825 protein-coding genes, 13 pseudogenes, 3 riboswitches and 2 other annotated features (2 of these 843 cut by a window edge) are annotated in these 922,746 nt (G+C 45.5%); of the genes and pseudogenes, 257 read left to right on the forward strand and 581 right to left on the reverse strand.

All coding sequences use genetic code 11. The annotated features are described in order from the left end of the window. The 11 genes from NST47_RS19680 to ppsA all read left to right on the forward strand — a co-directional run. Window positions 1–1,060 carry the 3' portion of a sulfatase family protein gene (locus tag NST47_RS19680; RefSeq protein WP_341156638.1) on the forward strand. It extends 389 nt beyond the left edge of the window, so only the last 1,060 of its 1,449 coding nucleotides appear in the window; its start codon lies off the left edge, out of view; its stop codon occupies window positions 1,058–1,060. After that, window positions 1,005–2,045 (forward strand): ABC transporter permease, encoded by a 1,041-nt coding sequence (locus NST47_RS19685; protein ID WP_341156639.1) that lies wholly within the window; start codon window positions 1,005–1,007, stop codon window positions 2,043–2,045. The genes NST47_RS19680 and NST47_RS19685 overlap by 56 nt, the downstream gene beginning before the upstream one ends. Before the next feature lie 15 nt (window positions 2,046–2,060). After that, a complete protein-coding gene (locus NST47_RS19690; RefSeq protein ID WP_341156640.1) occupies window positions 2,061–2,957 on the forward strand; it encodes a carbohydrate ABC transporter permease in 897 nt (298 codons plus the stop codon). Window positions 2,958–2,980: 23 nt separating this feature from the next. After that, window positions 2,981–4,621, forward strand: a complete 1,641-nt coding sequence (locus tag NST47_RS19695; RefSeq protein WP_341156641.1) for an ABC transporter substrate-binding protein — start codon at window positions 2,981–2,983, stop codon at window positions 4,619–4,621. A 361-nt stretch (window positions 4,622–4,982) separates the two neighbouring features. After that, window positions 4,983–5,942: an ABC transporter permease gene (locus NST47_RS19700; RefSeq protein ID WP_445667389.1), complete on the forward strand. Its 960-nt coding sequence runs from the start codon at window positions 4,983–4,985 to the stop codon at window positions 5,940–5,942. A 1-nt stretch (window position 5,943) separates the two neighbouring features. After that, complete coding sequence (locus NST47_RS19705; protein ID WP_262684120.1) at window positions 5,944–6,816, forward strand: carbohydrate ABC transporter permease; 873 nt, start codon at window positions 5,944–5,946, stop codon at window positions 6,814–6,816. Window positions 6,817–6,841: 25 nt separating this feature from the next. Next, window positions 6,842–8,377 carry an extracellular solute-binding protein gene (locus NST47_RS19710; RefSeq protein WP_341156642.1) on the forward strand — a complete coding sequence of 512 codons (1,536 nt, stop codon included), beginning with the start codon at window positions 6,842–6,844 and terminating at the stop codon, window positions 8,375–8,377. 12 nt (window positions 8,378–8,389) lie between these two features. Then, window positions 8,390–9,685 carry an FAD-dependent oxidoreductase gene (locus NST47_RS19715; protein WP_341156643.1) on the forward strand — a complete coding sequence of 432 codons (1,296 nt, stop codon included), beginning with the start codon at window positions 8,390–8,392 and terminating at the stop codon, window positions 9,683–9,685. 91 nt (window positions 9,686–9,776) lie between these two features. Further along, window positions 9,777–12,116: a helix-turn-helix domain-containing protein gene (locus tag NST47_RS19720; RefSeq protein ID WP_341156644.1), complete on the forward strand. Its 2,340-nt coding sequence runs from the start codon at window positions 9,777–9,779 to the stop codon at window positions 12,114–12,116. A gap of 59 nt (window positions 12,117–12,175) precedes the next feature. Then, window positions 12,176–16,951: an Ig-like domain-containing protein gene (locus tag NST47_RS19725; RefSeq protein WP_341156645.1), complete on the forward strand. Its 4,776-nt coding sequence runs from the start codon at window positions 12,176–12,178 to the stop codon at window positions 16,949–16,951. 202 nt (window positions 16,952–17,153) lie between these two features. Next, the gene (gene ppsA, locus NST47_RS19730) at window positions 17,154–19,769 is read left to right on the forward strand and encodes a phosphoenolpyruvate synthase (RefSeq protein WP_341156646.1); all 2,616 of its coding nucleotides are present in this window, start codon (window positions 17,154–17,156) and stop codon (window positions 19,767–19,769) included. Between the two features lie 138 nt (window positions 19,770–19,907). Here ppsA and NST47_RS19735 read toward each other — a convergent pair. After that, a pseudogene (locus NST47_RS19735) lies at window positions 19,908–20,443 on the reverse strand (MFS transporter); the annotation flags it as partial. Between NST47_RS19735 and NST47_RS19740 the strand changes: the two are divergent. Next, window positions 20,436–21,185, forward strand: a pseudogene (locus tag NST47_RS19740) (NAD(P)-dependent alcohol dehydrogenase); the annotation flags it as partial. The pseudogenes NST47_RS19735 and NST47_RS19740 sit on opposite strands and share 8 nt — an antisense overlap. A 258-nt stretch (window positions 21,186–21,443) precedes the next feature. Then, complete coding sequence (locus NST47_RS19745) at window positions 21,444–22,013, forward strand: SF0329 family protein (RefSeq protein WP_341156647.1); 570 nt, start codon at window positions 21,444–21,446, stop codon at window positions 22,011–22,013. A gap of 5 nt (window positions 22,014–22,018) precedes the next feature. Here NST47_RS19745 and NST47_RS19750 read toward each other — a convergent pair whose 3' ends face one another. From NST47_RS19750 to NST47_RS19780, 7 genes are all read right to left on the reverse strand, one after another. Further along, the gene (locus NST47_RS19750) at window positions 22,019–23,758 is read right to left on the reverse strand and encodes a sensor histidine kinase (RefSeq protein WP_341156648.1); all 1,740 of its coding nucleotides are present in this window, start codon (window positions 23,756–23,758) and stop codon (window positions 22,019–22,021) included. Then, window positions 23,755–24,525 carry a response regulator transcription factor gene (locus NST47_RS19755; RefSeq protein WP_341156649.1) on the reverse strand — a complete coding sequence of 257 codons (771 nt, stop codon included), beginning with the start codon at window positions 24,523–24,525 and terminating at the stop codon, window positions 23,755–23,757. Before NST47_RS19755 ends, NST47_RS19750 begins: the two co-directional genes overlap by 4 nt. Window positions 24,526–24,544: 19 nt before the next feature. Beyond that, complete coding sequence (gene msrB, locus NST47_RS19760) at window positions 24,545–25,666, reverse strand: peptide-methionine (R)-S-oxide reductase MsrB (RefSeq protein ID WP_341156650.1); 1,122 nt, start codon at window positions 25,664–25,666, stop codon at window positions 24,545–24,547. 33 nt (window positions 25,667–25,699) lie between these two features. After that, window positions 25,700–26,254, reverse strand: coding sequence for a TlpA family protein disulfide reductase (locus NST47_RS19765; RefSeq protein WP_341156651.1), 555 nt, complete (start codon window positions 26,252–26,254; stop codon window positions 25,700–25,702). A 34-nt stretch (window positions 26,255–26,288) separates the two neighbouring features. Continuing rightward, complete coding sequence (locus NST47_RS19770) at window positions 26,289–26,999, reverse strand: cytochrome c biogenesis CcdA family protein (RefSeq protein WP_341156652.1); 711 nt, start codon at window positions 26,997–26,999, stop codon at window positions 26,289–26,291. Window positions 27,000–27,166: 167 nt separating this feature from the next. Next, entirely contained in the window at window positions 27,167–27,691 is a 525-nt protein-coding gene (msrA, locus tag NST47_RS19775) for a peptide-methionine (S)-S-oxide reductase MsrA (RefSeq protein ID WP_341156653.1), read from the reverse strand. A gap of 59 nt (window positions 27,692–27,750) precedes the next feature. After that, window positions 27,751–28,077 (reverse strand): hypothetical protein, encoded by a 327-nt coding sequence (locus NST47_RS19780; protein ID WP_341159830.1) that lies wholly within the window; start codon window positions 28,075–28,077, stop codon window positions 27,751–27,753. Window positions 28,078–28,415: 338 nt separating this feature from the next. On the opposite strand from NST47_RS19780, the gene NST47_RS19785 reads away from it, so the two are divergent. Further along, the gene (locus NST47_RS19785) at window positions 28,416–29,201 is read left to right on the forward strand and encodes a Crp/Fnr family transcriptional regulator (protein WP_341156654.1); all 786 of its coding nucleotides are present in this window, start codon (window positions 28,416–28,418) and stop codon (window positions 29,199–29,201) included. A gap of 76 nt (window positions 29,202–29,277) precedes the next feature. Here NST47_RS19785 and NST47_RS19790 read toward each other — a convergent pair whose 3' ends face one another. Genes NST47_RS19790 through NST47_RS19805 form a run of 4 tightly spaced genes read right to left on the reverse strand, consistent with a single transcriptional unit; the run spans window position 29,278 to window position 32,147 of the window. Further along, a complete protein-coding gene (locus tag NST47_RS19790) occupies window positions 29,278–29,607 on the reverse strand; it encodes a hypothetical protein (protein WP_341156655.1) in 330 nt (109 codons plus the stop codon). A 6-nt stretch (window positions 29,608–29,613) separates the two neighbouring features. Then, complete coding sequence (locus NST47_RS19795; protein WP_341156656.1) at window positions 29,614–30,384, reverse strand: ABC transporter permease; 771 nt, start codon at window positions 30,382–30,384, stop codon at window positions 29,614–29,616. Beyond that, complete coding sequence (locus NST47_RS19800) at window positions 30,359–31,435, reverse strand: ABC transporter substrate-binding protein (RefSeq protein WP_341156657.1); 1,077 nt, start codon at window positions 31,433–31,435, stop codon at window positions 30,359–30,361. Before NST47_RS19800 ends, NST47_RS19795 begins: the two co-directional genes overlap by 26 nt. A 1-nt stretch (window position 31,436) precedes the next feature. Then, entirely contained in the window at window positions 31,437–32,147 is a 711-nt protein-coding gene (locus NST47_RS19805) for an ABC transporter ATP-binding protein (protein WP_341159706.1), read from the reverse strand. Between the two features lie 456 nt (window positions 32,148–32,603). Here NST47_RS19805 and NST47_RS19810 point away from each other — a divergent pair, with 456 nt between their 5' ends. From NST47_RS19810 to NST47_RS19865, 12 genes are all read left to right on the forward strand, one after another. Further along, the gene (locus NST47_RS19810) at window positions 32,604–34,082 is read left to right on the forward strand and encodes an Lsa family ABC-F type ribosomal protection protein (RefSeq protein ID WP_341156658.1); all 1,479 of its coding nucleotides are present in this window, start codon (window positions 32,604–32,606) and stop codon (window positions 34,080–34,082) included. A gap of 128 nt (window positions 34,083–34,210) precedes the next feature. Next, the gene (locus NST47_RS19815) at window positions 34,211–35,761 is read left to right on the forward strand and encodes a spore germination protein (protein WP_445667473.1); all 1,551 of its coding nucleotides are present in this window, start codon (window positions 34,211–34,213) and stop codon (window positions 35,759–35,761) included. 54 nt (window positions 35,762–35,815) lie between these two features. Next, window positions 35,816–37,012: a Ger(x)C family spore germination protein gene (locus NST47_RS19820; RefSeq protein ID WP_341156660.1), complete on the forward strand. Its 1,197-nt coding sequence runs from the start codon at window positions 35,816–35,818 to the stop codon at window positions 37,010–37,012. Window positions 37,013–37,016: 4 nt separating this feature from the next. Continuing rightward, window positions 37,017–37,250, forward strand: coding sequence for a hypothetical protein (locus NST47_RS19825; RefSeq protein WP_341156661.1), 234 nt, complete (start codon window positions 37,017–37,019; stop codon window positions 37,248–37,250). Window positions 37,251–37,253: 3 nt separating this feature from the next. Next, entirely contained in the window at window positions 37,254–38,369 is a 1,116-nt protein-coding gene (locus NST47_RS19830) for a GerAB/ArcD/ProY family transporter (RefSeq protein WP_341156662.1), read from the forward strand. A 235-nt stretch (window positions 38,370–38,604) separates the two neighbouring features. After that, window positions 38,605–39,288, forward strand: coding sequence for a response regulator transcription factor (locus tag NST47_RS19835; RefSeq protein ID WP_341156663.1), 684 nt, complete (start codon window positions 38,605–38,607; stop codon window positions 39,286–39,288). Continuing rightward, entirely contained in the window at window positions 39,281–40,633 is a 1,353-nt protein-coding gene (locus NST47_RS19840) for a sensor histidine kinase (protein ID WP_341156664.1), read from the forward strand. Before NST47_RS19835 ends, NST47_RS19840 begins: the two co-directional genes overlap by 8 nt. Window positions 40,634–40,831: 198 nt before the next feature. Beyond that, window positions 40,832–42,322, forward strand: coding sequence for a carboxylesterase/lipase family protein (locus NST47_RS19845; RefSeq protein ID WP_341156665.1), 1,491 nt, complete (start codon window positions 40,832–40,834; stop codon window positions 42,320–42,322). Window positions 42,323–42,430: 108 nt separating this feature from the next. Beyond that, a complete protein-coding gene (locus tag NST47_RS19850) occupies window positions 42,431–44,263 on the forward strand; it encodes an ABC transporter ATP-binding protein (RefSeq protein ID WP_341156666.1) in 1,833 nt (610 codons plus the stop codon). After that, complete coding sequence (locus NST47_RS19855) at window positions 44,232–45,968, forward strand: ABC transporter ATP-binding protein (protein ID WP_341159707.1); 1,737 nt, start codon at window positions 44,232–44,234, stop codon at window positions 45,966–45,968. Before NST47_RS19850 ends, NST47_RS19855 begins: the two co-directional genes overlap by 32 nt. A gap of 62 nt (window positions 45,969–46,030) precedes the next feature. After that, a complete protein-coding gene (locus NST47_RS19860) occupies window positions 46,031–46,414 on the forward strand; it encodes a nuclear transport factor 2 family protein (RefSeq protein WP_341156667.1) in 384 nt (127 codons plus the stop codon). Window positions 46,415–46,442: 28 nt separating this feature from the next. Beyond that, the gene (locus tag NST47_RS19865) at window positions 46,443–46,721 is read left to right on the forward strand and encodes a CBM96 family carbohydrate-binding protein (protein WP_341156668.1); all 279 of its coding nucleotides are present in this window, start codon (window positions 46,443–46,445) and stop codon (window positions 46,719–46,721) included. A gap of 231 nt (window positions 46,722–46,952) precedes the next feature. On the opposite strand, the gene NST47_RS19870 is transcribed toward NST47_RS19865, so the two are convergent. Together NST47_RS19870 and NST47_RS19875 are read right to left on the reverse strand one after the other, a co-directional pair. After that, a complete protein-coding gene (locus NST47_RS19870; RefSeq protein ID WP_341156669.1) occupies window positions 46,953–47,366 on the reverse strand; it encodes a cupin domain-containing protein in 414 nt (137 codons plus the stop codon). A gap of 57 nt (window positions 47,367–47,423) precedes the next feature. Further along, entirely contained in the window at window positions 47,424–47,615 is a 192-nt protein-coding gene (locus NST47_RS19875; RefSeq protein ID WP_341156670.1) for a hypothetical protein, read from the reverse strand. A gap of 304 nt (window positions 47,616–47,919) precedes the next feature. On the opposite strand from NST47_RS19875, the gene NST47_RS19880 reads away from it, so the two are divergent. Continuing rightward, window positions 47,920–48,465 (forward strand): TetR/AcrR family transcriptional regulator, encoded by a 546-nt coding sequence (locus NST47_RS19880; protein ID WP_341156671.1) that lies wholly within the window; start codon window positions 47,920–47,922, stop codon window positions 48,463–48,465. Between the two features lie 187 nt (window positions 48,466–48,652). Here the strand turns inward: NST47_RS19880 and NST47_RS19885 are convergent, their stop codons facing one another. After that, window positions 48,653–50,848 (reverse strand): helix-turn-helix transcriptional regulator, encoded by a 2,196-nt coding sequence (locus NST47_RS19885; protein WP_341156672.1) that lies wholly within the window; start codon window positions 50,846–50,848, stop codon window positions 48,653–48,655. 448 nt (window positions 50,849–51,296) lie between these two features. Between NST47_RS19885 and NST47_RS19890 the strand changes: the two genes are divergently transcribed. The 21 genes and pseudogenes from NST47_RS19890 (at window position 51,297) to NST47_RS19990 (ending at window position 84,966) form a co-directional block, all read left to right on the forward strand. Next, window positions 51,297–52,259 carry an ABC transporter permease gene (locus NST47_RS19890; protein ID WP_341156673.1) on the forward strand — a complete coding sequence of 321 codons (963 nt, stop codon included), beginning with the start codon at window positions 51,297–51,299 and terminating at the stop codon, window positions 52,257–52,259. Window positions 52,260–52,286: 27 nt separating this feature from the next. Next, window positions 52,287–53,156 (forward strand): carbohydrate ABC transporter permease, encoded by an 870-nt coding sequence (locus NST47_RS19895; protein ID WP_341156674.1) that lies wholly within the window; start codon window positions 52,287–52,289, stop codon window positions 53,154–53,156. A gap of 41 nt (window positions 53,157–53,197) precedes the next feature. Then, a complete protein-coding gene (locus tag NST47_RS19900) occupies window positions 53,198–54,805 on the forward strand; it encodes a hypothetical protein (protein ID WP_341156675.1) in 1,608 nt (535 codons plus the stop codon). Window positions 54,806–54,835: 30 nt separating this feature from the next. After that, window positions 54,836–55,837 (forward strand): Gfo/Idh/MocA family protein, encoded by a 1,002-nt coding sequence (locus NST47_RS19905; RefSeq protein WP_341156676.1) that lies wholly within the window; start codon window positions 54,836–54,838, stop codon window positions 55,835–55,837. A gap of 66 nt (window positions 55,838–55,903) precedes the next feature. After that, window positions 55,904–60,499: a heparin/heparin-sulfate lyase HepB gene (hepB, locus tag NST47_RS19910; RefSeq protein ID WP_341156677.1), complete on the forward strand. Its 4,596-nt coding sequence runs from the start codon at window positions 55,904–55,906 to the stop codon at window positions 60,497–60,499. 470 nt (window positions 60,500–60,969) lie between these two features. Continuing rightward, a complete protein-coding gene (locus NST47_RS19915) occupies window positions 60,970–61,821 on the forward strand; it encodes a helix-turn-helix transcriptional regulator (protein WP_341156678.1) in 852 nt (283 codons plus the stop codon). A 71-nt stretch (window positions 61,822–61,892) separates the two neighbouring features. Continuing rightward, window positions 61,893–62,894 carry an ABC transporter substrate-binding protein gene (locus NST47_RS19920; RefSeq protein WP_341156679.1) on the forward strand — a complete coding sequence of 334 codons (1,002 nt, stop codon included), beginning with the start codon at window positions 61,893–61,895 and terminating at the stop codon, window positions 62,892–62,894. A 42-nt stretch (window positions 62,895–62,936) separates the two neighbouring features. Beyond that, window positions 62,937–63,998 carry an NAD(P)/FAD-dependent oxidoreductase gene (locus NST47_RS19925; RefSeq protein ID WP_341159708.1) on the forward strand — a complete coding sequence of 354 codons (1,062 nt, stop codon included), beginning with the start codon at window positions 62,937–62,939 and terminating at the stop codon, window positions 63,996–63,998. A 310-nt stretch (window positions 63,999–64,308) separates the two neighbouring features. Beyond that, window positions 64,309–64,652, forward strand: a pseudogene (locus tag NST47_RS19930) (VOC family protein). Between the two features lie 273 nt (window positions 64,653–64,925). After that, window positions 64,926–67,331, forward strand: coding sequence for a helix-turn-helix domain-containing protein (locus tag NST47_RS19935; RefSeq protein WP_341156680.1), 2,406 nt, complete (start codon window positions 64,926–64,928; stop codon window positions 67,329–67,331). A gap of 235 nt (window positions 67,332–67,566) precedes the next feature. After that, complete coding sequence (locus tag NST47_RS19940; protein ID WP_341159709.1) at window positions 67,567–68,487, forward strand: ABC transporter permease; 921 nt, start codon at window positions 67,567–67,569, stop codon at window positions 68,485–68,487. Between the two features lie 28 nt (window positions 68,488–68,515). Next, a complete protein-coding gene (locus NST47_RS19945; protein ID WP_341156681.1) occupies window positions 68,516–69,397 on the forward strand; it encodes a carbohydrate ABC transporter permease in 882 nt (293 codons plus the stop codon). A gap of 58 nt (window positions 69,398–69,455) precedes the next feature. After that, window positions 69,456–70,997, forward strand: coding sequence for an extracellular solute-binding protein (locus NST47_RS19950; RefSeq protein WP_341159710.1), 1,542 nt, complete (start codon window positions 69,456–69,458; stop codon window positions 70,995–70,997). A 163-nt stretch (window positions 70,998–71,160) separates the two neighbouring features. Then, window positions 71,161–75,018, forward strand: a complete 3,858-nt coding sequence (locus NST47_RS19955) for a carboxypeptidase regulatory-like domain-containing protein (protein ID WP_341156682.1) — start codon at window positions 71,161–71,163, stop codon at window positions 75,016–75,018. A gap of 247 nt (window positions 75,019–75,265) precedes the next feature. After that, window positions 75,266–76,036: a TerC family protein gene (locus NST47_RS19960; protein ID WP_341156683.1), complete on the forward strand. Its 771-nt coding sequence runs from the start codon at window positions 75,266–75,268 to the stop codon at window positions 76,034–76,036. Window positions 76,037–76,296: 260 nt separating this feature from the next. Next, the gene (locus NST47_RS19965) at window positions 76,297–78,621 is read left to right on the forward strand and encodes an AraC family transcriptional regulator (protein WP_341156684.1); all 2,325 of its coding nucleotides are present in this window, start codon (window positions 76,297–76,299) and stop codon (window positions 78,619–78,621) included. Between the two features lie 192 nt (window positions 78,622–78,813). After that, entirely contained in the window at window positions 78,814–79,791 is a 978-nt protein-coding gene (locus NST47_RS19970; protein ID WP_341156685.1) for an ABC transporter permease, read from the forward strand. 10 nt (window positions 79,792–79,801) lie between these two features. Continuing rightward, window positions 79,802–80,683, forward strand: coding sequence for a carbohydrate ABC transporter permease (locus tag NST47_RS19975; protein WP_341156686.1), 882 nt, complete (start codon window positions 79,802–79,804; stop codon window positions 80,681–80,683). A gap of 60 nt (window positions 80,684–80,743) precedes the next feature. Next, window positions 80,744–82,348: an extracellular solute-binding protein gene (locus NST47_RS19980; protein ID WP_341156687.1), complete on the forward strand. Its 1,605-nt coding sequence runs from the start codon at window positions 80,744–80,746 to the stop codon at window positions 82,346–82,348. Between the two features lie 43 nt (window positions 82,349–82,391). After that, the gene (locus tag NST47_RS19985) at window positions 82,392–83,291 is read left to right on the forward strand and encodes a dihydrodipicolinate synthase family protein (RefSeq protein ID WP_341156688.1); all 900 of its coding nucleotides are present in this window, start codon (window positions 82,392–82,394) and stop codon (window positions 83,289–83,291) included. A 4-nt stretch (window positions 83,292–83,295) separates the two neighbouring features. Next, entirely contained in the window at window positions 83,296–84,966 is a 1,671-nt protein-coding gene (locus NST47_RS19990; protein WP_341156689.1) for a sialidase family protein, read from the forward strand. Window positions 84,967–85,321: 355 nt separating this feature from the next. On the opposite strand, the gene NST47_RS19995 is transcribed toward NST47_RS19990, so the two are convergent. Further along, on the reverse strand, window positions 85,322–86,278 hold the full coding sequence (locus tag NST47_RS19995) for an SGNH/GDSL hydrolase family protein (RefSeq protein ID WP_341156690.1): 957 nt from the start codon (window positions 86,276–86,278) through the stop codon (window positions 85,322–85,324). A gap of 246 nt (window positions 86,279–86,524) precedes the next feature. On the opposite strand from NST47_RS19995, the gene NST47_RS20000 reads away from it, so the two are divergent. The 23 genes from NST47_RS20000 to NST47_RS20110 all read left to right on the forward strand — a co-directional run bounded on the left by NST47_RS20000 (window position 86,525) and on the right by NST47_RS20110 (window position 111,780). Further along, window positions 86,525–87,274, forward strand: coding sequence for a hypothetical protein (locus NST47_RS20000; RefSeq protein ID WP_341156691.1), 750 nt, complete (start codon window positions 86,525–86,527; stop codon window positions 87,272–87,274). A 41-nt stretch (window positions 87,275–87,315) separates the two neighbouring features. Beyond that, window positions 87,316–89,631: a helix-turn-helix domain-containing protein gene (locus NST47_RS20005; protein ID WP_341156692.1), complete on the forward strand. Its 2,316-nt coding sequence runs from the start codon at window positions 87,316–87,318 to the stop codon at window positions 89,629–89,631. A gap of 168 nt (window positions 89,632–89,799) precedes the next feature. Continuing rightward, window positions 89,800–90,699: an ABC transporter permease gene (locus tag NST47_RS20010; protein ID WP_341156693.1), complete on the forward strand. Its 900-nt coding sequence runs from the start codon at window positions 89,800–89,802 to the stop codon at window positions 90,697–90,699. 43 nt (window positions 90,700–90,742) lie between these two features. Continuing rightward, entirely contained in the window at window positions 90,743–91,639 is an 897-nt protein-coding gene (locus tag NST47_RS20015; RefSeq protein ID WP_341156694.1) for a carbohydrate ABC transporter permease, read from the forward strand. A gap of 32 nt (window positions 91,640–91,671) precedes the next feature. Next, window positions 91,672–93,336: an ABC transporter substrate-binding protein gene (locus NST47_RS20020; RefSeq protein ID WP_341156695.1), complete on the forward strand. Its 1,665-nt coding sequence runs from the start codon at window positions 91,672–91,674 to the stop codon at window positions 93,334–93,336. Between the two features lie 30 nt (window positions 93,337–93,366). After that, window positions 93,367–94,926, forward strand: a complete 1,560-nt coding sequence (locus NST47_RS20025) for a sulfatase family protein (RefSeq protein WP_341156696.1) — start codon at window positions 93,367–93,369, stop codon at window positions 94,924–94,926. Between the two features lie 5 nt (window positions 94,927–94,931). Then, on the forward strand, window positions 94,932–96,377 hold the full coding sequence (locus tag NST47_RS20030; protein WP_341156697.1) for a sulfatase family protein: 1,446 nt from the start codon (window positions 94,932–94,934) through the stop codon (window positions 96,375–96,377). Window positions 96,378–97,045: 668 nt separating this feature from the next. Continuing rightward, window positions 97,046–97,780 (forward strand): PHP domain-containing protein, encoded by a 735-nt coding sequence (locus NST47_RS20035; RefSeq protein WP_341159711.1) that lies wholly within the window; start codon window positions 97,046–97,048, stop codon window positions 97,778–97,780. A 200-nt stretch (window positions 97,781–97,980) separates the two neighbouring features. Beyond that, the gene (locus tag NST47_RS20040) at window positions 97,981–98,874 is read left to right on the forward strand and encodes a dihydrodipicolinate synthase family protein (RefSeq protein WP_341156698.1); all 894 of its coding nucleotides are present in this window, start codon (window positions 97,981–97,983) and stop codon (window positions 98,872–98,874) included. 151 nt (window positions 98,875–99,025) lie between these two features. Then, a complete protein-coding gene (locus NST47_RS20045; protein ID WP_341156699.1) occupies window positions 99,026–99,754 on the forward strand; it encodes a histidine phosphatase family protein in 729 nt (242 codons plus the stop codon). 41 nt (window positions 99,755–99,795) lie between these two features. Continuing rightward, window positions 99,796–101,358 carry an extracellular solute-binding protein gene (locus NST47_RS20050; protein ID WP_341156700.1) on the forward strand — a complete coding sequence of 521 codons (1,563 nt, stop codon included), beginning with the start codon at window positions 99,796–99,798 and terminating at the stop codon, window positions 101,356–101,358. A 107-nt stretch (window positions 101,359–101,465) separates the two neighbouring features. Next, window positions 101,466–102,371 (forward strand): ABC transporter permease, encoded by a 906-nt coding sequence (locus NST47_RS20055; RefSeq protein ID WP_341156701.1) that lies wholly within the window; start codon window positions 101,466–101,468, stop codon window positions 102,369–102,371. 9 nt (window positions 102,372–102,380) lie between these two features. Beyond that, window positions 102,381–103,247 carry a carbohydrate ABC transporter permease gene (locus tag NST47_RS20060; RefSeq protein ID WP_341156702.1) on the forward strand — a complete coding sequence of 289 codons (867 nt, stop codon included), beginning with the start codon at window positions 102,381–102,383 and terminating at the stop codon, window positions 103,245–103,247. 14 nt (window positions 103,248–103,261) lie between these two features. Beyond that, complete coding sequence (locus NST47_RS20065) at window positions 103,262–104,218, forward strand: ABC transporter ATP-binding protein (RefSeq protein ID WP_341156703.1); 957 nt, start codon at window positions 103,262–103,264, stop codon at window positions 104,216–104,218. After that, window positions 104,202–105,065 (forward strand): hypothetical protein, encoded by an 864-nt coding sequence (locus NST47_RS20070; RefSeq protein ID WP_341156704.1) that lies wholly within the window; start codon window positions 104,202–104,204, stop codon window positions 105,063–105,065. The genes NST47_RS20065 and NST47_RS20070 overlap by 17 nt, the downstream gene beginning before the upstream one ends. A gap of 2 nt (window positions 105,066–105,067) precedes the next feature. Next, window positions 105,068–106,507 (forward strand): GldG family protein, encoded by a 1,440-nt coding sequence (locus tag NST47_RS20075; RefSeq protein WP_341156705.1) that lies wholly within the window; start codon window positions 105,068–105,070, stop codon window positions 106,505–106,507. Further along, window positions 106,508–107,983, forward strand: coding sequence for a DUF4340 domain-containing protein (locus NST47_RS20080; protein WP_341156706.1), 1,476 nt, complete (start codon window positions 106,508–106,510; stop codon window positions 107,981–107,983). A 45-nt stretch (window positions 107,984–108,028) separates the two neighbouring features. After that, on the forward strand, window positions 108,029–108,748 hold the full coding sequence (locus NST47_RS20085) for a metallophosphoesterase family protein (RefSeq protein ID WP_341156707.1): 720 nt from the start codon (window positions 108,029–108,031) through the stop codon (window positions 108,746–108,748). A gap of 219 nt (window positions 108,749–108,967) precedes the next feature. Further along, window positions 108,968–109,396: an SRPBCC family protein gene (locus NST47_RS20090; RefSeq protein WP_341156708.1), complete on the forward strand. Its 429-nt coding sequence runs from the start codon at window positions 108,968–108,970 to the stop codon at window positions 109,394–109,396. 5 nt (window positions 109,397–109,401) lie between these two features. Then, window positions 109,402–109,638 carry a hypothetical protein gene (locus NST47_RS20095; protein ID WP_341156709.1) on the forward strand — a complete coding sequence of 79 codons (237 nt, stop codon included), beginning with the start codon at window positions 109,402–109,404 and terminating at the stop codon, window positions 109,636–109,638. Between the two features lie 271 nt (window positions 109,639–109,909). Beyond that, complete coding sequence (locus NST47_RS20100) at window positions 109,910–110,242, forward strand: winged helix-turn-helix transcriptional regulator (protein ID WP_341156710.1); 333 nt, start codon at window positions 109,910–109,912, stop codon at window positions 110,240–110,242. Window positions 110,243–110,579: 337 nt separating this feature from the next. Next, complete coding sequence (locus tag NST47_RS20105) at window positions 110,580–111,308, forward strand: NAD(P)-dependent oxidoreductase (RefSeq protein ID WP_341156711.1); 729 nt, start codon at window positions 110,580–110,582, stop codon at window positions 111,306–111,308. Between the two features lie 13 nt (window positions 111,309–111,321). After that, complete coding sequence (locus NST47_RS20110) at window positions 111,322–111,780, forward strand: DUF2269 family protein (protein WP_341156712.1); 459 nt, start codon at window positions 111,322–111,324, stop codon at window positions 111,778–111,780. Window positions 111,781–112,145: 365 nt separating this feature from the next. Here NST47_RS20110 and NST47_RS20115 read toward each other — a convergent pair whose 3' ends face one another. Beyond that, window positions 112,146–112,514: a VOC family protein gene (locus tag NST47_RS20115; RefSeq protein WP_341156713.1), complete on the reverse strand. Its 369-nt coding sequence runs from the start codon at window positions 112,512–112,514 to the stop codon at window positions 112,146–112,148. A gap of 305 nt (window positions 112,515–112,819) precedes the next feature. On the opposite strand from NST47_RS20115, the gene NST47_RS20120 reads away from it, so the two are divergent. From NST47_RS20120 to NST47_RS20135, 4 genes are all read left to right on the forward strand, one after another. Further along, entirely contained in the window at window positions 112,820–113,578 is a 759-nt protein-coding gene (locus tag NST47_RS20120; RefSeq protein WP_341156714.1) for a TetR/AcrR family transcriptional regulator, read from the forward strand. Between the two features lie 385 nt (window positions 113,579–113,963). Beyond that, window positions 113,964–115,172 (forward strand): hypothetical protein, encoded by a 1,209-nt coding sequence (locus tag NST47_RS20125; RefSeq protein ID WP_341159712.1) that lies wholly within the window; start codon window positions 113,964–113,966, stop codon window positions 115,170–115,172. 478 nt (window positions 115,173–115,650) lie between these two features. After that, window positions 115,651–116,403 carry a hypothetical protein gene (locus NST47_RS20130; protein ID WP_341156715.1) on the forward strand — a complete coding sequence of 251 codons (753 nt, stop codon included), beginning with the start codon at window positions 115,651–115,653 and terminating at the stop codon, window positions 116,401–116,403. Window positions 116,404–116,665: 262 nt separating this feature from the next. Further along, window positions 116,666–117,004 (forward strand): hypothetical protein, encoded by a 339-nt coding sequence (locus tag NST47_RS20135; protein ID WP_445667474.1) that lies wholly within the window; start codon window positions 116,666–116,668, stop codon window positions 117,002–117,004. 197 nt (window positions 117,005–117,201) lie between these two features. Here NST47_RS20135 and spoVB read toward each other — a convergent pair whose 3' ends face one another. The 4 genes from spoVB to NST47_RS20155 all read right to left on the reverse strand — a co-directional run bounded on the left by spoVB (window position 117,202) and on the right by NST47_RS20155 (window position 124,492). After that, complete coding sequence (gene spoVB, locus NST47_RS20140) at window positions 117,202–118,752, reverse strand: stage V sporulation protein B (RefSeq protein ID WP_341156716.1); 1,551 nt, start codon at window positions 118,750–118,752, stop codon at window positions 117,202–117,204. 506 nt (window positions 118,753–119,258) lie between these two features. Then, on the reverse strand, window positions 119,259–122,501 hold the full coding sequence (locus NST47_RS20145) for an S-layer homology domain-containing protein (protein WP_341156717.1): 3,243 nt from the start codon (window positions 122,499–122,501) through the stop codon (window positions 119,259–119,261). A 652-nt stretch (window positions 122,502–123,153) separates the two neighbouring features. After that, window positions 123,154–123,900 (reverse strand): type I methionyl aminopeptidase, encoded by a 747-nt coding sequence (gene map, locus NST47_RS20150; protein ID WP_341156718.1) that lies wholly within the window; start codon window positions 123,898–123,900, stop codon window positions 123,154–123,156. 7 nt (window positions 123,901–123,907) lie between these two features. Then, window positions 123,908–124,492, reverse strand: a complete 585-nt coding sequence (locus tag NST47_RS20155; protein ID WP_341156719.1) for a TetR/AcrR family transcriptional regulator — start codon at window positions 124,490–124,492, stop codon at window positions 123,908–123,910. Window positions 124,493–125,849: 1,357 nt separating this feature from the next. Between NST47_RS20155 and NST47_RS20160 the strand changes: the two genes are divergently transcribed. Both NST47_RS20160 and NST47_RS20165 read left to right on the forward strand, forming a co-directional pair. Beyond that, window positions 125,850–126,020 carry a GNAT family N-acetyltransferase gene (locus NST47_RS20160; RefSeq protein WP_341156720.1) on the forward strand — a complete coding sequence of 57 codons (171 nt, stop codon included), beginning with the start codon at window positions 125,850–125,852 and terminating at the stop codon, window positions 126,018–126,020. Window position 126,021: 1 nt separating this feature from the next. Then, window positions 126,022–126,267, forward strand: a complete 246-nt coding sequence (locus NST47_RS20165) for a GNAT family N-acetyltransferase (protein ID WP_341159714.1) — start codon at window positions 126,022–126,024, stop codon at window positions 126,265–126,267. A 97-nt stretch (window positions 126,268–126,364) separates the two neighbouring features. Here the strand turns inward: NST47_RS20165 and NST47_RS20170 are convergent, their stop codons facing one another. Next, the gene (locus tag NST47_RS20170; protein ID WP_445667390.1) at window positions 126,365–126,550 is read right to left on the reverse strand and encodes a transposase; all 186 of its coding nucleotides are present in this window, start codon (window positions 126,548–126,550) and stop codon (window positions 126,365–126,367) included. Window positions 126,551–126,670: 120 nt separating this feature from the next. After that, window positions 126,671–127,084, reverse strand: a complete 414-nt coding sequence (locus NST47_RS20175) for a MerR family transcriptional regulator (RefSeq protein ID WP_341156721.1) — start codon at window positions 127,082–127,084, stop codon at window positions 126,671–126,673. A 97-nt stretch (window positions 127,085–127,181) separates the two neighbouring features. Between NST47_RS20175 and NST47_RS20180 the strand changes: the two genes are divergently transcribed. Beyond that, window positions 127,182–128,012, forward strand: a complete 831-nt coding sequence (locus tag NST47_RS20180) for an SDR family oxidoreductase (protein WP_341156722.1) — start codon at window positions 127,182–127,184, stop codon at window positions 128,010–128,012. Between the two features lie 372 nt (window positions 128,013–128,384). Here NST47_RS20180 and NST47_RS20185 read toward each other — a convergent pair whose 3' ends face one another. Together NST47_RS20185 and NST47_RS20190 are read right to left on the reverse strand one after the other, a co-directional pair. Further along, window positions 128,385–128,789 (reverse strand): VOC family protein, encoded by a 405-nt coding sequence (locus NST47_RS20185; RefSeq protein ID WP_341156723.1) that lies wholly within the window; start codon window positions 128,787–128,789, stop codon window positions 128,385–128,387. 404 nt (window positions 128,790–129,193) lie between these two features. Next, entirely contained in the window at window positions 129,194–129,886 is a 693-nt protein-coding gene (locus NST47_RS20190) for an SDR family NAD(P)-dependent oxidoreductase (RefSeq protein ID WP_341156724.1), read from the reverse strand. Between the two features lie 125 nt (window positions 129,887–130,011). On the opposite strand from NST47_RS20190, the gene NST47_RS20195 reads away from it, so the two are divergent. From NST47_RS20195 to NST47_RS20205, 3 genes are all read left to right on the forward strand, one after another. After that, complete coding sequence (locus NST47_RS20195) at window positions 130,012–130,611, forward strand: TetR/AcrR family transcriptional regulator (protein WP_341156725.1); 600 nt, start codon at window positions 130,012–130,014, stop codon at window positions 130,609–130,611. A gap of 1,104 nt (window positions 130,612–131,715) precedes the next feature. Then, window positions 131,716–132,357 carry an HAD family hydrolase gene (locus NST47_RS20200; RefSeq protein WP_341156726.1) on the forward strand — a complete coding sequence of 214 codons (642 nt, stop codon included), beginning with the start codon at window positions 131,716–131,718 and terminating at the stop codon, window positions 132,355–132,357. A gap of 93 nt (window positions 132,358–132,450) precedes the next feature. Further along, complete coding sequence (locus NST47_RS20205; protein WP_341156727.1) at window positions 132,451–133,029, forward strand: histidine phosphatase family protein; 579 nt, start codon at window positions 132,451–132,453, stop codon at window positions 133,027–133,029. Window positions 133,030–133,153: 124 nt separating this feature from the next. On the opposite strand, the gene NST47_RS20210 is transcribed toward NST47_RS20205, so the two are convergent. From NST47_RS20210 to NST47_RS20220, 3 genes and pseudogenes are all read right to left on the reverse strand, one after another. Further along, window positions 133,154–133,813 carry a vWA domain-containing protein gene (locus tag NST47_RS20210; protein ID WP_341159715.1) on the reverse strand — a complete coding sequence of 220 codons (660 nt, stop codon included), beginning with the start codon at window positions 133,811–133,813 and terminating at the stop codon, window positions 133,154–133,156. Between the two features lie 57 nt (window positions 133,814–133,870). Further along, window positions 133,871–134,386: pseudogene (locus NST47_RS20215) on the reverse strand (TerD family protein); the annotation flags it as partial. A 30-nt stretch (window positions 134,387–134,416) separates the two neighbouring features. After that, window positions 134,417–134,524, reverse strand: a pseudogene (locus tag NST47_RS20220) (excalibur calcium-binding domain-containing protein); the annotation flags it as partial. Window positions 134,525–135,383: 859 nt separating this feature from the next. Here NST47_RS20220 and NST47_RS20225 point away from each other — a divergent pair. From NST47_RS20225 to NST47_RS20235, 3 genes are read left to right on the forward strand one after another with little or no spacing between them, the layout of a single operon-like run. Next, window positions 135,384–135,995 (forward strand): DUF2239 family protein, encoded by a 612-nt coding sequence (locus tag NST47_RS20225; protein ID WP_341156728.1) that lies wholly within the window; start codon window positions 135,384–135,386, stop codon window positions 135,993–135,995. A gap of 55 nt (window positions 135,996–136,050) precedes the next feature. Beyond that, window positions 136,051–136,491, forward strand: coding sequence for a DUF1330 domain-containing protein (locus NST47_RS20230; RefSeq protein ID WP_341156729.1), 441 nt, complete (start codon window positions 136,051–136,053; stop codon window positions 136,489–136,491). Window positions 136,492–136,509: 18 nt separating this feature from the next. Beyond that, on the forward strand, window positions 136,510–137,400 hold the full coding sequence (locus NST47_RS20235; RefSeq protein ID WP_341156730.1) for an alpha/beta fold hydrolase: 891 nt from the start codon (window positions 136,510–136,512) through the stop codon (window positions 137,398–137,400). Window positions 137,401–137,639: 239 nt separating this feature from the next. Here the strand turns inward: NST47_RS20235 and NST47_RS20240 are convergent, their stop codons facing one another. Further along, window positions 137,640–138,530 carry a hypothetical protein gene (locus NST47_RS20240; RefSeq protein WP_341156731.1) on the reverse strand — a complete coding sequence of 297 codons (891 nt, stop codon included), beginning with the start codon at window positions 138,528–138,530 and terminating at the stop codon, window positions 137,640–137,642. Window positions 138,531–138,857: 327 nt separating this feature from the next. Next, window positions 138,858–139,409: a TetR/AcrR family transcriptional regulator gene (locus NST47_RS20245; protein ID WP_341156732.1), complete on the reverse strand. Its 552-nt coding sequence runs from the start codon at window positions 139,407–139,409 to the stop codon at window positions 138,858–138,860. A 148-nt stretch (window positions 139,410–139,557) separates the two neighbouring features. Between NST47_RS20245 and NST47_RS20250 the strand changes: the two genes are divergently transcribed. The 4 genes from NST47_RS20250 to NST47_RS20265 all read left to right on the forward strand — a co-directional run bounded on the left by NST47_RS20250 (window position 139,558) and on the right by NST47_RS20265 (window position 142,754). Further along, entirely contained in the window at window positions 139,558–140,460 is a 903-nt protein-coding gene (locus NST47_RS20250; RefSeq protein ID WP_341156733.1) for a ketopantoate reductase family protein, read from the forward strand. 424 nt (window positions 140,461–140,884) lie between these two features. Next, window positions 140,885–141,841: a sigma-70 family RNA polymerase sigma factor gene (locus NST47_RS20255; RefSeq protein WP_341156734.1), complete on the forward strand. Its 957-nt coding sequence runs from the start codon at window positions 140,885–140,887 to the stop codon at window positions 141,839–141,841. Window positions 141,842–141,903: 62 nt separating this feature from the next. Further along, a complete protein-coding gene (locus NST47_RS20260) occupies window positions 141,904–142,332 on the forward strand; it encodes an SRPBCC family protein (RefSeq protein ID WP_341156735.1) in 429 nt (142 codons plus the stop codon). After that, on the forward strand, window positions 142,329–142,754 hold the full coding sequence (locus NST47_RS20265) for a DoxX family protein (protein ID WP_341156736.1): 426 nt from the start codon (window positions 142,329–142,331) through the stop codon (window positions 142,752–142,754). The genes NST47_RS20260 and NST47_RS20265 overlap by 4 nt, the downstream gene beginning before the upstream one ends. Before the next feature lie 284 nt (window positions 142,755–143,038). On the opposite strand, the gene NST47_RS20270 is transcribed toward NST47_RS20265, so the two are convergent. Continuing rightward, window positions 143,039–143,455 (reverse strand): VOC family protein, encoded by a 417-nt coding sequence (locus NST47_RS20270; RefSeq protein ID WP_103110907.1) that lies wholly within the window; start codon window positions 143,453–143,455, stop codon window positions 143,039–143,041. A 334-nt stretch (window positions 143,456–143,789) separates the two neighbouring features. Between NST47_RS20270 and NST47_RS20275 the strand changes: the two genes are divergently transcribed. After that, a complete protein-coding gene (locus NST47_RS20275; RefSeq protein ID WP_341156737.1) occupies window positions 143,790–144,338 on the forward strand; it encodes a hypothetical protein in 549 nt (182 codons plus the stop codon). Window positions 144,339–144,480: 142 nt separating this feature from the next. Here NST47_RS20275 and NST47_RS37200 read toward each other — a convergent pair. Continuing rightward, window positions 144,481–144,627: pseudogene (locus NST47_RS37200) on the reverse strand (phage infection protein); the annotation flags it as partial. Window positions 144,628–144,698: 71 nt separating this feature from the next. Between NST47_RS37200 and NST47_RS20280 the strand changes: the two are divergent. After that, on the forward strand, window positions 144,699–145,229 hold the full coding sequence (locus NST47_RS20280) for a GrpB family protein (protein ID WP_341156738.1): 531 nt from the start codon (window positions 144,699–144,701) through the stop codon (window positions 145,227–145,229). 493 nt (window positions 145,230–145,722) lie between these two features. Here NST47_RS20280 and NST47_RS20285 read toward each other — a convergent pair whose 3' ends face one another. The 7 genes from NST47_RS20285 to zwf form a co-directional block, all read right to left on the reverse strand. After that, window positions 145,723–146,166, reverse strand: a complete 444-nt coding sequence (locus NST47_RS20285; RefSeq protein WP_341156739.1) for a cell wall hydrolase — start codon at window positions 146,164–146,166, stop codon at window positions 145,723–145,725. Window positions 146,167–146,523: 357 nt separating this feature from the next. After that, entirely contained in the window at window positions 146,524–147,072 is a 549-nt protein-coding gene (locus tag NST47_RS20290; protein WP_341156740.1) for an aldose epimerase family protein, read from the reverse strand. Between the two features lie 5 nt (window positions 147,073–147,077). Beyond that, on the reverse strand, window positions 147,078–147,545 hold the full coding sequence (locus NST47_RS20295; protein ID WP_341156741.1) for a hypothetical protein: 468 nt from the start codon (window positions 147,543–147,545) through the stop codon (window positions 147,078–147,080). Between the two features lie 223 nt (window positions 147,546–147,768). Next, the gene (locus NST47_RS20300; protein WP_341156742.1) at window positions 147,769–148,305 is read right to left on the reverse strand and encodes a histidine phosphatase family protein; all 537 of its coding nucleotides are present in this window, start codon (window positions 148,303–148,305) and stop codon (window positions 147,769–147,771) included. Window positions 148,306–148,790: 485 nt separating this feature from the next. Next, entirely contained in the window at window positions 148,791–149,453 is a 663-nt protein-coding gene (gene fsa / locus NST47_RS20305) for a fructose-6-phosphate aldolase (RefSeq protein WP_341156743.1), read from the reverse strand. A 111-nt stretch (window positions 149,454–149,564) separates the two neighbouring features. Next, window positions 149,565–151,550, reverse strand: coding sequence for a transketolase (gene tkt, locus NST47_RS20310; protein WP_341159716.1), 1,986 nt, complete (start codon window positions 151,548–151,550; stop codon window positions 149,565–149,567). Next, on the reverse strand, window positions 151,534–153,057 hold the full coding sequence (gene zwf, locus NST47_RS20315; RefSeq protein WP_341156744.1) for a glucose-6-phosphate dehydrogenase: 1,524 nt from the start codon (window positions 153,055–153,057) through the stop codon (window positions 151,534–151,536). Before zwf ends, tkt begins: the two co-directional genes overlap by 17 nt. A gap of 125 nt (window positions 153,058–153,182) precedes the next feature. Between zwf and NST47_RS20320 the strand changes: the two genes are divergently transcribed. The 6 genes from NST47_RS20320 (at window position 153,183) to NST47_RS20345 (ending at window position 162,146) form a co-directional block, all read left to right on the forward strand. Next, window positions 153,183–154,058: a LysR family transcriptional regulator gene (locus NST47_RS20320; protein WP_341156745.1), complete on the forward strand. Its 876-nt coding sequence runs from the start codon at window positions 153,183–153,185 to the stop codon at window positions 154,056–154,058. A gap of 262 nt (window positions 154,059–154,320) precedes the next feature. Then, complete coding sequence (locus tag NST47_RS20325) at window positions 154,321–157,941, forward strand: AAA family ATPase (protein WP_341156746.1); 3,621 nt, start codon at window positions 154,321–154,323, stop codon at window positions 157,939–157,941. Then, window positions 157,942–158,982 (forward strand): hypothetical protein, encoded by a 1,041-nt coding sequence (locus NST47_RS20330; RefSeq protein ID WP_341156747.1) that lies wholly within the window; start codon window positions 157,942–157,944, stop codon window positions 158,980–158,982. 49 nt (window positions 158,983–159,031) lie between these two features. Beyond that, window positions 159,032–160,078: a hypothetical protein gene (locus NST47_RS20335; RefSeq protein WP_341156748.1), complete on the forward strand. Its 1,047-nt coding sequence runs from the start codon at window positions 159,032–159,034 to the stop codon at window positions 160,076–160,078. Between the two features lie 48 nt (window positions 160,079–160,126). Continuing rightward, on the forward strand, window positions 160,127–160,798 hold the full coding sequence (locus NST47_RS20340; protein ID WP_341156749.1) for a hypothetical protein: 672 nt from the start codon (window positions 160,127–160,129) through the stop codon (window positions 160,796–160,798). Between the two features lie 268 nt (window positions 160,799–161,066). Continuing rightward, window positions 161,067–162,146 (forward strand): glycosyltransferase, encoded by a 1,080-nt coding sequence (locus tag NST47_RS20345; RefSeq protein ID WP_341156750.1) that lies wholly within the window; start codon window positions 161,067–161,069, stop codon window positions 162,144–162,146. A gap of 179 nt (window positions 162,147–162,325) precedes the next feature. Here the strand turns inward: NST47_RS20345 and NST47_RS20350 are convergent, their stop codons facing one another. From NST47_RS20350 to bacA, 17 genes are all read right to left on the reverse strand, one after another. Beyond that, a complete protein-coding gene (locus NST47_RS20350; RefSeq protein ID WP_341156751.1) occupies window positions 162,326–163,660 on the reverse strand; it encodes an amidohydrolase family protein in 1,335 nt (444 codons plus the stop codon). Beyond that, window positions 163,657–165,027 carry an LLM class flavin-dependent oxidoreductase gene (locus NST47_RS20355; RefSeq protein ID WP_341156752.1) on the reverse strand — a complete coding sequence of 457 codons (1,371 nt, stop codon included), beginning with the start codon at window positions 165,025–165,027 and terminating at the stop codon, window positions 163,657–163,659. The genes NST47_RS20350 and NST47_RS20355 overlap by 4 nt, the downstream gene beginning before the upstream one ends. Before the next feature lie 52 nt (window positions 165,028–165,079). Continuing rightward, a complete protein-coding gene (locus NST47_RS20360) occupies window positions 165,080–165,361 on the reverse strand; it encodes a YciI family protein (RefSeq protein ID WP_341156753.1) in 282 nt (93 codons plus the stop codon). A 51-nt stretch (window positions 165,362–165,412) separates the two neighbouring features. Continuing rightward, window positions 165,413–166,783: an LLM class flavin-dependent oxidoreductase gene (locus NST47_RS20365; RefSeq protein ID WP_341156754.1), complete on the reverse strand. Its 1,371-nt coding sequence runs from the start codon at window positions 166,781–166,783 to the stop codon at window positions 165,413–165,415. Window positions 166,784–166,842: 59 nt separating this feature from the next. Continuing rightward, window positions 166,843–167,427, reverse strand: a complete 585-nt coding sequence (locus tag NST47_RS20370) for a rhodanese-like domain-containing protein (protein WP_341156755.1) — start codon at window positions 167,425–167,427, stop codon at window positions 166,843–166,845. 45 nt (window positions 167,428–167,472) lie between these two features. After that, the gene (locus NST47_RS20375; protein WP_341156756.1) at window positions 167,473–168,846 is read right to left on the reverse strand and encodes an LLM class flavin-dependent oxidoreductase; all 1,374 of its coding nucleotides are present in this window, start codon (window positions 168,844–168,846) and stop codon (window positions 167,473–167,475) included. Between the two features lie 20 nt (window positions 168,847–168,866). Next, window positions 168,867–169,943 carry an ABC transporter substrate-binding protein gene (locus tag NST47_RS20380; RefSeq protein ID WP_341156757.1) on the reverse strand — a complete coding sequence of 359 codons (1,077 nt, stop codon included), beginning with the start codon at window positions 169,941–169,943 and terminating at the stop codon, window positions 168,867–168,869. A gap of 26 nt (window positions 169,944–169,969) precedes the next feature. Then, a complete protein-coding gene (locus NST47_RS20385) occupies window positions 169,970–170,758 on the reverse strand; it encodes an ABC transporter permease (RefSeq protein WP_341156758.1) in 789 nt (262 codons plus the stop codon). 24 nt (window positions 170,759–170,782) lie between these two features. Beyond that, window positions 170,783–171,640 (reverse strand): ABC transporter ATP-binding protein, encoded by an 858-nt coding sequence (locus tag NST47_RS20390; protein ID WP_341156759.1) that lies wholly within the window; start codon window positions 171,638–171,640, stop codon window positions 170,783–170,785. A gap of 92 nt (window positions 171,641–171,732) precedes the next feature. After that, the gene (locus NST47_RS20395; protein WP_341156760.1) at window positions 171,733–173,028 is read right to left on the reverse strand and encodes a homocysteine synthase; all 1,296 of its coding nucleotides are present in this window, start codon (window positions 173,026–173,028) and stop codon (window positions 171,733–171,735) included. Between the two features lie 53 nt (window positions 173,029–173,081). Beyond that, entirely contained in the window at window positions 173,082–174,404 is a 1,323-nt protein-coding gene (locus tag NST47_RS20400; protein ID WP_341156761.1) for an LLM class flavin-dependent oxidoreductase, read from the reverse strand. 155 nt (window positions 174,405–174,559) lie between these two features. After that, window positions 174,560–175,936, reverse strand: a complete 1,377-nt coding sequence (locus NST47_RS20405; protein ID WP_341156762.1) for an LLM class flavin-dependent oxidoreductase — start codon at window positions 175,934–175,936, stop codon at window positions 174,560–174,562. 161 nt (window positions 175,937–176,097) lie between these two features. Then, entirely contained in the window at window positions 176,098–176,694 is a 597-nt protein-coding gene (locus NST47_RS20410) for a TetR/AcrR family transcriptional regulator (protein WP_341156763.1), read from the reverse strand. 162 nt (window positions 176,695–176,856) lie between these two features. Continuing rightward, window positions 176,857–178,548, reverse strand: coding sequence for a dihydroxy-acid dehydratase (ilvD, locus tag NST47_RS20415; protein WP_341156764.1), 1,692 nt, complete (start codon window positions 178,546–178,548; stop codon window positions 176,857–176,859). A gap of 20 nt (window positions 178,549–178,568) precedes the next feature. Next, complete coding sequence (locus NST47_RS20420) at window positions 178,569–179,234, reverse strand: GntR family transcriptional regulator (RefSeq protein ID WP_341156765.1); 666 nt, start codon at window positions 179,232–179,234, stop codon at window positions 178,569–178,571. A 154-nt stretch (window positions 179,235–179,388) separates the two neighbouring features. After that, window positions 179,389–180,396 carry an acetylxylan esterase gene (locus tag NST47_RS20425; RefSeq protein ID WP_341156766.1) on the reverse strand — a complete coding sequence of 336 codons (1,008 nt, stop codon included), beginning with the start codon at window positions 180,394–180,396 and terminating at the stop codon, window positions 179,389–179,391. 155 nt (window positions 180,397–180,551) lie between these two features. Next, on the reverse strand, window positions 180,552–181,352 hold the full coding sequence (gene bacA / locus NST47_RS20430) for an undecaprenyl-diphosphate phosphatase (protein ID WP_076234094.1): 801 nt from the start codon (window positions 181,350–181,352) through the stop codon (window positions 180,552–180,554). Between the two features lie 358 nt (window positions 181,353–181,710). Between bacA and NST47_RS20435 the strand changes: the two genes are divergently transcribed. From NST47_RS20435 to NST47_RS20450, 4 genes are all read left to right on the forward strand, one after another. Then, complete coding sequence (locus NST47_RS20435) at window positions 181,711–182,400, forward strand: response regulator transcription factor (protein ID WP_341156767.1); 690 nt, start codon at window positions 181,711–181,713, stop codon at window positions 182,398–182,400. Then, a complete protein-coding gene (locus tag NST47_RS20440) occupies window positions 182,397–183,812 on the forward strand; it encodes a sensor histidine kinase (RefSeq protein WP_341156768.1) in 1,416 nt (471 codons plus the stop codon). Before NST47_RS20435 ends, NST47_RS20440 begins: the two co-directional genes overlap by 4 nt. An 81-nt stretch (window positions 183,813–183,893) precedes the next feature. Beyond that, the gene (locus NST47_RS20445; protein ID WP_341156769.1) at window positions 183,894–184,952 is read left to right on the forward strand and encodes a TolB family protein; all 1,059 of its coding nucleotides are present in this window, start codon (window positions 183,894–183,896) and stop codon (window positions 184,950–184,952) included. Window positions 184,953–185,012: 60 nt separating this feature from the next. Then, a complete protein-coding gene (locus tag NST47_RS20450) occupies window positions 185,013–186,029 on the forward strand; it encodes a hypothetical protein (protein WP_341156770.1) in 1,017 nt (338 codons plus the stop codon). Window positions 186,030–186,123: 94 nt separating this feature from the next. Here the strand turns inward: NST47_RS20450 and NST47_RS20455 are convergent, their stop codons facing one another. From NST47_RS20455 to NST47_RS20470, 4 genes are all read right to left on the reverse strand, one after another. Continuing rightward, window positions 186,124–186,987 carry an aldo/keto reductase gene (locus tag NST47_RS20455; RefSeq protein ID WP_076234095.1) on the reverse strand — a complete coding sequence of 288 codons (864 nt, stop codon included), beginning with the start codon at window positions 186,985–186,987 and terminating at the stop codon, window positions 186,124–186,126. Between the two features lie 161 nt (window positions 186,988–187,148). After that, window positions 187,149–188,981 (reverse strand): UbiD family decarboxylase, encoded by a 1,833-nt coding sequence (locus NST47_RS20460; protein WP_341156771.1) that lies wholly within the window; start codon window positions 188,979–188,981, stop codon window positions 187,149–187,151. 311 nt (window positions 188,982–189,292) lie between these two features. Further along, window positions 189,293–189,508, reverse strand: a complete 216-nt coding sequence (locus NST47_RS20465; RefSeq protein ID WP_341156772.1) for a hypothetical protein — start codon at window positions 189,506–189,508, stop codon at window positions 189,293–189,295. Window positions 189,509–189,611: 103 nt separating this feature from the next. Beyond that, window positions 189,612–190,385, reverse strand: a complete 774-nt coding sequence (locus NST47_RS20470; protein WP_341156773.1) for an alpha/beta hydrolase family protein — start codon at window positions 190,383–190,385, stop codon at window positions 189,612–189,614. Between the two features lie 345 nt (window positions 190,386–190,730). Here NST47_RS20470 and NST47_RS20475 point away from each other — a divergent pair, with 345 nt between their 5' ends. Continuing rightward, window positions 190,731–191,342 carry a nitroreductase family protein gene (locus NST47_RS20475; RefSeq protein ID WP_341156774.1) on the forward strand — a complete coding sequence of 204 codons (612 nt, stop codon included), beginning with the start codon at window positions 190,731–190,733 and terminating at the stop codon, window positions 191,340–191,342. A gap of 164 nt (window positions 191,343–191,506) precedes the next feature. On the opposite strand, the gene NST47_RS20480 is transcribed toward NST47_RS20475, so the two are convergent. Then, on the reverse strand, window positions 191,507–192,886 hold the full coding sequence (locus tag NST47_RS20480) for an MFS transporter (RefSeq protein ID WP_341156775.1): 1,380 nt from the start codon (window positions 192,884–192,886) through the stop codon (window positions 191,507–191,509). 112 nt (window positions 192,887–192,998) lie between these two features. Here NST47_RS20480 and NST47_RS20485 point away from each other — a divergent pair, with 112 nt between their 5' ends. Continuing rightward, window positions 192,999–193,334: an ArsR/SmtB family transcription factor gene (locus tag NST47_RS20485; protein WP_341156776.1), complete on the forward strand. Its 336-nt coding sequence runs from the start codon at window positions 192,999–193,001 to the stop codon at window positions 193,332–193,334. A gap of 200 nt (window positions 193,335–193,534) precedes the next feature. On the opposite strand, the gene NST47_RS20490 is transcribed toward NST47_RS20485, so the two are convergent. Then, a complete protein-coding gene (locus NST47_RS20490) occupies window positions 193,535–194,491 on the reverse strand; it encodes a 3'-5' exoribonuclease YhaM family protein (RefSeq protein WP_341156777.1) in 957 nt (318 codons plus the stop codon). A gap of 60 nt (window positions 194,492–194,551) precedes the next feature. Continuing rightward, window positions 194,552–195,046 carry a CYTH domain-containing protein gene (locus NST47_RS20495; RefSeq protein ID WP_076234102.1) on the reverse strand — a complete coding sequence of 165 codons (495 nt, stop codon included), beginning with the start codon at window positions 195,044–195,046 and terminating at the stop codon, window positions 194,552–194,554. 192 nt (window positions 195,047–195,238) lie between these two features. Here NST47_RS20495 and NST47_RS20500 point away from each other — a divergent pair, with 192 nt between their 5' ends. Beyond that, window positions 195,239–195,718, forward strand: coding sequence for a ferritin-like domain-containing protein (locus tag NST47_RS20500; RefSeq protein WP_341156778.1), 480 nt, complete (start codon window positions 195,239–195,241; stop codon window positions 195,716–195,718). A gap of 107 nt (window positions 195,719–195,825) precedes the next feature. Here the strand turns inward: NST47_RS20500 and NST47_RS20505 are convergent, their stop codons facing one another. The 3 genes from NST47_RS20505 to coaW form a co-directional block, all read right to left on the reverse strand. Continuing rightward, window positions 195,826–196,800 carry a ring-cleaving dioxygenase gene (locus tag NST47_RS20505; protein WP_341156779.1) on the reverse strand — a complete coding sequence of 325 codons (975 nt, stop codon included), beginning with the start codon at window positions 196,798–196,800 and terminating at the stop codon, window positions 195,826–195,828. Window positions 196,801–196,816: 16 nt separating this feature from the next. Further along, window positions 196,817–197,242 carry a MarR family winged helix-turn-helix transcriptional regulator gene (locus NST47_RS20510; protein WP_341159717.1) on the reverse strand — a complete coding sequence of 142 codons (426 nt, stop codon included), beginning with the start codon at window positions 197,240–197,242 and terminating at the stop codon, window positions 196,817–196,819. 136 nt (window positions 197,243–197,378) lie between these two features. Beyond that, window positions 197,379–198,185 carry a type II pantothenate kinase gene (gene coaW, locus NST47_RS20515; RefSeq protein WP_341156780.1) on the reverse strand — a complete coding sequence of 269 codons (807 nt, stop codon included), beginning with the start codon at window positions 198,183–198,185 and terminating at the stop codon, window positions 197,379–197,381. 300 nt (window positions 198,186–198,485) lie between these two features. On the opposite strand from coaW, the gene NST47_RS20520 reads away from it, so the two are divergent. From NST47_RS20520 to NST47_RS20550, 7 genes are all read left to right on the forward strand, one after another. Then, window positions 198,486–200,015, forward strand: coding sequence for an MDR family MFS transporter (locus tag NST47_RS20520; protein ID WP_341156781.1), 1,530 nt, complete (start codon window positions 198,486–198,488; stop codon window positions 200,013–200,015). Window positions 200,016–200,101: 86 nt separating this feature from the next. After that, on the forward strand, window positions 200,102–201,073 hold the full coding sequence (locus tag NST47_RS20525) for a helix-turn-helix transcriptional regulator (protein ID WP_341156782.1): 972 nt from the start codon (window positions 200,102–200,104) through the stop codon (window positions 201,071–201,073). Window positions 201,074–201,157: 84 nt separating this feature from the next. Further along, complete coding sequence (locus NST47_RS20530) at window positions 201,158–202,480, forward strand: spore germination protein (RefSeq protein WP_341156783.1); 1,323 nt, start codon at window positions 201,158–201,160, stop codon at window positions 202,478–202,480. Continuing rightward, window positions 202,477–203,583 (forward strand): GerAB/ArcD/ProY family transporter, encoded by a 1,107-nt coding sequence (locus NST47_RS20535; RefSeq protein WP_341156784.1) that lies wholly within the window; start codon window positions 202,477–202,479, stop codon window positions 203,581–203,583. Before NST47_RS20530 ends, NST47_RS20535 begins: the two co-directional genes overlap by 4 nt. Before the next feature lie 5 nt (window positions 203,584–203,588). Beyond that, entirely contained in the window at window positions 203,589–204,671 is a 1,083-nt protein-coding gene (locus tag NST47_RS20540; RefSeq protein WP_341156785.1) for a Ger(x)C family spore germination protein, read from the forward strand. Between the two features lie 76 nt (window positions 204,672–204,747). Further along, window positions 204,748–204,966, forward strand: coding sequence for a hypothetical protein (locus NST47_RS20545; RefSeq protein WP_341156786.1), 219 nt, complete (start codon window positions 204,748–204,750; stop codon window positions 204,964–204,966). A 241-nt stretch (window positions 204,967–205,207) separates the two neighbouring features. Further along, window positions 205,208–206,392: a ParB/RepB/Spo0J family partition protein gene (locus NST47_RS20550; protein WP_341156787.1), complete on the forward strand. Its 1,185-nt coding sequence runs from the start codon at window positions 205,208–205,210 to the stop codon at window positions 206,390–206,392. Between the two features lie 102 nt (window positions 206,393–206,494). Here NST47_RS20550 and NST47_RS20555 read toward each other — a convergent pair whose 3' ends face one another. Next, the gene (locus NST47_RS20555; RefSeq protein ID WP_341156788.1) at window positions 206,495–207,250 is read right to left on the reverse strand and encodes an RNA polymerase sigma factor; all 756 of its coding nucleotides are present in this window, start codon (window positions 207,248–207,250) and stop codon (window positions 206,495–206,497) included. A 177-nt stretch (window positions 207,251–207,427) separates the two neighbouring features. On the opposite strand from NST47_RS20555, the gene clpP reads away from it, so the two are divergent. Beyond that, window positions 207,428–208,015, forward strand: coding sequence for an ATP-dependent Clp endopeptidase proteolytic subunit ClpP (gene clpP / locus NST47_RS20560; RefSeq protein ID WP_341156789.1), 588 nt, complete (start codon window positions 207,428–207,430; stop codon window positions 208,013–208,015). 140 nt (window positions 208,016–208,155) lie between these two features. Here the strand turns inward: clpP and NST47_RS20565 are convergent, their stop codons facing one another. Genes NST47_RS20565 through NST47_RS20575 form a run of 3 tightly spaced genes read right to left on the reverse strand, consistent with a single transcriptional unit; the run spans window position 208,156 to window position 210,477 of the window. Next, window positions 208,156–208,827 (reverse strand): GNAT family N-acetyltransferase, encoded by a 672-nt coding sequence (locus tag NST47_RS20565; RefSeq protein ID WP_341156790.1) that lies wholly within the window; start codon window positions 208,825–208,827, stop codon window positions 208,156–208,158. 50 nt (window positions 208,828–208,877) lie between these two features. Further along, the gene (locus tag NST47_RS20570) at window positions 208,878–209,594 is read right to left on the reverse strand and encodes a GNAT family N-acetyltransferase (protein ID WP_341156791.1); all 717 of its coding nucleotides are present in this window, start codon (window positions 209,592–209,594) and stop codon (window positions 208,878–208,880) included. A 25-nt stretch (window positions 209,595–209,619) separates the two neighbouring features. Further along, a complete protein-coding gene (locus NST47_RS20575; protein WP_341156792.1) occupies window positions 209,620–210,477 on the reverse strand; it encodes a carbon-nitrogen hydrolase family protein in 858 nt (285 codons plus the stop codon). 211 nt (window positions 210,478–210,688) lie between these two features. Here NST47_RS20575 and NST47_RS20580 point away from each other — a divergent pair, with 211 nt between their 5' ends. Next, a complete protein-coding gene (locus tag NST47_RS20580; RefSeq protein ID WP_076234113.1) occupies window positions 210,689–211,375 on the forward strand; it encodes a FadR/GntR family transcriptional regulator in 687 nt (228 codons plus the stop codon). Next, window positions 211,376–212,590: a CynX/NimT family MFS transporter gene (locus NST47_RS20585; RefSeq protein ID WP_341156793.1), complete on the forward strand. Its 1,215-nt coding sequence runs from the start codon at window positions 211,376–211,378 to the stop codon at window positions 212,588–212,590. It abuts the gene before it with no gap. Between the two features lie 6 nt (window positions 212,591–212,596). Here the strand turns inward: NST47_RS20585 and NST47_RS20590 are convergent, their stop codons facing one another. Both NST47_RS20590 and NST47_RS20595 read right to left on the reverse strand, forming a co-directional pair. Further along, window positions 212,597–213,529: a tyrosine-type recombinase/integrase gene (locus NST47_RS20590; protein WP_341156794.1), complete on the reverse strand. Its 933-nt coding sequence runs from the start codon at window positions 213,527–213,529 to the stop codon at window positions 212,597–212,599. A 152-nt stretch (window positions 213,530–213,681) separates the two neighbouring features. Then, complete coding sequence (locus NST47_RS20595) at window positions 213,682–214,731, reverse strand: MBL fold metallo-hydrolase (protein WP_341156795.1); 1,050 nt, start codon at window positions 214,729–214,731, stop codon at window positions 213,682–213,684. A gap of 308 nt (window positions 214,732–215,039) precedes the next feature. Between NST47_RS20595 and NST47_RS37205 the strand changes: the two are divergent. Next, window positions 215,040–215,508: pseudogene (locus NST47_RS37205) on the forward strand (ChbG/HpnK family deacetylase). Further along, window positions 215,480–215,635: a hypothetical protein gene (locus NST47_RS20605; protein WP_341156797.1), complete on the forward strand. Its 156-nt coding sequence runs from the start codon at window positions 215,480–215,482 to the stop codon at window positions 215,633–215,635. The pseudogene NST47_RS37205 and the gene NST47_RS20605 overlap by 29 nt, the downstream one beginning before the upstream one ends. Window positions 215,636–216,091: 456 nt before the next feature. Here NST47_RS20605 and NST47_RS20610 read toward each other — a convergent pair whose 3' ends face one another. The 3 genes from NST47_RS20610 to NST47_RS20620 form a co-directional block, all read right to left on the reverse strand. Continuing rightward, window positions 216,092–216,958, reverse strand: a complete 867-nt coding sequence (locus NST47_RS20610; RefSeq protein ID WP_341156798.1) for an SDR family oxidoreductase — start codon at window positions 216,956–216,958, stop codon at window positions 216,092–216,094. After that, on the reverse strand, window positions 216,955–217,365 hold the full coding sequence (locus NST47_RS20615; RefSeq protein ID WP_341156799.1) for a hypothetical protein: 411 nt from the start codon (window positions 217,363–217,365) through the stop codon (window positions 216,955–216,957). The genes NST47_RS20610 and NST47_RS20615 overlap by 4 nt, the downstream gene beginning before the upstream one ends. Before the next feature lie 212 nt (window positions 217,366–217,577). Continuing rightward, entirely contained in the window at window positions 217,578–218,141 is a 564-nt protein-coding gene (locus tag NST47_RS20620) for a MarR family winged helix-turn-helix transcriptional regulator (RefSeq protein WP_341156800.1), read from the reverse strand. 185 nt (window positions 218,142–218,326) lie between these two features. On the opposite strand from NST47_RS20620, the gene NST47_RS20625 reads away from it, so the two are divergent. Continuing rightward, window positions 218,327–219,316: an aldo/keto reductase family protein gene (locus tag NST47_RS20625; RefSeq protein ID WP_341156801.1), complete on the forward strand. Its 990-nt coding sequence runs from the start codon at window positions 218,327–218,329 to the stop codon at window positions 219,314–219,316. Window positions 219,317–219,318: 2 nt separating this feature from the next. Here the strand turns inward: NST47_RS20625 and NST47_RS20630 are convergent, their stop codons facing one another. From NST47_RS20630 to queF, 4 genes are all read right to left on the reverse strand, one after another. Then, a complete protein-coding gene (locus NST47_RS20630; RefSeq protein ID WP_341156802.1) occupies window positions 219,319–220,230 on the reverse strand; it encodes a LysR substrate-binding domain-containing protein in 912 nt (303 codons plus the stop codon). Between the two features lie 212 nt (window positions 220,231–220,442). Continuing rightward, window positions 220,443–221,420 carry an aldo/keto reductase gene (locus NST47_RS20635; RefSeq protein ID WP_341156803.1) on the reverse strand — a complete coding sequence of 326 codons (978 nt, stop codon included), beginning with the start codon at window positions 221,418–221,420 and terminating at the stop codon, window positions 220,443–220,445. 369 nt (window positions 221,421–221,789) lie between these two features. After that, window positions 221,790–223,130 (reverse strand): NAD(P)/FAD-dependent oxidoreductase, encoded by a 1,341-nt coding sequence (locus NST47_RS20640; protein WP_341156804.1) that lies wholly within the window; start codon window positions 223,128–223,130, stop codon window positions 221,790–221,792. Window positions 223,131–223,183: 53 nt separating this feature from the next. Continuing rightward, a complete protein-coding gene (gene queF, locus NST47_RS20645; protein WP_076234129.1) occupies window positions 223,184–223,714 on the reverse strand; it encodes a preQ(1) synthase in 531 nt (176 codons plus the stop codon). A 158-nt stretch (window positions 223,715–223,872) separates the two neighbouring features. Beyond that, window positions 223,873–223,916, forward strand: a riboswitch (PreQ1 riboswitch). 99 nt (window positions 223,917–224,015) lie between these two features. On the opposite strand from queF, the gene queC reads away from it, so the two are divergent. Genes queC through queE form a run of 3 tightly spaced genes read left to right on the forward strand, consistent with a single transcriptional unit; the run spans window position 224,016 to window position 225,839 of the window. Then, window positions 224,016–224,678 carry a 7-cyano-7-deazaguanine synthase QueC gene (gene queC / locus NST47_RS20650; RefSeq protein WP_341156805.1) on the forward strand — a complete coding sequence of 221 codons (663 nt, stop codon included), beginning with the start codon at window positions 224,016–224,018 and terminating at the stop codon, window positions 224,676–224,678. After that, on the forward strand, window positions 224,678–225,121 hold the full coding sequence (gene queD / locus NST47_RS20655; protein WP_341156806.1) for a 6-carboxytetrahydropterin synthase QueD: 444 nt from the start codon (window positions 224,678–224,680) through the stop codon (window positions 225,119–225,121). The genes queC and queD overlap by 1 nt, the downstream gene beginning before the upstream one ends. Continuing rightward, window positions 225,111–225,839, forward strand: coding sequence for a 7-carboxy-7-deazaguanine synthase QueE (gene queE / locus NST47_RS20660; RefSeq protein WP_341156807.1), 729 nt, complete (start codon window positions 225,111–225,113; stop codon window positions 225,837–225,839). The genes queD and queE overlap by 11 nt, the downstream gene beginning before the upstream one ends. Before the next feature lie 79 nt (window positions 225,840–225,918). Here queE and NST47_RS20665 read toward each other — a convergent pair whose 3' ends face one another. The 6 genes from NST47_RS20665 to NST47_RS20690 all read right to left on the reverse strand — a co-directional run bounded on the left by NST47_RS20665 (window position 225,919) and on the right by NST47_RS20690 (window position 232,189). Next, a complete protein-coding gene (locus NST47_RS20665) occupies window positions 225,919–226,677 on the reverse strand; it encodes a hypothetical protein (protein ID WP_341156808.1) in 759 nt (252 codons plus the stop codon). Next, complete coding sequence (locus NST47_RS20670; RefSeq protein ID WP_341159718.1) at window positions 226,670–227,245, reverse strand: sigma-70 family RNA polymerase sigma factor; 576 nt, start codon at window positions 227,243–227,245, stop codon at window positions 226,670–226,672. The genes NST47_RS20665 and NST47_RS20670 overlap by 8 nt, the downstream gene beginning before the upstream one ends. Before the next feature lie 389 nt (window positions 227,246–227,634). Next, window positions 227,635–228,270, reverse strand: coding sequence for a metallophosphoesterase (locus NST47_RS20675; protein WP_341156809.1), 636 nt, complete (start codon window positions 228,268–228,270; stop codon window positions 227,635–227,637). Beyond that, the gene (locus tag NST47_RS20680; protein WP_076234134.1) at window positions 228,257–229,345 is read right to left on the reverse strand and encodes an ABC transporter ATP-binding protein; all 1,089 of its coding nucleotides are present in this window, start codon (window positions 229,343–229,345) and stop codon (window positions 228,257–228,259) included. Before NST47_RS20680 ends, NST47_RS20675 begins: the two co-directional genes overlap by 14 nt. A gap of 45 nt (window positions 229,346–229,390) precedes the next feature. After that, window positions 229,391–231,100 (reverse strand): ABC transporter permease, encoded by a 1,710-nt coding sequence (locus NST47_RS20685; protein ID WP_341156810.1) that lies wholly within the window; start codon window positions 231,098–231,100, stop codon window positions 229,391–229,393. A 12-nt stretch (window positions 231,101–231,112) separates the two neighbouring features. Beyond that, the gene (locus NST47_RS20690) at window positions 231,113–232,189 is read right to left on the reverse strand and encodes an ABC transporter substrate-binding protein (RefSeq protein WP_341156811.1); all 1,077 of its coding nucleotides are present in this window, start codon (window positions 232,187–232,189) and stop codon (window positions 231,113–231,115) included. A 171-nt stretch (window positions 232,190–232,360) separates the two neighbouring features. On the opposite strand from NST47_RS20690, the gene NST47_RS20695 reads away from it, so the two are divergent. Beyond that, a complete protein-coding gene (locus tag NST47_RS20695; RefSeq protein ID WP_341156812.1) occupies window positions 232,361–233,269 on the forward strand; it encodes a LysR family transcriptional regulator in 909 nt (302 codons plus the stop codon). 118 nt (window positions 233,270–233,387) lie between these two features. Here the strand turns inward: NST47_RS20695 and NST47_RS20700 are convergent, their stop codons facing one another. The 7 genes from NST47_RS20700 to NST47_RS20730 form a co-directional block, all read right to left on the reverse strand. Continuing rightward, window positions 233,388–233,795, reverse strand: a complete 408-nt coding sequence (locus NST47_RS20700) for a helix-turn-helix transcriptional regulator (protein ID WP_341156813.1) — start codon at window positions 233,793–233,795, stop codon at window positions 233,388–233,390. A 106-nt stretch (window positions 233,796–233,901) separates the two neighbouring features. After that, entirely contained in the window at window positions 233,902–235,692 is a 1,791-nt protein-coding gene (locus NST47_RS20705; protein WP_341156814.1) for a hypothetical protein, read from the reverse strand. Between the two features lie 73 nt (window positions 235,693–235,765). Further along, complete coding sequence (locus tag NST47_RS20710) at window positions 235,766–237,568, reverse strand: hypothetical protein (RefSeq protein ID WP_341156815.1); 1,803 nt, start codon at window positions 237,566–237,568, stop codon at window positions 235,766–235,768. 33 nt (window positions 237,569–237,601) lie between these two features. Continuing rightward, entirely contained in the window at window positions 237,602–238,441 is an 840-nt protein-coding gene (locus NST47_RS20715) for a carbohydrate ABC transporter permease (protein ID WP_341156816.1), read from the reverse strand. Then, window positions 238,441–239,322: a carbohydrate ABC transporter permease gene (locus NST47_RS20720; protein WP_341156817.1), complete on the reverse strand. Its 882-nt coding sequence runs from the start codon at window positions 239,320–239,322 to the stop codon at window positions 238,441–238,443. The genes NST47_RS20715 and NST47_RS20720 overlap by 1 nt, the downstream gene beginning before the upstream one ends. A gap of 24 nt (window positions 239,323–239,346) precedes the next feature. Continuing rightward, the gene (locus tag NST47_RS20725) at window positions 239,347–240,678 is read right to left on the reverse strand and encodes an ABC transporter substrate-binding protein (RefSeq protein WP_341156818.1); all 1,332 of its coding nucleotides are present in this window, start codon (window positions 240,676–240,678) and stop codon (window positions 239,347–239,349) included. Window positions 240,679–240,759: 81 nt separating this feature from the next. Next, window positions 240,760–242,064 (reverse strand): hypothetical protein, encoded by a 1,305-nt coding sequence (locus tag NST47_RS20730; protein ID WP_341156819.1) that lies wholly within the window; start codon window positions 242,062–242,064, stop codon window positions 240,760–240,762. 183 nt (window positions 242,065–242,247) lie between these two features. Here NST47_RS20730 and NST47_RS20735 point away from each other — a divergent pair, with 183 nt between their 5' ends. Further along, window positions 242,248–243,279: a LacI family DNA-binding transcriptional regulator gene (locus NST47_RS20735; RefSeq protein ID WP_341156820.1), complete on the forward strand. Its 1,032-nt coding sequence runs from the start codon at window positions 242,248–242,250 to the stop codon at window positions 243,277–243,279. A gap of 206 nt (window positions 243,280–243,485) precedes the next feature. On the opposite strand, the gene NST47_RS20740 is transcribed toward NST47_RS20735, so the two are convergent. Then, on the reverse strand, window positions 243,486–244,268 hold the full coding sequence (locus tag NST47_RS20740) for a class I SAM-dependent methyltransferase (RefSeq protein WP_341156821.1): 783 nt from the start codon (window positions 244,266–244,268) through the stop codon (window positions 243,486–243,488). 270 nt (window positions 244,269–244,538) lie between these two features. Between NST47_RS20740 and NST47_RS20745 the strand changes: the two genes are divergently transcribed. Continuing rightward, window positions 244,539–245,420 (forward strand): helix-turn-helix domain-containing protein, encoded by an 882-nt coding sequence (locus NST47_RS20745; protein ID WP_341156822.1) that lies wholly within the window; start codon window positions 244,539–244,541, stop codon window positions 245,418–245,420. A gap of 62 nt (window positions 245,421–245,482) precedes the next feature. Beyond that, a complete protein-coding gene (locus NST47_RS20750; protein WP_341156823.1) occupies window positions 245,483–245,905 on the forward strand; it encodes a VOC family protein in 423 nt (140 codons plus the stop codon). 81 nt (window positions 245,906–245,986) lie between these two features. On the opposite strand, the gene NST47_RS20755 is transcribed toward NST47_RS20750, so the two are convergent. The 5 genes from NST47_RS20755 to NST47_RS20775 all read right to left on the reverse strand — a co-directional run bounded on the left by NST47_RS20755 (window position 245,987) and on the right by NST47_RS20775 (window position 249,930). Continuing rightward, window positions 245,987–246,775: a DUF3891 family protein gene (locus NST47_RS20755; RefSeq protein ID WP_341156824.1), complete on the reverse strand. Its 789-nt coding sequence runs from the start codon at window positions 246,773–246,775 to the stop codon at window positions 245,987–245,989. A 21-nt stretch (window positions 246,776–246,796) separates the two neighbouring features. Further along, entirely contained in the window at window positions 246,797–247,153 is a 357-nt protein-coding gene (locus tag NST47_RS20760; protein WP_341156825.1) for a hypothetical protein, read from the reverse strand. 48 nt (window positions 247,154–247,201) lie between these two features. Then, window positions 247,202–247,729, reverse strand: a complete 528-nt coding sequence (locus NST47_RS20765) for a helix-turn-helix domain-containing protein (protein ID WP_341156826.1) — start codon at window positions 247,727–247,729, stop codon at window positions 247,202–247,204. 208 nt (window positions 247,730–247,937) lie between these two features. Next, the gene (locus NST47_RS20770; RefSeq protein ID WP_341156827.1) at window positions 247,938–248,930 is read right to left on the reverse strand and encodes an alcohol dehydrogenase catalytic domain-containing protein; all 993 of its coding nucleotides are present in this window, start codon (window positions 248,928–248,930) and stop codon (window positions 247,938–247,940) included. A gap of 4 nt (window positions 248,931–248,934) precedes the next feature. Then, window positions 248,935–249,930 carry a zinc-dependent alcohol dehydrogenase gene (locus NST47_RS20775; protein WP_341156828.1) on the reverse strand — a complete coding sequence of 332 codons (996 nt, stop codon included), beginning with the start codon at window positions 249,928–249,930 and terminating at the stop codon, window positions 248,935–248,937. Between the two features lie 267 nt (window positions 249,931–250,197). On the opposite strand from NST47_RS20775, the gene NST47_RS20780 reads away from it, so the two are divergent. Then, window positions 250,198–251,067 carry an AraC family transcriptional regulator gene (locus tag NST47_RS20780; protein WP_341156829.1) on the forward strand — a complete coding sequence of 290 codons (870 nt, stop codon included), beginning with the start codon at window positions 250,198–250,200 and terminating at the stop codon, window positions 251,065–251,067. A 99-nt stretch (window positions 251,068–251,166) separates the two neighbouring features. On the opposite strand, the gene NST47_RS20785 is transcribed toward NST47_RS20780, so the two are convergent. From NST47_RS20785 to NST47_RS20820, 8 genes are all read right to left on the reverse strand, one after another. Continuing rightward, entirely contained in the window at window positions 251,167–251,295 is a 129-nt protein-coding gene (locus NST47_RS20785) for a hypothetical protein (protein WP_341156830.1), read from the reverse strand. 47 nt (window positions 251,296–251,342) lie between these two features. After that, window positions 251,343–252,635 (reverse strand): FAD-dependent oxidoreductase, encoded by a 1,293-nt coding sequence (locus NST47_RS20790; protein WP_341156831.1) that lies wholly within the window; start codon window positions 252,633–252,635, stop codon window positions 251,343–251,345. A gap of 18 nt (window positions 252,636–252,653) precedes the next feature. Continuing rightward, on the reverse strand, window positions 252,654–253,499 hold the full coding sequence (locus NST47_RS20795; RefSeq protein WP_341156832.1) for a carbohydrate ABC transporter permease: 846 nt from the start codon (window positions 253,497–253,499) through the stop codon (window positions 252,654–252,656). A 13-nt stretch (window positions 253,500–253,512) separates the two neighbouring features. Further along, window positions 253,513–254,409 carry a carbohydrate ABC transporter permease gene (locus tag NST47_RS20800; protein WP_341156833.1) on the reverse strand — a complete coding sequence of 299 codons (897 nt, stop codon included), beginning with the start codon at window positions 254,407–254,409 and terminating at the stop codon, window positions 253,513–253,515. Between the two features lie 53 nt (window positions 254,410–254,462). Beyond that, window positions 254,463–255,818, reverse strand: coding sequence for an ABC transporter substrate-binding protein (locus tag NST47_RS20805; protein ID WP_341156834.1), 1,356 nt, complete (start codon window positions 255,816–255,818; stop codon window positions 254,463–254,465). Window positions 255,819–255,976: 158 nt separating this feature from the next. Beyond that, window positions 255,977–257,596, reverse strand: a complete 1,620-nt coding sequence (locus NST47_RS20810) for a response regulator (protein WP_341156835.1) — start codon at window positions 257,594–257,596, stop codon at window positions 255,977–255,979. Further along, window positions 257,589–259,220 (reverse strand): sensor histidine kinase, encoded by a 1,632-nt coding sequence (locus NST47_RS20815; RefSeq protein WP_341156836.1) that lies wholly within the window; start codon window positions 259,218–259,220, stop codon window positions 257,589–257,591. Before NST47_RS20815 ends, NST47_RS20810 begins: the two co-directional genes overlap by 8 nt. Next, entirely contained in the window at window positions 259,141–259,521 is a 381-nt protein-coding gene (locus NST47_RS20820) for a hypothetical protein (RefSeq protein WP_341156837.1), read from the reverse strand. The genes NST47_RS20815 and NST47_RS20820 overlap by 80 nt, the downstream gene beginning before the upstream one ends. A gap of 144 nt (window positions 259,522–259,665) precedes the next feature. Between NST47_RS20820 and NST47_RS20825 the strand changes: the two genes are divergently transcribed. After that, window positions 259,666–260,232 carry a 5' nucleotidase, NT5C type gene (locus NST47_RS20825; protein ID WP_341156838.1) on the forward strand — a complete coding sequence of 189 codons (567 nt, stop codon included), beginning with the start codon at window positions 259,666–259,668 and terminating at the stop codon, window positions 260,230–260,232. Window positions 260,233–260,256: 24 nt separating this feature from the next. Continuing rightward, on the forward strand, window positions 260,257–260,841 hold the full coding sequence (locus NST47_RS20830) for a MepB family protein (RefSeq protein ID WP_341156839.1): 585 nt from the start codon (window positions 260,257–260,259) through the stop codon (window positions 260,839–260,841). Between the two features lie 82 nt (window positions 260,842–260,923). On the opposite strand, the gene NST47_RS20835 is transcribed toward NST47_RS20830, so the two are convergent. Together NST47_RS20835 and NST47_RS20840 are read right to left on the reverse strand one after the other, a co-directional pair. Next, entirely contained in the window at window positions 260,924–261,316 is a 393-nt protein-coding gene (locus tag NST47_RS20835; RefSeq protein ID WP_341156840.1) for a hypothetical protein, read from the reverse strand. 135 nt (window positions 261,317–261,451) lie between these two features. Then, a pseudogene (locus NST47_RS20840) lies at window positions 261,452–261,803 on the reverse strand (SDR family oxidoreductase); the annotation flags it as partial. On the opposite strand from NST47_RS20840, the gene NST47_RS20845 reads away from it, so the two are divergent. Continuing rightward, complete coding sequence (locus tag NST47_RS20845) at window positions 261,782–261,937, forward strand: hypothetical protein (RefSeq protein ID WP_341159831.1); 156 nt, start codon at window positions 261,782–261,784, stop codon at window positions 261,935–261,937. The pseudogene NST47_RS20840 and the gene NST47_RS20845 overlap by 22 nt on opposite strands. 119 nt (window positions 261,938–262,056) lie before the next feature. Here NST47_RS20845 and NST47_RS20850 read toward each other — a convergent pair whose 3' ends face one another. The 3 genes from NST47_RS20850 to NST47_RS20860 form a co-directional block, all read right to left on the reverse strand. Beyond that, window positions 262,057–262,806 carry a class I SAM-dependent methyltransferase gene (locus tag NST47_RS20850; RefSeq protein ID WP_341156841.1) on the reverse strand — a complete coding sequence of 250 codons (750 nt, stop codon included), beginning with the start codon at window positions 262,804–262,806 and terminating at the stop codon, window positions 262,057–262,059. Window positions 262,807–262,980: 174 nt separating this feature from the next. Continuing rightward, a complete protein-coding gene (locus NST47_RS20855; RefSeq protein WP_083689548.1) occupies window positions 262,981–263,097 on the reverse strand; it encodes a sporulation protein YjcZ in 117 nt (38 codons plus the stop codon). 95 nt (window positions 263,098–263,192) lie between these two features. Then, complete coding sequence (locus NST47_RS20860) at window positions 263,193–264,638, reverse strand: MDR family MFS transporter (RefSeq protein ID WP_341156842.1); 1,446 nt, start codon at window positions 264,636–264,638, stop codon at window positions 263,193–263,195. Between the two features lie 186 nt (window positions 264,639–264,824). On the opposite strand from NST47_RS20860, the gene NST47_RS20865 reads away from it, so the two are divergent. Together NST47_RS20865 and NST47_RS20870 are read left to right on the forward strand one after the other, a co-directional pair. Then, window positions 264,825–265,241: a MarR family winged helix-turn-helix transcriptional regulator gene (locus tag NST47_RS20865; RefSeq protein WP_341156843.1), complete on the forward strand. Its 417-nt coding sequence runs from the start codon at window positions 264,825–264,827 to the stop codon at window positions 265,239–265,241. Continuing rightward, window positions 265,234–265,917 (forward strand): aminoglycoside 3'-phosphotransferase, encoded by a 684-nt coding sequence (locus tag NST47_RS20870; protein ID WP_341156844.1) that lies wholly within the window; start codon window positions 265,234–265,236, stop codon window positions 265,915–265,917. The genes NST47_RS20865 and NST47_RS20870 overlap by 8 nt, the downstream gene beginning before the upstream one ends. Window positions 265,918–266,024: 107 nt before the next feature. On the opposite strand, the gene NST47_RS20875 is transcribed toward NST47_RS20870, so the two are convergent. Genes NST47_RS20875 through NST47_RS20895 form a run of 5 tightly spaced genes read right to left on the reverse strand, consistent with a single transcriptional unit; the run spans window position 266,025 to window position 271,163 of the window. Then, on the reverse strand, window positions 266,025–266,951 hold the full coding sequence (locus NST47_RS20875) for a metallophosphoesterase family protein (protein ID WP_341156845.1): 927 nt from the start codon (window positions 266,949–266,951) through the stop codon (window positions 266,025–266,027). Window positions 266,952–266,972: 21 nt separating this feature from the next. Further along, window positions 266,973–268,301: an ABC transporter substrate-binding protein gene (locus NST47_RS20880; protein WP_341156846.1), complete on the reverse strand. Its 1,329-nt coding sequence runs from the start codon at window positions 268,299–268,301 to the stop codon at window positions 266,973–266,975. A 29-nt stretch (window positions 268,302–268,330) separates the two neighbouring features. After that, window positions 268,331–269,164 carry a carbohydrate ABC transporter permease gene (locus NST47_RS20885; protein ID WP_341156847.1) on the reverse strand — a complete coding sequence of 278 codons (834 nt, stop codon included), beginning with the start codon at window positions 269,162–269,164 and terminating at the stop codon, window positions 268,331–268,333. A gap of 19 nt (window positions 269,165–269,183) precedes the next feature. Further along, a complete protein-coding gene (locus NST47_RS20890) occupies window positions 269,184–270,062 on the reverse strand; it encodes a carbohydrate ABC transporter permease (RefSeq protein ID WP_341156848.1) in 879 nt (292 codons plus the stop codon). Between the two features lie 42 nt (window positions 270,063–270,104). After that, complete coding sequence (locus NST47_RS20895) at window positions 270,105–271,163, reverse strand: tyrosine-protein phosphatase (RefSeq protein ID WP_341156849.1); 1,059 nt, start codon at window positions 271,161–271,163, stop codon at window positions 270,105–270,107. 175 nt (window positions 271,164–271,338) lie between these two features. Between NST47_RS20895 and NST47_RS20900 the strand changes: the two genes are divergently transcribed. From NST47_RS20900 to nagA, 3 genes are all read left to right on the forward strand, one after another. Then, window positions 271,339–271,995, forward strand: a complete 657-nt coding sequence (locus tag NST47_RS20900; protein WP_341156850.1) for a GntR family transcriptional regulator — start codon at window positions 271,339–271,341, stop codon at window positions 271,993–271,995. A 325-nt stretch (window positions 271,996–272,320) separates the two neighbouring features. Next, window positions 272,321–273,115 (forward strand): DeoR/GlpR family DNA-binding transcription regulator, encoded by a 795-nt coding sequence (locus NST47_RS20905; protein WP_341156851.1) that lies wholly within the window; start codon window positions 272,321–272,323, stop codon window positions 273,113–273,115. Further along, window positions 273,105–274,250, forward strand: coding sequence for an N-acetylglucosamine-6-phosphate deacetylase (nagA, locus tag NST47_RS20910; RefSeq protein WP_341156852.1), 1,146 nt, complete (start codon window positions 273,105–273,107; stop codon window positions 274,248–274,250). Before NST47_RS20905 ends, nagA begins: the two co-directional genes overlap by 11 nt. 148 nt (window positions 274,251–274,398) lie before the next feature. Here the strand turns inward: nagA and NST47_RS20915 are convergent, their stop codons facing one another. The 5 genes from NST47_RS20915 to NST47_RS20935 all read right to left on the reverse strand — a co-directional run bounded on the left by NST47_RS20915 (window position 274,399) and on the right by NST47_RS20935 (window position 278,648). Beyond that, window positions 274,399–274,722, reverse strand: coding sequence for an MmyB family transcriptional regulator (locus NST47_RS20915; protein WP_341156853.1), 324 nt, complete (start codon window positions 274,720–274,722; stop codon window positions 274,399–274,401). Further along, window positions 274,719–275,183: a hypothetical protein gene (locus tag NST47_RS20920; protein WP_341156854.1), complete on the reverse strand. Its 465-nt coding sequence runs from the start codon at window positions 275,181–275,183 to the stop codon at window positions 274,719–274,721. Before NST47_RS20920 ends, NST47_RS20915 begins: the two co-directional genes overlap by 4 nt. A 185-nt stretch (window positions 275,184–275,368) precedes the next feature. Then, window positions 275,369–276,475, reverse strand: coding sequence for a hypothetical protein (locus tag NST47_RS20925; RefSeq protein ID WP_341156855.1), 1,107 nt, complete (start codon window positions 276,473–276,475; stop codon window positions 275,369–275,371). Continuing rightward, the gene (locus NST47_RS20930) at window positions 276,472–277,053 is read right to left on the reverse strand and encodes a 5-bromo-4-chloroindolyl phosphate hydrolysis family protein (protein WP_341156856.1); all 582 of its coding nucleotides are present in this window, start codon (window positions 277,051–277,053) and stop codon (window positions 276,472–276,474) included. The genes NST47_RS20925 and NST47_RS20930 overlap by 4 nt, the downstream gene beginning before the upstream one ends. A gap of 11 nt (window positions 277,054–277,064) precedes the next feature. Next, window positions 277,065–278,648: a vWA domain-containing protein gene (locus tag NST47_RS20935; RefSeq protein ID WP_341156857.1), complete on the reverse strand. Its 1,584-nt coding sequence runs from the start codon at window positions 278,646–278,648 to the stop codon at window positions 277,065–277,067. A gap of 276 nt (window positions 278,649–278,924) precedes the next feature. On the opposite strand from NST47_RS20935, the gene glsA reads away from it, so the two are divergent. The 3 genes from glsA (at window position 278,925) to NST47_RS20950 (ending at window position 282,277) form a co-directional block, all read left to right on the forward strand. Further along, window positions 278,925–279,869, forward strand: coding sequence for a glutaminase A (glsA, locus tag NST47_RS20940; RefSeq protein WP_341156858.1), 945 nt, complete (start codon window positions 278,925–278,927; stop codon window positions 279,867–279,869). 270 nt (window positions 279,870–280,139) lie between these two features. Then, window positions 280,140–281,003 (forward strand): alpha/beta fold hydrolase, encoded by an 864-nt coding sequence (locus tag NST47_RS20945; protein ID WP_341156859.1) that lies wholly within the window; start codon window positions 280,140–280,142, stop codon window positions 281,001–281,003. Between the two features lie 200 nt (window positions 281,004–281,203). Then, window positions 281,204–282,277 (forward strand): DJ-1/PfpI family protein, encoded by a 1,074-nt coding sequence (locus tag NST47_RS20950; RefSeq protein WP_341156860.1) that lies wholly within the window; start codon window positions 281,204–281,206, stop codon window positions 282,275–282,277. Here NST47_RS20950 and NST47_RS20955 read toward each other — a convergent pair. Beyond that, window positions 282,244–282,837, reverse strand: coding sequence for a TetR/AcrR family transcriptional regulator (locus NST47_RS20955; protein WP_341156861.1), 594 nt, complete (start codon window positions 282,835–282,837; stop codon window positions 282,244–282,246). The genes NST47_RS20950 and NST47_RS20955 overlap by 34 nt on opposite strands. 107 nt (window positions 282,838–282,944) lie before the next feature. On the opposite strand from NST47_RS20955, the gene NST47_RS20960 reads away from it, so the two are divergent. Beyond that, window positions 282,945–283,589, forward strand: coding sequence for a DUF2306 domain-containing protein (locus NST47_RS20960; RefSeq protein WP_341156862.1), 645 nt, complete (start codon window positions 282,945–282,947; stop codon window positions 283,587–283,589). A gap of 418 nt (window positions 283,590–284,007) precedes the next feature. Here the strand turns inward: NST47_RS20960 and NST47_RS20965 are convergent, their stop codons facing one another. The 3 genes from NST47_RS20965 to NST47_RS20975 form a co-directional block, all read right to left on the reverse strand. Next, complete coding sequence (locus tag NST47_RS20965) at window positions 284,008–284,886, reverse strand: haloalkane dehalogenase (RefSeq protein WP_341156863.1); 879 nt, start codon at window positions 284,884–284,886, stop codon at window positions 284,008–284,010. Window positions 284,887–284,993: 107 nt separating this feature from the next. Continuing rightward, window positions 284,994–285,581, reverse strand: coding sequence for a TetR/AcrR family transcriptional regulator (locus NST47_RS20970; RefSeq protein ID WP_341156864.1), 588 nt, complete (start codon window positions 285,579–285,581; stop codon window positions 284,994–284,996). Window positions 285,582–285,645: 64 nt separating this feature from the next. Beyond that, window positions 285,646–286,584 (reverse strand): AraC family transcriptional regulator, encoded by a 939-nt coding sequence (locus tag NST47_RS20975; RefSeq protein ID WP_341156865.1) that lies wholly within the window; start codon window positions 286,582–286,584, stop codon window positions 285,646–285,648. 195 nt (window positions 286,585–286,779) lie between these two features. Between NST47_RS20975 and NST47_RS20980 the strand changes: the two genes are divergently transcribed. Together NST47_RS20980 and NST47_RS20985 are read left to right on the forward strand one after the other, a co-directional pair. Continuing rightward, window positions 286,780–287,037 carry an Atu4866 domain-containing protein gene (locus NST47_RS20980; RefSeq protein ID WP_341156866.1) on the forward strand — a complete coding sequence of 86 codons (258 nt, stop codon included), beginning with the start codon at window positions 286,780–286,782 and terminating at the stop codon, window positions 287,035–287,037. A 17-nt stretch (window positions 287,038–287,054) separates the two neighbouring features. After that, window positions 287,055–287,792, forward strand: coding sequence for an SDR family oxidoreductase (locus NST47_RS20985; RefSeq protein ID WP_341156867.1), 738 nt, complete (start codon window positions 287,055–287,057; stop codon window positions 287,790–287,792). Window positions 287,793–287,883: 91 nt separating this feature from the next. Here NST47_RS20985 and NST47_RS20990 read toward each other — a convergent pair whose 3' ends face one another. The 16 genes from NST47_RS20990 to NST47_RS21065 form a co-directional block, all read right to left on the reverse strand. After that, window positions 287,884–288,519: a cysteine hydrolase family protein gene (locus tag NST47_RS20990; protein WP_341156868.1), complete on the reverse strand. Its 636-nt coding sequence runs from the start codon at window positions 288,517–288,519 to the stop codon at window positions 287,884–287,886. 172 nt (window positions 288,520–288,691) lie between these two features. Then, window positions 288,692–289,606 (reverse strand): hypothetical protein, encoded by a 915-nt coding sequence (locus NST47_RS20995; protein ID WP_341156869.1) that lies wholly within the window; start codon window positions 289,604–289,606, stop codon window positions 288,692–288,694. Between the two features lie 222 nt (window positions 289,607–289,828). Further along, entirely contained in the window at window positions 289,829–290,677 is an 849-nt protein-coding gene (locus NST47_RS21000) for a M56 family metallopeptidase (protein WP_341156870.1), read from the reverse strand. Window positions 290,678–290,686: 9 nt separating this feature from the next. Beyond that, window positions 290,687–291,115, reverse strand: coding sequence for a BlaI/MecI/CopY family transcriptional regulator (locus NST47_RS21005; protein WP_076238053.1), 429 nt, complete (start codon window positions 291,113–291,115; stop codon window positions 290,687–290,689). Window positions 291,116–291,273: 158 nt separating this feature from the next. Then, window positions 291,274–293,571 (reverse strand): AraC family transcriptional regulator, encoded by a 2,298-nt coding sequence (locus NST47_RS21010; RefSeq protein WP_341156871.1) that lies wholly within the window; start codon window positions 293,569–293,571, stop codon window positions 291,274–291,276. 32 nt (window positions 293,572–293,603) lie between these two features. Then, entirely contained in the window at window positions 293,604–294,650 is a 1,047-nt protein-coding gene (locus NST47_RS21015; RefSeq protein ID WP_341156872.1) for an oligogalacturonate lyase family protein, read from the reverse strand. A gap of 18 nt (window positions 294,651–294,668) precedes the next feature. Next, the gene (locus tag NST47_RS21020; protein WP_341156873.1) at window positions 294,669–295,643 is read right to left on the reverse strand and encodes a Gfo/Idh/MocA family protein; all 975 of its coding nucleotides are present in this window, start codon (window positions 295,641–295,643) and stop codon (window positions 294,669–294,671) included. Continuing rightward, the gene (locus NST47_RS21025) at window positions 295,640–296,680 is read right to left on the reverse strand and encodes a Gfo/Idh/MocA family protein (RefSeq protein WP_341156874.1); all 1,041 of its coding nucleotides are present in this window, start codon (window positions 296,678–296,680) and stop codon (window positions 295,640–295,642) included. The genes NST47_RS21020 and NST47_RS21025 overlap by 4 nt, the downstream gene beginning before the upstream one ends. Before the next feature lie 9 nt (window positions 296,681–296,689). After that, window positions 296,690–297,772, reverse strand: a complete 1,083-nt coding sequence (locus NST47_RS21030; protein WP_341156875.1) for an oligogalacturonate lyase family protein — start codon at window positions 297,770–297,772, stop codon at window positions 296,690–296,692. Between the two features lie 38 nt (window positions 297,773–297,810). Continuing rightward, window positions 297,811–299,367, reverse strand: a complete 1,557-nt coding sequence (locus NST47_RS21035; RefSeq protein WP_341156876.1) for an extracellular solute-binding protein — start codon at window positions 299,365–299,367, stop codon at window positions 297,811–297,813. Window positions 299,368–299,387: 20 nt separating this feature from the next. After that, window positions 299,388–300,263: a carbohydrate ABC transporter permease gene (locus tag NST47_RS21040; protein ID WP_341156877.1), complete on the reverse strand. Its 876-nt coding sequence runs from the start codon at window positions 300,261–300,263 to the stop codon at window positions 299,388–299,390. Window positions 300,264–300,299: 36 nt separating this feature from the next. Continuing rightward, window positions 300,300–301,157 (reverse strand): ABC transporter permease, encoded by an 858-nt coding sequence (locus NST47_RS21045; protein ID WP_076238070.1) that lies wholly within the window; start codon window positions 301,155–301,157, stop codon window positions 300,300–300,302. A gap of 413 nt (window positions 301,158–301,570) precedes the next feature. Beyond that, window positions 301,571–303,625 carry a helix-turn-helix transcriptional regulator gene (locus tag NST47_RS21050; protein ID WP_341156878.1) on the reverse strand — a complete coding sequence of 685 codons (2,055 nt, stop codon included), beginning with the start codon at window positions 303,623–303,625 and terminating at the stop codon, window positions 301,571–301,573. A gap of 51 nt (window positions 303,626–303,676) precedes the next feature. Further along, a complete protein-coding gene (locus NST47_RS21055) occupies window positions 303,677–304,426 on the reverse strand; it encodes an SDR family NAD(P)-dependent oxidoreductase (protein ID WP_341156879.1) in 750 nt (249 codons plus the stop codon). Window positions 304,427–304,467: 41 nt separating this feature from the next. Beyond that, window positions 304,468–304,923: a DUF2269 family protein gene (locus tag NST47_RS21060; protein WP_341156880.1), complete on the reverse strand. Its 456-nt coding sequence runs from the start codon at window positions 304,921–304,923 to the stop codon at window positions 304,468–304,470. Between the two features lie 297 nt (window positions 304,924–305,220). Next, on the reverse strand, window positions 305,221–305,892 hold the full coding sequence (locus tag NST47_RS21065) for a tetratricopeptide repeat protein (protein WP_341159719.1): 672 nt from the start codon (window positions 305,890–305,892) through the stop codon (window positions 305,221–305,223). A gap of 250 nt (window positions 305,893–306,142) precedes the next feature. Between NST47_RS21065 and NST47_RS21070 the strand changes: the two genes are divergently transcribed. Next, complete coding sequence (locus tag NST47_RS21070) at window positions 306,143–306,943, forward strand: DUF2935 domain-containing protein (protein WP_341156881.1); 801 nt, start codon at window positions 306,143–306,145, stop codon at window positions 306,941–306,943. A 78-nt stretch (window positions 306,944–307,021) separates the two neighbouring features. Here NST47_RS21070 and NST47_RS21075 read toward each other — a convergent pair whose 3' ends face one another. Both NST47_RS21075 and NST47_RS21080 read right to left on the reverse strand, forming a co-directional pair. Continuing rightward, window positions 307,022–307,675 (reverse strand): M48 family metallopeptidase, encoded by a 654-nt coding sequence (locus NST47_RS21075; protein ID WP_341159720.1) that lies wholly within the window; start codon window positions 307,673–307,675, stop codon window positions 307,022–307,024. 214 nt (window positions 307,676–307,889) lie between these two features. Continuing rightward, entirely contained in the window at window positions 307,890–308,672 is a 783-nt protein-coding gene (locus tag NST47_RS21080; protein ID WP_341156882.1) for an arylamine N-acetyltransferase family protein, read from the reverse strand. A gap of 189 nt (window positions 308,673–308,861) precedes the next feature. On the opposite strand from NST47_RS21080, the gene NST47_RS21085 reads away from it, so the two are divergent. Then, entirely contained in the window at window positions 308,862–309,440 is a 579-nt protein-coding gene (locus NST47_RS21085) for a PadR family transcriptional regulator (RefSeq protein WP_341156883.1), read from the forward strand. Beyond that, entirely contained in the window at window positions 309,433–310,287 is an 855-nt protein-coding gene (locus NST47_RS21090; RefSeq protein WP_341156884.1) for an alpha/beta fold hydrolase, read from the forward strand. Before NST47_RS21085 ends, NST47_RS21090 begins: the two co-directional genes overlap by 8 nt. Window positions 310,288–310,387: 100 nt before the next feature. Here NST47_RS21090 and NST47_RS21095 read toward each other — a convergent pair whose 3' ends face one another. Next, window positions 310,388–311,410: a glycoside hydrolase family protein gene (locus tag NST47_RS21095; protein ID WP_341156885.1), complete on the reverse strand. Its 1,023-nt coding sequence runs from the start codon at window positions 311,408–311,410 to the stop codon at window positions 310,388–310,390. A 233-nt stretch (window positions 311,411–311,643) separates the two neighbouring features. Here NST47_RS21095 and NST47_RS21100 point away from each other — a divergent pair, with 233 nt between their 5' ends. Then, a complete protein-coding gene (locus tag NST47_RS21100; RefSeq protein WP_341156886.1) occupies window positions 311,644–312,483 on the forward strand; it encodes a helix-turn-helix transcriptional regulator in 840 nt (279 codons plus the stop codon). A gap of 73 nt (window positions 312,484–312,556) precedes the next feature. Here NST47_RS21100 and NST47_RS21105 read toward each other — a convergent pair whose 3' ends face one another. Continuing rightward, on the reverse strand, window positions 312,557–313,174 hold the full coding sequence (locus tag NST47_RS21105; protein WP_341156887.1) for a phospholipase D-like domain-containing protein: 618 nt from the start codon (window positions 313,172–313,174) through the stop codon (window positions 312,557–312,559). A 157-nt stretch (window positions 313,175–313,331) separates the two neighbouring features. Between NST47_RS21105 and NST47_RS21110 the strand changes: the two genes are divergently transcribed. Next, window positions 313,332–314,027: an MBL fold metallo-hydrolase gene (locus NST47_RS21110; RefSeq protein WP_341156888.1), complete on the forward strand. Its 696-nt coding sequence runs from the start codon at window positions 313,332–313,334 to the stop codon at window positions 314,025–314,027. A 256-nt stretch (window positions 314,028–314,283) separates the two neighbouring features. Here NST47_RS21110 and NST47_RS21115 read toward each other — a convergent pair whose 3' ends face one another. Next, window positions 314,284–315,135 (reverse strand): alpha/beta fold hydrolase, encoded by an 852-nt coding sequence (locus NST47_RS21115; protein ID WP_341156889.1) that lies wholly within the window; start codon window positions 315,133–315,135, stop codon window positions 314,284–314,286. A gap of 336 nt (window positions 315,136–315,471) precedes the next feature. On the opposite strand from NST47_RS21115, the gene NST47_RS21120 reads away from it, so the two are divergent. Continuing rightward, window positions 315,472–315,969, forward strand: coding sequence for a sigma-70 family RNA polymerase sigma factor (locus tag NST47_RS21120; protein WP_341156890.1), 498 nt, complete (start codon window positions 315,472–315,474; stop codon window positions 315,967–315,969). Continuing rightward, the gene (locus NST47_RS21125) at window positions 315,969–317,144 is read left to right on the forward strand and encodes an anti-sigma factor (RefSeq protein ID WP_341156891.1); all 1,176 of its coding nucleotides are present in this window, start codon (window positions 315,969–315,971) and stop codon (window positions 317,142–317,144) included. The genes NST47_RS21120 and NST47_RS21125 overlap by 1 nt, the downstream gene beginning before the upstream one ends. Window positions 317,145–317,154: 10 nt before the next feature. Here the strand turns inward: NST47_RS21125 and NST47_RS21130 are convergent, their stop codons facing one another. The 5 genes from NST47_RS21130 to NST47_RS21150 form a co-directional block, all read right to left on the reverse strand. Then, window positions 317,155–319,434, reverse strand: a complete 2,280-nt coding sequence (locus NST47_RS21130; RefSeq protein WP_341156892.1) for an S-layer homology domain-containing protein — start codon at window positions 319,432–319,434, stop codon at window positions 317,155–317,157. 220 nt (window positions 319,435–319,654) lie between these two features. Then, entirely contained in the window at window positions 319,655–321,271 is a 1,617-nt protein-coding gene (locus tag NST47_RS21135) for an extracellular solute-binding protein (protein ID WP_341156893.1), read from the reverse strand. 59 nt (window positions 321,272–321,330) lie between these two features. Continuing rightward, entirely contained in the window at window positions 321,331–322,200 is an 870-nt protein-coding gene (locus tag NST47_RS21140; protein ID WP_341156894.1) for a carbohydrate ABC transporter permease, read from the reverse strand. An 18-nt stretch (window positions 322,201–322,218) separates the two neighbouring features. After that, window positions 322,219–323,184: an ABC transporter permease gene (locus NST47_RS21145; RefSeq protein ID WP_341156895.1), complete on the reverse strand. Its 966-nt coding sequence runs from the start codon at window positions 323,182–323,184 to the stop codon at window positions 322,219–322,221. Window positions 323,185–323,395: 211 nt separating this feature from the next. Beyond that, window positions 323,396–325,699, reverse strand: a complete 2,304-nt coding sequence (locus tag NST47_RS21150) for a helix-turn-helix domain-containing protein (protein WP_341156896.1) — start codon at window positions 325,697–325,699, stop codon at window positions 323,396–323,398. A gap of 360 nt (window positions 325,700–326,059) precedes the next feature. Here NST47_RS21150 and NST47_RS21155 point away from each other — a divergent pair, with 360 nt between their 5' ends. From NST47_RS21155 to NST47_RS21170, 4 genes are all read left to right on the forward strand, one after another. Continuing rightward, the gene (locus tag NST47_RS21155; RefSeq protein WP_341156897.1) at window positions 326,060–327,013 is read left to right on the forward strand and encodes a peptidyl-alpha-hydroxyglycine alpha-amidating lyase family protein; all 954 of its coding nucleotides are present in this window, start codon (window positions 326,060–326,062) and stop codon (window positions 327,011–327,013) included. Window positions 327,014–327,038: 25 nt separating this feature from the next. Next, on the forward strand, window positions 327,039–327,737 hold the full coding sequence (locus tag NST47_RS21160) for a CoA transferase subunit A (RefSeq protein WP_341156898.1): 699 nt from the start codon (window positions 327,039–327,041) through the stop codon (window positions 327,735–327,737). Continuing rightward, on the forward strand, window positions 327,734–328,417 hold the full coding sequence (locus NST47_RS21165; protein WP_341156899.1) for a 3-oxoacid CoA-transferase subunit B: 684 nt from the start codon (window positions 327,734–327,736) through the stop codon (window positions 328,415–328,417). Before NST47_RS21160 ends, NST47_RS21165 begins: the two co-directional genes overlap by 4 nt. A gap of 65 nt (window positions 328,418–328,482) precedes the next feature. Further along, window positions 328,483–329,691, forward strand: a complete 1,209-nt coding sequence (locus NST47_RS21170) for a thiolase family protein (protein WP_341159721.1) — start codon at window positions 328,483–328,485, stop codon at window positions 329,689–329,691. A 70-nt stretch (window positions 329,692–329,761) separates the two neighbouring features. On the opposite strand, the gene NST47_RS21175 is transcribed toward NST47_RS21170, so the two are convergent. The 6 genes from NST47_RS21175 to NST47_RS21200 all read right to left on the reverse strand — a co-directional run bounded on the left by NST47_RS21175 (window position 329,762) and on the right by NST47_RS21200 (window position 338,775). Further along, window positions 329,762–331,912 carry an alpha-amylase family protein gene (locus NST47_RS21175; protein ID WP_341156900.1) on the reverse strand — a complete coding sequence of 717 codons (2,151 nt, stop codon included), beginning with the start codon at window positions 331,910–331,912 and terminating at the stop codon, window positions 329,762–329,764. Window positions 331,913–331,954: 42 nt separating this feature from the next. Then, complete coding sequence (locus NST47_RS21180; RefSeq protein WP_341156901.1) at window positions 331,955–332,791, reverse strand: carbohydrate ABC transporter permease; 837 nt, start codon at window positions 332,789–332,791, stop codon at window positions 331,955–331,957. A gap of 19 nt (window positions 332,792–332,810) precedes the next feature. Continuing rightward, window positions 332,811–333,743: a carbohydrate ABC transporter permease gene (locus NST47_RS21185; RefSeq protein WP_341156902.1), complete on the reverse strand. Its 933-nt coding sequence runs from the start codon at window positions 333,741–333,743 to the stop codon at window positions 332,811–332,813. A 23-nt stretch (window positions 333,744–333,766) separates the two neighbouring features. After that, complete coding sequence (locus NST47_RS21190; protein WP_341156903.1) at window positions 333,767–335,125, reverse strand: ABC transporter substrate-binding protein; 1,359 nt, start codon at window positions 335,123–335,125, stop codon at window positions 333,767–333,769. A gap of 190 nt (window positions 335,126–335,315) precedes the next feature. Further along, window positions 335,316–336,956, reverse strand: a complete 1,641-nt coding sequence (locus NST47_RS21195) for a response regulator (protein ID WP_341156904.1) — start codon at window positions 336,954–336,956, stop codon at window positions 335,316–335,318. Window positions 336,957–336,960: 4 nt separating this feature from the next. Then, window positions 336,961–338,775 carry a sensor histidine kinase gene (locus tag NST47_RS21200; protein WP_341156905.1) on the reverse strand — a complete coding sequence of 605 codons (1,815 nt, stop codon included), beginning with the start codon at window positions 338,773–338,775 and terminating at the stop codon, window positions 336,961–336,963. Window positions 338,776–339,050: 275 nt separating this feature from the next. Between NST47_RS21200 and NST47_RS21205 the strand changes: the two genes are divergently transcribed. Continuing rightward, on the forward strand, window positions 339,051–339,437 hold the full coding sequence (locus NST47_RS21205) for a MerR family transcriptional regulator (protein WP_341156906.1): 387 nt from the start codon (window positions 339,051–339,053) through the stop codon (window positions 339,435–339,437). A gap of 42 nt (window positions 339,438–339,479) precedes the next feature. Here NST47_RS21205 and NST47_RS21210 read toward each other — a convergent pair whose 3' ends face one another. The 5 genes from NST47_RS21210 to NST47_RS21230 all read right to left on the reverse strand — a co-directional run bounded on the left by NST47_RS21210 (window position 339,480) and on the right by NST47_RS21230 (window position 343,734). Next, window positions 339,480–340,223: an NRDE family protein gene (locus NST47_RS21210; protein WP_341156907.1), complete on the reverse strand. Its 744-nt coding sequence runs from the start codon at window positions 340,221–340,223 to the stop codon at window positions 339,480–339,482. Window positions 340,224–340,313: 90 nt separating this feature from the next. Beyond that, entirely contained in the window at window positions 340,314–341,993 is a 1,680-nt protein-coding gene (locus tag NST47_RS21215; RefSeq protein ID WP_341156908.1) for a glutamine--tRNA ligase/YqeY domain fusion protein, read from the reverse strand. Window positions 341,994–342,067: 74 nt separating this feature from the next. Further along, window positions 342,068–342,321: a binding site (T-box leader), on the reverse strand. 95 nt (window positions 342,322–342,416) lie between these two features. After that, window positions 342,417–342,905 carry an anthrone oxygenase family protein gene (locus tag NST47_RS21220; protein ID WP_341156909.1) on the reverse strand — a complete coding sequence of 163 codons (489 nt, stop codon included), beginning with the start codon at window positions 342,903–342,905 and terminating at the stop codon, window positions 342,417–342,419. Further along, window positions 342,902–343,171 carry a hypothetical protein gene (locus tag NST47_RS21225; RefSeq protein WP_341156910.1) on the reverse strand — a complete coding sequence of 90 codons (270 nt, stop codon included), beginning with the start codon at window positions 343,169–343,171 and terminating at the stop codon, window positions 342,902–342,904. The genes NST47_RS21220 and NST47_RS21225 overlap by 4 nt, the downstream gene beginning before the upstream one ends. A 98-nt stretch (window positions 343,172–343,269) precedes the next feature. After that, window positions 343,270–343,734: a MarR family winged helix-turn-helix transcriptional regulator gene (locus tag NST47_RS21230; protein WP_341156911.1), complete on the reverse strand. Its 465-nt coding sequence runs from the start codon at window positions 343,732–343,734 to the stop codon at window positions 343,270–343,272. 164 nt (window positions 343,735–343,898) lie between these two features. On the opposite strand from NST47_RS21230, the gene NST47_RS21235 reads away from it, so the two are divergent. Together NST47_RS21235 and NST47_RS21240 are read left to right on the forward strand one after the other, a co-directional pair. Further along, window positions 343,899–344,363, forward strand: a complete 465-nt coding sequence (locus NST47_RS21235) for a GlcG/HbpS family heme-binding protein (protein WP_445667391.1) — start codon at window positions 343,899–343,901, stop codon at window positions 344,361–344,363. 244 nt (window positions 344,364–344,607) lie between these two features. Then, window positions 344,608–345,681, forward strand: a complete 1,074-nt coding sequence (locus NST47_RS21240; protein WP_341156913.1) for an LLM class flavin-dependent oxidoreductase — start codon at window positions 344,608–344,610, stop codon at window positions 345,679–345,681. A 68-nt stretch (window positions 345,682–345,749) separates the two neighbouring features. Here NST47_RS21240 and NST47_RS21245 read toward each other — a convergent pair whose 3' ends face one another. Together NST47_RS21245 and NST47_RS37210 are read right to left on the reverse strand one after the other, a co-directional pair. Beyond that, on the reverse strand, window positions 345,750–347,489 hold the full coding sequence (locus tag NST47_RS21245; RefSeq protein WP_341156914.1) for an Ig-like domain repeat protein: 1,740 nt from the start codon (window positions 347,487–347,489) through the stop codon (window positions 345,750–345,752). A 39-nt stretch (window positions 347,490–347,528) separates the two neighbouring features. Then, a complete protein-coding gene (locus NST47_RS37210) occupies window positions 347,529–347,780 on the reverse strand; it encodes a GNAT family N-acetyltransferase (protein ID WP_445667475.1) in 252 nt (83 codons plus the stop codon). 53 nt (window positions 347,781–347,833) lie between these two features. On the opposite strand from NST47_RS37210, the gene NST47_RS21250 reads away from it, so the two are divergent. Both NST47_RS21250 and NST47_RS21255 read left to right on the forward strand, forming a co-directional pair. Further along, window positions 347,834–349,393 (forward strand): SWIM zinc finger family protein, encoded by a 1,560-nt coding sequence (locus NST47_RS21250; protein ID WP_341156915.1) that lies wholly within the window; start codon window positions 347,834–347,836, stop codon window positions 349,391–349,393. After that, a complete protein-coding gene (locus NST47_RS21255) occupies window positions 349,390–352,323 on the forward strand; it encodes a DEAD/DEAH box helicase (RefSeq protein WP_341156916.1) in 2,934 nt (977 codons plus the stop codon). Before NST47_RS21250 ends, NST47_RS21255 begins: the two co-directional genes overlap by 4 nt. Window positions 352,324–352,326: 3 nt before the next feature. On the opposite strand, the gene NST47_RS21260 is transcribed toward NST47_RS21255, so the two are convergent. The 7 genes from NST47_RS21260 to NST47_RS21290 form a co-directional block, all read right to left on the reverse strand. After that, the gene (locus NST47_RS21260; RefSeq protein ID WP_341156917.1) at window positions 352,327–353,424 is read right to left on the reverse strand and encodes a winged helix DNA-binding domain-containing protein; all 1,098 of its coding nucleotides are present in this window, start codon (window positions 353,422–353,424) and stop codon (window positions 352,327–352,329) included. Between the two features lie 201 nt (window positions 353,425–353,625). Next, window positions 353,626–354,225: a hypothetical protein gene (locus NST47_RS21265; RefSeq protein WP_341156918.1), complete on the reverse strand. Its 600-nt coding sequence runs from the start codon at window positions 354,223–354,225 to the stop codon at window positions 353,626–353,628. A 144-nt stretch (window positions 354,226–354,369) separates the two neighbouring features. After that, a complete protein-coding gene (locus NST47_RS21270) occupies window positions 354,370–355,632 on the reverse strand; it encodes an MFS transporter (protein ID WP_341156919.1) in 1,263 nt (420 codons plus the stop codon). Between the two features lie 268 nt (window positions 355,633–355,900). Then, window positions 355,901–356,275 (reverse strand): cytochrome-c oxidase, encoded by a 375-nt coding sequence (locus tag NST47_RS21275; RefSeq protein WP_341156920.1) that lies wholly within the window; start codon window positions 356,273–356,275, stop codon window positions 355,901–355,903. A 2-nt stretch (window positions 356,276–356,277) separates the two neighbouring features. Next, window positions 356,278–356,439, reverse strand: coding sequence for a hypothetical protein (locus NST47_RS21280; RefSeq protein ID WP_341156921.1), 162 nt, complete (start codon window positions 356,437–356,439; stop codon window positions 356,278–356,280). Window positions 356,440–356,573: 134 nt separating this feature from the next. After that, complete coding sequence (locus tag NST47_RS21285) at window positions 356,574–358,658, reverse strand: LuxR C-terminal-related transcriptional regulator (RefSeq protein ID WP_341156922.1); 2,085 nt, start codon at window positions 358,656–358,658, stop codon at window positions 356,574–356,576. 15 nt (window positions 358,659–358,673) lie between these two features. Next, window positions 358,674–359,408, reverse strand: coding sequence for a class I SAM-dependent methyltransferase (locus NST47_RS21290; protein WP_341156923.1), 735 nt, complete (start codon window positions 359,406–359,408; stop codon window positions 358,674–358,676). 202 nt (window positions 359,409–359,610) lie between these two features. Between NST47_RS21290 and rarD the strand changes: the two genes are divergently transcribed. Then, a complete protein-coding gene (gene rarD / locus NST47_RS21295; RefSeq protein WP_341156924.1) occupies window positions 359,611–360,501 on the forward strand; it encodes an EamA family transporter RarD in 891 nt (296 codons plus the stop codon). A 156-nt stretch (window positions 360,502–360,657) separates the two neighbouring features. Here rarD and NST47_RS21300 read toward each other — a convergent pair whose 3' ends face one another. From NST47_RS21300 to NST47_RS21380, 17 genes are all read right to left on the reverse strand, one after another. Continuing rightward, window positions 360,658–362,043, reverse strand: a complete 1,386-nt coding sequence (locus tag NST47_RS21300) for a protoporphyrinogen oxidase (protein WP_341156925.1) — start codon at window positions 362,041–362,043, stop codon at window positions 360,658–360,660. Between the two features lie 176 nt (window positions 362,044–362,219). Continuing rightward, window positions 362,220–363,809, reverse strand: a complete 1,590-nt coding sequence (locus NST47_RS21305; protein WP_341156926.1) for a hypothetical protein — start codon at window positions 363,807–363,809, stop codon at window positions 362,220–362,222. Further along, complete coding sequence (locus NST47_RS21310; RefSeq protein WP_341156927.1) at window positions 363,806–364,519, reverse strand: ABC transporter ATP-binding protein; 714 nt, start codon at window positions 364,517–364,519, stop codon at window positions 363,806–363,808. Before NST47_RS21310 ends, NST47_RS21305 begins: the two co-directional genes overlap by 4 nt. A gap of 4 nt (window positions 364,520–364,523) precedes the next feature. Next, entirely contained in the window at window positions 364,524–364,904 is a 381-nt protein-coding gene (locus tag NST47_RS21315) for a GntR family transcriptional regulator (RefSeq protein WP_341156928.1), read from the reverse strand. 225 nt (window positions 364,905–365,129) lie between these two features. Next, window positions 365,130–366,464: a sulfatase family protein gene (locus NST47_RS21320; protein WP_341156929.1), complete on the reverse strand. Its 1,335-nt coding sequence runs from the start codon at window positions 366,462–366,464 to the stop codon at window positions 365,130–365,132. Between the two features lie 73 nt (window positions 366,465–366,537). Further along, window positions 366,538–368,025 carry a sulfatase-like hydrolase/transferase gene (locus NST47_RS21325; RefSeq protein WP_341156930.1) on the reverse strand — a complete coding sequence of 496 codons (1,488 nt, stop codon included), beginning with the start codon at window positions 368,023–368,025 and terminating at the stop codon, window positions 366,538–366,540. 48 nt (window positions 368,026–368,073) lie between these two features. Further along, the gene (locus NST47_RS21330) at window positions 368,074–369,597 is read right to left on the reverse strand and encodes a sulfatase family protein (RefSeq protein WP_341156931.1); all 1,524 of its coding nucleotides are present in this window, start codon (window positions 369,595–369,597) and stop codon (window positions 368,074–368,076) included. 54 nt (window positions 369,598–369,651) lie between these two features. Then, window positions 369,652–371,913, reverse strand: a complete 2,262-nt coding sequence (locus tag NST47_RS21335) for a beta-glucosidase (RefSeq protein ID WP_341156932.1) — start codon at window positions 371,911–371,913, stop codon at window positions 369,652–369,654. A 7-nt stretch (window positions 371,914–371,920) separates the two neighbouring features. Further along, the gene (locus tag NST47_RS21340; protein WP_341156933.1) at window positions 371,921–373,465 is read right to left on the reverse strand and encodes a sulfatase family protein; all 1,545 of its coding nucleotides are present in this window, start codon (window positions 373,463–373,465) and stop codon (window positions 371,921–371,923) included. A 30-nt stretch (window positions 373,466–373,495) separates the two neighbouring features. Beyond that, the gene (locus NST47_RS21345) at window positions 373,496–374,971 is read right to left on the reverse strand and encodes a sulfatase (protein WP_341156934.1); all 1,476 of its coding nucleotides are present in this window, start codon (window positions 374,969–374,971) and stop codon (window positions 373,496–373,498) included. Between the two features lie 29 nt (window positions 374,972–375,000). After that, a complete protein-coding gene (locus tag NST47_RS21350) occupies window positions 375,001–375,870 on the reverse strand; it encodes a carbohydrate ABC transporter permease (RefSeq protein ID WP_341156935.1) in 870 nt (289 codons plus the stop codon). Window positions 375,871–375,872: 2 nt separating this feature from the next. After that, complete coding sequence (locus tag NST47_RS21355) at window positions 375,873–376,775, reverse strand: ABC transporter permease (RefSeq protein WP_341156936.1); 903 nt, start codon at window positions 376,773–376,775, stop codon at window positions 375,873–375,875. Between the two features lie 62 nt (window positions 376,776–376,837). After that, window positions 376,838–378,334, reverse strand: coding sequence for an extracellular solute-binding protein (locus tag NST47_RS21360; RefSeq protein ID WP_341156937.1), 1,497 nt, complete (start codon window positions 378,332–378,334; stop codon window positions 376,838–376,840). A 92-nt stretch (window positions 378,335–378,426) separates the two neighbouring features. Continuing rightward, window positions 378,427–380,208, reverse strand: coding sequence for a sensor histidine kinase (locus tag NST47_RS21365; RefSeq protein ID WP_341156938.1), 1,782 nt, complete (start codon window positions 380,206–380,208; stop codon window positions 378,427–378,429). After that, a complete protein-coding gene (locus tag NST47_RS21370) occupies window positions 380,205–381,218 on the reverse strand; it encodes a response regulator transcription factor (RefSeq protein ID WP_341156939.1) in 1,014 nt (337 codons plus the stop codon). The genes NST47_RS21365 and NST47_RS21370 overlap by 4 nt, the downstream gene beginning before the upstream one ends. Window positions 381,219–381,251: 33 nt before the next feature. Then, the gene (locus NST47_RS21375) at window positions 381,252–382,607 is read right to left on the reverse strand and encodes a sedoheptulokinase (RefSeq protein WP_341156940.1); all 1,356 of its coding nucleotides are present in this window, start codon (window positions 382,605–382,607) and stop codon (window positions 381,252–381,254) included. A 137-nt stretch (window positions 382,608–382,744) separates the two neighbouring features. Beyond that, window positions 382,745–383,647, reverse strand: a complete 903-nt coding sequence (locus NST47_RS21380; protein ID WP_341156941.1) for a LysR family transcriptional regulator — start codon at window positions 383,645–383,647, stop codon at window positions 382,745–382,747. Window positions 383,648–383,798: 151 nt separating this feature from the next. Between NST47_RS21380 and NST47_RS21385 the strand changes: the two genes are divergently transcribed. After that, window positions 383,799–384,284, forward strand: a complete 486-nt coding sequence (locus tag NST47_RS21385; protein WP_341156942.1) for a PCYCGC motif-containing (lipo)protein — start codon at window positions 383,799–383,801, stop codon at window positions 384,282–384,284. A 100-nt stretch (window positions 384,285–384,384) separates the two neighbouring features. On the opposite strand, the gene dmpG is transcribed toward NST47_RS21385, so the two are convergent. The 21 genes from dmpG to NST47_RS21490 all read right to left on the reverse strand — a co-directional run bounded on the left by dmpG (window position 384,385) and on the right by NST47_RS21490 (window position 408,798). Then, on the reverse strand, window positions 384,385–385,395 hold the full coding sequence (dmpG, locus tag NST47_RS21390; protein WP_341156943.1) for a 4-hydroxy-2-oxovalerate aldolase: 1,011 nt from the start codon (window positions 385,393–385,395) through the stop codon (window positions 384,385–384,387). Next, entirely contained in the window at window positions 385,385–386,290 is a 906-nt protein-coding gene (locus NST47_RS21395; protein ID WP_341156944.1) for an acetaldehyde dehydrogenase (acetylating), read from the reverse strand. The genes dmpG and NST47_RS21395 overlap by 11 nt, the downstream gene beginning before the upstream one ends. A gap of 23 nt (window positions 386,291–386,313) precedes the next feature. Beyond that, window positions 386,314–387,486 (reverse strand): UxaA family hydrolase, encoded by a 1,173-nt coding sequence (locus NST47_RS21400; RefSeq protein WP_076234939.1) that lies wholly within the window; start codon window positions 387,484–387,486, stop codon window positions 386,314–386,316. Then, window positions 387,476–387,787: a UxaA family hydrolase gene (locus NST47_RS21405; RefSeq protein ID WP_341156945.1), complete on the reverse strand. Its 312-nt coding sequence runs from the start codon at window positions 387,785–387,787 to the stop codon at window positions 387,476–387,478. The genes NST47_RS21400 and NST47_RS21405 overlap by 11 nt, the downstream gene beginning before the upstream one ends. 44 nt (window positions 387,788–387,831) lie before the next feature. After that, window positions 387,832–388,797 (reverse strand): sugar phosphate isomerase/epimerase family protein, encoded by a 966-nt coding sequence (locus NST47_RS21410; protein ID WP_341156946.1) that lies wholly within the window; start codon window positions 388,795–388,797, stop codon window positions 387,832–387,834. A 118-nt stretch (window positions 388,798–388,915) separates the two neighbouring features. Continuing rightward, window positions 388,916–390,169: a lactate racemase domain-containing protein gene (locus NST47_RS21415; protein WP_341156947.1), complete on the reverse strand. Its 1,254-nt coding sequence runs from the start codon at window positions 390,167–390,169 to the stop codon at window positions 388,916–388,918. A gap of 17 nt (window positions 390,170–390,186) precedes the next feature. Next, window positions 390,187–391,179: a 4-hydroxythreonine-4-phosphate dehydrogenase PdxA gene (locus NST47_RS21420; protein ID WP_341156948.1), complete on the reverse strand. Its 993-nt coding sequence runs from the start codon at window positions 391,177–391,179 to the stop codon at window positions 390,187–390,189. A gap of 30 nt (window positions 391,180–391,209) precedes the next feature. Next, window positions 391,210–392,232, reverse strand: a complete 1,023-nt coding sequence (locus tag NST47_RS21425; RefSeq protein ID WP_341156949.1) for a Gfo/Idh/MocA family protein — start codon at window positions 392,230–392,232, stop codon at window positions 391,210–391,212. A gap of 39 nt (window positions 392,233–392,271) precedes the next feature. Then, complete coding sequence (locus tag NST47_RS21430; protein WP_262684451.1) at window positions 392,272–393,102, reverse strand: carbohydrate ABC transporter permease; 831 nt, start codon at window positions 393,100–393,102, stop codon at window positions 392,272–392,274. Continuing rightward, window positions 393,102–393,971 (reverse strand): carbohydrate ABC transporter permease, encoded by an 870-nt coding sequence (locus tag NST47_RS21435; RefSeq protein ID WP_341156950.1) that lies wholly within the window; start codon window positions 393,969–393,971, stop codon window positions 393,102–393,104. The genes NST47_RS21430 and NST47_RS21435 overlap by 1 nt, the downstream gene beginning before the upstream one ends. Window positions 393,972–394,076: 105 nt before the next feature. Further along, on the reverse strand, window positions 394,077–395,351 hold the full coding sequence (locus NST47_RS21440) for an ABC transporter substrate-binding protein (RefSeq protein WP_341156951.1): 1,275 nt from the start codon (window positions 395,349–395,351) through the stop codon (window positions 394,077–394,079). 102 nt (window positions 395,352–395,453) lie between these two features. Then, the gene (locus NST47_RS21445; protein ID WP_341156952.1) at window positions 395,454–397,028 is read right to left on the reverse strand and encodes a response regulator transcription factor; all 1,575 of its coding nucleotides are present in this window, start codon (window positions 397,026–397,028) and stop codon (window positions 395,454–395,456) included. Between the two features lies 1 nt (window position 397,029). Beyond that, on the reverse strand, window positions 397,030–398,619 hold the full coding sequence (locus NST47_RS21450) for a sensor histidine kinase (protein ID WP_341156953.1): 1,590 nt from the start codon (window positions 398,617–398,619) through the stop codon (window positions 397,030–397,032). 418 nt (window positions 398,620–399,037) lie between these two features. Continuing rightward, window positions 399,038–399,955, reverse strand: a complete 918-nt coding sequence (locus NST47_RS21455; protein ID WP_341156954.1) for a dihydrodipicolinate synthase family protein — start codon at window positions 399,953–399,955, stop codon at window positions 399,038–399,040. Window positions 399,956–399,972: 17 nt separating this feature from the next. Next, window positions 399,973–400,950 carry an aldo/keto reductase gene (locus NST47_RS21460; protein WP_341156955.1) on the reverse strand — a complete coding sequence of 326 codons (978 nt, stop codon included), beginning with the start codon at window positions 400,948–400,950 and terminating at the stop codon, window positions 399,973–399,975. A gap of 50 nt (window positions 400,951–401,000) precedes the next feature. Further along, entirely contained in the window at window positions 401,001–401,918 is a 918-nt protein-coding gene (locus tag NST47_RS21465; protein ID WP_341156956.1) for a dihydrodipicolinate synthase family protein, read from the reverse strand. A gap of 40 nt (window positions 401,919–401,958) precedes the next feature. Continuing rightward, window positions 401,959–402,801, reverse strand: a complete 843-nt coding sequence (locus tag NST47_RS21470; RefSeq protein ID WP_076234907.1) for a carbohydrate ABC transporter permease — start codon at window positions 402,799–402,801, stop codon at window positions 401,959–401,961. 38 nt (window positions 402,802–402,839) lie between these two features. Beyond that, window positions 402,840–403,781, reverse strand: coding sequence for a carbohydrate ABC transporter permease (locus tag NST47_RS21475; protein ID WP_341156957.1), 942 nt, complete (start codon window positions 403,779–403,781; stop codon window positions 402,840–402,842). Between the two features lie 28 nt (window positions 403,782–403,809). Next, window positions 403,810–405,192: an ABC transporter substrate-binding protein gene (locus NST47_RS21480; protein ID WP_341156958.1), complete on the reverse strand. Its 1,383-nt coding sequence runs from the start codon at window positions 405,190–405,192 to the stop codon at window positions 403,810–403,812. A gap of 167 nt (window positions 405,193–405,359) precedes the next feature. Then, complete coding sequence (locus NST47_RS21485; RefSeq protein ID WP_341156959.1) at window positions 405,360–406,979, reverse strand: response regulator; 1,620 nt, start codon at window positions 406,977–406,979, stop codon at window positions 405,360–405,362. Then, window positions 406,957–408,798 carry a sensor histidine kinase gene (locus NST47_RS21490; protein WP_341156960.1) on the reverse strand — a complete coding sequence of 614 codons (1,842 nt, stop codon included), beginning with the start codon at window positions 408,796–408,798 and terminating at the stop codon, window positions 406,957–406,959. Before NST47_RS21490 ends, NST47_RS21485 begins: the two co-directional genes overlap by 23 nt. A gap of 264 nt (window positions 408,799–409,062) precedes the next feature. Between NST47_RS21490 and NST47_RS21495 the strand changes: the two genes are divergently transcribed. Next, entirely contained in the window at window positions 409,063–410,106 is a 1,044-nt protein-coding gene (locus NST47_RS21495; protein ID WP_341156961.1) for a hypothetical protein, read from the forward strand. A gap of 137 nt (window positions 410,107–410,243) precedes the next feature. Here NST47_RS21495 and NST47_RS21500 read toward each other — a convergent pair whose 3' ends face one another. Continuing rightward, window positions 410,244–410,498, reverse strand: a complete 255-nt coding sequence (locus NST47_RS21500; protein WP_341156962.1) for a hypothetical protein — start codon at window positions 410,496–410,498, stop codon at window positions 410,244–410,246. 143 nt (window positions 410,499–410,641) lie between these two features. Further along, window positions 410,642–414,511 carry a glycoside hydrolase family 44 protein gene (locus tag NST47_RS21505; RefSeq protein ID WP_341156963.1) on the reverse strand — a complete coding sequence of 1,290 codons (3,870 nt, stop codon included), beginning with the start codon at window positions 414,509–414,511 and terminating at the stop codon, window positions 410,642–410,644. Window positions 414,512–414,792: 281 nt separating this feature from the next. On the opposite strand from NST47_RS21505, the gene NST47_RS21510 reads away from it, so the two are divergent. From NST47_RS21510 to NST47_RS21520, 3 genes are all read left to right on the forward strand, one after another. Beyond that, entirely contained in the window at window positions 414,793–415,128 is a 336-nt protein-coding gene (locus tag NST47_RS21510) for an ArsR/SmtB family transcription factor (protein WP_341159722.1), read from the forward strand. Between the two features lie 161 nt (window positions 415,129–415,289). Continuing rightward, window positions 415,290–415,676 carry a DoxX family protein gene (locus NST47_RS21515; protein ID WP_341156964.1) on the forward strand — a complete coding sequence of 129 codons (387 nt, stop codon included), beginning with the start codon at window positions 415,290–415,292 and terminating at the stop codon, window positions 415,674–415,676. A gap of 56 nt (window positions 415,677–415,732) precedes the next feature. Continuing rightward, complete coding sequence (locus tag NST47_RS21520; RefSeq protein WP_341156965.1) at window positions 415,733–416,251, forward strand: SRPBCC family protein; 519 nt, start codon at window positions 415,733–415,735, stop codon at window positions 416,249–416,251. A 171-nt stretch (window positions 416,252–416,422) separates the two neighbouring features. Here NST47_RS21520 and NST47_RS21525 read toward each other — a convergent pair whose 3' ends face one another. From NST47_RS21525 to NST47_RS21620, 20 genes are all read right to left on the reverse strand, one after another. Then, entirely contained in the window at window positions 416,423–417,958 is a 1,536-nt protein-coding gene (locus NST47_RS21525; protein ID WP_341156966.1) for an MDR family MFS transporter, read from the reverse strand. A gap of 272 nt (window positions 417,959–418,230) precedes the next feature. Continuing rightward, window positions 418,231–419,016 carry an ATP-binding cassette domain-containing protein gene (locus NST47_RS21530; RefSeq protein WP_341156967.1) on the reverse strand — a complete coding sequence of 262 codons (786 nt, stop codon included), beginning with the start codon at window positions 419,014–419,016 and terminating at the stop codon, window positions 418,231–418,233. A gap of 43 nt (window positions 419,017–419,059) precedes the next feature. Beyond that, window positions 419,060–419,920 (reverse strand): ABC transporter ATP-binding protein, encoded by an 861-nt coding sequence (locus NST47_RS21535; RefSeq protein ID WP_341156968.1) that lies wholly within the window; start codon window positions 419,918–419,920, stop codon window positions 419,060–419,062. Then, window positions 419,892–420,755: an ABC transporter permease gene (locus NST47_RS21540; protein WP_341156969.1), complete on the reverse strand. Its 864-nt coding sequence runs from the start codon at window positions 420,753–420,755 to the stop codon at window positions 419,892–419,894. The genes NST47_RS21535 and NST47_RS21540 overlap by 29 nt, the downstream gene beginning before the upstream one ends. Then, window positions 420,755–421,687, reverse strand: a complete 933-nt coding sequence (locus NST47_RS21545) for an ABC transporter permease (protein WP_341156970.1) — start codon at window positions 421,685–421,687, stop codon at window positions 420,755–420,757. The genes NST47_RS21540 and NST47_RS21545 overlap by 1 nt, the downstream gene beginning before the upstream one ends. Window positions 421,688–421,700: 13 nt before the next feature. Next, the gene (locus NST47_RS21550) at window positions 421,701–423,278 is read right to left on the reverse strand and encodes an ABC transporter substrate-binding protein (RefSeq protein ID WP_341156971.1); all 1,578 of its coding nucleotides are present in this window, start codon (window positions 423,276–423,278) and stop codon (window positions 421,701–421,703) included. A 64-nt stretch (window positions 423,279–423,342) separates the two neighbouring features. Beyond that, window positions 423,343–424,017, reverse strand: coding sequence for a class I SAM-dependent methyltransferase (locus tag NST47_RS21555; protein ID WP_341156972.1), 675 nt, complete (start codon window positions 424,015–424,017; stop codon window positions 423,343–423,345). Window positions 424,018–424,094: 77 nt separating this feature from the next. Further along, on the reverse strand, window positions 424,095–424,907 hold the full coding sequence (locus tag NST47_RS21560; protein WP_341156973.1) for a TrmB family transcriptional regulator: 813 nt from the start codon (window positions 424,905–424,907) through the stop codon (window positions 424,095–424,097). Between the two features lie 155 nt (window positions 424,908–425,062). Next, window positions 425,063–426,670, reverse strand: coding sequence for a response regulator transcription factor (locus tag NST47_RS21565; RefSeq protein WP_341156974.1), 1,608 nt, complete (start codon window positions 426,668–426,670; stop codon window positions 425,063–425,065). Window positions 426,671–426,930: 260 nt separating this feature from the next. After that, on the reverse strand, window positions 426,931–427,794 hold the full coding sequence (locus NST47_RS21570) for a 2-hydroxy-3-oxopropionate reductase (RefSeq protein WP_341156975.1): 864 nt from the start codon (window positions 427,792–427,794) through the stop codon (window positions 426,931–426,933). A 37-nt stretch (window positions 427,795–427,831) separates the two neighbouring features. Further along, the gene (locus tag NST47_RS21575; RefSeq protein ID WP_341156976.1) at window positions 427,832–430,366 is read right to left on the reverse strand and encodes a beta-mannosidase; all 2,535 of its coding nucleotides are present in this window, start codon (window positions 430,364–430,366) and stop codon (window positions 427,832–427,834) included. Window positions 430,367–430,398: 32 nt separating this feature from the next. Then, on the reverse strand, window positions 430,399–431,412 hold the full coding sequence (locus NST47_RS21580) for a D-2-hydroxyacid dehydrogenase (protein ID WP_341156977.1): 1,014 nt from the start codon (window positions 431,410–431,412) through the stop codon (window positions 430,399–430,401). 42 nt (window positions 431,413–431,454) lie between these two features. Beyond that, window positions 431,455–432,330, reverse strand: a complete 876-nt coding sequence (locus tag NST47_RS21585) for a carbohydrate ABC transporter permease (RefSeq protein WP_341156978.1) — start codon at window positions 432,328–432,330, stop codon at window positions 431,455–431,457. Window positions 432,331–432,365: 35 nt separating this feature from the next. Next, window positions 432,366–433,358, reverse strand: a complete 993-nt coding sequence (locus NST47_RS21590) for an ABC transporter permease (protein WP_445667476.1) — start codon at window positions 433,356–433,358, stop codon at window positions 432,366–432,368. A 94-nt stretch (window positions 433,359–433,452) separates the two neighbouring features. Then, complete coding sequence (locus NST47_RS21595; RefSeq protein WP_341156980.1) at window positions 433,453–435,018, reverse strand: extracellular solute-binding protein; 1,566 nt, start codon at window positions 435,016–435,018, stop codon at window positions 433,453–433,455. 270 nt (window positions 435,019–435,288) lie between these two features. After that, entirely contained in the window at window positions 435,289–436,050 is a 762-nt protein-coding gene (locus NST47_RS21600; RefSeq protein WP_341156981.1) for a fumarylacetoacetate hydrolase family protein, read from the reverse strand. A 60-nt stretch (window positions 436,051–436,110) separates the two neighbouring features. Beyond that, window positions 436,111–438,309 (reverse strand): helix-turn-helix domain-containing protein, encoded by a 2,199-nt coding sequence (locus NST47_RS21605; RefSeq protein WP_341156982.1) that lies wholly within the window; start codon window positions 438,307–438,309, stop codon window positions 436,111–436,113. Between the two features lie 283 nt (window positions 438,310–438,592). Then, window positions 438,593–439,174 (reverse strand): chloramphenicol phosphotransferase CPT family protein, encoded by a 582-nt coding sequence (locus NST47_RS21610; RefSeq protein WP_341156983.1) that lies wholly within the window; start codon window positions 439,172–439,174, stop codon window positions 438,593–438,595. A gap of 81 nt (window positions 439,175–439,255) precedes the next feature. Then, window positions 439,256–440,023: a hypothetical protein gene (locus NST47_RS21615; protein ID WP_341156984.1), complete on the reverse strand. Its 768-nt coding sequence runs from the start codon at window positions 440,021–440,023 to the stop codon at window positions 439,256–439,258. A gap of 269 nt (window positions 440,024–440,292) precedes the next feature. After that, window positions 440,293–442,329, reverse strand: coding sequence for a penicillin-binding transpeptidase domain-containing protein (locus tag NST47_RS21620; protein ID WP_341156985.1), 2,037 nt, complete (start codon window positions 442,327–442,329; stop codon window positions 440,293–440,295). 351 nt (window positions 442,330–442,680) lie between these two features. Between NST47_RS21620 and NST47_RS21625 the strand changes: the two genes are divergently transcribed. Then, a complete protein-coding gene (locus NST47_RS21625) occupies window positions 442,681–442,806 on the forward strand; it encodes a YjcZ family sporulation protein (protein WP_262684419.1) in 126 nt (41 codons plus the stop codon). A gap of 106 nt (window positions 442,807–442,912) precedes the next feature. Here the strand turns inward: NST47_RS21625 and NST47_RS21630 are convergent, their stop codons facing one another. Beyond that, window positions 442,913–443,551 (reverse strand): CAP domain-containing protein, encoded by a 639-nt coding sequence (locus tag NST47_RS21630; RefSeq protein WP_341156986.1) that lies wholly within the window; start codon window positions 443,549–443,551, stop codon window positions 442,913–442,915. A gap of 8 nt (window positions 443,552–443,559) precedes the next feature. Continuing rightward, window positions 443,560–443,693, reverse strand: a riboswitch (cyclic di-AMP (ydaO/yuaA leader). A 224-nt stretch (window positions 443,694–443,917) separates the two neighbouring features. Here NST47_RS21630 and NST47_RS21635 point away from each other — a divergent pair. Beyond that, window positions 443,918–444,634, forward strand: coding sequence for a response regulator transcription factor (locus tag NST47_RS21635; protein ID WP_341156987.1), 717 nt, complete (start codon window positions 443,918–443,920; stop codon window positions 444,632–444,634). 37 nt (window positions 444,635–444,671) lie between these two features. Next, a pseudogene (locus tag NST47_RS21640) lies at window positions 444,672–444,909 on the forward strand (cytochrome ubiquinol oxidase subunit I); the annotation flags it as partial. A gap of 224 nt (window positions 444,910–445,133) precedes the next feature. Here NST47_RS21640 and NST47_RS21645 read toward each other — a convergent pair. Next, on the reverse strand, window positions 445,134–446,198 hold the full coding sequence (locus NST47_RS21645; RefSeq protein WP_341156988.1) for a Gfo/Idh/MocA family protein: 1,065 nt from the start codon (window positions 446,196–446,198) through the stop codon (window positions 445,134–445,136). A 263-nt stretch (window positions 446,199–446,461) separates the two neighbouring features. Between NST47_RS21645 and NST47_RS21650 the strand changes: the two genes are divergently transcribed. Next, on the forward strand, window positions 446,462–447,253 hold the full coding sequence (locus tag NST47_RS21650) for an AraC family transcriptional regulator (protein WP_341156989.1): 792 nt from the start codon (window positions 446,462–446,464) through the stop codon (window positions 447,251–447,253). Between the two features lie 35 nt (window positions 447,254–447,288). Here NST47_RS21650 and NST47_RS21655 read toward each other — a convergent pair whose 3' ends face one another. From NST47_RS21655 to NST47_RS21665, 3 genes are all read right to left on the reverse strand, one after another. Further along, window positions 447,289–447,618: a hypothetical protein gene (locus tag NST47_RS21655; RefSeq protein ID WP_341156990.1), complete on the reverse strand. Its 330-nt coding sequence runs from the start codon at window positions 447,616–447,618 to the stop codon at window positions 447,289–447,291. A gap of 318 nt (window positions 447,619–447,936) precedes the next feature. After that, on the reverse strand, window positions 447,937–448,344 hold the full coding sequence (locus tag NST47_RS21660; protein WP_341156991.1) for an NUDIX hydrolase: 408 nt from the start codon (window positions 448,342–448,344) through the stop codon (window positions 447,937–447,939). Window positions 448,345–448,367: 23 nt separating this feature from the next. Then, complete coding sequence (locus NST47_RS21665) at window positions 448,368–449,096, reverse strand: FHA domain-containing protein (RefSeq protein ID WP_341156992.1); 729 nt, start codon at window positions 449,094–449,096, stop codon at window positions 448,368–448,370. Between the two features lie 316 nt (window positions 449,097–449,412). On the opposite strand from NST47_RS21665, the gene NST47_RS21670 reads away from it, so the two are divergent. After that, window positions 449,413–450,474, forward strand: coding sequence for a copper amine oxidase N-terminal domain-containing protein (locus tag NST47_RS21670; protein ID WP_341156993.1), 1,062 nt, complete (start codon window positions 449,413–449,415; stop codon window positions 450,472–450,474). A 137-nt stretch (window positions 450,475–450,611) separates the two neighbouring features. On the opposite strand, the gene NST47_RS21675 is transcribed toward NST47_RS21670, so the two are convergent. The 10 genes from NST47_RS21675 to NST47_RS21720 all read right to left on the reverse strand — a co-directional run bounded on the left by NST47_RS21675 (window position 450,612) and on the right by NST47_RS21720 (window position 461,294). Beyond that, complete coding sequence (locus NST47_RS21675) at window positions 450,612–451,409, reverse strand: protein-glutamine gamma-glutamyltransferase (protein WP_341156994.1); 798 nt, start codon at window positions 451,407–451,409, stop codon at window positions 450,612–450,614. A 176-nt stretch (window positions 451,410–451,585) separates the two neighbouring features. Further along, window positions 451,586–452,539, reverse strand: a complete 954-nt coding sequence (locus NST47_RS21680; protein WP_341156995.1) for an EamA family transporter — start codon at window positions 452,537–452,539, stop codon at window positions 451,586–451,588. Window positions 452,540–452,613: 74 nt separating this feature from the next. After that, a riboswitch (purine riboswitch) is annotated at window positions 452,614–452,713 on the reverse strand. A gap of 86 nt (window positions 452,714–452,799) precedes the next feature. Then, complete coding sequence (locus tag NST47_RS21685; protein ID WP_341156996.1) at window positions 452,800–453,363, reverse strand: LOG family protein; 564 nt, start codon at window positions 453,361–453,363, stop codon at window positions 452,800–452,802. A 58-nt stretch (window positions 453,364–453,421) separates the two neighbouring features. Next, window positions 453,422–454,078, reverse strand: a complete 657-nt coding sequence (locus tag NST47_RS21690; RefSeq protein ID WP_341156997.1) for a GNAT family N-acetyltransferase — start codon at window positions 454,076–454,078, stop codon at window positions 453,422–453,424. A gap of 43 nt (window positions 454,079–454,121) precedes the next feature. After that, entirely contained in the window at window positions 454,122–455,585 is a 1,464-nt protein-coding gene (locus tag NST47_RS21695) for a hypothetical protein (protein ID WP_341156998.1), read from the reverse strand. A gap of 78 nt (window positions 455,586–455,663) precedes the next feature. Then, window positions 455,664–457,118 (reverse strand): MFS transporter, encoded by a 1,455-nt coding sequence (locus NST47_RS21700; protein WP_341156999.1) that lies wholly within the window; start codon window positions 457,116–457,118, stop codon window positions 455,664–455,666. Window positions 457,119–457,138: 20 nt separating this feature from the next. Next, window positions 457,139–457,903, reverse strand: coding sequence for an ABC transporter ATP-binding protein (locus NST47_RS21705; protein WP_341157000.1), 765 nt, complete (start codon window positions 457,901–457,903; stop codon window positions 457,139–457,141). A 1-nt stretch (window position 457,904) separates the two neighbouring features. Continuing rightward, window positions 457,905–458,930 carry a FecCD family ABC transporter permease gene (locus tag NST47_RS21710; RefSeq protein WP_445667477.1) on the reverse strand — a complete coding sequence of 342 codons (1,026 nt, stop codon included), beginning with the start codon at window positions 458,928–458,930 and terminating at the stop codon, window positions 457,905–457,907. Between the two features lie 95 nt (window positions 458,931–459,025). Then, window positions 459,026–460,063 carry an ABC transporter substrate-binding protein gene (locus tag NST47_RS21715; protein WP_341157002.1) on the reverse strand — a complete coding sequence of 346 codons (1,038 nt, stop codon included), beginning with the start codon at window positions 460,061–460,063 and terminating at the stop codon, window positions 459,026–459,028. Window positions 460,064–460,274: 211 nt separating this feature from the next. Then, entirely contained in the window at window positions 460,275–461,294 is a 1,020-nt protein-coding gene (locus NST47_RS21720) for an AraC family transcriptional regulator (protein WP_341157003.1), read from the reverse strand. A gap of 318 nt (window positions 461,295–461,612) precedes the next feature. On the opposite strand from NST47_RS21720, the gene NST47_RS21725 reads away from it, so the two are divergent. Continuing rightward, on the forward strand, window positions 461,613–462,107 hold the full coding sequence (locus tag NST47_RS21725; RefSeq protein WP_341157004.1) for a C40 family peptidase: 495 nt from the start codon (window positions 461,613–461,615) through the stop codon (window positions 462,105–462,107). Between the two features lie 254 nt (window positions 462,108–462,361). On the opposite strand, the gene NST47_RS21730 is transcribed toward NST47_RS21725, so the two are convergent. Further along, window positions 462,362–467,305 carry a DUF4132 domain-containing protein gene (locus tag NST47_RS21730; protein WP_341157005.1) on the reverse strand — a complete coding sequence of 1,648 codons (4,944 nt, stop codon included), beginning with the start codon at window positions 467,303–467,305 and terminating at the stop codon, window positions 462,362–462,364. An 11-nt stretch (window positions 467,306–467,316) separates the two neighbouring features. Next, the gene (locus tag NST47_RS21735; protein ID WP_341157006.1) at window positions 467,317–467,739 is read right to left on the reverse strand and encodes a hypothetical protein; all 423 of its coding nucleotides are present in this window, start codon (window positions 467,737–467,739) and stop codon (window positions 467,317–467,319) included. A gap of 607 nt (window positions 467,740–468,346) precedes the next feature. Here NST47_RS21735 and NST47_RS21740 point away from each other — a divergent pair. Beyond that, window positions 468,347–470,410 (forward strand): GMC family oxidoreductase, encoded by a 2,064-nt coding sequence (locus tag NST47_RS21740; protein ID WP_341159723.1) that lies wholly within the window; start codon window positions 468,347–468,349, stop codon window positions 470,408–470,410. Between the two features lie 164 nt (window positions 470,411–470,574). Here NST47_RS21740 and thrB read toward each other — a convergent pair whose 3' ends face one another. The 6 genes from thrB to NST47_RS21770 all read right to left on the reverse strand — a co-directional run bounded on the left by thrB (window position 470,575) and on the right by NST47_RS21770 (window position 474,465). Next, complete coding sequence (gene thrB / locus NST47_RS21745) at window positions 470,575–471,075, reverse strand: homoserine kinase (protein ID WP_341157007.1); 501 nt, start codon at window positions 471,073–471,075, stop codon at window positions 470,575–470,577. A 43-nt stretch (window positions 471,076–471,118) separates the two neighbouring features. Then, window positions 471,119–471,916: a class I SAM-dependent methyltransferase gene (locus NST47_RS21750; RefSeq protein WP_341157008.1), complete on the reverse strand. Its 798-nt coding sequence runs from the start codon at window positions 471,914–471,916 to the stop codon at window positions 471,119–471,121. A gap of 38 nt (window positions 471,917–471,954) precedes the next feature. Further along, window positions 471,955–472,497: an NADPH-dependent FMN reductase gene (locus NST47_RS21755; protein WP_341157009.1), complete on the reverse strand. Its 543-nt coding sequence runs from the start codon at window positions 472,495–472,497 to the stop codon at window positions 471,955–471,957. 209 nt (window positions 472,498–472,706) lie between these two features. After that, window positions 472,707–473,204: an SRPBCC domain-containing protein gene (locus NST47_RS21760; RefSeq protein WP_341159724.1), complete on the reverse strand. Its 498-nt coding sequence runs from the start codon at window positions 473,202–473,204 to the stop codon at window positions 472,707–472,709. Window positions 473,205–473,430: 226 nt separating this feature from the next. Beyond that, a complete protein-coding gene (locus tag NST47_RS21765) occupies window positions 473,431–473,784 on the reverse strand; it encodes a rhodanese-like domain-containing protein (RefSeq protein ID WP_341157010.1) in 354 nt (117 codons plus the stop codon). A gap of 279 nt (window positions 473,785–474,063) precedes the next feature. Next, window positions 474,064–474,465: a VOC family protein gene (locus tag NST47_RS21770; protein WP_341157011.1), complete on the reverse strand. Its 402-nt coding sequence runs from the start codon at window positions 474,463–474,465 to the stop codon at window positions 474,064–474,066. 262 nt (window positions 474,466–474,727) lie between these two features. Here NST47_RS21770 and NST47_RS21775 point away from each other — a divergent pair, with 262 nt between their 5' ends. Further along, complete coding sequence (locus NST47_RS21775; RefSeq protein ID WP_341157012.1) at window positions 474,728–475,282, forward strand: DJ-1/PfpI family protein; 555 nt, start codon at window positions 474,728–474,730, stop codon at window positions 475,280–475,282. A 118-nt stretch (window positions 475,283–475,400) separates the two neighbouring features. Here the strand turns inward: NST47_RS21775 and NST47_RS21780 are convergent, their stop codons facing one another. The 3 genes from NST47_RS21780 to adh form a co-directional block, all read right to left on the reverse strand. After that, the gene (locus NST47_RS21780) at window positions 475,401–476,657 is read right to left on the reverse strand and encodes an erythromycin esterase family protein (protein WP_341159725.1); all 1,257 of its coding nucleotides are present in this window, start codon (window positions 476,655–476,657) and stop codon (window positions 475,401–475,403) included. A gap of 166 nt (window positions 476,658–476,823) precedes the next feature. Continuing rightward, window positions 476,824–477,189: a DUF779 domain-containing protein gene (locus NST47_RS21785; RefSeq protein ID WP_341157013.1), complete on the reverse strand. Its 366-nt coding sequence runs from the start codon at window positions 477,187–477,189 to the stop codon at window positions 476,824–476,826. Between the two features lie 12 nt (window positions 477,190–477,201). Then, entirely contained in the window at window positions 477,202–478,722 is a 1,521-nt protein-coding gene (gene adh, locus NST47_RS21790) for an aldehyde dehydrogenase (RefSeq protein WP_341157014.1), read from the reverse strand. Window positions 478,723–478,949: 227 nt separating this feature from the next. Between adh and NST47_RS21795 the strand changes: the two genes are divergently transcribed. After that, on the forward strand, window positions 478,950–480,710 hold the full coding sequence (locus tag NST47_RS21795; RefSeq protein ID WP_341157015.1) for a sigma-54-dependent Fis family transcriptional regulator: 1,761 nt from the start codon (window positions 478,950–478,952) through the stop codon (window positions 480,708–480,710). Window positions 480,711–480,862: 152 nt separating this feature from the next. Beyond that, window positions 480,863–481,415, forward strand: a pseudogene (locus NST47_RS21800) (ZIP family metal transporter). A gap of 31 nt (window positions 481,416–481,446) precedes the next feature. Here NST47_RS21800 and NST47_RS21805 read toward each other — a convergent pair. From NST47_RS21805 to NST47_RS21835, 7 genes are all read right to left on the reverse strand, one after another. After that, window positions 481,447–483,540, reverse strand: coding sequence for a sensor domain-containing protein (locus tag NST47_RS21805; RefSeq protein WP_341157016.1), 2,094 nt, complete (start codon window positions 483,538–483,540; stop codon window positions 481,447–481,449). Between the two features lie 34 nt (window positions 483,541–483,574). Beyond that, complete coding sequence (locus NST47_RS21810; protein ID WP_341157017.1) at window positions 483,575–483,862, reverse strand: STAS domain-containing protein; 288 nt, start codon at window positions 483,860–483,862, stop codon at window positions 483,575–483,577. A gap of 244 nt (window positions 483,863–484,106) precedes the next feature. Beyond that, window positions 484,107–484,973 carry a hypothetical protein gene (locus tag NST47_RS21815; protein WP_341157018.1) on the reverse strand — a complete coding sequence of 289 codons (867 nt, stop codon included), beginning with the start codon at window positions 484,971–484,973 and terminating at the stop codon, window positions 484,107–484,109. Window positions 484,974–485,005: 32 nt separating this feature from the next. After that, window positions 485,006–487,429, reverse strand: coding sequence for a heavy metal translocating P-type ATPase (locus NST47_RS21820; RefSeq protein WP_445667392.1), 2,424 nt, complete (start codon window positions 487,427–487,429; stop codon window positions 485,006–485,008). Window positions 487,430–487,472: 43 nt separating this feature from the next. Further along, window positions 487,473–487,670 carry a copper ion binding protein gene (locus tag NST47_RS21825; protein ID WP_076228816.1) on the reverse strand — a complete coding sequence of 66 codons (198 nt, stop codon included), beginning with the start codon at window positions 487,668–487,670 and terminating at the stop codon, window positions 487,473–487,475. A gap of 214 nt (window positions 487,671–487,884) precedes the next feature. After that, on the reverse strand, window positions 487,885–488,202 hold the full coding sequence (locus tag NST47_RS21830; RefSeq protein ID WP_144026373.1) for a metal-sensitive transcriptional regulator: 318 nt from the start codon (window positions 488,200–488,202) through the stop codon (window positions 487,885–487,887). A 118-nt stretch (window positions 488,203–488,320) separates the two neighbouring features. After that, entirely contained in the window at window positions 488,321–488,932 is a 612-nt protein-coding gene (locus NST47_RS21835) for a TetR/AcrR family transcriptional regulator (protein WP_341157020.1), read from the reverse strand. A 235-nt stretch (window positions 488,933–489,167) separates the two neighbouring features. On the opposite strand from NST47_RS21835, the gene NST47_RS21840 reads away from it, so the two are divergent. Beyond that, on the forward strand, window positions 489,168–492,368 hold the full coding sequence (locus tag NST47_RS21840) for a bifunctional cytochrome P450/NADPH--P450 reductase (RefSeq protein ID WP_341157021.1): 3,201 nt from the start codon (window positions 489,168–489,170) through the stop codon (window positions 492,366–492,368). A gap of 161 nt (window positions 492,369–492,529) precedes the next feature. Here the strand turns inward: NST47_RS21840 and NST47_RS21845 are convergent, their stop codons facing one another. Next, window positions 492,530–492,808 (reverse strand): DUF2277 domain-containing protein, encoded by a 279-nt coding sequence (locus tag NST47_RS21845; RefSeq protein WP_341157022.1) that lies wholly within the window; start codon window positions 492,806–492,808, stop codon window positions 492,530–492,532. A 73-nt stretch (window positions 492,809–492,881) separates the two neighbouring features. Beyond that, complete coding sequence (locus NST47_RS21850) at window positions 492,882–493,928, reverse strand: YeiH family protein (protein ID WP_445667393.1); 1,047 nt, start codon at window positions 493,926–493,928, stop codon at window positions 492,882–492,884. A gap of 175 nt (window positions 493,929–494,103) precedes the next feature. On the opposite strand from NST47_RS21850, the gene NST47_RS21855 reads away from it, so the two are divergent. Together NST47_RS21855 and NST47_RS21860 are read left to right on the forward strand one after the other, a co-directional pair. Then, a complete protein-coding gene (locus NST47_RS21855; RefSeq protein WP_341157023.1) occupies window positions 494,104–494,988 on the forward strand; it encodes a LysR family transcriptional regulator in 885 nt (294 codons plus the stop codon). A 148-nt stretch (window positions 494,989–495,136) separates the two neighbouring features. Beyond that, complete coding sequence (locus NST47_RS21860) at window positions 495,137–496,270, forward strand: GNAT family N-acetyltransferase (RefSeq protein WP_341157024.1); 1,134 nt, start codon at window positions 495,137–495,139, stop codon at window positions 496,268–496,270. 182 nt (window positions 496,271–496,452) lie between these two features. Here the strand turns inward: NST47_RS21860 and NST47_RS21865 are convergent, their stop codons facing one another. The 3 genes from NST47_RS21865 to NST47_RS21875 all read right to left on the reverse strand — a co-directional run bounded on the left by NST47_RS21865 (window position 496,453) and on the right by NST47_RS21875 (window position 499,991). After that, window positions 496,453–498,054: a response regulator gene (locus NST47_RS21865; protein ID WP_341157025.1), complete on the reverse strand. Its 1,602-nt coding sequence runs from the start codon at window positions 498,052–498,054 to the stop codon at window positions 496,453–496,455. A gap of 469 nt (window positions 498,055–498,523) precedes the next feature. Continuing rightward, window positions 498,524–498,994, reverse strand: coding sequence for an SRPBCC family protein (locus NST47_RS21870; RefSeq protein WP_341157026.1), 471 nt, complete (start codon window positions 498,992–498,994; stop codon window positions 498,524–498,526). Window positions 498,995–499,064: 70 nt separating this feature from the next. Then, window positions 499,065–499,991, reverse strand: coding sequence for a MerR family transcriptional regulator (locus NST47_RS21875; protein ID WP_341157027.1), 927 nt, complete (start codon window positions 499,989–499,991; stop codon window positions 499,065–499,067). A gap of 193 nt (window positions 499,992–500,184) precedes the next feature. Between NST47_RS21875 and NST47_RS21880 the strand changes: the two genes are divergently transcribed. Beyond that, window positions 500,185–501,111 (forward strand): methyl-accepting chemotaxis protein, encoded by a 927-nt coding sequence (locus NST47_RS21880; protein ID WP_341157028.1) that lies wholly within the window; start codon window positions 500,185–500,187, stop codon window positions 501,109–501,111. Here NST47_RS21880 and NST47_RS21885 read toward each other — a convergent pair. Next, on the reverse strand, window positions 501,102–502,247 hold the full coding sequence (locus NST47_RS21885; protein ID WP_341157029.1) for a hypothetical protein: 1,146 nt from the start codon (window positions 502,245–502,247) through the stop codon (window positions 501,102–501,104). The genes NST47_RS21880 and NST47_RS21885 overlap by 10 nt on opposite strands. Window positions 502,248–502,437: 190 nt before the next feature. On the opposite strand from NST47_RS21885, the gene NST47_RS21890 reads away from it, so the two are divergent. Further along, a complete protein-coding gene (locus NST47_RS21890) occupies window positions 502,438–502,989 on the forward strand; it encodes a hypothetical protein (RefSeq protein WP_341157030.1) in 552 nt (183 codons plus the stop codon). 171 nt (window positions 502,990–503,160) lie between these two features. On the opposite strand, the gene NST47_RS21895 is transcribed toward NST47_RS21890, so the two are convergent. From NST47_RS21895 to NST47_RS21905, 3 genes are all read right to left on the reverse strand, one after another. Further along, complete coding sequence (locus NST47_RS21895; protein ID WP_341157031.1) at window positions 503,161–503,577, reverse strand: organic hydroperoxide resistance protein; 417 nt, start codon at window positions 503,575–503,577, stop codon at window positions 503,161–503,163. 103 nt (window positions 503,578–503,680) lie between these two features. Beyond that, entirely contained in the window at window positions 503,681–504,475 is a 795-nt protein-coding gene (locus NST47_RS21900) for an AraC family transcriptional regulator (RefSeq protein WP_341157032.1), read from the reverse strand. A 151-nt stretch (window positions 504,476–504,626) separates the two neighbouring features. Continuing rightward, window positions 504,627–505,298 carry a FusB/FusC family EF-G-binding protein gene (locus tag NST47_RS21905; RefSeq protein ID WP_341157033.1) on the reverse strand — a complete coding sequence of 224 codons (672 nt, stop codon included), beginning with the start codon at window positions 505,296–505,298 and terminating at the stop codon, window positions 504,627–504,629. Between the two features lie 333 nt (window positions 505,299–505,631). Between NST47_RS21905 and NST47_RS21910 the strand changes: the two genes are divergently transcribed. Then, complete coding sequence (locus tag NST47_RS21910; RefSeq protein WP_341157034.1) at window positions 505,632–507,188, forward strand: ABC-F family ATP-binding cassette domain-containing protein; 1,557 nt, start codon at window positions 505,632–505,634, stop codon at window positions 507,186–507,188. Window positions 507,189–507,394: 206 nt separating this feature from the next. Here the strand turns inward: NST47_RS21910 and NST47_RS21915 are convergent, their stop codons facing one another. The 5 genes from NST47_RS21915 to NST47_RS21935 all read right to left on the reverse strand — a co-directional run bounded on the left by NST47_RS21915 (window position 507,395) and on the right by NST47_RS21935 (window position 512,720). After that, on the reverse strand, window positions 507,395–508,054 hold the full coding sequence (locus tag NST47_RS21915; RefSeq protein WP_341159727.1) for a phosphatase PAP2 family protein: 660 nt from the start codon (window positions 508,052–508,054) through the stop codon (window positions 507,395–507,397). Between the two features lie 122 nt (window positions 508,055–508,176). After that, a complete protein-coding gene (locus tag NST47_RS21920) occupies window positions 508,177–509,643 on the reverse strand; it encodes an SGNH/GDSL hydrolase family protein (protein WP_341157035.1) in 1,467 nt (488 codons plus the stop codon). A gap of 157 nt (window positions 509,644–509,800) precedes the next feature. Further along, on the reverse strand, window positions 509,801–511,432 hold the full coding sequence (locus NST47_RS21925) for an MDR family MFS transporter (RefSeq protein WP_341157036.1): 1,632 nt from the start codon (window positions 511,430–511,432) through the stop codon (window positions 509,801–509,803). A gap of 93 nt (window positions 511,433–511,525) precedes the next feature. Then, entirely contained in the window at window positions 511,526–511,954 is a 429-nt protein-coding gene (locus tag NST47_RS21930; protein ID WP_341157037.1) for a cell wall hydrolase, read from the reverse strand. 40 nt (window positions 511,955–511,994) lie between these two features. Beyond that, window positions 511,995–512,720 (reverse strand): helix-turn-helix transcriptional regulator, encoded by a 726-nt coding sequence (locus tag NST47_RS21935; RefSeq protein ID WP_341157038.1) that lies wholly within the window; start codon window positions 512,718–512,720, stop codon window positions 511,995–511,997. A 168-nt stretch (window positions 512,721–512,888) separates the two neighbouring features. Between NST47_RS21935 and NST47_RS21940 the strand changes: the two genes are divergently transcribed. Next, window positions 512,889–514,265 (forward strand): MFS transporter, encoded by a 1,377-nt coding sequence (locus NST47_RS21940; protein WP_341157039.1) that lies wholly within the window; start codon window positions 512,889–512,891, stop codon window positions 514,263–514,265. A gap of 66 nt (window positions 514,266–514,331) precedes the next feature. Here NST47_RS21940 and NST47_RS21945 read toward each other — a convergent pair whose 3' ends face one another. The 16 genes from NST47_RS21945 to NST47_RS22020 all read right to left on the reverse strand — a co-directional run bounded on the left by NST47_RS21945 (window position 514,332) and on the right by NST47_RS22020 (window position 529,581). After that, on the reverse strand, window positions 514,332–515,771 hold the full coding sequence (locus tag NST47_RS21945) for a hypothetical protein (protein ID WP_341157040.1): 1,440 nt from the start codon (window positions 515,769–515,771) through the stop codon (window positions 514,332–514,334). Window positions 515,772–515,799: 28 nt separating this feature from the next. Next, window positions 515,800–517,044, reverse strand: a complete 1,245-nt coding sequence (locus tag NST47_RS21950) for an AGE family epimerase/isomerase (protein ID WP_341157041.1) — start codon at window positions 517,042–517,044, stop codon at window positions 515,800–515,802. A gap of 27 nt (window positions 517,045–517,071) precedes the next feature. Next, window positions 517,072–517,899, reverse strand: coding sequence for a carbohydrate ABC transporter permease (locus NST47_RS21955; protein ID WP_076228791.1), 828 nt, complete (start codon window positions 517,897–517,899; stop codon window positions 517,072–517,074). Beyond that, window positions 517,896–518,807: a carbohydrate ABC transporter permease gene (locus NST47_RS21960; protein WP_218638994.1), complete on the reverse strand. Its 912-nt coding sequence runs from the start codon at window positions 518,805–518,807 to the stop codon at window positions 517,896–517,898. The genes NST47_RS21955 and NST47_RS21960 overlap by 4 nt, the downstream gene beginning before the upstream one ends. A gap of 60 nt (window positions 518,808–518,867) precedes the next feature. Then, complete coding sequence (locus NST47_RS21965) at window positions 518,868–519,623, reverse strand: glucosamine-6-phosphate deaminase (RefSeq protein WP_341157042.1); 756 nt, start codon at window positions 519,621–519,623, stop codon at window positions 518,868–518,870. Between the two features lie 16 nt (window positions 519,624–519,639). Further along, entirely contained in the window at window positions 519,640–520,647 is a 1,008-nt protein-coding gene (locus NST47_RS21970; RefSeq protein ID WP_341157043.1) for a LacI family DNA-binding transcriptional regulator, read from the reverse strand. Then, window positions 520,644–521,510, reverse strand: coding sequence for a sugar phosphate isomerase/epimerase family protein (locus NST47_RS21975; protein WP_341157044.1), 867 nt, complete (start codon window positions 521,508–521,510; stop codon window positions 520,644–520,646). The genes NST47_RS21970 and NST47_RS21975 overlap by 4 nt, the downstream gene beginning before the upstream one ends. A gap of 31 nt (window positions 521,511–521,541) precedes the next feature. Then, the gene (locus NST47_RS21980) at window positions 521,542–522,732 is read right to left on the reverse strand and encodes a DegT/DnrJ/EryC1/StrS family aminotransferase (RefSeq protein WP_341157045.1); all 1,191 of its coding nucleotides are present in this window, start codon (window positions 522,730–522,732) and stop codon (window positions 521,542–521,544) included. 56 nt (window positions 522,733–522,788) lie between these two features. Beyond that, window positions 522,789–523,823: a Gfo/Idh/MocA family protein gene (locus tag NST47_RS21985; RefSeq protein WP_341157046.1), complete on the reverse strand. Its 1,035-nt coding sequence runs from the start codon at window positions 523,821–523,823 to the stop codon at window positions 522,789–522,791. A gap of 73 nt (window positions 523,824–523,896) precedes the next feature. Continuing rightward, window positions 523,897–525,228: an extracellular solute-binding protein gene (locus tag NST47_RS21990; protein ID WP_341157047.1), complete on the reverse strand. Its 1,332-nt coding sequence runs from the start codon at window positions 525,226–525,228 to the stop codon at window positions 523,897–523,899. A 521-nt stretch (window positions 525,229–525,749) separates the two neighbouring features. After that, a complete protein-coding gene (locus NST47_RS21995; RefSeq protein ID WP_341157048.1) occupies window positions 525,750–526,958 on the reverse strand; it encodes an N-acetylglucosamine-6-phosphate deacetylase in 1,209 nt (402 codons plus the stop codon). Between the two features lie 126 nt (window positions 526,959–527,084). Continuing rightward, window positions 527,085–527,816: a spermidine synthase gene (locus tag NST47_RS22000; protein WP_341159728.1), complete on the reverse strand. Its 732-nt coding sequence runs from the start codon at window positions 527,814–527,816 to the stop codon at window positions 527,085–527,087. A gap of 172 nt (window positions 527,817–527,988) precedes the next feature. Next, window positions 527,989–528,414 (reverse strand): VOC family protein, encoded by a 426-nt coding sequence (locus NST47_RS22005; protein WP_341157049.1) that lies wholly within the window; start codon window positions 528,412–528,414, stop codon window positions 527,989–527,991. Between the two features lie 65 nt (window positions 528,415–528,479). Next, window positions 528,480–528,617: a hypothetical protein gene (locus NST47_RS22010; RefSeq protein ID WP_341157050.1), complete on the reverse strand. Its 138-nt coding sequence runs from the start codon at window positions 528,615–528,617 to the stop codon at window positions 528,480–528,482. A gap of 178 nt (window positions 528,618–528,795) precedes the next feature. Continuing rightward, window positions 528,796–529,125, reverse strand: a complete 330-nt coding sequence (locus NST47_RS22015) for a DUF3892 domain-containing protein (protein ID WP_341157051.1) — start codon at window positions 529,123–529,125, stop codon at window positions 528,796–528,798. A 159-nt stretch (window positions 529,126–529,284) separates the two neighbouring features. Beyond that, entirely contained in the window at window positions 529,285–529,581 is a 297-nt protein-coding gene (locus NST47_RS22020; RefSeq protein ID WP_240417701.1) for a DUF2325 domain-containing protein, read from the reverse strand. Between the two features lie 269 nt (window positions 529,582–529,850). On the opposite strand from NST47_RS22020, the gene NST47_RS22025 reads away from it, so the two are divergent. Together NST47_RS22025 and NST47_RS22030 are read left to right on the forward strand one after the other, a co-directional pair. Next, entirely contained in the window at window positions 529,851–530,141 is a 291-nt protein-coding gene (locus NST47_RS22025; protein WP_341157052.1) for a hypothetical protein, read from the forward strand. Window positions 530,142–530,335: 194 nt separating this feature from the next. Beyond that, complete coding sequence (locus NST47_RS22030; RefSeq protein ID WP_341157053.1) at window positions 530,336–530,860, forward strand: stalk domain-containing protein; 525 nt, start codon at window positions 530,336–530,338, stop codon at window positions 530,858–530,860. Between the two features lie 126 nt (window positions 530,861–530,986). Here NST47_RS22030 and NST47_RS22035 read toward each other — a convergent pair whose 3' ends face one another. The 13 genes from NST47_RS22035 to NST47_RS22095 all read right to left on the reverse strand — a co-directional run bounded on the left by NST47_RS22035 (window position 530,987) and on the right by NST47_RS22095 (window position 543,609). Further along, window positions 530,987–531,229 carry a hypothetical protein gene (locus tag NST47_RS22035; protein ID WP_341157054.1) on the reverse strand — a complete coding sequence of 81 codons (243 nt, stop codon included), beginning with the start codon at window positions 531,227–531,229 and terminating at the stop codon, window positions 530,987–530,989. 145 nt (window positions 531,230–531,374) lie between these two features. Next, window positions 531,375–532,502: a hypothetical protein gene (locus tag NST47_RS22040; protein WP_341157055.1), complete on the reverse strand. Its 1,128-nt coding sequence runs from the start codon at window positions 532,500–532,502 to the stop codon at window positions 531,375–531,377. Further along, entirely contained in the window at window positions 532,492–533,376 is an 885-nt protein-coding gene (locus NST47_RS22045; protein WP_341157056.1) for an ABC transporter ATP-binding protein, read from the reverse strand. The genes NST47_RS22040 and NST47_RS22045 overlap by 11 nt, the downstream gene beginning before the upstream one ends. Further along, window positions 533,351–533,761: a GntR family transcriptional regulator gene (locus NST47_RS22050; RefSeq protein WP_341157057.1), complete on the reverse strand. Its 411-nt coding sequence runs from the start codon at window positions 533,759–533,761 to the stop codon at window positions 533,351–533,353. The genes NST47_RS22045 and NST47_RS22050 overlap by 26 nt, the downstream gene beginning before the upstream one ends. A 181-nt stretch (window positions 533,762–533,942) precedes the next feature. Beyond that, window positions 533,943–535,136: an oxalate decarboxylase family bicupin gene (locus NST47_RS22055; protein ID WP_341157058.1), complete on the reverse strand. Its 1,194-nt coding sequence runs from the start codon at window positions 535,134–535,136 to the stop codon at window positions 533,943–533,945. A 101-nt stretch (window positions 535,137–535,237) separates the two neighbouring features. Next, window positions 535,238–536,140, reverse strand: coding sequence for a cation diffusion facilitator family transporter (locus tag NST47_RS22060; RefSeq protein WP_341157059.1), 903 nt, complete (start codon window positions 536,138–536,140; stop codon window positions 535,238–535,240). 212 nt (window positions 536,141–536,352) lie between these two features. After that, window positions 536,353–537,471, reverse strand: coding sequence for a GerAB/ArcD/ProY family transporter (locus NST47_RS22065; protein WP_341157060.1), 1,119 nt, complete (start codon window positions 537,469–537,471; stop codon window positions 536,353–536,355). Continuing rightward, complete coding sequence (locus tag NST47_RS22070) at window positions 537,468–537,713, reverse strand: hypothetical protein (RefSeq protein WP_341157061.1); 246 nt, start codon at window positions 537,711–537,713, stop codon at window positions 537,468–537,470. The genes NST47_RS22065 and NST47_RS22070 overlap by 4 nt, the downstream gene beginning before the upstream one ends. A 32-nt stretch (window positions 537,714–537,745) precedes the next feature. Further along, the gene (locus NST47_RS22075; protein WP_341157062.1) at window positions 537,746–538,954 is read right to left on the reverse strand and encodes a Ger(x)C family spore germination protein; all 1,209 of its coding nucleotides are present in this window, start codon (window positions 538,952–538,954) and stop codon (window positions 537,746–537,748) included. Continuing rightward, window positions 538,947–540,548, reverse strand: coding sequence for a spore germination protein (locus NST47_RS22080; RefSeq protein WP_341157063.1), 1,602 nt, complete (start codon window positions 540,546–540,548; stop codon window positions 538,947–538,949). Before NST47_RS22080 ends, NST47_RS22075 begins: the two co-directional genes overlap by 8 nt. A 142-nt stretch (window positions 540,549–540,690) precedes the next feature. After that, window positions 540,691–541,752, reverse strand: a complete 1,062-nt coding sequence (gene rlmN / locus NST47_RS22085; protein ID WP_341157064.1) for a 23S rRNA (adenine(2503)-C(2))-methyltransferase RlmN — start codon at window positions 541,750–541,752, stop codon at window positions 540,691–540,693. A 98-nt stretch (window positions 541,753–541,850) separates the two neighbouring features. Beyond that, window positions 541,851–543,170, reverse strand: a complete 1,320-nt coding sequence (locus NST47_RS22090) for an MFS transporter (protein ID WP_341157065.1) — start codon at window positions 543,168–543,170, stop codon at window positions 541,851–541,853. A gap of 16 nt (window positions 543,171–543,186) precedes the next feature. Then, complete coding sequence (locus tag NST47_RS22095; RefSeq protein WP_341157066.1) at window positions 543,187–543,609, reverse strand: MarR family winged helix-turn-helix transcriptional regulator; 423 nt, start codon at window positions 543,607–543,609, stop codon at window positions 543,187–543,189. A 173-nt stretch (window positions 543,610–543,782) separates the two neighbouring features. Between NST47_RS22095 and NST47_RS22100 the strand changes: the two genes are divergently transcribed. Next, the gene (locus NST47_RS22100; protein WP_341159729.1) at window positions 543,783–544,535 is read left to right on the forward strand and encodes a MerR family transcriptional regulator; all 753 of its coding nucleotides are present in this window, start codon (window positions 543,783–543,785) and stop codon (window positions 544,533–544,535) included. A 164-nt stretch (window positions 544,536–544,699) separates the two neighbouring features. On the opposite strand, the gene NST47_RS22105 is transcribed toward NST47_RS22100, so the two are convergent. From NST47_RS22105 to NST47_RS22155, 11 genes are all read right to left on the reverse strand, one after another. Next, window positions 544,700–545,938, reverse strand: a complete 1,239-nt coding sequence (locus NST47_RS22105; RefSeq protein ID WP_341157067.1) for an MFS transporter — start codon at window positions 545,936–545,938, stop codon at window positions 544,700–544,702. A gap of 56 nt (window positions 545,939–545,994) precedes the next feature. Further along, window positions 545,995–546,702: a FadR/GntR family transcriptional regulator gene (locus NST47_RS22110; protein ID WP_341157068.1), complete on the reverse strand. Its 708-nt coding sequence runs from the start codon at window positions 546,700–546,702 to the stop codon at window positions 545,995–545,997. Window positions 546,703–546,789: 87 nt separating this feature from the next. Continuing rightward, window positions 546,790–547,572, reverse strand: coding sequence for a tryptophan synthase subunit alpha (gene trpA, locus NST47_RS22115; RefSeq protein WP_341157069.1), 783 nt, complete (start codon window positions 547,570–547,572; stop codon window positions 546,790–546,792). After that, window positions 547,544–548,782, reverse strand: coding sequence for a tryptophan synthase subunit beta (trpB, locus tag NST47_RS22120; RefSeq protein WP_341157070.1), 1,239 nt, complete (start codon window positions 548,780–548,782; stop codon window positions 547,544–547,546). The genes trpA and trpB overlap by 29 nt, the downstream gene beginning before the upstream one ends. A gap of 5 nt (window positions 548,783–548,787) precedes the next feature. Continuing rightward, window positions 548,788–549,765, reverse strand: a complete 978-nt coding sequence (locus tag NST47_RS22125; RefSeq protein WP_341157071.1) for a sugar-binding transcriptional regulator — start codon at window positions 549,763–549,765, stop codon at window positions 548,788–548,790. A 160-nt stretch (window positions 549,766–549,925) separates the two neighbouring features. Further along, window positions 549,926–550,222, reverse strand: coding sequence for a hypothetical protein (locus tag NST47_RS22130; protein ID WP_240417674.1), 297 nt, complete (start codon window positions 550,220–550,222; stop codon window positions 549,926–549,928). A 130-nt stretch (window positions 550,223–550,352) separates the two neighbouring features. Beyond that, the gene (locus tag NST47_RS22135; protein ID WP_341157072.1) at window positions 550,353–551,579 is read right to left on the reverse strand and encodes an MFS transporter; all 1,227 of its coding nucleotides are present in this window, start codon (window positions 551,577–551,579) and stop codon (window positions 550,353–550,355) included. Window positions 551,580–551,822: 243 nt separating this feature from the next. Beyond that, complete coding sequence (locus tag NST47_RS22140; RefSeq protein WP_341157073.1) at window positions 551,823–552,191, reverse strand: DUF423 domain-containing protein; 369 nt, start codon at window positions 552,189–552,191, stop codon at window positions 551,823–551,825. A 60-nt stretch (window positions 552,192–552,251) separates the two neighbouring features. Then, window positions 552,252–552,755: a GNAT family N-acetyltransferase gene (locus NST47_RS22145; protein WP_341159730.1), complete on the reverse strand. Its 504-nt coding sequence runs from the start codon at window positions 552,753–552,755 to the stop codon at window positions 552,252–552,254. A gap of 193 nt (window positions 552,756–552,948) precedes the next feature. Then, on the reverse strand, window positions 552,949–553,905 hold the full coding sequence (locus NST47_RS22150; RefSeq protein WP_341157074.1) for an S-layer homology domain-containing protein: 957 nt from the start codon (window positions 553,903–553,905) through the stop codon (window positions 552,949–552,951). Window positions 553,906–554,329: 424 nt separating this feature from the next. Then, on the reverse strand, window positions 554,330–555,181 hold the full coding sequence (locus NST47_RS22155) for an aldo/keto reductase (RefSeq protein WP_341157075.1): 852 nt from the start codon (window positions 555,179–555,181) through the stop codon (window positions 554,330–554,332). Window positions 555,182–555,351: 170 nt separating this feature from the next. Between NST47_RS22155 and NST47_RS22160 the strand changes: the two genes are divergently transcribed. Then, window positions 555,352–555,852, forward strand: a complete 501-nt coding sequence (locus NST47_RS22160) for a MerR family transcriptional regulator (RefSeq protein WP_341157076.1) — start codon at window positions 555,352–555,354, stop codon at window positions 555,850–555,852. Between the two features lie 220 nt (window positions 555,853–556,072). Here the strand turns inward: NST47_RS22160 and NST47_RS22165 are convergent, their stop codons facing one another. The 7 genes from NST47_RS22165 to NST47_RS22195 all read right to left on the reverse strand — a co-directional run bounded on the left by NST47_RS22165 (window position 556,073) and on the right by NST47_RS22195 (window position 564,347). Beyond that, complete coding sequence (locus NST47_RS22165) at window positions 556,073–556,474, reverse strand: helix-turn-helix domain-containing protein (protein WP_341157077.1); 402 nt, start codon at window positions 556,472–556,474, stop codon at window positions 556,073–556,075. Continuing rightward, the gene (locus tag NST47_RS22170; RefSeq protein ID WP_341157078.1) at window positions 556,471–557,352 is read right to left on the reverse strand and encodes a carbohydrate ABC transporter permease; all 882 of its coding nucleotides are present in this window, start codon (window positions 557,350–557,352) and stop codon (window positions 556,471–556,473) included. Before NST47_RS22170 ends, NST47_RS22165 begins: the two co-directional genes overlap by 4 nt. A gap of 13 nt (window positions 557,353–557,365) precedes the next feature. After that, entirely contained in the window at window positions 557,366–558,298 is a 933-nt protein-coding gene (locus NST47_RS22175) for an ABC transporter permease (protein WP_341157079.1), read from the reverse strand. A gap of 84 nt (window positions 558,299–558,382) precedes the next feature. Then, a complete protein-coding gene (locus NST47_RS22180; protein WP_341157080.1) occupies window positions 558,383–560,020 on the reverse strand; it encodes an extracellular solute-binding protein in 1,638 nt (545 codons plus the stop codon). A gap of 105 nt (window positions 560,021–560,125) precedes the next feature. Next, the gene (locus NST47_RS22185; RefSeq protein WP_341157081.1) at window positions 560,126–562,486 is read right to left on the reverse strand and encodes an AraC family transcriptional regulator; all 2,361 of its coding nucleotides are present in this window, start codon (window positions 562,484–562,486) and stop codon (window positions 560,126–560,128) included. A gap of 163 nt (window positions 562,487–562,649) precedes the next feature. Next, the gene (locus tag NST47_RS22190; protein ID WP_341157082.1) at window positions 562,650–563,540 is read right to left on the reverse strand and encodes a DMT family transporter; all 891 of its coding nucleotides are present in this window, start codon (window positions 563,538–563,540) and stop codon (window positions 562,650–562,652) included. A 66-nt stretch (window positions 563,541–563,606) separates the two neighbouring features. Continuing rightward, on the reverse strand, window positions 563,607–564,347 hold the full coding sequence (locus NST47_RS22195; RefSeq protein WP_341157083.1) for an SDR family NAD(P)-dependent oxidoreductase: 741 nt from the start codon (window positions 564,345–564,347) through the stop codon (window positions 563,607–563,609). 155 nt (window positions 564,348–564,502) lie between these two features. Here NST47_RS22195 and NST47_RS22200 point away from each other — a divergent pair, with 155 nt between their 5' ends. Continuing rightward, window positions 564,503–565,381, forward strand: coding sequence for a LysR family transcriptional regulator (locus NST47_RS22200; protein WP_341157084.1), 879 nt, complete (start codon window positions 564,503–564,505; stop codon window positions 565,379–565,381). A 19-nt stretch (window positions 565,382–565,400) separates the two neighbouring features. On the opposite strand, the gene NST47_RS22205 is transcribed toward NST47_RS22200, so the two are convergent. From NST47_RS22205 to NST47_RS22225, 5 genes are all read right to left on the reverse strand, one after another. Next, a complete protein-coding gene (locus tag NST47_RS22205; RefSeq protein WP_341157085.1) occupies window positions 565,401–565,946 on the reverse strand; it encodes a DUF1697 domain-containing protein in 546 nt (181 codons plus the stop codon). Between the two features lie 43 nt (window positions 565,947–565,989). Continuing rightward, on the reverse strand, window positions 565,990–566,949 hold the full coding sequence (locus NST47_RS22210; RefSeq protein ID WP_341157086.1) for a 5-oxoprolinase subunit C family protein: 960 nt from the start codon (window positions 566,947–566,949) through the stop codon (window positions 565,990–565,992). Further along, the gene (gene pxpB / locus NST47_RS22215) at window positions 566,937–567,665 is read right to left on the reverse strand and encodes a 5-oxoprolinase subunit PxpB (protein ID WP_341157087.1); all 729 of its coding nucleotides are present in this window, start codon (window positions 567,663–567,665) and stop codon (window positions 566,937–566,939) included. The genes NST47_RS22210 and pxpB overlap by 13 nt, the downstream gene beginning before the upstream one ends. Window positions 567,666–567,785: 120 nt before the next feature. Continuing rightward, on the reverse strand, window positions 567,786–573,554 hold the full coding sequence (locus NST47_RS22220; protein ID WP_341157088.1) for a HAMP domain-containing protein: 5,769 nt from the start codon (window positions 573,552–573,554) through the stop codon (window positions 567,786–567,788). Between the two features lie 454 nt (window positions 573,555–574,008). Further along, a complete protein-coding gene (locus NST47_RS22225) occupies window positions 574,009–574,251 on the reverse strand; it encodes a hypothetical protein (RefSeq protein WP_341157089.1) in 243 nt (80 codons plus the stop codon). A 320-nt stretch (window positions 574,252–574,571) separates the two neighbouring features. On the opposite strand from NST47_RS22225, the gene NST47_RS22230 reads away from it, so the two are divergent. Continuing rightward, window positions 574,572–575,348, forward strand: a complete 777-nt coding sequence (locus tag NST47_RS22230) for a CPBP family intramembrane glutamic endopeptidase (protein ID WP_341157090.1) — start codon at window positions 574,572–574,574, stop codon at window positions 575,346–575,348. Between the two features lie 254 nt (window positions 575,349–575,602). Then, entirely contained in the window at window positions 575,603–576,436 is an 834-nt protein-coding gene (locus NST47_RS22235) for a MerR family transcriptional regulator (RefSeq protein ID WP_341157091.1), read from the forward strand. A 24-nt stretch (window positions 576,437–576,460) separates the two neighbouring features. Here the strand turns inward: NST47_RS22235 and tnpB are convergent, their stop codons facing one another. From tnpB to NST47_RS22285, 10 genes and pseudogenes are all read right to left on the reverse strand, one after another. Further along, window positions 576,461–576,619: an IS66 family insertion sequence element accessory protein TnpB gene (gene tnpB / locus NST47_RS37215; protein ID WP_445667394.1), complete on the reverse strand. Its 159-nt coding sequence runs from the start codon at window positions 576,617–576,619 to the stop codon at window positions 576,461–576,463. A gap of 39 nt (window positions 576,620–576,658) precedes the next feature. Beyond that, window positions 576,659–576,844 (reverse strand): annotated as a pseudogene (locus NST47_RS22245) (hypothetical protein); the annotation flags it as partial. A 180-nt stretch (window positions 576,845–577,024) separates the two neighbouring features. Beyond that, window positions 577,025–578,479: a nicotinate phosphoribosyltransferase gene (locus NST47_RS22250; protein WP_341157094.1), complete on the reverse strand. Its 1,455-nt coding sequence runs from the start codon at window positions 578,477–578,479 to the stop codon at window positions 577,025–577,027. Further along, entirely contained in the window at window positions 578,480–579,340 is an 861-nt protein-coding gene (gene nadE / locus NST47_RS22255; protein WP_341157095.1) for an ammonia-dependent NAD(+) synthetase, read from the reverse strand. A gap of 18 nt (window positions 579,341–579,358) precedes the next feature. Continuing rightward, the gene (locus tag NST47_RS22260; RefSeq protein ID WP_341157096.1) at window positions 579,359–579,892 is read right to left on the reverse strand and encodes a cysteine hydrolase family protein; all 534 of its coding nucleotides are present in this window, start codon (window positions 579,890–579,892) and stop codon (window positions 579,359–579,361) included. A gap of 188 nt (window positions 579,893–580,080) precedes the next feature. Further along, the gene (locus tag NST47_RS22265; RefSeq protein WP_341157097.1) at window positions 580,081–580,818 is read right to left on the reverse strand and encodes a GTP pyrophosphokinase; all 738 of its coding nucleotides are present in this window, start codon (window positions 580,816–580,818) and stop codon (window positions 580,081–580,083) included. Window positions 580,819–580,921: 103 nt separating this feature from the next. Continuing rightward, window positions 580,922–582,187, reverse strand: a complete 1,266-nt coding sequence (locus NST47_RS22270) for a TerD family protein (RefSeq protein WP_341157098.1) — start codon at window positions 582,185–582,187, stop codon at window positions 580,922–580,924. A gap of 12 nt (window positions 582,188–582,199) precedes the next feature. After that, window positions 582,200–584,272 (reverse strand): class I SAM-dependent methyltransferase, encoded by a 2,073-nt coding sequence (locus NST47_RS22275; RefSeq protein WP_341157099.1) that lies wholly within the window; start codon window positions 584,270–584,272, stop codon window positions 582,200–582,202. Between the two features lie 431 nt (window positions 584,273–584,703). Next, a complete protein-coding gene (locus NST47_RS22280; protein WP_341157100.1) occupies window positions 584,704–585,357 on the reverse strand; it encodes a Bax inhibitor-1/YccA family protein in 654 nt (217 codons plus the stop codon). A 52-nt stretch (window positions 585,358–585,409) separates the two neighbouring features. Next, complete coding sequence (locus NST47_RS22285; protein WP_341157101.1) at window positions 585,410–585,715, reverse strand: Dabb family protein; 306 nt, start codon at window positions 585,713–585,715, stop codon at window positions 585,410–585,412. A 196-nt stretch (window positions 585,716–585,911) separates the two neighbouring features. On the opposite strand from NST47_RS22285, the gene NST47_RS22290 reads away from it, so the two are divergent. Continuing rightward, window positions 585,912–586,121: a hypothetical protein gene (locus tag NST47_RS22290; protein WP_341157102.1), complete on the forward strand. Its 210-nt coding sequence runs from the start codon at window positions 585,912–585,914 to the stop codon at window positions 586,119–586,121. A 121-nt stretch (window positions 586,122–586,242) separates the two neighbouring features. Then, a complete protein-coding gene (locus NST47_RS22295; protein ID WP_076228729.1) occupies window positions 586,243–586,503 on the forward strand; it encodes a DUF2533 family protein in 261 nt (86 codons plus the stop codon). Here the strand turns inward: NST47_RS22295 and NST47_RS22300 are convergent. Next, window positions 586,500–587,141: an NUDIX hydrolase gene (locus tag NST47_RS22300; RefSeq protein ID WP_341157103.1), complete on the reverse strand. Its 642-nt coding sequence runs from the start codon at window positions 587,139–587,141 to the stop codon at window positions 586,500–586,502. The genes NST47_RS22295 and NST47_RS22300 overlap by 4 nt on opposite strands. A gap of 171 nt (window positions 587,142–587,312) precedes the next feature. On the opposite strand from NST47_RS22300, the gene NST47_RS22305 reads away from it, so the two are divergent. Together NST47_RS22305 and NST47_RS22310 are read left to right on the forward strand one after the other, a co-directional pair. Then, on the forward strand, window positions 587,313–588,065 hold the full coding sequence (locus tag NST47_RS22305; protein WP_341157104.1) for a PAS domain S-box protein: 753 nt from the start codon (window positions 587,313–587,315) through the stop codon (window positions 588,063–588,065). A gap of 516 nt (window positions 588,066–588,581) precedes the next feature. Continuing rightward, window positions 588,582–588,890, forward strand: a complete 309-nt coding sequence (locus NST47_RS22310; RefSeq protein WP_341157105.1) for a hypothetical protein — start codon at window positions 588,582–588,584, stop codon at window positions 588,888–588,890. A 146-nt stretch (window positions 588,891–589,036) separates the two neighbouring features. On the opposite strand, the gene NST47_RS22315 is transcribed toward NST47_RS22310, so the two are convergent. From NST47_RS22315 to NST47_RS22370, 12 genes are all read right to left on the reverse strand, one after another. Beyond that, window positions 589,037–589,297: an HPr family phosphocarrier protein gene (locus NST47_RS22315; protein ID WP_341157106.1), complete on the reverse strand. Its 261-nt coding sequence runs from the start codon at window positions 589,295–589,297 to the stop codon at window positions 589,037–589,039. 190 nt (window positions 589,298–589,487) lie between these two features. Then, on the reverse strand, window positions 589,488–589,874 hold the full coding sequence (locus tag NST47_RS22320) for an ArsR/SmtB family transcription factor (protein WP_341157107.1): 387 nt from the start codon (window positions 589,872–589,874) through the stop codon (window positions 589,488–589,490). Beyond that, window positions 589,861–590,283: an SRPBCC family protein gene (locus NST47_RS22325; RefSeq protein ID WP_341157108.1), complete on the reverse strand. Its 423-nt coding sequence runs from the start codon at window positions 590,281–590,283 to the stop codon at window positions 589,861–589,863. Before NST47_RS22325 ends, NST47_RS22320 begins: the two co-directional genes overlap by 14 nt. A gap of 104 nt (window positions 590,284–590,387) precedes the next feature. Further along, a complete protein-coding gene (locus NST47_RS22330; RefSeq protein ID WP_076228722.1) occupies window positions 590,388–590,699 on the reverse strand; it encodes a DMT family transporter in 312 nt (103 codons plus the stop codon). Further along, a complete protein-coding gene (locus NST47_RS22335) occupies window positions 590,699–591,049 on the reverse strand; it encodes a DMT family transporter (protein ID WP_341157109.1) in 351 nt (116 codons plus the stop codon). Before NST47_RS22335 ends, NST47_RS22330 begins: the two co-directional genes overlap by 1 nt. Before the next feature lie 199 nt (window positions 591,050–591,248). After that, on the reverse strand, window positions 591,249–591,491 hold the full coding sequence (locus NST47_RS22340; protein ID WP_341157110.1) for a hypothetical protein: 243 nt from the start codon (window positions 591,489–591,491) through the stop codon (window positions 591,249–591,251). A gap of 83 nt (window positions 591,492–591,574) precedes the next feature. Beyond that, entirely contained in the window at window positions 591,575–592,456 is an 882-nt protein-coding gene (locus NST47_RS22345) for a methyl-accepting chemotaxis protein (RefSeq protein WP_341157111.1), read from the reverse strand. 115 nt (window positions 592,457–592,571) lie between these two features. After that, on the reverse strand, window positions 592,572–593,486 hold the full coding sequence (gene hprK, locus NST47_RS22350) for an HPr(Ser) kinase/phosphatase (RefSeq protein ID WP_076228718.1): 915 nt from the start codon (window positions 593,484–593,486) through the stop codon (window positions 592,572–592,574). A 71-nt stretch (window positions 593,487–593,557) separates the two neighbouring features. Beyond that, window positions 593,558–594,874, reverse strand: coding sequence for a hypothetical protein (locus NST47_RS22355; RefSeq protein WP_341157112.1), 1,317 nt, complete (start codon window positions 594,872–594,874; stop codon window positions 593,558–593,560). Beyond that, the gene (locus NST47_RS22360) at window positions 594,874–595,983 is read right to left on the reverse strand and encodes a DUF58 domain-containing protein (protein ID WP_341157113.1); all 1,110 of its coding nucleotides are present in this window, start codon (window positions 595,981–595,983) and stop codon (window positions 594,874–594,876) included. The genes NST47_RS22355 and NST47_RS22360 overlap by 1 nt, the downstream gene beginning before the upstream one ends. A gap of 11 nt (window positions 595,984–595,994) precedes the next feature. Beyond that, complete coding sequence (locus NST47_RS22365; protein WP_076228715.1) at window positions 595,995–596,957, reverse strand: AAA family ATPase; 963 nt, start codon at window positions 596,955–596,957, stop codon at window positions 595,995–595,997. Between the two features lie 254 nt (window positions 596,958–597,211). Beyond that, window positions 597,212–597,514 (reverse strand): low temperature requirement protein A, encoded by a 303-nt coding sequence (locus NST47_RS22370; RefSeq protein ID WP_341157114.1) that lies wholly within the window; start codon window positions 597,512–597,514, stop codon window positions 597,212–597,214. Between the two features lie 210 nt (window positions 597,515–597,724). On the opposite strand from NST47_RS22370, the gene xerS reads away from it, so the two are divergent. Beyond that, entirely contained in the window at window positions 597,725–598,804 is a 1,080-nt protein-coding gene (gene xerS, locus NST47_RS22375; RefSeq protein ID WP_341157115.1) for a tyrosine recombinase XerS, read from the forward strand. Between the two features lie 17 nt (window positions 598,805–598,821). On the opposite strand, the gene NST47_RS22380 is transcribed toward xerS, so the two are convergent. The 29 genes from NST47_RS22380 to NST47_RS22520 form a co-directional block, all read right to left on the reverse strand. Continuing rightward, window positions 598,822–600,033, reverse strand: coding sequence for a hypothetical protein (locus NST47_RS22380; RefSeq protein ID WP_341157116.1), 1,212 nt, complete (start codon window positions 600,031–600,033; stop codon window positions 598,822–598,824). A gap of 109 nt (window positions 600,034–600,142) precedes the next feature. Further along, on the reverse strand, window positions 600,143–601,705 hold the full coding sequence (locus NST47_RS22385) for a response regulator (protein WP_341157117.1): 1,563 nt from the start codon (window positions 601,703–601,705) through the stop codon (window positions 600,143–600,145). Window positions 601,706–601,732: 27 nt separating this feature from the next. Further along, entirely contained in the window at window positions 601,733–603,472 is a 1,740-nt protein-coding gene (locus NST47_RS22390) for a sensor histidine kinase (RefSeq protein ID WP_341157118.1), read from the reverse strand. Window positions 603,473–603,494: 22 nt separating this feature from the next. Then, window positions 603,495–604,328 carry a carbohydrate ABC transporter permease gene (locus NST47_RS22395; protein WP_341157119.1) on the reverse strand — a complete coding sequence of 278 codons (834 nt, stop codon included), beginning with the start codon at window positions 604,326–604,328 and terminating at the stop codon, window positions 603,495–603,497. Beyond that, window positions 604,318–605,211, reverse strand: coding sequence for a carbohydrate ABC transporter permease (locus NST47_RS22400; protein ID WP_341157120.1), 894 nt, complete (start codon window positions 605,209–605,211; stop codon window positions 604,318–604,320). Before NST47_RS22400 ends, NST47_RS22395 begins: the two co-directional genes overlap by 11 nt. Window positions 605,212–605,248: 37 nt before the next feature. After that, complete coding sequence (locus NST47_RS22405; protein ID WP_341157121.1) at window positions 605,249–606,526, reverse strand: ABC transporter substrate-binding protein; 1,278 nt, start codon at window positions 606,524–606,526, stop codon at window positions 605,249–605,251. Between the two features lie 232 nt (window positions 606,527–606,758). Further along, the gene (locus NST47_RS22410; protein WP_341157122.1) at window positions 606,759–607,742 is read right to left on the reverse strand and encodes a Gfo/Idh/MocA family protein; all 984 of its coding nucleotides are present in this window, start codon (window positions 607,740–607,742) and stop codon (window positions 606,759–606,761) included. A gap of 222 nt (window positions 607,743–607,964) precedes the next feature. Then, window positions 607,965–609,950 carry a non-ribosomal peptide synthetase gene (locus tag NST47_RS22415; protein ID WP_341157123.1) on the reverse strand — a complete coding sequence of 662 codons (1,986 nt, stop codon included), beginning with the start codon at window positions 609,948–609,950 and terminating at the stop codon, window positions 607,965–607,967. Continuing rightward, a complete protein-coding gene (locus NST47_RS22420; protein WP_341157124.1) occupies window positions 609,947–610,843 on the reverse strand; it encodes a hypothetical protein in 897 nt (298 codons plus the stop codon). Before NST47_RS22420 ends, NST47_RS22415 begins: the two co-directional genes overlap by 4 nt. Next, entirely contained in the window at window positions 610,840–611,115 is a 276-nt protein-coding gene (locus NST47_RS22425; protein WP_083689040.1) for an acyl carrier protein, read from the reverse strand. Before NST47_RS22425 ends, NST47_RS22420 begins: the two co-directional genes overlap by 4 nt. A gap of 48 nt (window positions 611,116–611,163) precedes the next feature. After that, window positions 611,164–612,168 (reverse strand): phosphotransferase enzyme family protein, encoded by a 1,005-nt coding sequence (locus NST47_RS22430; protein WP_341157125.1) that lies wholly within the window; start codon window positions 612,166–612,168, stop codon window positions 611,164–611,166. Window position 612,169: 1 nt separating this feature from the next. Next, complete coding sequence (locus NST47_RS22435) at window positions 612,170–613,204, reverse strand: hypothetical protein (protein WP_341157126.1); 1,035 nt, start codon at window positions 613,202–613,204, stop codon at window positions 612,170–612,172. 12 nt (window positions 613,205–613,216) lie between these two features. Further along, the gene (locus NST47_RS22440; protein ID WP_341157127.1) at window positions 613,217–614,209 is read right to left on the reverse strand and encodes a hypothetical protein; all 993 of its coding nucleotides are present in this window, start codon (window positions 614,207–614,209) and stop codon (window positions 613,217–613,219) included. Between the two features lie 48 nt (window positions 614,210–614,257). Further along, a complete protein-coding gene (locus NST47_RS22445; RefSeq protein ID WP_341157128.1) occupies window positions 614,258–615,331 on the reverse strand; it encodes an LLM class flavin-dependent oxidoreductase in 1,074 nt (357 codons plus the stop codon). 26 nt (window positions 615,332–615,357) lie between these two features. Further along, entirely contained in the window at window positions 615,358–615,624 is a 267-nt protein-coding gene (locus NST47_RS22450) for a phosphopantetheine-binding protein (protein WP_341157129.1), read from the reverse strand. Between the two features lie 200 nt (window positions 615,625–615,824). Continuing rightward, window positions 615,825–617,090, reverse strand: a complete 1,266-nt coding sequence (locus NST47_RS22455; RefSeq protein ID WP_341157130.1) for a UDP-glucose dehydrogenase family protein — start codon at window positions 617,088–617,090, stop codon at window positions 615,825–615,827. Then, the gene (locus NST47_RS22460) at window positions 617,087–618,181 is read right to left on the reverse strand and encodes an NAD-dependent epimerase/dehydratase family protein (RefSeq protein ID WP_341157131.1); all 1,095 of its coding nucleotides are present in this window, start codon (window positions 618,179–618,181) and stop codon (window positions 617,087–617,089) included. Before NST47_RS22460 ends, NST47_RS22455 begins: the two co-directional genes overlap by 4 nt. Continuing rightward, a complete protein-coding gene (gene rfbF / locus NST47_RS22465) occupies window positions 618,181–618,990 on the reverse strand; it encodes a glucose-1-phosphate cytidylyltransferase (protein ID WP_341157132.1) in 810 nt (269 codons plus the stop codon). Before rfbF ends, NST47_RS22460 begins: the two co-directional genes overlap by 1 nt. A gap of 39 nt (window positions 618,991–619,029) precedes the next feature. Then, window positions 619,030–619,830, reverse strand: a complete 801-nt coding sequence (locus NST47_RS22470; protein ID WP_341157133.1) for an ABC transporter permease — start codon at window positions 619,828–619,830, stop codon at window positions 619,030–619,032. A 9-nt stretch (window positions 619,831–619,839) separates the two neighbouring features. Further along, window positions 619,840–620,643, reverse strand: coding sequence for an ABC transporter permease (locus tag NST47_RS22475; RefSeq protein WP_341157134.1), 804 nt, complete (start codon window positions 620,641–620,643; stop codon window positions 619,840–619,842). Next, a complete protein-coding gene (locus tag NST47_RS22480) occupies window positions 620,624–621,631 on the reverse strand; it encodes an ABC transporter ATP-binding protein (protein ID WP_341157135.1) in 1,008 nt (335 codons plus the stop codon). The genes NST47_RS22475 and NST47_RS22480 overlap by 20 nt, the downstream gene beginning before the upstream one ends. A 78-nt stretch (window positions 621,632–621,709) precedes the next feature. Next, window positions 621,710–622,903 (reverse strand): radical SAM/SPASM domain-containing protein, encoded by a 1,194-nt coding sequence (locus tag NST47_RS22485; protein ID WP_341157136.1) that lies wholly within the window; start codon window positions 622,901–622,903, stop codon window positions 621,710–621,712. A 23-nt stretch (window positions 622,904–622,926) separates the two neighbouring features. After that, the gene (locus tag NST47_RS22490; RefSeq protein WP_240418572.1) at window positions 622,927–624,033 is read right to left on the reverse strand and encodes a radical SAM protein; all 1,107 of its coding nucleotides are present in this window, start codon (window positions 624,031–624,033) and stop codon (window positions 622,927–622,929) included. Then, the gene (locus NST47_RS22495; RefSeq protein WP_341157137.1) at window positions 624,023–625,183 is read right to left on the reverse strand and encodes a UDP-glucuronosyltransferase; all 1,161 of its coding nucleotides are present in this window, start codon (window positions 625,181–625,183) and stop codon (window positions 624,023–624,025) included. Before NST47_RS22495 ends, NST47_RS22490 begins: the two co-directional genes overlap by 11 nt. A gap of 11 nt (window positions 625,184–625,194) precedes the next feature. Further along, window positions 625,195–626,535 carry a hypothetical protein gene (locus NST47_RS22500; protein WP_341157138.1) on the reverse strand — a complete coding sequence of 447 codons (1,341 nt, stop codon included), beginning with the start codon at window positions 626,533–626,535 and terminating at the stop codon, window positions 625,195–625,197. Further along, window positions 626,532–626,774, reverse strand: coding sequence for an acyl carrier protein (locus NST47_RS22505; protein WP_076228687.1), 243 nt, complete (start codon window positions 626,772–626,774; stop codon window positions 626,532–626,534). Before NST47_RS22505 ends, NST47_RS22500 begins: the two co-directional genes overlap by 4 nt. Window positions 626,775–626,786: 12 nt before the next feature. Beyond that, window positions 626,787–627,656, reverse strand: coding sequence for a class I SAM-dependent methyltransferase (locus tag NST47_RS22510; RefSeq protein WP_341157139.1), 870 nt, complete (start codon window positions 627,654–627,656; stop codon window positions 626,787–626,789). Between the two features lie 348 nt (window positions 627,657–628,004). Next, complete coding sequence (locus NST47_RS22515; protein WP_341157140.1) at window positions 628,005–629,729, reverse strand: SulP family inorganic anion transporter; 1,725 nt, start codon at window positions 629,727–629,729, stop codon at window positions 628,005–628,007. 111 nt (window positions 629,730–629,840) lie between these two features. Beyond that, window positions 629,841–630,173: an ArsR/SmtB family transcription factor gene (locus tag NST47_RS22520; protein WP_076228684.1), complete on the reverse strand. Its 333-nt coding sequence runs from the start codon at window positions 630,171–630,173 to the stop codon at window positions 629,841–629,843. 217 nt (window positions 630,174–630,390) lie between these two features. Here NST47_RS22520 and NST47_RS22525 point away from each other — a divergent pair, with 217 nt between their 5' ends. Beyond that, complete coding sequence (locus NST47_RS22525) at window positions 630,391–630,957, forward strand: hypothetical protein (protein ID WP_341157141.1); 567 nt, start codon at window positions 630,391–630,393, stop codon at window positions 630,955–630,957. A 60-nt stretch (window positions 630,958–631,017) separates the two neighbouring features. Here the strand turns inward: NST47_RS22525 and NST47_RS22530 are convergent, their stop codons facing one another. The 3 genes from NST47_RS22530 to NST47_RS22540 all read right to left on the reverse strand — a co-directional run bounded on the left by NST47_RS22530 (window position 631,018) and on the right by NST47_RS22540 (window position 633,690). Further along, window positions 631,018–631,932 (reverse strand): hypothetical protein, encoded by a 915-nt coding sequence (locus NST47_RS22530; protein WP_341157142.1) that lies wholly within the window; start codon window positions 631,930–631,932, stop codon window positions 631,018–631,020. Window positions 631,933–632,039: 107 nt separating this feature from the next. Next, complete coding sequence (locus tag NST47_RS22535; protein ID WP_341157143.1) at window positions 632,040–632,564, reverse strand: hypothetical protein; 525 nt, start codon at window positions 632,562–632,564, stop codon at window positions 632,040–632,042. A 211-nt stretch (window positions 632,565–632,775) separates the two neighbouring features. Beyond that, complete coding sequence (locus NST47_RS22540; protein ID WP_341157144.1) at window positions 632,776–633,690, reverse strand: LysR family transcriptional regulator; 915 nt, start codon at window positions 633,688–633,690, stop codon at window positions 632,776–632,778. A gap of 159 nt (window positions 633,691–633,849) precedes the next feature. On the opposite strand from NST47_RS22540, the gene NST47_RS22545 reads away from it, so the two are divergent. The 4 genes from NST47_RS22545 to NST47_RS22560 all read left to right on the forward strand — a co-directional run bounded on the left by NST47_RS22545 (window position 633,850) and on the right by NST47_RS22560 (window position 635,572). Then, window positions 633,850–634,185, forward strand: a complete 336-nt coding sequence (locus tag NST47_RS22545) for a hypothetical protein (RefSeq protein ID WP_341157145.1) — start codon at window positions 633,850–633,852, stop codon at window positions 634,183–634,185. Beyond that, entirely contained in the window at window positions 634,172–634,639 is a 468-nt protein-coding gene (locus NST47_RS22550) for a type II toxin-antitoxin system VapC family toxin (protein ID WP_341157146.1), read from the forward strand. Before NST47_RS22545 ends, NST47_RS22550 begins: the two co-directional genes overlap by 14 nt. Window positions 634,640–634,811: 172 nt before the next feature. Beyond that, window positions 634,812–635,276: a hypothetical protein gene (locus tag NST47_RS22555; protein WP_341157147.1), complete on the forward strand. Its 465-nt coding sequence runs from the start codon at window positions 634,812–634,814 to the stop codon at window positions 635,274–635,276. Next, window positions 635,273–635,572, forward strand: a complete 300-nt coding sequence (locus NST47_RS22560; RefSeq protein ID WP_341157148.1) for a DUF2653 family protein — start codon at window positions 635,273–635,275, stop codon at window positions 635,570–635,572. Before NST47_RS22555 ends, NST47_RS22560 begins: the two co-directional genes overlap by 4 nt. A 79-nt stretch (window positions 635,573–635,651) precedes the next feature. Here the strand turns inward: NST47_RS22560 and NST47_RS22565 are convergent, their stop codons facing one another. From NST47_RS22565 to NST47_RS22585, 5 genes are all read right to left on the reverse strand, one after another. Further along, on the reverse strand, window positions 635,652–636,215 hold the full coding sequence (locus NST47_RS22565) for an NAD(P)/FAD-dependent oxidoreductase (protein WP_341157149.1): 564 nt from the start codon (window positions 636,213–636,215) through the stop codon (window positions 635,652–635,654). Window positions 636,216–636,490: 275 nt separating this feature from the next. Further along, window positions 636,491–638,131 carry an ABC transporter substrate-binding protein gene (locus tag NST47_RS22570; RefSeq protein WP_341157150.1) on the reverse strand — a complete coding sequence of 547 codons (1,641 nt, stop codon included), beginning with the start codon at window positions 638,129–638,131 and terminating at the stop codon, window positions 636,491–636,493. A gap of 22 nt (window positions 638,132–638,153) precedes the next feature. Beyond that, the gene (locus NST47_RS22575; protein WP_240418586.1) at window positions 638,154–639,056 is read right to left on the reverse strand and encodes a carbohydrate ABC transporter permease; all 903 of its coding nucleotides are present in this window, start codon (window positions 639,054–639,056) and stop codon (window positions 638,154–638,156) included. Window positions 639,057–639,071: 15 nt separating this feature from the next. Then, window positions 639,072–639,956 (reverse strand): ABC transporter permease, encoded by an 885-nt coding sequence (locus NST47_RS22580; protein WP_341159731.1) that lies wholly within the window; start codon window positions 639,954–639,956, stop codon window positions 639,072–639,074. Window positions 639,957–640,947: 991 nt separating this feature from the next. Continuing rightward, on the reverse strand, window positions 640,948–643,182 hold the full coding sequence (locus tag NST47_RS22585) for a helix-turn-helix domain-containing protein (RefSeq protein WP_341157151.1): 2,235 nt from the start codon (window positions 643,180–643,182) through the stop codon (window positions 640,948–640,950). Between the two features lie 172 nt (window positions 643,183–643,354). Between NST47_RS22585 and NST47_RS22590 the strand changes: the two genes are divergently transcribed. Beyond that, on the forward strand, window positions 643,355–644,260 hold the full coding sequence (locus NST47_RS22590; RefSeq protein ID WP_341157152.1) for a DMT family transporter: 906 nt from the start codon (window positions 643,355–643,357) through the stop codon (window positions 644,258–644,260). Window positions 644,261–644,383: 123 nt separating this feature from the next. After that, window positions 644,384–644,872, forward strand: a complete 489-nt coding sequence (locus NST47_RS22595; RefSeq protein ID WP_341157153.1) for a hypothetical protein — start codon at window positions 644,384–644,386, stop codon at window positions 644,870–644,872. Window positions 644,873–645,054: 182 nt separating this feature from the next. Here the strand turns inward: NST47_RS22595 and NST47_RS22600 are convergent, their stop codons facing one another. The 3 genes from NST47_RS22600 to NST47_RS22610 all read right to left on the reverse strand — a co-directional run bounded on the left by NST47_RS22600 (window position 645,055) and on the right by NST47_RS22610 (window position 648,431). After that, window positions 645,055–646,245 (reverse strand): MFS transporter, encoded by a 1,191-nt coding sequence (locus tag NST47_RS22600; protein ID WP_341157154.1) that lies wholly within the window; start codon window positions 646,243–646,245, stop codon window positions 645,055–645,057. Window positions 646,246–646,265: 20 nt separating this feature from the next. Further along, the gene (locus NST47_RS22605) at window positions 646,266–647,432 is read right to left on the reverse strand and encodes an iron-containing alcohol dehydrogenase (protein ID WP_341157155.1); all 1,167 of its coding nucleotides are present in this window, start codon (window positions 647,430–647,432) and stop codon (window positions 646,266–646,268) included. Between the two features lie 183 nt (window positions 647,433–647,615). Further along, a complete protein-coding gene (locus NST47_RS22610) occupies window positions 647,616–648,431 on the reverse strand; it encodes a metal-dependent hydrolase (protein WP_341157156.1) in 816 nt (271 codons plus the stop codon). Window positions 648,432–648,616: 185 nt separating this feature from the next. On the opposite strand from NST47_RS22610, the gene NST47_RS22615 reads away from it, so the two are divergent. Further along, complete coding sequence (locus tag NST47_RS22615) at window positions 648,617–648,871, forward strand: spore coat protein CotJB (protein ID WP_341157157.1); 255 nt, start codon at window positions 648,617–648,619, stop codon at window positions 648,869–648,871. Window positions 648,872–649,102: 231 nt separating this feature from the next. Here the strand turns inward: NST47_RS22615 and NST47_RS22620 are convergent, their stop codons facing one another. From NST47_RS22620 to NST47_RS22640, 5 genes are all read right to left on the reverse strand, one after another. Next, a complete protein-coding gene (locus tag NST47_RS22620) occupies window positions 649,103–651,391 on the reverse strand; it encodes a hypothetical protein (RefSeq protein ID WP_341157158.1) in 2,289 nt (762 codons plus the stop codon). Window positions 651,392–651,480: 89 nt separating this feature from the next. Further along, window positions 651,481–652,656: an ABC transporter permease gene (locus NST47_RS22625; RefSeq protein WP_341157159.1), complete on the reverse strand. Its 1,176-nt coding sequence runs from the start codon at window positions 652,654–652,656 to the stop codon at window positions 651,481–651,483. Beyond that, window positions 652,653–653,375 (reverse strand): ABC transporter ATP-binding protein, encoded by a 723-nt coding sequence (locus NST47_RS22630; RefSeq protein WP_076228657.1) that lies wholly within the window; start codon window positions 653,373–653,375, stop codon window positions 652,653–652,655. The genes NST47_RS22625 and NST47_RS22630 overlap by 4 nt, the downstream gene beginning before the upstream one ends. A 28-nt stretch (window positions 653,376–653,403) precedes the next feature. Further along, window positions 653,404–655,092, reverse strand: a complete 1,689-nt coding sequence (locus tag NST47_RS22635; protein WP_341157160.1) for an HlyD family efflux transporter periplasmic adaptor subunit — start codon at window positions 655,090–655,092, stop codon at window positions 653,404–653,406. A 19-nt stretch (window positions 655,093–655,111) separates the two neighbouring features. Beyond that, window positions 655,112–655,972 (reverse strand): FAD:protein FMN transferase, encoded by an 861-nt coding sequence (locus tag NST47_RS22640; protein ID WP_341157161.1) that lies wholly within the window; start codon window positions 655,970–655,972, stop codon window positions 655,112–655,114. A gap of 489 nt (window positions 655,973–656,461) precedes the next feature. On the opposite strand from NST47_RS22640, the gene NST47_RS22645 reads away from it, so the two are divergent. Next, the gene (locus NST47_RS22645; RefSeq protein ID WP_076228654.1) at window positions 656,462–657,145 is read left to right on the forward strand and encodes a response regulator transcription factor; all 684 of its coding nucleotides are present in this window, start codon (window positions 656,462–656,464) and stop codon (window positions 657,143–657,145) included. Next, window positions 657,142–658,602: a sensor histidine kinase gene (locus tag NST47_RS22650; protein ID WP_341157162.1), complete on the forward strand. Its 1,461-nt coding sequence runs from the start codon at window positions 657,142–657,144 to the stop codon at window positions 658,600–658,602. Before NST47_RS22645 ends, NST47_RS22650 begins: the two co-directional genes overlap by 4 nt. A gap of 15 nt (window positions 658,603–658,617) precedes the next feature. On the opposite strand, the gene NST47_RS22655 is transcribed toward NST47_RS22650, so the two are convergent. From NST47_RS22655 to NST47_RS22685, 7 genes are all read right to left on the reverse strand, one after another. Then, window positions 658,618–660,249, reverse strand: coding sequence for a response regulator transcription factor (locus tag NST47_RS22655; protein WP_341157163.1), 1,632 nt, complete (start codon window positions 660,247–660,249; stop codon window positions 658,618–658,620). Beyond that, window positions 660,224–662,002 carry a sensor histidine kinase gene (locus NST47_RS22660; protein ID WP_341157164.1) on the reverse strand — a complete coding sequence of 593 codons (1,779 nt, stop codon included), beginning with the start codon at window positions 662,000–662,002 and terminating at the stop codon, window positions 660,224–660,226. Before NST47_RS22660 ends, NST47_RS22655 begins: the two co-directional genes overlap by 26 nt. Window positions 662,003–662,107: 105 nt before the next feature. Next, a complete protein-coding gene (locus NST47_RS22665; protein ID WP_341159732.1) occupies window positions 662,108–662,923 on the reverse strand; it encodes a carbohydrate ABC transporter permease in 816 nt (271 codons plus the stop codon). A gap of 7 nt (window positions 662,924–662,930) precedes the next feature. Next, complete coding sequence (locus NST47_RS22670; RefSeq protein WP_262688813.1) at window positions 662,931–663,806, reverse strand: carbohydrate ABC transporter permease; 876 nt, start codon at window positions 663,804–663,806, stop codon at window positions 662,931–662,933. A 79-nt stretch (window positions 663,807–663,885) separates the two neighbouring features. After that, a complete protein-coding gene (locus NST47_RS22675) occupies window positions 663,886–665,220 on the reverse strand; it encodes an ABC transporter substrate-binding protein (RefSeq protein ID WP_341157165.1) in 1,335 nt (444 codons plus the stop codon). 246 nt (window positions 665,221–665,466) lie between these two features. Next, window positions 665,467–666,750 carry an MFS transporter gene (locus tag NST47_RS22680; protein WP_341159733.1) on the reverse strand — a complete coding sequence of 428 codons (1,284 nt, stop codon included), beginning with the start codon at window positions 666,748–666,750 and terminating at the stop codon, window positions 665,467–665,469. 96 nt (window positions 666,751–666,846) lie between these two features. Continuing rightward, window positions 666,847–667,242, reverse strand: a complete 396-nt coding sequence (locus NST47_RS22685; RefSeq protein ID WP_076228649.1) for a hypothetical protein — start codon at window positions 667,240–667,242, stop codon at window positions 666,847–666,849. Window positions 667,243–667,451: 209 nt separating this feature from the next. On the opposite strand from NST47_RS22685, the gene udk reads away from it, so the two are divergent. Then, on the forward strand, window positions 667,452–668,093 hold the full coding sequence (udk, locus tag NST47_RS22690) for a uridine kinase (RefSeq protein ID WP_341157166.1): 642 nt from the start codon (window positions 667,452–667,454) through the stop codon (window positions 668,091–668,093). Here the strand turns inward: udk and NST47_RS22695 are convergent. The 7 genes from NST47_RS22695 to NST47_RS22725 form a co-directional block, all read right to left on the reverse strand. Beyond that, entirely contained in the window at window positions 668,029–668,346 is a 318-nt protein-coding gene (locus tag NST47_RS22695; protein ID WP_341157167.1) for a hypothetical protein, read from the reverse strand. The genes udk and NST47_RS22695 overlap by 65 nt on opposite strands. A gap of 60 nt (window positions 668,347–668,406) precedes the next feature. Further along, window positions 668,407–670,713: a thiamine pyrophosphate-dependent enzyme gene (locus NST47_RS22700; RefSeq protein WP_341157168.1), complete on the reverse strand. Its 2,307-nt coding sequence runs from the start codon at window positions 670,711–670,713 to the stop codon at window positions 668,407–668,409. A gap of 57 nt (window positions 670,714–670,770) precedes the next feature. Next, complete coding sequence (locus NST47_RS22705; protein ID WP_341157169.1) at window positions 670,771–671,778, reverse strand: 2-oxoacid:acceptor oxidoreductase family protein; 1,008 nt, start codon at window positions 671,776–671,778, stop codon at window positions 670,771–670,773. A 270-nt stretch (window positions 671,779–672,048) separates the two neighbouring features. Then, window positions 672,049–672,612: an NUDIX hydrolase gene (locus NST47_RS22710; protein ID WP_341157170.1), complete on the reverse strand. Its 564-nt coding sequence runs from the start codon at window positions 672,610–672,612 to the stop codon at window positions 672,049–672,051. 153 nt (window positions 672,613–672,765) lie between these two features. After that, window positions 672,766–673,584, reverse strand: a complete 819-nt coding sequence (locus NST47_RS22715) for a hypothetical protein (RefSeq protein ID WP_341157171.1) — start codon at window positions 673,582–673,584, stop codon at window positions 672,766–672,768. Between the two features lie 221 nt (window positions 673,585–673,805). Next, a complete protein-coding gene (locus NST47_RS22720; RefSeq protein WP_341157172.1) occupies window positions 673,806–674,186 on the reverse strand; it encodes a spore coat protein in 381 nt (126 codons plus the stop codon). A gap of 18 nt (window positions 674,187–674,204) precedes the next feature. Then, window positions 674,205–674,429 (reverse strand): hypothetical protein, encoded by a 225-nt coding sequence (locus NST47_RS22725; protein ID WP_341157173.1) that lies wholly within the window; start codon window positions 674,427–674,429, stop codon window positions 674,205–674,207. Window positions 674,430–674,735: 306 nt separating this feature from the next. Here NST47_RS22725 and NST47_RS22730 point away from each other — a divergent pair, with 306 nt between their 5' ends. Together NST47_RS22730 and NST47_RS22735 are read left to right on the forward strand one after the other, a co-directional pair. After that, window positions 674,736–675,332, forward strand: a complete 597-nt coding sequence (locus NST47_RS22730; protein ID WP_341157174.1) for a class I SAM-dependent methyltransferase — start codon at window positions 674,736–674,738, stop codon at window positions 675,330–675,332. 165 nt (window positions 675,333–675,497) lie between these two features. Continuing rightward, window positions 675,498–676,475, forward strand: coding sequence for a YpdA family putative bacillithiol disulfide reductase (locus tag NST47_RS22735; protein ID WP_341157175.1), 978 nt, complete (start codon window positions 675,498–675,500; stop codon window positions 676,473–676,475). A gap of 306 nt (window positions 676,476–676,781) precedes the next feature. Here NST47_RS22735 and NST47_RS22740 read toward each other — a convergent pair whose 3' ends face one another. Continuing rightward, window positions 676,782–677,510 carry a phosphonate ABC transporter ATP-binding protein gene (locus NST47_RS22740; RefSeq protein WP_076228639.1) on the reverse strand — a complete coding sequence of 243 codons (729 nt, stop codon included), beginning with the start codon at window positions 677,508–677,510 and terminating at the stop codon, window positions 676,782–676,784. A 173-nt stretch (window positions 677,511–677,683) separates the two neighbouring features. Between NST47_RS22740 and NST47_RS22745 the strand changes: the two genes are divergently transcribed. Then, entirely contained in the window at window positions 677,684–678,574 is an 891-nt protein-coding gene (locus tag NST47_RS22745; RefSeq protein ID WP_341157176.1) for a polysaccharide deacetylase family protein, read from the forward strand. A 67-nt stretch (window positions 678,575–678,641) separates the two neighbouring features. Here NST47_RS22745 and NST47_RS22750 read toward each other — a convergent pair whose 3' ends face one another. Further along, window positions 678,642–680,435, reverse strand: coding sequence for a copper amine oxidase N-terminal domain-containing protein (locus NST47_RS22750; protein WP_341157177.1), 1,794 nt, complete (start codon window positions 680,433–680,435; stop codon window positions 678,642–678,644). Between the two features lie 26 nt (window positions 680,436–680,461). Then, the gene (locus NST47_RS22755) at window positions 680,462–682,264 is read right to left on the reverse strand and encodes a stalk domain-containing protein (RefSeq protein ID WP_341157178.1); all 1,803 of its coding nucleotides are present in this window, start codon (window positions 682,262–682,264) and stop codon (window positions 680,462–680,464) included. Between the two features lie 392 nt (window positions 682,265–682,656). Here NST47_RS22755 and NST47_RS22760 point away from each other — a divergent pair, with 392 nt between their 5' ends. The 4 genes from NST47_RS22760 (at window position 682,657) to trpS (ending at window position 685,769) form a co-directional block, all read left to right on the forward strand. Further along, complete coding sequence (locus NST47_RS22760; RefSeq protein ID WP_076228635.1) at window positions 682,657–682,848, forward strand: hypothetical protein; 192 nt, start codon at window positions 682,657–682,659, stop codon at window positions 682,846–682,848. Window positions 682,849–682,953: 105 nt separating this feature from the next. Further along, complete coding sequence (locus tag NST47_RS22765; RefSeq protein WP_341157179.1) at window positions 682,954–684,132, forward strand: M20 family metallopeptidase; 1,179 nt, start codon at window positions 682,954–682,956, stop codon at window positions 684,130–684,132. 126 nt (window positions 684,133–684,258) lie between these two features. Beyond that, window positions 684,259–684,522: a binding site (T-box leader), on the forward strand. 54 nt (window positions 684,523–684,576) lie between these two features. After that, a complete protein-coding gene (locus NST47_RS22770) occupies window positions 684,577–684,750 on the forward strand; it encodes a hypothetical protein (RefSeq protein ID WP_341157180.1) in 174 nt (57 codons plus the stop codon). Between the two features lie 11 nt (window positions 684,751–684,761). Then, window positions 684,762–685,769 (forward strand): tryptophan--tRNA ligase, encoded by a 1,008-nt coding sequence (trpS, locus tag NST47_RS22775; protein ID WP_341157181.1) that lies wholly within the window; start codon window positions 684,762–684,764, stop codon window positions 685,767–685,769. Window positions 685,770–685,864: 95 nt separating this feature from the next. On the opposite strand, the gene NST47_RS22780 is transcribed toward trpS, so the two are convergent. The 9 genes from NST47_RS22780 to NST47_RS22820 form a co-directional block, all read right to left on the reverse strand. Then, the gene (locus NST47_RS22780; RefSeq protein WP_083689030.1) at window positions 685,865–686,191 is read right to left on the reverse strand and encodes a hypothetical protein; all 327 of its coding nucleotides are present in this window, start codon (window positions 686,189–686,191) and stop codon (window positions 685,865–685,867) included. Between the two features lie 140 nt (window positions 686,192–686,331). Further along, window positions 686,332–686,919: an NADPH-dependent FMN reductase gene (ssuE, locus tag NST47_RS22785; protein ID WP_341157182.1), complete on the reverse strand. Its 588-nt coding sequence runs from the start codon at window positions 686,917–686,919 to the stop codon at window positions 686,332–686,334. A 42-nt stretch (window positions 686,920–686,961) separates the two neighbouring features. Then, window positions 686,962–687,174 (reverse strand): YezD family protein, encoded by a 213-nt coding sequence (locus NST47_RS22790; RefSeq protein ID WP_341157183.1) that lies wholly within the window; start codon window positions 687,172–687,174, stop codon window positions 686,962–686,964. A 57-nt stretch (window positions 687,175–687,231) separates the two neighbouring features. Next, window positions 687,232–688,041, reverse strand: coding sequence for an alpha/beta hydrolase family protein (locus tag NST47_RS22795; protein WP_341157184.1), 810 nt, complete (start codon window positions 688,039–688,041; stop codon window positions 687,232–687,234). Window positions 688,042–688,157: 116 nt separating this feature from the next. Next, window positions 688,158–689,219: a sulfate/molybdate ABC transporter ATP-binding protein gene (locus tag NST47_RS22800; protein WP_262688596.1), complete on the reverse strand. Its 1,062-nt coding sequence runs from the start codon at window positions 689,217–689,219 to the stop codon at window positions 688,158–688,160. A 6-nt stretch (window positions 689,220–689,225) separates the two neighbouring features. Further along, window positions 689,226–690,110: a sulfate ABC transporter permease subunit CysW gene (gene cysW / locus NST47_RS22805; RefSeq protein ID WP_341157185.1), complete on the reverse strand. Its 885-nt coding sequence runs from the start codon at window positions 690,108–690,110 to the stop codon at window positions 689,226–689,228. 17 nt (window positions 690,111–690,127) lie between these two features. Further along, window positions 690,128–690,961: a sulfate ABC transporter permease subunit CysT gene (gene cysT, locus NST47_RS22810; protein ID WP_341157186.1), complete on the reverse strand. Its 834-nt coding sequence runs from the start codon at window positions 690,959–690,961 to the stop codon at window positions 690,128–690,130. A gap of 115 nt (window positions 690,962–691,076) precedes the next feature. Next, window positions 691,077–692,171: a sulfate ABC transporter substrate-binding protein gene (locus tag NST47_RS22815; RefSeq protein ID WP_341157187.1), complete on the reverse strand. Its 1,095-nt coding sequence runs from the start codon at window positions 692,169–692,171 to the stop codon at window positions 691,077–691,079. A 353-nt stretch (window positions 692,172–692,524) separates the two neighbouring features. Beyond that, a complete protein-coding gene (locus NST47_RS22820; RefSeq protein WP_341157188.1) occupies window positions 692,525–693,607 on the reverse strand; it encodes a CobW family GTP-binding protein in 1,083 nt (360 codons plus the stop codon). A gap of 278 nt (window positions 693,608–693,885) precedes the next feature. Here NST47_RS22820 and NST47_RS22825 point away from each other — a divergent pair, with 278 nt between their 5' ends. From NST47_RS22825 to NST47_RS22835, 3 genes are all read left to right on the forward strand, one after another. Then, complete coding sequence (locus tag NST47_RS22825) at window positions 693,886–694,167, forward strand: ArsR/SmtB family transcription factor (RefSeq protein WP_341157189.1); 282 nt, start codon at window positions 693,886–693,888, stop codon at window positions 694,165–694,167. 72 nt (window positions 694,168–694,239) lie between these two features. Next, the gene (locus tag NST47_RS22830; RefSeq protein WP_341157190.1) at window positions 694,240–695,448 is read left to right on the forward strand and encodes an MFS transporter; all 1,209 of its coding nucleotides are present in this window, start codon (window positions 694,240–694,242) and stop codon (window positions 695,446–695,448) included. Between the two features lie 160 nt (window positions 695,449–695,608). Further along, the gene (locus NST47_RS22835; RefSeq protein WP_341157191.1) at window positions 695,609–696,949 is read left to right on the forward strand and encodes an N-acyl-D-glucosamine 2-epimerase; all 1,341 of its coding nucleotides are present in this window, start codon (window positions 695,609–695,611) and stop codon (window positions 696,947–696,949) included. Between the two features lie 89 nt (window positions 696,950–697,038). On the opposite strand, the gene NST47_RS22840 is transcribed toward NST47_RS22835, so the two are convergent. Both NST47_RS22840 and NST47_RS22845 read right to left on the reverse strand, forming a co-directional pair. Further along, a complete protein-coding gene (locus NST47_RS22840) occupies window positions 697,039–697,446 on the reverse strand; it encodes a DUF4395 domain-containing protein (protein ID WP_240418631.1) in 408 nt (135 codons plus the stop codon). Between the two features lie 10 nt (window positions 697,447–697,456). Then, the gene (locus tag NST47_RS22845) at window positions 697,457–700,246 is read right to left on the reverse strand and encodes a type IA DNA topoisomerase (protein ID WP_341157192.1); all 2,790 of its coding nucleotides are present in this window, start codon (window positions 700,244–700,246) and stop codon (window positions 697,457–697,459) included. 305 nt (window positions 700,247–700,551) lie between these two features. Here NST47_RS22845 and NST47_RS22850 point away from each other — a divergent pair, with 305 nt between their 5' ends. After that, on the forward strand, window positions 700,552–701,361 hold the full coding sequence (locus tag NST47_RS22850; protein ID WP_341157193.1) for a methyltransferase domain-containing protein: 810 nt from the start codon (window positions 700,552–700,554) through the stop codon (window positions 701,359–701,361). A gap of 56 nt (window positions 701,362–701,417) precedes the next feature. After that, window positions 701,418–701,927 (forward strand): TlpA family protein disulfide reductase, encoded by a 510-nt coding sequence (locus tag NST47_RS22855; protein ID WP_341157194.1) that lies wholly within the window; start codon window positions 701,418–701,420, stop codon window positions 701,925–701,927. A 39-nt stretch (window positions 701,928–701,966) separates the two neighbouring features. Here the strand turns inward: NST47_RS22855 and NST47_RS22860 are convergent, their stop codons facing one another. The 5 genes from NST47_RS22860 to NST47_RS22880 form a co-directional block, all read right to left on the reverse strand. Further along, the gene (locus tag NST47_RS22860) at window positions 701,967–703,277 is read right to left on the reverse strand and encodes an ABC transporter permease (protein ID WP_341157195.1); all 1,311 of its coding nucleotides are present in this window, start codon (window positions 703,275–703,277) and stop codon (window positions 701,967–701,969) included. 3 nt (window positions 703,278–703,280) lie between these two features. Further along, a complete protein-coding gene (locus tag NST47_RS22865; RefSeq protein ID WP_341157196.1) occupies window positions 703,281–703,967 on the reverse strand; it encodes an ABC transporter ATP-binding protein in 687 nt (228 codons plus the stop codon). Further along, window positions 703,967–704,995 carry a hypothetical protein gene (locus NST47_RS22870; RefSeq protein WP_341157197.1) on the reverse strand — a complete coding sequence of 343 codons (1,029 nt, stop codon included), beginning with the start codon at window positions 704,993–704,995 and terminating at the stop codon, window positions 703,967–703,969. The genes NST47_RS22865 and NST47_RS22870 overlap by 1 nt, the downstream gene beginning before the upstream one ends. A 37-nt stretch (window positions 704,996–705,032) precedes the next feature. Then, window positions 705,033–707,087: an alkaline phosphatase gene (locus NST47_RS22875; protein WP_341157198.1), complete on the reverse strand. Its 2,055-nt coding sequence runs from the start codon at window positions 707,085–707,087 to the stop codon at window positions 705,033–705,035. A gap of 193 nt (window positions 707,088–707,280) precedes the next feature. After that, a complete protein-coding gene (locus NST47_RS22880) occupies window positions 707,281–707,490 on the reverse strand; it encodes a hypothetical protein (protein ID WP_341157199.1) in 210 nt (69 codons plus the stop codon). Window positions 707,491–707,714: 224 nt separating this feature from the next. Between NST47_RS22880 and NST47_RS22885 the strand changes: the two genes are divergently transcribed. Both NST47_RS22885 and NST47_RS22890 read left to right on the forward strand, forming a co-directional pair. Further along, window positions 707,715–708,902: a cytochrome P450 gene (locus NST47_RS22885; RefSeq protein WP_341157200.1), complete on the forward strand. Its 1,188-nt coding sequence runs from the start codon at window positions 707,715–707,717 to the stop codon at window positions 708,900–708,902. Between the two features lie 191 nt (window positions 708,903–709,093). Further along, on the forward strand, window positions 709,094–711,247 hold the full coding sequence (locus NST47_RS22890; protein ID WP_341157201.1) for a HelD family protein: 2,154 nt from the start codon (window positions 709,094–709,096) through the stop codon (window positions 711,245–711,247). 283 nt (window positions 711,248–711,530) lie between these two features. Here the strand turns inward: NST47_RS22890 and NST47_RS22895 are convergent, their stop codons facing one another. From NST47_RS22895 to NST47_RS22910, 4 genes are all read right to left on the reverse strand, one after another. Next, window positions 711,531–712,523: a 2-hydroxyacid dehydrogenase gene (locus NST47_RS22895; protein ID WP_341157202.1), complete on the reverse strand. Its 993-nt coding sequence runs from the start codon at window positions 712,521–712,523 to the stop codon at window positions 711,531–711,533. 46 nt (window positions 712,524–712,569) lie between these two features. Then, window positions 712,570–713,409, reverse strand: a complete 840-nt coding sequence (gene larE / locus NST47_RS22900) for an ATP-dependent sacrificial sulfur transferase LarE (protein WP_341157203.1) — start codon at window positions 713,407–713,409, stop codon at window positions 712,570–712,572. Window positions 713,410–713,635: 226 nt separating this feature from the next. Then, window positions 713,636–715,348: a putative bifunctional diguanylate cyclase/phosphodiesterase gene (locus tag NST47_RS22905; protein WP_341157204.1), complete on the reverse strand. Its 1,713-nt coding sequence runs from the start codon at window positions 715,346–715,348 to the stop codon at window positions 713,636–713,638. A 245-nt stretch (window positions 715,349–715,593) separates the two neighbouring features. Further along, window positions 715,594–716,070, reverse strand: coding sequence for a glutathione peroxidase (locus NST47_RS22910; protein ID WP_341157205.1), 477 nt, complete (start codon window positions 716,068–716,070; stop codon window positions 715,594–715,596). Window positions 716,071–716,265: 195 nt separating this feature from the next. Here NST47_RS22910 and NST47_RS22915 point away from each other — a divergent pair, with 195 nt between their 5' ends. Next, a complete protein-coding gene (locus NST47_RS22915) occupies window positions 716,266–717,567 on the forward strand; it encodes an AAA family ATPase (protein WP_341157206.1) in 1,302 nt (433 codons plus the stop codon). Between the two features lie 37 nt (window positions 717,568–717,604). Continuing rightward, window positions 717,605–719,314 (forward strand): vWA domain-containing protein, encoded by a 1,710-nt coding sequence (locus NST47_RS22920; protein WP_341157207.1) that lies wholly within the window; start codon window positions 717,605–717,607, stop codon window positions 719,312–719,314. Here the strand turns inward: NST47_RS22920 and NST47_RS22925 are convergent. Continuing rightward, window positions 719,311–720,705 (reverse strand): MATE family efflux transporter, encoded by a 1,395-nt coding sequence (locus tag NST47_RS22925; protein WP_341157208.1) that lies wholly within the window; start codon window positions 720,703–720,705, stop codon window positions 719,311–719,313. The genes NST47_RS22920 and NST47_RS22925 overlap by 4 nt on opposite strands. A 279-nt stretch (window positions 720,706–720,984) precedes the next feature. Between NST47_RS22925 and NST47_RS22930 the strand changes: the two genes are divergently transcribed. Further along, window positions 720,985–722,343 (forward strand): hypothetical protein, encoded by a 1,359-nt coding sequence (locus NST47_RS22930; protein WP_341157209.1) that lies wholly within the window; start codon window positions 720,985–720,987, stop codon window positions 722,341–722,343. A gap of 85 nt (window positions 722,344–722,428) precedes the next feature. On the opposite strand, the gene NST47_RS22935 is transcribed toward NST47_RS22930, so the two are convergent. From NST47_RS22935 to NST47_RS23000, 14 genes are all read right to left on the reverse strand, one after another. Then, window positions 722,429–723,505 (reverse strand): DUF3900 domain-containing protein, encoded by a 1,077-nt coding sequence (locus NST47_RS22935; RefSeq protein WP_341157210.1) that lies wholly within the window; start codon window positions 723,503–723,505, stop codon window positions 722,429–722,431. A 137-nt stretch (window positions 723,506–723,642) separates the two neighbouring features. Further along, on the reverse strand, window positions 723,643–724,260 hold the full coding sequence (locus NST47_RS22940; RefSeq protein WP_341157211.1) for a superoxide dismutase family protein: 618 nt from the start codon (window positions 724,258–724,260) through the stop codon (window positions 723,643–723,645). A gap of 131 nt (window positions 724,261–724,391) precedes the next feature. Beyond that, on the reverse strand, window positions 724,392–725,072 hold the full coding sequence (locus NST47_RS22945) for a class I SAM-dependent methyltransferase (RefSeq protein WP_341157212.1): 681 nt from the start codon (window positions 725,070–725,072) through the stop codon (window positions 724,392–724,394). 48 nt (window positions 725,073–725,120) lie between these two features. Continuing rightward, window positions 725,121–725,312 (reverse strand): YqaE/Pmp3 family membrane protein, encoded by a 192-nt coding sequence (locus NST47_RS22950; protein WP_262688624.1) that lies wholly within the window; start codon window positions 725,310–725,312, stop codon window positions 725,121–725,123. Between the two features lie 53 nt (window positions 725,313–725,365). After that, window positions 725,366–726,577 carry an MFS transporter gene (locus tag NST47_RS22955; protein ID WP_341157213.1) on the reverse strand — a complete coding sequence of 404 codons (1,212 nt, stop codon included), beginning with the start codon at window positions 726,575–726,577 and terminating at the stop codon, window positions 725,366–725,368. Window positions 726,578–726,598: 21 nt separating this feature from the next. Continuing rightward, complete coding sequence (locus NST47_RS22960) at window positions 726,599–727,777, reverse strand: FAD-dependent monooxygenase (protein WP_341157214.1); 1,179 nt, start codon at window positions 727,775–727,777, stop codon at window positions 726,599–726,601. 44 nt (window positions 727,778–727,821) lie between these two features. Beyond that, window positions 727,822–728,847: a LacI family DNA-binding transcriptional regulator gene (locus NST47_RS22965; RefSeq protein WP_341157215.1), complete on the reverse strand. Its 1,026-nt coding sequence runs from the start codon at window positions 728,845–728,847 to the stop codon at window positions 727,822–727,824. 20 nt (window positions 728,848–728,867) lie between these two features. Next, window positions 728,868–729,632: an SDR family NAD(P)-dependent oxidoreductase gene (locus tag NST47_RS22970; protein ID WP_341157216.1), complete on the reverse strand. Its 765-nt coding sequence runs from the start codon at window positions 729,630–729,632 to the stop codon at window positions 728,868–728,870. 17 nt (window positions 729,633–729,649) lie between these two features. Next, window positions 729,650–730,498: a phytanoyl-CoA dioxygenase family protein gene (locus NST47_RS22975; protein WP_341157217.1), complete on the reverse strand. Its 849-nt coding sequence runs from the start codon at window positions 730,496–730,498 to the stop codon at window positions 729,650–729,652. A 112-nt stretch (window positions 730,499–730,610) separates the two neighbouring features. Then, complete coding sequence (locus NST47_RS22980) at window positions 730,611–732,176, reverse strand: extracellular solute-binding protein (protein WP_341157218.1); 1,566 nt, start codon at window positions 732,174–732,176, stop codon at window positions 730,611–730,613. A gap of 109 nt (window positions 732,177–732,285) precedes the next feature. Continuing rightward, a complete protein-coding gene (locus tag NST47_RS22985) occupies window positions 732,286–733,146 on the reverse strand; it encodes a carbohydrate ABC transporter permease (RefSeq protein WP_341157219.1) in 861 nt (286 codons plus the stop codon). Next, a complete protein-coding gene (locus NST47_RS22990; RefSeq protein ID WP_341157220.1) occupies window positions 733,140–734,102 on the reverse strand; it encodes an ABC transporter permease in 963 nt (320 codons plus the stop codon). Before NST47_RS22990 ends, NST47_RS22985 begins: the two co-directional genes overlap by 7 nt. Window positions 734,103–734,249: 147 nt before the next feature. Beyond that, entirely contained in the window at window positions 734,250–736,028 is a 1,779-nt protein-coding gene (locus NST47_RS22995) for a cache domain-containing sensor histidine kinase (protein WP_341157221.1), read from the reverse strand. Window positions 736,029–736,064: 36 nt separating this feature from the next. After that, on the reverse strand, window positions 736,065–737,639 hold the full coding sequence (locus NST47_RS23000) for a response regulator transcription factor (RefSeq protein WP_341157222.1): 1,575 nt from the start codon (window positions 737,637–737,639) through the stop codon (window positions 736,065–736,067). Window positions 737,640–737,875: 236 nt separating this feature from the next. Between NST47_RS23000 and NST47_RS23005 the strand changes: the two genes are divergently transcribed. Then, window positions 737,876–738,376, forward strand: coding sequence for a GyrI-like domain-containing protein (locus tag NST47_RS23005; RefSeq protein WP_341157223.1), 501 nt, complete (start codon window positions 737,876–737,878; stop codon window positions 738,374–738,376). Window positions 738,377–738,388: 12 nt separating this feature from the next. On the opposite strand, the gene NST47_RS23010 is transcribed toward NST47_RS23005, so the two are convergent. From NST47_RS23010 to NST47_RS23020, 3 genes are all read right to left on the reverse strand, one after another. Next, window positions 738,389–739,357, reverse strand: coding sequence for a helix-turn-helix transcriptional regulator (locus NST47_RS23010; RefSeq protein WP_341157224.1), 969 nt, complete (start codon window positions 739,355–739,357; stop codon window positions 738,389–738,391). Window positions 739,358–739,619: 262 nt separating this feature from the next. Further along, on the reverse strand, window positions 739,620–740,546 hold the full coding sequence (locus NST47_RS23015; RefSeq protein ID WP_341157225.1) for an aldo/keto reductase: 927 nt from the start codon (window positions 740,544–740,546) through the stop codon (window positions 739,620–739,622). Window positions 740,547–740,571: 25 nt separating this feature from the next. Further along, window positions 740,572–741,573, reverse strand: coding sequence for a Gfo/Idh/MocA family protein (locus NST47_RS23020; RefSeq protein WP_341157226.1), 1,002 nt, complete (start codon window positions 741,571–741,573; stop codon window positions 740,572–740,574). Window positions 741,574–741,704: 131 nt separating this feature from the next. On the opposite strand from NST47_RS23020, the gene NST47_RS23025 reads away from it, so the two are divergent. Together NST47_RS23025 and NST47_RS23030 are read left to right on the forward strand one after the other, a co-directional pair. Next, window positions 741,705–742,544, forward strand: coding sequence for a helix-turn-helix domain-containing protein (locus NST47_RS23025; RefSeq protein WP_341157227.1), 840 nt, complete (start codon window positions 741,705–741,707; stop codon window positions 742,542–742,544). A gap of 160 nt (window positions 742,545–742,704) precedes the next feature. After that, on the forward strand, window positions 742,705–744,864 hold the full coding sequence (locus NST47_RS23030; protein WP_341157228.1) for a DNA topoisomerase III: 2,160 nt from the start codon (window positions 742,705–742,707) through the stop codon (window positions 744,862–744,864). A gap of 83 nt (window positions 744,865–744,947) precedes the next feature. Here the strand turns inward: NST47_RS23030 and NST47_RS23035 are convergent, their stop codons facing one another. The 13 genes from NST47_RS23035 to purT all read right to left on the reverse strand — a co-directional run bounded on the left by NST47_RS23035 (window position 744,948) and on the right by purT (window position 761,069). Beyond that, on the reverse strand, window positions 744,948–745,553 hold the full coding sequence (locus tag NST47_RS23035; RefSeq protein WP_341157229.1) for an AAA family ATPase: 606 nt from the start codon (window positions 745,551–745,553) through the stop codon (window positions 744,948–744,950). A gap of 22 nt (window positions 745,554–745,575) precedes the next feature. Next, the gene (locus tag NST47_RS23040) at window positions 745,576–745,887 is read right to left on the reverse strand and encodes a hypothetical protein (protein WP_341157230.1); all 312 of its coding nucleotides are present in this window, start codon (window positions 745,885–745,887) and stop codon (window positions 745,576–745,578) included. A 21-nt stretch (window positions 745,888–745,908) separates the two neighbouring features. Continuing rightward, window positions 745,909–746,808, reverse strand: coding sequence for a TIGR01777 family oxidoreductase (locus tag NST47_RS23045; RefSeq protein ID WP_341157231.1), 900 nt, complete (start codon window positions 746,806–746,808; stop codon window positions 745,909–745,911). Between the two features lie 203 nt (window positions 746,809–747,011). Beyond that, entirely contained in the window at window positions 747,012–747,803 is a 792-nt protein-coding gene (locus tag NST47_RS23050; protein ID WP_341157232.1) for an alpha/beta hydrolase, read from the reverse strand. A 23-nt stretch (window positions 747,804–747,826) separates the two neighbouring features. Further along, window positions 747,827–748,168: a bacillithiol system redox-active protein YtxJ gene (gene ytxJ, locus NST47_RS23055; RefSeq protein WP_076228579.1), complete on the reverse strand. Its 342-nt coding sequence runs from the start codon at window positions 748,166–748,168 to the stop codon at window positions 747,827–747,829. 2,177 nt (window positions 748,169–750,345) lie between these two features. Continuing rightward, window positions 750,346–751,362 (reverse strand): ABC transporter ATP-binding protein, encoded by a 1,017-nt coding sequence (locus NST47_RS23060; protein ID WP_341157233.1) that lies wholly within the window; start codon window positions 751,360–751,362, stop codon window positions 750,346–750,348. A gap of 2 nt (window positions 751,363–751,364) precedes the next feature. Next, entirely contained in the window at window positions 751,365–754,277 is a 2,913-nt protein-coding gene (locus tag NST47_RS23065; RefSeq protein ID WP_341157234.1) for an FtsX-like permease family protein, read from the reverse strand. A gap of 11 nt (window positions 754,278–754,288) precedes the next feature. Then, on the reverse strand, window positions 754,289–755,332 hold the full coding sequence (locus tag NST47_RS23070; RefSeq protein WP_341157235.1) for an efflux RND transporter periplasmic adaptor subunit: 1,044 nt from the start codon (window positions 755,330–755,332) through the stop codon (window positions 754,289–754,291). After that, window positions 755,316–756,026 (reverse strand): ABC transporter ATP-binding protein, encoded by a 711-nt coding sequence (locus NST47_RS23075; RefSeq protein ID WP_341157236.1) that lies wholly within the window; start codon window positions 756,024–756,026, stop codon window positions 755,316–755,318. Before NST47_RS23075 ends, NST47_RS23070 begins: the two co-directional genes overlap by 17 nt. 99 nt (window positions 756,027–756,125) lie before the next feature. Continuing rightward, entirely contained in the window at window positions 756,126–757,682 is a 1,557-nt protein-coding gene (locus NST47_RS23080; RefSeq protein ID WP_341157237.1) for a response regulator, read from the reverse strand. Window positions 757,683–757,685: 3 nt separating this feature from the next. Beyond that, window positions 757,686–759,392: a sensor histidine kinase gene (locus NST47_RS23085; protein ID WP_341157238.1), complete on the reverse strand. Its 1,707-nt coding sequence runs from the start codon at window positions 759,390–759,392 to the stop codon at window positions 757,686–757,688. Between the two features lie 80 nt (window positions 759,393–759,472). Then, a complete protein-coding gene (locus NST47_RS23090; RefSeq protein WP_076228572.1) occupies window positions 759,473–759,745 on the reverse strand; it encodes a hypothetical protein in 273 nt (90 codons plus the stop codon). 142 nt (window positions 759,746–759,887) lie between these two features. Beyond that, window positions 759,888–761,069 (reverse strand): formate-dependent phosphoribosylglycinamide formyltransferase, encoded by a 1,182-nt coding sequence (gene purT / locus NST47_RS23095; protein ID WP_341157239.1) that lies wholly within the window; start codon window positions 761,067–761,069, stop codon window positions 759,888–759,890. Between the two features lie 177 nt (window positions 761,070–761,246). On the opposite strand from purT, the gene NST47_RS23100 reads away from it, so the two are divergent. Continuing rightward, window positions 761,247–761,558: a winged helix-turn-helix transcriptional regulator gene (locus tag NST47_RS23100; protein WP_076228570.1), complete on the forward strand. Its 312-nt coding sequence runs from the start codon at window positions 761,247–761,249 to the stop codon at window positions 761,556–761,558. 141 nt (window positions 761,559–761,699) lie between these two features. Here NST47_RS23100 and NST47_RS23105 read toward each other — a convergent pair whose 3' ends face one another. Continuing rightward, on the reverse strand, window positions 761,700–761,888 hold the full coding sequence (locus tag NST47_RS23105) for an aspartyl-phosphate phosphatase Spo0E family protein (RefSeq protein WP_341157240.1): 189 nt from the start codon (window positions 761,886–761,888) through the stop codon (window positions 761,700–761,702). 218 nt (window positions 761,889–762,106) lie between these two features. Between NST47_RS23105 and NST47_RS23110 the strand changes: the two genes are divergently transcribed. Next, entirely contained in the window at window positions 762,107–762,808 is a 702-nt protein-coding gene (locus NST47_RS23110; RefSeq protein WP_076228568.1) for a response regulator transcription factor, read from the forward strand. Between the two features lie 101 nt (window positions 762,809–762,909). Here NST47_RS23110 and NST47_RS23115 read toward each other — a convergent pair whose 3' ends face one another. From NST47_RS23115 to NST47_RS23145, 7 genes are all read right to left on the reverse strand, one after another. Next, on the reverse strand, window positions 762,910–763,413 hold the full coding sequence (locus NST47_RS23115; protein ID WP_341157241.1) for a hypothetical protein: 504 nt from the start codon (window positions 763,411–763,413) through the stop codon (window positions 762,910–762,912). A 129-nt stretch (window positions 763,414–763,542) separates the two neighbouring features. Further along, on the reverse strand, window positions 763,543–764,163 hold the full coding sequence (locus NST47_RS23120; RefSeq protein ID WP_076228566.1) for a trimeric intracellular cation channel family protein: 621 nt from the start codon (window positions 764,161–764,163) through the stop codon (window positions 763,543–763,545). Between the two features lies 1 nt (window position 764,164). Beyond that, window positions 764,165–764,818, reverse strand: coding sequence for a response regulator transcription factor (locus tag NST47_RS23125; RefSeq protein WP_076228565.1), 654 nt, complete (start codon window positions 764,816–764,818; stop codon window positions 764,165–764,167). Beyond that, window positions 764,815–766,185, reverse strand: coding sequence for a sensor histidine kinase (locus NST47_RS23130; RefSeq protein WP_341157242.1), 1,371 nt, complete (start codon window positions 766,183–766,185; stop codon window positions 764,815–764,817). Before NST47_RS23130 ends, NST47_RS23125 begins: the two co-directional genes overlap by 4 nt. A gap of 23 nt (window positions 766,186–766,208) precedes the next feature. Next, window positions 766,209–766,592 carry a sporulation phosphorelay system protein KapB gene (gene kapB, locus NST47_RS23135; protein WP_341157243.1) on the reverse strand — a complete coding sequence of 128 codons (384 nt, stop codon included), beginning with the start codon at window positions 766,590–766,592 and terminating at the stop codon, window positions 766,209–766,211. Window positions 766,593–766,606: 14 nt separating this feature from the next. Continuing rightward, complete coding sequence (locus tag NST47_RS23140) at window positions 766,607–766,978, reverse strand: thioredoxin family protein (RefSeq protein WP_341157244.1); 372 nt, start codon at window positions 766,976–766,978, stop codon at window positions 766,607–766,609. Next, window positions 766,975–767,541 carry a hypothetical protein gene (locus tag NST47_RS23145; protein ID WP_341157245.1) on the reverse strand — a complete coding sequence of 189 codons (567 nt, stop codon included), beginning with the start codon at window positions 767,539–767,541 and terminating at the stop codon, window positions 766,975–766,977. Before NST47_RS23145 ends, NST47_RS23140 begins: the two co-directional genes overlap by 4 nt. 53 nt (window positions 767,542–767,594) lie before the next feature. Here NST47_RS23145 and NST47_RS23150 point away from each other — a divergent pair, with 53 nt between their 5' ends. Then, window positions 767,595–767,804 carry a hypothetical protein gene (locus tag NST47_RS23150; protein ID WP_076228561.1) on the forward strand — a complete coding sequence of 70 codons (210 nt, stop codon included), beginning with the start codon at window positions 767,595–767,597 and terminating at the stop codon, window positions 767,802–767,804. Window positions 767,805–767,854: 50 nt separating this feature from the next. Here NST47_RS23150 and NST47_RS23155 read toward each other — a convergent pair whose 3' ends face one another. From NST47_RS23155 to NST47_RS23165, 3 genes are all read right to left on the reverse strand, one after another. Beyond that, window positions 767,855–769,468: an ABC-F family ATP-binding cassette domain-containing protein gene (locus NST47_RS23155; RefSeq protein WP_341159734.1), complete on the reverse strand. Its 1,614-nt coding sequence runs from the start codon at window positions 769,466–769,468 to the stop codon at window positions 767,855–767,857. An 87-nt stretch (window positions 769,469–769,555) separates the two neighbouring features. Continuing rightward, the gene (locus NST47_RS23160; protein WP_341157246.1) at window positions 769,556–771,490 is read right to left on the reverse strand and encodes an ABC-F family ATP-binding cassette domain-containing protein; all 1,935 of its coding nucleotides are present in this window, start codon (window positions 771,488–771,490) and stop codon (window positions 769,556–769,558) included. 21 nt (window positions 771,491–771,511) lie between these two features. Continuing rightward, complete coding sequence (locus NST47_RS23165) at window positions 771,512–772,561, reverse strand: M42 family metallopeptidase (protein WP_341157247.1); 1,050 nt, start codon at window positions 772,559–772,561, stop codon at window positions 771,512–771,514. 97 nt (window positions 772,562–772,658) lie between these two features. Here NST47_RS23165 and NST47_RS23170 point away from each other — a divergent pair, with 97 nt between their 5' ends. Beyond that, window positions 772,659–772,988, forward strand: a complete 330-nt coding sequence (locus tag NST47_RS23170) for a hypothetical protein (RefSeq protein WP_076228557.1) — start codon at window positions 772,659–772,661, stop codon at window positions 772,986–772,988. 41 nt (window positions 772,989–773,029) lie between these two features. Next, window positions 773,030–773,506, forward strand: a complete 477-nt coding sequence (locus NST47_RS23175; protein WP_341157248.1) for a DUF2269 family protein — start codon at window positions 773,030–773,032, stop codon at window positions 773,504–773,506. A 26-nt stretch (window positions 773,507–773,532) separates the two neighbouring features. Here NST47_RS23175 and NST47_RS23180 read toward each other — a convergent pair whose 3' ends face one another. The 22 genes from NST47_RS23180 to NST47_RS23285 all read right to left on the reverse strand — a co-directional run bounded on the left by NST47_RS23180 (window position 773,533) and on the right by NST47_RS23285 (window position 796,092). Then, the gene (locus NST47_RS23180) at window positions 773,533–773,823 is read right to left on the reverse strand and encodes a Dabb family protein (RefSeq protein WP_341157249.1); all 291 of its coding nucleotides are present in this window, start codon (window positions 773,821–773,823) and stop codon (window positions 773,533–773,535) included. A gap of 339 nt (window positions 773,824–774,162) precedes the next feature. Continuing rightward, complete coding sequence (locus NST47_RS23185; RefSeq protein WP_076228555.1) at window positions 774,163–775,722, reverse strand: ABC-F family ATP-binding cassette domain-containing protein; 1,560 nt, start codon at window positions 775,720–775,722, stop codon at window positions 774,163–774,165. A gap of 52 nt (window positions 775,723–775,774) precedes the next feature. Continuing rightward, window positions 775,775–776,647: a PP2C family protein-serine/threonine phosphatase gene (locus NST47_RS23190; RefSeq protein ID WP_341157250.1), complete on the reverse strand. Its 873-nt coding sequence runs from the start codon at window positions 776,645–776,647 to the stop codon at window positions 775,775–775,777. Between the two features lie 3 nt (window positions 776,648–776,650). Then, window positions 776,651–778,345: a DUF6382 domain-containing protein gene (locus NST47_RS23195; protein ID WP_341157251.1), complete on the reverse strand. Its 1,695-nt coding sequence runs from the start codon at window positions 778,343–778,345 to the stop codon at window positions 776,651–776,653. Window positions 778,346–778,363: 18 nt separating this feature from the next. Beyond that, window positions 778,364–778,876, reverse strand: a complete 513-nt coding sequence (locus tag NST47_RS23200) for an A24 family peptidase (protein ID WP_341157252.1) — start codon at window positions 778,874–778,876, stop codon at window positions 778,364–778,366. Next, window positions 778,876–779,547, reverse strand: a complete 672-nt coding sequence (locus tag NST47_RS23205) for a pilus assembly protein (RefSeq protein ID WP_341157253.1) — start codon at window positions 779,545–779,547, stop codon at window positions 778,876–778,878. The genes NST47_RS23200 and NST47_RS23205 overlap by 1 nt, the downstream gene beginning before the upstream one ends. A gap of 83 nt (window positions 779,548–779,630) precedes the next feature. Next, window positions 779,631–781,913, reverse strand: coding sequence for a hypothetical protein (locus NST47_RS23210; RefSeq protein WP_341157254.1), 2,283 nt, complete (start codon window positions 781,911–781,913; stop codon window positions 779,631–779,633). A gap of 16 nt (window positions 781,914–781,929) precedes the next feature. Further along, complete coding sequence (locus NST47_RS23215; RefSeq protein WP_341157255.1) at window positions 781,930–782,931, reverse strand: hypothetical protein; 1,002 nt, start codon at window positions 782,929–782,931, stop codon at window positions 781,930–781,932. 26 nt (window positions 782,932–782,957) lie between these two features. Then, window positions 782,958–783,194 (reverse strand): Flp1 family type IVb pilin, encoded by a 237-nt coding sequence (locus NST47_RS23220; RefSeq protein WP_341157256.1) that lies wholly within the window; start codon window positions 783,192–783,194, stop codon window positions 782,958–782,960. Window positions 783,195–783,251: 57 nt separating this feature from the next. Beyond that, the gene (locus NST47_RS23225; RefSeq protein ID WP_341157257.1) at window positions 783,252–784,118 is read right to left on the reverse strand and encodes a type II secretion system F family protein; all 867 of its coding nucleotides are present in this window, start codon (window positions 784,116–784,118) and stop codon (window positions 783,252–783,254) included. A 15-nt stretch (window positions 784,119–784,133) separates the two neighbouring features. Then, window positions 784,134–784,979, reverse strand: a complete 846-nt coding sequence (locus tag NST47_RS23230) for a type II secretion system F family protein (protein WP_341157258.1) — start codon at window positions 784,977–784,979, stop codon at window positions 784,134–784,136. 51 nt (window positions 784,980–785,030) lie between these two features. Next, entirely contained in the window at window positions 785,031–786,254 is a 1,224-nt protein-coding gene (locus tag NST47_RS23235; protein WP_341157259.1) for a CpaF family protein, read from the reverse strand. Next, window positions 786,241–787,377 carry an AAA family ATPase gene (locus tag NST47_RS23240; protein ID WP_341157260.1) on the reverse strand — a complete coding sequence of 379 codons (1,137 nt, stop codon included), beginning with the start codon at window positions 787,375–787,377 and terminating at the stop codon, window positions 786,241–786,243. Before NST47_RS23240 ends, NST47_RS23235 begins: the two co-directional genes overlap by 14 nt. 281 nt (window positions 787,378–787,658) lie before the next feature. Further along, a complete protein-coding gene (locus NST47_RS23245; protein WP_341157261.1) occupies window positions 787,659–788,060 on the reverse strand; it encodes a hypothetical protein in 402 nt (133 codons plus the stop codon). A gap of 48 nt (window positions 788,061–788,108) precedes the next feature. Then, entirely contained in the window at window positions 788,109–788,483 is a 375-nt protein-coding gene (locus tag NST47_RS23250; RefSeq protein WP_341159735.1) for a DUF1304 domain-containing protein, read from the reverse strand. Window positions 788,484–788,527: 44 nt separating this feature from the next. Then, the gene (coaD, locus tag NST47_RS23255) at window positions 788,528–789,034 is read right to left on the reverse strand and encodes a pantetheine-phosphate adenylyltransferase (RefSeq protein ID WP_076228546.1); all 507 of its coding nucleotides are present in this window, start codon (window positions 789,032–789,034) and stop codon (window positions 788,528–788,530) included. A 271-nt stretch (window positions 789,035–789,305) separates the two neighbouring features. Further along, window positions 789,306–789,956: a class I SAM-dependent methyltransferase gene (locus NST47_RS23260; protein WP_341157262.1), complete on the reverse strand. Its 651-nt coding sequence runs from the start codon at window positions 789,954–789,956 to the stop codon at window positions 789,306–789,308. Between the two features lie 60 nt (window positions 789,957–790,016). Beyond that, entirely contained in the window at window positions 790,017–791,090 is a 1,074-nt protein-coding gene (locus NST47_RS23265; RefSeq protein ID WP_341157263.1) for an SAM-dependent methyltransferase, read from the reverse strand. Next, complete coding sequence (locus tag NST47_RS23270; protein ID WP_076228543.1) at window positions 791,048–791,827, reverse strand: ABC transporter ATP-binding protein; 780 nt, start codon at window positions 791,825–791,827, stop codon at window positions 791,048–791,050. Before NST47_RS23270 ends, NST47_RS23265 begins: the two co-directional genes overlap by 43 nt. Before the next feature lie 9 nt (window positions 791,828–791,836). Next, window positions 791,837–792,184, reverse strand: a complete 348-nt coding sequence (locus tag NST47_RS23275; protein WP_341159736.1) for a cyclic-phosphate processing receiver domain-containing protein — start codon at window positions 792,182–792,184, stop codon at window positions 791,837–791,839. A gap of 192 nt (window positions 792,185–792,376) precedes the next feature. Further along, window positions 792,377–793,810 (reverse strand): ribonuclease H-like domain-containing protein, encoded by a 1,434-nt coding sequence (locus NST47_RS23280; RefSeq protein WP_341157264.1) that lies wholly within the window; start codon window positions 793,808–793,810, stop codon window positions 792,377–792,379. Continuing rightward, window positions 793,807–796,092 carry a DEAD/DEAH box helicase gene (locus NST47_RS23285; protein ID WP_341157265.1) on the reverse strand — a complete coding sequence of 762 codons (2,286 nt, stop codon included), beginning with the start codon at window positions 796,090–796,092 and terminating at the stop codon, window positions 793,807–793,809. Before NST47_RS23285 ends, NST47_RS23280 begins: the two co-directional genes overlap by 4 nt. 643 nt (window positions 796,093–796,735) lie before the next feature. Between NST47_RS23285 and NST47_RS23290 the strand changes: the two genes are divergently transcribed. Further along, on the forward strand, window positions 796,736–797,641 hold the full coding sequence (locus NST47_RS23290; protein ID WP_341157266.1) for a tyrosine-type recombinase/integrase: 906 nt from the start codon (window positions 796,736–796,738) through the stop codon (window positions 797,639–797,641). 127 nt (window positions 797,642–797,768) lie between these two features. On the opposite strand, the gene NST47_RS23295 is transcribed toward NST47_RS23290, so the two are convergent. The 8 genes from NST47_RS23295 to metH form a co-directional block, all read right to left on the reverse strand. Further along, a complete protein-coding gene (locus NST47_RS23295) occupies window positions 797,769–798,140 on the reverse strand; it encodes a hypothetical protein (protein ID WP_341157267.1) in 372 nt (123 codons plus the stop codon). A 356-nt stretch (window positions 798,141–798,496) separates the two neighbouring features. Continuing rightward, complete coding sequence (locus tag NST47_RS23300) at window positions 798,497–798,709, reverse strand: hypothetical protein (RefSeq protein WP_341157268.1); 213 nt, start codon at window positions 798,707–798,709, stop codon at window positions 798,497–798,499. A 73-nt stretch (window positions 798,710–798,782) separates the two neighbouring features. After that, complete coding sequence (locus NST47_RS23305; protein ID WP_341157269.1) at window positions 798,783–799,739, reverse strand: lysophospholipid acyltransferase family protein; 957 nt, start codon at window positions 799,737–799,739, stop codon at window positions 798,783–798,785. A gap of 26 nt (window positions 799,740–799,765) precedes the next feature. Beyond that, a complete protein-coding gene (locus NST47_RS23310; protein WP_341157270.1) occupies window positions 799,766–800,533 on the reverse strand; it encodes a GNAT family N-acetyltransferase in 768 nt (255 codons plus the stop codon). Window positions 800,534–800,678: 145 nt separating this feature from the next. Further along, on the reverse strand, window positions 800,679–801,371 hold the full coding sequence (locus NST47_RS23315; RefSeq protein WP_341157271.1) for an LrgB family protein: 693 nt from the start codon (window positions 801,369–801,371) through the stop codon (window positions 800,679–800,681). Further along, window positions 801,358–801,711 (reverse strand): CidA/LrgA family protein, encoded by a 354-nt coding sequence (locus NST47_RS23320; protein WP_341157272.1) that lies wholly within the window; start codon window positions 801,709–801,711, stop codon window positions 801,358–801,360. Before NST47_RS23320 ends, NST47_RS23315 begins: the two co-directional genes overlap by 14 nt. A gap of 73 nt (window positions 801,712–801,784) precedes the next feature. Continuing rightward, window positions 801,785–802,732, reverse strand: a complete 948-nt coding sequence (gene rnz / locus NST47_RS23325) for a ribonuclease Z (protein ID WP_341159737.1) — start codon at window positions 802,730–802,732, stop codon at window positions 801,785–801,787. A gap of 93 nt (window positions 802,733–802,825) precedes the next feature. Beyond that, window positions 802,826–806,269 carry a methionine synthase gene (gene metH / locus NST47_RS23330; RefSeq protein ID WP_341157273.1) on the reverse strand — a complete coding sequence of 1,148 codons (3,444 nt, stop codon included), beginning with the start codon at window positions 806,267–806,269 and terminating at the stop codon, window positions 802,826–802,828. A 233-nt stretch (window positions 806,270–806,502) separates the two neighbouring features. Here metH and NST47_RS23335 point away from each other — a divergent pair, with 233 nt between their 5' ends. Continuing rightward, complete coding sequence (locus NST47_RS23335; protein ID WP_341157274.1) at window positions 806,503–807,045, forward strand: 1,2-dihydroxy-3-keto-5-methylthiopentene dioxygenase; 543 nt, start codon at window positions 806,503–806,505, stop codon at window positions 807,043–807,045. A gap of 328 nt (window positions 807,046–807,373) precedes the next feature. Here NST47_RS23335 and NST47_RS23340 read toward each other — a convergent pair whose 3' ends face one another. The 5 genes from NST47_RS23340 to NST47_RS23360 form a co-directional block, all read right to left on the reverse strand. After that, window positions 807,374–808,171: an HAD-IA family hydrolase gene (locus NST47_RS23340; protein WP_341157275.1), complete on the reverse strand. Its 798-nt coding sequence runs from the start codon at window positions 808,169–808,171 to the stop codon at window positions 807,374–807,376. Window positions 808,172–808,186: 15 nt separating this feature from the next. Next, complete coding sequence (locus tag NST47_RS23345; protein WP_083689023.1) at window positions 808,187–808,699, reverse strand: hypothetical protein; 513 nt, start codon at window positions 808,697–808,699, stop codon at window positions 808,187–808,189. Between the two features lie 24 nt (window positions 808,700–808,723). Next, window positions 808,724–809,713, reverse strand: coding sequence for an aldo/keto reductase (locus NST47_RS23350; RefSeq protein WP_341157276.1), 990 nt, complete (start codon window positions 809,711–809,713; stop codon window positions 808,724–808,726). An 18-nt stretch (window positions 809,714–809,731) separates the two neighbouring features. After that, the gene (locus tag NST47_RS23355) at window positions 809,732–809,944 is read right to left on the reverse strand and encodes a DUF896 domain-containing protein (protein ID WP_076228530.1); all 213 of its coding nucleotides are present in this window, start codon (window positions 809,942–809,944) and stop codon (window positions 809,732–809,734) included. A 155-nt stretch (window positions 809,945–810,099) separates the two neighbouring features. Continuing rightward, window positions 810,100–810,540 (reverse strand): LysM peptidoglycan-binding domain-containing protein, encoded by a 441-nt coding sequence (locus tag NST47_RS23360; protein WP_341157277.1) that lies wholly within the window; start codon window positions 810,538–810,540, stop codon window positions 810,100–810,102. Window positions 810,541–810,625: 85 nt separating this feature from the next. On the opposite strand from NST47_RS23360, the gene lexA reads away from it, so the two are divergent. After that, window positions 810,626–811,249 (forward strand): transcriptional repressor LexA, encoded by a 624-nt coding sequence (gene lexA / locus NST47_RS23365; protein ID WP_076228529.1) that lies wholly within the window; start codon window positions 810,626–810,628, stop codon window positions 811,247–811,249. A 184-nt stretch (window positions 811,250–811,433) separates the two neighbouring features. Here lexA and glnA read toward each other — a convergent pair whose 3' ends face one another. The 6 genes from glnA to NST47_RS23395 all read right to left on the reverse strand — a co-directional run bounded on the left by glnA (window position 811,434) and on the right by NST47_RS23395 (window position 817,961). Continuing rightward, window positions 811,434–812,771 (reverse strand): type I glutamate--ammonia ligase, encoded by a 1,338-nt coding sequence (gene glnA / locus NST47_RS23370; protein ID WP_076228528.1) that lies wholly within the window; start codon window positions 812,769–812,771, stop codon window positions 811,434–811,436. A 76-nt stretch (window positions 812,772–812,847) separates the two neighbouring features. Beyond that, complete coding sequence (locus tag NST47_RS23375; protein WP_076228527.1) at window positions 812,848–813,261, reverse strand: MerR family transcriptional regulator; 414 nt, start codon at window positions 813,259–813,261, stop codon at window positions 812,848–812,850. A gap of 95 nt (window positions 813,262–813,356) precedes the next feature. Next, window positions 813,357–814,580 carry a methionine gamma-lyase family protein gene (locus tag NST47_RS23380; RefSeq protein WP_445667478.1) on the reverse strand — a complete coding sequence of 408 codons (1,224 nt, stop codon included), beginning with the start codon at window positions 814,578–814,580 and terminating at the stop codon, window positions 813,357–813,359. A 19-nt stretch (window positions 814,581–814,599) separates the two neighbouring features. Continuing rightward, the gene (hflX, locus tag NST47_RS23385; RefSeq protein WP_341157279.1) at window positions 814,600–815,922 is read right to left on the reverse strand and encodes a GTPase HflX; all 1,323 of its coding nucleotides are present in this window, start codon (window positions 815,920–815,922) and stop codon (window positions 814,600–814,602) included. Then, window positions 815,919–816,914 (reverse strand): AAA family ATPase, encoded by a 996-nt coding sequence (locus NST47_RS23390; protein ID WP_341157280.1) that lies wholly within the window; start codon window positions 816,912–816,914, stop codon window positions 815,919–815,921. The genes hflX and NST47_RS23390 overlap by 4 nt, the downstream gene beginning before the upstream one ends. Before the next feature lie 120 nt (window positions 816,915–817,034). Beyond that, window positions 817,035–817,961: a histidine phosphatase family protein gene (locus tag NST47_RS23395; RefSeq protein ID WP_341157281.1), complete on the reverse strand. Its 927-nt coding sequence runs from the start codon at window positions 817,959–817,961 to the stop codon at window positions 817,035–817,037. Window positions 817,962–818,185: 224 nt separating this feature from the next. Here NST47_RS23395 and NST47_RS23400 point away from each other — a divergent pair, with 224 nt between their 5' ends. Beyond that, a complete protein-coding gene (locus NST47_RS23400) occupies window positions 818,186–818,974 on the forward strand; it encodes a GNAT family N-acetyltransferase (protein ID WP_341157282.1) in 789 nt (262 codons plus the stop codon). A gap of 112 nt (window positions 818,975–819,086) precedes the next feature. On the opposite strand, the gene NST47_RS23405 is transcribed toward NST47_RS23400, so the two are convergent. The 12 genes from NST47_RS23405 to NST47_RS23460 all read right to left on the reverse strand — a co-directional run bounded on the left by NST47_RS23405 (window position 819,087) and on the right by NST47_RS23460 (window position 834,705). Beyond that, a complete protein-coding gene (locus tag NST47_RS23405; RefSeq protein ID WP_341157283.1) occupies window positions 819,087–819,701 on the reverse strand; it encodes a YdcF family protein in 615 nt (204 codons plus the stop codon). Further along, a complete protein-coding gene (locus tag NST47_RS23410) occupies window positions 819,698–820,357 on the reverse strand; it encodes an alpha/beta hydrolase (RefSeq protein WP_341157284.1) in 660 nt (219 codons plus the stop codon). The genes NST47_RS23405 and NST47_RS23410 overlap by 4 nt, the downstream gene beginning before the upstream one ends. A gap of 36 nt (window positions 820,358–820,393) precedes the next feature. Further along, window positions 820,394–821,104, reverse strand: coding sequence for a peptidylprolyl isomerase (locus NST47_RS23415; protein WP_341157285.1), 711 nt, complete (start codon window positions 821,102–821,104; stop codon window positions 820,394–820,396). Window positions 821,105–821,255: 151 nt separating this feature from the next. After that, the gene (locus NST47_RS23420; RefSeq protein WP_341157286.1) at window positions 821,256–824,171 is read right to left on the reverse strand and encodes a transglycosylase domain-containing protein; all 2,916 of its coding nucleotides are present in this window, start codon (window positions 824,169–824,171) and stop codon (window positions 821,256–821,258) included. A 129-nt stretch (window positions 824,172–824,300) separates the two neighbouring features. Then, window positions 824,301–824,546 (reverse strand): RNA chaperone Hfq, encoded by a 246-nt coding sequence (gene hfq, locus NST47_RS23425; RefSeq protein WP_076228519.1) that lies wholly within the window; start codon window positions 824,544–824,546, stop codon window positions 824,301–824,303. Window positions 824,547–824,565: 19 nt separating this feature from the next. Then, the gene (miaA, locus tag NST47_RS23430; protein ID WP_341159738.1) at window positions 824,566–825,528 is read right to left on the reverse strand and encodes a tRNA (adenosine(37)-N6)-dimethylallyltransferase MiaA; all 963 of its coding nucleotides are present in this window, start codon (window positions 825,526–825,528) and stop codon (window positions 824,566–824,568) included. Beyond that, window positions 825,522–826,319: a class I SAM-dependent methyltransferase gene (locus tag NST47_RS23435; RefSeq protein WP_341157287.1), complete on the reverse strand. Its 798-nt coding sequence runs from the start codon at window positions 826,317–826,319 to the stop codon at window positions 825,522–825,524. The genes miaA and NST47_RS23435 overlap by 7 nt, the downstream gene beginning before the upstream one ends. After that, complete coding sequence (mutL, locus tag NST47_RS23440; protein ID WP_341157288.1) at window positions 826,320–828,254, reverse strand: DNA mismatch repair endonuclease MutL; 1,935 nt, start codon at window positions 828,252–828,254, stop codon at window positions 826,320–826,322. Between the two features lie 18 nt (window positions 828,255–828,272). After that, a complete protein-coding gene (locus tag NST47_RS23445; protein WP_341157289.1) occupies window positions 828,273–829,724 on the reverse strand; it encodes a S41 family peptidase in 1,452 nt (483 codons plus the stop codon). 66 nt (window positions 829,725–829,790) lie between these two features. Further along, on the reverse strand, window positions 829,791–832,508 hold the full coding sequence (gene mutS, locus NST47_RS23450) for a DNA mismatch repair protein MutS (protein WP_341157290.1): 2,718 nt from the start codon (window positions 832,506–832,508) through the stop codon (window positions 829,791–829,793). A 69-nt stretch (window positions 832,509–832,577) separates the two neighbouring features. Next, window positions 832,578–834,014, reverse strand: a complete 1,437-nt coding sequence (locus NST47_RS23455; RefSeq protein ID WP_341157291.1) for a putative amidoligase domain-containing protein — start codon at window positions 834,012–834,014, stop codon at window positions 832,578–832,580. Window positions 834,015–834,138: 124 nt separating this feature from the next. Continuing rightward, complete coding sequence (locus NST47_RS23460) at window positions 834,139–834,705, reverse strand: outer spore coat protein CotE (RefSeq protein ID WP_341157292.1); 567 nt, start codon at window positions 834,703–834,705, stop codon at window positions 834,139–834,141. Between the two features lie 463 nt (window positions 834,706–835,168). Between NST47_RS23460 and NST47_RS23465 the strand changes: the two genes are divergently transcribed. After that, window positions 835,169–835,285 carry a YjcZ family sporulation protein gene (locus NST47_RS23465; RefSeq protein ID WP_218638991.1) on the forward strand — a complete coding sequence of 39 codons (117 nt, stop codon included), beginning with the start codon at window positions 835,169–835,171 and terminating at the stop codon, window positions 835,283–835,285. A gap of 170 nt (window positions 835,286–835,455) precedes the next feature. Further along, window positions 835,456–835,602: a lmo0937 family membrane protein gene (locus NST47_RS23470; RefSeq protein WP_144026350.1), complete on the forward strand. Its 147-nt coding sequence runs from the start codon at window positions 835,456–835,458 to the stop codon at window positions 835,600–835,602. A gap of 52 nt (window positions 835,603–835,654) precedes the next feature. On the opposite strand, the gene NST47_RS23475 is transcribed toward NST47_RS23470, so the two are convergent. The 4 genes from NST47_RS23475 to NST47_RS23490 form a co-directional block, all read right to left on the reverse strand. Continuing rightward, window positions 835,655–836,611 carry an aromatic acid exporter family protein gene (locus NST47_RS23475; RefSeq protein WP_341157293.1) on the reverse strand — a complete coding sequence of 319 codons (957 nt, stop codon included), beginning with the start codon at window positions 836,609–836,611 and terminating at the stop codon, window positions 835,655–835,657. 180 nt (window positions 836,612–836,791) lie between these two features. Continuing rightward, window positions 836,792–837,643: an ABC transporter permease gene (locus NST47_RS23480; protein WP_341157294.1), complete on the reverse strand. Its 852-nt coding sequence runs from the start codon at window positions 837,641–837,643 to the stop codon at window positions 836,792–836,794. Beyond that, window positions 837,633–838,424, reverse strand: coding sequence for an ABC transporter ATP-binding protein (locus tag NST47_RS23485; protein ID WP_341157295.1), 792 nt, complete (start codon window positions 838,422–838,424; stop codon window positions 837,633–837,635). Before NST47_RS23485 ends, NST47_RS23480 begins: the two co-directional genes overlap by 11 nt. Before the next feature lie 29 nt (window positions 838,425–838,453). Next, window positions 838,454–839,467 (reverse strand): ABC transporter substrate-binding protein, encoded by a 1,014-nt coding sequence (locus tag NST47_RS23490; RefSeq protein WP_341157296.1) that lies wholly within the window; start codon window positions 839,465–839,467, stop codon window positions 838,454–838,456. Window positions 839,468–839,776: 309 nt separating this feature from the next. Here NST47_RS23490 and NST47_RS23495 point away from each other — a divergent pair, with 309 nt between their 5' ends. From NST47_RS23495 to NST47_RS23510, 4 genes are all read left to right on the forward strand, one after another. Next, entirely contained in the window at window positions 839,777–840,838 is a 1,062-nt protein-coding gene (locus NST47_RS23495; protein ID WP_341157297.1) for an FUSC family protein, read from the forward strand. 80 nt (window positions 840,839–840,918) lie between these two features. After that, the gene (locus tag NST47_RS23500; RefSeq protein ID WP_341157298.1) at window positions 840,919–841,398 is read left to right on the forward strand and encodes a MarR family winged helix-turn-helix transcriptional regulator; all 480 of its coding nucleotides are present in this window, start codon (window positions 840,919–840,921) and stop codon (window positions 841,396–841,398) included. A 66-nt stretch (window positions 841,399–841,464) separates the two neighbouring features. Beyond that, window positions 841,465–843,231: an ABC transporter ATP-binding protein gene (locus NST47_RS23505; RefSeq protein ID WP_341157299.1), complete on the forward strand. Its 1,767-nt coding sequence runs from the start codon at window positions 841,465–841,467 to the stop codon at window positions 843,229–843,231. A gap of 67 nt (window positions 843,232–843,298) precedes the next feature. Beyond that, on the forward strand, window positions 843,299–845,116 hold the full coding sequence (locus NST47_RS23510; RefSeq protein WP_445667479.1) for an ABC transporter ATP-binding protein: 1,818 nt from the start codon (window positions 843,299–843,301) through the stop codon (window positions 845,114–845,116). A gap of 100 nt (window positions 845,117–845,216) precedes the next feature. Here NST47_RS23510 and NST47_RS23515 read toward each other — a convergent pair whose 3' ends face one another. Further along, on the reverse strand, window positions 845,217–846,224 hold the full coding sequence (locus tag NST47_RS23515) for an ABC transporter substrate-binding protein (protein WP_341157300.1): 1,008 nt from the start codon (window positions 846,222–846,224) through the stop codon (window positions 845,217–845,219). Window positions 846,225–846,582: 358 nt separating this feature from the next. On the opposite strand from NST47_RS23515, the gene NST47_RS23520 reads away from it, so the two are divergent. From NST47_RS23520 to NST47_RS23530, 3 genes are all read left to right on the forward strand, one after another. Next, a complete protein-coding gene (locus tag NST47_RS23520) occupies window positions 846,583–847,590 on the forward strand; it encodes a FecCD family ABC transporter permease (RefSeq protein ID WP_076228863.1) in 1,008 nt (335 codons plus the stop codon). A gap of 1 nt (window position 847,591) precedes the next feature. Then, a complete protein-coding gene (locus NST47_RS23525; protein WP_341157301.1) occupies window positions 847,592–848,638 on the forward strand; it encodes a FecCD family ABC transporter permease in 1,047 nt (348 codons plus the stop codon). A 64-nt stretch (window positions 848,639–848,702) separates the two neighbouring features. Then, on the forward strand, window positions 848,703–849,530 hold the full coding sequence (locus NST47_RS23530) for an ABC transporter ATP-binding protein (RefSeq protein WP_341157302.1): 828 nt from the start codon (window positions 848,703–848,705) through the stop codon (window positions 849,528–849,530). A gap of 132 nt (window positions 849,531–849,662) precedes the next feature. Here NST47_RS23530 and NST47_RS23535 read toward each other — a convergent pair whose 3' ends face one another. After that, the gene (locus NST47_RS23535; RefSeq protein WP_341157303.1) at window positions 849,663–851,183 is read right to left on the reverse strand and encodes a carboxypeptidase M32; all 1,521 of its coding nucleotides are present in this window, start codon (window positions 851,181–851,183) and stop codon (window positions 849,663–849,665) included. Window positions 851,184–851,338: 155 nt separating this feature from the next. Here NST47_RS23535 and NST47_RS23540 point away from each other — a divergent pair, with 155 nt between their 5' ends. After that, the gene (locus NST47_RS23540) at window positions 851,339–851,674 is read left to right on the forward strand and encodes an iron-sulfur cluster biosynthesis family protein (RefSeq protein ID WP_341157304.1); all 336 of its coding nucleotides are present in this window, start codon (window positions 851,339–851,341) and stop codon (window positions 851,672–851,674) included. Window positions 851,675–851,732: 58 nt separating this feature from the next. Next, window positions 851,733–852,317, forward strand: coding sequence for a beta-class carbonic anhydrase (locus tag NST47_RS23545; RefSeq protein WP_341157305.1), 585 nt, complete (start codon window positions 851,733–851,735; stop codon window positions 852,315–852,317). Between the two features lie 55 nt (window positions 852,318–852,372). On the opposite strand, the gene NST47_RS23550 is transcribed toward NST47_RS23545, so the two are convergent. Continuing rightward, window positions 852,373–852,984, reverse strand: a complete 612-nt coding sequence (locus tag NST47_RS23550) for a hypothetical protein (protein ID WP_341157306.1) — start codon at window positions 852,982–852,984, stop codon at window positions 852,373–852,375. A gap of 276 nt (window positions 852,985–853,260) precedes the next feature. Between NST47_RS23550 and NST47_RS23555 the strand changes: the two genes are divergently transcribed. Beyond that, the gene (locus NST47_RS23555) at window positions 853,261–854,559 is read left to right on the forward strand and encodes a VWA domain-containing protein (RefSeq protein ID WP_341157307.1); all 1,299 of its coding nucleotides are present in this window, start codon (window positions 853,261–853,263) and stop codon (window positions 854,557–854,559) included. Between the two features lie 74 nt (window positions 854,560–854,633). On the opposite strand, the gene NST47_RS23560 is transcribed toward NST47_RS23555, so the two are convergent. From NST47_RS23560 to NST47_RS23570, 3 genes are read right to left on the reverse strand one after another with little or no spacing between them, the layout of a single operon-like run. Further along, window positions 854,634–856,079, reverse strand: coding sequence for a sensor histidine kinase (locus NST47_RS23560; RefSeq protein WP_341157308.1), 1,446 nt, complete (start codon window positions 856,077–856,079; stop codon window positions 854,634–854,636). Then, complete coding sequence (locus tag NST47_RS23565; protein ID WP_341157309.1) at window positions 856,072–856,812, reverse strand: response regulator transcription factor; 741 nt, start codon at window positions 856,810–856,812, stop codon at window positions 856,072–856,074. Before NST47_RS23565 ends, NST47_RS23560 begins: the two co-directional genes overlap by 8 nt. Further along, window positions 856,809–857,348 carry a DUF309 domain-containing protein gene (locus NST47_RS23570; RefSeq protein ID WP_341157310.1) on the reverse strand — a complete coding sequence of 180 codons (540 nt, stop codon included), beginning with the start codon at window positions 857,346–857,348 and terminating at the stop codon, window positions 856,809–856,811. Before NST47_RS23570 ends, NST47_RS23565 begins: the two co-directional genes overlap by 4 nt. A gap of 218 nt (window positions 857,349–857,566) precedes the next feature. On the opposite strand from NST47_RS23570, the gene NST47_RS23575 reads away from it, so the two are divergent. Continuing rightward, on the forward strand, window positions 857,567–859,480 hold the full coding sequence (locus NST47_RS23575; protein WP_341157311.1) for a glycosyl hydrolase family 18 protein: 1,914 nt from the start codon (window positions 857,567–857,569) through the stop codon (window positions 859,478–859,480). A 145-nt stretch (window positions 859,481–859,625) separates the two neighbouring features. Here the strand turns inward: NST47_RS23575 and NST47_RS23580 are convergent, their stop codons facing one another. The 8 genes and pseudogenes from NST47_RS23580 to NST47_RS23615 form a co-directional block, all read right to left on the reverse strand. Further along, window positions 859,626–859,997 (reverse strand): ArsR/SmtB family transcription factor, encoded by a 372-nt coding sequence (locus tag NST47_RS23580; protein WP_076228463.1) that lies wholly within the window; start codon window positions 859,995–859,997, stop codon window positions 859,626–859,628. 78 nt (window positions 859,998–860,075) lie between these two features. After that, on the reverse strand, window positions 860,076–862,082 hold the full coding sequence (locus NST47_RS23585) for a chemotaxis protein CheA (RefSeq protein WP_341157312.1): 2,007 nt from the start codon (window positions 862,080–862,082) through the stop codon (window positions 860,076–860,078). Window positions 862,083–862,097: 15 nt separating this feature from the next. After that, window positions 862,098–862,526, reverse strand: a complete 429-nt coding sequence (locus NST47_RS23590; protein WP_341157313.1) for a chemotaxis protein CheW — start codon at window positions 862,524–862,526, stop codon at window positions 862,098–862,100. A gap of 19 nt (window positions 862,527–862,545) precedes the next feature. After that, on the reverse strand, window positions 862,546–864,129 hold the full coding sequence (locus tag NST47_RS23595; RefSeq protein ID WP_341157314.1) for a methyl-accepting chemotaxis protein: 1,584 nt from the start codon (window positions 864,127–864,129) through the stop codon (window positions 862,546–862,548). Between the two features lie 337 nt (window positions 864,130–864,466). After that, window positions 864,467–866,356 carry a thioredoxin domain-containing protein gene (locus tag NST47_RS23600; protein WP_341157315.1) on the reverse strand — a complete coding sequence of 630 codons (1,890 nt, stop codon included), beginning with the start codon at window positions 866,354–866,356 and terminating at the stop codon, window positions 864,467–864,469. A gap of 37 nt (window positions 866,357–866,393) precedes the next feature. After that, a complete protein-coding gene (locus NST47_RS23605; RefSeq protein WP_177237940.1) occupies window positions 866,394–866,555 on the reverse strand; it encodes a DUF255 domain-containing protein in 162 nt (53 codons plus the stop codon). 167 nt (window positions 866,556–866,722) lie between these two features. Further along, window positions 866,723–867,520: an HNH endonuclease gene (locus tag NST47_RS23610; RefSeq protein ID WP_341159740.1), complete on the reverse strand. Its 798-nt coding sequence runs from the start codon at window positions 867,518–867,520 to the stop codon at window positions 866,723–866,725. Between the two features lie 37 nt (window positions 867,521–867,557). Beyond that, a pseudogene (locus tag NST47_RS23615) lies at window positions 867,558–867,672 on the reverse strand (DUF255 domain-containing protein); the annotation flags it as partial. Window positions 867,673–867,796: 124 nt separating this feature from the next. On the opposite strand from NST47_RS23615, the pseudogene NST47_RS23620 reads away from it, so the two are divergent. Further along, window positions 867,797–868,568: pseudogene (locus NST47_RS23620) on the forward strand (IS5 family transposase). A 478-nt stretch (window positions 868,569–869,046) separates the two neighbouring features. Here the strand turns inward: NST47_RS23620 and NST47_RS23625 are convergent. The 12 genes from NST47_RS23625 to NST47_RS23680 all read right to left on the reverse strand — a co-directional run bounded on the left by NST47_RS23625 (window position 869,047) and on the right by NST47_RS23680 (window position 882,829). Next, the gene (locus tag NST47_RS23625) at window positions 869,047–870,198 is read right to left on the reverse strand and encodes a DUF3800 domain-containing protein (RefSeq protein ID WP_341157316.1); all 1,152 of its coding nucleotides are present in this window, start codon (window positions 870,196–870,198) and stop codon (window positions 869,047–869,049) included. A gap of 401 nt (window positions 870,199–870,599) precedes the next feature. After that, the gene (locus NST47_RS23630; protein ID WP_341157317.1) at window positions 870,600–871,433 is read right to left on the reverse strand and encodes an HNH endonuclease; all 834 of its coding nucleotides are present in this window, start codon (window positions 871,431–871,433) and stop codon (window positions 870,600–870,602) included. A 173-nt stretch (window positions 871,434–871,606) separates the two neighbouring features. Beyond that, the gene (locus NST47_RS23635; protein ID WP_341157318.1) at window positions 871,607–873,214 is read right to left on the reverse strand and encodes a protein kinase domain-containing protein; all 1,608 of its coding nucleotides are present in this window, start codon (window positions 873,212–873,214) and stop codon (window positions 871,607–871,609) included. Between the two features lie 123 nt (window positions 873,215–873,337). Next, window positions 873,338–876,088 carry an AAA domain-containing protein gene (locus NST47_RS23640; RefSeq protein ID WP_341157319.1) on the reverse strand — a complete coding sequence of 917 codons (2,751 nt, stop codon included), beginning with the start codon at window positions 876,086–876,088 and terminating at the stop codon, window positions 873,338–873,340. Window positions 876,089–876,531: 443 nt separating this feature from the next. Then, window positions 876,532–876,993 (reverse strand): hypothetical protein, encoded by a 462-nt coding sequence (locus NST47_RS23645; RefSeq protein WP_341157320.1) that lies wholly within the window; start codon window positions 876,991–876,993, stop codon window positions 876,532–876,534. A gap of 22 nt (window positions 876,994–877,015) precedes the next feature. Further along, a complete protein-coding gene (locus NST47_RS23650) occupies window positions 877,016–877,513 on the reverse strand; it encodes a recombinase family protein (RefSeq protein WP_341157321.1) in 498 nt (165 codons plus the stop codon). After that, complete coding sequence (locus NST47_RS23655; RefSeq protein WP_341157322.1) at window positions 877,488–877,733, reverse strand: hypothetical protein; 246 nt, start codon at window positions 877,731–877,733, stop codon at window positions 877,488–877,490. Before NST47_RS23655 ends, NST47_RS23650 begins: the two co-directional genes overlap by 26 nt. 606 nt (window positions 877,734–878,339) lie before the next feature. Next, window positions 878,340–879,071, reverse strand: a complete 732-nt coding sequence (locus NST47_RS23660; protein WP_341157323.1) for a YheC/YheD family protein — start codon at window positions 879,069–879,071, stop codon at window positions 878,340–878,342. 221 nt (window positions 879,072–879,292) lie between these two features. Further along, entirely contained in the window at window positions 879,293–880,276 is a 984-nt protein-coding gene (locus tag NST47_RS23665) for an SPFH domain-containing protein (protein ID WP_341157324.1), read from the reverse strand. A gap of 19 nt (window positions 880,277–880,295) precedes the next feature. Then, window positions 880,296–881,096 (reverse strand): TPM domain-containing protein, encoded by an 801-nt coding sequence (locus NST47_RS23670; RefSeq protein WP_341157325.1) that lies wholly within the window; start codon window positions 881,094–881,096, stop codon window positions 880,296–880,298. Continuing rightward, window positions 881,093–882,124 (reverse strand): TFIIB-type zinc ribbon-containing protein, encoded by a 1,032-nt coding sequence (locus NST47_RS23675; protein WP_341157326.1) that lies wholly within the window; start codon window positions 882,122–882,124, stop codon window positions 881,093–881,095. The genes NST47_RS23670 and NST47_RS23675 overlap by 4 nt, the downstream gene beginning before the upstream one ends. 27 nt (window positions 882,125–882,151) lie before the next feature. Beyond that, on the reverse strand, window positions 882,152–882,829 hold the full coding sequence (locus NST47_RS23680; protein ID WP_341157327.1) for a PspA/IM30 family protein: 678 nt from the start codon (window positions 882,827–882,829) through the stop codon (window positions 882,152–882,154). A gap of 204 nt (window positions 882,830–883,033) precedes the next feature. Here NST47_RS23680 and NST47_RS23685 point away from each other — a divergent pair, with 204 nt between their 5' ends. Next, window positions 883,034–883,600, forward strand: a complete 567-nt coding sequence (locus NST47_RS23685; protein ID WP_341157328.1) for a TetR/AcrR family transcriptional regulator — start codon at window positions 883,034–883,036, stop codon at window positions 883,598–883,600. A 482-nt stretch (window positions 883,601–884,082) separates the two neighbouring features. Then, the gene (locus NST47_RS23690; RefSeq protein WP_341157329.1) at window positions 884,083–885,003 is read left to right on the forward strand and encodes an SDR family oxidoreductase; all 921 of its coding nucleotides are present in this window, start codon (window positions 884,083–884,085) and stop codon (window positions 885,001–885,003) included. 421 nt (window positions 885,004–885,424) lie between these two features. On the opposite strand, the gene NST47_RS23695 is transcribed toward NST47_RS23690, so the two are convergent. The 4 genes from NST47_RS23695 to NST47_RS23710 all read right to left on the reverse strand — a co-directional run bounded on the left by NST47_RS23695 (window position 885,425) and on the right by NST47_RS23710 (window position 889,696). After that, the gene (locus NST47_RS23695) at window positions 885,425–886,093 is read right to left on the reverse strand and encodes a carboxylesterase family protein (protein WP_341157330.1); all 669 of its coding nucleotides are present in this window, start codon (window positions 886,091–886,093) and stop codon (window positions 885,425–885,427) included. Window positions 886,094–886,120: 27 nt separating this feature from the next. Beyond that, complete coding sequence (locus NST47_RS23700) at window positions 886,121–887,665, reverse strand: extracellular solute-binding protein (protein WP_341157331.1); 1,545 nt, start codon at window positions 887,663–887,665, stop codon at window positions 886,121–886,123. Between the two features lie 72 nt (window positions 887,666–887,737). Next, on the reverse strand, window positions 887,738–888,619 hold the full coding sequence (locus NST47_RS23705; protein WP_341157332.1) for a carbohydrate ABC transporter permease: 882 nt from the start codon (window positions 888,617–888,619) through the stop codon (window positions 887,738–887,740). Window positions 888,620–888,721: 102 nt separating this feature from the next. Continuing rightward, the gene (locus tag NST47_RS23710; RefSeq protein WP_445667395.1) at window positions 888,722–889,696 is read right to left on the reverse strand and encodes an ABC transporter permease; all 975 of its coding nucleotides are present in this window, start codon (window positions 889,694–889,696) and stop codon (window positions 888,722–888,724) included. Between the two features lie 203 nt (window positions 889,697–889,899). Here NST47_RS23710 and NST47_RS23715 point away from each other — a divergent pair, with 203 nt between their 5' ends. From NST47_RS23715 to NST47_RS23725, 3 genes are all read left to right on the forward strand, one after another. Beyond that, window positions 889,900–891,720 carry a carboxypeptidase-like regulatory domain-containing protein gene (locus NST47_RS23715; RefSeq protein ID WP_341157333.1) on the forward strand — a complete coding sequence of 607 codons (1,821 nt, stop codon included), beginning with the start codon at window positions 889,900–889,902 and terminating at the stop codon, window positions 891,718–891,720. Between the two features lie 10 nt (window positions 891,721–891,730). Beyond that, window positions 891,731–892,552, forward strand: a complete 822-nt coding sequence (locus NST47_RS23720; protein WP_341157334.1) for a GGDEF domain-containing protein — start codon at window positions 891,731–891,733, stop codon at window positions 892,550–892,552. Between the two features lie 177 nt (window positions 892,553–892,729). After that, window positions 892,730–893,332 carry a YdcF family protein gene (locus NST47_RS23725; protein ID WP_341157335.1) on the forward strand — a complete coding sequence of 201 codons (603 nt, stop codon included), beginning with the start codon at window positions 892,730–892,732 and terminating at the stop codon, window positions 893,330–893,332. Window positions 893,333–894,001: 669 nt separating this feature from the next. Here the strand turns inward: NST47_RS23725 and NST47_RS23730 are convergent. The 4 genes from NST47_RS23730 to NST47_RS23745 form a co-directional block, all read right to left on the reverse strand. Continuing rightward, window positions 894,002–894,961, reverse strand: a complete 960-nt coding sequence (locus NST47_RS23730) for a stalk domain-containing protein (protein ID WP_341157336.1) — start codon at window positions 894,959–894,961, stop codon at window positions 894,002–894,004. 45 nt (window positions 894,962–895,006) lie between these two features. Beyond that, entirely contained in the window at window positions 895,007–895,801 is a 795-nt protein-coding gene (locus NST47_RS23735) for a hypothetical protein (protein ID WP_341157337.1), read from the reverse strand. A 150-nt stretch (window positions 895,802–895,951) separates the two neighbouring features. After that, window positions 895,952–899,074: a hybrid sensor histidine kinase/response regulator gene (locus tag NST47_RS23740; RefSeq protein ID WP_341157338.1), complete on the reverse strand. Its 3,123-nt coding sequence runs from the start codon at window positions 899,072–899,074 to the stop codon at window positions 895,952–895,954. A 458-nt stretch (window positions 899,075–899,532) separates the two neighbouring features. Next, window positions 899,533–900,441 carry a helix-turn-helix transcriptional regulator gene (locus NST47_RS23745; protein ID WP_341157339.1) on the reverse strand — a complete coding sequence of 303 codons (909 nt, stop codon included), beginning with the start codon at window positions 900,439–900,441 and terminating at the stop codon, window positions 899,533–899,535. Window positions 900,442–900,586: 145 nt separating this feature from the next. Here NST47_RS23745 and NST47_RS23750 point away from each other — a divergent pair, with 145 nt between their 5' ends. Next, entirely contained in the window at window positions 900,587–900,865 is a 279-nt protein-coding gene (locus NST47_RS23750) for a zinc ribbon domain-containing protein (protein WP_341157340.1), read from the forward strand. A 153-nt stretch (window positions 900,866–901,018) separates the two neighbouring features. On the opposite strand, the gene NST47_RS23755 is transcribed toward NST47_RS23750, so the two are convergent. After that, window positions 901,019–902,032, reverse strand: coding sequence for a zinc-dependent alcohol dehydrogenase family protein (locus NST47_RS23755; RefSeq protein ID WP_341157341.1), 1,014 nt, complete (start codon window positions 902,030–902,032; stop codon window positions 901,019–901,021). Between the two features lie 113 nt (window positions 902,033–902,145). On the opposite strand from NST47_RS23755, the gene NST47_RS23760 reads away from it, so the two are divergent. From NST47_RS23760 to NST47_RS23770, 3 genes are all read left to right on the forward strand, one after another. Continuing rightward, a complete protein-coding gene (locus NST47_RS23760) occupies window positions 902,146–902,538 on the forward strand; it encodes a winged helix-turn-helix transcriptional regulator (RefSeq protein ID WP_341157342.1) in 393 nt (130 codons plus the stop codon). A 289-nt stretch (window positions 902,539–902,827) separates the two neighbouring features. Next, the gene (locus tag NST47_RS23765; RefSeq protein WP_341157343.1) at window positions 902,828–903,409 is read left to right on the forward strand and encodes a LysE family translocator; all 582 of its coding nucleotides are present in this window, start codon (window positions 902,828–902,830) and stop codon (window positions 903,407–903,409) included. Window positions 903,410–903,428: 19 nt separating this feature from the next. Next, the gene (locus NST47_RS23770) at window positions 903,429–904,202 is read left to right on the forward strand and encodes an AraC family transcriptional regulator (protein ID WP_341157344.1); all 774 of its coding nucleotides are present in this window, start codon (window positions 903,429–903,431) and stop codon (window positions 904,200–904,202) included. A 5-nt stretch (window positions 904,203–904,207) separates the two neighbouring features. On the opposite strand, the gene NST47_RS23775 is transcribed toward NST47_RS23770, so the two are convergent. From NST47_RS23775 to NST47_RS23805, 7 genes are all read right to left on the reverse strand, one after another. Beyond that, window positions 904,208–905,017 carry an ABC transporter ATP-binding protein gene (locus NST47_RS23775; RefSeq protein ID WP_341157345.1) on the reverse strand — a complete coding sequence of 270 codons (810 nt, stop codon included), beginning with the start codon at window positions 905,015–905,017 and terminating at the stop codon, window positions 904,208–904,210. Beyond that, window positions 905,010–906,041 (reverse strand): FecCD family ABC transporter permease, encoded by a 1,032-nt coding sequence (locus NST47_RS23780; protein ID WP_341157346.1) that lies wholly within the window; start codon window positions 906,039–906,041, stop codon window positions 905,010–905,012. Before NST47_RS23780 ends, NST47_RS23775 begins: the two co-directional genes overlap by 8 nt. Beyond that, on the reverse strand, window positions 906,016–906,999 hold the full coding sequence (locus NST47_RS23785) for an aldo/keto reductase (RefSeq protein ID WP_341157347.1): 984 nt from the start codon (window positions 906,997–906,999) through the stop codon (window positions 906,016–906,018). Before NST47_RS23785 ends, NST47_RS23780 begins: the two co-directional genes overlap by 26 nt. Continuing rightward, window positions 907,000–909,123: an AraC family transcriptional regulator gene (locus NST47_RS23790; RefSeq protein WP_341157348.1), complete on the reverse strand. Its 2,124-nt coding sequence runs from the start codon at window positions 909,121–909,123 to the stop codon at window positions 907,000–907,002. 225 nt (window positions 909,124–909,348) lie between these two features. After that, window positions 909,349–909,867 (reverse strand): peptide deformylase, encoded by a 519-nt coding sequence (def, locus tag NST47_RS23795; protein WP_341157349.1) that lies wholly within the window; start codon window positions 909,865–909,867, stop codon window positions 909,349–909,351. A gap of 25 nt (window positions 909,868–909,892) precedes the next feature. Beyond that, window positions 909,893–910,132 (reverse strand): helix-turn-helix domain-containing protein, encoded by a 240-nt coding sequence (locus NST47_RS23800; protein WP_341157350.1) that lies wholly within the window; start codon window positions 910,130–910,132, stop codon window positions 909,893–909,895. A 100-nt stretch (window positions 910,133–910,232) separates the two neighbouring features. Beyond that, window positions 910,233–910,928, reverse strand: a complete 696-nt coding sequence (locus tag NST47_RS23805; RefSeq protein WP_341157351.1) for a DUF7002 family protein — start codon at window positions 910,926–910,928, stop codon at window positions 910,233–910,235. A gap of 145 nt (window positions 910,929–911,073) precedes the next feature. Between NST47_RS23805 and NST47_RS23810 the strand changes: the two genes are divergently transcribed. Together NST47_RS23810 and NST47_RS23815 are read left to right on the forward strand one after the other, a co-directional pair. Then, a complete protein-coding gene (locus tag NST47_RS23810) occupies window positions 911,074–911,502 on the forward strand; it encodes a VOC family protein (RefSeq protein ID WP_341157352.1) in 429 nt (142 codons plus the stop codon). Between the two features lie 241 nt (window positions 911,503–911,743). Further along, window positions 911,744–913,231, forward strand: a complete 1,488-nt coding sequence (locus NST47_RS23815) for an S-layer homology domain-containing protein (RefSeq protein WP_341157353.1) — start codon at window positions 911,744–911,746, stop codon at window positions 913,229–913,231. A gap of 86 nt (window positions 913,232–913,317) precedes the next feature. Here the strand turns inward: NST47_RS23815 and NST47_RS23820 are convergent, their stop codons facing one another. Beyond that, window positions 913,318–914,043, reverse strand: a complete 726-nt coding sequence (locus NST47_RS23820; RefSeq protein WP_341157354.1) for a response regulator transcription factor — start codon at window positions 914,041–914,043, stop codon at window positions 913,318–913,320. After that, window positions 914,040–916,676 carry a sensor histidine kinase gene (locus NST47_RS23825; RefSeq protein WP_341157355.1) on the reverse strand — a complete coding sequence of 879 codons (2,637 nt, stop codon included), beginning with the start codon at window positions 916,674–916,676 and terminating at the stop codon, window positions 914,040–914,042. Before NST47_RS23825 ends, NST47_RS23820 begins: the two co-directional genes overlap by 4 nt. Before the next feature lie 204 nt (window positions 916,677–916,880). Between NST47_RS23825 and NST47_RS23830 the strand changes: the two genes are divergently transcribed. Beyond that, the gene (locus NST47_RS23830) at window positions 916,881–917,063 is read left to right on the forward strand and encodes a hypothetical protein (protein WP_179097450.1); all 183 of its coding nucleotides are present in this window, start codon (window positions 916,881–916,883) and stop codon (window positions 917,061–917,063) included. Then, window positions 917,047–917,436, forward strand: coding sequence for a type II toxin-antitoxin system PemK/MazF family toxin (locus tag NST47_RS23835; RefSeq protein ID WP_341157356.1), 390 nt, complete (start codon window positions 917,047–917,049; stop codon window positions 917,434–917,436). The genes NST47_RS23830 and NST47_RS23835 overlap by 17 nt, the downstream gene beginning before the upstream one ends. Window positions 917,437–917,524: 88 nt before the next feature. On the opposite strand, the gene NST47_RS23840 is transcribed toward NST47_RS23835, so the two are convergent. After that, a complete protein-coding gene (locus tag NST47_RS23840; RefSeq protein ID WP_341157357.1) occupies window positions 917,525–918,511 on the reverse strand; it encodes an aldo/keto reductase in 987 nt (328 codons plus the stop codon). A gap of 177 nt (window positions 918,512–918,688) precedes the next feature. Between NST47_RS23840 and NST47_RS23845 the strand changes: the two genes are divergently transcribed. Further along, window positions 918,689–919,438: an alpha/beta fold hydrolase gene (locus tag NST47_RS23845; RefSeq protein WP_341157358.1), complete on the forward strand. Its 750-nt coding sequence runs from the start codon at window positions 918,689–918,691 to the stop codon at window positions 919,436–919,438. Between the two features lie 13 nt (window positions 919,439–919,451). On the opposite strand, the gene NST47_RS23850 is transcribed toward NST47_RS23845, so the two are convergent. Next, window positions 919,452–921,278, reverse strand: coding sequence for an ABC transporter ATP-binding protein (locus tag NST47_RS23850; protein WP_341157359.1), 1,827 nt, complete (start codon window positions 921,276–921,278; stop codon window positions 919,452–919,454). Next, window positions 921,271–922,746 carry the 3' portion of an ABC transporter ATP-binding protein gene (locus tag NST47_RS23855; protein ID WP_341157360.1) on the reverse strand. It continues 255 nt past the right edge of the window, so 1,476 of the gene's 1,731 nt are visible here — the last part of the coding sequence; the start codon falls outside the window, past its right edge — the gene reads right to left on this strand; the stop codon is at window positions 921,271–921,273. Before NST47_RS23855 ends, NST47_RS23850 begins: the two co-directional genes overlap by 8 nt.

Below are 922,746 nucleotides of genomic sequence, written 5' to 3' on the forward strand. Positions count from 1 at the left end.
TCCGGACAATCACTGGCCAACCAATGAATATATCCAATGGCTGCGCGCCAAAGGTAAAACCTACCAACCAGTGCAGACAGAAGGAAGCCGTTATGTCGAGATCGGTCCCGATGCAGAAGACCATCAAACGACCTGGTGCGCGGAAAAGGCGGTTCAGTTTATCGAAGCGAATCAATCCTACGAGCAGCCTTGGTTTTTTTCTGTCAATATGTTTGACCCGCATCACCCGTTTAATCCTCCTCGGGCCTATCTTGAGCGATATATGCAAAAGCTGGATGAAATTCCGCTGCCTAATTATAAAGAAGGTGAGCTGCAGGAAAAGACTTATTTCCAACAGTTTGACCACAACGGGGCTTATGGGAATGAAAGATTGCTGCCCTTCTCCCAGATGAATGAGCAGGACCACCGGATGCTAAAGGCTGCCTATTGGGCGATGATCGATTTGATCGATGAGCAGGTTGGTCGAATGCTGGAGGCGTTGGAACGCACTGGACAGCTGGAGAATACGATAGTCATCTTTATGTCGGACCATGGTGAGCTGCTGGGCGATCATGGTATCTACTTGAAGGGGCCATTTTTCTATGAGCCGTCGATTCATGTACCATTGATCATATCTTGGCCAGGCCATTTTCAATCGGGAGTACGCAGTCCTGAGCTTGTTGAGCTTGTCGATTTGGCTCCTACTCTTTTGGAAGCGGCAGGCTTACGCATTCATCCCGGTATGCAGGGGAAGTCATTTATGCAGCTGCTTACCGTAGAAGCGATAGATTCCAAAGCATCGCATCGCAGTGATATTTACTGTGAGCATTATAACGCTAGTGCGAAGCAGAATGGTATCGGAGGCTTTGCTACTATGGTGCGAACCGACCGGTATAAGCTGGTATCTTATCACCGCCGTCATGAAGAGGAGCTGTATGACCTCCAGGAGGATCCGAATGAAAGACGTAATTTATGGATGGATGAGAACTATTCAGAAGTAAAGCTGGATATGATGAAACGATTGTGTGATCGAATGGCTGAAACTGTTGATCCGCTACCGGAACGATTGGCTGTATGGTAGCAATGGCGCAAGAATTCAGGTCGGTAATAACAATAAACGGATGACATCTGCTCAGGAGGTGGTCACTACGAATAAAAATCGAATTTCACGCCAGCTTCTGAAGGGATGGCAGCTATACTTATTGCTGATACTTCCACTCCTTTATTTGGCTTTGTTTCGCTATGCACCGATGTATGGGGCTCAAATTGCTTTTAAGAACTATTCGATAACGAAGGGTATTATGGAAAGTCCGTGGGTAGGCATTGCTAATTTTTCTCGTTTTTTTCACTCGTATGATTTTTGGCGAATTTTAACCAACACGCTGCTGCTAAGCTTGTATCATTTGCTGGCGACCTTTCCTTTTCCAATTTTACTAGCGTTGGGCCTCAATTATATTCATCATGCCAGGTTTCGTAAAACCTTACAACTCGTCACGTATGCACCGCATTTTATTTCGGTTGTTGTCATGGTGGGACTCATTCTACAGTTTCTTTCTCCACGTATCGGGCCGCTCGCTTCGTTAAGCGAGTGGTTAGGCTTCACAATGCCCAATGTAATGGGTGACCCGGACTGGTTCAAATCGGTCTATGTATGGTCGGATGTTTGGCAGCATACGGGCTTTTCCTGCATTATCTTCCTTGTCGCTTTGGCTGGCATCGACCCGGCTCTGCATGAGGCTGCGCTGATGGATGGGGCGTCCAAGGTAAGAAGGATGTGGCACATCGATCTCCCGGGCATTATGCCGATTGCGATTATTATGCTGATCCTGAATGTGGGCCATATATTTGATCTGGGGTTTGAAAAGGTTTTGCTTATGCAAAATCCGCTGAATACAAGAACCTCGGAAATTATCGACACCTATGTATTTAATGTCGGGCTGAAGTCGGCGGTACCTAATTTTTCCTATGCTTCGGCCATCGGGTTATTTAAAAATGTGATCGCGTTTATTCTGGTTATGTCCGTTAACCAGCTATCCAAAAAATTTGGCCAGTCTAGCCTTTGGTAACAGGAGGAATGGAACATGGAATCGTCGTTTTTAAGAGAATCAAGGGGTGATCGTTGGTTTAATATCATTAACTATACGTTTATGGCCTTGCTCCTGATTATCGTGTTATACCCTGTAATATTTGTGGTAAGCTCTTCATTCAGTAATAAAGATGCCGTCTCTGCAGGGCAGGTGCTGCTGTGGCCGGTTGGATTTAGTCTTGAAGGCTATCAAGCCGTATTTCGCGATCCAGCAGTGCTGAGATCCATAGCGGTTTCAATCGGCTATACGGTTGCCGGTACGTTAATTAACGTGACTCTGACGATTATGGCAGCATATCCGTTATCACGTCGGGATTTATGGGGGCGTAACTGGCTGATGGGTTTGTTTGCTTTCACGATGTTTTTCAGCGGAGGGCTTATTCCAACGTACTTACTCGTCAAAAATCTGGATTTGCTCAATACACCTTGGGCGCTTCTGCTGCCAACTGCTCTGAGCATTTGGAATATGGTGATTACCCGGACTTACTTTATGACGACCATTCCCGATGAGCTTCTGGAAGCGGGGCAAATCGATGGTTGTAACGATCTCATTTTCCTATGGAAGGTCGTGCTTCCGCTTTCCGGTCCGATTACCGCAGTGATTGCTTTATATTATGGGGTAGAGCATTGGAATCAATACTTCAATGCGTTGCTTTACTTAAAGGAGCCGAAGCTTTATCCGCTCCAACTGGTGCTTCGGGAAATTCTTATCCGGAGCCAGATGAGCTCTGAAATGATGGGGGATTCGGCCCAAATGGCAGAACAGGCCGGTCTTGCAAATCTGCTTAAATATTCATTAATTGTAGTAGCTACTGCGCCATTAATGCTGGTTTACCCTTATGTGCAGAGGTTTTTCGTTAGAGGTGTAATGATTGGGGCTTTAAAAGGATAATGAACTTAACAAGGAGGGTCAATATGAATAAATGGACAACAATAACAATGGCAACATTGTTGCTGGCAGCAGGCTGCAGCGATGGTAAAGAGCAAGGAGCTGCGAAGACGGACCTGCCTGCAGTAGCCGAGGGACCAAGCTCAGAGGCAGGCACTTTTCCTCTGGTCAAGGACAAAATAACGCTTAAGGTACTTGCTGTAAAAAATCCGAGTGTGCAGGACTATAATACCAATGAATTTACTAAGTGGTATGAGGAGAAAACAAACGTCAAGATCGAATGGCAATTTGCCACTCCCCAGGATCGGCAGGAGAAGCTGAATCTGGTGCTGGCCACCAATGATTTGCCGGATATGATCATTGGCTTCGGCGTTTCTCCCGCCCAACAAATGGTTTACGGGCAGCAAGGCTTGTTCATCGCACTGAACAATTTGATCGATAAGTACGGTGTGGAAACGAAAAAAACTCTGGAAAAATACCCGGAAATCAAGCAAGCGACGACTGCTCCCAACGGCAATATATATTCACTCAGCAGTATCGACCGTAACCCACATACGATGCTTCAACAAAAAATGTGGATTAATACCGAGTGGTTAAAGAAGCTGAATCTGGACATGCCAACAACGACGGATGAGTTCGAAAAGGTGCTAAAAGCATTTAAGGAAAAAGATCCAAACGGTAATGGAAAAGCGGACGAAATTCCAATGATTGGGGGGATTCAGGAGAAGCTGACAGGATTGGACAGCTTCTTAATGAACTCGTTTATTTTGAATGATTTGAATGCAGACCAGCTAATCTTCGATGATAAAGGCAGCATAGAAGTTAATTTCAATAAGCCGGGCTTTAAGAAAGGTTTGCAATATTTAAATAAGCTATACGCCCAAGGATTGATAGCCCCGGAATCTTTTACGCAAAATAACGATCAAATGAAATCGCTCGTAGAAAATGGTGATGCGAGGGTCGGTGTCATATCTTCCTTCATCCCGCAGGTATTCTCTAATATTACCGGCAAGCGGTGGCTCGATTATAAAACCGTTCCCCCGCTTAAGGGCCCGGACGGCTTACAGCAGACCCCGTATCGTTATTATTCTGTCAATGGGGGTAATTTGTTAATTACGAATGCGTCAAAAAATCCGGAGGTTGCGTTTCGTTGGGCAGATGCGCTGTATAACTATGATATCAGTATGAGCGGAAATATCGGAACGGAGGGTATTGGCTGGCGGAAGCCAACAACGGATGAGCTCGGTCTGAATGGCAAACCGGCCAATTGGGTGCGGCTGCTGGCTTCCGGTACGCTGCAGAATAACAACTGGGCGCAAACGACATCTTACCATTTCTCGCGGGAAATGTTTGAAGGGCTTGCTGCTGGGCCGAATGAGGTGCCCCGTGTTTTGTACGAGGAGACACACAAGAACTACGAGCCTTACAAAACGAAGCAGGAGCAAAGTGTACCTCCGGTGTTCTTCGATGACGCACAATCCTCAGAGCTCAGTGATTTGCAAAAAACGATCAAGGATTACGTGAAGGAAATGACCACCCGCTTCATCATTGGAGATGCATCCATTGATAAGGAGTGGGATAAGTATATACAGACGTTGGATAGCATGAATTTGAAACGCTATCTTCAAATTTATAACGAGGGCTACAAAGCGCAGTATAAAAAGTAATGCATGAAGCTCGTAAAATCCGAAGAAAACCGCAAACGGCTCTTTCGCAAATAATGCGAACAGAGTCGTTTTTTTTAAGAGATAAAAATCTATATATTTTCAGCGAAGCTGAACGATGCTTATCTCGCAAGAAAAGCTTTATAAGATTAATTATTTAACTATGTAATAGGAATTTTCCTAATAATGGATGATTAAATAGGATTACTTCGCATGTATATAGGATTGGTACGGGTGTGAAGCTGAGGAAAATCCACAGATGTTTACAGGCAAATAAGATTATTTTAAGTTGTCCAGCTGTGTACTAAGATGATAGAGGATACGAACTGGCCAGTGTCCGTACACAAGTTTGGAGGAATGCCCATTGAGCAAGGGAACTGCTGCTTCCGTTCAGGTGAGGAAGGAGGCTTGCCTGAAAGTAAAGAAGCTATACGCTGCAATTAGCAAAGACAGATGGATGTATATGATGCTGGTACCGGGGCTGTTTTACTTCCTTATATTTAAGTACCTGCCTATCGGGGGATTAGCCATCGCTTTTCAGAATTACCAGCCTTTTCTGGGATTTGCCGAAAGCAAGTGGGTCGGCTTTCATCATTTTAACCGTTTTTTTAATGAATCCGATTTTTGGCTGTTATTGAAAAATACGACAGTCATCGGAGTCAGCAATATTGTATTCTTTTTTCCGCTTCCTATTATATTGGCCCTGATGTTAAACGAGGTAAAGTTTGTTGTTTTCAAAAGGTTCGTCCAGACCGTGACCTATCTGCCCCATTTCATGTCATGGGTAGTGGTAGTCAGTATCAGCTATATTTTGTTTACTACAGAGGGTGGTGTCGTTAACGATGTCATTGCTTCAATTTGGGGACAGAAGCTGAATATATTGGCCAGCCCGGATTGGTTTCTTCCGCTCTACATAGGACAGGTAATCTGGAAGGAATGCGGCTGGGGAACGATTATTTTTTTGGCTGCGCTGACGAGTATAGACCCCGAGCAATATGAAGCAGCCCGTATTGATGGTGCGAAACGGCTGCAGCAGCTCTGGTATATTACGCTTCCGATGCTGCGCAGTACGATTGTGATCCTGCTGATCCTGAGGCTGGGCTCGTTTTTTGAAACCGGGTTTGAGCACATCTATAACATGCAAAATGCGCTCAATCGGAACGTGTCCGAAGTATTCGACACTTATGTTTATATGGTCGGCATCACTCAGGGAAGCCTGAGCTACAGTACAGCCGTTGGGATGTTCACATCCATAGTCGGTCTGGTTCTGGTGTATATATCCAACCGGATATCCAAAAAACTCGGCGAAGAAGGTATATTTTAATATGATCCACGAGAAATCGATAGGAAGCCGGATGTTTGATATCATTAATTACTTGCTGTTATTCGGATGTGCCGTAGCAACGATTGTACCCTTTATCCATATCGTTGCCGGCTCCTTGACGACTGCCGAGGGATTGCTGCAGAACAGCTTTGTACTGATCCCTACGGATTTTACGCTGGATGCGTACCGTTATATTTTTACATCCGACAGTATTGCCAATAGTCTGCTCATTACGATTTACATTACCGTACTGGGAACGTTATTTAATTTGCTGTTTACGGTTCTGACTGCCTATCCGTTGGCACGAAATCCGATTATAGGCAAGCAGCTGATTCTTTTTCTGATCGTGCTTACGATTGTTTTTAGACCGGGGATGATTCCCAATTTCATCGTAGTAAAATCGGTAGGGCTGCTGGATAGTATCTGGTCGCTTATTATACCGAGCCTGATCAGCCCATTTTACTTGATCATTACCAAAAATTTCTTCCAGCAGCTCCCCAAGGAGCTGGAGGAATCGGCCAAGATCGACGGCTATAATGATCTGCAAATTTTATTTCGTATCTTTTTACCGTTATCCAAGCCAATGCTGGCAACCTTCTCGCTGTTTTATGCGGTAGCGAATTGGAATACTTTTATGCCAGCTTTGCTGTATATTAATGATGCCACGAAGTGGCCCATCCAGATTATTTTGCGCCAGATTGTGCTGTTGGCTGCCGGTGGGGCGGGTGCTGCGGATGCTGCTGGAGAGTTTGCTGTGCCACCGTCGGTCAAGATGGCTGTTATTGTGATTGCGACGCTGCCAATTATGCTGGTATACATGATGCTGCAAAAATATTTTGTCAGTGGTTTAATGGTTGGCTCTGTGAAAGGCTAATACAAATTCGAGAGGGGCTTTAAGCATGAAAAAGATAACAAAAAGAAAAAGGCTTACCCGGCATCTGGCCATCGTAGGTACACTGAGTCTATCCGTAGGTATCTTGGCGGCTTGCAGCAGCGCGGGAGCTCCGGCGAAACAAGCTGACAGTGCGCCAGATCCGGTAGTCGAGAAAAAGAAGGAGCCGCTGAAAATTACAATGCTGAACGTATTTTATGAGGCGGAGGCACCGAAGAAGGATAATCCGATTCTGCAGAAGGTACAGGAGTACACGAATACCGAGCTTAATATTACATGGGTGCCGAGCTCCGCTTACAATGATAAGGTCGCCACAATGATGGTAGCCAATGACCTGCCGAAGGTGCTCATGGTAACCAATGATAAGGATCCGCTGCTGCGCAACAGCATTCGTTCGGGAATGTTCTGGGAGCTTGGTCCTTACCTGAAGGCTTACCCAAACCTGAGCAGTAAATTATTGCCTGCACAGCTCAGCAATTCTTCAGTCGATGGCAAAACCTTCGGACTGTATCGCAGCAGGGATTTGGCGAGAAGAGCACTTATTTTCCGTCAGGACTGGCTGGAAAATCTGGGGCTGAAGCAGCCGCAAACGCTGGATGAAATCTATGAGGTGCTGAAGGCATTCACCTTTAATGACCCCGATAAGAACGGCAAGGATGATACGATCGGTCTGGTGGATTACAAGGGCCTCGACAAAGCTACAAGTGTTGCAGGCTGGTTTGGCGCTCCCAATACGTGGAGTAAAGAGGGCGATCCAGATTTTACCACTGCTGCTTACATGAATATGCTGAATTTTTATAAAAGGCTGTATACGGAGAAAATCTTGAATCAGGATTTTGGAATTATGGAGGAAAGCCAGAAGCACGATACCTTCATGAAAGGCAAAGCCGGCGCGAAGCTTCATATATTGGGAGACCTTCAGGATATCGGCAAGTTTGACCCGATGTTCAAGCTGTTTCCAACTGCCAAAATCGATGCGATTTCCCTGCTTAGTGGTACTGATGGCAATCGAAGCATCGCCGAGAATGGTTATACCGGTATTTTTCTAATTCCCAAAACAACGGTGAAAACCGAGGATGAGTTGAAGCAGATCCTCACGTATTTTGATAAATTGCTGGATAAAGAGATGCAGAATCTGCTCGTTCATGGGGTAGAGGGTGTGGAATATAAAACTGTGGATGGCAAGGCCCAGAGGCTGAAGCCGGAGGACCCGACGAACCGCCGTGTCGGCTGGGAGCTGGGCTTGTACCGCGGAGATGCGATTCCGAAGGCTGAGATGAGGGCCGAGGAGATTAAGGCGAATAAAATGCTGTTGGATAACGAAAAGGTAGCGATCGTCAATCCATATGCCCCGCTGGATTCTGCGATTTTCCTGGAGAAGGGAGCCAAGCTTGCGAAGATGATCGATGATGCCAAAATCAAATACATCATGGGTGTTATTGATGAAGCAGGCTGGAAGGCAGTTATCGAGCAATGGCGCAAGGATGGCGGCGACAAAATGATTGCGGAATACAAGGCAGAATATGCCAAGCTGAAAAAGTAGGGAGAGAAGACGATGCTGATGAGGGAACCCGAACATTTTGTTCAAGAGCAAGGACGTGAAGTCGCAATTGTGGGTGATTATGATGTAGTCGTATGCGGCGGAGGGCCGGCAGGAATCGCTGCCGCTCTGTCTGCAGCCGGGCAAGGCATGCGGGTCATGCTGCTGGATGCCGGAGGCTGCCTCGGTGGCATCTGGACGTCCGGCTGCTTATCGGTCATTCTTGATGTTGAAGGCAAGGGCGGTATTCTTGCCATGATCAAATCGCGGTTGGCCGCGTTAACCGCAGTGCTGCCCAGAGGGAACAATGCCAATTTTGTTTATGATGTCGAAGCCTTGAAGGCTCTGCTGGAGGAGCTGTGCACGGAAGCGGGCATTGAGATTTTGCTTCATACGCGGGTAGCAGCCGTTCTTAAGGAAGGCGGCCGCATTCAAGCCGTCATTACCGAAAGCAGCCAAGGGAGAATGGGCATCTCGGGCAAAGCATTCATCGATTGCACAGGTAATGGGGATTTGGCTGCACAGGCAGGCTGTGCCTTTAAGGTCGGGCATCCCGAAACAGGCTTGATCCAGCCTGCAAGCATGCTTGCGCTCGTATCGGGTGTCCCTGATGCCTTCAGGCAAATGCAAACCTATGAGAAGAAAAGAGAGTTCAATGACTTCCTGAGTACAATCGGAATTGTGCCAAGCAATAAAGCTCCGACGATTATCGAGCTCCCATGGTCCGGGCTTTGCATCCTGTCGGTCAATCACCAGTTTCATGTGCATAGCGACAATATTTTGGATATTACTCAGGCTACGATTTCCGCCAGAAAGGAAATTAATGCGATTGTGCGGACTCTCAGGGAGAAGGCTGGCTGGGACGAGCTGCGGCTTGTTACGACGCCAGACCATATTGGTTTGAGGGAGGGACGGCGTATTGAGGGCGCTTATAATCTGAATCTGGCGGACATTATGTCCGGACAAACCTTCGAGGACGGAGTTTGCCTCGTTAAGTTCAAGGTAGACATCCATGCAATGGAGCCTGGCCAATCCCACGGTTATGGAAACGGGGGTATTGTAACCCAGCCCTATCAGATTCCATACCGCAGCTTGGTCGCGGATGGCGTGGACAATCTCGGCCTCGCCGGGCGCTGCATAAGCGGGGACTTCTACGCCCATGCCTCATATCGGGTTACGTCCAACGCGGTAGCTACCGGAGAGGCGATCGGCTTCGCCGCATCCAGGATGATTGCAAGTGGCAGTTCGTTCAGAGCTGTCCCGGGTGCTGAGATTTCGCTGGAAATGAGCAGGCGGGGCTACCAGCTGTAAGGAATATCCTTGGAGGCGGCAGTACATGGTATAATACACGTATAAAAGGCAGGGGAGCAGGGGCTCCAACTGGAGCGCTGGAGGTCATAACTTGAGTCGTAATCGCACAAAAATTCTGGGGAAGCTGCGCTTATTTATTTTTATACTTGTAACCTTACCTGTGCTTGTCGTTAGCATTGCTTCGTATTACCGATCCTCCGATGAGATCGAAAAGAGAGTGGTCGAAGCGAATGTTAACGTGATGCAGCAAAAACAGATACGGATGGAGCAAACCTTAAGGCTGATTGATAATATGGTTGTTCCCTTTATCAAATCCTCGACTTACGGTACGGCTATGGAGCAGGAGCTGGCGTCCTTCGATTTTCAGGTGTACGACCAATTGTTCGAGGGCATCCACAATTTGCAGCGATACCAGCTGCCGGTTGCGAACGTATATGTGATCAATCTGGACAAAAAGTGGGCTGTTGATAACCGTGGATCCTTCCCGCTGGACGATATCAGCAGCGATGAGCAAATTGCCCAATATATCAAAACCCCACGTTCCTATTACTGGACCTATGAGGAGAAAACCCGTAAAATTCCGCCGCGTGAGAACGGCTATGAGGCGATTGACGGCATTAGCCTGGTTGCCAAGGTGCCGATCAATTCACCGAATCCCAAAGGGCTGCTCATCGTGCAGGTCCCCCGTGATTCCCTCATCGAGATGATAGTATCAAATGTAGGGACGGACAAGTCCGCCATCCTCGATGACAAGCGCAGGCCACTGCCTACAGAGGGGCTTGTCATTCTGGATGATCAATACCGGACGATCTACAGCACAGACAGCTCGATGATTGGCAAGGATGTATCGTTCCTTGGCTACGTAAGCACGATCAGCCAATCTCCTGATCCCGGCGGCTACTTTGAGACGAGGATTGATGGAGACGCGATGGGCATCAGCTATGGAAGGTCTAGCTACAACGGCTGGCATTACATTACTATAGTGCCCATCGATGATATCCGTAAGGATTCGCGGTCTATTGGGTTATATACAATTGTGGTCAGCGTCATTATATTGTTGGTGGCATGGGTTACGGCGCTTAAGCTGACCGGGAGAATTTACAATCCGATCCAAAAGCTTTTTGATGCGATAAGAAGCAGGGACGGAGCCGAGCTGAACGCAGAGGACCGGGATGAATTACAGGGCATTTATGAGCGGTTTGATACAATGTCCAGAAATAATCTGCAAATGTCCAACGAGCTAAAGGATCAATTGCGATATATCCGCGAATATTACGTGCTGCGCCTGCTGAAGGGACAGCTGTCCAAGAAGAAAATCGAAGATCATCTTGGACTCTTTCCCCACAGCCAGTCGTGGAAATGGATGAGTGTGCTCAATATTGATGTAGATAGCTTTGCCGAGAACGTATACAAGAAAACAGACACCGATTTGATTACTTTTGCCATCTATAATGTCGTGAATGAGATCGTTCCCTCTGATAATCGATTGTGCCTCGTCATTCTGGATGAAGCGGTGCTGGTTGTTGTAGGCGGTGGTCAGGATTCGCAGGCTTTGTTCAAAGCCTTCAAGTTCTCGATTGGCAGCCAAATCCAGGAAGCATTAAAGGATGTTCTGAAAATTAGCGTCAATATCGGGATCAGTGATACCTACCAAGGGCTGGCTCATGCCCAGAAGGCTTTTCAGGAAAGCGTGGAGGCCTTGAAATACCGGATTCGTTATGAGGACGAGGCGGTCATTTGCATAGAAGAGGTTGGCGCGGAGCATTCATCCAGCATGGCGCTGCCGATCCAATTGGAGAATGAGCTGATTTATGCCGTGAAATTCGAGGGTACGGGAACGGTAAAAGAATGCTTGCACCAGCTTGTAGCGGAAATCCGCAGTGCCGAGTTAACCTACAATGAATATCAATTCTGCGTATGCAAGCTGGTTGTCAACCTGATGAATTTGGTACCGGAGCCCGGTGTTTATTTTGCGGAAGTTTTCAAAGGAAACACCCCTCTTTTGGAGCAAATGATTCAGCTAAAGGCAAGCGACGAGCTGGAAAGATGGCTAATGGAGCAGATCATACAGCCGTTAACCGCGTATTTTGACGCAGGCAGAGGGACACCAAAGAAAAGAGTATCCATGAAGCTTATCCATATGATCGAAACCGAATACGACAGCGACCTGACCTTGGAGCTATGCGCCTCCAGACTGAGCTATTCACCCAATTATTTGCGCCGTTTGTTCCTTGAGGAAACCGGTATCAATTTCGGCGAGTATCTCGTTCGCTACAGGATGGATAAAGCCAAGCAGCTTTTGGTGGAAACCGATATGCGGATAGCAGACATCGCGGAGAAGCTGAGATACAGCAACTCGCAAAATTTCACCCGCCAGTTCCGCAAGCAGGAAGGGATTTCCCCCGGCGAATACCGCGAAGCCAACAAATGAGAGCACGCAGGGCAGGGAAAAGAACTCATATCAGAGTAGGACGAGGAGGAAGTGACGCAATGAATAGTAAGCTTAAACAATTGTGGAGTGGATTACTCATAGCCTCGATGCTGTTTGGTATGTTCAATATCGCAATCAACGCCAGGGTATATGCCGATGGTGATGGAGGGGAGATTTATAGCGAAAATTTCAATTCCTTTGCAACGGGTACCTATCCAGGATCGATGGATGGACTGGTACCCAAAACCGGGTATACGGCTACCGTGGAGGAGTTGCCTGATGCGGGGGATAGGAGCCTGAAAATTGCCAGAAGCCTTGCGAATACAAGCGATTCCTTCTATGTAAATAAAACATTCCCTAATCAGACGGGGAAGAAAGTGATTGATCTTAAAGTAAGCGCTTCCAGAACGGATATGATTCAATACATCCCTGTTTTGAGAGGACCTTCCGGGGCAATTGCCCAGCTTGCTTTTTATAGCGACGGAAAAATCCGCGTCTATGCAGGAGGCTCATGGACCTCCTCGGCAGCTAATCTACAGAGCTATGCTGCAAATACCTGGTATGAAATCAAGCTTGTTATGGATATGGATACACAGAAGCTGGATATTTACATCAATCAGGTTCTCAAAGCACAGCAGTTGAGCTTCCAGACGTCGCAGACGTCGCTTACACAAATCCAGCTGGGTATGTATAAAGGCAGTGCACTGGGTGCTTTATACATCGACAATATTCATCTTTACGATAAGCCGGCGGTGACCGGAGTTCCTGTTGGCGACCTGTTCAGTGAAAATTTCGACACGTATACGGATGGAACCTATCCGCCGACATTGGATACAGCAGCACCAGTGACGGGATACGCAGCGGCTGTGAAAGAAATTCCCGACGCAACGGACAAAAGCCTGAGGCTCGCAAGAACTGCTGCCAATCCAGAAGTATCCTTTTATGTCAAAAAAACATTGCCCGGTAATCTGTCAAGGGCGGCTATAACCTTCAAAGCGATGGCCTCGCAAACCGATGTGATCGGGTACATTCCCGTGCTGCGGGGACCTGACAATGCTATTATGCAACTGGCCTTCTATAGCGATGGAAACATCAGGGTCTATCAGAACGGCTCATGGACAGCGACCGGGAATAGCTTGCTCGCCTATACGCCTGATACGTGGTACGACATTAAAGTGATCGTCGATGCCGTTGAACAGAAGCTTGATATCCATATCAATGGCAGGCTGGTAAAGCAGCAGGTGAGCTTTCAAACTGCCCAGTCTTCCATCTCGCAGCTTCAATTTGGCATCTACAAGGGCAGCAGTCTCGCCAGATTCGCAATTAATGATTTAAATATATATGCTTACAAACCTGTGGTCAGCGCAGCGATTGAGCAGCAAGCACTGCATGTAGCGGTAGGAAGCAGTGAAACGATGCAGGTAAGCCTCAATCCTGCGGATGCGTTGTTTAACCGGATTCAATGGAGCAGCAACGACACACAGACAATTCGTGTTGATCAGAACGGAGGGGTGCAGGCTTTACAGGCGGGAACCGCTGTTGTAACGGCAACGGTAACGGACTCGGTCTACGCTTCCGTGTATAGCGCACAGGCTACCGTAAGTGCCTACATCCAGCCAGCGACCGGTATTCAACTGGATACGTCTGCTTTCATATTACCTGCAGGCTCGGACAGGAAGCTAAGCTCGGAAGTATTTCCCACAAATGCGACCAATAAGCAGGTTATATGGGCATCCGATAATACAAACGTTGCAGTTGTGGACCAGAGCGGTAAGGTGACTGCTCTTTCTGCAGGTACGACGATAATCCGGGCTACGACGGTTAGCGAAAATATTAGCGCAGCCAGCATTCTGGAGGTGGTCGACCGACAGGTTCAGGCAAGCTATTACATCTCCCCGGATGGGAGTGACAGCAATCCGGGTACCGAGCTTTTACCGTTCAAGACCTTGGAGAAAGCCCGCGATACGGTCAGGTCTCTCAATAGCTGGATGACAGGTGATATTAACCTGTATCTGCGGACAGGAACCCATGAGCGGCTAACTACATTTCTGCTGGATGAGAGGGATTCCGGCAGCCAGGGCTATCGTATTGTGTACAAGGCTTATCCCGATGAACAGCCCGTTCTTAGCGGAGGTAAGGTGATCACGGGCTGGGAGCTCTCCGACGTCGCGAACAATGTGTACCGTGCTCCGTCCTTAGGCATTACGACCCGGCAGTTGTATGTAGATGGTGTGAGAGCCGTGAGGGCAAGAAGCGAATCGGGTCTGGCCAATTCGGTCAAGACAGAAAGCGGTTTTACGACCACCGATACGTTTCTTGGGGGCTGGGGACGCATCAGCGATTTGGAAATGGTGTTCCAGCAGGAATGGACTCAGCCGAGGGTAGGGGTTGACTCCATCCATCTGGCAGGCGGATTGGCTCAAATCCAGATGAAGGAGCCAGGCTGGTATGCAGCTACTCATAAAGGCGGCACTTCGATCAGCAAAGGGCCAGTCTATTATGAGAATGCTTACGAGCTGCTGGATCGTGAAGGGGAATGGTATTTAGACCAGGCTGCCGGTTACTTCTATTACAAGCCGAGGCCATTGGAGAATATGTCCTCTGCCCAGATTGTGGCACCTGTTCTGGAAGAGCTGGTCAAGCTAGAGGGGAGTTCGCTTGCGGCACCGGTTCATGACCTTCATTGGGAGGGTATTGGTTTTGCTTATACGACTTGGATGTGGCCCAGCAGTGCAAACGGACTATCCGATGCACAGAACAATCATCTGAGATATCCGGGCTCGGATGATATTCTGCCCACAGCGGCTGTAACCGTACAACGGGCTCATCATATTGTATTTGAGCGGAATAAATTTGCCAAGCTGGGTATTACGGGCCTGAAGCTGATCGGTGGTGTCCAGGACAGCCTGGTTAGGGGAAATGCATTCTATGATATATCCGGTAGTGCGGTTAATGTGGGCGAACCGACCAATAACAATACGGCGATCTACAATCCTCAGGATGCAAGGCTGCTGATGCGCAATGTCGATGTGACCAACAATTACATCCATGATATCGGAGTCGACTATGCTTCGGCTGCAGCTATATCTGCCGGATTTCCAGTGGATATGGAGATTAGCCATAACCAGATTTTCAACATCCCCTACAGCGCTATTCACGTTGGCTACGGGTGGTACAATTACAATACTTCAGTCCTGAAACAGGTCAGGATTCAAAACAATTATATCCATGACCTGATGGGAGCGGGGATTTTTGATGGGGGTGGTATATATACGCTTGGACATACCACAGGAACTATGGAGGAGCCGAATATCGTCTCCGGCAACTATATTCAGAACCAGATGGATAAGTATGCCGTTCTTTACGCGGATAACGCGTCCGATTATTGGAGCTTTGCGAATAATGTGATTGATCTCAAGGAGACGCCTGTCTGGCAGGGTGTGTATGCAAGCTGGGCAATGGGCAAGGAGGCCAACCTGTTGTTTGATCATAATTATACAACGACGGGAAAATATGCAGACCCTATGGGCGTTCAATTTCCGGTCACCCATACACACGTAGTACCAGATGCCAACTGGCCGTCAGCGGCAACAGCCCTTATCGAAGCTTCAGGCTTGCAAGAGGCGTACAGGAATTTGGCTGATGGCAGTCTGGAGCGGGCATCCCTTCCTAAGGTAGTGGAATTGGGCAGCAATGAGACCTACAGCTTGAATGTGCTGGCGACAAGAAGCAAAGGGCTGCCAGCGGATCTTGGCAGTGCCGTGATTTACTACCAAAGCAGCAATGAGAATATAGCCGCTGTTAGCCGGCAGGGTATCATTACAGCGGGCCAAACCGGCAAAGCGCTCATAACGACCCATATTCGAATGGGGGATGTCATACGCAGCCTGAAAACCGAGGTCTATGTCAATGATGTCCTCCATATGATCAAATTCAAAAATGTAACAGGCAACGGGAGGAATATCATTCTGGGCGAGCCTTTGGAATTGGGAACCTACGGGACTACGCTGCTTGGGCATGAAGTAGAACTGGAGGCAGCTGTCTACGTCAGCAGTGATCCTGCTGTTGCCACAGTGAATCCGAATGGCATAGTTACGGGTTTAACAGAGGGCACGGTTACGTTGTCAGTATATGGGCAATACAACGGAGCAGCCGTACAGCAAACGTTGACGCTTGAGGTAATTCAATACAGCAGTGCAGAAGGGCTGGAACTCACGGCTTATCCAATCAATAGCGAGCTGCTGGATACAGACTATTGGAAGGTGTACGGTTCGGGCAGCACGCTGGATTTTGGCGATAACAGCGTAACGGTGGGTACTCCCAATGGACAGGCAACCTACGAAGGTACTGCCTTCGGGAATGAGCTGCTGAGCTTTAATATGAATATTATGGCCAATGGTGGCTGGGAGGTCATACAGTTCAGAAATCAGCAAAAGGGGAGTTCCTTGCAGGATACGTATGCGCTGGTCATCAAACCGGACGTGATTGAGCTTCAGCGATTCAATAACGGGCAGCGGACTGTTATTTTTGGAAACGTCAACGGATTTACCAGCACAGGAGGAGACGCCTATTCCAACGATGTGCTTCCATTCAATCAAATCAACTATGTACAGGTAGGGGCACTGACAGAGGAGAATGGGGTTCGAATCGTACTCAACATTAATGGCGAGAACATCTTTTATTTTCTCGATAAGGAAGCGGATCGTATTACCGAGCCTGGATACCTTTCGATTTACGCCAAATATGGTCAAATAGCATTAAGCAGCGTAGTATCGGCAGCGAAGCTCTCGACGTTTGAACCTGCAGAAACGCACGGGAATGGCTTGAATCATTAGATAGCGGAAAATCAAAAAAGAACCTGGGTAGTTTTATCAGGTTCTTTTGTATTGCATATAAACAGACACGATGATATAATCAGATTGCGACTTTAATATGTTAAATGGACATAATTATTGTATCTTACACTATAAGTGTAACATGCCAGTAAACTCTTGTCAAAGGTTTTTTCTCAATTTAATTGGTTAGGAGAGATATTGAATGAGTTCATTGGTTCTCGGATTTCAGGAAATGGACAAAACGCAGCTTATGCTCGTTGGCGGAAAAGGGTTAAATTTAGGGGAATTATCAAAAATTGAAGGAATACAAGTACCAGAAGGATTTTGTGTTACAACAGTGGGGTATCAAAAAGTCATCGAACAAAACGAAGCATATCATGCTTTGCTCAATCGACTAACCATGTTAAAAGTAAAAGATCGAGATCAAATTGGTGAGATCAGCAGGAAGCTTCGACAAATCATTATGGAGGTAGCAATTCCTTCCGATGTTGTAAAAGCCGTTACTCATTATCACTCCCAGCTTGGTGATGGGCATGCTTATGCCGTGCGTTCCAGCGCGACTGCTGAAGATTTACCCCATGCCTCTTTTGCCGGTCAACAAGACACCTATTTAAATATTATCGGCATCGATGCCATTTTGCAGCATATCAGCAAATGCTGGGCTTCCCTATTTACGGACCGCGCGGTTATCTACCGTATGCAAAATGGATTTGACCACAGTCAGGTTTATGTATCCGTTATCGTTCAAAGGATGGTTTTCCCACAGGCTTCCGGGATTTTATTTACCGCTGATCCCATTACTGGAAGCCGAAAGCTGCTATCCATCGACGCCAGTTTTGGACTTGGAGAAGCACTGGTCTCTGGCTTGGTATCTGCCGATTGTTATAAAGTACAGGAAGGGGAAATCGTCGGCAAGATGATAGGAACTAAAAAATTGGCTATCTATGGACGAAAAGCAGGCGGAACAGAGACACGGCAGCTCGATCCTGACCAGCAAAAGACTCAAACCCTTACTGAAAAGCAAATTTTACAATTGGCACGCATAGGCAGACAGATCGAAGCTTATTTTGGCCAGCCACAAGATATCGAATGGTGTTTGGCTGATGATACATTTTATATGGTCCAGAGTCGGCCAATCACGACTTTATACCCGATCCCTGAAGCGAATGATCAAGAAAATCACGTCTATGTATCTGTCGGACATCAACAAATGATGACTGATCCCATGAAACCACTGGGCTTGTCTTTTTTCCTGTTAACGACTCCTGCACCCATGCGTAAAGCTGGTGGAAGGTTGTTTGTTGATGTTACACAAATGCTGGCTGCATCTGTCAGCAGAGAAGCTTTATTAAATACCATGGGACAACACGATCCGCTTATGAAAGACGCACTCATGACCATAATAGAGCGAGGAGATTTTATAAAATCGTCAACAGATGGAGACAAAGTACCGAGTCCCATTAAAAGCAATAAAGAGATATCGTCTACGGATTTTCAAGCACAAATCGAAAACGATCCAACAATCGTTTCTAATTTGATTAATAATAGTCAAACATCGATAGAAGCGTTAAAACAACACATCCAAACGAAATCAGGATCAGATTTATTTGATTTTATTGTAGAGGATATCCAGCAATTAAAGAAGATTTTATTTGACCCACAAAGTTCGCGTGTATTTATGACTGCTATGGATGCTTCATCATGGATCAATGAATACATGAACAAATGGTTAGGTGAAAAAAACGTGGCAGATACGCTTTCCCAATCTGTCCCTAACAATATTACTTCGGAAATGGGTCTGGCGCTATTGGATGTCGCAGATGTGATTCGTCCTTATCCCGAAGTCATTGATTATTTGCAGCATGTAAAAGAGGATAACTTTTTGGATGAGCTCGTTAAGTTTGATGGCGGGCAGGAAACCCGGAACGCTATCTATGCTTATCTCAATAAATACGGAATGCGATGTGCCGGAGAAATCGATATGACTACAACTCGTTGGAGTGAAAAACCACTTACCATTGTCCCGATGATTCTTGGTAACATCAAAAACTTTGAGCCTAATGCTGGCAAACGAAAATTTGAGCAAGGGCGGCAGGAAGCTTTGGAAAAAGAACAAGAGTTACTAGATCGATTGAAGCAATTGCCGGATGGGGAGCAAAAAGCCAAAGAAACAAAACGAGTGATCAGCCTGATCCGGAATTTTATCGGTTATCGCGAATATCCAAAGTATGGAATGGTTAATCGCTACTTCGTATATAAGCAGGCTTTATTGAAAGAAGCCGCACAACTCGTCCAAGCGGGTGTTATTCATGAAAAAGAAGATATATATTATCTCACCTTTGAAGAACTTCGCGATGTCATACGCACCCATAAACTGGATTACCCGATCATCAGCAAACGAAAAGACGAGTACAAATTATATGAAAAACTAACTCCCCCCCGTGTTATTACATCAGATGGTGAAAGCCTTACGGGTAAGTACGGACGAGAAAATCTCCCAGCCGGCGCTATAGCAGGTCTGCCTGTTTCTTCCGGAGTGATTGAGGGACGAGCGCGTGTCATCTTACGCATGGAAGATGCTGATCTGGAAGATGGAGATATATTAGTCACTTCCTTTACTGACCCTGGCTGGACACCATTGTTTGTCTCCATTAAAGGGCTGGTCACCGAAGTTGGTGGACTGATGACCCATGGAGCAGTTATAGCACGTGAATATGGCTTGCCGGCAGTTGTCGGAGTCGAGAATGCTACCAGACTGATCAAAGATGGGCAACGAATTCGCGTGCATGGGACAGAAGGGTATCTCGAAATATTGTAATGGCTGAATACATTAAGTAAGTGCCTCTGTCATAATGAACGGTATTAAATGTAACCTGTCATATAGGATTAGACTGGGACTCCTTATCCACCAAGGAATCCCAGTCATGCTATCGACAAGATTTTAATAACTAACTTATTAAATTTCTTCTATAAAAAGTTGTTTTCTAGGACCAAATAGGTTGTTTCTTAGCAAAATACACACTGCACACAATATCAACGATAGTAATCCCCCTACTACGATGTATTGTGTACCGATTGCTGATATAAATAATCCACCTACAGCTGTACCCATTGTTGTTCCTACATTAGCGGATGATAAAAATAATCCATTAGCGAAATCAGGAGCTTTGGGAGCTGCGGACGTGATCCAATATTGAGCAATATTACCCCCAATACCAGCTAATATTCCCCAAACCAAAGTAATGATGGCCATAGGTACGGTGAAATATTAGTAATCGTTTCAAGATACTCAGCAAGGTATCTATAAACCCCAAATATGGCTGAATTTATAAAAATAACAGCGGCAATGGAAAGCCAGGTAATTAGATTTTTTAATACGCTTAATTGTGATCCGTAAGATCGTCTTTCCTTAACAGGCATAGATGGTACAAACAGTAATGTTGCAATGAATGTTATAGCATTCATGATAGCAAAAAATAACATGGCATACTGCCTCAGTGGAGAGGAGCAATATTGTACGAAAGGTGTAGTGAACACATATAACAGCCTTGACTACGATGGTAATCCAACATACGGAGGATATAGCCAGAAAATCGTTGTAACGGAAGGGTTCGTTGTCCGTATCCCAGACGGTCTGGATATGGATGTGGCAAGCCCACTATTGTGTGCAGGCATTACCACATTCTCTCCTTTAAAACACTGGAACACGGGCCCGGGCAAGAAGATTGCCATTGTGGGAATGGGAGGTCTTGGCCACGTAGCGATCCAATTTGCTCATGCTATGGGTGCGGAAGTAACAGTATTGAGTCGCTCTAATAACAAAAAAGAGGAAGCATTGAAATTTGGCGCAGATCATTACTTTGCGACAAGTGATCCTGCTGCATGTACCGAATTAGCAGGTCGTTTTGATCTGATCTTAAACACCGTGTCTGCAAATCTGGATGTGGATGCTTATTTATCACTGCTTCGTATTGATGGGACACTTGTAAATGTTGGTGCACCTGCTGAACCAGATAAATATCATGTATTTTCATTAATAATGGGTCGTCGCAGCATTGCAGGATCACTCGTTGGTGGAATTCGTGAAACCCAGGAAATGCTCGATTTCGCAGCTGAATACGGCATTACCCCTATGATTGAGGTGATCAGTGCAGACCAAGTTGAAGAATCGTATCAGCGTGTCCTCACAAGTGATGTGCGGTATCGATTCGTTATTGACATCTCTACTATGTAACTCGTAAAGATGTTTTCTACCATCTTGAACTGTATAAGAGAAAGAAAAAGCCAACGTAATGAACCAATTTGGTCAAAACGTTGGCTTTTTGCTATGAAGTTTTGGTAACCTTTGTTGAAGAGAGTATAGATCACTAACCTGAAAGTGGCTTTACATGGTAGCCATGTATTTAGTAGGATCAATGTGTTGGTTATTGTATTATGGAGAATAGAACGAGTCTCAATAGGTATTTAAAATATAGAAACATAGGGGGATTACATGGCCTGGAGCAAATTGAAGCAGAATCTGGAGAGTTTTCTCTGTCCAGCGTTATATGGAAGGGTCGAATACCGGGCAACCGGCTATCGTTACTTACCTGATAAAGCAGGGCTTTGTTATATTGCGGTAGATAAAAAGAACGTACTCAATATGGGTGATAAAACTACCTTAATCAGATGGTATCAGACGGAGTTGGAAGTTAAAAATGATTCAGATATCCAAATTCCTATCAACAATGAAGAAATTGAAACTGTCAGAAAAGATACCAAGGGGACAGTTCCGGAGGATCGTCTAAAAATAATTGCAAAAAGTAGAAAAATATCCGAATATGCAAAGGAGCTTGTGGCGGCACAGTCAGCATTAAGTAAATCAAATTTTATCGTTGTAGCTAATAAGTTTTTATCCATTTCTATTGAGGAAAGTATAGAGAGCAATGATATCTTATTGAATATTCTGGCTTTGGTGGACAGAAGAGTGGGAAAAAAACGAATAATCAACATAAGCGAGAAGATGAAGTTAAAACATCCCATTGTACAGTATTTTTATGAACTACGGCTAAGTACGTTATGAAATAATTAGTCATGTTTCCTAATTTTTGGTGGAATCACGACCTGTACAGTTGTTCCTACTCCCGGTTGGGATTGTATAGTGACACCATATTCCTTACCGTAGTATAGCTTTAAACGATCATCTACATTGTTGATACCGACACCGCCCAGTTTTGGCAGGGAAGATGGCTGATCGGGGGCTAAGTCTTGCAAATGCGAATCTGGGTCGAAGCCAACACCGTCATCCTTCACAACGAACATGATATCTCCACCATCTGTGTTTCCGCACGTAATTTCCAGCAGGCCTGGACCTTCCTTTTCCCGAATGCCGTGATAAATCGCATTTTCTACGAGAGGCTGCAAAATGATTTTCGGTATTACCTCTGCGGACAATAACGGGTCAAAATCAATATGATAATGAAGCTTGTCTCCATAACGTTCCTTTTGGATATATAAATATTGGGCTACATGGTTCATTTCATTTTCAACCGTCGTTAACTCACTTCCGCCACTCAAAGACAATTGAAAAAATTTGGCCAGCGCTTTGGTCATAGAAATGACGCGTTCACTCTCGTTAAATTCCGCCATCCAAACAATTGCATCCAATGTATTATACAAAAAATGAGGATTGATTTGGCTGTGCAGTACACTCAATTCATAGGTGTGCAGTGCTTTTTCCTTCGTTTCTATTTCCTGCATCAACCGCCGAATCTCTGACACCATCGTATTGAAATGCTGCGCAAGCCCTTGCACCTCTGTCACTCCGGTTTCGGAAACACTGACTTCCAATGTGCCTGTTTTCACCTTTTGCATCGCTTGTTCCAATTGATGGATCGGACGCGTTATACTTTTGGCGATGAAGGGAGATACCACAATAATAAGTATCAGCAGCCCTAAACCAACAACAGCAAACGATCGGAGCAATTGATAGCGGATTTGCTGCAGGCCATCCAACGAGCTGACACCGACAAGCGACCAATCAGAGTTTTTCAGCTCTGTTTTGTACACGAGTAAATTTTGCGAATTATCGAAGCCTTTCTTCGACGAGCTGATTTCCCTTAATTGCCCTTGCTTAGCGGGATCGGTAAAATATGCAGGATCTTTATGGTAAACAATCTCGCCCTTTCTGTTAATAATAAAAGCAAAGCCTTTACTTCCAAGCTCCAAATCGTTCAAGTAATCCTCAATGCCTTTATATTCGATGTCCAGCAGGACAACACCGAGATTGCGGTTGTCGGCATCTTTAATTTCCTGGCTCATGGAGATGACCCAATTATCTTTGTCCATCGAAAATTTCTGCATCCGGGCAGAGGTCAGCACCGGGTTGGTACTATTGATCGCTGCGACATACCAAGGCTCATCCATCATTTCGGAAGAACGCCTCATGTTCAGTTCCTTCTCATTGGATAGCACGTAACCATCTTTGCCGATGACCACAACGGATTTAATATAGGGATCGGACAGCAGCACATTTTTGATAAATTGCAGCTCGTCTTTCTCGCCGGCCTTCGTTGGAGAGGAGAGGGTCTGGATCGTCTGGGGATTATGGGCGAGCATGGTGGACAGTACCTTCAGCCTATCAATATACATTTCAACTAAAGTCCCGCTTTTGGATATCGCCATGTTGGAGGATTGGATCGAATCCTCCAGCACCACTCGGGAAATTCCGACATATAGGGCAGCTCCGATGACTCCGATCATCACAAAGCTGATCAGCATATAGATCCATGAAATCCTGGATTGGAGTGAGCGTGGAAATCGTTTCACGAGTGTTTGGTCCTTTCTCGGTATTGCAAAGGGGAGAGCCCGAATTTTTTCTTGAAAGCGGCGCTGAAATAATTGGGGTTGTCGAAGCCTACGGCCGATGAGATTTCATATACTTTCAAGTCGGACATCAGGAGCTGAAGCTTTGAACGCTCCAAACGGGTAGCCAACAAATAGTCCTGGAACGACACATTGAACAACTTTTTGAACAAGACACTCATATACCCTGGACTAAACCCTTTATGGCCTGCAAGAATGGCCAGTGAAAAATCCGGATTGGCTATGTTTTCCTCGATGATTTGTGCTATGGATGCCTTATTGCCAGATTCGTCCGTTATTTGCAGCGCAGTTTTATATTCGCTAAAAAGATGCTGTAGCTCTGATTGCTGCAGCTCACCCTGGAGTTTTTCCACTAATTTCTTCAGTACTTCATACACGTCATTTTTGGAAACCGGTTTTAAGACATAGTCATCGATACCGATCTTCAAGGCAGTAACTGCATAATCATAATAATCATAACCGGTAATGACGGCAATCTTGACATTTGGCTTTAGTTCCTTGGCTTTTTTGGCAAAATCCAATCCGTTCATCCTCGGTATATTAATATCCAGCAGCACGATGTCAGGACGGTGGGTGAGAAAGAGCTTGAGTCCTTCCTCACCATTGGCTGCTTCCATGATCTTCGTAATGTTAAACTCTTCGAACGGCACAAGCCTTTTGATTCCATTCCGGACCAGCTCCTCGTCCTCCACAATCAGCAATGTGTACATCGATTTAGCCCCTTAACATTTATTTGACCGCTGACTGCAAATATCCGTAGCCTTCCCGCTGCATATCGTTTAGTGGAACAAAACGGATAGAGGCGCTGTTGATGCAAAATCTTTTGCCTGTCGAATCCGCAGGCCCGTCATCGAAAACATGGCCAAGATGAATATCACCTACACGGCTCCTGACCTCCGTGCGGACCATATTGTAGCTGGTATCCTTCTTGAACGTGACTACAGCCGGATCAATCGGTTTCGTAAAGCTGGGCCACCCGCAGCCCGCATCATATTTATCTCGGCTGGAGAAAAGCGGTTCGCCCGTGGTGACATCGACGTAGATGCCTGGTTTGAACGTATCCCAATAATCGTTGGAATAAGCTGTCTCAGTTTCTTCGAGCACGGCCACTTTGTATTGGATATCTGTTAATTTCGTTTTCAGTTCATTGTCACTTGGCCGGGAATACAGGGCAGGGTCAACCTTAATCGGTTCGTCCAAAATGGTGAGATCGACATGGCAATACCCATCCGGATTTTTTTCCAAATAATCCTGGTGATATTCCTCAGCCAAGTAGTAGTTCGTTAAGGGAAGTACTTCGGTGACGATCTTTTTCTTGTATTTTTGCTGTTGTTTAGCTATTATTGCGTTAATCACGGAGGCATCGCTGTCATTTACATAATAAATGCCTGTCCGGTAATTGATGCCTACATCGTTCCCTTGTTGGTTCACACTTGTTGGGTTGATTACTTTAAAGAAATCGGTCAACAGATCGGACAACTGAATACGTTCCGGGTCGTATTTCACCTCTACGGTTTCGGCGAATTTCCGGTCTCCGCGAACCACATCTTCATAAGTTGGGTTTTCCCCCATCCCGTTAGCATATCCTGAGGTTACATCCTGTACCCCATAAATACGTGAAATGTACGCTTCGATTCCCCAAAAGCAGCCCCCCGCCAAATAGATCGTTTGCAGATTGCTGTGTGAGTAATCGACCTTATCATTTGGGTTTGGAGATCTCGTAGTTGTCGGCGCCGCTGCCGCCGCAGTCGTCATGGAAGAATTCAAAGCTGCTAACTCTGTCTTTTCACCGCCGCAGGCTGTAACAAACAGGAATAGCAGTAAGGAACCTGCATACCAAAGTCGTTTCAAGTCATTCACGCCCCTTTCCTTATTTAATAACAATCAAGAAATCTCTTTAAATGTATTGGTTATGACATCATTGGGATTATGGCCCGGCACAGATTTAACCAGGACACCATCAGAGCCAATGTAAATCGAGGTTGGATATCCTCTTATTCCGAACTTTTGGGCAAACTTGCCGTCTTCATCCAACAGTACTTTGATGTTAGTGCCTGTTTGCTCAGCCTGAAGCCCCTTAAACCATTGTGCAAAATCTTCTGGTGATTGTTCCCCTTTAAAATTGGGGCTGACGATCGTGATCACCTTAAAATCATTGCTCTGGCCAGCTAATGTGTTTAACTCATTCATCCCGGCCAAACAAATCGGGCACCAGGAAGCCCAATACTTTACATACACCTTTTCCCCGGCAAGGCTGGCCAAGGTAACCTCGTTCCCATCCAGATCTTTGAGGTCGAACATGGGAGCAGCAGCTCCTTTATTCAACGTAGTCGAAGCCGCCTGTGCTTTCGGGGCTGCGTTCTGGTCCCCGCAAGCTGCGAGAACCAGCAGCAGGGAGAGCAAGGCAATGATGGCCAACGGCCATTTTCCTCTAATCATGATGAAACCTCCTTATATACTTAGCGCTGTGCTATTAAAGCGTAGGCGTAAATATGTTCAAATTGTTCGTCATCAGCAATACCCCCATCACCACAAGCAGGATGCCGGAAATTACTTTTAATGTAGGCATATGCTTATTGAACGCCCTCAACCGTCCTATCAACAGATCCGAAAAGAGCGAAAGCAGCAGAAATGGAATAGCAAGGCCGATTGCGTAAATGAGCATAAAGCCACCACCCTGTGCCGACGAACCTTCGCTTGCAGAAAGACTAAGCACCGCGGCGAGTATCGGACCAATGCATGGCGTCCAACCAAAGCTGAACGTGAAGCCGAGCAAAAATGAGGCTGCAAAGCCCTTTTTTCCCTTCCATTCGATCGTCAATTTTTTCTCGCGCTGCATAAAAAGCAGCTTGATGACACCCGTTTGAAAGATCCCGAATAAAACAACAACAACGCCACAGATGACAATAAACCAGGAGTTGTTTATGATACTTCCCAATGCCCCGGCGCCGAATCCAAGCAGCACAAAGACAAAGGATAGGCCGAGAATAAAAAACAGCGTGTTGCCAATCAGGAACGGATGAATCCGCAGCTTTCCCAATTGGACTGTTTTCATCTCACTCCCAGGAGCAACGCCGCCAAGATGGGCGACATATACAGGCAATAACGGGAAAATGCACGGGGAGAAGAAGGAGAGTAGACCTGCAATAAACACGCTTCCAATGAAGACCTGATCCATCAACATAGCAACAACCTCCTTGCTTACTTCTATTTTACGATTTTTCCAGCAAAAATGGTATGTGCTTTGATGATCAGTTTCTATGAAATGATGATGCCTCAGAGTTGGGGGTTCAGAGTAAACAAAAAAGGCGGCCAACAATTCCGTTGGTCGCCTTATAACGTTATGAAGAGCTACTCTTGACTCCAGTATTTTTCGATAATGGCATTGCGACCGGAGGATTCTCTGGATTCTTTATAGTGCGTCGGGTTTTTCCGATGATAATTTTGATGATAATCTTCGGCCGGATAAAAGACAGAGGCCTCTTCAATCCTTGTAACGATAGGTTTATCAAACCGTCCGCTCTTCTCAAGCTCTTCTTTAGACTTGAGTGCTAACAAGTGTTGTTCTTCATTATGATATAAGATTGCCGCGCGATATTGGCTTTTACGATCGTTGCCTTGCCCTGTGGCGTCTGTAGGATCGATTTGTGGCCAAAACAGCTCAAGCAGCTTTTCATATGGGAAAATAGCCGGATCAAAAGTGATTTGAACCACTTCCAGATGTCCGGTTTCTCCCGTCAGTACTTGCTCATAAGTAGGATTCTCCACAGTGCCGCCCATATATCCGGACAAAATGCCGAGAATTCCCGGTTGTTCTTCAAATGGACTTACCATACACCAGAAGCAGCCGCCCGCAAACGTTGCTTTTTGTATCATACAATGTTCCCCATTCCATGATGAATAATTGGTTTTGCTATTATAAACAATCATTATAATCACTTTTTTTCATCAAGTCCATAGAAGCCTATTACCCGCAACGAAACTTCGTTTATTCGTACCGCAACCCATTTGACAAGTCGTCCAAGCGGTGCCAATCCACAACAAAGATGTTTTGTGCCGGCTCCTACACGGGTAGAGACTTTTGTAAGCCCACTCACTTGGAAACAAAGCCCCTGAAGATCATTTCCTTCGACAAGTACCAATTCGCCCGCTTCATATGTATGAAGTTGAATAGGGAGAGAGTCTGTCTCAGTGAATATTTCATTGAGATTAAATGCTGTGATGAAGCGCTGTATCCGATTATTATCTAAAGTGACTTTCATGGGGGACTTCTTTTATTGGACAAGTGAAAAGATGGTATATGCATTGGACGCTCTTACAGATAATGGGCATGATATCATCTTTGCTTCAGCCAAACCCATACGTGATCTGCTGCCCGTATTGCCGCCACACAAAAGCTGCCGGTGAATACGTACTTACACGGCTCCGAATCTATTATTGATATAAGTCCGAAAGGCGTTAATAAATGGACGGGGTTGCAATCCATGGGTATACAATCACTTGAAAGAAGAGCATGTTATTAATAAATTACAGCCTGACTTGCTGAGTATGGTATAATTGATAACAATTATCATTATCAATACATACAGAGGTGTTTATTATGGAAACAACCGCAGATATTGCTCCCATTTTACGTTTATCCCGATTGTTCGAGCATATAACGGAGGAAGAGCTTACTTACGTCGCTAACTTATGTGCGCTGCGCCATTATCACAAGCATGACCATCTTTTTTATCAGGATGAGCTCATGACACATGTTTATTTTGTAGTTGTAGGGCGTATCAAAAATTATCGGATTAAAGAAGATGGCAAGGAACAGACGATTTTGCTCGCTGACAAGGGAGAAATGTTCCCCCATGTAGGTTTCTTTCGTACAGGTGCATATCCAGACAATGCAGTCGCGCTTCAGGATACGACCTGCTTGGCGATTACGATCTCCTCGTTTGAGCAGTTGCTCGTTGCACAGCCATCGATAAGTTTCAAAATGCTGCAGGTATTGGCAGACAAAATCATTGATCTGCAGGATCGCCTTGAAGCTAAAACGTTCCATTCCGTCGAAAGCCAACTGATCTCGTTGCTCCTCCGATTAAGTGAGGCACACAGCAGGGAGGATGACAACGAATGGCAGCGGTTTTACACACCCTTCTCCAATCAAGAGTTGGCCGGGATGCTGGGCTCCACACGGGAGACGATCAACCGCAGCATAAACAAACTACGTAAGCAGCAGGTCGTTGACCTTGATGACAACGGTCTGCTGTTGATTAAAGCGGATAAGCTTAGAGGCATGCAGCTTACTGTAGACAATGATGTGATCAAGCATGAGAAGCAGCACTCGTTGAAGCTCAAGGCCAACGAGTGCTGCATCAGGGGAAGGCAGGAGCTATAATCGGGGAATAGTGGCTTTTCCCCGGCTACAGAAGAGGCTGAGGTTTCTATTTGCCGGAAGCTGTTTTAATCTCAGGCTATGTGGTAGCCGGGTCAGCCTGGATGCGGACGACTAAAGCCTCCATATCCTCCAACGCCTCCACGCTGTGCAGCTCAAGTGCATCGATATGCAACAGTTGGCCGGAATTCAAGCTTATCTTCGTGCCTTGGAAGTCGATGATGGCACTTCCTTTTTGGATCGAGATGATCACGTCAGCATCTGTGTTATGCTCCGGTACGACTGTTCCCGCCAGCAGCTGCAGCTGCAGTACGCGTACATTGCGAAACTCCGTAACTTTACCGATATGTTTGCTTTTACCTTCATTTTCCGTAGCCTGTAAATGGCTTTTCAATTCAAAAACTTTCATGATTAACTACTCCTCGTTGTTCCAGCGGGAACTATATTTTTTGATAGGTTGAATAATGAGTTGGTCGTTTAAAATAATAACGATCACACTGACCAGCGTCCAAGCAAATACCTTAGGGGTATTGATGTTCACGCGAGCAAGCGCAAGCGATGAGCCAATTCCTTGGTTGGCACCAAGCAGCTCGGCCATAATGGTAATGCGGACGGACGAGCCAGCAGCCAGTGAAATGGCAGTGGAAATCGGTATGGTCAGCCCGGGTATAATAATATGCCTGAGTGTGTTCATGGCAGAGCTCTTATAAATCTTGGCCATCTCCAGCAAATGCTGGTCGATGCTTCTCCAGCCGTCTGCAGTATTTAAGTATACGCCTGGGAACACGAGCAGGGCGACGACGAATATAGGAACGGCAGAGCCGGTTCCGAACCAGACCATCGCCAGCACAACAAGGATGATCGCAGGTATGCCGAGTAGCAGCGATATAATAGGTCGCATTGCATCGTATAAAGCAGGAAAGATTCCTGCCAAAATTCCCGCTGTGATCGCGGAAGGAATCCCTATTAGCAGCCCGGTCATCATTCTTGAGCCGGATATGGCCATTTGCTTGATCAGCTCACCGCTTTTGGTCATATCAATAAAGACCAGGACCGTATCAAGCGGTGGAGCGATCAGTATATGGGGCAGCGTCATCGACAGCCATTGCCATACGGCAAGCAGGCAAAGAATCGAACAGCCTTGGACAAGCAGCCGACGTTTACTTAGCGTAGTAGAACGCTTCATTCGGCAGCTTGCCTCCAATAATTTCCGGAGATAGAGCAGCCATCTCCGAATAATAGAATTCAAGCTCACTTCGGATATCACTAGCTGCACCGAACTGCAAATTCAGCGCAGGAACCAGCTTCTGGATGAAATCGACTGACAGTCCTGACTGGTGCGGCTCCAGCATCAAAGCGGCTTCCTTCGGGTTGGCATTTATATACTGTACGGATTCTTTGAATGCCTGCTGCAGCTTCTGGACAAGCTCCGGGTACTGCTTGGCCAGTGTGCCTGATACAACGACCCCTGCGCCGGGTACGCGGGCGGGCTTGCCTGTTGCTTTTCCCCATTCCTCTTGGAAATTCATAATTTTAGCAACTCCCTTACTTTGCTGAACGGCAATGGAAGCGGTTTGCTCAGGCAGCACAGAGTATTGGGTTCGGCCAGCGGCCGTCAGCATCGCCAGCTCCTGCGTGCTGGATACGTACTCGATTTTCAAATCCTTCTCGGGATCGATTTTGTTTTTCATTAACAAGTAGCGGAACATCAGATCGGGAGCATCGCCCTTCAGAGGGACATGCACGGTTTTGCCACGCAGGCCCTCCCAGCTGAACGTTTCACCTTCTGGACCGAGCAGGTGAGTTGTGCCCCAGATCAGTACGTTGATCAGTTTGAGGTCAACGCCTTTGTTATACAGATTGACACCCACATTGGTAGGTAAAGCCGAGATATCGGCTTGTCCGCTCGTGATGCGGGCACGCATTTCATCCGGTGATTTCCACTCCACCAGCTCAACCTCCTCCGCATAGTCACTGAGCAGCTTCTTCTCAACAATATAATAAAAAGGAGCGGATACCGTAATGCCAAGTGGTGCCTGTAAAGTCAGTTTTTTGATTTTGCTGGCAGGCTTGGGCACGGTGGCTTCCGATGTCTTCGCTGGTACGGTCGGCTGAGCCGATTGGGAAGCTGGCGCAGCACCATCGGAATTAGGCTTGCCGCCAGAGCAACCGGCCAATAGGCCTCCTATAATAACAATCTGTAAGATCATACTGAATGTGCGAGTTCGTATAAACATATTATCCTCCTGTCATGTGGTCATACATCATCATCTGGTACGTTAAGATCAGGGCATCATTACGTTGCCTTCTGGGAACTTCGAGTTTTATTTGCTTGGCAAAATTACCGGTTACGGGCGAGAACAAGATGACGCGATCTGCCAGACGCGCTGCTTCTTCTGGATCATGCGTGACATAAATAACGCCAAGGTCGCGCTCCTCGATCAAGGCTGCCATATCGTCTTGAAGCTCACGTTTCAGTGAAATATCCAGCGCTGAGAATGGCTCATCCATGAGAATCATGGCCGGGTCAGCTGCGAGCGCCCGGGCTATCGACACGCGCTGCTTCATACCTCCGGATAGCTGCTTCGGATAGTAATCACCCACTGTGTACAGACCAACCTTTTGCAAGCTGAGACCTACAATCCGATCCTCATCCTCCTTGGAAGCAGTGCCATTCATGACGAACCGGATATTGTCAGAAGCCGTTTTCCACGGAATAAGCCTTGGCTCCTGAAAAATGTAGCCAACTCGGTCCGTATGTACGGTAACATTTCCGCTGGTCGAGTGGATCAAGCCTGCTGCGAGCTTGAGAATCGTTGTCTTTCCGCAGCCAGATGGCCCGAGGATTGCTATTACTTCTCCTTTTCGAAGCGTTAGTGAGAAGCTGTCCAGTACAGTCCGCTCCCTAAACGATTTCGAAACACCTTCAAAAGTCATTAAGGTTTGCATAGGCAAGCTTTTATTTACCTCCTCTCTTACTTAATTGATAACAATTATCATTATCACTTATCACTTTTGTTAGTTTAACAGAAAGGAGAAGGATTCACATGTGACGGTAATCACATACCGTATGGGGTCCGATATGACGTTCGGAATGGAAGATTAGGGATTGTATTTGTTGAAATTAAAAAATGAGTATGATAAGATACCCTTTAATTGATGAATGGAGTTGAAAAGTAGAATGTAGTCATTTTCTTGCTGAGAATATAAATAAATAAAACAACAAAAGCGAGCGGTTTATTTCGCATGTTTTATTCTTTATATGCAAGAAAGTTACTATATTCTTTTAACTCAACCATATATCCGTATCTATTTCCGCAGGGGATAGATTCGCTGTATTTATTTGAGCCACAAGAAGGTAACTTTCTTGTGGCTTTTTATTTTTTAATACAGGAGGATAATTTTATGTCATTAATAAATGTAACAAACCTGACGTTTGCGTACGATGGTAGTTACGACAACATATTTGAGAACGTCAGTTTTCAAATCGATACCGATTGGAAATTAGGATTTACGGGCAGAAACGGTAGAGGTAAGACTACATTTCTCAATTTGCTGCTAGGTAAATATGAATATAGCGGAAAGATCTCCGCTAATGTCAGTTTTGAATATTTCCCTTTCCACGTTGAAAGCAAGGGGGATGATACAATTCGTATAATTAGCAATATTTTCCCAGACTATCTTCACTGGAAATTAATGCGTGAACTTTCATTGTTAAAGGTTTCTGAGGATGTTTTATATCGTCCTTTTGATTCATTGTCCAATGGAGAACAAACGAAAGTATTACTGGCTGCATTATTTATTAAGGAAAATAGTTTTCTGTTAATTGATGAACCAACCAATCATCTTGACATGAATGCAAGAAAACTTGTCAGTGATTATCTCAATACCAAAAGTGGATATATTTTGGTGTCTCACGACAGATCCTTTCTTGATAACTGTGTGGACCATATACTTTCGATTAATAAGACTAACATCGAAATTCAAAAAGGTAATTTTTCTTGTTGGTGGGAAAATAAAAAAAGACAAGATAACTTTGAGCTTGCAGAGAACGAAAAACTAAAAAGAGATATTAAACGTTTATCGGATTCTGTTAAACGAACGAGCAACTGGTCACACGAAGTGGAAAAAACAAAAAATGGAACAAGAAATTCCGGTTCCAAAGTAGATAAAGGATATATTGGCCACAAGGCTGCTAAAATGATGAAACGCTCAAAATCTATTGAGCAAAGACATCAATCTGCTATTGACGAAAAGTCTAAACTCCTTAAAAACATTGAAAACTCCTCCAACTTAGAGATTTCACAACTTGTCTTTCATAAAAACCAACTTGCTGAGCTTGATCATGTTTCGATTGCTTACGGTGAGAAGGTGATTTGTGCAGATATAAGCTTTTCTATTGAGCAGGGTGAGCGAATAGCTCTTTCCGGTAAAAACGGCTCCGGCAAATCGAGTATCATCAAACTTATCTGCAGCGAGGATATTAACTATACAGGCACCTTCAGCAAGGATAGCATGCTGGAAATATCCTACGTATCGCAGGATACCTCCCATCTTAAAGGCAACTTATCGGACTATGCTGCAAACAACGGGATTGATGAAAGTCTGTTTAAATCGATTTTAAGAAAGCTTGATTTTTCAAGAGTTCAATTTGAAAAAGATATTTCAGCTTTTAGCGGAGGGCAAAAGAAGAAAGTGCTGATTGCAAAAAGCCTTAGTGAGAAAGTTCATTTGCATATTTGGGATGAACCGCTTAATTTTATTGATATTATTTCTCGCATGCAAATTGAAGAGTTACTGCTTGAATATTCACCTACGATTCTGTTTGTTGAGCACGACAAGGAATTTTGTGAAAAAGTTGCTACAAAGATCATTGAACTCTAACGATATTTCGTTATTGGCATGAGTGATTTCTCTACCAGCGTATGAGGCCCCACGTATTGTGGCAAGAATGTTAAGAGCGATTTGTGGGGTGAGCTGAATTGGGGATTTTTAACACATTATTAAAAACCATGCTTAAACGCAGGCCAGACATCGCTAGTCCTGCTGTTAGTACAGAAAAAAAGCAACAGCTGCTTTTAAAAGAGAATCTAAACGAGGTTCTCGATATGCTGACAACAAGAATCGGCAGCAGCACGGACCTCGTTATTAGACGATTTATCATTAAGACAGATACGGGTCCGGTTCAAACCGCGGTGATCTACATGGAGGGGCTCGCCAATGCCAAGGATATTCTGGAATCGCTTCTGACAGACAGTAAAGAAACGAATGCATTCTGTCAAGACTCGGCAGCAAACCCTCTGCAGGTCATGAAAGATTCTATCCTGAAAACCGGTGATCTCAAGGATGTATTTAATTTTGATACTTTGTTACATGCCATTTTATCCGGAGATACCGCTATTTTAGTTGATGGCTGCCCTCAGGGAATTGTGGCTAATACGGGAGAGTGGAAGGACAGGGGGGTATCGGAGCCTACCTCTCAATCTGTCGTCAGAGGGCCACGGGAAGGTTTCTCCGAAACGCTGAGAACAAGTACCGCTCTGATACGAAGGAAAATCAAAGACCCGAATCTTTGGATGGAAACGAAACAAATTGGACGGGTGACGAAGACGAATGTTGCGGTTATGTATATTCATGGAATCGCCAATGAGCAGGTGGTGAATGAGGTTCGGCAGCGTCTGGGTCGTATCAACATCGACGCGATTCTGGAGAGCGGGTATATTGAGGAAATGATTCAAGACACCGGCTATACGCCTTTTCCGACCATATACAATACGGAGCGTCCTGATGTCGTTGCAGCAGGTCTGCTTGAAGGTCGTGTAGCTATTGTGGTGGATGGAACCCCTTTTGTGCTGCTGGCGCCAGGTTTGTTTACCCATTTTATCCAGACGGCAGAGGATTATTACCAGAAAGCCGATATCAGCTCTCTGCTGCGGGTGCTTCGGTATTTATGCTTTATGATTGCTTTGCTTGCGCCTTCGGCCTACATCGCCGCAACCACCTTTCATCAGGAAATGATTCCGACCTCCTTGTTGATCAGTATCGCATCCCAGCGTGAGGGTATTCCTTTTCCTGCATTTGTCGAGGCCATCCTGATGGAGGTTACTTTCGAGATTCTCAGAGAAGCGGGAGTTAGAATGCCCCGAACGATTGGGCAGGCGGTATCGATCGTGGGTGCACTTGTTATAGGACAGGCTGCTGTAGAAGCGGGGCTGGTTGGTCCCGTTATGGTTATTGTGGTGTCCATTACAGCAATCTCGAACTTTGTCATTCCATCTTATAATATGGGGATCTCGATCCGAATGATCAGGTTTGTTCTGATGATCCTGGCTGCATCGTTTGGTTTATATGGAATGCTTGTCGGCATTGTTGCTATCGTCCTGCATTTGAGTAGTCTGAGATCATTTGGCATTCCTTATTTAGCTCCATTCGCGCCATTTATTAAGGAAGATCAAAAGGACAATCTGATCCGATTGCCGCAATGGGCGCTCCTCGCGCGTCCGCGAACGACCAGATCCAATAACATCATAAGGCAAGAAGAAACGTCCGATCCCCCAAAATGATTCTGATTAATGGAGTGTCTTGCATATCCCATTCAAAGGCGGCTGATCCTGCTTATGCGAACAAGAAGCTTCCACTGCATAGGGCTAGTTATTATCCTGCTAGTATTGACGGGCTGCTGGAACCGGAGAGAGCTCAATGAAATTTCGATTGCCACGGCAATAGGCATCGATAAAAACGGTGATCAGTTCATTGTTTCCGTCCAGCTGCTTAATCCGGATGAAATTGCCGCCAAAAAAGGCGGTGGTCAATCATTGCCCGTTATCACCCAACAAATCGCTAGCGGTGGCACGATTTTTGAATCGATTCGGCAGCTTTCCACAATCACTCCACGCAAAATCTACAGCTCGCATTTGCGAATACTCGTTATCGGCGAGGAGCTTGCCAGATCCGGTATTGCCGAGGTGCTGGACGTTTTGTCCCGAGATCCAGAGCTGAGAACGGACTTTTATATAATCGTGGCCCGGGACGCCAAGGCGAGCGAAGTTCTGGAAATATTAACGCCGCTTGAGAAGATTCCATCGAACAAGCTCTTTTCCTCGCTAAAGGATTCAGAGCAAAATTGGGGAGTCACGGCTAAGATGGATTTACACCAGCTTATCTATGATCTGGTTGATAAAGGCAGGGAACCGGCTATGGCGAGCATTCGAATTGTCGGGAATAAAAACAAAGGCCAATCAAAAGAGAATTTGAACGCGGTAAAACCTCCAACTAATCTTCAATACGAGGGAGCTGCAGTTTTTCATGGGGATAAGCTTGTTGGCTGGTTAAGCTCAAATGAGAGCAAAGGCTTTAATTATACACAGGGCAATATAAAAAGCACAGTGGTTAGGGTTACGTGTCCGGACGGCGGAAATTTAGGTGTTGAGGTCATTCGTACGCATCATAAAATCAAAGGGAAAATAGAAAATGGCCGGCCTGTTATCGATGCGGAAGTCGGAATTGAGGGAAATATCGGTGAAGTCGCCTGCAGGTTCGATATGACCAACAACTCCATCCTTGAACTGGAAAAGCAGGTAAGCAAGGAAGTCAAAGATGATGTTGAGCATGCCATTAAAAAAGCAAAATCGTACAAGGCGGATATATTTGGATTTGGCGGGGCCATCCATCGTGCGAACTATAAAGTATGGCACCAATTCGAGGATCGTTGGGACGAGGAGTTCGTTGATCTTGAGATTAGGGTCAAGGTCGATACCAAAATTCGCCGTACTGGCTCGGTTCTAGAATCATTCCTGAAAAAACTGGAGGAATAGAATCATGGTTTGGATGATCATGGTGATCATAGCGGCCATCCTGATGGTGAAACGGAGTTTTCCCATGCTGTACCGCAGCAAGCTTTGGAAGGAGCTCATTGTTTTTTCTGTCCTGATTCTATTGGGTACAGTTGCAGGAGTTGCCCAAAGTTTGCAGCTTCCCATTCCCAATCCATTGGATTTGATTACCCTGATTTATCAGCCGATGAGTCGGATGATTTTAGCTTTATTAAAGTAGGAAATGGAAAGGAGAGGGAGCATGCTCGATAATGGGAAAATTAATACCCGCCAGTTAACCATTTTAGTTGTGCTCTTTTGTCTCGGCAGCACGATATTGATTGTGCCTTCATCGCTAACTTCCATTGCCAAACAGGATGGCTGGATTGCAGCCATTGTCGGAATTATGATAGGAATGCTCATGATTATCATATATGTCAAGTTGGCGAACCGTTATCCGGAGCAGTCTTTGGTGCAATTCAGCGAATGGATCGTCGGTAAATGGGCAGGCAAGCTGATAGGCCTGCTTTATTTTGGCTACTTCTTTATTCTTGCAGCACTTGTATTGCGAAATGTAGGTGATTTCATTACGACAATTGTTATGCCCGAGACCCCGATACAAGCCGTACATCTGCTCTTTCTGGTTATTATCATAATGGGGGTAACTTTGGGGATTGAAGTATGCGCACGTACGGCAGAAATATTTTTCCCGTGGATTTTGTTTCTGATCGTTAGTCTTGTCATATTTCTTTTGCCGCAGATGAAGTGGGAGCGAATCCAGCCGGTATGGGAAGTTGGCTCCAATGCGATTGTTCACGGCAGTCTGTCTGTTCTTGGTATCCCTTATATGGAGCTTGTTGTATTTCTTATGATTTACCCCGCCGTCAGTCAACAAAAGATGGCAGGCAAGGCATTTATGAAAGGAGCTATGTTTGCAGGGATCATTATTGTTCTGATCACGGTTTTATGCATCCTGGTTCTGGGCTGGGATTTTACATCCAGACATGCTTACCCCAGCTATACGTTAGCCAAAAAAATACATTTCGGCGAATTTTTGCAGCGGATCGAGGTACTGATGGCCGTCATCTGGATGCTGACCATATTTTTTAAACTTGCACTTTGCTTTTATGTCTCCGTGCTCAGTCTCGCCCAGGTGCTGCGATTAAGCACGTATCGGCCGTTGATCATGCCGCTTGCCTTGAATCTGATTGTATTATCGCTTGTAGTGTATCCGAACCTGATTTATTTCAAAACCTTTGTTTCAGAGATATGGGTTTTCTATGCGCTGACCTTCGGATTTGTACTACCCGCCTTGCTCTTGATGATATCGTCTTTCCAGAAACGGAAGGGTGAACTATAATAGGTTACATTAAAACCCTTGATATTCAAGGTTTTTTTATTTGCACTGTTTTGCTTCAGATTATCCTTACAATATAATTGGTCTAGCAAAAAACAGGAACATAGGAGATTTGAAGATTCATAGAATAGATCAACCCATGATCGAAGCGGCACGTCCAAGAGAAATGGAGGCAAATTTGTTGCCATAACCCGCGGTAATGCTATAATTGGGCTGAATTAGTAAGGAGGCACAAGCAATGACAAGTGTTCTTGTAGTAGAAGATGATGCGCATATGTTGGAAATGATTTTAATTGTTTTAAACTGCGAAGGATATCGTGTTCGGGGAGCAGTCAACGGCAAAGAGGCACTTGTAGAAATGGAACACTCGCCTGCGGATCTGGTCGTGCTCGATGTCATGATGCCAATCATGGATGGGTGGGATTTGTGCCGTGAACTGCGGCTTTTGAACCCCGAACTGCCGATTATCATGGTTACGGCCAAGCATGAGACGAGTCAGAAGGTGAAGGGATTCGGCTTAGGCGCCGATGATTACCTGGTCAAGCCTTTTGACCCGCAGGAGCTGGTGGTCCGAATTAAAGCGGTGCTGCGCCGGTACCGGATTGCGGCCGATAAGATGGTTAAATTGGGCAGCTTCAAGCTGGATCGGCTTCGGGGGACCGTTTGGGACGGCAACGTGAATTGGAATTTGCCGCTTAAGGAATTCGAGCTGTTATATCAGCTTGCAAGCTATCCCGGCCAAATCTTTATGCGAGACCAGTTAATCGAAGCGATATGGGGATTCGACCATGAAGGGGACGAGAGGACGGTCGATGTTCATATTAAGCGGCTGCGGGAGCGGTTTGCCGCCTATACCCATCTTTTTCGCATTGTAACGGTTCGCGGTCTCGGATACCGGTTAGAGACGGAAAGCTATGATTAAGAGCTTATATTTAAAAATTGTATTGCTCTTTTTCGTTGCAGTGGCGATAGGTCTCGGAAGCGCGATTCCGATAACCGTTTATTTGTTTAAAGATCAAATCACGCAGTCCATCCAGCACGATTATGCTGTGCGAAACTGGTTGATATCGGATGTTTTTTCCCGATTGGCTCCAACCGAACGCGACCTCTTTCTGAAACAGTTGTCCGAAAAGCAGAATGTATCCCTATGGGTATACGATAAGAACGGGCTGCGCTACGCTTATGGCTTGACAAGCAGACCCAACCTTACAGGCGAGGATATCCGCCGCATTCAAAACGGTGCCGAAGTCGTAAGAAGCATATCTGTTCTGCCTCTACCGTCGAGCCTGCACATGGGTTTCCCTTTACAGACAGCAGACGAGCAGTTGGCATTTGTGATCCATCCGGAAGGTTCTAATATTTTTCAACTGTTTATGATTTTGGGTGTTTTGATTTTGATTACGATTGTGATCGCCAACACCAAGTTCATCCTCTTTACAAGCGTAGTGGTAAAGCCCTTAAAAGCATTGACGGCCGCAACCAAAAAAATTGCCAAAGGTGACTACAGCATCGATCTTCAAACGAAGAGCAAAGATGAATTGGGCATCTTGTCGAAGCAATTTCAACAAATGGCCCACGAGATGAGCCAAGTCGAAAAGATGCGCCAAGAGTTCGTTTCCAACGTTTCCCACGAACTTCAAACACCGCTGGCGTCCATTTCGGGTTTTGTCTCCATCTTGCAAACAAAAAGTCTCGGTGAAGCTGAGCAACGACGCTGTCTGAACATAATCCGGCATGAAAGCATGCGGCTGTCCCGTCTCAGCGAGAACATGCTCCGACTGGCCACGATTGATTCGAACCATCATCCCTTCCATCCGTCACTCGTTCGGCTTGACAGGCAGCTGCGCAGTATTGTCGTAGCTGCAGAGCCGCAATGGGCGGCCAAACACTTAAATATTCACCTCGAGCTTCCCAAAATGGCGATTCAAGCGGACGAAGACCTACTGAGCCAGGTATGGCTAAATATTTTCAGCAACAGCATCAAATTTACGCCGGAGGACGGCGACATCTCAATCGAACTCCAGTCTGGAAATGGCGAAGTCGGAATCGTCATTCGGGATACGGGAATAGGCATAGCTGAAGAAGACCGCAAGCGCATATTCGAACGATTCTTTAAGGGTGATAAATCACACAACCGCGAAGCGGGGGGAAGCGGGCTTGGACTCGCGATCGTAAAGCGTGTTGTCGAATTGCATGGCGGCCGGGTCGAGATAGACAGCGCTGCAGGAAAAGGAACGGAGGTAACCGTTTTTCTGCCAGCGATGTAACTCGATTCATACAATCGAAAACCCGAGCGAGCAAAAAGGTGAACGATCAGTTCATCTTTTTTACATTTTATCCCATTTGGTTCATATTACGTTCACATTGGATGCGTAGTATCGGTTGTGAAAGGAGACTTCAATCCACGAGAACTTACTGGAATCGCCGGAACATCTATTTTATTTTAAGTAAAGGAGTTATCTTCTATGATAAACGAATCATGTATCGTACAAACTTCACTTGGCTTACTTCAAGGGATTCGAAGAAATGATGTCATTCAATTTCGTGGTGTTCCATATGCCGATGCACCCGAGGGGAAGTTTCGCTTTTCGCGGGCACGTCCTGTTTCTGCTTGGTCCGAAATTCGAGATGCAAGTATTCATGGCCTTATTGCACCACAACCGCCTTCTCCATTACGTCAAGCCATCGGAGAATCTTCTGAACCGCCACAAGGGGAGGATTGTTTATCGCTCACCATCTCAACTCCAGCGATAGATCAGGAAAAACGACCTGTTGTCGTTTGGTTGCATGGTGGACATTATATGACCGGAGCCGGGTCGCTGGACTGGTACGATGGAGCGGAGCTTTCCAAGGACGGAAACATTGTTACCGTAGGCGTCAATTATCGGCTTGGTGCTTTTGGATTCTTGCATTATCCGGGGGTTAGCGATGGGAAAATGGGGATTTCCGATATCCTCACAGCTCTACAATGGGTTCAAGACCATATTGCGCATTTTGGCGGCGATCCTGATCAAGTCACAGTCATGGGGCAATCCGCGGGAGCCCATGCCATTATGTGTCTATTGGCCACGAGACAGGCGCAAGGACTTTTCCAAAGAGCTATTCTACAGAGTGTGCCCGCAAGTCTTGCTCCTTTATCAGAAGCAAAAGCATTTGAAAATGGACGCCGGCTGCTGGATATGTTGAATGTGAATCAGAGGGATCCACAAGAAATTACCACTCAATTGAATACCCTGTCACCTACCCAGATCATACAAGCATCGGGAAAATTGGCTCAGGAAATTGCACGCTTTGGTCAAATTACGCTCCCTTTTATGCCAGTTTTTGATTCTCTTTCTACGGCGGATCGTTTTATTGAGTTGGCTGCAAAAGGTGCTGGTGAAGCAGGTATTGATCTCATTATGGGTACCAATAGAGAGGAAGCAAACATTCTTTTGGGGAACATAAAAGCTCTCGATCCAGCTTTGGTTAACGAGCGTTTTGTTGCTTTGACCGGGAAAGAAGAAGCAATCGAGCGATACCGCTGGCGGCGACCCGGTAGTACAACTATCGATCTAGTATCCGACCTGATTACTGACTATACGTTCCTGTTCCCCTCTCTAAAGTTAACTGAAGCAGTTCATAAAGCCGGATCACGTACCTGGGTATATCAGTTTGATTGGGCACCACTCGGATCTTCTTTTAAAGCCTGCCATGGCTTAGAACTGCCGTTTATATTCGGAAATCTTGAAGCATACAAGGATGTACCGATATTTCAAGGGGCTAATCCAGAAGTTGTTGCTGGTTTAACAACTGCTATTCGAAGTGCATGGATTGGATTTATTCGAACTGGCAATCCTGGCGTTACCATCCCATGGCCATCTTATGAGCCGGATCAGAGACAAACTATGCGATATGCTTCTATTATTGGTGCTGTAGGTGACTTAGCTGAGATAAATCGCTTCCTTACACGTTAGAGATGTCTAACCTGTCACTCGACTACATGAATCGAGTGATAGGTAAATTTTCACCACACGATTTCATCATAATTATTTAAAAGAACTGTCTAAAGGGGAGGGAGAGCGATGACAAATAAAACAGGGGTGACCCGACTACTGGAAATCGCCGGAGAGAAGCGAGGACTGATGATTGTCTCAGGCCTGTTATCTTCGCTTAGCGCCGTTTGCATGCTGGTGCCTTACGTTTCTGTTTTTTTCATTTTGAAAGAGCTGTTGGAGCACGCAGCGTCCCCGGCATTGGCAGACGGAGCGGAAATGATCCGCTTTGGCGTCATCGCTTTAATCGGCCTGGCAGCAGGCTTGGCCACGATGTATGCAGGAGGAATGGTTTCTCATATCGCCGCTTTTCGTATTCTTTACGGTCTCAGGGTCAAGCTTGCCGGCCATATCGGCAAGCTTCCGCTTGGCTGGCTGAACAGTACGTCGACGGGAGCCGTCAAGAAAACGCTGGAACAAAACGTAGAGAAAGTAGAAACGTTCATTGCTCACCATTTGCCCGATCTCGTCCATGCTGCTGTGACTACGGTCCTGATGATCGCTGTGATGTTTACGTTGAATGTTTGGTTGGCGCTTGCGTGCTTCGTGCCGATTGTCCTCGCTTTTGCGGTTCAAGTCGCGCTGATCAGCGGATCGAAGACGAAAGAAAACCTCAAGCTTTGCCATGATTCACTGGAACAGATGAATGCTTCTGCCGTTCAGTATGTGCGGGGGATGCCGGCCGTCAAGGTGTTTGGGCAAACCGTGCAGTCGTTTCGCCAGTTTTATCAGGACATGATTCGTTATCGTGATTATGGTGTGAAATTAGCGGATCAGTTTCAACACGGATCTTTGATTTTTAAGGTGGCTCTCGGCTCGCTTGCCGCATTTGTTCTGCCTGTCGGCGTGTTTTTATTGAGTCGCGATCCGGGCAGTGTCGCCTTCGCCTCCGTTCTGCTGTTTTTCCTGGTCATGGCGCCGGGTGTATCCACCCCGATGTTCAAAATCATGTTCCTGGCCGAAACACTCAGAGATATTAATGAGGGCGTCCGGCGCATCGACCGTATATTGGCGGAAGGAAATGTGACGGAGCCTGAACATCCGAAGCAGCCGACTTCATTTGATGTTTCATTTGATCATGTCTTTTTTTCTTATGGAACAGAGCCTGCGGATACGGATGTACTTGTAGACATTTCCTTTACCGCCCGCCAAGGGGAAGTGACGGCGCTGGTCGGCCCTTCTGGAGCGGGCAAGTCGACTGTGGCCAATCTGGTGCCTCGTTTCTGGAATGTAAACACAGGAGCGATCCGCATCGGCAATGTGGATATCCACGATATCGCAACCCCTGATCTGATGAATACTGTCGCATTCGTGTTTCAGGAATCGTTTTTATTTTATGATACCGTGTACAACAATATTGCGATCGGCCGGCCGGATGCGAAGCCGGAAGAAGTGTACGCAGCGGCGAAGGCGGCGCAGTGCCATGCGTTCATCGAGCTACTTCCACTTGGGTATGACACCTTAATTGGAGAAGAAGGCGTCTATTTGTCCGGTGGGGAAGAACAACGGATCTCCGTAGCCAGAGCGATCCTGAAGAACGCTCCCATCCTCGTGCTCGATGAAGCAACGGCGTTTGCCGATCCGGAAAACGAGCATGAGCTGCAGCTGGCGCTAAAAGCGTTAATGAAAAACAAGACGGTCATTGTCATCGCACATCGTTTGTCCACCATTCAGGACGCAGATCAAATTCTTGTGATGGAAAGTGGGAAAATCGCCGAGCGGGGAAGGCATGAAGCCCTTCTCTCGGCTAACGGCTTGTACGGACGCATGTGGCGTTCCTATCGCCATGCGGCGGGGTGGTATATGGGTAAAAGGGAGGCGGACGATGAACATGAGCATGCTGCGCAACATCACAGCGGATAATCCGCGCTCTTTGATCAAACCTGTATTTTACACGACGGTTGCCAATCTGGCTGGTGTATTCCCTTTTGTGCTGTTGGTGGAAGCGGCGAGATTGATTTTTAACCCCTTTGTCTATCCCGGTATGCCCCTCGATACGACACGGCTCTGGTGGGTGTGCGGTGCTCTGGTGTTTTCGCTCGTTCTCTTGTTCGCAAGCGAAATTCCCGCCTATCGTGCCCAATACCGCGATGCATACAGCGCGGCGGCGGACGGACGATCGAAGCTGGCCGAGCATTTGCGCAAGTTGTCACTTGGGTACCTGAACAAGCGGGATCCCGGTGATCTGGCAAATATGATGGTGGGCGATTTTGCGATGCTGGAGCATGGCATCTCGCATTTGGTTCCGCAGATGATCGGGGCCGCCGTCATGCCGGTTCTGGCCTTAATTGGCCTATCTTTCCTCGACTGGGTTCTGGCGCTTTCCCTGTTCTCAGCGCTGCCGGTGGCCATCCTGCTGGTGCTGTTGACGTCGGGCATCCAGCGCAAACTCGGTTCGCAGCATATGCGAGCCAAGATTGACGCATCCAACCGGCTGCAAGAATATTTGAATGGTATTCGGGTGATAAAAGCTTATAACTTGACTGGAGAACGTTTTATCCGGCTTGAGAGGTCATTCAGGGAATTGATGCGGCAGAGCATCCGCCTCGAAGGAATGTTGGGACCGATTGTACTGAGCGCGGTGGCCTGTGTTCGTGCCGGTCTTACCTTGATGGTCATGGCTGGCGTTCAGCTGCTGTTCGGAGGAAGCCTGGATGTCCTCACATTCGTGGCGTTCCTGATCATTGGAACCCGAATATTTGATCCGCTAACGACAGCTCTCTCCGGTTATGCTGAGTTTCGTTATCTCGAGCAAGCGGGTGAACGCATCGTGCAGCTTTTGCGTGAACCGGTTATGCAAGGAGAGCGGCAGCCCCCAGCAGATCATGATGTCGAATTGAAACAGATTACGTTTGGCTATCTGGATCAGCCGGTCCTGAGAGACGTGAGCGTTAGCATACCGGCAGGTTCCTTCACCGCATTGGTTGGCCCTTCGGGCAGCGGCAAAAGTACCATTCTTCGGCTCATTGCCCGGTTTTACGACCCGGCAAAGGGGAGAGTGATGATGGGTGGAGAGGATATTCATGCCATGGACCCGGAAGCTTTGCTGTGCAGAGTATCTATGGTGTTTCAGGATGTGTACCTCTTTCAGGATACGATTGAAGGCAATATCCGGTTCGGACGAAGCGACGCAACGCGTGAGGAAATAGAGGCGGTGGCGCGTCAAGCTTGTTGTCACGATTTTATCCTGAGGCTGCCAAACGGTTACGACACGATGGTAGGCGAAGGCGGCAGCACACTGTCGGGCGGTGAAAAACAGCGAATTTCCATTGCCAGGGCGATGCTGAAAAACGCGCCGATGATTCTACTCGATGAAGCAACGGCTTCTCTAGATCCCGAGAACGAAGCGGAGATTCAGCAAGCGATCGATCGACTTGTTCGAGGTCGAACCCTGATCGTCGTCGCTCACCGGCTCAAAACCGTGCAGCATGCCGACCAGATTGTTGTACTGGATCATGGGCAGATCGTGGAGCAAGGCCGACATGACGAATTGCTTTCGTTGAATGGCCTGTATGCCCGGCTATGGAGACGGCAGCATGGTGCAGGCGAGTGGCAGATGACTCTGTGAATACTTTGGCGGCAACGACCATCGAGAATCTTTATATTCTTTTTTAAGGGGTGATTATTACTATGATTTGTTCAGAGACCAAAGAAATCATTGATTACTATATTGAGGCCTATAATTCATTTGATGTCCTGGGGATGATTAAACTCTTACATAAGGACATTCTGTTCAGAAATTTTTCGAATGGTGAAGTTAACATGGAGACCAATGGTATCCAAGAATTTAGAGAGCTTGCGGAAAAGTCGACTAAGATTTTCACTAGTCGTCGTCAGACAATAATAGATTGTAGTGCTATAGACGACAAAATAGAAGCGATGATTGATTATGAAGGGATGCTGGCCGTTGATTTGCCGAACGGATTAAAAGCAGGAGACAAGATGCAACTGAAAGGGAAGTCAGTATTTAGAATTGTAGAAGGGAAAATATCACTGATTGAAGATTACAGTTGATTAATAAAGTATGGTGTTACGTTATTTTTTGAAAAAAAACAGCTGCTTAAGCCGCAAAACCTATTTGACTGGAATTACCTGGAACAATGCCCCAGGACATGCAGCGACTGCGGCAAGTACAGTGAATGTGAATGGTACAGAAGCCTCTTTTGAATTAGATGTAACGTCAATGGCCAATTCAGCTCTTTCCGGTGATACAGTCATCACCATTGTGCTTGAAAATACGAGCAACCAAAACAAGTATATCCGTTTTTTCAGCAAGGAAGCTGTAGGCTACCCAACGCCATGTCTGATTATTCAGCCTTAGAAGGCTGTTTTAAGGGTTGAGTTGAAGAGATTAATAAAACAAGCTAATTCAGGACAGTGCTGCTGCCTGTGAGTTAGCTTGTTTTGCATTAGAATGGAATGCTTGATTTTTTTAATAGGAATGCAATTTCGTTTCACGAATGGGTGAATCTGCGAAATTGAGGGCAACATCTCCCAGTATATCGCGTCCTGCAATTTGTTTTACCATTTTCTCAACCTCATCTTTTACAATTTATTTTGTTGTATTTTCGTAGGCTTCATCTGAAACAGGTTCCAACCATTCGGGCGTACCTGCAGTGATTGCAAGGTGTTCAAACCAACTGTCTTTTGCGGCACCATGCCAATGTTTGACACCATCATGAATAACAATAACATCGCCAGCTTTTAGGAATTGAGCAGGTTTCCCTTCCTCCTGGTACCAACCTTCGCCACCCGTTACTAACAAAAGTTGAAATCCATCACGATGGATATGCCAGTTATTTCGGCAGCCCGGTTCAAAGGTCACATTCCCAACACCCACACTCACTTTAGGATCAGCAATCAAGGTTTTGAGATAACTTTGACCCACAAAAAATTGCGCATAGGCTTCATTTTTTTCTCCCACCGAGAAAATAATACCATCTTTTACTTCTTCATATTTGGCCATTTAATTTCCTCCACTATTTTTAACGTATAACGGCGAAATTCACTTCTCCACATGCTGTTAATCGTAGGAAAGAGACGTAGATAAGTCACGATAAGCATGAATTTGCTTCTGAAGGTCATTCACCTTTTGCTCGATAGCGGCGACAGCATCTTCACCGGCCACCCAGCGTACTGGAGGCTGCTTCTCACTGGCAATGGTCAGTAGAGCATTCGCAAGTTTGGATGGATCGCCACCTTGTTTACCGTTCATTGATTCCCAAGCGGTACGTGCGACCTGCTCCCGTAATAAACCAAACTTTTTGTTCTGACATATTGTTTTCCTCCAGAGCTACATTTATTTTGAAAATATTTTTTAAAGTAATCCTGTTAATTAAACATAGATATGGTAATTAATGAGCTAAAAAAATACACACAAGTGCGATATCGCTCATTTGTGTATAATATAAACTAACTACTGATGGTCTGCAATGATCAAACAAACTTGATTTGTGCCTTATTACACAAGGCGATGAAATTTGTGCGATACCTCTAAGAAAAGTAGGGTGATTACTCAAGTGTCAATCGTGGATAGAAGAATACTGAAGTCACAAGAGGCAATTAAAAATGCTTTTATTAAACTATTGTCAGAAAAAAAATTCGATGAAATCACAATGCAACATATTTCTGACAGTGCGAATGTCGGTCGGAGAACCATTTATCATCATTATTTGGACAAATATGATTTGCTGGATAAACTAATTGAAGAACATATCAATGAACTTAGGAAATTGTGCAAATTAGCATCAGATATGGATTTTGTAAAAAGCAATTTACTTTGGTTCGAATACTTTGAAAGTCACTATTCATTCTTTTCGGCAATGTTATCAAGTAAAGGAGCGCCTTTTTTTCGGAGTCGTTTTCTGAATTTTGTCATTGAGGAACTAGAAAATGAGGTGAATATAACGGAAGGAAATCATACAGGTTTAAGTAAAGAAGTCATTCTAAAATTTTTTGGAACGGCTATAGTAGGGATTGTGGAGTCGTATTTTAAACAAGAATTACTGGATTCACCTCAAAGCATAGCAGAACAAGTAGGAATTCTTTTAGACAGGAATCTATAGGAGTTAAGATAACGGAGAACTTGAATTCAATAAATAAACAAAACCTGATGGCAGGGGGGAGCTTGCGGCAAAGCTTGCAGGCACCTCGCGGCTATGCTGGGCATGAAGCGAGGAAGCGACAGGGCTCTGATAGCCCGAGCAGCAGCGCATTCTGGGGCGGTTGCGCTATCTGCGCCCGCGTTTCGCCTCACTCCCCGGACCCGATAAGCCCCTGGCTTGCCTGTTCGCGGTACTCCTTCGGCAATATGCCACTGTAGCGCATGAACAGGCGGGACAGGGCATCTGTGTTGCAGCCTACCAATTCGGCCACCTCCTTAATCCGCATATCCGGATTTTCCTGAATCATCTGACGCGCCTTGCCGTAGCGATATTCGCTGATATAATCCTTGAAGTTGCAGCCGGTGGCGCTTTTGAACAGCGTCGAGACGTAGTTGCGCGACAGGTTCAAGTAATCCGCCAGATCAAACAGCGTTATTTCGCGCATGTAATGCTCGTGCACGTAAGCGAGCATCTTATCGGCGAGACCGCTGTTCGACTTTTCCTGCTCAGAGGCGAACCGGAAGGCAAGCACGTCGAAGAGATGCTGTGCCTGCTGCTTCAACTCCTCATAGGTGCGGCAGGAGCGGAACGAGAGCTCGACCGCGGGAAGCTGCTCATGCGTCAGCTCCAGTCCGGCCGCACCCGAGCCGTCGAGCAATCGGTTCAGCGTTCCTTCGAACATGAGGGCTACCGAGGAGACACCGGCATTCCGTTCGACGCGGTTCGTCTCGATAATTTCATTGACGGCCGACTGCCAGGCGCCGGTTTTACCGTGGATGACGGAATTAATCAGGTTTTGCTCGACCTGTAGTGGAAAATATACGGTGCTCTTCATCGGTGTCCGAGCTTCCTCCCAATGGACCACCTTGATGTTAGACCCGGTATATTCCCGGGCTTCCACCATTTTCATGCCCTTGCGGTAAGCGGTGGGCAAATTTTTTAGTTCTTCGCACGGGGGAGGGATGAAGGCACTGATGTCCAGGCCGTATTCCGGCTCGACGCCGATGATCGTATTTTTCAGCCCCTCGGTCATGCTCTCCGTCCAATCCACTTGCAGCAGCAAAACCTGGGTTTCAAAGCTCATCTCCACCACACGGAAAAAGGTGCAGGCCGCAAAATGCTGCTGCAAGGCCTCGGCCAGCCGCTGTCTCGCCTCGCTGGTGACACCGTGATGGAACCCTCCGGTAAAAGGGGCGGTAGGCGTGTACCGCAGCAGGACGAGCGCCAGAGGTCCTTCCGCCGGAAGCTCAGGAAACGGCGCCAGCGCCTCCCCAGCCTGTTCGGGGGGGATAACGCCGGTCAGCAAATCGTGAAGGACACTGCTTTCCTGGGCGGCTTTGTGCTGCGCCAGCGCTTGGGCCATTTCCTCGACATCCGTATGCAGATTGACGATCGTGTCGCGGATATGCGCCATTTCGTCTCCGGCGGTAAATTGGCCGGTTGTCATCAGCACCCCGCGAATCGGCTGATACATCCTTGCGGTAATCAGTCCCATGATGCCGAGACTGGCGGCCAGCGCGGCCAGACCTACAGCGAACATCCAGAGCAGCGCAGGAGTGAAAATACGCTGAGGCTCGGCCAAATAAACGTAGCGGAAGCCCGGAACCGAGGACGAGGCATGGCGAATGTCCAATCCCGCGTAGTTAGTGCCGTTTTGCAGCCGCGTCGTCAGCTGCTCTACATTCAGCTTTCCTGCGGCGGCGGCCAGACGGTTATTGTAATAAACGGCCAATGTGCCTTCTGAAAGCGCATTCATATGAAACAACTGCTGTGTTGTGTAAGAGTTGAATATGTACAGCGGCTGCGGAAGCCCTACCCATTGGCAGAAGGCGAGCACATACAGGTGTTCTCCCGCGTCGTCCTGGACATTCAAAATTTGGAGCGTGTCGCTTTTATTTTCATTGAATTGCTCGATAGCGCGGGTCAGGAGCTCTTCAGGAATATGGAAGCTGGCGCGGAAGAAGTCCAGATTTCCGGTGCTATTGTTCATGATGACATAATCATCGTCGTAACGAGTAACGGCTGTTCCCTGCTTCAGCGTGGGGGCGGTGCCTGAGAGAAGACTGACAAACCGGGCAAACCGCAGCCGTTCGTAGCCGTTTAGGCTGCCTATCAAATACGCTCTCGTGTAGTCCGACAAATTCATCATGACCCCGGTCTCCTGAAGCGAGCGCAGGCGCAAATCGGTATATTCGCTTGCCTGTCGGGCCGTCTGTTCCAAATTCATGGAGAACTGCTTCCTCGACGGAATCCAGTACAGACTGACGAAAATCGCCTCCAGCAACAACGTAAAGACCAGCGCAACACTGGCAAAAGCAAAAAACATTTTCCGGTAATAGCGCATACCGGACCCCCTTTCATCGCCTTCGGCAAGAAGCCTTCCGCTTCGGTTTTGCCTGCTGACAGGTAAGCGTTTACACGAGAAGTTTAACGCTTATATCTCTATGCTTCTAAATACTACATCTAAACATCAAAAAAATGAACTCCTATCACCCTAAAATGTTCCAATTTATAAAATTGTAACAAATTCGGCCGAAGATCGGAAGTTTTTCGGCCGATCCAACAAAGAGAGGGTTTTCAGTCCGCAACCCAAGTGCTACAGTTCAAGTGTGAAGTTCACCGGTGAACGACATAACAAGCGAGAAGAAGCGTGACTTCCGGGATAGGCATGCAGAAGCGTGGCACGATAAGATAATAGGAAAATGTCCCTGTTGCGTCCATTTGAAGCCCACTTCCACTGCAATTGCCCTACCGATACATCAGCACGCGCTTCAGACTCGAAAGGAGGAACAATGTTGAAGCTTGCCGCCAAATCCCGTTCGCTTCCGCAAGCAGGTCCGCAGAACCGTGCGGCGGAATGGCTGGTGTGTCTGCACAGAGACAGGCTGCTGTATCTGATGCTGGCTCCGTTTGTGATCTATTATATTATATTTTATTACCTGCCCTTCGGCGGCTTGCGTATGGCCTTTATGGACTATAAGCCGTTTCTCGGGTATGCGAGGAGCCCGTGGGTCGGGTTCGAGAAATTCCAGGAGTTTTTTACCGGCCCTTATTTCTGGCGAATTATCCGCAACACGCTGACGATCAGCCTGATGAACCTGGCCTTTGGGTTTCCGATACCGATCGTGCTGGCGATTTTATTCAACGAGGTTCGCAGCAAAATGTTCCGGACGGCAGTGCAAACGATCTCGTACATGCCACACTTTATTTCCACGGTCGTCATTGCCGGACTGGTGGTCAACTTTTTGTCGCCTTCGATCGGGATTGTGAACATCTTACTGCAAAAGCTCGGTTTTGAAAGCGCATACTTCTTGACAAAACCGGAATTTTTTAAACCGATTTACGTGCTTCAAGGTATTTGGGCCAATGCCGGATTTGCTTCCATTATTTATTTTTCCTCTCTGATGTCCATCGATTCATCGCTTTACGAAGCTGCGACTATCGACGGGGCCGGGCGCTGGAAGCAAATCAAGCATGTGACGCTGCCCGGGCTGCTGCCAACGATCGGCATTATGCTGCTCCTGCAGATCGGCCATTTCATGCAGATCGGCTATGAGATGATTATTTTGCTGTACCAGCCGATTACTTATGAAACCGCCGACGTGATCGGCACCTTCGTCTACCGGGTAGGCATTCAAAATTCGGATTATTCGATGTCGACAGCCGTCGGATTGTTTAATGGTTTCGTTTCGCTGGTTCTCGTTCTGAGCGCCAACAGGCTGTCCAAAAAAATAAGCGACGTATCCATAATGTAACGCTTCGCTACCGGGAGGAACAAAAAGGTGAGTCGAACAACCGGCGAAAAAATATTCGGCGCGTTCAATGTGCTGTTTATGCTGCTGCTTGTGTTTGTGACCCTGTATCCGCTATATTACGTCATCATCTCCGCGTTCTCCGAGCCGATGGCGGTGGCGACCGGAGCAGTGACGCTGCTGCCCGTCGGCTTCGAGCTGGCCTCGTTCAATAAGGTGATCGGGATGGAGAACATCTGGACCGCCTACGGCAACACGATTTTTTACGCTGTATTCGGCACGCTGGTCAGCATGGTGCTGACTATTCTTGGCGCTTATCCGTTGTCCAAGCGGCGGATGAAGGGTAGGAAGGTTATTACGTTTTTTGTGCTGGCGACGATGTGGTTCAGCGCAGGCATGATCCCCGTTTATCAAAATTTTCAAAACTTGCATTTGCTGGACTCGCGTCTCGGCATCCTGCTCTGTTTTGCCGTTGACACATTCAATGTCATTTTATTGCGTACGTTTTTTGAAAATGTGCCGGATTCCATGGAGGAATCCGCGAAGATGGACGGCGCAAGCGACTGGGTCATTCTGACCCGCATCTATTTGCCACTGTCTGTCTCGGCACTGGCGACCATTACGATGTATTACTTTGTCGCCCGCTGGAACGCCTACTTCTGGTCGATGCTGCTGCTGAAGGACCAGAGTCTGGTTCCGCTGCAGGTGCTGCTCAAGAAGCTCATCGTCGAGGTATCCTACAACGTGAACGAGGCGATCGATTTCAGCGCCAACGTTATGACCGAGCAGACCATCGTCTATGCGACGATCGTCATTGCGGTGCTTCCAATGCTCGTGCTGTATCCATTCATTCAGCGATTTTTTGTCAAAGGCATTATGGTAGGCGCGATTAAGGGCTGATAGCTGTTACATTCAAAACATTTTGGGAGGTCTGGTTACAGATGAGAAAAAAATATGCGGCGCTGACGCTGCTCATGGCCATGGTTCCTGCGCTGCTCGCCGGCTGTCAAAGCGACGGAGAGCAGGGGGCGGCTACGTCGACACAGGAATCAAACGCGGGTTCGGGCTACAATGGCAAGGATCAACTCAAAATTACCGACAAGCCCATCACGGTGACGCTGTTCTACGCCTTCGGCGGGAACGGTGCGCCCAAGGGCGACATGCCCGCCTGGGCGGAAACGGCCAAAATCACGAATGTGGCGATGAAGAACGTCGCCAACGAGTCGATTACCGAAGAGAAGCAGGCGTTTAATACTATGCTCTCCTCCGGAGACTTGCCGGATCTGATCCATGGGCAGCGTGATACGATCAACCCGATCATCAGCCAAGGGGCGTTGATCCCGCTTGACGATTTGATCGCAAAGCATGCGCCCAACATCCAGAAATTTTTGGCCGATTACCCGGAGGCGCGCCGCGCGGGCGCGGGACCGGACGGCAAGCTGTATACAGTCACCGGCACGCTGGGCGGAGAGCCGGGCAAATCGCTGCCTTCGATGGGCTTCTTTATCCGGCAGGATTGGCTCAATAAGCTCGGATTGAAAGCGCCTACGACGCTGGACGAATACAAGAAAGCGCTGTACGCGTTCCGCCAGCAGGACCCGAACGGCAACGGGAAGCAGGACGAGGTACCTTATTTCTACCGGGATAAAGGCATCAGGCCGCTGCTCCAGCTATGGGGTGCGAACCACGAATGGTACGTTGGCAAGGACGACAAGGTGCATCACGGCAAGGCCGAGCCGGAATACAGGGCGGCGCTGAAGGAGCTGTCTCAATGGTATAAGGACGGCATTATCGATCCTGAAATTTTCACCCGCGGCTCTCAGGCGCGCCAATTTTTGCTCGGTAACAATTTGGGCGGTGCGACGATTGACTGGTTTGGCTCCACCGCGGCGGTGAACGATGCGGTGAAGGCTCAGGTGCCAGCGATCAATTTTGTGGCGATGGCACCGCCGGCGGATGTCACGGGCAAGGTGAAATTCAATCATACCCGCGAGCCGATCCATTCGTACGCGTGGGGCATTTCCGCGCAGGCGAAGGACCCTGTCACCGTTATCCGGTATATGGACTTTTTCTTTAGCCCGACAGGAGAACGGCTGATGAACTTCGGTCTGGAGGGCACGCATTACGAGCTGGTGAACAACGAGCCCGTTCCGAAGCCTGTGGCCTTGTCCCACTCCGGCGGATTTCCGAACTTTCTGCGGAGCATCGGGGCAGGCTACGAAATCGGCCGCCGTGGCTCGCTGGCGGGCGAACTGAATTCAATGAACGACATTGGCAAGAACGGGTTTACGATGTACGAAAAAAGCGACTGGCTGGCGAAGCCGTTCCCTGTGCTCACCTTTACCGCCGAGGAGAAAAAGACGATCGACAACGCGATGGTCAACCTGACGCCGTTCCTCGACGAATATGAGCAGAAAGGGCTGATGGGCGCTCAGGACGTCGATGCTACTTGGGATAAGCATCTGGAGGAAATGAACAAGATGAACCTGCAAAAGGTGCTCGACGCGTATAACAGTGCTTATGCGCGCTATAAGGCGGAAAGCAAATAATTCAGGGATCGCCGATCGGAGGAGGAGATTATGCAATTAGCAATTTGCCTCGTCGGCTGCGGCCACATCGCGGAGTCCGTCCACGGCCCCGCTTACCGCAGGCTGGCCCAGGCCTATCCGGGCCTGAGGCTCGCTGCCTGCTGCGACAAGGAGGAGGGCAAGGCGACCGGCTTTGCCGCCAAGTTCGGCTTCAGCAGGCATTATACCGACCTGACGGCCATGCTGGAGGCGGAGAGACCGGATGTCGTCTGTCTCCTCGTACCCGGCCATCTGACCGCCCGGCTGGCCGTTGCCATTCTGGAGCAGGGGTACCCGCTGCTGGTGGAGAAGCCGCCCGGTCTGAACCGCGAGGAGACGGAGGCGATTGTCCACGTGGCGGAGCGCAGCGGGGCCGCGAACCGGGTGGCGTTCAATCGCAGGTATATGCCAGTGATGACGGAGCTGAAGCGGCTGCTGGAGCAGGCGCATCGGCCGGAGGACATCCGCTCGATCCGGTACGACATGTACCGCCATAACCGGCGGGACGAGGATTTTGCCGAAACGGCCATTCACGGCATCGATGCTGTGCGGTTTATCGCCGACTCGGACTATGAGCATGTTGCGTTTGCTTATCAGGAGCTGCCCGAGCTCGGACCCGGCGCAGCGAATGTGTTTTTGCACGCCCGCATGGTTTCGGGCGCGTCGGCTCGGCTCAGCTTTTGTCCGGCGGAGGGCCTTATTATGGAGCGGGCGTCGGTCAGCCTGCTGAATACGACCTATTTTGCCGAGCTGCCGGTCTGGCACTCCGTCGACTGGCCGGGCCGGATCAGGCGGTTTACAGGCGGCAGGGAGGAGCAGGAAATTCGCGGCGACGCGCTTGGCCCAGCCGATGACATGTCGGTGAGCAACGGCTTCTATCAGGAGAACGAATCGTTCCTGCTGGCGCTGGCGGCCGGAAGAAAGCCCGAAGGGGAGGTGGTGTCCGCGCTGCAATCCGTGGAGGTTGCAGACTGCATTCGCAAGCGGCACAGTGAATACCGGAGGCAGGGGTAGAGCCCGGCCTCCAGCCCGCGCTGCGGTCGTGAACGAAAATAAACAATTTTAAAGGAGGATTTGCTGATGAACAAGCGTGTTAGACGTATGCTGGCGGCGCTGCTTTGCTGCTGCCTGCTCGTTCAATGCGGTATTTTCACTTTCCTGCCGACACCGTCAGCGCACGCCGACGAAGGAAGCTACGCATTGAATACGACGATCGAGCTGGAAAATACGGCGTTTGCGTCCAATTTTACAGTAAAGGAAAATGTTTACGCTTCCGGCGGCAAATATATTTCGGATACGGTATCGAGCGGCAACTTGACCGATCCCGACGGCAAGACACCGCCGGAGATTTCGCTGCCCTTTACGATCAGCACCGCAGGCGTCTATTACGTATGGCTTCGGGCCAACGCCACGGGCAGCGGCTCGGATACATTCTATATCGGCTTCAACAATGAGACGTTAAACAGCAGCCCGTACGGCACCGGCTTCCCGATTCGCGAGGACGGCAGCTTTATCTGGGTTCGGGTCAAAACGGCTGCCCTCAGCGCGGGTACGAATACGCTGAAGCTGTATCACCGCGAGAAGGGGCTCAAAATGGACGCGATTTATGTGACCTCCAACGTGCTGTACGACCCCGGCGCTACCGCGCCGCCACCAACTTACGCGCTGGATACAAAAATCGAGCTGGAGGATACGCCGTTTCAAGAAAACTTCACGGTGAAAGAGAGTGTATACGCTTCCGGCGGCAAATATATTTCGGACACGGTATCGAGCGGCAATTTGACTGATCCCGACGGCAAGACACCGGAGATTGTGCTGCCTTTTACGATCAGCACCGCAGGCGTCTATTATGTATGGCTTCGGGCCAACGCCGCGGGCAGCGGCTCGGACACGTTCTATATCGGCTTCAACAACGAAACGTTAAACAGCAGCCCGTACGGCACCGGCTTCCCGATTCGCGAGGACGGCAGCTTTATCTGGGTTCGGGTCAAAACGGCTGCACTCAGCGTAGGCACGAATGCGCTGAAGCTGTACCACCGCGAGAAGGGGCTCAAAATGGACGCAATTTATGTGACCTCCAACGTGCTGTATGACCCTGGCGCCACCGCGCCGCGGCCAACGTACGCGCTGGATACGAAAATCGAGCTGGAGGATACGCCGTTTCAAGGAAACTTCACGGTGAAAGAGAGTGTATATGCTTCCGGCGGCAAATATATTTCGGACACGCTGTCGAGCGGCAATTTGACCGATCCCGATAGTAAAATGCCGGAAATCGTGCTGCCGTTCGAGGTGGGCACAGCGGACACGTACTACGTTTGGCTCAGGGGTAATGCGGAGAGGGCCTCCGCCGATTCTTTCTATATCGGCTTCAATGACGAGGCGCTGAACAGCGCTCTCTACGGCACCAGCTTCCCGGTCCGCGAGGACGGCGGTTTCATCTGGGTACGAGTCAAAACGGCGGCGCTCGGCGCAGGCACGAATGCGATGAAGCTGTACCACCGCGAGGGCGCTCTGAAGATGGACGCGCTCTACGTCACCGCAGATGTGCTTTATAACCCCGGCGGCGACGAGTACGTCGAGCCGGTTTACCCGATGCCAACGCAATTTTCCCCGCCCGCGGCGCATCCGCGGATTTATTTCAGAAGCGCGGACATTCCGGGCATACTCGCGAACAGCATCAAGCCGCAAAATGCGAATGCGCTGGTCAAGCACCAGACGAATTTGCTTTCAACCGTGGACGGCAGCTTGCCTGCGACCTCGGCAAGCACCAACTTTAGCGCCGCGACGCTCAGCGTCATCGAGAGCCGCGCGTTCGAATACGCGATGCGCGGCGATGCGCAGGTGGGGCTGAGTGCGATCTCCGCGATGCGCAATTTTATGACGACGGTCAAGTTCACATCAGGCGATTATAACGGACAGGGGCAGACCGTATTTGTCGCCGCGGAGGTGTACGACTGGTGCTATCCGCTGCTGACGAGCGAAGATCAGACGCTGTTCGCCAATTTCGTGATGTCTGCGGCGTCGCTCATGGAGATCGGCTGGCCGCCGATCAATCAGGGGGCCGTCGTTGGTCATGGGGTGGAGGGCCAACTCATGCGCGATCTCGCCGCTGCGGGCATCGCGATGTACGATGAGCGACCCGATATTTTTCAGCATACGGTTGGACGCTTTTTTGCGGAATACATTGAGCCGAAATTATTTATGTATCCAGCACACATGCACAATCAGGGCGAGCATTATATGCAGTACCGCTTTCAGTGGGAAATATTGGCGACCTGGCTTTACGACCGGGCCGGGCATCCCAAGGTTTTTGGCCCCGATCAGCAATATGCGCTGTACTGGCCGCTCTACGCCAGGCGTCCCGATGGCCAATTGCTGCGCGATGGAGACGGCAGCCGTAACAACAACGCGGTCGGCGTGTACGATGCTTCATTCTATCGCTCGATGCTGCTGACCGGCAATTACTTCGGCGATCCGTATTTGAAGGAGGAAGGGATGCGCGAGCTGCCATATTTAAAGCTGCCGTCTCCGACAAGCAATCAGTCGCTTAATCCGGTTGAATTTCTTGTTTTTAACGATCCGGATTTGGGCGGACGCCCGGTCAGCGAGCTGCCGCTGACGATGTATTATCCGTCGCCGAAGGGCGGCATGATTGCCCGCACCGGCTGGCAGGACGGAGTGGAATCGCCCGCGGTCGTCGCGGAAATGGAGGTGAACGAATGGTGGTTTGCCAACCATCAGCATCTGGATGCGGGGTCCTTCCAAATTTATTATAAAGGCGCGCTCGCTACCGATTCCGGCTACTATCAGGCTGCGCTGAAGACGGTGTCCAGCCAGACCAACAACGGCAGCACAGGATACGGAAGCCCGCACGATCTGGATTACAATAAGCGTTCGATTGCGCACAACACCATGCTCGTCTATGATCCGAACGAAACGTTCGTTCGTTCGGGCAACCGTGCCAATGACGGCGGGCAGCGCATTCCCAACGGCGGCAAGGAGCCGAAGACGCTGGAGGAGCTGCAAAACCCGGCGAATGGCTACCGGACGGCCGAGATTAGGGGGCATGAATACGGCGAGGATCCGATGAAGCCGAACTATTCTTACCTGAAGGGTGATTTGACCCAGGCGTACTCGAATAAAATATCCGATTACGAACGAAGCTTCATGTTCCTGAATTTGCAGGACGACGCGCATCCGGCGGCGATGGTGGTGTTCGACCGCGTCGTGTCCGCGAACCCGGAGTTTAAGAAAACGTGGCTGCTGCACGGTCTGGAGGAGCCGGAAATTACCGGCAACCGGACGGTATTCAAAAACGAGCGGTACGATTACAACGGCAAGCTGACGGTCGATACGATGCTGCCTCAGGCGGGCGACGCACAAATTCAGAAGATCGGCGGCCCGGGCCAGGAGTTTATGGTGGACGGCGTCAACTACGACGCGCTGACGATTGCCGGCGGCAACAACGAAGGAGGTGGCTGGCGAATGGAGCTTTCCCCGCAAACGGCCAAAGCTGAGGATTATTTCCTGAACGTGCTCCAGGTGGGCGACGCCAGCCCGGACACGACGCCGCTGCCGGTATCCCTGATTGAGACGGCGAACGTCGCAGGGGCCGTCGTCGCGGACCGTGTCATCGTCTTCGGCAAAGCGAAGGGCCGAACCTCCGGCGACGTGGCTTTCTCCTTCAGCGGCAGCGGCTCATACGAAATGACTGTGGCTGATCTGGCCGCAGGCACCTGGACGATCCAGCGGAACGGGATTAACAGTGGCGAAGCGATCGTGACGGAAGCCGGAGGCGTTGCCGTGTACCGTGGGGAGGCGGGCGCTTACACGCTGACCTACAAAAATGCCAACGCCGTCCGTCCGATTATCCCGGTTGAGCCGCCTGTGAACAACGAGATGTACATCCGTGTAAACAATCGGTTCGTCTATTCGGAGACCGGGGCAAAGCTTCAGAACGGGGAGCTGCTGCTTCCTGCTCAGCCTGTTCTGAGCAATCTTGGCGTGGATTGGGCCTGGGACGACCAGGCCGATACGATGACTGCGGAAAAAGACGGGCACACGCTGAGCATTGCTAACGGCGCTTCGACGGCGTACTGGGACAATGCGCCCGTCGCGATGACCGTCGCTGCGTCGGTGTATGGCCAGACACTGCTCGTTCCGGCGACGGTGCTGTCGGATACGTATTTTGCAGCGATCTCCAGGGATACGTTCGCGAACGTTATTTACGTGCAGCCGGGGACGCCTCCGGCGCCCGCAAAGGACTATATTCCGATTACAGTAAGCACAAGCAGCGGCTATTTCGAGGATACAACGCCGGATAAAAGCCACGACGGCAATGTGGAGACGTTATGGTCGGTGGAAGGCACAAATCATTGGGTCATTTACGACCTAGGGGCGGTCCAGACCGTAGCCGACATGGAGATTGTGTTCAATAAGGGCAACGAGCGAAAAGCGTATTTTGGTATCGATGTATCCGAGGATGGCGACAATTGGACGCCTGTCATTCAAAATGGCGAGGGCAGCGGCCTGGCCGCCTTCGTCTACGAAACGTTCAGCTTCCCAACGAATACGCAGGCCCGCTATATTCGCTATAACGCGAAGGGCAATTCCAACAGCAGCTGGAACGCAATTATTGAAATCAAATTCGCAAGGCCTGCACAGGTTGGGCAGTAAAGCGAACGTAGTGCCCCTTAAGGGGCACATCAGCGGTAGCCAGGCGGATGCCCTTTTCTCGAATCCGCTTTCATCGAAGGGCACCACCGACAGTCCGGCAGCAAATACCGTGGCAAAAAGGGGGCTGTCCTCAAGGATATACCCGCCCGGTAAGAGCATCTCGTAAAGCATGCAAATGAACCTTCAAAACCACGTTGTTTAGTGGGATTGAAGGTTCATTTTGTTTCACCCATGGAATCTTTTTTGATGATGTGCAAGATGAAACCGAGCTTAAAAACATCGCTTCTTTTGATGATTTACGTTTCTGTATCGACGATTATATCTTGCTCTACAACAGTTTCCCGCCTATGCTACGGGACATTTTTTGCATCCATCAGTTGATATTGATTATCAATATCAACTAAGGTAAGATTAAAGCATGTGATTTATCGAGGTGATTACTCGTTAGGAGTAAATGGGAGCGGTGTACAATGAAAATCGACATTAACAAGCTCGCTGAGCATTTTGCGCATACATCTTTTCGGGTAGAACAAGTTAGCCAGTACGGCCATGATCCGGGAAGGTGCTGTGATGGCTATACCGAATCTTTTCCTGGTTTTGTATTTCCATTAAGAGGGAAGGCGGAATTTGTTTTCAACGGAACGCCTTATGTGCTAACTCCGGGAACTGTGGTTCATGGCGGAGCAAAAATGAAATTGGATAGAAAGGTCATCGGCAATACCAGATGGGAGTACCTGCTTGTACACTATCGCATCTGCGCTCCCGAGCTGACAAGCTTTTCTCTGCTCAAAACGCATTTCCAGCTTTCACCGGGCCAAAGCCCCCGTCTGATGGAACTGCTTAAGCTTTTGTGGCGGTTGTCCCGCCAGCCGGGAGGAGTCACAGCATTTCAGACAGAGACGATATTCCGTTGTGTACTGGAGGAGCTATTCGTCTGTGTCCGAAACCAAAGCAATGACGGTGAGCAGGCGTTATTTGAGCAAATATCGAATTATATACACGAGCATTATATGGACGCGCTGACTGTACGTGCTTTAGCGGAACAGAACGATATCAATGAAAACAGGTTGTTTTATGTATTTAAGAAGTACACGGGTATGGGACCGGGTAATTACTTGATGGCCTATCGCCTTAACCAAGCCAAGGATTCCTTATTGGCTACCGACGCGCCGATAGGCGAGGTGGCCAAAAGTATCGGTTATGCCGACGCCTTATATTTCAGTCGTCTGTTTAAAAAACAATTTGGTGTCTCTCCCGGCGAGTTCAGGAGTAATTTCAGGAATAATCCATATGGATTTCAGGATGGCTCCATTCACATCTAAAATCTGTTTTGCTAAACTGGCCATAGTCAGGATAGACAAGGCAAAACAAAATGATCAGCGGAGGAGTTAGCATGAAAAGATTTATGGGACTGATTGTCTCCATTGCACTTTTGGTAGCTATGTTAGCTGGATGTGCCGGAACGCCCAAGGCTAGCAGCTCTGAATCACCGAATCCTGCATCGTCTGTAACGGAGGCCGACAAATCCGGAAAAAACGAGCAGGAAATGAAAAAATGGCCGAGAACTTATGTGGATACACTTGGCCGCAAGGTCGTGTTAGAGAAGAAACCTGAAAAGGTTGCCCTCCTATTTTTCCGTAATTTTGAGCATCTGTTTTTACTTGGTGAATCCCCTGTAGCCGCAACGGATATCAATGTGCTCGGCGAGTGGGAATCTTTGGCTCCATATAAGAACAATGCAATTGCGGATCTTGGTTCAATAACCAGTCCCAATATAGAGAAATTACTGGGGGTTGATCCGGATTTGATTATCGTGGTCTCAAGCCGCTATGAGAGCTATGGTGACAAGTTGGAGCAAATAGCCCCTGTCATTACCGTCGACAGCAACGAAAACAACTGGCAAGGCGCACTGCGAGAATACGGAATAATTTTTGGAAAAGAACAGAAGGCGGAGGATGAAATTGCGCGGATTGAAGCTTTCGTTGCAAAATCAAGAGAGCAACTAAAGGCATATAACGACAAATCTTTTGGAGTTACGATGCTGGGAGATAAACAATATTGGGCCTATACCACACAATTTGTATTCAACAAGGATAGCGGACTTGGTTTAAATCCTCCAAGCCATTATGTTGATATGTCTAAAAAAGGAGAACAAATTTCTCAAGAGGGACTGGCCGTAATGAACCCCGATTACATGTTTGTCGCTGATCTGGGAGGATCTTCCCAGAAATTATATAGCTATTTGAAAAACTTGGAGAGCGAGCCTGTATGGAATTCTCTTGATGCTGTCAAGAACAAGCATATGTATCCTTTAGACAGCTCAATTGCGGCCGGAGGACCGTTGGGAATCGAACTGGGGGTCAAAACCATTGTTAAAAATGTTTTATCTCAATAGGGTTATAAAACCAGGGTTTGTTGCAGAGGAGAGATGCAGATGATAAAGCACGAGGAATTATACGACGTTACGATCATTGGCGGAGGGCCTGCAGGTCTTTTTGCAGCTTTCTACAGCGGTTTACGTGAAATGAAAACCAAGTTGATCGAGTATCAGCCGGAATTGGGTGGAAAAGTCCATGTTTATCCGGAAAAAATGATTTGGGACGTTGGCGGCCTTACACCCATTCTTGGCGAAAAATTAATTGAACAGATGGTTGAACAGGGTTTAACTTTTAATCCGACCGTGGTATTGAATCAGAAAGTGGAGTCGATTGAACGCGATGATTCCGGTTTATTTTTACTGCGGGCTCCATCAGGAGAACAGCATTATACAAAAACGGTCATCGTAGCGATCGGAGGAGGCATTTTAGAGCCTCAAAAAATTAACCTGGAAGGCGCAGAGAAATTCGAGGTGGCAAATTTAAATTATACCGTAAAATCACTCATGCGGTTCAAGGATAAAACAGTAATCATTTCTGGCGGAGGAAATTCAGCGGTGGATTGGGCAAACGAGCTCGAATCTATCGCCCATCAAGTATATTTGACTTATCGAAAAGAAACTTTGTCAGGACACGAAGCCCAAGTGAAACAACTGCTGAATAGTTCTGTAAAATGTTTCTTTCACACCTCCATAACGAAGCTGATTGCCCATCCCAATCACAAGAAGATTGAAAAAGTCGAGCTGACCAACCATCTAACGGGCGAGGTAGATGAACTGACGATTGACGAAGTCATTATCAATCATGGTTATGAACGAGACCGATCCTTATTGGAAAATAGCAAAGTAAAGCTTGAATTGATCGATGGGCACTACATTGATGGTCATGGAGCCAGCGGCACTACCGTTCCAGGCATTTATGCAGCGGGAGATATTCTGAAATATGATCAGAAATTGCACTTGATTGCAGGTGCATTTCAAGATGCAGCGAATGCGGTGAACCAGGCTAAGCTATATTTGCAGCCTGAAGCGCATCAAAGCGGAACCGTATCTTCACATAATGATATTTTTAACAGTCGGAATCGTGAGTTAATTAATCAGATGATGGTCAAGAACCAGCTTTGACGGTCATCCAAAGTCCGGGGCGACAGCTTGCTTTCTCCCCTGGTCTTGAGTGCGAAGCAACAGATAAAGGCATCATGCCTTTATCTGTTTTTTTTAGGCGCATTACGATTTTACGGGAAGGAGAAGATCCGAAAATTTTTTGTGCTTTTAGGGGTTTGCCATTTCCTCGGGATATAGAATAAGTGGATGATCAAAGCTGGAGGGTAATGGCTCACTAATATATAGTTGAAGAAGGAAATTAAATTTAAACCTCGAATAGCTAATGTAATCGGATAGTTAAAAATTTGATGACAGAGAGGAGTTAGATACGATGATAAAAGGATTCGGAGGAATATTTTGGAGAACTAAGAATCTTGAAGTTATAAAAAAATGGTACAGTGACGTGTTGAAGATTGAAATAGAAAATTGGAATGGGACTGTGATAAAACCCCAATTAGGAAATGAGACTATCTTTTCTTTACCGAGAATGACAGTTATTTTCCAACCGAACAACAAGTGATGTTAAATTTCCAAGTCCATGATCTAAACGAGACTATTCAGCATCTTGAGCATATTGGTGTACCTCTTGCCAAGAAAACAGAGATTAGTGAATTTGGAAAGTTTATTTGGATTGAAGATCCTGATGGCCGACTGATCGAGCTTTGGGAGAAATAACGAGTTGTAATTCATTTGCTACTGATACGACGGCAAACGATAGTTGATAGCTCGTTATTACATTCCCGACATTAAAGGACATCATAATTATTACGCTGCTCATTTGTGACTTGCACAACTTGCCAGCGCCAACCGAGCTGACCGAGATATGCATTGATTTTCCAAGAGGGAGCCTGCTGGCTCCCTTTTTTAGTACTGTCAGGAAAGTTATTGCTCTATTGGTAGGGACATGAATCTCGGACGGTAGGCTTGCATGGACATTCATCTAAGCCCATGGCAAAGAGCCGTTTTTCGTTCTTTGGCAAGCTGTGCTTAAAAAAGCCGGTATTGATTATAGACGGTAACTCTAAAAATCGTTACGATAAAATTGTCGATTTTATCGGCTTAATGGAGGAACCTGGAATGAAGTTAATCAAATCGAATTACTATCATAAAATGATTCTATTTTCTATTTTTCTCATTACGTTCCCCATCGTCACTGTGGGCGGCTTTTCCTATATTCGTGCCTCACATACGATCCAGGAAAAAGTAAACATGGGTTCTCTGCAAATTTTGAAGCAGATGCAGCATAGGGTCGAACAAAGCTTGCGGACCGCCGACAATGCTTTGACACAATTCACTGCGTCTTCTTCCGTCGCGAAATTGCTTACCAATGATGTAAGAGAAGTACATCGCAGCAGCAGTATTCAAATGATTGAAGAGCTTCAGGAAGGGCTCAGGCGTATACAAACCTATGATCTGGGCATGAGCGATGTCCAGTTTATTCAGCTTCGTTACCAGTGGAAAATGACAAACAAAGGGTATGAACCCTTTTCTTCCAGTGAACCGGACTGGAGACAGCTTCTTGGGACAAAACGGGGCTCTTACTGGAATATTGGTGAGAACTCTATTGATCTGGTCAAAACCTTGCCTGTTACAGCACTTGAACCGCCTGCAGCAGTCATATTGAAGGTTCCTTATGAGGAAATCAGCAAATTTTTGTCCGTGGATGCGGAGCTGGGAAAGCCATTCATTATGGACTCTGCCTATCGGATCATCGCGGATGCCGACTCTTCTCGAATCGGCTTGTCAGTAGCTGCTCAGCCCTATATTCAGCAGCTTATGGCAGCAAAGAATGAGCAGGGCATCATTCCCATCGATATGGATGGAATCAGCTACAATTTCATATTCAGCAGGTCGGTCTATAATGGCTGGACCTACGCTTCCTATGTGTCAATTGAAGCGATGACACGGGAATCCCAAGCGATCAAATGGTTTACGCTGCTTGTATGCGTATTGGTTCTGGCCGCAGGTGTTGCAGCTTCGTTATTCGGCACTAGAAAAATGTATATCCCCATACTGCGGCTGTATCAGGAGCTGTTCACGACCTCCTCCGGTCATGCGAATCCGCTCAAGGGCAAGGACGAGCTTCAACTGATCGGTGAAAAGTTCCGCGCTTATGTCAATACCGAGAAGAAAATGAGCCATGAGCTGCAATATCAGCGCAATCAGCTCCAGGATTTCTTTATGCTGAAGCTGTTTTTAGGAGAAGCCGAGCAGCAGGAGATTGAAGATAAGCTTCTGGTCAATGGCGAGACATGGAACAGCTTGCGGGTATTGGTCGTGCAAATTGACACATTGGATGGAACCAAGTATGAGGAGAAGGATAAAGATTTACTCTTATTTGCTGTCAACAATATAGTCACCGAGCTTGTACAAGCGTCAGACCGGCTGCTGAAGCCGATACTGATGGATCAATCACAGGTCAATTTAATCAGAAGTACCCATCCCACACATGAAGAAGCTATTCGGTTTACAGATGGATTAGCCAATGAAATTCAGCAGACGTTGAAATATTATTTGCATATCAAGGTGAGCCTTGGCATCAGCCGCCCTTTCAATTATCTGAAAGGAACTCATCGTGCGTACAAAGAGGCTCTTGAAGCACTTAACTATCGAATAAAGCTCGGTAATGAGGCGATCTTGTACATTGCTGATGTTCAACCTAACGACCGTTCATTGCCTGAATACCCGGAGAAGCTGAAAAACGACTTAATTGATGCCATTAAATTGTCAGATAGAGAACAATCTTATAGGCTGTTGCAGCAGTTTTCGCATGAGGTGTTCAGTGTACAGCTGTCGCATAGGGAATACCAAATTATGATGATCGGTCTTCTTACGGATTTGCTCAGGGTATTGCAGGAATCGGGTGGGCTGCTGCAATCCTTGTATGAGGAAGAAAAATCGTTGTTTGACCGGCTGTTTGAGCTTCAGACCTCGAATGAGATTGTGGAATGGTTCTTCCATTCCATTATTGTGCCGTCCATCCGTCTTTTGGAGGAACAAAGAAGCAAGCAATATCTCCGAATATCCGAGGAAATGATCAGCATGGTGCACAGCGATTATGACAAAAACCTGACTATAGAAATGTGTGCGTTTCGGATCAATTACCATCCTGATTACATCAGGCATGTATTTCGCAAAGAAGTGGGCACGCCCTTCGGTGAATATCTGGCACAATACCGGCTGCAGATCGCCAAGAAATGGCTTACCGAAACGAACATGAAGATAGCGGAGATTGCCGAGAAGCTTCAATATAATAACTCGCAAAATTTCATTCGGTACTTTCGGAAAATGGAAGGAATGACTCCGGGACAATATCGGAACACAACAGACAACGGCGCGGCGGATCTCCACTAGATCCAGCCGTATTTTTTTCTCTAAGAAGCGTATAGCAGCGGAAGCGGCCACCAGCTACAACCGTTATGGATTATTGAATAGCCACCCTGGATTGCCTCCTGCCCAACTTCGCTTACCTTACGGAAACAGCCGTCCCGGATTGTAGACGGCACTGTGGTTTCTCTCTTACGATGAAACCGAACAACCGACGATAAGCGGAAATGGAGGATCATACATGAATGTCAAACAAGCGAAGATGCAGAGGAGCAATTGGAGCCAGCAGCTTCGCCAAATCAAAGTGGACCGTTGGCTGTATCTAATGCTGGTTCCAGGTATTGTATATTTTGTGGTTTTCAAATATTTTCCCATGTGGGGCATATTTTTGGCCTTCCAGGATTACCAGCCCTACCTCGGATTTTGGGGCAGCAAATGGGTAGGGCTGCGGCATTTCGAACGGTTTTTCAGTGATCCCTCATTTTGGATGCTGTTTCGCAATACCTTTTACATCGCGTGCTATAATCTGATTTTTTATTTTCCGCTGCCGATTCTTATCGCTCTTATGCTGAATGAGGTAAAGAATGAGCTGTTTAAACGGCTGGCTCAAACCTTCATTTATGTGCCCCATTTTTTCTCGTGGGTCGTTATTTCGGGACTTAGCTACATTTTGCTGACTACAGAGGGGGGCATCATCAATGAGCTGATCCAGTATGGAGGCGGAGAGAAAATTAATTTCCTGCTGAATAAAGACTGGTTCCGTACGCTCATTACATCACAGATCATATGGAAAGAAACTGGCTGGGGAACGATTATTTTCCTGGCAGCGCTCTCTGGTGTGGATCCATCCTTGTACGAAGCATCACGCATCGACGGAGCCAACCGCTGGCGGCAGCTGGTTCACATTACGCTTCCGGCGATTCGCAGTACGATCATCATTCTGCTGATTCTTCGCTTGGGCAATTTCCTTGAGCTGGGCTTTGAGCAAATTTATTTGATGCTCAATGCGATGAATCGTGAGGTAGGCGAAACATTCGATACTTACATTTATACAAACGGAATTCAACAGGGCTTGTTCAGTTATACGACAGCAGTGGGCTTGTTCAATTCCTCTATCGGCCTGATATTAATTGTTACGGCCAATGCCGTAGCCAAGCGCTTCGGCGAAGAAGGCGTCTACTAGAAGCATACCTGTAAGGAGGAGGGGCAGCATGGTTCAAGACCGAACGTTCGGCAGCAGGCTTTTTGTAGCCATGAATTATACCATCATCAGCTTATTCGCATTAGTAACGATTATCCCGTTCATTCATGTGACGGCGGCTTCCTTCACGACAGCGGAGGAGCTTCGCCAGCAATCTTTTGTTTTATTTCCTACTGTTTTTTCGCTTGATGCCTATACGTATATTTTGACTACCGATACCATTACGCGAAGCATGGGAGTTACCATATTCATTACGTTAGCCGGCACCCTGGTCAATATCGCCATGACTACGCTCATGGCTTATCCGTTAGCCCGTAGAACATTGATCGGACGCAACCGGATTATGCTGATGGTTTTGTTCACCATGCTGTTTCAGGGAGGAATGATACCAACCTTTCTGATGGTGAAACAGCTGGGACTGCTTAATTCCTATTGGGCCGTTATTCTTCCGGGTGCGATCAGCGCATTTAATCTCATTGTGATGAAAAATTTCTTCCAGCAGCTTCCCGACGGTCTGGAGGAGTCGGCGAAAATGGATGGCGCCAATGATTTGGTCATCCTGCTCAGAATCGTAATTCCACTGTCGATGCCAGCCATCGCGACATTCTCGTTATTTTATGCGGTAGGGCATTGGAATTCTTTCCTGACACCCGTGCTGTATTTGAATAATCCCGAGAAATGGCCGATACAGGTACTGCTGCGACAAATCGTTATTTTATCACAGGGCGGCTTTGGCGATGCGGCAGAAATGGGAGCTGATTTTGTCCCGCTTCCCGAGCAAACGTTAAAGTCGGCAGTGATCGTATTTTCCAACCTGCCGATATTGCTTGTGTATCCTTTTCTGCAAAAGCATTTTGCCAAGGGTGTACTTCTCGGCTCTGTAAAGGGCTGAGATCGAAATAAGATTGGTAATAACCGAAATATGATTTTAATAAGGAGAGATGGTTGTGATGTTGATGAACAAGAAATGGAGATCTTGTACCTCGAGCGCCTGCCTGTTGGCTGTATCGCTCGGTCTGCTTTCAGCTTGCGGTGAGGCTACGTCTGTACAAACAGGGGGAGATCCGAAGGCACAAGGCTCTCAGGGCCCGACAACGATATCTGTAATGATGCCCTATTTCTCAACCGAGCCTCCTAAAGCAGATAATCCTGTATTCAAAAAGCTGGAGGAACTGACTAATACCAAGCTTAATATTACTTGGGTGCCGAATGCGGCGTACAAAGATAAGCTGTCGGTCAGTCTCGCATCCAATGACTTGCCGCAAATTTCGGTAATAGTCAATCTGGAAGGCGGCATTTATGCGCCAAGTATTTTAAATGGAGTTCGCTCAGGAGCTTTTTGGGAAATCGGGCCGATGCTTAAGGATTATCCTAACCTGGGAAAGCTGAACAAGGATGTGCTTGAGAATGTTTCACATGATGGTAAAAATTATGCCCTGTTTCGTCCCAGGGTGCTTGCCCGCGGCGGCGTCGTTTTTCGCAAGGATTGGCTGGATGCGCTTGGCTTGCAGGAGCCGACAACAATTGACGAGCTGTATAATGTGATCAAGGCTTTTACGCTGAACGACCCGGATAAAAATGGGAAAAATGACACTTATGGTTTGGTTTCACGTAAAGGCATCGCCGATCTGGACATGCTTTCCGGATTCTTCGGTGCAGGCAATGGCTGGGAGCTGCGGGAGGGCAAGCTGGTTCCGAGCTTTATGACGAAGGAGTATTTAGATGCGTTAAAGTTCTATAACCGCTTGTATAAGGAAAAATTGATGAATGCCGACTTTGCAGTCTCGGAAGGGAACCAAAGCAAGGCGTTATTTGAAAACGGCAGGGCCGGGGTCATTATTTCAACCGCTATTGACGATGTGCTCGGCAACGATCGGGAAATTAAAAAGACGAATCCCAAGGGAGCCGCGGATATGGTTTCACGGATTCAGGGACCCAAAGGTGAAAGGATACTGGCCTCCGCAGGCTATAACGGAATCTTCATGTTTCCCAAAAGCTCTGTAAAGACGGAAGCCGAGATGAGAGCCATTCTTGCTTTCTTCGACCAGATGTTTAAGCCTGAAATCGCCAACCTCCTGAATTGGGGAATTGAGGGCAAGCACTACCATCTGGAGAACGGCAAAGCCGTCAGTACGGAAGCGGAACAAAAGCTGAAGGTTGACGACCTGCTGCCGATTCCGCAGCTTAGCATCGTTATGGATACGGATGCCCCTCTCGAAGGTGAGAATACACCGCTTGAACAGAAGCTGAAAAAAATGTTTAAGGAAAACGTATCGATTGCAGTCCAAAATCCGGCTTCGTCGCTGCTCTCTCCAACACTCTCTGAAAAAAGCGGTGAATTGGATAAGATCCGCAACGACGCGAAGGTTAAATATATTCTTGGCGAGATTGATGATAACGGCTGGAACAATGAGATCGAGAAATGGAAGAAATCCGGAGGCGATAAAGGAATTGAGGAAATCAACGCGGAGTATGCGAAGCGGAAAAAATAGGGCGGCATAAACGTGATGTATCGAAATGGAGAGGGCACCTACAGTATTTGTTGTAGGAGACAGCATCTCTGTGCACTATGGTCTGTTTCTGAAACGAATGACCAGCTCCAGATTTGAATACCTGTTTAGTACGTAACATGATTTTATAAGGGAGGACGTTACTTTGAGAAAAAAAGAGATATCCTTATTCATGGTCGTATTGATGCTTGCATCCCTATTTATCGGCTTTCCGCAAATTGGCTACACAGCCACTCCTACTGGAAGCAATGTAAGTGCTACCCCGGCATATGCAGCGTATTCCGAAGCAAGCGCTGAAATCATACAGTATCCTGTATTGCCGGGAGCTCATTCAAGCACTTCCTATACGATGAAGGTGAATGGACAAAACGTGTTTGTAGAGAAATTCGGGGATATCAGCTATGCACGCTTTTCTTATTCAGGTACGGTTCAGGTCGATGTATATGCCAATGAGACTATTGAATCGTTTGGTATTAGTCCGCTCAATTATCAAATTGAGGGCAGCAAGGATGGAAGCAAGCTAACCTTCAGCATCTCGGAGCCAAGGACTTTAATCATAACGATTAACAATCTTGAGAAGCTGTTCCTCTTTGCTGACGGTCTGGAAGCAGATGTCCCTGTCCTCGGCGCTCCTGGCGTCGTCAATCTGGCAAGCTATCTGCCGGCCGGCCGCGATCCGGAAGCGGCGGTGACCGGGCTGTTCCAGCAGGCGATTGACGATACTTCCGCACTGGGGGGCGGTACCGGAGGGATCTTGTTTGTTCCTGACGGGAAGTACATGACGGCTCAGTTGAGCTTAAAAAGCAATGTGCATCTGTATTTACAAAGCGGAGCCTGGATACGGGCTGTGACTGCATTTAACAATACGAACTATCCGACGCAAAATAACGGTGATTCCTCCTTTATTTTCATAGGCAGCGCTCAACATGTGAAAATTACGGGAAGAGGCATTATTGATGGTAATGGGATGGCCGTCCGCACGCTTAATCCGGATGCGAATATCAAGCTGCTGAGAACAGCCGATGCTTCTGATGTGTTGATCCAGGATGTGTACTTCCGGGATTCCGCCAGATGGTCGATACACCTGCTGTACGCGAGTGATGTTACCATGAAAAATTTTAAGCTGATCAATGATCTCAGGGGAGGTCCGGATCCTGTCAACCCCGAATTGCTGCGCCCGACGGTAACCAATACCGATGGAGTGGACATTGACGCCTCGCAGAATGTAACGGTTGAAGGCGGCTTTATTTACACGGGTGACGACGCGATTTCGCCTAAAGTAAGCAATTATATGAATTTAAAAAGACCTGCTTTCGATATGCATATTAAAAATAATGTATTATGGTCGTTAAAAGTTGCGATGAGAGTGGGCGATGAAACGCTGGATGATATTTATAACGTTCATTTTGAAAATAATGAGGTCATTCGCGCAGACCGTTTTCTAACTATTTGGGCGGGGGATGCAGTCCGTCTTCATGATATTAATGTGATTAATAATCGCGCAGAGTTTATCGGCGGCAATTACAATGAACGGTATTTTCAATTTGTAATCCAGAAGAAGCGCGCGGCCATAAATCCAGGCTGGATTGATCGTGTTCTTGTCAAGGATTTCACCGGCTTGAACAAGACTGAGCAGCCTTCCAGCATCGAAGGTTTTGATGCCTGGCATCTCATTACGAACGTAACCTTCGACAATGTCAAGATCGCTGGAACAACGGCTGCAAACAAAGCGGATGTGCCGTTGCGGTTCGTCAACAGCTATTACAACAATGTGTCGTTTCTTCCATCCGGGACCGCTTATTCCGGCTCTCCGCTGACGCCGTACCCTTATCCTGATCCTTCGTTGGTCACTTCTGTGGAAGCGGAAGACATGGAGCTTGTTAATTATACTGTGGAAGACCAGCCCGTAGCATCCGGCGGGAAAGTAATCAAGGTGACCGGAACAGGCACGGCGGATAAGCTTTTTGATAAAAATACCGGCATCTATGATGTCATCGTCCATTATTTTGACGAGAACGATGGAAATGCTGCCTACAAGCTGCTGGTCAATGGATCGCAAGTAGATGCGTGGATAGCGAATCAGGACTTAGGCTCAGGCTCGGTTTCCGATATCTCGCGAACGACCAGACTGATTTCAGGGATACATCTGAAGCCATGGGATGAGGTCAGGATCGAGGGCGCCTCACAAGGGTCGGAAGCAGCCCGAATTGATAAAATCGAATTTATTTTCAAAGCCGAACCGGACTTGTCCGCCACTGGCGGAATAGCGGGTACGGTAACAGATGATCAGGGAAGCCCAGTGCAGGGAGCGTTGGTTCAGACAACCGTTACCGGGGACGTGTACAGGACATTTACAGATCACTCAGGTACTTATCATCTTCAGAATCTACCAGCGGGCACCCATATTATTAAGGCAGTTAAAAACGGATATAGCGAGAGGACGACATCAGGAGTCCATGTTACCGTCGGATTGACCACTTACAGCGTCAATTTTTCGCTGCCCGTTGTTTCAACGGTTCCTTATTTGGCAGCTGTTCAGGTATTCGGTTCCATTCCGGCTCTGGCTTCAGGCCAAAGCGGATACGATTTAAACAAGCTCATCGTCACCGCAACTGACCAATTCGGCAGCGCATATCCAGTTTCGGGCTTGCCTCAGTCATGGAATATCCAATCAGGAGATGTATATGCAGCTGTTTACGGAAGTGTATTGCAGCCTCTGGGTGCGGGAACGGGTACAGTCACATCCACGATAAACGGTGTGCAAAGCAATACGGTTAGTTTCGCTGTCTATCCATGGGAGGGAGGCTCTCCACGGATATTGCAGGTGGATCGAAGAGGACTAACAGCCGGTGCTTATTTATCGATTGCTGCTGCTGTGAACAGCTCACCGGCGCTTAAACCGGGGGATCGTATTAGTTTGGTACCAGGCAGTGGTCCGTACCGTGAGACTGTTTCCATTCATGCATCCGGTACTCCCGGGAACCCGATTATTTTCGAGGGCAACGGTGAATTGATCACCGGCTTTAACCCCTTCCAGTTTACTCAGGAGGCGAGCGGTCAATGGACGTATACCTTGCCAAGTCCTATTGAGAACACGACCACGGGCGGCAGCTCCAATACGTTCAGGCATCTGGTGGCCTACAATGGTCAACGTCTGATGCTCGACCAACCGTCGGGCCAAAATGCAGGTAAGTTTACAAGCGACTATGCTGCATTGTCTTCGGATGGGAAGAAGCTGATCTTGAATATGAGTAAGGCCTCACCAACGGTGGGGTGGGAAATTGCTTCACGGCAAAATGGTGTTAATGTGTCCAATCCGTATGCTTATCAAACTTATCGCAATCTGCGCGTTTCGGGAGCGCAGAATGATGGTTTTAATGTCCATGGAACCGGAGGCGGACTGGTATTCGAGAACATCGAAGCCTTCCATAATTTTGACGAAGGTTATTCCTCTCACGATAGTACACAATCTTCAATTGACGGCGGTATTTTCTGGGGGAACGATAACGGAATTTATAACCAAACCAATACGGCTCTTCATTTTACTGCGAGCAACGTACAGGTTCACAGCAATATTGGAGCGGGTTTGACGGCCCAAGCAGGAAATAATTTCTTGAACAATGTCCGTTCATGGGACAATGGGATCAGCAATTTGCGGCTGGGCGGGTCAGTTGCAACCGTTAATGTTGTGACCTACGAGAGTCGTTGGAATCAACGGCCGTGGGTAGGATTTCAGGAATTACAGAACTATAGCCTGGGGGTTCAACTGCAGCCATATACCTACTCAGTGCGTACACCCATTACCTATGCAGGCATGGCTCCAATCGTATTTCCTGCCAGCCAGCTGCCTCCTATGAAGGTGCCGTTCGATGACTGGCGATATATCTATTTCACAGCTGCCCAATTGGCTGATCCGGCAATAAGCGGTCCAATGGCTGATCCAGACAATGACGGACTCACCAACTATACGGAATATGAAACAGGTCAAGACCCCAACCATTAACGTAATAAACGTAAAAAGCACCTGATTCGCTCAGGTGCTTTTTACGTTTCGAGAAATACGGAGAAAAATCAGCATCATCCAGTGAAACTTACCATATAAACTTTCGTAATAGTCTATAATCAGAGGCTGCCTCGTTAAGCTATAGGCTAGATAACGGGCGAATTCGTTCTGAAATCGGGAAAATGGGGAAATGGTCTATTAAAGACAACGAAGATAAAGCTAACATGTTGGGGAGGGGCAATAGAAATTGGAATCACTCTGGCTGCAGTATGCATGGACATTATTAATTCTTATTGGATTGGAGGGCTTGCTATCGGCCGATAATGCGCTTGTTCTGGCGGTAATCGCGAAACATTTACCGGAGGACCAGAAGAAGAGAGCCATTAATTATGGAATCATTATGGCCTTTGCTTTCCGGTTTGCTGCTCTTTTTGCGATTTCTTTTATCGCCAATGTTTGGCAAGTGCAGGCGATTGGGGCAGCCTATCTTCTGTATCTCGGTTTAAAGCACATCATCCAAGCACGCATAAGCAAAGGAAAGGAAACTCTTCACGGTGAGGTGGAACAATCCGCTGGGAAAGGCTTCTGGCCAACTGTAGGAAAGATTGCATTTGCGGATCTTGCATTTGCGATTGATTCCATTCTTGCTGCAGTAGCTCTTGCGCTTGGTCTGCCCGATTCGCCACTTGGCGATTTCGGCGGAATGGACGGAGGACAATTTATTGTAGTCGTACTTGGTGGTATTGCGGGTTTAGTCTTGATAAAATACGCAGCTACATGGTTTGTGAAGTTGCTTGAGCAACGCCCCGCTCTGGAGACAACGGCTTATGCGATCGTAGCCTGGGTCGGGGTGAAGCTTACCGTAATTACCCTTGCCCATGGCGATATTGGTGTCTTAAATCAGCATTTTCCACATAGCACAGGTTGGACTCTTATCTTTTATGGGGTTTTGGTTGCTGTTGTCATTCTTGGCTGGTTTGCGCCGGCTAACAAACAATCTCAAGCAGATCATACCTGATTGAATATACACGCTCTTCGCAGCTTGGGGATCTAGAGTATACGACAGGAACTTGATGATCGATACTTTATTAGATGTAGATTAAGGCTGCATAGGGGAGGCTGCCGATAGGAGATCGGTGGCCTTTTCCGCATTAACTGGCAGTTATGCATGGAGAGTAAGTCCGGTCCGGCTTATAATTAACGTCCATATCAAAAATTGCGTACCAGGTCAAAAATAGTTCCTAGTAAACCGTAAAGCGTTAAGTTATTATTCAATTTATGAGGATAATTAATAGAAGAATTCCGCAAAAAGTGCTGACCGTATATGTAGCCGTATTTGTTAGTATTGTCATTCTTACCGCAGGCCTGTCTTACTGGAGCGTAGCTGTTCATGTTAAGGAGGATTTGGATACGACCCGTATTGACCTGCTTAAGCAGCTTGGGCAAAAGGTCGATTTGGTACTCCGGGGTATTGATAAAACAACGTTGAATTTGGTGCAAGAGACGGAAGTTATACGGTTTATGGAGGGCAGTCTCACGGAGGATCAGCAAAAGTACGAGGTATTTAACAATTTATCCAACACATTAAGAACGATACTGGATGCCAACAGCATCTTGAGCTCGATCTATCTGTACTCGTCCGAAAACAATCTCATCGCCTCCAGCAGCACATTGGAAAAACGCAGTCAATTTTTCGACCAGGAATGGGTCGATATGTTTCATAAGATCAACGATATATCCATATGGGCCGGTCCGCGCAAAGTAACCTATAACGCCAATACAAGCTTCAGCATTAACAAAAATATCGTCACCCTTATGCGTTCCTACCCGCTAACAGCCACGGGCTCAAGAAAAAAGGGAGCGGTTGCGGCTAATATAAATGAAGAAAAGCTTAATGAGCTTGTACGCGATACGAACTCCAGGCTGGGGCAAGTTTTTGTAATGGACAAAAGCGGCAATGTTATTTCTCATCAAGATAAAGAACAGCTGTACCTCAATGTTGGAAGAATATGGTTAGGCGACAACTTTGACCAAATTCAAATTCAGCAATTCGGTCAATGGGACATACAGATCGACGGCTCGAACGGTCGGATTTACTATTACACCTCGCCTTATACCGGGTGGATCTTTATGAATTTCATGCCCGATGAAAAAGAGGATAAGCAGCTGGGGGTTATCCGTAATATTTTGCTGTCTGTAGCTTTAGGAATGGTCGTTTTTGCAGTTATTGCAGCCTTAATGTTAAGCAACAGGTTTTATCGTCCCATGCAGCAAGCCTTGCGGAGCATCAGTATGCAATTGAAGGGAGATGCCGACTCCAGCCCGACGGAAATATACGGAAATCTCGATTATTTAGAGAAAAGATTCAGTCAGGTTCTAACAGATAACCGAACAATGAATCAGCAGCTGCGCGACAGCAAACCAGTCATGAAATGGAGTCTGTTGATGGACCTCCTAATGGGAAACCGGACAAGTTACTTTGTGGAAAAGCCGCTTTTTGACTTTCTGGATATTCGGTTATTCTCAAGTCATTTCATCGTGATGGTTGCTGAGTTCGACAAGCCAGTAGAGCTGGGAAGCGAAAGAGACGCACAGTTGTATACCTATGGGCTATGCAACATGGCGGAGGAGTATATGAATGGGGCAGGTAAGGGGGCTTCTATTCAGCTTGAATTGGGCAAGGCGGCATTCATTATGAGTTTTGAGGATGAGAATGCCACCGGAAATATCGTAACGGCATTGTCAATAGGAGAGTTGATACGCAGCTCCGTTGAATCGTACTTCAACAAATCGGTTTCTATCGGCTTGAGTAGGCATACAGATAACATGAGAGGACTCAAACAAGCTTATCTGGAATCGTTGGAAGCTTTAAAATATAAGCTGGTGCTTGGAATGAACATGGTTTTATCCATCGAGGATTTAAAGATTCCTTCAAGCGAAAGCACGATAAAAATTTTCGCTACACGTGAGGGAGTGGCTGAGGCTCTGCGTGAGGGGAATGCGAACAAGACGGAGCAGCTTTTTGACGAGTTATTAAATAAAGCCGTCCAGGAGAACATTCCCCCGGAAACGATGAAGCAGCTTTGTGTCCAAGTCTTGGTGGAATCGCTGAGTGAAGCGTTGGAGCTTAATGTAGATGTATCGGAAATAACGAAGAAACACGGGGATTTGTACCAAACCATAAATACATCCCAAGAGTTGGCTGAAATACGCGCTTACAGTAAAAATATTTTATTCGAGCTCAACCGGTTAATCCTGGAAAAACGAAGCAGCCGCAGTAAAAATGAGGCATTTCCTAAAATACTTGATTACATCCATGATAATTACAAACGCTCGGATTTATCGCTCAATCTGATTGCCGAAAAGTTTGATTTTAGCGTCTCTTACTTAAGCCGATTATTTAAGGAGCAGATGGAATGCAATTTCCTTGAATATTTGATCGGAATTCGGGTGAAAACGGCACAGGAGCTTTTGACAGGCACCAGCATGAAAATTAATGAAATTGCTGAAGAAGTCGGGTACACGAACAGCTACAGTTTTAATCGGATTTTCAAGAAGCATACGGGCATGACACCGAGCGAATATAAAGAGCATAACAGTTGAGCGACGTACAAGCAGCACATTGAATTATCCCTCTACTTCGGTAGGGGGATTTTTTCTATTTTGTTATGTCAAAAAGTGAGGGTCAAAAGATGCGGGCAGCCCATTGTCAAAAAGAGCGGTATATATCAAAAGGTGTTTCTATCCAAATGACCTCCGCAGCACTTACGATAAGAACAAAGGAGGTGAACAAACATGCATCATAACGAAACTAACACAAGGGTCAGACAATCTCCACTTACACCCAAGGCACATAAGGGCGTGTGGGCTGGAATCAGAAAACGGCTTATTCGGGACCGCAACTTATATTTCATGCTTCTGCCTGTGATCGGTTTCTATCTCTTGTTTAAATTAGCTCCGCTCGGAGGTGAAATAATTGCTTTCAAAAATTACAGGTTTGCCGATGGCATATGGGGAAGCGATTGGGTAGGTCTTAAGCATTTCAAAAGCTTGTTCGCGAGTAAGGAGTTTTATATTATCCTGAAAAATACACTGCTGCTGAATGTGTACAGTCTCGTATTTGGATTTCCGGCTCCGATCATTCTTGCGCTGCTATTAAATGAAGTCCGGGTAGAGTGGTTCAAACGGATTGTGCAAAATTTTCTGTATCTCCCGCACTTTATATCGTGGGTCGTTCTTGGGGGCATCCTCATTACGATAATGTCGCCAGCAAGGGGCGTGATCAACAGTATTTTGACTAAGGGTTTAGGGCTTGAACCGATCTATTTTCTCGGAGATACGTTTTGGTGGCCGATTACGTTTGTGCTGTCCGGTATATGGCGGGAGGCCGGCTGGGGGACGATTCTATATTTGGCCGCGATGGCTAATGTGGATCCGCAGCTGTATGAAGCCGTCAAGATCGACGGGGCGGGCAAGCTGCGTCAAATATGGCATATTACTTTGCCGGGAATACGCAGTACGGTAGCCATTCTGTTGATTTTGAAGGTTGGGCATATGATGGATATCGGCTTCGAGCAAATTTTTGTACTGCAGAATGATATGGTTTTGGGGATTTCCGATGTCATTAGTACTTATGTGTACCGGGTAGGGCTTTTATCAGCCCAATATAGCTATACAACAGCACTCGGGCTGTTCCAATCGCTTATTGCATTAATTCTCGTCATCACCGTGAACAAAATTGTGAAGTCACTAGGTGAAAAAGGTCTATGGTAGGGGGGAGGGCATGAATAAAACAACATTTGCTGGCAGAATGGGTTACGGTCTCATGTATGCAGTGCTTGCTGTATGCGGCTTTTGCACACTGTATCCGTTAATTCAAGTAGTTGCGGCTTCTTTCAGCAGCAGCAGAGCAATCAGCTCGGGGGAGGTTTACCTGTGGCCGATAGAATTCACTTTATTGAATTATAGTATATTATTGAAGGATGGAGCGATCTTCAGCGCTCTCAAAAATACGGTAATCGTGACGGTAGTCGGTACTTTATTCAATATTAGCGCGACCGTGCTTGCCGCATATCCACTTTCTAAGCCAAGACTTTTGGGCCGTAATTCGCTGCTTATGGTCATAACGTTTACGATGCTGTTCACCGGAGGCTTAATTCCTCATTTTATTCTGATTAAAACACTTGGCTTAATGAATACTTATTGGGCACTCTGGCTTCCAGCACTAATAAGCACCTACAATATGTTTGTTATGAAGACGTATTTCGAGGGGCTGCCTGTCGAGGTCGAAGAATCCGCTGCTATTGACGGAGCCGGGGATTGGACAGTATTGACGAAGATTATTTTACCGCTATCCAAGCCAATGCTGGCTGCCTTATCCTTATTTTACGCGGTTTATTGGTGGAACTCGTATTTTAATGTATTGATCTATATTTCAAGCACCAGTAAAGCAACGATGATGCTGAAGCTTTATCAAATGCTGCAAGGCATGAATGATAAGCTGCAAAATTTAGATATGGCAATTGTCAGTGTGAATGATATTCCGACACCGGAAGGGTTAAAGGCCGCCGCTATATTTATCGCGCTGCTTCCAATTTTGTGTTTTTACCCGTTTTTGCAAAAGCATTTTGTAAAAGGCGTTCTCATTGGTTCTGTCAAAGGATAAATTCAGCAATTGCTTGCGATTCATGTTTTCTTACAAAAAACTCTAGGGAGGAAAAATTCGATGAAAAACAAAGATTTTGGCCGCAGATCGTTACAACTAACCTTATCCGGATGTCTGGCTACCGCAGTATTGCTCGCAGGGTGTACGAAGAATGAGCCCCAACCAAGCTCTCAAGGTTCGTCGGATCCGTACGATAAATTGCCAAAGACGGTTTCCGTCAATGCCAGAGACAATGGGAATATTGCGAGCGAGGAAGGCAATATCGAGGAGAACCGCTGGACGAAATGGATCAATGAAAACTCCGGCATTCAAGTGAAGTGGATAGCTACACCGCCAACTTTAGCTCCTCTTATCCAGAAGCTGAACACCCTTGTTGCCGCTGGCGAAGGTCCGGATCTAATTGTTGAAGCCAACCGTCCGTTTCTTTCAACATTAGTTGACAATGGCGCTCTGCAGCCAATCGATGAGTATATAGACAAGTACAGTACAACGTATAAAAAGTATTTAAGCGAACACCCGGAATTAAAGGAATGGATAACATTTGATGACGGGAAGATGTATTTAGCCGGCGTTATGCGGACAGAAACAGCCGGTATTGTTCATGCCGGTTTCATCAGACAGGATTGGCTGGATAAACTGGGCTTAAAGATGCCGACTACCGCAGACGAGCTGCTTGAAGTAGCCAAGGCGTTTAAAGACATGGACCCGGATGGAAACGGTAAAGCAGATACTATCGGATTTTCCTTCAATATTCCTCTCGGATTAGGCAGTCCGATTCAAGGCATGTTCGATACGATGGCGGATAAATGGAATTTGGAAAACGGGAAGCCTACATACGGAGCTTTGTCAGATCGTTTTGCCGATTCTATTGCATTCAATAAAAGAATGTATGAGGAAGGCCTTATCGATAAGGAATATTTAACGGACAAAAATTTTGAGCGTCAAAAGCAGCTGTGGGTCACAGGAAAATCGGGGATATTCATGGGAACACCTGGCGATGTTTACAACTCCTATAAGGATTTGAAGAAAAATGCGCCAACTGCCCAGTTGTCCCCGATCGCGCCTGTATCCACTAAATATGGAAAAAACGGTTATAACCAAGGGGTAGGCTTAGCCGGTAATATGGTCGGTTTCAATAAACAGATGAAAAACCCTAAGGCAGCCGTACAGTTCCTCGATTTCATGATGGAAAAAGGCGGGTTTACCATAGCTAACGGACTGGAGAACGTGCATTACAAAATGTCCAATGGTGTACCGGCACCGATTGATCCGCAAAAGAACGCCAAAGAGCTTAACTACGCAGGCACGTATAATATGCTTTACGACAATAAGAGTACGTTTGAAGATATCTTAAAAAATCCGAATCCGGATCCAATATTCCGCGAAATCGATGAATTAAAGGTCAAAGCGGGCAAAGTTATATTATCTGTACCGTTCCACAGAGATTTCCCAGTGCTGCCGTCCAATCAAGAGTTTAACCAGACAATGACCGCATTTAACGCTCTGGTTGATCCGGCAATTGCTAAAGCTGTAATTTCCGGAGGGGCTTATACGCCACAAATGGTATCGGAGGATTTGAAAAAGGAATGGAAGCGTCTTGGAGGGGATAAAGCCGAACAATTGATGAACGATTATTATCAAAAGAAAAAGGCGACCCAAAAATAAAGCAAAAAGCTAACACAAACAAAGAGAGGTCGGGTAAACAGATATGAATAAATTACGAGGTATTATTCCACCTATTATTACACCTTTTACAAAAGATCGGAATATCGACACGGCTGCTTTGCAGGGCTTGGCCAACTATATGATCGGCTGCGGAGTAAACGGTATTTTTGCGATGGGGACGGCAGCCGAATCGCCAATGCTAACCCGGGAGCAGCGGTTGAAGGCGCTGCAGGCGCTAAAGTCGGAGTGTGCTGGGAGAACTCCGCTGTTAGTTGGCGTCATGGAAACCAGCACATCCAGAGTGCTGGAGCTGGTGCGCGAGGCAGAGGAGCTGCAGGCGGATGCGGTTGTTGCTGTGACTCCTTACTATTTCCGCGTTAAGCAGAAAGAGATTGTCAAGCATTTTGCTGCAATTCGCGAAGCGACCTCGTTGCCGCTCATTATCTATAACGTGCCGGTATATACCGGCAACCCGATTGAACCGGCGACGATCAACGAGATCGCCCGTTTTCCAGGCGTCGTTGCCTACAAGGACAGCTCCGGCAACATGCCCCATTTTCAACAAGCGATTCGTCTTACCCGCGACCTGCCGCATTTTTCAGTGCTGCAGGGGGTTCAGGTGTTAAGTGTGATCAGTTTGCAAATGGGTGCAGCCGGATTGATACCGGGAGTCGGCAATGTAATACCTGATCAGATGGTTTCGTTATTTCAAGCGGTTCAGCAGGGTGAAGTGAATAAAGCCTATGAAATACAAGATTTCATCGTCCAGTTGGAGGAGGCTTTCTCGATTGAAGGATATTCGCTTCCGGTTATGAAGGGGATGGCACAATATTTGGGCTTCGGCGAAGGGGTACCACACTTTCCGCTGCAGCCTCTCACGGCTGACGGAATGCATAAGCTTTCACAAATCTTATTGGGCGGTAATGTAAAAGGAGGGGTATAGCCTTATGAAAAAGGTATCCAATTCCAACAAGCATCTGGTAGCTCAAGAAAAGGATATGTACATCTCGTTTCCCGGGATAGCCAAGGCGAATGGAGGGCTTATAGCTTGCTATTTGCGTACAGATAGCCATCATCGAATGAAAACCGATATCATGATTACTAGATCTTTGGATGGCGGAAAATCATGGATCAACCACCAATCGATAGCGTATACGGATGTGTTTGAGCATGGCAGTGTGTACGTAGTGCCGAGAATTAATTCGCTTTCTGACGGAAGGTTGGTTGTTATTTGCGACCGCGGGCTGCGGAATCCACAAACTGAATTCCAATATTTATCGACCTGGGTCTACAACAAGCAGATGTGGAATGAATTATTCTGGAGCCATGATGATGGACTGACCTGGGACGGCCCGCACCGGATAGACGATGTCGGGGGAGAACCGGAATATATTCAGGAGCTATCGAACGGGAGCTTGATGTATACAAGAGCAGAGGTTGGTGAAATGGAGCCAAGACTGCGCTTTAATCCGGCAACCTATTTCGAATTTGGCAACCCGGCCAAATACGACTGGTTCCCTGGCGTTAAAGTTTATTACAAGCAGGCGGCGGTGTTTTCGGATGACGGAGGGCAATCCTGGGAACGGAAATCATATATGACGGACCATCCGCTATACTCGGATGCGGAAGCCGGCTTTGCCGAAATCAAACCCGGATATTTGCTTGCTGTAACTCGTTGCGCGGACCATGGCACCCGGTATGGGCAGCCGAGCCGGATGATCCGAAGCAGCGATTACGGCCAGACATGGGACCAAGGGGTGTTGGCACCGTTCCACGGTCACCGCCCTACACTTGGCATGCTGCAGTCCGGCAAAGCACTGGCTGTTTTTAGAAATGCATTGGGTACTAATGCCACCTATGCGTTTATGTTCGATCCAGAAGAACCGTTTACGTATCAGCCGAACTCCTTCATATGGAATGAAGCGGATTGTGTAATCGACAATGGGGTTATGACCCTAAGAACGGAGGAAGGTCCAAACCGTGCCGTGAGGTTTCAATTGTATCCGGCTCAAAATGATGTATCACGGGTAGAATTAGAGACGGTAATGAGACTGGAGGAGGCAGACGAGTACGGCTGCTGCATTAGTGCAGGCTGCTGGCTCCGCTTCGAAACGGACCGCGTGTCGTTAGCGGGGAGGACGGAGCAAGGCTTCATGCTCGATACCCGCGAATGGCATCAATACAAGATCATTCGTGAGCATCATGAGATCTTTATTTATGTAGACGGACAACTAATGCTGCACACAAATACGGTGGGCCTAGCTACGCGAATGGTCGGCTTCGGCAACCGGTACATTCAGAATGAAGCAAAGCGGAACAGGTCCGTCAGCCACTGGCGGTCGTTAGCAGTAAAGGTTATCAATCCGGATGACTATAGTATCGATTGGGAATGGCATGCAGCTGCCGGTTATCCCGATCAATTCCGAAGAGACCGGTTCGTGCTGCTCGATAAATCTGGGTTCTCAGCGGGAGATAACGGATATCCGCAATGGGTGCAGCAAGCAGATGGCTCCATCGTCATTATCGATTATACGAAGGGAGAGCCGGTACAGGACCAGCCTTTTGTCCGCTCTTATACAGTAACAGAAGCTGATCTATCTGGTGTAAAACAGACTTAACCGTCCCAATAGAGTAAGGCAACCCAGAAGCCTTTGGATTATGGGCAAAGCAAGGCTGAACGGTTAACGGAATTTGCAGACCGGGCGGGAATTGTTATAGGCGTCAATCAACAGCGCGGTGGGAGCCTTCCTACCGCGCGCTTTGACTCCTGCTTGATCGCGGCCAGATAAAAGGTTGCGTATTGTTTATATGATCCTGAAACATAAATCGCGAGTATTCAACCACGAAACAGCTGAAATTTACAAAATCCATGTGGGCGACACAACAATGATGGAGTCTACTTTTTTCCATCGATTTTGACAGAATGCCCGTTCTTAAAGTGAATGAAAAGAAACTGAATGATATTAAATGAACTTACTTTTGTATAATCTTGAGGAGATTCAAGGCCAGGTGGAGGAAGCCTTCGTCTGTGGGATGCACACCTCCAGCATCAAACAAAGAAGGTACATGCGGAACCAGACTTAGCCCATCGATGACGCGCACATTGGGAAAAAAGCTGCACACTCCTGCGATAGCTTGGTTAATTTCCAGAAAGGAGAATGTTCCTTTCTGCTCGTGCATATCCCGCCGCCATATTGGTGTCATAGTGAAGATTCGCGCCTCGGGATACAGGAACACCAGCATCCTCATATAATTTGCACAGTGCTCGCGAAACTCAGCAATGGTTCTGCATCTTGACCAATCATTGGTTCCATACGCGACTGTGATCAGTTCCGGGTGATAAGGTAAACTTACATCCAGTGAATCCGCATTAAAGAAATACCCCCCAACGCCTTGATTCAACAATTGCATATTTAGGAAATTGGACAGTAAGACAGGGTATGTGTTGGATGGATGCAATGAGTCCATGCCCTGAGTGATTGAATCCCCCAAACAAAGGAGCCGTTTTGGACGGGCTTCTACGGTTTCCACCACTGCCCCAGATGACAGCTGCAAATCGTGTAGCACAAGCTGTACCGTTTGCGGCAAATAGATTGTCACCGAGCGCATGCCACCATGCTCCGGCAATAGAAAGGTGCTGACATGCGTTCCTAAGCTTACCGGCAGGTGCTCGAAACTTGAGACCATAATCCCATCGACCAGCAAATCAAAATAAGCGAAGTCCCTGATCTTATCCAGGATCGTATAAGATAAACGCAGCCACTTGGCATCTGTTAGCAAGGCGAGACCTACACCAGCTGGGCAATAGCTGCGCAATCCATGGACTTCGCGCTTTCCATATTGTTTGAGTTGGCCTTCCGTGAACCGTAAAGGCTTCCATCCATCTTTTGTCTTTTCGACTGTCAGTTGGTTAAACAACCACTTCTCCATAACAACACTCCCCATCCCCCTAAATTTCAATGCGATTGAAGGAAGACTTTTGATTGGAAATTATATCATGCGAAATGTGAATATTCAATGTGGATAAAACTATCGAATGTTCCGCTCATGAAGTGGCGGGTTTCCATAGAATATTCAATAATTGAGAAAATCTCTTTGACAAATATATAAGAGTAGCTCAAAATGGTATTATATACAGTTCATTTAAGTATTATATATGGTATCGGAGGGAGAGCTATGAGTGCTCCGGGTTTGTTGTATGGATTAAAAATATTAGCGTTGGTTGAGCAAGAAGGAGAAATCGGCTTCAATCAATTAAAAACCGATTTGGGGCTAGGTGCTTCAAGCTTAACACGATTTCTGAATCTGTTAATCGAAGAAAGCTATATCTTGAAATCTCCGGACCAGAAGTATGTATTAGGTGATAGATGGCAGCCAAGTCCGAAGAAATTAAATTCAACGCAGGAACAGATAAGAAGCCTCGTTTATCCACTCTTGGAGACAATCGTGAGAGATACACATTTTACAGCCTTGTATATCGAATATGAACATGGAAAGATGATTTGCAGGGAAAAGGTCATCCAACCCTATGGCGTTAATATGCAAGCGGTGGGGAGCATACGTACAGACTATATGCTGCATCCATGGGGGTATCTGCTGCTTGCTGCATCCACTGTTAAACAAAGAGCATTTATGATGGAGCATAGCAAATTAGATCTAACAGGGCAATTAACCCTTCCGTCCCTATCGCAGCAAACCGGTTATTTACAGATGGCTGTCGACGAGCAATACGTAGATGATTATAACCGGGTTTATTCGGGCATTCGAAGACTGGCTTTTCCAATTAGAATAAATAACCGATTAATAGGCTCGATAGGACTGGGATCGATTTCAGGGAATGTGGACGAAGAGAAAGTAAGTCATTATATAGAAACCGTCAAACTGCATATTGAAAAATTATGCTTAGCGGTTGAAAGCGAAATCTGAGGCAGGTGTGATCTATACCAATCATAGCAGGAGGTGACCCTTTGACTCATCCCCCAAAAAAAGAGAAATATATGGTGTTTATGCGATTTTTGGTGCCTTATATTTTGTTTCTGCTGGTGCCTTTATTTATTACATTGATCACCTACCAACAAACGATTTCCGAATTGGAAGCCGAAATGACGAGTAAGAACGTGACGATATTAAATCACAGTAAGGAGATCATTGATCAGCGGTTGGCGGAGATCGATTCGATTGCGCAGCAATTGGTTTCCAATTCCACTGTCCAACAATTTCAGTATGTATCGCAGGCTTTTGAAGGCAACATGGTCAATCGAACATTGGATCTCAAAAAATCCTTATATGATTATACGGTGACCAATAATTTTATATTTGATTATTTTCTGGTGTATCCCAACAATGGTACAGTGATGAATTCCAAAAATATATATACCCTCCCGGCTTTTTATCGTGAATATTTGAATTATGACAGCATGGACATGGAACAGTGGAAACGCTCCTTCCTTGATGTGTTTCACCAAAGAGCCATCCTGCCGGCACAAGGGGTGAACATGAATGGGAAGCCTTACCGATTTATCACTTACCTGCATACATTGGGTTACTCCAGCCGTTTTCAAGGCACTTTATTCATCCTTATTGAGGATAAGGAAATTCAGAAGCTTCTGAAGGGATTTGATATTTCCGATGGCGGTTGGGCTTATATTGCCAATGAGCAAGGGGAAATTGTCAGTTATATTACTGATGATGCAGATAAGATCCCGGCTGATATACCGCTTCAAAACCTGCAGGGGATCCAGCAGCAGTCGATTGATGGCACGGATGTCGTAGTTACCTATACAACATCCAGTTATAACAAGTGGAAATATGTGGTTGTCCAGCCTTCTCACATCATGATGAAGCGGATCGACACACTTAAAAATACAATCCGGCTATTTATAATAACATCCTTGATTGTCGGTCTATTGTTAGCGCTCCTGTTTGCCTATCGGAATAGTGCGGCATTACGGTTATTGATCCGAACGCTTCGGGAGAGATTTGAAGGGGAGCAGCATCCGACAGGGAGCGTCTACGGTTTTATTCAGGCTACCGTGCTCTCTTTAATACAAAGCAACAAAGAGCTTCAGGAAGAAATGAAAGCACAAATACCTTTTCTGCGTGCTGCCTATTTGGAACGATTGTTTAAGGGGGAATTGCTAGGGCAGCAGGATTTGACCGTTATGCAGCAGCATATTGGTATGGAGATCCGCGGCAATAACTATGTGGTCGTCTTATTGTTGTACCGGGATTATGACCAGCTTTACATCGAAGGCATGCTTGAAGAATTGGATATGAAGCGGGTATGGATCAAGGATGTCTTGAACAAGGTGATTCAGGCGGGCGAATATATCCATGATATTACAGAAGACAAGATTGCATTGCTCATTTCATCCGCGGAGCCCTTCACTGCCGAATGCCAGACCGAAATTGAAGGGCGCATTGAACAGATCAAGCAAGCCTTAGCTGTCCACTCTCTTGTGAATCCCGTATTTGCCGTCGGCAGGATCTACCCAAGGCTGCTCGATGTGTGGCAGTCGTATGAGGAAGCGAATCAAGCTTTGAATGTAAGTATGCGGAGCATGACAGAAGACGTGATCTGGTTCGAGGATATATCGCGGAAGAGCAACCATTACCATTTCCCAAGTGAAGTTGAAACCAGGATGCTTTCTTATATAAAAGCAGGGAACCAGCAGGAAGTGGATAAGCTGATGGGCGAGCTCTATGAGGAGAATTTCGTTCAGCGGGATTTATCATTGAATATGCTGCGCGTTTTCTTGTATGAGCTTTGGGGAGGTTTCATCAAAGTGGCCGAGCAAGTATCCGCAGAGGATGACTCCATCGCACATGCCGTACAGTCCAAAGCCTTTGAATTACTAACCTACAAGGATATGAAACGATTTTATCAATATATTTTTGAGCTGTATCGTAAGGTAAGCGACGAAGCCAACCGGAAGAAGAAAAGCCATAATGAACGTTTGACGGCAGAGATTGTTACGCTCCTGCAGCAGACTTATACCGACCCCCACCTGTCCCTCTCGTCGATCTCCAGCCACTTTGCAATTTCAGAGGTGTACTTATCCCAATTCTTCAAGGAACAAACAGGAATCAATTTCTCCGATTATTTGGAAAGCCTTCGAATGACCCGTGCAATGGAACTGCTGGCAACTTCGAATCTGTCTGTCTATGAAATTGCCAATCAGGTCGGATATAATTTGGCAACGAGCTTTAGCCGGGCGTTTAAGCGAACGCATGGGATGAGCGCCTCCGCATATCGTTCAAGTGCCACTAAGGCTAGAGACTAGTTAATTTTCTTAGATACTGCAAGTGTTTTAATTATGGATAAGTACCATTCTTAAGAAAAGAAAAGAATATAAAAAGTGATTCTTGTGAAGCAGCCAGGAATTTTCTATGCTGAATTTGTCTCCGGCCGGGACGACTGAAATTAAGGGGTGATTAATCTGCAAGCCTCATTGATCAAAATTCGCAAGGTGTGGCAGCTTTATATACTCATATTGCTCCCTGTTCTATACTTAATCACGTTTAAGTATGTCCCCATGTATGGCGTACAGATTGCGTTCAAAAATTTTATTGCCACCAAGGGGATTTGGGGAAGTGAGTGGGTAGGCCTAAGCCAGTTCAGCCGCTTCTATAACTCTTACGACTTTTGGAGAATAATAAGGAACACCTCGATCCTTAGCGGATATACGCTTATCGCCGGATTTCCACTGCCCATCGTTCTCGCGCTCAGCCTTAACAATGTGTCCAGCAAATTTTTTAAAAAGTCGGTTCAGATGGTTACTTATGCACCGCATTTCATCTCTGTAGTTGTCATGGTAGGCATAATCTTTCAGTTTACTGACCCGCGTACCGGAATTATTAATCACCTTATTCAATTTTTCGGGTTCGAGCCTATTAATTTTATGGGCAATCCATCCTATTTCTATTCGGTGTTTGTCTGGTCGGGGATTTGGCAAAATGTTGGATTTTCTTGCATTATTTATTTGGCGGCGCTTTCAACGATTGATCCTGCCTTGCATGAAGCTGCCGTCATTGATGGCGCCAACAAATTGCAAAGAATGTGGCATGTGGATATTCCAGGTATTTTACCGATCGCGATTATTTTACTCATCATGAACACGGGTCATATTCTCGATGTTGGCTTTGAGAAGGTATTATTGATGCAAAATCCACTTAATAATCAAACCTCAGAAGTGATTGATACCTACGTGTACAAGATCGGCTTAGCTTCACCAGCGGCAAACTATTCTTACTCTTCGGCTATCGGATTGGTCAAAACCGTCATAAGCCTGATTTTGCTGCTTACGGTCAATAAGATCGCACAAAAAACCAATCAAGCGAGTCTATGGTAGAAGAAATGGTTGTATAGGCTGGTAAAGGAGAAGAGAGATTATCATGAAAACAACCGCAATCAAGGATGCGCGTACTGATCGTGTCTTTACCTTGATGAATTACCTGGTGCTTTCGATTTTTTTTATAACCGTATTATACCCGCTCGTTTATATCGTAAGCGCTTCATTCAGCAGCTCCGCTGCTGTAATTAGCGGCAGAGTATGGCTGTGGCCCGTAGAACCTACAACCGCCGGATATCATGCGGTGTTCAAGCATCGCTTGATTGGGTCGAGCTTTTGGAATTCCGTGTATTATACGGGTGTCGGGACCCTTGTGAATGTGATCATGACTGTTTTGGCTGCGTATCCGCTTGCGCGTAAGGATTTTTTTGGTAAAAACTGGTTTATGATGTTTTTCATATTTACCACTTTATTCTCGGGCGGATTAATTCCCACGTATCTGCTGGTGAAGGATTTGGACCTGCTTAATTCCAGATGGGCGCTTATTCTTCCCGGCGCTCTTGCCGTTTGGAATGTAATCATCACGAGAACGTACTTTCAATCGACGATTCCCGACGAGCTGTTAGAGGCTGCTCAAATGGACGGATGTTCCGATTTTAAATTTGTTTGGAGAATTGTTCTTCCGCTCTCCGGTCCGATCATTGCTGTCATTTCTCTGTTTTATGCGGTAGGCCATTGGAATACCTATTTCAATGCATTGATTTATTTGAAAAATCAGAACTTGTATCCGCTGCAGCTTATTTTAAGAGATATCCTGGTACAGAACGAAGTCGATCCGGCTATGATGGGGGATGTTGAAGAAGCTGCGGCAAAAGCGGATTTACGGGAATTGCTGAAATATTCGTTGATCGTCGTATCCACCTTGCCCATGCTGGCAGTTTATCCTTTTGTACAAAAGTATTTTGTAAAAGGTGTCATGATCGGTTCATTGAAGGGTTGATTCGAGTTATAGAAAGCGGGAGGCTGAAAAGAATGAAAAAAACGCTGTTAATTGGGGTCTCGCTGACCCTGCTGTCTGTTATAGCTTTAAATGGCTGCACAACGGATAAGGCAAACGACTCTTCGTCATCGGATACACAGGTTCCGCAGGCAGCCAATAATGTAAACCCTGCCGGGATGTTTCCGATTGTGAAGGATAAAGTGACAATGAAGGTGCTGGTGCAGGCCAATGCATTGGTAGAGGATTTTGCCACGAATACCTTTACCAAGCAGCTCGAAGAGAAAACAAACATTCACCTGGAATGGGAGGTCGTCCCTGCCAAATCGGCCCAGGAAAAGCTGAATCTCGTGTTGGCCAGCTCCGATTATCCGGATATTATTATGGGCTTCGCAGTCACACCTACTCAGCAGATGATCTTCGGTGAGCAAGGAGTCTTCCTTCCGTTAAATCAAATGATCGACAAGTATAGTGTTGACTTCAAAAAAGCGATGGAGAAATTCCCTCTTGTGAAAGAAACCATCACTGACGTTCGTGGTAACATCTATGCACTACCTGTCGTTAATGATTGTTTTCAATGCTCTATGAGTCAGAAAATGTATATTTACAAGCCTTGGCTGGATAAGCTTGGTCTCAAAATGCCAACGACCACGGATGAATTTTACCAAGTCCTTAAGGCCTTTAAGGAAAAAGACCCGAATGGGAACGGTAAAGCGGATGAAATCCCTTTGGCCGGTGCTCCTGCACCATCTGGATCTGACATCGGTTTATTCATTATGAATTCATTTACCCCTTACAATAAGAGCGGGCTCATTCTGAATAATGGCAAAATTGAAGCATCTTTTACTAAACCGGAGTGGAAGGAAGGTCTGCAATATTTGCAAAAGATGTATGCAGACAAGCTTATTTCGCCACAATCCTTCACTCAGGATACGAACCAGTTGAAGCAAATGGCAGAAAACCCGGACATTGCTGTGTTAGGCGCAGCAGCGGCCAATAACGTTTCGGTCATTTCGCAGATAAGCGGCAAAAGCGGAAGATGGTTAGACTATGTGACGGTACCGCCGCTGAAGGGACCCAAAGGGGTTCAGGTGGCTGCACTGAATCCATTTAACGCCACTGGCGGACAATTCATTATCACTAAAGCCAATAAGAACCCGGAGGCCGCATTTCGGTTGGCCGATTACTTATATAGTGAAGAAGCGACTTTTCCATCCGTGAATGGTGTGGAAGGGAAGCAGTGGAAGAAACCGGGCCCAACGGATATTGGGTTGGACGGAAAGCCGGCCAAATGGGTGGAATTGATTCCTTTTGGTCAAGTCCAGAATGATTTCTGGGCGCAAAGCGGAGTATTCCTCTTTGACGATAGCATCCGGTTAAGCAAAGCGGCTGATCCGAATACGCCCAATCTGGCCTATATTTTGTATAAAGAAACAAAAGAGAAATATGAGCCCTATAAGCAAAAAGTGGAAACTGTGGTTCCACCACTATATTTAACGACGGAACAAGCATCGGAAATGGCCGATCTTAATAAAACGATAACCGATTACAGAGATGAAATGTTTGTAAGGATAGTAACGGGAGATGTAGAACTGGAGAAGGGCTGGACGGATTACCTGAAACAATTGGACAGCATGAATATCAAACGTTATTTGCAAATCAACCAAGAAGCCTATGATGTGAAATACAAGAAAAAATAATAGCTTTGAGAATGGAGGGCGGTGGTTCCCATGAAGAAGAAGTACAATATTTTGTTTATTATTACAGACCAACAGCGCAAAGACACATTAGGCTGTTATGATAACGAGTTGATCCGCACACCTCATATCGATAAGCTGGCTGCCGAAGGCATTCAATTTAATAAAGCTTACTGTGAAAGCCCAATATGCATGCCTTCCCGGGCTACACTGCATACAGGAAAAAAAGCGATTCATCATGGCGTCACCCATCACAACGATTCGATGAGGCCTGATGAACAAACGATAGCTCACGTACTGGCAGAGAAGGGCTATGTCACGAAGTGTATCGGTAAAATGCACTTGACTTCCCAGCAGCACCGGGGCAGGGAGGAATCGATCGCAGACTGGCGGGATGGGGTTTATAAAGAATGGCAGGGACCCTATTATGGTTACCAAACAGCGGATTTGATACTAGGACATAGCAATTCGCTTGTGGGCCACTATGGCAATTGGTTAAGAGAACATTACCCGGAAGCACGCCATCGTTTTGTAGTGGAGAACATGGAGAAGCTGCCTGTTTCCAGCGGGCAAGGGGTTTATAACAACGATATTCCTGAATCGCTTCATTCTTCAAGCTTTGTCGGGGATCGTACCGTCAAATTTCTGCAGGATATGAAGGAAAGTGGGAAGCCGTTCTTCTGCTTTGCCAGCTTTCCGGATCCGCATTGGCCTATCATGCCTCCAAAAGCCTATTACGAAATGTATGATGATGTGGCCATGCCACCTCAAGCTCCCGATAATGGAGAAGCGGATAAACACAATTATCCACGCCAATTTGGGATGCTAAAGCGCGATAAGAAGAACGCCTATGACGGCGGCGGCCATTATGTCAATGATCAGACGGAGATTGAAGCGATTATGAGACCTTATTGGGGAGCCGTTTCATGGATTGACGTTCAGGTAGGAAAGATGCTGCAGACTCTGAAGGAGCTGGAAATGGAAGAGGATACGATCGTCATTTTTACAACGGATCATGGTGAATATATGGGCGCTCACGGGATGATGGCCAAAGGCGGATTCGTATGGGAAGAGCTAATTAACGTCCCGCTTATAATAAGATGTCCGGATTTGATTCCAGCGGGTCAGCGAACAGATGCTTTATTTTCTTTTATTGATGTGGTTCCGACCCTGCTGGATCTCTTGGAAGTGGCTCCGTCTACGTTGGCACCGGATGGGGTCTCCCAAAAATCGGTGCTGACAGGAGATAGGGAGATGCTGCGGGATCGCTTAACCGTGACCCATTTCGGTAAAGGCGATGCAAGTATGAATCCGGATATCCATAGCTTGATAACTCCCGAGTGGAAGCTGAATTATTATGCGGGAGATGACAACGGAGAGCTTTATAACTTAAAAGAGGACCCACAGGAAATGAACAATCTTTATCATGATCCGGGACTGGAAAGCCTCCAGAGAGAATTGATCCGAAAGCTGTTGGACGAACTTATTCTTGTGAAAGACAAGAGCTACGAGCATAGAATTAAGGATGCGGATCGTTATGGAAAGCACGCGATGCATTACGAGGAATGGAAATCTGAATTGGAAGGTGTGTAGAGAGAATGGGAGCTAAACCAAATATCGTATATATTCTGGCTGACGATATGGGATATGGAGACTTATCCTGCTTGAATGAACAATCGAAAATCCGGACGGAGCATTTGGATCAAATGGCTGCTTCGGGGATGGTGTTTACAGATGGCCACTCCAGCTCCGCTGTATGTACGCCATCCCGATACAGTATTCTTACAGGACGATACAATTGGCGATCCTCGCTAAAGAGAGGAGTGCTTGGCGGATACTCCCCGTCTTTAATCGAGAAAGACCGGCTGACGGTCGCTTCGCTGCTGCAAAAAGCGGGGTATCGCACAAGCTGCGTCGGCAAATGGCATCTTGGACTGGATTGGCAAACAAGAAGCGATGACCCGACAGATGTGGATTATACCCGGCAGATTGCAAACGGTCCGATAACCCATGGATTCGACTATTTCTATGGTATCAGCGCTTCGTTGGATATGCCGCCTTATGTCTACATTGAGAACGACCGGATTACCGCACCTCCGAGCCGAATTACCCGTGGGGATGATGAAATGGGATGGTGGAGGGAGGGCCCTACCAGTGAAGAATTTGAGCATGAGGAGGTGCTTCCACGCTGCACGCAAAAGGTGCTGGACACGATCGGGGAGGCAGGAAATAATCCGTTCTTCATCTACTTTCCGCTGCCCGCCCCCCACACGCCCATTCTTCCTTCACCGGAATTCGCCGGAAAATCCGGTACGAACGCCTATGGTGATTTTGTATTAATGTGCGACGATGTGGTAGGGCAAATCATCCGTAAGCTGGAGCAATGCGGGCTGAACGACAACACGATCGTTATCTTCACTAGCGATAATGGCTGCTCGCCCAGAGCAAACTACCCGGAGCTGGCCCAATTCGGACATAATCCGAGTCATGTGTTTCGGGGGCATAAGGCCGATATTTATGAAGGCGGGCATCGTGTACCGTTGTTGGTTAAATGGCCGGAACGAATCAAGTCGGGATCAACCATGGACCAAACAGTATGTCTGGTCGATTTGATAGCTACGGTTGCGGATATCCTGGGTGAGACTTTGCCGGATGATGCAGGCGAAGACAGTATAAGCAATTTGCCGTATTGGGAAGGGCGGCAATTACCCTCTACGATCAGAGAAGCGATCGTTCATCATTCGATCGACGGCTCCTTCTCCATTCGCAAAGGGGATTGGAAGCTGGAACTATGTCCGGGCTCAGGTGGATGGAGCGATCCCAAGCCGGGGCAAGAAGCGGCAGATTCCCCAACTGTACAACTATACGATCTCAGGCAGGACATTGGTGAAAGAGTAAATGTTTACGGGCTTCATCCGGAAGTGGTACAGGAACTGACTTCACTTCTCACCTGCTATGTTCTGAATGGTAGAAGCACTCCTGGGACTGTGAGATCCAACACAGGCGGCGCCGAATGGGAGCAGCAGCTTGCTTGGCTCAAATGACTATCGTGTCCGGTTCATGCGAAAGCCTACATGCACTTATACAAAAACTCCTGACCATAAATACCAAGCTAATTGAACTGAACATTTAAATTTTTGCTTAACGTGAATTCGATTGTGACCTATGCGGCTGTCTATGGATATATATTCCAAGACAGCCGTATAATCGTCTGTCACGCTGAAAGGGTATTTAAAAGCTCTATGTGGCAGGGTCATTCCGGTTCCGTATGATGAAACACCTGACATACAAGGAAAGGCATTTACCAGTTTACCACTAACAATGTATAAATGAAAGCGCTTATAAATTAGTTTACATACAAAAAAACGTTTGTTATAATCATATTATCTTAATGATTAAAGTATATAACGGAGTATGGGGCAATGCAACGGAAACTGATTGTCGTCGATAGCCGCAACAGAGTTGACTTATTTCAAGGATCAGGATTGATTGTAAAACCTAATGAAGTCAAGGTCTTGCGAGTCTTTAAGAATTTCTCTCTCCTACAAGAAAGTCAACACGAAATAATTACAGCAGGGTTCAATTGTCGGATCGAGTAGGCAACCCTGCTGTATTTTTTTTGGATGAAAAAGGCGCCAAGTGGATCAAAATTCAATTACGAACATTTTATTGATTAAAGTAAACAATGGCAGGGGGCGAGCTTGTGTACAAAATGGAGCAAACCTACGATTTGGAACGATTAATCCAACAAAATCTGCATATTCACACTACGTATTCGCCTTGTGCCAAACCTGAAATGATTGCTCGCGATATTGTGAACAAGGCAGTGAAGGACGACATTCGGGTCATCGCGTTTACCGATCATTACAACAGTGAAGATTTTCCGATACTGGACACGAATCGCGAGTTAAAGAAGCAAGCGGAGGAATGCGGCACGGATCTCAAAGTTTTGTACGCCTCCGAGTTGTCAGCATACGGTGTCGGCAAATTTCTCGATGCGCCTGTCATTAATGAAGCTTTGGATTATCGCCTGTATGCCTACAATCATTATCACCTCGATTATTGGGAACACCCCGAAGACAAGTCACCGCGAGGGTATGTGCAGCATGCGCTGCAAGTACTGGAGTCGTTATTTGCTACAAGTCGGGCCGATTGCATTGCCCATCCTTTTATCGGCAGATTTATTCATTGTTTCGATGACAAGACGCTCGTTACGAAGGAGATCACAGATAACGAACTGGGCGATATATTGGAAAAGGGAAAACGAAGCCAGGTTGCCTGGGAATTGAATGTGCCGGCTTTATTCGCCGATCCGGAATTTTCCAAACGATACTGGCGTATAGGCAAAGAGGTTGAAGTTGTGTTCCATTTGGGTACTGACGCCCATTCCATGGCCGCCGTCTCGACGTCCCAGCACTTGGAGCGATTGAAACAGTTATTGAATTAGGTAGGTTCCTAAAGCGAATCGCAGCTCCAGATACGCTTCTCCGAGAGTGTATCATACTGCGTCGAGCGGTTTACTGTAAACGATTAAGCATTTAACTTAATGAATGAGAATATAAATTGGCTGAGTAAGGACTAATGGTTTGCCATACGGGCGGCGTTGCACATTGCAAGTTAAATTTCGAATATTAAGGGAGTGATAGGTTGTCGAACGTTCATGAATTGAAATCTAACAATCCATTCGCTGGTGTGTATTCATTGCTTCTTACACCATTTCTGCAAGACGGAAGTATAGATTGGAATTGCTACGATAAATATGTAGATTGGCAGCTCTCCATGCAGCCAAACGGCCTATTTGCCGTTTGCGGCAGCAGTGAGATGGGGATGCTGACCTTGGATGAACGATTGTCCCTTGCGGAAATTGCTGTGAAGAGAGCGGGCAATACACCGGTTGTCGCTACTGCCAATGTCAGCCCCGACACTGACAGCCACGCCGAAGAATTGCGCCGTATGGAGGAGACCGGTGTGTCAGGTGTGGTTTTCATTCCTCCAAAAGGAATGGGTGAAAATCAGGAACGGCTTGGTGCATATTTTGCTGATCTGGCTGATCGATCATCGGTACCCGTCGTTTTATATGAGTGTCCATTAAATAAGCCGCATCTTATCGATCCGCATGTGTACAGCAGCCTTGTGGTTAATCATGGAATTGTAGGGATAAAGGACACGACTTGTACGATCGAAGGTATTGAGGCGAAAATCAAGGGTGCTCCAGATAGTATCGTCTACCAGGCAAATACGCAGCACATGCTGGATGCCATTCATCTCGGTGCAGGTGGCATCATGGCCATTACAGCAACAGCTGCAGCTGATGTCGTGATACAGCTATGGCGCGAAGCATCGACCCATTCTGACGAGGCTGTCAAGACACATGAGAAGCTTGTAGCTTTAAATGACGCACTTGGCTTGGGCTATACAGCAACCGCGAAATATCTTGCGGCATTACGTGGAATACCAATGAGTCATGTAACGAGATCAAATAAAAGCCTGAGCGAAGAAGCGGCAGCAGCGATACGCGCATGGCACAGTTCAACCATATGAAAAACAACGATTAATCATTTAGGTGTTTTATCGTTCCATATCGAAATTAAAGAAGGGGGTGATTGCAGAATTAAAGGACGAATGGAACATCATCTTTCTGCTCCACTATTAGAAAAGTAGGAAAGGTTCGTGAAGGAGTATGACCATAAGGATGTATATCGTCAGGCATGCCCAGCCTGCGAATCAAGAGCCGGGCTATACAGGCGGACCTAATTACCCGCTGGGCAAGCTTGGATTGGAGCAAGCAGCTTGTGTAGGAGAACAATTCGCCAATTGGCTGCCACTGGATGTTATGTATTCCAGTACCCTGCAAAGAGCACTTCAAACAGCAGAAGCGATCCATAAAAGAAGGAGTGTACCTTGGTATGTGTATCCGGCTTTGTCTGAAACGGATCGCAGAGGCTGGCCACTGATGCGTGAATTGGTAGGTGCAGGGAGCTATGAGGTCCATGCTGAAGAAGCAGCTGCTAACAAAGCCGCCCAAAGCGAGCATTACCCGCTATTATCTAAATTAGGAGAGCTGTTCCCCGGTGTACAAACAGGTGGGGACTTCGATTGGCCGGACATTTGGCAGCCTGCTCTAGAAGCGGAAACGAGAGAGAAAACCTATGATCGCGCAAGACGTGTAATGGCGACTATCAGAAAAATTCATGAAGGCACAGATGTCACGATTGCTATTGTATGCCATGCGGCGTTTGGTTCCGTTATGCTTAACGACCTGCTGGGATGCGATCCATGCGACCATAACCGGTTCAGCTTCTCACATGCCGCCATTGCCAGGATTGATATAGAGGATGATGGTACGGTAAGTCTCCGACTATTGAATTATACTGGGCATCTTCGGCAGGATATGGTCACTGAAGGTGTGGAATTTCAATAGATAAATCAAGTCCTAACAAATAAATTTTTGGAGGAATTACAATGAGTAAGAGTTTCAATTTATTTGGTAAAGTTGCTACGTTTGGATTGACCGTTGCTATGATGACATCATGTTCAAGCTCTGGTGGTACTACGGCTTCACCTGCACCTTCCGGATCATCTTCAACTCCTGCGGGGCCTGCGCCAACAATCAATATTGGTTTCAAAGGCGTGTATGCAGATGGTGACCGAACAAACAACCCAGTATTAGCAGAATTGCAGAAAAAAACAAACACGGTCATTAAAGTTCAAGAAATGCCTGACGATAGTTATGTTCAAAAAATCACTTTGCAATTTAACAGTGGTACGGCACCTGATATCGTTCATGCTAGTACGGATACAACAACAATTGGTATGATTAACAACTTTGGCGCCAACGGTTTGTTAAAGAAAATGTCTGATCTATTACCTAAAATGCCTAATGTTCAAAAATTTTATGATAAAGAAATGCAAAGCAAATTTGTAAATGCAGATGGCAGCTTATACATATTACCTACCCCAAGAGACGTTGGTTATGGCGCAGTATTTATTAGACAAGACTGGTTGGATAACCTAGGTTTAAAAACTCCCAAGACATTTGATGAATATAAGGAAGTTTTAAAGCAGTTTGCAACAAAAGACCCAGACAAAAATGGTAAAGATGGCGATACTTACGGCGCTGTTTTTGATAAACAAAGTGGTTTGGAACCCGCATTAGCACCTTTCGGTGTTCCTTACGCAGATTGGATGAAAACGGCTGACAACAAATTAGTTTGGTCACAAATCACTCCTGAATACAAAAAAGCAATAGGTTTTGCAAGAGAATTAGTTGGGGCCAAAATAGTTGACCCTGAATTTGTAACCTATCAACCAAACAATGGTAAAACTCAACTTATAAGAAACAGCAAAGTCGGTGTATATCAGGGAGTTTCGTCGGGTGCTGCTGCAGACTTAGCTATAATCCAGGAAAAGGCACCTAATGCTAAAGTCGTTGTTCTTGAGGTTCCACCAGCTCCTGGAATTGCAAAAAGTGTATCTGCTTATGGAAACATTATTAAAAAAAATAAAGATGATTTGCCTGTTGGTTTCTCTAGCATATGGGCAGTGAATTCAAAAGTAAATGCCGATGTTTTAGACGGTATTGCAAGAATTTTCGACTTTACATCTGGCGACCAATTAATGACAGTTGGTGTTGAAGGCAGCGATTACACAAAATCAGGTAATGAATATAAACTATCTAAAGACTTAAAAGGTTTAAGACAAGATGGGGCTTGGGACGTTTACACCATCGGCAATATGGAAGGGCAAAGAGAGTTCTGGAAAGACCTGTGGCCAGCAGAAACAGCTACGAACATGGCTAACACAGGATTATCCACTCAACCAAGAGTCGTCTATTTCTCAACTCCTACAACGGATGCACAATTAACACAAATTACAGCTAAAGCAACTGAAATATTTACACAAATTATTTCAGGTAAAGTGGAATTAGAAGCAGGTTGGGCTGAATGGGAAAAACAATTTAAATTGTTAAAAGGCGATGTCATGTCTCAAGAAATAAACGAAAGATATGCTAAAAACGCTAAGTAAAGTAAGCGAATTATTGTAGAACTTACAAGTGCAAGGATAAAGAACATCTTGTCCTTGCACTTATTGACCAAAAGATAAACTCCGTTTAGTAAAGAGGAGATGCCAAAATGTTTGTTCATAATATCAAGAAACACTTTTCACTTTATATGCTTTTATTGCCTGGACTCGCATTTTATATCATTTTTAAGTATGTGCCTATTGTTGGTTATTTAATGGCGTTCCAAGATTTCAAAATTGGTAAAGGACTATTCGGGAGTCCGTGGGTTGGCTTCGATAACTTTCGCTTTATGTTTCAAGACAATAATTTTGTAAACGCTTTAAGTAATACGCTCATAATCAGTGTATATAAACTTATTTTTGGAACTATCGGCCCCATTATTTTGGCATTATTACTCAATGAAGTCATAGGTACTAAATTTAAAAAAGTAATCCAAACCATATCGTATTTGCCTCACTTTATATCATGGGTAATCATTGCCGGTATATTGACAGGGATTCTTTCTTCTAAAGGTATCATAAATTATGTTTTAGTTGAGATGCTTCATCAAGATAAAATTATATTTTTGGCAGACCCCATTTATTTTAGAAGCATTATGGTCATTACCGAAGTATGGAAAAACCTGGGCTGGGGTACCATTATTTATTTGGCTGCTATCTCCGGAATAGATTCTGAAATGTATGAAGCTGCAATTGTTGATGGGTGTTCCCGATTTAAACAAGCTCTATATATAACACTTCCATGTATGATACCAACGATTATTGTGCTGTTGATTTTGCATTTAGGAGGTATTCTTAACGCGGGGTTTGAGCAGATTTATTTGTTCTATACGCCACCTGTATATCCTGTTGCGGATATTTTGGATACATTGGCTTTACGTATTGGTATTCAGAATAATTTTAATTATGGAGTTGCAACGGCTATCACCATATTTAAATCAGTTGTAGGTTTACTCTTAATTATTGCTGTAAACAAAATAGTCAAATATGTGGATAAAGAACATGGCATATGGTAGGAGGCTAAGATGACAAGACGAACAACAGGTGAGAAAATATTCGGTTATGTTAATGGGTTCCTGCTAATCATTTTCTGTATAACCATTTTATATCCATTTATTAATATTATTGCTATCTCTTTTAGTTCTACGGCTGCTGCTAACACAGGATCAATAACTATTTTTCCTATAGGTTTTAATATATCAGCTTATAAATATCTGGCTAATTACAGTCAGCTTGTGACGGGCTTTAATGTAACTATGTTTGTGACGATCATAGGTACAGCATTAAATTTAATTTTTACAGTAGTTACAGCGTATCCGTTATCAAGAAAATATTTACCTTACAGAAAACCAGTTAAATTTTTCTTATTGCTTACCATGCTTTTTCCACCAGGTATTGTCCAGCTGTATATTCTTTATATCAATTTAAACTTAATCGATTCGATATGGGTTTTAATTATACCCGGACTTATTAATACATTTAACGTCATTGTTATGATTAGCTTCTTTGAAACGATTCCACAAGAAATTATTGATGCTTCCAGGATTGATGGTTTATCAGAGATACAAATGATTTTCAGAATTATATTCCCGCTATCCATGGCAGCTATAAGCACAATTGGTTTATTCTATGCTGTAGATCACTGGAATGCCTGGTTTAGTGGCTCTATATTCATAAACACCAAGGACAAATGGCCTTTACAGCTAGTCTTGAAAAATATTTTAAGTACAACGATAGCCGCCGACACTAATGTGGATACGGGTACAGTTCCTCCAGCCTATCAAATTCAAATGGCCATGGTATTTATTACAACATTACCTATTTTGCTTGTATATCCATTTATCCAAAAATACTTTGTAAAAGGCGTTATGATTGGTGGTATAAAAGGTTAATTCAGGAGGTACTTATGATAGAAGTAAGAAACTTAACGAAGCATTACGGAAAACATGTAGCGGTAGATCATGTAAGTTTTACAATAGCCGATGGAGAAATTGTAGGCTTTCTTGGACCCAATGGAGCAGGTAAATCGACTACAATGAATATGATGACCGGATACATGGCTTCAACAGAAGGAGAGGTTATCCTATCGGGACATCATATTTTGGATGAGCCGGAAAAAGCAAAATCTAAAATAGGCTATTTGCCTGAGCAACCACCGCTCTATGTTGACATGAAGGTAGATGAATATTTAAACTTTGTGGCTGATATAAAAAAAGTCAAGTCAAGTCAAAAAAAGGCAATGATTGAAGAAATAAAAGAAACGGTACGGATAATGGATGTGTCTAATAGATTAATAAAAAATTTATCTAAGGGCTATAAGCAAAGAGTTGGTTTAGCACAAGCAATGATAGGTAATCCTGAAATCATTATTTTAGATGAGCCTACAGTAGGGTTAGACCCTAAACAAATTATTGAAATGCGCGACGTTATTAAAACATTAGGTACTAAACATACCGTCATATTAAGCTCACACATCCTTTCAGAAGTTAGTGCAGTTTGTGACAGAGTGATCATTATCAATAAAGGCAAAATTGTTGCTAGCGACACTCCTGACAAATTGTCAAATAACCTGATACAAGGTTCTAAATTGTTGTCTCGTATTAAAGGGACAGAAGCAGAAATTAAACATGCGATTGCTAGTTTTCCATTGATCAAGCATGTACAAATAGTGGGCAGTAAAGAATGCGATACACTGGATGTTATTTTTGAGGGCGACAATCACACAGATATAAGAGAATTTATTTTTCATGCTATGTCAAAAAGTAATTTACCGGTATTAACACAACAACCGCTTAATCTTTCCCTGGAGGAAATTTTCTTAGAAGCAACAGGAGAAAGGATGCAATATGACAAGCATAATTAAAAAAGAATTAAGAACCTATTTTACTACCATGTCAGGATATATTTTCTTGACATTTTTATTATTACTTTCAGCGGTATATTTTGTAATTGGAAATATAGGTGCACAATCAGCAGATTTTTCAGGAGTATTAACAAGTATTGCGGTTTATTACTTATTTTTAATTCCCATATTGACCATGAGGTTATTTGCGGAAGAGGCTAAATTAAAAACAGACCAATTATTATACACATCGCCTGTTTCCATAACGGATATCACTGTAGGCAAATTTATAGCTGCTTCAATTGTATTAGGTATCGGCACGGTACTTACATTCATCTTTCCTATCATATTAATACTGTTTTCAGATATTAACCTGATGCTCATTGTCGTTAGTTATTTGGGATTTATCTTGTTCGGTTTAAGCTTAATTAGTGTTGGCCTGTTTGTATCGTCGTTAACAGAAAACCAAATCATAGCTGCGGTTATCACATTTGCAACGGTATTTTTGTTCTTTATCATGGACGGTTTAGCAAAAGCACTGCCAGCTGATAATATGAGCTCCATATTTTTTATTACAGCAATAATAGGTATATTTGGATTCATCGTATACGACAGTACGAAAAATAAAGCTGTGGCCGTTTGTGTAACCCTTTTATTCTTAGCCGTAGAAGCAGTTTTATATTTCATAAAGCCAACCTTATTTGAGGGTACAATTGCTTATGTTTTACAATGGTTTTCCGTGTTTCACAGATTTACTAATTTTCAGCGAGGCGTTTTACATGTATCTGACATTATGTATAACCTTACCTTTTTTATTGCGTTCACCTATTTAACTATAAATGGAATTGAAAAGAGAAGGTGGAGGTAATATTGACGAATTTAATTCATGCCTTGAATAATAAAAAATTTAGATATGGAGCATTTTCAACATTAACAGCAATAGTCGTTTTAGCGGTGTTGATCATTGTAAACTTCATCTTTTCCAGTTTAAATTTAAGTTATGATGTCAGTAAAAACAAAGCATACTCCATATCCCAATATTCAATAGATATGATTAAAAAAGTACAAGACCCCATACATATTTATGTTTTTACAAAACCTGGGAGTGAAAATCCTGATTTTAAAGATATTATCCTCGATTATACAAAATATAACAGTAACATTCAGGTTGCTGTAAAAGATCCCAATTTATATCCGCAGCTTGTGGAAAAATTTAAATCGGACCCGTCGCAAGCGGTTTCAAGCAACAGTGTTGTGGTGGAAAATGGAAAAACAAATAAGTTCAAATTAATAGATGCCGGGCAAATGATTACAATCGGATTTGACCAGCAAACCTATAAAGAATATGTACAGTCTATCGATGTTGAGCCTCAAATTACGAATGCTATTGAACATGTGACAAGTGAAAAAACACATATCATATATAGTATAACAGGCAATGGTGAGCTATCTTTGCCAGAAAAACTCACTGATGCCATTAAACTTGCCAATTATGAAATGAAGGATATAAATCTATTAACAGAAGAGGTTCCCAAAGTGGCAAACTTAATTTTTGTAACAACACCTGCCAAAGACTGGACATCAAATATGGTAAATAAAGTAAAAACGTATTTACAAAATGGAGGACGAGCGGTTTTTGCACTTAATTTTACTACTTCTGCTTTTCCTAATTTAATGTCAGTTGTAGGTGCCTATGGAGTGTCTGTAGACAATAAAGTGATCATAGAACCTAATACCAATCATTCTTTACCCAATCAACCTACGGTATTGCTGCCTAATCTGGAAGCCAATGAAATCACCCAAAATTTAGCAGACAAACAATACAAAGTATTGCTGCCGGTAGCAACTGGCCTTAAACAAAATAGTATGAAGAGAAATTCATTAAAAGTAACTCCGTTATTAACCAGTTCCTCTAAGTCATATGCCAAAAATAGTTCAGCTCAAAGTGTTGAAAAAGCGAATGACGATATGTCAGGGCCATTTAATTTGGCAGTCATGATTACGGATTATACGGATACGAAATCTTATTTGGAAACAAAATTAGTCGTTATTGGTACAGATACGCTAATATCACCTGAATCCAACTCCGTATCCGGAGGAACGAACTATAATTTCCTGGTAAATTCAATAAATTGGACTCAAGGCAAAGAAAGCGGAAGCTACATCCCTCCTAAAGCTCCTAATGCTGCTGCACAATTACAATTAAGCGGCGCACAAGCGGTTATCATCACATTAGTGACCGTAATTGTTATTCCATTGATAATCTTAGTTACGGGTATTGTGGTTTGGGCTAAAAGGAGAAATAGCTAAATGAAAAAGAAAATCATATTCTTTATCGCGGTAGTCACAGTTTTGGTTATCCTGCTGATTACTCAATTTGCCATTCAAACTAACAATCAAAAAGAAGGAACTCAAGCAGCGGCAGCGGAAACTACCGGATCAACACCAACATTTTCGATTGGTGGCAGTGAAAGCGATGTACAAGAAATCAAAATCTTTAACACAGCTGGTGTGATTAAATTAGTATCTACAAAGGCGATTTCGGGTAGCGAGAGTATGGATTGGGCTTTGGAAACCAAGCCGGACTTTCCGGTAGACCAGAATTTGTTAAACGATATTGCTGTAAGTGCTTTAACCAAATTCAATTTGCTTGACGAACATGCAACGAATTTAAAGCCATTCGGGTTAGACCCTGCACATGCTGAAATGACTGTTACTCTTAATGATGGTAGAACTCATACAATAAAAATAGGTAACCCAACTCCGGATCAGACAAATTATTATGTTGTTATTAACAATGAAAAGGGAATTTATCTAATGAATAGCGGTAATGCAAAAAAATTATTAGTAAGTTTAAACGAGTTGCTTGACAAAAAAATGCCTGAAATTAATTTAAAAAACTTAAAATCGATTGAGATCCTTAAATCAGGAAAGCCTTTTTTAGATCTAAAAGCAAAACAAAATAAAGAGTCTACACCTGCATCCTTACCCGGAGCACATCTATTACCAACTAATCATTTAGTTATGAAGTATCCTGTACCTGACAGGGAGGTTTACTTGGAGGATTTTGCTAAAAGGACTTTTGGATTGCCTGGGGGTACTACCAATATAACTAATAATACGATAAAAGTATTAACCCTAGTTGATGAGAAGCCGTTAGACTTGGGACATTACGGACTTTCGGTGCCAGCACTAGAGCTGACAATTCAAGATGATAAAAATGAATATCATCTCATGTTAGGTGATGCAAGCGGAGATATCATTTATGCTAAATTTGCTGACAAGAACTATATATTTTCGATAAACCGAGAAAGCATCCATTCCTTACTTACATTTGAGCCCATTTCATTTATAGATCGCTTTTTAGCTTTAATCAATATTGTTGATTGTGATCAAATTTCAATAGAAGCTTCATCTTCGAAATTCAATGTAACAATTAATCATAAAAAATTACCAATAGCAAGAGATCAATCCACTCCAGGTGAAGAACAAAGCGGAATATTTAACGGTAAAGTGGTTGAGGTTGATCAATTAAGAAAGTTTTATGAAATGATAATAGGACTAAGTTTTGATGCGGTTATAGAATCTGTAGAAAAGCCTGGAAATCCTTTAACTACGATAACATATACAACTAAAAAAGGAGAAAAGACCGTAACTTTCTATGCATATAATGATAACTTCTATTTAGTAAAAGTAGGTGATGGAGCTGCTCAATATTTAATAAATAAACAAGCCGTTGATGAAGTCATAATGGCCTGTAAGGATATTTTGTCAGATAGATTTTGAGTTCACTTTTAAGTTCTTTATCACATAGTAAGGGGATGGCGCTCGATGAAGGCACTGATTATTTCTGATATCCACGCCAATATTTATGCATTAGAAAACATATGGAAACAAGAAAAAGACAGTGATGTCATTTATTGTGCAGGAGATTTGGTTGATTACGGACCTTTTCCCAAGGAAGTCCTACAATGGATTATGGAGCATAAGGCTTTGTGCGTGAAAGGAAACCATGATGAGCGTGTAGCCGCCTTATATCGCAACAAAGATCAATTGTGGAATGTTTCGCTTGAAGAGCGAACCTGGGCGCATGACAATGCTCAAAAGCTTGGTGAGGCGGATATTGAATTTTTGGAAAATCTGCCTCTTTCACTTGCGTTCACTATGGATTCTATTGGATATACCATGCAGCATCTGTACAACAATTACGAGACGATTCCCAGTCTCCATCATTATGATAGCTTCTGGGAACAGCAGACCAAGGAACCGATTACTAGCATGGAACATAAACGAATGATATTCGGCCACACGCATCGGAGAGCCATTCATTATCTAAGCAACCATGAACTATGGATGAATCCGGGAAGCATCTCGTATCGCAGACCTGACGATCCATCTAAAGAGGCACATTATATGACGATTACAGATGGACGTATCGATATGAAGAGCTTACAATACGATCGCTCACCCCTGCTGCAGGCAGCCTTGTCCACAACACTCAAGCAAAGAGGAGAACTAGATGTAGCTCTAGTCTTTTTCGGGGAAAACTAGAGGGGAGTAGAGAAGATTTTCATGAAGAAGGTTAGCGGCAAGAGTCGTTCGCACCAAACTCTAGCGGCTGATCGCGCTTGTTCGTGAGGTGACACAAATGGCACGGTTGACTAATGCGTTATTTCAAAAATAAGCAATCGAAAAGAAATCACATCAACCGTGCCATGGTATAATCAAAGGATATTCTTGGAAATTCTGATAGAGAAGGGAATCAGCAATATGGCAAATATCGAGCACTTCCAAACCGTAAATGTTCCAGCTTCAACGGTATATGAAGCATTAACCACTGCAAAAGGACTTTCAGAAATATGGACAAATGAACTAATAGTCAATGATCAGATCGGTTGTATAAATGAGTTCCGATTCGGCGGCAAGGGCTTAACCAAGATGCGAGTTGATGAGCTTGTTACCGATAAAAGGATTTTGTGGCAGTGTGTTGATTCAGATCCAGAATGGATAGGTACGACAATTTCTTTTGATATGGAAGGGAAAAACGGGAAAACTTCAATCATTTTTCGTCAAATGAATTGGGCGGAAGTTACCGCATTTTATCGCGTATGTAATTATAACTGGGCTATTTTTTTGTACAGTCTTAAACAGTATTGCGAAGAAGGCGAGGGTCTTCCATATCATAAACGGAAATTTTAGAACCATTGATAACACGGATCGGTGAAACAAACCTGAGCGACTTGAAAGTTACCGTTATGAGCAATGTAAGCAGCAGCAAATTTGCCAATTCCAAGTCGCTGTTCAGCGACAATTTCGAAAACGGAGATGCGGCGGGGTGGACATCCGTTACAGGCGGCTGCCCGGCTCGATTTGCAGATCCGCGATATTTACCGAATTTCGAATTTCACAGTGTTTCACCCTTACGTACAGCAGTTGCTTGAACGTTCGGATGATGGGGATTTTAGTCCTACAATGCCTCATTTTATCCCATGTTTGATGCCGGATCTCGACGGTGGCCTGGTGACCAGGTGTCTGATGATTATCCCATTCCCGACGGATAGTAGGTAGGGCAGAGGTCAGTACTGCATTCGTTAGTGTCTGTAGCCTTTTTAGTTTCAATGATTGACTAGATTGTAGCGCTATCGTAAAATTAATTTTGTAGTGTTAATTTTAGGTAATGCACTTACTTAAAAGTAAGGGGATGATTTATCAATGATTCATCAGCGTGAATGTCCAGTTGAGACACTCATTCATGTTTTAAGTGGCAAATGGAAGCCAATGATTTTATGGCATTTGATTGAATCCAAAAAGAGATTCAACGATCTGGAAAAGCTTATACCTGATGTTTCACAAAAAATGCTTTCACAACATCTCCGAGATTTGGAACGAGAAGGCATAGTCGATAGAACGGTCTACCCTACTATCCCTCCAAAAGTAGAATATTCTCTTAGTGAATACGGCAGAACATTGATTCCTGTAGCAGAAGTCATGTGTGCTTGGGGAGAAAATCATAATAAGCGGAAATATGAAGAGTCGGCGTCATAAAGCTGGTTCGATGAACTTGTACACTAATTCAATCAATTCAAAACAAAAGCTGCCACGGGATTCCGGGCAGCTTTTGTTTACCTGCAGTCGCACTTCTGATATGAATTAATTATCAGGCTTGAGCTAATAAAACTCCTTATAGTGTAGAATTGTCGCCAATCTGCCTTTAGAATTTTCCTGTCCTCCCGACCTCCTCGTATAATTATGGTGTCCCTTTCTGTCATGCTTACTTTTAAGTAAGTACCCTACTTTAAAGTGGGTTCTTAACATATTTTTGAAGCGATGCTAAGCTGGAGTTAACCAAATATTGGGGTCTATTTTAGAGGAGGAAAGCACAATGAAAATTATTGTTTTTGGAGCGACGGGGAATACAGGGAAAAGAGTATTGGGACAAGGGATAAAATTGGGGCATGAAATGACCGCATTTGTGCGAAATTCTGAGAAGCTTTATGACCAATTAGATGAGGATTCCGCAAAGCATGTGAAAGTGATCGTGGACGATATTACGGACCCGGTGAGCGTTGGTGAGGCGCTCGCGCATCATGACGTCGCTATTATTGCAGCAGGCCATGCGGGCCAGGGAGAAGAGTTTGTTCGTATCGTCGATAACATTATAAGCCAATGTGAACTCCAACCTAGTTTCTCTGGGCGGGTATGGATAATGGGAGGAGCCGGCCTGCTGGATATTCCATATACGGATCTCATCGGCAACAATTTACCTGGCTTCCCACCTGAGTATAGAAATCACAATCGGAATTTCGAAAGGCTGCAACAGACTCAACTCGATTGGTCCATTATGTGTCCGGGAACAATGATTGATTCGAGAGTGCAATCTGATGCAGTTCGTCTACATGTAACAACGGAAACCTTGCCCATTCCGATTCCGGAGACGATCCAGGAATATTCCGAGGCAGATATAGCCGGTTACTTGTTCAGCCGATTTCAAGAGCTGAATGTTGCTTATGACGATGTCGCAGCATGTATGTTGGACCATCTTGAGCTCGGAGGAGCGTTTAAGAGAAAAAGGGTCGGTCTAGCCTATCAAAGCAATATTATGGTGCGCTGAGGAGAAGGGGGTAATGGGTTTGTTTGGATTACTGCTCGTTTTGCATATATTGGCTTCGATCGCCATAATTGGCCCCGTTTTCGGGATGCCCATCATTCGAAGATCCGCTAGAACCGTCGACCAACTGCACTTTGCTTTTGGTATAACGACCAAACTTGCCATAATCCCTAAAATTGGCGGATCCGTACTTATTTTAACCGGGATTTGGCTTATGTTCATAACCAAGATGGGGTTATCCCAAATGTGGCTGAATGTATCCATCCTTTTATCGCTGCTCATGGTCGTCATGATCGACGGATGGATCGAGCCTCGTATGAAAAAGATCATTAAGATCATATCTGAAAGTCAAGACCAGGGTAATGAAATACCCGCCGAGTTCGGACTGCTGATAAAGAAGATCGTACCAATCGAGACGGCTGCACAGCTGCTGATAATTGCCATATTGGTGCTTATGGTCGTTAAGCCATTTTAAAGAAGCCGATGGGAGCGTTCTAGCCACATTTTGACCGCTAACGTATCGTAAACATCGGTAAAAGGACTTTCGAATATGGAAAAGAAGATCTGTAGAATTAATTATTGAGGAAATTGCAATAGAAGCGGATGTTCGTGCAAATAACCATAAAGCGACACTCCATAAACTGCAACATACTTGTGCAACGGTTCTGTATAACGATAGAGAGTTTTAACTAACAAACCTATACTAAAAAACCTCTTGAAGATATAAGCAATAAATTTTTCAGGAGGTTTTTTTATTTTGTATGAATAAGAAGATCAGATGTCAAGTGACAAGAACATGATTCCATTCGTACCACAAGTAAAGGCAAGTTTTTTCAATCCTTAGCAATTATAGCAGGTCACCTCAAAAAGAATTTCCCCTAAAGCCGTGAAATATAAGGTGTAGCCACCCCTTATCATTCTAGGTTCATGTTCCGATGCAATGCCGGCTGCCACAATTTTTTTATAAAACTGATCGACCTCGGACATGGTTTCGACATAAAAACCTATATGAAAATCCTTGGGGTAAGGAACAGCTTTGTCTTGGTCGGACTGTAATTTACTTAGCACCAGGCTAAACCCATGACCGTCGGTCATCACGGCAATAAAATCGCCTTTTTGATCTAAAAGTTGGAAGTTGAAAACATTTCGAAAAAATATAATTGCCTCTGACAGATCGTAAACACACAAATTCAAATGGTTAAGTTTCATTTGTTCATCTCCTCTTTGTTATTCTGATATCATGCCTTTTGATGTGCTTTAACCCCATTCCATTCGGGCTCGTCGCTAACGATGAAAGATTGCGCTCCTTTAGATGATGAATGTCGCTGATATGATCAACATCCATGTGACTAATCCAAACACACCTAAACTGCTGAAACGGTTTATTTCCTGCTTCCAATTGTTCTCGAATGGATGGGCCAGAGGACAAATGAGGATAGCAATTCACCGCGTATTCTAATGATGTTAGATTAATCTAATGATGTTAGAATACAAAAATGTGGTATACTTGTCAAGTGAAAGAGGTGCGCGCAATGGCAAGACGACGAACCACCCGACTACCGAATTCGTTAACCGAAGAACAGCTTATGATTCATACCCCGCTTGATCAGGCTCGAATCCTGGAAGCCGCCTTACTTTTATTGAACGAGATTGGCCTCAAAGAATTAAGCATGAGGAAAATAGCAGAAAAATTACAAGTAAAAACGGCATCCCTATACTACCATGTCAAAGACAAGGAAGAATTGATGCAGTTGCTTACGGACAGGATAAGCAGCCGAATGGTTTGGCCAGAAACGACGCTATCTTGGCAAGAACAGATCTATCAATGGGCGGAGCAGTTTAGAAAGGTTCTTATCTCCCATCGAGATGCGGTAGAGTTGTTTAATCTAACGATTGCAAAGGGCTATGAGAGGTTAACCCAAATCGAAAAGCTATATCAGCTGCTCGTCTCGGCGGGATTTTCAGACCCTTACGTTCCTTGGATCGCCTCCATGCTAAAAAATTACGTGCAAGGCTTTGTAGCCGAAGAGGCTCAACTAAATGCCAGGTCAAGAAACCATCACTCATCCTACCAGGATATGAGCGAGCAGTATGACCTCTTTTATCGCCAACTGCCGAAAGAACGATTTCCAAATATGATTCGCCTGGCCTCCTATACCACAAATACAAATTGGGAGAATGAATTTCATTTTGGATTGAGTGTATTAATAGACGGGTTTTCGACCAGACTTACGCAAGAAAAATGGGGAAACTTAGACAGCCGGGAAGGGTAACCCCATAAGGGATGGCCCAAAAACTTGCCGTTACAGATAGCGTGGTGTGGGTGATGCGGAGATCTTTAGTGGGCTTGTGAAAAAGTATGGGGTATAAGCTTCTAGGACCTTTGGTTTTAGGAGATTTTGTTGTATTTAGCCAAGGTGAAATCACGACCATTGTTTTCCATATTATGATATGATACACGATGAATATCTAAATATCATAGCAGGTGAAGACCCCCTGATTATTATGTGAGCGCAAAACAAAAGAAGATCTTGAGAATAATGGAATTTAAAATGAAAGGAAAACAATCTCTATAAGACAGGCGGGCTATTCATGGCATGAACTAATGTCTGCACTTGCCGAATGGCTTGATATGGTTTAGAAGAAAGGATGATAGAAATGCCAAATGACAACCAAGCCCGCTCTTCTGCGGGTTCTGTTAGAGAAACTGGTCGTTATCTCATCGACCTGACAGGTCCGAGCAGTCACACTCTTGCCATTCAGCCTGGTGTGGGCAGTCTATCCATTGGAGCATCGCATTTAGGGAAAAAGGCAGACCTTCACGTCGCGCCCGATGCGCACATTGATTGGACCGTATTCGATGCCTTTGCCACACCGGCGGGCTCGCCCTGGCCGCGATTTCTTCATTATTCAGGCAGTGACGCAGGCTTCTTTGACTGGGCACAACAGCGTCCCATTGAAGAGATGACGTGGAATCCAATCTTGTCTGCAGACATGGTAGTGGACGCCAGCCAGTCCAATTTGCATGGCTTGCATATCGACTTGGATCAGTCCGGAGGGTGTCTAAGCCTGAAGCTTCCGAAGCGAAATTACCGCCTGAGTGTGTCCGGCAATCTATCACGCTTCTCGGCAACTGGCGATATGCCATCTTCTCTGACACTAGCGCCGCGCACCAGCAGGCGCAAGAAGGATATTCCTTTCTTGCTGCCCGCCCTGGGTGAATTGCACCAGGTGACGAGCTTGACGCTACAGAACGCGCCGCTGGGACAGCCCATCTCGCTGGAGTGTCTGAACCGTTTCCCAAACCTTAACTCACTGAGTCTGTGGGGGAACTTCTGCGACTTGAACTTGTTGGCTCGCCATGCCCAGTTAACGAATTTGGAGCTGCGCTTCATGCCTGATCTTGGGGACTTGCCACCCTTGAACGCGTGGCCGTTGCTTGACAGATTTATCGCCTACAATGTGGAAGAGATCTCAGGCAAGCGCCTAAAGCAGCAAATGAAAACACGCGCTAAAACCCACCCGTGGGCCGGTCATGCTTCAGTGAGCCAATTGCGTAAGCCTGAGTGGTGGCTGACCGAGTTTGGCCGACCGTTTTCGTCCTGGCCTAAACGTCTGGCCAAGCTAGCTAACGAAGCTTACAACGTTGCACAGGCAAACTTGTCTCAGGCCTGCAGCTTTGCCGATGCCGAGGCAGTCATTACCGCTTTCACCATGCGCTTCAATAACCTTAAAGGTATCGAAACTACCGAACGAGAAGACCTTGCTGAAGCGGTATGGCAACTCAGCCAGTCTAACCACCTAATTGGCCAGCCTATAACAGGGGAGATGGCTCAACGCTGGTTCGATGCAGCTCGCGATTATTGAATGAAATGAGAAAATAAACGGGGAATGGGAAGCATATCAGAATACGCAAAATATAGAAAAGAAGGATACATTTCAACAATCCTTTTGCGCTGAACCGGGTTCAGATCGAGCAGGACTTTTTATTAAAATTGGGTTTTCAATAAAAGGGAGCAGGCCTTGGCGACCACTTCGTTTCTCCAGAATCCCCTACCCCTCCGCCACGTCTACCTGTGAAGTCAACCTGATTTCCGCCGATTAATTTGACAGCCTTCAGGCATATTGCGAAATTTGATTAGCCATCATGATACGCCATATCCACCTGAGGCTGGCGGTCACAGCTAGATTTCTGAAACGAAAGCCTCAGTACAGATTATACCAATTGTGGTAAACTACTGTTCAGATTTGCATTTTGTTGCTTCAATCTACAGAGGAGTGCAGGTCCGTTTCAGTTCAACCTGAGCTATCCCTATTGATCGTTCTGGTAACAGGAGGAGTATTTATGTACATTGTATCTCGGCCAAAACCGCTGTCTGATGGCCAAAACCAAGCACTTGCGAAGGAATATGTCGCTGGTTATCCACCGGGCTACCTCCGGTTTTTGCGGCAATTCGGCGAAGGGACTTACAGAGGGTGGTTGAATGTCCAGCTGCCGGATAGGGAGGTGCTTAAACCTTTTGCGGAGTACGCGTTATGGGAGCATGACGAAGACAGCCCCATTACTGAGCAACAGATCGGCGAGTGTATCGTAATAGGCACAACGGTGGACGGTGATTTTCTGGCAGTGCATCCCCAGACTGCCGGGCTGCTTTGGCTGCCTCGGCATGCGGAGCACATAAAGGCCATTTCGCTGCAGGCACGGGAGTCCCAGGAAGACGAAGGGATGTACGCCTTGGTGCTGGATGAAATATATCGTCAGATATATGGAATCAGTCAAGAGGAGTCCGTCTATTATGAACCGTGGACGGGCACTCGGAGCCATCTCTTTTTGCGTTTACCACAAGGGCAGGACCAGCTTTCGCTGCCTGATCTTGCTGGAATGTGTCAAGCGGATTTTCCACCGGATTTGTCCATTGAGACCCGTTATGCTTGCTTCCTGTTCTACCGGCAACTAGGTGGCTATGTACGATTGAATTATGCCTACCAGCAAGAGGTGGTCGTCTTCTATGAACAGGATGCACAACAGGCGTTTGCCGTTATGGAGCAGTGGCTCTTGTCGAAAGGATGCGAAACAATTTCAGAAAATAACAGATGATCTGGTTGCTCTTTAAGTAAAGCAGGTGAATTTTTCGGCGATAGACCGTTAGGCTGAACCGTAGGTTCTACAGATTAAGGGGATTTACAACTGCGCAAAAAGTGGGAAAATAGGGGTTTGATCAATAACCCCGTTTGCGCTGGACCGGGTTATTCCAATATGTGGTGTAGTATTTGCGAGGTGAAAAAGTGGGGTTAGAGGAGGATTCGTCGTGGTGAACAAAGACGATAGTGTAATTAAACAAATAACAGAGTTAGATAAAATGGAAGTCATAATATCATTACAATCGACAATCAGTAAACTCGAGAATGCCTTGTCCCAGATGACTCAAAATGGAACAAATACTACCCTAGTAAAGAAACGACTCCAAGCAGTTAATATCGGCTTAGCCACGCTAGAACACGTTTGGAATCAAAAACCTCATCATTACACCCAGGAAGACTTAGCAGAAGCTCGCTATGTTATTACTGGTTTATTTCCATCAATTGAAAACAGTTATGTTAAGTCAAAGGCTGGTAGTCCCCAAAGAACACTTTTAAAAAGAAGAATTAAAGCGTTGGAACTAGCTATTCAAGCGATTGATGACCTTTCCGCTAAATAACTCATAACAAAAATTAACTGACTTGTCGAAAATGGTGTTCAAGGACACAAAAGCCAAAAGTTCCTTACATTACTTTGGCAAAAAAAGCCTGATAACCAGGCTTTTTTCTTTTATGTAGGAACAAGAACCTCTCCCACTCCCGATATTGACAAGAATTTGATCTCATACCTAGCGGTTAGTAGGGCGGGGGAGTACTCTTACCATGGGATCGAAAATCTGTGGCGCGTACTTTTCCAATTCAACGTACCCGTCAATACGAGTGCGGCCAAATAGAGAAACAAGGAACAGACGATTGAAGTGATTACGCACCATAGCTGCGGCATACCATGGCTGGAAACATAGATATAGGTCCAGTGTCCGCATATCAGCATCAGCATCATGCAGATCCCAACCTTGACATAAGGGCGAATACTCCAATAAAATCCAATCGAGCTTGAGATGGAAAAGAAGTTCAGCAGTGTTTGCATCACAATGCCGATACCGATGCCGTACGCAACGCCAATAATACCAAATTGGCTGCCGAACACGAAGATCGAGACACCCTTGAATACTGTAGCTATTACGTAATTCCACAGCGTAACTTTCGCGTGGCCGAGGCCGAGCAGAATCGCATGAAGCGGGGCGTCGAAATAATGCAGGAAAAACATCGGCGCCAGTATTTTCAGAAGCAACCCTGCTTCAGGGGCATTATAGACAAGTGTCGTTATTGGAGTTGCCCACTCGTACAAGATAACGGTTGCCGGTGCGCCGACCAGGAGTCCCAAGATCATAGCCTGATTCATCCTCTCATGTATGAGCAGACTGTTCTTGTTCGCCGCTGCCTCGCCAATCGCAGGAATGAGAGCGGTGGACAAAGATTGCGTGATAAAGCTTGGCATGAAAAGCAGCGGAAACGCATAGCCGGCAAGCTGTCCGAATTGCTTCGTGGCTAACGCCGTGCCAATACCGGCCAGCGCTAAGCTGGTTGTAATAAGAAGCGGCTGGAAGGTGCTGTATAACGAATGAATGACACCGTGCCCAGTTGTCGGTAGTCCGATCTGCAGCAGCTCGCCGAGTGTGCTTCTTCCCTGTTTCAGGTGGTTTTCCCAAGTCTCGCCTGGCATCTTAGGTTCACCGTATAGCTTGTAGCTTGTCACCAGGAACAGGAGGCTGATCGCTTCGCTGACAACAGAGGCAGCCATTGCTCCGGCTGCCGCATAAGCGACGCCGTAAGGGAGCAATAGGTGGACCAGCGCAAGTACACAGGCGATTTGCACCGTATGCTCCAACACATCGGAAGCGGCTATGGTCTTCATCTGCTGCATGCCGCGGAAATATCCCTTTAATACGGCGGAGACAGCTACGATCGGCGCGATCGGTGTAATCGCCAGCATCGCGTAATAAGCGCGTTGGTCACTCAGTAGAATGGATGCGATCCACTCAGATCCAAGTAACGATACGGTCGTGAGCGCTACACTCAAGACGCTCGTGACAGCTAGCGAGACATGCAGGATGCGCCTTACTTTCATCCGTTCGCCGCGAGCGTGGGCCTCTGCGACCAACTTTGAAATTGCTACCGGCAATCCAAGCTCCGTAATCGTGATGACGAGCGGGACGAGCGGATGCGCCATCATCAAGATGCCGATTCCCTCTGCGCCTAGGACGCGAGCGATATACATGCCGCTGATAAAACCGAGAATACGGTTAATGAAAGCAGCGCCAGACAAGACAAGCGTACCTCTCATGAACGATTGCCCGTGTTGTGACATGACTTGTGTCCTCCTGTTTATCGAATACTTAAATGTATTCAAAAATTGGAAAAGCATGCGAACAAGCCGGTGTTGATGTCATTTTTGGACGGTCAACCTTGACGACAACGCAGACGACCTCCGTATTCTCGGTGTAATCTCGGAAGACTCTGAAAAAAAGAATGACAGTTTCAGCTGCGTCGAAGAGCTGCTGCAGCGACTGAGGATTTAGTAATAATACATATGAATTATTTTCCTAAAACTTTATCAACCGAAGAAACAAATGAATTCTATAAATCAATTATATCGGAATTCAAGGAATGTGATTTTGGCTTATATGCCGTCGAAAGGTATTACAAATGCAATCGTGGGTATGAGTACAAGATTGCCGATGTTCGTCAAACCTAAGAAAACCGTCAGGACAAACTTCCCTGACGGTTTTTCTTAGCTATGCTTTAGACTTACGCTATTGTGCATTGTTGCTGTGGAATTTTCAAGAACTGAAGTATTCTATTACCTTAAACCCATTAGGGAGTCGTTACCCATTGTTCGCCGCCAGTTGCGTTTTTCTCGGATGTATGGTCAATGGAAGCTTCCTGAATTTGCTCAAATGCCCAGCTGCCGCTTGACACGTCGCTCCATTTGGATGCTGCTCCGGATAGCGGACCGCGTCCCAGAAGCTTGTTCATCATCGTCACCGCTTCGGCACGGGTTAATGTTTGCTCTGGACGGAAGGTGCCGTCAGTGTATCCGTCGATATAACCGGCTGCTTTCGCCTGCGCTACCACCGATTGGGCCCAATGGCCGTTTACGTCCTTGAAGCTGTCGCCGCTGCTAGCGCTATTACTCGAAATGCGGGAGAGGATCGCTGCCATTTCCGCACGGGTGATCATTTGCTCCGGTTTGAAGCTGCTGCCGTTGTAGCCTTCCATCAAGCCCATTTTGGTCGCTTGATCGATAGCTTCTTTCGCCCAATGCGACGAAGCGACATCGGTATAGGCGATGCTCGAATTGGTTGCTGTTTTATCCGATACGCGGGCAAGCAGCGCTGCCATTTCCGCGCGAGTGATGTTTTTCTCTGGCCCAAACGTGCCGTCAGGATAGCCGTTGATGTAGGCTTTGTGCGTTATTTTGTTCAAGCCTTCGGTTTTGACAACGGTAAATGTACTGAACTTCGTAACGGTAAATTGAATGCCGAGCTTGCCGCTGGCATCATAGTTCACGATTTCACCTCTGACAAATTCCTTCGTTCCATCGCTATGCTCGATAAACACACCCAAATTGTGCAGCTGTTGTTCAGTGAGGGAAGAGGTGTCGCCTAACGGAATTATCAAGGTGACCGGTCGGTTTTGCAGGTTGGTTTCAATTGTCATCGGTCTGCCAACAATGCTGATGTTGTCATTGCCTACGGCAAGACGAACTTCCTGTTCTTTCTTGACACGATCTTCGACGGCCTTGCGATCGTTTTCAGTCTTAATTGGCACGAAGCGGAAGTAGATGTCGTCCGTAAATCCTTCAAGCGAGCTTTTCGGAATGTCAACGCGGCCGTTCACTGTAGAAATTTCAACGCCTACGTTACCTTTCACCAGGCTCTCGGTGGAAGTTTTCGGAATCGTTACATTGACTTCGGACACTTCGTCTTTCGGATCGGGAATGACGATTCTAGCTGAGTCAGATCCCGCCGATTTAAGCTCTTCCACCGTCTTGTTGGCTTGGTCAAGCGTAAACGTAACCGCGTCTGTCCTGCGGCCATTTGTATCGGTTGTACGGTTGATTGTCGCCGTCGAAACCACGGAACCGCTCGCAGCCACGCCGTTTTCTACATTTATGGTAATCGTTTCGCTTGGTGAATAAGACGAACTGGAGCTGGACGAATGGCGAGGCTTCTGAAGATCGATCGTTGCCGTATATGGTGTCGTCATTTCATTGCCTACGAGGTCCTTCAGATTCATATAAACGGTCTTGGTTCCATTGTCATAAGAAAGCGTCCATGCTTTCGTAGTGGCATATGGTTCCCAATCGCTCCAAGTGACACCATCGTTGGAGAAACGCATTTGTGAAAGACCCGAGCTTATCGGTTCGCTGTACGCCAGAAGCCCCCACGTGGCAGAAAGCGAATTGTCCGCGGACGCTAGCTGTCTGCTTAAACTTGCCAAATACCCGGTGTCATTACCGTCAATCGTCAAGGTTACATCTGTTGTATTCGTCGTTGCCGCTCCACTATTAATGGTGAGCGCCGTCGCTGTCGGAGCGGTCTTATCGAAGATCAGATTGCTGTCGTCTGTCGTGCTGCTTGTCGATGCTTCCGGCGGATTGCTGCCCACGCTAATCGAGAATCGCACGCGTCCATCAAAGTCCGAATCCGTGAATGTATAAGATGCGCTGTAAACATTATTGCTGTCACTCGTAACCGCCACGTCGTGGCCTGCAATGGATGCGGTTAACGCCGAGCTTGTCGGCTTGCTGAGCGAAAATGTCAGGGTGGCGGTGTCGCCGACTTTGGCGTATCCCCTTGCCGTGTTGCTGCTTGTGATGCTGACCGGCGTTATGCTGATTGGCTGCTGCAGTAAAATACTCGCATTCACTGGCTGCGTCATTTCGTTACCGGCTTTGTCCTTCAGCTTCATATAAACGGTCTTCGTGCCGTCGCCGTCTGTCAGCGTCCAAGCTTTCGTCGCCGAATAAGGCTCCCAGTCGCTCCAGTTGACATTGTCGTTAGAGAACCGCATTTTCTCAACACCCGAACCTGCTTCCGGTTGCGGTCCTGCACCAGCTAACAAAGCTTTAATACTCCAAATCGACTGATCGATGGAAGCCAGTAGAATCGGCTCTGCCGCTGTACCTGCGAACGGAAGTAATTTTTGCGATCTTGTATAAACAGTTGGGGTATATAAGTCCGAACTGGCAATGTCTAGCGTTACCGCTGTTGTATTGGTTGAAGGCGCTCCATTATTGATCGTAATTGAGCCTGTCGGATTCGTTTTGTCGTAGAATACAGCACTGCTGTCCGTCGTACTAAACGTCCGCAATGGCTGTCCTTCATTTTGCACATAGATTTCAATAGCGATAATTCCTTCTGCATGTTCCGATCCCGTGAACCTATACTGGGCTTTATAAACATTATTGCCGACACTGGTTACAACTGCATCTTTATATTCAAGCTGTACCGTGGGCATCGCGCTTGGCGCCTTACTGAGCGTAAACGTCAAAGTGGCGGTGTCGTCGACTTTGGCATACGTCGGATTAGCAGGTACTTGGTCGCCCGTTGTGATGGTAACCGGGGAGACCACCATCCTGGACAGATGGATCGGGTAAGCTTGGCTTGGAAAATTATTAAAACCAGGACCATTGGAGACACTGGCAACCACGTATATATCATAATTTCCATCATCAAGTGGAGTACCCGGGCCTATAATACCACCATTGATAGTCGAAATGCTAGAACTGCTTGACCAATTGTGTGTTCCCGTTCCTCCCCCGGCACCGCTGCCTGCCAATGCATTAATTAACGGCGGATTCGTACCATCAAATGGTGACCCTGCAGGCACCATATACACATTGTGATATTGAATGGTAGCCACTGGAGATATAGTATTCCAACTCACCTGCATATCAAAGCCGTTGGTAGTCGAATTATAAACCGCTGACGCACCAGAAATATTTACAGAAACACCAGGTTCTGCATGGGTTGGTCTGCTCCAGAAAGAAACGGCACACAATAAAGTCAATAAGAGCAGCAGTACATTTTTCCTCATCTGAATAATCGTCATATGTCCTCCTTAATTGAATCTCAAGATGTCAATCTTTCATACTTCATTACTATGAATTTATAAATGTTTTCTGTACTTGTTTCCTCCCTCTCCAGTATACGGGATTATTATAGCACGCTAGCAAACGAAATGGGATAAATATTTAGGTCTATATACCCATTATAATATATTAAAAATATATAAAATCTTTATAAATTCGGTCTAAAGTTTGGTTTTTCGGCTATTATTCGACATTCCGACAGACAAAAGTTACTTCTATGCTCTGCGGACGCTCCGTTTTCCGGTATGATCGGAAAATGCGCTTCATAATGACGAAAAATCATTTCCATCGAGCATTCTCCAGATCGGTAGGTTTCCAGAGCATACCGGAGATTGCGGCGTTCGCGGAAAACAAAAAAAGATCAGGGCAGCACCCTGATCCGATGGCTTCATTAATTTATAAGATTGCTTCCGGTAGCAGGTTAATCACGGGCTTCCCGTTCTTTTAACACTTCAACTAGCTGCTCCGGGTAATTCGTTATTACGCTGTTGACCCCCACCTCTCAAAATTGAAGTTGGAACCCAACACGACGTATATGGTGTATCGGATGATGAAGGATGCTATGGAGAATACGTAAAAAAGATGTCTGTGATCTCGTTGGTCGGCTTCTAATTATTGCGCGGTCAGGATCTGTGGACCTTCAGCCGTGATGGCGATCGTATGCTCGTATTGGGCGGCGAGCTTGCGATCCAGCGTCCGCGCGGTCCAGCCGTCTGCATCGATTGTCATATTGTAGGTGCCCTCGGTGATCATGGGCTCGATCGTGAACACCATGCCTTCCTTGATGCGGAGACCTTTGCCGGGCTTGCCGACATGCATATAGTTCGGCGCCTCGTGCAGGTCCCGGCCGATGCCATGCGCGAGAAGGTCGCGCACGACACCGAAGCCGTTCGATTCGGCATGCCGCTGGATCGTGCTCGTCACGTCGCCGAGCCGATTGCCGGGCTGCGCCTGCGCGATGCCGAGGTCAAGGCATTCCTTCGTGATGCGCATCAGCTTCTCGGCCGTCGGTGAGATCTTCCCGACCGCATAGCTCCAAGCCGAATCGCCGAGCCAGCCGTCGAGCTCCGCGACCGTGTCAATCGTCACGATATCTCCTTCCTCAAGAGGTTTATCGCTAGGGAAGCCATGTGCAATCACGTCGTTGATGGAGGCACAGGTCGCATATTGATAGCCATTGTAACCCTTTGTGTAAGGCTTGGCGCCGTGCTTCAAGATAATGTCCTCGAAGATGCGCTCAATCTCGTTCGTCGTGATGCCCGGTTGGATGAGCGGGGCGAGTGTGCGATGGCATTCGGCCACCACTTGGCATGCCTTGCGGATGGCCTCGATTTCATGCTTGCTTTTTAAGATGACCATGTTCTTATCAGTACTCCTTCGTAATGGCTTGTATCGCGAGCTCGGCGATTCGATCGACGTCCAGCTCGGAAGTGCCCGCATAGTAGTGTAGCCCGCAGCAGCCGACCAGCACGGCAAGCAAATGGTCGACGCTGTCGTCTTCGCGTTGAGCGATCGATTGGAGCGGAACGTACAGCCGTTCCATGAATCGTCTCTTGGCGGCGTGCCGATCCTTCTCAGGCAAGCCTGCATAATGCTCCGCCGCCATCTTGTAGACGAGATATGCACGGGCGTCCGACTGCCACAACCCGAGCAGCGCCTTGCAATACGTCAACAGCTGCCTGTCATCCGGGCTGCTGCCAAGGATGTTCGTCCATTCTGCCAGGGCTTGCTCGCATCGCTCGAAGCCGCTGCCCAGTACATCTTCTATCAATAAATGCCGATTGGGGTAATAATGGTACACCGTGCCGTAACCAAGCTCGGCCTCGCGGGCGACGTCGCGAATATCAAAGCTGCCGCCCGTGTGGAAGTAGGCGCGCGCGGCAGCGTCCAGTATCTGTTCTCTGCGCTGCATGCGGATGATTTCATTTTGTTCTTTGGTACGGGGGCACATGGGCGCGTGAACCTCCTTATATAGACCTGCAAATTTGTCGATGTTAAGATTGTAACGCATGGGGCGGGAATATGCAAATTTTTCTGTTGGTGAAAGAAAATAAAGTTTTTTAGTGAACTGAGCACTGACAGACCTCCAGACAGGTAGTGGTGGAAGCGGTGATGTTCTGGGAGTGGCGATACGTGGTGATTTAGAATCACCGCGGGTTTTGTTTTATCGCAAGAGAAAGGAGATACCTGGTAAAGTGGAGGCGGCGGGGCATGCGGCGGTAGCAGCATTAAGCGAAAGGGTAGGATAATTTAATGCTTATATGGAATATAATGGTGAGATATAACTTGGAGGCCTCACATGCTTTTTCACTTTAGTGAGGACAGATGGTTATAAATTCATTTTTTTGATAAATAGGCTCAAACGAAACACATTACAATTGTTGAAAAGTATGAACAGAACATTGGAAATGCACTAGAGAAAATATTTAAATATAGATTATAAAGGGGGCCTCTCTGTATGTCTCAGAGGGCTAGAGTTGCCACTTCTTAAGTGCCTGAGGTAAAGTTGGAATCCAACAATGTATTAGTAAGGTGCATCGAACACTGCAGTTAGCATTGAACTAACCAGGAACAATAGCTTAACACCAGAGGGGCTGAAGCATAGCAGCGATTTGCTCCGCTATAGGTCAGTTTTCTCAAATAACAATACGTTGACAAATGAGTAATAAAAACGAAGGAGGTAACAGCCTGATAAACTTAGTCGATCTTATATTCAATTTGTTAGTCCGTATTATACAAACAAAGACATCATGCACGATTTGAGTCATATTGGCTAAGTTTTATCGCTCTGCTAACATGGAACGGTATTGTAGGAGCTTGCCTCGCGGCAGCTCTTTTTTTGTTCATTCAAGTAACGGGAATAAGCTTCAATTAATGAAGGTCTGTCAGTTAATTATCAGTTATTATTTATTGATATAAATTCCAATTTTATGAAATAATGTGTGTGCGGAGGGGATATGAATGGCTTTTAATGATACTTTAGGTTTGGTGCTCATGCAATAATATTTAATACCGAAGGTTAGTTGGAATATTTCGCTGTTCCATTCCAAATGATGGAGAAATAAAACTAAGTTCTGAACATTCTGAATATAAATGGATGCATTTATCGGAATTAAGTGAGGTTCAACGAATAAGGGCATTAGACGCAATGGAATATCAAGGTCAAGTAGCAAGTCGTGCATTTTAACTACCCAAATTTATCATCGAACGGGAACGATAGTCGAACTACGCTATCATGTTAAACTATGGAGTAAATATAAAGTTTGAACGCTTAAACGTCCAACAATAGCTTCATTGGGAGGTGTAAAATGATATATTTAGAAACATCGAGATTGCAATTGCGTGACTGGGAAGCAACAGACTTAGAGTCTTGTAGTAGACTAAATGCAGATGAACAGGTTATGAAGTATTTTCCTAAAACTTTATCAATCGAAGAAACAAATGCATTCTATAAATCAATTATTTCTGAATTTGAGTAATGTGGTTTTGGATTATATGCTGTCGAGGCAAGGGAATGCAACTGAGGGGGCGGCAGCCTGTTTACAATATGGATTTAGCAAATTGGGTTTTCATGATGTGTATAGTTTTACAGCCGATGTTAATAAGCCTTCGAAAAAAGTAATGATGAAAATCGGTATGAGTTTTATTAAAATGTTCAGTCATCCCAAAGTTGAGAAAGATAGCCCTTTAAATAAACATGTTCTTTTTCATATAAAGCAAAAATAATTCAGCTAACGGAAAACGATAGATCAAAAAACTACCAAGACTCGGCTGCCGGTATCGATCGGCAGTCAAGTTGCGCCAGTGCGATTCGGTAACTTCGTTACGTTAGTAGAGCATTTTCGATGGCGCCTAATAGCGTAGCCACGTTTAAATGCTGCTTGATCCAGTGGGAAAAGACTTCGATCTGCCAGCGAGCTGTGTACATCTGTGCGATTTGCTCCGCTGTCACTTGCATCAAATCGGTCACCACCGGAATTTCACGACCTTCGAAATCCCGAAAGATCACGACAGATCACGACGCTATGGCGCCTTTTCGAACGACATTGAGAGGTTCCGAGTTTTGTGAGCCACGAAAAGCTCTTTGTGATGGAATTTACGTCCAAAGAGCTTTTTCACGATTATACGGCTAGATGTTATTTCGAAGACGTAATTCCGCCATCATAGCCTCAGCTTGCTGTGGATCTTCATTCAGCAGCTTCCTATATGTCAGCATCCAATTCAGCGTTACAAGCATATGATCGTATTCGTCCTTCCTGCGCTCGATCTCATTGATCTTCTGAAGAATCCATTCTATTACTTCTTGGTTCGTGCGTGCGTTCGTATCGTGATCCTGCAAAATCGTCTTCAGCTCAGCTAACGAGCAGCCGATGCCTTGAAATTTCTTAATCAGCTTTAACCGTTCAATTGCTTCGTCTGAGTAGTTGCGGTAATTATTCTTCTCTCGCTGAATATGCCTGCTGTCAAGCAAGCCTTCCTTCTCATAAAAACGAATGGTGTGGGGTGTTAAACCCATCAAGTCTCCTAATTCTTGAATTTTCATCTGCAATCATGCCTCCAAACGCTTGCCTTAGAGTTTACTTCATAGTTTAGACTAGAGTCATATCTTCGTCAAATGCTTAAGGAGGCGTAAAACTATTATGCGTATATTCGTTACAGGTGCAGCAGGTTATATGGGTACAGCTGTTGTCCGCGAACTCATCGGTGCGGGCCATCAGGTGGTTGGTCTGACCCGTTCAGAGAGTGGTGCTCAAGTATTAGAAAGCTTAGGGGCTGAGGTGGCTCGCGGTGTTTTAGAGGATCTGGATTTACTGGGCAGCAGTGCAGCCAATTCAGACGGTGTTATTCATCTGGCATTTAACCACGATTTCTCTAATTTCGCCGCATCACTAGCAACTGATCTTCGCGCCATTGAAGCCATGGGAGAGGGGCTAGCTGGCTCCAGTAAACCACTTGTTATCACAGCTCATGCTAATGGCAAAGCATCGGAGGATGCAGCATTTGCATTTATAGAACAAGGTGTGAGAGCATCGATCGTCTCGCTTGCACCTTCCGTTCATGGAGAAGGAGATAAAGGCTTCATGCCACAATTAATCCGGATCGCCCAGGAAATAGGCTCTTCGGCTTACATTGGAAACGGCACTAACCGTTGGCCAGCGATTCATCGCTTGGATGCGGCAGTTTTGTTCCGCCTCGCTGTAGAATCTGCGCCTGCAGGTTCACGTCTGGATGGCGTGGACGAGGAAGGCATTCCGTTCATCGATATTGCTGGCGTCATAGGTCGTCACGTGGATGTGCCGGTAGTCAGCATCTCGCATGAAGAGGCACAAGCAATCTTCGGTTTTCTAGGCATGGTCATGTCGCTTGACTTAGCAAGATCAAGTAAAGGAACGAAGGATCTGCTCGGCTGGAAGCCTATCCAACATGGGCTTCTTGCAGATCTGGAGCAAGGACATTATTTCACTAAATAGTGTTAGATAAATGAAGAAGGTAGAAAAAATAACCATCGCATCTTCGCGATTTGTAAGGAAATTGGAAGGAAATGGTGATGAGATAAAGTTCTTGACATGCCCTTTGCAGTCGCCTGTGAGGGGAATGAAGTTATTGGTACTTCAATGGGGATTATTTGTTAAGACTTGGTTGGGGATTGCAATTCCTTTATCTTGATAGAGAATGTTGTCGTTTTACCTTAAGCTATATACACGTTGGTATTCGTGCTGCTCCATTCGGGTTCATTGTCATACCGGGAAAAACCGGTGAAATGTTATCGGCACATTCGTCCAAAATGGACATACGAATCGTTGCCACTCCCCAAATTGGAGCCTCACTCACTTCAACTTTCGTCAATGCCTGCCGCTGAACCGCTTGATCGCTTCCTCGGTCACCGGCGCGAAGAGGTTAATCAGATTGCCGTCGGGATCGCGAAACAGCACCGCACGGTTCCCCCACGGCATCGTGGTTGGTTCCTTTACCCACTCGTTGACAAACGGCTTCAAGCGCTCGTATTCGGCATCGACATCGTGAACGCGAAACTCGATGATGACAGTGTGATTGTCGGCCGCCACTGCGGAACCAGCACCGAACAGTTGCACCGTCTGGGAGTGGCCGATCGCCAGGGTGCACGATGGCACAACGAGTTCGGCAAAGACCGGCGCGGGGCGTTCCGCCGAAACACCCATGACTTTCTCATAAAACTCAACGAGACGATCCACATCGTCGGTAATGATGCGTACAGAAGCAAAATTCACGAGATACCCTCCTTCCTATAATATAAGGATACAAGACCGTAACCTATCACTTTGGGCCAGAATACTTCGCATTTATCTCCCACTCCTTTATGTTTACTTACTGTGATTATAAAGAAACGCTACTGACAACAGTATGTCAGTAGTGTTTTAACATTTTTTGAGATTACTCCGAAATGTAACCCTAGTTGGGGCTTGACCTTCGGAGCGTGAGATTGGAGTTAGGACTGACAAAATACGTGAGAATCTAAAAAAAGAAGCAGATACCGAAAACTATTGGAAAGAAAATCCTGTGCTATATATAAATAAGAGTGATCGCGGCTGGGGACTTGCATAAAAGCAATAAAAAAGGATCAACCAGAAAAAACTGGTTGACCTCATAATACGAAGTCTGCTCTTGCTATCCATTACCAGGGGACTTCACCTTTACGATCCGTGAAGGTTCCTGTTGGTCCTTCTTTACCGATAGTGGCCATTCTAACGATAGCATCCGTGCCTTCCTGAACGGATTGATGCCCATGGCCGGAGAGGTCGGTTTTCGTAGGTCCCGGGTCTACAGCGTTGATCCGAATTTCTGGCAACCCAGTTGCATATTGCACTGTGAGCATGGTTACAGCTGACTTTGATGAAGTATAAGAAAGTGCGTTCACTTTCGATTCTAAAGTGTCCGGGTTCGTAACCATGCCGAAAGATCCTAGCCCACTGCTGACATTGACGATAACGGGAGACTCCGAATGTCGAAGCAAGGGAAGGAAAGCGTGCGTAACGCGAACAATACCAAAGACGTTGGTCTCGTAAGTCTGGCGAATATCATCAACTGTGATATCTTCGGGCTTTTTGTATGCACCAGTGATCCCTGCATTATTGATAAGAACGTCGAGATGTCCCTCTTTTTGCATAATTTCTGCTGCAGCGGCATTGACGGAATTAGTATCCGTTACATCGAGTAGGACAAACCGGGCGTCAAGTTCCCTGGCTGCCTTCATGCCACGTTCTGCGTCTCGGGCGCCGATATAAACGGTATGACCTAATTGAATGAGGCGTCGTGCTGCTTCGAAACCAAGCCCTTTGTTGCCTCCGGTTATTAAAGTAAGGGTCATATAAACAGCTCCTTTTCTTTTCACTCTAATGTAAGAGTATGCTTACATACTACCAGAAAGAATGTAAGTTGTCTATTACATTCAAGTAGGGTATAGTGTACAATCAAAATGAAGGAAGTGATAACATGTCAATCAATGAACGGAGCTACCATCATGGCGACCTGAGAGAGACACTGATTCGGACCTCATTGGAGTTAATCTCAGAAGTTGGACTTATTGGTTTTTCTGTTGCTAGGGTAGCCAAACGTGCCGGGGTATCCTCAGCCGCCCCCTATCGTCATTTTCCAGACCGGGAGAGTCTGCTTGAGGCCACTGGGATCGCGTATATAACCGCTCTTACAACGAAAATGCGTGCCGCGCTGGATACGTCTGGAAATAATCCGGTTGACGCTCTTGCATCGACGGCGGGCACCTATGTGCTGTATGCGATTGATCAATTTGTTGGTGTTGAATTATTTGTAGCAATGAAAGGGACTCAATTCACAGAATTTCATGAACAAAAACGCGAGATGATTGATTTTCTGCTTTCGTTAGTTCAAGCAGCAGTGCCACATGCGACTTGGAGTCAAATCGTCGAATTGATGGAAGCACATCTTGCTGTTAGTCAAGGCTTTACCGACATGTATTTCCAAGGTATGTTCACACACATGAAACTCACAAATGAAGAAATTGCAGAACGGGCGACAACTGCTGCTCGACATCTGATAAAAGGGTGGGGACTATGATGAAGCTGCGGCTCCTTTTCTCGCCTGACTTCAAAGGCATTCGACATTGGGAAGATCTCGCTGCGTTCTAACGCCGACTTGCTGTTTGCTCTACTTTTGCAATCGTTGAATGCGGATGCTGTTAGAGGGACATCATATACAAATAGAAGAAATCCAGAAAAGATTACCGATGCAGAAGATAGGAATAGCGGTGGGTTCCAGCTACAACTATGCGATGGTTGCCTGTTCGGAAATCAGAAGGGAAGGGATTACTTCACGTTCGATAATGGAAACTTATTAGAAATATATAGGCAGTAATTATCGTTTTTACACGTTTTACATACCAAGGTTTCGGGTAAAAATAACAATATCGATAAATCGTATAAGAAATAGATGGTAGTGTGCTATAGAAAGGATGGCCAAATGTCTTATGAAGTGATCTTTAAGCGCAACACAGATGTTATCCTAATCCTCCATCATTTGATCAATAGGACTTCTACTATGGAAGCGATAAAGGTACAGCAAGACACAGGGCTCACATTTGATACAGCAGATATATTTGAGACACACGGAAAATTAAGGTATTTTATGAGTAGAAAGAAATTCCATAAAACTTAATTACCATAAGAAAAAGCCCATATCCTTCGGGAGCGACTGCTGAAAAAGTTAATTGGACGAAGAAGAGGTATAGCTACTCAAGAAAATTGAGGAGGCTGTGCCATTTTTCTACGAATATGTATGGGGAGACAAGAATATTATCTCATTAAGAGTCGCGTAAATCGCGGCTTCTTTGTTTTATGTGATAAAGTTCTTGTCACGTGGCAATGACAAGAATTTTATCCCATTCCCGAAAATGGTTACATAACATTGATGGCATTAGTATTTGTTACAAAACAATAATTTGAATCACTTAAATAGAGCGAGACATAAATCTCAGGCTTTCGTTTACGTCGACATTTCGGTAATATATTTATAAACAGAATACGACAAACAGGGTCAGCGTTAAGCAAGTTTGGAGGAAGCCATCACCGACAACGCGAATATCTGTGGCCCATCTACTTATGGGTGATCAACGGTGCGTGATGGCACGCAAGGTTGACGCAGCTGACAAAGGAGAACGAAACGATGAAAAAGTACATACTCTTCGATCATGATGGGGTTCTGGTTGATACTGAATTCTGGTATTACAAAGCAGGAGAACGCGCTCTGGCTGACATTGGATTTACCTTGGATAAAGATCAATACCTCCGTGACATGACCCAGTCATTGGGCACTTGGTCCCAAGCTAGGGCGGCAGGTATTGATGAACAAACCATCAGCAAGCAGCGTGAGGTTCGCAACGTCTTTTATCAGGAATATCTAAGAACAGAAGCCATAGAGATTGAAGGCGTAGTTGAAACTTTAGCCGAACTGTCAAAATACGTCCTCATGGCCATCGTGACGACTGCAAAACGTGCGGATTTTCAACTTATTCATGAAAAGCGCCAGATTAGACAATTCATGGAATTCGTCCTTGTTCGCGAAGACTACGAGCGCACCAAGCCGCACCCGGAACCCTACTTGACCGGCTTAAAGCGCTTCGGAGCTACCCAAGAAGAAACCCTGGTTGTAGAGGATTCAAACAGAGGGTTGAACTCAGCCGTGGCGGCTGGTATCGACTGTGCTATTGTCCATAACGACTTCACACAAACACATGACTTCTCACAGGCCAGCTATCGAATTAAGACTCTGATTGAACTAAAGGACATTATCCTCAATGTAACCTGAGAGAGCATTCGCCAGCGTGTTCAAACTTCAGAACGTTATGTGAAATCACAGTAATACAGACAATGACAATGTAAGTAACTCGAGGAGGATTATATGAAGACCATTATCTACATGGTAAGGCATGCAGAATCGCCATATACAGAAGGAAATGAAAGAACAAGAGGACTTACCGCTAAGGGTAAGGCAGATGTTGAAAGGGTTACTGAAATACTTAAAGTTGAAGGAATAGAATTAATTATATCCAGCCCTTATAATCGAGCAATCCTGAGTATTGAGGGATTGGCACAATACTTAGGATTAGAAATCAAAACATTTGAAGATCTCAGAGAACTACATTTTGCAGGAGAAGATTATATTATTGAGAATGTTGAGTTAATGTCTAAACTTAGAGAGAAATTCAATGATCCTGAATATTGTTTGCCGGGAGGAGAGTCTAACTCTGAATGTCAGAAAAGATCGATAGAAGTAATAAAAACGATATTAAAAGTACACGCTGGAAAAAGAATTGCTATGGGGACACATGGACTTGTTATGACTTTGATGATGAACTATTTTGATTCAAATTATGATTTGGATTTTTTTAATCAATTAAAGAAACCAGATATCTATAAAATGCATTTTGAAGACTTAGAATTGAAAGAAGTCACTCGAATGATGAATAGTATTGGCTGAAACAAAATGATATGCCGGATTTCGCTTAGCGTACGATTTTCGCGTTTTGTTGGCGGTACCCCCATTTGCAAAACGATGCAGATAAAGGCGATGAGAGACGGTAAAACAGATTAAATAGGTTGTTTCACAATACTAAACCTTTGCTTTTAACGGCTTGCAACCATTCCGGAAATTCATGAAGTAAATGATCATATAAGTTCTCATCGGATATGGCGGAAATATCGTCCAAGTGAAAGAAATTAGCATTATCCACGAATCTCCCCTCCATCTCGTCTAGCTTCCGAAGCAATTCAAAGTCTGAATTGCCAATTCCAACAAATTGCCAAAAAATCGGTAGCGTAGAGGACTCGACAATAACCTTTTTAGTAGGCTTGACAACGCCACCATCATTAATAAATACAATGAAAGCTGGCTGTGTGCTCGGCTCTTCTTTTGTATATTTACGAATGACATCCTCCATAACCAACGGCTCATTATTCCGACCAAATTTATGAAGAGTCTCATTATTGAGTATTTGCTTCGCTACATAGTTTTCAATTCCATTTTCTTTAACAGAAGGAAGTCTGCTAAATTCGTTATCATAGATCCACACATCTAAGGTTTGGTTATCATCAAATTTACTGGCAACAGCTAATATGCGTTCTACAACTTCCTGAACAGTGCCATTAAGATACAGATTTCGCATCGACCCTGAAATATCTAAAACGAGTCCGACTCTGGCAACAACGCCATTCAGCTTTTTCTTTTCAAATGCAGCTTGTACGATTTTTTTGCGTGGGGACAGATCAGAAGCAGCAGCTACTTGAGTATCTTCCTCGACTTCAAGACCGTAGTTTTTACAAAGCGCTGCTAATCCGCCAAAGAAACCACTACCAATGGCATTGAATCTCCATTCATTTTTATATAAATAAAGTTCGGCTACAACGATGGCCGTCTCTCTTGTAAGATCGGAGCCAAATTCGTATCGAAGTAATTCCTGGTTATGGATACGATCAACGATACGAATGTACATGTTCGACACTTGCCCAAATTGGTGTCCCAACTTCTCGCCATCATACACAGTCAAGGTAAATGCTATTTTTTTGATTTCATGCTGCAGTTTTGGAAAAGATATCGTTAATTTTTCATTATCGGTTTGATTGATAGTAGAGTGGGAGACCGCGGAAGCGGGACTAAATGGATTTCCATAAAAAATAAAGTTCTCTTCCTTTTCACAACGGTCTTGATCAGACAGCAAGAAAGCAGCACAATCTAATCCCATTTCCTTATTTGTAGAACTCCAACCCAAGTATACATCGATATCAGTTAAGTTTCTATCTTTGGTAACATCGACTTTCTGACCTTTCAGTACATTCATATTACACAACCTTTCAGCAGAATATGAGAGCTACTCACAAGCAATTCCGTCATTGTCTCTGTCAAGCTTGCTGCTATAATCTGGACCACTGCGGTGCAGAGGAGATTTGTCTGCTCTTTTTACTTCCGTGCAGTTGTTGTAATGAACACTGCTAGCAAAATGAATAACTTTTTCATTATCAATAATCGTCACTTACTCCCGATATTTGGGGTATTTTGGCATTATGTATTCATCTAACTATACCAAATATAGGTTTGAAGGACCATAGTCAGTTGAAGAATGTTTACCTGATTGTACATATCTGTGGATACTATCGGTGAAGGTTATTGTCCTTTTTTCTGGCTTTGGCTCTCTGTGTTTCCTTGATGCCTCTCGTTGAAGTATTACCCATCCCACGGTGATTTCGGCGTAATGAACGCAAAAAGAGTTTATTTCGAGGAAAACGGACCTTTACAACGAAAGCAATGACATGAGAGCGAAAGTGAGTTCAAAGCGGCCAAGGTTCGTGTCAGCGAGGAGGAGCCTTCCCAGAAGCTGGATCTTTTTACCGAGGAGAAGTTGGTAAGTGCATGGGATTACTGCTTTGACAAAGAGAATGGCTAATATCCTCCGCTTGAACGTGGACTGCACGGGTGGTATTACCGAGGGGGAGTGGCAGGAAACAGTCGCAAAATTGAAAAATATACATATGCGCATTCGTGAGAAGCTTTCAACAAGGAGTGATCAGGTTCTTATCATCCGACAAAACGATTGTCGAAAGTCAACATCATTGTTACATTGAAAGTCGCTTAAATTGCGGCTTTTTTTAGTTATGTAATAAAACACAGCATGTACAACATAAAGCAAACACTAGCCCTCAATAGCGCGGTCCTCTTAGGCCGCGTCTTTTGCATTTATTTTCTCCATAACGAACGACAAAATAAATTATACCCGGGTAATATTGATTTTTTATTTTTACCCGGGTATAATTGGTGGAGCAATCAGAAAGGAGGTCAGCATGAATAATACTCTAACGCACTTTTACTACACGGCATTTTTGGGTGTGGGAGTCATCGCGAGTGGATCGTTACAGCACGTTGTTACTACAGTGAAGGGTGCTTTGGATGACAGAGACCTTACACAGCTGCTTATATTTGACGATTCCACAGGGAAGCCAATAGATGTTGATTTTCGTGGGAAGACAGATGATGTGCTCAAACGATTAGAAGAACAGTTTGGTGACCTACCCGGTACGGAAGTGAATCACCAGCCTATACGGCGGGTCGGTCGACCCAAGCTGGGGGTTGTATCCGGTGAGGTTACATTATTGCCACGACAGTGGGAATGGCTCAAGAGTCAACCTGGAGGGGCGTCGGTAACATTACGAAAACTCATTGATGAGGCTCGCCGTGCTGGAGAAAAACAGAGCAATATCCGAGAGTCACAAGAAGCTACATATAACTTCATGACAGCTATGGCCGGGAACTTCCATCAATACGAAGAAGCTCTGCGGGCACTGTATGCTGGTGATTTGGATCGTTTTTACCACTTCATCGATGACTGGGCACCTGATATCAGAAACCATGTCAAAAAATTAGCCGCTAATGCATTCCCTGAAGGAAACTTATAAATGAGAGCATGTGGAGGCGTAAATAATTAAAAAAGGAACTACGAAAGCAGCTGCTATGACAGAGTTTGAAACTATTCGTTACATCGAACCTTCGCAACGCGCTGGCTTGAGGTTTATGCAACGAGGCATTGAAGGCAGCATCGTCATGTTGAACCTGCTGCGTTTTCGTGATGTTGCCGATTACACAGCCAATCCTGAACTAACACCGGAGGCCCCAATCAGCGGTGCCGAAGCTTTCAACCGCTACATTGAGCACACCCTCCCATTTCTCCGTGAAAGCGGAGGTGAAGTGCTGTTTCTTGGCGAAGGCGGAGAGTTTCTTATCGGACCCGAAGACGAAAGATGGGATCTTGTTATGCTGATCCGCCAGAGCAGCGCGCAGTCGTTTCTTGCTTTTTCAAGTCATCAAGACTACCTGGCCGGTATCGGGCATCGGACTGCAGCGATCGAAGATTCACGCCTTTTGCCTATGAAAGAATTTCCGCTATCGAATTAATTGGAGGAGAAGATGATCATGAACATTCTGAAAGTAAACGGCATCGATTTGGCCTATGACAGTTTCGGTAACGAAAATGACGAGACTATTATCCTAATCGCCGGGCTTGGAACCCAGATGATCCGATGGACGGTTTCGTTTTGTCGGATATTAGCAGCGCGGGGCTTTCGCGTGATTCGCTTTGACAATCGCGACGTAGGTTGTTCGACGCACTTTAGTCATTATCAGAAGCTGGATTTTGACGCACTGGCGACTGCTCTCATGTCGGGACAGCGACCAGACATCCCTTACACTCTCGATGACATGTCCAACGACGCTATCGGACTGCTCGACGCCCTTTCAATTGACCGGGCACATTTCGTTGGCAGGTCGATGGGCGGAATGATCGCCCAGATTGCAGCCAGTGAGTACCCTGAACGGGTTTTATCACTCACTTCCATTATGTCCAGTTCCGGTAATCCCGCCCTTCCGCAATCTTCCCCGGAAGTCATGGCGATGATGACTACACCGGCGCCGAACCCATTTGAGGATGAAGCAGGATTTTTGGCGCACAGCCTCGCTTTTGCCAAACGCATCGCTGGCACCGGCTATCCGTTTGAAGAGGACGCTTATCGGGCGCTCATTCTGGAGGAAGTCCAGCGAGCCTACGATCCAGGCAGTGTCGGACGACAAATTGCTGCGATCGCTGTCTCCGGTGATCGGCGTCCGCGGCTGGCGACCATAAAAGTACCAGCACTTGTCATTCATGGGGTGGAAGATCCCCTGTTCGTCCCAGCGTGTGGCGAGGACACGGCTTCTGCCATCCCCGGCGCCGAGCTAATGGTGGTTGACGGCATGGGACACGATCTGCCGCATCAACTGTACAAAATAACCGCTGATGGCATAGAGCGAACGGCTCGTCGCAATTGACACGCACTTCCTGAATAGCAACCAGCCGGAGTCCCGCGGTGTCCAATGGGAATGAGTAGGCTAGGGGCACAGCGCTAATCAATTTACACCCATAGCGCATACGACCCGGGTGGGAGCGGCGTCCGGTTTCATGATAACATCGTGAGCCGGCGCTTTTTCTGTTGGGATTTTCCAAAAAGACGATGGTCAGATTCAGAAACGAATTATTCAAGTAACTTTATTGCATCAGGGCCGTAAAATCAACCGTCCGACGGGGCGTACTTACCCACGTCCGGCTCGAATGCCGCTCCACTCGCCAGGTCCAGCTCCACGTGGGTGGTTCCGCGATCATCGGTCAGCACGATCATTCGCGACCCGACGACGGGAACGCGGTCGTCGCTGGTGCGCATATGTGCTGGTACGACACGTGGAGCACCGTCAACGATATAATTTACCTCAACCGTGAACATCGGCAAATTAAAGAGCCAACTGTTAGTAAAATTCACGGCGGTCAACGTCCCGGTGTATGACGAACCCTCCGCGCGGAGTCGCTCGATGTCCGCCTGACGCCGCCGGGCGTGGGCGATAGAGCCGGGCAACCGCAGGAGCGCGATGGCGGCCCAGAGGGCGAAGCTAGCTCCGACGACGGCGCCGAGCTCAAGCGGGATCGTCGGCGATGTCGCTATGGCCTCGAGGTCAAAGGGGCGCGATGGGTTGCTTGTCAGCGTCCAGAGCAGGAGGACTCCCGCGACTGCTGCGAGCCCTCCTGCTACCGATAGCGTCTTGAACAGGCCTGCCACCCTGGTCTGTCCGAACTGCTCAATCGATCGCGAGTACACTACACCGGTCGTACCGATCGCAACGAACAGCAGCAAAACGGCGACGCCCACTGTGACCGGATGACCGAGGAACATGCTGATCGCCGGTGTCGGCGCCATGCCGAGTAGTGCGCCGAACGGCACGGAGCCTGTCAGCGCCCACAATGCAGCGGCTGTAAGCAGCCACGGCATCAGCGGAGCCGCGCGTCCGACGCTACGTCCCGGCGTGAGCATAGTCATCCGTCCGTTCTTATCCGTGGTGGAGAACAGCGGCAGCGTCTCGATATGTTCTTGCTGCCCGTGCTTCTGCTGACCCTCCGTAGCATCCCTCATTGGCATCGCCCTCCCGAGGAAGATACTCGCACCCTGAGCAGCGGAGGGGGATTCCCCGCGACACGGCCGGGACGATCAACTATAAAATGGAGGAGGTTCTTCCCTTTTTCTTCCTCATTATTATCTTTATACTCAGCCATACACAACTTCACTCCCAATATTTAGTTGAACGGAACCAGCAGATCACCGCGCAGCAGCAGTTCCTTCGCATTTTTCGCCGATAGTATCGTTATACTAACCATATCACAAATAGAGGCAATTTCTCTGAAGAAAAACTTGCAGAAGTTTGTATTTATACAACATATGGATTTGGTTTGAATGACAGACTCAATCTTTAAAATAGGGCGTAATCCCTCTTGAATATAGGTTCTCCACTAACTTGAAAAATTCTTCTGACGATAAATCCTTTTGACGCTGGAGCCAAAGACGAAATAAAGAAAGGGAAGTTGTCAGGTAAAACTCAATTAAGTATGGCGTTAAGGAATGGTTTTGCGGAACGTTTACTTCTAATTGATCCAAAGTAATTTCTTTTTTTAAGCGTTTTAAAAAACGGGCACTTCCATAATCACCCAAAAGGGCATTAAGAACCAGGAGATGTTCTCTATTGTCCAGACAATAGAGCGTATCTTGAACCGTATGCATCGATAGCTCTTTATTCGCCAATTCTTTTTTTAATTCATTCAATAAGTCATTTTCAACAGAGTCTAACAATTCGTAAATGTCAGTAAAGTACTGATAAAAGGTGCTGCGGTTATATCCTGACTTATTCGCAATTTCCTGAACCGAAATTTTCTCAATCGGCTTTTGGCTATATAACTCACAAAAAACTTCTACAAGCTTTTGTCTTGTTTTCTCCGTTATTTGGGGTTGCTTTTTCATGTTTTCCTCCTGCTAGCGAATAAGAATATCATCCGACAAATAATAAAAAACTGATGGTTGATCAAGGAATAATGAAGATTTATAATCACATCATACAACATGTTGTCTGATAATTAAAAGGAAATGTTAATAAGTAGGGGTGGTTTTCATGTCAGCAAAACAAGATAGAATTTTAATTTTTGGTGCAGGTGTCATCGGGAGCATGTATGCAATTAAGTTCATTGAAGCAGGGTTTGACGTTACCCTGTTTGCACGTTCTAATAGATTTAAATCATTAAGAGAAAATGGCCTGCAATATAAAGAAAAAGGTAAAGTTAGATCGATACAAGTGAATGTCATTGATACACTCGAAAATGACGATGTATACGATTTTATTTTCGTTACCGTTCGTTATGATCGGTCCGAATCAGCGTTGTTAGCGCTAAAAGATAATCAAAGTAAAAATATAGTTGCGATGACTAATAATCCAATTGGATTTTCTTCGTGGCTGGATATCGTAGGGGATAGACTTTTACCAGCTTTTCCCGGCTTCGGCGGACAGATTAAAAATGGAGTATTGCATGCTCGATTTCTACCAAAGATTATAGCGGCAACTGTGTTTGGAGAAATGAATGGTGTAGTAACAGAACGCATAGAACACCTCGCAAAATTATTTAAAACAGCAAAGCTTCCCTACGTAATTAAAAAGGATATGCAAGCGTATCTAATCACACATTCCGTATCAGACATTGCTATGTTAAGCTTTTTGCATTCTGAGAATAAGATAATTGACAAAAAAACAGCCAGAAAGACGGCACGCAAAATAACAGTCACTTTAAAAGCATATCTGAGGGCAATACAAAAAGCTGGCGTTTCAATTGATCCACCAATACTTAAAATGGTGCTTAAATTGCCAAACTTATTTTTGGATCTTTTCTTTATGACATGGCTACGAACTAAAATGGTTAGGGATATGATGTTGCCGGATTATGCGAATAATGCTAACAATGAGATTGTGCAGCTGAATAATGATTTAATGAAATTTTTAAGTCAAAATGATATCAAGTCGTAAATACATGTTCAGTAATTTTTGGTACTTGTTTTCGCCTCATTTATGATATATCAGATTTTCCGAATTATCGGAGATATTGCATCGGGGAAACAGTAAAGTCACAACATATTTGACACTTTGATGTTCTCGGATGCGCCCTGGGGTTTGCCGATCGAAACCGGGAAACGGGTGACGATCTGCATAATGTAGAACGAGATTGAGAAGTCAAATCGAATCTTCGATGCTCTGCAGCAAGACGGACATATCAATATGCCGTTACAGGAGGAATCCTTCTGCCCTGGATTCCCTCACGAAGAAAGAGTTGCCCGCCATCTGGTCGTGTTACTCTTTTTTTATATACAAACGAATTCTTCAATAGGTATTATAGTATTGAAGAGTCTTGAAGAGTATTGAAGAATTCGTTCCATGAAGGGTGGACACCGCAATGAAAGTAACCGCACCAGAACTCCAGTTATTTGACGAGTTGAAGCCAGGGTTAACCTCGTTCTGTTATAGGATGCTTGGGTCTATCGATGACGCAGACGATGCCGTGCAGGAAACCTTCATCCGCGTCTGGCAAAGCTGGAGCTCCTTCCGACAGGAATCCTCGTTTAAAACGTGGGTCTATCGGATCGCTTCAAATATATGCCTGGACAAGCTAAGACAATCGAAGCGCCGCATTCGCCCCGTAGACTTCTCCGGCCCAGCGGAATCCATTGTCGAACCTCGCGAGACGCTGCCTGACTCATCTTGGATTTGGCCAGCCCCTGAATTTTCGAATAATCCGGAAGATATTTTCATTCGTAAAGATACGCTGCATATCTGTTTTATTACACTTTTACAGCTCTTGCCTCCCCGTCAACGTGCGGTGATGATTCTGAAGGATGTATTCGAGTGGCCTTCTAAGCAGATCGCAGAGACGTTAGGCATGTCGTCGGCAGCGGTAAACAGCGCTCTGCAGAGAGCCAGAGATACGTTGGAGCGGGAACAACTCCGTTCCGATGAATTCAATAGGAGCGAAGAGGCACCTGATCAGGAATTGCTGTCACGTTATGTGGAAGCCTTCGAGCAATTCGATATCAATGCCCTGGTTGCCTTGTTCCATGAAGAAGGTCGGATGTCTATGCCTCCTTTCCCTATGTGGGTGCGCGGCAAGGACGATTTGTTCAAGTTCTTCACGCTTACGCGTTGGCATTGCGAGGGATCCCGGTTTGTGCCGGTTACGGCGAATGGCGGTTTTCCTGCGTTAGCGCAGTATATGTGGAGCAGGGAAGAGAACGGTTTGGTCCCTTGGGGGATTCACCTCTTAGAAGTGAAAGACAACAAAGTATACCACGTCCAAAATTTCATCAATAGAAAATTATTTGCCCGTTTCGGACTTCCGGATCGATTGGACCGATGAATTTCGTCGATTGGCTTCGTCTATAGAAGTGAAAACTAAAAACAAGAGAGGTGGTTATTACAATGGAAACGAATCAATCGACGAAAGTTACCGTGCAAGCAGTCGTTCAAGCACCAGTAGAGAAGGTATGGAGGTACTGGTCCGAGCCGGAACACATCACGAAGTGGAATCAAGCTTCGGAGTCGTGGCACGCACCTAAGGCGGAGAATGATCTGCGGGTTGGAGGCAAATTCCTTACTCGAATGGAAGCAAAAGACGGAAGCATGGGGTTTGACTTCTTTGGAACATACGACGTCGTGAAGCTGCATGAGCAGATTTCATACACAATGGAAGACGGGAGAACGGTTGAGATCTCCTTCCTGAAACAAGGAAACGAAACCAAGGTGATTGAAATATTTGACGCGGAAAGCACGCATTCCCTAGAAATGCAACAGGCGGGATGGCAGGCGATTTTGGATAATTTCAAGAAATATACGGAGGAATCCCGATGATCGAGACGAATATGAAAACGAGGACACCGCCAGTAAAAGAAATCTCTAGTGCGAGGCTATGGACAGCGCGTGCCATGAGAGGGATTGTCATTCTGTTCATGTTGTTCGATGGGATCGGGAAATTCACCAAGCCTGTACCAGTGGTAGAAGGCACGGTCACGCTCGGATTCGCGGAGCACCACCTTGTAACGTTGGGCGTATTAGTATTGCTCTGCACGGTCCTGTATGCCATTCCGCGAACTTGGTTCCTGGGGGCGCTACTGCTCACGGGTTACTTAGGAGGCGCGGTGGCTACACATCTCAGGCTGGATAATCCGTTGTGGTCTCATCTGCTGTTTCCCGTCTATGTCGCCATACTGGCTTGGGGGGCGCTGTGGCTGGTCGATCGAAGATTGCGCAATCTTCTCTGGGAACGCGAATAATATCTATACTGCCGCCGAGGAAAAAAACGGCGGCTTTTTGTTGCGTCGCTACGGGATTAGCTCCATTAAGTTAACGGATACAATAGTGGAGGAGATTGCTTCGGGTATCTCCTCTTTTGGCTATTTAAAGTAGCGGGAGGATAGTTACAGTATTCAAGTCCTGGCGTGAGGTATTGCGAATTATTTCTAAAGTATAGACAACTAATCATCGCGAAGAAGACGTCGGGGAAGGTGCCCGGCGTCTTTCTTTTTGAACCCTGGTACGAGCGTGCTCTCCGTTAGCCTTAACCTTGTGCCGCATCCATGTTCATGTAGTTAATGGCCCACAGATGGCCGTCCAAGTCCACGAAGCCCCAATGATACATGAACCCATGATCTTCAGGTTCAGCGTGTAATTTCCCGCCCAAGGAGACTGCGGTATTCACGATTTCATCGACCTTTTCCCGGCTCTCGAAGGCCAATGCGATCGTCATCTGCGCATACTTGCTCGTATCGACGGATTCCTTCTCCGTGAGCGTATTAAAGAATGCTTGATTGATCAGCATGACCTGCAGGTTGTCGCCGATCACGATGGCTACCGAATTCTCGTTATCGGGGAATTGCGGGTTAAGCTCGAATCCGAGTCCGGTGAAGAACGCTTTCGATTGTTCTACGTTTTTTACAGGCAGGTTGAAGCTCGTGAATGCGGACGTTAATGCCATTTTCAAAACACCTCTTCGTCAAATTAGTATGTGTTCATTTATGCCTTCGTTTATATAGACGACAGCCGATCCGGGAATTCATCGGTCTCATGGATTCGGAAGCGTAAATTTTGAAAAATAACTTGGTATTGAGTTCGGATACCCGCCATTCCCGTAAGGTTGCTTATTCTTATTGTGCAGGGATAAAGATTGAACCTCTCTAAAAAGGAATTCGTCTGAATATATGACAAATATATGACAATTAAAGGGTAGGTATCGAATGACGGAATGAGGAACAGGTTAAATGTCTTTTTCATGCTTACATTTCTCTTGTTCTCTTCACTAAACGTACGTTTTGCTTATCTACAGTTTGACGACTGAGGAAGTTATCGAGGCTATGGACATCAAAGGCAGAACGCATCTGCCATTCCGACAACGACGGATCAAATCGGGACTGTCAAAAGAAGAGATCGCCTATCTTAGCGAGCACCGCGACGAGTATCCGGACATGGAGTTCGTGGAGGAGCGCATCCACCAGTACAGACCCGACCGGGTCGCAGTTCAATTGGTCGGCTATATGAACAAGATGAAGGGAGCCAAGGAGAATCTGGACTTTTACAAAGAAATCAACGCGGATCAATCGGATCCCACGCTTAAGTATTTGGATTCCGAGGAGGTCGGCTACGACGGCATCGAGTTGATGTATCAGAAGGAGATGCGGGGGCTTATCGGTTATAAATCCTATCAAATCGACAGCATGAGCCGGATCGTCGGCGACATGAAGCTGACCAAGCCGGTCAAGGGGCAGAATCTGTATCTAACGATTAATCATAAGGTGCAGCACACCGCGCAGCAAGCCATTCTAGATCAGATCGCGAGGGTGAACAAGAGGCCATTTTGTTAGTTTAATTTATTTATATACTTTTTTATTATTTTGGGGCTTTTTAGAAGCGTGATCTAGAGGCTCGTTTTTTTTGTACTGAAACAGGAAACTCTTTAATGAAAAAACAAACAGGTGCCTAACAGCGACATGGCCGCAGATATCATGCAGATATCATAAGGAAAAAGCTAAAAAAGGTAATCGTTAAGAAAAGGGCTGTATCCATAAACTGTGGAATATGCAGTCCCACCATGTTTTCTGCCAGCTACGTTAATTCGAATCCAACGACTAAGGCAACAACCGCACCCATGACCATCTGTATTAACATCCCAATAAGACTCTGGGTTCGAGATTTGGTCGTCATCTTGTTAATGACCTAATTAGATGAATGTTGTGGTTACAGAATACAACGATAATTGGAAACAAAAGTTTAGTGGGGAATCTCAAAAAATAAAGGATATTTTTGGTGATGAGTTAATCGACATTCATCATATAGGTAGCACTTCAGTTCCAGGGTTAAAATCCAAACCAATCATTGATATCATGCCAGTAGTAAAAGATATTAAAAAAATAGATTCGTTTAATGAACGAATGGAAGAACTTGGTTACCAATGTATGGGAGAGCTCGGGATGAAAGGAAGAAGATATTTTCGAAAAGGCGGAGAAAATCGCACACATCAAGTGCATGTGTTTCAAGGGGATAACAAGGAAGATATTACTCGCCATTTGGCGGTAAGGGATTACCTCCGAACGCATCCCGATGAAGCAAATCGTTATGGAGATTTAAAAGAAAGCCTCGCCAAACAGTTCCCAAGGGACATTGAAACTTATATGGACGGTAAAGATGAGTTTGTTAAAGAGCTAGAAAGAAAAGCGCTAAATTGGTACAAAATGGGCAAGGAACGTTATTATTAGATGAGCCGTATGGGATTCGGCTCATTCTTGTTTTTAACGAATTTTTAGGGAAGACAGACCAGACCATTGAGGGTTAATCGGACAATGTTCTTGTCATCCGACACACACAATCATCTGACGGATGACAAGTCATTAAGCGTAAATCGTGGCTTTCCTGATTTATATACATATGTACAAAATACGAGTTTTGTGAATATGTATGAAGCGAAATTGTAGGTTGATAAGAATTTGATCCGTCTTTCTGTTAACTCAATTAACTCAATCTCTAACCCCCGAGAACAATATTTTCCACCCATCGTGATTTTCCTTTTTTATTCCTTTTTTATTCAAGTAGACTTTATTAAGCTAATGTTCTTGTCATCCAACATCGGACGGCCTTTCACATGTGTGACAACAACTTTATACCACTTAACCCAAAGAAGCCGCAATTTAAGCGGCACTCAATGAGATAAAGTTCTTATTAAGAAATCCTGAGCTCTTTTCGTTTATAAAATTAAAACGTATTATATACATTTTCACATTCATTCGCGGTCGGTTCATAAAAACAGTGCTTTTTGTATCGTCCTGCGAGCGGCTGATTATACCAAGTTGGCGGACATGGTCCGGGATTTTCAAACGTTCCTGGACGGAAATACCATAGGGAAAATTTTCCTGGCCAATTCCGTTCCCCATCCACAGCCCGTTGCGCCAGACGGCGTTCCCTCTCTCTTGCGTTTTGATAGTACAAACCATGTTGCAACGCTTCGAACGCATGCGGCTGGTTGATCATTTGGGGAATTGTCCGGATTCCTTTAAAATCGGAGCAATCCGCTCTTATTCGGTTGATGCCAACATTTCCAACAAGGACCATGCCCATTTCGCCTTCGGTCTCAGCTTCAGCTCGAAGTAACCTTGCCAACATATCAATATCCTGTTTCCTGGCTTTTACGACTGCCATTGGCTCACCTCTTTAGATTTCTAGACTCATCATATTATAGGTGTGGTGAAGCGAATGTATTACTCCGGAAAAATAGAGAGCGATAATAATTAGCCGTTCCATCACACTCTTCTGCCCGTTAGGTGAGAAAACGGCAGCCTCATCTTGCTCCTTCATTGCTCCAACGCAAACCGATTCCGAACATGTTTTGGTACCACACAATGTCAACAACGGAATACCTTATTTCATCTTTGCCACTCCTCTATACCTATATATATCATTGAAGTATACCGAGCGCCTTTGTCAAGCCGAGTGATCAAGGGCTTCTCCGCAATGTTTCCCGAGCAACTTTGGGTATCCCCATGTCCGTTCCAGGGTTCAATACACACATAAGGCGGCATTTTCCTTTGTCCAAATCCCCACAACCGAAAAGCCATCCCAGCCTATCTCCACCGCCTTGGTAAGGTGGTCGGAGCAAAGCCGCAAATGGTTGGACCGGAGGTTTTTACAGACGAATGCCCCCTTGGCAAACAGGTCATAATCAAGAGGCAGCCGGTTACTATCCGCCAACATACAAGCATCGGGAGTTTCCATTACTAATTTATTATGCGATCTGTACGCGTAAATGGTTTCATTCTGCTCGAAAAGTAGATAATAATGATGAATGGGTTCCTGAAGTAAAAAACCAGGATGAGCACCCAATGAAAAATACATCTCTTTATCACCTGTATTATGTACCGTATAATGAATGTTTAACTTTCTCCCATCCAAGGAGTAACATAGCCGCAATGAAAATTCGAAAGGATAAAGCTCCATCGTGAATGGCGAACTTACAAGAAGAAATGTGACCTCGTTGGTCGATTGTTGTTCAATTTCGAAGACTTTTGTTTTGGCAAAGCCATATATATTCCGTTCCCATATCCTCAATTAGCTTAAAACTGTGCAGCTCGGCTCCCCGCTCGTGTATTTCCACATACAGGAATTTGCGCTACAATATTCAGCCCGGCGGACTGTGCCTGGCCATATAATGTAATTATCTGCTTCTGCTCATCAGTAGCCAAATATACGATATTACGCTTTGTCATACTGTGATTATCCAGCACCCTCAATACCTCAGTATTACTGACAGGCGCCAAAGTAAGTCGCTCGACTTCATTAGAGAACCTGTCCAGGTTGTTACCCAGTTGTTCCATAAGCTGCTCTGTCGCATTGCGGGTGTTAGTTTCAATATTGGCGGCAAACTTGTTGTACACCAATATACCGCAAATGAAGAACGGAACTGAGATCAACACCATGAACAAAATGATAAACTTGCCCTTTAGCGTTAAAACATGAGGCTTTGTGTATGCGTTCTCAATAAGGCTTTCCCCCTCTACTACTCCACTATGATTCCCTTCCACATGATCATAACATCAACCAGCCCAACCGTAAATTGATGGATTCCAACGCAGAACAAGCACGCATTGGCCGAAGCGGTGCGTGCTTGTTCTGCGTTTCGGGTACACCCGGCATCATCCCGGTTTAATTCGATTCAAACGTATACCGCCCACCAGACGCATCCAAGTCCCTTGTTAGACTCGTATGTCATACTCAAGCCCCCGCTAAGGTGATGCGGAGCTGAACTTAGATTGAACGAAGGAATTTATAAATTTTATATTGTCCATTCTCTGAGGAATACCTTAAAACATTATTATCCTTCGGGATACCTTCAAAATAAGCACCTATACAGCCTGTTGTACATCTATGACCAGATAGCAAAATGTTAGTAGCTCCTGTGCTATACGCATTCTTAAGTTGATGCATAAATTCGAAAATTCTCTTTATGAAGCTATGAATATCTTCAACGCCTCTATATACACTGGAATCAGGTGCTAATCCAGCCATCTTGACTTCGCCTCTTTTCAGAGTATCAGCCTCGCCTAAATCAAACACATCAAGTCTATTATCAATTATCGCCTTCATACCTGTTGCTATCTCAGCTGTTTGTATAGCTCTTTCCTGAGGGGAAGAATAAACTAAATCAAATTTAATATTTTTAAGACTTTCCGCTAAAGATTTTGCTTGTTCTATTCCATATTCGTTTAATTGCAAACCCTGTCTTCCCTGAAGCCTTCCTTCTTTGTTCAGATCTGTTTGTCCATGTCTTACAACGTATATCACACAATTTCCTCCTTACAGGTTTAGCAATATTGATAAAATTATACCACAAAATGGGAACACTTAGTCCGAAATTGCATGTATCCAGACCAATACTGATTGCGAGGAGCTTGCCGTACAATCACCGCGAGTTTTCGGTGCTGGCGACAGGGATCACATTCTTGATAGTTAAAAATGACAAGAATGATTTGTGCTATAGTACTTGTACATTCCAGGTCATTGCGCTAACGCAGATCTGGTAGCAACCGCAATGCTTAGTTATCATAAGTTTACATAATTATAATTATGTCACCTTATTGGTGGTGTATGAACCAATCGGGACTCGCCAAAAAGTCAATTTTTTGTCCAACAAATCGCACTAGCAGCTCATTAACAATTCCATTTTCAAAAAAAGAAAATCATGACCTCGATTTTACGCGTACATAACAAAAAGAGAAACCCATGTCCTTAATAAGGACCGGGTTTCTCGATAAGCTGAGTGCAGCTTATTACACGGATTTTTTCCAATCGGCAGCGAATTTCTCCATGCCTTGATCTGTTAGTGGATGCTTGGTCAATTGTTCGATGACTGAGAAAGGAACGGTTGCAATGTGCGCGCCAGCCATAGCCACACGTGTTACGTGATCCGGGTTACGGACAGATGCCGCGATGATTTGTGCATCCAGCTTATGAGTACGGAACAATTCAGCGATTTTCGTTACAAGCAAAACGCCGTCTTCCGAAATATCATCCAAGCGGCCCAGGAACGGGGAGACATAAGTTGCTCCAGCGCGAGCGGCTAAAAGCGCTTGGTTCACAGTGAAGATCAGGGTTACGTTCGTTTTTACACCTTTTTTCGTCAGGTAACGGCATGCTTCCAAACCTGCCAATGTCATCGGAAGCTTAATGGTGATGTTTTTGTCGTTGTTGTTGATTTTGATTAGTTCATTTGCTTGAGCGATCATGTCTTCAGCTGTTTCCGCCTCAGGTGTTACTTCCGCCGAAACGGATTCTACCTCAGGTACTTCGCGCAAAATTTCAGCGATACGATCTTCGAATTTTACACCTTCTTTGGCAACTAGGGATGGGTTAGTCGTAACACCGGACAAGATGCCTACTTTGTAAGCCTTTCTGATATCTACCAGGTTTGCTGTGTCGATAAAAAATTTCATTGTTATTACCTCCGGTTATATGGTTATATTTTAGATGACTTGCACAATCCGGCATAATCTCCAAAAACATTCCAACTATGCACGGACTGCTTTTCTATTCCTACTATATTACTATAACAACTCTTTCGTCAAACGAACCACGTTATCCACAGAGAATCCAAAGAATTGCAAGACCTCAGCTCCTGGCCCTGAAGCACCGAAGGTATCAATGGATAATACATTGCCGCTTGGTCCCGTGTAACGCTCCCAGCCTAGTGAAATACCGGCTTCTATAGCTAAACGCTTTGTGACAGCAGCAGGTAGTACCGACTCCTTATAAGCTTCGGATTGGCGGTTGAACAGCTCACGGCTCGGCATGGCCACTACGCGTACAGAGATATGATCCTTCTCAAGCTCAGCTTTGGCGTTCACGGCCAAGGAAACTTCGGAACCGGTAGCGATCAGGATGACATCCGGCTGAGTGTTGGTTTCCGTCAGAACGTACGCTCCTTTGGTTACCTCTTCCACATTGCCTTTGGTTGCATCGTAGATAGGCAGGTTCTGTCTGCTCAGCACTAGAGCGACCGGACCTTCATTTTGCTGCAAAGCATAAGCCCATGCACTTGCCGTTTCGTTGGCATCCGTAGGGCGAATGACCGTAAGTCCCGGAATGGTACGCAGCGCTGCCAAATGCTCAACGGGCTCATGCGTAGGTCCATCTTCGCCGACAGCCACTGAATCATGCGTGAATACGTAAATAACAGGCAGCTTCTGCAGTGCAGCCAGTCGAATCGACGGACGCAGGTAATCGCTGAATACGAAGAACGTGCTTACGAATGGTTTAACACCTCCGTGCAGCGCCATACCGTTGCCAGCCGCGCCCATTGCATGCTCGCGGACGCCGAAGTAGATGTTGCGTCCAGCATAGGATTCAACGGCAAATACTTGCTCTCCGCTAATATCCGTCATCGTTGAATGGGACAAGTCCGCGCTGCCGCCAAAAATCGAAGGAACTGATTTAACGAAATGATTGATCGCTTGACCGCTTGCCACACGAGTTGAAATTGTCTTGGAAGAATCGAAGGTCAGGATGTCAGCGGCATCGATCACGACTGAACCATCGATGACTTGTTCAAGCTCCGTACCCAGCGCTGGATGCTGATTTTTATATGAGGAGACCAATTGGTTCCACGCTGCTTCTTTGGCCTCCCCATTTTGTTTAAGCTGTGCAAAATGGTCTTTGACTTCTGCCGGAACCGTGAATTCTTCCTCATACTTCCAGCCATATGCTTCCTTGGTTGCCTTTGCTTCTTCTTTGCCAAGCGGATTGCCATGCGCCTTATTCGTTCCCGCAACTTTACTTCCGTATCCAATAATGGTCCGGATTTCGATAATCGTCGGTTGGGAATCATTTAACTTGGCGGTTTCGATCGCTTTGGCAATTTGCTCGATATCGTTGCCGTCTTCAACTCTTAAATACTGCCAGTGTGCGGATTCTGCTCTTTTTTGAATGTTTTCTCCGAAGGAAAGGTTGAGGTCCCCATCCAAGGAAATGTCGTTGGAATCGTACAATACAACCAATTTGTTCAGTTTCATATGTCCTGCCATGGACATGGCCTCGTAAGAGATCCCTTCCATCAAGCAGCCATCTCCGACTAGCGCATACGTATAATGATCGACGACCGGGAACCCGCTTTGGTTGAATTTCGAAGCCAGATGCGCTTCAGCCATCGCCATACCTACAGCCATAGCAATACCTTGTCCCAGAGGACCGGTTGTAGCATCTACGCCATCTGTGTGGCCAAATTCAGGATGTCCAGGTGTTTTGCTGTTCAGCTTGCGGAACTGCTTCACATCTTCTATGGAAAGATTATAACCAGACAAATGCAAAAGGCTGTACAGCAAAGCAGAGCCGTGCCCTGCAGATAATACGAAACGATCGCGGTTAAACCATTTTGCATGGGCCGGATTGTGATTGAGATGTTTGCCCCAAAGCGCATACGCCATAGGCGCCGCCCCCATTGGCAGTCCTGGATGTCCGGAATTAGCCGCGTTTGTGGCATCTATCGATAACGTACGGATCGTATCGATAGCTAGTTGATCAATTGTTTGTGTGATAGGCATATTGTTCTCCTTTTATGGATTCGATTTCTGTTTCCGACTTGTCATCGAACCACCAGTGATAGCCGTCCTGCTCCAACAGCTCATCGGACTCGGCAGGACCGTAGGTGCCAGCTGCATAAAGACGAAGCGGCACCAGGTTCTCTTTGTATGCATCTAAGATAGGTTGAACCCATTGCCATGACAATTCGACCTCGTCCCAATGGGCGAAGAACGTAGAATCTCCGTGCAAAGCATCGCGAATCAAATTCTCGTAAGCCTCGGGCACATGATCCCGATTCTCATGAAAGTCGATATGCATGGGCTTGAACTTCCCTTTATTCAAAGGATCTCTTGTATTTAATTGAAGCGAAATGCCTTCGTGGGGACTGATTTCAATTACGAGCAGATTAGGCGTTTTGTTATCATCATTGGCCCCAGGCTGCTTTAACGGTTCTTTGAACTCGATCACGAGTCGTGTTGATTTGTCCTTCATTCTTTTACCTGTGCGAATGTAAAATGGAACGCCGCGCCAAAAATAATCGTCGATTTGCAGCTTAGCCGCGATGAATGTATCATTACTTGAGGTTGAGGCAATATTGGGTTCGGATGTATAACCGACGACGGATTTTCCTTGGATTGTTCCTGCTCCGTACTGTCCGCGGACAACTTGAGAGCTTACATCCTCTTTTTGCAGCTTTTCCAGAGATTCCATCACGAGCTTCTTTTTGTAACGGATATTCTCAGAAGTACTGTTGTTTGGGAGATGGATCGTCAGCATCATGAGCAATTGCAGCATATGGTTTTGGAACATGTCTCTTACAGCACCAACATGATCGTAATAGCCAGCTCGTTCTTCAACACCGACGATTTCGTTTGCCGTTATTTGAACGTTAGCAATGTAACGGTTGTTCCATAGTGCCTGAAGAACAGGATTGCTCTGCTGCAGAACCTCAAGCTTCTGTACCATGGGCTTGCCAAGATAATGATCAACTCGAAAGATCTCATCTTCTTTAAAAACCTTGCTCAGATTATGATTCAAATCCCGAGCGGATTGCAAATCATGGCCAAAAGGCTTTTCGATCACCAAACGCTTCCAGCCATTCGCAGAACCAAGTCCGCTTTCATGGATGTTGGCTGTAATCGGTTCAAAAAATTCAGGTCCTACGGATAAATAAAACATCCGATTTGGTTCCATGCGTTGCTCTTCTTCCTGCTGTTCAATCAGCTTCAGCAGCTTCTGATAATCTTCCTTGCGGCCAACATCGAGAACGCTATAGCGGAATGCCCGCAGGAACTTTTTCATAACATCGGGATCATTCGCTTCGCGCCTGGAAAACATATGGAGTGATTGCTCGACATTTGCTTGAAAGGCTTGATCGGATAGTTCTCGTCTACCCAAACCGATCACGGAGAAGGACTGAGGTAGTTTCTGATCGACGAACAAGTTATACAAGGCAGGATAAATTTTTCTTTTGGCTAAATCCCCAGTCGCTCCAAATAAGACGAACGTGGTAGCTTCCATTTCTCTCTCTCCTTCCAGCAGGGCCTTCTTCGATAGCTCTGGATTCTATTTCCTAAATCCACTATAATACGAATATCACCTATACAGGTAATTAATATATTTTACAGGAGCTATAGACCACGTCTATGATCAATTACGAACTATACAAGGTTTTCTATTGGGCTGCGAAGACAGGTAGCTTGTCCAAGGCGGCCAAATCATTGTTCATCACACAGCCAAGCGTCAGCCATGCTATCAAGCAGCTCGAGGACAGCTTTGGCATCACCTTGTTTTACCGAAATTCCAAAGGCGTTGCCTTAACGCAAGAGGGCGTCACCCTGTATTCCTATATCGAGAAGTCTCAGATCCTAATCGCGCTGGCAGAGGAAAAGATGGCGGCGCTTAAAAATCTGGACAGCGGTGAGCTGCGGATCGGCGGCAGTGATTCATTGTTCAAGCACTATTTGCTTCCTTATCTGGAAACCTATCATCAGAAGCATCCCGGTATCAAATTGCATCTGAATCATGGAACGACACCGGAAACCATCGCTTTTTTGAAAGAGGGAAAAATCGATTTGGGTGTCGTTCGTATGCCCATTGTCGATTCCCAGCTTGAAGTGATGAAGGGCATTCAGCTGCAGGATTGCTTTGTAGCGGGAGCTCATTATGCCGAGCTTAAGGATAGAGTACTCTCACTCGAGCTGCTGCTGCAGTACCCCATCATCCTGTTCTCGCGTAATAGTCGGGTACGGATGGCCATCACAGAACTATTTGAAAGCTACGGTTATGAGATCAAACCTGAAATTGAGGTCGGAAGCGTGGATCTTCTCATCGAGTTCGCACGGAAAGGACTTGGCATCTCTTATATAACCAAAGAATTCATTTCCAGGGAACTGGAAGACGGCTCTCTCTTTGAAATTCAATTGGATATCAAGATGCCACCTTCCCAGGTGGGATTCATGATTATGCGCAACATGCCACTATCCAACGCAGCAAGCAAGTTTATTGAGCTCGTGAAATAGCAGCAAAGGGAATCCTACAAGTAATCAACAAAAAGCATCCGCAAATCGGTTGAAACCGGCTGGGATGCTTTTCTTGTTATCGCGCTTAGAACATAAGAACAAGGCTCTTGAACAAGTCCTTCGGATTCGAATCGTTAGAAACGACCACCGCAGCAGTGCCTAAATCTCTTAACAGCAGGAAAACATTTATGTAATGTGGAATATCTTTACTATTGATTATACATAATTCGATACGTTTCGAGTTGGGTTGGAGGGCAGCTGAATGAGTTTTAAAAAATGGATAAGGATCGTTTTTCCTGAAATCCAATTGATTGACTTTATGAAAGAACACAAAGCAGCCGCTCGTATGAGAAGCTCTGCAAATTTATCCAGTACAAACCGTGGGCAAGACGATAGTCCTCCCTCCACTGTAACTCATACGTCAACCTCGCTTCCCGGAACTGCTCCACTCGCTCCCAATTCTGCTTCTCCGGTCCGTGAGGTATTGGCCGATGTAAAGCGTGGAGTGAAGCAGCTTGGAATTGATCAGTCTCCCCTAGAGTTGGATGACAAATTTGCCGACATCATCAGAGAGCTTAATGAGAGAATATGGGCGCAGCACAGCTATATCGAGCAGCTTACAGCTGCTTTCAAGAAAGCTTTTTTTGCCAATGAAAAAGGGAAGGTCAAAAATGTTATCCTCATCTCCGGCCCTGCTGGAACAGGCAAAAAGACATCTCTCGGCTTGCTCATCCAGTTACTCAATAAAAAAAATTTAATTCCCTATAAGCGTTACTATGAATTCGATTTAAGCCGCTATAGCGAGGTAGATGTCAAAAGCAACTTTATTGTCGACTGCTCAGCTACCTTCCAGGATGGCTTGGGAACGGTTTGCTTTACCGGAATGAAGCACGCGCATTCTGAGGTTCTGAACTACATCTCCCAGTTGATCAGCACAGGCAGCTTCCGAACACCTGAAGGCACGCAAGTAAATGCTGGTGATTATTTTATCATTTTTGAAATGGATCAATGGGTCAAGGAAAAGCATGTATATAATGCACTGCCAGCCGTTATAGCCTCACAAATTCCGCCAGTTATTCTCAAGAGTATACGATCCTACGCCATATCTGCACCATTAAATGTGGAGACGGTTGAGCGGCTCGTCCAGCAGAAATTCACTAAGGCTGCTTCGACACTAGCCTATCAAACTCAGCTGAATATTTCCTATGAAGAGAATGTGTTTCATCGGCTTGCGGAAATCTTTGTGGAAAGTAAGCGTTATGGACAGGCTATCGATGAGTGGAGTCAAAAGGAATTTGTGGATCGTATTCTAGATCTGCGCTCCAAGGGTGAGCTCCAGGCCAAAGAGCAAGTAACCATACGTTGTGTTGATCAGGAGATCGTAGTGGTTACGTCTACTCAAAGCTTTGTCCTTAAACGTATGTCGATTATTAAGGAAGAAACACTTGAGGATATTATGCTGGAGCTGGATAGGCTAACAGGCTTGAATCAGGTCAAAGCTTTTATCCACGAGCTGCTGGAGACGGTTAACGCACAGAAAAAACGCGAGCAAGCGGGACAAAAAAACACGGCGATGTCGCTTCATATGGTTTTCTCCGGTAATCCGGGCACGGGTAAAACAATTGTAGCCAGACTTGTTTCGCGTATTTTGAAAGCATTGGGATTATTAGGTCAAGGGCAGCTCATTGAGGTAACAAGGCAGGACCTGGTTGGCGAATATGTCGGATCAACCGCACCCAAAACCTCTGCACAAATTGAAGCGGCCCTGGGCGGCGTCTTGTTTATCGATGAGGCTTACACATTAACACGGAGCCGCAATGATATCTTTGGCCTTGAAGCGATCGACACTCTCGTCAAAGGCATGGAGGACAATCGCGAGAACATGGTTGTCGTGCTTGCAGGCTATACGAACGAGATGGAAACCTTTCTGAAATCAAACCCCGGGCTGCGTTCACGCTTTCCTTTTATCGTAGAATTTCCAGACTACACACCCGATGATATGTTGGAAATTATGGAACGGACCGCTTTAAGCCGCGATTATCAGATTGATCCCAGCGCCGGCCCTCGTATGCTTGAGCTATTCAAGACCAAGCAAATTCCCGGCAGAAACGACAGCGGCAACGGACGTTTGGTGAGAAACCTGCTGGAGGAAGCGATCCGCAAGCAATCGGTACGACTAAGCAAACAAGAGCCTGCTACAGCTGTGGATTGGAAACTCCTTGTTCTTGAGGATTTTGGCTTGGGTCAAAAAGAAGCCTTTAATATTGAAACAGCACTGGTTGGCATTATCGGACTGGACAATGTGAAGACGTTCATCCGAACCTTGGAGAAGCAAATCATCGTTAACCATCGTCGACAGGAAGCTGGGATTATCGTCGACACCAACCAAAGTCTGAATATGGTCTTTTCTGGAAATCCGGGAACCGGCAAAACGACCATCGCCCGCCTGATTGCACAGATGATGAAGTCGATGGGAATATTGAAGATGGGACATCTCGTTGAGGTCGACCGCTCCCATTTGGTCGCTGAATATATGGGTCAGACCGCAACCAAGACCAAGGAGCTGGTAGAGTCAGCTTTGGGCGGTGTTCTATTCATTGATGAGGCGTATGCCCTCGCTGAGGAAGGTATCCAGGGTGGCGGATTTGGCAAGGAAGCCGTAGATACCTTAGTCAGATTGATCGAGCTGCACAAGGACAATTTGATCGTCATTTTGGCGGGCTATACGTCAGAAATGAGGGGTTTCCTGAAAATAAATCCCGGCTTGTCCTCCCGCTTTCCATTGATGATCGAGTTTCCTGACTATACCGCCAAGCAGTTGGAACAGATCACTTTGAAAATGGCAGAGTCTCGCGGCTTCACCATAGAAACGGATATTCGCGAGGGGCTTATGGCTTATTATGACAAAAAACAGATTCCAGGCAAAAACGACAGCGGCAACGGCCGATTAGCTCGGAATACGCTGGAGGAAGCGATCCGCAACCAATCGATTCGTATCGCTGATCAACCAGACCTGCCTGTGCACCAGCTTAACCTTCTCAATAAAGCGGATTTCAATATTATCCCCGCTTCCGACAAACGTGAGAATCATAATGCGCTGCACGAGCTAGAGGAAGTGATTGGATTAATTGAGGTTAAGGATTTTGTAAAAGGAATCTCTGCGCAAATCGAAATGGGTAATCGCCGCAAAGCAATGGGCTTGCCTGTGGAAGGAACGCAAACGCTGCATATGATTTTCAAGGGCAATCCAGGAACAGGTAAAACCAAAATCGCGCGTATTATCGCCAAACGGCTCAAGGAGCTGGGCGCGGTTAAATCTGATTCCGTTGTTGAAACGGATCGTTCAGGCCTTGTAGCCGGATATTTGGGACAAACTGCACTAAAAACAAAGGATGTTATCGACCAGGCTTTAGGCGGAGTATTGTTCATTGATGAGGCCTATGCCTTGGCTAGCGGCCAGGATGACTTTGGTAAAGAAGCCATTGATACACTTGTTAAAGCGATGGATGATTACAGAGACCGACTGGTCGTTATTCTGGCTGGCTATGAGCAGGATATGGACGACTTCATTGCCAGTAATGCAGGCTTGAAATCGCGCTTTCCAAACATCATCTCGTTTCCCGATTATTCTCCTGAGGAATTGCTGCAGATCAGCCGTTTAATCTTCAAATCCAAAGGCTATCAAGCTGCCGCGGGTGCAGATACGGCATTATTAGGTCTCTTCCTGCAATATATTGGCGATCCCACAGCCGGAAATGGGCGATTGGTTAGAAATATATGTGAAAAGGCTATTCGTAATCACGCTGTTAGGCTAAGCGGTAATCCTATGGCAACGGTCGAAGAATTATCTACTATTATTTATGAAGATATTGGAAGGTTATAAATGAAAAATTCAAATGCGAGCTCAGCTGCAGGCTTAGGGTGCTTAGTGGTGCCTTTAATTATTGTTTTAAGTCCGATATTATTTTTCATTTATATGATTGATACTTACAAGAAAGAGATTTTTTTTGGACCCTTGTACATTATTTATGCTTCGATTAAAGTGTTGGTACTGGAGGTACCAGCCTCTAATTTTCCTTATGGCGTCCTATTGTTCTTAGGAGTCATACTTTACGGTTCTATGATGATTCCAAAGATCCGGAGCCTTTATGATGAACTGCCTGTCCTGATTCCTTTTCTACAAATGTGCTTTCTTATGCTTATTGCTTCGATCATCGGTTTTTATATCCTAAACGCTTGGGCAGATAACCAAACGTACGCAAAAGCAGAAGCTGTCTTATTAACCGTTACCACATTTGTGCTGATGCGTCTGTTCATGTCTTATTGGTACTACAGCTTTCCAATCAGCTCCATGATTACACGTGAGGAAGAGCAGGATATTCAGGCTATCCAGGTAAATGGCGGCTCTGTTAGTCAATCACCGCTTCCCCATGGATCCATGCATAAGAACCTTGTCCTGTTTGCTCTGATATTTGTTTTTTTCCTTACGATGTTTTTTCTTAGTAAAATCCCTCCAACTTTAGACACAAATAAGTTGATGAAGGAGCAAATAAGCAGAGAAGCAGCGGCTGGCGCTATATTGTTCCATGGAGAAGAAAAAAATGGTATTCAAGCTAAAAACTTTGAAGTTCCAGGTCTCACCAGGAGCGTCTCTACAAGAATGTTAATATGGGACTATAACTTAGAGGACAACGATAAAGTGCAAATTTTGGTGGATGGAAAGCCTATACATGATTCAATAGTGTTGACCAATACGCCTGTAGCTTTCACTGTTCCTGTTCCAAGCGTAATTACTATTAAAGGCATTCAAGACCAGGGAGGTGGGCTCACATACGCAGTCAAATTTCCGCAAACCAAATACACTTTCTTCAACATCGTCGCTGTGAATGGTGTGAATACGTACACCTTGATGCCTACACCTTAGGTAGCAACATAAAAGCCTCTTCTCTTTTGAAGATGTTGGGGGACAGCAGATGAAAAATTCCAATCAAAATTCTAATGCAGGCTTCGGCCTCTTCTTGGTGCCTATCTTAATCTTTATTCTTTTAAGTCTATCTTTGATAATCAAGTATATTCTTAATAATTACCCGGAAAAGGTTATTTTGGGACCCCTATATTTTATTTTTGTATCAATTAAGGTGTTTGTATTGGAGGTTCCACTCGCGAATTTTACATTTAACATACTCTTTTTGATAGGAATACTATTTTACGCTTCTATGGTCATTCCGAAGATCCGGACCATTTATGATGGGCTACCTGTCCTGATCCCTTTTTTTCAAATGTGTTTTTTAATGCTTATAGCTTCTGTCTTCGGACTCGAATTCCTGAACTCGTGGGCAGATAATCAGATGCTCTCAAAAGCAGGAGCTGTTTTATCTGCGATTATTACGTATGTATTGATACGTCTCTTAATGTCCTACTGGTACTATAAATTCCCAATCAGCTCCATGATCACTCGTGAAGACAAGCTAAATAATCAGACAGTTTCTGCAGTTGCCAGCTCTGCCAATACATTAATGCTGCCCAATGGAAGGATGCATAAGAACCTTGTCCTGTTTGCTCTGATCTTTCTTTTTTTTCTTTTTATTGCTTCTTGTACAAATATCCCCACACCATTAGACAGTAATAAACTTATGAAAGAGCAATTCAGCCGAGAACCAGCAGCTGGCACTAAATTATTCAATGGAGAAGAGCACAATGGTATTCAAGCTAGAGATTTCAATATTTCTGGCTTAACACGAGGCGTCTCAACAAGAATGTTAATATGGGACTTTAACTCAGAGGATCACGATATGGTGCAAATTCTGGTGGACGGAAAAATTATTCAAGATTCATTTGTACTAACCAACACGCCTGTAGCTTTCACTGTTCCGGTTCCTGGTGTAATTACCATCAAGGGCATTCAAGATCAAGGAGGCGGACTCACGTACGCAGTCAAGTTTCCGCAAACTCGATTCACTTGTTTTAACATCGTCGCTGTGAATGGTTTGAATACATATATCTTATTGCCTAAACCATAAATCCCCAAACTAGCACATAGAGTTAAATTTGATTAGGAGGATATTGCAATGGACCCTAGAAGAAACGTTAGAAATAAAGAGGCCCCTCAACCCGTTCAACAGAAAGCGGGTATCTCTTCACAAGCTCCACTAGTTCAACTTGAGGAAGAGTTATATAGTGAGGAAACCCAGATTCCGAGTAGCCCTATTCCAAATCCTGCCCCTTCTGAACCCCCAAAAAAACCTAATAGATGGCTGAATTCAATCCTGATTCTGCTTGGAGTAGGTTTGCTTTTTCTTACTATCAATTATGCTTTTAATGAGAGTACCCCAACCTTAGGAAGTAACGTGATTAATAAAGAGCAAATCAGCAGCCAGGTCGCGGCTGGTACGGTATTGTTCAATAAAGAAGAAAATCCGGGGCTTCAAGCTAAGGACTTCAAAGTCAATGAATTGAATCAGGGTGGGTCTGCCAAAATGGTCATATGGGACTTTAACGTACAGGATTACGATGAAGTGCAGATTTTTGTCGATGGCAAACCTATTCATAATTCTGTTGTATTGACTCATACACCTGCTGAATTCAGTGTCCCGGTACCTAGTGTAGTTACCATTAAAGGTATAAGTGACAGAGGGGGTGGAATCACATATGCAGTTAAGTTTCCGACCAATGATTTAACTTACTTTAACGTCGCCAATGTGAATGAGATCAATACGTATACCTTGGTACCAGGTCCTTAAATTTGAAAAAGCTGTTCGAATTCGATTTGTAAATGAATCTGTAGTTGAAATAATTAAAGTCCTTCGGTGATTTAATGAGCTGGAGGGCTTTTGCCTATTTCCCTGTCGCATCCATTTGATCTCCCTCTTCATCTTCTTACATCCCCCCACCCCATCAAGGCATACAAATTTGATTTGCTGCATAAGGATTGTTACGTAAGCCTAATATTTTCCAAATTCTCTGCTTTATGCGGTCCCGAAGTAAGAATGGGAGGAGCTTATATGAGCTATGATAAATGAGCCTTTGTCTGGCAAGCAACGTCGCCTTGCGGTAATCGATACTACATTTCCATGGAAACAAAGTGGTTTTCGATATTGGGAAAATATGGAATTTTATAATCAAAAGCCTGACACGCTTTTTTTTGCTACAAACATATATACCGATGAATTTCCGGCACAAGTTTATCCATTCGAATCATTTGCAGCACTCGCACAAAAAGAGGGAATTACGGATATCTATTGTGTGTTTCTAAATTTGGTTTTGAGTTTGCAAGGGCGGTGTTATCTCCCCGATGGTACCTATATGCCTGGATCTAATCCTGGTTTGAACATCATGCCACTCCTACAAGAGCATGGTATGAACCTCCACACGACGCTATACCCGGGAGGTGGCTTGGGTCCATCCACTTCTGATGAATTTCTCCGTATAGCTTCCGATCATTGCTCAACCATATTTACGAACATTGCTGAAGTATTAAATGTCATTCCCAAAAGCATTTATTCTCCGGTAGTGATCAATACAGACTTTTACACTTACACTCCTAAATCCACAGTTAAACCCATACAAATAACTTTTTCTGCTCATCGTGCCGAGCGTAAAGGGTTTCCCTTATTGGCACAAGTATTTAATCAGCTTAATGACCATTATCATCTAAACATCATAGGCGATTGGCAATATGATCTCCATTTATTAACAAATGCAAATTATACTTTTTGGGGCCTTCTAAATCCCGAAACCATAAAGATGATTTATGAGCAGTCTCATGTATTCATTTACAGTGGTACTTCTGATCAGTTTGCTCTTGATGGGTTTCCTACAACAGCAGCAGTTGATGCGATGGCAACTGGTTGTATCTTGGTTTCCACCAATCCTCGTAATGACCACTTTGTACTCGAAAAAAATGCGGACTATCTAGAGGTGGAAGCGGACATAAAATCAATAACAGATACTTTGCTCTGGGTTAAGGAAAACCTTCAGCAAGCTTTGGGAATCGGCATTAATGGTGCAACCAAAGTCAAAAATCGATTTGATTCCAAGGTTATTGTGCAATCGAAATTATCACATATGTTCAAAACATGTCATTCTTGAGAACAAGTTCCATTAACTTCTTACCAATCTTCTTTCCCCTGAAATCTTCTATAGCAAATAATTCCTCTACTCAGCTTATGACTCCATTTGCATAAAAAGTTGGTTGAGTCACTCCTCCTATCATTACAGTCAAGTATAAACATTTTTCAATATTTTGGAAATGAAAAAGAGGGGTTGATTTAAAAACCAACCTCCTCAGTATGTTGAATCCATTCCGACAATTGACGGCTGTGATATAACCAACGCGTATCGCGATATATCCATCGGTTCGTGGGCAGCTCAGCGAAAAGCTCGATTGGTGATTGTGCATCAAATACGACGAAGCGAGCTGGCAAACCGGGCTTTATCCCATATCGTTTCAACCCGATTAACGATGCTGGGATCGTCGACAGCATACGAAGGAGCGTATGCGCATCATCAGCGCTTCCCATTTGAACGGCGTAGCCGGTTAGCTGCCCAATCTGCAGTAAGTCACCGCTTCCATAGGGATGAAACGGATCCTGCACATTATCCGATGCGGTCGCAACAGGAATGCCTGCGGCCAGCAGCTCCTTAACTCGCGTTACACCGCGACGTACTAAACCTTTATCCCCCCTGCCCTGCAGGTATAAATTGGTGGCAGGCAGCGTAATAACCTTCAACTGAGCCGAAGCCATATTATCGATAATCGCTGCTGCACGACTCTCCTCTATGGCGCTTAATGAGCACAAATGACCGACCACCACTTTGCCCTGATAATCATTACGTATGGTAGCAGCCGCAATCGCTGATACGGTCTGTACCTGAGGATCATCCGTCTCATCTGCATGCAGATCGACGTCTTTGTTATATTTCCTCGCAACAGCAAAAAGCTGCTCTAGATATGCCTCCGGTTCATCAGCAATGTGCGGCGCACCTCCAACTGCATCCATCCCCGCTTGCATGGCTTCGTCGACGGCTTCCCACATGGCGGGTGTGTGCCCCCGGCTTGGAACGAACAGAACATACTGGATATCGACGATTCCGCTCAACAGCTCCCTCGCCTCCAGAGCCGCATGAACTAGGCGCAAAGCGGCTTCCCGACCATGCTCGAAAGGGAAATGCACATGCGAGCGAATGGCTGTCGCACCACCCGCAGTTGCGCGCAAAGCGGCTTTATGGATTCGGGCTACAAGCGCCTCACGCGTAAATTGTGGAACCGCAGCACTATAGTTACGAATCGCTTCACCGAGTGTGCCTGAGTCATTTCTGACGATTCCTGATGTAAACGCCTTGTCAAGATGCGCGTGCGCCTCAACAAGTCCGGGCAGCAGCATTTTCCCGCCAAGATCTATGGTCCTTGTAGCTGAGGTGCCGCCCGCCAACCGTATATCTTCTAGAGAGATCCTGCCATGATCCCGAATTATCCCTTGCTCCTGCTGTGGAGTCACTGACTGCCAGAACCCATTGGCAGCCGTTAATTCATATAGCTGCGCTGGAGATCCTTCAGCCAAAGGCAATCGTGCATTAATTAGATGCAAGCTGCCCAGACTCATGCTCTGACACCCAGTACAGACCGTGTACGTCCGGGATGATGGTCAGGCAGATTTGGTCCCTTACCGAATAGCTTGTCACGCAGCACGCCATCGCTGTAATGCTCCTGTACAAGCCCCCTCCGCCTCAGCTCGGGAACAACAAGCTCGACGAAATCGCGAATACTGCCGGGGCGTGTAATATACGAAATATTGAAGCCGTCAGCACCGGTTTGCTCTATATAACGCTCCATCGCATCGACAATCTGTTCAGGAGAGCCAATTGTCAGCGAAGTTGTTCCGAAAGCATAAATATTCGCCAATTCATCTACCGTCCAATGCTTGTCGGGATGATCGTTCAAATACTCGATGATCGAACGGTTGTTACTATTTTTGGCAAACTGCAGAAGCCTCTCAGGTCCATAATCGGCAAAATCGATACCCGACCAGCCACCAAGCAGTGCAAGCAGCCCCTCGGTGCTGGAATACTTCAAATAATCCTGATACTTTCGCTGCGCTTCTTCTTCTGTATGCCCGACAATGACAGTCAATTTCGGGAAAAACAGCAGGTCCTCCGGTCGGCGTCCTGCCGCTTGTGCCTTGCTGCGAATATCGTCGATGATGGTCTTCGTCGCTTCGGGTGTAGGTGTATTCAGAAACACACCTTCGGCATGTGATGCTGCAAAAGCCCTCCCCCGCGTCGATGCTCCTGCCTGATAGATGACCGGTGTACGCTGCGGTGAAGGCTCGCACAGATGAATGCCAGGAACCTTGAACCTGGCTCCTTCGTGTCCGATATCATGTACCTTCGATGGGTCGGTATAGATGCGAGCCTCACGGTCCTGAACTACCGCATCCGCCTCCCAACTCGCTTCCCACAGCTTATAGCAGACGTCAAGGTATTCCTCGCCAATCTCATAACGTTCTTCCGCAGTGAGCTGATCCTCTAAGCCATAATTACGGGCAGCGCTTTTCAGAAAGGAGGTAACCACATTCCAGCCGATACGCCCCTTGGTCAAATGATCGAGTGTGGACATTTTGCGAGCTAATGCATAAGGATGCTCATAGGTCGTAGAGCAGGTAACGGCAAAGCCAAGATGCTTCGTCACAGCCGCCATCGCCGGAATTACATACGTCGGATCATTGATTGGCGCCTGAATCGCCTGTTCCAGGCAAGTATCCCGGCTTTTCTTGTACACATCATATTGTCCCAGCACATCAGGGAAAAAGACCGCATCAAAGCCTCCGCTTTCCAATAGCTGAGCAAGCTCCGTCCAATAACTAAGGTCCTTATAGCGATGCCCTTCGTCGTCGGGATGAGCCCACAGACCTGGTGTATCCGTTGGGCAGCTTTTCTCTATTGCATTTAAATAGATTCGTTTTTTAGCCATAACGTACACATCCTTTCAGTTGTTCTTGAAATCAGCTGCAGATGAGTTAGATTTAAGCAATCGTTACACCAGGAGCCAGCTTCAGATCCCATTCATGAACTTCAGCGCTTCTGATGCCTTCTACAATAAAAGGGTCCTTGTTTACCAGTTCGTGTACCTCATTGATAGATTCAGCTCGATATACCGCTACGCCGCCCCAGCCGTCCAGCAATCGACCGTGTGCGATCACCGTTCCTGCTTCTCTTAAAGCAATCATGTAGGCCATATGTGCTGGTGCCATGGTTGGAGCCATTTCCGGTTTAAGCAATTTGGCAAATACGATAAAATAACGCATGTCTTCCCGTATCCTCCTCAATTCATTTCAGCCGTTCCTGCATCCGCTGCATCAATCAATTTTCACCTGTGACGCAGGATGATCCAATGGTGTATGCGGACCGTGATTGAATAGCTTATCGCGTAAGGTGCCCGGTTTATAGGAGGTTTGTATACGTCCCCTACGCTGCAGCTCAGGAACGACCTCATCAATAAATTCACCGATACTTTTTCCGCGAACCGCATAGGCCAAGTTAAATCCATCGACACCGGTGCTTTCAACGAATGCTTCCATGTAATCGGCAATCTGCTGAGGTGATCCGACGGTTACATTACCCGCTCCGCCAAACGCATACAGCTCCGCCAGCTCTTCTGTTGTCCACCGTTTGCCTTCATCTACACGCCGCAAATAATCCGCTATGTATTGGCTCCCATTGCTTTTCTTCCTGATATAAGCAAGCAGCTCATCCGGGGTATAGGCAGATAAATCAATGCCAGACCATGAGGACAGTAGGGCAAGTGTGCCTTCTGTACTGACATAACGTACATATTCAGCAAACTTCGCTTTCGCTTCCGCTTCAGTAGGCGCCACAACAGGTACAAACCGCGGGAAGAAACGAAGCTGCTGCGGGTCACGTCCTGCTGCTTCTGCTTGATTTCGAATATCTTGCACGAGAAAGCGTGTTTCCTCCACCGTCATCGCGTTCAGGAAAATGCATTCCGCATGCTGCGCCGCAAACTGACGACCACGGGTCGAAGAACCCGCTTGGAACAGTACAGGCGTTCGCTGCGGCGAAGGCTCGCACAAATGAATGCCTGGTACCTTAAAGAAAGTACCTTCATGGCGAATCTCGTGTATTTTGGCTGGATCGGTGTATACCCGATTTATCCTATCGAGCACAACCGCATCCGCCTCCCAGCTGCATTGCCACAGCTTGTAGCATACGTTCAGGAATTCGTCTCCACGATCGTAACGCGTATCGTGCTCCATCTGCTCAGTTAAGCTGAAATTCAATGCTGCACTATTTAAATTCGAAGTCACGATGTTCCAGCCAATACGACCGTTCGTTAGATGGTCCAGCGTGGACATTTTACGTGCGAGTGCATAAGGATGATCGTAGGTTATCGAAGAGGTAACGGCAAAACCCAAATGCTCGGTCACCGCAGCCATCGCCGGAATCAGATAGGAAGGATCGTTGATGGGCAAGCTCATTCCTTCGCTGACTGCCGTATCTCTGCTGTTCTTATAAGTACTGAATGTCCCCAGTGCATCTGCGAAAAATATGGCATCAAACCTGCCCCTCTCCAGCAACTGTGCAAGCTCCGTCCAATAGAACAGCTCCTTGTAATCGGAGGCTCTGCTGTCGGGATGCGTCCACAATCCGATATTATCCACCGTTGGACAATTTTTTTCGATAAAATTGAGAGCGATCCGTTTACTCATGCTGATATCCTACTTTCCTTGAGGAATAACAATCTTCATTGGTATAAAAACGATTGGAACTAACGCAGCTCTTTCCACGCGGTCATCCCGCCAGCCACGTTCACCAATCCCGTGTAATCGTTGGACAGCAGCCATTCGCATGCTTTCAGGCTTCTACGGCCGCCTCTGCATACGAAGAATAACTCGCCAGCCGGTTGAATTTCCGTATGTCTATGCTCCAGATCGCCAAGACGGATGTGTATGGCACCTGGTATTGTACCTTCAGCAACCTCATGGTCCTCACGGACATCGATAATCGTCAGCTTCTCGCCGTTTTCTATGCGTTCCTGCAGGTGAGCGGCAGTAATCTCACGAATACCTCCAAGCCCCGTATGAGGAGCCCATCTGACGTCCCAATGATAAAATTCATATTCTCTAACACCATGTACGACAAATGGATCCTTCTCGATCAGCGCTTGTACTTCGTCTGAGGAATTACCTCGATAAATAACGAGACCACCCCCAGCCGGGACATTTAACAAACGTCCGTTGCCACTTACCTTGCCCTCCAGACGCAGCTGACTTAAATACTCAATATGCGCTTCCAGATAAACCGGTGCCAATTCCTGATTAGCCGGCTTCATCCATACAGCATAATACGCCATCCTATCTCCCCCAAACCTAATATTCAAAACAAGCCCATGCTCAGCTTATTTCTTTGTACTTACAGCTTCAGCAAGTTGCCGACCTGGATGATCATCTCGCAGGTAAGGTCCTTCACCGAATATTTTCTCCCGATATGTCCCATCCCCGTACTCCCTCTGCACAAGTCCTCTGCGCTGAAGCTCGGGTACGACCAAATCGACAAATGCATTAATCGTTCCCGGTTGGATAATGTGACCGATATTAAACCCATCAACACCTGTCTGTGCAATAAAATCCTCAATCGTATCGGCGATTTGCTCCGGGCTCCCGATAGTTAATGAACTCGTACCAAAGGCGAAGAAATTGGCCAGCTCCTCTGCGGACCACTTCTTGTCAGGATCGGAACGTTTCCACGTCTCAATAATACCGCGATTGTCGCGCTTCTCGACAAATTCAAGCAGCTTGTCATCGCCAAGCTTGGAGAAATCGATTCCTGACCATGCCCCTAACAGAGCAAATATGCCCTCAGTGCTGGAATATTGAAGAAAGCTCTCATAACGACTTTGCGCTTCAGTTTCGGTACGTCCTACAATTGGCGTGAGCTTTGGAAAAAACAATACCTTAGCAGGATCGCGTCCCTGCTTCTCGGCCCGTTCACGTATATCCTGCACAATGAAGCGGGTAGCCTCGATCGTCGGCGTATTCAGAAAAATGCATTCCGCATGCTTGGCGGCAAATTCTCTGCCTCTTGCCGAATTACCAGCCTGAAACAACATCGGAGTCCGTTGGGGTGACGGCTCGCTGAGATGAATGCCCGGAACCTGAAAAAACGTTCCTTGGTGATGAATATCGTGCACTTTGGAAGGCTCGGTATAGATACGTCGCTCCTTGTCCTGCACGACCGCGTCTTCCTCCCAGCTCGCTTCCCACAGCTTGTAGACGACATCCATATATTCATCCCCGCGATCATAGCGCTCTATCAGACCCAGCTGCTCTTCCAAACCGTAGTTTTTGGCAGCACTGTCCAGATTCGAGGTAACAATATTCCAGCCAACCCTGCCTTTAGTCAAATGATCCAGCGTGGACAGCTTGCGTGCCAATGCATAGGGATGCTCATACGTTGTGGAGAAGGTAGCCGCAAAGCCAAGATGCTTGGTTGCTGCGGCCATCGCCGGGATCAAATAACTGGGGTCATTTAACGGAACCTGAATCGCTTGACGGATCGCAGTATCCATATTGCCCTGATATACATCATACACACCGAGCATATCAGCAAAAAAGATAGCATCGAACTTGCCTCGTTCCAAGGTTTGGGCCAGCTCAACCCAGTACTTCAGACTGGTATATTCATAGCTCCGGTCCTCCGGGTGAGCCCATAAGCCCGGTGATGCGGTAGGACCGGAAATCGTGACAGCGTTCAAATAGATTCTTTTATTCATAGTAGGAAATCCGCCTTTTTTTATTTTTTCGGCAAGAAACTCGTATTGAATGCTTGTTGAACATCTTCATTTTTCTTCAGTTGACCGATATCCTGCAATTGTTTGCTCAGTTCCTGCCACCGTTCCAGCGACATATAGCCTACACCTTTGGTCGCCGCATCTCCACCATAGATGAAGTCTTTTTGCAGCTTTCCTTCATTCACGAGGTAATCAACGGAATTTTCCTTATTGGCTTCGTTTAACACTTTAGCAACCTCTTCAATATTATCCTTGTAGTAATCCCAGCCTTTGACTGATGCTTGTACATAAGCTTTAACGACGTCCGGATGCTCTTTCAAATATTTCTCGGAAGTAATGATAATGCTGTAATAGGGGCTGTACCCGGAATCAGCAACGAGCAGGGCATCAACATCAATATTTTGTTGCTTCAGGCTATAGGGAGTATTGGTCGTATAGCCTTGTGTGAGCGCCTTTGGATCGTTAACAAAATTCGTGTATTGGCCAGTAAACTGTACCTCTTTAACACTGTCCAGCTTGTAGGATTTCTTTAAATAAGTCCAATATGCGGCGGTTAAAGCAGCATACACCGTACGACCGTTCAGATCAGAAAAGCTTTTAATATTGTCGCCCTTGTGGAAGAAAATCGCTGATGGGCTTTTCTGTAAAAAGGCGGCTACACCCACGATAGGAATACCCTGCTCCCTCGCAATAAGGATAGAATCCGCACTGGCAAGTCCGAACTCTGCCTGCCCGGCAGCTACGATCTGTACAGCCGATACCTGCGCACCACCTGGTTTAATAGTCACATCCAGGTTGCTATCCTTATAAAAGCCTTTGGCAGAAGCAGCATACAGACCGGCATGTGTGGACTGGGCGAACCAGTCGAGAACCTGGGTAACCTTCGTTTTTTCTTTTAAAATGGAGTCCGAAGCCGGAGCTGCGCTGCCTGTCGGTGGTGCTGTTGCGGCTGTTGGTGCCTTGGTTGGCTCTGACGGAGCCGTAGGGGCGGCAGCGGGTTTGGGCGTGCTGCCGCAAGCGGCCAATATTTGGAATGATAATAAGGAGACAATGAGCAAGCTTACATTTTTTTTCAACATGGTTATCCCTCCATAGGTGTAAGTGGTTAGTTTTCTGTCTTCATTTCTGATTCATGCCAAGAGCTTAATAACCTTTTTGCAAGTGCATTGACGAAAAGAAAAAACGAGATGCCAAGCAGAGAAGCGGTGAGGCCGCAAGCAAATAGATAAGGTGTCTGCAGCCGCATGGCTGCAAAAGTAATCGAAAAGCCAAGCCCGCCATTGCTGCCACCGATACCGGCAATGTACTCACCTACAATAGCTCCGATAACGGATAATGTGCATGATATTTTCATCCCACCAACGATATATGGCAAGGCAGCAGGAATACGGAGCTTCCACATCCTCTGCCAGCCATTGGCATTATAGAGGTAGAACAGGTTTTTTAAATTTTGCTCAGTGGAGTGAAGCCCGATCAGCGTATTGGACAGCATCGGAAAAAATCCAATAAGGAACGCAATAGTGACAATCGCATTGAACCCCGGACCCAACCAGATGACAATAATCGGTACAATGGCAACAATAGGGATCGTTTGCAATACGATTGCATAAGGATACACGCTGCGTTCGATGATTCTTGAGCTGGCTAACAGAATAGCACCAGCAACTCCAATGACCAGACTGAGGACAAACCCAAGCACCGATTCTAAAGCGGTAGTTAATGCCGCATGCCACAAGTCAGTCCCATTATCCAATACAGCTGCAAACACATCTGTCGGTTTAGGCAATAAATAAACCGGTGTACCCAGCAGCTGCAGAATGAATTGCCAGCCGGCAATGAATAGGATAAAGGCTAGTAAAGGCGGTAACAATCCGGATCGCAATCGTCCTGACAAATGACACTCCCCCCTCTCTGTAAGTTAATGACGAAGAACTGCGTTGACCCGGGAAGCTAATTCATTGAATTGAGGGCTGGTACGAAAATCCTCCTGTCGTGAAGCCGAGGTGTGTACATCAATTTGACCGACGATTCGGCCTGGTCGGGGTGTCATCACGGCAATTCGCGTTGAAAGATACACAGCTTCGAATACGTTATGTGTTACGAACAATACCGTCATTCGCGGATTGGCTGACCAGATACCGAGTAATTCCTGCTGCAGCGTCTGTCGGGTAAGTTCGTCCAACGCGCCAAACGGTTCATCCATTAATAGCAGGTCCGGTTGAGCAACGAGCGAACGTGCGATAGACACTCTCATCTTCATACCGCCAGACAGCTCCCGAGGTAATGATTTGGAATAGTCCTTCAACCCGACCAACTCCAGCACTCGCAGCGATTCCTCGGTTCGCTGTTTGCGTGATATCCCCTTAAGCTCAAGCGGCAGTGCAACATTATCTAGTACATTGCACCAAGGCATAAGCGTTGCATCCTGAAACACGTAAGCAAGGCGTCCGCTCTTTCGCGCTGAATCCGCTGTGCCACCCATCACCTCCAGATTGCCTCCGCTCGGTTCGCTCAAGCCCGCAATCATCCGCAAAATCGTTGATTTGCCGCAGCCGGACGGACCGACAAAGGAAATAAACTCACCCTCTCGCACCAATAAATTCGCGTCTTGTACGGCAATGGTATGATTTGCATATTTCTTCTCCACTCGTTCCAGTTGGACAAGGGGTTGAGCCAAACTATGCTCAGAAACAGGCTGTGGTTTCTCGAGTTCCAAGGTTGAATCGTTCCTTAAATGATCCTCGATGGTTACATTCACCCCCCTGTTATTACGCATGCTGTTTCCCCCTCTTTTAAATAACTTAACTTAACTTATTGTTATAGTCGGATTTAATGCAATCCATTCCATTGCTAATTGAAGCCGTAGTGTTACGCGCGTTGGCTGGCTTCAATCGCTTGCTGTAAATCATAAAGAATATCCTCGATTCCTTCTGTACCAACCGATAGTCGAACCAGTCCCGGTGTAACGCCAGTCGATAGCTGTTCGGCTTCTTGCAGCTGCTGATGCGTCGTACTTGCAGGATGTATAATTAACGATTTAGAGTCCCCGACATTCGCCAGATGTGAGAATAAGGTCACAGCATTTATCAGCTTTTTGCCTGCTTCAATTCCGCCCTTGATTTCGAACGTAAGGATAGCCCCTTGACCGTTAGGCAAATATTTGGCCACAAGTCCATGAGAAGGATGACTCTCTAGTCCTGGATAATTAACCCACTCAACAGCTTCATGCTGTTCCAAATAACGGGCAACCTTCAGCGCGTTCTCGCTGTGACGTTCCAGCCGAAGATGCAGTGTCTCCAAACCCTGCAGCAGCAAAAATGAGTTGAATGGTGAGATCGAGGCTCCTAAATCACGAAGCAGCTGCACACGGGCTTTAATAATATATGCGAGCGGGCCCAGTGCATCTGTGTAGACAAGACCGTGGTAGCTTGGATCCGGCTGTGTCAAGCCAGGAAACTTATCATTAGCTGTCCAATCGAACTTGCCGCTATCCACAATAATTCCACCTATAGAGGTTCCATGACCACCGATGAATTTTGTCGCGGAATGAACTACAATATCGGCTCCGAATTCGATGGGACGAAGCAAGTAAGGACTAGGAAATGTATTGTCGACAATTAGCGGGATACCATGCTCATGTGCAATTTGAGCTACGGCTTCAATGTCGAGAATATCACCTTTGGGATTACCGACTGTTTCGGCAAATATTGCTTTCGTCTTCTCGTTAATAGCCTTTTTAAAATTTTTCGGGTCAGACGGATCAACGAAACGTACGGTGATACCAAGCTTAGGCAATGTCTGGGAAAACAAATTGTAGGTGCCGCCGTATAAGCTTGTTGCCGACACTACCTCATCCCCGGCTCCGGCAATGTTTAGAATGGAGAACGAAATAGCTGCCTGACCGGATGCAGTTGCCAATGCCCCGACGCCACCTTCCAGTGCCGCAATTCGTTTCTCAAATACATCGGTTGTCGGGTTCATCAGGCGTGTATAAATATTGCCAAACTCCTTGAGACCGAACAGATTGGCTGCGTGCTCCGTATCACGGAATGTATAGGATGTCGTCTGATAGATCGGAACCGCTCGTGAATTCGTTACCGGATCTACTTCCTGCCCCGCATGGATAGCCAAGGTGCCCAATTGTAATTTTCTTTCCTCTGTCATATTCGTTCATCCTCCTCATAATGGTTAACATGTAATGACATTCATTTCTTAACCTAGCCCAAGAGCTTGTGGCGAAACACACCTGTAGCATACTCCTTTTGAACACGTCCCCTGTGTTGTAACACCGGAACGACCTTGCTTACGAATTGTTCGAACGTTTCCGATCGGGTCGCATAAGCGATGTTATAGCCATCTACTCCCGTGTGATCCATAAACTGTTCCAGCTGATCGGCAATTTGCTCAGGCGTACCCACACGTAATGACCCGACACCGCCAAAGGCAAAATATTTGGACAGCTGTTCAATCCCCCATTCCTCGTCCCCGCCATTTCGCTTGAAAAACTCAAACAAATAATTGGTTCCACTACGCTGCTCGCCCTTACGAATAAAAGCCAACAGGTCGTCGGAGCTGACCGTGGAGAAATCTACGCCAGTCCACACCGATAAAAGGGATAACGCACCTTCCGGACTGGAATATGCCAACAAGTTATGCAGCTCTTGCTGAGCCTCTTCCTCCGTATCTCCGATCACCGGGTTGATTTTCGGGAAAAAGAGTACCTCCTCGGGATTACGTCCGTATCGCTCAGCCCTCTGACGGATATCCTGGACAAGAAATTTCGTTTCATTCTCTGTCATTGCATTCAGGAAAATGCACTCGGCATGTTTGGCAGCGAACTCTCGCCCTCGATCGGAGGAGCCTGCCTGGAACAGCACCGGTGTACGCTGTGGAGAAGGCTCGCATAAATGGATGCCCGGTACTTTAAAATATTTGCCTTCGTGGCCGATTTCATGTACTTTAGCGGGATCGGCGTAAATGCGGTTGATTCGATCACGCACAACAGCGCCGTCCTCCCAGCTTTGCTCCCATAGCTTATGGCATACTTCCAGGTATTCGTCTCCCCGATTGTACCGCTCATCATGGTCCAGCTGCTCCAAACCGTAATTACGAGCTGTGCTATCCAGATTGGACATCACCATATTCCAGCCCAATCGACCGTCAGTGAGATGGTCAAGCGTCGACATCTTACGTGCCAAAGCATACGGATGCTCGTATGATAACGAAGCCGTCAGCACGAACCCCAGATGTTCAGTGGCAGCTGCCATAGCCGGGATCGCATAGGATGGATCATTTATAGGAAAATACATCCCTTCCCGTACCGCTGTATCTCTGCTGCCTTGATAGACATCGTACACCCCAAGTATATCTGCAAAAAACAAAGCGTCGAACTTTCCTCTTTCCAGAGTTTGAGCGAGCTCAATCCAATAATCCAAATCCTTGTAACGTTCTACCCGATTACCGGGGTACAGCCATAATCCAGCATTATCCTGCACGGGATTTGCCATTTCTACCGCATTTAATCGCATACGCTTTGCCATTCTAATCACCACCATGTCCGCTGATTATGATCAGCTTTCATCGATCTCCTCTCTAATTATTTTTTATTCCAAGTATTTCGATGCGATTTAATTAATATCAATATAAGGGATGCATAAAATTCTGTCAATTAAAATTATACAAACGTATGTATAAGTTATTTTATGGAAAATAACTGCACTTGTTTACCGGGATGATCAGCTGGTAATTGACTGCCAGCAGCGAACAGCTTATGGCGCAGAGTACCTGTCTGGTAATCGGTTTGAACACGACCGCGATTTTGCAAAATCGGAACAACTTGCTCGGCAAATTCAACAATACCTGATGGTCTGACCATGTAAGAGATGTTAAAGCCGTCCACATCCGTTTCATCGATAAAACGTTCCATGTAATCGGCAATTTGTTCCGGTGTCCCTGCCGTTACACCTCCCAAGCCTCCGAAAGCAAACAGCTTGGCGAGTTCCGATAATGTCCATTTTTTGTCCTTGTCATACCGGTACAAGGAATCCGCTGTATGCTGGGTTCCGGTCCCTCTTTTTTCCAAAAACTGCAGCAGCTCCTCTTCCTTATAGGCAGACAAATCGATACCGGTCCATGAAGAAAGCAGAGCCAGTGTGCCCTCGGTGCTAACATGGGATAAATAATCGGCAAGCCTCTCCTTAGCCTCCTCTTCGGTTGTACCAATGACGGGAAGCAGCCTAGGATAGAACTTGATACTTTTCGGATCGCGTCCCAACTGCTCGGCACGCCTGCGAATATCAGTAGTCAGGAACTTCGTTTCCTCGGAGGTAATGGCATTCAGAAAAATACATTCTGCATGCTTGGCAGCAAATTCCCTGCCTCGTTCCGACGAGCCAGCCTGAAACAATACCGGAGTCCGCTGTGCAGAAGGCTCACATAGATGAATGCCCGGAACACGGAAAAATTTACCCTCATGCTGAATATCGTGCACCTTCGATGGATCGGTATAAATGCGAGCTTGGCGGTCACGAATTACAGCGTCGTCCTCCCAACTGCGTTCCCATAGCTTGTAGCAGACCTCAAGAAACTCGTCTCCCCGGTCATACCTAACATCATGGTCCAGTTGGTCCGTCAGGCCAAAGTTTAAAGCAGCGCTTTTCAAATTCGAAGTAACCACGTTCCAGGCGATACGACCATCTGTCAGATGATCAAGCGTCGTCATCTTACGAGCGAGTGAATAAGGATGATCGTAAGTAATGGAACATGTTACGGTAAAACCCAAATGACTTGTAACAGAAGCCATCGCCGGAATGAAATAGGTTGGATCGTTTTTCGGTACACTCATTGCCTCACGCACAGCTACGTCCCTGCTGTTCTGATAGGTGGTCAGGACGCCGAGTGCATCCGGAAAAAACACCGTATCGAATTTGGCACGTTCGAGTAATTGAGCCAGCTCAACCCAATACGATAAATCCTTATATCGTTCCGTATGATCATCCGGATGTGTCCACAAATAAGTTGCCCCAGTAGGGGAACTATGCTCGATTAAATTCAATCCAATTCGTTTGCCCATATAGTGCCTGCCCTTCTTATTAATTAATATCATACTATTCCGCTATGATTAATAATTAACAGAATACAACCATCTTCAATAGCTGTCAACAAGAATTATACATACGTTTGTATAAATTAAACAAACGTATGTTATATTGTAAACATACAGCATCAAATCATTTATTTCATATCGGTATTCACGCCCAGACCTCTCAACACATAACAGGTAAGCTCAGCCAGTAAATCCTCATAAGATAGCTCATCCTCCGTTGCAACAGTGGCAATGTTCCTACGGCTTGAATGTGCAAATATCGAACCCATAACAAAAAGCAGAGTCGTATCCAATGAATGAAAGCTAAACAGCCCTTGATCATGGCCTCTTTTCAGGATATCACGAATTTTCTCGTACATTGGCAAAATATGCTTCTGGACAATCAGGAAACGGGCTGTAATCAAATGCGTCTCATGCCGTAATATACTGATGATCTCCGGGTCCCTTAGTCGGAAAGCAAGCACTTCTCTCAAAATGCTGCGCAGCTCTACCTCTGGATCGTCCTTCTCGGCATCCACCATCTTGTCAACGCGGTCCATAGGCATAAAGGTCTCGAACAAAGCTTCGAAGATTTGATCCTTTCCACCAAAATAATAGGAAATCATGCCGAGATTGGTACCCGCCTCCTTACAGATTTGTCTCACACTGGTTCCATCGAAACCTTGCTTGGCAAACAACTCCTTGGCCGTCAATAATATTCTTAATTTTGCATCTTGCTGGTTCATTGGCAGACTGGCTCCTAACATCGAGACCTTTATACGGTTCGGTTCATATTTTGGATATCCATCCAGTATACATGATGCTTCTCATGTTTGGCGAGTTTTTGAGTAGTTAGTCTATAAAAAAAGGCCTAAGTCATGTGAATTTGACTTAGGCCCTGCTTACATTTAATCTAACAAATCCGTGACCGCACCCAGTGAAGCCGAAGAAACGAGCCGCGCATATTTCACAAGAACTCCGGAGGAGACTTTAAGTGGCGGTTGAATCCACGCTTGTCGACGCTGCTCCAGCTCCTCTGGACTGATCTCGAACGTCATCTCCTGTGTCTCACTATCAATTGTCACGATATCTCCTTCTTTCAGGAGAGCAATAGGTCCGCCTACCTGTGCTTCTGGTGTAATATGGCCAACCACAAAACCATGAGAGCCTCCCGAGAACCTGCCATCCGTTAACAACGCCACTTCCCCGCCGAGGCCCTTGCCTACGATCAACGCTGTGACAGAAAGCATCTCAGGCATCCCCGGTCCACCCTTGGGTCCCGCGTATCGAATGACGAGTACATCCCCTTTGCGTATTTCATCGTTCACGATAGCCTCTGTAGCCTCTTCCTCACCATTGTAGACACGTGCAGGCCCGGAAAAGCGCAGCTTTTTAAGGCCTGACATTTTGGCTACTGCACCATCCGGTGCCAGGTTGCCACGGAGCACGACCAACGGACCATTCGGCTTCAATGGATTATCGAAAGGACGAATAATCGTCTGATCGACATTCAAATGTGCGGCTTCAGCCAAATTTTCGGCCAAGGTTTTGCCTGTAACGGTTATACAATCCCCATGGAGAAGACCTTGCTCCAGCAGCAGCTTCATGACTCCGGCAACACCGCCAATATCGTTCAGATCCTGCATGACAAACGTTCCACTCGGCTTCAGGTCGGCAAGATGTGGCACCCGTAACCGGATTCGTTCAAAATCGTCCAACGTTAAATCGACCTGTACCGAGTGGGCAATCGCCAATAGATGCAGAATCGCATTGGTAGAGCCGCCCAGCGCCATTACAACCGTTATCGCATTTTCGAATGCTGGCTTGGTCATAATATCTCGCGGGGTAATTCCCTTTTCCAGCAGCTCGATCACGGTTTTCCCGGCCTTCGCACACTCCAGCGCTTTATCTGGAGAAATTGCCGGTGTGGAGGATGACCCGGGCAAGCTCATCCCTAAAGCTTCTGCGGCGGCAGCCATCGTATTCGCTGTATACATGCCTCCACAAGCTCCGGGACCTGGACAAGCGTTGCACTCCACGGCATGCAGCTGTTCATCATTGATCTTGCCCTCGTGATATTGACCAACCGCTTCAAATGCGCTGACAATATCAATGTCTTTGCCATCCAGCTTCCCAGGCTGAATCGTTCCTCCGTATACATACACGGCGGGTACATTGATGCGGCCAATAGCCATTAGGCAGGCAGGGGTGTTTTTATCGCATCCTCCCACCGCAATAAGCCCGTCAAAACGCTCGGCGTTCGTAACAATTTCAATAGAATCGGCGATGACCTCACGACTGGGCAGTGAGAACAGCATACCCTCATGTCCCATCGAAATACCGTCCGATACCGTAATCGTATTAAAAATCAAAGGCGCTCCGCCATGCGCCTGCACTCCCTTTTTGGCTTGAACAGCTAATTGATCGATGTGCATGTTACAGGGAGTTACCTCGCTCCACGTACTGGCTACGCCGATCATTGGCTTCTTGAAATCCTCATCCGTAAAGCCAACAGCACGCAGCATGGCGCGGTTTGGTGCCCGATTAACTCCCTCACTGATCACCTTACTGCGAATTCTCAAATCTTTTTTGTCAGACATCACCTTTCACCCTTTCCAAATTAAATGATTGCGTACAATTCCTGCATAGGTCTTATCAAATTTTGCTTCATCATCGCGGAGGCCGCTGCCGAATCGCGTTTTTCCAACGCTTCGATTATAGCCGCATGCTCCTTGGCGGAAGCCATAGTTGCCGTGATGGGCTGCTTCAGGAACACATACTTGAACCTTCTAATATGAATCTGGAGCGATGCGCTAAAGGAAGAAATGTAGACATTGTCCGAAAGCTCCACAATCAGATTATGAAACTGTTCATCCAACTCCATCGCCTGATACGGCTGACCCTGCTCGATCGCCTGAGCAAATTGTTGATTCAATTGTTTAAGTTGCTCAATATGCTGAGGTAATATGAGTGCCGATGTAAATTCAGCGGCTAGAGCATGAAGCGCTGCCAGCGTCGGATACATTTTCAATATATCGTCCTTTTCGATGGTCGTTACTTTCGTTTCCTTGCCGGGATGCATTTCAACAAGCCCCTGTACTTCCAGCAGCTGAAAGGCTTCCCGGATCGGCGTTCTGCTGACGGCTAGAGATTCTGCCAGCTCAGCATCAAGCAGCTTTTCTCCAGGGAGAAGTGTCCCTTCGATAATCCATCTTTGAATTTGGGATAACGCGCGTTCTTTGGCTGACATGCGAATAGGTGAAGAAAAATTTTGCGGTACCGGCATAGACATCATCCTTCGTCTTTTGTTATATGCAATATATCGCATACATATATTAATTGCAACTTTTATTTAGAATTGCCCATAAGAAAAGCTTCTGATCGAAGCAAAAAAGCTCCAGTTCCTTAGTACGAGCCAAAGGTCTGGAGATTTCACATTATTAATTATTAGTATCGTTAAGTAATTTTTCTTCTATAAAATTGAGCATGAGACGATTATGCCCTGCTACTACGCTATGTCCGGTGAACGGATACGTATGGAGCTGCTTGTCACTGCGTATTCGGTTGTATACAGGGAATATCGTTTCCGGCAAACAAACGGTGTCCTTGAGTCCAACCGAGATCATAATCGGGATCTTGATCTGGTGCGCCATATTTAACATATCAAAATAGCTGAGTGTTTCCAGCACCTGATTTAATTTATCGGGGAATTGGGCGATGAACGCGGCCGCTTCTGTGAGGGAGCCTGTTGAATGCAGCAAGCCATGATCCATATGGCACATGTTCGGAATATTGGCAATTGCCGCTGCGGGCTTATCACTTAAAGCCGCTGTAATGAGCACCAACCCGCCTCCTTGGCTTCCTCCGACGATGGCAATTTTGGTGGAATCAATTTCCGGCTGTTCACTTACCCAATCTACCGCTTTCAGACTATCAATCGTAATTGCTTTGTAATAGCTCGTGTCCTTGTCCAAAATACCTTGTGTGATCCAGCCCTTGGTCATCCCGAACGATTGGGACAGCTGATTGCCTGTTTCTCCCCCTTGCCCACGAACATCAACGGCAAATACGGCGATTCCCATCAGCAGCCATTGACTGTAAGCCTCCGGAAAGCCGCTTCCGCCGGAGTAGCCCTGATAGATAACGACACAAGGAAGCTTTGCCTGATGATCCTGCCGCACGAACTTAGGTATCAGGTACCAGCCATGAATCGGTGTATCATCAAAGCCTTCATATGTAACCCGATACGTGTCAATATAAGGCTGCGGGCTTGGCCGCTGTTCACGCTGTCCATTTAATGGTTTTGTTTTAAATGTGTCTAAGGTTGTTTGCCAAAAGCTTTGCAGGTCATCTCGTCCAGTTAGTGGCGGATTCAGCTGCAGCAGCTCATCCACACGCTTTTGAATTGCACTTGGATATTCATAATGGCTAGGGTCGTTATGATTCATTAGCTTGCCTCTTTTCTTCAAATGGTCATTACAAAGAAAACCAATATGGCTATGTACTACTATAGCTGATTTTCAATCCGGTGGGGAGTCCTAAAATAACCGAAAAAAGGAAAAACCGCCCTCGAAAAAGGACGGTCTCTCCATTGCCTGATGAACTATCTAATAACGAACCAATAAAACAAAATGGCCAACGCAAAACGATAGTAAGCAAACCAGGTCAATTGCAGTCTTTTGATCAAATTTAAAAAGGTTACGATTGCACCCAATGCCACAATAAACGCGGTTACTAGCCCGATTGCAAACATTCCAAAGTCATCCATCGACAAAAACTCTCTGCTTTTATATAAATCAAGACCTGTAGCGGCGAACATCATCGGAACAGAAACGAGAAAAGTGAATTCAGCTGCCGCCTTTTTGCTAGTTCCAAGCAGCATTCCTCCAGAAATCGTAGAGCCTGAGCGGGAGAATCCCGGCCACAGAGCCAAGCATTGAAAAAAACCTATCCCTAATGCTTGCTTGTAGGTAATCTGATCAACCGTATCTGCGGTAATGGCACGCTTTACTTTTTCAGCAACGATTAACAGAAGTCCTCCGACAATGAGACTAATGAGCACAGTTGAGGGTCCAAACAAATATTTTTTGATCGTACTGTGCAGCGCCAAGCCAATAACGACGGCCGGGAGCATAGCCAAGCCAATGTGGATGAGGTTCAATCGGGACTGTGACCCCCGTCGTCCAAAGCCCACACGCAGGATGTCTATTAATTTGCGCCAATACAAGACTACGACTGCCAGCACAGCTCCTAATTGTACGACAATCTCAAAGGTTTTTGCTTTTTCTCCGACGAAATTCAGGAGATCTGCTGTTAAAATCATGTGCCCTGTAGAAGATACAGGTAAAAATTCAGTAAGCCCTTCAACAATTCCAAGAATAATAGCAATCCAGGTACTTTCCAGTTTAGTTCAGCTCCTTTTCTTTATGTACAACCTTTTATAGTTTAAAGGTTACCGGCGGCCAGATCAAATTCTGACTATGATGGCTGTAAGCCTCTTGACCATAGAGCTAATCCATATCGTGTTTTCCAATTTAAAATGATGTTTCTCCATGGCGCAAACATACGTTCTGTCACCCGTATATCCCCCATCTTTCATTCACAAGCCTGCAATCTTGATTTACAGTAGCTAACATGATATCTTACCTTAAACTATACGACAGCAAGGCATCAACTGATAGCTCTAACACTCACACATGGAACTATAGGTTCCTAATATAACATCTCATATCAAAATAGACTGGACACCGGAGGGAAATACTATGGACTATAAAGTACTTGTCGCTGATGATGAACAAGCGATTGCAAATGCTATTGCCTATGCTTTGAAACGGGAAGGTTTTACAGTTCAGACGGCCTCCGATGGTGAAGAAGCGCTCCGTTCAGCAGAAGTGTTCCAACCGCACGTGCTGGTTCTTGATGTGATGATGCCGAAGCTGAGCGGCTTTGATGTATGCAGGAAGCTGCAGCACCGCAATCAACTCGGTATCCTGCTGCTGACGGTCAAAAACGATATCGTCGACAAGGTGCTAGGCCTGGAGCTGGGCGCGGACGATTATATGACAAAACCGTTCGATCTGCGAGAATTGACAGCCCGAGTCAAGGCCTTATGCAGACGTCTGGAGAAAAATACAGATCAACAAGCACAGACATCAATTGAAATTGGCAGGCTCACCGTCCATGTCGAGCAGCGAACTGTATTACTTGAGAATCAACCTTTGAATTTGACGCCAAAAGAATTTGATTTGCTCACGATGCTGCTTTCCCATATGAAAAGAGTATATACCCGTGAAGAACTGCTGGAGCAGGTATGGGGAATGGAATATGCGGGCGGAACACGGACAGTGGATATTCATATTCAGCGCCTGAGAGCCAAGCTGGGCGATGAACATGGCCAATTACTGCAAACCGTTTACGGTATCGGCTATAAGGCAGCTGGAGATGTTGTATGAAATTAAGCTTGAAATGGAAATTTACCGGATTTATAGCCTTGCTTCTTCTATTTACTGTTGGAATGCTCAGTATTCTGATATTAAAAGGGATTTCGGATTACCAGCGTGATCAAACTGAAAGCACCTTGGAGGGTCAGGCGCAGACGGCCCAACTCCGTATCACACAGCAATATGTCACTGGTACGAGGCTTGACCCGGCGGTGTTCATGCAGCACTTGGGCCAGAAGCTTGCTGTTGAGCTGGGAGTCAATACAGGGATGCGTGTCATTCTATATGATCAATTTGGGTCGGAGGTCGGCAATTCCTTGCCTATTGCGGGTAGGTCTGATGTGGGTGATGCTCTTAACTATGCACTACACAACCATATTGCATATTTCACCAAAGGTGATGTTATGGAATATTTGGCCCCTCTTCAAGGACCTGACGGGCAGCTTGGTGTCATTCAGTTCCAAGCATCACTCACTGACCAGCATGCATTTTACCGGAATATTCACTCATTGTTTCTGATCGCGGGAGTCGCCGTTCTTTCTTTTGCCATTCCTTTCGGATTGATCTACATGAATCGCCAAGCCAATGCCATTCGACAGCTGCAAGCTGCAACGGATCGCATCCGTCGTGGTGATTTTGCTGATGCTCCCGTTCTTGATCGTCATGACGAGCTGGGTTCTTTAAGCCACGGTATTGCAGATATGAGCCAGGCGATTCAATCCAACATGCAAGCACAAAAACAATTTATGAATAACATCAGCCATGAGTTCAAAACTCCGCTGACCTCCATACAGGCTTACGCGGATTTGCTCCATATGTACGAAGACGATCTTGACTTGATTCGGGAAGCCAGAGTAGCGATATCCAAAGAATCTGCACGCCTGTACGAGCTGGTTGAGAAAGCACTCCAGCTGTCAGCACTTGAAAAGTATGAATTTGATTATCAACCTGAGCGGATTGAAGTCAAACCAATTCTAGAGGACATCTTCACCCGGATGAAGGCGAAGGCTGACAAATTTGGCATTACCCTCATATTGGAGTTAGTGCCCGCCGACATATGGGCAGACCGGCAAAGTGTCGAACATATTTTCGTTAATCTACTCGACAATGCGATTAAATATAACACGACGAACGGGTCCGTCACTATTGCCAATCGAATCGTTGAAGAACGGATCGAGGTGTCATTCCAAGACAGCGGCGTAGGTATACCTGAAAAGCAGCAAGTGCGAGTATTTGATCCTTTTTATACCGTTAATAAAACGAGGGCGCGGCAGTCTGGCGGATCGGGTCTTGGTTTGGCACTCGTCCAGCAGCTTGTAGACAAGCAAGGTGGCCGTATTCGTTTGGAAAGCACAGAAGGAATAGGTTCTCTTTTCACCGTTTCCTTTGATCGATACAACGCACAAAAACATTTACAAGTTTGAAACAATTTGAAATCTTCCGGATAACATCATGTCTTATACTAAGTCTCGAAGACAAGAAAAAAGGAGGTAATTATACTGAGGTTGGGAATCCACGCACTCTCTATCACTAAAGCAGTAGCCGTATTGATCCTGATTGCAGCCCTAACTGCCTGCAAAAATGACCGGGGGCCAACAATTACAGTCAAAGAACCCTTGTTAAGCGAAAAATCGAGTCATTTTGCATTGGATCGGCTGGATCGCCTCGACGACGTCTACTGTGCGGATTGGGTAGCGGAGCAGCAAGTAATCTGCGTGCCGAACATCTTATCATCTGAAAGTACAATGATGATAAGGAACCTACAAACCGGGGAAGTCTCGCAGACGAACATCGCTGCAGGTACTTCGCTTCAAGTGTCCCCCGATCAGAAGCACGCTTTCGTGATCAGCCACAATTACGGGGTAGAGATGGCTGCTTTAGGGAGTCATGATACATTTCCGATATCCTTGAAAATCGGAGATTCATCCACCTCATGGATAAGCACTGGGTCTCAGGGTTCTTGGGCAGATGAGAAAACCTACATCCTTCCTGTTATTAACCGTGGGTTTGCAACTGTTGATATTGATGGCAAAGTTGTCTACTCATCACTTGACAGTAAGCAGGCTTCTATCCTTAAGCTCGTCAAGAAAGGCGACCTTGTCTACAGCTTGAATGTATCCAGTCAATTGCAAATGTTCACAAAGGATAATTCGTCGGCACCGCGGCTAATTCGAGATCATGTTGTCAGTTTCAGTCTATCGCCGGACGGGAGCAAGCTCGCTTTTGCTGTTCAGATTGCCCCCAATCAAGAGTCACTGTATGTCGTGAACGCAGCAAACGGTGCCGAGGAAACCTTCATAGCCAAAGGACGCCTGCTGCGACAGATCTCTTGGTCACCTGATGGCAGCAAGCTTGCGTTCACCGTACTTAGCCTGGATCAAGGAATGACCGGACTCTATGTGATGCATGCGCAATCCGGACGTATGACCCCCCTTTCGGATCACACGAATTTGGAGAGACCGATCGTATGGAGTCCATCAGGTGGCCAGCTTATGGTGAGTGAAGGCATCCCGGGTGACAGACAAACCAATGTATTCACAACGATTTATCGACTTAAATCATGATTAGAAAACCTGCTGAAAACCTATTTTGATATTATATAAATTAACGGAGTGGAATATCATATGAAACGTATTGGTTATACAATCACCTTAACCTTGCTCATTATTGGACTTATTTCCGGCTGTGAGAGCGCCGATAAGGAATTGACCATAAAGCAGCCACAAAGTCCAGAAGCATCACAGCCGACGACGACATCTCCCCCCTCTTCTTCCGCATTGGATCCAGCAAAGGGCCAAGAAACACTGAAGCAGCTGCAGGTCATCGCTTCTCAAGCCAAGAACGCCCGAGAGCTTACATCGTTCATTGATGCCAATATAAGTAAAGTCGATACACATACAGCAGATAGCCTGTTTGCAATACTTGAGCAATTTTACGATCAGCATTTGCCAGCACTCAATGAAAATTTTGCCAAAATACTGACTCAGTCCCATACAGTGGAAAAGCTGAACGAGCTTGAATATCCGTTTGATGTTAACAAAATTAAAAATGACGATACTTTAAAGCAATGGCTCTTGAATCAGACAGAGGGCAAGCTCTCATTGGATCAGAAGGAAGGCGATTATTACTGGAGGGTCGATTATACGGCATTGAATCAGGCATATGCACCAAAGCTGTCAGATGAAATAAAGAGCTATCTATCCATTCAGGCAGCAGAATCCAAACAGAATTTTTTTCGGGATGGCAGTATCAAAGTAACGAGGGATGAGCTCGGTGACAGGCTGCTGAACGCGGAAGGTTATCTTGTGAAATACCCGTCCGGACAGAAAAAGACAGTGGTTCAAGCCTTATACCTTGATTATTTGAAAGCATACATTTATGGTTACCGTTACGATGCCATTGACGAAAACACAATGAAGCTGCTTCCGACTGTGAAGCAAAGCTACGCGCAATTGGTAAACAAGCAGCCTGACAGTAAGACGGCACAAATTGTGAAGGAGTATCTGGTCATCATTAATGAGAATAAAGACGTGATCTACGATCCTGGTATTAAGGGCGAGAGCATCATTGGCAGTCCAAAAACGAACATTGCGAGGTTTTGGAATGACCTGGACAGCCGCGTGCATGGATTGATTAAATAATGTTTTCTCACAGCAAAAGTTGAGTACACAGCACAAAGTCCCGACAAGGATTAATCGGGACTTTGTGCCTTTTTATTATTTTACAATCAGTGGATTAGAGCCGTTCAGCCCACTCTTCCTTATTGCTCCAATCCTTGGCCTTCCACCGCAGCACATCCGGGTTGGCCATATGGATAATTTCTTTGAAAAATTCAAGCCGCTCCAAGTCGGTCATCGGCACAAAGCTCTTGGCAACTTTTAAGTTGTTCTCCAACTGCTCCATCGATTCCATCCCGATTATAGCTGTCGAGATAGGCAGCGACCATGTGTAGCGCAATGCTTTTTCGTACCACTGAGCAAGTCTTCCGAGACCGATAACTTTCATCCCGATAATGGCCATGCCTTTTTTGTTCGCTTTTGGCAAAAACTCCTCAGCAAAGCTGTAGATGAAATGATCCGCGGCAGACAAAGCAACCAATGCGCTATCAAACGGGAAGCGTTCAATCGCTTCGAGCTGTACATTCGGATTCGTATGTCCGCTTATGCTAATATGCTTGATAATTCCTTGATCCTTCGCCTCAATTAAAGCCTGCAAGGCACCGTCCTTGGCAAAACACTGCTCAAGCTGCTCCATCGTTCTTACATCATGCAGACGCCATTCCTCCACATGATCCGTTTGCAGCCGTTTCAAACTGGCTTCGATCGAGCGCAAGGAACCGTCGCGTGTTCTGTCGATCGTCTTCGTTGCAATCCACACCTTGGATCTGCGGCTGCCCAAAGCTAACCCAAGTCGCTCCTCGGATTGTCCTTTAGAATAAATCGGAGCGGTATCAAAGTAGGTAATGCCTTCATCGATGGCTCTGTTTACAATCTGGATCGCTTCCTCTTCGGTACAATTGTGCTCATCGACGATACGTTGGGCCCCAAAGCTAAGAATGGGAAATTGTTGTCCGGTTTGTCCAAATTTACGATTTTCCATAAATGCAATCCTCCTTCATGTTTTGCCAAGCAAATCGAGCTTCGTAGTCATCTACTTGAATAGGGTTAATAAACGCGTACAAGCTTTCTCATTTCTGTATCAGTATAAACCATCTGAACGTTTCTCAAAAGCCGAGAATGGTCAAGTATATGCCATTACCGTTATTTGAATGGAGCTAAACCGGCACCCTGGGCAAAAAAACGCCCGATGTTTTGCTCAACTGTTGGATCGGCTATGAGCGGAGGTGCGTGATGCGGCTTAATCCGGGCATCAATAATCATATTGTCACAAGCCCAATGCTTGTTCTCATAATAGCTGTTCACACCATAAATGTCCTTGGCAGGATTGCTGCGTGTGAATGTCGCCCATAGAAAATTGTTGATGGTCGCGCTCATAAACGGACTATCGTCACACAAAATAATCATGGGGCATGACGGAATAGCTCCCTTTGCCTGAATAGCCTCACACAATTGTTGGATGTACAGCTGCTCATTAGCATAGTCGATAAATGCAGACCCTTGAAGCGCCACGACACCCGGCATTACCAGGTGAGCCTGTCCTCCCCCATTTAATTGCTGTAGAGCTTCGGGGACCTCTGAACATAATTGCCTTTTTACATCTCCATATGCTGCGATAACGACCTTACTGCCGCTATTTAACCCGGTGCCTGAATAATCAAGGGTATCGATAGTTGTATTGGTGTAAAAATGAATGTCTCGATGCAAGTCAATTCGTTCCAGGATATACGTTAAAAAATTCACTTCATGATGCGTGTCCACAGGCTGCTGCTCTTCAGCTGTAATGAATAAATACTTGGCCAGGCTCAGCTGTCCGGTTCCCAAAATACGATTGGCGATAGTCAATATCTCGGTAGGCTGCTTCACCGATTGATATGGCGTATACCTCTCACTGCCTATTGCAAAAAGCAAGGGATGAACGCCCGCGGCATCAACAGCATGAACCTCCTTCACACCAGGGATTTCCTGCTTGATTGCATCACCAGTTAACTGATGGATCAGTTCTCCAAATGCCGTATCCTCCTGCGGTGGACGACCTACGACAGTGAACGGCCATATCGCATCGGTCTTGGCATACGCTTTATGTACTTTCATTAGCGGGAATGGATGAGTCAGACTGTAATACCCCAAATGATCGCCAAAAGGACCCTCTGGCTTCGTTTCACCTGGATGAATTTCTCCGGTTATGACAAAATCAGCATCCAGACTAATACAATGTCCTTCGACATAGCTGTAGCGAAACCGGCGCCCTCCAAGCAATCCGGCGAAGGTCATCTCACTTAACCCTTCCGGCAAGGGCATGACAGCCGACAAGGTATGTGCCGGAGGTCCACCAATAAAGATGCTTACTTTTAAAGGGACTCCTTGTTTGTTCGCCTTGTCCTGATGGATGCCAATACCGCGATGAATCTGATAATGCAAACCAACTTCCTTGTTCATCTCATAGTCATTGCCGCTCAGCTGCACACGGTACATACCCAGATTGGAATTCATAATACCTGGCTTGTCCGGGTCCTCCGTATACACTTGAGGCAAGGTGATAAAAGCACCGCCATCCATCGGCCAGTGTTGTATGAGCGGCAGGTCAGATATGTTGATTTCTTGAAAGCCAGCTGGTAAGCTTTCGGATTTTTTCATAGGAAGAGCTTTCCAGGCTGCCAGCCCGGTATTAAAGTGGGCAAGTGGGTTTTTTAATGCTTTTATAGGATCATTACGTAGAGTCATTACGTTCTGTACAGCTTCCCACGTATCCCGGAAAATAAACTTGCTGCGCTCTATGGTACCAAAAAGGTTGGATACCGCCCGGAATTTCGAGCCCTTCACATTTTCAAACAACAATGCAGGGCCACCCGCCTCATATACTTTCATATGAATCGCAGCCATTTCCAGATAAGGATCGACTTCCTCCTGAATACGGATCAAATGTCCGTTCTTTTCTAAATCGATGATGCAATCTTCCAAATTGCTATAACTCATGAAACGGCTCCAATCTCTGATTATTGTGAGGGAACCTCAAGCTGTTTGAGATTCATGCTGTTTAAAATATACAGCTAGCCTATACGGATTTCAACTGCCTGTTCCGTTTATTACAAGCGCTTCTCCTACCATACCATAGATGTTCATAGATTCCTGTATACGAATTAAAAGAACAAAACAAAAAAAGATTACATAATATATATTATGTAATCTTTTTTTGTTTTTCTCTTATTGTTTAGCAAGCTTTATAACAATATTTCCTAATTCCACTGGAACAGTGACCTGGAAGCTCATCTATCAAAAGCCAGCTTTCAAAATATAGGAATACGATACTTGTTTCCATTGAGAGAATAAAGAAAAGCTTCTGAGTCAAATAAATCAATTTTCACAAGCGGCTTTTCTATATTGGATACAGTTAACGTGTTCTTCTTAAGCGCATTAAGTAAAAAAGGTATTTGCTTTTGGTCGGTTCCCATCAAATTAACATTCACCAAGGCATCGTCAAATGTAATATCTGCTTTCATCATTTAATCCTTCCTCTCGTTATAACATAAAATTAGCATGGACTTAAAGTCCATGCTTCTGGTGTTCCAGTCAGCCTATTTCATGAATACCAACTATTTCAAATTTTTAGTAATGTTTGGTTATAAAGCTGTGCGTAACTTCTAATGCTTCCTCCAGATACGGGGTTGTGTGATGAAAGGGGTGCTCTCCTCCAAAAAAATGATCCGCATCGGGTATGCTGACAAAGGTTTGATTTGGAGCTGCTTCCTTCAATAGCTGCTGCCCCTTAAGCAAAGCTTCCCGATCCTTGCCTCCTTGGATAATAAGCACTGGAGCTGCAAGAGATGCAAGAAGACGAGCTGTGTCGAATCTCTGCTTGTTCTGCTCCACATCATCATTAATAAAGGGGTTCTGGTTTCCGGCAGCTGCCTTTGGAGGAGGCCCGCCGTTCCAGGCGATAACTGAGCCAATATAGGAATGCTCGGCGGCAAAGATAATGTTGCTTCCGCCTGCTCTACTGTGCCCCAGCAGGGTGATACGTTCTGTTTCGGCTTGCTCAGCCAAAGGCAGCTTGTGCTCTCTTAGATGAGCCAATACAGCATCCAAATCAGATAATTCTCTGGACACTGTACTCAATTTTTGAACGGAAGCCTCATCGGCTCCACTGTTCAGGGCACCTACACGTGAAAAGTCAAAATGTACGACGTAGAATCCGCGTTCTGCAAACCATGCTGCAACATAAGGCCAGAATCCCCAATCTTTATATCCTTTAAATCCGTGGCTGATTACCAAAACCGGTTTTTTGATCTGTTCCTCAACAAGCGTAACCTCTCCTCGAATAAACAATTCATTTTCCAGATCAATCCGAAAATCCTTCTTCACAACAACGGCATTTCCCATACTGTTCACTCCTTTTTTTAAAAAAATTGAAATAAAAATAATAAAAGGGATATCTATGTCTCCGTTTTAACGGTGTCCAAACATGTTATGAAATACCATGATTTTCTAAAATATGAAGATAATTAATTATTCCGATATGATTAATAAGAATATAACAATCCATTGATGAACTGTCAATTTAAAAATTCCATTGACATTTTTAAATCCGATTGATACCATGAAATTATTAATCACATGTGATTACTTTGATTTAGTACACTAGTCGACCGTATTTTCGGAGACTTCCTTATACAGGAGGTCTCTTTTTTATAAATTACATGGAATGAGAAAGGGCTGGGATCAAGTATGACTACATCTGTATTCGTAGAAAGTATTTTACCTGAAGTTGACGCTACCCGTAAGGCTGATTACCCGGTTTATCCATTGTTTTTAAATCGCTGGTCCTCGCGTTCCTATGAGACTCGTAGTGTGCCGGACGATGTGCTGTATACAATTCTGGAGGCTGCCCGTTGGGCTCCATCGTCGAGTAATTTGCAGCCATGGCGTTTTATTGTCGCCAGGACACCAGAGCAGCGGAAACGATTTGAGGAGTTTATCAGACCGAACAACAGACTTTGGACTGACTTTGCCCCAGTGCTTCTATTGTTGGCCTCCGATAAGCTTCGAGCTGATGGAGAACCGAATCGTTCGCATGCCTTTGATACTGGAGCAGCTTGGGCATCTATTGCTTTGCAGGCACGAATACTGGGTCTTACGACGCGTGCGGTGGGTGGCTATGATAAAGACAAGGCCCGTATTGTTTTGGATGTGCCGGATGAAATCGAACTGCATGCGGTAATTGCACTCGGCTATCCTGGAACGAAGGAAACACTTCATGAGAGCTTTCAGGATAAAGAACAACCGAATGGCCGTAGGCCCTTGAGTGAAAGTATTATAGATGGAAAGTTCAATCCATAATCAGATGCAGAAAGTCTGTTCATCATTATTCGATTAGGTCGTTCCTGCATACGAACAAGAACAGAACAACAAAAAAAGATTACATAATAATTATTATGTAATCTTTTTTTGTTTGCGTTTATTGGTCAACGAACCTTATAAGCAGATTTGTGAAATATCCATATTTATCCGGATTCTTGCATAGAGCGCAAGCTATAACGACGATACAGGTAAGAACAACCGATTGAAGCAAGCACAATGATCGTCAATCCCCAATAAATATTACCGTAAGCGATGGATAGCGGTAATTGTTTTTGCCATACTAAAGCACTGGCCGTTATAGCCACCCCGAATGCCCCGCTGAAGAACTGAAGCAGTTGGAACAGCCCAAGACCCGAACCCAACTGTGATTTCGGCAATATTCGCGACATTTCATTGGAAATGGCACTTGACAGGAAAGTAAAACCAACACTGAGCAGCATATAAATAAACATGACAGCGATATATGAGGTGCTGGCAAATAAAGCGAACAGTACAACAGAAACGAGTACTAACAGAGGTACATACCGTATAATAGCACCATTGCCGTAGCTATCGATAATTCGACCCACTCGACGGGATAAAATCATAGCGAGCAAGGAACCAGGGAAAATGATAAGTCCGGAGACGCTGGCACTAAGCTCGAACCGGTGTACCAGAATTTGCGGCATCAAAAACAGTGTTGCAAAGCTGCACAGATACGTCACGACTCCGACTGCACTTAATGTCAGGTAAGCACGATTACGGAACAATATCGGCTGCACAAAGGGATCTGCTGCCCGATTGATCCGGATTATAAACAGAGCAAGCGCGGCTAATCCTGCTGCCAGTGCTATCCAGGATTGGTTCGTTAGAAATAATAGCAGTCCTGTAGTCCCTATCGCCACGAAAAACGCGCCTAATGCGTCAAAGGAGCCTTTAGCTGGCTGCTCTTTCGGAAGAAGAATCCAGTAAAATGGAATCAAAACGAGCACAACTGCAGTAACTACAAATAAATAGTGCCAGCCTAGGTACTCCACGATTCCCCCGCCAACTACGGGACCGAGACCCAGACCCAGTGCGGCAGCAGACATCACGGTTGCCATCGCTTTGCCGCGCCGCTCCAAAGGGATATAACGCGTTACCAGAACAAGCGAGAGAGCTGGAATAGAGCCCGCTCCAGATGCCTGCACAATGCGAACGATCAGTAGCGGTATAAAGCTGCTGCTAAAAAATCCACCGACCGCGGCGACTCCAAGCAAGACAAGTCCGATAATAAATAAACGGCGAATCGGAATGAAATCAGACAGTCGGCTGAACGTAATCGTTGAAATCGCAAATATGATCGAGTAGCCGGTTACGATCCATGAGGTTGAAGCCGTCGAGATCCCGAATGCGCGCGATACATCCGGCAGCGCCAAATTAAACATCATCGTGTTCATGATGACAAGAACAATCGAAAATCCAAGCAGTAATGTCACCTTGCCTTCCTTCAGGAAGGGCTTAGCAGCTTCTGTGGCTGATGACGGAATAGATGTTGTTGACATCGGGAACCCTCTTTCCTATTTGATAGTTCTATTACAATCGAACAATTGAAATATAGCATGAGATATGATAAAATGCAATCATCAGTTTTTGTAGAATAAAGGAGGATCTCACATGAAAATTTTATTTCATCCAGACCGAGCCGATATCCATCTGTCTTCCGTCCTTTATGCCCTTAGTGATCCCATCCGTCTTTATCTTGTCGATACGATATATAAATCCGGCGAACGGACCTGCGGGGATATTGATGTTCCCGTCGTGAAGTCAACGGTTTCCCATCACGCCCGTACACTGCGTGAAGCCGGAATTGTTCATGTCCGTATGCAAGGAACACAGCGCTTCCTTTCGATTCGCACCGAAGATCTCGAAGCTCGTTTTCCAGGGCTGCTTGCTGCCATACTTCAGGCCCATCAAACCTCGGGAGAATTAATTCCGTTCACTACAACCTGAGAGATCCTACATTTTATTCCACTTTATTGGAATCAATTAACACAACAAATAGCAGCCTATCTGGGCTGCTATTGCTATTTGCGTATCATGGAGGACAGTTCTTAATAAAATATTATATAGTCCGTGATATTGTTTACATAATATTTGTTATGTAATCTTTTTCGTGAAAGAAATTTTCTGAACAGTCTGAATTCGGCTTTTTATAATTTCATCCTGTAGATGGCTTTATTTTCTAATCCACGGATCGATTGCGTCCAATTCTCGGCTTCCGGTGTTGTATCCAGTGCATCCTCAACCATCTGAAGCTTGGCATCTATGGTGTCAATATGATGAAGAGCAATCGCTTCTGGAATTTGAGGCTGCACAGGACTGCCCCACTCGCCGGAATTATGATGTGACAAGACCATATGCTGAAGCGCCAGAACACGATCTGAATTTAAATCTATGTTGGAAAGAATAGCTGCTTCTGTAATCCAGTTTGAAGCCATTGAAATATGACCTAACAGCTTGCCATGGACGCTGTATTCGGATACGATCCCGAGTTGAGCGGTCATTTCCTCCGGCTTGGCAATATCATGAAGGATTATGCCAGCGGTAAGCAGATCCGGGTTCAAAAATGGCCGCTGCTTGCAAATAAATTCACCCAGCTCGAGCATGCGAACCATATGGTAGGCCAAGCCCGCAAAATAGGCATGGTGATGGGTTTTGGCAGCAGGGTAATGCATCAGCCTCTCTTCAACCTTTTTCACACAAAATGAAACTATAGTATGCATTTCTTTGTCTTGAATACTGTCCATGGCCTGCTTGATCGTATAAATCAGATCGACGGGACGGATCGGTGCCGAACGGATAAAATCAGTCAGGAATACACCGTCATCATCGGTAGCTTTACGTATTTTAATGATTTTGATCTGCAGCTTTTCTCTATAGGTTTGCACCAATCCCTGTACACGAACCAGCCCCATAGGAAAAAAAGTCTCCTTATCGGTCGTACTGGCATCCCAGTATTTGGCCGGAAGCTGTCCGGTCGCATCACACAGAACAATATCCAGATAGTCCTTTGCGGGTGTGGAATTGGTTTGTTTGATTTCCAGCTCCTTGATGAGATAAAACCCAACGAATTCATCTTGGGAATTTAAGGTTTTGATTAAAGACATTGTTATTCCTCCTCAGGACTTTTCTACGAAAAGTCAACTTCTCGATAATCAGCTCGATGCTTAGATGGATGTCTGAAGCTGGATCCACAACGTTTTGTTGCGGAATTCCTCCTCTTGCCCAAGCTCCTTACCAAACCAATCCGGTGCTTCGAACCTTTGCGCTGCATGAAGATCCGGAAACTCGACCTCTACAACCACAAGCGCTATTTGCTTGTATTCGTCTATTTCATATAAAGTACCTTGATGATCCACCGAAGTACGCACTTTTTCCAAAGGAACCAACCCTGAACGAGACAATAACTGCTGATAAATAGCCTCTGAAATGGTATATTCGATTTCTTCTCTAACCATGCCATGTCCTGACTTAAATGTATGCGTATAGTGGCAGGTTCCGTCAACATCTATCAGCTGGCGGACCCTGATTTCCTCATCCTTGGAAAAAGCCAGGTAGGTTTGATAAATCGTTTGCTTTGAAATCAACGTAACATTCGCCTGATCCAGCTCAGCCTGCGGGAACGCTGGTAATAAAAATTTTTTTTCGATTTCGATACCCATTAGCGACCCCCCTCTTCTAATTTATGCACGAATTACATTATAAATTTAAAAGCTGTGGTTGTCGATACTGATTGACTGGCATGATTCTTAATCGCTGACAATCGAACGGCATAGTGTAACACCTGTAACCCAATTAGGCATCTACACATAGTCTGTTATCAAGCATAACATGAACAACTGGAGGTTTATTGTATGTATGTGGTTAATCCTTATTGGAGTAGATCCACGTTTAAGCCAGTCTGGTCCGTATCTACCTCGCAAGCACTAAATTTAATAAGAGCAGCCGTCCAAGGTGAACGAAATGATGAGTTATTTTATGATGAACTTATCAAAATGGCCCCAAACTCAGAGCAATCATCGATAATTGCTTCAATACGTGATGATGAACGCGGTCATAATCGTATGTTCCGAGGTATGTATAAAGAGATAACCGGTCATGAAATAACAGGCATCAGCAATGAAAAATATGAGCGGGTAGAATCCTATATCGAAGGATTACAGAGGGCTCTTCGAGGCGAATTGTCTGCGGTCGAGAACTATCGAAAAATATGGTTTGGTCTGCCAGCTGGTATTTATCGAGACACCGTATTTGGGATCATCTTAGATGAATTGAAGCATGCAAGTCTATACAATTATTTGTTTACTTTGAATCATACGAACCGTTCGCGTTAATAATAAAGCATAGATAAGGTTCACTCACTCGCAAGTTCAATCGCATTAAGGGTTAATAAAGACCCCTGAAGCTATATTCAGGGGTCTGCATCTTCAGCCTATTGTACTTATACCGTGCGCTTGGTAGAAAGCGGCCTCAGGTTAGCTTCAATCGATTGGCGTTGATTCTCCAGAAACGGCGGTAACGCTAGAGATTCACCCAAGGTTTCAAAAGGCTCATCTGTATCAAATCCGGGACCGTCTGTTGCCAGCTCGAATAAAATACCGTTGGGTTCACGGAAGTACAAGGAACGGAAATAATATCTTTCCACGAATCCGGAATTACGTAATCCCGCTTTATTCAGCACCTCAATCCAGCTAAGCAATTCTTCCTTGTCCTCCACGCGAAAAGCCACATGATGCACACCACCCTTGCCAAGCGCAGCGACTGACAGATCACTGCGCGGCTCAACCTGCACTTCTGCACCTGATCCCCCTGCCCCTACCTGCATAACGATTATATCCTCTTGCCCTTTAACCAAGGCAGGGATTCGAATCTTCTCTGTAAAGCCGATCAGCTTGAGCGCGGCTAGTGTAGAATCGGGCTTGCGAACGGTAAGCTTTACAGGTCCAAGTCCAATTATACTGAATTCGGCAGGCACAGGACTTTGATCCCATGGAGTACCGCCCTTCACACCGGAATTTGTCTCATCGGAAACAAGCGAGAGCTGCTGACCTTCCGGATCCTCGAAGAAAATAACGTTACGGCCTGCAAATTCTGTAATGGCTGTATGCTTGACACCATGCTCTGTAAACCGATCCAGCCAATATTTCAGCGCCGCGTCACTCGGCACCCGCAAGGAAGTACCCGAAATGCTGCTTGCTCCCGCACGAGTCGGACCGATGCCGGGAAAGTCAAAGAATGTTAGCTCGGTTCCTGGATTGCCCCGTTCGTCCCCATAAAACAGATGATAAGCAGATGTATCGTCCTGATTGACGGTTTTTTTAATCAATCGCATGCCGAGAACCTCGGTATAGAACTTGTAATTGCCGGGTGCATCCCCAGTCATAGCCGATAAATGATGAATTCCTTTAACATTCATGTTGATCCATCCTTTATTATGATTTTAGTTTTTTCAACAAATCCAGCAGCTGTTTCTGTTCCGAAGGATTCAGATTGTTAAATTGAGCCGCCTGAAATTCCTCCTGCATAGGAACTACATCATCGAATAAGGCTTTACCCTCTGTTGTTAGCGACACATATTTGGTTTTCCAATCCTGTTCACGCGTAATCCACCCAAGCTCTTCAACCTTTTGAATGATCTGGGCGATGTTGCCTTTAGTTACAACGAGCTTATCGGCCAAGTCCTGCTGACTGATACGTCCCGCCGCGCCTACTTGGGCCAACACATCAAACTGCGCTGCGGTTATGTCCCATTTTTTCAAATGCTGATTCGTTTCACGAATGCTTTGGTTATAGAAGCGGGATAGCCGAAACCACAGCAATATTCCTAACCGCTTTTCCTGTTTGCTTAATGCTTGCATTTCGTTGTCTGCCACAATAGCATCATCCCTCTTGTATAACGGTAATCTATTATTGGTTTAGCACTAAACTCATTATCAGTATATATCTAAACTAACAAAAAAGCAATCCTGTACCCTTCTACGTGTGGATCCATCCTTAATCCTCATGCAGCCAAGCACCTATAGCTCCCGCATACTCACCATTTTCAATAAACAAAGGTGATGCCCCTCTAAGCTTCGTATAACGCTGCACCACATCTTTAAGCAGATTATTCCCAATAAACGAGGAACCGATAAAAATAACGGTGGTCGCCCCCGACTGCCCGGCAGCAAGTACGCTAACCGTAGCAACCGTTTCTCCTACTAAACCGACTACAGACGCTAACAGCTCTTCTCTGGAAAAAGGAGGGTGGGAAGCCCCTTGCAAAATACGTCCAAAATTGCTTGCTGTCAGGTCCCCGGGGATTGGCGGCTCAACTCCCTCATAAATATGACTGACCTTTAGATCGATTCGGTCACGTGATCCTTTGGCTGCCTTTTGTATAATTTCTTCGTAATTTGTTAACCCTGTTAACAATTGAGATAAGCCTATCAAGGTCCCGCCTCCAACTCCTGTACCGCCAAGCCGCCGGTGTTGGCCGCTGTCTATCAAGTGGATCGAAGTGCCCGTGCCGACATTGGTAACCACATACTGGCTCTCCGTTACACCGAGCTTTTCCAAAAAGTATTCCACCCCTCTACAGGTAGCATCAAATTCAACCAGCTCCGCAGCTGTAAGGTGGATGAGAGACTGCAGCGCAGAAGCCTTTCCACCGGTCATACAAATTCGGGCATTGTCCCTCCCGTTAATCCAATCTGCTACATGAGCCAGCTCGGAAACCGGAAATTTGTTTAAAATGAGCGAATTGTGTTCCATATAGGCGATTTTGATCAGTGTTCCTCCGGCATCAATTCCAATATTCATAGTTCGTTCCTCCCAATGTTAGCGACCTAACAGCCATTTAGTTAATGCTATTAATATTATGTATCATTAATTCATCTTTCTATTTCCTTGATCAAAAGATATAATCATCATTTTACCAGATTTGCTGTACCTCATGTAAGATTACATCCGATTTGGGCCTACAAAAAAGCAGCCTCTCGACTATCACTTATTTTCACTTGATAGCTCGTTCCTGACATACTGTTGTCAACAAGGATGGTTTATGATTGCTTTAATTACGGCTTCACCATTCAACTTGATAACAGAAAGGATCGGATTCAAATGAAACAAGTGCAGAACAAAATGGGGGTTATCATTACAGGACTTATGCTCGCTATCCTGATGGCCTCGATGGATAACACGATTGTGGCGACGGCGATGGGAACGATTGTTGGTGAGATTGGCGGTCTCGATAAATTTGTCTGGGCCACTTCGGCCTATATGGTGGCGGAGATGGCGGGCATGCCGATATTTGGCAAACTGTCTGATATGTATGGACGCAAACGTTTTTTTGTATTCGGTATCGTCATATTTATGATCGGATCTGCTTTATGCGGATTGGCGGAATCGATCGTTCAGCTTAGTGCTTACAGAGCGATACAAGGTATTGGTGCGGGCGCGATGGTATCGATAGCATTCACGATTATGTTCGATGTCGTTCCACCTGAGAATAGAGGAAAAATGACAGGCATGTTCGGTGCTTTGTTCGGCATGTCGAGTGTTGCCGCTCCGCTGCTCGGTGGTTATATAACCGACTATTTGAATTGGGTTTGGATATTTTATATCAATTTACCGCTCGGTTTGATTGCGTTCGTTTTGATTGTATTTTTCTACAAAGAATCGACAGAGCATTCCAAGCAGAAAATCGATTTCCTTGGCGGCTTCCTGTTGGTTGGAGCGATCATCTGCCTCATGTTTGGTGTTGAGCTCGGCGGCAAAGCGTATGCATGGGGATCACCGCAAATTTTGGGCTTGTTTGCAGGCTTCGCGATTCTTGCTATTTTGCTTGTCTTTGTGGAAAAAAAGGCGGCTGAGCCCATCATTTCATTCCGCATGTTCCGTAATCGGCTCTATGCGACAAGCAATCTGGTTGCGATGCTCGGCGGAGCGACGTTCATAACCGCATCCATGTTCATACCGATCTACATTCAAGGCGTACTGGGCGGCACCGCGACGAACGCCGGACTTATACTGCTTCCAATGATGGTGGGTTCAGTCGTAACTGCAACTGTGGGTGGATTCCTAATGTCTAAGCTGCCCTATCGGACCATCCTGATTCCTACACTTATCATCCTGATCGCGGGAATGGCACTTCTAACCACACTGTCAACGGAATCTTCGCGTTTACTAATCACAGTGTATATGATCCTCGTAGGTCTGGGCATCGGAGCTTCCTTCTCGGTACTCAGCAGCGCTGCCATTCATTCGTTCCCTGCTGCACAGCGAGGAGCGGCTACTTCTACACAGAACTTCAACCGGTCGCTCGGCATGACACTCGGTATTACAATATTCGGCATTATTCAGAGCCATTCGCTAACAGATAAGCTGACGCAGGCATTTGGTAGTAGTGGAACGAATATACCGAAGAATATCAACTTTAGCGACCCCTATGTTCTGATGAATCCTACAATCCGCCAATCGATGGACGGAAACACACTAAATACGATTACGGAGGGGCTGTCGTCTTCCATTGTCGGCACCTTCGCATGGAGCCTCATCCCGGCAGTATTGGCGCTAAGCGCTGCCTTCATTATGAGTCGAGAGAAATTGGCTCAAGCGACAGATTCGGATGGTTACTCCGCTTCACATTAGCATTTGTAAATTAGATCTGGACTTACAGTTGTCGGGAATTATGGTATATGATTAATGTAATATTGCCCGAAATTGGAGGTCTAGCAATGAAACTCGAACGGCTAATGGCCATCACGATTCTTTTATTAAACCGCAGACGCGTGCAAGCGCAAGAGCTGGCTGATCGGCTTGAAGTATCTTTGCGGACGATTTACCGCGATTTGGAGTCATTGAGCCTGGCTGGAATCCCGATTGTATCGTATACAGGAACAGAAGGTGGCTATGAAATTATGGACAGCTTTCGTATGGACCGACAGATGTTATCTTTCGATGACCTACTTGCCCTCTTTACAGCGCTGCGCGGTCTTCAGTCGTCCCAAGCATTGAATCATACCCATGTAGACCGGCTGCTCGATAAAGTAGGGGCACTGGTCTCACAAGCAGAACAAGGACGTTTAGCTGAACGCGATCAGGTTCTAATCGATTTTACCCCATGGAGAAACAGCGAGACCGAACGAAGCAAATATGAGTCTCTGCAAAAATCCGTAAATGACAAAAAGTTAATCCGTTTCACCTATACAGACGGCCAAGGGGAAGAATCAGAACGTTGTGTCGAGCCGATGGGACTTGTGCTCAAAAAGTATTCCTGGTATTTGCACGCTTACTGTTTGAACCGCATGGATTACCGGATTTTCAAGCTTTCGCGTCTTCGGGATATGCAGGTACGGGATGAATCCTTCAATCGCCGGGCTATGACACTTACTAAATTGAATGAACGATGGGGAACGCCCCAACATCCTCAGACGGTCGATCTTGTCCTTCGATTCACAGGTGAGGCTAAAGTGTCCGCTGCAGATCGGTTTGATGAAAATGAGATCGAAAGGCTGCCGGATGGTTCACTTCTTGTGCGGACCACATTTCCTGATGGGAAATGGATCATTGGCTTTTTGCTTCATTATAAAACCGATTTGATTATTCTGGAGCCTGCCCATATTGCTGCTGAGGTCAGAAAAATGGCTTTGGACATATCCGCTTTGTATCTCGATTCCGGACACGCTGTTCTCAATAAGGATGAATAATGATCTGAATGTTGAATGAAATGAATAATTATTCCAGTACAGTGGGAAATTAAATGTACCTTGCGAAAAAAAGGATGTTTCCTTATGCATGCTTTCGATCTAGATACATTGATTCATGGTATGGTTCGAGCCGATGACCTTGAAATCAGAAAGCTCAACTTAAGTGACGAATCCGTGCAACTCGTTTATTTTTCAACGATGTGTGATAAAAAATATATACATACCACGATCATTAAAACCTTTCTAGATGGAGGTAGCTTATCTGAGTTTGAAATAGCCTTAAAAATGCTGTCGGGATTTGAAATCATTCAAAGCGAAGATCACATGCTGGAGAAACTCATTGGCGGCTGTACATTGCTGTTTTTCCCACAGATGACCTGTGCGATTGAGGCCAAAAAAGCTCCGACGTCTCAGCCTCAAGAAACATCCATCGAAAACATTCTTCAGGGGCCCCAATTTGCTTTCGCAGAAGATGTCACGACGAATATACAAATCATACGCTCACGATACCCCTCGCAGGATTTGCATGTTGAAATTATGAAGATTGGCACACAAAGTCAAACTGAATTAGCCATCCTCTATGATAAGACAAGAGTGGATGAAGACGTTCTTTTGCAGCTTGAGAATAAGCTTATGCAAATCGATGCGGAAGTCATCCAAGCTGCCAATCAGCTCCAAATGCTGCTCACGAAAAGACATCACTTTTTTCCTACTTTAATGGTCACAGAAAGGCCCGATAGAACCGTATTAAATTTAAGCGAAGGAAAAATCGCTTTATTCCTCAATGGAACTCCATTCTCGGTCATCCTGCCAGCCGTGTTTTTTGATTTCATGACCTCAATGGATGATGTCTACGAGCTGCCCTGGATCGTGAGGCCGCTTCAGATATTGAGATATATAGGCATGTTTATTACGACTACACTACCTGCTTTATACGTAGCAACGGTTTCTTATAATCCTGAATTTTTCAGGTCACAATTAGCTATTGAAATTGCAGGTAGCCGTGCGTCGGTACCTTACCCCTCTTTTTACGAAGTTTTTCTTATGCTTTTCTTAATTGAAGCGTTAACCGAAGCAAGTATTCGTCTTCCGAAGTTTATTGGATCTACAGCGACGACCGTAGGTGGCCTCATATTAGGACAAGCGGCTCAACAGGCAGGGCTAGTCAGCAGTATTATGATTATTATCGCTTCGGCGGTAGCCATCTCCAATTTTGTGATTCCCATGAATACATTGAGTTTTTCGCTGAGGGTCATCAAATTTCCACTTGTTCTTCTAGCCATATTTTTCGGGCTGGTAGGTGTGCTGGCAGGGTTATTTTTCTTCCTTGTTTACGCGGCGAGCTTGAGGAGCTTTGGTCGGCCATATTTGAAGCTTTTTATCGGAGAGGACAAAAAAACCAGGTGAAATCGTTATCTCGTTACTATTTTTATGCTCTGGTATTAACCATGTTGATCAACTCCATTCTGTACGTTCCAAGAATTCTCATTAACGAGCGGTATGAAGGTGCGATCATGTCGCTCATTCTTGGAACCTTGATTGGCAGCATACTTTTATACCTATTTACCGGCTCTCTCTTAAAGTTTCCTGGGATGGGTCTACCCGAAATTATTAAGCTTTATCTACACAAAGGCGTCTATATTCCTTTATTGCTTTTATTTGGTGCAATAAGCTTCACCACAGGCGGGCTTGTATTAATCAATTTCACCTTCATCATATCCAGATATCTGAATCCGGACACACCATCGTATATTTTGCTTTTGCTTTTTGTATCCGTTGTTTGTTTTGGCGCTATGCAATCCTCAAAAACCGTGTTATATAGTGCAGAAATAGTGCTGATTCTCAGTGTGCCCTTACTTTTGTTCTTGATCATCAAAGCGCTAACCAATAAACATATGAACTATGATACAGTAAAAGTCATACTTGACTACACCTGGATGCTTCCGAGCTGGAAGAGCTTAACGGTCTCTACTTACGCATTCGGAGGTTATATGAGCTTGTCGATATTTAATCGTATATTTTCTAACTCCAGCGCCATTCAATACAGATGGTTGGTTCCTATTTTCGGTTTCTTTATGCTGTTATCTACATTTATAATTCCAATAGGAACTTTAGGCACAGATGGTGTCGATGACTATATTTTCACTTGGGTTTCTACAGCAGAGGCGATTCAGATGAAATATGCATTTATTGATCACGTTGTTTATATTTTTTTACTCATTTTTTTAACGATTACCTTTTTATATACGATGGTGACCTGGCATATCGCTTCTGAAGCTGTTAGCAGCTGTTTTCCTCGAAGCAAACCGAATACCTCTTCCGTATCCACTGTATTTCCGAATGCGATATGTTGTGGCTTGATCGGTATTGCTACAATTATAACCGGAAGCCTTTTAGGTGAAAATGATTTGATGCGAGTGTCATCTTTTTGGATGATGATACGTTTTCCCATTGACGTCTTCATTGTCCTGACCGTTTATTTCTTGAGTAGGCGGAGGCCAAGCTTATGAAGACGATGCTGTTGTTCCTGCTAATCGTTCCTTTGTTATCCAGCTGCGGTTTCAAGGATATGGACAAACGTTTTATTGTTATGGCCATCGGCATAGATAAGTCAACTGATAAAGACCAGCCCCTGCATGTTTCTTTAAAACTCGCCATTCCTACTTCGCAAATCAAACCGGGTCAGACCAATACGTTCCAAATCGTAAGCGATGATGCCAAAACAATCTCGGAGGCCGTTCAGCATCTCAAATCTAAAGTGGATAAAGAACTCGATTTTTCACAATCCAAAATCATCATATTCGGAAGGGATTTGGCTGAAGAACGTCTGAATCGAGAAACGATAGACTGGTTTTTGCGAAGACGTGAAATCGAAGGGACGACACTCATGGCGTTGGGCGATCCATCGGCAGAGCAGATACTGAAAGTAAAACCCAAATCAGAGAGGCTGCCCGCAGATAGTTTGTTTTTGAGTTTTGATGAAGAAGGTACGGAATCACCATTTATCGTTACCGAACGTTTGTTCGATTTCCATAGAAGGTTAAGTGAAAAAGGATTAGATCCTTATTTACCTGTCATCAGGCCACTCAGCGAATCTTATTTAATCGATCAAGTAGCCGTCTTTGATAAAGAGAAATTGAAAAAAATTTTAAACCCGGATGAAACTCGTGTTTTCAACGAATTATCCAAAAAAATTAGTAAGTTCTATATAGAGACCCGAACAGATACGGTTCAATTTGCTTTGAGTGTGACCAAATTCGGATATACATACACCATAGATGAACCAAAAGACGCTGCCCCCCTGCTTACGATGAATATTAAAATCAAAGGACAAGCCGCAGAATCCAGCCAATCGCTTAATTATTCGGAATGGAGCCTATATGAACACGAAGCCGAAAAGGAGGCTGCTAAACGTTACGAAAATGTACTAAAGAAATTGCAGTCTATTGGGGTCGATCCTATCGGTTTTGGCTTAAAGTACCGCGCAACTCGCCATGACCGTGATCATGAATGGGAAAAATGGTCATCGGTTTATCCTCAGCTTATGTTTCATGTCAACGTGAACATTAACTTTTTAGGATCCGGAGGGATTAAATAAAATACCTCTATCTACTGTTTCACTTCCCTCCAATATGTGTAATAAATAACATGTCAAATTAAGGAGGTTTTTATCGGTGGTAACTACTAACATTTCATTCCAGGAAAATTCGGTACCGGTATTTTTATTCGGGGCGGATTCACACATAATTCCTTCTTTACTATCTGCGCTGCAGAGGAATCGATTAACGATATCTAACCTTAAGGAGTCTTTAGTGCGTATCGACCTGTTCCGCTCCCAAGCACTGCTGTATTCCGCACAAGGTGATAAGTATTCGATACCTATTTTCCCTTAAAGCAACAATGAGAACCTATCAGGTCTCGTACTTATCCATAGATGTATAGGAAAGGAAAGGAATGGAGCATCCGCTTCGTTCTTTTTTTTGCTGCTGTGAGAGCTTATTTAGCCGGCCTCGTTTAAGCCTTGTCAGGCAACCCATTTTCACAGCTCGAACCATGTTATATAATGGTAGGTATAACGCTAGCCCCACCGGACTCAAGATCCGGCGAATTAACTGAACGAATAGGAGTAATCGAATGGACATTGTGCAAATACCTACATATTTAATTGATGAAGATACGGATCAGCCCCGCTATCAATTTGACGAGGATTCCTTGCAGGAGCTGATGAACAGCATCGCAGAGCTTGGCCTTTTATCTCCAATCAAGGTAAGAACGACTAAGGATGGCCGATATAAAATTATTTATGGCAACCGCCGTTATAAAGCATGCAGTACCTTGGGTAAGCCCACCATCCCCTGCATTGTTTCAGATGTAACCGATGAGCTGGAAATTTATCTGGAGCAGATCGCCGAGAATTTGACGCGGGAAGGCTTTTCACCCATTGAAGAGGCGGATGCCTTTAATAAGCTGCTCAAGGACCCAAAGTTCAGCAGTTCAACCAAATATCTTTCCAGTAAGCTGGGTAAGCCAGAAAGCTATATCAAGAACAAGTGTGACCTGCTTAAATTCAGCAATGCTGTCAAAAAGCTGATCGTAAGCGGAACGGAAATCAGGAAGGACAAGCTCACCGAGCTGCAGGTGCTGCCTCTCAAGGATTTGCCGATTGAATACCGGGACTCGTTGGCACTGATGGTCGCCAGGGATGAACTGTCAGTAAGTGATGTCAAGAAAATCGCCAAGCTGTTCAAGGATAAAGATATCTCCGACAATACGAAAGCAAAGCTGCTGTATAAATCCGGCTATGAGCTTATAGAAACATGGTCCGTATTTGAACAAAATAGAGCGGAAAGATCGAAGCAAGCTGAGGCCAAAGCCGCGACGAAGGCCGATAAATCGGATAAGCGGACTCCCGAACAGCCTCCAACCGAGGCCAACTCAGCCGCGGCGGCAAGCTTGACGCAACCCGCAAAAGAACTCAATTCCGATCCCGAGCATCAACCGGGTAATGAATCCGAGCATCAATCTGCTTCACGATTAGTAAACGAACCCGTAAAGGAAGCAGCGTCGAATACAGTGACAGAGGTTCTTATCGATAGTACACTGCAGCGATTACTTGCCACTCTTCCCTCCTACAGCCCGTTGTCTGATGAGGTGCTCCGTTCCTATGAGGAGATCTATGACAACGATAAAGAAAGCTTTCATGCCAGTGTGAAGCTGCTTGTCGACAATCTGGAAAAACATCTGGAGCAATGGAAAAAAGTACAGAAGTTCACGCAGGATCAGGACCAAATAGCCGCAGCTGAAGCGGTTAATTATTAAAAAACAGGCTGATTCTCCACCATGCTTCCGGGGAATCAGCCTCTTTGTGCTGCACACATGCACAGCGGTTTCCAGAGCCTCCTATTTGCTTGCATAATCTGATTATGCGGCCATCCTAACGCAATGTAAGGTGTGCGAAGGCAGCTTGGCATAGCGCTTGGAGACAGATGTTTGTCTGGACTTAAGATGATTACGAGCAATTCCAATTGCCACAGCAGGTTCAAGCTGATCCCGCTGGGCAAGTTCTACGAGCACCGCAATATCCCCCATTTGATAAGCCGCTACCAGCATCTGCAGCAATGCCTTGGAGCTCTCTTCTTCAGGTAAAATCAGCACATCCTGCTCCAGATCCGATCTGACGGCTTTCAATGATTGACGAGCTCGGTGAAGCGCTGCTTTGATCGCGCCTTCTGTCGTTTGCAGCAGCTGTGCCGCCTCTAGGATCGAATAACCAAGTACATCCCGCAATAAAAAAACCGTTCGTTGCAAAGCAGACATATGCTTGATGAGCGCCAGAAAAACAGTCTCCATTTCCATCGCAACACCATGATCCGGCATAATCGTCTGCCGCTGCTCCTGTTGGAGGATTAAGGACAGGCTGCTGTTTCTTCGCATTCGATCGATCCACGTGTTCTTTGCTATCCTCAGCATGTAAGCCTCTGGATTCGCATGTCCCGTCTCTTGAAGTACGCGTGTTGCTTTCAGCCACGTATCCTGAGCCAAATCCTCTGCATCCCAATTGGACTGCGTAATCGACAAACAGTACCTTTTAACGGTCATTTGCAGTTCTGCCCAATTCGTACCGTTAGCCGCTTCTATTGTTGCTTCCTTGCTTTCTATGGTACCAGCTAAGATCATACAGCTCTCTCCTTTGCCTGGTTAATGACAATACATAGCTTCAATATGATAACGAATGAACCCTGAATAAGGATACGCAGCTTCTAAAAAAATGAACACCGTATCCTTTTCCTTATTAAATTCGTTTGCTGATGGAAAGCAGATAACCAAACTAATATCTATAATGGAGGTAAACAAATGAACAACAATTATGTGCCTTATGTGGTGGAGCAAACCGGTCGCGGCGAACGTTCTTACGATATTTATTCAAGGCTGCTCAAGGACCGAATCGTATTTCTTGGCGCCGCGATTGATGACCAGATGGCCAATAGTATTACAGCTCAATTGCTATTTCTGGCTGCGGAGGATCCTGAGAAAGAAATTAGTCTCTATATTAACAGCCCTGGCGGTTCTACCTCAGCAGGATTTGCCATCTATGATACCATGCAGTTCGTGAAGCCTCCGGTACACACCATATGCACAGGCTTTGCAGCTTCCTTCGCAGCCATTCTGCTGCTCGCAGGAGCCAAAGGCAAACGGTTTGCACTCCCGAACAGCGAGATCATGATTCATCAACCACATGGTGGAACGCAAGGTCAAGCCAGTGATATTGCTATCAGTGCCAAGCGGATTATCGGTATTCGAGAACGATTAAACCGGATCACTTCCGAAAAAACCGGTCAGCCGCTTGAAAAGGTGGAAAAAGATATGGATCGCGATTACTTTATGTCCTCGGAAGAGGCACAGGAATATGGTATTATTGATCAAGTGGTGACCTCATTGTAACACAAATAACTCGAATTTTCGTTTCCAAACACATCAAGCCCGCCGCCCAGAATCGAGAATTCAGGCGGCGGGCATATTTTGTAATTCAAAGAAAGTCCTTATGCTTACAAATACATGCTCTTGGCGCCCCCACTATTGTTTTATAGAGGAAATAAAGCTACCGTATCCCGCTGCTGCAAGCCTTCAATCATTTGCTGCCATTGTGACGGCTTATCGGGCAGAACTGCATAATAGCGTGTTAGAAACTGCACAATCAACGAGGCAGATACCTCCGTGCAGCTATCGTCGATTGGCAAGAAGCACAAATCCAGCACTTCAACCGCTTCGCCATTGTTCTCCCAGGAAGGATGTACATAGTCCAATTCTAGGCGTTGGTAGCCCAAATGGGAAAGAACCTCGCGGCGCACATACGGATCCATCGGCTTAATACCGCCAAATTCATGACCCTCAATACGGTAAGGATCATAAATTTCAGCAAACATGCCAAGCATCGAACGACCGGATAACGCAGCCTGCTGCTGCAGATCTGCCATCCGTTTAGCTGCCATGAACCGTCCGATACCAAGACCTGCCTGACCAATAATCGTGAAATCCGTCATCGCAACCTGCAGATCATCATAGTAACGGTATTCAGTCGCACCAACTACTGCCCCCTCATGAACAGCTACAAATACACGAATACCCGGATCTTCGAGCGGTTCCTTCCATAGCGAATATTCATAAACTTCCTCAGGCGGAAATACCTTTTTCATCAGCTCATGCATTAATAAAAAATTCGGGTCCTCGATACTTGTAATTCGTACAAAATCCATCCTCAACACTCCCTGCTATTGATGTCATTCATTTCCCACATTCATGTCTATCACTTACGTTTAAAAGGATTCCTCCACTCCATCAGCAGCCCGTAGTTGCAGGATTCCTCATCCTCCAAATAGTTCGCAACGATATCCACCGGAGTACGACCGCAGCGCATCAAAAAACTGATAACCGGGTCCTTGCATCGTCCATCCAATATCGCTTGCACATATTGCTGCACCGTCAGCTCATTGGCAAACTTATGATAACCCGGCATACGACCCCCACCAAGCAGTCGGTCTAAACCCAGCTGTACCGTAACCTCATACATCGATTGCATCATCCATTTGCCCAAACCAAGCTTGCGGCTATTGGGATGAATACAAATATCGACAACATACAGTGTGCCGCCACCCGGAACATGCGTTCTTATATACCCGTTATCTGTAACTTCTGCCCAACTGTGACCCGTCTGCTCCGTCTGCGTATCGATTCGAAGACTCGTCATCGACCCGACAATCTCCCCTTCTACCTCCATACACAAGGCACCCTCGGGAAATCTGCTCACATGTTCGTTCAACTGCTCCTTGTTCCACCAGAGCTCTGACGGAAAAGGCGGAGGAAAGCTCTCCTGTTGAATATGAATCAACGCATCAAAATCTTCATGTGAATAGTTTCGGATCAGCGCTCGTAGCGGCTTCTCACCATGATAAACAAATAACTCTTTGAAATAACGATCCTTGTGATGATCCGTTAATTCAGCTGTTTCCTTACCCTCGCTCAATTCAAATGGCCTCCTTGCCTACGGTCTACGACCAATCCGTATACAGGTCGGTTCTGCGATCCCGCCATGTCGTCACCGAACCCCGTTCTCTCACTTCTGCAAGCAGCTGCAAATCCAGATCAGCGGTGATCACCATATCATCATTTAGCTCGCCTTGAGCCATAATACCCCCAGGAGGAAATGGAACATCATTAGGCGTCAATACCGCAGCCTGACCAAAATTGCTGCGCATAAAGTCAACCGTAGGAAGCGCACCTACAGTTCCTGTGGTGACAACATAAATCTGATTTTCGATCGTACGTGCGTGACATGTATACCGTACCCGATGATAGCCATGGCGGTCATACGTGCAAGACGGACAAAATAATACATCAGCGCCGCGAGCTCGGGCCATCCGAACAATCTCCGGAAATTCCACATCATAGCATACCAGAATAGCAATACGTCCTTTATCCGTATCAAATACCTGAAGCAAATCACCTGCACCCATATTCCATTCCTTGATTTCCGCAGGTGTAATGTGCAGCTTGTTCTGTGTGGCTATACGTCCATCCGGATAAAATAAATAGGCCGTGTTAAACAGCTTTCCCTGCTCGGAGGTAACATGTGTTCCCCCTATCAAATGCATGCCCGTTTTCATAGCCAGCCCCTTGAACAAGTCCACATAAGCCTCCGTATAACCAGGCAGTGCTTCAATCGGCAGCGGTTGTCCGTTCTCGTCGCCAATGGACATTAATTGGGTCGTAAACAGCTCGGGAAACAACACAAATTCCGACTCGTACTCCTCAGCTATGTGGACATAATGTTCTACTTGTTTGGCAAACTCTTCAAAACTATGAATAGTGTGCAGATGATATTGTACTGCGGATACCCTCATTTTCATTGTTTCTATTACCTCAATTTCTATGATTGACATATGAATAAGATTCTAATAATTACGCTGCTAATTGTAGTATTTTACCCCATTCGTGAGCATTGTTCAATTGATTTTGTATTTAGTCATCGCAGTAATCTATGGTCTATGGGTTTTCAAAACAAATATAATATGATAAGATACAATTCATCAAATCATCCTATGTTTGGAGGTTTAAAATTTGCTGCAAAAAACGACTCGACTTACCCTTGTTGATCAAGTCATTATTCAAATTGAAGCCATGATTGAATCCGGAGTCTGGCCGCTTGGGACCAAAATTCCGCCGGAACCGGATCTGGTTCTTGATCTGAATGTCAGCCGCAATACATTACGTGAAGGTATAAAAGCATTGTGTCATGCCGGGGTGCTAGTGACGAAGCAGGGTGATGGTACCTATGTATCTTCAAGCAGCACGCTTGGCGCGGCTATTCAACGTCGTGTCCAAAAATCCGGCTTATTGGATACGTTGGAGGTTCGAAATGCTCTGGAGCAAGAAGCTGCCAAGCTATCAGCTGAAAGGCGTACTGATGAGGATTTAGCGAAAATCCGCTTCTATCAACAGGAATGCCAGACATTGTACAACCAACACGATTTGGAACGATATGTGGACGCGGATATGAAGCTGCATCAGACCATTGTTGAATCAACCGGTAATCGTATGCTGATTGACCTGTATGAGCATATTACGGAAGCAATTCAGGATTCTATTACCGTTATTTTAAAGAAGCAAGTCTCGGATAACCTGCCGCTGGATAAACACGATCAGCTGGTAGAAGCCATATTCGCGCAAGATCCCGATGCGGCGGCCAAGCAGGTACAGCAGTTTATTAAAGAAGTTAGACACTTCATCGAGCAGGAGGACCTATAAATGAAAGCTCAACCACATACACTCCATGCTCAAGCAGCTTCAGCCTCTACCGGATGGCTGCTTTTACTTGGAATTATATTGATTGCGGCCAATTTACGCGCCCCGATCACTTCGGTAGGACCGTTGATCGGGACAATTCGACATGATTTGGGCTTATCGAATACATTAGCAGGCATGATCACGACACTTCCGTTAATTGCTTTTGCCTTATTATCACCGCTGGCACCGAGGTTGGCTCGCCGGTTTGGCATGTCCCCTGTCTTGTTGGGATCATTAATTTTACTGGTTATTGGTATTGTTGTCCGTTCAGCATCAAATATCGGTTTACTGCTGCTCGGAACGGTACTATTGGGCCTTGCCATATCCATTTGCAATGTACTGATGCCAAGTCTGATTAAAGAAAAATACCCTTTACAAATTGGAGTCATGATCGGCGTTTATGCCGTTGCGATGAATCTTAGCGGTGCAATTGCATCGGGAATCAGTGTTCCGATAGCTACTCATACAGGATTAGGCTGGAAGGGGGCATTGGGTCTGTGGGGCGTGTTAGCTGTTATAGCCATTCTTATCTGGATACCCCAGCTAGGGCGTCAGCAGCATAAAGCACTTGTTACGAAGTCGAGTGAAAAACGCACGAATGTATGGAAGTCATCACTTGCTTGGCAGGTGACGATCTATATGGGACTGCAGTCGATGCTTTTTTATGTCGTCATTTCATGGCTGCCCGACATTTTGAAAAGCCAAGGGTTGAGCTCAGATTCCGCAGGCTGGGTGCTTTCCTTGATGCAGATCGCATTACTTCCGCTTACCTTTATCGTGCCCATCCTGGCTGGACGCATGAAAAATCAAATCGCGCTTACCGTTGCGACAGCATTATGTTTCTTCATCGGTATTGGAGGACTGCTTTCAGGGAATCATCTGGTTCTGCTGTGGTCGATCTTGATCGGGATCGGAGCGGGTTGTTCCTTCAGCTTGGCGATGACCTTTTTCGGACTGCGAACAGCCAATGCGCATGACGCAGCCGAGTTATCCGGTATGGCTCAATCCGTCGGTTATTTGTTAGCCGCGCTCGGCCCTACTTTATTCGGTTATCTGCATGATGTGACCAACGGATGGTATGTGCCTCTTATCCTGCTGCTGGTCATCACCTTCTTGCTGCTTATTTTCGGAATTGCCGCCAGTCGCAATCGAGTGATCGGTGCTCCCAAAGCATGATCGTGCTCAACCGCCAGTCCCTCTCAGCACAGATTTGGGCAGCTTAGGCACAACGCGATTCATCGCTTCCTGCTTTTGTTTGTCTCCCACATGTGTATAAATTTGTGTGGTTTGTATACTGGCATGCCCGAGCAGCTCTTGCAGAGTTCGTATATCTGTTCCTGCGATCACCTGCATAGTAGCAAAGGTATGCCTGAGCTTGTGGCTGGAGAACGACTTTCCTTGCAGCTCACTAAATTCGGTCTTCAATTGGGCAAAATTCGCTTCGGCAATTTTTTGGATCATACGGGTGGAAATGCGGCGGCCAAATTGGGATACGAAGAACGCCTGCTCGATTGTTTTTCTCGGATCAATTCGTTCGTTCAAGGCCATGATCAAAATTTGAACCAAGGATTCCGGCAGCGGAACGGATCTCCATTTGCGCCCTTTTCCATATACCTGCAGCATGTGCGAGGAACGGTTAAAATCTGCTATATTCAATCGATGCAGTTCACTTACCCGTAAACCTGCATAACTCATCAGCAAAAACATTGCGACATTCCGAATCTGGTATTTCCCTTCGATCGATTCCAAAAAAGCGGACAGCAGATGCTCATCCAAATATGAAGGCAGCGAGTTTCTCTCGACCTTTGATTTTTTTAAATGCAGCGCCGGATTGTTGTCCGCATATTTATGCTCAATTAAGGCATTGAAAAAAGTTCGAATCGAAGATAGATAACGATTACGTGTCGAATCCCCAGCTCCTCCTTGACGCATCTGCGTGAGAAACCGCATCACATCCAAAGCTTCCAGCTTACTTAGTGATTTAGGAGCAACTGCAGCCAAAAATAATCGGACGTCTCCCAAATAAGCTTTTTGCGTTTGAGCGGTAAAGCCTTGGTCCTTCATCCAAATATCAAACAGCTCCAGGAGCTCTTCATCAGGGTACATACGGTCCATACCAATTATCTCCGTTCGTTTAAAGTGTAATTACGCTAAATATCAATTTAGCGTAATTTTTTTGGTGAAAAAAACACTGCAAAATCCACGTTTTGCAGCTGGTAAAGCTCACATTTTGTATACGAATGTCGAGTATATGAATGCTATATGTTTTATTTCCACCAAATAGCAGCTGGATACTGAGAAGTATTTACGTTAACCACTTCACCGATTCTTGGTGTGGCTATCGCTACTCCTCGTTCTTTGGCTGCCTGGATCACACGTTCAATCGGGTCCGTCCAATCATGGAAGGCCAGCTTGAAGGCTCCCCAATGGATCGGAATCATCACTTTACCTTGCACATCGAGCTGCGCCTGAACGGTTTGCTCTGGCAGCATATGTATGGCTGGCCATCTCTCATCATACTGACCACATTCCAACATTGTCAAGTGAAAAGGTCCATAGGTGTCCCCTATCTTTTTGAAATGGGGTCCGTAACCACTGTCGCCACTAAAAAACAGCTTATGCTCCGAACTGGCAATCACCCACGAACACCATAAGGTCGAATTATTGTCCAATAAGTATCTTCCAGAAAAATGAATCGCAGGGGTACAGACGAGCTTTAAGCCCGCGGCCTCCGTCTCTTCCCACCAGTTGAATTCATGGATTTTACTCCGATCCACGCCCCATCTTGCCAAATGTCTTCCTACTCCACGAGGCGTATAAAAGCTGCCAACCTTATGCTTAAGCTTTTGGATGGAGCCGTAATCCAGATGGTCATAATGATCATGTGACAGCAGGACAGCATCAATCGGTGGAAGCTGGTCAATATCAATTGGAAGCTGCTTGCTGTACCTCTGATTACCAAACCAGGGAAATGGCGTAGGTGCTTTACCGAACATAGGGTCCAGCAGCAATGTCTTGCCATCGATTTCAATGAGAAAAGCCGAATGGCCAAACCAGACAACTCGTGTCCCCGATTCCTGACTTCGTCCAAGATCAGCAGGAAATATCGAGATAGGCTGGCTTGGCTTACTTTTCGGATTTCCTCTGATAAAATCCTTCAGGATGGACAGGGTTGTTCCCGGTATCGTGTTAGATCCAATATCCACCTCATTGACAACCTTATCCCCAGACCACTTCGCTCCGAAAGCAGGATAATAACGCAAAAACAAGATCAAAGATAAGATAATCACTCCAAGTATAATAGCTGCAATCAGCATCCTCTATCTCCTATTCGTCAAATTCTTCGCAATCAAGATTATGTTAGCATAGTCCGTTTTAAAGTACAATTTTGCTCGCTGGGTACGATTGTCGACAAAAATACGAATCCGTTTGGAAACCAACCAAACCTACGGTGCAAAATGGACAGTCATGTAGGTTGATACCCTTCCCTGATAGTTGCGTAATACATAGCATAATAAATTCGAAACCGAGCTTGTAGGCTCCGAATGCCTGCTTCAGGAATTGCAAAATAATCATTAGTTAGATAAATCATTAATACTATTAATTTTATGGAGGAAGGATTCTTGTGACTAAATATCTCATTATCAATGCAGATGACTTTGGACTTTCCCAAAGTATCAATCAAGGTATTATCGAAGCCTATCATGCGGGTACAGTATCCAGTACAACCTTAATGTGCAACATGCCTGGGTTCCAAGATACCGTTACCCTTGCGAAGAAAACACCCTCATTGGGAGTTGGTTTACATTTTAATCTGACCTATGGTAAACCGCTTGCTAATCAACAAAAGGTTTCTTCTCTAGTTAATCCTATTGGAAGCTCAATTTAAACGATTCATTGCCAGTGGTTTATATCCTACCCATCTGGACTCCCATCATCATATCCATATCGATTCGGAGCTCGTGTATCGTGCATTGAAAGACCTTTCAATTCGTCTGCAAATTCCGATGTGTCTCCATCCATTGATCATAGAAGACAGACAAATCTTTCGCAGCTCCGGATTACTTGATTCTCGATACTTACGATACAGATGACGGTGTTGACCGTTTAATCGGCTATCTGGATCATCTTCCTGATGGTATCACTGAGCTGATGTGTCGCCCTGGTTATGTGGACGATGATGTCAGAGCGTATTCAGTAATGGACGGGTGGGAGAGCTAAGGAGCTGCATGTATTTACGAATCAACGAATTGTCGAGAAGCTGTCAGAGCTGGATATTCAATTGGTAAACTTCGGTTTCATCCCAGAACCAGAAAAGCCCGAGTGTTCAGAGCCGTTTGAGCAAACTTTAGCTGAAGTTATACCTCAACCCATACGTAACCGTAAAACAAAAAAGAAGATGGTAAACCGAAGAAAGAAACGTGGCATTCGCGTTCTGAAAAAAGTTAAAGTAATGAAGCTCAAGAAGAAAATCATCCTAAAAAAAAGAAACGATACACGAAGCTAAGCAGCAAAAAAGTCAGCTGATGATATAGATTCCTTCTAATGTGCACCAGTCGTAAAACAAGTCTTAGAGCTAATCGCAAACTGTAGTTACCCCCAAAAGGAAGAAGATTAGATAATTTCCTTGTTGGGGGTATTGTAAATTCCTGACTTGATGGCTGTGAGGCGGAACCCCTACCGGAAATTTTCTATATACTCATACAGAAAAGCGTCTAATCTGCGGGCATCTCTACCGAGCAAGCGCTTTACAGTATCCGTAGGCTTTTCCGGTATCACCGTAGACATGGTTTGAATTTCCACAACGTGATTCGCTAGCCAAGGAGGCATATGTCCGTGTTCGATCAGATTGCTGAGTAGTACTTGTGGGTCCAAGTTGATGTAGCTTATCGGCCGGTTAAGCAGGGTAGATAGTTGACTGGCGATCTGGGAATAGCTAAAAATCTCCGAACCCGTAAGCGTATATATTTGGCCTGATATTTCGCGATTGGTTAGAACTTCTGCAGCTACATCTGCGATATCGCGACAGTCAATGAAGTTACAAGGAGAATCACCCATGGAACCGAAGAAAACATTTTGGGTTGTGATCGTTGGTGCAAAGTGCAGTAAGTTTTGCATGAACGCATAGGGGCGCAGCACAGTGTGGGTTAGGCCCGATTCACATAAGGTTTTCTCGATTTCGTGATGCCAGCCCGCCACTGCCACTGGAGAGGTCTTCTCAAAGGCAGGACTGGATATTTTGACGATGTGTTCGATTCCAGATTCGGAAGCAATCTGGACGATCGAAGTCTCCAATTCGATTTGTCTTGGACTGTTTGACATGGCAAGGAAGAGCTGGCTAGCTCCTGCAAACGCCTGGCGCAGCGATTCGGGGTCGGAAGCATCGGCCGATGCGACCTCGATTGTCGATCGGCCTTTATCCCCGATCAGATCACGCAACTTCTCAGGCTCTCTGCTCAGCGCTCTGGCGGGCACATCAAGATCTATCAAACGTTTCAAAAGTGCACTACCTATCGTACCTGTTGCTCCAATAATAACTATCATTTTTTATCTTCTCCTTTGGATGAAAAATTTGTTGTGACGGCAAGACGCCACCGCCATGTTACTATCGTGCTGGCAATCACTCCAGATAACGGGAAATCAATCCAGACACGATCGACCCAGGTCAAGTTATCCATCGGAATAATAATTCCCAGTAAATTAGATGTCGTCCAAGCGGCGAATAGGCCAAATGCTGCTCCCATCAACGCAAACATCCCAACCACAACCAAGTGAGGCGTGCAGATGATCCACCGTTTATGGCCTCCCCGGCTGCGTAACCAGAGGCCAAGCATCAAGGCTATGAAGGCCGACGCTCCGCCGATTGTGGTCAAGGCCCCTATTTGGAGCCCCTTGTCGGCAGTGACCAATCCCCCGATGCCCGCCATAATGGCAGGAGATGCATAAGCCATTACAACCTCACGCCACAGAACAAAAGTCTTTGCGCCAGAATCAGCTGTCTTGATGTCGTAAAGACCTTCTGTCTTACTCGGGTATTCTGTCTTGTTCATTCAGTTACATCCATCCTTTCTTCTTTTACATTGTTCAGCAATTGCTGTTAGCTCGATATAATTAGGAGGCTAACTATATAAGAGTGAAAATGGGCTAGCTTAACTAGCCCGTTCTACTCCTTACTGATGTTTTCTTTTGACACGCTTGGTTCGTCTGTAAGCGCTGAAATGCCTTGTGTAACTCGGCCAAGCAGGTCCAGAAATACACTGCGTTCCGCTATACTGAGCAAGCTCACCATAGCTTCCAGCCGTGCAAAATGCTCGCTAGCCATTTCGCGGAGTTTCTTCGCTCCTTGCTCTGTCAATTTGACTGCTTTCTGACGGCCATCGACTGAACTTGATCGCCGGGAAACGAGGCCATCTCGCTCCAGTGTATCGATAAGACCGGTCACTGTAGCACGTGTAACACCTAGATGCTCTGCCAATTGCGAGGGCAACACTTCTCCTTCGTTATCTTCAAGATCAGCTAGTAAACGATACCGCCCTGTTGATAAACCGAATCTGGCGAAATGAATCTCCGAAGCATGTCCAAGCTTGGCTCCCGCTGCCATCAACCTAGACGCGACGAGCACAGCCTGTGCGTCTATGTCTAGATTATAGCGATCAATCTGACGCTTGGATTGTACAAGCGAGGGAATAGCGTTAATGTCATTTGTTACTTTAATATCGTTGTTCATACACATAGTATGGCACCTAATTACTTTTGTGTCAACACATGTTTGTAGCACAGCTTTAAACTTGTATACCTTTTGATTCATTTAATAGTAATTCATATATCGAATTAATAACGCGACATTTATATATTTTTAATATTGAAAGGCACTTGTTATAATGTGATTTATGTTGAAGGGAGGAATTAACAATGAATTATCGGAAGCTTGGCAAAAGCGGCTTATGGGTAAGCGAGATCGCATTGGGAAACTGGATAACTCATGGCGCACAAGTAGATGATACCACGGCGCAAGCTTGCGTACACGCTGCTCTGGACTGCGGGATTACAACATTTGATACGGCTGATGTATATTCGGAAACGAGAGCGGAATCAGTATTAGGTGTGTCTTTGAAGGGGATACGTCGTGAAGGGATAGAGCTGTGCACGAAGGTGTTTCATCCAACAGGCAGCGGATATAACGATAAAGGCTTATCTCGTAAACATATTGTCGAAGCTTGTCACGCTTCGCTTCAACGATTACAAACGGATTATATCGATGTTTATTATGCACACCGGTTTGATGCGACCACACCGCTTGAAGAAACATTTTTGGCCTTATCCGATTTGGTGCGGCAGGGAAAGGTTCTGTATGTCGGGGTCGGTGAATGGACTGCAGAACAGATCAAGCTTGGAGCGGCTTTGGCTAAGGAACTCAAGGTCCCCTTCATTGCAAGTCAACCTCAATATTCCATGCTATGGCGTGTTATTGAAGCTGAAGTGATGCCCGCATGTGAGCGTGAAGGCATCGGTCAGGTGGTCTGGTCTCCTCTGGCACAAGGTATTCTTTCCGGTAAATATGCACCGGACAAGCCATTACCGGAGGGCTCCCGCGCTTCTACCACAGCGGGTTCACCCTTTTTCGAACGTTTGGCTGGACAGTGGCTGCGTAAAGAAGTCCTGCAGGCTGTTGAGCGAATCAGACCGATTGCCGAGAAATGCGGGTTAACGCTGCCACAGCTTTCGATTGCCTGGGTGCTACAAAACCAGCAAGTATCCTCAGCCATTATTGGTGCCTCCAAGCCCGAGCAGGTCAAGGAGAATGTAAAAGCTGCTGGTGTCTCTCTTGATCCTGAGGTCATGGGGCAAATTAATCACATTTTAAATAACGTTGTTGAGCTTGACCCCAGCAAAACCGGATAAGATCATACGGTACTCACAAGTTTACTTGTGTGACTATCAGCCATTTCTTCCAACACTTGCAGAAAATGAGTTAGAATGGTTTCACGGTTAGCGGTTTTCCAGGCTGCATAGAGAGGGACCGGCAGTGTATCTTCGTCAAATGATCGGAATACGACACCACTCCGTTGGAAGACACAAACCGATGAGGGTACAATTGAAATGCCGATACCGGCAGCGACCAGATTCACAATGGTATACATTTGAACAGCTTCCTGCACGATATTAGGCTGAAATCCATGCTGCTCGCAGACGTCCAGGATGAGATCATGATAAGAAGCCCCCATCTGATGCGGAGACATAATAAATGGTTCATTCGCTAAGGATTGTAGGGAAAGAGTTGGATGTATCGCTAATGGATGCATTTCGGGCAATACGGCAACGAGTGATTCGTTAGTGCAGAGTCGAGAGGTAATACTTGGGGACGGGTCTGCCCAACGAAGGAAACCTACATGAATTTTTCCATCATGTAATGCTTTCAGTTGTTGGGCAGATGTCATTTCGTTTAGAGTAAGCTGCACATCAGGATAACGTTCACGGAATTTTTTGACAACGTTGACCATCATACCGCCAGCTGCCGAATCTACAAATGCTATAGACAACTGTCCCACTTTCCCCTGACTTGCAAGCTGTGTCATTTTAATAGATCGCTCCAATTGAGCAACAATGTTTCTGGATTCCTCCAAAAATATCGCCCCTGCTGACGTAAGTTGAACCTGTCTCTTGGTTCGCTCAAAAAGCTTCACTCCGAGATCTTCTTCAAGACCTTGAATTTGTTGGCTCAAGGGTGGTTGGGTTATGTTCAGCTTTTGCGCAGCACGGTTGAAATGCAGTTCTTCCGCCACTGCTATAAAATAACGCAGTTTTTTCAAATCCATAGATACGATTTCCCTTCTTGCTTAATAGGAGGACATGTCCCCTACTTTCATCGTACCTTATGAGGTTACTCTCAGCAAATTTTTATTAACTAATCGATTAGATACCCCTTGAAATCAAAAAAAGAGTCTACACAGTATGTCGTGTAAGACTCCTTGGATGAGTGCGATATGGATGGATAACAAACCATTAGCGGTAGTTGGTTAAACCGAATTCACCATGCGTAAGCTTCAGGCGCAGGCTTGCCGGGGCCGGGAAAAATTTGATTGAGCTCCACCATCGTGTCCTCAGTCAATACGATGTCCACAGCTCTAAGGGCATTTTCAAGCTGCTCCTGAGTTCTTGGACCAATGATCGGCGCAGTTAATGCTGGATTCGCCAAGATCCATGCCAAGCCCACATTCGATTCGCTTTCTCCCAGCTCCGCACAAAGTGCTGCATAACGCTCCAATTGCGTCCGTTTAGCCTCTATCGCATTGCTTTCGTGGGATGATCTGGAGCCCTTCTGCGGGTTAAGTGCATTTCCGCCAAGCAGGCCTCCTGCAAGCGGGCTCCATGCCACAACCCCGATACCGTGATGCTGAGCCGAAGGTAGTACCTCAAGCTCCGGTTCTCTACATAATAAGCTGTATTTATGCTGCTCAGAAACCAGACCGAGAATGTGCCGTGCCTTAGCTTCGGCTTGCGCCAATGCTAGATGCCAACCTGCAAAGTTACTGGAGCCGATATAATCGACGGTTCCTTGTTGAACCAACGATTGAAACACTTCCCACAGCTCATCCCATGTAGCATTGCGTTCTATATGATGCATTTGATACAGTTCAATATGATCGGTCTGCAGCCTTTTTAAAGAGCCTGCCAGATGCCGACGGATTTTATAGGCAGACAATCCGCTCTCTGTATTGGGTCCATCGTTCGGGTCTTCCATATTGCCGTATACTTTGGTGGCCAGAACAACGCGTTCACGCCTATTGCCACCCTGGGCGAACCATCGGCCGATAATTTCTTCCGTGAATCCGCGTTTCTCGCCGCCGTATCCATTCGCTGTATCAAAAAAGTTGACTCCCGCGTCCAATGCAGCATCCATAATACGAAACGCTTCTTTCTCTTCCGTATTCTGACCGAAATTCATAGTACCCAAGCAAAGTCTACTTACTTTTAAACCCGTCCGTCCCAAATTTACATATTTCACTTTTTTGCCGCCTCAAATTCGTATTTTACAATAATTTAGACAATAACTAGTAATTAGATATGTATCTTGATTTATTACCCTTATCATCCAGCTTCTAAACACCTTAATCGATAAATAGGAGAAAGGCGAATGATAAGCATTCTCCTTCTCCTCTTCTAATGCTTTTCTCTTGTAACTCTAGCAAAGACCTTATTGGGGAAGCCGGCTTCAACTCCAATAACGATGGTTACATAATATTTATTATGTAACCTTTATACGAGATTTCTACTCAGGTTCCAGCTGTGCGTACCTCGCCAGTTTTTAGGTCACATACAACGCACTTGGTAATGGAATAGGTGCTGCCATTGGGGGCAGAGTCCGGGGAAATTATTATTGAATAAGCTCTCTGCCCACATAAATTCCGCTTGCAGCTGCCTGAGATAATGAATGTGTTATTCCGGAGCAATCACCTATCACATATAAATCACGAACCTCCGTCTCAAAACGGGTATCCGTCTCTATTCTCGGCGAATAGAACTTCCCATCTAACGCATACAGAAGTGTATCCTCATCAATTGGTTTTTCTAATAGCCTTTCCAAGGACTCAAGGAATAAAACCACAGCTTGAATATAAAGCTCCGGAACCTCCTGCTTCAAGCTGCCATAGTCTACAGATAATGTCGGCTTGACTGTATTGTGAGACATCGTAGAAGCCAAGGTTGCCCTATCACTCTTCAAATCTCCCAAGCGCTGCACCAATATACGATCCCTATTGTGATTAATAGCCCCAATAATCGAATGAGCATATTGGTTGGCTTCCTGCAGGGTTGAAAAGTACCGTGGAACAAACAAAGTAAAATTCAGATTAGAGGAGCCCTTATCTTGTTCCCGGTAATTCTGCCCGTCTGCCATGACAAGTCCGTCCTGAAATTTACGAATGATTCTTCCCTTTGGATTCATACAATACGTGGTGGCATGAAAGCCATCCCCCCGATATTGCAGCTTGGTTTCAAATGACCCCTGGAGTATAGGATCGAGCTGATCGGCGGGCATCTCTACACGAATGCCAAGATCCACTCTCGTATGGTTCTGTGGGATACCTAAGGAGACACATTGATCAGACAACCAGTCGTTGCCACTGCGACCCGTGGCGATAATGACTTTTTTTGAATAAATGGGTGATTCCCCTGTTATTTCCAGCTCAAAGCCGTCTTTGCCTTTACGAATCAACGCTACTTCCGTATCAAATTTAATATCTATTCGGCTGTTCAGCGCTACGAACATTTGCTGAAGCACGGATTCCGACAGACGCGTTCCCAAATGACGGACTTTCGTGGATAGAACCTCAAAACCAGCTTTTTTGGCCTTTTGAACAAGGGAGGGATTTTCAGTGCTATACATCCCCACCTGGTCTCCACCAAATCGGCACAGCACATGATCTACCTCCTCCATGAGCTTCAAAGCATAGTCATATCCTACCTTGGACTCCAGCTCGCCACCAAAATCGTTCGTATAGTTATATTTCCCTTCGGATTTACCTAATCCGCCAAAGCCGATGTATTTTGCACAGGAAACACAATGACAGCTTTCTTCTCCGCGTTCCAAAGGACAATCTCGTTCCTCCAGCCGCTTGCCTTTATCAATCATCAAAATACGCAAGTTCCCCTGCATCAAGGTATGGGCAGCAAAAATTCCGCTTACCCCTGCCCCAATAATTGTAATATCGTACATCGTCTTTCTCCTTTTGATATCAAGGTCAACCACGAGTCAAGCTTGCACTCGAATTAGCCGCGATTGTTGATATTTTCAGGGTACATGTCATGAGCGAACAAGCGATCTTTGGCCATTTTGGCATATTCGGTTCCTGGACGGCCATAGTTGGCGAACGGATCGATGCTAATGCCACCTCGAGGTGTAAACTTTGCCCATACCTGAATATATTTGGGGTTCATTAATCGGATCAGATCTTTCATGATAATATTCACGCAGTCTTCATGAAAGTCACCATGGTTTCTGAAGCTGAACAAATACAGCTTGAGTGATTTGCTTTCGACCATATCAACATCAGGCATATATTGGATGTAGATAGTGGCAAAGTCAGGCTGGCCTGTCATCGGACAAAGGCTTGTAAATTCGGGACAGTTGAATTTCACGAAGTAATCATTTTCCTGGTGTTTGTTCACAAAGGTTTCGAGGATGCCGGGGTTGTAGCTATTCGGGTATTCAACATTTTGATTACCTAACAAGCTTACACCTTTCAGTTCGCTTTCTTTTCTTCCAAATTCCGGTTGTATGCCATCTTGTTGTGTACTCATAGTTAGAATTCCTCCATTAATTGTAGATTACCAAATAAACAATCTGCTTATGATAGATTAACTCTCGACTCGATACAAATCAATACCTGTGGTATAGTAATGAATGAAAACGGATGTCCATTCGTTATTCTCCATGTTCAAATGCTTGTCTGACAGAGACAAGAGAGGTTCGAAAACTCCCTCTATAAAAAACTAAAGAATTGATATCCAATGCTGATATTAGTTATGATCTTTGTTTGTATAGTTATTTTTGAATCTCTCTTTTTATCTCCATTTTGTAGAAAAGAGAGGAATACGACTAATGAAAAAAGAAAAAGCCATAGTAGTCTTTAGCGGCGGACAAGACAGTACGACCTGCTTATTTTGGGCTAAAGCCCGATACAGCGAGGTAGAAGCGGTTACGTTCAATTACGGGCAGCGCCACAAGCTGGAATTGGAATGTGCGGCTCGTATAGCTCAGGATTTGGGTATCAAGCATCATATTCTGGATATGTCATTATTGAATCAGCTGGCTCCAAGTGCTCTGACACGGGACGATATTGATATCAAAGAAGAAGACGGGAAGCTCCCCAATACGTTTGTAGACGGCAGAAACCATTTGTTCCTCTCCTTTGCGGCGGTTTTAGCTAAGCAGGTGGGCGCGCGGCATATCATTACCGGTGTCTGTGAGACGGATTTCAGCGGTTATCCCGATTGCCGAGACATATTTATTAAATCGCTCAATGTCACCTTGAATTTGTCTATGGATTACCCTTTTGTTATTGAAACACCATTAATGTGGTTAAATAAAGCAGAAACGTGGGCGTTATCAGACGAACTGGGTGCTTTTGATTATGTCCGCAGCCAAACACTTACTTGTTACAATGGAATTATCGCGGAGGGCTGCGGAGAATGTCCAGCATGCCGCCTTCGCCAACGTGGACTTGATGATTACCTGTCATTAAGAAATGATCGGGTATTGTGATGATACAACAAATATATCCCTCAGTCCCCCATCCCTTCCAATTTGAACTTAATAAAGACTTCCACTTTGCAGCGGCCCATTATATCCCTGCGGAAGCTGCTGGACAATGCGCACAAATGCATGGGCACACTTATTTTGCCAATATTACGATTGCTGGTAATGAACTGGACGAAACAGGCTTCCTTGTCAATTTTTCATTGATTAAGAAGCTCATACACGACCGTTTCGATCATACGCTGCTCAACAACGACAGTCAATTTGATCAGCATGATGCCTCCCGATTTCCAACAAGTGAAATCATAGCGAGAACCATATGTAATCTTGTACAGGAATATTTGGACACAACCGCGAACCGCCCAACCTGCATTCAAGTGTTTTTAAGGGAGACACCTACAAGCTATGTCATATTCCGTCCGAAGGCGGGCGTATCCTATGAATGCTAAAGGCATACCCGTTCTTGAAATATTTGGTCCTACCATACAAGGTGAGGGAATGGTCATTGGGCAAAAGACGATGTTTGTTCGTACAGCGGGCTGCGACTATTCTTGTTCATGGTGTGATTCTTCCTTTACTTGGGATGGCTCTGCTAAACAGGACATTCGATGGATGTCAGCCCGTGAGATTGAACAAGAGCTGGATCAATTAGGCACAGCTACCTGTAGTCACGTTACCATCTCTGGCGGTAATCCTGCCTTGATCAAACAGCTGGGCGAATTAACCGAGGTTCTTCATGCGCGGGGAATCGAGATTGCTCTCGAGACACAAGGAAGTCGTTGGCAGGATTGGTTTATGGATATTGACGAATTAACGCTGTCACCTAAGCCTCCAAGCTCCACAATGATCACGGACTGGACTCAATTGGATCCTATTGTAGATAAATTAACCATAGGACAAAAAAACTTCAGTTTGAAGGTCGTTATCTTCGACGATGTTGATTTGGACTATGCAAGGACTGTCCATCGCCGTTACCCGCATGTTGATTTATATTTACAAGTAGGAAATCACGATGTCAGCGAGATCAATCGGGATGTGCTGCAGCAGCAACTAATGGAACGATATGTTTGGCTGATACAAACCGTGATGGCTTCAACTGATTTTAAAAAAGTGAGGGTTTTACCACAGCTGCATGCCTGGATTTGGGGAAATAAGCGCGGGGTTTAAGGGTTTTAGTCAAATAATAAAGGAGCTGCCTGAGCAGCTCCTTTATTATTTGACGAACAGGTATCGAACGAAATCGAAATCATTTTCCCAATGAATTAATGATTTTACCGATAGTATCCACATCAAAATTGTTGTCTGCCATTTGATACAATTCGTAGGTGAAGCCTTCATGCTCCCATAGCACGATGCCATTGGCAAAATAGACTGTTTTTCCGCCGATGATTTCGGTTTTAACCTCATCTTGGGTGCTGATACCGTTCTTGGTATTCTTTGATATCAACAAGGAAATAAACTCTCCCGTTTTTTCATATTGCAGCTCAACCATCTGGGTGCCTTGGACTACACTGTTTTTGAATTCATAATGATCTGACAACCATTTGGGAGCTGGAAAGTTGATTCCCGTAGCTGTACGGACTTCTTCCAATGTCATGTGCTTGGGCGCTTCTCTCTGGATTGGTCTTGATTCATTCGCTTGTGCTTTGTCGGCTGTACGGTTTAATTCCGATTTAGGCAGCTCTTTGTCATATTGTGTGATTTCCATATTTCCAACTTGAAAACGTGCCAATATCGATTGAAGCATTTCCTGCGCATAGGATGTCGTCGAAAATACACCACACAAACAAATCATAGCACCCGCAATGACAACGATAGATTTCCACTTGCTCTGCTTCATGTAAATACCATCCTTTGTTATATCATTGTGTTGAATTATTCCTGTTTCCAGCTTATATTTTAAACGATTGAAAATGCGGTCTTTATAGGGGTTATCCTCTATTTGTGTATCAGCAAGCAGGTTGGTCAAATTGCTAAATTCCTCAATATCCTGTTTTTTAGTCATAGGTGAAACCTCCTATATGTAATACTTTATGAAGTTTTTTTAAGCTTCTATAGAGCACAACGCCAATATTGGAATCACTTACACCTAATAAGTCTGCAATTTCCGAGTTTTTTAGACCTGCCGCATACTTCATGGCAATAATATGACGTTCCTTGTCACTCAGCTTGGCAAGTGCCGTAAATAATGCTCGATTATTGTCATCCCGAATGACGATCTCTTCTGGAGACGACTTGGATACAACCATATCCAAAATCGAATCGAGTGAAAAAAAAGCTCTTTTTTTCTGTGAGCGGAAGTAATCCGTCACGGCGTTTCTCGCAATTGCAAACAACCATACCTCAAATTTGGATTTTTCCGATGAGAAGCTGTCGTATTTTGAAATGACAACCTCAAACACATGACTGCATATGTCCTCTGCCGCATAGTGGTTGTTAATTCGATAGCAAATATATTTATAGACTCGTCTATAATACAGATCATAGATTTGAGCGAATTGTTCGGTAGGCATGAGGCCTGCCTGGATATGACTTTTTGGGTTTTGGTAGACTGCTGTGTTCGCTGGGGCCATCTCCAACTGCGCTTCCTCCCTTCGTTATTTTATAGAAATAAAGTGTTAAACAAATTGCGCAATTTGTTTGTTAAGTGTTACACAGGTTAATACGTAAAAAGGAGTAAAGCATTAACAAGTTTATGTACTTTATTTTCGAAGCTATATCCCATGTAACATATATTAAAAGGTAATCCATATCTACTGTATATTATTGGATATATCGTGGAGTAAAGTTGAAAATGCACCCCTCGAATCTCATCGGCTTCCCAAAAGGGTAGGTGCCATGTTATTCGTAAGGGTGCATTTCGGTTGGGATGGTTAGTTTTATGCTTATATGCAGCGCATTTAAAGCGCCTTTTATTCATAAGATCAGACAATCGAATTGCATTTGAGGAAGGTACTTTCGTTCATTGGCTCAGCAAAGCCACTTCAATGATATGGGGCTGCTTCACGGATATGTACCACTGAATGCCATTGGTCAGGTCAACCAAGCTAACAAAATAACCATGTCCAGCTCCGGTGTCGATACCGATCTTGCCGTTCCCCAACCAGACCCGCTCAGGACTGAGGCCAAACCGGAAGGTCGAGGTATGACCAAATACGACAATCCTGCCAGCCTCAGGCGAGCTTGCATGGAACAGCTCCCTGATTTCCGTTAAATCCTCAGCGGTCTGATCAATCATCGGAACTCCAGGACGTAGTCCCGCATGTACAAAAAGAAAGGGTTCATATTCCGCCCAAAGCGGCAAATTGCTCAAAAACTCACCATATCCCCCAATCCCGTCCGAACCATCGTGAGCAGACAAAGAAGCAGAACGAAGCCATTTGCGTTCATTGTTGCCTTGAATCGCAAGTGCTCCGGCTTGGGTCAGCTTACGGACGAGACTTAACGTACCTAGCGAGTCGGGGCCTTTATTTACATAATCCCCCAACAAAAATAAACGGTCTTTACAAGCATCATAGCCAGCATGCTCCAGCAATCTTTCCAGCAAATGTCCGTAACCATGAATATCCGAGACTGCCAGCACCCTAATCATCAGCATCGCTGGGGCTATCGGCGTAAATCATCGTTCGTTCAGGAGGGAGAAACACGTTCAATACGCTCCCCGGCTCGATCCTCCCTTCATTAAATACATGCAAAGCTTGGTTATCAGCCGTTTCCGTGATCAGCCTCCAACGGGCACCCTCATAAATCGACTGACGAACCGTAACCTCAATATGGTTAGTTTCTTCATAATCCGTACGATTGCGAATGACCAGAGATTCGGCCTGCAGCATAATGACGGCTGCTTTCCCGTCTGATCCAGGTGTCATCAATTGACCGTTGATCGGCTTATCCTGCAGCATGACCGACCCTGCTTGCTCCTTCGTAAAACGGACCTGCAGCCTGTTATGGTAACCCATCAGGCGGGCTACCCACGGGGTTGCGGGACGTTCAAACAGTTCCTGAGGCGCAGCCAATTGATCGATTCGACCTTCACGAAGCACAAGAATGCGATCCGCCAAGGTGAAGGCTTCCATCATATCATGTGTCACATACAGAGTCGCAATTGATAGATTACCCAGTAAATTAGCCAATTCATTGCGCATATCGGTTCGAAGCTTAACATCAAGATTAGACAAAGGCTCGTCCATCAGCAATACCTTTGGCTCTGTTGCCAGCGCTCTGGCGATGCCAACACGCTGCTGCTGTCCCCCAGACAACTGAGCAGGCAGCCGTTCCAGAAGCCCTTCGAGCTGAAGAAGTGCTTGCAATTGGGTAAGCCGTTCCTTGCGGGCCCCGAGATCTACCTTCCTGCGTTTCATGCCGTATTCAATATTTTCCCTCACCGACATGTGCGGCCATAATGCATAGTCCTGAAAAACCATATTAAGAGGTCGTTTCTCTGGCGGTACGTACTGGGCTCCATTTTCTACCATTCTTCCATCCATTTCTACCTCACCGCTGTCGGCACGCAGCAATCCAGCCACAATTTGAAGCAGCGTGGACTTGCCGCAGCCCGATGGTCCGAGAATACACACCCGCTCTCCTTGCTTCAGCTGAAAGGAAATGGGATGAAGTACTTGCTGTGCTCCAAAAGCTTTTGCAACGCCCCTCAACTGCAAGACAAAACTCAAAATGACAACCTCCCTATATAATTCCGATTTTATTTCAACTACCCATTACCGACGGTCGCCGTCCATTCGGCGAAATATCCAGTTGCCAGCTGCCTGCAGTACCATAATCAGCAGCACAACCATCCCTCCACTAACGACTGTTGCAGCCGTTGCATAGCCATAGCGGCCGAATTCAAAGGCCCGATCAATGACTAGGGGCATTAGCACATAATTGGGCGGCTGCAGCATAGACGCGAGCGCCAGATCGAAAATACTTGTTCCAAAAGCTGTCAGAGTCGCGATCAGCAGCGATTGGCGAACGAGCGGCATTACGATCTGTGTCATGCGGTCGAACACCCCCGCTCCCTGAATAGACGCAGCTTTGAGCATGGAACCGGACACGGATGCGAACGCTCCCAGCTGCATCCTTACTGCATAAGGAATCGAGCCGGCAACAGCTGATAGTACCAATAATGAAGGTGAGCCGTACAAATGCAAGCCTATGGGCTCCAGCCACTTTTGATTCCAGATGAAAATATACCCAATACCAAGGACGACACCCGGTACAGCCAGCGATACAATGGAAAACAGCTGTATGGCCGACTTAAACCGGGATTCTGTGAATGCGAGCACATAAGCAACTACAAAACCGATGATCATGCTGAGCACCGCCGCAATCGCCGCTATGAGGAGAGAATGCAGCAAGCCTTCTTTGTAGCCTAGTAATCGATGGTCCCCTCCATTTTGTCCAAATAGTGAAAAGTAGTGCTCCAATGTCAAATTCCCAATGGACAATCCTTCACCAGCATGCCTCATGAAAGAGAATAAGGTACTGGTCCCGATCGGAATCCCCAGACAAATGAGCAGAAAAACGCCTACTATCGTATTGAGCACCCAGGCATGACGGGGCTTGCGCTTTATGGTCTTGATTGCCCGGGCATTCAAGAAGTCAAACCGCGAGCGCCGCATCGCCAGCATCAGCAGGGCCATGGCCACGGTCAGAATCAACACCAGGTAAAAGGCTAGTACTCCTGCCATATCAAAACGCACAGGTGATTGATAGATTGCCGAATATATCGAATACGTCAGCGTCGGAAATTTGTATACCGTAGATAAAGCTGCAGGCAGCCCGAAATCGCCGACGGTGTCCATAAATACAAGCGTCCAGCCTGCTATGAAGGATGGCGCCAGCAGCGGCAACTGTACCGTCCTCCACACGGTGAACGGTCCTGCCCCACACAGCTGCGCTGCCTGTCCGAATTGTTTGACGTTCCATTCCATCGCTGCCACAATAGCCAAATAGGCCAATGGAAATTTGCTAAGCGCCATTACCACAACCAGACCTGATGGCTGGAAAACGGCGGTTGGCAGCCACTCCCACCCCAGCCATTGATTCATCAGGCCGTCCCGGCTGGCAAACAGTACCCAGCCTTGAGCCAGCATAAAGGAAGGAACAATCAACAACGCCCAGGCCGTTACATCCAGCAATCGAGCGACTGCAAAGTCCCACTGCGCCCGTATCATCGCAAGAACGCCACCAAGAACAGTACCAAGCGTCGCCACTCCAAAAGCCAGCGATACAGAGTTCCATAACGATTGGCGCCATAACGGACGTACGAAGATATCGCCCAGCAGATTCAAGCCCTGGAACTCCACTCGACCAAAGAAAAGCCCAGGGATCACGACATTCGCCAAGACGGCAACCAGCGGTAAAAAGATCAGAATGAACAGAAGAAGGGTAACGCCTCCTCCCCAGCGAGCCTCCGATGAAATCATTTCCATTTCCCCTTATTTAACATTCTGATCCGCAAACCAAGTTTTTATCGGTGCTTCCTGTTGAGCTGCCCATTCCGCTGGTGGCAGCAGAAAGCTGCCGTCCTGTCTGCGTTCCTTACGCATCTGTACACCCTGAGCCAATGGAGTGAACAAGCTTTCTGTTGAAGGCAGTGACGTTAACATCGCTTGCGTTTCCGGCTTCATCATATATTCGACGAAGGCTTGGGCCGCAGCCGGATTTTTTGTTTTTTTACTTATGGCGATAACGCGGAGACTTCCGGGTGCACCTTCATCCGGCCAGATCACTTCTACAGGTTCACCCGCCAGCTTTAATTCATATGCATTGTGCTCCTGCAGCGCAGCCACATGAATCTCACCACTCACCAAAGCTTTCCCGACCGGTCCATTTTTAGGATAAACCCGCATGCCAGCTTCAAACCGCTGCTTGTATTTCTTTTTCGTTTCCTCCACTCCCCACTTCTGGAAGAAGGCAGAAACTAAGGGGTAAGCAGGTGCCGCCACCGCAGGATCGGCATGTCCTACTGGACCTGAATAGGCAAAAAATTGCTCCCAGGTTTTGGGGGCTTTATCTGCTGGTACCAGCTTCGTATTGTAGGCAATGACCGCCGCCGCATGAATGCCTACCGGATAATAGGCGTAATCCTTCGGCACGAGTGAAGTGCCATACTCGCTTAGCTTTGAGAGATTGGCAGGCTTCCAGCCCTTCATCAGAAAGTCACGGTCAGCCAGGCTGCGAACCGATCCATGCCCATCCATCATCAGTACGTCCCATTGCGGATTGCCTTGCTCCGCCTCAATTTTCGCCAAAGCTTCTCCACCGCCATAATGAACGGCTTCCATTTTGAATCCTGTTTCACTCGTAAATTTAGGTGCTACCAGGTCGACAAAGTCATTGCCGTACAAGTAAATCGTTTTGCCAGTGTCCTCAGCCGGCTTAGGCTCACTCTGAGTGGAGACTTCCGCTCCTTTGCTTGCCAAAGACGACGAACCATCCGTTCCACAGCCTGTTAGCAGCATTCCGACAGCTATACTCATACCCAGAGCCATTCGCATCCATTTCCTGTTCATATGAACCTCCCTCGTTTCAGGTATCCGTCCCGGACCCTGTTACTTAAGTGTAAGCGACCATATTCATCAGAGAGTTAGCTGCGTGTTAACACAAAATTAAATAATATTAATGATATTTTTGATAAAATAGATAATATGAATGATAGTTGATATAAGAAAAGAGGTTAATCAATGAATTTGCAGCAATTGAAAGTATTCGTGCTCGCTGTTGATTTGCAAAAACTGTATCTAGTAGCTGAGAAGCTGCAAATTACACAGCCTACTGTTACTTTTCATTTAAATAAACTGCAGGAGGATCTGGGAGTATCTTTGTTCAAAACAAAATCTTACCATGTTATCAAGCTGACGGAAGCAGGTAAAGATCTATATCATTATGCTTTACAAGTAAATGCTCTCTCTGTGGAAATACATAGTCTGATGGATGAACATAAAGGCATGAAGGCCGGGCGGTTATCCATCGGCAGCACACATACGCCTGCTACTTATATGATTCCTCCGCTGCTGCGTGAATGGCGACACACTTATCCCGATCTCAGCTTGTATCTTGATGTAAGGCCGGCACCTTACATTCTGGAGCAGCTGAAAAACTTTGAAATCGATATTGGTATCATTTCACACACACATATGGAGGATCCCGATCTGATCAGCGAGCCTTTAGTCAAGGACGATCTGGTCATTATCCTCGCTGCTGATCACCCTCTTGCACTTGTAAAGGAAATTACACCGGATCAACTTACTGGTTATCCCTTCGTATCTCACGAGGAAGGATCGATTAGCAGGAAGCTGGTGGATGATTGGGTGCAGCAGCAAGACATCGTATTGGATATTGTCATGGAGGTGTCCAGCTCAGAGGCATTAAAAGCGGCAGTACGTCATGGAATCGGTTATGGAATGGTTTCAGAAACATCCGTTAAAGCAGAAGAACAGGAGGGTAGTCTAGTCGTAAAACCGATCCCCTACTGGATGCCCAAACGATATATTTACGCTGTGAAGCATAAGAAAAAGCTGATTGGTCCTGCTCAACATCTATTCTGGAGAAAACTGGAGCATGCATTCCGCTCACAGGTGCCCACTTATTAAATCTCATATCCTGAACAAAATAGAACCCTCCATGACGATAGAGGGTTCTAGCTTTTTGGGGGCTAATTTGTGCTTAATTTCACTCACAATTACAGAAGCTTTAGGACTCTATTATGTTCTACATCCGGGATGGATTTCCTTTAAAAGCACATACCCTATACTGACTCGGTGTTATACCCCAATATTTATGGAAAATACGAAGAAAATGCCGATCTGTTATTCCAATAGTTGAAGCGATCTCAGCAATATGCATATTTGTATATATCAACATTTTCTCGGATTCCGCTAGCCTGCACTGGGTAATAAATTCAACGAAGGACACCCCTGTCTCTTTTCTAAAGAGGCGACTAAGGTAAGATGGATTCATTGCTACCAGTTCAGAGCAGTGAACAAGCGATGGATTATCCAGCAGATGCTCTCGTATATAATTACAAATGTACACAACGGCATGCTTACCTTTTGCGTGATCTCCAGAATGCCATACATGCAATTCCGATGAAGGCCGTTCTCGAAGTTCTTCAAACATAGTATTTGCGCTCCTAATTCATAGTCAAGGATACAAGCAACAACCCCTGACCGTATTTTCACTGGGGGTCAGAGGCTTTTACCTAATAATATGAAATTGAATGCTGTCATTTCACCTTTAGTACGACTTGAACAGAAGCATCTGGAGGAAGCGTGAATTGCAACGTATCCATAATTTCCTGATCATATAATCTTTGCGAGCTCTTATCCATATCCATATCCATATCCATAATGTACTCTACAATTTCGGGCAAGTGGACTTCAACGGTTTCATAATATAAATTTGCGGCGTTTTCCATACTGACGATATACCTGTGCTGATTGGCCTTGAATCCAATAATCCTCCCTTTGGAGACATACAACCCACAGCGCTGCTTAATAAGGCTTAAGCCTTCAGCCCAAGGGTATACCGTTCCCATGAAGCTGATCCTGTCCTTCAGGATAACAAAAGTATTGGACGACAACTGCGGTCTACGAACCATTAAGTCCGAGTCGAATACGACTAGATAACCTGTGGAATTCAGATAGGCATCCAGATGGCTCTCATGTATGGCAGAATGGATGCAAACCCCTTCATTGATAAGCTTTGAAAAGCGATATCCGTACTGTTTATTGTCCGAGGTATATTGCTTAGTCCCGATGTCATTCCATACAAGTGTAAGGCCTGCTGGTTGTTCGAAATGCTTCAGCATATCAAAAGCGAGCGTCCATTTCTGGGTCAACCATTTCCACTGCATGGGGTTAATATCATTGCCCCAGATGACAGCGATACCGTCTACGGCTCTCTCGAATTGACCTGTATCCCCATTTCCATACATGGTCCACATGTAAGCGAATGTCTCTCTCAGCATGACATGTGGCAAATCGGATACGGCATTCCAAAATTCAGGCTGGTTGATGGTTGAAACCGCCCAATAATAGGTTAAACGAGGCTCGTACGTTTTATGAGAAAGAAAAGTATAGACGGAGTTCTCCTCCCATACGTAATCACCCTCCCGATGCTTGCGTATTTTGTTCGCTTCCCCAGCTCGGACAAGCACCCCCTCCAATCCTTTTTCATACAATAGACGATAATCGATACCAAAAGCGGTTATTGATTCCTCTGCATTTCTGCTCCAGGCATCTATTCCTATCAAGGTTTTACCTAAGGGCTTCAGCTGCGCAGAGATCTTGCCAAAATGTTCCCCCCATCGATATACATAAAATTGAACCCATTCGGCAAAGTAATGCTCATTAATATAATCAACCCGTCCATCATAATCATCGCATTCAGGGATTATCAATTCACTATATTGCTTAAACTGCTCGACCATATCTCTGCTGAAATCAGAAACTTCCAGCGTTTCGCGAGGACCTCTTAAACCCATCATCCCATCGCCAGCAGCGTATCCTTCAAAACCGTAAAGCTCCATCACCCTTACAAGATCAGCAATAAACCGGTCTTCATAATAGGAGCCGTCGGAGCAGCGCTTCAATGGGTTAATGCAATTCCCCCACATTCTTAGGTTCCCTCGCTTGGTCTGATAAATTTCAGGATCAATCACATCTACACAAGCGCTCTGCCAAACATCGCTGCTCGTAAACGACAATATCCCTATAATCGGGCGGATTCCAGCAAGCCGTACCTGTTGAATAAGTCTGAACAAATCGTTTTTCGTCCATGGGAAAGCAGTGGGTGTCCCTCGTTGACCGGCGTTCATCATGTTAATCGCTGTATCATCGATTGCCTCGTGTTCATGTAGAAAATCAACAAAAAAATTCAGAAAAATTAATGAATCCGGTTTAAACCCAAGCTTTTCCACATAGGCATAGACCCCGCAATCTTGAACAGTCGGATTGAACGGACGAAGATCAACGGAAATCAGGGTCGGATAAGATAATGTATGCACATGATTCATCCCTTCATTTAAGAAGGAATGAAAGCAGCTTAATCGCGGCCTTCATTCCCCTCTCCTATCATTCGTGCTGTAATTAGGATTGCTTCGAACGCTGCACAACGACTTGAGTGGATGCATCCGGAGCTACTGATATTTTCGTCGATTGGCCTTCCGTCGATTCCGGTATCGCAAACCATTCTCTTGGTGGAAGAACCTTGATATCCCCAGACCCAATCTCAAAAGGAACCTTTAACTCGATATGTTCATAGAATAAGTTTTCTGGATTTTCCAGGCTTAGTACTAACGCCCCATCTTTGTTTTCAAAGCCCAGCACCCTGCCTCTTGAGGTTCTTAACCCGCAAGTACGCTTCATCAGTTCCACACCTTCTTGCCAACTATACCGAAAGCCGCCATATTCAATATAATCTTCATGGACGATAAACATCCGGTCAGCTAAGTCAGGGAACTGCTCGATAAGTGTTCGGTCGAAAGTTACCATCTGCTGGTCGGTGTAAGATTGCAGCCAATTCTCCATACCTTTCGTTCCGAGTTGATCGGCGTGAACAATAGATTGAATGCACAACCCAAGATCAAGCAGCTTAGCAAAGCGGTAACCGAAGATTTTGTTCTGAGAAGTAAGCTGATTAATGCCAAGCTCATTCCATAAAAGCGTTAAACCTGCAGGTGCTTTAAAGCTGGATATCTGCTCAAAGGCCATACTCCAGCGTTGGACAAGCCATCTCCACTGCTCCTCTGTAAGATCATTACCCCAGATTACGCAAATACCGTCAACAGCTTTGGAAAAAACGCCCTCGCGCCAATTCATAGTCCACAAATACCCGTATGTTTCTCTCTCTAATACATGCGGGAGATCCAGCACGGAATTCCAGAATTCGGGTAAATTGATAGTGGCTTCCGCCCAATAATAACGAATTCCTGGCTCATAGGCTTTATGGGTCAGGAATGTATAAACAGAGTTCTCTTCCCGAACATATTCACCTTCACGATGCTTGCGCCATTTATTAGTTTCTCTTGCCTGCACAAATACAGCTTTCAAGCCCTGCTGATGCAAAACGCGATAATCAATGCCAAAAGCTGTTATCAGCTCTTCCGGGTTTCTGCTCCAGGCATCGATTGCCATCATCGACTTGCCCTGCGTATGTAGCATGCTAGTGATTTTCCCGACATGCTGTCCCCAACGTTGAACGTAAAATTGTACCCATTCAGCGAAATAATGTTCAACAATATACGCCGCCCGAAGGTCATAATTTGTAAATTCAGGAAGCTTAAGGCCGTGAAAGCTGGCAAATTGATCGGTCATATCCTCACTAAAGTCAGTATCCAGAAGTGTTTCGCGTGGCCCTCTAAGACCCAGCATGCCATCACCGGCCACATACCCGTCAAATTGGTAGTCACAAAGTACCTTTAATAAATCCCTGGCAAAAAAATCCTCGTAATAGGTTCCATCCTTAAAACGTTTTAAGGGATTGATCGCACTCCCCCACACGAGCTGATCTCCGCGTTTGGTTTGTAAAATCTCTTTAAACTCCCAATCAATGTGGACATCCTTCCAAACATCACTGCTAGTACTGGACAAAATACCAAGAAAAGGGCTAATCCCTGCCTCCTTCATGCAGCGAATTAATTCCGCCAGATTTTGTTTGGTCCAGCTATAATCGGACGGTGTTCCTCTTTGACCCACCGTCATTCTGCCCAACTGCATATCGTCAATAAGCTCATGGCGATGAACGAAATCGACAAAGAAATTCAGAAATACAATGACGTCAGGCTTAAATCCCAGCATATGGATATAATCCCCAACACCATAATCGGGTTGAGTCGGATTGAATGGACGTAAATCCACACATATGATCGTCTCATAAGGTAAGGTTTTCATTAGATACAGTTTCTCTCCTCTATATGTCTGATATTATCCTTTGATGCCTGAGGTTGCTATACCGGCAATAATGTACTTTTGCGCCAAGATATACAGCGCCAGGATAGGCAGCTCGGCAATTACCGTACCAGCCATTAGCAAGTGCCACTGTGTGCCAAATTCCCCCTGGAACGTTCTCAGACCTACCTGAAGAGTTTGCAAATCAACCTTGTTGATTACAATCAGAGGCCATAAAAATGAGTTCCATTCGTTTAAAAAGGTGAATATTCCCAATGTGACAAATGCTGGTTTAGCGAGTGGAAGCACGATTGACCAGAAGGTTCTGACCCGGCTGCAGCCGTCAATAATCGCGGCCTCTTCCAGCTCCTTCGGTATCGTCATGAAAAACTGGCGCATCATAAAGACCCCAAAAGCAGAGAAAAACAACGGAATGGTCAATGCATAATAAGTGTCGATCCATCCAAAATATTTCATCATAATAAAAGTTGGAATAATGGTAACCTGACCCGGAACCATCATCGTCGCCAAATAACAGAAGAATAAGGTGTCGCGGCCCTTAAATTCCAAACGTGCGAAGGCGTACGCAGCTAATGCGCAAACCATCAATGTCACAACCGTTACCAGCACGGAGACAAAGACCGTATTCACCATAAACCTGGCCATCGGAATGATGCGGAATACTTCAATGTAATTCTCAAAGTGCAGTTGTGCCGGGATCCAGCGAATCGGAAATTCATTAACCTGCTCCAAGGTCTTAAAGGAGCTTGAAACCATCCAGACAAACGGCAGCACCATCACCCAAAGACCAGCAATCAAAAGGAGGTAGGATAGGCCTTTGATCCATCGCGAACTAGCAGATGCGCCAAATTGCATCACAAAGCCCCCCTTTTTTTGCCGATTCTAGCTTGTATAAGCGTAAACAATAAAATGATAAAAAATAGAACCCATGCGGATGCAGCAGCATACCCCATCTTAAAGAAAACAAACGCGTTCTGGTAAATGTAGAAGACAATCGTATTCGTCGATATTCCGGGTCCACCTTCCGTCATAACCAGCGCTTGCCCGAAAACCTGAAAGGAACCGATAATCGAGATGACCGTAATGAAAAAAGTAGTGGGACTTAGCATCGGCAGCGTAATATTCCAAAACAATTGCCACTTATTGGCGCCGTCAATTTCTCCGGCCTCGTACAGATCCTTGGGAATGTCCTGAAGACCTGCAAGAAAAATAACCATATTATAGCCAACATTTTTCCAGATCGCGACGATGATAATGGATGGCATCGCCCAAACCGTGCTAGTAATCCATTTGGGTGGATTGCTGATGCCGACCATACGCAAAAGATCATTAACAATGCCAAAGTCCGGATTAAAAATCCACTTCCAGACCAGTGATGCGGCTACAATCGATGATACTACCGGCAAAAAGTAGCCTGCTCTTAAAAAAGCAACAGCTTTCAGCTTCTGGTTTAGTAGAAGAGCGACTATAAGCGCCAGAATAATGCTTAGCGGTACAGATCCAAGCACAAAATACAGGGTGTTCCACAGCACCTTCAGAAAAATAGGATCGCTTCCGAACAAATTCTGGTAATTTTGCAGTCCGATAAACTTCGGAGTTGTTAATAAATTCCAATCATAAAAAGATAGCACCAATGCAGCGATAATTGGAATGCCCGTAAAGACTACAAACCCGATCAAACTCGGAAGTAAAAATAATACAGCAACGGGCAAGTCCTTATTTGACTTTTTCAGCACAACCACCTATTTCTCCTCATCGGTTTATTTCATTAAAGGTGCAGCTTCATCCATTATTTTCTTGGTGGCTTCGTCCAAGCTCATGGAGTTAACAAAATACAAATCCAAATATTTTTTGGCAATGGCTTCAATCTGTGTCCAATTTTTATGGAATGGCAGCAGCCTTCCGAATTCCTGGTATCCCTTGACAGCTACAGTCCGGTCTATCGGGAATTTATCGGCCGGTAAAAAATTCTTCTCGTCCTTTAATATCGATTCTCTTACAGGTGCAGAGAAACCGTCCTTGGCCAGTAGCTGCTGTCCTTCAGCTCCATTTACATATTTGATAAATTCCCAGGCTGCTTCCTTATTCTTACTTCCCTTTGGAATAGCCAATCCGGTTGCTCCGATTCTGCCAAAGCGGTTTTCTGGACCTTTAGGCAGGTACGCGATTCCCCACTTTAAATCTTTAGTTTCTGTAAATCTCGGAATATTTCCCATAGAATCCTGAACCATCGCCAATTTCCCGGCTGCGAATAAATCAAGCGGCTTTTGGCTTGTCGTCACACTTGGCTCCGGGGCGATTTTTTCCTTATACATCAAGTCATACATAAACTGAAGCCCTTGCTTCGTCTTGGGAGAATCAAATAAAAGTGCCGTTTTATCTTTATTGAAGTAATCCCCGCCCGATTGCCATATATAGTTAATGTGCTGTGCGGATGATTTAGCATCAAAGGCGATGGCCCATGTCCGTTCGTTTGCATTCGTTGAATTGTTCGTCAGCTTTTTACCAGCTTCAATCAATGTTTCCCATGTCCAGCTTTCATCCGGGTATTTCACACCGGCTTTATCAAATAAGGTCTTGTTATAGTATGTATACCATCCGCCTGCATTTCGGGGAAGTGCATACTGCTTGCCGTCATATTTCATGCCCTCCATGAGATCGGGCAGGTTTTCACCCAGCTTCTCCTTGTCCCAATCCCGCTTGATCCAATCCGTCATATCGAATAAAACATCTCTTGAAGCAAAGGAATACACATCATTGTGCACAAAATTAATAACGTCTGGCGCTGTACCTGAAGCCATCGTCGTTTGTACCTTTTGCAAATATTGATCAAATGCGGGAACATGGATAGCTTCTACGGTAACCCCTGTATTTTTCTTATTAAAAGTATCTGCTAATTGTTCGTGGAGCGCTTTCGTAGCAGCGTCGCCCCAAAAGGTGTATTGAATGGTAACTGGCTTCTTCTGTGCATCAGTCGCTGTTTTATTTTCTGTACCGCTATTGGATGACGGAGTCGGGCTACTGCAAGCAATAAGAGAAGATATAAGTACCGCGGAGCTAAGAATACCTGTATAACGTTGAACGAATCTCAAAATAATAACCTCCCATAATTTCTCGAATGCAACCGGTTGTATATATTTGTATACTTCGACTTTTTTTGAATAATTTTTTAATTATTGTTTAGATTTATTCTCATGCTCTTGAAGGTTGATTTCACCCTCAAGCATCCCTTCTTTAACAGCACGCAATCGTCCAAAAGTCGCACCATCATAATGCCCCAATGAGATGCCGTCGATCCCTGTTTTAGCAAGCATTTTTAAGCTCTCGCGGATGATGTCCTCATTGGCATTCATTCGGACGCCAACAGCGGCAATAAGATCCTTATCATATCCGATAGCTCTGCGTATTTTCAATATCTTTGTGCGTTTTAATTCCAGCCTCTTTAAATCGCCGGATTGCTCCGAGTAATCGGATTCTCTTACCGAATCAACGTAATTGCGGATGCCGGCAAAATTCATACCTCCTAATTCGGGGTAACGAATATAAGTATTATAGCGAAATTCGACCTTTGTATTCGCTTTCTTTATAGATTCATAAATATCTTTAAATAACTCAGTGATGGATCTCGTTCTGAATTCTAACCATTGATAAAAGGATGGATGCTCGAGCAAAAGCCCTGTCGCTAATAAGTTGCCTTGTTCGAGAAGCCTTAAGGTCATCATATCCGACAACTCACGTTCAGTAACAATATCATGGAGCTTTTTCATGTCATGCTGGATTTTATCCCAATCATATCCCATTTGTTTGGCTTTTACGCCACAGCTTTCGCAAAAGCAGCCTCCATGAAGAGTACCCAACACATTCGCTATTTCGTTGTCATGCTCGTTCCGAAGCGCTCTTCCTTCATAAAACATAACCAGGCAGCTTTGAATGAAATCAATATCATTATTTTTCACGGTATCGTAGAAGAGCGCTTTGATATACTCTCTTACATATTCATGATTCGGGCAAAGGATACGTTGGTCAATGATCTTGTCGCCGCCTACAGGCATCCCGTATACATTTTTCTGTAAGATTTCGGGATATTTGCGTTCGGCAATATCCGCATCATATATAGTATGGGAAATTTCAACTCCGACCTTCAACCCCTTTTGACGTGCATACCCGATTAATTCCTTTAACCAATCCTTATCCTTTAAAAATGTCTCCTTACTATAAAGCGGTTTCAATGGAGTTTTGACAAAATTGGCTTCGTCCATTTGATAATAAACCCGACTATCCTCGGGTATGTAAAATTTTCGCTTAGGATTGTGTGGATAGTATAATTGGTCAAGCGGACGTTTTTCCTTGTGCATTAGCCCTACCAAGTATACACTGTTTACATCACATAAATGTATTAAGTTGTCTACACAGCTTTCTACTCCTTCGTCTGCAATATCCCACGGGTAAAGGCTTGCCGCAATCTCTTTGATGTACAAAAAATCTCCCCCAAAATTCAAAATGCAACCGGTTGTATTTTGATTATACATGCTTCCTTATATTCTGACAAGACTGAATTTCTTAGTCTGCGCTCTCTTAAAATTCTCCACTCTTGACACTGACCCTCATTTAAACGCAATATATATACTTGGGGAACTACTATTGGGGAGGGATGAACATCCATGAAAAAAAAACCATTTACAATCGCAGATATTGCCCGCTTGGCGGATGTTGACAAATCCACGGTCTCCCGAGCATTGAATGGATCAGATAAGGTCAAACCGGAGACTAAACGTAAAATTCAAGAAATTGTTGAACAATATAATTTCAGGCCCAGTGTAGCGGCTAAAACTTTGGCTAAAGGAACGATTAAGAATATTGCCTTGATTGTACCCGAAAGAAATGTAAGCCGAGCTTTAATCAGTCCTGTTTTTCCACAAGTGTTTTATGGTATAGGGAAAGTCGCCGCCCACTATGAGTACAACGTGACCATCGTGACTTCGGCCAAACTCGACGATAACGAATATCTGAAGATCATAAACAACCATCAGGCCGATGGATTCATTATAATAGGTGTTGAAATCAACGACAGCTTCCCTCATCTTTTTGAAAAGGAAAATATTCCTTATATTATTATTGGTAAATTCCCCGACTCGCGGATCGAAAATTCTGTTTCCACCGATAATCGCACAGGAGGTTACCTCGCCGCTAAATATTTATTGGATCAGGGCCATCGTGATATTATGATTATGGGAGGAAATGAAAACTGGTACCATAACACACGCAGATTGGAAGGCATCCGAAAAGCGTATGAAGAGTTTGACCTTACGTTTCACGATTCCAATATTATAATGAATCAAACAAACCTGCAGAAGGGTTACGATACATTTACAGCAATTATCAAACAGGGAAGGCCTGTTCCCGATGCCATTTTTTGCTTAAGTGACACCGCTGCTTTAGCCGTTAATTCAGCGGCATTCGATCTCGGCATTTCAATTCCCAAAAACCTCTCCATTATCGGTTTCGGCAATCATTTCTTCTCTGATTTTATCAGGCCGCGTCTGACGACCGTTGAGGAAGAACTGGATCGCATTGGTGAAATCGCTATGGAAAATCTATATCAGATTATTCATCGCGATCAGAAGAAAATAGCTAATGTCGAGTTGACTCCCAGACTCATAGTCCGTGACAGCACATCCAGTAAAATATATTAAACGTCCGTCCGGTTAGGGAATCGCAGTCCTATAAAACACAAAAAAATCTGCCTGAGCCCGTGCTCAAGCAGATTTCCTCATACCGTGCAGCAAAAATGTACATATTGCTGGCGGTCACATCGATATACGGCAAAGCCCTGATGACCACATCAAATAACCCGTTCCTTCCCCATAAATAATGGATCCTCTTGACTTTATTCCCATATTTACAATGGACGAATTGCTTGAAAATAAACGGCTTCACCTGTAAAACTCGATAGCCCGCCTGATTCATCGGTTTGAATGGAAAAGAACTCTTGGAAATCCTGCGGGACTTGCAGCATTTTTGCCTCTAACGAAGCTATTTCCTCGTCAGGAAGCCCGGATCGTTCGCACCAGTCTTGAAACTGGAAAGGTTTGGGGAAACAAACAAGCATCTCAATGCGGAAACCTGTGGTTTCCAGGAGATTGATCCATTCTGACTTTTTCCACACCCGAACATGGCTGGGGTCTCTTTGCTTTTCTATCTCATTGTAAAATTGATCGTATTTATCTAGTTGGGGAGCTACATTGTCAATTAGCAGCAGCTTGCCACCCGGCTTGACGACTCGGAGCGCTTCTTCAGCGAAAGCAGGGATATTGGGAAAATGATGCGCCGCAATCCTGCACGTAACGAGCTCGAAGGAAGCGTCAAGAAAAGGAAGCTGCTCGGCATCTCCCTTAACAAATTCGACGTTAGAATGACCGTTTCCACGGATAAATTCGGCGGCATTCGTTAACATTTCTTCGGTCAAGTCATAGGCTGTCACACGATGAACCAATGGAGCAAGAGCGTTGGCTACATGCCCACCACCCGTCGCAATGTCAAGCACATCCATATTCGTATCGGCTTTGGATAATGAGACGAGCAGTGACAAATCTTCGCCTTTGGCATGACGAATACTTGTGACATATTTACTGGCGTTTTTAGCAAATTGCTTCTGCACTTGATCTTTAATCGAATCTTCCATCGTAGTTTCCTCCTAATTTACAGATCAGAGCTACTGAATTGCATGTGTTTCATTTAGTGAAACATTATATCGTAATATGAAACTAAATTAAATTTACCATACATTGTTGGAGCTGTAAATAGGAGGAGACCGTGCACTCGTCGCCCCCCCTCCCTTCTCCACAATTGGATGCGGGGATGGTTATTAGGTTTGTGGAGAAGCTAAGCAAATCTCTTCTTATCCTGAAATATGATATCATGAGATCATACTGCTCAGACGGGGGGACGATGGGTGCAAGTTCAATTGCATACGCTTTTTCGGCCCAAACAAGCAAGCGGCAGAGTGGTAACCAACCGATATATGGAAATCTCGCCTTCCCTGCTGCTATCTCCTTATGTGTCCTGCTATTGGTTGTCCGAACCGCTAAGACAAGATCAGGATTGTAATCTTTTATTCAATATGCAGCATGAAGCAGCCGTCGACAGGGTTCTACCGGATGGCTGCAATGATATTATATTTGAGCACGATCTTCAGCGTAATCAATTTAGAAGTCGGTATTCGGGATTTTTTGAGGGGTCCTTTACAATTACCTATGATCAGCAGCATCCCGTTCGAAAGTTCGGCGTACGATTTTTTCCAGGTGGGGCCCATGCATTGTTAGGCATTCCACTGCACGAATTTGCTAATTCTCTAGTGGATATAGACTTGGTTTGGCCCGGGATGCATAATGAAATCGGATCCAGGGTGTTCGAAGAACCATCTCCCTATAAAAGTGTTCAGATCATGGAACAATACCTGCTCTCTTGCATGCGGACCCATAAATCGATGAACGATAGCCTTATCCATAATTTGCTTCATCACATATTTGTAACCGATGGAAAAACGAGTGTACAGGAATTAGCTTACAAAGAAGTGATTAGTACACGGCAAATGAACCGCATCTTTTATCAATGGATCGGAACCAGCCCAAAGAGATTTTGTGATATAGTACGGTTTCAAGCAATTATTGACGTCATACAGAGCCCGCGAAAGATAGACGGAGCTTCGCTTGCCTTAAACCACGGGTATTTCGATCAAGCGCATATGATACGAGATTTCAAACGATTTTACGGTGAATCACCACTTGTTGCAGCCAGAGAGTTTGGAAACATGTCCGATTTTTACAATCCTTAATACTTAAAGTCGATTAATATAAGAAAGTGAGCTGTGAAGTAAACGAAAAAGGAGGCATTATTTTGAAACCACGTATTACGGTGCTTACACTGGGTGTAGATGATCTGGAAAGATCGTTAAAGTTTTATCGCGATGGTCTTGGGCTACCGACAAAAGGGATTATCGGCACAGAGTTTGAGCATGGGGCTGTTGCTTTTTTTGACTTGGAATCAGGGCTAAAGCTTGCAATTTGGAATCGCAAGGATCTCGCACATGACGCTAATATTACTCAGACGGGATCAAGCGCTACTGAATTTACTATCGGACACAATGTGAGCAGTAAAGAAGAAGTGGATACGGTGATGGAGGAAATCAAAAAGGCTGGTGCTACAATAACAGTCCCTGCACATGACACATTTTGGGGAGGATACTCCGGCTACTTTCAAGACCCGGATGGTCATTTGTGGGAAGTCGTCTGGAATCCAGAGTGGGAAGTTACCGGTTAATCACTAATCATTCTAAAAAAGAACTCTCCACATTCGGAGGGTTCTTTGTCGATTTAACAGAATTCGGCACGGAACACGATGTTATATGCTGCCGCTGTCTTCTTGAGAGACTTCCATGCTCTTGTAAAATACTTTAAATTCCTTCCATGATGTTTTGTGGTACGCTTCTAAGACCCCATAGGTTACAATGTCTTCTTTATCGACTTCTTTATATGGAAGCAATATTTCGACGTCCGAATGGAAAGGAAAATAGGTTAATTCGATGGTATCCTTCGTTCTCCATCTGACTTGTGATTTATTAGTAGGATCGATTGAATAATTAAGGCCCTGTGCAAACCATTCGTATTGATCTGTTGGTGTTCCCGGTTGTTGCATACACAAAAATAAGGATAGTTCATCACAAATAAGCAGCGCTCTTAAATGCTTGTGTAATGGCAACGAGAGCTCGTCATCCATATTTAAAAGCTTCTTGAGTGTCTTTTGTCTTACATATTCCATGTTTAAATATTCCTGAACGTCCTTTTGTTTGATTCTTTCAAATAAAGTCGTATATAAGAGACTGCATAACAAAGCCGAATATTGGCTTACTTCTTGAATTTCATCAATTCCCTTTTTGTAAAATACAAACCTTGGTTTAAGCGGAAAATCACGAAACGAATAAGGTTTATGTTCGGCATCATTCCAAAATGGTGCAGAATCTAAATCAATCCAGCCTCTATCGTGTTGATAAGCCGCATAAATAAACTCATCTTGTTGTGCTTTATCAATAAAAAAATCGTTTTTGAATTCGGATGCGAGCTTCCCGGAAACATGCGCATGATCATGTTGGGTAATCATGACAAAAGCATTTTGTTTTTCATAGACGATCATTGTAGAAAACCATCCTTTCGTTTATAAATAACTACAATTTTTCGAAATAAGATCTACCAGTTCTTCGGGAGCTTGGCTCTGTATGACCACCTTATCGAATTCACTTTCTTTCAAATCGAGCATGACTACTTGAGTAGAATCGTGAAAGGATAAAAAATATTTGTGTCCCTCATGCAGGAAATTACCCGCTTTATAGCCGTATGGAACAGAAATACCGGCTCTTTTTACAGCTCCCCACGGAAAATCAAAATTTCCGATTTGTACGTTTTGAATTGAAGCGTATGGAATCTTAATCTCTTTTCTTAAACTGGCAAGCGCCGTCCAGCCTGTAATTTTCAATACGACCTCGTGATTCTCTAAAATAACTTGAACACTCATCTTTTACCCTCTCCTCTTTACCATGTTGAGATTTGTGATTGTCAAAGGTTACTTTTGTGGAACAAACATGCCGGCAAAAACTCTGGTGGTGCGTTCGGGCGTCTTTTCATGCTGATAAACTTTCTCCATACAACTATTAATAGTCAGTACCAACTCCTGAAATTCTTCATCTGTCAGATGCAACGGTGTTTGCCAATAAGCAAAGCCTTCTTGCTTGTACTGACCAGGCGGTGTTTCCAGCAAATAAGAGGTCACTTGCTGAAGCAGATTCGTATGATAGACAGAAAAATGATGCATATGATCTTCCTGTGACGTCATTTCAACTTCGCTTTCTGGAATCTCAAGGGTTTCTTTCTTAACAGAAAATATACGCTCCTCCGTGCCTGAAACTTTTTGGGTATCGACGACCTCAACATGATGCTCCTCAAGCAAAAGTCTCATATGTCGATATAAAGTGGCTTGAGGGATATCACCCAGTGCCTCAGCAAGCTGTGCAATCGTCAAAGGTTTGCCGAGCAGTAATTTCTGCACAATCCGCATACGAATCGGGTGAAGAAGCAAATTCATTTTATTCATTTTGACTTCCTCCAACAAATCATTATCATTTTATATAATGATAATAATATAATTCTCTCAATAACACAAATTTTACGTGAGCGTAGGAACAAACACCTCTTTTATCATGACAATACCCGTATGTAAAATTGACACAGGCTGCCTTTTGTACAATTGGCGGCAGCCTGCGTCTTAATATTGTCCCTAAGTCACCTTATTTTACGAGCTTCTACCATTCCAGGATAACTCCCAGACTCGGCTCGCTCTTGTCAACAATCAACTGCCATGCTTCGTCAGCACGATTCACGGGAAAGCGATGTGTCACGAGGGAACCCGTCTGCAGCCATTGGTCACGAACCCCATCGCGCGTTGCGTCCATACGTTCCTTAGTCCATCCGGCAGGTGCATGCAGTGTTATTTCTTTGTCGCGGAGCTTCTGGATATCAATCTTTCCTGATGATCCGTAAAAACCGGCCGACACAAAATGAGCGTTACGTCTAAAGTGCGGCAAACATTCCTCGACGGCATTCAAATCACCTACTGTATCTACCAGTACAGCGATTCGGTCAGCACCAATAAAGTCGCTTACAGCTTCCATGAGTGAATGGGTTCTCGTATTAACGCCAGCTGCCTTTTCCGGCAAATACCGCAAACGATCATCATGACGCCCCAGGACCAATACCTGAGCTCCGCGATTCAGCAGCGTTTGCGCTGTCCAATGACCTACGAGGCCATCCCCGATAACAATGGCACAGTCGCCATCTCTTACAGGTGCCCGCATACCGCAGTTATACCCAACCTGGGTCAGAACAAGACCGCAGTAATCGATGGAGCTCGCCCCTTCAGGCAGCTTCCACACCTGATCCGCAGCAGTCACTGCTGGGCTAATATGGCCACCGTATGGGTTAAACATGCCCGACACTCTACTAATGGTAGCAAATACGCGGTCACCGACCTGCAACCCCGACACCTCGGAGCCTACTTGTCGGATTACACCTACCTTCTGATATCCGGCCACAATCGGGAAAGGCCAGGCTGCATTCGAATGGTAAGGCGTATCCCCGGCAATGCGTTCCCCACGCAGATAGGACGATTCGGTCCCATTACTGATCCAGGAAAGCTCCACGTCGATGACAACCTCATCATGACGCGGTTCCGGAATTTCCACCTCCTGAACAGACACCTTCAATCGATCCGTAAAAACAACTGCTTTTCCTATCATTGGTCTACTCCTCTCTGGTTGCATTCCCAAGTCCATCGGAGACAAAGTCAGTACCCGGATAAAAATGCACTTTAATCGCGGTTTGTGATTTCAACAATTCAACTGCTTCCTGATACTGTGTGAATGGAACATGATGCGTTTGAATGCACTCCATGTTCAGGCCTTTACTGGCCACAGCATCGATCAACAATTCCCGATCACGCTCATTGAAACGACGGTATTGATAAGATTCCAGCTTCATGCCTTTGAACCACAAATGGTCCTCGTACTGCACCGTACCTTTCAAAACACCGAAAACAACAACATGGCGATCGACGATACGAAGCAGATTTTGCACGGACGGAGCCGCGCCCACGCAGTCGTATCCAAGATCAAAACGACGGCTGCCAAGCTCGTCGGGGTGCACAGCTTCACCGATTCCCACTACGTTCACATAACGGATGCGCTGTTCGTTCAGATCGATACCAATGACTTCAGAGGCACCCCAGATTCGCGCCATTTGCAGCGCAAGAATACCGGCTGGCCCGAGACCAGAGACTACTATCGATTTACCGCGCAAATCGCCGAGCTGCAAGAGCCCGATCATAACGCATTTCAGCAGTTCGAACGATACAGCCTGTTTGAACGAGATCGAATCCGGCAGCTTGATCAGCTCATGTTCACGGTAACATAAATATTCGGCATAAGCACCATTTCCCGCTATATGCTCAAGCGACGCAACGCGGTCACCCACTTGATAGCCAACCACACCGCTGCCTACCGCCTTTACAATACCTGCCGCTTCATGTCCCGGCCATCCCGGTGGAAGAGGATATTCGAGTCCTTTAGAAGCATCGAACATATGCTTTCCACCCATCATGCTCAAGTCCCAGCGTGGACACGTAGCTACGATTTCAATTTCCACCAAGATTTCATGATCCTTGACTTGAGGCACATCCGCATGAATGATTGCATACTCGCCGGGGCCGACAATTTGCAGCATTTTCATTTTCGTTCTCATTGGTAGCATCTCCCTCTCTTATCGCTTGGATATGATACCAGCTTATAGGGAAACGCTGTCATTGTCTTTGCATAATGTATTTGACTTCCTGACTATTGTCACGAATTATTCCGTTATCTGATCGGTCTTCCCTATTAGGGTTTGCACAAAATCGACTTTTCCACCTGTCAAGGTGATTCATTGACACTTTTTATATGGTAAAATTTAAGGAGATTACATTATGAGCCATGAGGAAATCAACTGGGCTCATGTTCAAGGAGAGCTGCCATGTATTTGCGTAAAATCGATACGGTAGATTTATCAGGGGTTCTGAGCAAGGAAAATGGCGGGGGCATTCATCCCTATCATGAAATCCTCTTCATCTCAGATGGTGTGGTCGCGCTTCAATGGATGGGCCAAACCTACCTGTCAGCTGCACCGGCTCTCTTCCTGCTGCCACCGAATACTCCACATATATTAGTCAAGCAATCGGAAGTCTGCCGTTTTGGATACATCGAACTTGACATGCAGGGCTCCACAGAATTTCCGAGTCCTGTACATGCAAGCTTATGGAATGGGGTGCAGTCCAATAAAGACCCGCAGCTCTCTGCATTCGTCCCGATTTATCAGACTGCCTACAGGATGTGGGATAGCTGCGATCCTCAGAGCCCTTATCAATCTATTGCCGAAAACCTCATGCTATTGGACATTCGTCGGCTGCTTCTACTCATTACATGTTTTCTAGAGGCACACGCGCTTCGGGCGATATCCCAGTCTTCAGAGGCCTTCCGGGATATCGAAGATGCCAACCAACGGATTCAGAAGATCATGCGCTACATGGAATCCAACTATCAAAATCCGATGACAGTCAGTTTATTAGCTTCCCAAGCCTACCTAGACGTTTCCTACTTTATTCGTTTATTTCACAAAATCGCCGGCAGAACACCGCTTCAATACCTTCATGATCTGCGCTTGAATGCAGCCGCCTGTTTTTTATCTACAACACAAATGCCCGTACAGGCAATTAGCGATGCCGTTGGCTTTCAAAGCATCCACTACTTCAGTCGGCTATTTAAGCAAAGATACGAAGTAAATCCCTCCTTGTGGAGAAAACAAAATCGAGTAGACCAGGTGACTTTCACCCCCAGTCTCTCATAGAACCGAATGTGAAGATATTCCTTCATCTGGATCGCAGGCGATAGCCCTATTTGCCAGTGCGCCAAGCTTTTATCGTCTGACCGCTGATCTGGTAAGTGGTTAGGCGTTTTGTCCATATCTGTTGCAAATTCGTTTCCATGGGGAGTCCGCAGATTGGGCCGATTTACGCTCCATAGTCGTTTCCTCAAAGGCTCGTTCCGTATTTTCCGCGATTATGCTTGTTCCCATAATAAGATAAAGTAAGATCCCGGGGGGCATGCCCCCGGGATCTTACTTTACAACTCGTAGCCCTGATTGCTCATATATTCGGAAACAGCGCTTCCGCTCACTTCGTCAAGTCTGCAACCCAGTTTCGCTGCCGTTGCTGCAGCAAAACCGATTGCCTCACCCATTGGTACCGAATTTCCAGTCACGCGGTAAGAAGCATGAGCCCAAAAATCACCGCTTACATTGCGACCAGCCAAACCAAGATTGTCGATGTCCATCGCGACGAGGCTGCGATAAGGAATTTGATACGGCTTGGAAACGACATTCTCGTTGCTATAGCCGATCTTATCATGAGATTGCAAGGCATGAATATCGACCTGGAAGCGTACGAGGCAAATCCCGTCCTCAAACTTTCGGCCTTGCCGCAAATCTTCGGCACTTAATTTGTAGAGGCCCGTTATCCGGCGCCCTTCCCGAATGCCAATATGGGAGGAGGTTGAGACCAGCCGCACTTCTTCCCAATCTGGGACTTCCCTTAATAATTTCACCGCATCGTAAATTTCCTTGCGGCCATTCACGGTTGCGTTTGTGATGTCCTCTGTGGAGTCGCATTTCACCCCATATTCATGATTCATCATGATGAAGCAGAGGTCCGGATGCGGAAGGCGGAATATGCAGGGAGACTGGTAGCTGGGTTCGATGCCTGCTGTGCGCAGAAATTCGCGAAACTCCTGATGTTTACTTGGCACGCTAGTATTTTCCTGACTCTTGGGCACACCACTGATGATTGCCAGCATAGAGGCCGGTTGGGTCTTGCCTGTTACCGGATGGCCGGTTTCATAAGAGCATCCGGCACTAGCGGCTAAATCTCCGCTACCCGTTGCATCTATATAGACCTTAGCGCGTAGCGCTCGCCTTCCGCTATGTCCTTCGGTGACAACCGCATCAATATGGCGGTTTGTCGTTACCGTTTCCACTACGCGGGTGTGCAATTGGATATCCACCCCTTCATTCATGCACATTTGCTCAAGCAGCAGCTTCATGGTTTCCGCATCATAAGTGAACTCGGATTTATAGCCAGTCGGCAGGTAAGCTTGCTCCTGCTCCAAACGATCTAATAATTCGCGAAAAATCCCTTCTTTACCGCCTCCGTCAAGTACAATGGATAAGTTGCCGGAAGTCCATATGCCTCCCAGGCAGCCCGATAGTTCAATCAAAAGTGTTCGGGCTCCATTCCGGGCAGCAGATATCGCTGCTGCGATACCCGCTGGTCCACCGCCGCATACAATTGTATCGTAATAAGCAGCTATTTCCAGCTTCCTTTCCTTCTCTATAACCGATTCATTTGTTGGATGATTCATATTATCTATCCTCTCTGATTAACCTTTAATGCCGGAGCTGGCTATTCCTTCGACGATCCATTTTTGACAAATCGTATATACGGTCAGCATAGGAATAAGCGCACAAAAAGCAGCAGTGGCTATTAAGCTATAATTCGTTCCGAACTCATCGGTGTAATTCGTAATTCCCAACGGAATTGTGTATAGATCCTTATCCTGCAGAAATATAAGCGGACTCTCAAATTCATTCCAGTGCCAAATAAAATTCAAAATAATTACGGTGACAAAAGCAGGCTTAACAAGCGGTGTAAAAACGCGCAGCCATATATAGAAGTGGCCTGCTCCATCGAGTTTCGCCGCCTCCAGATAATCGTTAGGAATCGTTCGATAAAACTGCCTCATCATAAAGGTGCTCACCACATTCGTAATGCCCGGCAAAATGATCGCCCAGTGTGTATTCACCATATTCAACCAATCGAACAAAATATATCTCGGTATTAAGAGAACTTGATTGGGAATCATTAATGTGGCTAAGTAGGCTAGAAATAAAAATTCTTTGCCCCTGAATTGAATTTTGGCAAAGCCATACCCCGCCAGCGAGCTGCTGATTAAGGTTCCTGCCACAGTGATCAAGGTAAGCTTTAAAGAATTTAAATAGTAGATGTGGAACGGATATTTACCAAACCACACCTCCCGATAATTATCCCATGTAGGCCGAGAAGGAATCCATTCCATGGGGTACTTAAACACATCGATCGGAAGCTTAAAAGACGTGGACAGCATCCATAGAAAGGGAAGAATCATTGCTAAGCTAAATAGAATCATGATGGCGGTATATATCCCTTTTAAGCCTACCTGTCCTGCCTGTGCCCACGCTTTGTTCATAAGTATCTCCACCCTAGTAATCATTTTCCCATTTTTTTTGTTGTTTCCATTGAAGCAGGGTTATGCACAGCAAGATCAAGAATAAAACCCATGCCATAGCAGCCGCATAACCGAATTTGTAGAAATGAAATGCTGAAATGTAGATATAATAAGATAACATGGAAGTACTATTGGCAGGACCGCCTTGTGTAAGCATATAGATGGTTCCGAATACCTGAAAGGTTGTAATCATTAAGGTAATCACGATAAAGAACGTAGTTGGCCGAAGCATAGGTATCGTAACATGCAGCAGTTGAGTCCATGGGCTGGCTCCATCTACATCTGAAGCCTCGTACAGATCTTGTGGTATGCCCTGCAGCCCTGCCAAGTAAAGCACCATCGTATACCCGATAAGACCCCATGCGCCGATAATGATAATGGCTGGCAGCGCCCAGGTTGTACTGGAAATCCATCCTGGGGGATCGCTGATGCCGACCCCTTTCAGGAAGGAATTGATGATGCCGTCCGACGGACGATACAGCAAGCCCCATACAACAGATACAGCCACAACGCTTGAAACGTAGGGCATGAAAATCATTAGGCGAATCAGCTTTTTGAGATACACTCTACGATTAAGGATAAGTGCTGTCGGCAAGGCGATCAACATAATCAATGGAACAGTGACCGCCACGTAAATCAGGTTATTTGTCAGAGATTTGATAAACCACTGATCCTGCCACATGGCCTTGTAGTTATCGAGACCAACCCATTTCAAAGCACTGAATCCCGCCAGGAAATTCCATTCAGTGAAACTAAGCATAACGGAGAACAAGATAGGGAGTAGGGTCAACCCGATAAGACCGAGCATATTGGGCAATACAAACAAATACCCGGTCAATTCTTCTTTGTGCTTGCGCAACCATGTTTGCATGCGTTTCCTCCTTGTGCAAACCGGACTAACTGAATAAAGTGCAGCCACATGTTTTATTTATTCGCTGCCTTGATGAATTCATCCGCTCTCTTTTTTAAGTTGGCAATCGTATTGTCCATGCTTTGGTTATTCAGAAGGAATTTCTCCGTTTCTTCCTTCAGCAGCTTAGCCAGTTCAGGCCGTGCCTTATTGCTATCATTCGGGAAGGTAAACCTGTAATCGCCGGTATAATAGGCCTTCACCGATGGTAAATCGAACAGCTGCTTGTTTTCTCCAGCTGTAGCTTCGATGACCTTATTCACATCAAATTTGGTCCAAGCCGGGACGCGGCCAAAAGGAACCATCGGCTCATAGCCATCTGTGGAATACCACTTAATAAACTCCCATGCTGCTTGTTTTTGCTGCGAGTTGGAGCTGATGGACAAGAAGTCCTGCATACCGTACCCATTAAACCCAGGCTGTCCCTTAGTCATATGTGGTGTTGGAAGGACGGCCGTTACGAAATCGTGAGGATACTTTTGGAGATCTTTTACACTTCGAATCAGGAAGGCTCCCCAGATCATCGCCACTTTGCCTTTTAAGAACTCCTGGTCAGGCGCAGGCTTGGATGTTAGTACATCGCCATAGGGGTAAGTGGATTTATCAACCTTCTCCATTCGCTCTTGAAGTGAGAAGATGTCCTTCCATAATGGGTTGTCAAAGGCTGAAGTGCCATCGGGCTTATATTGATAATCGGCGCCCAGCTGACTTAAAGCCATGGTGTTTTCAAAGCTGGCTTTTGCATAATCGAACAAAAATCCGTAGCGTTTATTCTCCCCTTCTCCTTTAGTTAGCTTCTTAGCTAAAGTAGCGACATCTTCCCAGGTCCAGTCTGCAGAAGGCAGCTTTTCCCCAATTTCATCCAGAGCATTTTTGTTGATCAGTATCCCGTCAATTGCCTTCTGGGCCGGCACATAGTAAGTTTTTCCATTAATGATTTCGGTATTACCCTTGCCAAAATTGCCTGCAAGATCGAAATTATCCTTTTTGATGTAATCGTCCAACGGCTCTACAACACCGGCCTGAATTCGCTTATTTCGGAGGCTGGGTTCGTAGCCAATAAATATATCCACATCCTTGCCCGAGTATAAGGCAGTATCCAGCTTGGTATTTCCTGCGTCATCATTAACGAATCGGACATACTCTACCTGAATATCCGGATGAGCTTTATTCCAGTTTTCGACTACCTGCTTCGGCCCGTTTTCCTCTGGTGTTCCACCCCATATTTTCAGCTTGATCGGAGCCTTGTTTCCAGCAGAAGGAGCTTTTGCGCTTTGTCCATCGCTGTTACTGCTGGTGCAGCCTGACACGGCCAACATTGCGGATAAAAGCATGGCCGCAGCAGATACAGCTCTTTTTTTAGTGATCATTTATATCAACCTCCCTATTTAACTACTTCTTTAGTATAATAGCAGCGGTTTTGGCGTTAAATGAATAATACCCACAACAATCTGCAACATTCTTTGAATTTAAAAGCGTGCATTTAGTGGAACTTCTCTTTTCTGTAATATTTATTGGCCATACTGGATTATTTTTTTAAAAATTGATTTCGGTAATCGAGCGGATTCCTTCCTTCGTACCTTTTGAATTGCTTGGAAAAATAATTCGCATCCGCAAAACCGATCCTCTCGGCAATTTCGTAGGTCCGCAAATCGGAATTCCGCAACAGCTCTTTGGCTTGCTCCAATCGATATTTGGTCAAGTAGTCGACCAGATTTTCCCCAGTCTCCTTCTTATATAGATGGCTCAAATAAGCTTCTGATAGGCCAATAGAGCTGGCAATATCAGCAATAGCTATTTTTTGTTGATAATGCCGATTCATATAGGCTCTTGCTGCCCATATTTCTGAGCGCATTCTTGTGTTCGCATGAACCTTGTAGAAATCGATATAAAAACCGATCCAATCCAGAAACCACTGTATCAATTCTGCCAAGGTTTCGATCTTTCTGACCGCTTCATTCGGGTAATAGCCATTGAATTCAGGAAGCTCTATGGAGGAGAGCTCAAGCCTTTTCAAATGTCTGTAAAAAGGCAGCAGCAAGTCATCGAAAAATGCCCTTGCCCTTCTGACTTCAACAGTCGGATTCAAAAAACGATGGAGCACATCATGAATGATCAGCTGCAATTGTTCTTTATTTTCCAGCAGCAGCTCATCCTCAATGTGCCTTACTTCTTCTTCCGTTAAATAAATCGGCTGGTCCCGAACCGTAGCAAGCACATCGCTTCCGATAATGGTCGATTTTGGATAATAGAAGGTATACTCCAAGGTTCGAATAGCCGTCCGATAATTTTCCGGGATTATCGAAGGGTCTCCTAGTTTTCCGGAAATTCCTATCGATACAGAAAGCTTCAGGTATTGGTGCACGACGACCTGTATTCGCTCAGCTACGGCTTGCGCATGATGCTCCCAGACTTCAGGGTTCCCACAATTGGCAAGCAGGATGACGATTCCCTGCTCGTTGATCACAACATCGCCGCTTAGCTCCATACGCAAAATCTCCAAAGCAATATTGGATACGGAAAAGCCCGTTAATTCTTTGTTTTTTAAGGTTCCCGCTTGCTGCTTTTTCTCCAAATCATCGATGCGAATAGCTATCAAGCCTATGCTATCGTGGAGGGGAATGGTCCAATCCTTCACCGAAGCGGCCCACTGTTCCTGAGACTGCGGCTTTCCTTCTAGCATTTCGATGATCGCCTTGTGCTTCATCACTTGTGAACTGATATGAATTTTTTGGATTTTTTGCGCTTCCGACCGTTCTTCTTCCTTCAGCTTTTTCTTTATATCCCTAACTCTGATTAATAGGTTTTGCAGCTCCTGAGGCTGCATGGAGAGCTTCAGAATATAATCAACAGCCCCGAGCTTCAAGGCTTGCTGTACATATTCAAAATCGTTATGACAGCTTAAGATGATCACTTGAATGTGAGGATATTGCTCCTTCAATTGCTTCATCAGCTCAATGCCATTCATGACCGGCATTTGGATATCCGTCAGCACGACATCCGGTTGGTGGCTATGGACCATGTCCAGTGCCTGTGAACCATTAGCCGCCTCACCTATCAGCTCGCACCCCAGCTCCGTCCATGGTATCATCGATTTAATGCCTACCCGAACAATCATCTCGTCTTCCACAATAAGTACCTTAAGCATGCTCTTCGTCTGCTCCCTTCAATGGCAATAGAATAGATACCGCTGTCCCAACGCCAATTTGGCTTGAAATACTCAGACCGTATTCCTTGCCGTAATGTAATTGAATGCGGTCATGAACATTTTTTAAGCCTATGCCAGAAAATTGAAATTCCGCAGGCCCCTCCGAATGTTCAAGCAGCAATTCTGTAGATTGAGACTTCATCCCTGCTCCGTTATCCTCGATCACCAATTGAAAGGAGGTGCCTTCAATATTTCCCTTCAGCCTTATTTCCCCTTGAACAGAACCGTCCTCAAAGCCATGTCGAATGGAATTTTCCACAATCGGCTGGAGAGTTAGCTTGGGAACACATTTTTCCATAAGAAAATCCGGCATCTCCAGGTGGAGCGTATAGTTGTTATTGAATCTCATGTTTTGCAAATCCAAATAAAGCTCCAAATGCTCGACCTCTTCCCGAATGGTTACCAGATCTCCGTGCTGTTGAAATGATTTCTCCAATAATCTTCCCAGCTTGGATACCATCTCCGCTACATGGGGGGCTTCGCTCATATAGGCTGTCCATTTAATCGTATTTAAGGTATTGAACAAGAAATGCGGATTGATTTGCGCCTGAAGCGCTTGAAATCTGGCAATTTCCTTTTTCCTTCGCTCCACCTTATTTCTTTCAATGCTATCACGAAGCCGCAATACCATTTGGTTAAAATGCTTGGTCAGCAGTTTAATTTCATAAGCCCCTGATAACAGAACACGAACCTCCAAATTGCCGCTATCGAGTACTTGAATCGAATGAGCTAGTTTACTGAGTGGCTTTGTGATCATCATAGAAAAAAAGAACATCAGGATAATGAATAGGGCAGCAAATAGACCGGAAATTAGGAACAAGCTGTTCTGAGCTTGTGATAATCGGTCCTTCAATAAACTCTGATCATAGAGCATAATGAGTTTCCAATCAAAATTAGGCAGTTTATACCCCATCGCATAGCTTGGCTGCCCAATAAGCTGGATTGCCGTTTCCTGGCGATCCATAGAGGCTTTTAAAAGCTCAGTTGGAAGCTGTTGTCCAATCCAATTTTCATCATTTGAAATATAGATCGTACCGCTATTGGAGGATAAATAGAAGGGATTTCCAAAATCCTGTTTGATTTCCTGCGTACTCAAAAAAGCGGAAGTACGCATGTGAATCAAGAGCACAAGCTGCAAGGAATCTGCGTAACCAAACTTCAACACGCGCGCCATAGAGAAATAGGACTTGTCCTTTTCTGCAAAGTCAGTATTCCGCTTCGTAGCAAACCAATTTACATGACCATTCATTTGGACCGTTTTCTTATACCAGTCCATGTCCTGTATTTCTGGGATAGATCTGGAATCGGTAAGCGAGGCCGTACTATAAATGGCACCACGGGTATCGATTAGCGTAATTTCACCTTCTCCGGGCAATATATAATTTTTGACATCCGTCAGCTTTCGAATCATTTCCTGGGTCAGTTGGTTTCGGTTAAAGGCAGTCAGTTCCCGATCTTCGTATTGCTTGATCATTTCGTTGATTCTATTGTCCTGACCAATTAAATTCGAGGCGGACAACACCGCGTCCACCATCTTTTCGATACTGCTGCTCTTCGTTTCCAAAGTTTGAATATGGGTTTGATATATTTCCTCTCTTACCGCCTTTTGGGTAGACAAGTTGTATAAGATCAACAGGATCGCAATGGGCACCAGAACAAAAACGAACAAAAGCTGAAGGATGCGGGAACGAATGGTTTGAAATGATCGTTGAAACTTCTGCAAATCCAAGATGATGATTACCTCCATTTTTGAGCATGTCATATTCACCTACCGTTATTCCACAAATCACAAGGAAATCCTTTTTCGACAGCAAATTTCTAGCCTTCATATGCAATGAAACTATACTCTCAACTGATCCATTCATTTAATTTTAAATTGCTGTCCCTCCTTGTTCATCCCAACTTGGATTTGTATTTTATTTAGCATTCGTGCATGCACATGATTACTTTTCAATGGTATAATCGGTTTAATCAAAAATTCAAGTGGTTTAGTTGGAGGTTTGTTAAACTTGCATATCGGAATCGATTTGGACAACACCATTCTAGATGCAACTACAGCTTTTTTACATTACTATAATATCGCGTCTGGGTTATCGTTAACGCATGTGGATGTGAATGATTTTTATTTATACCGTTTATATGGGTGGGATAAGGAGGAACGTGATGCCGTTTACAATAAATATGGTCATGATATTCATTGGAATTCATCGCCCCTGCCCATGGCCGTAGAAATATTACAAAAACTATATACTCAGCATCAAATATCCATTATTACCGCACGACCCTTGCTTTACCGTGAGGTTACCATTAGCTGGCTTCAGCATCATAAAATTAATTATCACAATATTACACTGATCGAAAATAAACTCCAAGCATGTATTCAAGCTAAGGTGGATGTATTGATTGATGACGGTCCTCACTATGCTGAGGAGTTTGCCCTTGTCAATAAGCCCGTTATTTTATATGAACAGCCCTATAATATATCGGTTTCTAATCCCTTAGTATTGCGTGCTGCCAATTGGAATGAGGTAGACAAGCATATTGACTACTTGGCATCTAATCTAAACTTGAGTTAATAAAATATGGGGGATTTTGAACAGATGGAAGAACAACATCAAGACTTTTCAAAATCAGGCACGAGTGATCGCATTAATTGGAATTCGACCGATATGATTCATAGTGACCTGCTGGCCACCAGGAAGCTTGTATATAACCCTTGCAGGCTTGATTGCTCTCAACCACTCGAAGAAAAACAAAATGCGGATTATGGTGCGTATGTATTTAACTTGAATGCTCTTTCCATTAGATTTCGTGTCGCAAAAATCACGCCTACAAAGATCGGGCAATTTGTGACCCTATGGGAGAAAATCGGGAATGGACCGACCCAGCCCTATGACATATCAGAACGAGTCGATTTCTTTGTTATTAGTACACGCCATGATAACAACTGGGGTCAGTTTATATTTCCGACATCTGTTTTATGTGCTCACGATATCGTATCCAGTCAAGGTAAAGGTGGTAAAAGAGGAATACGGGTTTACCCATCTTGGGACCATCCTACAAGCCGTCAGGCTCTAAAAACTCAAGCGTGGCAGCTGGAATATTTTCTGGAAATACCTGTGAATAGACCCTTAGACCATGTGCGTGCACAAATGCTTTACGGTCTATACAAGGAAACTTTATAGTGAGCGGACAAAATGCCCTCAACCATGAAAGGTAAAGGGCATTTTGTCCGCTCTATGATGGTAAACTGTCCACTAAGTTAGGTTAAAAGAAGCCTCCGCCCTCCCGGACGATCCGTTGTGCCTGTTCATAAGCTTGCTCCTCTATAACCACCGTAAGCAAAATATCCATATTGCCAACCCCGTTATGATCATAATACCCATCCTCTGAGCGTGGAGCACTTAATCCGCTGGCATCAACATCTGCCGCTGCCAAGATGCCTTCGTCAATCCCTGGACTCTCATTATTCAGCGTTAGAAAGCTTAACCCGGGGAAGCCTCCCGTTAATGGATTAAATGTTTCACTCACGCCGTCACCCTGGAATTGACCAATCCTAGCAACCTGAACATCAATGGTTCCAAGTGCCTTTAGCTTGGGAAGCAGTCGATTTGCATCATCAGGTGAATGAAAGTAAGCCATGATGCTTTTTTCTGCCAAGGGTATCCCCCCCTTTCTTCATTATATAAAGCTGCTTCTACCGCTTGTTCGTTCGTATATTGACATCCAAATGCAGCCTTCTCCTCTGAATAGTTTGCTATAAATCCAGTAAAATATGTGTTGATTTATAGGATATTACACGGTTGGCATCGTGCCTCCATCAATAACGTATTCGCTCCCTGTAATCGATGATGCACGGTCGGATACCAGAAATGCAACAGGTCGGCAACTTCTCCGGAAGTCCCGGGCGGCCAAGCGGAATGCCACCGAGTGAGCCCATTAACTGTTTCAGCGCACTTTCTCTGCTCCCAGCTGCGGTTGCAATTCGATCAATCATCGCATCTGCGACCTCAGTTTGAATAAAACCTGGCGATATTGTGTTTATACGTATTCCTCGTGGAGAGAACTCGTTGGACAAACCTTTGCTGTAGTTGGCAAGAGCAGCCTTCGCCGCCGCATAAGCCAATGTCGTTTCATATAGAGGCAGGCTGGTACTGGGAGATTGGTCTGAAATGGAGAAAAGACCACTATGTATCACCAGCGGCCAAACGATTTATCGAATATGTTGAGCTTTCATCATCCAACCCTAACCCTGATGAACCACAAGCAAGAGGCAATTGAATCCCTCTACTCAGATGATCTTAATATAATACCTACATGTTCTCAGGGTATGGCATGTTAACGCAAAATAGACTGCTATTATGAGCAGCCTTTGTACTTAACCTGGATCATCTTGCTCGTTATTTCCTTGCGGTTATCATGAAGCGATTCGAATTCGTCCTTATTCCTTGGGCGGTTTTATTATCTGCTATAAATTTACGAAGGATGTCGAAATCATCATTACATAGCCCAAAATCGGGAATAATCGGAGTATATTTCAAAAGAAACACCAAATCTTCATACGATTCGTAATATTCCGCTGCATCGTATTCATAGAACTGAATTTCAGTAAAGCCAGCCCTTGCTAATTCTGATAAGTATTTGTCTTTTAAAATCCCATCGTCAGCTCCAAATTGCTGTCCCCTGCCAAAAGCTTGTTTGATGTTAAATTTATCGTTATTACTTACTTGTTGGGTGAGAAACAAACCCTCTTGTACTAATACTTTGGCTACCTCTTCTGAGCAGAAATGCGAATGCTGGCAAGTTACCATATTAAAAAAGCTTGAAGGAAACTCCAGATTTGCTGCATCCATCTGCAAAAAGCGTACATTGGATTTCCTGGACTTGTGCAAATTAGCAGCAGCCGTTTGCATCATACCATTCGAATTGTCGATTCCTACTAGCAGCAGAGCAGAATCAGAGATGGAGAGCAAGTTTTCACCTCCACCAGTCCCAATATCCAGCAGTAAATCAGACTTCTTACATCTGTGGGTAACTTCATTGTAAAAATCCCACTGCTTTCCCTCAGATACCACCTTCAGCTGACTAAAATCCCAACCGTTTAATTGTCCAACCTTATCGTAAAAATTCTTATATTCTAATGGGTTCATACGTTGTTTCGAACGCTACGGAATGACATCCAATTCACCTCATATAGAAAGATATTCCAATTATAACGATGAACTTATCGACTTTCAAGGGTAGCAAATAACTTAAGCAGGGTTGTCCCCCTCCCTACAGCAAAAAACGCCTTCAATGAACATGAAGGCGGATGGTCCGAGAATTTAGTAAAGAAATGCGCCGGTAATGATTACCAACAATATAAACAGTACAAGAATCGCACCTGTAGAAGTGCCAAAGCCATAGCCGGCACAACTTTCACCAACTCCGAGTGCACCCATGTCAATCCCTCCTTCCGACTTCCATTCTGTATGTTATGTTAGTCAAACGTCATGTGACTGGACGCTTTAAAAATATTCAGTGAGAAATACCCACCTTACCCGGTCAGGGGCTGTGTTTTCTTGCGCCTTTCTTTTAATAAAAAGGTCAACGGAATGGCAGCAATACAAATGATGGTCGCCGTCATAAAAACATCCTGCACCCCTAAGGTCATCCCCTGCTCTCTCACGAGCTGGACACCTGCCGACGCTCCAGCACTAAGCTCTTTCTGGTGAGTCAACGATCTGGCCGCGAGCAAAGAACTGAAAACTCCAATGGACAATGCTCCTGTAGCTTGGCGCACCCAGTTCGTCACGGACGAAGCGTGTCCTGAATTCTCCTTGGGAATAGCAGACATCCCTGCATTCATGACTGGCATAAATGCCAAGGCAATCCCCACATAACGAATTGTCATCCAACAGGCCACATACATATGAGTCGCCTGGAGCGTGATATGACTCAACTCCCAAGTTGATACGATCAACAGTACAATACCACTTAGAATCAACCAAAAAGGACCTATCTTGGTATACAGCTTTCCGACAATTGGGGAAAAAAAAGCCATAACCATGGAACCAGGCAGCAGCACCAAAGCCGTGTTCAAAGCTGTCGATTGCTGAATATCCTGCAAAAACACCGGAATTAAAAAGGTTCCCGAATACAACGAAGCCGTAATAATGCAATTAATAATCAAGCTGTACGTGAAGCGGTTGGTTTGGAACACGCGCAGGTTGAGCAACGGTTCTTTCAGGGAAAGCTCGCGGCGAATGAAATAGACCAAAGTCGCTGCCCCAATGATCAGAAACGAACATGTTTTCCAGGAGGTCCAACCCCAGCCATTTCCTTCGCTAAATGCAAGAATAATAAAAGAACTGCTGACAAGGACGGTAATAAAACCAGGTAAATCGAATGTATTAGACTTGCTTGCTCGTTGAAAAGGAAGGCACTTGAAAGCAACGGTAATCGCAACAAGTCCTATCGGTAAATTTAGTAAAAATAAAGATCTCCAGCCAAAGTATTCAGTTAGCCAGCCCCCCAGAGTCGGTCCAAAAGCCGGTGCCAGCATGGAGGATAAGCTCCATAAGCTCATCGCAAATGCCTGTCGGTCTTTTTCAATAAATTGGTAGATCATCGTCATCGTTGTAGGAATAATCAAGCCGCTGAACACACCTTGCAGAATTCGGAACAACACCAATGATTCAATATTCCATGCGATCGTACATAAGCCTGAGAATAAGGTAAAGCCGGATAAGGCAAATATATATAAACGCTTATAGCTCCACCGGTCACCAAAATAGCCGACAACCGGAGCGACGACCCCTGTAGCCAGCAAAAATCCGGTAATCATCCATTGAACCATGCCCAGCTCAGCGTGAAAATCTTTCATAAATATCGGAAATGCAACATTGATCGTTGTCGAACTGAGCATGGACATGAAATTTCCGAAAAAAATAGCCAAAATTATGAACCAAAACGATGCATTGCCAGCTGCCTTCTTAGCCACAATATCCTCCACCTTCTCACCCACATGTTTACTTGATGCAGATATTGGTTAACCCTATATTCTCCAACAGAGCGTGTAAATAATCGGGTTTATTTGTAAGTAGTTGTATGATACAATTATATGATGTATTTGTATTATACAACTACATATCCAAATGTCAATGCCATGCAAAGGAATGATGTACAGGTGCAAGAAAAGGATCTGCAATTGATCGATTATGAATTGGTCGTACTAATCCGACGTTCTTCTTTGGACAAAGAGCTGGGAGGACTTGATCGATCCACCTACACGCTGCTCACACAGCTGTCCATGAGTGGGCCCGTTGGAGTTAAGGCGTTAGCTGACGAATTTCGTTTGGACATATCGACGATAAGCAGGCAAACGACTCATTTGGAAGCCAAAGGATATGTGCAGCGAATGCCCGATCCGACGGACGGAAGGTCCAGTTATTTTCAAGTCACGGAATTAGGTATGCGTAAAGTAAAGGAGGCCAAAAAAACCAGACTGGCCCGACATGCACAGCTATTCAAGGACTGGTCTGATGACGAACGTCAAAAGTTCGGTGAGCTGCTGGCAAGATTAAATCGGACGTTTGTTGAGTGAGTACATTAAAGGAGCAACAATTTATGATAGCAGTTGTTCAGAAGCTGCGAGGACACTATTTGTTTCGGGCACGGAACGTACTTTTCTGAAGATAAGTACAAGAGGAACTCTTGAACGAGAATATCAAATGACACAATTTTTACATACCCATAACGTTGCGCCCAAGGCCGTAGTCTATGAATCAGATTTAGATCATGATTATTTGCTTACAGAGGCGGTAAGCGGCGAAGATGGAACGGCCTTACTACACATTGAAAATCCTGGAAAATTGGCAAGTGTATTCGGTGTATATCTAAAAATGCTGCATTACTTCCTACCCGAGGGTTGTCCTTACCCTAATAGGAGTAACGAATTGTTAAAAGCTAAGGATGCTAAGGGGATAGACCTTAGTATAGCTAACGAGTATAGCTATTCACCTATCGACAATGTGATCATTCATGGAGATTACTGCTTACCTAATATCATTATGGATAACTTTTCATTCAAAAGTTTTATTGATTTAGGAGACGGCGGGCTTGGCGATAGGCACAATGATATTTATTTGGGCTTATGGACACTAAACTATAACTTGAAGACAGATACATATAGAGATTTGTTTTTGGATGCTTATGGACGCAGTGATGTTGACGTATACGGACTGAATTACTTTACAAAATTGATGAAGTTGACCTCATAGGTTTGTCCAATCTCGTGTAAACGCAGTTAAAGACTTCTTCCCGATGGAAGAAGCCTTTAACCGGATTCTCATTATTTTCCATACGTCATTTTGTATCGTGTAGCTTTCTAACTTAACTGTATAGCGTTTTCCAGCTTAATGGCCGTAAAGCTCGGAACCCCATTCTTCACAGCTACCCATATGATATGATGAAATTCGTCCAGCCCAGTTTTATGCTTGTTGGCGCCAGTTCTCCCCATTTGGATATGTTGATTGCCAGCTTTCTTCTCAACCTCCAGCTTATGAAAATGACCGGCAAGCATTGTATACGGTCTTGAATTCAAGGCTTGGACCATTCGCTCGAATACGGTACCGTCCGTATTCCAGATCGGTCGATGTGTCATGACAAAGGTCCAATCTACATCTTGATGCTCATTAAGTACTTTTTCGATAAATGCAAACTGTTCCTCCCCAATGCAAGGCTTCGGTTGAGGTGCGCTTGGCTCTTGTGCCTGCTGCTTGGAAATGTTAGACAGCAGTGCCTGAATCACCTCTTCAGCTTTTTCCGGTTCACGCTTGCTAAGGATTTCTGTCTCCCTAAATGCAAGCTCAAGTTCAGGGGAAAGTGAATGCTGCGGTTCTTCCGTATTTAAAGCCAAAAATAAAACATTCCCATAACGAAAGGCATAATAATCCAATCCCTTCCGTTCCTGCCAAACCTGCTTCATAACCACACTACTATAATCATGATTGCCAGCAATCGGCAAGAACGGCAATCCTGTACTTTTAATGTGGGCTTCAAGCTCGTCCCATTCCCGATGAGCGCCCTCTGCGTGCTGCCAATATCCTTCAATCAAATCGCCAACTGCAACGATAAAATCCGGGTTCATATTCTTGACCAACCCTAATGCCTCTTCAAACACTCCTTCAATTGCAAAACCGGTACGATCCCCCATGATAACAAACTGGAAATTATTGGATGATATCTGCGGTAATTCTCCTACCCACGGTCGCTTGTCTGTTTGAAAAAGCTGATCATCATAAAACATTTTCATATTTAAAATCTCCTTTTCGGGTCATTTTTGGGCGTCTAGTAATAGCTGTACCTGCTTCGCTGCCGACTTCACTGCATCCTCTGGTGTAATAGAAACATCCATCAGAGCCTTTTTGATTTCATCCTGAATTTTTATCGATATTTCCTTGTATCCTCTCATTGTTGGCCTTGAACGTGCAAAATCAAGCTGATCATAGGCAACGCGATATTGTGGTGTTTTAGTCCATAGCTGCTTAATTCGCTCACTTTCCTTTGCTTCCTTTGTCACGGGGATATACCCAGTAACTTCGCTCAATTGAGCCACATTTTCCTTTTGCGCAAGCCATTTAATAAAATCCACGGCAGCCTTCTTTTCCTGCGTTGATGACTTTGCTAGAACCGTCAGATTGGAGCCAGTTGTGCTCGCTGCATACTGCTGCCCTGCCGGTAGAAAACCTACACCAAGATCGAATTTATCCTTTGCACCCTCAAGCATAGTAGGCAATGTAGCCGATGTTGTAAAAATGATTGCGGCTTTCTGTGAGATGAAGTCGTTAATCGCCGATAAATGCGCATTTGATTCCTGACCGGACGGTATCTTCATGGAACCGTTCTTGATCATGTCTTGATATAATCTGACTGTAGCGTAGCCCGCTTCGTTATTGAAAGCGACTTGCTTTTCATCTGGCGAGAACATTTCACCTTTTTGCTGAAATACACCATCCTCGAAAAAGATCACGTCAATTGGCATCTCAAAACCGACAACCGATTTGTTTTTATCAGTCGTTTTTAAAGCAAACGATTTCAGCTCCTCCCAATTTTTTGGACCTGCATCTGGAAGCCCTGCGTCACGCAGCATATTCTTGTTGTAGTACATGACAAAAGTACTTCGATAAAAAGGTATTCCGAGCAATTGATCCTTGATTAAGGCATTATTCAACATACCTGGATGAAAAGCAGCAATCTCTTCTTTTGAAAAATACGTTTTTAAATCGTCCAATGCACGGGATAAACCGAATTCCGACGTTTGCGTCGTAGCAAGCATCGCTATGGCCGGCTGATTACCCGCAAGAATGGCGGCTTGCAGCTTGGTGGCAAGTGCACTGCCATCGCCCAAGTTCACTCCAGTTACCTTAACGGCGGCTTGTTCGGAATTATATTTGCTGATCATCTCCTCTGTTGCTTTGCTTAGCTGAGCGGCTTGTGCATACCAATATTCAATTTTGGTCACAGAAGCAGCTGTATTTTCGGATTTGGCACCTCCCGAGCCTGCTTTATCCCCTGCTGGGTTATCTGTCTTGTTGTTTCCTGCACACCCGGCAATCGATAGTACTGTCACCAAGATAGTTAAATTTAATAAAAGCTTCTTCATAAAGTTCTCTCCTCGTATAGTTCAATTATCTATTTGATGCCGCTGTATGTAAAAGCGGACTTGATGTGTTTGCTGGCAAACAAATAAATCATAAAAATCGGCGCCACTAGAATAACGTTGCCAGCCATTAGTAATTGCCAATGCGTACCCTCGGTATTGGTCAATTTGATCATTCCAACCGTCAACGTATGAAGCTGCTCGCTGCTCGTCATGATTAGCACCCAAAATAAATCGTTCCAGTGTGTGATAAAAAGCAGCAAAGTGACGGTAACTATGATTTGCTTGATCATGGGAAGCAGCATATTCAACACAAGCCTTCCTTCTGACAGCTGCTCCAACTTTGCCGCATCGATAATGTCGTCCGGTAATTGCTTAAAGGATTCAGTCAGTAGGAAAATGGCAAATGGCGAAACCATATAGGGGATCGTCAATGCTGCATATGTGTTAATCCAGCCTAACTCACTGAGCAGCAGGTAGATCGGAATGATTACAACCTGCATCGGAAGCATCATACCCGCAAGTATCATAGCGTACACGATTTTAGATCCCTTAAATCGTCTTCTTGCGAACGCATAAGCAGCTGGTATTGCGACAATCAATTGGAGAGCGGTGGTTAGTATGGCAACGAGAAAGCTGTTAAACACATAACGGGGAAAAGGTCCCGTCTTCCATACATCCAAATAGTTCTCAAACTTCAATTGCTTCGGAAAAAACGATGGTGGAAAAACCAGCGTCTCCGGCAGCGTCTTAAAGGAGGTAACAATCATCCAATAAAACGGAAACAAATAGATCAGTCCGACCGCCAGCAACAAGAGTAACCCTGCCGCTTCTGGGAGGTTTACACCAAATACGCGTTTGCTCATTTTTTGAACCGCCTTTAGATTAATGATAATGAACACGGGAGCGTAGTATCAGGAAGTTCGCAATCGTCACAATGGACACAATCACAAACAGGATCACCGCTCCAGTCGAAGCCTCACCAAATTTATAAAATTCGAATCCCGTTTGATAAATCCAATAAACAAGCACATTTGAGGAGTTGGCAGGTCCTCCGCTTGTCAAAACTTTGACGGAATCAAACACTTGTAAAGAGCTGATGATATTCACAGTCAGCATAAAAAAGAGCGTTGGCGATAACAGCGGAATAATAATTCGGGTAACTATTCGGACTGGATTTGCATTATCCAAACGTGCGGCTTCCAGCACAGGTATCGGAATAGCGTGCATGCCCGCAATAATGAGCAAAATATTAAATCCGAGACTTTTCCATATGGCCACCAGAATCAATGACATCAACGAAGTGGCCGGACTATCGATCCATAGTAACGTGGGCAAGTGAAGCGATTGGAGTATCATGTTCAGTAACCCATAATCCCTATCCATCATCCACATCCATAATAAAGATATAGAAACTAATGGGATGATATGGGGCGTGAACACCGCAGTCTGAACAAATTGATGCAGCTTTCCCGGACGATTCAACAGAACAGCCAATACAAGCGATAAAGTACAGGAAATAGAAACCATAAAAAAAGAATAAAAGAACGAATTTCGTAAAACCTGCAAAAAATCTTGTGATTGTGCCAAACTCAAGTAGTTCTGTACGTCAACAAACTTCCACGTATTGCTTAGCAGATCAACTTTGTAAAGACTTAGATAAAATAAATAAATAACAGGATAAACCGTAAACACAAGACAACCGATCAACGCAGGCAGGATGTATAAAAAGGGTCTATAATCGAGTCGATGGCTCCGAGTCATATGTATTCTCTCCTTTGGTGTAAGGGTTATAAGTCGAGTCGATTAAATGTCGGTGAGCAGCATATCTTGAAGCTGTACCCTATTCGAAGCTGTTAAACCGACCGCTTCTTCCAAATAACGGTCTATGTCCCCGTAACGCATATGGATTTCATCGAACGCAGCCTGAAGATACTCTCGTTTCGCTTGCATCACAGCCCACAGAACATCCCAATCCGCTTCTTGCGCAAGCTTCGGTTTAATGAATGCAAGAGTTTGTAGATCGGCTTCTTCTCTGAACGTATTGGTGAGTAGATAGTCCTCCATAATGGTTTGCTCCGGGACACCTAAAGCCAATAAAACTATTGCCGATCCGAAGCCTGTGCGATCCTTTCCGGCGGCGCAATGCTGAACCATTGGCAGGTTGCCGGGCGTTAATAGAAGTTCGAACAAAATGGTAAATGACTTCGTAAAATCGGAAACATACCGCTGATTGGCTAAAGTCAGCATTTCGCCCGTTGGGCCCAGCAAATGAAGCTTGTCCATGGCGATCATGTCCATATAGTTCATACGTGATCGATGCCTTGGAGAATTCACTTCAATAGGAATTCCAATTTGCTGGGCATCCCCGATTGATGGATTGGGTTTCAATTCCGCCTCGTATTCAGCTCGGTAATCGCAAATCATCTTCAATCCGCATTGCTGCAGGTATAGTCGATCGGCCTCGGTCAAACCAATCAGTTCTTCTGATCGATAGAGCATTCCCCATTTAATATAACGTCCATCCACTGTTTCATATCCGCCCATATCCCGAAAGTTTATGGAGCCTTGAAGCGGTAGTCTCCTTTCAGCTGTAATTCGTGCTCTACCGTGTTCAGACTTCAGTTTAAAATAAGTTCGTCGTCCCGGATTCGGGTCGTCGAATGATAATGATGAGACACCTATAGCAGTTTCATCCAATTCTTCATTCACATCAATTGGCGACACTCCGGTAAAAACCTTCACTTTTCCCAATGCCATTTCCTTGTCCCATTGAATGTGCATTCGGTTTCCAATACGATTTACTTCTACGTTTGATATTTGAATCTCCATTACTTTTGTTGAACCCCTCTCTTGTGTATCCATTAATGTATACATATAAGTGTACAATCCATTTGTTAAATGAATATCATCGTTTAATGAAGAATTTATTAATGAAATTGCCGCTCCGAGCAATAGGCTAAGATTCGTTTTTTATTGCAACATCGAGTCAAACCGTGTAGAATTCTAGTGAGATAAAGCTGAAGGGAACATTTTGACAATGCCCAAATTATCCTTAGAATCTATTGCCTATACCAATATTCGCCAAAAGATTATCTCCTGCGAGTACTTGCCTGGAACGGTATTATCCGAAAACGAGCTTGCCATTGAATTTAATATGAGTCGCACTCCAATACGGTCCGCGCTCTCTCGTTTGGAATCAGAGGGATTTATCATTTCCTTCAACAAACGGGGCATCTTGGTGAAGGATATCTCGCATAAAGAACTCGTACACATCTATGAATCGATTCTGGCTCTGCAATTGTACGTACTGGATCAAGCCGTATTACGTCAATACACGTTCGATGAAAAGAAGTTGAAATCATATCTGGACATACAAATAGAAGCCAGCCAAAAAAATGATTATAAGGTATACATTGAAAATTCTGTTTTGTTCAGACGAACTGTCATTTCTGCAGCAAACAACGATACGATGCTGAATATGATCGATTCCTACAAAGACAAGGTCATAATGAAATCATTGCTTCATTGGAAACAAACACCCCATCTGCAGCACTACTCTGCAAATCGAATCAATCAATCGGTATACGAATCAATACTTAAAGGGAATTTCGGAGAAGCGAAACAATCGCTGATCGAAGCGTTTGAAAAGATCCTATATCGGACCGCGATGGATGTTCCGGGGTTTGATAGCTAAAGCAAGTGCACCCCTTAGCATACACATTGGATTAAACTCAAAGTTTATCCGATGCGTGCTAGGGGGTGCATTTTTTGCGAGTGGTAATCTCGGTAAAGCAGCCTACATTGATTTGTAAATCGAATATTTCATAAGCACTACTTCTATGCCCCTCAAGTAAGATCTCCTCTTTTGTCGCCTCTTTAATTCTCTTAACCAACTTTGTGTTTGTAAGCATATATCGATCAATTGAAATTAAAAATTCGCCGTATTACTTGTATATACTTAAATATTACTTTAATATACTTATATTATAGAGTAAAGTTACTTACAAGAGGTGAGATTGATGTATCAAGAAGAACGGTTACTGAAAATACTCGATTATATTAATATACATCACGCGATGAGTGTTATGGATATCTGCTCTCTTTTAGATGTATCTAGAGATACAGCCCGAAGAGATATTGTTAAATTAGTACAAGAAGGAGTTGTTATCCGTACACATGGAGGTGTCGCTCTGCCTCAATTGCAGAAGGAAATAGCCACATATCAGGAACGTTTAATTGACGAAACAGACAGTAAAAGAACCATTGGGAAGTTAGCAGCTAAACTGGTTCAAGATCGGGAAACAGTCATTTTAGACGTATCAACTACGGTACAGTCTGTAGCAGAGCAAATTACAGCTAAACATATTACGGCTATCACACATTCCATTGATATTGTAGGGATTCTGGCAGGTCGGGAAGATCTGCAAGTTTATGTGCTCGGCGGCTATTTACATGCCAAAAATCGGTTATTATTCGGCCCCTCCGTCATCGATAAGCTAAGAGAATTAAGAGCTGATAAGGCATTTATCGGAGCTACAGCTATACGAGCCGATGGGCTTTACTTTCCTTACGAAGATGATGTTTCTGTTAAAAAAGAGATGGCCCGCAGATCGGATCAGGTAATTGTTGTCGCAGATTTCACGAAGTTTACAAGTAAGTCGGTTTATCGTTTAGATTTTGACTTTGTAGACATTTTGATTACCGATCAAGAGGTACCTATTGAAATAAGAGAAGTACTTCATAATAAAAATATAACGATTATTCAATGTGCGGAGAAAGACAAATTCGAGGAGGATTACAGAGATGAGTCTTAAAATTTTACACAATGTAAACGTGATTCAAGAAGATAACTCTCGTTTATCTGCCGTACTTTGGATACGTGACGGAATTATTGAAAAGCTAGAAAGTGGTCTGTCTTCTCTTCCTAAGGGCGAATATGAACTTATGGATGGTCAAGGACATTTATTAATACCAGGTATGATCGATGTTCATATTCACGGTGCCAACGGGTTTGATATGATGGACGGAAGTGAGACGAGTATTCAAGAGGTGTCTCGGGCATGTGCACAAACAGGCTGCACCTCGTTCCTGGTCACTTCCGTCAGCTCGACTATTGAACAATTATTAACTATGATTCGTAGTGTGAAACGTGTCATAGGACATGAAGTCGGGGCCAAAATTGCAGGGCTTCATCTAGAGGGTCCTTACCTGAATCCGAAGCGTAAAGGTATGCAAAACGAACGATTTTTACGACATCCGAATCTTGCAGAAATGAAAGAAATTTTTAACGAAGCAGATGGACTAATTAAGATGGTTACAATAGCCCCCGAATTGCCTGGCGGGATGGAACTCATCTCCTTTCTGAAGGAAATGGGCGTAGTTATCGCCGTCGCGCATTCGGATGCCACATACGAGGAGGCCAAGCAAGCCTTTGAAGCAGGAGCGAGTCATGTTACGCATTGTTTCAACGGCATGCGTCCGATTCATCATCGGGATCCCGGTCTGGTAGTAGCCGCTTTTGAAGAAGAACATGTAAGTCTCCAAGCGATTGTAGATGGCATTCATTTGCATCCTGCGATCGTTCGAATGATGCATCGTCTGAAAGGGCCGGATGGCATGGTACTTATCACTGATGCTTTGCAAGCCATGGGACTAGGTGATGGTAACTATATGTTCGGTGGCCATCATGTTACGGTTTCCAAAGGCGTAGCACGCCTGGAGGATGGAACTTTAGCCTCCAGTACGGTTACGATGAATGAGGCACTGCGTCTAACCGTAGAAACCGGCATTCCTTTAAAAGACGCGGTTACAATGGCATCAAGATCACCTGCACGAATACTTGGCCTTGATACTATAGGTAGTATCTCCATGGGGTTTGATGCTGATCTTATTTTGTTAGATGAACAATTCCAAGTTCAATGGACAATGATTAAGGGTTATATCGTCTAATGTTGGGGTAGAATACTGAGCTGGAATATCTTCCTCCATAATGCCCACATCCCTGAATACGAGGACTGCCGAATCATACCGACAGCCTCGTCCTAGTTGTTTGGAGCTATCCTTTCCCGTTAAAGCCACGATGTCATAACAAAGCTTTCTACGCTTTGCCCTGTAAGTAACAACTTTCCTTAAGATCTTGTTTGTTGTTCATTTGAAGCGATGGATCAGTCAAAAATCGTCTTAACCAATTGGGCCGCTGCTGTATCCCCTTAGAGAATGCCGGCAGTCTGAACACTACCTCCGCCGCTTTGTTCCACATCAACAAATCCCAACTTCTCCCCAGTATAAAAGCAGGATTAGGTTCAAGAGCAAGCACTGTTCGCTTCAAACCGAGTTTGTGTTTGCCAGTTTTTAGCCTCTTATCCTTTTTGTGGGCTTTCTCCCTAAATAAAAAAAAACCACGCTGGGCGCAGTTTCTCATTTACCAAATCCACTTTTGTTGTCGTTTCCTTTTCCTTTTCCTTTACCATTATAGAGAGAGACTTCTTCTACAATAGAATCTTCCGGTAATCCAAACTCCTTCAATACTTCTTCTAAGACATGATATGCTGGTCTCTCGGTTACTGGATTCTTCATTTCAACCCTAAATTTGTCAGGATAATAACCCTTTACTGCCGCATATTCATAAGTGTTCCACCATTGATTCCTTATATAGTCTACCGCTTCAGCTTGTGACATCGTGGAAATTGACTCAGCATCCTTGCTTATGTTGATCTCTACCAAAGTATTTGTGATGCCATACAGGAAGTCACTCTTAGTTCTACGTTTATACACATTCACAACTGTAGTTGTAACATCTAATAGGATGCCGCCATTTACTTTATCTGCGGTAACATCGCCTAAACTGACTATTTTATTGTCGATTGCCTTTACCTCTTGCATGATCTAAGTTCCTTCTCCCCATACTACAATTTTTCTATGGCAACAGTATTTAAATCGCAGCATCTAAAATAGGTTTGGCGCATGTCAGCTGTGGCTCTGTCCAAAGATTCATGGTTAATTATATACGTTAAAAGCAGTATCTTCAAATTTAATTAAGGAAGATCTCGAAATGGCTTATTATGCTTTTAATAATTAAAAGCTTCTAACAGTTTTTCCATCGTTTCATAATCGGGAAGCTGCATCACCCTATCAATCGAGGCACTTAGACCCTCCACAGCAAACACTGATATATCCGTTGAATTACCAACGACACCCGTACGAAATCCATACCTCTCCCATGCCAGCTTTTGCACTTCGGTATCCTTTAGAAAAGATATCAGTACCCTCGCCTTCTCATTCAAAGGCACAATGGTATGAACGGACCACAAAGTTGGAGCGGGATACAGCATTCTTGGCATGGCGCTTTGCTGGAGCTGCTTCCAAACCTCGGGATTTTGCTTGGCAAAATAAAGGACATCACTTTCGTAGCCGACAATAATTTTATGGCTGCCTGCTCCTGTTTTCAGATATTCCTCGAACAGCTCGGTAGTCGAAGATTTTTTGAATCCCGATTTGGCAAAAATAGTTTGAATTGCATTCTGTACTCCAGGAATCGAAGCTTGTGTGATTACATGACCATCACTCAAGGCATCGGCGGCAATCGCGGCATAGGAGTTGCCAGAGTTGGATTTTTTCGGATCGGAAGTATCAACCACAATAGGACCATAAAGCTCTGTTAATCCGATATCCGACCATTTTTTATCGTCCATAACGAGCTGCAGCAGCTGTTTGTTATCCAGAGTCAGGGAATGATCGGGTTGCTGCTGGACGATCCCCAGCTGCTGAAGTGGACGCACCACCCGCTCCCAGCTATAGTAGACAAGTGGTGTACGAAATATCTCTTCGGTGCCATTTATTTTAGTAAGACTTTTGAGCTTCTCCACGACGGTTTGGCTGGCTGGAAAAACAAAATCATAATCTTTCAATTTCTGCGCATCCGTCATTTCCAATGATCCCGACTTGAAAGTATCCAGGGTGATTCCATATTTGGTTTTCGCCAGCTTTTGAAAATCAGGATCTCCAAACAAAGCCTCCTTCTCGCTGCCGATCAGTCCCTTGAGGACTATAGAAGTGCTCATGGGTGGGTTTACATTACCGTAGTTAGGGTCGGGTTTCCATACCGTTTTGACCAGAACGCTAATGATGATAACCAGTAAAACGAGACTGATACCGATAACCTGTGCTTTTCTCATTGTACATCCTCCCATTCCAGCATTTGGCTGACTACATCCATTTTGATTGCCAGATCGGACAGGTCATTGATCAGCAGCTTGTTGTATTGTGCGATAAAATTAACCTTGACGCCCTCTAGCACCTCTTCGATCTTACGCAATACCGCATTACTGGAAGCATTGAGGTAGCTTTTGGAGGAAAGCGAAACATAGCGGTTCACCATTTCCAAGGTATTATCCAGGTAGAAGGTCAGCAGCTGCTTCGATGCAGGTAGATCGGCTGATTTCTTCTGAATGAGCAGCATGATTTGCATACTGGCTCCAACAATTTCATTCACATCATTTTGAATTCGTGGATTGGAAATATGATAGGAAGCACTTCGCAGCAGCTCCAGCTTTACCTTGGCAGCTCGAAGCAGTAATTTGGTTTCCTTGGCTGCCGGGTCCGCGGCTGTGAGCGTCAAATGCAGGCCCACGTACAGAATCGCATCCAGCACCAGCGATAAAGGTATACTGAGATCTAATACGAACATGAAAAACACAAAAGCCCCGGAGCACAACGTAAGTGATAATAACAGCGTAAATTGCGGCAGAGCCATTAAGCGTGAGATCAATTGTATCCCCTCACTTTCTTAAACGCCCCTGTCAGATCACCGCCGCTTGGGAAAACGTCGGCATGTGTCAAATTAGAGATAGCCCGCAGCTGCTTTTCATCGGCATCCCCAAACGTAATCGAGAATACAGGAATGTCCTTTCCAAGCGTTGTGTATGCATGCTGAAAATCGTTAATTCGACCACTAGACATCCCGTCCGTCATAAGCACGACAGAAACAACATATTTGTCCGTATCCACCTTGCCCAGCAAATTCAGCGCTGCGATGGACGGGTCATAAATATTCGTTCCCCCGCTTGCACCAAGCTTCTGTATTTTATCCAATAAAGCCGGGAATTGTCCGGGACCTACAGCACTCCATTTATCTATAAGGTCCGAATTAAAAGGCATGACTACGATGGTATCCTCAGCAGAGGATTGCAGGAGCACCTGCTTTGCTTTTTCTTGATTCAGCAGTAGCCCCATCGCTTCCTTCACTCCCCGTTCGCCACCATTCGTAGACATGCTGCCGGAATAGTCGATGCAAAAGACGGTATATGAAGGCTTTTTAAACAGGGTTTGATACCTATTTAATGCTTCGCGAATCACCTCGGGCTCCGGGAATGGGATCGGAGATAAAGTCTTGCTCATATCGATACCCCAATCCGGGTTAAACACTGCTTTGTCTACCCCAGCAACAACACCACCGAAGCCTGTTCTTCTGCCTAATGACAGAATTTCCTTTTGGGTTCCGGCTGACAACAGATAGCCCTGCAGTGACTTAAACCGTTCCTCCGCCTCTGTCTTTCCGTTGTTAATATAACCCAGTGAATAGTCCGCTACCGTCAGCCCATTAGTTGGATAGATCAGATATAAGGGTTCTTTATTAGCGGCAATCAGACTTTTATTCGCCTCGATCAACACGGCTTCGTAATTGACCATTGCATCAAAATCCGCTTTGAGAAACAGGTCCTTCAGCCATTCTGAGCTGCCGCTCGAACGGTTCACCCCATTTAGCAAGCTTTTCATTTTTACCGCTAGCTCTGGTTTTTGCAGATCCTGGATAGTCAGGGTAGATGGATTGTCTAGCATCGCATACAGAAATCCGATATAGGCGGATGCCCCTGAATTAGACTGCGAAGCCGATGTCATCGCAAATTGCAGCTTCTTCTGCTGCACCGCCTCTGCCAGCTGCTGCACGGTTACATCACGACCGACAAACCCCAGCTTCTCCGCTACGCTTTTACGGATGCCCCATACGACTGGCGAGGTCATTATCGACTTTTGTTCTTTCACCCGCTGGTTCGTATCTCCCATGGAAATCCATTGGGAATTCGCCAGCCATACCGCATCATAATCGGCATAGTGGCCGGAAAGCTCAGACATGCTGTCCACCGATCCTTTAAATACAAACTCAACATCGAAACCTTGTGTGTCCGTAAATTTGTCAATCAGCGGTATCAGTGCCTTGTTCTCCGAGCTAGAAAGGATACGGAGCTTGGGCTTGCTGGGAGATTGCAAGACTTGACAGCCTGCAGCAACTAGTGAAGTCACAATAATCAGCATCAGCGATAATAAAACAAACCTTTGATTTTTACACATTTGGCGCGCCCTCCCTGTATGATAAGCATGACATTTTATCCGAATACCTTCATAATAAATTAACATGATTATGGGAAATAACGATTATTGTTAACGCATTGTTAGATATTCGGAGAAAATAAATACTTGTTGGAAAACGCAGCCACAAGTGTATGAAAATCAGGGTCCCCTCAGCCTTTTTTATGTTTCCTCTTTTTCAAAATGTATGTTTTAATGTAAGAATGACGGCTGCTTTTGTCGAACAGGATCTGACCAGAATTGAAGGAGGAACGGAGCATGACTTCCGTTTGGGAACAACTAGAGAAGCAAGTGCCGATATGGCTTGAAGAAAGCCGCAAACAAGCCTGCTCAGGGAACGTAGCTGCCTATATACCAGAGTTGGCTAATGCTCCACGGGAAGCGCTTGGCTTCACGATTATTGACGATCAAACACGTATTATCACCGCCGGGGACTACGATATGCGGTTCACCCTGCAGAGCATATCCAAAGTTTTTACACTGCTGCTGGCGTTAATGGATCAAGGGGAAGCTGGCGTATTCTCCAAAGTAGGCATGGAGCCTACCGGTGACAATTTCAATTCGATGCTGAAGTTGGAGCTCGTCGATCCAGGCATTCCTTTTAATCCTTTAATTAACGCAGGAGCTATTACTGTGTCCTCACTTATAGCCGGATCAACTCCAGCCGAGAAGACGAACCGCATTCTTTCCTTTTTCCACGAATTGACTGGAGATCCGACACTAACCTTTAATGAAGCCGTGTATCGTTCAGAAACGAATACGGCACATCGCAATCGTTCCCTAGCCTACTTCCTTAAAGCCAACCGTGTTCTTGGAGATGAGGTCGATGTTGAAGAGGTATTGGAGGTTTACTTCAAGCATTGCTCGATAGAAGTTTCCTGCTCGCACCTGGCCAGAATGGCACTCGTATTAGCCTTCGACGGCACTGATCCGATGACGGGACGGAAGCTGGTTCCCCGTCGTTACGTGCAAATTGCCAAAACGTTCATGCTGACTTGCGGGATGTACAACGAGTCCGGTGCTTTTGCAATCCGTTCAGGATTACCGGCGAAAAGTGGGGTGTCCGGTGGCATTCTTGCGTTAGTGCCAGGCCAATACGGTATTGGTGTGGTAGGCCCTGCCTTGAACACCAAAGGCAACAGCACCGCTGGAGTCCATCTGCTGGAAACTCTCTCTACCGCTTTTGATTGGAGCATCTTTTAACGATTGACCCCGAATCCGAATATGAGCGTACAAAACAAAAACGGCTAACCTCCCATAAGAGGCAAACCGTTTTTTATTTTGCAGGAAACTGCAGGACTATGGAGAGCCGTAAACGTCGTAACGTCTGATGTGAGCGTTCCGCCCGACTGGTTTATTACCATTTCTGAATGTGCTACTCAAGTCCAATTATTGGACGGTACTCAAATGGATCTTTTTCACATAGTTTTGTAATGGCTTGATATACGTGTTTTGGGAAAAGGAGTTGGAGTGATGGTGCTGTATAAAAAAGTGAATATCGAGGGGTTGACTCTGTTTTTTCGTGAGGCCGGGGCTCCAAGCCATCCGACCATTATCCTGCTTCATGGATTTCCCAGCTCCTCCCATATGTTCAGGGATTTGATTCCTCTGCTGGCAGATCGATTTCATGTCATCGCTCCTGATTACCCCGGATATGGAAACAGCAGTATGCCTCAAGCAAAAGAATATCCATATACCTTCGAGCAGCTCTCCATGGTGATCGAAAAACTCATCGCCAAGCTCCATATTTCCCGCTATATATTGTATGTCCATGATTATGGGGGACCGATCGGATTTAGGCTGGCCATACGCAATCCGCACCGCATTCTTGGTTTTGTTATTCAAAATGCCGTGGCCCATGAGGAAGGGCTGGGGAAACCGTTCGATCTCTTTAAAGCTCTGTGGGCGAACCGCAACCCGGCAACCGAAGCGGCATTTTCCGAGCTTGTAACGTTTGATTTTACAAAGAAGCAGTATATGACAGGAGCATGCCAATCTTATCTGATTAGCCCTGATGGGTATTCGATGGACCAGTTTTTTCTGGACCGTCCTGGAAATAGCCAAATTCAGCTCGAGCTAGGCTACGATTATAGACACAACGTGGAGCAATACCCTTTATGGCAGCAATATTTGCGGACCTATCAGCCTCCGACACTTGTAACGTGGGGTAAAAACGATTTTATCTTTACGTTGGAGGGGGCCTTCGCCTTTAGCAAAGAATTGAAAAATATCGAAACCTATCTACTATGTGGTGGGCATTTTGTGCTAGAGGAACAAAGCCGGCCTGTTTCCGAGCTTATCAAGCGCTTTTTTGGTCGCCTATATGCTTGGCCGTGAACAGTGAATGATTCGGCCATCGGTTGATTGACCAGCTCTTCCGCGGCAAAATCTATCGTGTATGCAAAGGAATTGGGGGGTTACACAATGTATTCACAAAAAGATCATAAGAAAGGGTTTGAAAAGCAAGTCGGCTTCGCTTATCATTAAAAAGAGACCGGACGGTTCGGTTTTATTTTGTGCCAAGGAGGATGGTCTTTATGCATGTACAAATTGTCTTATTCGATGGATTCGATTTATTGGATGCTCTGGCTCCCTACGAAGTGTTTACAGCAGCCGAGATGTTGTCGGGAGGTGCGATAACTGTTCAACTCGTATCTGCAGAAGGCATCAGAAACGTATCAAGCGGTACAAATGGGCTGCAAATCGCAACAAGTGGTATGATAGATTCAGGTAAATCCAGCATCATTCTCGTGCCCGGGGCTTCTGGAAGCATGGTCGGCGATGGACCTGACTCCGTTGTCTCGTTACTTCAGAGAGCTTCAGAAACCCAATTGACTACTCTTGTAAGAGAAGCTTTTGGCAAACCCGGAATCACGATTGCAACCGTCTGTGGGGGTTCACTCTTACTTGCGATGAGCGGGATGCTGGAAGGCCGACATGCTGTTACCCATCATCAGGGAATGGATGCTCTTAGTGCGACTGGAGCTATTCCTGTGAAAGCTCGGGTAGTGGATGACGGCGACTTGGTTACAGGCGGAGGCGTAACTTCTGGGCTGGACACAGCCCTGTACCTGATTGAGCGTGAATTGGGGCCGAGAATGGCTCATGCGGTGGAGCAACTGTTTGAATATGAAAGGCGAGGAACGGTATGGCAAGCTCGCGGACTCGCTCCTATAGCGGAAGTGTCGCCTTCCAGCCCCGAGTCGGACCTATCCCCGCAAATATCCCGTCTTGAAGAAGCGACTGACGGGGACGAGCCTAACTTCGAGGGTGTATGGTCTGTAGTTATTGCAACACCAATCGGCAAAATGCAGGCAACCCTCATCATTAGCAAAGTTAATGGACAGGTACGCGGCATTGCTGAACAGGCCGGTGAAGTCGTAGACTTCATGGAGCCCGTTATACAAGACAACCAGCTTTCTTGGCTGCTGCGGGTAACGAAGCCCATGCGATTGAATTTAAGGTTCCAAGTTCACGTTCACGGCAACCAAATGATGGGAACGGCAAAAGCCGGTATGCTGCCTGCTTCGAAGGTGACAGGTGAACGACTGGAGAACGAACGCAGAGCCAAACAACCTTACGCAGGTTTGAATGTCAATAACCAACGTTGAATTTGATTCCTTGCATAGCGGACATGTTTATTATCGAGCGTAAGCCTGCTTGACATAATTGCCCCTTCAATAGACGAAAAAATAAAGGAGGCCGCCGACTCCGTATCCATATCAGCACTGAACTCCCCGGTAACGGTACCCTGCTCAAGCAGCCCCTGGATAAATGCCAGCATTTGTCGGTAAGCATCCATGGCTTGATCACGCAGTACCGGAAAGGAATGATCACTCTCAACAGCTGTATTCAGAAAAGGACAGCCTCCTTGAAGGGGTGGATTATGCACCGTATCGCTGTACACATCGCACATCGCCAGTATGGCATCGGTCGAAGTGTGGCAATTCTGTATCGCCCGGGAAAAATGTTCCCAGAGAACTTCTCCAGCATATTTGAATGCTTCCATAGCAATATCTTCTTTGCTGGAAAAGTTGCGGTATATGCCGCCTTTGGTCAATTGGGTCGCATCCATAATATCCTGCATGGTCGTTGCCGCATATCCTTTCTGGTTGAACAGCTCCGCCGATTTCATAATAATATGCAGCTTTGTTTTATCACCTTTACGCATAGCCAATATCCTTTCGAGAATCGATAGATTCCGTATGACTTGTTTTCTGTAAATCATAGCACAATTAGGCACGATAAGGCCAAATAATGAGGGGAATAGGGAGAATAATGTTAAAACCAAGGAGCTATTATTTTATCATGCTCGCCATTATCATTTGTTTTATTGTCTACGTGATTTATATGAATTTTATATATGATCCACAAGCTGCTAGTTTCCTGGATCACAAACTGACCATGAAATTCAATACCCCCGTTTGGTTAAATGTGATGTATGTCCATGTCCTGTGTGCTTGCCTGGCCATGGTATCGGGAGCCCTTAATTTCTCCCAGACGATTTTAATGAAACACCGCAAGCTTCATAAAATGAATGGTTATGTGTATCTAGCCGCTGTTATTATTGTAGACGTCACATCCGGTTATATGGCTCCCTATGCCACTGGAGGAAAAGCTGTCAGCATAGCGTTCAATTTGTTGAATATTGTTTGGCCAATCATGACCGTTATTGCGATTATGAAAATTAGAAAAAAACAAGTCAAGGCTCATCGCAAGTGGATGACGCGCAGCTATGCTTTTTGTTTTACGAATCTGTTCATACATACGATCACTTATGTACTTCATGACGGTATAGGGATTGGGTTTGTAATCAGCTATACAATGGGTGTGTATGGCTCGCTGCTGCTGCTTCCGATCATTGCTGAAATCATAAATATAAAGTTCCATAGCTCAACTCCTACAGAACCAAAATTGAATTAACCGTACAGACGATCATTGCCAAACTGATTTACACAAAAAAAGAACATATGTTCGATGTTTCATTATGAGATAACATAATCAACTTAGCCGTACTTATCTATATAATTGGCAGTTAGGGTCCAATTGGGCCCATAAGTACAGAGATTTCAACGGATAATTACCATAAAATTACTAATATTTAATACATAACAACGATCCTTATGACGTTTTACTAAAATAACCGCGAACGCAGAACATATGTTCTGTGTTCGCGGTTATTTTGCTCTATTGTACCTCTTCGATTTGTGTCTATCATTCTATAAGTCAGTCTTTTGTACGTCTTCATAACGCTTCAACGCTACTCGAAGATGCAGCGTTATTTCGTCAAGTGGAACCATCAACCTTTGTTGAAATTCCGAAAACCCGTCAGAGTCAATTGCTAAACCAGACCCTTTAACCAAGCAGCAAGGGCTGAACCCACCTCATCCGGTTCGTCCTCCATAGGATAGTGGCGTCCCCGCACCGTGACTTCGTTCTGTGCAGGCCAGGTACGGCAGAAATCCAAGTGCGATTGCGGCATCGTGCCTGGATCACTATTAATGAATAATTTAGGAACAGGGCTTTGTGCCAGCCATTCTCCGTAAGTAGTGACAATTTCAGTCACATTCTCCGGCTCCCCATCAAATGGAAGTTGTCGTGCCCAGGATAAGGTAGGACGACGCGCTTCGCCAGGCTCCACAAATGGGCGTCGGTATTGCTCAAGCTCTACCTCCGTCAACTTACGCAAAATATTGATCGGAAGATTGACCTCGATGAAGGAGTTTTGTTCCAACACCATCTGTTCGCCCGCAGGGGACCGCAGCGCCTGAAAAATCTTGCGACCGGTCTCCGGTATCTCGCTCCAGCTGCGGGGTTTGATAATGGCCTCCATATATACTATGCCTTTTACAGCACCATGATGGCGGTACGCCCAATCAAAGCCCAGGGCCGAACCCCAATCGTGCACCACAAAGATAACATTCTCCGTAACACCGAGCTGCTCCAGAAGCGTATCGAGATAACGACGATTCTCGACAAATGTGTAGGAGTCGGGGCCGCTATCAGGAATTTTATCGGAGTCCCCCATACCGATTAGATCGGGCGCAATGCAGCGGCCATATTCCTGCGCATAAGGAATAATGTTGCGCCATAGATAGGAGGACGCTGGATTGCCATGCAGGAAAATGATCGGATCGCCGTTTCCTACCTCCACGTACGCCATCTCCAGACCCAAAACCTGTTGACGCTTTTTTTCGTATGAAAATAATTCGTTAATCATACAACATCTCACCCTTCATCATTTCGTCTTTCACTCCACTGTAAATCGCCTGAAAAATATTTCCTGTTGATAGCAAGTGCATACTTACATTATATTTTATAAAAAAGCTAGGGGGTTAATGCCCTAGCGAATAATCGTACGCTTTCCTCGATAAATGCCTCCAACGATTCTTCTGAGATCGCCTCTTTTGCATCCAGGTTACTAACGAAAGCACCATAATTCATCCACATGAATGATAGCGCCTGCAATTCAGGTTTCGACGTGAGGACCTTACCTTGTTCCGATAAGTCGGTTAAATATTTTGTTAAAAGTTTTTTCAGAAGCTTAGGATTACGTGAAGCCTCCTGAAGAGCCTCTTCAGGGAGATTGCTGCTTCCTTTTAGAGCAATAAAAATTATTTTTTTATTCCGATTCATGATCTTATGATAGGTACGACTGATCATAAGAAGGTCCGAATACAGCTCCCCTGTTAGGCTTTCATTAAAAAGTATCGTCATCTCCTCAGCATAATGATAACGATGAAATGCGGATTCAAGCAAATTCACTTTCGTTCTGAAGTGGCGAAATAACGTGACTTCGTTCACCCCTGCAGCAGCTGCTATTTCCTTGGTTGTCGTACCGTCATATCCCTTTTCTGCCATGAGATCGATTGTTGCTAACAGAATCTTATCACTTGTACTTTGATTGCCGCTCATCTGCTTACTCCTTTAATGCATGTGCTTACTTACATGATTAATGTATTCGATTTTTGGTACTATGTCAAGCTTCTGCTGCAGCATTTAATGAATCGCGAAGACGCTTGATGTCGCTGACCGGGGGCAGACCGAACATCCGAGCATATTCCCTGCTGAACTGGGACGGACTCTCATAACCGACACGGAACCCGGCATCCGCAGCTTCCGATGTCTCTGACAGCAGCAGTCGACGGGCTTCCTGCAGTCTGATTTGCTTTTGGTATTGCAAAGGACTCATGGCCGACACTTCTTTGAAATGGTGATGGAGTGATGAAGGACTCATATTTGCGGTCATCGCTAAATAATCAATCCGCAAAGGTTTGTTGAAATCACGATTAATTAGCTCTATTACTTTTGCGATGCGCTGGGCGTGACTGCCGGCAACAGCGAACTGTAGAACGGAACTCCCCTGTTCATCCTGCAGAACCCGGTACAGAATTTCACGAATGATCAATGGCGCAAGAACAGGAATGTCCTGTGGTTCATCGAGAAGGCGAACCAGTCTTAATACGGCGTCGAGCAGTGATGTACTTGTTCTGCTTACCAGCAGGCCGCGCGCCGCCTCTCCCTTTTGCCCCCTGGTCACTTCGGATTCCTTGATGATATCAAGAATCTGATCGGCGCTGAAATTCAGCTGCAGGCTGAGGTAAGGTGATTGTGGCGTTGCCTGGATGATCTGCCCAGTAATGGGCAATTGTACGGATGCTACGAGGTAGGTGGCCGGATCATATTGGAAACTTTTCTCTGCGAGCATAACCAACTTCGTTCCTTGGGCTACGATACATAGGGCTGGCTCATAAATCGTATACTGCGGTTCCGATTTTCCCGTTGCTCGGATGAATTTTAATGAAGCGATTGCTGTAGAGTGAGTTCCATTCTTTCCGGTGTACCGTTCAATGATCGATGCCAATTCTTCCTGCTGCTTAATAAGCTTCTCATTATCCAAAGTGAATTCATAAGACACACCCTCTTCCTCCCAATGAACAAGTTAGCTTAACATTATTATATTTTGGACGATTAGGCAATAAACTCCTACGAATCGGCTACCGTATGAAGTGCCTGATATTTCATAATGAATGACATGCCCCACTCAATAAGCCGAGAGGCCAATGAGTCAGCATCATACTTCCAACAAAACCGAGACAAAGGAGAAATCAAAATGGATACAACAAGTCCAGCAGCGCAGCACAAATATGTCGGTATTTGGGTTACACAGAACGGATTCATTCGGCACGAACTCCTTCCTAACGGACGGTACGACGAAGCTCGCGGGAATAAGAAAAGCGTTTATCAAGGACGCTACACCTTGACAGGAGAGCATATCGATTATGTTGACGATACCGGTTTTACTGCTGATGGGGATTTTCGGGAAGACATTCTTTACCACGCAGGTATGATTCTATATCGCGAACAATAATTAGAGGAGAGATAAGCATGTCGAATATAATAGGAAAAGTTGTCGTCATTACCGGAGCAAGCAGTGGAATAGGTGAAGCCACAGCACAGCTGTTGGCGGACAGAGGTGCTCATGTCGTTATGGGTGCAAGACGTACGGAGCGTCTGGAGGCACTTGCCTCGAAGCTTCAGTCAGAAGGCTGTTCCATTGCTTATCAGTCCCTGGATGTGACCCGGCTTGAGCAGATGGAGAGCATAATCAGTTACGCACAAAGCCGGTTTGGGAGACTTGATGTAGTTGTCAACAATGCCGGCGTCATGCCGCTTTCCAGTCTGGCCGCTTTGAAGATTGAAGAATGGAATCGAATGATTGATGTCAATATCCGTGGTGTGCTTCATGGTATCGCCGCTGGACTACCAGTGATGCAAAAGCAAGGATTCGGCCAATTCATCAATATAGCCTCAGTCGGGGCTTATGAAGTTTCGCCTACGGCAGCCGTCTATTGCGCGACCAAATTTGCTGTCCGTGCCATCACGGATGGCTTGAGGCAAGAAGTTGGCGGGGATATCCGGGTCACACTTGTGTCGCCTGGTGTTACGGAGTCGGAGCTTGCCGACAGCATCACGGATGAACAAGCAAGTCAGCTGATGAAAGTATATCGCCGCAACTCCATACCCGCCTCTGCCATCGCCCGTACTATAATGTTTGCGATTGAACAGCCAGATGATGTGGATGTCAATGAGCTGGTTGTACGACCGACTGTCAGGCTTGCTTAGTTCTACTCTAATCTCAACTTTTTACAAAAAGACAGAACCGTGGATTCCTTATTACAAGATGTCCCCGGTTCATCATCAAGATGTTTTTCATTTATTGTATAGCAGCAAGAACGGCATCCAAGCCGCAAACATGCACACCAATGCTGCTCATTTCCCGGATACCTTGCTCATAAACTTGCGACATGGAGTCCGCAACCATGACTACCCGGAAATCCCGTTCGCTTGCTTCGTACATCGAAGTTCTTGGGCAGTTGGGAAAGTTACAGCCTGTAAATACGATTGTATCGATTCCACGAGCTCGTAAGAACGGTTCCAAATCAGTTTTATAAAAAGCACCCCAACGTGACTTATACATCACCCACTCTTGTTCTCCAATGGACTGAAAGGCACCTAGCAGCAGCTTGTCCGCATCAAGGGAAGTATAATGTGGCGAACGGATTTCGGACACCAATTCTGCACCATCCGTGTTTGGAGCGGCGATCCTGGCACCTTTTTCGATAGCCTCTTTACGGCATATATCGACGTTGGAGCCGTCTTCCTTATACAAACGAATGACATGCACAATCGGCAAACCTTGAGCTCGATAGGCTTGCAGCACACTCTTCATGTTCGGCAGCACAGCAGCAGTCCCCTTGATTTCGGCCGGAGCTTCGGGCAAGGTAAAGTCATTTTGTGTGTCAATAGTGATCAGTACGGACGTGTTCCAATTGGGACTCGTATAACTCATAACCATTCACCCCTTTAAAGTATTCCTTTAATAGTATCATTTTGTAAAATGTGGTCAACTAAAAATGATCAAGATCCCTGATGGCGCATAAATAAGACAAGATTCCATATGGAGGAGCACTTGACTATTTGAAAGCGATACAAGCTAATAAAATGTATGGAAGTGCCATATATCAGGGATGACCTTTTACTATTTTGCCAGATATGCCAAATGTAATGTAATGTCTATTGGAGCTGTACGGCCAAATCCAGCAAGCGAACTGCCGATCTTCGCTGTGCAGTCTTCCATGAAGATCATGCAGACCTGTTAACGCGGCCTCTCTACCCTGCTTACTGGCAATATCGAACATAAACTGCATGCGCTCGTTTTCATTATTGATTGCATAAAACTGCTCCTCCGGAAAAGGAGATTGCTCGTCGAATTTAACAACATCAGACCATGCGATGATCGTTCCAGCCTCTTCAAGTAAATAGACCATCAGATCATTGTACGCCTTTACCATACAGTCTCTCAATGTCTTCAGCCCATCCAGTAGGACCGTTATTTCCTCAGCTGTATAGCTTGAAGCATGAATGGCCAGCAAGGTTAATACATGAATATAAAATATTTGGGTATACACTGCTGAAGAAATGACTACAGAAAACCGACCTTTCCATGGCTCTAATAAAGAGCAGCGAACGATTTCACTCGGGATTTGAGTTAAAAAGGAGCTTATTTCTGACGTTAGCGCTTTTCTCTGCAATAAATCATTAAACCTGCTGTAAAAATTGACTTGATCCAGCTTGGTAAAATCTATACTTCCCAGCAGCTCAATGCGGCCAAGAAGCTCAGGGGCTAGTCGGCTCACTCCCTCCTGAAGCGATAGAGCATCTATGTCTACTAAAGTCAGCTGCTCAAAAACATCACAAAAATAATGAAGATCCAAATCATCACAATTGCCTGCTCCCAGAACGATCGCACGATTCCGTTCATTGCCATCAGTCAGTGAACGGCTAATTAACAAATTGATTTCATGCCGATGACTCTCCCATTCCAGCCAACGATCCTGTATTCGTTCATGATTCAAATCCCGGTAAAAAATCGACATAAGTCCCCCTTGCTTGGTGCATCCAGGTGAATCTTTATTCATTGTTTACATTTAGGATTAATAAACTATCCATCGTAGTTTATTTGTATTCCCACTGTATTAAACATGTATACAAATGTCAATAAACAAATCTATAATTCAATATTTATTCATATTTTGGATGTATGCAGCAAAAAAAAGCGGGAGCGTATGTCCCCACTTTGTTCCGGTTTCCACTCTAGTTTAGATACACTGAAAAAAGATAATCATCGAAATCACGATAAGAACCGTACCCGAGGTACAAACGGATCTTAAAGAAACCATCGGTACCTCAATCGATTGCTCAGGATTAATAAGTTGAGATAACCGATAATTGATCGCCGTATCCGAAAAACTTACCCCTTGGCAAGGGTTAACGAATCTTTGGGTTTGGACAAGCTTTAATAATGCTGTGCCGATGGTGTAGGTGGAGTTTGTTTGTGTGATGGCATAACGGTCTGCCAGAAGCTCAATCCAAATATCGTAGTAGTGACCCAACCCTTTCAAGATGGACATATAAGGCATGCTTGTGATTATCAGGGTAGCCAGCCATTTTTTCAAAGGATGTCGCTGTGTACAGTGATAACGCTCATGAAGCAAGACAGCGTGTACCTCCTCCACAGAAAGCATTTCCAATAAACCAGTGGAGATCACAATCCGGGGATGAATCATGCCTATCGCTAAAGCTACCGGCTGCTGTTCACGAATAACATCTATGTGAGTATGCCATTTTTTATATTTTCGAGTCCATTGTGTTGTTAAACGGGGATGCATTCGGACTTTGACATAAGTGTACCAGTTATAGGAAGCATACAGATGTCTGCCCATATAGGTAAGCATCCGTAAGCAGGTTAGGCCTATTAATAAAATAAAAACCGTTTCAAAGAAAGAATGTCCGACTACTAAATCGAACAGCATACTTGGGATAACTAACCACATATCCGGCTGCAATTCAACATCACTGATATGATGGGATAAGGCTATGCCCATTTGCAGCAAAATCCAGGCAGCAACAACATATATACAACAAATGGCCATGCTGGGTTTCAACAAGCTGCTCATTTAACGATTCCTTTTCTTTAACTCTTGGAGCTTAGTCTCCAGTGTTTGAATAAGATGCGGATCAGCCTCATCAATGACATCCACAATATGGGTTACCATCAAATCACCAAAATCTTCAATCAAGCCGCGAGTTACGTTTTTCGTCTGTTCGGCCAAAAACTGTTCCTTGGTTGACGCTGCTTTGAAATGAGTAAGCTTCGTACGACCTTTTCCTTCCGTATGCCTATGCAGCAGCCCCTTGTCATATAACCGATTCATGACAGTCATGATCGTATTAATCGAATATGGACTCTCTTCATTCAGCTTATGGTGCATTTGTTTAATGCTCAGCTCTTCAGATACCCAAAAAACCTCCATAATTCGGGCTTCCAAGGTACCCAGAAACCGATGCAAGCCTTCCTCCTGAAACATATATTTATTTATCTTCATCTACCGGCACGCTTTCTGGATTCATAGGATTCACCCACAATGAAATTAGCCATGAACTCATCACCTTCATTTCATAATTGATCTTAGCTTACAGTATAACAGAAAATCACCTCCCCCAACTCCGTGAATTCCTAACAAACACACCTGCTCCGGATCGCTTACTGCCCGTTCGTTTGATTTGTTGATTGGTTTTTTTTCGTAAGGCTCAGCTCCCTGTATTGCTTCGGTGTAATTCCTTCCAGCTTGCGAAAATAACGTATAAAATTTTGCGGATTGTTGTACTTCATCTTCTCCGAAATTTCCGTGATCGACATACTCGTTTCGATCAAAAATTTCTTGGCTATTTGCAGCCGATGTCTCGACAAATAATCACTGAAAACAAACCCGGTCTCTTTGCGAAATACACGGCTAATATATTCCGGATGATAGTTCAGACGGGCTGCACAGCTCTCGAGTGACAAGGGCGAATCGTATTCCTGATCAATGATGGCAAGCATCTGATCGGAAATTCTCGTATACAGGGTTTCTCTGCTCTTTTCGATATAATCCATCAGTGGACGAATCATCGTAAGCCGCATCCACCCTACGATTTCCTTGGTCGATTTTAACGCAAGAATTTCATTTACAATCTCTTTTTCCTGAGGGATGATATGATACAGGGTGCCCCCCATTTCCTGAACAAGCCGTGTCATATCGACAAGCAGCCGCAGCAGCACCAACTGAAATTCCTGTTGGCTTATGGCTTTGCGGGTAATGATCGCCATGAATTCATCCATCAGCTGATAGCTTCCCGCTTCGTCCAATTGCTTAATGCGGTCCGTCAGCTCATTGACGACCTGCTGCGGATACGTCACAGCTGGCTCTGCCACTTCACGCTGCATGTCCTCGAGGAACAGAATCGATTGCTGTCCCAGTCGCACGCTGTAAGACAGTGCTTCCTTCGCTTCTTTTAAGGCATTCGGTGCCTCATTAAACTCCATAAACAAACAGCTGATGCCCATACTGACATTGAGATGCAAATACTGTTCCACTGAATTTTGAATCGCCGCCGCCCATTCATATAGCTCCGCCTTTGAAGCCTCTGGATGCTCGGCATGACTGCCTAATAAGGTCACCTGGAGATCGTTGATCACAACCGGGTTCAGCCTGAATGACCGGGGAATTATTTCTCCAGCCATATTAAGAATTGCAAACAGGAGCAGATCTCGATCCCGATCCGTGTAGTTAGTTCCTTCGAGTGTATCCATGCGCACGCAGATGACCCGCATTTGCTTCCAGCATTCCAACTCATTCGTTTCCATACGGTCAGCTATTTCTTTGGCGTTAACTGCACCCTGCAGCAATTTATGTACAAAAAAATCGCCGAGCTGATGCCTCATATGGGATTCCTTCCCCATCAGCACATGCATGTTTTTTTCAATCCAATAAAATTCATCGTTTCTCTTGGAGCGCGGCATATCCGGCGATTTCAATACAAGATCGTACAGCTTGCGAACCGGACCGTACAGTCTGCGAGTCCCCTCCAACGAAACAATAAAGATCAGGATGCACACAATCAAACAAATGAAGATAGTCACCCATCCGATTGCTTTTGATTCCTTCGTGATCTCGTTAATATTTGTTTTCACCACATAAATCCAGCCGTTGTAATTCGATTGCCTATACGTAATTCCATAAGTATGATTAGCGGTTTCAAATTGATCCGCTTCCCTGTTGGCCTGTTTAATGGTCTGCACGTACGTCTCATCGGACAGCTCCTTGCCGACCATATCCGGCTTGCTGGCTGCAAGAATGCGGTAATGCTCATCCAGGACGTACATGTCGCCAGAATCGCCACCGCTCACTTTGGGAACCATTTTATTCAGCTCCTGGCTGGGCAATACGGCAACCAGAAGACCGAGCGGGCTAAAGGAATTAATCGGGATCGTTTTGACAATCGCCGTATTCCATACCCGCGGGTTTGACTTTTCAAAAAATGGCGATTCAAACACAGTCCAAAAAAACAGCTTGCCTTTGTTGGCGTATCCCGTAAAGGTAGGGCTAAGCTCACTGGCCTGCAGTGATTCTTTGCCAGCGCTGCTTAAGATCCAATTTTTATTGAAATTCACAAGGTAAACGTCCGATAGTCCAAATTCATAGAGCTGTAGCCGATACAACGTCTGCATCAATTTCTCATAGGTCAGATAGTCTTCACTGTCGAGCTCCTGCTCCATAGCATCGATCACAAGTGGCGAGTTGGTAATTTGGGCTTGGGCATTATCCACCATTTTCAGCTTTTGTTCAAAACGAAGCTGTGTTTGTTCCACCATCTCCATGTCGCTTCTATGTGCCTTATCCAATAATAGCTGTGATGATTTGGCATAAGAGAAATAACCCAGCGTTATGACGGGAATCAATCCTATCAGAATGCAGAACAAAAACAATCGCTTGAAATAGTTAAAACGGCGGTTTTTCATCATGTACCTCCAACTCGCAGCAACCTTATCGACTATTCAGTAAGCTCCGCAAGCATATCATCGGGAATAACTGCCAAATAAACATTCGGAATCCCTCCAGCATCCGAATTATATACCACCATTTTGCCATCAGGGCTGAAGGAGGGGTGGGGATGTGTCCACTGTGGATGGCAGGATGAGCTGTTGGGGTAACATAGAACCTTGTGCTTCTTCGTAGCTGTATGAATCAGGTGTATGCCATGATCAGGCCAGTTCGTATCCGAGACCATCCATTCCCCATCCATACTGCAGGACCCGTGCCAGTAATGCTCCCCGTTAACAAACAGCTCAGGCTCTTCATAATTCTCCGCCATGATAGCAATTCCCTGCTGCTCCTTTTCCAGATTGGACATAATCCGCTTGGTCCCGCCAAGCCACATCCAATGTCCATTCCCATAGGGAAGCTCCAAAGGACGCAGGTTGCTGCCATCCTGATCAATCAGCCAAATATTTCTGTTGAATGCGTCGGGTCCGTCCTGAAAAGCAATAACCTTGCCCTCCGTAGGCTCGCATTGGGTATGTGTAATATCCGCATTCTCAAAAATTACGTCAGCCTCCTTACCGTCTGTAGTGAATCTGGCAATCCCGCGTCGACCATTTTTCAGAGTAGCCTCTACATAATAATTTTTGTCGTCATAAGTCATACTGGCACACTCTGCGTCCCACGTCAGTGCATCCAAATAGCTGATGCTATCTTCCTCATAGGTGTCCATCGACACTCGGCGAAGCTCGCCATTTGTGACGTAGTACAACCATTTCCCGTCATAGGAGACCATAGCCCCTCGCACATTCGGACGATCTGTCAGTTGTACCAGCCCCATGCCGTCTGTTTGAACCTTGAAAACATCGATCTGCGAATCCCGCTGTGCGGACCTGTAGCTTTTGAATACCAATGACCGGGAATCCGGAGTAAACGCATTAATATGAAAATACAGCTTGCTGTTAATGGTCGGGAACGCAGTCAGCTTGGTAATCTTCACGCCGGTTCTGCTATCCTCAAAAAATTGCCTTTCAGATGGATATGCCTGGCCTCTTGCCATTATGGAAACACTCCTTTGTTAATGGGTTTGTTGCTGTGCAGACTTCTTGGCTCTTATTGCCATTCTTGTGCAATGCAGCTCCGCTTCAAGCGTAACGGGCATTTCCGCTTTACCAAGCAGCGTTAGGATGAACATGTCCCAATAGCTTTCCTCAGGCCCGGATGTGTCGATGGGTCCCATGTCGGTATCGCCCACGATTAGCCGGGTTCTGGCTCCGCCATCCACAGCTTCGATAAAACCTTTTGTGCCGAATATCCGCAAGTGCTCATTGCCCCAGCTTCCAAAGCCCTTGGCATTCAAATAGTTGGCGACAATGCTGGCGACACCTCCATTCGTGAGCCTCATCATCATACTAGCCGCCATATGAAGCCCGCCGTGCTCGCTCGGATTGCCAAGCTTCGTTTCCATAGCGTGAATCTCTTCGATTCTTACGCAAGCCACATGCTCAACAAATCGTATCGCGTGAATGCCGTTCTGGCCGATGAGTCCCCCGTCTATCGCCTCATCCTGGGGACGAGCGTCGTGATACGGGTATGACTTCTGGGCGAATACCTGTACCACCTCGCCAATCACACCGGACTGAACCAGATTGCGTATGGACAGGTATGGCTGTTGAAAGCCCGTTCCTGCCATTTCACGGAATAAGCAGCCTGTTTCGCTCACAACCTGCAGCAGCTGATCCAGCTCTGCTTCTTGCATGGCACACGGCTTTTCCGCATACACATGCCTGCCTTGCCGCATGCACATGATCGCTTCATTAACCTGATTGGCTCTGCGTGGTGAGCATAAGGAAACGACCTGCACCCTTTCATCCTTTAGCAATTCCTCCAGCGAATCATAATGCCTTATATCCGTATCGGATTGCTGCTCAGGGGTAAGCAGACTCCTATCCATAGCAGCTGTGGCCACGATAGCCGCATGGGGATGGTTAATCAGCTCGCCATGTATTTGATGTCCCCCGTTATTGCCGAATAAGCCTATGCCAATTTTCATAATTCCTCCTGAACGAGCTCAATCCTTCCACTTCGGTCGGATCTTCCCATCGCCTCAATGATTTTAAGCCCCTCCACCACATCATGGATGTAAGCCTCTTCATTCATTGTACGATCACATACGGACTGGTACAACTCCTTCCATTGATACCGGCCTGCATCTCCAGTAACCTCGACCTCTTCGGTAACTCTTAGTCTGGTTATCGGGTCCCGCGCCACTAGAAGCAGCTTGTTGACGTCCCCTTCATTCGTTGGCATCACATCGCAATAAAAGGTTCCGTGCTCGAAATTCAGAATCATCGGGCTTTTATACCTCTGACTGTCATCTACGCAAAAACTCCCGAATATATTGGCTATCGCGCCGTTGCGGAAAAGCAGGCTCACCTGCGAGTTATCAACTGTAGGCCGCTCTGTGATCAGGCGCGAGCTCATTGTCGATACTTTGTGAACGGGCCCGAATATTCGAGCCATGTCGTTGATGATATAAATGCCGAGCCTGAATATAGGCGCGACCGGACACTTGTTGGGGTCGTCATACCAGCCTCCATCTGCTTGTTCGCGATAATTAACCCAAATGTCCCATCGGCCACCGATCGGCTTGCCCAGCTCATATTTCGTTCTCCACGCTGTGATGTAATTCAACGTATCATACCATGCTGGACCCGGAGAATTCATATGGATGACGCGCTTCATCGCATTAGCCTTATGGAGGATATCGAGTGCCTTTTGCGGATTCAGCTCAAAGGGCTTCGTTGTCATGACATCTTTTCCAGAATTAATGATCTGATCGATCAGCTCTGCTCTTCCTGCCGGAGGCGTGTACAGACCAACCACCTGAACCTCTGGGTCGGCAAGGAGACTCGCAATGGAATAATAGGGCTTCGCCCCATATTTCATTGCGCATTCATCGACCTTGGAGGGCTCGAGATCGCAAACCGCGTACACTCGGAAATAGGGGTTGCCCGCCCCCTCCAGCAATTCCTCAATCACTGTACTGCCGAATCTTAACCCCACAATTGCTATATTCTGCTTCTCCATAGAGATGTTTCACCTGCCACTTTGTAATTCTGCTCGCAAATGCTCAGGAATTTTGACCAGATACATCTGGGCAGTTCCGGTTATGTCGGAATTATATACCACATAATTACCGTCAGGACTAAATGAAGGATGCGGGTGAGACCATTGCGGATGAGAGGAAGAGCTTTGTGAATAGCATAATGTTGCATACTTTTTGTTATCGACATGAATTAATTGAATGCCATGATCCGGCCAGCTCGTGTCCGATACCATCCATTTGCCGTCGCGGCTGCTGGCCGCATGCCAGAAATGCTCGCCGGTGACAATGATTTCCGGATTATCGTCATGCTCGCCCATCACCGCGATGCCGTTAAACTGTTTCTCCAGATTGGTCAAGATTCTTTGTGTAGAGCCGAGCCACATCCAATGCCCATTGCCATAAGGCAGGTCCAGAGGCCTTACATGGGTTCCATCCTCGTTGATCAGCCATATATTGCGATGCTGGGCATCCGGTCCATGCTGAAAGGCAACAACCTTCGCTTCCGAGGGCTCACATTGGGTATGGGTAATCGAATCCGATTCATAAATAATAGCGGCTTCTTTACCGTCTGTCGTATATCTGAGTATCGCTCTTCTGCCATTTGTCAGTGTGGCATCTGTAAAATATACACGCCCATCACTGCTCATGCTGGCATTAATGGTTGAACCAGCTGTGTTACTGCTAAGCCCGGTAGACGGCTGTATGCCGTCTATATATCCAATCCGTTCCTCACGATAATCCGTCATCGATACTCGGCGAAGCTCCCCATGGCACATATAATACAGCCAATGGCCATCGGGCGACACAACCGGGCTGCCAGCCTCTGCGGCGTCGGTAAGCTGTGTTAGTCCCTTTCCATCGATATTGACCTTGAAAATATCGACCTTCGAATCCCTCGTTGCCTCGGAGAATACCTGAAATACAAGCGTTTGTGAATCCGGTGTGAACGCATTGACGTGAAAATACAATTTAATATTGATGCACGGGAAAGTTGTCAGCTGCACAATCTCCGCCCCTGTTACAGCATCTTTGAAAAACCTTCTTTCCGACGAATAGACACGGCCTCTATTCAAAACTGAACACTCCTATCGCTCTTTTTCTAGTTTGTACGCTATTTGCTTTTACTTTTGGCAAAGCTCTCGGCGAATTCGGTCAATACTTTATCTCCGCCCGCCTTTTTCCAGTCATCCTGAACCTTTTTCCATTCGTTTTCATCGATTTTGTTCATAATAAACTTGACAGCGCCATCGGAAGCTATTTTTCTTAATTCATTGCTTTTTTGGCTCCAGGTTGGGGATTCGAAGTATAGGGGCAGCGCCGGATTAACTACAGCAATCTTCACGTTATCCTTGATGAGCTGTTTCCCTTTTGTTGTCAATGGATTCTCGCCTGTTGCAACGAGCTCCTTCGAGCCGTCGTCAATACGAAGCTCACCGAGACCAAGCGTATCCTTATCGAAGGCCTCATCTCCGCCGATTTTCTCGACTTGACCGTTCGTCAGCTTGTATTGCTTGCCTTCAAGTCCCCAGGTCAGCATGTTAACCGCATCCTGCTCCTGCAGTCTGTCAAAAAACGCCAGAATTCGTTTCAATTCCTCTTCTGTCTTGATCGACGATTTCGGGAACAGGAACACTCCGGTATAGCCCGGTTGAGCCCAGACCCGCTGACCCTTGGTACCGGCTATCGTATCGAGAATCGCTATCTTCGCATTCGGATTCAGCTTGGCAACCTCCATCTGCTGTTTACCGACATCATCAAACAGACCCAGATTAATGCCAGCCTTGCCTTGATTGAACATCGTGTTCATTTGTTGTTCTTCTGTCACGACGAAGTCCTGGTTCAACAGCTTTTCATCATACAGCTTTCTGATGTACTTCAGAGCTTCGAGGTATTCATTTGTCATGAAATCCGGCGTAAATTGTCCATTTTCTTCCTTCCATCCGTTCGGTGCTCCAAACCATGAAGCGATATGCGGGATCAAGTAACCCTGACCATCTTTAAAAGCAAGAACTCCATAAGTGTCATCCTTGCCATTCTTGTCCGGATCATTTTTGGCAAACGCTTTCATGACGTTGTACATATCCTCAGGCGTTTTGGGTTCTTTCAAATTCAGATTATCCAACCAATCCTTGCGGTATGTGACGCCAAATCGGGCAAGAGGTCTGGAGCGGTATAAGCTGTACGTTTTCCCTTGTATTTTGGTACTCTCGAACTGCAGCTTACTCAGGGCGCTCAAGTTTTTGTAATCCTTCAAATACGGACCGATTTCCCAGAACAATCCAGATTTAATCGCATTGACCAAGGGCGGGGCCGAAGAATTCAACGCCAGCATCACCTTGGGCAAATCATTGGAGGCAATCGAGACACTGACCTTATCGTCATAGGCAGAACGTGGCACCCATGTCATTTCGATTTGTGTGTCCGTGATCTCCTGCAGCTTCTTCCAAATGTCATTCTGGTTGCTTGGAGGCTGAGGGGTATAATAAGTAGCCATAATACTCAGTTTGAGCGGCGGCTGCTTCACATCAGGCGTCTTGGGTGTTGTTGTCGTGCTGGCGGCGGCTGTCGCTTCTCCCTGCTGCTGCCCCTTATCTCCACTGCAGCCGACAGTCAGCACCGACAAGGTGACCAATGTACATATAGCTGTATGATAAGCTTGTTTTTTCATCGCAGTTCTCCCTCTCCATATTATCCTTTAATTGATCCTAACAGCACGCCCTTGGCAAAATGTTTTTGCAGGAATGGATAAACCATAATAATCGGCAGCGTAGCAACTACGATAACAGCCATTTTGACCGTTTGCGGCGGCACAACATAGGAGGCTTCTGCCGCAAAGCTCGCATCTCCAATGCCTCCTGAAGACATAATGACAATTTGCCGCAGCAAAATTTGAATCGGCCATTTATGCGAATCGTTGATGTAGAGCAAGGCACTGAAAAACGTGTTCCAATGCGATACCGAATAAAACAGGGAAAAGGTGGCCATCGCTGGCAGTGAGAGCGGAATAACAATTTTCCAGAGAAGTAAGGGATCGTTGCAGCCGTCCATTTTTGCCGATTCCTCAAATTCCACAGGCAATTGTTTGAAAAAATTGATCAAAATGATCATGTAAAATGAATTGATCGCCCCGGGAAGCCATAAGGCTCCGTACGTATTCAACAGTCCTAACGATTTAACGACCAGGAAGCTTGGAATAATCCCTCCGCTGAACAGAAGCGTGAACACAACCAGCAGCATAATCGTTCGCTTACCCTTAACATTACGGGACAACGGATAGGCCATCAACAAGGTCATCGCCATATTGATCAAGGTCCCGACAATGGTAATAAAAATCGTGATCAGCAGGCTGCGCAGCAGCGTATTTTCGGAAAAAATAAACCGGTACGCCTCCAGTGAAAATTCCTTGGGAAATAATATGAATTTACTAGCCAGCACCTCCTTCGCCGAAGCAAGTGAGCCCGCTACAATATGAAGAAACGGAAATAAGGTTAATAAAGCTATCACAGCAAGAACCGTAATGTTGCCAATATCAAAAATCGTGCCTCCTACAGAACGTTTGTGCAAACTCGGGCACCCCTTTCCCCAATGAATCCTTTACCTCTAATAGACACCTTCCTCCCCTAATTTTCGGGAAATATGGTTAGCCGCGACGACCAGAATCAAACCAACGACCGATTTGAACAAGCCTACGGTAGTGGAATAGCTGAATTGCCCCTGCGTAATCCCGTTCGTATAGACGTAAGTATCAAAAACCTCACCAACCTCCCTATTCAGCGCGTTGATCATGAGCAGCATTTGCTCAAATCCGGTATCGAGAAAATTACCCAGACGAAGAATGAGGAGAATGACGATGGTGCTTTTGATCGCCGGCATCGTAATGTACCAAAGCTGGTGCCAGCGGCTCGCCCCATCAATTTTGGATGCTTCATATAAGGTCGGGTCCACACCTGCAAGCGCTGCCAAAAAAATGATCGTGCCATATCCTGTTTCTTTCCATATAACCTGCAGTGTTACCATCGGCCGAAACCACTCGGGTCCTGTAAGAAAATTGAGCTTATCGGCGCCCATTGCTGCCACGCCCTCATTAACGATCCCTCCTTCGGTCGTAAACATCACATAAGTGATCCCTACAACAACAACAATCGAGAAAAAGTGGGGAATATAAATGAAGGTCTGGACGGTTCTTTTGAACCATTGAATCCGCAGTTCATTCAGCATCAGGGCAACAATGATCGGTAACGGGAAAAATAACACGATGTTGTATACCGCCAGTATCGCTGTATTTCGAAACAGCTGCCAAAAGATCGGCTCCGAAAAAAAACGTTCGAAATGCTCCATGCCTACCCATCTGCTGCCCCAAAAGCCAAGTGCCGGCTGATAATCCTTGAAGGCAATCAACATATCCCACATCGGCAAATACTTAAATAACAGATAATAGATCAGTCCCGGCAGCATCATACCATACAGCCATATATCCTTACGGACTGCTTTTTTGAAGCTTATGGTCGCATCTTTAACCGGTATCGCCTCTAAGCTGCGTTTGATAGCTTTCACCTCCTCTCCATCGTTGTTTACTTAAGCATCATAGAGCGCTCCACGTTGTTCAGTCTATAATCTTCAGCCGACCATGTGTGGGTAATGGTCCATACAACTCGAATAACCCCTATAATCATTTCATGAGCTTATGCTCATTAGCTGATATTAAGGGGTTATTTTGGCAGGAATAATGCGTATTCTCTTGTTGATTCTATGTATGGCTGTGCTCACCTTCAACCTGCTTATTAGGATGAACGTTAAAAAAGGTTGCTTTTCCATTACTGGCAGCAGCCTTCTCCTCATATTATCGGTAATGAAACTCTTCATCTTTAACCTTAAGCTTGACATTTCCCCATCAGAAAAGCCAACTGGCTTCTGTTCTTAATGTTCAGCTTCCTGAAAATATTCGACAAATGTTTCTTCACCGTCACCTCGCTGAGATATAGCTTACAGGCAATCTCCATATTGGTAAGACCTTGAATGATAAGCTCCACAACCTCCATTTCGCGCGGTGTCAAGGAGGAGAGCTCCTCCTGTGCATCTCTGCGTTCGTCTAACATGTCTAAACCTGTGAGCATTTTGTTCAGATAGCTCTGCAGTTTATTGCCTCTTGTATCGATAACATAATAGGGTGTCGGCGTGATGCCATCATAATCGTAATGCACCGCATGCTTGGCGACCTGGCAGCCGAGACCGAGATGGATCTCGCCAAAGAACGGATTGGCCGGAGGCGCCGCGACAAGGAATCCGGCAGAAATGATATGCGTAATGAAGGTTAAACCGGCAGCTGCACGCAATGATTGGTCTGCAAAATCGGGAATATCGATCGTCTTCACGAAATACCCCGCATTCGTTTCTCTCGGTACCTTCAATTCCTTCAGTCTCTGCTCCGGCAAGCCTGTAAAATAAGCTGAAGATAACGGCTGAGTAAGCAGATAGTCCAACGTGTGTACATTGATCGGTATAATTACCGAGAGCCCCGACAAACCTCCTTGCCTATCCCGGAGCAGCTTGACGATGCTGGAGTCCAGCTCATACAGCTCACGAAGATGAATATGCTTCAAGGTATATAAATTTTCTTCCATAGAAATGACGTATTCATAACGTTCTAAGGTTTCTGGATTCGTATAAGCAATCCTCGCTTCTTTGGCCGATGACCGCCTATTCTCGATATAACGCTCAGCCTCAGACCAGTTGACACTGTTGAGCGTTTCCCACCGATGTGTGCCCGAATTCTGATAAAAAAAGGCAAGAATCGCTGGATCACCAATATAATAAAACCACTCGGCTGTTTCCCAGGCAACCGATTTCTTATGTACCGATTCCTTGATCAGATCATAATAATAAAGGTTGCAGCGCTTTCGAATTCCACCGTATTGTTCAGGTGCGCGTACCTGCAGCTCGTGAGTGATCGCATCTCGCATAAGGTCGTGAAGCAGCCAGCCCCGATCCACACGACGGACGAAGGATAGTCCAACCAGCTTAAGGAATTGCTCCGTCGAGATCGGCCTGCCCATGGCACATGTGAGAAGCTCCTGGTTGAAATGCCGTAATACCGCCGCCGTTTCCACCAGCTCCCTAAGCTGCGGATCCGGAAGCTCCTTCAACCAGGTATGCACTACCTGAGCGAACACGCCATTATCTTCCTCGATCACCATTGGCTGCATCGTATGGAATTGCGTCGTGGATACGAGCAGGGAAAGAGTCAACGGATGACCCTTGGTCTTGTTCCATATTTGTTGGATATCGTCTTCGACGTTGAACCCGGAGCGATACAAATACTCCTTTACCGCATAATAATCCAGATCCCCAATCGGCATGTGGCAGATCAATTGCCGCCATGCCGGAGAGGACAACCATGCGCCTTGAATCGGATAACGTCCAGATATAATGACGAGCACCTTGGAATGGAGCTGCACCAGAAACTCTTCGCGGAACCAATACTCGAACTCTCCGAGCTCCTCGAACGTATCCAGCGCAAGGATGACACCACCGGACTCTGCCTCCTTCTGAATGGCTTCCTGGCACAATACTAACAATCGGTTTAGTTTATCTATCTGCTCCTCCTTAGATATATGGCAGCGAAGCAGTCTCAGCAGATGGAGGCAGAAGTCCTGTGGGTTGTGTGGAAAATCCATGCTATCGAGCAGCAGAAACCGCGTCTGCACTTCATGGGCAATACGGCGAAATTCGTCGAGGAGGTAGCTCTTGCCTACGCCACCTGTGCCATAAATATTGAGAATACTTCCTCTATGCTTCATCTCTAAAAGCTGTTCATGGAAGAATTGGACTTCCTTCTGCCGACCTACCAAATAATGCTGTTCAATCTGATCGATTTCGTTAACGAATCGTTCCCCAACGTCTCGCGTATTGCCCTGTTCCTTTGACATGCCTCCGAACCGCACCCTTCTCCTTCTAAATACCGCTGCTGCGGTGCTTATCTACGCCATATACATGCCGCCGTTCACATTCGTACATGTACCTGTCAAGAACCGGCTCTCCTCACTGGCTAGAAAAGCGATTGCCCCTGAAACATCGTCCGGCACCGCAACTCGCTGCAGCGGCGTCATAGCTGCAATCTGCTGCTTAATGGCTTCCGGTGTATAACGTGAAGCGTCCGTCTGGACAAGCCCCGGAGAAACAACATTGGCTGTAACCCCATGAGGGGCGCTTTCCACTGCGACATATTTTGCAAATCCATTAAGTGCTGCCTTGGCCGACCCATGTGCCGTGAAATACGGCGATGCGACTTCTGCCGCACTGCTGGATATGTAGATAATTCTTCCATATTTACGTGCAATCATAGCTGGCAAAACCGCCTGTGTCAGCGTAAATGTGGCCTTCATCTCATCGTTCAGCTTCTGGGCAAATTCCTCCCATTGCATCTCGATCAGCGGCTTCATCACGAAAGACATATTCGCATTGCTTACCAGGATATCGATGTCACCGAGTGTTGTCTGAATATGGGCGATGGCGTTGCTCACCTGTTCGGGATCACGCACGTCCGCCCTTGCCAGCTCTGCTTTACCGCCAGAATTCCGTATACGCTCCACAATCGTTTGGGCAGCCTCCTCCTGCTGAATATAATTTACCGCAACACTTGCTCCCTGCTTGGCCAGCATTAGCGCTGTGGCCGCTCCGATCCCTCGGGCGCCGCCCGAAATGAAAGCTACTTTTCCTTGTAAATTCATCGGCTTGTTCTCCTTTTATTAAATAAGCTGCAGATCTTCTGTCACATTGGTTTTATAATCATTAGAAGAATTAATACGAAACCCAGAAAAGAAGCGGTGTTGTAAAGTCGATTGGCTTTTGTAAGGAGTATGGCTGCATCCGTTGAAACGTCCATAGCAGTTGACCTTTCTTTCTCACCATCCAGTACCTGCTTTAATTGATTCACTACTGGAGTAAGCAGACCTACCGCAACCACCTGAATGAGTACATACAAAACGAGAGAAATCCATATCCATAAATCCGAGAATTTCCAGCCTGATAAGGCCACGAGCACCACACCCGATACAACAGCAATTGAACCGCCTATTTTCGGGAACAAGTTGAGCAGCTGAAATAATGCCAGCGACTGACGAAGCTGCTCCTCCTGCTGTCTTCTCCTGAATAATATATGACCGAAAAACGTCGGCCCAATGCCGATAATCGCAGACACCACGTGAATGACAATAAGCCATTGCATTTCTATCCACTCCCAAGCTCCATCTTTCGTTCAGCAGACGCGTCATCCTAGAACCTCTTTAATTTATCATCCGAACAATGGCAGCGGTAGTATACTATAGTAGTAGAAAGGTAGTAGTTATATGGAATAAAATGGTAATTAATTACACTCTCGTTAATTTGAACGCAAAAAAGCCGAGAATGCACTCAAGCTCATTCTCAGCTGCTATAAACAAAGCATCGTTGATTAATTGATTGCTGTGGTTCTACGAGACATAGGGTTCGTTTTACTATTCTGCTATACCTTCAAGCTCGGCTATTAAGCAAACCCCTTTAGCTTTGCCAGCACAACCCAGCGCCGTTCGAAGCGCCGTTTATACCTGGGAAGCCCACGGTATAGTTCAACCGTTGCCCGGTAAGCCTCGCGTGCATCCACTTTGCGGTCAAGTTGGGTGTACAGCTGTCCAAGCCGATAATAAGCTTCGCATGAGGAGGAATTGACGCTCTGAAACTGCTGCAAATAGGTGATGGCTTTATGGGGGTCCTGTTCGGCCCAGGCTTCAGCCAAACGCAGATAGGGCTCACCATACTTAACGCGTGGATTTAATTCCAATGCATGTTGTAAGCTTTGCTCGCCTTGCTGCAAATGCCCAAGCTTTAGTTCACAAATGCCCAGATCAGCCCGTACCTCTGCCGAATCCGACATCACCTCGGTAATCTGGAGCAATAATTCATACGCCTGTGTATATTTCCGCTGCTCGATCCATATTCGTGCCATATCGAGCTTGGCGGAGGTTTGATGGGGGCTTAGCCGCAGCTCCTGGCGAAGTCTGGAAAGCTTTCTTGCCCGCTTTAACGGCTTGACAATACTTGGCGACAATCCGATAAAACGTCGTTCCAATACATAAAATATAATTAGCAATACAATAATGGCTACAATCGGACTTCCGGTCAGCCATGTCAGTGCAACGAACAAAACAATTTTGCTCAACATAACTCAACCTCCTTGCTCAACATAACATTATATCTCATCTGAAGCTTCCTTGCCTTTCTTCCAGTTGATTCCAATATAGCACAAATGTTTATTTCTTTACAGCCTGCTTGCCCTGCATACCTATCTTAAACCGGATAATAGCCACTGACCCTGTTATTTACAAGCCTTGCAACCAGCCCTAATATGAATAGCCTCAGGATGGCCCTCATACACTTGAAACAAATGAACTATGAGGAGCTGACTGCCTATGCCGGATCGGGAAGAGCAATTCGAGCATCAATTTTGGCTGCAAATTCTGGGAGACCATTCCCGGTTTATTCATAACACGTTATACCCTGTGGAAATCAAGGATATCGCAGCTTCGGAACAATTTATTCACCATTTTGATCTGCTGCTAGAGCGATCCCGCGGGTCGCTGGATTCTGCGCAGCTTTCGGAGCTGAATCATGCCGCTCATCAAGCCGCAGTCAGCTTGCGTGCCTTTAAATTAAGCTTGCTGGAAAGATCCCTGCTAGGCGCCGTCAAAATCGGTATAACGCCTTCCTTCCTGAATCATATGGTAAATGAGTTAGAGGCATATATTCGTATTCTCGACGAACTGCTGGCAGGCAAACCCGTTCCGCATTACCCACCCCTGCACCATGATCTGTTGTGGCTGTCTGATGCCGCTTTTCATTCTTCAGCCATCGCAACCGAGCTGGACTTCGTGGAGAGACCATTGATCGCCAAAAGCAAAATGTTCGAGCAGCATTTTAATGAATTTTATTTAAAAGCTATTGAACTGGCCGGTTATTTGCGAACGATGCGACAACAGTATCCGTCGTTTGTCCGGTTTCATCGGGACATCAACCTGGAATTGACCTTGTTTATGGCTTTCCTAAAAGAATTGGAGCTGCTTGATCTAAAAGGAGAGCTGCTTGGCAGCTTGAATCCGCTGCTTCCTGATCATATGTACCGGGAGGAATGCTATTATTTGAACAAGCTCGCACAATCCGGAGAAATTTCTGTACCAGACTGTAATCCAACCACACCTCGAGTGGAACGGTGAGAATTATACAAAAAGGTCGCCATAGGGATTATATGCTCCTCCTTGAATGATTAACCTCCGTTTGCCGACAGGTAATTTTCAACATGTCATAAAACCCCCATATCGGGCTAGATACTCTTGCTTTACTTTATAATCCGGCATGATACTTCCAACACGTCTCCAAAAAGATCTGTCATGGTTCATATGGATCAGATGGCACAGTTCATGAATGATCACATAATCGATAACTTCAATCGGTGCCATGGCCAGACGATAATTAAAGGTCAGCTTTTTATCCGAGCTGCAGCTGCCCCACTTGGTTTTGGACTCTACGATCTCGATGGTTTTGGGTTTTACCCTCAGCTGGTTTTGATAACTGACAATTCGCTCTCGCACAATCCTCTCACAGCTCGAGAAATAAAATTTCTTGAGATTTTTCTTGAGTATGTCTTCAGTCAAATCACCAGTCTCTATTAATTCATGAAGAAAATATTCTTTGCCCAAATGCAGAAACTTCCCCGCATCTTGATATTTTCTTTCTTTAGGTGTTTGTCGTGCATCAGCAATGTTGGACTTTTTCTCTAGTATCCATTTGGCATGATGTTCAACAGTACTAAGGATAACCTCCTTGCTTGTATCATTGGGAGCTTTAACTGTTATGAAACCTAAAGAATCTATCCGAATCGAGATCTTTTTTGTATGTCCATACTGCACATTAAAGTCAATACTATTATTTTCAAATTCTATTTTCATCAGAAACATTCTTTCTATAAGGTTATAGTTGGAACCATCCATCACAATTCTAACGGTATGTCAGTATTGCACAACACCATAAGACAGTTTAGTCAAAATGTCAATATATCGTCACGTAAGGAGCATTGAGAATAACAAAAAAACAGTCCTACCCTCGTCCAAGGGGGAACTGCCTGCGAACAACTAGCTGGTATCTGGGGCTAACGCCAGCTCATCATTCATTAAATCCAAAATGTAGTTTGGCCAGCTCTTTGAATCTAACGCTGTCAATCTGTTCTTTTGTACAATTTCCATCAATCCATTGAGTAAAAGAAGTATCAGTTAACGTTACATTTCCATCACTTATAAGCTGGGTAATCAGTGAGATTTTGTTAAAACGCGAGTCTTTATGCTCTAGGATAATTCCTTGTACTTCATTTAATTCAGACACATCCTCTACAATTCGTTTCGTATCAAAAGCATAGCCTATTTTCCATTCGGTATCCTTATATTTTAGTTTATATTCAAATATATAGTCCCCATATTCACTTTCCACTGCTTTGACCCGAAATTCTCCATTCATAGAGGAAATCAGTTCTCCATTTAGCGGCAGAGGTTGCAGTGGCAGGTTTCCGCCAAATCCAGTATCAACGAGGTAAGTCTGACCTTCATGCTGTAACAGAATGGCTACATGAGTTCTTCCAAGATTGGACCAGTCATTCGTTGTCTGATTGTATACTTCTGCACGAACCAATACGCCATGAAACCCATTCTCTACTAAGAAATAATAAAGCAGAGGATTTAATTGATAACATAATCCCCCTTCATTTTTTATGAGAATTTTGTTAATCAGATTTTCTCTGGTAATAGCTTTTGTTGTATTTGAAATGATATTTAAATTTTCGAAAGGAATGGCTGTTGCTGTTTTTTCAAGAATGTAGTCCAATATGTCAAATGTCAGTTTTGTATGGTCCGGAATGCCAAGTCTTTGACGAAATAATTCATTCAACTCAGTCATTGTGAATAGTCCCTCCAGCCTCGTTCATTAATCTGATACCTAACTAACTTATTCGTGCCTGTGAACTCTGATTCCTTCGTACGGGCTCTTTTCGTCTTGAAGTGATCGACTATTCAAACTTGACTAGATGAAATTAAAACCATTACAATGAAGTTCCAAGTTCCATTACGAGGAAGGAGTTTGCCTACGATGTCATCCGTAAGATTGCTTGTTTTAGGAACCATTTTGCGTCAGGGAATCACTCATGGTTATGGTGTTTACAGAGAAATTACTTCATGGCGGGCCGAAACATGGACAAGTGTAAAACCAGGCTCTATTTACCACGCTTTAGAAAAACTTGAGGCACAGGAAATGATACAAGCCGAAGCTTCGGGGGATAGTGTTAAGCTGGGACCAGCCCGTACGGAATATACATTAACGGAGCAAGGTAAGACTGAGTTTATATCATTACTGGAAGCAGCACTCAAGAGCAACGATTTTCAGTTATTGGCTGCTGGGATCGCGTTTATGGAAATGCTTCCTCGTCAACATGTGATTGCGCTCTTGGAGGAACGTCTTGACTCACTCAAAGAAATAGATACGTTCTTGAAGACATTACCCACGGAGTCCATTCCGTCCGATCCTTCCAAGCACCCTGAGCTAGTGGGCATGTGGATTGGATACTTTGAATATGCAATGGCAGCCACTCAAAAGCTCCGGCATTCTCTCAAAGCAGGAAATTATCTTTTTAAAAATGAATCTGAACTGGAGGGAAATCAACATGCTTAAAGCAAAACTACATGATGGACATAGGATCGACGTGGAGGTTCACGGAAAGGGTCCAAGCTTATTGCTTCCGGTAAATCCCCAGCCAGTTGAAGGAGCAAAAGCCAAGGAAATGCGAAAGTGGGGAGTCGATCCGGCTCTGGGCCGGTCACTTATAGACGGTCTTAGTGATCAATATCGTGTAATTGCTTTTGACTATGAAGGTCATGTCCTCAAGACACCTAAACCCAATACATTAACACCGACCAATATCACACGCGATCTTCTCGCCATAGCGGACTCAGTCGAAGCTGATCGATTCGCCTATTATGGTTACTCATGGCTTGCTCTTAGTGGGCTGCAGCTAGCCCTTCGAACGGATCGACTGACTGCGCTCATTATGGGCGGTTTCCCTCCTATTGACGGTCCCTATCAAGAGATGTTAAGAGTTACTATGGCGACTCATGAAATGTCTATTTCAGCTCAAGAGCCCTCTAATCACCCCCAACAAACTTCGGATGAATATGATTGGTCGAATGTTGAGGTAACGATGAGTGAAGCTCAGACCAAGCAGTTCGTCACCCTCTACCAGGAATTGCAAAATTTTAACGATAGAGCAGCTCAAGCACAACTAATATGTCCTCGCTGTTGCTTTGCAGGAGCTGCTGACAAAATCGATTATGGCAAACGTTGGGGCGACGTACAGGTGGACATCGTTGGACCACTCATTAACAAGCGCAGCGAAATGGAAGCTCTCGGCTGGGATGTTCATATTGTTGACGGGCTTGATCACACCCAAGCTATGCAAGCGGCCAACGTCCTGCCCATCGTACGTCCTTGGTTAGATTCCAAGCTAATCCTTAATCAATAAATGGAGCAGCAATGCGCACAATCCTTGCCTCCTGGAAAACAGGCAAAAAAACGCCGTCGAAGTGAGCTACTCACTCCGTCAGCGTTTATCATCTGCTCAATCATTCTTTAATAGGAATCACCATGTTCCAAGTGTTCCGACCACCGAAATTCCCGTCTCCGTCTGCCGTAGCTGCAAACAAATGAGTCGCTTTCCCATTCTGGAACAACAGGAACGGCCTTTCGAAATTGCCCATACGCCTTGTTGTTCCGTCATCCCAGGTTACTTGCCGTGAATAAGCTTTAGGATTTTCAGCGATTTGCCAATTCATACCGTCCCGGGAATGGGCATGAATACCTCCGTGCTTTTCTCCGCCCACACTTCCGTTCATATCTTTGGCTATCATCTCATAACCGTCTTCGGTTTTCCATACGAAGGGATCTTCAAGGTGAATATCTGAAGGCGGGAAAATCGGTTCCTCGCTCATAGCACGGTAAGGACCTGTGTAATGATCCGCCCACGCTGCCCCAAGAGCCATATCGCTAAAGGTATGTCCCTTATAAGCTCTGGATTTGTAAATGAGCAGTACAGAGCCATCTTCGTGTACACAAGGAGCCGGATTGGATGTCAGATAGCTGTCGAATTTATCAGGCCGGACATCTAGAATTGGCTTGTCCAGTCTCTCCCAAGGTCCTTCTACACTGTCCGCTGTGGCCAAGCCGATCCGTTTGTTGGCTCTGGCCACGATACAACGAGCATCATCCAAGTCGTATTTTTCGCCTGGTGCAACATCGGGGAACGGATAAGTTGTACCCATGTAATACAGGAGATATTTACTTCCATGTTTAACGATATGCGGATTATGAGTACTGCGGCCGTCCCAATATTGTGCGCCTCTGGCTGGCAGTACGACCTCTTGAAAGCTGTAAGGACCTTCAGGCGTATCGGAATCGGCTCGCACCACTTCCGAATGTGCCAACCAGCCCGGATGCATAGGAAGATGCTTGGGCCAACGGGAGGCGAACATATGGAAGCGTCCGTCTTCACTCTGGACTACCGAGCCGCACCAAATCCAATATCCTGTCATTTCAAATCCACCGTCTCTCGGTGCTGGCAGCAACCGTTCATATAAGTTTGTGGTCATTACTATTTTCACTCCATTCCAGCCCGACAGGGCCATGCTCTCCTTCCATTATAGATTCTCTTCAAATGCTTTACTATTCAGAAAATCATTCAAATTAAGTACAAAATCAAACTATAGTATGTTGCGAGGGTCCCATTCAGCCGTTATACTTATGTTACATAAACGAATGGAAAGGTTGCGTCCCCATGTCATGTCTGGAGCTGTCAATTCCTCCTCTTCCCGTCCTGGTCACGGTGAGCAAAGTCAAGTTTCCCAAGTCATATCAACATTATGAACGCATATTCTCACTGTACGATATCATTTTCGTCCGATACGGCACCTTATATATGAATGAAGACGGGATTCCTTACGAAATTAAGGAAAATCAGATGCTTGTTCTGGAACCAGGCAAGCTGCACTATGGCCATCTCGCCTGCAGGGAGGACACGTTGATTTATTACCTGCATTTTCAACATCATTCTGCTCACCGACTCGTGCACCCCGAAGAGATCCGTTGGCATTCCGTTCTACCCATCACCACATACCGCGACCTTGAACCGCAGGAACAGTTCATGTATATCCCTAAATTCAAGGAACTGAACACAAGTCAGATTTGGTCGCTTCTGGACGAGATGATAGAACTTCGCAACCTCTCCGTCCTTGAACAGATGCTCCCTCTTCAAGCTCTATTTGGACAATTGCTCACGATGCTTCAGAAAATGTCGAAAACTTCACATAATCACCACAGTCAACAAATATGCGACGACATTATCATCTATCTGAATGACCATATAGACAAACCTTTCCGCCTTGAGGAGATGTCACAAAAATTAAATTTTTCCATCGATTACTTGTCCAAATGTTTGAAGAAGCATACCGACTTAACGCCTCTCCAATACTTGAACAGAATTCGGATGTTGAAGGCCAGAGATCTGCTGGAGCACTCTGAATTGTCCTTGCGGGAAATAAGCTCTATTGTAGGCATCCCCGATATGAACTATTTTTTTCGTCTGTTCCGCAAACATTTTGGGATACCCCCGGCGAAATACCGCGCTTCTTTTTATGCCGTTATTTCTGAGCGCTCCATAACTTAACCGGCATTAACCTTTCAATTAATTGATTTACAAATAGCCCTCAATCTAATGATAGAGGGTTATAGTCATGTGCTTATTGCGCAATTTTCTTCTCGATCGTTTCAAATCCCTTCGTGTCATTCCACATCTGTTCAAATTGCTCTGTGAAGGATTTGGCAACCTCATCGTTACGCATAACCATTAATACTTCATCATTCATCGTACTGGCTGCTTTGGAGTAGTTAAATGATCCCGTAGTTGCCACCTTCTTATCGACAACTGACATTTTAAGATGCATGAGCCCGCTGTGCTTGTTAACCTTCATCGGGACACCGGCGCTGCCCAGTATTTTCATAGCTTCGCCCTGTACTTTGCCATCGGATTGAACCTTGTCTGTGATGATCCGAACTGCTACGCTTCGATCTTTAGCCCCTTTGATCGCTGCCACTATATCTGGATGAGTCAAGCTATATATGGCTATGTCCAATGTCTGGCTGGCAGCATTAATGATATCGATCAACGCTTTATCCGGATGCTGATCAGCACGAGTGAAGTAATATTCGCCCACCGACTGCCCTGTTGTTACTGCGGCCGTTTGAGTTACCCCTTGAGCAGGTTTACTTAGATCTGACTTTACAGAAGCCTTTACTGTGGAGTAGCCTGCTATCACGATAATACACACTAATGTAATACGTCCGATAACTTTTTTCATCATTCACCTCTATGAAGTTTATAGCAATATTATCACATGGCAGGTAATAGCATGCAAACAAAAAATACCCTCGATCCCGAATCAACTATATCAGGTACTTTATCATTTATTCATTCGGGACTGGGACAAATTCTTATTCCTAAGGAGGAGCAACCTAATGAAAGTGCATTTTCTGGGTACCGCCGCGTATGAAGGGATTCCGTCACTTTTTTTCCAATGCTCCACCTGTCATCAAGCTCGTGAACGAGGGGGGTATAACATTCGGACACGAACATCAGTTATGATCGATGAAGTGCTGAAGGTTGATTTTCCGCCTGATACATTGTATCACTCGCTAAAATATGGAATGGATATGAACAACGTGCAGGATCTGCTGATCACACACTCCCACTCCGATCACTTGTATGCTGAGGATATGGCGATTCGCGCTGAGGGCTACGCACAGTTTGGGAATAAACCTATACATGTCTATGGTCACGAACTCCCCTTTCAACGCTGTCAGCTTGCATTAAACGGTCTGTCCCACAACTACAAATTCCACGGGGTTAATCCCTTCGAATCGATCAAGACGCAGACCGCGACCATCGTTCCTCTGCTTGCGGATCATGATCCTCGTGAAACTTGCCTGCTCTATTACATTGATAAGGAGGGTACAACGATACTGTACGGCAATGACAGTGGTTGGTTCCCTGAACAAACCTGGAATTGGCTGAAGGATAAACAGCTTGATCTCGTTATCTTGGAATGTACAACAGGCTACAGCTCGAACAGGAGCAATCATATGAACGTCGAAGCTGTATTTGAAACGAAAACATGGATGGAAGACAACAACGTCCTGAAACCGGGAGCCTAGGTCGTGGTGACCCACTTTTCTCATAATGCCGGCTTATTGCATGAGGACTTGACGGAAATTTTTACACCGGCTGGCATACAAGTAGCGTATGATGGGCTAGTCATCCAATTGAAACATCGATAAATCCTTTATCATTTGAGCGGACTATCCCATAACTGTACACTCATATTCCAAAATGAAGGGCTGCTTATTCGGTTATACCGATAGCAGCCCTTCTGGGATTGTATGGCTATTTAGCTAATGAGATCCGTCAAGCCTACACGACCCGAGTATGATTCTTAATGGCATTAATTATGCGTTCCCAATCGTCCGGGTGAATTTCGTGACCCGTCCCTTCGAGGGAAAGCAGCGATGCATGGGGAAGTTCATTGGCTAGAGCCAGACCATGCTCCAATGGAAGCACTGTATCGGCTGTACCATGGATAACCAGTGCAGGTGCTTCGATGCTTTGTAGCTTCCCCTCAAAAGAAGCATCGTCTTGAAGCAGTGCATGATTGAACATGCTGAGCAGGTTCCTTGCTCGTTTTATTTCTTTTCTGACCTGCTTGTAAGCTCTCTTTTCTTCAAATTTATGTTTGGGACCACACAGCAAGCTTGAACCTGCAACCAAATAATCGGCAACCCTATCTTCATCTGACCAGTCCAAACTGGCTCCATTAGCATGATACGCAAGTATCCGCTCATCCATTGGAGGTAGCTCCCGCTTATTGTCAGATTCGAAAATACTCGATGCGATCAATGTCAAGGTGTGCACCTTGTGAGGATAGCGTATTGCCATAACCTGAGCAATCATACCGCCTAATGACATCCCGACAAGGTGTGCTTGTTCAATGTGGTATGCATCAAGCAACCCAACAGCATCTTCGGCCATGTCAGCGACCGTATAATTTGAACTTCCAGGAGCATACACCGTGGAACGTCCAACATCCCGGTTATCATATCGAATCACGTACCGTCCTGTCTCCGCCAATTGTTGGCAAAATTCATCATCCCAATACACCATCGAACACATGGCACCCATGATCAGTAAAACCGCTGGATTGTGAGAATCCCCAAAGCTTTCCGCACATATATCAATTCCGTTTACTCTAATTAGTTGTTCGCTCATATTGATTCCTCTTTTCATTCGATTGTGTTTACATGAAAAAATGTACACTTAAATAAGCCTCAGCACATTACCAAAAAATGGATGAGTCTAGATAAACTGTACTTCAAATTAACGTAAACGAATGAATTTGATAATCACGATAAGCACTCCCCGGATTCATATTAGAAAAAGGGTTTGTAACCCGCATCCATTATACCATATTTCTGCTGGTTATGGTTTGCTGACTAGCACCAACAACCCTCTGTAGGATATCATTTAGATTCCAAGCAAGTCATCCTATCAATTCATTTGTAACCTTTACCCAATTCAAACGTGTATAGGTTGAGGGGGGAAGGCATGAAGCGACACACGCTCGACAGCATGTATCAATCGTATGTAAAGGACGTCTATCGGTATTTAATCTCCCTCTGCCGAGATCATCATGCCGCGGAAGATTTGGTGCAGGAAACCTTTTACCGAGCTTATTTGTATCTGGACAACTGTAAGGATGATAAAATTAAGCCGTGGTTATTCAGGGTCGCTTACAACGTTTTCGTGGATTATTATCGAAAAGAACAACGAAGTATACCCACAGGGACAGAGTTTTTCATGCAGCTATCAGAACCTCAAACTCCTGATGAGCTGCTATTGAAGAAGGAGCTATGGGGGCACATTGGAGATGCCATATCCACACTGCCGGTCAATCAAAAGCAAGCTATACTGCTGCACGACTTTCATGAGCTATCGTACCGCGAAGCTGCAGAAATTATGGAAATCCGCTTATCTCATTTCAAAATACTTTTGTACCGCGCAAGACAAGTCGTCAGACAACACAATGAAAGGCAGGGTTCATGATGAGTGATGATTTCAAGCGTCAATTACAAGACTATGCGGACGGTAAATTAACGGGCAGGGACAAGGAGCAATTCGAGCTTGAGCTTGAAAAGATGGAAGCCTACCAAGCTTTTCTTGGTGAGCTTATGGGGAATGATGAAGATCGTCATCCGCTGATAGAAGGTAGTGCCTATAAGGCTTCCACACCAATCAAAGAAGCTTCCCTGCTGCGCAGAAGTAAGTGGCGGGCAAGAATTCAAACTGCCTTGACTGCTATTGGAATCTTGATCACGTTTACCCTCATCAGTGCGATATTGACTGGACTTTTTTATGGATTGGGCAAGCGATCAAGTCTATACCAGGATGTTGTGTCATCTGCGATTGCCCTCACCCGTCCTAACCTCACCGTAAGTGGAGGAAGCAATTCAAACGCCTATTTCACTATGGATTACAAAGGTAATATGAAAAAGAAAATTGGCGATTCAGAGGTTTCTGTCGGAGATTTTCAACTAAAGTTTGTGTTGGGCTGGCCTATGGGAGAGCAAACCACATGGCATTCTGAAAGAAATAACTCCAACACCAGTCTGTTTCTACTTTCCGGGTCAGATGCGGCTAGCAGTAATCAGGACTGGGCAACACTTGAGAAGCTGCCTGAGGGTACGGTTACCGAAGCTTTTGTGTCATTGGATAAGAGGTATACAACCGATGAGCTTCTACAGAAATTTAATGGTAAAAATATGACACCTGTTTGGTTTGCCGCCTACACTGGCCAAGAGAGAAAGCTCGGTGTCGCAGAATTGGTGATGAATCCGGTTGGCTTTCCCGCATATCCGCTTTGGCATGCTGAAGATATGCAGGTGACAAGCCGTTCTGAAGAAAAGCGAGGCTGGTTCGGCAAGACTGTCATGGAAAGCTCTATCTCACCAGGCATCCAAACTTATGGAGACGGATCGGTACGCGACAAAAATTTCCTGGATACTCTGCATTTACTGCAAAAATATCCTACGATTACCAATCGCCTTGCTCCATGGCTTCCACTCGAGCCAACCATCACTTATTTGGAGGCTAACGGAGTGAAGCTTTACGGAGTGGTTGTGACCGGACCTACCAAAGAACTGTTAAAGCTTAAAGAGGAGCAGTGGGTGTCCAGCATCCGTGTGGGCGAAGTCCGCTGGTGGAATTGGAATAATCGGTGACAATGATTTACTATTTTTTCTTGATATCCATCATCTTTACGATCCAAGCTGCCGCTTCTGCGCGGGTAGATAGATCGGTTGGGGCGAACGGACCGGTGGTTTTGCCACCCACGATAATAATGCCCGTCTTCTCTACAGTAGACACGGCGCCTCTGGCCCATTCAGGAATGTCGCTATCATCCGAATAGCTTGTTGTTGTAACGGCTGATAGTGGAATTCCCAAAGCCTTGAATACCATAGCAGCCATCTCGGCATGCGTAATATTGGCCTCTGGTCGGAATGTACCATCCGGATAGCCGCTAACGATACCAAGCTGTACAGCCTGAGAAGTAGATGTCTGCGCCCATATGCCGATCTTATCACTGTCAATAAATCCCAAATCATATGGCTGCAGCTCTGGCTTTAGTCCGTTCATCAGCATGACTACGAATTCAGCACGGGTGATGCTGTCATTCGGCCGAAACGTAAAATCCGGATAGCCGTTTGTTATATGGAGTTCATAAGCCCGCGCAATCTCCTCACTCGCCCAGTGTCCCTCGATGTCGGTGAATGCATCCGAGCCCGGCGCCGTCATCGTTCCCTGCAGTACGGTAATCTGACTCGCAGCTGTAAAACCTCCGTCAACCGTCTTCGCGGTAATGCTTGCCCTTCCAGGTGCAATCCCCGTCACCTGGCCTGAGTCGTTTACCTGGGCGATGCCAGGATTGCTGCTGCTCCAGAGCAGCCCTTGATTGGATGCGCTGCCTGGCAGCACGCTTCCCTTGAGCTTCCCGTTGTGCCCCACCTTGACGGACAACTCGGCAGGCTGGATACTAATGCTTTGCACCTCGATGGTTCCTGCAGGATTGGTTACAGTAACCTCGCATGTGGCGGATAGTCCTCCGTCCTCTGTCCGGGCAGTTATCGTTGCCGTACCGGACGAGACAGCTGTTACATTGCCTTCGTTGTCCACGGAAGCTACTCCATTCTTGCTGCTGCTCCATATGACATTCTTATTAGGTGCATTGTTCGGGGACAGCGCAGCCGATAAGCTTTCACTTGCGCCCGTCTGCAGCGTTGCTTGAGTCTTATTCAAGGTTATCCCATTGACTTTGACCCGCAAAGCGTACAGGTTCAATTTCGCCTTTTTCATTCCACTTGCATACACAGTACCGTCCTCTCCAATAGTCGGAGCGAGAGCCATGTCAGGGGTACTGATGCCATACCTCCACTGTGTGCTGCCGTCGGAAGGATTCAAGGCATGAACCATGCCACTAGCCGTTAGCAAATGAATGGATCCATTCGGACCGATGACGGTCGGCGTTATCGCATTGTTGAAAACAGTTTTCCATTTAAGTGTCAAATTTGGCTGTAGTGCATACACGGTTTGATCCGAGGCCCCGGTATAGATCGTACCATCCGAGCCAATCACAGGAGAAAATGGATTCCCTCCAAAAGTGTACTCCGATTGTTTCGTTCCGCTCGGGCTGATCGCATACAGCTTGCTGTCAGCAGCACCGAGATAGATGGTGCCGTCCGCCCCCAGTGCAGGAACGGTATTGACTAGTCCCTCAGCTTGGTACGTCCATTTGATACTGCCATTGGGCTTAACCGCGAATAAAACGTTGCTCTCATTGCCCAAAAAGATTGTGCCGTCCTTGCCTATGGCCATGTAAGCGGTGGACTTGAACCCAACCTTGGATGACCATAGCTTGGTTCCGTCGCTTGAATGAAGCGCATACAGCGTTCCATCCTTGGCAGCCACGTATATGGTGCCATCTGATCCAAACACGGGCTTGGCATCCACGAGACCTATGGAAGCCGACCATTTTAGCGTTCCGTCAGGGTTCATTGCAATAAATTTACCTTCATTATATTTTACACTGCCAACTCCCATGTAAAGGGTGCCATCCGGGCCTACTGTGGGAGAACCCAGAAGTTGATCTGAGGTCAAGTTATTCCATTTACTCTTACCTTCGCGTGTGACGGCGGATACCATACCGACAAAGCCCGTAAATACAAACTGGTTATATCCCAGATAGACTGTACCGTCCGCTGCCACTACCGGTGAACCTTTAGGATCAATAAGGTCCGCAGCTGGATAGTCCCACATTAAGCTGACATTTCCCAGATTTGTATTTGGAAGGATGAGCAGATCAGGTTGAATCCGGGGGAAATTGTCAATAACGGGGGTTGTCAGGTTGGTAATCGGTATAGCGTGAACCTGAGATTCTAATGTGCCGAATAAGCAAGATAATACGGTTATACCGAATACCATTCCCCTTTGAATATACCATCCATGCTTCCACATTATGGATCTCACCCTCTCCTCAGACATTTCTACAGTAGCATATTTGATTGTGCAAGTATATTCTACAAAAGTAGCAAAAAAGCAGTATATACATATGCAGGAAGTCTCCTATTATGCAGGTTTATTCGGGATTATCATCATGGGCAGTACTATCAAGAAAAAAGAAGAATTAACCACTGTGAAATGGTCATTCTTCTTTTTTGAAATAAAATGGGTCTGGTCACTTTCCGTCCAGCTTTGCTCTTGCTTCCGTATACTCTTGAATGACTTTATCTCCGCCAGTCTTTCTCCATTGATCGATGGCTTGCTTCCACCCTTCATCATCAATAACACCAGTGATGTATTTAATTCTGGCCGTATTAATAATTTTGGTCAACTCCGTACCATTGGTGGATACAGTCGCCGATAAGAGTGGAACGGATACATCCACAACAATGTTCTTCAGGTTGTCTTCCTGTTCTTTCAATATTTTCTCAGTCATTGGCGATGATTTACCTTGAATAGAGGATCTGTCCACGACCTGATTGGTCAAAAACATTTGCCAGACCGTGTTGACTTCCTTGGAAACCAGCGCTGTGTTTCCTACCACTGTAGGAACCCCGTTTTGATTCGTATAATGGGTTCCTTCGATCCCCCATTTAATTAATGCCTGTCCTTCGGGTGTATCCAATTTATCAAAAGCGGTTAAAATGGCTTTCAGTTCGGCTTCTGTTTTTACACTAGTCTTTGGAAATGCGAGCACCCCATTAAATCCTGGCTGTGCCGGACTCCTCACAGTACCATCCGTGGATTTGATCAAATAAGCCGTATCGATCAAATCCATTTTGGCATCGGCAATGCTCTTGCCAGCCAAAGCGGGGTTCCGCTGCTGAACCAGCTTGACCAGATTATCCTGCCTGTCCGCTGCATCGGAGAAGTTGTTAATGTACATCCCTCCGCGCTCTTTATCAATTAACTCAAATACTTGTTCCGAACCTTTCACGATGGCGAAATCCTGATTCAATAGCTTCTCGTCATACAGCTTTTTAACCCACTTCAATGCATTCATGTAAGGCTCAGACATAAAGGTCGGCACTACTTTTCCATCCTTAAGTTCCCAGTTGTTGCCTCCTCCAAACATACAAACGATGACATCAAAAGCGTATCCGGCTATGTTCCCGCTGCCGTCAACTCCCATCAGCAGACCTGCGGTATCATCCTTGCCGTTTCCGTCGGGATCTTTGGTCGCGAATGCTTTAATTACATTGTATAGTTCATCGATATTCGTTGGTTTCTGTAAGCCAAGCTTGTCTAGCCAATCTTTACGAAAGATAATGGCATTGCGAGCCATAGGCCGTCCTCGAGGTAGTCCATAATTTTTACCGTCGGTAAGTGCATTAGCGATCAGCTTAGGATCGTAATTTTTGGCAAATGTCGGCATCGACTTCAAATAGCTTGTAACATCCCAGAACATCCCTGAGCGGACTGCGTTAACGAAGGTAGGCGACTTCATATCCAGTATGGTTATAGCCTGCGGCAGTTCATTGGATGCAATGGATATATTCACCCTATCGTTATAATTAGCAGAAGGGACAAAATTCAAATCCAGCTTGACATTGGCGAATTCCTCGACCTTTTTAATTAAGGGGCTGTCCGCAGCTGGAGCTTCTGTATTATACAAAGGCAGCATCATGCTGAACTTGGTTGGTGCTTGTTTGGCGGTCCCCTCAGGAGTGGTTGTGCTTGGAGTTGTGGCAATTGGAGTCGTGTTTGTGTTGCCTGTACTGCAGCCCGCCAGCAAGGACAATATAACTGAAGAAACTATGGCTGATGATGTCAACCGATTATTAACGTTCATGGATTCTTCCCCCGTTTAAGTTCATGTAATAAAGCTTATACGCGATGCCTTGTTCATAGCTATCCTTTAACCGAACCGAGCAGCATCCCCTGCGAAAAATATTTTTGCAAAAACGGATAAGCACACAGGATCGGAAAGGTTGCTATCGTAATCACACACATCTGAATCGTTTTGGGCTGGATGAGCGATGCACTCTCCACCATATCCCCGATCTGGGAGGATGAACTCATCACTTGCCTTAATACTAATTGAACTGGCCACATTTTTGGGTCATTCAAATAAATGACGGCATTAAACCATGTGTTCCAATACGTTACGCCAAACATGACCGTAAAAGTCGCCAGCAAGGGTTTGGAGGAAGGCAAAATAATTTTAAACAAGATCATCAAATCATTATAACCGTCCAATTTGGCAGATTCTTCAAGCTCCGCTGGCAGCTCCTGAAAGTAACTCTTGAATATAACAAGGCTGAACACACTAATAGCTCCCGGCAAAATTAACGACATATAGGTATTTAATAAATGCAGCTTTTGCACGATGATATAGGTAGGAACGAGACCGCCATTAAACATGATAGTGAAAATAACCATAAGCATCAGCAATTTTCTTCCAGTCAATCCTTTGTGGGCCAGCGGATAAGCCATTAAAACGGCCATGATCACACTAAAAAAGGTTCCTACAATGGTTATAAAAGTCGACACAATTAAGCTTCTGATCACCACATTTGTAGAAAAAACATATGCATACCCTTCCAGCGACAATCGACTTGGAAAAAGCACAAAATCACTTTTTGCCAAAATTTCCGGTGGTGTAAACGATGCCACAACGATATGAATAAAAGGCAAAACCGTTAATAAAGAGACAAGTCCAAGGACAACAATATTCAGTATATCAAATGCATGACTCCCATATCTGCTTTGACTGCGCAATACTTTCACGCCCCTAACTTAATAAATACCTTCCTCTCCAAACCATTTGGCAATGGTATTGGATATGACAATCAACAGCAGCGCCGCAACGGATTTGAAGAGTCCAACCGCTGCCGTATAGCTGAACTGGCCACCCACTATCCCCATCTGGTATACATAGGTATCGAATACTTCTCCCAGCTCCCGGTTCATCGTATTGATCATAAGCAGCAACTGCTCGAACCCCGTATCCAAGAAGGTTCCAAGCCTTAATATTAATAAAATCACGATAGTGCTGCGTATGGATGGGAGCGTAATATGCCATAGCTTTCGCCATCTCCCTGCCCCATCCACTTCGGCCGCTTTATAGAGCTCAGGATTGACGCTGGCGATTGCCGCCAGGAAGATGATGGTTCCCCATCCCGTTTCCTTCCAGATGAATTGAAGTACAATCATCGGACGGAATCCTGTCAAGGTCATCAAAGGATTGATTTTATCAAACCCCATGGATACCAGCAGCTCGTTTGCAAGCCCTCCTTCTGTGGTGAAAATGGTATAGGTCAGTGACGATACCACAACCCAGGAAACAAAATGGGGAATGTATACCAACGTTTGAACGACACGCCTGTAGCTTATCCACCTCAGCTCGTTAAGCATTAAAGCTAAGATGATAGGCAAAGGAAAAAAGAAAATGATGTTTAATAAACCCAGCGTAATGGTATTTTTAAATAGCATCCAGAAAGCCGGATCAGTAAAAAAACGTTGAAAATGCTGAAAACCAACCCATTCACTTTTGAAAAACCCTAAAAAAGGCTGATAATTTTGAAAAGCCATGACCAATCCAAACATGGGTGCATACTTAAATGTAAGAAAATACAAAATGCCAGGCACCAGCATGAGATACAGCCATCTTTCTTTAAATAATTTTTTGCGGAAAACACTCTTTTTTCTCGCTGCATGGTTCCTAGAAGCTACTGCTACGGCATTCCCATTAACATGATTCATGATCGACCCCTCCGAAGTTTATTGCTGCGTCCGCATCTACAACATATCATGTCGTTTTTGTAACAGGCTATAATCAATTATGACACAGCCCACAGCCCAGCCGGAATCATGGGAAAACCATACGCGGAATAGCAGCTATAATCATTTATAAACAGATAATCATGACACCCCATGACATCGAAAAAAGGAGCCATGGATTCGGCCCCCTCCCTCATCTAACCCCATCCATTTTCCGTTTTCGAATCTCCCTGTATTGCCCGGGCGTTATGCCTTCGAGCTTCCTGAAGCTGCGGATAAAGTTTTGCGAATTGTTGTATCTTAATCTATTGGCAATATCCAATACCTTCATATCGGTGTCCATTAACCACTTCTTAGCCATATTGATTCTGTACTGGGTCAAATATTCACCGAAGTTCTCTCCAATCTCTTTGAGAAAAACACGGCGGATATAGCTTGGATGATAATTTAACCGAACAGCACATTCCTCAATGGTCAAATCTGTATCAAACTCCTCCTCGATCATCCTCAGGACAACTCCAGATATCTTTTTATATTGATTTTCACTTTTATCCTGCAGCATGTGCATGATAGGCTCGATAACGACACTGCTGAGCCATTGCTCAATATCATGTGCTGTTTTTAGTTCAAACAACTGGTCAAATAACGATTTTTGTCCCTGAAATAAAATACTGTACGATTCCCCCGAATCCTGTACGATTCGCACAAGGTCCGTAAGCAATCGCGCCACAGGAATCTGATATTCCAGATAACTCATCTTTAATTTAAATACCTCTTCCATGAACTGATGAAGCGATTCTTTCACTTTGTCATAATCGATCGATTTTACGGCATCAATCAATTCATACTGAATCCGAACGGGAAGTAAAAGCTGCATATTAGGTCCAGGTTGAACATCTTCATTGAACAGAATCACATTGTAGCCTAACCTGATCTGGTATTTCAAGGCCTCTACACCTTCGTTAAATGCTCGATGGGTATGCTCGAATTCATGAAAAGTTCGACTGATACCAATGCTAATCTGCAGCTCCAAGTATTCTTTTACCGTTTTTTGAATATGCTCTGCAAGCGTGTAGATATCATTTTTGAATTGCTCATAGGTCTCCTGCTCGCCGCCGATTATGGTGACCTGAAAATCATTGACTATAATCGGATGGATGACACACTCCTTGACTAATAGCTCACTGATAATATTATTGATGGCAAACATCGTCAGCTCTCGGTCGATACTGCTCCATTTCGTTTTTTCTGTCGTATCGATTTGCAAAACAAGAATAATCATCCAACGTGGAGGTACAGGATATCCATACAGCTTTAATTTATCTTCCGTTTCCTGCTGATCCGCATCCCCTTGAATCAGCTTTAAGGTGAAAAATACTTTTAACTGCTGCAATTGGGTTTGGATCTGATTGGCCATTTTCGACTGATTGGTTACTAGTAATTGTATCTGTTCTCCGATGAATTTAAATTCATTGCTCACCTTCATGGTCGGCCCTGAACCCATGATAGCTTGATAAAGATTGAAAATCGGGTTATACATTTTGCGCGAACCAATGAATGAAACAATCGAAATGACCACCAAAATCCCCATACAAATAAAAAGCAAATACCAACCCACAGCCTTGGAATCCTTGGTAATGTCTTCAATGGACATAATGGAAACATAATACCATCCATTGTAGCTTGACTTTCGGTAGATAACGCTTACATTATCATCATCCAATTTCGTATTGAAGTTTCCCGTTTGCTGATTTTCACTCATAATCTTTTTGATATATCCGGCTTGAACCAAATTGGCATGGTTATGGTTATTGGCCAGAACATGGAAATGATCATCCAGAATCATAACCTCCCCGATTCCGTCACTCCGGGAAATCAATTTACTCAGAAACTCAAGCGGCACCTTCGCGATAGCAATACCGATAGGAGACATTGAATTAATGGGAATTTTTTTGATCAGATTAACGGCTTGTTCATTAAAAAACTTATCGGAATATACCAAATCACCATCAGGACCAAAATCCAGCTCACTAACCCACATCGATGGCTGAGGCAGCCCGATAGTAGCTTCGTATTTGGCTTTATTGTCACTCTCGCTCAGTCTGTAAAATCCGTAATTGTTATAAATCCATTGTTTGGAAATATTCATAAGCGAGACATCCTGTACACCTAAATCAAAGGCTTGAAGCTTTCCAAGTTGAATATTTAGACCCATTAATTTTTCAAAGTCCTTAGGTTTCATCTCTAGCGTCATGGCTTCATTGACATCAGGAGAGTCAACGAAATACATCAGTGAACGGTCCACACTCTTCAACACTTGCTCAACACCTATTTGGGTTTGGAGCAGAACCTGCATATTACTCGCGTTCACTTTTTCCTGAATGGTATGAGAGGACCTGTAGTACGAGAAAATACCCATTAAAATTACCGGAAATGTACCCAGCAAAAGACAAAACACAATCATGGTCAACAAGTATTTAGAGGAACGTATTTTCATAGTTACTCCCTTCATCTGTGTCATATTTCCCTCTGTTAACTGCAAGTACGAACAAGACATAGGAAGGGTTGAATCCATTTGTCTTGTCTATTATAGTTACACACTCAACAAAATTTCACAATTATTATTTATCATTCTTCATGAAAAATCCTCTCTTTTCAATAAATGATTATCTGTACAAAAATGATCATTGACTCCTTGCACAGATCGCTTATCTCTATGTGTGTTATCTCGAACCGCTGTGACAAATTTGATTATAGCCTGTTACCAAAACTGCGTGGTATCGTAACCCTGTGCAAGAGCAACTGCAGCTGCGCATAAAATTTTGAATCGAAAAATTATTTAAAAGGAGAACGACTCATGAGCTCTGAAACCATTTTTAAGTTTGAACCGCAGGATTATGGAATGGTATTAAATAACGTGGCGGGGGTAGCCGTCAATTCACAAGGAAATTTGTATGCTCTGGTGCGTGGAGAGGTACCTGTGCTGATCTTCAACAGCGACGGGCATTATGTTGGCGGTTGGGGAAAAGGCTTGATTGGCGGTCCTCATGGCATCTTTATTGATTCCGATGATTTTGTTTACTGTGTCGACAGCAAGCAGAACATCGTTATGAAGTTTTCCCCCGACGGGCAGCTCCTGTTGACGCTTGGAACGGCTGGCGAATCCTCCGATTCAGGCTGCATAGGCGGAGATTTCAAAACCGTTACACAAGGAGCAGGTCCCTTCAATAAGCCAACGAATGCAGCAACCTCTCCATCCGGCGACATCTTCGTCAGTGATGGATATGGCAATGCCCGAGTACATCGGTTTTCCGCAGATGGTACGCTTATCAAATCATGGGGAGAGCCTGGCTACGAACCCGGTCAGCTCCACCTTCCCCACGGTATCGCGGTTGATCAGAACAACCTTGTCTATGTGGCTGATCGCGAGAACGATCGAATCCAAATATTTGACACAGACGGGAACCTCAAAGCGATATGGGATAATCTGTACCGCCCTACCGATATTTGTATCAAGGATGGATCTGTCTATGTTTCCGAGGTTGGTCACAGGATGTATATCGACAATGTCCTGTTCAAGCCAAGCAGCAATCCGCCATGGTCACAAATTCGTGTCTTTGATATGGCTGGTGTAGAAAAAACAAGAATTGGCGGTCCTGAAGGCTGGAAAGCGGGTAATTTCTTTGCAGCTCACTCGATTTGTGTAGATCTGGAAGGCAGTATTTATGTAGGCGAGGTGATCTGGCCAGCCCACGAAATCAGTACGCCTGAGGATTTGCATCCCGCTTTGCAAAAATTTCGCAGGCTGTAAGCTTGGATAAGGAGCGGTACAAACCATGAAACCAGTGCTTTCCACATTTCAAGAGGCAGTGCAGACCATACCTGACGGAGCCACGATCATGGTTGGGGGATTCGGGCTGGTCGGAATTCCGGAAAATTTAATTATGGCTTTGGCAGATTCAGGTGTTACCAATCTAACCGTGATCTCCAACAATTGTGGAGTCGATGATTGGGGACTAGGCTTGCTGCTGAGAAATAAGCAGATCACCAAAATAATCGGCTCCTATGTTGGTGAAAACAAAGAATTTGAACGTCAGCTCCTGTCAGGCGTGCTGGAAGTCCAGCTTATCCCCCAAGGGACACTGGCCGAACGCATTCGTGCAGGCGGGGCTGGGATAGCCGCATTTTATACCCCTACCGGAGTAGGTACACCACTTGCCGAAGGTCGCGAGATTCGGCAATTCGAGGGTCGCAGCTACCTGCTTGAGCATGCACTGAAGGCGGATTTCAGTCTAATTCGTGGCTGGAGGGGAGATCGTCTCGGCAATCTGGTCTACAATAAAACAGCCAAAAACTTTAATCCGATGATGGCGACTGCGGGAAAAGTAACGATTGCCGAAGTGGAAGAGCTCGTTGAAGTCGGACAATTGGATGCAAACCATATCCACACACCAGGTATTTATGTGCAGATGCTAACCGTAGGCTCACAGCAAAAACGTATTGAACGTCTTACAACAAGAGGTGTCATGGGTTGAACAACAATATCGAACAGCTCGTTAAAGCTGCGGTACGCGAGAAAATTGCCAAACGGGCCGCCAAGGAAATCGTCGATGGCTTTTATGTCAATTTAGGGATCGGCATCCCTACCCTTGTCGCCGACTACATTCCAGCAGGGATACATGTCATGCTGCAATCGGAAAACGGACTACTCGGGATCGGCATGTATCCTGCGGACAACGAGGTTGATCCCGATCTGATTAATGCGGGCAAGGAAACAGTCACTGCCGTTCCAGGAGCAGCATTTTTTGATAGCAGTGAGTCGTTTGCCATGATACGCGGTGGACATATAGATCTCGCCATTCTTGGAGGGATGGAGGTATCTGAGCAAGGGGATCTTGCCAACTGGATGATTCCTGGTGTGATGGTGAAAGGTATGGGCGGGGCCATGGATCTGGTACAGGGGGCCAAGAGAATCGTGATCCTCATGGACCATCTTACCAAGAAAGGTCAGCCCAAGATCTTAAATCAGTGCACGCTGCCGTTAACAGGAAAAGAGGTCGTCCATCGAATCATTACAGAGCGTGCCGTCTTGGATATAACGGCTGAGGGCCTGAAATTGCGGGAGGTTGCAAAAGGCTTCACAATCGAGCAAATCATCGCTTCGGTTGAGCCCAGCCTGCAGGTTGATCTGGACGTAATTATAGATGCTTATTAAGGCGGGGTGCAGGTACAATGACAGCAGATGAAGCACAATCCGGGATACAGCATGTCAAACCGGATATCGAACAGGTATACATTCTGGATGGAGCAAGAACGGCATTCGGAGCATTCGGGCAATCGTTCAGGCAAGTGAGTGCCCGGGAGCTCGGTCTGATTAGCGCGAAGGAGGCTTTGCTGCGTGCTACGGTGGATGCAGCAGAAATCGATCATGTCATTTATGGAAATGTGATCCAATCGGGTACTGATGTGGCTTATACGGCAAGACACATTGCGTTACAGGCAGGTGTTCCGATAGAGTCGCCGGCCCTCATTGTCAACAGAGTCTGCGGCTCGGGTATGCAGGCTATTATTTCCTCCGTGCAGAGCATTCAGTTAAAGGAAGCTGGAATGGTGTTGGCAGGCGGTACGGAAAATATGTCACAAGCTCCACATGCCGATTTTACCAGCCGCTTCGGGGGAATGAAATTAGGCCACATCCAGTTGGAGGACATGCTGCTTCATACACTCACGGATCACTATATCGGCTGTGGCATGGGCATAACTGCGGAGAATATTGCAGCTGCATACGCTATTTCACGTGAAGCTCAGGACGCTTACGCCCTGCTCAGTCATGAGCGTGCTGCAAAGGCCGCAAGTACGGGAATGCTGGGAAAGGAAATCGTTGGAGTTGAGGTACAAACACGTTCGGGCAGCCAGTGGATCCAGCAGGACGAGTTGATTCGTAGTGATTCGTCCATGGCACAGCTAGGGAAGCTAAGAGCGGCTTTCCAAAAGGATGGGTCCGTTACTGCCGGCAATGCAAGCGGTATGAATGATGGTGCCGTATCGATGGTACTGGCAGGAGAACATCGATTAGCTGGACGCCAGCCGCTGGCACGTATTGTTTCCTGGGGTATTGCAGGAGTCGCACCCAAGTTAATGGGACTTGGTCCTGTTCCAGCAGCCCGTATGGCATTAACACGCGCCGGCCTCGTGATGGCGGATATCGATCTTGTAGAAATCAATGAAGCGTTCGCTGTGCAATACTTGGCCGTAGAGCAGGAGCTTGGCCTTAATCGTGAACGTACGAATGTTAATGGCGGTGCCATTGCCATCGGGCATCCACTCGGCGCCAGCGGAGCACGTATCGTACTAACCTTAGCCTATGAGCTCAGAAGACAGGGCAAACGGTTCGGCTTGGCGGCAATATGCGTTGGCGGTGGTCAAGGTATGGCTGTGGTTATTGAAAATTTCAATTGGAAATACACCCCCTCGAACTTATCGGAATAACCAAATGGTTTTTCCCATGTCTATTCCAAGGGGGCATGTATCAGGTTATCATGTAAAAACAAGAAAATAACTACTGGCTGACTTCAAATACGACGACATCATAATCTGTAACTTCGGGGATGGTCACTGTTTTGAAAAGTCCATCCTCGGTAATAGGTAATTCGATTCCGTCTGAAAGCAAGAAAGCCCGTTTCATAGGAACAGCTTCAGAAATACCTACCTTAACATCACGCACTGGTGTTATTGAAGTAAAGAATCGGCGTCCTCCTAAAGTATTGACCATATGAACCATCCGATACTGCTCCTTTTCCCGGAGAGAAACAACTAATGCATCTGGTGCAACCACCTTAAGCTGTTCCCGCCCATGAGATGTCCAACGTACAGCATTGGCAATTAGCGTACCCAAATCAGGAAACCCGACTTTACTATAGGATTTATCCACTTGATTGGGGAAATACACGACCCTGCCTTTGTTATTGTGCTCAGAAGCAATGAGCATCGGGTATTCAGGGTCATCCTCCAGAGTATAAGAGAAGCCTTCAGGAAACACCCGGAACGGTGCAGACAATCTCAAAGGGCTTTGATAATCAGCATCTACGGTACGTACCGGACAATATTCACCATAAAGAGGTACGACATCGGTGCCAACAATACCTTCAAGAATCTCATGCTCCCCCACTATCCTAAGGTATGCCTGCTTGAGTACATGGTCGACTTCTCCGGTAACTCTGCCGCTTGCTCCTAAGCTAGAAGCTTGAAACAAGTCGCCAAGCAAAAAGTCGTCCCTCTTATTTCCCGTTTCATCGTAAAGTGAGGTTTCGTGGGTGGCCACCAGACCTCCGCCGTTGTTCACAAATTTTCTGATTGACTCGGCCTCTTCCTCCGATATGCAGCAAAGTGACGGCAGCAATAACGTCTGATATCGGTTTATTTTAGCTGTCTGTAAGGTTCTCGTTGAAATAATATCAAATGGAACGTGTGCATCCAATAAAGCTTGCTCCATTCCCCTGATACTTTGGACGTATTTTTCCATTCCATGATCTTGTCCGTAGTGGATCAAGGTCTCCTGTGAAAATACGATAGCGATGGTTGCGCTTGAGCGGTCATGATCATAAAACGCCTTATGTTCCCTCAGAAAACCATACAGCTCTTTAATAGCCTGGAAACCGCGGGTATCGTTATGGGTCGCAGGTGGACCTCCTGATAGATTCACCTGCAGCGTGCCCCCGTTCGCGGCAATTTGCGCTAAGTAAATTTTTTGCTCGACAGGCGGTACCGCCGTTCTCCGCCAAGGCCATGCCAAGAAGTAGGAAACGACGACCCAAACCGGATTATCGCTGATCGAAGTCATGTAACGGGTTTCCTCGTCAGGCCAGGTTAAAGAATGCCAATCTTCATGATCGGTCGTTTCATTAATTTTGACACGAGATTGGGCTTCGATAATGACCGTATCCTGATATCGGGCAATCTCCTCCATATCCAGAGACGAATTGACCGTCCAGCCTGCATCTCCAAAACATACAGCATTGCCAAGTACAGGGATCTCCGGATTGATTTTCTTCACCATATCATAAATCCGTTTGGCCGATTCGGTCGTCTTCTCCATTCTCCATTTCAAAAATGGTTTCCATAGTGGATCAGACCAATCTTTGATAGCTGGTATCGTTTGACCGGAGGTCTTCAAGAAATCAGCTTGACATTTGTCGCAATAGCATATACCCGAGCCATATGCCTGAAAACCGTAGCTGGCACCGCACCAGTATAATCCGTCCACATCATACCGACTTAAAACCTCCTGGACAAACAATTCGCCTAATTCATGATGATATCCACCCAATGGGCAGCAGGCATACAAGGTTTCAGCAACTGTATATGGATTGCCTTCATGGTCACGAGCGCACCACTCTGGATATACAATTCCGGCTTCTATTGGCATGACGCCAAATTCAATCGAAGGAAGAGCCTTGATCCCGTATTCATGCAGCGCTTCAATAATTTCCCCTGTAATATCCCGATCCTGCAGAAAGGGACTTCTTCTTTGCAAGCTGACCTGTGACGGATAGGTCGTTACATAACCCCCTGAGAAAAACGTTAAAAAATTAACATCAAGCTCGTGAAGATCCTTGGCAAGCCTCTTTGCGTCAAAATCGATGCAATCCACATCACGAATCGTCATATGAATTCCCCGATTACGTTCCTGCAGCCAATCCCATTTACCCATTATAGTCACTTTCCTCTCCTGAATCAGATATGTAACCTTGAATTAACCTTTAATCCCTGTCAAGGCAATGCCTTGGACGAAATATTTCTGGCCAGCCAAAAAGACGATAAATATAGGCAGCAGCGAGCTGACAGAAGCTGCCATGATCAGCGCATAACTCGTTCTATTCTCTTCCTGAAAGGACAATAATCCCAAAGGAATCGTAAAGAGCTCTGCTTTCGATAAAAAGATAAGCGGATTTTCATAATCGTTCCAGGACCAGACAAACGAAAAAATAATGAAAGCAACAACAGCAGGTTTTACCAGGGGAAGCGCGATATGAATAAAGGTTTTAAAATGATTGCATCCGTCTATACGAGCGGACTCAAAAAGCTCATTCGGTAAGCTCATAAAAAATTGTCTCATCAAAAATGTCCCAAAAGCTGAAACCATCCCCGGCAAAATCAAAGCCCAGTGGGTATTGTAGATATCCAGGAACTTATAAAAGATGAAGCGTGGGACCAGCATCATTTGATCTGGAAACATTAATGTAGATAAATAAAACATGAACAGTACGTGCCTGCCTTTAAACTGGATTTTGGCAAAAGCATATCCGGCCATCAAGCTGGTGCAAATGACACCCACAACGGAAATCGACGTCACTTTGATGGAATTCAGATAAAACAGGTAGAACGGCACCTTTCCCAGCCAAACGTCCCTATAGTTATCCAGAGTAAACGAAGGGGGAACCCATTGTATTGGAAAATTAAATACATCTGCTTCCAGCTTGAATGATGTGGAAAGCATCCAGAGAAAGGGCAGTACCATAATAATGGACAAGGCGAGCATGATGAAGGTCAGTATGGACTTATTGATCATGTTCTGCAAGGTTCTCGTCATCTCACACCTCATCTTATTGTTATTGGGTATGCACCCATTTTTTTTGCTGTCTCCACTGCCATAAGGTGAGTACAAGAATGATGACAAAGAGTACCCAGGCTATACTGTTCGCATACCCCATCCGATTGTAGTTGAACGCCACATTGTAAATATAGTAAACGAGCACGGAGGTTGACGTACCAGGCCCGCCTTGGGTCATAATGTTAACTTGTGCAAATATTTGAAAGGAACCGATGACAGAAGTAATCATTACAAAAAACAAAGTAGGCGACATTAAAGGAATCGTAATGATTTTAAATTTTTGAAATAGGTTGGCTCCATCGACCTCAGCAGCTTCGTAATAATCCTTTGGAATCCCCTGTAGGCCAGCTAGCATAATGACCATGTTGTAACCAATCGACTGCCATATGCTCATAATGATGAGGGAAGGCATTGCCCAGGTTGAAGAGCTGATCCAGCCCGGGGGGTTGCTGATGCCGATCGATTTCAGGAACATATTAATGGGTCCAAAGCTGGGCGAGTATAAGATCGCCCAAATGACCGAGATCGCCACCATGGAAGAAATGTGCGGCGAATAGAGCAGCAATCGGATTAAGCCTTTGCCATATACACTCTGATTAACAATGACCGCAACCAATAGCGATAAACCTATGGAGATGGGAACGCTGACGAAAGCGAAATAAAACGTATTAATCAAGGAGCTTATAAACCATTGATCATGCAGAAGCTCAGCAAAGTTGTCCAGACCGACAAATCGGATGCCCTTCAAGCCGGAAATCAGGTTCCAGTCACAAAAGCTGAGTACCAGGGAAAATATAATCGGAATGAACCGGAATAACAGATAGCCTACCAAGCTTACAGACAGAAACAGCCAGCCATCCAAATTTTCTCTAAGTCTTAGCTTATTGGACCGGGCCTTTGTGACAACAATCATGTCGGTGTTGGGTTTCATCCTACAAGCATCTCCTGCAAAAGTTATTTTTTGGCCTTAGCGATCAGCTCATCTGATCTTTTTTTCATATCCTTGACGGCATCATCAACACTTTTTTCTCCCAAAAACACTCTTGTTACCTCTTCCTTAACGACTGCGCCAATTTCTTTTTTGGCTAAGGTAATCGTTGTCTGATCGGAAACTAGAACCGTACTCGGATCATTAAACACCTTATAAACCTGATCACCGTTAAAGGTAGGCACATTATACAGGGTGTCAAACACACCTTTTTTGACATTTTCATCATGAATAGGAGCAGGAGGCTGCATGCCTTTGGGCGCAGAGGTCACATCCGGACGGTCAATCGTAAAAAACTTAACCCATTCGAAAGCTGCCTTTTTTTGCTTGCTGCTCTTGGGAATACTCAAATCGCTGTAAGAAATGGTTGAAGTCGTCTTGGAATCTTTATCATATCTGGGCATATTGACGACGCCAATATCAAAGTCGTGTTTGTTTTCCGGGAACTTGGAATAAAAGGTGATGAAGGAAGCCCCCATATACATGCCCGCTTGCCCCTTAAAGAACACATTTGCACGGTTCGTCGCGGAATCGAGTTTCTTAGCCGGAAATTCAGCCAGTGGCATAATCGACTTATCCGTAAATTGCATGTTGTGAAATAATTGCAGACTTTCCTTGAAATACGGGTTATCGTAGTTGCTTTCCTTATCATTCTTATACATCGCGTTCAGCCCAAGCTTCAACTGTGCAATCGTCGCCCAATCTTCAATCACGTAGGGAAGGAATCCGTATTGCTTGTTAGGCCCTTCGCCCTTCGTCAGCTTCTTGGCCGTTTCCCTGAAATCCTCCCAGGTCCAATCGTCCTTCGGATATGGAACCCTGGCCTCGTCAAACAGCTTTTTATTGTAGAAAATACCATTTACTTTATTCCCGTACGGGACTCCGTAAATGTTGCCATTGATGGTTTCCAGCTTGGCAACCTCTTCACCGAAGGTTTTGGCAAAGTCAATTTTGTTTTCTTCAAAATAAGAATTAAGCGGTTCGTACAAGTCGTTATCCACACGTGTCCTTAAATCGTCAGGAGACCACTGCGCAATAACATCGATCTGTTCCCCGGAAGCAAGAAGTGTATTCACTTTTAACGGAACGTCGGGAGAATCGGGAATTTTCACATATACGGCTTCAATATCAGGATGGGTCTCATTAAACACTTTGACGGCACTCTCCATTCCCTCTACCGGAGTCCAGTGATAGACTACAATCTTCGTCTTCCCCCCATTCGCCTGCGCTGGATTGTTCGCGCTGTTTGGATCGGGTGCTGACGAGCACGCAGAGACAAAAACCAGACTGATTGAAACTAGTAATGCAGCTTTTCTTTTACGCATATCATTTCCCCTTCGTTGAGCATTAATTTGTGAACACTAACAATATAAAACAATCAGGTGCAATTAAAAATGGAATAGATTGAGGTGACGTTGTCTTCTTCTACTCACTTTCCATAAGCTTAATTGAGGCTATCTGTTGTATGCAGTTAACCTTGTTGGCTGTTTGTCTTTTTTTCCGATATGTTGTTTTTTAATCGTTTTTCATATCGTCACTATCGTTGTCGGATGCTGAGAAGCTGCTCCTGTATTGTATGGGTGTTACGCCAACCACTTTTTTAAATATTTTACTGAAATAAAAGTTATCATGATAACCGACTCGTTTTCCTATTTCGTGAATTTTGTAATTGGAGGTTGTTATCCATGTTTTGGCATGCTCAATTCGAATATGAATCAGATGATCGATAAAATTTTCGTTAGTTTCCTTTTTGAAAAGATGACTCAAATAATTACCGGAAATATGGAGGTGCTCAGCAACCATCTGCAGCGATATGTTTTGGTCATAATGATCATGAATGAATTGTTTAGCTTGGGAAATCAATTTATGGTTATCACCCAAAAGATCCGATATTTTATTGAGCGTGGCAATTAACATCGATAACCAGTCTATGTAATCCTGCAAAACCTGAAATTTTTCTATCTGATTGAAAGGATCATCCTCCCATAAGTCATACAGGGATAAGTCCTTGCTTTTGGAAAATGAAATCAGCATAAAAAGAATCGAAGCGCAAAGTCCCTTGAGACTATCCGGGGAAACTCCTATCAACCCTTGTTGTATAAGCTTTAGCTCATGAATAATAATATCGGTTGATCCCAACGCGCAGGCCTGCTCCAGCTTCATAAAGGTTTCTCCTAGCACGTTGTCGCTCTTGTCCAGTTCGTTCAAATCGTCATTAAAAAAAATAATACTTTCTCGGGGCAAGGCGAATCCGTTTTGCAGCGCTTTTACGGCTTGTCCGAAGCCCTTTTTAATCTCTACATATGATGGCTGCTCTTCGCTGACTCCGATAGTGACCGAAATGTCGAGATACTTTTTTAATGCTGACTGGATTCGTTCGCACAACCTTTTGATTCTAATAGGCAGTTGGACTGAGTCAGGCAGATCACCGTCTGCATAGATGACAACGACTTCCATAGGTTTCGTCGAAAATACATAGCCTGCATGAAAATCGTTAACTATTTCCTGGACAACATTGGTGATGGCATACGTAATGATATATAGATCGTTTTGTTCCTTATACTTTTTGAATACCTCATAGTGGTCGACCTTAACGAGCAGGCAATAAATATGAGCTTGTGGCAGTTCAATTTTCATCAGCTTGAATTGACGGTGAACTTCCTCATTATCTTCAAAATACCCGAATAGCAGCCTGTTAAATAAAGCTTCTCTCATCGACGGCAAATAGCTGTCAATTTCGTTTTCGCTTTTGTTTAGACTGATTTGCTGACTTTTCTCTTGAAGGATCTTTTCCTTGATTTTAATCAAAATCTGCAGCAGATGATCCGGTTCCATTTTTAACTTTAGAATATAATCTTCCGCTCCAAGCTTCATGGCTTCCTTCACGTATTCGAAATCGCCATAGGAGCTTAATACAACAAATTTAGTAGTCATGCCCAGCTCTTTGATTGCTTTAATGAATTCAATTCCATTCAACAAGGGCATTTTAATATCCGTAATCGCAATGTCTGGAAGCAGTTCCTTAGCTAGTTCCAAAGCTTGTTCACCATTTTCCGCTTCCGCCACCACTTCAAACTCATGCTGTCTCCATGGAATTATCGATTTAATACCTACTCGCGCCAAGATCTCGTCATCGATAATCATTACCTTAATCATGTTCTCATAAATCCTCCTTAGCTGTATATTGAACCGGTAACAGCAGTTCTATTTCAGTAAATTCCTGCAGACGACTTCGGATTGTAATCCCATAGGCTTCCCCGTACGTCATTCTCATTCTGTCATTCACATTTTGAATGCCGATTCCATTCAAGCCCTGCCTCGTTTGCTCTGTATTGTGCAGGATTTCCTCGATTCTCTGCTCATCCATTCCCATTCCGTTATCTCTGACCATCATTTGGATATCGTTTCCGACCAGACGAGCTGTAATCTGAATCGTACCGAAGCCAGGCTTAGGTTCAATTCCATGAAAAATTGCATTTTCAACAAGCGGCTGGAGCATGAATTTGATACAAAAACATTGAAGCAGCTGTGGCTCAATTTCAAATACTACGTCAAATTTGTCTTTGTATCTCATTTTTTGAATGCTGAGATAATCCTTTATATTTTGAATTTCATCTTCGATACAAATAAAAGGTTCCACGCTGTTCGTACTATTTTCTAGCAACCTTCCTAAGGTGTCAATCGTATCCTTGATGTTGTCTGCTTTTTGAATGATCGCCATCCAACGGATCGAATTCAAAGTGTTAAATAAAAAATGAGGATTAATTTGTGCCTGAAGCGCTTTATACTCTGCATTTTTCTTCATTTCCTGCTCTTCCAGCACTTTCATAAACAAGATGTGTATGCGGTCGATCATATAATTAAAGCTGTTACTGAGCACGCCAATCTCGTCATCACTCTGGATTTTCGCTTTCGCTACTAATTGCCCTTCTTTTATGCTTCTCATCGTAACGATTAAATCTTTGATCGGCTTTACAAACTTGTAGGCTAATAAGTACCAAATTAATCCCGACACAAGCAAACAAATCAAAAAAACCGTAATCGTTACTTTGAAAATTAATTTATTGTCTTTGATTAGCTCATTGTATGGTAGCGTTTCCATAACCCACCAGCCATAACGACTAATATAATAATAAGCTGTCAGCTGCTTGTCTGCAGTATCGCTATCCAATAAATAGCCTTGCTGCTTTTGTTGACCTTTGATCTGACTGAGGCTTCGCTTCCCTCTATCCAAATCAAAGTCCTCGGATGTATAAACAACCTCATCATGATTATCGATCACTAAAATTTTACCACCCTTTTGGATCGATGAATTTCTAAGCATCTCTTGAAACATCGAATTATCAAAGCTGATATAAATCATCCCGACATTATCGACCATATTCATATCTTTGATCGTTCTTGCCATTGAAATCAGTTGTTTTTTTCCTGCTACCTTACTGGGATCGTTATAATTATCATCTTTACCGACCCAGTATATTTTCCCGTTTAATTGCTCTGCCTCTTCGTACCAAACGTTCGTTTTCATTTCGTTTAAATTTTTTCGGTAAAAGTTCCCGGTTTCCTCACCATACAGCAGGTTGACTCCATTTTCACCCAACACTTGAATCGAGGAAATGTATGAAAAATTACGTGAATGAATGGAATACAAAGAAAAAGCTTCACTCGCCTTAACCATGGCATAATAAGATTCTGGCGTGTTCTCCACAAAATCTTTGGCTAATATTTTTCTGATATCGTTATTAATGTACATATAGCTGGAAATTTGCTCAACCTGCTTCATTTCATTTTCGATTCCATTTTTAATAAAGCCCAGAGATTCAGTCACCGATTCACTTACTTTAGTTTTTAAAATATCAATTGAAATTAAATAAGAGCTGATACCTATAGCTGCTGTTGGAAACACCGTCGCCAAAATTAAATAAAAAAACATTTTCCGCTGAATACTTTTGTTGATAAAGGCTACTACTTTCAATATAAAACCACCTGCTCTCGTTTATTTGCCAAGCCCTAGACAAACACATTATACAGCTTCCTGAATGCCTTCGCTGCTACTTTTGGTTTAGATTTAGTATCGATCAAGGTGACGACTTCCAGGTTATTGGCGAAAATTTCGCTTTGGGACTGTTCGAAATGGCGGCGACATTCTCCTCCGGCAGTTCCTCGAACACATCAAGTTTTATTGAGTAGACACGAATTAAAATGTATAATAGATTAGAGTAACTCTAATTAAATGGAGGAGATTCATACATGTCATATACGGTCAATGATGTTTCCAAAAAAACGGGGATATCTGCTCATACGCTCCGCTTCTACGAAAAACAGGGTGTACTGCCTTATGCAGAACGAAATGATAATGGGGTTCGGTTGTATGATGAGTCCAGTATTGATTGGATTGAAACGATCATATCGCTGCGTTCGACTGGAATGCCTTTAGCTGATATAAAACAATACGTGGATTTGCATAAAGAAGGGGATCAGACTCTACTAGAGCGTAAAAGAATGATGGTCGATCATAAAGTAAGAATCGAGGAACAAATGCTGCAATTAATGAAAACATTAGGCAAAATCAACTATAAGATGGCTTTATACGACGTACAATTACAACAATTGGAAAGAGACTCCTGCGCATTGTGACGCTTCAGCACCCTAACCAACGCATGGGGGAGCATGTACAGATTACAGGGTAATGGTAAATTCGCGATTATATACTTCTTCCTCTGTGTGAACTCGTTCCTTATAGTAAATCTCTTTCTCAGTCATCAACATAACCGTCGAGCTCCGGGTTCCGTAACCTTCGCTTTTAATAAAAATAGGCGAAAGCGTCCGCTCCCATTCCAACGAGACTCCTGTCTGAGGAAGCATTTCATTGGGGGCCGGGTCAGCGGTTTGGAGTAACATCAACAGCTGCTCTGTTAAATCACCTTTATTTTCACTTATTATTGTGGACAAGCCTTCTTTGCCATGCTCGACTTTGGGCCACGCGGTATTTAATAAATGATTACTGACCCCATAAACACCCGGTTTCAGTTGTTGAATCTTATCCTCAATATTCGAATAGTAGTAAAGCTTGTTGGCATCGCCAACCAACAAATTATATCCAGGATATGCATTACGTTTGTTAGCGGCTTCCTGCAAGTAAGATTCAGGCCGCTCATTGTTGATTAAAAAATCCGCCACCAATTCTCCTCGTGAACGTTTGCCGTCCGTTGATTCCTTTGGGTTTCGATAATTCGTTAAAGCTGCAAAACGACCCGCTTTGGTCACTCCCATCCAGGTGCCCATTTTGTTCAAGTCCCTACCTGCCAGCACGTCAGGATGATCCTGCCAATAATGAACGGCAGCTGTCGGTCTGTTGTAAAATTCATCACGATTAGCAGCAACGATAAGCTTATAAGTTTCGTGTGCCTGATAAGCAAACAAAATTAAACACATGGAAATCCCCACTTTCCGAGTGGCAAGAACCAGTCTAACACAGCAGGTTAGCGTTTGGACTGGTTCTTTGCACTATCCTCATTTTTTATTCCAGGTATCCTTCAACGGTACAATACGATTAAATACGAGCCGCTTGCCTGTAGTGAGCTTCTTATCCACGCAAAAATAGCCATGTCGGAAAAAATGAAACTTTTGTTCGGTATGGGCATGTTCAACGAATGGCTCCAGCAATCCATCCTTTACGATAACGCGTGAAGCAGGATTTATCGCTTCTGTCCAATTTCCGCTGCCCTCTTTCGGAACGTCCTGTACAAGCAGCAGCTTCTCATATAGATGAACATCAGCCTTTACGGCATGCGCTGCCGACACCCAATGAATCGTGCCCTTCACCTTACGCCCGTTAAATCCGCTACCGCTCTTTGTGATGGGATCATAGGTGCAGTGAAGCTCAATAATTTCTCCTGAATCCGCGTCCTTGATCACTTGCTCGCACCTGATGAAATACGCTCCCTTCAGCCTGACCTCCGCATTCAGACTCAACCGATGAAAGCCCTTGGGTGGCTGCTCCATAAAATCGTCCCGTTCGATATAGATCGTTTTGGAAAAAGGCACCTCTCTTTTTCCCAGTGTCTCATTCTCGGTATTGTTTTCAACCATTAACAGCTCCATCTCATTGTTCGGGTAGTTGGTGATAACGACCTTTAAAGGCTGTAAAACGGCCATGACGCTAATCGTTTTCGGTTTGAGATCCTGCCTGAGGCAGTGGTCCAGCAGCGAAATGTCTACCGTGCTCTGAGTTCGGATACTGCCAATTTCCTCGATGAAGCTGCGTATGCTTTCCGGAGTGAAGCCCCTTCTTCTTAAGCCGCGGAGCGTAGGCAATCTGGGATCATCCCAACCATCTACGTAATTGCCTTCAACCAGCTGCCTCAAAAACCGTTTACTTGTTACGACACCCGTTAGACTCAACCGACCGAATTCTCTTTGCCGCGGAGGCTCGGGAACTTCAAGCTCCCTGAGAACCCAGTCGTACAAGGGGCGATGGTCTTTGAATTCAATGGAGCATAAGGAATACGTGATACCCTCAATCGCGTCTTGTATAGGATGGGCAAAATCATACATTGGATAGATGCACCAGTCATTTCCTGTTCGGTAATGCTCAGCATGGAGTATACGGTAAATAACAGGATCACGCAGGTTGATATTGGGCGATGCCATATCGATTTTGGCGCGAACAATCTTGGAGGAAGCCGGATAGTCCCCTTGCTTCATTTTCGCAAGAAGCTCCAGATTCTCTTCAATTGAACGGTCTCTATACGGACTGTTTCTGCCCGGCTCCGTCAAGGTTCCGCGAAACTCTGACACTTCCTCTGGCGTCAAATCACAGATATAAGCCTTCCCTTGCCTGATCAAGGTAACTGCAGCGTTATATATTTCATCTGAATAATCCGAGCCATAATAGATATGATCGCCCGGATCGTAACCAAGCCATTGGATATCCTCTATAATCGCGTTCACATACTCGATGTTCTCCTTAAGAGGGTTCGTGTCGTCGAACCGCAAATGAAAGGTTCCGTTAAATCTATCGGCAATCGTATAATTCGTGTGTATGGCGTAGGCGCTTCCGATATGAAGATAGCCGTTAGGCTCGGGAGGAAATCGTGTACACATCTCCCTTCCGAATGTACCCTCCTCAAGCTCCTCAGTAATCAGTCTAAACAAAAAGTTTTCAGTTTGATGCTCGTTCCCGTTAGCCAATATGGACTCCTCCTAATGAACGTGATAAGTGGACAATCAACAAAAAAACTTCACCTCCAAGACAAGTTTTATGTCTCGGGGACGAAATTTTCGCGGTACCACCCCAGCTTCATTAATATGTCGCCATATTAACCTCATCAAGTACGGCATTGCAGACCATGCTTATACTTTAGCTCTATAACGGGAGCTCCCGTCACGCCATCCCCATTGAAGGTTCCGACGCACTGCTCAGAGGCTTGTTTCGGGGACAAGCTCTTGACTCCTTTTCAACTGCCGGAGCTCTCTGTGCAAGAACATTTTCCCTTACTCATCTCATCATCGCTTTTGAATATTCCTTTTATGATATCAAATCATTACCTTTTGTGTAAACCATTATACGTAATGAGTCAACAATGCGCAATTTGTTATCTGAATTCCCTAAAGCTAGCCGATCTGTCGGAATGCCATCATAAACGATATCAGTGCCGCCAAGGAAGCGACGGTCCGTACGTGGTTCCAAGCCGTCCAATTAGCGTTGTAACGAATCCATAGATCGGCGCCTTGGGCACTGCCAGGGTCTACTGCGGCCAGTGCGTCGTTCAGCGGAACGTTGAACACGATGGTTACCAGAAAGGAGCCAATGAGATAGAATATGCTGCCGACAAGCAGATACATCATACCGGCTTCGCCCCATTTGAAGCAGGAGGTGATCGCCAGGACTCCACACGCTAAGGCCGTCCCTCCAAATACGAAGCCAAATAGTGGGTTGAGTATAACGATATTGATGGATTGCATAGCGGCAATACCTTGCGCCGGTGGGAGTCGGACGAGGGCAGTCATTACAAATACTGAAAAAGCAAAAAATATTCCTGCTATCAATCCAGAGCCTACAGTCGAGAACAAGGTCAGGCTATTGATGATCCGGTCGCTCATCTCGAACCTCCCCACACCCCTGTAGCGGCTTGCATTTCGAGCGTAGTCGGCAAAACCCAGGGGTGCCCTTCCCAAGGCCCGCTGGACGCCGTCGTATGTGGGTTCTCCCCATTGAAGACCGGGTCGCCAGAACGGGAACCAATCCTTGCAGGCAAACCAAGCTTCAGCCTCTCATCCACACGACGATCGGTCTTGCCTGTTCCACCAACAATTAAAGTTGGTTGCTTATCCTTGGTAATTGCCCTCTTACCTGTTTCGTTGTTCATCCATCATCTCTCCTTTAGTTAATTTCAAAATATATTTAAATGCCTTATACATAATATTGTTTGCGCAAGCAAATATTATTTAAATAAAGAATGTTGGTTCATTCTATATTTTCAATGCGATCACTCACTTTATACAGATAAAGTGATAATTCATCGCTTTCCTTTTCCCCCAATAAGGCAGCATAACGACCACGAAGGTTATTCCAGCATTCGTTGATTGGCTCCTCTGATGCCTTCCCTTTATCCGTAGCATAAATAAGTGACAAACGCCCATCAACACGGTTCGTAATTAGCCCTTTAATGATAAGTTTTTCAATAAGACGGGTCACCGTTGAAGGTTGAAGATGGAGTATTTCCCCTAACTCTTTTTGTGAAATCCCTTCCTTTTCAAAAACGGCCATCAATAAAAAAGCTGACGTTGGTGACAACCCACTTGCGGCAAACTCATCCTCTGCCATTTTGGTAATCACTCTACCCAGTCTATTCGCGGTAAAATACAGACATTCTTTTAAATAGGTCCCCAGCACGGTTACAACCTCATTTCCGATAAATTGCTTGCGCATACAAATATAATATATTTCCAAAATAATGTAAAGTCCCTATTTCCTGCTTCCTCTAGCCATGTCAATCATCAAGGATCCTGAGAAAGCATTGAAATTGGATAAACACCAAATTGGGCTATTGACCATATCCTATAAAAACTTTAACTAAGGGGTAGATGACGGTAATGAAGCTTACTTTGGAAATAGCTAAAGTATTGTTAGAAGCAGCTGAAAGAAAAGCAAAAGAAATGGGATTGGCTGATGACATCGCTATTGTTGATGATGGCGCTAATCTTATTGCGTTTCATCGTATGGACACGGCCAGGATTGCAGGAATCGATATTGCTCAGAACAAGGCTTGGACAAGTGTAGCTATGAAAATGCCAACGTCGAATTTGGCGCAAGCCGCTCTTCCAGGAAGCCCGTCGTTTGGGATCAATACGACCAATCATGGGAAAATCGTTATTCTTGGCGGGGGGATTCCTCTTATGAAGGATGGACTGATTATCGGTGGAATCGGTGTAAGCGGCGGCACCAGTGCTCAAGATATCGAAGTGGCGAATGCCGCAATACATGTTTTTGAAGCTTTAAAAAGCAAACGGGATTCCGCGGCCATCTCCTATCGTATAGGATCAAATCAGCCTATGTAGTTGGGAAATGAGTTTTGAGCATAAGCCGGCGCTTTCTTCTGATCAGAATCTGATGGGATAGACGCCGGTTATGGTTGTTTCTGTGAACGCCTTACATAAAATGCTGCCTTAAATGTTACAATTCTGGCTCATTCGTGATGCTATCTTCGTCAAAACCTCTCTACTCGTCTCGATTGCAGCTTACTAAATTTGAGAAACTACAAAAAAATGAGTAAACTATAAGTATTAAAGGAGGCGTATCACAATGACAGGTTTAACCAACAACATGGAAATAGGAATCAGTACATTTTTGGAGGCTACGCCGAATCCGGTTACTGGGGAGGTCATCAGCCATGCTGCGCGGATACGCGATGCAGTTGAGGAAATCGTTCTCGCCGATCAGGTCGGTCTGGATGTCTATGGGATTGGGGAGCATCATCGAGCCGATTATGCGGGCACCTCACCTGCTGTTGTATTGGCAGCTGCGGCAGCCATGACCAAGCGGATAAGGCTCACAAGTGCGGTTACCGTGCTATCCTCAGATGATCCGGTTCGCGTCTATCAAGCCTTCTCTACCCTTGACGGCATTTCTAATGGACGAGCTGAAATTATGGCTGGCCGGGGTTCATTCATCGAGTCCTTTCCGCTTTTCGGATACAGTCTGGACGATTATAATGAATTGTTCGAAGAAAAGCTGGAACTGCTGCTTGCAATCAGATCCTCGGAGAAGGTTACCTGGCGCGGCGGCCATCGTCCCGCCATCGATAACCTTGGTGTATATCCCCGGTCTGTTCAAAACCCACTGCCTGTATGGATCGCAAGCGGCGGCAATGCAGAATCTGCTGTTAGGGCAGGCATGCTCGGTCTTCCTATCGCATTCGCGATTATCGGCGGAATGCCTGAGAGCTTTGCTCCGTTAGTCGATCTCTATAAGAAGGCAGCCGCGCGCGCCGGTCATGATCCTGAAAAGCTGCCGATTGCGACACATTCACACGGTTTTGTTGGAGAAACAACCGAGCAGGCAGCCGATTTGTTCTTCCCTTCCACACAAGCCCAAATGAACGTCATCGGGCGCGAGCGTGGTTGGGGTCAGCATTATAACCGAGCTGCTTATGACCAGGCACGCAGCCTTCGTGGTGCCCTCTATGTCGGTGATCCCGAATATGTCGCGGAGAAAATTATTTTGCTGCGCAAAAATTTGGGGGTTACTCGTTTCTTCCTGCATGTGAATGTCGGCACGATGCCGCACCGTGAAGTGATGCGTGCCATCGAGCTGCTCGGAACCAAGGTTGCACCCATTGTTCGTAAGGAACTTAACCGAAACGCGGCAAAGGAATAAGCCATCTTAAATAGGGTACTGAAGCTATCCAACCAGCTGCGCATAAGCAGCTGGTTGTTCATTTAGCTTTAGGGTAATGGCACAATACTAACAGGCTCGATCAAAAGTAATATCTCTCTGACATCATCCGCATCAAACTTACCATCCATATTGCTGTCATACATGGATGAAATTTTCGTAAGTGCTTGAGCAGCACCCATACGCTCTGCTGCAGATCGCTGAATGGTGATAGTGTATGTGCTTTTGCTTGTTCCGTCCTGTGCGATTACCTCAATGCTAATGATATTGCTTCCTACCTGTAGATCGATCGGGCTGCTCGCTTGTCCGACTGATAAAGTGATTCCGTTAACTTTTATAGAAGCAGTACTGTCTTCTGATGAAGCCCTTACCGCTACCGCCTGAACCGCATTACTCACTGAAGCTGTATATACATAGACAGTTTTGTTGAAAGGTTCGACCATAGAAATGCCGTCCAGTGTAAGTCCACTAAGATTAGAATTGCTCCGTAACAAGATTTCTAGTGAAGTTGCGCTTGAAGCACTGCCTATAAAATTGGAATCTCCCGTATATTCGGCTTTAATGGAATGATTGCCAACGCTTAACGAAGAAATCGAAATAGATGCTTGTCCCCCTGATAAGGAAGCAGTGCCAAGTATCGTAATGCCATCCTTGAAAGTAACCATCCCCGTAGGTTCATCTCCATGCACAGATGTCACTAGCGCATTCATTGTAACTGACTCACCATAAGCTGACGAATTGCTGCTGAAAGTCAAGCTTGTGGACGACATCAGCTTATTCACGACTTGGGTGAGTTCTGTCGATGTACTGTCTGCGTGTAAGCTATCCCCCTCATATACGGCTGTAATCGGAGCATGCGTGCCAGCAGATAGTGATGAGGTAGAGAAGGTTGCTGCTCCACCTGTCAGTGCTGCCGTCCCGAGTGGTGTACTTCCTTCTTTAAAGGTAACCGTACCTGTAGTTGGATATCCTCCCAATGATGTAACTGTGGCTATAAAATCAACTGAATTCCCATACGAAGAAGGATTCGCATTGGAGCTCAAGGTGGTCGAAGTAGCAATAGGATTTACAGTATGCTGGAACCCCCCAGACGTACTTCCAATATGAATGCCCTCTCCGCTATAAGCAGCTGTAATCGTGTGAGTGCCTATTGCCAATGTAGATGTCGTGAAGCTGGCAGCAGCACTATGATTTTCAAGAAAACCCCATTCAACCGTAGCTTGGCTATTTCCTTGTCCCCAAAAGGTTATCGTCTGGGCTGATGCATCCACAGTGATCTGCCACAGATAACGAGTGCCTGTTCGTTCCCATTGCTTCACAACCGTGCCGGAACTATCATAGGCAACAATGCCCAGGGAGTCACGATTATCATTGTAGCTAAATGCCCAGTAGGTATAATCGCCCCACTTCACAACGGGACAGTCTACCGAAGTAAAGCTATCGGGTCCTGAATTACAACTTACTTTCATTTCGGAAGGAGCTGCTGTCTGAGAACTCATCGTAGCAACCACAGGTACGGTGCTGGACAAAGTCGCAGTTCCCATTGTTGAGCTGCCGTCTTTAAAAGTTACTGCACCGCTCGGCTGAGTCCCTTGGATAGCAGAATCGGTTACATACGTTGTAAAGGTTACGGAGTTCCCATAAGTTGAATCAGCCACACTGCCGGATATCGTCGACGTGGTTACATTCTGAGCAAAAATCGTATCGGGATGCATACCTGCTATACATACAAAAAATAAAACAAAGCCTATGAATCTTATTCGTTCTATAAAGTTAAAAAATCGGTCCACGTCATAATCCCCCTGAATAAAGATAGTTTCCTCTATTTATTATACAGCATCTTTCACACCATAAATGAAAATATTTATTGACTTTAGGTATACCTGCTTATCCGTTCTCATTGTAATTTCATAGGGCTTGAAGTTTAATTTGGTGTAAAACATCAAAGCTCTTGTATTCGTATTATGACAAACCAAATGTAGTGCCTTCACATGTAATTCGTCCTTTGCAGTGAACATCATAGAACCGATTAAATATTCAGCGGCACCCTTTCCACGAAAATATCGTATTTCTTCTCGTATCCCTTTATAATAGAATGGTTAGCATCTTTTATTTTTGAGCAAGGAGCTTTGCGATGAGTTCTTTTCCTGTATTAAATGATGAGCAATGGTTGAAGCTGCTTGAGCAAGTAGCTCAATCTTTTAATGAAGTGACACTTAGCCGAGGATTTAATTATTTTAAACAGCAGCGTGTAGCCTCTCTGGTGATTACGGAGAATCGTGTGGTACAAGCAAGGGTAACAGGCTCGGAAGACTACAGTGTTAAGCTGTATTTAGACAAGTTCTTGTCCAATACATGTACCTGTCCGGTTCGAACCACCTGCAAGCATCTGGCTGCTGTTATCATGGAGCTGGCTGACCGACTGGGTTATCCGGCTTCCCAAATTGTAAATGCCAATTATCACCTTAAGCGGGCCACTTCGATTATTTCACCAGAGTCGCAGCTCAAGCAGCTGCCAGACATGGATATTAATAGCTGGCATAAGTTTCTGGATCAATATACAGCTCATGTTAAACCATCCTACGATCAGGGAACCTTTACGAACGTGCTGCGGTATGAGCTGCAAAATATCCGCAAGGTAGCTGTTCCTTTTTCGGAAATGGACTTGATCTTTTTTGAGTTGCATCAAGAGTTATTTATCCTGAGGAAAATCAAAGAGCAAACTGCGCAAGGAACTGTAAGTTACTATACTTCGTCTGCATTGTATCGAATGTACGATGAAATCCATGCTTGGTTACACCAAAAGTCAGCACAATTCGACTTCACCCTCGCTGGAGAGCGCCTTAAACAAACTTTAAGTTATGTCAGACAGCAGTTGGCCAAAGAAACTGATCAGAAGTATCTTGATTATGGCCTGTATACGGCGCTGTGGAAATATTGGATAGCCCCCTATCCTGATGCGAAACAATGGGTATTGCAGGAAATAAACGACATAACGCAGCAAACAACCGATTCGATCTCTTCTTCTCTCTCAGCGGCCAAGGCATTCCTGTACCTGCATCAATCAAGAACTAGTGACGCATGGGCGGCTTTAGAAGCGAGTGGTACTTTAAATAAAGCACCGACACGTCTTTTTCTGCCTTTCCTGAATCATATCGCTGCTGCTCGCGATTGGGACAATCTGATTGATTGGTTATTAAGGACGGCCTCATACTTTTATGGCCAAAGAACCAAGGAGCTCGATGCCTATTTGGGTTACTGGAAGGAAGCTGTCGCACATGTTCCTGATGCCGGGAAGCATCTGTGGACCGTGCTGGAAGAAATGCTGCCCCATTCTGCCCAGATTATTGATGAAATGCTGTATGAGCAGCGACAATGGAAGCCTTGGCTGGAAATGCAAATCTTTAAAGGACAAGACCCCCTCTACCATCGGGTCAGCGTCTTGCAGCCAATCGAGAAGGAAGCTCCAGCTCTCCTGCTGCCTTATTATCATCAAGCCATCGAGCATTATGTCTCCCTTAAAAATCGGCATGATTATAAATTAGCGGTCAAGCTGCTGAAGAGACTGGATAAAGTATACAAAAAAATGAAGCAGGCCGAGCGCTGGGACCGCTTTTTCTCTGGATTTATGGAACGACACAGCCGACTTCGAGCGCTGCAAGAGGAACTGAAGAAAGGAAAACTGCTGGAATGAGTACACAATTGTATGAGATGACGCTGCAGGTGATTTTAACGGATAGTGGAGATGCCTTACTCTGGGGACTTCAGAATGGATATGAGGTTGCGGGCGATAAATTCCGTAAAATTATGTTTGCCTGGCACGAACCATCTGTCTACGGAACCACCCTGGAGCTGCGGCAGGCCGGTGAGCTGACCGTAACGGTTCTGCCTGCAGAAATGGTGCTGCCCTTCTTTGCCGATCCGAATTTCATGGACATTATTCGCTGGCAGGGTGGGAATGAAGCTACCGAAGAGCTGCTTGCAGCCGCACCGCGATTATATAGAGAAGCCAAGGAAGGCCGTTATATACCAAGCTACAGCTCATTTCGGAGTGGAAAGCTGCAGTGGACCTGGGAGACAGGATCTGAGCATCTGGAAGAGCTGGATTGGGATACGCTGGCAAGCCTGGATTTGTCAGGCGAAGATATGTCGGGTTTGCGCTCAGCTTTTTCTGCTGCTGTCACAACCGAGCACTATGCAGATGAAGCAGCCGTGTCCGATCTTCGACGGGATTATCCCGCGTTGTTTAGAGGAACTCAAGTTGGAACTGCCTCGACTTCTGCATTTACAGAGGATGAATGGCTTGCAGCACTCGGCTGGAAGCCGGATATGGCTCCCTTCCGTCCCGCTTTACAGCTGCTGGAACCGGATGACGAGCAGTTCGATTGGCGGCTTCGTTTGGTGCTTCAGGATAAGAGCGAAGGCTCGGCAATTATACCGATTCGCTTGGCTGCAGACGGTCAGGCTTCGGGCACATGGGCCAGTGATTGGAGCCCGTATATTCAAGAACGTTCTGGCGGATGGGCAGCCCGACTGAGCGAGGCTCTTCCAAATGTGAATATCGGTGGTGAGCTCTTTGCTGAGCCGCTAACCGATGAAATCGCATGGCGGTTTCTGACCGTAGACAGCCGACAATTACTAAATGACGGCTGGAATGTGATGCTGCCGGGCTGGTGGGAGGCTGCCTCTAAACGGAAGCCGCGCCTACGCGCTCGGGTTACGTCCGAAGCCGGCGGCAAAGGCAAGTCCTTATTCGGACTCAATGCTCTTGTTGATTTCGACTGGCGCGTTGCCATCGGCGATACCGACCTGGATGCAGCCGAATTCGCTGAGCTGCTTGGCCGCAAAGAAAGGCTGATCCGCTTCCGCGGAGAATGGGTTTACCTGGATCCTGCTCTGCTGGAGCAAATTCGTAGGCTCATGGACAGCGTAAATCCGGAGGAAGGCTTATCCTTGCAGGATGTCCTTCAGCTGCATCTGTTAAACGAAGCGGAACCAGCAAAGCCATCAGAGCTTGGTCTGACAACTGAAGCAGATGCGGAAGAAGAAGAAAAGCGGATTCAGTTGGAGGTTGAATTAAACTCGCATCTCTTGGCTCTGCTTCGTCAGTTAGGACAGCCATCGAGCTTAAAAGAGCTGGCGATACCTGATGGACTGCGCGCAGAGCTTCGCGGCTACCAGCGTGAAGGCTTTACATGGCTCAGTTTTCTGAGAAAATTCGGGCTGGGTGCCTGTTTGGCCGATGACATGGGACTTGGTAAAACCGTCCAATTCATTACTTATTTACTTCATCACCAAACAGAATCTGAGTCCCCCTCCCTGCTCATCTGCCCAACCTCTGTTCTTGGCAATTGGCAAAAGGAGCTGGCGCGTTTTGCGCCCGAATTAAAGGTATGGCTTCATTACGGGAAGGGACGATTAAACGGAGAGGCGCTGACTAACGTTTTGAAAGATACAGACGTTGTCATCACCTCTTATACAACTGCACTGTTGGATCAAGAAACCCTGCGTGAGACCGTCTGGAGCTCCCTCTGTCTGGACGAAGCCCAGAACATCAAAAATGCGCAAAATAAACAATCGGCAGCCGTTCGCTCGCTTCAGGCACAACATCGCATTGCGCTGACAGGGACGCCGATTGAGAATCGATTATCAGAGCTGTGGTCTATCTATGATTTCCTTAACCCTGGTTATCTGGGCAACCAGCGAGGATTTCAGCATCGCTTTGCCAATCCTATTGAGAAGCATCACGACGAGGGGGCAACTGCACAGCTGCAGAAGCTTATCAAGCCCTTCATGCTGCGCCGTAAGAAGAAAGATCCTGCCATACAGCTGGATTTGCCGGACAAGCTGGAGATGAAGGTGTATATCAACCTGACCGCCGAGCAAGGAGCCCTCTACGAGCGCGTAGTCAAGGATCTTATGGAACGTATGAAGAATCTGGAGGGCATTGAGCGAAAAGGAGCCATCCTCGCCGTCTTGACCCAGCTTAAGCAGCTATGCGACCACCCCATGCTGCTGCTAAAGGAAGCTGCGCCATCGGGAGAAGCTCTTCTACTCGATGAATACCGTGAAGCGTACATCACGCGGTCAGCGAAGCTGGAAAGGATTGCAGCGATGGTTAGCGAGCTCAGGGATGAGGGTGATTCCTGCTTGATCTTCACCCAATACGTAGGCATGGGCCGTATGCTGGCCGACGTACTGCAGGCTCAGCAGAACGAGCCCGTGCTGTACTTGAACGGCAGCACACCCAAAGCAGAACGCGATAAAATGATTGACGCGTTCCAGGCTGCAGACGGAACAGGTCCGGGTATCTTTGTTCTGTCATTGAAGGCGGGCGGTGTCGGCCTCAACCTGACGGCAGCTAACCACGTGTTCCATTACGATCGCTGGTGGAACCCCGCTGTTGAAAACCAAGCTACGGATCGAGCCTATCGGATGGGACAGAAGCGAAACGTACAGGTGCATAAGTTCATTTCACTGGGCACGCTGGAGGAGAAGATCGACGAGATGCTGGAAAGCAAGATGAGCTTAAGCGAGAACGTAATCTCCACCTCCGAAAGCTGGATTACTGAGTTGTCTAATGAGGAACTTCATGATTTGTTCGCGCTTCGACAAGCTTGGTGATGCTTATCGATTTGTAAATGTTGTCGAAGCTAAAGGTTGTCCCATAAACCCACAGTATCGACGAGCAGTTTTCAGGATGCCCTCTTTCCTGTCTTGATGTTGCGCAAATAAAAGGAATTCGATATCAATACCTTTCTTCTTGATTGTGCGTTTCCATATGCCCGCGACTTGACCGTCAATGATGATGGTCGATTTGAATACACCATTATTGCCAGGTACAATATGTTGAGCATCTTCGGCTATAAGCACCGCACTGCGGTCCTTATAGCCGAGCAGATGCTCGTCAAATCCCGGTAGCAGATAAACCGTTGATGCAGAATCGGTAGTTGTTGTTTGAATATGTTCGCCTTCGCCTTCCCAATATTCCTGATTGTTTACCTTCTCCGACACCAGGCGAGACTGCACAGCTTCGACTCCCTGGCGAGCAGCGGAAAGCGTAATTCCAGCCCACCAGGCAAAATCATACACGGTTGCAGGCCCATGACTCGTAAAATATCTTTCTGCAAGCGCGGCAAGCGCTTCGCTCATCGATAATTCCTTGGATTTGGGCACCCACTCATCCAGCCAGACGAAGGTTTGCTGCTTGCCTTCCCTCGGCCCCATACAAATATGACCAGACTGTGCAATATACCATAGGAGGTGATACCCCCGCTGATTGATCGTACTGATCCCTGCTTCCTCCAGCAGCTGCATGAGAAGGGGCCGGGATATCTGCTTATTGCCCTGTAAGGCGTCATACATAATCTGTTTACTGCGTTCAATGATGTCCTGATTAAGCTCCAGTTGTTCCAGCCTTCGCTTATCCTGTGCCAATGTACGGGCAGCCGAAAGCTTCAACAACCATCTCACATCGTCTGGCGATACAAAATGGATCGTTCCGCGCATTGGCCAAGTCTGGATGATCTTGCGGTCTGAGATAGCTTGTTCGATATCCGCCGCGGTTGATGCTTGCATCCGCAAACCTATTGCCCACAGGGCTTGATGGTAATCCTGTGCCTGCATAGCAACGAGCTGCTTGACGACTTGTTCAGGCCTATCGAGCCTTCCCGCATTGATACGTAGATTGAGCAACCGACGATAAGGAATACTTTGCTCTTTCATGGACTGCCTCCCAACATCGAGTCTTTACCAATTTCACATCCATTGTATGTGGACGGGCCATCGAATGTATAGTGGAAATTTATCAAAGCTTATTTATATATTCAGTAGCTCATTAAAGGGAGCCATAGTAATCGAGCGCTGGGATCAAAAAAAGCCTTTCCCTGGCAATATGGAAAAGGCTGTAAAGGTCATTCTTTCATGTCATGTTGTTGAGGGGGACGGGTTCTCCCTTTTTCCTTTAAATGCCAAATAAATACTCGTTCCCACAGCACCGATCGTCCCGCAAATGATGTCTCCCATCGTATCGGTCAAGCTGCCTCTCTGAGATTGAAGCCCAAACAGGTAATCTGTAGTAAATTCGTACATTTCCCAGAAGCCCGCCATCGCCACAGAGAAGAAAAAGCCAAACCAGATCGCAGTGGAAGACACGTAACGTTGATTACTCTCAGCAGCAGTAAGCTTCCAGTAAATTAACATGCCGATAAAGTGGAGAATTACTCCTGACAGCAAATGCTCGATTTTATCCAGATTCGGGATGATACCATAGAATCCGAATTCGTTGGCTAGCAGCATCGTAAGGAAAATGAAAAATAAGATCGAAAACCTCAGTGCGGGAAACAGCTCCGTTTTTGTAAATATAACAACACCGCGAATAATCGTCAGAACAGAAATGATGAGTATGCCTTGAAAAGCTTTCAGAGGGATACCTTGGATCAGAAAGTATATCAGGCACCCCGTGGATATGAAGTATAGCCCCAGTTCAAAGTAATCGTTGAAGCGCTGCTTTTTCTTATTGCTCATGGAACCCCTCCTTTCCCAACTATCCTATCTATTTATACACATTCTACGATCCAGGTAAACATCATCCAGCTAAGGGGTAGCATTGTACCGTTTCATAAGTCACGAGTACAAACCTTTAATATTATATTTTATTTGCCTGATATCTTAGGATACATCCTGCTCCTGCTCCGCTCTTCTGAACCTCTTGAACTGAACAGCTATCATCAGGAAATGTGCGAAGAATACTCCGGCAATAACATAAAACACCAGAGAAATGCCAAAGCTGCTTGCCACAAGTCCTCCGAATATCGCTCCTGACAAGTTTCCCAATGATCCAGCACTAGCATTATAGGCAAACACGCTGCCTTGAACAGGGGTTGGGGTTAATTTGCGCAGCAGGGAACTGATAGATGGAATCACACCACCGATACATAATCCGGTAATAAACCGTATGCCCATGAGCACCCATGCATTGGTGACTAACCCTTGAGGAATATGCAGGACGGCAATCAGAATGAGTGATACGAGCAGGATGATAGTATGACCATGTCGATCTCCCATTCTTCCGAGCAGCGGTGCCGTGATCATCGTGCCTAAGGCCGTAGATGCAAATATGAGACCAGCCATAATTTCAATGTGATCCACGATATTCATGCTTTTTACATACAACGAAATCATTGGACTAATGCTCGCAAAGCTTATAGAGATCAGGAATGTAGAAATAAATAGCGTGATAATAAGTGGAGATTGCACAAAAATATCATGCCATGCTTTCTTATCTGGAACTTCCTGTTGACGAATTCTCGATTTAAACGGGTTATTCAGTCTTAACAAGCTTTTGAACTTGAATTTAGGGTATGTATTCGTCTCCTTCACTCCAAATACCGTCAGCAGCGCAGCCAGGAATATAAAGAAGCCAGTAATAAAGAAGGAATCGCGTATCCCCAACCACTCAGCCAGCACGCCACCAATCAGCGGCCCTAACAATTGACCGGTGACTTGTCCGGTTTGCAGTGTGCCTAAAGCGTTACCCACCTGTTGCTTGGGAGCTTCTATGGCCAATAAGGCTACAGAGGAGGTTGGATAACCGCCCATCGTCCCAAAAGCGGCGCGGAGCAGAAGCAGCTGTAAGGGAGTATCGACAAGACCCATAGCCGCGATAATAACAGCCGAGCCTATACTGGTTATGACCATAACCAGCTTTTGCCCATATGTATCTGAAAACCTTCCCCACAAGGGAGATATAAGTGCGATCATCAGGTGATTGATCCCGAAAATCATAGCTGCCCATAGAGCGGCCTGTTTCACATCATGTACTCCAAGATCTTGCACATAAAGAGGCAAAAAAGGGATAATCATACCAATGCCAACCGCAGTTAAAAAGTTCCCGGTCCATAAGATGTATAAATTGCGTTTCCAGACTTCCATATGGAATGACCTTCTTTTCAGGTTAAATAGGTACCTATTTAATGTATGTGTAATGTTTCACCCCGTCAAGCTTAAAAGTGGCTATGAACAGGAGTCTAGGCCATTCATTTTCTCCATTTCAGTGAAATAGGTCATATATTCGTATTAACATAGAAATAGAGAAGTTTAGTATCATGACTGCATGACTGCATGATACTAAACTTCTCTATGAAAACTATTGCCATATCGATCAAAATAAGGAGTCTATCACAGATAAGGCATACGATTCTTACCCTTCCGACGATCGGATATGGATCAATACATTAACCGCGAACACGATGACACTAAGTACAACCAGAATTGCGCCAATCGGAATCAGGAACTCATATGATTCAGCTCCGCTAAGCAACAGAAACAATCCCAGCATCATCGGTGGCAGTCCAATATTGTGCATCCAGAAATGTACGATGGACAAACGGCTGAATCCCACCCTTGGAAACAAATGGTAGATAATACCAGACACCGCAAACGACAGCCAGCCCAGCAGATTGATATGTGCGTGCACACTCGCGAATACATGCTGGTTAGCCATCGACATATACATACCCAGAAGAATGCCGATGACAAAATAAACAACAGATACCTTGATGAATTTGATTCCCATACCTATCTTCCCCCTGTTTGATTGGGCCATAGCCGCATGAAATAAGATCTTTTGCCTAAATGATGACGATGATGAAACGGTGTTCCACTGCCGATCAATCGATTATTGATCGTTCGATCATCCGAATGCACCCTATCGCCTTGTCTCCTTTCTACGGCTGTCAACACCCTACAGCCTATTCATGAAACTAATATATCAGGGAGCGTTGGAGTTGGATATTATACGTTCGTATGGTATTGGTCTCATATATGTAAAAAGCCCACACCACTTAAAGGTGTGAGCCGGAATAGATAAGTCCTCAGGGTTTACTGGTAAAAAGCTTAATTAATTGGTTGCGGTTTTTCACTGCCAGTTTGACGAATATCGCACTGATATGCTTTTTCACGGTAATCTCGCTAACATAGAGAGTTTTGGCAATTTCTCCATTGGTATGACCGTCTATTGCGAGCAGAACGACCTCGCGTTCCCGCTTCGTCAGCCGTTCAAGCAGACCGACCGGCAAGCTTGGTGTAAAGCTGGAATACCCTCCCTGTTTAAGCAGAAAGCGAAGGAATGCCTCCAGCTTCTCTCCTCTCGTGTCGAGCACGAATGTCGGCGTTAACGTTCTGCCATCATAATGCCGATGAACGACGCCGTGTGCAATTTGAAAGCCCATACTCAAGTGCGCACCCTGAAAAAATTCCAATGGCGGCGGAGAAGCGATAAAAAGTCCTCCCGAGCACAAATAGGAAAAAATCAAATACATCGCTTCGATGATCAGATTGACATTTTTCCAGTCCTTGTAGTCGATAGTTCGGATGAACCATCCTGATTGACCAGGTGGATCAACTGCCAGCAGCTTCAATTCCTCCGTTGATAGAGAAGATAGATACGGAGCAGAAAACGGGTCTGTTTTCAAATAGGGCAGGGTCTCCGAATGGATCGGGATCATAGAGGCCAGTCCGACAGCTTCACCGCTTCCCGAGCGAAGCAGCATGACGCCCTGCCGATCCAGCCGGACCAAAGTATGCAGATCAATACCCTTGATCGTCAGCTTCATATCTTCCTTGGCTACAAATTCATGATATGTCTGTTCCGTCTCGGGATCTGCCCCCGAGAAAGATAGAGGTGTCGCTGCTTCCAATCTACTTCGTAGGTAGGCTTCCCCTTCCCCGATATTGGCCATCGTCAACGATTCCCAAGCATACTGACCTCTGGAAGAGGACTGAATCAAAGCCCGCACCATGATATTGCCCGTTGTATAGTAGAACAGCTCCCCTACCTCCCACTCTGTGCTGCGGGAGCCTGAGATCTGCCTGATCAAATCAGCATAATAGTATGCAGCTCTGCCCATCAGTCGGTGAAAGTATTCCGGTGTGCGCTCCTCCAGCTGCTTGCGTGCTGCTATCCGCATCAGATCGTGCAGCATCCAGCCACGCCCCGTTTTACGTACAAAGGACAAGGAAATCAGCGCATCGAACAATGGATCATCGACCTCTTCCTCCATAATGAAGGTCAGCACTTCCCGGTTAACATGCAGCAGTATGGCTGCCGCTTCAACTATGCGACGAAGTTTCACATCTGGAACCTCACGAAGCCAAGCCTTGACCAGAAGGTCAAACCAACCTGTATCGTCGGTTGGGGGAGCTGCCCATTCGTCTTGCAGGGGCACCGCGGCCGCGAGGGACAGGGCAAGGGGATGCCCTCCGGTTTTCCTTTGAATTCGCGTAATTCTATGATCTTCTATAATACCGGAGCATCGAAGGTATGACTCGCTTTCGCTGTCAGTTAAGTTCCCTAGCGGCATATAGTGAATCCGTTCTCTCAGAGCAGGGGACAAGACCCATTGGTCACTGAGTTTATAGCGGCCGGCAAGAATGAGCAGTACATTGTCAGGCAGCCGCTTGAATAACCGTTCACGCAGCAAGCCGTCCAGCTCTCCCATTTCCTCATAGGTATCAAAGGCCAGCACCAACCGGGTCCTCTGAGTCAGCAGCTTCAGCAGGGTCAAACAGGATTCCAGCGGCTGCTGCTGTAAGCCATGTTCATCGTCCTGCTTCAGCAGTATTAGCTGATCCAGCAGCTGACGAAACAACTGCTCGCCTTTATGATTGAAATCGCGGCTGTCCAGGTGCAGCATCGGGATGCCTGCAAGCCGTGCTTTCCGGCGAAATGAATCGAGCAGAAAGCTTTTGCCCACACCCGCTGTTCCGTAAATATTCCAGATGGATTGACCAGAATTGCTTTGTCCCGTCAAATAGGCATTAAACCGCTCATGCTGCCCCCTTCGACCGACCAGAAACTGTTCCTCTCGCATCTCGAATCCGCTCATTGCACCAGGTTCATCACTATCGTCCACAGAACCCTGCCGCTCAATCGCAGCGTCAATTTCTTTTTCACTCACTATGTTCACCTTCCTCTAATTCTTGACCGCTGCAATCAAGAGGAAAATGGGACGGCGGGTTTCGTCTCGCATTTCGGGATATTTGGCAAGTGTTTCTTGTGTTGGTTGTGGCTCAGAGAGCCTTGTAATGGTGAAACCGGAATCTATTAATGTATTCATATACGTGGCGATCGTGCGATGATATTTGACAACATCGGTATCCAAAAACCTTGCCTGCCGCAGACCTTCATTCTGGTAATGATCGATGGGCCAATGCAAGCGTTCGCCTTCAGGACCATAAAACCAATCTTGTGCAGCAAGTGCGGTAAATACCGGATGTTCAACAGAAAGTACGAATGTGCCCCCGGATACGAGACAATGATATACTTTACGGCAAACGCTATCAAATGACTCCACATAATGAAGTGCCAGTGAGCTTAGCACAACATCAAATTCCTCTGCAGCAAAGTCGATATCTTCAATTGCCAGCCGACGGTATTCGATCGCGGAATCGTTAGTATTATCTATCGCGCGTGCTAACATTTTCTCGGATAGATCTATACCTATCACTGACCTGGCTGACTGCTCGCGCGCATATCGGCAATGCCATCCATAGCCGCAGCCAAGATCAAGAACTCTTTTATCGCGTAGTTCGGGAAGCATTGCACGGAGTGCGGGCCACTCCCCCGCGGCCTGTAATCCACCAATGGAACGAGGCATTTGACTGTATTTATCAAAAAAATCGTGGTCATCATATTGGTTCTGTTTCATAATCGTTCAACACTCCTGACTAAATATTCCTTATGTACTGCCTATCCTTTACTTTACCATTACGATATAGGAAGTATCCATTGAAAATTTTATTTTAAACAAACATTGCTCCCATTTTGGAGTAGATTACTCGGGTAGGGTTACATTATTGGGGTAAATTTGTTACACTGAGACTTACTTTTGAAAAAGGAGTCTTGTATTCATGAAAAAAGGAATTATTTATAGCGTGTTGGCTTATCTTTCATGGGGCTTTTTGCCGCTATATTGGCGTCTCTTCCAATCCATGCCAGCTTGGGAGATTCTTGCTCATCGAATTGTTTGGTCATTAGTTTTTGTAGCTATTCTGGTCAGTGCAGCAAAACGATGGAAGCAGCTTAAATCGGCTGTGCCCAATCTAAAAAGTAAAGCAGCCGTCTTGCTTTGCTCCATATTTATAAGCTGCAACTGGTTTTTATTCATATGGGCAGTCAACAATGGACATGTGATCGAGACGAGCTTAGGCTATTATATGAATCCGTTGATAAGCGTTGTGTTCGCCGTCATTTTCTTAAAAGAACGACTTTCAGCCGGTCAATGGGTGGCAATCCTGCTGGCGGGCTTTGGTGTGTTGATAATGGCCATTCAATACGGAACGATTCCTTGGGTGGCGATTTCCTTGGCTGTCTCGTTTGCGCTGTATGGACTAGCCAAAAAGAAGGCGGGCCTGGATGTTTTGCTGGGTCTCACCTGGGAAACCATCGTTGTTTTCCCTATTGCATTCATTTATTTATTGTACATTCAATCAGCCGGTTCAGCCACAGTCTCTTCTTTATCCAGCTATTCGATTGTGCTTCTTCTATTATCGGGAGCGGCAACCGCCTTACCGTTATTCTGGTTTGCTCAGGCAGCCAAGCTGCTTCCACTTTCGATGGTCGGCTTCATCCAATATATGGCTCCGACAACAAGCCTGCTGTTAGCTATTTTTGTTTTTCATGAGCCGTTTACTGAACCTCAATTAATAGCCTTTTCGTTTATCTGGCTTTCCTTGCTCATCTATTCCTTGGTCACGTTCAGGAAATCGAGAGCCACTAAAATTATAAATCAAGCGGCGTAGCGATTTGGTTCTTTTTTTTGTTGTGCCTGCTACACTAAAGTTACTCCCAAGTCTCGTCAACTAATAAATGCCTGTATTTCAAAAAAACCTTCCTGAAGCCGGGAAGGTTTTTAAGTGTGCTGATTTACTTGTAGATGCAGCCTATTCGATTATTCCTCACAAGCGCTCGGCAATCCTTTGCGCGGTCTGTTCTCCGTTCAGGATACAATCGGGAATACCTACACCGTAATAGGAGCATCCAGCCAAAATGATATTAGGATAGCTCTCCGCTAGTTTGGCTTCCAACGATTTTACAATATGCGGGTGCTTCAAATGATAGTTGGGCATGGTTTCATGCCATTTGGTAATATCAGATGAAATCGGCGTGCCTGTAAGACCAAGACTGTCTTCGATATCCTTTCGCGCTACCTGGATTAATTGTTCCTGTGTCATATGTAGAAGCTGATCATAATCACGACAGGTGCTTTTATAAAAAAGCCTTACCAGCAAACGGTTCTGCTCTGAGGTATGCTCCCATTTACGGCTGGTCCACGTACAGGCATTGCATACCAGATCACTGCCTTCTGCGACGATGAAGCCTGTCCCGTCCTTGGGCAGCTCGCTGTCCGGAATGTCAAATCCCAGATAGACACTGATGAGAGAGCTGTTGGTCAATTGCTCGAAATCCTCATCCAAACTCTCATCATGGAGAAGGAGCTGTGCCACCGGATGCAGTGTGCTCAGTACGATGAAATCCGCTTCCAGCTTAATCTGATTGGACAAAGAAACGATGTACCTGTCCTGCTGCTTCTCGATTTGTTCAGCCTGCACGCCTTTATATAGCTCAACATCCGTTAGCCGTTCTTCCATCCTATCAATTAACGAAGACACACCCTGCTTGAACGACAAAAATTTCTTGCCACCTGTCCCCTGAAAACGCTGCTTGTTCTCCGATAAGCCTTGAATGATGCTGCCATATTCATTTTTATAATCCAGTAAATAAGGAAGCGTCGATGCAATGGTCAAATCCTGCAGCCTACCTGAATATACGCCGGACAATACTGGAGAAATTTGCTTCTCAACTAGCTCCTTACCGAGAAAATACTCCAGGAATTCCCCAATTGAATGCTGCTTCGTAAAGGTTTCATTCGGTGTGTAGAAGTCTTTTAAGGCTTCTACCTTCCCCTTCGCTGAAACCAGATCCGTCTTGGCCAATGATTCCAGACTGAGCGGGATACCAAAAACCGCATCCTTCGGAATGGCTTTCAATTCGCCATCTGTATGAATAAAAGAGACTCCTGTTGCGTTATATACAACGTCCTCCTGTAAGCCCAGATCTTCCAGAAATGGAGCTACATTCGTTTTACGGGCAACAATCGAATCCGCTCCCGTCTCCATTATAAACTCACCCTCATGAGCGGTTCTGATTTTACCGCCCAAGGTATCATTGGCTTCTACCAGCACAATTTTTGCCGCCCGCTTTTGGGATTTTATCGTCTTTTGAAGATAATAGGCAGTGGATAACCCGGTAATGCCACCACCAACAACGACTATTGTTTTCATAGTGATTCCACCTAACCTAATAGATAAATAATATGTAGTAACATTGGATGTCACTATACGTATTATACGTCTACTTGCCTGTTTTAACCATTCATAGCCGACCCAATCTAAGAGTGAATGAGAAAAATTCATACATCCGACAATTTTGAATGCCATCTATCCGTCTGTCTGTGGCATTAATGTTCTTTCCCACGAAGGCTTCGAATCCAGATCGAATTCTTCATCATCGCATATCTATTTAAATACTTCCCACCGAGCCCGAAGCCGATCAGAGCGGCTGGAATGCCAATGCTATAAAGCAAGGTCAGGTGCTTGAGGAAGTCTGGAGCAGGACCGTCACGCAGCGCAAGCCCAGATAACCGATCCGGCATGATCCATAAATTAGGCAGCTGAATGCAATAGCCGTAACTCGCCAATAAAGGAGCAAACAAGATAATGAGCAGCGGATGCTTATTAACGGCTGGCATAATTTGTACAGCTAACACGTAAAAAACAGCAAGCGGAATCATGAGCACTACATTTTCGGCGATATATTTTCCTGCGATGAGAAGATCCGTCCCCGACATAGGATTCAACCATTGCCGCAAAGCAAATCCGATACCTGCACTTAACATGGCTAGTAACCAATAGGTTAACATCGACGTTAAATAAGCAAATATCCGGCTGCCCAGCAATACATAACGGGAATGTGGAAAAGCCAGCCACCAATGGGCAAATCCTTTGCTGAAATCTGCATTTTTATTCAACATATACACAACAATTCCCATGTAGCTGAACATGTTCAAGCTCGACTGAAAGAAGATCAAGTCCGTCAGGCTGCCGCTGTTCTGATAACCAAAGAAGGCTATGAGGGCCAACAGTGCATACACGACCCAGCGTGTGCGCCTCGGAGCATGGCGACTGATCCAGTCATACCGTCGTTTCTCCATGGCAGCCAAAGCCCAGAAAGCACCCGAACGTCGATTGGTTACCTGCAATGGCACCATTATCTGTGGAGCCTGCAATTCGGGGGATGATACAACCGGATAGCCATGAAAACGAAGCTTCGCAAGCTGCTTCATGCCTATCGTGCTTGAAAGCCAAACAGCCGCGCAAGCGAATATGTATCCCGCAGCCACCAGCAGCCATACCGTTTGTACCTTCGGCATCGTGAATTGAAAATCAATAGCGGAGCTGCCAGCCAGGAGTGAAAAGATAAGCAGTGGCATCGATATATAGATGAAGACAATTACGGTTCCGATGCGAGCCCACCACATCTGAAACACGGACATGAGCAAACCCAAACTGCTCAGGATGGGGAGTATAGCGAGAGCTATCCCACCTGTTGTACCTGCCGTTTGCCATAAGATGCTTGCGTCTGCATAGGGCACGCTTCCCCATAAGACGAATAACGCATAATGGAGGGTACAGAGCAGAAGCATAAATAGAATGAGATAAAGTCCCAACCAGACCAAGCTAAGAGCCTTGCCAAGAACAAGCATGCGTCTTGAATAAGGCAGAAGCAGCCACCACTGCTGGCTTCTTCCGGCTCGGCCTCCGTTCAGTGCCTCCCATACCATAATGATCAGCATCGTCTCCACGAACACGATGAAGCCCATTGCATACAAGCTGCCGACGTTCACGTTACTACGTGACCACGCCATACTGGCTGCAAGCAGCAGCAGGAAGATCAGGCCGATGCGTATGTAATTGCTTTGCGATGTTCCAGGCAGGTAAGTGCTGTACCTACTAAGCTCAAGCTTTGCAAGTGTCCATACACTTTTCATGAGAACACTTCCCTATAACGGGATTCCACGGAGGTTCCTTGTTCCCTTAAGCTATCGACCTCATTATCCGCCACAACACGGCCATTCCCGATCAGAATAATCCGATCGAATAACTGCTCCATCTCGCGAATATCATGAGTTGCAATGAGAAAGGTCCGTTCTCCGTCTGCCAAATCAGCCACGACCGATGAAGCGATCTGCTCCCGTGAAATCATATCCACACCGGTGAACGGTTCATCCAGCAGGACAAGAGGCGAGGTGCGAGCCAGACAGCTAATAAGCTGCAGTCGAGCCTCCTCCCCGCGGGATTGGGCGGATATGCGCGTTCCCAAGTTGATTCGTAATGACTGAACCAGCTGCTGCTCCCTTTCGAAATCCCAATCCGGATAGATCTGATCGGCAAAAGCAAGCCATTCCCCAGCCGTCAACCATCCGGGTAATTTCCCCCGGTCCGGCAGCACTGCGATGGAACGCAAGGTTCCTATGCCTGCTGGCTGACCAAAGATTCGAACTGATCCGCTTGTAGGTTCCGTTAATCCGGAGCAAATACTGAGCAGGGTTGATTTGCCTGCACCGTTTGGGCCCAGCAATCCGGCAATCCGTCCCTTTTCTAAAGAAAACGTAACCTCATTTAAAATCTCCTTTTTTCTTACTTTCATCGTTACCTGCCTGCACTCCAAGGCTATTGAGGTGCCAGTATCATTCGTCATAGGATTACTCCTCCTTCTCTTGTGCCAGTTCAAGCAGTTGGTCAACGGTCAGATCAAGCGATTCTGCGATCTCCCGCAGATGCTTCATGGCTTCCTTGACGATCGTCCTTTTACTTTCCTTAATGGCCTCGTTGTCGGTGGTCACATAGGTTCCCTGTCCACGAAACGTAACGATGAGTCTGGCTCTTTCGAGCTCCTGATACGTCTTCATTACTGTCGTCGGGTTGACACGGATAGTCGCTGCGAGTTCCCGTACTGATGGCATCCGAGTACCAGGAGCCAGTACACCACGCACAATCAAAGCGCGAAGCTGCTCTACGAATTGTTCATACAGCGGACGGGAGGGGTCAATATGAAACTGTTCCGACTTCCATACAAAATCCATCTACGTTCACCTCTGCTGCCAGGTTACATCTATCGTTGCTTGTTATCGTATGTAGTGTATCATAACAGACCACACACTTCAATATGCGAATGCCACGCTGCCTAAGTGGAATATCAATCGAGCAACGTCCAAAACTGTACATAACGGGTCAATATTAAAAAAACGAGCACCTAGAATTTGCTTCTAAGGCTCGTTTTGCAATAAGGGAGACAAAGTCAAAAATAATTAACCTTCTCTTCCCCATTTACTATTTGGGTCCATAACGAAAGGCCGTGTCAGCCCTCCGGTAGCTGTCCACCACTCATCTACCGCTTGTCTCAAACGACTACGGGCCGATTCCGCCTCCGGCTGTCCTGCCACATTGACAAGCTCATCAGGATCAAGCCGCAGGTTATACATTTCCTCCACATCATCCTCAAAATAGTACACATATTTCCACTCAGGGGATTGAACGCCTCTGAGCGGATGATAACCCCAATATGCTTTGTAATGCTCGAAAAATACGAGCTCATCTACCGGAGGCTCCGGTTGCTCTAAACTCGGAAACAATGAGCCTCCCTCACATTCAGCTGGCACCTCAATCCCGGCTGCAGCAAGTAACGTACCCGTCACAGCAGCACTCGAGACGAGATCCGGTATGACTTTGCGGCTTGGGGTTATACCCGGCACATAAAGAATAACCGGTACATTATACAATTCCTTATAAGGCAGCACTCCCTTCAAGCGAAGCCTATGCGCCCCTTGCATATCCCCATGATCACTAGTAAATAGGATGGTTGTGTTCTCGATCAGACCTTTGGCCTCGAGCTTTTCCATTAATCGGCCGAGATTCCAATCCATCAGCGTCAGCATGGCCCTATAACGTTGGGCATCCCGACGAACAAGTTCCTCTGTTAGCTCCGATTCGCTATCCAAGGCACGCTGCCGCTGAAAGGAAGGCTTGCTAGACAAATCATCATGCAGATAGCTATTTGGAATCGGCATGTCCTCTAACGGGAATTGTCTGGCAAAGTGCTCTACAAGCTCGAACGGACTGTCAACTGGCGTGTTTGGATGAGGCATGTACCAGCAAAGCTTCATAAAGAAGGGCTTATTTCCTTCACAAGCTTCCAAATAATTCAATGCTTTGGAAGTCGTAACCGCATCCTTGTTGCTATGGAACCTTGGATCAGGGTTAGCACCACCAAGCTCCATTCCATCTGTACGATAGTCAGTAATTTGAAATTCATGAGCGGCAGCAGACAGACCTAAATGCCATTTCCCAAAATAAACCGTTTCGTAGCCAGCCTTATTAAATTCCTTGGCAATGCCCCATTCCTCTGGATCAAGGACATGACCGATGTTATAGACACCTACCTGATGAGGATATTTTCCAGTCATCCAAGTCGCACGAGACGGTGAGCATTGTGCGGATGTACTAATCACACCAGTGAATCGCACACCTCGTTCAACCAGCTTGTCGAGGTTAGGTGTATGGTAGCTTGAATCAACACAGCTCATGGCATCTACTTTTTGCTGGTCCGTAGCGATCATGATTACATTTCTGATTGGTTTTCCCATGTCTTCACCTTCCTCTATAATGGTCCCAACCGATTCCTATCCCATTCGGCAGCAACCCGATTCTTTCTGTTTGTTAGTGTCCTCGTTGATGAGTCTCATGCGGCACAACGTCGCAGGTTTCCTGATAAAAGGTTAACAGTCGGTCCTTCAATCCGGACACAATCTCCGCTAAGGCTGGATCATTAATTCTGTTCTTAGTCTCTCCCGGATCGGAGCGCAAATCGTACAGTTCATCCGACTCATAGAAACGCCTCACATATTTGTACTCCTTGGTCCGGCACATAACGGCTTTCGTATGCTCAGCACCTTCATTCTGCTGCAGACTAACGCGGGGCCAATATAATCCCTCGGGTCTTATTGAGGAAATACTGCCCTTCTCCATGCAGTGCTCCTCTCCATGAAGCCGACCTCCCTCGCAAAATACGGCGTCACGGTGTTCCTCCTGCTCTCCGGCAATCAACGGCAGCAGGGATTTACCAAAATGTGTATGCTTTGGCGTTACCCCGAGCAACGCTTCCACCGTAGCGGGGAAATCGATCAGCTCGATGAGTGCATCACTAACTCCTGACTGCACATCCACATGCTTTGGCGGCTTGACAATGAAGGGTACCTTTGACAGGACATCCTCAAAAGTATTCTGAGTCTTCTCCACCAATCCGTAATCGCCCGTAAAATCACCATGATCCGAGAAGAAAAAAACGGCCGTATCCTCATACATCCCCGCTTCGCGCAGCGCATCCATCACCATGCCGAATTGGTGATCGACCCGGGCACACATACCGTAATAGGTAGCTCGCAGCTCGTTCCACCGATTTTCCGTCCATCCCTGGAGCTTCTGGCGCTCATAAATCCCTTTCAGCAAACTCGGTTTTCCTTCCCAATCATCCGGTGCTTGGATGCGTGCGGGCAGCTTTTCCCGGTCAATCATGCTGAACCATGGCTCCTCTACACCGTAAGGGGGGTGCGGATACAGCAGAGGTAAGTAGATGCACAACGGACGGTCCTCCGGGGCATTACGGATTAAATCGATGGCCCCAAGCACATTCGCCCAATCCCCATCGTAATAGGAAGACTCCTCCTCTCCTTTCTCCAGCTTCCCAGCATAAAAAGAGTAGTAATTATCTCCTTCCGGGTCCCCCCGCCACACATCATGGGCGTGCAAATTCGATTCACGGCGCGGAGCTTTCTCCGGCTTATATTTCACATCGCAATAGGCCTCATAGCCGTTCTCTGACGGTACAAGATCGTTCTTGCCTCCCCACCAGACGAAATATCCTTCGTCCTTCAACGTTTTCAGTAGTACAGGCTCGTCTGTATTCATCATATGAAACATCGTGCGGTGTCCACGAACGTGCGGGTACCAACCGGACATAAAGGAACATCGACTTGGCGTGCATACAGTGTTCTGACAAAATGCGTTGCGGAAGGAAACACCATCGGTCGCCGCCATCCTGTCCAAATTTGGCGTAACCGCTGCCGCATTACCCAAATGACCCATAACGTCACTGCGCCATTGATCAGGATTGAAAATGATAATATGTGGTCGTGTATTTTTGGACATGATCCGTGTCTCCTTGGACATCAATTTACTCTAATTAACAGTAATTCTTTACCTAAGATCAATCTTTTCAACAAGCTGATTTAAGCGCTCTTCCGTTTGCCGACCCTTCATTTGACTGACTTCTTTGGTTACTCTTCTGGCGACTGGCATTTTGAATTTAGCTCCTTCTTGTGAATTAAACCTTTTATTAAAATCGGCAGCTAATTCATGATAGAAATGAGTATCCATCAGATCTGCCCTCCAAGTTAACAGAGCATGTGTAAGCTGATTGCGTATTTCTGAATACTTGGGATCATGATACAGATTATTTCTTTCTAACGAATCTTGTTTACGATCAAATAATCTACCGTCAGCATCATCAAAATAATAAGTAAGTTTCCAATTCTCCGTTGCTATTGCCGCCGATTTGAACAATGTCGCTACTGCACATCGGCGAGGTGACGGCTTTCCTTCTTTTAAAGCGGAGAATAAATCAAAGCCTTGCATGGAATCCGATTGAATACCGGCAGCACCCAAAATAGTCGTGGGAATATCATTCCAAATGGCAAAATCCCGCTTCTCATTCGAAGGCAATGTTCCCGGCATACTCATGATGAAAGGCACTCTCCATGAAGCATCATAATAATTGTGCTTATCATTAAAACCATGATCAAATAGCTGCAGTCCATGATCCGAAGAAAAAATGATCAGTGTATGCTCACGTAAACCGGATTCATCCAGAAATTGAACCAATCTGCCAATCTGGTCATCACAATAAGCGGCCAAACCGTAATACAACCTTCTTAGCTCATCAATCTTGTCCTTAATGCCATCATGATAGACGGCTCCATGAGCTTCATATAAATCCCATAATGTAACTTCGGCAGGTAACGACTGTGTAGGGTCGTATTCCGTGAACCCAAGCAATTTTTTCATTTGTTCCGGAAAATCTTTGATTTCACCCTCGGTATAGTTAATTTCAGGCAATGCTGCATGTTCATACAATGTTGCCCATTTACCTGGCGGATCCACAGGTTCATGTGGGCTCACCATCGAGCAAAAGGCGAAAAAGGGCTTATCTTGCTCAGCCGTGCATTTCGTTATTTCTTCAATGGTTTTATCCACGAGAAAAGCTTCCATAAACAAATGCTCCGGTATCGGATTGGGATGGTCGCTGACTCGGCTGTATCCATGTTCCTTAATGTGCGCTGAGTAACAATCGGGAAAATCCATCATTTTCTCGCTGACGATATGCTTGACATCGAATGAATCGGGTATCGCCCCAAAATGGGTTTTACCGACCATAATATTGGTATACCCGGATTCTTTCAATAAATCAGGAAGTGTCGGGAATTGAGTATGTCTATTTAGCCCATTCTCCACACAACCATGAACAGGCGTATGGAGCCCGGTAATCAAGCTGCATCTCGCTGGCATACATACCGGGGAAGAAGTGTGTCCCTGTTCAAATAACACACCTTCTTTAGCCAACTTGTCCAGATTCGGCGAAATCGCAAATGAACTGCCCATGCAAGCCAACGTATCACATCGCTGAGAATCTGTTGTAATTAATAATATATGGGGTCTCTTCATCATTATCACCTACTTCATTGTGTCATATCTCCATGAGATCTAATTACTCCATACTTAATTCAAAAGGCCCAGTACATCCTCCAGCATTTCATCCGTCATGGCTCCACGGCTGAAAGCGACCAATCCACGAAGCGGCATATACTTGAGGAAAGCAGCCATCATCTCTGACGCCCCTGCATGATCGGAAGCAGCGTTAGCAAATGGCGAATTCTTTAACAAATCTTGCACGATTGCTGCGGCCTTCGGATCTTCCATTAAGTCTCCTATCGTTGAGTTGCGTGTGTACGTTTTTTTGAGGCTAACGGTAGATTGGACACGAATGGTCTCACGCTGGGTAATTTCCGTAGAGGACTTGCCGATCAGAATTTCAAATTCACCTGTTTCCACGTGCCAATCCTGTAAATCCACGTTGTAATAGGCAAAAGAACGTTGTTCCAGCACGAAGGTTACCGCCTTAGTCTCCCCAGGCTGAAGCTCTACTTTAACGAAACCTTTCAATTCTTTGAGCGGTCTTACAACCGTACTGACCACGTCGCGAACATACAGCTGCACGATTTCTTTTCCGTGCCGATCTCCAGTATTGGTGATGTTTAAGCTAACGTGAATTGTGCCTGTATCTAAGCTTTCCTTGTTACTCAATGTAAGATCGGAGTAACTGAATCGGGTATAGCTAAGACCGTGACCAAAAGGAAATAAGGGTGCCCGGTCAGCTGCGTCATAGTAACGATACCCGACAAAAATACCTTCATTATAGATTACGTGATCCCCAACGCCTGGAAAGTACAGGTAGGACGGATTATGCTCGAGCTTCTGCGGAAAGGTTTCCGCCAGTTTACCGCAAGGATTCGCATCGCCAAAAAGTAGATCAGCGATAGCGCCGCCAAGCGCCTGTCCTCCGAGATAAGCCTCGAGCACAGCCTTCACACCTCCAATCCAAGACATTTCAATAGGGGCGCCATTGCTCAGCACGACCACCACTTGGCTTTGAACCGCTGCTACCGCTTCGATCAATCGAATTTGATTAGCTGGAATGCGGAGATGCTTACGGTCATAGCCTTCCGATTCGCAGCGTTCAGGCAGACCAGCCACGATAACAGCAACATCTGCTTGAACGGCCGCTTGCACAGCTTCTGCGAGCAGGTTTTCGTCCATCTCATCACTGTTCAGATCATAACCCTGCGCAAAAGCGATGGTAGCGGTGCTTCCAGCGGTCTTACACATCTCTTCGTGAATATCCTCGAGTCTGGTCGGTTTGATGTGCGAGCTGCCACCTCCCTGATATCGTGGCGTTGTGGCGAGTGCTCCGATTAGCGCAATGTTTCCTGATTTGGCAAGAGGCAGGAAATCATCCTCATTTTTCAGAAGCACCATGCTTTCCCTTGCAACCTCGCGTGCCAGCTGGTGATGGGCGTCTGGATCGTAAGTGGCACCTTCTTTATGCTGGTCAACAGCTTTGAATATAACGGTCAACAGCCGCTCTACTGCACGGTCCAGCACCTCTTCCGTCAGCTTGCCGCTTCGGACAGCTTCGACGATTTTAAGATCGCTAGTACCGTTATTCGATGGCATCTCCAGCTCCAAGCCTGCCGCCAGTCCATCTACACGATCGTTGACGGCCCCCCAATCGGATACGACGAATCCCTCATGTCCCCATTCATCTTTCAAGATGTCTGTTAGCAGTTTACCGTTCTCTGAACAAAATTCGCCGTTCACCTGATTATAGGCACTCATGACGGTCCAAGGCTGGCCTTGCTTGACCGCACCCTCGAAGCTGGCCAAATAAATCTCGCGTAGCGTCCGCTCATCGACAACGGCATTGATAGACATGCGTCGGTGCTCCTGATTGTTGACTGCAAAGTGCTTCAATGAGGTACCTATCCCTTGGCTTTGCACGCCCATAATATGATGCGCCGCCATTTCAGAGGACAAGTACGGATCTTCAGAGAAATATTCGAAGTTTCTGCCGCAGAGCGGAGACCGCTTGATGTTCACGCCTGGTCCAAGCAGAACCGCCACTTCCTCAGCTTGACATTCTTCACCCAATGCGATGCCAACCTTGCGAATGAGCTCACGGTCCCAAGAGCTGGCCATCCCTGCGGCAGATGGAAAGCAGGTTGCCGGTACACTGTCGAACAGCCCGAGATGGTCCGATGAAGCCCGCTGCTTGCGCAAGCCGTGAGGCCCGTCGGTTACCATAATAGACGGAATGCCAAGACGTTCAATCCCTTTCGTATGCCAAAAGTCAAGCCCGGAGCATAGACTCGCTTTTTCCTCCAATGTCATTTGAGCTATCCATTCGGCTGGATTTCGCTGCATATTCATCCTATCCCTTCATTCTTGAACTCAGCTGCTTTTGAACTATCATGGCTGCCGGATGAATCTTTTCCGGGAACTCGCCTGGATGTCTGCGGATTAATTCCTCCACATGATGTCCTCTACCCGTTTCCTCCAAGCGCTTAATATATCCCTTCAAGTAGCCTCTGGCATGGTAAGGTCCGCCCTCTTTCATCACGGTCCACAAAGGGTCCTTGTCGTCGCCAGATCGTCTCATCATGTCGTCATGCCACTCATTTAAATAGTAAACGGCCTCCATACATACAGCTTTGTTGGAAGCTGCAACATTATGCTGCTCTTTAGGGTCCTCGGAAAGGTTATACAGCATTTCCTTATCAAACAGATGAAACCCGTCATGGTAGGAGCGAATATAGATCCAGTCACGAAAACGGACACTTCTCTGGGCGACATGCGCACATTGCGATACGACAACATAATCACGTCCGCAGCTCGCACCTTCTTTTAGAACAGAAGCATAGCTCACCCCATCCCAATCCGGCATGCCCGGACCGCCTAACATTTCTGCCATAGTGGGGAGTAAATCCAGATGTAAATGAAGATCCTCGTTAACGATTCCCTGCTTCATACCCGGCCAGCGAATGATCATAGGGAGACGGCATGTTCCTTGATCGGCAGTGGCGTGCTCACCGTAGATACCAAGCTGCCCCATATTTTCCCCATGATCGGCGGATATCATAATGATCAGGTCATCCATAACACCCTGCTGCTCCAATGATGCAAACAATCGTCCAAGATGGTCATCCATATAACGGATTCCGCAATCATATCCATCGATCATCGTTCTTAAACCATCCATGTCCTGAATATCTCCAGGGTGTCGAGGGAAGCTAGGGTGTGTTTGGTTATCGTACGTTTTATTGATGAAATCAATATTTAACTCATTTACCGTATGCGAACCGACCATTTGTTTATGCCTTTCTAATACGTCCTCGGTTAACCATTCTGGCAGCGGGTCATGCTCAAATGGATTGCCATATTCCATGGGAGCACGGTAAGGCGTATGCGGATCCCAGTAATTGATATATAAAAACCAATCATCCTTCTGTGCATTTCGATCAATCCAGTCCTGTGCAACAGGCGTAACATGTTCTGCTGATTCATTGCCATATTTGCCCGTATTGAGGATCTCGTTGAATCCCGCATAAAACCCAAAGGTGGAATGACGCTGGGCAAACGGGCTAATGAGAACTGTATTCAGGTTGCCCATCAAATTCAGGTAAGAAGGAAAGGAACCACCACGCGTAAGCCTGCCCATCAAATCGCGCTTTATCCCTTCCAGCTTCATATCACCCGCCGTCCCGCCGTGGCCGACCAAACCGTTGCGAATACCGAATTGCCCACTCATTAACGCGGTTCGAGATGGAGCGCAAGGTGCATCTGAGGTGTAATAATTCGTAAAACGAACACCTTCTGCTGCAATTTTATCAATGTTGGGGGACGTATTACGATGATATCCATAGCAGCCTAAGTGGTCAGGGCTGGTTGAGTCCAAGTCCAAAAATAAAATTCTCATTGTTCATCCTCCATAATTTAAAATGACTTCTTATCGATTCAATCCCAGACGCATATATTGCTCATCCGGGGCTTTTTCCAGTTCCATGGCCAGAATGAGCAGCTCCGTATATCGATCGATCAGTGCCTCGTCCTCGATAGGTTCTAATTGATGGTAATCCGATTCGATATCATATAGCAGCGAATGCTGTACGTGCTGCGCCATCTTAAAGGGTACACCAGCATGGCTGATAGGAATCCGTAATAACGGGTAATTGGTGTAGGACAAATATCGTCCGACTTCAATTTGATCCGAATTGTGGGTGCCCAGATAAGCACCAAAAGTAGTAGGCATTGCGGTATACGCGTAGCACGGGTAATTATCTTCATGAATGGGTGCACGTAAGTAGGTATATTTCCCATCGGTAACATTCACAGTCATTCCAAACGTGCCGTAAAGCGCGTAATCGCGAATACTATTCTCTGTTCCTTTTACAAGGCCGAGTAAAGAATGACCTCTAACCGTCTGTGGAATATCGATTCCAAAATAATCAAGCAGGGTTGGCATCAAATCTATGTTTTGCGTAATAGCCGAAATCCTTTTTTTATCAGGTACGACTCCCGGCAGATGGATCATTAAAGGCAGATGAGCGATTTCATTATAGACGTGCATGATATTTTTCCCTGTCCATTCGTGTTCGCCTAATAGAAATCCATGGTCAGTCGTCAAGATAAGAAGCGTATCGTCCCATAATTGTTTGCTATCCATCACATCTAACAATTTCCCAAGCCAATGATCGATCATCGTCAGATTAGCCGCATAGCGTTTTTGCAGATGCTCGATCGCTTCAGGTGGTTCTCCAACCCTGGCATACTTTGGCCAGTCAAACCTTGGTCCCGCATAATCATCTTCGTATAAATCCAAATAATGCTGCGGACAATCGAACGGCTCATGCGGATCAAATGCTTCCACCATGAGAAAAAATGAATCTGCAGCCTCATTATCCTCCAGCCACTGACATGCTGCCTTCATCGTCCTGGGACCAGGATAATCCTCTTCGCTGATGAAGGTCGTACGGTTTTTCTCATATTGAGGTTCGGCTCTTCCATAAAAAGACTCCGGAAAGTTAGCCGGCTTATTGACTCGGGAAATCCACGGGTCGCTTTCCTGACCGCGGTGTAAATCCCAGCTATTAAAGGCCTGACAATAGTTTTCTCCACCTGTTTTAAAGTAATGGTAGTGATCTGTGACAATATGCGAGAATACATTTTTACTTTTCAATACTTGCGGGAGTGTAACATCAAACGGTTCTATCCCACCCCATCCACGCTCGAGGAACCCAAGGCGCCCCGTTATCATATCCCTTCTGGCTGGCATGCAAGGTAATGACCCGGACCAATGATTGTTAAATATCGTACTCTTCTCAGCTAATCTCGATATATTCGGTGTTTTGACCCATGAAGAAGGGGTGTAGCTCTCCAGCATATGCCGGTTTAGCGTATCCATCAGAACAACAATAGCTTTCATCTTGGCAATACCTCTTTCTCTAGAATTCACTATCCTTTCACAGAACCTACGAACATCCCTTGATTAAAATACTTTTGCAGGAACGGATAACATATCAGCAGCGGTAACGCAATGAGAAGTACAGCAGCCATTCGAACGGGCGGGCCATATTCGTAGTTCCCAATATTCAACTCCATAGATGAGTCCGACTCCAGCAGCAGTTGACGTAAAAATACTTGAACGGGCCATTTGTTTGAATCGTTCAAATATAAAATAGCCTGGAAGTAAGCATTCCAATGCGCCACACCGTACATCAATGTAATCGTTATTATGGACGGGAGTGATAGCGGAATTACGATACTGAACAATAGCCTCCATTCGCTGCAGCCATCGATTCTAGCTGATTCTTCCAGTTCAGTCGGAATGTTGGAGAAAAAGCTTCTCATGATAATCAATATAAACGGAGCGATCGCACCACTAAGAAACAATGACCAGTAGCTATTGATCAACGAAAGCTCCTTCAGTACCAGATACGTAGGTATCATTCCCCCGTTAAAAATCATCGAGAACAGCACCATGAAATTCAACGTGACTCTCCCTTTAAGCCAGCTTTTTGACAAACCATAAGCCATTAAGCATGTGATAAGTACATTGATCACCGTGCCAATGACCGTGATGTAGATCGTATTCGCATAGGATGCTATAAAGCCTTTGCTATTTACCAAATAGAGATAGGAATTTAACGTCCAGTCCTTCGGAAAGATATAAAACCCCCTCGATAAATATTCAGACTTCGTGGAGAAGGAGCTGAACATTACATATAAAAAGGGTAAGGCCACGGTCAGTAATGAAAGGGTCAGAAGTCCATATATGAAAAAGTTAAAAAGAATATCATTTCTTCTGGCTAAGAGCTTATTCATGGTTAGTAAACGCCCTCCTCGCCAAATTTTGTGGCCAATTTGTTGGCTGCCATTACAAACAGCAATCCCACAGCTGACTTAAATAAGCCTATAGCTGTTGTAAAGCTGTATTCTCCTTGGAGAACACCTTGACGATACACATACGTATCAAAAACATCCGAAACTGCAAGGTTCAACGAATTTTGCATGAGATAAATATGTTCAAAGCCGGTTTCCATCACTTGTCCGAGCCTGAGAATAAACATAAGCACCACAATCGTTCGCAAAGCGGGCAAGGTGATATGCCACATTTGTCTCCATCTTCCTGCCCCATCCATGACTGCTGCTTCATACAAGGTAGGGTCTACGGAAGCAAGTGCTGCCAGAAATATGATCGCTCCCCAGCCCATCTCCTTCCAAACCGTTTGAAATACATATAAGCCTCTAAAATAATCAGGATGGGTCAACAGCTCCAGCCGAGCATATCCATTTTCAGCGAGCAGCTTATTAATCCCTCCATCCTGGGAGGCGAACAGCACGATCGTTATGCCGACAACGACTACCCAGGATACAAAATGTGGAATATACACTATCGTCTGCACGGTCCTGGCAAACCATTTTACCCGAGCTTCATTTAATAAGATGGCAACAATAATCGGTGCAGGGAAATACAAAAATAAATTGAGAGCGCTTAATATAAGGGTGTTGCTGAATAACCGCCAAAAGTCAGGCTCCATAAATAAGGTTTGGAAATGCTTGAAACCTACCCACGGGCTTGCCCAAACGCCATCAAAAGGATCAAAGTCCTTAAATGCCAGCAGGATACCGCCCATCGGCGCATAACGAAATATTAGGAAATATAACAAGCCAGGCAAGATCATCACATACAAAGGGATCCCCTGTTTAAAAGCTTTCTGCACGTCCATCACTCCCTATAGATAGGGTTGGGGAGAAGCCATCCCTATCTCATTCAAATTTGTATCAAGCCTTATTTCAATAGTTGATATTGCGCATTGATTTCTTTAATAATTTCGTCTCCGCCATCTCGTTTCCAGGCTGCAACCGCATCATCAATAGCAGTCAGCGGGACTTGACCGACAATAACCTTTGTCATTGTTTCCATCCACTTCTGTTGGAGCCCACTGCCTTTCTTGGTCACTGTTTCACTGAAGAACCCTTCAGCAGGATTTTTCCAACGATACTTTTCATTGATTTCAAATACCGATCTAACTTTTTGAGCGAACTCTTGATCATCCCATTTGCGGATCTGAATATCGGGATCAAATCTTCGGAAAAACCAGGTAGACAGCAATTGTGGGCGATCTTTATCGAAGGCATCAAGCTTTTGGTATTTACCGTCATTTCCTTTTGTATAATGCATACCCTCGATGCCATTCTTGATTAAATCGTAACCTGGATCAGACATCATATAATCTAGCAGCTCCATAATACGCTGCTTTTTGGCTGCATCAATTTTGGCATTAATGACTATTTTATTCGTCATTTGAAGTGTTGGCGTTGCCTGTTTTCCTGTGGGACCCTTCGGAGGGAGCAGCTGTACCAGTTCCGCGCTGGGAGTTATCTTTCTCAAGTTAGGTAAGGTTCCGTTGAAAAACTCGTTGGGTACAATCATCGCAATCCCTGTTTTACCCGCCTCCAATTTTCCAATGCTTTCCTTTTGTTTATTAGCAGGAAAATCCTTATCCAGAGCACCCTCGGCGTATGCCTTTTTCATGAAGGCTGCAAATTCTTTTAACTCATTCGTCTGAACCTGCATCGGAACCAATTGACCGTTCACTTCGCTCCATTCATTACCTAAGCCAAAGGCTCCCATAATCGGTTCAATATGGACGAACTTGTTATTGACGATGCCGAATGAGAACCCTGGCGTATCGGCCTGACCATTGCCATCCGGGTCTTGCGTTGCAAATGCTTTAGCAACCTCATAAAATTCATCCGTTGTAGTTGGCATCTTGAGTCCCAACTTATCCAACCAATCCTTGCGAATGGCCAATGTATCCCGTGTATCGGTGACATAATAAGGAAAGCCATAATATTTGCCTTTGGGACTCATTTTAGCCATACCGTCCGCAGGAATAAATTTGGCCAAGTTTGCATATTTGTCCACTTCCGGTTTGACGTCCATGAAGATACCTTTATCTCTCCACTTGTTGAATTCTGCCTCTTGTATATAGAAAACGTCTGGGAATTCATTGGATGCAGCCATCACATTAAGCTTCTGAGCATACGTATCGGATGGAACCCATTGGACCTTAAAATTAATGTTCAATTTTTTATTAAGCTCTTTAATCACGGGATGATCTTCAGGCCATCCGCCTCCAGCATAACTAACCGTCATCATATTAATGGTTAATTGTTCCTTGCTTGAATTTGTCGTCTCCTTAGGTATAGTACTTCCTTGTGAACAGCCAACCACACTAATCGTAAACACGCTAGACAGCAATACTGGTAACCACTTTTTCATGTATGATCCCCCTTTACTAGTTTCATATATAACCATACAGCCAGTCGTTTTTTTTGTCCTTACACAATCTTTTTATTTATAGTCTTATCTTTTTACGAGGTGCGATAGGGAATACGAATGCTGATCACACTGCCGCGCCCTGAGAAGGAATGCACGGAAACACCATATCCTTGTCCATATTTAAGTGATAACCGTGCATGTACATTCGCCAAACCGATGGTGCCGCCCATCAATGTTTCTTCATTGGACGAACGGTTGTTAAATTGCTCCTCCAAGCTCGTCACTTTATCATCGGAGATCCCAGGACCATTATCAGCAATCTCGATGATCAAATCCTGATGATCCTTGTAAGCGGTCACAATGATAGCTGCTTCGCCGCCCTTTGGCTCAACAGCATATTTAACCGCATTTTCTACTATGGGTTGAATACTAAGCTTGATAATGGGACAGCCCAAGAATCTTTCATTCACGCGTACACTGCTCTCGAACTTTTTTGGATAACGGATATGAATGATTTCCAAATATTTGGTTAACGAGCTCAATTCTTCCTCCAGTGTCACTTCATCATAAGACCATTTAGAAGCGTAACGATACACATCAGCCAAATTGTGGGTAATCTTCTCGATAATCGGGACGTCCTCCAGAAAGGCAATGCTTTTAATAATATCCAGCGTATTATACAGTAAATGCGGGTTAATCTGGTTTTGAAGCGCACGGATCGTGGCTTCACTTTGTTTCAATTGAAGCTCCACTTCCTGGATCTTGTAATATGAGACCGTATCCATCAAAATAGTAAGCTGCTCAACCATCTTATTAAAACTGCTGATTAATATTTCAAATTCATTAATGCTGGATACCTTTTGCGCCCGTACAGTCAGGTTTCCCATGGCTACCGATTCCATCAGCGACTTGATATGCTTGATCGGATTAATAAATTGGCGAAGTAATAAGGGAATCGACACCATGATGATGATCGATATCAGCGCGAACGTGATAAGCGTAGATTGCACCGCTGATTGCAAGCTGTGAGCCATCTCTGCATAAGGGACAAAAGAAACGATCTTCCAGCCAGAGGAACCTGAGCTGCCATAAGAAATTAGATAAGGAGTTCCATTCCAGTCGTACATATTGATTTCCTTTTCATTCAAAATCAGATCATTCAGAGGTGTGTCCCTTCGCTGCTTGCCTATCCAGTCTTTATTCGGATGGTATACAATGGTATCCTGTTCAGAGAGGATAAAGAAATACCCCGTCTTCCCCATCTTCGATTTGGTAAATGTCGCTTCGATTTCAGCCAAGGAAAACTGGACAATCAGATTTCCTATCATTTCCAGGTTTTGTGTGCTGTAAATAGGAATGAGCATATTAATGACAAGAGGCCCTGCACCCTCCAATCGCTGCGTGGGCAGAACGCTTACATCAGAAGCTGGCACAGATGAATACCAGGGTTCGTTTTTGTAGGTACGATTCTGATTCGTATTGTTAAATAAGGCTAATACCCGTTTATCATTCGATACGAGATACATGTTTACAATTTCCGGAAAATTAAAGGAAACATACGTCTTCATCTCCATTTCGATTTCACTAATATCCTCCGGTTTAGGAACATACTCTTTCATTAACCACGTTTGGGTCAAAGAAGTATTAATTAACGTATTGGTTGAGTTTTTCATTTGCTTAAAATAAAACTCCATATGATGGTTCAGCCGATCTGTCGCTTCTGTGGTTATGGTCACAAAGTCCTCTTTAACCGCTTTGCTATAGTAGAAATGGGAAAATAACGTGATCAAGCCAATCGAAACCAAGCTTAGTGCCAGGAATAGAATAATCATTCTATGTTTGATGGACCTGACTTGAAGACGGGGTAATTTCATAGCCCGAGACTCCTTCTATATTCATTTGGAGATTGATTCATGATGCTTTTGAAGAGACGGTTGAAGTAAGGTAAAGAGGAAAATCCGACCATATCTGCGACCTCATATACTTTAAGGTCCAAATCCAACAGCAACTGTTTAGCCTTATCAATTCGATATAAATTCAAGTAATTGATAAATGAATCTCCGTTATTCTTTTTAAAAAGAACACAAAATCTGGAAATACTCAAATCGCTATATTCGGCAATTTGGGAAAGTGTGATTTCCTTGTGGTAATGCTGCTGCACATATTCATTCACTTTTTTCATCATTATATGGTTTTTATGATCATCACGATGTTGATGACGGGACCATTCTTCCAACAGCTTCAAAAAGTGGCTTTGTATCGACTCGATATCTTTTTCGTTCTCTAAATCCGTCTTGTGATAGTTGGGTATAATACTGACTAGCTGATCATTTAATTTGTTCAAAAATATACGAAAAAGACCGGATTTAACGCCTGGATTCGCTGTTTTCATTTTCATGATGAAATGAATCAACTGAACCGCTTCCTTGGCAAGCTCTTGATGATCCATGACCTCCATCTTTTCTATAAAATTTTGAATTTTATGGAGAGGCTCATGATGATGATGGGATTGCTGTAATCTTTCTACCGAGCGTGTCAATGCTCTTTTCAAATCAGCCGCTGGCACTGGCTTTAACAAATATTCTGTAGCCCCATACCGCATCGCTTGCTGAGCATAATTGAAATTTTCATAACCACTTATTACGATAGGAACAATGGAAATATTATATTCATCGCACTTTTGGAGAAGCGAGAGTCCATCCAATTGGGGCATCATAATATCTGTAATCACAACATTAGGCCAATACTCATTAATCAAATTCCATGCTTCCACACCGTCACTCGCCTGTGCTACCACCTTAAAGCCAAGCTCAAAACGTTCAACCATTTCCACAATCGCGTTCCGAATCCATACCTCGTCTTCCGCCACCAATACATGAAACATACGATCACCCCATTCCAATTAATTCAAAGCTTCTCATTTCTTAATATGGTGAAAGTCCGGGAATACCGAGCACCCCACGGACGCACATAGACTGGCGCCATACGCCGCCTCCTCCGGATGGGCCGCTATTAGCAGCGGTAGGTTAAAGGTCGTGGACAGCCTTTGGCGTAATGTAGCATTATTTCGAATTCCATTGCCGGACCCGATAAGAGACTTGATCTGCAGCATGCGCTCGTCCGGGAACGAAGTATAAAACTGGTAAAGCTCCGCAATGATCCCATCGATTACACCGATGATGAGATGACCAGGTGTGAAGTTCAGTGAGTCCATACCTTCAATGGACCCTCTCTTATTAGGATCGGATCTGGAGCCATAAAACTGGGTCTGGACGCGAAGCTCACTATCCAGGACAGCCTGCTCAGCTAGTTGACTCATCCTTGCATACAGACTGCCTGGGTCCTCCAAACCGCCAAGCTGTACACAGACCTCACGAAAAAAGCTTTCCAGCAGCGCATAGGATTTTCCGCCACTTAGGGAAGCTCCAACAAGCAGGTATCCCCCGCCTGGGAATGGACGGATATCAAGAGATTCTATCGCAAGAAAGCGTTTGCTAAACATGGAAATTTGTGAACCGGTTCCAACATTCAACAGCACCGAGTCCGTGATCGAACTGACGGATCCGAGAAAGCTGGCTTGATTATCTCCAAGTGAAACTGTCACGGGTATCCCTGCTTGTGAATGTCCGACGACGGTGCCTGAAGGAACTACTTCCGGCAGCATCCTCCACTCGATTCCTGCCGCTTCCAACGTATGGGCCTCGAAATCCATTAATTCGAGGTTAAATAGACCTAAGCTTGCAGCGTTGGTCGGATCCATAAGCGGCTTGCGTCCTCCAGTTAACTTCATGGCTACATAGTCTGCGATGGTGCATATGCAGGCAGCATTTTCCGGTATAAGTCCGTTCTGCAAATTATAATGATGGGTCACCAGTCCAAAGCCCGTCGCCAGAGGCATGGATGTAATCCGCGATAAGCGGTACACATAAGTTTCACCGTCACCGGTGTCGTTGATCGGTAAATTCCCACGTTGATCCTGCCACGTATACAGCGGTGATACGTGATTACCCGCGTCATCCACGTAGAGGATGCCATGCATTTGTCCGGTTAAGCCTATGCCAGCTGCATGAATACCGCCGCTTGTCAATTGATCCAAAACCTCGAAGACGATCTTGAGGATCACGACTGGATCCTGAATGAATTCCCAAGGATGAATCGATTGTATAGAAGCCTTGTTGCTTTTCGTTACGGAATTAAGTATCGTGCCACTCTCTGTATCCATGATAATACCGCATATCGAAGTGGTGCCAATATCCAGGCCGATAAAGTTCATATTCTTAAGCCTCCAGCTTCCGTAGGTTGTCAGGCACTTGTCAGTGCAGAACGGCGCTGTAGCAGCCGCCGAATGTTCCTTCTTAAGATCATTGTGAGCGTGCGTTTGTATACAAGTCTAAGGGTAGAACTATGCTGCTATGTGGAAATAACCTGTTGGAGCGCTTGTATATAGGCATAGCCGAGCTTGGACAACGCAACATTGCGATGAGAGATCCAACCGACATTAATGACTTCCTCACAATCCAAAGGTACAGGAATAATATCATTCCCATTCAAATCTTTGCTCAGAACTCCTGTCGAGATGGTATACCCGTTTAACCCAATCAGTAAATTGAAAAGCGTCGCCCGATCATTCACTCGTATGCTTTTATTATGGCTGAGTGTGCTGAGAATTTCTTCGGAGAAATGAAAGGAATTGTACTCGCCCTGATCAAAGGATAGATACGGATATTGCTGCAGCTGTTCTATGGTTACGATAGATTGATGGGCCAGTGGATTTTTGCTGCTGATGAAAATATGCGGTTTAGCGGTAAATAAGCTGTTGAATTGCAAATTAGCTTCTTTCAGCAGCTTATTGATGACTTTTCCATTAAATTCATTCAGATATAAAATGCCAATTTCGCTGCGTAAGCTTTTGACGTCCTCGATGATCTCGTAGGTTTTGGTTTCACGCAATGCAAATTCATATTCGTCTTGACCATGCTCCTGACATAGATTTACAAATGCATTGACCGCGAAAGCGTAATGCTGGGTAGATACGGAAAAGTGCTGCGGGGAAGGTTTGGCATTGAGATAACGGCCTTCCAATAATTCAGCCTGCTCAACAACCTGTCGCGCATAGCTTAAAAATTCGACGCCTTCCTTCGAAAGTGAAATCCCTTTATTGGATCTTTCAAAAATGGCAATCTGCATTTCTTTTTCGAGATCTTTAATCGCATTTGAAAGACTCGGTTGAGAAATAAATAATCTCTTGGCAGCTTCATTAATGGAGCCTTGATTCGCCACCTCAATCACATACTTTAATTGTTGCAGTGTCAATGAAATGCCCCCTTTACTTCATATCTTATTACATGTACGAATGTAAAGGAAGCCTGTTGTGTTAAGCTGCATGAGTAGAGGTGCCGGATAACTTGATTTTCATATGTTTTTATAATACATTGCTTAATATAAAGGTTTTGGGAGGAAAATAATGAGATTTAAAGCAATCCAGATTTCTTTGACTTTACTAGCGATGATCAGCATGGCTGCGTGTAGCAAGAGCGCCCCGGAGCATGCTGCATCCCATGCATTAGCCCACAATGGAGATCTGCAGGAAATGACCATTTCGATCAACACTCTGCCCAAATTTCTTAATAACCAGCCTGAGCAAACTCAAAAAATTTATCAGATCGCCGCTCTAAGCATCGATAAGCTCAAATGGATTCCTTGTTATTGTGGATGTGGAGATGAGGCTGGTCATAAAAGCAATATGAATTGTTTTATAAAGGAAGTAAAAACCGATGGAAGTGTTGTGTGGGACGATCACGGTACACGGTGTGGAGTTTGTATGGAGATCGCGTTAACTACAGCTCAATTAAGTAAAGATGGAAAATCGGTAAAGGAAATCCGTGATTATATTGATACGCGATACAACAAAGGATATGCCAAGCCTACGGATACACCTATGCCTGCATAAAAAGAAACTCTCCAACATAGGAGAGTCTTTTTTTTCATTTATATCCATATTTTGATTCTGTTAGACATTAAGACATTCCAGTCGCGCTTACAGTGTCCAATTATTTACGTAAGCTGGCTGCCACATCGAGAATCATGTCTTCCTGCCCGCCAACCGCTTTGCAACGGCCCAATTCCATCAGAATATCGCGTGGATCAACGCCGAACCGTTTGCCAGCTCTTTCTGCATGGAGCAGAAAGCTGGAATACACACCGGCATAGCCCATAGCCAAGCTTCCCTTATTGATCTCTGGCACGCGATGCATGATCGGTGCGACTACATCCTCGGCAAGATCCATCATTTTGTACAAATCGATACCCAGGCGCATATCCATACGCTGAAGGACGGCTATCAGAGCTTCTGTCTGCGTATTGCCAGCCCCTGCTCCGAGACAGCGGGTACTACTGTCGATACGGGTCGCACCTTCTTCAATCGCGACAAGTGTATTAGCTACAGCAAGTGAAAGATTATTGTGTGCATGAAAACCGATTTCACAAGACAAAGCACCCCGCAGCGCTTTAACTCTTTCTCTGACGTCTTGAGGCAGCATCGCACCTGCGGAATCGGTCACATATACAGCCTGAGCCCCATAGCTTTCCATCAGCTTGGCCTGCTCAACAAGAACTTCGACAGGTGCAGAGTGAGCCATCATGAGAAAGCCAATCGCTTCCATACCCAGCTCGCGAGCAACATGAAGATGCTGCGCCGAAACATCTGCCTCTGTTACATGTGTTGCGACTCGCACCAGCTTAGCTCCTATCGAGTGAGCCTGCTTCAATTCCTGTACAGTCCCGATACCGGGAATGAGCAGTACGGCAACCTGCGCTTGCTTGCACTCTTCTACCGCTGCCTCGATAAGCTTCATTTCATCAACGAGCGAACGTCCATACTGAAGTGTTGAACCGCCCAAGCCATCCCCATGGCTCACTTCTATATAATGCATGCCCGCATCATCCAAAGCACGGGTAACTGCTCGAACCTGTTCGACGGTGAATTGATGAGCAACCGCATGGCTACCGTCTCTTAGACACACTTCGGTTACTTGAATCGATTCTGTGCTGTTACGCTTCAATCCGTTTCCCTCCTTCCTCTAACAGAGCACCGGACATACGATGACGGGCAAACTCTTCACCGATGCGGACAGCAGTAGCTGTCATGATGTCCAGATTACCGGCATACGATTCGAAATAATCACCGGCTCCCTCAACCTCGAGGAAAATCGTTACTTTATCTTCATCAAACAGCAGCTCCTGCTTGAGACGATAGCCTGGAACGTATTCCTTGACTCTGGCCACCATGTCATGAACCGATTGGCTGATAGCAGCCTGGTCCATGTTTTTCACTTGGCAGTAAACGGTATTTCTCATCATAATCGGTGGATTCGCCGGATTTAAGATAATAATTGCTTTACCCCGATCGGCGCCTCCGACTTCCTCAATTCCACGGCGAGTTGTGTTCGTAAACTCGTCGATATTGGCCCGAGTGCCGGGACCCGCGCTTTTACTGGAAATGGTAGCGACAATTTCCGCATAATAGACGTCGGCCACGCTGTTAATAGCATGAACAATCGGAATCGTCGCTTGTCCACCGCAGGTAATGAGGTTGACATTAGGAGCATGAAGATGGTCCTGGAAATTGACTACCGGGCTTAAGAACGGACCGCGTGCTGCCGGGGTCAGATCAATCGCCGTTATTCCCAATTGCTGCAGTACCTTGGCGTGACGTACGTGAGCCTTAGCCGATGTTGCGTCAAATACAAGGTCAGCCAGATCCGGATGATCCACAATGGCCTGTATCCCGTTATCATAGGTGGTATAGCCGAGGGACCGTGCTCTTTGCAAGCCTTCGGAGGCCGGATCAATACCGATCAACGCGGTCAGCTCCAGAACATCGCTTCGTTCCAGCTTATACATCAAGTCGGTTCCAATGTTGCCTGATCCGAGTATGGCTACTTTTACTTTATTCATAGGCTTCTCCTTTCTGATCGTAATTAAAAAGTAGGACCGATACGGTTAATCCCAAAATCGTACTGCTTCAAAATTTCCGACTTCGTCCATTTTCCATCCGATACCATCAGCACCTCGTCATAAATTCGGCGGCCAACCTCTTGTACCGTTTCTTTTCCTTCAATAATCGTTCCCGCATTCATATCCATGTTATCGGCCATCGTTTCAAACATGCGGCTGTTCGTCGCAATTTTGATGACCGGAGCTATTGGTGAACCCGTAGGCGTTCCCCGACCGCTGGTGAATAAAATAACCTGAGCACCACCGGCAACCATACCGGTAAGCTGTTCGATGTCCTGTCCTGGCGTATCCATCCAAACAAGGCCCTTCTTGGTTGGATGCTCAGCGTAATTAATAAGCTCTTGTAGAGGGCGAGTACCCGCTTTGGCGGCGGCTCCAAGCGACTTCTCTTCCAACGAGCTAAGCCCCCCCTCGATGTTGCCTGGAGTAGGATTACCCGTACGGATATCAACGCCCATCAGGGTCGCTTTGCTCTCCATCGCTTCGATAACCTCATACACCCGTTTAGCAACTCTGTCGTCAACGGCACGACTCGCCAGCAGATGCTCGGCTCCGATAATTTCAGAGGTTTCCGCCAAAATCGCGGTGCCGCCTCCGTCAACAATCATATCGCTGACGACGCCGACAGCCGGATTGGCCGATAAGCCGGAGCATGCATCCGATCCGCCGCATTCCGTAGCAACGATCAGCTCGCTGATATCGCACTCGACCCGGCGCTGCATCGATGCTTCCTGGACCATTCTGGCAGCAATCTGTGCCCCTCTGGCAATGGTCATCAGGGTCCCGCCATTTTCCTGAATCGATACAAGCTCGACCGGTTTCCCTGTTTGCTTGGCGATCTCATTGGCTACGCTCCGACCCTGATGCGTTTCACAGCCGAGTCCAAGTACAACAACCCCATACACGTTCGGATTGCTTCCAATGCCTACGTAGGTGCGGAAGGTTTGCTCGTAATCCACACCTACCTGGGCACAGCCGTGCTGGTGAATAAACGATACCGTGCCTTGCACCAAATCTGTGATGCGGTTAGCTGTTTGTGTGGCGCATACAATCGTTGGTAAGATCAGGACATGATTACGAACGCCTACGCTTCCATCCTTGCGACGATAACCCCAAAATTTTGAATTAAGCTCCATGTTGATCCCCCCTGCCTCTTTTGCCGTCCAGATTGTGGACATGTACATGCTCGCCTTCCTGAATAGTCCGGTTCGCCATGCCAATGACTTCACCGTACTTAACAATATCTTCCTCTATGGAAATCGGTCGAACGGCGAACTTATGCCCGAAAGCAATGGAGTCACGCATCGTAACCGTAAAATCGATATCCTCGACGCGCAGCTCAACCGCAGCTCCAGCAGGGATGTCTCCCAAAGCCATAGCCACATTATCCTTCTTTTTCATCATGACAGCGCGATGCATATTTTCCGAAATGTCCAAGCTTCTCATCCTCCTGTTACTATTCAGCTCGAAGTGCAGTGGGTCTATTTAGCCCAATACATCTCACCAGCAGTCTCGGTAATCATGACCTCTTTTAAAAATTTCACCGCTTTGTGAAAGCCTTCCTGCGTGGACATAAGCCCATCTTCATGCTCGATACTGATTGCACCACTATAACCAACAGTGCGTAATGCGCTGAACATTTCCTTCCATAACTCCTGTCCATGACCATATCCAACCGTACGAAACGCCCACGAACGATTAACGACATCCTTGTAAGACTTCGTATCCAGCACGCCGTTGAGTTCATTATTACGTTTGAAAATCTCGGTATCTTTGGCATGAAAATGATAAATACGATGACCGAAGCTGTAAATGCAAGCAATCGGGTCCATCCCTTGCCAAAACAAATGGCTAGGATCGTAATTGATTCCAACGTTCTCACCGGCAGCTTCACACAATCGTATAGCGGTCTCTGTATTGTAGACAACAAAGCCCGGATGAGGCTCCACTGCGATCTTGATTCCGTTATCCCCCGCATATTGGCCCATCTTTTCCCAATATGGAATCACTTTTTGCTCCCATTGCCATGTTAAAGTATCGAGGAAATCCGTTGGCCAAGGACATGTGACCCACACAGAACGCAGCGAGTGTTCCGATTCACCCGGACATCCGGAAAAATTAACGACCGTGTCTACACCAAGCTCCTTGGCAAGTAAAATTGTATTGATAAAATCTTCATGGTGCTGATCTGCAATTTGTTTATCGGGATGCAGCGGATTGCCATGGCAGCTTAATGCACTGATCGTAATTTGATTGTCCTCAAGCACTTTTTTTATTTTATTGATTTCCTCCGGATTTCCCAGCACTTCCTTCGGTTTCAAATGCTGGTTGCCTACGTATCCGCCAGTAGCTATTTCTATCGTTTGAACACCCTGCCGTGCTACGTGTGCCACAGCGTCTTCAAATGAATGAGTTCGGAACAACTTTAGAAACACGCCAAGTTTCATCGCAGTTTTACCTACTTTCTTATTGATAAAATTCGTTCATCATTATTTTTCTACCCTCTTGTGTCGATTGAATGGCTGCGCATGTAAGCGCAAAGCTGGTAATATTTCGATTCAGACACTAATTGAGGAAAATCCCGTTAATGTCAAACTGCATTTCGGTTACATCACCAACAATCTCAACATGATCCAATGCGCGAATTTCCGGCAGCAGCGCTTCGGAAACATACATGAATTCAATATCAAGCGTATTGGGAATACGGATGACCCGTGCATGCTCTGGCACAACACCCCAGCTGCAGCGCAATGCGGTTCTCATCGCTTCCAAATCATTGTCCAAAATAATAGGAATCATCGCCCGATGAAGAAAAGTGCTCGTAATGACGTTTTCATTCATTTTATGAAAGTCTATTTTGTCAAACAACCGTTTGGTCGTGATATCGGCCAGACCAATACCTAACGCGTTCCCTTGGCATTCGTCACTCAGATCCCCGGCGATGATATACTTGATCTTGGGAAACTCAGGTTCTTCCTCGCCGAGAATTCGCATTTTGCCAATAATATTCGTGTCCATGCCGGTTCCACTATAATTTTTGCCGATTCTATCGACATGCAGCACATCCAGCTCCTGAATCGGAAGCTTGGGCATCAAGGATGCCGACAATTTGAGCAACTCCCGCTCCCGCTCTTCAATATGCTCGATCGGGATCGCCTCGATTACCGCCGTTTGTTCATGCGCATTTTCCACAATGGCGACACCGCACAAAATATTCGCTTTATTAAAAACGACTCGCGACACTTCAGGCATATAATCGCGTATGCCCTGAATGCCGTAATTGTGCAAGGCAAGCGCCTGCTTATGCTTGCCAAGTCCGATGGCAGCCATCTTCATAATGCCGCTTTCGATGCCGATTGGAGATTTGAAGTCGGTATGCACCTTCACTCTGCCGATAAGGATCACACCATCGCCTTCAGAAGCATGACGATCGATATAAACCGGAACGCCCCGTTCTGTTTCACCGATCTGCACCACCTCCATCGAAGAGAGGATCGGAGCCCCGCAATAAGCTTCAGTTACACCGAGGCTTTCCAGCACTTTGACTTGGCCCTCAGCTGTTGCCCCACCATGGCTGCCCATAGCGGGAATAATAAAAGGCTTGGCTCCAAGCAGCTGTAAATTCACTACAAAGGACTTGATAATTAAAGCAATATTGGCAATCCCCCGGCTTCCTGCCGTGATGGCAATCCGCATGCCAGGCGTTATTTTCAATTCCAATCCCACAAGACTGATTTGATGTCTGACTTCTTCCTCGATGTCCTTAACAGCGGGTCCTGTGAAATGCTGCTTGATACGGACCATCCGTGGCAATTTCATTTGAATTACGCCTCCGATCAGAATCCTGCCAATTTGACGGCCAGCTTCATCGCCTGCTCTGTCGCTCCTGGGTCGGCAATGCCTTGACCTGCAATATCAAAAGCGGTTCCGTGTGCAGGGGTTGTAATAATAACAGGCAAACCACCGCTGACCGTAACTCCTTTATTGAAGCCCATCAGTTTCATCCCGGTTTGTGCTTGGTCGTGATACATGCTGACTAAGCAATCAAAAGGATTCGTTTTTAAACGCAGGAAAATCGTGTCTGCCGGATACGGTCCATCCACTTGAATACCTTGTTCCTGTGCTTCCTTGATTGCCGGCTGGATTTCTTCAATTTCTTCCATGCCCAACAAGCCATTGTCACCTGCATGCGGATTCAATGCGGCTACTGCAATTCTTGGGTTCTCAAAGCCAGCATTCAATAAAGTTTGTTGGGCAAAACGAATGATTCTGCCTACGCGTTCTTTCTTAACAAGGCTGCTGACTTCTTTCAACGGCACATGTGAGGTTACCCGAGTGAACCATAAATCGCCTAATACATTAATTTCGCTAAATCCTTCTTTGCAATCCAGCAAGGAAGCGAAGAAATGAAGCTCATCCTGAAAATGAAAGCCCCCGCTATGCAGCGCTGCCTTATTAATAGGTGCGAATACGAATCCATCCAGCTTTTTCTGTTGAGCAAGCTTTAAGGCATACGTCAACGTTTCGCCAGTCGCTTTGCCGGAAGCAACAGATAATTGGCCCTGTGTATAAGCATCCGTTGACAAGTTATGCAAATCGATGAAATACAGCTCATCTTTGTTATCGATTTGTTCAATGTTTTGAATATTACGATAGGACAATGTTTGACCCGCATCCGTTTGTCCTTGGTTAAGTACACGTTCGTCACCAATCAATACCCATGTTGCCAAATTGCGAACATCTGCGATTTGCAGAACCTTGACTACCAATTCAGGACCGATGCCTGCTGCATCTCCCAATGTAACGCCAATGACCGGTTTTCTTATCATCATTCCCTGCTCCTTTTTATGTGGGTTTCGTTATTGTACGCGCACTATGGTCCCGGTCTCTGCCGATTCTAATGCGGCAAGTATAACCTTCAACGATTTCAAGCCTTCTTCGCCGGAAATCGACGGTTTCGTATTCGTAGCGATATGATGGATGAAGGTACGGACGATACCACTCTCGGTTTGCTTATCATTCGTAGCGACTTTTCCCATCTGGTGAAGTACTCTTTCGCCATTATTAAAATCAATGATGACGTTGTAGGTAGCATCCTCAATCAGTCGCAAAATACCGTTCTCGCAATACAGTACTGTACTGTTATCTTCCTTGGCCTTATAAGTCCAGCTGGCAGCCAGCGTCCCGATGATGCCATTCTCGCTTTTGAGCACACATACAGCGTTATCGTCAACATCCGTATCTTGCTTTTGCAGCGTGCCGACAAATGCTCCTACTTCGACGATCTCCTCTCCCAGAAGGAAACGGATGAGATCCGTCTTATGAACGCCCAGATCACCCATGGCTCCGATAAAGGCGAGCTTTTTTTGGAAAAACCAGCCTCCGGGTCCTTCTATGCTCCACGTTTCAGGACCACCATGTCCAAACGAGGTACGGAACGTCAGAACACGTCCAAGAACGCCGCTATCCAATATTTCTTTGGCTTTAACATGAGGCAGCATGAGACGCTGGTTATGCCCGATCATCAGGAGCTTGCCGGTTGTCTCCGAGGCTGCAATCATCGCGCTCGCTTCCGCAATGGAGATAGCCATTGGCTTCTCGCATAGAACATGCTTGCCCGCTTCCATAGCAGCTATGCTTACCGGAGCATGCAGCGCGTTAGGCAGGCATACGCTGACAGCATCCAAGCCTTCGTGCTGAAGCAGTTCGCGATAATCCGTATAAGCTTCGGCTCCATATAGAGCAGCCATTTCTTCTGCACGTTCCTGATTCGTGTCGGCAACCGCCACGATTTCAACATTGGGCTGGTAGGCATACTCAGGTAAATGCCTTCTTCTTGCAATGGCTCCACAGCCAATAACGCCTATTCGTATGTTTGTCATATGGTGACGCCTCCCTATACCTATCCTTATTGTTATTCTTTAGCCTTTTACAGCTCCCGCCGTAATGCCTTGAATAATATATCTCTGCATAACCAAAAAGAAAATAATGATCGGAACAATAGCCAACGTGAGCGCCGCCAACGCCAAATGCCATTGGTTCGTATATTCACCGAAATATACATACGTTGCGAGCGGAATCGTTTGATTAGCCTTAGCGCTTAGCATGATGAACGGCAGGAGAAAGTCATTCCAGATCCATAATGTATGCAAAATCGCAATCGTCGTTGTGATCGGAGCGAGCAGCGGAAGTAAAATACGGAAAAATACGCCGACCGTGCTGCTGCCGTCAATGGTCGCAGCTTCCTCCAATTCAATGGGGATACCTTTGACAAAGCCGTGATAAAGAAACAAAGCGAGTGGTGTGCCAAATCCCAAATACATCAAGATCATGCCGTATAGTGAATTAATCAGATGAAAATCCTTAGCTACCTTCACAAGCGGAATCATCATCGATTGAAAAGGAATGACCAATGAGGACAAGATGACCAAAAAAATCACATGACTGACAATACCGGGACTTCTCACCAATTGGTATGCGGCGGCAGAGCTAATGAGCAATATACCCATGACGCTTGCTACAGTAATGATTAAGGAGTTCGCAAATACACCCGGAAAATGAATTTGATGCCATACGGTAACGAAATTGGAAAATTGAAAAGATTCGGGCAGCGACGCTGTTGAGGCCATCACTTCGTTGTACTTTTTAAAGCCGTTAACAAATGTCAAATACAGTGGAAAAAAGAACAGTACGGCCAGGATGATCATGAACAGCTCTATCACGAACTTGCCGAGAGTATATTGTTCTTTCATTACATTTCCACCTCCTTGCGCTTCATAACAAACACTTGAACTACGGTAACAGATGCCAAGATGACAAAGAACACAACGGCTTTAGCCGAAGCATACGTGTATTCATTTTTAGTGAAGGCGTCCAGATAAATATGCAGAGCGAGCGATTCCGTCGTTCCGTAAGGTCCGCCTTTCGTCAATGCGAAGTTCAGATCGAACACCTTGAACCCGTGTGAAATCGCTAGAAAGAGACATACTGTAATGGCTGGCATAATCAGTGGAATAATAATCTTCTGAAGCCGATGCCAGCGATTAGCACCATCAATTTGAGCGGCCTCCAACAGATCGGCAGGAATTCCTTGCAGCGCAGCAAGATAGATGACCATCAAATAACCAGCATAATGCCACACACTCACCAGGATCAGTGACCAGAAAGCGTACTCCGGTATACTGAGCCAGTTTTTTTGAAAAATCTCGATTCCCGTTAAGCTCGCAATTTGCGGAAAGCCTTGTGTAATAATAAACTGCCAGATGAAACCGATCACAAGCGACCCCATCACGTGCGGCAGAAAAAATACGGTTCTTAATGCATTTTTTGTTTTAAGTGCCATATTAAGTACAAAAGCAAGAGCAAATCCGACCAAGTTCACCAATATCGTACTGACGAAAACATACTTCATCGTAAAGATAAATGATTTCATATGCTCTGTATCTTCCAGCAGTCGTTTGTAATTGCTCCATCCGGCCCACTTGATTTCACTGCTGATCCCGTTCCAATCCTGGAAGGAAAAAATAATGGCTCTAATAAAAGGCAGCAAAATGAACAAAGCGAAAAAAAGAACAGCCGGGGAGACAAAGGCGATATATATCAATAATTTTCTGGTTCTCATTCGCGACATGAAGAATACTCCTCTTCTCCCGTTTAAACGATCAGCCCATGCCGTTTTGCCTCAATATGACGGGTATGGATGCATGGGCTGACCCCTTGATTTTATTTATTTTTTCACCGCAGTGGTCCACATTTTCTGAATTTCTTCCAGCGTCTTCTCTTTGGTTAACTGACCTCCGACGTAAGCTTGCAGCGCTTTCGTGAATTGCACATCCATGCCTGCAGGCCACAACGAGTATGCCCAAGGAATCGTTTGATTTTTCTCAACATACGTGTTCATATCAGCTGCGAGCGGCCCCAATTCCTTGGTCGCCTTCATATCTTTAAATGCCGGGATCAGATGCATGGAATCGACCAAATATTTTTGACCATTTTTATGCAGCCAAATCAGAAACTTCTTGGATTCCTCAACTTGTTTGGAATTTTTGTTGATGACATAGTAAGTAGGAATCCCTACTGGAAGCTTGGTATCACTTGGGTTGTCAGTTAATGGAATCGCGAACATACCGATATTGAGATTCGGGTTCACTTTTGTGATCAAATCGATCGTCCACACCCCTTGCTGCATCATAGCCGTTTTACCGGATGAAAAATCAGCAACCTGGTTATCATAGCTAACACCTACGGATTCAACACCTTTTCCATATTTGACAGTCATGTCCAATACATCAAAAAAGTTATCCATCAGCGGAACGTCTTGTACTTTTGCTGTGCCTCCATTAATCTTGCCAATTAAATCCGTCGAATCCTTAGCATAAGCGAATGGCAGGTTAAACAGGTTGCGCCCCAATACAAATCCTTCTTTGTACGCTTCGGCATAAGAGGGAATTCCAGCTGCCTTTAGCTTTTCATTCATCTGCTTGAGTTCTGTCAAAGTGGTTGGCACCTTGTCAATACCAGCCTTGGCAAACAAGTCTTTATTGTAAACAAATCCATAACCTTCCATCGCTGTTGGGAAACCGTATTTTTTCCCATTGATGGTCATCCCGGGCAATGCAGAATCCATCACTTGGTTCATCCACGGCTCGCCTGACAAATCAAGCAGTCTTTCACTCCAGTCCTTTACACCACTGAAGCTTTTGGTGAAAAATACGTCCGGCTCATCCCCGGAAGCAAATCTCGTTTTCAGCATCGTATCCAAATCCCGTACGACCTGGGCATCGATCGTTACGTTGGGATTATCCTTCGTGTAATCGGCTGCCATTTGTTTGATTTGATCGGTAACTTCCACTTTACCCTGAATCAGCTTGAGCGTAATCTTCGGACCTGTGCTTTGCTGGGACGACGCGCTTGTTTTGGGGGCTTCCTCCCCCCCGGCACATCCTGCCAGGATGGTAACCATCAAAGCGGCAGCGGTCACTGTGGACATCCATTTTCTCATCTAAGACTCCTCCTAAGTGTTCTTCAATTCATTGTTGAACTATCCTTATTGTAAAGAATTATGACTTCGTCGGGCATGGAATATACGCGCTGAAAAAGGTAATTATTTAATCTCATTTTCTTTACGATACGGAAACGGCGACACGCCGACCTGTTTTTTAAACACTTTACTAAAATAATTCTCATCATCGTATCCGAGTTGATTGGCGATATCGGCTATCGAAAGTGTAGTTCCTTCCAGCAGCGCTTTGGCCCGTTCCATTTTTAAATCAGTTAAATAGCTTACAACCGTTGTATGGTAAGTATCTTTGAACTTCTTGGATATATATTGTGGGCTAAAATGAAATTGCTCCGCTAAAAATGTTAATGAAATATCCTCATAAAAATGCGTGTCCAAATAATCCTTAATGTCCGCCATACTTCTCCCCGATGAGGTAAGCGGATTCAAACCTTCTATTAAAGTGTGGACTTGATCTACGAGTACCTTCTCCCATTCATCCAAATCGTTAATCCACAGTGGCATATACGGGACCTGCACATCATCCGTCTGATTTTGGACCAATTGCTTACAGCGGCCAAGCAGTAAATTCGCTTCCATCGTGCAAACCTGAAGTTCCTTAAGCAGCAATGCTCCTCTTTGCCTTAAAGCGTCTGTGTACTTGTTCAGGAGATCTGTAGCAAACGCTTTGTTGCCCGTTTCTATCACTTTTTTCAGCAAAAATAACTCGTTCATCAAAGATGGCAGCTCATGCGGCGCTTTAGCAGCTGGATGAGCCCCCTCTGACAGCACATCCCCATTTAAGAGCGTATTCCTTGCGTCTCCTATGACTTTATGAATGTGAGTTAAATCGGCAAAACCTCTGTTCGAGCCAACCATTACATCGAGTTGAATCGTTTGTTTCCATGCCCGCATCAACCGATCCACATAAAACTTGTAATCATCCTCGTTCGATCCCCAAGTATCTCCACCCATAAGCAGCAGCCATTGATAATCATCCAGTCTACAGAGGTAATGGGCAAAGTGGCTGCCCAGCGCATATTGGGCAATGTTGCCGACCGCATACGTGAACAAATCGTCATCCATCATAAAGCGCTGATCCAGGATACGTTTTCGGTTTTTGGGGAGGATGAGTGCGATTTTGATCGATTGCTCGGGCAGACCCGTTTTCTCAAATATTTTGCGTACGGATGGCGATAAAGGGATCTCCCCGCGGAAGTAGGAGGCCAGCTTTTTTTCGTCCAGCAGGGCATCCGCTTTCCGTACCATATATCCCCTTTCCATTTCGGTTTGCTTCGAATCTGAATGTTCCTTCCAAACCTGAATGGCCTTTTGCAGAGCATCTTCTACATCTTTTCTGCGGAACGGCTTTAAGATATAGTCGACTCCCTTGGCCTTGATCGTTGCGCGGGTATATTCAAAATCGTCGTAGCCGCTGATCACAATAACATGTGTATCGTAGCCTTCCTCCTTTATTTTTTGGAGCAGCTCAATCCCGTTCATCTGAGGCATTCTCATATCACAGAACATGACAGCTGGCTTATATGCTTTCAAGCACTCCAGCGCTTCTATCCCGTTCTCAGCCATATACCTGCCAGTAACACCAAATTTCTCCCAATCGACTGACAGGTCAATTGCCTCTCTAACGTGCTCTTCATCATCGACAATTAATACATTCATACTATAGGTCCTCCTGGATCGGAATGATCAGACTAATTTCCGTTTTGTCATAAGGTGTGCTGGTAATATGCCACTTAAATTGATCTCCATATTTGAGCCGTAATCGCTGCAGCACATTGATTAATCCGATGCCGCCTTCCTCGCGCTTGTATACGCTGGGTTCATTAAAGCGCAGCTGAACCTGTTCGATTTCGTTATAATCCATCCCTTTTCCATTGTCTGTAATGTGAATGGTCAACCAGCCAGCTTCCAGCGCCATATCCAAATGAATCGTGCCCATGCCTGTCCCGCTTTCAATGCCATGGATAATGCTGTTCTCCACGAGCGGCTGCAATATCATTTTGGGAACCCTCACTCTTAACGCGTCCGGCTCACTGTGTATGCTGTATGACAGCTTGTGCTTGAACCTGTTTTCCTGAAGAGAAAGGTAATCCTCAATATGCTCAATTTCCTGCTGCAAGTAAACGGTTTCCGTATTGAAATCCATGCTGTACCTCAGGATTGACCCGAGCTGAAATATTTTATCGTTAATTTCCTCGACCCCATGACGGAGTGCTACGGTACCAATCGATTGCAGTGTATTATATAAAAAATGCGGATTGATTTGCGCCTGCAGCATTTTTAGCTGGGCCGTTGAGATTTCAATGCGCTGTTCATACTCCCGAATAATCATTTCCTTCAAATTACGAACCATCGTTTGAAAACGAAGCTCGAGAATGCCGATTTCGTCCTCTCGGGTCTTGAATTCTTCGACATCGAACTGTCCGATCTCCACTCGGGTCATATTGCGAATCAGCCTTTTAATTGGCGTAATTGTCGAGTAGGATATGATGAATGTAAATAATAGAATGAATGCAAGCGCTATGAACTGGATCGCAATGGATTGGTCCAACGTTTTTTGGGCCGCCTGGTTAATGAAATCCGAAGGAATAAATTTGATCATGGTAAGTGGCATCTCATAAAACGTATCGTTAACGATGATGAATACTCCTTTTTTTCCGTTATATTCACCGTATTGATAGCCCGGCTGCTCATCCTGTATATTCAAACCAAGCTCTGATTGCTGCATAGCAGATGCATCCGCTGCTCCTCTTGACGTATACATAAGCTCTCCACTGCCATCCATAAATATAAATAGCGACTCTTGTCCTGGATCGAATAGCTGTCTGCTTAAACGTCCAATTTCGTCTAACGAAATATACATGGACAGCAGTCCCAGCACATTAGGCTTCGGATAATCAATGAGCTTTTTATTAATGGTTAAATAGCGATTGCCATTGAGCTGCTGCATCTCATAATCTGGAATGGTAGTCCAAGATTCTTTATGATCGGATGGAAGCTGCAGTTGTTGGGGAATACTCAGGACTGAATAGTTAAACTTTGCATATTTTTGTCCACTCATCCCACTATGAAAATTGACTACTTTAATTTCAGGCCGACTGTACATTAAATAAGCCACTTGACGGTCGATATACATATCCTGCTGAAAATTCGTTTTCTCCAGCCAGAGATCCTCCATCAGGTTTTGATCGTAGTACCACGATACCGATAATTGATTTAATTCCTCTAAATATTTTTTGACGTTTTCCATGCCAATACTCATCGTTTTCCGATTCAGCTCGATCATGTTCGCCTGAAGTGTAGCTGAGGTTGACCTGTACGAGATTAGGTTGGAGCATAGAAAAGGTATGGTTGTAGCCAGAAGAGACCAAACTAATAATTTGACAAATAAGCTGCGTTTATACATTCAGATCACCTGCCTCTTCAAGTAATTAAAGATTCTAAAGCATCTGATCATTATAACAAATCCTCATGACAGAAATAATGTAAAATTACAGATGAAATAAGGATTATTTTAATGTAATCAATGCAATAATAAAACAAGTCCTTTTTTGGCAAATACCGGATCGTATATTATTGTCCCCAACTTCAGGTTTCTCTGCATGAAAATAAAAAAAGGATGATCATCACCAATGTGAGATCAACCTTTTCATATTTAATATGACTATTTATATCGATTTAATTTGATTTCGCAATTCATTATCCGACAATCTTAATTGTTCAATCTCCTGCTTCATATATACATTAAAAAGCTCCTTACTGACCGTACGTCCATCCAATAAAATTTCCAAGCCTTCCAATTGCAGATAATATTTGGAGCCTGCCGGATATAGCACACGTCCCATGGCGGAGGACATTCCGATATAATTTTGCAATCGTTTTGCTTGCTCCGGATTCGTTGTGTGCAGATCAAACAGTCTGACATATAAATCAGGTTGGAAATTGGCCATAATTCCACTATAACCTGATGCACCCTGCTCTAAGGAACTTAATAGTGTTGCCGATTCTGCATTAAAGATTTGCAGCTGTGTGCCTCTCACAGCCTCCAGCTTGGCTTCCATATGCGCAGGAACACCTTCCGTATCCTTCAGGAAATAGAATCGGTTCGTATCCGCGCACCATTTCAGCAATTCGGGTGTTAAGGAGCGTTTGTATGGAACCGGGCATTCGTAAAGTCCAAATTTGATATGCGGCACGTTAGTCAGGATGGTCTCGACATTTTGTTTAAAAACCTCTTCAGATTCGTAGGCAGTAGCCAAACGATTCACATTTAATACAAAGGCATCCACACCTATAGCCGATATTTGTTTGATTTCCTCGATTTGGTCCTCTATCGAATAAGAAATATGGCCTGATGCGACAACCGGTACTCTGCTGCCTGCTTGCTCTTTAACAAACTTTGCTACCTGCACACGCTCGGCTAAAGAAAGATGATACATTTCACTTGATAGGCACACGGCAAACAATCCATGCACGCCTTTCGCTATATACCATTCGATCAACCGCTCCAACCCATCGTAATCTATTTGTTTGGTTGCCTTGAATGGAGTAACCATTGTCGGCCATACACCTTTAGTAATATTCATGGTTAGTTCCTCTCTTATTAAGGTAATTTTACACCACGGGCACTAACATAGAGCTGATACCATTCTTCCCGTGTCATCAGGTCTGCTTGACGTTCGGCATCACGGCAGGCAACAATCCTCTGAAGGTTGGTCGTACCGATCACAGGCTGGATTCGAGATGGATGCCTCATCAGCCAGCCAAGTACAATCGCCTCCTGCGACGTTTCCTTCTGCTGTGCCAGCTTTGCCACTAACGCTGCTGTTTGACGAACAGCTTCCGACGCTCCGTCAATGGGCTGTCCTGAAAATATACCCTTGGCCAGCGGACTCCAAGCCTGTAGTTGAATGTGCTCTGTATGGCAATGCTCCAACAAACCATCAGCAAAATTGACGCTGGTTCCAGCTTCCTGATTGATATGAACCCCCTGATCAAGGAAATGCAGATGCGCAAGGCTTATTTCGAGCTGATTGACGATGAACGGTTGCGATGAAGCCTGCTGCAGGAAACGGATTTGTCCTGCGCTCATGTTGGATACACCGAATCGTTTAACCTTGCCTGACGTATACAAGGTTTCGATCACTTCGGCAACTTCGTCTGGCTCCATCAATGGATCTGGACGATGAAGCAGCAATATATCCAAAGTCTCGATTCCGAGACGCTTCAGGATTCCCTCGACGGAATTCAGGATATAGTCTTTTGAAAAATCATAACGTCCCGGAACATCACCGTCCGCGAAGCGAATGCCGCATTTGGACTGAATAATCATGTTATCCCGTAAGGAAGGACGAGCCTTCAGCATTTGCCCGAATACGAGCTCAGCCTTGCCACTCCGATAAATATCTGCATGATCGAACATGCTAATGCCTGCTTCTAAAGCGGCCTCGGTTACTTGTTCAGCTTGATGTACATGTTCTTTGGTGATAGGCCCATTAGTCCAGTCCCCGCCCAATCCCATACATCCAAATACGAGTCTGCTCGTGTTCAATCCCCAATGTGCTAACGGTTGCGGCTTCATAAATTCCTCCTGCTGCTGATATATAATCGATACGAAACTCCAGCATCGAATTATGAGTTGGCTGTCACTTTATTTACGATATTGCTTTCATACACTTCTAATAATTGCTTAATAATAACAGGATCAGTAAGCGGTGGTGTTGGCAATTTAGGCAAGCCAGGAATTCCTTCGTGCTCCATGATCACTTTAATACCTGGAATCACGCCAACATCCGGACGATCCAGCATTTCATATACGTTGTTTGCCTGTATTTGCAGCTTTTGTGCTTTTTCCAGATTACCTGCCTTGTATTCATCCCACATGACGCGCATATGTCCGCAGGTCACACTTTGCAGCGCACCTATCGCTCCATCGGCACCTAACAGCGCTCCTGCTTGAACCATTGTATCGACACCGGTGAGCAGATTCAACTCCGGCATATATTTTCTGATGCGCTCCAAGTAGTAGAAGTTGCTGTCCGTATATTTAATACCGGCAAAATTCCTGACCTGTGACATCGTTTCCACAAGCTTTACCGCAGTTGCACGTTTTCCTGTATCATTATCAATAATTTCCTGATTCCAGTAAATGTAAAAAGGGAGATCAGAAGCTTCAGCCAGGTTTTTAAAATACAACACGTTTTCTTGCAGCGTAGCTGAATTGGATAAAGGTACCGAAGACACAGCAAATGCTCCTGCTTCTGTTGCATGACGGGTTAAATCCAGTGCTTCTTCTTCATTGGAATAGCCAACATGGACAATAACCGGTATCCTTCCGTTATTGATACCAAGCACGATCTCTGTCCACTCTTTTCTCTCAGCTACCGACATCAGCCTGCCTTCGCCTGTGTAACCCAGCATGTATAGGCCATCTGCGCGTTCCTCTACATACTTTTCCAACAGCTTTTCAGCTGAATTCTTTACCAAATTGCCATACTTGTCGAAGGGTGTCACCAGTGCGGGAATAATCCCTGTTATTGTTGCTGCCATTATTTTTTTCCTCCCGTTTCTATCATTATTGTATGGTTTACTAGCCTTTAATAGCTCCACTCGTCAATCCTGCTATAAAGAAACGATTCAAGAACAAATATACAACCAGCATAGGGATTATCGACATGGTCGTTCCAGCCAGCATCAAATTCCACGAGCTTACTGTTTCTCCTCGACTCTTAAGAGCAACGACACCGACCACAAGTGGTGAATTATTCGGGTTGCCAATTGTGAATACCATAGGCAGCAAATAATCGTTCCATGCATTCATGAAGGATAATAGGCCAATCGTTGCAATTAAAGGCTTGATCAGAGGAAATATCATATTCCAAAATATTCTAAAAAAACTGCATCCGTCCATCTTGGCTGCTTCATCAATTTCCGGAGAAATCGTATCAATATATTTGCGGGCAATATACAGCTGAGTAATGTTAAAGCCCAATATATTGATAATGATAACTCCCCACAGCGATGTGTTGAGATGGAATAATTTGGCCACGATCAGCTGCGGATACAGATACAGCGTACCTGCAGAAATAAACATCGTAGATACGAGTATGACAAAAATCAGATTTTTACCGGGAAATTTCCCTCTGGAAAACACATATCCACCCATGGTCGAAGTGACAATAGTGCCCACTACAATGAAAAATGTCATATAAATACTATTCCACGTATACAAATCGAAATGTCCCAGCTTCCAAGCATCCACATAGTTTTTAACGCTGAAGCTGGTTGGAAGCAAACTACCTGAGGACATCACCTCCAGGTTGGTCTTGAAGGATGAGAGCATCGTATACAAGATAGGAAATAACGTCAGAACAAAGAGTATACTTAGCCCCGTGTACAGTATCGTGGAAGAGATGGCCTTATGGGTATTCATGTGAAGCAAATGCACCTCCTCGGTTCCTAATAAACGGTTTAATCATTTTTGGTCAGCTTATAATACAATCCGGTTATCACAGCCAGCACCAGACCCGTAATGACTGAAAGCGAAGACGCATAACCGAACTGGTTCATCGAATCGGATACTCCGTAGGAGAAGAAGTATTTGAATACATAGGTCATGACTACTTCCGTCTGTCCCCCAGGCTGTCCATTCGTGAGTACGAGTACCAAGTCGGCCATCTTCATGCTTCCAATGATCGCCAGCATCAATAAGACTTTCATGATAGGCGCCAGCATCGGCAGTGTAATATAGATGAATTTTTGCCAACGGGTTACCCCATCGATTTCAGCACATTCATACAATTCGTTAGGTATCGTCTGCATACCCATTAGAAAAAACACCATATTAATTCCGAAATTGTGCCAAACACTGGCAATGACAATGATGGTGTTAGCAAGTGCCTTCGTCCCAAACCATTCAATCGAGGTGTCCATAAGTCCGGTTTTGATAAACACCTGGTTCACGATACCCTGGTAAGGCTCGAACATGAGGAAGAAAATCAGACCGATGACCGCTGTACTAATAATCGTCGGCATAAAGAAAGCGGTACGGAACATCGAATTGATTCGCGTCCCCTTATTGAGCAGCACCGCCAGGAATAAGGCCAACGGAAATTCGATCGCTAGCTTGGCAAAAACGATAATGAATGTATTCAGCAGTGCTTCCCAATATTTGGGATCTCGTGTAAAAGCTCTTATAAAATTATCAATTCCGATGAATTTGGCCGTCGTTATGCCATCATAATCATAGAATGCCCATTTCATCAGCCACAGCATGGGATAAATCGTAAAGAACGCAAATCCGATCAGCATTGGCAGCAGCATCAGATAGGCTTGAAATGAATCTTTACCGAGCACTCTGCCCACGATGGAATGCTCATACCTTTGGCGGTATTTCAATGTTGCGGTCTTCATAAGCTGCTCCTTTCCTGCCAAACATCTGTCATCGTTTCAATGTGGTGTCCCAAGCTCCGTCCTTAAATGGACCGAGATCAAAACCATCCTTGATCGCCCGTGTCAAAGCGTCGTTGTATCGTTTATCAAGACCTTCCAGTTCTTTGCCGATATCGGTTACAGAGCCTGATAAAATCTTGCCAATAATATTCTGATACGTGTCACCCTCCAGCTTAATCGCTCCATCCGGTGGTGTTTTGGTGAAATAGGAGGTGCTTAAATCAGAAAATTCCTTCCATCCCTTCTTATCAGGCGTTTTGGCTCCTTCGATTGCTTTGGCATTTGCCATAAAATCTACGCCTTCTTCGTGCATATCTCTTTGGAACTTCTTGCTGTGTACATATTCATAAACGATAAAGCTCTTTTCCGGATTTTTTTTGGCAGCTGCTCCAAACACTAGGTAATCGCCGATTTGGGCATATTCTTTATAGCGCTTTGCTGTGTCCAACACCGGTACATGCGCTACGCCCCAATCATCCTTTGGCTTTAAGGCGTCAGTTAAGTTAGTAACTTCCCAGCTCGCGCCCATCATCATACCAATACGTCCCTCAGCAAACTGCGCTCGTAAATTATCAATCGCCATCCCCTCAGCTCCGGGAAAAATGCTTTTGTCCTGCTTCATCTGGACAATCTTTTCCAGAATCGGTTTGAAATCGATAAATCGGTATTGACCCTTCTGGAAGTCGTATCCCATATGTCCAACAGAGGGAGCGAACATCACGGCATTTGACCACTTGCCGCCCATCGCGCCTACATCCTTGAGATGTGTACCAAAGCCATATTCCTTACCTTCACCTGCAGCTGTAATTTTCTTCGCAGCCGAAACAACCTCATCCCAGGTTTGCGGAACTTCCTTGATCCCCGCTTTTTCAAATAACCGCTTGTTATACAGCATTTTGGTCGTAATCACTACGAATGGAACCGAATAGGTTTTCCCTTTGTAAGTGTTATATTCAGGAATAATCATATCTTTATAGTCCTTTAGAAATTCAGGAGCTTTGGCAAAATCCTCAAGCGGAAGCATCCAGCCTGCATTGATGAACGGGTCCTTAACCGTACCCACGAACTTATACAGCTCAGGTCCCTGATCTGCAGCCAACGCAACCTTCAACGCATCCGCATAATCATTACCCATCGCGCGAAACTCCAGGTTGATACCCTGCTCTTTGCCAATCGTAGCGTTAAATTCATCCATCTTACGTTTCATAAATTCGCTCTTATCATTGTGCCATAAGCGAATCGTCACTACCTTGTTATCTGGCGTGCCAGTAACACCCGCTGCTCCTGTAGTTTTCTCTGGAGTGGAGCTGCAGCCTGCCAGCAACGTCGTACCCATAGCTGTCATTAATACCATGCCTGTCCATTTGCTCATGTTCAAGCCCATTCTAACACCGCCCTATTCTATTTATGGATAATCCAGCCTTGTGTAAGCGCTTAGACAATGAGCTGTGATTACACTATTGATCATAATGGAATGATGCTCTAAAGTCAGTGCATTAACTTATGATAAAGACTCTAATATCTTAAAGGGTACTCTAATTATTTATGCTCATTGCGGTATTGCTGAGGTTGTAATCCCGTATATTTCTTAAATGCCGTACTAAAGTAATTGTGGTTATCGTAGCCGAGCCCTTCAGCGATTTCCCATATTTTCATTTTGGTTGTTTTTAATAAACGTCCTGCTTCCTCCATCCTGACCTGGTTCAAATATTCATTGATGGTCTCTCCCGTTTCTCTTTTGAAAACCGAGCAAATATAAGTAACCGACATGAAAACCTCGTCAGCGATTTCCGATAAACTCAAGTTTTGCGTATACTGCCTTTTGATAATAGCTTTGATTTTATTCACAAGATCCAGATGCTTCTGGTTATACTTCTGTGTGTAATAATTGGCTGCCTCTACGAAAATCGAGGTCATGAGCAGCTTCATTTCCTGGATATGCTCCGCCTTTAATATGTTAAACAGAACCAGATTACGATTAGGAAGAATCCGCTCCAAATCCTCACCCATTTCATATACTTTTCGGTAGGTTCCACTGATTAATTCCATGCAAAAGCCTCTAATGGACTCCACATCGGAATTCAGAAAACCATTAAAAATCGTATCCAACAGCTGTAACCCGCCATTCGTATCACCGAGCATAATAAAACCGATTAATCGGTTCTCGGCCTCGAACAAGTTCGTATAATCCATGGAATCGAGTTCACGTTTCGCATGCCTATTCGTAATATCTTCAATTCGGATGATGGATCGCAAGCCCGTATAAAATTTATGCTGAACAGCATGGACCGCATTTTTGTAAGAAGCGTACACGCGGTCAATGCTTCCCACCTGATTGCCGGTTCCAATAGAGACTGATATTTTCAAATATTTAAATAAGGACTGGATCATTTCCTCACAAATTTGGATATGCTTATCGTCGTGCTGCGACTTTTCATTGAAGATTAGCACAAACTCGTTCTCATTCAAGCAATGAACGATACCAGCGTCATAATTTCGGAAGATCTCGTCTGTAATATTTTGAATGGAAAAGCTCATTAGCTGCTTCTCTGCTTCTTTCTTGTTTTCAATCTGCTTCAAATAATTGTCCATTTGCATAACGGCCACCATCAAGCAGGTATCAGCTTGCAGCGGTAATTGAAAGTAATCCAGCTTATCTCGGATCTCCTGTCCATTAAAGGTAACGCCTAACAGCAAATCTCTTAAAAACTTTTCCTTCATCAGTCTGGAATTTCCATTCAGCTGCTGCTTGAGTTGTTCAATTTTGTGGTGCATATTACGTTCCATATCGATATTGCTAACAACCTTCGTGATCACCTCTCGAATATCATTGATCTTGATCGGCTTGAGAATATAACCTTCAGCGTTAATTTCCAATGCGGTTTTGGCATAATTAAAATCCTGGATGCCGCTTATAATAATAATTTTGGTTCTGCTGCCTGCCTCCTTCAAATTCATAGCGACTTCCAAGCCATCCATAAAAGGCATCTTGATATCCGTAAACAAAATATCAGGAGCTAATTCACTGCACAGATCAAAGGCTTGCTGTCCATGCTCGGCTTCTCCAACAATCGTGATTCCGTATTCCTCCCAAGGGATAACCTCCCTCAAGGTTTCTCGTACAATAAAATCATCATCAGCTAATACCATCCTCAACATGGTAACCCTCCATTGTCCATAAAATTGGAATTTCGACTACCGACGTTAAACCGCCGTCCTCATTGATATAAAAACGCACACCATATTTCATCCCAAATAGTCGTTTAATCCGCTCGTTTACATTTCTCGTACCGAATGATTTGGACGTATGGCTTTCAAAGTCCAGCATTTCATGCATCTCTTCCACATTAGCGCCTGCACCATTATCGGAAATACTGATTTGGAGCTTCTCCCCCTGCTTGACGACGCTTAAACGGATCCAGCCCTCACCCTCCACCTTTTGAATACCATGTATAATTGAATTCTCAACCAGTGGTTGTAAAATTAATTTAACTGTCAGACATTGCAAAATATCGTTGGGAAAGTCCAAAGTATAGTTCAGCTTGCCGCCAAAACGCATTTTTTGAATTTCCAGATAGCTCTCCACATGCTTCTTCTCATCATTAAGCGTGATAATGCTTTTCCCTTTGCTAAGACCATACCTGAAGAAGTTGGATAACGAACTAACCATATCACTAATATTAGGAACATTGTATCTCATTGCATATAAATTAATAGAGTCCAAGGCATTATACAGAAAGTGCGGATTAATCTGCGCCTGTAAGGCCTTCAGTTCCGCGTCCTTGGCTTGCAGTTCCGCTTCCTTCTTGCTCACCTCGCTCACATATAATCTTTCGACCAAATCTTTGATTTTCTCCATCATCTGCTTGTATTGTTCAAATAAAATACCGAACTCATCCTTCTTGCGATATCTTAATTTTATATCAAAATTACCATGCTCAATGGTAGACATCGACTTCACCAAGGCTAGTATGGGCTTGGATATGTTGCCCGAGAGGACCAAGGCCGTAAGTAAAGCAAATAGCATACAGATCACAATGACGAAAACCATGATTTGGTTCAAGTTTTTTTGTTCAATATTAACTTCATTCAACGGGGTTAAGGAAAGAATTGTCCACTTCAGGGGTACGATATAATTAGTTGAGATGAGCATCGGTTTACCATCTATGTGATCCATATGAGATTGTTCAGCTTGGTCATGCATGTCTTTTACCAGCTTTCGGATCACTTCCGAATCCTTAACCGAGTGGGCGCCGTCAGGGGATAGATCACTGCTAAGAAGCACATCTCCATCAGCATTAAGCAATGAAATTGAGCTTCCGGGTGTAATTTTATAATTTTTCAGCAGGTCAACGAAAAAGTTGGCGTCGATATCGGTAGTCAGCAGCGCTGCATACGGTGCCATATCAGCAGCTCTTAGGGCGACTAATTTCTTGGCTATCTTCATCGTTTGAATCTTTTTACCGAACATGGTGATGTGATCGATCCCAACAATCGTCAACTGATTCGGAAGCTGCGAATACCATTTTTGATTCTCTACAGCGCTAATGTCAAAAACTTTATCTGTAATGTTTACGTTTTTGTATTGAGGTCGGTTTACTACAAATAATTTGGGATAAAGCGCTGTCTTCGTCAAAGCCGAAAAATCTGATAAATAATAACTATCCAATATTCGGTCCAGCTTCACGATCTCATCAATAATACCATCTGCATTGTCCGGCTGAGGTGAGCTTATAATGTGCTGCAGCTCAGGATTAAGCGCCATCAATACGGAAAAATCGTTGATCGAATCCAGCTTTTGCAGCAGAATGGATTCCACAGAGCTTAAGTTTTTGACAATCGATAGGTTGATCTTATCTGTGATGATTTCAGAAGATCGGGTATAAAAAATAATCGAAATGATCGTTGTCGGCAAAAGAATAGAGATCAGGAAATAAATGATCAATTTATTTTTTATGCTTAAATGTATTCGCCTCATGGCATCGACTCCCCATTAAACTTTTCTAACCAATCCTTACTGTGATACGATAATAACCTACCGATTTTTCCATATTCACATACTGCTTTTGGGACGGTGCAGGATACGCTGTCCAACTAATGCTCATATTTTATCCCGAAGACAGTCTGCATGGCAAATTATTTATCCAGGCTCAATAAGAGCTGGGCTGATACTGGGCACACTGAAAATTCGATATTATATACAGGATACCTCACTATAAGGGGATTTAAGGAGCTGTTGACTATGAGCAACAACCAGAGGATGAATCGTAAAGGTGTTAATTATGACGTAGGGACGTTCACTCGAGGTCAACAATCATCGTCTCGCGATGTATTCGATCCGGCTATTGTGCAGCGCGAAATGGAAATTATCAAGCATGATTTGCATTGCAATGCGGTCCGAATATCGGGACAGGATATCGCAAGACTGACTTGTGCTGCTGAGTTCGCCATCCAGCAAGGGCTAGAGGTATGGTGGTCTCCTGTTTTCGTTGATGCCGATCAACAAGAAACTTTGTCTTATTTGGCTGATTGCGCTAAAGCCGCGGAAGTCTTACGGCGACAATCACCACACATTATTTTTGTTACAGGCTGCGAGCTTACCTTCTTCATGAAGGGTCTTGTTGATGGGGATACTGCTTTTGAGCGGATCCAAACTTTTATGAAACCGTGGCGGTTGCTAAAGAGTACCGTTCTGAAGGGCTCCTTCCATAAGCGTCTAAATAGTTTTCTAGAAAAAGCTGTGGCTGTAGTCAAAGAACATTTTCAAGGGCAGCTTACCTATGCATCTGGAACCTGGGAAAATGTCAATTGGGATGTATTCGATTTTGTTGGCATTGATTATTATCGTGAGAAGCTTAACAAACATACATACCGCGAGAAGCTAAGAGCTTACTTACAATACGGAAAACCCGTGGTTGTCTTAGAGTTTGGCTGCTGCACATACCAAGGTGCTGAAGACAAAGGCGGATACGGTTGGGCCATCGTTGATCGAAATCAAATACCCAACCAGCTTAATGGCGCGTACATTCGGGATGAAAACGAGCAGGTCAATTATCTTGGAGAACTGCTGGATATATTTACAGAAGAACGAGTAGACGGTGCTTTTTGGTTCACCTTTGTCATGCCGCTGTATCCGTTTAACGATAAGCCTTTGTACGATCTGGATACGGCTAGTTACAGCTTGGTAAAAACCTATACCGATCAATATGGAGCAACTTATACAGACATGCCTTGGGAAATAAAAAAATCATTTACAGCGCTTGCTGAATATTACGCAAAGTCTTGACCTGTATGCAAGCTTCCTTATATGAATGAGAAAAAAGCCGTAGAAAATGCACGGCTTTTTTCTCATTATTAAACTTTCCATGGAACGATTCTCAAAGCGCTGCACCTGTCTGAAACAAACCATTTGGCTTCCCTCTTCTAATTCTGCTCTGCCTGATAACGGCCTTTTTCTTGACGAACAATAGCAATAAAATGACGAGCTTGTTCATCTGTTAACTGTTTACCGTTTAAAGTCAGTTGAAATCTATTCAGGATCTCTTCGTCGGACAATTCCAGACTCCTTACAAATTTCTGGATATTATTGTCCGAATTGCCTGGATCAACTGCTCTATATTTCCCTCGACCGATAGTATTCGCAGACTTAATGAGCTTGCTGATCTGGTTTATTAGCATGTTTTCCTCCCTTCGGAGCTGTGCTCTTTCGATTTGTCTACTCTACAAGCAAAGGAATGACGGTAGCACCACACATTTCATTTCATACAGTGTTGACATGTTGGCAGCTTCCGATTTATGGTATTTTAATGCATTGGTAAATGCTAAGGTATCACAACCAACGTCGCTGACTTCGCGGGAAGTGTTAACGATAGGCCTTCCGAACTGCCTTGCACAGTACCTGCCGGAGCTAAACGCTTCTGCGCTTCGAAGCGGTAAATTTGTGCCGAAGCATTCAGCGATACATCGGCTTGCACATTCGCAACACGTGGAGCCGTGTCCTTGTTGAACAGAAGTACGTATTTCTTACCTTGACTGGATACGATCGTGTACGTTCCGACTGCATCCAGGTTCGAGCTGACAGTACTGACGACTTCGCCTTCGATTCGGCTGCCTTGCCCGTCATAATTCAAGAACAGCTTGAAGGCGTCCTCGAGTGGCGTATTACCCTGCAACCCTCCCCAACGCATGGCGTAATCGACGCCTTCACGGGCGAACAACGCGAGCGCTTCGGCTTGTGCCAGGCCGCTGCCAATACCACTGCCATCGCCGAAGTTGTACTCGGAAATCGACAGCTTCATACCCGGTGCATTACGTGCAATAATATCTTGCATCCGCGGAATCAGCTTCACCGGCTCCTGAATCCAGGAGGACGCGTCCACGAAGTTCGGATCATACAACGATTTGAGAGAGTTAAAGCGGCGTTTGGTCATGGCCGACGTCTCATCGCTGGAGAATGCGATGTTATTCTCTGCTGGATAATAGTGAATATCGAGCGTATCGATCAAACGCTTGCCGGTCTGTTGGCGGTACTCTTCTACCTTGCCAAGCAGCCATTCCATGTATGGCTTGCCTTCGTGTGCCTGCATATCGGCTCCAGGAGAGCAGCCGTCCTTCGCGGAGTAGAAATACTCGCACCAGCCCCACGGCACCGGACCAAAGATGTTAGCCTCTGGATCGGCCACCTTTATCGCTTCACCGTAGGCTTTCGTATAATTCCATATTTCATCGTAGGTCGTCATTGCCGGATGTACATCCCAGTGAGAATGTGGCCACAGCATAGGCTCGTTGTCGAGCGCATAATTATGCACATAAGGGCCAAACCGGTCTTGAATATGTTTAATCCAATTGGCAATGAAATCCGGTCCGACTTTCTTCGATGTGTCCTCCGGCTTGTTGCCGGTCACGTAGCTGCCATCCTTGAGCTTGCCATTACCAGCATCCGGGCGGCACCACGCTTCATGCCAGTCGCACTCGTTGCTCTGCTGTGCACCGTATTTGGCAATTGAATAGCTCCAACTGATTTTGCGATCCTTCGGTGTCCAACCGATCGTCGGAACCTGCAGCAGCACCTCGGTACCAGCGGTCTTCGAATCCTGAATGAAACGGTCGGATAAGGAGCCGTTAGGCAGCTTGGACGCATCCGAATTGTCGTAGGGAACGTTCAGGAAGTACCAATCACCACCCCGATTTGTCGTATCGATTTCCCAATTATAACGAGTCATCGCATTGCCACCCCAACGCTTGATCGGGAATTTCATCGTGGAATGTCCTTCCGTTGGAGAATCCTCAAAGTTGACACCAAAAATGCCAGGGCTAAGCGTTCTGCGCTCCTTCGTTGAATCGATAGCCACTTTGACCGTAGGCAGCTCAGGAGCAGGCAGGTTGACGATCGATGTTGTTTTCAACAATTCAATATCGTCGATGTAGACGGTGCCTTGGTTCTGTTCACCCCACGCCGCAACGACAATACCGTCAAGATTGAGGGTACTTACCCCCAAGTCGGCAAATTTCAGCTTTACTTCCGTCCACTGATTCGCAGGTACGCCGTTCGGCAATACATTCGTCAGATCAAATTCACCGACGAAGTTGTGGTCATCCATCAGGTTGACACGCACCTTCTGCCCACCTGTCGATCCACCATGCAGCTTTAACCTCAATCCATAATAGTTGGTCAAATCGATTTTTGTATTACGATGCAGCCATATGCCTTCATAGCCTTTAGCAACAAAAGAAATGGATTTCGATCCGGAGGCTGTCGGCTGCGTGTTGCCAAAGTTCTGCGTGCCCCAGCTCCAGTCGCTGTAACCGGCTGCCATTCCGTCCGTGTAGACGGCCTCTGGCGTATTCGACACGACCTGAATGTACATCGATGCACTTGCTGAGCCGAAGCTCGCTGTAATTTTTGCAAGGCCGCTGCCAACAGCAGTGAGCGATCCTTTGTTCACTGTGATTATACTCGGATCACTCGAGGTCCAAGTTGTCTTGTCGCTGACGTCTGTGCTCGTGCTATTCGAGTAACGCGCTTCAAACGTCAGCTTGGAGCTGTCTCCTGGCGCCAATACCATGCCATATTGCGACAGAACACCCTCTACCATTGTCGGAGGTGCTACGTACTTCTCCAGCAGCCGAATGTCGTCGAGATAAACTTTGCTTTGCACGCCGTCAGTCAAACCACGGAACAGCAGCCCGTCGAACAGGTTATCCTTTATTTTCAACTCGGGTAAATTAATTTGCACCTTGGCCCATCCGTTAGCTGGAATACGTCCACTTTCGATCAGACTGCTAATATTAATTTGCCCTGCCGCTTGACCGCCCGAATTGAACACAAGCTCCAGCTGCTGTCCACCCGCTTCGCCGCCGTTTATCCAGAATTCGAGCCGATCATAATCTTTCACGTTAACAGACCCGTTATCCTTGAAGAAATACAGACCACCTCGTTGGCTCGGGTCGAAAACAACAGCCTTTTTACCTGTATGCACCCTGGACTCTTCGTTCAAGCTGTGCGGCGCCCAGCTGTAATCCTGAAATGCCGAATTGAGCGCATCTTCGTAAATCTTGATGCCCTTCTGCCCGTCATCCTCCGGCGTCTGAGCAGCATCCGTAACGGTAACGCTCACATTAGCGCTATAGGAACCATATACCGCAGTAATGACGGAGGAGCCAGGCTGAAGTGCCGTCACTTTTCCATTCGCTACGGAGGAGATGCCTTCATTAGAGGAGCTCCATAACAATCCTTGTGCAAGTGGAATCTTCGTTCCGTTGGAATAAGAAGCTGTTATGGCGAGCATACCCGAATCGCTAGGCTTCAGCTCCATATGTGATGGCGATGCTTCAATTCCCGTCATCACGACCACATCGTCGGATACGGTAATTGTCGACGTGGCAGAGAACCCGCCATATTGCGCCGTCACGAGCGCTGCCCCTCCCCTCTGACCCACAACTTTGCCTGCAGCGTTGACGGTAACAACGGCAGGGTCGTTAGTGCTCCATGTAATACCTTGGGGAACCGGAGCCGTCTTTCCGTCGGAATAGGTCGCGGTAATACTCAAAGCACCTTCCTGCCCTTTTTTAAGATTTAGTGAAACAGATGACATCGAGATGCTTGTGAGCTTCTGCTCTTGGACAACCCCGCCACCATTCAAGACGAGATCATCGAAATAAACCTCCGGCTGTTGACCAGATACGGTACCGCGGATGAGAATCCCGTCAAAGAGGCCGTTTGGCATGTTCAGCTTGCTAAGATCAATGCTGGTTTTCTGCCACGTACCGGACTTGAACACAGCTGGATCCAGCTGTTGGGTGGCGACAGGCTGCCCACCCGCTTGCATGACGACTTCGATTTTCTGTGCGTTTCCTTTACCGCCATTAGACCATAGCTCAAGAACCGGATAATCGGAAACCTGAAGGATGCGATCGTTATACAAGTATAGACCATCGTCGTTGTTCGGTATCATCCGAATCGATTTGGTTCCAGCATGGCGAGTTGTCGATTCCGATAAAGAATGCTTTGCCCAGCTGTAGTCGTTGAAAGAATTGCGCAGCTGGTCGTCGTACACGATAAGCTTTGCAGGAGCAGTCGCTGCCTCGGCTGCCGGCATGCCCCCAATTCCTGCTGCTGTGCCCGACCAGGCAACCAGCAGTGCCATCGATAGCGACAGCTTCATAGGTGTTCGGTATAAACGTTGAGTCAATGAAATGTCCTCCTTGATCAATTGGATGATAAAATCAATATTGGGCAGCAATCGAACCCCGCTAAATGAGACGGAAGACTTGATCGCATAGAGCAGGCAGCCATGATGCCATCATCATTCCCTGCCCTCTCATTTGCTCACTCACGCCCCTTTACCTCTATTGTTTTGACTATCAGACTATAGCATAAGGAAATACGGTGCCGTAATTATACGATCGTATACGGTTTATGAATTGTAAACATTCCTTTACAGGAATATTCCCGATAAAGTATATTAAAAGCATGAATTCTACTTTTAGTGCTCTTGCTGAGCCAAATCGATTACACATAGTTGAACTTTTACGTAAGGGTCCCCTATCCGTTGGGGAAGTTGCCGATCAACTCGGCCTTAATCAACCGCAAACATCCAAACATCTCCGTGTGCTTTGTGATGCCGGACTTGTTGGAGTAAATGCGGTCGCTAATCGGCGAATCTACAAGCTGCGTTCTGAACCATTTAAGGAGTTGGATACGTGGATGGAGTCCTACCGTCATATCTGGGAGGAAAAATTCGATCGATTGGATGATTACTTGCAGGAGCTGCAAAGAAAGGGAGTGAATCATGACGACAAGCAGTAGTCCTGGGAACAGTATAAGTGTTAAGTAATAGGAGAATGTAATGTTGAAAGAAGATCAAGTTTCGAGCAGTAGCTTACATCCATAGCAGATCATGAGCTCATCATAACTCGCGTGTTGAATGCATTCCTGTGTACATAACGCCAAGGAGGAACCGATAATCGATGAGAAGAATTAACATATTTTACTGGGTTTTCACTGTATTGATGTTAGCGTTAATGGGTGTCGGTGGTATTCCGGATCTCTTGTCTGCTCCTGATGCAGTTGAACTATTTGCTCATTTGGGATATCCTGCTTATCTTCTGCCCTTCCTGGGTGTTGCCAAATTATTAGGGGTGGTAGCGATCCTTGTTCCTGGCTTTCCGAGGGTTAAGGAATGGGCTTATGCCGGTTTTGTAATCGATCTGACAGGTGCCATGTACTCAACAATAGCTGTCGGTGACCCTCCAGGCGGATTGGTGTTTTTCCTGATCGGTTACCTGGTCATTATTGGCTCCTATGTCCTATATCACAAAAGACTAAGGGCAGCTTCACGGAATCATGCCAAATAACGTTAACATATTGGTATTCCTTCTTTCCATACAAACACAAATCAGGAGGCATTAACATGTCCGAACAACAAGCAACAAACCCTGAATACGATTTGGTCATTACCCGTACCTTCAACGCACCGCGTGAGCTTGTATTCAAGGTATGGACCGATGCAGATCACCTGAAGCATTGGTGGGGACCCACTGGGTTTACGATCCATGTAGCTCAGGCGGATATCCGTCCAGGCGGCATATTTCATTACTGTATGAAGGCCGCTGATGGCCACGAAATGTGGGGTAAGTTTGTGTATCACGAAATCGTTTCCCCTGAAAGGATTGTGTTCGTCAATTCATTTTCTGATGAGGAAGGTAATATTGTCCGAGCGCCCTTTAGCCAAACCCAAACCTTTCCACTGGAAATTTATAATGTGTTCACGTTCACTGAGGAAGAAGGTACAACGACAATAACCTTGCGGGGAGGCCCAATTAACGCTACTGAGGAAGAAATCCAATTTTTCCATTCCATGCATGAATCTATGCAGCAAGGCTTTGCCGGAACCTTCGGCCAACTCGATGATTACCTTGCGACTCTATAAAGATATTTATTTAAACCTATTGCAAAACCATCCCCTCTTTTGAACACTTCTTATAACCATTAGACGCAAGGGTCATGGTATAAGTATAAAAGTTCAAAGAGGGGATATTGTTGTCACAGCTATCCAGAGCAAGATCCAAATACAAGCATTTTCTGAAAACTTATTTCCGATTTAACCACCTGCACCCGCTCCGCTGTCCGTTTCCAGCCCCTCTTCGGCTCTCTTAGACAGTACCTCTTTCTTTAAAAACCAGCAGAGAATAAAAGCGGCAATTGCAAATACAAGTGAGATCACGAACATATTTTGGAACGCATAACTGAATACCTGCTTAATATCGTGCAGCAAAGCTGCTGGCAAATCTGCGGGAAAGTTGCCCGTCTCAATATTAGCTGCCGCACCAGCAGGAAGCCGGCTGTCAAGTGCGGCGATTCCTTCTTTAATATGTTTGGACAGCAGGCTGCCAAAAATACTGAGACCGATGGTTGCGCCAAGCGATTGGAACAGCTGAACCGTGGATAATGCAATACCGCTGTCTTTGGAATCCACGGACTCCTGAACAATCAGGTTGTCTCCACCGAACAGTGCGCCGAGTCCGACGCCAAGTATAAAAAATGCACCGACGATGTAAAGCCAGGTTGTCGCGACGCCGATCTGCGTCAGCATCAGGAAACCAGCGATTGGCAGCAAAAATGAACCGATAAACAGGCTGCGGTACGCTACCCGCGTGATCAGAAACCCGTTCACAATGCTTGCCGGGATCGCGCCTGCCATAAATGCCAGCATCAAATAACCGGCTTCCGTTGGCGTCAGCCCCATTACATGCTGTGCAAAAAATGGAAATGTCGCCATGCCGCCCATAATTCCGAGCATCAGGATAAATACCAGCATGGATAACACGACGACATTACGGTTGCGGAATAGATGCAGCGGGATGATCGGCTCCTTGGCTTTGGCTTCGATCCATACCAACAGTGCGAACAGCAGCGCCGACAAGCTCAGCAGTCCAATAATGATCGGCGACGACCAGGCGTAGCCCTGATTATCGATCAGCACTGGTGTCAGAAGCAGTGAAAGCAGCGCCAATATGAGCGTGCACGCACCCGCCCAGTCGATATACCGCTTCTCGTCGCCAATCGATTCTTGCATGCCCTTGGCTACAAAAAGCGCTGCGAGCAGTCCGATTGGAATATTGATCAGAAATACCCAGTGCCAATCAATATTACCAACGATGTAACCACCCACAGTCGGTCCCAATAGCTGCGGAATAATCATCATTGGCCCGAACAGACTTTGGATCTTAGCCCGTTGTTCAAGTGGATAGGCCTCGCCGATAATGACCAGCGCGAGCGGCATCAAGCCGCCGGCCCCGATTCCTTGTATGCCTCGGCCGATCAGCAGTATCGTCATCGACGATGCCATGCCGCTGACAATCGAGCCTGCAATAAACAGACCGATACATATCAGATAAATGCGCCTACGACCGTACAAATCGGCCAGCTTGCCAAGGATCGGCATAAACATCGTCAGTGTCAGCATGTAGACACCTGCGACCCAGCCATACAGGGACAAGCCATGCAGTTCGCGGATGATCGTCGGCATCGCCGTGGAGACAATCGTCTCATCGAGCTCAGCAAAAATCAGCCCGATCAATAGTCCGATCAGGATTAAGGTTTTGTTGTTCGTTTTCGTTGTTTCGATAGGAATCACCTCATAAAATTTGAGCACCTGCCGTATGGCCGAGGCTTTATGCAAGAAGCATATCGTACTTGTTTAAACCGAATATAAACGGCACGCAGTTTCTAGCCTTTAACTACTTTCACATAACAGCGAATGGTTAGCAACGGTAACTTTGGTTATAGCGAATATTTCCACTGTCCACAGTCTTGCCAGCAAAGTCACTAAACATGCAAAAAGACCGCCATTTGGGCGGTCCGTGATTCGTCTCATTGTCGTGTATGCTATTCGGTCATAGGCTAGCTCTACAGTGCAGAGGAGTGGAGCTTGGGTACCGCAGCCAGCAAGCTGCGCGTGTACGGATGCTCCGCCTCGAGATGGAATCCGCTGCTTGCACGAGTTTCCACGATTTCCCCTTTGTACATGACGGCAATTCGGTGACTCACCTGCATGACCCTGGCCAGATCATGAGAAATGAATAAATATCCATACCCAAATTGCTGCTGCAAATCGAGCAGCAAGCGGACGATTTGTGCTCCTGTGGAAACATCAAGCGCAGAAATAATCTCGTCGCAGATCAGAATTTGCGGGTCAATCATTAACGCTCTGGCAATATTGACACGCTGACATTGCCCACGACTTAATTCCGTCGGGTAGCGGCTGAGGTAATCACTATTCAAGCCGACACGTTCAATCGCCTGTCTCGCTTTATGCCTACGATCCTGCAAGGTGCCGATGGCGAAGTGGTAGAGCGGCTCCGTCAAAATCCGTTCGATCGTCAGCCTTGGATTCAAGGCATCAATGGGGTCCTGAAATATAAGCTGGATGTTACGCCTAAGCTCTCTTGACTCCTCGAACGATATTTGTGTTATATCCTTATCGTTCCATGTCAGACTGCCTTCTGTTATCGGTTCAAGCATGGCCATGCAGCGAGCCAGTGTGCTTTTACCGCTTCCGCTTTCTCCAACCAGCCCGACTGTTTCCCCGGCACGCAGCTCAAGCGTAACTTTGTTAACCGCTTCGGTCACCGACGGAGGCCCGAACCAGCGGCGCTGTATATATTGTTTGTGTATATGCTTTGCAGCCAGCATTTGCATCCGCCACCTTCTGTATACGCCAGCCTCGCCAGCTTAATTAAATAGCCCCAACGACCTCAGTCTGCAGCATATGCTGATCGTAGGTCAGTACCTTTGCTGGAAGCGAGCGTCCCAATACGGGCACCATCTCCAGCAAATGACGCGTATAGGGATGGGTCGGATGATCTAACAGGCGGGAAGCCTCCCCGTACTCGACGACCTGGCCTTGGCGCATCACAACGATGCGATCCGCCAGTTCAGAGACAACACCCAAATCATGAGAGATGAACAGCATACCCATACCAAATTCCTGCTGTATGCCCTTTAGCAATCGTAAAATGCCTGCCTGTACAGTTACGTCGAGGGCAGTCGTCGGTTCATCAGCGATTAGGAGCTTGGGTCCATTGAGCAGCGCCATAGCGATCATCACCCGCTGCAGCATACCGCCACTTAGCTCGAAGGAGTAGCTTTTCATCTGCTTGACGGGATCAGGCAGGCCTACACGGTCAAGCAGATCAAGACAGCGGGAGATCTGGGTCCTTCGGTCGCCAGTTTTTAAGCATTCCAGCATTTGGGCACCAAGAGGAATCATAGGATGGAATGCACTCATCGGGTCCTGAAACACGATCGCAATCTCGGTCCCGCGTACTCGCTTCATTTCCTTCTTGGATATTTGCAGCAGATCCCGTTCCTGCAAACGAATACAGCCGGATTGAATACCAAGCGGTGCTTCCAGCAAACCCATAATCGATAATGCCAGTGTGCTCTTGCCGCAGCCGCTCTCACCGACTACCGCTACCGTTTCTCCATGGTCAATATGAAAGCTCACATCTTGTAACAGACATATGCCGTCTCCGCGCTTCGTAATGCCTGTATGAAGCCTGCTGATCTCAAATAGAGGTTGTCGTGTTGAGCTCACCGATTTCCCGCCTTTCCAGTTTCGATGTATCGGCATGCTTCCATCTTTGTTCGAGCTTGCTGCCGATGCTATTGACCATTAATATCGAGCAGGCCAGTGCCAATGTCGGAAATACGATTGTCCACCAGGCCTGTATAATATAAGGATGTCCATCCGCAATCATCGATCCCCATGTCGGTGTCGGCGGACTGATACCAATCCCGAGAAAGCTTAACGTAGAGATCACACCAATCGCCGTACGGAAGCAGATGGTGGATAGCAGCACGACGGTTGGCAGCAGATGAGGCAAAATATGGAGACGAACTATGCCCCACTTGCTGCTGCCGAGCATAAAGCCTGCCCGAATAAATCCCCTTCCCCGCAGCGCTTTCGTTTCGTCATGAATAAGCCAAAAAAATTGACCCCAGATGGAAAAGGCCATCGATAGAACCATTCCCAGCGGCCCGTTGCCAAATATCGTAATAATGAGCAGCGGCAGCATACGAACCGGAAATACGATTGAAATTTGCCCGACAAACAGTATAAGCGGTGTCAGCAAAGGCACCACGTTATATCCGGCCAGCATGCCGAGCAGCGTACCTGCCGTCATAGCCAGCAGTACCGCGAGCAGCGCCAGACCAAGTGTCAGATAGGTCGCATATATAAGCCGGCTGCTCACATCCCTGCCAAGGTGATCGGTACCGAGCCAAAAATCGGCCGAGGGCGGGTCCAGCTTTGGACCCTCGAACGGTGTGGTCGGATCATGTGCGAACCATTGCATATAGATGAGAGACAATACGATAAATACGACAGCTGCGGATAGCAGTATCATCCAGTAGCGGTTTGAAGTGTTCACTATTCTTTTCGCTCCCACACCTGATTTTGTTTAACCCTGGGGTCAATGAGCGGATGAAGCATATCCAGCAAAAATCGCGAGACTATAAACAAAAGCGTTGTAAAAACCAAGCATGCCTGTATAAGTGGGAGATCGTGACTGGCGATAGCTCCCACCGTCAAATTGCCGATGCCCGGATAAGAAAAAATCGTTTCTACAACGATCGTGCTGCTAAGCAGAACCCCCACCTGTATCGATACAAAGGAAAAGATGAGTGACAGAGCTGGACGCAGCAAATAGTGAACACTAAAGCGGAAGGTGCTTACGTTTTTAGCTCTCGCGGTTACAACAAATTTTTCTTTGGCTACCTCCTGCAGCTTGGAGCGGAACAACAGACCAATCTTGATGGCTTCTGCACCCGCAAGCAGCAGCACCGGCAGCACCAGCGATTGTATTCCCTGACTTCCCGAGGGAGGAAACCACTTTAGATGTACACTGAACAGCTCAATAGCCAGGATGCAGGGAACAAAACCCGGTATCGAGTGCAGCATCAGCAGTGCTTTATTCAATTGACTGTCCAGCTTAGTCGGTAAATAGAGGCCGAGAAAGCCGACACCGATCCCACCGACAATACCAATAGGCAGCACGAGAACGATTAGCTTCATCGTTGCCCATAAGTAAGGAAGAGCAATATCCAGCACGGGTTCACCGAGCTTATAGGAATTGCCGAATTGAAGCGTTATCGTCTTCAGGATATACAAGCCGAACCTTACCAGCGCCGGAGCATCCAGACCCAGCGTTTTGCGCAGCAAATCCTTCTCTGCCTCCGTGGCGTCATGGGGAAGCAGAGAATGAATGGGATCGCCCATCGCGCTGGACACAAAGAATAAAATACTGGATACCGTAAGCAAGATGGAAAGGCCGACAACAAGACGTTGTACGGCCGCTTTCATTCCCTGATGCATCCTATTTCACCTTGATTTGATGAATATCGATTCTGCCTGTTCCATCCGGCTTCCAGTCGATATTGCCAGACAATCCGTAAATATTAGGAGGGAACATCAGCCAGTTGACAGGGGAACCTTGTTTCGACTTATCGAGAATTTGCTTGGATAAGGCCAATCGTTTTTTCTCATCCGGTTCAGCGGCATAATCCTTGATCCATTGCTCGACCTGCGAATCCAGCTGGTAGCCGAATGTTTTGTAAAGTGATTTTTGGCTAAACGCCGCTACCAGAATCCGATACAGCTCCCGGTCAGGGTTATCGTAGCCCGAGAATAGCAGAATCGATCCGGCATTGCTTTGCTCGTAGCGTTTGGGATCCAGCATCGGTCCGATTTCTATCAAATTAATTTTCGTTTCAATTCCGATCTTTTTCAGCTGCGCCTGAAGCACCTGTGCGGTATCGATATCCCGCTGCGTGACATCCAGATTAACGGATATCGGCGTAGCAACACCAGACTCAGCCAGCAAAGACTTGGCTTTTTCCGGATTGTAGTCACTTAAAGGATACGCTTCTACGAAGCCGGAGCCTGCTTTAGTAACTGGAGCTACAGCGGGTGAAGCAAATTCGCCGTACATATTTTTGGCCAATGTTCCTTTGTCGATTCCATAATAAAGAGCTTCACGGACCTTGGCATTATCAAACGGAGCTTTAAAGAAATAGCTTTGCCAGGTTACACGGAATCCGGGCTCGGATACAATCTGATAGCCGGACTGCCCTTGAACACGTTTGATCGATGTAGATGAAAGATCAGAAGCGATATCTGCATTACCGCTCAGCAGCTCTGCCATACGTGTAGCTTCGTCCGTTACATTTTTGATAACGACGGACTTGAACGGCGGGCGTTTTCCCCAGTAATTCGGAGCTTCCTTCAGCGTAGCGACTTCCCCACGCTTCCAATCGCTTAATACATAGGGGCCTGTTCCTACCAGCTGTGTTTTGTATTCGTCACCGTTCGCAAGCTGTTTAGCCGATAAAATTGGCAGGTCAACCATAAAATTAATCAATGCATAGTTAGGCGAGGAAGTTATAATATCGACCGTGTACTCGTCAACAATGTTCGTTCCGGTCACACCATCGAGCAGTGTTTTAAATGTGCTCTTGGGAACCTCTGGGGACATCAGTTTATCGATAGTCGCCTTGACCGATTGAGCATTCAGGGTATCGCCATTATGGAACGTAATTCCCTTTTTAACCTTGATTCTCCAGTTGTTATCTTTGAACTCATAGCTTTCCGCAAGCGACGGAGCCAGTTTGCCATCCTGACCTCTGACCAGCAGCGTATCGAAAATCAAAGTCCGTGGAAGCGTAATATCTTTTTGATAAGGGTCAATGGTTGTAAAATCTCTGGTTTCATTCGTTTGCACAATAACGAGCTGATCCTTGGTCTTGTCTGTACTTACCGCCCCTTTATCACTTTGCTGAGGTACGGCTGTTGTAGCTGGTTGGGCCGCAGGCTGTTGCGTGCAAGCGGTCAATACCACGAGCAGCAAGGCCATGCAAGCCGTGGTCCAACGGTTTCTTTTATGTGAAAACACCATGATTGCTGATTCCCCCGATTATGTATGATTGGATTATGCCGGTCACAAGGACCGGCGACTGTTACTAGCGCTGGGCAATAACGAGATAACGTGGATGCTTGGGAATCTCGCCCCACAGCGCCGCTTCCATCAGTGGCTGGATGGCAACCTCGTTCAGACCTTTAGAGCGAAAAAACGAAGCAAGCTGTTCGCTCGGTTGACCGCCATAAAACGGAAGCCGGCTGCGAATCTGTGCGTATTCCTCCTTCACATCCTGATTCTCCCACTGCCCTTCCACCAAAGCGATACGTCCCTGTGGTTTAAGTAAACGTGTCCATTCCTCCACAGCGTCGGCAGGATGGGGCAGCGTCCAGATCAAGTGACGCGCAACGATCAGGTCATATGCACCTTCGGGCAGACCGGTATGCTCAGCATCTCCCGACAGGAAGGTGATTGGCAAACCAGCTTGATCCGCTTTTGCACGAGCGAGCTGCAGCATTTCCTCGGCAAAATCAAGACCTGTAACGTCATGTCCCATATTAGCGAGCAGTAAGGAAAGAAACCCTGTACCGCAGCCCAGATCGAGCACCTTTAACGGCTCGCTGCCAGCTAATTGGCTTAACACGGCTACCCATGCCTGATGCTGCTCCTCATTTAACAAACCGTGGCTCGCCCCCTGGTCGAATTCAGCGGCACGGCCGTTCCAATGCTTTTTCACCAGATTTTTTACTTCAATTTCGTTCAACTCGGATGCATGCATAAGTATCTCTCCTTCAAGATAATGATTATTATTCTCAATGTACAAGCAAAAAAATGGCTGCCGACCACGTCGACAGGCTATTCGTACCTCAGGATCGAACCATCCTTATAGATTTCCTGGAACAGCTCGTGTTCCCCCATAAATCGGGAAAGGACATTGCTTTCGTTCGCCAAAATCGTCAAATGGAAGCCTGATCGCATCATTTCCCGCATGATATGTATAATTTCCGGGCTTTCACTGTATGTACCCATTACCGTGCCTGAACTCTCAGGCTCCAGCTGACCTACCAGCATTTTACGGATATCGCTGATCAGCAGCAGCTGTGATACTCTATGGCGGTGAACCTCATCATGACGAAGCGGATGCGTCACGACTTGGATACCTTCCATCGAAAAATCGCCATACGCTAGTATTCGTACCTTCACTCCCTTGTCGGACAGCTTTTTCAAATCATCCTGCAGCAGAGCAGCGAGTGTCGCACCGCAGCGGATATATAGCTCGTACCGTGTGGAAGCGATCATCTCCTTGGCCTTGTGCAATATATGATCGTATCCCTTGATATACACGATCGTATCGTTGCTTGTTTGCCGATTGATCTCCTTCAATTCTTCGCGCACCTTCTGAAGATTGTGATTGAATTGGGATTCAAGACGATCCAGATAAGATTCCGGCTCAACCGCCATGTACAAAGCGGGTTCCGTCTGCTGCCACACAACTGCGCCTTTATCTGCAAGGTTGCCCAGGACCCGGTATACTTCAGCCCGCGATATGCCCGTGCTTTTGCTGATTTGATAACCGGTCGCCGAGGTTTCCTGCATCAATGCCACATACACCCGTGCTTCATTTTTGCTAAAACCAAAATGGCACAATAATTCGGTAACGGAATCCATCACAACACCTCACAGGTAGTATTATATCTAACTACTATGAGAATGAGAATCTTTATCATAGTCTATTTTTACCTATTTTTGCTTGTTTATCTGGATATTTCTGCTAGTAGCTTCATATCTCTCAGTTTATTGCTTATTTTCTGGCGATTGCGCATTTAATTAGCAGCCCTCCCTGTTTGATTGCCCCCTTCATGGAAGTAGGCACGGTATTCGGAAGGTGTATAGCCGATGAGTTTTTTAAAGGTTTGGCTGAAATATCTTTGATTGCTGTAGCCGACCGACAATGAGATGGACTGGATGGACATACGGCTATCCATTAACAGCTCTTTGGCTTTATCTATGCGGATTGTCGATATGTATTCGAGAAAATTGGTACCCGTCACTTCCTTAAACAAAATGCTTAAATAACAGGGATTAATATGCATAATTTTGGCGACAATCTCCAGCGTGATACGGTTATGATAATTGTGTTGAATGTAGTTAATGGCACTGCTGATATGTTCTCTTTTGAATTTATCCGGTTTATTTACCAACAGCTTCATTACAAATTCGAACAGCTCTATCATAGAGGTTCGTATGTGATCGAGTGAAGTGCACAGATACACATGCTCGATCCATTCCAGGCTGTCTTCGATGACAACAACTGTATGCGGCTCCGTTTCGATCTGTTGCTTCAATACCTCTTCGGCAATCCGTACCAGTGAAACCAATAAGGTTTGAAAGCCTTTAAACGATGGAGGATTTCTATGAATGTCTTGGAAAATCGTTTCCAGCATACACTTCAACGATTCTAAACTGTGATTTTTAATTTCATATTTAATCATTTCTTCCAGCTCGGGCGTTAGCTTGAATGTATGGAAGCTGCTCAAGATATCATCATATCGAATCAGGCGCTGATGGGTAAATATACGATGCTTCATTGCGTTATGCGATTCAAGAATAGCTAGACGAACGTCTGTCTGGGCTGTGCTTGCACCGATGGAAACGTCTATCCCGAAGCCATTATGTAGACTAACACAAATCCGCTTGGCATAATCATCAATCGTGCTGTCCCGTAAATCAGGATCTATGCTGGCAGGAAATGAGAACAGGAAATAATATTCATAAGTATTGCGTTTAAAGCAAAACACGTCTTGTCCATCTTGATCATAAAATAATCCGTATAGCCTATGCGTCAAGGAGTCGTTCTCATCATCGGAGGCAGAGCCCGGAAATATGTAGTTTTGATCATCATATAAAAGCACGCATAAACTGATCAAATGGCTTTCCCCCAGAACATGGGAACGTAAAAATCGTTCATAAGGGAACTGCATTTTTTTCATATCAATCAACGCATTGATTTCCATTTCCAATTGACTTTTGGCAACGACATGATGATTGAATTTTTCTTCGCGTATAAGACCGACTGTGGATTGTAGGACTTGATAAAATTCATCATCAGCGATCGGCTTCACAATATATTCCGTGACTCCAATTTGAATCGCTTTTTTGGCGTATTCGAACTCGTTATGTCCGCTGACTATAATAATTTGGGTCTGGGGCAGCTGATCTCTAATAACCTGGGCCATCATCGAACCGTCCACCTCTCCTATGCGAATGTCACACAGTAAAATATCAGGCTTTAAACGCAAAACGATCTCCTGACCTTGCTCTGCGTTCGATGCTTCCCCGATGATTTCCAGTCCCAAATTATATTTAATCAGCTTCTTTTTGATACCCTCCCGAAACCATTTTTCGTCATCTACAATGACAACACTGTACATGGTATTGCCTCATCTCCTCTCATCTGAGTCCGTAGGGCTTCCGTACGAGTCATATCCTGAACAAGATTAAGCTGCATAAGAGGACGAAATAAACGCGGTAAGCGAACATTCGGGGACATGTTGGAGGTGATTGAGGGGTGGAGCTTATCTGGACCGGCAGGTACTTTGCAGTTGCTTGTATACTACCTGCCAGCCCAATAAGCTTACTAAATGTTGATTCCAGCTTCAATAAGACAATTTCAAGTTCTCGTCAGAAAATATTACAATCTACTGTACCACCTGTATAAAGCGCTGTGATCCTCCGTACCCAACCCCAATTGATCCAGTTTCTTGAACATATCAAGAATATGATGGGTAAAGCTCAGGTTGGCACCGATCTCCTTCTCGACAGCTATCGCATTGTTGAGGTCTTTTTCGTGCAATTGGACTCTGAAGCCCGGTTTAAAGCTTTCTTTGCTTATATTTTCAATTTTGGTCTCCAGAACTCGGCTTCCTGCCAGTCCGCCACGAATCGCTTCATAGGCGATGGCCGGATCGATTCCTGCTTTTTTGCCAAAAGCAAGTGCTTCAGAAACCCCCGCTATGTTGATAGCTACCATAATCTGATTGATCAGCTTGACCGTGTTGCCAGCACCGATATCGCCGACCCGGGTAACCGTTGTACCCATCTTTTCCAACACTGGCTTTACTTGATCGAACATGATCTGGGGTCCTCCAACCATAATCGCCAGCTTGCCCTCAATCGCTCCAAGTTGGCCGCCGCTAACCGGCGCATCCAGCATCGAAACGCCCACCGCATCCAATTTCGCAGCCATTTGCTTCACCGCTATCGGATTTATCGAGCTCATATCCACCACAATTTTCCCGCTGCTGATACCAGCTATAACTCCGTTATCCCCAAAAATGACTTGCTCGACCTGCGGTGAATCGGGCAGCATGGTGATGATCATATCGGATGCTTCTGCTACCTCGCGAGGACTGCTTTTAGAGGTAGCACCCAGCGCTTTCAGTTCATCTACGGCCTGAGAGCTGCGATTATACACGTAGAGGGGATAGCCCGCTTTCAACAAATTTGTGGCCATCGGCTTTCCCATAATCCCTAGCCCAATAAATCCAATGTTCACTTGAGTTACCTCGCACATTCATTTTTTGTAGAACTATTTATCCCAAATGTAAAGTAATAAGCTGTTTGCTTGGGTCGTCTAACGAAGATACGGTCAACCTCGGCTCCTCATCGTTCGTATTTTCCAGCAGGGTAACTTGAATCTGCCTTTTGACGCCTGGTATTAAGCTGAAATAATTATCGCTGAACAGCCATTTCTTATTCCCTTCAATTTCAATCATCTTGGAGACAGATGAAGCTTCAATCTCGAGAGTCCAGCTCTCTGGATCCACCTTGATAATTGTAGCCATGATAGGCTTTGCTGCAATCTCAAATTCCGAATAAGGGCAGAAATACAAGGTATCCTCGGATACAATTTCACCGTCAACAACAAGCTGCGCCTGCAATATTTCCTTGGTTCTATCTACGATGTTATCGTAATAGGCTTCGATATCCAGCATACGGCCTGTGAAGTCCGAGGCTATAGAAACCGGCTGGGTAAATTGTTTAATTACCGTTCCATCGGTATCCAGATGCAGTACCCTTAATTCCCCTTCGATGGTGTCATTCGTCAGGTTCGATGCGACTACCTTGATATCGTCAATATCACGATAGATGCCAACGACTACATCCGCATAAAGCCTTTTCATTGTGTAGTAGCTCATCAACGGATAACCCTTGTAATCGACGCAGCCGAAACCAAACAGCGGACCGCCTTTATTCAGGGACCAGTATAAAATACCGCTGCAAGAGCTGCTCCGCAAACGCAGCACGGAAAAGGCATTATAATCCGCACGCGCATGTTCAATTTCCAAAGAGTGCAAGTAGTCCTTCAAAGTATTGACACTAAAATAATTACTGTGGGGGAACCTGTTCATCAACGTGAGACCTGTAACCTCATTCCACTTTTTGTGCCAGCCTATATAGTTGTATTCCTCTACATCAAGCCCCATGGATTCCTTAAGAGTTTCCGGTCTGGAATAGCTTTCCAGGTTCCAGCAGGACTCCGTTACAAACTGCGGATCCTTGAAGGCATTGTAGAAATTCCCCCAGCAGTGCATATCACCTTCAATGGGTGATTGAGCCCATTTCCCGCCATGCGGTGAATTATTCACATAAGGTATCTCGGGACAATAGGCAGCAGCCACTTCAGGCAGCAATTCTTTAATGAGCTTTTCCCCATAAAATTGATCCATATGCACCTTCCAGTTCCACTCATCCCAGCCCTCCTGCTGCTCATTGCCTCCACACAGGATTGTCAGACTTGCACGGTCCCGAATCTGTTTAAGAATTTCAATGGACTCTTGAGTAAATTCCTCAACGAATTCAGAGTCGTAATCGGGGTAAACATTGCTATGGAGAAAGAAATCCTGCCAGATCATAATGCCTGATTCATCGCAGGTGTCATAAAATTGCTGCTGCTCCATCGCCCCTCCGCCCCAGATTCGAATCATGTTTGTATATCCATTTTTGATGATTTTGAACAGTCTGTCATACACATCCCATGTATCATGAACCTTTATATAATCGACCGGAATCAGATTGGAGCCTCTCGCATGTACCTTTCTGCCGTTCACTTTGATAAAAAATGTTTTTCTGCCATTATCACGCTTTTGGATCAATTCCACCTGCTTCAAGCCCACACGCTTCTCGATCGAATGAAGCAAGGTATCCCCCTCATAAATATGAAGGGTCAGATTGTATAAATGAGGATTGCCATAGCCATGAGGCCACCACAGCTTAGGCTGAGAGATGCTCAGTGGCAATTGAATGCTGCTTTCCTTCGTTGCCATAGCTTGAACCGCTGCCGGATTGCTCACGTCCGTTTCCCAAATAATCGCTTCCACTCTCAGTTCAACGTCTTCGTGCCTGCCTCTGTTGATATCTATAGCAACCGAAACGTTTGCTTGCTCAGCAGACAAGCTTTGAATCGCAAAGTGGCTGCCTTCCATATAAGCCCCGGGGTAAACCAAAATCTGAACAGGCTTATAGATCCCGATTCCAAGCACGCCCGTACCCAGATTCAACAAGCTGGAGCCCGCGTAAAAATTCCGTTGATACCGCCGAATCAGTGATTTGCCCAATAAACCGCTGGCTTCACCCTCGCGTCCCATTCTTTTGGCTTCCTCCACTTTGGGCTCGATCATGCGATAATGATTTTTAACGTGCACAATCAGGACATTATCGCCAGCTTGCAAGTATTCGTTGTTAATTTCAAACTCATAAGCCCTGTATGCATTAGCCGTGGCTCCAATAAAATTCCCATTTAACCATATATCCGCATAGGTATCGATACCGGCGAATTGGAGTACGGTCCTGGAAGAGGCAGTACTGGCTTTATCCACAGAAAATTCGTTATGGTAAATCCAGTCCGTTTGTGCTACCCACGCCGCTTCATGGGCTGCTGCTGAGCTTTCAAACGGGTTGGTCAGTTTACCTACTTTCATCAGGTCATAATGTACGGCCCCGGGTACACTGGCTTCTATCCATTCCAGGTCCGTCAGGTCTGGACATTTATCCTGACTGCTCTCATTTTTCGGATATGAGGCTACTTTCCATTCACCACTAAGCTCTACTGATTGCTGCTTGGTCATTGCGTATGATCTCCCTTCGATTACGAATCTGATTAATGCGAATTGCCGCCTTTTGTATAAACATCCTTTGGAACGAGCATATTGAGCAGCGGCTCCCCTGCACGATAACGCTTTATGTTTTCGCAGATGATGTCGAGAGATCGTGCTACGAGGTCCGGCATCTCTGGAGTGCAGTGTGGCGTGATGACCATGTTCGGCGCATCCCATATCGGACTGTCAGCTGGCAACGGCTCCTGTGCAAACGTATCAAAGCCAGCTCCCCCGATTGTTCCTGCCTTAAGGGCAGCTACCAGCGCCTGTTCATCAACGACCGGACCACGAGCCATGTTGATCAGATAGGCGGTCGATTTCATCATTTGAAGCTCACGTTCCGCAATCATATGATAGGTTTCATCGGACAAACGCACCGATAAAGCGATAACATCACTTTCGCGCAGCAGCTCGTCTATCGTTTCTCCACGATCCGCGCAGTACAGCTGATCGACTCCGGGAGGAGCATCCGTCACGCTGCGCCGGTAACCCAATACACGCATCCCGAATGCTTTGGCACGTAATGCCAGCTCGGTGCCGGTATATCCCATCCCGATAATCCCCATTGTTTTCCCATACAAACCGCGTCGATCCTCGTAGCCGGGAATACCCCGCCAGCGATGCTCCTTCTGTGCATCATGCAAGCCATGAGAATTGTAAATCAAGGACAAAGTCAGGAAAAAGATATGCTCTGCCAGCACCGGACCGGAACGCCCAGCCGAGCCGGTTACGAACAAACCACGTTCGAATACCTCTGGACGAGCGGAATGATTCAACCCCGAATGATCACAATGCACCCAACGCAGACGTGGTCCTTGCAGTATCTGGTCATCCAGATCGCTCTGTAAAATGGCCACATCCGCTTCCTTCAATACTTCGGCAATACCTTCCTTATCCTTTCTATCAAGCTGGATAAATTTGGTGTCGGGTCCAAACGCATCACGCAGCTTTTCCAAATGCCATCCAGTATAAGGTACTGTCGCAAGTACGGTTTCTATCTTTCTTGTGTTCTCCAATTATCTCACTCCTCTGTATGAGTCAAGCCAGCTTTAACTTTATTAACCTTTGACCGATCCCAGCATCACGCCTTTAGCAAAATGTCTTTGCAGGAACGGATATACGATAAGAATAGGTACCATCGAAAGCACGATGGATGCCATGCGGATCGTTTCCTGAGGCGGAGCCGCATCATTGCCGGACGTTTGCCCGATTCCTGAAGCGTCCGCATCAACAACCAGCTGTTTAATTAATAGCTGCAGCGTCCATTTTTTGGTATCCGAGATGTAAATCAGTGCATTAAAGTACGTATTCCAATGATTGACTGCAAAAAACAGCGTAAACGCCGCAACTGCCGGCATCGACAGCGGGATGATGATTCGTACAAATACCCCGAGATCCGAACAGCCATCAATTCTCGCCGAATCCTCCAATTCCGGATGGATCGAATCCATGAAGCTCTTGACGACGATCAAACTCCAGGCATTGGTCAGACTGGGCCATATCAAAGACCAGTAGGAATTCAGCAATCCTAAATTTCTCACCAGCAAATACGAAGGAATAATCCCGGCGCTAAAAAAAAGCGTGAAAATGACAACTCCGAGAAATACCTTTCGTCCCGGCACTCCCTTTTTCGTGAGTCCATAGGCCATTGTAAAGGTGAACAGAAGGTTGAACAGCGTACCCACCACCGTAACAAATATGGTGCTGTTCAGCGAATCTATAAAGCTGCGGGTCGATAAAATAAACTCGTAAGAGGATAGCGACCACTTCTCAGGAAAAATATAAAATTTTAGCGGTACATAAGTCTGTGGATCTGTAAATGAAATACTCAACACATAAAAGAATGGAAATAAGCTGATCAAGGAAATCAGTCCCAAAGCGCTGTAATTCAGAACATCACCAAACGTCGTTTTTCTATTGTGGACGAAGCTCATAGGCAGCCTCCTTTCTGCTTCATGGATACATGATTTTAATAAATACCTTCGTGTCCGAGCTTTTTAACCGTGTAATTAGCACTCCATACGAAGATAAAGCCAACAACTCCTTTAAAAAGACCAACAGCTGTACCGATACTTACATTTCCTTGAAGAATCCCAAGCGTGTAGGAATACGTATCAAATACCTCCGCGACATTATGGACGAGCGGATTCATCATCAACAGCACCTGCTCGAATCCAACGTCTGCAATATGACCCAGCCTCAATATCAGGAGAATGACGATAGTCGGTCGTATCGCAGGAAGCGTAATGTGCCAAATTTGTTTAAAGCGTCCGGCTCCATCAATGACAGCAGCCTCGTACTGTTGGGTATCTACAGCGGCAATAGCTGCCAGAAAAATGATCGTTCCCCAGCCCGCTTCCTTCCAGATGTTTTGCAGGGTCAAGATGCCCCAGAAGTATTGCGGCTCGGATAAAAATGAAATGCTGTTCATCCCTAAATTGACCATCAGCTTGTTGAGAAACCCGACGTCTACAGACAGAACGAAAAATGTCATGCTGACAATGACGATCCAGGACAAGAAATGCGGCAAATAGACGATCGTTTGATTCAGCTTCTTGAACCATTCATGCCTGACTTCATTCAGCATGATAGCCAGGACAATCGGTAACGGGAAGAAAAAAATAAGACTGATCAAATTAATAGCCAGTGTGTTGCGAAGCAGGACAAAAAACTTCGGGTCACCCAGCAATTCACTGAAATGGGCAAAACCAACCCATTCACTTCCCGAAATACCGGAAAACGGACTATAATCCTGAAAGGCTATGAGCAGCATCCACATAGGGAACAGCTTGAAGACGAGAAAAAATATAAAACCGGGCAAAATCAACAAGTATATAAAGCGGTTAGCGATAATCTTGCTTAGAAGTCTGTCTTTTTCGGACCTGCTTGAAAAAGGGACTGCGGCTGCGGATTGGTCGGCTATTTTGTTTGTGTTCAAGATTTCCTTCTCCTTCCCCTGCATGATCGTGCTGGCAGATTCCTGCTGAATGAGAACGAGAAGGCAGCGTTCTGCTCTCCCGTTCTGCACCAGCATTTATCTTGTTGTGCATCACCTTTTACTTTCCATAAACATCCTTATAGCTTTGGGCGAATTCCAGATAAGCCTTTTTAATTTCCGGATTATTGTTCAGCTTGTCTACATAAGCCTTGTAGTCTTCCATCGAAATCTGTCCGACAACCGCCTTGATAGCCATGGAGGCCCATTCCTGCTGGTATTTAGGCCAATTGGCAACCCATGTGGTCGAGGTAGCGACAGCGAACGGGTCAACCATCCCTTTATCAAAGTAACCCCAGGATTCAAATAGTTTTTCCTGAGCCAGATTATACTCCTCAGGTGCAGCAGTACTATCCATTTTCATGTACTTGTTATAGAAAAGGGGCAATACTTGCCAAGGCGCGCTCGATCCAAGCTCTTTATCACGCAGAGGCGTAATAACCTTATAGCCGTTCACTACATTGTAGTGAGTTCCCTCAACACCATAGGTGGTTAAATTATAGTAGTCCAGCGTCGTTGTCTTCTCAAAATAATCCAGTATTTGCTTAACCTTGGCTTCTGGTACGGTTTTGGCAATAAACATTTGATCGACAACACCGGTTCCGACACCGACCGCATATCCGCCTGGGCCTTTCAACGGGGCTACCGATTGTGCCTCTGCGTCAGGCTTGATCTTTTTCAACGTTTGCGTGAAAGGGTAGCTCCACCGCATACTCTCATTGATCAAAGAAGCTGCCTTACCGGATTGATAGAGCTCGGTAGCTTGGGTGGGCTTCATAACCGAAAATTCTTTGGACAAGATTCCGTCGGCAAACAAAGTCTTCATCCAGGCAACGAATTCCGTGAATTGTGGAGTCAGCTTACTGTAGATAAGTCCGCCTTCCGGGTTGTAGGTCGGTTTATCGGTACCAAAAGCGTTGCTTAGACCCCCGCTTGAATTTAAAAATACATCCTGTTTGGAAACCATCCCGATCATTCCCGGATTAGCTGCAATAATTTTTTTCAAGGCCGAGGAATATTCATCCAAAGTTTGCGGCATCGGAATCCCCAGTTGATCCAGCAAATCCTTACGAATATTCGGTGATCCCTGAACCGTCGAAACACTTTGCGGAATCCCATAAATTTTCCCAAGCGTCTTGCCGGTCACCCACGCATTAGGAGCAACATTGTTTTTCAGATTTGGATACTTGCTGAAATCCCCGAGAAAGGGAGTCAGGTCCCAAAAGGCGCCATTTTTTACAGCGTTAATGAACGGTGGACTGTTCACATTATTAGAAGGATTGGCAATCAATACTTCAGGAAGATTATTGGAGGCCAGGATCAAATTCAGCTTGGTCGCATAATCCCCGTCAGGAATCCATTCCACGTTCAGCTTGGTGTTTGTTCTCTTCTGATATTCTACCCAGTAGGAATTGTTCATATCGGGAACCTGATCAAACAACCGTACGGTCATCTGGATCTCCAAGGGCTTATCGGACGTTGCGGGAGTGCTTGCTGCCGGAGCATTTGCAGGAGAATTGCCGCTGCTGCATCCAGCGAGAAAAACGATCACCAGCCCCAGATTTATCGATAGCTTAAATTTCGATATTTCCGATAAATTTCGGGAGCGCTTACGAGTTTGCTTCATGTGTACATCCCCTTCATTCCATTATTGAAATTCCATCTAAAGCTTACAAGCGAGAAGCTTATTGCACAGGCTGGTCAGCCTCCATCATCCAGCCTTTTCCCCCTTTCCTTGATGTGGATGGACTTCCCACCTCCAAGTTATGATACGTTGGGTTGGGCATCAATAGTCAATTATTAAGACTCTTGTCGATATCGTAAAAACAGCCTGTTTATTAGCGATAACCTGCTCTCAGCTTAATATTTGTCTAGGTGTGGCGCCTTGTGCATCCCTTTATGCATGTCGCACTTTGTTATGTAGTGTGCCGATGCCTTCTATGATACATTCGATGCTGTCGCCAGCCCTGACCGATCCCATGCCATCAGGTGTACCGGTTAGGAGTACATCGCCGGGGCTAAGTGTCATGAATCTGGATGCGAAACAAATCATTTGCTCAATCGAGGTAACCATTTGGGATATGGAGCTGTCTTGTCTCAAGATACCGTTGGTGCGGGATTGAACTCTTATTTCGAGCAGATTTAAATCCGTCTCAATCAATGGTCCCAGCGGGCAAAACGTATCAAACGCCTTGCCTACCGTCCAGTGGCCATCCGGATGAAAATAAGATAATGTGGATACATCATTGGCAACGGTATAGCCATAAATATGCTCCTTGACCTCAGACTCCTTGAGATTACGTCCGGATTTCCCAATGACTACAGCTAATTCAGCCTCAAACATAATCTCACTTAATCCTATAGGAATGATGATATCTTCTCCGGGACCAACAACACAGGTTTTGGGTTTGAAAAATAAAATAGGCAGTTCCGGGGCTGTGGGAGGCGTCTGATCATTGGGAACATAATTTTTACCGATCCCGATAATTTCATTGGGAATAAGTGGGGCGACCATCTTAACTTCATTGGATGCATACGAGCGTCCGGACTTCTGGAAATTTCCAAATATGCTCCCGGTTATTTCCCAAACCATATGACCCTCCAGCACACCATAAGTGGCTCTGCCTTCAGACGGTTCCATAAATCTTACGATTTTCATATACAAGTACCTCCGATTATTGGATGTTGATGCTTTTCATTGATTAGTCTCTCGATGACGTCAGCGGTACAATGCCCGATGCTCGCTTGGAGATGTCCCTACCCGTTGTTTAAAAACCCGATTAAAGGTACGTGGGGAATAACCGACAGCACTGGCAATTTGGCTGATGCTTTGATCCGTTTCTACCAGTAATTTTTGAGCCTCATTGATCTTGCATTCCGTTATAAAATGTAAAAATGAAATGCCGACCTCCTGTTTGAACAAGCTGCTCAAGTAAGGAGAGGCGATGTTAAACAAATCCGCGCATTCGGTAAGGGAAATATTGTGAGAGATGTTATCCAGCAGGTAGGCTCGGACTTTACTGATCGTCTGCTTGCCGGTTGTATTGTAGTTTTCATCCGCAATTTTACCGTAAAGCGGAAACAGCGTATCCATAAACCAGCTGAATATTTCTTCTCCTGTCTCCTGCTGTTGAAATGTATTGAACAATTCGTATTCCAGCATTCCGGATACACCCCCCCCTTTATTTTCCAGGGAAGTGACTATGGAAGCCAGCAGCAGGTAATAGCTTTGGGAAACCATATACAAGGATTCTGAATGACCAAGGGCATTCATAAATTCCTGCATCGCCTCACGGGCATGCTGAAGGTTGCCGTCGGCAAAGGATTCAACAATTCGCTTTTCGATAGAAAATGGATATTTAAATGTTTTGGAGTTATGCGGATTTTCCAAATCATCGATGTACAGAATGGCTTCGACTTCTTTGAACAGACGGCTTTGCAGTGCCCGGTTCGCTTCGTGGTAGGACAAACGAATATCAGCAATATGCGGATACAATCGGCCGATTCCGATGGAGCTCTGAAGCTTTAAATATTGCAGCATGGCGGAACGAACGGATTCTGCAAACTGCCTGGATAAGTCAATAGCGGATTCGGTTGACAGGTTCCGATCAAAATGAAGGATGACCGTTCCTTGGCCTTGCTGATCGTGCAGTACAAATCCTTGAAGCTTCCGATGATCGGATAAAAGCTCTTTCATCACATTCACGATTGCAAAAGTAAGCACCGACTTGTCCTGAGGTTGAAATCTCCCCTCCTTGAATGCATTCTCCACTTTGACGAGCAGAACTACATAAATACGATCCAAAGGAATTCCATACTTGATGCATTCGTCATTCAGAGTGCTGCTGTCAATGTAATTGGTACCGAGCCACTGCTGCAGAAGCCTTTCTTTTAATGGAGATATGGAGCTTGACCACAATTGCCCCATCGTTTTGCTTTCGTTATCCAGATAGTCCACCAGCTTCTGAATCGGCGTATAGGCACGTTTGAGCGTAAATACGGTGAGAAGAGTGCCAACTGCAATAAAGGTGAGAACGGCCAATAGAGCAACCCAACGTATCCAGCTAAGCTCCTCCAAAATGATTTGGTTAGGGATAGCTGATACATAAACATTGCCTGAAGCAGACTTCAAATAAGAATAATTCAACTTGGTTCCATCCGAGCTTCGGTCAAAAAGATTATTGCTCTTGCTTTTATCCATAAAGATGGTATTCATGACAGATTCGCTAATGACAGCTTGATCCCCGGATGTTTTCTGAGATTGAAACAGCAGCTGTTGCTTGGGATCGATCACAAAAATCGATTGGCTTCTCGTTAATGTCAGCAAGTTTGCATAATATTTGGTTATCTGGGCAATATCTACTTCGGTTACTAACAGTCCCTGAGACTCACCCGAGGAAAGTGTCGGCAGCTTTAACACATAGGTAATATATCCGCCGCTTGTTCCACCAGGCACATAAATCCATTGTCCATTCAGATTTCTTGCTTCGAGCAGCTCGATATCATTTTTATATTTAAAATCCTCAAACCGTTGAAAACCTAATTCGTTGGATAACACCATTTTTATACTTTGATTGTAGTAGAATAGATCTCCTATAAAACTGTTATTCGATTTATGAAGCGTAATTTTTCGTAACAGCTCTCTTTGAGAGACATAATTGGTCTGGTAGTCTGGAAAGGAGAAGGAGTTAACGACTTCGGGATCAAGCGCCAGCTGTAAAGCATTATCCTCGATATTACGCATCAATTTTTCCGTGTACTGCTCGATCATATTTAATGACATTTGATTGTTTTCCTGAATACGGGAAATTCCCACATTCATTGAATACTGGTAATAGGCTACTCCCGACAAAATAATAGGCAAACAAGCCGACAGACACCCAAACCAGATAAGACGGTACAAATAATGATTTTTCATTCCAACAGAACCTCCTGACACTTACACATTTCCTGTACACTCCAACGTTCAATAAAAGGACCGCTCTGATTAAAAAACCTTTGCCGCTGCAGCGACAAAGGCTCTTAGGATAAATCCCCCCTCCTTTTTATTCCACTTTACCCCTACAGCATGCTCAGAATCCCTTGTTCTTTAGGATACATGAAGATTTTAGCGATGGAAACGTAGTACTTTATATATATTTTATGTATGATTTGTTTATAAAATTAAAAAGCACCTACCCTAAGTAAGTGCTTTAAAAGAATTAATTATTGCTAAGCTCTTGGAAAGCTCGTGGTTGATTGGCTAAAATAAACTCTTTGATCATAATTGCACATTCCCGGATTGAGTTATCATACGTATCGACTTCAAGATCATATCTATGATGCTGGTGTACGATATCAAATTGGGCTTTGGCGAGACCAATCGGTCTATCTCCTCGTTCTTGTTCCCTTCGTTCCAGTTCATCAAGCGGACAGTGAACACCGATAAAATAGGCTTGTGTGTTATGTAATAATTGGACACATTCCTCCAACCAGCTTGGCTCAATCAGTACATGATCAACTATCATATTCTTGCCTACCCTTGAAAAAGCCATTATATAATGATGAAAAAGCGATATGACTGGATTTTCTATCATTTCTTCTCTTTCAATTGTTTTTATTTCTTCTCTGGATATGTGATCGCCAAACATACTCATCAACATGTCATTGACACCAGCAATCGCATTATCGACAGATAAGTAAATAAAATCTTCGTCAAGCAGCTGAATAAGCTCTTTAGAAATACTTGTTTTCCCTGCACTTGAAGTGCCGTTCAGAAAAATGACGGTTCCGATCTTTGTCAAAGTAACCTCCTATCTCTTACTCATTCACATCAGTAAATAAGCTCGCAATCATTAAGCACAGTCATGTATATAATATTCTTCCTATTGTGCACGCAGGTAAGGAGGTTCCGTGCCACTTCCCCCTTTCCCTCCCATCGTCCCACGGCTGACTTCATAGAGCATTTGCTGTTCTCCGGCTACTCCTTCTTTGCTCCAACGCTCAATGAAATGAACCAGGTATTGTTCCTTTACGTCAGTTTCCTCGACCGCCGTTTCTCTTTCAACATCATAACCGTCGACCTGTAATTTCTGCATTCCGACTTGTTTGGGGAACCTGTCGATGGTGGTCCCGCTGCCGGAAGTCGCAAAATTGACTGCATCCACGGCGGTAAAAGGTGGCTTCGGCGGTGAAGACACGTGTAAAGCACCTACAAAAATCCCAAAAAGAACAAGAGGTGCAGCTATTAGCAATACGCGCGTTCCCCGCTTGACAAGTGGCAAAAAACGGAGGATCAACCTGTCAAAACCGTAAAAAAGAATCGCCGCTGTGCCGCCCATGATGCTAAATAAAGAAGATTGAAATATAATACCAAATAAGAACCCAAGGACAGCGTGGATAAGACCGGATATTAACCATTCGCCCGGACCCATTACCTTCACTTTTCTAATTGCTACTTCCGTAATTGATGAAACCAGAATGCCGTAAAGAAATATACTCGGTACCGCATACAAAGCAATGACAGAGGCCCACGATGCATAGCTGCCAGCCGCATACCAAGCTGCCCCTCCCACAGCCATGAATGGGAACGACACCAAGAGTACGATCGTCCATGAAGCGAAATAAGCGGCCAGACATTTTCTCCTAAGCATCTTATCTCCTCCTTCGAGTCATAGTCTATGGTTCTTTGTTATGGAATATTTTACTATTATACCTTATGAGAACCAATTTTCGCCAACCTCTTAGCGTTATCGTGGGAACAACAGAAAAGAAAAAACGGCTGTTTCGCAAACGATGCGAACTGAGCCGTCTTTTTGTGTTTACAGAAACAAAAGTAAATTATGAATGGATTTCGAAATCGTTTTCGCGTATGAAAATGTATCAATCTATTGTGTACGACTTCCGTAATATCCCGACCCATTCACCATGTTGTTTTCCCATATTTGAGAAATACCTTTTTCGCTTTGGCTACCACATAACCACTGCCACCCCGCTTTTTCACATCCTCAACCATCATCGTCAGCAGCAATTGATTAAGAGTGGCATCGAACTCAATAAACCAGCCATTCTCCAACCCGTCCTCGCCCTTCTTTTGCTTCAATTCCGCTGTGCCTGTCTTACCTGCGATGTTCATGCCTGCTATGTAGGCGCCATGAGCAAAACCCTTAGGGTTCCGGACGGCCTCCACAAGATCCTGACGCACAATCTCGGCAACCTCCGGTCTGATAACATCCCGCTTCCATATGGTGTCAGCCGGGTTGGAAGCTGATTTCACCAATAATGGTGCAACCACATTGCCTTGGTTAATAATAGGCGTATAGGATAACGCTACATGTAGCGGACTCATCTGGACTTCTCCTTGTCCGTAAGCCGAATCGGCAAGCTGAATGTCGTTCTTGATCCCCTGATTGGCCAGACTGGATCGCGGAAATGGGTACGGCAGCGGCAGCGGCTCTCCAAAACCGAATTTGTAGGCGCCATTGTAGAATGTATCTTTTCCCATCGCAAGCGCTTCCTGAGCAAAAAATATATTATCCGAGAAAACCAGCGCATCACGTAAATTTTCATTGTGCACATCCCGATCACGTGTTACATAATAGTTGCCCCAAGATGCATCCTTTGTCCAGTATAAGCCTTGAATATTTCTGACGCGATCTGGAGAGGACACACCTGCGTTCAAGCCTACGGCCGCTGTAACGGTTTTAAAAATCGAGCCCGGTGAATACAGCTTTGTAAAACGGTTAAGGAGCGGAATATTAGGATCCCCATTCCACTTGTTCCATTGCTCAGCCGAAAGTCCCGATACAAACAGATTAGGATCATACGCAGGGCTGCTGACCAATGCCAATATTTCACCGCTCTGCGGCTGTAAAGCAGAGGCAGAACCCGCATCTCCTTGATACTGCTCGTAGATCGCCCTTTGCAGTCCGCTATCGATTGTGGTTTGGACATTCTCTCCCGCTACCGTCTCCTTGGATGCCAACGTTTCACGGGTAGCCCCATTCTCATCAATGATCACGATTCGCACTCCGTCCTGGCCCTTTAAGCTTTTCTCGAACAACTGCTCCAGCCCTGCCTTGCCCAACTGGTCATCAGGACCGTAGCCTTGATCCTTCAGCTTGGCCAGTTCCTCTGCGTTAATCCCTTGAACGTAGCCAGTCAAATGGGCGGCGGCTTCGGCAATTGGGTAGGTGCGGATCTTCTTTTGCTGAAAGGAGACGCCCTCTATGCCTTGAAAAGCCATGACTCCCTTACCGTCGGTAGAACCGATTGGAACAAAATTACCGGGTTTTACCCAGGAAGCCTTTAGCTTTTTGTTAACCTCATCCGCTGATAATCCCAAATATTGAGCAACCGATTGAACCGTCTTTTCAGCATCCGGGCCTAAACGATCCGCGGCTAATCCAAGAATGATCAAGCTGCCATTAATCGCCAGCCCTTCCCCATTCCTGTCGTATATTTCACCCCTCATCGCCTTAGTGGTACGTACAGTTACCTTATCATTGTCCTTCATAGCGGGGAAAATAAGCGAAGGATTCCAGTCTACCTTCCAATACATGGTTGAGTTTTCCTTGATTAACTTTGCTTGATAATTAAATTCAATGGGACCTGCAATCGTCATAAGCGAAGCATGGTAAGTATAAGTAGCTGTATCCTCTGGTGCAGGAGTTGGCTTGGTAGGAGCTGGAAGTGTTGTCCTTTCGATATGCAGCTGACTCATCCCGATTCCTTCATAAATGGAGGAGTAACGCTTAACGAACTGCTCTTGCGATAGTCTGGTTTGGGAATCTGACGACAGCATCGCATACATATCTTCATATTGTCCCTTTTGCCACGCGGCCATATAAGAATCGAAGACCTGCTCGGGCGTCATCGCTTTAGGTTTGGATGCTTCGTTCCGACAGCCGGTAATGAGCAGCAGCAGAAATCCCACGATCAACCATTTGGATGTTTTCAAGGATAATCCCCCTTTGCATATAAGTTATCTATTATCCGTAAATGCGGCTTACCATACTAAATATAATGAAGTATGGCAATCAGTTACATAGACAAACGATCACAACTTGCTGACATTTTCATTTCACAAAAGGAAAATAGACGATCCCGTGAAGGCAACCGTCTATTTTGGAGTGATCTATGGGTTAGCATGGGAGCAGTTGGCGGCTTCTCCCACAACATAGCATATGTAAATCTATCAATGAAGGAACGACAAGTTCCTCCCCTACAAGCGCACATTTTGTATAAGTACAATCCATCAGCCTCTGACCATCATAACATACAGAAGGTCACACGGAAGGAGGCTGGAAATATGGGATATTTAGGCGGAGCTGGCGTAGGTTGTGGGAGCTGTGCAGGTTTGGGTCTGGGAACTAGCACAGGTGTAATTCTTGTTTTATTCATTCTGCTTGTTATTATTTCGAGAACATTCATCTAACATAAACCGTTAATATCGTGATATAGTCAAAAAGACAGTAACCCGAAGGGAATTGGATTCCTTAATCGGTTACTGTCTTTGTTCAGAGCGACGCCTGCATACAAGCTTAATTCGCAATAAACTCCTGAACCCACTCGCCATTATAATAAGCTACGCCAATTTTCGTATAATTAGGGCTCAAAATATTTTGTCGATGCCCTGCGCTGTTCATCCAGGCAGTCATCACATCCTGTGGAGTCTTCTGACCCATGGCAATATTTTCACCTGCATACGTATATCGAATACCATACGATTTCATCATGTTAAAGGGGGAGCCATAGGTAGGAGAGGTATGATCAAAATAATGATTGTTATACATATCCTTCGCTTTATCCAAGGCCATAGCCGATAATGCACTATCGCTTGCCAATGTCTTCAAGCCTGCTTTGGTGCGTTCCTGATTAACCAAATTAACCACTTGACTCGCAAAGGTGGAGGTGGTTGTCGGGGTGCCTGTTCCCTGCGGAGCTGGAGCACTTGAGCTTGTTCCGGGTATATTCAATACCATGCCAGGCCAAATATTATTGGCATTGGTAACCTGTGGATTGGCTTGAACAAGGGAGCTTAAGCTAATTCCATACTTCTGGGCTATCGTCCACATCGTATCGTTGCCTGTTACCGAATACGGAGCAGCCGAAACCGCCGTGGCGCCAACAATTGTACCCAAGGCAAGTAAACCGGTTAATACGGACTTCTTCAAAAACATTGCAAACATCCTCTCTTTTTTAAGGCCTACGAGGTTAGCTGACGGGTTCGGGTCAAAGAGCAATCGCCCGGCCATAAATACGGCTTCACCCCAAAGATTGGGTTCCCCATGCCTCTTGTGGAAGCTTCGGCCTGATATGAATCTCTCACAATACCCGTATGCACAGCTTGATGCTGGATATGGTTTAAGAGAGTTCCATTTTAACACGGGATTTACCGACGAGCACTGCACAAAGTTTTCCATTCCTATTTGCATTTCACAAAGCCTTCATGCTTTGTTCACCTTTCCGTTATTGAAATAGCTCAATGTAGTCATGCCTTTGTGAAAAATGATAGATACAATAAAAGGCAGGTGAGGTGATAATAGATGACAAGCAAATACAGAGTATTGGTCGCCGATGACGAAGAACGTATACGCACAATCGTACGCATGTATCTGGAGAAAGACGGAGCTTGTGTTGAGGAATCCGACAATGGCAACGATGCTTTGCATAAAGCGGTGGATAACGATTATGACATCATTGTGCTGGATTGGATGATGCCGGGTCTGAGTGGACTGGAAATTTGTCAGATGGTCAAGCAAGTAAAAACTACTCCCCTGCTTATGCTTACAGCCAAGGATAATGAAGACGATACGATCCATGCCTTCAAAGCAGGGGTCGATGATTATGTGACCAAACCTTTTAGTCCAAGGGAATTCACATGCCGAATTCAAGCTATCCTTAAACGGACACAACCCGGCAAATTCTGGTCTGCCACCCAATCACCCGCAAACAGATTTATGCTGCCCCATCTTATAATCGAGCATGATGCCCGCAGAGTACTTGCAGATGGACGCGAGATTTCCTTAACTCTCAGGGAGTATGAGCTGCTGCGATATTTAGTAATGAACGAAGGAATCACCTGCACAAGAGACAAGCTTTTTCGTGATGTGTGGGGCTATGAAGACCATGGAGATCATCGCACTGTAGATTCCCATGTTAAACGCGTTCGTGAAAAATTACAGTCTGTGTCCCCTGCTGCTGCCGCCATGATTGGGACTGTCTGGGGTATCGGTTACCGATTGAAGGCTTCGAATATTTAAAACAGCTTCTGCATAGTGAACAATTGGGGTGAATTGTCTCGCTCTGCTAATTGCTATTATGGAAACCGTTTATGTGGTAAAAGGACGGGAAGTGTACAGGAAGATGGCTCAATTCTGGGGTAAGCTCTTTCTGATCAATTTTGCCATCGGGATTGTCATAGGTTCGTAGGTGATATGTTTGGAGCTCCGTTGGCCATTGAGGCCTTGCTTTCTTTATGGAGTCTACCTTCATTGGACTATGGATCTTTGGTTGGGATCGCCTCTCGGCCAAGCTTTGTTGACAGTAAATTGTCAGCCGGGATCGGGGGCAGGCTTTTTTGCTGTGCCGTCATCTGCATAATTGATTATTATGTTATTGTACTGCGTAACAACAAATGGAGGGCAAGGATGACATTAAGGTTAATGCCATCCGCCCAGGGTGGATGGAAACAGGTGATTAACAGTCTGAGATCAGAGGATCACAAACAGCCTCACACAATACATGATGGGAGTCCGAAGACTACAGAACAACCTCTCTGCCGGTTTCCGCAGATTTATAGATGGCTGATAAAATTTTAATCATATCAACGCCATGCTCCGGCAGATTGATCGGCTCTGCTCGCTGCTGGACGACCTCGATAAAATGCCTAAGATGCTCTGCGTGGCCTGGAGGCGCATCTTTTTTCAGGACAGGGGTGATGTTCGTCAATTGGCCTGCTGCTTCGGAATATAGCTGCAGCACGCCATTCCGCAAATTGCTGCCCGCTTTGGTGCCGCGAAGCTCGACGAAGTTCGCATCCTCAAGAATATTGGAGGCCCAGCTGAACTCAATTTGCAGTGTAGCTCCGTTCTCAAAACGTATAAATCCAATAGCAAGATCCTCGACGTCAAAGGTTCCGCCTTCTTTCTTTTCACCGAAACGGCTGTGGACAGAGTTGGAAATTTCATTATTAGCGAATTTGGTATAGGTCGCACCAGCAACCGCCACCGGCTTCGGGTTGCCCATCAGCCATACAGCCAAATCGATGAAATGGACACCTAAGTCAATTAACGAGCCGCCACCAGAAAGCTCCTTCGTTGTGAACCAGCCGCCTTTTCCGGGAATGCCTCTACGACGAACCCAACCGCAGCGACCTGTATAAATCTCACCCATATGCCCTTCGTCAATATAACGCTTTAAATAGCTGGAGGCTGGTGTGAAGCGGTTGTTTCTCATCGTCATCAGCACCTTGCCGCTGGCTTTGGCTGCATCGGCCATTTTCTGGGCTTCCTCAGGATTGATGGCATCCGGCTTCTCGCAGAATACATGCTTGCCGGCCTTCAAGGCTGCAATTGCGATTTCGGAATGAAAGTAATTCGAAGTACAAATATCGATCACATCGATATCATCACGCCCTAGCAGCTCACGGTAGTCAGCGTATGCGGAAGGGATGCCAAATTCTGCTGCAACGGACTCAGCACGTTCTTGATTGATATCACAAACAGCGACGATCTCCACCTCAGGATGTGCTTGCAATGGCTGTACATGTGATACCCGAAAAATGTTGCCGACGCCAACAATACCTAATCTTAACTGATTTGCCATGATGCTTCCTCCTCTAATTCCCTATGTAGGTTTATAGCTTAGTGATCATTTGGGTCAAATTGACATAAGCCTAACATTGTTCAGTATACAGGAATTCAGTTTTGAAGTCCTTTACCTATTATCCAATTTTATTCACTTATCTTATCGTCAGCATTCTATGTATATGAAGGCTTTACATAGGGTTTCCTTTGAAATACAATCAATGTTATCGGTTACAACCAATTGATGTATCTTACTTATACTAAGGCGGATCCAGGTGACTTATGATGCGAATTGTTACTGCAGGGTATTCCCGGCACACACGGAGTTATTATTCTAACCAGGCGCATGGCTTGAAGTATTTTCTAGTGCGGCTGCAAACAGAGGGCTTCTGCCAAGCTTTGGTGAATGGCACCTTATACACAATTCGCCCAGGCGATCTCCTGCTATGCAAACCTGGGGACAGCTATGAGCTGATGGTTCAGCTTGGCAGCAATGAGCCGCCGAGCGGGGACTACTTTCTAAGCGTGGAGCTCAATGAATGGATGCTGGAATGGTGGGAGGACTACAAACAAGAAGTCAAGCTGAATGTAGGTGTAGACGAAATGCTGATTTCCATTTGGCGGCATCTGGTCTATGAAAAGCGGAGAGTGAAGGACTCCAATCCCGACATCATGGATTATTTATGCCGAAGCATTCTGTTGCATATGAATCGTCTGATTTCAGGTGGCGTCAGCTCTAATCCCTATGAACGCTCGGTGTCCAACCAAATCAAAATGTTCATAGAGAAAAATGCTACGGAGCCCATTACGCTCAGGGACGTCTCAACGGCTGTTGGCCTTAGCGTGTCCCGGGCTTCGCAGCTTTTCAAGGAGGCGTTTAATCAATCGGTGATGGATTATGCCATCGAGGTTCGTTTGTCAATTGCCAAAGAGCGCATTTTGATCGGTGGCTCAACCTTGCAGGAGGTTTCCTTTCTTTGCGGGTTTGCCAACTATACCCATTTTAATCGTTCATTTCGTTTGCGCTACGGGATGTCACCCAGCGAATACAGACGGCAGGTTCGTCCTCAATGATGGCAAGCCAATTGCAAGGGCAACCTGGGTGCTTTTTACCAGTTCCAGTTGCCCTTACTTAGTCCGATTTGTTCTAGACATGCAAGTAATAAAGACTTATGAACTGCAGTAAGTGATTGTTCAGTACAGGCTGAATCCGCTATGTATTCAAGCTCCTTTGCCTTTTTTAAAGTTGATTCGGACAGATTGTTCGAAATCACTGCCTGATTAAAGCACGGAGGTGATATAAAGACTCGGCTGGATCGTTCCAGAATAAGCCGTGTATGATCGGGAGGGATAACTTCAATCTTGACGACCATTGAGATCGCAATTGCAGCGACGAGAATACCGGCTCCAACAAGATATCGCTTGATATACGTTTTCATTCAATGGTAATCCCCCAAATCAGTCTTTGTCGCTTCATAATCCCAAGCATAGAACCAGCTATCCGGGTAACTTGGACAAACAGTCGTTTTTTGCATATATTACACCTTTCTTTGCCGAATTTCTTGCACCTTACTACTTTACAAGATACAGCTAAAAAGTTGTATGACTACAAAGAGCTATTTTCAATAAGAATGACAACATATGCTTAAAAGTATATGGGTAAGAACGTAAATAACCACTCAGCGTATATGAGCGGCGAATTACATTTACAAATGTTCATCTATGGTCACTATATCAACCTGTCTCTATAATAGTACTCAAAATTCTATATAAAATGGTTGAGACTCCGCGTTTAAACAATATTCAATCCGTTGCCTAAAGTTCTGCCATGTCACCATACTCAACCCCTCTTCTATTGGAAAATATTTAGTTTCCAAGCTTTCATTCGTTATCGTTAGCTGTCCTCCAATTGGTCTTGCTAAAAATAATGTATTGACTATTGATCTCTCTACATTTTGAAATACTCCACAAAATTTTATGATCTCAACATCAACTCCTGATTCTTCCTTAGTTTCTCGAATAGCAGCGTTGTGTAACGACTCGCCTTCTTCAACTTGTCCTCCGGGCATTTCCCAACCTCTTTTTGGTCCCTTGATAAGCAATATTTCATTATTATCATTAATCACGATTGTCGCAGCAGATACAATGTGTTTGGGAGGATTCATATATGGAACAGTCCTTTCAAATGTTATTCTTTATAGCCGCGCAGCTTGGGCAGCATCTGCTGCAAATCCAGCATATACCCGTAGCGGGGCACGGAAATAATATATTTTCCATATTTAGCCAGCTTCTTGCGTAATCGATACACTAAGGTGTTGACTTCCTCGCGACCTACATCAGGAACATCATCGATTCCATTCGCAGCTCTTTCAGGCCATATGTTCATCCGGATTTCATCATAGCTGACAGCGGTGTTAGCCATTTGATACAGCAGACCAAACAGCTCGGTATCCTTACTGGATAAGTAAATTTGCACACCGTCAATGATGATCTCCCTCCGTTCCATATTAACAAGCAGGCCATGATGTTCTTCCTTGTCTTCCTCGGTAGGGAGCGGAAATTCCTGTGTATCCCCGACACGCTTTTCGTTCTTATTATGAAAAGTAAGCTCCGCAACTCCTCTTGCCAGACTAATGATATCGCCATCATGAAGCAAAAAAGGCTTGTTATTACCAATGACCGTATGATTAACCCGGGTTCCATGCTTGCTCATCAGATCGATAATAAAGAAACGATCATTTTCAACAACAATGACAGCATGCCTTCTGGATATATAAGAGCTGGCAAAATGGATGTCCGGGACCACCTGTTCCCACACACGCCCGATAACCGTCTCCTGCTTGACCAGATAACACGGATTATCCTGCTTGGCAGTTTCGCCCTGATTGATAGTCATATACACATCTTGATCGAACATTTTGCTTAACTCCTTTACAATCCCTTTCTTAATTACTTTCGACAAAGCCTGCAAGCCATCCTGCTGGAGGATTAATCCTTGTTCCCGTAGTACCTATTGGAATGAATATAATGGAATGAGGAACGATATGAAATAGACAATCGATAGCAATTTGCTGACAATTTCGTCAAACTGTACAGTTTGGAAGCGGAGTGTGATTTCCAATCACTTGCAACATTTCAGGCTGCCTGCACGTTAATAATTATGGAGAACGACCCAACAAGGAGCTTCATGGTTCCTATCCTACTCAAACACTCAACAGGAGGTATTACTCATCATGAAACAATTTAAAGTATTAGGTTCAGTCATTGCTGGCGTTCTTATAGCTACCAACGTTGTATCCGCAGCTCCAAATGAGCCTGCACCGGTGAAACCAATGCCGATTTCTGCTTCCATTCCACAGGATTCCTACGGGGGTCTGAAATTTAATCTCGTTATCAATGGAAAAGGATTTGCGCCAGAAGAAGCTTCACTATATGTCGGACCCAACAATCAAATTATGGTACCCATCCGCGCTGCTGCCGAAGCTCTTGGCTACAAGCTGACCTGGACGCAGGACACGCAGTCACTGGAGCTCGTCAAAGACAATCAGTGGATGTCCCTTCAAATTGGACAAGACAAATACAGCTTCGCCAAAATGTACATTCCGCTTGAGGTTGTGCCTGAGCTAACGAACGAGAAAACCTATGTACCGTTGTCCTACTTCGAGAAAGTGATGAAGCTTCAAGTGGTGGCCAGCCCAACGGGTACGATTACGATCAGTTCCAGCAATCAGGGTAGCGAAGAAGCCGCTTCAGCTACAACCAAGCAAGGAACCATCACGAGCATCACTTATAGTGAAAAAGGTGGAGAAATCGGCCTCAATGGTTACGCTCACGGTGTTCGACTGAACATTTCCGATGAGACGGAAATCGTATCCGCAGACAACCAGAAGCTAAAGCTTGCTGACCTGCAGCTTGGCATGTCCATTACTGCTGAGCACAGCCTGGTGATGGCTATGAGCATGCCGCCAATGACTAATGCCAAGAAAATTATCGTAACAGATACACATCCCGCTCAACAAACCTTAGGCACCACGGGAGCGATTGAAGAAATAACCGCTTCCGATGGCGGCACAACGCGTCTTGTGATCAAAGGTGATAAGCTTAGCGACAGCTCCTTCGAGACGATCGTACTGAACGTTTCAAGCTCCACGCCGATTATTGGTACGAAAGATAATCAACCCATTGCCTTAGATCAGTTGAAACAGGGCGATAAAGTGTATGCATTCTATGGCCCTACCTTGACAAAAAGTTTACCGCCAATCGGTCAAGCTGTCAAAATCGTTGTAGAAAACTAAGCTGGTTAAGTCACTCGTATCTTGCTAAATAAAGCTGGCCCATAGCCGCTGCATCGTCATTTCACATACAAAGGCTTCTGAAGCCTTGATGTGCGAAATACATGGATCAGCGTAACTCGGGCCAGCTTTTTCACTATTCAGGTATTCAATATATAAGATCTCGCTCCTACCTTTGCGATAATGAGCTTTCTACGATCGCTGGTGATAATCCGCCAAAGATAGGAAAAGTCAAGCTGATCGAACCGATCCGCCAAGGATGCGGATTGAAAGCTCCCAGGCTTTCTGGATTTGTTCAGGCCCTCAACGATTTCATCACTAGTCTTGATTCCGATTCCGTGTCCGTAATAGAGATCCTGCCCCAGCAGGATGACGTTTTCCCCTCTCCACCAAGGAGTCGCTGGATCAAAATCAGGGTTTTGAAAATAAAGAATATCTCCCGCCACAGCTTCCATTGGATTCATCCTGTCATTCAGGCGTAAATTACTGTTGAAGTGCCAATCGTATAACATAAGATCTGAGAACAGCATATCAAATTGTTGGGGACCGATGGACTCCAATACCGCTTTATACAAGATGATAGTTACTGCCGTTGCACACTCAAATGCATACAAGCGTCCATTGTTAAAAATATCCCTTATCCCATCCTGAGAGCTAACTCCATTTTTCAGTTGAAACCCTCCGTTTTCGATACGATCCCAATATACAGGATTACATCGGGAATGTTCAAAGTCGGAAAATTGGACACCGCTCTCATTGAGCAGGCGTGCGGATTCTACGATATGGGAACGTACCCCCAGTTCAAACAAAAGGCCGGCGACGGAATCGTATCGATATTGGAAGGAACTGCTTTTCATTGCCTGGTACATGCTTCGTTCCAACGCGGAAAGCTTACTATCATCGAAGTCAGTCTCGCTGTTACCCGCGATTATGATCATGGGCTTTTCCTCCTATCACATCATTAGTTAGGCGTTTGTTCTATTTTATGGGAGTTCGCTTAATACGTGCTTAATGAAGCCCAAGTTAGTGGCACAACGGTCGGAACCGTTTAATATTCGCATGACAAAGAAGGCAAGCTCCTATGTAAAGGAACTTGCCTTAATCAAGACGATCATTAGGAATCGAGGCTGGTAACAGTATAATTGTCACCCTGTCGCCTGATTCTTTTGACTACCTCGGGAAGTGCAACTCCAAGCATAACTAATGCAACACCAATCCACTGAAGCACACTTACATGTTCATGCAGGACGACGGCAGATAAAAGGACCGCAACAGGAAGCTCGGAAGCACCAAGAATGCCCGTCATACCTTCTCCGATATGAGGAACTCCAACTGCAAACAATACGGGTGGCAGAAAAGCACCGAATAGCCCGAGCATAAATCCGAATAGAAGCAGTTTCCCCAATAGAAGTCCGTTGATCAGAAAATAAGGAGGGAACAAGATAAACACAAGCAGCATGCCACCTGTGATCATCCAACCGCTGCGGTATGCCGGATGTACGGAAGGTATCGCTTTACCGCTAAGCAAAATGAACAATGAGTAGCTCACCGCAGATAGCAGCCCCAAAGCGACACCGATCCAGTTAAATCTGGACATCCCCTGCTCTACGATGCCAGCAGCCAGCAACGTGCCGCCAAACAAGATAACTAGCGTGAGAAGCACAATCCCATTTGGACGTTTCCGATGGCTTATAGCGTGAATCAGAACACCAATCCAGGTAAACTGGAATAGTAAAATGATAGCCAAAGAATTTGGGATGTACCTTAAGGATTCGTAATACAGCAGTCCCGTTATAGCCGTAGGAGCTCCGGCAGCCATAAGGAACAATCGCTGCTTCCAAGTCAGCTTGTGATTAGCAATAGAGGCTTTTCCTGATCTCGATCCCAGCCTGCTTTTTTCCCGCCACTTCGTGAGCAGCATAAATCCCCAGGCCAGAATACAACCGACCAGCAGTTGGCTGCCTACCACTTCGCCAAGCTCGTAGCCTTCTCCGTAAGCAGTAACAACAATTGTTGAAAGAATGCCGTAACAGATGGCACCCATTAAAACAGATAACAAATATTTCATTTCTATGATGTCCTCCCTTGCTTCACGCAATCCACGAGAAAGCAAAAAACTTCCTAACTGTGAATATAGAATCATCGAAGATGTCCTATATTCGTAGTTAGGAAGTTAAGGCTTCCTGTAGAGACCCTCACCCTAATGTCGTGAGGTTATACGAATGAATAATGAGTGATGAGTTAAACAATACATTGAATATTACATGCTGCGTTAGCTATTGTCAATAGGAGAACGCATGGAACTAAGGTTAATCCTATGCTGCAGACTTACCACTTGCTTATATACTCTGCTTTAAAGTTCTTGAGCTGTTCGATTAATAATGTAGGGTTATCGTCAATAACTATTAAATTTTTATACGCTTCCTTTACAAATCCTTGTTCAATCATATGATCAAAAAGCGATAAAATCGGCGTGTAATAATTATTAATATTCAGCAGGGCACATGGTTTGTTATGATACCCCAGCTGAGCCCATGTAAAAACTTCAAACCATTCTTCCAAAGTGCCTGTTCCGCCCGGAAGTGCGATAAAACCATCCGCATACTGTGCCATTAGAGCCTTTCTTTCATGCATAGTATCGACGATATGCAGTTCTGTAAGATGCTCATGTGCAATCTCAACATTAGCCAGCTTTTTGGGTATGACCCCTATCACCTTGCCGCCAGATTCCATAACCGCATCAGCTACAGCACCCATACAGCCAACTGCTGCGCCTCCGTATACAAGATCCAGCCCATTCGCAGCCAAAGCTTGACCCAATTTTCTTGCTTCCTTCATATAAATAGGATCAATGCCTGTACTTGATCCACAATACACAGCTAATGTTTTCATAACTCGTCTCCGCTTCTCTCTAAAATTATTTATAATATCCTATCCTACTATATGGAAATTAAACTCTTATACTAAAATCCATGCCAAATTGAATTAACCCCAATTTCTGGGCTACTCGCTGGGAACTCAAGTTGTCCCATGAAGTGCTATAAATAGGGAGTAGTCCTAGTTTAAAAATTTCATCACTCCATTTATGTACAACTTTCTGTCCAATTCCCTTTCCCCTATAGGATTCTATCGTCGTCAAACCCGCTTCTGCTGCTTGGCTTGATTTACGTGCACTACAACAAACAGAAACAGCTTCTTCATTGATGATATATGCTGCTATAGGCATTCGTTCTTCCAGCTCACCTAGTAGTTCACTAAAGTGCTGGTGTAGCAAATTCTTATTGGACTCATCAATAAGAGTAATTTCACTCTCAGAAATGAACATGCTGTCCTGGTTAAATGTATAAGCGGGTCCTATCCATATGTCCTTAACTGGCTTGTATTTCTCAATTATCCTACATAGATTCAAGACATGAATAGACTCCAATGTGTGTTGTTGAATCTCTTCAACAATGGATTGTGGCAGATCATTATGAAAATATGTACAAATGGATTCCCTCGTTTTACCAATAAAAACTGCTGTTACGCTGGTCTGATTACGTTCATTGATACCGATGATTTTGTTTTTCTCATTGAGTACGTACAAAGTCGCCGCTTGTATGTTCATTAATTCATTGTCATTGAGTAAGATTCATTTCACGCCTTTCCGACTATTCACCGCCATCTTCCGAATCGTATTTGCGGTGTTTGGCCTTGTTGTTAGTTAGTCTTGTCAACCGTTGAGGACGTTTCCTGCCACGCCCAATCGGTCGGTCGCCTAACTCTTCCACTTCATCCGATGAATTCTCTTCCTCCTCCTGACCCCGAGCTTCTTTTTCCTCTTCCTCATCATCCGAGCCGAAATAAGCTTCATCGTCAGAATTGGCCCCAACTTCATTCCAGGGTGCAACTACATCCTGCATACGATCCAGGATTTTTTTGAAATCACTCGTACTCAGATCAAGCCGGAGATAGGCACTCATCTCCTCCTTTGAGATCGTTTCGTCCGCTTTCAGCTTCTCCCACATATCGGATGGGATGGAAAAAGCGATATTGCTCGTGATTTGATCAACAAGCTCTTTATTATCTTCGATGCTTGGCAGCGTCTGTGCTTCATCGTCATCAACCGCTTCTTTATATTCCTTGCGATGCTTCTCAACTCCGCCATGGATCGACGCAGCACTTTCCTTATGGGTCCAGTCCGGATTGTCGACAATCGATTTCATCGTTGTCCGCAGACTCTCACCTCTCTTACCATCGCTGGCCATCGATTTAAGGAAGTTTTTGGCCATTTTGGGCCGATTCTTATAGTGCTTACGATAGGTCTCGGGTTTTGCTGTATGAGCAGATAAATGCAGCTTATCCTGCACAAACAGATATGAAGGCATATCGACAAAATGATCGATGCCGGGAATATTCTTTGCAGCCGCATTGCCATCGATTTCCTGGAAGCCCATATTGCTGCTGAACGCAGAGAAGTTATGCTCGAGCATATTACCCTGTGCCGATTTCCCTGGAAACCTCTTGCCCTTTTCCTCCATTCTTGCTTCATACATCGGGTGGAATTTATCATAGATTTCCTGCTGCTCCGGACTGAATTCTTTCTCAAAATCGTAATCGGGATCTTCCTGCTCCGCTTCCTCATTTTCATCAATCGTATGATGGATAAAATCCATGTATTCATCATCAACAAGGTGCTCTTCATCTTCGGACGATGCTTCTTTTTCCTCTTCCTCCTTATTTGTCTGTGTCTCTGTATTGACCTGTGCATGACGGGAAATGACACCACGCAGCCGTTCCTGATCTCCCGCCTCCAATTCGTAGTTACCATCATGAACATGATTGAGCACGATTTGAAGTTCATCTTCCGCTATATGATCCCAGTCGATAGGTACCTGTTGTCCGTTAGTTTTGTCAATCATTCGTTGTACGGTCATTCCATCTGCCGGCATATCCATAACAGTTGTTGAACCTGTTCTCTCTACTGACTCGCGGGACTGTATCATACGGCCTAACGCACGGTTGCCTATGGTCTGCTGCAAATGATCTAATGTTGATGGTACCTGTGATCGCCGTGTTGACGTCGACTGCTGCGAATTAACGCTTGTTCTTCTGGTTTTGTGAAAATCGAACATCTTGTTCACCCCCTAATGGGATATATTTCCTAAAAAATCATACATCAATTCATTATTTATGTATACATGCCATTGCTCTTATTTATTGCGCTCACGCATCAAACAAAGACAAATAAACGCAGCAAAGGCAAGTCCTCCAGTTGCCGATAAAGAGGTGGAAAACGCTCTTACATAATCCGACAACTTCGCTTCTATAAGCGAATGCTTCAACGAAAAGGAGAACAACATCCCAATCAGCGCTACCCCTAACGAATTTGCCAAATACATACTTGTTGTGAACAAGCCTGACCCAGCTCCCGCATCCTGCGCAGGTACCACACTAAGAACGATGTTGACAAGCGGCGTTGTGACCATGCCGAGTCCGAGGCCATATATCCATAATAGGAGTATATTCTGGACATGTAAGAAATGTATCGCATCCATATAGAGGGAGCCCATGAGTAATAAGCTGCAGCCCCCCATCGCCAGCGTGCCTAATTTCATTACAATTATCCCCCATCTTCTAACGATTCGAGTCGATACCAAGGAAGACAGGCAATAACCTATCCCGAGCGGTAAAAAGACGAAGCTTGTGGATTGAACATTATAATGCAAGCCGAATTGCAAATAGTAACTCAAAATAAAGAAGAATGAGAACATACTGAGATAGATCACAACAGCTGCTGTCATGCCGACACTAAAAGAACGATGTCTGAAAATAGACAGGTCGACCAGCGGTGAAGCGTCCTGCTTCGCTTTTCGAATTTCTACCCAAACGAATGCAGACAGAATAGCAATAGACAATCCCAGACAGACCCATGTCCAATACGGCCACCCTTGCTGCTGCCCCTCCGACAGTGGATAAACCAGCAGGACCAAACCGATCACGAGTAAAATAGTTCCGATCCCATCAATGCTTTGCGCCTGACGAGCTCGTGATTCGGGCAGGAACGGCATTAACAGCAGGACAAGAATACCGAAAGGCACATTGAAAAAGAATACCGTCCGCCAACCGAGATCAAGCAGATTCCAATTAACAATAGTTCCGCCAAGAATGAAACCAAAAGCGAATCCAATGCCAATCAAAGCACCGTAAATACCAAAAGCGAGCGCCTTTTCCTTTGGCAAAAAGTTGACCTGCAGCATGGACAACACCTGAGGTTGGATTAGCGCTGCGGTCAGTCCTTGAACAATACGGAGAGCTATGAGCAGTGATGGATCTGAAGTTAATCCGCAGAGCGCAGCCATGACCGTAAACCCGCATACTCCAATTATCAGCATCCGCTTTCTGCCGTATAGATCCCCGAGCTTTCCGCTAACAATCAGCGCTACGGCCAAACCAAGCGAAAAGCCGGTAACGATAAGCTGCGCTTCGGAGAAGCTGGCGTTCAGGTTGTTTTGCATAGAGGGTAGTGCGACCTGAATCATGTAAGTGTTCAACGAAATAAGTAATGTGGGAAGCAGAATAACCGCAAGCGCATACCAACGGCGTGGATCAACCGGCTGCTCCTCCTGTCTATCAGTTATTAACGTAGTGGATGAACGTTCAGACATTGTTTTTCCTCCCCACTTGTTTATATCGGGATATAAGCGATAGCCAATCCGCCAGTGACAGGATTTGTATACATTTCACAATCTATTTCATATACCTGCTTGACCAGCTCTTTGGTTAAAACTTCATAAGGCTGTCCGCTGGCCACTACTTTTCCATTTTTGACAACATAAATGATATCGCAGTATGTCGCGGCAAGCGACAGATCGTGTAAAGCAGTCAAAGTACCCACTTTTAAAGATTTAACAATCGATAAGATCTGCAGCTGATATTTGATATCCAAATGGTTCGTCGGTTCATCAAGGATTAAAAATTCGGGCTGCTGCGCAATCGCTCTCGCCAAAATAACCCTTTGTTTTTCGCCACCGGAAAGGGTTAAGTAGCTTCTATCCGAATAAGAAAGTAAATCAACTTTTTGAAGTGCCGCTTCCACCACCTCATAATCTTCTTTGTTGTCTGATTCCATCGCATGTTTATGCGGTGTCCTTCCCATCATAACCATTTGGTGTACCGTGAAATCAAAGCTCATGTCATTAAATTGCCCAACTACACCCATCTTTTGGGAAATTGATTTCGGGCTGGACTTTAACACATCTTTTCCATCTAACCATATCCACCCTTGGTTCGGCTTAATGACTTTGTAAATACTTTTTAACAGGGTAGATTTTCCGCATCCATTTGGACCAATAATACCGACAAATTGACGATTATCAACCTGAAGTGAAATGTCTTTTACAATATCGATACCTGAAAGCGCAACATGGATATGATCAACTTGTAATTTCAACCTATTTCCCTCCAAATCCATAGTTTTTTTTCATTAACATGTACATAAACATAGGAGCACCAAGCAGAGCTGTCACAATACCGATCGGCAGTTCACCCTTGGGTATGATGGTCCTTGCCAATACATCCGTCCAAATCAGAAAAATGGCACTCGTTAAGATGACTATCGGGATAAGGCGTTTGTGGTCAGAACCGACAATACTTCTGACGAGATGAGGAACAATTAAACCAACGAATCCGATAATGCCGCACGTTGCCACAATGATACCCGTTAGCAGGGAAGCTATAACCATATACAATCTTCTGTATACATTAAGGTTAATGCCTAAGGTGACTGCAGCTTCATCACCCATCAGCATCGTATTCATGACTCGGGATTGAAATATAAAAAAGAGAACGGCTGCAACCATCACGATGACAATTAAGGGGAGTTTATCCCACTTGGCAGAGGCGAGACTTCCCATGGTCCAAAAGGTCACGGAACGAATCCCTTCTGCGTCTTTCGCAAAATAAACGATAAAATTTGAACATGCACTGCACAAGGCATTAATGACCATCCCGACAAGTACGAGTTTAACGGAAGACATTTTGCCACCCATGCTGGCGAGGATTAGGACGAGACCGGCAGCCCCAATTGCGCCGACAAAAGCCCACATCGCTATCCCCATCTCGCCCATGATACCAGCGGCGCCAAAACCAACCATAATAGAAAAGGTTGCTCCTAGCGAGGCACCCGATGAAATTCCCAAAATATACGGATCAGCCAATGGGTTTTGTACTGAGGCCTGCATAACCGTTCCGCACAAAGCAAGACCGGAACCGACAATCATGGCCATCAGTACCCGCGGTAGACGGATTTGCCAAATAATATCTACAAAGGTCCCCGATGTAAGTCCATAGAGGTCCCCGATTTGTATACCGGTTAATTGATAGATCAATATCCGATACGATTCCGTAAAAGGTATGGACACTTGTCCGATCGATACGGCAAAAATGACTGAACATCCAACGGCTGCAATCAACAACATGATGATCACTGTAAACAAAGCTCGACTTTTTAATACAGAATCATAATGTAGTGAGGTTCCTTGTGGCACGTTCGTTTCAATAGCGGTTGACATGTTTATTTGCCTCCAAATATTTCAGGATGAATGAACGCTGCTACCTTGTCATAAAGATCTGCAAGCTCCAGACTGCCACGAATAGCATTGGTATAATCAACCACCATCACATTTCCCGTTTTTATGGCATTAACATTTTTTAATCTATCATTCGAAAGCAGTTTGTTTTTGGTAACGTCGCGATCAGGCTCCTGAAACTCCGTGATCATAATTTTTTCCGGATTAGCGGCAATGATAGCCTCCAGTGACATCTGTATATATCCGTCCTTTGACAATTTCATATACTCCCCTCCTGCTCCTTCTATCATTTCATCAATAATGCACCAGGAAGGTGGATAGTAATCGTAGTTTTCACGTCCGGCACTTGCAATTAGCAATACTTTGGGAGTTTGTTCAGCTGTTTTGGCCATTTTTTTGACCTGATCCATTCTAGCGTTCTGTTCTTTTAAATAGGCATTCGTCTTGTCTTCAATTTGAAAAGCGGCACCAAAATTTTTAATGTCCGTAAAATACTGTTCAATGCTTCGTCCAATTGTAAAGTTGGCGGCTGAAAGCACTGGAATGCCTCGATCATTCCAAAATGCAATATCTCCCAGTCTATCTTCTTTAAAAGCGGACGAGACCGAATAAATAAGATCAGGTTTCAATGCTATAACGGCCTCCTTAGACGGCCATAATTGTGAAAGAAACGGCATCTGAGCGATCGGATCCGCATATTTGGAAAAGGATTGATCCAGATAACCAACACCTATCACCTTATCCTTCAGTCCAAATTCAATCATAAGCTCTGCCATGGCGGACCCAAGCACTACCACCCTTTCGGGTTTCTTGGTAATCGTTTGTTTCATCGCTTTTCCTTCGTCCGTATAAATCTGGATCGACACGGGATATGCCTTATTCTCTCCATACCCTGTTTGCAGGGTTTCAACCTTTCCATTGTCAAAGCTTTCGGTCCCGCTCGGAGGAACAGTAACTGTCTGCGCGCAAGCCGAACACAATACCATCACCATTATGAGCAACATAACCCCACTTCTTTTCATATAAATACTCCTCATCTTGTAGTTGTCTTGCCCCACCGATTGATTAACTTGGTCGAACAGTCTATGATAATGATTATCATTTACATCGTTGTTTTTCTCTACCTGTTAAAGGAGGTTCTCTCCTTGTTAAGGGAGCATACAAAAAAACCTCAAGTCTGTTGAAATATCGCTCGTCACCGAACCATATGTTCTACAATCTTGAAGTTCTCTGTTAGTTCAAGTTATTCGGCAGCCTGTTACGCACCACTTTCTGTTGATCCATATGCTTTAAGTATTCACTGGGATTGCAGCCATAATGCTTGCGAAAGGTCGTCGTGAAATTACTGACATTGCTATAACCGACTGAAACAGCCGTTTCCCCCACATTCAACCCTTCTACTTCCATATACCAGAGCGCTTTCTCCATCCGTTTCTGACGTACAAGCTCGAAGATCGTCACGCCAAACAATTCACGAAATCCCTTTTTCAGCTTGAATTCATTCAATCCTGCCCGCTTGGCTAGCTCGCGAATCGACAATGGTTGTTCGTAATGGATTTGCACCAGCTCGTGGACCCGCTTCAGCTTTGTTATATCATCATGCCTAAGTGTCATGCTTCCGCCCACAGAACCGTAGCCATCGGACTCGCCAAACAATGCGATAAATTCAAGCGCTTTGCTTTCCATATATAAGCGTTTCATCGTTCCGTGATACGTGCAATGAATCATTTCCGATACACATTTTTGGATTGCCGGAGTGTCCGGATAACGGTCAATGTTTCCACGATGATGCTTGAGCCAGGTTTCCATTTGCCCTTTCTCCGTAACGTCCCCGGCATATTGCAGCAGCTCATCCGGGCTAAGCCTGATTTCCAGCAGCTGATTGCGGATTCCTGCCTTTTTCTCTTCATATACCTGAACATCATCGAGAAAAAGCACATTGCCTGTTTGTTTATCCGTATGGCTGTCCTTGCCATCCCACTCGCAATAAATTTCGCCGCTTAGGCAATAGCTTAATTCAAACAAGGGACAAGCCTCCTGGATATGAAGCTTCATATCTTGCTCGAAAGTAATATCCGTATACAAGATCTCCATGCCTGGACGAATCCGTGTCCGCGTAATGCTACCCTGTCCAATATGTGAAGGTAGGGTAAGCCGCTGCTCAGATGCATTGTGCTGAACGTTTCCCTCTACCAATCTCGTAAATTCATCAAACAGATCATGGATTTCCATATTCAGTATATGTAAAGTCATCGAATACCTCTCCTTCCTCCCCCTTTGTATACGATGCATTGTACGCTATCCTATGCTTCACTACAACATGTTCACAGCGGATCACTCACTGGAACTATACGCAAAATTATGAACAAAAAGATTTGTTTTCCATGGGAAATATTTCGTCAAGGGGGTTTAGATTAAAATTTTCTCATTAATTTCTAATAAAGAGGATCTATACCATGCGGGGCAAGACTTTCAGGGGTATCTAGTAAATAGTGGAAGTTTTATTTGTGGTATGGTGGTTTTGGGTAAATCACCCGTCCAAAACTTACCTTAGGAGGAAACATGAACAGCATGAATAAACGCTACGGTAAAACTATTGTCGGTATTGGTCTCAGTCTTTCGATCTTTTTTTCAGGTAGTCTTGTCATCACACCACAATCGGCATATGCAGCTACAGCTTCCAGCACTTCCACGGCCAACAAGATATTTGCCACAGGCAAAAAATACTTAGGAGTCCCTTATAAATTCGGAGCATCCTCGGGCATCACCTCGGCATTCGACTGCTCTTCATTTACACAATATGTATATAAGAAAAATGGAATTAGTTTACCTCGTTCTTCTGTGCAGCAATCCAAAGTAGGAAAATATGTTTCAAAAAGCCAGCTCAAGCCAGGTGATTTAATATTCTCGGACACAAACAGAGACGGTAAAATCAACCATGTCAGCATCTATATGGGCAATAATAAATTACTTCATACTTATAAAGTCGGCGTAGGGGTCACGATTTCCAATTTTTCTGGCAGTACATGGGACAAGACTTACGTAACAGCACGCCGTGTTCTATAATAACATATACAGTTATTTAATGATGTTAACCAGCTCTTGTAGCATAAACCGTTAGGCTTCGCGTATTGAAAATTCCGGATACAATCGTATTCGTCAATGCAAGCTCGAACGTCTCGGTATACCTCATTAGGTGAGCTGTACGAGTGATACATAACAATACAATTGAATCCATCACGATCATAAAAAGGGACATTTGTGCGCTTAATAGCTGCTACAGATGTCCCTGTCTTGTATTCTTTCATTAAATCACTGACCTAAGCCTGAAGCTGTAATAAAATCTGTGGGTCCTTAATTTTGGTATCCTGGGCCAGCAGGACGATTTTGGACAAAATTTCCGCGGTTTTGGGATCTTCATCCATGAATGGCAAAAATAGCTTGCCTCTATGCTGTGAATGAACCGGAATGATCGCCAATGCGCCTGCTGCCTGTTTATGCACAATGCCACTACCAAGGTGAACACTGTATTCGCCCAGCTTACCAGTAATACGTGCATGATTTCCTTCCAGCTCCACATTATCTATCTTCAATAAACGCAGCGACTCACGCACGATAGCTGTACGCATATGTATCGTGGTCAGACTTGCTTCCGGATCAACGCCACCCACATGGGCTACACTTACAACCAAATCCACGTCACGCATAACTTCCGAGAAAATAATAGGCGGTACCTGGCCGAGGTTCAAGCTCTCGTACGTTTTTCTGTCGAAGAAACGAACCGTCTCCAAAGTCGGACATTCCACATCCGATGGTGAGAACCAATCCGCCAATGCGTAGATACTCGCAACCACATTTTCCTTGTAATATACTTTTTGCAAGCCTTCCTCATAACTGACTGTCCACATCCGGCTTTTGAGCAGAGCCACGGTTTTTCGCGGCTGCACCTGATGCCCTGCGTACCTGCGGGAAAGCGTTCCGCTAGCGAGCTCATCGGCATTAGGCACATACAATTCTCTGAAAATCTGCTTAAACGGCTGCTTCAGCTGGCGGTCGAACAAATCCTTCTGGTACAGGCTCCACAAACCACTTTCGGCAACATGCAGCGGATGTGCGATCAGCAGCTGGTCCTCAATACCAATCGTATACCGTTCGCCGTTAACCCCTAACAATTCATGATTGGAGAAATAACCCAGATGTTCACCCGCCTTTAACACCAATACACTCACCAATGGAGCAATCACCGGATTTCGCATTAACAAACTGATTTCGTTTAAGGTAAAGACACTGCCTGCCTCCATCGAACGCTCCAGCTCTGCCCTCGCTCTCTTGTACTGATCCGTAAGCTCGGATTTTGTTTCCTTAAGAGCCGTTATATATTCATGATTCTTATAGCTGGCCGGTACCGATTTAAGCTCCTTGCCTTTACGTGTTAAGCGAATCTCGGATTTACCGTTATCTTGAATGACCAGCTGTGCAGTCAGATCGTCAAGCTCCTTGGGTTCCAAATAATGCAGCAGACCATCAAGCTTTCTGCCTTCCATGTCCCATGTCATTCGAATCACATCCGCATAGCCGCCATTTCTCGCCAGATTATCCAAAGCAATGTTGGCCGTCTTCGCTTCGCTGACTCTTCGCTGCGCTCCGAAAGTTTTGCTTTCCTTCAAAAATTGATGAATAAATTCATAACGCTCCCGAATATCGCGGTCACGATTCTTACCGAGAGGAATCAGACTGTAGGTTAGCAGATGGTCTTTATTTCGCTTATCCTTGATGGAGTTCTTCATCTCCTCAAGTTTCAGACTGCCCAGCACGGCATCGGCAAACAGCTGGGAGCGCCTGTGATTCGATCCGGCAGATATATATTTGGCGCATTGGTACAGAATCTGGAACTTCTGTGCTCCCAGCTCTTCATAAGCCTCCTGAAACCATCGAATATCGAAGGCTCCATCATTGAAATCCTGCGGTGAAATAGGCGAATAATGCGCCACAATCGTTTCCTTTTCTGCGGAAAAGGATTCATTAATATGGGCGTGAAAATACCATGCTGCGCTCCGAAGACCGCTCCATCCCAAATAATCGGACACGATCTCGACCCACTGCGGCGCATACATCGCTGCTTCCAGCAGCCTTTGTTCGGAAATCTTCCTGTTCTCCAGCAGCTGCTTCAGCAGAACCTTGTCTTCTCCAGCTTGCGGATGGCATACTTTGAGCAGGTTGCTGAACGTTTCTTTTTTCGTGACATCGCGACCATAACCATATATATATCCACGTACGAAGCTTTCCTTATCAAGACCGGATAGAATACGGATAAAATAGTCCATGCCTTCCATATGTCGGATACTATTGGCAAGCCGTGTAACCTCTGTCGACAGATCGCCCCGGTTCAACTCAATCTCCAGAATACGCTCCAGCACTTGCTCCCTAAATACAGTCAAGGATGGATGCTTCTCAACAATTTTAAAGTTAGGATGGGTAATTCTGTTGATATGATTGTCGCTTCTCGGTCTAATCAGCAGCTCCCTGAATACGATGTTATCATCAATAACCGACAGCTCGTATGCGCGAGCAAAATCCTCAATGGATAAGTGGTTATACTCGTACTCATGGATATGATACAACATATAGTGTAGGCGAAAAAATGCAATAAACGATGCATCATCATATACATACGCGTGCTGCCAGCGGCGCCATATAGCGGTATATAGATCGAGCAGCTTCACTTCCTTCTCTTCCTTCAAGCGTTCCTCTGGAAAAGCACCTACGATCAGATTCACTACTTGATCGGCGACCTTAAACTTCTCTGATTCGGGGCAATCCTCCAGATAGGCTCCTACAAGCTGCTTGACCTGATCCGCGTAGGGAATACGCTTATAGAAATCGATCATTTCCTTGACAATTTCCATGGGATACAAGTGTTCCAGGAACTCGGTTCGCCAACCTTCAGGAGCTTCATAATAATTGGCCTCCCAGCTTCTTAATCCACCAGAATAATAGCGGTATAGCTCATCTGCTCTGCGATAAAATTCAAGCTGGATCAGCTCTGCGGTGCCAAATCCACTGGCTTGCCAATAATCCTTCCATACTTGGGCAAGTGGATAACGTTCGATAGAAGGAGTCAGATCATCCTCTTCATACCTCCACTTCAAGGTGCTCAAATTTGTACCCAGGAGAACTGCTTGCTTGGCATTCGAATAATCCTCGAACTCATATTCATAATGACGATGATCATGAATCAGGTCACTCAATCCTTGAAGAAATGGTTCCATCTGCTGCAAGGACAATGTAAACAGGTTTTTTACAGCAGCCAGTTGAGAGAGTGGTACCTGTTTCACCGTAGTCAACGATTCCGTACTGATGGCAGGATCAAACAGGCCATAACCATTAGCTTCGGTGTACGCATCCGCTTGCTCCAGCTTATTCAACAGAAGCCTCTCTTTGTCCGTAGGTGCTTTGATGCGAGAAGTTTTTTCTTTCAGACGCGTGTACAGCCCCACATGAGCCGCCTCTGCTTTCAATTCTGTCAGCATCTCCAATGCGGCCAGACGCTGGAGCTCATCACGACTATTCAGCAGGAGGTCTACCGCACTTTCCAGCTTCTCGGCAGGCTGCTTCAGCAGAATTTGAATCGCGCTCTGCCTGAGTGTTCCTGTCTTCAGCTTCAATATTCCTGACATTTGTTCGATTTCATTATCATTCAAATCGAACTTGGCCGCTTGTCTAAGCGCAATTTCGCGATTGCTCATGCTTTTATCAGCCAGACTTGCAAGAATAAATTCGCGCTGCACAGGATTCATAGGATCATTCGTGAAGTCTTTAAGCAGATCCCCTCTAAGGTCGGGACTTGTGGTATCCTTAAGTGCGATTAGCTCTGCAATCCATTCCGCATCCATATCGTAAGCGGTTAAATACATCATCTTTTTGACTATGGAATCGACAGTATGCGTAACGGTCATCCAATCGAATACCCTTGAGGTCACATGGATTACTTTCTGCGGCATTGCCTTGGTCATCGCTGCCAACTGCTCGAACTGCTGCCTTCTTACCGTCTTATTTTCTAACAGAGTATTACGCTGCACCTGAATTTTTCGAATATTTTCTCCATTTTGGAGCTGCCAGGTATATCCATAGCTATAGGAATAGTTAGATATTATCCAGTATTGCAGCTCTGGGTCCTGTACTTCAAGCCATTCATGAGCAATATCGAACTTCACTTCTGTATTCTGACTCTGCGCCAATACATATTGAGCGACAACCTTCCGATATGTTTCCTTATCCTGCATCAGATAACGGATTTTATCATCAAGGTCCTTTTCCTCATGTACGGCTGTCGCCCACAGACTCATATAAATTTGGATTACATTACTACTCTGCAGCCACTCATCCCGCTGCAACTTGTCACCCAGACACAGTACCGCGTATTCCAAACATTGCTTAGCGACACGGCTGTCTGCAGCTTCAAGCCCTAATCCCGTCCATACATCCAGTGCGCGGACTACTGAACTGTAGCGGATTAGATTATGCTCGGAGATCACTTTCAGCATATATACCATAGCACCCACGGTGCCTTCATCCATTTTCTCAACAATACTTTGTCTCAGACCTTCTTGAAGCCGCGCAGCGACCAGCAGCTCCCCGATCATCCGGTAAGCTTCCTCGCTATGACTTAAAAACACACCGGATATCATAGGCGCAGACAGCAGCGCTGTATTATTATCGCCGTAGATAATCTCCTTTAAGGCTTGAAGAACCGCTTCATTATGGTGATCGATTTCATAAGCCACGGTATCTCCGATTGCCCAAAGCGGAACCCAGAACTCGTGCTCCGACAAATAGTTCGGTTTGGTCAAATAATCGATGACTGAAAATTCGCAGCTTTGTAAATGAAGCAAGGATATAAATTTGAGCAGAATCCGGTCCTTATGTACACTGAGCTCGGCTGAGCGAAAGGGTCTTCTGCTGTATCCGCTGCTGTATGGAAATTCAACCGCATGCCTGACTATATATCGGAAAATATTCGCCTGATATTCATCAAACAGTTGCTGTATGATCACTTCGAGCGGTTCGTATAGAAGGCTGTCTTGCCCATTCGAAATTGTATGTAAAAGTGCGTAAATTTGTTTGTTGGACTCATCGTCGTTATAACCGGTTTTGGCATTCTTAACGAGTATACCGGCTAATTGACGCTGAATATCGGTCAAGTCCAGCTCCTGCACCCGTTCCTCCAGCCTTGTAAAATAAAGCTGCTGTTCTTCTCTATCCATTCAATCGCCCCCTACCATAATCTTCCTGCCAACATCGTAAACCGGATCAATGCGATATCGTCTCTTTCCTGCACAACCAAGGGTTCATCCAATAGCTCGATTTCTACGCCGTTAATAAAAACCTTATACAAGCCATCCTCATAAGCGGAAATAGCCGTCTTCACGGCTTCCTCCAAATTCGCCTTCTGTTCGTTATATAAAGTTCCAAAGCCGACTTTCCCCGTACGGCTCTGTACGTCGATTTCACCCTGAGTCAAATACGGAACCAACGTCACCCCGGCTTCGCGGTCATTAAACTGCCTGACATTGGTGGTGACCACATCGACAAGCAAGGCTCGTAAGCTCTCGGGTACCCCACTTAGCTGCCACTCTTTTTTGTCCAATACTGTATTTTTTTTGCCCAGGCTTTTTACCGTTATGAACACGATCAACACAAAGCGCCTCCAATACATGACATTATTCTTAATACCCTTACCCAAAGCCTTCCAGTTAGAAACAGTAGCAATGAGCTTTATTCTATACATCCAACTATCACGATTAGCCTATTAAATGCTTTTTAAAAATATTCAAAGTGCGTTTAGCATCTGATTATCTATAATTGCAAAAACAATCTTATCAAATAAAGTATGGTATTCCTCTTCAATCAGCACCTGCTTAAATAGTTGCGCAACATCATTGGGATCATTTTTGAGACTACGTTCCAGTCTCCGCCCCCACGATCACAACCGATACGATATGGAAGTGCAATTGAGTAATTGTCTAGCGGGAATCCGAGGGCACGTGATAGACTAGAGGTTAGAAGGGTATGTACCCTCCCTTCTCCATGACAGCGCTTTCAGATAAAGATGAATAGATAGTGGTGATCAAAACTGTTCATGGGATTGAGTGGACAATCCGACGGATAAAGGAGAAAACGTACATGAGGATGAGTAATTATGATGTAAGCCAAATGACATTGGATGGTGAATGCAAATGAAACCAGGCAATCAGGAGAATTATTTGAGCGAGCTGCGCCCTATCTTGGAGGCGGTCGCCGACCGGATGATTCCGGAAGATACATGGCCATCGGCAACCGATGCGGGAGTCCTGACCTACCTGGAACGTCGCGTCAGCGAGGATGTCCCTACCTGGATCGATTTGATTGAACCCGGACTTCGTGCACTGAATGCAGAAGCAATCCATCTCTATCGTCGACCGTTTTCTGAACTGTCAGCAAACGAGCAAGACGCACTGCTGCTTGACCTTGAGCGTGATCAGGTTCAGGACTGGCCGGTTTCACCTAAACACTTCTTCGCCACCCTTTTGAGCCTGGTTATCGAAGGTTACTATGGAAGTCCTGAGGCCGGTGGGAATAGCGAGGGTAAGTCGTGGGACATGATTGGATTTCGTCCGGGACCCGTCTCCGAAACCCATGAACCGATCCTGGAAACCGATCCATCCCAAGTGACCTTCGATCAGCTTCAAGACCAGTATGATGTTATCATCGTGGGAGCCGGGGCAGGTGGCTCGGTAGCGGCGGCGGTATTGGCCGAATCGGGGCTTCGTGTTCTCATCATCGAACGTGGAAGCTGGCTTCGATATAGTCAGATAGGAAGAGATCATCTGCGCAATCATCGTTTTAGCAAATACGGCCATAACACAGGACCAGGGCACGAAGGCAATCCTCGCTCAATTATTGTGGCCAACGGAGAAGAGCGGATTACAGCACCCTTCGAAGGCGACTATCATAATAACGCAATGACGCTGGGTGGCGGCACACGGGTCTACGGGGCACAAGCATGGCGATTTCATCCGGATGACTTTCGTATGGCGACTCGCTATGGGATTCCAGACGGGAGTTCGCTCAGCGATTGGCCGATTAACTATGATGAACTCGAACCTTATTACGAGCGGGCAGAGTGGGAAGTTGGTGTCTCTGGGGACGGTGATGCCCACGCTGGTCGCGGGAGGCAGCGACTTCCTTTTCCAATGCCAGCACTCCCGAGGACACTGGAAGCAGAACGCTTGGCTCAGGGAGCAGCAAAATTGGGATGGAATGTGGGGCCTGTTCCACTCCTCATCAACTCCGTCGAACGTGACGGTCGGCCGGCCTGTGGGCGGTGCGGCCAGTGTGTCGGATTCGCCTGTCCGACCAATAGCAAGAATGGCGGCCACAATACGATGTTATTGAGGGCCATCGCTTCCGGCAACTGCGACCTGATATGCGATACCATGGTGGAGCGAATCGACACGGAAGCAGGAAGGCACGCCACTGGGGTTCGCCTTGTGCAGTCGGTGGCGGGCTCGATCCAACATCGGCAAGTGCGAGCAGCGCACGTGATGGTTGCAGCCGGAGCTATCGAAAGTGCGCGGCTTCTCCTCAATTCGGCGAACGATGCAGAGCCACATGGGGTAGGCAATCGGAACGGGCAAGTAGGAAGAAACCTTCAAGGTCATGTCTATACGGGTGCCTACGCCCTATTTGATGATCCGGTTCAAGACGGCCTTGGACCTGGAGTGAGTATTGCCACCTGTCGCTTTGCCCATGGTAACGGGGGCGGGATTGTCGGGGGCGGAATGCTTGCCAACGAGTTCACCCGGCTGCCGCTCATTCACTGGAACCGGGCACTTGCGCCGGATGCGGTGCGATGGGGAAGCGCAGGCAAGGAAACGATGCGGGAAAGTTACCTGCGCACCAGTCATGTTCAGGGACCGATCCAGGATATCCCGACCGCAGAATCAAGAGTCCGGCTCTCGCCAACGGTCAAAGATCGCTTCGGAATGCCCGTGGCCCAGCTCTCAGGAAGTGTCCATCCCGAATCTCTTCGAGCCGCTGCCATGCTAGCAGAGCAAGCGGAAACTTGGCTCTGGGCTGCCGGAGCACGTCGGGTGTGGCGAACTCGATCCGGTGGAGGGCTAAGTGCTGGGCAGCATCAGGCGGGAACACTGCGGATGGGTGACGACCCTTTGACATCAGTCACCGACCCATCTGGACGCGTACATGGATACGATAATCTCTGGGTGAGCGACGGCTCCGTACACGTGACCAATGGCGGCGTTAACCCGGTGTTGACGATTCTTGCCCTGGCTTTTCGCACTGCAGAAAACCTGGTGAAACAAGCGTAGCGAGATGCTTTGAGTTATCCTTATACAAACATGCCTGTGGCTGCTGATATGCTATAAATCAGCGCAGTCACAGGCAATGATTCATGAGAGTGGCCTCCTGTTACTTTAACAAAAAAAGAGAAGCTGTCTCACGGCAAGCTCCTCCTTCGTGACAAAATATAGTTTCATTCAATTTCTTGTATTTTCTTTATAATTTCACTAACACAATATTCTATGTCCTTATTTGAGCAATCAACAGTTATATCACTATACTTAACGTATAGAGGAACTCTTTCCTCGTAAACGTCTTTAAGACTATTTCCTTTCTTTATTACAATGCCTCTGGTAGTTATGTTGATTAGTCTTCTTTTAATTTCTTCATATGGGACATGTAAATAAACAATTTGTCCATCCTGTTTTAGGACATTCATAGCTTTTTCTGAATATATAACACTTCCACCAGTAGATATAATGCAATTTTTCAGCTTCAATTCAGACACAATTTGTTCTTCGACTTCCATAAATTTTTCGATACCCTCATTATCAATTATATCTTGTAACAACCTACCTTCATGTTGTTGTATGACAATATCTGTATCCACGTAATCCATTCCTAAAGCTTTTGCAAGCAGCACACCTAAAGTGCTTTTACCAGCTCCCGACATACCTATAAGAACTATATTCATATTCTTCCTCACTTTTGCTGGTTGGTATTGGTTTGGAATAACGTTATTTAATTGCATATAGCGATAACCACTGAGGAAGAGCAGCCAAGGGGTTCATTTTCCAGTTGCATAAATGATCCAGCTCTTGTTTTGAGAGTGAATCTCCTTCAGCGGTTGATTCATCAACCCAATATGAACCATCTTCTGCATACATTTCTTCGATATGCTTAATACACAATCCTGTTGAAGTGACAGCGTTGGTTATATCCTGTAAACGCCAGGTGTATCTGGGTACCTCTTCTATTATGAAAGGTCCTACCGCATCATATGGCTTTACAATAGTTAATGTTTCGGTGTCATCTCCGAAGGGACGCGTATAAGAATGAACCTCATACATGATATAAGCACCACCGCTAATAAGAATTCTATGGATATTCGTATACATGGAGTTTAAATCGTTAATCCATACATGGACTCCATTAGATGTATATACAAAATCAAATTGACCGCTTTTAATTTTGCTGAGTTTCATTGTATCATCGCAGATAAATTCAATATCCCAACCGTATTTTTGTGCTATGGATGAGCTATGTTCCAACTGTCTTTCCGATATGTCGCATGATGTTACTGTTGCACCCATCAAATGAAAAGCAAAAACAGCATGGTTGTCACCACTAGAAGGGACACATATTCTCTTTCCTTGCAAATTTGGCAATGCTTCCTTGATCATTGAATATGTAGTGTGATGAAATGCTGACTCAGGCTTGTTAATTATTTTCAAAATCGCTTCATCTGTTCTATATCTTTGATACCATGTTTCAGACCATGTATTCCAAATTGTTTTTACCTTACTGTTGTCCACCTTAGTTCAGCCGCAGCGCAGATATTTATACATATGGATTAGTGGCAAGCCTGCTCAAGCGCTTTTAGCACGGCTAGCAGCCTCTGCTTCGTATCAGAATCGGTAATAACACCTTCTTTATTTAATTTCAAAGTGATGTGCGGTATCATCATCGTGCCCCCTTCAATAATCTCAGCGTTGATCATATTGAGAGTAAGCAGGAGCGAAGCATGTGCCTTATCGCCACCCATAGGTGTTGGTGAAGCACTGATAACTGCTGTAGGTTTATTCATAAACTCGCCTGAAGATACGAGCCAGTCCAGAGCATTTTTTAACACGCCTGGAACACCGTTACCATACTCAGGTGTACATATAAGCACACCATCCGCTTCCTTCAGCTGTAACCTCAGCTCTTGTACTGAAAAGGGCCCATCGTCGAGATCAAGATCAGGGTTAAAGTGCGGAAGATCGCCCAGCCCACCATAAATGGTAAATTGAATGTCCCTCGAGGATAATGCAATAATGGCCTTCATTAAAGCTGTATTGGAAGACTTTTCGCGTAGACTTCCCGATATTGCCAATATACGTAAAGTATTGCCCATCCAACTGCCTCCCTTACTAATGTTATTCAGGCTGAACAGCTCTTTTATATTTCTATGTATTTTTGGACTCTTGACTCAAGTATTTATACTAATTATACAGAACAAAAAAGGTACCGTCTCCCCATTTTTCGTGAGTGACTGTACCTTTCTTGCATCTATGGAACTTTTTCAGTGGCCGACTTCAAAGCCAGATAGCCTTCCTCTTACAGTCACTTTTGGATGTCATTCAGATAGCGCTCCAGGTTATCGTAAGTTTCACTGATTCCCTGGATCATACCCATATCAAGGACGGTTTTGACGGCTTCGGCCGATGCGTATTCAGCGCGGCTAATGATTGTAGTTTTGCCTTCCTGCTCGATAAAGCTCATCGTGATTAGCGTCTCCGGCATATCCGCTACCGTGTTGCCTTCCGCATCCGAGAAGGAATCGACGTAGACGATCCTCTCCGGCGCGATGATTTCTTTATATACGGCTTTGCCCCAAGATTCTTGACCATAATATTCCTGACTCTCATCTGTACATTTCATACAGTAGTGCCAGACGCCTCCGGGTCTGAAATCAATGTTGCACACCGGAAGCGACCAGCCTTTTGGGCCCCACCAATGCTTTAAATGCTCAGCCTCTGAAAACGCCTGAAACACAAGCTTGCGCGGCGCGTCAAAGGTGCGCTCCAGTACCAGCTCCCGGCCTTCGATCTTCGTTGTCATTTTGTTGGTTGCATGTTCATTTGACAAGTTATTTTCCTCCTTAAATTTGATACATTAAATATACTTGAAACAGAATATTCCAGTAAAGGAATATTCTGTTTTTTTCAAAGATTCATAGGTATGATTTTACATATTAAAGCAATAACGGCCTCTTCCCCTCCAGAAAAAAAAAGGTACTGTCTCCCCACTTTTTGTGAGTGACTGTACCTTTCTCGACTTCACTTTACTATGCGCAATTCATGTTTCGTAGTGCATATAATTGGTCAAAGCCTTGTTTTTTCAATAGACGCGCAGCTTTTTTACTTTTGTAGGGACTCTCAGACACGATAAGGATAGACTCATTGGGTGAGAGCTCTTGTTTCCACACAAAAGGCAAACGGCCAATGGATATATTGATCGAGCTCGGTATATGGCAATTCCGGTAATCAGCGGCATCCCGAACATCTAAAATTTTCATTGTCATGACTTCCGATGGACTGGATAATACCTTGTAATCGACGAAAGCCAATCCTTTTACAGGACGAACAATTCGAATAATCCATAAAGCGCTAATGATGAGAAGCAGTATAACAACAGTCATCGAAGATCCTCCCTGATTACTAATTACACATATGAATGGCAGCAATTAACGTGGACTTCCATTCTTCTCAACCGTTTTTTCATATGCTCGGTATAATTGTATTCCATATTCATCGCACATGCAATTAGTCAATATCAAATAAACAGATTCACTTGTGTGTGGCTGGCATCTCCCAACAGGTTATAGAAAAAAAGCCGTCGGCACCCGAATTTTTCGAGTAGAGACCGCGGCTTTTGATTATTTATTTTACCATTGTTTTCCTTTTGGTTCTATCGCAGCTTACGGCCTGGTTTTACCAAATGATGGGCGAGGGCCTTTACTCGGATCTTCACCTTCAATTTGACAATAGGCTTCAAGTGTAATTCCTCCTGGTGCCTGGAGATAAAAGGTATAGGATCCATGAACGATTGCAGGAGTCTCTACTTTGAATCCATCAATTTTCAGACGTTGATTCAACTCATCTACCTTTTGCTCATTATCTTGAGGGAACCCTACATGAAAAGTTTCCGGGTAATTCACTTCCTTACTGTGCATTAAGTTGAGCAAAAAACCATCATCGTCCAACATAGCAGCAAATGATTTTCCCATACTTGTGTAACATTGTAAGCCAAAATAAGTTTCCAGGAAATTCTTAACCTCAATAACATCAGTTACAGTTAAATTTAAGTGATTAATTTTCATATTTACCCCTCGCTTTCTCCTTCAAATTCGCACTTATCAAAATGAAAAGTGTATACACAACGTTTGATATAAACGTCTATACGGATGGATCATTAGGAAATCGAATATCTCTTAAAACAAGTATCTTGTTTATCAAGATATTATTATATTAAAACATATTGATTTCATTGTCAAGTTATCCTAGTCCCTCTTTACAAGAGACAAATGTTCGATACAATTAGCATATGGGATAAATACCCAAATTTGTTTCAGGAGTGATTGAATGTCTAAAAAGGTTCTTTTCATCACAGGAGATGCCGTGGAATCATTAGAAATTTATTACCCTTACTATCGCGTGCTGGAAGAAGGCTATGAAGCTGTCATTGCCTCGCCAACGAAAAAAGTGCTGCGCACCGTCGTTCACGATTTTGAGGGCTGGGACACGTATACGGAGAAGCCGGGATATCAATTGGAATCGCACATAGCCTTTGATCAAGTAGATCCGACTGAATATGACGGGCTTATTATCCCAGGCGGCCGCGCTCCTGAATACATCCGACTGAATGAAAATATTCCACGGATCGTCACTCACTTTTTTGAAGCTAATAAACCGGTTGGTGCAATATGCCATGCCGTTCTGGTGCTTAATGCTCTGAAAAGCAATCAATATTTTGAAGGCAAGACCATGACTGCCTATACAGCTTGCCGTCCGGATGTGGAAAACCTGGGTGCGATCTACTCCGCTGAGACTTTGCAGGTGGACGGCAATATTGTTTCAGGACATGCCTGGCCGGATCTGCCCGGATTTATGAGAGAATTTCTTAGATTATTGAAATAATAAGTTTTTTAGATAGCGTGAAATCCGCACATCAAACCAGACCTCCGGCCCCAAGGCTGAAAGTCTGGTTTGATATGTAAAATTGCCGTACAGCTCGCTCCTTGGATGAATTTTATGATCACATTTCTACGTAAGCAGCAAAGCTATATATGGGAGTCAACGCTTTCGTCTCATCGATATAAATAAACGCGTCATAACGCTTCGAAATGATTGTAGGAACATAATTTCCCCTTTCCCGCTCCGGGTGATACACGACGCCAATGGCTCGGTGTCCGATCAATGTCTCATCCAAAACGTTTTCTGATTTATCGAACAATAGCAGCTTATCCTCCGCTCCGTCTCGGTGCAGCAATTCTTCCCAGCTATTCACAATAGCAGGTGGCACATTCATCTCCTCTGGCTGCGCCCCCCAAGTCATGCCTGCTATAACCGTACCCTGATAGGTACCAAAGCCGATAGCGTATACGTCACTACCATGCTTCTCCCTCAGCAGCTGGCCCACGTTGATCATTCCGTCATCAGCCATGTCTGTCGCACGCGCATCCCCGATATGTGTATTATGCTCCCACACAAGAGTACGGGCAGCTTCTCCGTGAAACTCCATCAGCTTCTCCAGCGCTTCGACCATGTGACGGTCCCTGATATTCCAGGACTCGGCATCATGGCGAATCATGGTTCGGTAATAGGCCTCTGCCCCCTTAACAGCCAATGCGTTCAGCTCTGCACTGAGCGCGTTCTCCTGATCCTGCGGATGGACATCCTTCCATTTATCCTGCAGCTGACGCAGCAAAGCGATCACCTCATCCTCGCAGCCTTCCCCAAATAGAGATGCTGATGCGCCATACGACTGCTCGTCCCGACCAAACGGCTCAAAGCACTCAAAAGCCCGCTTGGCAAGCTCCAGATCTGCACTGTCCTTCGTATCGAGATACTTAACAATCTCACTCATGGATTCCCACAGACTGTACACATCAATCCCGTAAAAGCCGACCTTTGCATGGTCCGGTTTGTCCTCGTTATATTGACGCAGCCATTCGACAAGCTCAAGGATTTCCCGGTTAGCCCACATCCAGGCGGGCCAACGATTGAAGTCCTTTAATGCTTCCCTCGCCTCCACTCCGGCATCCGAATACCCCTTAACGTATCGGTTCAACGTATAGCATGAAGGCCAATCCCCTTCAACCGCAATAAATCGAAATCCTTTTTCTGTAATTAAACGTTTGGATAGCTCAGCACGAACCGTATAAAACTCCGAGGTTCCATGTGACGCTTCACCAAGAAGCACATATTTGGCATCACCCACTCGATCGATGAGCATTTTCAGGCTTTCTTCTTTAACGAAAGGCTGTGCATGCTTGCGAATCGATTGCATCATCAATTGATCCTTCACCCATCGTCACTCCTTACGTGCTTGGTCGATTCCGTTCTTCCAAAGTTTGCACGTATTCATGACAAAACATTCACTGCTTAAATGAAACACAAATACACCCTGCTCCCTTCAATAGAAAGGAAACAGGGCTTCTGATGCTTGGTATAATAACCTACAGACCCAGCATACGACGCTCCTCCTCAGTGAATATCCTGGAGCGAGTCAGAAAACGGCGGCCTTCCGGCCCCTCAAGCGAGAACATCCCGCCTCTTCCCGGCACCACGTCGATAATGAGCTGAGTATACTGCCAATACTCGTATTGGGCTTTACTCATATAAAAGGGCGCATCGCCGATGTCACCCAGCCACACATCGCTGTCGCCAATGATGAAATCTCCCTGTGCGTAGCACATTGGAGAGCTGCCATCGCAGCAGCCTCCGGATTGATGGAACATGACTGGCCCATGTTTGGCCTTGATCGTCTCGAGCAGCTCTAATGCCGCATCGGTAGCAATGACCTTGCTCACTCCCGTCGTCATGTTGTGGCTCTCTTAGAAGAAACCAAGCGCGTCGGGACTGTAGCTGACAAGCAAATTTTTCGTTTGCTGGTAGTGCGAAAGCATCATTTTGTGATTTTCGCGGCCAATGCCTGAGCTCTTGTAACCGCCGAAGGCTGCATGGGCAGGATAAGCATGGTAGCAGTTAGTCCATACACGACCAGCTTGAATGCCGCGGCCCATCCGGTAAGCTGTATTCATGTCCCGCGTCCACACGCCGGAGCCGAGTCCATAGAGCGTGTCATTGGCGATAGCAAGCGCCTCCTCCTGGTCCTTGAACGTCGTAACGGAGAGCACGGGTCCAAAGATCTCCTCCTGAAAAATTCTCATCTTGTTATGTCCTTTGAGAATCGTCGGCTGAATATAGTAGCCTTCAGAAATATCTCCTTCAACTGTTGCCCGATTGCCTCCGATCAGACATTCCGCACCTTCCTCTGCACCGATATGGATATAGCTCATAATTTTCTCAACCTGCTCGGTGGAGGCTTGAGCCCCAAGCATCGTGTCTGTATCCAATGGATTGCCTTGCTTAATGGCAGCAACACGCTTCAAGGCTCTTTCCATAAATTGCTCATATATCGATTCCTGTATTAAAGCGCGTGACGGGCTGGTGCACACTTCCCCTTGGTTCAGAGCAAACATAGCGAAGCCTTCGAGCGCTTTATTAAAGAAGGCGTCATCCTGTGCGAGTACATCCTTGAAAAAAATATTCGGCGACTTGCCCCCCAGCTCCAAGGTGACCGGAATCAGGTTCTGAGAAGCATACTGCATGATCAAGCGGCCTGTCGTCGTCTCACCGGTAAAAGCAATTTTTGAAATTCGACTGCTCGAGGCAAGTGGTTTACCTGCTTCAAGTCCGAAGCCGTTCACAATATTAAGCACACCAGGCGGCAGCAGGTCTTGAATAAGCTCAGTCAACACCAGAATAGATGCCGGCGTTTGCTCAGCGGGCTTCATGACGACTACATTGCCGGCTGCAAGAGCCGGAGCAAGCTTCCAGGTCGCCATCAGCAGCGGGAAATTCCAAGGAATAATTTGACCAACGACGCCTAACGGTTCAATAAAATGGTAGGCTACCGTATGGTCATCCAGCTGGCTGAGCGTACCCTCCTGAGCGCGAATGCTGCCTGCAAAATAACGAAAATGATCGATAGCAAGCGGAAGATCGGCCGCGAGCGTTTCTCTAACCGGCTTGCCATTATCCCAGGTTTCGGCTACCGCCAGCATTTCCAGATTCGCTTCGATACGGTCGGCAATCTTGTTCAAGATGACGGCACGCTCCGCAACGGATGTGCGGCCCCATGCATCCTTCGCCGCATGCGCCGCGTCCAAAGCCAATTCGATATCCTCCGATGTCGAGCGGGGAACCTCGCAAAATACACGGTTATTGACAGGTGACGGATTGTCAAAGTATTGGCCTTTAACAGGTGTAACCCACTGACCTCCAATAAAATTCTCATACCGTTTTTTAAATGTAACCTTGGAACCGTGGTGACCTGGTTGTGCATAAATCATATCGCTCAGCCTCCCTATAATGAATTACAATTTATATACATGCAATAATCGTGCCAATTGCTTTGGTGCTGTCAAAACAACCATTTTGTAAGCGTTATATTGAAGCTGTTCCTTTCTGGTACAAAGGCGTTGTTCCATTTTGGAACATTCTTTCTTACAGCTAACATGAATGAAACCAACTATGGTATGATCGATGGAGGATACCAATTTCGTTGGGGGTGTTCATTGTGTTTTCAGTGGAAAATAACTTTTTATCAGAATCAGCGGCATCTTCATGGAAGCGTTGTCATGAGTTGGGTTTAAAGCCAAGCGACCCTGTTGACGATGAAATCTTAACCCAAAGTCGTATTCATGCTTTATTAAGAAATAACGAGCAAACGATCCATTACGCGGAGCAGGTATTCGATCAGATGCACGCCAGCATCAAGCAATCCGGTCAGATCGCGCTCCTAATCGATGCAGAAGGAACGATCATTCATACGGTGGGAGATGTTGATTTCTCGCGTCGGGCGTTAACGGTTCAATTACAAGTGGGAGCCAACTGGGCTGAAGAAAGAAAAGGAACGAATGCGATCGGGGTAGCCCTTACAGAGAGAAAACCTGTTCGAGTGCATGCTGAAGAGCATTATTTCAACTCCAATCACTTCTTGACCTGCGCTTCGGCTCCGATCTTCAATTCCATCGGTGAGCTGATCGGTGTCATCAATATTAGCGGCAAGCAGGAGCATTACCATGCGTATACATATACCCTTGCCTGTCTGGCCGCCGCTTCCTTACAGAACAAAATGCTGCTGGAGGAAGCGAAGAAGGAGCATCTCATTACTTTAAACGAACTTGAGCATACAGCTCAGCATCATCCTTTGCCGCTGCTCACACTCAGTCGGGATAACCGAATACTGCGAGCCAATCATGCGGCCATCCGAATTATTGGTCATGATGCGGTTGGCAAGGAATTTACAAAAATGGAAGGCTTCTCCGTTGAAACGATTCATAATGAACATCAAAAGCTGTGGCAATCCGTCTCTATTCGCAAGCAGACGGCAGATGAACAGCATTTGTATACGTTTAAAGAAATTATCGGAACATGCCCAACCATCCTGCAGAAGAAGGAGCTGGCCTATAAAGCAGCTGCAACCGACTATCCCGTCTTATTGCTGGGTGAAAGCGGGGTGGGCAAGGAATTGTTCGCACAATCGATTCATACAGCCAGCTTGCGTTATGCAGCGCCATTCATTGCCCTGAATTGCGGTGCGATACCGGACAGTCTCATTGAGAGCGAATTGTTCGGATACGTCCGCGGTGCCTTCACAGGCGCAAACAAGGACGGCAATCCAGGGAAATTCGAGGCTGCCCATAAGGGCACTATTTTCCTGGATGAGATTGGCGACATGCCGCTTCGGGCACAGGCTGCCTTATTAAGAGTGCTGCAGGAAGGTGTCATTACCCCGGTAGGCAGCGCGAAAAGTAAAGCAATTGATGTGAGAATCGTTTCAGCAACGAACAAGGATTTAGCCGCTGAAGTAAAGGCAGGCCGATTCCGTGCCGATCTGTATTACCGTTTGAAAGGAATACACATTGCGCTGCCAGCATTGCGGGAACGAAGTGATGTGATACTGTTAGCTGTTCATTTACTCCAAAAACATGCTGCCCCATGTCCTGTGCTAACAGAAGCAGCGCAGCATAGATTGCTTGCCTACAGCTGGCCGGGCAATATCAGAGAGCTTAACGGCATTCTCATGCAAGCCATTTTTCTGGCTGAAGGACGGGCTATCGATGCTGAGCATCTGATGCTTGATCAAACCGATGGGTTCGTCCAGGCAGAATCGGGTGATGACCCCTTACACACTTTGAAAGATGCGGAGATCACAGCGATCAAGAAGGCGCTCAAAGCCACGGAATGGAATCTGAGCAAGGCCGCCAGTCATTTGAAAATTGGCCGAACGACTTTATATCGTAAAATTGAAGAGTACAACATTTCCTTATTTTAACAACCATCAGCTTTCATCGAGATGTAGGTCGCACCCTTACGTGCGCCTGCATCTTTTTTCATGAGATTAACTGCTCATAGGCTGCAATTCTAATTTTACAGGTTGTACATATACCTAAAAATAAGATGGGATGGATTACGTGGAGGGTTTACATGAATGAGATGATGCTTGGGGGTTTTCTTGCTGCAGTTTCCACCGGAATAGGCGCGCTGCCTGTCCTTCTATTCAAGCGGCTCTCCCATCGCCATATGGACATTTTGCTGGCTTTGACAGCGGGCATTATGGTTGCGGCTTCCGTCTATGGTTTAATGCCAACTGCATTAAAGCTTTCCAATCTGTTCGTATTATGCTGTGGCGTTCTGTTAGGCGTTGCTTCCCTTAGCGTACTGGAGGAATACCTGCCACATGCAGATATCGAACATGCCCAATCAGGGGTGCAGCTGGATTCCAAGTCCTTCCTTCTTGTTGTCGCTATGTCACTGCACAATCTGCCTGAGGGGTTATCCATAGGAGTCAGCTATGCCAGTCAGGTTGAGGGCAAAGCTGATTCCTTATGGACTTTCCTTTGCCGCCGGTGCAATGCTATTCATCGTATATAAAGAATTAATCCCGGAGACACACGGACATGGGCATGAAAAAGCGGCCACATTCTCGTTTATTGTGGGTCTGTTGATGATGGTATGCATTCTCGTTTGGTTCGGTTAAACCACATCGGTTGTGAATGCGAATCGTCCGGTCACTTCGAACAGACTCCCCTTAAGTAACGTGCTTCGAGCTGTTCACAAGGCATTGGCCGATCAATTACATAGCCTTGTACAAGGTCGCATTTCATAGTCTGCAAGCATTCCATTTGCTCTAGGGTCTCAACTCCCTCAGCGATAACCCGCAGCTTCATACCATGAGACATATCGATAATGGCTTTTGTAATAACCAGGCTTTTCGAATCGCTGATCAGCTCCTGAACAAAGCTCTTGTCAATCTTCAGAATATCTATCGGGAACAGCTTCATATACCCGAGCGCCGAATAACCTTTTCCAAAATCATCTATCGCGATCTGGAAACCAAACGACTTGATCTCGCGCAAAATATGCAGCACCGATTCCATATCGTGCATGCTGCTGCTTTCCGTTATTTCGATTACGATTTGCTGTGGGTCGCAGCACGTCCCGATCACAATATCACGGATGCTTGTTGCCAAGTCTGGCGCAAGAAACTGCCTGGCTGATAAATTAACAGCAATCGCTGGTACAGTCAACGATGCGGTAAGCCAACGATTGAGCTGGGCGCAAACCTCCTTCAATACCCATTTATCGATCTCCATAATGACACCTGTCTCCTCCGCTATAGGAATAAATTCTGCGGGTGGAACAGAACCCAGCGTGGGATGATTCCACCGTAACAATGCTTCCATTCCTTCGAGGACACCGGTTAGTGCGTTGACCTGCGGTTGATAATGGAGGGTCAACTGATTCCTGACGATTGCCCACCTTAGCTCATTCTCCAGATCCAGCTTACGCAGAAAGGTGCTAAGGATGCTTTCATTAAAGAACTGGTATCCACCCTTTTGGAGTTTAGCTTGGTACATAGCTAAATCGGCATGCTTGAGCAGGGTGTCAAAATCGCCCCCATGTGTCGGGTACATGCAGATGCCTATACTAGCGTTAATATAAAGCTCATTATCGTCAACCCAGAAAGGTTTATTGATACTGGAAATAAGATGCATGGCGATTTGTCTCGCTTCTTCTTGCTCCTGCAAATCCTGCAAAACGATAATAAACTCATCACCTCCCAACCGGGACACGATATCGTTCATTCTTACGACTGAGCTCAGACGATCAGCGACCTGCTGGAGCAGCTTATCCCCAATATTGTGTCCCAAAGAGTCATTGACCATCTTGAACCGATCGAGATCGATAAAAAATATCGCCAGCTTCTGGTTTGTTTGCACTGTCTTTGTAATAGCTGCATGAACTAATTCGCTGAGCAGAGTTCGGTTAGGCAGCCCTGTTAACTTATCAAAATGAGCCAAATATTTCAGGTGCTCCTCGGACTGCTTACGTTCCGTAATATCCGTGAACATTCCGATATAATTCGTGATTGCTCCCGTTTCATTACGCAGGGTCGTTATGGAGAGCCATTCGGGGTATATTTCACCGTTCTTTCTTTTGTTCCAAATTTCACCTTCCCAAAGACCGGTCGTGTGAATGGTTTCCCACATTTTGATGTAAAAAAATTGATTCTGCAATCCAGAGTGAAGCAGTCGCGGTGTATGGCCGGCAGCTTCCTCTTCTGTGTATCCAGTCATTGTGGTAAAGGCTTGATTGACGGATAAAATTTTGAGTTGTTTGTCCGTAATCATAATCCCCTCGCTGGAATTGCTGAACACTTGCGCATGCAGACGAAGCTTGGAAATCGTATGCTTGCGATGGGTAATATCCGAAAACATCCCGACGTAATGGAGCAAAATCCCGTTCTCGTCTTTTACAGAATGAATGGAGAGCCACTCGGGATAAATTTCTCCGTTTTTTCTGCGGTTCCAAATCTCCCCCTGCCACTTTCCGTCCCTATGTATGGAAGCCCACATGTTGACATAAAATACCGAATCCTGACGACCGGATTTCAATAGACTCGGTCTTTGCCCGATGACTTCTGACACACTATAACCGGTAATGGATACGAAAGCAGGATTAACGATCATGATCCTTGAATGGCGATCCGTGATGATAATCGCTTCCTGCGAATCTTGAAATATACGGGCATAAGGCATTACAAGATTGTTATCTACCAGTTTATCCCAAAGGGCATCTGTATGTCGTTCATCTATATTCATTAAGTAGACCCCTCTCTGCAGCAGCGCCCATGCGTTACAACGATATACCAGCCATCTGAAGACGTGCTTTTAATGGTTCAGACACGTTTGTATATGTAATAATGGCATTAGAATCTGTGGCGATTTTCTGTACGGCCAGCATGAGACCAAGCCCTGAGCTGTCCATTTCCGTTACGTTCCCAAGCTGGAAAGTGATACTGTGAAATCGTTGTTGCAGGAGTGGAAACAATTTTTGCCTGATGGAGGTAGCTTCATTAACGCTGATAAATCCGGTTAAAATGAGGATTATTTGATGGTCACTTTCCTGTATTTCAAAGCACATAAGCAAGCCTCCCAATAAATTCAAACGTAATGGTTAGGACTGAGGTTGTATGTCGAGTGTAATTTGGAGTAGGTCTACCTAACCATACCGCTTATGGGATTATTTATCTGTGATATGGATCACTTGAATCTGTGAAAGAAATTTCAGAGAGCACTGGCAAATCAAATAAAATCCCCATACATCATAAGATGCTACAGGGATTTGGGGTACAGCTTATATTCGATTATGAGCCAATATGATGGTGTTACTTGATATCAACGACAAAGGGTACAGTAATGACCTTATTGTTATGTTGAAACTGTGCCCATAGCTTATAAATGCCGCTATTCGGAAAAGAGGTTGCGAACTGGGCTTGGGGGCCAGTTGACTTTTCGTCAATCGGGTGAACATGAATATATTGCTCCGCATCAGCCGATAAAATAACAACGTGGCCTACAGCCCCCAAATAAGGCTGCAGATTATTAACATCCTTCTTCGTCAGGGCATCCCGAATATGGAACGTAAGGGTTACTTCTTCCTTGGGTTTGGTGCTGCTTAATGCGAGCTCTATTTCTTTACCGTCCGTCTCTTTGACAAGCTTGGCGTCGGCTGCGATAGCTGCATGATCCCCACTCTTACCTTCTACCTGAATCCGTTCGCTTAGCGTTGTGCTGGACCCATTGGTTGGTATAAAATCAGCGAATAATTTGTAGTCACCGCCTGCTGGAAAAGAAGTGCTGATCGTAAACTTGCCGCTTCCTTTGTACTCAGGATGAATGTGACTAAAGAACGACAAATCATGATTGACGACAATAAGATGAAGTAATTTCTCATGATTCAGATTAAACTCGTTTACAGGCTTCCCGTCTTTCCCATTAATTTGTATGGTCAGCTCGGTTTGCTCATTTGCTTTCACAGTGGTTGGAGCAAACGTAAACAATGCTTTAACGTTATCAGATACCATGGATTGGCTCATGTTATGCCCGCCTTGACTGCTTGCATGCTGCTGTGCATCCCCTTGCTTATTGCCAGTCTCATGACCCGACAAGTGTGTATTATTGTTGGCGTTACCACAGGCAGACAACAAACCGAGGGCAAGTACACTTAAAAAAAGGATCATTTTTTTGTTCATCTTTTTAAACGCTCCATTCTTTCCAAGAAGTACTAGTGACGCACTTTTACACGCTGCAGCCTAAGTGCATTGAGAACTACGGAAACCGAACTTAAGGCCATCGCCGCGCCTGCCACCCATGGTGCCAATAAACCAAGCGCTGCAATAGGTATTCCGAGTGTGTTGTAGCCAAGCGCCCAAAATAAATTTTGTTTGATGTTGCTCATCGTTTTGCGACTCATATAGATGGCATCAGGAATGCTCGATAGATCGCCGCGCATGAGCGTCACATCCGCCGCCTCCATAGCTACATCGGTACCTGTACCGATAGCCATACCGATGTTCGCTGTTGCGAGCGCCGGCGCATCATTAATTCCATCTCCAACCATGGCGACGATCCTGCCCTGCTCTTGCAGCTTTTTCACTTCTTGCGCTTTTCCTTCAGGAAGCACTTCTGCCAGCACATGATCGATCCCGACTTGAGCAGCGATAGCCTTCGCAGTCCGCTCGTTGTCTCCTGTAATCATGATGACCTCAATACCCATTTCCTTCAGTCGGCTGACCGCGGCTTTCGAGGTTTCCTTGATCGTATCCGCAACTGCAACCATACCTGCATATTGGCGATCAATAGCGACAAGCATCGTTGTTTTACCGGCTTCTTCCAAGCTGGCCATCGTATCGTAAGCATGCCTGGCATCCACCTCGTATTGTTCCATCAAGCGGCGAGTGCCAATTAACAGCTCTCTGCCTTCTGCGACTGCTTTGATCCCAAAGCCAGGAACCGCTTCAAAGGATTCCGTCCCCTGCAGCTCAATATTGCGTTCCCGGATACCTGCCACAATCGCCTCAGCAAGCGGATGCTCGGAATTGACCTCCGCTGCGCCTACGAGTCTGAGAAATTCCAATTCGTCACCATCAGTCATAACATCCGTAAGCTCAGGCTTCCCTTTGGTGACGGTACCCGTTTTATCAAGAATAATCGCATCAATCTTATGGGTTTGCTCCAGATGCTCGCCCCCTTTGAACAAGATCCCAAGCTCTGCCGCGCGCCCGGACCCCGCCATAATCGAGGTTGGAGTAGCCAGACCAAGTGCACAAGGACATGCGATGACGAGAATTGCAATCGCTTTTTCCAAGGCACCGGCAAAATCGCCAGGCGTCACGAAGAAGTACCAGACCAGGAAGGCGACAATCGCAATACCAACGACTACCGGGACAAATATCCCGGAAATCACATCGGCAACCCTTTGAATCGGTGCTTTGGAGCCTTGTGCTTCTTCTACAACTTTAATAATCTGTGCGAGCGCTGTGTCTTTGCCGACTTTCGTGGCTTTAATTCGCAGCATGCCGTTTTTGTTGAGGGTGGCTCCAATCACAGCGTCACCGATTTTCTTTTCAATAGGAAGGCTTTCACCCGTCAGCATGGATTCATCCACCGATGAGAGACCTTCCAGCACCACGCCATCAACGGGCACTTTATCACCGGGACGGACATGCACAATATCGCCTGCAATGACTTCATCCACCGGTATCGTAATTTCTTGACCGTCCCGCACGACCAACGCGGTCTTCGCTTGCAGTCCCATCAAAGACTTGATCGCTTCCGAGGTCCGGCCTTTGGCGAGGGATTCGAACAATTTACCCATAATGACCAGCGTAATCAATATGGAGCTCGTTTCATAATACAAGGAGGGGCCGTGATGTACATTCCCGCCCCCGATGAACCAGTTGATCGTAAGATATAGGCTATAGAAATAAGCAGCCGAAGTACCGAGTGAGACCAAGACGTCCATATTGGCACTGCCATTGCGCAATGCTTTATAAGCACCCACATAAAACTGTTTGCCGACATAAAATTGAACAGGTGTGGCCAAGATAAGCTGAAACCAGGGATTCATAAGAATTTCGGGCATGTAGATCCAGGATGTGAACGAAAAATGGGCCACCATGCTCCATAAAAGGGGTAATGAAAGCAGCGCCGAAATGAGCAGCTTCCGTTGTTGATGTCGGACTTCTTTCTTGCGGTGATCGCCCCTATTTACATTTTCCTGCTCCGTAATCGCTTTGTAACCCAGCTGCTTGACCTTATTTTGCATCTCGGTGATGCTGATTTCACCTGGTGAGTACTGTACACGTGCAGTTTCCATAGCAAAATTGACAGAGGCATCCGTCACGCCTGGCAGCTTGCCAAGTCCTTTTTCAATTCGGTTCGCGCAAGCCGCACAGGTCATGCCTTCCAGCTTAAAATGAGCAACCTCTTTGAGTGTGTCATAGCCTAGCTTCTTGATCGTTTCTTCCATGTTACTGACACCAATTCGTGCCGGATCATAGGTTACACTTGCTTTTTCCAGCGCGAAGTTGACATTGGCAGAGGTTACACCCTCAAGTTTATTTAAACCCTTCTCAATACGATTCGCACATGCTGCACAGGTCATACCCGTGATGGGTAAAGTCGTTTGTTTATTGGTCTCAGTCACACCAGATACCATAATCGTACACTCCCTTGCTTCTAACGATGGATTACAGGACGTCGTAGCCTTGCTCCTCGATAGCTTCTTTTATACGTTCAATAGTGAGTTGGTTATCATAAGTCACATCAACCGTGTTGTTCTTCAGATCAACTTTTCCCGAGGCACCAATTTCCTTCAAAGCCCCTTCAACGGAATTTACACAATGCTGGCAGCTCATTCCTTTTACTTGCAATGTAGTGTTGTTCATATTTCCTCATCCCTTCATCTTATCCATTTTGTATGATTATAAATTTTTACCTGATCTGCCCTTGAACCTTAGTAATCTTTGTCAACGATCGTCTTAACCACAGTATACCCCCTCACCCTATATTTAGTCAACAACATTTTACTATACCCCTGTATCCTATATTGTTATCAATAGAAAAAGCAGCATACTCTGCTGCTTGATTGTATATGCATGTTTATTTCATCAACTTATTCACCGTAGTCATGAGCTCGTTTATAACTTCCGTATCGCCTTCCTTGATGCGTTCGACGACACAGCTTTTCATATGATGCTCCAATAATAGCTTGCCTACTCCATTCAAGGCTGACTGAACGGAGGCGATTTGATTCAGAACATCGTCACAATACGTATCCTTTTCTATCAAGCCTTTAATTCCGCGGATCTGTCCCTCAATTCGATTCAATCGGTTGGTCAGGCTGCTTTTCACTTTATCGGAATGATGGCTTTTCCGTCCTGTTTCTTCATGCGAGCAGCATTCCTGCTCCTGATCCATGGATGTATCCAGCAGATCGATTTCCACGCTCATTTGACTCGCCTCCCTTATCCTTTCGTACAATTATACTATACTCCCACACCCTATACAATCCTCCATGCATCTGAAACCATTTTTCTTAAACCTGCTCACTTCCAAGGAATCCCGCAGCTTGAATCGGGCCTTTTGTAATTACTTCAGACATGATCGCTGTCATCTGTTCAGCCGAATAATGAAAATCATGCTCCACCCACCATACAATCGTGCCAATATACAGAGACGACAGGCAATTTTCCAGAAAATCGTTGGGGACTCTATTCGAATCCGGTGTCTGTGCTGAAATCCGGTTTAACACTTGATGAAAAATATGATGAATGATCTGTTTCATTTTATCGTGAAAGCGCGGTACTTCATGTTTGCCGAGCATGGCCTTTGAAAATACGGAATGCTCCAGCACATGCTCAAACACCGTACGGATAATAGCCTGCGACTTGGACAATTGATCGGTTTCATTGGCTATAACAGCGGTAAGCTTGATTGTAAGCTCATCCAGCACTTCGTCCGTGACGATTTCGAGAAGATCCTTTTTATCTGTGTAGTGAAGGTAAAAGGTATTACGGTTTGTCATGGAACGCTGGGCAATATCCTGAATGGTTATGGCTTCGTAGCCTTTTTCCACTATGAGCTCAAGGAATGCGCGGCGGATCAGCTCTCTCGTTTTGACAACACGCAGATCGATTTTCTTAGGCATAAGCGGCTCCCCTACTGCAACAATTTTGTGAAGTTATAGACATTAATTAGCATAGTGATGTATAAACATCAAATCGATCATAACTCCATATTGTATCCCTATGGGATGTATCTATAATTTAATTATAATCACGTTGTTGATTAATTAACAAACCGTTTGTGTAATAATTCCTGCTCAATGATCAAATAGTAATCTGGTGATAGCTGCCGGAAAAGAAGCCTAGGAGGTCGTAAACATGAATAAAGTAGCCAATCCACTTATTCCCCAACCCAAAACATACGGTCCGCTTGGCAACCTGCCTTTAGTTGACAAGGAAAAACCTGTACAATCCATGATTAAGCTGGCTGAGGAGTTCGGGCCTATTTTCAAAATGGATATGCCGGGTCGGCCGATTATCATGATTTCAAGTGAAACACTAGTCGCTGATGCTTGTGATGAATCACGTTTTGATAAAAATGTACACACCGCGTTGATGAACGTCAGGGCCTTTACGGGCGATGGATTATTTACTGCGCGTACAGATGAGACCAACTGGCAAAAGGCGCACCATATGCTGCTGCCAAGCTTTTCGCAGCGGGCAATGCAGGGATACCATCATATGATGGTTGATATTGCGATGCAGATGGTCCAGAAATGGGCTCGCCTGAACCCCGACGAAAGCGTAGAAGTCCCCGAGGATATGACACGGCTGACACTGGATACGATTGGTCTGTGCGGCTTCAACTATCGGTTTAACAGCTTTTACAGGGAAGAACCGCACCCGTTTATAACGAGCATGGTCCGCGCGCTGCACGAAGCTATGAACCAGCTCCAGCGGCTCGGGTTGCAGGATAAGCTGATGGTGCTGACGAAACGGCAGTTCAAGCATGACATACAGTCGATGTATACGCTGGTCGACAAGCTGATCGCTGAACGTAGAGAACAAGGAAGCCAAGGTGTGGATGATCTGCTGGCACACATGCTGGAAGGAGTCGACCCTGAAACTGGCGAAGGTCTTGATGACGAGAACATCCGCTTCCAGATTATAACTTTCCTCATTGCCGGACATGAGACAACAAGTGGACTGTTATCGTTCGCGATCTATTATTTGCTTAAAAATCCGGATAAACTGCAAAAAGCTTACGAGGAAGTAGACCGTGTGTTAACAGGACCTGTGCCTACGTACGGGCAGGTTCGTGAACTGAAATACGTCCGCATGGTGCTGAGCGAAGCGCTGCGACTATGGCCGACGGCACCCGCCTTCTCGCTATATGCCAAAGAAGATACACTGCTGGCCGACACCTACCCGTTGGCGAAGGGCGAAGCCGTGACTGTGCTCATTCCGCAGCTTCATCGCGATAAGCAAGCCTGGGGTGAAGACGTTGAGGCATTCCGGCCCGAGCGCTTCGAGGACCCGAGTAAAATACCGCATGATGCCTACAAGCCATTCGGCAACGGTCAACGTGCCTGCATCGGACAACAGTTTGCGCTGCAGGAGGCGACACTTGTGCTCGGGATGGTGCTGCAGCATTTCGAGCTGATTGATCATACCAATTATCAGCTGGATGTGAAGGAAACATTGACTCTGAAGCCCGATGGACTAACGATCCGCGTTCGTCCGAGAGCGAATGCGGCTACAGGTACCGTGGTGCTCACTTCTCCTGCTGCTGCACCGAATACAGCGACTCAGTCCAGGGAATCTGAGAAAAATGAGGCTGCTGCAGGTGTTCCAACTCATAACACACCCCTGCTCATCCTGTACGGCTCGAATTTGGGTACAGCCGAAGGCATAGCCAGAGAACTCGCTGATGCAGCCAAGCTGCAGGGCTTTCGCTGCGATGTTGCCACACTGAACGACAGGGTCGGGAAGCTTCCCAAGGAAGGCGCTGTATTTATCGTAACGGCTTCCTACAATGGAAAGCCGCCAAGCAGTGCCCGCGAATTTGTCCACTGGCTTGAAGGTGTTGAGGCTGGTGAGCTGAGCGGTGTGAAATATGCTGTGTTCGGCTGTGGCGATCGCAACTGGGCGAGCACCTACCAGCATATCCCGCGTCTGATTGACGAGCAGCTTGCTGCCAAAGGCGCTATCCGTCTTGCTGAGCGCGGCGAAGGTGACGCTAATGGAGATTTCGAGAAGCAGCTCGACGATTGGCGGGCCCAGCTGTGGCCTGATGTGATGGATAAGCTCGGGCTGAAGCTGAACATCAAGGCTGACAGTGAGCGCAGCACGCTGACCGTCCAGTTCGTCAGCGGCTTCGTCGGGACCCCGCTAGCCGAATCCTATGAAGCGGTGCATACTAAAGTATCGGATAACCGCGAGCTTCAGGGTGCAGACAGCGGACGAAGCACGCGACATCTGGAAATTGCGCTGCCGGAGGGCGTCGCCTATCAGGAGGGCGACCATCTGGGGGTGCTGCCGTGCAACCGTCCAGAGCTCGTTGAGCGGGCACTGCGCCGCTATCGGTTGGACAGCAACGACCATCTGATCCTCAAAGCGACCGGACGCAGCGCTGCGCATCTGCCGCTTGACCGTCCCGTCAGTCTGCACGACCTGCTGTCACATAATGTGGAGCTGCAGGAAGCAGCGACACGCGCCCAGCTGCGCGAGCTGGCAGCATACACCGTCTGTCCGCCGCATAAGAAGGAGCTGGAGGCGCTGCTTACTGAAGAGGCGTACCGGGAACAGGTACTGAACAAACGGATCACGATGCTTGATCTGTTAGATAAATATGAAGCCTGTGAGCTGCCCTTTGAACGATTTATCGAGCTGCTGCCGCCGCTGAAGCCTCGCTATTACTCAATCTCAAGCTCGCCGCGGATTCAACCGAAGCAAGCCAGCATTACGGTTGGTGTTGTGCGCGCACCTGCCTGGAGCGGTCAAGGCGAATATCGTGGAGTCGCCTCGAATTATTTGGCGGGGCTCCACGTAGACGACGATGTGGTCATGTTCGTGCGAACCCCGGAATCCGGCTTCCAGCTGCCTGAGGATACAGAAACACCAATTATTATGGTTGGCCCTGGAACAGGTGTCGCTCCGTTCCGCGGCTTCCTTCAGGCACGAAGCGCTTTACAGCGTGAAGGAAAAAAACTGGGCGCAGCGCATTTATTTTTTGGCTGTCGGGGCGATGAAGACTATCTGTATCGTGAAGAGCTTGAGCAATTTCAAAAGGAAGGCATCGTCACGCTGCATTGTGCATTTTCACGGAAAGTGGATACGCAGAAAACGTACGTCCAGCATTTGATGAGTCAAAGCTCCAAGCTGCTGATCGACATCTTTGACAATGGAGGCATACTCTACGTTTGCGGTGACGGCAGCAAGATGGCGCCGGATGTGGAAGCCACACTGATACAGGCTTACGGCGAAGTTCATAACGTCGATGAACAGCAGTCCAAGCAGTGGTTAGACCGCTTGCAGAACGAAGGACGTTATGCCAAGGACGTATGGTCTGGTATATAAGCGATGAAATCGATGTATCTCAACATATTAGTGTAATTAATTATTAATATCATTAAATAAAAGGACGTAAAAAAGGGCTGAATCCACAATATTGTTTTGTGAATTTCAGCCCTTTTCCTCGCTCTTTTTTCTATATATTTATTTATCGCTTCCCAGTCAATTTATTCCTCTGCTGTTCCGAATCTTTTGGCAGATCTGGCACGAGCACGCTCGATCTCGACCTCACGATTGCGTGATTCGGCATTGGTTACCAGATTATCCAACAGATTACGGGCAACTACGGCCACCTCTGAAATGGCACGATTGAACGCTTCCTCATTCGCCTTCGAAGGCTCGGTGAAGCCGGATATCTTTCTAACAAACTGGAGCGCCGCTGCATGAATCTCCTCTTCAGTAGCTGGCGGGTCGAAGTTAAATAATGTTTTGATATTTCGGCACATGGCTATCTCCTTTGCTAACCGTTATTACGTTAATTTTACTATACCTTCTCCCCTTCATGCCAGCCAATCATTTTCAAAATCTATTTAATCCGAACAAAATGACTAATACATATCCCAGTACCGAGAGCAATACCGATCCTATAAGACCCGCGGCAAACGATTTCATACCCAAACGGCGAAACGTGCTGATGTCCACATTAAGCCCAAGCCCGGCCATGGCCATAGCAATGAGTACATAAGCCACTACAATGAATTGATTCGTAACAGCTGTTGGCATAATACCAAGTGTATTCACACCGCTCATCATCAGAAAGCCTACTATGAACCAGGGGATCGGAATCGACTTCCAGCTCGTTTTGTTTACATCAACATTTTTTTTGCTTTCCTCACGATTGGCCCAAATACCAATTACAATTGCAATAGGCACCAGAAGAGCAACACGTGACAATTTGACGATAACAGCCAAATCCACAGCCTGCTGACCACCCGGTGCTGCTGCCGCGATCACATGCGCGACCTCGTGCAGGGTTGCACCTGTAAATATTCCATAGCCGCTTGCAGTCAGACCCAGCAGTGGATAAAGGATCGTGTATACGAGAGTAAAAATAGTTCCCAATATAGCGACCGTGGCTGCGCCAATCGCCGTTTCATCATCATTAGCCTTGACTTGCGGCGCAATGGCGACAACGGCGGCTGCTCCACATATAGCAGTACCACATGCCGTTAAGATACCTAAACGCTGTTCTACTTTAAACAATCTGGCAATGCCGTATACGGCCAAAATCGCAAACATGATATTGATGACAGCAATAGCGATAACCTTAGGACCTGCATGCACGATATCGATCAGATTCAATTTCATCCCCAGTAAAATAATACCGAATCGCAGCAGCTTTTTACTTGAAAATGTAATGCCTGCTATGGCTTGCTGAGGCACACGAACCGCTGCTCTCCATCCGATTCCCAGCAAGATGGCTATGACAAGCTGCCCCATAATACTGAGAAACGGCAGCACGGCCAAATATTTGGCTGAAACAGCAAGCAACAGCGTCAAACCAACACCGGGGATAACCCCCCACATTTTATTCTGCTTATTTGGCAAGGCATAGGTTTGTACCATTATCCTCACTCCTATTCTTATATTGAAAGCCATACAGTTGTCTGTAGCTCCACTATAAGGCTGTTTCAATCATAAGTTAAATACCAATATATTATTGTAATCATGAGAAAAACTAATGATGGAGTTGTTGTATTTCCTGAGCACAGGTACAATGTTGTTGTGAGGTGGAATGGAAATGATCGTTGAAACTCTTCGAGTTTTTGTTACTGTAACGGAACAAAGAAACTTTTCAAGAGCTGCAGAACTGCTCAATTTGTCGCAGCCCGGTGTGTCTCTACACATTCGCAATCTGGAAAATGAATATGGCGCCAAGCTGATGCATCGTTCACCAAAGCTTGTCAAACTAACCGAGGCTGGGGAAATTTTGTATAAACGAGCGAAGCAAATTCTTGCTCTGGCGGAAGAAGCGAAGCAGGAAATTCAATTACTGAATGAAAAAGTGACAGGCTCCCTGCAAATTGGCGCCAGCTTCACAATCGGGGAATATATTTTGCCGCGGGTGCTTGCCGAGTTTGCCGTACAATTTCCAGAGGTCGAAATGTCGGTTACGATTGCCAATACAGAGGAGATCACCCAGGCGTTGAAGGCTAACCAGCTAGATTTAGGTATTGTTGAAGGTAATGTGGTATCCAGTGGGCTGCTCATAACCCCCTATATGAAAGACGAAATGATTTTGATCGCGGCTGCTGAGCATCCTTTGGCGTCCAAAAAAAACGTGAAGCCGGAGCTGCTGCAGGATCTCACCTGGGTGCTTAGAGAAAACGGATCCGGAACGCGGTCCTTCAGCGAACAGTTTATTCAAGCTGCGGGATTGGCAATGAAACGATCCTATGTATTTAACAGCAGCCAAGGGGTCAAAGAAGCGGTCTCTGCCGGTCTGGGTATTGCCATACTCTCACGCTGGATTGTAAAGAAGGAACTGGAGTCGGGCGAATTGTGCCAAATTCCGGTTGCCCCCAAGCTATTGGAACGGAATTTTTGGATCATTCGTAACCATGATCATTCATCATCCATGGCTGTGAATATGTTCTTGCAGAAGCTGCTTCTCAGTAAGAGCTAATCCATTTCCGAAATAATAACAAACATTTTTTCTTTCGAACTAAAAATATGTTTGATTTCTGTATGGTTTATGATACTATTTTCGCAGGAGCTGCAATAGGTTTAGGGTACAAGCGTCATATTACAAGATGATCTGGAGTGAGTAGAGAATGGATATTCGATTAGTAAGAAACGATGAACTGCAGCAAGCCGTCCAATTGGCAGACGATGTATTTCGTAAACCAGGACAAAGCTCGATGGGCACAAGCTTTCCGTTTCTGTTTGCACCGGGATTAAGTCATTCCTATGGAGCTTTTGTTGACGGACGACTCGTTTCCTTCATGGGACTTGTCCCGTTTGTGATTCATGTTGGCGATGCGAGGCTTAACGTATTTTCGATGGGGGCTGTGTGCACGCATCCTGATTATCGCGGACAAGGCATTGCGGGCCAAATGCTGGATCGCTGCAAGCAGCATGCTGAAGAAGCCGGCGCCTCCCTACTGTTCATTTCAGGCGACCGTTCGCTCTATACACGCGTACACTGCTACCCATTTGGTCTTACAGAGCACTTCACACTGGATGCGGAAGGAGCCGTTCGGCTTAAAGCCGCAGCGTCAGCTTTACAAGCTGGAGACAGCCCACTTCAGCTGCGACCGTTCCAGGCTGCGGATGCGTTCGCTCTGCATGCGGCAGCTACCACACGTAAAGTCGCGTATGAGCAGAGTGTTACCGATCTCGGCAGGATGATCGATGCGGAAGCCTACGCCAGCTGTATAAAATTGGAGCATCAAACCTTAGTTGCCGCTCATGGAACCGGCAGCGTCGATTCATTTGCTGTGATTGCTGCCCCAGGTCGTTCTGCGGATAGCAAACCTCCAACTGTCATTGAATTTGCCGGTCCGGCCGCTCATGTTGGTTCCCTGTTGGCTGAAGCGGTTGAGCGGTTGAATCTCGATCAGCTGAAAATTCCGGTAAGCTGGCACGAACAACAATTGTTAGGACTGCTGCTGGAAGCTGCTGTACCTTACGAAACGAAAGCGAATAACGGAACTGTATATGTCGTGAATCCGCAGCGGGTTCTTGAGCAAGCTTTCCCGGTTGCAGACAAGAATCACAAGCAGGTGATTGCGATTACCTCCCTGGAGGAAGGCAGCTACACGGTGAAGGCCGGAGATACAAGCATTGAAGTCAATCCAGCTGAGCTGGTTTCGCTGCTGTTCGATCCATTATCGCCTCACAAGCCACTTTTGCCAGACTGGTCTACCATACCGCTTCCTCATACTAGCGGGCTTAATTACATTTGAACGTTGGCAAAAGGGGTTTTTCACAACTTCCTGCTATGATATCTTTACCGTTTTACATAATCTTATATGCATAGCTAAGAGTAGGCCGATACGTTCACGGCCTACTCTTTTCATTGTACCGATAGGTTCGGACCAGCATTTCGAAACGGGTATCCATGACAACGCAGCAATTGTAATCGCTCTCAAACTAATTGCCCCAAGGAATCAGATGTAGTTTGCGCTAGCTTCCGGTATTGAGTAGGTGTAATCCCTGTGTACGCTTTAAATATCGAGCAAAAATATTTGTATTCCCGATACCCGACATTTTCGGCGATCTCAAAAACCCGTTCCTCCGTACTGACCAAGCTTGCTTTGGCATGATCTATTCGGACTTCGTTCAAGTATTCGGCAAAGCCTTTGCCAAAGTTTTGCTTGAAGATGATACTAAAATAATTGGGCGTAATTTTGAGCCATGCCGCTACCTCGGAAGCCTTCAAATCCGTGGTATGCCGTGATTCGATAAATTTTTTGACCCGTTCGGTAATCCAGTGATGCTTTCCTTCAAGAGATGAATGAATAATTGAGGACAGCGTCCGAAGCTCGCGACGGAGTAAGGTTTCCATAGCACGAGTGGAGTTATGCACCTGCAGGTCGATTTCATAAGTATTAAAAAAATCGGTATGCTGAGATAAATCGATCCCATTGCTGTGCAGCTTACGCTGGAGAATAATACTCAATTCCTTAATGGCCTGTAAAATTTCCTTCAGTAGATAACCTTTGTCGCGAAACTCCTGCATCATCCCTCTGATAATGTCATCCAATTCCTCGAAGCTTCCGTAAAAAAGCACGTGTACCAGCTGCTTCTCCAGCTCGAATGGGGCAATGGGAAGAAGACATTTCCTCAATGTCTGTTCCTGTTCGTAGAACTGTACCGTGTTAACATCCGAAAGAACACTTAGCTGCAAAACAGATACAGCTTGCATATAGCTGGGATATACCTGATCCAATAAGGAGTATACAGGCGAGATGCCGTAATGCAGACGTGGGAATTCCGACATCAAGCCTTGTGCATCACTCAAAGCTGCCGCTAAATCCCTGCTATCGACCTCACGTGACCCTATACATAATGATAGCAGCAGGTTGGGATGATGAAAGAAAGATATGACCTCCTGATCAATGCCCTTTAAAGCAGTAGCAACAGCCTTCTTCCACTCGCTCCGTACGGAATGCCGAAGCTCCTCCGAAGAATGATCAACCCAGCCTGCGTAATCCTCAAGCTGACTTGCAATAAACCTGAAGGAGTGAACATCCGTAGATGTAAATGTCGGAAATTCCGTTTCCTTTTGTACGATGCCTTCCCCTTGAATGAGCTGAGTCAGCCACTTTAATCGTCGTTCATGCTCGTACTTATGACCCAGCTCCGCTTCCTTGGCGATCTCCACACTAATTCTTTTGACCATCGCCAAAAGCTCATCAATGTTTACCGGCTTAAGCAAATAATCCTCGATTCCAAGCCGAAGAGCTCTTCGAGCATACTCAAAATCATCATAGCCGCTAATAATGATAATACGGATATGCGGCATCCATTCTTTCAATTTCTTAGCCAATTCAAGTCCGTCCATCCCATCCATATGAATGTCCGTCAGCACCAAATCAACCGACTCCCGGGATACGAATTGAAGGGCCTCCCAACCATCATAAGCTTCTCCGACCACTTCAACACCAATGGTTTCCCATGGTATTGTATGTCTCAGTCCTTGGCAAATAATAGGCTCGTCATCTACAATTAGCATTCTGATCGTCATGCCTCCGCCTCCTGTTCATTCATCCATAGAGGTACTCTTACGGAAAAATCGCGATAACGACTCAATCAACTGGCTAGTTTCAGTCGCTCAGTAAAATGTTCCTGATAATCATATAGTTCGATATATCCTCGAGGGCTTTGATTTTTTCGGTTAGATTCAGCCCGATCGTGTTCAAACCGCAATTTAAACGCTTACAATTTGATCGATTTATCGTAAGCATTTCCTGTAATCTTTTAAAATACACCTTAAAAACATTATATAGGGACGCTGACTCCCGGGGTATACCAGTCGATTAATATAACATCCAAATTTTTAATACGTTTATGAATAGCTTCGTATTCCAATCTATGTCCACATAAAGAAATAACCGGTAGCAAGAACAGCCGGTTAATTCCAAGGGAATGTCCGTCCACAATCCTGTTGTAGGCTGTCCCTCCATTATTGAATTGTCAACCTTCAACATCATCCCTTATATACGCGATGTCATCCGTTGATCAAGCTGTTCAAGAACAAATGGCCATGCCTGTTCGTGTCCGTCTCTGGAAGCCTCATCCTGAAAACCCGCATGCGTAAGCCGCAATAACGTACCTGTCCCTTGGGGTGTAAACTCTACGGTCACAACCGTTTCTGCCCCTAGCGTTCCCCCTGCTCCGGTAACCCACGTCAATTCCACTAGACGATCATGCTCAAGCCTCAGGAACCGACCGTAATGCGGATGGCGCCTTGCCTCTTTTTCCGTCTCAACTTTGTGGCTGGTTTCAAAAAAGAAAACGGTATTGACCTCACCCTTCATAATTACCGATCCTGGAGCTGCAAACCATTGATCAAACTGCTCTGTCCATGCACGATACAATACATCAGCCGATGCAATCATAAGACGTTCCGTAGTCAAACGAAATGGCCTGGACGAAAGATCAGGGAAGGTAATTGAATTATTCATTTGATTTTCCCCCTATTATTTTGAATTTACGTTTATTCAGCCACACATAGTATGAATTCATTTTACAAAATCATGTATGAGCATGAGCTGGTTTCGCAGTCACAATTTCACTTTCATACCATTTATCCCACTCTTTCTGATCGTCAGGTTGAACATAAGGGAATATTCGCGGCGAGCACTGTTGAAACCCTGCTCCGCCAAGCACAAATTTTAATTCCGGGTATTGTTCTCGACATTCCTCGATCCAACTCTCCAATGTTTTAATTAGTTCAGGATCGGTAACTGAAACGGCCACCACCGATATCTGCTTCATTTCAATCAATTGATACAAATCGTTTAAGGGTGTATTAGGGCCTAAATAAATGACATCCATTCCTCTTTTACGCAAAAATAAGCTGAATAGCATCAGTCCCATGTGGTGATGCTCTCCCTCAGGACACAAAGCTATCACTTTCGGGAGGTCAGGATAAATCGGAAGAATTCTAAAAAACTGGGTAAATCTTTGCATAATCAATTGGGAAGAAAAATGCTCCTGAGCAGTAGTTACGTCCCCTCTCTCCCACTCTTCACCCAATCGATATAGTACAGGTACCAATATGTGATGGAACACTTCGTCATAGTGATATAAAGCAAATGCCAAATCTATCGTTTCGTGTGACTGGAACGTATTGAGATCAACCAAATGTTCGTACAGCTTATCCATGAGATCTTCGTAAGGTTTACGGACTTGCGTCACTGCAAATTTTTCAATGGGTTCTTCAATAGGTTGTTCCTCCATGTGCCTTTGCTTCAGCAACCACACCGCTTCGCTGACCTTCACGTTGTTTTCTTCCATTTGAATTTTTATCCATTTAAGTGTGTTAACATCGGTATCGCTATATAAACGATGTCCTCCGGCACCACGAATAGGCATTACAATCTGGTATCTGGTTTCCCAAGCTCGAATGGTCACTGCAGGAATACCGAGCATTTCAGATGCTTTTTTGATGCTATACATTTCTTAGCCACCTCAATTTAATTATACATAAATTATACAAAATGAACAGTGCGAGAGTATTTATGGGTTACATTCATAAATTTTCTACATATATCTTGCACATTATGTATAGATTATGTATAGTTCATAACATAAATCTATATACTCTATACATATTCTATACAAATAAACCACATCCAAAAGGGAGCAGCTCATGATTAATGCAAGATATGATAGATATACAAGTAACCAAGTACTTGATGAAAAAGCTGTCCTTTCAGCCATTGAACAGTCCTTGGCCATGATCCAATTTGATATTGACGGTAAAGTATTGTGGGCAAATGATAACTTTGCGAAGGCGATGGACTATCAAGCAGCCGAAATGCCTGGGTTGATGCACCGTCAGTTTTGCACGCCTGAATTTGTCAACAGCCCGGAATATCAAAAACTGTGGAATGATCTGAAAAACGGACGCCCCTTTCAGGAAAAAATATTACGGGTTACAAAGAAACAACGATTATTATGGCTTGAAGCAACTTATAGCCCTGTATATGATACTGAAGGTCAAGTGATAGCCGTAATTAAAGTGGCGACGGACATCACTGGACGTGAAAACACGACTTTCCAAGTAACACATGATTTACAACAAATGGCCCATGACCTGTTGAAGCGCGCAGAGGAAGGTATTTCTAGCAGCCATCAAATTGCATCTGCCATTGAGCTGGTCGTTAAGGAGGCTCATGACAATATGCAAGTGCTCCAGCTATTGGAGAGCAAAGCCGGCTCTGTTCGCGGGATCATAAGGACCATTCGTGATATCGCTTCGCAAACAAATCTGCTAGCCTTGAACGCGGCTATCGAAGCCGCACACGCTGGAGAACATGGGCGCGGCTTTAATGTGGTGGCAAACGAGGTGCGCAAATTAGCTAAACAAGCAGAGGAAGCAACTGAGGAAGTGAATACCAATCTGGAAGGTATTGCCGTTCAGGTTGCAGAAATCGCCAAAGGTACGAAACGTTCCCACACCTTAATTACAGACAGTCAACGCCTTACGCAGCAGGCCGTTGATGAATTTACCGGTATCGGCCAAGCTGCACGACAACTGGATAAACAGGCACACACCTTAAGTGATCAGCTGTAGTCATTTCCATTCCAGTCAAGACGCCACAGCTGCGAGATTGAATGAATAGCTGATGCCACATAGTCGGCTTCTAATCCATGCTCAAGGACGATATTAAGCTGCGACGGGTATAAGGACTCGGCTTGTGCATCGAGCTTGATCTTAATATGTCCTGACGGACTTACTTGTGCGAGCATAATATGCTGCCAGGGGACAGTAACCAAATGATTGTTATCCAAATCTGCGGCCTGTACTCCTTGAAGTGTAATTGGCGAGATGTGGTTATAGTAGGCTATCGCTCTTGGTGTGGATGAAGGTAAAGTATGTTCGTTGTTACCCTTTGCAGCTTTCTTGGGTCGACGACGCAGTTCCCAGACAATGATACATAAGGACGGAACTAAAAAAGCGAATACAGCTAGCCATGAGCTTGAGGTCCAGAGGTAAGCGCCTAAACCAAGTGCTGCTGACAGTAAGGCAAGCAACCACGTATACAGGTTTTCGAGCCGCTTGGATATAGGCTTCTTAACCGGAGCTATGGGTGCTTTAGATGTATCCACTTTAATATCCGGTTCCGTAGACTGTTCGAGACTATCGGCTCTTACTCTATAAAGGTGATGCTCACCACCCAATAGATATGAATTCGTGATGTGATCAAGGTAATCAAACGATGATTCATCAGGCTGCCACCACCCCCCAAGGAATTCCTCGATATTAGCCAGGTAAGGGATCGGATCGCCAAAAAAGCTAAAGTACTGGGAAAGCCCCAGATGAACGACTGGCGACGGATGTACTTGAACATGACTGTATAACGTGTCCAGCCATTCCGACATATAGGGACTAAGCGCAGGGTACCGAGCAAGAGTAACTGGCAAACTCTGACGCATTTGCATGGATGCTTCTACCCATGGGATATGCAAATCCAGTGCCTCCGAGAATGTGGACCATTCAGGCAACTCCTCCAGCTCCTCGTCTTCCAAGTGAGGTTGAACCAAACTCCAGCTGGCTAAGAGCTGCTCACGATAACGCCCATATTGCTCTTGACTGACGAGACAAAACCACAAGGGAGCCACAAAATTATTAGTTTCAAAAGCGACGTGTTCATATTCCACGACTACGGTGTCTATATTGGTCACACTTAAAAATGTGCGATTCCCCATATTCAAATCCCCCTCAGAAAAACAAAATATATCCCGCTGCTTTCCATCTATCATTCTTTAAAGCTCTTATTGCTTTTTAAACCATGTCGTAACGGTTTTTATGCAGAATCTCCAAAATTAAGCTATAATGAGAACTTAATTTTCCATTTTAACACAATCGAATCGAAAATAGCTCTAAGGAGGCTCTTCTATGACTCTCTTCTACTATATCGCCACAGATAAGGAGCTTCCGACAGGCTCATTTGGTAAAAAGAAAACCATAATGAAGCTTAAAGACGCTCTGAAACTGTACCCGCCCAATGAAAATTCGCTGACATCTATATTTGATCTCTCTGACCTCTATGAACAAAATACGGAGGTATACGAGACGGAGGAGGATGCCGCGGGTCTATATGTCAGTGGCCCGCTTATTCATCAGGATACCTCAAAGCATTTTCGGAATCCGTTCGTTTATCAAGTGGATCACGATGGAGGCTCGTTTCAAATTAGCGGCCGAATTAAGGAAATCTCACCTCAAGCTTTTCTCCTGGGTAAAAAATGTTTGACAGAGCTTTTCACCTATCTGGATCACAATCTAGTATCTGGTGAACACGCAGAACTCTATGCATGTTGGGCACATGGAAGGGAGCGATTCGAGGAGCCGCGTAATCGCAAGCTGGATCTTGTGTTGGACTTGAACACATTTGAGCTGGGAGAAGAATTCGAATGGCAGGATAGACAATATATCGTGGTGAACAAATAATGCAACTGCGAGGCATCCATCCACAACAATAGGGTTCAGAATGAGGTGTACCCTCTGATACGACAGTCCGTTCATAACCAGTTGGTCATAGGCATCGTCACAGCTGGTACACCCATGTCATCGTGAGGGCGTTCCTCTCTGGTTTCGGAGACATTCGATCCTCTATTCCAGCTAAACAAGATTTAATTCGACCTTGATATTCCCTCTGGTTGCTTTGGAGTAAGGACATACTTGATGTGCAGCTTCGATTAATTCCTTCGCTACAGCGGCTTCAATTCCGCGAATAGCTATGTCCAACTTCACTTCAAGCCCGAATCCACCATCGGATTCCTTACCAATAGTGACGTGGGCCGTCACCTCCGTCGCTTCCACCTTGATACGTTTGGTTCTGCAAACCAAATTCAAAGCACTTTCAAAACATGCCGCATATCCCGCTGCGAATAGCTGTTCAGGATTGGTTGCTGCTCCACCACCGCCGCCTAATTCTTTGGGCATTCTCACATCAAGATTCAGAATGTTATCACTGGATACAACCTTGCCATCTCTACCACCTGCTGCTTTTACGGTAGCTGTATATAATTTTTCCAAGCTGGCAGCTCCCTACTGTAGGTTTTTTAATTGTATATGGTTAGCCATTGATTATCGTTTCCATATCGATGTCATTTCATTCTGTACCCTCGTGGCTATGGACTTATCGAATACTATGTTCAAAAGTCCGATTGAGGAAGTTATTCATCAGCAAGGGAAGTGAAATCAGGATGGGAGGATCGTCCAGGCGGGGAACGTGAAGGGTAACCTCCTGATAGGGAACGGCAGCGTAGGGATGGACCACAATTGGCTCTCTGGATCGAGTACGCAAAGTAGTTTGAGGAAGCAAAATATCCGTCGCTTTCATTCCCCAGGAGATCGATGTTGCCATCAAATAATAGGTACCGGGTTGCACACCCGTAAAACAGAAATCCCCCACTGAAAATAGCAGCGTTCCGTGTATAGGTAGTCCCTCAGGAATAGGTTTGGCAAATAAACCTATCAGGATAACGCCCTCAAAAGGTTTCGTCGATTGAATGTTCCCTTTGATGGTTCCATATGGATTAATTGTTGAGTGCACAGTGCGCAAGTCTTTAAGATTATGCAAGGAACGGAAATGGTTGCCCGCTTCCAGCGTCGAGTTCCGAAAATCTGTAGGCGTCATGCCTACTCTCTCGGTAAACCGGGTCGTAAAGGTTCCCAGACTTTGTTGTCCAATCTCTAAGCCAATATCTCGAACACTCAAATTCGTCCGCAGCAATAAATCTTTAGCTTTTTGCAAACGAAGTGAGGATACATAATATAACGGTGATAAACCAATTCGTTCTTTAAAAATTCGTGTAAAATGATACGGACTATAGGCAAGATGAGATGCCAATTGAGATAGAGAGAGCGGTTCGTCAATATGCTGATGTATGTAGGCTATCACCTCGTCTATTTCTGAATACCGTTCCGTCATCCATCCGCACCTTCCCTCCGTCTATATCTCTTGATCAACATCGTGTTGATCGACAAGAACATTTGTTCTCGTTTTATTCTACCACATATTCATTTATATGGAAATATAATTTCAAAAAAAGAAGCCCACCATTACAGCGGGCTCCAGTTGTTTATGATTCAAGACGTGATTGTCCCACAATGTCATAAATAAATTTTTCCAATGTGGTCACATCCGTAATATTGTTGTTGCAGGTGTCACTATTCACACACAGATAGTTGCCGATTGCCCTATAATAATCAGGCGAAGCGTTGGCTGGCTTCCACTTCGAAATGGCCGAAAATAATGCAACCTCTTCATGCCGATTGCATAAAAAACAGTTGCTTTTCTTATTCATCGGGGTATATTTGCCTTCGACCCCGACGAGCTTACCGTTCAGATGGTAAACCATAAACAATTTATTCGTCGCGATGTCGGTCCATCCAAGATAAGTGACATAGCGGTTATCGATAACAGCTAAGTCTGGTACCTTCAGTTTTTTGTTTTTGGGAAACAGCTTCTTCATCTGCGTTTCCGTCACTTGCTCAAATGGCTCCAAATAAGGCTCCATGGAATGTAAATAATGCTGGAATTGTTCTGTTGTTTTTAAAGTTGAAATCTGCTCCAAGATTTGCTTCTGAAGCTCCACTGCATCCGGGAACGCTTCTATAATTTTCGTAGCTGCGCTGTATCTTACCGCTTCTACTACTTTCGGATCGGAAACGGTATTGCAGGCACGCTGCAGCAGATCTGTCTGCTTTTTGATCATGTTATATTGATGGTTTCTAATAAATGGTTTTATCATTGCTTTTCAGCTCCTTATTTTATATGAAATAAAAATAAGCTGCATAGCCCATTATTAGAAACGATATAAGCCTTCTCGGGCGACAATGTTAACAATAACTGTCCGTCACCCATGCAAAGTATCGCCCCAATATTAGGCTTTGCATGAGCTGCTACTTAAGCTGGCAAAATTATTCGCCATCTCTACCACCCTTCCTTATTACCAACTCATTATAAAATAAACCGTACCTTTGCTGCAACCCCTCGACTACAGTTGTTGTTTCCCATATTGAGTTATTCCTCCCTTACAGCTTATAATAAGTGAGAACAAAGTTTATAAGAAAAGGTGTCAATGATGAGCATATTAAACGTAGAAAAATTAAGTCATGGTTTTGGAGATCGCGCGATCTTCAAGGATGTATCCTTCCGTCTGCTTAAAGGCGAACACATTGGACTTATTGGTGCTAACGGTGAAGGCAAGTCCACCTTCATGAACATTATTACAGGAAAGCTTCAGCCGGATGAGGGCAAGGTCGAATGGTCCAAGCGGATGCGAGTAGGTTACCTTGATCAGCATGCAGTGCTCAGCAAGGGACTTACGATGCGTGATGTTCTTAAGGGAGCTTTTCAATTCCTGTTCGATATGGAACAAGAAATGAATGAAATGTACGCCCGGATGGGCGATGTATCGCCGGAGGAGCTTGAACAGCTGCTTGAGGATGTAGGTACGATTCAGGATACATTGACTAATCAAGATTTTTACATGATTGATGCCAAGATCGAAGAAACCGCACGCGGACTGGGACTTACCGATATTGGACTGGATAAGGACGTCAATGACCTGAGCGGCGGACAGCGTACGAAGGTTTTACTCGCCAAGCTGCTGCTTGAAAAGCCTGACATCCTGCTCCTGGACGAGCCGACAAACTATCTGGATGAGCAGCATATCATTTGGTTACAGCGTTACCTTCAGGAGTATGAGAATGCATTCATTTTAATTTCACATGACATTCCGTTCCTGAACAGCGTCATTAACCTGATCTATCATATGGAAAATCAAGAGTTAAACCGTTATGTGGGCGATTACGACTATTTCCAGCAGGTCCACGAAATGAAAAAACAGCAGCTTGAATCCGCACATAAGCGTCAGCAGCAGGAAATTGCTGAATTGAAGGACTTCGTCGCTCGTAACAAAGCTAGTGTCGCAACGCGAAACATGGCGATGTCCAGACAAAAGAAGCTCGATAAGATGGAAATCATCGAAATCGCCAAGGAAAAACCGAAGCCGCAATTTAACTTCAAGGACGCTAGAACGTCTGGCAAGCTGATTTTTGAAGCAACGGATCTTATCATCGGTTATGACAGTCCCTTGTCCAGACCACTCAACCTTCGTATGGAGCGCGGTCAAAAAATTGCACTGGTAGGTGCGAACGGTATCGGTAAAACGACACTGCTGCGGAGTATTCTGGGTGAGATTCAAGCTCTGTCGGGAACGGTAAGGCTGGGTGAAAATCTGAATATCGGCTACTTCGAGCAGGAGATGAAGGATGCCAACTATAATACTTGTATCGAAGAGGTATGGAAGGAATTCCCCTCCTATTCCCAATTCGAAGTGCGCGCAGCGCTGGCCAAGTGCGGCCTTACAACCAAACATATCGAGAGCAAAATTGTCGTGCTCAGCGGTGGTGAAAAGGCGAAGGTTCGCCTCTGCAAGCTGATCAATCGCGAAACCAATCTGCTCGTGCTCGATGAGCCGACGAACCATTTGGATGTTGATGCCAAGGATGAGCTGAAGCGTGCTCTGAAGACCTACAAAGGCAGCATACTGCTGATTTCTCACGAACCGGAATTTTATCGTGATGTCGTCACGGAAACATGGAATTGTGAATCGTGGACAACCAAGGTGTTTTAATCTGTTCCCATCTTAGGGGAGCTTTCGTTCAAATCGTTGTGTGCTGTCGAGCAGCTTGGCTTAGCCATCAGTCTTGATAACAATACGTTTAATATTTCCAAATAAAACTGCCTACGGGCAGTTTTTCTGTTGTTATGGATATTACAAGATAGAGTCTTTGCATGCAGCTCAATCTTTTCGAAGGCAGGCTGCATGTAGGTAAAATTTCATGAGGCATGAGCTTTAGTCGCCACCGCAGCATAGCCATATTTATGAAAAAACCAAATGGCTGCTGTAAGCCAGGTGCCGCTGGCCATGTATCCACCCAGTACATCGCTGGGATAATGCACACCTAAATAAATGCGGCTTATACCGATCATTAGAATCATCAGCAAGCTGAATAGGATCAACATACTGCGATTAAATGCACCCGAAATATGTCTCCATAAAAGAAAAGCAACGACACCATACAGTGTAAACGCCGCCATCGAATGTCCACTTGGGAAGCTGTAACCAACTGCATCAATAATACGATGAATCGTCGGCCGCGCCCGATGAAAAATGATTTTCAAAACCTCATTTAACAAGGTTGAGCCAATAATGACACCGATGAAAAAGTATAGCTCCCTTCGATGCCCCAACACAAAATACAAAATAACAGCAACAAGTGGAACCAAAATGGCTATGACCAATCCTGAACCAATCGTAGTGAAACCCTTCATGATAAGTGTGAAACCTGGTGTTTCCAGTGCTTGAACCCATTGGATAATAGTTTGGTCAAAAGCATCCAATCGACGATCATGGATCAATAAAGCAATCAGACCAAAGCATACTGCAAAACAAATACTTAAAATAAAAGCACGCGCAAGCTGCTGCTTCATATTCATTTCTACCAAGGTGTACCCCTCCTGCTAATCTTAAGCAAGACATGATGTGAAAACAAGTAAGGCTGCATTCAAGGAGACAGCCCCTTCAAACTAATGAATGAAGAGGCTTCCCCTGATTGCTTTTATGTTGGTTTATTAGCGGCAATGGGATAGTACAGCCATGCATCACCTGTCCAGCTTGTATGTATATGATACCAATCACCTTTTTTTTCAAATGCTCGCACGATTTGGGGTGACAGTGCACCCAGACTTCTTGCTGCTAAGGTTGTCGGCAATTCGGACAAGGCCGTAGTCACAGAGAGTTGAATCGTTTGGTCGACTGCTCTAAGCTTGTTATCATCCGTGCCTGCCACTTTTCCATAATGGTTATCAAGTGGAGAATTCGTTGTGTTGGCGGGAATCCACAAATCTCCATACCAGGTCTTAATTTTGTACATAAAATTCCCTACATCAAGCACCTCCACAGATTGCGGATTAATCGAATACCCGGTACTCGTATCGGTATAGGCATCATTGTACAGCAAGGTTCGATTCGTCACCGTCACGGTTGCTTGTTTGTTGGGTTGGTGGATATTATTGGACCATTCGCTATAACGAACAATCGGTCGAACAGCGTGAACCCATTTTTCTCCGAGCCAGGTTTGTGCCAGATACCACGTCCATCCGGCGTTCTCTTCATCAATCTTTTCCTTCAATACGGTTAGCGTTTGCGGTTCCAGATAAGAAACAGGTTCACGGTTAAACGGCTGCCAATCATCATAAATGGGAGTCGTTTGTCTCAACTCAATAGTGAATGTTTTCGGGGTATAGGCCATATAATGCCACTCACCTGCCGCCATCCCCCCCGTAATTCTGTCCACAATAGCGTCCGCAATCGCTTGATAACCAGCATCATTGGGATGCAGGATATCGAACATGAGCAGGTGCTGCGGCATGGCTTTTCTGCCAAAAATTAAATTCGGGATGTCTAGAACATCGACACGATCACTATATCCTTTAAAGCTATTATAAATCTCCCATAATTGATCGGAGTACAACTGAGCGTTTTCTATCGGCGATACCAGTATAGCATCGGCAGGATTTTTAGATAACAACGTATTTGGTGTCCGAAGCAAAATGTTTCCTTTGGTTTCGGCTAATATGCGATCAATTGCAATCTTGAGATCGGCTTTAATTTGCATGGGATTGGTCGCACCGGTTGTCGAACTCCGGCGTATGTCATTAATCCCATAAGAAATGATATATAAATCGGCGTTGTCTATGATCACCTTACTTAGCGAATTATCATTGGCCGCTTTGTCATTCACGAAGTTATGCAGTGTATTACCGTTGGTGCCGCGATTAAGAATCGTTGTCCCCTGAAGCGCGCCTCCTGTAACCGCATATTGCTCGGCAATACGCTTATACATGGCGGGAGCAGTTTCCGTGGTGCTGTCGCCAACAAAATCAATGACTTTGCCAGATTTGGAGCTGCCATAAAATTGTTTAATGCTGGTGTTCGTATCATTGGATGCAAACGATGTTAAAGGCATCATAATGGCAGAGAATATGATGCAGAATTGGGTCAGTATGAGGTATTTCTTGTTCAAACCAATCATTTCCTTTCCTAATCAAAAAATCATTGCCCTATACATATTAACCAAAAAGTTCGTGCAAGAAAAGCAATGCAGGCGCTTTATGTAAAAAAACCGCGCTTAGCGCGGAATTTGTAACCATTTTGTGAAAATTGCCACTAATGAGCAGCTTCTAGTGAAGAGCAGGCTCTTTTTTACCTTTTCTCGTCCTTACCTCTTCGTCTTCAGGCTGCTCTTTTTTCACATCATTGGAAGTCCGTAAAGGAATTTCTTTCAAGAAGAGGACAAGAAGGAAAGCCAAAACCAATAGGGCTGTACCAAACAAAAATACGACGGTCAACGAATCACTAAGCACGGATCGCAGCATAGCGATCATCTGTGTAAACAGAGGCTGAACATCTGCAGGCAATGTATTATGCAGCTCTTTGAGTTTCGGTTGATCCAGCAGCATTTGTGGATTCAAGAAACCGGATAGCTGTGAAGCTACAGCAGGGTCCAGCTTGGTTAAATCGACCCCTTGTCCCGAAGTCATCGCGGCCTTTAATTTATTTTTTAATGTGGTATTCATAACCGTACCCATCACTGCAATACCAATGGTTCCACCCAAATTCCGGAACAATGTCGCTGTCGCTGTCGCCACACCAAGATCTGAGGGCGAGACGGCATTTTGTACAGTTAAGGTAAACACCGGCATCGCTATACCTAATCCTATTCCGAATATAAGCATACTGAAAACCGCCATCGTAATACTGTTCATGAAAGCCATCATAACCATACCTGCAACCAGAAAAGGCATACCTATGATCGCATACCGTTTATATTTGCCTGATTTGGATATCCATCGTCCAGATAACGTGCTAAGCACGATCATACTTATGGACATGGGCATATTGACAAAACCGGAATTTGTCGGCGAAACCCCTTTGACTCCTTGTACGAAAAAGGGTAAGTAAATCATTGCACCCATCATGCCTGCATTCATAAGGAATCCAATGCTATTGGAAATCGTCACGATGGAGTTTTTGAACAGTCCGAGCGGCATAACCGGACTTTTTGCTTTTCGTTCAATCAGGAGCAAAATGACTAAACAAACTACAGCCGCTGAAAGAAGACCGAGGATTTGTGGCGAGCTCCAGGCATATTTGGACCCTGCCCACGAAAATCCGAGCAGCAATGCGACTATGGCCAAAGATAAAAATATCGAGCCCATGTAATCGATCGATTCTGTTTCAACTCGGGCCGTTTTGGGAAACATGAACCAAATCATGACAAAAGCCACCAAACCGAGCGGGAGGAAAATCCAGAATACCCACTTCCAAGCCATATGATCGATCATAAAACCGCCGAGCGTAGGACCCAGCACACTCGAAAACCCAAATATGGCCATCATAACACCTGTCCATTTGGCTCGTTCTCGTGGAGCAAACAGATCACCTACAGCCGTTACGGTAGCGGACATTAATATACCGCCGCCAATACCCTGAATCCCCCTGTAAGTAATCAAATGAAAAATCGTCGATGCTGTACCGGAAAGAAATGCGCCGATAATAAAAAATACGATACCCGTTAGCAAGAACGGTTTACGTCCGTAAATGTCGGACAGCTTGCCCACAAGCACAGTAGCTATTGTAGAGGTGAGCATGTAGATCGTAATAACCCAGGTATAATACTCTATCCCCCCCAGAATCGCAATAATCCGCGGCATCGCAGTACCAACAATAGTCTGATTAATAGCTGCAAAAAACATCGCTGCCATTAAGGCTATCATAATTGTCACTTTCTTACTTGACGTTAGTTCCTCCATCAGCTTCACCTCACAACTTTTTCAAGTATCATTCCCCCTCGGAAGTTAAATTAAACGATATAAAAATGAAAAAAGGAGCCTCTCAGCCCCTTATCAAAATGTATTAAAAATATTATCGCACGTTTCAGAGGTCGGCTGGTAAAAGCAATGCTTTTTGAACCTGGCTACCAAAGGCTGATTGTACCATTCATCAGGACAATCGCCCTCAGGCCTGAAATACCATAAACTGAACTTGGCTGGCCACAGTCTTTCTCCGTCTACAGATCTTTTCGCTAACCTCACATCTCTTTCTCTTGCTTTTTGATAAAAATAACCATGCTGTGTAGCTTCAAATGCATGCGGCTGATATATCATTTGCGGAATCGTCCGAAGACCCTTAAAGTCGGAGCAGTTAGCTCGAATTCGGTTAATTCCTACATTTCCAACCATCAGCATGCCTTGTTCTCCTTCTCCCTCCGCTTCAGCCCTAAGCAGCCTTGCCAATAAGTTAATGTCCTGATCTCGGGCTTTTACAACTGCCATAACATCACCCCACTATTTATGTATCGTGAAGGTGGTGAGTTTAGACCTGTGGGACAATTTCTGTATTTTTTATTTTTTCGAGTATAGAACTGCCCGGGCTACTTACTGCTTGTTCGTATTCCATGATCCTGTATACACAGCGTTTTCCCCCTGATAATAAATGCTCCACACGTTCGACACGTAAATGAGGTCCCAGCAAAGTTTGGAATAAATTCAACTCATTCTTGCATAATCCTGTGCAGGCAGCGGCAGCTTCACAAATGGGACAATGCTTCTCAATTAAAAAGAGAATACCCTCGCCTTGATCCATAACCTCAGCCATATAGCCTTCCTTTGTTCGAATATCAGCCAGTTTCTCCAGCTTCTCCCTTAACCCTGATTCGTTAACAAGCTGTTGTTGATATTGCAGCTGTGTATGGTTATTGCGGACAGCCAGCAGCTTGTCCAACCCATCTTCTCCGAAGGCCTCTCTCATGGATTGGATCAGACTGATTGACAGCTCCGAGTATCCGCTTGGAAAAAACCGATTAGCCTCGGGTGTAAGTCGCCACAGCTTTGCTGGCCGGCCCATGGGACGGGCTTCTTCTTCGTTAGTAACGAGACCTTCTTCTTGCAGGGCATTTAAATGCTGACGAATAGCCATCCCGGACAGCGAAAATTCCGAGGCAAGTGCCATGACGTCCATCGCTCCCTGCTGCTTGAGAAGATCAATGATCCCTTTCCGAGTTCGAGTTGAAGTATCCTTATTCGTTTCGTTCCGCCTCATTGGGGCACCACCTTCTTATGAACTGGCTCTGTGCTATTTCCTACATTTTAAATAAAAATGTTGACAAAGTCAAAACCAAACTGTAGCTTATACTTTATAAATAAATATGTTTACTAAGTATCCGGATACCGTGTTTACATAGAAAAATTTACTTGGAGGTCACATCTCATGTCTAATCATCAAAGCATTTTCAGCCCACGTTACTTTGCTCTATCGATTGGAATTATTTTGTCAGTGATGGCGGTAGGATTCGAAGGCTTGGCTGTCACTACAATTGCCCCATCCATCGCAGGTGATTTGAACGGCATTCATCTGTTTGGTTGGATATTTAGTACGTATCTGCTGGCCCAGATTATTGGCACCTTGGTTGTCGGTCGTATTATAGATAGAAAAGGTCCGGCAGCCCCTTTTACATACGCACTTATATTGTTTATCGTGGGGCTGATTGTGGCCGCGACTGCAAGCGATATGGTTATCATGATATTGGCGCGCGCGATGCAGGGTCTCGGCGCGGGAGCTATGATGACCTGCGTATACACGGCTATTTCATTAAGCTACCCCGATGAATTGCGTGCCAAAATACTCGGAGCGTTCGGTACTGCCTATGTTCTTCCTTCCATGCTGGGTCCTTATGTCGCCGGTGTTATTGCAGAGCAGTGGTCTTGGCGGTTTGTGTTCTGGGGCATATTGCCGATCCTGATTGTATCTGCACTGCTTAGCCTTCCGGCTTTTAGAAAATTAAAGGCACAGGCTTCTCAAGAGGGGAATGGTGCTGCCGCTACATGGATGGCTATCTTTTTAACTTTGGGAACAGGAATTTTCTTATTTGGTCTTGGCAAGCTGCCGAATATAACGGGGATTATCTCAAGCATCGTTGGTTTAGCAATCATGGCATATCCACTTCGCAAGCTGCTGCCGCAGGGGACTCTCGTATTCAGAAAGGGTATGCCCGCTATTATGGCAACACGGGGGCTGTTCTTCGCAGCCTATGTCAGCACACAGAATTTCCTGGTATTAGCTCTTATCGATGTGAAAGGCATTAGTCCAGCTCAAGCGGGATTGATTGTGGCCAGCGCCGCACTGAGCTGGTGCATCTTTGCTTATCTTCAAGGACGATGGGATTCTGCTGACCAGGGTCGTGGGCGTAATCGAAGAATTATGCTCGGTGTGCTGCTGCTTACAGCAGGTATTGCTATCGTGTTCTGGATTCCAACAGTAACGGTTACTTTTGCGGTAATCGGGCAAATCATCGCGGGAATTGGAATGGGATTATCACATCCGACTAGCGGGGCGGTGGCATTTGCTCATACAGGTGAGGAAGGCGCTGGCGAAACTTCGGCGAATCTGCAATTTGCCGATTCTTTTACACCGGGAGTGGTCATCGGTATCGGTGGTGCTATCCTTGTAGTCAGTCAGGCTGCAGGCATGACGATGCAATCCGGTTTAGTTGTAACGATGGGTTTTAATATCGTGTTAATCGTCATGAGCTTGTTCGCGAGTACTCGGATTAAGTCTGAAAGGCGAACAATTTCGAAAAACGGTTAGCTGTACAAATGGCGATGCCAAATAAAGCCCCAATTCCACTTTTATTAGTGGTTTTGGAGCTGCTTTTTATTGCTGAACAACCAATTTGATTATACTACTGTGTATAATAGCCTCCGATTCAGGTGCAAGCGGCGCAGGTAAACCGAAATAATAAATATAATCAACGGCCTCATATCCGCCCTCGGATAATTGAGCAGCTGTGGGTACGTACCCGATCATTCCATTGGTGTAGCCTACGGGAAGCACCGTATCCCCGAAGGAGGCTTTGATGAAGCGGCTGTACGCTCCGACCAGCTCTGCATTGCTTGTTAGCAGTACTAGCCCTTCAGCCAATTGTAAATAATCAAGCTCCAGTTCTACATAACGTTGCTGATAACGCTGATCCATTAACAGCAGTTGACTCCACTTTTCCACGATTTCTGCATCTGGCATTAACTGTTTGATGGGATTAGCATCCGCTGTAGAACGATCCGAATCCTCATGTCCCCCATCAACAGACGGATTAGAAAAAGCTTGTTGATGAACTGCCGCCGACTCTGCTGCAGACACCCCTGCCCAATTCAGCAGATCACCCAGAGCAGGTGGATCTTGTAAGGGGAGCTGCACCTTGATCGACCTCGAAGCCAATATCCCTGCTTCCAGTCTCTTCATCGGCTGCTGCACAATAGCGAGCACCTCGTCGGCTATCACTCTCCCTATCCTGCATACTTCCTCGTCACCACCGCGATAAAATTCACCGTCCCGGACAAGCGCAGGGCGAACATCAGCGCAGCAGCCTTGCAAGTACGCCGATATGGCTCCGTTGCCAAGCTTTTCTTCAATCAGCCCCATCGCAACCCCTGGAAATTCGGATGAAATCACATTTTCTCCAGTTGTCGTTGGATGACATGCATAATGTACCAGAATCCCCTTGGTCCTTCCCCCCGAAGCGGACAGTCGAATAACGATCACATCCGGATCAACAGGTCCCTCAAGGTTAGGAGCCATACGGACCGTTCCATCTACCATTTTACGGCGATGAACGGATAAGTCGCACCGTCCTATCCCCCGTTCCACCGTCACAGTCTCCAATTCCAGCACAGCTTGATCCACACCACCCAGAATACAATCCTCCAGATAGCTGATATATTCGATATCCGGCTTGCCGAGGGAAGGGGTATACATCACACTGGTTTGTGGTCCCGAATGATTATGTGTAGCGTGGAACATGATTTGTGATTCCAGTAATCCAAAGCGTTCCCAAAGCTTGCCCCTGAGTCCTTCCATTCGTTCTGAGCCCCACCAAAGCAGATCGGCCGATACGATCAGAGCCTTGCCCATCTGCCCCTGCTGGAAGTACAATATTCTGGCGTTCAAAGGCCTGATGACGGATTCATAATTACCTTGCCTATGTGCAAATCCAGCAAGAGCCAGCGGTTTCTGCGGGGTAATATCCACCTTGGCGCAGCCAAGCATCAGCTCTTTGTTATGCGTCTCTTGTCCCGTTCCCTCTTTTCGGTTAGACAATGATGTCCCCTCCCCATACAGCATGCAATTATTGCTCAGCAAGCAGTTCAATCGTTAGCAATACATTCCGTAAAATATGATAAGGGTCCTTGACCGGAAGGGCTACCATCTTCTGAACCGGCTGACCGCTCCGATCACGAATTTGGATCCACTCGCCAATCCCGGCATCTGGATGGGGGAAGGTTCGGAATACATAATCGTGCAGCTGTTCATATTTGGCGTAAAAATGCGGCTCTCCAGTTTGCTTGTAAGCAAGAAGCAGCGCATACAATGCCTCCGAATGCGGCCACCATATTTTCATATCCCAGGTGTCACCTACTAATTGCTCGTATCTGCCGCCGGTCCTGCGTCCACGCACTTCGCCGCCTTCTCGGTCGACGTAACGCAGCAGCCCTCCATGCTCCGGGTCCCAGCCCAATTCAAAAGCTTGTTCAATAACGGCAGCTGCTTGATCCACACGCTGTTGATTGCCAATTTTTAACGCTTCATTCATAACAAACCACATCGATTCCAAGGAATGCCCTGGTGTCACGTGCCGGGTGAGCAGTGTATCTGTATCCCCCTCATCCATTGGGAGCATCTCTCTAATGATTCCACTGCCTGAATAGAACCGATCCATGATCGTGTTCATATAAGATTCAGCCTCAGCCCGAACCGCTTGTGCTTCTGGGTGAGAGAACGAATCAAGTGCATCGGCAAGCTCCTGCGCGACATTCAACATGATCATCGGGACAGAGTGCGCCTCATACCCAACAGGCACCGGATAGGGTTCGCTTCTCACATCCCCTTGCGCAAGCCGCTCTATAATACGGCGATACAATCGTAATGCATCCTGCAGCACCCCGGCATCTTTGGAGCCGTGAGCGAATTTGGCAAAGCCAAGCACGACAAAACAATCTGCATAAAAGCTGATGTCATATCCCAAACCGGGAATAGCTTCCTTCATCCCGCCAACTTCCGTCAATACATAAGCACAGTTTCCATTATCAAGAAATACGTGACTCCTTAGAAAATCAACAGTTTTACGAGCATTACGCATGCAAAATTCAGCGTCACCAGTGAGCAGCTTGTTATCGATCATCGATGCCGTCTGGGCAAGGATCCAAATAAAGCGACCCTGAGACCATGTGTACTTATCGGTGCTCACCAATTGTGTTCCTTCATTATTAAAGCATGTGTAGACACCGCCTCGCTCCAGGTCGATCGCCTTCAACCAAAAGGGCAATAGAACCTGTTCGGCATGCTCTTGATAAAACGATAATAAATGTTTCATGATTCACCCCCTGAATAGGTTTGGCCTTTATTTCCCACCGGTCATACTTATGCTTTGAATGATGTGTCGACGCAGGAAAATGAATACGATTAAAATCGGAATAACCGAAATGAGTGAGCCCGCTGACATCACTGTCATGTCAATCGAGAAGGACGATTGGAACATAGCCAGACCCAATTCCATTGTAAAGAGCGACTTGTCGCCAACGACGAGCAGCGGCCATACGAACGCATTCCAAGCTTCGATAAAAGCAAAAATTCCTAAAGCACTCATCGGTGCGACCAGTAAAGGCATCACAATTTGAAAAAAAGTGCGCCATTCATTCGCTCCGTCCACCTTTGCAGATTCCAGAATTTCATCGGGAATTTGCTGAATGACATTTTGTCGCATAAAGAAGATACCGAAGCTCATTACCAGATAGGGCAATACCAACCCGCTAAATTTATTAAGCATATCCAATTTCTGGATTTGCATATAGAGAGGAATCATGTAAATTTCAAAAGGAATGATTGCAGTGGCCAAAAATATCGAAAAGATAAAGGTCAAACCAAAATACTTGAACTTCGCAAATATAAATCCGGCTATAACGGATGTGAACACAATTGCAACCGCTGAAAACACGGCCATTCGCAAGCTGTTATAGAAGTACAGATGGAAGGGAGCCATTTCAAATACCGCGGCAAAATTATCGAAATTAAACTGGTGCGGTATGAAAGACGGTGGCCATATGGTCAATTCAGGAGGTGTTTTGAACGCTGTAGATATCATCCAAAGGAAAGGAATAACCATAATAAGCGCTCCCAGAGTGAGAAATAGCATCATCAAGGCAGTCATGATCTGATTTCTGCGTTTCATCGTTTTGCCCCCTTCCGTGAGGTCGTATTATCCTTGGCGAGCCATAGCTGCGCCAATGTCAGGACAAGCACAATCAGGAACAGCACAACTGCTTCAGCTGAAGCATAACCCATTTTATAGTAGCGGAATGCATTTTCGATCATGTCATAGACCAGTACACGAACGACATAACCAGGTGAACCTTGGATGTCAGAAGCCAGGATGTAAATTTGGCTGAAGACGTTATAACCGTGGATTAAAGTAATAATCGATACAAATACCGTAATCGGCTTCAGGAGCGGAAGTGTGATATAACGGAACCCCTTTACCCCGGTCGCCCCGTCAAGGGCAGCCGCTTCGTAATATTCCTTGGAAATTCCGGTCATCCCGACAAGGAAAATGATCATGTTATACCCTATCGTTTTCCACACTGTCATCATAATGACAGAGACAACAGCCAGAACGGGATCAAACAGCCACGCCTGCGGGGGCACACCGAAGAAGGACAGAAAGTAATTGAACAAGCCGTGTTGGGAATCCAGCATCCATTTCCAGGTAACCGCCACCGGAACCATCGGCGTGATCACAGGCAGGAAGTAAAGCGCTTCATACCATGCTTTGAAGCGAACCCCTTTATGAAGCATACTCGCAATAATCAGTGAGCCCGGAACCGCGAATATGAGGATGCCGAAAGCAATGATCGTCGTATTTTTAAGAGCCATCAGAAACGGTTCGCTTTGGAATAAAGTTACAAAATTATCCAGTCCAACGAATGGCTTATTCGTGGATATAAGGTCCCATTCAAATAAACTGATGTACATGGTTTTCACAATCGGGATAAATCGTAGATAGGCATACAAGGCGATGATCGGCGCCAGCCCAATGATACAAAACCAGTGGCTGGAATTGAGTCGAAATTTCTTTTTCACGTGTGGTTGCATTCCTGCCATCCCCTTTCCCTTTCCTTTCCGGTGAAACCTCAAGCAGGCTTACAATAATGAAGCGCTCTCCTCGTCCAGATAAATACGGCAGGATGCAGCCTTACGCAGCGCTGTTGCGGGGTAGCGTATATCAACCGGTCCATACAATGTTTCCTGAACAGCCTTGCTTTTGCGTTCACCAGGAACTGTGCAAAAGATCGAGGATGCAGATAGAATGGTTGGTATGGTCAGCGTAATTGCTTCAACCGGGACATTGTCCAGAGCGTCAAAGCAGCCATCGTTGACCTGCTGCACTCTGCTCGTTTCGTCCAGCATCACGGATTTGACTCTTAACGGATCATTGAAATCAGCAACATGTGGATCGTTAAATGCGATATGCCCGTTTTCTCCGATTCCGATGCAGGCGATATCTATTGAATGGGAGGCCAGCAATTCAGAATATCTTGTGCATTCGTCTTTTGGATCATTTAAACCATTAATGACATTAAATTGTTTGGGCTTGCGGGAATTGAACAGCTTTTCCTTTAGAAACAAAGAGAAGCTTTGCGGTGCATCGGCAGGTAAACCCACATATTCATCCAGATGAAAGCAGACTACCCGCTCCCACGGGATGCTTTCGTCCTCCTGAAGTGCGTCAAGGAACTCATTTTGCGATGGCGCAGAGGCGAACACGACAGCAATACTTGATTTTTGTTCCAGCAGCTCTTTCATTTTTGCTGCAACATCCGTTGCTACAGCTTTACCCATATCTAAACGTGATGTATAACGCAGTACAGTTAGTTGATTCATGGTCGTTGCTTCCATTCCTACACTTCCTATTCTATTTATTATGCAGCTGTCTGACCGACGCTCTTTCAATGAGCTTTTGCTCGAATGTAATATGTTGAAACCCGGAAGTACGCCTCTGCAGGATGCGATCGAATAAGGTCCATGCCAACGCTTTACCTGCCTCATAGGTAGGTATCGATACGGTCGTCAGAGGGAAGGTGTTCACTTCAATATCATCGAAGCCGATGATCGAGAGATCCTCCGGCACTTTCATACCAGCTTCCATGACCGCTTTGATCACTCCAATGGCAATCACATCATCAAAGCATATAACTGCCGTAGGTCGATCCGGCATAGCCGCAATCTGTTTGCCGACCGCCATGCCATCTGCTATACCGTTGGCGTTTTGAAACACGTACCTTTCATCCGCTTCGATACCATGGCTTTTTAAGGTATCGATAAACGCAGAATAACGTAATTTGGCGGCTTTTGAGGTTTTGGGGCCACGCACAAAACAAATTCGGGTATGTCCCATCGAAAGCAGATGCTCCGTTACCTGTCGCCCTCCATCATAATCATCAAAATCATACGTATCGCAGGACAACCCCTGGATTTTGCCAAGCAGTACAAAAGGTACGTTTTGTTCTTTGAGTTCAAAAAAATGATCGAAGGTAACTTCCTCCAGCAGCGGTGCAATAATCAAACCGTCCACTCTTTTGCGGACCATCGCTTGAATATGTTTGATTTCCGCTTGATGCTCCTCACCACTGCTGCACAAAAACACCGTGTAACCATGCTCGCCTGCAATCTCTTGAACGCCCTTGGTTATATGATTGTAGAAGGGGTTCGTTATATCTTTAATAATCAATCCAATGGACCCTGTCGATTTGGACGATAACCCTCTGGCAATTTCATTAGGAACGTAGCCAAGTTCTTCTGCTGCGGCCAATACCCTTCGGCGTGTTTTTTCGGAGAACCCGCTCTTGTTGTTCAAGGCTCCGGAAATCGTGCTTTTGGCTAACCCTGTAGCCTTCGCTATATCGGCGATCGTTACGTTCATAGTTGTGCCTCCAAAGACGAAAGCACTTTGCGTAAACCCTGAAGTGTTAGCATCGTCCCGTCCGCGGGCGTACCGCCGTCAGGAATGTAATGAGTTTCAATGGTGTACAGACCCTTATAACCGTCTTTTTCCAACGCGATAATTTGTTCTGCAAACGGAACCCGTCCGTCTCCTATCGGTACACAGCGAGGCGTACCATCCTGCTCCACTAGAGCGTCCTTCAAATGAACGTGTCCTGACACATCTTTAATATACTCATAACCTTCAGGATAAGCGGACTTTCCTCCATACGCCTCATTGCCCGGGTCCCAAAGCACTTGAAGTGCACGGGAATTCACTCCACGAACAAGGCGGCCTACTTCCCCGGCATATCCGCCGTTGCATGAAGGCTCATTCTCCAGAAGCAAGGTCACGTTCTCCTGCTCCGCTAGCGCAGCCGCTCTCTTCAGATGAAGGATAATGTCTGCTTCATAACGCAAGGGGTCCTGTTCGCGCCAAAATGAAAAAATGCGAATTCTTGTTGTGCCCAGTTGTTTGGCAATACGGATTGCTTGCAGCAGCTTTCGGTGATGCTCCTCAATGTCCTCTTCCTGCTGACCAAACGTGTCACCCGTTGAAACCTGGCGCTCCGGGTCCAGCGAGCATTTGAATACAGGGGAGGCTATCGCGGAAACAAACAGCCCCCGTCGTTCTACTTCTTGTCGTATATTTACCAATGCCTCGTCCGGTACATTCATAATATTACGCCCGTCCACTGATCTGATTTCCACATGCTTCAGTTGATTATCTACAATCCAATCGAGCGCTTCCTCCAAATGAGGAGACACCTCATCAGTTAATACACCCACACGATTCCATATCATACGGTTTTGAACCTCCATTTCTTCACAGGAACTAAACCGATTGTACGACCTTTCGGATTGCCTTTGCAATATCTTCCATGTCTTGTTCATTGCCTAACAAAACATTTTGCGCCAGCCACATCGCTTCCTTCTCACACGCCCGTTCAGCAATCGGGCAAGAATCTTGACGTGCCGTTCCTGTCAATTTGTAAATGGCCTCGGAAATCGCCCGGTTCTGGTTTAACGCGACATAACCTTCATGAACGGGAATGCCCTCCGCATTGAGTTTTTGGCAAAATTCACGTTTACTGAGCTTCTCGGCCAGCTCCTGATGCATTTTAAAAATATACAGGTGATAGGCGTGCCGCGTTATTTGCGGATCTGCATCCAGCGTACGAATACCATCAATATCTCGCAGCATTTCGTTCAACAGGCGCGCATTCTTTTCGCGAGTGACCATTTGCTGCTCCATTCTGCTAAGCTGACCGATAAGAATAGCCGCTTGAAATTCTGTCATGCGGAGATTCCAGCCTACGACCTCGTGCTGATACCATTCACCTTTACGAATACGTCCTGCGTTGATCAAAGACCAGGCCTTATCAGCCAATTCCTCGTTATTGGTTAGAATCATTCCGCCTTCACCGGAATTAATGTTCTTGGAGGACTGGAAGCTGAATGTGCCCAAATCGCCAATCGTCCCTACACCTGCACCCTTATAGCGGGCACCCGCCGCTTGCGCCGCATCCTCAAGGATTCGCAAACCGTGTTTATCGGCGATGGCTTTAAGCTTCGTCATATTAGCCACAGCCCCACCGATGTGAACCGGAATAATCGCTTTCGTCCTCGGAGTGATCAAGGCTTCCACTTTGTCAGGATCGATAAGCAAGGTGTTCGCCTCCACATCGGCGAATACCGGAATCGCACCGAACATCAGCGGTGCTGCAGCTGTAGCGTAAAATGTGTATGGAGGCACGATAACCTCATCCCCCGGCTCGACACCAGCAGCCTGAAGCGCTACCGTAATGGCTACGGTTCCATTCACAACCGTCACTGCATGCTTGGCATCATGAAGCTCGGCAAACAGCTTTTCGGCTTCGGGCAGCTTGTTGCGATTAGCCCCTCCCCATTGGCCGGAATGCAGGACCTCAAGCAGCAGCCTTTCCTCCAGATTGTCAAAAATCGGCCATTCCGGGAAAGCTTTCGTTCTGACAGGTGTTCCTCCGTTTATTGCTAATTGGGTCATTTTCGTTCGCTCCTTAAGAAATTCTCATGGGTACAAGAAGACTTCAGTAACAAATGCTATAGCTTGATTTCTTTACCGAGCCTCGCCGACTCGTAAATCGCAAGTATCAAATCAACCGGTTTTCTTGCTTCTTCTCCATTTACATGCGGCTCACGGTTATCGCGGATGGCCTGTATCATATCGTCAACGTAAAAGTAATGACCGGCTGTGGAAATTTGCGATGGATTACTGCTCGACGACAGACCCAATGTATCTTCATACTGCGGAGCTGGTTCATCAGTCCCCTTGAAAATCCATTGCTTGATACCCTCATCTCCAAACTCGATGGTGCCTTGATCTCCGTGCAGCTCAAATCTTGTTTCCTGGCCCGGATATACCGAGGTTGTGCCCTGGATGATGCCGAACGCACCACTTTTATATTTCAATGCTACAACAGCTGTGTCTTCTACCTCAATTTCCCTTGACAGCGCTGCCGAATACGCAAACACAGACTCCACATCACCCATCAGGTACTGGATGAGGTCCACACCGTGAACACCTTGGTTCATCAATGCCCCGCCCCCGTCAAGCTTCCAGGTTCCACGCCAACCGCCGCTCTTGTAATATTCGGGACTGCGGTAATATTTCAAATACGCATTGCCAAGCACCGGTCTGCCTATCTTGCCTTCCCGTATCGCCTTATGAGCATGCAGCATAGCCGGCATTAAGCGTCTTTGAAACACACAACCCAGCTTCACATCATGTTCACGACAAGCGTTAATCATGGCAGTCATACCATCAGCATGAATATCCAGCGGTTTCTCGCAAAGTACGTGTTTGCCTGCCTGCGCTGCAGCAATAGTCACCTCACTGTGTGCTCCGCTTGGCGTACATACACAGACAACATCAATGTCCGCAAGCTTCAGCAGCTCCTCATAATCGGTGAACAATTGAGGGGCCGAGCCCGCCTCTTCTGCCAATGCTTGAGCTCTATCCAGACTATTATCAGCAATGGCCACTAATTGTGCATCGGGATGTCGACGGATCGATTCGGCATGATGCCTTGCTATACTTCCTGCACCCACAATGGCGAATCTGATTGTATTGGGCATATTTTCACCTCATGTTGCAGCCTACCCGGTTTGATTAACCGGGTAAGTATGCTGTTTAGTTAATTTAATTTGCTTATTCAGCCAGATGACCAGCTTTTTTCAAAATGTCGTTCGTTTCTTTGGCTGCTTCATTCAGGAAAGCTTTCATCTTATCAGGATTATCCACGAATGACGGATCGGTGAAGCCCTTGGTCGCGATACGGTCTGCAAATTTGGTCAAAATTTCATCAAACTCGGCAATGGCCGGGTACATCTGTAATTCCTGTTTTGTAAAAAACGCTTTGTATTGCGGGTATTCCTTGTACAAATCATTCAGATCCAAATCGTCACGCGGTGGCAGCCAGCCACTCATTGCAACCATTTGCTTATGATTCTCAGGCTTAGTAACGAAGCGAATAAAATCCCATGCAGCGTCTGCTTTGGCTTTATCCGTACTGGAAACATAATAATTGATTAAGCTGATAACATTCGCTTTCAAAGGAGCCGCATCATAGTTCAAATCAGGTGCTTTTTTCTTGGTATCTGCGATCACATTGGATTCACGAATATAAAATGCTGCCGCTTTCGTCTGGAAGGCTTCCGTATCGTGCTTTACCTTCGGATCGTCTGTTTTAAACTTATGCACCATATCTACGTACAGCTTCAAGGTCTGATAGCCAGCTTCCGTGTTATAATCAGCCTTGAATTTGCCAGGCGATACTTCTTTAACGATACTGCCTCCGCGCTGTGCTAATATATTCCAGAACTTCTCCCCGGTACCGCTGCCCCCACCACTAAGACGAAGACTCATGCCCGCACGTTCGAGGTTCCCGGAAGCGTCACGTTTTGCCAGCTTTTGAGCATAATCCAGCAAGTTATCTACGGTTGGCGGTTCTGTAAGACCCGCTTCCTTCAACATATCTTTATTATAATAAATGGCACCGGAGCCCATGAAGGAAGGTACGCCATATGACTTGTCACCGACTACTGTCGTATCCACGATTAATTTTTGATGAATTCCCGAGTTATTTTGTTTCACCAGATCATCCGGAATGGTTTGCAGCATTTTGCCTTCAATGTAACGAAGCGCCAGGTTTGGATTCAATGGAAGAATATCTGCAGCACTTTTGGATGGCAGAGCCGCTGCTACTTTCTTTTCGTAATCGCGAAGCGGGAATGAAGAGATTTCGATCGAAACGTTGGGTTTTGTTTTTTTGTAGTCATCAGCCATTTTTTTGAAAAATGGGTCCAGTTCCGGCCATCCTGTCCAGATCGACAAGCTTACTGCCTTTCCGTCGGAGGCGCTTGTGCCAGGCTGAGCAGCTCCTCCAGTTGAAGTATTACTTGAGCTTGAACACGCGGACAGCATAGCTGTTAAAACCAACATACCTGCGAGACCACCAGAAACTAATTTTTTAGATGCCATCTACGACCACTCCTCTAAGTTATTGGTGTAACAACTTCACGGCACTTCCAGATACGATGAAACTAAGGAACCGAACACGGTGTACGCTGCTCATCTCAGCTCTGGATCACATCTCCTTTTCCTGAGTACATGATATATTGAGACGGTCAAATAATTTGAACCGGTTCAAATTTTGTTTAAAAAATAATGTTTCTTAAGTTGAATCTTTTATGTTAGTTATAATAACATTAAATATCGAAAAAATGCAATATATAATTTTATTTTAATATATAGATAACATATACATAACATATTGAGGTATATATATCGAGATGTTGTTGTGTTTGTTGTATGCATGGTTAATCATAATGACTTTCCAAAAAGTAAAATCAATCAGTAAGCGTTTACAAAATGAATTAAATAAAAAAGATCAACTCTATACAAAAAAATCTAATTGAAACAGCTTTTAAATTTGAACCGTTTCAATTAGAAATTATAGCTGTTATGTTGTTGTTCGTCAATAAGATGTTTTTACAAATTTATTATGACTTCGCAGCTGAATATACCGTTTCTCCGCGTTTGATAACTGTCAGCAAGCTGAGCTTGTCCTCGGCTTCATTCCAGGTAAATGTTAGGATATCCGCGAGTCCATTTGTTTGTACATCACCAAGGAGCGGTTCCCCTATTAGGCGTGCGGGGATCAACGTAGCTAACTTGAAAGCTGTCTGTAAATCAGATTGCGTAAACCGTTTAAAATTTTGCACGCATTCCGCGAGTGAGACCGCCGCTCCTGCTAGAACAAGTGGATTAGCCACAGTCTGCAAGCGTCCCGAAGGAAGTAATTCGACTTCTCCCCCTACATGCGTCTTATAAATTCCCGGCTGCATATAAGCTAGATGGACAGCATCACTGACAAGCACGATATGATTATTTTTGGCTCGCGCCATGACTTTGACCACAGACGGGTGCAAATGATGTCCATCGGAAATAATACTCGGTATCAAACGATCTTCAGCCAATTGAGACCAAATATAGTTTGGATGCCTCGGCAGGTGCGAATGAGCTGCATTTCCGAGATGAGTCGACATCCTTGCTCCTGCATCAACAGCTGCCGTAATTTCTTCATGGCTTGCCGCACAATGTCCGATACAGACCAAAATGCCTGCTTGGACAAGCTTGTTAATCATGGGAACAGCCCCACTGCGTTCCGGTGCCAAAGTAACCATACGAATGCGCCCGCCGGCAGCTTCCTGCCAAGCGCAGAATTCTTCCCAATCAGGATCCTTGACATGTTCAAGAGGATGAGCGCCTCGCGGTCCATCTTGCTCAGATAAATAAGGCCCTTCCAGATGGATGCCCAATATACAGCTGTCAATGAAAGGATCACGCTCACAAGCCAATCGAATCGCTGTCATGCTGCTATGAATTTGTTCAAATCTGGCCGTAATCACCGTGGGACAAAAAGCTGTCGTTCCGGATTTCAACACCTCTCTTGTCATGAGACCAATCGCTTCCACACGCTGCTCCAAATCGGCTTCAGCCATATTTAGATCATAGCCAGCAAAACCATTAATTTGTAAATCGATCAGCCCCGGTGCAATCCATAGTTCCTCCTTGGTGCCGTCCATCTCTTGTTTCTCAGCAGGAATAATACGATGAATGCGTTCGCCACTTGTCTGAACATAAACGTATTCGCCGGTCGTAACCAGCCTTCCATAAATTTCGCGGCCATTCGTTTCGATTGTAAACACTCCTTCATCCAGCCAATTTTAACTTCATCATACACAACATTGAGGTGCTGTGCCTATTCAAAAAAGATTATCGCCTTTAATCTTTAAGGTGTCAATTATCCATAATTCTAAATGTTGTCCATTTTGCTACAGTGGCCTTCTGGAATCATGATCCCGGATGATATGTCCCGGACTGAGCTCAATCTCAACAAAACCAGCCATATCATGTGGTTGGAATTCAATGCGCTTATTGCTGCCAATAACAACCATATTCCTGATGTCAGTCCCCTTCTCTGCGGGTAGTGAAAATACTTTTGAATACGCATACGTCTCTTTGAGCGTGGTGTGTATGGCATCGATCAGCTTATCATTTTTGGATTTTCCCATTAAATTCATGATGAGTGCTCCCTGGCTGGTAAGCTTTTGCTTAGTTAATTCGAAAAAATCTGTCGTTGTGAAATGAAACGGAGTTCCCTTTTTGGTAAACGCATCCAAAATTATATAATCCAACGTGTGGTTGTCTTCATGCTCAAGAAGCTGACGCCCATCTCCCACTGCAACATTATTGGGGAGGTATCCAAAAAACGATCTGCTTAACTCCACGACCTTCTCGTCAATTTCCGCTACTGAAAATCTCTTATTTGAAAAGTGACCCGCGATCGTCCCGATTCCATGTCCGATGACGAACACATTATTGAACAAAGGTTCATTAATATTCATTAAATGTATGATGGCCCTCGGGTATTCGAGCACGATACGTTGTGGATCATTTAAATCGATTGCACCTTGTACAGCATGATCTGAAAACTGTAAAAAACGAAATTTTCCTATCTCTCCGTATAACTGAGTAGACTCGTATACGGAAATTTCATGATTCATACTATGTTCCTTGGCTAATAAATGCAAGTTATCAATCTCCTTTAATGCATAGGTAGCAGTATCTCAAATAAGAGCATATGTACAGAAAATATTAAACCATATTAACACAGAATGCTTCCAAAAAAAATGCAGTGCAGATATTGATCTGCACCACATTTTGGTTTTGTAACTTTTAAAATTGACCTTCAGTGAAAACCTGGAAAGTAATACCAAACTTATCCACTACGCTTCCATATGCAGGGCTAAAATGGGTTTCTTGCAGCTCCATTATCACTTGGCCATCTTGCTTTAAGGCTTCATAAATCTTGCTTGATGTATTCTTGTCTTTGTTTACGATACAGATCGTAACTTGATTTCCTTGATGATGAGGTTGTCCAGGGAATGTATCCGACAACATAAGGTCGGTTTCGCCAACCTTTAACATGGCGTGTCCAACACGTTCTTTGAGCTCTGCCGGTATAGGAAAATCAGGATTATCCGGCATTTCCCCAAAAGATTGCATAAAAAGCAGCTTGGCATCCAATGCTTGCTCATAAAATTGAATAGCTTCCTTCGTATTACCATTCAATACTAGATAAGGGACTAATCGTGTTGTCATAAATAAACAGCTCCTTGGTCGTGAAATTTTTATGATGTTCAATAGAACGGTTACTGCTAACGGTTTTAGTCGTCGATCGCTTGAGAACTGGATGCCCAATAATCGAGAAAACCACCGGGTGGAGCAGGTGAATCCATCAGCCGCTGTGGTCCCCAAAAAAGATGCGGTTGTTTGCCTTCATCTCCGCTGTAGGTTCTATTCATGATGGATAAGCAAGTTCTATCCTAATATAACATGCATCTTATTACTGGGTTTCTTATCGATTGCGAAATTTTTTCGAGTGCTGGTATTTTTACTCCATACCAGCCAGAACAGCACAAAGAACCGGAAGTAAATAGGTTCCTTCCGGGTTAAAGCTCTTTGAACTTCAAACTTTCTTCCTTAAAAGTTTGGCAGGTTATCCAAATTGTTCGATTGCACGCCATCTGGCTCACTTCGTAAAATATCACGGCCATAGCGGTGGAACACGTCCACATGGGCAAGCGCTCCTGCCTTCGCCTCATTAACAGCAGTTACATAATCCAGTTCACGCCCTGCTGACGTCTGGATCGCGATAATATCGCCATCAGCATTTTTACGCACAGCTACGATGGACTCTTTACCATCAGTTGATTGGTTAGCTAATTGCTCCTGCGTCGCCTGCAATTCACCTTGCTGCCTGTACTCCTGATAAATTTGTTCATAATTGGGCTTGTTAGATTCTTCATTCATTCTGATCACCTCATCGGTTAGGATACGCCAAAGGTCAACCTTTTATTATAAATAAACCCTTATCCAATTAAATCTGGAAAAGGGTTTACGGATGTTCATCGTATTTTATTGGTGCCACCAGCCTTTATGATTCAATATGATTCTCGATTTTCAGCGACATTACCCTACAATTTGCAATGCCTTTTCCAAAGCACCTGTGGCGCCAAAGCCATCATGATAATCGATCTTCTTTCCTTTCTTTTCTGCAAGCTCCCGAACAGCCCACATGGAAGTGTGCTTGATCGCACCTTTCAAAATAATAATAACATCTGCTTTATTAATAATACGTAGAAAGTAGCTTTCTACTGAACCGCCGCCCGTTTTACCATTGTGATGCTCCACTATGACCCCGCGCTTCTCACCTATTTTTTTGAACGTATCCGTTTGGCTTCCTCCGATGATGGCAACTATTTTCATATCCGTTTCCCCATTTCATATAGTCATTCATATGTTCGCTGTCTAGCTATTATACTTATTTTAACTCAATATCATTAAATGTCAATCGGTATAGTAGGAATTAATAAAATGTTTAACCGCAACTGCCCGTTTACAACTTTTTATAAAATAATTCAAATAACCTGCTTCGAATAAATTCAACGTGGGTAATTATACTCAACTGGGGAAGATGCTCCAGAAAGTTATAGTTACATAACAAAAAAATAGATGGAGTGATGATGATGAAGTCTTTGAAAACGAAATTATCCATGTTAGTAGTTGCTGCCGCTTTAATGCTTCCGACAGTAGTTGGTGCCGCAGAGGCGACAACCGATCCGTTGTTGAACACGCCGAATGTGAGCAACACCCCTACAGCGGCGACTTCTCAGTCGATTGGTGAAACGAATATCAGAGGCATTTATGTACCTGGGATTTTCGTTTTTAACGCAGATACCCGAATTGCTTATGTTTTAAATGGTGTAGGACTTGTTGTGGTCGACAAATCGACTGCTCTGCCAATAGGCTCTTATTACATAAACTAACAGGCATCGATGTGGCAGTTGATACACTGTGTAAGCAACGCCTTTTATCCATACAACAATATACTCTGAAAAGATGACTCCTAAATCACTTTAGGGGTCATCTTTTCTATAAAACCTTTTGACGGTATCTATGAAACTTCAACGGTCGAAATATGCTATAATCCTAATATTAACCAGCAGATGGAGGTTGGATCATGAAAAAGATAATTCTCGGAATAACGATCGGCATGATGATAGGTTCCGTCACCACTGCCGTTGCTGCCACTCAAGGCGAGGTCACTGCTGTATTTGCCAATTTCATATTTAAAATCAATGGACAGGAAAAGAAGATGGACACGACTCCATTGGTTTATGATGGCACATCCTATTTGCCAGTGCGTGCCATAGCGGACTTGTTAGGTTATAACGTCAAATATACGACCGAGAGCAGGACGATTGCTCTGGACCAGCCGGCAGTCAAAAGCGAGCCCGTTGATACAGCCAAATGGGTGGCTTTGCGAGAATTAACGTTAGTTCCTGGTATTAAGGTAACCATCTCACCCGGTACCCCTCAAATTAATCTTGAGTATGGTAAACAAAATTTCATTTTTAACCTGCCAAATAGCACGGAAGATGAGAAAATTGCCATTAGCAATCCAGGCAATATCCAAATGCTTGTCAAAGATGGAACCACTTATTTGAATCGTAGTGACTTGGAAAGATTGGGATTACCACATTAAATGTTGATTTGAATGCGCCCAATCTATTGGGTGTTTTTTTGTTATTTTGACAACCTGTTAACCAATACCGAACTCTATCATGAAGAAACCTTGAAGGCATAAGCCCATCAAGGTTCCAAATCCATATTATGATTTCAATTTCACCAGTTGCAGCGCACATTTCATCGATTCCTTACGCAGCAGAATGCTTTTAGTAGGAGAATCCTCAACGAAAAATGAGTCGCATTTCATCAGGTTGTACAATGCAGCTTTTGCAGCTTCACAAGCCATGGCTTCACACTGCAGCATATACAGACAGATGCTGTAACAAACGTCTTCGTGCTTCTTCAATACCAATAAGCGTTCCTTGATTTCCACCACCAAAATCATTCCCGACGTATTTTTTTCATCTGCTTATGACTTATCCACCATTATAAAGGGTAAAGGATGATCCCGTTAGTACTATCTTTTTCTAGTACCCCCTTAAATCGCCGGGTGGCATTCCACTAACTCGTTATTTAAATCTAGGAATAAGTTAATTTTTTCTTAGCTGCTGCTTGCTTCCGAGCCATTTTTTGATTGAATAATAGCCGATACCTGCAGATACCAGCGCAGCCGCATAGTAAATCGCTATATTTTCCACATATCGTCCATGCTCCGTGCCGTCCGAACCATAATAATGATTACCCAGCGTACCTTCCAGCACAGCACCGCCAAATAGAAATGCGCATACCACTACCCCTGTAACCAGGTAGGGACGATGCTTGTTATTCAACAATACCTTCCCATTGTTTTCATTTCTGGCTGTAACGGCCATACGGAGCATGCCCCAGACACTACCGAGCGTAACCAGCAGCGGTACCAAGTAGGACATCATGCCATAATAGGTTAGACGAAGCGACTCTATATATTCCATTGAGCCTCCTCTTTGTAAATCGCTGTTCAAATTAATCAACTGACTGATATTGAGCAGCTTGATAGGAAATGAAATATTTTCAAAAAAACGATTGGCAGCCTGACTAAAAACCCAGGAGTCCGTTAATTTCATCACACCGAATGCAAAAAAATGCAAGGAAATCGCCTCTTTGATCAGACCGAACAATAGATATGGAAGCAATAGAAAAATGACGCTAAAGGCAGCCTGTGAGAAGAAACTGCCGCCAATGAAACCGAGCCACAAGGAAAAGCTGAACACCCCGCAAAGTATCAATAATTGGTGTAGATAATAGACCCAGAATACACCATCTGTCAAATAGTTATTCAGGATTGTCGTATGTATAACAATCAGCTGAAGCAGCAAGCCAAAGGTAGAAGCACCGATGATATGAACAATACCGAGCATCCATTTGGATACAAATATATGCTCCCGCTTCACAGGCATCGCATACATATATTCCAGACTTTGATTCGAACGACTGAAACCAACAAGGAAAGCCGGTAAACCTATGCATATCAGCAGCTGCAGCACCGAAACCGTATCCAGATCCGCGCTAAAATAATATTGGAATTTATAATTATTTAGGAGTGAACCTTCAAGATTTGCTACGACATTGTTGGCGTGACTGTACATTTGAAAGCCACTAAATGCAGCTACCAGCCATAAAGCCCAGAGTATGTATTTGGACTGCTTATAGTGCTGAAACCATAATCCTTTATGAAACATATCCATTCCCTCCCAGCCTGCTAATAAAAAGATCCTCGATCGTCACAGGAAGCTCCTCCAGCAGCAGTGGCTGATTATCCTGTAATAAACGTATCGTGTGGGCTGCATTGCTCTTAATCAGCAGGGTCGTCACACGTCCAACCTGCGACAGCACTTCCAAATGCTCCTTTTCGAATAAAGAGTGGGTCGATGCATCCGCGAATGCAACCTGCACTTTTTTGAAGGACTGCTTCACATCTTCTATGCTGATCACGGAGTCGATTCTGGTGTCTTTCATCATCATGACAACATCGGCTATTTTCTCAAGCTCCTGCAAATGGTGTGAGGAAATGATCAAGGCCAGCTGGCGTTCCGATACTTCCTCAACAAGCAGCTGCATCACCTGTTTTTTTACGATAACATCCAACCCGTTCGTCGGTTCATCCAGAATAATCAGCTTGGACTGGGTAGCAAGGGCCAATATGATAACCAACAATGCTTTCATTCCCTTGGAAAACGAACGTAGTGTCCGGTTTGTTGGCAGTTGGAAGCGGTCCAGCCATGTATAAAAAGCTTCCTGGTCAAATTGCTCGTACATGCTCACATGCAACCGAACGAGTTCCTTGACGCTGTAGCTATTCATCACATTCATCGAATCAGGCACATAATACATCGATTGTTTAATAAGTGGATAGGTGCTCAAATTTACACCCTCAAATAATACCTCACCCTGGTCAGGGTCCAAAATACCTGCCATGATCCGCAGCAGTGTCGTTTTACCGACTCCGTTCCGACCAATTAGTCCTGTAATAGATCCACTTGAGAGTTCAAAGTTAATATCTTCAAGGATCGTTTTGCCATCTATGGCTTTACTCAGATTCTGGACGGTTAACAAGTCCCTCGCCTCCCAATTCATTCATATAGCTGTCTATCCACTGCACCAGCATATCCCGGCTTACTCCAATGTAAGAGGACTCCACGACAAGCAGCTGTAACGATTGCCGAATTTCGTTAATCTTCTGTTCGTTCCCCTGTACGGGTAATACTTCTGTGACAAATGTACCCTTACCCCTTCGAGTCTCAATAATTTGCTGTCGTTCAAGCTCCTGATAAGCTTTACTTACCGTGTTCGGATTGACGATGAGCATAGAGGCAAGCTCTCGAACGGATAACAGCTTGTCATGGGGTCTGAGCACTTTTTTGAGGATTAGCTCTTTAATTTGTTGAACAATTTGCTCCCATATAGGGGTCGTGCTTCGCTCATCTATATGTATGTGCAAGGCTCTCTTCCTTTCTCTGCTGCAGCACACTCCAAAGAACTATGTGTACTACTACATGTAATACACTACATACAATAAACGCTTACCCCGCTTTTGTCAACACCTTGCAGATAGTTACGTATGTGAAAAAAGAGGCATAAGACCTTATTCAGGGTCTCTGCCTCTTCCAACTTCCAACTTATTATTTGGGTGTATACGAAAAACCGGGATAGCGGACAACAGGCCATTTTTCCTTGCGCAGCTTATCCAATAGCTCGGAGCCTACATTCAGATTATCACGGACCAGGTCTCTCGGGGTTAGTGCCATCCATTGATTGAGTGATACATCGACAAAGCGGTCACTCTTGAACATTTCCAGAAACCATAACGTTTGGCTGCCTGTATTCTGAATATAATGACCAAAAGCAAACGGTACATAACCGACATCTCCTGCCCGGTAATCAAAGGTGCGCGCTACACCATTGCCTGCAAATACCGTCATTCGTCCCTGTCCGGTCAAATAATATTGCCATTCGTCATTGTTTGGATGCCAATGAAGCTCCCGCATAGCCCCCGGCTCGAGCTCAACAAGTGCGGCAGCAATTGTTCGAGAAATCGGAAAATTCGAGGAATCGACGATTCTTACGCTCCCGCCAGGAGTTTTAATCGGCGTTTGGGCCAGCAGCTCATGCTTGAAGCTCTGCGGGATGGTGCCATAAGGAGATTGAATGGCCTGGCTTGTAAGCGGACCTGGCACCTGATCCTGATAAATATAAACCTGATCAGAAGGAATGTCGGCAAAGGCACTTTCCGGTACACCAAAATTAGCTGAAAGCACCTCCTTGGGAGTATGTGCGAACCAATCGGAAATCGACAACGTATTCAAATCGGAAAAACTGCCATCATCAAAAACAAGCAAAAATTCACAGCCTTCTTCCAGTCCTTGAATCGAATGCGGAAGGCCAGCTGGAAAATACCAAAGGTCGCCAGGACCGACATCAGCAATAAAATTCCGTCCTTCCTGATCAACCGAGGTAATTCGCGCCCTTCCTATTAGCATATACGACCATTCCGCCTGCTGATGCCAATGCAATTCACGTACACCACCTGGTGTAAGCCGCATATTGACACCTGCGAGAGTTTTCGCTATTGGTAAATCCCTGACTGTAATTTCACGCGACCACCCCCCCTGATTTAATTGCATATGGGTGTCGGAGAATGAGAATTTCAGGTTCGGCAGCAGCCCGGAATCCGTGACAGGTGGAACGAGCATATCCGGATTTTCCATGTCCCGCATCACATCACGTGGGCCAGGATCAGTAGCACCCGCTCCGTCGCTTCTTATGGGCTGTGGTATGCTTGAATTCGCAGCTTGTTTCACAGGTAAATTATCCATGCATCAGACTCCTCTACACAAAAATGCTGAACCATCCAGCTCTGATAACAGAACAGTTTATGATTCAGCCTAATTGTTTATGTCAGGATAATAACGTCAGACTATCTGGATTCTGCTGGATACCACGGATTCAAATGAATTAACACTTCATCCACATCATGGTGGTTATCGATAATGGCACCTTTAATTTTGCGGGAAATATCATGACCCTCTTGAATGCTTAATTCACCCGGAATGCTTACCCTGACATCCACAAGTATGTAATGACCGTGTTCTCTGGCGCGCAAGCGGTCGATTCGTTTCACCTGTGAGATGGTCTGGATCAAAGCCGCATATTCATTCAATTTTTCGATACTTACAGTCTTATCCATCAGAATACCAACCGTTTCCAGCGACATTTCAATGGCCAGCTTTAATACTAATATTGAGACAATGATACCCGCCGCGGGATCTCCATACGATAAATAAGGGATATGATAGGCTTCTCCAATATATGCGAGACCGATTCCGACAACAGCGGCAAGCGATGCATATACATCAGCAAGGTGATCATATGCGGTTGCAATCAAACCTTTGCTATTCGTCTGTTTGCCAATTCGGATGGTGTACACGTACAGGGCCTGTTTCCATATCAAGGAAAGCACTGCGGCAATTAAGGCGATGATGCTCGCTTGTGATGGCTCCTCAAAAAAAGCGGATACCGCCTCAAAACCTATATACACAGCAGCTAGTCCCATAATGACCGCTACAATGCCAGAAGCCAGTACCTCTGCCTTTCCATGTCCATAAGGATGATCCTCATCGGCAGGCTGCTTGGATATACGCATGGAGCTCAACGCAGCTATAGTTGCAATAACATCACCCGCGTTATGAACCCCATCGGCCAGTAACACCGGGCTGTTAAATAATAGACCTACCACCAGCTTCATTACAGTGAGCAGCACGTTGCTAATCAAGCTGATCCATACAGCAATCATCGAAGCATCCTTCTTACCCAGCACCATCATTTATTCCCCCCACCAGAACTTTTTCCCTAAGGAAACAAAAAACCTTGACCGATTCCGGTCAAGGTTTAAGGACATTTTCGTATTGTTGTTATTCGGATATTCACAGAAATCACCACTATAAGTTCAGACATCCTCGCATTATAGCATATATGAATTGAAATTGTAAATATATGATGAATCGAGAGAGGGGCTGATGAAAGTGTTTCGATCTATTTCGCGGAATTCTGCGCGATTTCACTGCCTTTTAATTTCCTCATCTTGGCAACACAGAGTAAAAGCAACGGAATAATCAATCCGTGAAACAGGCTGTAGATGGGATAAGCTCCCATTGAAAACCAAAAAAATTCACCTGTGTCCTTATAAACGATCATCGATAAAGCAATCACGATCAACGCGAATGGCAGGATGGTCACACGGTAGCTTTTCATTTTGAAAAATTGCGCGATTGCCAGATTGGTAACATAAAAACAAAAGGATAATTTCACAAATATAGTCATAATCCAGATGCCTCCTACCATAATCTCAACTCGCGACAAAAATTTGCCAATGACAATTTCTTTGGCTACGTCAAAGACGGCAAACGTGCTTCTTGCTGTAATGTCCGCACCCAAAACCGCTATGGTTATCAACACGATAATAGCACCGAATGCAATATTCATCATCATAAACAGGCTGAAATACTTCCTCACCTTGTCCTGCCTATTAACAAATGGTATTAGAACCAAAAATATAACTAATTCGCTCATAGGGAATCCGAGCAGCGGATACATCGCTTTTATGGGTGGCATCCAGCCATCAGGTAATATGGGTAATAATCTGGCCAAATCGATATTCCCAATCAACAGTATACTCGCCAAAAAATAAATCAACAGTACCCATGGGAAAAATATTTCACTTGTTCTTGATAAAACCTCAAGTCCCAAATAGGCACCATATACCACAGCGACCATAAATATAATATGAACAAATTGCATCGGTGTTTCTACGAGCACATGTGTGGTAATAAATCCGCCTACATTTCTAAGCACCAGTGCGCTAAGGAACATAAAATAAATCAGATACAGCAGACCGACCACTTTCCCGAGCCATTTCCCCAAAATGTGCTCCGTATATTGGATTATACTTTCATGAGGAAACATCCGGGCAAGTTGTGTCCAAATTAGAATTAACAATAACACTACAGGAACCGATATCAGAACAGTAATCCATGCATCCTGTTTGGCAATAGTCGCGAGTAAGGAAGGCACCAATAAAACCGCACTTCCTAACGTATACATAAAAACAATGATACCAAATTGCAAAAGCGATATTTTTCCATTTTCGATCATGAGTTACCTTCTTTCATCCATTGATCAATAGGGCCAACAAGTGGATTGAGGATGTTCCCAAGCACTTCGGCCGGGGTGGGAATTGGAAGATGGAGTCCCACCCCCATGTAAAATAGCATGGCAATGATCATAAACGAAGAAAAAACAATCATCTCCTTCTTGCTTTTGCGTTTCAGCAGTACACGACCCTCCAGGAAAATAATAGCTGCCCCAACTATGAGTACTCCCCAAACGGTAAGCATACCTATCTCTCCTCCTGATAACTTCCTGCCACCTATTTGTAATACGATTTATTGCGTATTCCTTCTCTTTTAATATTCGTATGGATCTCGATCTCTACAGGAATTTCAGCGAAGATATCTTCCCAATTGTTCTTGTTTTGTTTCCAATAGCCCGGATCCGCTTTGTACGTGTAATCAGCAAAACCGAATATATCCGTTTTCCATTTTTGCGCTTTATGGATTGCAGCAAGAATCTCCAGCTTCGTTTGATCATTCGTTTTCTTGGTTATTTCAGTAAAGGCTTCCTTGCTGGAAACATCCATGTTTTCACAAAAATTTTCTCCGATATTGGCTTCTTGCTCTACACGAATCTTAATCGACGGTTTTCCTTCTGTAACCTTCGCCTTCACATTTGTTTGGGAGTGCATGATTTCAACAGTGACCTTGCCGGCTTGTTCACATGGAACATTGATAACCGTATTATTAATCTTGTCCTGAATCCATGTATTCCCTCTTGATTCCTGAGGTTCGAAGTAATGAATCAGTTTTTCATCTTTAAAAACCGCCATGCCTCTTAGCTTTAAATACGTATCAATTTTGATTTTACCTACGCTTTCTTTACTATTGCCTTTGCTTTTATCCCCAATGATTTCAATGCTCCCAGCTACTATTTCTTTTTTTCCGGTCCCCATCATCTCGATAACATCACGAATATTCACCTTATAGGAGATTCCCAGGCTTTTTTCCACATTCCTTACATTTTGGTTGATTTTGATACCGGGAATTTTCGCGATAGGCGTGTTGATGCTTAGCACTTCTTCCGCTTTGGCATTTTTGGCTACCAGCAGAAAAAAATCCGTACGAAGCTCAGGACTGCGATCTATATATTCAAATAAGGGTCTGACTCCTTTACGGGCCAATTCTTCTCCGATGATAAGCACCTGATTGTGTGCAAAATATAATTTTCTTGAGTTTTTATTAATAATTTTCCGTGTCGCTTCCAATATTGTCTTACCGGTTTCTTTATAAATAACCGTAGAGCTGGCACCGCTCCCGCTGCTCTTATTCCCTCCGCTAGTCATTTCACTTGAATTTACGATTTGTACGGTAACGGCAATATCATCTCCCTCGGCTTTATCCAAACCAATAGCGATCACAATGGAAAGCTCATCCAAATACTTGATATCCCAGCATCCCCCTAGAAGCATGGTAAACAACAGCAGCAGGAGCATTATGATGATTCGCAATCTGTTCTTATTCATCATCTCTAGAACGATCTCCAGGCGGTTTTTGCGGCTTTTGATCAGGAGCCTCACGCACTATATTTTTACTTGCAAAATGAGGACGAGTATTCATGGCCCAAATGGGAAATCGAAACAAAGCATCCTTTTGCTCTGTGGCTATGAACGGTGAAAAAGGCTTTAAATAAGGAACCCCAAATGAACGCAAGCTGCTAAGATGCAATACAAAAATGAGTAAGCCTACTGCAATTCCGTACATCCCCAGCGTACCGGCTAAAACTAAAAAAACAAAGCGCAGCAATCTCAGCGCAATGCCGAAGTTAAAGGAAGGAATAACAAAATTAGTGATGGCTGTAAATGATACGACGATCACCATAGCTGGAGAGATAACACCCGCTTCTACAGCAGACTGACCAATGACCAGAGCGCCAACAATAGAAATCGTATTACCTACGGTGCTTGGCATCCTGACTCCGGCTTCTCGCAGCACTTCAAATACAACTTCCATTAAAAAAGCTTCCAAAATGGGTGGAAAGGGTACACCTTCACGTTGAGCGGCCAAATTCAGCACCAGGGAAGTAGGCAGCGTTTCCTGATGATAGGAGGCTATCGCCACATAAAGGGAAGGGAATAGTAAAGCAATAAATAAGGAGCAAAAGCGAAGTATCCGCAATAACGTACCAAAATCATAACGCTGATAGTAGTCCTCTGCCGCTTGCAGAAAGCTGGTAAGCACTACAGGAACAAGCAGTACAAAAGGTGTTCCATCAACGAGGATAGCAATCCTCCCTTCAAGTAAACCGGCAGCGATCACATCCGGCCTTTCACTGTTAAAAACCGTCGGAAACGGCGTCCATACCCCATCCTGGATCAAGTCTTCGATATATCCCGATTCCAGTATCCCATCAACAAGTATCCCATCCAGACGGTTTCTCACCTCTTGAACGATACTTTCATTGGCAATTCCTTGTATATACATGATGCCAACTGTGGTAAGAGTCACTTCACCGATCGTTTTTTCTTCCAGCCATAATTTCGGGCTTTTTATTTTTCTGCGTATTAATGAAGTGTTGGTACGAAAGGATTCTGTGAAGCCCTCTTTCGGTCCGCGGATGACCGTTTGAGTGGAAGGCTCCGTTATACTCCGGTTTTCGCCTCCTCTGGTTCCAGCAGCTAACGCTATATCACAGCCATCCAGCATAAGAACAGAATCTCCAGATAACACAGCAAGATAAAGCTGCCTCCAATCCGAAATTTCTTTTATATCCCAAAAAGTGACTAACTGTTCCTTGACGGTTTGGGCTATCGTTTCCGGGTTATTCAGATTGGGGATCAACGTCTTATCCTGAGCATGCATTGAGCTTTTTACAACAAAATCAGAAACAGTTATCGGGTCACATAAACCATCGGTACATACAACAGCAGCCTGAATACCCCCGGCAATCTGAAATTCCCTGAAGATGACATCTGAGCTATTGCCTAATACAGCTTTTATGGTATTCATATTATTGTGCAGTTTGGGATGCAGATTTTCTTTCTGGAATGGCTGGAAGTCTTGATTTTCCTGGATTTCGGCGCGGGATGATTTCTTGTATTTTAAAAAGTTAGTAAACATGCCTGATCCCCATTTCATAAGAAGCTTAGTTTATTATTCCAATAGCTCCAACATTTATCCCGCAGCCATAACAAAAAGACCCAACATCAAGTTGATGTGGGCCTTACGATTCGATATGCGGCCAAGCTCGATATGTGTAGTGTTATTGTGCTTGCGCCACTTGAATTTGTTTACTCCGCAGCTGTCCGCAAGCGGCATCAATATCCGTACCATGCTCATGGCGGATACCACAGTTAATGCCCCTCTTCTTCAAGGTATCATAGAAAGCCAGCACCGACTCCTGGTCGCTTCTTTGATATTGACTGTGCTCATCCACAGGGTTGTAGGGGATCAGGTTCACATAATGTCTTCTGTTACCAAGCAGATCGGCCAATTCCTCGGCTTCCTGCCTGTGATCATTGACATCTTTGAGCAAAATATATTCAAATGTAATTTTCCGATTCGCTTTTTCCAAATAATAATCAACGGACTGCATTAATTTTTCAATCGGAATGGCTTTGTTGATTTTCATAATACGGGTTCGAAGCTCATTATTTGGTGCATGCAAGGAAATTGCCAGGTTGACCGGCAGCTTCGTGTCGGCAAATTCGACTATTTTATTGGCAAGCCCACTCGTCGATACCGTAATATGTCTGGCCGCAATCGTAAGTCCTTTTCGATCCGTGGCGATTTTCAGGAAATTCATCATATTCTCAAAATTATCAAAGGGCTCGCCAATCCCCATGACCACAAGATGACTCACCACTTTACCTGGCTCTTCCATGTCCAGATGATGCTGTACGTTCATAATTTGCTCGATGATTTCCCCGCTGGTTAAATCCCTTTTTTTGGCTAACAAGCCGCTCGCACAAAAGCTGCAGCCGATGTTACAGCCAACCTGCGTGGTGACACAAACCGATAAGCCATATTTGTGCCGCATCATAACGGTTTCTATCAGATTGCCATCCTTCAGCTTGAACAAAAACTTTCTCGTTCCGTCCGCTGATTCCTGCTTAATGTGCTGCTGCAAAGTATGGATTACAAAATGATCCGCCAATACTTGAACACAATCAGGATTGACATCCATCATCTCAAAAAAGTCTGTTACCCGTTTTTTATATAGCCAATCCCAGACTTGTGCCGCTCGAAATTTTTTATGACCGTGCTCCAGAAGCCACGCAGTCAGTTGATCAAATGTTAATCCGAAAATGGATTCCTTATTCATTCATTACCCTCTTTTCAAAAACTTCAAATTCCCTTCTATTTTACTTAAGCTGGCTCCAAGTAGCAATCTGTTTATTTCAATACCCGATACATGGCTGCTCACGCCTGAGTCTGCTGCGCTGCGCTGGTGCTTTGGGAAATGCGTATCGCCATGAGCGCGGCAAATAAGCAGACGAAACCAGCGGCAACAAAAGGAACTGTATAGCTGCCCAGCAGCTCTCTCATCACACCGGCTCCATAAGCAGCCACCGAAGCGCCGATTTGATGCGCCACCACGATCCAGCCAAAGATCATCCCCGCTTTTTCCTTGCCAAATTCCATGGATGCCAGTTTAACGGTAGGCGGTACGGTTGCAATCCAATCCAGACCATAAAAAACAGTGAAAATCATCAGTACCGCAGGACTGGCATTCAAAGCAAACGGTAAGAATAGTAACGAAAGTCCACGAAGCCCATAATACGTAAACAGCAGCTTGCGATTATCGTAGCGATCTGACAGCCAACCGGACAATGTCGTACCGACCAGGTCAAACAAACCCATCAAGGCGAGCAAGCCCGCTGCCATAACTTCGGGTATCCCATAATCACCGCACGCCGGGATGAGATGGGTACCAATCAAGCCGTTGGTCGAAAAACCACAGAAAAAGAAGGTTCCCGCCAGCAGCCAGAAGGTTTTGTTCTTTAAAGCAGAACGCAGTGCCAATAGAGGTGTCAGAAACAAATTCCCCTGGAACGGAACGGGCTTGACAAGTTCCTCTGTCCCATAGGGTGCGGCCCCCACCTCATATGGAGAATTTCGCATCCATACAGCAACGATGACCAATAGGACTAGAAGTGCCGCGACCGCTGTATAAATCGCATATCTCCAGCCCACCACAACCGTAATTTGCGCCAGCATCGGCAGGAATAGCAGCTGCCCTGTAGCAGCGCTTGCCGTAAGCAATCCAACCACGAGTCCTTTGCGTTTCACGAACCATTGATTCGTAACGGTTACACCCAGCACGTTCGCCATCATGCCTGTGGCAAGTCCTCCGACCAAGCCCCATAACAGCTCAAATTGCCATAGAGCAGTCATATAAGGCGTAATCAGGAGACTGCCTGCCAATACGGCCAGTGATGCGACCATCACTCTTCGAATGCCGAACTTTTGCAAAAATGCTGCCGAGAATGGCCCCACTAATCCGTATAAAAAGATACCCATCGAGATGACGCTGGATATGCCTCCGCGGCTCCATCCGAACTCTTTTTCAAATGGCAGCATGAGGATGCTTGGCATGGAACGAATTCCTGCAGATACTAGCAGCGTTACGAAGGTGATCAGGACAACCACCCATCCGTAATACATTTTTGAAGACTTAAGCCCTGTTGTCATCTTGTTGGACACTCCCGACATTTTCAATTTTTGTTGTACATACAACATTGATACAAAAAAATATTTATTTTTCCAATAACTCGCTGCTTGCTACGATATCCTTGGATAATAGATCCGCGGCTTCTTTGCCGAGAATAGCATCATATCTATTGTGCAGGTTTCGCGACGATTGACGAATCGAGTCCTCCAGCTCTTTCCCTTTAGTCGTTGGATAGATCAATACCGTTTTACCCTGCACCTTGCGTTCCACTAATTGCTTACCTTCTAATTTATCGATAAAACGTGTAAGCGTGGAGGGCGTGATATGCAGCTTTTCGGATAATTCCTTTTGAGATATTCCCGGGTCTCCAATAACAAGACGAATCAAATAACCGTACATGGGACTCAAACCGGTCGGAGCAAATTCCTCTTCAGCCATTTTTGTAATTGCCCGGCTCAAACGGTTGGCAGTAAAAAACAAGCAATCGAACAAAAATTGATCTTTCATGAGTAACAGCTCCTTTTCTTATTTTGTATGTACAACAAATATAAAGCAGGGTACAATTATTGTCAATCTATTTTTATTGACCTTTGCTTCGAACCTGAAGTACTGATAAAATTGCCACTTGACTCTCCTCTTAGGGAAGACATTAAGCTATGTAAAGAAAGGAGGAATGAGCAATATTGTACACGGTAAAAGAAGTATCTGAACTGTCCAAGGTTACGATCAAAACGCTTCATCATTATCACAAGATCGGTCTCCTCTTGCCCTGCACGATAAGTGAGGCGGGATACCGGCTGTATGGAATCAAAGAGCTGGAACGTTTGCAAGAAATTCTATTTTACAAAGAATTGGAGTTTTCCTTAGATCAAATCAAGGAAATGATGGAACATCATGCAGACCGGTTATCCATTCTATCGCAGCAGGAGGAATTGCTCCTTAGCCGCAAAGACAGGCTGGATACCATTGTTCAAACATTACGTAAATCCATTGGATGTATAAAGGAAGGGGAAAACATGGACAACAAGGAAATGTTCAAAGGTTTTGAAAGCGAGGAAGAATGGAACAAAGCGCTGGTTGAGCAAAATCAATATTTGAAGGAAACGTATGGGATGGATTCTCTTGAGGTTGTCCCAGAGAAGGTTCAGGAAATCAATGAGCAAGCAGTTGAAGCCATGACATTCATAAATAAAATGGCAAGTTCGTTAAGAGCAGGCATAAAGCATAACGATGAGGAAATAGGTAATTTGATTGGATACCATCTAGAGTTTATGAATAAGCATGGCCATCCAACATCAGCCAAAGATTTTGCAGCGCAGACTCAATTTTTTCTCAATGATGACTTTCATCTTAAGATGCTGGAAGATCAGCAAACCGGGCTGGCTTATTATCTTTCTGCTGCGGCAGAGTCATTTGTGGCAACCAATCAATAAAGCATGCCCAGCGTTAAATAGCGGAATAATTCCCCAGACAGAGGCTGGGTCCTTGTCGAAACCCATTCCTTGGTTCCATGGCGAGGTCTTGGGTATGGGTATAGGGTTCCAGCCCCACACCCATATCCCCTCTCCTTCTTTTGGTTTGGTCTTCTACTTGCACTTTAATTAGTCACCGCTTGCTTGGAATCAACCGAAACGAGATTGAGGCGCGCATCCGTTGGCAGAAAAGCAGCAAGCAAGCCGATCAACGGTAAATACGCACACAGCTGAATAACAAAGGAAATGCTGGTCGCATCCGCAACGGTACCCAACACAGCAGAACCGATACCGCCTAGACCAAACGCCAATCCAAAAAACAATCCGGATACCGTCCCCACCTTACCTGGCAGCAGCTCCTGCGCGTATACGACAATAACGGAAAATCCCGATAATAAGATAAAACCGATTATCACACAAAGCACTGCGGACCAGAACAAGCTCACATAAGGAAGCAATAAGGAGAATGGCGCTGTCCCGAGAATCGAAAACCAGATCATATTACGTCTTCCAAACCGGTCAGCCATCGGTCCACCGAGAAACGTGCCTACCGCACCCGCCGCCAGCAAAGCAAAAATAAATACTTGTGCATACTCCGTAGAAATTTTATAATGATCGATCAAATAAAAGGCGTAAAAGCCTGTCATGCTGGCCACATAAACGAATTTGGAAAAAAGCAGCAGAATTAATATGCACATCGCATAAGCAATCATCGATTTTGGCAGGTTGCTTCTAACGACTTTGACTGCCTTTTTGATTGTTGACTGCCTGGTCATATAACCACGATACCATTTGGCGACAAAGATTTGAACCAATATCGCGGCCAATGCTGCTATCGTAAACCAGATGATTCCGAATTGACCGAGAGGTACAAATATCAGTGCTGTAAATACGGGTGCTAGCGCCTGACCAATGTTCCCGCCCGTCTGAAAAATCGATTGTGCCAAGCCTCTACGCGGACCTGCAGCCAAATAGGCGACACGGGATGCCTCAGGATGGAGTACGGATGAGCCGAGCCCAATCAGTATTACCGATATTATAACCTGTGCAAATGAGCCTGCAAAAGCCAAAACGATCATCCCAAGAAGGGAAAACACTACCCCGGCTGGAAGCAAAAAGGGCTTGGGCTTGGCATCGGTATAAAGACCGATCAGCGGTTGAAACATTGATGCGGTTACGTTCAAGGTAAAGGCAATCCAGCCAATCTGGGAAAAGCTCAGCTTCAGGGATTCATGTAAAATCGGAAAAATAGCGGGAATAACGGATTGAATCGAATCATTTAATAAATGGACCAGACTGATCGCGAACAAAACGGAGAAAACCGTCGTAGTTTGCGGATTGCTTGCTGCAGGTGTTTTTATCATCATCATCATCATACCTTTCATCTTATCATCTGACGTTTAAAAGCAAGGAAAGGCCATTACTCCATTCCCAAATACCTTTGAAGCTCTGCAATGGTACCATCCAAATTTTGTGAGGTCCAATGCACGGCAGCCTGTACATCCTTTTCCTGAATCGATTGATACAGCCGTTCGTGGAACAACGTATGCGGATCATGTCCGACTTGATATTTCGCCAGCTTCTGAATGGCGTCCAGCAAAACGGTTGAGAACGTACGATACAAATCGATAACGACACTATTCTTGCTTGCGACAGCTACCGATAAATGGAAATCGATATCAGCAAGCAAATACGCGTCGGTATCCCCTCTGTCCAATGCGGCTGAACGAATGTCCAAATGAATTCTCATTTTTTCAAGATCGTCTTCGTCGCGGCGGCTGGCGGCCAATCTGGATATTTCCAGCTCCAGCATTTTTCTAACCTCATACACCTCCAATATTTCAGCTCGCCGTAACCGATGAACAAGTGGCTCCTGAATAACAGAACTGGACGTCAAATACGTTCCAAACCCCTGCTTCTTCTCCAGCAAGCCTGCATGAACGAGCACTCTTACGGCTTCACGAATCGTGGAACGCCCTACTCCGAATTGCTCCATGAGCTCGGGCTCCGTAGGAATTTTATCGCCCTGACGAATTTCACCGCTGGATATTTTCTTCTGCAGTTGAATGACAACGTCGTCAACCAGCTTGGGACGATTCAGTGATTGAAACGTCACCTTAGGATTCATCTGATCATCTCCTTTTGTGCATATTACCATAAGTGTCTAAATTTTATCAAGAAAAAAATAATTTGTCATGTATTTTCACAAGTCAGGTTACAGCTCCGCCAAGGAAGCCAGAAATTCCTCCACACGATGTAACCCGCCTTCTTCAAGCAGCTTAAGCAGTTGACTCCCAATAATCGCAATATCGCTCTTGCCGATCAAATAATCCACATCGCTGCGCTGCTGGATGCCGAAGCCGACCCCGATCGGAGTTAAAGCATGTTCACGGCAATAGCCCAAAAATTGGGTTGTTGCTTCGTCAAATACGGTTTGCGTGCCTGTAAGTCCTTTGCGGGCCACACAATACAGCATGCCTCCGGTTTGATTGGCAATATAGGCGAACCGTTCCTCCGTCGTATAAGGCGTAACCAGTAATATAGGCTCCACACCATAACTCCGGCATGCCCTCAAGAAGATTTCACTTTCTTCGGGATAAGCATCCGGGACGATTAAACCGCTGACCCCAATAGCTGCACACTTTTCCACAAAGCGCTCCACATCATATTGATAGAGCACATTATAGTAGGTCATGAAAATAAACGGAATATTAAAGTCCCGGACAACACGCTCGGCAAAAGCCAAGCATTGTTCAACCGTCGTGCCCCGCTCCAGAGCACCTTGATTCGCTCGAAGAAAAATCGGCCCGTCCGCTATTGGCTCAGAAAACGGAATCTGAAGCTCGATCAAATCAACACCATACTGATGCAGCAAACTGATCATCTTATAGTTGGTCTCGAAATCGGGATAGCCCAAAATTTGATGAGCCATAATACGGATTTTTTTATCCGTCTGTCGAGACAAGTATTCAGCTAGTGGCGTTGGCATATTGCTCATTCTTGCGTGCGATAAATGCTGTCCATTCGTCATCCTGCAATCCCTCCGCTATATTAAATATATCTTTGTCGCCTCTACCGGACATATTGATAATAACGATTTCCTGATCTGTAGTTTGCTCGATTTCCCGAAAAGCACCGGCGAATGCGTGGGTTGATTCGAGTGCAGGAACCAAGCCTTCCTTCGTCATAATCAGCTTCAGTGCATCAATCACCTCGACATCGGTAGCTGCTTCGAATCGCACGCGGCCTTGTTCTGCCAGATCTGCAAGAATAGGCGAGACTCCTGTATAGTCAAGTCCTGCTGCGATACTGTAGGTATCCCGCATTTGACCATCCTTATTTTGCAGAAATAAGGTTTTATAGCCCTGTGCAATCCCGGTGGTCCCTTGCCCATATGCAATACGCGAAGCATGTAAGCCCGAAGCCATTCCTTTACCTCCAGCCTCGATACCAATAAGCTCGACTTCACGATGCGGCATAAATGCCTGAAACACACCCAAGGCATTCGAGCCTCCACCTACGCAAGCATAAACGCGGTTAGGAAGTCTGTTAGCAGCCTGAATGATCTGCTCCTTCGCTTCCTTCCCGATGATCGACTGGAAATAAGCGACTATACTTGGGAATGGATGTGCACCGGAAGCCGTTCCCAGCAAGTAATGGGTATGCTCAAACGAAGAAACCCAATCGCGGAGAGCCTCGTTAATCGCATCCTTCAGTGTTCGGGAGCCATAATCAACAGGCACGACCTCAGCCCCATAATGCTTCATCCAAAATACATTGGCATACTGCCGTTCCATATCCTCGCGTCCCATATAAATGGTTGCATTCAGTCCAAGCTTGGCGGCCACAATCGCAGTAGCCACGCCATGCTGCCCTGCGCCAGTTTCGGCTATGACACGTGTTTTGTTCATACGTTTGGCTAACAAGCCTTGTCCGAGTGCATTGTTAATTTTATGAGCACCCGAGTGATTCAGATCTTCCCGTTTAATATAGATACGTGCCTTGCCAAAATATTGGGTCAGCCCTTCCGCATACGTTAGAGGGGTTGGTCTTCCCGAGAAATCAGCCAGCATGCTGAGATAGGATTGCCAAAATGCCGAATCCTGCTTGATTTGTTCAAAATGCTCATTCAACTCAGCAAATGCCGGAACCAATATTTCCGGAATAAAAGAGCCGCCAAACGCTCCGTAGTATCCTTGCTGCTCCATCTCACTCATCCTTTCGTAGTAGCCTTCTGATCCTCCAGAGCTAGCACAGCTTGTGCAGTATCCAGATCCGTGACCAGAATATCGATCCATTTGCCGCGGAGTGCAGCGGTTATCGCTTCAGCTTTTTCCAAACCGCCTGCAAGAGCGATCACATTAGGGATACCTCGCAGCTCGGAGGCCGTAATGCCGATCATCCGCTTGCTGGCTGCAAAGTCGAGCAGCTCGCCCTGCTTGCCCAGAAAGGAGGCGCATATATTAGCAACCGCTCCACGTCCTTGTACATCCAGAAAATCCGCTTCGCTAAAGTATCCAGACTCCACGATTGTTGCCTGCTCGGAAACCTGGCCAATCCCGACCACAGCAAGCTGGCTTCGCCCAGCTAACTGCAGCACCTCGGCAATTTGCGGCTCCTGATGGAGATAAGCACAGGCTTCCTCGGATCCGACTACGGCTGGTGCATGCAGCAGCCAATGCTTGGAACGAAGCTTTCCAGCGAGCATGCTGGTGTTGGCATTGGCATGCCATGTCGCGCCTTCAGAGCCCCACCCGCCAATAAGCGAGACGAATTGCAGATTTTTCCTGGAAAAGTATTCGATTTCATTGCACAACGAGCTGATCGTATGACCTGCCATCACGCCCACAAGATCGTCATCCTTGAGAACCGATTCAAGCAGTGCAGCGCAGGTACGTCCCAGCTGAAGATTTCTTGTGGCTGCATCCGCATCCTGAATATGAACAACCAAGGCATCATGGATTCCGAACGTTTCTATCAGCCTTTTCTCAATCTCTTGTTCAATGGAATAAGGATTCCTGATATGAATTTGCACGATGCCTTCTGCTTTCGCTGCAGTGAGCATCCGACTGACATGGGGTCGCGAAATTCCCAGACGTTGAGCAATTTCCTGCTGATTGAGCCCTTCTTCATAATACAGCTGGCTTATTTTGACGAGCAGACGGTTGCGTTCAAGATGAATATCTGACATCGTATCCTCCTACCGTTATGTACATATGTACTTTGAATGTACGTTTGTTCTATTTTTATTATAATTCACATATTTATCTTTTGGCAAGGAGTACTTGCGGCAGCTGTCCCAAAAGCAAAAAAGCAGCCATGTGGCTGCTTCAAATCGTACTTATATTAAGTTAATTATGCTTCCAAGAGGTAGGCTGCCCGGATCTTGGACAGTTCGGAAACACATCGCCCTGCTTCAGCTCTATGCGTTCTCCATCCTTGTCTTTGTAATGCCCAGATTCTGTAACCTTTTCTCCAGATCGATGCTGATGATCAGCGTGCCTCCATGAGGTAGGCTGCTGTGTTTGGGGACATGCCGGAAATCTTTCACCCTTTTGGAGCTCCTTGGTTTCGCCAACAGCACATACATACTTACCTGTTTCACCCACTACTTCATTCGTTTGATGCAAATCGTATGTCGTATTCATTCTGATCATCCTTTCATCGTTGTTGATAGTTTAGTTTGATGTCTACTCCTGTACCTGTTTACTATTTACCCATTACATTGGATACCCAATCTTTATCACCACATTCCTCTTGTTTATCAGGCTCGAGTCACTATCCTGTTGTTGTCCTATTGTGCTTGGTTCTGCGGCTATCCATCGTATCCCGTTGCTGAAAAAGCGGAATTAAGAGCAGCGCCCCGATGACCAGCAAACCTCCACTTACACAATAAATACCAAACAAAGTCAATAAATTTTTCATATAACCGGATAAGGACATGCCAAGTACCATCAAACCCATAAATATTGGGGTAATCGTACCTCCAACCCGTCCGACAAATGCCGCTTCCGTATTTCTCATAATCAGTGTTTGAATACCTACATGAATACATGGATAAAATAAACCACTGAGTATCTGCAAAATAAAAGTCAGTACAATATTCGTAGACCCACCTGTCCCTATCGTACAAATACTGCTAATAAGCAGCCCCACAGCCAGCATGGTATGAGGCTTCACCTTTTTGGCTGCTCCCATAATCAGGCCTCCACCGATGAGCATAGCAGCACCATTAGCCATGAGCAGCCATTGCAGAAACGATTTATCCAATCCCAAATTCTCAATCGAAATGAACAGCATTAACGGTTGGATTAATCCGGTTGCGAGCCCAGCTGCAGCAAAGGTTGAGCATAATGTTCTTAACGCCCGGTTGGATACAACGTAACGTAGACCAGCTATCAGCTCTGCTTTAAAGCTCTGGCTGACTGTCGCATTCGCCGTCTTCATATCACGGGGAAGCCATGATAACACGAGCGCTGAACCGATAAACATAGCTCCTGTAATGGAAAGCGATACCCCTATTCCATACTGTTGATAAACAAAGGTGCCGATGATCGGTCCAATGACCATAAAAACCGCCATCAGCGACTGAAACATCGCCATAACTCCCTGCATCTGATCGGCATGTATATGCTGCTTGAACAGCTTCATTGCCGAAGGCTGAGAAAATTGCGACAAAATAGCGGATACCAATGTACCTGCCAATAAGGAATACCAGGACCCATACATAAGCGCAAGCAGCACGATAAAAACGGATATAGCTGATAGCAGGTCACACCCTACCATCGTCCGCTTAGGCTGCCAACGGTCGGCAAAGGTTCCCCCAATAATTGCAAAAATAAAAATAGGTGCGAATTCCGCGACAGATATGAGTGACACAGCATACGGATCATTGTTCGTCAAATCTGTCACGTACAGCAAAATCGCAAAATTTCTTATCCAAACCCCGAGCTGCAATAGCACACGGGACATAATAATGGTTCGGACGTAACGGTTGTTCCACACAAAAAGGCCTCCTTGAAACGACAAATATAAACAAATAAATAAATAAATAAAATAGATGAATAAATTATTGTTTGTTTATTTATAGATATATTATATTATAATCTATTTATTTTCAATATTTATTTGTTGATGATTATTTAGTCAAACTGTCGATCTGTATGTATGAAGTGAATATAACAACAAAAAATCCGCCATTTAGGCGGATTCAGGACAGTTGGAACTATAGTTTTTCAGATGCATATCTTACCCTTGAACAATGGCAACAATCAGTAATAACCAGCCTACAATGAACGCCAGCCCACCGATGGGGGTGATCGCTCCCAGCTTTTTAATACCTGTCATACTTAGTACATAAAGACTGCCACTAAACAAAATAATACCTGCGAACAAGAACCAGCCTGCCGTGTATACGAGCTGACTTTTCACAATACCATTGGAGATAATTCCCAAGCCAAGCAATGCAAGACCATGGGCAATTTGGTATTGAACACCCGTTTGATACACTGCGGACATTTCCGCTGAAATTTTCTTCTTGAGCGCATGGGCCCCAAAAGCGCCCAAAATTACTGAAATAAGCATGTTAAGGCTGCCAAGCAGCAAAAGCGTTTGCATGATGTTCCTCCTGAATAGGTTGTAATTTAACTTACTTGAATAGGCCGCTACGTTCACTGATCAGTCTTTCCATTCCGAAGCTAATATTCCCATGATATAAGTATCATAATAACGACCGTCGCTATAGGCGTGATTTCTCAGCTGACCTTCAATGACAAAACCCGTCTTTTGATATAAGCCTATCGCTTGTTCATTAATTCCTCTTGTCGTTAAATAGATTTTATTCAGCCGAAGCTGCTTGAAGCCTATATCGATCATCTTCCTCATTGCTGCCCCCGCGTAACCCTTTCCGCGACTCTCCGGTGCAATCAAGATACCGATACTTGCCCTGCCGTGCTCATATTCAATATTTTGCAAAAAAATCCATCCAACCGTATGTAGTTCTTCATTTTCAATTGCCAGAACCAGATCACCATTTTTGCGTTTTTTTTCGACGTGCTGTACCGTCTCTTCGTAGGTTCTGGGAACTCGGCCTATCATGGAAATAGAATCCGCGTCATTGAACCAGCGGTGCAGCTCCTTCGTATCTTCTGATTCAAAGGCTCGAAGATTGACGTAACTCATACTCACCTGCATTCCCCCAATTGATGATATCACAATCCCTTCCTGTTCTAAGGACTCAATTTGAATTGTAACATAATTACTTTGACGTTGTAACAGGTCAGTCGCACCCAATGTCCGTTCAATAAGCCCCGAAAATATAAAAAAAAGCTATCCCCAAGATCTTATCGACCCTGCGGGATAGCCTCATTGTAAGTTATTGATTTGCTTGAGTGGCAGGACTAACAGTAGCCAGCTCTGTCACAACCTTGTATTTCACAGGCAGATATGTGACTGTTTTGGCTTCCGTAATCACACTCGCATTCATTGAGTCAGGCTGCGGATCATTCAGCGTATAGGAGATGACTGCCTGTCCGCTCTGATCAAATCGAATGTTGTTGATGTCGATACTGTAGCCTGCGCTTGGTTTTTCACCCCGAGATAACGTGACCTTGTTCACATCGTCGCTTACTTTCTCAACAATTACTGTAACAGCTTCTACAGGAGCTGGAGCTGGAGCTGGTGCTGGTGCCGGTGCTTGCGCATGTTCATTCATTACCCGGATAGCATTATATACCCAAATTGCAGCGCCACCACGCGTAAGTTGACTCTTTGGATTAAACTTGCCATCCTTGTCCAGCTCAGCAATTTTGTAATGAAGCATACGCTGCAATGCGCCCTGGTATTCGGGAGTAATTTGATTCTCATCATTGATCGCAGCAGGTACAATGTTCACCTTTGGAAAATTGCCTTTCTTTTCTAAGGCGCGAACCAGCAAATCACCAAATTGCTCACGTGTCACGGTTGCATTGGGATTCACATCCTTAGGAATCTCCAAGCCATTATAATAAGCAATAACAAAAGCATCCGCATACCAAGCGTTATCGGCGATTTGGGTATACGTCCCTGATGCCACCGGAAGCGTCTTAAAACGAATCATATCGATGTTCAAATCCAGCGCTTTGACAATCATTTGCACGCTTTGTGCATAACTGATCTGTGCTTTAGGTGCAAAATGCTCGTTGTCGATCCCACTCACAACCCCACGATCTTTTAAAGCATTTACAGCTACTGCTTGTCCATCTTCCAAATCTGAAAAAGCAAAGGCCGTACTCATGGTCAAGCTGCTGCTTATTAATAATGACGCCAATCCTAAAGCTGCTATTTTTTTCATAGTAATTCTCTCCTCGTGGTATGTTTTTTGTATATACTTCGATAACAATCTTATTAACGTGAAGTGGATAATAAATGTTTCAGATAATCTTCTGGCATGTATATCATAAATTGTGGTAAGCAATTGGAATTTTGGTATACAACCTAACCGGGAGACCCAAAACGCTTTTTTGCTATTGAGGCTTTAACCCTGAGCGTTGTATGAAAGCAACCTGATCCGGCAGGTCGTCCGGGAGCAGTAGGGACTCCCCCGAAAACCTAGCGAAAGTGGGGTTCCCGCTATGAGGGGCACGGCGAAAAGAGAAGCAAAAGCGAATCATATACGCCGTGATGTACAACGGACACAAAAAAGGACAGGCGCAGCACCTGCCCTTCCTTATACAATTGAGAATGATTGCGTGATGAATTCACGGTTCGATCAAAGGTTACAGATCGACTCTCAAGCTGCCCAGCATCTTGGCGATTTCCGGGTCGTGGTACGATAAGAAAAGACTTTCCCCCGTATCCAGGGTGGAAATCTGTTCGATATCTTCCGTGCTCAGTGCAAAATCGAAAATATCGAAATTCTCGACGAGCCGCTCTTTGCGCACCGATTTTGGAATGACAACGACTTCGCGCTGAACAAGCCAGCGCAGCACGACCTGGGCGACGGATTTGTTGTGTTTTTCTGCAATTAAGGTCAGCACTTCGTTGCCGAACATGTTGTTACGTCCTTCGGCGAACGGTCCCCACGACTGGATTTGCACCCCCTGCTCTTTCATGAAAGCAGCGTTGTCGATCTGCTGGTGGAACGGGTGCGTTTCAACCTGATTGACGGCGGGCACGATTTCGTTATGCACAATGAGGTCCATCAGACGGTCGGGCAGGAAGTTGCTGACGCCGATCGCCTTGATCTTGCCTTCGCGGTACAGGTCTTCCATCGCGCGCCATGCGCCGTAGTAATCGCCGAACGGCTGGTGTATGAGGTACAGATCGAGATAGTCGAGCTGCAGCTTCTGCAAGGACTTGGCAAAAGCCAGTTTGGCACTCTCGTAGCCGGCATCCTGAATCCAGAGCTTGGTCGTGATAAACAGTTCTTCGCGCGGTACGCCGCTGCGCTTGATTGCGCGTCCAACCGCTTCCTCGTTCAGGTAACCGGCGGCGGTATCGATCAGGCGGTAGCCGGCCTTCAGCGCTTCATATACCGTGTTCTCGCATTCTTCAGCATCGGGAACTTGGTAGACACCGAAGCCGATGATCGGCATTTTCACTCCGTTGTTCAAGGTTACGTTTTGCATATTAATTCCTCCCCATCAAATGTAAATCTGCAAACGGCAGCGTTTCCCGGGAATCGGGCACCGCAGCGGGGATTCCGCTTCTGGCCGATTTGCGTTACAATAATCCTAGCGCCTTCGTGTAACACGAAGTCAAGCCGTTTTCAATATTTTTTTCCCAGGGAGGATTGCATATGTATACGGTCCAAGATGCCGCTCTGATAACAGGACTTACCGAGCACGCCGTACGCTTTTACACGGATAAGGGCCTGGTGCCGAGCGTACAACGCAATAAAAACAACATTCGGCTGTTCGACGAAGAATCGATCAATTGGCTGTATGGCGTCAAATGCCTCAAGCAGACTGGGCTGCCGATTGAAAATATCAAAACATACGTCGATCTCTGCCTCGAAGGTGATTCGACCGTTCCGCAGCGCTTCGCACTTATGATGGAGTATAGGGAAGCGGCGCTGATTCAGCTCGAAGAAGCCAAGCGCCGCGTTGCCCATTTGGAAGAAAAAGCCCTCCAATATCAGGCTATTCTGGAGCGCCGCATCCCGGACACGACCAATCCCGCCAAATGGGAAACAAATCGGGAGGATGCAGGCAGTTGTCCGGCATCCCGGTTAAAGAATCGCAGCCTTCCTGAAACCGGAGCTTCGGTCCAATGCCCAGCAGCTGCTTTACAGGAGTAGATCATCATTGCAACTTAAGTTTATCGATTGCTAGTATCGTTCGCTTTTTTTCCATCACATGGGTTATTAATGCCAAGCGGAGCCAACTGAAGGAGACTTATCGTACAAAAACCCGAACAACGCAGCCTTTTAGGCGGTACAATTGTTCGGGTCTTCTGTTTGGCCTAAGTTTTTGGTCAAATTATAACGAGAGGGGCACAGGAACTCCCCACTCATTGTTTCAATTCGTGGCTTTCTTGTGATGCTTACGGTACAAATCCGGTGTTTTTCCTGTGAACTTTTTGAAGGAAACATAGAAGTAGCTCGAATTGATGAAGCCCACCCTCTCACCGATTCTGACTGCTGGCAAGTCGGTTTCTGTCAGCAGCTCCTGTACCTTTTGAAACCGAAGCCTTGCCGTATATTCCGAGAATGATTGGCTGGTCGCCGCTTTAAAAACCCTCCGAACATAATTGGTAGACAACCCGGTAATGTCAACAAGGGTCTCCACCGACAAGTTAGGCTCCATATAATGCTGATTGATATGGTGCACCATCGTATCTACGATTTGCTGATGCTTACCCGTTAATTTGATCTGTCCCCGCTGCTCAACCTCAGTTTCCAGAGTTGTCGTAACCATCATCCTTTCAAAGCTCCAACCATAACCCCTTTTACAAAATATTTCTGTACAAAAGGATACACACACAGAATGGGTAAGGTTGCGACCACTATGGTTGCATACTTGATAGATTCGCTGATCTGAACCGCTGTGTCAATGCTTCCGCCTCCGAGCATGCTGTCCGTGGAATTCGAGATCAGGATTTCTCTGAGAATCAGCTGCAGCGGGAACAGATTGCGGTCCTTCAAAAACAAGGACGCATAAAACCATCCATTCCATTTTTCCACCGCATAATACAGCGACATCACAGCAAGAACAGGCAGCGATAGCGGGACAATAATACGGGTTAAAATCACAAAATGATTGGCGCCGTCGATCTTGGCGGATTCCTCCAGACTATCAGGCACACTCATAAATGCGGTTCGCATAATGATCAGATTAAACGTATTCACGGCAAAGGGCAGAATCAGCGCCCAGAGTGAATTCATCAGCCCGATATTTTTGACGATCAAATAAAAAGGAATCAGGCCTCCGTTAAAAAACATCGTCAGCACGATGACAAAGATAAAGATTTTGTTCCAAAATACCTGCTTGCGCGACAGTACATAAGCAGTCATCGCTGTGATGCTCATACTGACTGCCAAAGCGGCAATGACCACAAAGATCGTATTGCCATAACCGATAAGAATGTTCGGATTTCCGAACACCTTGTAATAGGCATCCAGATGAAAGCCGAATGATTTGTACAGAAAGCCGGTGTGCTTCATCAGCTCCGTCCCATCACTAACCGAAGCAAGGATGACATAGATGATCGGATAGGCCGTAATGAGCATCAGACCCAGCATCACGATAATAATGAAGCCGTCGGTTAACGAATCCGATAGTGACTTTTGGTTACCCATGTTTGGACACTCCTTACCACAAGCTGTTTTCACTCGTTTTGCGGCTAATATAATTAGCTGTGACCAGCAAAACCAGATTGATTAACGAATTGAACAAGCCAACCGCTGCGCTGAAGCTCCAGTTGAACTCAATCAGACCTTTCCGATATACATAAGAGGCAATGACATCTGCCGTGTCGTAGATCGAAGGATTGTAAAGCAGAATGATTTTTTCAAAGCCAACATTCAGCAGGTTCCCCATTCGCAGAATGAGCAGGATGGTAATGGTTGGCAGGATGCCCGGAATTGTAATATTGAGCATCTGCCGCCAACGTCCGGCTCCATCGATGCGGGCTGCTTCATACTGCTCCTGATCAATACCGCTTAGAGCTGCCAAATATATAATCGACTCCCAACCAAAATGCTGCCAAATCTCGGATAGTATATAAATCGGGCGAAAGTAATTCGGATTTTGCAGCATCGTCTTGCCATCGCCGCCCAAATAGCTGAACATCGTATTAATCAGACCTCCGCTATTCGTGAAGTCCTTGATGATACCGCAAACTACGATAAGTGAAATAAAATAAGGCATATACGTAACCGACTGAACGATTCGTTTGAAGCCTTTGCTTCTCAGTTCATTGATGAACAGAGCGAGAAGAATAGGAGCGGGAAAACCGAATATAAGGGAATACAAGCTGATGAGCACTGTATTTTTGAAAATACGCCAGAAATAAAAGCCGCTAAAAAAATCCTGGAAATTCGCAAGTCCCACCCATTCGCTGTTCATAATTCCATTCGATGGTGTGTACTCCTTAAATGCTATTATAGCACCATACATAGGACCGTAATGGAAAATAATGTAATATAATAATGCAGGCAGCATCATGATATAAAGCAGCCTATTGCGTATCAGATCATTAAGGAGGAACTTCCTCCAATTCGTTTTTTTGACGACATTTTGCATGATGCTCTCCTTCCATAGCAAGACTTGATGAAGAAGACAGAGGAGATGAATAGCAGCTCCTCTCCCCTGCCCTCCGTAAATTTTCTATCTTTTGTTATAGCGTTCCAATGCAGCCTGTTCAATCTGAATGGCGCGATCAATTTTGAGTGCTTTTAATTTGTCAAGGAACTTATCGTAGGAATCCAGCGTATCTGTCCCCAACACAATCTTGATCGTGGTTTCGTCGACCAGCGTATTCACTTCGGTCATAATCTTCGCCAGCTCCGAGCTTTCTTCCGGTGTCGGGGAAATCGGAGGCAGCATGTATTTATCCACATCGGTTTTGAACCAGGTCGTAACAGCCTCCTGCTGCTGTGGAAGCGCCGCGAATTGCTCGTAATAACGTCTGTCCTGAACGGTCGGGCCGCCTGTTGATCTTGTATAGAGACCGAGGTTCAAGCTGTAATCCTTCTGAATCATATCCGAATAGGTAGGATAGTTATTTTTCATATCATAGCTGACGCCCGGAATTCCGAAGTTATAGAATAACATGCCTTCTTCGCTAAAGCCGTAGTCAAGCAATTGAACCGCCAGCTCCTGATTTTTGCTTTTTGGTGAGATCGCATACGTTCCGCCGCTTGGTGCCGTGTAATCCTTTTGGCCGAACATCGGAATATCGCCTTTTTTCAGTACCGGATACGGGGCGCCGACTACATTATATTTGGGATCCTTGTCCTTCATCGCCGTCAGCCATTTGCCGATACCTCCGCCTGCCAGGGCATAGGTAGCTCCGGATTTACCCGACGTCATATTGGCATCACGAATTTTCCCGTCAATGGTTGCGATGTCCTTATCGAGCAAGCCATCAACGTACCATTTGCGCATGGTAGACAAAAATTCCTTGTAGCCCGGCTGCGCAGGTCCGAATATGACTTTGCCATCCTTCAAGGAAAAGCCGCGTGTTACACCGTAAGCTCCAATAAAAGCACCCGTGCCCAGGTCATCAAATACGCGCGGAACACCGCTTATAAAGGTCAGTGGAGCCGCTGCTCCCTTCTTCTCCTTGAAAGCTTTCAGCACGATATACCATTCGTCAATCGTTGTAGGTACCTGTAAGCCAAGATCATCCAGCCAATCCTTGCGGATAATCGGTCCACCATATGTTTTCAGCCAATCATCACCACGTACGAAGGGAAAACCGTAATAGGTACCGTTATCCGTTTTAATTTGTTTGTCCACATCTGGGTGCGCTTTCAAATACTTTTTCAGGTTAGGCGCAAATTTGTCTATCAGATCGTTAAGCTTTAAGATGTTGCCATCTTTAATCGCTTTCTCGGGTCCGCCGGGGTAATCGTTCAAGAAATTCCATTCGATGATGTCTGCGTATTCACCGGATGCAAACATCACATTAAGCTGCTCCTTGGCCTGATTGACGGCGGGTGAAATATACTTTTCCTTAATTCCCGTCCGTTTCGCTAATTCCTGAAAGACCGGCCAGTTGTTCACATCCGGAATGGCCGCCAATTGTCCGGCTCCAGCAACGTACCAGTGCGTAATGACCTTATCCGTTTTGATCGGATACGTACCAGTGGTTGTAGCTGTCGTTGTTGCAGGCGTTTTCGTATCTGCCGGTGTACTGCCCGGTGCCGGGGTCGCTTCTTTGGAACAAGCAGCAAGCAGCAAGCTGCCTCCCATAAGCCCTGTTGTGAGTACAGCAAAAGACCTCTTCAATTTGTTGTTCATGTATACAATGACCTCCTTGTTTACTGGTAGCCCTGTTAAGACTTACCATCCGATTATGCCTCGATACAGCAGGTCATGGAATCCTCAATATATCCAAAATCATGCTCAAAATGTTTTATATTGACCAGGCGTTATGCCTTCAAACTTTTTAAACAGGCGCATAAAGGTATTAAGATCATTAAACCCGCTCAGATTGGCAACCTCCTGTAAAGGAATATTCCCTTCTCTTAAAAGGGTTTTCGCCTTCTCAATTCGAATTTTATTAATATAGTCCAATAACCCCTCACCGGAATGGTCTTTAAACAGCTTGGATACATAAGTCGGCTTCATTTGAAATGAGTCTCCGATCATCGATATATTCAAGTTGGCATCCGCATAATTTTCCTTCACAAATTTGATAATTTTTTGCAGAAACTCACCCAGACCATCGTCCTTCAGCTTTAACTTATTAGCCTCCAGCTTCGCGGCTGTAAGACGGCAAACCTCCTCCAACATGACCAGTAATTGCTGGTGCATATCGGCTATAGTTTGGGAATGAGTCAGCTCTTCAATCGCCTGCGGATTGTTGTGAAAAAAAGTCTCTTGTATATCCATATCCCCGATTTCATTCATCGTTTTAATAAACGTGCTCACGAGATTAAAAAATAAACATTTGGCAAGCTCCACATTCATAACCGATTGATGGAAATTGCGTTCAATGATTTCATTTAATGATGCCCTTGCTTTATTCACATCGCCGGCTTTAACATAATTAATGAGCTGCTGCTCCATTTGCAGAGGGTAATAGTAACCCGCCTTCAATTGTGACGGGTCGCCCTTTCGAATCTTTTCATACCTAATAATTTCGTGCTTGCCGCGTATCAGCTTATATTCCATGGCATCGAGTGCTTCGTTATAGGCTTCCGGAATTTCCAGCTTCGAGGTGTGAAAGCCGCTAATGGAAATGGTAACCTCAATCTCAAAATGCTTCATCAGAAAGCTTTGTGCCGCTCGGGCTATATGTTCCAGTCGATCAGCCGTATCTTTCGAATCCTGATGGCGAATATTGATTAAACAAGCCATCATATCGTCCACCTCAGCCATGTATCCCGTATGCTGTTGATTGACCAGTTCCTCGACTACATTGGTCACAATAAATTGCAGCAGCTTATGCTTATCGGCAACCTGCAGAAAGTGAGCCTTCTTGAAAAACAGCTCGCTGTCCTCCAAATAAAACAGCATCACGCAAAAATTTTCGGAGTCAAAATCAAGCTCAAACGAAGGCTCAGCCTCTTCCAGGGAAAGCTGGGCATCCATGCGTCCCTTCAGCAATCTGGAAATCCAGTGTGACCGCAGCTGATTTTGCTGCTGCTTCAAACGGACATTCGTTTGCTCCTTCTCGTTTACTGTATCCACAAAGGCGTTTTGAATAAAATGGAACTCGTTGCCGGATTTCTGCTCAGCTCCAAAGTACAGCGTCATCGATTGCATGATCGAATCCAACGGCTTATAGTTCCTGCGCAAGAAAAATACCGTGAGGATGCAACCGCCAAGCACACTGAAAACGATACTGTAAGCGGCTACATTTCGTACATAAGCAGAAGCTGTCCACACCAGATTACCGGGAACAACCATCAAGTAGGATAATTTTGAATTATAAGACTTAATATAAAAAAATTGCGATTTGATTCCGTGATAGTTGCCATATACATTGCCTGAGGTTTCAAGAATTTGGCTGACTGGTGATAAATCGATCTCCTTTGTCGTATTCGAGACCAGGACCTGTTTATTTTCATTGAGTATAAATAAATCCCCGCCGTTAAATTGACCCACGCTGGAAATGGTATGTAACAGCTTGTTCGTATCGATCATCACCACAATAGAGCCTACCGATTTGTCGTTGCTATCCGCAGGAAAAGGACTTATAAAGCTTACATAGCTCTGCTTACGGCCTGCTTCATTGATACGACTTGTATACATCGTTTGCCGCTGCTTTAAATTGCTGATCTTATTAGTCCACGCCCCAAAGCTCAACTCACTGCCGCTGTACAGATCCGAATAAAGCAAGCTCGAAGGCTTGTAGACCATTGGAGTTATGACAATATCACCCGTTGACCAGTAAATGTAATATTCATCAATATTGGAAAAGGTTGAGCGGTATCTGCCCAAGTCCTGTGTAATCCCGTACAGCTCATAGCGAAAATCGTCACGCGCAAACTTGTTGGAATAAAATAAATCATGCACCTTTACATTGGAATACATTTCATTAGTCAAGCGATTGACCTGCGCAATTTCATTATCTATAGCATCCTGCATCTGCTTCAGCAGTGTATCATTAGCTCTTTGAATCTGTTCATCAATGGTATTTTGTGCCTCCCAATACAGCGCAGCGCTGAATAATACGGGTACGAATAACACGACGATATACGAAATCAACCAGGTTATAATGACACTTCTCCGGTTTGACAGCATTCTTTTTAGATTCAAGCAGCTTTCCCCCTCTATGAATGATCATAGCTATATTTAACATAACCGATTTGAGGTGCTGGGAAAAGTTTGATTTTTAACACTTTGATCAAATGTTCCTTGCAACAACAAAAAAGGTGGCGATCTAAGTGATCACCACCCCTGCTTGTATTCGTCATCTGCCTTACCCTTCTATTAAGGGTTTGGTTATTTGCAATCCCGGCTGTTTTCTTCTGTCCCAATTGACAAGCACAATTCCCACACAGATGAGTGCACCACCGACTCCCACATACCACTGAACCTGTTCGCCGAGCAGCAGCCAGCTGGATAAAAGACCAAAAAGGGGTACGAGAAACAGAAAAGTGCTTGTTTTGGCAGGATCACCACCCCGCAGCAGGTAGTACCATAACGAGAACTGAACGATGGAGCCCATAATCGCAAGCCATAGCACAATGGATATCGATGTAAAGGTCATATGAAAATAAGGCTGCTCCGTGAATGCACTTAAAATAAACAAAGCGACTCCACCCGCTATCATCTGATAAGCAGCCATAACATTGATATCGAATGCAGGCCCCCATCGTTTTACCAGCAATGTGGACACAGCAAAGAACAAGGCTCCCGCGAAGCTAATAAACGATCCTGGTTGAATATCCATATGCAGTCCAAAAGTGAACACGACACCTATAAAACCAATAGCAACGCCTATCCACTGATGACCACGATATACAGCGCCGGTAAACAAGGTCCCGAGTATAATGACAAGCAGTGGATTCGTACATGTAATAATTGAGGATTCGCCCGAGGTGATCCATCGCATACTGAAATAGGCACATCCCATCACACCCGCGGACTGGAACAGACCAATTATAGCCACCTGCAGCCACTGCTTGCCTCCACGCGGTCGTGGTTTCCTGCTGACGATAAGTGCAAGCAGCACCCCTGCCAATACGAACCGAATGCCCATAAGGAAAAAAGGCGGTGCATAAGCCATGCCAAGCTTGCCAACCGGAAAGGCAATCCCCATTATAAAAGTTGTCAATACCACAAGCCCGATATATTTGATTTTGCTCATAGTACAAGCCTCCAATTGCTTTGCTGAGTTGTTGGGTTATCCTCTCTTTCAAAAGCATGTTTGCGGTTATAAGGTTTGTCCGCAATCGATGGTGATGATTTGCCCAGTCATGGATTCCTGCTCCAATGCCGCACAAATCAGCCTGGCAATATCCTCTGGGGTGGAGATGTGCTGGAGCAGCAGGTTTTTGCTTAACCGATTCATCTTCTCTTCCCGTCCTGCCCACCATCTGGTTGCGACAGCTCCGGGTGCGACACAATTTACTCGAATTTCCGGAGCCAATGCGTGAGCCAATGATTTGGTAAGTCCATGCACAGCAGCTTTGGATACAGCATAGGGGAGTGATGAGCCTGAACCGCTTAGTCCGGCGATGCTTCCAACATTGACGATTGCTCCTTGTTGATTGTGCTTCATCCATGGAGCGGCAGCACGTGCACAATTAAACATGCCTTTAACATTAACCGCGTACAGCTCATCCCATACCTCATCTGTTGCTGCTTCCAGATCGTCAAGCGCGATGTGTTGAGTAGTACTCGCATTATTGACAAGCAAATCAACAGTTCCGAACTGTTGGACAACGGCTGCGACCATTGCGCGCACTTCCCGGTCATTGGACACATCAGATTGAACAGACATGGCACGACCACCCGTGCTTAGAATCGTTTGCACGGTTTCGTCAGCGTCTGTCCTGGACCTCGAATAGTTCACTGCTACCCAGGCTCCCCGTTCTGCCAATGCTATACTCGTTGCCCTGCCAATTCCTGTTCCTCCGCCAGTGACTAAAGCGACTTTATTATGCACATTCATATTCGGATCCTCCCTAATGTCTTAATCGGTTTAGAATGATTGTAACGGAGGATTGATTTTATGTATAATGATTGTTAGAGATACTGGGTATCACAATTTATGATATCAAGAATCCGATTGAAAATAGCTCAATCGGATTGGGGAGGTTTGTAGCTATGGAGAGCTCAGATTTACGCGTGTTTCAAATGGTCGCCCGGGAGGGCTCGATTACCAAAGCGGCACAAAGGCTCGGTTATGTTCAATCCAATGTGACCGCAAGGATTCAGCAGCTGGAGTCGGAGCTGGCAACCATCTTGTTTTTTCGTCATAATCGGGGGATGACACTTTCTTCGAGCGGCAAGACCTTACTCACCTATACAGACAAAATTGTCGGTCTGCTGGATGAAGTCACATTGGCACTCACCTCGTCTAGTGAACCGAGTGGCCCGCTCGTCATTGGCTCCACGCAGACCGCTGCCGCCGTCAGACTGCCAAAGCTGTTAGCCTCTTATTACAAGCAGTATCCTGGTGTACTGCTGTCACTAACGACCGGGCATTCGCAATATTTGATGGATAAGGTACTCCATTATGAGCTGGATGGTGCCTTCATAGGCTGCAAATGTAATCATCCTGACCTGCAATCGGTGCCGGCATTTGATGAAGAGCTGGTTATCGTTTCTACTCCTGCAGTCATCCAGCTCGATGAAGCTGTAACCAAACCCATTCTCGTGTACAGCACCGGATGCTCTTATCGGGAAGTGCTGAATCAGTGGCTTCAGTCCATTGGCATAACGCAGCCGATCATTATGGAGTTTGGTACACTGGAAGCGATTATTGGTGGTGTATCGGCAGGGCTTGGTGTCTCTCTGCTGCCCAAATCCGTCATAAACAAGCACGAAACGGAAGGCACTGTCCGTACACATGCTATTCCCGATTCGTACCGTCATATGCAAACCGAGTTCATTACACGAAAGGACTCATTTGTGAGCAGCGCTTTGAATGCCTTTATGTGCACATTGCCCCATGCTCAGCATGCAGCTGAAGCGAATGAATAAAAGGGGAAACTGCATGTTCTCAATCGGATTTCATTGCTTTTGCCAGCGCGTCGAGCTTTAGAATCGTATTCCAATTGCGTGTTGTCGCAGAATCTTCAAATTTTGGAATATGACTCGCAAGCTTGGAATCCAATAGGCTTTGACGGAACCATAAATAAAGATCTCGGCCTTGAATCTGGAATTCATCTTTTTCACTTTGGATTCGGGATAAGTAGGTAATTTGGTCCTCGGTAGGTGCCCGGAGCAGAAAAGAGACATGAATACTTTCCCCTGCCAGCAAGGTATCCAGGGAGAATGGGCAATGTTCAATCATCTGTTCCAGCTCCTGAGCCGTCCTCAATATTACTGTCAGCGCAATACCATAATCCCTGTGAACTGCTTGCTCGATTTGTTCACGCAAGACTGCTTCACTTAATTGAGATTCGAACAAAACATTCCCGCTATTAATATAGGTTTTCACACGTTCCAGACCCAATGCTTCAAACGAATTTTTCAATTCTGCCATCTTTATCTTGTTCTTGCCCCCTACATTAATGCCGCGCAATAATGCGATATATATAGTCATTGTTGTCCTCATTTCTTTAAATCATTCTGCCCAAAAGGTACATTCAGTGAGCATTGTGCATTCTTATCAAAGAAATAAGCCGCTCCTGTTCCCTCCAGAAATGCTGAGCGTCCTCAATCCCGATTTGCTGAAATTGTATGCGATCACCAGGTTTTCTTTGAGCCAGATATGGAATATCTACGCCGATAACGACACCGATCTGGGTGTAGCCTCCTGTCACCTGGCAATCTGACATCAATATAATCGGTTGGCCATCGCCTGGCACCTGTATGGAACCGATTGTAACTGTATCCGAAATCATATCTGCACCCGACTTGTGCTTCAACTGAGGGCCCTTAAGCCGATATCCCATACGATCCGATTCATTCAGGATGGTGTAGGAATCAGCAACAAAAGTATCCAATGACGTCTCGATGAAACGATCTGATTGCGGACCGGGGATAAATCGGATAGGACGTTCTGTCACATAATCAGGTCTATAAGCTGGAGGCAAGCTTCTACCTGCAACCAAAGCCCGATCTACACGCGGCTCCTCTTCACCTATATCCAGCCTATCCCCCTCCTTTAGACTTCTTCCCTCCAATCCGCCATAGCCGCCGCGAATGAATGTTGAACGGCTCCCCATAATCAGAGGCACATCGATTCCGCCTTTGATTGCCACGTAGGAGCGGCAGCCATGCTTCGTATGACCAAATTGGAGAATATCCCCTTCGGATACAAGGATCGTTTTCCACATTCCAATCGCGGTACCATTAAGTCTTGGGGCAAGGTCTCCTCCCGTTACTGCAACCACGCTGTCGACTAGAAATTTCAAATGAGGACCGATCATCGTAACTTCCAAAGCCGCCTCATTCTCCCCATTGCCCACCAGCAGATTGGCTAATCGCAGAGAGAACCTATCCATCGCCCCACACGTATTCACACCATACATCCGATAATCCGTTCTGCCCAAGTCCTGTACGGTAGTAAGCAATCCCGACTTCAAGATTTCTATTCCTGCCATTGTTCAGTCCACTCTTTTCGTGTAAGTTCATTCCAGTTCTCAGCGTCGGAAGCTGTAATGGCTTCAAACTTGATATAATCCCCTGCCCTGAATAAACTGGGTGGATTTGAGTAAGGATCAAACGTATTTAGTGGTGTCCTTCCAATAATATGCCAGCCTCCTGGTGAAGAGACGGGATAAATACTCGTTTGCCGATTAGCTATAGCAATGGAGCCCTTCTCCACCTTTACACGCGGATTTGTGCGCCGCGGCAGTGATAACCGGCTATCCATATCCCCGCAATAAGGGAAACTCGCGATGAAACCAAGCATGTAAATCAAATAGGTTTCATCGGAATGGATACGAACGACTTCGTCAGGACTCAGCCCTACTGTATCAGCTACGTAATCCAGATCCTGCCCGTATTCACCACCATACACAACGGGAATGTGCAGCACTCTACCCTTGGGACTCACCGAAACAAGCTTAGTCGTATCCATTTGCTGCAGTGCATTCACCAAATGCTGATAACGTATAAGTATGGGATCATAACTGATCGAAATACTGCAAAAAGAAGCTACAGCCTGTTGGATTCCTTTAATCCTGGCTGCCTGAATGGCTTGTACATATTGATGAATATAAAGATTCAACTCCATCGATACTTCCTGACCAAATTGTAGAAGAAGAACCTGGTCACCCAGAGGCAAATAGGCCGGCCCTTCCATTGAAAGCCGCATAGGATGCCATCCCTCCGTAGGTTTTATTGAACGTACAAGCGAACAAGTACCCCAGGATTAGCGTCCCAGGGTACTTGTTCCAGTTATAAAAGCCTGATTATCAAAACCTATGTTGCATGCTTATGTTGTGAAAATTTTATGATATCCTTGAGGCTGGGATCTGGAGTCCTCTTCCAGACTGTCATCCCCCGTTAACCAGTTGCGTATCATCGTTAAGAGATGGGCACTATTTACCGGTTTCGTAATATAGTCAGAGGCTCCTGCTTCCAGACACTGCTCCCGATCTCCCTTCATGGCTTTGGCTGTGAGGGCAATAATAGGCAAATCCTTGAACTCAGGCTTTTCACGTATAGCACGTGTAGTTTCATAGCCATCCATTACCGGCATCATAATATCCATCAATACGATCTGAATATCGGGATTTTGCTGCAAAATAGTAATCGCATCATTACCGTTCTCAGCCGCATACACCTTCATGCTATGACGCTCCAATATCGTGGTCAGGGCAAAAATATTACGGATGTCGTCATCAACAACAAGCACTTTTTTGGATTCGATCATCGCATCAGACTGTAAATGCTTTACAAGCGTTTCCCGCGGCCCTTCTGGAAGATTCTCCGCCTTGCGATGCAGAAACAGGCTTGTCTCGTCCAGTATTTGAATCGATGATTTGACTTCCTTCACAACAGCTGTTTTCATCAAATCTTCCAGATCGTTTTCTTCTTCCACTGTGTGTTTTCTGCTTGGATTGATAACAATAGGAAGATATTTGTTTTTGGAGCTTTTTTGCATTTCGCGAACCAGCTGAATGAACTTCATATCCGTCAAGTCATTGTCTACCAGCACACAATCAAAGCTTTTCGTTTTAAATTGATTAAGTGCTTTACGGGACGTGTCCACTGCCGTGATCTTGATGTCCTTATTATCAATCATGCTTACAAATTCTTTACGCCTTTGCTCATCACGTACCACGACTAACAGCTGACGAACCGTTTTATCGGCAAAGCTGTTCAGCTTATCGAGAGCATTGTCCAGATCTTCCTTCGTTACCGGTTTGCAAATGTAATCAAAGACGCCCTTCTGCATCAGTTGAATAACATCCTCCTCAACCGAAATGACACAGACCGGAATGTCACGGACACTCATATCATTCTTGAGATGCTCAATGACCAGCCAGCCATCCGTATCCTTCAGATGCAAATCAAGCGTGATAGCGACCGGCTTATACTGGTTGACTAGCTCCAGCACATTTGAGCCCTTGTTGGTAATGATCGCTTTAATCCCTTTTTTGTGAAGCACATCCAGCAAAATTTCGTTGAATTTTTGATCATCTTCAATAATTACGAATACACGGTCTCCAGGTTGAATGTCGTCCCGATCATCGATGATCAATTCCTCTATATTATTCTGATAGCTGCGATTCCGCTTCAATGGAGTGACATCTATGACTTCCGGGATATACTTCTGCTTCACATCGGAATCCGGCACATCGACATCCAAAGGCAGATACAGGTTAAAGGTACTTCCTTTGCCTGCTATACTGAACAGAGTCAGCTCACCACCGAGCATGGTCGCAATTTCCCGTGAAATGGCTAATCCCAGACCTGTCCCCCCATATTCCCGATTCGTGCTGCCGTCCGCTTGCTGGAAGGCTTCAAAAATAATTTGCTGCTTTTCCTTCGGAATTCCAATACCTGTATCGCTAACCGAGAAGCACAATACCATTTTGGCACGATTCAGCAGATCATGATCAGGACTCCAGTCATTCAAAGCTCTGCGGATCAGCAGCATGACCTGACCTTGCTCCGTGAATTTGAACGCATTGGACAACAGATTTTTCAGAATCTGCTGAAGCCTTTTGGAATCGGTCAATATGGTTTTAGGTACATTGGGCTCGATCTTGATCAAATAATCAAGTCTCTTGTTATCGATCATATGGCGGAAGGTACGATCCAATCCGTCGGTAATCTCTTTAATTGAGGTTTCGTTGAATTCAGGTGTAACCGTTCCCGACTCGATCTTGGATAAATCCAGGATATCGTTAATCAGATTGAGCAGATCGAATCCAGAGTCCTGAATCGTTTTGGCAAATTTCACCTGGATATCGGTCAGGTTCTCATCCGGATTATCCACCAGCTGTTCGGCGAGCAGCAGCAGTGAATTAAGCGGCGTTCTCAGCTCATGCGACATATTGGCCAAAAACTCCGATTTGTATTTGGAAGTCAGCACCAGCTGCTCGGCTTTTTCCTCCAGGAAACGCTTCGCTACCTCAACCTCATTGTTTTTGCTTTCCACCTCTGCCTTTTGAATAACGAGCAGCTTGGCTTTATCCTCCAGCTCTTCGTTAGTCGTTTGCAGCTCATTTTGCTGCTTCTGAAGCTCTTCGGTCAGAGATTGCGACTGCATCAACAGCTCCTCTGTCCGTTGGTTCGCCTGCATCGTGTTGATCACGATTCCGATGGATTCCGTCAATTGATCCAGGAAAGCCAGATCGATTTCGCTGAAGGCACGGAAGGATGCCAACTCCAGGACAGCCAGTACCTGCTCCTCGAAAATAATCGGGAGCAGCACAATATTAAGCGGTGTCGCTTCTCCCAAGCCTGAGGAAATCATCACATAATCAGAAGGTACGTTGGTTAGCAAAATCCGTTGATTCTCGATCAGACACTGCCCGACAAGACCCTCGCCTGCACGGAATTCATTCGATAGATGCTTGCGCTGATGATAGGCGTAGCTCGCAAACAGCTTCAATACAGGGACACCGCTTACAGGCTCGTTAATATAAAAGACACCATGCTGCATGGATACCAACGGAGCCAGCTCACTCAAGATCATCCGGCACACGGCAAACAGGTCACGCTGACCCTGCAGCAATCGGGAAAACTTCGCCAGGTTGGTTTTCAGCCAATCCTGTTCCGTATTGATTCGGGTCGTTTCCTTCAGATTGCGAATCATTTCATTCATGTTATCCTTCAGCGTTGCTAATTCACCGGCTGTAGCGACATCAATGGTTCTGGACAAATCACCCTTCGTAACCGCCGTCGCCACGTTAGTGATCGCTCGAACCTGTGTGGTCAGCGTGCTCGCCATATAGTTAACGTTGTCCGTTAAATCACGCCAGGTGCCCGCGGCACCCGGAACGTTCGCTTGCCCGCCCAGCTTACCTTCCGCGCCTACCTCACGAGCAACGGTCGTAACCTGGTCTGCGAAGGTAGCGAGCGTATCGATCATATTATTGATCGTATCCGTCAATTCTGCGATTTCACCCTTGGCTTCCACTGTCAGCTTCTGCTTCATATTACCATTGGCAACGGCGGTTACAACCTTCGCAATTCCCCGCACCTGATCAGTTAAGTTCGTCGCCATAATATTAACGTTATCCGTCAAGTCCTTCCAGATTCCACCTACGCCACGCACCTGGGATTGACCGCCAAGCTTGCCGTCCGTACCTACCTCACGGGCCACACGCGTAACCTCGGAGGCAAATGAATTCAGCTGATCCACCATCGTATTGATTGTGTTTTTCAGTTCAAGCAGTTCACCTTTAACATCTACGGTAATTTTTTTGGAAAGATCGCCATTGGCAACTGCTGTCGTCACTCCGGCAATATTGCGCATCTGAATGGTCAGGTTGCTCGCCATGTAGTTAACGGTGTCCGTTAAGTCCTTCCAGGTGCCGCCTACGCCTTTAACCTGCGCCTGACTGCCCAGCTTCCCTTCCGTACCTACTTCACGGGCTACACGCGTAACCTCGGAGGCGAACGTTGAGAGCTGATCCACCATCGTATTGATTGTGTTTTTCAGCTCCAGGATTTCGCCTTGAACGTCTGCCGTAATTTTCTTCGACAGATCGCCGTTCGCTACGGCTGTGGTGACGACTGCGATATTACGCACCTGATTCGTCAAATTGGACGCCATGTAGTTAACGCTTTCTGTCAGATCGCGCCATGTACCGGCAACACCTGTAACCTGAGCTTGTCCACCCAACATCCCAAGCGTCCCCACCTCACGGGCTACACGCGTAACCTCGGAGGCAAATGTCGACAGCTGCTCCACCATCGTATTGATCGTGTTTTTCAATTCCAAAATTTCACCGCGCGCATTAACCGTAATTTGCTTGGATAGATCACCCTTCGCTACTGCCGTTGTGACTTCCGCTATGTTCCGCACCTGGTCAGTCAATGTGCCCGCCATGAAGTTAACGTTGTCGGTTAAATCCTTCCAGGTGCCCGATACATCCTTAACGTCGGCTTGTCCGCCAAGCTTCCCTTCCGTCGACACCTCACGCGCTACGCGGGTAACCTCGGAGGCAAACGTCGACAGCTGCTCCACCATCGTATTGATTGTGTTTTTCAGCTCCAAAATCTCACCGCGCGCATTAACGGTAATTTGCTTCGACAGATCGCCTTTTGCAACCGCTGTCGTAACTTCCGCTATGTTCCGTACCTGATCGGTCAATGTCCCCGCCATGAAGTTAACGTTGTCGGTTAAATCCTTCCAGGTGCCCGATACGTCCTTAACATCTGCTTGTCCACCGAGCTTCCCTTCCGTTGACACCTCACGTGCCACCCGAGTTACCTCAGAAGCAAAGTTACTAAGCTGATCGACCATCGTATTAATCGTGCTTTTCAGCTCCAGGATTTCACCCTTGGCATCTACGGTTATCGTTTTTGACAAATCGCCCTTCGCAACCGCTGTGGTTACCTCCGCAATGTTCCGCACCTGATTCGTTAAATTGCTGGCCATGTAGTTAACGCTTTCCGTTAAATCTCTCCATGTGCCGTCAACTCCGCTTACCTCTGCCTGTCCGCCCAGTATCCCTTCCGTTCCTACCTCACGAGCCATCCGGGTAACCTCGGAAGCAAATGTAGACAATTGGTCTACCATCGTATTGATTGTATTTTTCAGCTCCAGGATTTCACCCTGTACATCTGCTGTTATTTTTTTGGATAGATCTCCATTCGCAACTGCCGTCGTAACAACTGCGATATTACGCACCTGATTCGTCAAGTTGGAGGCCATATAGTTAACGCTTTCCGTTAAATCTCTCCACGTGCCGGATACACCCTTAACATCTGCTTGTCCGCCCAGCTTCCCTTCCGTACCTACCTCACGGGCAACCCGTGTAACCTCGGAAGAAAAAGTCGACAGCTGATCCACCATCGTGTTGATCGTATTTTTGAGCTCCATGATCTCGCCTTTGGCATTAACGGTAATTTGCTTGGACAAGTCTCCATTCGCAACCGCCGTAGTCACTGCAGCTATATTACGCACCTGATCCGTTAAATTGCTGGCCATATTGTTAACGCCGTCGGTAAGATCCTTCCAGGTGCCCGATACACCTTTAACATCGGCCTGACCACCCAGCTTGCCGTCTGTACCTACCTCGCGCGCTACCCGCGTGACTTCCGAGGCAAAGGTGCTGAGCTGGTTCACCATCATATTAATGTTGGTAGCCGTTCTTTGAAATTCCCCAGTCAATGCGCGTCCTTCAAATTCGAGCTCTACCTTTTGCGACAAGTCTCCCTGAGCGACCGCATTAATAACACGTACCATCTCACTGGTCGGTTGAATCAGGTCAATCACGAGACCATTGAGCGACTCGACTACGGTGTCCCATGAACCGCCTGTATTTTTGTGTGAGAATCTTCGGGAGAGTTGACCTTCCTTACCTACAACCTTAGCCACGGTCTGAACCTCGGTCACAAGGTTTTCCTGCATATCCATGATCTCGTTGAATGTATCAGCGATCTTGCCTGCAACGCCCGTATGATCATAAGGCAAGCGATAAGAAAAGTTACCTTTTTTCAGTGCCATTAACGCATTAAGAAGCTCTCCAGTTTCCAATACATCTTTGACCGATTCTCCATTCCATTCCTGCTCCGGCATTGTCAAGGTCCTTTCTATGCATAAATTTATTATCAGGTAAATGAGTTCCTTTTTCAGCTCGATCCAATGTGTAAGTTCCAGGCACAATAGTAGAGGGAATAAAGACACTAATATCCTATATTCTACACATTTTTACCCATAGTTACAAACTTCATTGGGCCCTAAATGTGTGAAATGACACAATAAAAAAGAAGCCCATTTTGGGCCTCTTTTAGAGCAGTACGCTGAGTAAATAACTATCTTGGATCGATAGACCTATCGCAGGAATTGATCGCTTTATTCGTAAGCATCAAATAGCCCCCACCTGTAAATTAAATGAGGACTACTATAATCTAATATGACTTTGTAAATACGCGGCAATGTAGAGGCAGCGACGATGACCACGGTAACAACGTCTCCAGCACCTCTGGATCTCTAGGGTCTGATAACTGCGGCAGTTGATCGAACAAATACTTTAGGTACTGGTCGGCATGGCATGCTCGATCAATCGCAAATGTTCGAGCATGCCTACCTCCCGTTCCAGCTGATCTCTGCAGACTACGCTCTTCAGCTCTGAGGTATCGACCGGCTTCAGTAAATAATCAACTCCCCGGTATGTCATCACAGTCCGGGCATATTGAAAATCATCATAGCCATTCAAAATGATCACCTTGCCCGTGAACAACTCCTGCTCATATAACTGCTGGATGAATTCCAATCTGGATATTTTTTATACGTATATCCGTCAAAATGAATGTTGTTCAGGCAAATTCATTCGATATAAGGGTTTTGGCTATGGCTCTTTTTTCTGGATAACATAAAAGAATGCTTGCGCCTGACGTTACGTCAGGTGCTACACTGACGTTACAAAGGAGCTGAGAAGGATAAATAAGACGTATTATGCCATTACTGTTGTCACCACAACATGATATCTCTAACTCTTGAAGTAGTCGATGTTGAAATCTTAAGACAACAAGAGCAAATGAAAGAAAACATTAATTTATAGTGGGAGTGTTTATGATGTCAATTAATAGGGACATGCTGCAAGATTCATTGGAACCCGCCCTTCGGGTTCGTCCCCGCGTACGATGGGGTGTTCTCACCTATTTCCTCTACAGTGCAGTCTTCTACGCAATCTTCGTGCTCAACGGTATCGACTACACGCGAGTGGGTGAGAGTGAGCGGACCCTTCTTCTCTGGTATATAGCACCGCTGTCCGGCGGTGCCGTGCTGACCATCACAATGGTTACGATCTACGGATGGTGGCGCCCTAGCCTGGTTGAAAGGCGACGTCTTTCTCGTCGGACAATGACTCTCCCAATCATCATGATGGTCATCGCCATCGTGAACATGCTGACGGGCGATTTCACTCGTGTCACGCCGCTCATGTGGCTGTATCTCATCTTCGGCAGTATCATGGTCGGCTTCAATGAAGAGATGATCAACCGCGGTCAGTTGATAGTTCCTCTGCGCAGCCGATTTGGCGAAATCGGGGTCTGGCTGCTCTCAACAGCGATGTTCGCAGTCTTCCACCTGCCGAACATGTTCTGGGGCATCGGGGCAGTTGCCCTGTTCCAGGTAATGATCGCTTTTGGCCTCGGTTCGATCTTCTACCTCGCTCGGCGATCTACCGGATCACTCGTGGCCTCTATGTTCCTGCACGGGCTCTGGGACTTGAGCGTCTTCTCAGCGAATGGCGCGTCGGCGTTACCCATCGCTGGTTTACTAGCTCCGTTGTTGGTGATTGCTGCTGTGATCGCGGTCCCGATCATCCTCCGCCGTGAAAAGCGACGTGATAGCGCCCAAAGCGTGTGACGACCAGTCGGCTGATTCATCCGTGCGGTCGACGAGCGCCCTTCTCTTCTAGCAGCCAACACGCAGGCTAGCAGTCCTGAAATAGGTGCACTCTGTCAGCAGGCTGGCCAATATGGTTAATTGGTGGACAGCAGAGGATTACAAGAACTTCGAAGCAAGAGCCAAGGCTGTTGTGAATCAGATATTAAGTCATACTTAAATCCCTCCATGTGAATGTTTTACAGGCAACTTCATTCGATATAAGGATTTTGGCTATGGCTCTTTTTTCTGATAACATAAAAAGAATGCTTGCACCTGACGTTAGAAAGGAGCTGAGTAGGATAAGTAAGAAGTATTATAGCATTGGTTCATTCGCCAAACTGACTTCGACGACTGTACGTACGCTGCATTTTTATGATCAGAAAGGGCTGCTGAAGCCAAGCGGCTACAATGAGCAGGGACACCGGACCTATACGGATGAGGATTTGTTCCGACTCCATCAAATATTGACCTTAAAGTATTTAGATTATTCCTTGGATGAAATTGGTAAATATTTGGAGCAGGATAGTAAGGATTTTAAGACTTCTCTGGAGAAGCAATATGAGCTCTTGCTGCAGAAGCAGCAGCATATCCAGCGCGTTGTGGGTTCAGTTGAACGGGTAAAAGCGATGATTAAGGATAACGACACGATGGATCCTGCGCTCATTATGCTGCTGATTTATTCCATTCAGCACGAGGAGGAACAGAAGCAGTGGTTCTCCGATCGTGTGCCGGATGCAGTCGTACAATCGGTATTTATGAGTGAATTAAGTTTGGAAGAACGGATCCGTGTAGAACGAGAGTTTGCGTTAGAGATTAACGATCTACTCGTCATGTCCAAGCAAGGAATGCAGCCGGAGCATCCCCTTGTTCAGGAGCATGCGCTTACGCTGTTTATGATGATCGAGCGGATGCTGGGACAGGAGTTGTGGAATAGCGAAACGGGAAAAGTGCTGGAGGAGATGGACCCGCAACTCTTTCCGAACCTGGAACAAGACTTTAAGAACTACTTGATTGAAGCGTTTGGTCATATGTTGATTCGTCAATGGGGAGAGAAAGAAAAAGAATAGGTTAGCACAGGCTCCTACGCCCCCCTAAAGTCGGTAATACAACCAGAAGCCGTTATGTTCCCAGTACAGGATTTTGAGTTTGTTGCGCTCACGATTGCAGAAAACGAACAAGCAAGAGGAGAACGGATTCAGCCCGAGCCCTTCCTGAACGAGAGCGGCGAGGCCGTCGATCGATTTACGCAAATCCGTGCTGCCGCAAGCCAGATAGATTTGCCAGGATGTTCATTCGTATAGCATACCGGATCGGCATCCAGCGCCGATCCGAATGCGAAGGCAGTTGGACGTCCCCGGCTTCGCTTCGGGAGTCACCTGAACAGGAATGAAGGACGCCCGTTTGACTGCGGCGGACGCTGAGGATGATGCATCCAGCTTCTTCATCCAAGAGTAAAGCTGACGACGACTGACCTGATTCGCTTTACATCAGTTGGTTGCCTTTTCGCCACTGGTACGAAAAGCCGCGATGCGCGCTTCCCATTTCATTCGAATCTCTTCTCTGGCCATAGATAATCCTCCTCTGATTGGCTTCTGGGAAGGATTATCTCATAGCTTATTCGTGTTTCGAAGGTGGTGAAAGTTTGACGCTTATCTTTATTCCGATTTGGCACTCGTATAATCGTGGATAAGATCCATCTTCTGCTGCCATGCCTTGGCGCTCAGGTCAACCAGATACACCTCCGGATTAAGCTTCCGCAAATATTCCGGCCAAAACTGAGTCAACTGCTGACGGTGGTATTCGCGAATTTGCTCCAGTTCAGGAAGCTCATATACCTGTTTGCCAGCTTGAAAAATCGGCTTGAGCAATTGAACCGCGTCATAATTGTCAACATATTTGAATAAGTAAGGATGCAGCTTGTCGTACAGCTTCAGTCTCTTGCCCTGTAATACCTCCGTCTCCCCAATAAGAGTCACACAATCGGCTTCTGCTTTACCGGTTTGCTTGCTTATAAGCCGATAGGCTTCCTTGATGCCAGGAGTCGATACCTTCTCGGGATTTCCCGATATTTTGATCACAGGGATGAAAGCTCCCGCTTTTTCACGCGCAACGAGCTTGTACACACCTCCCAGAGAAGGTTGATCAGCAGCCGTAATCAGCTGTGTACCTACCCCCCAGCTATCGATCCGGGCTCCCTGAGCCTTCAGATTGAATATGATGTTCTCATCAAGATCGTTCGAAGCCACAATCTTTACGTAAGGCAAGCCCGCTTCATCGAACATCGTTCTTGCCGTCTTCGAGAGGTACGCCAAATCACCGCTGTCCAGCCGAATCGCAGACATCCTTTTTCCTTGCTGCTCCATCCATTTGGCAACCTTGATCGCATTGGGAACCCCATATCTCAACGTATCGTACGTATCCACAAGCAGTGTCACCTGATTCGGCAGCGCAGCGGCATAATGGCGAAAAGCCTCTTCCTCCGTATCATGGTCCTGTACCCACGCATGAGCATGCGTACCTTTGGAAGGAATTCCGAACAGCATCCCTGCCCGCATATTCGAAGTCGCATCAAAGCCGGCAATGTAAGCAGCCCGTGCCCCCCATATGGCAGCATCCGCCTCCTGAGCTCTGCGAGTCCCGAACTCCATTAACGTATCCTCGGGAGCGACCTGACGAATCCGCGATGCCTTGGTCGCAATCAAGGTTTGGAAGTTCATGAAGTTCAACAGCGCCGTCTCGACAAGCTGCGCTTCAAATATTTTCCCTTCCACACGGATCAGCGGCTCGTTAGCGAACACAATCGTTCCTTCAGGAACTGCGCTAATATTGCCTGTAAAGCGGAAGCCGCGCAGCTTTTCGAGGAAAGCCGGATCATATTCTTCCTCCTGCTCTTGTAAATAACGGATCGTTTCCTCGTCAAATTGCAAATGGTTTATATAGTTAATAATTCGCTCGAGTCCGGCAAATACCGCATAACCATTACCAAAAGGCAGCTTACGGAAAAAAGCTTCGAATACCGCTTGATGGGAATCCGTCCCATTCTTCCAATGCGCATACATCATATTAATCTGATATTTATCCGTGTGCAGCGTCAAGTTATCATATGACATTTACAACCTCTCCTTCCACCACTCATCGTACACAGTGACAGCGGCATTCCGCTTGTGCTCGGTCCTTTGATAGCGTCGTTCAATAATATCCTTGGCAGCATCGGACAGCACCCCGCCTTCCAGATACGTATCGATTTCCTCATAGGTTACACCAAGGGCCACTTCATCAGGCAGTCCCGGCTTCAAATCCTCAAGGTCCGCCGTCGGCTTCTTCAAATAGAGCTGCTCCGGACATCCCAATTGCTTGAGCAGTTCCTTGCCCTGACGCTTATTTAAGCCAAATATAGGGGCTGCATCGCAGGCACCATCACCATGTTTGGTAAAAAAACCACTGACGGCCTCTGCCGCATGATCGGTTCCCAGAACCAGCATCCGGTAGTGGGCAGCCAAATCATACTGCACCTTCATCCGTTCTCTGGCTTTAATATTTCCCTTCAGAAAATCGCTCAGCTTCTCACCTGTCGCTTGCTCAAACTGGGCTGCTGATGCATCAACGGCCGGCTGAATATTTACGGTAATGTTTTTCGAAGGCTGAATGAAGGATAAGGCCATCTGCGCGTCCGCCTCGTCTTGCTGCACGCCGTATGGCAATCTGACTGTAATGAATCGATACCCTTCTCCGGCAATACCTGTGGGATCGGTTATCTCTTGATTCAGCTCATCTACAGCAATTTGCGCCAGCTTGCCCGTAAGTGTCGAATCCTGCCCTCCTGAAATACCGAGAACGTAACCTTCCGCCTTGGTGGACAGTAAATAGCTTTTCAAAAAATCGACCCTGCGACGAATTTCCTGGTCAGCATCAATCCTGGGAAGAACATGCAGCACATCTTGAATATGTTGTTGTACAGTTGGTTTGGTCAATATCTTCATCCCCCTATATTATAAAATAGTTGCTCCAAGCGTATGTTGAAAATGTCCCAGCGCCCACTCATGCCCTGCCGGATTAAAGCTCGCAACCGCGTCGCGGTGCACGACAATGTCAAAGCCTCGATTGTAAGCATCCACAGCCGTATGCAGCACACAAATATCCGTGCAGACCCCTATCAGGTGAAGCTCTTTAATGTCCCTTGCCCGCAGCTGAAGCTCCAGGTCCGTTCCGGCAAATGCGCTGTACCGGGTTTTGTCCATCCAATAGATCTTGTAACGATGGGCTTGATATACTTCATCCAGTTTACCATATAATGCCCTTCCTTCCGTACCCCTAATATTATGAGGTGGGAACAGTCGGTGCTCCGGGTGATAGACGTCAAGCTCATCATGCAGATCGACTGCCATAACGACAAAATCATTGTGGTTGACAAAAGTATCTGTAAACTCGGCAATCCGCTGTTCAATCTCAATTCCCGGCTCACCGCAGGGCAGCTTCCCAACAACAAAATCAACCGTGTAATCAATGACAATAAGTGCTTTCATCGTAACCATCCTTCCACGAGCATAGTCTCAATAATATCATTATGACATTATCGGATTGTAAAAAGAAATCCGCAGCAGCTAAGAGGCTATATGCGGGTTATAAGTAAACCAAGAAACAAGGTATCAATTATTTCTTTTTGATACTTTCATTATGACATATTAAAAATATTTGTCAACCAGATTATTCTTTAACCTCCGCCCATTAAACGAAGCAGTGCCTCCGGGAGCTGAAATTGCTGGTTGCTGACACGAATCTGATTCAGTTCCCCTTCAGAGGCTTGATCCTGATCCTCTTTGATTTCGGTAATTTCCTTATGCAGCCGCTCCATTTGCAAATCCAGTGCAGTTGCAGAATCGGCTGCCGTCTTCAATTCCTGAAGCAGTCGAGTCGGCACGGCCTGGTTGTATTTATAAAAAATCTTATGCTCCAGACTCGCCCAGAAATCCATCGCAATCGTCCGAATTTGCACCTCGACACATACCTGCTCCTGCCGATCAGACATGTACACAGGGATTTCAATCAGCAGATGCAAGCTCCGATACCCATTGGGCTTGGGATTGCGAATATAATCCTTCACCTCAAGCAGTGTAAGATCACTCTGACTTTGCAGCATATCGCTGATTCGATATATATCGTTAATGAATGAGCAGGTTATCCGCATACCTGCAATATCCCGAATATTGTCTTTGATACTGGGCAATGAAATGCCAAAGCCCTTTTTGTACATTTTTCTCATAATGCTTTCAGGAGATTTCAATCTGGATTTCGTATGCTCAATGGGATTATAGTCATGCAAAAATTGAAATTCCTCTTTTAAAATTTCCAGCTTCGTATCGAACGCATCCAACGCAAATTTGTAGGCCATCATAAATCGCGTGATCTCATTTTTTAATAATTTGAACTGTTCCATCTGATTCGTTGACAAAGTTAATCTTCCTTCCTTAAGCCTAGTAGGAGAGCTATTTCAGCCTAACCATAATAAGTTCTTAAGAAAGCTTACACAACTCCGGGTGACAAAGCAACATTTGCTATTTAAATTCAATCGGTCCCACATTCATTTTAAAAGTCCCGTCCGGATAGAGCAACGGCGAATTCTCCGCACCGCTCTTGGAGTACGTTTCAACATGGCTAATCCTCATCTCATCCTGATCACTGAAATCAATTTGCGCAATGGCGACCCAGTAGGCAAATCTGTTGTTTTGCAATAGAGGAGCAGTCACTGTTTGTCCGGCATGATTATCCACCACAGCACGAGCCTTCATCGATTTAAAGCTGCCAATTCCATTGGACAGAGCGCTGTAAGCTGCAAAAAGCACATACCTCAGGTCCGACGTGTTGTGAATGGTGACGGTTTCCACCCCTCCTGTTCGTGAATCCTTATCAAGCTCGATATACGGTGACTTGGAGGAGCTGCCCAACCGACGGTAATATATTTTATTCGCTTCGCCCTTCTTCGTTACATAAAAGCAGTACAAGTCCAGATCCTTTTTCGGATTATCCCACTTCAGCTGGGCTGTAATCTTGGAGGTCTTTGCGATCGAGACGGACTCTTGTTTCTTCAGCTCTATTTTTCCGAGTAAAAAAGGTTTGGCAGCTGGGGCTGCGGAAGGCTTCGGAGTAACAACTGTCTCCGGGACAGGTTTTGCGGGAATAACAGGAGTCTCAACAGTAGGCTTTGGTGGAACTATAGGTGCTTCACCAACAGGATTGATTGTCGGGTCTGCCTGCTGAGGCTCATTGTCTGCTTCCTCAATCACCTTGATTCCATAATTGCTGCATAACGCCGATAAGCCGCCATTAAACCCACTCCCGATAGCATTAAACTTCCATTTACCCTTATGCAGATAAAGTTCTCCTACAACTATCGCTGTTTCCAGCTTGAGCTCACTGCCAAATTCGAACCTGAACAGCTCCTTATGATTTAACGGGTCCTGAAACCGAATGTAGATTCGCGAAACCTGGCTAAAATGCTGGCTAAGCTTTTCACCTTCATAGATCGTCAGCGTAATGGCAATCTTCTGAATATCTTGGGGTAACCGGTTAAAGGCTATCGAAATTTGCTCCTTATCCCCTTGACTTGATTGTGTATGGGTAATGGCTCCATCCTTACTGCTCGGATTCCCATAAAAAATAAGGTTGTCATCCTGCTCACAAACTCCGGCCGCAGATAGCAAAAACGCCGCTCCATCTATGTCCATAGCCGGATTGGAATGCTCCCACCCCAAACCAATCATCACACTGGATAAATGATTATCCTGATTGATATCCACCTTTTGTCCCTTTTGAATATGCATGGAAACCTCCTCCTACATTTGCTTTTGTATAACGATCAAACATGTGCTGTCCGGCAGACTCACAGGCTCGCGCTGCTCATTGAATATCCGGATTCTTGGACTTAGCGCCTCCGTGTAACCGTCCTGAAGCAGGTGCCTGCTGACTACGATCCCGGCCTGCGGGCCGAGCACCGTATGAATGAAGCTTTCGTAAGCTGAGGGTGTAAAATATCCAAATTGCTCCTGTACCTCATGTACATAAGCCTCTTCACCCCACGTATAGGTATACAAAAACTCCATCGCATCGTTAATCGGCATTTGTACCTCATCAGTACCCAGTCGCACGAATTGAATCTCTCTTCCGGCAAAATCCTTGGCATACCTCTCCAGCCATTGCATGCCTTCCCCATCCATAAACGTGATGATCCGCTGCTGTTCAGCCGGCTCGCTCATAATGCCATCACGGATAATGATTCTCCCGCCGATAGGGATTACATCGAAGGCACTGCGCAGCGCGGCCGCAACTGTAGCATGATTATAGGTTTTACCCTCATATTCCACATACGAAAACAACTCATGCAAAATCGAAGAAAAAATGACAGTGTCAATGGAACCGGGCTTCACATATTCCTTCAAATTGAGAGCGTCACCCTGCAGCACCATCCACTGGCGGTTTTCCAGCTGCCGCTTCCGCTCAAGTGCCTCAATCACATTTTGCGAAATATCGATGCCTATTACCTGTTTATCGGGAAACGTTTCCTCGATCAGATCCAGCATGACTCCGCCGCCAGGGCCAATATCGACAACCCGATTGCCCACAATAAAATCGAGAATAACCTTTTTGTAATCGGCCGTTTGATTCATCATCGATAAATATTCCTCTTCATTATGAAATCGGTCATAGGCATCACGGCGCAGCTCAAACAGGTCGAACAGCATGAGTACCGCTTTTTCATACAAAGGTGATTTTTCGGCCTCTATACAAAACTGGATCAGCTTATCCGCCGCCGCGGAGAACTCCATATGAAAATAGACTGTATCCGATTGCGGTCCAGCCTGCTTTAACTGTGGAGATAAATGACCGCTATTCGTAAAGCGTGCCAAAGCAATGTCTTCAAAGGAGCATTCGCGCAAATATTTTTCTATGATTCGTTTCTTGTAAACATTGATTTTCTTTTGACCGCGATAATCATAATACATGTCATTCATCATACGCTCGAAGCTGATATGGTCTGCCTGCTGCGTTGAATCCGAGCCAAGAATGATGAGAAACAGCTTGGCAAATTCCTCAAAAGAAAACTCATGAAGAGCCGCTTCTACGAACCACAGCGTCTTGCTGTCCAGCGCTTGAAAAGCCTCAATAACCGCTGGCTGCACTGACAGCTTGGCAAATTCCTGTTCAAAATTCTCGCCTCTGGAAATCGAGCTGGCCCGCAGCCGCTTCAGCCTGTTGTGGAGCGAAAACCCACTATCTTCCTCCTTATCTACGATAAGCTCAATGACCTCAGCAATCTGCTGCGCTATCTCTACCCACAGCTCTCTCGAAACTGCCTCAAGAATGCACTGATTTAACACTAACAATAGTTCCTTTAGCTCACTAGCCGCGAGCAGTCCACTCTGAATAAGCTCCATTAATGGGCGCTGAACCGCGAATGGAACCTCCCCGCGTAAATACTGGCCAATTAACCCGTGAGTCTGGATCAGCGTGCAGATAACGTGCCTCCTCGCCTCGCTATGCAACGGACTCGAATGCCACTCGTAAATTTCACTGGAACCGATATTATGAGCCATCAAATGTACGCCCTGCTTCTGCCACAGTACTCGCTGTCGTACCGTCCCGCCCTTGGCTACCTCAGACCAGATGAGCACCTCTTCTACAACTTCTTGAATCCAAAAGGACATCTGCAATCGGTCGAGTGCTTCCAGCGACTTCTCCACATAATCCAGAACCGGATTCGCATTAACCAAATCCTGAAGCGATTGGACCCGCTCGAGATTGACCATTCGTTCTTCCGCCGATACGATATATTGCAGCCATGGATGCTCATTTAAGGACATGCTCTCATCCAGTTTGTAGGCTTGGATCGTTTTAAGTGAACGCAACATGAGCTTCTCTTCCTCTCTCTATCTATCATTCTATTTCTCTTTCAATCTTTCTAACTCTAACTATGAATATAATTCTACAACTGAGCTAACCCCAGCGGAATGGCTGAGGTTTTCTTGAAAGCGGATCGATCGTAATAACACCTCAGAACTCGAATAACCTCGCCATATTTAATGATATCTTCACCAGCCGGAATTTCCGTAAGCGCTACCGACCTTATCCTGCGGCTTCATCATGACAGTGTGATAAGCGGTCTTGGATTCCCTCCATTTATTTAAAAAATATGTTAACGATTACATGCTCACTATATCACTCTTCATTTCCGCGCATCAACCATGGATTTCAAATGAGGAAGATCCTACACGCAGCAAAAAGGAGCCCTGCTCACAAGGCTCCTTCGTTTCCCAACCAATAACAGTCAGCGGATTGCGATTTAATTTCTGCTAAATCCAACAATCGCAGCCAGAAAACGCAAAATGTAAATAAACAAATTAATAAAGTTCAAGTAGATGTTCAAGGCGGCCATCGGCACGGCCTCTGGGCTTACTCCACCCTTATACTGAGATACATCGTACAATACCCAGCCGCTGAAAATAACAATTCCCAGCACGGACCATACCAAATTCATAGTCGAGCCCATCGGTATAAACAGCGAGAACAGACTCATTACGATTAAACCAATCGTAGCGGCAAACAAAAATCCACCCAAAAAGCTGAAATCCTTTTGCGAGCGATAAGCATACAAGGCAAGCCCTCCGAATATACCCGCTGTTGCCAGGAATGCGGCAGATACCAGATTGGCCCCAAGGATGCCACCATAAATCGCAATGATCGGATACAGCGTAACCCCTGTAACTGCAGTAAAAATATACAGAAACGGATAACCGATCATTTTTCCGCGGAAACGCATGATGAACACGGATACGAGCATGACCAGCTCAATCACAACGAACAACCCGACAAGTGAAGGTGGAATCAGCATAGCACCTGCAAGTGTCCCAACAAATGAGACCAGCAGGGATACCGCAAAAATCTGCATGATGTGTCCAAAGCTGCCTGTATGGGATTCCGTTAACGTCCTATCCATCATTGTATTCACTCCTCTTCGTATGTATGAACGTTTTGAAACTGTTTCTGGACTATACAGCTATGAAGTCAATTTCCAGAAAACGGGCTACTTCATTTTGCCAAATGTTTTCCACATACTCCACGTGGGCCGGATGGGTATTGTAGGCATCATAGGCAGCTTGATCCTCAAACTCCATTGAAAATCCATAATCGTAATCGTTTTTGCTGCTCACCTGACGTAACACTTGAAAATCGTATACCCCTGGAATGACTTCAAGAATTGCTTTGCTTTTTGATAAAAACTGATCCGCCTGTTCCGACCCAGCCTCAACCTTTAAATTAAAAATAACCTTATGCTGAATACGTGCCACTGACATGGTATTTCCTCCATTCTCTCTATTCATATCCATTCCTTCTAATATCATACCAGAAATGCTGCGTATCGTTCTACAATTAACGCTGTGCAAACCACGATTTTTCTAAAATAACTGAATATTTAGATCCGTTTTGGATCATTCCGATTTTTTTGTGATACAATATGTATCATATAATATAAGAAAGTAGGATCTCATTATGAATAATCGGATGAAGGGTTTACTTGGTCTCATAGGATTAGGACTTGCCATCAGCTTCTGGATGGTGTGGGGTCTTCAACCGAATCAGTATTTTACAACGACTTCCTTTCTCCTGCTGGTCAAGCCAACCTCCTCTACCAATCAGCTTCCGAACGATGGCTCCAGCTATACTTTTCATCTTAAGCACCTTAATTATGCGCAGCAGTAAGCGCCAAAAGGCATGTTACTTTTGTAATCATAAATTCCAGGATTGTTCGAGTGGTTCAAATCATGGTATGATAGCTAGCACAATAATATCATGTCCGACAAGGATTAAGGAGCTGCCCATCATGAGTGTTCACGAAGCCATTACTTCCCATACCCAAAAAATGCACGCGCACCTGGAGGTTTTCCAAGTGCTGGATCTTAAGCGTGAACAAGCCATTGATCAAGCAATCGCCCAATACGCAGCAGGTGAAGCTTTCACTGTAGACGAGATCAACCGATACGCTGCCGCTATTAATGAGCATGCCAAGCACGGCATCTCACCAACACGGACTTACATTACCAAAGACATGCTTATCGAATATGTGCAGCGAAGCAGACGTTAGTAGTCTGCCTGCTGTTGTAACCCAAAACCCTTTAATACCATTTCGTAATAATCCGCAGCATGCGGAACAAATTGGTCACTTGTAAAGCTGCGGCTGACAACTCGCAGAACTCCCGATGCATCAGGTTCAACACCAACAGCTTCTATGGTATCCTGACTGGCCATTCCGTGGGCAAGCCGCAGCACATCATGAATCAATACCCGGTATAATCCCGTCACTTCATCCCCCTGAAGTTTATACGTAGTCAATGCCTGATTCGATCGAAACCCATACACATGACAAAACTCCCTATCTATTAATCCGGGCTTAATACATTTATCACTACGATATATACCACACGATATCAGTTGTTCGAACGGTACACCCAAACCGAGCTCCTCCTCAAGCTCCCGATTTCCGTCTTCCACACGTTCACCTGTCTGTAGATGACCGGCACAAGAAATATCCAGCATCCCTGGATACGTATCTTTGTCAGGATGTCGTCTTTGGAATAGCAATGCTGAACCGTCCTCTGAATCCGTTAATATCCAGCATTGAAATGTCTGATGCCATAGCCCCTCCCTATGTACTGCTTGTCGAGACGCGGTTCCGAGCCAATTCATCTTATTATCATAAATATCAAACCGTTCCTCGTCCATACCCCACCTCTTTTTCCTGATTGCCCTTAAACTCAAAGATTTCAACGAATAGTATAAAAAGTGATTCATATGAGCAAGAATAGGTTAATTATACAGCAAAATGATCTGCAAAAACGATAATGCTGCGCTACATCACAATTACCTTGTACTTATATAGGAGGCTAACTTAGAATGCGTTCACTTAACGAGCAATTCGCCAATGCTACTGAGGGCATGTTTTATACTTTTGAGGAAAAGGGTACATCCAAATTTATTGAGGTCAATAACGCATTCACCAAGCTTCTTGGTATTCCAAAATCCCGAATATTGAGTATGGAGCTTAACGATATTTTTGCGCCGGAATCTTTAAAAAAAATGCCGCAAAAACAACTACGCCTGAATCAAAAAGGTTATTTGTACGCGGAAGAAACCCTCTGCGGTGATAATGGAGATAAGCTGACTGTCGAAATTCACAGCAGTAAGATTCGTTGGGAGCAAAAGGACCTTTTCTTCCATGTCGTCAAAGAGATTTCCGAGAAAAAATGGCTTACCAGCCAAATTCGCAACAAGCCTGTCGTTGCCTCCGGCCTATTGACCGAGGATCTGGACATCACTGAAATAACTAATCATTATGAACCATTGCCTTTTATCGAGCCCGCTCAAGGATTTAGCGGCATCTCCTTGCTCACCTTTATTGAGCAAACAGATTGCTTGAAGGTCAAACGATGCATTTCCAAGGTACTCGAGTATCGTCAGGAAAAGCAGGTTACTTTTCAAACAGGAAGCTCCTATTCTGCAGATAGCATCAAACTGCGTGCGTTCTTTAAGCCTATTTTCAATGGCAACAATGAGCTTATTAAAATTGCTTTTGTACTATGTAGAGCTGATGGCGTAGAACAAGTAAGTGAAATGCCTATCTCGCCCTTGCTTTTGGCATGTTTGTAGAATTTTCAAAATTAACTTGCAATTTGAACTGATAGATGGTATAGTTTATCATTGTATCAATGAATGCACCCCCATCTAGCTTTTCCTCGGTTCACTTATTGTTTCTCTACTCATAAAAATCATTCAAATTCCAACAACCCTAAGAATTTGTAACTGTGTTAACTGATTCACACTGGCGCGGTCTTGGAGCCGCAAGGATGAAAGAGAGGTAGGGCTTTCATTGTTTTAGAACACCTTGTTTTTATGTTTGACCGTAGTAGGCTGCATGACCTATTGATACACTCCAGAAGAGCTCTTTTATTGATTATGGCAAACCTTTGGCTGCAAGTAAGCTGCGTTTGAGCTCTTCTGTTTTATTTCCCCTGTTTTTTTACATAATTATTGACATAATAGGACTAATATATCTGAAAATTCACCTAAACATTTCATGGCTTGTCACCTATTGACGATTTATGTTTAAAGGGATACAGTTACATAAGGTAATTTTTTACACTACATATATAAGAGGTGGATGAAATGAATCAAGAAATTCCTTTAAACAAACCTGCGAATGGTTATCAGGATTCGTATGGACCCCAGGCACCGGTAGTGCCCGTCAAAGAATGGATTATTGCACTAATTATTTCAGCTATACCTATTGTCAACATTGTGATGTGGTTTGTATGGGCATTTGGCGGTAACGCGAATCCTAACAAACAAAGCTTCTTCAAAGCTTATCTTCTGCTCGTCGCTATTGTTTTCGTTATCTACGCAGTGATAGCTGTTCTCATTCTAATTACTGTTGGTACTGCAGGCTTCAATTCAGGCGTTTTTAACGATATTTAAATCAATGAACATATTGGCTCTCCAATAATGCTTCACCATAAGAAAAAAGGCACTGTCTTCTCATTGTTCCTGAGTGACAGTGCCTTTCTCATAGCATAAGAACTTTTCAGCGGTCTTGGTTTGGCTTAGGCTTCCTTAAGTGCAACCTAAGGAGTATTATTCTCCAGCAAGCTGCTCATTGCATCAATAGCCTCCTGCTCGTCCCTTCCTTTGGTTTGAATCGTAATTCGAGTACCAGTACGCATAGGAATCAGCAGCATTCCCAGAATGCTTTTTGCATCTAGATTTATGTTTTCCCGTTCAAACTTGATCGTGATATCCGAACGGTACGTGCTCGCTTTCTGGGCTACCATTTGTAAATATTGAGGCTGCATGTCGTGACTAATTTCGATATCATGAACTCTCATAAAGACTCCTCCGTTCAAAGGTCTGCGTTGTTTGGCTTATTTGCTTCAATCATTAATGACTCCATATTACAACACAATTCCCGTTATGAGAAGTACATGCAATCGTTTTCATTGAATTTCATTAAATGCCTATAAGAACGATGACTCCAAACACAAAAACACCAAACCATTGCGGGCTTGGTGTCAGTTTTCAATATTCCTGCTCAGGACGAATAGATGGACTCTCACCAATCTGATCCTGATTATCGGACTCAACATAGTGCTTGAGCATTGCCAATTTATTTTCCCAATGCCGTTCATAGAAGGCCAGCCAGCTCTTTAATTCAAGTAAAGGCTCCGATACAAGCTGATACCTTGTCTCACGTCCAACCTTTCTTTCCCGGACAAGCCCTGCTTCTGCCAAAATTCGCAGATGCTTTGACACCGCTGTTCGGCTAATTGGAAAATGTCCACTTATAACTGTCACAGACATCTCCTGGTCGACAAGCAATTGCAGCAAACTGCGCCGGGTAGGATCTGCTATCGCTTGAAACACATCATGCTTCGGTGAAACGATCGCATGATCAGGCTTCGACATAGGTAGCCAATGATTTGGCAAGCCCAACCCAGCCTTGGGCCATATTGTCTCGAATCATCGTGTGAGTTAATCCGAACTCTGTAACTTTCTCAGCATCCCAGCCGGAATGCGTCAGTGTAAATTCGGTTTTGTCGTCCAGCTCCACCAATTCAAACCTGATAGTCCAATCTTTCCCCCATTGAAAAGCCAGACTATGAGGTGGTTCAACCTCAGTCACTTTACAAGGTGACATTCCGAATGGTCCCGCATTCACCAGAAATTCGTGTCCGGCAACTGGCTGGAAATCATTAGGCATAAACCATGCAGCAATACCTTCTGAGGTTGCTACAGCACTCCATACTTTTTGAATAGGCGCATTAAATACCATTTTCTGAACGATATCCGGTAAGGATTGAAGCTTGTCTTCCATTTCAATAACCTCCATGTCAATGTTTAAAAGAATACGAAACTATTTGGTTTCGTATTATTATATGACACCTTAAGGTTTCATGTCAACTGCTTGGCTTACGATGATTAACCGATTAATTTTAACCCTACGGCTGAACACAAAATCATCGCAATGAACAGAAGCCGCCGCCATTCCTTCGGTTCTCCGTACATAAACATCCCTACTAACGCCGCACCTATCGTACCAATTCCAGTCCAAACCCCGTAAGCAGTTCCCATAGGAATAGTTTTCATAGCATAGGATAAGAGTACAAAACCAATACCAAAGGTAATAATAAGATATAAGGCCGCATCCCACTTTTTCATGGCCAAACGTTTCAGATTGATAACTCCAAGCACTTCAAGACATCCAGCGGCAACAAGTGCTAACCAAGGCATTACTGGCTCCCCCTCTCTACTTCAGTTCCGGTTTCTTCCGTGGTGACGATCTTCAAGCCAATAACTCCGGCTAACAGTACTGCAATGAGCATAATCTTGGCTACGTTAAATGGCTCACCAAATATAAGCATCTCAACCACTACCGTACCACTGGTGCCAATACCGGCAAACACCGCATATACCGTACCGACAGGTAAACGTCTTGCAGCCAAAATAATGACCAGAAAACTTATCATGATAGCTGCCGCGGTAGCTGTCCATTCCAAAGCCGTTTCTGAATGCTTAAGGCCCGTTACCCATACGATTTCCAATATGCCTGAAAGCACCACATAAATCCAATAACGGTTCATATTTCAACCTCTCCTTCTCTCGCCATCTTCCTACCTAACGTTAATTAGTTAATAATATCACACATCTCATGTTAATTGTCAATGCTTCAGCACAAGCTTTTCGCAGCTTTATACAATTCCAAAATTAATGCTTGGGGCGTCCAACCCAAAAAAGCCCGCAGCTTATGCGGACTGGACTTGTGGCACTATGGACTTAAGCTTATGCTTCTTTTTGCAGCTTGCTCTTCGCTGCTTCGACTAATTGATCGTAAATATCATCATCTTCCAGTAATTCCTCTACCGCTTCAATATCTTCCTCGCCACCAGGCTCGTTCAGGAAGTTCAAGCTGTAGCTCCACTCTTTACCTTTTTTACTAAAAAGCATGATTTCATAGGGCTGCTTGTGATTCTCGACTGAAAAAGCAACCTTGCCTACATGTCCATCTTCTTTGCTATAAACCATACTTGCTTCCAATATTTCAACCAAGAGTATCATCCTTCTTTGTTTGTGATTCCTTTAATCGTAACACATTACTGTAGGAAGAGCTATGTTAGTGTACTCGCGATAGTGGAGAGCCGCGCGGCTAATCCGGCCATTGTATCGACAGAGGCAACCATTTGATTCGTAGCATCCGCTTGTTCATTAATTCGCTGCGCACTATTTTCGGATGAGCTTGTGATTTTATCCATATTGAGGACGATCTGTTCCGTTAAATCGGCGATTTTCTCGGCATTTTCCTTAGACTGGGCAGACAGCTTGCGAATCTCCTCGGCAATCACGCCAAAACCTCGACCATGCTCACCGCTTCTAGCTGCTTCAATCGCTGCATTTAAACCGAGAATATGCGTCTGTGTTGCAACATTGCGTATGAACTCCAGCATGACTCCGATATCTTTGGAAATAACCTGAACCTCTTTGATCTGTTGGGCAAGCTGTCTTTCATTCGTATCGATCTCCCCGGCAGAAGCTGCGATGTGCATGATGCTGCCTGATAAGCCTTGTGCGTTCTCATGCAGCAGCTTGGACACCTCTTGCAAATCGTTCCCGATCTGCTTAGCCAGCTCATTGTTCGTACTGCGAATCCGGCTGGATAAGCCCTTCATGACGCGCCAAGCCAGAACGATGTCTTCCTTCATCAGCTTGCGGAACGAATCCTCACTAAGCATGACAAGCTCGCTTGCTTGATCCACGATCGCAGTACCACTGCGCGGCATGCCTTCGAGTAAAGACATTTCGCCGAAAAAGTCACCTTGTCGAAGCCTTGCTACCGGGATACTGCTGCCATTTTGCTCAAGAAAAATGTTGACTGATCCCTTTAGCACTACGTACATGTCCTCACCAGCATCACCGGAACGGAAAATAACTTCACCTGATTGCTTTGTAATAACCTGGCCCGCCTCTTTTAACAGCTGCTCATTCATTTCCATAGTTATCTACCTCTACCTCAATGGTTTGTCTTTGTAGGTACCACTCCTTCTTACATATTCTATGAATATTCGACCAATTCCTTTATTGCCGTTTTGTAAATGTTTTGTTTATCTTCTAGCCCTGATCATGCTCTAAGCGTTTCATAAAATCCTCTACAGCACTATAGCCCTGCTGACGCAAATACCAGTTGTTCGCTGCAGCTTCAATGAGTCCGGCCACATCACGCCCCGGCTGCAGTTGGATTTCGATATGGGGAATGCGTACGTCCATATACTCGGTAAATTTCTGTTCAAGCTCCAACTCATTATTAAGCCGATGATCCTCCCATTTGGTCAGCTCGATATCCAGCACGATCCGGGTTTCATCCTGAAAGGCTCTACGTCCATACAGACGGGAAACATTCACAAGACCCACACTGCGCAGCGCCAGAAATTCCTTGGTTTTGCCATTATGAGTGCCTACGATCGTCTCGGAGCTGATCTTGCGCAATACGACGATATCATCTGCTACTAGCCGATGCCCACGATGGATAAGAGTATGGGCCGTCTCGCTTTTACCTACTCCTGACTTGCCGCGGAGCAGGATGCCGATTCCAGATACATTGACACAAACGCCATGAATCGCGATCTCGGCTGCCAAGGCCTTGGCCAAATACGTATCCATCAGATCCACAAATTTATAGGTCGGCTCAGGGGTACGAAGTAACGGTATGCCCTCTTCCTCGCAGTATTTCTTTAAATATTTCAACCCTTCCTGATTACGTGTGACCACGAAGCACGGTGGATGATATTTAACTACATTTCCAATTCTTAAGTTCCGCTCTTCTTCACTTAGCGTGTGCAAATAATTGATTTCTTTCCTACCTAACACCTGAACGTGTGCATGAGAGAAAAAATCAAAATAGCCAACAAACTCGAGACCCGGTCGATGAGTCTTGGGCTTGGAAATCATACGCTGCAGCTGACCATGGCCGGCTAGTACTTCCATAGAAAAACGGTTTAACAAATCCTGTACAGTGACGGTTTTCATTGTAGCTACACTCCCCTTAACGAATTATTCGATACTTGATTCTATCTATATGAGTCTTACTTGGCATAAGGTCATTTGGTTTCAACAATCTTTTTCATTGCTTCAATATCAGCGTCCTGAAGAGCCTTGTCATTGTAGCGCGCTTGTTCGTATACGCCTACAATCGGACCGGTTGAGATAGAGGATTGCCTCTTTCCCCAGCGCTGAATATCGTGACTGATTTCCTCCGGAGTCAAATGTTTCTGAAGCTTGTAGCCTTCCTTGGTATGCTTGATAAGCCATTCACGGTACAAATATCGGGCACGCTCGCGATTATCCATGGCTGCCCATTTCCCTTTGGGATGAAACTGTCCTTGGAGCCACTTTTTGATATTTCCGGTTAAGCTGTTATTCAAGCTTTTCCAATCCATCAAACTTTCGACGTCATCCTCATATCCGGTATCTTGCTGTTGCATTCCCCTTTGACCCAATCGGAGCATCAGCCATTGAACAAGTCGCTTGATCAACGGAGGAAGTTTTTTGGCTGCTACATATAGCAGAACGAGCACCCCAACAATAAGCGCTGCCCCCACCATGATCATCAGAGCCTTTTCGAGCCATTGCAGCCAGGCAGCAGGAGGATGTGTTTCTCCAAGATTCATAGAAGGCGGCGGTGCCACCTCATTATTGACGGGAGGAGGCTCGTTGGATGGACTAAATAATTGCTGAAGCCAGGCAATTATTTGATCTCTTAGCCAAGCAAAAGCGGCTTGCAGCTTTCGTATAAACACAATAAGGACGACGATGACTAAGACCAGCATAATCAGAACACGATTTTGCAGCAGGATCCCAGCAGCAAGTACAGGCTCCTTGCTGCCGGATAGCGTTTCCTGCTTCATCATGGTCTGATTGGTCATTAGAAAGGTGATCGCCAATGCCAATAACCCAAAGCCTGTCACAATGGACAAATAGGGCTCAAATGATGGTACAAACTGGAGCACTACGGATGATATAAAATAGATGACCAGACCAACAGCATATAAAGTAACAGGAAACATCATACTCCACGGAATGGTAACCATGCGCGCGCCGCGGTACATACATACAGCTGCGATGGGAAGCGTAATAAAAAAAGCATAGGTAGATCCAGACACGCTGTAAGCTGCTATGGCTCCGAGACAGATAACCATCGCCAGCATCGTAAACATTTTGCCGATATTAAGAAGCTGGTTCACTGCGAACCCGACAGCATAACAAACGGGTAATGTAATCAGCCACAGCCATAGGCTGACATTCTCAGGAAACAAGTACACACCTGTCACCAGCAGCAAAGGAATAACCATGAGCAGCTCTGTACTGCCTCTAAGAGCGGCCAGTCCGATGCCAGTCCATCTCGTATGGGTATTCATCAGACGACACCTGCCTCTTCCTTAGGTGCTGATTCCTTATTGAGCATCAGCAGCTCTACAGCATTCCCGCTGCGGCGAAGCTGTTCAATGGGCTGAATCATTTTCTCGCTCATATAAGCTGAAATGACAACAATGTCCAAATTGGCAGCTCCTTGCTCCGCAACCTCCTGAAGTAAATCATCAAACGGGATTCGTCGTCCTGCAACGAGCTTGGCCATTGTTTCTAATAAAAAGGTCATCTGCGCAGGCCCGTTTCTTGCTTCAATATATACGGGATCTCTTGGTAAATCAATCAGATGCGCATTGGTACCGAAGCCTGTTTCCATTCCCTGATCAATAGCCTGGGCAGCAATGGCCGCAGCGTAGGAGATGCCCTGCTCGAACAGCTCCTCATCGTTGACCTGACTCCACATCTTGGCATGATCCTCGACATTCAGCAATATCATCAAGCGATGGTCGGCGGTATAGTCCAGCTGATGCACCTGCAGGCTCCCACTGCGGGCTGTAGCCTTCCAGTTCACACCTTTTAAGGGATCACCGTAGCGATACTCCCGTGCACCCGAAATCATAAAAGGGTCCTCTACAATCCAGCGGCGAACACTGATATCACCCTGCCAGCTGTGTGAAGGCAGACCGAGCACATCCAGATCAGCCAGCTTCGGATAGACGAGCAGCTCCACATTCAGCGCAAGCTTAATCGTATTCCGATACACACCCAGCAAGTCACCGCATGTCATAGATGCTGTATTCAGGCGATAGCAGCCCCGCTTCTTGCACACAATCCGATGTCGTCTCGTAATCTGCGTGAAGGGCATCAAGCTGAACAGGCTTTTGTGATTCTGAAACATCGTACCGTCACTAATATCCAAATTACTCTGGTTTTGAAATTTCAGACCCGCATGAATCAACGATTCAAGTCTGAGCCAGGGTACTGGCACCCAATTCCGATTGGCAATTCGCTCCACCAGTTCAACCTCTTCACCCTCAAAGCAGGCCTGGGTACCAAAAAAACGCTCGTATTTGAGCCCCTTCTGACCCCAGTAGCGGAATACAAGTCCCTGCGCGACAACGATGATAAGAGCCGTTAATATAAACCAATGGATTCCCATACAACCACATCCTATCCGGAAATCAGGCTATCTTCAGTAGGCACGGGTACATCCCGCAATATAGCGGCAACAATGGCTTCACTCGCCTCGGTGCGGGAACGGAGCGACCCCTTCACGATCAGACGATGAGCAAGCACAGGCTCTGCCATCGCTTTAATATCATCAGGTGTAACGAAATCCCGACCTTTCAGTATCGCCTGCACCTGCGCAGCTTTAAGTAAAGCTTGGCTCCCGCGCGGACTGACTCCGGTTGAAACTTCACTATGAGTCCGGGTCTTCTCCACAATAGCTATCAGATAGGCCAGTATATCATCACTCACCTTCACTTGGGAATAGCTGTCCTGCGCGGCGACAATTTCTTCTGCATCGGCCACACCAAGGATGGCATCGAGCGGATTGGCTTCTTTAAAGCGTTTCAGGATTTGGATGCCTTCTGCAGCATTAGGGTATCCCATCTTGATCTTGAACAGGAAGCGGTCAAGCTGGGCCTCCGGAAGCGGAAAGGTTCCCTGATTTTCGACCGGATTTTGTGTTGCGATAACAAAAAAAGGTCGCGTAAGCGTTCTTGTTTCACCATCTATGCTCACTTGTCTTTCCTCCATGCACTCCAGCAGAGAGGATTGGGTTCGTGGTGTCGCGCGATTAATTTCATCAGCCAGCAGCACATGAGTGAACAGAGGCCCTGGCCGGAATTCGAATTCAGACAGCTTTTGATTGAAAAAATGGATACCGCTTAAATCCGACGGCAGTAAATCGGGAGTAAATTGTATTCTTTTAAAGCTGGCTCGAACCGACTTTGCCATCGCTTTGGCCAGCAGCGTTTTGCCTGTTCCCGGCACATCCTCCAACAGCACATGCCCCGATGCTATGATGGCAATGAGCAGCTTATCAATGACATCCTCTTTTCCGACAACCACCCGATTGACATTGTCTCTGATGCTCTGGGCCAAGCTTCTAATTTGCGTAAGCTGCATACAAATAACCTCCATCGATAATTAAGCATGAATGAATCCTTTGTAATCGTTTGCAGTTTAAATGTACCATAAGCGCCGCCAGTGTGCACCTTCCTCGTTTATTGCCACATGCTTTCCAGGATGAAGGTCCGTTCAGTTGAAGCGCTTGTAGAAGGATGGGGAGGGTGATTGGTGGTTTGATGAAAAACAAAAACGCTAATAGCAGTGAGCTACAACGAAGCAATCATTGAATCATAAACTGTTGCTCGCTTGAACTACACTGCTGCCCGCCGCCTTTTGGAAATCAACCTTTCCGAGACACCCACAACTACCAGAAGAATTGTAACAAGTAAACCCAGAACAAGCTCATCACCAACCGCTGTCACAATAATTCCGGCAGCAATCGGTAAATGCAGGTACGTATATGCAAGGCGCGCCAACCGCCCCGGATCGTTGGAATGTGTAATCTTGTGGTGGCCCGAGTGTGCGCTTGAATCAAAATAAATCCACCACATCGCTACACTGCCAACAAAGGTAACCATGAATGAAAACAATGAACGTAACCTTCCCATTCTCATGGCCGGCTCCGCCTCTCATAAGACTCAACGATTTCACCATGATGGTAACTCCCTACTTATAACGAATAGAAATCCACTACCTATCTATGCCATAATAAAAGAATTATGGGTAACAATCAATTACATGTTTGTTGACTGATCCCGCTTTGCAATATCTCCACCCTGAACTATACTTAAACGTATCTGTACTTAAATTTGAGGTGCCTACTAATGAATATTTTGAAAGTAAAAGACCGTCAGGAGCTGGATAAAAAGATACCTGCGATGCCTTGGTACGTAGAGAAATTTATCAATTTCAAGCTGCCCGACCTCTCCCCTTCCTCACTGCTGGAGTACGTGCGGGATTATGAAACCTTTTTCTCGTGGATGCTTGCGGAAGGTCTGGCCGAAGCCGATTCGATGAAACAGTTACCGATTGAAGCACTGGAGAAGCTGCATATGGAAAGCATCGATAACTTCCGGATGTTTTTGATGACCCGTACCGAGCATACGAACAGCCGCGTTACGATTTCGCGCAAGCTGTCCTCGCTTCGTTCGTTATTTCATTATTTAAGTCAAATCGCCGAGGACGAAGAGTTTTATCCTCTGCTAAAGAGAAATGTGATGGCCAAAGTCGAGATCAAGCGGACCCATAAACCGAAGGATACGGCAGCCAAGCTTGAAGGCAAGCTGCTGCAGGAGCAGGAAATACATGAATTCATAGCATTTGTTGAGCATGGGTATGGTGAAGAGGTTGCTGGGAATAAGCAGGCCCTGTACTCCTACAACATCAACAAGGTTCGTGATGCCTGCATTATCAGACTGGTGCTGAACTCGGGTCTTCGTGTCTCGGAGGTTGTTAATCTGAACGCCGACGATATCGATCTTAAGAAAAAGCTTGCTTATGTATACCGCAAGGGCTCTAACGATGACACTTTCAAAACACCAGTATATTTTCGTCAGGATGCAACTGAGAATCTAATGGCCTACATGGACATGCGGCAGACGCAGTATAAAGCTCCACGTAAAGAAAAAGCCCTCTTTCTTGCCATTGCAAACGGCAAAAAAGAAGGGGAACGGATGACCAAGCGAGCCATTCAGGAAATGGTCATTAAATATGCCAAACGGTTCGGCAAGCCTTATTTGTCAGTTCATAAGCTGCGGCATTCATTTGCTACCGATTATTACCTACGAAACGATTTATACAAAACTCAGGAGCAGTTGGGACACGCTTCGCCGGAAACTACGCAGATTTACGCCCATTTGACTGACAAGACGATGGCGCAAGCGATTGATAATGAAAAAGAATAAGACCATGCATGGGATGCTTATCTTTTCACCCATTCATTTCCATTAAGTCCTACAAAATGGTACCAGACACCACCCTGCCCTGCATCCCACTTCTCGAAGGCGTGTACGGGTTGTGGGCTGTAGAAACCTTTGGCGTGTGCTGTTTTCTCTTCTATAGGGTGGTCAAAGGTTTGATCCTCCAAGGTCAATTGCAGTTCTTCGTCTGTAGGCACGATCCCGGTAGGACGCTCTAATAAAGCTTGCTCTGGATTCACCCATTTGTCTCCCTCAGGTGTTTTAACATGCTTCCACTGATTCCCTGAAGCTTCGAAGGCTTCGTATTCCCCAGGCTGAAGCCAATAAATCATACTATTATCTAAAGTAGGCTTTTCAAAATAACGGGTTTGGACGGGCAATCGGACAGTTTCCTGAATCGGCTTATAAGAAATGACTGCTTGATTGCGGGGAGCTACCCAACGATCACCTTGCGGCATCTGGAATTTATACCACAGCTCTCCACTGGGACCCAGGAAGCCATGAGTATCCCATGTCCCCACTATTGGCAAGGTTTGCGGCGGTAAGGGCACAGCGTCTTCTTCGATACGATAAGGATATGGATATGCCGTTTCCATTGCTTCCAGCTTCAGATCGAACGAAATCGGTGTTACATGAATATCCTCAACCAATGTTGGCTTCAGCAGCCATTTATCCCCGAGCCATGTATGTATCCGGTACCAGCTGCCACCACCGCCCAAAAAAGACATGGCACTAGAGCCACGTAATTGCGAATATGTAATAGAAGCATCGGATTGCAGCCTTTGTGGAGCTAGCTTTAAACCGTTTGTCAGCGTATTAGGCTGATCATACAAAGGAGTGTCAAAAATCGTCGTAATCCATCGCTCCTCCTCATGCAATAATCCGTTCATTACCCGATCATCTGCACGTATCCACATGTTGCCCAGCCACGTGGTCTCAATCAAATACCAAGTAATATCAACAGGCTCATCCGGCCTCCAATCTCGATCTACGTCAACAACCTTCACCGATTGCAGCGGGCCCAGGCTGGCCAAAGCTTCCTTGGGATTGTTGTAGTCCTTGTACAGCTCCGTGTCCGCCACAATCGTAATGTACTGGGGCTTTACGTTGATCACTGCCCCAACAGGTCTTGGAAAATTAGAAAATGCCAGCAAACATATTCCTGTAGTTACAACAAATCTGATAAAAAGAGACCCTCGGGTAGAAAAATTCATTATTCACACTCCTCGTCAGCTTTATTACATAAACGGAAATTATATACAATAAGTTGCGAGAAGTTCCAATAATTTACTTAAATTTCATAAAACATAATGTTGCTATTTCTTAAATATCGGGATGACCCAATCCCTTTCGTTGATATTCAGAGGGAGAAAGACCCTTTTGCTTTTTGAACACTTGTGTAAAATATTTATAATCCCGAAAGCCGACATTCCAGCTAATTTCATACAGAGCCGCAGTGGACTTGGCTTGCAGCTGCCTCGACGCTTCCTCGATCCGAATTCGATTCAGAAATGCCGTATACGAAACGCCCATTTCCTGTTTGAATTTATGGCTAAAATAGTTGGGAGACTGTTGAATATATGCTGCCACTTCTTTTACAGAAATATCTTCATGAAAATGATCGTGCATATAGCTGATTGCCTTGGCTACGCCTTTCATATTCGGGAATCGTTGAACATATTGTACTTGCTCATAAGCAATCCGATACAGCTGGAGCACATAGCTGCGAAAACCTTCAATCGATTCGATCTGCTCCAATGAATGATCACGATTCCACTCTGCATGGTTAGACTGGATAGAAACACCTGGCATTCTTTTCAGTTCCTGCTCGGCAATCCAAGCATATTGTCTGCATATCCCACGTACTTCCCCCAGCAGCCGGTTCCGTTCTAGCAAGAACACGTCGAATTCCCTGTTGATGCAGCTTTGTAAAGAGGCGAAGGAAGGCTCATGGAATCCTCTTGAGAGTTCATCCTCTGGCGGTGTATAGGTTCTGCTCCGTACTTCTTTCCGGTCAGGAACCTCGTAATAATAATACATGGCCCGTGGTCCACCGTATAGCCTCAATTGAATAGCTTCCAGCGCCTGCTCATATAATCTGGGGAGATGCGCTATTTCTTCTTCGTTGCTGATGCCAATCGTCATGCTGATATGGCAATGCTCCAGCAGCATCGCTTGAACCTGCTTCCACCATTTCTCCAGCTCAAAAGCACGGTTGTACGAGTTCATAATCAGCATATAGTCCCTGGGAGAAAGCCTATGTATTATCCCTGGTATTTTGTGAGCTTCTGTGTCCAACAATTGTTGAATGCGTTCTTGATGATGAGTAAGAACATCTCCAAGCACCGCGTCCCCTTGCAAGTAACAAATCCGAAGCGGAATCCCAGGCTTCCATTTGATACCGAGAGTAAGCAGATCTAATATATTCGGTGTCTCTGTGAATGTGTTGCTTACAATATCCCGAACAAGGCGTTCACTCCAATATTCATGGTACCAGGTGACCTGACTTTTTTCTTTTTCAATCGTTTCGATGGCCTTCTTGACCAGATTGAGCAGTCGTTTTATATTGACAGGTTTCAACTCATAATCGATGACTCCATATTGAAGGGCTTCCTTGACATATTCAAATTCGGAATAACCACTCAAAATAATAAACTTGCAGGAAGACGATAAGTCTCTCACAGATTTGATTAATGCCAGACCGTCCATCCTCGGCATCCTAATATCCGTGATAATGATTTCAGGATTGTACTGCTCGAAGAGCTGCAGCGCGGTGACCCCATTATCCGCAATGTACACCTCATCCAACCCTAATGATTTCCAATTCATACCTTCCTGTAAACCCGTTCGAATTTGAATTTCATCATCGACAATGAGCATTTTCATAACGCTTGTATCACCTCAATTATATGCCTATACGTCATCGTGTCTTAAAACTGCCGGAAGTACAAGTACGACCTTCGTCCCTATGCCAAGCTCACTGCTAAAAAGAATCCCGAATTCAGGTCCATACTTCAACTGTAGACGACTGTGTATATTTTTAAGCGCATAACCTGAATGTGATTCCTCACCGTCAAGCAGCCTGCGGATACGGTTCTCATCTGCCCCGATTCCATTATCCTCTACACAAATTCGGGTAAAAGCCGCCTCCTGTACAATCGAAATACGGATGAAGCCTTGTTCAATCCTATCAGCAAAGCCATGCTTGATTGAATTTTCAACCAATGGCTGTAAAATAAAATGCGGGCACTCGTACTGAAGCATGTGCTCCTCAACTTGTACCTCGAACTCATAAATGTGATTGAACCGGAAATTGAGAATGATCATATAATTGCGCACATGCTCTACCTCTTGCTCAATCGTGGTGATTTGATGCTCCTGGGTTAACGAATATCTGAACATGTTGGAGAGCACCTCCAGCTGATCGGCAACTGAATCCACCTGATGCCTGATAGCCACCCAACGAATGGATTCAAGCGTGTTATACAAAAAATGAGGATTAATTTGCATGCTCAGCATTTGCAGCCGGGCTTCCTTTTCCTTCAATTGACTGTGATACACTTTATCAATCAGATCTTTAAGCTCCAAGCCCATGGCTCTAAAATGAAACACCAGCTGTCCGATTTCATCCTTTTGCTGCACATCGAGCTTAATTTCCAGATTGCCGCGCTTAACCTTATCCATTTCGCGCTTCAGCAGCTTGATGGGTCGAATAATTCGGTTGTTTTGGATAACGGAGAAAATAATCCCAAACAGCAAACAGATCGACAGTGCGACAACAATCAATATCCTGAGAAACTTCTGCGGTTCATTAATTTGTGAGTCTGGAACCACTTTGATCACATGCCATCCTGGATTTGGCAGCTTATAATAAAATACAGAAACTTTTTCCCCATTGATCGTAGAGCGAAAATTCCCCTCAATGCCAGACATAACCTGCTGAACATAGGGCAGCTGTCCGATATGGTTTCCGATCTCACCTTTGTTCTTGGAAGACACGATTTGCCCATTGCCGTCGATAATAACCATTCCGTCATTTTGCCACGCATCATTCTCTGTGTAAGCCTGCTCCAGCGCTTGTTCGGGGATGGTTAATATTTCAACAGAAATAACAACAAATGAATTAAGATCATTAACGGCTCTAAATAAAGAGACGACATATTCATTTTCACTCGGATTTTGATAGGAACGCAGCTTATAGGTGCCGGTCCATACCGGAACTCCTTTTTGCTGGATCGCTTGCTGGAGCAGCTCCTGGTTAACCTCATTCTCATAGTAACCGAACCGATAAATCGGCTTCGTATTGTTTATAAGGAGAAAAGAGTGCAGGTAAGGCTGCACTCTGATTTCCTGCTGCAAAAAATAATTGAGTCCATTCGTACGCACTACGAATTCATACGGATAAGATTGCTCGTTCAAGTTCGATAGCTGCTGGACATCTTCATTGCCCAACAACTTATCAGATAAATATTCTATATTGGAGACGATTTGATTCAAGCGAAACTCGGTTTGCTTAAAGGATTGAAAGACGGCCTCTCTCGACTTGGAACCGATAATATCGGACGAAATCGCGAGGATTAAGAAGGACGCTGCCATTAAGGGAAGAATAACAAGCACAAACAAATATACAAAAAATTTGGTTTGGATAGACATGGTTTATATTCTCCAATTGGTATCACCCTTTTACTGCACCGCTCGTTAATCCTCTTACAAAATACTTTTGTGAACATAAAAATATGATAACTAGCGGAACCATGACAATACATATGGCCGCGGAAAGCGGTCCCCAATCTGTGCCCATCTGCGTTTGAAAAGCAATAATGCCAAGTGGTATGGTTCGAAATACCGATGCTGACATGGAAACGGTTGTCCAGAGCAGCTCTCCCCATAACCCAAAATTCAAAATGGCCACCGTCAATAGCGTTGGAATCATGATGGGTACGATCACTTTTACAAAAACCAGCATATCGTTTGCCCCGTCGACCTTGGCTGCTTCCAGCAGCTCGTTCGGAATGGACTGGAAGAAATTACGCAATATAAACGTTGCCGTGGGCACTCCCCATCCAATAAACGGAAAAATAAGCGTATAAGCTTCATTTAACAGCCTAAGCTCACTCATCATGATATAGAACGGCATAATGATCGATTCGGATGGAAACATCGTTGGAATGAGAATGAACAGCATCAGGAGCTCCGCCTTGGGAATGCGTAATCTCGCCAAAGCATATCCTGCCAATGAAGCAAATAACACGATGCCGATAATAGAAATCGATACAACATAGGTACTGTTTAATAAATAGCGTCCGATCCCGCCGTCAATGAGTGCCTTCGAATAATTAAACCATTCGATACGTTCCGGCAGTGCCCATATATTCTGAAGAAACTGCTGTGTGGATTTAAAAGATGTCATCAATACAAAGAGCAGCGGGAATAACGTGAGCAGCGTCAATAGCAGAACGGTAACTCTGGGTATCCAGACGATGGCTGTGGTTTCTCTATTAATATTCATACGTCTCTCCCCCTAGTAACCGTCTCGCTATAAGTACAGTCAACAGCAATATTCCTGTAAACAAGGCTCCCATCGATGCTGCGTAACCGAATTCATTGTAATTGAATGCGGTATCGACCATATACAAGGATACTGTCTTCGACATTGTCCCCGGACCGCCGTTCGTTAATATTCTCACCGAGTCGTAAGTTCGGAAGGCTGTGATCAAGGACAGCACTACGCACAATTGGATAATCGGCTTAAGTAATGGCAGCACAATGAGTATGAATTGACGCATGTACCCGATACCATCCATCCTGCTGGCTTCAAATATGGACTTCGGTATAAGCTGCATGGCCGTGAAACAGAGCATCATCGTAATGCCCATATTCTTATACACGTCTACAAGTACAATACTTGGCAGGACGGTTTCCGGTTCACCCAACCATACCCGCGTCAAATGCTCCAAGCCAATCGCTTCCAGTGCTTGATTCAATACCCCTTCGGGACTATAAATAAAAGTAAACAAAATCGCAATAATCGTTGTCGGAACCATCGAGGGAGTGAACAGAGCAAATCGGTAGAACGCTCCTTCTTTATTCCCCAACGGGTAGATCAGGGCTGCCAGCATAATGCCGATAACGACTGAAAACAAGGTAATAAAAATGCCCAGGAAAGTTGTATTATAAAAGCTAATAAGTGCAGTACGGTCAGCAAAAATATGAATGTAATTATCGAATCCAATCCAGTTTCTCGTTAGAAACCCATCCCACTCCTGGAAAGACAAAATCAAGTTCCATATGAAAGGAATATAGGAAACAAACAGGATCAGGAACAAGACAGGAGCCAAAAACAGAAATCCAAGGACTGTACTGCCGAGTAAATTGCCTTTACGGTTGTTCATCCATGTTTCTCTCCATTATCTAAACTTAGCTTTGTTGTCACTTCTTTTTAAGTGCTTCCTGACGTAAGGCTTCCAGATCGCTAATAATTTCTTTGAAATCAGAGCCCTTCAGGAAAAGTTTAGGCAAAAGCTGGTTCCTGAAATATTCATCGATCTTGCTGTCCACATAGGTGAATCCCGGCGGGTTGGTAATCGCATGCTTATACAAAGCACCAATCTGAGTAACTATCGGATTCGTATACTTAACATTCACGTTGGAAACCAGGAAGCCCGCATCCGCATGAATTTGCATATATTCCTGGCTGGTCAGTTTTTTGATAATTTCGACTGCTGCTTCTTTGTTGGCTGCGTTCGCCGGAATCATAAATCCGTCCGCACTGCCTGTGTAAGCCAGCTTGTTGCCCATGGTCGGAACCGGTAAAGCAACGACTTTAAATTTCGAATTCGTTGTTACTGTTGCCGCAAGTGAGGAGGCTTCGCCAATCATAGCTACTTTACCTTGGTAGAAAGCGGATTGCTCCTCGTCACGCTTAATCGTCAAAGCGCCCTTACCCGGATACCAGTAATCGTTATCATTTAATTTTTTCAGGTTTTCAAGCATCTTGGTAAACATAGGGTCTGCGATTGGAATTTGCAGCTTTGATAATTCATCCAGCTTGTTCTGTGCTTCCCCAATGCTTTGTAATCCTTCCCGCGGTAATATGATGGCTTGATCGTTAGCTGCACCGAACGGATATACGCCGGTCTTTTCCTTGATTTGCTTCAAGGCATCCAGGAATTGCTCCCAATTCCAGTTGTCGGGAATTTTAACTCCAGCTTTATCCAGAAGATCCTGGTTGGCGTAGATGAGTGGGAATACACCACTGATCGGAACACCATAAGTTTGCGAACCATACTTGCCAGTGTCCAGCATGGAGGTAAATTGCTTTCTCCATTCGCCTCCGTTCGCATCCAAATACGGTGTTAAATCGGTTACCATCTTGGAGTCAATCATCGTCTTCAAATTGTTGGGCCAATATGCATAAATATCTGCCGGCTGTCCGGAAGCGATACCTGTCTTCACGACTTTTTCCAGGTTACCCCAATCCACCGGAATCGTTTGAATATCGTATTTGCCTTTGAAATCTGCTTTCAGCTTTTCAAGCATGGGGACAAAAGACGGAAATTCTTTAATGTCACCGTAAAGCACTACTTTTCTGGGAGCTCCACTCGTGGAGCCTTCGGGCGGCTTGGCCGCATCCGGTTTCTTTGCGGTGTCCGATGTACCCGTAGCGGAATTACCTGAATCTTTCGCACATCCAACTAATGCGGTCATGGACATGAGAAACACTGAAAAGACTAACAACCCTTTTTTCAAATCGAATACCCCCAGCTTATTGATATCGCCATTACCGATTCTTTATTATTGTAAGGGTTTTCTTTTTGAAGCAGTAGGTGACAAAACTTCGATAAGTTCGATAATTCTACGAATGGAGATTGGCATGAAAAGAGCCCTTAGCAATTACACCAGGGGCTTCTCCATAATAACCGATAACGACTCCAATCATTTATTCAGACGGATATTTCATTCCCCATCCACCGCGAAGCGCATCCATTGTTCTCATAATGCCTAACGATTCATCCAGCGGCATCATGTCGCTTTCAATTTTTCCTTCTCGAAGACAACGCATCGCTTCGGCTGCTTCATACATGTAACCTATCGGTGCAGCGCAATCCTCAAAGCGCTCCACCTGTTTTCCGTACACGGACAATTCCGCTGTTTTGGCATTCCAGAATGACGGCACTCGAATTTCGCCTTCCGTTCCGGAAATAATGGTTTCGTGCTTTGTTTTTATACGAAGTGCCGCCATCAGATTGGCCGTTTGTCTTCCCTCATAGCCAAATAAAGCTGAAAATTCTTCATCCACGCCTGTTGTTCCGATATGAGCCAGACTTTGAATGGTAGAAGGCTGCGTGCCATAAATCATCGAGATAAAAGATACACAATAAATGCCGACATCCAATAAAGTCCCTCCGGCGAGCGTCGGGTTAAACAGTCTGCTTTCCGGTATCCATTCAGCGCGATTACCGAATCTTACGTCAACCATACGTACATCCCCTATTGCTCCACTCGCCAGCCATTCCCTCACTTTATGTATCGTAGGTAAAAACCGCGTCCACATAGCCTCCATAAGGAATACCTGCTTCTCGCGGGCAACTTGGATCAGCTCCTCCAATTCGGCTGCATTCACTGTGAACGACTTCTCGCAAATTACGGCTTTACCACCCAATAGGCAAGCTAACACGTTCTCTCTGTGCTCCGAGTGCGGAGTTGCCACATAGATGATGTCCACATTCGGATCCTGAATAAGTGCTTCATAGCTGCCATAAGCATTCGGGATGTTGTGCTTCAACGCGAATTCAGCTGCTCGTTCCTCGGATCGTGAACCCACAGCGACAATCTGCGCTTCCGGAAGATGCGCCAAATCTTTGGCAAATGCATTTGCGATACGGCCTGGACCAAGAATCCCCCATTTGATCTTTTGATTCATGGATAAACACCTCGTTTTATAAAATTAGTCATGCTTCAACCTATTCTGTAAGCGGTCCTGATAGTAAATAATTTGAGTAGTTAGCTTAAAGATTAAATTAATTATAGTCCATATTAATTTTAAGCACAATATATCAATTTAATAAGCGTTCAAATAAATACGATGAATGGACAAACCTAAATAAAGGATAACCACAAGGCTATCCTCCAAACGTACAAACTATCACTTTCCTATCATTTCAACTAATGCCTGCTTGTTGATCTTGCCACTCAGATTTACAGGGAATTGAGCAATCTCTATGAATTTGCTGGGAAGAATGCCTGGGAAAATGTACTGCATTAAATGTTCTCTGAGCTGTGTGGTGGTGACAGGCTCCGTTGTCGTATAGTAGGCGAATAATTTTCTGTTACTGCCACTATTACCTATACCCAGCACACAGGCATCATGAATAGAGGAATGCGTCATCAGGTGCTTGCGAATAGTTTCGGGGTGCACCAGAATACCGTTGATTTTAAGCTGATCATCGATTCTGCCGCCATAGTCGACTCTTCCATCCTCCAGCCATCTTCCCATGTCTCCTGTTCGGTACAGAAGTTGACCGGATTCATACGGATTCACGATGAACCTCTCTTGCGTCAGCTCCTCGCGGTTCAGGTATCCTGCAGCCAATCCGTCTCCTGTTATGCAAATTTCTCCCCATACGCCAACCGGGCAAAGCTGCAGCCCCCGATTCAACACATAGATCCTCGTATTGGCAATCGGCCTGCCCAAAGTCACTCTATCTTCCTCAACATCCGAGGCCAGAGCGTCCACTGTTGCCTCTGTCGGCCCGTAATGATTGTATAGCTTATAACCCCTTTGAATGATGCGGTCCTTAAGCTCCCGTTCCAAAATATCTCCACCTGTAATGACGACTCGAACGCTTTCCAGTTGATCATCGTCTGCAATCAGTGGCAGCAAGGTAGGCACGAGCGGTAAGATATGCACCTGATGCTTATCAATAAAATTGCGAAAAGCTCCTTTATGGAGCAGCAATTCGCTTCTTATAAGAATCACGGTTCCACCGTTAAGTAAAGGTCCAAATATGGATTCCACCGAAGCGTCAAACGTCAGGTTGGCGGATTGAAGCGTTCGAGTATTCTCCGCGATGTGGTATTTCACACCCAACCAGCAGCAGAAGTTAACAACTCCCTGATGCCCTACCATGACTCCTTTGGGGGTGCCTGTCGTTCCTGAGGTGTAGATGACATAAGCCAGATCAGAAGCACGGCCTTCCGCTAAAAGGTTGGTTCCATTACTATTTTCAATTTCATAAGATTTCGGATCGTAAGGATTAAGCAGCTCGACACCGATAGAATTGGACAAGGATTGCGTCACAGCGATGCAGGCTCCACTATCTGCCAATATCGTTCGGGTAAGTAATTCTGGTGACCGAACGTCAATAGGCAAATACGCTGCACCCGATTTCAATATCGCCAGCAGCCCAATGATCATCTCCAACGTACGATCTGCTGTAATGGCCACAATGCTGCCCCGTCCAGCCCCCCTACTTCGCAGCTTAATTGCCAATTGTGTCGATTTCCGATCCAGCTCCGCATAGCTGATGCTTTCTTTGTTGCATACCACCGCAATCTGTTCAGGATAAGCAGCCGCCTGCATCCCAAAACGACTGTGAATCGTTTGATCCTTCTCATAATCAGTTAGAGTTTGATTAAAAGCATAGAGCAGCTGTAAACGCTCTTCGGGCACAACCATTTCTATATCCTTAATGGGTGTCTCTTCATCACGAAGCAGGGCTTCATAAACCTTCATCAAATGCCCCTTAAAACGATCGGCTGATATTTCGTTATGCAAATGCGAGTTCTGCTGCCTATCGATGTCCATGATGATCTCAAGCGCACTCTTCCAGGGATCCTCCAATTCTGAAACCGAGAAAGCTTCGGTGTTCCGTGCGAAAGTAACAGATAAACCATTGACTGCTTCATAGGGAGCTAGAGCTTCACGCAGCTTCTCTTTCCATTCCTTGAACGTATCCTCTATACAGACCGGTACGTCTATACTAATGATAGTCTCTCCTGCAAACCCTGTGTTTTTACAGGTCCATACAGGCATGTCATGTGTGGTGTGGATGAACAGCTGAAGCTGATCGGGATCATGATATTTCATCAGCACAATACCCCAAGCCATATGTAAATAAGAGAATATCATCGCAATCCCCCTCCTTGTTGATAGACAGAGGTAAGCTTTCCCTTAAATTGAATCACTGCATCCGCTAAGACTTGATCTCCCTCGGCATGCTTAACGAGCCGCTCCTCCAGCCGATCCCAGACCTTGTCTACGGGAAGCAGCAAACCTTTTAATGCGAGATTGACTGTAGCTCGCCAGCCATCCATATAGCTTGACACTGCCTGACGGACAGCAACCATCTCATCGTTAGGGCCGGGTGGAAGTGGGGTCACATCAAATATGCGGATCAAACCACTTAACCGATGCTGCATATGCCGGGTTCCTTTGAGAATTTCGCACTTGCGGATCGGTGGCAAATCCGAAGCGATCAGTTGGTTGGCGAAGGAACCGAGGTGAAAAGTATCCGTCTGCAGCATCCGGCCCGTATACATCAGTACCTGCTCCTCCGAAATCTCACTGCACCTCGGCTCAAGAGCTTGATAAGGCAGTTTCATCACTTCATGCGCCTGTCGCAAAGCTTTGCCAGCCATCGCACCCTGGAAGGCGGGATGATCATCGTAAATTCGGTACTCACCATTGGGCAATATTTGCTGTACCCATATATAATGTCCGGCATGCTCTTGACCGTAAAAAACCTTGGCATGAGGCAAATAAAATAAATCACAGGGAAGCAGTACCTGAAGGCCGCTCCGCAGCACGTCATCGATCCAGCCGCTATTGTACTGCCGTCGAATCCCATACAGCTCAAACAGCTGCCGCTCCGTCGCCAATACACGCGTCAAGTCAAAATCCACATCTACTTCCGACCATTCAGGCACAAAAGCCCATCGATCAATCATCGCTGCATAAGCATGCACCTGGGGATATAAAGCCAGCAGCTTATCGATATAGCAATCCACCCATTGCTGCTTCATGGCTCCAAAGAATCCACGTCTAGTTTGGCGCAGATCCGATCAACCATATTCCGCACAGTGGCAAAATTTTCGAATAATAGCTCTTCATCATCAAAAACAATCTCAAATCTCGTTTCAAATTCAATGACAAGGTTCATGGAATTAAATGAATCCATCCCGAGACTGGCCAGATCCTTATCCAAAGTCAGAGCTTCATCCGTTTGCAATACCTCCTGCACCTTGCTGCAGACGAAATCCATAACCGAGTCCTTGTTTACAATCGTTTGGCTCATTCTATGATCCCTCTCTTTTCTTATATCAATTATATGCTCAATATTATTTTACATTTGTATCCAGTTAGTATAATCAAGCTCAATACCACCAAACAGTTTAAGCATGCTGAGATCTGTTCGATACCGATTTAATGTCCACCTTTGCATCGTATTGCGATTCATTCCCTCCCACTTGCGCAGATACGTAGTATACAATAGCAGATGGCGCAGCAGCATCCAATCCGGTACGCTTTGCAGCAGTACCTTGCTTACGGTTTGATGGTGAGAATAGCCCTCCAATACATGATGCATAAAATGTCTGGCAAACGACGCTTTATCTGCTGTAGAGCGATCACCATCGATAGCGTAATACATGGCGACAGCGATATCACTGGCATAATGATGATAGACCATACCATCAAAGTCAAAAACGATCATCCTGCCCTCATGAACATGAAAGTTGCGATGATGCAGATCATTATGGATCAATCCAAACTGGTCCGGGTGCTCAGGAAGCTGCTTAAGCCTTAACAGGCAGGGGTTCAAGGCTTTGCCAAGCAACGGATCAGCAGCAACCTTCAACAACGCAGCATGATATAATTCATCCTCATCCCATCGATGCCGTTTCCACTCCGGTCTAGACGGTTTATACTTTGAGGTAACCTGATGCAGCTTGCCTAGCAGTTGACCCCACTGCTGGAACAGCTCCGGTCCCCATACCTCCGGATTAGCAGGCTGCCCTTCGGCCCATTCCAATGCGTATGCCCAGTAGCCATCCTTTGAAGGATCACCGATTGACTCTACATAGCTGCCGTTTAACGAGACAATCGCCCTTGCTACGGGTACGCCATGGTCCACCGCAAAGTGGACAAAATCGATTTCCCCCAAAATGTCAGCTTCTGTCCGATGCTGCCGATCTATGATTTTGAGTACATACTGTTTTCCTCGATTAGTCCAGGCGTATACGCTGCTCTCAAAGCTTTCCAATGGTATAAATAGGGTATTCGCCTCAGCGAACCTGCTGCCGGCATCAAGCAACACTTTCTCGTCGATTTGATTGTTGGCGGTCAACATATCAGTTCGCGTTCTCCAGATGGTCGAGCAGCTGTTCCAGAAAATCCTTCTCGTAGGCTTTAAGCTCTTCAATCCCATGAATCGCTCTGGCGATATTGCGAGGGTCCTGCACAATGCGCTGCTTGACACAAAGCTGGTGAACGATCATCGTTTTTCTTAATACCTGCTCCGCCATCGCGATAAACCTGTCATCGGTCATATAATAGTTGGCAAATAAATATTTCATTCGCTCAATCATCAGTTTTTTATGATTCACTAACGTTTGTAAAGCTTTCATGTGGATGATCGGTTTGCCACTATCGCGCTCCAACTCCAAAAATTGAATCAGTAAGTCATAGGCGCTTAAGCCGAACCAGAAATCGATTCGCTTGGGATTCCTTTCCGTTACCGGCTTGGATAACAGGTGCTCTTCCAAGGATCTTATAATTAATTTGATGTCAAATTCGAATATGGGTGTGTTCAAAGCCTGATACGGAAACTGGATAATTTCCAGTGTTTGGCTGGCTCGCTGGGTTACCGGACCCGCATGGGCAAGCGCTTCTTGAAAGAGCTCAAAGCTGAGCGTCCGGTTTGTGGTAAAGACAGGTGGATCGCCAAAAAATCCGGCAATTCGGAACAGTCTTTGCTCCCAATCATACCCATGTACCAATACATGATGGACAAGATGGTATTTAAGATAAGCATGCATGCCAGGAATATAAAATTCATCCAGCGCGATCGCCAAATACTGCTGCTTGTTCAAACAATCCACGAACAATTCGATACTGTCAGTGAACCATGACCGCAGCTGATCGGTGTGTAATTTGGAGACATAAGTGTACGGCAGGCTGTGAAAATGAGAGGAAGTAGCCAGGTGAATGAAATTGCCCTTATCAAAATGCGGAACACCGAATATATGAATATAATTGGTAACTATCCACGGCAGCGATTTGTCCTTGCGTGTCAGAATGATGGCTTGAGAAAATGCGTGAAACGAATGCACATCGATAATAGGAACCCCCAGTGGGAGGTTAACCACACGGTTATCTGTTATCATCGCGATCTCCTTTCATTGGACAGCTCTGTCCATAAAGTCCTCCAGCCATTTTTCATGTGTCTGAAGCAGCGACATATATCGTTCCTGGAGCGGCTGCAGCTTATGCGGCTGTATGGACAATCCGATTTTGTACAGCTGGTATAAACTTTTTTTCCATTCATTGCGGTTGATATGAAGCTGCATCTGCATCCCTTCCGAATCTCCGACTCGGTCCCTATGCTTCCCGATAAATTGTTCGAAGTAATCCAATTGATGCAGGATGCCACCGATTCGCAGGCAGTAATACATGTTTTTGCAGGTGTTCGTAAACTCCGCAGGCTTCATGTCAATCAACCGTGACCAATCAGCCACATAGGCTCTATAGGCCTCCAGCCCTTGATAACGCCCTTCAGGCAAATGATGTCTGTGATTAAAGCGTTTGATGCTCGCGAGTGCCCTGTGATACCGTTCATCGGCATTCGAGGCGTTTTTTTGAAAAGGATCGACCTCAAACCAGGCATATCCCCATACTCCAGCAAGCAGCTGTGACAGCGATAACGGACCCGTGTAGGATAACGTTTGTCCGGAACCATCCAGAAAGGAGGTATCCGCGACCTGTGCGACTTGATTGATTTCATCGATTCCAAATAAAAGTAAAATATGATTACGCTCTACACCATCACGAAAAACAGCATGATAATCCAAATAAGGACTGCGCATAAAAATCAGGATTACCCGATTTTCCTGTAAGATCTCGTGAAAGATGTCCAGCACCGAACCCCCGACCTCGAACGTAAACTGGGCACACAGCCCATAGCAAGCGGCAAACTGTTGGAGGATCGTCTCCTGAGATGCAAGCCACATCGTGCTCAAATTTCCATTGTATGCGAGATTCATGCCGTCGCTTTGAAAATAAATGTCTGCCTCCGCTACCTCCATGTCCAATTCGGGACGTTCTCTGATCAACAAGTGACGCAATCCCGAAAACAAGCAGTGATGTCCGGACTGAATTGTAAAATCATTCACAATGCACATTGACATGCTGGCCTAACGACTCCTTTCCACCCTTTATGCTCACTTGCTGACATTGCCGATAGTTAGATGCCTGGACTGGAAGGGAAGGACAATATGCTTGCTGATCCGCTCCAGCTCCTGCGTGCTAATCAAGCCGGATAGTATAAAATAATTCACGCCAATCGTATGAAATCGGCTAATGGTGTGCCGTACCTCCTCGTAAGATCCGACAATGGAAAAGCCATTCGATGTATTCAGCTGTGACAACCCAGACCATAACGTCGACGAAGGACTCCCTTCTGCTTGTGCATGTTTGGATTGTGCATGTTTGGATTGCGAATAATAATTATGATATTTGGAAATGCCGACCGAGTCACTATTGTTGCGAAACAGACGGTTCATCCTTTTTTCAAACGGGCTGGCGCTCTCCAGAAATTGATAGGCAGCCTCCCACGCTTCTTCCGTCGTTTCCCGCGCAATAATATCGATCATGATTCCACAATGCGGATTTGGATCCAGATTCAGATTCGTACGCAGCTCAGATACCAATTTACGAAAGCTTGTAAAATGCTGCTTAATCTCATCCAGCTCATGTCCGAATACCAGATAACCATCAGCAAATTCAGCTGCAATAGCCATCGCTTCCTGCGAGCTGCCAGCCATGAACAGCCTGCCAGTCGGTACGTCCCGTTTAGGAAATAGCTCCGCATTTTGCACATCGAAGCAGTCTCCATGATAATGAGTAATCCCGCCCTGCTGCAAACGGAGGTAAAGATCGATGAATTCTTTGGTTCGCTTATAACGTGAGGCGTGGTCACCAGCCCGCGTCATCTTTCCAAGCTCGACCTGCGAGCTGCCTGTTACAACATTCAAATCAATGCGTCCAGCTGAAATCGAGCTTAATGTGTTAAAAGCTTTGGCAGTCGTCGTTGGCAGGCAATAGCTCGTGTTCTGCGCAACGAGAATACGGATTTGCTCTGTTTCCTGCGTTAACACCGTAGCCATAATCCAGGGGTCCATATAAGAGTTGGCGTTAATCAGTAGCACCGATCGAAACCCGCCTGCTTCCGCAAGCTGTGTCTGCTGTAGAATCGTCTCCAAATTACCTTCCGGCAGCATCCAGCAAAATTCCATATGCGTCACCCGCCGATTCCTTTGATTTATTGATATTTGCCGACCAGTTCCTGGATGCGGCGAAGCGTGGATACATTCTCAGTTAACAAATCATCATCATCAATTTCGATGCCATAGACGATTTCCAGCTCGACCACCAATTCAACGACAAGGATCGAGTTCAGATTGTATTCGATCAAATCATCATCAGGTCCAATCGATTCCAGCACTTCACGCTCCTGTTTAAGCACCCGCTCCAATATATCCAGAAGCTCCGTATCGTGAGTTGTCCTTGGTATGGTTATGGTTAACACCTCTCTTATAGATGTAGTTCAAAAAGTCCCCTTTGATCACGAAGTTTCACTGAAAGCCTACTCGGCATCGAATCTTGCATTCAGGCTCGAAGTCCGGTGCTCATTTAGGTTTGCCTAAACTCTGCTCCTCCTTCTTTACCTTCTTGCAACATTCTCGGTGCTGAAAAGCGACTCTTTGAACTTGCACTTATAGAAACTGGTCATAAATAATGCCGCCCATCGATGATCTTTTTGCCTTGATACAGGTTTTGCTTATCTTTAAAATCCCTCCATGCCGTAATAATAGTAAGTACCTCGCAGCGATTCACAACCTCCTCTACAGAGTCCGCATACCTAATGGGTAATCCGTAGGCATTGTGGAAATTTTCCATGGCCATTGGATCATAAGCTACAATCCGACTATAGCCGCGGTCCAGCAGCAGTCCAATAATATCCCTGGATACCGCACCTCGGACATCATCGCTTTCCGGTTTGAACGACAATCCAAGGATGCCAATCGTACCCTCAGGCTGGACGGACGCAGCAATTTGCTCGACAATATGCCTTTTAATATCCTCATTGACCTGCAGCACCGCTTTCAGCATCACAGCCTCATGTCCGTAATGGCCTGCATGTGCATATAAGGATAACGTATCCTTGGGCAAACAATAACCGCCAAAACCGCAGCCAGGAAAAACGTAGTCTGTCATTTTTGCGGGATGTCCCTGCCATCTCTTGTCCTCATGGAGCAGGTGAAACACCTGTGTGATATCTATATGGCCAATCCGGGCTGCGATCATCGACAATTCGTTAGCAAAGCTGATCAGGGTAGCCAGCAGTGCATTGGAGGCATATTTGACAAACTCGGCGGTATGCGCGGATACATAATGGATGGGAACTCCAAAATTCGCATAAAGCTCACGTACCCGCTGTGCTCCTATAGGATCAACCTCTCCAATGATAATACGATCAGGTTGCACAAAATCATTCCATGCCGAGCCCTCACGCAGAAATTCCGGGTTATGAGCCAAGCCTATATTTTCCCCGATCCGATAGCCCCGATTTTCCAAAAGCAATTGGACAACATCCGTTGTCGTGGACGCTGGAACAGTCGATTTGATCACGATAACAGGGTAAGGCTTGGGCTGCGATAGCTGCTCCAAGGCATCCAGATATGCACTGACTGCACGCTGCAGATCACCCAAATCGGTTTCACCGCTCAATGAACTTGGCGTTCCTACACATATAAAAAGGGTATCGGCTTGAGCTACAGCCTCTGCCAGCGTATCGCATACGATAAATCGGTCTCCGACGTAGCGCTCCAGCTGCTCCTGAAGGTGTGGCTCATGAAAAGCAATCCGCTTGCCCTTGTACAGCTCCCGCTTACGCTCATCCGCATCATAAGCAAATACTTGCTGACCTGAACAATGAGCCAGCCCCAACCCCGTCGTAAGTCCAACAAATCCCAAGCCCATAACCGCAATCATGAATGAACCCCTTCTCTTTCTCGGGCGAGAAAGGACAAATACCGTCTTACTCCCTGCTCGACATCGATTCCGGGCTGAAAGCCGAGCAGTTGTCTCGCCTTGGTTATATCGGGACATCTGCGTGATGGATTGCCGGTTAAATAATCCTTTTCCAGCGATGGCTGATAGCGGATTGCACCTGAGTAGCCCCACAGCTCTAAAGCCTGTTCGCGAAAAATACTGGCCAGCTGCAGCACCGTCATCTCCGGTCGATCCATCCCGATATTGAAGCAGTCGAATTGTTCATAGGTCAATACCTTAATGTAACCGGCAATCGCATCAGCAATATAACAAAAGGTACGGGTAGGCGTCCCATCTGAATGGATCACCAAATCCTCATGTGACAGCACTGCCTGGGCGAAATCCGCAGGTACTCTTTTATCCCCAACCGCCATACCCGGTCCGAAGTTATTGAACGGTCTGACGATCCGTATTGGCATCTGGTACGTCTGATGATACACATAACACAGCGTTTCCCCCATACGCTTCGACTCATCGTAGCAGGCACGTGGACCGAGTGAGCTCACGTTGCCCAGATAGGTTTCCGCGGTTGGAATGCTTTCCTGCACAGGATCACCATACACCTCACTGCTGGAGAAAAACAGCAAACCCTCCAGCGGACGATGATGGTAAAATTCCAGCAGATTGTTCAGTCCGAGCACATTGGCATGAATCGTTTCAATCGGGAACTGGCGATAATAGGTAGGAGATGCAATTGACGCCAAATGAATGACATAGTCCGCCCGATGTGCTGCAGGTATCGAGTCCAGCTTATCGACAGCAATATCAAAGCTGTATACCTCGATATCGGCTTCATTGCGGGAAAGCTCCTCCAGCCATGATGATCTGCCCGAACGGAATGTATCCAGCAGGATAAGTGATCGATATTGGATTCCCTGCTGTTTTAAGTAGACGAAGTAATGCGTTAAATAAAAGCCGATAAATCCGCCGCAGCCGGTGATCACAATCGTTTTCCCTGCAAATCGGCCCGCTTTCTCTGTTTGGCCACATATATAAGCCAGATCCTCAAGCATAATATCGTTTCCGGTCATCAAAGGCACCGCTCCTTTTCAGCATTCTGATTTCCAGCTATACGACTGGTATTCCAAGGCACATTACCGGAAGCCCACAAGCTTTCCAAATGCTGTTTATCTCTCATCGTGTCCATGCACTCCCAGAAGCCGGTATGCCGATAAGCCATCAATTGCCCATCTTCAGCCAAGCGAGTCAACACATCGCTCTCCAGCACCTCTTCATCGCTGCTCAAATAATCAAGCACACCCGGCTCAAATACAAAAAAACCGCCATTAATCCAGCTCTCTGTATCCAGCTTTTCCTTAAAGCGCACGACCTGATCTCCCTGCAGATCGACGGTACCAAATCGCGCTCGCGGCCGTACCAGTGTCAAGGTTGCCAATCTGCCATGCGAACGGTGGAAATCCATCAGACGCGTCATATCCACATCACTCACGCCATCACCGTACGTCACCATAAAGGTCTCCTTGTTCAACTGATCCCTTAACCGATACAAGCGTCCACCTGTCATGCTATGAAGTCCAGTATCCACGAGGTGAACAATCCAATCCCTTTCCGGCCGCTTGCTCACCTCAACAGCAGAGCTGGACATATGGATCGAAAAATCATTTTGCAAATACACGTAATTCAAAAAATACTGCTTGATCACCTCAGCCTTGTAGCCAAGTGCGACGATAAATTCCTTGAATCCGTAAGCTGCATACCCCTGCATGATGTGGCATAAAATCGGCAAGCCCCCGATCTCTACCATCGGCTTGGGCTTAAGCACGGTTTCTTCCCCCAGTCGGGTACCCAGGCCACCTGCGAATAATACGATTTTGGTCATTATGGGTCCACCCCGCTTCTTCTATCAGATAATCGCTAATTAACCGCTTGCACTGGTATAACTACGAATGGCCACGTTCCAGAGCTTACGGGAAATGAACAAAAACACAATCGGAGCCGCGATAAACCAAACCATATAGGAGATATCCAGCTTATCCATGGCATACAAGGGTGAAAAGTTGGTGATGATAAACACCGGAAACAGGAACATTCCCGCCTGCTGGATCGAACGTCCATAGATGTTCATGGGTACATGATTCATATCCCAAATGGCCGTCGACATCTGATTAATCGCATTGGTATTGACCGTCCAGAACGAAATCAGTGAGGGAATCAGGAAAATCGCATATTTGAGCACCACACCCACGAATATAAAAGCGATAAACCCGAAAACCTTAACAGGCGTTACCGGAATCCCCATTCGGCTCCAGCCGATCACGATCATCGCTATGCCGGCCACCACATTTGTAAATGAGTACCCGAAATCGATTCTTCGCAGCGTAGCAATGAATTGCAGCGAGACCGGCTTGGTGATCAGCATATCCAGCGTACCGTCGCGAATATGGTTGCTCAGCATCATAAAATTGGAATAAAAGAATAAGCAGTAAAACCCGGTCATCATCGTAAATGAGCCTACATACATCAGCAGTGCATCAGGGGTGTACCCATTAATGACGACGCCTACCCGGAACGCAACCAGCACATAAATCAGCTTGATACACAGGTAAGCAATCTCGATCGTATTGGCGAACAGGAAATTGATCCGATATTCCATCTGTGCAATAAAGCAATTTTTTACGAAAATCAGGTAGATGTACCCGTATTTTTTCAACGTTTTCATGAGTCAGGTCTACCCTCCTACGGCAACATACTTTTTCATTCCAGTGTTCCACAGAATACTCGATAACAGTGCAAATATAGCAATCCACATGATCTGCATAACCAACCCTTGACCGATCTGCTCCATGGAAAGCTTGCCGCTCAGCAGTTGAATCGGAAAATACACCACATAATTGAATGGCAGCATCAGCAATATCTTTTGCATGCCCGGACTGTACACATCAAGCGGAAATAGTCCTCCGCTCGCAATCGTAGCCAGCAACCCGAAGGTTTTGAACGCACCGTTGGATTCGATAAACCAGAACGCAATCGCACTCAGACTGTAATAAATAAAAAAATTCAGCAGCAGCGAAAACGGTACCACGCAGAAGAACAGCAGTACCTGCTGACTGTGGACCGGGAACCCGAGCCACAAATTCAATACCCATACCACCACCATCGAAATCGACAAGATCGCCAGCATCTCAATCGATTTCTCGCCCAGAAAGCAGCAGATCCGATAAGCAAAATAGCCAATGGGCTTAATCAAATATTTGTTCAATCCGCCATCCTTGATATCCCGCGCAATTTCGAACTGAAAGCCAGTCCCGATCAGCTTGGTCATCAATATCGCAAGAATAGAGTAAGCAATCAACTGATTGTAGGAATAACCGAACACCATCGATTGATTAGAGCTTGCGAACACCGCTTTCCAAAAGAAAAATTGAATGATAATCGGGAATATGCAGCTGAACAGGCTCAGGAAAAAGTTTGTGCGGTATTCCAGAACCTTTTGAACACCGAGCGAAAAGCTCTTAAGATATTTGCTCGGCATGAGCATGCTGTTCACCGCCTCTTTGATACAGCATCGCAATACCGTCTTCAATCGGAATGTCCTCAATAGTAAAATCGACAACAGGCAGATGATCGAGCACCCAGCGTGACAATCGCTTAATATCGTGCTTTTCGAACTCGATTGTGACGAGCAGGTCCTTGACCTCCTTCACATTGCCGATCTGCTGCAGCGTCTGAGCATCAACGGGATGGGACAGTACCAGCTTCATAATTTTTTTGTGCCCGAGAATATTGTTCACTTCGTTCAGGCTGCCATCAAAAATCACTTTACCGTGGTTAATAATAATTGTTCGTTTGCACAAATCCTCAATATCATTCATGTAATGGCTGGTCAGCAAAATGGTTGTTTTCCGGTCTTGATTGTAATATTTGAAAAACTCCCTGATCTTGCGCTGCGACAAAATATCGAGACCAATGGTCGGTTCATCGAGAAACAGCACCTTTGGTTTATGAATCAGAGCGGCTATCAGCTCCATCTTCATGCGTTCACCGAGCGATAACCTGCGTACCTGTACCTTCAACAAATGCTGAACATCGAGCAGCTCCGAAAGCTCACCCAAGGTGTCGTTGTACTGCTTATCATCCACTTCATAAATGCATTTGTTCAAGTACAGTGATTCGTTGGCCGGCAAATCCCACCACAGCTGGTTTTTCTGACCCATAACAATCGAGAACTGCCGTTTAAAATCATTTTTGCGCTCCCAAGGCGTATACCCAAGTACAGTTGCATTGCCACCTCCCGGATACAAAATACCAGAAAGCATTTTCAGCGTAGTTGTCTTGCCTGCTCCATTAGGTCCAAGAAACCCGACAACCTCGCCTTCCTCGATTCCGAACGAAATATTGGAAACGGCGTCCTTGATCAGCTTTTCTCTTCGAAACAGGTTGCTGAACGAGCTTTTCAAGCCCAATTCCTTATTGTAATAGCTGAATGATTTGGACAGCCCGTTCACTTCAATAATCATCATCAGGTCTCCTTTAGCTTGGTGAGTACTCCCCATAGGAAGCGGTTTTTAATTAATATCATTAATTATTATCAACATAAATTAAATATGCTTTAACGAGGAGACTCCGTGTAAATACAGTACATTGCACTTGGAGCAGGCTGGTGTCAGCCCTCCGCTATTGATCGTTTCACGTATTTTGTCGTAGGCCTCCGAATTCCATATTTCCGTCAAGCTTTGTTCATGCAAATTGCCTACGGAAAACTCGGAGAAAAACTTGCAGGCGGAGATGTTGCCGTTCGGTGTTACATCAATTCTCGTAGCCAGTGCCAGACAGTCTGTTGCACAGCGGCTTGTCATCTCGTCCCCAGTGACGAAGGCTTTGATTTCATCGAATTCCAGTCCTGGCTGATAACGCAGCCGTGTTTCCCATATACGTTCATTCATTTTGTTCAGCTGCTCCATCAAGGGGTCCAGATGCTTGGTGTCGATTTTATATTTGAAGGCGTGCCAGCTGTTGCGCTGATGCTCATCCAGAGGACGAAGCCAGTCAAAGTGATCGCTGAAATAATCGTCCATTTTCACTGAGGTTTCATTCGAGATATACCACGGGAAAGTTAGCAGCACGAGGTCAATCCCTTTGGCTTCAAAGCTTTCCATCAGATCATACAAGTAATAAATATTAGCGTTATTAATGACGCTATGCACGGAAATTCGCCCTTTGAATAAACCCTTTTCCCGCATCTCCAGCAGCAAATCTATCGTTTCCATCGTTTTCTTGAACGAGCCCTTGCCACGGATCAAATCATGGTCAGCTTCAAAGCCCTCCAATGCTATGAGCAGCTCCAAATTCTCGGATATCTCATTGATCGAATCGATAAATTTCTCGGTCAGCAGTCCGTTGGTACAAATCGTTGTTTCTCGTGCATCTTCTTTAAGCAGATCTAGGATTTCGGCAAAGCGATGATGGAACATGGGTTCACCGCCCCACAAATACAGTCTCGATTGTAATGCCTTCGTATCATCGAGCAGCTGCTTGATGATTTTGATATCGATATCCAGGTTCTGCTCTGCGGTATCCATATGGTGATGATAGCCTGATTCGTTCCATTGATAGCAATGCTTGCAGCGTAAATTGCAACGATTGGTCAGCTTGATCGCCACAAACTCGGGCAGCACTGTTTTGTATTTGGGATTATGAGCCTTCTCACGGATTGGAACTGCGATATTACGGATCGTGCGTTTGAGAATTTCAAAAGATTTTTGATCCATCTTCGTTCTCGTTTTTGGCTGCATCGTCCATCCCTCCAGATAATGAATTAATGGCTCGGTTTTTCGTTGTAATACAAACAGCAGCCGGGGCATATGGAGAAAAGCTGCTTTTTCAAATATTCGCGGTATTCCTTATATTTCGGACCATTCCAAATGTCCAATAAACCTTGTTCATTAACGTTGCCGAGCGTCAGATCATAAAAATTATGGCAGGAGGTTACGCCGCCTCTGGCATTGATTTCCGTGCTGATCCAGGGAAACACGCAGCGTTTTTTCATATTGGTGACCTGCTCCCATTTGGCATTAAAATAATGGCGAATATTGTCTTCGCTTATGACCTTTGGATAAGCATTAAAATAACGCCCGCTGTCCTTGCAAAACTTCTCGATCAGCTTGAGCTGTCTGGCCAAATCCTTGGCATCAATGCTGCTGAAGTGCGCAGGGCTGCTAATAAAGCCTCTGGCAATAGGCGCTGAAGGGACATCGAACTGCTCTTTAAGCACCGTGGCGTAATGCTCGTATCGCTCCTGCGTGACGTACTGCTGAAGCTCTACACTGATACAGTCAATCATGGACATATCGAGGCTTTCGAAATAAAAACGTTCCAAATGCTGATGATTAATCGGTGTTACCGCTGTGCTGATCCCGATTTTTGGATAGATCGAGCCTTTGCTTTCACGCACCTCGTACAGCTTGCGGATACCCTTCATCGCTTTCTGGAATACGCCCTCTCCCCGCTGTGCATCATTAATTTCCTCCGGACCATCCAGTGAGACCCATATCCGTTCAGGTGCATGCTCAACCAGCATTTCCGCGTGACGCTCCAGCAGGGTGCCATTCGTCGGAAAATGCACGCTGCTGTGATGGTACTTAATCGATTCCAAAACTTCGTCGATCCATGGGTAAATTAACGGCTCACCGCCGTACAGCTCATAATAGGGCCTTGCCGGGCTGCAATCCTCAATAATTTTTTTGACTACGGCCAGATCCAGCTTCTTCAATTCCGGTTTTTCTTTATAAGCGCCATTATCTCCCCACTCAAAGCACATTTTGCATCTCAGGTTGCAGGATTCGAGCAGTTGGAGGAATACCCATTTGGGAATACCGCGATCCAGACCCGGCTGCTGCTGTATCGTTTCGGTTTTAATCAGCATGAACGATCCTCCCTTGTTCTTGTAAGTGGTGAGCTTGAATAAGCACCTCCGTATAGCTAGGTGTAATCGATCTTTGTTGAATTAGATTATGGTGAAGCTCATGCAAAATCTCCTCGGAGAAGCCGCTTTGCTTCCAGTCCTCGTACGAGATACCGAAGCCTTTAAGCGCCCATAGCTCGGCATTACGCTTTTCATGAGAACCAAACGGTTCCAGCATAATAACGGGAGTTGCCGAAGCTAGAGAATCCATCAGGGTCCCTGCCCCTGGCTTACTAATGATCGCTTTAGCTTGGCGGATAACGTCATAGAGACCATGATGCGATTCCAGATTCGCATACTTGGGCTCTTCCATCGGCTTAATCTCGGCGAATAACGGAAGATCGTGCTCTCCTTTGTGGCCCTTGCGCCAAGCTGACCACGAAGGAGCATTCATGAAATAACGGTCACCCGACCTCGGATCCAGCGTCTCCTCCCGCTCATAAGCAACAATATCGAGCTTGAAACCAAGCTCCTGAAGCTCGGGAATCTTACCTTGATACGTTCCCATTCCCCAGCCGCCTCCGTGAATCACATACCGGTGATGACGGTCACTTAATGGGATGACAGCGTCTTCTCCCACAGGAATGAAGCAGGCGATGATGCCGCTCGATGCCTGGTAGAGCCATACGTCGTTGTAGGGCTCATTATACAGAGGGTTAAACTTCCTCAAGCCTTTCCACGATGGAGATAAATCGGAATCCACATAGAGCAAATCGACCTGCAAAAGTTGCTTACTCTCGTCCTTACTTCCCTCCTTCAGCTTGGCCCGGTACAGGTCCAGTATGTAGACCCAATGTCCGGATAATGCAATAAAATCACGCCTCCCCTCCTTAGCCCATGCTTCCAGCAGTTGATCAACCTGCTCAAAATCGATACTGTCGCGAATATCCTTCGGAATCTTGGTTGCCACCAACGCTAATGCGAAGTTATCATGGTAGGCCTTTTTGCTGTCCAGTATTTTATCCTGCTTATCCTGCTGTACAAAGCTTTCAAACACCAATACCTCCGTTGCGATCTGCTTCTGCCTTAATTGATAGCTGACAATTAATCCCGGGTTATAAAAGCCGAGACCAAAACCGGAGCAAAGAATGGTTACGAGCGTTTGCTTCAATTCCTCATCCCCTAACTGGATACTGTGATGGCTAACGTTGACAGCAGTGAACGCAGCTTACTGACTAGTTGCTCTCCTTTTGTCAAATCACTAGCCACTATCGATACATACATGCGCGCCTTATAACGTCCAGCTTGTTGTTGATTCGCCTTAAAAGTATTCGCACTTAACGGAATGATGCCATGACGGCGTCCGTCCTTGTACAATAGCCCCTCGTACTCCATTGCATGCAGCACATCTCCAAAAGAAATCGGGTTCGAACCCACCATCGATACATAGGTCAAATAACCTTCAAGCGAATGCGCTCCCAGATAGTTGTCAAGCTGATGCTTGATAAGACTCATCGATTTTCTCGCATTGATTTCAACTAGCGGAACTATGCTGCCATCCTGAAGAACCATCGAATCGACGCAGACATGTCCAAAGTAGCCGCTCTTGTACAGTTGGACGGCAACGTCCTGCATCAGCTCCCAATAACCGTCCCGCTCCAACTGCCGCAACAACGGAGGAGCTGCTGTTATCGAGCCTTGATAGGTGAAATCGGCATTCAGCACCTGCTGTACCGAAATCAAATGAAATCCACCATCCGGCAGGATTTTAAATTGGCACGAGAAGTCCACTTCCTTATTCAGTAGAGGCTCCACAATAAACAGGGTTTCCTTATCGGTCTTTTCCTGCTTGGAAATGTAGGCACTCACCCGGTTCAGCATGTTTTCTGTAGAAATCAGCAAATTCCCTTTACCCGACACGCCAAAGGTGTCTTTAATCAGGAACGCACCCGAATCCAGCAGTTTTTTGCCAATACGATCCAGCTCAACATGGCTCCTTACAAATTGACTTACGTTCTGAATACCGAGCTTGTCTTTCAGCTCTGTTGAATAAGCTTTTGAATTCACATGCTTCACAATTTCAAGCGAGGGTGCATGAACCGTCCAGCCCTGCTGTTCAGCCAGTACATCCATGCCATTCAAAATCGCAAAGGGCTCCAATTCAGCATTCTTCGGCAGCTGTTGATTGAGTAGAAGAGTTGGCAATGTCGCCGTCAAGCGTTCGAATATATTTATTTCACTGGATGCTGCAGGACCGGATATGACCAGATCCACTTTATTGCAGGTAAAATGGAAGCCGATTTCATGCAAATAATGACGGTGCGCTTCATCCATCGCATAGCGGGTCAACAGCACATCCTGATCCCGGCAAAATACAAACAAGAGCTCATCCATGGCGTTCACCAGGTTACGTGTCTGTAGATCAGGGATGGACGGTAGTCTGGTTAATCTTTCATCCCGCCAGCAGGTCTCGGCATCGAAGGTTCCACAATGAATACGGGGTACGCGTTCTGCTCCTGTCATGCGCTTTGGGATTCAATAAAATAGCAGAACGTGTCAATCGAATTCAAATGGACCATATCAAATTCATCAAAATCAATTTCAATATTGAATTCATCCTCTACCCGCAGTATGAAATTAATTAGCTGCAATGAATCCAATCCTCCATCATTCAGCACATCCGAGCTTCCCTGCAAATTTTGAAGCAGCTCCGGCTCATTTTTGATTTCACTGATAATCCCGATAATTTTTTCCTGAAGCATGAACTTCACTCCTTATTTGTTTGATTTATGAATCATGGCCGAATCGCTGGTTTTGACAATAACGGCCAGAATGTCTGTTTGGGCATACTTCCGATTATAGTTCGTCATATGCAGCTGTCTGGCGTCCGTAACAGATGTCAGCTTAAGTTGGGAGGGCAAAGCTTTACTAATATGCTTGATCAAAGCGGCTTTCGTGAACCGCCATATGACTCCATCTATCGATGAATTCACCATATAACCTTCGGTCATCGACTTGCCGGATTTGGCTTCTTCCAATATAACCGGATCAACGACCCAGATCTCACCATGATCCCGCAGCAGTCGGGCACACTCGGCAAAAGCCTTTTTATGATGGCGAATATGGTGAAAGCAGCGGGCAAATATAATCACATCAAAGCTTTTATCGTCCATGGGAACCTCATAAATCCCACTAAGTAGGTAAGAATCATACCTACCCTTGCGGACTCCATATTCCAGATAATGCGGGTTAATGTCCAAATTGACGATTTGCTTTGATTGCTGCTTGCCTACATGCTTGTTAAGCAGTCCGGTCCCGCAGCCAACTTGCAGCACCCTTCCTTTAAGCGGTGGTAAGAAACCATACACAGAGGTAGGTTTGGGAAAGTTCAACACAAACATCGACCATTCGTACAAGCGTGGATGCTTTTCGATTAATCGGACAAGCTTGCTGACATAGAACGGGTTTTTAAGCTTGTTTTTCGTAAAATCACGTTTATTCCACACATAATAGATGGGGTACAATACAATGAAATAGATCCAATATACGGCTTCCAACAGCCTGATGAATATCGGATGATCGGGTGTATGTATATGATGCTTAATACTATGATCGATCCCCCTATAATTCAATTCACTCTGCATGTTCACACCCCCATAAAATTGATATTAATGGTAAATGATGGTTATTAAATCGTGGTTCAAGCTTAACAGAGGCAGCAGATAACCATCAATTGGACTTTTTTGTAAAAAAGCTTTTCATGCATTAGTACATTTTTGAAAAACTTGGACTTTTCTTGATATGTCTATAGTCAAGGCAGCCAATAGCCCATCCTTCAGAGAAATTCCATTCGTTAAGCGTCAGGTGGGAAATAGAAAAAAGACCTAATCTTCGCTTGAACGAAAATTAGATCTGTGAATAACATTAGCTTAGGATGAAGCCTGTTTGAATTTTAAAAAAATTCGGTTACGATGACAAGACCCATGAGATTCTTATTTCGCCTTTTGGGCAGGACTTGATAACGCCGCACATTCCCGAAATGCAAAATGTTGGCAGCCCACGCACTTGTTGTAATCGAGCCTTTTCAGAGCATAATTGATTGCTTCCCCGGTATGCTCGAAGAAATGGTCATGCCCAATTTCCACATCAAGGCCCATCTTTTTCATGAAAGCTCTTGGTTGATGTTGAATACCAGAAATGAGCACAATCCCGCCTGCATGGGTAACATGCTTCACAATATGGGCCAGGTTCGCCGCTCCTGTCGAGTCCATGAAGGGTACCCTTGCCATACGAAGCAGCAGCATTCGGTGATGTTCTTGGAGGGAATCCATAATCGAATGCTCAAACGTGCTCGCTACACCAAAAAATAAAGGACCATCAATCGAATATATACTCAGCTGTGGGCAATCATGACCTTCACTCACCATATAGGATTTTACTTTTTCATGCTTCAGAGACGGATCTGGAAGCACCTTGGCTACTCCCAGCATATCGCTCATCCGTTTGACAAACAACAGCACTGCCATAATCAATCCAATTTCAACTGCCGTTGTTAAATCTGTAAATACCGTAAGCAGGAACGTGATGACGAGCACAACAGAATCACTGGTTTTGGTTTTCAGTATTTCTGCAAAATGCTTACGTTCACTCATATTCCAGGCCACAACCATCAGGATCGGTGCCATGCTGGCTAGAGGGATGGCCGAGGCCAACGGAGCAAATAAGATCAGGATCAATAATACAACAATACCATGCACAACACCGGACAAAGGTGATGCGGCACCATTTTTAATATTCGTTGCTGTGCGCGCAATCGCGCCTGTTGCCGGTATCCCCCCAAATAAAGGAGTCACCATATTCGCGATTCCTTGACCGATCAGCTCTTTGTTGCTGTTGTGTCGGCTGCCTGTCATTCCATCTGCGACAACAGCGGACAACAAGGATTCAATCCCGCCAAGCATCGCAATGACAAAAGCGGACGGGAGCAGCCCGATGATTTTATCGATGGATAGCTGAGGTAGCTGCAGGCTAGGCAGGGTGCTCGGAATGTTCCCATAGGTTGATCCGATTGTTGCCACTTCACCTCTGAATAACAAGGCCGCTACGATTGCCGAAACAATTAACCCTACTAATGAACCCGGAATTTTGGTACTCAGTTTGGGCATAACAAGAATAACCCCTAAGCTAATAAGGGCTGTTAGCATAGTCCACACATTCGCCGTAGATACATGCAGCACAATTTCCTTCATATTCGAAACAAAATCCTCATGACGCTCCAAGTTTGTCAGCCCCAGAAAATTACTAATCTGACCGGAAAAGATAATAACGGCGATACCCGAGGTAAATCCGATCGTGACGGGTCGCGGAATGTACTTGATCAACACCCCAAGCTTCAATATCCCCATCAAAACCAGTATGATGCCTCCCATCATACCGGCTATCAGTAAATCTTCGTACCCATACTGCATCACAATAGCAAATAAAATCGGAATAAACGCACCTGTGGGACCACCAATCTGGAATTTGGAACCACCAAGCAGTGAAATGAGGATACCAGCTACAATTGTCGTGTAAATGCCAAACTGCGGCTTTACCCCGGAGGCAATAGCAAAAGCCATCCCAAGAGGGATGGCAACAACGGCGACTATTAATCCTGATATGAGGTCTCGACGCAGCATTTGATAATTATAGCCTTCAAATCTCCCATACCCCTTCATAACAACCCTTCTTCTCATATATTTGATTATTTGAATATATAGCAATAATAAGACTAATAAACAAAAAAATCAATACCTCATTCTGAAGAACCTTACACCTGTGTAAAGAGCCTATTGTTCTGAAGCACGCATGCTTTCCAGAAGAGAGATGGTGCCCACCAGATGGTTATCAAATATTTGTTTGGTAACCTGCAGCAAGTCTTTCACCAGGGGATCACGTAGGCTGTATACCACCGTTGTCCCCTCTTTACTGCCATAGACAACATTTTTATTTCTTAGTACCGAAAGCTGCTGCGAAACCGCTGAGCCTTCACTGCCAATAATGGCTTGTATCTCATTGACATTTTTATCACCCTCGCAAAGAACTTCAAGGATGCGAATTCTCATGGGATGGGCCAACGCTTTGTAAAAATCAGCTTTAAATTGCTGGAGCTCAAGATTCATAATGATTTCTCCTCATAGATTCAAATATATAAATATTATCATATCATAAAACGATTTCTGTACAACTTTCCTCCACTCTAATCGACATTTTTTTTATGCAGGAACAATAGCTTGCTTTTTTTATGCAAAATCCTTATATTCAAATAACAAGATATTTAGTATTAACTAGATAACATATTGAGCAGGTATACTTAAATACAAATGAGGAATTAATCATATGACCACTAGACAGATTGTTATTGATCAAGGCCTTGATTTTTTACAAAGGGCTGGCTCCGAACAGGTATGCAAGGTATGTATCATGAATGGGGGCTCATGCTGCAGCGGCTGTGTTCATCTGGCTGATGGAAGGGGCTGTACCCTTAGAAATACAAGCTGTACGGCATGGTTATGCGGATTTCTTGGATTCTTGCTTTATGAAACGGGGCTTTATCAGGAATGGACTGAATTCTGGAGACAGGTCCCTGGTCGTAATTATCGTATGGATAACACACCCGATATTTTCCCTGTAACCAAAACCTTGCCCAAACGAAACCTTCAATTTCTGAGTCACGAGCTTGCGGAGGATTTAAAAGCCTTGTCCCTGCTGCATCCGCAAAAACGCTATATTCTTGACTTGAGGGAACAAATCGATAATTGCCTGGACGAGTTATTTTATTGGAAAAGTCCGGAGAAACAGATCACTATTAAAAATAAATTACAATTGTTATCAAAGGATTTTTCCCGGTTTAATCAGGCTTTGGCCAGCTACCGCAAAGACACCGAGTCCAGTGCGAATTCATGAGAAAAAGCCCGCTGCGCATCCGTTTATCGCAGTGGGCCTCCTTGTAGGAATATGCTTTAACTATACCATTTTCCGTTTTCTCTTAGCAAATAGCCAGACTGCAAGCAGCAAGATCAATGCCCCAATGGCTGCTGGAAAGTAGGGAAACCCTGGCGATCCGGCCGTTTGGGCTGTATCCGATTCACTGTTATGTCCAGCATGGTTGTGTGTTGATGACTGACTGTCATTCCCCTTAGCCGCCTGGTTGGCAGACTGCTGCTCGAACGTGACCAACTGCAGCTGCTCAGTGCCATCCTCTTTGGTCAACCAGGAGGAAATGATGTTTGTGCCTTTCCAAACGGTCGGATCTACCGAGGCCTGAATAATTTTGGGATGAGCTCCCAATACAAAGGACTTGCCGTTTATCTGCAGGATGGATGCTTTGACCGTTTTACCATCTTTATCCTTCATATCCTTTGTTGTCACGTCTTCTACTTTCCCAGATGGTCCTGGAGTAAAACCTGCCATTTCGTACAACGTATGACCGTTAACCTTTTGCTCCAGGTACGGCTTCATTAGCACGACCAAAGCTTCCCGAGTCAGTTCTTCGTCATTTCGACCTAACCTGGCTTGTCCCTGAAAAAAAGCCTGGTCCACCTCTTTATAAGTCGCGTTTCCTTGCACTGATGTTACGATCCCTTTATCCAAAGCCGCTTGTACGATCTCATCTGCGGGCGTATTTGCCGGTTTTATTTGCAGGAAGGCTCCAGCCCACAAGGCAAGCTCCTTACGCGTCAGCTTATCATTTGGTTTGAATAGCGAAGCTCCATGCTCATAGGGAATAACACCTAATCCGCTCAAAACAACAATCTGCTCCTTGACAGCAGAGTACTGAATGTCCTCGTAAATGGTTTGATCATTAACCACATGTGCAGAAGCAGCTGACGGAAGCAGGATCATCAACATGGTGATCAGCAGCAGCAGCATACGGTACATTTAAGCTCCCTCCTTGAACTTGACGAATACGAAATCCCGATAGCTCTATCACTAAAGCCATCCTCGGCTGTGAACGGCAAGCTGAGTGTTTTTAACAAGGATTTGGTTTATGAAATTCGTTTGACATTCAGCAGCTCGTCCTGCGATAGTTCCAGGGCACGATTACAAAGTGACAGCTTCATCTCGGTGAAGGTTGCTGTATCCTGCTCCGTCATTGTGCCTTCACGCCCTTTTTTCAAATAATCGTAAAAGGCAAGCGGTAAAAAGCCATCACGAAGCGACACTTCGACTGATTTGCCATCAGTGCTGGAAATCACGTACGCATAACCTTGAGCACGGTGCGGGTCATATTGGGCCTGCGGGTAATTGACATCAACGGTATAGGCGCCACGTGTTACTGCACGTGTCACAAATTCGAAGGCATCGCGAAATCCAGGTCCACCATGTCCCGAGAGGATTGAAATTTCTTTACGCTGCGGCGCATCCTCGCCATACAATTCCTTGAAAGCTGCCTGTAAGCTTCTAAATCCAACGGCAACCGCCATGAGCGCTATGTTACCGTGGTATTTTCTTACTTCCGGGAAACCAATTTCCAATAATTCCTTGCCGTCTTTTATGTAGATTGTAGACATAAATGAGCCTCCTGAATAATGATTATTTATATGCTGCAAACCGATAGTACCCCAAATGATAATGAATATCAATGTCATTTATAGGGTCGACAGGCTCCATTACCCGATAATAACGCTGTTTATCAGCATTTGTCGGCTATCATTTAATTTTCTGATTCATAACTAAATAATTCTTATAGAACGAATTTGGAGCAATAAAAAACGCTCTTCTCTAAAGAGCGCTCTGTGTCGCATGAAAATATCGTTCCACATCCTTGCAAAAAGCGATTTCTGCTGGGGTCAGCTTGGCCTGCTTACGCACTACAAAACCATTTGTCCTCTTTAGATTCAAGGAAGCTACTGTTCTGACCTCAAGCTCACCGTTTTTCTTATCACCCGCAACTGCCGTAGAGGGAAGAAAAGCTAAACCCAACTGAGATTTCACAGCTCTCTTGATCATTTCAAAATTACTCATTTGTAGAAAGCGCACCTTAACCTGATGCTTCTCCATTTGCTCGGCAATGTATTGCTGCAAGTAAGGACTTTGCGGTAGCAGTATCGTTTGATTTTGCAAATCCCTACAATAAATAACCTTTCTATGGGTCCACGGATGACCTGCTGGAAGAATAAGCAAAAAATCATCTTCAAAAAGCACCGAGATGTCGTATTGACTATGTATATATTCATCCTTTGCATAGATCGGCATGAACGCTATATTCGTTCTTCCTTCTCGGAGACAACGTACCAAATCATCATAACAATGTGTATACACTTCCAATAATTGCTTCGGGAAAGCAACATGAAAATGCTTCAAAATGTCCGTAAAGAAATACCCGGCAATATAATTGCTTACATAAACAGACAGGATCGATTCCTGTTGGGAAACATTTTTGATCTTGATCGATGCTTCATCAACCAGCTCGGTCATGAGCTTCGCATAATTCAGCAAAATCTCGCCCTGCTTGGTCAACTGTACAGTCTTGCCTGATCGGTGAAACAATGTTGTTTTGAACATTTCCTCCAACTGCTGGATATGGTTGCTGATCGTTGGCTGGGAGCAATACAGACGTTTGGCTGTTTCCGTAAAAGAACTGCAATCAGCGAGAACAATGAAAGTTTCGATTTTTTCTAATAATTTCAGATTCATACACCTCAATGTGGTAGAAAAACTGCAAAACTACTTCTTATTGATAAAGATTATCATTATCACATAATAGAGTCAATAGATATCCAGATCATTATCCGATATACCCCAAAAAAGAAAAGTTCATTCGAAGCTTATACAGAATAAGGAGGTGCTTACTTGATGGATAATGCCAAACAAAAGCTGCATAGCCGTCTGGAACAATGGAAAACAGCCGCCACTCAACTCATATCCGGCTCCGAAGACAAACAAGAAGCCACCATTCTCGATCTTGATCCTGTTCTGTTGGACAAGTGTCATGATGAGGCAGCGCAGCAGCAAACAACGGTAAGTGCCGTTATTAATCATATTTTGCAGCAGCATTGGGCGCAGGCACAATCTGTTCCCCAGCAGATCATATCCGTTCAGCAGCTCGAGCGTAATCCCCTGCTCTATCTGGATCAATTAACAAGCCGGGAATTTAATCGTTATGGAGGTGAGGCGTATGCCGAGGAGTGAAGAAATAGATTACCGGCAGGCTGTTTTTTTGGATCAGACCGCATTGACTTCCCTCATGGATGAACAGCAAACCCACTATAGTCGGGCAAGAGCGCTTTTTCTTGACCTTGATGACTTGGAACGTCCTCTCATTACAACCAATTATGTGATATTTGATACCCATCAGTGGCTGCGAAATCGCTGCAGCTTTGATCACGCACAATTTTTTATTGATATTGTCGATCAGTCTGTCGCCAAAGGTGTCCTCAAAATAATACCCGGTAGCCCTGAGCTTGAGCAAGAATCCAAGCAGCTCATTGGAAGCTGTCCCGAGCTTCGCCTGTCCTTAAGTGAGGCATTAACGGCTGTCGTTATGCTCTCCTATCAGGTCAAACGGATTTTCACCTTTAATCCAAACCATGCTTTTCTCCCAAAGCTGGATGCCGATATCAAAGTGATGCCGAGCGGAGTGTAGGTGGTGTTAAGCCGCAAATTGACTATTAAATAAACCGGAGTTCCGCTAATCGGAGCTGCGGTTTTTTCCTATTTCTTCTATTATATGTGTACTCTGGTGAAAAACGAATAATCAAGGAACGGATGCGGAAATATAAATTTAGTTAAAAGCAGTACCTCGAAGGAGGCTTGGAATGAAGAAATGTATAGGCTGCCTGACCCTTCTATTATGTTTCCATATGTCAACCGTTTCAGCAAGTGAAATCAAAAGTCCTTCCATTCAGATTCAGGAATCTGATCAAGAGCAAATTCAACCCTTATCAAGAGGCAGAGGAGGCAGCTACCGTTCACCCTCTGGATCATTTTCAGGAGGTAACAGAGCCACACCAGGAAATGGGTATACGACTGGACCAAGGTCCCCTTCCTCCAATGTAACACGCAATCCAAGAAATCAACCCGGTCAACAAGTGAATCCAACAAATCGATGGGGTGGTTTCTTAGGCGGTCTTGCAACTGGAGCCATCATTGGACATTTGTTGAATCCTTTTGGTTTTGGTGGGGGAGGGGGCGGTTTTTCGCTCATCGGGCTTCTTTTTTGGGGCGTTATTATCTACTTCGGCTATAGATGGTTTAAAAAGTTCAGGGAGAAAAACAGATGAAAATTATTTTTAATGAGCAGGATCTCATCGATTCTACCTGTGTATTTGGCGCCAGTACCTACAAGGAGGTTATTGAGGATATTCAAGCCGAATTACATCACGAGGAAGGAAAAGGAATTACAGCAACACTGCATGCGCCCACAAATCAAAAGACCTATCAGCTTTCGGAGCAGGATATTATTGAAGCCGCGGCGATTTACTTGGAAGCGTATCATCATTTTGACCCTAATCAACTATGGATTCAGTTATTTTATGAGGAAGGCACTGGGTTCTCAGCAGAGATCGAAAACCATTAAAAAAGAATGCTGGCGAAAACATTCGGCAGCATCCTTAAATATTGCTATTATTATTTGAAACCTACGTAATACAAGTTTATCAGGATTTAATCATATCGTGATCAACATAACGCTCACCGTTGATTTCACTAATGACATTAATCGCTACCTTCGCGCCATCACCAGCAGTAATGATGGTATGCACACTCACACCTGCTGCTGTTCCCGCTGCCCAGATACCTTCAACTGAAGTTTTGCCTTCTGGTGTAGTTGCATATATCGTTTTGATGCGAGGTTCAGTTGCCGGTTTGGTTTCGATCCCGATTTGCTGTGCAAGGTCGGTAAGTACACCCGTTGCCAGAATGAGATGCTTGCCCTCATAATGCGCACCTTCGGTCTCGACTTGAAAGCCGTCTGCAGCTTTGGCGATCTTAATGGCTTTACCAGTAATAAATTCGGCTCCGAACTTGGCAGCCTGTTTTTTCCCTAATTCAATCAGGTCCGGTCCAGCTATTTCCAAAACACCATAATGATTTTCAACCCAGGCACGTTTGGTAATGCTTTGATCATTGTCAATAACCAATGTTTTCTTCCCTGCTTTAGCCGCGAATAACGCCGCACTCGACCCGGCTGGACCCGCTCCAATTACAATAATATCATACATACTGAACTTCTCCCTTCAATTGTTATTCCTATTATTTCCACTGATGCAGCTATAGCTTGTCGGTAATTTCTATGCTACACAAAGCTTCATTTAAAGTCAAAATTACCGCAATCCATGACCAAGAAAATAATAGGAACAGCAGGTGGTTCAAAATTGACTTGATCTTTATTTTTTATAATATCAGAATTTAAAAGTTTTCAGCGGAGCTGAATATTCTGATATTGCAAGAAAAGCTACATATAAAACACGGATGTATCTCACCGAATAGGCTTCGTTCAGGAGCTTTTCTTATACACGCTGTCATAGGCTTTTTGGTAAATTTTCATATATTGCGGCAGATTCAGCCCATCAAGTCCCTTTACATAGGCATCCCAGTCATTGTTCAGATTTTTACGGCCAATAATAAACTCGACCATCGACGTTTTGACATAGGCATTGATCGTTGTCCTCAGCTGATTCGCCGCATCGGCATCCTGAGGATCCATGAAGATACTAATCGGATACATCTCTTTCGGTTGGTATTTCTCATACTTTTGCGTTGCCAAATACAGCCGGTATTCATAGCCGCCATTTCCGAGTGGATCCTGAGGCACGGCAAACGATTCCCGATAATCACGCGTCCGCAGCGACGAACCCATCTGGCTCCAGTGCTCATTTTGCTGTTGAATCGAATCAAATTCCGGTGCCGTTATATATTTGGCTGGACGTCCACGAACATCCTTCTCCTCCGGCTTGGCTTTGGACCACCATTTTCCTTCCGGTCCAAATATCGATAACAAAGCAGCTTCCTCCGTATACATATAATCGGCGAGCTTCATGGCTGCTATCGCTTTTTCCTTCGACGCTTTGTTGGTAATGGCAAACGTCCCGTTGCCAACCCCTGCAAAATACCCGCTCAGCTGCACGCCATCCGGCCCTTTGAGCGGCGGAACCGCATCATAATCCTTATGCCGTGTTTTACCTGGTGCCGTATCGACAACCATCCCGATGTGCCCCGCCGTAAACGAGCCGAGAATCGCCGTATCGGGATTATTACCAAGCTGCTTCAAGCCATCCTGATTTTGGGTAAATGAGGCTTGATCGATCAGACCCTCCTTGTATAAACGGTTCATATATTCCAAACCCTTTTTCCATTCTGGCTTATTGGGTGCAAAATCCACCTTGCCATCCTTCATCGTAAAATAATCCGCAGAATTGTTATAAATAAATGCCGACATCAGAAATCCGTCAATATTGCCATGCCATGTTGCTGGGTCCCCTGCGCCGCTAAGCGGAATTTCATCTGCTTTGCCATTGCCGTTAGGGTCCTTCTCTTTAAAGGCCTTCAATACTTGGTAATATTCCTCAGTCGTCGTTGGCATGCTTAAACCGAGCTTTTCCAGCCACTTGGTATTGATCCACATCTTTTGTGCATACCAGCAATGATAACATTCGTTAATTTGCGGAATCGAGTATATTTTACCGTCCGGCGCCGTAATCCCCTTTTGTAAATACGGGATGTCCTTGAACGCTTTTTTTACGTTGGGCGCATATTGATCGATCAGGTCGTTCAGTGGAATAAACACACCCTGCTGTCCATACTTCAACTGCTCAGCCTGTGTCAAATTCCCATCCAAAAACAGCTCCGGATAATCCCCGCTTGCCAGCAGCAGCTGTTTTTTGTCATTTAGACCTGCATTGGGAACAACCTCCCATTTGAACTTGATATTCAATTTGTTCTCGACATATTTACTGAATGTATTCGTCTCCAGATTTTCCACATCTGCCCGCTGTCCACTAAACACAGACAAAGTTATCGGGGCATTGCCATCCTTGGGCACCGCTTCCTTATCCCCCTCTGGATTGCCGCTGCAAGCCGTTACCAGCAGGATCAAGCTTAAAGCCCACGCACAGCCTGCCATGATTGTTTTATTCATAACAACGCTCCCTCATTTCAATTTATCCCTTAAGGGACCCGATCATAATACCTTTAACAAAATGCTTTTGAATAAAAGGATACAAAATCAGCACAGGCAAGCTGGAGATGACGATCAAGGAAAACTTTAGCAAATCCTTTAGGCCTTCTCTAACAGCCATTTGATTGGCATCGATCATCATCGAAGAAGCGTCAATGTTATTAAGAATCAAAATATTGCGCAATATGATTTGCAGCGGAAACAGATTGGAGGATTTGAGGAAAATGAGCGCGTCAAAATAAGCATTCCAATGGCCCACTGCATACATCAGCACCAATACAGCGATAATCGGCTTCGATAAGGGAAGCACGACCCTCAACAAAAATTGCAGATCACTGCACCCGTCAAGCTCTGCAGCCTCATACAATTCTTCCGGTATCGTCGTTTGAAAAAAAGTTCTGGCAATAATCACCTGCCACACCGCCATGGCCTGCGGCAGCAGCATCGCCCATGGCGTATTGAGAATCCCTACACTTTTCACCGTCATATAGTAGGGAATCAGCCCGCCGTTAAACAGCATCGTAATGACCAGCAGCACCATGATCACATTCCGGCCCTTAAAATCCTTTCTTGCTAATGGATACGCCAGCATTACCGTTAAAATAATGTTAATACAGACGCCAGCAATCGTATACAAGGCGGAATTGCGGTAGCCGATCATAATTTGCGGATTTTTGAAAGCAGCCTCGTAGCCCGCAAGACTAAAATCAACCGGAAACAGCCACACTCTTCCCGAAACTACCGCCTGCGGCGAACTGAAGGAGGAGCTTACAATGTATACAAGCGGGTACAGTACACTTATAAGAACAGCCCCCAGAAATACATAAATACAAGCCAGAAAAAGCTTATCCACATGGGATTCACGAATTGCATTCGATTTGGACATAGTCTCAGGCCTCCTCTACCATAGGCTGGTTTCGGAACTTTTTCGGGCGATGAAGTTCACCAACAGCAGCAGAATCAGGTTAATTACGGAATTGAACAAGCCAATTGCTGCAGAGAAGCTAAAGTTGGCGCCGATCAAGCCGATTTTGTAAACATAAGTAGATATCACTTCGGACGTACCGGTATTCAGCGGATTTTGCAGCAGAAATACTTTTTCAAATCCGACATTCATTAATTGACCGACGTTTAAAATTAGTAAAATGACCGCCGCGGGCATGATTCCGGGAATATCGATGTTGAATATTTTTTGCAGGCGTGATGCACCGTCCACCTTAGCCGCCTCATACAATTGCGGATTGATGCCTGCCAGTGCAGCCATGTAAATGATTGCCCCATAGCCGGTATGCTGCCAAACATCTGACCACACATAAATGTGCCTGAACAGCTCCGGCAGCCCGAGAATATTCACGGACTCCATATCAAACGCTTTCAATACACTGCCAGCAAAACCGACCCGTGGAGATAAAAAGATAATAATCATGGAAACCATAACCACTGTAGAAATAAAATAAGGCGCATAGGTGACCATTTGAACCGTTTTTTTGAACAGCCCCTGCCGCAGCTCATTCAATGCCAGAGCCAATATAATCGGAGCCGGAAACCCCACTAGCAAAGCATAGAGATTTAATAACAATGTATTTTGGATCAGAACCGGAAAATTCGGTGATTGAAAAAACTGCTCGAAGTGCTTCAACCCCACCCACGGGCTCCCCAGCATTCCCTTAACTACGTTATAATCCTTGAATGCAATTTGGGCGCCAAACATCGGGATGTACTTGAAGATGATCAGGTACAGCAGCGGTAATATGACGATTAGATATAGTTGCCAGTGTCTTTTAATGGAAAGCTCCCCCTCCCAAACCCTCCCCTAAGGGAGGGCCCAAAGGGCTTGGCCCTCTGGACTCCCTTGGTGGTATGCGATACTGTGTGCGGATTAGCCCGCTCCGTCCCTTACGGGACGCGCTTTACTTTTGGTGTAATGTTTGGTGGTGAGGCTGTGTGCGGATGGCCCGCTCCGTCCCTTTCGGGACACGCTTTACTTTTGGTATGATGCTGGTGGCGAGATTGTGTGTTTTCGGGGACGCATCGTCCCTTTGGGACTCGCTGTTTTGTTGTTGGTTCTACAGCGTTGGTAGGACATTTTACTTTTGGTGTGTTGCTGGTGGTGAGACTGTGTGTTTTCGGGGACGCATCGTCCCTTTGGGACTCGCTGTTTTGTTGTTGGTTCTACAGCGTTGGTAGGACATTTTACTTTTGGTGTGTTGCCGGTGGTGAGACTGTGCGTTTTCGGGGACGCATCGTCCCTTTGGGACTCGCTGTATTGTTGTTAGTTCTACAGCGTTGGTAGGACATTTTACTTTTGGTGTGTTACCGGTGGTGAGACTGTGCGTTTTCGGGGACGCATCGTCCCTTTGGGACTCGCTGTATTGTTGTTGGTTCTACAGCGTTGGTAGGACATTTTACTTTTGGTGTGTTGCCGGTGGTGAGACTGTGCGTTTTCGGGGACGCATCGTCCCTTTGAGACTCGCTGTATTGTTGTTGGTTCTACAGCGTTGGTAGGACATTTTACTTTTGGTGTGATGCTGGCGGTGAGACTGTGTGTTTTCGGGGACGCATCGTCCCTTTGGGACTCGCTGGTCGGGTTGGCCTCCTTTACTTGATTTTTAATTTTACAAAAGTTGGAATTGTAATGCTTATTCTCAATTTAGAGGTCTCTTGATCATAGATCAACAATCCATTTTCCTGTTGGCAAACTGTTTTCTTATGCGTGGACAACGGTGGTTGCAAGCGATTTTCGCAGACCATACTTAATTCGTATCATTTGAAAAAAATCATTTATAAGCACTTTTTACCTTGCGATAATCCCCGGGGGATACACCTGAATGTTTTTTAAACACTCTGCGAAATGAGATCGAGTTGGCATACCCTACCTTTTCGGAAATATCCTGAATAGGCCAGTCGGTCTCACACAGCCATTGCTGTGCTTGTCGCATACGGATTTGGGTCAGAAAATCGATAAATTTTTCCCCAAACTCTTCTTTAAATACATAGCTGATATATTTGCCATTCATACGAAACTGCTGTCCCAGATGGTCAAGCGACAGCTCCGGGTTCATAAAGTTCTGCTCAATATATTGTTTAAGCTCCCTAAGTAAATCATGAAGCTGAGCACGGTTATGAAATGCGTCCACACGCTGAAACCAACTATTCAGAACCTCGGTAAACTGCTCTTGGATTTCCTCCAACGTTTCGAACTGAACCATTGCCTGTTCTAGCCTCTCCAGCTCTCCTTCCTCCATCCAGCTGCCGGTCTTTGGCATTTTGCTCAGTTCCTTTTTTAAAGAGCAGATCAAATCATTCAACACGATCAATATAAATTCTCTGGAAAGCATATCTTTTTTCATTTCGCAAAAAATCGTTTCCAGGCACTGCTGCCATTTTTCTTGATATATACCAAAGCTTTCAATCATTTTAAGCAAAAGCTGAACATATTTGAGTCGATCCTCCTGGGAGTGAAGCTCCAAATCCTTTTGTAGAATAATTCGATTATGACCAAGCACGGCCTTATATTGCAGCGATCTCAGCGCTGCTTTGTAGGAATGCGCAATATCGGCGGGCTGCTCTGCTATCGTACCCAAAGCCATCGTGACCGTGTATTTGAGGTTAGCTTTTAACCAGGTCTGAACTTGCTCACAGGCAGTAAAAATCAGATCGTTCGTCGCTTCCCCCTCATTTGGTCTGCTTACAATAGCACTGAGCTGGTGATCTGACGTCCATTCAATCCAAACCGGTATCCTGTGGCTATCCATCACTTCCTTGAAAGCGCTTGCCATTACGAATTTAATCAAATATTGATCATGTTCGTTATAAGACTGAATAAAATCAGTGCTCCGATCAATCTCTGCGACAATGACGAGCTGTTGCTCAAACGTATCGCTCATCTGCAGTCTGCGCATTTGAGTGCTCCATTCAGGCAGCTGAATTTTCGGTGTACCTCTCAGCAATTCGTGGAAAAACAATTTCATACGCACCCGCAGCTCATCCTCATACTGCTGGGCTATACCGTTCGCTTGCTCCATCAGACTTCCCAAAGCGGTGCCAATCACCTTAAATTCATCTATTTTATCTCCACCTATAATCGGTTTCAGCGGATGCGAATAGGCATGAATACGGGAGAGCAGCTCGTCGATCGGCTTATAGTTTTTACGTGTGACATATAAAATCGAAATCATACCAAGTGTAAAAGCTATAATTCCCAGCACGATCCAAAATCCCGAAACGGTTGAGGCCACACTGATCAGCGTCCCCGCCATCAAGCCGCTGCGTATAACCCAGCCTGTGTATGTAGAGGCTTCGGCCGAGATCATCTGGTTGTCCTCTATTTGTGTATCCAGACTGTGACCGTCATCGAATAGCAGCTCCCCGTTGCGGTCGAACAAACTTACGAACCGAAATGAGTTATGATACAGCTCCAACACTTTCTTCTGCAGCTGAACCGTACTCACATTGACGACAAGCACCCCTTTTTCTACATTAGATGGGGAATGGCGAACCAGACTGACAACAGATTTGGTATCCATCCTTACAAACTCACGAAATTTACGCAAATTTGACCATTGATTCGGATAAGCATCCCGCTTCATTTGATCAACAAAAGCAGCGTCCGTGAAGCTTTCTCGGCCATTCAGAATATTGCCGTTATACACAAACTGGTCATGGTAACGCACCAGATAGATCGAATCAATCAACGGATTCATCTGCTTCAAATTTTTGATCTTATCGGCAATTTTGTAGTTCAACAGCACGTCGCCAGAATCCGTTTCTTCAAAAAATTGCTTGAACAACTCATTGTTCAACAGTTCATTAATAACCAAATAATCAATGGATTGCAGAGTGGCATCAATATAATACAACACCTGTCGGGTAAATACCTGGTTAGCCATAGACAGGTCCTTCTTGTTTTGCTCTGCCAGTGTCTGGAAAAATACGAAAAATAAAAAGCAGACTACAATCATAAACATCGGAATATACGACCATAACATCCGCTGGTACCATACTTTTTTCACTCGTAACCCCACCTTTGGGTACATTTGGTAATTCAATTATAAGACGAATGAATCGAACATTTAATGGTCAATAAGAACCTATTGTTGCACAATACAAATAACTTGCAATTCCTCACGGTTTGCATTTACACTAATGTCACTTATAAGCGGCAAGAAAAGGAGTTCCATAATCATGAACTGGCGATCACCCTACGTGCTATTAATTTTGGCGACCTGTCTGTGGGGCGGGAATTTTGTTGTTGGAAAAGTGCTTGTGGCGGATATCCCACCCATTCTATTGGCCACATTGCGCTGGTGTATTGCGTTAATCGTAATAACACCCATATATGCCAAAGAAGCCTGGAAGCATCGTTCCCTATTTTTAGAAAAATGGAAAATGCTCACGTTCCTATCATTAACAGGGGTTGCAGGCTTTAATACGCTTGTATACATTGCTGTGCAGTATACGAGCTCAATCAACGCAGCGGTTATGAATGCGGCTACACCTATTTTGATTATTATGGTTTCGTGGGTGATGCTGAAGGAGCCAATCAGCTTGAAAACCATACCGGGCATAGGTGTATCCATGTTGGGTGTGCTGTGGATGATCACTCGCGGCAGCTGGGATGTGCTGGTCAGTCTTTCCTTTAATAAAGGTGATCTATGGATGCTTGCGGCGATTTTATGCTGGGCGTTATACTCCGTCGGAATGCGGCGATCTGCCAAACAGGTTCCGGCCCAAGCGTTATTTGTATATACGATTATCATTTCTGTCGCACTGCTGATTCCGCTTTCTGTTGTTGAGGTTTTACTCGTTAAGCCTGTACTCCATATTTCACTTGGTATCGGCTCAGGTATTGTCTATATTGGGGTATTCGCTTCCTTAGTTGCATTCTCGGCCTGGAATCAATCAATTGCGCTCATCGGACCAGCCCGCTGTGCCGGATTCCTCAATCTCATTCCCTTATTCAGTACCATCTTTGCTACAGCCTTTACCGGGGAAAGTATTCACATCTACCATTTTGTAGGAGCTGCACTGATCCTCACAGGCATTTATGCTGCCAATGGCAGGCTGCGGCTCAAGCAGTCCGCTCCGTGATAGGAAGGATATTTGGCCGCGCAGCGATACTTATTCACTGGACTTCTAGACTTTTATCAGATTCATAATTATACTAAATTTAAACCAAATGGTGCATTTATCCACGTCAAGGGGTTGAACGAAATGATGAAAGCTAGTGCTTGGGAAAGCTTGATTTATGCGGAGTCAGAGCAGGAGCAGGCTGATTATCAGCAAATGGTGCATAACGGAGGTTATTCCGCTTTTCATCAATTATTGGAGGGGATCAAGCACAAGCTGAAGTTTATGCAGGATGCGGAGATTGAGCAGGTCATAGGCTGGCTTGATAAAGGGCAGCGTTTATTTCCCGAGCCCGGCGTTTTCAGTCCTTCCTGGCTTCACATCTGGGATGAGTTGAGACAGATCGTATCCATTAAATCCGATATTATGGCCAGAATTCCACTAACCGAACGAGCAGGTGAATGGCAAATTCTGATCGATAATCCGCTCTCTATTCAGGAAATTGTTTGCCATCCCGCCTTAAGCTTTGATGAGGCTGCCTATTTGTACAGCTATTTCCGGCCAGGACTAGAGAAAAATGAGTACATCCGGCTGCAAAAAATTATTTCCCTGATCACTGATGTTGGCGATTGAAAGCGCTAACTATATGATATAATTTGCTTAATCTGTTGATTCTTGGAGTGAACTGGAACTAAAATGTCGAAGCTCGTACTGTTTTATCGAGTTGTGCGCTTACCCGGGAAATAATCAATAATTGCACAGAAATAACCCCCGATTTCCTGAAATGGATTCGGGGGTTGTGTGTATTTCATAGCTTAGCCAAGCTCTTGTTCAGCCTGCGATTTCTTCCAGGTCCAAGTCAAAGCCGCAGCTACAAAGCCAAGTATGCCTGCAAAATAAAATCCACTATTCAGACCACCAAATTCATTAAGCCATCCAGCCATAAAGGGTCCGGCAAACATTCCGGTTGCGTAAACAGCTTGATAAAATCCCATCGCTGTTGCCCGCTTCTCCGGCTGGATATGCTGAATAACGAGCCCCAGCAATAAAGGGAAATGAAGACCTTGAAAAAATCCGTTAAATATTTGTGTAATGAGCAGCATGGAAAAATTGTTAACCAAAGGCATCACCACGGTGCATATAGCACTGCATACAAATGCAACTGCTACTACCTGCCAAGACCCAAATCTGGGTGCGAGTACTCTCCCGGATAAGAAGGAGGTCATCGCGTGTGGGATCATAAAAGCAAATACGAGCAAGGTTAAATCAAACTTATTGGCTCCAAGCGCAATGGCAAGCGAAGGTGTAAAGCCAAACATCGTAATAAATAGCACACTGTGTGCCAATATTGACAGCATAGAAACCTTTAATAGAAGAGGCTCCTTCATCACCTGAAGCAAGCCGCTCAGTCGGATCGGCTGCAGCGCAATACTTTGCTTCGGTTCACGAATGGCTGCGCTCACCAGCAAGCCGACTATACCGATAAAGCTGCCTGCCCAGAAGGTAGCACTCCATCCCCATTCCTCAACCAAATAACCGCTGATACTCATCCCAAGCAGCTGCCCGGCTGCCGTCAACAAGCTGATTAGCCCCATAGCTCTCGTCATATGCTCTTGCCTGAAATAACTTGCATATAGTACGGTAAATGCCGCCCAGGTGGAAGCACCGATCCCGGACATGATCCTCCCGGCAAGTGCCCAGCCCATATGCTCACCCCAAGCAAAACAAAGGCAGCTTAGCGAGGTCGCCAGCATCCCGAGCATCATAAAAGGCTTTCGCGCCTTTAACCGGTCAGAAGCAATCCCGAGCGGCAAGCGGAGCACAATTTGCACAAGACCATAGCTTCCCAATACCAATCCGGCAAAACTGTAGGATGCGCCCAAGTGCTCTAAATAAGGTGACAGAATCGGGACGTACGTGTACAGTGATGCCCAGAAGGATACCGTAACCACTATAAAAATAATATGCTGCGCCCTGGAAGGCGTCGTGCTGTTCAAGGTGCTCATGTTGGTTCTCCTAATGGCAATTACAAACTCAATTCCAAAATTTCATGAACTGCATCCGCGTCCAGGCTTTTGAACGAACCAACCGAACCAAAACGAACGGTTTCTTTGGACATCCGGTCAAGCTCTTTTCCGTTAATATTCAAGTCGCCAAGAGTTGCAGGTGCCCCAATTCTTGTGAAGTAATCGCGTGTCGCTTGAATACCTGCGAGTGCAATTTCCTCATCGGTCTTGCCTGCCGGATCAACCTGCCACACACGTACGGCAAATTGAACGAAACGATCAAGACGTGCGTTAAATACATATTTCATCCAGTTAGGGAATACGATTGACAAGCCCTCTGCATGCGCAATATCATAAATAGCACTGATTTCATGCTCGATCATGTGTGTCGACCAATCGTTTTGCATACCAACACTGATCATACCACCGTTCAGTGCATAGGTTCCGCAGAGCATCAGGTTCGCACGTGCTTCATAGTTGTCAGGCTGTTTCAGTGCAATTTCCCCATTCTCGATAACAGTTTGCAGAATGGACTCACACAAACGCTCCTGAAGTGGCGTGTTGGTTGTTGGAGAAAAGTATTGCTCGAAAACATGAGACATCGTGTCGACAATCCCATTGACCGTTTGGTTGGCAGGCACTGAATACGTCAAGGTCGGGTCCAGGATGCTGAATTTCGGATAAGCATGAATACTTCCGAAAGATTTTTTAAGATTTTCTTCCCAGTTGGTAATAACGGAATTACCATTCATTTCCGAGCCTGTCGCTGAAAGAGTTAAAATGGTTCCGAGTGGCAAAGCTGATGTGATCTGTGCTTTGTGCATCAGAAAATCCCATACATCCCCTTCATAAGGAACACCCACAGCAACTGCTTTGGCTGCATCAAGTACACTTCCGCCGCCTACGGCTAATATAAAGTCAAGTGAATGCTCGCGGCACAGCTCAATTCCTTTGCGAACTGTTGATACACGAGGATTTGGCTCTACCCCGGATAGTTCATGCACGACGGCTCCGATTTGCTGCAACTGCTGCTGAACCTGATCATATAGCCCATTGGCTTTGATGCTACCGCCGCCATATACCAATAGTACTCTTTTTCCATATTCGGCCAACTGCTCGCCAAGCTTGTTTACAGTACCAGCTCCAAATATAATACGAGTTGGATTCTGAAATTGAAAGGAATTCATTAGTACGCCTCCGCTTCTATGTATGCATCCTGTGCATCCGTATATTCTTTATTGGTTCCAAATCATTATATCCTTAAGATCTTCATTTTAAAATAACTGACCGCAGCTTTATCAACTTACCTGGGGGTAACTATAGCAATTGGCATTTCTATCTATCCTGTCCAAGAGACACCTTACAACACCCTATACACCACCGAATTGAAACCATAATGAGTCCCAGATCGCTCTTACCTGGCTGCCCAAGGGAGTCACAAAGGCATTCCATAGCAGGACCAGCGTGAGCGTGATACACACATTTTCCACCAGAAAGCCGCTGAACTTGCCAGTACTCATCATTGGAATTCTGAGCTTCCACTTGAATGGAGGAAGCGGCTGTATACCATGCTTCGTTAACATATCACAGAGCAAATGCAGCGTGTAAGAAACGGCACCTGCTATCCACAATGGAATGGCCAACTGAACAGAGGCTGCATAGAGCAAACCACCCCAGATTAAAATTCCATAAATCGAATGCGTCAAGCCGCGGTGCGGAAGCACAGAGCAAACCATAAGCAGCGCTCCAACTGAAGCCAGCCACGGACCACCATCAGCGCCCAGATACAGCAGCAGACCACCAAGAGCAGCCATCAGCAATTGACGAAACAAGCGATGGTTGGCCAAACAAATCGCGATTAACAAGATCCCGATCCCATAGCTGTATGGAAGAAAAAAGGATTGCAGGTAAGCATATACGGTCCACCCTACCCCGATAGCTGCGAGCAGCCACTTCAATTTCAAGATCAAGGAATTGGGAACCGTCTTTTGCAACAATAGGCTGTTGGGTTCATCAATATCAGGAAGCAGTGAGCTGATCAATGCAACGGCAAAGCCCGGCAGTGTAACCCCCTGTCCAATTAGCTGCATAACGGACATGGTGACTCCTGTGCTTACAATCAGATGGGTACGTCCCGTCATAACATTCGTACGCTTCCTTTCAATAACATGATGTGCATATTGCATATAGCTCTCGTTATTATAACATGTTTCCGCCTTTTATGCGAACGTATGTTCATATAATTCCAAGCAACTATAGTTGAGCCAATAAATGAAAATGATGTTAATCATTCTCAGGCTGTTTTAAACTGTTGTAGAAGGTTTATATATTTCTTAGAAGAACATAACAATATAAAAGAGGAGCTAATCCTATGAAAACGTCATCTAAAGCAAACAACAGCGAATTATTAGAGCAACTGGAAGCAGTCGATTTTGCCTTAGTCGACATGATTTTATATTTGGACTCACATCCCCAGGATGCCAACGCATTAACCCAGCATGATGAGTTGTGTGAACAACGCAAAGAAATACGCAACCAATTGGCAATTGCGAATGGTGCTGTTTATAAATATGAATCCACCCGTAAATTGGAATGGCCGTGGGGTCAATCTCCGTGGACATGGTAATTATCGTCTAACCCATAGAAACACGATCACAAATTAACATAGCTAAATAGCAGCATCCCTTTATGTCATTAACTTCTACCCTATTTGCATTGTATAAGTATACCCTGAGCTCATTGGCTACGTCGCCATTGCTCAGGGTATTCATGCTGTTATTCACCATAGCACCATAACCATAAATAAACGGCCCTGGAAGCAGATATCTGCATCAAGGGCCGCTGAGGAGGGTCTATGTTATTGTTTAAAGGTAGCAATCAACCGTTTGGCGACTCCAGTTGGAGTAGTGATGTCCTCATAGATGTGCAGAGTCAACGGATAATCGAGCTGCTCGGACTTGATATCGGTAAAGGTGATCGTCTGTGTTCCGTTGATCAATTTACCTGTACCCTGCAGCTGCTGAGTCGTACTTCCCAAGACTCGATCCCTGCCGTCTACAAGCTCGAATTCCATTTGAGCGAATGTATTATCGACAATAACCTCTGCAGCCTTTTGGATATCAAGACTCAGTTTAAGCTTATACGTATAAGCATTGGAGCTGAACACGGATGACAAGTTCCACTCTTCAATATTTACTGTGTACGGGTAGAATGATAGCTTCTTACTCACTGCGGTAGGATCATCCTCACCTGCTTGATTGACTGCCACCTTGTAATCGGCGATAGGCAGCTTTAATTTCAATGAATTGGAGCTGTCCAGAATACTCAATTTAAAGGTTCCTTGTGCCGATGGCGGCAGCATGTACGAATAACTGTATACATAAGCTGAATCCGGAATCAACTGCGTGAGAGACGTCGTTTGACGTGTTCCCGGAAAGATAGTTCCCGAGCTATCTGTTAAAGTCGTATCAAATGTTGGCAAGGCCAGCGTGTCATTGCTTTTGTTCAAAAATTTAAATTTGGCAATGACGGTCTGATAACCATTGTCAGCGTTGGTATGTCCATTCAGCTCCACCATGGAAACTTCCAGATTATTATCAATGATATGGCTGCCAGTAGAGAAAATGAACGGCTGTCCCAACTCATACTGTGGAATGGAGTTCAGATTGGAAGCAGCAGCAAGCCCTTCTTGCAAACTAACTATCGCTATTGGTACCGAACTTGTAATCGACGAAGTGCTATTCGATTGAGAAGCCGACGACGAGTTAGATGAAGAATTACTGTTTGTTGTCGTGTTCGTGGCGGCCTCGGTTGTTGTTGAATTTGATGTCGACGAGTTAGTCGTCGAGGCTCCGGTTGAACCTGATGTGTTCGTATTGGTTGAATTCGATGCAGATGAGTTGTTGGATGCGGAAGCAGTTCCCGTTCCTGAAACCTTGCCGGTATCAGATACCAGGAATTGAAGCTTATCTGCTGCTATCCCTTCCGGCAATACAACTGCGAATCGGTAAATACCGGATTCTCCAGGCGCAATATATGCCTCTGGCGAGACAACGGTCTCTGCACTCACAGATAGCGCTGCATCACTGGAGATTAAAGTCCCTAATAATGAAGGTGTCTGCAAGGTGCTCTTGCTATCGTTGTGAATAACAGCCGTAACTAATGCACCTTTTTTAGTGGAGATCAACTGCTCCTCCGCTTTTTGCAGTTCCAATGTAACACCTGTCCGACCTTGAATAAGATATGGAGTGCGGTCACCCATTTTCACTAATTGAAATATGGAAGACAACGCTAGCTTGCCAAATGATTTAATACCGGTATTATCCAGCGAAAGCTCCAATGACATTTTATCGGTAACCGGTACAGAATCCGTTGTGGCAGTTAACAATACATGCTTGGTTTGACCTGCATTAATGCTGCTGCCGTCGATAGCATTCGATGCTAGTACCATGGTTCTGCCTTGACCATCACGAAGCAAATATTTTAATCCTGAGGGCAGTGTAATGGTCTCTGAGCCTGTCGGAGTTACAGCTGCGTCTATCAGTACAGTCCATTTCCCGTCCTGAGGTACGGTAATCGCCTTGATCGCCTCGATGGATACATACGAGCTTGTGGTCAACGAGGTGTCTACCTCAGCCAGATTCAGCAGCAGTTGCTGAGCCTGCTCACCTATCGAATCTGCATTCGCTACAGAAAGGGAGCCTACATCCTGTGTGCTGGAACCGCTGCGCTGAAATACGGTAACCTTTAAATCACTTGTTTGGAGTGACCCGGGAATCGTTGCTACATAATAGTAGCCTACCGCAGTATGCGGTGAAACCAGGGCATCAGCCGCTTGACTCATTTGTGCATAATAGCTGCCACCTGCGGTTGAGGTCACTTTAATGCCATACTGATTAAAATCAACTACTGTGTCGCCATCATTGTTAAGCTTGACATTGAATCGCATCATCTGTGAATCAGCACCTTTGGAAATCGAAACCTCCTCAAGCGTAAAATAAACCGAATTGTTAATAAACACGCCTTCTTTACCGGCATAAGTAATCACAGTAGACCATGAGTAGAATATCAAACAAAGTATCGATACGATAAGAACCGCAATGCGTCCCTTATGTAACAGCTTCCCATCAGGTAATTGAACAACCATGTTGTAATTCCTCCTTAGAGTTTGCGTAGCAAACTTATCTTCGTAAGCATCAACTGAGTTTGCGTAGCAAACTTTCTTCTTTGAATATATTAATCGGTACGTAAAGCGTCAATCGGCCGAAGCTTGGAAGCTTTGTTCGCTGGATACAAGCCGAAAATAACACCGACCAGAACCGAGAACAAAAATGCATACAAGCTGATATCAAAAGAAACAACCGTCAGCTGCTTAGGATTAAAATAAGGCAATAGCTTAGCTAGAGCAACACCTAAGGCAAGTCCGATTATTCCACCCAATCCACTGATTACGACAGCCTCAAACAGAAATTGCAGCAAAATGTTGCGACGCTTGGCACCAATTGATTTACGGATACCTATTTCTCTCGTACGCTCACTCACCGTAACCAGCATAATGTTCATAATCCCTATGCCCCCAACCAAGAGGGAGATACAAGCAACACTGACCAGCTGGCTTGTTAACGTGTTCGAGGCTTCTGTACTTGCTGATAATAGCTGGTCTTGATTCGTAAACCGAAAACCGTTGGCATTTTTAAACTTATAAGTCAGAAATGAAGTCAAGGTCGCCTGTGCTTTGGTAATATCGTCCTTCGTAGTCGCTTCAACATATGTCGTCCGAATAGCACCAAGGTTCAGCTGACGTTGCGCTGTAGTCAGTGGAACGATCGCAGAGGTGTCTGCAGAAGCCCCGCCAATCGTGGAGCCCTTCGCATTCAGCACACCTACGACTGTAAATTGAAAGCCGTTGATATTAATCTGTTTATCCAACGGATCGACATTTCCAAATAGCTCCTTGGCAACTGTAGTGCCGAGAACAGCTACATTCGTTCGCAGATCCAGATCCGATTCCGTGATAAAACGTCCTTCTTTAAGTGAAGCCTTCAAAATGGTCATGTACCTTTCATTGGAACCCATGACCGTATAAGAGTCTTGCGTTGTGTTGTATTTGATATTGATATTGGAAGTAACGGTTGGGGCCATCGCGCTGATTTCGGGAAATTGTTCAAAGGTCATGATTTCCTGATAATCCAGCTGTGTGGCGCGACCTGTATTCAATAAATTCACGACCAGCAGGTTCGTACCCATATTTTCGTACTGCTTGGCAATCTGAGCAGATGTTCCTTGCCCGATCGCTACCAGTGTCACCACAGAGCTGACACCTATAATAACACCCAGCATCGTAAGCAATGTTCGCATCCAGCTGGCACTCACGGTTTTGAGCGCCATCCGCAGCAATTCCGTAATTCTCATAGTGTTGCCTCCAGCGCCTTCACTTGTCGCAACTCAGGCTCGTTCTCCATATCACTGACAATTAATCCATCTCTTATGGTGACAATGCGCTTGGCATTTTCGGCAATATGCAGGTCATGGGTAATCAATACAATCGTGTTACCCATTTCATTTAAATGCAGCATCAGTTCCAGTACCTCTTGCCCGGTCTTGGAATCCAGAGCTCCGGTCGGCTCATCCGCCAGCAGCAAGGAAGGACCAATGGCCAAGGCACGGGCAACGGCTACCCGCTGCTGCTGCCCACCCGATAATTCGCTTGGACGGTGATGGGAGCGCTGTGCCATACCGAGCAGTTCCAGTGTTTGCATCCCTTTTTCCCTACGTTCTTTTTTGGAGATACCGGCGTAAATCATCGGCAGCTCCACATTTTCAATAGCTGTCAGCCGCGGCAGCAGGTTAAATTGCTGAAAGATAAATCCGATTTTACGGTTCCGCAAACCTGCCAATTCATCGTCCTTCATCTTTTCAGTGGCAATTCCATCGAGATTGTACGATCCGGAGGTAGGCACATCCAGCAAACCGATCATATTCATTAAGGTCGATTTACCTGAGCCGCTGGGACCAACAATTGCCACAAATTCGCCAATACCGACGGAAAGTGAAATATCTTTTAAAATGTGAAGCTCTTCAATTCCACGAAAATAGGTTTTTCTAATTTGCGTGAGTTCGATCATTTTCATTGGTTATCACCGTCCCTTCGAACTATAATCATCGGCCGCCTCCGCCAGCTGGGAATCCTCCCCCTGGGAAACCGCCACCAGCACCGCCGCCGGCAGCTCCTCCGGTGTTTCCGTTTCTTATGCCCTGCTGATACTGATTTCTCAGAGCGTCGGTTTCTGTTTGAGAAAGCTTCCGTTGTGGAGCCGCTGTCTGATTAACAAGCACATCTCCAGCAGCCAAACCATCCGTAATTTCAATGAGCGTGGAGCTGTTTGCACCGATTTTCACCTCATGCTCGGCCTCAATCGTTCCATCTGTCTTTTTCAAAGAAACTGTCTTTTTACCGTTGCGTGTTTTCACGTTCTCTATAGGTACAACAAGCACATCTTTCTTGTCTTCTACGAGAATATCAGCCGTCGCGGTCATCGTGTACTTAAGCTCTGAAGCATTGTTCAATGTCACAACAGCTGTATAAAAGGTTACGCCATTCGTAACCGTACCTACAGTGGATACCTGTGTTACCTCGCCAGTGAAGACTTTGCCTGCGATGGCATCCACCTTAACCTCTGCCTTCTGGCCTACCTTGATTTTGGGAAGATCCAGCTCATCCACCTTGACTGGAAGCTGCAGTGTATTCAGATTGGCTACTGCACCCAGCTGTACATTGCTGGCGATCGTGGTTCCAACCGGATAGGATGCCAGCACGTTTTTCTTCTGATCGACAAAATCGGTGGAGAATACACCGTCAAAAGGGGCATAAACCTTCAGCTTTTCCAGCTGATCCTCCAAATCCTTAATGCTTTTCAGGGATTGTGTAATTTGATTTTGTTTATTGGTAATATCCCTTTGCAAGGTATCACTCACAATCGTACTAATCAAATCCCCTTTATTAACCATTTGGTTTTCTTTGATTACCATTTGATCGATGTTACCCGAAACGCCAGCCATCACGTTCACCGAGGTTTTATATTGCAGCGCGGCCTGTACTTTGGATTCCAGCTTCAACCCGTCGACAGTAATGGCACCTTTTACATTTTGTCCGGCATCCATGGTCCCATCATTGTCCACGCGAATGTTCACATCAATTAGATGATTCCCTTTGGCATCCGACTTCACGGATTGGGATACGGACGTTACAACGCCTGACTTGGTCAGCATATAGCCATCTATGGTCAACTGGATCAAATCACCCGCTTTAATTTGCGCAGCTTCCTCCTGAAGAAATGGGAGAGCCGCTGTTAACGTATCGATACTGGCAATCGTGGCAATCTTGGTCGTTTTGGATACGCCGGCTCCCTCGCTGATCGTTGTCGCCAAAATTAATTTGCCGCTTGCGGGTGCATAGGTTTTCAAAGCTCCTGCCTGCGTCTGTAAGTCCTGCATGTCCGACTCATATCCACTTAATGTAAGTCTTGCTGAATCCAGCTTTTCATCCAGACTCGAATCGGATACCTCCAGCAGCAAATCGCCTTTTTTCACGGTTTGATTTCTGGTCAGGTTGAGGGTTTTGATCATGCCTTCCTTGGGAGGAACAATTGTCTGCTGGTCCTGCGGCTCCAGCTGAGCCGTACCGGAAATCGCTGTCCGCACATTTCCTTTTTTCACCGTGTAGGTTGTTTGCTGCACAGCAACCTGCTTCGTTCCAAGCAGCGTATCCTTTTTTAAATAGGCGTATGTACCGCCACCGCATACCAATAATGCCGCCAATGTGATAATAATCACTTTTTTCTTGTTCATGAAGCTGCCTCCCTAACTGCTAATGATAATAATCAACATTAATTTCATTCCATTTGGAACCAAGTGAAGCTTTATCCCCATAATAATGAAGCTTGCTGTGCTCATCGATCGATAATACTTCACAATAGGCGGCTTGCTGAGCTATCAGTGACAATCCTTTTTCCGAACCGAGCTTCGCTATAGCCTGTGCCCAGATTCCACATTCAACCGGGTCCATTCCGGTAACCGTACACTGGTTCCAGCATATGGCTTCCGGGTCCTGCGTCGAATAGGTGGCGATGGCTCCTTCGGAGAGGGAAACTGTTGCAATCAGCCCCTTTGTTTGTCCGGGTTTATTAATCCCGATTACCCAAGGATCAAAGGTGTCAACAGGTCGACCCCATACCTTGTAGGACTCACCAACACGAAGCAGACCCTGCTTGAGCTTCATCCGGTGCTGAAACATATCGGCTAATCGCAGTAAAATCCAGTTCTGAACAATGCCTTGCAGTTCCAGAGTCGTTTCTTCCGGAAGGCGTACCGATTTGGAATCCGAATCGAGAGAAAGCTGAAGATGTGAATTCGATGACGAACTCACCAACGGGTTGTACGTATTATGGGTCGCTTTCCGGTACGTTTCAGTGAGAGCCAAAATCTCCATCATTTGATCCGAAACCTTGCAGCGTTCCCCAGACAGCGTATTTAAATGGTTTAATTCACTATGAGGATAGTCTCGGCAAAATCGCAATTCAGTGTCCCTGAACCATTCCACCGCTAGTCTTTCAATAACTGCGATTTCCTGTGATTCGGCCCAAATCATAATGTCTACATTCGTATTCAAAGCATGAAAATGAAACCGATGAAACATTTCGGAAAAGCGATTTGATGTGCTGGCAATCATAAACCTTCACCTTCTTCCCTCTGCTGAGTCTTGCTGATATGTTCATTATGAAGGGCATACCTGAAATGAACTTGATTATTGACTGAAAAATTGCTGAAGAGATTTAGGCTATTAACTAACCAAGCATTCAGCAAACATTCAGCTGGCATTCAGAAAACTCCAATAACCCGACCAATTAAGGTCAGGGTCGTCTGTTCCTTTCGTTAAATACGGATATCGCTTGATGTGTTGTCGCTGCTCGCTGAATTTGATGCTGAAGAGCTTTGCGAAACAGAATATATGTTCATATTTCCCCGGTTTTTTAAGAAAATCTTTCCCTTGTCACTCAGTTTACTCTTCTTAAAGCCTAGTAACCTGAATGCTACCTGAAATCTACCTGAAAAATTGCTGAAGATTACATTTTCAACGTATTTTCAGTTATCTTTCAGTGGCATTTCAGTTGAGAAACAGATACTATTACGATAACACTTGCTTGAGGGGGATTAACACATGCAGCCACTTAAAGGTATCAAAATATTGCTTGTCGATGATGAGCCGAATATCCTGCAGTTTCTGGAATTAGGGTTACAAAATGAAGGCTTTGAAGTAAGGTGCGCCCAGGATGGGATCGCGGCCATTAATATAATTAAGCAGTTTCAACCGCACGTTGCTATACTTGATGTCATGATGCCGGGTATGGACGGCTTTGAAGTGTGCCGGATGCTCAAAAAGACCGAAAATGTAGCCGTTATTATGCTGACAGCCAAAGATGAAGTCGATGATCGGGTCAAGGGTCTTACACTTGGAGCCGACGATTATATGGTCAAGCCTTTCAGCTTCGATGAGCTGTTAGCTCGCATTCACGCGAGAATCCGTAATCAATTCCCCAACTTATTTGGTGAGGTGGTCATCGGTCCATTCCGAATTGATGATCGCCGCAAAGAGATCAGCCTGGAGAACCGGGTATTGGAGCTGTCGCCTACAGAGTATGAGCTGTTAAAATTTTTGGTACTGAATCATGGTCTGGTCCTAAGTAAATCAATGATTTTGGAAAAGGTGTGGAGTTACGATTTCGGAGGCGAGGAAAACATTGTTGAGGTGTATATTCGTTCCTTGAGAGATAAGCTTAACGACAAGGATCGCCAATTGATTCGGACTTTACGGGGATCGGGGTATCGGGTGGATCTTTCATGATTGCAAAGCCTGGATTTAAATGGAAGCATTTTTTTGCCCCAAACTCGTTAAAAATCCAGCTATTGTCCCGCTCCTTGATCATATTGGCCGCTCTGCTCGTTCTGATCGGGGTGCTGCAGTACGTATTTATGAAAGACATTATTTATAAAAATAAAGCGACCAGCGTTCAAAGCCAAATTCTGTCGCTACCCCGCGACGCCTGGCAGCAAACCGGCAGGACGAATGAGGGTGGAAACGCGCGCGCACCTTTTTTCTTTATGCCGGAAACGTCTCTCGCCTATATTGATGCTGCTGGCAATTACACGGCAATGGCCAGCCGTTCAGGAATAGAAAATGGTCCCCGACTGGATACTCAGGAATATCTTGATGCGTTGAAATTCAGGAAAAAGCCTGAACTGAACTACCGGGTTATGTTGGATGAGAACGGAGTCGAGTACCTGGTTGTGCTGCAGCCCGTGTTCACCGGTCCGGGTCAAATGAATGGATTAGTGCAGGTCAGTACGATGACAGGCCCGCTCAAAGAGCTGCTCATTCGCCAAATGCTCACTTTCTTGCTGCTATCAGTGGCGGCCATGGTGTTTGGTTTGCTTGGATATTTACCCTTGCTTCGTAAAACACTCGTGCCATTGTCCAATATGGGCAACACCGTAGAGCAAATCAATGCAGGGAATTTGGATCATCGCTTCCCGATTCATCAAGGACAGCTCGAGGTGGATCAGCTGGCCGAATCGTTCAACGGGATGCTGGAGCGGTTGGAGGCTTCCTTTCAGGCAGAAAAAGAAACCCAGGAGCAAATGCATCGTTTTATTGCAGATGCTTCGCATGAGCTACGTACACCACTGACTTCTATTCATGGTTTTCTGGAGGTGCTCATACGCGGTGCCGCCAACAATCCCGAACAGCTGCATAAAGCTCTCAAAAGCATGCACAGCGAGTCCGCGCGGCTGAATAAATTAGTGAATGACCTGCTGCTCTTGGCTAAGCTCGACCGTACTCCGCAAATTTTACTAAAAGAAGGCTCGTTGGATCTGGTTGTTCGTGAAATGGAGCCTCAGCTTCATATATTGGCAGGAACGCGCAAACTTAGCTTGCGGATTGAACCTCAAATGATCTGTAAATTCGTCACAGACAATATGAAGCAGGTCATTCTCAATTTGTTTCAAAATGCCGTACAACACACAGATTCCGAAACGGGACATATCGAGGTTTCCTTGACCCGCAAGGATCAGGGGGTGCTGCTCTCCGTTAACGACAACGGTCCTGGGATTAGTGAAGCCCACCTGCCTTATGTATTTGATCGTTTTTATCGCAGTGATTCCTCACGTGCACGCCAATACGGAGGTGCGGGCCTGGGTCTATCGATTACCCAATCGATCGTCGAATCCCATCATGGAACGATTCATGTAACCTCGAAGGTCGGCCAAGGGTGTTCGTTTCAGGTATGGATTCCCGCTTAATGCAGTTCAATACATTCATAATTTTCCCGCCGTATGAATATCCCGGTATTCCTGCGGCGTCATGTTATAATGCTTTTTAAATACATGAATAAATGAATGCGCCCGCTGGTAGCCCAGCTTTTCGGCAATTTCATAGATTTTCTCTTGGTTGTTTTTCAACAAATATGCCGCCTTCTCCATACGAAGCTGAAACACATAATCCGTAATATTTTGGTTCGTCTCCAGCTTATATATTTTTGACAAATAAACAGGATGCAGATAAATATGATCGGCAATGGTTTGCAAGGAAACGTCCTCACTTAAATGCTGATCAACAAACTGCTGCACACGCTGAACGATCAATGAGCGTGAATCCTGAACCTCCTTATCCATATCCGCCTTCAGTTGGTCAAGTACACGCAGACTCCAATCACGCAGCATGCCTACCGAACGAAATGGCAATCCCTCCGTCAGCTTATAATAATCCGGACCCATAAGCTCGGCAAGCTGCTTCCCATTTTTGTGAGTAATATAAGAAAAGGCAGCAGACACGGTAAAATACACTTCCAGCACATACTCTTGTGACTGTGACCATTGGTTATTTAATTCTTCGAATACGGCCAGCAGTTTTTCTCTCGCGTCCTTCCAGCGTCCGGCTTCGAGTAACTGCGTTAATGTTGGCAGCTCATACAGCCGCTGCAGGGTTCGATACGGCTCGTCATGGATCTGAGTATCCGCAGCTGTCATAAACAGATTGTGTTCGCTGCCAATCCTTTTGCGAAATAACGACAAGGCTTGATTATACAGGGTCGTCACATCTTCAGGAAATTGACCCCAGTTGCTCACAAGCACGGAAATTTTCCCCTTCAAATACGTTGATACGGCTTTTTGCAGCTCGCTGGATGTACGCTCCAAGTGCTGCTGCACCTCGGTTTGGATACTGCTGGTTTTACATTTCAACATAAACACCAAATAATCATGACTATCTTTACAATGCCATAAATCATAATGCGGCGAAAATAATTCCTCAGCAATATTGCTTACCGCATATTCAAACAAGGAAAGACTATGAGCGTCATAATGCAAAAACTGCTCTTCCATCCGCACCATAATCATAGCAAAAGGACTGTCCTGAAAATCCGGAATACTTAACTCGCGCATTCTCGGCTTCCAAATATCAGCCCCATATCTTCTACCCTGCAGCAGCTCATTCAACAGATTCCCTTTCAGCAAAGGCAAGTTTTCCTTCAAAGTATGCTGAATACGCTGCTGAGAAACAATATCTTCCCATTCGGCTTGAATCTGTTGAAGCACACGCTGAACCGTTTCACGAACCTGTTCCTCGGATACAGGCTTCAATAAATAATCAGCGGTTCCATGATGAATCGCTTCCTGGGCATAGCTAAAATCGGCATAACCGGATAACAAAATACATTTTGTTCGTTTCCATTTTTCCCGCACTATGGCGATTAATTCGAGGCCCGTCATACCCGGCATTTGAATGTCTGTGATCAGGATATCAATCGTCGTTGTTTGAAGCAGGACCAAAGCCTCTTGAACGGAATACGCTCTGTGAACCGTTTCAACTCCGAGCGATTCCCAATCCATCGTTCCCGCCAAACGTTCCACCACATGCATTTCATCATCCACGATTAAGATCTGGTACATCCGGTGATTCCCTCCATGTCACAATTACTTTGAAGCCTTCTTTCTCCGCAGCCATCAGTCTAAGACCCGCCTCTCTGCCGAACTGATACCGGAGCCGATGGTGGATGTTCCATACACCGCAGCCTATTTCATCGGACATGGGCGCATCTAACGTTTTTTGAAGCTCACTCAGCCGTTCTGCAGAAACCCCTTGACCATTATCTTCGACAATAATTCGATGTTCCCCACCATCCGACTCGCCATAGATTCGGATCACACCTTTGCCCACTTTTCGCTCCAGGCCGTGGATAATTGCATTCTCCACTAGCGGCTGCAGCAATAACCGGGGAATTTTCAGCTGCAGCATGGATTCCGGGATTTGCATATTGAAACACAAGCGGTTCATCCGTAAATTCTGGATCGTCAGATAGTTAGTAACGAGCTGCAGCTCTTCGCTGACAGTAACAAGCTGTCTTTCCACCCTTGTGGTATAGCGATAATAATCACCCAGATTATTAGCCATTTCTACTACCGATTGTTTATCCTCCAGCATAGCCATGTTACTAATAAAATAAAGACAATTGTATAAAAAATGAGGATTGATCTGTGCCTGCAGCTGTTTTAAGGTAGCCTCACGAGAACGCAGCTGCTCTGCATGAACAGTCTCTATCAGCTCCTGCATCTGTTCAGTCATCTCGTTGAAACGGCGAATCAGAAAGTCGAACTCATTATGAGTCTGATATTGAATCCGTCCTGAATAATCGCCGCGCTTGATTTGCTGAACGCTTTGCAGCAGCTTGCCGATAGGGATTTGAACATGCCTGTACAACAAATAAGCAGCAGCAATTCCTGCGATCAAGAGCAGCCCCATCGAGACATAGAAAAAGTTCTTACTGGCATTAATAGGCTGTAATGTTTGCTCCAATGGCACATAATCGACCAAATACCAACCTAATGTATTGGATTTCACATAATTAACCAAAAATTTGTCATTCTCCAAATCCAGCAAACGATTACCGGAATCTGATTGGAGCGATTTCATATCCAAATCCTTGATAACCGCTTGAGTCAGCTTGGGATCGACACTGTGATTATGAATAGCAGCGAGTCCGGGCGCATACAGAAAAGGATCTCCTTTGCCACCTGCTTTGAAGTGGTCCAGCATCAAGCGTATGTTTTCCGCATATAAACGCACTTCATACACTACTTGAGCCTGCTGTAAAGTGGTGGCGGACGCAGGCTGTGCAATTTGCCGGACCCATGTATCGCTGCCTGTCTTGCCATTTCCTCTATCATAGGACCAGTTCACCTGGATCGGCTGCTTCATATAAGCTTCATTATAGGTCACAAAAATGTTGGAAGACAAAGCCTGCCGATCCTCAGATAAATAAATACTTAATTCATTCGTCCAATCGCTTGATACACTCTGCAGACCCAGCTTTTCGATTACACGTGATTGCAAACGAAGCCGATCCATGATATCGCTGTCCTTCTTGTCCACATATTGACGGATGAAAGGGTCCTGAGCAACAATGACAGGAAACATCGCTAATTGGTCAACAGCTCCATCTACCTGTGAAATAAAAAACTGCTGACGACTCAGCAGATTTCCCTGTATCTCATCTCGAAGTACCTGAACGCTAACCTGATGCGAATACATGTATACACAAGCTATCGGAATCAGCAGGAGAAAGATGATGAGTACCATTTTACGATACGTATTCCGTTTGGCTGCAGTCATATGATCTCCTTTATCCTGCTGATTATTAACCATACAAAGTATTGTTACCAAGAGCTTGCTTGGAGCATACAGAACAGCAGAAAGGTTCCTCGATTTTCCAAGCATGACTACCCCTTTACCGCTCCAGCAGCCAAACCGCTAACAATATACCGCTCCAGCAGCCAAACCGCTAACAATATACCGCTGCGCCAACAAAGCGATAATCAAAACAGGCAATGTAATGATGCAGGCTGCAGCCATAAGGGCACCCCAGTTAATATCCGAATAGGATAAAAAGTTAAATACGGCAATCGGCAGTGTCTTTGTTTTATCTCCAGCCAGTATAATCGAAAACATAAAGTTGTTCCATGAGAAAATGAACGATAGCAATGAGGACGTTATGATTCCCGCTCCAGAGATCGGTAAAATAATTCTCAGGAACACCTGAGACCGTGTACAACCGTCAATCATCCCCGCTTCTTCAATTTCCAGTGGCAGCCCCTCAAAGAACGAAATCATAATCCAAATAATAAAAGGCAGCCCGACGAGCATATGGCTTAGGATCAACGCCATGTACGTATCAACCAAATGCAGACTCGAGAACAGAATAAACCATGGGATCAGGAATGTAATGCCCGGAATAATTCTTGCCACCAGAATTACCAGTCCCAAACCCTGAAGACGGTATCTGGCAATAGCATAGGCTGCCGGTAAACCAAGCAGCAACGAACCAAGCGTGGACCCTACTGCAACAATAAAGCTGTTCACGATAAAACGCATAAATTCGTACTGCTCGAACACGTTCACATAATTTTTAAAGGTCGGTTTGAAAAACAAAAACTGTCCAGACGACAAGATCTGTGCCTGCGTCTTAAAGGAAGCCAGAAGCATCCAGATAAACGGGAATGAAAACACAGCCATCACGATAATTGTAAGCAAGGTGTATACCCAATTATTAGCGCCTTTCTTTTTCATCATGCATCTACGCCTCCAGCCTTTTACGAATCCAGATCATCATGAGTGTAAGGCCCATAACCAAAGCGAAAAACATCACAAGCAGTGAAGAAGCCATCCCCAGCTTAAAATACTGGAAGCCAAGCACATAGCCATATACATTCAATGTTTCTGATGCCAGATTAGGACCGCCTTGTGTGGTCGCATAAATAATATCGAAAGTTTTAAGCACATCAATCAGGCGCAGCATGACAGCTACGATGATTGTCGGCCGCAGCAAGGGAAGCGTGATGTAAAGGAACTTTTGCCATAGCGTAGCACCGTCGACATCAGCCGCTTCATAAGGGTCGCTTGGCAGTGTGGACAACCCGGCCATCACGATCAACGCGATCATGGGTGTCCATTCCCATACATCTACGATGACTAGCGAAGGAATAACCTGAGAGGGCGAAGCCAGCCACAGCCATGGATCAAGCCCAAGTGATTTAAGCAGCGTATTGGCAATCCCGATCGTAGGCTCGTATATCAACATCCATACCAACCCCATTGCAACAGGTGTCGCAACCATCGGCAGCAGGAACAGCGTTTTCACAATATTTTTACCACGAAAATCCCGATACAATAGCAAGGCTATCGCTATAGCCAGTATCGTTTCAAGGATGAGCGCAGCAAAGGTGAAGTAGAAGGTATTGCCAACAGATTGCCAAAACCGGCTCTCTGAGAGCAAAGCACTATAATTGCTGAGACCAACCCATTTAGGCGGAGTCGTTGCGGACATACTCCACTCATAGAAGCTGATCCTAAGTGTATAGACAATTGGAAACACCATCATAATCAATACAAATAAAACTGCGGGCATCGTATAAATCCATTTAATATTACGATCAAACCAGCTCTCACTCATCTGTGTGGCTTCCTTTCCTGACTGGAATACGGAAAGGGCCAGCATAGCCACCGGCCCCTTCCTTCATGTAATTAATTATTTATTTACCTTTTTCTTTATCGATAATAACCTGCAGCTCTTGATTCGCTTTATCCGCGGCTGCCTTTATGTCACCACCTGTCATACCTTGAAGCACAATACTTCCTACCACGTCACGTGCTTCGCCTACACCGATCACAACCGGACGATCATGATCGACTCCTCCTTTGGACGAATCCTTAATAACTTGAACCATTTCGGCCGGGAAGCCGGATACTCCATCAGGTTTATCCCACACTGACGCACGAGGACCTGGATTACCCAGCTTTTGCGTTTTCAATACGACATCCTTGCCGGTTGCCCATTTCACAAACTCCCAGGAGGCATCTTTATTGGCTGTTTTTGAATTCATTGCAAGGCCCCATGAGGTGATGTTATAAGGCTTCGAGCCTGCTTGACCACCCGGAAAGAGTGCGTAACCCACTTTATCTGCAATGACGGACTTCTCGGGATCCGTTGTATTTTTGTAGAGTGAATTGGCATCTGTGATAAAAGCAACCTTACCTTGTGCGAAAATACCGAGTGCCTGCGGCCAGGACATATTAAGAACACCTGGAGGCGCATAATCTTTTAACAAGGTACTGTAGGTTGTGAAAGCTTTAATGGCTTCGGGTGTATTCAGCGTTGCCTTGTCATCTTTAGTAAAATCGCCACCTTCGGAATATAAGAAGGACGAGACCTGGGTAACCAGCGGAGAGCGCTGACCACGGGCTACGAATCCATACATTTCCGACTTTGGATCATGCAGCTTTTTCACGGCCGCTGTCAGCTCGTCCAAGGTTTTGGGTACGGCAATGTTCGCTTTTTGCAATAGATCTTTGCGATAATAAAGGATTTCCTGCTCAGTGATGATGGGAATACCCGCCAGCTTGCCGTCTACCGTCGTTGATCCTATGGACGATTTCGTAAAGTCTTCAAAGTCGTAGCTGGCATCTTTTTTTACGTATTCATCCAGTGCTTGTACCCATCCATTTTTGTAAAAAAGCTTGCCTTCCTGTAAAGGACGATACATGAACACATCAGGCGTAGCCGAACCGGAAGTAAATTGCACAGTCAGCTTCTGTGTAAGCTGATCTTCGAAAAAGCTTTGGACCTCCACTTTCATCCCTGTTTGAGCTTCAAACTCCGGTAGCAGCGGTTTGATCGCCTCGCCCCATGGATGGTTAGCGGTAACGACCGTAAGCTTCTTGCCCTCGAATGGCTTGGCAGCTGCGGTTTTCCCTGAATCTGCTGCTGGAGCTGGTGCAGGGGTACCATTCCCACAACCGGCTATTATACTCATTGCCATGACAGCAGCCACACTAGCTGGAAGCCATTTTTTCATTTGTTGATTCATCTATTGAACCTCCCTGATATATGTTCGATCGTATGTCCGATCTATACATATAGCGTAACTGATTTAAGACGTCCTCGAAATAACGCAGATTCAACATCGATAACGGGAACACAATCGATTTACACTTCTTGGGCATAAAAAATATCCCCTTGCTGTTCACTCTTTCCTTCATGATCACATGAGGTTTTTTTGGAGTGTCCACTACAAGGGGATCTTATTGTCTATAATTTTCTGAGTGCAAACGAATTATACCTTTCTAAGCACAAAAGACGATGCAAGAGCCACCAGGCTGGCTATAAAACCGTACATGAATAAGGCATGAAACCCGCTGTATACGTCCAAGCCTTTTGTCAAAAAGGCGCCCATTACCGTCACACCGACTGCCGTTCCAATATTACGTGAAAACAACTGCATGGATGTAGAAACTCCTTTTTGATTGGCATCCACCAGCTGCTGGGACCCAATGGTAGCAACTGTGAATATCAAGCCAAAGGCGAGTCCCTGAACGACCATCACCGAGAATATGTACCAGAATCCAGTACCCTGCTTTAATAGAAGCAGCATCACACCCGAACAGATCAGCAGGACGTTGCCAATAATAATCAGCTTCCCGTAGCCCCATTTCACTGTCCATTTACCGCTTGGAACCGCGACGACCATCCACCCAAACGATACCCCAAGCAAGGCCAAGCCGCTAACAAATAAACTATGACCTTCCTCCTGAAGAAATAACGGGACATAGCTGGAAACCCCGAATAATGCAGCACATGCAAGAAACGAATTGATATTCATTCCTGAAATCGAGCGATTAGCCAACAAGCTTAAGGGAACAATGGGTGAAGGATGCTGCCGTTCATACCAATAAAATGCTGCAAGAATGATGACACCAGCAACAGCATAGGCCCATATATAATTTTCAACAACGGTTGTTAGCAGCAGCATACTGACTCCCGCAGCAAACAGGATTGCACCCAGGCTATCCACCTTGGATTTCTTCGGAATGTACACTTCCTTGTACGCTCTAAGCAATAGCAATGAAATCAGACATAAAGGAATATTGATGTAAAAAATCCAGCGCCATGTCGTATATTGAACGAATAATGCCCCAAGCATAGGTGCCAAAATAGCAGATAACGCCCACATGGCTGTGAAAAACGCTTGAATCTTGCCTCTCTTTTCAGGTGGATACAAGTCTCCAGATATAATCGAAGGAAACGGCATCATCACACCCGCGCCGATCCCCTGTACCGCACGATACAGGATTAACTGTAACATTGTATTGGCGAAACCGCACAATAAAGAACCCAATAAGAAAATGATAATACCTACTGCAAATATCGTTTTGCGTCCGTACAAATCGGATATTCGTCCTGCTACTGGAGCGACGACCGTAGATACGACCATGTACGAGGCAAAACTCCATGCATACAGCTCAAACCCGCCCAGCTCCTTGGCAATGATCGGCATTGTTGTGTTAATAATGGTCGTATCCATAGAAGCAACCAGCATAGCAATAACTACGCTGGCCATAACAGGCAGTTTACTTTTGGTAGTGATGCTTGCGGTTGATGCGTGTGTAGCCAATAGTTGATCCTCCCTGCAATTCCTCTTCCAACTTCATCGTATTCAGATTTCAATTCCACTTAAACCCGCATATTTGGAAATCGCTTTAAGCAAATCATTCACAATAGGCAATATAAATTGAGCATTTCCCAATTGAAATATACCGCTGCGATTATGCACATAAGCCTGACTCACATGAAAACGATAATGCGGTATGCCCTGAGACATGGTTATGATTTCACTACCCGACGAACGCCGATTATGAAAAGTGATCTTCTTGCTCTCGGAAGTATCGAACGGAACGATACTTGTAATGTGCGCAAGCTTGAAATAATAGTTAACATGAGGCTTCTGGTAGACCAGCTCTTCGGTGGAAACAGTTATACCAAAATCACTTTTTTTGTGCGAAATTTTCAAATCACCCTGCAAGGACTTAATCTGGATAAAATCGTTATTCATGATAAGTACCTCCTCAATGCCCACAACCGTAGGATGGGATAATTGGTTATGACAAGTATAAATTGTGTTTGCCAAAGAGCATACCACAATCCTTGCTTGTACGCTACAGAACTGCACCATCCTTTTACTCTCGTCTTCACCTTATGTTTATGATAGAATAACGGGATTGACTCGAAAACCAAGCGTCCACGCAGGAGGATTACTTATTTATGCTTATCATCGGAATTGCAGGCGGTACCGGATCTGGAAAAACCACCGTAGCCCGCTCCATCATCGACAAGCTCGGCAGTGAACAAATTACTTTCATTTCCCAGGACAATTATTATTGCGACCATAGCGAGTTACCATTGGCTGAGCGCGAATTGATCAATTATGATCACCCTTTTGCTTTTGATAACGAGCTGCTGCTGCATCAATTAAAGTTATTAAAGCTTAACCAAGCTGTCCATTCCCCAACCTATGATTTTGCCAAGCATGCACGCTCTGAACAAACGATTGAGCTGCTTCCGAATCCGATCGTGATCCTGGAGGGACTGCACGTCTTATCGGACGAGCTGTTGCGTGGTATTCTCGATATCAAGGTGTTCGTAGATACAGATCCTGATGTGCGTATTCTCCGTCGTGTCCTGCGTGATATTCAAGAACGCGGCCGCAGCATTCAATCCGTATACAATCAATATTTGTCTACCGTAAAACCGATGCATGAAGCCTTTATCGAGCCCTCCAAAAAATATGCCGACATCATCATACCCGAAGGTGGGCACAACGAAGTCGGCATCAGCCTACTTACAATTCTGACGGAGAAATACTTGCAACCGCCGCTTGCACCACTTGGTCCCAATGAAGGATAAATCGCGAATCATTTTTGAGCTTCACATTGCACATTTTCAACTGATTTTCGGTGAGCTCCAGCAGTTGCCATGAATCCGGATCAGCTACGCCCTGTATGTTCAAAAAATCATGGTAATCAAGCTTGGCAGCTTCTTCATCATCCCAATATTTGGTTCCATAATAAGGCAGCCTATAGCCGTTAACCAGCATACAGGTATACAGCTTTGATGTAATTGCATGCTTCATCACATAAGGCAACCTGATCTCCTCCATTTTCCAAAAAACAAAAGGCATTTTTCTCTTTGGGAGAGAATGCCTTTTGCCTTTACGAACTTATAGATACGGGCTTTCGTGCTTGGCCTTCAGCATACTCCAGCGTCGTTCCACTTCCCTCTCGAACTCTTTATAGGAATCCTCATACTCAGGTTTAGTCATATGCTTCGTTTTGCCCATGGTAGTGAGCCACTCTGACAAAGGAACCTTTTTACTCTTATCCTCCGGATTGTAGGTTATCGTTGTGACCCCATGCTCAACCTCATACAGCGGGAAGAAGCAGGAATCTACTGCCGCGCCAACAATATTGGATCCATTCTCGTCTTCAGATAGCCAATTCAATGGACAGGCAATCAAAATCTTGCCGTATACCAGCCCTTCATTCTGGGCATACCATTGAGCCTTGGCACCTTTACGAACCAAATCCTGCGGGAACGCCTCTGAGCCTGTAAATACATAAGGAATGTGGGTTGCTGCCATAATTTGCGCGGTATCCTTGTGATGGAACACCTTACCACCCTGCTTGGAGCCTACATTGGAGGTCGATGTCCGATGGCCCATGGGTGTGGAATAGGACAGCTGTGCACCTGTATTCATATAACCTTCATTATCGTACTCCAAAATAATCATTTTGTGATTTCGCAGCGCTGCACCGATTGCTGGCCCCATCCCGATATCCATACCACCGTCCCCGGTGATCATCACGAATGTGAAATCGGCAGGCAGATTATATGCATCCAGCTCACCGCGGCGTTTGCGCTCCCAGAACATTTCAACAACACCCGACATGGTAGCCGCACCATTTTGGAACAGGTTGTGAATATAGGTCGCCTTATGTGACGAGTACGGATACCCTGTTGTGACTACCATCGCACAGCCTGTGTGGAACAACGCTACGATATCACCCTCGATCCCCTTGAAGAACAATTCAAGACCTGAGAAAATACCGCAGCCCGGACAGGCGCCATGACCCGGAGCAATCCGTTTTGGCTTCTTCGTTAGAGCACGCAAAGGCGGGATGCGAACATTCAGCTTCTTCGTCTCTTCATCCTGCTTGACCGTGATCAATCCGGTATTTAATTCCTCATATTTCATCGGGTTCAGGACACGTTTCATGGTTCGATTCGGATCTCCTACCGAATGACCGTAATAATCGAACGGCACTTCAACCTTGCCTTTTTCCACCGCTTCTATCGCGAACTGGAATAAGGCATGACCATCCTCATTGTAAAAATCCTTGCCGCCCAAACCATAGATACGGCTTATGACCATCGTGTCATGATTGCCAAGCGTGAACAGCGCAGCCTTGATTTCGTTGACCATATTGCCGCCATGACCGCCATAGGAATCAGCACGGTCGCCTACGGTAACAGCCTTCACATTTTTCAAGGCTTCAGCGATCGCCTTTTGCGGGAAGGGACGAATCAAATTGGGGGCAATGGAACCTGCTTTAATGCCCTGAGCACGAAGCTGATCCACAACGTCCTTAATAATTTCCGAAGCTGAATTCATTAGAAACACAGCAACCTCTGCATCCTCCATACAATACAAATCAAGAATCGGATAGTCGCGTCCTGTCAGCTCTGCATATTCGGTACGAATACGGTCAAAGACGTGCTCCGCCCTGTACATCGCCATGGACTGCTGGTAGCAGTTATTAATATAGTCGGGTTCATTCATGTAAGGTCCGACTGTGATCGGATTGTTACGGTCAAGCGTATCGGCAAAACCAACTGGCGGCTGTGCCCCGATAAAAGCCTGTACATCCTCGCGTTTGGTGAACGTTTGTACCCGGCGTTTTTGATGTGAAGTGAAGTAGCCATCGGACGCAACAATAACAGGCAAGCGGACTTCAGCATCCTCAGCCAGCTTAAGCGCCATAATATTCATATCATACACAGCCTGCGGGTCACGGCACATCAGGATTGGCCAGCCTGTATTCAACGCATAATATAAATCGGAGTGGTCTCCGTGAATGTTCAAAGGTCCGGATACGGAGCGACAGACAAGGTTCATTACCATCGGAAAACGGGTTCCCGATTGCACCGGCATTTGCTCCAGCATATACAAGTATCCATTCGCGCTTGTCGCATTAAATACACGACCGCCAGCGGTGGACGCTCCATAGCAAATTCCTGCTGAACCGTGCTCGCCATCTGCCGGGATCAGCTTGATGTCGTGCTGTCCATTAGCCTTCATCATATCAAGAAATTGAGCAACCTCTGTGGAAGGCGAGATCGGGAAATATCCCATAATGTGATAATTGATTTGGTGTGCGGCATAAGCCGCCATTTCATTACCGGATTCATATACGATCCGCTGCTCCACTGTACCCTGAGGAATCTCTTTATTAATCTCAATTGCCACTTTGTTCTCCACCCTTCAATTTACATGTAATGGATTATAATATGCGATTTACACGAATCAGGTTGCAGCCAAATCGAACCGGTGAGGTACACGATGCTCATCCGCATAGCCGTCAGCTTCCCTTGCACTGGAAAGCGCCTCCGTTGGACAGGCCTGTACACATTTCAAGCAGCCCTTGCAGTATTGGTAATCGATTCCCTGGAGGAACATTTGCGGCCTGCCCTTTTTATCTGCTTGCTCATCCCACACAAAGCAAAAATCCGGACAGACCGTATCACAGGCTGCACAATGAATACACTTATCATCTTCAAAATGCGGCATCATGCCTGCCCGCGATATACTGAGATCCTTCAATACACTATTTCCCGGATTCGTAATGACACCGCCCATAGGCTGTGTACCAAAACCAAGAACAGGGGTATCCTGCCGGATATATGAGGGCATCTGTTCACCTTCCGCCAGCTCAAAAGTTTGAAAGACAACCTCGTTGTAACCCCTTTCAAATGTATTTAATGCTGGCTGTACAGCTAACGGATACTTCTTCTCCAACGATTTGCGGATAACATTTTTCATCGTATCGGGATTAAGAAATGGACACAACCGGAATAGCGCACCTAACATCGCCATATTAACCCGATTTTTCTCTTCCAGCGAAATGCCAATCGCATCAATGACGGCTATCGTTCCGCCCTTCATATTCATCTTGGCCTTCAGCTCTTCCGGAGTTTTCGTCGAATTGACCAGCACCAGCGTATCTTCATAAATGCCACTGATCACATTGATCGTTTTCGACAAAGATTCATGAAATACGCCTACGACATGCGGACGTTCCACGGGTGATGTATCCCGAATATTCGTATTGATATCGCAAAACCGGATATGCGCCTTGACTGCAGAGCCCTTCTTCTCCGAACCGTAGGAGGAAAAACTGACGCCGTTCAAGCCGGCACCTACCACGCCAGCCTCTGCCAGCATTTTGCCAGCCAGGTTGGCTCCGAGTCCTCCAATTGATTCCAATCTGATTTCAAAAAAACCCAGTTCATTTGTTCTTGGTAGCGTAACCATTGCAAGACCCCTTTCGAGAATAAACTGAAAATTAGATTAGTTTTCTAAATACTATTTATATTCTGAATAGATCGACAAATTCCTCTATTGCAAAAATATTTTTATAAGAAAATCTTTATCGAGGTCTTTCAAAGATGAGCGACCGCGGTTCAGAGGTAGGTTTTCTTGAAACATAAGAATCCTTAAGCTCCGCTAAAAACTTATACATTCTTATGTTATAAAAAAGGGCTATTCTCCAAAGTCATAGACTTGGGAATAGCCTGTCCAGCCTTACAAAACCCTAAAAAAACCGTTGCCGTTCGTCGGCACAATCGGCTCCCGATCATGCTGCAAGCCAGCTCCATTACCACGCAATGCTGCATCAATCAGCCACTGTGTGAAGCTTGCCACCTGCATCGTCTGCATTTCTTCCATTGAGTAGAATCCGGCCCCATCCACTTCAACACCATCAGGAATAGGCTCTCCACTTATATAATCCATCTCAAAAGCCACATACAAATTATGTACCGAAGCTCGCGGCTGGTCGCGCAGGGCAATAATTCCCTTAACACTGGTATGAACTCCACTCTCTTCAAGCACTTCACGAATTACCGTTTCCTCAATAGGCTCCAGTTGTTCAATATAGCCGCCAGGATTAGTCCAATTCCCTTTGCCGGGCTCTTGCGCCCTGCGTACAAGCAGTACTTTATCATCCTTTATAACAAGGGCTCCAACCCCAATACTGTAAGATCCCCAATGAACTGCGCTGCAGCTCGTACATGCACGACGTTCTACGCCATCTATGGTCCGTATTTCCATAGGCTGGCCGCATTCCGTACAAAAATTGATCGCCATTCGTTTCTTCCACCTCTCCAAATGCATCCTGTATGTATGCGCCAATTATGGCAGCTATTCGTTATCATAGCTTGTTTGCGGCTATCTTTCCAGACCCATTTTGCTTGTGAGCTGCTGTGAATGTCAATCGAACCAGTTAAGCCGCTCAGCGCTTTATTTTTTCTTGAGCGCAAGCATCTGATACACCTCTCTCGTGTCTCCTTTAAGTTGAATCTGTGCACTGCGCATTTGCGAAGAACCATCACCATCGAGGAATACTCCATCCACGACCTGAGTGCGACCTACCCATTCTATCGCCGCTGTGCGAAATTGTTCTACCGTACAAGGAGTCTCCGAAACTAGCAGCCATAGATTCTGGGATTTGTCATAAACCGCACCTGATCGAAGTCGGGCCTCCGCAAACGCCGGCATATCCTCAGCCAACGCCTGCTGAACCCATTGCTCATCGTGCTGCAAGGACATGCTGACACCACCTTGCGCCCAATAGTGTCCTTTATCTGTTACATGAAGCTGCTCTGCATCAATCGCGACTTGTACGCTAAAGCTGCCTGTAATTTCATCCCATACCAAGGTACCTTTCGGAACATCAATATTATACCACCCCGATCCATAATCCCACTGTTGACCGACTAACGGTTGGTCATTGACAACGGCAATACTAAGCAAATCTCCATTCCAAAAAAAACCGCCATTAATCCCGAATTCATCGGTTAACGTTACATTGGACTGAATATGTTTCAACACAATATTATTAGGCCGGGTGCGCAGCGCATGTAACTTAACCCCGTTCTGGGTCGTTGTTTTCTGATAGGTATAGGTCTCGGATCGCAGATCCGCTCCAGAGGGCTCAAGCGCTGTGAATACGACGGCAAGCAAATTCCCCAACAAAAAAGCCATCAGCAGCAGCGGCAGCCGGACTCGGATAAATCGAACAATACCGACAGCCTCCTCTTTACGATTCCATTCCAGCATGGAACGAGCACCTCTTCTCGTTAAATAAGTGAACAACCTCTGAATCTAGCAAAAAGAGCCTGCTAGTTTTTATGTCTATTGTAACTTTATGAAGCATAATATGAAATATGCTTGTCCACTCGTTTAGTAAGCAAATACGTAAAAACGCCTTGCGCATCATTCGTACGCAAGACGTTTATCTGGGTCTTTCATTCGCCGTATCACAACGGCGCTATCAGGCACTACATCATGAAGGACTGATGCTGAGAGGGAGTATTCCCATTGTTGGGAAATGGAGCGCCGTACGGCTGCCGTCCTTGCAGTCTGCTTTGTACAAATTGGCTCTGTTCTTGCTGTGCTTGTTGATGCTGCATGAATTTCTTATCAACTTCCTGGCGAAGTACCGGCGATGATGCATTATACATATTGTGCTGCTTCATGTAACCATACACTTTAGCCTGTGATTCCAGGGTGCTGTTCAATAAGGAAGTAAGTGTTTGTCGGATAACGCTGCAATTGGATTCCGTCACAGCCGTCGTATATTCTCGGCTTGTCCGTTTCAGCTCGCAGAGAATGGTGAGCAGCATTTCTCTTTCCGGTAAAGCACCTGTACTCTGATTCATATTTAAGGTCACCTCTTTCTAGTTATAGTTTTGTGTAGGAGCCATGGGTACATGCTGATGAAGAGTTTGCATCAGGGTGTTATAATGGTGACTATGCACATTGATAATGTCCATACACAGTGAATGAGTAGCATTTTGCTGTGTGCTTGCTGCGAGAACGGCACATTGCTTAATAATCAAATCCTCATTAGACATCGAATCCGTAACGTAATCCAGCTCTTTGGTAGATATCGGTTCCATCATCATATATTCTCCTTTTTAACGATAGTTATTACCGACAATATCATCCCCTAACCCAATGATATTATTCGGGCTGCTACTTTAAAATTTAAGCAGGTGATACACAAATTGGGATTTTTTCGAACAAGGATTAGGCGAAAATTCATTTTCGTAGTATGATAGACACTAATAAAAGTAGAGCAGATGCAACAAGACTTTGGAAAACCAGACTTTAGTCCAGTTCAATACAGTACTCTAGTCCGTGTGCAAAGTGGCTTGAAGACATTATGCTTACAGATAGCTTTAATGAACCGAAAAGGGGAATTTTAAATGAACGCAAACGAGACAACTGCGCTTCAAAAAATGTTGTTCTTCTATAAATTTATCCGAACCCCCAAAGCAATTGGAAGCGTTACTCCAAGCTCCCGACATCTGGCCAACAAAATGGTATCGGCTGTGCAATGGAATGAAATCACGAGCGTAGCCGAGCTTGGCGCAGGAACAGGCGTCATTACGCAAGCTATCCATCGTTCGTTAAAGCAAGAAACCAAGGTTATGCTGTTTGAACGTGACTCCCATCTTCGGAAACAGCTGGAACAGCAGCACCCAGGCTTTACTACCCATTCCGATGCCAAAAGCATTCACAGCGTTGTAAGGCAGCAAGGCCTTGAGCATGTTGACTGTATTATCAGCGGGCTCCCTTTTGCAAACTTCCCGCAGCAGGTACGTAACGATCTGATGGAGCAGATCGTCAAATCATTAAAACCGGACGGTCTCTTTATCGCCTTCCAATATACGCTCCAAATGAAGAAACAGTTAAGCAAGCATTTTGAAATTGAAGCCATACAATTCGTCATGCTCAATGTTCCACCAGCCTTTGTCTATGTATGCCGTAAAAAGCAGTCAAGTGTGACTGACCATCGCTAGCCTTAGCATCTATCGGCTTCCCCAATATTTTAAAGCCTGTTTCACGACTAATGATCACATTCCCTGAGTACAATCCTCCTTTTGCATCGTTTTATTGAATCGGTTACTATGGAATACAAAGCCTTGTGGCTAGTAACTGATTTGAAAGAAATGAGGTGTCACGGTTTGGAAGAGATTGTTATAGTCGGAGCAGGCCCTTGTGGATTGTCTGCAGCCTTGGAGCTGCAAAAGCTGGGCTATGCCCCTTTGATCATCGAGAAATACAGTATCGCACACTCTATTTACTTATACCCGACCTACATGCACTTTTTCAGTACTCCGGATTTATTAGAAATAGGCGGCATTCCATTTACAACCCCCAACGAAAAGCCATCGCGCCTTGAAGCGCTTCATTATTATCGAAATGCTGCTTTACGCAGCAAGGTCCGAATTCAGTCGTACCATACTGTCCAATCGATTACAAAGACAGATAACGGCTCATTTGAGCTGCAGCTGAGTGATCGGTTTAATAACATTTCGATGATCAAGGCCCGTTATGTCATTGTCGCTACGGGATATTTTGATCATCCCAACATGCTGGGCATTCCTGGGGAGGAATCCGCCAAAGTCTCCCATTATTTTCATGAGGCCCACCCTTATAGCGGCACAAAGGTTGCAGTAATTGGTGGAAGTAACTCCGCTATCGATGCAGCCATGGATTTAATGCGTGCAGGTGCAGAGGTCACGATTGTTTATCGGGGCGAAGGCTTCTCATCAAGCATTAAGCCTTGGGTTCTTCCCGTATTTGAAAGCATGATCAAGAAAGGGAGAATCACAATGCTGTTCGGATCGCAGATCATTCAGATCCATGACCAATCCATCCTGGTTCGGACTGGAGACAACGAGCAGCTCCTGGCTAATGATTTTGTACTTGCATTAACCGGGTTTCGCCCTGATCGAGGACTTCTCGCATCCGCTGGTGTACAGATGGATGAGACGTCCACAGCTCCCATACATAATCCAGAAACCATGGAAACCCCGATTCCAGGCTTGTTCATTGCAGGTGTCGCCGCTTCAGGTAGCGATGCCAACGAAGTGTTCATTGAATCAGGAAGACTGCATGGTGGTATGATTGCTCGCCGTATTGCCGAAAGCAGCTTGTAGCATAATCTTGTCCGTTATTTTCGCATAATTTTACATAATTGGTATTAGAGTAAATTTATTAAGAGGTTGCTCCTGGGAGCAACCCAAAAAGAGCAGTTTTCTGAGATTTACAGAAAGCTGCTCTTTTTGTCATTTATTATTTGAATTTCAAATCAAGCACAATCCGTATTTGTGCTTGTTCTCTCTCCTACTCCACTCAGATTGGTGAATAATAGGCGGAGCTGTCGTGGTGTTCTGTAGAAGCGAACAACAACGTTCGGAAGAACATTACGGCCGCGCAGCAGCACTTATTCACCAATCTCCTCCTTAAAAGATAAGATTCTTTTCACGCTGCGTCAGCCTTCTCCCGGCAATGTCAACGACTAGCTTGCCTTCGGCCAGACCCCATATGCGCGAGCCAAATTTTTCGGCCATCTCGACCTGATGCAAACTGCAAAAAATGGTCACCTTATCCTTGGTGCAAATGTCTTTCAAATCCTCCATAACCCGCAAAGCGGCTTCCGGGTCTAATCCGGATATAGGTTCATCTGCATAGATAACTCGCGCTCCCCGAATCAAAGCTTTAGCAATCGCTACACGCTGCTTCTCCCCACCGCTCAGCTTTTCCACAGGATCATGTGCTTTTTCGAGTAAACCGACCTTATCCAAGTAGTCCATCGCCGTCATATGATCATCGCCGGATGTGGTCCCCGAAAGGATGCGCCACCATGCTTTGTGAAAGAACAAGCCACTAAGTACATTTTTCAAAGCAGATTTACGCGGATTCAAATCAGGCTTTTCCTCCAGAAAGGCCCAATCCTTACGAAGCTTGAATTTCTCCAGCCCGTTCACTCCCGAAATATCTTTCCCTTGGTATATGTATTGACCTTCATCCCAATTCAGCTTTAAGGATAAACAGCGAAACAGTGTGGTTTTGCCGCTTCCGCTGCCTCCAACTAAAGCAATCAGCTCACCCTCGTCCGCTTGAAAGCTTAGCTTGTCTAATATTTGGTGATTTGGTGGAAATGATTTAGATAAATTACGTACAATAATCATCCGATTTCTTCTCCCTTTCCTTGTGACCCGGCAATAATCTTTATTATATAACATCTTGCGTCAACAAAAAAACTTTAATTACTAAAAGGTGTTCCTATTCCTTGTTTTCATACATAAAAACTGCATTTCAGCACAAAATAAGGCAAATCGGGATTAAGAAAGGATGAGTTATTATGAGCGGCTCAGGCTATAGAATCGGATTATCCCTGCTGGCAGCTGCAGCTCTGCTGGGAACGGGTGCATGTGGAGCTAATACCGCACAGATGGAGCAGCAAGGCCAATCAGGTCAATCCATAGCGCAAAATCTGAGTGTTCAAAAAGAGTCCTCCTCCACACCCCACCTGCTGGCCGGAAAAGAGAACAAAGAACGCGTGAATACGCCGCTGACATTGGCCGATTTGCATCATAAATATCGCAGTACCTTTTTGTTCAACGGGCCCAAAAGCTTGCGTCAGGCTGCACTTACCTTTGATGATGTTCCGGATACCACGTTTACCGCTCAAATATTGGATGTTCTCAAAAAATATGGAGTGAAAGCGACATTTTTTGTTGTTGGCAACCGTGCCGAAGCGCACCCCGAGATGATCAGACGTATACAGAATGAAGGACACATCATTGGCAGTCACAGCTACACGCACCCAAATTTATCCAAAACGAGCGATGCTGAGTTTCATAATGAAATACATCGTACAGAAGATGTCCTTGCTGCCATTACTGGTGCCAAGCCAAAGCTTTTTCGTCCGCCGTATGGCAATGTCACCGAATCGCAAATATTATGGCTAGCCAGTCAACAGTACCATATTATTAACTGGAATGTAGATTCACTGGATTGGAAGGGACTCAGCGCCGATCAGGTGGCAGATAATGTATTGGGTCATGTTGTACCGGGAGCAGTGATTCTGCAGCACGGAGCCGGCGGTGAAGGCGAGAATTTGGCAGGGACCGTACAAGCGCTTCCAAGGATCATCGAAAAGCTCCAGGAAGCCCATATCGAGCTGGTCACGATTCCACAATTGTTTCAAATTAATGACAGTATCAAGGTGGATAGTCCCATGCACGAGTAAACGCATCTCCCTGTAACTTGAAAGAGAGAAGCCGGTTTGTGGCCTCTCTCCCCTTCTGCAGCTTATTTTATTTGTCTTCCAATGGGTAAAATATGACATCCACGGGAAACGCAGAACCGGCTGCGGGTGTGAATTCAATATCAAGCGACGGCTCCGTGCCGTCTGTGCGTGCCAATATGGTATAACCTTGGTAATCCATCATAATGCCGGATGGCGGTGCTTGAACGATACTTCCATTGATTTCAAATGGACCTCTAAATACGCCTCCTCGAGGCAGAAGCAGCAGCGCCATTTTCGGTGGATGATCCATATGAATTTTATAAACAACACCATAGTTGCCCAAATTCAGCGAATGCTCCTTCACGTAGGCATCCACCCCTGTCACGAATTGATCGGACGTACCGTCTCCAATTGCAAGTGAGGATGGTTTCTTTAATCCGGTAAGATCGACGTTCCAGGACACATCCGAGCCATCGAACGTTCCCCGCACATTCCCTGTGTAATCCAGCTGCTTGTACATACCGACAGATTCAATGCCGGCACCTGCATCCATGGCGACGAAGGAAAAATAGACTTCCCCACTTGTTTCAACATCATACATCACGTTCATCCCTTGGTCGGGATAAAATTCCGGCATTTTTTTGTAATACATCGTTTGATAAGGTGCTACCGTAATCGATTCTGGCGAGCTGTCGCTTTGCAAAAATTCGATCGAGGCCTCGTTTCCAATCAGATTCGCATATATCGAGGGGTGCACCTCGCCATGACGCGTAGTCTTGATCGTTACTGGCTTATCGGGACTTGGATTACGAACAATGATCGCGAACTGCACCTTTTCCTTCATACCGTTCACATGATCCGCGTACAGTCTAGCTTTTCCATTCACCTTTTCCTGGTATAAAAATCCTTTTTCGGTAAAGGTTTCCGGGCTGTCACTTACGATCAAAGGCCGGTCCTTTTCAAGCGTTGCGATGTTGGGAAGCTGTGGAATTCCTCGTAGGTAAGCACGAAGCGTCGCTTCCTCTTCCTTCACATACGTTCCCACTGGCTCATGGTACACCTTGTATTCAAATTCATCCAGATAAGGATCGTCCACAATTTCTACGTTGTAGGAGAATGGCTCACTAACGGTACCTTTGCTATCCGTAACGGAGAGCGAAACCTTGAATAATCCCGGTTGAAAAATCGCTTCCGCTTTCCCTGTCCACTCGACGTTTTTAATAGTATCCCCATCCGGGTCATAGCTCGTATTCGAATAAATAATCGGCTCACCCAAACGATACGATTTCTTATTTACGGAAAATCTGGCTACCGGCTTCGTATTCGGCATCGTATCATTGAACAAGCTGCCAGATTCTGCCCGTTTAATATACAACAGCTCCACTCGCTGAAGTTGTTCATTAACTGTCGCTTTGAATCCGATAAAACGATTTAACCAGCTCAATTCCACGTACAATCTGTCATTCAACATGAATGCAGACTGCTCAAAATCTTCCGTCTTCCCATTAACACGCAGCTGCTTGGCAGCAAGCTGAAGCTGAATAAATGCTGCTGGCGTTGTCACCTGAACACTTCCAGAAGAAGCGTCCCACTCCACAGGAATTCCTAGCAATGATGGAAGAATAGCAGCAGGCATATAAGTGCGATTGTTGATCTGTACAACAGGCGCGTCCAAAGCAAGCTTGGTACCATTGAGGAATGCTTCACTCTTGCCATAATACAGCAGCAGCGATCTACTTTCAGGCACCGGCGCGTCGGCTGCAGAAGCATTGGGTATCATAGAATTCGGTAACAAACAGCTGATGAATAGGATCAATGTGCCCATCGCGGCGAACCACTTTTTATATAGAGATGATATCACTTGACGAACTCCTTTATGATGAAATACTACTGCTTATCGGGCAGTGGATAAACAATGAAATCTACGGGCAGCTGGTTGCTTTCCGAGGCCATTAGCTCGATCTCGATTTTCTTTTCAGAAACTGTTGTGCGATGAAGCAGCAAGGCTTCATTAGAGGTTAATCCACCGGCAGGTATCGAAATGACATTGCCGTTGACCCGAACCGAGCCTTCAAAAAAACCACCACGTGGATATAAAGCGACTGCGGTTTTACCGTTAAATTCAAGGCCAATCCGATAACGGACTCCGGCATTGCTTCCATAGGTCACTGCCTGCACAGAGTCGGATCCCATTTCCTGAGTGACTCCATTGAGCAGCGGTTCAATTGAACCGTCACCAATACTGAATGAAACCGGCTCCTTTACAGATCTTGTATCTAACTGAAAGCTAACCTCGGAAACCGGGGATACGGTATGCCGCAAATCTTGGGATTGCACGATTCGATAAGCTCCAAGCTGATATGGCTGTTCACCAGGCGAAATCATCACATAAGATACCTCGACAGCTCCATCTGTTTGAATATCATAAAGCCCCTGAAAGCCCTGTCCAGAGCTTAACTCCTGACTAACCTTATACAAAACCGCGGCACCGGGATTTACTGTCATCCTGCCCGACTCCGAAGGATTCGTGAGAAAGCTCTCAATTGTTTTACTTCCGAGAATTGGTGTGTAAACGGAAGCCTGCGACTCGGCAAGCGCTGTTGTGCTGACGGTAACAGAGCGTGTTTCACTTTGATTACGTATCATAATGGCAAGCTGTGCAGCGCTGCTCATCCCATTGATATATTGGGTGTACAGACGGGCGCGTCCATTCATATTTTCCTTGAATAAAAAACCTTTCTCGACAATGGGCTTTGAACTGCTCCCAAGAAGCAAACGTCGTTCCTCCGATGGTCTTGGCAGCACGGACATGATTGGATTCTCCAAAGACTGTCTTGCGGTAATGGATGCCACGGATTCCTTGGATAACAAACTACCTATCGGTTTAAAATAAAACGGATACGCCTGCTCACTAATGTAAGGAACGTCGAGAACCGTTATTGTCTGCGAGAACGGCTCGCTTTCATTACCTTTACCATCCTTAACCTGAAGCGTTATCGTATAAGTGCCCGGCTTAAAAAAGACTTCCTGTTTCCCAATCCAGTTATACCCAGGCAGCCCTTCCGAATCCGGGTCATAGCTTAAATCCGTGTAGGTCACAGGCTCTCCTAATCGATAGGAAGCTTTCCCTAATGCGAATTTGGCAATCGGTTTCGAATTTGGCTGGGTATCGTCATTGTGAAGCGTTGATTCCTTATAAGCGGAAGCGGGCTCCCCAAGACTACTCAACTCTACACTTTCGGTTGCGGAATCATAGTGATACGTCATATTCGTATAAGGGGCAAGCCAGGTCAGCTTTACAAGCAGCCGCCCATTGCGGATCTCGGCGACAGAATCGAACGGAATCGGTTTGCCATTAATCTGTATCTGATTTAGTGACGGATTGAATTGTATAAATGCCTTTGAAGTCAGCATTTGTGCAGTCTGCGTGTCCTGATCCCAAAAAAGCTGAATTTTAAGTGCGTCTGCAACCCATTTGGCGGGTAAATAAAATTGTCCGTTAATAATTGCGGGCGGTTCATCCAGTTGAATCTTTTGAGTATTTACGATAGCTTCGGAATTTCCAGCAAACAGCTGAAGTTGGATCGAGGAAACGGAAACAGCAGAAACCGAGGGAACATTCATCATTCCAACTGCAAGGACAGTACTCATTAACAATGTTGCTTTTGCGGCAGCAACCATTCGAAACATGTGCGGTAACTCCTTTTATGTGAATATTTATTTTCGAACCATGATCTCCTATGCATAGTACCATGTTCGAATCGTAACCGTCCAGTTGAAACGGCAAAAAACGCTGTGTTAAAATCGTGAACAACACTGCTGTAACCGTTTTCTCACTAATCTTGCTTGAACTATTTTTCCTTGAATTATGATTAAAAACTGAGGCCAATTTCCCGATTTTTTCCTCGAAAATAAATGACTTTTATTTGCAGAAGCCCTTGCTTAACATTACACGTTATGTTATATTTAAATCAAGCAATATCAAGCTTTTCTTACAAATCCGGCACTCTAACTGTCGCTATGAATTTATATGTTTAGGCACAATCCAGCATCATAAATCAGCTTGTGAGGAGCGATGAACAATGACTTACGGACAACAAAATAATGGACAAGAACAGACGATTTCGGTAGAGCTTACTTTAAATGAGGCACTTGCCTTGACAGGTGTTCGCTTTCGTGAAAACCATCAGTTTGAAATCGAAGGTATGCACAAAATTAAAAAGTCTTTAGAAAATCGATTAATCACGGAACCGAATCGTAAAGAAGTCCAATAAAACGTCTACTCTATCACATTCAAGGCCTCCTGAGCTCAGCATATTGAGCCTTGGAGGTCTTTTTGGTTATAATGAATGAAGTGAATGACAAAGGAGCTACGACGGATGAAAATAACGATTAATACGACGATTGATTCTCATAAAGAACCGCTCATTCAAGTCGCCCGATTTATTGGAGAGCATCCCGAGCTTGGACACGAAGAATGGCTGGCTTCAGCCCGACTGATCGATGAACTTAAGAATTACGGCTTTGATATACAGAATCCTGTACTTGATTTGCCTACAGCATTCATTGCTACGTATCATTCCGGTATTCCCGGCCCTACTGTCGCTTTCCTGTGCGAGTATGATGCACTGCCAGAGCTTGGACATGCATGCGGACATCATCTGATCTCCACGATGGGACTCGCAGCCGCAATCGGTCTTAAATCGGTTCTTGATACAGTCGGTGGAACCATTCGTGTATATGGAACGCCTGCGGAGGAAACTAAGGGTGCCAAGGTGCCCATGTCTGCGGCCGGTTTGTTTGATGACGTTGATTTTGCGTTGATGGCCCACCCTTTTTATACGTATGAAAAATCAGGACATTCCCTTGCGATGGACGCGCTGCAATTTGAATATGTAGGCAAACCGGCACATGCTGCAGCCAGTCCGCATGAGGGAATTAATGCACTGGATGCCGTGCTGCTGCTGTTCCAATCGATCAATGCTTTAAGACAGCAAATGCAAAGTCATGCCCGTGTTCATGGCATCATCAGCGATGGCGGGAAAGCTCCTAATATCATACCGGAGACAGCAGCTGCGCAATTTTATATCCGAAGCGACAATCGCCCTTATACCGATGTTTTGGTACAAAAAATCAAACGCTGTGCAGAAGGTGCGGCCTTGCAAACCGGATGTACGTTAAAGATAACCAATTATGAGTACTCCTATGATGAAATGATTTCAAACGAGGTTTTGTCCGAATTGTTTACAGCTAATTTAGTGGATTTGGGAATCAATGAGGCGGATATTCGCAGCGGCAAGGATCATGGCTCCATTGATTTAGGGAATGTATCCCGGCACTGTCCCGCTATTCATCCCTTCATCCAGGTAACCCATGGCGGAGAGCTTCTACATACGGAGGAATTCCGTGATCAAGCAATGACGCCTCAAGCGTTCGAAGGCATGCTGCTTGGCGCTAAGGCGCTAGCCAATACAGCCTATGATGTTATGATCGATTCAGAAGTGCTACAGCGTGTACGGAACGAATTTCGCGAACATGTGCAAGCAGTCAATTCCTGATTCCAGCCTTCATTTTCTTGGAATTGTTGAACATACTCTCCGACCACGCAATTAAACAGGCCAAGCGCCAAGTTTCTGTTCATACTTGACGACTCCCTCACGCCGGCGTATACTTCCCTTCATAACGTATCGACGATGATGAAGGGTAAGTAGCCGTTGGAGGCGGGTTTCAGAGAGATGGTGTTTGGTGCGAACCATCCCCGGCCGACGTGTGAATGGACTTCGGAGTTGCTTGGCCGAACGTATTTGTTTGTAGGCAAAGCCGGGATTCCCTCTCCGTTACCATGAGGGCTGTATCGATAGTGTTCTTGATGAGCCTGTCCGTACTTGAGAGTGCATCTTCATACCGGAGATGAATAAAGGTGGTACCACGATAACTTCGTCCTTTGCGATGAGGTTTTTTTGCGTTTCATAAAAGGGGGTGATGGCCATGGAGGATGGCTGGTGTTGGCGTATCTCGGATTGGAAGGATGCATCTATAAGTTTGCTCGCAGCCCCATTCATGCTTGCGGAGCCAGCTTTGCTCCGCAAAGCTCAGTTGATGCTTACGAAGCTTGCTTTGCTCCGCAAAGCTCAGTTGATGCTTACGAAGTCAGCTTTGCTCCGCAAAGCTCTTAGGAGGAATTTCAATGCAAGAGAGAATTTTAACTGGAGATCGTATTATCGGCAAGCTGCACCTTGGTCATTACGTCGGGAGTTTGAAAAATCGAGTCGAATTGCAAAAAAACTATGAATGCTTTGTCCTGCTGGCCGATGTTCAGGCACTGACCACGCACTTCGATCATCCTGCTATTGTGCGCGATAATCTGCGTCATGTGGCCATGGACTATTTGGCAGCTGGCATAGATCCCAACCGTTCTACCTTATTTATTCAATCAATGATTCCAGAAATTGCTGAGCTGACTGTATATTTTTCGATGTTCGTCACGGTCAACTCTCTGCGTCATAATCCGACGATTAAGACAGAGGCTGCTGAGCGGGGCTATAAGCAGTTGAATTATGGCTTTCTCGGTTATCCTGTCAGCCAGGCTGCGGACATAGCCATCTGCCGCGCAACGCTCATCCCTGTTGGCGAGGATCAAGTTCCCCATATCGAACAAACAAGAAAAATCATACGCCGTTTCCATGACCTCTATCGACCGGTATTTCCCGAGCCTCAAGCCTTGATCGGCGAAATTCCACGCTTAACCGGCCTTGATGGAGGTCGTAAAATGGGTAAAAGCTCTGGCAATGCCATCTCCCTGGATTCGAGCCCACAGCAGGTCAAAGAGCTCATACAGAAAGCTGTTACCGATCCAGAGCGGATTCACAAGAATGACCCGGGCCATCCTGATAGATGCCCGATCTATAGCTACCATCAAGCCTTTAATGCTCCACAGGCAGATGATATCTACAAGAATTGCACCCAAGGGTCCATCGGCTGCTTCGAATGCAAGACAAAGCTTACAGCCAAGATTAATGAGCTGTTGGAACCGATGAACGAGCGACGCGAAGCCATTAGCAAATATCCTAAGCAAATCGATGAAATTTTGATCAGCGGTACCGAGCGTGCAAGAGCCTTGGCTCGTGAAACGATGCAGGAAGTACGCGAAGCTATGGGAATCGCCTATTTTTCGCACAGCCCCGCTGAAAACTAATCATGTAACATTAAAAAGCGGTCATCATTTGTGTAGATGGCCGCTTCCATTCTAATCATCCATAATGTGACGTCCACAATCCCGCATGAATGAAGTTAGCTGTACATAAAAATCGGCTTGGGCAGATGTATAAAATCATACAACTGCTTCGTTAAGCCTCCCTTGCCGAAGCGAAGGATACTGCTCTGGTCTTTCCCATGCTTTTGTTGAATATCCTTAAGGAAATTAATTGTTTGACTGCGTCTTGATGTAATCTCACGATAACCCGTGCTATAAAGCCATTGATCAATCGTGTTATAAATACCACGATTAAGCCCAAAGGTTTGAAAGCAATAATTGACAAACTGAATGTCTGGCAAATGAAGGGCGTCTGCCTCGCTTACTTCCAATTCCGAATGGTCTTGGACTATCACATCATTCATAGTCATTCACCTCCTAATCTAATAAATAGAGACTTCGCCCTGCAATAAATGCAGCTTGAAGCCTCCCGATGTCAGGTAGACAAGACTGGTAATTCGTTATAGGTTGTCGTTCCATAAATAGATCTGATAAGACCGTCTACTTAAGATACAGTTAGTTCATTAACCGATTCAATGGCATTCGCATCTGTTCTTTCTTTACGCCATACCGTTTCGGTAATGAACGATTGCACCACACCCTGTAATCTCTCTTCAATTTCCTGAACAAAAGTAAAGCTGTTGTCCTCGGCTCGAATAACCTGGGAATCTAATATAAATGCACCGTTCAAAATGTGATGCGCACCCAATGCAGATAACACGGGCTTGAACGCATGATCAATGGCAAGCAGATGCGCTATCGTACCGCCAATAGCTAACGGAAGTACCACTTTCCCATCCAAGCCTTTTTGCGGTATGAGGTCCAGAAAGCTTTTTAATACTCCTGTATAAGATGCTTTATATATCGGAGAAGCAACAACGACTGCATCGGCTTCGGCAACTATCCGATTGGCATTCGTGATCGCAGGACTGTCAAAGCGGGTATAAAATAAATCCTCAGGCGGCAGGTCCCGTACATTCACCCATTGAACCTCCAGCCCTTTCTCAAGAATTGCTTTGCTTACAAACTGAAGAACTCCATCTAAACGCGAAGTGGCAGAAGGACTACCGGAAATAATTGCAATACGTGCCATTGAGATCACTCCTTTTATATAAATCGTTATCCATAATTCCGATCAGCTATTTTTGCGAATCTGCTGTCTGTTCACTCCGCTATGCTCGCGATCACGAGTACCGGTTTCAGCTTCAAAGCGTTTGCGCTCGGTTCTTTCTATCTGTACTATTCTACCATCGTGAATCACGATTTGCACAGTCCCATATTCCAACCCATTCACCGAATTAAGTATCCTTTGTGTCCATATGTCATCAACTTCCAACGGTTTTGCCATATCATAACCTCCACTCATATTAATAACATGTGCATAGTCGGAATTGAAGCGCAACTATTAAATAGTCCAATCATGCCAATCACTTTTTTGTTTTTCTATTGAAGTTAACCAGTTTTGTGTTGTCGATAGAAGCTGAGTATAGGACTGGTGCGATGAATACGTATGATCTGCTTGAAAAATCACTTCTTTATCGCATTGTCCTTGAGATCTCATCCAGAACAGCTTTTGATACAGGAAGCAATAATCAACCGGTATGACCTCATCATTCGTACCATGAACCAGCAATACATCCCCATTAAATTTCCTGGATTGTTCAAACGGCTGATGTTTCGATAATGATTCAAAAAATTGCGGCTCAAACGAATAACCCAAATAATCCGCATTACCGAATTGCACCGCATCCTCATACACTTTTTTACCTGTAATTTTAATAATATCATTAAAAGGATAGGCTACTGCGGACCATAGTACAAGTGACTTGATTCTCTTGTCTCTCGCTGCGGTTAATACCGAAATTGCACCGCCCAAGCTATGTCCAAGCATAATGACACGTGTCGGATCAACACACCCGATTTGCATTACATAGTCTATGACATGTCGGGTTTGTGCAATCATAGCGTCGACATCACTTGAACCATAATTACCTGTGCTTTCACCGCATCCTGCATAATCGAAGCGAAGTACCATAAATCCTTGTTTGCTAAATTCTCTCGCGGCCTTTAGAAATAATCGATCCACACCAATTCGGTTGCCTACGAAACCGTGTGCGATAATGATAATCGGATTCTTATCTCCAGTAGATGGGGGATAGTGCAGCGTAGCCGCTAATTCCACCTGGTCACTGCTTATTGTAATATGATGCTCCATGGCTGCTCTTCCTTTCTGTGTTAAGCCCCCTGATGTTTGGTAAACGAAGCTTGTGCAAGCTTCCTACTAGTATTCCACGTACTGCTCATTTACCAAACGTCCAAGCCCGATTTATTTTAGATATGAACCGGCATCGGATCCGTTTTGAGTGCATTTTCTACTGTCAGATGCTCTTGCTCATGAAATAAATAAACACGATGTATCAACACAAGCACAGAATCGGATGGCTTTAGCGTTTCCAGCTCCAGGGAGCGATAAGCAAACAGGATTTGTCCGTTAACCTCTACTTCAACTTGCCAATTCGTTCCGCGGAAATAAATATTGTTGACGATTCCGGTTTCTGCTGCGGATGGAATTGAAATTTCACCTAAAAAGCCAATTTCCACAAATTCCGGCCGAATTGTAGCTTTTGTCTCGCTGACTGCCACGTTGTTGAAGCCTTTAAAGCGATGAATATCACTCACCTGATTCGATTCACCGATGAAGCCAGCGACAAATGGCGTTTGTGGATGCTGATAAATCTCTATCGGAGACCCCTTCTGCTCCAACCTGCCTTGGTTAATAATCATAATCTGATCGGCAACCTCAACAGCTTCTTCCTGGTCATGTGTGACAAAAATCGTCGTTATACCCAACCGATTAATCATACTTTTCAGCCATGTCCGCAATTCCTTACGAACCTTGGCATCAATGGCGGCAAACGGCTCATCCAGCAGCAGCAACTGCGGCTCTGGTGCAATCGCTCTGGCAAAAGCTACCCGTTGACGCTGACCTCCGGATAATTGATGAGGAAGGCGTTTTTCAAGACCCTTCAGGCCTGTAAGCTCTACCAGCTCCGTAACGCGCTCCTTGATCTGCTGCTTGCTGCGTTTTTGTACCGTTAAACCAAAAGCGATATTATCATATACACTCATATGCCGGAACAGTGCATAGTTTTGAAATACAAGACCGATTCCGCGCTGCTGCGGAGGAATATCGTTGACTTTTTTGCCATGAAAGAGGATTTCTCCCGAGTCCGGATCTTCGAGTCCAGCCAACATTCGAAGAACAGTAGTTTTGCCACCGCCACTGGGTCCCAGCAAACCAATCAGCTTGCCTTTTTCGATTTCAAAACTGACATCTTTGGTGGCCTGAAAGCTGCCAAAGCTTTTCATCAAGTGTTTGGCTACAATATGCATGCTCCCCTACTCCCCTTCTATCTGCTGTTTCCCATTAAATTTCCATTCGATGATGCTTTTAACCGCAAGGGTCACCACCGCCAATAACAGCAGCAAAGAGGCCATCGCAAAAGCTCCTGCGGAATTGTATTCGTTGTAGAGAATCTGGATATGCAGCGGCATCGTATTCGTAGATCCCCGGATATGACCGGACACGACCGAAACCGCACCAAATTCGCCCATCGCCCTCGCATTACACAAAATAATTCCGTACAGCAGTCCCCATTTAATGTTGGGCAGGGTTACCTTCCAAAAAATGCGCCAGCCCTTGGCTCCAAGTGTTACCGCCGCTTCTTCCTCTTGTACTCCCTGAGCCTGCATGATCGGAAGCAGCTCGCGGGCGATAAAAGGAAAAGTTACAAACACGGTAGCAAGAACTATACCCGGTAGAGCAAAAAGAATTTTAATGTCATGATCATCCAGCCACGGACCAAACCAGCCTTTCGCGCCAAATAATAATACAAAGATAAGTCCCGAAATAACTGGAGATACGGCAAAAGGCAGATCAATCAAAGTAATAAGCAGGTTTTTACCTTTAAAATTAAATTTGGTAATTGCCCATGCCGCGGACAAGCCAAACAGCAAATTTAAAGGCACTGCAACTGCTGCAGTCATTAAAGTCAAACGAATTGCTGAAGCCGCATCCGGGTCCGTAAGTGCCTTGAAATATACCTCAGCACCTTTACGAAACGCTTCAACGAATACTGAAATTAACGGCAGTACGAGTAAAAGTCCCAAAAACAGCAATGCGATACTAATTAAAACCCATTTTACGACCGCCGGTTCAGTAATATGTCTGGGTCTGTCCAGAGTAACCGAACCTGCTTTTGCGGTTGCCACATATCCGGCCATGGTGTTTCCTCCTGCTTCTAAGTTACATTAAAGCGGTTAGCCCGCCATTGGATGAAGTTAATGACCAGCAACAAAAAGAACGATATCACCAGCATAACGAGGGCAATGGCTGTAGCACCTGCATAATCATATTGCTCGAGCTTGGTCATGATCAGAAGTGGAGCAATCTCTGTCTTCATCGGCATGTTGCCCGAGATAAATACGACAGAGCCATATTCACCGACAGCACGCGCAAAGGCCAATGTAAATCCGGTAAGTGCGGCTGGCAGAAGCTCCGGAAAAATTACCTTGCTAAAAGTTTTCCAGCGATGGGCACCTAGACTGACCGCAGCTTCCTCGGTTTCCTTTTGTAATTCCTCAATTACTGGCTGCAGGGTTCGAACCACAAACGGGATACCGATAAATGTCAAAGCGATCATAATACCTATCGGTGTATAAGCCACCTTGAATCCGAGCGGTTCCAGAATACTGCCGATCCAGCCGTTTTTCGAATATATCGTCGTCAGGGCTATCCCCGCTACTGCTGTTGGCAGTGCAAACGGTAGGTCCACCAGTGCATCGACAAAGCGTTTACCAGGAAACGAGTATCTGACCAGCACCCAAGCAACGATAAATCCAAAAATCGTATTGATAACTGCAGCCCCGAATGCAGTCCCAAAGCTGATTTTGTAGGAAGCAACCACTCTGGCATCACTAATGGTTTGCCAAAACTGCATCCAGGACAGACCCGAGGTTTTGATGAAAATCGCTGACAAAGGGAATAAAACAATCAGACTTAAATAGAGCACGGTGAATCCCATTGATAACCCGAATCCGGGCAATACACTTCGTTCTTTCCATTTACTTGCCATGGATTCCTCTCCTCTGACTTAAGAGTTTCCCTTGGGAAACTCCACATCGTAAGCATCCCACATATACGGAACCTCTGCAGATTACCGCACATGTGGAATGAATCTCGTTTATGACTTATGGTTTGTAGATTTGGTCAAATGTACCTTTATCTGCGAAGTGTGTTGCCTGGGTCTTGGTCCAGCCGCCAAATGGCTCATCATCGATGGTGAACAGCTTTACCTTCGTAAACTGGTTTTCATATTTCTTCGCTACGGACTCCAAACGAGGACGGTAGTAGTTTTTAGCTGCAATATTTTGGCCTTCTTCAGTGTACAGGTATTCCAGATACGCTTGCGACACTTCACGAGTACCTCTTTTGTCGACAACTTTATCTACAACCGCTACGGGTGGCTCTGCCAATACACTAAGCGATGGTGTAATAATTTCGTATTTGTCTTTACCAAATTCATTGATGGAAAGGTACGCTTCATTCTCCCATGCCAGCAATACATCACCAATGCCGCGTTGTACAAATGTATTTGTGGCATCACGAGCACCTGAGTCCAAGACCGGCACATTTTTGAAAAGAGCTTGAACAAAGTCCTTCGTTTTGGCTTCATCTTTATTAAACTTTTGGTACGCATAGCCCCAGGCTGCTATATAGTTCCAGCGTGCGCCTCCGGACGTTTTGGGGTTAGGAGTAATGACTTCAACACCTGGCTTGATGAGATCATCCCAATCCTTGATCCCTTTCGGATTTCCCTTTTTCACGAGGAAAACAATGGTTGAGGTATAGGGTGTGCTGTTTTGCTGCAGCTTTTTTTGCCAATCCTTTTGAATCAAGCCCGCTCCTTGAATTTCATCAATATCATAAGCAAGCGCCAATGTGACAACATCGGCAGCCAAGCCATCGATAACGGAACGTCCTTGCTTGCCTGAGCCACCGTGTGAAGCTTTTACCGTTACTTTTTGGCCAGTTTTCTTTTCCCAGTAATCGGAAAATGCTTTATTATATTCTGCGTAAAGTTCACGAGTCGGATCATAGGAGACGTTTAAAATTTCAACGGGTGGTTTGGGTGTTGGCGCCGGTGTCACTGCAGCCGATTTGTTGTCACCTGCTGGTGCTGGAGCTGCCGGTGTGGTTGGAGCTGCTGCTCCGCATGCTGTCAATCCCAATAAAGATAGCGAAATGGCGCTAATTAACGTAAGCTTACCCCAATGTTTGTTCATAATTAATCTCTCCCCTGAGTATCAATATATCTTATAAATTAACTAGACAGGATAGTAAAACCAGCCGCTATGTAAAATGTCTATTATGATATGCGCCGGTTTGCTTCGAAATTATTACTATATAGCTCCGGTTGTCCGGTAGACGACATATAATTCCGATGTGTTTACTCTGTTTTATATTCAGTATATTAGCATCGTCAGAGATTGGTGTCAATGCGTTTTTGGAAATTTTTTTAAGATAGTAGCACCTCTTGTGCACAAATAAAAACCGCTTCTCTGCTATATATGCACGGCAAGAGAAACGGTTTCTTATGGATAATCGTTGTTTATTCAATATGATGGCTCAGGATGTCTCAACTCTCAGTAGTTGCTATATTTTCCAATGCAGCTAAATCAGCTGCCAGCTTTGTTTTGGAAAAATGCTCGCCAATGAATACAGCTACGCTTGGAACCTCTTCCTTCGGAGTAATTTTGACAAAATCCATCTCCCGATATGCATATTGAAACAAAAACAGGCTTGATGTATCGGAGAAGCGTAAAATGCCTTTGGCCCGATAAATCTCAGCCGGCAGCTTGCTTACCAGGCTTTCGAATTGTTCACTATCGATGGATTGTTGAAAATAATGCGTGTATACCATAACGTGATCGTGAGAATGATGATGCGCATGCTCCTCATGTTCATGAGCCTGCCCGTCGCTATGTGTATGTGCAGTATGACTGCAGCTCTCATCGTGATGATTGTGGTCATGGGAGGGATCACTGCACGAAGTATGATGGTCATGCTCGATAGATGCTGCTGAAGTCGCGGCTGCCATCTTCTCGTCAGTTCCATCCAAACGATCAAACATCCCCAAATCAACTTGACAGCGGATCGTTGCCGTCATGGGAGCTGTCGGATTCCATTCACGAATAGCCTGCTCCAGCGTGAGGAGATCGGCCGAGCTGATTAAATCCGTTTTATTCAAAATAAGCTCGGAAGCGCAGCGAATCTGATCCTGCATTAGCTTGTAGGTTTTGCCATGCCCTTTGCTGTGCCGCTCAAGAAGCTGCGCTGCGTCTACTATCGTAATGAGCGATTTCAGCTCCATCTCTGTCAATAGCGAGGCATCCGTAACTCCATCCAGGATTTCAATAGGATTAGCCGCGCCAGTACATTCAACGAAAATCACATCGGGGGTATGATCCCTGATCAACTCTCTCAGCTCCATACCGAGATCTCCACGTATCGTGCAGCAGATGCATCCGCTCAGCATTTCTGTCATGGGCACCTCGTCATCCACAAGCATACCGTCCAAATTCACATCCCCCAGCTCATTCATCAACACAGCCGGTTTCTTCCCGCTCAGCCTGTAGTAATCTAATGCTTGTGTTAATAAGGTTGTTTTCCCGCTACCCAAAAAACCGGATAGTATATGTACAGGTACTGTTTTTATCATGATCAGTCTCCTTAGAGTTTTCGTAGAAAACTTACTTCGTAAGCATCCGCTTTATTTTCGTAGAAAATTGGCTTCGTAAGCATTTGCAGCTGTTATCGCAGACAATATGATAGAATTGTAGCTTCATTTGTTGCAAAAGTCAATTATTTGTAATTATTACTATTATGTTTAGCTTAAATTTTATCTTCACTCTTTTTTCTATTTACATTCGAGTTAAGCTGTGATAATTTAATTTCTACGGATATAGAAATAACAATCAAAAAAAGGGTGCGATCATTATGATGGAAGAACATGCAGACCTACGGCAAGCAGTTAAAGTATACAAAGCGCTTGGAGAGCCAACCCGACTCAAAATCGCTATGATGCTTACTGATGAAAAGAATCTGTGCTGCTCTGATATTGGAAGCAAGCTGGAATCTGTCGCTGGCTCCACGCTGTCTCATCACCTGAAGCAATTAACGGAATGCGGCTTATTGGACCTTCGCAAGGATGGAACTTATATCTTCTATAGTGTGAATCGCGAAATGGCACACAAGTATGCCCCGTATTTGCTTAAGTAATTTTTTTGCTTGTTATTTCTATATATCTAGAAATATAAAAATATTAGAATCGTGAGAGGAGCCATTTGGGTCATGTCGAATACATGGAAAATTTACATGCTGGCTATTGTCAGCTTTTTGGTTGGAACGTCGGAGTTTATTATTGCAGGCATTCTCGATAAAGTGGCAGCAGACAGTGGAGTATCAGTAGCTGCTGCAGGCCAGCTTATCACCGTATTTTCTTTGGCGTATGCGTTTGGCACACCTTTTCTGATGGCCGTCACTGCCCGCGTCGAACGACGTAAGCTGCTGCTATATTCACTGGTGGTATTCGTTATTGGCAATGGAATCGCCGTCGCCATACCCGGATTTGATTTTCTGGTTGGATCACGTATTATTTTGGCGCTGAGTACAGGAGTGTTCGTCGTTACTGCATTGACTGTGGCAGCCAAATTGGCACCGCCTGAGAAGCAGGGCAGCGCAATAGCCACGCTCGTTATGGGTTTTAGCACCTCGCTGATCATTGGTGTTCCGTTAGGTAGAGTTGTCGCATCGGTCTATAATTGGAAAATGATCTTTGGGGGAATTGGTGTACTCGGTTTGTTAGCCATACTCATTATTGCTTATGTAATTCCACGAACTGATGGCGAGGCGCCGGTGCCTCTGCGTAAACAACTGGCACTGCTTAAAGAGCCACGAATTGCCGTCGCGTTGTCCATTACGTTCTTCTGGATTTCCGGCTACGCCATTGCCTATACGTATATTTCTCCATTTCTGCTTACCGTAACAGGAATGAGCGAGCAAGGTGTAAGCGCAGGATTGTTCGCATTTGGGATCGCAAGCCTGATCGGTTCCAAATTTGGAGGCTTCAGTACGGATAAATGGGGCGTTCCTCGTACCTTGATCAGTGGGATGACTCTTCATGCCGTGGCACTTATCCTATTGTCATTAGCCGCTCATTCCCCTGCTATTGTCTTCCCTCTACTTATGCTATGGTCGTTCGCAGCATGGTCCTCCGGTCCTACGCAGCAGTACCATTTGATCAGTCTTGCTCCGGAAGCATCAGGTATTATGCTAAGCTTGAACAGCTCGGTGCTGCAGCTCGCAATGGCAGCAGGTGCGGGAATTGGGGGCGTCATCGTGGAAAAAGCATCACTTTCGTCGATTAGCTGGATCGGAGCCGCGGGTGTTGCTGTAGCTGCCGGTACCGCTGTTGCCTCCCTTGGGCTTTCCCGTTCACACTCAAGACGAAAAGCTCTGCAGCAAAGTCTGCTTAAAGCAGAAGCTCAAAAGCTCGCTTAAACACTTTGCCCCTTACAACCAGTATGCGTTAGTATAGAAGCAGGCATATCCATTCAGCTTGTCGAATAAGCTTGGTACGAACATCACAACCCGGCACAGTCCAGGCAAGCAGAAGGAATGGAATAGCTTCTTAATATAGTCAACCAAAGGGGCAATTATGATGCACAAATGGGAAGGTCGCTCCATCCAAATTGATCCGGTTTTCCCTTACTATACAGGCCGTTCCGAACAAAGTATTGTTGATGAGCTGGAGTTGGCCGGATATCGCTCGGTCCATTATTTTGTAACGGATGAAAATAAGGTGAACGGCAGGCTGGTTGAGCTGCTTCGGTCACGAGGTATGATGGTTTGGGCTACGCTGCTTGGTAATGGAACCTATATTACGGATCATTTGCCGAAGGATTGGCCCGATTGGCAGATGACACTGCTGAAGCCGGTGAATGATGGTTATTTCCGCCTCTCTCCCCACAGCTACCGTTATGTGGAGTGGAAAAAGCAGACGATGGCTGCTTTGGTAAAAGCCCATGAGTTTGATGGATTGGAGATAGCGGAGCCTTATTTCCCAGAGTGGAACGGGATTGCGAGCGGGGTGTATGGCGATGTCGGACCTTATGCCAGAGCTGCGTTCAAGCAGCAGTATGGCAGTGAAATTCCCGATTTCAAACAAAAGAGCTCACCCTTGTATTACAAAAGAAACACCTCTAACTACAGAGACTGGATCGAATTTCGCGTAGCGACTGTCAATCGTTTTTTGCATGAATTAATTAACGGTCGAGGGGGCGTTCGCGAGGCTCGGCCCGATATTCAAATCGCGACCTGGTCGCTTGGTGTCAATGCCGGGGCTGACTCTGTGGATAAGGTCAGGGAATTTCATGGACTTGATGCTGCTTCGATGATCTCTTATGTCAAGCCTGATATCCACGTCATTCAAACCCATTGGCCCGATTGGATGCGCTGGCGGCTGCCTGCTGATTACATTAAGCATTATGAGCCATTTGCTGCACGGATTCGGGCGATCCATCCTGATTTGCCCCTCAGTGTGCAAACGGATATCGGTTCCCTTCGTCCTATGCGGCGCAGTCGAGCCTGGCTGGAGAGCTTCTCGACACACAGTCAGTCACTCGGCTACCGAACCTGGACTGCATACGAATATCATCTTGGAGCCTATATGTACGATGAAAAACCAAAACTAATGGCAATTAAGCGTCAAGGCCGGGATAAGCTGCTGCTGCAATTCCAAAAAAGAATTGATCCTGCTTCAGCTGCAATAAGCGATAACTATAAGATCATTCAGGACTCTAGCATAAGAGCGGATGTGCAAATCGGGGTTATGAAGGTTGATGGCTGCAACGTGCTGCTTCAGAGCGGGCAATTCCCCAACGAACCGTTCATACTTTCCGTAGCAAAGCTTAAGGATACACCGAAGCTGTGGTTATTTCCGAGTAATCGAGCTAATGAAATCGCTAGTCCTTGCCAAGTCGAGGTTGAATCTTATTCATAAAAAGACGCTTCGTTGCAGTTACTTAACTGCAAACGGAGCGTCTTTTCGGTTTTTTTTAAAATGTGAATGATACGGAATATGAACAGCCGTTATCGGGTTCTGCTTTTCCACTGATAATATAAAAAACAGCCGATACAAAAGCCGCAGATTGCAATGGAAGCCGCGATCCCAACCATTGCAGCAAATAAATAACCCGCGATAGAAGACCAACTGAAGCAAAAGCAAATGACAGCAATCGATAACAACACAACCGCAATCGAGTTATTAAAACGAAGCAGCTCTTGCGATTCAGTCTGTGCTCCCTGTATTTTGTTGGTCAAGAAGGGCTTGGCAATCTTAATAAAAAGGTTTGCACGCAGACCCAATACCATCGGTATCACTTGAAGGGCCCATAAAATAATAATCAAAATTGGCTGCTGCAGCAGGATCGCCAGCAGCACGAACAGTACTATACCCACCTGGTTGGAACGCACATATGGAATCGGTATTTCCTTCATAATTAACCGTTCACCTCCGATTTATCGTAATGGTTGGTTCTAATGCAAGCTGTCCTGTATTGGTGTCTGATAGATACAATCTGGCTTCCGTCTGATTGCCGTTCTCATCGATTCTGCGAATTGGAGCTGTATGCCCTCGCTCGATTAAAGAGCGGGCATCCGCTTCGGATAGCGAGGTGCCTAAGCTGTCCTTCCAGAGTACAAAGCCGCAGCCGGCTTTGTATGCCGTGCATCCATAGCCGCGCTTGCCGGCGATGATCCGCCCCGCGCAGCCGCTGCGCGGGCAGGCCGCTATGCTGCCGCGGGCCACGGCGGCCTGCGCAGCGCTTGGCAGAGCGGGCTCGCTTGCGGCTGTCCGCAGCGTCGCTGCGGACGGGCTGCGCTGCGTGCCCGTCGCTACGCTGCCGCTCGCCTCCGCACCGCCTTCGCTGCTGCGCGTGCGTGTCGTTCGCTTCGCACCTCCAGCCGCACCTGCGCTGCCGTTCGCCTCCGCACCGCCTTCGCTGCTGTGCGTGCGCGTCGTTCGCTTCGCACCTGCAGTCGCGCCTGCGCTTCCGCTCGCCTCCGCACCGCCATCGCCGCTGCGCGTGCGCGTCGTCCGCTTCGCGCCTGCAGCCGCTCCTGCGCCTCCACTCGCCTCCGCACCGCCATCGCCGCTGCGCGTGCGCGTCGTCCGCTTCGCGCCTGCAGCCGCTCCTGCGCCTCCACTCGCCTCCGCACCGCCTTCGCTGCTGCGCGTGCGCGTCGTCCGCTTCGCGCCTCCAGCCGCGCCTGCGCTGCCGTTCGCCTCCGCACCGCCTTCACTGCTGCGCGTGCGTGTCGTCCTCTTCGCGCTTCCAGCCGCACCTGCGCTGCCGCTCGCCTCCGCACCGCCGTCACTGCTGCGCGTGCGTGTCGTCCGCTTCGCGCCTCCAGCTGCACCTGCGCTCGCTGGACCAGCCGCGCTTTCGAAAGCTTGCTTGGCTGCTTTCGACTGCACCCGAACCTTCTCGATGATCAGGTTTGTGAACTTCTTCACGTTCGCCATAAAAGCTTCGTCAGACGCGACACCGCGGGCAATTTCGTTGAGCCTGCGTTCCCAATGACCCGTCATCTCCGGTGAAGTCAGCAGATCCACACCTGCGGAACGAATTAGCTCGACCGCTGTGCGTCCCTTTTGCGTGATAATGATCCGTTTGCCCTGCATCACGATGTAGTCCACCTGCTTCAACCGCTCAATAACGGAAGCACGCGTAGCAGGGGTTCCGAGACCTGAATCCTTCATCGCATCCCGAAGCTCCTCATCCTCGATCTGCTTCCCTGCGCCTTCCATTGCCTTCAGCAGTGTTCCTTCTGTATACGCCTTAGGGGGCTGGGTTTCTTTTTCCTTAGCTGCAATTTTTGCGCATTTTACAGCTTCAGCTGCCTGCAAGCTGAACGGGGTTGTGATCTCCTCCTCCGGGACCTCATCCTCGTCCGTCTTGTCTGCCTTGCCGCGAGACATCGGCTTGCCCTTCTTTTGATCCGCATAAATGACCTTCCAGCCCAAGGAAAGCAGCTGCTTGATCGTACTCTTAAACATTTCCCGCTCTACCTCGGTTAACACCGTGTGGATTTTGTACTCCGCGGGAGGATAAAACTGTGCCAAAAATCTCCGTACAATCAAATCATAAACCTGCTGTTCGTCATTCGATAACCCGCCAGCCTTTTTATGCGTTGGCAAAATCGCGTGGTGATCCTCCACCTTGGCCGGGTTGCAGATGCTTTTGTTGTTTTTATGCACGAGACGCTTGTCTGCCTGTTCGGCAAGCTCTCCATAAGAGGTCCCCTTCAGTTGGTCCAGCGCCTTGTACATCTCGGGAATGTTGGCCTCGGTCACATAGTTGGAGTTCGTCCGCGGATAGCTGATCACCTTATGCTTCTCATACAGCGCCTGCGCCGTATCCAGCGTCTTTTTGGCGGAAAAACCAAGCTTCGCATTCGCTTCCCGCTGCAAGAGCGTCAAATCATACAGCTTAAACGGATACTCCTTCGTATCCTTGACCTCATAGCTGGTGATCGTCCCCATTTTCCCTTTTACCTTTTCAACAATCGCATTGGCTTTAGCCGGATCGGTAATCCGTTCGCCCTGCCATAACGCCTTATACTCGGTTTCTTGTTGCTTGAACAGAGCCTCAACATCATAGAACTTGTTCGAGCTGAACGCTTCGATCTCCTTTTGACGGTCATACAGGATAGCCAAAACCGGGGTCTGTACCCGCCCGACGGACAACAGCACCTGATGCTTGGTTGTAAAAGCCCTTGAGCCGTTCATTCCGATCAGCCAATCCGCTTCACTGCGAACCCGCGCTGCTTTGGTCAAATTCTCGTATTCAACACCCTCACGCAATTCGGCAAACCCTTTACGAATCGTCTCTGGAGTCAGGTCGGATATCCACAGCCGCTTTACCGGCTGCTTTAGCTTCAAGTGCCGTTGAATCAGCGAAAAAATATGCTGGCCCTCACGCCCCGCGTCACATGCGTTAACAAGCTTTTCGCTTCGTTTGGCGAGTTCTCCGATCTGCTTTAATTGATCCTTCGTCCTCGCATTCGGAATCAGCTTGAAATGATCCGGAATAATCGGAAGATCATTAAAATTCCATTTTTTATACTTGTCATCATAAGCATCAGGTTCAGCAAGTCCTATCAAGTGCCCAATCGCCCATGTAATGATATACTGCTCACCTTCGATATAGGTCCTGAAGTTTTTGGCCTTCGGATCAATGGCTGCTGCAATATTGCGTCCCATATCGGGCTTTTCAGCTATAATTAACGTTTTCAAATCTTCCCTCACTCCCAACGAACACAAACCCATTCTCCGCCCATCGTACCCGAAAAACAAACCTGTTGTAAACCTTCAACCCACCTGGTTCGGTGTTTATCTAGCTTTATCTATGAGTTTACCATGCCTAATTCTCTCGTAGCAATGCTGCTTTATGCTCATGTGTCGTATTGCTGGCTGTTTACTTGTTCCAATTTGCAGCAGCATCTATATAGTTAATACCTATAAAATATATATTAATTATATATTTGAACAATAGACTTTTAAACGATAAGATCTTTACATCATTACTAGGAGGGATCATGTTGGACATCCATATGGCTCATAATCGCGCGGAATTATCAGGAAAGCTGACCAACGTTTTAGATGCCAGATCGTTAACAAACTCTCATAAAAGGCTTGCAGACATACTCACTACTGGCATGACAGTACTTGACGTTGGTTGTGGGACCGGAGCAATTACCCGCGGGATAGCAGAAGCAGTAGGACCAACCGGGCGTGTTGTAGGTATGGATAGCAATCCAAACCTGATCGATAAAGCCCGTCAAGCTCACGGGAATGCACCGGGGATAGCTTTTGAAACAGGGGACATTTATAATATACCTTATGAAGGAGTGTTTGACATCGTCACCTCCGCTCGTGTTCTCGTATGGTTATCTGAACCGTTACAAGCATTAAGCAGGATGAAATCGGCCGCAAAAATCGGTGGACGTGTTGTGATCGCAGATTATAATCATGAGAAAATATGCTGGGAACCACAGCCCCCCTCCAGTATGCTTTCTTTCTACTCTGCATATTTGAAATGGCGTTCCGATGCAGGTATGGATAATGCGATTGCCGATCAGCTTCCTCACCTATTTCATTCAGCTGGCCTTGACAACATCACGGTAACTCCCCATCACGAAGTCACGAATCGAACAAACCCGGATTTCCTCGCTAGAATCGGAATATGGGCGGATACCGCTTCAAGCAGAGGCGTGCAAATGGAAAAAGACGGTTACATCACTAAACATCAATATGTGACAACGGAAAATGAATATCGGGAATGGATGCTTCAAGACGCCAGGTCCTTATCGATGTATATGCTAGCCGTTGAGGGTGTAAGACTTTCGTAATGCCCTCTGCTCTATGATCACTCATCTTACATCTAGTGAAATTAGGTGCTTTATCCATGAAAAAACAATGGGTGCTTGCTGTTGTTCTGTGTCTCGCGCTGCTAACCGTTATTCAACAGCTGACAACCACAAATAAGCAGCTTCCCAAAAAAGGCTACACAGCCCCAGCCTTCACGCTCACAGCTTTAAACGGTCAAACCTATTCCTTGGATTCGCTGCATGGCAAGCCTGTGCTGATCAACTTTTGGGCCTCCTGGTGCGAGCCTTGTCAGGCGGAGGCGCCTGAGTTTTCCAGACTTTATGAGCTGTATAAGGATCAGATCGAGATTCTGGCTGTTAATGTCACATCCAAGGACCGTGTCGATGACGCACAAGCCTTTGTCAATAAATACCACATACCTTTCCCTGTTTTACTGGACGCCAAAGCAGCGGTTGCCGAAACCTACAACATTGCTGCAATCCCCACTACTTATTTTGTAGACAGGAACGGCATCATCGTTGACAGACTTGTCGGAACCACTGACCCTAAGCAGCTAGAGCTCAAATTCAAGCAATTGCTTCGTTAACCTTATGTTCCTATGATGCTGCACGCTGTAAAGCCATGATCATTGTGAATTTAGATACCGTGCAGCCTCCATACGATAGGCGCTCATAGCAGGCATAATCCCTGCGAGTATCCCTATACACCCAACGATTCCAACGATACTCAGCAGCTCCCAATTGTACATCGGTATAACGGTAATCGATATTTGCGAGCCTATATACCTGGACAAAGCCACCGTTAACAAATAACCACCAGCAATACCTCCGACGCACCCAAGCGCGACAATCAGCACGCATTCCAGCAAAACGATGGCCAGCACCGATCTCCGACTTGCGCCAATGGCCCTTAATATCGATACGGTGCGTCTTCTTTCTATGGTCGATCCATACAAAGCCAGTACAATCGTCAGACCTGACATCCCAAGTACGACATAGCTGATATATTTCAATACCTGTTCTCCGCTGCCCATCATATCGAAGATTTTGGCAATAATCTGCCCGGGAAAAACCGCCTGTGCTCTGGCTCCCTGATTGATTTCCTGATACATTTTCATCAAATCCATATAGCTTTTGGGTTTGATCAGTGCAGCCGTGACACCCTGAGGTGCTTCCAGCTGATTGGTGGTCCAGGATAGTGCCGCTTGTCCTTTGCCCGGTGCTGTTGTGAGGGCAGCAGCTTTGGCCGCCTCGCCCGGACCGTGACTTGCCTCTGTATCCTCATCATGGCCATGCTGTCCGTGACTGACCCAGTAGCTATCCATCGTTACATAGATGCCTTTGTCGGATGGAGCTGATACTCCGTTTAATATACCAACGACCTTATAAGGGTTTTCCTTGTGCTCATCCTGTTCATTGGACATCGCGACACCATGCCCGGAAACAAATGTATCGCCAATAGTCAGACCCGTTTCTGCGGCAACTTTGGAGCCAATTACAGCTTCAAAGGCTTTGTCGAAAATTCTGCCAGCTGCCAGATGAAAATAAGGCGGATCTGCCGGTTTGCCTCTTAAAGTGAAAAATTCAGCACTAGTACCCACGATTCGAAAGCCTTTATAATTATCCCCCAGCGCAAAAGGAACCGCCTGATTCACTCTTGGATCTGCTTCAAGCGAGCGATAATAATCCAGACTGATGTTGGCCAATGGATTATCCATCAGAAAAATCGTGTTGAATACAAGCTGATTGGCGCTGCCTTTGGAACCGACGATCATCCCGTATGGTTCACTGGCTTTGACAATTCCCTGCTTGATGCCGTCCGAGAGCATCATGATGCTTAAAGCCATCGATACGCCGATTATAATAACTATAGCTGTTATCAACGTCTGTACACGGCGGTTAATCAAATTACGCCAAGCCATTTGTAGTAAGGACATATCTTATCCAGCCCTCTCTGCAGCCGTTTGGGAAAGCTCGCGTATATTTATGATTCGATCCATGGTACCTGCTAGTTCAAGATCATGACTGCATAGCAGCAGCGCAGCACCATGACTTCGACAAGCGTCATTCAGCAGAGCTGCTACTTGTTCCGCATTCGCATAGTCAAGACTGGCCGTCGGCTCATCAGCCAGCACTAGCGCCGGATTATTAACCAATGCCCTGGCAATGGAAACACGCTGCTGCTCACCGTTGCTTAATTGTCCCGATTTATGATGAAGCCGATGAGACAATCCGACCTGAGCGAGCATATCGGCGGCACGTTCCTTATGCAGCTTAGGCGGGATGACTTGACCGAATCGCATTGCTGCCAGCACGTTCTCCATTGCTGTAAACCCGGGCAGCAGATTAAAGCTTTGAAAGACATAACCGATATGCTTGGCCCGAAATCGATCCAGCTCTGATTCGCTTAAGCTGTCCAGCTGCTTGTCAAGCAGACGAATGGTACCGCTAGTTGGACGCAGAATACCGGCTATCATATGGAGCAGCGTGCTTTTGCCAGAACCGCTTGGACCGACCAATGCGACTTTTTCCTGTGGCGACATCTGAAAGTACGGAATATGCAGGACAGGAACGTGCTGCCTACCCGGAATGATATAGCTTTTGTCCACATGTTCAAGCAGCAGCATTATTTGAGCACCTCTACCTTATCAGCAATAATTCGAATCAGACTTACAAAACCTGTCGCTTCATCCGTTTGAGAGCCAATACTCAAAGTCCCTGTTACCTTGACCTGATGCTCTGTTGGAATAACCTCTTTTCCCTTCGGCATGGACACGACGACGATATCAATCGGCCAATCAGCGTCCGTTGAGCAGAAAGGACAAATCGACATGGCCACACGCGTCAGCACAAAAAAATTGACCTTAGCGGTTAAAGGAGGAGCCATAAATCCCGTCATTTCCACTTTTTTATTGGCAAGCTGTGTAAGCTTATCTGAGAACTTTACACCCCGAACGGTCATATCTGAATATAAATCCTTGAAGGTTAGTGTGGCTGCTTTGGTTGCATCCTTTATGATATTGGCAGCGGTCTTTTCTGCTGCAGGAGTCTTCTCGGATGACATCGGCTGGGATGGAACTGAAGCAGGCTGAGTTGCAGGCTCTGAAGGAGCAGGTTGATTGACGGGTTCGGCTGCTGGCTCAACTGCTGCTGGCGTAGACACAGCCGCTGCTTGTGCCGTCCTTGGCACGTCCTTTCCCGACTCCCCAGATACAGCAGGCAGCTGCTCAGATGCCGTCTTGGGTTCAGGTGAAACTGACTTATTGACATCCGCCACTGATACAGCGGGCTTATTTTCCTGCTTGGTTGTGACCTCTGATGGCTTCAAATCCGGTTGATTGGATTCTGATTTATTTGTATCTAGTTTATTTGCTTCTTCTAAATGGTTCGTCTGTGTATCTGCTTTCGGTTGGTTCACTTCTGCTCTTGCTGCTTGCGCAGCATCGGTTTCCGCTGTATTCGAACTCTTATTCATATCGCCTTGGTTAGAACCCGTCTGATTGGTTTTCCCTGCTCCTACGGCTGTCTGCTGAAAAGACAAATCAACCGCCCCCCCATCACGTAGGGGAGCCGGTTGATTGCATCCGGAAATAAGTAGGGTCATACCCACTAGACAAGCACCCAAGGTGATCATGCATTTACTGTCCAGTAACATGCAAATCCCCTCCGGATCATGCTAAGTTTGTATTGAATTATTTGCTTGCAAGTACTTCCAGAATAGAACTGGTCGATACATAAGTCGTGCCATTATTAAATTTAAAGTCAACCGATACTTCTTTACCCGCCTTAGTCGCTTTACCGCTAGCCAGGTTAAGAATTACGCTGCTTCCATTGACCGTTACTGTAATTTCTCTGGTAGAGGCTTCGTATTTAACCGTACCGCCAATTACATTAACAAAAGTAGAAAGCTGAACCCAGTTCTTACCGTCGGATTTAGCGTCTGTCAGATTAACACCTAATGCATTAGCCAGTCCGAAGAAAACCTCGGTATTGTCCATGGTACCTTTGAAATAGCTGGAGCCCGGTCCATATGCCATTAAAGGAACATCGTCGGCGGAATGAACGCCTGTGCTTTCTATTGTCGGGTTAAGAGTCCCTTTACGCAAGAAGCGATCACGTTCCGGATCATCAGGGTTGGCTAATTTGGCAGGGTTGGCGACATAAAGACCTTCTTTATTTTTTACAGCCGGTGAGGTTGGAATAGGATCAAATTTATAATCCTCATAGTAGTCGGTACCTGCTCCGAATACGACTCCAAGCTTGCGTTCAACATCCGGGCTGTCCGGGAAGCCGTCACCGTTAGCATCTACATAGGTCGGGAATTTGGATTCTTCATACGTGCGGAAAGCTTCTCTGCCTGATTTGCCGTCACCTTCCCAGTACGTTCCAGATAAGCTGACGGAGTGTGCATGATCTGCTGTGATAACAATCATCGTATCACCGTTCTTTTCGGCAAAACGTTTGGCCACGCCGATAGCCTTATCCATCTCAATCGTATCATAGGCAGCACGTTCCCAATCCATCGGATGAAGCTGCTTATCGATGCTTGCACCTTCTACCATCAGGAAGAAGCCGTTCTCGTTTTTACTCAGTACATCAATCGCCTTTGATGTCATATCCCAAAGATTCGGTTGATCCGTAAAGTTTTTCAATTCTGCTGTATTGTTCGTCGAACGGTCGTAATACACACTCATATCTGAGGGATGGAACAAGCCGAGCAGCTTGTCTGGTGAATTAGCAGCTTTTAGCTGAGTTGCGTTCTCAGCGATGGTGTAGCCTTTTTTCTCAAACATATCGAATAAATCCTGATCATCCTTACGCTTGGAGCCCGGTGTTGATTTAGGCAAGAAGTAAGCAGAGCCTCCACCCAAAATAACTTCCGGCTGCAGCTTGTACAGCATTTCAGCGATTTCCGGCTTGTCGGCACGACGGCGTGTATGGGAAACAACCGCAGCAGGTGTTGCATCTTCTATTTCGGAGGTCGTTACCACGCCTACGGACATTTTTTTGCTGCGTTTCAGCATCTCAGCCAGCGTCTCTACCTTCGGATCATCCAGAGAGCTTTCTGTGTTATCCGGATAAATGCCAAGACCGTTTACAGCCGATTTATGGCCTGTATTATAAGCACTTGCGCTGTTCGCGGAATCTGTAACAATAGAATCCATCCCTGAGGTGGTAACTACGGCACGCTGTTCAAATTTATCCATTTCCAACAACCCGTTATATTTACCCTCGGTCATCCCTTTGGACATGACTCTCGATATGGTAATATCTGGAAATGCCATGCCGTCACCGATGAACAAAATCACATTCTTGGCCTTCTGTCCACCATTATCCGCCAATACAACCTCATATTTTACGGTTTTAGATAATCCATCTGCTTTTACTGCCACTTCATATGTGCCTGCTTCGCTAATCATCACATCACGAATGGTAAATTCCTGGCTGCTGCTTGTATTTGTTTTTACAAAAGGCTTACCAAAAAACTGCTCGGCATCCTTGCCGTTAACCGTGATGCTTACGGAACCCGGGATCGTCGTCAAATTGTTCAGCTCGACGCGGAAATCAAATTTGGCGCCTGCTATAAATTTCGCGCGATCAATTGGAGCGATGTACACGGATGGTGCCGCCGCTTGCTCTGCCGCCTGTACCGTTGAAACGCCAATCGGAAGCAGCTCGGGACTGTTAACCAATAATCCTCCCGTCAGTGCAATACTTGTAATGAGCTTTAAAGTCTTTGTTTTCATTCTGACTCAACACCTCCAACAGTTTTGGCCAAACATATGTATAAAGTGGACATATGTTCAATTGTAACTATCAAAGATTTAACAGAATGCCTGCTTACATTATCACTATGTAAAATTTGCTCGAGATCATCAACAGAATGTAAATTAGAGCTGTAAGCAGGTTAAAGAATCGGCCTATTGTAGCTTGCAGAGGTTAAGTATGATAAGCTCCGCTTGGTTCATTCAGTACCCATTCGAGCATCATAACCATGGACTCCAGCTGTTCAGTCTTTGAACGAAGCCTATCGATTTTCCCCTCGCTCTCGGGATTGCTTTGCAGTACATTTGCCAGATCAGCTTCTGCTGACTTCAGCTGGACAACCAGCTCATTGCGTTTTCTTTTAATTTGATCCTCGGTTCTCATATGATCCCAGCCTCCAATTCGTCAAAGTAGATGGATAATATCATATCGAAAAAGCTATCGTTCGTAAAACTTTCATACAATTTCATCGTGATTTGCCCATTTCCGGGTAAACAAAGGTATAGCTCAGGTATAGGTGGGAAATAATAACACCTTTCCAAATGCTATGTGATTACCCAGAATCCAGACTTGCCATTCGTGACAAAAAATGAGGAGGTATCATACTTGTGAGTATCTTATTAACCCCGGAGCTGCTCAGAAATCCTTATCCCATGTATGATCAAATGCGCGCAGGACAGCCCGTTGCATATATGGAAGCTATGAAGTTCTGGTCCGTGTTCGGCTATGACGATGTACGCACCGTGCTGTCCGATCAAGCACGCTTCTCTTCCGGCCACGGCAATGAAGCGAGTGCTGAAACTGCTGCTCAAAAGTCTGCACAGGCTAACAATGGCTTTTCTCTAATTACGACCGACCCTCCAAGGCATACCATGCTTCGCTCTTTGGTTAGCCGTGCCTTTACGCCTAAAGCGGTTGCTGCCTTAGAGCCGCGTATCGAGCAGATTGCCAACGAGCTGCTTGCTCCATATATTCAATCAGGTGAGATCGACCTTATTCATGACTTCTCTTACCCGCTGCCGGTTATCGTCATAGCCGAGCTGTTGGGAATTCCAAGCGAGGATCGCGACCGGTTCAAGCATTGGTCCGATGAGGTCGTAGCCTCAGCCAATGCAGTAGTTGGAGAAGTCAATCCCGAGTCCCAGCAAGCACTCATGGAGATGCATGCTTATTTCCGTGAGATCATAGCCAAACGCCGCATCCATCCTCAGGATGATCTGATCAGCGCTCTCCTGCTGGCTGAGGAGGAGCAGCAGCAGCTGTCTGAGCATGACATCTTAGCTTTTTGTTCGCTGCTGCTTGTCGCAGGTAATGAAACAACTACCAATTTGATCGGCAATGCCGTTCTTACCTTGTTGGAGCATCCTGAGCAATGGGATCAGCTTCGCCAAGACACGCAGCTTCTTCCTTCTGCCATTGAAGAGGTGCTTCGTTATCGTTCCCCTGTTCAAGCGATGTTTCGTACGGCCAAGGAGGAATTAGAGATTGGTGGACAAACGATTGCTGCTGGTAGCCGGGTCGTTGCCTGGATTGGATCGGCAAACCGTGACGAACACAAATTTATGAATGCCCATACGTTCGACATCAGGCGAAATCCAAATCCGCATATTGCTTTTGGCCATGGTATCCACTTCTGTCTCGGCGCACCGCTTGCACGTCTGGAGGCCAGGGTCGCACTTAGAGTCATCATGGATCGGCTTCCGAACCTGCAGCGGATCAATCAGGATTTGCTTCAGCCGGCACGCGGATTTATCGTTCATGGAGTGGAAAGCCTGCCTTTGCGATTCCATCATTAATGATAAGTGTCATGCAAAAGGCTTCGCGTTCGTTGGCAATCCGGCGGCACGAGGCTTTTTGGGATGATTCAGTTCTCTGGATATTCACAGGTATTATACATTTCATACAATGATTGCAATATAGAGGTGAATTGTGATATGATATCCGTCCTGTCTAACACAATACGAACGGAATGAGCGGAGGTTATCACTTGGAAATCAGCATGCAAAACGCGTATGACGAGGAAATGAAACGGTTGGCGGACACGTTCACCGAAATTGACCGACAGCTGCAGGAACTGGCAAGCATTCCGCCCTATACCGGGCATGATCACACCGAACAAGTGCTGGATTCGATCCGTGATTCACGACGTCGTAATCTGGCTGTTGCGCAGAGCGAACCTTATTTTGGCAGGCTTGATTTTCAGGAAAGCGGTCACAAGGAGCCTCTCCCTCTTTATATTGGCAAGGTTGGCGTTGAGAAGGATTTGACGCTGGAACTGATGGTCGTCGATTGGCGTGCTCCGGTTGCTTCCCTTTTCTATTCGTACACTGGAGGATTGGATGCTACTCAATACGATTCTCCTGATGGTCTTGTGGAAGGCCTTGTGTTTTTAAAACGAAATCTTGTCATTCGCAAACAAATTCTCCAGCGGGTAGTCGATACATTCGATCGAAACGGCGACAACATGGCAGTTACCGATGAATTCCTGCTCTACCGTTTGGGAGAAAACAAGGATAATAAGCTGCGCGACATCGTTTCCACCATTCAGTCCGAGCAGGATTCGATTATCCGTGCTGTCAAGAACAGCGCTTTGCTCATACAAGGTGTCGCTGGAAGCGGTAAAACAACGGTAGCTTTGCACCGACTCGCCTACCTGCTGTATCAATACCGCGATCAGGTTCGTGCTGAACGCATGATTATTTTCGCGCCTAACCGCATGTTCCTCGATTATATTTCAGGCGTGCTTCCTGAGCTTGGTGTCGGCGATATTCAACAAACTACCTTTAGTGACTGGGCGCTGGAGCTATTGGAGCATGAGGTGAAGCTGATCGATACCTCTGAGCAATTGCGTTACTGGTTTCAAACCGGGCCAGGCCGGCCTGTAATGAACGACGCTGCTCCGGGCCGCTGGAAGGGCTCGATTAGGTTCATGCAATGGCTGGAGCAATCACTGGAGCAATTCGAAGCTTCTGCCGCTCCTCATGCAGATTACAGTCCTTGGGACGGTGTGAAGCTGAGCAAGCAAACGATGCGTCAGTGGTATGAGGTAGAATACAAGCATGACCCTTTAATGAAAAGACGCGAGCGTGTGATGGCACGCATTAAACGGTGGCAGGAAATGGAGCTTGAGAAGGTATGGGAGGTTCATCTGAAAAAGGACTATAAGAAAAAGGCATCCAGTCGGCTGCGCGACTATGCCAAACATTGGACGGCCTATACCCCCTTTACGTTCTATAAAGAGCTGTTCCAAACCGCTGGCAAGCCCGATTATTTGTCCATTGAGCTTTACAATGAAATACCTAAGGAATTGCTTGCCTCCACCGAAGCACACCTTAAGAAAAAGCGTGTTCAGCCGGAGGATTTGGCAGCATTACTCTTCATTCGCAGCAAATTTCAAGGTATCCACGGGGATCTGACCTTTGATCACACGGTCATTGATGAAGCCCAGGATTTTTCACCTTTTCAGGTGGCTTTGTTAAATCTGCATACCCGCAACCAATCGTTTACGATTTTGGGAGACCTGTCCCAAGGAATTCATGCCTATCAAGGGATTCGCAAATGGGATGAGTTTACGGCGCTTTTTGAAGAAGGTAAAACGGCTTATTTTCAATTGGACCGCAGCTATCGATCTACGATGGAAATCATATATTTTGCCAATGAGGTATTAAAGCTCGGTCTGGATCAGCCTGCAGCCTTGGCCATTCCCGTGTTCCGCAGCGGGGACCCGGTCCAAATTGTTCGGGTGGATGAAGCCAAGCTGATTGCCTCCATCATCACTGCTGTCCAGAAGCTGCAAACCGGCGAAATTTCAACCGTGGCGATTCTCGTTCGTACCGAGGCACGCAGCGAAGCGCTCTACAAGAAGCTTAATGCAGCTGGCCTGTCGGTCAACCTGATCGCGGCGGGTCAACAGCACTATGAAGGTGGTATTTCCATCGTTCCGACCTTTATGGCTAAAGGACTCGAATTCGATGCGGTATTGATCATTGATGTGGATGATGTTCATTATCCTGCTACCGAGCAGGATGCCAAGCTGCTGTATGTGGGCTGCACCCGTGCCTTGCATTCGCTGCAAATTTGGTATGATGGGACGGCCTCACCCTTAGTTGATCCTATACAAGGTGATTTTGTATTAAGATAAGCCCGTTTCATATGTAATTCTAAGGATGAGAGCGATTGTCTAAACCCCTACGTTGGTGCGTCGGCGAGGACATGGGTATGGGATTGCAGCCGTTGTTGAAGTCGTGTTCCATTTATTAGACTCGGAGGTGGGAACACGACTTCAAAGACGGGCCGTAAACCCTCCACCCCACACCCATGTCCTCTATTCATCCTTTTTTTATGTAAATAAAGCCCGTCTCAAGCAGCTTGGCTGCCGGGACGGGCTTTTTGTATGGATCAGATGTGTTATCTTCCTATGACGATTATACTTTACCTACGCCTTGCAGTTCCTGAACAACATACGCTTCGCCGCCGGTTAATGCACCAACGAGATTTTTCGCTGCCAGCATGGCCATATCGTAACGCGTTTTGTCTGTAGCAGAGCCAATGTGCGGCAAGGTAACGACGTTCGGCATTTTGAGCAGCGGATTGTCAATCGGAGTTGGCTCCACATCGAACACATCAAGGCCTGCGCCACGAATGGTTCCGTTGTTCAAAGCTTCAATCAAAGCCTGCTCATCTACCGTTGCACCACGCGATGCATTAATGAAGAACGCCGTTGGCTTCATTAGACTAAATTGCTCTTTACCAATCATATGCTCGGTCTCTGGTGTCAGAGGCGTAATAATGACTACATAATCCGACTCAACCAGCAGCTCATTCAAGGAGCAGTAGCGAGCGCCATACTTGTCCTCAACATCCTGCTTGCGGCTGCGGCTATAATACAACAGATTCATATCAAAGCCGTGTACAGCCCGCTTGGCAATCGCTTCACCAATTCGTCCCATACCGATAATCCCAACAGTTGCATGATGAATATCCATTCCGAACAGCTCCGTACCTTTTACGGCACCCTTTTGCCATTTACCTGCCTTCACAAAAGCATCAAGCTCCGCAATTCTTCTACCTGCGCTCAGCATGAGCGCAAGCACAAGATCCGCAACAGTTCCATCCAGAACGTATGGAGTGTGCGTGCCAAGTACTCCTTTTGCCTTCATAGCCTCAAGATCAAAATGATTGTAACCAACCGAAGACGAGCTGACTACGCGCAGCTTAGGAGCACGATCCAGCAGTTCGGTATCAACAGCCCCTCCAGAGAGGAATACACCTTCTGCATCCGCAATCTTTTCCAGCAGTTCAGCACGAGGCATCGTGCCTTCCTTGTCCCAGTAAGTACAGTCACAATGCTCGTTCAAATAATTTTGAACCGTTTCCGGCACTTTTTGCGTGATAAGAACTTTTGGTTTCGCTGACATTTTCTTTCCTCCAGGTAGTGGTTTTATGGAATCCATTTTACTTAAGCTATACAGTTTCTGCATGAACGGATTGCTGATCGGGACTTAACACTTCGTTCAAGCTTCCTGAGCGGTAGCCCTTTAAATCCATCGTCACGTAGGCATAGCCGATTTCCTTCAGCTTGGCATGTACGGTTTCAGCTACGGCCAGCACCTCGGGCAGATCTGCGGCAGGCACTTCGATACGAGCGAGATTTTCATGCTGTCTGACCCGCACTTGACGGAATCCAAGTTGAATCAGGAAATCCTCAGCCTGGTCAATCATCGACAGCTTTAAAGCTGTAATCGCTTCCCCGTAAGGTATTCTTGAAGACAGGCAAGCAAATGAAGGCTTATCCCATGTACGCAGCCCAAATTGACGGGATAGATGGCGGATTTCTGATTTTTTAATACCCGCTTCCAGCAGTGGCGCTCGCACCCCTTGGTCATGAGCAGCTTGAAGTCCAGGGCGGTGTTCTCCCAAATCATCGGCAATTGCACCAAATATAACGTGATGATAGCCTTTTTTCTCTGCAATCGGAATCAGATGCTCGAATAATGAATTTTTGCAAAAATAACAACGGTTCGTCGGATTCTCGGCATATCCAGGAATGTCCAACTCACTTGTATGAATAACCTCATGCGGCGCATTAAGCTCCTTGGCCAGCAGAATGGCCTCTTCCTTCTCCCGAACCGGATACGTTTCGGAATCTGCGGTTATCGCCAAAACACGCTCAGGACCTAAAAACTCCAAAGCTGCTTTTAATAGAAAAGCACTATCCACGCCACCGGAAAAAGCGACGACGACCCGATCCATCTCGCGTAAAATGCGACCCAGCTCTTCATATTTCTGTTCGATCGTTTGCATGGAAATCCCTCCTTAGAGTTTTGCTTTCGCAAAACTATCTTCGTAAGCATTTGCTTAGAGTTTTGCTTTTGCAAAACTTTCTTCATAAGTCCAACCCATTGCATCGTATTTCAGCTTCCGGAACTCCGGTCAGCCTAGCCATTAGGATTGCTGTATAAATAAAACAGGACTTTTAGAAGTCCGCTTTATTATAGTCCTTTTTACACTCAAGAAAAAGAGCAAATTTTCAAGGCTGCACATAAAAAGGCGACAGAAGTTCCCCCCCTTCGTTTAACAAACGTTCGAATTCCATTGCAGGAAGCGGTTTACTAAAATGATATCCCTGTGCGTGGCGGCAGTCCTGAAGCAGCAAAAATTGCAAATCCTGTGCCGTTTCCACTCCTTCGGCGACCACCTCCAGCCTTAAATGGTTGGCCATCGCTATAATCGTACTTACAATTGCCGCACTGTCGGCATCATGATTAATATCGCGAATAAACGATTGATCGATTTTTAGCTTATGTAAGGGAAGTCTGCGTAAATATTGAAGTGAGCTGTAGCCGGTCCCAAAATCGTCCATCGAAATTCGGATACCCAAGTCCTTCAGTTCATTTAATTTGCGAATCACACGCTCAACGTTGTCCATCGCCATGCTCTCTGTAATTTCCAGCTCCAGAAATTTGGATTCGAGCTCGGTTTCTTTTAAAATTTGCGTAATATCACCGATCAGATTATGCTTCTGGAATTGACGAAGCGATAAGTTCACGGAAATCGATAAATGCAGAAATCCTGCCCTTTGCCACTGCTTATTTTGCCGACATGCAGTCCGAAGCACCCATTCACCAATCGGTACGATCAAGCCTGTTTCCTCGGCAAGCGGTATGAATTGTGCAGGTGAAACCATCCCATGTTTCGGATGATGCCAGCGGATCAACGCCTCTGCACCCATCAGCTCATTACGCTGTATGTCATACTGTGGTTGATAATATAACTCAAACTCTTCACGCTCCAACGCCTTGCGCAAATCGTGCTCCAGCTCTAAGCGAAGCCGCGCGTTGGCTCCAAAATCCCCTTGCTGAAGGCGGTAAACACCCTCGCCATATTCCTTCTCCATTGCCTGTACATTGGCCGCATGCAGCAGAAGTCCATTCATGTCCGTGCCATCTTGCGGGTAAAAAGCCAATCCGATACTCCCCACAATCACAATTTCCCGATCCCTCACCAAAAAAGGAACCATCAGTTGTTCATGAATCGAACGTGCTTTCTCCACAATTTCTGCGGAATCTCCGAATCGGGAAAATAGAACAGCAAATTCATGGTTACCTAATCGGCTTACCGTACAATCGAATCCCACTAGAAGCTGCAGCCTTTCACCCACCTGCTTAAGCAGCAAATCTGCCAAATTGGGGCCGAGCAAATCGTTGACCATTTGAAACCTTTCCAAGTCCAGCAGCAGAATCGCAAACTGGTCTTCCTCAGAACTGCCCAAAGAAGCAGAAATCATTTGTGTCAACTGGATTTGAAACATGGTGCGATTGGGTAGTCCTGTCAATGTGTCATGATAAGCCATATGCTCGATGAGCTGCAGTGCCCTCTTTTGGTCTGTTACGTCCTTGAGCACTACATATATAAACAACTGTCCATCACTGTCAACCGGGATTAAGCGCAGCTGCAGCTCCGTAACCTGTCCGCCCCGTTCAGGAAATTCAACCTCCAGATTGCTTGCCAATCCTCGCAATGCACCTTGAAAATGAGTAGCAAACGTATGTCCATTCTCCTTATCAAGAAGAGATTCAAAAGTACAACCTAACCAATCCTTCGAGTTTAGTCCCGGCAATCTGCTGCATTCTGCATTTAATTGTATAATTTTACCGTTCGAACCCAAAAGCACGATAGCATCGCCGCTAAGCATGAATAGGGGCTGCTGCGTAAGTGGCAGCGATGATTCTAAATAGTCCATGATTGCCTTCTCCCCAGTCTGCTGTATGAGCAGATTCCGCTAAAATACCCTCTCATTGTTAGACTACAACGAGCTTCCCTGTGGAAGTAAGTCATGCGAGCCCTCTCAAAACTTAAAGTTTAGCTTTTCAGCGTCAATTATATCATAAATGAAGGAAATTGATGACGAAATTAATCGAATCATGTAGAAAAAAAGGATTATGCGGCATGCACACAATCCTTCGTTATCCAAATATGTAGAAGTTATTACAGCAGCTTCTCAATGGCTTCCGTTAACTCAGTATCCTCAGGTGCCACACGGCTTGAGAATCGCCCGGCAATTGTGCCCTCTTTGCTAATTAAAAACTTTTCAAAATTCCATTTGACATCGCCCTGCTGCTCAGCCTGCTCCGTTAGCAGCGCGTATAAAGGGTGCTTATCCTCACCCAAAATAGCAACTTTGCCCAGCACTTCAAAGGTGACACCGTAGTTCAAGCTGCAAAACTCCTGGATTTCTTCCGAGCTTCCTGGCTCTTGTCCGCCAAAATCGTTGCAGGGCACGCCCAGAACAACCAGCCCTTGATCCTTCCACTGTTGGTTCAGCTTTTCAAGACCTGCATACTGCGGTGTAAAGCCGCATTTGGAAGCCACGTTCACGATCAGCAGCACCTTACCCTTATATTCGCTTAATGATTTACTCCCACCGCTCGCTGTCGGCACGGATATTTCGTAAATGTTAGACATGGTTGATACCCTCCTCAAAGTTTTGTCTTATCATACCATGAACCCGCTCACAAATAGAAATCCTGTGACGATTCGTATATCTAAAATTATTTTGTTACAATTAAAGCTGGACTTGGGCAAGCTATGACATATTTGCAGGGGAGGTACCCGTTCGCTAACGATTAAGGTCGTTGTTAGCAGCGGACGGACATTCAAATGAATGAAATTCAAAGAATTCAACATCAGCTGGAGCAGGCTATAGGTCTGCTGGAAAGCCGCTTCCTGGAGCGTGAAGAGCTGATTCGTTTACTTGTACTCGGCTTGATGGGCAATGAGAATGTACTGCTGATCGGCCCTCCCGGCACAGCCAAATCGCAGCTCGCAAGAGCGATCTCACAGCTGTTCGGCAGCGGAGAATGGTTTGAATACCTGTTAACCCGCTTCACCACACCTGATGAGCTGTTTGGTCCAGTTTCGCTGCAGAAGCTGAAGCTTGATCAATATATTCGGCAAACCGAAGGGTATTTGCCTGCTGCTGACTTTGCTTTTCTCGATGAAATATTCAAAGCTAACAGCGCTATCCTGAACGCCTTGCTATCCATATTAAATGAACGAATCTTTTTCAATGGACGTGACAAAGAAGAATCCCCGCTCCTTTTTCTGATGGCGGCCTCCAACGAGCTGCCGGAAGAAAATGAGCAATTGGCCGCATTATATGACCGTTTTCTGATTCGCTACGAGGTTGGCTTCCTGAAGCATATGTCGAGCTACGAGCAGATGTTTCAGCTTCCAACCGACTCGCTTCCCTCCCTGTTGACAGTCAAGGATGTGGAAACGGTTAGAAAGGCGTCTGAACAGGTCACCATACCGGAATCTCTTATCTATATGCTGTACCAGTTGAAAACCGCTATGGAAGCTAAAGAATTCACCTTATCAGACCGCCGCTGGCGCAAGATCGGGCAATTGTGGAAAACCTCAGCGGCTTTAAACGGGCGTGATGCAGTTAACGTCTGGGACACCGTGTATACGCCTAACATGCTGTGGGATTTTCCAGAGGATGTGACGGTAGTGCAGGAATTGTTTCATACCGCTTTTCAGGAGGCTCTTAAACAGCAGTCTGAGCGGGATCTGCCCCTTCACGACTATGATCAGACAGCCAAACGATGGCTCGATATGGAGGATGAGCTTCATGCCTTCCAGTTCAAGAAGGAAGTCGGCGGATCACTTGGTAAAGAAGCGCAGGAGCAGTTGAAGGATCGGCTTGAGCAATGCAAGCAAGAGCTCGAAGAGACAGCCCGACAGCTGCGCGGTAAATTGGTGCAGTGGCAGCAGCGGGAGAAGGATTGGCCCGGCTATATCCGCAACCAAAACTTTTTGCTGATTCATACGGATCGTTACGCTGTTAAATACACCCATTTGCGGATTCAGGGAGAACGGATCCTGCAGACGCTGCAAGGCTTGTACCGAACCTTGTTTGATCGTGAAATTCCCGGAGTCCAATACGATTACACACTTTAGCAGGCAGCACCATTATACGTATAGGCGGTGAGTGAGGTTGATCATCCAATGTGCCCGTATAGACCGTTATGTATTTGATGGATATGTCCACTCATCGCGCACGGCGCAGGAATGGATTCGCGAGACAAAGGGCTCGGCGGCCTGGTTTTCGGTGGAGCTGTTTGCCGATTTTTTCATGTGCTTTTATTTACCCAAGCCGGAAATCAACCGTTCCCAGGAAGCTGCACCTTTTCACCATTGGCTGGTCGGACAGCTGCGCAGGCAGTTTTTCTATCGCTCCATTCGTCCCCGCACGATAGGTGAGGTTAATGCTTCGTTCAAGACCGCACTCAAAGCGTTGATGTGGCTGACAACCACTTATGCCGAAGAGGTGAAGCAGCGCAAGCAGGATGAAACGCTGATGGGGATTGGCTTGCAGAACAGGCAGACGGGGCTCGGACAGGACAGCACTCAGATCAGCGAGCATCTCAGCGATAAACAGCTGGAGCGACTGAAGCTGGTCGGCTACACGCTCCAGCAGGGGAAACGCAATGTTGAGGATAAGCAGGCTTCTCTCGATTCAAGGCCACTGGTGGAATCGGAGATTCAGCAGTTGAAGGAACGCATTGTAACGCTGCAAACGGAGATGCGGACGGATTTCGTCAAACGGGATAAGCTGAAGCTGAAGCTGCGCAAGTCTGAAACGGAGCTTGAGCAGCGAGAACGTCAGTTGGAACGATTGACCAAACGCGAGAAGGACACCTATCAACAGCTCGAGGAGCAGCTGGGACAATGGCTGAACCGTTCGCTTAAGGAAGCCTTGGGGCGTGAAGAACAGGAAAGCCTGGACGTTCACGATTTGCTGCAAGCTAGCCAACGCGTAGCCAATCGCTATTGGGGAAGTGATCTTGGAAGGCTGCACAGACAGGAATTCGCCAACTATCTCCAATGGCTGGACAAGCTGAAGCGTCACCCGGAGCTGATCGCCTTTCTTCAGGAAGTCGGCCGCAACCTGCAGCATCTTAAGGTACAGCGCCGCAACCAACGCTCGCCCCATATTCCTGAAGCTTATGACGATCTGCGGCAATCAGCCGACATCGCCCATATGCTGCCAAGCGAAGCCAGTTTGCTGGCTGATCCGGATTTTGAATCGTATTTTCTGGTGAAGTGGCTCGACCGCAAGCTGCTGACTTACAATGTGAGCGGACGCACCAAAGAACCGCACAAAGGGCCGGTTGTTTGTATGCTGGATACATCGCATTCGATGCGCGGCAGCAAGCTGCGAGTAGCACAAATTTTTGTCGCGACCTTTGCTGCCTTTAGTATGCTGGAGCGGCGCGACTTTGCCCTGCTGCTGTTTGGTGCCCAAGGTGAATTGGTCGAGCAAACGTTATACTGGCGCAAGCCCGACTGGCCGGCATTTTACGCATTGACACAGCTGGCATTTGGCGGAGGTACCCATTTCGATGCGCCCATCAAACGGGGAATTGAGATGGTGGAAGCCAACTCCCGCTTCAAGGACGCCGATTTCGTCATGGTCACCGACGGTATAGGCACGATTAGTGCACCCGTCCGCCAGCAGCTGGCTGAGTTAGGCGCTCATAAGCAGGTGCGGCTGCACTCGCTCATTGTCGGTAATGCCCGACAGCACCTTGTCAATCGCTACGATATTTTGGGTGTTTCTCATCAGGTCCGTTTTGCTGCAACCTGGGAGACGCAGTCCACTTCGAGCAATGAGCTGCTTCTTGATGTATTTCGCAAGCGTTAGGCTGGTTTAGCTGCCGGCCTCATTCTTGCTTTTTTCCAATTTCCGAATCGATAGTAGAGAAGGTTCAAAACCGCTGCTACTGTAAAGCTGATCGAAAAGCTCCACCAGATGGAGTCAAAGCCGTACAAACCACCCAAGAGGTAAGCAAGCGGATTCCGTACCAGCAATAAGGCGATGAAAGAAATGACCAAGGGTACTATAACGGATCCAGAGGATCTGACAACACCGGCGACCACATTGAAGATCCCAAATATAATAAACGACCAGAGCGTTAAATTATTAATGTGCACACCGATATCTATCGCATTCCCCTCGGGGAGAAACAGGCTGACGGCTTGACGGTTAAATAAATGGATGAACGATACCAGCACACCCGTCAACCCCACATTGAAGGCCACACCCGTCCATGTAATCCGATTGACACGCTCCCAATTCCCTGCGCCAATATTTTGTGCGGCCATTGAGGTAACCGCACCGCCTATCGCAAGAGCTGGCATCTGTACGTAGCTTGAAATTTGGGTAGCAATACCAAAAGCAGCTGAAGCCTCTGAGCCGTATGAGTTCACCAAATGGACCAAAAACAGATTGCTTAACGAAACAACCACCATATTCAACCCCATCGGAAGTCCCTTTTGGATGAGAGCGCGTACAATATCCCATTTTAATCGCAGCATATGGAGATCGTCTTTGGTGATACGAAGAAAATATTTTTTTCTGTACAAATACAATAGCAGCAGCACAAAGCTGACCAATTGTGAGAAGAAGGTCGCATAAGCAGAGCCGGATATGCCAAGCCGTGGAAAGGGTCCCATCCCTTCGATCAATAACGGATTCAGCAGAACGTCTAGCCCGACCGACAGCAGCAAAAAGTAAAATGGGGTTTTGGCATCGCCTGACCCACGCAGCACGGCCATCACGAGATTATAGCCAAACATAAAAGGTACCCCTGCAAAAATAATCCGCGTATACGCAATTGCAAACTCCCTCGCATCTGCCGGCGTATTCAACAAATCAAGAATTTCCGGAGAAAAAATCAAACCGATCGCTCCGACAATAATCGATAGTACCATAAAAAATACCGCGCTTGTGCCCACTACCTTTTTGGCCTCGTCTACCCGCTTGGCTCCGAGATTTTGTCCGATTAAAATAACAGCCGCCATGGCAATTCCAAAAATCGCACTAATTAACAAAAACATAATAATGTTGGCGTTTGACGTTGCCGCAAGTGCCTGCTCGCCGAGAAACTTGCCAATCCAGATCGCATTGATGGATCCATTCAAAGATTGGAGCACATTGCCGAGCAAAATCGGTAAAGAAAATAAAAAAAGTGTTTTGGCGATAGGTCCTTCTGTTAAAGAGGGACGTGCCGCCGCTGGTTTAGAAGGGCTCATCGATATTCTCCTTTATTATTAAGTGACAATCCATATAGCGCATGTTCCAAATTCAACTTGAAGGGCTTTCCTCTTTTATAAGAAAAGCTTCTGATCGAAGCCTATTCGACGAAGATACATCCGTGTCCAATAGGTTGCTTTTCTTGAAACATAAGAATTCTTCAGCTCCGCTGAAAACTTATAGATTCTTATGTTATAAAAAGGATACCTCATTAAATCGTTCAATGCTATAATACCTAAAGAATTAATACTGATACCTACTCAGACAGGAGAACAACCGTGATTACCACCATGATCCATTCAACAAGACCCATTTTTTACAGCTTATTAGTTTTAACCTTTGTACTGCAGACCTTGATCGGCTCGACCTGGCTGCTAATAGTTGAAGGTAGCCTTGCGATCGTATGCCTGGCCATTTCCATGCATGACGCCCGCAGGATGTTTCAAATCGCCGGCTCACTTTTTATTGCAGCGGGCATCGCATGTATGATCTGGGGACAGCTTCCGATCTCTCAGCTCCCCTTATTAATGACATCCAACGTCATGCTGATTTCACTTTTGTACATGCTGCCGTTCATTAACCGGGTCATCCGGATAGGTGGCTACGATCGGCACTTGAGCAGATGGCTCCATGTGAAGTCCGGTAACCTCGGCAGCTTATATGTACGATCCTTAGCTGTAAGTTATTTGCTAAGCCTTTTTCTGTTTTTTGCCGCTCTTCCTTTGGTTCACAAAGTACTGAAAAAGCATCTGCAGCATCAAGAGCAGGGTTTGGCCAATCGGTTCATCGCCAGTGCCATCTTACGCGGCTTCGGGATAGTCGCATTATGGAGTCCGGTCGAACCCTTGGTGGCAACCGCTGTGGTCATTACCGGCATCTCTTATATGTCGCTTCTTCCCTGGATGCTCGGTTTATCTGTCCTGATGTTTATAGCGGGTGGCCTATGGGGCTTAAGCTACCGGCGAATCAAGGACGAAGCCATGATACAAACAACTGCCAAAGCTCCATCATGGACCAAAACCATTACATTTTTGTTCGCTCTCTTGCTGTTGATTACTCTCGCTTTCTTACTGCAATCCGCCTTACATCTGTCATTTTTCACGGCCATGACGTTTGTATTGCTTCCTTTTTCTATTGTATGGGCTATCGCTTTGCGACGATTGGGCCGCTTTGTCGCCGCCATCCGTTTGCATGGGAGAGAGGGTATCATCGGACTGCGCCATTTATTGGTATTGTTCCTGTCCTTCGGTTTTTTCAATAGCGCGGTGTCCAAAAGTCCGCTGTTTCATCTGGTCGAGGGCTCCGTTCAATCGATCTCTCATTGGCCCTCCTTACTGCTTATTGTTATTTTTCTGGTTTGCTTTCTATTACCGGTTGCAGGTATTCACCCTTTGGTCGTCATGGGAGTATTTGGCTTCCTGCTGCAGCCAGTTCTTGTGATTATGAATCCGCTAAGTATCGCCATGGTACTCATTACCTCATGCTTATGTTCTTCCTTTATGGGAACCTTTAATTCAACAGTAACGATCATGAGCGGCTTGCTCCGTGTCAATCCTTATCGGATTACCGCATGGAATCTCGGCTTTGGTTTACTGTTTGGAGGTACAGGTGTGCTAGTCAGTTACTTGCTGTTATAGTTGTTCAGCTCATCACAATCACGTATAAAAGGAACAGGCTGCTTTTAATGCTTGTTCCTTTTTTCTACGTGGATTGCTATTATAGCTAACCAGCTTCTTCCTCTGCCTTGCTCCTGATCCGATCCACAATTTGCTCCAACGGCTCCGGCTGCAGCAGCTCAACAGGCAAAATACCTTTGTCGAACATCAGACCCTCGCCCTCCAACACGACTACGTAACGATCCCCCAGCTTCGCAATATGCAGACGGTCGCCAAAATCGGCCAATAACGCTCTAACCGTCATATTGCCAAGCTTAAGCTTCATCTCCAGCTCCGGCTGCTGCTCAATCAGTACCGAGGACGCCTCCATTACCTGTTCCTGTGACCATTTCTCCTGCAGCTCACGCTTCTCGCTGTAAGCCCACACTTCCATCTCCTGTGTCTCTTTCTCACGTGCTTCCTCATTGTCCTCGTAGACCTGCTCAATATATTGGTGAACAAAACCAAGCACCTGTTCATTCAATATTTCCGGCTGCGATTTCTCATATTCCACATATTTCAGAAAGTCCTCAAAATAACGGGCATGTGAGGATTGATGGATCTTCAGCTCCCACGGCTCGAGCATTCCTTCCTCCGGCATATGCGGGTACATGATCGACTTCATATTTTTGGCATTGATCGCCATCTCAACCTTGTTAAGCAAGCTTCGTTCATCCGTGATCCGGGCGATTTTTTGTTCAAAGTCACACTTCAATACAAATATAAACGGTTCATCGAACAATTGACTCAGCTTGGCGCGAGCAACGAACATCGCCCCGCCGCGGATAGCACTTGTATCCATATAGGCCTGTACCAAAGCTTCGGCATGCTCGATATAGGCATCCATCGTATCCGCCATACGCAGCCGCGCAAATAAATTATAGTTAGGATTGCTGTCCAGATCATAGCCCGGCTCCACAGCGAATCGACCGATTTTTGTAGGCACCTGCTCGGCTTTCGGGTTGCGTTCAGCGTGACGCTTGGCAATTTTGGAGAATTCTCCACCGAGAAAGGAGCTGAGCTCACTATCTGCATAATCGTCACCGTCGAGCGTCTGATAATGCTTATATCGCTTCCCGCCTTGCTCTTCTTCCCCCTCGATCTGAATCACAAAAAAAGATATACATTCGATGTCAAACTTCATTCCTGCAGCTCCCTTATGAGGATAAATGTCCAAATAAAAACCCACCACTAGGGGCTTCTTAAAGCCCCGAAGGCGGGTTTAAACATCTTAACACAGGTTTAAGGGATGCAGCAATCCTTCACAATTTCCAAAACAAATTACAGGATAACACCGCAAGCAATACGGGCGCCGGAGTTTCCTGAAGGATCGGTCATATAATCATCTTCCGCTTCATGGATGACCAGAGACGTACCGCCCTGCTTCAACAAGGAATTGGCTTTATCCTTATCGAGCGTCACCATCTTGTTAACGAGCTCAGCACGACCTTTTCCATCAGCCCCAACCTCCAGATTCAAAAGATCGCCGGCGTGTGGTCCCTGAGGATTATTGAAGCCATGCTTCTTGCCTTCCGGATTCAGATGATCTCCAGCTGTCTTGAAATCAGGACCTGTACATACGCCGTACTGATGGATGTGAATGCCATGCTTGCCAGGTGTTAGTCCAGCAACCTCAACTTGCATCTTGACACCTTCTGGAATCGAGGATAACACGGCAGTTCCCGTCTTGATCCCCTTACTGTTGATGATGTCAATCCGTTTGATCATCGGTCCTGAATCCTTGGCCATTTCGGTTGCTGTTGAAGCAGCGGTACTTTCAACCTGATGACCGTGCTGCGGTGTACGTTCAGCCATAGTCGGCTGATTGCTCCATTCACAGCCTGACAAGAGCAGGATGCAGCTTAGTAACGCAAATCCCCTGTTTCTATTTCTACTCATGTGATTCCCTCCAAAGGTTCAATCAATGTTCCTTAGTCATTGTTGGCCTATTGAGAGGAAATTAAACTTATTTTGTCACAAAATTTCTTCTGAACCTGTTATATTCGACAAAAACCTCCATGAGATGACCATCATGAAAAAGAAGTGGGCTCCGGAGATGTATCCTGCTCGTGCTGCATCTCCTCAATCGGGTCGAAAAATAAAATGTGCGGCTTTTTCATTACCCAGGTCGTCATACAGCGCTGATTTGCGACATTGACCGTTTTGAGCGGTTCTAGCAGAATACCCTGCAGCTTCTCGGTCATCTTTAACAAACGCTCTTCGTCCATAAGAAAACGTATGCTCCGGTCAGGCAATCGGTAACGATGCTGTCCGAGCGGTATCACCCTGTCTTCAATGCCAATGGACGAAGCCAATCTGACAAACAGCAGGCCGCCTGGACGAAGCACCCTCCACAGCTCATACAGCATACGCTGGAAATGCGCATCATGATCAGCAAAATGCAGCACGGCATTACTGATCACGACATCAAAGCTTTCATTAAGAAAGCTTATTTTATCGATGGATTGGACCTGGGCATATTCATCCGACCAGTCCGCAGCCAGCTCCGCCCCAAGCCTGCGTACATCTGCTATCGCTTCCTCCGAGTGGTCAATGGCATACACCTCGAACCCACTGCGCAGGAAATAAACCAGATTACGTCCAGAGCCACAGCCTGCATCCAGAATCCTCATGCCTTTTACAATTCGACCCTTTAACAGCTGATCGAACAAATAAATATCGATATCACCGTACAGCTCGCGAGGGTTCATTCGTATATCAGCCCGATTCCGAGAGTTTTCGTAGAAAGCTTAGTTCGGTTATTTATTTTTCATCGATCTTGCTAATTGTTCCATTCTTTTATTGCTTTTAGCTTCACTGACTACCATGATGGCATGAATGACTCCAGGAAGCCAGAAGCATAAAGTCAATATTAGATTTATCAATGCCTGAAATGGCTTACCGCAGAGCAGCACCGCGAGCGGTGGCAGCAGAATGGCTAATAAATACATGGCTCATCCTCTCCTTATTCGGGGATACCTCTATTTCAACGCATTCCTGAAGCTTATGCAAGCACTTTTTTATCCTTTGGAAGTAAAATAGCCAATATGCCTAGCAGAGGTAAGTAAGCAACCAGCTTCATGATAAAGGAAATACTTGTAGCATCCGCAACCCAGCCTAATGCCGCCGATCCAAGTCCACCGATCCCAAATGCCAGACCGAAGAACAAACCTGAGATCAGACCTACTTTACCGGGCAGCAGCTCCTGAGCATACACAACAATAATCGAAAATGCTGAAGAGAGTACAAAACCGGCGCATACACACAATACACCTGACCAGAACAGATTCGCATATGGCAGCATAATTGAAAACGGAGCTGTTCCAAATATGGAGAACCAAATAATATTGCGACGACCGTAACGGTCTGCAAGCGGTCCGCCAATGAAGGTCCCCGCTGCTGAAGCGACTAGAAAAGCAAATAAAAACCATTGGGCATTGCTCACGGTAACCCCATAATCCTCAATTAAGAAAAAGGTATAGTAGCTGGTAATACCCGACATATACACATGCTTGGTGAATACGAGGAACACAAGAATGACGATTGCCCAAGAAATTTGTGCATGTGTCAAGCCTGCCTTGCTGCTTCCAGTCGTGACTGTTTTGGCTTTGGGTCTCGGACGAATATCCTGTCGACTGTACCATCGAGCCACATTAAATTGAATAATGATTGCAATGATGGCTGCAAAGGTTAGCCAGATCACACCGAATTGACCGATGGAAACAAATACGACAGCCGTCATAATGGGACCCAACGCGCTCCCGATATTACCGCCAACCTGGAAAATCGACTGCGCCAGTCCTCTTCTAGCTCCTGCAGCCAAATAAGCTACCCGTGAGGATTCGGGGTGAAATATCGCGGAACCAATCCCCATGGCTATTACCGCAAATAAGATAATTGCATAGTAAGGTGCCAGTGCCAAACCAACTACTCCTACTAAGGTAAAACATACGCCTATAGGTAAAATATAAGGACGCGGCCGAATGTCGGCATAATACCCAACAAGCGGTTGAATGAGCGAAGCGGTCACATTCATTGCCAGTGCAATCATCCCGATTTGCGTGTAGCTGAGCTGCAAGGAATCTTTAAGAATCGGGAATAACGCGGATACACTGGATTGCATCGTGTCGTTCAATAAATGAACAATACTGATCGCGAATAAAATCGGAAATACGGTTGTCTGGATGGGTGCTGATTGATTTTGTGCTTTTGCCACAGTCGGTACTCTCCTTTTTCTCTAAACCTCATATCCGACCAGCCAGTCAAATCGTTTGACATGCATGCTGGGTGGAATCATACGCAGCAGCCGGTTTCTTACAAAGATCGCTGCTGGAATTTCCGTTTGAACGACTTTTGCCATGAGTCGCGATTGACGCACCACCTTGGTTGCGCGTGCAAGGCGACGTTGTTCATACTGCTGTAGAGCTGCAGGAAGGTCAGTGTCCACGGATTGCAAGCATTGTGCCAGCACTAACGCATCCTCCATAGCCTGAGCACCGCCTTGACCTAAATTAGGCAGCATCGGATGTGCCGCATCGCCCAGTAAAGCAACTCTTCCCTCTGTCCATCGTCCTATAGGGCTGCAATCATAAATATCGTGAGAAAGAATAGAATCCTCCTCAGCTGCAGCAATAACGGACTCGATTGGTTGGTACCAGCCGCGAAATGTCGAAAGTGCCAGCTGCTTTCGTTCTGCTGCCGGATGTGAAATACCTTCACTAGAATTGATCGCTGCAAACCAGTAGATGCGTCCGTTACCAAGATGCGTAAAGCCAAACCGCTTGCCGTGCCCCCAGGCTTCAAAACCTCCGCCAATGTCTAACGGGTAGCGCTGATCCTCGAACATGGAAATGCCACGCAGCGCCGTAAATCCGGAATAACGAAGCGGTGAGGGCCCAGGGAATTGTCTTCTCACCTTGGAACGTATGCCATCAGCACCTATCAAGAGTTCACCTACTCCTGTACATCCATCCTCAAAAGTCGCCGTTACCTGATCCTGGTCCTGAGACCAGCCGACAAGCTTTTTGTTAAATTGCACATCTGCCGTTGCATCCAAAACATCTAGTAAAATAGATTGCAGAGTAACCCGATGGATGATGTAGCTGGACGTCCCATATTTCATAGCTTGTTGAGTGGTAGGCAAATCGACAAGCAGCTTTCCATCCCAGGTGCGAATCTCCGCTTTTCCAATAGGAGCTCCCTGTGCCTGAACCTGATCAGCTGCCCCCAGCTTGCTGAGTGCCTTCATTGCATTAGCTGCCAATACAATTCCGGCGCCAACCTGAGGTATCCCGGGTGATCGCTCATACAGAGTTACCTGCCAGCCCTCGTTCCTTAAAGCAATCGCTGCACATAATCCGCCGATGCCAGCCCCTATAACCATCGCTCTTCTTGGCTTCGAATTGCCAGCTTTCATGACTGATCCTCCTGAATAGGTGTCACTCTCTGTCACATTTCCATTCATTCTACCACAGTATTCTGCAAACGTCTGCCCGTTGAATTGCGAATTATGAGTGCGCCCACCAGCATTCGTATAGTTTCCGATGGTGGTTCTCTTCCCTCCATTCTGGCCAGCAGCTGATAAGTTGCCAGCTCAGCCGCCTCCGGTCTGGGAAAATGGATCACCGTTAACGGAGGATGCGTCTGTGAGGACATCAGAATATCCTCACAGCCTGCTATCGATAATGTGCCTGGCACCTCGATACCAAGCTCGCGACAAGCAGCAAGGCTGCCGGCAGCCATTAAATCGTTAGCGCATATTAGCGCTTGGAAAGGGAGTCTGCCCCCGGTCTGCTCCAATCGCTGCTTCATTTGTGCGTGTGCCGACTCGAAACGACCTTGATCCTCCAGCTTGTCCCCGGAGTGAAACAGCATGCCCTCGAAGGTGAGCGCCTCCAAAAAGGATCGAAATCTGCACTCATAATGATGGTTACTGCTGCCTCCGCTCATAAAAGCAATCCGTTCGTGTCCATATTGTTTCAGATGCCGGACCAGCTGCCTCATAGCATCGATCCAATCAATATCGACAACGCCGTCCAGTTGAAGCCTCCTTGCAGGCTCCATTATTGAGACAATAGGGATTCCCATTGCCCCAAAATGCTCAATCGTGCTCTCTTTCAACGATTGCCCGAGCAATAGAATTCCATCCACCCGCCCCATGTACAGCTCCTGCAGCTGCTCTTCCTGCGTTTCCTCATAGGTCTGAAAAAAAACAAAATATCCGTTTTCCTTTGCTACAGATTCAATACGCAGTAAAATGCCAGCTTCAAAGGGATTGCCGAGAAATTGAACAAGTACAACGATTTGCTTTGATTTCTTGGTTTTCAGACTGCGAGCTAACAGATTAGGCTTGTAATTCAGCTCAAGCACGGCCTCCAATACTTTTTGCCTGGTCGCTTCCTTAACAATATTCCGATTGTTCAATACGTAAGAAACGACCGCTGCGGATACTCCCGCGCGGTCGGCTACATCTTGTCTGGATACCATATTGTGAACCACCCTGACTGCTAAATTCCGAACGTATTGCCTCCGTTAACAGACAGGCATTGTCCGGTAATAAACTTGGCTTCCTGAGAAGCCAAAAACGATACAGCGGCAGCAATATCAAGCGGCTCCCCCATATGCTGGAGAGGGACCTGCTTCTGATACCCGTCCGTGTCGGAATCCTTATGTCGTTCTACAGGAATCCAGCCAGGAGCAACCAGATTCACCCGAATTCCATATGGAGCCAGCTCGTTTGCCCATGAACGTGTCATGCCGATCATGGCAGCCTTGGCCGTCACATAGCTTGAGAAATTCGCATTGCCAAGCTGTGCAACCTCACTGCCAATGTTGACAATGCTGCCTGAGCCCTGCGACTTCATTCCTGCTAAGACCGCCTTGGTCAGCAAGAGAGGTGCTTTCACGAAAAACTCCAATTGATCCGTATAAATTTGCCAGCTGCTTTCCTCGATTGATAACATCGGCTGCGGCCCTGTAGCATTATTGACTAATATATCGACAGAGCGGCCTAACCACCGAACCAAATCCTCAATAAGACGCTCAACCTCTGATTCCTGCGTAATATCGGCACGAATGGCTATTGCCGTGCCACCCGCTTCTGTGATGAGACGTACCGTTTCGTCCGCATCTGCGACACTGTTAGCGAAATTGACCGCAACTGATGCACCATGACCTGCCAGCTCGACTGCGATCCATCTGCCTAATCCCCGGGAAGCTCCTGTGACTACCGCGAGCTTGCCTTCAAGCTTACCAGGCATCTTACTATTCAAAGATGTTTCCTCCATCCCTAATGGGCATATCCGCCTCTACCAGCATCACCCATATACAATTGCTTCAATGGTACCATAGATTCCGACGGAACGTAATTTTTAAATGGATTTTCATCAATGACACCAAGCAGCTGCTTGCGAATAGGGCTGGCATCCTTTAATTGTTCTGCGGTTGCTGTCCGATAATCGATTGGACGCATCCAGATTGGACTGTATCCCAGAAACAGCTGTCTTCGCGTAAACTCTGAATGATTGGGTGCTCCTGCATGCCACAAATTTTGGGCAAACACGAACACATCTCCAGGCTTGCCGCATACCTGTATTTCTCCGGGCAAATCATCCGTTACATTGTGTGTATCCGGCTGGTACGGTCGGTTGTGTGAGCCGGGAATAATCTTCGTATTGCCGCGATTCGGCGCTGACATGTCGCTCAGAATGTAGCAGGTTTTGATATAATACGTCGGTGTAATCCCATGGATCCGTGGGAACTGTGGGTGGGGACCATCCTGATGCCAATTAATAAAGCTGTGCGTTTCTGTGGCTGCGTTATTAGGGTTCGGCTTGCGGATCGTCAGATGAGAAATGTGCAATTGAATGTTATAGCCCAGCAGATTCACGATCAAGGGCAATATCGACGGTTCATCGATTAGTGAAGCAATTTCTTCATGACGCTCCACGCTATTGTATATGTTATAAGCCAGCGTATCCGGCTCCTTGGAAACGACTTCGTCAATAGCTGCGTTCAGGCGATCGACCTTTTCCTGTGAAATCACGTTAGGGAGCAGCAGATACCCCTGCTCATCAAATTGCTTCATCAGCTCGGGTAGGTTCCATTGTGTGGTTTTGGCAGATTGCGTTGTGTCCATGTTTTAACACTCCTTAGGGTTTGTTTTAAAATTTACTCGTGTAAATGATGAGGATAAAGATAAGGGAGGTTAACCTCCCAGACCCATCGACAGTCAAAAGCTGTTTGTACAGCTACTTCAAATAACCCAATTCCTTTAGCTGCTTTTGTGCAGCATCCATGTATGCTTTATAATTCATTGAAGTTTCCAAAGTCTTAAGGAAGCTGTCGTACTCAGTGAGAGGACGTTTGCCATATATAAATTTCGATAGCTCCTCCTCAATATAGCGACCCGCATCCGCAGCGTTATAGCCAGCAGGGATATCAACAAAACCATTCAGAGCCTGGATACGCGGCTGCTTGTTGGCAAACTCAATGAAAGGTGTTTGTTTGGCAAACTTGACCTGCAGGTAATCCATCTCAGGACGGCCGGTAAACTGATACAGCCAGAAATATCCGCCTTCCTTACCCATCAAATCATTGGCTACGACTTTGGTTCCCTCCAGATTATAATGCTTGCCTTTCACCCCATACTGAACGAGCGGAGAGCCTTCTTTACCGGAAACATAATTCAGCAAGTCAAACACCCTTTGCAGCTTTTCCGGATTTTTCTCCAGTGATTTGGGAATTGCGTATAATCCGGCTGTAACCCCAATATCCCAAGAGCTTGCATTTTGCCCGCCTGGTCCTTTAACTGCATCCATTTGCACCCAATTGGCATTGGCATTGACAGCTTTGATCTGTTCTACGAATTGATCCTTGGTCATATTCGGCCAATCGATATAAATGATGCCCGCCTGTCCCTTGATAGCTTTCTGCTGATGCTGCAAACCACTGTTCGCCAGCAATTCGGGATCAACCGCACCCGCATCCGTCAGTTTTTTGATAAAACCAAGCGCATCCTTCATGCTCGGATCATACAGCGCATTAATCAGCTTGTTATCCTTCACATAAAGACTTGGAGTGTTAGCTGAATATCCGATCCCATAAGCACCAAATACGGTGTTGAAAGCCGACAATTTGCCGCCGGTAATACCGAAGGTGTCCTTTTTCCCATTGCCGTCAGGGTCCTTATCCGCAAAAGCTTTCGCTACTTCCAGCAACTCATCAGTCGTTTTCGGCACCTGCATGCCCAGCTTATCGAGCCAATCCTTGCGGATAAAGTACGTATCATAGGGAATAGTCGGCGTTTTGGCGACAGCAAATACCTTGCCGTTCATCGTCCCCTTCTTCAAGCTTTCTTCACCAATAAAATCCTTAACGGGCTTGAGCTTATCCATGTATGGGGTCAGATCGAGCAGCAGACCTTGCTCCGAAAATTGCTTCAGCTGCTGACGATCCACAGCGAACAAGTCGGGAAAGTTGGCTGAGGCCATACGCACATTCAGCTGATTTTTGTAATCATCCCCCGAAGCGTATACGGTCAAATTCAAGTCTGTGTTTATAGCCTTATCAATCTCTTGTTTAATAATATCCTGATCCGGTGAAGGTAGACCATTTCCTGTTTCTATGATGTCAATTTTGATCTTCTTGGCACTTGCTGCTGGAGCAGTTGCTGGTGCTGCTGCGGGTGTCGGTGCTGATTCATTTTTGGGAGCAGCCGCTTCCGGTTTGGCCGCACCGCCTCCGCAGCCCGATAATAGGGTTCCACCCATCATCAGGAACGCCAGCGAAACGACCATTGTTTTCTTTTGGCTCATAGACTAACCCCTTCTTTCTTTCATGGTTGATGACCTGTATGGATCTGTAATGCATCTATATTGAAGCGGTAGCGGCCCCAGCTGCAGTCCGGAGCGGACGAACCGTCGTTCAACCTTTCACAGAGCCGAGCAGCATCCCGTTCGTGAAATGCTTTTGAATAAAGGGATAAATAATAATAATCGGCAAGCTCGCCATCACAACTGAAGCCATCTGAATCGTTTCGGTCGGCATCATGTTCTCGGCATTTTCCATCGGTTGCTGAGTAAGCATCAGTATTTCCCGGATGACGACTTGCAGCGGGAACAACGTACGATCGGTTACATACATGACGGCCTGGAAAAATTCATTCCAATGCCCAACCATATAAAATAATCCTATCGTCAACAATGAAGGTACCGACAGTGGAATCACAATCTGCATGAGAATTCTGAATTCCTTGGCACCATCCATTCGGGCCGATTCGAACAGCTCCTCCGGCAGGTTTTCAAAAAAGCTTTTCATAATAAGCACATTAAAGCTCCATACTGCATTAGGAAGAATCATCGACCAAATCGAATCGATCAAACCCAGCGATTTCACAATCAGATACGTAGGAATTATCCCGCCACTGAACAGCATCGTGAATACAACCATCATTAAAAACAGATTTCGCCCCGGAAGCGCCTTACGGCTGAGCGGATATGCCATTAAAGCTGTCAAGATCAGATTGACGATCGTTCCAATCACAGTAATCAATACCGTTACCCAAAAGGCATTGGGAATATTGGATTCAGTGAACAGCTTATGATAAGCGCTGAATGTGATCGACTTGGGGATCAGAATGAAGCCGCCATTTTTTAATACCTCGGTGAACGGTGTGATCGATACGGTTACGACATACATCAGCGGGAAAATCGCCGCCAACCCCGCCAAGCCCAGTATCACAAAAACGATTCCGTTGATGAAACGATCCTCCATGCTTTTTACCATATGCCATCACCCCATTTCTTCGATAAATGATTGGCTCCCATGACCAGAACAAGTCCAATCGCTGATTTAAACAGGCCCACGGCTGCCCCGAGACTGAAATTCAACTGCTGCAGACCAGTACGGAATACCCAGGTATCGAGAATATCGGCGACTTGATATACTTGAATGTTATACAAAATATAAATTTGATCGAAGCCCGCATCCATAATATGACCCAGCTTCAGAATGAGCAGCAGCACAATGACATTACGAATACCTGGAAGTGTAATATGCCATATCATCCGCAAGCGTCCCGAGCCGTCTACACGGGCAGCCTCATATAGCGTAGGATCGATAGCCGTCATAGCCGCCAAATAAATAATCGCCCCCCATCCCAGATCCTTCCATATTTCCGAACCAACAAGAATAGCACGGAAGTAATCAAGTGAGGTCATAAATCCGATGGAATGTGCGCCACTTTCTTCAAGCCAACGGTTAAACAACCCGGAGTTTTGTGATAGCAATGCAATCAGAATCCCGTATATGATCACCCAGGACAGAAAATGAGGCATATAGGTCAGCGTTTGAATGATCGTTTTGAACCATTTGACACGGCATTCATTCAGCATCAATGCCAGCAGGATCGGTGGAACCATACCGAATACAAGCTTGTAAAGCGAGATCAATGAGGTATTGACCATCAGCTGCGTGAAATACGGTGAATTGAAAAAGATTTGAAAATGCTTGTACCAGGGATCTGCCCACGGGCTGCTTACAATCCCCTCCAATAAATTAAAATCCTTGAATGCAATAATAACGCCATACATCGGTACATATCGGAAACAAATATAGTACAGCACACCTGGCAGCAGCATCATATAAAAGGCGCGAAAAGCCCAAATGTTCTTGCCCAGCAGCCTGCCCTTGGCCTGCTTTGATTTGGCATCAGCCACATTCCCCACGGTCAACTGATCCATAATGACATCCCCCTGAAAGCTTCATTTGCTGCTAGAGCGTGGTTCCAGGCTCTAGCAGCACTCTTTCTATAGTTGTATTATAGCAAGCGCTTTCTTTAGGAAATATACAGTGATCGTGCGAAAGTGTTCGAATTCTTGCAAACGCTTTTATTCCTGTGACACATTCGGAAGCTCTATGCGAATCAAGGTCCCTACCTGGGGCCTGCTCGCTATCCGCAATCCGAATTCAGTGCCAAAGTGCAGCCGGATTCGCTCCTGGACATTCATGATCCCAATCCCTGTAAACCGATGCTTGCTGGGTGCTTTCCGGCGCTCACTGAAAATGCTGCTGAGCTGCTCGGAGTCCATACCCAGCCCATTATCGCGAATAACGACACAAAGCTTTTTGCGGCGTATGCAGGTTCGTATATGAATGTGGCCCTGGACCTTCTGAGGGGCCAAACCGTGGAATATCGCATTTTCGACCAATGGCTGAAGCGTCAGCTTGAGAATTCTGCAGGTAAGCGTCTCTGGTGCAGCGTCAATAGTCAACACAAACTTCTCTCCATAGCGTACAGTTTGAATATAGGCGTACATCCGCAGGCCCTCAAGCTCCTCCTCCAGTGTCACGAATTCCCCACTCTTATCAAAGCTGAACGACAACAAACCGACAAGCGCGCGAATCGTTTCACGCACAGCCTCGATCTTTTGCTGCTTGGCCAAACTGCTTATACAAGCTAACGTGTTATACAAAAAATGCGGGGCAATCTGGCTTTGCAGCATTTTCAGCTCATACTGATTTTTGCGCATCTCCATTTCCTTCGTTTCCACAAGCAGGTTATGAATCCGCTCCATCATGGCATTATAGCTCTTGGCCAGCTTGCCGATTTCGTCCTCCCGGGTCATAGAGATCGAAGGCAGCACCTCCATATCGCGCACCCTGTCCATCTTGGCTACCAAAGTACGAACCGGATAGGTGATATAACGACTCATCATATAGGAGCTGATTAGCAGGATCAGTACCCAAATTACCGCAGCCGTTTTGTAATTGTCATATAGAATAATAATATTTTGGTAAAAATAACTGTCCTCAATAAAAGCAATAAAATACCAGCCCAGCTTATTCATCCCCGATTTCACTGCAATCAGCTTGTTTGTCGAGCCTTGAATTTCGGTAATGCCGATCGGCAGCTCTTGAATCTCGTTAACAAAGTGCTGATTCAGCTCAGGTGGAAATACACTTGTGTTATAAGGCAGCAGCTTATAGTAATCCAGCGGCCAGGTTGTATCGAAAGTATTAATGACGTTACCCTTGTTCGTTACAATCGAGAAGGTTTGGTTGCGTGTATTCATGAACTGTGCGAGCATATTGGTCAGGCGAACCAGATCAATTTCGACAACCGCTATCCCTTTGATTGCATCGTCGTTCTTGGAGCTGATCGGCAGCACAAACGCTACCGTCTTTCCTGATAAAGGCGATTGATAGGGCTCGGTAATCATAACGCCGTAGCTTGACTTGGACATCTCATACAGCTTAGCCAGATTCGGATTGCCGATAATGTCAAGAAAAACCTGAGTATTGGACATCGCTTTGCCATCAGCGCGTACCATATACAAGGTTTTGTAGAGTGTGCTATTCTTCTCCGCGTATTTACGCAGCACCTTAACCGCTTCTTCCTCCATTCCCTCGTCCAGAAGATCGTCACGCGTCGATAGCAACAGCAAAATATTTTGCACATTGTCCAAATAAGCGTCTAAATACAAATTGGTACGATCGTTAATGACTGCAGCATCGGAGAGCACCTGCTTACGAAATAGCTGCTCGGCATCTTTCAGGTTGTTCCATGCCAACAAACCGAACAGCACCAACGTTCCCGCAAAAAGAAACAGAAAATGCTTGAAAACCATGCTGCGGCTTCTCATCCAATGGTTGACCCGGCTTAGCATACTGCTCCCCCTTTTTTTCTATGATTGTTACATGGATTAATAGCTTTTCTTAAAATCTGTCGGGGCTACGCCAGTTCGATTACGAAATAATACCGAAAAATATCGGTAGCTCGGTATCCCAACCTGCTCCGCAACCTCATACACCTTCATATTCGTCGTTTGCAGCAAATGGATCGCTTTATCCATCCGTAAGCTCGTCACATATTCATTAAAGGATTCTCCAACCTCCTCGCGGAACAATCGACTCAGATAATACGAGCTAAGTCCAACAGACTCCGCGATTGAGGTGAGGGTAATCGGCTCCATCAGCTGCTCGGCAATCAGTTGCTTGGCATGCTGTACCTCCTTACGGCATTTGCTCTTCAACCCTACAACCGCCTCCAGCTCGCGAGTGAAGGCTGTAGTCAGCTCTGTTAGTGTCCTCGCCTCACTCAGCCTCTGCCTGCTTTTATCCTCTGCCATATAGACGCCATCCTTGAACAACTCTTTATGTTTGGACAGCAGCCATACTTTTAACTCATCAGGATTGGGCCGTTTGGAGCAAGCCCAGACTGTAAACTCTTCTCGGATATACCGGGCCAGATGTTCCTGAGACTTTGCTAATGCCAAGCGGAATTGCTCCGTGTATACTTGTTTGATCTGATCCTCCATGGAACCTGCGACTGGCTTAGGCAGCAGCGTATGGTCATAAATGGTTCCCGAATGGTCATAAAAAGGTGCTTCAGGAGCAATCGCTGTTTGCCGCAGTGCTTGGAACATCACAGATTCATTAGGGACTTCCTCGCTTAAGGTCGCATACAGACGGACTGCCTCGCTCAAAAACGACAATCGCTGCTCCAGAGCAGTTTGCAAGCCATTCATCATCCATCCAGCCTGCTCACGTCTTGACAGTGCATGTTCAATTGACCGAGTATTGAAAATCACATAGTCAGATTTATCGAGCTGCACCCAACGGCTCAATACTTTCGAGCTCTGCTCCCACTCACTGAATATCACTTGCAGCTCATGATGCACATACATCTCATCCTCTGCTTTGGCATGAATATGCAGCCTCGTAAAGTGTATCGGGACATGCAGCTGCCACTCCTTCAAAACGTGCCTTAGCTCATCCATAACCTCCACAGGTACTGAAGCTATGGATAGCTGATCGTTTGCATATCGATTCCAGATTTTGACCAGCTGCCAACGCTGCTTATCGAGCTCACTTCGCTTGTGATTGTGCTCTCGCTGAATGGTAGTCCGTGCCTTGTCCAAGGCTTGCTCCAGATCGGAATCGAGCAAAGAAACCTTAATTAAATATTCAAGCGCCCCCAGCCGCAAGGCATCACGCGCATATTCAAAATCACTATGACAAGTAAGTAAAATGACCTGCGTCAACGGAAATTCTTTTTTTAAGGACCGGAACAACTCGATTCCATCCATCATGGGCATGGTGATATCGGTAATCACCACATCAGGCACCAGCTTGCGGCATAGCTCCAAAGCCTCTTCCCCATTTTCAGCTTCCCCAACGAGCTCTGCATGGCAGGAAGACCAAGGAAATAGTCGCAGCTCTTCACGAAGCGGCAGCTCATCATCTACCACCAGAACGGTTAAAGGACTTTCTTGCATATGAATCCCTCCTAAACATTTCGAACACTATCATGCAAACGCTTCCACAATGTATGCTTCATCATAGCATACGATTGTGAGTGCTCCTATACATAAAAACAGTTAAAAAGTATAAAAATCGCAAAAGACTATGACAAGAACTGTCCTGCTTGAATGTTATTGTAAAGTCGTAAAGCAAAACATGAACAACTTTTAAGAGTCAGTTCATTATCTAATTTAAGAGAGGATGTTGCATTATGCAGCCCACATTTAAGCCATCATTAAATCCTGTTATTGAGAGTAAGCCCGCTTATCATGCCATTGGCCTGCGTCAAACCCATGTCTATAGTGAAGGGGGTATTCCATCGATCGTTAATCAGTGGAGCTTGTTTATGAGTCGGATCGGCGAAATTCAAGGTCAACATGCCGTAACGATAGGCGTCTGCTATGATGTACAACCAGGCAGCCCTTTCGAATATGTGACAGCCGCAGTACTTGCGGAAGCACAACTGGATACCCCCGTACCTGAATCGATGTGTAAAATATTCCTTAAACCGCAAACATACGCGATTTTCACTCATACCGGTCCTATCTCCGATTTGGGTGCGACCTATAAAGTAATCTCTGAATGGCTTGCCAATAATGAAACCTATGTGCGTGCACAGGCTCCCGAATTCGAATACTATGACAGCCGCTACACGGGCAATGAAAGAGCGGATAACGAATTTGATATTTATATCCCTGTCGTGAGTCAATAACAGGAGCTGAGTTTATTTGGATGGCGCATACAATTGCGCCATCCTGGCTACCAAGGTTTGCATGAGCTCTACCAATTGTGCAGGCTGGTTCACTTTAACCTCTGGCCCAAATCCGAGAAAATAGGAGGCAAAATAATCAACCTCGTTAGGTCTGATACACATTCGCACAGTACCTGTTCCATCTTCATGTACCTCCATATCTGTATGGTTCCACGCCTCCCACTGACACCTGCGTACACCATCGCTTGTTAAGACGGCTTCAATCTGAATATGCTCATCAGTTATAACAGGTTGTTCCTCAGGTGGTTTAAACCAATCCATAATGGAATATCCACTCAAATCTACCGTTCTGTGTCCGTCAGCTGCCGCCTCTGCCGATAGCACACGATCAATCCGAAACAGCAAATAACGCTCCTTCCAGAAGCAATAGCCCGGACAATACCAATACCCATTATAGGAATACACCCCGATGGGTTGAATGGTACGCTGATTGGCTCCCTCCTTGGAATCGTACAAGATTAGCATGGGCTGCTGCTGTAACGCGGCATCAAGCAAAGATTGCAAATATGGAGTTGGAGCCTGACGTTTGGGTGTCCAAAATACGACCCTCTGCTTCATTTTATCAATTTTGCTTTTGGTATCGTCGGGTAAATAATAATAAAATTTATTCAGAGCTGTGATGGACTCCTCTGCGAATGGCAAAGCTCCATAATGCTGCAGCGATTGATAGGCAAAAAAGATCGCCACCGCCTCCTGCTCGGAAAACGTGATCGGCGGAAGCTGACGTTCCCTCAGCACCCGATACCCGCCATGAGGTCCGTACTCCGTATAGAGCGGAACACCAAGCTCACTTAATACTTGCAAATCACGCATAATCGTCCTGATGGACACCTCGAACTCATCCGCCAGCTCACGCGCCGTAAATTTCTTACGTTGATTAATGGCTATCATAAGCTCAATCACACGTTTGGACTTGGCCACTCACTCACCACCACCGATGACATTTTTCTCTGATTATATCATATATCTATGACACTTATTGTCATACTTACTAATGATTATGGAACCTCTAGCAGCAGCTTGAATTCTATTAACATGCAAAAATGCCACCGCAGCTCCAGCAGCAGTTTTTTCTGCTACAGGAGTTACGATGGCATAAGTTATGAAAGTGCGTGCTGCCCGTTTATAGGCTCAGCACTTGTATGTCGAAGCTATTGCACACAATTCATTTTGTGCTCGCTGCTTATATGTTTTCCAGCCAGTGTACTTCGTCCTCTGTTAACTCAATCTGCGCACCTTCCACGCAAGACTCCAGCTCAACCTGGTTCTGTGCTCCGATCAACGCAGCTGTAGGGAACTTTTGATTCAACACATAAGCCAGTGAAATCTGAATCGTGCTAAAGCCTTTTTGTTCAGCCAATTCAGCAGCACGACGTAGACGCTCCCAATTCGCAGCGCTGTAATATACGCGAACCATTTCGGCATTGTCCAATTTGTCGGGTGCAAAATTTCCAGTAAAAAATCCGCCTGCCTGTGAAGACCATGACAATAACGGCAATTGGGTCTTTTCATGCCACGCACAATCCAGCACATCCGCTGAAACGCATCCTGCCCAACGTGGCTCATTTGGCTTGGCAAGACTAAGATTGGGGCTGCTAAAGGAAAAACCGACCAATCCATTGGCTGTTGCATAATCGTTAGCTTCCTGCAGACGTTGATGGGTCCAGTTGGAAGCGCCAATAGCGAGAATTCGTCCTGCCTGGATATGCTCATTCAACGCATCGATAATGACCTTAACCGGAATATTCGTATCATCACGGTGCAAGGCATACAAATCGGTGTAGCTTGTTTGCAGTCTGTCCAGGCTTATTTTCAAATCCGCAGCAATCGCCTGTGGAGTCACGCGGGGACCATCGGCATTATGGTGAGCACCTTTCGTCAATATCACGACCTGATCGCGATTATTACGCTCTGTCATCCAGCGGCCAATGGTTTCTTCACTTTGTCCACCGCGGTAAATAAAAGCAGTATCGATCGTATTTCCACCGATTTCCAAATAATTATCAAGCACGCTGCACACTTTATCATAAACCTCATGAGTAAAAAAATCAGAGCCTTGGATCAAGTTCGTAACCGGCTTTTCCAATCCAGCAATTGCTATAGTTTTCATCGTTTTATATTCCTCTCAATTGGATTTAGAGTACGACACGCGCACGCTCTCTTGCCGATTTCAGGCAGGCGTCGATCACACGCATATTTAATACAGCATCAGACGACTCATATCGAAGTGGTGTTCCATCCAGAATGCTGCGCCCCAGATCATCCGCCTGCAGTGCATATTGATTGACATAAGGTACTTCAACTTCCCTGCGCTGACCGCCCACTGTAACAATAAAATGATCGTCCGCATTTCCACGGGTCACATAGGCGCTTGGCACTTCGATACGGCCTTCTGTACCAAGGATTTCAAACACATTACGTCCAGCCGCCCACATGCCGCAATCGAAGGTTAAGGCGACACTGTTAGGAAACTCCAAAATGCCTGATGCCATCATATCGACATTGTCGTGGTCTGGTGAAAAGAAAGCGTGTACAGTAGCAGCCTCAGGCTCTTGCCCCAATACCATACGAGCTGTACTGATCGGATATACGCCTACATCATACAGCGAACCGCCGCCCATTTCCTGATTGAATCTTACATTGCCCGTGTTCTTGGAGCTATTGAATGTAAAAACACCATGGAGACCCCGAATTTCACCGATTTCACCGGATTGTATAATTTCTTTGATCATCGCGTAACGCGGATGGTGACGATGCATAAATGCCTCTACCAGCTTCACACCTGCCTGCTCACAAGCGGCTACCATCTCCGCGGCTTCTGTGGCATCCAGTGCAATCGGCTTTTCACATAATACATGTTTACCCGCCTGAGCAGCTTTGATCGTCCACTCCTTATGCAGGTGATTTGGAAGCGGTATGTAAATGGCATCCAAAGTTTCATCATTTAACAGTGCTTCATAACTGCCATACGCTGTTGGAATTTGAAATTGTTCCGCTGTTTTCCTCGCATTGTCTTCGTTACGGCTTGCGATTGCAGCGACTTCTCCGGTTTGCGATTGCTGAATTCCCGGAATAACAGCTCTCTTGGCAATACCTGCGCATCCGAGTACTCCCCAGCGCAATTTTTTTTGCGACATGTACAATCCATCTCCTCAACCATTTATGTTAGTAAGACTATATTGCTATTATATTGAATGCTTATTAAAATGAAAATAGAAGCTTTTTGCACATATCTAAAACTATATTGCTCTCCAGAAAGGCTCTACTTATGAAAAAACAGCGAATTCTTCCGACATTGTCAGAGCATGTTTATTTTTGTTTACCGGAATCCGTTGGCTGGTACCAGCAGGACCCTTTCCATACTGTGGACCGCCAGGAAGGCGCACTGAACAATTTCAGTATCCATCTCATTATTAGCGGCAAAGGCTACGTCGAAACTGCCTATGAGAAACATATGCTGACCGCTGGCGATGCTTTTCTTTATTTTCCGCTTCAGCGGCAGCGCTATTATTCCTCTCAGGAGGATCCGTGGGAAATTCGTTGGGTTCACTTTTATGGCTCCAGGCTTAGCGACTATTTGCTGGAACGGGGGCTGCACCAATCCCATTTGTGGACAGTTCGTCAGGTGAAGCCGCTTGAGCGTGCTCTTGATGAACTGCTTCTTGAGGCGGAGATCAGTACACTGTTTGAAATGACTCGACTCTCGACGCTCACTTATGCGGTAATTGCCGAATTCGTCAATCAAGCTGTGCCTTTGTCGACACAAAGAACTGCGGCGACCTCCGAGTTGATTTTACAGCTGCTCCCTCGCATCCAACAGGAGGCGTGCAAGCCGTTTGAGCTTGATTATTGGTCTGAGCAGGCTGGCGTCAGCACCTATTACTTTTGCAAGCTTTTTCGTAAGGTTACCCAGATGACCCCAATGACTTACGTGACGCTGTGCCGTTTGCAAAAAGCCAAGCAGTGGCTGCTGGAGAAAAAGGAAATGACCATACGCCAAATCTCATTCGATGCAGGTTACCCCAGCACAAGCTATTTCAACAAACGATTCCTGGAGCAGGAAGGTATGACACCTACAGAATACCGGGAGCTGTATTGGAAGAACTAACCGGTTATTGTCTCAAACGGGATAAACTCACTCCTATAGGACGGCTCTCTGTTGAACCAACACTTGCAAGCAAGCCAAGATAGCTGCATAATGATACAAATTATTGTATGATCAAATTAACACACGACTATGACTACACAGATTTACGGAGGAGCTTGTTATGAAATCACTTGTACTTGCAGAAAAACCGAGCGTCGCCAAAGAAATCGCGCGTGTTCTCGGCTGTACCCAGAAACAAAAGCATTATATGGAGGGACCTAAGTATGTCGTGACCTGGGCATTGGGTCATCTCGTAACCTTGGCTGAACCGGAGGATTATGATTCCAAATATAAAGCTTGGGAGCTCGATCAGCTGCCGCTGCTGCCTGAACGGATGAAGCTTAAGGTCATTAAGGAAACGACACCTCAGTTTCGCGCTATTGCTCAATTAGCCAAGCGTAACGATCTTAACCAGCTTATTATAGCTACCGACGCTGGACGCGAAGGCGAGCTGGTAGCCCGTTGGATTATGGAAGAGATTCACTGGCGCAAGCCTTTTCAACGCTTGTGGATTTCCTCGCAAACCGATAAAGCGATTCTCGATGGTTTTGCCAAGCTGAAGCCGGGTCGTGACTACGACAACCTGTATCAATCGGCAGTATGCCGTGCAGAAGCGGATTGGTTGATAGGACTCAATATTACACGGGCACTTACCTGCAAATACAATGCACAGCTGGCTGCCGGACGTGTACAGACTCCTACCCTATCGATGCTGATGGAAAGAGAAAATGAAATACGTGCGTTTCAATCCAAGGATTACTGGCTGCTCAGGACACAGCTGGGTGGTTTTCAGGCAATGTGGAGAGGCAAGCACAATCCGGATGGCCGTTTGTTCGACAAGGCCGCAGCAGATACGTTATTAAATCAGGTTAAAGGTGCTCAGGCGAAGGTTAGTCAATTGAAAATGACCGAAAAGTCAGAGCCTCATCCGCTAGCCTACGATCTGACCGAGCTGCAGCGGGACGCCAATCGTAAATACGGATTTTCAGCCAAGCAAACTTCAAATCTGCTGCAGCGTTTATATGAGCAGTACAAGCTGGTCACCTATCCGCGAACGGACTCCAGATATTTGACATCGGATATGGTTCCGACTCTGAAGGGGCGCTTGGATGCCATTTGTATACAAACCTATGCAGGACTTGTCAGACCACTGCTTAACAAGCCTCTGAACATAACCAAGCGGATCGCAGATGACAGTAAAGTATCCGATCACCATGCCATCATTCCCACGGAGCAAACGCCGCTGCTTCATATTTTAAGCCATGATGAACGTCGATTGTATGATCTGATCGCGCGGCGCTTTATCGCCTTATTTTATCCTGCATATCGTTATGATGAAACGGCTGTCACCATCGATATAGGCGGTGAGAGCTTTTATGCCAAGGGACGCGTCACGAAGGAGCCCGGATGGAAAAGTGTCTACGGGCAGGAGCTAATCTCGTCCGAGCAGGAAGATGAGGAAATCCGGGATGAAGATTCAGGAGGCTCACAGTCATTACCTAAATTGCAATCAGGTCAAGTCATCCCGGATCATCGCTGTACTTTGGAAAAGCATGCTACCAAGCCCCCTTCCCGATATACCGAAGCTTCCCTGCTGTCCGTTATGGAAAAGCATAAATTGGGAACGCCTGCGACCCGGGCCGATATTATTGAAAAGCTGCTATCCACCGATACGATCGAGCGGAAAATGAATGTGCTTCAGCCAACCGGCAAGGGTGCGCAATTAATCGAGCTGGTCGTACCCTCACTGCGTTCACCGGAGCTGACTGCCAAGTGGGAGCTGGAGCTTGAACATATCGCCAAAGGAACGGGCAGCATGAAAACCTTTCTGAAAGCTATCCGTGAGCAAACAACAGCTATGGTTCAAGCCGTCAAACAAAGTACAATCGAATACAAGCCGCATAATCTTACTCATTCCAAATGTCCGGATTGCGGTAAAAACTTGCAGGAGATCAAGAGCAAACGTGGCAAGCTGCTCGTCTGTATCGACAGGGAGTGCGGCTATAAGCGGGCTGGCGAACCTATGCTGTCCAATAAACGTTGTATGCAATGCCATAAGAAAATGGAAATTCACACGGGAAAAGCCGGTAAATATGCACAATGCCGTCATTGCAACGTCATCGAGATGCTGAGTGATGAGCCGCGTGCAGGCGGTAAAGCCGCCAAAAGAAACAGCGCCCAGTTGATCAACCAATTTAGCGATAACGTCGCTGTAGGCTCCAGTCTGGAAGAGGCACTAAAAGCCGCGATGCAAAAGAAGCAGAACCCGGAATCTCCCTGATCCAATTAAACAATCCCCATTCAGCCTTGTATCATTCTTGGCTTGGTGGGGATTGTTTGTCTGCTGCTCTTGATTTCTTATTTTCACTTCACATCAAGCTCTGAGTCATCGTATATAAACCTTGCAACTGATGTTATCCTGTCGTCGGTTAAGGGAGCCGAGTTATCAACATAAAGAACGGAAGAGGCTGGGATATCCCATTTAATGTCTCGGACAATAAGCGTTCGGCTGAATTCATCCCAATTTGTCAGCTTCCAGTCATCAAGCGATGAGCCTCTTTCCTGAATACGCTCATAATAGCTCGTTTGGTCAGCCAGATGAACAAAAACCACTTTCACTGCGACATCAGCAACAGAAGCACCTATGGCTTCCAGCTCGTTGACCAACCACTCCTCGCTTTCAGTCTCCTTCGTAAAGGGACCGATCACAAAAGCATCCGATCCAAGCGCCACATTTTCCAGTGCGGCATCCATCGTTATCCGATAGCCTAGATCGCGGCACAATGTCTTATAGGTTATTGAATCCCGATCCTCCGGGTCTTGACCGGCAAGCTTCATTAGTGCTACGGCTGCTGGCCGCAATAAGGTGTCCATATCAAATATAGCCGCACGGGACCGTTTGGCCAAGGCTTTCGCGATGGTTGTTTTACCGGCCCCGGCAGGACCTAAGAAAAATACAAGTTTTCGCATCCGAAGTGACCGTCCCTCCTGTCTAGCTTACCATCGACAACAGCTTCGGTTTGACGTTCTGTTCATAATAATGGATAAGCTGTTCCTTCTCATCAGCCGTGAATTGGTATTCACAGTCTCGCCCTTCATCCTGTGGCACAATTTGCGCAATTTCCCCTGCATATGTACAAAATATCAATGCTGTCAGTTCCGTAAAATCGTCCGGCAGCGCCATACCCTCTTCCAACTCCAAATGCAGCTCCACATCGATCCACTGCTTATCGCGAATTTCGACCGTTGCCCGCATCTGCTGAAACCGCAATTCTGCATAATCCAAAGAGCCGAATTGAATCATTTTGTTACCTCCATTGTCTTTTTACGATTGCTTTTTCAAAAGATTGGCACAAGCCATGTCGATCGTAGGATATAGATACGAAAAATCATAGTCAATCGCCAGCAGAGGTATAGCTCGCTGACCCTTAAGCAGCAGAACTGACATCTCCCCAAACATAAGCTTCATCATAAAAGCAGGAACTGGAAACCAATGCCGGGTGCGCAGCGCTTTGGCTATCGCTTTACCCATTTCGTCATTCGTCACAGCCTGCGGAGAAGTCGCGTTAATTTGTTCAATAATATCTTCATTTTCGATACAGAAATCAATAAGCCGGCATAAATCGTCGATATGAATCCATGAAATAATCTGCTTGCCGCTGCCAACCCGCCCCCCGATGCCAAGCTTATATGGTGTTAACAGCTTGGGGAAAGCGCCACCATCGAGGCCCAGTACAATACCCAATCGCAGCTTGACGATTCTTGTATTGCGGATCTCATCCATCGCGGCTTCCCACTTCTCAACAACACCTGAAAGAAAGTCCTCTACATTCGGGTCACTGTGCTCCACAAAGCTTCCACGTTCCGAGGTTCCATAAATCGATATGCCTGAAGCGTTGATAACGACCGACGGCTTTTGCTCCATCCGCTCTACAATATTGGCAATTTGCGCAACAGCGTCAAGTCTGGAGTTCAGAATTCTTTCCTTTGCTTCATCAGTCCAACGCTGATTGATCGATTCGCCCGCTAAATTCACGATCACATCTGTACCTGTCATAACTTTAATATCATTTTTTAATTCCGACCATGTAGCATGTCGAATTAAAGGATTGGTAGAGGTGAGTTTTTTGCGAGAAATCAAGATCAGTGAATATTTACGTTCAAGGAAATATTGGGTCAAATGCTGACCAATAAATCCCGAACTGCCTGCTATGGCAATTTTCATCCGTGGTTTCCCCACCTTCGATTGATATGTGTTACTCATTATATAACAAATGGCTCCAAAGGACCAAAATTCCTGCTGAATGTCAATAAATTAAAAAAGACCGGAGTCCCAGTAACTGAAGCGTAACACGGATACAAGCACTTTTCATTAAAGTGTTGATAATCCCGGTCACTGCTGCTACTTGCGGACTCTGGTCTTGTGGCTTAATGGGTTAAATAGGATTGTACAAAACGTAGAGCATCCGGCAGATGCTCCTTCCAATATGCCCAATTGTGCTCGCCTTCAAACTGCTCGTACGTGTGCGTGTAGCCAATAGTCTTGAGATGCTGATGAAAATCCTGATTCATCGTGTACAAATAATCACTGGTCCCACAATTCATATACAAGGCGGGACGTCGACCATCCTTCATTCGTAAATTGGCGACCAGCTGCGGGTCATACGACTCCGCATAAGGTCCATGGAGAGGTCCGATCATCCGACTGACATCGGAACGGGCAAATTGGTCTAACAAATGCTGACTCGATACCAACCCACCTGATAGGCTTGCTGCTGCTCCAAACCGTTCAGGATGCCGCAAGGCAAGCGATACAGCCCCAAATCCGCCCATCGATAAGCCGCATAGCACCCGTTGATCGCCGCTGTTAATCGTTCGGTAGTGCCTGTCAATTTCAGGAACCAGATCATAAACAAAATATTGCTCGAAGTTACCTGTTCCATCATACCAATCCATATAAAAAGTTCCTTGACCATAACCGCCGTCACTCGGCATAACAACAATACTTGGAATGAGTTCGCCGTTGTTCATCAGTTGATCCAGCGTTTGCTCGGCATTCCCTTTGAGCATCCAACTGGACTCACTTCCGTGCATACCATGCAGTAAATAAATAACTGGATATCGCTGTTCCGACTGCTCATATCCCGCCGGCACATAAACGAAGCATGACTTCCGAGCGTACAACGCCCCGGAGAAAAAAGAATGCGGTTGTATACTCAAAAGATCGATCCTCCCGGACAAGCTTAATTAAGAACTGCTGTGATGTGCGCCTCGGTTACAGCCCAGTGTGAAGTGTTCCATACTGACTCTTTATCTTTAACATACAAAATTTGCGGAGAAGCATGTTTGACACCTGTATCCTCGGCAATTTGGTTAGAAACCGGACGGGATTCAATTACCTTGACAAGCACATAATCAACCTGTTCGTTCGGTTGTTTGTTCAAATAGTTTTCAAACTCTTGCAGGGCATTAGCACTTACCGGGCAGGTCGTACTGTGCTTAAGCACAACTACAGGCTTTTCCGATGAACCTTCAAATAATTGGTTCCACTCTTCCTGACTATCAATTTCTCTCCACTGACTCATATTCATTCCTCCATATTTCTACATTATAATTTTGTATTTAACAACCAATTTACGCTTTTTTGTCGTAAAAGTGAAGGCATCCACAGCTTCATAGCTTGGGGATGCCTAAGGAGTAGCGTGGTCGCCGCCTCTGTTCTATAATCATTTTACCATATTCATGTTTGATAATAAACTATTCCGTTGTACCGAACCAATCCATCGTTTGAGATCCCAGCAGCTTGCGTTTCCCCTGGAACTCATGATAGATGTTCAGCTGATATTGCTTCAACGATTCAATTTTGAAAATCAGGCTGTCATCCTGCTTGGTAATCCGATAATCAAACTCTCCGAGCTTAAGTCGTTTGTCTTCCTCCTCAGGCGCTGTTTCCAGGTAAAAAACCTCATCGATGTTGACTTTTCCTTTACTGTCTACGAACTGGATAATCAGCTTGCTGCCCTCCGTATTCGTCTCGTAAAAGCTATCCTTGGTCAGCTTGTATTTAAAATTAATCCGCAGCGTATTGCGATCCAGCCACGTATTCATATTACTTAACGAAATCGTATACGGGTAGAACACAAGATCTTTTAAAATCGGGCTTACTGTGGTATTTTCCAGAGGAAGCTCCATTTGTACGGCATTGATGTAAGCCTCCGCTTTATCGTCCGTGCCACTGAGTCGCTGTTCGGTGACCGATTCACCAATAACCAGCCTGAGGCTTTGTACGTCCAAATCCTTGGGAAGCTTGGTTGAAAAGGATAACAGAGCTTTACCTTGGGGATTCAGCTTTTGCTTGACTTCGCGAACCTTGGTTGGATACAGGGCATCATCCGCTGTCTTGAAGAACGCTGTTAGCCTGGGAATCATATTCGAGCGTTTCTCAAGATTGGATACCTCCACCTGCACCTCAAACAGATTGCTTGCACCGTCGGTATAGGTGTTGATTTCTCTGGGTGAGAAGCTCGTTGATCGGCCAGCACCGGTAATGGATTGGGATTGACCAAACGCCAGCAAAGGAAGTACAATCTTTGATTCCGGCAGCTGGAATTGAGCGATTTCCTCTGTAGCGGTTTCGCTTTTCTTTTCCTGAACGACCAGCTTCACGGACGCGAACGGATAGGTGTATGGAATTTTGCCAACCAGCTTCACATGAACAGATTCAGAGGGAGGCACACCGACAGATCGGTCAAGTTTAATAACCTTGGCATCTACCTTACTCCCGCCATCAAGCTCAAAGTAAGTCTTCAATTCGGGAAATGGCAATGCGACCGATTGGTTATGGGATAAGGATAATTCAGCGCTCAAAATATCCTGATCCTCCCATGGTAAACGATCTACTTTATCTGCTTTGAATACGTACGTACCCTCTACATTCGTATACGTGACAGTTCCACCTAACTCCGGGAGAGCCTTAGGATCAGTTGATATGCGTAAAGAAGCGATAGGGAAATTGATTTTGGTATCCGTCGTTAGCACAAACGGCTGTGTCATGACCAGATCCCAGGAATCGGTTCCTGCTGACAGTGGCAGCTGGCTAGCCCTTAGCTGAAGCTCTAGCGGAACATCCGGCTGCAGCGACTGCTTGTCAGCGTTCAGGATGATATCCAGCGGGTACATTGCGCCGTTTGAGGTTCTAAGCGCGTATTGATAGCCAGCGATTCTAATGGAGGTTTTTCCCTTATTGGTCATACGCAGTGTCAGCTTGGGGGACGTATAGCTATCGCTAACAAGTGCCGACCATGCAGTGACGTTCAGTTCAACAGGCATCGCTGATAGCTGTACCGTCTTGCCTCCTGAGACAGGCGCCCACAATGCTTCGGCTGCGTCCGGGAAGCGAATTTCACCAACTGTTGTTTCCAAATCGGCACTTGTATAATCCCATTTTGTAATGCGGAATCCGAGTTCACCTAGCTGGACCGAGTCATTAACCGCTGCATAAAAAGAGAACTCCACCTGCTGCCCTGCTGGAATTTCTTTTTTCAGCTTATCCTGAGCGACCAAATCCGCTTTAAATTCAGCACCGGATGTACTGATTACCTTAACCCAGTAATCAAGAAAGGAAAGCTTACTGCTTCCTGCATTCATAACCGTCATCGTAAAAAAGAGCATCCTGTCCCCATCTGTAGGCACCACAGCAGCGTTCTTCAATTGTATGGAGCTGCTTGATCCTATGGAAACAGCGGAGAGCTGTAAGGATGTATCAAGCTCTTCCCTTTGGTAGCTTTCCCCTTCCGCCATTGCTGGCTGTGTCTGAATTAGCCACATCGCCGCGAGCGCCAGCATGATCAGCAGCAGTCCGGTCTTCATGTTTAATCGGCACATGTATACTCTCCTCCTTGGCCTCCGGAGGCAGCAGAACGATTCGCCCGTCCTCCAGTTGGACTCTTACCTTATTTGTCGAATGAATACCTATGGATTTAAGCATATCTCCGGGAATTTGCAGACGGCCCGATTTATCGAGAACCGCATATTCAGTATGGGTCTCGTCCTCATTCTGCCCTATCCCTGACTCAAGCTCTGCCAGTTCATCTGCATAGGTTTTACGGCGGATCATTTCCGATGAGGTTTTACCGTCCCGTATCGCGACTACCCGATCCACTTTTTTGGCGAGCAGCGGGTCATGAGTTACAATGATAACAGTCAAACCGATCCTCCGGTTTAAATCGCGGAATAAATCCAGTATTTGATCCGCCATCTTGGAATCGACAGAGCCCGTGGGCTCGTCTGCAAGCAGCAGCTTCGGATTATTCGCCAGAGCAATAGCAATCGCCACTCGCTGCTGCTCACCACCGGACAGCTGATTGAGCCGATTTTTGATCCGATGGCTTAACCCGACTGCATCCAGCAGCTCCAAGGCACGTTCACGCTTGCGTTTACCCTGCAGAAGAATAGGAAGCTCTACATTTTCCTGTGCGGTCAGGTAAGGTATTAAATTGCGTGCATTATTTTGCCAGACGAACCCTACTGTTTCCCGTTTGTAGCGCACAAGATCACGTTCCGTAAACTTTAACAAGTCTTTACCCGCGACCTGCAGCTGTCCGGCTGAAGGTCGGTCCAAGCCGCCCAGCATATTCAATAATGTGGATTTGCCACTCCCACTGTTACCGATAATAGCCATCAGCTCCCCTGGTTCTACGTGCAGGTCAAGACCTTGAAGCGCTACGACTTCGAGATCGGCTACCTTATAAATTTTCACGAGGTTATCACAATGGATCATCATTAATCCTCCCCGAGCTTGACTGCCTGATGAATCTTGATCCGTGAGAGCATCGTCCCCAGAATCAGCAAACCCATGGAAAGCATAACCGTCACGATGATATAGAGCTGAATTTGATCCCGGGGATCAAAGGTTACCTGAAATGGCGGAACCTGGCTTGACGTTTGCATGGATAACTGGAACATCGGTACGAATAAGCGGCTGGTCAGATGACCCGTTAATAGCCCAATGGCTACAGCCGCACCCGAGGTGAGAAGCTGTTCCCCAACCAGCATCAATATTAATTGACGGAATGAAACCCCCATGGCCCGCAAAATCCCAAATTGCAGAACACGTCCTGATAAGGACAACACCCAATACAACAAAAATCCGCAGAAACTGATCACTATTGAAATAATGAAGCCGAGTGTCATGACACCATTAATGGCAAGCAGAAATGGATCATTTTTGGAGCGGATCAAATCCTGCTTGGCATCTACAAGCTTGGTAATCGGAATTTGCTTATCCTCCAGCGTTTGGTAAAGCTCCTGACTTTTTGTTTCAGGCTTCAGCTTTAACCAAACCTCATACGGCTCCAAGGCCATATTGTTCTGAATATAGGACAGATGACCAACAATCAGCATCGGGTCCATGACCTTTTTATTTTTGGCATTGCTTGACGAACTGCTGCTAGAAGCGGCAGCCCTATCCGTAAAGAGCGGATTGGGATTCCAGGATGGCCAATAATCTACAATTCCAAAAACCTGGAACATCGTGCTTTCCACACCGCTCCAGCTCGCATAGATGGGGTCGCCTACCTTCAGGCTGTACTGGTCAGCCATCGTGCGGGACACAAGCACAGCAGCAGGGTTCACGGCCAGCAAATTCAAATAATCATAAAAGTGGTGGTCAAGCAGGCCATTGCGCATCCAGGCCGTTCGCCCAAAATCATCGGTATCGATGCCCATCAAGGTAGCTGTACCGCGTTCCTTGCCTACGGTGAACCCGGCTTCCTTTTTAGTAAATACTTTGGCCGCTTGCTCAACACCATTTAGCTGGGTGAGCGGCAAAAAGGGAGGCTCGGAAAATTGCACCTTCTTCTTGGCGGCCGCCAGACTCTCTTCAGTAACGGGTTCACTGCCATAATCACCACCCATGCTTGGCGGGGGCGCATCATCCTCCCACTTCATTTGCATCGTAATATCCGCACCGTTGCTGTACATGATTTTCTCACCGGCATTTTTATTAATCGTTCTGGCGGCGCTTGCACTGAACAAGCCCGTAGCCAGCGTAACGCTTAAGAACACCATGATCGCCTGATACTGAGTTGTAGAGCGCCCAACCTGCAGCAGTGTAGAGTATAGAGAAGGCGGCCACCAGCGTCTACCGAGCCGATACAGCAAGCGAACCAGATACGGATATATCCGCAGCAGCAGAAAGCTCGCTCCCAGTACAAACAGCGCTGGAACCAGAAATAACAGAGGATCCATCTGCAGATCTGTCGTATCCAGCCCAAGTGCCTGCATATCGGACATACGACGGCGAAATGTATACAGTCCATACATGGAGATAGCGAGCAATACAATATCCACTCCGTACTTATGCCAAAAGGATAATCCCGATTGTCTGGCCATCTGCTGCTTATGTCCAACAATCGTTGCTTTCATCGCAAATAACACAGGCAGCAGTGTCATGAGGACTGAGCAAAGGACTGCATACAACCCGTATTGAAACGCTTCCTGATTCAGCTTTACATCCAGCGTGGCCCGCTGAACAAATTCAAGAAAACCATTAGAAGCTCCCAGCACCTTGGTCAACGACAGGCCTACGAACGGTCCAAATAGAAGCGCAATAGCACCTAACATAACCCCTTCCACAACATATCCGAGCACAATTTGCAAACGGCTTGCGCCGCGGCTGCGAAGCACGGCAATTTCGGTTTTCTGACGATCAATAATAAGATTGGAAACCATGAATAAATAATAAGCCAGCATAATCATGACAGGCACATTCAATGACCATAACATCATCCGCAGCTTTTCTTCCTTGGCGTAGTAACCAGTCAACGTTTTCAAGGCAGGAGCCTTAACCGAAATATTCGGAAAATGGTTGCCCAGGTAATTTTCTGTACGCTGGTGTGTCTGAATAAAGCGCTCAATCGAATCCAGCTTCATTTGGCTGTAATCAACAGTCATGTACCAGCTGCTGAAACGAAGCATAAGCTGCTGCTCCTGGGTTATCGTCTGTTCAAACCAATCGTAAGAAACCAGTAAACTGGCTTTGTAGCTGGACAGTGGATTGTACCAATACATATCATCGTACGTTTTGCGGTCAACAACCCCAACAATTTTGAATTTTATCGGAGTTTTGGCTGTGTCATCCTCAATTACATATTCCTGTCCAACGACCATCTTCAATAGTGACAGACCTTGATCCACAACAACTGCTTCTACCACACCATCTACAGGGGCAGCCGATGGCAGCTTTCCGTCCACAATACGAACGTGCTCGTCCATTCCGCTTAGTGCCGTAATATCGGCGCGCCGACTAACTTTATTGTCAATTTTATTGGCGTCAACCGGGACCAAATTCCAGCTATCCGTTGACCTTTCCGTGACGAGATTGGGGATCGGCAGCTGAAAAGCGGGAGCAATGGATTGGGACATGTAAGTATCCGCATTTATAATTGCCTGCTTCGACTCCTCAGGTGATATTTCTCCGGTCAAATACACCGAGCTCCAAAAAATCCCCGGGTACTGCTGACTGTTCGTCTGAAGCAGCTCCAAATCCTTAACCAGGAGCCGCTGCAAAATTGCACTTGTATAAATCGGCATACTGCTCACAAGTCCGACCGAGATGATCAAGCCGAGCAGAAGGCTAAATTCGAGCCATTTGTTTTTGATCATTTTGCGCATGATCATCACAAGTATCGCCACACGGCATCACCTCAATTATTTAAAATCACCTTTTGACCCTCTTTGATCCCTTTGCGAATCTCTACTTCCGTGGACGATACGATTCCCTTCTCAACATCAAGCTCTTTACGGCTTTCCCCTTCAAGCACCTGTACATAATCACGTCCCATGTAAGAGCGGAGTCCAATCTTGGGAATGATCATCACATCCTCCCGATTTTCGGTAACGATCGTAATATCCGCGCTATTGCCAATCTCTATCGTATCGGGCAGCCCTTGGGCTGTGATGACAATCGTTTTCGCATTTTTATCAGCAATAGCTTTCACATCCGATTGGGGAGCGGTTGCGGGAATTTGCGACACGATGCCGGGGTAGACGCCTTCTTTTACCTTTACCTCTGCAGGCATCCCTATCTGGACTCCGACTAAATCATTCGTATTGGTCGTTTCGTATACCAGACGTACCGATTTAGGATCGGATACCGTTAAGATCGCTTTATAGGCCACAACCGGATCTCCTTGCCTGATAGGATCAAGGAACGTTACAATACCGCTGACATCGGAAATCAGCTTCGTCTTGCTCAGTTGCTTTCGATACAGATCCAGCTGTATTTCCTCCTTCTGCATATCCAGCAGCTTGATTCGGATGGCAATCGCATCACCGCGTTTCTCATCCTTGGCTTGTTCCAGAGCAAGCCTTGCCTTTTCCACAACAAGCTCCTGCTGAAGGATTTTGCCTTCAATTTCACCTTTATCAAGCTGAGCAACAACATCTCCCTTATTGACAACAGACCCAAGATTGACATTAATGTCAGCAATCCGCCCTCCGGACTCGGGGTAGAACAAATATTGCATCTTGTCCGCGGCAAAGGTGCCTACGCCGTTGATTTGCTTCTTGATGGTGCCCTTCTTGACCTCATACAGCTCAAAATTTTCCTTGACCGGCTTCACGAGCGGTGGCTTTAACGCCTCCTCCTCCTGAGGCAGCAGACTGCAGCCAGGGATACATGTCATTACGATCGATGCTGTAATTATCCAGGAAGCCATCGTGAAGCGCTTGTTAGCTTTCTTCCACAATATGTCCATCCTCCAGTGCATACACTTGATCCACTACTTCCATAATCGCCGGGTCATGTGTCGTCAAAATAATCGTCATTCCTTCAAACTGCACCAAATCCTTGAATACCTTCAACACCTGCAGCCCCATACGACTGTCGAGCTCAGCAGTTGGTTCATCCGCCAACAACAGCTTCGGTCGGTGGGCTATCGCTCGGGCAATAGCGGTGCGCTGCTGCTCACCACCTGACATCTCATAGGGGCGATGCCTCATTCTTGGTCTCAGACCGACAAAATCAAGCGCTTGTTCCGCGTACTCACGACGTTGAGCCGAAGGTATGCCTGCAATACGCAAGCCAAATTCGACATTCTCATAAGCCGACATATAAGGAACCAAAGCAAATGACTGAAATATAAGGCCAAGACGAGTGCGACGCAGCTCATTCCTTTTTTTGTCGGATAATCCTGTCACATCCTGACCTTCAAAATAAATCGCTCCTTCTGTAGGTCGATCCAACAATCCGAGCATATTTAAAAGCGTAGTTTTTCCTGAACCCGAACGTCCCCTTAGCGCGATCAGACGACCGGAGGCGATATGAAGCGAAGCACCACGCAGCGCATGCACGGCAGCACCAGCTTTTCCGAAGGTTCGGGTCAGACTGACAGCTTGTAATATCAGATCACTTGTTGGATAGTTATGTATGGGATGCTGCATTGATATACCTCCAAGCCCTTTATTGTAAGCGCATTCTTTACTTATAATGTAAACCTTTCCAGCACATAAAAATAGACACCAATTTGTTGGAATTGGTGTCTATTTGTTCTGTTCCTCATATTCCTTTGGTGTACAGCCGACAGCTTTTTTAAACGTTTTGGCGAATACCTTGGCATCGGTAAAGCCAACAGCTTCGGCAACCTCATATACTTTTTTGTTATTAGCCAGCAAAAGCTGTTTGGCTGCTTCAAGCCTAATCCGTACCAGTGATTCGATCAACGACTCCCCTGTCTCCTTACTGTACAAATCGCTCAAATAGCTGCGGCTTAGCTTAACATTTTGCGCAATATCGGTTGTACTGATGGCCAAATGGTAGTTGTGCTTCATATATATCTGCGCCTTACGGACAAAAGGATTTCGCGAGGTCGGAACTACGGCCGAGCCTGATTGCAAAATAGCCAGCTCCCGACATGCCTCCGTAAACCACACTCCGAGCGTTTCCAACCGAAAATGGGCTTGCGCTTGTGCTGCCCCAATCTTACGATCAAAATCATCCAGGTTGCTCGTCCCCTCCTGTCGGGCCAACGCAGCTGCAAAGCTTAGCAGCTCATACAGAAAGCTGAAAGCCTGTGTGATCGGAGGCTGGAGACTACCCAGTCGCTTCCAGATTTGCTCAGACCAATAAACGACCGCATCTTCGTTATGCCCTGCTATCGCACGCAGCAGATTTTGCTTCTCGTCCTGAGGAAGCGCCCCCTTCCAGGCCGAAGGCAGCTCATCACTCACCTTTACCTCTGAAGCCTGCTGAATGTAAAACTCCGTTTGAACTCCGTAAAAATACCGCTTTCTGAGCTCATCATGCATATGTACAATACGATACAGCTGTTCGGGTTGGTTGATCCGAGTAACAGCCGACAGCCAAAAGCCATGCTCTGTCAAACCTGTCTCTGAGCTTGCTAAAGACTGCTGCAGCTGAGCCTGACGCTCCTGATGAGTGGCATTCAGAGGATCCTTATACATAAGCAGCACTTGATGCTCGTTCACAAGTACATAAGCCCACACATCCGGCCAATTCCATCCGATAAACGATAATCGAACGTCTGGTGCCAAATAAATCATCCAGCTCGACAGCTCTCCGTCAGCCTTAAAAAGTTCCTCCTCTAGTTCTTCATCTCGCTGACTGCTAACCCATGTTTTCTTAAGCCTTAATCCCCACTGTGCCTGATTCGACTGCAGCAGCTGCTGTGTGAGCATTAGCTGTTTCTGCTTCTGTTCCCGCAGCTTTTGCAAATCGAGCCTTGCTTCGTTAAGAATAGTGATCAGCTGCTCGGGCTCCATCGTAGGCTTTAATATATAATCGTGTGCGCCAAGCTTCATCGCTTCTTTCACATATTTGAAGTCATCCAGACAGCTCAATACAATGACAGCTGCATCAGATTCCGTCTCTTTCATTCTTCTGACCAGCTCCAGACCGTCCATACGCGGCATCAAAATATCTGTCACTACCAGATCAATGCCGCCATCCTCCAGCCTTTCCCATGCTTCGTTACCATCACAGGCTTCACCACCCCACTCGAAGCCGTGCTCCTCCCAGCGGATCATCGTTTTCAGCACCTGCCTAATAATCGGCTCGTCATCGACTACTAATACCTTCATCGTTTATCCTTCCTCATTGTAATGTACCGGCAGCGTCAGACGAATGGTTGTCCCTTGTTTGGGCTTGCTCACTATATTCATATTGTATCCGCTTCCATAGTACAGCCTGATTTTCTCGCGGATGTGGCGCAGTCCGATTCCGCTCATTCTCTCCCGCATCCCCCCGCTTGATGTAGATTCAACAGATTTGTCCTCTATGGACATACCGATCCCATTATCTTCAACCTGACAAATCAGCAGCTCACGCTCTGCTTCTATGCGGATGTCAATACGGATAACTCCCACCTGACGGCTCGGCTCAATTCCATGAATAATCGCATTTTCCAATAGCGGCTGCAGGATCATTCGCGGTACCAGACAGCCTTCGGACAACGGATCAATGTCGTACTCCATACGTATTTTGTCCCCATACCGGAATGCCTGAATATCGATATAAGCATGGATCAGTTCTATTTCTTCACGAACCGTAATAAAATCACCCTTTTTCCCCAAGCTCGCCTGCAGCAGACGGACCAAGGAAGTGACAACCTCCGCGATTTGCGGGGTACGGTGCATTTTGGCAACCCATTTGATCGTGTTTAATGTGTTGTACAAAAAGTGCGGGTTCAGCTGATATTGCAGCGCTTCCATTTCAGCTTCCTTTTTTAGCGATTCCTCACGTTTTACTTGTCTGATCAGCTCTTCCAATCGGTTCAGCATCTGATTATAGCTCTCGCCCAGCTCGTTCCATTCTCTGCTGCCTTTATGCACCCAGTACGCTTTAAAATCACCTAATTCAGCACGATTCATCAGCCCACGGAGGTGTTTCATCGGTCGAGCCGAATAATGCTGGTACACGAATGCACTCAACATACAGACTAGCAGCAGCAACACAATGAACAATCCAAGTGTAGATCGAAACGCCTTTGCAAAAGAAGTTTCCAAGGACTGTCGGGCTTCAATCTGTGATAACCATACCACTCCCGGAAGCTCCAGCTTTTTCGTCGACACCACGGAGAACTTGCCCCATTGAAGTGGCACCGTTGCTGTCTTCCATCCCTCTTCCTTCTGGAGCATTTCATTATCAGTCTCAGGCAGCGTGCTGTACATAAATACGCCATGACTGTCCATGATCTGGTTACGAAGCAGCGGCAGCCTGCCATAAATATCTTTCATTAGCGGGTCTAAGGCTACCGTAATTTGAAAGGAGCCCTTAACTACATTTTTCCGATTCGTCAGTGGTGCCGTATATATAACCTCATAACCATCTGCAGCTTCTTTCTTTTCACGGGCTTGTAACGACCGCTCAAACTTTCGCAGCATGGGAAGAGTCGTGTCTGTAGGAGGAACGGATATCAATGCCTCGGTGCATAAGTTATAGCTCAGCGCATCCAACGACATACACATATTCGTTACAAAAGGAAATTGGGAGCGCTCAGAACGAAGCAAGTAATCGGCATATTCCCGCAGCGAACGATCCTCGGCAGAATCCGTAATAACCGTTCCCTCACTCAATCGTTGAATGGCATAATCGTTACTGATCCGCATCAGTGTGTGGTCGAGCTCCTCGAACGATTTTTGAATTCTTATCACGGTTTGATCGTGCACCTGCTGCAGCTGCTCGCCCGATGCCAGCTGTGTTTGAGAGGCCGCCTGCACCGAATAATAAACAATACAGCTGGTTATAAGCACTGAACAACTAAGCACGATATAGATTAACATACGTACCATAAGTAACCCTCACCCAGTTATCCTTAGAATTTGGAAAAAACCCATGAGCTTACAGCCCACGGGTTCAATGGATGATTGGTTTATGGCGTTCCAACTAGCTCCAACGCTTGCTCGGAGATATCTTCCTTGTACTTGGTCATGCAATCGCACAGAAAGTCTTTACGGCAAATCGGGCAAGGCTCATTCAACAAACGGTTGATATGCGATGCGAACGGAGTCGCGTTGTCTGCCTTTTTTTCATAAATAAGTCTGCACGACGTGCGGTCCTTCAAGTTAACAACGACCTCGAACAATCCGTTTTTCGGGTTATTACTTACAATCTCTGCTTTGATTACCTTTGGTTGGTATGCCATTATTTCGGTACCTCTCTTTATATAGGTTGTCTTTGATCACCATTATCATGTGTACCTTGAATAATAGCTTGTTTTGGGCGCTCTCGTCAAGCCAGCAGGCATGGGATCAACAAAATAACGATGGATAGCTTCCTTTTTACGCTTAATGCTCGTAACGAAGCTTCAATTCGCCAGCAGCCAGGGCTGCAACTCTGCGAGCTTCTTCGACATCGTCCGCCGTGCTTAATGCGACAGCCATTCTCCGTCCAACCTTCGTTTCCGGCTTGCCGAAAATACGCACCTGAGTATTCGGATGACTTAGCGCCCTGTCAATGCCATCAATACTGAATACCTGCTGTTCTTCAGTAGCCTTCAAAGTATGAGAAGCACCTGGCGTCAGCATGCGAATCGTTGAAATCGGCAGCCCCAATATGGCACGAACATGCAGGGCAAATTCAGACAAATCCTGAGTAGCCATTGTGACCATCCCTGTATCATGAGGTCGTGGAGAAACTTCACTAAAGTACACCTGATCCTTAGCCAAAAACAGCTCCACACCATAAATCCCTGTGCCGCCCAATGCATCAGTAATCGTCTTTGCTATATGCTGTGCTTGTTCGATCTGTAACGCTGTCATCTCGTGCGGCTGCCACGATTCGATGTAATCGCCTTCCTTCTGCACATGACCAATCGGCTCACAGAACGCAGTGCCTGATACCGAACGTACGGTAAGCAGTGTGATCTCGGATTCAAAATGAATAAATTGCTCCACGATCACCCGTGTTTTCTTCGCTCTTCCGCCCTCCATCGCATACGTCCACGATTTCTCCACATCCGACAATGATTTGCAAACGCTCTGACCTTTGCCTGAAGAGCTCATAATCGGCTTAATGACACACGGTGTACCAATAACAGCAACCGCCTCCTGAAGCTCCTCAAGGCTGTCGGCAAATGCGTAATTGGCTGTCGGGAGATGTAAAATTTCCGAAGCCAAACGACGTATGCCCTCGCGATCCATTGTTAATTGGGCAGCTGTAGCGGTTGGCACTACACGCATCCCCTCACGCTCCAGATCAAGCAGCACTTGAGTGGCGATTGCTTCTATTTCCGGGACGATTAAATCCGGCTGTTCTTTCTTGATCAGCTCGCGCAGCTGGTCCTCATCAAGCATATTAATCACATAGGAACGGTGCGCAACCTGCATCGCTGGTGCATTCGCATATCGGTCTACCGCGATGGTTTCAATTCCTAGTCTTTGTGCTTCAATGATAACTTCCTTGCCCAGCTCGCCTGAACCCAGAAGCATCATTTTTTTGGCTAATCCTGATAGTGGTGATCCGTACATGAACGCAGTTCCCCCTCGATATATACAGTTCAAATTAAAAGGCTCTATCGTTGTTATACTTTACAATGGAACATTTTTCAATCATTCTTGCAAAAAGACATAAAAATTCCTTTTAATGATAGCTTACTTTTATTGAGTAACTTATGCTACAATGATAATAAGAAGGAGATGATAGCAATGGCTGATCATCAGCTTTGCCCCAAGTTTGAAGCTGCATTTGGCATTTTAGGAAAACGCTGGACCGGCTTGATTATTCAATCCCTGCTTCAGGGCCCAAGGCGGTTTAAGGATATTTCCGAAATGATCCCCGGAATGAGCGACAGAATGTTAGCTGAACGATTTAAAGAATTGGAAACCGAGGGACTCATCCATCGGCATGTATACCCGGAAACTCCCGTACGTATTGAATATGAGCTGTCCGAAAAAGGAAGAGCACTCCGGCCTGTCATGGAGGCTGTACACGATTGGGGAGAACATTGGGTAAAGTGATCTCAGATGTGACCACACCAAAAAGCCGTTTACTTGGGAACTCCTGCTAGAGCAAGACCTGAACGGGTCTTTCTCACCGGAACCTCCAAACAAATGGCTTTTTACTCGTTATGGTCTCATGCCCAAATAGATTAATAGGTACTAAGATGCTTGTATGTTCTGAAAACGCTTAGATTGACTGCTCATTGCGCAAATAATTAATTGATCCAATTCCGTACTCTTATTCACAACTTCGGAATGTGTAAGTTCATAGCCTTTCAGGGTAACCAACGTATGCAATTCTTGGTTAAGTAGGAGAATTTCTTGTTCAATATGAGCAGCAATGTTCATCTTAGCAGCCTCCCATGAGTGGATTCAATTCTTTTTCTCAATTTTTAACTAATTAATTCTTCATAAGCTTGTCCTAAACTGACTTTTGAGATACATTAAAAATGCAAGTAATTCCTTTTTGTCACTATATAAAACATTTGTTAAAATAATGTTGTTATTTCTCGTTTTTTATTTGTTAATTTTCTTAACCATTTCCTAACATAGTGAGGAGGGAGCTCATGCCTACCGTCTTACTTATTGAGGACGACCAGAGCATCGCAGATATGATTTCGATTTATTTATCTGAAGAGGATTATAACGTACATTGGGGAGCAGATGGACAACAAGGCACCAAATTATTTAATACGATAGAACCGGATGTTATTATTTTGGATATCATGCTTCCTGATGCTAACGGCATGGATCTATGTAAAGAGTTTCGAACGGTTTCCAATGTGCCCATTATGGTGATTTCCGCCAAAAGTGAGGTCTCGGAGCGGGTAAAAGCTTTAATTATTGGAGCTGATGATTATTTATGCAAGCCTTTTAGCATGCGTGAATTAGCTGCAAGAACGAGTGCCCTACTGCGTCGATCGGCGATCTCCAATCATAGTGTACAATCAACGCCCCCTGCAGAATCAGGGGAAATGGACCCGCAGTCCATCAAAATCGATATGGAAAAACGATGTATTTACTTGCTTAATCACCCTGTGGAAACAACGTTTTCTGAATTTGAAATTATGAAGCTTTTTTGGATGCATCCGGGTAAAGTCTTTTCCCGTGAGGAGCTGCTGAACAAAATTCGCGGAATCGACACCTTCGTGACGGAGCGTACCGTTGATGTACATATTACCAATCTCCGCAAGAAAGTCGAAATTGATCCCAAGGAACCTAAACATATCAAAACAGTTTGGGGGGTTGGTTATAAATTTGAGCATTAAAAAAAGCTCCTGTAAGGCTGTGCAGCTCGCACAACCAGACAGGGGCTTTCAATATAGACTACTATATGGTGAGCATCAATAACGCCGCTCGCCCTCAACCCTCATTCAGATTGGCGCCCGTCCCGGGTACGATCCAAATCCTGCAGCAGTTTGCTCACACCTTCCGGTGTCAACTCCGTGGATTGCTTGAAGCGCAGCAACTGCTCCCTCAGCTCGTTCGCTATAACCTCGCTGTTCTCCTCATCCTGTGTGTATCCAGGATTAAACCAGACATAATCGCCTTCAGGACCGTTTCGTAAAAACGACCTCTTCCAAGCTGCGGGATAAGTAAATTCCTGTTCCCCGAATATGAAAGCGAGCACGTCATCGCTCTCCAAGGGCATAAGCTGATGGAAAGTCTCGATGCCGCTGCTATCCGGTCCCATGGCTGCTACCTGCTTATGAAGATAAGCATAATGCAAATAATGCTCCCCTATCAGCTTATCCTTGGAAATCTCATACAGCTCCAGTTCATCGTTGCTTAACTGCTTAACGACCTCCAGACGCTCCTGCAGCAGCTCAGCGGGAATTCTTTTCATATCCTGCATGGATTGATCCTCGTTCATGGGTAACCCTCCTAAAAGTTTCGCTGTAGCGAAACTCACTTCGTAAGCATCATCTAAGTTTTGTTTTAGCAAAACCAGCATCGTAAGCATCAACTAAGTTTCGCTGTAGCGAAACTCGCATCGTAAGCATCATTTCAACCGCAAGCTGCGCCGCGGCAGTCTCCATTTAAAGAATACGGACAGCATCCGCAGAAAAACAATGATACCAAACAACGCCAACAGGTGATAGGACCCTTGAAACCAACCCAGGCCTATAAACAAACCAGCCATCATGCCCCATACCGCATAGATTTCGTCCTGCAGCACCAGCGGCTTGCGTCCGGCCAATACATCACGAATGATACCTCCACCAATCCCGGTCATTACCGCCGCGACGACAACAGCACTAATCGGATGATGCATATTGGTTGCATAAATAGCGCCCTGAATCGAAAAAGCGGCAAGTCCGATGGCATCGAACAGCGATTCCCAAGTTTTCCATTTACGTATCCAGCTGCTGGGGACTATAAATACAAGTGCTGCTGCTATCAAGGCAGTTTTCAGATATAAGCTCTGCTCCCACAGGGTCGTTACAGGAATACCGATGAGCAAATTACGTACCACACCGCCACCAAAAGCTGTAACCAACGCTAATACAAACACACCCAATACATCAAAATCCTCTTCCATGGCTACTACGGCCCCACTGACCGCAAAAGCTACCGTACCTATAATACTGAATAATTGTAAATTAATTTCCAATAAGTCCATGTTAAAGTATACCCATATCCTTTGCTTTTTGAGCTGCTTCTTTACTGCTTTTGCCTCCGAGCTTACGCAAAATGTTACCCACATGAACTTTAATCGTTCGTATGGAAACTACAAATTTATCGGCAATTTGCGTTTGTGTATGCCCTTTTTCAATTAAATCCAGAACTTGTACTTCCGTAGGTGTCAGGAGATCACGCAGCTCCTTCACCCTGACCTCATGCTCCATATGCTTCAGGCGGCGAAATTCTTCGCGCATTTTTTCAGCCACACTGGGATGGATGGGACTACGATTTGCATAAGCATTACGAATGGCCTGCGGGATTTCGGCAAAATTTGATTTGACCATATAATCGACCGCTCCGACCTTGAACGCCTCAAAAATCAGCTCTTTATCCTCCATAGACGTTAGCATAATCACTTTGGCCCCGGTACACTGCACGATTTCTGCTGCTGCCCATATTCCGTCCGGGCTGTCTGACATCATAATATCCATCAGCACCACATCGGCCTCAACCTGCTCCAGCAGCTCGACTCCAGTCTGCCCGGAGGACGCTTGACCAACAAGCTCAAAATCGGCTTCCTTGCCCAAATAGCTCATCAAACCACGAAGCCAATCCGGATCGTCTTCTACAATGACAATTCGTATTTTGCTCAACCTCTCCCGCCTCCTTTCCTGTTAGGGAAAATGATAAAAACTGCCGTTCCTACGCCAGGCTTGCTATGAATGGACATCGTGCCCTTATGTTTGTGAATAATGGTGTGACAGTAAGAGAGGCCGAGCCCGAAGTTAAGCTTCTTGCCTCCTTTTGTTGTGTAAAAGGGGTCAAAAGCCTGCCTGAGCTGCGATTTATCCATACCTATACCGGTATCCCTTATTTCAACCGTCAGATTGCGCTTCGTTTCGGTCAACTTTACTAGCAGTTTTCCACCTTGCGGCATCGCTTCCACCGCATTCATCAGCACATTGGTCATGACCTCATCCAGTTGTGCAGGGTCACCCCATAAAGCACCTTCATAGCGCAGCTCCCTTAGGACCTCTATTCGATGGAGACTCGGTTCCAGCGCCGTTAGACATCTATCCAATAGCTCAGCAAGCCGAACCGGCTCTTCGTGCAGAGCTACATCCTGTGTTTGCCCCTGTATGCGATAGATCATATCATAAATATGCTGTGAAGCGTTGAGGATGACATCAACATCATTTTCCAATTGCCCCGGATCGGATTGAGCGGATTCAGATTTGATCTTTTCACCGAACAAACGAATTTTTCCTACATCGTTTTTTATGGCATGGTTCAGAATTGAGGTACCTGAAGTAATAGCCCGCAGCGTATAGTCCAGCTGATGATTGCGAATTGATATTTGCAAGCCCATAAACCCATAACGAAAGCTGGAGAAAAAAATGACAGCAAGCGTAAATCCAATCAGCCAGGCATTGTAACGCCACCATTGATTATTACCATACAGCGTTGGTAAAATATACAGCGTAAACAACGCACCAAACATAGTGGGAGCGGCTGCCAACGTCGTCAGCATACGCAGCTTGCGAAGGTATGAATTCAATTCCTTAGCCGTTGCATGTATCAATAATAGTATCCCCGTAATAATATAAGGAACCGTCCAGCACATCACGAATTGATAGGGAATGGGGTCACTGGGCAAAGGCTCGAATGCAAAAGATATCAGTGCAGGCAAAAGAAGTACCCATGATAGCCACCTTTTCCAATGCCAACCCCCGCTGTTCGGGTGGTACACGATTGTAAACATCAGGAAGGTGTAGGGCAAGCCATAATAGCAAATAATCGAAGAGAATCGTTCCATATAACCCATGAACTGGGAGAGAGATGCTGTCATCCAGCCTTGTCTGGTCAAATAAGGACCCAACTGCTCATTAATAACAGCGGACAAACCGCCAAAACCGCCTGTGAAGGCGATGCTGGCGATCCACCTTGTCGTAGATCTTCTGGGATCTGTAACTACTAGAAGGAGCCCAATCGTCCATAGGCCTATCAGTACAAACAGCATAAAGATCGGCACATCCGTTCCGGTTATAGCGTATAGTCTTTTTTCAACTGCTCCAGCTCATTCAGAGAGCGAGCTACCCATTGCGCCTGCTCTTCCAGCTTCCGAATCTCGGTATATAAGGCACGCTCTAATGAAATACGGTACTCTTGAACCGTTCCGTTAAAGGGTTTAACGGTATAAATGGGCATCAAGGCGATTTCTCCGTCAGACAATGCACGACGCTGATGAAAGAAAGGCACATTAGGATCCATCGGATTATGTAAGTCCCCTTGTGTCGGATGCTTGATTACTGCTTTAATTTTAACTGCAGCCTTGCCGGAGCTCGAGATCTCGACAATTTCACCGACATATTCTCCGGTTTTATAAGCGGCTGTGACTATTGTTCCAATTTCAAATTCATTACTCATCTCGGTTATCCTCCTTAAAGTTCTGCGAAGCTAATAGATTTTTGAAACCATTGGAGTAAATCATCCACTCCCTGCATCCGATACCTTTTGTCCGCAATACCATGCTGTTTCAGATGCACGATACAAGGCACGCTTTCAATCTTCCAGCTTTGCACAAGCTGCGGGCAGAAGTTTACATTACTTTTCACAATGGGAAGACCAGGCATCAAGGTCATAACAACCTGCAGCATCTTCTCGGTCATTTTACAGGTACCGCACCAAGGGGTATACAAATATACGAATTGACTCTCGGGTAACAAAGAAAGTCTCGTCCGCAGCTGCTGCTCTGTCCATTCCGTCATCACCATTGCAAAAGCTCCTTTCCTGGCAGTAAATTTGTCACTCATTCGATTATTCGTTCATCCAGACGCTCTAGGCAGAGGTGAAAATGCTCTAACAGACTCGGAATATCATCAATATGCCCTTCATCGAGCTTCTTGACGAATTTCACATCCAGCTTCGATTTCATCCTTCTGGGCTGCTCTCCGTACTCCATCATGATGCACTGTGACAGTTGCGGTCCAGCCCCCCAGATCTCACCGATCATGGAGGCCGATTCGGAGCAATCCCGTTCGATATCGGTAATTGGAAATACAAAGCTAAGCTCCAGACTGCAGCCAGGCTGCTGTTTGGAATCGGCAAGCAGCTCTGCTGCCAAATCGGCTACGGATGCGGTTAGCATGAAGCTGCCTTCAGCTACACCATCCTCTTTACGAGCCATGGTCATGGAGAAGCTGCGGGACATTGAAGATAGCTCGATACGATCGGTTCTTCCCATAATGACGACGGAATCATTCAAGTCCATATCATATACAGCGCCCTCTAGCACAACCTTTAAATTATCAAAAATCGTTGGGTCAAACATCATGTACGCTCCTGTTTCAAGATAAACCAGCAACTTGTTGGACAAATCCTTACAAAATCAGTACAATTGAATCATCAAGAACAAGGAAGGTGTACCTCATGTCCGACGAAACACAATCAAACGATTCCGTACAAGAGCCAAAAAAAGTCAGCTTGGCTGACGCCATTAAAAACAAGCTCGCCCAAAAGAAGCAAGAGCAAGCCGATGAAAAGGCGAACGGCCAGCTGCGCGGTGGCAACAGTGCCGTTATGAGAAATCAGAACAACAAAAAACCAAATAATCAACGGCGCCGCACCGGAGGCAGTTAAAGAGAAGGATGAGCTATCCAGACAAGCTCATCCTTTTTCTATGTCCTCATTTAAACATACAACAGCTCGCGTTGTTTTTTTACATCCTCATTTTGCAAATACTCATCATACGTCGTCATTTTGTCAATCAAGCCATTTGGTGTAATTTCCATGATTCGATTGGCTACCGTTTGGATAAACTGATGGTCATGGGATACGAATAACATCGTGCCGTCAAAATCGACCATACCGTTATTGAGTGCTGTAATCGACTCTAAATCCAAATGGTTGGTTGGCTCATCCAACAGAAGGACGTTCGCTCCGCTCATCATCATTTTGGACAGCATGCAGCGAACCTTTTCTCCCCCTGATAGCACGCTGGCTTTTTTCAACGCCTCTTCACCGGAGAACAGCATTCGGCCCAGAAACCCGCGAAGATATGATTCGTCCTGCTCCTTGGAATATTGGCGCAGCCAGTCAACCAAATTAATGTCAGTATCAAAATACGATGTATTATCCTTTGGAAAATACGCTTGAGTTGTTGTGACACCCCATGTATATTCCCCTGAATCCGCCTCTACCTCACCCATCAGGATTTGAAATAGCAGCGACTTGATATTCCCATTAGGACCTACAAGCGCAACCTTATCGCCCTTGTTCAAAGTAAAGCTGATATTGTTCAGCAGCATCTCACCATCAATCGATTTGGTCAGTTTGTCAACAGCCAGCAGCTGTTTACCAGCCTCACGTTCAGGTGAAAATTTGATAAATGGATATTTACGCGTAGACGGCTTGATATCTTCAAAGGTCAGCTTCTCCAGCTGCTTCTTACGAGAAGTTGCCTGCTTCGACTTGGATGCGTTGGCACTAAAGCGTTGAATAAACGCCTCCAGCTCTTTCTTTTTCTCGTCTGTTTTCTTGTTCGACTCGCGGCTTAGCTTCAAAGCCAATTGGCTGGATTCGTACCAGAAATCATAGTTGCCGACATAAAGCTGAAGCTTGCTGAAGTCAATGTCGGCAATATGCGTACATACCTGATTCAGGAAATGCCGGTCATGAGATACAACAATGACAGTGCCTTCAAATCGGGAAAGGAAATTTTCCAGCCAGTTGATCGATTCGATGTCCAAATGGTTCGTAGGCTCATCGAGCAGCAAAATATTAGGATTCCCGAAAAGTGCCTGCGCCAATAACACGCGAACCTTCTCGTTACCGCCTAGATCCTTCATTTTTTGCTCATGCAGATCCTTATGAATGCCCAGTCCGATTAATAGCTCAGCTGCATCCGACTCTGCTTGCCAGCCGTCCAGATCCTGAAACTCGCCTTCTAATTCTGCTGCACGCATACCGTCTTCCTCGGAGAAATCGGCTTTGCTGTACAATGCATTTTTTTCTTCCGTAATTTGAAACAGTCTTGCATGACCCATAATAACCGTTCTCAGAACCTCGATTTCATCGAATTCAAAATGGTCCTGCTTCAGAACTGCCATACGCTCACCTGGAGTAATACTTACCTCACCTTTGTTAGCGTCCAATTCCCCGGACAAAATTTTCAAAAATGTCGATTTGCCTGCTCCATTCGCTCCGATCAACCCGTAGCAATTGCCTGGTGTGAACTTGACGTTAACATCCTCAAACAATGCCCTTTTACCATATCGTAGTGTTACATTAGAAACCGTAATCATCGTATTCCCTACTCTCTTCAATTTGCGATAAAAATAATACCTTGCCATCAAACATAAATTATACCACAAAAACCCTATGCATTCACGCTATTTACTGTTAGAAATTTGCTCGACCAGCTCCGATAGTTCTGTCCAGCGATCCATAGCCTGCTCCATCTGTGCAGTCAGCTGCTGTTCTTGCTCATAAAGATCCTGAATTTTACCAAAATCACTGCCTGCTTGCTCAATGCTCTGCTTGATCAGAGTAAGCTTTTCTTCAAGCGCAGCAATCTTATCCTCAATCTGATCCCATTCCCGCTGCTCATTGAAGCTCAGTTTACGCGCGCGTGCGCCCTCTTTGCGCTCTGTTCCTGAAGATATATTCACACTTGCGGCAGGAGCTGCCTTCTGGGATTGCTGCTTACGTTCATTGGCCTGTGCCAATTCCTCTTCCTTGACTGATGCCAAATAATCGGAATAATTACCGATAAACCGATTGATTGCCCCATCCTCAAATATGAATAAATGATCCGCTGTTCGGTCCAAAAAGTAGCGATCATGGGAAACCGTAATAACAGCTCCAGGGAAATCCTCTAAATATTCTTCAAGAATCGTGAGCGTTTGAATATCCAGATCATTGGTCGGCTCATCCAATAGCAGCACATTAGGCTCACCCATCAACGTTCGCAATAGGTACAACCTTCTGCGTTCGCCACCTGATAGCCTGCCAATAGGCGTCCATTGCAAAGCTCCAGGAAACAGAAACCGCTCCAGCATTTGTGACGCTGTGATCGATTCACCGCTGGCTGTACGGATAACCTCGGCACCTTCCTTAATGTATTCAATTACCCGCAGCTTCTCATCCATCTCAACACTTTCCTGTGTGTAGTAGGCTAGCTTGACGGTTGTACCCACTTCAATGGAGCCTTCATCCGGCTGCAATCTGCCTGCCAGCATATTAAGCAGTGTCGACTTCCCGCTACCATTAGGACCGATGATACCAAGCCGATCGTCCGGCATCACAATATAGCTGAAATCATGTACCAAGGTCCGTCCTTCGAACGATTTGGTCACATTGTCCAGTTCCATCACTTTCTTGCCAAGACGGCTGGCTCCAAGTGCCATATCCATCTGTGCAGATGGTCCATCCACCTTACGATCACGTAATTCTACGGTCCGATCGATACGGGCTTTTTGTTTTGTCGTCCGCGCTTTTGCACCTCTACGCAGCCAGGCCAGCTCGCGGCGCAGCAAATTTTGTCGCTTATCCTCTTCAGAAGCTTCCCTGTCAAGTCGTTCTGCCTTTTTCTCCAGAAAGGAGGCATAGTTGCCCTCATAGCTGTACAGCTTGCCTTTGTCCAGCTCAATGATCCGATTTGTCACACGATCAAGGAAGTACCGGTCATGCGTGACCAGCAGCAGCGCGCCCTTCCATTTGGACAAAAACTCCTCCAGCCACTCGACAGTGGAATGATCAATATGGTTCGTAGGCTCATCGAGAATGAGCAGATCTGCAGGCTGAATCAGAACTCTTGCCATGGCAACGCGCTTCCGCTGTCCGCCCGAGAGAAGACCGACCTTTTGCGAAAAGTTGACAATACCGAGACGTGTTAACACGGTTTTGGCCGTCGTGCTGGCTTCCCATGCATTCAACGTATCCATACGATGCTGAACGGCAAACAATCGTTCCTGCAGCTTTTCATTTTCCGGCTCCAGCTGTAAGGCTTCAAGCGCCACCTCATATTCACGAAGTGTCTGCATCAGCGGCGTATCACCATAAAAGACCTGCTCCAGCACTGTAGACTCCTTATCGAACTGTGGGTTTTGCGGCAAATATTCCGCTCGAAAATGATTGGAATGCGACATTTTACCCGAATCCACAGGCTCCAGACCTGCAATTGCTTTTAGCAAGGAGGATTTGCCGGTTCCATTAACACCGACTAGGCCAATCCGTTGTCTCTCGTCAATACCGAAGGTCAGGTCATCAAACAGCACCTTTTCTCCGTAGCTTTTATGAAAATGTTCAATAGATAAAATATTCAATTGTTACAGCTCCTTTGGTTCTTAAATTACGTTAGGTTCCGTTACGTATGCGGCCAGCAATGCGATCGTACCGATGATGGCCTCACGGTGGGTTCGTTCCATACCATGGGAAGCGTGTACACCAGGCCCGATCAATGCTGCCCTTATATTACTTCCGCCGCGCAGTGCAGCCGTTGCATCCGAGCCATATTGCGGGTATATATCCACAGCATGCTTGATTCCGTCACGTTTGGCGAGCTCGATCAGCTTCGAGGTCATCTGGTAATCGTAAGGTCCGGATGAATCCTTCGCACATATCGACACATCGAATTCGGTACACGTCAGATCCTCACCCATAGCTCCCATATCAACAGCCAACAGCTCGTCAATATCCGGAGGCAAATAGGCGGCACCGTGCCCCACCTCTTCATAAGTACTGATCAGCAGCTTCAAGGTAAACGCAGGTGTGATCTTGTTTCTGTGAAGCAGCTCCAGCAGCCCGAATAGCGCAGCCACTCCAGCCTTATCGTCCAAATGCCGGGATTTAATGAAGCCATTATCCATCGATTTCACCCGCGGGTCAAAAGAAATAAAATCTCCCGTTCCAATTCCAAGCTTCTGCACATCCTCATTGCTGCTCACCGGTTCGTCTAATCGTATTTCCATTACAGCCTCATCACGCTTCAGATCTCGCGCATCCGGATATACATGAACCGAAGGTTTGGTCGTCAGGATCGTGCCCTCATAGGTTCGCCCATCTCGGGTGTGGATCTGACAATATTCATTTTCAATAGCATTCATCATATAACCACCAACAGGTGTCAAACGCAGCATGCCGCTCGGCTTAATGGATCGAACCATCGCCCCTAATGTATCGACATGTCCCGACAACCCGATTACGCGATCTGGATTGGCTCCTGGTACTGTGATCAAGCCCGCACCTTTTTTCGTATAGCTCATCGAAAATCCCAGCTTCTTCGCTTCCTGCTCGACAAAACTCATAATAGTACCACAATATCCGCTAGGACTCGGTATGTTCAGCAACTGCTCCAGCAGCTGAATAACGTAGCTCTGGTTGATTTGCGCTTTCATCCTGTTTCCTCCTGTAATTAATAGTCTTAATAAATTTGCGTCAACTACTGTTTTCATGTAAGCTAACATTTGTATAAATAAAGGAGGAATAACCCCAATGTCCGAAGTACTAGCACCAAAAACCTGTACAATTGAACGTCTGGTTACTGTTGAAGAAGATGTGAAGAAAGTGATCAGCGGCGAAAAAACCGCTACCCGCAGAAATGGACGTTATGCCGATATCGGTGAAATTATGGAGCTTCAAGGCCATAAATTTGAGGTTCACAAGGTGTACCAGCAAAGTTTGGGTGAATTGACCGATGAGGCCGTTCAAACCGAAGGCTTTGAAAACGTGGAAAGCTACAAAAACCACATTCTAGGCATGCACGCTGGAATGCCTTGGTTACCGCATATGAAAGTATGGGTTCACGAGTTCCGCGCCGTGTAAAGCTGCGAATACCAAAAACAGTGTAGTACTCATCTAAATGAATGCTACACTGTTTAATTTATCTTTTCAAGTTTGGAGGCTTCATCTTGTATTTATGGCTTATCTTTATTCATGCCGTTAGTGCCATGGTTTCTATCGGTCCCTTTTTTGTGCTCATTCCTATGCTTTCCAAACTTCGGACTGCTGAGGGTGCCGTATTGAATACTTATCTGGACTCATTTCATTTTACTGTCCGATTATCCAAGCATACCGGCCATGTTCTAGTTGCCTCAGGGCTGCTCCTGATGTGGCTTGGCGGCTGGCCCTGGAGCACTCCCTGGATTGCTGGTACGTTTATTGTCCTGTTTGCTTCATTGCTTTTTATGGCTCGTGCTTTTTCACCGACAATTCGCAAGCTGCGTCAGCCGGAGCATGACCGACAATTTCTCGTTAACAAGCTCTCCAGAGCTTTGTATATGTACATGTTTGTCCTGTTTGTTATGTTATGGCTGATGATCATGAAGCCGACTCTGTGGTGATGCGGAATCCACCGGAGTCGGTTTTTTTATGATTGATAATCGACGCAAACGCTGGTTCCATCCAGCACTTCTTTCATGTGTTTCTTTACTTCCAGATGCAGAGGATGACCATCATATGCTGATAAATCTTCCAAGGAATCAAATTTCGTAACCAAGGCAATATCATAAGACCGTTCCTGATGCAAAATGTCCAATCCCACTTCAATATGCTTAAGAACCGGAATTTTACCTTCCATGTTGGTAAGTACCTGTGCGGTTGCTTGAATGGATTCAGGACTGCGGTCCTTTAGTTTGAAAAATACGATGTGAGTGATCATTAAAATTCCTCCTGTTACCCTGTCAAGGGTGATATTACCCTCCCAAACCCTCCCTATAGGGAGGGCTCCAAAGGGCTTTGCCCTCTGGACTCCCTAGCTGGATGAGAGACGTTAGTGTTCTCGGGGCGCTTTTCGTCCCTACGGGACACGCTTGGGTTTGGGTGTTATGGGCTACGTGAATGGGTGGTACTTTGGTGTTCTCGGGGCGCTTTTCATCCCTACGGGACACGCTTGGGTTTAGATGTGTTAAATAAACTTAACCACTTGTTGGGCTCGCTTTGTCCCGCTGGGACACGCTTAGCACTTTGTGTTGTAAGGTAGTACACCCACTTGCTATTGTTACTGAACTAAAGCTTTACTGGACCATTCTTCGACATCCCAGACTTTGGTTACCCAGTCTTCGTAGAAATCGGGTTCGTGGCAGACCAGCAAAACGGTGCCTTTAAAAGCTGTGAGCGCACGTTTCAGTTCATCCTTGGCTGCTACATCCAAATGGTTTGTAGGTTCATCGAATAGGATCCAGTTGCTTTCGCGCAGCAGCAGCTTGCATAACCGGACTTTGGCTTGTTCGCCTCCGCTCAGCATGCTCATAGGACGCGTAATATGCTCGTTCTTCAAGCCACAACGAGCAAGAGCGCCGCGCACTTCATTTTGATTCATATGGGAAAACTCATTCCACACATCATCAATAGGAGTCATGTTGGGTGCTTTAACTTCCTGCTCGAAATAAGCAGGGAACAGAAAATCGCCACGGTAGGTTTTGCCACCAAATGCAGGAACCTTCCCGATGATCGTTTTGAGCAGCGTAGATTTACCAACTCCGTTACAGCCGACAATGGCGATTTTATCACCACGCTCAATGATCATATTCATTTCAGGCAGCAGTGCTCGATCATAACCGATAACCAGCTTTTCGCCTTCAAATACGACCTTCCCGCTTGATCTGGCATCCTTGAATTGAAATACAGGCTTGGCTGCAGTTTCCGGGCGGTCGATACGATCTACCTTTTGCAGCTGCTTTTCGCGGCTTTTGGCTCGACCGGAGGTTGATGCGCGCGCTTTGTTGCGTTGAATGAAATCCTCTTGCTTTTTAATAAATTCTTTTTGCTTTTCATACGCATCAAGATGCTGCTGCTTATTAACATCGGCCATTTGCAAAAACTTCTCATAATTAGCCGTGTAACGGGTCAGCTTGGAGAACTCCAAATGATATACGATGTTAACAACCTTATTCATAAATTCCGTATCATGTGAAATCAACATAAAGGCGTACGGATAATTTTGCAAATAATTCGTTAACCAATCAATATGCTCAACATCCAGATAGTTCGTAGGCTCATCAAGCAGCAGCGCCGTTGGTTGTTCCAGCAGCAGCTTGGCCAACAGAACCTTTGTCCGTTGCCCACCGCTGAGCTGAGATACATCGCGATCCAATCCGATAGCATCCAGGCCCAGACCATTAGCCATCTCTTCAACCTTCGAATCGAGCAAATAAAAACCGCTGTTTTCCAAACGGTCCTGAATTTCACCCATTTGCTCCAACAAGATCTCCAGCTTATCCGGGTCGGCATCACCCATCTGCTCCGTGATCAGCAGCATTTCTTTTTCCTGCTCGTATAACGATAAAAAAGCATCCTTAAGCACATCTCGGATTGTTTTGCCGGGCGTTAGCTTCGTGTGCTGGTCCAAATAGCTGTAATGAACTCGCGGTGTCCATTCCACTTTCCCTTGATCCTTCAGTAATTGTCCGGTCAATATATTCATCAGTGTAGATTTGCCTACACCATTAGCGCCCACAATGCCAACATGCTCTCCTGCAAGTAAACGAAAAGATACTTCTTTAAATAATACCCGATCACCAAAGCTATGGCTTAAATCTTCTACAGTCAACAAACTCATTGTGTTTCGATTGGCTCCTGTCCAGTAATAAAATGTGTGACAGTTTATTATATCACTTTCGCCACTGCACAGGGAATAAAATCTGAAAATTTTTCGTTCTATGCCACAATCTCTGCCAAAAAGTGAAGCTGGCGTTCAATGAACGCAGGAGCACCACGCTAATATTGTCATTAGAACGCTTATCCAACGCCCTGTCGATCAGCATATCACTCATTTGCTGCAGGTCCTGCTGCTCCTTCTCACCCTCACGAAGAAAGCGTTCTATCCGCGTATCTGACAATCGATCATAAAAGCCATCTGTGCAAAGCAAAAACAAATGCTCCGGAACAAAAAAACCTCTACGTTTAATAAGCTTCAGATTTTTCTGATAGCCAAGACATTGCATAAGCACATGACGTTTGGGATGCTTCCTCGCTTGCTGTCTGGATAGTCTGCCTTTGCGGATCTGCTCGTAGATCCATGACTGGTCCCGTGTCAGCTGTCGAATATGCATTTTGTAGTTGACTTTGTAGATACGGCAGTCTCCGATATGACAAAGAAAGTAGGTTTCATTCAGCAGAAAAAGCAGGGACAGAGTCGTACCAATCTGGTTCCCTGCATCCATGCCGATTTGAATGAGCCGATCATTAACCTCATAAAATAACCGCTCGATGGAATTATCCAATTTCCCCCAGATAAGTTTCCTACGCAAAATAGAAGGGAGCTGTTCATCCAGCCAATGACGGACTACCTCCGTTGCCACATCGCTGGCTTTCTCCCCATCTCCGCTTCCACCCATGCCATCAGCTATGACGGCAACTGCATAAGGCTCACCACTCTCCGTTGAACCTATGCGGAGCAGCGACCTATCCTCATTAATCATCCGAAACCAACCCGAATGGGTAGCCACTCCATACTGCCAGTTTACGGCAAACGTTGTTTTCAACCCCTACGACCCCATTTTAAATACAAATTCAGTGCTTATGATTCTAACTATATCACCTTCCTGCAAAGAATACATCCGGTATGGCACTAAAATTTCACCATTTATGAGGGTTCCATTGCGTGATCCTAAATCTTTCATCATGTACAAGCCATTTTCCAATGTTAATTCGGTATGCAGTCTGGATACACCAGGCTCCTCAAGTCCATGATCGACTCCTGAACCTGATCTCCCCAATACAAAAGGGAATTTCTCAAGCTTGATCACTTTGGTTGCTCCATTCAAGCTCCATTCCAGATAAGGTTGAGCTGTCCTGACGCCAAGCTGTAAGGAGGACGCGCTTAAAAAAACGGTGGCATCCTGCCCAGTTAACAAAGTCGTGTGCTGATCAAGACTTTTATAATAAGAATCTGTTTCCTTGCCCACGGCTGGCTCCTGCTTCAAGCTTTCAAGCCTTGATTCCAAACGTGATCCCGAAAGTCCATCCGCTTCTCGACCTGCGTTATGTACACCGTTATTGTAGTTGTGTGAATAGTCAGCTGGTTTGGGGTTGAAAAAAGGCTGTAAGCCTGAAGATGCCTGAAGCTGCTGCCGTTCTTGGGATAGCTCATTATGTACCGAATCCCATGAAGCAGCTTCAGCCGTTTTCACTGCTGGCAACCAGATTTTCAAAACAATAAAAACAAGGTCAATAACTAGCACAGACAAACCAATGCATATAAAAAGCCAGCCTTCCGACGGATGATCCAAATATAGCTTCCATACCAGACAAAGAACAAGAAACCCGACCAGCAGCGCAGGAAATTGAAACTTCTTTCTTTTATCCTCAGCCTCCTTCTGGTCGTCCTCTTCAAACCAGGATGGTGAAAAGGCCGGTGGTGTATACGAAGGTGCCACAGAGTTTGGATCAGCAGCTGAAGCTGTCGAAGGCGCTGCTGAAATCGGTGCTCCAGTCATTGGGGCGAACGGTGATTTGGCTGGTTGTGCCGCTGTCGAGCCGATACTGTTATTAGTAGTATTACTGGAATGCGAAATCGTTGAAGGAGCGGTTGGCTGAGCCTGAACAAAATCCCTTTGTTGTGTTCCCTGTATATGCTCCTTAGGAAATGCGGCTTGTCCAAGACGATTGCGATGCTTCAGCAGCAGTTGTTTAAATACCGGTATGTTAAATGATTCCTCCATCAAGTAATTCATGATTTCCTGATAACCGCTGCCCGACAACTCGGATACTTTATGAATTAAGCGTGACGCCAAATGCTGCAGGTCAACAGACACGGCGTTTTTTTCGGATAATATGTCCTTCGGAATGTAGGTCAGGTGAACATCGGTCAAATCTTCCCCACAGTAAATATAATCCTCTTTAAGCACATACCTGCCTTCCTGAAGCATGTAAATATTACTTTCTCCAACGATATCTACAATTGCATATAACAAAGAAAAAAATTGCTTGATACTGATAGAGTCCATACGCAGCCACTGAGTTAACATTTTTTTGCCTGTAATATTGTAATATAGCTTAATCTGCTGATCCCGTTCCTCCACTTGAAGATCAAGCAAATGCGGAATTTTATTAGCGAGCAGCATATTCACTTGAAAGTCTGAAAGCTGACCCCTGTTCAGTCCGTCATCAGCTGACAGCACCATGTAATGTCCATTGCGGGTTACAAAATCGACCTTTAAACCATATAATAGCGCGTTCAACGATGCTGACCTCCTTCACTAACTAAATTGCCAAAAAACCGTTGCGGCTGCTGGCATCACTGCCCACATAAACGGAAACCGGATATGATGAGCTGATTTACGGTACATATCCAGCGGCTTGAGCCGCTTCCAAATCAGAATCCCCATCAACATCGTATAAATAGAACCTCCACGCGACTTCCACTCACCTCGCCAGAACAATATCAGACAGCCGATCACAGCGGCATATATTAAAGCATACATTAAGCTTTGCAGCACAAATTCTCCACCACTCAAAGCTCCAATCGCTGCAAAAAGCTTCACATCTCCCGCTCCAACCGCACGAATCATATATAGAATAAGCAGTGGCGCAAATCCTAACAGAGCACCAAGCAGCGCATAGCCGATTCCCGCACCACCCGAAATAAAAGCATGAAAACCAATTCCCACCACAAAACCCGCAGCGCAAAGCATATTAGGAATCTTTCTTTTTGTTATGTCCGTGATGAAGGCTGCGGTGAGCAGCCCGCCTGTCAGCAGCATTATCCCCATCAGCTTCCCCCTACCCAAGCGTGCTCAAAGGCATGCTTGCGAATCACAATCGCTTTTCTGAAAAAAGGGACCGTCAGCGGCACCTCATATTGGGCTTCAATCCCGATAAATGCCTCCTCTTTGTTGTTCAGATCGGGCATGATGACTTTCGTTACCTGCAGCCTTTCGGGCTTTAAGCGGGATTTATTAGCATACGTAACAACCAGTGGCGTCACTGCGCTATTCAGCAGAGGCTTGTAGATAGCTTCGATTTTTTGTTTGGCCTCTTCGGTCCCTGCTTGACTCCATGCTTCGAGCTGTTCTCGCTGAGTTTTCTCCCATTGCATAAGCTTGACGACAGGCTCCGGAATCCATCTTTCGTATTCATCAACAAATTCCTCACCTTGCACAGCCTTCGATTTAACCATATCGATTTTATCCAGCGTTGTATCCATCAGACCCTTGGCTGAGCTTTGGTCCCACTTGGATTTGGCCTCCTGATAGATTAGATCGATCGAATACATATTGGTTGCAACTACCTTGGTCGTATCGGATACAGCCGATTGCAATGCCATTTCTGCCAGCGATACTTGAATAAATGCAATTAATAACAAAATAAAAGATAAAAATAGCGGCAGAACGAGCGAAGCCTCCAATACGATACCACCCTCTTCCCTATGAATGAACTTCACTTTTCACCTCCTAAAAACTTCCGTGAACAACTACTAAAAGCGCTACTGCCAAAACTGCTTTCGATATAAGCTTTAATCAGTTACTAGTAAGACATTGCACCCGTTCTTATAAGTTGGCACCGATTCCCGGTCACTTCACAAGGAGACAGCTGTGTTGATCCAAGCATTTTCATAATTCCCGGTAAAAACCACAGCCTTATCGAGGTAGCGGCGGTGCCCGACACATACGTTGTACTCAATTGTAAATCATTTCCTGTGTTTAATTGAATCAATGCCTGCATGCGAGACATCAGCACCTTATCTCGACTATGAATAAGAAGAAAAATCCGCAAATAATCTTTATAAGTCAAGGTAACGAGATTGCCCAGCTTTTTAGCCAACGGAACAGCATCTCCCTGTACCAGCTTGACCATATCCAGCTGTGCTTTCACAGCACCTTCAGCCACTGCTGCCAGCAGCATCAATAAGGGGGATCCTGCGTTCATTGCTTGAATATGCGGCTCCAATAAAGCTTCCGCTGTACCCACTGCCAGACGAAAGGCGAACATTTCACCATAGGCCATTGAGTAATTGCTCAAGCAGGAATTACCTCCATACAACAAATATTCAACCTCTTGATTCGTCAATGGATGGCTGCCCGGCTGAGATGCCTCTTTGGACACCTTGATGGATCCGCTCACATCTTTTTCCAGCCCTAGCGTACGGTAATTGAATTTACTAAGTGCATATTCATCTACATAGAACTCATCACGCACATCAGTCAGAATGGATTCGAACGAAGTAATTAAACTCATCGCACTGTTGTTAGCTTTATCTGCATCCTTGAAATCTAGATCAGGTACAGGCTGAGCCATATTGGCTTGCTCATTGGTCATCATATACCCTTGATAATAGCCAACTGATCCTTTGGACGGATCTCCTTGAAGCCGAATATAGCTCTCTTTATAAGGGTCCAACGTTTGAATCAGACTGCAGCTGCCCATAGCCTTCGTAATCTGATCAAGATAAGGCTGCGCCTTTTTCCTTTGTTCCCGTTTTGATGTCTTTACACTGTCCCTATTCTTATTCCGTGCCGTTTCCTTGGGACTTTGCTGGGTAAACAAATCATTCGCTGTTTGCCAAAATGATTCATTTGCTCTATCTGCATTCTGATAGTTTTGGGCATCAAACAACCAGATACTTCCAAGCTGTGCCTGCAAACCTGAAAATAGAGCCACACTAGACGCAGCTTGAGCTCCATAGTCATCCAGTTCCTGTCTGCTGATCCTATGGATGTTTTGAAATACCTGATCCGCAGGATAATCGGGCGTACCGTTAGAACCGGAATCTATAGTGCTCAGCTCGGCGTTTAACTTATCATTCGCCGTTTTGGCCGCATTCAGCGCGGTTTCGAACTTATCAAGTGAGCTTTTTAAAGCAGTTAAATCTGATGTCGAACGAAGCTTAAGTACGGTGAGCAGGCTGGCATATTTAATCGTATCTTCCAGCAGCTGCTCCAGATCGCTTACTTTGTTAAACACCTCGTTCAATTGTTCATTCAGCTTGTTTCTGCTTTCAGAAAGTCCTCGAATCGAGTCCGCGGCTCCCGCTCCCGCCTTCGCCAGGGAATCAATACTTTTATCAATGCTTTTGATTTGTTCCTCGAGACTTTTCAAATGTGTCTTGGCTTCATTCAGAGACTGCCTGACCTCATCTACGTTATGAATACCCACCTTTTGGCTTAATTTGTTTAAATCTGATAGTTGAGTTTTATAAAATGGATGCATTATTTGTGCTTTCTTGTACATGGTTTCCCATGCATCCCACGCATCGTCCAGCTTATCATCACGATCCTCGATCCATTTTTCTATCGAAATTGCATTTTTTGAAAATTTTTGCGCTTGAGACATTGTGGTGGCAAGGCCCGTCTTTTTAAATTTATCAGCCAGCTCCAAAGCATAAATCATCGGAGCCCGATATTTCATTTCCTCCAATACTTGTTTTTTGAATACCTTATGATTAGCTAATGTATACATCGAAGTTATACTGGAATCACCTTTATCCAGACGGTGGTCAATAAATTGGAAATGTGCCCCTTGGATGGAGCCCGAAAGATTGCCGTCGACAGTTTTCAAAAACAGAGCTTCCGTTTTCTCCTGCTCCTGATCAAGTGCAAACAAACCATAATTGTGCAGCTGCGGGGAAAAGGCCGACAGTACAGAGCGAACTCCCGTTTTGACCGCATTTTCAGCTTCCTTCTCGGCAACCTTGATTCTAGAGAAATCGATCAGTAATGCACAAAATAAAAACATAGGAACCAAGATCAAAATTAAATATAAGGAGACCGCACCCCGCTGTTCCTTTATCAGCCTCCGCAGCCACTTCATACGCCATCCCCCCTTATTATTCATGGATTACTATAACGATGCCTTTGCGCTGAAGCTCTTGTCTAAAGCTGGCCGAGAGCGTCACCGTGTCCCTGCTGGATTGCTTAAAGAAATGCCAGACGACCCCTTTGATCTGAGTACCCTCTTGCAGCAGCTCAGCATCCTTAGGCATTTGAACTTGACGAAGCTGACTTTCATTAAAGGTGTAAAAGGCTTGATGTGCAACCTGATTGGCATCCAAGGCGTCTACTTGACGCTCCGTTGCAGCATTTACCCTGACTGTCTCGGCCTTCCCGTTAACAAGCGTTTGTAAGTATTTAACTGCACTCGCATGGCTATTGATGACAGCACGAGGTTCAGGCACTGAGGTGGGTTCTGTGAAAGTTTCAACCGCAGCACGTGGTGACAAACGTCCTTTCACTTCACTAATAAATGTTCGTGTCAGATCAATAATACGAATTGATTCTACGGGATCAACCACTTGAGCTTGTGCCGTGGACTGCACTTCATGAAGGAGCAGCTTTTCCGCATATTTAGGCGAATGAAACGGTTTATTGAGATATACGGACACCTCTCTAAATATGCCGCTGTTGCGATATTGCATCATCCCATTCCATTCCTTGGAAATCGCAGCGCCTATCCGACGCAGCTTTCCTTCAGGACTTCGATCTCCGCTGGATGCTGCAGTAGGCAGGGTTACCTGTGAAGCTGCATTGGGAATCAGGAACGCAAATAGATCCGAAATGCTGTCACTGTGCAGCCGCCAATATAATCCATCATCTTCACCAGAATTATAGGCGCCTGTGATCGTATTCTTCGTACTGTTATCCCATGTAAAAGCGGCACGATCAGCGGCAATCCCTGCAGATTGCTGTGCGGATGAGGACTGAAAAACGAATACCGCCAGAAATAAGAGCGACAACGTGCTGAGCAGTATGAGCGGCATCACAAAGCTGGCTTCGATGGTGAACGTTCCGCGGGTTTCGCGAAGCAGTTTGGTATAAGTCGACTTGAACATGGGATTATGACTGCTATCACTTGTTCTCAGGGATTCACCTTGACAGCATCATTTTTCAACGTATCCGTCATCGTTCCGTCTCCTTTAAACGAAGTATTCGTTGACGTAAATAGCTCTTCAATCCATTTAATAATCCATTTGCGAAATGCAATTGCAACAATCACAAGCACCGCTACAATCAGCAAAATCTCCAGCGTTCCAAGCCCATCCTCATCGCTCCAAAAATTCTGAATCCCTTTATTTACGACACTTATTTTCGTCATACAAACACTCTCCATCCTCATAATAGTTGAACCATCGTATTTATAATTCATTAGCCTTTATTGCTCCATCATCAATATTGCCGGTGCTGCTACCACAACCATGACGACCAGGAATATGAACACCATCGGAAACACCATTTTGGATGATGCTTCTTCTCCAAGTGTTTTGGCAATGGATTTTCGCTTTTCCCATAAGGTAAAAGACAGCTCCTTGAGTGACATCACCAACTCATCGCCACCTCTTTTGTAATTGAGCAACAGTGTAGTCGTGAATAAGGATACCTCTTGAATCCCGCAGCGCTTGTTAAAATCTTCCATCGACTTGGTGAAAGAGGCGTTCATGCTGATTTCATAAGCAGCTATTGAAAGCTCCCTTAACAATGGACTTTGCTGTACATTTGGATTTCGCTCAATACAGCGCATCAATGCCTTTTGCACAGCTTCTCCTGCATTTACGAGCAGTACAATTTGATTCACCATTTCAGGCAGATCAAGCAGCATCTGTCTTTTCTTCTTGAGAAGCTGACTTGCCAGATTTTTGTATAGGAGAAACGGTAAAAACAATAAAAGTCCACTTCCATAAGCTAGCATTTCCGCTCCTACATCCGAAGCCCATCCAAGAAAAGTACTTCCTATAATAATCAGAATCGAATACGAAAGAATTCCGACAATAAAACATTTGGTGCGAATCATAGCGGTCTTGCTTCCGTATAACCCAAACATTATATGGTGTATCTTCGAGATACTTTCAGGCAACCGATCAGCTACCCTCAGCTTGTCCATCAGCCACAGCGATACAGGGGCAACAACAATAGTCGGCTTTAACAACACTTGGTGCTCCTTAACAAATCCCTTATACAGCGGGTTTGCCAGCATTAATATCACCCCAGCGATGACAAGCTCTACACACAGCAAAGCTAGCATGTACACAGTCGATCATCACACCTTAATATTCATAATCAATTTTGTTATGCCAAAGCAGCCAAGAAGTATCAGTAACGCTGCGCTCATGATTAGATATCCCGTTATCCCTTTGTACATCGGTTCCATATAGTCCGGAGAACTGAAGCTGAGCACGGCAATTACGATAACGGGTGCAAAAGCAAGCACTCTCGATTCAAAACGTTTTTGCGCCATCATAACCGTAATTTCCTGCTGAATATCCAGCTTTTCCTGAATAATCGAGGCTGTACGCCGGATGACATGAACCAGGTTGCCTCCCGTTCGCTTGCAGGTTGCAAATACTTCTGTAAATTGCTGAATATCATCAATCTGAGTCCGTTCACTTAAATCGTTCAGGGCCATTTCAATCGTTTCTCCATTTTCAATTCGCCGATTAATCGTCTCTAGCTCCTTCACAATGAGTGCCCGCGGGTCCGGATACAGAAGTCTTAAATCAACCAATGCTTCCTGGAATGCATTTTCAACCGATTTACCTGCCCCCAAGGCCGACGACAACGAAGCCAGTGCTTGCTTGAACTGCAATTGAAGCAGCGCCTTGCGTTTACGGATAAGATCTTTTCTACGGATTTTCGGATAGTAGAGTCCGACCAATGAGATTAGTAACGCTGCAATCACATGTTGATAAAATACATAACCAATCCCACCCAAAATCCCCATAGCTATGACCAACGTAACGATTAATTCTGTCGAAGTCATCTCGTACACATTATACTGGAGCAGTTGAGGACCGATTGATACCTGTTTGGTTTTTTTCGAGCGTCTGGAAGTAAAAAATATCCAAAGGCCACCACCCAGCAATACTGCCACCACAATAAAATACAAGCCGCTGCCTCCTTTCCATTGCTACCTTTTCCTTTGCTGCCTTGACTCGGTTTACAGAGCATAGCCCGACATAGCCAGCTTGTCCTGCCTAGTCAGCACATTACCGGTCGGCCTAAGCTCACCGATCACACGACCTTCCTTGTCATCTCCCCTTTCTACAAATTCAAACAACCGATTCAGCCTGACCTCGCCCCCTTCCATGCCAATGATCTCACTGATCTCAGTCACTCTGCGCGAACGGTCACGAAGCCGCTGAAGATGAATCATAATATCAATCGCTGAACATATCTGTTTACGTACAACTTCAACGGGCAGCGCTGCACCGCTTAACACCATCGTTTCCAATCGGCTAAGCATATCCGTACTTGAATTCGCATGGCCTGTTGAGAGTGAGCCATCATGCCCGGTGTTCATTGCCTGCAGCATATCCAGGGCCTCGGCGCCGCGTACTTCTCCAACTATGATTCGATTGGGTCTCATCCGCAGTGAGGAACGGATCAAATCACGTATCGTGATCTCGCCTTTTCCTTCCGTATTGGCATTTCGAGTTTCCATGCGTACCAAATTCGGTACTGTTCGGATTTGCAGCTCGGCTGAATCCTCGATTGTAATTATCCTTTCATCGTCAGGGATATATTGCGACAAAGCATTAAGAAAGGTTGTTTTTCCTGATCCTGTGCCACCTCCAATGAATAGATTGTACTTGGCTTTCACCAAATTTATCAGAAAATCAGCTGCTTCCTTGGTTAATGCACCCCTGGCTGTCAAATTATCCAGTGTCAGAGGCGATTCCGGGAATTTACGGATTGTCATGGCAGGCCCTTCAAGTGCGACAGGCGAGAGCACCACATTGACACGCGAACCGTCCAACAGCCTCGCGTCCACGATAGGGTTAGCCTCATTGACCGCACGATTTACCTTGGCAACAATCGCCTGAATGACGTCCTCCAGCTTCTCCTTGCTTTCGAATTTCACTTCCGTTAATCGGACACGACCCTCCTGCTCGATAAATATTTGATCGTGACGGTTAATCATAATCTCCGTAACCGCTGGATTATCGACCAAGGGCTGCAAAACGTCCAACCCTCGAAATGAGTTAAATAATCTCAGTACCAAAGCGTGCTTTTGCCCGGCGGTCTGATAGTGGTCAAAGGATAGCGCAAATACCTCCTGCTCCACCATATCCATCAGCTGCTGGTCCGTCACCGAATAAGATAAATCGAGCTTTTCTTTGATCGTTTGTTTTAAGCCAGCGAAATCTTCATCCGACAGCATAGGTGTGTGCCTCCGACCCGAATGAGGATAGTAAGGACAACTTGGACAGCCCTTCACTGAAAACCCCTCTTACCTGCAAGGCTTCAACAGCAGCATGTGCTTTCCATTCCGGAATATAGGGCAAATATCCAGCAATCGCAGCAGGCAAGGCTGAGCGGTCATTCAATAAATTTCCATTGAATTTATTCACGACTACATAAAGCTTACGTCCCCAATCCGCCTCATGATCATCCAGACTTGAACGCAGCAGATTCATTAATACTTGTGTTTTGTCCCAATGAACTCGATCATCAAGCACTAACCATAGGACCTGGTCACTAATCCGCAATGCAGCTTTGGTTCTGGGTTGAAGCGCTGAATCCAAATCAAGGATAATGTAATCGTAGGCTCCTGTTGCAAGCACCGAACGTATCAACGATTGTGTATCCTTATCTGTAATTTCCTCCATTTCTGCAGGCTCGCACATACCCGGAAAATAATCAAAACCCATAACCGGATGCCGTCTCTTATACAGCTCTACCTTTGCCGTCTGCAATTGTTCACTCGTTTTCCCATAGTACAAAATGCGCGATAAATTGTTTTCTTCCTGTTTCAAGCCGACCTCCAGCCATGATAAAGAGGGCAGCTGTTCCAGGTTCAAATAAAATACCCGCTTCCCCTGATAGACCAGCTCTCGTGCCAAATGAGTCGCTGTGACCGTTTTACCGCTGCCGCCAACTGTGGAGTACACGGAAATGATCTCTGCCGAATGATTGCCTCTTAATCTTGGGCTTGACGTATACTCATTAAAGTGTGAAATAATATGTGAAACAAACTGATTCAGCGGCTGATATTTGCACAAAATTGGATATTCCATCACATCCGCCGCCACAGGAACATCGCTCAGAATGATCAAACATCCATGCTGCTGCTGAAAGACCCTTTCTGGAAGTGGCATAAAGCTTTCATGGACCAATAAAATATAAGGTTCTTTAGACCGCTCGATATAATCAAAGCCTTGCTCCTTGTTCGAAAATGTCGTGAACATGAACTTCTCCGCATGCTCGGAGGTACGAATATAGGAAGAACACATATCGACGAAATAATGATCTTCCTCCAACAAAACGAGTCTCATCTTCCCCATCCCTACATCTCCCCCTTTACTTGCATGATCCCACTGGCCACGAGGATAACCGCTACAATCGCCAGCACGATGGCAGCCTTCACCTTATTGTTAATGTGCGCCCCTCCTTATCCAAATACGAACGCAAAAAAAGCACTCGCTAAACAAGAAACTTCTTGTTCAGCGGTGCTTCCGCATTTGTTTTTCATATTTACGTTGATTATAGCACAATAAATGGTTTTTTCAACCCTTATATTGTAAAATTCATTTTTTACATAATAGAGTCCAAACCAAAATATCCATCATTCAATTATTTGAATCAGCATTCCAAATAAATACTCCAATTCCTGGATCGAGATATCGAGAGATTCGGCTTGCTGAGAAAAGCTGAGATTCGGACTTTCCTTGAACAATTTTAACAAATCTATTAAACAATTTAAAGAAGGGTTCTCTGCTTCAGAGTTCTTTCTTTTGTAAGCTTTATGGGTACCGACCTGCTCAATAATTCCAAAGTCGATCAGTTTATCGATCCATTTAACAATGTCCGTGTGTGTTACATCAAGAAAATTAGCCATCACCTTATGAGGAAGCGTACAACTGCCATCCTCCAGGCTTTTAAGGTCTATGAGTTTAAGTAGCCTATTGTAATTTTCAATACGTACGATAAGAGGATCTACGATATCTGCCGTAAATAAAGTATGCATACATTCTCCATGATTTCGTAATTAATAAACTTTATGAGCTCCTGTAGTTCATGTTAGCCAAACAAAAAGCAGTGCTATAATAGCTGGAAGTCCCTGAACAAGCAGAATCGACTTTTTGGCAGTCATTCCGCCGAAGATCGCTGCTACAATAACACATAACAAAAAAAAGATTTGAAGTTCTTTTGCTACCTCCACATGAGAGTGGAATAAGCTCCAAATCAAACCTGCTGCCAAAAAACCATTATACAGTCCTTGATTAGCCGCAAGTGACTTGGAAGCTTCCGCTACTGCCGGTGTCATGCCAAAAGCTTTCAAGCCCTTTGGTTTGGTCCACATAAACATTTCCAAATATAAAATATACAGATGTTCTATTGCGACTAATGCTACTAAAATTTTAGCTATAATGATGACAGCCACCCCCATTCCCACATTGTTAACCAGATAAGTCGTTTATCGGACCCGGAATTTTATTTGAACGGAGGTTGATTCGTTTCCTGCATATAGCATATCGCTTGATCGTAAGCATCCGGAGTCATATAGTTAAGGGCAAGCGTATACTTATTGGACTGGAAAAACATCCGAACCAATGAACTGCTAGTTTGCATGTAAGGTGTGTACGGCGATAAATAAATCGTATCGGCTTCTGTTGAATTACGAACAAATTGCTCCAATTGGAGCTCATAGTCCAAATCAGTCGCATTGCGAATTCCCCGTATCACAACATCAATCTTGTGCTCATTAATATAATTGGCCACGATGCCTTCAAAAGGTACAATATGCGCTCGCGTATTATATTCCGCAGGAATCGAGAGTCTGACTAATTCCGTTCTTTGCTGTAATGTAAAATAATGCGACTTGGCCCGATTGTTGGCAATAATGATATGTACTTCGTCAAATAAATTAAAAGCACGTTCTATAACGGACACATGTCCAAGGGTAATGGGGTCAAAGCTTCCTGCATAGACGGCTTTCATGAGTAGTCACTCCTTAGCATCTACAAGTCTTTTATTCTTTGTTTAGCCCGAAGTCATCCATCGTATTTTACCATCTCTAATAAGTCAATGCCTGGCGCGTATGTAGTATCTATTTCTGTTTGTCAGGTCTGCGGCACGAACAAAAGAGCAAGTATGGAGATCGCCAATAAAATCGCGATGGGCACGAGCAGTCTTATTAACAAAATATTTCCCATTATTCGCTCCTTACTTATAACTCCTGAAGGCTTTCTTATCAAAAGTGATGATGTACTTATTTCAAATTGATCACAGCCAGCTCCCATAGAAACTTAGGTTTACCATAACGATGCAGGACAGCTTCTTCTATGTAGGTGAGTTTCCATTGTTGAAACAGTTGTTCGAGTCGATCCTTATCAAAAAAACGTTTGCGGTGTCCCTCATGCTCATAATAACCAGCTTCGATTTCCTTACCCATACCCGCACCAAAATTGACGTCTTTTATAGAATTCACTCTGCATAGTAAATAACCATCTGATTGCAAAACACGCTGCAGTTCATTAACAATAGCAATCGTCGCTTCCCATGAGAAATAATGCAGACTCAAATCAGCGATAATCACCTTGGCGCTATTATCAGCAAATGGCAACGGCTCCAGCAAATTCACCGCCCGTGTATCCGCAAGCGGAACATGCTGCCGCACTCGCAGCAGCGCTTCCTCTGACCAATCACAGGAAATGACGTCAAATCCACGTTCAGATAGAAACAAGCTGTCACACCCATTTCCACAGCCAAGGTCAAGAACAGCTGTCTGTCGGGAGGCTTCCAGCACATCCATATGCTTCACAAGCCAATCGTCATATACTGGAGGCTTATCTTCATCCTTGATGTTATAAATAGAGTTCCAGTTCGATAATTCGCCACTTCCTGCATACTCGTTAGCCATTCCGAGCCTGGCCCCCTTTATCCATTTCGATAATCGTGCTCCAAGCTTTTCATAAATCTGCTAAGCTTTGATAAAGAACAAAGTGAGCTCCTCACGGTTATGAAATAATTGCTTGGCTTTTTGCATGGTGAGATCCGGGGATAAATCGCCTACAAGCTCCCGAACCGTTTGAAAAGCTTTTTTGTGCATCAATTTTACCGTAATGATCGCCGTTCCACCTGTAATCAGTGCAGGCAGTAGTCCTTTAATAAGCTTGCCCATTTGTCTTGGACTCCAGCTCATATCACAAACAATCAACTCAAAGGAAGCATCCTGCAGCTTCACATCGGCAGCATTTTTTTGATGGAAGGTCAGATTTTTGTTTTTCAGCAGATCCCTATCCAGCTTGGCCGGATCGATTGCTGTCACCTTGATTCCGCGTTCCAGCAGCAGCGAGGTCCAGCCTCCAGGGGCAGCTCCGACGTCCAGCGCCGTCTTGTATTGTGTTAAATCAAGACCAAATACCTGCTCCGCCTCCAGCAACTTGAACTTGGCACGTGATAGCTGACCCTCTTCTTTGCGATAGCGTATCGCACCGCCTGACCAATCAGACAAGTTGTGTTCCGGCTTGGAAACGCCGATATAGGCAATCCCTGGAACCAAATAGAGAGACACAATAAAATCCGAGCCTTTGGCAACAGGAACTATTGCGTAGGTTTCCGTCAATATATGGTCAAGTGCCTGCTTATATTCACCTTGTGAGACACCCGTTGTAAGCTCCTCGGTTTTACGAACCTGCACCGCAATCTTGCTCTCGGCGTCCAACTGAATAGAACGGATAGCCCACGACTGTAGAGAAGCCAATTCACCATCCCAATCAAGCTCCGCGTCCACAGGCTGAATATGGCGAAGAAACATCGGCTCTTGCGTTGTCAGCTTGAGAATCACTTCGGATTTGCTCACTGGAAGCTGGAAAAGAAAGATTTCATTAGGAACCAGATGCGTAAACTTGATAGGCGATCCAAATAACCTCAGAATTTCCTCCTGTGCCTGCTGTCCATAGCCGCGATTGGCTGTACCGATAAAAGCGCTGCTTTGCAGCTCATCCACACTCATTCCCCAAGTACCTTGATCCAGGGACGGCCCTGAAACCATTCAAGAGTAACCGGAACCTGAAATGCGCTCAATAAATTCTCTTCATTCAATACGTCTTCCTTACGACCAGAAGCCACGAGCTTGCCATCATCAATCAAGGCAACATGCGTGAACATCGGCATAATTTCCTCGATATGATGCGTGACGTACAATACGGTAATATTTTGCTTGCCAAGCTGATTAACGGTTTCAAGCAACCGCTCACGCTCAAACAGGTCCAATCCCGAGCAGGGTTCGTCCATGATCAGAATCGAGGGGCTTGTCATTAATGCCCGGGCCAGCATCACCTTTTTGCGTTCCCCTTGAGAAAGCGTGCCCAGTGGTTGTTCAGCTAGATGTGAAAGACGAATCTCATCCAGCATCCCTAGTGCCTTCGTACGCACCTCAGGCGATATTTCCTGATAAAAACGCAAAAAAGCATACTCGCCAGTTGCGATGACCTCCCATACGGGATCAGCTGGATTCAGCTTTTCATATAGAGATTGACTGATATATCCGATTTGTTTACGTACTTCTCTCACATCACATTGTCCATAAAGCTGATCCAGAACCTGAACCTGCCCAATGCTTGGGAATTGATACCCGTTAATCATCTCCAGAATCGTCGTTTTGCCTGATCCGTTTTTGCCGAGAATGACCCAATGTTCACCTGCATGTACCTGAAGCTCAATATTCGATAAAATCGCCCGCTCCTCGCGGATAAAATGTACATTACTTAATGATATAACGTGCTGCATAATACAAGATCACAACCTATTCTTTGCTGTATTGGCAATGGTTTGAAGCGTATCGTGAGGCATCGGTCCGTTAACCAGCTTAACACTTTCCGGCTTGCTTCGGTATAAAAGCTGATGCATCGCCTGTTTACCGCTCCAACTGGAGGTATGTAAATAAATTTCACGTGGAAACCGCTGAGAAGAAGCCAGAAAGCTGGCTACCTGCAGTCCGGTTGGTTGGCCCCATCCCAGATCAAAATCAAGAGACAGGACGCCAACCTCACATTCCTGGAGCAGCAATATACATTCCTCTGCATTATGGGCAGCTACAAAACCGACAGGGCACAGACGTACATCATCTAAAAAAACATGTATGATAGCAATCACCCTCCATAGAATCTCTATGAGCAGCATGGTATCGCATGACCGTGTTCCTCCGAACTACCTCATGCAAACATTGTATAATATTTTTGCAGCCTTGTAACGCTCCCAGGTGAAAATACACGAATCTGTAGTCTATATATTTCCAAATAAAGTCTATGTTATGCCAAAAATAGAGCTTATCCTCGTTTAAATCAAGTTATCCATCGTCAGATCAAGATCTGATGCTGATCCAACCTGACTTCGGGTAACTGTCCTTTTCTTATCCTTTGTCTTCTGATTGTTAGCTCTGGCGGACTTTTGTCGTAATCGTTGGATGCGCTTCTCCAAATCTGCGATACCACTATCTTGCCCATGTTCGAGCGATTTTGTTGATTGTCGTTTTCCAGTTGACCTAGCACCTCCGCCCCCATAGGAGCGCTTCAATGAATGCTGCCGCCATGCTTTGTCTAGTGCTTGCTCGGCGTAGGACAGCGCCAGCCCATACTGCTTCTCTCGATGCTCATAATGCATGGACAATTCGACATAAGCGTCCAATGAAGCGGTCGTCCGTTCTTTTCTGCGCTCCACGTACAATTCCCACAAATCTCGTGCTGCTGTATAACGGTGCTGCTGCTTATACACCTGGGCTAGCGGCAGCAAATAATCATCAGCCCCTTGCTCTCCCTCAGCAGCTGTACCTGTAATCCGCTCGGCCAGACACTCCAGTGCCTGCTCAGACATCCACTGCTGGTTCAACTTGTCCAACCATACACCCAGCCGATACAGCTCTTCCAAGCCCATATCCTTAAAATTGCTTTTCCCGCTCAAAATCCTTGCAAAATGTATCGATAAACCAGCCAACGATAAAATATCGAGTTCATTATGAATAAATACACCCTTGACAATAGAAACCTTTCGTTCTGACAAATATTGAAAATAGAGCACTGGAGCGAGCGCGCCTGACACATCATCCTTGCGTACAACGCCAAGCCGTTCCTCCTCGACCTTACCCAACCGACATGAAGGCAGTGTATGCTTCCACAGACTGCGCGATGGGTATAAAAAGTCAAAGTGTCCAGCAATCGGAGTATCCAACTGCATACGATTCAAAATATAACGATTCTTAATGATCGGCCAATCAAAGGTTTTGCCGTTATACGTCACCAAATAAGGATGCTCGGCTATCTTCTCGTGCAGATGATGGAGCATACCCAGCTCCTCACCCGGATCACGAATAAACATCTGCTCTACAACAAACTGATCTTTTTCGTAAAAACCGATACCAATCATAAAAGCTACGTTTCCCGTACCAATCCCAAGACCGGTTGTCTCCGTATCGAGATAAAGCAATTTTTCATGAGTAAGGCCATCCTGCTCCTCTGAAGTCTCTGACTCAGCTCCCAGCAGATGTAGCAGCTTATCGGACTGTCCCAACAGCTCGCTCAACGCGTAACGCCCATGTTTGGCCAGTTGGTCATAGTAACGCCGTCTCATCACAAACGAGCCCCATTCATTGTGTTCCATATGAGCGTCTATTACTGACCATTCCGATGTCTGAGCAGATGCATCCGATGCAACTGCAGGTTTCGTCTGGCTTCCCGATGATTTGTGGCGCAGCAGTCTGTCACGAAGTCCACTCATCGGGTTACCTCCAGCCGCCGCAGCAAGCTGAGTGAAAGCTGCTTACCCATCAATCCAACCTCTTCAATAGGTCCGACACAGGCAGGACAGCCGCTAAGACATTGGCAGTTTGAAATAAGCCGCTTCGCTTCAGCTATTAATTCACCATGGACGTCATATAGTCGTTCACTCAAGCCCACACCCCCAGGATAACTATCATAGAAAAATATCGTTGGCAGCTTATTGTGAATAGCACGTACCTGCGGCACTACGCGAATATCCCGTGGATCACACATCAAATAAAGCGGCGCGATATGTACCAATACATTGGATAAGCCGAGCAGCGCAAACTGCATATCATTAACCGAGGTTTCCACTGAGGCTTGTTCCGAAAAGGTAAACCAATAAGAGCTGGTGTGCAGCTCCTCCTCGGGCAAATGAATCGGTCCTGAGCCAATATTCTCATGAGTACGCAATCTGATTTTTTTAAAAATAGTCGGCTTCGCATTCAGAGTTACTTCGCCATAATTACGATGCAGTCCGTACTCCTCCACTTCGCGGTGTACATGAAGCACCTTTAGCTGGACGGCCATGCTTGCGTCTGTAAAATAATCGACATTCACCTGGCGTACGAACGCTTTTTTCTCTTCATAGTCAAGCTTTTCCACCTGGAACTGAATGCCCTCATGGATATATATAGCTTCTTCATGAATCATCGTCGGTGCACTGAATCGATCCACTTCTCCAATAACCCGCGTACCATTAGTCATATCTACTATGACAAAGTTTTCCTGAGCTGCGGAGCGTAATGAAATATCGTGCGCGGGAAACGACTGATCCATCCAATACCAACGATTTTTCACGAGATGCAGGATATGCTCCTCTGTCAGGAATTCCAAAACATCCTTTAATGATTCGCCGCCGAATTGCTCTCCCTCTTCAAAAGGAAGCTCATACGCCGCACATTTGACATGATCAACCAAAATAATCAAGTTATCGGGATGTATTCGCGCCTGCTCTGGTGGTCGTTCAATAAAGTATCGCGGATTCTGGATCATATATTGATCGAGGGGATTACTGCTTGCGACCAGAAACGTGATGGAGCTTTCCTGCCTCCTGCCTGCTCGACCGGATTGCTGCCAGGTGCTGGCAATCGTCCCCGGATATCCGTTAAGCACGCATGCCTGCAATTGTCCGATATCGATGCCCAGTTCAAGCGCATTCGTACTGACAACCCCGCGAATCTCCCCACTACGCAATCCGCGCTCGATCTCTCGTCGCAGCTGTGGCAAATAACCGCCGCGATAGCCGCGAATCGACTTGGCACCCAGCTCATGCTTGGTCAGGTCCTGCAGATAGGTAAGCAGCAGCTCTACGCGTACACGACTTCTGGCAAATACGATCGTTTGTACACCTTGCTTGAGCAGCATGCCTGCTATTTTACGAGTTTCCAATACACTGCTCTTCCGTATACCTAATTGTTGATTTACTACAGGTGGATTATAAAATACAAAATGCTTTTCACCAGCCGGAGCTCCGTTGCGGTTCACCAATGAAACGGGTTCGCCAATCAGACGCTCGGCGTGCTCCTGCGGATTATCAATGGTTGCCGATGCACAAATAAATTGTGGCGAAGATCCATAGAAGCGACAAATTCGCTTCAGCCTTCGAATCACATTGGCTACATGACTGCCGAATACGCCCCGATACGAATGTATTTCATCAATTACGATATATTTAATATTTTCGAATAGCTTAACCCACTTGGTATGATGAGGAAGAATGGCAGAATGGAGCATATCCGGGTTCGTCACAACAATGTGACCCGCATTCCGAATAGCCTGCCTCACTGTCGGAGGCGTATCCCCATCGTAGGTATGTGTCTTGATATCTGCTCCCATCCTGTTTACGGTTTCCTGAAGCTCCGATACCTGGTCTTGAGCCAATGCTTTGGTCGGAAACAAATAAAGGGCACGTGCACTATCATTATTCAATATTTCCTGTAAAACCGGCAGGTTATAGCAAAGCGTTTTACCGGATGCAGTTGGGGTTACGGTAACAACGTGATGGCCTGCTGCTGCCTCGCGAAACGATTCCGCCTGGTGCGTATACAGTCCTGCAATCCCTTTGACCTTCAGCGCAGCTAACAAGATCGGATGAAGCTCAGGCGGAAATGCATCATACATCGGATCTCGCGGCGGAATCGTATGCCAGTATGTAACCTGAGACATCAGCTCTGGAGTATTTTTCACTAATTGGATCATTTCATCTATGGAATCAACCTTGCCGGTTAATGGGTTCATGGGATTCAAGCTCCTCATATAAAAGCCGGATTGTAGTAGCTTATATTATAGCGAATGTACGTTCTTATATCAATTATTTGTTTAATATTTATTTATCCCAATGCACACATATAAAATAGCCCTGAACGGAATATCGTTCCGCCAGGACCAGAAATCAAACTTTTTGATAGCGTAGTCAGCATCCATATGTCGCTTGTGCCTCTACAGCTTACACTCCTGCTAATTGTGATTTCATAGCAATCTTCTTTTCTTGTAAACCACTCGCAGCAATGAATTTCCCGAACTTACCAAGCGGTTTCTAACCATTCGATTTGAAAAGGCAACGTATAGGAGGCAGCCAAGCAAAAGGCATCCCCCCCAAACTGTGAAGATAAATGAAGTGAAAACGCAGGAAATCATTAACAACCACGAACTCTTTTTAATTGTGTTTACAAGTCGGTTGATTAAAATCATTTCTCCAATTATGATAAACCATCCCTTTCCTTGTGATTCTCTAAACAAGCAAGAATAAAGAACAAACTGCCCTAAATTTATGAGCGGTCATAATGTATTTTAATAACTCGTACTTGATGTCCGCTAATGTATCGGTTAAGATAAGAATATCATGTCCGCTAATGTAAGTCAAGATTTGGAGGCTTTGCTAATGATTAAAACGACCACCATTTCGGAACAAGGGGAGCAGACGATTCAGGACTTCATACACACTCTCACCATCCACGAAGATTTGAATCCCAAAACACTAAAGGAATACGCGAGCGACTTGAAACATTTTATCGGTTGGTTTGAGACCACCGACCACCAAGCGGACGCAGTTGTATTTCGCATTGAAGATGTCGCAACTCCAACATTAACACGATACCAGGAAGCCGCTCAAACAGTAATGGAATTGAAACCGGCAACCATTAACCGGCGGCTTATAACACTGAAACGTTTTTTTGAGTGGGCTGCGACGGAATCCAAGATTCGCCGTGATCCTTCAAAGCCGGTCAAATTGGTTCCGGAAGAAAAAGTAAACCCTCGACAGATGACAGACAAAGAAGAAGCTGCATTGATCGCTGCGGCTGAGCATGGTGGTTCTCATCGGGATCAGACGATTCTTATCGTGATGTTTCATACCGGTTTACGAACAATGGAAGTGTGCGACCTGGCTCCTGGAGATATTCAAATCGGAAAACGCAGCGGCCAGCTCACGGTGCGATCCGGAAAACGGAATAAACAGCGGGAAGTACCTTTAAACGCTGCTTGCAGAGCTGCTTTAGACAAATATTTGGCAGAACTCCCTCCGGACAGTCCTTATCTGTTTCCATCGGAGAAAACGGGTGATCGATTAACAGAACGTGCTTTGCGCCATTTGATTCAAAAATATATGAAAGCAGCGAGACTCGAAGGATTGAGTTCCCACGATCTTCGGCACCGGTTCGGATACGTGATGGCAGAGAACACGCCATTGCAACGCTTGGCGCAAATTATGGGACACGGTAGTATGAGCACAACGATGATTTACGTCAAGGCAAATCGTGCAGATTTGCCATCTGAAGTCGAAAAATGAAAATGAAATAGCCGAGAGTAAGGAAACTTTTAACTCCGAAGTAACGGCTGCCAGCTTAGAGTATGAAAAAATGCCCTCAATTCCGATAAAGGATGAGGGCTGTTCTCATTATATTGATAAACATGGATCATTCTATAAGTTCAAGTTCATCAAGAGCAATTGTAAGTTTTAACGCAGCTTCCTTGCATTCTATGAATGCTTTTGTGACTCTTTCATCTGCTTTATTAGCCTTTAAGACGGCACAAGCTGCAGTTTCTGTACAAGCAATGGTTTTACGCATTGCCTCTCTGCTGGTCGCTGCAATTTTAGCCAAAAGCGCGGGGTCCTTACATTCATTTAAAAAATCAGCAGTGAGTGCTGCCATTTCGGCCGCGGCTGTGGCTTGAAATTGCTTTTTTATAGATTCTTGCCTTAATTCATATGCAATTCTATTTGCTTCGTCAGCCTCTTTTCTAGCTGTGTTCATTAAAGTTAGCAGTTCGTTAAACTCTTCGTACATCTTTAATTTATGCCCCCAATTCTTCGCAATGTGCCGGGTCGTCGTTCATATTTTAATATAAAAATAAGCAAAAATAAAGCCCTTGATCCTTAAGATCTATGGCAGCGATGCCGTTTCATATATAACTCAAATCGAATGTATATTCGTATAATAGTGAGTGAAGACAATGAAAGTATCATTTCGTAAACGAGGATGCCGGAGCGAAGCTCTATACTGAATTGGTTACAAACGAAGGTAAATAATTAGGCTATCCAAACACTCAAAAAAATATGGTGCCTAAGAGAATGAGGAAAACTTTACTCCCCCTTCTCTTAAGAACCATACTAACCCCGAAATACTTCTAATAAATCAACTAATTACAGCAGGTCAGAAGAATCATCATAATCGTAGCGCAGTCCATCATGCTCCTCTTTTTGCAAATAATTACCGCTGAAGGCTGCAGCCGAATTGCTTTGCAGCTTGATTAACACCTCACGAAACTGCTGCGCTTTTGAATCGTTACCTTTCATACTCATGGCCAGATGCAAGGCTTGCTCGATTACTGCAATATCGTGACTTGTAAAATCCATGCTGCAGCCCCTCCTGAGAGTAGTTTTTTCACCTGAACTAGTATATCCCAAATCATAATCAATATGCATAGTTTCAAGATGATGCTCGCCATATTTTAACATAATCCAAGTTGGGTTCTGCTTCTTCCTTGAAATCGATGTTAAAGCGTTCTTCTACATTAAACCAGTAAAACCACTGCTCAGGGTGTTTGCGTATAACCGATTCCATATAACGATTGAGCAGCTGAGTGGCTTCAGACCGTTGAGAGCCCTTGTAACAGGCATATAAGTGCAGTGGCTGCTCGAATGTAAGACAGTGCTTGAATCCCTGCTCTCTTCGTCCATAAAAGGGAATGATCGGTACACGTTGATCTATAGACAATAAGGCTGCGCCCTCAGGTGTACGACTTTTTCGTCCAAAAAATTGAGATTGTGGAAAAGTAGGCCGCCAAAAATCTCCCAGAATAAACACAACCCCATTGTTTTTCAAATGCTTTTTTAATTTACGAAGCAGCAGTAAAGGTGGGGTACGATCATAATCCAGGCCTTCACAGCCCATTAACTGAAACTGCTCATATAAGGGCCGCAGCTCAGGACTTTCAGCAGTAGCGATTGTGAGACACTTATATTTTTGACAAAGATACCAGTAATAATAAAAGAAGTTGCCTTCATGCGGTGCGTAGATGATAGCGCCTCGGCCAAGCTGGAGTGCCTCCTTAAGATGATCCTCACCCTCAACCCGAAATCGCCAGGACTCACTGCCTTCCAGATGTTGGGACTCCACTATGATTTCGTAAAGTGTGATGACCAAATTCCGAAAAAACTGCTGGCGGATACGTGTTAACTCCTCTGCGCTTCGATCCTTCAGCAATGTACTCAGGTTGGCCTCTACCTTGATACCCATTCCCTTGCTGAAAACTGACAGCTGTAAAATAGCCGCTGCGCATCCGAGCAGCATTAGTATACAAGGCTTAGGTATCCAGCTGCACCATACAGCCATTTTTTGTATAAATCGTTGATTTTCCGTAAATTTACCAATCCATTCATACATACAAAGGATGCCTCCCGATTTACGATTTATTGATTCAGAAAATGCTTTTTGTATTTACGAGCCAAGCGATCCTTTTCCAAAACAATGAAAAAATCTATCGTCTCAAACAACTTATCGTATGCTGGATCGCCTCCAATCTCCGCACCCAGGTATTGATAGCCCTTCATAAGCGGGGGCAGCTTACGGAATATTTCTTTTTCATTGAGCTCACTTGATATCTGCTGCAAACCCGGAATGCGATGAGATTCCAGTGGTTGTATTCCGTAACGGTCAGTGATTACCTGCTTGAAGCGCAGCATGCTGTAGATGACGTTAAGATCCTCCAGAGAGCTCACGTGCACACTGGCACAGCCGATTAAATATGAATAATGATGCTCGGCAATGTACTTGGCTATTCCTTCCCACAGCAGATGAATCGCTTTACCACTTCGGTAGGCAGGGGCAATACAGCTGCGTCCCAACTCCAGCGTATGCGGCTTGTGCTCATAAAACGATCTTAAATCGAACTCTGTTTCCGAATAAAAGCCAATGCCCGCCAATGCACGTAAACCCGGCAATAACCTGTACGTCCCCACAATTTGCTGCTGTTCCAAATCCGTGACAATTAAATGATCACAATACATATCGTAACGGTCCTGCTCCAAGCCACTTTCATTTAGCATCTGCATATTCTTTTCCTCTTCTACAAAAACCTGATACCTTAAACGCATGGCTTGCTCGATCTCCCATGATTGGGTAGCTACTTTCACAGACAAGTTAGACAGAGGAACAGGATGAACAGCAGTTGGCATCATCAACACGCCCTTCTTCAGGAAAGTTGGTTTAGTAATATCTACAGCGTAGCAGAGATTTATTAAGTTGACGTTTTCGTGTTATGAATAAATTGTAAGGTTTTGAACATACAAAAAAACCTCAAATTAATGAGGTTTTCGGATTGCCCTAATGCAGCCAACTATATAGAGGAATAAATAATAGCGATGTTATGATGGCAGCTGCTCCCATTGAAAATCCACTGATGCTGCCTTGAAGCTCGGAGTCTCTGATAACCCTGGCAGTTCCGATCCCGTGGGAAGAGGTGCCCATGGCCACCCCTATGGAAATGTCGTCACGAACACCAATCAGCCGCAGCAAACTGCGTCCAAACATACTGCCGAACAATCCGGTCAACACGGTCAGTACTGCGGTCAATTCAGGAATACCACCAGCCTTGCGCGAGATTTCGAGTGCAATCGGTGATGTTACTGACTTCGGCATCATGGTCACCATAAGCTCTGCCGTACCTCCAAGACTCCATACCAGAACACCTGACAGCAGTAGAGCAGCAATGGAACCTATTGTGATTCCGCTCATAATGGCAACAAGACTGGAACGGATGCGCCGAGCATTTTTATAGATCGGAATACCCAAAGCAACCGTTGCAGGTCCAAGCAGCAAAACCAGGAAATCTCCACCAAGACGATACGATTCATAAGGAATATGTGCACACAGCATAAATCCAATAATAAGGCCCGAGCTGATAAATAGCGGGTGAAGCCATTTCCATTGTTGATTTAATCGGAGGGCTATTGCATAAGCAATAACTGATAGTGCTAATCCGAACATAGGCTGCTGCGGAAAGTCATGGAGACTCATTGCTTTTCTCCTTTCCCTTCAAGAGCTTGACACTCCAGCCAGTAATCATAAGAACTCCAATCGTGCTTACAAATAAACTTACAAGCAATTGAACCGCATTGGCTCCGATATATGGAAAGAAAACCATCGTTCCGACAACAAAAGGTATAAAAAATAATAGCATGTGCTTGATTAAAAATTCCCCTGCTTCTTCCACCCATTCCAGCTTGATGATCTTAAAAAAAAGGCTCAATGTAAACAATATGAGCCCTATCACATTAGCCGGGATGGGAACCTGTAATCCGGTTTGAATCACCCATCCCAGTACATAATATCCAGTCAATATGGAAAATCCTAACAATCAGCATCCCTCCGAAAGGCAGCTATAGCATATTGGAAAACGTCGAACCGCTTCCTTTACAATTTATCAAAAGCTAATTCTGGTTCCGCTTAACCCGCGGCACCTCATAGCTCCAATGGTCACGCGCCAAATAAACTTCGTCAAATATTTGTTGGGCCTCCCCACTTAAAAGAGCAGCCTCTTCCTTCTGATAACGTGAGCTAATGTGCGTCAAAATCAAAGCATGTGCGCCAGCATCTCGCGCTGTGCGAGCAGCATCCACAGCTGTCGAATGATCGTAGGCAACAGCCAGATGCTTCTTACTCTCCGCAAAGGTAGCCTCGTGAACCAGTACATCCGCATCACGAGCAAGCTCCAATGAATATTGGCAGGGCTGTGTGTCACCCAGGATGGTCACGATTCTCCCCTGAACATCAGGTCCGATATAATCCTTTGCCCTAAGTATTGTGCCATTCTCCAAGGTTATATCCATTCCCTGCTTGATTTTACCGAACAAGGGTCCTGAAGTGATTCCGAGCTCCTTCAGCTTATCCGCTTGCAGGCTGCCTTTTTGCGGTTTCTCTACGATCCGGTAGCCATAGCTCTGAACCCGATGGACAAGTGGAGCGATGTACACCTCAAATTGCTTATCTTCAAACAATAGCTGCTGATCCACGGGTCCGAACTCAACAATCTTAAGCTCATAGGTCAAATGAGCCTGACTTACAGCCAAAGCAGTACGGATAAATAACTCCGTGCCCTCAGGTCCGTAAACGGTAAGGGTGTCATCGCCACCTTGATAAGAACGGCTCGTCAGAAGCCCAGGCAGCCCATACAAATGATCGCCATGCAGATGTGTAATAAACAGCTTCTCCAGCTTGCTCGTCCGAATGGGAGAGCGTAATATCTGCTGCTGCGTCCCTTCTCCACAATCGAACATCCAATAGCTGTTGTTTTCCGCCAACAAATTCAGAATGATCGAAGACACATTTCGTTCCTTCGAAGGCATACCTGCTCCTGTACCGAGAAAGTATATTTCCAAGCTCATCTTCTCCATTTCCTATGTCGTGCTGTATCTCTCTATATATAGTGAAGGAGTCGAGCCCCTATGACCCCACTCCTTCACTAGTATATCCTAGACCTTATCCACGTTAAAATAGCGTGCTTCCGGATGTGAGAATACAATGGCTGATACCGAAGCTTCCGGCTCCATCATACTGCCTTCGGTCAACTCAATACCGATATCCTCCGGCTTCAACAATGCAAACAGCTGCTCCTGATCATCCAGATTCGGGCAGGCCGGATAACCAAAGGAGAAACGCTGGCCGCGATATTTGGCACCAAACATCTCACCCATTGTCATTCCGGCCGGATCCGGGAATCCCCAAACATCGCGCATCATTTGGTGCACACGTTCAGCCAGTGCCTCCGCAGTTTCAAGAGCAGTGGATTGAAGAGCATGCGATCGCAGGTAATCGCCCTTTTCTCTCCATTCCTGTGCCTTTTCGCTTATGCCGTGACCAGCTGTAACGACCATAAAGCCAATATAGTCCATCTCGCCGCTGTCTGTCGATTTCAGGTAATCAGCAAGACAGAAGAAAGGATCCGTCTGCTGTCTTGGGAAGGAGAACTTTTGCAGTACCTTGGTCAGATCATCCTTGTCATAAATGAAAATATCATCACCCGATGACTGTGCCGGGAAAAACTGATACATACCATGAGCACGGATAATGCCTTCTTTTTGAGCTTCCGCCAAAATCCCGTCTACGGTTTCCTTGAGTTGAACCGCCTTGGGATCTTTATCAGCTAGAAGCTTATCGACTTTTCCTTTCAAGCCGAGATGATGTCCGAGCAGCATCTGCATATTAATATAAGGCATCACGTGACTCATAGGATAATCACGAATGACGCGTCTCTCCAGACTTGGAGGCACCTGCACCGGCAAAGTACGATCAATCGCAGATTTCAACACACGAGTCAAGACTGGCATTGTTTCTGGTTTCTTGCCGGACTCCTTAACATCGGATTCCATCGCCTCACGTAATTCATCAATTAATTGCTGCTTCTGGAGTGGGTCGCTCAGCTTGTTCGCAATGTCCAGACCATCCATAGCATCTTTGGCATATAGAACAACACCTTCATATTCCGGTGCGATACGTGTTTTCGTAAATTTTCTTGTCAATGCAGCACCACCTACAAGAATAGGCACATCGATACCTGCATTTTTCAAATCCTGAGCGGTTATAACCATCTGCTGTGCAGATTTAACAAGAAGACCTGACAAACCAATAGCATCAGGCTTTTCTCTGCGGAATGCTTCAATAATTTGATCTGGCGGAACCTTAATACCCAGGTTAATAATTTTGTAGCCGTTGTTGGATAAAATGATTTCGACCAAGTTTTTACCGATATCGTGAACATCACCTTTAACTGTCGCCAGCATGATCGTTCCTTTAACAGCACTGTCCGCTTTTTCCATAAACGGTTCGAGATGGGATACGGATGCTTTCATGACTTCCGCGCTTTGCAGCACCTCGGCAACAATCAGCTCATTGTTATTAAACAATCTGCCTACCTCTGCCATTCCCGTCATTAAAGGTCCATTAATAATATCCAGCGGCGCATACGTATTCATGGCTTCGTTCAAATCGGCTGCAAGGCCTTCTTTTGTACCTTCAACCACATAGGACGCCAATCGTTCTTCAAGCGTAAGATTAGAGATTTTTTCTTTCTTATCGACCTTTTTCTCACGGAAGTGAGCAACAAATTGGGCAAGTGTATCATCATTAGTTTCAAAAATCAGCTTCTCAGCAAGCTCTTTCTCATGATCACCTATGGATGCGTAACGCTCCAGGTTTTCTGTATTGACGATGGCAAAGTCCAGTCCGGCCTTGGTACAGTGATACAAGTACACCGAATTCAGAACCTCCCGCCCAGCAGGCGGAAGACCAAAGGAAATATTACTAAGACCGAGAATGGTTTTACATTCAGGATATTTTTCTTTGATCATCCGAATGCCTTCGATGGTCTCAACAGCAGATCCAATATACTGCGGATCGCCTGAGCCTACCGGGAACATATTCGGGTCAAAAATAATATCTTCCGGATTCATTCCATACTTTTTGGTTAACAGCTCATAGGAGCGTTCAGCAACTTCCATTTTGGCTTGCCGTGATACAGCTTGTCCGCGCTCATCGATGAGAATCATAACAACAGCTGCGCCATATCGATGGATTAACGGCAAAATAGCTTCAAACTTGCTCTCGCCATCTTCCAGGTTAATGGAGTTAATAATCGCCTTGCCTTGTGAATATTTCAAACCGAGCTCAATAATATGATCATATGTCGAGTCGATCATCAAAGGAACTTTAACCTTTTTGACAACCTCTTTCAAAAAGTTTTCCATCGCATACACTTCATCTATATCGGTATCCTGTACGTTGATATCAATGACATATGCACCATTCTTCACTTGTGCACGCGCTATTTCTGCGCCTTCTTCAAACTTGCCTTCTTTCATCAATCGTTTGAACTTACGGGACCCCGAAATATTTGTACGTTCCCCAACCATGTAAGGACGGTTCGCATCTTCAATATAGACGGTTTCGATACCCGAAACTGCGGATAAGTGAGAAGCTGCTTGCTCCCGAGGCTTATACTGGGATAAAGTCTCAGCCATCGCACGAATATGATCAGGAGTCGTTCCACAGCAGCCGCCAGCAATATTTAGCCAGCCTTGTTCGGCAAATCCAGCCATTTTCTTGGCAAGGGATTCAGGAGACTCATGATATTGCCCATTCTCGTCCGGCAATCCGGCATTCGGATAACAGCTGACAGCTGTAGTAGCCAGCTCAGACAAGGAACGAATATGGTCACGCATAAATTCCGGACCCGTTGCACAGTTAAGACCAATAGAAATCGGATTTAAGTGCTCCAGGGAAATATAAAAGGATTCAATATTTTGACCCGCAAGCGTTGTGCCCATTGGCTCAATCGTTCCGGAAATCATTAATGGAAGTGTGATACCCGTAGTTTCAAAAGCACGACGAATACCAATACTGCCCGCTTTAACATTCAACGTATCCTGAGAGGTTTCAAGAAGCATTGCGTCTACGCCAGCTTCGATCAGTGCTACCGATTGCTCGTAGTAGCTGTCAACGAGTTCGTCAAAGGTGACACCTCCGGTTACGGAAAGTGTTTTGGTTGTTGGTCCCAAAGCACCTGCAACATAACGCGGCCACTCCGGTGTGCTGAATTTATTCGCTGCCTCAACGGCTAACCTGGCTGCTACCAGATTCAACTCTCTTGCTCGATCCTGTAAATCATATTCAGCAAGAACGACACTTGTCGATCCAAAAGTATTCGTTTCGATAATATCTGCGCCCGCTGCAAAATAAGCCTCATGTATTTTTGAAATGACATCAGGACGGGTAACTACCAAAATTTCATTGCATCCATCCAGGTCCTCACTACCGAAATCCTCCTCGGTCAAGTTTTCCTGTTGGATCATTGTGCCCATTGCACCGTCCAAAATCATAATTTTCTTCTTAAGCTGTTCTTGCAAAGGTATTTTGCCCATGCTAATCTTCCTTTCAACGGCAACCGTCCAATTGTAACCTTTAGTGTACCAGAAACCTGTCATCATGAAAAGATAATGGAAACACAATTCGACAGAGATCAAATAAAGTTCAAACAATGCACATTTTCTTATTATTCATATCGGAATTATCAATGAAACAGATCGACAGCAGCCTGGAATTCTATTATAATATACGTTAGAAACTTATTAAGTGTATAGAAAGAGGGATGACCGTGGCTGAAATCCGTATTCGCAATACTAATGAACGCATCTCTGGAGAAAGTAACGTTCAAGCATTTTTGGAAAAACAAGAGGTACTTTATGAGCATTGGAATGCTGGCAAGCTTCCTGCTGATCTACAAGAGAAATTCACTTTGACCGATGAGAATAAAGCGCAAATTCTGTCGACATTCGACGAAGAAATTCAGGAAATTGCGGCCAGACGCGGCTACAAAACCTGGGATGTTATTGCCTTGTCCGAGGCTACACCCAATATCGAAGAGCTTCTTACTAAATTCGAGCAGGTTCACACCCACACCGAAGATGAAGTAAGAGCAATCGTTTCAGGAAAAGGTATTTTTATTATAAAAGGCACTGATGATGTTGGGTATTTTGATGTTGAATTGGAAGCAGGCGATGTTATTTCTGTTCCCGAGCACAAGGCACACTTCTTCACTTTGATGGACAATCGCCAAATTGTTGCTATTCGTTTGTTTATTGAAACTGATGGCTGGATCGCCCACCCTTATGCAGACGAATCTTTTCAGAAAGCATAAAAAGGTATTATCCATATACACAATATAAGAAAAGCTTCTGATCGAAGCCTATTCGACGAAGATACATCCGTGTCCAATAGGTTGCTTTTCTTGCGAGATAAGAATCCTTCAGCTTTGCTGAAAACTTATAAATTCTTATCTCTTAAGAAAAGCTTCTGATCGAAGCCTATTCGACGAAGATACATCCGTGTCCAATAGGTTGCTTTTCTTGCAATATCGGAATATTCAGCTCTGCTGAAAACTATCAATTCTGATATTATGAACAAAACCCGTCAGCCTGTTACTCAGCGCTGGCGGGTTTTTATTGCATTCCATAGTTTTTTTACACTTATGAACTTATGGAATCAATTACACCTTGAATATCTCGCAAACTTACAATCTCAAAGGCAGGTATGATTTCATCGTCCCTTTGCAGCGCATGTCGATTAATCCACATGTTACGCATATTGATCCGGTTAGATCCCAAAATATCGGTTGTGAGCTTATCGCCAATCATTACTGCTTCATCAGCTGTAACCTGAAGCAGGTCAAGTGCATGATTAAATATTGAGGTTGCAGGCTTGCCCTCTCCGTGATTCCCTGATATGACAATATGGTCAAAATAAGGCGCAAGCTCAGGAACACCAGCCAGCTTTTCCTTCTGTAAATCCGGAGAACCATTGGTTAAGAGCAGCAGCTTATAGCTGCCTTTTAATTGATCCAGAACCTCGAACGTTTCCTCATAAACAATAGGGCGACTGCGACGTTCCATCGGGAATCTCTCCCCAAGCTCATAGCCAAGCTTTGCATCGTCTATACCTAAAGCTTTAAGACCAAGGGTCCATGATTCAGTACGATATTGAGGTGCAAGCTGCTCCAGTTTACGAAAATTCTCATTATCACCTTCTGTAAAGTTAGCCCACAACCCTTCAAAAGGGTTGATTCCGATCATTTTGGTAAAAGCAAACGTATCGTATGACTCATATAGCTTCCGCGCCTCTTGTCTTACCGCCTGCTCGAGTTCGATAGGGTCAACATTGACTTGCTCCGCTGCCGCTAAACATGTTGCCTGAAAGGCCTCTTTTACACTTCGATCATCCCATAATAACGTATCATCCAAATCAAATAATACTGCCTTAATAGCCATTGAGCCTCTCCCTTTCTACTCCACCTTCAAAGGTACTGCATGATTAGCGGCGAATTCCTTCAATCGCTCTGACATCGCCGAAATATCCATTCTATGATAAAAACGTGTAAACGACCATCTGATTTTGCTGCTCTTCAATGAAATGATGACAGCATCCGAAGATAATGCGATTTCTTTAATATCCGAAGCGGGCACTCTCTTGTCTCCCGTAAATCGACGGCTTCCCAAAAAGTCTTTGCCAATTTTAAGCTGCGGGCGTCTGACACCAAACATGAATAAGCTCAGCAGCATATAACTTCCGCCTGTTAGCCAGTACAAGTATTCATCCTGATTCGTGTTCTGAAAAGCTATAAAACAAAAAATACCTACGCAAAATAAAAATAACGATAACGTCCAATTACGCCCTTTAATAGTAACCGAATCGTCTGATGATACGGTTTGGCTGATCGTTGGCTTGCCATGCTTGGCCCTGCTTTTGTTAACTACTTTCGTATTCTTCTTGACCATTCGTTCCCACTTGCGAGACATAGGCAATCTCCTTTAATATACCGGCTACACTTCTCTTTTAAATTTTTCTATAAATCGGTATGGATAGTCATCCTCAAGCGCACTCACAGTATCCAAGCGGTTCCAATGATCTGTGGAGAGTTTCCAGCCAACTGCTCCCATATTCTCATGGTACTGCTCCAATGTCCTTGCACCAAATATAGGGGCGGTAATCCCCTTTTTATGTATGAGCCAATTCAAAGCCACCTGAACAGGTGTTTGTTCAATTTCTGAAGCAACAGCAAGGACTTCTTCAAGTATACGGAAGTTTTTCTCCGAATTGCGTAACATCCAGCTGCTTTCACCCGCTTTAGACGAGAGCCTACCTTCTGTCGGTGCTTCACCACGAGGGTATTTACCGCTTAGGAAACCGCCACCAATAGGTCCCCATGGAATAACGCCTACATTTTCTTCGATACATAAAGGCAGCACTTCCCTGTCCATCTGACGAGACACGAGACTATATTGCGGTTGATTGGAAATAAATCGGGCATATCGATTATGATCACTGATCCCAAGGGATTTCATAATTTGATACGCCAAAAAGTTGGAGCATCCGATGTATCTGACTTTTCCAGATGTCACCAAATCATCCAACGTACGTAATGTTTCTTCAATCGGTGTAATTTGATCCCAGACATGCATTTGATACAAATCAATATAGTCGGTATTCAAACGCCGTAAGCTGGCTTCTACCCCGTCTAAAATATGTTTGCGTGATAAGCCGACATGATTAACATTATTTGCTGTCGCAAAACGTACTTTAGTGGCCAGAATCACATCCGAGCGTCGACCGCTGATCGCTTTGCCAACGACTTCCTCAGAACGTCCTGATACATACACATCCGCAGTATCAAGAAAATTCCCACCTTGATCCAAAAAATCGTGAATCATGGTTGTTGAGTCTTCCTCGCTGGTTGTATTGCCAAAGGTCATGGTCCCCAAACAAAGCTCAGAAACCACAACCCCGCTTTTGCCCAGTACTCGATATTGCACGCAATGGTTCACCCCTAATTATTTGTGCTGGTTCGTGTCACTATCCTCTTGTTCCTCATCAACAAATTTAATTGTCTCCAACTGACTGCGAAGATTGCCTTTAAAAGCTTCTATATAACGTTTGCGAAGCTCATTGCGTTCTTCCAGCTCATCGTCTGTCAGACCTACTGTTTTGGCTTTACGGGCCAATTCATTGATTCGTTGAATATATGGCTCTGTTCCATTATCCATGTAAAATCCTCCCGATCTTCTACAAAAATGCTTGATAAATGCATCAAAGTATACTTTGACATTATGGCCTACCATTGTCAAGAGTCAAGGAGGTGTTTCTATGTATTGTGTGGGTGAGAGTGTTAATTCCGACATACAAAATTAAGTCTATCTTTTTAAGGAAGTCTAAGTGTTTGCCCTTCTTGAAGTATGCTAGACTTTAATCCATTCACTTTCTTGAGGTTATAAATATATTCACGGACATCCTGTCCTTTATCTGCATGTTTGCTGGCTATCGACCATAAAGTATCGCCATTAACGATCTCTACCGAATATTCAATAGGTGTGTGATCCGATGAAGCATAAGCATCCAGATCTCCGCCAAGCAATGAAACAGACAAGCTGATTAAAATAATGATTGACGCTGCTGCGAACAAGCCTGCATATCTCAAGAGCTTTTTTCGATAAGGAATAATGGAAGCTAGCAGCAGCGGAAAGGCAGAAGCATTCCTGGAAACAGACTCTCTCTTCGATAACAATTGTTCATTCATATACATAACAGCGCCCCCAAACATTTGTTCTGTTTTCAAAATAACACGAACAAATGTTTGTGTCAATTGAAAAATTAGAACTTATGTTTGTACGAACTCCGGTTCTATGTTATACTCTCACTAGTTATTACCAAGCATTGGAGTGATCCTAATGAGTAAGCTATCCATTCGACAATTGGCAATCCTGGATTTTATTAAGAATGAAGTGAAAGATAAAGGGTATCCACCTTCCGTTCGTGAAATTGGTGAAGCAGTTGGCCTCGCTTCCAGTTCTACTGTGCACGGACATCTGGAGCGTTTGGAGAAAAAGGGACTCATTCGGCGTGATCCTACCAAGCCAAGAGCGATTGAAATTACGGACGGTACCCTGACAGAGGGCAGCAACTTTGCCTTATCCGTTGTTCGTGTTCCATTGATTGGACGCGTTACTGCTGGTATTCCGATTACTGCTACGGAAAATATCGAGGATTACTTCCCGCTTCCGAGTCATTATGTTGGCGATTACAATGTGTTCATGTTGAGTATCGAGGGCAACAGTATGATTGATGCCGGTATCAATGATGGGGATTATGTTATCGTCAGACAGCAGCAAACTGCCAATAACGGTGATATTGTTGTTGCAATGACTGAAGATGACGAAGCTACAGTCAAACGGTTCTACAAGGAAAAAGATCATATACGTCTGCAGCCTGAGAACTCTACTATGGAACCGATTCGTTTAAAGACTGTTACTATTTTAGGAAGAGTCGTAGGGCTGTTCCGAGACATCGTGTAATCATTATAATCAGGCACTTATTGAAGTCGACGTCAGGGCTACTTGACAGTCGGCTTTTTGCTATGAGCTGCAATCGCGTCCTCACATACAAAAAGAAGCTTTCCCGCAGTAAAACTTCTACATGGGGAGAGCTTCTTTTGTTTATTCAAAGAAAAAAGTAATCATTCATAGGGTGAACTCATTTTTAGTAAAGCGTCAAATACTGCTCGCGTTCCCATGCATGAACCTGAGTGCGATAGATATCCCATTCGATTTCTTTAAGCTCAATGAAGTGAGCCAGAGCGTGATCACCGAGCGCATCACAAATGACATCATCGCGCAGCATCTCTTCCAATGCAACCTTAAGGTTAACCGGCAGACTTGGAATTCCTTGATCCTCACGCTCTTCCTCGGTCATTACATAAATGTTACGATCCGTTGGCGGAGGCAGCTGCATTTTGTTCTTGATTCCGTCCAGACCAGCCTTCAGCATAACAGCTAACGCCAGATATGGATTAGCAGCTGGATCCGGATTACGAACCTCAACACGGGTGCTCAGTCCTCTGGATGCAGGAATACGAATCATCGGACTCCGATTGCTGGCAGACCAAGCAACATAGCAAGGAGCTTCATAGCCAGGAACCAGACGCTTGTATGAGTTAACGGTTGGGTTGGTAATCGCTGCGAATGCACGGGCATGACGCAAAATGCCAGCCATATAATATCTTGCAGTTGCACTTAGACCCAGCTTGTCACTTTCATCATAGAACGTGTTCGTGGAACCGTTAAATAACGATTGGTGAGCGTGCATACCCGATCCGTTCACACCGAATAATGGTTTGGGCATAAAAGTAGCATGCAAACCATGCTGTCTTGCTACCGTTTTAACTACCAGCTTGAACGTTTGAATTTGATCGGCCGCTTTGATCGCATCCGCATATTTAAAATCAATTTCATGCTGACCCGGCGCTACTTCATGGTGAGAAGCTTCGATTTCAAAGCCCATTTCCTCCAAAGTCAATACGATCTCACGACGGCAGTTTTCGCCAAGATCCATAGGGGCCAAGTCAAAATATCCGCCTTGATCATTTAATTCCATCGAAGGATTGCCATTTTCATCAGTTTTGAATAAGAAAAATTCCGGTTCTGGTCCAACATTCATTGCTGTAAAGCCCATATCTTCGGCTTCTTTCAAAGCATTCTTCAGGATACCACGAGGGTCTCCAGGAAAAGGTCTGCCATCCGGCAAGTAAATATCACAGATTAGACGTGCAATGCGATCCTCAACCACCCAAGGGAAAATGACCCATGTGCTAAGATCAGGATACAAATACATATCAGACTCTTCAATACGAACATAACCTTCAATCGAAGAACCATCAAACATCATTTTGTTGTCCAATGCTTTTTCCAGCTGGCTAATAGGAATTTCCACATTTTTGATCGTTCCAAGCAAGTCGGTAAATTGCAAGCGAATAAATCTTACATTTTGTTCCTTGGCAATCTTGATAATGTCCTCTTTTTTATAATTCTTTTCAGTCACTTTACATGTTCCTCCTTAAGTTACGCAGTTTTATCAGTCTTTTTGATAAGTCCGCATTTGAATCATTGGAAAGCGCTTATTTTTTGAAAAATCTGGATAGCTCGCCTTGGATCAGAGATACCTGTCCCAAGCGTTTGCCTCCACCAAGCAGCTGCTGCTTTAACATCCGGTGAAGCTGTGAATCCGTCATTTCTCTGCGTTTAACTTCCGATTGCTCATTAAGAACAGTTGCATCCTCTGAATCCTTGGACATTGGCAGCAGCACTTGTTTAATTCCGGCGATATTCACGCCTTTCTCAATCAAGTCTTTAATTTCCAGCAACCGCTCTACATCATTAAAAGAATAGAGACGCTGGTTCCCGCCTGTCCGAGCCGGTATGATCAACTCATGCTGTTCATAATACCGGATTTGCCTAGCTGTTAAATCTGTCAACTTCATTACGATACCAATGGGGAATAACGCCATATTCCGACGTATATCATCAGCCACGATTCATCACCTCTGTGTACTTAAAACCTACCCCCATTCTACTCTTCCTACATAAACGTGTCAAGTTATGTTAGGTTCATGCAAAGTATAAGTCATTATTTTAATAAACCTTGTTCCATCATACTGCTCAGAGCTGTTAATACACCTAATTTACAATGAGAATAAGTTAATCCACCCTGCATATAAGCAATATACGGTTCACGGATCGGAGCATCTGCGGATAGCTCCAAGCTGCCGCCTTGAATGAAAGTACCTGCAGCCATGATGACCGGATGCTCATAACCAGGCATAGCCCAAGGCTCAGGAACCACATGTGCATCTATCGCCGAAGCTTGCTGAATACCTTGAACAAAGGCAATCAAATGCTTGGCACTGGTGAATTGAATCGCTTGAATCAAGTCCGTACGCTTGTCATTCCAATGCGGATGTGTGACAAAGCCAAGCTGTTCAAATACGGCGGCTGCAAATATGGAGCCCTTGACCGCTTGTCCCACCAAATGTGGCGCCAGGAACAGCCCTTGATATATACCGCGGGTTGTATCCAGCATCGCTCCAACTTCTCCGCCTATACCAGGCGCGGTCAAGCGAAAGGAAGCCAGTTCCACGTACTTGTGTTTACCTACGATATATCCTCCCGTTGCAGCCAAGCCGCCCCCAGGATTTTTAATTAAAGAACCTGCCATCAGATCTACGCCAACCTCTGTCGGCTCCTGAAGCTCCGTAAACTCTCCATAACAATTATCGACAAAAACAATAACATCAGATTTGAGTTCTTTTACAAAACGGGTCATCTCTTCAATTTGTGAGACGTTGAACGAAGAACGCCAGGAATAGCCGCGCGAGCGCTGAATACCGATCACCTTGGTACGTGGTGTAATGCTGCTGCCAATCGTTTCATAATCCGGGCTGCCGTCTTCGAGCAGAGCAACCTCGTTATAGATGATTCCCCAATCCTGTAAGGAGCCTTTGCCATCCTGAGGATGTCCAATTACCTTGTGCAGCGTATCGTAGGGACGTCCTGTGATCATCAGCAGCTCGTCACCTGGACGCAGCACACCGAATAAAGCCGTACTGATCGTGTGGGTCCCGGACACAAAATGAGGCCGCACCAGGGCAGCCTCCGCTCCAAACACATCTGCATACACCAGATCCAGCACCTCGCGGCCTCGATCATTATAGCCATAGCCTGTAGAACCAGCAAAGTGATAGTCACTGACCTTATGCTTTTGAAAGGCACGGATCACCTTCCACTGATTCTGATCAATGATCCGTTCCACTTCTTTAAACTTACCTTCAATCCGCTGTTCGGCAAGCTCCATCCATGCCGTTATGCGTTCATTAAACATACAACTCATTCTCTCCCTCATCCGGTATCTGATCTGTTGCATAAGAGGTTAACAAATGACTGATTTTTTCGTATTCCTGTTTGTCTATACGCACCTGAAATACCATATCATTGCCTTCCACTTCATTCTCCAGGACTTCGCCAATCCTGTACATTAATGAAATCATATCGCCTTTCTCCACTGGAATCCGAAACTTCTTGCTGTCTCCCATTAAACGAGCTTCAATAAGTTCGCATACCTGTGCCAGATCGCTTTCATTATAAGCGGACATCCGCAAGAAGTCACCCTCTGTAGAAAGCATTTGGATTTGTTCGGGTGTACACTGATCGATTTTATTAAATAATGTAATCTGATCCTTCCCATGAGCGTTGAGCTCAGTAAGTACCTGTTTAACAACATGCATCTGGGTTTCCAGCATATCAGCCGAGCTATCCACGACATGTAAAATAAGGTCAGCTTCACAAACCTCTTCCAAGGTAGCACGGAAGGCGGCAACCAAATCATGCGGTAAATTTTGAATAAATCCTACCGTATCCGTCAGTACAATTTCCTTGCCACCAGGCAGCTTCAGCATCCTTGAGGTCGGGTCAAGCGTAGCGAACAGCTGGTTCTCGACATAGACATCAGCATCCGTCATTTGCCGCAGCAGCGTTGACTTCCCGGCATTCGTATAACCGACAATAGCAACCTGGAACACACCTGTTTTTTTGCGGCGTTCCCTGTGCAGATTACGATGCTTGACGAATTCAGACAACTGCTGCTTGAGCTCATCAATCCGATCACGAATGTGTCTACGATCAGTTTCCAGCTTGCTTTCCCCTGGTCCTCTTGTTCCGATGCCGCCGCCCAAACGTGACAGGTTCTTGCCTTGACCGGATAACCTTGGCAGCAAGTAGCTAAGCTGGGCGAGCTCGACCTGTATGATGCCTTCACGCGTTTTGGCTCTTTGAGCAAATATATCCAAAATCAATTGAGTTCGATCGATAATTTTCACATCCAAAAATTCTTCCAGATTCCGCACCTGGGCTCCGGACAATTCCTGATCAAATATAGCTGTATTGGCTCCATGCTCCTCAATAAGCTCCTTGAGCTCGGCGGCTTTGCCTTTGCCTACAAACCATTTGGAATCTATCTTTTCCTTGTTCTGCGATAATGTCGTCAACACCTCTACACCTGCGGTTTCAGCCAAGCTGACAAGCTCATCCAAGGAATATTCGGCAGAATACGACTGCTCTCTTTTTTGCTGCGGGGTAACAAGGCTCATAAGAACTGCCCGTTCCAATTCGTGATCAATACTATGTGTGGTTGTTTTCATAAATATTTATGGGTCTCCTTTGATTGTTTTCGTTCCAGCTTGACATCTTCGGCTCGAAGTGTCATTAAGTCCTGTTTACTAGGCTGCTGGACATGGCTGTTCAACAAACGTACGGCATGGTTTCTCATCGCTTTTTCAATCAAATTTCGTACAAAACGTGCATTGCTGAAAGAAGCCTCGGAATCACTCTGTTGTTTTTCGCTGATGATTTGCTGACGTATTTTGCTCTCAGCTTGTGCGTTCAATACGTATTCCCGTTCCTTGATCATCATTTCGGTAATTTGCATGAGCTGTTCGACCGTGTAGTCAGGAAACTCCAGATGGATGGGAAACCGGGAAGGGAGACCGGGATTGGTCTGCAAAAACTGATCCATTTCTTCAGAATACCCTGCCAAAATCAGAATAAAATGATTTTTGTGATCCTCCATTGCTTTGACCAATGTATCAATGGCTTCCTTGCCAAAATCCTTTTCACCGCCGCGCGCCAGACTATAGGCTTCATCAATAAAAAGCACGCCACCAAGAGCCTTTTTTACCATTTCCCGCGTTTTCAGTGCCGTATGCCCTATGTACTCACCTACCATGTCAGCGCGTTCCACCTCGATAAGATGGCCTTTACTCAACACACCCATCGTTTGCAGCAGTTTCGCTATAATACGAGCTACAGTCGTTTTCCCCGTACCTGGATTTCCTTTAAAAACCATATGGTACACCTGCGAATTTGCCGTTAATCCGGCATCAGCCCGATAGCTGGCAACTCGCAGCAGCGCATAAATTTCAAATACAAGCTCCTTGATGGATTCCAAACCGACCATCCGGTCAAGCTCTTTCATGATTTCCCCAAAATGACCTTGCTGGGACAATGGCTTACCGTGAAATTGAGGCTCGGAATTAGGTGCAGTTAGGGGCTCCGAGTTGCGTAGAATCACATTGATTTGATGAGCATTTTGTGTAATTTGGATCTGATCTGTTGGCAGGACACGTCCACTCATGCATATCACCTCTTTACTTGGTGTTAGCAGTATACGCAGAAGCCCAGATGAATGTGCTCATTTTCTTCCTCTATTGTATAGTGAAACGTCAAAATTTCAAAACCAGCCCTTCAACAACTGCTAAAAATGCTTGTCAGCATCCCAGATTCGTTCCATGGAGAGTAGACTGCTTCCAGAGAAGGTCAGACGGTATACATCCGGATTGGTCAACCGACTCCAGGCTCCAAAACCAAACTGCTCATCATAATGGCCTAGCAGGAGAGCCATCGCATTGCCATGAGTAGCTATAGCAAATATATGTCCATCAGACGCAAGCAGTTCGTTCACAACGGCTATCATGCGCTGAGATGCTGAATAGCTGGACTCTCCACCAGGAAAGCACAGAAGCTTGTCATGGAAGGTCTCCTCCAATTGTGTACGCCAATCCATCATTGATTTGCTGCTCAATATACGTTCGGACAAACGATGATCCACATGAATCTTTTGACCTGTTCGCAGAGCAGTGAGCTCCAGAGTTTGCTGTGCTCGCTTCATAGGACTTGCTTTGAACTCATCAATTTGAAGATGCGACAACAACCGGTCCAGCAGTTCCGACTGCTTCATGCCCAGAGGCGTCAGAATGGCTTCTGCCGCTTGCCCTTCAGCCTGGGCATGCCTAATTACATATAAGGTCTTTAAAGCATCTGCAAGCTTATTATAAGCCTCCCAGATCGGCCGTGTTACCTGATCCCATCTGTTCTCGTCCGATAGCGGCACCCATTCCAGAGAAACAATCGTTTGATTATCCGGATGCTGCATATCCACAGCCAGCTGACCACCAACAATATCCGCAAGATACGTATATTTAGATTCAGTGCGATGCAATAGATGCGTAATTTTCACATCATAGCCGGTTTCTTCCTTCACTTCACGAATACATGCCTGCTCAGGTGACTCTCCCAGCTCAATCCCGCCACCAGGAAAGTTCCATACCAAATCACCACGCTGGACATATTCGTGAAGCATCAGCACTGACCCATCTTTTATAAGCAAAGCTTGTGCAAGCATAGGGCACTCCACCTTTTGGATCCATCTGACAAACCTGTACTCAGTATCGTACAATGATCAGACAGAAGATGATAGAGATTTTTTATGTATTAGCCATTATTTCTTACAAAAAATTCGAATAAAACTTAAGTTTATACAGTTTTCATAATTTAATATTGAATTTTTATTCATTAAATAGTATATTTATACAATTATTAATTCATACATAGGAAGGATAGTGCGCAATGAACACTACAGGCTCCTCCACCGATCATTCTCAGCTTCAGCTTTTCCGGCAAATTGAACAATATGCTTTTAACACTTGGCCCGCTGCTACGAATACCAAACAAGGGAACTGGATTATGCGTGCGACAGATGGCATTACCAAGAGAGCCAACAGCATCTGGACAAGCGCTGGCGACTCCCTTCCCAAGGGAGATTGGCTGCAGGAAGCACGGCAATTTTACGACACACACGGACTTCCAGTACGGTATCATATCAGCGATGCTTCTCCAAAGGGACTCGACACCTTATTGGACCAGGCAGGCTTTCTCAAGGAAATCCCTTGTTCCGTGTTAATTGCAGATACAGAGAAGGTCATAACTCATACTTTATCCGAATCCGATAAGCTGAGTGTGGAAATACTGTCCATTCATAATGAACAATGGTTGACAGATTTCATCGATATGGAAGGTTTTGATAGGAGCAAGCTGTCTTTTTACGATTCTCTGTTTACACGCATTACCCAAACCAAATGCTTCTGTTCCCTTCAATGGAATGGACAAAATGTAGCAGTCGGCACGGCTATTGTCGAGGGGGAATGGGCTGGACTTACCAATATCGTTGTCAACTCGGAGCTCAGAGGGCAAGGAATTGGCAAATTTCTGCTGAACGAGCTGGCTTCATGGAGTCTGAGCAACGGCGCGCAGCGAATTTACCTGCAAGTCGTTAATGATAATGTGGCGGCGCACCGTTTGTATCAAAAAGCAGGATTTACTTCCTTGTTCCAGTTCCATTATCGTGTACAACCCTGAGAAAACCAAATGAATGGCAATAGCCTTCTTTCTCTCGCGTGGGTTACAGCAAGGGAAAAAAGGCTTGTATGGTTTGAAGTCAATCCGATTGTATAAGCTATGTATCCACAAGTTAGCTATCTAATGCCATACGAAGTTTATCCAGCTTCCATTTAACATGAGCCAGCGTTTCACGAATCAGATTCCAGCTATTTTTCACTGCTTTGGAGTCTACGGGGTAAGCCTCTACCTGCCTGTAATTTAAAAATTTTGCCATCTCCATTGCCCTGAGCATATGATAACGGTGTGTAATAATTACCGCTGAGTTCCATTTTTGCTGCAGCATGAACCGCTGGCTGAACAATAAATTTTCATAAGTGCTGGTTGCTTCCTGTTCCATCATGATCACGTTGTCCGCAACACCGTGTTCCAGCAAATAATTTCTCATTCCCTCAGCTTCGGTTAACTGGAACTCCGTACGATCCAATCCACCAGATACAATAATATGCTTGATCTTCCCGTCTTTAAAAAGCTTAATCCCTCCATCCAGACGTTCCTGAAGCGAAGGAGTGGCCACGTTGTCTTTCAAGGAAGAGCCTAATATAATGCCAACTTCTCCAGCTGCTGAAGTATTGTCTGGAACATTCGCCATTCGGTACTGTAGTATGGACACCCACAACAAGCCTACGACAACACACAACCACAACAATCTTCGTGTCCGTTTCCACGATAGCCCTTGCTTCATCATTTAGTCAAGAAGCGTTCGACAGAATGAAATACTGCCTCCGCTCCGGGCTCCAGACAAATCATATGACGAGCTTCGGGAAAAAACTCGATTTCCTTTTCCCCCTGAAGCTGATTAAATAAATAATGGGCACTCTTCGGATGAATAATGCCATCCTGCTCACCTTGTGCGATAAGTGTCGGCACCTTGATCATGGGCAGCTCGGGCCGCATCTGTTTATTCAGCATGACAAATTGCCTCGTAGCCTTCAACGGGGTCCTTCTTACCTTCCCCCAATTCGACCAGTCGTCCATTTGAATTCTACGTATCAGTTCCCTCATAAATCGATACGGGCTAAAATAAAAAACAGCCGCATTCAACAAAACAAGCCTGCGAATTGGATAACGATTCGCTATGTATGCCGAGATCAGTCCCCCCATCGAAAAACCAATCAGATCAATCTCGCCATACTGCGCAGTTAAACTGGAAGCCTCCAAAGCGGCAGCCTCCAGCCAATCATGCCAGTTTGTTTGCCCCAACGTTCTCAGCTCGGGGTCATGCCCTGGTAAAGTCGGCACATGGCAAACAGTACCCTGCTCGGTTAAATACGCTGCCAAAGGAGTCAGTTCATACGGTCCACCGGTAAAGCCGTGGAGCATAAGGCAATGTCTTTTTTCCAAGGCTGCACCTCTTTTACTTACAAAATAGGTCCTTTATTACTTTTCAGTAATGGCAATGGATTGGATGACAACTTTTTCAGTTGGAGAGCTCTTCTCTCCTGAAGCGCCACTTGCAACTGGAGTTGCTGCGATTTTTTTGACAACGTCCATGCCTTCAGTCACTTTACCAAAAATCGTATAGTTAGGTGATTTGTTCAAGTTCTTGCTGTCTTCGCCTGTGCAAATAAAGAACTGACTGCCGTTGGTGTTAGGTCCAGCGTTAGCCATAGCGACTATTCCCGGCTCATATTTATATGGAGATTTCAGTTCGTCCTGAAAGCTGTACCCAGGTCCACCACTGCCAACTCCAAGCGGATCGCCAGTTTGAATCATAAACGATTCGATAATGCGGTGGAACACAATATCATTATAAAAGCCTTCTTTGGCTAGAAACACAAAATTGTTGACCGTAATCGGTGCATCTTTGGCATATAGATCGATTTTGAAGCTGCCCTTGGAGGTCGCAATCGTTGCCTGATATGTTTTCTTGACATCAATCGTCATGGCCGGTGGAGCCGTCCAGCTCTTCTTGGCCGCTGGCTTGGCAGTATCGGCTGGCTGCTGTGTATTGGCTGCTGGCTGACCGCCCTGTGTAGTTGTCTTTCCTGCATTGTCCACAGGCTTGGTGCCGCAGGCCGACAGCATAAGCGCGCAAACCACTGCGATAGCTGCCCATTTGGTCATCTTGGTTGTAGATATTGCTTTCATCTCTAAATTCCTCCAGATCATTATCTCTTATTGGGTAAGCCCCTAAAGTATTATACTACGACACGGTAAAAATTAACAAAGTCTCCTGATGATGATGAACCCATCGGAGACTTTGTTACCTTGTGCGTTACGCTACTTCACCATTCATTCATTAACGCACAACAGTTCCAGCACCAGGAGTTGTTCCCGTTCCGGCTCCTGGCGTCGTTCCCGTGCCCGCTCCTGGCGTTGTTCCCGTTCCGGCTCCTGGTGTTGTTCCGGTTCCCGCCCCTGGTGTCGTTCCCGTTCCGGCTCCTGGCGTCGTTCCGTTTCCGGCTCCTGGCGTCGTTCCCGTTCCACCACCTGGTGTCGTTCCCGTTCCCGCCCCTGGCGTCGTTCCCGTTCCCGCTCCTGGTGTCGTTCCCGTTCCGGCTCCTGGCGTTGTTCCCGTTCCCGCTCCTGGTGTCGTTCCCGTTCCGGCTCCTGGCGTTGTTCCGGTTCCTGCTCCTGGTGTCGTTCCCGTTCCGGCTCCTGGCGTTGTTCCCGTTCCCGCTCCTGGCGTTGTTCCCGTTCCGGCTCCTGGCGTTGTTCCCGTTCCGGCTCCTGGCGTTGTTCCCGTTCCGGCTCCTGGCGTTGTTCCGGTTCCGGTTCCTGGCGTTGTTCCGGTTCCCGCTCCTGGCGTTGTTCCCGTACCTGTACCCGGCTTCGTTCCGGCTCCCGTACCTGGCGTCGTTCCCGTACCTGTACCTGGTGTCGTTCCTGTACCTGTACCCGGCGTCGTTCCGGTACCCTGACCTGGTACTTGTCCTGGTGGCAATGCACTATCGGCAGGGATAACCACAGTCACGGATGGTGATTGCGTTCCTGTCTTTTCGGTCTTCGGATCGTACGCTACAACTGCATACTGATAGGTTTCACCCGATATTATTGTAATATCTTTGACTTCCGTTTGAGTTGTTGTCAGCATCGGTTCAGAAGAAAATTCCTTATCCTTATCTGTTTTACGCAATAAACGATAGGTCACGTTATCCCCAAGTGACGACCATTTTAGTACGACAGATGGACCCCCATTGCTCTTGACATACTCCGCTTGGAGTTCACCCACATCCTTAATTGGAGGTGGCAGCTCTGGTTTAACCAAATCCGGAACTCCGTCCGGTTTAACAAACTTCGTCATTGGGCGATTAGCAAGAGCCTTCTGCATCACTTCCTTGAATATAACCGCTGCACTGCCGCTGCTCATTGTAACATAATGCTTTGCATCGGACTTGTCAAAGCCGATCCATACCGCTGCGCTCCACTCCGGTGTAAATCCGGTAAACCAGAGATCGCGGTTATATTTCTCCAGCCCTTTTATAACCGTTTGCGTGGAGCCGGTTTTGCCTGATACCGGACGCTCGAATTTGGCCGCTGTCCCTGTACCGCCTGGCTCAACTACGCTTTGCATGAGCAATGTCATGTAATAAGCAGTTTTGGCGCTCATCGCCGGAGTTACACGCTCCTGCTTGAACTCTTTGACCAAGGCGCCTTGATCGTCAACAATTTTGATAATGGAATGAGTCGTGTTCAAATATCCATTATTGGCGATTGCGCCATAAGCTGCAGCCATTTGTAACGGTGACGCTCCTTTGGTCATACCGCCAAGGGCAATTGCGAGATTTCGATCCTTTTGTGGTTCAAAGGGAATTCCCAGCTTGGTGGCAAAATCCATCCCGGTTTTCACACCGATCTCATTGAACAACCATACAGCAGGCGCGTTAATCGATTTACGCACCGCTTCAAACATATCAACTTGTCCTCGATAGACACCATCATAATTTCGAGGCGCATAGCCATTGTAGTTAGCTTCCTTATCCTCCAGCATGCTGTAAGGATTGTACTTGCCACTTTCTAATGCAGGTGCATAGATCAATAACGGCTTGATCGAGGAGCCCGGCTGCTGCGGAACTACCGCACGATCCAATCCGGTTTGCACATAATCCCGTCCACCAATAATGCCAACTAACCCGCCATCCTTGTGATTGATGATAGCCATAGCTCCCTGCATTTTTTGCTCAGGACCGTTCTTTTGAAAAAATTTATCATTGGCAAACGTCTGCTCCATAATTTTCTGTGCATTGGAATCCATCGTCGTATAGATTTTATAGCCATTACTCAGCAATTCGGCCTCAGGGATACCATACACTTTCTCGGCTTCATTGATCACGTAGTCGATAAAGGTCAGATAGTCCTTGTTTCCTGTAGCCGGAGGGGCTTCATAATCGACTGCCGCTGCTTCAGCACGCTCAGCTTCTGTAATATATCCCTGATCCTGCATAAGCTTCAGGACAACAGCACGCCGCTCCTTCGACTTATCCGGATTAGCAATCGGATTGTATACGCTTGGTGCCTTAGGAATTGCTGCCAGCGTAGCCATCTGCCAAATTTTCAAATCCTTCAAATCACTTACATTAAAATACTTCTTTGCTGCCGCTTTAACCCCAAACACCCGGTTTCCAAAAAAGATCCGGTTTACATACAAGGCCAAAATTTCATCCTTTGTTTTACGGTCTTCCAGAGCAACTGCTATGGACATTTCAGTAGCTTTACGGAAAAAGGTTTTATTATTATTTAAAAACATGTTTTTGGCTACCTGCTGCGTAATCGTACTTCCGCCTTCAACTGCGCTTCGAGCCACGACATCCTTCACAAGAGCACGTCCTATACCCATAAAATCTATACCGGTATGCTGCTCGAATCTGCGATCCTCTGTTGCTATAAAAGCTTGTTGAAGCTTTAAAGGAATCTCTTCAGGCTTAACAATTTCCCGATTGTCATGCTCGCCATGAAGAACAGCCACCTCGGTTCCATTCACATCAAACAAATGCGAGGCTTCGTCCATATCGAGCTTATCAATATTTGCATCCAATATCTTGTTACCGTTGATAATAATAAAAATGTAGACGCCCAAGGCGCATATAATTCCAAGAACAGCCGTTACAAAAGCAAACATTAAGGCTTTACCAAAGCTGAACTTCTTTTTTTTCTTTTTAGCTGGTGTTTTTTTTGCAGGTGGTTTTGCTGTCGTTGTTTTTTTGTCAGTTGCCATCCTCTGCCTCCCCTAATTCTCTCTTTACAATAAAAGAACAACCCTAGCGGAACGGGTTGCTCTCATGGTTCCTATTCATTATACGAATGCTCGACTCAAAAAGTTGCCAAGTTGCAGGAACAAAGCTGATTAATTGTCAGAGCTGCTATCCGGCTGCTGCATTAAAGAAACCGAACGCTGTGGTGTGAAGGTAGAAATAGCATGCTTGTATACCATTTGCTGACGGCCTTCACTATCAATGATAATCGTAAAATTATCGAACGCCCGAATGACCCCACGGATCTGAAACCCATTGGTCAGGTATACCGTAACGGGAATATTTTCCTTGCGCAGCTGGTTCAAAAATGTATCCTGAATATTGATCGATTTATTCATCATGGGCCCCCTTGTGAGTTTAACGTTCGAATTTTAACTTATCTGCTATTATAGCATGAACTTCATTAAATTGCGTAGTAGAATTTGTCAATTCAGTCATGTCCACCCAATTAATGTCCTTCATATGACGAAACCAGGAAAGCTGTCTTTTGGCAAATCTGCGGGTATCCCGCTTCAACAAATACACAGTCTCTTCCCAGGAACTTCTGCCTTCCCAAAAATCGATGATTTCCTTGTAGCCCAAACCCTGCATCGATATGTACTGCTTGCCATAGCCTTGATCCATCAGGTGCTTAACCTCATCCACAAGACCTTCCTGCAGCATTAAATCAATTCGCTCTTCTATACGTTTATATAGCAAAGCTCTATCCATTGTCAACCCGACGATACATAGTTCGTATGGAGACTGCTTTTTCTGTTCCTTTAACCGCTCAGACAACCGTTCACCCGTTAAATGGAACATTTCCATTGCACGAATGATACGCCGTTGATCATTGGGATGCAGCCGTTCTGCACTTGCAGGATCGATTTCCCGCAGCTTCTCCCACAACGCTTCGGGACCAAAAGTGTCCGCATAAGCCTGCTGCTCTTCACGGTATGCTTCATCAGAACCGGATTCACTAAACTGAAAATCATAGCAAACCGACTCCACGTAAAGTCCGGTTCCGCCTACAATGAACGGCAGCTTGCCGCGACTGGCAATGTCAAGGATCAATTTACGTGCGGTATCCTGAAACTCTGCTACAGAAAACGGGTGGTCCGGTTCATGGATGTCTATCATATGGTGAGGAACCTGCTGCCGCTCCCAGGCGGTAGCCTTTGCAGTGCCAATGTCCATTCCCCGGTAAACCTGCATCGAATCTCCGGAAATAATTTCCGCACTAAATTCTGCGGCCAATTTAAGGCTTAATCCTGTTTTCCCTACTGCCGTCGGTCCTACCAACACAAGCAGCTTGGGTTTGGGTGGTGCCTTTGTCACAATCGTATCACTCCGTAAGCTATTTTCGTGGTGGAACGTCTTACTTCCTCAAAGCCCAGACGGTTAAATTCATCACTGCTTCTGTGCTCCTTCATAATCACGGCCCTACGTGCTACACGCAGCGCTTCCTTAATGGTCTGTTCGCTTACAGGTCTGGAATTTGCCAATGTACGAATCGCACTGATGGAGCTGGACTCATGGATTGGTTGTCGAAACATCGGATCCACATAAACGACGTCAAAGGCATTATCAGGCTGTCGCTGCAAATATTCACTATGATCCATCTGGATAACCTGTATACGGCGCATAGCCTCGTTCATACCAGGAATCTCGGAATCGTAAGTCATCAGACCTTGCTGAAGAATCAAATAAGGAATCGGCTCGCTTTCCAGAGCTACCACTTCTCCATTACCCTGCACTGCATAAGAATAAACAAGCGCATCAGAGCCAAGACCTGCGGTGCAGTCTAACACACGATCACCGGGCTGTATGGATGAAAGCTCCATAAGCGGATCATGCTCGCCATTCACAAGCCTTTTAACTCGAATCGCTGCCGTGCTGGGATGGAAAAATAAAGCAGGCTGATCTTCATGATAATACTCTATCCGCTCCTTTGAAACAAGCAGGATATCCGAATCGTCATACAACGTCCGCAGTCGGACCAATGAATGCCGCTTTCTTGGGACGAGTCGTATCGGACTTACTATTCCTTGGAGCTGCTTAATCGACCTGGCAAGCTGGGCTGCAGCTTCCAGGTGTTCAGCTTGAGGGTCGTAAGAGGTCGTTATGAGCACTTACATCACCCTTTTAAATAATTTTTCAAGTTCATAGGTAGAAAAGCTGATGACAATGGGACGACCATGCGGACATGTATAAGGATTGCGGCATGCTGCCAACCGATCCAATAAAATTTCCATTTCGTTCACCCGCATGCTTTGATTCGCTTTGATGGAAGCTTTGCATGAGCACATTATCGCCGCTTTTTCCCGCAATCGACTCACATCTACACTTTTGCGCTCAGCTAACAGCCATTCCGTCATCTCATCGATCAGTGCTTTCTCATCGCCATCCGGAAACCAATGGGGATAGGCTCTTACCAGGAAAGAGTTGCCGCCAAATGGCTCGACATACACGCCAGCCTGCTCCAGCAGAGGCAGCTTGTCTTGGATTCGCACAGCATCCGATGAGGTGAATTCCAAGGTGATCGGTACGAGCAGCTCCTGGCTCGCTTCCGCTGGATTTCCGAATTTTTCAAAATAATACTCATAGTTAATACGCTCATGAGCAGCATGCTGATCAATCAGGAACAAGCCTTCCTCATTCTGGGCAATGATATATGTCCCATGCATTTGCCCGATGGGGGATAGCTTTGGAAACGATGGGAGCACAGGGGCAGCCGTCTGCTCGTCAGTAGCCATGGTACGCAGAAGCACCTCATTAGCTGCTGCCTGCTCCTTGAAGGACTGGACAGGCTCATTACGCAGCTGCTTGTCCCTCTGTTCGGTGTCACGGGCAGTAGAATTGAACGTATTGACCGTACGCTTCACATCCAATTCCCTTTCGGATCGGGGATCTGCCTGCGACCAGCGATTCAAGGCTTCAACGTCCTGCTTGCGATCATATGCCTTATCGATATTACCGTTGGCTGATGATGCAGGAGGAGCAGAACGGTACAGCTCCAGCTGCTCCTGAATATGATTAATCGGTTTGGACTTGGAAGGAGCCCCTGTTGGAATTAGAACCTGTTGATTAAGCACATGGCGCACCTGCTCTTCAACAAATTGAATAAGCTCCTGCTCCTTGCTGAATCGCACCTCCAGCTTCGCCGGATGGACATTGACATCCACCAGCGTCGGGTCCATTTCAATATGAATCGCAGCAACAGGAAACCGGTTAATCGGCAAAAACGTATGGTAGCCCTGCAGCAGCGCTTGAATTAAAGTGAAATTACGGACGTAACGTCCATTGATAAAAGTAGAAATTCCATTGCGATTAGCCCGTGTTGTCTCCGGCTTACCGATAAAACCGCGAATCGAATAGTCCAGCTGCTCACCCTCAATTGGAAGCATGGTTTTGGCCACAGTAGTTCCATAAATGGCAGCAATAACGCCGCGCATATCCTCATTTCCGAGTGTCTGGATCATCACACTGCCGTTGTGCTTCAACGTGAAAGCTATTTCGGGATGGGCTAATGCAAGACGATATATAAAATCGGATACATGCCCCAGCTCGGTTTGTACGGTTTTCATATATTTCAAGCGTGCAGGTGTATTATAAAATAGCTCACGCACCTGAATATCCGTACCACGCGGAGCTGCCGTTTCCTCGGAAACCTTAACGGTTCCACCTTCAATAACAAGCTGATGACCCAGCCCGCTTGAATTCGTTGAAGTTAGGCAGGTAACCTTGGAAACAGCTGCGATACTCGGCAGTGCTTCGCCCCGAAATCCAAGTGTCCGAATGGAAAACAAGTCCTGACTGCTGACAATTTTGCTCGTCGCATGGCGAAAGAAGGCTGCTTCACAATCGTCGGACTGCATTCCTGAGCCATTGTCGCTTACACGAATCAGCGCAAGACCGCCTTCCTCGATCGCAACATCGATCCGGCTGCTCCCGGCATCGACTGCATTTTCCACAAGCTCCTTGACGACTGAGGAAGGGCGCTCCACGACCTCACCAGCTGCGATCTGATTGGCAATATGTTCATCAAGTACTCTGATTATTCCCATAGCGTATTCTCCTAACTCTTACTTCGTGGCGGTCAGGGTGAGCTGCTCACCATCATCCGACCAGCTTAATTGCGGAAAGCTTTCTGCAAATTGATTGACACTCACATAACCGAAGCCATTTTTAAGCAACAATTCACCGGTTGTTGAAGGATAAGACTTGGTAACGCCAAATGCGGATACATCGATAGATTTTAAAGTATCATTCCACGAGATGGTTCCGCCGAGCAATGAACTAAGCACTCTGGAAGGTACATAGACGCTGCCATTCTCACGAATGACATTAAAGCTATCCACCACAGATGTATCGTTAACCGTAACCCCTTTTTTGTTCAAGGCAACTTTGATTTGGGAGATACCGGCTTCATGCAGTGCTGTAATCAGCTGTGGAACCTCGCCTTCGACCTCGATGTCAGGGCTTATGCCAATCTTGTTGACCTTGCGCAGCTTGGGTGTTAAATATTCTTCGATCGTAATTTTCATTGCCCCGCCGCTTGCCATCGGAAAGATCGTCTGCACGCTGCCCTTGCCATAGGTTTTCATCCCGATCACCTTGGTTGCCACATTATAGTCCTGAAGAGCTCCTGTCAGTACCTCTGAGGCACTTGCGCTGTATTCATTGACCAAAATATACAATGGAAAAGGTTGTGTTGTGCCATTACTGAATTTTACGGGCTCATCCACATTGTTTTTATCCTTTGTGTGAATCATAATGCCTTCCTTAACGAACAGCTTGACCATGTTTAACGCCGTATCCAGCAAGCCGCCGGGATTGTCGCGCAGGTCAAGGATCAGGCTGTTAATTCCCTGTGCTTTTAACTCGGCCAGCTGTGCCGCTGTCTCTTCATCCGCATCACCGGAAAATCCGGTTACACTTAAGTAGCCCACACTGGGATCAAATCTTTTGTGTGTTACAGAAGGCAGCTGGATCGTTTGACGCGTCAGCGACAACGGTATGCTTTGCTCTCCCCGTTCAACGGTAACGGATACCTTGGAATTCTCGGGACCTGTAATTTTCTTAATAATATCATCAACATTAATTCCTGTTACCGATTCACCATTAACCGCAGCAATACGGTCTCCCGACTTCATCCCCGCTTTGGAAGCAGGCCCTTCAAATACTTCCGTAACAAACACACCTTCTGGAAGCTCAGTTACACGGATACCAATGCCCACATAGTTGTTTTGCACGGCATTCTCAAAGCTTTTTAATTCTTCTGGTGTAAAATAAACCGTATACGGATCATTAAGAGAGCTTATCATCTCTTTAATAGGCTTGTCTGCCAGATTCTTTTTGATAGGAGCGCTAACGTGATATTTCTCCAATAGCTCCATAACTTCTTTAGTCCGGGCAGCCTCCACATCTGCTTGTCCAGCTCCCCACGCAGCTGAAGCAGTAGGAAGAAGAAGGGATAGCGCGATTGCGATGGAAGTCGTGTGCCGCCAAAAGGCGCGATTGCTGTTATTTTTCATGTAATAAGGCCATCCTCTCATCAAAACAAAGGTTATAAATCTATGAATTTCAAACCTGTAAACATACTATAATTGCTTTTTCAAATCAAATAAAAAGTTCATCGCCATCATAGGTGTCATATTCATTAAATCCGCCGTCTTTAGCTGCTCGATAAGCTGCTCAGTTCGGGCATCCACCTTTTTCTTCGAACGATTCGAGGCTGATGTTTCCTCCTGGAACAAGCTTAGCTGTACAGCCGCAGCGGTTTCATTAATGTGTTCTGACAGTATTGGAGCAGCAGCTGCAGATATTGAATACGTCTGCTTAACTGAAGGTATAGCCTGTACTGGTGTAGCAGCAGTAGAAGCAGAAGCAACAGGAGCAGTTTGATCCGCCAGAAGCTCTGCCCTCTGCTCAAAGGCATGAAGCAGCTCGTAAGAGCGATCGATGATACCGCCCGGCAGACCGGCAATTTGCGCACAATAAATACCGTAGCTCGTACTCGCCGCACCAGGAACCAGCTTACGCAGGAAGGTTACCTGCCGACCGCTTTCCTTGACAGCCATACAGTAGTTGCGCAGCGACTGCAGCGATTCTTCCAGATGAGCCAATTCGTGAAAATGGGTGGACACGAGCGTTTTGCAGCCGATTTGATCATGCAAGTGCTCAATCACCGCCTGAGCAATAGCCATCCCTTCACCGGTCGAGGTTCCACGCCCCAGCTCATCAATAATAACGAGGCTTTTGGAGGTCGCTTTATCGGTCATCACCTGAATGTCCATCATCTCCACCATAAACGTGCTCTGACCGCCAATTAGATCATCGGCTGCGCCAATCCTCGTGAATATCCGGTCAATGATAGGTACAGTTGCGGCTTTGGCTGGCACGAAGCAGCCTATTTGCGCCATCAGGCAAATAATGGCCACTTGGCGCATATACGTGCTTTTCCCCGCCATATTCGGTCCGGTGATCAACAGCATGCTGCCATCATTCGTGTTCAACACCGTGTCGTTCGCGACAAAAAAACCATCCTGCATCACAGCTTCCACTACAGGGTGCCGACCTTCTTCGATATGCAGCTCATAGAACTCGCCAATTTCCGGTCTTGAGTAACGATTAGCCGCACTTACCGCTGCCATTGATTGAAACACATCAACAGCCGCAATCTGCTCGGCAAGCTTCTGCAATCTGGATATATGTACGGATAGCTTGTCCCGCAGCTGCATGAACAGCTCGTATTCCAGATCAACCATCTTTTCCTGCGCTTCGAGAATCAAGCCTTCCTTTTCCTTCAATTCCGGGGTAATGAATCGTTCCGCATTGGCAAGTGTCTGCTTCCGTTCATAACGGCTCGCTTCCAGCGTAGACAAATTCGATTTACTGACCTCGATATAATAGCCAAACACTTTGTTATAACCAATTTTCAAAGATTTAACGCCAGTTCGTTCGCGTTCCTGCTTCTCCAGCGCAGCTATCCACTGCTTGCCATTCGTGCTAGCTTCACGCAGCTGATCCAAATAAGCATGGTAACCCGGCTTAATCATACCGCCGTCGCGAATCGATATCGGGGGTTCATCGCTAATCGCTTCTTCAATCCAGTTCATCACATCCGCGCAAGGATCCATCTGTGCAGCCAGCTTGGCAAGTGTCGTGGAGCCTGACGATTCGCACTCCTGCTTCAAGAGCGGTACCTGCTGCAAGGTCACCTTTAAGGAGCATAAGTCTCTTGCATTGGCGTTTCCGTAAGCAATACGGGCAACGAGCCGCTCCAGATCATACACTTCCTTTAACGATTGCTTAAGTCCATCACGAACGATCAGTTGGTTATACAATCGGTCTACAGCTTCCAGACGCTCATGTATGGCCGCGGCGCTCGTCAGTGGCTTCTCTATCCAACGGCGCAGCAGTCTGCCGCCCATTGCCGTCACTGTCTTGTCGAGCAGCCACAAAAGTGTGCCCTTCTTCGCACGATCACGTACCGTCTCGATCAATTCGAGGTTACGACGGGTAAAAGGGTCCATGATCATATATTGATTCTGTTCATAGACACGAATATGCTTGATATGTCCGAGCGAACGCTTCTGGGTTTCTATGAGATACGCCATCAGCTGTCGAACAACAGCTTCCCCGCCATGCGGTAAGGGGGCTAGCTCAGATTCGGCAAAAAAGGCGCTCAGCGCCAGATGTTCTTGCCCTTGCAGAGGCTCACGCGGCGTTAATACCGTCGAACCTGCCCACGCATTGCCTTGCTCTCCCAACTGCTCCAGCAGGGCAGGAGTCGCCAGCAGCTCCGAGGGATGATACACATTCATTTCGTCCAGAACCAGGGCCAATGTGCCCTCTAACCGGGTAACGAACAGTTCCCCCGTGGATATGTCGCAAGCCGCAAAACCAAAGCTTCCCTCATCCGTTTCTCGGACCGACACGATGTAATTGTTGGTCTCGCTCAGAGACCTTGCATCCATCACCGTACCCGGTGTTACAATGCGGACGACCTCGCGGCGAACTACCCCTTTGGCTTGTGACGGATCCTCAACCTGTTCACAGATCGCAACCTTGTAGCCCTTTTCGATTAATCGGGCGATATAGTTATCTGCCGCATGATGAGGGATTCCGCACATCGGTATGCGTTCCTCGGCTCCCCCTTCCCTGCCGGTCAGCGTTATTTCCAACTCTCTGGAAGCCAGAATCGCATCCTCAAAAAACATTTCATAGAAATCACCTAAACGAAAAAACAAAAAAGCATCCAATACCTCCGCCTTGATGGCCAGATATTGCTCGATCATCGGCGTGTATGTCGCCATGCTGCAACCTCCATGCACGTGTGCATTCATAATGTAGTCTCTATTTTTCCTTATACCTTTCCCATTATATCATGAATGCACGGACGATTCTTCTTTTCTGTGATAAGGACCGATTTGCCATTTCCTGCGAATATCCTGCTGTTCATCCCATGCGTCCATTTTCAGCAGCATAGCTTTAAGTGGTACAAGCCAGCGTTCATACTTGCGGTAAGTAGGAAGACGCACCAGATCGTTCCACAAAGCAGGCAGTAAAGGACGAATCGCCAGCTTATCACCTGTATAATAGGCTTCCTGAACCGATACATCCTGAAGAGGGCGCGACGGCAGCAGGCGATAATGATCGGCTATCAGCTTGGCTAGCGCGAACACACCCTTCGTAACCTTCGGGGAAATGAGCCAGCTTGGGAGTACCCGGTATTCGAAGCCACCGTGACGCTGCTTGCGGTAATCGCCCAGAAAGCCGTATTTGGGTTTTCTTCTGCCTGTTGTAGGGGCTTCAATCAAGGTGAGTGGCAAAGCCAGATAGTTATCCAATGTACGCAGCAGCTCAACGTTCAACCAGACGCCGCTAAAATGGAGATGCCCCCCTAAAGGAAAGCCTTGCACCGGCATCCCGCCTGCCACCCATTCGAGCGTATCGTCCGTTATTCTTCTTGATGCCATTTGCATCGTACGATACAGCTGGTTAGCCAATTGATCGACATCGACGCTCGGTTCGGGACGCAGCTCCGCCAGCGGATAAATTTTGCGGAAGCTCGGCAGTACGATAGCATCACAGCCAACCGGTCCGTCTTTAGTCAAAAATTTGGAAGCAAAGGTAACCTTGCCTCTCATGTCGCGCAGTAAAAATTCCGGGTCGGCACCCAATAAAGCTACCTCTTTGCCTATGTAGGAAGCTTCTAATTCTTCTGCAAACCGGTGGATGGCATCCGCGAACAGCTCCGCAAGGCGCTCCGTCAATTGAGGGGCAGCCTGGATCTCCAGCACGACAAGCTCCCCTCCGGGACGCACCCCGATATGAACGACACCATAGTCGAGACCAAGCGCATAGAGCGCCTTCACAGCCTCACGCTTGGAGCGAACCGCATGGTAAGAAAGAGTTTCTATAGACAATTCCTCAAAGCCCCCCTCCTCTGATTTTGGCAGTGATGGGGGCCGCTGCGTTCCATAAAAAACCGCGGATTGCTTTTGGAAAACACTTAGAGCCTGCAAATGAAATACGGGAATCCTGTACTCATAAGAAAAACGCTGTCCCTCGGACTTCCAATTGCTCTGAATACCATGAAGCTTCAGCAAGGCCGAGGCCTTCTCAGGCTTCGCAGCACGAAGCTGGCTTTTTACCGGTTGCAGAGTCAGCTGCTCCTGTCTTTGAGGCTGAAAGCAGCCCCAATGGATAATACAGGTCGATTCAAGCTGAACCGGCAAACGTGTACCGTTAGGCACCTGCAGCCGATCTAAGAGTAGCGGTAGCGTCGGTTCGTTCGAGTGCAAGAGCCATACACGCATGTTAATTCCCCCAAGCACAAAATTTCTGAAATTAAATTAAATTAAATTCTGAAATTATAACAAAAAGAGGGCTGACGCCCTCTGCCGAAATGAACCTAAGTGTCATATAATAAAAGCAGGAGCATCAGTTCAAATCGTCATCCAGCAGATCCGGATCCAAATCTTCATAATCATCGCTGCCTGTATCATCAAATTCCACATGCTTGTCGTCAAAATCATTGCAGCCGTTCGCGGACACCACTACGCAAACTTTTGTTTCAGCGATCATTTCCACCTTGAATTCACGTTCCACCCGGACAATCACACTATCTCCTCGAGAAGAGATACTGGCTTCCACGCAATTGGGTTCCTGAGTAGCGACAGCCGATACTTCAGCGGTTATCGGCTTGTGGCGCTTATCCAGGAAAGAGAGCCCTACAACCTCCACGTACGAAATCGTTTCTTTGGCAACATCCGTCTTGGTATTTTTATTGTAGGAGTACCAAATATTGATATCGTAAGTACCCACCACCTCGACGTTTTCACCAGATTTCACCGCCTCATACTGGTTGTTGATAATCCATGCACCCAGTATACTTGTCGGAGCATGAGGCGGAGTGACCGTATTGGTGACTTGCGAAAATTTGCGTCCTTTTCCGCAGACAGCTTTGGTATAGATCTCTCTGGTTTGCAAATCTTTATCTATTGACATCTGTTCTACCTCCTCCATTCAATCATTCATTACATTTGTATGCAGGACATGGGCGAATGTTGATAAAATAAGCATAGATAAATCTAGATAGTTATTAAAATTCATATGCTATGCGGATTGAATTTATATTAGGGTCGAACGAATATAGTTGAGAGTTGCCCATTTTCGCTCCATAATCGATCAAAATCGGCTTTGTGAGCTAAAAATTATAACTTTATAACTGAAGCCGGACTGCTTCCGCGAGCCGGCTTTTTTGATACTGGACAACCTGCAATACAATCTGGCAATTGTTCCATGTAAATAGATTCGTCTGCATTGCCTTATCAAACAAAAAACAGACGGCGCACGAAGGCTCTGTCTGTTCATTTAGAATCGGGGAGAAACACCCATTTTATGAACCGTCCAGTCACAAAGACATTGGCATACATATCATACTAAAGGTAAGGCGAAAGGAGGGGTCAATATGGGTGTAGTAGCCGGAGTTGGTGGAAGTTGTGGCGGTTATGGTTTGGGCACTACGACAGGTGTCATACTTGTACTCTTCATTTTATTGGTTATCATTAGCCGCACATTTATCTAATCAAATGGTCGAATCGCCTTCCAGTTAACTGGAAGGCGATTTTTCTTTGCCTGTATTTCATTTGCCTTAATTTCAATAGCTAACCATCCATATGATTTAATCATGGCTAATCTGGTTAAGAATAGACATGAAGTAGCAAGCATCCTGTAATACCGAAAGGAAGTGTCGATATGCTTTGGACCATTTTTGTAGTGATACTTGTCCTGTGGGGCCTTGGCTTTGCATTTGATGTAGCAGGTAACTTAATACATATTTTACTTGTTATTGCCGCCATTTCACTGGTATTCAATCTGATCAGCGGCAGAAAAACCCGTTAGCCAGAAGGCATCATCCATGAAGGAATTCATCTTCGCATGATCCGGCAGCTGCTCATTGAGCGGCTGCTTTTTGTTTCTTCTCCCGCTTTGCTACGGCCAGGAAGGCGTCCAGCTCTACGGCCAACTGCAGCAGAGCGGCCCGCACTTCAAATTCAATACGGGTTACAGGCAAGGGCATTTGACGAAATTCCCCCTGCAGAACACGAAGCTTACTCTCAGACCTGCCCGTGTAATACTCAACCTTGACATCCTCGCTTAATTCGTCAAATACGGACGCTAGCAGCTCACCGTGAGGCAGCGTCTGGTACACCTGTGCCACGTACTCCAGCATCCTGTCAATCGAATCCAGATGCTGTTTGCGCATATAGAAATATACCATCCATAAGGCGTCCTCTTGCAGTAACGAATTCTCTTGATTGCGCCGAGCTATCAACAGTGCATCCTGTACGATATCATGTGCCTCCAAGAGCTCGCTTCCGCTCCAAATGTGTCCGTTATCCCGTAAATGATTGGCTATTTCAGAAAAAATATGAGAAAAACAGCTTTCCAGTCTGGCCCGCAAGTCCGATAATTGTTTATCCGCCTTGGGCATATAAACTATATTGATCAAGGTAGCCGTACCCAGACCTACCAGCAGTAAAGCGATCTCATTAACAATCAGATCGAAGCCGTATCTCTGCTCGTTAAAAATATGAAACATAATAACAGAGCTTGTGACAATGCCTTCTTTTAATTTAAGACGGGAGAGGATCGGATACAAAATAAGCACAAACAGTCCGGCCACCCACACCTCAAATCCCAATAGCCAGAATAAAATAACTGCGACAAAAAGTCCAATGGATGAAGCAATCAACCGTTGGAATGACGTTTGCAGTCCCCTTTTTTTGGTAACATCAATACCGAGGATCGCTAATAAGCCTGCCGCGTTAGGACTATGTAAGCCTAATAAATGAGCCAAATAGATAGCTGCTATGACAGCTGCAGCCGTCTTCATAATTCGAATTCCCATTAGATCCTCCGGTAGTGTTATGAAGTGTGCCGACATCGATAGTGCTGTAACGACAAAAAAGATAAGATTATGAATTATCTTATCTTTAATCTGTCAACGATTCAACCTGTATTAGATCATCCGTATAAACGCTGCACAAGTTCTATCAGCCTCTTCACTCATCTTACTACCTTCTACCTTCTACCTACGCCCCATCAGCTTTCGCTCCAGAAAGGCTACACCTTGATACATAACAGCAGCTGCTATAGCTATCAGGATCACACTCCCGATGACCAGCGTAAAATTAAATACTTGAAACCCATAAATAATTAAATAACCAAGTCCTTCTTTGGAAACAAGAAACTCTCCTACGATCACACCGACCCAGGAAAGTCCGACATTGACTTTTAACGTGGAAAGAATGGTTGGATATGTGGCAGGCAGGATAACCTTCTGAAATATATGTCCGCGTGTCCCCCCGAAGATCTTGACAACCTTGGAGTAATTCGAATCTACCTCTTTAAAGCTGTTAGACACAACAAGAAGTGTAATGATCACGGTCAAGGATAAAGTTGTTGCAATAATGGCGAATTGCCCGGCACCAAAAGCAACAATAAATAGTGGTCCTAATGCTACCTTCGGCAAACTATTAAGCACGACAATATAAGGATCAAGCACACGGGACAAAAAAGGCGACCACCAAATTATCGCTGCAGCCGCTGTGCCAAATAATGTCCCCAGAACAAATCCAATGATCGTTTCCCAAATGGTTACCTGCAGATGGATGAATATAGAGCCGTCCACTGCCTTGCTGTATAGAAGTACCGCTATCCGGCTCGGGTAGCTGAACAATAACGCGTCGATCCATTGCAACCTGCCTGCCAATTCCCACCACACCATGAATACGACCAGAATCAATAATTGCGTGAATCGGGCAATCCAGGTGATTCGCCTTGCATTCTTCCTGAATCGTCCAAGCTCCTGCTCCGCTAATTGAGCTGTGAAGCCTGCTTGTTCAGTTGTACAGAGCTGCTTAACTGCTTCATCCTTCATCTGCAAGATGCACCTCCTTCTCCTCCAGATGCTTCCACAGCTCATGGAACAGCTCATGAAAACCTGATTGCTCACGGGCTGTTAAAGGAAGCGCTTGGCGAATCGCGGTTGGTACCTCAACTTCAGTCCTTATCCGCCCCGGATTTGCCTGCAGCACAATAATCCGATCACTCATGGCGATTGCCTCTGTGATATCATGAGTGACCAATATTACCGTTTTATTCAATGCACCCAGTGTGCTGGCAACCAAATCTTCCAGCTGCAGCTTGGTCTGATAATCAAGTGCCGAGAACGGTTCATCAAGCAGTAATATATCGGGCTCGGTCGCCAAGGTTCGTACCAGCGCCACACGCTGACGCATGCCTCCAGACAACTGATGCGGATAGCTGCCGATAGCACGCGATAAACCCATGTCATCCAGCAGCTGATTTACGATTTCCTTATCCGCGGCAGTGTTCCGACCCATCAATTCAAGACCTATGGACGCATTTTCGTAGATCGTACGCCAAGGAAACAAGTAATCCTGCTGCAGCATATAGCCGACTTTGGAGGTAGGCTGGCTTACAGGCTCACCTGTAACATATACCGTTCCTGCGGTGGGTTTGATAAGCCCGCTGACGAGCGACAGCAGCGTTGTTTTTCCACATCCACTTGGCCCTATCAAGCTGACAAACTCCCCCTGCGCTACATTCAGGTTCATATGCTCCACTGCAAGAAAGGCGCCGCGATTGTTCACATAAACATGGGAGACATCTTGAAGAACTACTGTATCCGGCCGCATATTCCACCCCTCCAAAGTGTATTTTGGGTTCATTTCACCGATTGTTTGGCTTGCTCAGCGAATTGATTATTGACCAACGTCTTATAATCGGCACGCTGCTTCAATTCCCCTGCTGCTTGCATAACATCCTGCAGGTTATTCCATTCCTGCTCGTCGATCAGTCCATCTGTGGCAAAGGAGCCTTGGTCCTTATAACGTTTAACGACACCTTGAATAATCTCACTTTGGGTATCCGGGAAATAGGAGCTGATTGCTTTGGAAATATCGTCCACACTGGCAGAAGCTACCCAATTCTGCGCTTTTTGAATGGCATTGGCGAATTTCTGGATCGTATCCTTGCTTTTGTTGATATAGCTTTGCTTAGCCATAAATGCCGTATAAGGCAGCTTACCGCTTTCCACACCGAAGGATGCAATCACATAACCCTTTCCTTCCTTTTCCAGCATCGTCGCCTGAGGCTCAAACAACTGCACATAATCCCCCGTACCGGATACAAACGCCGATGGAATATTGGCAAAATCGATATTCTGGATCAGATTTAAATCCTGCTTGGGATTAATGCCATACTTCTTCAATGTGAATTCACCAGCCATTTGCGGCATGCCGCCTACACGCTGACCAAGAAACACACTGCCTTTTAGCTGACTCCAATCAAACTTACCCTGCAGGGGCTTGCGTGTAACGAGAAAAGTACCGTCCGTTTGGGTCAGCTGAGAGAAATTAATTACCGGGTCTCCACTTCCCTGCTGCTGGACATAGATCGAAGTTTCAGAGCCGACAAGAGCTACGTCAATACCGCCTGAAAGCAAGGCTGTCATCGTTTTGTCTCCACCCGGAGTTGTCGTAAGCTCCACATCCAGTCCCTGCTCTGCAAAAAAACCTTTGGATATGGCTACATACTGTGGAGCATAAAAGATGGACCTGGTGACTTCACCAATTCTTACCTTCGTTTTCTCTTCCGCTTTTTTCGGTCCGCATGCCGTTATCAGCAAGGATAGTATCAGCGTGACCGTAAGTATGATGCCTAAGCTTTTCTTGTTCATAGGCCAGTCCCTCCATATTCATGCTTCTTTGAATGCTTTATCGTATGCGGCAGCCTATAAAAAGGTTAAAGATATATAAGAAGACTTTATTTTTGCAAATCACGGCCCAACCTGTGTATGATAAGAAAAGCTTCTGATCGAAGCCGATTCGGTGAAGATACATCCGTGTTTTACATGTAGCTTTTCTTGCGAGGTAAGAATCGTTCAGCTTCGCTGAAAACTTATACATTCTTATCTCTTAAGAAAATACATAGAGGATGGAGACTTACAAAGTAAGTTTTCTACGAAAATTTTCAGGAGGGGCTAACCATGTCTTTTGGCGCAAGAGTATTAAAAACAGGGATCGCAGTGACGTTGTCCCTCTACATTAGTATTTGGCTGCACTTTTCACTTCCGGTTATTGCCGCAGTAGCCGCGATATTTGCGATGCAGCCATCTATTTATCGGTCGTGGCGCTATTTTTTGGATCAAATTCAGACCAATACGCTTGGTGCTGCATTAGCCATGCTTGCAGGTACTTTTTTATCGAAGGAACCGATAGCAATTGGACTTGTTTGTATTCTCGTTATTATGATTTGCCTGAAGCTCAAAATGGAAGAAACGATCGGTCTGACTCTGGTCACGGTCATCGCGGTTATGGAGGCGTCTGGTCAGTGGGATTTCGCGCTCAATCGCTTTTTACTCAGCTTGATCGGAATTGGCTCGGCTTTTCTAATCAATATCCTGTTTTTCCCGCCGAATCCGAAGGAACAGATCGTGAAACAAATTCATACCGTATTCGCCAAAATGTCACTGCTGCTGCGGACTGCTGTATCCGATGAAATCAAGGAAAAGGTATTCCGTGATGAGCTGCAGGCGTTGGAGGACTCGTTCAAATCGCTCTCGGCCAAATATAATTTGTTTGAGGAAGAGCTCAAGAAGCTAAAACGCGCCAAATACAGCACTTCACAGCATCTGGTCGTATTCAAACAAATGCTGCTTACGCTGCAAAAGGGCTTGGAAACGCTAGAATCTGTCGAACAGCACTACTTCAGGTCAACACGGACAGCGGAAACAAATCTTTATTTTGATCAACATTTGGAAAAGCTGATTAAATACCATGAGCATGTACTGCTTAAGTTTGAAAATATGCTCAAACCGGAAATTTCCGAAGCCTCCAAAATGGAAGAGGCTAACGACCAGTTTATGGAGACGATGATTGCGAGCTACACCCAGGGTCATAAGGATGTTTTACGACTTTCCATCGTTGCTGCTGGAATGTACGATTACTGTATACAAATCGCCCGACTCGACAAGCTGATCGAACAGTTCAATCGCGGGCAAGATGAAAAAGAGCCGCTCGGCGCACTGTTTTTTTGGATGAAAAAGTAACAAGCTCACTTTTACCTATTGACGCCGCCACGAAATCGTGGCAATAATATAGTTAGCCGACTAAATAAAAGGGGTGACCCATGGATATTTATACGTCCGATTCGCTGCATTTCGTGTTTTCCAAGGTTATGCGGACACATTGGCACAAGATGCATGAGCTGCTGCAGGATCAAGAAGTATACCCCGGCCAGCCTCCGCTGCTGTTTGCCTTGAAACGCAAGGACGGACAAAGTCAGAAGGAGCTGGCTGAACAGCTGCATATACAGCCAGCTACCATCACAGTCATGCTGAACCGCATGGTTAAGACCGGACTGGTTGAACGCAGGCAGGATGCTAAGGATCAGCGGGTTTCGAGAGTGTATCTCACGGAGAAAGGCAAGCTTGCCCATACGGAGGTCAGGGAAACATTCCGCGCCATGGATGCCCAATGCTTTGGCAACTTTTCCGAGGAGGATAAGGTACTGCTTCGCAGATTGATGCTGCAGGTGTACGAGAACCTGGCTACCGATCGGGATACGAATTGTTCAGGGAAACCATCAGCCCCATCCGATGATACTTGAATGGAATCAAGGCATTGCGCAAGTCACTACATGAAGCAGTCTACAATGATTACGAGGAGTTGACACATGCTAAAGCTTTTACCTTATTTAAAGCCCTACTGGAAAGCTACCCTGCTGGCCCCATTGTTCATGCTGTTAGAGGTTTATATGGATCTTTTGCAGCCCAAGTACATGGCCAGCATCGTCGATCAAGGTATCCTGACAGGAGACCTTGCCCACATCCAAAAGACAGGCGCCATCATGCTCGGTGTCGCATTAATTGGACTGATTGGCGGTATCGGATGTACGGTCTTTTCCAGTACCGCTTCACAAAATTTTGGAGCCGACGTGCGTAAGGATTTGTTTACCAAGGTTCAATCGTTTTCCTTTGGTGTTCTGGATACGTTCAAGGCAGGATCACTTGTCACCCGCTTAACGAACGATGTCGTTCAAGTCCAGGGAGTCGTGCTGATGACGCTGAGGATGCTGGTACGTGCTCCTCTGCTGGCCATTGGCAGTATTCTTATGGCAATTATAATCAGTCCTCGCCTTGCATTGATACTGGCAGTCGTTATTCCATTGCTGGTTCTGGTCCTGGTCATCATTATTCGCAAGGGTTTTCCGTTATTCAGTAAGGTTCAAAAGAAGCTCGATACCGTCAATACCGTTCTACAGGAAAACTTGACAGGTATTCGTGTCGTCAAAGCTTTTGTTCGTGCTCATTATGAAATTAAGCGCTTCCGTAAATCCAACGATGCTTTGATGGACATATCGATTAAAGCTACGCGGATTGTCATGCTGATCATGCCGATTATGATGCTCATCATGAACGCAAGCATAGCAGCGGTTATTTGGTTCGGAGGGCTGCAAACCTGGCAAGGAACGCTTCAGGTAGGCGATCTGGTCGCTTTTATCAATTATGTCACACAGGTTCTGTTCTCCCTGATGATGGTCAGCATGGTATTGATGAATGTTTCACGTGCCAAAGCTTCGGCTGAACGGATTCATGAAGTGATGGAAACCGAGCCGGAAATTACGAACAAAGCACATGCACAAACCAATGTGATCCGCGCAGGGAAGATCGAATTTGATCATGTATCTTTCGCCTACAACACTTACACCGATGATAAGGACCCTAACGGGCCTACACGACAGGAAAATGCGCTGACCGACATTAATCTCGTATTTGAACCTGGTCAAACTGTCGCTATTCTCGGGGCAACCGGCTCTGGTAAAAGCTCGCTGGTGAACCTGATCCCAAGGCTCTATGACGCGACTGAAGGAACAGTACGTATTGATGGTATCGATGTCCGTGATATGGACCTGACCCATTTGCGCAGTGAAATTGGAGTTGTCTTGCAGGAAGCTATTCTCTTTACAGGGACAATCAGCGAAAATATTGCCTTTGGCAAACCCAATGCCTCGCAGGAAGAGATTGAGGAAGCGGCCAAGGCGGCGCAGATCCATGATTATATAGCCAGTCTCCCTGATGGTTATCAAACGATCATTGGCCAACGTGGTGTGAACCTGTCCGGTGGTCAAAAGCAGCGGGTATCGATCTCACGAGCCATCCTTGTCCAGCCTGCCATTCTTATTCTCGATGACAGCACGAGTGCGGTTGATCTTGGTACGGAATCACGAATTCAAAAAGCATTAAAAAATCAAACCAAACGAAGCACGCGAATCATCATTGCACAGCGGATTTCCTCCGTGCTGGAGGCAGACACGATCGTAGTGCTGGATGAAGGCAGCGTTGTTGCTCAGGGCACGCATAATGAGCTGATGGAATCAAGTCCTGTTTATCAGGAAATTTATAGATCCCAATTAGGAAAGGAGGCGGTTGTCAGTGGCTAACGATAACAATCGGCAGCGCGGGCACGAAGATACCACTGCAAGACCTGCAGGTGGACCTCCTGGTGGCATGCCTCCGATGGGGATGGGCGGAGGCCCGATGGGTGGCGGTCCCGGCCGCGGCATGATGATGCAGAAGGCACGTGCCAAGAATACCAAGGGAACACTTCGGCGGCTATGGAATTATTTGCGGCGTCAACGGCTCGGTTTGATTGCCATCGTTGTGCTTACGCTTTGCAGTACATGCCTGACACTGGCCGGACCTTACCTGATCGGTGTTGCTATCGACCAATATATCATTCCGCAAAATTATAGCGGCCTGCTCTGGCTGTGCCTCTCTCTACTCGGTGTGTATGTGCTCAGCTCGGCTATGTCCTGGATTCAACTGTATGTCATGACCGGCGTGTCGCAGCGTACGGTTTGGGAGCTGCGCAATGACTTGTTCGAGCACCTGCAGCAGCTGCCGCTCCCTTATTTCGATAGCAAGACACATGGCGAGCTCATGAGCCGGACGACCAACGATATCGAAAACGTGAGCAACACTTTGAATCAGACGGTGACACAGCTGCTTTCAAGCTTTTTGACGGTAATCGGAGCCATTGTTTTAATGCTTAGTCTGAATGTATGGCTGACGCTCGTTAGTCTTGTGGTCATACCGATGGCGATGCTGTTAACGAGCCAAATTGCCAAACGGACGCGAAAGCATTTTTCCAGTCAGCAAAAAAGTCTCGGTGAATTGAATGGATTTATTGAAGAAACGGTTTCCGGACAAAAGGTTGTCAAAACCTTTAATCGCGAAGCCAAAGCAACGGAACAGTTTCATGCCATTAACTCCAAGCTGCGGGATGTCGGCAGCAAGGCGCAGATCTTATCCGGGTTTATCGGCCCTGTGATGAACGTTATTAACAATATCAGCTACGCGCTGGTTGCAACCGTAGGTGGCTGGATGGCATTTAACGGCTTGGTTACCATCGGTGTTATTGTCAGCTTCCTGAATTATTCGAAGCAGCTGGGACGGCCGATCAATGAGCTGGCAAATCAATTTAATATGATCCAGTCAGCCTTGGCCGGTGCGGAAAGAGTGTTCGAGGTCATGGATACACCAACCGAATATGAAAGTACCCATGATCAGGAGAAGCAGCTGCAAGCGGTCAAGGGCGAGGTTATTTTCAACGATGTGTCCTTCAGCTATAAAAAAGAGGTTCCCATTCTCAAACACATTTCGTTAACGGCTCTGCCAGGGCAGACGATAGCCCTTGTTGGACCTACCGGAGCCGGCAAAACCACGATCGTTAATTTGCTCACGCGCTTTTATGATATTGATAACGGGATCATTACCATAGATGGAGAGAACCTGCGTAATCTGGAAAAAGACAGTCTGCGCAGTCAGCTCGGAATCGTTCTGCAGGATGCCTACTTGTTCTCGGATACGATACGTGAAAATATCCGTTACGGAAGGCTGGATGCAACCGAAGCTGAGGTCGAGAAAGCCGCTCAGATGGCCAATGCTGACAGCTTCATCCGCAAGCTGCCTCAAGGCTATGATACGCTGCTGAGCGCCGAGGGCAGCAATCTCAGTCAAGGACAACGTCAGCTAATTACGATTGCACGAGCCATTCTGGCTGATCCGGCTATCCTGATTCTCGATGAAGCTACCAGCTCAGTGGATACAAGAACCGAGATGATCATTCAGGAAGCGATGAACCTGCTGATGAAAGGTCGCACCAGCTTCGTAATTGCGCATCGACTCAGCACGATTCGAGAGGCCGATCTCATTCTGGTGATGAATGGCGGGGAAATTATTGAGCGCGGCTCGCACAAGGAATTACTGGAGGTTAAAGGCTTCTACTACGAATTGTATACGAGCCAGTTTAATCGGGCTGGTTAGCCCGTTGTCCATCTCTACTCAAACTCAGACAAAAAAGAGCCTTCAGGCCACGACATTGTGGTTACTGAAGGCTTTTTCTTGTCCAATGCTTGTTATCCGATTATGGTTTCACATCGTAAATTTTGTACAAATCGTCCAGCATCAGGTTCGCTGCTTTCACGCCACCTGATGTATTCCAGGTTGCATCACTAACCTTGACCAGCTTGTTTTCTTTCACAACCTTAAGGTTTTTCCAAAGCGGATCGTTCATCCACTCCTCTTCTTGCTTCTTGCCTTTGCCATCCCCAACATCGTAGGTGAAGTAAAACACCTTTTCCGCCGTATCCAGCTCAGTCAAACGCTCCTTCGTAATATCTTCAAACGATTTCTCATCGCTTTTCGGATCGTTCCGCGGAATACCAATTTGCTTGAAAATGACGCCTGAGAACATATCTCCGTAATAATATCTTGTTTTACCGCCCATGAACCGTACTACCGCTACTTTTTCCTTCAGCTTGTCGCCTGCTTTTTGTTTGAAGTCATCGATACGTTTATCGAATGCACTGACGACTTTATCGCCTTCAGCCTTTTTGTTCAATGCGTCCGCATAAACTTGAAAATTACTCTTCCACTCACCACGAAGTGTTTCTGTGTATACCGTAGGCGCGATCGCCTTCAATTGCTCGTAAATTTTCTCATGGCGCATTTTGTTGCCGAGGATCAAATCCGGCTTTAATGAAGCAATAAGCTCCAGATTCGGCTGTGATTCGCCACCGATGTTTTTTACACCTTCCATATCGGCTTTAATATGATCGTACCAAGGGTTTCCATAATAGGAATCTACTGCGGCAATCGGCTTAACTCCCAGTGCAAGCAGAGCTTCCGTTCCCTCATTTGTCAGTACGATGACCTTCTTCGGTTGTGCAGGCACTTCTGTCTCACCCATAATATGCTTAATTTTACGAGGACCTTCGGTTGTTGCAGCCGCAGGTGCCGCTCCTGGCTTCGACGTGTCTGCCGGCTGAGGTGCCGCAGATTGTCCGCAAGCTGCCAATACGATAGATAATACAAAAACGACGGCAATCAGTGCTGCCGATTTGATTCGAAATGAACCATTTCCAGAAAACATGTAATGAACCCCCTATTTTTCTCATCAAAGATGCACGATAAATAAATGATAATAGTTATCATTTATCACGGTTTATTTTAGGGGAAGCACACGCCGCTTGTCAATCTTTTTTTGATAATGATTCTCAAAGTCATTGACAGGTGATCACTAGCCTCATTACAATATACGTAAGCTAGATCATTTAATTTTATAATATCAGAATGTATAAGTTTTCAGCAGAGCTGAGTATTCTGATATTGCAAGAAAAGCAACCTATTGGACACGAATGTATCTTCACCGAATAGGCTTCGATCAAAAGCTTTTCTTATTATTTATCAATAAGCTTAACTCAGACAGGAAGCAGGCAAACGACTGAATGATGCGAAAAGAACTTCTAACATCTCCCTTTAAAATCGCAGGCTTGGTGATTGCCCTTCTCTTATTGGCAGTTGCATTTGTTTGCAGCCTTAAGTTCGGCATTAACACCTATTCGTGGGCCAAGATTGTTGAAGCCTACACAGCATTTAATGGGTCCAACGAGCACATCATTATCCAGACAACCCGCATGCCGCGGGCATTAATCGGAGCGCTTGTCGGCGGAAGCCTGGCTGTAGCCGGAGCTCTGATGCAGGCCATTACCCGCAATCCGTTGGCATCTCCCAGTATTTTTGGAGTGAATGCCGGGGCCGCTTTTGCCATTGTGTTGGCTGTCGTGTTTTTTAACGTCACCAATTTGACACAATATACGTGGATCGCTTTTTTCGGAGCAGCGATTAGTGCTGGAGGCGTATATCTATTAGGTTCAATTGGGCGCGATGGCTTGACACCTATCAAGATTACACTTGCCGGTTCAGCGATGACTGCCTTCTTTGCATCCTTGACACAGGGAGTTCTGCTCTCCAACGGCAAAGCATTTGATCAGGTGCTGGTGTGGCTGGTCGGCTCGGTTGCAGGGCGTACGATGGAGATGTTTGATTCGGTCTTCCTTTATATGCTTGCAGCCTTAATCGGCGCAATTGTGCTCGCACCGCACATTAACGTGTTGGCGATGGGTGACGATGTTGCCAAGGGGCTTGGACAAAGTACGATTTTTATTAAAGCGTCCGCCGCTATAGTCATTGTCATACTTGCCGGGGGCTCCGTTGCTCTCGCAGGTCCGGTTGTATTTATCGGCATCATCATTCCCCATATCGCGCGCTTTCTGGTAGGCGGGGATCATCGCTGGCTTATCCCTTATTGCGCTGTTCTCGGGGCGCTGCTGCTCGTTAGTGCTGATGTAGGTTCCCGTTTTATTGCCATGCCGAAGGAAGTCCATGTTGGTGTGACGACTGCATTGATTGGTGTTCCTTTCTTTGTATATATTGCTCGCAAAGGAGGGCGCTTCTAAAATGACCACATCCAGCAAATATATGACGGTTCGCAGCAAAGCGTATTCGTTTCTCGTCAGTAAAAAAGCAATAATCGTTTCTCTAGCGCTTTTCATAGCCGTAATCGTGATTTTCATTCTGAGTACAGGCATCGGCAGTGTATACATAACGCCTATCCAGGTGATTCGCTCCATATTCGGTTCGGGTGAAGACTCCAATATGATGATTGTTCGTTCTCTGCGGCTTCCACGTATTGTTGTTGCTGTATTGGTCGGTGCTGCTCTGGCGGTTGCCGGCGCACTGCTGCAAGGGGTTATTCGCAATCCATTAGCCTCTCCGGATACCGTAGGTATTACTGGAGGAGCTACACTTGGAGCCGTCTCATTCTTTTATTTCTTTTCTGACAAAATCAGTATTCATCTGCTGCCGGTTTTTGCTGTTGCTGGAGCCTTTGCGGCTGCTCTGATCGTATATGTATTGTCCTGGAAGCAGGGTGTGACACCGCTGCGATTGGTTCTGATCGGTATCGGCTTCTCGGCGGCTATGAGCGCTCTGTCGTACATGATGATGATTTCAGGCCCTATTATTCTTGCCAATCAGTCCATGACCTTCATGACGGGCAGTGTGTATGGTGTGTCCTGGGCCAAATCTGTCATCCCTCTGCTGCCTTGGATTGTCGTGCTGCTCCCTCTGATGTTCGTATATTCACGACATATTAACATCCAGGAATTCGGTGAAGACATTGCCCGCAGTGTGGGCAGCCATGTTCAACGTCAAAGATTCCTGTTATTAATTTTCAGTGTAGCTCTCGCAGGTGCGGCTGTGGCCTTCGGTGGGGCTATCGGATTCATCGGACTGATGGGTCCGCATATTGCCCGCAAGCTTGTAGGTCCAAGCTTCGGTGCTCTGCTGCCAGTATCCGCGCTAATGGGAGCCATTGTGCTGCTGGTCGCTGATTTGATCGGCAGAACGATATTTACGCCGCTCGATATTCCGGCTGGTGTGTTTACAGCTTGCATAGGCGCTCCATTTTTTGTTTATCTGCTCTATCGTACTCGCAATCGGTAGCCAACTGTCTGCTGCGGCGTAGCTGAATCTTTAACCATACTGCTTTATATAAGGAGACCTGAACATGACGGCTATTCAATCCAAGGATTTGAGTTTATTTTACGGGGATACATGCATTTTCAAAGATCTAGATATAGCCATTCCAAAAGGAAAAATCACCGTATTTATCGGTAGCAACGGTTGCGGCAAGTCTACACTGCTCCGCTCGCTTGCAAGGCTGCTTAAACCGAAGAGCGGACAGGTCGTGCTGGCCGGCAGCGATATTGCCACACTCTCCACCAAAGAGGTTGCCCGCCGTATGTCCATTTTGCCGCAGGGGCCATCTGCTCCTGAAGGGTTAACCGTGCTGCAGTTGGTGAAGCAAGGCAGATATCCTTATCAAAATTGGCTGCAGCAATGGTCGGTTGAGGATGAAAAAGAAGTCCGCCGCGCCTTGGAATTGACCCATATGGATTCATTATCCGAGCGTACTGTGGATTCACTATCCGGAGGACAGCGGCAGCGGGCCTGGATTGCGATGACATTAGCCCAAGGCACACCTACGATCTTGCTGGATGAGCCTACAACTTATCTGGATCTGGCTCATCAGATTGAAGTACTGGACCTCCTCTACGATTTGAACCAAAAGGAGCAGAGAACTATCGTAATGGTGCTGCATGATATTAACCTTGCCTGCCGTTATGCCCATCACGTGGTCGCGATCAAGGACCGCAAGGTGTATGCCGAAGGACGCCCGGAGCAAGTGATCAACGAAAGGCTCATCCTGGATGTGTTCGATCTGCCCTGCCAAATCATTCAGGACCCCTTATTCCAGACCCCATTAGTTGTCCCTTATGGCAAAGGCGTTAAACCGACCCAACAGCAGCCGTTAGAGCCTGTTAGTGTCCATTAAATAGAACCGAAGGAAATTGCAAAAGCCGATCAAAGCGACTTATGTCCCTTTTGACCGGCTTTTATCATTGAATTCAATCCTGTTGAACTCCATCTTATTTAAATCTAATCCCAGCTTTATCTCAACCTGATCTCACAGCTTGTAAATATCCCCGTACTTCTCCTGGAAATAGTCAACCAAATAATCGGGATTCAGCTCTTCGCCAGTCACTTCAGTAATTATTTCAGTTGGTGTAAGCAGCTTCCCATGACGATAAACCTTCTCAGACAGCCACTCCTTGATTGGAATCAGATTCCCTGCCTCCAGCAAGCCATCAAAATCCGGCAGCTCCTTGCGGATCGTCCTCATCATTTGAGCCGCGTACATATTCCCCAGCGCATAGGAAGGGAAATAACCGAAGGCTCCACCAGACCAGTGAACGTCCTGCAGCACGCCTTCTCCATTAGTAGTGGGTGCAATACCCAAATAATCCCGATATTTCTCGTTCCATACCTCGGGCAGATCGGCCACTCGAACCGATTCGCTGAACAGTTCTTTTTCAATTTCATAACGGACCATAATATGTAAATTATAAGTCAGCTCATCCGCTTCAATTCGGATCAGGGAAGGCTTAACTTCGTTCGTAGCCCGATAAAAATCCTCCACACGTACAGAGTCAAATTGTCCAGGATAATGCTTCTGCACATCCTGATAATATCGATTCCAGAATGGGCGGCTACGTCCGATCATATTTTCCCAGAAGCGTGACTGCGATTCATGAATCCCCATCGAAGTGCCGGTGCACAGTGGTGTGCCGATCAAATCAGGCGAAATATTTTGCTCATACAAGGCATGACCGCCCTCATGGATCGTACCAAATAAAGCGCTGTTCACATCATCCAGTAAATATCTGGTCGTGATTCGCACATCTCCCGGATTTAAGCCTGTTGCAAATGGGTGCACGGTCTCATCAAGTCTTCCCGCGTCAAAGTCATAGCCCATTTGTCCCAAAATGAATAGACTGAATTTCTTTTGCTGCTCTTTATCAAAGGTCTGCTTCAAAAATCCGGTTTCAGGCTTATGCTTAGAGGCTTGAATGGCACTCAGCAATGGGACTACCTTCTCACGCAGTGCGCCGAATACTTGATCCAGCTTGGCTACGGTCATACCCGGCTCGTACATGTCCAGCAGCGTGTTATATTTGTGACCTTGATATCCCCACAAATCGATAAATTCGAGATTGGCTGCAACGATTTTTTCCAGATAAGGCTGAAAAATAGCATAGTCGGAATTGTGCTTGGCCTCTTCCCATACCGACTCAGACTGTGAGGTCAACACCACATAATCCTGGTATTTTTGCGGGGGAATGCGTTTGCTGCGGTCGTAATCCTTTTTACATTCGGCAACAATCTTACGCTCGACACGGTTTAACCTGGCATCCTGCTCCGGGTCTGAGAAGTAATCCAGCCATTCTCCCATTTCGTTTGCAACCGACATTTTGAAATGCTCACCGGACAGTACTCCGACGACTTCAGAACGGGTAGCTATCCCTTTCTTGGGAGCGCCGGTTCGCATATCCCAATAAATCAGGCCAATGGCTTCCTCATAGCTTTTCATTTTTTGGAGATACTGCTTGAATTCATGCAATTTGTGCTCAAATTGATTGGTTGTCATTGAACTTCCCCCTTTATTCAAGTTACTATTGATCATACTTCTTAACTAAAAGAGAAGCAAACCCTTTAAGATTGTGGTAAAATATAAGGATGTAAACTGATGTCACATCGTATCCATTCAGTTATGCTACACACAACACTTATGGAGGAAACCATATGCATATTACATTTACGGACGATGCCGTTCAACAAATTACTCATCAATTGCCTGCTGGATCGGGTGAGCTCAAGCTCGTATTTGATTCTGAAGGCTGTGGCTGCTCAGCCAATGGTGTGCCTTCCTTGTGGATCGTCGACAAACCCGAAGAGAATGACCTTAGAGCAGGCGGTTCTCCCTTTGAATTGTGGTATGAAAAGAAACAAGAGGTATATTTTGAGGATAACATGACATTGGACTACCGCAGCGCCAATAGAAGCTATGTCTTAAAGAGCAACGGGCAAATTTACAACAGTCTCATGCAGCTGATAGATAAAAGAGAAAAAGCAAACTGATTTCAGATAGGATTAGCAGCATAAGGTTATACTGCACACTAATAATCGGAGGGGTACCATGGATTCCTTAATGTCAACCATTATTAACCACAATCAGCAGTTTGTTGATAATAAAGATTATGAACAATATCTTACGACCAGATTTCCCGATAAAAAGATGGTCATTGTTACTTGTATGGACACACGATTGACTGAGCTGCTGCCGCGGGCCATGAATTTGCGCAACGGTGATGCCAAAATTATTAAAAATGCCGGGGCTGTCGTTACCCATCCGTTTGGAAGTATTATGCGGAGTATTATCGTGGCCGTATATGAGCTTCAAGCCAAGGAAATTTTCGTTGTTGGCCACCATCAATGCGGCATGATCGGTCTGAATGCGCCTGAGGTACTGGAGAAAGCCAAAGAGCGCGGAGTAACCGAGGAAATGATCGAAACCCTTCATCATGCAGGTATTGATCTGGCGCGATTCCTGAGAGGCTTCGATGATGTTCAGGATAGTGTGCTCAGCAGTGTGAAGCTGATTCGCAACCATCCCTTGTTACCCAAAAATCTGCCAGTTCACGGTTTAATTATCCACCCTGAAACCGGTAAGCTGGACGTCGTAGATAACGGATATGACTGGGGAACAAAAACTTCCGTCTGAACCCATAGCTCTTCATACACAAAGGACTGTCGGCGTTATAGCCAGACAGTCCTTATTAACGTTCAGGTATTTGTTCCTTCCTGATCTTCGCTTGAAGTAAATCGATGAGCTGCTGCTCGACATTTTTGCCACTCCCGAGTCCACCAGACGAAGATGGCGAGTGTGGCGTGTTTTCGCGGGTACCCTCCTCTGATGGTGGCAACGGCTTTTTGTCAAATTCAGCATCCCGCCGCCGCACTTCGAACTCATGGATCATGGCTTCGCGTTCCTCTACACTGGAAGGATCCTTTTTCTTGAATTCCTTCATGTTCTGCTCCTTGATACGAATCCGTTCCTGAAACTCATTAACAAATCCCTTCTGCTCGGCTGAGAGCAGCCCGATAATCAGCAGTTGATCCGCTTGTTCCAGCTCTCCGACACGACTATTGCGTTCAACCATCGGCAGCAGCTCTTTGGCTTGCTTGATGCTTAATCCCAAATTTTCACGACGATCCATCTGAATCAGGCTTTGAAATAAGATGACCATTTGCCTTTCGAACGCATTCTGGATTTCGTCTCTTTGAACTACAGCTTCCGGGAGCTGGAGGCTGACTGGTGCTGGATGGATACACCCGTTTAACAACATGATGAAGCTGATGCCAATCCATCGCAGCCGCCAATTCCCCATGGGATCGCCTCCTAAAATTATCGCAGTAAATTAATTGCATAAGCAGATACATGCCTTGTTTATTCAATCACACGTTCCATCTGTTATCAACAGCATATAGCGCAATTTCGATGAAACTATGAGAGATTTGTGAATATTATGTAAAATCTTTTTCAAGGTTTCTATTGAAGTGACTCGCATTAAATATGGTGCTAGATTCCTATTTTTGATATAGTTGGAAGTGGTACAACATACCCATAACCTCAGTCCATGAGGAACCTTTAGGAGGAACGCAACATGCTGCTGCAAAAAGGACAAAAAATCGATGTCACCAAAAATCGAAATCATAAACATGTACAGGTTCATATTGGCTGGAAAACGGCTGATACCCGTATTGAGGCGGATGCTTCTGCATTTTTATTATCCAGCTCTGGTATATGTGCGCAGGATGAAGATTTCATTTTTTATGGAAATCCTGTAAGCTCTGATCGTTCAGTGTCGTATACTGCAGGCAGTAACGCCCAAAGTGGACAATTCACAATGGACTGGAGCCGATTATCCTCCTCGATCCATAAAATTGCGCTTACGCTAACGATTCATGAAGGCAAGAAATTAAACCAGTATTTTAATCAAGTATCCAATACTTATCTGGAGATTATTGACCCGAGCGGTAAAGAAACGACGATTACATTTGAGTTCGGCAAGGATCTTACCAAAGAAACAGCGATTGTTGTCGGAGAGTTTTATCTACATAACGGGGAATGGAAGTTCAGCGCGATCGGCAGTGGTTTTTTCGGAGGATTAGACGACCTATGCAAGCATTACGGACTTGAGGTTATAGATACGCAGGAAGATGCAGGTCATGATACTGTTGCAGCTGAATCTGCCGCTGCAGCCGCGCCCCCTGTAGAAACGAAAATTAATCTCAACAAAATTGACCTACTGAAAAAGAAAGTAGAAATCTCTCTTGCCAAAAATAAGATCTCGAACGAAAAGGCACGCGTTGCCGTTGTCTTTGACGATTCGGGTTCCATGTACTACCTCTATCAAACAGGCACCGTTCAGCGTGCCTTCGAAAAAGTGTTAGCTATCGCATCCAGCATGGATGATGACGGGCAGCTTGATGTGTGGTTTTTTGCGGATCAAAGTAAACGGACCGGAAGTGTTACTGCCGCCGATTATGAAAACTATGTAGAACGTACACATATAATGGGTAGTGTTGGATTCGGAAACAACGAGCCAGCAGTCATGCGTGACATAATCAAAAAATATAGCAAAGAGGAGCCCAATGATCGCGTCCCCGCTTACGTTGTCTTTTTCAGTGACGGAGGCATCTATGAAACGGAAGAAATAGCGGAAATCTTGATTGAAAGCTCAAAGCTGGGGATTTTTTGGCAATTTGTAGGATTGGGACAATCTGACTATGGTGTGTTGGAAGAGCTGGATGACCTGCCTGGTAGATTCATTGATAATGCAGACTTCTTTGCACTTGATGATATTGATACCGTCAGTGACAGTGAGCTGTATGACAGATTGTTCAATGAATACCCGCAATGGCTTGTACAAGCGAGACAAAAACGAATTCTCAAATCGTAGCAGCTACCAGACCGTGGAAGTTCAGAGAAACAGATTGGGCATGGCTCACAATAAAAGGCTAGCGAGTATGAAGACTAAGCTCCTTCATGCTCGCTGAGTGGAAATGACAGCTTAAACTCGGTTCCTACGCCTACCTCACTCGCAACCTCGATCGTACCTTTCATTCCGTTAACCAGGTGCTTCACGATAGTAAGCCCAAGCCCCGTGCCCTCAGATCGGGAAATTCGTGAATGCTCGGCTTTATAGAAACGCTCCCAGATCCGCTGCAGCTCATCGCCCGATATGCCTATACCCGTGTCAAGAATATAGATCGTTCCGTTTCCATCCTCTTCACATACACGAACTGTAATCGTCCCTCCCGATGGAGTGAACTGGATCGCATTGTGCAAAAGATTTTGTAAGATTTGTGCAAAACGGTCATCGTCCAAATTGGATACGATCGGACTATAGCTTTCTTCCGGAAGCTGCTCCAGCAGGGTAATTTTTTTGTCAGCCAGGGTCGGCTTGATCAGATCCAGCACTTCACGGGTTTTGCCTACGATGTCCATCGGATAGGTCAGAAAAACATCCATACCATTCTGAATTCTTGCCAGATCCAGCAAATCATTAACAAGACGCTGCAGGCGCTGTACCTCGTAATCACATATTTTTAAATAATGTCCGTATTTATCCTCGGGAATAATCTTGTCATTCATTGCGATGATGAGCCCTCTTAGCGAGGTTAGAGGTGAACGCAGCTCATGGGATACATTAGCCAAAAACTCCTGCCTTGCATCCTCCCAATTCACCAACTGATCCACCATGAAGTTAAAGCTGCTGGCCAGCTCACCTATTTCGTCCTTGGAGGTCACGGGCACTCTTACTGTAAAATCTCCACCTGCAAGCTCAAGCGCCGCCCGGTTCATCTGCTGCAATGGCCCTGCCAGCTTACGGGAGATCACGTACAGGATCAAACCTACCGTCAATAATGAAAATAACAGTGGGACCGAAATATTCCAGCGTACAGCAGCTAGCGCTTCACTGACCTCAATGGCAGGCACATTCAGAAAAATCACAATCGGCTTACCGTTCAGCTGCGATGGAGCATAATAAGTCAGGGTGCCCCCTCGCGCCCGCTCATCCAGCTTGTATTCCCCCGCTACGAAGCCTGCCTGTCCCTTCAGGCCATCGATAAACAACGTATCCACAACCTTCGGAATCAGCGTACCTTCACGCTCTGACGAACCATTAAGAATGATACCCGAGCTATCGACAAGCCAGACCTGACCATTAATGCTTCGGGCAATAATCCGTACACCAAATCGCATTTCACGTGTTGAAATCGTTCCTTCCTGAATTGATGGCAGCAGCTTGGCGACTTCACCAAAACGGGAGGAAAGCATCTCTTTTTTATCCTTATAAAACAAATCGGTAAAGTAATAATTCCAGAACACGGCCAGTCCGACAAAAAATAAAATACACGTGACCAGGAACGTTAAGAAAATTTTGATATAAAAGCTGCTAAACCAAGGTTTACGCATGCTGCATGACCTCGAATGAATAGCCGATCCCCCAGAGGGTTTGAATCGCCCAATCGGTGCTGGCACCCAGCTTTTTGCGTAAATTTTTGACATGAGCGTCTACCGTACGTGTGCCTCCGCTAAAATCGAAGTTCCACACATAACCAAGCAAGTCCTCACGCGAGTATACCCTCCCCGGATTTGAGGCCAGAAAATAAAGCAGCTCGATCTCCTTAGGGGTCAAATCAATCCGTTTGCCATCCAAGGTGACCTTGTATTGACCTGGATCGATCATCAGAGCTCCCATTCGCAGCAATTTCTCGCGGTCCTGCTCGGAGCCCGTATTTGCAGTCGTATTTTGCAATTGTGTCCGACGTAATACAGCTTTAATTCGGGCAATCAGCTCATTGGGATCAAACGGCTTTACAATATAATCGTCGATACCCAGGTTGAAGGCCCTTAGCTTGTCTATCGACTCGCCTTTGGCCGTGAGGAAAATAATAGGCGTATGCGCAAGAGCTCCCGATTCACTGCGAATACGGCTGCACAGCTCAAAGCCGGAATGATCCGGAAGCATCACATCCAGAAGCACCAGATCCGGCTGCTGAACCCGTACAGTTTGCAGCACCTCCCCACCTCGATAAGCGATGATCGGCTCATAGCCTGCATGCTCCAGATACAATCGGATGACTTCGACAATATTCGGTTCGTCATCAACAATCATAATTTTACCGTGCTTAGACTCTTTACTCATCCTTTGTCCCTCTTTGCTAACAGTTTGAGCTGCCTGCTGCGCTCCCGCTCCAGAATAACGGGTGCACGGTCCCGCAGGGTATGCTTATGGATAAGCTGTGTGTTGCTTAGATCACTGGGTCGAAGCCAGGTCAGCTCGTTCACGCTGCAATGCTCCAGGCAAAGCACCTCCAGCTGCGGGTCTGCAAGCGGGATATCCAAATCCTTGTATTGCCTATCATCAGGATTCTCCAGTGCCTCCAAGCGCCCTGAAAGTCTGGTGCGAAATACCTCTGCCTCTATACCCAACTGTACCAAATCTGCATCCTTCAACTGAGTGAGCGCGCTGCGCAGCATCTTCTCAGCTCCTGCGTAATTATGCCTGCGCCAGTGGTATAACGAAACGGCAACCTGGATCAGTCCTACATAGGTCGAAGCGCATAGATCACCGGGATGGTCCTTCCAGTATTCTTCCAATACCTCATGGCATTCAAAATAATCTCTTTCCGCATGAAAGTATATCAGATAATTGATATAAGCCTGTGGATATTTCTGCATACCGATAACCGCCTTTTCCATACATCCGACATAGCTGTAGCTACGGGTATTCTTATTGTATCAAGAAGGTCCGAAAACGGAAACTACTGATTCAAATTCGTCCACAGAATTGTTACTTTTATCAGGAATAATTTTCCTTCCTATTATTTTCCTCGCAACTTCTTAGTGCTATATTGCGTTTAATAGATTAGTAACTAGTAGAAAGAGGCTGATGCAACTTGAAGCGCAATACCGTTCTGGTCCTATCCATATTGGCGCTGCTCCTCACTTCGTCCGGTACGGCTATGGCCGCTGATAAGACGTCTAAATATCGGGTTTATCAGGATGACCGAATTTTAGTAGAAACCTCCGATTATAGCACTGCCGAGAATTACGCCAAGCAGTTTACAAGCACGCATGTCGAGGAAATCAGCACACGTAAATGGCTGTGGAACAACTATCCTCGTTATAAATTGTATCAGAATGGAGTAAGCAGCTCCGCTTGGGAATTTGCTACGCTTGATCAAGCTATCAAGGAAGCCTCCAATTGGGGACATGCCAGTATTCGCGATCTTCGTTCCGATGGATGGGTTTGGAATAATTATCCACAGTACCGCTTATATCAAGGTGATTTCACACTGGATTCCTGGGAATTCACTACATTGGCCCAAGCCAAAGCCGAAGGCGCCAAATGGGGCAATGTACATATCATCGATCTTCGCGACCACCAGTGGATCTGGGACAACATTCCGGAATCCAGCAAAAGCGAGCTTCGTGCAGGACCCAAGGTGTACCAGGTATATCAAGGCAAGTCCACCCAGGATAGCTGGTCCTTCGCTTATTTGGAGGATGCCGTTCGTGAGGCTGCAGCATGGGGAAATTCCAGTGTAGTCAGATCAGATAAGAACAACCAGACTATTTTATCCAATGAAAAAATGTATAAGGTTTATCAATATTCGTCACTGCTGAATTCCTTTCTTAGCCTTGATGACGCCATAGCCTACGCAAAGTCTTTTGACCATACTCGTATTACTAAGAATGATTCACCGAAAGACATTTGGACTAATTATCCCTACTACCAGGTATTCCAAAATGATAAGTGGATCTCCGACTCGTCGATTTTGCCGGATGCTGTTAATTACGCGCTGAGCTTCAGCAATGCCTCCATCCGACTGTTGGATGATAGCTATAAGGTATGGGACAATTTCCGGATGCTGCAGTTCTGGGGTTGGAACGGAAGCTCCAACAATGATACGATTCGCGGGCATGTGAACAATACAGTAGGGCTGGACGTAGTGTCACCAACGTATTTTACGCTTGCTGATGCATCAGGCACTCTGACGGATACGTCCAATAAGGAAACCGTCGCTTGGCTAAAAGCGCAAAACGTTCGTGTATATCCATTAATTAACAACCAGTTTGACGCCGCGTTAACGACCAAATTTCTGGCTGATCCAGAAGCGCAAAAAAAGTTTATCCAAGCATTGGTAAGCAAGGGTGCTCAATTGGGTGTCGAAGGCTTGAACATCGATTTTGAAAGTGTTGCCGGCAAGGATCGTGCTCCATTCACAGCCTTTGTCAAAAATTTGACGGCTGCCGCGCATGCTGAAAGTCTTAAAATTTCTATCGATTTGCCGCGCGGCAGTGTGAAGTGGAATGCGCAGACGGCTTATGATCATGAGAAGCTGGGAGAAACCGTTGATTACATCATCACGATGACGTATGATCAGCACTGGAGAACCGGACCTGAAGCCGGCTCGGTAGCCGGGCTGCAGTGGGTCGAGGAAGGTGTTCAAGAGTTCCTGTCATACGGTATTCCGAGAGATAAGCTTATTATGGGAATTCCTTTTTATGTGCGTGAATGGCAGATCGATGAAAGTGGTCAGCTCGTTGATAACCGTGCACTGCTGATGAAGGATTTACCCGCTTTGATCAAAAGTAAAAAAGCGACTCAAACCTGGGATGACAAATTTGGCCAATATCGGGTCGAGTATGAGCAGGATGGGAACAAAAGAGTATTCTGGCTGGAGGATGAGGCCACCGTTAAGGCTCGTCTGGATATCGCCAAAAAATATGATCTCGGCGGCGTCGCAGCCTGGAGACTCGGATACGATTCAGCCGATCTGTGGAAAATGATGATTCAGCAAAAATAAGCTTTTCGTAGTATGTAGTATAATGAATTCTGAACGTTACCCTGAACGGAATCAACAAAGCCCGCAAGCAACGGTATAGACCGTATACTTGCGGGCTTTGTCATAAGCAGGACCATTCCCATGAAGGTGCAGGGCTGGTTACCGATTAACCATGCTTCGTATGCTGCAGGGTCTGGACAAAAATCTCTTCGATATGTGAATCATCCAGTGAGTAAAAGACGGTTTTGCCGGCTTTACGACGCTTCACGATTCTCATATTGCGAAGATAGCGCAGCTGATGGGATACTGCAGATTGTCCCATATCCAATAGTACGGATAGGTCGTGAACACAGAGCTCCTTTTGAAGCAGTGCACCAATTAATTTTACGCGAGTCGGGTCGCTGAATGCTTTAAACCAATCGGCAAGCTGAACGGCCGACTCCTCATCAATCATCTTTTCTCTAACTTGATTGAGATCTGCTTCCGAGCCAAAACACGATGATTCACAATCCTCGACTGTACCAAGGGACGGTTCCATATGATCACACCTTCCAATCCAGACAACTATCCCTGTATTATAGCAAATTAATCAACCGAACGGAATCATTCATATTGGTTACATGATAGGTACCGGCTGCCCGACGGTATGCTTATTCATCATTTGTATCAAATATGCTATTTCCAGAATGAGTGCAACCCTACCGTTGCCCAGGATGGTTGCTCCCGTTATAAATGGTATCTTGCCTAAAAAAGTCCCCAGCGTTTTGATCACGATTTCTTGATTGCCTAACAATTCATCGACTGCGAGAGCAAGCTTCTTCTCCGCAGATCCGACCACGACGATTGGTATGAATTTACCCTGCACATTGCTTTTGTCCAATTGCAGCGCATCATGCAGCCATATGAGAGGAATCACCTTATCGCGGATAACAATTACATTTTCACCACGAACGGTTTGAATATGCTCCATCGGTATGCGGACGATTTCAATAACGTTATTCATCGGAATGACATAATCACGGCTGCTAACCTTTACCATAAGTCCTGTAATAATGGCCAGAGTCAGCGGAATTCGTACTGTAAAGCAAGTTCCCTGCCCTGCTTTCGAGTCGATATCGATCAATCCGTTCAACCGCTCAATCTGGTTGCGGACAATATCCATCCCAACACCGCGCCCCGATACCTCGCTAACAGCCGCAGCCGTGGAAAATCCCGGACGGAAGATCAGGCATATCGCATGATAGTCCGAAAGCCGTTCAGCCTCCTCTTCGGTAATAATCCCTTTACGCAGTGCGGAAGCTTTCATCTTGTCAGGCAAAATGCCTGCCCCATCATCCTCTACCGTAATGACAACCTGATTGTCCTCATGAAACGAATTTAAGCGGACGCGCCCTTTTACTCTTTTCCCTTGGCTCGCACGCACATCAGCCGCTTCGATACCATGGTCCACTGCGTTGCGTATGAGATGGATCAAGGGGTCCCCGATTTCTTCGATCAGCGTACGGTCGAGCTCTGTTTCCATTCCTTCCAGCACCAGCTCAATATCTTTGCCAAGCTTCTGTGACAAATCTCTAACCATCCTTGGGAAACGGTTGAATAAATGCTCAATGGGCAGCATCCGCGCTTTCATCACACTTTCTTGCAGCTCTTCCACGATGCTTGACATATGATCGCTGATGTCGCTAAGCCTTTCCACAAATTCCTCGTTCGCAAACCGCCTGGATACCGACTGCTTCAGCTGGGAGAGCGATGTCTGGTCAATCAGCAGCTCTCCTACAAGATTCATCAGATGCTCCAGGCGTTCCACACTGACGCGTATCGTTTGTGGTCCCTGCTTGCTCTTATCCTCCTGCACCTGTGCTTTGGGAACAGACACTGCGCTGCTCGGCTTATTTGACGGCTTGTAGCTTTCTACCTTAACCAGCCTGACGTCGGTGAGTGTAGATAACTGCTCCTGAACGTCCTTTATATCGAGAGAGGTGCTTATGAGAAATATGGATTCTGAATATACGCTATCCTCGGTCTCTTGGTAATCCACAGCAGACGGATCGGAACAAATAACCGTACCGTAGCTTGCAGTTATTTCCTGAGTCGTGAGCTGAAACCGGGCAGCCATCATCGGACAATCGTCACTCAGGTTGATCTGGACTTTCAACAGCTGCAGCCCTGATTCTACAGCTTCCTCCACCTGCAGCGATTGCTCCAGGGTTAGCTCCGGCAAGCTTTTGGATGGAATCGGTTTTGTGGGTGCTTTCGTGAAATTCTGAAGATCATACACCAATTTTGAAATATCGGAATATGAAAGTCCACGCATATACTCGTCACGTAATGCTTTCAAAACATCCAATGCGTTAAACAGTAAATTAATGAGCGCCCCATCGACCTCAAGCTTCTTTCCCCTGATCATATCCAGCAAATGCTCGACTTCATGTGTCACTGACTTCATTTCATCAAAGCCCATCGCAGCCGAGGAGCCTTTAATCGTGTGTGCGGCACGGAAAATAGATTGGACGGTTTCTTCTGCTGCTTCCTTTTCCATCGACAGCAGTTCTTGCTCCATTCGGTCAAGCTGATCCACCAATTCTTCAATAAATGCTTCCCGATAGGCTGACAAATCGTTCATACGTAACAGCCTCCCCTAGTCGCGCAGCAGCACTTCATCCAGTTTTAAAATCCCGACCAGCTTGTTTTCACGAAGTCCGATCCCTAAAAAATAAGCTCCGCTCACACCTCCTAGATGATCCGGCGGCGGCTGAATATCGGGAAATGTGGTTACTTTGTTCACTTGATCAACAATGATCCCAACCGACTCTTCCCGGTGCTTCACTACTACAATACGTGTTGTTTTTGTAGCCTGCTGTTCCGGCAAGCCGAACAAATTCCTGAAGCTGACAACGGGGACAACCTTGCCTCTTAAATTAATGACACCCTTCACATAAGGCTTACAATGAGGAATTTCTGTTATCGTCTGCATTTTAATAATTTCATGAATTTCTTCAATTCTGACGGCATATGCCTCAAGTCCGACAGTCATCTCAATATATTGGTCCTGCTGTACTGTTGCCATAAGAATCACATCCGTATGCTTAAATTTTGAAAATCGAGACGGAGGTATTCAACTCATCCGCAAGCTGTGCAAGCGATTGACACGTTGCCGCTGTTTCCTCGGAAGCTGCTGCCGATTCCTGACTGGAGGCGGCTATGGACTCAACCGAATGCATAACTTCAGATGCCTGGGCAGCTTCTTCCTCGCAGGCCGCCGCGATCTCGTTCACTTTCTGTGAAGAATCGTTGACCATATGAATAATATTTTGGAAGGCTTCGCCGGTTTGAGACGATTGTGCCACGCTGTCCAGCACTGCATTCACACTTTGCTTCGTATTCGACTGCATCACTTTAATAATGGAGGATATTTCCTTCGTCGCTTCACTGCTTCGTTCAGCGAGCTTACGGACCTCATCAGCTACAACGGCAAAACCTCTGCCTTGATCGCCTGCTCGTGCCGCCTCAATTGCTGCATTCAACGCCAGCAAATTGGTTTGATCGGCAATATCATCAATAACCTCAATAATGTCGCCTATTTTCAAGGAGTCTTCTTCTAACCGTGTCATCGTCTGGTTCACGGCTTGCATCCCCACTATAGAAGCCTGTATCACTTTATCGCCTTCACTGGCGGTTTTGACCGTTATGTTGGACAACTCTGCAGCTTGCTCTGCACTTTCGGCAACTGAGTTAATGGCTACGCTCAATTCTTTGAACAGTTCTGTGATGGATTGCGCGGACTGCGCCTGACTGATGCTGCTCCCAGCAATTTCTTCTGTGCTCGCCGAAATTTCCTCGGATGCGGCAGCGACACTTTGCGAGGATTGAATGATGCCACTAATCAGATTTTGCAGACCGTTGATCATTTGATTCATCGAAGCTGCCAATTGCCCGACTTCATCCTTCGTATGAATATCGGCCTTCTCCCGCAAATCGCCGTGCGCCACCTTGGTAACCAGTTCCACGATCCGATGCAGTGGGCGAGCGATCGATTGTGCGATTCCATAACCCATTGCAATGCTAAGGATAAATGCAAGGACAACAATGATGATCGTCGTTGTGCGTGCGGACGTATAGGCATCGGCTGATTCAATATTCTTGCCTTCAGCCAGCTTTACATTGGTATCGATCAGCTTCGTTAAGCTTTCCCTGACCTTCGTTCCGGAAGGCACCAACTCGCTGTTAAGATACTTGTTGTATTCGTTCTTATCATCCTTCTCGGCCAACTTTAAGGCTGCAGCAAGATTCTTTGTATAAGCCGCCAAAGCCGTATCATAGGCTTTAAGCTGTTCTTTCTCAACAGGGGTAATGGGCGTTCCTCGGTAAACATCCATCTGGTCCTGTAAATCCTTCATATAGCCTTCAATATCCGACTGCAGTTTATTCCCGGCTGAAGTATCGTTCAGAAGGATGTCACGCGTGGCTACACGCATATTTTGATAGCTATTAAGTCCCGCAGACAGTCTTTGAATCGATGTGAGGTTATTGGTGTACATTTCACTAATATTGCCGTTCATCATGCTCAGATTAGATATAGCGTATAATCCAACAACCCCTACGATGACTGCAACAATACCAAATGCGGAAATTAATTTCACTGATGTTTTCAAATTCATAAACCATTTCATAGTCTCACCCTCTGTAAGTTAGTTTGTTCTCCTGGTGCTCGTTCCATTAGATTTGACTTCATCATCTATGTAAATGTCATCCCGAGATAAGAGGATTTTACAAAAAATTCCGCAAATATAACATGGTTCTTTGTACCTATATTCGACTTTTTTCTACAAAGTTCTACATATGTATGGAAAGTTGATTATGACTAATAGTCACTCACTATCTACATATTAATTTTGTATGTTTTATCGGCTTTCGGTTATGTATATATGTATCGTATAAGACCATTGTCATCTTTACAGACATAGAAAAACGTGAGAATCATAAGGATCCTCACGCTCGTATTCCGAACTATTCTTCTATTTCATCCAGCTCATCCAAATCGGTAACAGGAGCATGGCAAGCAAAATTTTCACAAATGTAGGCAGTTGCCCTGCCGCCTAACACAACCTTATCCCTCAAGAGCGGAATTAGCTTCCTTGCTGCTTCTCCTTGCCCTGTGCTTGGATGCAGCATATAGATCGCATGCGGCATAAATCTGCGCTGCAGCTTCTCCTTCATTGCAAGCAAATCCGGATTATTCGGATCACCAGTAAGCACAATCTCCGAAGGCGCACTTATGACATAATCCAACGCAATCAGGAACAAGGCGTGACCTGATGGGTATTTCTGTACAGAGCCCGCGAACGCCTGGAGCTGCTCGTCCGTCTTTTGAGATAAACTCGCGTCATACGTGTATCTGGCCAGCTTGGCCATATTGAGTGCAGCAGCGGAATTACCCGATGGCAACGCACCATCATAGATTTCCTTCGGACGTGTGAACAGCTGCTCACCATCATGGCCATAGAAGAATAAACCACCCTGCTCCGTGTCCCAAAACAACGTCAGCATGTCTGCATTCAGCTCCACGGCCAGCTGCAGCAGCTCGATGTCAAAGGTTGCCTCATACAGCTCGATCAGCCCCCAGACATAGAACGCATAATCGTCCACGTACCCGAGGTAAGCGGCCTCCCCCTCACGATAACGGGCAAGTATCCGCCCATCCTCACGTCGAAGCTCCCGAGCTATAAAATCCGAAGCACGACGCGCTGCCTCTGCATACTCCGGCTTGTTGAGCGCCTTGGCCGCTTTGGCTAGAGCCATAATCATCAGCCCATTCCATGAGGTGAGTATCTTATCATCCTTATGAGGGTGAATCCGCTTCTCCCGATGGTCGAACAGCTTGCACCGCGAAGCTTCCAGTCTTGCTCTCAACTCATTAAGCGGTACGCCTTGTAATCGGGCAGCATCCTCGATCGTCCCTTCGATCAGGTTCGGAATACTATGTCCTTCAAAGTTCCCACTGTCCGTGATATCATATACACTGCAGTACAGCTCGCCCTCTTCTTCACCCAGCAGCTGCCTGATTTCCGCGGGTTTCCATACATAAAACTTTCCTTCCTCACCCTCTGAATCCGCATCCTCCGCACAATAAAAGGCACCATGTTCATCCGTCATATCCCGCAGCACATAAGCAATAATTTGTTCGGCTACCTCAGCATATTGCTGCTTACCGGTTACCTGATAGGCCTCGATGTAGGTCATCGTCAGTAGGGCATTATCATAAAGCATCTTCTCAAAATGCGGCACTAACCACCGTTCATCCGTCGAATACCGCGCAAATCCCCATCCGATATGATCGTACATTCCACCGCGATACATGCTGTCCAGCGTCTTCTCCACCATCGCCAACGCCCGCTCATTGCCAGTCCTTGTATAGTAGCGAAGCAAATAAGACAAGTTATGCGAGGTCGGAAACTTGGGCGCATCACCAAAGCCGCCATACTGCGCGTCAAACATCTTATCGTACATTTGAAAAGCCTGCTCCAACGATTCCTCCGAGATATCCCCCTGCAGGTTGGCTATCAGACGACTCTGCGTTTCCGCAATAATCTGATCACCCATCTGCGATATTTGGGCGCTGTCTTCAGCCCACTTGCCTGCAATCTGCGGCAGGATGTCCATCAAACCTTTACGGCCGTACTTGCGGCCTTTGGGGAAATACGTTCCCGCGAAGAAAGGCTTCTTCTCCGGCGTCATGATGATCGTCAACGGCCATCCACCCTGCCCGGTTAAAGCCTGGCAGACCGACATGTACAGATGATCGACATCCGGACGCTCCTCACGGTCTACTTTGATCGATATGTAATCTTTATTTAAGAGAGCTGCGACTTCCTCGTCTTCGAAGGATTCGTGATTCATGACGTGACACCAATGACAGGTACGTGTGAATCAACAACTAGCTATACCCAATAGATAAGAAAATAGGCTTATTTTCTCTTCTCGCTGTTTCAAATGCTTCATCACTCCACGGGAACCATTTCACGGGGTTGTAGGCGTGCTGGAGCAAATATGGGGATTTCTCAGCGATTAATCTATTGGGTATGGAATTAGTTGTCATGGGGCATCACCTCCTTGAAATTTTGAATTTTTGTTATGTAGGGTCTGAGTTTAGCATACCCATGTAAAAAGGAAAACTCTATTGTTCCTGCTTTAGTAACCAAGGAAAATCAGCTCATAAAACGGTTATCTGAAGCGTGCTTATTTCTTTAATAATAACAGCATTCCTTACCAATATGTTTGATATCTCTCGGAAGTCATTACCTTAGTTCCGCTTTTGGATAGATTATGTTCTCTACATAACAGTTGAAAGTTCGTAGGGTCATTTGTCCCGCTTAAATTAAGAGGGATAACATGATCGTAATGAACCTCTTCACCTAAAAACAAAAGGCCAGACAAATCCCTTCCACATACTTGACATTTACCCTTGTCTCTATGAAATATTGCACTTTTAAGCCATTCTGGAATATAACTTGCTCTTTTTACAACTCCATCCCGGCTCATAATGTCAAGATAATCAACTTTCTTGATTTCCACTATTACTGATGCTACAATTTCATTCAACTTTAATAAAAACATCCTGTCCCCAAACAAAATTGTAAATGATTCTTGGACAATTTGTTCAAATACAGGCTTTAACAATTCCTTGAGATTATTTATATGTTCTGACTCAATTTCCTCATATTGCTCTAATGCATTATCATCATCATCAAGTCCGTCATATTCTTTAATTACTGGGAACGGGACTTGATAAGTAGTTAAAATTTTCTCATACTCCTCAATTATTTCACGATTACCAACTTTATCTTCAAAATATTCATAATCAAGATCAAGTCGGACTCTCAAAAAATCGTGTAATAATGTATCCTTTTGAGGCTTAATGATGCGCAAGCTAAACCCCTCATCTTCTGGATTAAAATAATCTTTTAAATATTCAACATCTGCTCTCTCGAAAACCGTTTCATAAATGAATGATACATTGGGGTATGTGAATCTATACTTAAATTCTTTAAATAATCTTGTCATTGTTAAAAGCTCCCCTTCAAATACTCCTGCATCACGCACGTTTTGCAATTTCTAAAACCTCATCTGACCAAGGGAACCAGTCTACTGGGTTATGTGCGTGCTTACGGCGACTTTTCGTTGGCTAATCTATTGGGTTTGCTGTTCGTTGTCATGGGGCAGCCTATTTATCGAATGAATGTTGTTTATTAGGGCGTGTCTGAAAACTATCTATTGCTTCAAAGAAGACAACGTAGCATAATTTACCATAAACGAGATCACGAGGAGACCTTTGAAATTATGCTACGACGCCACGAAATCAGGGACCAGGATTGGGAACGGATCAAAGATCTAGTACCACCCGAAAATACAGGCGAAGGCAGGCCCTCGAAGCCTAATCGAGTCATGCTGAATGGCATGCTTTGGAAAGTAAAAACAGGGGCTCCTTGGCGTGACTTGCCTGAACGTTTTGGCCCTTGGAAAACTGTATATTCCCGTTTTCGTTTGTGGAGCAACGATGACCTTTTTCAACAGCTATTTGAGTCCTTGGCTGGCGATGCGGACTTGCAGGATGTATCCATTGATAGCACCTCGTGTAAAGTTCATCAGCATACGGCGGGGGCTAAAAAGGGGCTGAAACCGCCGAAACCAACCAAGAAATCGGACTTTCCCGAGGCGGTCGAAACACCAAGATCCACGCCGTAGTGGATGCAATTGGTAATCCGGTTCGCCTGTTTTTAACGCCTGGAAACATCCATGACTGCACGGTGGCAGTTGAAGTCCTCTCGGGCGTCACGCTGTCTGGGAGCGTTGTTTTAGTCGATAAAGCCTATGGTACCCATGCATTCGAACCTATATTGAATCGCAAGACGCAACGTTTTGCATCCCACCAAAGTCTAATGCGGCAAACCCTTGGGAATGCGACTTTTATCAGTATAAAGAACGGCATGTTGTGGAATGTTTTTTCAACAAACTCAAACAATTCCGCGGGATCGCAACACGCTATGATAAGCTTGCTCGAAATTTTTTGAGTTTTGCTTTTTTGGCTTCTTCCATGATTTTGTTGAAGTAACTCCATTATACTGAGTTTTCAGACACGCCCTAATCAATATATTGATCAATTAACATATTTTATTTTTAAGCCCACCTGCTTAATGATTTCTCGTTAAGCAGGTGGGCAACCTCTTATTATCTTATTTTGTCTTAAGTGAACGGGATTGATCCGTTTTCAACTTTTCAATCCGTCCAATTTTGAAGTTTACTCTTCCATTGTATTCTAGAATAACATTGTGCTTGAGATAAGACAGTAACTTAAAAATAAAAGTGCCAGTGATTATGAGCGCTACGATACAAATAATATTTAAAACTGCATTCATGCTAGATTCTCCTCATCAAGAGGTGCCCACCTAGCCATTAAATAGAATAACAAATTCTAATTCTCGATTCAATATTAGCTATTTATTTTCACTACAGAAGCTAATTCAGGAATGCTTAAATGCTGTCTTTTGGTCGATACAGCAGACATTGTGCTTTTTAATGAGCACATTATACTATTGGCACTTTAACGCTTTATTAAAGTCGCGCTGAATTATAGTATGATATTTGATTTTTTCAATATTGGCATTGGGATTAAGAGTTAAGAAAAAATTATTTTCAAAATCATACGAGGCATACCAATTCCATATTTTAACATGATCTTCAATAAATTCGTCATACAAGCTCACTAAGTACGAAAACACTTCTATAGAATATTCGTCTAACTGTCTCGTATTATTAATTGAGTGAAATGATTTTGCAATAAAACCACATAATAGGTCTGCCGCTTGAATTATTAATTCATTTTTTGAATCTACCATATTTATTGATTTAATATGTGGGAAACTAGTCAAAAAAAAGCGTTCTTTTGTTCCCATAATTGCTGGAGGGGTCTCTCTAAAAAAAATATTACTGAATTCTTGAAATACTTCATCATAACCCCTCAGGTTGTCGTGATACACATTTACCACCAGGTTCGAATTATTGCTAAGTAATTCAATATTTTTCAGCAATTCTAACAATATAGTTCCTGTTAGAGTAATTCTGCTCTTCTTTGTCCCTTGACGTGTTACAGTTTCAAATTCATCAATCATTTCTTCAAAATTTTTCTGAGACAAACCTTTTAAAGAATCGGCAACTATGGGATGCTCTTGCTCAATAAATAAATTAATTAATAGCTGATTAATTCTTTCCATCTCAATTACCGTTGTTGTACAGTTACTAATTAAACTAGAAAAGCTCTGGATTACTTTATCATCGTAATCACCTTTTATGATACAAGTAGCCAGAGCTTTTTTTAATTCCACTGGATAGGTTAAATACCCATTAATAGCTGGATTATACTCACAATCAAAAAAGGTTTCCACAATTTTGGCGGCTATCATAAATTTTTTATCTACTATTCCAAACACTGGAAGAGCTCCGTATTCGTCAAGCATTTTTTGGAATATTGTACTAAAACGAAATGTGCCACTTTTTCCTTTTAAACTTTTTGCTTTAAGTTCTGGTGCTTGTACCGTCGATACAATATCACTTAAATATTTTTCAATTTCTATTTTCTTGCTATTTAATATCAACCACCCTCCGTATACGAAATACGGTTGTGCGCTATTCAACCAGTCGGTTCCTGTATTGCCGCTCTCGTCAATATAAAATGTAGCTCCCATTCTTCCCTCCCTAGTTGACTAACTTAACCGGATTTTATGTTCATCAACCTATCCCAGTAAAAAACGACTAATAACATAAAAATGGGTCAGATTATTTTACTCTTGGCATCGGATTGCTTTTCCTTAAAAATCCTTTCATAATTATCGAGCTTCATACTATCAAATTTCCCCAAAATTAGAACTTCGCTTTCTCGTTGCTCCTTGTTGCTTAATGATATTTTCTTTCCATCATGGCCATATCCTTCTGCTTTTAGAGAGCATCCATCCATTCTTGTAAGGATTTCTGTATGCAAATCGGAGAGTCTATTTTTGTTCTACAGTTTCGTTGCGCATGGAACTAAGCAATCTAAATTTCAACTTAGATTTTACAATACTGTTTAAAGAGTTGACCAACAGCATAATTAATTATATTTAGATTTACGTTTTCTGGGAAAAACAAGTTTAGAAATTCCTGCCTCCACACAAATAGTTGAAAAAAGATAAATTGCCTGCCCTCTGGTCTCATCGAACCATTTTGCTAATTCATGATCATAAAAATTATAAAACTGTTTTCCTTCGTATTCACTGCCAATATGTAGTTGTCCTAATTTAATAGCAAGCTGATACCTTGAACGAATAGCTCGAAGAATGTCTACAATACTATCCATCTTTGCCCGCCATTCATGATTTGATAAATAGGACTTTCCATATGATTGAAAGAGTATGTCCCCGTTTCGGTCTCTTAGACACCCAACATTTATTGCTATAATTGTATCTTCAATTGCCTTATCAAAGGCTTCGATTGAACCTTCTTGCATGAACTCATCCTGAAATGCAGGTCTATCAAAACACTGTGAGAAAAATCTTATTATTTTCTTGTCTTCAGTAATATCTTTATCCGTCGATGCTGATATTTGTTCGAGATCAAACAGTGCCGCCTTTTCTGATAATGTTCTCCATTCTTTAATTATATCGACGGTGTATTTTAGTTCGTCACTGTCTATTAGTTTAGCATGATCTTGACACAACCATATTCCATTATCAGCGGATTTCCGTTCTTTAGAGGTCATACTAGGATCATATCTCGGTCCGCCAATTTCTGCTGCGGTAATATGCGCGGCTACGCCAATACTAATAAATTTGTTAATGTCTTTGTGAGCAGCAAAAGTTGGTTTTCGGCAATTAGGGTTTGCGCATCGAGCACCTGCTCTTTTAAATAATATTTCTCTTGTTTTTGAAGTAAATTCATCTCTCACTCTAAACTGATCCTCCTTAACCATAAATTTCACAATCCCCAACATTTGATCAATTTCGATTTCTAACTGATCAGTGTGAAGTAGTTGCAGTGCTGAAAATAAATCAGGTAGACTTACCAATTGGGCTAGTAAGATGATAAGTAGCGCTGACTCATAGGATATATTTTTTATATTTATACGCAATATCGATAAGAATAAACAGAACGACCAGATATTTTTTCGCTTTCATATATCTCGTATCCGTCCATTTTTAGTAACTCATTAATGTCATCTTTAACACTTTGCCAATCACTTTTCTCTGATCGGACTAATGGATGAAACATTTCGCATAAAAATTTAAGCAAAAGCTCATCATTACCGGCTTCCAAACCTAATCTATTATCGTGAAAAATCCAAGGATATTGATTGTCTTCGTTTTCCATAGTATGTTGCAGGATTTCCTCTTCGAATGTTTTTAAACGAGAATCTCTAGAAGGCATGCTTTCCAAATCATATAATCGACCAAGAAATTTTGAACAACTTCTCTTACCATAATAACAAAAAACACGTTCTGGTTCTTTAAAGCTACCTGACTGTGAATAAATGTATGCATTACATTCTTCGTAATAACGATCTATTAAATAATCAAAAATTGCTTCTCTGGTTATTTCGGTAATTCTGTTAGCTAGTGTAGCATTATTTTGTGGATTGATTGCTTTCTCTGTTGGTTGTAGAATAGCTAGAACTTCCTCACAGGATTGATAACGGTCGTTAGGATCACCAGTCAAACATTTAAAAATTATTTCACTTTGGAGTTCTGTGGCATTACCTGATGCTAATAAGATCTTTCGAGCATCGCCTCCAACGGGAGAACGTCCCACTAAAAGAAAATACCAAATTGCTCCGACAGAATATATGTCACTTCGCACGTCACGTATTTTAGAATTATTCATAAGTATAGGGTCTATATACGGTCCTCCGGCTATAGCTTCCCCTGTTTTAGTTAATTTTGCATGCTTTTCATTTTCCAAGAAAGCACTAATTCCAAAATCTATAATTTTAAATTTCCCATCTTTCGTTACCATAACATTACTAGGCTTTAGATCACGATGGATAACGCCCATTTTATGAGCATAACTTAAGCCTTTTAATAAAGCAGTGATAGGTTTTAATGAACGTGCAAAAGAAACAGCACCATTTTGTATTATGAAATCTTGCAAGGTATATCCATCTACAAATTCCATTCTAATAAATGGCTTACCATCTATGCGACCTATATCGTACACTCGGACAATATAATCACTATTTAATTGAAACAACACCTTTGCTTCTCTGAAAAATCGCTTTTCACCTTCTATATTTTCATTATTAGAAACAAAAACAGGTTCAAATACTTTGATAGCAAAATCGATATCCAACAATTTATGATTGTATTTATATACTATTCCGAATCCGCCATTACCAAGTTGTTCACCTAATTGATATACATCAATATTCAATGCAAAGTTGTCTGTACTGTTGGTAACACTTTCTAAATACCGAAAGATCGGGTCTAATTCTTGATCAATAAACTGCCTGCGTTCTGCATAACTTTTAAATTTAGTTTGCATAGCTCTTCTAAAATCTGAGCTAGAACGACTCAAACGAACATAAGAAGGTAACATCATATAGAGTCTATTGTCAGAGGATAAGACTTTTAAATCTTCTTTGTAGTTTACATCAGGATATTCTCCATCTGTAGCTTTAGAAAGTAATCCGATTTTTAATCGCTCAGCAGCTTCTAAAAGAACCGAGTTGTCCATATATACACCTCAAACCAAATATATCGTAAACAATATTAATTCGTTGCTACATTAATTTGAAATCTTTTTGCGAATATGTATTGGGTTAACCTTTAGCTTTATAAGCGCTTGTTAATGCCCTGATCATTTGTTGAACAAAATTAGATCCAATTCCTGCCGAATTTTCTTTTCTTCATCTGAGCCAGTAGTTGGCAGTCTTAATAAAGGCAAACGATATTTTTCCAGTATTTCATTTTTGAGCTTATCCCGTTCGATTTGATCCCTATTATTTCTATGGGAAGCAAATCCATCCACCTCGATAATTAAAAGAGGCTGCTTGTTAAGCAAATCGTAAATAACAAAATCCACTGATGCCCTGTTTTTCATATACTTTTTTTCCGCTTCGTCAAGACGCTCTGTCTCATTCAATAAATCCTTCAAATAAACCTGAGTACCAAACGTAACACATTTATACTGTTCTTCATTTAACAAGTCACTTAACACACGCCACATGATATTCTCAGATTTATACCTCGACCTGTTACCCAATCGGTTTTGTAAGTGATTTAGTTTTGCTGAATATTCGCTATAGAGCAAGTCAAATACAGAAATAAGCTCGCTATTTGTAATGTGCTCATGGAGTATGCTGTATTCGATATAGCGGATCAAATTTCCAATATCCTTGCGCGAATTTCGAAATAATGCATGGTCGGTCACAAGAATAAACTGCTTTTGTGCTCTGGAGACCGCCACATTAACCAAGCATGAATTTTCTACAAAATTTCTTCCTATTTTACCATTTCTAGTTTGATCAAGGACGGTTGATAAGATCATAACTGGTTTCTCACGACCTTGATACTTATGAACCGTATCTACCTCAATATCTTGCTCTAACATCTTATTCGCCTCCTCGACCTGCAAGCGGTAAGGGGTTGTAAACCCAATATCTTCATTGGAGACTTGATCCAGTCTAAGTTCTTTCAAAATCTCTTCTTTAAATACATCGATTTCTCTATGATTGAAGCTGCCCTCCTTGCCTTTTATGGTTACCTTTCTCATATGATTGCCCAAAGAAGTATAATGAAGCCGAATTGGAACATCGGTTTCCTTTTCAGAAGTAAACGGAATTAAGTCTTCACCATAATATTGATTGTTGCAGAACCCAATAATTTTCGGATGGCACCTATAATGTTCCTTTAACATTACTTTGGGAATATTTTCACCATAAACAGAAAGCATGGAGGAGAGCAAGCTATGTTTAAAATAATCGTACACTTCCTCTATATGCGCAGTATTAATTTTATTTAGAATTCTAGCATCTACAATTTGCGGCAATTGCTTGGTGTCACCGACAATGATAGCCTGCTTGCAGCAGGACAAAGCCAGCACACCAGTCAGCAAGTCAACTTGAGAAGATTCGTCAATAATCAAATAATCGAATAAATAGCCTTCCGGTATACTGGCTCGCAAAGAATGAGTCGTGCTCAATAGTATGGGAAACTGGCTAATAAATACGTCAAAGTCCTTCTTGTAACTATTAACGTCCCCATTAAAGGGCTTTTTAGCTTGATACTTCTCATACAGCTTATGTTTGAACAATTCTGAGGAAAGAGTTTCATGTTGATTCAGCAGTTCTTCAAACGATCCTTGATCTAACTCAAGCTGAATTTTATCCCTTTGCTTTTCTAGTTCCGCTAATTTCGATTCGTAATACTTCATCTGCAATTTAGTGGTTAAATCCACACGGTTGTTCTTCAGCTTTTTAAAATCAGTGAACCCATATTTAATTAGCAATTTAGCTTTATTCAAAAATCGATCTGCCCGTTCTCCCACAAAATATTCATCTGCCAAAAAGGCAATTATTCTTTCTGGTGTTTGGCGATGTAAAAATAACCGCTCCAGTTCACCTATGCTTTGTTTTTCATAATGCACTTGAAAATGCTTCTGCTCCAGTATGTAGGCCGCCAACTCTTGATCAATTTTCGCTTTCCGATTAGCCAGTTCCAATAAACGGTTAAGCCGCTCGGTCAAACTGGAGACTTTTTTTGTAATTTGTTCTTCTTGAAGTTCGGTTTTCCATTCAGCTACATTATAGGTAGGTAAGTTTTGAAAAAAAGCTTTTCTGTTCTTCATATTGCCTAAGGAAGCAACAATGAAATCATAACCATTCTTTTGCAGCTTATCCTTCACATTTTGTACTGCTGCATTATTACCTGATACTACCGCAACAGATTTATTACGCATGATAGCCAAGTTCGCAATAATATTAAGAATGGTTTGTGTTTTCCCTGTGCCCGGAGGGCCTTCAATAATAGAAACTTGACTGGTGAGAGCCTGTTCAAGCGCCTGTTTCTGGCTCAAGTTAAATCGGAATGGAAAAATAACAGGTATTTTACTGGAGACAGTTTGGGTTAAAGGGGTTTGAGTTATGTAAGCTGCCAGTACGCTGTCAGGATGTATGGAATGCATTTTGTTAAGCTCTCTTTTCAAAAAAGCTTCATTTTCGTCATCTGTCTTTATAAATTGTGCAATATCTTCCCAATAATCCATTAATCTCAATGTCTTACTATGCATACTCTCTTTGTTTACTATGCTGATTTGGAAAGACTCATAAATTTGCGGTTTCTTATTCTTGAAAAAAACTTTGTAGATGCCTTGAAAATCCAGAATTTCCCGTACATTACGTAGGGGCATATTAAGATAACAAACGATCTTATCGCTTACATTCAAGACTATCGGATTATTTTTTATGATAATACTGCTCGAATAATATGTATAGGTTTTGATCTGCTTCTTAAAGCGAACATGCACTTGATTTTCATAAAACTCATAATCAGCAATGTCGGCTGTTTGATCACCTTTATCCGTTATAATTAAAATACTGCTTTCATCCATTATTTCAATTCCTCTGTATATAGATTTAATAAGGGTAAATAGTCCTTACCTAGTTTGAAGGGATAGAGCAGCCATATCTCCAAATATAGTTTACTTAGACTAACGCTTTTTGATCCTACATTCAATCTGCCGATCTCTTTTAAAAAATCTGTTATATAAAAAGACTCATTGAATATGTCCTTTCAGCTTAATTTTGAATATGTTCAACTTCCCCAATGATACCATATTATTACACATACCGACACAATAACTCTCAATTTTATAGTGCTTTAAGCCTGGTTTTTTGTAGTTCGAGTTAGCTCCTTAGTCATGATATCCGGTTAACCTTTGTCCGTCGTAAATTTCGAATATTATTTTTGAATTGTTTAATAGTCTGCCAACCACAATAAGCCTATGGAATTTTTTCCATAAGCTCGGCTCCTCCAAGTATTGATCTCTGTGATTTATTTATAACAAACCTTCAATTCAATCCGGTTATCTTCTCTATTATAAACAATACGCTCTACCAACCTCTTCAACGCCCTATTCTTCTCTTCCGACGTCGCCGCGGTACTCCACAATTTCCTAAACTGTCCAATCCGATCATATATCTTCTCGACCGACGGATAATTACTTTCAACCACAACCACTTTCCGTAAATCCTTCAGTTCTTCCTCCAGTTTCTGAATTTGTCTCGACCTTACAGTCTTGCGTTCCATAAACACCTGCTTCGTAATCATATCCTCTTCATACGACTCATGCAGCTTATCCAATGCCCGCTTCTGCTTCTTTAACTCTTGCTCCTTCACTTCGATTATCGCCTGCGTATCCGTATACCGATTACCGTGCAACTCAATCTCACGCAATATATTCGGGTCAACTTGGATAATCCGGTCATACAAAGCACTAAAAAATTCTGCATCCATCACTTTACCCCTCTGCTCACATTTACTCCCGTCTTTTGTATTGATGGTAGCATAATGCGCTCCAATGCTGCCCCTGTTTCTTGTTATCCCCTACCCGAAACCTCATCCTGGAACCACACTTCTCGCAGTACAGCAATCCCGACAACGGGAATATATTCCTTCTGGAATTGGGATTCAGCATCCGATTCTTTAGTAACCTCTCCATAATTGCTTCATGTTCTTCCTCAGTTTTCAGCTTTTTGTGTGTACCCATCACTTTAATTCGTTCCTCTTCAGGCACAAGCTCAATCTGTCCCCGCTTAGAACGTGTTCTGCCATACGTAATGTAACCTAAATGAATTTCGCTCGCCAATAATCGTTGAACTGTAACATTCGACCATCCCTTGTCCCGTCCATCAGGCTTGATGTTGTAATGGGTAGGTATTTTATTGTCCGTAAGCCAAATTGCAATATGTCCAAGGTTGGTTCCATTCAGGTATTTTTCAACAATTGGTCTATAAATTCGGAAGCTTCGTTTCATCGACAAGTACCGTTCTTGGGTTCTTATCATAATAGTAAGGAAACGGTGGCTTACCATTCGTCCACATGCCTTCTTCATATAGGCGGTAGGTCCAATTTTTACTATTTACGATGGCAAGCAGGATATCCCTGTGCTTCGATAGTACATCCTCGTAATCACCGTCATCCCGTGACTTACGTAAGTACACAGCAACATGTTTAATTTGTTTATCTTCAATCATGAATCTTCGCTCTATCTTGTTAATCTTCCCCCCATGGATACCAATCTACTGAACTATACATATGTTAAAGTAAGTATGACTTTTCCTTGGCTAATCTATTGGGTTTATGAGGTGGCAATCGGTTTTATTGTTCGCTTCTTCCATAATCCTGTAATATTCTTGTCATGTTCCTCTTGCATCTACATTCAGCCGTTACCCTAAACTTTCGCGCTGGGGGTAGACAAACTGACGCGTAATGCGTCCAAAACGTGTATGTCTGAGGAGAAGGCATAATGAAATTCGCTGCTTGCTTGCTGATGGGTCTGATTATTTGGTGAAGTGCACCGCCATCAGCAATGGCATCCTCGGGAAGACGGGATTGTTACCTTGAACGGACCCTGGGAATTTTACTGGAACCGTCTTTTGATACCCCGTGATTTTACTGACGGCTCGCCTGGGAACGCTCTGACTGTTTCCATTCCCATCTGTTCCTAACGATTTGCAGCTATCAGGTTAGTAAAGAAGTAATTACTGATCAGGATGGAAAAGGGACATCTAAATTCATATGTCCCTTTTCTTAGTCCAAACCACAACAATATTTTTATATGGTCCCTTAAGCTCATCCTTTTATTTTGAGTATTTCAGAATTCTCTTGTACATCGTTTTATTCTTCAAAGTCTTAAAAATACTCATATCAGGTCGAGTATTAATCTCCAGAATCCACGGCTTCATTTTAGAGTCAATTGCTATATCAACACCAAAGGCTCGCTTACTTCTATAACTTTTACCAAGAACATTGCTAGCTACTTTTCCTAATTTCTCAATTCTTTGAATGTATTGTCTCCTTGAATCTCTTTTAAGATGTGACTTGAGTAACGTGTCTATTGGCAATGGAGTGCCTCCAGAATGATAATTAGTTACTATTTTTTTAGGCTTCGCTAACCTTCCAATAATACCCGTCGGGATCAATGTTTTATTTTCGTTCTTTTGTACCATAACTCTGATGTCAAATGCTCGTTTGTTGTGTTTTAACAAATCAATACCTTTCTGAACTACATACTTATTTCTGGTGAATAATATATGAAGCGAACCATATAAAGCGTCAATTGAATTGAAATATTTAGAGGCAGTCCCGCTTCTTAACGAATACCCGTTTTTGGTTTTTGTTATTTTATATATGCCATGACCTCCTGTGCCCTCATCAGGTTTTAAGTACAGTGACTCATACCATTTTATCATTGTTTTAATATTCGATTTAGTGGCTATCCGAGTATCAGGCAGGAAATTATTTACAGCCTTATATCTTTTCATGAAATTATGTTTCCCTAATTTGCCCATTTTGTACTTTTCTTTTTTCACATAACAACCTCCTCAATCTTCGCTCGATTATAATATGAGCATTAGTAAATGTAGGGTACAGGCTTTAGTTGGTTTTAAAATATATCTTCCGAACACGCGAATGGAATTATATGTAAACAAAAAAAGCACGACAAGCCCGATATGAGCTTAATCATGCTTCGTTATATAAAATTTATTTATTAATGATTCGCGCAACCATTTCTGTCCCGTCACAACCACAGTTACTGGTTTAGTTTATGGCCGCAATTCGAGCAGAAGTTAGCTCCTTCGTTTTTCGTGCCACAGTTCGGACAGAAGTTCGGTTTTGGATTACCTCCAGACGCTGAAGGCGTAGGCTGGTTCTCAGCCTGAGGCTTTTGACTTGGGTTCATATTTTTCATCATTTCATTCGCTACGTTCATCCCCATCATCATGCCAGCCATGTCGGAAGCAGCGCCGCCGCCTTTTATGTTACCGGATGCAATACCGTCTGTCATGGAAACTTGTTGATACTTTTGCAAATTGCCGATCATTTCATGTGAAGCCGTCTTTGTAATCATATCTTGAATTTCTTGAGGGTAATTGAAGCTCATCACATGAAAGCCTGTAATCGTCATGCCATTGTCCATGACTTCCATATCCAGATCTTCACGAATGCCTTTGGCAATTTCGAAAGCATTCGCCTGCAGATTAAACATGTCCTTCCCTTCTCTGCTGATCCATTTCATTAACAACTGGTCCAGCACGGAAGTAATCCGGATTTTCACGTCCTCAACAAGATAACTGTCTTTCATCCCGGCAATCTTATCCATGAGCGTCACATAATCGTTTACTTTAAAATTGAACGTACCGTTGGCACGAATGGGCACACCACCCGGAAGCTGGGGAGTCGGAATCAGAACCGGATTCTGCGTCCCCCATTTGACGGTAAACTCCTTCGTATTAACGAATAAGACCTCTACTCTCATCCCGCTGTTAAATCCAAACTTAAACCCTTTTAACGTGGATAAGAATGGGATGATCTCAGACGCAATGTTATACTCCCCTTCATCCTCAAAAATCCCTTCGATCTTGCCGTTATTTACGAAAATCGCGTCTTGACCAGAGCGGATAATTAACTTGCTCCCTTTTTTTATCTCTCGATTGCTCCACTTCCAAAAAATCATATCGTCTCTAAACTCTTCCCATTCCACAACATTAGCAAATTGGTTTCCGAAAAACACCATTCTGTATCCACCCCTTCAATTAAAATGAACCTCTGCTGCCGCTATGCGAATGACCGCCTCCTGTAGTCCCTCCGCCTCCGCCGCGCGAACCGCCGCTTTTGTTTGTTTCGATCTTCCTTTTCGATGTGGTTGTCCGAAGGTAATCGTCTCGATGTTCCAGTATCCCTGAACTTCCCTCATCCTCGTAGGTCTGCCGATGCACCTTAGAACGGCCGCCTGAATGATAAGCCATCCTACCAACGATGATTCCCGCAAGGCCAATTGAAACCGCCACTTGAAACCAACTACTAAATAATATATTGTCCGGGTTCACTCCTGGGCGGAATCCCATATATTTGTGAGCGGTTTGAATATATTTTTGGAAGGCTAGCTTAAAGTTGCCACTCGTTAAATCCGGGCTAATCCTGGAGCGTATTTTATCAAGCCTTACGTCATCCAGATACTGCTCTGCTTTATAAAATCCGGCCAAATACACCTCTCTATTCTTCATGTCCATCGTCAAAATGACCGCATTGCCATGAGGTTTATCATATCCGGGTGCATGCTCATCGTAAAAATCTTGCGTCATTTTCTTAACATCGATGTTCTTGGTATTGCTGGAAGTAACTATAATAATGTCTGTTTCTCTTTGGGCTCCGTATTGATTCGCCATGGTATTGAGCTCATCATACTCTTGTTGATTTAGCAAACCCGCATCATCATAAACCAATTGCTTCAATTCCGTTGGAGCCGTTTTGCCCGCCGCCATAAGCTCTATGGGGACAGCTAGAAAAACAGCGATGAATAACAAGACTGCCAGGATCGCTCTATTTCTTTTCACCAAAATCCTCCCCCCATCATCCATGAGATAAGCTTCAGCGAAAGGAAAGTAATGCCGGAAATGCCTGCAAACCAAGCTGTCACTTTCGCCTTGCTAATCGGAGGCTTGCCAACCACCTGTCCCGTCTGACCATTCATCGCAAACGTATACTCCAATTTATTGTAGTCATAATGGACCACCCATACCGGAAGCAGGGCATAATCCGCATTTTTTAATATTGTATCAATTTGCTTGCTGGTATAGTTCACCGTGCTATACCCCGCCATCGCTGACTGAATATAAGAATCTATATACGTACTAATTTTATCTTTAGCCCGCGGTAAAAGCTCCTCGTCATTATAACTATATTTTTCAGCAATGTAACCGGCGAGGTAAGGGGTTTTAAAACTTTTTAATTGATCGTAAGGGAAAGGCTCTAATTTATCCATGAGTTCATCATTCATTTTCTCCGAAGCATCAATCGGAACCTTTACATAATTTAAACGGATCTTCCGGTATACCTCAAAATGCTGCGTTTCCGTATACTCATAGTCACCTTGCCTGTACGTTCTCACTTTTGCGGCATGGGCCTGAACCTCAATTTTATTATTTAATGCATACAGCCAGAAAGGTACATACATCCCGGTGATGCCCTTGATTCGATCTGCTGTCATAAACCCCATTGGCGTCAGAAGGCCATTCCTGCACCATTTCCGAAAAGCTTGCATCGCTTCATCCTTGCTTATCGAAAAAGGGATGACCATCGCCGGAGCCAGCTTCCCTGTCAGCCGATCACCAAGTACTACACCCGACCCGCAAAAACTGCATACCGTTGCAGTCGTCTCTGATTCAGTCATAATGACGGCTCCACAGCTATTGCAATGATATTCATTTGCCTCATCTGCTGAAAAAGTATTTTTCGTCAAAGGATCAGGAATTTGCTCAATATTGTCCTTTCTTCCACAGCTCTCACAAGATAACATCCCTGTTTCACTGTCAAAGACCATGCCACTACCGCAGTTTGGACATTTGTATTCGATAACCTGCATCTGCTCACCTCTTGATCGAAGAAACTGTTATTTATTCTTTTTCATTTTCTCTTTGATTGCAGCCAATTCATCTTCAGCATTCCTACTAGAGCTTTTCCCATCCTGTGCAAATAGCTCATCAAGATCGTCCTTCTTACCTGCTCTAAGCTCGGCAATGGCAATGGCTTCATCATAATCTCTGTTGACCTTCTCTTCCATGGCTTCGAACACAGCATCATTGCCGCCGCCCAAGGCTGAGCCGATGGAATTCAATCTTTGCTGCACTTTGGCCGCCGCCATTTTCCCTTTCAATTGGTCACGCCGTGCTTCCAACTGACCGATATCCGACACCAGTTTGTCCTGCATTTGCTTCATGCTAGCAGCGTTCAAAGAAGCTACGTCATACGCGGCTTGCAGCCCCCTTTCTTTCTCTGTGAGCAGCACCTTCTTCTCCAGAAACTTTCTGGCATCCCCCTCATTGCCGGCTTCCACGGCCTTCTCGGCATAATGCTGCAGCTTGCTGATCTCGGCTTGGCAATCATCCAGCGTTCTCTTCGTTCTTCGCTCATCTGCCAACACCGAAGCCGTTTCTGCTTTCACCTTGCCTAAGTCGATGTTCACGTTCCGCATGAAGTTATCTATCGTCTTCTCCGGATCTTCCGCCTTGTCCAGTAAGGCATTCATATTACTGGCCATAATATCTCTAAACCTTGATAAAATTCCCATGAGGACCTCCCCGCAAAATAATTGGCTGCTGCATCCTACTTCAAACCTGTGTAATCTTCTCCTATTATAAATCTTTATACGGTTGCTGTCGAAACCATAACAAAAGCAAACTCAAAACCTTATTAAACTTAAACATTACCAAGGTAATCGATTACTATTCCTTTGTTAAATGATTTATACTAAGGGTAAAGGAGTGGAGCACAAATGAGCACTAGAGGCACAACAAAAGAAGTTATTTTGTCCACAGCTATAAATTTATTTATTAAACACGGATTTGATCAAGTAACGCTTAATCAGATTTGTAAAGAGATTAATGTGACTAAAACCGCGTTCTACTACTATTTCAAATCCAAGGATGAGTTAATATCTGAATTCTTTTTGGTTGACAATCTGATATCCAATGATGATATTCTGGATATTCTGTCTGACAGTGATTATGCCAATCAGGCCATGAAAGCAATGGAGATTTATGTTAAACACATTGTTCATTCGGGAGTCGAACTGACCAAGGAATTTTACAGGGTCCACTTTCGAAGCCAAATTCCGTTCGATAAAGGCAAATCATCGTTATTGGGCAGCATTATTCCAACTCTGATTCAACGAGCCAAAGACGCGGGGCAAGTGAAAAACCCGGCGAGTGCTGTAGATTTGCACGATTCGATGTGTTGTATAGCCAATGGCGTATGTGTTCATTGGGCAATCTCTAACGGTAGTTTCGATGTTCTGGAAGAAAGCAGGAAACGGTTTGAAAATTTGCTAATAGTGAAATGATCATCGTTTTCATACCAATTGGCTATATTACTCCTGACGACACCGCAAATCGACCTATCTCCTTCAGCTTGTACCACTTTTCCGGAAGCTGCGCTTTCTTCCGCTCCAGCTGTTTTGGATGGAGCCTATTTGCCGCTTCCGTATTATTTCTCCGCATGATTAATAAGCAGTTCCTCTACCCCCGCCACCGGTTATTAACTCTCTCGTTTCAACCCCATTTCAAGAACAAAACCTGTCTATTTCCGATAATTTTCCAGTTTCCAGTGACTTAGAGGTTACTCGGCTGCTGCAAGGGTGACAATCCTCCTTACAGCGCGGATTTGCGGTTATCCTTAGGCACCATTACGGATCCCTGTACCTTTATACAATTAAACATTACCGTAGTAATGTTATTTATTACTTATGTATTGAAATTGTATGTTTTAAGTGATATATTTAGCATGCGATCGCAAACCATAAGTCATTCAGGAGGTTTAAGTATAATGGAAACAAAGGAGTCTAAAGCGAAACCAATCATTTTGGTTGTCGGAGGAACTGGAACCCAAGGGGGTAACGTAGCACGCGAGTTATTGGCGCATGGCCATCGGGTTCGCGTGCTTACTCGCCATCCTGATTTGGAAGCCGCACAGCTTTTAGTCAAAGCGGGTGCCGAGGTCGTTTACGGCGATATGAGTATGCCCGAAACTTTGAGTGCCGCACTAGCCGGCATCACAGCCATGTTTTCTGTACAATATACGGACCCGGATGACTCGTCTGTGGAACCGCGAAATGCTTATAACCTGTTACAAGCTTCCATTAAGGCGGGAGTACGCCAAGTGGTTCATACCTCTTCAATGGGCTCCGACAGGTTTCCCCGCTGGAATAAGCATGCATCGATCGTCAGCTATTGGGATCATAAATGGGAGATTGAGGATCATATCCGGAACGCCGGATTCGATACATGGACCATCCTGCACCCTACCTGGTTTATGGAAAATTTCACCGAAACCTTGGCACCATTTATGAATCCCGAGCTTGGGAAAGGCATCATTTTCAGTGCTTTACAACCGGATACACGCGTAGATATGATCTGCGGTGAGAATATCGCCGCCTATGCAAGGGCGGCATTTGAACAACCTGACCTTTTTCATAAACAAGATATTACTTTTGCAGGAGAATCGCTTACTATGGGAGAGGCAGCCGCGATCCTGACCGAAGTAATGGGCAAAAAAGTCACTTCCGTGTCATTAAGCAATGAAGCTGCCGTAGCAAGGGGACTCTATCCAAGTGTAGTGAATTCTCATGACTGGATGAATGATGTAGGATCTATAGTGGATTATGAGGCTTTAACGAAGTTTGGGATACCAAGGATATCCTTTAAACATTGGGTCGATAAACACAAGGATAAGATCAAGATCGACTAATGTAATCCAGTAATTGTCGCCGTACCTTTTATTTTAAGGAAAGAACGCCATTATTAACAGGAGTGGTCACAACTTGAGGCTCCAGTTCAGTTCTTAATAATTCTTTATAGTAATTCCTTCTATCATCTTTTGGTAATTTGTATTTGTCTGCTGATGTGTTTGCTTGTGGCATAAATAATGTGTCATATTTGGTTTTTACTTGTTTTCTGCTATTACAAGAGTCTTATTTTCTTCATTTAGTGCGCGTTGTATTACTTGATTGCTCCACATTTTGTTAATCATAAAGATTAATGTTTGCTCTCAATTCGTTCTGCATTAATTTCAAGTGAAGCATCATTCCCCTTTACAAGTATCCCTCTGTAAAGACAAACAAACGGAGCGTGTAGATACGCTCCGTTAAGTCTCTTATCTATAGAATTTCCTATTCAGAGTGCGACGTATTCCTCCTATGCTGCAGGAACCAGTCGTATATCTCCATATTGAAGAAAACGGGTGTCAAGCCAGCATGATCGGCTTCCGGATAAATCGTCAGACGCGGATTGCCTCCGCATGCTTTAAGCTTCTCAACCATTTCTTCTGCATGATGCACGGGTACAGTTGTATCCTTTGCACCATGAAACACCCATACCGGAACGTCCTTCAGCATATGGACTTTTTCCGTTGGTCCTGTGGAACAAATCGGGGCGATTGCCGCGAATCTTGCCGGAGCATCCGTTGCTAAATTCCACGTGCCAAAGCCACCCATGCTAATTCCCGTCAAATAAATCCGGCTTCTGTCCACCGCGTATCGCGCAGACACATCATCCAGCAGAGCAAGTAAAGCATCACTTTCTAAACCCCAGGTCGTGTATAATGGACATTGCGGTGATACGACGATAAAGGGAAAATCCTCTTGTTCCTCGACTAGCTTCGGGAGTCCGTATTGTTGTAGACGGCTCAGATCCGTGCCTCGCTCACCACGTCCATGCAGGAATAAAATGAGCGGCCATTCACGATTGGTTACTTCGTATCCGACTGGCAAATAGAGCAGATAATCAAGTTTTACTTGTTTCGTTATTTCTTTGTCAAGCTTGCATTCTTGCTGTTTCAACATTGTTGTCTCCTCACGTAGGGTAGTTTATTTGCTGCTTGCTTTAGCACGTTCCTGATAGGCTTTGTTATATTCCTCGATAATCTTCATATAGTTGGCATCCGACTTCAACTGTTTCACAAAGCTATCCCAGGCTTCGATCGGTTCTTTGCCCATGATTACTTTTACCTTCAAATCAATAATTTTTTTCGTATAATCGGCTCCAAGCTTTTGATTCGTTTCGGACACAAGGCCAATCGAAGGATCCGCAATGCTTATCTTCAGGCGCTCGTCAACAATCTTTTTGTTGCGTTCTAATACATCTTTTGGCATTCCCGTCCGGTAAGCCCACAAATATTTGTCATACCGTTCAAAAATTTTACCGAAGGAACTCTGCGCGACGCTGTCCTTTGTCGCCTGCTCAGTTGTTACTTTAAATCCGTCCTGTACTTTGTAGTGTACACCCTCGAACCCGTAGCAGGCCAGCAAAAATCCTTCCTCGGACGCTCCATAATCCATCAGCGCAAGAATTTTCTTCACCTTGTCCTCAGGAACCTTTTTCGGAATCAGGAACAGCCCGGAATAACCCGAGGTTTGGAAAGCGACATTGCCGAACGGACCCTTTAAACTGGTGAAAGGAAGGAAATCCGCCTTCGGGTTCGTTTTAACCAATTCAGCCGTCGAACGCCAGATGCCCTCCACTGTATCTGTATGCAAGCCTACCTTCCCCGCTTTTGCCATATCCTCCGTTTGCGATCCTTTCATCGCAGCGAAATCTTCGGGAATCAGCTTTTCCTTGTACAGCCTATTCAACCAGATCAGCGCGTCATGTGTACCCGGTTCGAGTTCAGTATTGATCAGCTTGCCATCCTGCACCTTCCATTTACCGTTGCTGCCATTCAGCACATTTTGCACAAAATTGTATTCATTCATCGAATAGCCAAGCGTGTTTGGTTTACCGTCTCCATCAGGGTCATTGAGCGTAAACGCTTTCAGTGCCCCGTACAATTCATCTAACGTTTCCGGCATTTTCAAATTCAGCTTGTCCAACCAATCCTTACGGATGGATGGCAGCGAGTTTCCTCCTTCAAGCGGACGCACGGAAGGGATGATGAAGTTTTTTCCGTTGATTCTCGTCTTCTCCCATACTTCCTTGGGATACTCCATCAAATGCGGGTATTCCTTCAGATAAGGCGTCAAATCCCAGAATGCCCCCTGATCGACCATCTGACGCATAAGCGGGTTGATTAAATCGCTGACTTTCATCAGATCCGGTATTTCCCCAGAGGCCAGCACCGTATTCTGCTTTTCCCCGTAATTATTTGGTGATACCCATGTAATTGACAACTTCGTATTCGTGCGTTTCTCAAATTCCTTCAGTACCGGATTATCGGCACTTGGGGCCTCTGTCGTATTAAATTCGGTGAGAATGCTGATTTCAGTAGGCTTTTCCTTAGCTCCCGCTTTATCAGCTGTTGCCGCCGTCCCCCTGTCTATCTTGTCACCACCGCAGGCAGTAAGCAGTGCCGCAATCAGACAGACGGCAGTAGTCGCCTTTACGTTCTTGCGAAACCATGGTTCGTGTTGAAACATGTGTAAAATCCTCCCTTTTCAATGAACGTGATATTTTATTTTGAAGTGAGCACTTTTGTTTGAACCCACCTGTCAGCCTTTCACGGAACCTAGCATGACACCTTTGGCAAAATGCTTTTGCAGAAACGGATATACAAGCACAATCGGAGTGATGGCAATTACGACTGCAGCCATTTTTAAAGTTTCCGTTGGAATGGTCTGCTCCGCCATCATTTCTGCTGCAGCCGATCCCCCAGCCGACGTGGAGGAATTGATCAGCATATTGTTCAGCACCAGCTGAAGCGGCCACTTTGTATTATCGTTGATGAACAATACGGCATTAAAAAACGTGTTCCAGTAAGCCACCGCGTAGAACAGGCCGAATGCGGCCAGCGAAGGAAGTGAAAGTGGCAGAACAATACGGACGAATATCCCGATATCATAACAGCCGTCTATCGCTGCCGATTCTTCCAGCTCCACAGGAATGTTATCGAAAAAGCTTTTCATTAGAATGACATTCCATCCGCTTGCAAGTGCCGGTAAAATCAGCGCCCAAATGCTGTCGATCAAGCCCAGATTGCGGATCAACATATAGTGGGGAATGATCCCCGGATTAAATAAAATCGTGATAAGAATCAACAGCATAATCACCCGTCGGCCTAGCAACCGTTTTCTGGACAGACCATATGCCAAAGCAGAAGTAACGATCAAGCTAAGTACGGTGCCTACAGTTGCAAGAAATACACTGACACCCGTCGCATTCATAAATGTTCGAGTGGACAGCAAATACTTATATGCGGATAACGTCCAGTGGTGTGGGAACAAAACCAAACCCTGCTTGAGAATATATTCCGACGGATCCGTGAACGAGACAACGAACACGTAATAAAGTGGAAACAGCGCTAACAGTCCAGCTACGGAAAGCAGCGTTACATTTCCCGCATCGAACAACCGGGAACCAAGACTTTCTTTCATCGTTTTCACCCCCTAATCTAAAGCTAATCTCAGGTCCACCACTTGAGAAAAATAACGCATAACCGTTGCGATTGTCATAATATAATCGCTGTTATTTCCTGATCAATAGACCCCTTCTTCTCCAAGACGCTTGGCTATCCGATTGGACACAATGACAAGAACCAGTCCTATAACAGACTTGAAGAGCCCTACGGCCGTGCTGTAGCTGAATTGACCACTCTGAATTCCCATCCTGTACACGTAGGTCTCGAATACGTCAGCCACTTCCGATACGGCCCCATTCATCATCAGGAAGACCTGTTCAAAACCGACATCCATGACATGACCGAGACGCAAAATCAAAAGAATAAGAATGACACTGCGAATCGCTGGCAATGTAATATGCCAAACCTGCCTAAGACGATTGGCTCCGTCAATCTTAGCAGCCTCGAACTGCTGCGGGTCGACCCCGGCAATAGCGGCGAGGAAAATGATCGTTCCCCACCCTGTATCCTTCCAGATCGACTGGGCAGTCAACAGCCACCAGAACATGTCGGAGTTCGTAAGAAAATCAACTTTATCCTCACCGTACGATGCAAGTAGCAGGTTGACGATCCCTGATGTCTGAGAGAACAGCAGGAAAGTGATGCCCGCAATGATGACCCATGATAAAAAATGCGGCAAATACACTATCGACTGGAGTATCCTTTTAAACACCACATTCCGGACTTCGTTCAACAGCAAAGAGAAAATAATCGGCATCGGAAAAAAGAATAATAGACTCATGAGGCTGATCATCGTCGTATTACGCAATAATTTGACGAAATCCGGATTGGAAAAAAGCCTGTTAAAATGCTCGAACCCCACCCACTTGCTCTGCACGACTCCCAAATAAGGGGAATAGTCCTGAAAAGCGATGACAATACCCCACATTGGAACATATTTGAAGAGGATGAAAAATACGAGTCCCGGTAACATAAGCAGATACAGACCCTTGTCCCGCCTCAGTCCGTGCCACTTAGATTTGCGTCTTCCTTTCTCCGTAAATCCGGTGGCTCCTCGCTGTGAATACATCCTAATCGTATTTACCTCCTTCACGAACTGTTCGCCTCCTCAATTAACTCACTTGGGTTACCCTTAGTATAGAGAGCGAACCACGGCTCGAAAATGTGTAATACTGACCTTATTGTAATTATTTTGACTATTTCCGTATTTCGCCAAAATAATAATCGGTATGATAATGACTAAGTCTTAAGACCTATGTTATGATGATTTTATTATTTCAGATGTGGGGGTAAGTCATGAAAGCTAACAAGAATCTAGCGTCTATCATTTTTTTATTCATGCTGTTCTTCACATTGGTGGGCAACGTTCCAACTGTCCATGGCGCCGCACCAACTAAAGCATCGGCCAACATTACGATTACATCTAATTTGGGATATCCACTCTCCTATGCAGATGTGACTTTTACCTCTGCCGCGCTCCCCTTCCCGGTAACTGTCAAAACGAATACATATGGAGTAGCATCCTTATGTAATTTGCAGGTTGGAGCTTATACGGTTACTGCTTCATCAATTGGCTACACCGCTAGCTCTCCGATAAGCACCGGAATTCTCTCTGCCGGTCAAGCATTTAACCAAACCATCAATCTCACGTCGAATGTGTCTTTGAAAGGGATTTCTAACTTCAATGCTTACAATAACTCATCGGATGTGACCACCTTTGAGGGTAATGTATCATGGTCGTTCTACGGCACAATACCTGTTCACTCCGAAATGAAGCTTCAGTTCCTGAATAATACGAATAACCCCATAGGTTCCGTGATTGCGTCCGTCTATTCCGATGCCAATAACTATTATTCGTTTACGATGCCAAAGACTTCGTTACCTTCGGGCGCAACAAGGATCGGTGTTATTTTGTTCGACAGCAGTTCGGCTGTGGTTGATATCCGATCAACTCCTTTGTGGAGCTATAATTTGCATATTGTTCAATCACTGATATTCCATGATAACAATGCTAACGGAAATTCTATTGAAGCTGTTGTTTCGTGGACCGGAGCCAACGACGAAAGCTTGGTGGCCGGGTACAACATTTATTATTGGGTAATGGGCGACAATACGTGGAGATATTGGGACACTATAGCTAAACGCGCAGACAAGACGTATCAATATGTATTTGATAGATTCCTTCCAAACACTGGAAGTATCTTAGTTGGAAGCCTCAATAGTGCAGGAGAAGAGTTTAATTCTTACCCCACTGTCAGTGTGATTGATAATCGTCAAGACGACACGAATCTTACGGCTACTTATTCGGCTACCCTTCCTGCACCCGTTATTAATCAAGACTTTACATACTCATCTACACCGAATACGATTTCAGGACAGTTTGGTTTTACTCTACCCTCAGACCGAAGCGCAATCAAAGGCTATAATCTATATTTTAGTACATCTAATGGTGCTAAAATACAAGCAATCGGTACGATATTTACGGCCCAATTTGTTTCTCAGCTAACTTATAATTTAGATAATTTGCAGCCAGTACCCAGCGACGCCACTCAATTTGCTCTATATTCGTATGACAACAACGGCAATGAGAGCGCACCAGCTTATCTTCCCATCAAAAGGTATACCAACAATGTATCGAGTGCGAAGCTTCCTAAGAATCTGAATTTTCTTGATATGGATGAGCAGCCCCAAAAATTGCATGGCTTCTTAACTTGGAGCAGAGCTATCGATGAATCAAGCCTCGTCAGTTATCAGCTCTATTTTCTAAACAGCAATAACCAGCCGATAAGCCTAATTGGAGAAGTACCCAAAGGAAATGTGCCTCAGTTCGCTTTGCCTTGGGGGCTACCGATTCCAGATACAGCAACCCGTATCGGCATTGGCGTCAAGGATATGGCAGGAAAAAACTCTACAAATTATACATCTATTTTAATTATCGATCATAGTAAACAAGAGGAAGTTCATGCTGCCGTAAGAAGTGTTTATTTTCCGAATACAGGCCATTTGGATATAGGCAATATCATGGTTTTCTTGAAGCAATCTGATAACCTGTACAGCTTCGATAAACTGGATTTGCAATTGTTTCTCTCACTTATTGAGCCGGTTATCGTTCATTAAAGGGGGAACAATGTTTAAACGAATATGGATTTATACATTCACAACTGCGGCGCTCATAATAGCAGCTTTAATTAATTACTTTTATCCATTAAGTGGACTTTGGATGTTATTTCTTCCTTCAATGTTCGGTTTAGTTGTCCTATTTCCAAGATGGTTATCAGGGCATATTGCCAGCCTCATTATGCCAATAATCAGGATGTTGACACTGTATATGGTTTTCGATGGTAATATACCTGGCGATTTCCTCAATCGTTTGATATCCACCTCTGTTGTTGCCTGGGCGGTCATTCTTATTTTTACATTTTACAATATCAAATTAAACGACGCTCTTAACCTACTTAATACCCTTTCCTTAACGGATAATCTTACTAAAGCTTACAACCGCAGGTATCTTGAAGTTTACTTTGAACAATCAATTCTACAATCTAAAAAAAACAATGATCCACTTTGCTTTTTAATTTTCGACATCGATTACTTTAAGAGAATTAATGATACCTATGGGCATTCTGCTGGTGATGCTGTTTTGCAGAAGATGTCTCAGATCGTTCAAAATACCAAGCGAGATTCTGACGTTCTGGTAAGATTAGGAGGCGAAGAATTCGCAATCATTATTCCCCATGCAACCCTACAGGAGGGTATTATACAAGCAGAAAAGGTTAGAGCAGCCGTTTCAGCATCTAGTTTTGATTTTCAAGGTGAAATCATTCGTGCAACTATCAGCATTGGAGTCGTACAACGCACAGAGGAATCGTTAGACCAACTAATCGAACGTGCAGATAAGGCCTTGTATCAGGCAAAAACTAATGGGAGAAATCTTGTTGTTCCTATGTAGCTATCACACATGCTGTGATAGTTTTTTCTATTATATGTAAATTGAGTTCATCAGCTTGTCCAGCTTCCAATAAACCATGAGCATCAATGTCAAGCATATTCCTCTAAAGTTGTATATATAAATATTCAATGAGATAATATTCTTAATAATCAACCCATTTATTAGGAGATTATAAACATGAAGAAAATATGTAAATTTATAGGATTATCATTGGTGGTGGGGATAATCATTGTACTGTTTTTTTTAGGGGAATTTTTAATTGTTAATGATAAGCCCATAGAGTCTGATGCCATTATAGTGTTAACGGGAGGTGGCCAAGAACGTACTCTTGCAGCTATATCATTGTATAGAGAGGGCTTTGCGCCGCTTATTATTATTTCGAATGCTCGTGAAGATGGTATCTACGAATCCATTATTAAGCTTGGTGTCCCTGCAAGTAACATCATAAAGGAAATAAAGGCTAATAGTACCTATACAAATGCGCAGTACACACTAAATATTATGAATGAACACCATTTAAAGTCAGCTCTAGTCGTTTCATCGGATTACCATATGCGAAGAGTTAAATTCAATTTTAACCACATTTTCAGCAGCTCAGGAGTCAGACTTACTTACTGTGCTGCCCAGACTGAATATAGCTCCAAGTATTGGTTTTCAACCAGACGCAATCTCAATAATACTTTCGATGAATATACGAAAATCATAGGGAATGCATTGGGTTTTAATGGAGTGGAGGATAAACAAATATTTAAAAGGTTTAAAAATTGGATAGGTCTGTAACCACAATTATTTAATTAGTCCTCCTTCTTTATTCTTGCATCGATTTGTAATAATCCTATATACAAGTTTCAAAGAAACAAAACAAAAGCTTGAAAGAAATCATATATAAAATCGCCCCCCGCCAAGCTACACTTAATGCAAGACGAAAATGTATTCGTCACACTTAGTAAGTCATTAAGGGGTAACGAGGAGATGGCGAAATGAACAAAAAATGTGGGAATGGACGCAGTGCCAAACCGTTCTCCTCGTCTCCGATCGTTCCCGGCCCAATAAAGGAGATATCAGATATCGTATAGCCATAGTGTTGTGGTCCATAATTCCAGCGTTGAACAAGCTTGCATAGGCCTCAGGTTCTTCCAAACTGTGCCTCGCACGTACAAAAGGCTTAAAATCCGCTTTATGTGTACTCGGTTTGATCTGAGCCCCTGCCTCCACATAAACGGTAAACAGGATACGATTAATAGAAATACCATTGTGATCATCAAGCTTCGAGTATTTCTCAATTCTTATACACTTCCTTTTCCCTCAGATTTTAAACCGCTTTCAAAATAAGTTTTCTTACAATGTTTTATTTGTTTTTTTTGAAGGTTTGCATAAAATAAAAACCATCTAGCTAGAATTCGGCTACATGGCTGGATTTGTTATATTAATAACTTTGAATATCATTCATTAATTTTGAATACTTGTAATTTTCCCTGTTTCATCGAAATAGAGATAGCTGTTATTAAATTTACTACCCTTATATACCCACTGTTCAGAGTACAAGTATTTACTAGCGGATTTGTTCACATCATCTGGTACACCCCACGATAGAATAGCCATTTCTTGTGTCATACCTATTCTAGCGTAACCTTGTCTTATTAACGTTTTAATATCTTTCGACCAAGTGAAATTATCCAATGGATCACTTAATAAGAAGGTGTTCGCTATAGTTTCCAAAGAATTAAACGTAACTGTATACTGCTTCTCGCTGTTCACGAATGTAACCGTTAATCCACTGTAGCTGACAATTGTTTGCTGAACATATTTTTCCTGTAATGTGACATTGCCAACTAACTTATTTTTATTCCAAAGCACAGGATTGTTGCTCCAAAAGCTTTCTGCAACCGAATCTTGATATAATTTTTTTGCTGCGGTATCAATAGTATATTTATTCTTGCTTAAAGTTGTCCAAGATATATCTTTACTAAAATCTCCCGCCGTAATATCGATACGCCCATTCTCACCATATGCAATTTGCATATTCAGATACTCGCTTAAGAATGTGAGTGGTGCATACAGAACATAATCCTGTGAAATTATGGGGTAATCCAAGCGGGTATTGTGCTCATCCATACCACGACCAAAGTAGGTCATCATGTTCTGGTCTGACTTAATTAGCAATATTCGATATGGATGATTAATTTTAAGTACTCCGTTGTTGTCCTCTGCCGACATATTCAATTGTCCTAAGACACTCCATAGTGGCACATAAATAGCATTATCTCGTGTAATAGGTGCATTTTCGGTTTTTAACTGCTTATCATTAATGTACACTGTATAATCTGATTCATTTGCAGAGGCACTCACTGGAACTAAAATTGTTATTAATAAAACAATAAAAAAGACGAAACTAAACCGACTTTTCAAAAAGACCCTCTCCTTATTAGTGATTTCTCTATAAGCACATGTTTATTACTTTTTAGCGTTCGCATCCAGCCCAACCTTTTCCTTGGCCTGAGCTATTTTGGATATGGCATCTTTTGATATTCGCTGCGCGGATTCATTTTCTTCTCTGAACACCTGAATATCACTTGGCTTCTGGTTATCAAGATATTTTAAGATGGCATCAAATGATTTTTCTTTTTTGTAATAAGCTCCAGATAAACCAACACGAGCCTCATCTAATAGCTGTTCAACATCCTTAGGCAAATTATTAGGGATCGGCAGGTTATGGTAGCTAGTGTTAAGGGTTTTCGCTAACTTTTTCGCATTAGTTACAGCTGAATATGCATCATTTCTGGTAGACCCTTTGCCCATATTTTCTAAAACATCTGCATATTGATTCATTAATGGTAAATTTGACGCTTCCAGCTCCTGAGCTGACTTTTCAAATTCTAACACCGCTTCTTGAAGTGCTTTTTTCTTGCTTGCTTCATCAACTTTCTTTTGAGTCGAAATATCCGCTGCATTAGTAGCTGGAGCAGATGCCTTTACAACTTCTGGTTTAGCCGCTTGTTTGGTTTCATCTGCAGTTGTTGAATTCGTAGCAGAAAAATTCACAAAAATAATAAATAATAGGAATAACGATCCCGAAAGAATAAAATATTTTTTGTGTAACCCTTTCTTTTGAGCTAATGCAACAATTGCCCCTACTAAACAACCAATAAACCCCAAAAAGCTCATAAAACCCAAAAATATCCACATAACTACAATCACATCCCCAATTTTATATCTCCATACATATGGAATCCTTGCAGATTTTGTCAAATATTAGTCTACCACTTTAGCCAATAATTGGCTATGAAATTATTCGTTCCCCTCATTGTTGCAGTTTTTGTTAATAGAAAAAAAGCGAGACGGCAAGTGCATGTCATCACCTCCGTCTCACCTTGTATATCGTTCATTTGGCCTGCTTCGTTACAACCGAATGGAATCAGGTATAATAAAAGACACCGTTGTTCCCTCACCAGGCTTGCTCTGAATTTGCAATCCTTGTCCATACAATTGTGTTAATCGGCTATGCGTATTAAGCAGCCCGATACCCCGATATTCTTTACCTGCTGGACGTAACAGCTTGCTAATCTGTTCGTCATCCATGCCAATCCCCGTATCTATGACAGAATAATGGACAGCCTCTGCCTGCCTCTCAATCCGAATCCGTACCGTCCCACCCTTAGACAGCTTTAAAACGCCATGTCGAACCGCATTCTCTACCAGCGGCTGAATCGTAAGCGGTGGAATCAGCACTTCCATATCTACGTTCACTTCCCATTCCACCTGTAGACGTTCCTCGAAACGCTGCTGCTCGATATATACATAGTTCTCCACCAGTTGAAGCTCCCGAGCCAGCGGCACCAGCTTGCCTGCAGTCAAAAAGTCAAAACTGATACGCAGGTACGATGTGAATGCCTCTGTAAGTTCTCGCATCTTTTCTGTATCAATTTCACTTAAAGCCATAATCGAATTCAATGTATTAAAGAGAAAATGCGGGTGGATTTGCGCTTGCAAATAAGCAGCCTCTATGCGCAGCCGTTCATTGACGGCTTGCTTCAAAGACGATAGCGACCAGGCGCGATACTTCAATTCCACTGCATCCGCAGGTTTGGTGACATAATCGTTCGCTCCGGCAAGGAAGCCTGCATATATATCCTCAGATTCGCCACGAGCTGTTAGCAGTATAATAGGCAGTTCAAACAGTGAGAACCGCTCACGAATCAAGCGCGTCAATTCATACCCCGATGTACCCGGCATCATGACGTCAGCGATGATCAGATCCCACTGCTCATGGTGCAGCTTGTCCAATGCTTCACGTGCGGAATATGCGGTTTCTATATAGTAATCTTCCGTTGATAGGATCTGAATGAGCACCTTTAGATTGACGGGATCATCATCGACTGCCAGCACTCGGAATCGATCAGAGCTACCCTGTGGTATCGAGATAGGATGAACTTCTTTTATTTCATAACTGGCTGCCACCATAGCAGCGGCTTCGGCTGTTATCTGTGCCCTGACCATTGTCAGCGAGTCCATCTCCTGCTCTGTACGATCAGGTATAAATGACTGCCGTCTCTCATCCAGCATAGGCAATTGGAAGCTGAACACGCTGCCTTTGCCCGGTTGCGATTCCACAATGAGCTCACTACCGTGCAGTTCAACCAGATCCTTGCAAATACTAAGTCCCAGTCCGATGCCGCCTCCGCCAAAAGCCCCTTGCTCATAGGGCATAAATGCACGCTTTTGCATGGCCTCATCCATACCTGCTCCCGTATCCCTCACATGTATCCATACTTGCCCGTTGTCTTGCACGGCTGCCAGTTCAACGCTGCCCTCCTGTGTATGCTTAATTGCATTATGTACTAAATTAATCAGAATCTGCACCAAACGTTCTTCATCTGCATATACGAAAGGCAAATCATCCTTGATGTTCAGGCGCAGCTGCACCTTTGTGCCATCGGTCAAAAACCGCAGCATATCGAGTACACCAGCTGCCAAGGACTGTACTTGCACAGCCGACCTGCGCAGCGTAACCCTCTTATCCTGCAATCTGACGACATCAAGCAGGTCATTAAGCGTATGCGACATCCGGTTGCTAATCATAATGAGCAGTTCCATATCGCGTTGACTTTGTTCATCCAGCATATCTTTTTTTCGGGTCAGCACACTTTGAGAAATGTTCATTATGCCATGTAGTGGCGTACGCAGTTCATGTGACGTATTGGCCAGAAAACGATCCTTCAAGCGGTTAGCCTCAGCTAATTGAGTATTGAGCAATAAAACTTCATCTGAATTATGAAAATATCTTTTAAACCAATAAGCAGAGAAGCTTGTAATCGCAGCAATCAAATCTATCGGATAAAACATGAATTGCGCCGATCCCGCATAATACACAGTTCCCCACAATATATTATTAATGACACTTATCACCGCAAATAACAGGTACAAAGCACCGACTTCTTTATTTAACACCATTCGTATAAAATAGTATGCCGTCCAGAATAGTGGAATGTAATACAGCATCATGTAGTGCTCTTTTTCAAGCGAGTATAGCACTGTTTCTGCCGGACCGATTACAATAAAAAGATTATAAGCAATAAGCACAAAAACATAACTATAAAAAGCCACATCTTTACGTTGATTGCCAATAAAACCTCTTCCCATCAGCAATAGGAAAAAGGCGAACCACATGTATGCAAAGGCTTTCAACTTCACCATCCACGTAAATTCCGCGTCAACCCACTGGAATAGAAGCCCATTGTGATACACCGCTATGGTCATAGCCGATGCCACCATCATCAGGAAAAACACAATGAACTCTGTTTTTCTGACATTCATCAAATAAATTATCAGTGCATATAACGCATGAAGAAGAAGAATCACGCATACGGTAAGCTGCAAACCCGTGGAAACCAAGTATGTTTGGTTGACCTCTTTTTGCGTGCCAAACTGTACAGATTTAATGATGCCACCTTTTAGAGGTGACTCATGATTAGCAGCCCTTACGAACAGATTCAGCTCCAATGGATTCGGCTGCGCATAGGTAACCAAAAATGATTTGGTTTCGGAAACATGCCCCTCCCTCCCTTCGGCAAGTACACCAAAATGAGCAAGCACCTCCCCGTTAATCTCCACTTCAGAGGCTGTATAGATCGATTGAAACCAAATACCAAGCGGCTCGGTCAATGGACGATCAAGCAAAATACGCACATAATAGGTTCCATATCCATATGCCTCTTTGTTTGCAGGATCAAATACAGCATTCCAGCTGCCAGGTACCTGCAATATTTGTCCTTGCGAAGCGCCTGCAATATTGGATGCACCGATCCATTGTCCAGGATAAAACAGCCACTCCCCGTCCATCGGGAAGATACGTGAATGATCAAGTTCTTGGCCTCGTAAATCCAACACACCTTGCTTTACAGATGGAGGATTCGGTAACGACAGCTGATTATGCCAATTCCAACGCACCGCAACCAGCAAGAGGATGAACACTAATAAATAAATAACATGGCTTAGCTTGATTTCGTTTTTCGAAGTTGTCATGAACGCCTCATTCTTCGATTATTTTCAATAAAAGCTATATTAGGGATTAATCGATGGTATTGGATGGTTTGTTCAAAAATATTTGGGGTGTTTTTTGATCTAGATATTTCGAGTCTAGCATATCCTTGGTAAAAGGAAAACACATAATAGGATAGTTACAGTCTGTAACCACCATAATAAATAATAAAACTGTTGATTGATTAAACCACCTAATCGTTGGGTAATACTTTAAAATCCCTTATTAGATTAGGAGCATACAATTTGGAAACTCTTTATCGATGGATTACCGTGATCAAAGAAACCTATTTATTAATTGGTGCAGGTCTAGTTGCTTTATTTGTTTTAAAATCCCTCGCTGGCTCCATAATGAATAAGTTTGTCAAGAAAAAATTATTCAACCATAAAAATGAGTGATCTACATCGATATATGGAAATGTCTTTTGCATCTTTTTCACAGCTCAACCTCCGCTCAATTTACACCTCATCGCATCTAATTGGGCCAACATTCTTTGACGTAAATGTACGGGACTAACGTCTTCAAGAAGGACACCAAAAGACAACAAATAACTGTCCAGCCAGTTACCCTCTGGAAAATATACCGTGATACTATAAGTACCATCTTCATTACGAGTAATCGTCTGCTCTGCAAATTCATCGAAGATTCGGTAAGCACCTTGTGCCGAAATCCGCAAAGTCACCTCGATAGAGTTGCGCATGATGTTGTCCTCTGCCTCTGTAAAAGGCACTACCGGTCTTGGATCGCAGACGACCTCGGTAACAACGATCTCCTTCATGCGACTGATCTTAAATACACGGGAGCTCTCACTATTACGGCAGTACCCCTCCAAATACCACGATTTACTCTTAAACAGCAGCCTGACGGGTTCAACACTCCGCATGCTCTGTTCACCCTCTGTGTTATAGTAATGAAACTTGATCAGATGATGGGCGATTATCGCTTGACGCAAGAGTGGGAATATCTGTCTCTGGCTGTCCTGACTTCCCCATGGGGAGAAATCGACCTCAATCCAGTTATTCATATCCTTCTTAAATAATGTGCTCAGCTTCTCCAGCACGTCATTTGTTTCAGGTATTTTTACAGCGCTTAAGCTCTGAAGAGCCATTAAAATATCATTTTGCTCATGCTCCGACAACAAAGACGTATTTAAGACGTACCTATCCATTAAAGAAATTCCGCCGCCTCTTCCTCGGCTGCTGTAGATTGGAATTCCGGCCGCGCTTAAGGTATCAATATCTCTAAAAATCGTTCTGGCGGAGACTTCGAAATGCTCGGCCAACTCGGCTGCTGTCAAAGTCTTCTTATGCAGGAGTAAATAAATGATTTCGAAATGTCGACTTATCGGCATATGTACCACCTCAATGTAATAGTATACACCTTAATATGACACCATAGGGTCATATTATAGAAACTTTTAAAATATGACATGCTGCTGTCCAATTAACAGTCGTATACTAAGCTAGCAAGTACCAAACAAACAGGAGTGATAACAATTGGAAAACAATATGATTAAATCGTGTCAAAGCTGCGCAGCACCGATGGATGAAACCAATGACATGCACGGTACAAATGCGGATGGCAGTACCCATCCTGATTATTGTAAGTATTGCTTTGCAGATGGCGAATTCACGGCAGATTCCACTATGAGTGAGATGATTGAATTTTGCGTGCCCTACATGGTGTCAGCAAACTCAGGAATGACGGAGAGTGAAGCCAAAGCACAAATGAAAGTGTTGTTCCCTACATTAAAACGCTGGGCACCTGTGCAATAAATAGCTGGTATCTGGGTCCAACCTGCTTGATCCTGAAAGTCGTGCAATATTTCAAACCCATAACGCTGCATCCTTTGAAAAAACGGCATCTCTGCCGTTTTTTTGTTATACCAGTCTTTAATGAATTGTGCTTTTAAATAGATTGTTTCCAAATTAGAATTTGATGCAGATTTTCCCGAAATGTGTGCCTTTAGCCAAGTAATGCAGAGCATCAACAGCGTGCTCGAATGGAAAAACAGTGTCAATGATCGGCCGAAGCTTACTCTGATCAATTGCCCGGTTCATCTTCTCAAACATGTCGCGACTACCGACATTGATCGCTTGGAGTCTTGCTTTCCTTAGAATAGCGGGGATGATATCAAATCCTTCGACACGGTATCCCGATAGAACACCAACCATACTGATTTGTCCTCCCACCCGCAGCGCTGAGATGGACTGGTTCAAGGTAGCAGAGCCGCCAAGATCGACGATATGATCCGCTCCACGACCCTTCGTCTGTTCAAGAACGACCTTATCCCATTCAGGTGTTTGTCTGTAATTGATCCCATAATCCGCACCTAGTTTCTTCGCCCGCTCCAATTTTTCGTCGCTGCTTGATGTTACGATCACGGTCGCTCCGTGAAGCTTGGCAAATTGAAGCGCGAACAAGGAAACGCCGCCTGTCCCTTGCACAACAACTGTTTCACCGGCTTTTATTGTGCCTTCCTCCACTACAGCATGCCAAGCCGTAACGCCTGCACAAGGGAGTGCCGCTGCTTCTTCATCCGTCAAATGATCCGGTACACGAACCAGGCCTTTTGCGGGAAGCACGATATATTCCGCGAGCAGCCCGCCCAACGGGCTTCCCAGCGTACTTACCCAATTGTCTTGTGTAGGTTCTCCAGATATCCAGCTCTGAGTAAAAATGCCGCAGACCCGTTCCCCAAGGTTGAACGTGCTGACTTGCTCTCCCAAGGCGATAACTTCGCCAACACCGTCAGATGTCGGAATGAAAGGCAGGGGCAAATTGGGGTTATAAAACCCGTCAATGACGCCCAGATCTCTGGAGTTAAGTGAGACTGCCCGCATTTTGATGAGTACTTCATCAGGACCAGGAACCGGCATTGAACGTTCAGCTACCTTTAGTTGATCGAGCCCAAATCCACTTTGAATTTCGTATGCTTTCATGGAAATCTCCCCTTTATCGAATGGTATAGACATACATTAATACATGAACTAAAATAATGTAAGTAGGCACTTTAATGTGTCCTGGGAACAAAAAGGTGCACAGGGGGCATGAAATGACATTATCAAGTTCGATAAAACCCATACAACCTGATATATCGATATCTGTTTGCGGATATAGTAAGGTTCTGGAAATAATTTCCAATAAATGGACTGCACTGGTCATCTACTCTTTGGAAGACGGTACGATTCGTTACGGTGAAATGAGGAGACGAATCGAAGGCATATCCAAAAAAATGCTGACCCAAACACTTCGGCAGCTGGAACGGGATGGGTTGGTCCAACGCGATATTACTCCGTCTATCCCTCCAATCGTCGCATATTCCCTAACTCCGCTCGGTGAAACGCTGCTTCAACCTATGAGAGAGCTGAAGCAATGGACGAGTGACCATTATTCGCTAGTCGAAAATGCCAGAGCGGCATACGATCAATCTCATAGCCAGGAATAAAGCTATAGGGATTCGCTTTGTGCGATGATTAAACGGACTTCTCAGTAACAAATAAAAAGCATGACGATGTCTCACAATTCGGGACATCGTCATGCCGGATTATAGTTGAAGCCATGTACCCCGTTCTACAAATGCCAAGAAGCTCAGATTTAATGGCTCCACCCATCATTCCCCATGTCGATTCCATTCATTCTTTGCTACAATAGAGGTTAAGCCTTCTGCAATAATATACTATAAGCATTATAGTGATTAGGTGTATATTCATGTGACTACTTGTACAGGAGGCATAATGAATATAACGTCCTTTTTCATCTATTGTGTTGTTGCGACATTTACACCTGGGCCGGCCAATATGGTCATTTTACATTCCGTGCATCATTATGGCGCAAAAAAAGCAATGGAGTATGTTGGCGGGGCCACAGTTGCCTTTGGTATATTGCTGGCTTCTTCTGTAGTGCTAAACCGTTTGTTAGCGGGGATCATTCCGAATATTGTAGGCATCATGCAGATCATAGGCAGTTTATATATGCTCTATCTCGCTTATCAAATCTTCAGGATGGATTCAACGGAATCCAAACCTAAACAATCCGCCAATTTTCTCTCAGGCTTGCTGATGCAATTTGTAAATCCCAAAGTTGTATTGTTTACGCTAACCGTAATACCCAGCTATATTATGCCCTACTATACCTCATCGCTGGCATCGTTTCTGTTTGTTATGATCATCACCGTCATCGGATTTTTTGCATTTACAACTTGGGTTGTTTTTGGTGCAATTTTCAAAAGATTTTTAGCCCATCATCACAAATTGATAAACACCCTGATGGCGCTGTTTTTAATTTACTCTGCAATTATGGTATCGGGAATCCTATAGAAATGGGGAGGTGAAGGACGTGGAGAAATTCAACTATAAAAAATCAGCAGATATCCTGGCCTTATCGGCAAGCATCTCTGAGTTTACATATAAAAAGCATTGCCACGAGGAATATGCAATTGGTGTGACTTTACGCGGAATCCAGCAATATAACTTGGACGGCAGCTTTCAGTTATCCCATAAAAATGGAGTTATGCTGTTTAATCCAGAGCAATCGCATGATGGCAGCTCATATGATAGGACAGAGCTTGATTATGTCATGCTCTATATCAAGCCGGCCCTATTATTAGAGATACTCGGGAAAAAAGAATTGCGTTTCTCCTCCCCTATCGTCTACAATGCCAAATTAGCGCGATGTATTATCACCCTAAGCCATGCCATCCAGAACGGTAAAGAAGAATTACTGTGCAGTGAGCTGTTGTTAACATTAGTTGACCTTGTTTCTAATGCAGACATAGATACAGCCTATAAAAAAAATAATGAATTCGTCAAAAAAGCGAAGGAAATGATGTTCGACAATATAGAAAATGTACTGAAGCTTGACGACCTCTCTCAAGAGTTTGATATGTCCAAATACCAATTTATCCGAGAGTTTAAGCATCATACCGGCATATCGCCTTATCAGTTTTTTTTGAATTGCAAGGTCGAGCATGCGAAGCAATCCATTGAGAAAAATAAGGACATTTATTCAGCCGTGGCGGAATGCGGATTTGTCGATCTGACTCATCTGAACAGACATTTTAAAAGTGTGTTCGGAATAACCGCATATGAATACAAGTCACAGCTTAATTGAACAAGTTACAATGGTATGGAATCCAGCTTCATGGGATGGACCAGCTCAATAGGCAAAATACCGCTAACCGTATTTGTATGGTTACGGGAACGAATCATTTCTGAATGCACCCCAAAGTATTTCTGCAAATTGATCTCATTTACAATCTGTTCCGTAGGTCCCGTGATATGCTCATGTTCCCCTATGATTAACGTTTGTCCGGCCACCCTAAGTGCATGCGCAGGAAAGTGTGTATTTATAATAATGGTCAGCTTTTGCTTATTTAACCATTGTATGATTTCTAAAACCATCATTTGATTTTTCATATCGAGATTGGATTCAGGTTCGTCCATAATCAACACTTTTGGTTTCTTGATCAGCGCTCTGGCAATGAGTACCATCTGTAGTTGACCGCCGCTAATCTGATTGCAGGGTCTGTTGGCAATGCCAGAGAGCCCCACACTATCGATCATTTCACGCGCCTTGGTATAGTCCTCTTTACTGGGCATGTTGCCCATCGCGATGTAAGGAGACAGCCCCATGACAACCATTTCTAATACACTATAACCGAAGGTGGTATGCTTGGCCTGTGGAACGTAGCTGACCCTTTTCCAGAATGCTTGTAATGAAAGTGTGTTGGCTTGGACTCCGTCTATGCACAAATAACCGCTTTTGAACTTCAAAAAACCCATCATGCATTTAATGAACGTTGTTTTGCCGGCACCGTTAACGCCTAGCACGGCCAGCGTTTCTCCTTCATTGACGGTTAAGCTTAAATCACGGAACAATGGCTTGGCCTGTTCATAATAGAATGAAGAACTGACAACCTCAATCACTCCATACTCCCCCAGTCTTGTGCAGCATATAACCGAAGACAGGCGCCCCGATCAATGCAGTCAGAACGGATAGCGGAATTTCGGCAGCTGTCAAGGTCCGGGCCATCGTATCTACGACAACCATAAAAACAGCCCCCATTGCGATACTCGCCGGTATTAATATTTGATTGTTTGCCCCTACGATCATCCTTGCAAAATGGGGAACAATCAGACCCACAAAGCTGATAATCCCGCAGGTAGCTACGGAAAGAGCAGTAATGATCGTGGTCATTAAAATGACGATAATTCGGATTCGCTTCAAATTAATTCCAAGCGACACAGCTTCTTCATCCTTGAGAGAAATCATATTCAACTGCCAGCGTAATTTCCAGATCACGGCGACGCTGAGCACGATGACAGGCATGGTTGTCATGACATCCTTCATTGTTGCGCTGGCCAGGCTGCCCATGAGCCAGAATAGAATCGTAGGCAGCTGTTGTTCCGGATTGGCTATATATTGAATCATCGAAGTCAACGCAGCAAATACAGAACTGGTTACGGTTCCTGCCAGCACCAGCTTCAATATTTTGATCTGACCGTCTTTTTTGCTGATAGCATAAGCTATTGCCATCGAAAGCAGCCCGAACAAGACGGCCAGCCCCTGAATCAGGATCGTTTGGTTGAATAGGAAGATGCCTAATGCTGCGCCAAAGCCCGCTCCTGCAGATACCCCCAATAGATGTTCACTAACCAGCGGATTGGCAAACATCGCCTGCAGACTGGCTCCCGACACGGCCAAGCCCGCCCCGATCAGAGCCGCTACGATAACTCTCGGAAAGCGTATATCCCAAATAACAGTTGCTCCTGCACTACCGGACTTCAGGCTTCCCGGCGAGAAAATGGACTGGAAGAGCTCGGTTGGCGACATGGCATATCTGCCCATGCACAACGCGGCAATAATAGCGATAAGAAACAGTACCGTTGTCGTCAAAAAGAAATAGGTATGCTTATTGGGCATATTAGTTTCGCCAGATGGACAATACATACACATCCATCAAAGCAGCAACCTCTTCTCTATTGATGTACATTTTCTGGCAAATATCCATCGCAATTTGATGGCGGGTATCGTAATCGAGCTTAGCTATGCTTTCTTGCAGCCGCTTATGAACCAGCTTGCGCTCTTCCTCTGTATAAGGAACAAAGCTTTCCAGGGAATCAATGGCATCCTTGACATCGCTTTTGTTGCGGAGACCGACCAGCACGCTATCCACATAAGGGCTGGACAGCATGTAATGAATGGCGCCATCGACAATACTTTGATGCTCTTTTATACAAATTGCCTTGAACACATGCTCATATTGCGGAATAATACCGGTTCCGAGCGGGTTCATCGCGATATTGCCAACGCCCATATTGTGGGATGCTTGCATCCCCTCTGTTCTCCACGGCGCGTTCAACACATTATATCCGACAATGTTGATATCAAAATTGTATTCGCTCAACACCTTTTTCAGATCCTCACTAGGCATATGGGTCGTTATGGATACATGCTTGATCAAGCCTTCTTCTCTGGCTCTCAGGATCTGATCTACCGCTCCGAATCTTTGGCATTCCAACCAATCTCCATAGCTTTTGACACCCCACAAATTAGTAAAAAAATCGATTTGATCTACGTTCAATCTTCGCAGGCTCGTTTCCAGCTTTTCTCTGAAATTTGCAGCATCACCGTGATAGCACTTGGAAGAAATATGGAAAGGAAGAGCTTGCTTTTTCATTTCGAGTATGGCTTCACCTAATATGAACTCGGACTGGTCAGCGCAATACAGCATGGCTGTATCGAAGAAATTGATACCATTGTTATAGGCATACAGAACCGTTTCAACGCAAGCATCCCTATCTTGCGGATTCTCAAACCTCTGCGCCCCGAAACCAATTCGGGACACCTGAATATCTGTTTTAGCTAATTGTCTATACTGCATATTGGATTTCCTTTCACGACTCATTTACTTTTTGATAAATTTGCTCATGTAATCTTTACTATCTTTATTGGCATCCATCTTCAACACTTGATTGACCTCTTCATCCGTCAGCGAGATGTTATAGGAAAATTTGTAACCCTCCGTAATGATGTCTCTGATCTTCAAGGTGGAAAATTTATCCGGATAAGCAAGTGCTCCATACCAATACCAGGTTAACGATGCCATATGCGACATTAAAGCGAACTCAGGCAGCTTGTACACCGTTTTATTTTTGACTGCATTTAATTCCTTTAATTGAGGATGCTCATAGATGGTTGCAGGATTCACACCCACTGCCGCCTCATGAATGACAATCATATCGGGATTCCATGCTAAAAGCTGCTCAACATTGACCTGCATCGTATTCTTGGACACACCTTCCTCGAAGGCTGCATTCTTCACACCGGGCACCCCATGGTAGAAATTGCTGTCACCGTGTACGGAAATTTTGTTGCCATCCATAGCGCTGATTAGCAGCATCTTTACGCGTTTCTCCTCGGGAATGTCCTTCACTATTTTTTCGATATCGGTTCTGGCTGCATCCTGATTGGCTAATAATTGCTCAACACGTTCCTCTTTCCCGAGAGCCGCACCCAGCATGCGAATTGTCGCCACTTCTTTCTCCCAAGGCCCCCATCCGATCGTTAAGACTTGAATCCCGGCCTTAACCATGGACTCGTAGTATTCCGGTTTTCCCATGTTCCATTGAAATACGACATCCGGCTTGATATTCAGAACCTCTTCAATGTTCGGAACAAACCCGCCTTCAACCGTGAATGAAGAGTTGATTTGTTTGATTGACGGATAATATTTGTTCAACACCCTTTGAGCAATCATGCTCTTTGAAGCAGGGTGAATACCGACTACACGATCGATGTCTCCTGCGATGGCAATTGCCGTTTCGGCAAGCGGTTTGGGGAAAGTCAGGATCGTTTTGGCTGGTTTGCTAAAAACGACCGTTTCGCCACGATCATCGACGATTTGTCTGCTCGTGCCTGTCTGTGCTGTTTGACCATTGCCTGAGCTAGCGGGTGCAGATACGCTATTTGATGGCACTTGAGAGCTTCCTTTAGTTGGGCTGGGACTCGCCGCGCTTGAGCATGCACTAAGCAGCAAAGCGAGCATAAGTAGTAGGTTCACTGCCATGGAAGGTTTCTTCCAACTTCTGTTCATTGGTAATACCCCTTTACGTATGTATTGATAATGATTATCAAGTTCATTACCAATATAACGTTGAACCCTGCTCGCGCCAATGGACGATCCGGACACAGCTAATGGATGATTAAGACGAAAGCGTCGCTCAGACTGCGTTTTATAATGATTTGGGGATATCCCAATGTGCTTTTTGAACAAACGACTAAAATAATATCTGTCCTCATAGCCAACACCATCAGCAATTTCCTGAATCGTAGCATCTGTAGTCCAGATCAATTGTTTGGCGATATCCATACGAATCCTGATCAAATAATCGAGCGGACTATGTCCCAACTGATCTTGAAACAGCCTTGACAGATGTCTCGGACTGCAGCCAAATAACTTGGCCAATGACTCTAAGGTAATCGTATCCGAGTAATGCTCGTTCATGTACCAGACTGCTTGAGTTACAAGATCAGCCTTCTTTAATGAATCATCCTGCATACCCAGCTGACTTAGCAGATCATAGACAAATTGATAAAAAAGTGTTTTAACATGAAATCGTTCAAGCATATTCGATTGTTTCCATTCCCGTTCCATCCTTTCAATTCTGAGAAGAAGCGGAACTGGAGAATGCGGCTCGAACCCATACTGAATATGAAATGGATTATTGCGCTCCAGCAGCTGCTGAATTTCTTGTCTGCACGGCAAGGGGATGGCCGCTTGATAGAAGACCAGATAATACTCGAAGTTCCCTTCCATCTGCACGATATCCATGTGCATTCCTTTACCGCCGTGCAGCACATGCAGTGGCTTCATCTGGTAGGCTGTTCCGTCAAGTGAAACCATGGCCGTCCCGCAGGTAGGCTGCAGAAAAGCGCTGGCAGGCAAACGATAAGAACGCAGCTCGTCACCCAACATCATCTTCATATAACGAACATCCATTACTTTAATCGTCGCTTGATTCCATAACATGATATGCTCCTGGATATTCATAAAAATAACCTCGCCCGCTAATTGATAATAATTCTCATTATATCTGTTGCAATCAAGAAAGAAAACCCTTATCCCTACCTGCTGTATTGGAATATGCTCTCAATCCTTGCATATTAATTTTGCCAAAGAATCCATGCTGCCTGAACGGCAAATAACCCCGCCTTGCTCTGAAGCAGGGGGGCTTGATCATGAACAGCTGAACACTTATGAAGTTGATTTTATCATTTTCTGGACTTCAAGAAGACTGACGCGCTTCCGGGTGTCATCCTGATATAAATAAAAATCCTGAACGTGATCAATAAATAATAGGCCATTTAAATGATCGACCTCATGCTGGATGCAGCGGGCCAAATAATCCTCGGCTTCCAAAGTAAACCGTTCTCCGGATCGATTCAGGCTTATGACTTTAACCGATTTGGCCCGCTTCACGATTCCCGTATATCCTGGAAATGACAGACAAGCCTCTGGACCTATCTGCTCGCCCGCAGATTCAATAATCTCAGGATTGATCAGCTCAATTAACCCATTCCCACAATCCATCACAATTACTCTGCGAAGAATTCCTACTTGTGGCGCAGCCAGTCCTGCCCTGCCATCAGCCGCGTAGAGGGTATCCACCATGTCATCCAGAAGCTTTAAGATTTTCGGATTTATTTCATCTACCGGTTTGGCTGCTTTTCTTAAAATTGAATCACCAAAAGGGACAATTGATCTTTCTGCCATGATTTGCCTCCAATCTTCCTCTATACTAAGCGCCTTTCATAGATGTTGGAGTATGTACCCATAGATCGCTGGGCGTACACTCCAAAGCCGTACATAGTGCATCCAAGGTGTCTGCCTTCATTTGTTTAGGTTGGTCGTTAAGCAGAGCGCTAATGGAAGGAGCGGATAAATCGTACCCTGCTTTCTCCTTTAACAAACGGGCTAATGCCGTACCTGTCCATATCTCTCTATCTGACATTATCTTGCGCAGCATCCAGACGAGCAACTATTTCACCCTCCCCACATTTAGTTATTGACTAATTATTTTAGGCAATACCTAATTTATCATAATCTCAAACCATTTTCAACCATAAACAGGCTGTAAATCATCCAGCATTCGTGACTTTCAAATCCGCCAGAGGCTTCATCAGACACTGCCAGCAATCAGGCAGCTGTTCCCGATTATCGAGATAAACCGTACGCAAATGCTTGGACACGTCCATTACCCGGTCTTCGATGAGCACCTCCCGTATTTCGGATGCTTTTACAGGTACTAAGCTGCTGATTACAGTATTGAAGTGTTCCAAAGGTAAGAACATATCCGGGCTTTTCTTGTACGAACAGTGAGTCGGAAACCGCGGAGAGCTCCCCGAATCATACTTGGACAGCTTCACTGCGGCATAATGCTCCAACAATAAGGACTGCGCATCGAATTCAAGCACAGCAAATTCTTCATCCGGCTCTCTCCGCGCGTAGGTATCCACCATTTTCTGACAATCCTTTAAGGTAGGCCAAAAAAACACATGCCGGTCCAAACACGCCCGAAATTGCTCCTGTGTAGTTGCCGCATCGATCATACTGTCAACAATCTTTAGATGAGCATTGATAGTAATTGAAAATTCATCATAGCTCACACTTTTCGACAGTAATCGACGCTCACCCTCGAATTCGGGATTGATACGCGTACTGGACAGCAGCGCATCCAAATGGGCAATCGCCATTAAATTACTTGCTCTTGTAAAATGAAACAGAGACTTCCTGCCTTTTGCATTTGTTACTGCCGCTATAACAGCCGTTTTCATGGTCCTGCTCCTTCTCGTCTATGAGGATCTAAGCATGGTTTTTAATAGGAAGTTGCGTATATTTGAAAGCATAGTGTGTAATGATACAATGACAATAGGCATTTAACAGCGCACTGATGTCCAATCAAACCAGGGAGTGAAGCACATGTCGATTGATGTTTATTTTAATTTCAATGGAAACTGTCGTGAAGCTGTAGAATATTATGCAGAGGTTTTTGGAACAGATAAACCGCATATTATGACCTTCGGACAAGCGCCGCCCAACCCGGATTATACGGTTCCAGAGCAAATGAAGCATTTGGTCATGCATGCACGACTTAACATTTATGGAAGCAATGTGATGTTTTCAGATACCTTTCCTGACATGAACTTTATAGTAGGAAACAACATCAGCCTTTCCCTAGTCATTAAGGACATGGATGCTATAAAATCGATTTTTCACAAGCTTAAAGAAGGCGGTACTGTAGGGATGGAGCTGCAGGAAACATTTTGGAGCAAATGCTACGGCCAGCTTACAGATAAGTTCGGAATTGGATGGCAATTGAACTACGACAGTGGAGAAATGAATAAGTAATATTGTCAGCATGATGCTGTGCGAAATCAGGATATGGAACTTTTCTTATTGAAAAGCTTCTGTATCCTTTTTGCTTGTCAACACAACGAAAAGCTTCGTGAAGAGCTTTGTTATGGTTTTGTTATGCGGAGGCTGCTGCTTTTTATTCGAATGTAATGACCTGTAGGCTATTGTATACCTATGAACACTTCCTACAGCAAGTCAGGCAGTAAAATATAAACACAAAAGGAGATTGATCTTCATGGTAAAACGGAACTCTTTGTTAGCAGCCTTAACGATTACAACAGCAGTAGGTTTTGCAGCCATAGCACCCCTGAATGTATTGCAGGTGCTTGCAGCAGATAAATTTATCGATATCGAAAACACAGCCGCATCCAAGTTGGCGATTCAAGAGTTAGCTAAACAAAATGTGCTGTCAGGATATTCCGACACGGAATTCAAACCTAACCAGAACGTTACGCGAGGCGAGCTGGCCAAGATCGCTGCCCTATCTATGTATGTCAATCTGAATACGGACAAGAAGCTCAGCTTTCAGGATGTACAACAATCCGATTGGTCTTTCAGCTATATTAATGCCTTGGTCAATGCGGGCATAATGAAAGCCGATAACGATCGGTTTCAGCCAGGTGCTACGGTAAGCCACGAGCAGCTGGTAGAGATCGCAGCAACTTTATTGAAGCAGGACAAGGCAGCTGTGCAGATTCTATTCGGCAGCTCGTATACAGCTGGTAAAGCTGCTACCCGCGCAGAAACAGCACAGTTATTTTATGCCGTACAGCAAGCAGCTATCCCGCAAATCACCCAGGTGAAGGTACTGAATGCAGTTGCTGTACAAATCACATTCTCAGCTCCTCTGACGCCTGAAAATACGGATGTAGAGAAAGCGAAGCAAAATTTTGTGTTTTCGGACGGTTTGATGCTCGAAAACATTCCGCAGCTCAAAACAGGAGCGAAAGCAACCTATATCGTACCGACCTCACCGCAAAAAGCAGGTACCGGCTACACAGTAGCCTATAAAGGTCAAAAGTCGGGTTCGTTTATCGGCAGTGATATCCAAATTCCGTTTAAAGCGGTAGAGCAGGTGGCGGCTGATACGATTGAGCTGCAATCCTACCTCGCTGATGGTGTTACCGACTACCAGTACATCATTGCACTGTACAGCGGCAAACGTAACGGGCTGGATTTCACCGTAGACGATAACAATACCTATAACGGAAAACCGCTTACGATCATTCCATCCATGAGACTTAAGCAGGTTATACTGACAGACCAGGCAGGAGCCAGCATGACGGCAACTTATGTTCCTTTCACCCAATCGACAGACGGCAAGCAGGAGCCGAAGTTCCGTCTTGCAAATGGCGAAACCTTGAAATCAGGTTCGGTCTATACCTTATCTGCGCCATGGGCAACTTTTGGCGGACAGACGCTGACAGCCAAGAGCATAGCCCCGCTTGCGATCCAGCAAGCAGAAGCTGTTTCCGCTACGAGCATCAATGTGACTTTGACCGCAGATCCTCAGGATGAGCTGTTCGCAGGCCGCAGTGTGACATTAACTGCACCGGACGGCACCAAGCTAACCGCACAATATAAATTCACATCCCGCCAAGGTGCGGTAGGTGTATTTGATATTCAAAATAACGGCAAGCTCATTTCCGGAGTCACTTATTCGGTTGCCGCTGTTAACAATTGGGCTGATTCACAAGCAATTACCTTAACAGGCGTACAGTAATAGCATCTCCCCAGAAGGCCATCACATACACAAAAGGAAGGCACCTCCCGTTACAGCGGGTGTGGTGTCTTCCTTTTTACTTGTTCCTAATGTGTCGGTTGGTTCGCCGTAGTTTCTTTTTCCGTAGGAATCATGTAACCGACTCCGGGATAGTTTACTATCAAATGACTCCCGGTGTTAACGTGCTTCAATTTCTGGCGAATCCGGGCGATCGTTACCCGTAAATACTCGACATCATCACGGTATTCACTGCCCCATACCTCACTTAGCAGCTGCTCATGTGTCATCACTTTATCCACATTTTGCAGCAGCAGCACGAACAATTTATATTCGGTATTCGTCAGCTTGATTTCGGTTTCCCGATGTCTTATACGTCGCTGCGCCATGTTAACGGTAATGGAACCATGCTTCATTTCACTGGCGTTTGCCGTTTGTAGGGCCCGTCCGTCGGTGCGGCGCAGCACGGCATTCACACGGGCAAACAGCTCATCGAGCGAAAAAGGTTTGGTCAAATAATCATCCGCCCCTATATTCAAACCTTGTACCTTATCATCCGAATTGCTGCGGGCGGTCAGCATGATCACAGGGACGTCCGAGTAGCCGCGCAATCTGCGCAGTACCTCCAATCCATCCATCCCTGGCATCATAATATCGAGAAGGATCAGATCTGGGTCCATCTCATCGATCTTGTCCATGGCTTCCAGGCCGCTCAGACAGGTCATCGTTTCATAGCCCAATGACTTCAGATTAGCAGAGATGAAACGCAATATTTTGGCCTCGTCATCCACTATGAGGATTTTTTGTTTCTTCACAGCACATCATCTTCCTTCGGATTATATTGGGGAATTGAAACGATAAATGTGCTGCCTTCACCTTCGATGCTTTCTACGCGAAGCTGGCCGCCATGGGAATCCATAATGCCTTTACAGATTGCCAGCCCAAGCCCTGTTCCGCTTGTACGGCGACTGGAGGACAGATCTACCCGATAAAAGCGATCGAATATGTGCTCCAGATGGTCGGGATGAATGCCTGTGCCGTTATCTGTAACCCGGATATGCACATAAGTATCATCACGCTCAGCTGTTACCCGAACGAGAGGCTGTCTGTCATTATATCGGATGGCATTCGTAAACAAATTGACAAAAACCTGTTCCAGACGGGTCTTATCCGCATAAACAAGCGGCAGGCTGTCCGCCAAAGAAGTATCGATCTCAAGCCAATGCTCGTCCGCGTTCGGTAACCGTTTGATGGCGTTCCTGACAATGGATGGAATACGGGTTGGCTCACGATTGACCCTCATCGCGCCAGCTTCAATCTTGGAAATGTCCAGCCAATCCTCGATCAATTGCTGAATACGCCCAATATCCTCGTGAATCCCTTCAAGAAGCTCCTGCTTAAAGCTTTCCTCCCAATCGGCATCGGTACGGAGCAGCGTTTCCACGCTTCCTTTGATACCGGTTATCGGGGTTTTAAATTCATGGGACGCCAGTGATATTAAATCATTTTTCAATGAATCGACCTCATGCTCCTTCGTAATATCGCGCCATACGTAACCTCGGCCATAGACATGATCCTGATTAAGCACATGAAATGATGAGACAATCATAAAACGTTCTTTTCCAGAGCTAGCTGTGAGTTTGAATTTAATCGCAGCAGCCTGCTGAGCTATCAACGAAGAGAAATCCTCGCGAGAATCAGGGCTTTGGAAGCTGATTGTCTCAAACATAACCTCTTCGCTCATTAGCAGCAAATCAGGCGTCGGAATCCCGAACATTTCACTCATTTGGCGATTTCCATATACGACCTGTTTTTGCATATCAATCAGTACAATCGCATCCGTCATACTCTCCAGAACAGCCTGCAGCGTAGCATGCTCATGCTGAACACTTTTGAGCAGTAGATCGTTCTGCAGCATAATGGCAACAGAGTTCGCAAACGTATGAAGAAAATGGCGATCCTGCTCCGTCACAGCTCCATCCTCTATCCCCTGTGCAACAGTCAGCTGGGCAAGCTCGATAGCACCTGAACGTACGGGGACGATATAGGTTGGCATGGCGTTTATTTCATGGGAAAGCGAGTGCTCATCTCCATCAACAATTGTTCTTTTCCTGCTAAAAAGTCCCAGAGGGCGCGTATCCTCCCCATACGAAGGATGCAGCCGGACATCCGTATTCAACAGCATGCGCAGTTGACCCATACTTCCTTCAATAAGCTCCGGTGTTTCCTGAGTTGGACTTATAGGCGTAATAAGTGTATTGACGATTTCCAGCTCTTTGTTTTTACGAGAAAGGCTGTGTGTTCGTTCCTCCACCCGATTCTCAAGCTCCGCATTGAGTCTGAGCAGCGCCTGCTGATTCTCGTTCACCTGCTGAGCCATTTGAAAAAAACGGCTGGCCAATACATTCAATTCGTATGGAACTCCACGCATGGATGTGGATTCCGGCCTTTCCTTGTAGCTGCCATCAGCGAGCTTTTGCGTGTAGCCTACGAGCAGATGAATCGTATTATTCAGCCCTTTGGCGAGAAAGAAGCCAAGTGCAATCGTCAACCCAATTGCAAGCAACAGCAGCGTAAAGGTTAATAATAGAGAGTTAAACAACGTCTCATTGACCGTCTGATAAGATCGTCCGACCCATACCTTCCAGCCAAGCCCGCTGATCGTTGTATAGGTGACAAGCTCCTCTTGCTGCTTCAAGGAAGACATGTATCTGCCCAGTCCCTCGGGGTGCTCTCCTGCTGCCTGAACGACTGCTTCTGAGCTTAAATCCTTCATTGTGGCCGTCAGTTGACGGTCAGGATGGTAAATGACTTGATTCAGTCGGTCCAGCACTACAGGATACGTATTTTTCCCATAATCATATTTGGTAACCAGTAGCTCCAGCTGTTTTAAATCGAGAGTAGCTGCTACAAATCCGTCATATTGCCGATCCTCGTTAAAAATGGGGGCAGCAATGACGATATCCGGTTGCCCACCACTTTGCAGTCCGCGGAACAAGGTAGTAATAATCGTCGATTGAGATTTGAGCATCTCGTCATAGTAGCCATTCTGACTAAGACTTGCATCTACGAGTGGCACACCGACGGGATTGGTTTCCGGATAAGAGGCGGTTACGATACCTGTACGATCTGCAGTAACCACATTGATCAATCCGGGGAGGCTAGCTTGAAGCGATTGGATTTTGGGTGTAATTCCAGCCCGATCGCGAAATGAAGTACGGGAAGCGCTGATCGTCGCACCCAATGTCTCTATCGCATTTTGACGGTAATAAATATAAGCTTCGACTGCATCGGCAAGCCGTTGAGTTGTATGCATCTGGGTACGTTTATAATCATCTTTAATTTGATTGATCTGAACGATCTGAATGCTGCCCAGAATCAGAATCGGAATCAAGGCGATAATCGTGAATGCTCTTGTCAAATGTACACGTAATGGCAGATGCTTCATGTGTAAGTCCTTCCTGTCCGACATCATGGCCAGCTTGATCACTTTACCCTTTATTTTATCATATGTAGTGCTGTGTAGACAGAGTTGTAATGATCTTCATAGCAAGATGTATTTTATATTCGGTCAATGAATGTTTAGACTTTTAACTGGAAATACTGAATATAGCCCTCCAACTCGTTGGCAAACCTCCAATACATTGATATAATGTTTTATACGGAAGGGGTGATTTCCATCGATAACAAACTTGATGATTCCACTGAATTCAACAAGAGTACCTCAGAAACCGAAGTCATTCAGGAAATAGGCATCGTCGTTGGAACTTGCTACGGGTTTTTATTTGAAGGAGTAGACAATGATTATGACGAGGAATATGCCGGATACATTTAATCCTGCTCTGTGGATGATTCAAGGTCATATTTGGGTGACTCCTGTATGGAATAATACGGAAAACAGGAATACGCCCCGGCCCATCGTTATTGTTGGAAATGAACAAGCCAATAATACGTTGGCACTTATCGTTAATTTTATAACGAAACAAGAGCCACGTGATCAGTTTGATATCCCGCTTGACTATTGGCAAGAAGCCGGCCTGACTGTTGCTTCCTATGTAAGGACGTCTAAACCCTTTACCCTATTGCGAAAAGATTTGAGACAACAGCCTACTGATCGCAATGGTATGTCGGTTCCACGAGGTTATGTAGGTGAACTGCATCCTCATGACTTAAATAAAGTAATTACTGCATGCAAACATATATATTAAAAGCTTGAATGTACGATATAGCCTTACAGACAGCAAATGAGGTTCTCCTGCTGGAGAACCTCATTTGCTGTACATCTAGAATTTACAATTACAAATTCAAGCTTTTCATTGAAGCTGCCGCATAACGTTCGCCCGCCGCTATCCCTTTTGGTGCGAATTCAGCTATCCTTGCCAAATCCTGATCAGTCAATTGGACCTCCAGAGCACCTATATTCTCTTCAAGATAGATTCTTTTTTTCGTACCAGGAATCGGCACAATATCTTCTCCCTGCTGAAGCAGCCATGCCAAAGCTAGCTGAGAGGGCTTGCAGCCCTTTTCCTGGGCAATCTCTTCGATACGGTGAACCAACTCGATATTTTTCATAAAGTTTTCCCCTTGAAATCTGGGGGAGTGTCGTCTGTAATCATCCTCGGCCAAATCCTCAAAACGTTGAATCTGACCCGTCAGAAAACCTCTACCCAATGGGCTATAAGGCACAAACCCGATTCCCAGCTCACGGCATACAGGCAAAATTTCATCCTCGACATCACGACTCCACAAAGAATATTCCGTCTGCAAGGCAGTAATTGGATGTACAGCGTAAGCTCGTCTGATTGTTTGCGGAGAAGCTTCCGACATACCGAGATAACGGACTTTGCCTTCTTTGACCAGTTCAGCCATAGCTCCGATGGTTTCTTCGATCGGTGTGTTCGGGTCCACACGATGCTGGTAGTATAGATCAATATGATCAACACCTAATCGGCGAAGGCTCGCTTCACACGCTTCCTTCACATAATTGGCAGTTCCTTTAACACCCAGAAAGCTTCCATCCTGCCCTCTGACATTCCCGAACTTGGTAGCAAGTACAACCTCGTCGCGTCTTGCCTGAATCGCCTTGCCTACCAATTCCTCATTTCTTCCAACACCGTACATATCCGCGGTATCCAGAAAATTAACCCCTAAATCAAGCGCACGTTGAATCGTTTGAATGGATTCCTCGTCATTTTGCCCGCTATAGAAATCGGACATCCCCATACATCCTAAACCAAGAGCCGATACGTGAAGCCCTGTTTTTCCCAATGCTCTTTTTTCCATCAAGGCAGCCTCTTTTCCTGAATTTGATCTGGAGCTGATTGTACCTTTTCTATTGTAACATTGTGGAAGCCAGATTAATAAATCTACTTAGAGAGACAAGCATTTCATAAACGATCAAAGGATATTTACGCAGATTGAGACATATGCTGATACATCTGACTGTAAAGGAGAATTCACATGTACCCCAATCGACCACTTACCTTTGTTCTTATCCATGGATCATGGGCTGATTCCAGCTTTTGGGATGGTATAGCCGATGAATTGCGAAGAATGGGTCATATCGTATATGCGCCTGAATATCCGGGACATGGCGCTGATCCGAACAAGGCTGTTACCCACGAGATGATCTCAGGATCGGTTGCCCATTTCATCCAGTCCATGAATTTGCACCATATCATTCTGGTCGGCCACAGCTTTGGCGGATCTGTCATTCAGAAGGTGGCCGAACTCGTACCTGATCGCATACACCGTCTCGTATTTCTCGATGCTTTTGTTCTGCTTGATGGGCAAAGCGTAGCTGATGAATTACCTGACTCTGCCCGGGAGGCTTTTCAACAGATCAGACAAAGCTCCAAGGATGATACCATCATGCTTCCCTTCCCACTGTTTCGAGAAACCTTTGTCAACCTGGCCAGTCTGGAGCAAGCTCAGCATCTGTATAGTCAAATATCACCCGAACCCGCCCAGCCTCTCTTTGAAAAGCTGAATCTCACCAAATTTTATAGCCTGAACATCCCTAAGAGCTATGTGTATCTTATGGAAGACACCGTATTGCCTCAAGGAAGTCAGATGTATGGCTGGCACCCACACATGTCCAGTAGATTGGGATTATTCCGTTTCATTCAAGGTCACGGTGATCATATGTCTACAGCCCGAGCTGAACCTGTCCGGCTAGCCCGACAATTGTATGAAGCCGGAAGAGATTGAACTCTGGAGTACGCTAAGCTGGCTCTTCGTTGGACTGATTGTGGAATAGCCCATAATAAAAACCTTTTTGCTGCAGCAAGGAGTCATGAGAGCCCTTCTCAATAATTGTTCCCTTGTCGACGACAAGAATCTGATCCGCCTGCTGAATCGTGTTCAGTCGATGCGCTATCACGATGCTCGTTCTGCCCTTCATCAGACGGAACAGAGCCTCCTGTATTTTGAGCTCGGTTATGGTGTCAATGCTGCTCGTAGCTTCGTCCAAAATCAGAATCGAGGGATCAGCGAGAATCGCTCTGGCGATCGACATCAGCTGCTTTTGACCTTGACTGATGCCGCTGCCATCCTGCTTAAGCATCGTGTCGTACTGCATCGGCAGCTTCATAATAAAAGCATGAGCATTCGCTGAAATCGCAGCCTGCTGCACCTCGGAATCTGTGGCATCCAGTCTTCCGTAACGAATGTTATCGCGAATGGTTCCTTGAAACAAAAATGAATCCTGCAAAACAAAGCCCATATGTCGGCGTAAATTCGCTCGTTGAATGTTAGTAATATCATGACCATCAATGAAAATCTGGCCGGAATCCGCATCATAGAAACGGGACAGCAGCTGAACTATAGTGGATTTACCCGCACCTGTAGGGCCGACCAAGGCGAGAGTTTCACCTGGTGCTACACGGAACCTGACGTCTCGTAAAATCTGGACTTGCTCGTTGTAGGAAAAGGCTACATCGGAGAATACGATCTCTCCCCGCAGCTCCGGCAGCTCCATGGCATCCTGCTCGTCATTGACTTCGCCCTTCTCCTCCAGCACTTCAAATACCCGTTCAGCACCAGCAATCGCCGACAAGAAAGTATTGAATTGATTGGCCAGATCGTTTAATGGACGTATAAATTGTCTGGCATACTCGGAAAACGTGACAACGATACCGATCGAGATAATATCGTGCATGACGAGCATTCCGCCGACGATGGCAATGATCCCGAAGCTTGCATTCGTTAGCCCGTTCATCAGCTTCGGGATAAAACCTGAATAGGTTTGCGCCCAATAGCCTGATACTTTCAGCTTCTGTGCCTTCGCCAAAAAAATCTCCGTCATCTGCTCTTCGCGTGAGAATACCTTGACAATACTTTGCCCGGATAAGGTTTCCTCGACAAAACCATTCAGCTCACCCAAATTTTGCTGCTGTTCCTTAAAATATTTGCTCGTACGCGCCGTAATCCACTTCATTCCCAGGAACATAACCGGAATAATGACAACGGTGATTAAGGTAAGCAGCGGGCTGAGCCAAATCATCAAAATGATCATGCCCGTGAACGTAAACAAGCTGGAGATGAGCTGGATAAAAGAGCTGTTCAAGGTTTGACTCACATTGTCAATATCATTTGTTAGCCGACTCATTAACTCCCCATGCTGACGCTTGGCAAAGAACGAAATCGGCAGTCTGTGCAGCTGTCGAAATAAATCCTCGCGCATCGCATAGACTGTTTTCTGGGCCACACCGATCATCCAATAATTTTGCAGCCAGGAAGAAAGCGAAAACAGTACATAAGTTCCAGCTAACAGGATGAGCAGCATAATAAGTCCGTCACTAGTAGACGAAACTACAAATCTGTCAATCGCTACGCCGAGCAAATAAGGTCCAAGCAGACCGAGCGAAGAGCTTATAAGAACCATCAGGAAAATCAACACAAGCAAGCCTTTATGTACCGAGCAATAACGCCATATTTTTCTTAATGTACCGCTCCAGTTTTTGGGAAGCTGCTTTTTCTTCAGGGAAGATTCACCGGGCTTGGCAGCCTTCGGGTTCACCTTCCGTTGCGGGTCCGGTTGATTAGGCATGCTGTACGTTCTCCTCTCTGATTTGAGATTGAACGATCTCTCGATAAAGTGCAGATAGTGTGAGCAGCTCTTGATGATCGCCCGCAGCCAGCAAGCTTCCTTCCTCCAAGAGGAGTACCGTATCCGCAGCTATCGCCGTTGCGATTTTTTGCGTGATGATCAAGGTTGTACACCTAAGCGTTCTCAAGGCTTCGAGCAATCTTGATTCGGTTCTGACATCCAGTGCACTTGTACTGTCGTCCAGCAGCAGCAGCTTGGGCTTGCGCAGTAACGCTCTGGCAATCGAGATCCGCTGTTTTTGGCCGCCAGATAAATTAACACCTTTTTGCCCGACAATCGTTTCATACTGCTGCGGCAAGCTCAGGATCGTCTCGTGAATCTGAGCTTTTTGGGCGGCTTCGATCACTTCCTCCATCGTGGCATTATCACAACCCCACATGATGTTCTCCTTTACGCTTCCGGTGAACAGCACAACCTCCTGAGGTACATAACCGATCTCGCTGCGCAGCACGCTCGGGTTGAAGGTTCGGATCTCATGACCATCGATCCTTATACTGCCTTGGGTTGACTCATACAAACGGGGTATAAGCTGGAATAGGGAGGTTTTCCCCGAGCCGGTCGCTCCAAGCACAGCAATGGTTTCCCCAGGACGAGCCTTAAAGGAAATTGACTTCAACACATCCTCGGTCATATCGGGATATCGGAACGATACGTTGTCAAATACGATACTGCCCTTTGTTATTTGATGTGCAGCTGACACAGGTACGGAATTGTCAATATCCTCAGGTGAGCTTAACACCTCGGCTACCCTTGTCGCTGAGGCTTTGGCCCGCGAGAGAGCCATGACCAGCATCGAGATCGTAGAGAATAAGCCTGTAATCCGTGTCGCATAATTGACGACTGCTACAATTTGGCCGATCGTCGCATCCCCTGTATTCACCTGCAAATGTCCTGACCACAGAATGAACAGGATACTCAGGTTCATCACCAACAGCAGCAGCGGTATGGTCAGCTCGATTAATCGCAGAGCCGCCATCGTCCGATCCATCAGCGCTTCATTGGTCTGTGAGAAACGCTTGATTTCGTGGTTGCCCCGGACTAGCGCTTTAATCAGCCGGATTCCCATCAAATTTTCGCGCAGCACTCCATTCGTTTGATCCAACTGCTCCTGCACAGAGCGAAATAATGAGAACGCTCTCTTCATCATCCAAACTAATAACAATATGAGCAGCGGCGTAATGACGACTAAAATAAGTGCCACTTTAAAATGAACCATCATCGCCATCACCATACCAAAGATCATAAACAACGGAGCCCGCATCATGATTCGCAAGCCCATAAATACCGTATTTTGGAGCTGGGTGACATCACTTGTAATTCTCGTAATTAAGGAAGAGGTCTGAAATTGATTGAACTGAGCAAAAGGAATCGATTGTACCTTCGTAAACAGGCTTTTGCGAATCTCGAA

It is taken from the genome of Paenibacillus sp. FSL H8-0034, assembly GCF_038000305.1.
Taxonomy (GTDB): Bacteria; Bacillota; Bacilli; order Paenibacillales; family NBRC-103111; genus Paenibacillus_S.

Excerpts from the sequence above, each read along its gene's own strand:
- NST47_RS23235 (WP_341157259.1), bottom strand. The coding sequence starts at position 786,254 with ATGCTGTCGGATGAAGATTTCGCTGGCTTAAAACAAACGATCAAAGAA.
- NST47_RS19995 (WP_341156690.1), bottom strand. The coding sequence starts at position 86,278 with ATGGAGAAGTGGTTGTTTAACCAACTGACAGTCGAAAAGACAAAAGAT.
- ytxJ (WP_076228579.1), bottom strand. The coding sequence starts at position 748,168 with ATGAGTCAGTGGAGAGAAATTGATAGTCAGGAAGAGTGGAACCAATTA.
- NST47_RS21650 (WP_341156989.1), top strand. The coding sequence starts at position 446,462 with ATGATGCGAATTGTTACTGCAGGGTATTCCCGGCACACACGGAGTTAT.
- NST47_RS22725 (WP_341157173.1), bottom strand. The coding sequence starts at position 674,429 with ATGATGGAACCGATATCTACCAAAGAGCTGGATTACGTTACGGATTCG.
- NST47_RS22615 (WP_341157157.1), top strand. The coding sequence starts at position 648,617 with ATGAAAACGTCATCTAAAGCAAACAACAGCGAATTATTAGAGCAACTG.
- NST47_RS22680 (WP_341159733.1), bottom strand. The coding sequence starts at position 666,750 with ATGGCCAGCGTAGTTATTGCTATGCTGGTTGCTTCTATGGATACGACC.
- NST47_RS22745 (WP_341157176.1), top strand. The coding sequence starts at position 677,684 with ATGAGCGGCTCAGGCTATAGAATCGGATTATCCCTGCTGGCAGCTGCA.
- NST47_RS20065 (WP_341156703.1), top strand. The coding sequence starts at position 103,262 with ATGATAGAAGTAAGAAACTTAACGAAGCATTACGGAAAACATGTAGCG.
- NST47_RS21225 (WP_341156910.1), bottom strand. The coding sequence starts at position 343,171 with ATGAACAACGAAACAGGTAAGAGGGCAATTACCAAGGATAAGCAACCA.
- NST47_RS22650 (WP_341157162.1), top strand. The coding sequence starts at position 657,142 with ATGATTGCAAAGCCTGGATTTAAATGGAAGCATTTTTTTGCCCCAAAC.
- NST47_RS20795 (WP_341156832.1), bottom strand. The coding sequence starts at position 253,499 with ATGAACAAAGCGTGGGCACAGGCAGGACAGGTAGGCTTAAAAGGGATA.
- adh (WP_341157014.1), bottom strand. The coding sequence starts at position 478,722 with ATGATTTATGCACAACCAGGTCACCACGGTTCCAAGGTTACATTTAAA.
- NST47_RS22020 (WP_240417701.1), bottom strand. The coding sequence starts at position 529,581 with ATGAAAATAGTTGCCATCATCGGAGGAAGCCAAACGGATACGTTCAAA.
- NST47_RS22685 (WP_076228649.1), bottom strand. The coding sequence starts at position 667,242 with ATGAATAACGATTTTATCCAGATTAAGTCCTTGCAGGGTGATTTGAAA.
- NST47_RS20450 (WP_341156770.1), top strand. The coding sequence starts at position 185,013 with ATGAAACGTATTGGTTATACAATCACCTTAACCTTGCTCATTATTGGA.
- NST47_RS21680 (WP_341156995.1), bottom strand. The coding sequence starts at position 452,539 with ATGAAATATTTGTTATCTGTTTTAATGGGTGCCATCTGTTACGGCATT.
- NST47_RS23720 (WP_341157334.1), top strand. The coding sequence starts at position 891,731 with ATGTTTAAACGAATATGGATTTATACATTCACAACTGCGGCGCTCATA.
- NST47_RS22430 (WP_341157125.1), bottom strand. The coding sequence starts at position 612,168 with ATGTTGACCGCCAACAATCAAATCGACGAGAAAGTGTTGCTTGATGCC.
- NST47_RS23390 (WP_341157280.1), bottom strand. The coding sequence starts at position 816,914 with ATGAGTGGACGTGTCCTGCCAACAGATCAGATCCAAATTACACAAAAT.
- NST47_RS21770 (WP_341157011.1), bottom strand. The coding sequence starts at position 474,465 with ATGAAAATTAATCACTTAAATTTAACTGTAACTGATGTTATTGAGGTT.
- NST47_RS23705 (WP_341157332.1), bottom strand. The coding sequence starts at position 888,619 with ATGAAAGAAAGTCTTGGTTCCCGGTTGTTCGATGCGGGAAATGTAACG.
- NST47_RS20770 (WP_341156827.1), bottom strand. The coding sequence starts at position 248,930 with ATGATAGGAAAAGCAGTTGTTTTTACGGATCGATTGAAGGTGTCTGTT.
- NST47_RS20935 (WP_341156857.1), bottom strand. The coding sequence starts at position 278,648 with ATGTGTAAAAATCAAAGGTTTGTTTTATTATCGCTGATGCTGATTATT.
- NST47_RS20785 (WP_341156830.1), bottom strand. The coding sequence starts at position 251,295 with ATGGGAACAAGCATAATCGCGGAAAATACGGAACGAGCCTTTGAGGAA.
- NST47_RS22540 (WP_341157144.1), bottom strand. The coding sequence starts at position 633,690 with ATGAATCTGAAATTATTAGAAAAAATCGAAACTTTCATTGTTCTCGCT.
- NST47_RS22755 (WP_341157178.1), bottom strand. The coding sequence starts at position 682,264 with ATGTTTCGAATGGTTGCTGCCGCAAAAGCAACATTGTTAATGAGTACT.
- NST47_RS19770 (WP_341156652.1), bottom strand. The coding sequence starts at position 26,999 with ATGTTGATGGATCAGGTCTTCATTGGAAGCGTGTTTATTGCAGGTCTA.
- NST47_RS22145 (WP_341159730.1), bottom strand. The coding sequence starts at position 552,755 with ATGAGTTACGTCAATCTTCGAGCCTTTGAATCAGAAGATACGAAGGAG.
- NST47_RS23345 (WP_083689023.1), bottom strand. The coding sequence starts at position 808,699 with ATGTCTCGCAAGTGGGAACGAATGGTCAAGAAGAATACGAAAGTAGTT.
- NST47_RS22670 (WP_262688813.1), bottom strand. The coding sequence starts at position 663,806 with ATGAGTGAGAGCTGGTTTGATCGTAATATTAAATGGATTTATACGATG.
- NST47_RS20260 (WP_341156735.1), top strand. The coding sequence starts at position 141,904 with ATGGAAACGAATCAATCGACGAAAGTTACCGTGCAAGCAGTCGTTCAA.
- NST47_RS22720 (WP_341157172.1), bottom strand. The coding sequence starts at position 674,186 with ATGAATCAGAGTACAGGTGCTTTACCGGAAAGAGAAATGCTGCTCACC.
- NST47_RS23020 (WP_341157226.1), bottom strand. The coding sequence starts at position 741,573 with ATGTCGCAAAAAAAATTGCGCTGGGGAGTACTCGGATGCGCAGGTATT.
- NST47_RS23570 (WP_341157310.1), bottom strand. The coding sequence starts at position 857,348 with ATGCAGAAATATCCACAGGCTTATATCAATTATCTGATATACTTTCAT.
- NST47_RS20585 (WP_341156793.1), top strand. The coding sequence starts at position 211,376 with ATGAAAGCTCAACCACATACACTCCATGCTCAAGCAGCTTCAGCCTCT.
- NST47_RS23165 (WP_341157247.1), bottom strand. The coding sequence starts at position 772,561 with ATGAAAGCGCAAATCAACCAGAGCTACGTTATTCAGCTGCTGGAGCAG.
- NST47_RS23595 (WP_341157314.1), bottom strand. The coding sequence starts at position 864,129 with ATGAAATGGTTTATGAATTTGAAAACATCAGTGAAATTAATTTCCGCA.
- NST47_RS21565 (WP_341156974.1), bottom strand. The coding sequence starts at position 426,670 with ATGTACAGTGTTGTCATTGTAGATGACGAAAAATGGTTTCGGGAGGGT.
- NST47_RS21850 (WP_445667393.1), bottom strand. The coding sequence starts at position 493,928 with ATGGTACAAACCTATGCCTTGCCAAATAAGCAGAATAAAATGTGGGGG.
- NST47_RS22095 (WP_341157066.1), bottom strand. The coding sequence starts at position 543,609 with ATGAAAGATCAATTTTTGTTCGATTGCTTGTTTTTTACTGCCAACCGT.
- trpB (WP_341157070.1), bottom strand. The coding sequence starts at position 548,782 with ATGGAGCAGCAAGGATACTACGGAGCGTTTGGCGGCTCTTTTATTCCG.
- NST47_RS23225 (WP_341157257.1), bottom strand. The coding sequence starts at position 784,118 with ATGCTAGCTTTGCTGTGTGTAGAGCTTGTCATCGCTGGGGTGATATTA.
- NST47_RS21135 (WP_341156893.1), bottom strand. The coding sequence starts at position 321,271 with ATGAACGTTAATAATCGGTTGACATCATCAGCCATAGTTTCTTCAGTT.
- NST47_RS22295 (WP_076228729.1), top strand. The coding sequence starts at position 586,243 with ATGAGTGTTCACGAAGCCATTACTTCCCATACCCAAAAAATGCACGCG.
- NST47_RS22985 (WP_341157219.1), bottom strand. The coding sequence starts at position 733,146 with ATGGTAAAAAGCATGGAGGATCGTTTCATCAACGGAATCGTTTTTGTG.
- NST47_RS21440 (WP_341156951.1), bottom strand. The coding sequence starts at position 395,351 with ATGAGAAAATGGATGTCCACAGTGACCGCTGCCGCTTTGATGGTTACC.
- NST47_RS19970 (WP_341156685.1), top strand. The coding sequence starts at position 78,814 with ATGCATCATAACGAAACTAACACAAGGGTCAGACAATCTCCACTTACA.
- NST47_RS23590 (WP_341157313.1), bottom strand. The coding sequence starts at position 862,526 with ATGGCAACAGTACAGCAGGACCAATATATTGAGATGACTGTCGGACTT.
- NST47_RS20500 (WP_341156778.1), top strand. The coding sequence starts at position 195,239 with ATGTATGTGGTTAATCCTTATTGGAGTAGATCCACGTTTAAGCCAGTC.
- NST47_RS23565 (WP_341157309.1), bottom strand. The coding sequence starts at position 856,812 with ATGAGTAAAGAGTCTAAGCACGGTAAAATTATGATTGTTGATGACGAA.
- NST47_RS20410 (WP_341156763.1), bottom strand. The coding sequence starts at position 176,694 with ATGAACCAGCAAGATGCAAAATTAAGAATATTATTGACGGCCAAGGAG.
- NST47_RS22105 (WP_341157067.1), bottom strand. The coding sequence starts at position 545,938 with ATGATAAAAACACCTGCAGCAAGCAATCCGCAAACTACGACGGTTTTC.
- NST47_RS22260 (WP_341157096.1), bottom strand. The coding sequence starts at position 579,892 with ATGAAAGCACTTATTGTCATTGATTACACGGTTGATTTTGTTGTTGGG.
- NST47_RS23665 (WP_341157324.1), bottom strand. The coding sequence starts at position 880,276 with ATGGTGTTTTTCGGAAACCAATTTGCTAATGTTGTGGAATGGGAAGAG.
- NST47_RS23015 (WP_341157225.1), bottom strand. The coding sequence starts at position 740,546 with ATGAAAACTATAGCAATTGCTGGATTGGAAAAGCCGGTTACGAACTTG.
- NST47_RS21785 (WP_341157013.1), bottom strand. The coding sequence starts at position 477,189 with ATGACGACGGGAGTGAGCAAGGTCATTGCTACCGATGCGGCATTAGAG.
- rarD (WP_341156924.1), top strand. The coding sequence starts at position 359,611 with ATGAAAAAAGGAATTATTTATAGCGTGTTGGCTTATCTTTCATGGGGC.
- NST47_RS21235 (WP_445667391.1), top strand. The coding sequence starts at position 343,899 with ATGAAGCTTACTTTGGAAATAGCTAAAGTATTGTTAGAAGCAGCTGAA.
- NST47_RS21005 (WP_076238053.1), bottom strand. The coding sequence starts at position 291,115 with ATGAAGATAAATAAATATATGTTTCAGGAGGAAGGCTTGCATCGGTTT.
- NST47_RS21575 (WP_341156976.1), bottom strand. The coding sequence starts at position 430,366 with ATGACCAAGCAGCAATCAGTAGAGCTTAGTGGTGAATGGAAAGTAGCC.
- NST47_RS19835 (WP_341156663.1), top strand. The coding sequence starts at position 38,605 with ATGACAAGTGTTCTTGTAGTAGAAGATGATGCGCATATGTTGGAAATG.
- NST47_RS21430 (WP_262684451.1), bottom strand. The coding sequence starts at position 393,102 with ATGAAAGAACAATATACTCTCGGCAAGTTCGTGATAGAGCTGTTCATG.
- NST47_RS22490 (WP_240418572.1), bottom strand. The coding sequence starts at position 624,033 with ATGCTGATTAAAACCGAAACGATACAGCAGCAGCCGGGTCTGGATCGC.
- NST47_RS21415 (WP_341156947.1), bottom strand. The coding sequence starts at position 390,169 with ATGAAATTGCCACGGATGGTCCGTATCAAGCAGCATTTCACAGGACCC.
- NST47_RS21025 (WP_341156874.1), bottom strand. The coding sequence starts at position 296,680 with ATGGAGAAGCAGAATATAGCAATTGTGGGGTTAAGATTCGGCAGTACA.
- NST47_RS22175 (WP_341157079.1), bottom strand. The coding sequence starts at position 558,298 with ATGCAAAATGTCGTCAAAAAAACGAATTGGAGGAAGTTCCTCCTTAAT.
- NST47_RS22505 (WP_076228687.1), bottom strand. The coding sequence starts at position 626,774 with ATGCTTCAGGAAAAAATTATCGGGATTATCAGTGAAATCAAAAATGAG.
- NST47_RS20950 (WP_341156860.1), top strand. The coding sequence starts at position 281,204 with ATGCATGTACAAATTGTCTTATTCGATGGATTCGATTTATTGGATGCT.
- NST47_RS23810 (WP_341157352.1), top strand. The coding sequence starts at position 911,074 with ATGTCGATTGATGTTTATTTTAATTTCAATGGAAACTGTCGTGAAGCT.
- NST47_RS20810 (WP_341156835.1), bottom strand. The coding sequence starts at position 257,596 with ATGCTTAAGGTACTTATTGTGGAAGACGAGATGATTGTTCGGGTAGGC.
- NST47_RS20330 (WP_341156747.1), top strand. The coding sequence starts at position 157,942 with ATGAAAAATTCAAATGCGAGCTCAGCTGCAGGCTTAGGGTGCTTAGTG.
- NST47_RS23030 (WP_341157228.1), top strand. The coding sequence starts at position 742,705 with ATGAAATCACTTGTACTTGCAGAAAAACCGAGCGTCGCCAAAGAAATC.
- NST47_RS21875 (WP_341157027.1), bottom strand. The coding sequence starts at position 499,991 with ATGTATAGCATCAAAAAAGCATCTGAAATGCTCGGTATTCCTGCAGTG.
- NST47_RS21780 (WP_341159725.1), bottom strand. The coding sequence starts at position 476,657 with ATGATGCAATCGATTCGCAAGCATGCACAGCCTTTCGTTAAAGAAGAA.
- NST47_RS22125 (WP_341157071.1), bottom strand. The coding sequence starts at position 549,765 with ATGTCAGATATTCATCTTGAACGCAACCGTCTGCTCGTCAAAATAAGC.
- NST47_RS22825 (WP_341157189.1), top strand. The coding sequence starts at position 693,886 with ATGATGGAAGAACATGCAGACCTACGGCAAGCAGTTAAAGTATACAAA.
- NST47_RS20375 (WP_341156756.1), bottom strand. The coding sequence starts at position 168,846 with ATGAATAAAAGAATCTATTTGAACGCTGTCACGATTTCCGGTCCTACC.
- NST47_RS21670 (WP_341156993.1), top strand. The coding sequence starts at position 449,413 with ATGAAACAATTTAAAGTATTAGGTTCAGTCATTGCTGGCGTTCTTATA.
- NST47_RS22535 (WP_341157143.1), bottom strand. The coding sequence starts at position 632,564 with ATGTCTACAATCTACATAAAAGACGGCAAGGAATTATTGGAAATTGGT.
- NST47_RS19705 (WP_262684120.1), top strand. The coding sequence starts at position 5,944 with ATGATCCACGAGAAATCGATAGGAAGCCGGATGTTTGATATCATTAAT.
- NST47_RS23035 (WP_341157229.1), bottom strand. The coding sequence starts at position 745,553 with ATGCGAAAACTTGTATTTTTCTTAGGTCCTGCCGGGGCCGGTAAAACA.
- NST47_RS22830 (WP_341157190.1), top strand. The coding sequence starts at position 694,240 with ATGTCGAATACATGGAAAATTTACATGCTGGCTATTGTCAGCTTTTTG.
- NST47_RS20765 (WP_341156826.1), bottom strand. The coding sequence starts at position 247,729 with ATGAATAAAATGAATTTGCTTCTTCACCCGATTCGTATGCGGATTGTG.
- NST47_RS21555 (WP_341156972.1), bottom strand. The coding sequence starts at position 424,017 with ATGCATGCATCCGAGTTGAACGAAATTGAAGTAAAAAATCTGGTGAAA.
- NST47_RS23530 (WP_341157302.1), top strand. The coding sequence starts at position 848,703 with ATGACGGCTATTCAATCCAAGGATTTGAGTTTATTTTACGGGGATACA.
- NST47_RS21970 (WP_341157043.1), bottom strand. The coding sequence starts at position 520,647 with ATGAACGTAACGATCGCCGATATAGCGAAGGCTACAGGGTTAGCCAAA.
- NST47_RS21070 (WP_341156881.1), top strand. The coding sequence starts at position 306,143 with ATGCCGGATCGGGAAGAGCAATTCGAGCATCAATTTTGGCTGCAAATT.
- NST47_RS23220 (WP_341157256.1), bottom strand. The coding sequence starts at position 783,194 with ATGACGAAAATAAGTGTCGTAAATAAAGGGATTCAGAATTTTTGGAGC.
- NST47_RS22060 (WP_341157059.1), bottom strand. The coding sequence starts at position 536,140 with ATGGTGCTGGGTAAGAAGGATGCTTCGATGATTGCTGTATGGATCAGC.
- NST47_RS21830 (WP_144026373.1), bottom strand. The coding sequence starts at position 488,202 with ATGGATCAGGAGCAGGAATGCTGCTCGCATGAAGAAACAGGACGGAAA.
- NST47_RS20495 (WP_076234102.1), bottom strand. The coding sequence starts at position 195,046 with ATGGGTATCGAAATCGAAAAAAAATTTTTATTACCAGCGTTCCCGCAG.
- NST47_RS21240 (WP_341156913.1), top strand. The coding sequence starts at position 344,608 with ATGACAGGTTTAACCAACAACATGGAAATAGGAATCAGTACATTTTTG.
- NST47_RS19830 (WP_341156662.1), top strand. The coding sequence starts at position 37,254 with ATGGAAAGGAGAGGGAGCATGCTCGATAATGGGAAAATTAATACCCGC.
- NST47_RS22705 (WP_341157169.1), bottom strand. The coding sequence starts at position 671,778 with ATGGTTACGCTACCAAGAACAAATGAACTGGGTTTTTTTGAAATCAGA.
- nagA (WP_341156852.1), top strand. The coding sequence starts at position 273,105 with ATGAGTCTTAAAATTTTACACAATGTAAACGTGATTCAAGAAGATAAC.
- NST47_RS21035 (WP_341156876.1), bottom strand. The coding sequence starts at position 299,367 with ATGAAAAAACAAGCTTATCATACAGCTATATGTACATTGGTCACCTTG.
- NST47_RS22820 (WP_341157188.1), bottom strand. The coding sequence starts at position 693,607 with ATGATAAAAACAGTACCTGTACATATACTATCCGGTTTTTTGGGTAGC.
- NST47_RS23830 (WP_179097450.1), top strand. The coding sequence starts at position 916,881 with ATGTTTTATACGGAAGGGGTGATTTCCATCGATAACAAACTTGATGAT.
- NST47_RS21715 (WP_341157002.1), bottom strand. The coding sequence starts at position 460,063 with ATGAAAAGAAGTGGGGTTATGTTGCTCATAATGGTGATGGTATTGTGT.
- NST47_RS19940 (WP_341159709.1), top strand. The coding sequence starts at position 67,567 with ATGCAGAGGAGCAATTGGAGCCAGCAGCTTCGCCAAATCAAAGTGGAC.
- NST47_RS20345 (WP_341156750.1), top strand. The coding sequence starts at position 161,067 with ATGATAAATGAGCCTTTGTCTGGCAAGCAACGTCGCCTTGCGGTAATC.
- NST47_RS22390 (WP_341157118.1), bottom strand. The coding sequence starts at position 603,472 with ATGTCTATCCAAACCAAATTTTTTGTATATTTGTTTGTGCTTGTTATT.
- NST47_RS22455 (WP_341157130.1), bottom strand. The coding sequence starts at position 617,090 with ATGATTGCGGTTATGGGCTTGGGATTTGTTGGACTTACGACGGGGTTG.
- NST47_RS20425 (WP_341156766.1), bottom strand. The coding sequence starts at position 180,396 with ATGAATCATAACGACCCTAGCCATTATGAATATCCAAGTGCAATTCAA.
- NST47_RS22630 (WP_076228657.1), bottom strand. The coding sequence starts at position 653,375 with ATGAAAATGATCGAACTCACGCAAATTAGAAAAACCTATTTTCGTGGA.
- NST47_RS23245 (WP_341157261.1), bottom strand. The coding sequence starts at position 788,060 with ATGCATACTTTATTTACGGCAGATATCGTAGATCCTCTTATCGTACGT.
- NST47_RS20525 (WP_341156782.1), top strand. The coding sequence starts at position 200,102 with ATGAAACTCGAACGGCTAATGGCCATCACGATTCTTTTATTAAACCGC.
- NST47_RS20440 (WP_341156768.1), top strand. The coding sequence starts at position 182,397 with ATGAAATTAAGCTTGAAATGGAAATTTACCGGATTTATAGCCTTGCTT.
- NST47_RS21955 (WP_076228791.1), bottom strand. The coding sequence starts at position 517,899 with ATGAAACGCAGAAATCAGATCATGACTGCCTTGATGATGCTATTTCTC.
- NST47_RS21125 (WP_341156891.1), top strand. The coding sequence starts at position 315,969 with ATGAGTGATGATTTCAAGCGTCAATTACAAGACTATGCGGACGGTAAA.
- NST47_RS20160 (WP_341156720.1), top strand. The coding sequence starts at position 125,850 with ATGATATATTTAGAAACATCGAGATTGCAATTGCGTGACTGGGAAGCA.
- NST47_RS20675 (WP_341156809.1), bottom strand. The coding sequence starts at position 228,270 with ATGCTGATGATTAGGGTGCTGGCAGTCTCGGATATTCATGGTTACGGA.
- msrA (WP_341156653.1), bottom strand. The coding sequence starts at position 27,691 with ATGATACAAAAAGCAACGTTTGCGGGCGGCTGCTTCTGGTGTATGGTA.
- cysW (WP_341157185.1), bottom strand. The coding sequence starts at position 690,110 with ATGGCCGGATATGTGGCAACCGCAAAAGCAGGTTCGGTTACTCTGGAC.
- NST47_RS23150 (WP_076228561.1), top strand. The coding sequence starts at position 767,595 with ATGTCCGACGAAACACAATCAAACGATTCCGTACAAGAGCCAAAAAAA.
- NST47_RS21435 (WP_341156950.1), bottom strand. The coding sequence starts at position 393,971 with ATGAGAACCAGAAAATTATTGATATATATCGCCTTTGTCTCCCCGGCT.
- NST47_RS22480 (WP_341157135.1), bottom strand. The coding sequence starts at position 621,631 with ATGATGATTATTGAAGTGAACGGGCTGTCCAAATCATTCAGCTATTAC.
- NST47_RS21905 (WP_341157033.1), bottom strand. The coding sequence starts at position 505,298 with ATGATAAAACCATTTATTAGAAACCATCAATATAACATGATCAAAAAG.
- NST47_RS22170 (WP_341157078.1), bottom strand. The coding sequence starts at position 557,352 with ATGGGTAACCAAAAGTCACTATCGGATTCGTTAACCGACGGCTTCATT.
- NST47_RS23455 (WP_341157291.1), bottom strand. The coding sequence starts at position 834,014 with ATGCGTGTATGGCTCTTGCACTCGAACGAACCGACGCTACCGCTACTC.
- NST47_RS22625 (WP_341157159.1), bottom strand. The coding sequence starts at position 652,656 with ATGAGAATTACGGAATTGCTGCGGATGGCGCTCAAAACCGTGAGTGCC.
- NST47_RS21310 (WP_341156927.1), bottom strand. The coding sequence starts at position 364,519 with ATGACGAATGATACTGGCACCTCAATAGCCTTGGAGTGCAGGCAGGTA.
- NST47_RS23415 (WP_341157285.1), bottom strand. The coding sequence starts at position 821,104 with ATGAAAGCAATATCTACAACCAAGATGACCAAATGGGCAGCTATCGCA.
- NST47_RS20620 (WP_341156800.1), bottom strand. The coding sequence starts at position 218,141 with ATGAACAACGATATTAAAGTAACAAATGACATTAACGCTATTCCCTCG.
- NST47_RS23510 (WP_445667479.1), top strand. The coding sequence starts at position 843,299 with ATGCCTCCGATGGGGATGGGCGGAGGCCCGATGGGTGGCGGTCCCGGC.
- NST47_RS21400 (WP_076234939.1), bottom strand. The coding sequence starts at position 387,486 with ATGGAGCTTAATTCAAAATTTTGGGGTTATCGTCGCAAGGATGGAAGC.
- NST47_RS20760 (WP_341156825.1), bottom strand. The coding sequence starts at position 247,153 with ATGAGTGTTCAAGTTATTTTAGAGAATCACGAGGTCGTATTGAAAATT.
- NST47_RS22655 (WP_341157163.1), bottom strand. The coding sequence starts at position 660,249 with ATGTACCAGATCTTAATCGTGGATGATGAAATGCATGTGGTGGAACGT.
- NST47_RS22605 (WP_341157155.1), bottom strand. The coding sequence starts at position 647,432 with ATGAATTCCTTTCAATTTCAGAATCCAACTCGTATTATATTTGGAGCT.
- NST47_RS22015 (WP_341157051.1), bottom strand. The coding sequence starts at position 529,125 with ATGAATGAAGAATCTAACAAGCCCAATTATGAACAAATTTATCAGGAG.
- NST47_RS23200 (WP_341157252.1), bottom strand. The coding sequence starts at position 778,876 with ATGGGGATAATGCTGCTGACAGGCGGGCTGCTCACCGCAGCCTTCATC.
- NST47_RS23340 (WP_341157275.1), bottom strand. The coding sequence starts at position 808,171 with ATGGCTATTAAGGCAGTATTATTTGATTTGGATGATACGTTATTATGG.
- NST47_RS21315 (WP_341156928.1), bottom strand. The coding sequence starts at position 364,904 with ATGGATTTTGTATGGAAGTCGGAACAGTTTCATATTGACCCCTCCCGT.
- NST47_RS22195 (WP_341157083.1), bottom strand. The coding sequence starts at position 564,347 with ATGAATGTGCATAATAAAGTCGCTTTAGTCACTGGCGGAGGAACAGGA.
- trpS (WP_341157181.1), top strand. The coding sequence starts at position 684,762 with ATGCAAGAGAGAATTTTAACTGGAGATCGTATTATCGGCAAGCTGCAC.
- NST47_RS23605 (WP_177237940.1), bottom strand. The coding sequence starts at position 866,555 with ATGACAACTAATTCCATACCCAATAGATTAATCGCTGAGAAATCCCCA.
- NST47_RS20575 (WP_341156792.1), bottom strand. The coding sequence starts at position 210,477 with ATGAAAATGAGGGTATCCGCAGTACAATATCATCTGCACACTATTCAT.
- NST47_RS22730 (WP_341157174.1), top strand. The coding sequence starts at position 674,736 with ATGAACGCAAACGAGACAACTGCGCTTCAAAAAATGTTGTTCTTCTAT.
- NST47_RS23085 (WP_341157238.1), bottom strand. The coding sequence starts at position 759,392 with ATGGTACGTATGTTAATCTATATCGTGCTTAGTTGTTCAGTGCTTATA.
- NST47_RS23825 (WP_341157355.1), bottom strand. The coding sequence starts at position 916,676 with ATGAAGCATCTGCCATTACGTGTACATTTGACAAGAGCATTCACGATT.
- NST47_RS21930 (WP_341157037.1), bottom strand. The coding sequence starts at position 511,954 with ATGGCAGTTGTAAAAGCCCGAGATCAGGACATTAACTTATTGGCAAGG.
- NST47_RS22165 (WP_341157077.1), bottom strand. The coding sequence starts at position 556,474 with ATGATGGTTACGACAACTCTGGAAACTGAGGTTGAGCAGCGGGGACAG.
- NST47_RS20475 (WP_341156774.1), top strand. The coding sequence starts at position 190,731 with ATGACTACATCTGTATTCGTAGAAAGTATTTTACCTGAAGTTGACGCT.
- NST47_RS21340 (WP_341156933.1), bottom strand. The coding sequence starts at position 373,465 with ATGAGAATTTTATTTTTGGACTTGGACTCAACCAGCCCTGACCACTTA.
- NST47_RS21375 (WP_341156940.1), bottom strand. The coding sequence starts at position 382,607 with ATGAACTTTATCGGCCTGGATATTGGCACCACTTCGATATGCGGTATT.
- NST47_RS19765 (WP_341156651.1), bottom strand. The coding sequence starts at position 26,254 with ATGATTAGAGGAAAATGGCCGTTGGCCATCATTGCCTTGCTCTCCCTG.
- NST47_RS22865 (WP_341157196.1), bottom strand. The coding sequence starts at position 703,967 with ATGCTGCTGCTTGAACATGTGGACAAAAGCTATATCATTCCGGGTAGG.
- NST47_RS23285 (WP_341157265.1), bottom strand. The coding sequence starts at position 796,092 with ATGAACCCATTAACCGGCAAGGTTGATTCCATAGATGAAATGATCCAA.
- NST47_RS22065 (WP_341157060.1), bottom strand. The coding sequence starts at position 537,471 with ATGATCGAAAATGGAAAAATATCGCTTTTGCAATTTGGTATCATTGTT.
- NST47_RS22600 (WP_341157154.1), bottom strand. The coding sequence starts at position 646,245 with ATGAGCACCTTGAACAGCACGACGCCTTCCAGGGCGCAGCATATTATT.
- NST47_RS21445 (WP_341156952.1), bottom strand. The coding sequence starts at position 397,028 with ATGAATGTATTAATTGTCGATGATGAAGAGCACGTTAGAGAGGCAATT.
- NST47_RS21300 (WP_341156925.1), bottom strand. The coding sequence starts at position 362,043 with ATGAAAACAATAGTCGTTGTTGGTGGTGGCATTACCGGGTTATCCACT.
- NST47_RS19950 (WP_341159710.1), top strand. The coding sequence starts at position 69,456 with ATGTTGATGAACAAGAAATGGAGATCTTGTACCTCGAGCGCCTGCCTG.
- NST47_RS22905 (WP_341157204.1), bottom strand. The coding sequence starts at position 715,348 with ATGGACTATTTAGAATCATCGCTGCCACTTACGCAGCAGCCCCTATTC.
- NST47_RS23155 (WP_341159734.1), bottom strand. The coding sequence starts at position 769,468 with ATGATTACGGTTTCTAATGTAACACTACGATATGGTAAAAGGGCATTG.
- NST47_RS21020 (WP_341156873.1), bottom strand. The coding sequence starts at position 295,643 with ATGAAAATTGGCATAGGCTTATTCGGCAATAACGGGGGACATCAAATA.
- hfq (WP_076228519.1), bottom strand. The coding sequence starts at position 824,546 with ATGAATAAATCGATCAATATTCAGGATACATTTTTGAACCAGCTGCGC.
- NST47_RS19905 (WP_341156676.1), top strand. The coding sequence starts at position 54,836 with ATGCAATTAGCAATTTGCCTCGTCGGCTGCGGCCACATCGCGGAGTCC.
- NST47_RS22235 (WP_341157091.1), top strand. The coding sequence starts at position 575,603 with ATGGCTCTTTTTTCTGATAACATAAAAAGAATGCTTGCACCTGACGTT.
- NST47_RS22345 (WP_341157111.1), bottom strand. The coding sequence starts at position 592,456 with ATGGAAATGAATGAGCAGCTGTTAAAAGAGGCGGGCCAGGTTATTACA.
- NST47_RS19780 (WP_341159830.1), bottom strand. The coding sequence starts at position 28,077 with ATGAAAGTCACTTTAGATAATAATCGGATACAGCGCTTCATCACAGCA.
- NST47_RS20595 (WP_341156795.1), bottom strand. The coding sequence starts at position 214,731 with ATGCTGATTGCAGCTATTATACTTGGAGTGATTATCTTATCTTTGATC.
- NST47_RS23040 (WP_341157230.1), bottom strand. The coding sequence starts at position 745,887 with ATGATTCAATTCGGCTCTTTGGATTATGCAGAATTGCGGTTTCAGCAG.
- NST47_RS19850 (WP_341156666.1), top strand. The coding sequence starts at position 42,431 with ATGACAAATAAAACAGGGGTGACCCGACTACTGGAAATCGCCGGAGAG.
- NST47_RS20030 (WP_341156697.1), top strand. The coding sequence starts at position 94,932 with ATGGGAGCTAAACCAAATATCGTATATATTCTGGCTGACGATATGGGA.
- NST47_RS19875 (WP_341156670.1), bottom strand. The coding sequence starts at position 47,615 with ATGAACGGTAAACAAGGTGGCGATCCATCCAAACTTGCGAATGCTCTA.
- NST47_RS19870 (WP_341156669.1), bottom strand. The coding sequence starts at position 47,366 with ATGGCCAAATATGAAGAAGTAAAAGATGGTATTATTTTCTCGGTGGGA.
- NST47_RS23480 (WP_341157294.1), bottom strand. The coding sequence starts at position 837,643 with ATGAAGGATGAAGCAGTTAAGCAGCTCTGTACAACTGAACAAGCAGGC.
- NST47_RS19810 (WP_341156658.1), top strand. The coding sequence starts at position 32,604 with ATGTCATTAATAAATGTAACAAACCTGACGTTTGCGTACGATGGTAGT.
- NST47_RS21335 (WP_341156932.1), bottom strand. The coding sequence starts at position 371,913 with ATGCAGCGAAATCCAGCCGAATGGATAGCTCAAATGACATTGGAGGAA.
- NST47_RS20025 (WP_341156696.1), top strand. The coding sequence starts at position 93,367 with ATGAAGAAGAAGTACAATATTTTGTTTATTATTACAGACCAACAGCGC.
- NST47_RS19710 (WP_341156642.1), top strand. The coding sequence starts at position 6,842 with ATGAAAAAGATAACAAAAAGAAAAAGGCTTACCCGGCATCTGGCCATC.
- NST47_RS22180 (WP_341157080.1), bottom strand. The coding sequence starts at position 560,020 with ATGAACAACAAATTGAAGAGGTCTTTTGCTGTACTCACAACAGGGCTT.
- NST47_RS20365 (WP_341156754.1), bottom strand. The coding sequence starts at position 166,783 with ATGAGTAAACGGATCGCTCTCAATTTTATCGAAAAAAATTGTCCAACG.
- NST47_RS23525 (WP_341157301.1), top strand. The coding sequence starts at position 847,592 with ATGACCACATCCAGCAAATATATGACGGTTCGCAGCAAAGCGTATTCG.
- NST47_RS23090 (WP_076228572.1), bottom strand. The coding sequence starts at position 759,745 with ATGGCATACCAACCAAAGGTAATCAAAGCAGAGATTGTAAGTAATAAC.
- NST47_RS20705 (WP_341156814.1), bottom strand. The coding sequence starts at position 235,692 with ATGAATCATGTGCATACATTATCTTATCCGACCCTGATTTCCGTTGAT.
- NST47_RS21815 (WP_341157018.1), bottom strand. The coding sequence starts at position 484,973 with ATGAACAAAAAAATGATCCTTTTTTTAAGTGTACTTGCCCTCGGTTTG.
- NST47_RS22765 (WP_341157179.1), top strand. The coding sequence starts at position 682,954 with ATGAAAATAACGATTAATACGACGATTGATTCTCATAAAGAACCGCTC.
- NST47_RS23560 (WP_341157308.1), bottom strand. The coding sequence starts at position 856,079 with ATGCGTAAACCTTGGTTTAGCAGCTTTTATATCAAAATTTTCTTAACG.
- NST47_RS20530 (WP_341156783.1), top strand. The coding sequence starts at position 201,158 with ATGCATGCTTTCGATCTAGATACATTGATTCATGGTATGGTTCGAGCC.
- NST47_RS21085 (WP_341156883.1), top strand. The coding sequence starts at position 308,862 with ATGTCATCCGTAAGATTGCTTGTTTTAGGAACCATTTTGCGTCAGGGA.
- NST47_RS20130 (WP_341156715.1), top strand. The coding sequence starts at position 115,651 with ATGTACATTGTATCTCGGCCAAAACCGCTGTCTGATGGCCAAAACCAA.
- NST47_RS21805 (WP_341157016.1), bottom strand. The coding sequence starts at position 483,540 with ATGAATATAGATGAACGACATACAGATGCCCTTTGGGATAAACTGGTA.
- NST47_RS22950 (WP_262688624.1), bottom strand. The coding sequence starts at position 725,312 with ATGTATTTATTAGCCATTCTGCTGCCACCGCTCGCGGTGCTGCTCTGC.
- NST47_RS20590 (WP_341156794.1), bottom strand. The coding sequence starts at position 213,529 with ATGGACCGTATGTACCCTGATGAAGAGCTCCTGGAGCTGTTTGATATT.
- NST47_RS23120 (WP_076228566.1), bottom strand. The coding sequence starts at position 764,163 with ATGGACTTATTGGAAATTAATTTACAATTATTCAGTATTATAGGTACG.
- NST47_RS22665 (WP_341159732.1), bottom strand. The coding sequence starts at position 662,923 with ATGAAAAAGAAAGGCGCTAATAATTGGGTATACACCTTGCTTACAATT.
- NST47_RS23700 (WP_341157331.1), bottom strand. The coding sequence starts at position 887,665 with ATGTTTCAACACGAACCATGGTTTCGCAAGAACGTAAAGGCGACTACT.
- NST47_RS21470 (WP_076234907.1), bottom strand. The coding sequence starts at position 402,801 with ATGAATACCCATAAGGCCATCTCTTCCACGATACTGTACACGGGGCTA.
- NST47_RS21855 (WP_341157023.1), top strand. The coding sequence starts at position 494,104 with ATGATCGTTGAAACTCTTCGAGTTTTTGTTACTGTAACGGAACAAAGA.
- NST47_RS22565 (WP_341157149.1), bottom strand. The coding sequence starts at position 636,215 with ATGTATGATATTATTGTAATTGGAGCGGGTCCAGCCGGGTCGAGTGCG.
- NST47_RS21480 (WP_341156958.1), bottom strand. The coding sequence starts at position 405,192 with ATGAGCAAATGGACAGGCATGGTATTAATGACAGCTATGGGTACGACG.
- rlmN (WP_341157064.1), bottom strand. The coding sequence starts at position 541,752 with ATGAATAAGGAATCCATTTTCGGATTAACATTTGATCAACTGACTGCG.
- NST47_RS21980 (WP_341157045.1), bottom strand. The coding sequence starts at position 522,732 with ATGACCCAATTAGCAATAAACGGAGGAACACCTGTCAGAACGAAAGCT.
- NST47_RS20245 (WP_341156732.1), bottom strand. The coding sequence starts at position 139,409 with ATGAAAAAGCAACCCCAAATAACGGAGAAAACAAGACAAAAGCTTGTA.
- NST47_RS21010 (WP_341156871.1), bottom strand. The coding sequence starts at position 293,571 with ATGAAAAACCGCCGTTTTAACTATTTCAAGCGATTGTTTTTGTTCTGC.
- NST47_RS20035 (WP_341159711.1), top strand. The coding sequence starts at position 97,046 with ATGGAGCAAACCTACGATTTGGAACGATTAATCCAACAAAATCTGCAT.
- NST47_RS20135 (WP_445667474.1), top strand. The coding sequence starts at position 116,666 with ATGGAAGTCATAATATCATTACAATCGACAATCAGTAAACTCGAGAAT.
- NST47_RS21150 (WP_341156896.1), bottom strand. The coding sequence starts at position 325,699 with ATGAAAATACGTTCCTCTAAATACTTGTTGACCATGATTGTGTTTTGT.
- NST47_RS20250 (WP_341156733.1), top strand. The coding sequence starts at position 139,558 with ATGTCAGCAAAACAAGATAGAATTTTAATTTTTGGTGCAGGTGTCATC.
- NST47_RS23535 (WP_341157303.1), bottom strand. The coding sequence starts at position 851,183 with ATGACAACCAATCAATTTGAGCACAAATTGCATGAATTCAAGCAGTAT.
- NST47_RS23240 (WP_341157260.1), bottom strand. The coding sequence starts at position 787,377 with ATGGGGAAGATGAGACTCGTTTTGTTGGAGGAAGATCATTATTTCGTC.
- NST47_RS20435 (WP_341156767.1), top strand. The coding sequence starts at position 181,711 with ATGGACTATAAAGTACTTGTCGCTGATGATGAACAAGCGATTGCAAAT.
- NST47_RS23745 (WP_341157339.1), bottom strand. The coding sequence starts at position 900,441 with ATGCCGATAAGTCGACATTTCGAAATCATTTATTTACTCCTGCATAAG.
- NST47_RS20380 (WP_341156757.1), bottom strand. The coding sequence starts at position 169,943 with ATGTTGAAAAAAAATGTAAGCTTGCTCATTGTCTCCTTATTATCATTC.
- NST47_RS19965 (WP_341156684.1), top strand. The coding sequence starts at position 76,297 with ATGAGGATAATTAATAGAAGAATTCCGCAAAAAGTGCTGACCGTATAT.
- NST47_RS20965 (WP_341156863.1), bottom strand. The coding sequence starts at position 284,886 with ATGATTAACGAATTATTTTCATACGAAAAAAAGCGTCAACAGGTTTTG.
- NST47_RS19855 (WP_341159707.1), top strand. The coding sequence starts at position 44,232 with ATGAGCATGCTGCGCAACATCACAGCGGATAATCCGCGCTCTTTGATC.
- NST47_RS21690 (WP_341156997.1), bottom strand. The coding sequence starts at position 454,078 with ATGAACATACAAGCGGCGACTTTGTACGTACTCAATGAGAAAAACAAA.
- NST47_RS22340 (WP_341157110.1), bottom strand. The coding sequence starts at position 591,491 with ATGGTTTATAGCAAAGAAGATGGACATGTAGGCAAGGTTGCTTTTTCA.
- NST47_RS20110 (WP_341156712.1), top strand. The coding sequence starts at position 111,322 with ATGGGTTTGTTTGGATTACTGCTCGTTTTGCATATATTGGCTTCGATC.
- NST47_RS20360 (WP_341156753.1), bottom strand. The coding sequence starts at position 165,361 with ATGCGTTATTTTATCGTATTTGCCAAATTGCTTAAACCGGAAATGGCT.
- NST47_RS20100 (WP_341156710.1), top strand. The coding sequence starts at position 109,910 with ATGATTCATCAGCGTGAATGTCCAGTTGAGACACTCATTCATGTTTTA.
- NST47_RS22140 (WP_341157073.1), bottom strand. The coding sequence starts at position 552,191 with ATGCAAACGCTTTTGCTGCTTGGCAGCCTTAACATGCTTATTTCAGTA.
- NST47_RS21485 (WP_341156959.1), bottom strand. The coding sequence starts at position 406,979 with ATGTTGAGGATGGTATTAGCTGATGATGATTTTATTGTACGAGAAACC.
- NST47_RS20470 (WP_341156773.1), bottom strand. The coding sequence starts at position 190,385 with ATGGGAAATGCCGTTGTTGTGAAGAAGGATTTTCGGATTGATCTGGAA.
- NST47_RS20015 (WP_341156694.1), top strand. The coding sequence starts at position 90,743 with ATGAAAACAACCGCAATCAAGGATGCGCGTACTGATCGTGTCTTTACC.
- NST47_RS22975 (WP_341157217.1), bottom strand. The coding sequence starts at position 730,498 with ATGGACACAACGCAATCTGCCAAAACCACACAATGGAACCTACCCGAG.
- NST47_RS22360 (WP_341157113.1), bottom strand. The coding sequence starts at position 595,983 with ATGGGAATCCATTGGTTTATATTAACGGCTCTTATCATCGTTGTCGCG.
- def (WP_341157349.1), bottom strand. The coding sequence starts at position 909,867 with ATGGCAGAAAGATCAATTGTCCCTTTTGGTGATTCAATTTTAAGAAAA.
- map (WP_341156718.1), bottom strand. The coding sequence starts at position 123,900 with ATGGTCATCTTAAAAAGCAAGCATGAAATCGAGGCCATCCGCAAGGCA.
- NST47_RS21495 (WP_341156961.1), top strand. The coding sequence starts at position 409,063 with ATGAGCAACAACCAGAGGATGAATCGTAAAGGTGTTAATTATGACGTA.
- NST47_RS21490 (WP_341156960.1), bottom strand. The coding sequence starts at position 408,798 with ATGAGGCGAATACATTTAAGCATAAAAAATAAATTGATCATTTATTTC.
- NST47_RS19915 (WP_341156678.1), top strand. The coding sequence starts at position 60,970 with ATGAAAATCGACATTAACAAGCTCGCTGAGCATTTTGCGCATACATCT.
- NST47_RS22415 (WP_341157123.1), bottom strand. The coding sequence starts at position 609,950 with ATGATATTCTCTTATTTACATATGGCTTGGGGTATTGTGCTGATGAAA.
- NST47_RS22370 (WP_341157114.1), bottom strand. The coding sequence starts at position 597,514 with ATGAGAATGGGAAGGTTACGTTCATTGTTTTCATTCATGGTTACCTTT.
- NST47_RS22510 (WP_341157139.1), bottom strand. The coding sequence starts at position 627,656 with ATGCAGAGTGAATTGAATTATAGGGGGATCGATCATAGTATTAAGCAT.
- NST47_RS19715 (WP_341156643.1), top strand. The coding sequence starts at position 8,390 with ATGCTGATGAGGGAACCCGAACATTTTGTTCAAGAGCAAGGACGTGAA.
- NST47_RS20180 (WP_341156722.1), top strand. The coding sequence starts at position 127,182 with ATGCGTATATTCGTTACAGGTGCAGCAGGTTATATGGGTACAGCTGTT.
- NST47_RS20790 (WP_341156831.1), bottom strand. The coding sequence starts at position 252,635 with ATGAATCATCCAACAAATGAATCGGTTATAGAGAAGGAAAGGAAGCTG.
- NST47_RS20235 (WP_341156730.1), top strand. The coding sequence starts at position 136,510 with ATGAACATTCTGAAAGTAAACGGCATCGATTTGGCCTATGACAGTTTC.
- NST47_RS21935 (WP_341157038.1), bottom strand. The coding sequence starts at position 512,720 with ATGAGGCGGAACGAAACGAATAAGGATACTTCAACTCGAACTCGGAAA.
- NST47_RS22715 (WP_341157171.1), bottom strand. The coding sequence starts at position 673,584 with ATGCTGGAATGGAATCGTAAAGAGGAGGCTGTCGGTATTGTTCGATTT.
- NST47_RS20920 (WP_341156854.1), bottom strand. The coding sequence starts at position 275,183 with ATGCAAGAGGTAAAGGCAATCGACAATAAAATAGTCAGTTTAGGCGAT.
- NST47_RS20420 (WP_341156765.1), bottom strand. The coding sequence starts at position 179,234 with ATGCCGGTACCGCAAAATTTTTCTTCACCTATTCGCATGTCAGCCAAA.
- NST47_RS20225 (WP_341156728.1), top strand. The coding sequence starts at position 135,384 with ATGAATAATACTCTAACGCACTTTTACTACACGGCATTTTTGGGTGTG.
- NST47_RS20265 (WP_341156736.1), top strand. The coding sequence starts at position 142,329 with ATGATCGAGACGAATATGAAAACGAGGACACCGCCAGTAAAAGAAATC.
- NST47_RS22220 (WP_341157088.1), bottom strand. The coding sequence starts at position 573,554 with ATGCCGGAGCAGGAATGGAATGGAGAATCGGTCAAAGATGTATTGGAA.
- NST47_RS22960 (WP_341157214.1), bottom strand. The coding sequence starts at position 727,777 with ATGAAAGCTGGCAATTCGAAGCCAAGAAGAGCGATGGTTATAGGGGCT.
- NST47_RS21675 (WP_341156994.1), bottom strand. The coding sequence starts at position 451,409 with ATGATCATAATCGCGGGTAACAGCGAGACTGACTTCGATGATAGTAAG.
- NST47_RS22790 (WP_341157183.1), bottom strand. The coding sequence starts at position 687,174 with ATGGCAAAACCGTTGGAAGTTGATGACATATGGACACAAAGGATACTT.
- larE (WP_341157203.1), bottom strand. The coding sequence starts at position 713,409 with ATGCAAACGATCGAACAGAAATATGAAGAGCTGGGTCGCATTTTACGC.
- NST47_RS20805 (WP_341156834.1), bottom strand. The coding sequence starts at position 255,818 with ATGATCACTAAAAAAAGAGCTGTATCTGCTGCGGCCATGCTTTTATCC.
- NST47_RS20370 (WP_341156755.1), bottom strand. The coding sequence starts at position 167,427 with ATGGCGTATTATGCTGTATGGATGAAGCCGGCTAATCAGGAATTGGCA.
- NST47_RS21425 (WP_341156949.1), bottom strand. The coding sequence starts at position 392,232 with ATGACAAACATACGAATAGGCGTTATTGGCTGTGGAGCCATTGCAAGA.
- NST47_RS20070 (WP_341156704.1), top strand. The coding sequence starts at position 104,202 with ATGACAAGCATAATTAAAAAAGAATTAAGAACCTATTTTACTACCATG.
- NST47_RS22780 (WP_083689030.1), bottom strand. The coding sequence starts at position 686,191 with ATGAATGATGTGATAGTCCAAGACCATTCGGAATTGGAAGTAAGCGAG.
- NST47_RS21890 (WP_341157030.1), top strand. The coding sequence starts at position 502,438 with ATGACTCTCTTCTACTATATCGCCACAGATAAGGAGCTTCCGACAGGC.
- NST47_RS22200 (WP_341157084.1), top strand. The coding sequence starts at position 564,503 with ATGGAGAGCTCAGATTTACGCGTGTTTCAAATGGTCGCCCGGGAGGGC.
- NST47_RS23300 (WP_341157268.1), bottom strand. The coding sequence starts at position 798,709 with ATGGATTTTACAAGTCACGATATTGCAGTAATCGAGCAAGCCTTGCAT.
- NST47_RS22190 (WP_341157082.1), bottom strand. The coding sequence starts at position 563,540 with ATGAGCAAAATCAAATATATCGGGCTTGTGGTATTGACAACTTTTATA.
- NST47_RS21530 (WP_341156967.1), bottom strand. The coding sequence starts at position 419,016 with ATGCTGGCTGCAAAGCATATACACAAACAATATATACAGCGCCGCTGG.
- NST47_RS19805 (WP_341159706.1), bottom strand. The coding sequence starts at position 32,147 with ATGCAAACCTTAATGACTTTTGAAGGTGTTTCGAAATCGTTTAGGGAG.
- NST47_RS21275 (WP_341156920.1), bottom strand. The coding sequence starts at position 356,275 with ATGGGAATCAAATTCATCAAGGTATCTGTTGTTTATTTTGTCATCGGC.
- NST47_RS19980 (WP_341156687.1), top strand. The coding sequence starts at position 80,744 with ATGAAAAACAAAGATTTTGGCCGCAGATCGTTACAACTAACCTTATCC.
- NST47_RS23140 (WP_341157244.1), bottom strand. The coding sequence starts at position 766,978 with ATGAGTGACAAATTTACTGCCAGGAAAGGAGCTTTTGCAATGGTGATG.
- NST47_RS21050 (WP_341156878.1), bottom strand. The coding sequence starts at position 303,625 with ATGTCAAAGGAACAGGGCAATACGCGAGACGTTGGGGAACGATTCGTT.
- NST47_RS21775 (WP_341157012.1), top strand. The coding sequence starts at position 474,728 with ATGTCTAAAAAGGTTCTTTTCATCACAGGAGATGCCGTGGAATCATTA.
- NST47_RS21015 (WP_341156872.1), bottom strand. The coding sequence starts at position 294,650 with ATGGCAAGAGGCCAGGCATATCCATCTGAAAGGCAATTTTTTGAGGAT.
- NST47_RS23610 (WP_341159740.1), bottom strand. The coding sequence starts at position 867,520 with ATGACAAGATTATTTAAAGAATTTAAGTATAGATTCACATACCCCAAT.
- NST47_RS19860 (WP_341156667.1), top strand. The coding sequence starts at position 46,031 with ATGATTTGTTCAGAGACCAAAGAAATCATTGATTACTATATTGAGGCC.
- NST47_RS21755 (WP_341157009.1), bottom strand. The coding sequence starts at position 472,497 with ATGGGCAATACTTTACGTATATTGGCAATATCGGGAAGTCTACGCGAA.
- NST47_RS23805 (WP_341157351.1), bottom strand. The coding sequence starts at position 910,928 with ATGAAAACGGCTGTTATAGCGGCAGTAACAAATGCAAAAGGCAGGAAG.
- NST47_RS21950 (WP_341157041.1), bottom strand. The coding sequence starts at position 517,044 with ATGAAACATTTATTATCGTTTTATCAAGAGCATGCCGAACAGGTTCTA.
- NST47_RS20520 (WP_341156781.1), top strand. The coding sequence starts at position 198,486 with ATGAAACAAGTGCAGAACAAAATGGGGGTTATCATTACAGGACTTATG.
- NST47_RS22660 (WP_341157164.1), bottom strand. The coding sequence starts at position 662,002 with ATGGTTAATAATCAGCAGGATAAAGGAGATCATATGACTGCAGCCAAA.
- NST47_RS20665 (WP_341156808.1), bottom strand. The coding sequence starts at position 226,677 with ATGACTAAAAAACAGGATATTGAGGAATTTAGCAATTTGACCAACCTG.
- NST47_RS19795 (WP_341156656.1), bottom strand. The coding sequence starts at position 30,384 with ATGAAGCGTTCTACTACGCTAAGTAAACGTCGGCTGCTTGTCCAAGGC.
- NST47_RS19785 (WP_341156654.1), top strand. The coding sequence starts at position 28,416 with ATGGAAACAACCGCAGATATTGCTCCCATTTTACGTTTATCCCGATTG.
- NST47_RS22275 (WP_341157099.1), bottom strand. The coding sequence starts at position 584,272 with ATGTTGCGTTCACTTAAAACGATCCAAGCCTACAAACTGGATGAGAGC.
- NST47_RS22380 (WP_341157116.1), bottom strand. The coding sequence starts at position 600,033 with ATGAATTTTTCTACCCGAGGGTCTCTTTTTATCAGATTTGTTGTAACT.
- NST47_RS22965 (WP_341157215.1), bottom strand. The coding sequence starts at position 728,847 with ATGGTATCCAGACAAGATGTAGCCGACCGCGCGGGAGTATCCGCAGCG.
- NST47_RS20915 (WP_341156853.1), bottom strand. The coding sequence starts at position 274,722 with ATGAGAAACTGCGCCCAGCGTGGTTTTTTTTTATTTAGGGAGAAAGCC.
- NST47_RS23545 (WP_341157305.1), top strand. The coding sequence starts at position 851,733 with ATGGATTCCTTAATGTCAACCATTATTAACCACAATCAGCAGTTTGTT.
- NST47_RS22355 (WP_341157112.1), bottom strand. The coding sequence starts at position 594,874 with ATGAATACCCATACGAGATGGACTGGCATCGGACTGGCCGCTCTTAGA.
- NST47_RS20555 (WP_341156788.1), bottom strand. The coding sequence starts at position 207,250 with ATGATCTTAGCTGGTACCATAGAAAGCAAGGAAGCAACAATAGAAGCG.
- NST47_RS23600 (WP_341157315.1), bottom strand. The coding sequence starts at position 866,356 with ATGAATCACGAATCCTTCGAAGACGAGGAAGTCGCAGCTCTCTTAAAT.
- NST47_RS21345 (WP_341156934.1), bottom strand. The coding sequence starts at position 374,971 with ATGAAAGCTATTGTTGTTCTGATGGATACGCTAAACCGGCATATGCTG.
- NST47_RS22935 (WP_341157210.1), bottom strand. The coding sequence starts at position 723,505 with ATGAAGTTTGACATCGAATGTATATCTTTTTTTGTGATTCAGATCGAG.
- NST47_RS21710 (WP_445667477.1), bottom strand. The coding sequence starts at position 458,930 with ATGTTGTTGATTGCAGCCGTTGGATGTTCAGTCATTTTTGCCGTATCG.
- NST47_RS22090 (WP_341157065.1), bottom strand. The coding sequence starts at position 543,170 with ATGTTGTATGTACAACAAAAATTGAAAATGTCGGGAGTGTCCAACAAG.
- NST47_RS21765 (WP_341157010.1), bottom strand. The coding sequence starts at position 473,784 with ATGACTGTTGTTATACTGCTTCTCATCATTAGCGCTTTATGGATTATT.
- xerS (WP_341157115.1), top strand. The coding sequence starts at position 597,725 with ATGAATATTTTGAAAGTAAAAGACCGTCAGGAGCTGGATAAAAAGATA.
- NST47_RS19815 (WP_445667473.1), top strand. The coding sequence starts at position 34,211 with ATGCTTAAACGCAGGCCAGACATCGCTAGTCCTGCTGTTAGTACAGAA.
- NST47_RS20325 (WP_341156746.1), top strand. The coding sequence starts at position 154,321 with ATGAGTTTTAAAAAATGGATAAGGATCGTTTTTCCTGAAATCCAATTG.
- NST47_RS21865 (WP_341157025.1), bottom strand. The coding sequence starts at position 498,054 with ATGACGATCAGAATGCTAATTGTAGATGACGAGCCTATTATTTGCCAA.
- NST47_RS21255 (WP_341156916.1), top strand. The coding sequence starts at position 349,390 with ATGAGTACACAATTGTATGAGATGACGCTGCAGGTGATTTTAACGGAT.
- NST47_RS20755 (WP_341156824.1), bottom strand. The coding sequence starts at position 246,775 with ATGATCGTCTATGAAAAACAAAATGCTTTTGTCATGATTACCCAACAT.
- NST47_RS22070 (WP_341157061.1), bottom strand. The coding sequence starts at position 537,713 with ATGCTTACCGTTTGGGGAGTACTCATAGTTGGGGCAGCTATTATTTTC.
- NST47_RS19825 (WP_341156661.1), top strand. The coding sequence starts at position 37,017 with ATGGTTTGGATGATCATGGTGATCATAGCGGCCATCCTGATGGTGAAA.
- NST47_RS21370 (WP_341156939.1), bottom strand. The coding sequence starts at position 381,218 with ATGTTTCATGTATTGGTGGCGGAAGACGAGGTATGGATTCGGAACGCG.
- NST47_RS23585 (WP_341157312.1), bottom strand. The coding sequence starts at position 862,082 with ATGAACGATTTGTCAGCCTATCGGGAAGCATTTATTGAAGAATTGGTG.
- NST47_RS22620 (WP_341157158.1), bottom strand. The coding sequence starts at position 651,391 with ATGGTTGTTCAATTACCTGATGGGAAGCTGTTACATAAGGGACGCATT.
- NST47_RS22435 (WP_341157126.1), bottom strand. The coding sequence starts at position 613,204 with ATGATAACAGATAACCGTGTGGTTAACCTCCCACTGGGGGTTCCTATT.
- NST47_RS21740 (WP_341159723.1), top strand. The coding sequence starts at position 468,347 with ATGATTCCGGAAGATACATGGCCATCGGCAACCGATGCGGGAGTCCTG.
- NST47_RS22425 (WP_083689040.1), bottom strand. The coding sequence starts at position 611,115 with ATGAGCCAAACGATTGTAAACAAGGACTCGGTTATGGATTTCGTCTGC.
- NST47_RS22405 (WP_341157121.1), bottom strand. The coding sequence starts at position 606,526 with ATGACCGCATTAGTTGGATGTGCGAAAGATTCAGGTAATTCCGCTACG.
- NST47_RS20490 (WP_341156777.1), bottom strand. The coding sequence starts at position 194,491 with ATGTCTTTAATCAAAACCTTAAATTCCCAAGATGAATTCGTTGGGTTT.
- NST47_RS21145 (WP_341156895.1), bottom strand. The coding sequence starts at position 323,184 with ATGAATCATGTTAATGGGAATGCCGTAGCAGTAGCTTCTAGGAACCAT.
- NST47_RS20255 (WP_341156734.1), top strand. The coding sequence starts at position 140,885 with ATGAAAGTAACCGCACCAGAACTCCAGTTATTTGACGAGTTGAAGCCA.
- NST47_RS20715 (WP_341156816.1), bottom strand. The coding sequence starts at position 238,441 with ATGCAATTTGGCGCATCTGCTAGTTCGCGATGGATCAAAGGCCTATCC.
- NST47_RS20200 (WP_341156726.1), top strand. The coding sequence starts at position 131,716 with ATGAAAAAGTACATACTCTTCGATCATGATGGGGTTCTGGTTGATACT.
- NST47_RS22305 (WP_341157104.1), top strand. The coding sequence starts at position 587,313 with ATGCGTTCACTTAACGAGCAATTCGCCAATGCTACTGAGGGCATGTTT.
- NST47_RS21195 (WP_341156904.1), bottom strand. The coding sequence starts at position 336,956 with ATGATTAAGGTAATGATTATCGATGACGAGATCTTGGCGCGAGTAGGT.
- NST47_RS21885 (WP_341157029.1), bottom strand. The coding sequence starts at position 502,247 with ATGGGGAATCGCACATTTTTAAGTGTGACCAATATAGACACCGTAGTC.
- NST47_RS21585 (WP_341156978.1), bottom strand. The coding sequence starts at position 432,330 with ATGAGCTTCGTCCACAATAGAAAAACGACGTTTGGTGATGTTCTGAAT.
- NST47_RS20735 (WP_341156820.1), top strand. The coding sequence starts at position 242,248 with ATGAAAAAAAAACCATTTACAATCGCAGATATTGCCCGCTTGGCGGAT.
- NST47_RS20195 (WP_341156725.1), top strand. The coding sequence starts at position 130,012 with ATGTCAATCAATGAACGGAGCTACCATCATGGCGACCTGAGAGAGACA.
- NST47_RS22675 (WP_341157165.1), bottom strand. The coding sequence starts at position 665,220 with ATGAATCAACAAATGAAAAAATGGCTTCCAGCTAGTGTGGCTGCTGTC.
- NST47_RS19900 (WP_341156675.1), top strand. The coding sequence starts at position 53,198 with ATGAGAAAAAAATATGCGGCGCTGACGCTGCTCATGGCCATGGTTCCT.
- NST47_RS21560 (WP_341156973.1), bottom strand. The coding sequence starts at position 424,907 with ATGGATTCCGTTACCGAATTATTGTGCCATTTTGGTTTTAGCAAAAAT.
- NST47_RS22030 (WP_341157053.1), top strand. The coding sequence starts at position 530,336 with ATGAAAAAGATAATTCTCGGAATAACGATCGGCATGATGATAGGTTCC.
- NST47_RS22760 (WP_076228635.1), top strand. The coding sequence starts at position 682,657 with ATGACTTACGGACAACAAAATAATGGACAAGAACAGACGATTTCGGTA.
- NST47_RS20060 (WP_341156702.1), top strand. The coding sequence starts at position 102,381 with ATGACAAGACGAACAACAGGTGAGAAAATATTCGGTTATGTTAATGGG.
- NST47_RS23840 (WP_341157357.1), bottom strand. The coding sequence starts at position 918,511 with ATGGAAAAAAGAGCATTGGGAAAAACAGGGCTTCACGTATCGGCTCTT.
- NST47_RS22445 (WP_341157128.1), bottom strand. The coding sequence starts at position 615,331 with ATGGAATTTTGCTGGATGCTGCCGGAAGGTAATTTGGAGACGATTCTA.
- NST47_RS20050 (WP_341156700.1), top strand. The coding sequence starts at position 99,796 with ATGAGTAAGAGTTTCAATTTATTTGGTAAAGTTGCTACGTTTGGATTG.
- NST47_RS23080 (WP_341157237.1), bottom strand. The coding sequence starts at position 757,682 with ATGAAGGTATTAGTAGTCGATGACGAGCCGATTATTAGGCAGGTGCTG.
- NST47_RS21660 (WP_341156991.1), bottom strand. The coding sequence starts at position 448,344 with ATGAATCCTCCCAAACACATTGTATCTGCTGCGACAATCGTGATTAAT.
- NST47_RS22635 (WP_341157160.1), bottom strand. The coding sequence starts at position 655,092 with ATGAACAAGAAAAAAGTGATTATTATCACATTGGCGGCATTATTGGTA.
- NST47_RS22335 (WP_341157109.1), bottom strand. The coding sequence starts at position 591,049 with ATGAACCGTTATTGGATTTATGTGGTGCTTTCAGGCATATTGGAAATC.
- NST47_RS21845 (WP_341157022.1), bottom strand. The coding sequence starts at position 492,808 with ATGTGCCGAAATATCAAAACATTATTTAACTTCGACCCGCCAGCTACT.
- NST47_RS22395 (WP_341157119.1), bottom strand. The coding sequence starts at position 604,328 with ATGAATATTAATAGAGAAACCACAGCCATCGTCTGGATACCCAGAGTT.
- NST47_RS23185 (WP_076228555.1), bottom strand. The coding sequence starts at position 775,722 with ATGAGTTTGTTGACTGTAGAAGATTTAAGCCATAGCTTTGGTGATCGG.
- NST47_RS20855 (WP_083689548.1), bottom strand. The coding sequence starts at position 263,097 with ATGGGTGCACTCGGAGTTGGTGAAAGTTGTGCCGGCTATGGCTTTGGC.
- NST47_RS22515 (WP_341157140.1), bottom strand. The coding sequence starts at position 629,729 with ATGAAGGGGTATGGGAGATTTGAAGGCTATAATTATCAAATGCTGCGT.
- NST47_RS23310 (WP_341157270.1), bottom strand. The coding sequence starts at position 800,533 with ATGATGCCAACTGCTGTTCATCCTGTTCCTCTGTCTAACTTGTCTGTG.
- NST47_RS21965 (WP_341157042.1), bottom strand. The coding sequence starts at position 519,623 with ATGGAAGCAACGACCATGAATCAACTAACTGTACTGCGTTATACATCA.
- NST47_RS23755 (WP_341157341.1), bottom strand. The coding sequence starts at position 902,032 with ATGAAAGCATACGAAATTCAAAGTGGATTTGGGCTCGATCAACTAAAG.
- NST47_RS23760 (WP_341157342.1), top strand. The coding sequence starts at position 902,146 with ATGACATTATCAAGTTCGATAAAACCCATACAACCTGATATATCGATA.
- NST47_RS20980 (WP_341156866.1), top strand. The coding sequence starts at position 286,780 with ATGGATACAACAAGTCCAGCAGCGCAGCACAAATATGTCGGTATTTGG.
- cysT (WP_341157186.1), bottom strand. The coding sequence starts at position 690,961 with ATGGCAAGTAAATGGAAAGAACGAAGTGTATTGCCCGGATTCGGGTTA.
- NST47_RS23785 (WP_341157347.1), bottom strand. The coding sequence starts at position 906,999 with ATGAGTCGTGAAAGGAAATCCAATATGCAGTATAGACAATTAGCTAAA.
- NST47_RS21330 (WP_341156931.1), bottom strand. The coding sequence starts at position 369,597 with ATGAAGAGACCCCATATATTATTAATTACAACAGATTCTCAGCGATGT.
- NST47_RS23105 (WP_341157240.1), bottom strand. The coding sequence starts at position 761,888 with ATGAACATTGCTGCTCATATTGAACAAGAAATTCTCCTACTTAACCAA.
- NST47_RS20240 (WP_341156731.1), bottom strand. The coding sequence starts at position 138,530 with ATGAGGGATGCTACGGAGGGTCAGCAGAAGCACGGGCAGCAAGAACAT.
- NST47_RS23540 (WP_341157304.1), top strand. The coding sequence starts at position 851,339 with ATGCATATTACATTTACGGACGATGCCGTTCAACAAATTACTCATCAA.
- NST47_RS23380 (WP_445667478.1), bottom strand. The coding sequence starts at position 814,580 with ATGGAGCTTGCCGAACAGCGGATTGAAGGTAAGTTTAAAGAAGTGGAA.
- NST47_RS21600 (WP_341156981.1), bottom strand. The coding sequence starts at position 436,050 with ATGAAAATCGTAAGATTTATGGAACCGTCTGAAGGCAGAGCCACTTAT.
- NST47_RS21045 (WP_076238070.1), bottom strand. The coding sequence starts at position 301,157 with ATGATGCTGCCGGGACTGATCTATTATCTGTTATTTAAGTATTTGCCG.
- NST47_RS22230 (WP_341157090.1), top strand. The coding sequence starts at position 574,572 with ATGCTGCAAGATTCATTGGAACCCGCCCTTCGGGTTCGTCCCCGCGTA.
- NST47_RS23405 (WP_341157283.1), bottom strand. The coding sequence starts at position 819,701 with ATGATGAAGCAAGGGCTATCGTGGAAACGGACACGAAGATTGTTGTGG.
- NST47_RS20125 (WP_341159712.1), top strand. The coding sequence starts at position 113,964 with ATGCCAAATGACAACCAAGCCCGCTCTTCTGCGGGTTCTGTTAGAGAA.
- NST47_RS23655 (WP_341157322.1), bottom strand. The coding sequence starts at position 877,733 with ATGATTGAAGATAAACAAATTAAACATGTTGCTGTGTACTTACGTAAG.
- NST47_RS22300 (WP_341157103.1), bottom strand. The coding sequence starts at position 587,141 with ATGGACGAGGAACGGTTTGATATTTATGATAATAAGATGAATTGGCTC.
- NST47_RS23025 (WP_341157227.1), top strand. The coding sequence starts at position 741,705 with ATGAAAAAACAGCGAATTCTTCCGACATTGTCAGAGCATGTTTATTTT.
- NST47_RS22320 (WP_341157107.1), bottom strand. The coding sequence starts at position 589,874 with ATGTCGAAGCCTGATCATGCGATCGTTTCACCGAAGCATGATGTGTTT.
- NST47_RS20080 (WP_341156706.1), top strand. The coding sequence starts at position 106,508 with ATGAAAAAGAAAATCATATTCTTTATCGCGGTAGTCACAGTTTTGGTT.
- NST47_RS21450 (WP_341156953.1), bottom strand. The coding sequence starts at position 398,619 with ATGGAAAACGTCAAAAAATATTTAGAGGAATTAAATCAATTATCGGTA.
- NST47_RS22915 (WP_341157206.1), top strand. The coding sequence starts at position 716,266 with ATGAATGAAATTCAAAGAATTCAACATCAGCTGGAGCAGGCTATAGGT.
- NST47_RS23845 (WP_341157358.1), top strand. The coding sequence starts at position 918,689 with ATGTACCCCAATCGACCACTTACCTTTGTTCTTATCCATGGATCATGG.
- NST47_RS22895 (WP_341157202.1), bottom strand. The coding sequence starts at position 712,523 with ATGTCAGCGAAACCAAAAGTTCTTATCACGCAAAAAGTGCCGGAAACG.
- NST47_RS20455 (WP_076234095.1), bottom strand. The coding sequence starts at position 186,987 with ATGGAAAATCGTAAATTTGGACAAACCGGACAACAATTTCCCATTCTT.
- NST47_RS21595 (WP_341156980.1), bottom strand. The coding sequence starts at position 435,018 with ATGAAGCAAACTCGTAAGCGCTCCCGAAATTTATCGGAAATATCGAAA.
- NST47_RS23850 (WP_341157359.1), bottom strand. The coding sequence starts at position 921,278 with ATGCCTAATCAACCGGACCCGCAACGGAAGGTGAACCCGAAGGCTGCC.
- queF (WP_076234129.1), bottom strand. The coding sequence starts at position 223,714 with ATGAGTACACAACAAGATGGCATACAACCGGAATTTGGAAGAAAAGAA.
- NST47_RS19990 (WP_341156689.1), top strand. The coding sequence starts at position 83,296 with ATGAAAAAGGTATCCAATTCCAACAAGCATCTGGTAGCTCAAGAAAAG.
- NST47_RS21060 (WP_341156880.1), bottom strand. The coding sequence starts at position 304,923 with ATGCAATGGCTTATTGTCATTCACGTGGTGTCTGCGATTATCGGCATT.
- NST47_RS23505 (WP_341157299.1), top strand. The coding sequence starts at position 841,465 with ATGCTAAAGCTTTTACCTTATTTAAAGCCCTACTGGAAAGCTACCCTG.
- NST47_RS21385 (WP_341156942.1), top strand. The coding sequence starts at position 383,799 with ATGAGATTTAAAGCAATCCAGATTTCTTTGACTTTACTAGCGATGATC.
- NST47_RS21320 (WP_341156929.1), bottom strand. The coding sequence starts at position 366,464 with ATGGGAAAACCAATCAGAAATGTAATCATGATCGCTACGGACCAGCAA.
- NST47_RS20355 (WP_341156752.1), bottom strand. The coding sequence starts at position 165,027 with ATGGCTAAAAAACGAATCTATTTAAATGCAATAGAGAAAAGCTGCCCA.
- NST47_RS19945 (WP_341156681.1), top strand. The coding sequence starts at position 68,516 with ATGGTTCAAGACCGAACGTTCGGCAGCAGGCTTTTTGTAGCCATGAAT.
- purT (WP_341157239.1), bottom strand. The coding sequence starts at position 761,069 with ATGTACGGATCACCACTATCAGGATTAGCCAAAAAAATGATGCTTCTG.
- NST47_RS22150 (WP_341157074.1), bottom strand. The coding sequence starts at position 553,905 with ATGAAAAAAATAGCAGCTTTAGGATTGGCGTCATTATTAATAAGCAGC.
- NST47_RS21155 (WP_341156897.1), top strand. The coding sequence starts at position 326,060 with ATGAGCTCTGAAACCATTTTTAAGTTTGAACCGCAGGATTATGGAATG.
- hepB (WP_341156677.1), top strand. The coding sequence starts at position 55,904 with ATGAACAAGCGTGTTAGACGTATGCTGGCGGCGCTGCTTTGCTGCTGC.
- NST47_RS22110 (WP_341157068.1), bottom strand. The coding sequence starts at position 546,702 with ATGAATCCTAAGGTGACGTTTCAATCACTGAATCGTCCCAAGCTGGTT.
- NST47_RS21105 (WP_341156887.1), bottom strand. The coding sequence starts at position 313,174 with ATGAAAAAAGTTATCGGACGTATTACATTAGTGTGTATTATCGTGATA.
- NST47_RS22420 (WP_341157124.1), bottom strand. The coding sequence starts at position 610,843 with ATGAAGCAGCAATGGGTGGATTGCTATATCGATAAGCTGCTGGCTTTA.
- NST47_RS23550 (WP_341157306.1), bottom strand. The coding sequence starts at position 852,984 with ATGGGGAATTGGCGGCTGCGATGGATTGGCATCAGCTTCATCATGTTG.
- NST47_RS23045 (WP_341157231.1), bottom strand. The coding sequence starts at position 746,808 with ATGAAAATTGCCATAGCAGGCAGTTCGGGATTTATTGGTCAGCATTTG.
- NST47_RS21080 (WP_341156882.1), bottom strand. The coding sequence starts at position 308,672 with ATGACTGAGTTGAATGAATTATTTCGTCAAAGACTTGGCATTCCGGAC.
- NST47_RS21725 (WP_341157004.1), top strand. The coding sequence starts at position 461,613 with ATGAATAAACGCTACGGTAAAACTATTGTCGGTATTGGTCTCAGTCTT.
- NST47_RS22835 (WP_341157191.1), top strand. The coding sequence starts at position 695,609 with ATGCACAAATGGGAAGGTCGCTCCATCCAAATTGATCCGGTTTTCCCT.
- NST47_RS23445 (WP_341157289.1), bottom strand. The coding sequence starts at position 829,724 with ATGAAAAATAACAGCAATCGCGCCTTTTGGCGGCACACGACTTCCATC.
- NST47_RS23465 (WP_218638991.1), top strand. The coding sequence starts at position 835,169 with ATGGGTGTAGTAGCCGGAGTTGGTGGAAGTTGTGGCGGTTATGGTTTG.
- udk (WP_341157166.1), top strand. The coding sequence starts at position 667,452 with ATGCTTATCATCGGAATTGCAGGCGGTACCGGATCTGGAAAAACCACC.
- NST47_RS22475 (WP_341157134.1), bottom strand. The coding sequence starts at position 620,643 with ATGCCGAGCAAATATCTTAAGAGCTTTTCGCTCGGTGTTCAAAAGGTT.
- NST47_RS21455 (WP_341156954.1), bottom strand. The coding sequence starts at position 399,955 with ATGAATATTACTAAAGGTGTATGGCCGACAATGGTTACTCCATTCAAG.
- NST47_RS23270 (WP_076228543.1), bottom strand. The coding sequence starts at position 791,827 with ATGCAGCACGTTATATCATTAAGTAATGTACATTTTATCCGCGAGGAG.
- NST47_RS20565 (WP_341156790.1), bottom strand. The coding sequence starts at position 208,827 with ATGGATTTTGTACGAATTACAAGTATCGAGGACCCGAATTTTTTATTA.
- NST47_RS21665 (WP_341156992.1), bottom strand. The coding sequence starts at position 449,096 with ATGTTCGATCAAGATGTGTATATGACTATCAATCAGGGCGAAACTGCC.
- NST47_RS20115 (WP_341156713.1), bottom strand. The coding sequence starts at position 112,514 with ATGAAACTTAACCATTTGAATTTGTGTGTTTACGATCTGTCAGAGGCA.
- NST47_RS23790 (WP_341157348.1), bottom strand. The coding sequence starts at position 909,123 with ATGTTATGGAATCAAGCGACGATTAAAGTAATGGATGTTCGTTATATG.
- NST47_RS23475 (WP_341157293.1), bottom strand. The coding sequence starts at position 836,611 with ATGGGAATTCGAATTATGAAGACGGCTGCAGCTGTCATAGCAGCTATC.
- NST47_RS21810 (WP_341157017.1), bottom strand. The coding sequence starts at position 483,862 with ATGTGCTTTGAAATACAGGAAAGTGACCATCAAATAATCCTCATTTTA.
- NST47_RS20985 (WP_341156867.1), top strand. The coding sequence starts at position 287,055 with ATGTCGAATATAATAGGAAAAGTTGTCGTCATTACCGGAGCAAGCAGT.
- NST47_RS21500 (WP_341156962.1), bottom strand. The coding sequence starts at position 410,498 with ATGCTAATAAACCAGATCAGCAAGCTCATTAAGTCTGCGAATACTATC.
- NST47_RS22875 (WP_341157198.1), bottom strand. The coding sequence starts at position 707,087 with ATGAAAACAAAGACTTTAAAGCTCATTACAAGTATTGCACTGACGGGA.
- NST47_RS22485 (WP_341157136.1), bottom strand. The coding sequence starts at position 622,903 with ATGCAGCCAAAAACGAGAACGAAGATGGATCAAAAATCTTTTGAAATT.
- NST47_RS20105 (WP_341156711.1), top strand. The coding sequence starts at position 110,580 with ATGAAAATTATTGTTTTTGGAGCGACGGGGAATACAGGGAAAAGAGTA.
- NST47_RS22080 (WP_341157063.1), bottom strand. The coding sequence starts at position 540,548 with ATGTTTACTAACTTTTTAAAATACAAGAAATCATCCCGCGCCGAAATC.
- NST47_RS22055 (WP_341157058.1), bottom strand. The coding sequence starts at position 535,136 with ATGGATAATTTACCTGTGAAACAAGCTGCGAATTCAAGCATACCACAG.
- NST47_RS19935 (WP_341156680.1), top strand. The coding sequence starts at position 64,926 with ATGGCAAAGAGCCGTTTTTCGTTCTTTGGCAAGCTGTGCTTAAAAAAG.
- NST47_RS23000 (WP_341157222.1), bottom strand. The coding sequence starts at position 737,639 with ATGCAAGAAAGTCCTTTAACCGTTCTGGTGGTAGATGATGAGCTGCCG.
- NST47_RS22570 (WP_341157150.1), bottom strand. The coding sequence starts at position 638,131 with ATGAATAAAACAATCATGGCAGGCTGTGCGTGGGCTTTAAGCTTGATC.
- NST47_RS20710 (WP_341156815.1), bottom strand. The coding sequence starts at position 237,568 with ATGAAAACCTTACCTTATGAGACGATCATATGTGTGGATTTACGTCCA.
- NST47_RS23075 (WP_341157236.1), bottom strand. The coding sequence starts at position 756,026 with ATGCAGCATCCCATACATAACTATCCAACAAGTGATCTGATATTACAA.
- NST47_RS21250 (WP_341156915.1), top strand. The coding sequence starts at position 347,834 with ATGAGTTCTTTTCCTGTATTAAATGATGAGCAATGGTTGAAGCTGCTT.
- NST47_RS23555 (WP_341157307.1), top strand. The coding sequence starts at position 853,261 with ATGCTGCTGCAAAAAGGACAAAAAATCGATGTCACCAAAAATCGAAAT.
- NST47_RS23180 (WP_341157249.1), bottom strand. The coding sequence starts at position 773,823 with ATGATCACTCACATCGTATTTTTCAAACTAAAGGACCGCAGTCCTGAA.
- NST47_RS20900 (WP_341156850.1), top strand. The coding sequence starts at position 271,339 with ATGCCCAAATTATCCTTAGAATCTATTGCCTATACCAATATTCGCCAA.
- NST47_RS20630 (WP_341156802.1), bottom strand. The coding sequence starts at position 220,230 with ATGGATTTGAAAAAACTGCGTTATTTTATAGCAGTGGCGGAAGAACTG.
- NST47_RS20700 (WP_341156813.1), bottom strand. The coding sequence starts at position 233,795 with ATGTTTGAAGAACTTCGAGAACGGCCTTCATCGGAATTGCATGTATGG.
- NST47_RS22155 (WP_341157075.1), bottom strand. The coding sequence starts at position 555,181 with ATGCAAAACGTAACCTTGAACAACGGAGTGAAAATGCCGATCATCGGC.
- NST47_RS21305 (WP_341156926.1), bottom strand. The coding sequence starts at position 363,809 with ATGAAAAGTGTATGGACACTTGCAAAGCTTGAGCTTAGTAGGTACAGC.
- NST47_RS22325 (WP_341157108.1), bottom strand. The coding sequence starts at position 590,283 with ATGGAAGACAAGCTTCAATCCTTACCGGATATCGTTCAGAAAATGGTA.
- NST47_RS22290 (WP_341157102.1), top strand. The coding sequence starts at position 585,912 with ATGAATAATCGGATGAAGGGTTTACTTGGTCTCATAGGATTAGGACTT.
- NST47_RS21990 (WP_341157047.1), bottom strand. The coding sequence starts at position 525,228 with ATGGCATCTAAAAAATTAGTTTCTGGTGGTCTCGCAGGTATGTTGGTT.
- NST47_RS23060 (WP_341157233.1), bottom strand. The coding sequence starts at position 751,362 with ATGATCCATTGTGATAACCTCGTGAAAATTTATAAGGTAGCCGATCTC.
- NST47_RS21520 (WP_341156965.1), top strand. The coding sequence starts at position 415,733 with ATGTCCGAACAACAAGCAACAAACCCTGAATACGATTTGGTCATTACC.
- NST47_RS20880 (WP_341156846.1), bottom strand. The coding sequence starts at position 268,301 with ATGAAGAAGCTTTTATTAAATTTAACTATCTTGGTGACAGTACTATCG.
- NST47_RS22075 (WP_341157062.1), bottom strand. The coding sequence starts at position 538,954 with ATGAATAAGAACAGATTGCGAATCATCATAATGCTCCTGCTGCTGTTG.
- NST47_RS21870 (WP_341157026.1), bottom strand. The coding sequence starts at position 498,994 with ATGAATAATTCAATTACCTTCCCTGATCTTTCGTCCAGGCCATTTCGT.
- NST47_RS20485 (WP_341156776.1), top strand. The coding sequence starts at position 192,999 with ATGAAAATTTTATTTCATCCAGACCGAGCCGATATCCATCTGTCTTCC.
- NST47_RS20400 (WP_341156761.1), bottom strand. The coding sequence starts at position 174,404 with ATGGCAAAGCGTATGCGATTAAATGCGGTAGAAATGGCAAATCCCGTG.
- NST47_RS22520 (WP_076228684.1), bottom strand. The coding sequence starts at position 630,173 with ATGAATCTTGAGCTCCAGCAATTTAAAGCTGATTTTTACAAAGCGTTG.
- NST47_RS23625 (WP_341157316.1), bottom strand. The coding sequence starts at position 870,198 with ATGGGAGCTACATTTTATATTGACGAGAGCGGCAATACAGGAACCGAC.
- NST47_RS20000 (WP_341156691.1), top strand. The coding sequence starts at position 86,525 with ATGAGTGCTCCGGGTTTGTTGTATGGATTAAAAATATTAGCGTTGGTT.
- NST47_RS20970 (WP_341156864.1), bottom strand. The coding sequence starts at position 285,581 with ATGAGCGGCAATCAAAGTACAAGTGATAAGATTCTGTTAGCAACAATC.
- NST47_RS21915 (WP_341159727.1), bottom strand. The coding sequence starts at position 508,054 with ATGAATATGAAGCAGCAGCTTGCGCGTGCTTTTATTTTAAGTATTTGT.
- NST47_RS22330 (WP_076228722.1), bottom strand. The coding sequence starts at position 590,699 with ATGCCTTGGTTAGCACTTGTTGCCGCTGGATGTCTTGAAGTGCTTGGA.
- NST47_RS23765 (WP_341157343.1), top strand. The coding sequence starts at position 902,828 with ATGAATATAACGTCCTTTTTCATCTATTGTGTTGTTGCGACATTTACA.
- NST47_RS22310 (WP_341157105.1), top strand. The coding sequence starts at position 588,582 with ATGAATCAAGAAATTCCTTTAAACAAACCTGCGAATGGTTATCAGGAT.
- NST47_RS23115 (WP_341157241.1), bottom strand. The coding sequence starts at position 763,413 with ATGAACGAGGATCAATCCATGCAGGATATGAAAAGAATTCCCGCTGAG.
- NST47_RS20510 (WP_341159717.1), bottom strand. The coding sequence starts at position 197,242 with ATGCAAGCATTAAGCAAACAGGAAAAGCGGTTAGGAATATTGCTGTGG.
- mutS (WP_341157290.1), bottom strand. The coding sequence starts at position 832,508 with ATGGCGACATACACGCCGATGATCGAGCAATATCTGGCCATCAAGGCG.
- NST47_RS20390 (WP_341156759.1), bottom strand. The coding sequence starts at position 171,640 with ATGCGTAATAACAGGGGGGTGAATGTAACCATCGAGGATCATTTAAGG.
- NST47_RS22940 (WP_341157211.1), bottom strand. The coding sequence starts at position 724,260 with ATGAGTAGAAATAGAAACAGGGGATTTGCGTTACTAAGCTGCATCCTG.
- NST47_RS22815 (WP_341157187.1), bottom strand. The coding sequence starts at position 692,171 with ATGAACAAACATTGGGGTAAGCTTACGTTAATTAGCGCCATTTCGCTA.
- NST47_RS20885 (WP_341156847.1), bottom strand. The coding sequence starts at position 269,164 with ATGAGCAAACGCGTATTTGGTGTAAACCTCCCAGAAGCGGCAGGGTTA.
- NST47_RS20690 (WP_341156811.1), bottom strand. The coding sequence starts at position 232,189 with ATGAACAGGAAATGGATGCGAATGGCTCTGGGTATGAGTATAGCTGTC.
- NST47_RS21325 (WP_341156930.1), bottom strand. The coding sequence starts at position 368,025 with ATGTCCAAAAATACACGACCACATATTATCATTTTCAATCCTGATCAA.
- NST47_RS21130 (WP_341156892.1), bottom strand. The coding sequence starts at position 319,434 with ATGTGGAAGCATGGATGGTATATTCAAAGGGGAATGGTATTCGGTATA.
- glsA (WP_341156858.1), top strand. The coding sequence starts at position 278,925 with ATGACTTCCGTTTGGGAACAACTAGAGAAGCAAGTGCCGATATGGCTT.
- NST47_RS21110 (WP_341156888.1), top strand. The coding sequence starts at position 313,332 with ATGAAAGTGCATTTTCTGGGTACCGCCGCGTATGAAGGGATTCCGTCA.
- NST47_RS22315 (WP_341157106.1), bottom strand. The coding sequence starts at position 589,297 with ATGAGAGTTCATGATATCGAAATTAGTCACGACATGCAGCCTCAATAT.
- NST47_RS21630 (WP_341156986.1), bottom strand. The coding sequence starts at position 443,551 with ATGTTTTTGAAGAAGTCCGTATTAACCGGTTTACTTGCCTTGGGTACA.
- NST47_RS20085 (WP_341156707.1), top strand. The coding sequence starts at position 108,029 with ATGAAGGCACTGATTATTTCTGATATCCACGCCAATATTTATGCATTA.
- NST47_RS21270 (WP_341156919.1), bottom strand. The coding sequence starts at position 355,632 with ATGGAAGTCTGGAAACGCAATTTATACATCTTATGGACCGGGAACTTT.
- NST47_RS22550 (WP_341157146.1), top strand. The coding sequence starts at position 634,172 with ATGCCGAGGAGTGAAGAAATAGATTACCGGCAGGCTGTTTTTTTGGAT.
- NST47_RS20395 (WP_341156760.1), bottom strand. The coding sequence starts at position 173,028 with ATGACAGAGGAAAGAAAATTACAATTGGGCACCTTGGCTATCCATGCG.
- NST47_RS23170 (WP_076228557.1), top strand. The coding sequence starts at position 772,659 with ATGTCCGAAGTACTAGCACCAAAAACCTGTACAATTGAACGTCTGGTT.
- NST47_RS21695 (WP_341156998.1), bottom strand. The coding sequence starts at position 455,585 with ATGTTCGATTTTCACAAAACCAGAAGAACAAGCGTTAATTCGCAGCAG.
- rfbF (WP_341157132.1), bottom strand. The coding sequence starts at position 618,990 with ATGACCAAAATCGTATTATTCGCAGGTGGCCTGGGTACCCGACTGGGG.
- NST47_RS21475 (WP_341156957.1), bottom strand. The coding sequence starts at position 403,781 with ATGAAGACCGCAACATTGAAATACCGCCAAAGGTATGAGCATTCCATC.
- NST47_RS21055 (WP_341156879.1), bottom strand. The coding sequence starts at position 304,426 with ATGAATTTACAAGGAAAAGTAGCTTTCATTTCGGGCGGCGCCCGAGGG.
- NST47_RS19800 (WP_341156657.1), bottom strand. The coding sequence starts at position 31,435 with ATGTTTATACGAACTCGCACATTCAGTATGATCTTACAGATTGTTATT.
- NST47_RS20480 (WP_341156775.1), bottom strand. The coding sequence starts at position 192,886 with ATGTCAACAACATCTATTCCGTCATCAGCCACAGAAGCTGCTAAGCCC.
- NST47_RS22795 (WP_341157184.1), bottom strand. The coding sequence starts at position 688,041 with ATGGAGCATCATATTACAATAAGCAGTGACCAGGTGGAATTAGCGGCT.
- NST47_RS22000 (WP_341159728.1), bottom strand. The coding sequence starts at position 527,816 with ATGAATCATGAAATTTCCGTATACGAGTCTACTCAGTTATACGGAGAG.
- NST47_RS23315 (WP_341157271.1), bottom strand. The coding sequence starts at position 801,371 with ATGAGTCTCCATGACTTTCCGCAGCAGCCTATGTTCGGATTAGCACTA.
- ilvD (WP_341156764.1), bottom strand. The coding sequence starts at position 178,548 with ATGTCTGACAAAAAAGATTTGAGAATTCGCAGTAAGGTGATCAGTGAG.
- mutL (WP_341157288.1), bottom strand. The coding sequence starts at position 828,254 with ATGGGAATAATCAGAGTACTTGATGAACATATTGCCAATCAGATCGCA.
- NST47_RS21625 (WP_262684419.1), top strand. The coding sequence starts at position 442,681 with ATGGGATATTTAGGCGGAGCTGGCGTAGGTTGTGGGAGCTGTGCAGGT.
- NST47_RS22990 (WP_341157220.1), bottom strand. The coding sequence starts at position 734,102 with ATGGATCAGTTGACCGTGGGGAATGTGGCTGATGCCAAATCAAAGCAG.
- NST47_RS20830 (WP_341156839.1), top strand. The coding sequence starts at position 260,257 with ATGGAAGAACAACATCAAGACTTTTCAAAATCAGGCACGAGTGATCGC.
- NST47_RS22945 (WP_341157212.1), bottom strand. The coding sequence starts at position 725,072 with ATGAACCCTCGCGAGCTGTACGGTGATATCGATATTTATTTGTTCGAT.
- NST47_RS21090 (WP_341156884.1), top strand. The coding sequence starts at position 309,433 with ATGCTTAAAGCAAAACTACATGATGGACATAGGATCGACGTGGAGGTT.
- NST47_RS22470 (WP_341157133.1), bottom strand. The coding sequence starts at position 619,830 with ATGAAAACGTTGAAAAAATACGGGTACATCTACCTGATTTTCGTAAAA.
- NST47_RS20930 (WP_341156856.1), bottom strand. The coding sequence starts at position 277,053 with ATGGCTCTGCCGCAATTTACGCTGTTATTATCACTTACGTTGTGCTCC.
- queC (WP_341156805.1), top strand. The coding sequence starts at position 224,016 with ATGAAAAAAGAAAAAGCCATAGTAGTCTTTAGCGGCGGACAAGACAGT.
- coaW (WP_341156780.1), bottom strand. The coding sequence starts at position 198,185 with ATGAATATTGGAATTGATGCCGGAGGAACACTGATCAAAATCGCCTAT.
- NST47_RS22005 (WP_341157049.1), bottom strand. The coding sequence starts at position 528,414 with ATGACAACACGATTAGTCCCTTATCTAGTATTGAATGGTAATACGAAG.
- NST47_RS22365 (WP_076228715.1), bottom strand. The coding sequence starts at position 596,957 with ATGCAGCTTACGCAAATTAGAAGCTTGGCCCAGAGCATCAGAGACAAT.
- NST47_RS19690 (WP_341156640.1), top strand. The coding sequence starts at position 2,061 with ATGGAATCGTCGTTTTTAAGAGAATCAAGGGGTGATCGTTGGTTTAAT.
- NST47_RS23675 (WP_341157326.1), bottom strand. The coding sequence starts at position 882,124 with ATGCAGGTTATCGAATACAAATGTCCAAACTGCGGTAGTGGCATGGTC.
- NST47_RS22995 (WP_341157221.1), bottom strand. The coding sequence starts at position 736,028 with ATGCTAAGCCGGGTCAACCATTGGATGAGAAGCCGCAGCATGGTTTTC.
- NST47_RS22840 (WP_240418631.1), bottom strand. The coding sequence starts at position 697,446 with ATGAAGGAAATACCGATTCCATATGTGCGTTCCAACCAGGTGGGTATA.
- NST47_RS20505 (WP_341156779.1), bottom strand. The coding sequence starts at position 196,800 with ATGAATGTTAAAGGAATTCATCATTTATCGGCTATGACTGGGGATGCA.
- NST47_RS20800 (WP_341156833.1), bottom strand. The coding sequence starts at position 254,409 with ATGCAAACATGGTTGCGCAAGCACAAAGAAGAATTGACCGGGTATTTG.
- NST47_RS21655 (WP_341156990.1), bottom strand. The coding sequence starts at position 447,618 with ATGAAAACGTATATCAAGCGATATCTTGTTGGAGCCGGTATTCTCGTC.
- NST47_RS23740 (WP_341157338.1), bottom strand. The coding sequence starts at position 899,074 with ATGACAACTTCGAAAAACGAAATCAAGCTAAGCCATGTTATTTATTTA.
- NST47_RS22210 (WP_341157086.1), bottom strand. The coding sequence starts at position 566,949 with ATGGCAGGAATAGAAATCTTGAAGTCGGGATTGCTTACTACCGTACAG.
- NST47_RS21515 (WP_341156964.1), top strand. The coding sequence starts at position 415,290 with ATGAGAAGAATTAACATATTTTACTGGGTTTTCACTGTATTGATGTTA.
- NST47_RS21410 (WP_341156946.1), bottom strand. The coding sequence starts at position 388,797 with ATGAAACTTGGCGTGTTTCTAAAGTTGTTCCGAACTCATTCATTTGAA.
- NST47_RS23130 (WP_341157242.1), bottom strand. The coding sequence starts at position 766,185 with ATGCTGTTTGTACTGATAGGCCTATGGACGATTGGGCTCCTTCTAGTA.
- NST47_RS21835 (WP_341157020.1), bottom strand. The coding sequence starts at position 488,932 with ATGCCTAAGAAAATCGATCTGCGTGTTGTCAAAACGAGAGAGCTGATC.
- NST47_RS19920 (WP_341156679.1), top strand. The coding sequence starts at position 61,893 with ATGAAAAGATTTATGGGACTGATTGTCTCCATTGCACTTTTGGTAGCT.
- NST47_RS23460 (WP_341157292.1), bottom strand. The coding sequence starts at position 834,705 with ATGTCAATAGATAAAGATTTGCAAACCAGAGAGATCTATACCAAAGCT.
- NST47_RS23650 (WP_341157321.1), bottom strand. The coding sequence starts at position 877,513 with ATGAAACGAAGCTTCCGAATTTATAGACCAATTGTTGAAAAATACCTG.
- NST47_RS23400 (WP_341157282.1), top strand. The coding sequence starts at position 818,186 with ATGAACACTACAGGCTCCTCCACCGATCATTCTCAGCTTCAGCTTTTC.
- NST47_RS23305 (WP_341157269.1), bottom strand. The coding sequence starts at position 799,739 with ATGTATGAATGGATTGGTAAATTTACGGAAAATCAACGATTTATACAA.
- trpA (WP_341157069.1), bottom strand. The coding sequence starts at position 547,572 with ATGAGCAATATGCCAACGCCACTAGCTGAATACTTGTCTCGACAGACG.
- NST47_RS22710 (WP_341157170.1), bottom strand. The coding sequence starts at position 672,612 with ATGGCGATCAATTTTTGTACGGAATGCGGCCAGCCTATGGAAATACGG.
- NST47_RS20820 (WP_341156837.1), bottom strand. The coding sequence starts at position 259,521 with ATGAATGGATCAGTTGAGAGTATAGTTTCATTGCATATGAAGGCTAGA.
- NST47_RS21645 (WP_341156988.1), bottom strand. The coding sequence starts at position 446,198 with ATGGCAAATCAGTTAAGATTAGGTATTGTTGGCGTCGGCAACATTTTT.
- NST47_RS21185 (WP_341156902.1), bottom strand. The coding sequence starts at position 333,743 with ATGAAACCCAACACCGACATGATTGTTGTCACAAAGGCCCGGTCCAAT.
- NST47_RS21760 (WP_341159724.1), bottom strand. The coding sequence starts at position 473,204 with ATGACAACGAAGATCGAAGGCCGGGAGCTGGTACTGGAGCGCACCTTT.
- NST47_RS22595 (WP_341157153.1), top strand. The coding sequence starts at position 644,384 with ATGATGAAAGCTAGTGCTTGGGAAAGCTTGATTTATGCGGAGTCAGAG.
- NST47_RS19695 (WP_341156641.1), top strand. The coding sequence starts at position 2,981 with ATGAATAAATGGACAACAATAACAATGGCAACATTGTTGCTGGCAGCA.
- NST47_RS23640 (WP_341157319.1), bottom strand. The coding sequence starts at position 876,088 with ATGGATGAAAGCAGTATTTTAATTATAACGGATAAAGGTGATCAAACA.
- NST47_RS23215 (WP_341157255.1), bottom strand. The coding sequence starts at position 782,931 with ATGTTCAAGTCGACTTATACCAAACTGCTTCGCGAAACCCGCGGAACG.
- NST47_RS21940 (WP_341157039.1), top strand. The coding sequence starts at position 512,889 with ATGTCTAATCATCAAAGCATTTTCAGCCCACGTTACTTTGCTCTATCG.
- NST47_RS21360 (WP_341156937.1), bottom strand. The coding sequence starts at position 378,334 with ATGAAAAAGTGGTTACCAGTATTGCTGTCTAGCGTGTTTACGATTAGT.
- NST47_RS22285 (WP_341157101.1), bottom strand. The coding sequence starts at position 585,715 with ATGTCAGTGGCACGTATTCAGCATAAGGTTATTTTTAATTTAAAGGTT.
- kapB (WP_341157243.1), bottom strand. The coding sequence starts at position 766,592 with ATGAGTAATGAATTTGAAATTGGAACAATAGTCACAGCCGCTTATAAA.
- NST47_RS22530 (WP_341157142.1), bottom strand. The coding sequence starts at position 631,932 with ATGTACCGTATGCTGCTGCTGCTGATCACCATGTTGATGATCCTGCTT.
- NST47_RS20460 (WP_341156771.1), bottom strand. The coding sequence starts at position 188,981 with ATGAGTTATAGCAATTTGGAAGATTGCATCATCGATTTAGAAAAGAAC.
- NST47_RS23690 (WP_341157329.1), top strand. The coding sequence starts at position 884,083 with ATGGAAACAAAGGAGTCTAAAGCGAAACCAATCATTTTGGTTGTCGGA.
- NST47_RS23685 (WP_341157328.1), top strand. The coding sequence starts at position 883,034 with ATGAGCACTAGAGGCACAACAAAAGAAGTTATTTTGTCCACAGCTATA.
- NST47_RS20610 (WP_341156798.1), bottom strand. The coding sequence starts at position 216,958 with ATGATAGTTATTATTGGAGCAACAGGTACGATAGGTAGTGCACTTTTG.
- NST47_RS20615 (WP_341156799.1), bottom strand. The coding sequence starts at position 217,365 with ATGGCTTATGCATCTCCTGCCATTATGGCGGGCATCGGGGGATTGGTC.
- NST47_RS19725 (WP_341156645.1), top strand. The coding sequence starts at position 12,176 with ATGAATAGTAAGCTTAAACAATTGTGGAGTGGATTACTCATAGCCTCG.
- NST47_RS21180 (WP_341156901.1), bottom strand. The coding sequence starts at position 332,791 with ATGACGAGAACCTTGCAGAACATGATCAATAAGTCCATACTGACCTTC.
- NST47_RS23210 (WP_341157254.1), bottom strand. The coding sequence starts at position 781,913 with ATGAAGTGGCTGCGGAGGCTGATAAAGGAACAGCGGGGTGCGGTCTCC.
- NST47_RS21590 (WP_445667476.1), bottom strand. The coding sequence starts at position 433,358 with ATGCAGGGGAAGGAGAAGGAAATCTTGAACACAAACAAAATAGCCGAC.
- NST47_RS20205 (WP_341156727.1), top strand. The coding sequence starts at position 132,451 with ATGAAGACCATTATCTACATGGTAAGGCATGCAGAATCGCCATATACA.
- NST47_RS22695 (WP_341157167.1), bottom strand. The coding sequence starts at position 668,346 with ATGGAGGAGATCAGGTTGCCTTATGTGATGAAGCATGCAATTACATCA.
- queE (WP_341156807.1), top strand. The coding sequence starts at position 225,111 with ATGAATGCTAAAGGCATACCCGTTCTTGAAATATTTGGTCCTACCATA.
- NST47_RS19845 (WP_341156665.1), top strand. The coding sequence starts at position 40,832 with ATGATAAACGAATCATGTATCGTACAAACTTCACTTGGCTTACTTCAA.
- NST47_RS23420 (WP_341157286.1), bottom strand. The coding sequence starts at position 824,171 with ATGGCAACTGACAAAAAAACAACGACAGCAAAACCACCTGCAAAAAAA.
- NST47_RS21840 (WP_341157021.1), top strand. The coding sequence starts at position 489,168 with ATGAATAAAGTAGCCAATCCACTTATTCCCCAACCCAAAACATACGGT.
- NST47_RS23715 (WP_341157333.1), top strand. The coding sequence starts at position 889,900 with ATGAAAGCTAACAAGAATCTAGCGTCTATCATTTTTTTATTCATGCTG.
- NST47_RS21365 (WP_341156938.1), bottom strand. The coding sequence starts at position 380,208 with ATGAAATTACCCCGTCTTCAAGTCAGGTCCATCAAACATAGAATGATT.
- NST47_RS22575 (WP_240418586.1), bottom strand. The coding sequence starts at position 639,056 with ATGTCCAAATCGAATGCAATTCGTGAATCCCATGTGGATAAGCTTTTT.
- NST47_RS20845 (WP_341159831.1), top strand. The coding sequence starts at position 261,782 with ATGTCGTTTCATATAGAGGCAGGCTGGTACTGGGAGATTGGTCTGAAA.
- NST47_RS22460 (WP_341157131.1), bottom strand. The coding sequence starts at position 618,181 with ATGACCGGAAACGATATTATGCTTGAGGATCTGGCTTATATATGTGGC.
- NST47_RS20780 (WP_341156829.1), top strand. The coding sequence starts at position 250,198 with ATGTATTTGCGTAAAATCGATACGGTAGATTTATCAGGGGTTCTGAGC.
- NST47_RS21395 (WP_341156944.1), bottom strand. The coding sequence starts at position 386,290 with ATGAATAAAGTAAAAGTAGCCATACTCGGATCAGGCAACATTGGAACC.
- NST47_RS23265 (WP_341157263.1), bottom strand. The coding sequence starts at position 791,090 with ATGGTTTCAGGGCCGTCCCTGGATCAAGGTACTTGGGGAATGAGTGTG.
- NST47_RS20740 (WP_341156821.1), bottom strand. The coding sequence starts at position 244,268 with ATGGAAGATTCGATTAAAGATCAAGTGCAGAAGCAATTTGCTAAAAAC.
- NST47_RS23485 (WP_341157295.1), bottom strand. The coding sequence starts at position 838,424 with ATGCGGCCGGATACAGTAGTTCTTCAAGATGTCTCCCATGTTTATGTG.
- NST47_RS21260 (WP_341156917.1), bottom strand. The coding sequence starts at position 353,424 with ATGAAAGAGCAAAGTATTCCTTATCGTCGGTTGCTCAATCTACGTATC.
- NST47_RS20340 (WP_341156749.1), top strand. The coding sequence starts at position 160,127 with ATGGACCCTAGAAGAAACGTTAGAAATAAAGAGGCCCCTCAACCCGTT.
- NST47_RS22500 (WP_341157138.1), bottom strand. The coding sequence starts at position 626,535 with ATGACAGGAGCAGAACGCGTACCCCGTATTCATTGTGGAACCTTCGAT.
- NST47_RS21605 (WP_341156982.1), bottom strand. The coding sequence starts at position 438,309 with ATGAAAAATCATTATTTGTACCGTCTTATCTGGTTTGGGTGTCTGTCG.
- NST47_RS23260 (WP_341157262.1), bottom strand. The coding sequence starts at position 789,956 with ATGGCTAACGAGTATGCAGGAAGTGGCGAATTATCGAACTGGAACTCT.
- NST47_RS20945 (WP_341156859.1), top strand. The coding sequence starts at position 280,140 with ATGGTGCTGTATAAAAAAGTGAATATCGAGGGGTTGACTCTGTTTTTT.
- NST47_RS20405 (WP_341156762.1), bottom strand. The coding sequence starts at position 175,936 with ATGGGCAAACGAATTGGATTGAATTTAATCGAGCATAGTTCCCCTACT.
- NST47_RS19790 (WP_341156655.1), bottom strand. The coding sequence starts at position 29,607 with ATGAAAGTTTTTGAATTGAAAAGCCATTTACAGGCTACGGAAAATGAA.
- NST47_RS22035 (WP_341157054.1), bottom strand. The coding sequence starts at position 531,229 with ATGATTTTGGTGGTGGAAATCAAGGAACGCTTATTGGTATTGAAGAAG.
- NST47_RS20175 (WP_341156721.1), bottom strand. The coding sequence starts at position 127,084 with ATGAAAATTCAAGAATTAGGAGACTTGATGGGTTTAACACCCCACACC.
- NST47_RS20020 (WP_341156695.1), top strand. The coding sequence starts at position 91,672 with ATGAAAAAAACGCTGTTAATTGGGGTCTCGCTGACCCTGCTGTCTGTT.
- NST47_RS21975 (WP_341157044.1), bottom strand. The coding sequence starts at position 521,510 with ATGATATGGAATCGTGTGGGTGTATTAACTGATGAGGTGTCTCCTCAT.
- NST47_RS23295 (WP_341157267.1), bottom strand. The coding sequence starts at position 798,140 with ATGTACGAAGAGTTTAACGAACTGCTAACTTTAATGAACACAGCTAGA.
- coaD (WP_076228546.1), bottom strand. The coding sequence starts at position 789,034 with ATGAAAGCCGTCTATGCAGGAAGCTTTGACCCCATTACCCTTGGACAT.
- NST47_RS20905 (WP_341156851.1), top strand. The coding sequence starts at position 272,321 with ATGTATCAAGAAGAACGGTTACTGAAAATACTCGATTATATTAATATA.
- NST47_RS21910 (WP_341157034.1), top strand. The coding sequence starts at position 505,632 with ATGAGCATATTAAACGTAGAAAAATTAAGTCATGGTTTTGGAGATCGC.
- NST47_RS21190 (WP_341156903.1), bottom strand. The coding sequence starts at position 335,125 with ATGCGTAAAAGAAAAGCTGCATTACTAGTTTCAATCAGTCTGGTTTTT.
- NST47_RS19885 (WP_341156672.1), bottom strand. The coding sequence starts at position 50,848 with ATGCGCTATTACCGGAAAATGTTTTTTGCTTTTGCCAGTGTTGCGCTG.
- NST47_RS19975 (WP_341156686.1), top strand. The coding sequence starts at position 79,802 with ATGAATAAAACAACATTTGCTGGCAGAATGGGTTACGGTCTCATGTAT.
- NST47_RS19985 (WP_341156688.1), top strand. The coding sequence starts at position 82,392 with ATGAATAAATTACGAGGTATTATTCCACCTATTATTACACCTTTTACA.
- NST47_RS22010 (WP_341157050.1), bottom strand. The coding sequence starts at position 528,617 with ATGAATAGAACCTACAGCGGAGATGAAGGCAAACAACCGCATCTTTTT.
- NST47_RS20640 (WP_341156804.1), bottom strand. The coding sequence starts at position 223,130 with ATGTACGATATTACAATTATTGGGGCAGGGGTAAGCGGAATTTTTGCT.
- ppsA (WP_341156646.1), top strand. The coding sequence starts at position 17,154 with ATGAGTTCATTGGTTCTCGGATTTCAGGAAATGGACAAAACGCAGCTT.
- NST47_RS21925 (WP_341157036.1), bottom strand. The coding sequence starts at position 511,432 with ATGGAGGAACTAACGTCAAGTAAGAAAGTGACAATTATGATAGCCTTA.
- NST47_RS23645 (WP_341157320.1), bottom strand. The coding sequence starts at position 876,993 with ATGGATGCAGAATTTTTTAGTGCTTTGTATGACCGGATTATCCAAGTT.
- NST47_RS22560 (WP_341157148.1), top strand. The coding sequence starts at position 635,273 with ATGAAAATTATTTTTAATGAGCAGGATCTCATCGATTCTACCTGTGTA.
- NST47_RS21730 (WP_341157005.1), bottom strand. The coding sequence starts at position 467,305 with ATGGATAGAGAAGAACAGCAGCTTTATTTTACAAGGCTGGAGGAACGG.
- clpP (WP_341156789.1), top strand. The coding sequence starts at position 207,428 with ATGAACAACAATTATGTGCCTTATGTGGTGGAGCAAACCGGTCGCGGC.
- NST47_RS21220 (WP_341156909.1), bottom strand. The coding sequence starts at position 342,905 with ATGAGCGACCGGATCATCAATAGCCTGACCTTGTTCTCGACTGTAGGC.
- NST47_RS21355 (WP_341156936.1), bottom strand. The coding sequence starts at position 376,775 with ATGGACGTGCAGAAAGCTTTTAAACAGGGGATCCCTTTGTATGTGATG.
- hflX (WP_341157279.1), bottom strand. The coding sequence starts at position 815,922 with ATGAAAACAACCACACATAGTATTGATCACGAATTGGAACGGGCAGTT.
- NST47_RS20145 (WP_341156717.1), bottom strand. The coding sequence starts at position 122,501 with ATGACGATTATTCAGATGAGGAAAAATGTACTGCTGCTCTTATTGACT.
- NST47_RS23005 (WP_341157223.1), top strand. The coding sequence starts at position 737,876 with ATGCAGCCCACATTTAAGCCATCATTAAATCCTGTTATTGAGAGTAAG.
- NST47_RS20685 (WP_341156810.1), bottom strand. The coding sequence starts at position 231,100 with ATGATTTCATCGGAGGCTCGCTGGGGAGGAGGCGTTACCCTTCTTCTG.
- NST47_RS21550 (WP_341156971.1), bottom strand. The coding sequence starts at position 423,278 with ATGGTGTTTTCACATAAAAGAAACCGTTGGACCACGGCTTGCATGGCC.
- NST47_RS23100 (WP_076228570.1), top strand. The coding sequence starts at position 761,247 with ATGGCTGATCATCAGCTTTGCCCCAAGTTTGAAGCTGCATTTGGCATT.
- lexA (WP_076228529.1), top strand. The coding sequence starts at position 810,626 with ATGAGTAAGCTATCCATTCGACAATTGGCAATCCTGGATTTTATTAAG.
- NST47_RS19890 (WP_341156673.1), top strand. The coding sequence starts at position 51,297 with ATGTTGAAGCTTGCCGCCAAATCCCGTTCGCTTCCGCAAGCAGGTCCG.
- NST47_RS21465 (WP_341156956.1), bottom strand. The coding sequence starts at position 401,918 with ATGGCAGCAACAATAACAGGGATTATTCCCGCACTGGTGACACCCTTC.
- NST47_RS22545 (WP_341157145.1), top strand. The coding sequence starts at position 633,850 with ATGGATAATGCCAAACAAAAGCTGCATAGCCGTCTGGAACAATGGAAA.
- NST47_RS22160 (WP_341157076.1), top strand. The coding sequence starts at position 555,352 with ATGTATACGGTCCAAGATGCCGCTCTGATAACAGGACTTACCGAGCAC.
- NST47_RS22590 (WP_341157152.1), top strand. The coding sequence starts at position 643,355 with ATGAACTGGCGATCACCCTACGTGCTATTAATTTTGGCGACCTGTCTG.
- NST47_RS22640 (WP_341157161.1), bottom strand. The coding sequence starts at position 655,972 with ATGATTGCCAGCACATCAAATCGCTTTTCCGAAATGTTTCATCGGTTT.
- NST47_RS20625 (WP_341156801.1), top strand. The coding sequence starts at position 218,327 with ATGAATTATCGGAAGCTTGGCAAAAGCGGCTTATGGGTAAGCGAGATC.
- NST47_RS22280 (WP_341157100.1), bottom strand. The coding sequence starts at position 585,357 with ATGGATAGGACGTTAACGGAATCCCATACAGGCAGCTTTGGACACATC.
- NST47_RS22925 (WP_341157208.1), bottom strand. The coding sequence starts at position 720,705 with ATGAGCCCTTCTAAACCAGCGGCGGCACGTCCCTCTTTAACAGAAGGA.
- NST47_RS22645 (WP_076228654.1), top strand. The coding sequence starts at position 656,462 with ATGCAGCCACTTAAAGGTATCAAAATATTGCTTGTCGATGATGAGCCG.
- NST47_RS21825 (WP_076228816.1), bottom strand. The coding sequence starts at position 487,670 with ATGAACAACACTACATTGCAAGTAAAAGGAATGAGCTGCCAGCATTGT.
- NST47_RS21175 (WP_341156900.1), bottom strand. The coding sequence starts at position 331,912 with ATGGGTAAATGGGATTGGCTGCAGGAACGTAATCGGGGAATTCATATG.
- NST47_RS22385 (WP_341157117.1), bottom strand. The coding sequence starts at position 601,705 with ATGAAAATGCTCATTGTCGATGATGAAATTCAAATTCGAACGGGTTTA.
- NST47_RS19745 (WP_341156647.1), top strand. The coding sequence starts at position 21,444 with ATGGCCTGGAGCAAATTGAAGCAGAATCTGGAGAGTTTTCTCTGTCCA.
- NST47_RS20995 (WP_341156869.1), bottom strand. The coding sequence starts at position 289,606 with ATGTCGATTTTTTACCGGGATTTGAATCATGAACGAATACAGGATCGT.
- NST47_RS23500 (WP_341157298.1), top strand. The coding sequence starts at position 840,919 with ATGGATATTTATACGTCCGATTCGCTGCATTTCGTGTTTTCCAAGGTT.
- NST47_RS23175 (WP_341157248.1), top strand. The coding sequence starts at position 773,030 with ATGCTACACTGTTTAATTTATCTTTTCAAGTTTGGAGGCTTCATCTTG.
- NST47_RS23635 (WP_341157318.1), bottom strand. The coding sequence starts at position 873,214 with ATGGACAACTCGGTTCTTTTAGAAGCTGCTGAGCGATTAAAAATCGGA.
- NST47_RS22855 (WP_341157194.1), top strand. The coding sequence starts at position 701,418 with ATGAAAAAACAATGGGTGCTTGCTGTTGTTCTGTGTCTCGCGCTGCTA.
- NST47_RS22250 (WP_341157094.1), bottom strand. The coding sequence starts at position 578,479 with ATGTCATATGATAACTTGACGCTGCACACGGATAAATATCAGATTAAT.
- NST47_RS19820 (WP_341156660.1), top strand. The coding sequence starts at position 35,816 with ATGCGAACAAGAAGCTTCCACTGCATAGGGCTAGTTATTATCCTGCTA.
- NST47_RS22800 (WP_262688596.1), bottom strand. The coding sequence starts at position 689,219 with ATGCATATTGTAGCCAAACACTTGATGAAAAGCTTTGGCAGCTTTCAG.
- NST47_RS23395 (WP_341157281.1), bottom strand. The coding sequence starts at position 817,961 with ATGCTTGCACAAGCTTTGCTTATAAAAGATGGGTCAGTGCTGATGCTT.
- NST47_RS23815 (WP_341157353.1), top strand. The coding sequence starts at position 911,744 with ATGGTAAAACGGAACTCTTTGTTAGCAGCCTTAACGATTACAACAGCA.
- NST47_RS23355 (WP_076228530.1), bottom strand. The coding sequence starts at position 809,944 with ATGGATAATGGAACAGAGCCATATATTCAACGAATCAATGAATTGGCC.
- NST47_RS20990 (WP_341156868.1), bottom strand. The coding sequence starts at position 288,519 with ATGAGTTATACGAGTCCCAATTGGAACACGTCCGTACTGATCACTATT.
- NST47_RS22610 (WP_341157156.1), bottom strand. The coding sequence starts at position 648,431 with ATGCAATATGCACATCATGTTATTGAAAGGAAGCGTACGAATGTTATG.
- NST47_RS20550 (WP_341156787.1), top strand. The coding sequence starts at position 205,208 with ATGGACATTGTGCAAATACCTACATATTTAATTGATGAAGATACGGAT.
- NST47_RS20850 (WP_341156841.1), bottom strand. The coding sequence starts at position 262,806 with ATGAACCCATTAGAATATAAGAATTTTTACGATAAGGTTGGACAATTA.
- NST47_RS21460 (WP_341156955.1), bottom strand. The coding sequence starts at position 400,950 with ATGAAGCCGCAACCGTTAGCACATTGGGGATTGAACACGAGCAGACTC.
- NST47_RS22860 (WP_341157195.1), bottom strand. The coding sequence starts at position 703,277 with ATGTCCTTACTACAAATGGCTTGGCGTAATTTGATTAACCGCCGTGTA.
- NST47_RS20670 (WP_341159718.1), bottom strand. The coding sequence starts at position 227,245 with ATGGCCCCAGCGAACACAGCAGTCTACCAAAACCCAAAAAGTCATATC.
- NST47_RS21265 (WP_341156918.1), bottom strand. The coding sequence starts at position 354,225 with ATGAGCAATAAGAAAAAGCAGCGCTTCAACGATTACTTTGAACTGGGG.
- NST47_RS20335 (WP_341156748.1), top strand. The coding sequence starts at position 159,032 with ATGAAAAATTCCAATCAAAATTCTAATGCAGGCTTCGGCCTCTTCTTG.
- NST47_RS23515 (WP_341157300.1), bottom strand. The coding sequence starts at position 846,224 with ATGTTTTCTGGAAATGGTTCATTTCGAATCAAATCGGCAGCACTGATT.
- NST47_RS22400 (WP_341157120.1), bottom strand. The coding sequence starts at position 605,211 with ATGAACAACCGTAAAGGCAATTTACTCGGCAGTACAGTCCTTGGATTT.
- queD (WP_341156806.1), top strand. The coding sequence starts at position 224,678 with ATGATACAACAAATATATCCCTCAGTCCCCCATCCCTTCCAATTTGAA.
- NST47_RS21290 (WP_341156923.1), bottom strand. The coding sequence starts at position 359,408 with ATGAAACAGAACCAATATGATGACCACGATTTTTTTGATAAATACAGT.
- NST47_RS23495 (WP_341157297.1), top strand. The coding sequence starts at position 839,777 with ATGTCTTTTGGCGCAAGAGTATTAAAAACAGGGATCGCAGTGACGTTG.
- NST47_RS22910 (WP_341157205.1), bottom strand. The coding sequence starts at position 716,070 with ATGTCTAACATTTACGAAATATCCGTGCCGACAGCGAGCGGTGGGAGT.
- NST47_RS20350 (WP_341156751.1), bottom strand. The coding sequence starts at position 163,660 with ATGAGTCTGGGCAGCTTGCATCTAATTAATGCACGATTGCCTTTGGCT.
- NST47_RS20895 (WP_341156849.1), bottom strand. The coding sequence starts at position 271,163 with ATGGATACACAAGAGAGGGGTTCAACAAAAGTAATGGAGATTCAAATA.
- NST47_RS21075 (WP_341159720.1), bottom strand. The coding sequence starts at position 307,675 with ATGAAAATAGAATTTGAAAATAATAGTATTGACTTTAATGTGCAGTAT.
- NST47_RS20955 (WP_341156861.1), bottom strand. The coding sequence starts at position 282,837 with ATGCGTAAAGGTGATAAAACAAAGCTGCATATTATTATGAAATCGGCG.
- NST47_RS20090 (WP_341156708.1), top strand. The coding sequence starts at position 108,968 with ATGGCAAATATCGAGCACTTCCAAACCGTAAATGTTCCAGCTTCAACG.
- NST47_RS21205 (WP_341156906.1), top strand. The coding sequence starts at position 339,051 with ATGTCATATACGGTCAATGATGTTTCCAAAAAAACGGGGATATCTGCT.
- NST47_RS20775 (WP_341156828.1), bottom strand. The coding sequence starts at position 249,930 with ATGAGAACGAAAATGAAAATGCTGCAAATTGTCGGCCCCGGCGAGTAT.
- NST47_RS23290 (WP_341157266.1), top strand. The coding sequence starts at position 796,736 with ATGATTAAAACGACCACCATTTCGGAACAAGGGGAGCAGACGATTCAG.
- NST47_RS20230 (WP_341156729.1), top strand. The coding sequence starts at position 136,051 with ATGACAGAGTTTGAAACTATTCGTTACATCGAACCTTCGCAACGCGCT.
- NST47_RS23250 (WP_341159735.1), bottom strand. The coding sequence starts at position 788,483 with ATGGGGGTGGCTGTCATCATTATAGCTAAAATTTTAGTAGCATTAGTC.
- NST47_RS20280 (WP_341156738.1), top strand. The coding sequence starts at position 144,699 with ATGAATGTTGTGGTTACAGAATACAACGATAATTGGAAACAAAAGTTT.
- ssuE (WP_341157182.1), bottom strand. The coding sequence starts at position 686,919 with ATGGCACGTATTGCAATTATTTCCGGTAGTCCTTCTGCCACTTCGCGT.
- NST47_RS20540 (WP_341156785.1), top strand. The coding sequence starts at position 203,589 with ATGCTGTTGTTCCTGCTAATCGTTCCTTTGTTATCCAGCTGCGGTTTC.
- NST47_RS21160 (WP_341156898.1), top strand. The coding sequence starts at position 327,039 with ATGAAACCAGTGCTTTCCACATTTCAAGAGGCAGTGCAGACCATACCT.
- NST47_RS22525 (WP_341157141.1), top strand. The coding sequence starts at position 630,391 with ATGACCACTAGACAGATTGTTATTGATCAAGGCCTTGATTTTTTACAA.
- fsa (WP_341156743.1), bottom strand. The coding sequence starts at position 149,453 with ATGAAATTTTTTATCGACACAGCAAACCTGGTAGATATCAGAAAGGCT.
- NST47_RS21615 (WP_341156984.1), bottom strand. The coding sequence starts at position 440,023 with ATGCTTAGGAGAAAATGTCTGGCCGCTTATTTCGCTTCATGGACGATC.
- NST47_RS22410 (WP_341157122.1), bottom strand. The coding sequence starts at position 607,742 with ATGAATCAAAAGATCAAATGGGGGATTCTTGGTCCAGGCCGTATCGCA.
- NST47_RS20465 (WP_341156772.1), bottom strand. The coding sequence starts at position 189,508 with ATGATGAAAGCAGATATTACATTTGACGATGCCTTGGTGAATGTTAAT.
- NST47_RS22130 (WP_240417674.1), bottom strand. The coding sequence starts at position 550,222 with ATGAATACGACATACGATTTGCATCAAACGAATGAAGTAGTGGGTGAA.
- NST47_RS22555 (WP_341157147.1), top strand. The coding sequence starts at position 634,812 with ATGAAGAAATGTATAGGCTGCCTGACCCTTCTATTATGTTTCCATATG.
- NST47_RS21985 (WP_341157046.1), bottom strand. The coding sequence starts at position 523,823 with ATGCCCAATACAATCAGATTCGCCATTGTGGGTGCAGGAAGTATAGCA.
- NST47_RS21510 (WP_341159722.1), top strand. The coding sequence starts at position 414,793 with ATGAATTCTACTTTTAGTGCTCTTGCTGAGCCAAATCGATTACACATA.
- NST47_RS20890 (WP_341156848.1), bottom strand. The coding sequence starts at position 270,062 with ATGACTCGGAGCCATCGACTCGATTATAGACCCTTTTTATACATCCTG.
- NST47_RS21230 (WP_341156911.1), bottom strand. The coding sequence starts at position 343,734 with ATGCGCAAGCAATTTATCGGAAATGAGGTTGTAACCGTGCTGGGGACC.
- NST47_RS21120 (WP_341156890.1), top strand. The coding sequence starts at position 315,472 with ATGAAGCGACACACGCTCGACAGCATGTATCAATCGTATGTAAAGGAC.
- NST47_RS22270 (WP_341157098.1), bottom strand. The coding sequence starts at position 582,187 with ATGCATATTCAAAAGGGACAAAAGGTGGATATCAATCAGGATAATCAT.
- NST47_RS19840 (WP_341156664.1), top strand. The coding sequence starts at position 39,281 with ATGATTAAGAGCTTATATTTAAAAATTGTATTGCTCTTTTTCGTTGCA.
- NST47_RS20960 (WP_341156862.1), top strand. The coding sequence starts at position 282,945 with ATGTTAAAACCAAGGAGCTATTATTTTATCATGCTCGCCATTATCATT.
- NST47_RS23490 (WP_341157296.1), bottom strand. The coding sequence starts at position 839,467 with ATGAACAAGAAAAGCTTAGGCATCATACTTACGGTCACGCTGATACTA.
- NST47_RS20055 (WP_341156701.1), top strand. The coding sequence starts at position 101,466 with ATGTTTGTTCATAATATCAAGAAACACTTTTCACTTTATATGCTTTTA.
- NST47_RS21685 (WP_341156996.1), bottom strand. The coding sequence starts at position 453,363 with ATGAAAACATTAGCTGTGTATTGTGGATCAAGTACAGGCATTGATCCT.
- NST47_RS23470 (WP_144026350.1), top strand. The coding sequence starts at position 835,456 with ATGCTTTGGACCATTTTTGTAGTGATACTTGTCCTGTGGGGCCTTGGC.
- NST47_RS21635 (WP_341156987.1), top strand. The coding sequence starts at position 443,918 with ATGACAAGCAAATACAGAGTATTGGTCGCCGATGACGAAGAACGTATA.
- NST47_RS20695 (WP_341156812.1), top strand. The coding sequence starts at position 232,361 with ATGAATTTGCAGCAATTGAAAGTATTCGTGCTCGCTGTTGATTTGCAA.
- NST47_RS21420 (WP_341156948.1), bottom strand. The coding sequence starts at position 391,179 with ATGATAAGAAAACCGGTCATTGGCGTTACATTGGGAGATGCAGCAGGC.
- NST47_RS23110 (WP_076228568.1), top strand. The coding sequence starts at position 762,107 with ATGCCTACCGTCTTACTTATTGAGGACGACCAGAGCATCGCAGATATG.
- NST47_RS23580 (WP_076228463.1), bottom strand. The coding sequence starts at position 859,997 with ATGGAACCGTCCCTTGGTACAGTCGAGGATTGTGAATCATCGTGTTTT.
- NST47_RS22880 (WP_341157199.1), bottom strand. The coding sequence starts at position 707,490 with ATGAGAACCGAGGATCAAATTAAAAGAAAACGCAATGAGCTGGTTGTC.
- NST47_RS22870 (WP_341157197.1), bottom strand. The coding sequence starts at position 704,995 with ATGTTACTGGACAGTAAATGCATGATCACCTTGGGTGCTTGTCTAGTG.
- NST47_RS21350 (WP_341156935.1), bottom strand. The coding sequence starts at position 375,870 with ATGAATAAGCTCTTAGCCAGAAGAAATGATATTCTTTTTAACTTTTTC.
- spoVB (WP_341156716.1), bottom strand. The coding sequence starts at position 118,752 with ATGTCACAACACGGGCAATCGTTCATGAGAGGTACGCTTGTCTTGTCT.
- NST47_RS20045 (WP_341156699.1), top strand. The coding sequence starts at position 99,026 with ATGTATATCGTCAGGCATGCCCAGCCTGCGAATCAAGAGCCGGGCTAT.
- NST47_RS20320 (WP_341156745.1), top strand. The coding sequence starts at position 153,183 with ATGATCAATTACGAACTATACAAGGTTTTCTATTGGGCTGCGAAGACA.
- NST47_RS23725 (WP_341157335.1), top strand. The coding sequence starts at position 892,730 with ATGAAGAAAATATGTAAATTTATAGGATTATCATTGGTGGTGGGGATA.
- NST47_RS22205 (WP_341157085.1), bottom strand. The coding sequence starts at position 565,946 with ATGACTATATATATCGCATTATTGCGCGGCATTAATGTAGGGGGCAAG.
- NST47_RS22980 (WP_341157218.1), bottom strand. The coding sequence starts at position 732,176 with ATGAGCCAAAAGAAAACAATGGTCGTTTCGCTGGCGTTCCTGATGATG.
- NST47_RS23680 (WP_341157327.1), bottom strand. The coding sequence starts at position 882,829 with ATGGGAATTTTATCAAGGTTTAGAGATATTATGGCCAGTAATATGAAT.
- NST47_RS22740 (WP_076228639.1), bottom strand. The coding sequence starts at position 677,510 with ATGATTATTGTACGTAATTTATCTAAATCATTTCCACCAAATCACCAA.
- thrB (WP_341157007.1), bottom strand. The coding sequence starts at position 471,075 with ATGAATATAGTTCTTATAGGTATGTCGGGAGCTGGTAAAAGCACTTTA.
- NST47_RS19755 (WP_341156649.1), bottom strand. The coding sequence starts at position 24,525 with ATGTACACATTGCTGATTGTGGAGGACGAGGAGCTGGTCCGGAATGGA.
- NST47_RS23835 (WP_341157356.1), top strand. The coding sequence starts at position 917,047 with ATGCCGGATACATTTAATCCTGCTCTGTGGATGATTCAAGGTCATATT.
- NST47_RS21095 (WP_341156885.1), bottom strand. The coding sequence starts at position 311,410 with ATGACCACAAACTTATATGAACGGTTGCTGCCAGCACCGAGAGACGGT.
- NST47_RS20155 (WP_341156719.1), bottom strand. The coding sequence starts at position 124,492 with ATGTGCCCCCGTACCAAAGAACAAAATGAAATCATCCGCATGCAGCGC.
- NST47_RS22040 (WP_341157055.1), bottom strand. The coding sequence starts at position 532,502 with ATGTTTCATAAAGGATTATGGTTTCAGCACTATAAGCAGTCCAAATAC.
- NST47_RS20925 (WP_341156855.1), bottom strand. The coding sequence starts at position 276,475 with ATGAGAAAAGCACAGGTTATCGGTATCAGTCTCGTTTTACTGGTTATC.
- NST47_RS21900 (WP_341157032.1), bottom strand. The coding sequence starts at position 504,475 with ATGACGGAACGGTATTCAGAAATAGACGAGGTGATAGCCTACATACAT.
- NST47_RS21880 (WP_341157028.1), top strand. The coding sequence starts at position 500,185 with ATGATTAATGCAAGATATGATAGATATACAAGTAACCAAGTACTTGAT.
- NST47_RS23520 (WP_076228863.1), top strand. The coding sequence starts at position 846,583 with ATGCGAAAAGAACTTCTAACATCTCCCTTTAAAATCGCAGGCTTGGTG.
- NST47_RS23780 (WP_341157346.1), bottom strand. The coding sequence starts at position 906,041 with ATGTATTGTCCATCTGGCGAAACTAATATGCCCAATAAGCATACCTAT.
- NST47_RS20285 (WP_341156739.1), bottom strand. The coding sequence starts at position 146,166 with ATGGCAGTCGTAAAAGCCAGGAAACAGGATATTGATATGTTGGCAAGG.
- NST47_RS20875 (WP_341156845.1), bottom strand. The coding sequence starts at position 266,951 with ATGAAAATGTTTTATGATGATCAGCTTTTTCAAACAGACAAGCGACCG.
- zwf (WP_341156744.1), bottom strand. The coding sequence starts at position 153,057 with ATGGAAGCTACCACGTTCGTCTTATTTGGAGCGACTGGGGATTTAGCC.
- NST47_RS21860 (WP_341157024.1), top strand. The coding sequence starts at position 495,137 with ATGGATATTCGATTAGTAAGAAACGATGAACTGCAGCAAGCCGTCCAA.
- NST47_RS20190 (WP_341156724.1), bottom strand. The coding sequence starts at position 129,886 with ATGACCCTTACTTTAATAACCGGAGGCAACAAAGGGCTTGGTTTCGAA.
- pxpB (WP_341157087.1), bottom strand. The coding sequence starts at position 567,665 with ATGCGGCTTTCAATGGAAGGGCCGGCCTATTTGCCTCTGGGTGACCAG.
- hprK (WP_076228718.1), bottom strand. The coding sequence starts at position 593,486 with ATGAAAACCGTCACTGTACAGGATTTGTTAAACCGTTTTTCTATGGAA.
- NST47_RS21720 (WP_341157003.1), bottom strand. The coding sequence starts at position 461,294 with ATGACTTTACATATACTGAATATGGAAATCCATGATCTGTTTGATGAA.
- NST47_RS21545 (WP_341156970.1), bottom strand. The coding sequence starts at position 421,687 with ATGAAAGCGGCCGTACAACGTCTTGTTGTCGGCCTTTCCATCTTGCTT.
- NST47_RS23280 (WP_341157264.1), bottom strand. The coding sequence starts at position 793,810 with ATGAGTGGACTTCGTGACAGACTGCTGCGCCACAAATCATCGGGAAGC.
- NST47_RS21700 (WP_341156999.1), bottom strand. The coding sequence starts at position 457,118 with ATGTCTGAACGTTCATCCACTACGTTAATAACTGATAGACAGGAGGAG.
- NST47_RS20270 (WP_103110907.1), bottom strand. The coding sequence starts at position 143,455 with ATGGCATTAACGTCCGCATTCACGAGCTTCAACCTGCCTGTAAAAAAC.
- NST47_RS21115 (WP_341156889.1), bottom strand. The coding sequence starts at position 315,135 with ATGAGCGAACAACTAATTAGAGTAAACGGAATTGATATATGTGCGGAA.
- metH (WP_341157273.1), bottom strand. The coding sequence starts at position 806,269 with ATGGGCAAAATACCTTTGCAAGAACAGCTTAAGAAGAAAATTATGATT.